Origin of the sequence: Streptomyces sp. NBC_00158, assembly GCF_045160885.1 — a bacterium.
Classification (GTDB): Bacteria; Actinomycetota; Actinomycetes; order Streptomycetales; family Streptomycetaceae; genus Streptomyces.
Window position 1 is genome coordinate 281,766 of sequence record NZ_CP108161.1, and the last position, 909,321, is coordinate 1,191,086.

The following is a 909,321-nucleotide window of genomic DNA, read 5'->3' on the forward strand; positions in this document are numbered from 1 at the left end:
CCGGGATCCGGACCCACCTGCACGTGCCCTCGCCCGGCCTGCTGGAGCGGTACCTCACCGAGGGGGCTCGGCGGTTCGTGTTCGAGGGGCTGGAGTGCGGCGGGCACGTGGGGCCGCGCGCCTCGTTCCCGCTCTGGGAGGCACAGGTCGAGCGGCTGCTGCTGTCCTGCCCCGAACCGGAGTCCCTGGACGTCCTGTTCGCGGGCGGGATCCACGACGGGCGCTCCGCCGCCATGGCGGTCGCGGCCGCCGCGCCGCTGGCGGAACGGGGCGCGCGGATCGGCGTACTGATGGGCACCGCCTACCTGTTCACCGAGGAGGCCGTCACCTGCGGGGCGGTCCGGCCGGTGTTCCAGCGGACGGCGGTGGAGTGCGCGGACACCGTGCTGCTGCACACCGCGCCCGGCCACGCCACCCGCTGCGCGGCGACCCCGTACGCCGGGGCCTTCGAGGCGGCGCGGCGGCGGCTGGAGCGGGACGGCGCCCCGCAGCGCGAGGTGTGGGAGGAGCTGGAGCGGCTCAACCTGGGCCGGCTCCGCATCGCGAGCAAGGGGCTGCGGCGCGCCCCGGAGGCTCCCGGCCGCGAGCCCGGCCTGGAACCGGTCGGCGAGGAACAGCAGTACGCCGACGGCCTGTTCATGCTCGGGCAGGCCGCCACGCTGCGCTCGGGGACCACGACGGTGGCCGCGCTGCACGCGGAGGTGACCGAGGGGGCGACCCGGCTCCTGGAGCGGCGGGCCGCCGAGCTCCCGGCCCCGCCCGCGGGGGCGGAGGCGGGGCCGGACCCGCTCGACGTGGCCGTCGTGGGGATGGCCTGCGCCTACCCCGGCTCCCCCGACCTGGCCGGCTACTGGGCGCGGATCCTGGACGGCACGGACGCGGTGACCGAGGTGCCGGCCGAGCGCTGGGACCCGGAGCTGTACTACGACGCCGACCCGGCCCGCGCGGGCGAGCGCACCCCCTCCCGCTGGGGCGGGTTCCTCGGCCCGGTGCCCTTCGACGCCCTCGCCCACGGGATCCCGCCCGCCTCCCTGGCCGGGATCGAGCCGGTCCAGCTGCTGGCCCTGGAGATGTCCGCGCGGGCCCTCGGGGACGCCGGCTACGGGCGGGAGCGGGAGTTCGACCGGTCGCGGACCTCGGTGGTCTTCGGGGCGGAGGCCGGTACCGAGCTGGCGGGCGCGTACGGGCTGCGGTCGCTGCTGCCCGGCTACCTGGGCTCGGTCCCCGACGGCCTGGACGAGCAGCTGCCGCGGCTGACCGAGGACTCCTTCCCGGGGGTGCTCGCGAACGTCATCGCGGGTCGGGTCGCCAACCGGCTCGACCTCGGCGGGGCGAACTGCACCGTCGACGCCGCCTGCGCCTCCTCCCTCGCCGCCCTCGACCTGGCCTGCCGCCAACTGCGCGACGGGGACAGCGACATGGTGCTGTGCGGTGGCGCGGACCTGCACAACGGGATCAACGACTACCTGATGTTCTCCTCGGTCCGCGCCCTCTCCCCCGGCGGCCGCTGCCGGCCCTTCGACGCGGCCGCCGACGGGATCGCGCTCGGCGAGGGCGTGGGCGTCCTCGTGCTCAAGCGGCTCGCCGACGCGGAGCGGGACGGCGACCGGGTGTACGCGGTCGTCAAGGCGGTCGGCTCCGCCAGCGACGGCCGCTCGCTCGGCCTGACCGCGCCCCGGCCCGAGGGCCAGCGGCGGGCACTGGAACGGGCCTACGCCCGGGCCGGGATCTCCCCCGCCGAAGTGGGACTGGTCGAGGCGCACGGCACCGGCACGGTGGTCGGCGACAGCACCGAACTGGCGGTGCTGACGGAGCTGTTCACCGCCTCGGGTGCCGCGCCGGGGTCCTGCGCCCTGGGCTCGGTGAAGTCGCAGCTCGGGCACACCAAGTGCGCGGCCGGGCTGGCCGGGCTGATCAAGGCGGCGCGGGCGGTGCACGCGGGCGTCCGGCCGCCCACCCTGCACGTCGAGGCGCCCAACCCGGCCTGGGAGGAGGCGAGCAGCCCGTTCTTCTTCGACGAGCGGGCCCGGCCCTGGGCGCAGCCGGCGCGGCGGCGGATCGCGGGGGTGAGCGCGTTCGGGTTCGGCGGCACCAACTACCACGCGGTGCTGGCCGGTTACGCCGGTGCCGACGAGCCGGCGCACGGGCTGGAGGAGTGGCCGGCCGAGCTGTTCTGCTTCCGGGGCGAGGACCGGCGGGCGGCGGGCCGGGTGATGGCGCGGCTGGCCGCCCGGCTGGAGGAGAACGACGCGGCCGGGCGGCCGTGGAGCCTGCGGGACCTGGCGGCGGAGGCCGCCGCGTCGGGGTCGGGCCCGGTGCGGGTCGCCGTGGTGGCCTCCGACACGCGGGAGCTGTCCGTCCGGCTGGAGCGGGCCCGGGCGTTCGAGCCGGGCGCGGGGGTCCACGTACGGGCGGAGACGGCGGATCCGGGCCGGGTGGCGTTCCTGTTCCCCGGGCAGGGCAGTCAGCGCCCGGACATGCTGGGCGAACTGTTCACGGCGTTCCCCGCGCTGCGCGGGCTGCTGGACGCGGCGCCGGGGACGGTGGTGTCGGCGATGTTCCCGCCGGCGGCCTTCGGCGCCGGCGGGCGGGCGGCGCGGCGGGCGGCGGTCACCGACACCCGGGTGGCGCAGCCCGCCCTGGGGCTGGCGGGGGCGGCGGCGCACCTGCTGCTCGGGCGGCTCGGCGTACGGCCGGACTGCGTGGCCGGGCACTCGTACGGGGAGCTCACCGCGCTGTGGGCGGCCGGGGCGTACGGCACGCCGGACCTGCTGCGGCTGAGCGTGCGGCGCGCCGAGGCGATCCTGGCCGCCGCCGGGGCGGATCCGGGGGCGATGGCGGCGGTGTCGGCGGCCCCGGAGGAGGTGCGGGAGGCCGTCGAGCGGGCCGGGTGCGTGGTGGCGAACCACAACGCGCCCCGGCAGTGCGTGGTCTCGGGCCCGACGGCGGCGGTCGCCGCGGCCGTGGACGCGTTGCGGGAGGCCGGGCTGGCGGCGGAGCCGATCCCGGTGGCCTGCGCGTTCCACAGCCCGGTGGTGGCCGGGGCGGCCGGGGCGCTGGCCGCCGAGCTGGCGGCCACGGATCTGGCCGGGGCGGCCGTACCGGTCTGGTCGAACACCACGGCCGGCCCCTACCCGGCGGACGCCGACGGCGTACGGGCGCTGCTGGCCCGGCAGGTGGCGGAGCCGGTCCGGTTCGCGGAGCAGGTGGAGGCCATGTACGCGGCCGGGGTGCGGACCTTCGTGGAGGCCGGCCCCGGGCGGGTGCTGTCGGGACTGGTCGGCCGGATCCTCGGGGACCGCCCGCACACGGTGGTGCCGCTGGACGTGCCGGGCGGGCACGGGCTGGTCCGGCTGGTGACGGCACTGGCCGAACTGGCCGCGGCCGGGGTCCCGGTGGAGCCGGAGGCGCTGTTCCGGGGCCGGACCCGGCGGCTGCCCGAGCGGGCGCCGGGCCGGCCGGGCTGGCTGGTGGACGGGCACCTGGTGCGCACGGCCGACGGGGCGCCGGTCGCCGGGGGGCTGCGGCCGGCCCGGCGGGTGGAGCCGGCCGCGCCGGTACGGGGCCCGGGGGGCGGGGACCGGCGCGAGGAGGCGGTACTGGAGTACCTGCGGGGAGCGCGCGAACTGGTCGAGGCGCAGCGGGACGTGCTGCTGGGGTACCTGGGCGCTTCGGCTCCCGCGCTTCCCGGGGGCGGGGCGGCGGGTCCGGTGGAGGCCGTGCCGTCCTGGCCCGCCGCCCACGCCGGCCCCGGGCCCGTGGAGCCGGCCGTGGAGGTGCCGCCCGTGCCCGTCGCGGCGGAGGCCGGGGCTCCGCGTACGGCCGGGGAGGTGATGGACGCGGTCCTGGAGATCGTCCACACCCGGACCGGCTACCCCCGGGACATGCTCGATCCGGAACTCGACCTGGAGGCGGACCTGTCCATCGACTCCATCAAGCGGGTGGAGATCATCGGCGCCCTGGCCGACCGCATCGGACTCACGCAGGAGCCGGGCGGCACCGCCGGCTCCGCCGTCGAGGAGCTGTCCCGGATCAAGACCCTGCGCGGAATCGTGGACTGGATCGTCACCCGCGCCGCCCCCCGCCCCGCCACCGCCCCGGTACCCGAACCGGAGCCGGAACCCCGGGCGGCACCGGCGCCGCTCGCGCGGCTGCGGGTGGCGGCGGTGCCCCTGGCGGCGGCCGCCGGGGACCCGAAGGCGCTGCGGGGCCTGCGGATCGGGATCGTCGAGGACGGCGGGGGTCTGGCGTCCGCCCTCGGCGGGGCGCTGCGCGAGCGGGGCGGTGAGGTGCGGCTCCTCGCCGGGGCGGAGGCCGGGTTCGACGGGATCGTCGACCTGTCCGCGCTGCGGGCCGCGGCCGAGCCGGTGCTGCCCGGGGCCTTCGAGGGGCTGCGGCAGTCCCTGGCGGCCGGGACGGGGCGGCTGCTGCTGGTCACCGCGCCCGGGACGGCGGGGGCCGGGCTGCACGGGTTCGCCCGCAGCGCGGCGCTGGAGTTCCCCGCCGCGCTGGTCCGCGCCGTGGAGGTGCAGCCGAAGGAGGACCCCGAGCAGACCGCCCGGCTGCTCCTGGCCGAACTGGCCTGCGGGCCCTCCGACGGGGACGGCGCCTCCGTCGGCTACGCCCCGGACGGCACCCGCACCGCCCGCCGGGCCGTGCCCGCCGCGCGGGCGGCGTCCGGGCGGGGCCTGCCGCTCGGCCCGGACGCGGTGGTGCTGCTCACCGGCGGGGCCCGCGGGATCACCGCCCGTACCGCCCTCGCCCTGGCCCGCGCCACCGGCTGCCACGTCGAGCTGCTGGGCCGTACGCCCGAACCTCCGCCCGGGGACGACGCGTTCGGGCAGGCCCGGGACCGGGTGGCGCTGCGGGCGGCACTGATCGCCTCGGGGCTGCGCACCCCGGCCGAGATCGAGGCGGCCGCCTCGCGGATCCTCGCCGCGCGGGAGGTGCGGGCCGCGCTGGACGGCCTCGCCTCGGAGGCGGCCTCGGTCCGCTACCACCGCGCCGACGTCACCGACGGGGAAGCCGTACGAGCCGTCGTGGCCGACGTACGCGCCCGGCACGGCCGGCTCGACGGGATCGTGCACGGCGCGGGAGTGCTGCGGGACGGGCTGCTGCGGGAGAAGCGGGCGGCGGACTTCGCGGAGGTGTTCGCCGTGAAGGTGGCCGGCGCCCGGCACCTGGCGGCCGCGGCCGCCGAGCACGGGCGGTGCCCCGCGCCCCGGTTCCTGGCCCTGTTCGGGAGCGTCGCCGGGGTGTACGGCAACCGGGGCCAGGCCGACTACGCCGCCGCGAACGACGCCCTCGACACGCTCGCGCACACCTGGGCGGAGTCCTTCCCGGGCCGCGTGCTGTCCGTGGACTGGGGGCCCTGGGCGGCGGAGGCGGGCGGAATGGTCACCCCGGAGCTGGAGCGGGCGTACGCCCGGCGCGGGATCCCGCTGATCGCGCCGGAGGCCGGGGCCGCCGCGTTCCTCGCCGAACTCGCGGACGGGGACGACGTACAGGTGGTCCTGGCGGCCGCCGCGCAGGAGGGGCGGGGCGATGAGTGAGCGGACGGGACGCGGCCCGCGTCCGACCGACGCGGCGGTCGTCGGGATGGGCGCGGTGTTCCCCGGAGCCGGGGACCTGGCGGCGTACCGGCGCAACCTCCTCTCCGGTGCGGACTGCATCGGCGAGGTGCCGCCGGAGCGCTGGGACCCGCAGGTGTACTACGACCCGGACGCGGCCTCCGGTCCGGTGGCCGGCGACCGGTTCTACTGCCGTCGCGGCGGCTTCGTCGACGGCCTGGCCGGCTTCGACCCGACCCGGTTCGGGATCATGCCGGCGGCCGTGGAGGGGGCGGAGCCGGACCAGCTGCTGGCCCTGCGGGCGACGGCCGAGGCCGTCGCGGACGCGGGCGGCGAGGAGCGGCTGCCGGCCGACCGGTCGCGGATCGGGGTGGTGCTGGGGCGCGGCGGGTTCATGGGGGTGGCGACGGCCCGGCTGGACCAGCGGGTGCGTACGGCCCACCAGTTGGCGCAGACCCTGCGGGAGCTGGCGCCCGAGCTGGGCGAGCGGCGGATCGCGCAGGTGCGGTCCGCGTTCCAGGAGGCGCTGGGGCCGGAGCGGCCGGAGTCATCGATCGGTCTGGTGCCGAGCTTCACCGCCGCCCGGACCGCGAACCGGCTGGACTTCCGGGGCCCCGCGTACACCCTGGACGCGGCCTGCGCCTCCTCGCTGCTGGCCGTGGACCAGGCGGTCGGGCTGCTGGCGTCCGGCCGCTGCGACGCGGTGGTCGCGGGGGCCGTGCACCACTGTCACATCGCCACGCTGTGGAGCGTGTTCACGCAGCTGCGGGCGCTGAGCCCGAGCGAGCGGATCCGGCCCTTCGACCGGGCGGCCGACGGGACGCTGCTGTCCGAGGGCACCGGGGTGGTGCTGCTGAAGCGGCTCGCGGACGCGCAGCGGGACGGGGACCGGGTGTACGCGGTGGTCCGGGGGACGGGGGTGGCCGGGGACGGCCGGGCGGCGAGCCTGATGAGCCCGCTCGTCGCCGGCCAGGTCCGGGCGCTGGAACGGGCCTGGCAGGACGCCGGGCTGGACCCGCGGGCGCCGGGGGCACTGGGGCTGCTGGAGGCGCACGGTACCGGCACCCCGGTGGGGGACGCCGCCGAACTGGACACCCTGGCGCGGGTGTTCGGGCCGCCCGGGACGGCGGCGGGGCCCGGGATCGGTTTCGGGTCGGTGAAGTCGGCACTCGGGCACACCATGCAGGCCTCCGGGATGGCCGGGCTGATCAAGGCCGCGCTGGCGGTGCACGAGGGGGTGCTGCCGCCGACGCTGCACCTGGAGGAGCCGCGTCCGGAGCTGGCCGCGACCCGGATGCGGCCGGTGACGTCCGCCGAGCCGTGGGAACGCGGCCCGGCGCCGCGCCGGGCCGGGGTCAACGCGTTCGGCTTCGGCGGGATCAACGCGCACGTGGTGCTGGAGGAGGCTCCGGCCACCGGGCGGGCGGCTCCCCCGGTGCGCCGGTTCCTGCCGCTGGGCGGCGCGTCCGCCGTGCCCGTGGGGGCGGGCGCGGGGGGCGGCGTACTGCTGCTGGCGGCGGACACCCCGGCGGAGCTGTCGGCCCTGCTGGCCGCGCCCTCGCCGGTGTCCGGCGGGGAGGGGCCCTGCCGGGTCGCGGTGGCCGGGCCGACCCCGCAGCGGCTCGCGCTGGCCGCGAAGGCGGTGGCCCGGGGGCGGCCCTGGCGGGGTCGCGGGGACGTGTGGTTCAGCCCCGGACCGCTGGGCGGGCGGGTGGCGTTCCTGTTCCCGGGTCTGGAGCCGGAGTTCGCCCCGGTGCTGGACGACGTCGCGGACCGGCTGGGCATGGAGCGGCCGCGCCTGACCCGGGGCGGCTCGCTGGTCGAACGGGCCCTGGACGCCATCGCGACGGGCCGCTTCCACGCCCGGGTGCTGCCCGCGCTCGGGATCGGCGCCGACGTGCTGGCGGGCCACAGCCTGGGCGAGTGGGCGGCGATGGTCGCCGCCGGCATGTACCCCGAGGACGCGGCCGACGCCTTCCTCGACTCGCTGCGGCCGGGCTCCCTCAAGGTCCCCGACCTGGTGTACGCGGCGCTGGGCTGCGGCGCGGGGCGGGCGCGGGCCGCGCTGCACGGACTGGAGGGGGTGGTGGTCAGCCACGACAACTGCCCGCACCAGTCGGTCGTCTGCGGCGACCCGGAGCAGGTGGCGGCCGCGGTCGCCCGGCTGCGCGGCGAGGGTGTCCTTGGCCAGGAGCTGCCGTTCCGCTCGGGATTCCACACCCCGATGTGGGAGCCCTACCTCGGCCAGGTCCGGGCCGCGTTCGGCCGACTGCCGGTGGGGCCGGGCTCGGTGCCGGTGTGGTCGGCCACCAGCTGCGCGCCGTTCCCCGCCGCCCCGGAGGACGTACGGGAGCTGGTGGTGCGCCACCTGCTGGAGCCGGTGCGCTTCCGCGAGCTGACCCTGCGCCTGTACGAGGAGCAGGGCGTCCGCAGCTTCGTGACGCTGGGCCCCGGCAGCCTGCCGGGCTTCGTCGAGGACACCCTCCGCGACCGGCCCCACCTGGCGGTCGCCGTCTCCTCCCCCCGCCTGCCCGGCCTGGCCTCGCTGACCCGCACCTGCGCCGCGCTCTGGGCGGAGGGCCACGCACCGCGCTGGGAACTCCTGGCGGACGGCACCACCGCTGCCGCTGCCGCTGCGCGGGCGGATGCCACAGCGCGGACACCGCGGGCCGGGGGCGGTACGCCGACGGCGCGGGCCGGGGTCAGTTCCCCGACGGCGCAGGCCGGATCCGGTACGCCGACGGCCGAGCCCGGCGCCGGTACGCGTACGGCCCAGCCAGGGGACGGTACGCCGACAGCGCCGGACGGGAACAGTAGCCCGACAGCCCGAACCGGATCCGGTGCGCCGGTGGCGCGGGCCGGGGTCGGGGCCGGCGCCGGTGGCCCCGGAGGGGCGGGGGCGCGCGGGATGCGCCTGGACCTCGGGTCGCCGCTGGTCCGGCTCGGGGACGCGGCCCGGGAATCCCTGAGCGGACTGCTCACCGCGGGCTCCGCCCCCGGCGCCGGTCCGACCGCCGACGTCGCGCGGGTCCGTCCGGTCCTGCTGTCCGCCCTCGACGCGGTGCTCGACGACGCCCGTTCAGCCGCGCGCAGCGTCGCCGAGGCGTGGACGGCCGCCGGCCCGCCGGATCCGCCCGGGGCGGTCCCCGCGTCCGGCACGGCCCCGGAGCCTCGGCGGGGACCGGGTACCGGCCCGGGCGCGCAGCACGACACCGGGTCCGCCGCAGGCCACGGCACGGAGTCCGGCACGGTGGCCGGCACGGGATCCGGCGCGGGGTCCGGCACGGTGGGCGGCGCACGCCCCGGCACGGGCCAGGTCCCCGGGTCCCGCACGGCCCCGGAGCCCGGTCGGGGACCGGGTACCGGCCCGGGCGCGCAGCACGGCACCGGGTCCGCCGCAGGCAGCGGCACGGGATCCGGCGCGGAGCACGGGACACGACACGGCACGGGGGCCGGCCCCGGCGGTGCGGGGAGGGCCACGGGGAAGTACACCCTGCGGCTCTCGCTCGCCGCGCTGCCCGGCGTACGGGACCACTGCGTGTACCTCCAGCCCGACGGCTGGCCCGAGGACTCCGACCGGTTCCCGGTCGTGCCGATGACCACCATGCTGGAGCTGGCGGCCGACGCCGCCCGCCGGTACGCGCCCCCGGGTCTGGCGGTGACCGGTTACGAGGACGTCCGCGCCCTGCGCTGGCTGCCCGTCGAACCGGCCCTGGACGTCGAGGTCCTGGTCCGCCACGAGGCCCCCGGACGGTTCCGGGTGGCGATCGGGGAGTACGCCTCGGTGGTCGTCCTGCTCGGCGAACGGTACGGGGCGCCGCCCGCCCCCGACCGGGCCCCGCTGCGCGACCCGCGGCCCGCCCCGGTCAGCGCCGCCGCCCTCTACCGGGACCGGTGGATGTTCCACGGCCCGCGCTTCGCCGGAGTGCACGAGGTGCGGACCGTGGGCTCGGACGGGATCGAGGGGGTGCTGAGGGCGCTCCCCGACCCGGGAGCCCTGCTCGACGCGGCGGGGCAGCTGTTCGGGCACTGGATGCAGCTGATCCTGCCCGTGGACCGGCTGGTGTTCCCCGCCACCGTGGACCGCGTCCGCTTCTACGGGCCGCCGCCGGCCCCGGACGGGCTCGTCCGGGCCACGGCCCGGGTCCGGGAGGTCCAGGACGTCACCGTGCGCGGGGACGTCGAGCTGCGCCGGCCGGACGGCTCGGTGTGGGCGCGCGTCGAGGGGTGGACCTACCGCCGGTTCGGGGCCGACGAACGCGTCTGGCCGATGAAGTTCACCCCCGAGGTGTGCGGGATCGGCGAACCGCAGCCCGGTGGCTGGTGCCTGGCCCGCAGGCGCTGGAGCGACCCCGCCTCGCAGGAGCTGGTGATGCGCCGCTACCTGGGCGCCGCCGAACGGGCGGCGTACGAGCGGCTCGCGCCGCGCGCGAGGGGGCCCTGGCTGCTCGGCCGGATCGCGGCCAAGGACGCGCTGCGGCAGCTGCTGTGGGACGGCGGCGCCGGACCGGTGTTCCCGGCGGAGGTACCGGTCGGCAACGATCCGGCGGGCCGCCCGCTGGCGCTGGGGCCGCTCGCCTCCGGGTTCCGGCTGACGATCTCCCACAAGGACCGGATCGCCGTCGCCCTCGCCCACCCCGGCCGGGCGGTGGGCATCGACGTGGAGCCGGTGGCCGCCGACCCGGACGCCCTGGTCCGCGTCGCCCTCGGGCCGGGGGAACTCGCCCTCGCCGAGGCCCTGTCCGGCACCTGGGGCGGCCCCCGGGGCGCGGGCGGCCTGCCGGCCGCGCTGACCGCCCTGTGGTGCGCCAAGGAGGCCGCGGCCAAGGCGGAGGGCAGCGGGCTGGGCGGCCGTCCGCGCGCATGGCGGGTGTCCGCCGATCCGGACGGCGACCCGTTCTCCGGGGACGGCTGCCTGCTGGTGCGGTCCCCGGACGGCCGCCCCCACCCGGTGCGCACCACCCTGCTCGGATCCTCCCCGCCGGGCCACGTCGTCGCGTGGACCTGCGACGGCACACCGTCCACCGGACCCTTCCACCTCACGGAGACACGCCATGGGAAATGACATCCTCGCCGAGATCACCGGCATGCTGGTGGAGATCGTCGGCGACGAGTACCTGCTCGCGGACGAGGTCACGATGAAGACGACGTTCAACGAGGACCTCGCCCTGGAGAGCATCGAGTTCGTCGCGCTCGCCGAGGCGCTGCACCACCGCTACGGCGCCGGGGTGGACCTGATGGGCTTCCTCGCGGAGAAGGACATGGACGCGATCCTCGCGATGTCCGTCGGTGAACTCGTCACCCACATCGGGCGGATCACGCACGCCTCCCTCGCCCGTGGCGGGCCGGGGACCGGTGTCTCCTCCGCCGCCGTGGCCGGCTGAGCCCGCCGTGGCCTTCGTCCGCGCGGGCTCCCTGCGCTTCCACGTCCAGCGCCTCCCGGCGGCCCCGGCGGCCCCGGCGGCGGCCGCGGCCGGTTCCGGCCGGCCCCTGGTGGTGTTCCTGCACGGCCTGGTCGTCGACAACCTGTCCTCCTTCTACTGCCCGGTGGCCCTGCCGGTCGCCCGGGCCGGGCACGAGGTGCTGCTGTACGACCTGCGCGGCCACGGCCGCACCGAGCGCCCGGCCGGCGGCTACGACAGCCGCACCGCCGTACGGGACCTGTTCGGGCTGCTCGGCGCGCTGGGCCTGGGCCGGCGCCCCGTGCACCTGGTCGGCAACAGTTACGGCGCCACCCTGGCCCTGCACGCCGCGCTGGCCCGGCCCGACCTGGTCACCGGCCTCACCCTCCTGGAACCGCCGCTGAGCGGGGCGTGGGTGGAGAACATGGTGGACACCCTGTCGGCGGCCGCGCTGAGCCTGGAGGACAGCCCGGTGCCCGCGGAACTGCTCGGGCTGCGCCTGCGCAAGGCGGCGCACCTGACGGCCATCGCCGACGACCTGCTCAACCGCACCTCCCTGATCGACGACGTCGCCGGGAGCCGCCCCTTCGCCCCTGCCGACTACGCCCGGCTGCGCTGCCCGGCGCTGGTCGTCTGCGGGGAGCACTCCGAACTGGTGCCGGGGGCCCGGGAACTGGCCCGCCACGCGCCGCGGGCCGGGCTGCGGATCCTGCCGGGGCTGGGGCACGACGTCCTCAAGGAGAGCAGTGGGGTGCTGCGTGACTCCGTCCTGGCCCATCTCGACGCGACGGCGGCGGCCGCCGTGTCCGGGGCGGCGGCGGTCCTGCCGCGGGCGGGAGCTCTGGTCCCGTGAGGGTGCTGTTCGCGGTGCCGCCGCTGGCGGGGCACGTCAACCCGACCGTGGCCGTCGGGGCCGAACTGGCCTCGCGGGGCCATGAGGTCGCCTGGACCGGGCCGGCCGCCGCGCTGGCCCGGCTGCTGCCCCCGTCGGCGCGGGTCCTGCCCGCCGGGGAGGACGCCGACGGCGGGTACGCCGCGCTGCACGAGCGCTGGCGCGACCTGCGCGGGGTCGGCGCGCTGCGGTTCCTGTGGGAGGAGGCGCTGGTCCCGCTGGCCCGGGCGATGGTGCCCGGGGTGACCAGGGCGGTGCGGGCCTTCGCGCCGGACGTGGTGGTCTGCGACCAGCAGGCCCTGGCGGGTCCGCTGGCCGCGCGCCGGCTCGGGGTGCCGTGGGTGACCTCGGCCAGCACCTCGGCCGAACTGACCGACCCGTTCGCCGGTTTCCCCAAGGTCGGGGAGTGGGTGGCGGATCAGGTCGCGGGGCTGGCGGCGGAGTTCGGGGAGGCCGGCGGTACCGGCGGGGGGTGGGACCCGCGCTTCTCCGAGCTGCTGGTGCTGGTCTTCTCGACGCCGGAGCTGCTGGGACCCGGCGCCGTCCGCACTGCGCACCACGCGTACGTCGGCCCGGCCTTCGGGGCCCGGCCTGCCGCGCCCGGGTTCCCCTGGCGGCGGCTGGACCCGGGCCGGCGGCGGGTGCTGGTGTCGCTGGGCACCCTCAACCAGGAGGCGGGCTCCCGGTTCTACCGGGCGGTGCTGGGTGCGGCCGAGCGGCTCGCGCGGGAGGTGCAGCTGGTGCTGGCGGCGCCCGCCGCGCTGGTCGGGGAGGTGCCCGGGCACGTGCTGCTGCGGCCGAGCGTCCCGCAGCTGGAGCTGCTGCCGCACCTGGACGCGGTGGTCTGCCACGCCGGCCACAACACGGTCTGCGAGGCCCTCGCGTACGGGCTGCCGCTGGTGGTGGCGCCGATCCGCGACGACCAGCCGATCGTGGCCCGGCAGGTCGCCGCCGCCGGGGCGGGGGTCCGGGTGCGGTTCGGGCGTACGGGGGCCGAGGAACTGCGGGACGCGATCACGGCCGTGCTGGACGATCCCGGCCCCCGCCGGGCCGCCCGGCGGATCCAGGCCTCATTCGCCGCGGCGGGCGGGGCGGCCGCCGCGGCCGACCGGTTGGAGAAGCTGATATGACGCCGCTCGCGCTCCCCCGGGTCCGCTGGACCTCCGCGGTGCTGCTGGCAGCCCTCGGTACGGGCACCGTACGGGCCGGCCGCCGGCTGCGGGCCGTACCGGTGCTGCCGGCCGCCCCGCCCGTGTCGGCCGGGGTGCCGGGGGCCGCCGGGTGGCGGCTGCTCACCGCCCGTGGGGTGGAACCGGACGCGGCCGTCTTCCTCGCGGCCTGCGCGTACGCGGCCCGGGAGGGGCTCGGGGTGCTGGACCTGCTGCCGGGGGACCTGCCGGCGGAGCGGGCGCTGGGGCTGCTGCGGCTGGTGGACCCGGCCCGGTACCGGGCGGACCGGCTCGGGGAGGGCCGGGGGGCCGGGTTCGCGGTACTGGTCGCCGAGGAGGTGCTGGAGCGGGCCGGGGCGGCGGGCCCGGACGGGCCGGGTCCCGGCCCGGAACCGGCGGAACTCCTGGCCCTGACCCGGCGTTTGAAGGAGTACGCCGCCGGGGCGACGGGGCTGGCCATCGCCCCCGGCCTGAGCTGCGGCCCCCTGGCCGGGAGCGCGGCCGGTGCCGGGCGGGCCGCCGAGCTGCGGGCGCAGGGGCTGCCGGCCGGGGCTCTGGCCGCGGCGCAGCTGTCCGGGCTGGCGCTGCTGGCCGCCGTCGCCCTGCGCCAGGGCCGGTGGGGGGCGGCGGCGGCCGGGCTGTACTGGCTCCAGCCGTACCTGGTGCTGGGCGGGCCGGGTTCCCCGCTGCGGCCCGCCGATCTGGCGCGGGCTACCGCCGCCCGGCCGGTGCGCTCCCTCGGCTCGGCCCTGCGCACCGCCGTGGCGGCGGGCGGCTCCCGGGACGCGGACGCGGTCCGGAACCCGGGGGCGGCCGCCGCGTACCGGGCCGAACTGGCGCCGGGGACGGGGCGGTTCTTCGAGGAGCGGCGCTCCGACTGCCCGTGGTGCGGGTCGGGGCCGCTGTCGGTCCGGGTGCGGGTGCCCGACCTGCTCCAGGGCAAGCCCGGGACCTTCGTGCTGGAGCGCTGCCGGGCCTGCGGGCACGTCTTCCAGAACCCGCGGCTCACCCCGGAGGGGCTGGAGTTCTACTACCGGGACTTCTACGACGGGCGCGGCGGCGAGGGCGCCGGGACGGTCTTCGGCCGGCTCGGCGCCTCCTACCGGCGCCGGGCGCGGATGCTGCTGCCGCACACGGTCCCGGGGTCCTGGCTCGACGTCGGCACCGGGCACGGCCACTTCTGCAACGCCGCGCGGGAGGTGTGGCCGCGGACCCGGTTCGACGGGCTGGACATGGGAGACGGGGTCCGCGGGGCGGAGCGGCGCGGCTGGGTGGAGACGGGGTACCGGGGCCAGTTCCCGGAGTTCGCCCCGAAGCTGGCCGGCCGGTACGAGGTGGTGAGCATGTACCACTACCTGGAGCACACCCGGGACCCCCTCGCCGAACTCGACGCGGCGGCGGCCGTGCTGCCGTGCGGCGGGTACCTGACGGTCGAACTGCCCGACCCGGAGTCCCGGATGGCACGGCTGCTGGGTCCGGCCTGGCTGCCGTGGTTCCAGCCGCAGCACCAGCACCTGATCCCGGCCGCGAACCTGCGGGAGGCGCTGGCCGACCGGGGGTTCACCGTGCTGGCGGAGGAGCACGGCCCGGCCCACCAGGGCAACGACTTCTTCGGGGCGGTGGCGCTGACCGCCGCGCGGCTGGCGCCGGACCCGGACCGGCCGTGGGGGCCGCCGCCCACGGCGGGCGCGCGGGCGCTGGCGGGTGCCGTACGGCTGGCGTCCGTGCCGTGCTTCGCGGCGGCGGCGGTCCTCGACGGGCTGCGCACGGCGGCGGCCCGGTACACCGACGGCGGGAACGCCTACCGGATGCTGGCCCGCAAGGACGTGCCGTGACGGCCCCCGCCGGGGGCGGCCTGGCCCGCCGGGCGACCGCCGACCCGCTGTTCCGGCTCGTCGCCTACGCCCTCGAAGCCGCGCACGGCCGGCCCCCGGCGGCCGTGTGGAGCGCGCCCCACGCCTTCCACCTGGGCTCCCCCGGGCTGGTCGCGGCGGCCGGCTGGCCCGCGGCCGCGGCGGCGGCACCGCGCGAGGACGGGCTGGTCCGGCTCAGCTCCCTCGCGCACCCCGCCGACGGCTGCGACCTGCCGCTGACCCTGTCCGGGCCGCCGCCCGCCGCGCCCGCCTGGGCGGTGCGGCCGTACGCCGTGCTGCGGGCTCTGGCCCGGGCCGGACACGGCCGCGGCGGGACGGACCTGCACGTGCAGGGCTCGCTGACGGCCGCCGCCGGGCTGTCCACGGCGGAGCCCGCCGACTGCGCGGTGGCACTCGCCGTGGCCTGCGTACACGGCCCGCCCGGCGCGGAACCCGACCGGGAGCGGCTGGCCCGGCTGCTGGCCGGGGCGCTGCCGGAGGGGGACGACGCCCTGCGCCGGGCGGTGCTCTTCGCCCGGCCGGGCGAGGCCCTGCTGCTCGACGGCCGGGCGGAGCGGCGGCGGTACGTCGGCTTCGATCCGGCCGCCTCGCGGGCGCGCCTGGTGCTGGCCGCCGTGCGCGGGGAAGCGGCGGACCAGCCCGCGGAGCTGGCCCGGACCGTCGCCCTCGCCCGCCGGGCGGGGGCCCTGAGCGCCTGGCCGCCCGGCGGGCGGCCGGAGCGGAGCGTGCTGCTCCTGCTGCCCGAGGCGCGGGCGGCGGCAGTGCGGGCGGCGGTCGCGGAGGACTTCCGCGACCGGGGACGGCCCGTACCGCGGTTCCTGAACATCGCCGTGGCCGGGGCCGCCCGGCGCGAGCACTGACCGTCGAACAAGGAGGAACTCCCCATGCCACTTCCCTCACCGGGTCCCCGGCGTCCCGTCGCCCTGGCCGCGCTGGCCGCGTTCGGCGCGCTCGGCCTGCTGGGCGCCTTCACCGTCGCCGGCTCCCAGGCGGCCGAGAGCGGTCCCGCGCCGCGGACTGCGGCCGCGGCCGGGCTGCCTTCGTACGACCACGTGGTGGTCGTCGTGTACGAGAACAAGCAGTTCGGGGAGATCATCGGGAGCGGCAACGCCCCGTACATCAACCAGCTGGCGAGCGGCGGGGCGAGCCTGACGGGGATGAAGGCGCTGACCCACCCGAGCCAGCCGAACTACTTCAACCTCTTCTCCGGCTCCACCCAGGGCATCACCGGGGACGGCTGCTACACCCCGCAGTCGATGACGGCCGCGAACCTCGGCCAGGAGCTGATCGCGGCCGGCAAGACCTTCGCCACGTACAACGAGGACCTCCCGTCGGAGGGTTCCACGGCCTGCACCAACGGCCAGTACGCGCAGAAGCACAACCCGTGGTTCGCCTTCAAGAACGTCCCCCTGAACACCGGGAAGACCTGGGCGCAGTTCCCGCGCGGCGACTTCGCGGCCCTGCCACACCTGTCCTTCGTGGTCCCCAACCAGTGCAACGACATGCACTCGTGCTCGGTGGGCACGGGCGACACCTGGACGAAGAACAACATCGACGCGTACGCGCAGTGGGCGAAGGCCAACAACAGCCTGCTGGTGCTGACCTGGGACGAGGACAACTACCTGGGGTCGAACCAGATCGCCACCGTCTTCTACGGGGCGAACGTGAGGACGGGCACGTACGCGACGGCGTTCAACCACCACCATCTGCTGCGGACCTTCGAGGACCTCTTCGGCACGGCCACGCACGCGGGCAACGCCGCCAACGTCCAGCCGATCACGGAGGTCTTCACCGGCTCCACGACCCCCACCCCGACCCCGACCCCTACGCCCACTCCGACTCCGACTCCCACACCGACTCCCACACCGACGCCGACGCCGACGCCGACGCAAGGTGACCTGAAGCTGGCCGATCCGGGCCCGCAGACCTGCAAGTTCAACCAGTCCTGCACCATCCGGCTCACCGCCACCGGCGGCCTGCCACCGGTCCGGTACGCGGCCACCGGCCTGCCCTGGGGGCTGAGCGTCGACGCGGCCACCGGGCGGATCAGCGGGAAGCCGTGGGGCAGCGGCACGGTCCAGGTCACCGCGACCGCGACCGACGCCTCGGGCGCCACCGTCACCGCCGCGTTCCCGCTCACCGTCAACTGGTTCTGAGGGCCGGGGCGGGGCGGCGCGGGCGCAGGAGCCGGGGGGACCACCAGTTGGCACGCCCCAGCAGGGTCATGGTGGCGGGCACCAGCAGGCACCGGACGAGGGTGGCGTCGACCACGACGACGAGGGTCAGGGCGGTCGCGAGCTGTTTCATGACCAGCACCTCCCCCGTCGCGAAGCCGGTGAAGACGACGCACATCAGCAGCGCGGAGGAGCTGATGATCCGGGCGGAGCGCTGGACTCCCGCCTCCACGGCGAGGTCGTTGCCGGCTCCGGCCCGGTACAGCTCCTGGATGCGGGAGAGCAGGAACACCTCGTAGTCCATGGACAGGCCGAACGCCAGGGCGAACACCACCACCGGCAGCCAGTAGCCGAGGCCGCCCAGGGTGTGGACGCCCAGGATCCCGGCGCACCAGCCGTCCTGGAAGACCAGGACGAGCGCACCGAAGGAGGCACCGAGGGACAGCGTGTTCATCAGGATGGCCTTGAGCGGCAGCAGTACCGAGCCGGTCATCGCCAGCAGCAGGACGTAGCTGGTCAGGGCGATCAGGGCGGCGGCGCGCGGCGCGTGCTCGACGACCTCGGCCCTGAAGTCGGCGTCGAGCGCGGCCCGCCCGGTCACCCACACGGGGAAGTCCTCCGGGCGGTCCGCCCGGAGGCGTTCGACCAGCCGGCCGGCGGCGGCCGCGTCCGCGTCGGGCACGGGGACGAGGCGGACGGCGGCGACCGCCGGGCCCACAGCGGCGGCGGGTTCGATCCGCTGCACCTGCGGGGCGGACGCGAAGTGCTGCGCCCAGGCGGTCAGCCGGGCCGGATCGGTGCGGGCCACGACCACGACGGCGTCGGGCCGGTGCTGCGGGAACCGCTCGGCGACCAGGTCGGCGAAGCGCCGGGACTCGGTGCCGGGCGGAAGTTGCAGCTCGCCGACCGGGCTGACGAGGTGGACCCGCAGGAAGGGCGCGGCCGCGGCGAGCAGCAGGAACCCCACGCCGACGGCGACGGCCGGTGCCCGGCGGCGGGTCCAGCGGGCCAGCGCGGCGAAGGGGCCCTCGTCCGCCTCCCGGCCCTCGCGTGCTCCGATCCGCTTCCCGCAGGCCGCCAGCAGTGCCGGGGTGAGGGTGACGGCGGCGGCGAGGGACAGCAGGACGGTGCCCGCCGCGGCCAGGCCGACGGAGGCGTAGAAGTCGCTGGGGAAGGCGGCCAGTCCGCTGAGGGCGGCGGCGATGACCAGCGCGGCGAAGAGGACGGAGCGGCCCGCGCTGCCCATGGTCCGCACCACCGCCTCCGGGACCTCGCGGCCCGCGGCCAGCTCCTCGCGGAAGCGTCCGACGGTGAGCAGGGAGTAGTCCACGGCCAGGCCGAGGCCGACCATCGTGGTCGTGGACAGCACCGGGGAGGTGAGGTCGTACCAGCGCGACAGCAGCAGGAGCCAGAGCATGCCGGCGCCGACCGTGGCGACGGCGGCGAGCAGCGGCACGGCGGCCGCGACGAGGCCACCGAACAGGAGGTACACCACGGCCAGGGTCACGGGCAGGGTGATCAGTTCGGCCCGCCGGGTGTCGGCCACGGTCCGCCGCGCCACTTCGGCGCGCGCCCGTTCGCTGCCGCCGAGGGTCACCGTCGTGCCGGGCAGGTTCCGCCGCACTGCGCGCAGCCGGGCTTCGACGGCCCGCTCGGTGCGCCGCCGGTCCTCCCCGGTCGGGTTCCGGTCCAGCCGTACGGCGAGCAGAACGGCCCGGCGGTCGGCGGCGTAGGCCCCTTCGGTGAGGGGGGTGACGGTGTGTACGCCGGGGATCGCGGCCAGGTCGCGGCGTGCGGCGGCGAGTTCCCGCCGCAGGCCCGGTCCGGTCACCGGCGGGCCGGACACCACCGCGTCGATCTGGCTGCCGTAGGGGCGGGCGGCGTCCAGCAGCCGGTTGCCCCGCACCGATTCGTGCGCGGCCACGCTCCAGGGGCGCCGGTCGAGGCCGTCCATCACGGGGCCCGCCGCGGCGGCTCCCGCGCCGAGGAGCAGCAGCCACAGCAGGAGGACCCGCAGGTGGTGGCGTACGCAGATCAGGGCGAGCCGGGCGGGGAGCGTGCCGAGGGGGGCGGGGGCGAAGGTCATGGGCGGGTCCGGTCGGGGCTGTGCGTGGGGACGCGGGGCGGAGGGCCTCCCCTCCCAACGACGGCCGGCTGCCGTTGTGGCGGTGTTCGCGGGGCCCGGCACCCGGTCGGAGCCCTGGGGGCGGGGCCCGCGGACCGGCGTTCTGCCATTCGGGTGACGCCCCGCCACGTCCCCGGCCGTATCCCAGTTACCAGCACGAACTCCCCGGATCCGGGGCTCGTTTCGGCTACAGCGAAGGAAAGTTCTCGAAATGCTGAAGAAGATGATGGTCACCGCAGCAGCCACCGTCGCCGCCGTCGGCGCGGGTGCCGCCGTCGCCGCCCCGGCCATGGCCATCGGCAACGACAACGGGATCAACACCGTCAACGGCAACGGCGCCCAGCAGATCTACGGCAACCAGAAGACCGCCGGTGACATGAGCCCGCAGCTCAGCGTCGTCCAGGGCACCCTGAACAAGCCCTGCATCGGCCTGCCGGTCAAGGTCAACGCGCAGTCGCTGCTGGCGATCCTCGCGAACGTCGGCGTCCAGGACATCAACGTCCTGTCCAACCCGCAGAACCAGCAGTGCACCGAGAACTCCACCCAGGCCAAGGGCGACGAGCCGCTCTCCCACATCCTGAGCAACATCCCGGTCCTCTCCGGCAACCTCTCCGCGGGCAGCTGATCACCGGCCACCGCCGCTGAGCGGGCCGGGCCGGGGACGTCCGCACGAACGCCCCCGGTCCGGCCCATCGGCGTTTCCGGGGCCGCTCCCTCCGCCCCCTCCCCGGCCGGTTGTCAGTGGCACCCCCTACTGTTCGATCGACCGGCTGTTCGGAAAAGGGGAGGGCGTCATGGGGCGCGGGAAGCACGTCGAGGGACCCGGGGCGGCCGCCGTACCAGGGGGTGAGGACGTCTTCGTCCTGCCCGAGGCCTGGAAGCGGAATCTGCACCCGAGGCGCGGCGGGATTCCCGTGGAGGTGCCGTCGGCCGACGCGGAGGCACCGGGGAGGCTGCGCGAGTGGCTCGCGGCCGATGCCGAGACGGTCGAGCGGGCGCTCGCCGCTCCGAAGAGCGATCCCGAGCTGGTCGGGGCGGCCCGCGCCCACCAGTCGGGGAGCCGGAGCCCCTTGGGCGCCGCCGTGCTGGCGGAGGCACTGCCGGCGCGGGTGGGCGGGGCCGAGGCGATCGCGGACGCCTGGGCCGGAGCGTACGGGCTGCCCTTCGCGGCCCGCGCCGCCGTCGAGGCGTTCGAGCTGTGCACCACGACGGTGGTGCAGCGCAGCCGGACGGTCGTCGAGGGCATCGGGTTCCGCCCCGAGGACGGCGCCAACGGCTGGCGGCGGCACGGTGCGGTCCCCCTCCTGCACCGGGTGCGCGCCCTGCTCAGCGTGGCCGACGAGGACGCCTACCGGGACACGGTCGAGGCGCTGGCCCGCCACCGTCGCAGCGCCCGCCGGCGCGTGGCGACCGCCTTCCTCGTCCCCACGGAGCAGGGGTGGGTGGACGACTGCTGCGCGGACGCCGCCACGCGCGAGCACCACGAGCGCCCCGTGCGGGGCCTGCTGGTGTGCTCCCTGGGGTCCGCGCGTCAGGCCGCCCTGTTCGGTGACCGGGTAGACCTGGGCCGGCCCGGCTGGGACCCTGCGGTCATCGCCACCGCGGCCGAGGGCGTCGGCGTGGTCATGGCCCCGTGGCTTGCGGCCGACCTCGACCGGGGCGGTGCCGACACCGACGACGTCAGGAGACTGGCCGGCGCCCTCGCCGAGCTGCCCACGGACGAGGCCTTCGGGTTCCTCCTCGACCGCGTCGGCAACAAGCACGTCCGCGCCGCCCTGGTCGCCGCCGCCCGGCGCCATCCGATGCGCGCGCTGCGCCTGCTGGCCGGGGCGTCGCTCGGGCCGGGCCGGGCCGCGACGACGGCCGGACTGCTGCTGAGGGCCCATGTGGCCGCGCATCCCGAGCCGGCGCTCGCCGCGCTGGCGGATCTGCCGGAGCCGCTCGCCGGGGCCGTCGGACCGCTCGTACACCGGGAACTGGTCGCGGAGGTCCCGGCCGGGTCGCTGCCGCCGCTGCTCACCAGCCCGCCGTGGACGGGCCGGCGCAAGGCCGTGAAGCCGCGCGTGGTCGCGGGACTGGTGGCCGAACCGGTCACGGAAGCGGTCTGGCGGCCGGGCGAGCGGGAGTCCTGGGCGGGGACCGAGTCCTGGCTGACGGGATGGCGGCCCCACCTTCCGATGGAGCGGCTCGTCGAGCAGCTCCGGGCCGGGCGGGGGTCGGCCTGGAACGCGGTGGGGGTGTTCGTGCACGGCCCGTTCGACGAGGTCCGGCCGCTGCTCGCGGCGTGGCACGGTCCGGGCTACTCGCACGAGGGGTTGGCGGTGTTCAAGCCGCTCGTGGCCCGGCACGAGGAGGCGGCGCTGCCGGTGGTCCTGCGCATGGCGGGCGCCAACCCGGCGACGATGGGTCCGGTCCTGCTGCCCTTCCTCGACGTGGACGTGGCCCGGCTGATGGCGGACTGGCTGGTGCGGCTCAAGGCGGCGGGCGAGACGGCGCGGACCTGGTTGGTCCGGCACGGGGCCGGTGCCGCCCGGCTGCTGGTGCCCGACGCGCTGGGACCGGCGGGGCCGGAGCGGACCGCGGCCGAGCGGGCCCTGTCGGTGATCGCTTCGGTGCACGGCCCGGACGCGGTGCGGGAGGCAGCGCAGGCGTACGGTCCGGAGGCGGCCGACGCCCTCGAAGTGCTGCTGGGGGTCGACCCGCTGGTCGCCGCGCTCCCGGCGCGGATCCCCGGGCCGGCGGCCTGGGCCACGGTGCCGGCGCTGCCGCAGATCCTGCTGAAGTCGGGCGGGGCGCTGCCCGCCTCCGCCGTGGGGCACGTGATCACCATGCTCGCGCTGACCACGCCGTCCTCGGAGTACCCGGGGCTGGAGCAGGTGCGGGAGCTGTGCACGCGGGACTCCATGACGGGCTTCGTGTGGGACCTGTTCGCGCAGTGGCACCTCGCGGGCATGCCGCCGAAGGAGACGTGGGCCCTGCACGCGCTGGGCCGGTTCGGGGACGACGGGACCGTGCGCGCGCTGACCCCGGTGATCCGTGCGTGGCCCGGCGAGGGCGCGCACCAGCGCGCGGTCGACGGGCTGGAGGTCCTCGCGTCCATCGGCACCGACCCGGCCCTGCTGAGCCTGCACTCGATCTCGCAGCGGGTGAAGTTCAAGGCGCTGAAGCTGCGCGCCCAGGAGAAGATCACCGCCGTCGCGGCGGAACTGGGGCTGACCGCCGAGGAGCTGTCGGACCGTCTGGTGCCGGACCTCGGGCTGGACGCGGACGGCGGCACTGTCCTCGACTACGGCACGCGCCGGTTCACGGTCGGCTTCGACGAGGGGCTCAGGCCGTACGTGCTGGACGAGGACGGCCACCGGCTGAAGGACCTGCCCAAGCCCGGTGTCCGTGACGACACGGAGCTCGCGCCCGCCGAGCGCAAGCGGTTCGCCGCGCTGAGGAAGGACGTACGGGCGGTCGCCCCCGACCAGGTGCGGCGGCTGGAGGCCGCGATGGTGGACGGCCGGTCCTGGACGGGAGCCGAGTTCCGGCAGCTGTTCGTCGCCCACCCGCTGGTGTGGCACCTGGTGCGGCGGCTGGTCTGGCTGGTGCGGGACGGGGAGTCGGCAACGGCGTTCCGCGTCACCGGGGACCGGGCGTACGCGGACCTGTCGGGCGGGGCCGTCGAGGTGGCGGACGGGGCGGTCGTGAGCCTGCCCCATCCGCTGCACCTCGCGGACGCGGCGGCGGCCTGGTCGGCGCTGTTCGCCGGTGAGGGGATCGCGCAGCCGTTCCCGCAGCTCGGCCGTCCGGTGCTGGCCGTGACCGGGGAGGAGGCGGACGGCGAGCGGCTCATGCGCTTCGAGGGCGTCACGGTCCCCGTGGGCAGGCTGCTCGCACTGCAGAAGCGCGGCTGGGAGCGGGGCGAGCCGCAGGACGGGGGCGTGGAACGCTGGTTCTCCCGGAGGCTGGGCCCGGAGCGCCATGTGGTGATCGGTCTGGAGGAGGGCATCGCGGCCGGGCTGATCGGCGAGTTCCCGGACCAGACCCTGGAGACGGTCTGGCTGGACACGACGCCCTGCGACTACTGGCACTCCCGTACGTACCCGCTGAAGTTCGCCGACATCGACCCGGTCCTGCTCTCCGAGGTGCTGGCCGACCTGACGGAGCTGACCTCGTGAGCGGCGGCGCCCGCCGCTCCTGGTGAGACCGGGGCCGCCCGCCCGGGGCCCTCAGGCCGCCCCCCGGGCGGCCCGCACCCCGCTGTCGGTGCGCATCAGGGCGGCGTAGAGGACCGCGGAGACGAGCATGCCGGCGGGCAGGGACAGGTCGATGCCGCCGAGGGCCTCCGCGACCGGGCCCCTGTAGAGGGTGTCGACGCAGAGGGCGGCCGCGCCGACGCCCGCGACGAGGGCGAGGGCGCCCGCCCGGTTGACGCCGCCGGTGTACCAGAAGGGGCTGCCGGGGGTCTCTTCACAGAGCGCGGCGCCGTCGTAGCGGCCGCCACGCAGCAGGACGTCGGTGCTCGACGGGCTCGCGGTCCACGCCAACACCGAGGAGCGGGACCGCCCGCCCGCGATCACCCGGATGGCCCTCACCACGGCGGAGCGCGAGCTCGGACTGCCCGCCGGCGCGCTGGACCTCCCCGCGACCCCGCCCGCCTCCTCCCCCGACATCGCCGACACCACCGACTGACCTCTTCCCCGTCCCCCAAGGAGCCACCGTGCGCGCGTCTCGTCCTGCTCTCCGCCCGCCTCCTCGACCCCGCGACGGGGTGCTTCCTGCCGCAGACCGCGCTCGCGGCCGGGGAGGACGGGCGGATCCTCGCCCTGGGCGACGACCGCGAGGTACGGACGCTCGCCGGCCCCGCGACCACGGTCGTCGGCCTCGACGGGGCCGTGGTCACCCCCGGCCTGGTCGACGGCCACCTGCACCCGGTCTCCGGCGCCGAACTGACCCACGGCCTCGACCTGTCGGGCTGCTCCGGCCTGGACGACGTACGGCGGGAGCTGGCCGCCCGGGTGCGCTCGCTCGCACCCGGCGAGTGGCTGTTCGGCTGGGGCCTGGACCCCAACGTCTTCGGGGACCGGCCGGTCGCGACCGCCCCCTTCGACTCCGTGCTCGACGGGGTGCCGGCCTTCCTGCTGCTCTTCGACGCCCACTCGGCCCTGGCCAGCCGCCGCGCCCTCGAACTGGCCGGTGTCGACGGCCCGCGCACCTTCGACCAGGCATCCGCCGAGGTCGTGTGCCACGCCGACGGACACCCCACGGGCCTGCTCCAGGAGGACGCCGCCTGCGAACTGGTCGAACGGGTCGCCCCGCGGCCACCCCCGAGCAGCGCCGGCAGCTGCTCTCCACGGCCCTGCGGTCCATGGCCGCCGCCGGGCTGACCGGCGGGCACGCCACGGACGCCAACGGCGACAGCCTCGCGCCGTACGGGCGGCTGGAGGAGGCCGGGGAGCTCCCGCTGAGGCTGCGGGTCGCACCCTGGTGCCAGCCCGGGACCGACGCCGAGGGGGTGCGCGCCCTCATCGCGCAGCAGGGCACCGGCGGCGCCCTGTGGCAGGTCGCGGGCGTGAAGCTGTTCATGGACGGCACCATCGACAACGGCACCGCCTGGCTGGAACGCCCCGACCGCCAGGGCGAGTCCACGCACGCCTTCTGGCCGGACCCGGTCGCCTACACGCGGGTCGTCGCGGAGCTGCACCGGGCGGGCGTGTCCACCGCGACCCACGCGATCGGCGACGCGGCCGTCCGCCACGTGCTCGACTCCATCGAGGAGGCGCGCGCCGGCGGCGGCCCGGCCGGGGTGCGCCACCGGGTGGAGCACATCGAGACCGTTCCCGACGACACCCTGCGCCGGTTCGCCGGGCTGGGCGTCATCGCGTCCATGCAGCCCACCCACTGCTGCGAGTTCACCCGCGCCGACCACACCGACAACTGGTCGCGCCGCCTCGGCGAGGAACGGGCCTCGCGCGCGTGGCGCTGCCGCGACCTGTGGGACGCCGGGGCCACGGTGGTCCTCGGTTCCGACTGGCCGATCGCGCCGTTCCCGCCGCTGGGCGTGATGGCCGGCGCCCGCCACCGCCGCCCGAGGCGCGACCTTTCACTCGCGCCCCACGGCCCCGGGCAGGCGCCGACCGCACTGGAGGCGCTGCGCGCGATGACCACGGGTCCCGCGTACGCGGCGGGCGCCGAGGCTGACTCCGGCCGGCTCGCCCGGGGGTTCCGCGCGGACCTCACGGTGTTCGCCGACGACCCGCTCACCACGGCCGCCACGGACCTGCCCGAACTGCCCGTGCTGCTCACGGTCCTGGACGGGCGCACGACCCACCGCGCGGCGGGGGTACGACGAGAAGGCCCCGGTCTCCGTGAGGAGGCCGGGGCCTTCGTTCGAGCGCTGGGCAGGCCTTGCACCTGCATTCCCCCACGGGAAGTGGGGTGTCTTTCCTTGGACCACCAACGCATCGTCCCGTTCACCGTGTTCCGCGGCGGCGGGTGCGAGATCAACTATAGACCATCCCCGCAGGTGAGCGCACTCGGCGGCCGTCCGGGATCCCGAGGGAACAGCACCGGCGGCTGCGGGCCTTCCACTCGGGATCCACCGGCTGACGGCGCATCGGTCAGTCGATCACGATCTCCGCCTCGAAGCGGGCGCCCAGGGCCCGCAGACGCCCCTCGCACTGCCCGCGGGTCGGCGCCGACAGCACCGCCGCCGCGAGGAAGTCGGAGGAGAGGGCCGCCTCCGCGAGGACCTCGCCCGGTTCCGCGAAGACCCCGTAGTACCGCACCCAGGGCTCCTCCGGGGTGACCGGGATGCCGCGCACGGTGCCGGGCCGCTTCATCATCAGGACCTGGCCGGCCATGCGGACCGGTTCCAGCCGGGCGCCTTCCGCGAGCCGGGACAGCGCGGGCAGCCGAAGCCCCGTCTGCGCCCGGGTCGCCAGCTCCACCGGGTGCACCTCGAACACGGCGTCCAGCACCTCCCGGATCCGCGCGCCCGCCGGGCGGGAGGCGACCTCGCAGACGACGAGGCGGTCGTCGGGGGTGTGGAACACCTCGGCGTGGAAGGCGTAGTCCGCCGGACCTCCGAGGGCCGCGAGCGCGGTGTCGGCCAGCTCCAGCAGACGGGGTGTCAGCGGGTCCGAGGGTTCCAGGGTCAGGTCCACGCGGGCACCGGGGTCGGCCTGGAAGGAGGCCAGCTCGTACTGGTACTGCGACGGCCAGGCCATCACGGTGCGGCCGCCCACGACGACCCCGTCCACGTGGCACATCCGGCCCGGTACGTACGCCTCGGCCAGCAGGTCCTCGCGGGGGGCCGTGCCGGGGGCGAAGGCCCCGGCCAGGTACTCCTCCAGCTCGGCGGGGGTCCGGACGATCCGCAGCCCGATGGAGCCGAACCCGTCGCGGGCCTTGAACACCAGCGGCAGCCCGTGCTCGTCCGCGAAGTCCCGCGCGTCGTCGGCCGTGGCGGGCAGGGCGTACGGGGCGACCTCGATGCCGGCCGCCTCCAGCCGCCGCTTCATCAGGGCCTTGTCCCGGAAGGGCAGCACCTCGTCGGGCAGCTGCCCGGGCAGGCCGAACTTCTCGCGCAGCCGGGCCGCCCGCATCAGGTCCGCCTCGTGCGGGGCGATGACGTGGGTGATGCCGTACTCCTCGGCCAGTTCGAGGGCGGTACTGTCGAGCAGCTCCTCGTCCTCGAAGTCGTCGAGCACGACCAGCCGGCGGTAGCCTCCGTCGCCGTCCGGGACCTGCTCGCGGGCGCCCTCGATCCGGTCGCGGGCGGCGATCAGCACCACGCCGCCGTCGAGTTCCGCGAGCCAGCGGTCGTAGGGGAAGGGGCCGAGCGGGAACCGGTGCAGTACGAGCGCGGTCACGCGGCGACCTCCAGGTCACGGACTTCCGCCGGCGCCTCGGCCGGGGTCACGTCGATGCGGATCTGCGCGGTCAGCCGCTCGCACAGGGCGATCGCGGCGTCGGTGTCGGCCGCCGTCACGGCGGCGAAGCCGAGCCGGTCCCAGTTGTCCCGCAGCGGGCGCACCGGGTCGCCGGGCGCCACGGAGACCTCCACGGCGAGGACGTCGGGGCGGGCGGCGACCTCTTCCACTCCGGAGACGGCCGTGACCGTGCCCGGGTCGCGGAGCACGAAGCGGGTGCAGGCTCCGGCGCGGGCCTTGGGGGGCTCCGGGAGGGCGTCTACCAGGCCGAGCGGCCAGGCGACGCCGTACCCGAGGAGGTCGATGCCGTAGGCGGCCTCGACCAGTTCGTTGATGTGGCCGCCGCCGACCCGGTTGTGGGACTCGATGACGACGGGGCCCCGGGAGCCGAGGCGCAGCTCGGTGTGGCTGGGGCCGTCGGTGACGCCCATCGTGTCGAGGAAGTCCTCGACGGCGGCCGTGACCCGGGCGTGCTCCTCCGGTGCGAGGCGGGCGGGCAGGGCGTGGCCGAGTTCCGCGAAGTGGGTGTCCTCGACGAGCTTCTCGGTCACGGCGATCACCACGTGGCGGCCGGCGAAGCTGAAGGCCTCCACGCTGAACTCGGGTCCGTCGAGGTAGGTCTCCATCAGGAACTCGCTGACGGTGTAGAGGGTGGAGCCGCGGTCGCTGCGCCGGCCGCGCAGCTCCTCGATCCGCTCCCAGGTGGCGTCGAGTTCGGCGGGGCCGGGGACGCGGATCAGGCCGAAGCTCGCGGTGGCGTCGGTGGGCTTGATGATGAAGGGGTAGCCGGCGAGGGCGGCGAAGGCGTCGAGGGAGGCGCGGTCGGTGACCCGGTCCCAGTGCATCGACAGCTTGCCCTGCTTGGTGAGGTGCTGCCGCATCAGGAACTTGTTGCGCATGCGGCGGCTGGCCTCGGGGCTGGTGCCGGGGAAGCCGAAGTGGGCGCCCAGGCGGGCGGCCATGTCGAGTCCGGCCTCGGTGAGGGAGGCGACGGTGTCGAAGCCCCAGACCTCGCGGGCGGCCTCGGCGAGCGGCCGTACGGTGTCCCAGTCGGTGTAGTCGACCATCAGCAGGACGTCGGCCAGCCCGGTCTGATAGGCGTTGATCTTGTCGGGGTGCTGGAGGAGCACCACGCGGACGCCCAGCGCCTTGGCTCGTTCGAGGTGCTGGTCCGTGGCGCCGACGAGCAGCAGGGTACGGTCCGCGGCGCGCGCGGTCGGGGCGGTCATCGCAGTGCTTCCTTCGGGGTCTCGGTGGTCGTGGTGCGCAGGGCGGTGTGGGCGGCGGTGATCCGCTCGGCGGCCTCGGCGGGGGTCGCGGCGTCGACGACGGCGTAGCCGTGGCGGGTGGCGGAGTCCGTGGTGCGGGGCAGGACGTCGCCGGGCGCGTACGGGAAGTGCACGCCGTGCACGTGGTCCCGGGCGCGCAGTTCGTCGAGGCCCTCGACGGACTCCAGGCGTCCGGCGGGGAGCCGGAAGAAGCCGATGGCGGCGTACCGGTGGGGGGCGGGGGCGGTGACGTCCTCGCCGGCCAGGCCGCGGAAGATGGCGGCCTCGATGTCGTAGCCGGTGGCGACCTCCACGAGGAGCGGGATCCGGTCGCCGCCGAGGCGTGCCTGGGACTCGACGATGCGGGGCCCGGCGGGCGTGAGGATGACCTCGGTGTGGGCGGGGCCGAAGGCGTAGCCGGCGAGGTCGAGGAGGGCGGTGACGGTGTCACGGATAGCGGCGGCGTCGGCGGGGTCGAGGGGGGCCGGGTGGACGTGTCCGGTCTCGACGAACCCGGGGGCTCCGGTGGTCTGCTTGGCGGTGATGCCGACGACGTGGTGGGTGCCGCCGGCGGTGAGGGTCTCGACGCTGAACTCGGGGCCTTCGAGGTAGTCCTCGATGATGAAGGGGCCCTCGAAACCGCCGGCCTTGACCCGTTCGGTCCATTCGCCGAGGTCGGCGGGGGTGCGGACCAGGGCGATCCCGCGGCTGCCGGCCGTGTTGGTGGGCTTGACCACGGCGGGCAGTCCGAACTCGGCGAGCAGCGGCTCGACTTCGCCGAGGGTCTCGGCCCGGCGGGCGCGGACGGCGGAGACCCCGCGGGCGTTGAGCAGGCCGCGCATGGCGTGCTTGTCGTTGAGCAGCCGGACGGATTCGGCGGTGTTCGGTGACAGGCCGAGGGCCTCGGCTTCGGCGAGCACGGGGGCCATGGTGGCTTCGCTGCCCAGGTGCAGGACGTACCGGACGTCGTGCTCGCGGGCCTTCTCCGCGACGAGGGCGCGCAGGGCCTCTTCGTCGCCGAAGTCGACGAGGGCCAGTTCCCGCGAGTGGGCGGCGACCTTGTCGAGGTACTCGGGCGTCCGCAGCGCCGGGTCCCAGATCGACCAGACCTCGAAGCCGGCTTCGACGGCCTTGCGTACGAGCTGCTCGTACGGCATCACCATCAGGATGCGGCCGGGTTCGCGGGGCGGGGTCATGACGTGGCTCCGTTCTGGGCCGGCGCGGTCGCCGCCGCCGCGGCGGCCGGCGGCGCGGCCGCGGGTTCGTGCTCCGCGGCGGTGCGGCGGGATTCGCGCAACGGCAGCAGGGAGCGGTAGACGAGGATGGCGCCGAGGCCGAAGGCGCCGTAGAGGACGCTCATGCCGGCCGGGGAGAGGAAGGCTCCGACGGTCACGCACACCGAGCCGATGAGGAGTCCGATGCGGGGTACCAGGCCGTAGGCGGCGAGGTACTTGGTGCGGGCGGCCGGATCGACCAGGTCGGCCAGGATGGCCTGCTTCACCGGCACGTTCGCGATCTCCCCGAGGGTGAACACGACGGCGGCGGCGATCAGGATCCAGCCGCTGTTGCTGACGGCCAGGACCATGTGGCCGGCGGTGAAGACGCCGATGCCCGCGTAGAGGCGGGTCCGGTCGGACAGTTTGCGGAACATGCTGCCGGTGAAGAGGGCGAAGCCGACGACCAGGACCGTGTTGACGGCCCGCAGGATGCCGAGCATGGCGACCCCGTCCACCGAGGGGAACCAGCGTTCCAGGCCGGCGAGGGCCTGCTCGGGGAAGTCGTCGGCGAGGCGGACGGCGATGTAGTAGCCGATCTGGACCTCGACGGCGCGGGTGAGGACCGCCGCGCCGACCAGCCGGAGGAACACCCGGTCCCGGGAGACGGCGAGGTAGCCGCGGAGCATGGCGGGGACGCCGGACGCCCGCTCCTTGGCGGATTCGGGGGCGCTCTCGGCGATCCGCCACCAGGTGACGAGGGCGGTGGCCAGGGACAGTACGGCCGCGCCGGCCAGCAGCAGGGCGAAGTGGTCCCCGTAGAAGAAGCCGCCGATCAGGGCGCCGGCGGTGAACGCCATGTTGATCGACCAGTAGTTGACCGTGTAGACGAGCTGCCGGTTCTCGGGGGTGGAGACGTCGATCATCATCGCCTCGGCGGCGGGGCCGGCCGCACTGGCGAGACAGGTGTTGAGCAGGAACAGCACGAAGGTGGCCGCCCCGGACTGCCACCAGGGCGAGTTGGCCAGGGCGAGGAGCGCGAAGGTGAGCGTCGCCCCCACCTCGCCGGCGACCATCAGCGGCTTGCGGCCGTGGACGTCGGCGAGGTGGCCCCCCACGAAGTTGCTGGCGATGCCCGCGGCGGCCACGGCCATGGTCAGCACGCCGGCCGCGGCCGCGCCGTACAGCGTGGCGAGGTGGATGACCATCAGCGGCATCAGCATGATGCCGAGCATCCGCTGGACGAATCCGATGCCGAGCCGCAGCTTGATGTTCGGATGGAGCTGACGGAAGTTCACGCCGGGTTCCTTCGAGGAGTGGGGGGCGGGCGGCGGGCCTCAGGACTTCGTGGTCAGCACCTGGGCCGGAGCCGTGGCGGGTGCGGATGCGGGTGCGGGTGCGGGGACCGGCTGCCGGGCGGAGCGGGCGGCGGGCGCGGCGGGCGCGTTCCACAGGCTGAGGTAGCGCTCGCCGGTGTCGGGCAGGATCGTGACGATCGAGGCGCCGATGTAGTCCGGGTGGGCGGCGAGCCGGGCGCAGGCGTGGGCGACGGCGCCGGAGGAGACACCGACGAAGATGCCCTGCTCGCGGGCGAGCGCGCGGGCGCCTGCCATGGCGTCCTCGTCCGAGACGGTCACGACGTTGTCGATGAGCGAGACGTCGGTGGTGGGGGCGACGAAGCCGCCGTTGAGGCCGGGGATCCGGTGCAGGCCGCCCTCGCCCTGCGAGAGGACCGGGGAGTTCTCGGGCTCGACGGCGACGACGCGGATCCGCGGGTTCTGCTCCTTGAGGTACTTCGCGATGCCGCTGAGGGTGCCACCGGTGCCGACGCCGCAGACCAGTACGTCGATCCGGCCCGCCGTGTCGGCCCAGATCTCGGGGCCGGTGGTCTCGTAGTGGGCGCGGACGTTGTCGGTGTTCTCGTGCTGGCAGGCGAACCAGGAGCCGGGGGTCGCCGCGTGCAGTTCCTCGGCCTTGGCGATGGCCCCGGGGTAGCCGGCGTCGCGGGGGGTCTGCACGACCTCGGCACCCAGCGCCTTGAGCAGGGCGATCCGTTCGGCGGTGGCGCTGTCGGGCAGCACGATGACGCAGCGGTACCCGCGGGCGGCGGAGAGGGCGGCCAGGGAGATGCCGGTGTTGCCGGAAGTGGCCTCGATGACGGTGCCGTTGCCGGGCGTCAGCTCGCCGCGCTCCTCGGCGGCGCGCAGCATGTAGAGGGCGGCCCGGTCCTTGCTGGTGGACATCGGGTTGGCGGACTCCAGCTTCGCCAGCACCTCGGCGCCCGGGGCCGAGTCCTCGAAGCGCAGGCGGATCAGCGGGGTCGAGCCGACCAGGTCGGCGATGCTGTCGGCTATCCGGCGCGTGTCACGGCTTTCCACGTGTGGTTCCTCACAAGTCGGTTCGTGCGGCCGCGGGCCGGGCGGGCGGAGGTGTTCCGCCCGCGCCCGGTGCGGCCCGGCGTGGGGGGACGTTCTTCGGGGTGGAGCGGGGTCGCGGCGGGCGGGGCCGGGACCGGGGCGGTGCCGCGCGGCCGGGCTACCAGGAGCCGGCCGAGGCCGTCATCGCGTACAGGTCCTCCATGGGCTGCGGCCGCTGGCCGACGGGCTTGATCACCGCGGTGGCGGCGAGCACCCGGGCGCCCGCGGGCACGTCCTTGTTCACCAGTGCCTGGGCTCCGATGACGGCGTGCGCGCCGATGGTGACCGGGCCGAGGACGGTCGCGTTGGTGCCGAGTACGACGTGGGCGCCGACCACAGGGTGCCTGCGGTCGCCCTCGGGCCGGTTGTTGTCGCTCCACCAGCCGACCGCTCCCAGGGTCACCTGGTGGTAGATGGTCACGTCGTCCCCGACGACGGCGGTCTCGCCGATCACGACGGCGGCGCCGTGGTCGATGAACACCCGGCGGCCGAGCACGGCGCCGGGGTGGATCTCCACGGAGGTGCTGCGGCGGGCGTTCCAGGCGATGATCCGCGCGGTCATCCGGTGTCCGCGCCGGTGCAGCCGGTGCGCGATGCGGTGGGCCCACAGGGCGGGAAGGGCCGCGTGCAGCAGCGCCTCGCGGCGGTTGCGCATGGAGGGGTCGCGGGCGACGACCACCTCCAGGTCCTCCTTCATGATCCGGAACAGGCCGGGGGCCGACTTGGGCTTCGCCATCAGACGAGCACCTCCGCGCGCTCGCCGGCCCCGGCGAACTGGGCGACCAGGGCCCCGGTCAGGCTCTCCAGCCGGGCCACGACGTCCGCGTCGGTGTAGCGGCCGTCCTCGATGACGAGCGTGCCCGTACGGCCGACGGCCACCGGCTCGTGGTCGACGACCCGCGCGCCGCAGCGGGCGAGCAGTCCGGTCAGGCCGGTCTGCGCGTCGACGCCGCCGCGCACCCCGGGAGAGGCGCTGGCCACGGCGGCCGGCTTGTCGGTGAGGGGGCTCGGGGCCTCGCCCTGGGCGCGGGACAGCCAGTCCAGGGCGTTCTTCAGCGCGCCGGGCATCTCGCCGTTGTAGGAGGGGGTGCTGATGAACAGCGCGTCGGCGCCGGTGACCAGCTCCTTGGCCGCGCGGACGGCGGCCGAGCCGTCGGCGCGCTCCAGTTCGGCCTCGTAGAAGGGCAGTTCGCCGACGGGGAGCAGCACGGTCTCGTGCTCGCCGGGCAGGTTCCCGAGGATGTGGCGCACGGTGGCGAGTACGGCGGTGTTCACCGAGTCGCCGCGGGTGCTGCCGGATATCAGAACGATTTTCACTGGTGGAACTCCTTCTCCTCAGCCTTCCGGTCGGCAGGCCTTCGACTGGTCGAGGCTCACGCCTGCGTTCCGGGGCTCCGGCTCCTGACGCTCCGCCGTGCCGGGCCCCGGGGCGCGCCGGCGCGTCGGCCGGGCACCGGGATGCTCTGGCGGGACGGTCAGGCCCGCGTCCTGGTCGTAACCGTGTCAGTCGGAACCCAAGCGGTGCTGGACCGCGACTCGCGCCCCGGCGGAGGGCCGCTCCAGGGGCGGCCGCGGCATGCCGGGCGGGCGGCGGCGGGTGATGCTGGTGGCATGGGTGGCGTTCCCGGGATGCGGCTGCCGGCCGGCTGGGCGGCGGCGGGGCGGCGCTCGGTGCGGGTCACGCTGGCCGGGGGCACGGGGTTCTACCTGTTCCTGTACGGCTTCGGCTCGACCGTCGCGGCGACCTACGCGCTGTTCGCCGCGGTGGCGCTGGCGGGCCTGTCGCACATCCCCGGCACCGGCCGGCAGCGCGCCGCGGTGGTGCTGCGGCTGGCGCCGGCCTGCTGGGTGCTGATCACGATCGGCACGTTCCTGTCGGTGCGGACCTGGAGCGCGGTCCTGGGGATGCTGGTGGCCGGGTTCGTGCTGGCGTTCGTCGCGGTGGGCGGGCCGCGGGCGGCGGGGGCCGGGCCCGGGCTCCAGCTGATGTACATCCTGCCGTCGTTCCCGCCCTACGATCCGGGCTCGCTCGGGGAGCGGCTGGCCGGTGCGACGGTGGGGCTCGGCCTGCTGGTGCTGGCGGAGGCGTTCGTGCTGCCCGATCCGCCGACCGTCCCGTACCGGGAGCTGGCCGCGCGGGCCGCCGGGTGCGCGCGGGAGTGCGCGGCCGAGCTGGCGGGGCCGCCGTACGCGCTGTCCGCGGCGGCCCGGCTGCGGGCACGGGAGGCCGGTCCGGCGCTGCGGCCCTCGCGGGTGCCGGAGGCGGAGCGGCCGGCCGGGCCGGGGCTGCGGGACCGGGCACTGACGCACACCGGGCTGGCGGCCCGCACCCTGCTGGTCAGGCTGGAGGGGCTGCCGCCGGTTGCGGGGGCGCCGGGTGCGGCGGGTCTGGAGGTGCTGGGGGCGGTACGGGAGACCGCGCGGGAGACGGCCGCCCTGCTGCGGGACCGGGGCCGCGGCGGGGGCGGGGAGCCGGGCGGGGACGCGCACGCGGAGCTGCTGCGGGCCCGTGCCGCCCTGGCGGCGGGCCCGGACGGCGCGCAGGGGCCGGCGGTGCTGCGCCGGCACGCGGCGGTGCTGGAGGTGGCGGACGCCGCGCTGGCGATGTCGACGGCGGCCGGGATCGCGGTACGGGGGCGGGCGGGTGCGGAGCGGGCGGCGCCGGGCCGGTTCTGGTACGCGCGGATGGGCGCGGCGCGGCTGTGGTGGCACCGGCTGGCGGGACACGCCGTGCGCCGGTCGGTGTTCTTCCAGAACGCGGTGCGGCTGAGCCTGGCGCTGGCGGCGGCGCGGGTGATCGCCGGGGAGGACAGCCTGCCGCACGGGTTCTGGGTGCTGCTGGCGACGCTGACGCTGACCCGTACGACGGTGCGCGAGACCCGTACGACCGTACGGATCGCGCTGACCGGGACCCTGGTCGGGGCGCTGGCCGCGGCGGGGCTGCTGGCGCTCGCGGGGTCGGACACCGCCGTGTACGCGGCGGCGCTGCCGCCGTTGATGCTGGCCGCGTTCACGCTGGGGCCGGTCAAGGGGGTGGGGTGGGCGCAGGCGCTGTTCACCGTGGTCATCGCCCTGGTGTTCGCCCAGCTGGCGCCCGCGACCTGGCAGCTCGCCGAGTTCCGGCTGCTGGACGTGCTGACCGGCAGCGCGATCGGCGCGGTGTTCGGGCTGCTGGCCTGGCCCAGGGGGGCGCAGGACGAGCTGCGGCGGTCGGCGGCGGTGCTGTTGCGGGGCGCGGCGGAGATCGTGGTGGCGACGACGGCCGGGCTCGCGGCGGGCGGGGTGCGGGAGCCGGTGCTCGGCGCGCCGGGGCACCGGTCGCTGCTGCACTCGCTGATCCTGGCCGAGTCGGCGTACGCGCAGTTCCAGAGCGAGCCGCGCGGTCCCGCGGGGGCCGCCGGGCCTGCGACGCCGGCGGGCGGGCGGGACTGGCAGGCCGCGCTGCTGGCGGGCCACCACACGCTGTGGGGCGCGGACCGGCTGCTGGCGGTGCCCGCACGGGTGGTCGCGGCGCCGCTGGAGCGGGAGGCGGCGGCCGCGGTGACCCGGATCGGGGACCGGGTTGCCGGGCGGATGCTGCTGGTGTCGGCGTGGCTCGACCCGGGCGGCGACACGCCGAGGACTCCGGTCGCGCTCCGGGACCCGGCCTTCGACGGGTTCGAGGCCGAGCCGCCCGGCGCGCCCAGGCAGTACTACGCGGCGGTGCTGTGGCTGGACTCGCTGATGACCGACCTGGAGCGGATCACCGGGGAGGCCGCGGAGCCTGCGCAGCCTCGGGAGCACTGAGCCCGGGCACCCGGTCCGCCGTGCAACTCGCCCCGTGCCACGGGCCGGATGGCGATCAGCGGGGGCGGGTGCCACGCTGGAGGGAGCAGCCACAGCGCTGGGCTCCTCCACACGCTCGCAACGCCCCGTTCCGAGTCCGCAGGAGGTGGAAGCCCGTGAGCAGCCGCACTTCCCGTACCCGTACCACGGTCCCCCTGGCCGTGGCGGCCGTCCTGTCCGCCGTGCTCGTGCCGGCGGCCGCGCCGTCCGCGGCGGCCGTCGGCTGCGACGCCGCGGCGGCGGCCCGGCCGCCGGGCGGGGGCGTCCAGGAACGGGACGCCGTCCTGTGCCTGATCAACGCCCAGCGCACGCAGCGCGGACTGCCCGCGCTGACGGCGAACGCGCCCATGACCAACGCGGCCCGGCAGCACGCGGCCGCGGCCGTGCAGCTCAAGTGGTGGGGTCCCTGGAAGGATTCGCACACCAACCCGCGGACCGGCTCCACCCCGCAGAGCCGCGTCATGGCCGCGGGCTACTGCCCCAACCCCCGGTCCTGGGCCGTCTCCGAGATCACCTACAACGGCTGGGGAGGCTCGGGAACCCCGAACTCCGCCGTCAAGTGGTGGATGAACAGCCCGGGTCACCGCGCGATCATCCTCGACGCCTCGCTGCGCGACTTCGGCGGCTGGGCGCAACCCGGAGCCGCCGACCCGGCCGGGGCGGTCTCGCCCGGCGCCGGCACGTACGTCGTGGACTTCGGCCGCTGCCAGCGGTAGCGGTGGCGGGAACACCCGGTACGCGTCCCCGTAGGGGTGATCGGCGGCGGCCGGCGGTGCGCCTGCGTGAACCGGTGCGGCGCGCCCGCCGAGGATGGCGCGCATGCTCCCTTCCTCCACCGCGTTCCTGCGCCGCGCCCTCGTACCGTTCCTCGCCTCGGTCGCCCTGCTCGCGCCCGCCGCCGCCTCCGTCGCCACCGCGGCGGAGGCGTGCGGCTCCGTCATCACCGCTCCCCTGGCCCGGCCGGCGGCCGCCGACGACCCCTGTCCCAGCGCCGATCCCGTGGTGTGCCGCATCCGCGTCATGCCGATGGACGAGAAGGTCGAGGCCCAGCGGACCCGGATGCGCTACCACGGCCTGCTGGAGGACATGCACCGCACCGAGGCGGCGATGCGCGAGTCCGGGGCCTCCGACGAGGAGGTCGCCCGGGAGATGGTCGACATGCGCAACCAGGCCAAGGAGATCACCCGCGCGGGCATGACCCCGGAGGAGGTCCGGGTCCTGGAGGAGCGCAACCGGGCCAAGTACGGCAACCCGCTCGGACCGACCGCCGACCAGCTCTACGCGAAGTACGGTTCCTGGCAGAAGGTCACCGAGGCGTCCATGCGCACCAGTTACGCGGTCGACCGCGAACTCGCCCTGGAGTACCGGCCCTGCCCCGTGTGAGGTGGAACGGGCCGTGCCCCCGCCCCGTGAGGGGGCGGGGGCACGGCCCGGGGCTCGGGGCCCGTCAGACGGTGGTCACCACATCACCGGCAGGCGCTCGGGCAGGCGCTTCATGAAGCCCGTGCGCCACACGAGCTGCTCGACCGGCACGGCCAGCCGGATGCGGGGCATGGCCTTGAGGAGGGCGAGCAGGGCGGTCTCGGCGTGCTTCTTGCCGAGGGCGGTGGCGGGGCAGTAGTGCGAGCCGCCGCCGAAGGAGAAGTGGGCGGAGGAGTTGTCGCGGGTGAAGTCGAGGCGGTGCGGGTCCGGGAAGACGGAGGGGTCGAAGTTCGCGCCCTCGGGCAGGACGAGCACCAGCTCGCCCGCCTTGACCTGGACGTCGCCCAGGGTCATGTCCTCCATGACCAGGCGGGGCAGGCCGTCGCCGATGGAGAGGTTGATCCGCAGCAGCTCGTCCACGGCCTGGGGCATGAGCTCCGGGTGGTCGGCCAGGTAGTCGGACTCCTCCGGGTGGGTGAGGAGGGTGACCAGGGCCATGGCGAGGAACCCGGCGGTGGAGATGACGCCCGCGCCGAAGAGGGTGACGCCGACGGTGGCGAACATCTCGTCGCTGACGTGCTCGTAGCCCTCGGTGCCGCGCAGCTTGGCGAGGTCGCCGATGAGGCCCTGCTCGGTGTCGTCGAGGCGCGCCGTCATGTAGGCGATGTCGCGGTCCCAGTTCAGGCGCGCGGCGGGGATCTCGGTGGCGCTGTTCATGAAGGCGATCGGCAGCGACTCCGCGAGGAGCGGGGCCGCGTCGTGCGGGATGCCGAGGATCTGGCAGTGCATCGCCTCGGAGAACGGGTCGGTGAACATGGTCCGGACGTCGACGGGGGCGCCGTGCTGGAGCATCCGCTCGACCAGTTCGGCGGCGTACTCGTCCATCCACTGCTGCAGGCCCGGGGACTTGGGGTTGATGGCCTTCATGACGGCCTTGCGCAGGCCGGCGCCGGTGATGTTGCCCATGTTGTTGACGACCTCCGGGGGGATCGTCAGCGCGTACTGGCGGGGCACACCGGGGTCGGAGGTGTTCTTGAGGCTGAACCGGTCGTCTTCGAGGACCTGCTTGACGAGCTCGTACGAGGAGACGAGCCAGGCCTCGGCGCCGGCGATGGTGCGGACCTTCACGACCGGGGGCAGTTCGTCGACCTGGGTGGGCAGGTGCGTTCCGTCCCACGTGAAGGGGAATTCGAGGATCGGCTCCGCGTGGGTGGTCACAGCTGGTCTCCTTCGGTGGCGGGGGTGACGATGGCGTGGCCCTGGTTGCGGGAGGCCCGCAGTCCGGCGCCGCGCGAGTAGAGCAGGTCCGCCATCGGCAGCGCCTGGTGGTAGCAGTTCAGCGACGAGGGGACGCCGAGGATCGCGGGGGTGTCGAGGAAGAGCGGCGCCTCGGCGCACACGTAGTCCAGGCAGACGGCCCGCTGGTGGGCGGTGGGCTGCTGGCCCCCGAGGACCTTCGACGACAGGAAGATGTCGACGAGTTCGTTGCAGGTCTGCGCGAACGCCGGGTCGGTGTGCAGCCGCTCCAGCAGGTCGGCGTGCATGGCGTCGTAGGCGGGTATGCCGCGCAGCGAGGACATGGGCCTGCCCCGCAGGCGGGTGCCCGAGGGATCGATGTCCGCGACGGCGTTGGTCACCTTGGCGCGCACGCCGCGCAGGTTCTTGACGGTCTTTCGGCGGGCCTCGTCGGGGGGATAGCCCATGGCCTCGTACATCTCTGCCACGTGCATGTCGGTGTAGATCAGGTCGGCCTGCTCGAAGTTGTCGAGCGCCCACTCGGCGAGGGCGTGCACACGCTGGGCGGAGAAGTAGGAGTTGCCGGGGGAGATGCCGATGACGGCGTGGCCGCCTTCGTCGGCGATGACCTGGCAGTGCGGTGTGTACGCGTCGACACGGAAGGCACTGGTTCGAGTGGCTGTTGTCATGGGAGTGGTCGCATCCCTGTCGCCGCGATTCCCCGCGCGGACCCCGTGTCCCGGGTGCGGCGGCGACGAGTTGAAGCTATACGAACACTTGAGGCCCCGGACGATTACCGTGGAGTTCGTCTCGGTTACTGAAACCGTATGTTGCCCGAGTCAACTGCCACGGGCTGTAAGCGCGTCGATCCGGACGGTAAAGTGACGTTCCGCCACATCCACTGGCGCGTCGGCCCTTTCGAAGGCAAGCTTCCGTTTTGAGCGGTATCGGGGATTCCGCTGCATCCGAGGGCGTGTCGCGTGACCGGAGTCACATCCCCGGGAGGCGCCTCGCCCATAGTGGGGCCCATGGACTCCGAGAAGACCCCGGTGCCCCCGGTGCGGGTGGTGCTCGTGGAGGACCACCCGCTGTTCCGCAAAGGGCTGAGGTCGGCGCTGGAGAGCGCCGAGGACGTCGAGGTGGTTGCCGAGGCCGAGACGCTCGCACAGCTGGCGGGCGCGGTGGAGGCGGAACGGCCGCGGGTGGTGGTGATGGACCTGTCGCTGCCCGACGGGTCGGGGCTGGAGGCCACCCGCCGCCTGACCGTGGAGCACCCGGAGGTGGCGGTGCTGGTACTGACGATGGCCGACGACGACGGCACCCTGCTGGCCGCCCTGAACGCCGGCGCCCGCGGCTACCTGCTCAAGGGCGCCGGGCGGCAGGAGGTGCTGCACGCGGTGCGCACGGTGGCCGCCGGGGGCACGGTGTTCGGGCCGGACGTGGCCGCCCGGATCGCCGCGCTCGCCGCCGGGGGCGGCCGGCGCGACGCCGGCGCCGGACGGCCCTTCCCCGCGCTGACCGCGCGCGAGGTCGAGGTGCTCGACCTGGTCGCCCGCGGGTACGACAACCGGCGCGTGTCGCGCGAGCTGTTCCTGGCGGAGAAGACCGTGCGCAACCACGTGACCCGCATCTTCGAGAAGCTCGGTGTCACCACCCGGGCCGAGGCCGTGGTCCGCGCCCGGGACGCGGGCCTCGGCACGGGCGGCGCGGGCGGCACGGGCGGCACGGGCGGCACGGGCGGCGCGGGCGGCGCGCCGGACGGGCACTGATCCCCGGCGGACGCGATGCCGCAGCTCAGCCGGGTGTCCGGGGGTGCGCGGGGCCGGTGGCGTGGCGGGCGGGCGACGTCCCGGCGATTCGGGCGCGCGGGGCGGGGCCGGGCCGGGGCCCGGGGATACCGTCGGCGGCATGGACCGGATGCGCCGGGGCTGGCGGCAGTGTGTGCTCGGCGGGGCGGTGTTCGCCGTGTGCATGGCGGGCACCACGCTGCCGACCCCGCTCTACGGCCTCTACCAGGAGAAGTTCGGCTTCTCCGAGCTGACCGTCACCGTGGTGTACGCCGTGTACGCCTTCGGGGTCATCGGGGTGCTGCTGCTGGCCGGCAACGCCTCCGACGCCGTGGGCAGGCGGCCGGTGCTGCTGGCGGGGCTGGGGTTCGCGGCGGCGAGCGCCGGGTGCTTCCTCCTCGCCACCGGGCTGGGCTGGCTGTACGCGGGGCGGCTGCTGTCGGGGCTCTCGGCCGGACTGTTCACCGGGGCGGCGACGGCGTACGTGATCGAGTCGGCCCCGCCGGGCGGCGCCGCCCGGGCCACGTTCGTGGCGACGGCCGCGAACATGGGCGGGCTGGGCTGCGGTCCGCTGCTGGCGGGGCTGCTCGCGCAGTACGCGCCCCGGCCGCTGTACCTGCCGTTCGCCGTGCACCTCGTACTGGTGGCGGTCTCGGCCGCCGTGCTGCTGGGGCTCGGGGAGACCGTGCGGCAGCGGCGGGCCCTGGCCACCGTACGGCCGCAGCGGCCGGGGCTGCCGCCGCCCGTGCGGCCGGTGTTCGGGCCGGCGGCGATCGCCTCGTTCGTGGGGTTCGCGCTGTTCGGGGTGTTCACCTCGGTCAGCCCGGCGTTCCTCGCGCAGTCGCTGGGGGTGCACAACCGTGCCCTGAGCGGGCTGGTGGTGGCGCTGGCCTTCTTCGCCTCGACTGCGGGGCAGCTGGCGGTGGGCCGGGTCGGTGCGCGGCGGTCGCTGCCGCTGGGCTGCGCGGGGCTGCTGGCCGGGCTCGCCCTGCTGGCGGGCGCGCTGCACTGGGACCTGCTGGTGCTGGTGGTGCTGAGCGCGCTGGTCGGCGGGGCCGGTCAGGGGCTGGCGTTCCGCGGGGCGCTGTCCGTGGTGGCGTCGGCCTCGCCGGCGGACCGGCGGGCCTCGGTGATCTCGACGCTGTTCGTGGTGGCGTACGCGGGGATCTCGGTGCCGGTGATCGGGGTGGGCGTGCTGGTGGAGCCGGTCGGGCTGGAGGGAGCCGGGCTGGTGTTCATCGCCTGCATGGCGGTCCTGGTGTCGGCCGCCGGGGCCTATCTGCTGCGGCGTTCGGGCCGGTAGCGTCAGGCCTCCGGCGGGGTCTCCCCGTCGGCCGGCGTCTCCGCCGGGGCCTCGGCCGCCGCCGGGTCGAGGACGCGGTCGAGGAAGTTGCGGGTGCGTTCGTGCCGGGGCCGGGTGACGACCTGTTCCGCGGGGCCCTGTTCGACGATCACACCGCCGTCCATGAACACGACCCGGTCCGCGACCTCCCGGGCGAAGCTCATCTCGTGGGTGACGACCATCATGGTCATCCCCTCCCCCGCCAGGACCCGCATGACCGACAGCACCTCGCCGACGAGTTCCGGGTCGAGCGCCGAGGTCGGCTCGTCGAAGAGCATCACCTCGGGCCCCATGGACAGGGCGCGGGCGATCGCGACGCGCTGCTGCTGGCCCCCGGAGAGCTGGGCCGGGTAGGCGTCGGCCTTCGCGGCGAGGCCGACGCGTTCCAGGTTCTCGCGGGCGACGGCGGCGGCCTCCTCCTTGCCGGTGCCCAGGACCCGGCGCTGGGGGAGGGTGAGGTTGCCGGTGACGCTGATGTGCGGGAAGAGGTTGAACTGCTGGAAGACCATGCCGATGCGGCGGCGCGCGGCGTCGATGTCCACGTCGGGGTCGGTGAGTTCCGTGCCGCCGACGAAGACCTGTCCGCGGGTCGGCTCCTCCAGCAGGTTCACGCAGCGCAGCAGGGTGGATTTGCCCGAGCCGGAGGGCCCGATGACGCACACCACCTCGCCGCGGCGGATGTCGAGGTCGATGCCCCGCAGGACGTGGTTGTCGCCGAAGGACTTGTGCAGTCCGCGGATCTCGATCTCCGGTCGGTCGCCGCCGGTCGTGTCCCCGGTTCCCGTCGTCTGTGGCATCGGTTCCTCACGTGGCCTTGTCGGCACGGGCCTCGAGGCGGCGCACCACGAAGCTCAGCGGCACGGTCACGAGGAGGTAGCACAGGCCCGCGACGAGGATGGGGGTGGAGTTCGCGGTCTCGCTGGCGAGGTCCCGGCCGAACTTGGTCAGTTCCCGCTCCTCCAGCGTCACGCCGAGGAAGAGCACCAGTGAGGAGTCCTTGAAGAGGAGGACCAGTTCGTTGGTGAGCGGGGGGATGACGATGCGGAACGCCTGGGGGATGACCACCGACACCATGGCCCGGCCGTGCGAGAAGCCCAGCGAGCGGGCCGCTTCCATCTGCCCCTTGGGCACGGCCTGGATGCCGGCGCGGATCGTCTCGGCCATGTAGGCGGCGGCGACCAGGCCGAGGCCGAGCGCGACCTTCCCGTACGTGCCGCCGGGGATCGCGGTGCCGGGGAAGGCCAGGGGGACCGCCACGCCGACGAAGATGAAGATCAGCAGGGCGGGCAGGCCCCGGAACAGCTCGATGTAGACGCTCGCGACCCAGCGGTACGGGGCCACGGAGGAGAGCCTCATCATGGCGATGACCAGGCCGAGCACCAGCCCGAACAAGAACCCGGAGAGGGTGTACACCACCGTGTTCCGCAGGGCGATGGTGATGATCTTCGGGAAGAGCCGGAGGGCCAGGTCCGTCTGCGCGAACTGGTTCTGCAGCCGGCCCCAGTCGGCGAGTACGCCGACCAGGACCAGTACGGCCGCGAACACCGCGTACTGGACGCCCTGCCAGACGCGGCGCCGCTGGCGCCGGGTGAGCCGTGAGGTCACGGCTTCGCCTGGGGCAGCGGGCCGATCCACTGTTCGTAGATCTTCTTGTAGGTGCCGTCGGCCTTGGCGTCGGTGACCGCCTTGTCGATCGCGGCGAGGAGGGCGGTGTTGCCCTTCTTCACGGAGAAGCCGTACTTCTCTCCGGTGTCGATGTTCTGCCCGAGGACGAACTCGGAGGAGTTCGCCGGGTCCTTGAGCCAGCCCTGGACGACGGGGTAGTCGATGACGACCGCGTCGACCTGGCCGGTGCGCAGGCCGTTGAGCACCGCGTCCGAGCTCTCGAAGGCGACGGGGTTGAAGCCCTGGGCCTTGGCGTAGCTCTCCCCGGTGGTCTCCGCCTGCGCGCCCAGCTTCTTCCCCTTGGCCTTGAGGTCGGCGAGGGAGGTGATGCCGCTCTTCTTCGTGGCGAGCAGGGCCTGGGTCGCGTCGAAGTAGGGGACGGAGAAGTCGACGTTCTTCTTGCGCTCGTCGGTGATGGTCATGCCGGCGGCTGCGAGGTCGCACTGGCCGGAGTTGAGGAAGGCGCCCGTCTTGAAGTTCTCGAACGGGGTGTCGAGGATCTTCTGTTCGACTTCGAGCTTCTTCGCGACCAGGTCGATCAGGGCGACGTCGAAGCCGACGACCTTGCCGTTCTGCTCGAACTGGAACGGCGGGTAGGGCAGGTGGGTGCAGGTGGTCAGCCTGCCCTTCTCGACGACGCTCACGCCCCCTGCCGCCTCCCCCGGCCCGCCCTCGCTGGACGAGCAGCCCACGGCGAGGAACATGCCCGCGGCGGCGGCGGTGCCGGCCAGGGCTCGCAGGCGCCGGCGGGAGGGGTGGTGACCGCCGTCGCGGTGACTGCGCTGTCCTTCGGCCGTCCGGAACACGGTTGACCTCCACGGGGGGTGCGGGGGGAGCGGCGGTCGCGGGAGGAGACCGTCCGTCGAGATCGTAAGCCCCTGCGGCGCACCGGCAAGGGACCGTGCGCGATGCGGCGCGAAGCGTCCTGCCGCGAGCCGCCGGGGCGGGAGGAGTACCGCGGACGAATGGCGTACGGCATTCCCGGTGCGTTCTCGTCAATACTTCGTCAACGGCCTTCCCGGGTTCCCTCCGGGCGGCCTTCCGCGCTCGCGGAGAATTCCCTGATGGGAGCGTTCCCGTACCCCGGACGGGCGACCCCGGGGGCCCGTCCGCGCGTTCACCGCGTGTGCGGGAACACATGTCACGACTGTGGACCTCGTGTCAGGATCGGGGCGGGACGACGCGGATTCCTCCATATGCCGACACATCCTCACTTCCCCGCCGCCCGTGACCGTTTTCCCACGCGGGGATTTCCCCACGGCCACAACAGGCCGGAGCGGCCGGAATTCGACCACGGGTCGAGCGGCTTTCCCCTCACCGTCCACCCCGACACTCCCGGGAAGGCGAATATCGTGACACGTCTGCGCCATGGAAACAGGCTGTTGCACAAACTGTCGGTCCAGGCCGGGTTCCGCCCGCCCGGACGGGCCCCGCAGGCCCGCGGGAGGCGATTACCGGGCTCCCGGACGCTCCACTCCCCCGCCCGGACACCGGCCGCGCCCGAGGTGGAGCTGCCCGGCACGCCGCTGGACTGGATCGAGCCGTTCGTGGGGAGCGAGCGCACGGAGACCGTACGGGACACCCTGCACGGGGTGCGCGAGCTGCTCGACGGGCGCACCGTGTGGCACATCAGCGACAACCCGGTCCGGGGCGGGGTCGCCGAACTCCTGCGGGCCAATCTCCCCTACCTGGCGGGCGAGGGCATTTCCACCCGCTGGACCACGCTCGACGGCCCGCCCGAATTCCGCGCGTTCACCAAATCCCTGTACTACCGGCTGTGCGGCGTGGCGCCGGAGGCGGACGCCGCCGACCTGGAACGGGGCCGCCGGATGTACGAGCGGATATGCGCGGAGAACGCGGCGCGGCTCGTCCCGGCCATGGACCGGCGTTCCATCGTCGTCGTCCACGACCACCAGACGGCCGGACTCATTCCCCATCTGCGCGCGGCGGGCTGCACGGTACTGTGGCGGGCCCATATCGGAACGGCGCTGCGGGAGGACCTGGCGGCGGGCGGATGGGATTTCCTGCACCGCTACATTTCCTGCGCTCACTGCCACATCACCTCCTATCCGGGAGTCCTGCCCGCCGGACTGCCGGCCGTGGACCGCCGCGTCCTGCGGCCGTCCATCGATCCGCTGTCCCCCAAGAACGTCCCGCTGCACCCCGGCACCGATCCGTCCCGTCTGCTGGCCGCCGCCGGGCTGATCGAGGAGGAGGCCGGTGCCCCTCCCGGGCGGCACGCCCTGACCGACCTGCTGGTGCGCCAGCCCGCGCGGGTGGTGCGGGACGGCGGTCCGGCCCCCGCGGGCGCGCCCCTGGTCACCCAGGTCAGCCGCTGGGACCGGGTCAAGGACATCCCCGGCGTGATCCGCGGGTTCGCCGAGTACGTCGATCCGGCCTTCGGCGCCCACCTGCTGCTGGTCGGCCCGGAGACCAGGGGCGACCGGCAGGCGGAGCGGGTCTTCGCCGAGTGCCGCCAGGTGTGGGCGGGCCTCGGCCGGCGGGGCCGGCGCGTCCACCTCGTCCAGGTGCCGACCGGCAACCCCTCGGAGCACGCGCTGACCGTCAACGCCATCCAGCGCCGCTCGGCCGTGGTGATCCAGAAGAGCCTGGCCGAGGGCTTCGGCCTGACCGTGTCCGAGGCGGCCTGGAAGGGACGGCCCGTGGTCGCCGCCCCCGTCGGGGGCATCCGGGAGCAGGTCGAGCACGGCGCCACCGGACTGCTGCTCTCGGACCCCCGCGACCTGCGGGGGCTCGGGGAAGCGGTCAACCGGCTGCTCTCGGACCGCGGTTACGCGGAGGAACTCGGCCGGGGCGGCCACGAGCGCGTGCTGCGGCGCTTCCTCACCGACAGCAGCGTCCTCGGATTCGCGCGGGTCCTCTCGGACGCCGCCCAGCGCTACCGGTAGAGGAGCCGAAGCATGACAGCGGTACGCATCCTGGCCTTCGGGGCCCATCCCGACGACGTAGAGCTCTTCTGCGCGGGGACGCTCGCCCACTACGCCCGGCAGGGGGCCGAGGTCACCGTCGCCATCGCGACCAACGGCGAGCTCGGTTCACGCACCCTGTCCCCCGCGCAGACGGCCGCGGTCCGCAAGGAGGAGGCGCGGCGGGCCGTCGGCGTGCTCGGCGCGGAACTCCTGTGGCTGGGGCAGCCGGACGGCTTCCTCTTCGACACGGCGGACACCCGCCGCCAGGTCGTCGAGGTGCTGCGCCGGGTCCGGCCGGACGTCGTCCTCGCCCACCACCCCGACGACTACCATCCCGACCACCGGGCCGTGAGCCGGCTCGTCGGCGCGGCACGGCTGCTGGCGCGCGAGCCCGCCCTCTCCACCGGGAGCCCCGCCACGGACCGGGTCCCTCCCCTCTTCCACATGGACACCCTGCTGGGGACGAACGCGGGCACCCCTGACCTGTGGGTGGACATCACGCGGACCATGGCGGTGAAGGAGGCCATGCTGGCCGAGCACACCAGTCAGAACAGCGCCCGCAAGGAGCGCAAGGGCGCCGACTTCCTGGACCTGACCAGGCAGCAGGCGGCGCACCGCGGTCTGGAGGCGGGCGTCCGGTACGCGGAGGCCTTCACCTGCGCGCCCTCCCACCCCGCCGCCTCGGTGCACGACCTGGTCCCGGAGGGTACTGGCATCCGCCTCCCGGTCCTGCCCGCGCAGCGGTGAGCGGCGCGAAGGGCGCGGGTGCGAAGGGCGGGGGTGCGGCCGCCCTGTACGCGGTCTTCTTCCTGAACGGGATCGTCCTGGCGAGCTGGGCCCCGCGCATCCCGCAGGTCAAGGAGCAGCTCGGGCTGTCGGACGGTCAGCTCGGCACCGCGCTGCTCGGGGTGGCCCTGGGTTCCGTGCCGGCCATGCCCGCGGCCGGTCTGCTGGTGAACCGCTTCGGCAGCAGGCCCGTGGCCCGGGCCGCCGCCCTCGTGTACGCCCCCGCCATCGCGCTGCCGGGACTGGCCGGCTCGCTGACCGGGCTGCTGCTGGGACTGGCCGTCCTGGGGGCGTCGGTCGGGGCGCTGGACGTGGCCATGAACGCGCACGCGGTGGACCTGGAGCGGCGCACCGGCCGGGCGCGGCTCTCCTCCTTCCACGGCCTGTTCAGCGCCGGGGCGCTGGCGGGGGCGCTGCTCGGCACGGCCGCGGCCGCCGGGGGCGTGGCGGCGCGTACGCAGTTCACGGTGTCGGCGGTCGTGGGGGTGGCCGCGGCCGGGCTGGCGGTGGCGGCACTGCACCCGGCCCCTCCTCCCCCGCCCGCGCCGGCGGTCCGGGACGCCGACGGGCGCCGGGGCACGGGCGGTGGGGCGGCCCGGCTGCTGCCGCTCAGCGCGCTGGGCCTGTGCGTGCTGCTGGTCGAGGGGGTGATGACCGACTGGAGCAGCGTGTACGTGGCCGACTCGCTGGGCGCGGGGCCCGGTGCGGCGGGCGCCGGGTACGCGGCGTTCGCGCTGGCCATGACGGCCGGGCGGCTCGGCGGCGACCGGGCGGCCACGCGGTCCGGTCCGGTGCGCGTCGTGCGCGGGGGTGCCCTGCTGAGTGCCGTGGGGGCGGTGGCGGCGCTGGTGTCCGGGCATCCGGCGGTCACGGTGGTGGCGTTCGGCGCGGTGGGGCTCGGGATCTCGGCGTCGTTCCCGCTGGTGGTCGGCGGGGCGAGCCGGATCCCGGCCGCCGCCGCGGGGACCGCCGTGGCGACGGTGTCCACCACCGGCTACTTCGCCTTCCTCGCGGGACCGCCGCTGATCGGCTTCCTCGCCTCCCACAGCAGCCTGCGCGCCGCCCTCTTCCTGGTACCGGCCCTCGCCCTGGCGGCCGCCGCACTCGCCGGCTCACTGCCCGCCACGGGACCCGGGAAAGACGTTCCGCTTCCCATGGAGGAAACCTCTACCGGCCATTGATCACGCCAGATATCCCACATCAATGCCTTTGAAGTGAAGGGAAGTTACCGGTTACAACCTTTCGAATCTCTGTTACTGTGCCCGCTCCTGGTGTTCGTTCAGCATTCCGTTTCCCAGAGGTGGCGTGTACGTGTACAGCACTCCGTTTTCCCCCGCCGGGGCCAGATCGGCCCGCGCCCGCATGGGTCTGAGCACGGTTCAGGTGGCCGAGGCCATGGCGGCCTGCGGGAGCCCGGTCCATCCCGCGGTGGTCGCGGCCTGGGAGCAGGGCTCCCACGTCCCTTCCGACCAGCACCTGTTCGCCCTGGCCGACGTGCTGTGGTGCGACGCGACGACCCTGATGGGGACCGCGCCGAGGACCCTCGCCGAGTTCCGGCTGGCCCGCCGGCTGAGCGTGGAGCGGCTGGCGTACCGGCTGGGCATGGACCCGTCGGAGTACCGCGCCGCGGAGGCGTCGGGGCAGTGGCACGGGGACTCCCGGCAGACCAGGGTTCTGATGGAGGCCCTGGGACTGTCCCTGCGCGCGCTGACCCTGGTCACGGGCCGCGCGGAGGAGCTGGAGGAGCACCTGCGGTCGGCGGTGGCCGGCCGCTGGAAGACGTACGTCGATCCCGTGGTGGAGATCGTCTCCGTCGACGCGACGAGCGTGGGCGACGCCCTGCGGACGATGCACGCGGAGCTCGCCGCCTTCTCCGAGCGGTACATGGGGCATCTGGTCGCCCGCAACGACGACGCCCGGCTGAAGGAGACGGCCGCGGAGCGGTCCGCCTACCTGCGCCGCCTGCCCGACCACTTCTGGGAACTGGTCGGCGATCAGGGCGAAGCCGCGCCCGGCCGCCCGGCGGGCGGCTGACGCGGGGAGGCGGGCACCCGGGCGGGCCGGGAGGGGGTTCGGTCCCCTTCCCGGCCCGCCCGTGCGTCAGCGGGCCGGCGCCCAGGCCGCCGGGCCGGGCGGGCCCTCCTCCTCGGCGTCGCGGTCGACGTGGTCGGCCTGGTCGACGTCGTCCCAGTCGATCTCCATCGTGCTGCGGCTCGTGAAGACGTTGAACAGCAGGTTCAGCAGGATCGCGGTGAGGGCACCGAGCGTGATCCCGCTGTCGAGCACGGCGCGGACGTCGTCGGGCATGCGCTCGAAGAAGGGCTTGACCGTCGTGGGCAGCAGCGCCATGCCGAGACTGACCGCCAGGATCAGGGTGTTGCGCTCCTCCCGCAGGTCGGCCTTGGCCAGGATCTGGACCCCGACGGCCGCGACGATGCCGAACATGGACACCGCCGCGCCGCCCAGCACCGGGTGCGGGACGGAGGCGACCAGACTGCCCGCCTTCGGCAGCAAGCCGAGCACGATCATGAACACGCCGGCCGCCACGACGACGTAGCGGCTCATCACCTTCGACATCCGGACGATGCCGATGTTCTCGGCGAAGGCCACGTAGGGGAAGGAGTTGAGGACGCCGCCGAGGACGGTGGCCACGCCGTCGGCGCGCAGGGCGCGCGCGACCGTGTCGGCGTCGACCTTCTTGCGGGTGATCTCCCCGATGGCGTAGACGTCGCCGGTGGTCTCCACCATGGTGATCAGCATGACGACGAGCATCGCGGCGATCGGGAGCAGTTCGAAGCGCGGCATGCCGTAGTGGAAGGGGGTGGTGACCCCGATCCAGTCGGCCTGGGCCACGGCGCCGAAGTCGACGTCCCCGAAGAGCCAGGCGACGGCCGTTCCGGCGACGAGGCCGAGGAGGACGGCGAGGCTGCTGAGGAAGGGCCTGCCGACGCGGACCAGGGCCAGGATGAAGAGCAGGGTGCCCAGCGCGTACGCGAGGTTCTTCGCGGACCCGTACGCGGGCGTGCCGATGAGGTGGGCTCCGCCCGCCGCGTCCTGCAGGGCCACGGGGATGAGGGTGATGCCGATGATGGTGAGGACCGTGCCGATGACGACCGGCGGGAAATACTTCACCAGCCTGCCGAAGAGCGGGGCGAAGGCGAAGGTGGCGATGCCCGCCGTGATCACCGCGCCGTAGACGACGAGCAGGCCGGCGGTGCCGCCGCCGGCACCCAGGCCGATGGCGATCATGGGTGAGACGGCGGTGAAGGTGACCCCCTGGACCAGGGGGAGGCGGGCGCCGGTCTTCCGTACGCCGAGGGCCTGGATGATCGAGGCGATGCCGCAGGTGAGGAGGTCCGCGTTGATGAGGTGGACGAGCTCCTGGCGGCTGAGCCCGAGGGCGTTGCCCAGGAGCACGGGGACGATGACGGCCGCCGCGTAGAACGCGAGCACGTGCTGGAAGCCGTACAGGGCGAGCTGGGGGAACGGGAGGAGTTCGTCGACGGGGTGTATGCCCTGTCGGACGGACTGCCGGGAGGACTGTCTGGTGGCTCTTGCCATCTCTGCCTTGCCTTCGCGAGGTAGGTGAATGAGAGGACCGCCGCGCTCCAGCCCCGGGGTGGCGGGGCGAGCGCAGGCCGGCTCGCATTGAGCCGACGTCGGGCGGTGTTGCCGACAGCACGTCGCTCTGGATGCAGATGCGCGTCCCGGATTGGCGGGACATCCTTCGATCGCCAGCCGGATCCCTGACGGGGCATGGGATCCGAAGGAACATTCGACCGGAGGGCGCTCACCATAGCCAAAGGGCGGGTTTCCTCGCGAGTAACCGGAGATTCCGCTTCCCTATCGAGACCTGCGCGGGTCGGCCCGGGGGCCTGCGAGACCTTCCCCGGCGGGCTCGGCGGGGGCCTCCGGCTCGTCCAGGTCCTGGAGGCCGGGGAAGCGGTAGGGGTCGAGCGCCCACTGCGGCGTGCCGGAGGACAGTCCGTACGTCGGTGCGGTGTTCACGGTGCTCATGGGACCTCCCGTAGTGGAGTCATCACTGAACGTCATGACTCGTCACTCTCCGCGTCTGGTTGCCGGGGGTGGGCATTCCCACCCGAACGTCCCCAATGACATCTCTTCACACCAGCTCCGGGCATGCGCGAGGGGCCGGGCCCGGGAAGGTCCCGGACCCGGCCCCTCGCGGTCCGGCGGACGTCAGCGCCGCTGCGGGCACGTCTTCCAGGAGAAGTGGTACACCGTGTTGAAGCTGCCGTCGGTGGAGTCCATCGCGACGAAGCTGGTGGTGTTCGCCGTGTCGGAGGAGCCGGCCTGGGCGCGCAGCTCGGTGTTGATGTTCAGGTTCCGCTTGGCCCCGCAGGGGTGGAAGACCAGGGCCTCGACGGGCACCGCGTCCGACACCTGCCAGTTGCCCTCGGCCGGGCCGTTCAGGGTGTGGCTGCGGTAGGCGGTCTGCTGCATGCCCTGGAAGTAGTAGCTGGCGTTCTGGGTGGCGCTCGCGCCCTGCGCGATGCTGGCGAAGCCCCGGTAGTCCGCCTTGGCGATGGCGTACGTGTAGCCCTGTGGCACGTTCACGCTGAGGCCGAGCTGGCAGTTCTTGCGGAAGTCGGTCGCCTTGGCGTCCTTGCCGACCTGGGCGAGGTACTCGCTGTACGTCACCGTGAACGCCGTGTTGTCCGGGGAGACCGCGACGTTGGCGGTGCCGGGGCGACAGCCGGAGCCGTTGACCTGGACCACGTCGACGGTGATCTGCCCCGGGGGCGCGGGGAACGGCAGGGCGGGCGCGGCGCCCGCGGAGGGCGTGAGGGCGGCAGCGGCGAGCGCGGCGGCCGCGCCGGCAGTGAACACCGTTCTGAACATGGGGAGTCCTTCCGATCGCTGCTGTGCGTGATCGGCACGAACCGTTCCACACTCCCCGCGGCCTTCGGCGCAGGCGCGGCAGCCGCCACGCCCGCCGCCCCGCACGCGACCCCCGTCCGGGGTAGTCATCCGACCATCACACCGGCGAACCGGCACACCGGGCGATGTCCGCCACGCCCCGGCCGCGTTTTGGCTCGTAAGGGGCGGCCCGCGCGTCCGTCCGGCGGCAGACTGGGCCGTCCAGGCCCACGAGGAGGTCCAGCGCGTGCCCGTTCCGATCATCATCGACTGCGACCCCGGACACGACGACGCCTTGGCGATCATGCTGGCGGCGGGGGACCCCGGCGTCGACCTCCTCGCCGTCACCACCGTCGCCGGGAACCAGACGCTGGAGAAGACCACCCTCAACGCCCGCCGGGTCCTGACCCTCGCCGGTGTCACGGACGTGCCCGTCGCCGCGGGCTGCGACCGGCCGCTGCTCCAGCCGCTGGCCGTCGCCGCCGACGTGCACGGCGAATCGGGGCTGGACGGACCGCGGTTCCCGCCGCCGACGGTGGACGTGGTCCCCGAGCACGCGGTGGACCTCATCCACCGGATCCTGATGGAACACCCCGAGCCGGTCACCCTGGTGCCCACCGCCCCGCTGACCAACATCGCCCTGCTGCTGACCCGCCACCCCGAGAGCGCCGCCCGGATCCGCGAGATCGTGCTGATGGGCGGCTCGGTGGGGCCGGGCAACCGCACGCCGGCGGCCGAGTTCAACGTCTACACCGACCCCGAGGCCGCCGCCGTCGTGTTCGGCAGCGGCGTACCGGTGACCATGTGCGGGCTCGACGTGACCCACCAGGCGCTGGCCACGCCCGAGGTGCTGGCCCGCTTCGAGGCCCTCGGCACCGGGATCGGCCACGTCTGCGTGGAGCTGCTCGGCTACTTCGCCTCCGCGTACCGCCGGCTGTGGGGCATGCCCCACCCGCCGCTGCACGACCCGGTGGCGGTGGCCCGGGTGATCGACCCGGCGATCGTGGGCTGCGCGGACGCCAACGTCGTGGTCGAGCTCCAGGGCCGCTACACCCGCGGCGCCACCGTCGTGGACCTCCACCAGTACGTGGGCCGGCCCGTGAACGCCCGCGTCGGGACCACCCTGGACGCGGAGCTGTTCTGGGACCGCATGGTCGGCGCCGTGGCCGCCCTCGGCTCCCGCGACCCCCGCCCCGCCTGAACCGCTCAGCCCGCCACCGGATACATCAGGCCGCGCCGCCCCTCGGGCGAGGTGAGCCACTCCAGCTTCTCGGCGGTGTCCGTGCCCGGCAGCGGGGTGTGCAGCACGATCGACAGATCGGGCCGCGCGGGCACCCGCAGCTGGGTCGACTCCACGTGCAGCGCGCCGACGACCGGGTGGCTCATCCGCTTCTGCAGCTGGCCGCCGGGCCGGATGTCGCGGCGCTTCCACAACGCGGCGAACTCCGGGCTGAGTTCGAGCACCTCGGCGACCACCGCCCGGAACCCGTCGTCCCCGGGGTGCTCCGAACACGCCGCCCGGAACTGGGCCACGACATCGCAGGCGTTCCGCTCCCACTGCGGGGAACGCTCCCTGTAGATCGGGTCGGTGAAGAAGGCGATCAGGCAGTTCTGCACGGTGTCCGGGCTCATCCCGAAGACCAGCGCGGCCGCGTCGTTGTACATCACGGTGTTCCAGTAGGTGTCCATGATGTGCGCCGGGAAGGGCATCCAGGCGTCGATCAGCCGCCGCAGGCCTTCGCACATGTCCCGGTCGCCCGGGGCCACTTGCAGCGCGGGCGGGTTGAGTCCGGCGAGCACGTACAGGTGCCGCCGCTCCGCGCTGGTCAGCTTCAGCACCCGGCTCACGGAGTCGAGCACCTGAGCCGAGACGGTGATGTCGCGGCCCTGTTCCAGCCACTGGTACCAGGAGACGCCGACCCCCGCCAGCACGGCGACCTCCTCCCGGCGCAGCCCCGGCGTGCGGCGGCGGGCACCGCCGTCCGGGAGCCCGGCCTCGGCCGGCGAGATCCGCGCGCGCCGGCTCATCAGGAACTCCCGCAGCTCCGTCCGGCGGTGCTGGTCGATCGGCGTTGCCACGAATTCCCCCTGTTCGGCCCCCTGGTGGTGCCACCAACAGGATAAGTTCCCACTCTTCACGGGCATTCCCGGGCCGCGAGGGTGGTGGCCATGACGACAGACACACGGACCCCCGAGATCAGCGGGCCGCACACGGCGGCACCCGAGAACACGCCCCGGCTCACCGGCCGGGCCAAGCTGGTCCTCTTCGTGCTCTGCGCCGCCCAGTTCATGGTGGCGCTCGACTTCTCCGTGCTGAACGTGGCGCTGCCCGCGCTCGGCAGGGACCTGGGCCTCGGCGGGTCCGGGCTCCAGTGGGCGGTGACCGCGTTCACCCTGCCCTCCGGCGGATTCCTGCTGCTCTTCAGCCGGATCGGCGACCTCTACGGCCGCAAGAGGCTGTTCCTGGCCGGCCTCGCCGTCTTCACCGCGGCCTCGCTGCTCGCCACCTTCGCCTGGGACCCGGCCTCATTCCTGGCCGGGCGCGCCCTGCAGGGCCTGGGAGCGGCCGTCATCGTGCCGACCGGCATGTCGCTGCTGACGACCACGTTCCCCGAGGGCCCGCTGCGCGACAAGGCGCTCGGCATCTCCGGCACCCTGCTGTCCCTGGGCTTCACCGTCGGCATGGTGCTCGGCGGTGTCCTGACCGACACCCTCGGCTGGCGTTCGACGATGGGCCTGCTCGCGGTCGCCGGACTGCTCGTGCTGTTCCTCGCGCCGGGGCTGCTGTCCGAGTCGCGCACCCCGGAGCGGCCGCGCCTCGACGTGCCGGGCGCCGTCACCGTCACCGGCGGTCTCCTGGCCCTGATCTACGCCCTGTCGACGGCGGCCGAGCGGGGCTTCGGCGGCACCGACGTCCGGGTCTCCCTGGCGGCCGGGCTCGTCCTGCTCGCCGCGTTCGTGGTGGTGGAGTCGAAGTCCCCCGCCCCGCTGGTCTCGCTGCCGATGCTGGGACGGCGCACGGTGGCCTGGGGCAACATCGGCGGCCTGGTGACCTTCTCGATGATGTCGACGGTCGTCTTCGTGCTGACCCTGTACCTCCAGGAGACGCTGCGCCTGACCTCCTTCCTGACCGGGCTGGTCTTCGGTGTCCAGGGCGTCACCTCCGCGCTCGCCGGCGCGTACGCCCCCCGGTTCATCGGCCGCTTCGGCGCCCGCCGCGTCCTCATCGGGTCGCTGCTCGCCCAGGGGGCCTTCACCGCGGCGCTGCTCGGCACGGGTACGGAGTCGGGGGCCCTGCTCGCGGCGCTGGCCGTGTCGGTGGCCAGCATGGGCCACCTCGGCGCGATCATCTCGTACGGGGTGATCGTGACGAGCGGTGTGCCGGACGAGGAGCAGGGGCTCGCCACGGGTCTGGTGACCACCACCCAGCAGGTCGGTCTGACCGTGGGCATCCCGCTGCTCGGTGTCCTGGCCACCACGCAGGACGTCCTGTTCGACGGGGTACGGCTGGTCCTGGGCATCGACGCGGCCGTCGTGGTCGCCGCGGCCCTGCTGGTCGCGGCCGGTCTCGGCCGGCGGAAGGCCTGACGCGCGGCGGAGGCCGGCCCCGGGTGCGGGGCCGGCCGTTGTCGCTAGACGGTGGTGGAGAGGAAGGTGCTGTGGAGTCCGGCCGGGGCCGCCGCGGGCCGGAACCACTGGGGTCCGGGTGCGGGGGATGCGCTGCGGGCCGGTTCCGGGGCGGGCTGGGCGCTGCCGGCCACGATGAGGGCGAGTAAGACCGCGGCGGCCTCGCTCTGCAGGATCCGGGCGGCCTGCCTCAGCCGGCCGGGATCGGGGACGGGGATGGACAGGGCCACGCATTCGGCGTTCGGGCCCGAGGTGATGGGGACGGCCGCGCACACCGTGCCGAGGGCGTACTCCTGGAGGTCGAGCAGCGGGGCGTTGGGCCTGCGCGTGTCGAGCTGGTGGAAGAGGGCCTTCTCGTTGCCGATGGTGTGCGGGGTGAACCGGGACATCCGGTGCCGGTCCAGATGGTCCTTCCTGTCGTCGTAGTCGAGCTGGGTGAGCAGGGCCTTGCCGACGGCGGAGGCGTGGGCTGCCGACCTGAAGTCGACCCACTCCTCGACCACGGGTGCGCCGGGGCCGTCGGCGTACTGTGTGATGGAGACCTCGCCGTCGGTGTAGCGGGCCACGTAGACGGCGGCGCCGACGGCGTCGCGCACCCAGGAGAGGGTTTCCTTGAGGTGGCCGCGCCCCTCGCCGCCCGCCGCGTCGGTGAGCAGCAGGGCGCTGCCCGCGACGTAGGCGTCGGGTCCGGTCGGTGCGGCCAGGCCGGCGCGGACGAGTTGTTCCACGGCCCGGGCGATCACCAGCTGCGGCAGTTTGGTCTCGCGGGCGATCTGGGTGAGGCTGACGCCGCCCGAGTACCGGTTGACCACCTCCAGGACGCGCAGCGCCTGGTGGACGGATTCCAGCGCGGCGGGGGCCGGCTGTCCTTCGGGGCTCTTGCGCGCGGCGTGCGTCAGGTGGGGCTGCTTGAGCGCTTCGAGCGCCCACGCGTTCGCCTCCCCGGTCAGGTGCAGGGGGTTGAGGCGTGCGTGGTGGGCAACGGCCACGGCGACCGGTGGGCTGGGTGTGAACACGTCGCCCAGGTCGGGGTGTTCGTGGTGGGGGCGGGCCGCGACGGCCTGCCGCAGCCGTGCGGGCAGCCGGTAGGGCGGCCGCGCGGCCCGGCCGGGCCCGCGGGTGAGGGAGCTGAGGTCCTGGGTGGTGATGGGCGGGGAGGTCCAGATCACGGAGGCGGCCAGGGCCTCTTCGAGGTCCTCCGGGATCTGCGGGAGGTGCGGCAGGTGTTCCTCCGCGGTCAGGGTCCGGGCCTGCCGCTTCCAGTGCCGGGCGGTACGGACCTCGGCGCGGGAGAGGTGGTGGAGGTAGAGGCACTGCGCGGCGGTGCGGGAGCCGGCCCCGGCCGCGTACTGGAACCAGAACCGCGCCCCCTCGGTCCGCTCCGTCAGGTGGAGCAGACAGCCGAACAGCAGGGCCGAGTCCACTCCGTGGGGCCAGGATTCGGCGTGCAGGGCGAGCTCCGCGAAGTCCCGGCTCTCCACGAGGGACCAGGTGACGTCGTCCAGGACGCGGGCCGCCCGCACGTGGCAGGCGGCGTCGAGGACCAGGTCGTCGTGCTCGGCGGGCGGGGTCTGCCCGCGGGCGGACAGGTCCGGGCCGGTGGCTCCGCCGATCGCGGAGCGGGCCCGGTCGGCCACGATCCGGCGGGCGATGCGGCGGCGGGCCGCGCCCTCGTCGTAGCCGGCGTACTCCTCCGCGAGCACCGCGGCGTTCTTCAGGGCCGCGTCCAGTTCGCACAGCGGCATGTCACGGTCAGCGGGCATGTCGCTCACTGGTCCTTCTCCTCTCCGGGGATCCAGTCCACCCCGAGCTTGCGGGACAGGGTTCGGCGTGCGCCGCGTACGTGCGAACGGACCGTCGCGGGGGAGATCCCCATCATGCGGGCGACCGTGTCGGAGTCGTTGCCCAGCAGGAACGCCAGCAGCACCACGTCGTACTGCCGCTCCGACAGTTCCGCGATGGCCGCGTACAGGCCGAGCTTGGACTCCAGCAGTTCGAGCCGTTCCCGTGACGAGCGGCGCAGGGCCGAGAACCACGCCGTCTCCACCATGGCCACCTGGCGGCCGAGGGCCGCCAGCCGGCGTTCGACGTGTTCGCGCAGCACCGCCCAGGCGAAGCCGTGCAGGCTCGCCTCCTTGAGGGCCTGGCGCCACACCTTCAGCAGGAAGGTGAACACGTCGTCGACGACTTCCTGCGCGTCCTTGGCGTTGCCCAGCTGGAGGTGGGCGTAGCGCAGGTACGCTCGGTGCTGCTGGGAGTGGAACGCGGTGAACTCCACGGGCAGGACGCCCGCCAGTTCGCTGGAGACCGTCTGGTCCCCCGCTGGGTCGAACTCGCCTTCGCTCATGCACTCCCCCACCGTTGCTCGTCGCCGCCCGCCAGGGCGGTGGGTGTCACATCGCTCGAGAAAACACGGACCGTGGTGGTGACTATCAGCGCGAGGGCGACAATCTCGGCAACATTCACTTCGGCGCGGAACCTTCCGGGTTGCGTGTGGGGTGGTCGGCTGCCTGCCCCCGTGTGCGGCAGCCGTGGAGCGGCAAGCGCCCCCCATCACCACCCCATCGGAAATCGCGCCCGATCGTGCAAGCCGGTCCCGGAATTCTTCCGGAAGAGTGGCATCCGACGTCCCGCGCGCCCCCTTGGCACCAGCGCGCGCCCCCGGGCGCGGGTACGCGCCCCGCTCCGGGACGTGGCCGTGCCTGCGGGCGTCATGCCGGTTCCTGCGGGAGACTCGGTCCCGCTGCCGCGCCGGATCCGCCGGCGCTCCCGAGGAGGCTCCGCGTGAACTGGACGCTCGAAGTCGTTCCGGTACCCGTCACCGACATGGACCGGGCCAAGGAGTTCTACGCCGACGCGGTCGGCTTCGGGGTGGACCTCGACGACGAGGTCGCCCCCGGTGTGCGCATCATCCAGCTGACCCCGCCCGGGTCTCGCTGTTCGGTGGCACTGCTCCAGGGCATGCCTCCCGCGCCCGGTACGGCGGAGATGGCGCCGGGCACGCTGCACGGCCTCCAGCTCTGCGTCACCGACATCGAGGCGGCCCGCGCGGAACTGGTGGGGCGGGGCGTGGACGTCTCCCCCGTGCGCCACCTCGGGGCGGCGGGCTGGGAGGACGGCAAGGGCGACACCTGGAACTCGTTCCTGACCTTCCGCGACCCGGACGGCAACGGCTGGGTGGTCCAGGAGGCGCCCTCGGAGCTGTCGCGGCGCTGACCGGGGCCCGGGCGGGGCGGGGGCCCCGCCCGGGTTGGGCTGCTGAGTCCTGGGCGGGGCGGCTCTCAGTCCTGGGCGCGGGCGGTGACCGGGGCGTCGCTCCGGTCGCCGAGGAACTCGTACCAGCGGCGCTGGAGGCACAGGTAGCGGGTGTCGGCCTCGGCGAGGTCGAGGAAGGAGTCGACGGTGGCGGCGAGGCGCTCGCCGAGCCCCCGGTCGCCCAGCGCGCCGTCCTCGGTGAACTCCTGATGGGCCATCGCCAGGCTGAACATGTCGGGGTAGACCCGCGCCCCGAGGTGTTCGAGCGGGACGCGCAGCGCCCACAGGCCCCGGTTGCCGCCGACCATCGACGGCGAGGCCGACACCAGCAGGACCTGCTTGTCCTTGAAGGGCTGCGGCCGGACCCGGGAGACCCAGTCGACGGCGTTCTTGAGCACGCCCGGGACGGAGGCGTTGTACTCGGGCGAGGCGATGACCAGGGCCTGCGCCGCCTCGATCCGCTCGCGCAGGGCCAGTGCGCCCGGCGGCACGCCCTCGTCGGCCTCCAGGTCGCCGTCGTACAGCGGCATCGGGAAGTCGCCGAGCAGGGCGGGCTCGGCGGTGGCGCCCGCGCGTACCACCAGGCTCGCGACCAGGGCGGCCAGGCGTGCGTTGACCGAGCCGGTCCGGGAGGAGCCCGAGAGCACGAGGACGTGGAGCGAGGACCTCCCGGTGAGTTCCCCGTCGTGGGGGCGTGCCGGGTCCGACGGGAAGCGGTCCTGGTCGGTGGTGTTCACGGCTGTCTCCCTTGCCGGTGCGCGGCCTGCGCTGACGCAGGGGCGGGTGCCCGAAGCGGACTGTACGGTGCCGCCGGCCGGCGCCGGGGCCGGGCGCACCGTGTCCGGGTGGCGCGGCGGGCGGAGATCACCCGGCTGCCCGGCACGGCTGCGCGGCGCAGCCGGTGGTGCCCTCGCACACTCGTGGCAGTGCCGCGCTGTGCGGTGCGCCGGCCGAGGGAGCGACTGTGGTGGATGTGGGACGACGTGCCGCGATGGCGGCGCTGCTGGCCGCGGGCCTGGCGCCCGCGGGGAGTGCGTTCGCCGCGGCGGCGGGGCCCCGGCCGCCGGCGTCGCTGCTCGGGCAGGAGATCCGGCGGCTGCCCACCTCGCGCCGGGTGGTGGCGCTCACCTTCAACGCGGCGTGGGACGAGAGCGGCCTCGACACCGTCCTGGCGGAACTGCGGCGGCGGAAGGCGGCGGCCACGTTCTTCCCCACCGGCCTGTTCGCGCGGGCCCGCCCCGCGGCCGTGCGGGCGATGGCCGCCGCCGGGCACGGGCTGGGCAACCACTCCCACAGCCACCCGTACTTCGACGACCTGGACACGGCGGAGCGGGCACGGGAGGTGCGCACCGCCGACGCGGCGATCCGCGAGGCGTCCGGGGCCGAGCCGCTGCCGTTCTTCCGGTTTCCGTACAGCTCGACGACCGAGGAGTCGGTGGCGGACGTCAACGGCCTCGGGTACGCGGCGATCGAGTTCACCAACGACACGAACGGCTACCTGGGTGAGGCCGGCGGGATGACGGTGGACAAGGCGGTACGCAGGGCGGTGGGCTCCCTCGGTCCCGGGGCCATCCTGCAGATGCACGTGGGCAGCAGTGCGGGGGACGGGGTCGTCCTCGACGCGCAGGCCCTGCCGCGGATCATCGACGCGGCCGTGGAGGCGGAGTACGCGATCGTCGACCTGCGCGAGTTCCTCACGCCCGCGCCGTGACGGACGACCGCCCGCTCCCCCGGCCCGGCGGGCCGTGGGAGCGGGCGGTCAGGGTGTTCCCGTCCGTCCCGTCAGGGTGCGGCGACTACCACCAGATGACGACGTAGCCGGGGCCACCGGGCTGCCCGGCGGTGCCGCCGCGGGCGACGACGCTGTCCGCGACGCGTCCGCCCGGACCGCCGTCGCCGCCGTCGACGGCACCCGTAGGCACGCCGACGATGCCGTCGGGGGCGGTGCCGCCCGTGCCGGGCGCCCCGGGCAGGGTGGTCGTACCGGCGGCGGCATTGGTGCCGGCACCGCCGGTGCGGTTCACCCCGCCCGTGGAGCAGGAGCCGCTGCCGCCCCCACCTCCGGAACCGGGGGCACCCGCCGTGGAGGGCAGGAGGGCGCCGCCGCCACCGCCACCGCCACCGCCACCGCTGGCGGTCAGCAGCGTGGTGTTGGTCGCCGTGGCGACCACGGTGGTGGAGGCACCCGAGCCGCCGTCACCGCCGTCACCGCCGTTCACGGTCGCCGAGCCGGCGGCGGTACCCGCCGTGCCGGCCGTACCGCCGGTGCCGACGTCCACGCCGTAGTCGGCCAGCGGGCGCACGTTGAGGGTGCACCAGGTGAAGCCGCCAGCTCCGCCGCCGCCGCCCGAGCCGCCGGGCCGGGCCGTGCTGTTGGCGGTGGCACCGCCACCGCCACCGCCACCACCGCCGGCGCCCCAGGCCTGGACGAACACGGTCGTGACGCCCGCCGGCACGGTGAAGGTGTTGTCGGTGGTGAACTGGCGCAGACCGTGCGGGAACTGCACGGGCTTCTTCTTGTGGTCGTCCTTGCCCTTGTCCTGGTTCCTCTGCTGGTCCTGCGCCGACGGCTTGGGCCCGTCCGCGACCGCCGCCGGGGCGGTCGCCACCAGCTGGCCGGACAGGGCCGCGGCCGCGGCGATGGAGGCGAGCAGCACCCGGGACCGGGTCCGGGTCCGTTGGGACACCTTCTGAGCGTTGAGGTTCATGACTTCCTTCCCCGCCGGCGCTGAGGACCGCCGCGGGAGCGCGAGGGAACGGTTGCGTGGGCCCCCGTGGCCCGTCGGGCGGGCCGGGCGCCTCTCCACGCGCTGCACATATCACCGCTCCCCGCCACCCGGGCCGGTCCGACAGGCCGGGGGTGTGGGCTGGTCAGGTGAGCGGTTCGTCAACCCGGAGCAACACCGTGGTCCCCCGTGCGGGGATCGCGGTCCGCTCCCCGGCGGTCCGGTGGAACGGCGGGGTCCGGGTGCGGGGGCGCCGGGGGCGTGGGGCAGGATGACGGTGCGTTCGGAATGCGTACATCCGCTCCGCTCCCCCCAACGGGGCTGCGCACGACACGACCTGACAGGTGACAAGGTGACGACAGAGCACATACGACGGCCGGCCGCGGCCCGTTCCCTCGCCCTCCACGGTGCGGGGGCTGGGCGGTGACCCGGGACCTCCTCCTGCACGACTGGGTCGTGGCCGGTATCGCCCTGGCCACCGGCGGTGTGGCCGGTCTGGTGCTGCGGGCGCTGATGAAGTGGCTGGCCAAGCACGCGAGCCGGACCAAGTGGAGCGGGGACGACGTCATCGTCGACGCGCTGCGCACCATCGTGCCCTGGGCGGCCGTGATCGCCGGTGCCGCGGTGGCGGCCTCGGCGCTGCCGCTGACGGCGCGGGTCGGGGGCGTGGTCAACCAGTCGCTGACGGCGGTCCTCATCGTCATCGCCACCCTCAGCGCGGCCCGGGTCGTGGCGGGCCTGGTGCAGTCGGTGGCGGCGTCCCGCACGGGGGTCGCGGCGTCCGCGACGATCTTCGTCAACATCACCAGGATCGTGGTGCTGACGATGGGCGTCCTCGTCGCCCTGGAGACCCTCGGGGTGTCCATCGCCCCGCTGGTCACCGCACTGGGGGTGGGCGGTCTCGCGGTGGCGCTGGCCCTGCAGGACACCCTCGCCAACCTCTTCGCGGGGGTGCACATCCTCGCCTCGAAGACCGTCCAGCCGGGTGACTACATCCGTCTGACCAGCGGCGAGGAGGGGTACGTCGTCGACATCAACTGGCGCAACAGCGTGGTGCGCAACCTGTCGAACAACCTGGTGATCATCCCCAACGGCCGGCTCGCGCGGACGAACATGACCAACTACAGCCAGCCCGAGCAGAAGCTGTCGATCCTGGTGCAGGTCGGGGTCGGCTACGAGAGCGACCTGGAGCACGTGGAGCGGGTGACCCTCGACGTCGTCGACAGCGTGATGGCCGACATCGTCGGCGGGGTCCCGGACCACGAGGCCGCGGTCCGCTTCCACACCTTCGGGGACTCCAGGATCAACTTCACGGTGATCCTGGGCGTGGGCGAGTTCAGCGACCAGTACCGGATCAAGCACGAGTTCATCAAGCGCCTGCACCAGCGGTACCGGACGGAGGGCATCTCGATCCCCGCGCCCGCGCGCACGGTCTCGCTCCGGCAGGACGAGGCGGGGGCGCCGCTGTCCGTCCCGCCGGTCCCGCACCAGCGGGACGCGTCGTCCGAGGTGCTGGCGGACCGGCGGCGCTAGCCGGACGGGGGCCGGGGGCGGGTCAGCCCACCCAGGCCCCCGTCATGGCCTGGACGGCCGAGCCGTCCAGGTCGGCGAGCTTGAGGCCGACGAAGTCGCGGGCCCAGTCGGAGGTCTGCACCCGGAAGGCCGGCTTCTCTGCGGTCAGCGCCTCGATGACCGGCGCGGCCGCCTCGGCCGGGGTCTGGGCCCCGTTGTACGAGGTGACCGTGTGCTCGACGTAGTTCCGCAGCGCCGGGGCGTAGGGGCCCGCGGCGGTGAGCATGGCGGGCAGGTCCACCCCGATGGAGTTGACGAACTCGCTCGCCACCGCGCCCGGTTCGACGAGGGTGACGGCGACGCCGGCGGTCGCGGCGACCGGCGCGAGGGACTCCATGAAGCCCTCGACGGCGAACTTGGCGGCGCAGTAGGCCTCGTTGAAGGGCTGGCCGATCACGCCGCCGACGCTGGTGACCGTGATCAGGCGGCCGAGCGAGGCGCGCAGGTGCGGCATCGCGGCGCGGGTGACCTGGACGACTCCGAAGAAGTTGACCTCCATGGTGGCGCGGACGTCCTCGACCGTGCCCTGTTCGATGGTCCCGACCCGGCCGGCGCCGGCGTTGTTCACCACCGCGTCGAGCCGTCCGTGCTCGGCGAGCACCTCCTCCAGGCAGGCTTCGATGGACGCGGGGTCCACCACGTCGAGCCGCTTGACCTGGACCAGGTCCTCGACCCCCGCCTCGGCCGCGGCCCGGCGCAGCGGGCCGGCCTTCGCGGTGTCGCGCATGGTGGCGACGACCTGCCATCCCGCCCGGGCGGCGAGGACGGCGGCCGCGAGGCCGATGCCGGAGGAGGTGCCGGTGATCAGGACGGTGTTCGGGGTGCCGGTGGTGCTCATGGGAGGGCTCCGGGGATGAGGGAGGAATTAGGTGTGTGCACACACAATATATTTACGTGCGTGCGCACGCAAGCAGCTAGGCTGCCCGTATGGCGCGCATAGACCTCACGATGGGTGACCTCACCGCCCGCGACCACGCCTTCTACGGCCTGATCTGGGCGGGGACCACCCTCTCCGCCCGCATCGACCAGGAACTCACGCGGGCCCACGGCCTGCCGCTGTCCTGGTTCGAGGTGATGCTGTGGCTGAACGGCCAGAGCGAGCCGGTCGCCGCCTCCGCCCTGGGGGCCAAGACCCTCCTCAGCCGCAGCCAGGTGTCCCGGGTCGTCGACCAGCTCCAGGCCCGGGGCCTGGTCGCCCGGGTCCCCTCCCCCACCGACGCCCGCTCCGTGTGCGTGCACCTCACGCCCGAGGGCCGCCGCGCCTTCGCCGAGGCCGACGCGACCCGCCGGGAGGCCCTGCGGGAGGTCTTCGACGACCGTCTCGACGAGGCGGACATCGCCGCCCTCGAAACGGTGTGGGCGAAGCTCAAGCGCCGCTGATCCGGCCGGCCCCGGCCCCGCCGCCGGCGCCGCCGCGGCGTCGCTCAGGGCAGTTCCGCCAGGGTCCCCTCACCGAGCAGGACGACGGGGCCGCCCACCTCGACGCCGCGGACGTCCGTGCCGCTCCCGTACGCGGCGACGGTCATCTCGCCGGAGCGGCCTGTGAACCGGCCCTGGCGCAGCGGTACGGGCTCCCCGTCGCCGATGCGGCCGTGGCGGCGCAGGTACGCGGCCGCGCAGCCGGCCCCGCTGCCCGTGGCCACGTCCTCCAGGAGGCCGTCGTTGGTCCAGTGCCGTCCCTCCCGCGCCCCGGCGTCGAGGAGGTAGGCGTAGTCGGCGCCGAGACGGGCGAGCGCGTCGTCGAGCGGGGCGGTGATCCGGGCCCGCGCCAGGGCGTCCCCGCGTACGGGGAGGACCAGGTAGCGCAGGCCGGTCGACACCGTCTCCGGGGGCAGCGCGGGGTCCAGGTCGCGGGCCCGCAGGGAGAAGCGGGCGGCGATGGCGGCCGCGGGCGCGCCCTCGTGGCGGCCGAGGAACTCCGCGGGGCCCTGGTCGAGCACGGCCGCGTACCGGCGCGGCCCCTGCCGGCGGGTGGTCACCCGCACGGTGCGGGCGTTCAGGCGCAGGGTCCAGTCGGCGGCACCGGTGCCGGGGGCGTCCAGGGCGTGCAGCACGCTCGCGGCCCCGATGACGGGGTGGCCGGCGAAGCCGAGTTCCCCGGTGAGGTCGAAGACCCGGGCCCGGCAGGTGCGCGGGAGCGCGGGGTCGCGTACCAGGAACACCGATTCGAAGTGGCGCAGTTCGCGGGTGACGGCCAGCATCTGGGCGGCGGTCAGCGCTGCGGCGTCGGGGAACACCGCGAGGCTGTTGCCGTTGTAGGGGCGGGACGTGAAGACGTCGACGTGGTGGTAGCGCATCGGGGGCCTCCTACGGGCTGACGAGGGGCCGGACGGCGGGGCCGGCGGGTGCGGACGGCAGGTCGCGGGCGGTCCGCAGCGGCGACAGGAGGAGGGGGAGGACGGCGAGCAGCTCCCCCACCGCGCCGATCCACATCGCCGGCCGGGCGCCGAGCCACTGTCCCAGCAGTCCGCCCGCGAGGGCGCCGACGGGCATGGCTCCCCACACCACGAAGCGGAACGTGGCGGCGGTGCGGCCGAGCAGGTGCTCGGGGCAGACCCGCTGCCGGTACGCGACCGAGGTGATCTTGAAGGTCATGAAGGCGGTCCAGCCCAGGCCCTGGAGGGCGACGGCGGCGGCGAACCGCCAGTCGTCCCGGTAGAGGGGTACGGCCGACAGCCACAGCACCCCGCTGACGGCCACGGAGGCGCACATCGCCCGGCCCTGGCCGAACGCTGCGGCGACGCGCAGGGTGAGCAGGCTGCCGAGGAGGCCGCCGAGGGCCTCGGCGGTGAACACGGCCGCGCACAGCAGCGGGGACAGCCCGAGCTCCCCCGCGAGCAGCACCATCAGCATGGCGGCGCCGACGGTGCCGAACAGGTTGGAGACGGCGGAGGCGGCGGTGATCGCCCGCAGCGTCCGGTCGCCGAGGAGGAAGCGCAGCCCCTCGGCGATCTCGGCGCGCAGGCCCGTGCCGCCGCGTGCGGCGGGACGCGGCTCGGGGCGGCGCACCCGCGAGACGAGGAACGCCGAGAGGAGGTAGCTGGCGGCGTCGGCGGCGAGGGCGACGGGCGCGGTCAGTGCGCCGACCAGGGCTCCGGCCAGGCCCGGCCCGCCGACCTGGGTGATGTTGCGGGTGGTCTCCAGCCGGACGTTGGCGTCCGCCAGCCGGTCCGCGTCGACCAGGCGCGGCAGCGCGCTCTGCGCGGCCACGTCGAAGAAGACCGTGCACACGGACATCCCGAAGGCCACGGCGTACAGCTGGGGCAGGGACAGCACGTCCAGCCAGGCGGCCGCGGGGACGGACAGCAGCAGGGCGGCGCGGCCCAGGTCGCCCGCGATCATCACGGGGCGGTGGCGCAGCCGGTCGACCCAGGCGCCCGCGGGCAGGCCGATCAGCAGGAAGGCCAGGTACTCGGACATCACGAGCAGTCCGGCCTCGAAAGCGGTGGCGTCCAGGGCGCCGATGGCCACGAGCGGCAGCGCGAGGAGGGTCACGGCGGAGCCGGCCTGGCTCACGGTGTCGGCGGTCCACAGGCGGCGGAAATCGGCCGGGAGGGGGTGGCGGTTCTTCATGTCCGCGAAGATGTCGGCCGCTGGGGTGGCGGGGCCAATGTTTTAGGCTGTGCGAAAAGGTCCTGCTGGGGGGTGGGTGCGTGGGTGAAGTGCGGTTCGGGGTGCACGACATCGCCGGCATCAGGTTCGCGGTCTCTCCGCTGTGGGAGACGGTCGCCGGCTTCCGGGCCACCATGGATCCCGGGCGGCACGCGGTGCATCTGCCGTGGATCAAGTCGGCGTTGCCGCTGCGCGAGGAGCGCTCCCTCGCGGGGCGGATCGCGCCGCTGCGCGCCGCGGCCGCCTCCCCGGGTTTCGGCACTCCGCCGCCGCGCTGCCCGCTGGCCGAGTTCGAGGAGGAACTCGCCCTGGCGCAGGCCGCGCCGGAGCTGGCCGAGGCCCTGCGTGCCTGGTGGGAGGCGGCGGTCCGGCCGTACTGGCCGCGGATCCGGGCCGTGCTGGAGGCGGACATCGCGTACCGGACGCGCCAGCTGGCCGAGGACGGCATCCAGGAGGTGTTCGCCCGCCTGCACCCGTCGCTGCGCTGGACCGGCGACCGGCTGGTGTCCGCGGACCTGCCCCCGGCCGGGCCGGACCTCGGCGGCACGGGCATCGTCCTGGCCCCCAGCGCGTTCGCCGCGCGCTGCCACCTGCTGGCCGGAACGGCGGCCGCCGCCCCGGCGCTGGTCTACCCCTCGCGGGCGGTGGGCGGGCTGTGGGAGCGGCGCGGCACCTGCGCGGACGGGCTGGCCCGGCTGCTGGGCCGCAGCCGGGCCCGGCTCCTCGCGTACACCGGCTCGCCCAGCACCACCACGCAGCTGGCGGCCCTCAGCGGGCTCAGCCTCGGCGCGGTGTCCCAGCACCTGTCGGTGCTGCGCGACGCCGGACTCGTCACGAGCCACCGCTACCGGCGCGAGGTGCACTACACGGCGAGCGAGCTCGGCACCGCCCTGCTGGAAGGGTCCTGACCGGCCCGCGCGCGCCGGCCGCACACCGCGGGCGGCTCAGCCCGTGAACAACTGGCGCATCTTCAGGGCGAGTTCGTACATGCCATAGCCGAAGGGGAGCCCGGCCCAGAGCCAGGCGACGGCGAACAGCGCACGGTCGCGGCCGGTCACGGGGCGGCTCCTTTGCGGACGGCGGGTACGTCCCGCGGGGCGGTGTCGGGCGGTTCGTGATGGCGGGGGTGCACGGGCCGTACGAGCTCGTTGGCGACGAAGCCGACGGCCAGCAGGCCGATCATGATGAGGAACGAAGGGCCGTAGAGGGCGGTGCCGGTCCGCCCGGCCGCCTTCCCGGCGTCCGCCACGGCGTTGACGATCAGCGGCCCCACGATGCCGGCCAGGGACCACGCGGTCAGCAGCCGGCCGTGGATCGCGCCGACCTGGTGGACCCCGAAGAGGTCCTTCAAGTAGGCGGGGACCGTGGCGAACCCGCCCCCGTAGAAGGAGAGGATGACGGCCGCGCAGGCGATGAACAGGGTCTTCGAGGAGTTCCCGTTCAGCGCGATGAGGAGGTACATCAGCGCACCGGCGCCCAGGTACAGGCGGTAGACCCGCTTGCGGCCGATCAGGTCCGAGGCCGACGACCACAGGAAGCGGCCGAGCATGTTGGCGAGGGAGAGCAGCCCGACGAACCCGGCCGCGGCTCCCGCGGCCACCGGCGCGGACGTACCGGCGAAGAAGTCCGTGATCATCGGGGCGGCCTTCTCCAGGATGCCGATGCCCGCGCTCACGTTCGTGCACAGGACCACCCACAGGCACCAGAACTGCGGGGTGCGCAGCGCGTCGCGGGCGGAGACCCGGGGACCGGGCGCTGCCCGGCCCCCATGGCGAGGAAGGTCCTCGCGATCCCCGTGGAGTCGCGGCCGAAGGCGTCCAGCAGCCTCGCCGTCCAGGGGGCCGCGATCAGGGCGCCGCCTCCGAAGCCCATGATGGCGATGCCGGTGGCCATGCCGGGCCTGTCGGGGAACCATTTGATGAGGGTGGAGACCGGCGAGATGTAGCCGATCCCGAGGCCGATGCCGCCGACGCAGCCGTAACCGAGGACCACGATCCAGTACTGGCGGGTGGCGGCGCCGAGGGAGGCGACGAGGAACCCGGACGTGAAGCAGACGGCCGACACGGTCATGGCCCAGCGCGGGCCGTGCCGCTCGACCAGGGTGCCGCCGAAGGCCGCGGACAGCCCGAGCATCACGATCGCGAGCTGGAACGGCAGGGCGGACGCCGTTCCGGAGAGGCCGAGCGAGGTCTCCAGCGGTGGTTTGAAGACGCTCCAGGCGTAGGCCTGGCCGATGGCGAGGTGGACGGAGAGGGCGGCGGGCGGGACGAGCCAGCGGCTCCAGCCCGGTGGGGCGGGCGTACGCAGTCCGGCGAACATGCCGCGGACCGTACAGCACGCGGACACGGCCGTGTGACGGCCCGTCGGGCCAATCTTCCCCCGGTATGTTCGGCGTCTGCCCCCGGACAGGAGGAGACGGCGTGACGGTGAGCGAAGAGAAGGCCGTGGGCGTGGGACCGGCCGGCATCGAGGTGGCGTACGAGCGGTGGGGGGACGAGCAGGCACCGCCGGTGCTGCTGGTCATGGGCATCGCCCTGCAGATGCACGGCTGGCCCGACGGATTCTGCGCGGAGCTGACGGGGCGGGGCGTGGGGCTGGTCCGGTTCGACAACCGGGACGCGGGCCTGTCCACCCACTTCCCCGGCGCGCCGGTCCCGGACGTGCCGGCGGCGCTGGCGGGCGACCTGTCGTCGGCCTCGTACTCCTTGTCGGACATGGCCGGCGACGCGGTGGGCCTGCTGGACGTGCTGGGGCTGGACAGCGCGCATGTCGTCGGCCTGTCGCTGGGCGGGGCGATCGCCCAGACGATGGCGATCGAACACCCGGGCCGGGTGCGGTCGTTGACGTCCATGATGTCCACGACGGGCGACCCGGCGGTGGGGCAGCCGGACCCGAAGGCCCTGGGCGCGCTGGCGGGGCCGCCGCCGAAGTCCCGCGAGGAAGTGGTCGAGCGGATGGTCGGCGCCGTACGGGTACTGGGGTCGCCGGGGTTCCCCTTCGACGAGGCGGCGGTGCGCGAGCGGGCCGCCCGCGCCTTCGACCGGTCCTACGATCCGCTCGGGGTCGCCCGCCAGGCGGTGGCCTCGGTGGCGTCGGGCGACCGTACGGCCCGGCTGCGGTCGCTGCGGCTGCCCACGCTGGTGATCCACGGCGCCGAGGACCCGATGTGCGACGTCAGCGGCGGCCGGGCCACCGCCGATGCCGTACCGGGGGCCGAGCTCACGGTCTTCCCCGGCATGGGCCACGACCTGCCGCGCGCGCTGTGGCCCGGGATCGCCGGGCTGATCACGGACCTCGTCCACCGCACCGAGGCGCGCCGCTGAAGGGGCGACCGGACGGACGCCTCGGGGACTCGGTCCCCGAAGCCTCCATCCTGGGCCACTCGTACGTCATGATCGCGCGCGATCAGCAGGCCGCCGACGAGGGCGGCGGCGATCAGTGCGATGGTGATGGCTGTGGACACGGGCGGCCCCGGGTCGGCGGTCGTTCCGCTCCACGGCCCACCCCACCGCAACCGGCCCGCCCCGACGCACCGGGCACGCCGCGGCCCGCCCGGACGATCGGCGTCAGGGGCGGTAGGGCCGCACCGCGCGTCCTGTTACCGTGCGGCCATGCGCGCACCCATCGGCCCCTTCGAAGACGCCCGCCCCGCCCCCGACTGCCTGGCCGAGCTGGTCGCGCCCGTCGCCGGGGCGGTGCGCGGCCTGCACCACGCGGACCCGGAGGCGGCCCGGCGGATCGTCTACGTGGACACCGACCCGGCGATCGCGGACACGGCCGCCTTCGTCGAGCACTACGGGCGGGAGCTGCTGGACCGGTCCGCGAACTGCGTGGTGGTCGCCGCCAGGCGGGGCGGCGGGACCGCCCTGGCCGCCTGTCTGGTGCCGTCGGCGGCGCGGGCCGACGTGAACGGGGTCGTCCGGCGGCACCTGGGGGCCCGGAAGGTGTCCTTCGCGCCCATGGCCACGGCCGTGGAACTGACCGGCATGGAGTACGGCGGGATCACCCCGCTGGGCCTGCCGGCCGACTGGCCGCTCCTGGTGGACCCGGCGGTCCGCGACATGCCGTACGTCCTGGTCGGCAGCGGCCGTCGGCGCGGCAAGCTGATCGCCCCGGGCGGGCTGTTCGCCCTGCTCCCGGGCGCGGAGCTGATCGAGGGCCTCGCCGTCATGCCGTAGGGGGTGTCCGCGAAGTGGCGCCGTCCGCCCGGAGGGCGGGCCCCGCGGGGTCCGGTGCGTGCCCTCGGCGTGCCGGGCGTCGCGGGGCAGGCGCGACTTCGCGGACACCCCCTGGGCCGCCCCGGGCTCAGAAGACGGCCGTGAACAGCGCCACCAGGAGGCCGGCCGCCGCACCCAGGGCGATCACGGCCACCATCCCGGCCAGGGCGGCGAGGACGAAGCCGCCCCCGTCCACCGGCTCGCCGCGGCGGGCGCAGGCCGCCAGCCAGGACGTCAGGGCGAGGAAGGGGACGAGGAGCAGTCCGGTCGCGACGCCGAGGTTGCCGACGGCGAAGCCCGACAGTTCGTACGCCTTCCCGCGCGCGGTGCGGACCTCCACCTCCGAGCCCGGCCGGTGCTCCTCCGCGGCCGTCTCCAGCAGGATCTCCTCCTGCGGGCCCGCTCCCCCGCGGACCGGGGTGTAGCGGCCCTTGCACTGGGTGCCGGCGGCGTACCCCTCCACGTCGGCGGCCTCGTAGCACTCGGCGACGGTCACCACGCCGTCCACCGGGCCGAAGCCGAGTACGGCGGCCAGTTGCGGGCCGGGCAGGAGCCAGACCAGCCAGGCGGCGAGGGCGAGGGTCGCCACCGATCCGAGCGCCGCCGCACCCCGGGCCACCCCGCGTGCACCATCCCGCACCCCGCACCCCCTCCCCGCTGGCCCTTACCCGTGGCGGCGGCTGCCTAACGCGGGACGTGCCCAAGTAGCCACCGTCCGCTATCCGCCATATGGGGTGCCGACGCCCCCGCGGGGTACCGGTCGGCTCCTAGGATGAGGCCCGCTGCGGCCCCGGGAGCGCCGCAGCGCGAGTCCACGGGCAGGGAGTTGACGAATGAAGCGGTTGCGCGCACTGGTGGCGGTCGGGGTCCTGGCACTGGCATCGGCGGGTGCGGGCACGGCCCAGGCCGACGCCCTCTCACCCGCCGCCGGCACGGGCGGCTGCCCGGCGGCCGAGATCTTCGCCACCGACAACACGGCCGTGATCACGGATCCGGCCGACCCCCGCCTCCGAACCCGGCTGCACCGCTTCGACCACGAAGTGCGGCAGATCATCCGCACGCACGGGGCGCGCACCGAGTCCTCGACCCTGCTCGACGGGGTGTTCTGGTCCGAGGACGAACAGCAGGCCACCTACGAGCGGTCGCGCGAGTTCGACGTCACCCGGGTCGACGCCAACGGGCTGCACCAGATCGCCGACGTCATCCGCAAGCAGTACCGGCAGGAGTCGGTGCTGACGTTCCGCTGCCTGCCGCGCACCTCGCCCGAGACGGACGCCGTCGAGATCCAGGCCGACGGCGTCAGCGCCACCCGGCTGCGCGACGCGCTGCTCGCCGACCCCGTGGCGCGGGAGCGGCTCGGCGGCGGCTCGGTCGCCCTCGACGGGCGGCTGATCCTGATCGCGCCGGTCGCGGACCTGCCGCTGGCCCGGAAGTTCACGGCCGGGCTCGGCGTCGACTGGAACTCCGCCGAGGTCCGGTACGGGGACGAGGAGTTCGTCGCGTAGGACCCGGGTCCGCCCCGTGTCCGGCCGGCGGACGGTCCCGGAGCGGCTCCGCGCCGCGGGCTACGCTGCACGCTCGCGGGGGACGACCACAGAACGGGCAAGGTGAAACATGTTCGAGCCGGCGCAGGAGAATCCCTACCCCGACAGCCACGTCCTCGGGGAGGGGCCCGAGCCGCATCCGCTGCTGGCTCCGGTGCTCCCCCTGCTGGGGCGCTGGCACGGCCGGGGGCGGGGCGAATATCCCACCCTGGAGCAGGACTTCCGGTACGAGCAGGAGATCACTTTCAGCCATGACGGCCGGCCCTTCCTGCGCTACGAGGCCCGTGCGTGGCTGGTCGACGGCGACGGCTCCCCGGTGCGGCCGGCGGGCCGGGAGGCCGGGTGGTGGCGGGTGACGCCGGACGCGTCGCTGGAGGTGGTGCTCGCCCACCCGACCGGCATCGTCGAGACGTACACCGGACGGGTGTCCGCCCCGGCCACGGCCGGGCTGGAGATCGAGATCGGGACCAAGGACGTGTCGCTGACCCCGCTGGCCAAGGAGGTCACCGGCACTCGCCGCCACTACACCCTCGACGGCGACGGCCTGACGGTCGTGCACGACATGGCGGCCGTGGGACAGCCGCTCCAGCACCACCTGACGACGCGTCTGCTCCGCCGCGCCTGACGACGGGGGTGGCACCAGCACCACCCCGGATACGGGTGGTGGGGAGATCGTCCCGGGCCCCCCACTGGCGGAGGATCGTCACGACCGATCACCGCTACGGGGGAGAGACCGACCGGATGGACCTGTTGAAGAAGACCGCGCGCCGGGCCGCGGCCGCCGCCTGCGGGCTGCTCGCCGTGGCGGCGCTGCCCGCCGCCCCGGCGCACGCCGCGCCGGGGGCCGAGACCCGCCCGATACCCGCCCGGTACGCGGACCAGCGCCTGGACTGGCGGCCCTGCGCGTCGGGCCCGCTGGAGTGCGCCTCGATGACGGTGCCGCGCGACTGGTACCACCCGGGCCGGGGGCAGGACCTCACCGTGGCCGTGTCCCGGCACCGCTCCACGGACCCCGCCGCCCGGCGCGGGGTCCTGATGATGGCCGCCGGCGGTCCGGGGGCCTCGGGGCTGGGACGGCCGGCCGGCCTGGCCTCGTACGCCCCGAAGCTGGCGGCCGCGTACGACATCGTGAGCTTCGACCAGCGCGGCGTGGGCGCGAGCACGAACGTGGTCTGCTCCGACCAGGACAAGGTGGACGCCCTGTTCGCGCCCGGCGACCTGCGCGACCGTTCGGAGGAGGCCGTGCGCGGCACGGTGGAGCGGGCACGGGACTTCGTGCGCGACTGCCGGCGCAACTCGGGCGGCCTGCTGCCCCACATCACCACCGACCAGGCCGTGCACGACATGGACCTGTACCGGTCGCTGCTCGGCGTCCGGCAGGTGTCGTACTACGGCCCCTCCTACGCCACCCACCTCGGCGCCGTCTACGCGACCCGTTTCCCGCGCCGGGTCGAACGGGTGGTGCTCGACAGCAACATCGACTTCAGCGGCAGCTGGCAGGACTTCCTGACGGGCCAGCCGCTGAGCTTCCAGCGCCGGTTCGAGCAGGACTTCCTGCCGTGGCTGGCGGCGAACGACGCGACCTACCACCGGGGCAGGACCCCCGAGGAGGCCAAGGCCTCGTACGAGCGGCTGCGCGCCTCGCTGCGCGAGCACCCGCTCGACCTGGAGGGGACCCGCGTCCTGCCCGACCACCTGGACGCGGCGGCGACCGGCATGATCTACAGCGGCGACCGGTTCCCGGACCTGGCGGCGCTCCTCGGGGTCCTGGAGGACCCGGCGAGCGCCCCGGCCGCCACCCGGCGGGCCCTCGCGCAGAGGCTGAAGCACCCGATGGACGCCCGGTTCGCCGCGGACTTCTTCTCCGTGGTCTGCCAGGACACCCCCTGGAACCGCGACACCGGGTACTGGGTGCGCCGGAGCGAGGCGGACAGCCGCGACCACCCCATGGCGGGCGCGCGGGAGCTCGCCTTCACCTCGGTCTGCGCCGCCTGGCCGCGCTCCGCGGCACCGCGCGTGGAGGTGACCGGCCGGGGGCTGCCGCCGGTCCTGATGCTCAACTCGGAGCACGATCCGGCGACCCACTACGAGGGGGCCGTACGGGCCCACGGGCGGCTGGCCGGATCGCGCCTGATCACGGTCGGCGGCGGCGACCACGGCGCCTACCAGTCGCGGAACGCCTGCGTGGACCGGTACGTCGAGGACTTCCTGCTCGACGGCCGGATGCCGGACGCGGACGCCGCCTGCGCGGGGCGGCCGCTGCCGGATCCGGCCGTGCGGCGCGGCGCTCAGGCCGCGGAGCCGCTGTCGATGACGAGGTCGGTGCCGACGACGGAGCCGGCGGCGGGCGAGGCGAGGTAGAGCACGGCGGCGGCCACTTCCTCGGCCTCCGCGACCCGGCCGAGGGGGTTCTCCGACTTGACCCGCTCGGCCCGGTCGGCCTCGGTCTCGCCGGGCCGCAGCGACATGGGGCCGGCGGCGGCGCCGGGGCTGACCGCGTTGATGCGCACGCCCTCGTGGATGTGGTCGAGGGCGGCCGCGCGGGTGAGGGCCGACACGGCCGCCTTGGAGGTGATGTAGGCGGCGGCGTTCGGGATCCGCATGTGCGCGCCCAGGTTGGAGGAGACGTTGACGATGGCGCCGCCGCCGTTGCTCCGCATGTGCGCGATCTGGTGCTTCATCGCCAGCCAGACGCCGGTGACGTTGGTGCGCTGGACCGCGTCCCAGTCCTCTTCGCTGACGTCGGCGACCGGTCCTACGCCGCGGAGTATGCCCGCGTTGTTGACGGCGACGTCGAGTCCGCCGAAGCGGGTGACGGTCTCGCGGACGAGGTCCTCCAGCCGGCCCGAGTCGGTGACGTCGGCGGGGACGGCGGCGGCCGTGCCGCCGGCCGCCTCGATGAGGGCGACCGTCTCGTCCAGGGTGGCGGCGGTGCGCCCGGCGGCCACGACGGAGGCGCCCTCGGCGGCGAAGGCGAGGGCGATGGCCCGGCCGAGGCCGGTGCCGGCGCCGGTCACGAGGACGGTCTTGCCGGTGAAGCGGTTCATCTGTGGTGACTCCTTCGCGGGGCGACGAGCCCCATATTGGAACGTTCGGTTCAGAATTCGGGCATGCGAAAGGGTGGGGCGGGCAGCGTGCGGGGCGGCCGGCCCTCAGTCCAGGAGGGCCAGCGCCTGCTCCGCCGCGTCCCGGACGCGGGCGGGGTCGTCCGAGGCCTTGCCGACCACCCGGACGCCCTGGAGCAGGACCAGCAGCATCCGGGCCAGCGCCCGCGGGTCGCGGTCGGCGGCCAGCTCCCCCTGCCCCTGGGCCCGGACGAGCGCCGAGTGGAGCAGGGTCTCGAAGCGGTCCCAGCTCACCCCGACCCGGCGGGCGGCCGCGGGGTCGTGGGATGCCAGTTCGGCCGCGGTGTTGGTGACGAAGCAGCCGCTGAGCCGGTCCTGCGGGGACCCTGCCTCGGCGGCGAAGCGGCGCACGACGGACCGCACGCCGGGCAGTGCGGGCCCCGGCGCGGAGAGCTGGGCCAGCAGCAGCGGGTCGAACGTCTCGGCGTAGCGGTCCAGCGCCTTCAGGTAGAGCTCGTGCTTGCTGCCGAAGGCCGCGTAGATGCTGGCCCGCCCGATGCCGAGGTGCTCGACGAGGTCGGCCACCGACGTAGCCTCGTAGCCGCGCCGCCAGAACAGCTCGAGAGCCGCCTGGAGCACGGCGTCCGGATCGAATTCCCTGGTCCTTGCCACGTCGAAGATCATAAAGCTATCTGGAACGAACGGTCAATAATCTTTCCGGGCCCGGAGCCCGGCACTCCCGGCGCGCCGCGCCGCTCCATCCGTGCTGTCCTCGAAGGGGAGGGCACGGAAGGAGGAACCATGGACAGGAACCTGCTGGCCCGGGACATCATGACCAAGGGCGTGCAGTGCGTCCGCGAGGGCCAGTCCCTGCAGGACGCGGCCCGCATGATGCGCGAGCTGAACGTCGGTTCCCTGCCGATCTGCGGGGACGACGGGCGGCTCAAGGGACTCATCACCGACCGCGACATCGTCGTCAAGTGCTGCGCCGACGGCAAGGACCCGGCGGCGGTGCGGGCCGGGGACCTCGCCGGCACCCTGCACTGGATCGACGCCGACAGCAACGCCATGGAGGCGCTGGACACCATGGAGGTCCACCAGATCAAGCGGCTGCCCGTCATCGACGTGGAAGGCGGCCGCCGCCTGGTCGGCATGATCACCGAGGCGAATCTGGCGAAGAACCTCTCCGACGCGGACATCGCGGAGTTCGCGGTACGCGTCTACGCCGCCAACTGATCGGCGGGACCGCAGGGACCGGAGGAATCCGTCGGCCGGCGGCCGTGACCCCCGCGGCGCCGGCTCGTTGAAGGGGACGGTCAGCGAAGTACACAGAGCGCCGGCCGGGCACTTCCAGCCCGGTCGGCGCCTTGTGTCCGCGGGGCCCGGGAACGGTTCGGGGGCGCATCGCAGCAGCCGCTGTCCCGGTTCTCGTCCACCGACGTCCGGGGATCCTGGAGAGAGCCGAGTTGCGCACCCGCGGATTCCCGCTGACGCCCGTCACCGCCGCCCTGGGCTGTCTGCTCGTCACCGTGGCCGCGGTCGGCGGCGAACCGGCCGCCGCTCCCCCGGCGCCGCGCGCCGTCACCCTGACCTCGGCGGGCGCCCCCGTCCTCGCGGACGCCCGGACCCCCTTCAGCATGCTCGCCGTCACCGCGCCCGCCGACCGCCCCGGCGGCCCGGGCGCCGGCACGTACCGGGTCCGCGCCCGGGAGCGGGGCTCCGGGCACTGGTCGCCGTGGACGGTGGTGGAGGGCGGGGAGCCGTGGTGGGCCGGGCCGTCCGACGCCGTGGAGGTGCGGGCGTCCGCCGGCCGCGGGGAGCTGCCGCGCGGGGTGCGCCTGGACCTGGTCGATCCGGGGCCGGACCCCGCACCCGTCGCCGCCGCCCCCGAGCCGGCCGCGTACGCGGTGGCGTCCGGCGCCGGCTCCCGGCCACGGATCGTCCCCCGCGCCCGCTGGGGCGCGTCCGAGGGCCCCGGGGAGGCCGCCGTGTACGGCAGGGACGTCAAGGCCGTGTTCGTCCACCACACCGCCCAGAGCAACGACTACGACTGCTCCGACTCCCCCGCCGTCGTACGCGGCCTGCAGGCCCTCCACCAGCGGGTCAACGGCTGGAAGGACCTCGGCTACAACTACGTGGTCGACAAGTGCGGCACGGTCTTCGAGGGCCGGGCCGGCGGCTCCGGCCGGCCGGTGACCGGGGCGCACACCCTCGGCTTCAACGCCGACACCCTCGGCGTCGCGGTGATCGGCCGGTACACCGAGGTGGAGGCGCCGCCCGAGGCCACGGCGGCCGTCGCCCGGCTGGCGGCCTGGGCCCTGGGCCGGTACGGGCACGGCCCCTCGGGCACCGTGGAGCTGATCGCGTCCGTCGGCAACGGGCGGTTCGGGGCCGGTGAGCGGGTGACGGTGGAGCGGGTCTCCGGCCACCGCGACGTCTTCGCCACCGAATGCCCGGGCGACGCCCTCTACCGGCAGCTCCCCGCCGTCCGGGCGCAGGCCTCGGACCCCTTCAGCGATCTGTTCGGCGGCCGCTGACCGCCCAGGCGCGGGCGGTCAGCGCGATCGACCCGTCGGACCGGACGGGCAGGGCCCCGGCGAGCGCGTCGCGCAGCCTCCCGCGTCCGGCGGGGGCCAGGGAGGCCACGTAGCCGGGGGCGGGGCCCTGACCGGCCAGGAAGGGCTCCCACAGGTCCGCGAAGCCGGTGAACACGGTCGCCACCTCGACCGGGACGACCTCCACCGCGTCCAGCCCCGCCCCCGCCCACAGCGCCCGCAGCGGCTCCGGCCGGCACAGGGGGAAGCGGCGGCGCTCGTCCAGGGCGGCCGCCGACGGGTCCAGGGCGACGGCCGCGTCCCAGAAGTGCCCCAGCAGTCCCATGCCCTCGGCGTAGTCCCAGACGTACGCGGCGACCAGCCCGCCCGGCCGCACCGCCCGGGCGGCCTCCGCGACCGCCGCGCCGGGGGCGGGCAGGAAGTTCAGCGCGAGGGCGCTGACGGCGGCGTCGAAGGCCCCGTCGCGCACCGGCAGCGCCTGGGCGTCGGCCACCGCGAAGACCGGCCCCGCGGCACCGGCCGGGGCCGCGGCGGCCCGGGCCGCGGCCACGAAGGCGGCGGAACGGTCCACGCCCAGCACCAGCCCCGGCCGGCAGCGGGCCGCCACCGCCCCGGCCAGTGCGCCCGTACCGCATCCGGCGTCGAGCCACCGGGCTCCGGGGTCGACCCCGAGCGAGCCCGCGAAGGCCTCTGCCACCGGGCGGCTCCAGCGGCCCATGTAGCGCTCGTAGCCGTCGCCCGCGGCCCAGGTGTCGAAGCGTTCCCCCGGCATCAGACGGGGTGGCCGTCGGGTCCGGTGTGTTCGGCCTGGCTGGAGAACCGGTTGAGGAAGACGTCGTACAGCCCGTCCGGGCGGCGGGTGAGGGTGGCGCCGTCCTGCCAGGTGCCGTTGTCGTCCCACCACTGGCTGCCGTACGGGTCGCCCTGGTTCTGGTGGATGTTGTGCATGCCGAGCCCGTGGTCGAAGGGCTCCCCGAAGACCATGACCTCCCGGCCGGGCAGCAGGATGGGTTCCAGGGCCTGCGCCGCGTCGAGGTTGGAGCCCGAGATCCAGGGGCGGGGCGGGTTCAGCCGGTCCATCAGGTCCTTCAGCCAGGCGGGCGGGCGGACGGGGAAGGAGCAGCCGGGGCGGTGCTGGAGGGCCGGGTGGCGCTGGTAGTCGAGGGCGCCGGAGCCCGGGGTCATGGAGAGCTCGTGGTAGCCGGGGTCCAGGGAGGGCACCGGGTCGAGCACGGAGGCGGCCAGGGTGAACACCTTCCACTGGACGCCGGTGGTGGACTGTTTGCTGTCCACGTCGACCGCGCACCGGTACCGGCCGGCGGGCGCGTCCACCTCCAGGTTGACGTGGAACCAGTGCCCCTGGGTGTCGGGCGTGTCGCGGAAGTGGCGGTGCAGCGTTCCCGACAGCACCCCGTAGGAGTCGAGCGGCATGCGGCCAGTCAACCACCGGCCCGGCGGGCGGTCGTGTGACTCGCGGGGGATCCGCTCCCCGGCCCCCGTACGGAGGCGGTTCGGAGCCGGAGGATCCGGGCGGCCGCCGGGGCTAGTGGGGGCCCGGGGCGAAGGCGGCGAGCATCTGTTCCAGGGCGGCCTGGTCGGGGCCGGTGAAGGGGGTGAGGCCCGGGACCGCGGTGAGGGTGTCCAGGAGCCGTGGGGTCAGGCCGGTCGCCGGGGGCAGGTGGGTGGAGAGGACGGTGCCGGGGTCGGCGGAGCGCAGCGGGTCTGCGGTGGCGAGGAAGCGGGCCGGGTCCGCGGTCTGGGCCCAGGGGCTGTCCACGCTGGCCCACAGGAGCTGGGCGGCCTTGAGGTCCTCGGCGTCGACTTCGGCGACGTCGGGGCAGGTGGCGAGGTCCGCGGTGGGCAGCGGGGCGCCGAAGCAGTCGGAGCTGTAGCAGGTGCCGGTGCGGTCGTCGAAGAAGCCGACGGTGGCCGGGTTGTCGAAGAGCGGGGGCCGGAAGGCGTGCAGGGTGCGGTCTCCGACGGACAGGCTCTGCCCCGGGTTGAGCAGGTACACCCGGTCCAGGGGCAATGGACACTCGGTGGACATCTCGCCGACGCCGAGGAAGGTGGTGATCACCCGGGCGCGGGGTGCGGCCTCCAGGAGGGCGAAGAGGCCGCCGGTGTGGTCGCGGTCGGGGTGGGTCAGCCAGATCCAGCGCACGTCGGCCGGGTCGATCACGCCGGCGAGGGTGGCGAGGAAGTCCCGGTCGGGCAGGCCCAGGCCGGTGTCGACGACGACGGGCTCCTCGGCGTGCAGGACGAAGGCGTTGACGGGGACGAAGCCGATTCCGGGGACTTCCAGGCAGTCGGCGAGAACGGTGGTGTCGGGCCCCGCCTTGTGCGTGCTCATGATGATCTCCACGGCCCTGTGGGAGGAAGGGACTGTACGTTCCATCGTGCCGCCGTACGGGTGAGCCCGCGCGCCGCGCGGGCCCGGGGGCTCAGTTCGCGCAGCTCGTGTCGCGGGCGGGGCGCTCGCCGGTGGTGAGGAAGCGGGTGACGGTGCGGTCGCCGCAGGCGTTGCCGTTGCCGAGGTAGACGCCGTGGCCGCCCTGCTCGACGGTGACGAGGACGGCCCGGTCGCCGAGGGCCTCGCGCATCTTGAGGCTCTTGGAGTGGGGGGTGGAGGGGTCGCGGCGGCTCTGGATCATCAGGATGTCGGAGGGGCCGTGGTTGGTGATCTTCGTGGGCTTGTCCTCGGGGGCGTCCTTCCAGAAGGAACACGGGAGCACGTTGACCGGCATGCCGGCCGTCAGCGGGTGCCGGGCCCGGTCCTCGTCGACGGCGTGCTGCCGGTCGGCCTGCGAACCGCCGGGCCAGGCCACGTCGTTGCAGAGGACCGCGACGAGCTGGGCGGCGTCCTCGTCGCGCAGGGGGCGGGCGAGCTCCGGCGGGAGGGCGGGGGTGTGGGCCGGGTCGCGCAGGGCGGCGACGAGCCGGGTGAAGGCGGGGAAGGCGGAGTCGCTGTAGAGGGTGTTCTGCAGGGCCTGGCGCAGGCCGTTGCCGGTCAGGGGCACGCCGGGGGTGGTGGACGGGCGGGGGGTGCGGTCCAGGGAGGCGAAGAGCGAGAGCAGCAGGGGTTCGACGTCCTCGGGGTGCTGCGCGAGGCGCAGGCCGTCCTTGTCGCGGTCGGGGTGGGCGGCCCAGGCGGCGAAGTCGGGGAAGCGGTCGTCGGAACCCTGGGCCATGTTGGCGAGCCAGCCCCGGGCGACCCGCTTGGGGTCGGGGTCGCCGCTGCTGTCGAGGACCCAGCGGTCGGTGCGCCCGGGGTAGGTCTGGGCGTACACGGCGCCGACGTAGGTGCCGTACGAGACTCCCCATGCGGAGAGCTTGCGCTCGCCGAGCGCGGCGCGGAGGCGGTCCATGTCGCGGACCTGGTTGGCGGTGGTGAAGCTGCGCAGCACGGGTCCGCCGTTGCGGGCGCAGGCCTCGGCGGTGCGGCGGGAGCGGGCGAGGTTCTCGGTGATGTCGCCGTCGGGGGCGGGCCAGGAGCGCAGGGCGGTGAGGAAGCGGTCCTCGGGGGCGAGTCCGCAGCTCGCGGTGGTGGAGCCGCCGACGCCGCGGGGGTCGAAGGCGACGAGGTCGTAGGCGCCGCCGAGCTGCTGGCGCAGGGCCTCGCCCTTCTGCGTCAGGCGCTGTACGCCGGAGCCGCCCGGGCCGCCTGGGATGACGACGAGGGTGCCGCGGCGGGCCTCGGGGCGGTCGCTGCGGATCCGGGACACGGCCACCTTGATCTGCGGGCCGCGGGGGTCGGCGTAGTCGAGGGGGACGGGGAGGTCGGCGCACTCCTGGCCTGCGGGGCCGCCGGGCTTGGCGCAGGGCTGCCAGGTGAGGGCGGGCACCTCGGCGCGGGGGGCCGCGGCCGCCTGGGCGGGGAGGGTGGCGGCGGTGACCGCGGTGGCGGCGGCCGCGGCGGAGAGGGCGAGGAGGAGGGCCTTGTTCCGGGAGTTCGTCATGGGGCAAGCCTCTTTCAGCCCGCCCCGGCGTCCCATCCGGCAGACCGGCTTCCGGAGGGTGGGGGTAACCCCCCTACAGGAAGCGTCCGTTGACCCGGTGGGCGGTGCAGCAGGAGTCGCGGTGGAGCTGGCGCAGCACGGGCCGCCAGGCCTGTTCGGGGGCCTGGGCGGCGGGGTCGGGGTAGGCGGCTTCCAGGTCGGCGCGCGCGTACGGGGTGCCGGCGCGCAGGACCGCCCGTACGCGGACCAGGTCGGCGAAGTCGGTGAAGGGGTCGCCGTCGACGAGGGTGAGGTCGGCGAGCTTGCCCGGTTCGGCGGTGCCGAGGTGCGCGTCGGCGCCGTAGACGCGGGCGGGGGTGCGGGTGGCGGTGGTGAGGGCCTCGGCGGGCGAGAGGCCGTAGCGGTGGAGGGCGCGCAGGGCGAGGTGGAGGTGGAGGCCGACGGGGGTGAGCGGGGCGTCGGTGCCGAGGGCGACGCGGCCGCCGCCTTCGAGTACGGCGCGGTAGACGGCGACTTCGCGTTCGAGGGCGGTGTACTGCTCCGGGGTCGGCGGCCGGCCGGCGGCGGTCTTGAGGGTGGCGGCGTCCCAGGGCGGCATCATCGCGGTGACCCGGCGGTCGGCGGCGAGCGAGGGGTCGGCGCCGATCAGGGGCAGGGCGGTGAAGGGGGTGGCGACGAGGTCGAAGCCGCCCCGGGTGTAGACCTCCAGGGTGTCCTGGTGGGTGTGGCCGGCGGGGGTCGCGCCGTGGCCGTACTCGGCGCGTTCGGTGGCGACCAGGTGGGTGGTGAGGTCCTGGCCGGACTGGATGCCGGGGGCGCACAGGTGGGAGCCGGAGCGGACGCCGAGGGTCTCGTGGGCGAAGCGGGCGGCCTGCTCCATGAAGGCGTAGGGGGCTCGGACGTAGGTCTTGACGAAGTCCCAGTCCAGGGCCTCGGCGCGGGCCAGGGAGCGGGCGAGTCCGGCGCGGGTGCGGTGGGCGCGGCCCATGCTGTAGGCGACGCGGGAGCCGTCGAGGAGTTCGCCGCCGGCCAGCAGCCGGGGGGCGGCGAGGCGTCCGGCGCGGATGTCCTCGCGCAGGCGGGCCTGTTCGTAGGCGGAGCCGCCGAGGGAGACGGCGGTGGTGATGCCGTAGGCCAGGTGCAGGGCGCCCTGGCGGGCCCCGTAGGTGTACGGGTACGGGTGGACGTGCGCGTCCCACAGGCCCGGCAGGACGGTGCCCCCGGAGGCGTCGACGGTGCGGGCGGCCCGGCGGCGCGGGCGGTGCGGTTCGACGGCGGTGACGCGGCCGCCGCTGATGAGCAGGTCGACGTCGGCGCGGGGCGGGGTTCCGGTGGCGTCCCACAGGAGTCCGGCGCGGACCACGGTGTCGACGGGCTCGGGGCGGCGGTAGGTGAGGGAGACGGGGACGGTGCGGGGTGCGCCGTCGGGGGTGCCGTCGGGGCGGAGGGAGAGCAGGCGCAGCCGGGCGTTGGACTGGTAGAGCAGGGTGCGGGAGTCGGCGGACCAGGAGGGGTGGTCGGCGGGTTCGCCGGTGAGGCGGCGGGCGGGGCCCGCGGGGGTGCCGTCGGGGGTGACGGGCAGCAGCCACAGCTCGGATTCGGCGACGCAGGCGAGGAAGCGGCCGTCGGGCGACCAGACGGGGCCGGACGCGTAGCGGTCGGAGAGGGAGGTGTGGGGGGCGAGGGCGTGGAGGCGGGCGGTACCGGTGGCGGTGTCGACGATCCGGATGAGGTTGTAGCCCTCGCGGAAGCGGCGGCTGAGCCGGTTGCGGTCGCAGAGGGCGAGGTGGCGGCCGTCGGGGGCCCAGCTGGGCGGACCGGGCAGGCCTCCGCCGCCGAGGGCGGTGACGAGCGGGGTGTCGGTGCCGGAGGCGAGGTCGCGGACGATCAGCCGCCCGGCGAGGTCGAGGGCGACGAGCCGGGTGCCGTCCGGGGAGAGGGAGCCGTAGACGCGGCCGGGCGGGGAGAGCACGCCGTCGCGGCCGTCGGCGAGTTCGCGGCGGCGTACGGTGTTCAGCCCGTCGCGGTCGTCGGTGTAGAGCAGGGCGCGCCCGTCGGGGGTCCACACCGGGCCCTGGACGTAGGCGGTGGCGGGTGCCTGGAGGATCCGGCGGGGGGCTCCGCCGGTGACGGGTGCGGTCCACAGGGCGCCGAGGGCGGCGAAGGCGACGCTGCGGGCGTCGGGCGAGAGGGCGGGGAGGTGGATGCCGCGTACCCGGCGGGGCCGGTCGGCTTCGAGGTCGTACTCCTTGACCCGGTAGCGGGGGCGGGGTACTTCGAGGGTGGCGTCGAGGGGGATGTCCCGGGCGGGGCCGTCGCGGTGGGGGCGGATCACCCGGAACCGGCCGTCGAGGGTGATCAGCAGCCGGTCGTCGCCGATCCAGCGCGGGGGTGCGGGGGCGAGGTCGCCGTCGAGGGGGACGGGGCGGCCGTCGGCGTACAGGGTGAGCTTCTCGGCCCTGCGGGGTCCGGGGGCGGCGGAGAGCCAGGCGGTGCGGCCCGCCGGGGACAGGGCGGGGGCCAGCAGGCTGCCGCTGGTGACGGTGTGTTCGGTCCGTACGGGGCCGCTGCCGTCGGCGGCGACGGAGGCGAGGGTGCGGGCGGGAAGGGTCTCGGCCTCGGGAGTGGCGCGCAGGAAGAGGACGCGCCCGCCGTCGGGCGAGAAGACCGGGTCGAGGTCCTCCCAGGGGCCGTCCTGGCCGGGGCCGGCCTGTCCGGGCGCTCCGGTGAGGCGGCGCAGGCCGCCGTCGGCGAGGGAGACGGTCCAGATCCGGTACGGGCTGCCGGTGACGGGGTCGCCGCCCCGTTCGGAGCAGAAGGCGAGGGTGCGGCCGTCGGGTGACCAGGCGGGGGCGCGGTGGTCGAAGGGGCCGTCGGTGAGGCGGCGCAGGCCGGTGCCGTCGGCGCGCATCACCCAGATGTGGAAGGTGCCGCCCCGGTAGGCGCTCATGGCGACGCGGCGGCCGTCCGGGGAGAACACGGGCCGGCCGGGTTCCAGGTCGGGCGGGGTGAGCGGGGTGGCGGGCGAGCCGTCCGGCGGGAGGGACCACAGGACGTTCTGCACCTCGGCGACGACGCGCCGCCCGTCGGCGGTGGCGGTGGCCGCGCCGTTGGTGGCGCGGGTCAGGCGCAGCAGGGCCCGGCCGTCCGTCCGGGGGGCGGCGGCCGGACGGGCGGCCGCCGGCGGCGCCCCGGTCCCGGTGCCGGCCAGTGCCGCCAGTGCCCCGGCCGAAGCCGCCCGCAGTACCGCCCTGCGCCCCATCCGCATGCCGTCGCCCCGCCTCGTGTCCGGTTCCCGCCCGACTGCCCGTCACGGGGCGAACGATCACGGCCCCGGTTCGGCAACGGGGACGGGTGCGCCCCGGCGGCCGGATCCGGCCGCCGGGGAGGGAGGGGGGCGACGTGCGTCAGGAGATGCGCATGTTGGCCATCATGCCCATGGCGCCGTGGTCGAAGAGGTGGCAGTGGTAGACGTAGGTGCCGCGGTAGCCGTCGAAGGTGGCCTGGAGCTTGACGGTCTCGCCCGGCTTGAGCGGCACGGTGTCCTTCAGGCCGGTCTCGGGGCCGGAGGTGACGGGCTTGCCGTTGCGCTCCAGCACCCGGAACTGCACCAGGTGCATGTGGAAGTTGTGCGGGGCGATCTTGTTGCTGTTCGTCACGGTCCAGATCTCGGTGGCACCGTAGGCGATCTCGGTGTCGATCCGGTCCATGTCGAACGTCTTGCCGTTGATGTACGCCATGCCGCCGGGGGCCTCGTCCATCCGCATGTCGAACTCGCGGTTGACGCTGGCCGGGCCGAGCGCGGGCAGGGTGCGCAGCCGGTCCGGGACGACGCTGTGGTCGGCCGCCTTGCGGGTGACGCGGAACTGGAGGACCTTGCCGACCACGTCCACGGACTCGAACGGGGCGATGTCCTTGTTGTGCAGCTCGATGACGGTGCCGACGGGGTACCGGGAGAAGTCGATGACGACGTCGGCGCGCTCGCCGGGGCTGATCTTGACCACGTCGGTGCGGTGCGGGGCGGGGAGCAGGCCGCCGTCGGTGCCGATCTGGACGAGCTCGGAGTTGTCCGCGAGGTGCAGGTCGAAGAAGCGCTGGTTGGAGGTGTTGGTGAGGCGGAAGCGGTACTTGCGGGCCGCGACCTCGAAGTACGGCCAGGACTTGCCGTTGGCGAGGATGACGTTGCGCTTCATGAAGTCGCCCATGGCGTAGACGAGTTCGCCGCTCTCCAGGAAGCGGGCGTCGCGCAGCGCGATCGGGACGTCGTACTGGCCGGAGGGCAGGCGCAGGCGGCGCTCGATGTCGTCGGTGAGGATGTAGGTGCCCGTCATCCCGCGGAAGACGTTCTCCGACTCCATGTGGTGGGCGTGGTCGTGGAACCACAGGTTCGCGTGCGGCTGCGTGTTGGGGTACGTGTACGTCTTGGTGCCGCCGCCGGCCGGGATCAGGTCCATCGGGGCGCCGTCGCTGTCCGTCGGGACGTGGGCGCCGTGCAGGTGGATCGAGGTGGGGACGGCGAGCTGGTTGGTCTGCTTGATGACGACGCGCCGGCCGGACTCGGCCTTGATGACGGGGCCGGGGAAGGAGCCGTTGAAGGTGCGCAGCGGGGTTCTCAGGCCCGGGACGATCTCCTTGGTGGCTTCCTTCAGGGTCATCCGGTAGTAGCTGGTGGTGCCCGTGTTCAGGTAGGGCTGGAGGACCGGGGGCAGGGGCATCTTCTGCTTGAACTTGGTTATGCCCGCGGCGTCGAGCTCGGCGGCGCCGGCCTTGGCTCCGGACGGGCCGGTCGCGGAGGCGGTCACGGCGGGCAGCAGCATGCCGCCGGTGCCGACGATGCTGGTGGCGGCGACGCCTGCCCGGAGTGCGGTCCGTCGAGTGATCACTTTTCCCCCGTGGGTGTGGCCCGGCGCCTCGTGTGCCGGTCGGATCGGCCTCGCGCAGGGGTGCGCGTGCCTGGACAGGGAGAGCGTGCTCGAGTGCGGTGGTGTGTCGCTGGTGCGGCTGTGGAGCACGGGTGAGGCGTTGACTGGAACCGGTGCGTTACCCCGGCCGGTGACGGGGCGTTGGACCGTCCGGGCGGTGCTTCGGGGTGTCCGGCGCGGCAGCGGCGATCACGTACCCCGGTGGGGCCACGGCCGGGGATATTGGATGAATAGCGCCGCGTACGGGTACGCGCACGCGCTCTGCCGGGCTTCTTGACGCTTCATCACAGTGGAGGCAATGCGTGATGCGCACACGGTCCGTCCTGCTGGCCGGCGCCCTGCTGGCGACGCTGCTGCAGACGGCGGACGGGGCGGTCGCCGCGAGCGGGCCCCTCGCGCCCGACGGGCGGTCCGCCTTCGACGGTCAGGCGGGGCACGAGGTGGCCCTGTACGGGATCAAGGGCGCGGGCGGCGCCGGACGGGCGGGGGCCCAGGAGTTCACCACGGACGACGACCGGCTCTCGCGGGTGTCGCTGTTCATCGGCAGCGCGGCGGCGACGGGGAAGCTGAGCGTGCAGGTGCGCACGGCCCGGGACGACGCCGGCTCGGCGATCGCCTCGGCGACCGTGGACCTGGCCGCCCTGGGCGGGCCGGGGACGGGCTGGGTGGAGGTGGCGCTGGCGGCGGCCCTGCGGCCGGGCGCCCGGTACTACCTGTTCGCACAGGCCACCACCGCCGAGCCGGGGGCGGTGACCTGGCACGGTACGCGGGCGGCCGCGGCCGGCGCCCCGGCGGGGGCGCAGTACGACCAGGCGCGGGGCGGCTGGCAGGCGGGCTCGGGCCGGCTGGCGTTCTACGTGAACCCGGCCGGGTCCGAGCGGTGCGGGGAGACCGAGGCCTGCTACGTGCCGGTCTCGATGAAGCCGGCCCGGACGGCGGGCCTGCTCTCCAACGGGCGGGCGGTGGAGGCCGTCGACCCGGCCTTCGCCGTCGGCGCCCGCTACGTGGAGGGCAGCAACGTGCTGGTGCTGCCGTCGGGCCGCTGGCGCTACCTGCCGGAGGGCGCGGAGAAGTCCCGGGTGGTCGAGGCGGGCGACGCGGGCGCGCTGGCCCAGATCACCGAGTCGCGGCGCTGGCTGGCCCGGGGCCGGGTGCCGGGGGCGGCGGGGACCCGGCGCGAGGGCGCTGAGCGGGCGCTGCTGTCCATGCGGGCGCTGCTGCGGCCGAACGGGGCACTGGCGGCGGCCTGGTACCCGTTCTGGGACTTCTCCTGGCCGCGTGACTCGGCGTTCGCGGCGGCCGCGTTCGCGCACACGGGGCACGACGAGGAGGCGTACCGGATCCTGCTGTACAACGCGCGGACGCAGCGGCCGGACGGCACCTGGGAGGCCCGGACCAAGCTGGACGGCTCGGGGCCGCCGGACGACCGGCGGTGGCAGTTGGACGCGAACGGCTGGGTGCCCTGGGCCACCTGGCAGTGGTACCGGACGGCGCCCGCGGCGGACCGGGAGGAGCGGCTGCGCGTGCTGTACCCGGCGATCCTGAAGGCGGCCGACTTCGCGGCGGCCTCCCTCGACGGGGAGGGGCTGCCGCCGGCCTCCCCGGACTACTGGGAACTGCCCACGGACACCGCCAACATCGGTACGGCGGCCCCGCTGCTGTCCGGGCTGCGGGCCGCCGCCGACCTGGCCGCCGGGCTGGGGCGGGGTCAGGAGGCCGCGCGCTGGACGGAGGCGGCGGGCCGGCTGGAGCGGGGCATCGCCAAGCGGTTCGCGCCGCTCGGCTACCAGCGGACGGTGGACGGGCTGCACGGCCACGACAGCGCGGCGGCGTTCATGGCGCCGCCGTTCAACGTGGCCCCGGCCGGGCTGCCCGGGGCGCTCGACACCACCTACCGGGAGCTGCTGCGGCCCAACGGCGGCCTGGTTCCGGGCAGCGACCCGGACACCCGGTGGGGGAACATCACCTGGACTGCGAGCACCTCGTTCTTCGCGCTCGCCTGGTCGTCGATGGGCGAGCGGGCGAAGGGCGACGCGGTGCTCGACTGGGTGCTCGCGCAGCGCAACGTGCTCGGCGAGCTCCCCGAGACGGTGGACGCGCAGGGCCTCCCGAAGGCCGTCGTACCCCTCGGGTGGACGGACGCGCTGGTCCTGCTGACCCTCGTGCAGCTGGGGGACGCCCCCCTGCCGACGCCGCCCGCGCCCCGCACCTGACCCCGGCGCGCGGGGGCGCGCACGGCAAGGCGCCGGGCCCGGGACGTGTGTCCCGGGCCCGGCCGGAGGGGCTGCCCTCCTGTTACTTCGTGGTGTAGTAGAGCCACCACTTGTGGTCGTGCTGCTTGCAGTAGTAGCTCTTGTAGTGGCCCGACTTGCCGGCCGACTCACAGGACGACTTGCTGGGGTAGGGCCCCTTCTTGCCGCTCGCCTTGTGCTCCAGCACCGACACCGCGTCGGACTGCTGCTGGGGGGCGGCCAGGGCGGCCGGACCGGCCATGATGAGACCGGCGGTGACCAGGGCCACCGGAGCGAGCTTGACGATCTTCGCGTACATGATGGTTCCTCTTCCTCGGGATCTCCGGGCCCGTTCGGGCTTCGGACCATCAACGTACGGAGCCCCCTGTCCCGGGCACATGGTGCCCAGGTCCCGTGCCGGTCCCGGCCGTACGCGGGAGCACCGCCCTGACCACTGTCCCGGTCCCGGTGCTGACCAGGTCGAAGGTGCCGCCCAGCTCCTCGGCGCGCTCGGCCATCGAACGCAGCCCCACCCCGGCGTCGGCGGGGACGCCCGCGGGGACGCCGGAGCCGTCGTCGGTGACCTCGACCGTCACCGCCTCGGGGGTGAGCACCACCGCCGCGTGGGCGCGGCCGGCCCGGGCGTGGCGGACGACGTTGTTCAGGGCTTCGGCGGCGATCCGGTAGAGGGCCACCTCCACGGCGGCCGGCAGTCCCGGGAACGGTTCGGGGGCCAGGCTGACGGTGATGCGCAGGTTGCGGCCCAGGTGTTCGGCGAGCTGGCGCAGGGCGCGGGGCAGGTCGGCGCCGTCCAGGGCGGCGGGGGCGAGTCCGCCGGTGATGTGGCGCAGTTCGTCGATGGCCTGCCCGATGCCCTCGGACACGGCGGCGAGCGAGTCCGTGGCCCGGGTGCCGGGCGGTATGGCCGCGCGGGCGGCGTCGACCTGGAGGCGCAGCCCTGACAGGGCGGGGCCGAGGCCGTCGTGGAGGTCGTGGCGCAGCCGGCGGCGCTCCTCCTCGCGGGCCAGGACGATCTGTTCGCGGCTGGTCTGGAGTTCCTCGTAGAGCTGGAGGGAGGCGATGGCGGGGGCGCTGTGGTCGGCGAGGATCCGCACGGCCTCGCGGTCCTGCTGGTCGAGGGCGAGCTCGCCGGCCCGCGGCGGGACGTAGAGGTGGCCGATGGCGTTGTCCCGGTGGACCAGGGGGAAGGCCTCGTCGCCGCTGCCGGGGCTGCCCAGGCGGGCCAGTTCGCGTTCCCCGTGCCGGGTGAGGATCACCAGGCGGGCGGCGGGCAGGTGGAGGGTGCGCACGACCGTGTCGCACAGCAGGCGGGGCATGTCACCGGGGTCGAGGGCGTGGCTGAGCCGGTCGGCGAGGGCGCGCACCGCCTGGTAGGGCTGGGCGCGTTCGCCGTAGTAGTAGCGGTCGACGAGCCGGGCGGCCCAGCGCGCGGTGGGCCGCAGCAGGACGCCCACCAGCAGGGTGAGGCAGGCCATGAGCCCGGACTCGGGGGTCAGGGAGCCGGGCGCGAAGTAGTCGAGGACGAACGCGCCGCCCGCGTAGGCCATGAACAGGCCGAAGGTGAGGACGAAGGCGGTCAGGATGCGCCGCCCCGCCCGGTCCAGGGCCCAGGTCCGCTCCCGGATGTGCACGTAGCCCACGGTCGCCGGCCAGGACGCGGCGGCGAGGTAGACGATGACGACCTCGAAGCCCATCGGCGGGTCGCCGTACTGGTTGACGGCGATCACCGCGATCCACAGCAGGTAGGGCACGGCCAGGATCGCGTAGGGGCGGTCGGACTTGGCGGTGCGCGGCCAGCGGACGGCCATGAGCAGGATGCCGACGCCCGCGATGAAGGGCGGGACCCAGCGCGAGGCGGTGTCCATCCACGGCGTCAGCAGGCGCTCCAGGCCGGCCCAGCCGGGACCGGAGATGGGGGTCTCGACGCCGTAGTGGACGAAGCCGGGCCGGGTGAAGACGTAGTACTGCTGGGCCGCGCTGAACAGGGCGGTGAAGGCCACGTACGGCGTGCCCCACCGGGGGAAGCGGCCGGTGGGCAGCCACAGCGGCATGGGGTAGATGATGACGTTGATCAGGGTGAAGGCGACCATCACCAGGATGAACACGGCGGTGAGGACGCGCGGGCCCGCGCCGTGCACCACGGCGGTCTGCGGCACCACCTGGGCGAGGGTGAGGGCGCAGCCGGAGCAGAGCATGAGCCACCCGAGGACCCGGGCGGTCCGGCGGGCGGCGAACACCATGCCGGTGAGGGCGATGCCGAGGCCGACGAGCACGTGGTCGGCGGCGAGGTGGAGGCGTACGGTCCGCAGCGCGGGGTGGCCGATGTGGGTGAGGGTGACGATGCCCCAGGTGATGGCGGCGAGCATGGTGAGGACGCAGACGGCGTAGGCGGGCAGCATCTCCGGCCCCGAGCGGGGCGTGCTCGCGGTGGTCCGGTTCGCTGCTGTGCGCATGTCGGCCTCCCCGGCCGCTCGGTGCGTTGGTTTCCAGCCTGGTGCGCCCCCGGTCCCGGGCGCATGGGGCGGGTGTCCCGGTTTCCCGGCCCCCGGGCTCAGCCGTCGTCGCCCAGGCCGGCGTCCCGGGCCCGGGCGACCGCCTCGGCCCGGGAGGTGACCTGGAGCTTCTCGAAGACGTGGGTGATGTGGTTGCGGACCGTCTTCTCGGACAGGGCCAGCTCCCGGGCGATGCGCCGGTTGTCGTGGCCCCGCGCGATCAGTTCGAGCACCTCCACCTCCCGGGAGGTGAGGGAGGGGAAGAGCTGTCCGGCGTCCCGCCGGCGGCCGCCGGCCAGGAGTTCCGCGAGCCGGGCGGCGAGTTCGGAGCCGATGACGGCGCCGCCCGCCGCGACCGTGCGCAGGGCGTGCAGCACCTCCTCGGAACCCGCGCCCTTGACCACGTAGCCGCGGGCGCCAGCCTGGAGGGCGGCGAGCAGGCTGCCGTCGTCGTCGGACATGGTGAGCATCAGGACCGGCAGGCCGGGGTGGGTGCCGGCGAGGCGGCGCGTGGCCTCGATCCCGGAGACGTCGGGCAGGGACAGGTCCATCACGACCACGTCCGGCCGGTGCTCGTCCACGGCGGCCGGGACCTCGCCGCCGGTCTCGGCCTCGGCGACGACGACCGCGCCCCGGGTGCTCTCCAGGGCGGCCCGCAGGCCCTCGCGGAACAGGGGGTGGTCGTCGACGATCAGAACCCGGGGGATGGTCCGGTCTTCTTCGTCCACGGAACGACACTAACAGTTGCGGACCGTCGCTCTGGGTGACCGGGCCGGGTCGGGTGGGACTCGGTGTGCGGGACCGGGAAGGGGTCTGGGCCTCATGCCCCTGGGGTGCGGGCGCCCGGATCGTGGGCGGCATGTCCGCACACCTCTCCCCCGTCCGCATCGACCGGTCCCTGCCCGTCGGCCCGGCGCACGTCCCCGTGCACATCCGCTGCGGGGACGGCCCGGCCGGCGAACTCCCCGGCCTCCTGCGGAACCTCGCCCCGGGCCGGATCGCGCTGGTCACCGACCCCGGGCTGCCGCGCGGCCACGCGGCGGGCGTCCTGCGCCTGCTGGGGTCCGCCGCGCCCACCGGGGTGCTGTGGCCCGAGGGCGACGGCCCCCTCGTCGTCCCGGACGGCGCCCTCGCCGTGGCGCTCGGCGGCAGCCGCGTGATCGAAGCGGCCGACCGGGCCCGGTACGCCGACGGCACCCGGCCCCCGCTGGTCCGGCTGCCCACCACCCTGCGGGCCATGACCGACACGGCCCTGTCGGTGGCGGGGCCCGGCGGCCGCGTCGCGGCGCCCGTTCTGGTCCGGATCCACCTGGAGTTCCTCGCGACCGTGCCGCCGCACCGGCAGGTCGCCGGGCTGGGGCCGCTGCTGCGCACCGTGCTGGCCGTCGTGCCGGCGTCGGCGGCGCGCGTGGCCTCCCGGCTGCGGCCCGGAGGCGGGTACGACCCGCAGGCGCTCGCCTCGTTCGTCTCGCTCTGCCTGGAGGCGAGGACCGCGCTCGGCTCCCACGACCCGCTGGGCCGGGGACCCGCCGCCGCCCTGCGCTACGGCGAGCCCGTCGCCCGCGCGGTGCGCGGCCTCGCCGGTCCGGAGCTGCCGTACGGGGACGCGCTCGCCCTGGGCCTGCGTGCCGCCGCCGCGGTCTCCCGCCGCCTGGGCCTGCTGGGTCCGGCGGACGAGGCGGCCCACGAGGACCTGCTGACCCGGGCCGGCGCCGCCCGGACCCTGCCCGCGGGGATCCGCCCGCGCGAGCTCACCGCCGCCGCGACCGGGGGCCGGGGCGGGGCCCGCATGGTGCTGCTGCGCGCGCTGGGCGATCCGTACGCCCACCGCGGCTCCCTGCTCGCCCCGGTCGCCGCGGACGTCCTGGAAGCCGCGCTCACCGAACTCGTGCCCGCCGGCCCGCCGGTCCCGGCACCGGACCGGGACCGCTCCCGGCTCCGCGTCCCGGGCGGCCGGGACGGCGGGCTCCCCGCCCCGGGCGGGGCCGTCTCAAGGAAGTGATCACCATGTACGCGTTCCTCGGCCACTTCGGCGCCGTCCTCCCGGCGCACCGGCTGCACGCCGCCGCCGCGCAGCTGCGCACCGGCCTTCCCGGCGGGATCCGCCTGAGCCGCGGCGAGGGGTGGGCGCTGGCCTCCGGCCGGGTCTTCGAACGGGGCGGGGTCGCCGCCGCCCTCGACGGCGGGATCGAGGGGCGGCTCGCCCTGGCCACCCGGCTGGAGGTGCGCGGCCTCCCGGTCGCCGACCGCAACGACGCGGCGCTGGCGCACTCCGCCTTCGCGCTGGACGGCGCGGGGTTCGCGGCGCACGTCGAGGGCGGGTACGCGGCCGCCGTGGTCGACGCGCGCGCCGAGCCGTTGCTGGTGCTGGCCGCCGCCGGGGCCGGCGGCACCCCGCTCTACTGGTACCGGGAGCCGGGCGGGGGCCCGTTGTGCTTCGCCTCCGCGCTGCCGGCGCTGCTGGCGCTGCTGCCGGACCGGCCGGGGTCGTGGGTGCGGACGCTGGCGCCCGGTACCACCGCCGTCTGCTCCCGGCGCGCCGCCCCGCGTCCGGCGCCGCGCGCGGACCCCGCCCCGCTCACGGCGGCGGGCCGACGGCGATCCGTACCGGCGCCCGGGACGGCGCGGGAGGCAGCCGCAGCGGTTCCCGCCCCGGGGTGAGGGAGCCGAGCACCCGGGGCCCCCGGGCCCCGGTGCAGCCGGGGGCGTTGCCGGGCAGGCCGTGCAGGGTGAGGAAGCCGAGGACGGCGAAGGCGTACGCCTCCTTGGCGGCGGCGGGCAGTCCCAGTGCCGCCGAGTCCAGCAGGGCGGTGCGCGGCGGCAGTTCCTCGCGGAGCATGGCCATCAGGGCCGGGTTGCGGGTGCCGCCGCCGGAGGCGACGACCTCGGTGACGTGAAGCGGGCGCAGGGCGTCGGCGACGGTCCGGGCGGTGAGCCGGGCGAGGGTGGCGAGGAGGTCCTCGGGCGGGAGGGGGGTGCGGCCGTCGAGGGCGGCGCGCAGGTGGCCGTGGTGGAAGAGCTCCTTGCCGGTGGTCTTGGGAGGGGGAAGCCGGTAGTAGGGCTCGGCGAGCAGCCGCCGCAGGAGCGGTTCGTGGACCCGGCCGGCGGCGGCGAGGGCGCCGTCCTCGTCGTATCCGCGGCGGCCGCCGGTGAGTTCGCGTACGGCGGCGTCCATCAGGGCGTTGCCGGGGCCGGTGTCGAAGGCGACGGGCGGGCCGGCCGGGGGCAGGGCGGTGAGGTTGGCGATCCCGCCGATGTTGAGGGCGGCGGGTGTACCGGGGCGGCCGCGCAGCAGCATCAGGTCGACGAGGCTGACGAGCGGGGCGCCCTGGCCTCCGGCGGCGACGTCGCGGGGGCGGAAGTCCGAGACGACGGGGCGTCCGGTGGCTTCGGCGATCCAGGCGGGGCGGCCGAGCTGGAGGGTGCCGTGGACCCGGCCGGCGTCGGTCCAGTGGTAGACGGTCTGGCCGTGGGAGGCGATCAGTGCGGCGCGGCCGGCGCACAGTTCGCGGTCGGCGCGGACCGCGAGGGCGGCGAAGGCCTGGCCGATGCGGGTGTCGAGGAGGCAGACGTCGGCCAGGGTGGTGGGCGCGGGCGGGAGGGCCGCCGCGAGGGCGTCGCGCAGGCCGTCCTCGTAGGGGGCGCTGACGAGGCCGAGCGGGACCAGCCGCAGGGTCTCGCCGCCGTCCTCCAGGGTGAGCCGGGCGGCGGCCGCGTCGACGGCGTCGTACGAGGTGCCCGACATCAGGCCGATGACCCTCATTCCAGGGGCCTCAGGTGGCCGTCGCCGCGCAGCCCGGCCAGGGCGAGGGCACTGAGGGCGCAGGTGCCGGCGGCGTAGTAGGCGGGGACGTCGTGGTCGCCGGTGGCGGCGGTCAGGGCGGTGATGACGAGGCCCGCGCAGCCGGAGAACACTGCGCCGGTGAGGGCGTACGCCAGTCCGGGCCCGGTGCAGCGCACCCGGGCGGGGAAGGTCTCGGCGAGCATGGCGGGCCCCGGGCCGGCGAGGAGCCCGACGGTGGCGCCCGCGGCGAGGACGGCGGCGGCCTTGGCGGGGGCGGAGGCGGCGGGGTCCTGGAGGAGGTGGAGCAGCGGGAGTGCGAGGAGGGTGACGCCGAGGGCTCCGGCGAGCATGACGGGGCGGCGGCCGATCCGGTCGCTGAGGATCCCGGCGGGCAGGATGGCGGCGGCGAAGCCGAGGTTGGCGAGGGCGGTCGCGGTCAGGGCCTGCCGGAAGGAGGCGCCGAGCGTCGCCTGGAGGTAGGAGGGCAGCACCACGAGGAAGGTGTACCCGGCCGCGGACCAGCCCATGAGCCGCGCGACCGCGAGGAGGACGGCCCGGGCCGTGCCGGACCCTCCGGGGGTCGTGGGGGCGGGGGCGGAGCCGCTCGCGGCGGAGCCGGTACCCCTGACGGCGGTGCCGGAGCCGACGGGGCCGGGCAGCCCGGCCCCCGCCGCGGGCGGGGCGGCACCCGTCGGCCGCGCGGGGTCGGGCCGCTGCGCGGAGCCGGCCCCGCCCCGCCCTTCCACCGTTCCCAGGGGCTCCGCCCCTGACCCCGGTACCGGACGCTCCGCGCCCTGTGCGCTCGAACTCCCCCGGCTACCGCTGAGAGGTGCCCCCAGCGCGGGCTGGGTGTTGCCACGCAGCGGCAGGTCCAGCCCCGTCGGCGTTTGAGGCGCGGGGGTCCGGGGCGGAGCCCCGGGGAACGGAGGAAGGGCGGGGCGGGGAGCAGCCCTCGGCGCGGCACCCGGCGCCGGCGGTACGGCTTCCGGCGGTACGGCTTCCGGCGGTGCGGGGGCGGCCGTGAGGGCCGGCGGCGGCGGGTCGTCGGGGAGGCCGGCGCGCAGACGGTACGCGGCCAGGCCCAGTGGCAGGGCCAGCAGGAAGGGGATGCGCCAGCCCCAGGCGTGCAGGGCCGCCGGGGGGAGCAGCGCGGACAGCAGGGCGGCGACGGCCGCGCCGGCGAGCAGGCCCAGGGCGACGGTGAAGGACTGCCAGGCGCCGTGGCGGCCGCGCCGGCCGGGCGGCGCCGATTCCGTCATCAGGGCGACGGCCCCGCCGAACTCCCCTCCCAGGCACAGCCCTTGCAGGACGCGGAGCAGGGTGAGCATCCAGGGTGCGGCGACGCCGATGGCGTCCCGGTCGGGGAGGAGGCCGATCAGGGTGGTGGCCAGGGTCATCAGGGTGATGACGAGGACCAGGGCGGGACGGCGGCCGACGCGGTCTCCGACGCGGCCGAAGAGGAGGGCTCCGGCGGGCCGGAAGAAGAAGGACACCGCGAAGGAGGCGTAGGTGGCGACGAGCGGCCCGGCGCCGCCCTGGCCGGCCGCCTGGGCGGGGGTGAAGAACCGGTCGGCGATGACGGTGGCGAAGGCGGCGTAGACGCCGAACTCGTACCACTCGGTGAAGTTCCCGGCGGAGCCCGCGAGCAGCACCCGGCGCGGTCCGGTGGCGGACCGCGCCGGGCGGGGCGGGGCGGGGTGGGCCACCGCTCAGGTCGTCGGGTCGAGGCGGGAGGGGGCGTCCGGCGTCCGGTGCGCGGCGGCCGCCGGGGTCAGGGCGCTGCCCTCCAGCCAGGTGCGCCAGTCCATGTTCCAGTCGCCGATGCCGTTGCCGAAGGGATCCATCTTCTCGCCGCCGCTGTTGACCACCTCGACGATGTCGCCCTCGCGGACGGTCTCGTAGAACCAGGCGGCGTCCTCGGTGGACATGCCGGTGCAGCCGTGGCTGACGTTCTCCTCGCCCTGCGACTCGACGGACCAGGGAGCGGCGTGGACGTACTCGCCGCTCCAGGTGACCCGGGTCGCGTAGAGGACGGGGAGGTCGTAGAACTCCTTGGTGCCCTTCTTGATGCCGACGCTGTCGCCGCGCATGCGGACCTTGGCCTCCTTGCCGAGGACGACCTTGATGCCGCTGCGGGTCAGGAAGCCGGCCTTGCCGGTGGTGACGGGGATGGTCCTGATGAGGCGTCCGTTGCGGCGTACGGTCATCTCGTGGGCGGCGGAGTCGGTGACGGCCTCGATCCGGTCCGCGACGGTGAACTCCACGGACTCGGAGGGGCCGCCGTAGCCGTGCTCGCCGAGGTCGACCCCGTCGAGGCCGCTGCGGACGCGGACGACGGTGTGGGCGGGCCAGTAGGTGCGGGGCCGGAAGTGCAGGGTCGAGCTGTTCACCCAGTGCCAGGCCCCTTCGACCCGGGGCCGGGAGGTCACCTGGAGGGCCTGTTCGACGCGGGCGCGGGCGTCGGGGTCGTCGGCGGGGACGGGGTGGCTGAGTTCGGCGGTGACGACCTCGCCGGCGCCGTACGTGCCGGGGCGGGGGCCGAAGTCGGCGGTGAGCCGGCTGCCGTCCGCGGGCGCGTCGGGCCGTGCGGTCCGGAAGACCATGCTGACGCCGACGGGCGCGCCGCGGCCGTCCTGGGCGCCGACGCGGACGGTGTAGCCCTCACCGGCGCGCAGGGGTTCGGTGTTGCGCCAGCGCCCGCCGTCCGGGCCGAGTGCGCCCGCGAGGTGGCGGCCGTGCCCGTCGGTGACGGTGACGTCGGTGAGGCGGCCGGCCTCCGCGCGGGCGAGGGTGATCTCCAGCGGGGAGCCCGAGTCGGTGGGGAGTTCGACGGCGTCGCCGAGGGCCGGGTCCCACAGGACGGCGCCGCCCCCGGCGGTGGCGAGCACCCGCTGTTCCCGCCAGGTGCCGCAGCGGCCGCTCCGGAAGGCTCCGGCGGCGCACCACACGGCGGAGTCCGCGCGGACCCCGCCGTCCAGGGCGTGGCCGACCAGCAGGGTGACCGCGGCCTCCGGGGCGGCGTCGGGGGGTGCCGCTCCGGCCGTGCCGCCCGGTGCGTGGGTGAGGGCCAGCGCGGCGGCCCCCGTCACCGCGGCGACCGCGCTCCACGCCTTCGTCCGTGACTTCGCCACTCAGCCCTCCACCTTCGTCCTTCGGCCGGATGGCAGCATCAAAGAGGACGAGAAGCCGAAACGATGATCACAAACTCGGCACTGCGCCCGAACGGGCGTCCCAAGTGAACCCGGACGGAGTAGGGCGCGCGACCTGCGGAGTGCGGCGGTCCGGTCCCGTAGGCTCGGCGGATGGCGAAGTACTTCGACGTTCACCCCGAGAATCCCCAGCGCCGCACCCTCACCGGCGTGGCGGACTCGGTCCGCTCCGGCGCGCTCATCGCGTACCCCACGGATTCCTGTTTCGCGCTGGGCTGCCAGCTGGGCAACCGCGACGGCATCGCGCGGATCCGGCAGATCCGCAACCTCGACGACAAGCACCACTTCACCCTCGTGTGCCAGAACTTCGCCCAGCTGGGGCAGTTCGTGTACGTGGACAACGACGTGTTCCGGGCCGTCAAGGCGGCGACCCCGGGCGCCTACACGTTCATCCTGAAGGCCACCTCGGAGGTGCCGCGGCAGCTGATGCACCCGAAGAAGAAGACGGTCGGGGTCCGGATCCCGGACCACCTCGTCGCCCAGGCCCTGCTGGCCGAGCTGGGCGAGCCGCTCGTCTCCAGCACCCTGCTGCTGCCGGACGAGGAGGAGCCGCTGACCCAGGGCTGGGAGATCAAGGAGCGGCTCGACCACGTGGTGGACGCCGTCGTCGACTCCGGGGACTGCGGCACCCGGCCGACCACCGTCATCGACTTCTCCGGCGGCGGGGCGGAGATCCTGCGCCGCGGGGCGGGTGACACCGCGCGCTTCGAGTAGTCCTCCCGCGATCCTCGTGCGACGGCGGATTCCGGTTCCGGATCACTATCCGGAATCCGCCAGTCCGCCGCCCGTTCCGGCCATCGGGGAGCCGGCCGGGAATGCGCCCTCCATTCATACTCAAGCGATCCATCCATCGGGACTCGTTTAGCTGTGAACAGAATTGACGGACCGGCGGTAACTCCACGGAATCCCGGGGTGACGGAGAGGAGAAGAAGGCCGGGTACGCCGGAATTGATCCGTATCCCAACTCGACTTCCACAAGATCCGTTCTGTAGGGTTCCAGTTATTCACCGCCCAACGGGGAGCGGCGAGCAGCCGCGGGCATTGGTCCGGACTATTTCCGGAGTGTGTGTCCGTCGGCACGGCTCGTTGGAACGACGCCCCCGTCACGTTCAAACGCGAAACACGTGACCCGACACGGGGGACCATCAATGCGGTTCCAGCTTTTGGGGCCCTTGAGTATTGCGCACGGCCCCGAGACAGTAGTTCTCAAACCATCCAAGCCGACCAGTCTCCTCGCCGCCCTTCTGCTCCATCCCGGCGCCGTGGTTTCCACCGGTTATCTGCTCCGCGCCGTATGGGACGAGGAGCCTCCCGCGACCGCGCGGGCCGCACTCCAGACCTGCGTGCTGCGGCTGCGCAGGTTATTCGCGAAATACGGCATATCCGCGACCACCATCGAGGCCGTGCCCGGCGGATACCGGATGCGCAACGACACCGACACGCTCGACCTCGCGCTGTTCCGGTTGCTGACCGCGCAGGCGCGGGCCGCCGCCGGGACCCCGGAGGAGCTGTACCGGCTGCGCGAGGCCCTCTCCCTCTGGCAGGGCCAGCCCCTGTCGAACGTGGCCTCGGGCATGCTCCAGCGGGACGCGGTGCCCGCCCTCGAACAGGAGCGGCTGCGGGTCCTGGAGCGGGTGTGCGACCTCGAACTGGCCGCCGGGAACTGCCACCAGGTCCTCGTCGACCTGTACGAGGGCGCCCGCCGCCAGCCCGTCCGCGAGCGCTTCACCGAGCAGCTCGTCGAGGCCCTCTACCGCACCGGCCGGCAGGCGGAGGCGCTCGCCGAGTACCGCACCGTCCGCGAGCGGCTGCGCGACGAACTCGGCGTCGACCCCGGTCCGGGCCTGCGCCGGCTGGAGCTGGCGATCCTGCGGGCGGAGGAACTGGGCCCGGCCGCCCGCCCCGAGGAGCTCGAACCGGCCGCTCCGCGCCCCGCCGCCGTACGCGACCGCTCCCCCGGGCCCGCCGGACCGCCGCCGGTGCCCGGGTTCGCCGGACGCGCGGCGGACCTGCGGGCCCTGGCGACGCACCTCACCGACCCCGGCGGGCCCCGGCTGCTGGTCGTCTCCGGAGCGCCCGGGATCGGCAAGTCGGCGCTCGCGCAGCAGAGCGCGTACGAGGTCCGGGAGGCCTTCCCGGGCGGGGTGTCCGTCATCGACCTGGCCCGGCCCGACGGGAGCCCCCTGGACGCCGAGGAGGCCCTCAAGCTGCTGCCCGGACCGGGCGACCGCGGCCGGCGGCTGCTCGTACTCGACAACGCGGCCGGAGCGGGCCAGGTGCTGCCGCTGCTGCCGGAGACCGGCGGCGCCACCGTGATGGTGACCAGCCGGCGCGCCCTCGCGGCGGCGGTGGCCACGCACGGCGGCTTCGTGCACCGGCTCGACGTGCTCGCGCCGGCCGAGGCCCACGCCCTGCTCGCCGGCCTCGTCGGAACCGGGCGCATCTCCGCCGAGGAGCCTGCCGCGCGTGAACTGGCCGCCGTGTGCGGGTGGTTCCCGCTCGCTCTGCGGATCGCCGCCGGACGGCTGCTGACCCGGCCGGGACTGTCCGTCGCCGACTGCGCGGCCTGGCTGGCCGAGGACCCGCCCGGCCGGCTGGCCCTCGCCGAGGACCCCCGGCTGTCGGTGCCGGAGGTCCTCGGGCGGGCCGTCGCCGCGCTCCCGGCCGGTCCGCGGGAGGCGTTCCTTCGGCTGGGCTCGCTCGAGCCCGGCTCCGGTCCGGCCACAGCCGCGGAAGAGAGCGTGCTCGAACAGCTCGTGGAGGCCGGGATGCTGGAGGACGGGCCACCCGGCGAGCCCTACCGGATCCATGCCTTCCTCCGCGTCTACGCGCGGTGGCTGGCCCGGGGCCGGGACGGCGCCGCCGCCCTCCAGCCCCGCTGAGCGGGCCCCGCCCGCCTCCCCGACATTTCCCACCTCACGTCTTTGTCCCCACCAGACCGCAATCAGAGGTGTTCCATGTCCCTGGACAGCTACCAGTACGTTGCCGCGACACGCCCCAGGATCCGCCGGGACGTGCTCTTCACCGAAACGCCCGACGGCGTGCTGTTCCACAACTCCGACGGGGGCTTCCGTCTCACCGCCCGCACCGCGTACCGGTTCGCCACGCTGATCGTCCCGCACCTGACGGGCGAACACACCGTGACCGAGCTGTGTCAGGGACTGGGCGACGCCCAGCGCGCGATGGTCGGCGAACTCGTCAAGACCCTGTACGAAAGGGACTTCGCCCGTTCCGTCGCCGAGCCCGCCGCCCCGGAGCCGGCCGCCGCACCGCCGGACGTGGCCCGCAGATTCGCGCCGCAGATCGCCTACGCCGACCACTACGCGGACGACGCCGAAGCCCGCTTCCTGCGCTTCCGCGGCACCCGGGTCGCCGTCCTCGGCGAGGACGCGGTGGCCCGCTGGTGCGCGCTCAGCCTGGTGCGCAACGGCTGCGCCACCGTGGGCGTGCCGGCCGGGGCCGACGCGGACGAGGTGCGGGCCGAGGCGGCCGAGGCCGTCGCCGACGGCTGCCCGGTGGAGATCCGCACGCTGCCCGGGCAGCCGCTCGGCTGGGCGGAGCTGGCGGAGTACGACTTCGTCGTGGTCACCGGCGGGGCGGCGGCCCCGGCCCGGCTGCTGCCGCTGCTGCGCGCCGGGGTCCCCGAGGGGCGCACCCTGCTGCCCGCCTGGTCGTACGGGAACGACGCGGTGGTCGGCCCGCTCATGGCGCACGGCACCGCCGGCTGCTGGTCCTGCGCGGCCCTGCGGCTGGGCTCGGCGCGCGGCGGGCCGGCGGCGGCCGCGCTCTGGAGCGCCCTCGCGCTGCCGGAGGCACCCCTCGCCGAGGGCCCGGTGCCGGGGCGGCCGCTGGCCGCGATGATCGGCAACCTGCTGGGGTACGAGGTGTTCCGCGCGGCCTCCGGCTCGCTGCCCGCCGAGACCGCCGGCCGGATCCTCGTCCAGGACACGGCCTCGCTGGACGTCACCGCCGAACCGCTGTTCCCGCACCCGCGCTGCCCGTTCTGCGCGCCCGGCGAGACCGAGGACGCCCCCCTGGACCTCACCGCCGCCGGCACCTCGGGCACGCCCGCGCTGCCGACGCTGGAGACCGCCCGGGAGGCGGACGACCTCGTGGAGGAGCTGAACCGGCGCTCCGCCCTGGTGCGCCCGTACGCGGGGGTGTTCACCCGGTACGCGGACGAGGAGCTCACCCAGATCCCGCTCAAGGCCGGGGTGGTGGAGCTGGGCCTCGGGCACGGGGAGACCCGCACGGTCGCCGCGTTCGACGTCCACCACGTGGCGGGGGCCCGCATGCGGGCCCTGGACGCGGCGGCGCTCGTGTACGCGGAGCACGTGGTGCCGGCCCGCGACGTCACCGCCGGCGGGCCCGGCGCGGTCGCCGCGGCGGCGCTGGCGACCGCCTCCGGGATACCCGGCGAGGCCCGCGCCCACCAGGCCGCGGTGTCCCTGCTGACGAAGGAGCCCGCGCTGGTCCCGGCGGGCGCGGTACGGCCGTTCGGCCCGCACAACGCCGAGCGGCTCTTCGAGCGCACCCGCGCCGGGGCCGGCGCCGGCCCCTCCCCCGCCGACGCGGCGGCGGCCGGGCTGCTGTCGGCGCTCGGGCACGCCGCGCTGCTGCGGGCGGTGCGCGGCGGCGGGGCGGCCCCGGTACCGCTGCCGGAACGTGACGGGGAGGACGCCGAACTCGCCTTCCTGCTGCGGTCGGCGGACCGGCTGGAGCTGGAGCCTGAGCTGCTGGACCTCGGCGAGGGCCCGCGCTCGGGGGTGCAGGTGCTGCTGGCGCGCGCCGGGGAGCACTGGGCGCTGGGCGAGGGCCTTGACCGGCGTACGGCGGCGGTCGCGGCCCTGCGGGAGCTGCTGGGCGCGGCGCAGTACGGGGCGGACGGCGCCGACGCGGGCCGCGATCCCCTGCTGCGGGACCTGGACCCGCGCGCGCTGGCGGTGTCCGGGGAGCCGGCCGCGCCCCTGGCGGCGGAGCCCGCCGCGTCCTGGGACCAGGTGCTGGAGCGCCTCGCCGGGGCGGGGCTCGACGCGTACGCGGTGGCGACCGGGTCGGCGGAGCTGGCCGGTGCGGGAGTCCACACCGTGCGGGTGCTGCTGGCGTCGGTGGCGGCCGGGGAGTCCGGCGATGACGCGTAGCGGCTCCGCCGCGGTGGCGGACGGGCTCGGGCGGGAGGCCGCCGGGCGGTTCACGGAGCTGCTGGAGCGGGCGGTGGCCGCGCTGGGCGGGCCGCCGGTGGCCGTGTCGGCCCTGGGGCTTCGGGACGCGTTCGCCGCCCCGGACCGGGAGGTTGCGGCGGGTGCGGTCCCGGTCGCGCTGTACGGGCACCAGGCCGTGGTGGGCCCCCTCCCGGGGGACGGGCCGGGCTGCGCGCGGTGCCTGGAGCGGCGCTGGCAGGCGGTGCGGTCCGTCGCGCTGCGGGACGCCCTCGAACTGGGCGGCGGGACCCGGGCGGCGGGCGGCTGGCCGTACGCGCACGCCTTCGCCGCCGACGCGGTGGCCGCGCTGGTGGTCTCCGCGGGCTCCGGCTCCGCCGGGGCGGCGGGCGGGGTGTTCCCCGGGGTGTGGGTGCTGGACCTGCGCGACGGGGGCGTGCGGCGGTACCCGCTGGTGCCCGATCCGGAGTGCCCGGTGTGCGGGACGCCCGAGGCGGACACGGCCCGGGCGCTGGATCCGGAACCTGCGCCGAAGCACCGGCCGGGGGCTTTCCGCACCCGGCCGGTGGAGGCGTACGCCATCGACGTGGCGGCGTTCGCGAACCCGCTGTGCGGGGCGCTGGGGCCCTCGCTGGTGCAGGACGTCTCCTCGACGTCCACCTCGGCGACCATCGGCTGCTTCTCGATGCGCTCCGGCGAGTACCTGCGCGAGACGTTCTGGGGCGGGCACACCGACTCCTTCGACCGCAGCGCCCGGGTCGGGGTGCTGGAGGGGCTGGAGCGGTACGCGGGGATGCGCTCGCGCTCGCGCACGACCAGCGTCACCGGCTCGCTGAACGGCTTCGGGGCCGAGGCCGTCGACCCGCGGGTGGTGGGCCTGTACGGCGACGCGTTCTACCGGGACAACCCCCGGGTGCGGCCCTTCGACCCGGACCGGGAGATCCCCTGGGTGTGGGGGTGGTCGCTGCGCGACCGGCAGCCGCGGCTGGTGCCGGAGGTGCTGACGTACTACCACGCGCCGGGCCTGGAGAACCGGTTCGTGCAGGAGAGCTCCAACGGCTGCGCCTCGGGCGGGAGTCTGGCCGAGGCCGCCTACTTCGGGCTGATGGAGGTGGTCGAGCGGGACGCGTTCCTGCTCACCTGGTACGGGCGGCAGCCGCTGCCCGAGATCGACCCGGCCACGAGCGAACGGGCCTCGACGCGGGCGATGGTCGACCGGCTGGCCCTGTACGGGTACCGGGCGCGGTTCTTCGACACGCGGATCAGCTTCCCGATCCCGGTGGTGACGGCGGTCGCCGAGCGGTTCGACGGCGGCCCCGGCCGGATGTGCTTCGGGGCGGGCGCCGGGCTGGACCCGGAGTCGGCGCTGGACTCGGCGCTGTGCGAGATCGCCACGGACGCGGTGAACCTGCCCGGGCGCACCGAACGGGACGAGGAGCGGCTGCGCGCGATGGCGGCCGACTTCGACCTGGTCACCGCCCTGCACGACCACCCGCTGGTGTACGGGGTGCCGGAGATGGGCCGCCACGCCGACTTCCTGCTGCGCGGGCCCTCCCGGGGTCCGCTGCGCCCGGTGTCCTCGCTGCTGGGCCCCGAGGGGGTGTCGGACGACGTGGCCGTGGACCTGGCGCGGTGCGTGGAGGCCGTCGCCGCCGGGGGCTTCGACGTGGTGGTGGTCGACCAGACCCTGCCGGAGCAGCGGGCCCTGGGCCTGCACACCGTGAGCGTGCTGGTGCCGGGGCTGCTGCCGATCGACTTCGGCTGGTCGAGGCAGCGCGCGCTGGGCATGCCGCGCATGCGCACGGCCCTGCGCGAGGCGGGACTGCGCGGGCGCGACCTGGAGCCGGCCGACCTCAACCCCGCCCCGCACCCCTTCCCCTGACCCGGCCGCCGCCGGCCCCGCCCGGCACGGCCGCACGAACCGAGGAGGACCCGTGGGCTACGCCCATGACTACGCCAGCGCCATCATGTACCGGGGCCGGGTGCCCATGGAGCCCGTCGACTTCGTGCCCGACTGGGCCGACCGCCCCCGCAAGGCGAAGTACTACCCCGGCGCGGAGACCCTGCCGCTGCCGGACCCGGAGGCGGGCGGGCCGCGCCCCGCGGCGGGGTTCACCCTGCCGCTGCTGTCCGGGATGCTGCAGGACTCGTACGGTCTGACCGGCCGGCGCCTGGGCGTGCAGGCCAACACCGACCTGGCGGCGCTCCCCCACTACACGCAGGCCAACTGGTCGCGGGGCACCGCCTCGGGCGGCGGGCTCTACCCGGTCGGCGTGTACTGGGCGGCCGGTGCGGGCGGTCCGCTCGCCCCGGGCCTGTACCACTACGCCCCGCACCAGCACGGGCTGCGCCGGCTGCTGGCCGGGGACGTCACCGGTGACGTGCGGGAGGCGCTGGGCCACGGCCCCGGGGAGGGCTCCTCGCAGTACCTGGTGCTGAGCGTCAAGTACTGGCAGAACTCCTTCAAGTACAACAGCTTCTCCTTCCACGCGGTCAGCATGGACGTGGGCGCGCTGGTGCAGACCTGGCGGCTGTGGGCGCGGGCGCACGGGCTGCGGATCGCGCCCGCGCTCTGGTTCGACGAGGAGCGCCTGGCCCGGCTGCTCGGCGTGGCCCCCGAGGAGGAGGGCGTCTTCGCGGTGCTCCCCCTGGAATGGGAGGGCGACGCGGCCGGCTCCGCCGCCGGGACTCCGTCGGCGGGCGCCGGGGTCCGCCACCGTGACGCGGAGCGGTCCCGCACCGTGCTGGCCTTCGAGACGCTGGAGCGGATCCACGCGGCCACCCTCGGCCGGGCCGGGGACCGTCCGGCGCCCGGCGCACTCGACGCCGCGGCCGCGTACCCGCCGCGGGGCGGGCGGCCCGTCCCCCTGCCCGCCCCGGCGGCGCCCCCGATGGGCGAGGCCGCCGCGCTGCGGGCCCGGCGCAGCAGCTTCGGCCGGTTCGACGCCACCCGGGCGGTGACGGCGGAGCAGCTGGCGGCGGCGCTGGCGGACTGTGCGGCGACCCGGCCTGGCAGTGAGGCCGAGCGGCCCGGCGGGCCGCCGCTGACCTCGCTGTACGCCTTCGTCAACCACGTCGAGGGGATCGAGCCGGGCAGTTACGCCTACGACGCCGAGGCGCACGCGCTGCGGCTGGTGGTGCCGGGTCCGCCCGGGCCGTTCCTCCAGGCCAACTACTTCCTGTCCAACTACAACCTGGAGCAGGCGGGCGCGGTGCTGGTGCCGACGGTGCGCACCACCGCGGTCATCGACGCGGTCGGCGACCGGGGCTACCGCCTGATGGGGGCGGCGGTCGGCGCGATCGCGCAGACCTTCTACACCACCGCCGCCGCCCACGGGCTGGGCGCGGGCGTGGCGCTCGGCTTCGACAACGTCTCGTACGCCGAGCGGCTGGGCCTGGCGGACACCGACGAGGCACCGCTGCTGATCATGCTGCTCGGCCACGAGCGGCCGCGGCCGGCCGACTTCCGCCACGAGATCGCCTGACCGGGCCACGAGAGGAACAGGGGGACCAGGATGGACACCACCACCGAATGGCACACCGGCGAGCGCTTCATGCTGCGCGTCGCCGGCCTGCCGCTGGCCGCGGCCGACGCGCTGCGCTGCGGGGACACCGGGCGCTGGGCGGCCGACGTGCTCGCGGCCGAGGAGACGCTGCGGGGCGACGCGCAGTGGCTGAGCGAGGTGCTGCACCGGGCGGTCGGCGCGACCGACCCGGAGCCTGACGGTCCGGGCGCGGCGCTCCGGCGCGAACTGCTGCGGCTGCGCCGGCAGGTCCACAACGGGCGGGTGCCCGCCGATCCCGACGCCGCCCTGCGGGCGGTGGCGGGGCTGGAGGAGGAGGCGGGCGACCGGCTGGCGCTGTGGCTGGAGCGGACCCGCGAGCTGGAGAAGCTGCTCGCCGAGGGCGAGGCGCTGCTGGCGGCCGATCTGGGCCGGGGCCGGGCCGCGCTGCGCGGGCTGCTGGAGGACGACCGGCTGCGGCACGGGCTGCTGCTGGCCTCTCCGGTGCTGGAGGGGCAGCTCGACGCGTACGCGGCGGCCACCGCCGGGGGCGGGGAGCCGGGGGGCCGGGCGCGCAAGGCCGAACGCTCGGTGCTCTCGTACCTGTACCGCACCGCCTGCAAGACCAGCCCCTTCAGCACCTTCACCGGGGTGGCGACCGGCCGGTTCACCCCGGAGGCGGGGACCGGCGGGATCCGGGTGGAGGACGCCTGGGGCAGCCACGTCCGGCTGAACGTGGTGGTGCTGGCGCGCCTGGCCGAGCTGGTCCTGGCCGATCCGGTGCGCCGCCGGGACCTGCCGCTGCGCCCGGCCCCGGGCTGGGGCCGGGAGGACGACCGGATCCGGTACGTGCGCCGCTCGGTGACGGCCGGCGACGACACGGCCGCCGTCACCTTCGACGCGGTCAAGGACCGGCTGTTCTTCCTGCGCCGCAGCGGCACCCTGGACCGGCTGCTGGCCCTCTTCGCCGAGCGGGCCGAAGGGGCCGGAGCCGCCGGTGCGGCGGGCGGCGGCGAGCCGGAGCTGCGCCACCACGAGCTGGCCGACTGGCTGGCCGCCGAGCACGGCGCGGCCCCCGAGGAGTGCGAGGCGTACATCGGGGCCCTGCTCCAGCTCGGCATGGTGCGGGTTCCGTGCCTGGACACCGAGGTGCACAGCGGGGACCCCGTACGGTCCTTCCAGCAGGCGCTGACGGGCCTGGAGCGGCCCTGGGCCGACGCGCTGGCCGCACTGCTGGAGGAGCCCGCCCGGCTGCTGGAGCGCTATCCGCTCGCCGGGCGCGCCGAGCGCCGCGAGCTGCTGTCCGCCCTGCGCGCGGCCCTGCGGCGGGCGCAGGAGGAGCTGGGCGCGCCGGTGGACGCGCCGCTGCCGCAGACACTGGTGTACGAGGACACCAGCGCGGGCCGCGACCTGGCGGCGGCTCCCCCGGCCTGGGCGGAGCCGGGCGCGGGCGGCGGGTCGCTGCGCTCGGTGGAGCGGATCCTGCCGGCCTTCGACCTGACGGTGGCCCAGCGGATCACCTTCGAGGGGTTCTTCACGGCCCGCTACGGCCGCGGCGGGCGCTGCGAGGACCTGCTGGGGCTGGTGCACGACTTCCACGAGGACTTCTTCGACCAGTACCTGTCCTTCACCGCGCGGCGCACCCCCTTCGACGCCCGGGGCGAGTACGTGCCGGAGGAGAACTGGCTGGGCCTGCCCGGGATCCGGGCCCTGGACGCGGCGCGGCGGGCCTTCACGGGCCGGATGCGGGAGCACTGGGCGGCGTACGAGGAGGGCGGCGCGGGCGGCGGCGAGCTGCGGCTGTCCGGGGAGGACGTGGAGGCGGTCGCGGCCGAACTGGAGCCGGTCGTGCCCGGCTTCGCACCGCGCTGCCACCACCTCCAGCTCGCGCGGGACCCGGAGACGGGCGCGGAGCTGACCGTCCTCAACCGCTCGTACGGGGGGCTCTCCTTCCCGTTCAGCCGGTTCACCCACCTGTACCCGGATCCGGCCGGGCTGGACGGCGAGCTGCGCGCGACGGCCGCCGCGGTCACCCCGCCGGGCGCGGTGTTCGCCGAGGTCACGGGCGGGGCGGTGACCACCAACCTGAACCTGCACGGGCGGCTCACCGAGTACGAGATCGTCTGCCCGGGCGAGAGCGGGACCCTGCCGGAGGAGCGGCTGCTGCGCCTGGACGACCTGTACGCGGAGCACGTGCCGCAGACCGGCCGCGTGGTGCTGCGTTCGCGGCGCCTGGGCCTGGAGGTGATCCCGGTCTACCTGGGGTACCTGGTGCCGCTGGCGCTGCCCGCCGTACCGCGCACCCTGCTGCTGCTGTCGCCGTCGTCGATGTCCCCGCTGGACGTCTGGGCGGGGGTGCCGGAGGGCGCGGCGCACGCCGGGGTGACCACGCGTCCGCGGGTGGTGCACGGGGACCTGGTGCTCAGCCGGCGCAGCTGGACCACCACGGCGGGCGAACTGCCCGCGCGGGGGGCCCGGGAGGCCGGGCACTTCCTCGAGTGGCAGCGCTGGCGGCGGGCGCACGGGCTGCCGGAGCGGGTGTTCGCGACGGTGTCGGCGGGCCCGTCCGCGCTGGGGGCCAAACCGCAGTACGTGGACTTCTCCAGCCTGCTCTCGCTGGCCGCGTTCGAGCCGCTGCTGCGCGAGGGCGGCCACCGGGTCGTCTTCCGGGAGATGCTCCCGGACCCCGGGGGCCTGCACGTCGCCTCGGCGCGCGGCGGCCACGTCGCCGAGCTCGCCGTCGAGACCTTCACCACGACCGTCCGGACCGAGGAGGGCGCACCCGCATGTCAGAGCTGACCCCGAAGCGTGGCGCGTGGCAGGCCATGCACGTGTTCTACGCCGCCAACCCGCAGCCGCTGCTGGTGCAGTGCGTGCGGCCGCTGATCGCCTCCCTGACGGCGGACGGGCTGCTGGCCGGGCACTTCTTCATCAACTACTGGCTGGAGGGACCGCACGTCCGGCTGCGGCTGCGGCCGGTGAGCCCGGAGGCGGAGCCGGAGGTGCGCCGGCGTGCCGAGGAGGCCGTGTCGGGGTTCCTGAAGGCGCGGCCCGCGCTGTACGAGGTGGACTCGGGCTTCCTCAACGAGTTCTACAACACCCTGTTCGACATCGAGTTCCCGGAGGGGGACCGGGCCGCGTTCATGGGCGAGGACGGCCGGATGAACCTGCGGCCCAACAACTCCTTCTCGTACGAGCCGTACGAGCCGGAGTACGGCAAGTACGGCGGCCCGGCCGGGGTGGAGCTCGCGGAGTGGCACTTCGCGCACTCCAGCGACCTCGTCATGGAGGCGCTGGGCTCGATGAACCTGCACCTGCGGACGGTGCTGCTGGGCACCTCGGCGCAGCTGATGATGGTGATGGCCGGGGTGTTCCTGCCCGACCGGGAGGAGCTCGGGAACTACCTGGACAGCTACTACCAGTTCTGGCACCGGGCGTTCCCGGGCACCGGTTTCATCGGCTCGACCGAGTACGACCGCACGTACGAGCAGACCGGTCCGGGTCTCGGGCGGCGGTTCGAGGCGGTGCTGGAGGCGCTGGGTTCCGGGGAGACGGGCCGGCTGCCGGCCTTCCTGGCGGGCTGGGCGGAGCACTGCCGTGAGCTGCGGACCCGCGCCGAGGCCCTGGCGGCGGGCGGGCAGCTGGTGTTCCGGTCCTGGGACGGGAGCCGCGACGAGCGGGTCACCGATCCGGCGGTGGCGCTGCCGCTGCTGCTGTCCCCGTACATGCACATGACCAACAACCGGCTGCACGTGACGATCCGGGACGAGGCCTACCTCTCGCACCTGCTGGGCCGGGTGCTGCGCGAGGGCGCGGCGGCCGCCGGGGCGGTCGGGCCGTGACCGCGCCCTCCCGGATGCTGGACCACCGGCCTGAGCTGCGGGCCGGGGTCCTGCTGTCGCCGCCGCTGCTGAACGGCGCGGCCGTGGTGCACCTGGTCAAGGACCCGGTGTCCGGGGCGGCGTTCGAGATCGGGCCGAAGGAGTACTTCCTCGTCTCGCGGCTCGACGGCTCGCGCAGCCTGGCGGAGATCGGCGAGGCGTACGGGCGGGAGTTCGGGCGGCGGCTGGGCGAGCGGAACTGGCAGCAGCTGCTCGGGCTGCTGGGCACCCGGCGGCTGCTGGCGGGCGGACCGGCCCCGGAGCCGGAGGCCGGTCCGGGGCCGCAGCGGACCGGGACCCTGCTGCGCGGCACCCTGCGGCTGGTCGCGGACGCCGACGCCACGACGGCCCGGCTGCACCGCGTCCTGCGGCCGCTGCTGCGGCCGGCGGTGCTGGGCGCGCTGCTGCTGGTGTTCCTGGCCATGGAGGTGTGGCTGGCGGCTTCGGCGGGCGTGCTCTTCGCCGACCTGTGGTGGCTGCTGACGCGTCCGGCGCCGTTGCTGGCGGTGGCCTCGCTGCTGTGGCTGAGCACGGCCCTGCACGAGTTCGCCCACGGGATAGCCGCCCGCCACGTGGGCGGCACCGTCGGGGAGATCGGGCTGCGCTGGCGGCTCCCGATGGTGATCATGTACTGCCGGGTCGACAACTACCGCTACCTGCCGCGCCGGCGGGACCAGCTGGCCGTGGCCGGCGCGGGCGCCTTCGCCAACCTGCTGTTCCTGCTGCCGTTCTGCGCCTGGTGGGCGGCCCTGCCCGTGGGCGACCCCACCCGCCGGGTGCTCGGCGCGCTGCTGCTGCTCGGCAGCGCGCAGGCCCTGGTCAACCTCGTCCCGCTGCCGCCGCTCGACGGCTACACCCTGCTCGGGCACGCGCTGCGCGTGACCCGGCTGGCTCCCGCCAGTTCGGCGTACCTGCGGCTGCGGATGCGGGACAAGGGCGCCGCGGCCGCCTACCCGGTGCGGGCCCGGCGGCTGTACCTCGGCTACGGGATCGGCTCGGCCGTGCTGGTCCTGCTCCTGGCCGGATGCCTCGCGGCCGCCGTCGTCCTCACCGCGTCCCCCTGAACCCCTTTCCGACCCCCCACCCGATTCCGACACCGAGGGAACCGCACGCCCATGACAACTGACCGCACTCCGCCGCCCGACGCCCCCGTGGCCGTCGCCGTCCGGGAGGTCCGCAAGCGCTACGGCGACCGACAGGCCGTGGACGGGCTCTCCCTCGACGTGCGCCGCGGCGAGTTCTTCGGACTCCTCGGCCCCAACGGGGCGGGCAAGACCACCTTCATCGAGATCGTCGAGGGGCTGCGCCAGGCCGACTCGGGCACCGTCGAGGTGCTCGGGCACAACCCCTGGCCGCGCAACACGGCGCTGCTGCCGCGGATCGGCGTACAGACCCAGGCCTCGGCGTTCTTCGTCCGGCAGACCGCGCGCGAGCACCTCGCCACCGTCGCCGGGCTGTACCGCAAGGACGCGGCCGCCGCGGACCGCTCGCTGGCGCTGGTCGGGCTGACCGAGCAGCGCGACGTGCTCGTGGAGAACCTCTCCGGCGGCCAGCGCCAGCGGCTCGCCATCGCCTCCGCGCTGGTCCACGACCCCGAGCTGATCTTCCTCGACGAGCCGACGGCCGCGCTGGACCCGCAGGCCCGCCGCGACCTGTGGCAGGTGCTGCGCGCCCTGAAGGGCGAGGGCCGCACCATCGTCTACACCACCCACCACCTCGACGAGGCCGAGGCCCTGTGCGACCGGGTGGCCATCCTGGTCGGCGGCAGGATCGCCGCCCTGGACTCCCCGCACCAGCTGATCACCGCCGCCGGCTCCCGGGCCAGGCTGCTGGTCCCCGAGGGGCGGATCGGCCGGGACGAGGCCGCCGCGATGGACGGCGTGGACCGGGTCAGCGAACAGGGCGGCTCGCTCGTGCTGGAGACCTCGGTCCCCGGCAAGGTGCTCCAGGCCGTCGACGCGCTCACCGGGCTCGACGGGGTCATGACCCGTACGGCCACCCTGGAGGACGTCTACCTGGAGCTGACCGGCCACGCCCCGGCCGGGGACGGCTCCCCCGCACACACCCTGGAGTCCCGCGCATGAGCGCCTACACGGCACTGACCGCAGCCGGCTACCGGGCCCAGGTCCGGGACAAGGCCACCCTGTTCTTCACCTTCGCCTTCCCGCTGCTGTTCCTCGTCGTCTTCGGCCTGATCTTCAGCGGGCAGGACGTGGAGCAGAGCGGCCGCCCGTACATCTCGTACATCGCGCCCGGCGTGATGTCCTGGGGCGTCGCCAACGCCGCCGTCTTCGGCATCGCCTTCACCCTGATGCAGTGGCGCCGCGACGACCTGCTGCGGCTGATCCGGCTCAGCCCGACCCCGCTGACCACGGTGCTGGCCTCGCGCTACGTACTGGCCCTGGTGGTCGGCGTGGTGCAGGCGGCCGTGTTCGTCGCCGTCGCCATGCTGCCCGGGTTCGGGCTCGAACTGGACGGCCGCTGGCCGCTGGTGCTGCCCGCGCTGGGCCTCGGCATCACCGCGTTCATGGCCATCGGGGTGATCGTCGGCAACTACGCCAGGACGCCCGAGGCCGTCGCCGCCATCGCCAACTGCATGATGGTGCCGATGGCGTTCCTGTCGGGCTCCTTCCTGCCGCTCGACATGATGCCGTCCTGGCTGCGCACGGTCTCGCAGGTGCTGCCGCTGCGCTACCTCAACGACGCCGCGTCCGGGGCCCTCACCGGCACCGGTTCCCTCGCCTCCATCGGGATCGGCTGCGCGGCCCTGGCCGGCTTCGCCCTCCTGTTCGGCGGGATCGGGCTGAAGACCTTCCGCTGGAGCAACCAGTCATGACCGACACCGCGACGCGGACCGTACGGGCGGCCGCGGCCCCCGACGGCACCGCCCTGGAGGAGGCACGCCGGCAGCTGGAGCGGGCCCTCGCCGCCGGCGCCGCCCCGGGCGCGGCGGCGCCGTACGTGGTCACCCTCGGGGTGCACGACGCCCTCGGGCCGCGTACCGCCGACCCCTTCGCCCGGGTCCGCCCGGCCGCCACGGTCCACCTCGGCGCGCAGGCCGTGCTGCTGGGGCCCTGGGGCGGCGACGGCACCGCCCCGGCCTGCGGTCAGTGCCTGGCGATGCGCTGGCAGCGGCTGCGCAGCAAGAGCGAACGGGACGCCCTGGAGACCGGGACCGGGCCGCGCACCCCGGTCTCGGCGCGCTGGCCGCGGCTGTCGCCGTACGTGCTGGACGCGGTCGCCGCCCTGCACGCCGCCGTGGCGGGCGGTGAGGCGCGGGCCCCGGGAGCGGTGGCGGCCGACCGGGCGCTGCCGCAGGTGTCCCGGCTGGACCTGGAGACCCTCCAGGTGCGCACCTACCCGCTGGCCGCCGACCCGCTCTGCCCCGACTGCGGGCCGAGCGCCGCGGCCGAGCCGCAGCCCTTCACGCCCGCGTCACGGCCCAAGCCGGACCCGGACGCGCAGCGGCTGCGCAAGGCGTCCTCGTACCCGGTGCCGCGGGAGGCGCTGGCCAATCCGGTGACCGGGGTGCTCGGTGGGGGCACCTGGATCAACGTGACCTCGCCGACCACCGCCCCCGTCGCGGGCAGCGTCTTCATGCGCGGCTACGCGGGGCTGACGGACGTCACCTGGAGCGGGCAGGCCAACAGCTTCTCCGCCAGCCGGGACCTGGCGTTCCTGGAGGGGCTGGAGCGGTACGCGGGCACCCACCGGCGCACCGGCGCGGAAGCGCTCACCGCCTCGTACGCGGAGCTGGGCGACCGGGCCCTGAACCCGGCGGAGTGCGGGTTCTACCCGCCGGAGACCTACCGGGACGACCCCCTGGTGTCGCCCTTCGACCCCGAGCGGCCCATCCCGTGGGTGTACGGTCACTCGCTGCGCGACGACCGGCCCGTGCTGGTCCCGGCCCGGCTGGCGTACTACAGCGCGGGCCTGGCCGCCGACAACTTCGTCTTCGAGTGCTCCAACGGCTGCGCCATCGGCGGCTGCCCGGAGGAGGCGCTGCTCGGGGCGCTGCTGGAGCTGATCGAGCGGGACGCGTTCCTGCTCGCCTGGTACGGCGGCCAGCGCCTGACGGAGATCGACCTGGACTCCGTACCGGGGCCGGCGGTTCGGATGATGGTGGACCGGGCGGCCCTGCAGGGGTACGACGTGCACGCCTTCGACAACCGGATCGACCTGGCGGTGCCGGTGGTGACGGGGCTGGCCGTGCGGCGCGACGGCGGGCCGGGGCTGTACTCGTTCGGCGCGGGCGCGGCGCTGGATCCGGCGTCGGCGGTGGAGGCGGCGCTGTCGGAGGTGCTCACCTACATCCCGCACCTGCCCCGGCAGGTGGCCGAGCGACAGGGCGAACTGGAGGCGATGAGCCGGGACTTCGGGAAGGTGCTGCACCTGAAGGACCATGCCCAGCTGTACGGGCTGCCGGCGATGGCGCCGTACGCGCGGACCTACCGGGAGCCGCTCGGAGTGCGGACGATGGCGGAGCTGTACGCGGGATGGGAGGCCGGTGGGCGGCCGCGGACCGGCGACCTGCGGGACGACCTGCTGCTGTGCGTACGGGAGTTGACGGGCGCCGGGCACGACGTGATCGTCGTCGACCAGACCACGCCGGAGCAGCGCCGGATGGGGCTGAGCACGGTGTGCGCCGTCGTGCCGGGGCTGCTGCCGATCGACTTCGGCTGGTCGCGCCAGCGGGCCCCGTACATGCCCCGGCTGCGGACGGCCGCGATGCGGGCGGGTTTGCGCGCCACGCCGCTGACGGACGCGGAGGTCCGGCTGGTGCCGCACCCGTTCCCCTGATTCCCCGGCCGGCCGGGCCCCGGGGCGCACCCCGGGGCCCTTCTTCCGTCGTCCGTACGTCATGCCGGATGCCCCGGACCCCTTCCTGCGGGGTCCGGGGCATCCGGTGTCTGCGGGTGCGGCGCCGGGGTGTCAGGCGCTGCAGGAGGTGGTGCTGGTGGTGGAGGAACAGGTCGAGGTGGAGCTGCAGCTGGTGGAACCGGCGAGCACGACCTCACTGGCGTCCGAGTAGTCCGAGATCTCGAAGGTCTCCGACTCCAGCTCCAGGATCTCGTCGGCGAGCGAGGCGAGCGGCGACTTCTCCATGGGACTCTCCATTCATTGGGGTGGGCCGGCCGGTGCGTCGGCGTGGCCGGTTCTGGTGTCCGGGTGCGTCCCGGGGTCCGCGGTCCGTGTGTCCGGCCCGTTCTCCCTGGCGCACTTCAAGGAAAACAAGTGGCGCCTTCACATCGCCTGCTCATCTCCTGACACTCCCCTGACACAAAGTGTCAGCGCTCTGACAGTCCCGCCCGGAGGCGGTGGCCGAGCATGGTCGTCATGACCGCTTCCGCCACCGTGCTCCCCGGACTCGCGCCGCTCCTGCGGCCGTTGACGACCCTGTACCTGGACCTGCACCGCCACCCCGAGCTCTCGGGCGAGGAGGAGCGCACGGCCGACCGGTTCGCCGGCTGGCTGGAGGACGCCGGGTACGAGACCGCGCGCGGGATCGGCGGCCACGGCGTGGCCGGGGTGCTGCGCCGGGGCGAGGGGCCGACGGTGATGCTGCGCGCCGAACTGGACGCGCTGCCGGTCCGGGAGACCACCGGGCTGCCGTACGCGAGCGAGGGCCCGGCGGCGCACGCCTGCGGGCACGACCTGCACCTGGCCGCGGCCGCGGGCACCGCCTCGCTGCTGGCGGGCGCGCCCGCCGGGGCCTGGCGGGGCACGCTCGTGGTGGTGGGGCAGCCCGCGGAGGAGACCCTGGAGGGGGCGCGGGCGATGCTGGCCGACGGGCTGTACGAGCGCGTCGGGCGCCCGGACACGGTGCTGGCGCAGCACGCCGCCCCGCTTCCGGCGGGCATGGTCGCCCACGGGTACGGGCCGATGACCGCCGGGAGCGTGACCTTCCGGGTGGTCGTGCACGGGCGCGGGGGGCACGCGGGCGCCCCGCACCTGACGGTGGACCCGGTGGTGACGGCGGCGCACGTGGTGACCCGGTTGCAGACGGTGGTGGCCCGGGAGGCGGCGCCCTCCGAGCAGGTGGCGGTGACGGTGGGCTCGCTGCGGGCGGGCGAGCGGGCCAATGTCGTGCCCGACCGGGCGGAGCTGGGGATCACCGTACGGGCGGCCGGGGAGGCGGCGCTCGCCCGGGCGGCGGAGGCGGTGGAGCGGATCGTGCGCGCCGAGTGCGCCGCTTCGGGCTGCCCCCGGGAGCCGGAGATCGTCCGTGAGGGCTCCTCCCCCGTCACCCACCCCGATCCGGCCACGACGGCCGCGGTGCGGGCGGCGCACACGGAGCGGCTGGGGGCGGAGCGGGTCGCGATGTGGCCGCCGTCGCTGGCCACGGAGGACTTCGGGCTGTTCGGCGACGCGGGGCGGGCGGTGCACGGGGCGCGGGGGGTGCGGCTCGCCTACTGGATGCTGGGGGTGATCGGGCCGGCCGCCTGGGCGGCGGCGCCCGGGGAGGGGGCGGCCGGGAAGCTGGCGGGCCTCCCCGCCAACCACGCCCCGGACTTCGCCCCGGACGTCCGCACGGCCCTCCCGGCCGGTGTGGACGCCCTCACGGCGGCGGCGCTGGCCTGTCTGGGCCGGTAGGTGTACGGAGGGTCAGAAGGGCCTGGTCGGGAGGTACTTGCCGTCGAGGGTGATGACGGCGCGCTCGCCGCCGTCGGGGTCGGCGACCTTCTTGACGTCCAGCCTGAAGTTGATCGCGCTGATGATGCCGTCGCCGAACTGCTCGTGGACCAGGGCCTTGAGGGTGGTGCCGTAGACCTGGAGCATCTCGTGGAAGCGGTAGACGGTCGGGTCGGTGGGCGCGGCCGCGGTGCCGGTGCCGCGGGTGGGGATGGTGGTGAGCCACATCTCGGCGTCCTCGTCGAGGCCGAGGAGTTCGGCGACGGCCTTCGCGGCGGGTGCGGGCAGCGGGTGCTGGCCGAGGACGGCTGCGGTGACGAAGGCCACGGACAGGCCGGTGACGTCGGCGATCTGCTGCCAGGTGAGGTTCTTGCGGGTCTTGGCCTCGACCGCCTGGGCGGCGATCCGCTCGCGGACGGCGGGGGCGAACTGGGCGTGGGTCATGGTGGGTTCCTTCCGGTGGGTGGGGTGTCAGGCCGCGGGGGCGGTGGCGTCGAGTTCCTCGACGGAGCCGGTGGGGATGTCGTAGACCCAGCCGTGCAGGGCCAGGGCCCCTTCCGCGAGGGCGCGGGCCACCGAGGGGTGCGTGGCGAGGTTCGCCAGCTGGGCGCGTACGTTCTCCCGGACCAGGTAGGGCACTCCGCCGCCGCGGGCGGCGCGGGCGACCGACGCGTCCGCGTGCCGGAGCCACCCGGCGACGGCCGGGGCGGCGCTGAGGTCGTGGCGTTCGGCGAGGGCGGTCATCGCCCCGCAGCCGGAGTGCCCGCAGACCACGATCCCGCCGACCCCGAGGACCGCGACCGCGTACTCGATGGCGGCGGCGACCGCGTCGGGGCCGGGGGTGTGGGCGGGGACGAGGTTGCCGGCGGTGCGGACGACGAACAGCTCGCCCGGCTCGCTCTGGGTGATCAGCTCGGGCACCACGCGGGCGTCGGAACAGCCGATGAACAGCGTCGCGGGCCGGTGGGTGCGGGCCAGGCGGGCGAAGAGCTCCGCCTTGGCGGGGAAGACGTCGCGCCGGAAACGGTCGACGCCCTCGATGAGGTCGTGCACGGTCACTCCCGTTGTCTGGGATCCACCCCGGTGGGGGCTGACGTGTTCCACCCTGCATGACCTGTGCCCATAGTGTCCAAGAGCGGTAAACCATGAGACCCATCGATGGCATCTATAGTTGTCGGCATGGCTCTCGAACTGCGTCACCTGCGCTATCTGCTCGCGGTCGCCGAACACCACAGCTTCACGCGCGCCGCGGAGGAGCTGCACATCTCCCAGCCCACCCTGTCGCAGCAGATCAAGCAGCTGGAGCGGACGGTGGGCGTGCGGCTGCTGGACCGGGGCGGCCGCACGGTGCGGCTCACCGACGCGGGCGAGGCGTACGCGCACCACGCGCGCCGGGCGCTGCGCGACCTGGCCGCCGCCGAGCGGGCGGTGCACGACGTGGGCGACCTCTCGCGCGGCCACCTGCGCCTGGCCCTGACGCCCACCTTCACCGCGTACCTGCTCGGCCCGCTGCTCGGCGCCCTGCACGAGGCGCACCCCGGCATCACGGTGGAGGTGCGGGAGATGGCCCAGGACCGCATCGAGTCGGCCCTGCTGGCGGACGGCACCGACCTCGGGATCGCGTTCGCCGGGCCGCACCCGCCGGGGATCGCGGCCACCGCCCTGTTCACGGAGACCCTCGGCCTGGTGACCTCCGCCGCCCTGCCGGCACCGGCCGGGCCGGTGCCGGCGGCCGGGCTGGCGGACCGTCCGCTGGCGCTGCTGAACGGGGACTTCGCGACGCGGCGGCACGTGGACGCGTACTGCGCGGCGCAGGGGGTGCGGCCGCGCGTGGCGGTCGAGGCGGACTCGGTCCAGGCCCTGACGGAGCTGGTGCGGCGGACGGGGCTGGCGACCGTCCTGCCGGACGCGGTGGCCCGGGAGCAGCCGGGTCTGGCCCGGGTGCCGCTGCTCCCGGCCCCGCCCTCCCGCACGGTCGTGCTGCTCCGCCGGGACACCGCCTACCAGAGCGCGGCCGCCCGCGCCTTCACGGTGCTGGCCCGGGAGGCCACCGGGGCGTGGGCCTGACGGGCGCCCTTCGGACCGGGCCGGGTCAGCCGGCGGCGGGCGAGACGGCGACGCAGCCGCCGGCGGCGGTGAGGGCCGCGCCGGACTGCTCGGCGATGACCTTGCCCTTGTAGGTGATCTTGCAGGTGACCTGGTCCTCGGAGCCGGGGGCGGCGACCGGGAGCACGGTGGGCGGCATGATGCCGCGCAGCGTGACGGTCTTGACCCAGGGCAGGGACGGGGCGTCCACGGTCTCGTGCTGCGGCTGGGTCGCGGTCCCGGCTCCGGCGGCGAAGTCGATGGAGGCGGCCCCCTTGCCCGTGACCTCGTACGTCACCTCGTACTTCTCGTCGACCGCCTTGTCGACCTGGTCGACGGCCCCGTCGACGGCTTCGGAGGCGGAGCAGGCCGTCACGGCGAGCAGGAGGCCCGCGGCGAGGGCGGCGGTACGGGCGGGGCGGTGGGTGTTCACGGCGTTCCTTCGGTGGCACAAGCGGACACCCCGTACACAATCGCAAAGTAAAGGTAAAGTCAAAAGGCGGTCCGGGCGCATGCGGCCCACGATGGACCCATGAGCGTCCGACGGTACGAGCTGACGTTTCCCGGCGCCGGCGGGACGGGCCGGGACACCGTGGTCGTGGAGCGCACCGAGCTGTCCGGCCCGGGAGGGCACCCGGTGTACGCCGACGCCTCCGGCATCGTCCGCGCGGAGATCAGCGACCGGGACGAGGTGCGCATGCTCGCCTCCGGCGGCGGGCAGGCCCTCGCCCACCCCACCGGGGCGCGCCGGCTGCCCGATTCCTGACCGCCGCGGCTGTGCGCCGACGGTGGGAACGCGGCCCGCCCCCGCTCGCGCCTGCGCCCGTACCGGCCGCCCTCCGTCCGATAGTCGCCAGGGTCACGACGAATCGGAGGAACGGGCGATGGACAGCGCAGGACTACCGCGCCGCAAGGCACTGCTCGCGGGCGGCCTCGCGGCCGTCGCGGGCGCGCTCTCGGCCTGTACGGCCGCAGGCACCCCCCTGGGCGCGGGGACGAAGGCACGGCCCGAGGCCGCCGCGCCGAACGCGGCACCGGCCACGCCGGACGCGGCCTTCGCGCGGCTGATGGAGGGCAACAGGCGCTGGGTGGACGGCTCGCTCCAGCACCCCGACCGGGATCCCACACGTCGTCAGCTGGTCGCCCAGAGCCAGGAGCCGTTCGGGGTGGTGCTCTCCTGCATCGACTCCCGGGTGCCGCCCGAGCTGCTCTTCGACACCGGGCTCGGCGACCTGTACGTGCTGCGCACCGGAGGCCAGGCGGTCGGCCCGGTGGTGACCGGCTCCGTCGAGTTCGGGCCGGTGACCGGCGGCACCCCGCTGATCTTCGTGCTCGGACACCAGCGGTGCGGTGCCATCGACGCCGCGTACAAGGCCCTGCGCGACGGGAAGAGCCTGCCGGGCAACCTCAAGGCGATCCAGCAGGCCCTGAAGCAGGCGTACGACCAGGTGGCCAAGGAGGGCGGCACCGGCGACCCGGTCGACCGGATGATCCGCGCCCAGATCAAGCTGACGGCGGACGACCTGCGCGCCAACGCGGACCTGGCCCCCATGGTCCGGAAGGGGTCGGTCGTCGTGGTCGGCGGCTACTACTCCCTCGACACCGGCAAGGTGGAGGTCCTGACGGGCGCCCCCGCCGCCGCGGCGACGCCCAGCCCGGCGGGCACCGGCGCGGCCACCCCCGGACCCTCCACCACCCCGGAACCCTCCGGCACCCCCGCCCCGATGGGCACGATGCCGATGGGGACGATGCCGATGGGCACCCCCTCCTGAAGCCCCGGGTACGCACGAGCCCCCCGCCGGGCCGCGGTGACGCGGCCCGGCGGGGGGCTCGTACTGGGGGCGCGCCCCCGGGCGGTCAGGCCGCCGCGGGTTCGGCGGGCGCGCCCTTGGCCTCCGGCACAGCACGCGGGCGCGGGTACACCGCCTCCTCGGGCAGCCTCGGCTCCAGGCGCAGGACGCCCAGGGCCGAGACCGTCGCGCCGACCGCGAGGACCAGCCACATCGCCAGCGGCGACAGGGTGAGCAGGGCCGTCAGGACGGCCGGCGCCAGGGCGCTGGGCACCGCCCAGGAGAGCTGGTACACGGCCAGGTGCCGGCCCCGCGTCTCCTCGGGCGCGGCCTGCGCGCACAGGGCCGACGCCGTGGCGCCGTGCATCAGCTCGCCGGCCGTGAACAGGGCCGTCGCGGCGAAGATGCCGATCAGGATGACGGTCTTGTCCCCCACCGCCGCGAGTACGGCGAACACCAGGAACGAGGAGGCGAACACCGCGGCGCCCAGGGCCACCGCGCGCGAGCGGCGGTAGGCGACGAGCGCCCGGGTGACCGGGATCTGGAGCAGCGCGATCCCGACCGTGTTGACCGCGTACAGGACGCCCACCAGCGAGGTGGACGCGCCCAGGTCCTGGGTGACGTACGCCGGGATGCCGATCGCGAGCACCGTGTAGCCGAACGCGGTGGGCACGTTGAGCAGGGTCAGGGCGAGGAACGGCCGGTTGCGCGCCACCAGACGGTAGCCGCCCTTGCGGGAGGTGCGGGTGGCCGGGACGGCCGGCTTCGAGATCGGGATCGAGCCGAAGCAGGCGGCCGCGAGCAGGTACCCGGCGGCGGTGCCGAACACGATCACGTAGTAGAACGCGTCGCTGCCGAGGGCCAGGACCCCGCCGGCGACCAGACCGCCCACGCCCAGACCGGCGTTGCGCAGGCTGCGCTGCGCGGCGAGCAGCTTGTCCCGCTCCGTGCCCTGGACGAACTCGGCGATGAACGACTGGATCGCGGGCGGGTACGAGGTGTCGCCGAGCGCGACCAGCAGGATCACGGCGAACATCGTGTAGCCGTTGTCCACCAGCGGGTACGTGCAGAAGCCGGCGGCCCGCAGCAGGTACCCGCCGGTGACGACGGCCTTGGCCCCGAAGCGGTCGATGAGGACGCCCGCCGCCGGGTTGCTGACCAGGCCGATCACGGCGGCGGCCGTCATCAGGGTGCCCACCTGGGTGAGCGGAAGCCCCGTCACGTGGTGGAAGTAGAGCAGGGACAGCGGCAGGTACATGCCGGCGCCGGTGGCGTCGACGACCATGCCCAGCATGTACCGCGTCTTCGCCGTCAGGCGGGCCCCGGTCATGACGCGTCGCCGATCACGCTGTGTTCGCGCACCCACTCGCCGAGCTCGCGCAGCCGGCGCTCGACCTCCGCGCGGGTGGGCCCGGTGCCCACCGCGGCCGCGAGGAAGTCGGAGGAGCCGGAGGCCGGGGCGATGACCTGGCCCTCCTCGGCGTAGAGCCAGAACCCGGCGAGCCAGTCGTGTCCGGGCTCCCCGGGCAGCCCGCGCACCAGGCCGGGCCGCTTCATCATGAGCAGCTGCCCCGCCATGTGGCGCGGCCTGGGCAGGCCGGCCGGGTCGTCGCCCCGGCGCACCTCGGGGTGGAGTTCGTGGCCCGCCTCGGCGCGCACGGCGTAGCCGCCGAGGTGCACGCCGAACAGGCTGTGGAACACCTCGCGGATCTTGGCGCCGCCGGGGCGGCAGGCGATCTCGCACATGACGAGGCGGTCGTCCGGGGTGTGGAAGACCTCCATGTGGAAGGTGTGGTCGCGCAGCCGGGAGCCCTCGGGGGCCAGCGAGGCGAGGACCCGCTCGGCGAGGTCGAGCAGGCGCGGGGTGATCGGGTCGTCCTCGTCGAGGGTGAGGTCGATGCGCGGGCCCGGGTCGGAGGCGAAGGAGGACAGGTCGTACTGGTACTGCGAGGGCCAGGCCATCGCGACCCGGCCGTCGCGGACGACGCCGTCGACGTGGCACATGCGGCCGGGGACGAAGTCCTCCAGCAGGACGTCGTCGCGCTCGCCGTCGGCGTACACCTCCTCCAGGCACTCCTCGAAGGAGGCCTCGTCCTGAAGGATGCGCAGGCCGACCGCGTTGAAGCCGCTGCGCTCCTTGAAGACGACGGGGAAGCCCTCGGCGGCGGCGAACTCGCGGGCCTGTTCGGCGGTCCGGGCCTGCACCCAGGCCGCGACGTCGATGCCGGAGGCCTGGGCGCGGGTCTTCATCAGGGCCTTGTCGCGGAACGGCATCACGTCGTCGTGCCAGGCGCCGCGCAGTCCGAAGCGCTCGCGCAGCCGGGCGGCGCGCAGCATGTCGGCCTCGTGCAGGGCGGTCACGCCGGTGATGCCGTGCTCGGCGATGAGTGCGGCGGCGCGGGCGTCGACCTCCTCGGCGTCGAAGTCGTCGAAGATCTCCAGGCGGGTGTAGCCGAGGTCGCCGTCCGGCACCTTCTCGCCCGCGAGTTCGATCTTGTCGCGGGCGGCGAGGACGACGATGTCGCCGGTGTGGTCCGGCAGCCAGGAGCGGTACGGGAACGGCTCCAGCGGGTTGCGGTGCAGGATCAGCAGGTTCTCGCGCGGGGCGATCTCGGACGGCTGCGCGAGGACGGTCTCGCCGTCCGGTCCGGTGAGGGTGATGCGGATGTGCTCGCGGATCACGTCGGCGCCGCGGCGGATGGCCGCCGAGGTGTCCTCGGCGGCGACGGCGATCAGGCCGAGCCGGTCCCAGTTGTCCTGCAGGACCCGCACCTCGTCGCCGGGCTTGGCGCTGGGGGTGACGGAGATGACGCCCTCTGCGGCGCGCGCCTCCTCGATCCCTGCGATGGACTCGACCCGGGTGCCGGGGGTGCCGATCAGCGCGCGGACGCTGGCGCCGCCGTGCGCCCGGGGCCGGTCGGGGAGCTCCTCGACCAGGCCGAAGGGGGCGCCGACGGCGAGGGTGACCAGGTCGACGCCGAAGGCGCTGCGCACCAGTTCGGGGATGGAGTCGCCGCCGATCCGGTTGTGGCCCTCGATGACGCGCGGGCCCTTGGCGGTGAGGCGGACCTCGGTGTGGCAGACGCCGTCGCGCAGGCCCATCACGTCGAGGAAGCCGCGTATGCCCTCGCGTATCGCCTCTTCGTCGGCGTCGGACAGCCGGGCCGGGACGGCGTGGCCGAGCTCGGCGAAGTGGCCGTCGGCGGTGAACTTCTCGGTGACGGTGACGATGACGTGACGGCCGCCGAAGCTGAAGGACTCGACGCTGAACTCGGGTCCGTCGAGGAACTCCTCCATCAGGAAGTCCTTCAGGACGAACAGCGAGGAGACCCGGTCGGTGCGGGTGCCGGAGAGCCGGGTGACCTCGGCCCAGACCCGGTCGGCGTCCTCGGGCCCCTCGACGCGCATGACGCCGATGCTGGCGGTGGCGTCGACGGGCTTGACGATGAAGGGGAAGCCGTAGGCGGCCCCGAAGGCGTCCAGGTCCTCGCGGTCCTTCAGGGACCGCGCGCCGACGGCGTGTTCGGGGTCGTGCTCGGCGACGTAGCGCCGCATGGCGGCCTTGTCCCGGATGCGGGCGGTGACCTCGTAGCCGGTGCCCCCGAGCCCGTACAGGTCGTTGATCCGGCCCGCGTTCTCCAGCCCCGGCTCGGTCAGGGAGACGGCCGCGGCGAAGCCGGGGCTCTCGTGCCAGGCCCGGACCAGGGGTTCGATCTGCTCCCACTCCGTGAAGTCCACGACCTCGACGGCCGCGGCGAGCCGGTTCTGCTCCTCGCTGACCTTGGTGGGGTGCTGGAGCAGCAGCACGCTCAGTCCCAGGTCGTGGGCCTTTCGCACGGTCTCGTCGGTCGCACCGACGAGCAGCAGGGTGCGCTCGGGGTTCATCAGCTCTCTTCTCCCCCTGCGGCCGCAGGGATGTTCGGGCTCGTACTCGGGTGGGAACGGGGGTGGGGCGGGTGCGGGCTCAGTCCCGGCCGGCGGTGTCCTCCTGCGGCCACCAGCTGAGGTAGCGCTCGCCGCTGTCGGGGAAGACGGTCGCCACGACCGCGTCCGACAGGTCGTGGCGGCGGGCGAGTTCGAGGCAGCCGTACGCGGCGGCGCCCGCGGAGATCCCGACGAGGAGGCCGGAGCGGGCGGCGATGGCGCGCGTGGTGGCCGCCGCGTCGGCGTCCTCGACGGGGATCACCTCGTCGATGAGGTGGATGTCGGTGACGGGGCTGATGAAGCCGCCGTTGAGGCCGGGGATGGCGTGCGGGCCGGCCTGGCCGCCGGAGAGCAGCGCGGAGCCCGCCGGCTCGACGGCGACCACCTTCAGGTCGGGGTTGCGCTCGCGCAGGTAGCGGGCGGTGCCGGTGAGGGTGCCGCCGGTGCCGATCCCGCACACCAGGTAGTCGACGCGGCCGTCGGTGTCGTGCCAGATCTCGGGGCCGGTGGTCTCGTAGTGGGCGCGGACGTTGTCGGGGTTCTGGTGCTGGCGCGCGTACCAGGAGCCAGGCATGTCGGCGTGCAGCTTCTCGGCGTACTCGACGCAGGCGGCGAAGCCGAGGGCGTGGTCGGTGAACTCGACCTCCGCTCCCAGCATGCGCAGCGTCAGCACGCGTTCGCGGGAGGCGTTGGAGGGGAGCACGATCAGGCAGCGGTAGCCGCGGGCGGCGGAGAGGGCCGCCAGGGCGATGCCGGTGTTGCCGGAGGTGGACTCGATGACGGTGGCGCCCGGCTGGAGGGCTCCGGACTCCTCGGCGGCTCTCATCATGAAGAGGGCGGCCCGGTCCTTCACGCTGGACAGCGGGTTGGCCGCTTCCAGTTTGGCGAGGACCCGGGCCGTTTCGGGCAGGCCGTCGAGCTGGAGCCGGAACAGCGGTGTGCCGCCGACGAGGTCCTCGAATGATGCCGCGATGCGGCGGGTGCGCGCGTGGTTCACGTGCCTACCCCTTTGGTGCTGGACGTGCGGTGGGTCTCTGCAAGGTAGTCAGACCCGGTAGCGCGCGATTGGTGTCCGGCTCGGGCCGGACTCGGGTACCGCTCGCGCGCCACGCGCGTCCGTGGACCGGGGCCGGTCAGAGCGAGTCGGGGTCCACCGCCTCGGCCATCGCCCGGTAGCCGGCGTCGTTGAGGTGCAGGCGGTCGCCGAAGGCGAGTTCCGCTTTCAGCTCCTGCGGGTCTTCCGGGTCGGCGACGGCGCGGTCGAAGTCCACGACTCCGTCGTAGGACCCGCTGGTGCGGATCCACGTGTTGACCTCGTTCCGGATGGCTTCGGCGGCCTGGTTCCAGTACTGGGCCCCGCCGTAGGGCGGGAGGGTGCCGCCGAGGATCCGGACGCCCCGGGCGCGTGCCTCGCGGATCAGCTGCCGGTGACCGGCGATGATCTCCTGCGCGGTGGCCCGGGGGCCGGCCGTGCAGCGGTCCTGGGGCATGTCGGGCTGGATGATGTCGTTGGTGCCCTGGAGGACGATGACCGTGCCGGTGTCGGGGCGGCCGAGGGCGTCGCGGCGGAAGCGGTGCAGGGCGCTCTCGCCGAAGCAGGGCGAGTCGGTCAGGACCTTGTTGCCGGCGATCCCGGCGTTGAGGACGGCGCGCGGCCGGTCCTCGGCGGCGAGGCGGCCGGCGAGGGCGTCGGGGTAGCGGCGGTCGGTGCCGGGTGTGGCGCCGAAGCCGTCCGAGAGGGAGTCGCCGAAGGTGACGACGGCGCGGCCGGCGCCGTCCCGGGCCCCGCCCTTCACGTCGATCCCGGCCAGGTGGTACCAGGACCAGCTCTGGTCGCCCGGGGCCGAGAAGGCGTCCGCCGCGGTGTCGCGGAGGTGGTCGCCGGCGGCCCGGTAGGAGGTGCCCATGGCCACGTTGTGGAAGGTGGCGGGGCCGGTGGGGCCCTGGAACCAGAGGGTGACGGTGAGCTGTTCGAAGGCCTTGACGGGCAGGGCCACCGGGTCGCTCGCGAGCGTTCCGCCCGCCGGGACGGCGGCGGAGCCCGCGCCTGCGAAGCGCAGGGTGCGTACGGAGTCCGGCCGGACGGCGGCGCCGCCGGCGCTGCGGGCGACGGTCGCGCCGGTGAGCCGCAGCGGGGTCTTCCCGTAGGCGTTGGTGAGCCGTACGCGCAGCTCGGAGCCCTCGGCCCCGGCCCGGACGACCTGGCGCACCGACTGGTTCCGGAAGCCCTCCTCGGACCAGTTGGGGAACCAGTCGGTGTGCGTGGGGGCTTGCGGGGAGGCGCCCCAGGCGCTGTGCCAGGGGGTGCCGTGCGCCGCGGCGGGGGCGGTCGCGGCGGTGGTGCCGGCCACGGCCAGGAGGGCGGCGGCGAGCGGGAGGGCGAGGGCGGTCTTCTTCACGGTCATACCCCCCTGACCCGGCCCGCCCCCCGGATGTGACGGGCGGGACGGGCCGGGGCGTGTGGGGCCGGTCACACGGCGGGGCCGCCTCCCGCGGGGCCGAGTTCCCGGCGCCGCCGGGCGATGGAGTCGGGGTCCCATCCGGGGCGGGGCACCGAGGCCAGCAGCAGCCGGGTGTACGCGTGCCGGGGGGCCGTCAGCAGCTCGGCCACGGGCCGGTGTTCCACGGTCCGGCCGCGGTGCATGACGAGGGCCTCGTCGCAGACGTAGCGCACGACCGCCAGGTCGTGGCTGACGAAGACCAGGCCGATGCCGGTGTCGCGCCGGACGTCGGCGAGCAGGTTGAGCACCTGTGCCTGCACGGACACGTCCAGGGCGGAGACCGCCTCGTCGAGTACGAGTACGGCCGGTTCGACCGCCAGTGCCAGGGCGATGGCGGCGCGCTGGCGCTGGCCGCCGGAGAGCCGGCGGGGCAGGGCGGCGGCCTCGCGGTCGCCGAGGCCGACCAGGGCGAGGAGTTCCCGTACCCGGGCGGCGCGCGCCGCCGGGTCGCGGGAGCCGTGCAGCCTGAGGACGCCGTCGACGGCCGCGCCGACGGGCAGCCTGGCGTCCAGGGAGAGGTAGGGGTCCTGGAAGACGATCTGGACGGCCTTGGCGCGGGCCAGCCGGGCGGCCCGGCCCCGGACGGACTCGGCCAGGGGGCTGCCCTGGACGAGGATCCGCCCGGCGTCGGGGCGTTCGAGGCCGACCAGCATCCGGGCGGTGGTGGTCTTGCCGGACCCGGACTCGCCGACGATGCCGAGTGCGCCGCCCGGCTCCAGCGAGAAGGAGAGGCCGTCGACGGCGACGACCTCCGTCCCGCCGGTCCGGTACGTCTTGCGCAGCCCGGTGACTTCCAGCAGCGGGGTCGGGGGCGGGGTGGTCATCGGGCCTCCGCGAAGGTGAGGGCGGCTTCGCCGATCCGGTGGCAGGCGGCGGCCGCGGCCGGGCCCCGTTCCCGCAGCGGCGGCGGGGACTGCTCGCAGCGGCCGGGGTCGGCGAACCGGCAGCGGGGCGCGAAGGCGCAGCCGGGCGCGGCTTCGAGCAGGCCGAGGGGGGCTCCGGGGACGGGGACGAGGCGCTCGGGCGGGGCTCCGTCGAGCGGTGGCGCGGAACCGATCAGGCCGGCCGTGTAGGGGTGGCGGGGTGCGGTGAGGAGGTCGGCGGCGGGGGCGGTCTCGACGATGCGGCCCGCGTACATCACGTATACGCGGTCTCCGACGGAGGCGGCGAGTTCGATGTCGTGGGTGATCAGGAGCAGGCCGAGGCCGCGTTCGCGGCGGAGCCTGCCCAGCAGGGCGAGGATCTCGGCCTGGGTGCTGACGTCGAGGGCGGTCGTGGGCTCGTCGCACAGCAGCAGTCGGGGTTCGGCGGTGAGTGCGGCGGCGATCACGACGCGCTGGAGCATGCCGCCGGAGAGTTCGTGCGGGTACTGGTCCAGGTGCCGGGCGGGGTCAGGGAGGCCCACCGCGTCGAGGAGTTCGGCCGCACGGGTGCGGGCGCGGGCCTTGGGCCAGCGGTGCACGACGCGCAGGGACTCGGTGAGGAAGTCCCCGACGCGGCGCACCGGGTTGATGGCCGCCCTGGGGTCCTGGTAGATCATCGCGGCCTTGGCGGTGCGCACCTCGCGCAGGTCCTCCCGGCCGGCGCCGACCAGGTCGGTGCCGTCGACGGAGACCCGGCCCCGGACCTCGGCGCCGGCGGGGAACAGTCCGAGGGCGGCGCGGGCGGTGACGGACTTGCCGGAGCCGGACTCGCCGACGAGGACGACGGTCTCGCCGGGGTCCACGCTCAGGCCGATGCCGTCGAGGAGGGGGCGGGCCGTGCCGGGCAGGGTGATGCGGAGGTCTTCGTAGCGGAGCAGTGTCATCGGGCGTCCCTTCCCGCGAGGCGGTCACCGAGGTTCTCCCCGACGACGGTGAAGGCGACGACCACGACGACGACGGCCACGGCGGGTACGACGGCGGACAGCGGTTCGCCCTGGAGCACGGCGGCCTGGCCCTGGTTGATCATCGCTCCCCAGTCGGGGGTGGGCGGCTGGACGCCGAGGCCGAGGAAGGAGAGCGCGGCGAGGTCGAGGAGCGCGTACCCGAAGTTGACGGTGGACTGGGCGAGCAGGGTGGGGGCGATGTTGGGCAGCAGGGCGCGCACGGTGGTGAACAGGGCTGAGTGGCCCTGGACCCGGTAGGCGGCGATGTAGGGGCGGGCCTTCTCCTGGAGGGCGAGGCCGCGTACGAGGCGCGCCGTGTACGGCATGTAGGCGAGGGCCATGGCGATGACGGGGGCCGTCATCCCCTTGCCGAAGAGGGCGACGGCCAGGATGGCCAGGAGCAGGGCGGGGAAGGCGAAGAGGACGTCGAGGACGCGGCCGGCGAGGCGGTCGGTCCGGCCGCCCCGCCAGGCGGTGAACAGGCCGACGGCCACGCCGAGGACGGTGGAGGCGACGACGACGGCGAGCGGTCCGGCCAGGCTGGTGCGGGTGCCGGCGATCAGTGCGGAGAGGGTGTCGTGGCCGCCCTGGTCGGTGCCGAGCCAGTGGTCGGGGCCGGGGCCGAGCAGGGTGTCGCCGAGCCGGCCGAAGGTGGGGTCGTGGGGGGCGAGCCAGGGCGCGAGGAGTGCGACGAGCACGAACAGGGCCAGGAGCAGCGGGCAGAGGGCCCGCAGCGGGGCCTTCCTGATGTGGTTCACCGGGCGCTCCCCGCCGCGGCCGTCCGCGGGTCGATCAGCGGCAGTACGAGGTCGACGAGGGCGTTGACCACGACGAACGCGGCCACCACCAGCAGCACGATCGCCTGGACGACCTGGAAGTCCAGCTGGTCCACGCACTGCACCAGCAGGGAGCCGATGCCGGACATCCCGAAGGCCGTCTCGACGATGGCGGTGCTGACCAGCATGCCGGAGACGAGGAGCGCGGAGACGGTGACGACGGGTCCGAGGGCGTTGCGCAGCACGTGGCGGCGGATGACGGTGGCCCGCGGGGTGCCCCGGCTGAGCGCGACCTCCACGTGCTCGCGGCGCAGTTCGTCGAGCATCGCCGAGCGGGTCACGCGGGTCACCAGGGCGGTGAAGGTCACGGACAGGGCGATGGCGGGCAGCAGGACGTGGTGGAGCCGGTCGAGTACGCCGCTGCCGTTGCCGATGGTGGGGAACCAGCCGAGGCGGACGCCGAGCACGGAGCGCAGGAGCAGGGCGACGACGAAGGCGGGTGCGGCCGCGCCCACCGTGACCAGCAGCATCAGCGTCCGGTCGGTGCGGGTGCCGCGCCGCAGCGCCCCGAGGGCTCCGGCGGCGACGCCGACGGACGCGATGAGCAGCGCGGCGGTGGTGACGAGGAGGACGGAGGAGGGCAGCCGGGACCACAGGAGGTCCCCGACGTCCTGGTGGAAGAGGTGGGAGCGGCCGAAGTCGCCCCGGAGGACCCCTTCGAGCCAGTTCCAGTACCGCAGCAGGAAGGGCTGGTCGAAGCCGTACTGGCGGCGGATCTCGGCGAGCTGCTCGGGGCTGGGGCTGCGGCCGCGCACGAGGAAGGCCGCCGGGTCGCCGGGGGCGAGGTAGAGGGAGGAGAACACCAGGAAGGAGGTGACCAGGAGGGTGGTGGCCATTCCGGCGAGCCGGCGCAGCACCCGGCCGGCCCGGGCGAGCGCCGCGGGGCGGGCGGCGGGCGGGCGGGCGGCGGGGCGGGCGGCGGCCGTCATCCTCTGGCTCCGATCTCGGCCGCCCACGGGTAGTAGAGGTAGGCGATGGACGGCTGCACGCCGGTGATGCGCTTGCCGAGGAAGACGCTGACGGGCTGGGTGTAGAGGGGCAGCCAGGGCAGCTCGCGCAGGGCGATGCGCTGGGCCTCGGCGTTGGCGGCGGCGTGCCCGGCGGGGTCCTGGGCGGCGCCGGCCCGTTCGACGGCGGCGTCGAAGGCGGGGTCGGACCAGCCGCCGTAGTTGCTGAAGTTGCCCGTCTGGAGGGATCCGTACATGTCGAGCGGGTCGGTGATGGAGGTGTACCAGAAGGTGAGGAAGAGGTCGATGCCCTCGCGGGCGGCGGGGTCGGTGAAGAGCGTGGAGTACTTCTCGGCGGAGAGGGTCTCGATCCTCGGCTTGAGCCCGATGGCGGTGGCGGCCTGGGCGACGGCCTGGGTGATGATCGTCGTCTGGGAGTCCACGGCGCTGGTGGCGAGGACGACCTCCTGTCCGGACACGCCCGCCTCGGCGGCGAGCGCCTTGGCCTTCGCGGGGTCGTAGGGGACCTTGGGCAGGTCCTTCAGGAGGGACTCGCGGGTGGCGTCGGGCGCCCCGCTCCAGAGGTTGTCGGTGACCAGGGAGTGGGCGACCTCCCCGACCCCGCCGGCTCCGGCCTTGACGATGCCCTCCCGGTCGGTGGCCATCAGCAGGGCCTTGCGGACGCGGGCGTCGCCGAGGGGGCCCTTGAGGTCGGCGACGACCTCGTCGGCGACGGTGGTGTTGCGGCCGAAGTAGAGGGTTCCTGCCTGGCTGGAGCGCAGTTGTCCGTAGGCGCCGGCCGGGACCATCCAGCCGCCGTCGACCTCGCCGCTCTGGAAGGCGTTGACGCGGGTGGTCGGGTCGGCGAGGAAGACGAACTTCACCTCGCCCGACTTCGCCTTCAGCTCGGGGTTCCAGTAGCCGTCGAACCGCTTGAGGGTGAGGGACTGGCCGGAGGTCCAGGAGCCGAAGGAGAAGGGGCCGGTGCAGTTGACGCCGGTCTGCGGGTTCCCGTAGTCCTTGCCGGCCTTGGCGAGGGTGGCGGCGGACTCCACGGTGCCGGGGCCGGCGGCGAGGTACTGGTTGAAGGTGGAGTCGGGTCTGGCGAGGGTGACGGTCACCTCCATGTCGCCGGTCCGGTCGACGGACTTGACGTTGCGGTAGGTGGAGGCCCAGACGCCGGCGGTCCCCGGGTCGACGTTGCGGCGCAGGGAGGCGACGACGTCGTCGGCGGTCAGGGGCGTGCCGTCGTGGAAGCGGACGCCGGGGCGGATCGTGTAGACCCAGGTGGTGGGGGTGGGGTTGGCGTACGAGGAGGCGAGGTTCGGGGAGGTCGTGAGGTCGGGGTTCCAGCGCAGCAGGCTCTCGCAGACGTTGGCGAGGATCTGGTTGGGCGGGAAGTCGAAGGAGTGGGCGTAGTCGATGCTGGTCGGCTCGGCGTACGTGGACCAGGTGAAGGTGTCCAGGTTCCCGGCGGCGGCGGGGGTCCGGTCGGTGAGCTTCGGGGAGTCCGCCGCTTCGGGGCGGGGGCCGGCGGTACCGCTGCAGGCGCCGGTGAGGAGTACGGCGGCGGCCGTGAGGACGGCGGCGGCGGTGCGGCGGGCGCGCCCGCCGCCGGGGAGGGCTGCTCTGGGTCGGGGTGATGGCATCGTCTGCCTCCGTGAGGGGTGGGCGGGGATCGGCCGGGGAGGGGTTCAGCCGGCGGCGGTGTGGACCGCTTCGCCGTCGACGTAGGTACGGAGCACGCGTACGTCGCCGATCTCCCCGGCGGGCAGTTCGAAGGGGTCGCGGTCGAGTACGGCGAGGTCCGCGTACTTGCCCGGTTCGACGGTGCCGGTGACCTCGTCGAGGTGGTTCACCCAGGCGCTGCCGGCGGTGTAGGCGGTCAGGGCCTGGGCCAGGGTCAGGGCCTGTTCGGGGAAGAAGGGCGCGCGGACCTCGCCGGGGGCGGGGGCGTCGGCCTCGCCGGCGGGGACGGTGCGGTTGACGGCGACGTGGACGCCCCAGAGGGGGTTGGGGCTGCTGACCGACCAGTCGCTGCCGGCCACCAGGCGGGCGCCGGCCCGCGCGAGGTCGCCGAACGGGTACTGGAGGGCTGCGCGGCGCGGGCCGAGGAAGGGGATGGTCAGCTCGTCCATCTGCGGCTCGTGGGCGGCCCACAGCGCCTGGATGTTCGCGGCGGCGCCGAGGCGGGCGAAGCGCCCGATGTCGTCGGGGTGGACGACCTGGAGGTGGGCGAGGTGGTGGCGGTTGTCGTTGGCGCCGTTGGCCGCGAGGGCCGCCTCCAGCGCGTCGAGGACCTCCCGTACGGCCCGGTCGCCGAGGGCGTGGAAGTGCAGCTGGAAGCCTGACCGGTCGAGGATCCGCACCGCTTCCCCGAGCAGTGCCGGTTCGACGAAGCTGAGCCCGGAGTTGGCGGTGGCGCAGCCGCAGCCGTCGAGGTAGGGCTCCAGCATGCCGGCCGTGAAGTTCTCGGCGATGCCGTCCTGCATGATCTTCACGCTGGTGGCGTTGAAGCGTCCGACGCGGCCGCCGCGGCGGCGCTCCTCGATCTCGGGGATCTGTTCCAGGCCGCGTTCGCGGTCCCACCACAGGGCGCCGACGACGCGGGCCTTCAGCGAGCCCTCGCGGGCGGCGCGCAGGTAGACGTCGTAGTTGTCGGGCTGGGCGGGGAAGGCGCCGATCATGGCGTCCTGCCAGGCGGTGACGCCGAGGGAGAAGAGGTGGCGCTGCGCGGCGAGCAGTCCGGCGCGCGCCTCGTCGGGGGTGGCGCTGGGCACGTGGCGGGCGACCAGTTCCATGGCGCCCTCCTGGAGGGTGCCGGCCGGGGTGCCGTCGGGCTCGCGCTCGATCCGGCCGTCCGCCGGGTCGGGGGTGTCGCGGCCGACTCCGGCGCGCTCGAAGGCGAGGGTGTTGGCCCAGGCGCCGTGGCCGTCGCGGTTGGTGAGCAGGACTGGCCGGTCGGGGACCACCTCGTCGAGCACCGCGCGGGTGGGGGTGCCGCCGGGGAAGGCGTCCATGGACCAGCCGCCGCCGCGGATCCAGGCCGCCCCGGGGTGCTTGCGGGCGTAGGCGGCTACCACGGCCTGGTACTCGGCGATGGATCGGGCCTCGCCGAGGTCGCAGCCGAGCATCTGGACGCCTGCCACCACGGGGTGGACGTGGGCGTCCTGGAAGCCGGGGAGCAGCAGGCCCCCGGCGAGGTCGACGACCTCCGTGGCGCGGTCCGCGAGGGGGCGTACGTCGTCCTCGTCCGCGACGGCGAGGATCTTCCCTCCCCCGACGGCGACGGCCGCCCGGACGGGGGCCCGGGAGGTGCCGGTGAAGACCTTCCCTCCCACGAAGACGGTGTCGGCCCGCTGACTGCTGCTGCCCATCGCGCATCCTCCGGCTCGGCGGGCGGGGCCCGCTCGGCTTGCTGGTTGAGGAGGAGTGAACGGGAGCGCAACAGTGTTGTCAACGGTGTTGCGCTTACTCCGTGCCGGATCGATACACTGGCCGCACCATGCCGAAGCCACCCGACACCCCCGGCCGTTCCAAGCGGGCCGGAAGCCAGCTCACCCCCGAGGCGATCATCGACGCCTGCCTGCGCATCGCGGCGCGCGGCAGCGAGGACGCCTTCACCGTCCGCCGCCTCGGCGAGGAGCTCGGCGCCGATCCGACGGCGGTCTACCGCCACTTCCGCGACAAGGACGAGCTGCTGCTGTCCGTCGCCGACCGCACCCTCGGCGAGGTGCTCGCCGGCATCCCGGAGGGGCTCGGCTGGCAGGACCGGCTTCGGGCGCTCGCCGCCGGTTCGCTGGAGGTCGCCCTCAAGTACCCGGTGGTCGGCTCGACCATGGCCAGCCGGACCACCCGCCGGGCCAACGAGTTCCGGGTCGTCGAGCTCATCCTCGGGGCGGTGCGGGAGGCCGGGCTCGAAGGGGCGGAGGCGGCCGCGCACTACCGGATGGTCGGTGACTCCATCCTCGCCTGGGTCGGCCAGCGCGCCGCCTACCTGCTGTTCCCTCCGGAGGTGCGGGAGGCGGACGAGGCCTCCTGGAGCCGCGAGTACCGGCTCGTCGACCCCGGCGGCTTCCCGAACATCACCCGGCTGAGCGGTGAACTCGCCGAGGTGACCGAGGAGGAGATCTTCCGCCTCCGCGTCGAGGCACTGATCACCGCCATCGAGGAACGGGCCCGGGCCGCCAACGGGGCGTCGCCGGACCGGGGTTGCGGTTAGCCTGACCCGCATGGACGAGATCAACGGTGTGGAGGTCGTCGCCTTCGCGGACGCCGCCGCCTTCGAGGGCTGGCTGGCTCGTCACCACACGCGCGCCGAGGGCGTGTGGATCAAGGTGGCCAAGAAGAAGTCCGGCATTCCGTCGGTCACCGACGACGAGCTGGTGGACATCGGGCTCTGCTACGGCTGGATCTCCGGTCAGCGGCGTTCGCACGACGAGCGGCACTACCTCCAGAAGTATGTGCCGCGCCGCGCCCGGAGCCTGTGGTCGCGGGTGAACGTCGACAAGGTCGCGGAGCTGACGGCGGCCGGCCGGATGCGCGGACCGGGGCTCGCCGAGGTACGCAGGGCGCAGGCCGACGGGCGGTGGGCGGCCGCGTACGAGTCCCAGCGCACGGCGGCGGTCCCGCCCGACCTGGCGGCCGCTCTGGAGGCGGACCCGCGGGCCCGGGCGGCGTTCGAGGCCCTCGACCGCGGCGGCCGCTACCAGCTGGCACTGCCCCTGCTCCAGGCCCTCACCCCGGAGACCCGCCGGGCCCGCCTCGGCCGGGCCCTCGGCGCGCTGCGGCGCGCCGAGGAGCCCGGTCCGGGGGATTGACGGCCCGTCAGCGGCGCAGGCCCGCCAGCTTGTCGGGGTTGACCTGGATGCGGATGTTGCGCATCAGGCCGCCCTCCAGGTCGTAGGTGAGCGAGCCGATCGGCTCGTCCCCGACCAGGGCGAGGACGCTCAGCTCGCCGTTGATGACCGCCGGGACGACGGTGACCCCGGCCATGGCCGGCTTGGCCAGCACGCCGAGCAGGAAGCGGCCCACGTGGTCCTGGCCGTACAGCGGGCGACGGCCGGCGGTGACCTTGCCGCCGCCGTCGGACCAGGCGGTGACGTCGGGGGCCAGCATCTCCAGGACGTCGTTCAGGTCTCCCCCGGCGCAGGCCTTCAGGAAGCGCTGGGTGATCCGCTCGCGCTCCGCCGTGTCGGAGTCGTAGCGGTGGCGGCGCTCCGCGACGTGCTTGCGGGCCCGGGAGGAGATCTGCCGGACCGCGGGCTCCGGGCGGTCCAGGAAGCCGGCGATCTCGGCGTGGGAGTAGCCGAAGACCTCGCGCAGCACGAACACGGCGCGTTCCGCGGGGCCAAGGGTCTCCAGGACGACCAGCATCGCCGTGGAGACGCTCTCGGCGAGCTCCTGCTCCTGCGCCACGTCGGGCTCGGTGAGCAGGGGCTCCGGCAGCCAGGGGCCGACGTACTCCTCCCTCGTGGCGCGGGCGGAGGTGAGCCGGTTCAGGGACAGGTTGGTGACCGTGCGCACGAGGTACGCCTTGGGGTGGCGGACCTCCGAGCGGTCGGCCTTGTTCCAGGTCAGCCAGGCGTCCTGGACGATGTCCTCGGCGTCGCTGACGGTCCCCAGCATGCGGTAGGCGGTGGCGAAGAGCAGCCTCCGGTGTTCGGCGAAGGGGTCCGTCTCGGGTTCGGTCGTGATCACCGTCCGATTCTGCACGGCGTACGGCGGAACCGGCCACTCCTCGTCCGCCGGATGTCAGGTGCGCATTCCCACGACGGCCACCCGCCCGCCGGTGCGGACCACACAGGCCGGGAACTGCCGCAGCAGAACGGCGTCGTAGCGGCCGAGTTCGGTGCGGGCGTCCTCCAATCCCGGGCGGTGGAGGGTCGCGGGGCCCTCCAGGGCCACGACGAGCAGGGTCTCGTCGGGCAGCGCGGCCAGGGCGAGTTCACCCCGTACGACGGAGCAGCGGGCCCGGACCCGGTCCCGGTGGTACATCACGTTGAAGTTCACGACGGGGCCGCCCAGCAGCCGGCAGTCGGTCGGGCGGTCCCCGGGGAAGTGCTGCGGCGCGTATCGCTCGTCGACGAGGTGCCGGGCGCCGCCGACGGTGAGGTCCATGCCCGCGCCCTCGGCCAGGGTGAGGATCCGGTCGACCCCGGGGAAGCGCGAGAAGGGGCCGTCGGACTCCACCTCGGCGAGGCTGACCCGCCAGGCGAAGTCGGCGGTGCCCGCGTCCTCGGGACGGGCCGCGATCTCGCGGGTGACGCCGCCGCCGTTCTTCCACGGCGCGGCCGTCCGTTCGGCGGCGCGCAGGATCCGGATCTCGGCGGGGCCGGGCATGGCGGTGGTTCCTTCCCTCGGGTCCGTACCGCCGGGGCCGGCGGTACGGACCCGGGCGATGGGTTCCGAGCCTATCCGGGGTGCCTCAGCAGCCGGTGGACCAGGTGTGGGAGCCGCCCTGGTCGTTGGCGCCGCCGTTGTGGCCGACCTCCTGGCCGGGGGCCAGGCAGAGCGTCACCCGGCCCAGGTGCTTGCGGCCCTCGTACACCTTCACGTGGTCGGGCACGCCCGGGCCGGAGACTCCGTGGTTGGCCCAGGAGGAGTCCTGCTTGAACATGTCCCCCTCCCACCAGGAGTCGTCGCCGCTGTGCTCGATCTTCATGCCGTCGAAGTTGGCGTGCGTCCAGACGCAGAAGTAGCCGCTGCGGCAGTCGGCCGCCTCTGCGGCCGCGGAGGTGGCGAGGATCCCGGCGGTGGCGATCAGGGCGGTCGCGAGGAGGGTGGTGAGGCGCTTCATGCGGGTGGGTTTCCCTTCGGTGGTGGTGACGTGAGCACGGTCGTGGCTTCGGTGGCGGCGCGGGCGCGCAGCCGCTCCCAGTCGGCGATCTCGGCGCGGTGGCGGGCCCGGACCTCGGCGAGGGGCCGGCCGGTGTGATCGGCTTCCGGCCGGAGGTTGTTGACGACGACCGAGGCGCGGAACCAGCCGGGCTGGTCCCCGTAGAGCCGCTGCTGCGCGGCGGCGAGGCAGCCGTCGGTGTGGGCGCGTACGACGTGGCCGGTGGGGAGCGCGAGGGACAGCTCCGCGGGGCCCGCGCCGAACAGGGCCTCGGCGACCCGCCGGTCGCCGGCGCCCTGCGGGAGGCCCGGCCCGGCGCTCGGCGGTACGAATCCCTGACGGGTCAGGCAGGCGTCGGTGAGGCGCTGGGTGGCGGCCTTGATCAGCTCGTCGGGACCGGGCGCGGGCCCGGTGCCGGGCGCGGGGGCCGGGATCGTCGCGGCGCAGCCCGCCAGGAGCGCACAGACCGCCAGGGCTGCGCAGACCGCCGCGGACGCACGGGCCGGGGCCGAGGCACGAACCGCGGCGGACGCACGGGCCAGGGCGGAGGCACGAACCGCCGCGGACGCACGGGCCGGGGCGGACCCGCGGGCCGGGGCGTCGGCGGCCGGGGGCCGTCCGGGCCGGCGCGAGCGGCGGCACGTCCGGAACCCGGGGAGTTCCTTGATCACAGTCAGGCTGTCTAGTCGCCGGAGCCCCCCGCGCGACAGGCGGGGCGGCTCCGGCTCACCCGACTGGCCCCGCGTTTCACCCGGGGAAACGTTGCTGCGCGCCGGGCGGACGGCTCAGCGCAGGATGCCGGCCTGCCGGGCCGCGCGCAGCCAGGAGGGGAACTCCGACAGGAGCCGGTCGTACAGGTCCTGGTCCGAGACCTTGTCGATGTCGTCGACGGCGAAGAAGCCGACGTTGTCGACGCGCCGTCCGGGCATGGTGTCGAAGCGCTCCAGCACGCCGAAGCCGGCCCGGCCGAGTCCGACGAACTGCCAGAACACCGGCTCCTCCACGGCCGCCCGCAGCTCCCGCTCGATCTCGTCGTTGCGGTACACCCCGCCGTCGGAGAAGAACAGGACCAGGGTCGGGGCCGGCACGGGGTGGGAGCGCACGAAGTCCCGCACCTCGGCGATGACCTTCTGCTCCTCGTTCTGGAAGCCGACCTGCCGCATGTCGACCTGGCCGGGGACCATGCCCTTGGGCGGCTTCCTGCGGCCGAAGAGGCCCATCTGGCCGATGCGGACGTGCAGCCGCAGCCACTCGGGCAGGTCGCCGACGGCAAGGTCCGGCAGCCGGGCCGGGTTGGTGGCGAAGGTCCAGGCCTGCATCTCGCCGTCGTCGTCGAGCTGCGCGGCGACGGCCGCCATCCGCTCCACCACGCTCGCGACGGTGCCGCGCGCGTACAGGTTGCTCATCGATCCGGAGGCGTCGAGGACGAGGACCACGCGGGCGGTGACCCCCTGGGCGCCGGCCTTGCGCAGGCTGACGGCGACCTGCTTCTTGCGCAGCGACAGGCGCCCGCGCATGTCCTCCGGGAGCCACTCCTCGCCCTTGACCAGCCGTACGACCGGCTCGCCCACGGCCGGGGCAGGACCGGGAGCCGGAGCGGGAGCCGGAACCGGCGCCGGCGCGGGAACCGGCCGGGCTGCGGGCGTCGGCGCCGGGGCGGCCGCGGGCGGCGGGGCGTCGTCCACGGTGATGCCGTAGTCGGTCGCGAGTCCGGCGAGCCCGCTCGCGTACCCCTGGCCGACGGCCCGGAACTTCCACTCCCCTGCCCGCCGGTAGAGCTCGCCGCTCACGAAGGCGGTCTCCGGCCCGGCCTCCATGTCGAAGCGGGCCAGTTCGGCGCCGGAGACGGAGTCGAGCAGGCACAGGTGCAGTCCCGGGACCCGGCCGAAGGTGCCGCCGTCGGCGGAGGCGCAGAGCACGACCCGCTCGACGTCCCCCTCCAGGGCGGCGAGGTCCACGTCGAGGGTGTCGGCGCCGGGTCGCTTGCCCAGGTGGCGCACGGCTCCGGAAGGGTGGCGGGGCTGGTTGTAGAAGACGAAGTCCCCGTCGGAGCGGACCCGTCCGGTGCCGGCCAGCAGCAGCGCGGAGGCGTCCACGTCGGGCACTCCCGGCCCGGGGGACCAGCCGAGCACGGCCCTGACGGAGGTGGCGGCGACCGGGAGGTTGGCGCCTTTGCTCATTGTCGTCACGCCGGACAGTCTGCCCGCTCGGTCCGCTCCCCGGGCCCGGAACGGCGCGGAACGCACGGCGCCGGGGTCCGTACCCAGTGGTGCGGACCCCGGCGCCGCGGGGAAACCTGCCGGAGGCTCAGGCGGGCACGATGTTCTCGGCCTGCGGGCCCTTCTGGCCCTGGGTGACGTCGAAGACCACCTTCTGGCCCTCCTGGAGCTCGCGGTAACCCTGGGTGGCGATGTTCGAGTAGTGGGCGAAGACGTCGGCGCCGCCGCCGTCCTGCTCGATGAAACCGAAGCCCTTTTCCGCGTTGAACCACTTCACGGTGCCGGACGCCATATCGATTCTCCTTCGGGGCCGTACCCGGAACCGCACTGTGCGGGCCCGGCGTCGCCGTGATGATTGACCCCGTCCGAAGATCTCTGGGAACCACACCTGCAACTGCCAGGACCGTAGCACAGGGCCACTGCATAAATGCAGAGCGTTACGTCGATCGAGTGTACGGAATCAGCCGCGGAACGCGTCGGTGCGGACGGGCGAGGCCTCGGCGAGGGCCTTGGTGACGGCCTCGACGCCGGCCCGCAGCCCGTACACGGGGGTGTCGGGCTGCTGGCGCCAGGACTCGTCGAGGCCGCCCGCGTCGACGGTGTCGAAGCCGAGCTCGTCGATGAGCGCGCGGACCGCCTCCTTGGCCTCCTCGTGGTCGCCGGCGACGGGGACCGCGATCCTCTCGGGGTGCCCGGCGGGCCGCGGACGGTCGATGATGTCGGCCGCGTAGGTGCCGTTGAAGGCCTTCACCACCGGGTGCCCGAGGTGGCGTTCGGTCCAGCGGCTCTCGGTCAGGCCCTCGTCCTCGACGGCGGCGATCCGGCCGTCGCGGTGCTTCGGGTAGTAGTTGCCGGTGTCGATGACGGTGAAGCCCTCGGCCGCCCCGTCGAAGAGTGCGGCGGGCAGGTCGGGGACCTTCCCGAACGGGATGGTGACCACCACGATCTCGGCGCCGCGAGCCGCCTCGGCGACGGTGACGGGGGTGGCGCCGGTCTCCTCGGCGAGGGCGGCGAGGGTCCCCGGGCCCCGGGAATTGGCGACGGAGACCTGGTGTCCGAGCGAAGTGAGCCGGCGGGTGAGGTTGCCGCCGATGTTGCCGGCGCCGATGATGCCGATCTTCATGAGCTCTCCAGTGCGTACGGAGGAGTCGGATATCGCGTCCGTCGCAACCCCGCGCCGGGCCGCCGCATTCCGCCGCCGCGCGGAGCGAAGGGCATGGATCGCCCGTACGGGCGAAATCTCGCCATTTCCGGGACAAGTAGAACCCGCTGACGGTGCGGCCGCGTCATCCGGGGCAGCCGGGAACCGTACCGGCACCTGATACCGGGGAAAGGCAACGATCGATGCTCCAGCTCCCGAACAAGCGCGTCACGTCCATCGCCCTCGCCGCAGCGGCGGGTGCGGCCGCCCTGTCCTTCGCCGTCGCCGCCGGCACGTCCGCGACCGCGGCGGCGCCGCCGTCCGTCTCCGGCAGCCCGGAGGCGGCCTTCACCCGGATCGCCGACTTCTACGGCGCGTACGTCGACGCGGTGTACGACGGGGACGGCGCGACGGCCGACCGGCTGCGCGAGTCCTACCTCTCGGAGCCCCTGCGGCGGGAACTGCGGCAGTGGGAGGACGCCAACCACGCGGACGGGGTGCTGCGCGCCCAGAACGTGCCGCTCAAGTGGAAGGTGACGTCCGTCGACAGCGGGATGGGCAAGACCAACGCCGCGGTCACCCTGACGTGGAGCGGCAACACCACCACCACGGTCCACGTGCAGGCCGACCTGGCCACCAGGAAGATCACCGCGATCCGGGACTGACCCCGGACACGCCTGTGGGGCCCGCCGACGGCGGGCCCCACAGGTCGTCTCAGGCGCCGCTCGCGCCGAGCATCTCCTCGCGCTCCACGATCTTCACGCGCTCACGGCCCTGCGGCTCGCCCAGCGCCTTCTCGGCGGCGTCGAGCTTGTACCAGCCGTCCCAGGTCGTGTAGCGGACCCGGCGCTCGGCGAGGAAGGCCTCGACCGCCTCCGGCTCGGGGGTGGCGGGGGTGAGCAGGCGCCCCTCCGCGTGGTCGGCCAGCAGGTTGGCGACGGTCTCGTTCGCGTCGCCCTTGGTGTGGCCGATCAGACCGATCGGGCCGCGCCGGATCCAGCCGGTGACGTACGTCGACGCGAGGTGCTCGCCGTTCTCGATGACGCGGCCGCCCTCGTCGGGCACCGTGCCGGAGTCCACGTCCCAGGGCAGCTTGGGCAGTTCGTCGGAGAGGTAGCCGACGGCCCGGTAGACGGACCGGACGTCCCAGGTGGTGAACTGCCCGGTGCCCTTGACGTTGCCGGTGCCGTCGAGCTCGGTGCGCTCGGTGCGCAGGCCGACGACCCGGCCGTCCTCGCCGAGGATCTCGGACGGGGACTCGAAGAAGTGCAGGAACAGCTTGTGGGGGCGGTCGCCGATGTCGCGGATCGCCCAGTTCTCCAGGGTCTTGGCGACCATGTCGGTCTGCTTGTTCTTGCGCCGCTCGGCGATCGAGCCCTCGTCGTACTCGATGTCCTCGGGATTGACGATGACCTCGATGTTGGGCGAGTGGTCGAGCTCGCGCAGCTCCATCGGGCTGAACTTCGCCTGGGCCGGGCCGCGGCGGCCGAAGACGTGGACCTCCAGGGCCTTGTTGGCCTTGAGGCCCTCGTACACGTTCGGCGGGATCTCGGTCGGGAGCAGCTCGTCGGCGGTCTTGGCGAGGATGCGGGCGACGTCGAGCGCGACGTTGCCGACGCCGAGGACGGCGACCTTCTCGGCCTCCAGCGGCCAGGTGCGCGGCACGTCGGGGTGCCCGTCGTACCAGGAGACGAAGTCGGCCGCGCCGTAGGAGCCGTCGAGGTCCACGCCCGGGATGCTGAGCGCGCGGTCCGCGGTGGCGCCGGTGGAGAAGATCACCGCGTCGTAGAAGGCGTGCAGCTCGTCGAGGGAGATGTCGTTCGGGTAGTCGACGTTGCCGAACAGGCGGACCTGCGGCTTGTCGAGCACCTGGTGCAGGGCGGTGATGATGCCCTTGATCCGCGGGTGGTCGGGGGCCACGCCGTAACGGATCAGGCCGAAGGGTGCGGGCATCCGCTCGAAGAGGTCGATGGACACGCCGGGGTCGGCCGCCGCCTCGGACTTCAGCAGCGCGTCGGCCGCGTAGATACCGGCGGGGCCGGCGCCGACGATTGCTACCCGCAGAGAGCGAGGCATGACTGGGTTCCCTTCGACCGACAATCTGACTGATCAAGGAAACCCTAAACTAAGGCCACCCTAACCCGGCACCCGCCCCCGGGTTATGACCCCATAACCGGATCTTATGGGGTTCCAAAGTCGGACTTTGAGGCGGCTCAGGCCTCGTACTCGGTGAGATCGATGCTGTGGAGGGTGACCCGGGCCCCGGTCTCCGGCTCGGAGGTCTCCCCGTCGCTCTCCATGCCGAGCTTGCGGATCACGTTCGCGGACTCCTCGTTGCCGACCCGGTTGACGGCGACTACACGGCCGAGGCCCCGGTCCTGGAGGGCGAACTCCAGGGCCGCCTGGGCCGCTTCGGAGGCGTAGCCCTGGCCCCAGAAGGCCCGGCCGAGGCGCCAGCTGATCTGCACCTGGTGCCGCGTCTCGGGCAGGTCGTCGGCGGCGGACAGGCCGACCGCGCCGATCAGCTCGCCGGAGGCGAGGAGCTCGACGGCGAACAGGCCGAAGCCCTCGTCGTCCCACTCCTCCTCCCAGCGCTCGATGGCGTCGGCGGTCTGCTCCAGGTCGAGCCCGGAACCGTCGCCGGTCCAGCGCATCACGTCCGGGTCTGCGTTGATCTCCGAGAGCGGGACGAGGTCGTCGTCGGTCCAGCGGCGGAGGAGGAGGCGGGGGGTGCGGATCTCGGTCATGCGCACATCCTGCCGAACGGGGTCCGACCAGGGGTAATCGGGCCCGCCCGGACCGGGCCGGGCCGGGCCGCTGTCAGGGCACCGTGATGGCGTCGAGCTTCGCGCGCAGGTAGAGGTGCGAGTCGACCGGCTCGTGCGCCACCCTGCCGACCGGGGCGGGCAGGGACTCGACGCGGGTGTGCGCGTCGCACTCGTAGAAGTAGACCAGGGAGAGCAGCTCCTCGGCCGGGGCGTGCGCGGGCGGCGGCAGCACCCGGTGGCGGCCGGCCCGCCAGCGGTCCCCGGTCCAGCGGGCCAGCAGGTCGCCGATGTTCACGGTGAGCGCCCCCGGCTCCCAGGGGGCGTCCTCCCAGCCCCCTTCGTCGGTGTGGATCTGCAGGCCGCCCGCGCCGGGCTCCCGGTCGAGGACGGTCACGGTGCCGAAGTCGGTGTGCGGACCGATGCGGAACTGGCCGGGCAGCGGCTCGCCGGTCACCTCGGTGCCCGGGTACCAGTTGACGTTGAACCCCCAGGTGGGATGGCCGGTGTGGCGGGTGAAGTGGTCCTCGGGCAGGCCGAGGGCGACGGCCAGCAGTTCCAGCAGTTCGTCCGAGAGGGCCCGCATCGCGGCCAGGTACTCGGCCACCGGCGGCCGCAGCCCCGGCACCTCGGCGGGCCAGGTGTTGGGGCGGAACCACTCGGCGTCCACCGAGGGCACCCCGGTCGGGTCCTCGGCCGCCCAGGACCAGGACTCCTTCAGGTCGGGCGGCGAGGCCGTCCCCTCCGCGTAGCTGTTGGCCTCGGCGCCCGGGCCGAGCCAGCCGCGGCCGCCGACGCGGACGGCGTACGGCTCCTTCGTCCCCTGCGGCAGCCTGAAGAAGGTGCGGGCGGCCTCCCGGATCCGGCCGGGCAGCCCCGGGTCCACCCCGTGCCCGGTGACCAGCAGGAAGCCGGCCGCGCGGAGCGCCTCGTCGACGCGGGCGGCGGTCCGGGCGCGGGCGGCGGGGTCGCCGGAGCGCCACGGCCCGAGGTCGATGACGGGAACCTGGGTGCTGGTGCCGGGCATGGGGACCTGCCTTCCGGGAAGGGAGCCGGGTGTCCGCTCCGAGCGTAGGGGCCGGCAAGCGTCCGGGACCGTCGAACGGCGGCGCGCGGGCCGGACGGGGTGACGGACCCGCCGCCGTTGACCGGCCCGGGCCTCCCGGCATCCGGCGGGTCCGGGCACGGGCCGACGGGCTCGGCGGCGTCCGGCGGGCCGGGCGGGGTCCCCGGCGCTCCCGGTGTCCGGCGGGGCCGGGCGACGTCCGGCGGGCTCGGCGGCGTCCGGCGGGCTCGGCGGCGTCCGGCGGGGCCGGGCGGTATCCGGCAGGCTCGACGGCGTCCGGCGGGGCCGGGCGGGTTCAGTCCGGGAGGGCGGTGCCGCAGCGGGAGCAGTAGCGGGCGCCGGACTCCGTGGCGAGCCGGCCGCAGTCGGGGCACACCCGGTGCAGCAGGCACGCCGTCTCCCCGCCCTCGGCGGTGCCCGCCGCCCGCCCCGCGGTGCCGATGCCGAGACCGGGGCGCCGGGTGTGGACGGTGAGGTACGTCAGCCCCTGCGGGCCGGCGGTCAGGGAGCGCCGGGCGCCGCGGGCGAGCCAGCAGGCGGTGTGCGGGCGCAGCCGGTGCGGGCCGTCCTCGGTGTCGATCCGGCCGCCGCCCTCCACCACGACGAGCAGGACGTCGAGGGCGGGCTCGGCGTGCTCCGCGATGACCGTTCCGGGAGGCAGCCGGATCAGGTTGGAGTCCAGGCCGCGCCCGGTTCCGGTCAGCCGCCACAGGGCGCCGGTCGCGTCGGCGGGGGCTTCGGCGATCACCGCGTCGAGGTCCGTGAGGATCCCGGCGAGATGGGGGTGAGTCGTCATTGCTGGTCCTTCCCTGCCGCAAGCTCGTGCCTCCGCAGTCATACACGATCACCGCCGACCGTTTCCGGCCGATCCGCTCTTTGTGCTCCGACTGCCCGCAGTCCCTCCCGCCACACCCCGGCGGCCCCCGCCGGAGGACCGGACGATAGGGTCGTGTCCGGATTGCTCCGTCCTCACCCGGATCGGACGCGAGGCCCGGCCGACGGTCGATCACCGTCCGGGCACTGCCGCTCCTGCCTCCCTGCCCCGCCCGTACCGGAAACCTGCCTCCGCATGCACCCCAGCACCACCACCGTCACCGCGGTGACATCCGACGCCCCCGCCCCCGCCCGGGTCCCCTCCCCGCGCCGGCGCCTGATCACCCCCCGGGCCCCCGCCCGGCCGAGCGCGGCCGCCGCCGTCCACAGCGTCAGCGCCGCCACCACCGTGCTGCTGGCCCTCGTCGGGATCGGCGCGATGATCCACGAGCCGGTGCTGATACCCCCGCTGGCCGCGAGCGCCGCGCTGGTGCACAGCGCCCCCACCCTGCCGCTGGCCCAGCCGCGCGGGGTGGTCATCGGCCACCTGATCGGCGCAGCCGCCGGATTCGCCGTACTGGCCTCGGCGGGCAGCAGCGCCTGGGCGGCGGCCCTGGCGGCCGGCCTGACCCTGGCCCTGCTGACGCTGGCCCGCACCCCGCACTCCCCCGCGGTGGCCACCGCCGTGGTGACCGTGCTCCAGAGCCCGGCGCCCGCCCGGTTCGTCCCGCTGCTGTTCGGGTCGACCGTGCTGCTGGTCCTCACCGGTTACGCCGGGTCCCGCATCCGCCGCACCGCCCCGAGGTACCCCGCGTACTGGTGGTGACCCGGGCGCGCCTGCGCTGCGGCGAGGGGGCGCGGACGCTACTCCTTGTGGTGTGGAAATTTCTGCGAAGGACGTCTTCGGGGCCCCCTGCTGGGTGAGTCTGATGGCCCGCGACCTGGAGGCGTCCCAGCGCTTCTACGCGGCGGTCGTGGGATGGAGCTTCCGCCGGGCCCGGCTGGGCTCGGCCTTCTCGGTGGCCGTGATGGACGGCGTACCGGTCGCCGGGATCGGGGCGCTGGCCACCGACCTGGCGGTGGCCGTGGCCTGGACCCCGTACTTCGCGGTGGACGACGTGGACGTGGCGGCCTCCCGGATCCGCGAGCGCGTCGGCACGGTGGCGGTGGGACCGGTCTCCTTCCCCGGGGGCGGTCGCGCCGCGCTGGTCGCCGACCCGGACGGCGCGGTGTTCGGGGTCTGGCAGGGCCCCGTCTCCTCCGGCTGGCGCGTCGGCGTGGGACCGGCCCCGGCCTGGCTGGAGCTGCGGACCCGGAACGCCTTCGACGCCGCGCTGTTCTACGGCGAGGTCCTGGAGTGGGCCACCGGGCGCGAGGGGTGCTGCGAGGTCTCGTACGAGGAGGAGCGGGTCGTGCTGCGGCAGGGCGGGGAGCCCGTGGCCCGGCTGGACAGCGGCCCCGTGGAACAGGGGGCCTACGCCCCGCACACACGGCCCCGCTGGCACGTGCACTTCCGGGTGGCGGACCTGGACGCCGCGGTCGATTCCGCCCTCGACCTCGGCGGGCGCACCGTGTCGGTGGTGACCACGGACGGCACCGAGCGCTCCCTGCTGCTGCGCGACCCGGACGGCGCCCTGTTCACCCTGACGGAGCGGGTCGCGCCGCCCGGGCCGCAGGACGGCGCGGGCTGACGGGTCCGCTCGCCGGTCCCCGCAGCCGCGGGGAGACTGGGTCCGGGAGGAGGTGCGCCATGGACCCGGTGGCGGCACTGGACCGGATCGCGTTCCTGCTGGAGCGCGCCCAGGCACCGACCTACCGGGTGCGGGCCTTCCGCACGGCGGCGGCGGCCGTGGCGCGGCTGGGCGGGCGGGAGACCGCCGAGCGCGCCTCGGCCGGTTCCCTGGAGGCGGTCCGGGGCATCGGCCCGAAGACCGCCGAGGTGGTGCGCGAGGCGCTGGCCGGCCGGATCCCCGAGTACCTGGGCGCCCTGGAGGAGGAGGCCGCCGCGATGCCGCAGGGCCCGCCCGCGCCGCCCGCCGCCCACGCGCTGCGCGCCGCCCTGCGCGGGGACTGCCACCTGCACTCGGACTGGTCCGACGGCGGGAGCCCGATCGAGGCGATGGGGAGGGCCGCCGCGGAACTGGGGCACGAGTGGGCGGTGCTGACGGACCACTCGCCGAGCCTGAAGGTCGCCCGGGGGCTGTCGCCGGAGCGGCTGCGCGAACAGCTGGAGGCGGTGGCCGAACTGAACGCGCGGTGGGCCCCGTTCCGGCTGCTCACGGGCATCGAGTGCGACATCCTCCTCGACGGCTCGCTCGACCAGGAGCCGGAGCTGCTGGAGCGGCTCGACCTGGTGGTGGGATCCGTCCACTCCAAGCTGCGGATGGAGTCGCCCGCGATGACGCGACGGCTGCTCAAGGCAGTCCGGAACCCGCTGATGGACGTCCTGGGGCACTGCACGGGGCGGCTGGTGACGGGCCGGACCCGCCCCGAGTCCGCATTCGACGCCGAGGCGGTCTTCGCGGCCTGCGCGGAGTCCGGGACGGCCGTGGAGATCAACAGCCGCCCCGAGCGCCTCGACCCGCCCCGGCGGCTGCTGAGGCTGGCCGTCGCGGCGGGCACCCTCTTCGCGGTCGACACCGACGCGCACGCCCCGGGCCAGCTGGACTGGCAGATCCTGGGCTGCGCACGGGCGGTGGAGTGCGGGGTGCCGCAGGACCGGGTGGTCAACACCTGGCCGGCCGACCGGCTCCTCGCCTGGACCGGCTGAAGCCGGTGTACGGGTGGAACGGGAGGCCGGTGTGCAGCTCCCCGGCCGGGTCGGCCTCCGCGGCGCGGCGGGCCTCGCGTAGGGTCGTCGAATTCCTTACCGATCAGGGGAGTTGGCGATGGGGCACACATTACGACGGGGTGCCCGCGCGGCACTGACGGCGGTGGCGGGAGCCGTGCTGCTGGCGGGCTGCGCGGAGGAACCCCCGAAGCAGGTCGTGCCCGGGCCGACGTCCACCGCCACGGCCGCTCCCCGGGACGCCGCGGCCCTGGCCGAGCGCTACCGGGCGGCCGGCGGGGATCCGGACGTGTACGGGATCCAGGTCGAGGAGGGGCCGGAAGGCGTGCCCCGGGTGGTCATCCGGACCCGCAACCCGGATCAGGAGGACGCGATCTTCCGCCGGCAGAACACCTCGGTCACCGCCCACCTGACGACGAAGGAGGGGGCGTCCTTCAAGAAGGGCTACTTCATCGACGTCTTCGGCCCCGACGGCCGGCTCATCCACCGCATGGACGCCCGTCCCTAGGGGGTTTCCGTCAGCTCTTCTGCCGCGGTGCGACCGCCACGCCGGTCGGTCCGTCGCCCACGGCCACCGTGTCCGTCACTCGGGCCGTGGCGGTGTCGATGACCGACAGGGTGTCCGAGTCGAAGTTGCCCACGTGGACCCGGGAGCCGTCCGGGCTGACGGCCAGGCCGTTGGGGCCGTCTCCGACGGGGACGGTCTCCGTGACGGCGCGGTCGCGGGTGCTGATCACGGACACGGTTCCGGAGCCGATGTCGGCGACGTACACCCGGCGGCCGTCGGGCCGCACGCCGATGCCGGCGGGCCGGTCCCCGACCGGGATGCGGTCCGTCTCCGCGCCTTCCTGGACGTCGACCACCGAGACGTCGTCCGAGGTCAGGTTGGAGACGTAGAGGTGACGGCCGTCGGGGGTGAGGACCAGGGCGGTCGGTCCGCCGCCGACGGGGATGGTGCCGGTGACCTCCGCGGTGGCGGTCCGGACCACCGAGACGGTGTCGGTCGCGGCGTTGGCGACGTACAGGGTGCACCCGTCGGCCGACACCGCCACCCCCAGCGGGGCACCGCCCACCGCGATGGTGTCGGTCACGGCACGGGCACGGGCGTCGATCACCGACACGTCGTCCGACTTCACGTTGGCGACGTAGACGGTCCGGCCGTCGGGCGAGACCGTCACCCTGCTCGGTTCGTCCCCGACGGGGATGGTCGCGACGACCGTCCTGGTGCGGGTGTCGATCACCGATACGGTGTCCGCCGCGGAATCGGTGACGTAGGCGCGGGAGCCGTCCGGGCTGACGGCCACGCTGTCCGGGCCGTCCCCGACGGGGACGGCGTCCAGCACCGTGCCGGTGGCGCCGTCGACTACGGACACCGTGTCGGAGTTGAGGTCGGCGACGTAGACGAGCTCGCCGGGCCGCGGGGGCGGCGCGGCGGACGCTCCGGCCGGGGCAACCGGTCCCATCAGCGCCGCCGCCGCGCAGAGCACCGCGGCCGCTCGACGTCGAAGGTCCTGATCGCTCGTCATGGGGCCACGCTAGGCCCCCGGAACGCGAGGCGGCGTCAGGCTCACGCGCACGTGGCCCGAACGGCACAGGGCCCCGGCCGCGCGGTGAGCGGCCGGGGCCCTGCCGGGTGTCCGGTACCGGTCAGCCTCCCGTGCCGGCGGACGGGCGGCGGTACTTGAGGGCCAGGCCGGCCAGGACGGCCGCGGCGCCCGCGCAGAGCACGGCGGTGACCCCGGACCACTCGTACGGGCCGCCGAGCGCACCGTCGAGCGGGTCGAAGAACACCAGGCCGCCCACGACGTGCAGGGTGACCACGGCGAGCGCCGCCACCGCCGCGGCCCGCCAGACCGCCGCGGTGTCGCGTACGGCCAGCAGGGCTCCGAGTGCCAGGCAGAGCAGGGACACCGCGAGGGGTGCCAGGGACTCGGGCGCCGGGGGCCGGGCCAGGTTGCCGGGCAGGTGGAGGACTCCGCACAGCAGCAGTGCGGCGGCGGTCGGCCAGCGCAGTACGTGGCCCAGCGCGCCCGGCGCCGGCCCGGCGGCCCGGACCCGGTCCGGCTCGGCGGGCGCTGCCCGGTCCTCCTCGGGCGGGGCCGGCGCGGCGACGGCCACGGGCGCCGGCGGGGCGGGGGCGCGCACCGGTTCCGGCGGGGCGGGGGCCGCCGCGGGCGGGTCCTGCGGTGGCGGCGGCTGGGCCGCCCGCGCGGGGGGCCGGTCCGCGCGGGGGGTGCCGTCGGGGCCGAGGATGCTGGCCAGCAGGGCCACGTCCTCGATGGGCCGGCCGACGGCCGCCGCCCGCAGGGTGATGTCGGCCTCGGCCTCCTCCAGGGGGTGCTCGCCCATGAGGGCGACCATGTGGCGGACGTCGTCGACGGGCCGGGTGACGGCGGCCGCGCGGAGCGCGTCGTGCCCCGGGCTGTCGAGCCGGCCGGACTCCTTGAGGAGGCTGACGAGCGCGGTGACCTCCTCGACGGGCCGGCAGGTGGCGGCCGTCTCCAGCAGGGTGCGGATCTGCTCGGGGTGCGGTTCGGGGTGCGGTTCGGGGCCGGTGCCGGGGTCCTGGCCCGCGGGGGCGGGGCCGGCGGACGGCCGGCCCGGGGCGGCGTCGGGGGGCGGGGGCGCGGAGGTGGGGGGCGCGGGGGCGGCGGGGCCGTCGGTGGGATGCGGGTGCGGGGTGGCGGGGAGCCCGTCGCGGTCGCCGTGGTCCGTCGCCGCGAGGGTGCTGGGGTCATTCATGGAAAGCTCCGTTCGCCGACGCGCGGGTCTACACATCGCGCGCCGGTCATCGTGCGTCATGGGAATCGCACGCTTTGTTACATTCAGCGGCACCGGCCCCGACTGCGCCATTCGGGGCGGGCAAACGGGGTGCTCCCCGGCGTGTCCCCGGTGGGCGCCGGACACGCCGGGGGCCAAGGCGGGCCGGGGGTGACGGGGGCGCGCACAGTGGCCGGACCGACCCGTCGAGGAGGCCGCAGCCGTGCCGGATCCCCGTCCTGCCCGCAGCGGGCGCGTCCAGCGCGGGCTGCTGCGCGCGCTGTTGCCCGCGCTGGTCCTGCTGATGCTCTGCGCCGCCGGTTCGGGGCCGCCCGCCGCCGTGGCGGTGGCCGGGGCCGGCGAGCGGCCGGTCGTACGGACCGCCGAGGGGCCCGTACGGGGCCGCGCGCACGGGACGTACGACACCTTCGACGGGATCCCGTACGCGGCGGCGCCGACCGGTCCGCTGCGCTGGCGGCCGCCGCGGCCCGCGCCGCAGCGGGCGGGGGTGCTCGACGCCGGGGCGCCGGGCGCGCGGTGCGCGCAGCTGCCGGCGTTCGGGCCGGGCGGGCCGGAGGGCTCGGAGGACTGCCTGTTCCTGAACGTCACCGCCCCGGCGGGGCCCGGGCCGGCGCGGCCGGTGATGGTGTGGTTCCACGGCGGCGGATTCCGCTACGGCTCCGGGGACGCGTACCGGCCGGAGCCGCTGGTGGCGGCGGGCGACGTGGTGGTGGTCACCGTCAACTACCGGCTCGGCGTCTTCGGCTTCTTCGGCCACCCCGAACTGGGCGGCGCCCCGGACTTCGGGCTCGCCGACCAGCAGGCGGCGCTGCGCTGGGTGCGGGCCAACGCGGCCGGGTTCGGCGGTGATCCGGGGCGGGTCACCGTCTTCGGGGAGTCGGCGGGCGGGCTCAGCGTCTGCGCGCACCTGGTCTCCCCCGCCTCGGCGGGCCTCTTCCACCGGGCGGTCGTGCAGAGCGGCTCCTGCTCGACGACGATGCCGCCGAACGCGCTGCTGCCCGCGACGGGGACGTACGAGCCCTTCGTGCCGCAGGAGCGTACGGTCACGGCCGGCACGGCGGCGGCCGCCGCCCTCGGCTGCGGCGGCCGGCCGGAGGGCCGGGTGCTGGACTGCCTGCGGGCCCTGGACACGGGCCGGCTGCTGACGCCCGAGCTGATGGAGCGGTTCTCCGGGGTCGCGTACGGCAACGCGCTGCTGCCGCTGGAACCGGTCCGGGCACTGGCGGCGGGCCGGTTCCACCGGGTACCGGTGGTGCTGGGCGGCAACCGCGACGAGATGCGGCTCTTCCTCTCCCAGGCCCTGAAGGTCTACCCGGTGGAGGGCGAGGCGGGCTACCGCGAGCGGCTGCGGGCCTCCTTCGGCGCGAAGGCCCCCGAGGTGGAGGCGGCCCATCCGGCGGGCGCGTACGCGACGCCCGCGCTGGCCTGGGCCGCCCTGCTCTCCGACGCCTCCTTCACCTGCCCGACGCTGCGGGACGGCCGGGCGCTGGCCCGGCACGTGCCGGCGTACGGCTATCTCTTCGCGGACGCCGGGGCGCCGAACTTCCTGGGGCTGCCCGAGCTCCCGGGCTTCCCGTTCGGTGCGGCGCACGGCTTCGAACTGCCCTACCTGTTCGCGACCGTCCCGCTGGCGGGGCCGCAGCGCGCCCTGTCCGACCGGATGACGGGCTACTGGACGCAGTTCGCCCGCACCGGCGCGCCGGAGGTTCCGGGCGCTCCCGCCTGGCCCCGGTTCTCGGCGGGCGCCCCCTCGGTGCTGGAGCTGGCGCCGGGACCGGGCGGGATCCGCCCGGTCGACGCGGGCGCCGCGCACCACTGCGCGCTCTGGGACTCGCAGGCCTCCGCCAAGTCCCTTACCCCGTAGGGAGGGCGGGCCGTCAGAGGCGGACCTCCCAGGCGAGCGTGGAGGTCAGGGCGCGGGCGGCCTCGGGGTCGCGGACCGAGGGGGTGCGGTCGGCCACGGACACCGACAGCCTGTGGCCGCGCAGGTCGAGCAGCCACAGCTCGGCGACCCGGACCTCGGTGCGTCCCGCGAGCCGCTTGAGCTCGCGGCCGTCGAGGTACCAGCGGACCTCCAACTGCCTTCCGTCGGGCCCGTGGAGCCGGGGGACGGCGACCTTGGCGGTGTGCCGCAGCCGCAGCGTGCGGTCGGTGGGGGTGAGCGGGGTGGCCAGTCGGGCGTGCCGGTGGAAGCCGGTGGTCATGGCCTCGACCCCGGGCAGGTTGAAGGGCTTGCCGAGGACCCGCATCAGGGAGTTGTCGGTGGGGCGGTAGAGGCCGGTGACGTAGTAGCCGCCGCCCTCGTAGGCGCCGACGGTGCCGCCGTCGGGCGAGGTCTCGCCGAGCCAGCGGTACCACTTGGTCCGCTCCGCCGCCATCCGGGAGGCGTCGAGGGTGGAGGTGTTGGGGTCGGCGGGCTCGGTGCCGGTGTACTTCTCGTAGCCGGGGACGCCCGGGTAGAAGTACTCGTCGGCGAGCTTGCCGAGGGAGTGGCCGGTCTCGTGGATGGCGACCTGGCCTGACTTGGGGTGGCCGGCGGAGGCGGTGGAGATGCCCTCGTAGCCGAGGGTGGGACTGGGCTCGTTGTATCCCGCGCCGCCGTACTTGGCGCTGTTGGCGAGGACGATGACCAGGTCCGCGGCGGGCGCCTTGGCCACGTACGCGTCCACCTTGGGCTGGTCCACGCACAGCAGCCGTTCGATGGACTCGCACCAGAAGTACGAGCCGAGGGCGGTGTCCCGGACGGTGTCCCGGCCCGGGTCGCCGGAGACCCCGGACTGGGCGGAGACGGCGTCCACGGTCCAGACGTTGAAGAGGTCGCGGTAGGTGGTGTAGGGCTCGACGGCGGTGACCTCGGCCCATTTGGCGCGGGCGTCGGCGTGGAACCGGTCGAGTTCGCCGGCGGTGTAGCCGTCGCCGATGACGACCACGTCGAGCCGGTCCGCGGTGGGGCCGTTGTCGATCATCTTGGTGACCTGGCCGTCGGCGGCGCGGGCGGCCTCGGTGAGGCGGGGGGCGGCCTTGGCGCGCCCGGCGGCGGGCACCAGGGCGTGGCCGGATCCGGCGTCACCGCCCTGCTCCGGACCGGGTATCTCGACGCGGACGCCGGCCGGGCGGGGCGGGTCGGCGGCCTCCGCGGGCGCGGTGGCGGCGGCCAGCAGCGCGGCGCTCGCGCAGGCCGCGGCGAGCACCGCGCGCAGGGCGGTGCGCGGGGCCGTTCGCCGGGCCGGGCGCGGGGCCGGCCGGACGGTTCGCCTCATGAAGTCCTCCGTGGGGTAAAGGAGTCGGGCGGTCTGTTAAGCAGTGGATTAAATCTGCTGAATCAGCTGCTTAAACTAGGCTGCGCGCCGGGCCGCGCGCAATGGCCGACTCCCCCTCGATACTGGGGAGTTGAGGTACCGAGGGCGACAACGGGGAGATTCCATGGACGAACCGGCCGAGATCGGACGCCGCGTGCAGCGGATGCGGGCCGAACGCGGACTGACGCAGCGGCAGTTGGCGGAGCCCGCGTACACCCCGGCGTACGTGTCCACCCTGGAGTCCGGCAAGGTGAGGCCCTCCGAGACCGCGCTGCGCTTCCTCGCCGGCCGGCTCGGCACCTCGTACGAGGAACTCGCCACGGGCCGTCCGGCACATCTGGCCACCGAGCTGCGGCTGGCCCTGACCGACGCCCAGCGCACCCTGGCCACCGGCTCGGCGCAGGAGGCCGCGGAGCAGTACCGGCGGCTGCTGGCCGGGGCGGAGCGGCTGGGCCTGGCCGACGAGCGGGCCGAGGCACTGCTCGGGCTCGGGGACTGCGCGCTGGAGGCCGGGGAACTGACCGCCGCGGCGGGGCACTTCGAGGCGGCGGAGCTGCTGCTGGCGGACCAGCCGCTGCCCCGCCGGGCCCGGCCGATCCGGGGACGGGCGGTCGCCCACCTGCTGGCCGGGGAGCTGCGGTACGCCTGCTACCTGCTGGAGTCGGCGATCGACGCGCTGAACGCGGGCGGGCTCGGCGACCCGGAGGCGCTGGTGCTGCTGTACTCGGCGGTCATCGGCCCGTACATCGACATGGGCGCCCACGCCCGCGCGGCCCACGCGGCGGAGCTGGCACTCGCGCTGGCGCCCCGGGTCGGGGATCCGGCGCTGGTGGCGGGGATGCACCGGCAGGTGGCGCGGACCTTCCTCGCCGAGGGCCGGGTGGCCGACGCCGACGCCTCGCTCGCGAAGGCCCAGGCGGTCTACCGGCAGCTGCGGCTGCGGACCGATCTGGCGCACTGCCACTGGATGCGCGGCTACGTCCAGGCCCAGCACGGGGAACTGGCCGCCGCGGAGCGGGAGTTGCGGACCGCCCGGGAGATGCTGTCGGCGCGCCGGGCGGCGCTCTACACCGCGCAGGTGGAGGTGGAGCTGGCCGATGTGCTGCGCCGCCTGGGCCGGTACGAGGAGGCTGCCGAGCTGGTCTCGGGGCTGCTGGAGGAGGGTTCGGGCCCGGGGGCGGTGCACGCGGGCGGCGCGCACCGGCTGCTGGGGCTGATCGCCGAGGAGCGCGGGGAGACCGAGGCGGCCGAGGAGCACTACGTACGGGCGCTGGCCCTGCTGGAGCGGAGCGGGGCGGGCGGGGACCTGGCGGACCTGTGCCGGCTGCTGGGCGACCTGCTGCGCAGGGAGGGGCGTACGGAGGCGGCGATGGACGCCTACCGCACCGGGCTCGGGCACCGCGCGGCGCCGGGCACGACCACTCTGGGCCCGGCGCCGGCGGCCCCGGCGCACCTGGCCCCGCTCCCGGCGCCCCCTTGTTAGGGGTGTCGCCGGGAGCGGGGCCGGGGGTCAGTGGTTCTCGGTGGGCTGGAGGTCGCGCGGGATCAGGGTCCAGGTGGTGGCCGCCGCGGCGACCGCCAGGGCTCCGGCCATCAGGAAGGCCGGGGTGATCGCCAGGGTGTAGGCGTGCGTGGCGGTCTCCATGAGGGCCTGGCCGACCGCGCCGCCGAGCCGCTCGGCGGTGTGCGCCGCCTCGCCGACCGAGTCCCGTACGGCGCTCGCGGCCGGGCCGTCCAGGTCCAGCACCGGCAGGTTGCCCCGGTAGAGGGCGGCGGCGGTGCTGCCGAGGATGGCGACGCCCATCGCGGAGCCCAGTTCGTAGCAGGTCTCCTCGATGGCGGCGGCGCTGGAGACCTGGTCGGCGGGGGCGGCGGAGACCAGGGTGACGGAGGCGACCGTGGTGGCGACGCCTGCGCCCAGCCCCATCACGGTCAGACCGGCCGCGAAGGCCGGGTAGCCGAGCTCGGTGAACTGCTGGACGGTCCAGGGCATCGCCATGCCGGCCGCGAGGACCACGAGTCCGGCGCCCAGCACGTGCCGGATCGGGTAGCGCTGCATGAGTGCCGGGGCCACCATCGACGCGCAGATCAGCGCGAGCGGGGCGGGCAGCAGCCGCAGTCCGGCCTCCAGCGGGGTGTAGCCCTGCCCGTACTGGAACCACTGGGTGACGAGGAAGAGGATCGCGCCCATGCCGACCATCGGGAGGAAGATCGCGGTGGCGGCGACGCTGAAGGCGGGCTTGGCGAAGAGCCGGACCTGGAGCAGCGGGTTGTCCAGGCGCAGCTGGCGGCGGACGAAGACGGTGAGCGCGACGGCGGCGAGGGCGAGCAGGGCCCAGGGCAGCGGGTCGGCGACGCCGCTCTTGCCGAGCTGCTTGATGCCGCCCGCGAGGGCGAGCATGCCGACGACGGACTGCCCGACGCCCCACCAGTCCCAGGCGCCGTCGCCGCGCGGGGCGCGCGATTCGGGCAGGTAGCGCAGGCCGGCGGCGACGATCACGGCGGCGACGGGGAGGTTCAGGAGGAAGGCGGAGTGCCAGCCGAGGTCCTGGACGAGGAGGCCGCCGACGACGGGGCCGAAGGCCATGCCGCCGCCGAACACGGCGGCCCAGACGGCGAGGGCGAAGGCGCGCTCCTTGGCGTCGGTGAAGACGCTGCGCAGGATCGAGAGGGTGGCGGGCATGATGGCCGCGCCGCCGACGCCGAGGAGGGCGCGGGCCGCGATCAGGTGCCAGGCCTCGGTGGAGAGCACGGCGATCAGCGAGGCGGCGGAGAAGATGCCGAAGCCCGCCATCAGCAGCCGCTTGCGGCCCCAGCGGTCGCCGAGGGCGCCGGCGGTGACGAGGAGTCCGGACAGGGCGAGGGCGTAGACGTCGATGATCCACAGCTGCTGCACGGCGCCGGGCCGGAGGTCGGCGACGAGCGAGGGGAAGGCCACGTTGAGGATCGTGGTGTCCATGGAGATGAGCAGGAGGCTGCCGGAGAGGATCGCGAGGACGATCCAGCGGCGAGGGTCCTGCGTGGGGGTGTGCATGGGATTCCGTTCGGGGTAGCGCACGGGTGCCCGGGAGGGCGGAGGGTCAGGCGTGGGGGCCGGCTTCGGATCCGGCGGCCGGCCAGGGGGGCCGGGCTCCGCCGAGGAAGGAGGTCCGGACGAGGTGTCCGATCCCGCGGGGCGCGAGGTGGCCTTCGCGCACGCCTTCGGCGGCGGCGTCGAGCAGGCCCCAGAGGGAGTACCAGATCCAGTACGGCGGGAGGTCGGCGCGCAGCCGGCCGAGCCGCTGGCCGAGGGCGAGGAAGCGCAGGGCGCGCTGGTCCTGGCGCTCCAGTCCGGCCCGGACGTCGGGGTCGGCGAGGACGCCGGCGTCGCGCGAGGTGAACCCGTAGAGGTGGGCGGCGGGCAGCAGGGCCACGACCAGTTCCTCGAGCGCCGCGTCGAAGGCGGCGGCGTCGGCGGTGGCCTCGGGGAGGTCGACGGCGTCGAGGAGGCCGTCGACGACCTGGACGGCCCGGACGGCCACGGCCTTGAGGAGGGCCTCGCGGGTGGCGTAGCGGCGGCTCAGGGTGGCGCGGCTGATGCCGACGCGCGCGGCGATTTGCACCGTCGACGCGCTGTGGTCGCCGGCGAGGACGCGTGCGACGGCGTCGAGCAGTTCTTCTTCGGGCACCATGGTGAGCCTCCTTCGCCTCGAATGATACAGATCTGTCTCACTCGAAGCAAAGGTGACTCATCCCTGGTGTCCGTCAGGGCGTACGGGTGATGCCCGCGCTCAGCCCTCGTTCCCCGTGCGGGCCCGGGCTCCGGAGCGGGTGCGGCCCGCGGTCGGGGCGCGCTGCGGGTGGCGGCGGACGTACTCGTCCTCCAGCTCCTTCAGCCGCTGGGTGTGCGTGGCCAGCGCGTCGTCCGAGCCGTGCAGCAGGGTCTCGTGGCGCGTGCGGTGGATGGTCTCCAGCTCCTTGAGCAGCCGGCCGTCCTCCAGCTCCCGCGCCGCCGCACCGGCGGCGTGCTCCGCCATGGCAACCACCTCCACGTCCCACGGTAGACGCGCCGGCCCGGATCAGCCGTCCGGATCAGCCGTCCGGGCCGGGCTCCGGCCGCGGCTCCGGCTCCGGAGGCCGCTCCGGGCGCGGTTCGTCCCCGGGCTCGCCGGCCTCGGAGCGCAGGGCGCAGCGGACCGACCAGGCCACCGACACCAGCGGGACCGCGACCACCGCGCCGACCACCCCGGCCGCGATGGCCCCGGCGATGACCGAGACCGCCACCACGAGCGGGTGCAGGCGCACGGCCCAGCTCATCACCAGGGGGTGCAGCAGGTGCCCCTCGATCTGCCCGATCACCACGATCAGCGCGACCACCACCGCCGCGATGACCGGCCCGCGCGCCGCCAGCGCCACCACCGCGGCGACCGCGAGGGCGACGGGCGATCCCACGAGGGGGACGAAGGCCGCGAAGAACTCCAGCAGGGCGAGCGGGAGGGCGAGCGGGACCCCGAGGAAGTACAGCGCCACCCCGACGAGCACCGCGTTGGTCGCCGCGACCAGCACGATCCCGTGCGTGTAGCCGGTGAACGTACGCCAGGCGGCGCTGCCGGCGAGGGCCGTGCGCCCGCGCGCCCGTTCGGGCAGCTGGGCGCAGAACCACGCCCACTGGCGGCCGCCGCCGTGCAGGAAGAACACCGAGGAGAACACCGCGAGCGCCAGCACGGTGAGCACCTGCACCACGTGGCCGGCTCCGCTCACCGCCGTGCTCAGCAGCGTCGAGCGGTGGGTGGACAGGTACTCGCCGATCTTGGCCTGGAGGTCGGTGAGGGCTCCCTGGTCCAGCCGGAAGGGCGGGCGCTCCAGCCACTTCTCGATGCTGACGAGGCCCTCGCGGAACTCCCGCACGAGAGTGGCGCTCTCCCCCGCCACCGCCTCGCCGACCAGCGCGAGGATGCCCAGCAGCAGGACGGTGCTGCCGACGAGGGTGACGGCGACGGCCGCGGGGCGGGGCAGGATCCGGGCCAGGCCCCGGGTCGGCGGCGACAGCAGGGCGGTCACGACGAGCCCGAGGAAGAGCGCCACCCCGATCTCGTGGAAGCGGCCGAGCAGCGAGAACACGGCGTAGACGGCCACGCCGACGACCAGCAGGCGCCAGGCGTAGGCCGCGGCCGTACGCAGGAACGGGGACACCGGCGGCATGACCCATGGGTGCCACCGGCGGCGGCCGCTGCCACGCGCCGGGTGCCGTTTTGACCCGTCCGGGGAGAAAATGCGTTGCCCGGGGGTCCGGCGGCGGCGCAGGATGGCCCGTCGTGAGCAAATCCCGTCTGTCCTCCGTACTGCCCGACCTGTCCCCCTGGCGGTCCAGCCGTGACTTCCGGCTGCTGTTCTTCCAGGGGACGGTCACCTTCTTCGGCTCCTTCATGGCGATGATCGCCCTGCCGCTCCAGATCAAGCACCTGACGGACTCGCCGCTGGCGGTCGGTGCCATGGGGGCGGTGGAGCTGGTCCCGCTGGTGGTCTGCGGGCTGTACGGCGGGGCGCTGGCCGACGCGGTGGACCGGCGGCGGCTGATCCTGCTGACGGAGGCCGGGCTCGGGCTGCTCGCGCTGGTGCTCCTGGTGAACTCGCTGCTGCCGGATCCGCTGCTGTGGCCGCTGTACGTGGTGGCGGCCGGGGTGTCGGCGCTGACGGGCCTCCAGCGTCCGGCGATGGACTCGCTGATGGCGCGGATCGTGCCGCACGACCAGTTGAGCGCGGCCGCCGCGCTCAACGCGCTGCGCTACCAGTTCGGGGCGATCGCCGGTCCGGCTCTGGCGGGCGTGGTCGTGGCGTACGCCGGCTACGCGTCCGCGTACGCGGTGACCGTCGCGGGCTTCGCGGTCTCGGTGGTGCTGTGCGCGCGGCTCAGCCCGGCACCGCCGGCCGGGAGCGCGGAGCGGCCCTCGCTCCGGGGCATCGCCGAGGGCGCCCGGTACGCGTGGAGCCGGCCCGTGCTGCTGGGCACGTACGCCGTCGACCTGGCTGCGATGTTCTTCGCCTTCCCGAACACGATCTTCCCGTTCCTGGCCGACGAGCTGGACGCCGTGTGGGCCCTGGGCCTGATGTACGCGGCGGGCGCGGTCGGCTCGCTGGTGCTCGGACTGACCAGCGGCTGGGTGTCGGGGGTGCGCCGGCACGGGCTGCTGGTGGTCTTCGGGGCCGCCGCGTGGGGGCTCGCGATCGCGGCGGCGGGCTGGTTCTCGAACATCTGGCTGGTGCTGGTGTGCCTCGCGGCGGCGGGCGCCGGCGACATGCTGAGCGCGCTGGGCCGGTCCACGATCTGGAACCAGACGATCCCGGAGGAGCTGCGGGGGCGGCTCGCGGGGATCGAGGTGCTCTCGTACAGCGTCGGCCCGCAGCTCGGGCAGGTCCGGGCGGGCACCATGGCGGGCTGGACGGGGACCCGGCCTGCCTTCTGGAGCGGCGGGCTCGCGTGCGTGGCGTCCGTGGCGCTGCTGGCCGCGCTGCTGCCGAAGCTGATCTCCTACGACGCGGACACCGACGAGGACGCGCGGCGCCGCCGGGCCGCCCGGGAGGCGCAGGGCCGTCCGGAGCCGGCGGACGCGCAGGCCTGACGGGCGCTCCCCCGGGCGCCCGAACGGCGGTCCTCGCGGTGCGCGGGGCGGCCGGGGCCGGGAGGGTGACGGCATGGGCGACTGGTGGTACCGCAACATCCTGGAGCCGGGGAAACTCCCCCTGCTCCTGGCGCTGTCGGCGTTCGTCGTGACCTTCGTGGTGACCCGGGTCATCACCCGGATGATCCGGGCCGGCAAGGGCCCCTTCCGCAACGTCACCCCGGGCGGCCTGCACGTGCACCACTGCGTCCCCGGGGTCGTCCTGATGACCGTCGGCGGGTTCACCGCGATCGCGGGCGGCCGTACGGGGTGGGGTTCCTGGGTGGCGGCCGTGCTGTTCGGAATGGGCACGGGCCTGGTCCTGGACGAGTTCGCGCTGATCCTGCACCTGAGCGACGTCTACTGGACCGAGGAGGGCACCCTCAGCGTCGAGGTGGTGGTCATGACCTCGGCCCTGGCGGGGCTGCTGCTGTGCGGGTTCCTGCCGCTGGGCGTGGACGGCCTGACCGAGGACCAGCAGGCGAACCGTCTGTTCCTCGCCGCCACCGTGCTGTTCAACCTGCTGCTGGCGGCGGTGGCCCTGTTCAAGGGCAAGCCCCGGCTCGCGGTGTTCGGGATGGTCGTCCCCATGATCGCCCTGTTCGCGGCGGTACGGCTGGCCCGCCCCGCCTCGCCGTGGGCGCGCCGCTTCTACGGGCACCGCCCCAGGACCCGGGCCCGGACCATCAAGCGGGCGTACCGGCACGACCGGCGGTGGGGCGGGCTGGAGCGCCGCGTCGGCTACCTGATCGGCGGCGCGCCCAGCCGGTAGCCGGCCGGCGGGCGGGCGCGCCGCGCGTCCGTTCTCAGGCGGAGGCGGGGGCCCCGTCGAGCTCCCACGCGTGGCGCTTGAACTCCCGCTGGAAGTCGGCGTGGTCCTCCCACTGGCGGGCGATGCCGCGCAGCACGTCCCAGTGGTGCTCCACCGACTGGTCGATGACCTTGCGCAGGAGCGGCTCGGCGGTCTCGCGCGTCGCGATGAGCCCCTTGACGGCGGAGGCCTCCAGCACGCTGTTGCGCAGCGCGCGCAGGGCCCGGGAGGTGTCGTCCATCGCGAAGCCGCGCTCGCTGCCGGTCTCCGCGTCGAACAGCGGGGTCAGCCGGGCCTCGATGAACGCGGTGATCCGCTCGAAGTGCTGCACGTCCATCAGGGTTCTCCCGTTCCCGCCGGCCGGCGCCCGTCGCGCTGCCCGGCTCATCGATGCTGCTCACAGGTGTGATCAGGTGCAGGATACGAGGTCTGCCCGGGGGCGTTCGCCCCGCCCGCCGCCGTGCGGCTACGGCAGGGTGACGGCCATGACGGGTGGGGCCGGGGAGGTCCAGCGGTGGCCGCAGGGGTCGAAGACCAGGACGACCGGTTCGCCCGGGCGCTGGCGCCAGGAGATCCGCCGCGGCGCGTCCGCGCACTCCGGGCAGGCCGGCAGCGGGGAGGCCGGCGGGCCCGGTTCGGTCCGGCACCGGGGCGCCGCGGCGAGTACCGGTGGCGCGGTGTGCGGATCACGCATGGGGGCTCCCTGGTCCGGCGGCTGTGCTGCTGGCACTGTGCCATGCGCGGAGCCCCCCGCGCACCGGCAGATCGTCCAGTGTTCTGGCTGGTCAGGGGTGCGAGGGCCCGGGGGATTCCGGGTCAGTGCGGGCAGTTGGTGATCAAGTGCTCCTCCGTTCGGCCTCGACCAGCCCCGTTTCGTACGCGGCGATCACCGCCTGGGCCCGGTCGCGGACGCCCAGCTTGCCGAAGACGGCGGTGAGGTGGTTCTTGACGGTGGAGACGCTGATGTCCAGTTCCGCGGAGATGGCCGCGTTGTCGAGGCCCCGGGCGAGCAGCCGCCAGATCTCCAGCTCGCGCGGTGTGAGGCCGTCGGGCGCCGCCGGGGCGGGCCGGGGCTCGCGCGGGGCGGTCCTTACGTAGGTGGAGATCAGCCGGGTCAGCAGCCGGGGCGCGACCGCGGCCTCGCCGGCGTGGACGGTGCGGACGGCGGCGATCAGCTCCTCCGGGGAGACGTCCTTGGGCAGGAAGCCGTAGGCGCCGGCGCGCAGGGCGGCGACCACGTACTCGTCCATGTCGAAGGTGCTCAGCGCGAGCACCCGGGATCCGGGCCGGACTTCGGCCAGGCGTCCGGTGGCGGCCACCCCGTCGAGGACGGGCATGCGGATGTCCATGACCACCACGTCGGGGCGCAGCTCCTGCGCGAGGGCCACGGCCTCGGCGCCGTCCGCGGCCTCGCCGACGACCTCGACGTCCGGGTCGGGGGCCAGGATCAGGGCCAGGCCGCGCCGTACCAGTGGCTGGTCGTCGGCGATCAGCACGCGGATCATCGGCGGAGTTCCTCTCGCTGCGGGTGGATCGTTTCCTCGGGGGCCGACGGTACGGGGAGGCGGACGGCGACCCGGAAGCCGCCCTCCTCGCGGGGTGCGGCCTCCAGGGTGCCGCCGTGCAGGGCGACGCGTTCCCGCATGCCGATCAGGCCGTACCCGCCGCCGCGGTGCGGGCGCCGGGCGGCGCCGTCGGCGGGGCCCTCGTCGCAGACCTCGACGGCGACCTCGTCCGCCCCGTAGGTCAGCCGTACCCGGGCCGGCGCGTTCCCGGCGTGCTTGCGGGCGTTGGTCAGGGCCTCCTGCACGACGCGGAACACCGTCAGGCCGACGGTGGGCGGGAGCGGGCGGGCGGGGCCGCTGACGACGAGTTCGGTGTCCGACCCGGTGGCCCGGGACTCCGCGACGATGCGTTCCAGGTCCGCGGCCCCCGGCTGCGGGGCCGGAACTGCGGTCTCCGGTTCTTCCCCGGCGCGCAGGACGTCGAGCAGCTGCCGCATCTCGCCGAGGGCCATCCGGCCGGATTCCTCCAGGGTCACCAGGGCCTCGCGGGCCGTCTCCGGATCGTGGGCGAGGTTGGCCCGGGCCCCGCCGGCCATCAGCTGCATGGTGGTGATGTGGTGGGCGACGATGTCGTGCAGTTCCCGCGCGATGCGCCGGCGTTCGTCGGCCACCGCCCGTTCGGCGAGCAGGGCCCGCCTGGCCTCGGCCTCCGCCTGCCAGCGCCGGGCGACGAGTCCGGTGGTGGTGACGAGCAGGGTCGCGGCCGTGTTGGCGAGGAGACCGGCGCCGGGGTCGAGGAGCCGGCCGCCCTGCCCCAGACCGGCGAGCGGCGGCGTCACGAGCGCGGCGCACACCACCACGGGGATCCGTGAGGCCACGGCGACCGAGTACAGGGCGACGGCCGGGGTGAGTCCGAAGTGCGGGCCGACCGAGGTGGCCACGTTCACCACCGCACCCAGGACCAGGACGACCGCGAGCGTCACCACCGGGTGGCGGCGCCGGGCCAGCAGGGCCAGCGCCGCGGCCACCACGAGGAACGCGGCGGGAACCCCCAGCGGAGCTCCCTCGAACTGCGTGTCGAAGGCGAATCCCGTGAGGTCCACGGCCGCCGCTCCGACCGCCACCAGTGCGTCGTTGCGCGTCCACGTCAGCCTTTCGGCGCGCATGCCCATCTCCCCGGCCCCTTTCCCGCGGACCGCCGTGGGGCCGCCCTCCTGGCTCCATTCTCCCATCGGGCCACATGGCGGGGACCGTCCGCGGGGACCGGTCCCGACCGGGACCCCGGTCCTGGTCGGGCCCTGATCCCGGACCGCGGTCCCGGCCCCGTTCTCCTTCTCCGCCAGGACGTTTTCCGCCCCTGCCGCTGATGGTCTGGAGACCGGCCGGCCGACCGGGCCGGACCGCACGGAAGAGACCGGAGGAGAACAGTGATCCGCGCCCTGACGGGATGCTCGACGAGGAACCCGTGGAAGGTGATCGCCCTGTGGGCGGTGCTGGGCATCGGCCTGACGATCCTGGGCCAGGTGTTCGTCTTCCGCGCCACGCAGCCCGGCAACGACGGCTTCCTGCCCGCCTCCTACGATTCGGCGGCCGCGCTGCGGATCTCCGAGGAGAGCTTCGGGGCCCGGCCGGACTCCGACCCGCTGACCGTCCTGGTGGCCCGTGCGGACGGGGCGGCGCTCGGCGCTCCCGACGAGCGCCGGATCGAGGAGGTGTCGCGGCGGCTGGCCGGGCAGCGGGTGGTCATGCCGAAGAAGGAGGAGGATCCGCCCTTCATGGAGGACCACTCCCAGACGCCCCGGATCGGTGCCGGGATGACGGCCCCTGACCGGTCCTTCCGGCTGCTGTCGGTGGAACTGAGGGGCAATCCGCAGGACCCCGGGGTGCAGAGCACCTACAAGGAGTTCCGCGAGCGGGCGCGCGCCGCGTTCGCCGAGGCGGGCATGCGGACCGGGTTCACGGGCGGGCTGGCCGCCGCGGTGGACACCGCCGACGCCGAGAAGACCCGGTCGACGGTGGTCGGCGCGGTGGTGACGGGGCTGATCGTGCTGCTCCACGTACTGGTCTTCCGCAGCGTGTTCGCGGCGCTGCTGCCCCTGCTGGCGATGGCGGTCATCGGCGGGGCGGCGGCCGGCAGCGTGGTCATGGCCTCGGTGGCGAGCGGGATCCGGCTGGCCCCCTCCACCCCCGGGCTGATCAACGTGGTGCTGATGGGCATCGGCATCGACTACTTCCTCTTCCTGCTGTTCCGCTTCCGCGAGCGGCTGCGGCAGGACCCCGCGCAGAGCGGGCGCGAGGCGGCCGCGGAGGTCGCCGGCCGGGTGGGCACGGCCGTCACCTCGGCGGCGCTGACGATCGTGGCCGCGTTCGCCACCCTCGGGATCGCCTCCTTCGGCCAGTTCCGGGTGCTGGGCCCGGCGATCGCGGTGTCGGTGCTGGTGATGCTGCTGGGCAGTCTCACGCTGATGCCCGCGCTGCTGGCCGTCACCGGCCGGAAGATGTTCTGGCCCTCGCGCGCCCTGGAGCGGCAGCCCCGTGAGGGTGCGGCGGGCCGGCTCGGCCGGCTGACGGCCCGGCGCCCGGCGGCGCTGGTCCTCGGCTCGCTGGTGCTGCTGGGCGCCCTGGCGGCCGGTCTGGCCGGGATCCGCATGGACTACGGGCAGTCCGGCGCGGGCGGCGAGCGGACCGCGGCGGTGGAGACGGCGGCGGAGATCTCCCGCGCCCTGCCCGCCGGGGCTTCGGACCCGACGAGCGTGCTCGTCGCCGCGAAGGACGGCGCTCGGCTCGGGGCGGAGCGGGTGGCCGGGCTGGCCGGGGCGCTCGCCCGGGTCCCGGGTGTGGGCCGGGTGGCGCCGACGGTGCTGAGCCCGGACGGGAAGGCGGCCCGGATCGACCTGCTGCTGAACGTCGACTCCGGCGGGCAGGAGGCCCGCGACCTGGTCTCCGGACCGGTGCGGGCGGCCGTCCGGGCGAACCTGCCGGCCGGTACCGAGGCCCATGTCGGCGGCACCGCCTCGGTGTTCGCGGACATCGCGGTGGCCGTGGACGAGGACCTGAAGCTCATCTTCCCGGTGGCGGCGGTGCTGATCGCGGTGATCCTGCTGGTGCTGCTGCGGAGCGTGCTCGCGCCGGTGGTGCTGATGCTCGCGGTCGGGCTCGGCTTCGCGGCCACGCTGGGGGCCTCGGCGCTGGTCTTCCAGCACGGTCTCGGGCGGCCGGGCGTGGACTTCACGCTGCCGCTGGTGCTGTTCCTGTTCGTGGTGGCGCTGGGCACCGACTACAACATCCTGATCAGCGACCGGCTGCGGGAGGAGATGGAGCGCCCCGGACCGGCCCGCGCGGCGGTGGCCCGCGCGGTGCGGCACACCGCGCCGGCGATCGCGACGGCCGGGCTGGTCCTCGCCGCGTCCTTCGGCAGCCTGGCCGTGAGCCCGCACGCCGGGACGCAGCAGACCGGTTTCGCGACGGCGGTCGGGATCCTGCTGTCCGCGTTCGTCCTGTCGGCCGTGCTCGTGCCGGCGCTGGCCGCGCTGCTGGGCCGCTCCCTGTGGTGGCCGCTGCGGCCGCGGGCGCGGGACGGGGAGCCGTCTGCCGCACGGCCCGTCGCGGACCGGGTGCCGGTGGGCTGAGGCACGTACGCGTATGCCGGGGCGCCCGGGACCGTGTGGTCCCGGGCGCCCCGGCGCGTGGTCCGTCAGGCGAGCGCGGCCACCTCCGGGTGGTCGGCCAGCCAGGCGCGGACCGCCTGCTGCTCCTTGCCCTTGCCCGTCTCCTGGATCTTCGCCTCCAGGCCGGTGAGCTGGGCCTCGGTCAGCTTGAACGAGCGCAGCCAGGCGGCGATCTCGGGCTCGTCGGCGGCGAAGCCCTTGCGGGCGAGGGTGTGGATGCCGTCGCCCTCGCCCCAGACGCCCTTGGGGTCGGCCAGCTTGGTCAGCTCGTAGGCGGAGTACGCCCAGTGCGGGGACCACAGCACGGTGACCACGGGTTCCTTCTTCTCGTAGGCCCGCTTGAGCTCGGCGAGCATGCCCGGGGTGGATCCGTCGACGACCTGGTACTCGCCTTCGAGTCCGTACTCCTTGAGGACCTTCTCCTTCAGGACGGACATGGCTCCGGCGCTGGGCTCGATGCCGATGATCCGGCCCTTGAAGCGGGCCCCCTTGCCCTTGAGGTCCTCCAGGGAGCGCACGTCCTTCACGTAGGAGGGGACCGAGAGCTCGATGGAGGTGGGCCCGTACCAGGAGCCGAGGTCGTCCAGCTTGTTCCCGTACTTCTCCCAGTACTGCGCCTGGGTGACGGGCAGCCAGGCGTCGGTCTGGAAGTCGACCTGGCCGCCGGCGAGTCCGGTGAACAGCGCGCCGAGTTCCAGCTGCCGGGCGTCCACCTCGAAGCCCCGGCGTTCCAGCAGCTCCTTCCACAGGAAGGTGGAGGCGATGCCCTCGTCCCAGGGGATGTAGCCGATGCTGACCTTGCGGCCCTTGCCGGTGTTCTCGGCGCCGGTGGCGGCGGCCGTGGTGCCGGAGCCGCCGAAGGTGCTCAGGCCGCCCGCGACGAGGGCGAGGACGACGGCGGCGGTGACGGCGTACGCGGGCTGCGGCCGGTGGTTCCACAGCCGGGCCGTGCCGCTCGCGGCGGACCGGGCCAGGGCCTGCGCCCGGCGGCCGACCGGGGAGACCTGGCGGCCGAGGGCGCCGGTCATCCGGTCCAGGTACATGGCGAGGACGACGATGGACAGGCCGGCTTCGAAGCCGAGGCCGATGTCGACGCTGCCGATGGCCCGGTAGACGGCGCCGCCGAGTCCGCCGCCGCCGACCATGCCGGCGATGACGACCATGGACAGGCCGAGCATGATGACCTGGTTGACGCCCGCCATGATCGTGGGCAGGGCCAGCGGCAGCTGGACGCGTACGAGGGTGTCGCGCGGGGTGGTGCCGAAGGCTTCGGCGGCCTCGACCAGTTCGGCGTCCACCTGGCGGATGCCGAGTTCGGTCATCCGTACGCCCGGCGGCAGCGAGAAGACGATGGTGGCGATGATCCCGGGGACCACGCCGACGCCGAAGAAGATGATGCCGGGGATGAGGTAGACCATGGCCGGCATGGTCTGCATGAAGTCCAGCACGGGCCGCAGGGCGGCGCTGACGCGGTCGGAGCGCGCGGCCCAGATGCCCAGCGGGAGCGCGAACGCCAGCGTGACGAGGGTGGCGACGAGGACCAGGGACAGGGTGGCCATGGCCTCGTCCCACAGTGCGACGGAGTCCACGAGGGCGAAGGCCGCGAAGGCGAGCAGCCCCGCGAGCAGACCCCGCAGCCACCAGGCGGCGAGGGCGAGGAGCCCGGCGAAGAGCAGCGGTGCGGGGGCGGACAGCACGGCGTTCACGCCGTCGTAGAGGCCTCCGACCAGGGCGCTGACGGTGTCGAAGAGCCAGGACAGGTGGCGCTGGAGGAAGTCGACGGCGCTGTCGGCCCAGGCTCCGAGGTGCAGGCGGGGCATCAGGCGGCCACCTCCGCGCAGGCCATGGGGGGCCGTTGCTCGTCGCCGATGAAGGCGACGAGCCGGTCCTTGGGCACGGAGCCGACGACGGCGCCGTCCGCGCCGGTGACGGCGACCGGGTGGGGGACGCGGGCGCTGACGGAGCAGAGGTCCGCGAGCGGGGTGTCGGCGCTGACGGTGGGGCAGCCGCAGGCTTCGGCGTCTTCTGCGGGCTCGTCCATGACGGCGTCGGCGGTCAGGACCCGGGAGCGGTCCACGTCCTGGACGAAGGAGGCGACGTAGTCGTCGGCGGGGCGGGTGAGGACGTCCTCGGGGGTGCCCTGCTGGACGATCCGGCCGTCGCGCATGACGGCGACCCGGTCGCCGATGCGCATGGCCTCGTTGAGGTCGTGGGTGATGAAGACGATGGTCTTCTTCAGGGTCCGCTGGAGTTCGAGGAGCTGGTCCTGCATGTCGCGGCGGATCAGCGGGTCCAGGGCGCTGAAGGACTCGTCCATCAGGAGCAGGTCGGCGTCGGTGGCCAGGGCTCGGGCGAGTCCGACGCGCTGCTGCATGCCGCCGGAGAGCTCGTCGGGCCAGGAGTTCTCCCAGCCGCCGAGCCCGCACAGCGCGAGCGCCTCGGCGCCGCGGCGTTCGCGCTCGGCCCGGGGGACGCCCTGGACCTCCAGGCCGTAGGCGGCGTTGGCCAGTACGTCGCGGTGCGGGAAGAGCGCGAAGTGCTGGAAGACCATGGAGACGCGGGTGGAGCGTACGCGGCGCAGCTCGCGCGGGCTCAGCGCGGTGAGGTCCTCGCCGTCGAAGAGGATGCGGCCGGAGGTGGGCTCCAGCAGTCCGTTGAGCATCCGCAGGAGGGTGGACTTGCCGGAGCCCGACAGGCCCATGACCACGAAGATCTGGCCGGGCTCGACGCGGAACGAGGCGTCGATCACCGCCGCCGTGGTGCCTTCGGCACGCAGGTCGTCGCGGTCGGCGCCGCGTTCGAGCGCGCGGACCGCGGCCGCCCGGCGGTCGGGTCGTCTGGCGAACACCTTGTAGACGTGCTCGGCCTGGAGCGTGGACACATACACCTCGCGGGTCGTACCGGGACCGGCCCGCCGCCGGGGGCCGCGGGCCGGGGAGCGGGGCGGGATCGGCCCGCGCGGACCGAGCCGCTCCGGCCCACCGGCCGGAGCACACGATTCCGCTCCAGCGGCCCGCATGCCCGGCCTTCACCGGCGCAAACGGTGAAGTGATCCAACTCACGCGAGGGAAGGGGGTGAGGTGCGTCAGCGGCCGGGCTGTCCGGGAGCCGGATCGGGGTCGGCGAGCATGGAAGTGCGCAGGTGGGCGAGGAGCCGGGTGAGGAGCCGGGAGACCTGCATCTGGGAGATGCCGAGGGCGGCCCCCATCTGGGCCTGGGTCAGCTCTTCGCCGAAGCGCATCCGGAGCATGGTGCGTTCGCGGTCGCTGAGCCGCTCCAGCAGCGGGGCCAGGGTCTGAATGTCCTCGACGAGCTCCAGGGCCGGCTCCTCCTCGCCCAGCACCTCGGCGAGGGTGTGCCCCTCGGCGGGGCCGTCGCCGTGTTCGGCGTGCGGGGCGTCGAGGGAACCGCTGGTGTGCCCGTTGGCGGCGACCAGCCCTTCTATGACCTGCTCCTCGGTGAGGTCGAGGTGGGCGGCGAGGTCGCCGACCGTGGGCGAGCGGTCGAGCCGGACCGTCAGCTCCTCCTTCGCCTTGGCCATGTCGATGCGCAGCTCCTGGAGCCGGCGCGGGACGTGGACGGCCCAGGCGGTGTCGCGGAAGTGGCGTTTGATCTCGCCCGTGATGTACGGCATGGCGAGGGTGGCGAACTCGTTCTCGCGGGCCGGGTCGAACCGGTCGATGGCCTTGATCAGGCCGATGGTGCCGACCTGGACGAGGTCGTCGACGTCACCGGCGGCCCCTTCGGCGCGGCCGCGGAAGCGGCGCACGGCGTACTGGACGAGCGAGGCGTTCATCTCGATCAGGGTGTTGCGCACGTACTGGCGCTCGGCGGTACCCTCCTCCAGCTCTCGCAGCCGCCGGAAGAACGCCTTCGACAGCTCCCGGGCGTCCGCCGGGGCCACCTCGCGCGGCTCGTCGATGCGGGGCAGGCCTGCCGCACGGGCAGCGGCCCTGCCGCTCCGGCGGGGGGAGGGGAGGCGGGGGCCGGGGGTACGGGCCTCGGCGAGGGCGGCGGTATGGGAATGGTGGGCGGGGACCGGCATGGGGGTTCGCTCCTTGGGCTGGTCGGCTTGCGGCGCGGGACCTTGACGCCCTCGACTCTGGCCCGGTTCCGCTCACACGTCAAGAAATGCCGGAAAACCTTTTCGTGTCTTGTTTCACGGGAAACACGTGCCGCATCATGACGGGATGGGGAGCATGACACGCCGACAGAACTGGACATTTCTCACAAATCACGCTCGCGTGCTGGTGACCATCGCCCGGGATCCGGCGGCGCGGCTGAGGGACGTCGCCCTGGTGTGCGCGCTCACCGAGCGCACGGTCCAGGCGATCGTGGCCGACCTGGAGTCGGACGGGTACCTGCGGCGGGCCCGGGACGGGCGGCGCAACCGCTACGAGATCTCGGCGGGGGCGATGTTCCGCCACCCCGCGGAGGCGGGGGTACAGGTGGCGGGCCTGCTCGCCCTGCTCACCGGCGCCGCGCCCGCCGGGGGCTCCACGGGGGCCGGGGGCGCCGAGCGGGCCGACGGCGCCGGGGGCTTCGAGGCAGAGCCTCCCCCGGCGACCACTGGAGGGACCCCCGGCGCCGCGGGCGGCGAGGAGGCCTGGGCGGTAGGGGCCCCGTCCGGCCCGCCCGGCGTACGAGGCGCCGGGGGCACCTCCCGGCGGTAGCTGGGGGCGGAGCCCCCAAGGGGGTCCGGAGCGCAGCCCCGGGGAACGGGCGAAGGGCGGGTAGGGGACCTCCCCCGCGCAGCGGCCCACCACCCGTGGGCGCCCCACCGGCCCCAGCCGCGGACACGCGATGTGCGCTACGTCACGCGGAAGGCGATGGCCTCGGGCTCGCGGTGGAAGGTCAGCCGGTCCCAGTCGGTGAACGCCAGGTCCGTGACGGCCAGCAGCCGGCCGGAGCCGTCGTGCACGGTCCGGCGCACCGACAGCCCGCAGGCGGGCGCCGCGCCGGCCGGGTGGCTGGTGCGGGTCATCGTGATGGTCTCCGAGGTCCGGCCGCGCGCGGCGGCCCGTTCCAGCCAGCGGTGCAGCGGCCGGAGGTCCTCGCCCCGGGCCCCGTCCGGCCGGTCGAGGTAGGCCGCCAGCTCCGGGGTGCGGGCCACGGTGCGCGGGCAGAGGTACGTCACGGTGTGCCGGACCGCGCGCCCGCCCGGCGCGTACACGTGGTGGTGGTGGACCAGGGTGCGTTCCCCGCCGCCCATCCCTAGCAGCCCGGCGAGCGAGGGCGGCACGGTGACCAGGGCGAGCCGGGTCCGCGTGAGCCGGGGGCCGGGTCCCGGCTGCCGGGGCGGCGGCGCGGTCCGGGAACCGGCGCGCGCGGCGGGGGCGGCGCGCCCGGAGCCGGGCAGGACCGCGGCCCGGGTGCCACGGCGGCCGGTGACGACCAGTCCGTCGGCGCGCAGCTCCTGGAGCGCGGCCCGGACGGTCTGCCGGTTGACCTCGTAGCGGGCCGCCAGGGTGCGTTCGGAGGGCAGTCTCCCGCCGGAGGTCCGGGCGGCACGGTCGAGTTCGTCCCGCAGCTGTGCGGCGATCCGCTGGTACTTGGGCATGGCGGCCGGGCCGCCGCCCCGCGAAGGGGAGGGCATGGCTTCTCCTCTGACGGGTGGTCAAGGACTGCGCGGTCTGCCCGACCAACCTAGCATTGGTCTATACCTTTCGACATGGGGGTTCCGGCGGCCCGGCCCACCTTGGCCGAATTCCACGCCCGTCCGCCGCCCGCTCACTCCCCCCGCAGCGGGTTGGGCAGCGGCAGGTAGCGCGCGTCGGCGCCGTCCGCCCGGGTCCAGCGCAGCAGCAGGTTCGTCTTGGCCGGAAGCGCAGGGGCGGTGAGCAGCTCCGCGATCTCCGGCAGGCCGTGCGCGGCGTCGTAGCGCAGCAGTTCCTCACGGACCGCCGGCCACACCCCGGCGGCCGCCCCGGGGTGCCGTTCGGCCAGCGCTCCGCCCACCTCCGCGAGGTGGTTGACGACCAGGCAGTACACGAGCCGCTGCCAGGCGCCCTCGCGCGGCATGTCCCCGGGGAGTTTCACGCCCTCCGCGTCGCGGAAGAGGGCCTGCACCGGCGTGCCCCGGTCGTCCACGGCGACCAGGCAGTTCTGGAGGTGGGCCTCCAGCACGATCCCGTGCCGGGCGAACAGGTCCAGGACCGGAGGCACCACATGGCGCAGGTACGCCCGCCACCAGCCGGCCGGGTCGGGCGCGGACTCCAGCGGGCTGCCGGGGAAGCCCTCCGCGAGGGCGGCGGACAGCAGCGGCACCGCACCCGCCGCCACCGTGCCGCGCAGGCCGTCGCGGACCAGGACGGCCAGCTCCTCGAAGGCGAAGGAGGCGGTGCGGTAGCCGCGGTCGGCCAGCCACACCGCGTTCGATCCGGTGCGGCGGCGCAGATCGGCGAAGCCGGCCTCCACGGCGGAGTCGGTGCGGCGCAGCTTCAGCAGGTCGTGGCGCCACAGCCGGCGCACGTCGTTGGTGATCCGGACGTCGAGGCTGAACTTCGCGAACAGGTCGGCGTCCGGCCCCGGGGCGTAGACGGTCCGCACGGAGGCGGTCGGCCACACCGGGAGCCGGGTCGGACCGAGCCGCAGCAGCCGCCCGTCGGCGAAGGCCTCGCGCAGCTCCCGGCGTCCGGCGGTCAGCTCCAGCTGCCAGGGGTGCGCGGGCAGCGCCCGGTAACCGGCCGGCGGTCGGGGGCCGTCGAGGATCCCGGTCAGCGCGTCGACCGCCCCGGCGGCGGCCGGGCCGCCCTCCTCGGCCACCTGGTCCTCGCGCAGCCCGAGCACCACGAGCGGGAAGCGGGTGTGCGCCTCGGGGGCGTACGGCAGCCAGCTCGCGGCGGGCGCGCCGCCCCGGGCCTTGGGCGCAGGGTGGTGCGGATGGCCCGTCACGAGGGCCTGTTCGGAGCGGACGTACGGGTCCTCGGGCACCTCGGCGGCCGCCCGCGCGGCCAGCAGCGCGGCGACGGCCCCGCGGCTGTCGTCGATCTCGCCGGGCAGCTCGTCGTTGGAGACGCCGGTGTAGCGGAGCAGTTCGTCGGAGACCAGCTTGACCAGCTCCGCGTGTCCGAGCGGGTGCCAGCCGTCCGCCGTGCGCAGCTCCGCGCCGGACGGCCGGCGGCCGCCGGAGACCCGCAGCAGCCGGCCGCTGCCGCGCAGCCGGTGGACCTGCCCGCCCTCCGCCTCGGCCACCTCCCTGAGCAGGCAGTTCAGCAGCGGGGCGGCGCTGTGGGCGTCGGCGGCGGTGTTGAGGTCCACTGGTTCCATTCGGTCCGTCTGCGGTGTGCCGGCGGTGCGCGGGAAGGACCACCGGTTGTGATCTTCAGTATCCGCGATGATGAAGTGATCATCGTTTGAACGCCCCGAAAGGACCGGACCCCTGGACCGCAGCAGGCACGTTTCCCCGCCCGACCCCGGGCACTCCCCCGCCACCGCCGCCGAGGAGGCCGTCGCGGTCGCGCTGGCCGGCGTACGGCCCGGGCTGGGGGCCGCGTACGAGGCCTCGCTGGACGGGGCCCGCTCCGCCGTGCTGACCCGGCTGTGGCGGGCGCTGGCCTTCGAACCGCTGCCGTGGGTGACGGGCCGGGAGCAGGGGCCGGACTCGCTCACCCTGCGGCTGGCCGGGGGCGGGCGGCTGGAGGGGCCGCGGCCCGACCCGTACGCCACGGGCTCGCGCGTCGCCGAGGTGCTGCTCGACGGGCGGCCCCACCGGCAGGCGGCCCGGCTGGTAGAGGCGCTGCGGGTGCCGCACGGCGCCGCCTTCGCCGCCGAACTCGACGACAGCACCGCTTCCCTGGCCCTGTCCCGGGCGGGGCAGCCGGGCGGGGAGCGGCCGGAGCCGTCGGCCGGCTGGGAGTGGGAACAGCGGGTGGTGGACGGGCACCCGTACCACCCGAACTGCCGGTCCCGCCCCGGTTTCACGGTGGCCGAGCAGCTGGCGTACGCACCGGAGCACCGGCCGGTGGTGGAGCTCGGGCTGGTCCCCGTCCGGGCGGCGGAGTGCCTGGTGGCCGGTGAGTGGCCGGAGCACCTGCGCGACGGCGACCGGATCCTGGTGCCGGTCCACCCCTGGCAGGCCGAGCACGTCCTGAAGGGCGAGGAGGTCCTGCCGGGGTTCGCGGCGCACCCGCTGATGGCGCTGCGCACCCTCGCCCCGGCGGCGGGCGGCCCCCATGTGAAGACGGCGCTGAGCACCCGGCTGACCTCCTCCGTCCGGGACATCTCCGCCTACTCGGTGGAAACGGCCGCCGTGGTCTCCGCGTTCGCCCACGCCCTGACCGAGCGGCTCGACGGACGGCTGCACATCACCCGCACCCTGGGCGCGGCCACCGCGTACAGCCCGGACCTGGCGGCGGTGCTCCGCGAGCCCCCGGAGGCGTACGCGGGTCCCGGCGAGCGGGTCGTGCCGGTGGCGGCGCTCGCGGGCACGGAGCTGGCCGGTTCCGCGGCCTGGCGGGCCGCGTTCGCCCGGCTGGCGCTGTCGGTGTGCCTGCGGGTGCTGGACCTCGGGGTGGCGCTGGAGGCGCACGGGCAGAACCTGCTGGTGGTGCTGGCCGCCGACGGGAGCCCGCTGCGCCTGGTCTACCGCGACCTGGCCGACATCCGGATCAGCCCGGCCCGGCTCGCCCGGCACGGCCTGCCGGTGCCGCCCCTCTCCGGGCGGCTGGTCACGGACGACGGGACGGTGCTGCGGCGCAAGCTGTTCGGTTCCCTGGCGGCCGGGGCCATCGCCGGGGCGGCCGGTTCGGCCGGGGCGTTCGCCGAGTGCCTGGCGGCCGGGCTGGACGCGGCGGAGCCCACCGCCGACGCCGCCGCGCTGCGGAGCGGGCCGCTGCCGGTGAAGGCGCTCACCCTGATGCGGCTGAGTCCGGGGGTGCCGGGCGACCAGTGGGCGGAGCTGCCGCCGCCGCTCGCCGGGGGCGGGGAGCCGCGTGGGTGAGCCGTTCGGCCGGACGGGCTACTGTCCGGGGGCATGACACAGACCTCGCGGCTCAGTGCCGTCCAGGCGTCCTACGACACCGTCGCGGTCGACTGCGCCCGGCTGCTGAGCGGTGATCTGGACGGCCGGCCCCTGGACCGGGCGGTACTGAACGCCTTCGCCGAGTACGTGCGCGGCGGGGGCGGCGGGGCGGTCGCGGACCTGGGCTGCGGCACCGGCCGGGTGACGGCGTACCTGGACGGCCTCGGCGTACGGGCCTTCGGCGTCGACCTCTCCCCCGCGATGGTGGCGGTGGCCCGGCGCAGCTATCCGGGGCTGCGGTTCGAGGTGGGCAGGATGGCCGGGCTGGACATGGCGGACGGGGTGCTGGGCGGGGTCCTCGCCTGGTACTCCACCGTGCACACGCCGCCGGGGGAACTGCCGGCCGTCTTCGCGGAGTTCGCCCGGGTACTGGCGCCCGGGGGCCATGTGCTGGTCGCGTTCGAGGCGGGGGACGGGCGGCGCCGACTGGAGCACGCCTACGGGCATCCGGTCGACCTCGACGTGTACGGGACCCCGCCGGAGCTGGTCGCCCCGCTGCTCGCCGGGGCGGGGCTGGCGGAGGTCGCCCGGATGGTACGGGGACCGGGCACGGGCGAGCAGGGGCCGCAGGGGTTCCTGCTGGCCCGCAAGGACCCGCGGGAACCGGCCGCATGAGGCGCACGGCCCGGGGAACGACGGGGGCGCGGGAGGCCCGCGGCGCGTGGGCTCCGGGTCGGGACGCGGCCGCGCCCGGCGCGCGGGCCGGACCAGGGGGTGTCCCCGAAGTGGCGACGTCCGCCCGGAGGGCGGGCCCCGCGGCGGCCGGTGCGTGCTCTCGGCGTGCCGGGCGTCGCGGGGCAGGCGCGACTTCGCGGACACCCCCCCTGGGCCCGCGCGCCGCGCGGTGGGGGGCCGGGCGGGGCGGCGGAGGTGCAGCGCCGCCGTCCGCGCCCGGTGCTTTCGGGGAGAGCGGTCAGCTCTGCCAGCCGGTCCAGCTGCCGCTGCTCAGGCGGTGGCGGAACCAGCGTTCGCCGTCCATGCCCACGACGGAGATCGTCGGGGTCCAGGTGTTGTTGCCCTCGATCCGGACACCGCTGCGGACCTCGCCGCCCAGCGACTGCCAGCCGGACCAGCCGCCGCTCGTGTTGCTGAACCGGGTCCACACCGCGAAGTCGGTGCCGACGATGAAGACCTGCCGGGTCCCGTTCGGGAAGGTCTGCCAGGCCTCCCCGTACTCGCAGATGTAGTCGCCGCCGAGGCCGGACACGTGGCAGTAGCCGGCGGCGGCCGCCGGGGCCGGGCCGGACGCCGGGGCGGACGCCGGGGCGGCGGAGGCCACACCGGTCAGGGCGACGCCCGCCAGGGCGAGGGTGGAGGCCGCGAGGGCTGAGACACGGACGATGGATAAGGCCATGAAAGTGACTCCCTGTTTCCCACTCGTGTTGCGGAGGATGCCGGGCGGCCCGACCGGACCCCCGCCCCCACGGGGCTGGGAGGACGGGTTCCGCGGTGCCGGCCGCCCGGCGTGGAAAAGCCTGCCGGTGCCCGCAAACGCGCCCCTAACGGCCGGCTAAGGAAGCGTCAACGGCCCTTGCGTGGCGCTGTCGTTCCGCTGTCCGTCCACCCGTCGCCGCAGGTCCGGGGCGGTGCGGGCCGGCCCGGGGTTGGGCGCGGGCCGGGAGCGATTGGCCGGGAGCCCCCTCATCCGCCGAAATGCGGAGACATATGCTCGGTCGGGGAAGAGCAGATGGAAGGGGCATGCATGCAGTTCCGCGTGCTGGGGGCGGTTTCCGTGGTGGCGGAGTGCGGGAGGCCGGTGCAGCTGGGTCCCGCCAAGCGGCGGAGCCTGCTGGCGATGCTCCTGCTGCGGCCCAACGCGGCCGTCGGAGTGGACCGGCTGACCCGTGCTCTCTGGGACGAGGACCCGCCCCGGCACTCCAGAACGGTACTGCAGGGCCACGTCTCGCGGCTGCGGGCCCTGCTCGCCGAGCACGGCGCGGCCGCCCACGGGGTCGAGCTCCTCACCCAGGGGCCCGCGTACGCGCTGCGGCTGCCCGAGTCCCTGGTGGACGCGCACCGCTTCGAGCGGCTGCACCGGCTCGCCCGGGAAGAGGACGAACCGGCCCGGGCGGTACGCCTGCTGCGGGAGGCCCTCGCGCTGTGGGAGGGGCCCGCGCTGGGCGGGACCGTGGGCGGGCCCCTGCTGGAGGCCGCCGCGCACGGGCTGGACGAGCTGCGGCTGGCCGCCGTCGAGGAGCTGGCCGGGGCGCACTCGCTGCTCGGCGAGGACGCCGCCGCGGTGGCCCTGCTGCGGGAGGAGGCCGTGCTGCACCCGCTGCGGGAGCCGCTGGTCGCGGCACTGATGCTGGCGCTGGGCCGGTCGGGCCGGCAGTCGGACGCCCTGGACTGGTACCACCGCACGCGGGAACTCCTCGCCGACCAGCTGGGCGTCGATCCCGGAGCGGTGCTCTCGGACGCGTACACCGCTCTCCTGCGGGCCGGCGAACCCGTACGGGCCGTGACGGCCCCCGTGGCGGTGGCGGCCGGAGTGGCCTGCACGACGGCCAGGGCGGCCGGGGAGCCCGGCGGCGGAGGGGCCGGCCGGAGCGGCGCCGCGGCCGCCGGGGCCGGCACGGGCACCGCCGGCACGGGCACCGCCGGCTCCGGTTCCGGTTCCGGCTCCGGCTCCGGGGCGACGGGTACCGGCGGCGCCGGCACCGGCGCGACCGCCGGAGCCGCCGGGTCGACGCCGACCGCCGGCGGGCCCGACCCGGCAGGCGCGGCGCGCCCCGCGCACGGCCAGGCGCCCCCGGCCGTCCCGCCGGTGGCGGGACCCCAGCTGCTGCCGCGCCGCCCCGGCGGCTTCACGGGCCGCACCGCCGAGCTGGCGGCGCTCGACGCCGCCACGGCCGCCGACCCCGGCCCCGTCGTCATGCTCACCGGCAGCGCCGGCGTCGGGAAGAGCGCTCTGGCCCTGCACTGGGCGCACCGGCACCGCGCGGACTTCCCCGACGGCCGGCTCTTCGCCGATCTGCACGGCTACAGCCCCATCCCGGCCCGGGACACCACCTCCGTGCTGCGCGAGTTCCTCCTCGCGCTGGGCCTCCCGGCCGAGCGGATGCCCAACTCCCCGCAGGCCCTCGGCGCCCGGTACCGGGAGCTGACCTCCGGGCGCCGGATGCTGGTGGTGCTCGACAACGCCCGTGACTCCGAACAGGTGCGGCCGCTGCTGCCCGGCGGCGACGACTGCGTCACCCTCGTCACCAGCCGCAGCCGGCTCGGCGAGCTGGTGGTCACCGACGCCGCCCGTCCCGTACCGGTGCGCGAGCTGCCCGCCGAACAGTGCACCGAGCTGCTCGCGGCGGTCCTCGGCACGGACCTGGTCGAGGCCGAGCCGGAGGCCGCGGCGCGCCTCGCCGGGCTGTGCGACGGCCTGCCGCTGGCCCTGCGCGTGGCGGCGGCCCGGCTCGCCACCCGCCCGCACCAGGGTCTCGCCGCCTTCGCCGGCGAACTCGCCGACGAGCACACCCGGCTGGACCTGCTGAACGTGGGCAACACCGGGGTCGCCGCCGCGCTCCGCCTCACGCTCCAGCACCTGCCGGAGCCCGCCCGGCGGATGTTCCACCAGCTCGGACCGCACACCGGGGCCGCCCTCGACGTCCGCACCGCCGCCGCGCTCGCCGGCTGCCTGCCCAGCCAGGCCGCGTCCGCCCTCGACCAGCTGGCCTCCGCCCAGCTGGTGGTGGAGGCGGGCCCGCAGTCGTACGTACTGCACGACCTGGTACGGCTCTACGCCCGCAGCCTGACGCCCGGCCACGACCCGGAGGGGCTGCTGCGGCTGCTCGACCACTGGCTGCGCACGCTCCTCGCGGCCTGCGCCACCGCCGAGCCGGGCAGCGAGCCCTGCTGCGCGCTGCCCGCCGGGACCCGGCGGGCCGTCCCGGTGCGGCCGTTCGCCGACCGTACGGACGCCCTGGCATGGCTCTCCGCCGAGCGGGAGGCGCTGCGCGGCGCGGTCGAGTCGGCCGTCGCCGCCGGGCTGCACGACCGCGCCTGGCGGCTGGTGCTGCTCCAGTGGCCGCTGATCGTGTGGCAGGTCCGCGACGACTGGGTGCCCCTGCTCGAACAGGCGCTGGCCAGCGCCGAGGCCGACGGGGACCCCGGCGCCCAGTCGCGCGCCCGGGCCCTGCTGGGCTGGGTGCTGTCCGAGGAGGGCCGGCCCGAGGAGGCCCTCGCGCAGCTGGAGCTGGCACCGGGCCTCGCGGCGCTGGCGGGCGACGCCAACGCGGAGGCCATCGCCCGGATCAACCTCGCCGTCGCCCTCGTACGGACGGGCGAACGCGCCCGGCCCGCGGAACTGCTGGGTTCGGCGCTCGAACTGGCCGAGCGGGCGGGCCGCCCCGACACGGCCGCCCTGGCCCACCAGCACCTCACCGAGCACATGCTGACCGTGGGCGCGCCCGAGGCGGCGGCCGACCACGCCGTCCGCGGCCTGGCCCTGGCGGCCCCGCCCGCGGCGGCGCCCCGGCGGGTGGTGCTGCGCACCCTGTACGGCGAGGCGCTGGCCGCGACGGGCCACCGGGGCGAGGCGGTGCGCCAGCTCGACGACGCCGTCCGGGAGGCGCGGGCCCACGCGTACGAGGAGGGCGAGAGCGCGGCCCGTGCGGCGCTGGCGGCGTTGACGGAACGTTAAAGCCCTTGCGGGGGCCGCCCTCCGGCCCGGCAGGGGCCCGGCCGTGGTCCGTTCGGGCGGGAAGCGGCGCGCGGCGGGCCCGCCTGCTCGGCGATCGGGCCCGGCGGTGGCAGGAAGGAGGGATGAGCCTTCCACGCCGCCGCGTCCTCGCGGGTACGGCAGCCGCCCTCGTCGCCGCCACCGGGACGGGCGCGCGGGCGGACGGAGTCCGGGACGGCGGGACGCGGCCGGGTGCGCGTACGGCGGCCGGGACCGGGCCCGACTTCGCGGCCCTCGGCCGCGCGCTGGACGGACGGCTGGTCCTGCCGGGGGACGCGGACTACGCCGAGGCCCGGCAGCTGTTCCAGCCCCGCTACGACACCGTCGCGCCCGGGGCCGTGGCCTACCCCGCGCACGCCGGGGACGTGGCCGTCTGCCTGGACTTCGCCCGCCGCTCCGCCGCCGCCGTGGTGCCGCGCGGCGGCGGCCACAGCTACGCGGGGTGGTCGACGGCCGCCGGCGCGCTGGTGGTGGACACCGGGGCGATGGCCGCCGTGACGGCCGACGGCGACGAGGTGCGGGTCGGCGCGGGGGCCCGGCTCGTCGAGGTGCACGAGGCCCTCGCCGCGCGCGGCCTGGGCGTCCCCGCCGGGCTGTGCCCCTCCGTCGGCATCGCCGGGCTCGCCCTCGGCGGCGGGCTGGGGCTGGGCTCGCGGGCGTACGGGACCACCTCCGACCGGCTGTCCGGCGCCCGCGTGGTGACCCCGGACGGGGTGGTCCGCGAGGTCGGCCCCGACCGGGACCCCGACCTGTACTGGGCGCTGCGCGGCGGCGGGGGCGGCAACTTCGGCGTGGTCACCGAGCTCAGGCTGCGCACCCATCCGGTCGGCGACGCCGCGTACGCCGAACTGCACTGGCCCGCCGGGGACTCGGCGGCGGTGGTGCGGGGCTGGCAGCGCTGGCTGGGCGGGCTGCCGGACCCGTTCTGGAGCCAGGTGGAGTTCACCGTGGAGGCCGGCCGGGACGCCGTCCCCTCCTTCCGGGCCGTCTGCCTGGACGGACGCGCGGAGCTGGAGCGGGAACTGGCCCGGCTGGCCGGACTGGTGGGCCGGGAGCCGCGGGACGGCTGGTTCGCCGTACGCGGTTACGGGGACACCGTGCGGGCCATGGCCGGGTGCGCGGACCGCGGTCCGGGGCAGTGCAGGCTGCCGGGGCGGCTGCCCGGCCGGGATCCGCGGGGGCGCCTGGGCCGGGACTCGTACGCCGCCCGCTCCGACTTCTGGGGCGGCGGCGGGCTGCCGGACGGCGCGGTGGCGGCGGCGCTCGCCGCGATCGGGCGCTACGGGCGCGAGGCGCCGGGCGGCGGGTTCGGGGTGGTCCAGTTCGACGGGGTGTGCGGCGGGGCCGTCAACCGGGTGCCCGCCGCGGCCACCGCGTTCGTGCACCGGGACAGCGCCTTCCTGGCCCAGTACCTCGCGTACTGGCCCCGGTCGGCGACGGCCGCCGAGGTCTCCCGGCACCAGGGCTGGCTCGACGGGCTGTGGCGGGACCTGCGCCCGTGGGCGGGCGGCCGCGCCTACCAGAACTACGCCGACCCGAAACTCACCGGCTGGCGCGAGGCCTACTACGGGTCCAACCTGCCCCGACTGGAGGGGATCAGACGGGTCCACGACCCGGGCGGTCTGTTCCGTTTCCCCCAGGCCGTCTAGGCCGTTTCCCTCGGATCAGGCCTGATCCGTCACGACAGGAGCGAGCGAGACATGCGACGTTTGTTGACGGTGGCGACCGCGGCGGCCGCGGCGGCCGCCGCCCTGATGCTGCCGGGCGGGGCGCTGCCCGTCGCGAAGAGCGAGCGGGCCGAGGCGGCTTCCGAGCACTGGTCCGCGCGGGAGGCCACCGCCTTCTGGACGGAGGACCGGATGGCCTCCGCCCTGCCCGTACCGGAACCGGGTCCGGGCGCGGACACCGCCGCGGCGGCGGACGCTTCCGCCTCCCCGGCCCCGTCCCCGGCGTCGGCCCCGTCCCCGGCGCCCGACCCGGCCCGGCCGGCCGCGTCGGCCACGCCCGCCGCCCCCGACGCCGCCGTGCCCGTCCCCGAGGCGCCCGGCGCGGCCGTGCCCGGCCCCGGGGTCGCCACGCCCGCGCCGCCCGTACCGGCACCGGAGCCGCCGGCCGAGCCCGCCGCACCCGTACCGGCACCCGTTCCCGAGCCCGCGCCTACGCCCGAGCCCGCGCCCGCGCCCGGCAAGGCGGCGGTGCCGGCCGTGAACGGCGTCGGGCAGGACTTCAACGGGATCCCGGTGGTCGGCCGGATGTTCGTCATGCAGGGCACAGGCGCCTACTTCTGCACCGCCAGCGTGGTCTCCTCCCCCAGCCGCGACATGGTGCTCAGCGCCGCGCACTGCCTGCTCGGCACGGACACCCGCCAGGTGGCCTTCGTACCGCAGTACACGCGTGCGAAACCGCGCCCGTACGGGCTCTTCCCCGTACTGCGGAACGCCGCGGGCCGGTCGAAGGTGTGGATCGCCCCCCGGTACCGCACCGACGGGCCCGACCGGGCGGCCACCCTCGACGTGGCCTTCGCCCAGGTCGGGCCGGGCGCCGACGGCCTCCCGGTGGAGGACGTCGTCGGCGGGAACCGGCTCGTCACCGGGGCCACCTTCAACCACCCCAAGGTCACCCTGATCGGCCATCCGGCGGCGGCCGCCCGCCCGCGGACCTGCGTGAACAAGACGACCAAGTTCACCAGCGGGGACCCGAAGAGCCCCGGGTCCTTCCTGAGGATCGACTGCACCGGCTATCCGGGCGGGACCAGCGGCGGCCCCTTCCTCGCCCGCTACGACGCGCAGACGATGACCGGGGACGTCGTCGGGGTGATCGGCGGCTGGAAGACGGGCGGGCCGACGGCGGACACCTCGTACAGCTCCTACTTCGGAGCGGAGATCAGGAAGCTGTACCAGACGGCGGTTGCCGGGGCACTGGTGCAGTGACCACCCGCTCCCAGCGGGTGCGGCGCGGGTTGCCGACCGTGCGCGGGGTCACCGGGACGCCCGCGGCGGTCAGCGGGTCGGCCGGGGCGAGTTCCAGCTGGCGGCGCAGGTCCGCCAGGGCGGCGTGCACCGGCGCGAGGATCACCTCCGCGCGCGGGTGGACGTACGCCAGGGCGTGCGCGGTGGTCTCGATGGTCTCGGCGGCGTCCTCGGCGGCGGTCCGGCTCCACCCGGCGGGCCAGCCTCCGGGCCCTGCGCCGCTCCAGGGCGCGACGGCGTCGTAGAGGTGGCAGGCGGCGTCGGCAGCGGCGTCGGCCCGTTCACCGACGCCCGGCCCCGCGATGGTCGGCAGCAGCTCCATGCCCGCTCAACGAGCGGGATGCGCCGGGGGAACGAGGAGGCGGCGGATCCCCGGGCGGCGGCGCCTGCGCATAGGCTGGCGGGATCATGAGCCTGAGAGTGCGCAAGCCGGCCGGTACGGGGAAGACGGGCGCGGGAGACCGGGCGGCCGCGAGGACCCGGGGGCCGGCGGCGCCTCCCGGCGCGTTCGCGCAGTTCGCCGTGGCGTTGCGGACGCCCGCGCGGGCGGGCGAGCCCTTGCTGGCGCGGGCGCCCAGGGCGTGGCAGCGGATGCTGCCCTTCGCCGTGATGGGCGTCTTCGTGGTGTCGCTGCTGCCGGTGACGATCGCGGTGCTGACCAACGACTACGGGATGGGCGGAGGCCTGGCCGGGGCGCTGGGCGTGGCGCAGACGGTGCCGCTGCTGCTCGCGGTGTCGCGTCCGGTGGCGGCCTGGGTTGCCGTGCTGCTCGCGGACGTCCTGGGCGCGGTGCTGCTGACCTGGGCGGACCGGGTGGCCGGGCATTCCTGGCCGTGGACGCCGATGGTGGTGGTCGGGTACCTGGCGCTGATGGTGTGCCTGGGGCTGCGCGAGCCGGTGCGGACCCTGGTGCGGGTGGGGCTGGCGACGGGCGCGGCCGGGGTGGTGCTCGGCTTCTTCCCGCCGGCCGGGGTGACGAACACCGTGGCGTTGCTGTTCGTGCTGAGCGGCTGCGTGCTGGCGGTGACGGGCGCGCTGCGCGGGCTGGGGGACGCGCGGCAGCGCGTCGCCGAGCAGGAGAGCATCAGCGAGGCGGAGCGGGCCCGGCGCACCCTGCTGGAGGAACGGGCCCGGATCGCGCGGGAGTTGCACGACGTGGTGGCCCACCACATGTCGGTGATCACGGTGCAGGCGGATTCCGCGCCGTACCGGCTGCCCGGCATGGAGGAGCCGGTGCGGGAGGAGTTCGCGGCGATCGCGGCCAGTGCGCGCGAGTCGCTGGGCGAGATGCGGCGGCTGCTGACGGTGCTGCGGGGCGACTCGGGCTCCGGCTCCGGTGGCGCGGACGGGGAGCGGGCGCCGCAGCCGGGCATCGCGCGGATCCAGCAGCTGGTGGAGGCGACGGTACGGGCGGGGCAGCCGGTGGAGTGCTCCCTGGCGGCCGGACTGGCGGACGCGCCGGTGCCGCCGGCCGTGGACCTGTCGGCTTACCGCATCGTGCAGGAGGCCCTCGCCAACGTGGTGCGGCACGCCCCGGGCGCGCCGGCCCGCGTCTCGGTGACGTACTCCGAGGAGGACGGGGAGGTGCTGGTCCTGGTCGTCAACGGCCCGGCCCGGGAGGCGGTGGCGGGGCTGGAGGGTGCCGGGACGGGGCACGGTCTGGTGGGGATGCGCGAGCGCGTACGGTTGACCGGCGGGACCCTGGACGCGGGCCCGCTGCCCGAGGGCGGCTTCCGGGTGGCCGCCCGGCTTCCGCTCGATCCGCCCGACTCCCGCACTGAGGAGCCCAGTTGACCATCCGCGTGATCATCGTCGACGACCAGGCCATGGTCCGGGCGGGGTTCGCCGCGCTGCTTTCGGCGCAGGCCGACATCGACGTGGTGGGCGAGGCCCCCGACGGCCGCCAGGGGGTCCTGGTCTCGCGCACGCTGCACCCGGACGTGGTGCTGATGGACGTACGGATGCCGGAGCTGGACGGGCTCTCCGCGGCCCGCGAGCTGCTGGACCCGCCGCCGGGGGTGACGCACCGGCCGAAGGTGCTGATGCTGACCACCTTCGACATCGACGACTACGTGTACGAGGCGCTGCGGGCGGGCGCGTCCGGGTTCCTGCTGAAGGACGCCCCGCCGGCGGACCTGATCGCGGCGGTCCGGGTGGTCGCGTCGGGCGAGGCGCTGCTGGCGCCGTCGGTGACCCGCCGGCTGATCGCGGACTTCGTGCGGCAGCGGCCGGCGCCGCGCAAGGATCCGGCGCTGCGGCTGAACGGGCTGACGCCGCGCGAGACGGAGGTGCTGGAGCTGATCGCGCGGGGGCTGTCGAACCAGGAGATCGCCGCCCATCTGGTGCTGGCGGAGCAGACGGTGAAGACGCACATCGGCCGGGTGCTGGGGAAGCTGGACCTCCGCGACCGGGCGCAGGCGGTGATCTTCGCGTACGAGGCGGGCCTGGTCCGCCCGGGCGACTCCGGCTAGGCTCCCCTTCCAGCGGGAGGCACGGGCGTATTGTCCGCATTGCCAGGCGGTTGACAAGGCATGCGCCCCGCCGTGCGGTCCGCGTCGGGCCACCCGGCGCCGCTGGCCGCCCCAGCAGGGCGGTTAGGGTGGCGGGGTGAACCTTTCTTCCGCGCTTCCCCGTTCCTTCCGGCTGCTCGTCACTGGCGGGGGGACCGGTGGGCATACCTACCCCGCCCTGACCGCGATCCGTACCCTGCAGGGCCGTCTCGCGGCCGCCGGCAGCACCCTGGACGTGCTGTGGATCGGAACCGCCGACGGCCTGGAGGCCCGGGTCGCCCCCGCCGAGGGGATCGCGTTCAAGACCGTCGCCACCGGGAAGATCCGCCGTTCGGCGAACCCGCTGAAGATGCTGTCCGCGGCGAACATGAAGGACATGGCGAAGGTGCCGCTCGGCGTGGCCCAGGCCCGCACGATCGTGTCCGAGTTCGCCCCGGACGTGGTGCTCGCCACCGGCGGGTACGTCGCGGTGCCGGCCGGACTGGCGGCCCGGATGTGCAAGCGCCCGCTGGTGCTGCACGAGCAGACCGTGCGCCTCGGCCTGGCCAACCGGAAGCTGGCCGGCTCGGCCACCCGGATCGCCGTCTCCTCGGAGTCCTCGCTGCCGCTGCTGCCGGAGGACGTCCGCGGGCGCGCCGTCGTCACCGGCAACCCGGTCCGCCCGGAGGTGCTGTCCGGGCACCCCGACAAGGCCGTGCACGCGCTGAACCTCACCGGTTTCGACCGCCGCCTGCCGACCGTCTACGTCACCGGCGGCGCGCAGGGCGCCCAGCAGATCAACGGCGTGGTGCGCGAGGTGCTGCCGTGGCTGCTGAGCCACGCGAACGTGATCCACCAGTGCGGCCCGGCCAACGTGGACGAGCTGCGGTTCGCGGCCTCCGGCCTGGACCCGGTCCTGGCGGGCCGCTACCACGTGACGGGCTTCGTCGGCCCGGAGCTGCCGGACGTCCTGGCGCTCGCCGACGTGGTGCTGTCCCGCTCCGGCGCGGGCACGCTGGCCGAGCTGACCGCGCTGGGCAAGCCGGCGGTGTTCGTCCCGCTGGCGACCTCGGCCGGCAACGAGCAGGCGCACAACGCCCAGCACCTGGCCGACGCGGGCGCCGCCGTCGCGCTGCTGGGCGAGGTCACCGGCCAGAGCCTCGCCGAGGCGGTCGGCCCGCTCCTCACCGACCCCAACCGCCGCGCCTACATGGCCGACCGCGCCCGCGCGTACGGCCGCCCGGACGCCGCGGAGCGCCTGGTGGACGTCCTCCTGGAGGCAGCCGCCACCCGCTGACGGCCCCGAGTACCGTCCCCGAGGGGGCACCCGCAGCGCACCCGCCACCCAGGCGGCGAACGCACCGGCGGGTGCCCCCTCCGCGCGTCCGGGGCCGTCTCCTCCACCCCCTACCGGGGTATGACATGCGGCTTGGCTCCACGGTGTGACGTGCGGGCGGGTACCTCCTTCCTACCTTCCTCCTCGTCACCGGCCCGCCACGGGTGCCGGTTCGAGGAGAGGGGGAAGGGGCATGCGCCGCTTCGGTAGGACGGTCGTCGCGGCAGCGCTGGCGGTGGCCGTCGTCGCGGGGACCGCGGGGTGGGCCGCCGGTGACTCCCGGCCGGCCGTCACCGGGCCTCCGCCCGGGAGTGCCGCCTGGCGGGCCGGCTCGGTGGGCGGGCGGGCGCTGCCCGATCCGGCGGGGGCGTCCCCGTACGAGGTGGCGCGGTTCTTCGCCGGACTGGACGGGGAGGCGCGCCGGGAGCTGGTACGGGCCCACCCGCTCGTGGTCGGCAATCTGGACGGGGCGCCGCTCCCCCTGCGGTACGAGGCCAACCGGCTGGCCGTCCTCGCCACGGGCGAGGCCCGCTACGCCCCCCTCGCCGCGCCCGGCCGGCAGGTCCTGGCCTTCGACCCGCGCGGGCGGGGCCAGGTCGCCGAGGTGTTCGGGGACCTGGAGCGCGCGGCGCACGTCTCGGTGGTCGTACCGGGGTCGGACAACGACGCCGGCACGCACGACTCCGCGCGGGCCCCGCACACCGGTCCGGCCGGGATGGCCCGCGCGCTGCGGGCGGCCGCCGGCGACGGGACCGCCGTCGTCGCGTGGACGGGCTACACCACCCCGGTGGGGGTCGGCCTGGACGCGGCGACCGGCCGGCTGGCGGAGGCGGGGGCGGTCCGGCTGGCCCGGTTCACCGCCGGACTGGACGCGGTCGGGGCGCCCGACCCGGTGCTGTTCTGCCACAGCTACGGCTCGGTGGTCTGCGGGCTGGCGGCCCGTCACACGGACGCCGCCGACGTGGTGGTCCTCGGCTCCCCCGGCATGCGCGCGGACACCGCCGCGGCTCTGGGCACCCGGGCCCGCGTCTGGGCGGCCCGGGGCCCTCCGACTGGATCGCGGACGTGCCGAGCGTGGAGTTCGCGGGCCTCGGCCACGGCGCGGACCCGGTCTCCCCCGCCTTCGGCGCCCGCCGGGTGCCGGCCGGCGACGTCCGGGGCCACACCGGCTACTTCGTGCCCGGCACCCGGTCCCTGACCGCGTTCGCCGCGATAGCGAAGGGGGAGGTCCGATGAGCGCGCTGTCCGTGCTGCGGGACGCGGCCGAGCGGATCGACCGGCGGACGCCCGCCCACCGCGACCGGGCCGTGGACGGCCTGCGGGCGCTGGCCCTGCTGGCGGTGCCCACGGGCCACTGGCTGCTCGGCGGGTTCACCCTCGACGCGGACGGCGGCCTGCACAACGCGAGCCCGCTGTCCGCCTTCGGCGCCCTCGCCCCGGCGAGCTGGGTGCTCCAGATGCTCGGCGTCTTCTTCCTCGTCGGCGGCTACGCCTCGGTGCTCTCCTTCGGCCGCCGCACCGGCTCGACCGGGGCGTGGCTGAAGGGGCGGATGGTCAGGCTGGGGCGGCCGGTGCTCGGGGTGACGGCGGTGTGGGCGCTGGCCGCGCCCGCGCTGTACGCGGCGGGCGTGCCGGAGGCGACCCTGCGGACGGGGGCCACGCTGGTGGTGCAACCCCTGTGGTTCGTCGGGGTGTACGCGGTGGTGACGGCCCTGACCCCGTACTGCGTGCGGGCTGCGGAGCGGCTCGGCGGGTGGGCGGCGGCCCCGCTGCTCGGGTCGGTCGCGGTGGTGGACTTCCTGCGCTACGGGCCGCTCGAAGGCTCGGTGCCGTCCTGGCTGTCCGTGCTGAACGTGCTGCCGGGCTGGCTGTTCGCGTACCAGCTGGGCGTGGCGTGGGGCGGGCGGCGGATCGGGCGGCGCGGGGCGTGGCTGCTGCTGGCGGGCGGGGCGGCGCTGTTCGCGGTGCTGCTGCTCGTCTTCCACTACCCGGCGTCGATGGTCGGGGTGCCCGGCGAGGCGCGGACCAACTCGCATCCGCCGTCGCTGCTGGTGCTGGCGCTGGCCTCGGCGCAGTCGGGGGCGGCGGTCCTGCTGCGGGACCGGCTGGCGGGGCTGCTGGCCCGGCCGGCGCTGTGGGCGCCGGTCGTGGTGGTCAACCTGTCCGCGATGACCGTCCTGTGCTGGCACCAGACCGCGATGCTGGCGGCGGCCGTCCCGGGCGCGCTCGCGGGCGCGGTACCCGGGCTGACGACCGCGCCCGACACCCTCGGCTGGATCGCGGCGCGGGCCGCGTGGATGCCGGTGTTCGCGGTGCTGCTGGTCGTCATCGCCCGGTACGCCCGCCGGTTCGAGGCCGCCCCTGCCGGGGGCCGCCGGGCCCCGGCGGTACGCCGTACCGTGGCGGGGCTGCTGGCGGCGGGCTTCGCGGTGTTCGCGCTGGGCCTGGCGTAGGCCGAGCGGGGTCAGTCCCCGCGCAGCGCGGCGGCCACCGGACCCTCGCCCTGCACCTCCAGGCGGCCCGCCCGGACCGCCTGGGCCAGGCCGAGCACGCCCTCGCCGAGCTCCCGGCAGGTGTCGGCGTCGAGGACGAGGCGGGCGTCGGCCGCCCCGGCGGGCCCGTCCCCGTAGACGGGCCCGTCGCCCCGGGCCGGGCCGTCGCCGCCGAGCCGGACGTGGAACACGCCCTCGTCGAGGACCACGTCGACCACGGCGGGGACCCCGGTCGCCGGGAGGCGGCGCAGCAGGGGCAGCGCGTACCAGTGCGCGCGCAGCGCGTCGGTGGGACGGCGCTCGGCGAGGTCGGGGGCGCCCCATTCGGCGAGCGCGGTGAGCACGGGCAGCAGTCCGGCGCCCCGCCCGGTCAGCTCGTACACGGTCGCGGCCGCCGGCGGCGGGAGCTTGCGGCGGGTGGCCAGGCCCTGCGCCTCCATGTCCTTGAGCCGGCCCGCCAGTACGTCCGTGGAGACGCCCGGCAGGTCGGCGTGGAGGTCGGTGTACCGGCGGGGGCCGGCCAGCAGTTCCCGGACGATCAGCAGGGTCCACCGGTCCCCGACGGCGTCCAGGGCGCGGGCGGAGGCGCAGTACTGGTCGTAGCTTCGACGGCGTGGCTGACGAGGTGACATGCAGCGCAGTCTAGACAACATGTTGGACTTTCCAAGCTCTCACTTGGTAAAACCAAGCTGGAAGTCCGGAGCGGTACGGGACCGGAGTACGCAACAGCGGGAACAGCGGGAACAGGGAGGGCACGGCATGGAGTTCCGGCAGTCGAGCAAGCTCAGCGAGGTCTGCTACGAGATCCGGGGCCCGGTGATCGAACACGCCAACGCGCTGGAGGAGGCGGGTCACAGCGTGCTGCGCCTCAACACCGGCAACCCGGCCGCCTTCGGCTTCGAGGCGCCGGAGGAGATCGTCCAGGACATGATCCGGATGCTCCCCAAGGCCCACGGGTACACCGACGCGCGGGGTGTGCTCTCCGCCCGGCGGGCCGTCGTCCAGCGCTACCAGGCCATCGGCCTCGCCGATGTGACGGTGGACGACGTCTTCCTCGGCAACGGCGTCTCCGAGCTGGTCTCCATGGCCGTCCAGGCGCTGCTGGAGGACGGGGACGAGATCCTCATCCCCGCCCCGGACTTCCCGCTCTGGACCGCCGTGACCACCCTCGCGGGCGGCAAGGCCGTGCACTACGTCTGCGACGAGTCCGCCGACTGGTACCCGGACCTGGAGGACATGGCGTCCAAGATCACGGACCGCACCAAGGCCGTGGTCATCATCAACCCGAACAACCCGACGGGCGCCGTCTATCCCAGGGAGGTCCTGGAAGGCATCCTCGAACTCGCCCGCCGCCACGGGCTGATGGTCTTCGCCGACGAGATCTACGACCAGATCCTGTACGACGACGAGGTCCACCACAGCGCCGCCGTCCTCGCCCCCGACCTGGTCGTCCTCACCTTCTGCGGGCTGTCGAAGACGCACCGGGTGGCCGGGTTCCGGTCCGGCTGGCTGGTGGTGAGCGGCCCCCGGCAGCACGCGCGCAGCTATCTGGAGGGGCTGACCATGCTCGCCTCCATGCGGCTGTGCGCCAACGCCCCGGCCCAGTACGCCATCCAGGCCGCGCTCGGCGGGCGCCAGTCCATCAAGGACCTCACAGGCCCCGGCGGCCGCCTGCTCGAGCAGCGCGACCGCGCCTGGGAGAAGCTGAACGAGATCCCCGGCGTGTCCTGCGTGAAGCCGAAGGGCGCGCTGTACGCGTTCCCGCGCATCGACCCCAAGGTGCACCCGATCCACGACGACGAGCGGTTCGTGCTGGACCTGCTGCTGCGGGAGAAGATCCAGGTCGTCCAGGGCACGGGCTTCAACTGGCCGCGCCCGGACCACTTCCGGATCCTGACGCTGCCGTACGCCGACGACCTGGACGCGGCGATCAGCCGGATCGGCCGTTTCCTGAGCGGGTACCGGCAGTAGGCGCGGCGCGGCGTCCGGACCCGTACGACGACGAGAGCGCCGCTCCCCATGGGGAGCGGCGCTCTCGTCGTCGTACGGGTCCGGACGCCGGTCAGGCGATGGAGGCGGCCACGATGGCGGCGACCGCCAGGTTGCAGGAGGCGGTGACCCACACGGCCGGGTGCGGCTCGGGGTCGACGACGATGGCCCCGAGCTTGCCCGGGGTCACCAGGTCCAGCACCAGGAAGGCCACGGCCATCAGGACCAGGCCCAGCACGCCGAAGGCGGCGGTGGACAGCAGGCCCTTGCCGAAGTCCTCGTAGGTCGTCCAGATCGAGGTGAAGACGATGCCGCCGATGCCGAGGAGCGCCGAGCTGAGCAGGAGGGCCGCGTTGCGGTTGCGCTCCTCCCAGATCTGCTTCGGGAGCTTCCCGGGCGTCAGCACGTCCACGAGGACGATGCCGAGGATCAGCAGCACCAGACCGAGGGCGCCGTAGGCGCTCGTACGGCCAAGTCCGTTGACGATGTCGCTCATTGAGAAGCCTGTCTCCGCGTGGGTGGGAAAGGATGGCCCGGAACGCGCCGGGACGGTGCCGTGGGGAGGCCGAATCTATCGCACGGCCCCGCCCCGGACCATGGGGAGGTCAGGAAATGGCAAAGGTCAGGGCCGCGCGGGCCGGGGAGGCGGAGGCGCTGACGGCGCTGGTGATGCGGTCGAAGGCGTACTGGGGGTACGACGCCGCCTTCCTCGCGGCCTGCGCGCCGCAGCTGCGCGTACGGGAGGCGGAGCTGGCCGGCCGCAGGATCGCGGTGGCCGAAAACGCGCGCGGGGAGCTGCTGGGCCTCGCCTCCCTGGACGAGGCCGGGGAGGCCGGGGGCGTCGGGGAGGCCCGGGACCCCGGAGAAACCCGGGACGCCGGGGGCGGCACGGGCGGCGTGCCGGCGGACCCGCCGGCGGCCCGGCTCGGGCTGCTCTTCGTCGAGCCCTCCGCCATCGGACTCGGCACCGGGCGGCTGCTGTACCGGGACGTGCTGCGCCGGGCCGCCGCCCTGGGCGTGCGCCGGCTGCTGATCGACGCCGATCCGCACGCGGCCGGCTTCTACCGCGCGATGGGCGCGGTGGAGCGTCCCGGCGCGGCCCCGGAGGGGCTCGTACGGTTCGAGGCCGCGCCCGCGCCGCTCGCGGACTGGGCGCGCGCCTGGACGGGCGGGCTCCCGGCGGTCCACGTGGGCAACGTCGCCGAGTTCAACGCGCAGTTCGCCGACCCCTCCCTCGACCCCGGGCAGCGGGCCGCGCACGACTACGCCTGCCTGGCCGCCTTCTACAGTCCCCGCCCTGCGGCCCTGGTGCTGCCCCGGCCGGTGTCCCCCGGCTGGGTCGCCCTGGTAGGCCGGCAGCTGGGCTGGGACCCGGAGGTCGAGGTGTACGACGGGCTCGCGGAGCGGGGCCCCGGGCTGTCGGACGCCGTGTCGGGCCGGCCGGCGCTGGCCCGGCGGGTGACGGAGGGCGGGCTGCCCCTCGTACCTTGGGGGCTGACCGGCCCGTACGCCCGGCTCGCGGGCCTGCCGTGGCGGCCGGACGGGCTGCGGTACGAGTCGAAGTCGGCCGCCCACGCCCTGTTCGGGCGGATCCTGGCGGGCGGCGGGCATCCGGGGATCACGCTCCCCGCACAGTGGCGGGCCGGTACCCGGTGGGCGGCCGTCCGGCTGCTGGCGGCGCGGTCCCGGGCGGGCGGGAGCACCGTTCTCAAATCGGAGCACGGCGTCGGCGGTTCGGGCACCACGGTGGTCACCCCCGCGGAGGTACGGGCGGCCGGCGGCGCCCGGGCCGTGCTGCGCCGGCTGCCGCGCGGGCCGCTGCTGCTGGAGGAGTACGTGCACGGCCCGGCGGACCCGCGCGTGCCGCGCGACCTGACCTACGACGGGTTCGTGGACGGCTCGGGCCGGCCGCACGAGGTCGGCGCGGCGGTGATGGACGTGGCGGACGGCGGCTACCGGGGCGCGACGGTCGGGCCCGGGGTGGTCCCCGGCCGGCTGGCGGAGCCGCTGCTGGCGTTCGGGGCGGCGGTGGGCCGGGAGCTGGCGGCGTCCGGCTACCGGGGCTGGTTCGACGTGGACTTCGTCACCGACGCGGCGGGGCGGCTCGCGCCGACCGAGGCCAACCTGCGGCTGACCGGCCCGTCGGCGGCCTTCATGGTGGCGGCCCGGCTGGACGAGCTGCGGGGCGCGGGACACCTCGTACGGATCGCGGACCGGGTGGAGCTGGGCGCGCGGCTGCCCGACGCGCAGGTGGAGGCCCTGTGCGAGGACCTGGTGCGGGGCTGCGCCGCGCTCGGGGCGGTGTTCGTGCCGGCGATCCCGACGGGGGCGTTCGACCCGGTGCCGTGGCTGGGCGTGCTGGTGGCCGCGCGCGGCCCGGAGGCGCTGGACGCGGCCGAGGCACTGGTGCGGGAGCGGGCCCGCGCGGCCGGCTCCGGCTTCGGCGCGGAATCCGTCCCCGGCCCCGGCAGCGTCACCGGCACCCGCCCGGAGCCCGCCCCCGCCGCCGGTCAGTCGTCGAAGTCGAAGGGGCTCACCGGCTTCCGGGTGGCGTAGACGGCCACGACGAGGGCGGCGACCATCAGCGGGACGTTGAAGGCGTAGACCAGGGCGGCCTGGCGCGGCCAGTCCTGTTTGGCCGCCAGCCGGTAGAGGTTGTCCTGCGGCCACCAGGCGATCAGCAGGTACGCGATCGCCAGGTGGGCCGCGGTGGTGATGCCGCGCCCGCGCCCCTGGGCCAGCATCGGCCGGCGTCCGTTGAGGAGGAACACCACCCCGGCCCCGAAGGCGAGGCTCTCGCACAGGTAGAGGATCCAGAAGAGCAGGGCCCACGGGTTGGGGACGCCGGTCAGGTCGGTGGAGCCGGGCCAGATGACGCCCGTGAACATCCGGGCGAGGAGGCCCAGCAGCGGCGCGCCGCAGCCCAGGGCGAAGGCGAGCGGCACGACCTCCTGGCTCCCGGCCGTGCCCGCCGTCCGGACTCCTCCGTACTTGCCGCCGCCCCGGCCCCCGCCCACCGGGGCCAGGAGCAGCGGCGGCTGCGGCACCTGGGTCCGGTCCTCGCGGCCGGCCCGGGTACGGGGCGTGGCGCGCATCCGGACCACCGCCCGCGGGACCGCGTCGGCGGGCACTCTGCCCTTCAGGTGCTCCCTGAGCCGGGCGGTGTCCGGCAGGACCTCGGCCGGGAGGCCGTGCGGCGGTGAAAGGTACGCGACGAGCCGGTGGCCGCCCCCGGCGACGGAGACGCGGGTGACCAGGGCGGTGCCCACGGAGGTGTGCGCCCGGATCTCGGACTCCAGCGGGTAGGGGTCGATCCGGGTGCCGTCCTCGGCCTCGATCCGGTCGGCGGCCCTGCCTGCGAACTCCAGCAGCCCGTCCGGGCGGAGCACCCCGAGGTCGCCGGTGGCTATCGCCTCCCCGCCGCCGGGCGGGTCCACGGTGAGCTGACCGTCGAGCACCCGGACCCCGCAGCCGGGGAAGGGGGTGCCGAGCAGGGAGATCCGCTCGGGCCCGTCCAGCGGGCGGGGCAGCTGCGGCAGTTCGAACCAGGCGCCGGTGCCGGCGGCCTCGGTGAGTGCGTAGACGTTGAGCACGCGCGCGCCGGGGCGCAGCCGGTCCTGGAAGGCACTGTGTTCGTCGAGGTAGAGGCGGTCGCCGCTGACGGCGAGCAGCCTCAGCGACCGGAGTTCGGCGTCCGGCCCCCGGCGGAACGGGGCGATGTCGGACGCCGGGGGCTCTTGTGCGAGCAGCAGCTCCGCGGCACCGGCCGGGTCCGTGTGGAGCACGCTGACCTCCGCCTTCCGGACGGCGCGGCGCGCCTGTCCGGGCAGCCACGCGGCGCCCTCGGGCAGGACGAGTGCGCCGCCGGAGCACAGGGCCCGGGTCCAGCCGGCGGCGAAGGGCGTGGTGTCCGGCCCGGCGGTGAACAGGTGCCGGTCCCCGGGGGCCAGCCGGGCCGCCTCCGCCCAGCCTTCGTGGGCGGCGAGGAGGGTCGCGTGGCCGACGGGGACGGGGCGCGGGTCGGGGGCGCCGGTGAACAGCACGGCCGCGCCGCCCGCTCCGGCCGTACGCGTGGACGGCGGTCCGGGCTCCGCGTCCGCGCCGGGTCCGGGGCCGGGGGCCCGGTCGGGGTCGAGCGTGCGCAGCCCCTCGCCCCCGTCGAGGCGGGCCTCGTCGATGGGGCGGGCGATGAGCAGGTCCGGGGCGAGGGCGGCGAGCTGCCGCCTGCCGACGCGCGGGTCGGCGACGTCGAGGACGGTGTAGGTCCCGCCGGCCTTGAGCACGGCGAGCAGGGCCGTGACCAGTTCGCGCTGCCGGGGCAGGGCGAGGGCGACGAGCCCGTGCGCGGGCAGGCCCCCGTCGGTCAGGTGCCGGGCCAGCCGGTCGGACTCCGCGTCGAGGACGGCGTACGGGACGGTCTCGTCCCCGGTGATGAGCGCGGGGGCGCGCGGGGTCCGGCGGGCCCACTCGCCGAAGCGGTGCAGCACGGTGCCGCCGTCCTGGCGGTCGGGGCGGTCCGGCTGTGATGACTGCGGTGGCTGCGTCATTCCCCGATGATGCCACCGGGCGCCGACAGCGCCCGGGAGCGGCGAAATTCCTTTGGCAAAACGTGAGTTGGCCACCCCTGGGGGTGAGCACCGGACGGATTCGTTGACCTGAAGTTTGGTTGAGGTTCTAGCGTGGGGGCATGGACATGGAAGTCACCGCCTGGCATTCGCTGCACAGCGCGATCAACGCCCAGCAGGACCGTCGCCCGCTCTCCCGGGCGAGCCTGCGCCGGATCGCCGCGTTCGCCCGCCCGCACCGGCGCGGGCTGACCCTCTTCCTGTTGCTGAGCGTGGTGGGCGCGCTGCTGGCGGTGGCCACTCCCCTGCTGGCCAGCCGGATCGTGGACACCATCGTCGGGCACGGGGACGAGGGCGAGGTGGTCCGGCTGGCGCTGCTGATCGCGGTGATCGCGGTGGCCGAGGCGGGGCTGGGCCTGCTGACGCGCAAGCTGTCCGCCACCCTCGGCGAGGGGCTGATCCTGGACCTGCGCCGGGCGGTCTTCGACCACGTCCAGCGGATGCCGGTCGCCTTCTTCACCCGGACCCGGACGGGCGCGCTGGTCAGCCGGCTCAACAACGACGTGATCGGCGCGCAGCGGGCCTTCAGCAACACCCTCTCCGGGGTGGTGTCCAACGTCGTGACCCTGCTGCTGACGCTGGGCGTGATGCTCACCATCTCCTGGCAGATCACCCTGCTGGCGCTGGTGCTGCTGCCGGTGTTCGTGCTGCCGGCCCGCCGGATGGGCGCGCGGATGGCGGGGATGCAGCGGGAGGCGTCGGAGCTGAACGCGGCGATGGGCACGCAGATGACGGAACGGTTCTCCGCGCCGGGCGCGACCCTGGTGAAGCTGTTCGGGCGGCCCTCGGACGAGTCCGCCGAGTTCTCGGCCCGTGCGGCCCGGGTCCGGGACATCGGTATCCGTACGGCGATGGCCCAGTCGGCCTTCATCACCGCCCTGACCCTGGTCTCCGCGCTGGCCCTCGCCCTGGTGTACGGGCTGGGCGGGTACTTCGCCCTGCGCGGCACCCTGGAGGCCGGGTCCGTGGTCGCCCTCGCCCTGCTCCTGACCCGGCTGTACGCCCCTCTGACCGCGCTCGCCGGGGCCCGGGTCGAGGTGATGAGCGCCATGGTCAGCTTCGAGCGGGTCTTCGAGATCCTCGACCTGGAGCCGCTGATCTCCCAGAAGCCGGACGCCGTCGAGGTGCCCGACGGACCGGTGTCGGTGGAGTTCGACCGGGTGTCCTTCGGCTACCCCTCCCCCGACAAGGTCTCCCTCGCCTCCCTGGAGGAGGTGGCGGTGCTCGACGCCCGGGGTGGCACCCCGGTCCTCCACGACGTGTCCTTCCGCGCGGAGCCCGGCCAGATGATCGCCCTCGTCGGCTCCTCGGGAGCCGGCAAGTCGACCATCGCCCAGCTGCTGCCCCGGCTGTACGACGCCGACGCGGGCGCGGTCCGCCTGGGCGGCGTCGACGTACGGGACCTCACCGCCGACTCCATCCGCGACACCCTCGGCATGGTCACCCAGGACGGCCACCTCTTCCACGAGTCGGTACGGGCCAACCTGCTGCTGGCCCGGCCCGGGGCGGGCGAGGACGAGCTGTGGGAGGCCCTGCGCCGCTCCCGCCTGGACACCTTGGTCGCCGCCCTCCCGGACGGCCTGGACACCGTCGTCGGCGAGCGCGGCTACCGGCTGTCGGGCGGGGAGCGGCAGCGGCTGACCATCGCCCGGCTGCTGCTGGCCCGGCAGCGGGTGGTGATCCTCGACGAGGCCACGGCCCACCTGGACTCCACCTCGGAGGCGGCCGTGCAGGAGGCGCTGGCCGAGGCCCTGGCCGGCCGGACGGCCGTGGTGATCGCACACCGGCTGTCCACGGTCCAGGCCGCCGACCTGATCCTCGTGGTGGAGTACGGCCGGATCGTCGAACGCGGCACGCACCACGCTCTGCTGGCGGCCGACGGCCGGTACGCCGAGCTGTACCGGACCCAGTTCGCCACGCGCGGCGCGCCCGCCGCCGGGTAGGCCCGTCGGGCAGGCCCGTCTTCGGACCCGCGCCGGATCAGTCGTCCAGGAACACGATCCGGCGGCCCTGCCCGGCGGAGCCCTGGGCGGTGGCGGCCGCGAAGCGCCCGGCGGGGACGGCGCGTTCGCGGCCCCAGGCGCGGATCTCCTCGATCTGCTCCGGGTTGTTGCGGCTGAGCGGGACCGTGTTGGAGAAGGTGTCCTCCACGAAGCCGGGGCGCATCAGCTCGGTGCCGCCGCCCAGGTAGACCTCGGCGCCGACGTCGTGGAGGGCGGCCTCGATGTCCGAGCCGGCGAAGCCTTCGGAGAGGTCCACGAGCCGGGCGAGCTGTTCGGGGGCGGGTTCGGTCCTCAGGTAGCGGCGGTAGTAGATCCCGATGATCTCCTCCCGGTCCCGGGCGTCGGGCAGGTCGACGAAGAACAGTTCGTCGAAGCGGCCCTTGCGCAGCAGTTCGGGCGGCAGGCTGCGGACGTCGTTGGCGGTGGCCACGACGAAGGCGCGGGACTGGGACTCCTGGAGCCAGAAGAGGAACTGGCCGATGATGCGCTGCGGCACGCCGGTGCCGTCGTTCACTCCGGCGAGCCCCTTCTCGATCTCGTCGATCCACAGCACGCAGGGCGCGACCCGGTCGGCGGTCTCCAGCGCCTCCCGGAAGCGGCCCTCGGACTCGCCGAGGTACTTGCCGTGGATGGAGCCCATGTCCAGGCGGTACAGAGGCAGTTGCCACTGGGCGGCGATGGCCTTCGCGGACAGCGACTTGCCGCAGCCCGGTACGCCCACCAGCAGCACCCCGCGCGGCGGCCGCAGTTCGGTGGCGCGCAGGTCGGCCTGGAGGAGGCGGCCGCGCCGGCTCAGCCAGTCGCGGAGGTTGCTGAGGCCGCCGACCGCGTAGTCGGAGGCCTTCAGGGGCACCTTCTGGAGCCCGGTCAGGTCGTTGAAGATGCGGTCCTTGGACTGGGCGAGGAGCAGCACGTCGCCGGCCTCCACGCCGCCCTTGGCGGCGACGGTCGCCATCAGGTTGACGGCCTCGCCCTCGGTGACGCCGACGAGGAACCCGGCGGCGCGCCGGACGTCCGGCTCCTGCCATGCGATGGGGATGTGGCCGCGGTGGTCGTCGAGGAACGCGGACAGCGTCGCGTACATCTCGTCGGCGTCGGGCAGGTCGAGCTGGAGGCTCATGCCGAGCCGCTGGAGGCCGCTCCACACCGGGCTGTCGGTGATCAGGATGACGCTGCCCATGTTGGTGTCGGCGAGCCGGGCCAGTTCGGCGACGTGCCGGGCCAGGGAGGTGTCGGCGTCCAGGCCGTCGGGCTCGACGAGGACCAGGGTGGCGTTGGGGCGGGAGGTGAACTGGGAGGCCGCGTACTCCATGGCCCCGGTGAGGGAGCGGTCGTCCATCACGGCCGTGTTGGTGCGCAGGTCCCGCAGTCCGGTGGCCCGGGTGTAGATCCAGAAGGGCATGTTGCCGCGCCGGGCGTGGGTGGCGGCGGTGCGCACGAGGCGCAGCGCGCGCTGCTGCTCGATGGTGCGCAGGCAGATGACCGGCACCCGGGCGGAGATGTAGCTGTCGAGGTCGCGCCGGCATTCGGCGTAGGTGGGCATGGGCGGCGGTCTCCGGTCAGTCGGTGATGATGCGGCGGCGGGCGGGTGCCGCCGGGTCGTACGACCAGCCGTCGCCCGGGGCCCGGTCCGGGGCGGGGGCGCCGCCGGGACCGGGGGCGGTCAGCGGGTTCTCGCGCAGGGTGCGGCGGCGGGCCTCGATCAGGCGGGGGTCGGCGCCGGCCCGCAGGGCACCGTCCAGGGCGGCCTCCAGCTGCCGCTGGAATCCGGCGATGTGGCCCTCGACGAGCTCCCCCAGCTGCTCGCGCAGTTCCTGCGGCAGGGCGCGGTGGGCGGCGAGGGCGCGGACGGCGTCGAGGCCGGTGCGGGCCTGCGCGAGGGCGCGGCCGGCGTCGAACTCGTCGGCGGCCGCGTCCAGGGCGGCGGTCAGGGCCTCCGCCCAGCCGCGCAGGCGCCGGTCCAGGGCGTCGGTGAGCTGCCCGGAGAACCGGGCCCAGGTCTCGGGGTGGAAGTCCTCCGGGCGCAGTGCGGGCAGCCGGGCGGCGGCCTCGGCGGTGGCGGCGCCGCCGTGCGCGCCCCAGGCGCGCAGGAACAGCGTCCAGGTCTGGTAGGCGCCGCCGTGGCCCCACGTTCCGTCCATGGTCAGGGCTGCTCCCGCCGGCTGCCGGGGCGGCGGACGAGCTGTTCGCCGGGCGGGAGCGGGGACCAGTCGGGCAGCCCCTGGACGATCCGGCGCAGCCGGGCGGTGGTGCGCTCCTCGGCGGGCTCGGTGCCGGCCGCCCACAGGCGTCGCCGCCCGTCGGCGGGGCCGGCGGCCGCGGGCTGTGGTGCGGCGTTCTCCGGGGTTCCCGGGTCGGGGGTGCTCATGCGGGGTCGCCTCCGGGGGTGACGGTGCGGCCGGTGAACGGGGAGTTGCCCTCGGTCGCGGTGGCCAGGGAGGCGATCAGCTCCCGTACGCGTTCCTCGACCGCGTCGGCGTCCTGGTAGGCGTGGTTCCAGGCGGACAGTTCGGCGCGGGTGGCGACCAGTTGGCGCAGGGACTCGGCCCTGGCGTCGGCGAGGAGGTGCTGCGCGGCCTCCTGGGCCCGGCGGTGCCGGCCGGCCAGGTTGTGGATGACCAGCCAGGCGATGCCCCCGACGAGCAGCCCGCCCGTCAGGGCCCCGGCCGGACCGCCCGCGCTGCCGATGAGCACGGCCACCAGGACCCCGATCACCGCCAGCGCCACCGGCTGGGCGTACTTGTAGCCGAGGCTCGCGATGAAGGGGGCGGTGTGCCGGTCCCAGTGGTCGGCGAGGCCCTGCTGCAGTTCGGCCAGCGGGCTGAGGAAGGAGCCCTGCCAGGGCGGCAGGTGGAACTGCCGGCCGGCCGCCACCGGGTACGCGGCCCCGAAGCGGACCTCGACGTCCTGCGGTACGACGGCCCGGTAGTCCCGGCAGAAGCCCTGGTGGGCGTGGTGGAACCAGTCCCGGCAGGCGGCGACGGCGAGCCGCCGGGTGGCCTGGGAGGTGCCGATGGCGGCCGGGTTGAGGGCGGCGGAGCTCTGGACGGTGAGGTAGTCGAGGGACTCGTCGTACGAGGCGGAGTCGGCGTCGGTGGCCGTCCGGGCGCGGGCGGTGTCCCCGTCGTGGGCGATCACCGCCTCCTGGTAGGCGAGGTCGCGGCGCAGCGGCAGTTCCTCGTCGTCGTACTCGGAGACGAGCCGGTCGAGGATGTCGTCGACGGCGTCCTCCAGGCGCTGCGAGGGGGCGGGTTCGGCGTTCATGACGGCCGTGTACTTGTCGAGGACCGCCTGCTGGCCCCTGGCGGCGGAGAGCACCCCTCCCAGCCTCGGCCACTGGGGGGACAGCGCGTGCAGGAACGGGAACTCGGTGTCGGGCACGGGCGGGCACAGGCCGCGCAGTTCGGCTCCCCAGCGCTCGATCTGGACGTCCTGGGCGGCGGTGTCGGCGCCGAGCAGCTCCTGCCAGTCGTCGAGGGCCTCGCGCAGCATGGTCCGGCCGACGGGGCCGAAGGCGCCCTGGGCCACGGACTCCAGGATGACGGCGAATTCGCGGCCGAGGGCGCGCGGGTCCTGGGCCAGCAGGTAGTGGCGCAGCCAGCGGGCGGATTCGGCGGGCCGTGCCTGGCGGCGCAGGACGAGGGCGAAGAACAGCGAGGTGCGGTCCGGGGAGCGGCGGAAGGCCTCCTGCACGGCCCGTTCGCACAGGGCCGGGTCGTCGGAGGACCAGGCGGTGAGCGCGACCAGCGCGGGCGCGAGCCAGTAGCGGGGCGTCTGGAGCATCAGTTCGTCGCCGACGGTGCGCACGACGTCCTCGGAGACGAGGCCGAGGTCGAAGGCCTGGAGCATGCCGACGGCGGTGCGCCGGACCACCTTGTGGTGGCCGAAGTCGTGGTCGAGCTGGTCCTGGAGGACGCCGACGCGGGTCTCGGCGCGCTGGAGGGCGGCGACGAGCCGGGCCTGGGCGACGAAGGCGAGGAACTCCTGGCGCAGCTGCTGGAGTTCGCCGCGGGCCTGGTTCTGCTGCGCTTCGACGTACTTGACCTGGGCGCCGACCTGGACGACCTGTTCGGACACCCCGAGGACGAGCCGGTTGATCGCGGCGAGCTTGATGTGCAGGCCCGCGTCGACGCCGCTCATGCGGCGCCTCCCCGGCCCGGCCCCGTGGGCCTGACGACGGCCCCGGAGGCGAGGACGGGCAGCAGCAGCCCGTCGGAGTACACCTCCACGTACGCGTAGCCGGGGTTGCGGACCAGCATCCGGGCGCCTCCGTAGGGGTCGGGGAGGGTGTCGCGGGGCGTGTAGTGCGTGACGATCGCGCCGAAGAGGTCGAGGACGTGGTCCACGTAGGGCGGTCCGAGGTGGCAGCGGGCGAGGAAGCCGACCGGCGCGCCCGGGTGTTCGCTCTCGTAGTGTTCGCGGACCCAGTCGGCCAGCCGCCGCCGCGCCGCGTCGTCGAGGCCGGCGTCGAAACCGGACACGGCTTCGAGCAGTTCCCGGGAGCGGTCCTTCAGCCGGTCGGCGACCGGGCCCGGCGGGCGGGCGGTTCCGGCTGCCGCGGGCGCCGGGCCCAGGCCGGTGCCCGCCGTCCGCGGGTCCTGGGCGGGTCCGACGATCCTGCGCGGGCGCTCGATGTACCCCATGGCCTCCCCCGATTTCATGAGTGGAGCACGCAGATTAGTGACGTTCCGTCAATCGTGCGACCACAAAAGGGATTCGAGCCATAGCAGACCCGCAACCGCCCCCGATACGACCGGATTCCGGCCAGTGGCCGCCCGGCGCGGCGGACCACACTGGGCCGTATGGAAACGGTGTACGCCCTGTTGGTGGGCATCAACGAGTACCGCGACGGGATGCGCGCAGACCTGCGCGGGTGTCTGAACGACGTGGCCGGGGCCGGGGCCGCGCTGGAGGAGGCCGCGCCGGGCCGGGTCCGCGCCCTGGTGCTCACGGACGCCGCTGCCACCGCCGCCGCCGTGGAGGAGGGGATCCTCGGCCACCTCGGTCAGGCCGGTCCCGGGGACACCGCGCTGCTGTGGTTCTCGGGGCACGGCACCGAGTACCCGGCGCTCACCCCCGAGGAGCTGCTGGTCGAGCCGACCGGCTGGTGCCAGGCGCTGGTCTGCGCGGACGGGCCGCTGCCGGACAAGCGGCTGGGCGTGCTGCTGGACGGGGCGGCGGCGGGCGGGGCCCGGGTGGTGGCGGTGCTGGACAGCTGCTTCTCGGGCGGGGGCACCCGCAAGGACGGGTCGGTGGCCCGCATGGTGCTTCCGCTGCCGTCCTGGCGGCCGTCGCCGTCCGTCGGCTCTCGGGACCTGACCGGGCCGGACCGGCAGGTCGGCCACGTGCTGCTGGCGGCGAGCCGCAGCAGCCAGCCGGCGTTCGAACGGCCCGTGGAGGGCCCCGACGGGCCGGTCGTCCAGGGCCTGTTCTCGTACGCCCTGACCCGCGCGCTGCGGGCCACGCCGTGGGCCACCGTCCGGGAGCTGCTCGCGGAGGCGGAGGCGGGGGTGCGGCGGCTGGTGGCCGGGCAGCAGCCGGTGCTGTTCCCGGCCGAGCCGGGCGGCCCCGCGGACCGGCCGCTGCTGGACGGCGGGGCCCTGCGCTCGTCCACGCCGAGCCCCTACCTGCTGCGGGAGGGCCCCGACGGCTGGGAGGTGGACTGCGGTCGGGTGCACGGCCTGACCGGCGGCGCCGGTACGGAGTTCACGGCGGCGGGCGGCGGACTCGTACGGGTCTTCTCGGTGCGGGCGGACCGGGTGCTGGTCGAGCCCGACGGCTGGGCGCCGAAGCCGGGTTCGGTGCACCCGGTCGCCCTGTCGGCGCTGGCCCTCCCCCCGGCGGCGGTGGTCCTCGACGGGGCCGAGGGACTCCTGCCCTCCTCCCCGCTGCTGCGCGAGGTGGCGGCCGGTTCACCGGAGGAGGCCGCGGCCGGGCTGCTGCTGCGGGTGGAGGTGCGCGGGGCGCGGGCGCGGGTGCTGCGCCGCGACGGGTCCCCGTACGTGCCGCCGCTGCCACTGGCCGCGGAAGCGGACGCGGCCCGGCTCGGGGACTGCCTGACCCGGCTGGTGCACTGGCACCGGATCCGCGACCTCGGCTCGGGGCTGTCGCCGCTGAGCGGGCACGTCAAGGTGGAGGTGCTGCCCTGGGAGGACCCGGAGGGGGAACCGCTGCGGCCCGACGGGAACGGGGAGATCGTCCTCGCGTACGACGGCACCCGCGAGCCCCAGGTCGCCGTGCGGCTGCGCAACACCGGGCCCCGGCCGCTGTGGTGCGTACTGGTCAACCTGGACGACCGCTTCGGCGCGGGGACCTCCCTGTTCCCGGGGGAGTTCATCGGCCCCGGGATGACCGGCCACGCGCTGGACGGGGACCCGGTGCAGATGTTCCTGCCCGCCTCCCGGCCGGTGCGCCCGGGGGCCTCGGTACGGGACTGGCTGACGCTGGTGGTGGCCGAGGGGGAGCTGAACACGGTGCCGTTCCACCTGAGCCGCTGGGAGCCGGACGCCGTGCGCACCCGCACGCCCCTGCGCGCACCGGCGGACGGACTGCTGCGGCTGGCGCACACGGACCGGGACATGCGGCCGGCCCACTCCCACGGCTCGGGCCGGTGGGCGGCGAGCACCCTGGCGCTGCGCACGGTGGTGCCGTAGACCGGGCCGGGGCCTTCACTGCCCGAGGTGGGTGAAGCCGGCCCAGGCGGTGAGGTCGTCCGGGTCGAGGCGCCGCAGCCGGGCGGCGAGGGCGGGCGGCAGCCCGTCGGGGACGGCCCGGTCCGGGTCCAGCATCCACAGCTGGGCCCGGCGCAACGCCCGCGCCGGCGGCTCCTCTTCGCGGCGCAGGTAGTGGTGGGTCAGGAACATCAGCACGGAGGTCGCGTCGTCCGGGACCGGCCACAGCGAGCCGATGACCGACCGGCTGCCGGCCACGAGGAAGGCCGAGGACAGGCTGTAGGCCTCGTTGAGGCCCCGTCCGGACACCTGGCTGCGGCAGGCGGCGAGCACCACGAGCCCGAGCGGCCCGTGGGCGGCGCCGGCCAGCTCCTCGGCGGTGAGGACGCCGCCCCTGAGGGCGAGGTAGGAGCTGCGGGGCCCGTTCTCCACGACCGTTCCGTGGCAGGCGAGGTGCAGGACGGCGCCGCCGTCGGCGCGTTCGCGCAGCCAGCGGGCGACCTCCTCGGGCGTGCCGTCGCCGGAGCGCAGGCCCAGGCGGTCGCCGTCGGGGTAGAAGGCGCGCCGGACGGCGTCCGCCTCCTCGCCCGCGTACGGCAGGTCGCCGGTGGGGTCGCCGACGACCAGCGCGGTGCCGGTGTGCGGGACGGCCGGGCGGGCCGCGACCTCGCAGAGCAGGCGCGCTGAGGCCGCGTACGAGATCTCCGCGTCCTGGAGGGCGTACCGGCGGCCCCCGCTCCCGTCGGCGAACGCCGCGTGCCAGGGCACGAGACCGAGGGCGCCCATCGGTACGAGGACCAGCCTGGGCACCCGGCCCGGCCGGTCGGGGACGTCGAACCTGCCGAGCAGCGGGCGCAGCGCGGCCCGCCAGGCCCAGGAGCAGAGCCGGTCGAGCTGCGCGCGCAGCGGCGGGGCGGGGGCGGGGCGGGCGGAGCCGTGGCCGGGAGCGGGCCCCATGTCCCGGCGCGCGCCGGCCCCGCCGGGCCGGTAGTCGCGCAGCGGGCCGGCGTCGGCCCGGAGGCCCGGCAGGGGCACCTCGTGGACGTCCCCGCGGCTGGTGACGACGACGGCGGTGCCGGGGCAGTCCGCGGTGGCGGCCACGAGGTAGACGAGGGCGTCCTTGTCCTGGGCGCGCAGGGCCGCGCCGATCTCCTGGGGGTCGGGCGGGTCGAGCAGCCGGACGCGGGCTTCGGTGAGGGCGAGCACCACCCGGCGGCGCAGGTCGCCCGGCGCGGCGTCGGGGTCGTCCGCGGCACCGGACGCGCGCCACTCGGCGGCCAGGGCGTCCCGGCCCGCGGCGGTGAGCAGTTCGGGGACGGAGCGGCTGGTGGTGGCGGCGTGCAGGACGAGCCCGCGGCAGGCGTCGAGGGCCCGGAGGGCGTCCTGCGGGGCCCGGTCGGCGACGCACCAGCCGAGGACCTCCTCGGAGAGCCCGGTGGCGAGTCGGGCGGCTTCGGCGGCGTCCTGCGTCCCGGACTGGAACAGCGCGGAGCACGCGAAGCCGCGCATGGCCTCCAGCCCGAGCCGGCGGCCGCGTTCGCGGTCGCGGCGGGCCAGTCCCGAGCGGAGCCTGTAGGCCTGCGCGAGGGAGTGGACGGAGACGGCCCACAGCCGGTGCTCGGGGCCGCCCATCGCCTCGACGGCCCCTTCCAGGAGGCTGACGGCCCGCTCCAGGTCCCGGGCCCGCTGCGGTGATCCCGGCCGTTCCCCGGCAAGGGCCAGGGTGCAGTACATGGAGCCGGCCTCGGAGGCGTAGTGGATCCAGGTCTCCGCGCCCGGTTCGCTGAGGCCGACGGCTTCCTCGCTGAGGGCCAGGGTCTCCCGGATCCGGGGCAGGTCGGCCGTGACGAGGGCGTCCTGCTTCCAGGCCAGGGCCAGGCCGCCGACCACCCCGGCCCGGTGGCCGCGGGGCAGTTTCGCCGCCAGGCGCCGCAGTTCGCGTACCGAGGGCCGCCCGGCGGGGATCGGCAGGAGGGCCGCGTCGAGCCGGGCCGCGAGGTTGTTGCGGGACATCCGGGCGGTCTCCAGGACGGCCCAGGCCGCGATCCAGCCGGGGTCGCCGGCCGCTACCCCGGCGACCTCGCGGACCACCTCCGCGAGGTGGCCGTCCGCCGCGGCCAGGTCGCCCCGTTTGGCGGCGACGCCCGCCCGCGCCCCCGCCTGCTGGAGGCGCAGCAGGCGGTCCAACTGGGGGGACAGGTCCAGGGCGGAGCGCAGCCGCTCCCAGTCGGCGCGGTCGGGGACCACCCCGCTGGTGATCCCGTGCAGTTGGGCGAGCATGCCCGAGGCGATGGTGACGCCGTACGACAGCCAAGGGCTGTCGTTGCCGGCCCGGGCGGCCTCGGTGAAGCACTCCACCGCCTCGGTGAGCCGGGTGGCGTCGTGGTTCAGCATGCCCTGGGCGAGGCGGTAATTGGCCAGGACCGCGTACCCGTGGCCGCGCCACGCGGGGTCCCCGTCCGCGTACGCCCGGACGAATCCGGTCAGTTCGGCGTCGCGTTCGGGGCCGATGCGTTCGCCGCCGGGGTCCAGGACCACCATGTTCTGCAGGAGGTGCACCGCGCGTTCGGCGCGCTCCGGTCCGGACTCCGTCGCCCTCCACAGATCGAACAGCTCCGAGAAGCGCCGCTCCCAGGCCCCGCGGGCGGGTGAGCCCTCGCCGTAGAGGATCTCGTCGAAGGTGAAGTCGGGCGACTCGCCGCTCCCGTAGCGCTGCCGGAAGTCACGGTAGATGCGCGTGATCTCCTCGGCCGTGAGGGTGTCGGACCGTTCCTTCCCCTGGCGGCGGCGTGCTTCGGAGACCATCAGGAGGAGCAGGTCGCGGACGTCGGACGGGAGCTCGTCCGCCCCTTCCAGGGCCAGTTGTCCGGCGCGTTCCATCACTCCCAGCCGTGCCGGGTCCTGGTCCGTCTCGTAGCGCAGGTGCTGGGCGGTGGCGAGGGACACGGCCGCGGGCGTGATCTTTCCCTCGGTGGGCTCCCACCGGTCCACGGCCCGGGTGAGCAGGGCGATGGCGAGGTCGAGCACCTGGGGGTCGAGTCCCTGCTGTACGCGGGTGAAGAGGAACCGGCCGAACCGGTCGAGGTAGAACCAGGGCAGCGCGTCGATCTCCGCCCCGGTGGTCAGCAGGGCGGTCAGCTCGGCGGTGGCCCGGTCCCCCTCCTCCTGTTCGGCCCAGGTCGCGGCGATCGCCGCGCGGGCGAAGGCGGCCCGCAGGCGTGCCTCCCGTTCCCAGGCGGGATGGCCGCCCGCCTCGGCCACCGCTCGCAGGGTCTCGTCCCGGGCTTCCTCCAGCACGGCCCGGTCTGCCGTGTGGTAGCCCAGGAAGGTGAGGGACGTCGCGCGCGAGAGGCGGACCAGCGGCAGGTCCCGTCCCCGGTCGCCGGCGGCCAGGACCCGGGCGTAGCTGTCGGCGGAGCGGGTGTACGAGGCGGAGTCGCCGGTGGCGAGGGCGTGGCGCTGCCAGAGGTAGCCGAGGGCCTCCAGGAGGTCCGCGTCCCGGCCGTCGGTGTCGTCGAGGGCGGCGAGGCTCCACCGCAAGGCCTCGTCGAGGAGGCCGGGGTCGTCGGCGCCGTCGAAGACCCGGCGCTTGGTGATGTGGGCGAGGAGGCGCCGGGCGAGCACCGCCCGCGCCGACGACCGCTGGGCGTCGGGCAGTTCGGCCAGGCCGCGGGCGAGCAGGTCCTGGGCCCGGACGGCCGGTTCGGGACCGGGCTGCTCGTCGTGGCGCAGGGCGAGGAGGTGCCCGTACATGATCCGCCGCACCGGCCAGGAGGGGCCTTCGGCCGGGGCGCGGAAGGCGTGGGCGAAGGCTTCGGCGGCGAGGTCGCGGTCCTCGGGGTCGGCGTGCGCCTCCCACAGCCGGTAGCTCGTCTCCCCGGCCCGGCCGCACAGTTCGCGGGCTTCGGCGCTGCCCGCCCGGACGGCGGCGAGTGCCGTCATGGCCTGGTCGCGGGCGGTTCTCAGCTGGGCGGTGTCCACGGGTGCCTCCGGGGGCTAGGGGGTGTCCGCAAAGTCGCGCCGTCCGCCCGGAGGGCGGGCCCCGCGGGTCCGGTGCGTGCTCTCGGCGTGCCGGGCGGAAGTCTGCGTACTGGACGTACTCGGTCTTTCGCCCGGTGCGGCGGGAGTGCGTGCCGGGCGCCGCGGGGCAGGCGCGGCTCCGCGGACACCCCCTAGGGCGCGAGGCGGGCGTGATAGGGCAGCAGGACCTGGTCGAGCCAGCGGCGGCCCGGCCCGGTGGCGAAGTCCACGGGGTCCTCGCCGGTGGGGGCGAGGACCCCGGGCGGGCAGCGGTCGGCGAACAGGACGAGGGCCCGCTCGCCCGGCTCCCGTTTGGAGGACCACAGGAACCCCTGCGCCCACGGGTCGGTGTGGCGGCGTATCCAGTGCGCCCAGTCGCGGGTGTACGGGTAGTCGCGCGCCTCCGCCTGGACGAGCCAGCTGTCCTGGTGGACGGCGGCGAGGTCCTGTCCGGTGACCAGGGCGACGACGTCGAGGGACTCCGTCAGGCGCAGCGCCGACAGCAGCCGGCCGGTGACGGCCACCCGGGGTACCAGCCGGGCCGCGCCCGAGGGGTCGAAGGGCAGCGAGTGCAGGACGCTCTCGCTGACGGCGGCCTGCGGGGTGAGCCCGGCGTACAGGTAGCCGTACCGGTCGCAGGAGGTGGAGTCGAAGCGGCCGCCCCCGTAGAGGCAGTGGGCGGGGACGGGGTTGAAGGCGTCGCCGGGCCGGCGTGCCGAGTGCACCCGGTAGAGCGGGGTGCCGGCGGCGAGGGTGACCTTGGCGGGGGTGCCGGCCGGCTCGGCGGGGGGCCGGTAGTTGGGCACGGGCTACTCCCCTTCGGCGAGGAACTCGGCTGCGGCGACGAGGCGTTGCTCGTCGGTGGTGCCGAGCAGGGTGACGGGTGCGGGGCCGAGCCAGGCGTTCGGGGAGAGCCACCAGTCGGCGGCGCCCCAGGGGTCTTCGTCGGCGCCCAGCAGCGTGTTGACCTCGGCCACGGTCGGGCGGACCCGGCCGTCCGGGGCGAACTGGAAGGCGGGCAGCCGGGTCAGGCCGCCGGGTGCGCGCAGCCGGATCAGGCCCGGGGCGTACGGGTCGGGGCCGCGTTCGAGGACTTCGGCGTCGCCGAGGGCGGGGGCGGCGAGGAGGCGGTCGCGGACCTCGCCGAGGACCGGTCCGACCATGCGGTGGCCGTCGAGGACGAGGACGGCCAGGTCGTCGGCGGTGTAGCCGAGGTGGCCGGCGGCGGGTCCCCCGTGTACGGCGGTGAGGCGGCTCTCCCCGGGGAACCGGTCGGGCAGCCGCTCCCCCAGCAGCCGGGCGGCGAGGAGTGCGGCGCGGCGGGCGCCCTCGCCGCGGGCGGTGCGGGTCGCGGTGAGCAGGAGGGCGAGGCTGCGCAGGGAGACGGGGTCCAGGCGGGAGCTGAGCTCGTCCCAGTCGGCGGCCGCGGCGGCCAGCCGGGCGTAGGGGTCGGTCATGCGGGGTGTCCGTCCGGTGTGGTGAGCAGCTCTTCGATCAGGTCGGCTCGTTCGGGGCGGCGTACCAGGAGGTGGACGTCGTGGTCGCCGCCGCGGGCGAGTTCGGCCTCGACGGCGGCCCAGACGGCGGCGAGGCTGTCCGCGGGGGCGAGGCCGCCGCGGCCGGCGCCGAGCAGGGGCAGGCAGACGGAGGTCCGGGCGGGGCCGTCGGCCAGCAGGGCGAAGACGCGGGTGACGGCCCGGGTGACGTCGGCCGGCAGGACGTCGTAGTCATTGGTGCCGGGCCGGGGTACGGCCACCGCCGCGTGGTGGATGTGGCGGACGCCCTGGGCTTCGAGGGCTCCGGCGCCGGTGACGGCGACGGTGCCGGGTGCCACGGGGAGGCCGTGCGGGGCGTACCGGTCGGTCCAGGCGCGCAGTTCGTCGCGGATGCGGTCCTCGACGACGCGGCCGGCCGGGTCCCGGACGGCGCCCGCGCGGCGCAGGGAGGCGGCGACGGAGGACTTGTAGGGCTCGGGGAGGGCGAAGTGGGTGTTCGACGGCGAGACGACGGCGTCGATGTCGCGGAGCAGGTCGACGGGGTGCACGTGCAGGGTGAGGCCGTGCTCGCGGCCGCCGGCCCGGACGGTGATCCGGCGGTGGCTGGGGGCGAGTTGACGGGCCGGGCCGCGGGTCGCGGGCGGGGGTAAGGAGCCTCCGGGGGGTAAGTGGCCTTCGGGGGCCGGCGAGCCGGCGGCACGGCGGACGAGCTGTTCGGCCACCTGTCCGAGCACCATGAGCTCTTGGTGCTTGCGGAAGCGCTCCACGCTGACCCCGTACACCTGGGCGGCTCGTCTGCGCCGGTCGGCGGGGGGCCAGTCGCGGGTGCCGCGGGCGAGGCCGAGGCTGTACTCGGCGGCCTCCTGGAGGGTGCCCCCGCCCATGGCGGCGACGGCGGTGCGCAACAGCCGTTCGACGGCGGGGAAGTGCGGCTCTCCGGGGCCCCCCGCCCCCGGACCGGCCGACATGCCTGTGAGCAACGGGAGCCGGAGCTCACGCAGTCGGACGATCCCGGCCCGCCGCACTTCCCTCACCTCCGCGAGGACCTCCCCGTAGTCCGGCAGTTGTGTGGGCGACGACATGGCGGAAGGATCGCACCGCGCACGCACCCGGACAAGCCGAACCGGACCTCTTCTCCATGGTGCGGGGGCGGGCCGGTCGGGTCCCGGTCGCCGGGCGGGCACGGCGGGGCGGTTCCGGGGCGGATCCGGGGCGCGGCCCGCCTCAGGGGGCGAGCACGTCGAGTTCGTCCAGGGCGCCGAGGGCGATCCGCCGGGTGAGGGCCTCGGCGGCGGCCGCGTCGCCCTCGCGGACCGCTTCGGCGACCCGTACGTGGAGGGTGACGGCGGCCGGGTCGGGGTCGTGGAACATCACGGCGTGCTGGGTGCGTCCGGTGAGGACCTCGGCGACGACGTCGCCGAGCCGGGCGAACATCTCGTTGCCGGAGGCGTCGAGGACGGTCCGGTGGAAGGCGACGTCGTGGTGGAGGTACCCCTCCAGCTGGTGGCCGCGGGAGGTGCGGACCATGCCGAGGGCCGCCTCGGTGAGCCGTGCGCACTGCTCGGGGGTGGCGCGGGAGGCGGCGAGTCCGGCGGCGACGGGTTCGACGGCCGAGCGCAGCACGGTCAGGGAGCGCAGCTGGCGGGGGCGGTCGGTGCCGGCGAGGCGCCAGCGGATGACGCGCGGGTCGTAGACGTTCCACTCCTCGGCGGGGCGGACGGTGACCCCGACCCGGCGGCGGGACTCGACGAGCTGCATCGACTCCAGGACGCGGACGACCTCCCGGACGACGGTGCGGGAGGCGTCGAAGCGTCCGGCGATCTCGTCGGTGCGCAGGACGCTGCCGGGCGGGTACTCGCCCGCCGTGATCGCGAGGCCGAGGGTGTCCAGCACCTGGGAGTGGAGTCCTTGGCCCGGACTGCCTTCGGTGGTCATGGCGTAAGCGTACGGTGACGCCCGGAACAGCAATAGGTGTGATGTTTTACCGCCCGACCCTTGAATAAGTACTACTTAATAGGCTTCAGTGGTGCTCCCAGCAACGAGGACAGCGAGGTACGACGTGAGCTCCCAGCGCGTCATTGTGGTGATGGGCGTCGCCGGAACCGGCAAGACGACCGTGGGACGGCTGCTCGCGGAGGCCCTCGGCCTCCCGTACGCCGAGGGCGACGCCTTCCACCCGGCGGCCAACGTGGCCAAGATGTCGGCCGGCACCCCGCTGGACGACGCCGACCGCCGGCCCTGGCTGGACGCCGTCGGCGAGTGGATCCGCGGCCGGGCCGGCACGGGCGGCGGCGTGGTCGCCGCCTCCTGCCTCAAGCGCTCCTACCGCGACCGGCTGCGCGCGGCCGCTCCGGAGGCCGTGTTCGTCCACCTCACCGGGGACCGGCCGCTCATCGAGCGCCGGATGGCGGACCGCAAGGGGCACTTCATGCCCGCCTCGCTGCTGGACTCCCAGTTCGCCCTGCTCGAACCGCTGCGGGCGGACGAACGCGGGATCGCCGTCGACGTCGCCGGCACGCCCGAGGAGATCACCGAACGGGCGCTGGCCGCCCTCCGAACACTCGGCAGATAAGGAACCCACCGTGACCGGTCTCAGCGTCGAGACTCTGGCGGCGGCCGCCCCCGGACCCATCACCTCCGCGGGCAACGCCCAACTGGGCGTCGCCGTCCTCGCGGGCATCGCCGTCATCGTCCTGCTCATCACCCGCCTCAAGATGCACGCCTTCCTGGCCCTGACGATCGGTTCGCTGGCCCTCGGATCCTTCGCGGGCGCCCCGCTGAACAAGACGATCGCCAGCTTCACCGCGGGCCTCGGCGCCACGGTCGCGGGCGTCGGCGTCCTCATCGCGCTGGGCGCGGTGCTCGGCAGGCTGCTGGCCGACTCGGGCGGGGCCGACGAGATCGTGGACACGATCCTGGCTCGCGCGCGGGGCCGGGCGATGCCGTGGGCGATGGTGCTGATCGCCTCGGTGATCGGGCTGCCGCTCTTCTTCGAGGTCGGCATCGTGCTGCTGATCCCGGTGGTGCTGCTGGTCGCCCGGCGCGGCGGCTACTCCCTGATGCGGATCGGCGTGCCCGCGCTGGCCGGCCTGTCGGTGATGCACGGACTGGTCCCGCCGCACCCCGGCCCGCTGGTCGCGGTCGACGCGCTGCACGCGAACCTGGGCGTCACCCTCGCCCTCGGGGTGCTCGTCGCGATCCCCACGGTGATCATCGCGGGCCCGCTGTTCTCCCGGTACGCGGCGCGCTGGGTGGACGTCCGGGCGCCCGAGCCGGTGGCCCCCGAGCGCCCGTCGGCGGAGCCCGCGCACCGCCCCCGGTTCGGGGCGACGGTCTTCACGGTGCTGCTGCCGGTGGCGCTGATGCTGGTCAAGGCGCTCGTCGACATCGTTGTCGACGACCCGGCCGACACCGTGCAGAAGGTCGCGGACGTCGTCGGTTCCCCGCTGATCGCCCTGCTCTCCGCCGTCCTGGTCGGGATGTTCACCCTCGGCCGGGCCGCCGGGTTCACCCGGGAGCGGCTGTCGTCCACGGTGGAGAAGTCCCTCGCCCCGATCGCGGGGATCCTGCTGATCGTGGGCGCGGGCGGCGGCTTCAAGCAGACGCTGATCGACGCGGGCGTGGGTCAGATGGTCCTCGACGTGTCCAGGGACTGGTCCGTTCCGGCCCTGCTGCTGGCCTGGCTGATCGCGGTCGCCATCCGGCTGGCGACGGGTTCGGCGACGGTCGCCACCATCTCGGCGGCCGGCCTGGTGGCGCCGCTCGCGGCCGGCATGTCGACGACGGAGACCGCGCTGCTGGTCCTGGCGATCGGGGCGGGCTCGCTGTTCTTCAGCCACGTCAACGACGCCGGGTTCTGGCTGGTCAAGGAGTACTTCGGGATGAGCGTCGGGCAGACCCTCAAGACCTGGTCGGTGATGGAGACGATCATCTCGGTCACGGGCCTGGGCTGCGTGCTGCTGCTGTCGCTCGTCCTCTGACGCTCGTCCTCTGAAGCTGGGGGGTGTCCCTGCGGCGGGTCACCGGCGCCGGACGTGCGGGCCCTCCAGCTGCGCCGCCGCGAGGGCGAGGCCTGCGGCGGCGCGGGCGCAGCGGTCGGCGAGGGCCGCCACCTCGGCGCGGTACGCGTCGGCCTCCTGACCGCGCCACTCCAGGGCGGCCGCCCCCGCCCGCAGCCGCCGGGCGTGGGAGCGCAGGGCGGCGGAGTGGGTGCGCAGGCCGTCGGCCGGGGCGGGACGGCTCGTCAGGGGGCAGTCGCTCACGGGCTCCTCCAGGGGTTCGGGGCCGTGGGCGCGGGCGCCGCCGGGCCGGGACTGCGGGCGCAGAAGGCCCGTACGGCGGCGCCGAGGCCCAGCAGGGGTTCGGCGGTGACGGCCCGTCCGGTGGCCACCTGCCAGCCGGCGTGGTCGTTGAAGGGGTTCTCGTCGGTGAGGGCGTGCCAGGCCAGGACGTCGGCGAACACCGGGCCCAGCAGGGCGTAGGCCCGCGCGGGGCCCCGTTCGCCCAGCAGCGTGCGGAAGGCGCGGGCCGCGTCGGCCTGCCGGTCCTCGGCCACCGCCCGCAGCACGGCGGCGCAGTCGGGGTCGGCCGGCAGTTCGGGCCGGCCCGCGATCGCCGCGCGGATCCGCCCCTTGAGCCCGCAGACGGCGGTGCTGACGGCGAGGTTCTCGCGGCCGCCCAGGATCCCGGCGAGCCAGCCCGCCCGGGCCAGCCCCCGCCCGCGCGGGGCCCAGCCGAACCCGGCCGGGTCGGTGAGGGTGCGCAGCAGGGTCCGCCAGGCGCGGCGCCGGCTCCCGCCGCGCCCCGCGAGCGCCCCTGCCGTCAGGCGGGGTCCGAGTGCCAGTCCGGAGGCGTACCGGGCGGCCTCGCCCACGGCGTCGGCCGCCTCGGCCAGGTCCCGGCACAGGGCGTCGAGCGTGGCGGCGTCCGGGTCGGTCGCCAGGGCGGTCGCGGCGTCGGACATGGGCTCCTCGCGGGGGCTGCGTGCGGTGACTTCGGCCTCACCGTACGTCCGCCCCGCGGGCGGCGCGCGCGGGAGCGGGCCCGAACGCGGCCTCGCGGAACGCGGCGCGCGGCGGGCCGGAGCCCGCGTCGGCGGGGCCGGGGACGAGCAGGGCCCAGCGGCTCTGGCGGGGGGAGATCCACACGGCCGGGCCGGAGCCGGACGGGGGGTGGTGGGTCCAGACCCCGGCGGGTGCGGGGTGCCAGAGCAGGCCGCGCGAAGGGGTGAGTTCGCCGGTGCGGATCCGCAGGGACTCGGCGGTCCAGGAGCGCGGGACGGGCCGGTCGGCGGTGTCCTGCGGGGTGTCCTCGGCGGCGAGCAGGTGGCGCAGGAAGCGGGCGAGGTCGGCCGGGCAGGTGCGCAGTGCGGTGCCGGCGTAGTGGGTGCGTGCCATCCCGAGGGGCCCCCAGACCCGGGTGCGGGCGCAGTCGGCCAGCGGGGTGCCGGCGAGGTGTTCGGCGAGGCGGGTGAGGGCGTCGAGGGGGGCGGGGCCGTCGCCGCGGGTGAGCAGGTGGTGGGTGGTGGTGCCGTCGGGCAGTCCCGCCGGGGCGGGCGCCCCGTAGGCGGTGAGGGGGGTGTGCAGGGTCAGCTCGCCCCGGGCGACGAGGCCGCCGATGACGGGCCAGAGCGCGAGCAGCGGGGTCAGCGCCCCGGCGTCGAGCGGGGCCTCCCAGTCGTCCTCGGGGGTGCCGGGGCGGGCGGCGTGGACGGCGTCGGCCGATCCCACCGCCCAGAGCGCGGCCGGGCCCGCGGCCCGCTCCAGTGCCTCGATCTGCGGCGTCATGGTCCGCCACGCTACGTCGCCCCGCCGGGTGGTCCGGGCACGCCGGCCGGGATGTCCCGGCGCAGCCGCCGCCCGCCACCCGAATGCCGGGCGGCGGGCGGCGGGCGGCGGGCGGCGGCGGGGCCGGACGCCCCAGGGGGTGTCCGCGAAGTGGCGCCGTCCGCCCGGAGGGCGGGCCCCGCGGGGCGGGCGGGACTTCGCGGACGCCCCCTAGTTCTTGTCGGGGCGGTCGGTCACCCGGATGGTGTTGACCAGGGGCTTGCCGAAGCCGCTGTGCGTGACGAAGCGGAGGTTGAGCACTCCGTCCGTGACCTTGACCGTGTAGGTCCTGGTCAGGGCGGTGTAGGTGCCCGCCTCCAGGGAGATGTCCAGGGAGGGCAGGATCTGGCCGCCCTCGGCGAGGACGTCGAAGACGCGCTTGTCGGGCCGGGTGGCGGAGAGCTCGGCGAAGCCCAGCTCCACGGTGTAGGTGCCGTTCGGGACGTTGTCGAAGCGGTACTCGTACATGCCCTCGCGGGCGCTGCGGAAGAGCCGCTGTTCGTCGGTGCCGGCGATGGTGCGGCCGGTGGAGTGGACCGAGGAGCTGCCCTGGTAGCCGTACGAGCCCGCGGTGTACTTGCGGTCCGGGGACCAGGCGTCGCCCGCCGCGTCCGTGCCGGCCCGGTCGGATCCGGCGTCCACGGCGGTCTGGTAGCGCGGGACGACGATCTTGACGGGGACGGTGAGGACGGGGGTGCGGCCGCTGGCCGAGGTGATCCGCAGCCCGGTGCTGAGCACCGTGCCCGGGGCCAGCCCGGCGGTGTCCACCGCGAGGGCGAGCGGGGCCTTGCCGCCGGTCGGGAGACTGCCCTCGGCCGGGGTCACCGTCAGCCAGGGCGCGTCCTCGGCGACCGAGTAGGCGGTGGTGAGGCCGGGGTTGGTGAGCTCCAGGGTGCGGGTGCGCCGCTGGTCGGCGGGCAGGACCAGTTCCACCGCCGGCGCGGCCGCGGTGACCCGGCCGGTGCGCAGCGACTGGCTGACCGCGGTGACGTCGGCCGGCTTGACGTCGGCGGTGGTGGTGACGGTCTCGTAGGAGGGCGCGGCCAGGGTGACCGTACGGGCGCCCGAGGGGCTCTGGACCACGTACCCGCCGTCGGCGGCGGTGGTGGCGGAGACGGCCGAGTCCCCGCTGCCGACGGTCACGGTGGCGCCGGGGACGCCGCCGCCGTCGTTGGCGTCGAGCACCCGGCCGGTGACGACGCCGCTGCGGGTGGTGCGGAAGCCGATGGAGAGGCCGTCGGTGAGGGCGGGGCTGTTGAAGGAGTACTTGAAGGCGTCGGTGCCGGCCGCGTTCTCCACGCCGACGGTGGCGGAGGAACCGCCCTTGAGGCCGGTGCCGCCGGTCCCCTTGTAGGAGTAGGTGACGTTACCGTCCTCACCGATGGCGGCCGAGAAGGAGAAGGTGTCGGACTGTGCGGACCAGTGGGCGACCTTGCGCCACTCGATCACGTAACTGCGGTGCGGGGCGGTGCCGGTGACGGCGGTGTAGACGCCCGATCCGGTGTCGGCGGCGCCGACGACGAGGTCGTCCCAGAAGGGGTAGAGGGCCGCGTTGGGGGTGGCGGCGCTGGGGATGTCGCCGTTGACGTCGCCGGTGTGGTTGCCGCCGAGGCTGACCGTGCCGTTGGTGCCGATCCAGGCCTGCGCGTACGTCTTCCCGTACAGCGGCAGCGGGAAGGGGAGGTCGACGCGCTCGGTGGTGTTGTCGCCGGTCAGGGCGAGGCGGCGGTCGCCGGCGGAGTACGGGCGGCCGCCGTCGGCGGCGCAGGCGTAGCCGTAGCCGTCGGTGCGCTCGGGGAGGGTCACGGTGACGGTGGTGTCCGCGGTGACGGCGGCCTTGGCCGTGCCGGCGGTGAGGCAGCGGGCGGGGTGGGTGGCGGTCACGTCGTAGGTGCCGTGCGGCAGGGTGACCTCGAAGCGGCCCTGCGCGTCGGTGGTGGCGGTCACGGGGGTGTCCGCGATGGTGACGGCCGCTCCGGCGGCGGGCCCGGCGGGCGAGGTGACGGTGCCGGTCAGCTTGGCGCCGGCGGCCCGGGTCAGGGTGAGGTCGGCGGTAGCGGTGGCCTGTTCGGTGACGGTCGCGGTGGTGCCGCGCCGGCCGTAGCCGAACTTCGAGGCGGTGAGCTCGTACGCGCCGGCGGTCAGGACACCGAAGCGGTAGGTGCCGTCGGCGGCCGTGGTGGCGGTCCGGTCGATCGGGCCGTGCGCGGTGATCCTGGCGCCGGCGACGGGTGCGCCGGCGTCGTCGCGGACGGTGCCGGCGAGGGCGCCGACCGCGCCGCGCGGGGCGGAGTTCACCGCGGCCAGGGCGTCGAGGCGGCCCTCGCCGAAGACGTTGTTGTCGGCGGCGGTGCCGCCGCACTGGGCGTTGTCCGTGTCCTGGGCGGTGCCGTCCAGCAGGGCTTCCGTCTGCGCCACGTCACCGGCGAGGGAGGGCGCGGCCGACCACAGCAGGGCCACGGTGGCGGCGGTGTGCGGCGAGGCCATGGAGGTGCCGGAGAAGGAGGAGTACTCGCCCCCGGGGACGGAGGAGCGGACGTTCACGCCGGGCGCCGCGATGTTCGGCTTGACGATGCCTCCGGGGCCGGCGCCGCGCGAGGAGAAGGAGGCGATGGCGCCGTCGCTGCCGAAGGCGCCGGAGCTGTAGGAGCGGGCGTAGTCGCCGGGCGAGCCGCTGGTTCCGCAGCCGGGGCCGGCGTTGCCGTTGGAGAAGGCGGGGAAGATGCCGGCGGCGCGCCAGGTGTCCACGACCTGCTGGTACCAGTCGTCGTGCGCGGCGCTGCCCCAGGAGTTGTTGACCACGTGCGGGGCGAGGTCGGGGCGGGGGTTCTGGCCGTGCAGGTCGGTGGGGGCGACGATCCACTGTCCGGAGGCGAGCAGGGAGGCCTCGGAGCAGGAGTTGGTCTCGCAGCCCTTCGCGGCGATCCACTTGGCGCCGGGGGCGACGCCGATCTTGTTGGCACCGCCGTCGTCCCCGACCATCGTGCCCATGGTGTGGGTGCCGTGGTCGTTGTTGTCGCAGGGCGCGGCGCCGGCGCAGATCCCGGCCGGGTCGAACCAGTTGTGGTCGTGGCTGTAGCTGCCGTCGGCGTTCTTGCCGCGGTACTGGTTGTTGACGGCGGGGTGGGTGTAGTCGACGCCGCTGTCGATGTTGGCGACGACGATTCCCTCGCCGCGCACGCCGAGCTGTTCCCAGACCTGGGGTGCCTTGATCCGGTCGATGTTCCATTCGACGGCGTCGGCGGCGGTCTTCTCCCGGGTGCCCTCGGCGGGCTTGGGGAGGGTGACCTTGTCGTCGGCGTCGATCCGGGCGACCTCGGGGCGCTCGGCGAGGGTCCCGGCGAGTTTGCGGCTGCCGACGACGCGTACGGCGTTGACGATCCAGTACGAGGTGTACTCCGCCCCGGCCCCGTCCAGGGCCTTGCGGACCTCGGCCTGGGTGCGTGCGGCGTGCTCCCGCTTGGTGCGCAGAACCGTTTCGGCCTTGGCTGCGCGGGTCTGCTGCTTCCCGGCGGCGGTCAGGTCGGCGGCGCTGTCGAGGTAGACCCAGAAGACGGCCTTCTCGGAGCCGTCGAACTGGGCGCGGAGGGCGGGTTCGAGCTTGCGCTCGTTCGCGGTGGGCGCGGGGCCGGGCTCCGGGGCGGCGGCGGCCACGCCCGCGCCGACCGGGAGGAGCAGGGCCGCGCTCAGCGCGGCGAGTGCCGCGCGTAAGGGACGTCGTCGGTTGCGTTGTGGCACGTGTCGTCTCCTCTTGCGCCGTGTGCGGCGCGTGCAGATCGTGCGGATCGTGCGGGAAGGTCGTGCGTGATGTGCGCGGGTCATGTTCTGGGAGGTGCCATGTGCATTACAAGAGGGCCTCGTGAGCCACGGAACGACCGGCTCCGGACGCGTCTCGGGGCGGCGCCGGGCCCCGCCCGGTGGCCTTCCGGGCGCGGGCGCGTCAGCCTGGGGGGATGAGCGCGCTGCCCGGCGAACCGGTGCCCGAGCCCGGCCTCCCGCCGGCCTCCGGGCCCCTCCCCGCGCCCGCCCCGGAACCCGCCCCGGAGCCGGCGGTCCCGCTCCGCTCCGCGCAGGGGCGGTGGATCGTGCTCGCCACCGTGCTCGGCTCGGCCATGGCCCTGCTGGACTCGACCGTGGTCAACGTCGCCCTGCCCCGCATCGGGCGGGACCTCGGTGCCGACCTGGCCGTGCTCCAGTGGACGGTCAACGCCTACCTGCTGACCCTGGCCGGGCTGATCCTGGTGGGCGGGGCGCTCGGCGACCGGTTCGGCCGGCGCCGGGTCTTCGTGCTCGGCGTGGTCTGGTTCGCCGCGGGCTCGCTGCTGTGCGGGCTCGCGCCGAACGCCGGGGTCCTGATCGCCGCCCGCGCCCTCCAGGGCATCGGCGGCGCGCTGCTGACGCCCGGTTCCCTCGCGCTGATCCAGGGCTCGATCCGGGCCGACGACCGGGCCCGCGCGGTGGGCCTGTGGTCGGGGTTCGGCGGCGTCGGCGCGGCCGTGGGGCCCTTCCTCGGCGGCTGGCTGGTGGACGGGCCGGGCTGGCGGTGGGTGTTCCTGCTGAACGTGCCGGTGGCCGCGCTGTGCGTGCCGGTGGCGCTGAAGCACGTACCGGAATCACGGGACCCGGCGGCGAGCGGACGGTTCGACGTGCTCGGCGCGGTGCTGGGCGCCGCCGCGCTGGGCCTGCTGACGTACGCGCTGATCGAGGCCCGGTCGGCGGCCGCGCCGGTCATCGGCGCGGCCGTGGGCGGGGTGCTGCTGGCGGCCGCGTTCGTGTACGTGGAGCGGCACCGGCCGGATCCCATGGTGCCGCCGGACATGTTCGCCTCCCGGCAGTTCACCGCCGTCAACCTCGTCACCCTGTTCGTCTACGCGGCCTTCGGCGGTTTCTTCTTCCTCGTCGTGCTCCAGCTCCAGGTGGTGTCCGGGTACTCCGCCCTCGGCGCCGGTGCCGCACTGCTGCCCACCACCGCCCTGATGCTGCTGCTGTCCTCCCGGGCGGGGGCCCTCGGGGAGCGGATCGGGCCCCGCTTGCCGCTCACCGTCGGACCGCTGCTGTGCGCGGCCGGGACGCTGCTGATGCTGCGGGTGGGTCCGGACGCCTCGTACGTACGGGACGTCCTGCCGGCCATGGTGGTGATGGGGGCGGGCATGACCGTACTGGTGGCACCGCTGACCGCCACCGTGCTGGCCTCGGTGCCGGCCGGGCGGGCGGGCCTGGCCAGCGGGATCAACAACGCCGCCGCGCGGGCCGCCGGACTGCTCGCCGTGGCGGCGCTGCCGCTGCTGGCGGGGATGGGCCCGGACGCGTATCTGTCCGCCGGGGCCTTCGACTCCGCCTTCGGGCGGGCCGTGCTCTGGTGCGCGGGGGCCCTGGTGGCGGGAGCCGCCACCGCCTGGGCGACCGTACGCTCCCCCGCGTCCGGGGTCTGCCACCCGGAGTGCCGCACGTACTGCGCGATCGGCGCCCCGCCCCTGGAACACCCCCCGGCGCCGGATCGGGCACAGGGCCCGCACTGACGACGGGAGACCCCGGGTGTGCCGGAGCGCGGCGGCGGACCTGACGGCGGGCCGTCCCCCGGGCCCCGCTGGTGCTCGCGGGCTACCTGTACGCCACCCTCGGCGCCCTGCTGCTCGCCGGGGACCGGACGCTGCGGCTGCTGGGGGCGGTGCTGGCCGCCGGTGCGGCGGCCTGCGCGGCGGTGTGGCGGCTGGAGTTCGCCTCCACCTGGTGCGCCTTCGCGGCGGCGGCCTCGGTCCTGGTGCTGGGCTGGGTGCGGCGCCCGGACGGGGCACCGGCCGGCGGCCCGGCCTACTGGTTCTGGCCGCCCAGCACGAAGAGCAGGTAGACGAAGAAGGCGAAGAGGTGGCCCACGAACAGGTACGCGATGAGCCTGATGATCAGCCCGCGCGGGAACTTGGACTCGAAGCGCTCGCGGATGGTGCGCGCGGCGGACTCCTGCGACTGCTCCGCGATGGCCTGCTCCTCGACGGCCTGCTCCGGAACGGCCTGCTCCGAAGCGGTCTGCTCTGCGGTGGCCGCGGTGGCGGACATCTGGTCTCCTCGGGATTCGAAAGCGGAAGCGGAATCGGACATGGTGGCGGATCCCCCTAGTGCTGGTGCGTGGTCTTGGCGCCGAGGCACAGCCCGGCGAGGCTGCTCTGCAGCAGGGTGTGGACGAACAGCAGCTCGCACCCGCCCGGCCCGGCCGCGCCGATCCGGTGCGGGGTGAGCGAGTCGAAGTGCGCGCTGTCCCCGGGCTCCAGCAGGTGCTCGGCCTCCCCCAGGTGCAGCCGCAGCCGCCCGCTGAGCACGTACAGCCACTCCTCCCCCGGGTGCACGCGGACCAGCTCCCCCTGGCTGCGCCCGTGCGGGACGTGCACGCGCAGCGCCTGCATCCCCCGCCCGGAACCCCCGGCCTGCCAGTACGTCCACCCGTCGGCCTCGCGGGCCCCGGGGCCGCCGGCCCGTACGATGGGATCGGCGACGGCGGGTGTCTCGCCGAGCAGCTCGGAGACGGTCGTGCCGTAGGTGCGGGCGAGCCCGAGCAGCAGCGGCAGCGAGGGCTGGCGCCGGCCGGTCTCCAGCCGGGACAGGTGCGCGGGCGAGAGCCTGGCCCGCGCGGCGGCGGCCTCCAGCGTGAGCCCGGCGCGGCGGCGCAGTTCGCGCAGCTGAGGGGCGACGGCGGGCAGCTCGTCTGCGGGGGCCTCCTCGGGGGCCGGGGCCGCACTGCCGGTACCGTTGCCGGTGCCGTCTGGTTCCTCGGAACGGGGCTTCATGCTCCGATTGAGCCAGAGCCTTGCCTTCCTGGCAATCTCTCTTGCCTCAGAGGCAAAAACCCTCCTCCTCTCTCCCCCGGCGTCCCTCAGTCGCCGCGGCGGCCCTGTTCCAGCACCGTCTCCACCGTGTCGGCCTCCGCCGCCGTCTTGTCCGGGCGGTGCCGCAGCACCCGGGCGAAGCGCAGGGCGACCCCGGCCGGGTAGCGCGGGGAGCGCTGGAGGCCGTCGTGGGCGATCTCCACCACCAGCTCGGGCCTCACCCGGACGGTGAAGCCGTCGTCCTCCACCGCGAGCTCGTGCAGCCGCCCGGTCTGCCAGCGCAGCATCTCGTCCGTCAGCCCCTTGAAGGTCTTGCCGAGCATGGCGTACGTGCCGTCGGCCGCCCGTGCGCCCAGGTGCAGGTTGGACAGCAGTCCGGTGCGCCGGCCATGGCCCCGCTCGACGGCCAGCACCACCAGGTCGAGGGTGTGGACCGGTTTCACCTTGAGCCACTGCTTGCCGCGCCGGCCCGCCGCGTACGGGGAGTCGAGCCCCTTGACCACGACCCCCTCGTGGCCCCGGCGCAGGGTCCGCGTCCAGAACTCCCCCGCCGCGGCCGCCCCCGCCCCGGCGTCCTCCACCACCAGCCGCCGCACCCGGGACGGCTCGGGGACCAGGGCCGCCAGGGCCGCGTACCGCTCGCGGACCGGCAGGTCGAGCAGGACCTCGTCGCCCAGGGCCAGCACGTCGAAGAAGTACGCGGTCACCGGGAGGGCCTCGCGCGCCGCCGCCACGTCGATCCGGGAGCCGACCCGGCCCGCGGTCTCCTGGAAGGGCAGCGGGCGCCCGCCGGCCCCCAGCCCGATGACCTCGCCGTCGAGCACGAACCGCTCGCCGGGCAGGCCCAGGGCCAGTTCGGCCACCTCCGGCAGCCGGTCGGTGATCTCGTCGAGGGAGCGGGTGTGGATCCGCACCTCGTCCCCGTCCCGGTGCACCTGGACGCGGATCCCGTCGAGCTTCTCCTCCACCGCGCAGGGGGCGAGCGCCGCCAGGGCCTCGTCCAGCGAGCGGGCGGTTCCGGCCAGCATGGGCTGTACGGGCTGCCCGATGCGCAGGGTCACCCCGCGCAGCGCCTCGGCGCCCCCGGCCAGCACGGCCGCCGCCGTCCGGGGCAGCGAGCCGTCCAGCATCACGGCCCGGCGCAGTTCGGCGGCGGGCACTCCGGCGGCCTTGGCCACGCCCTCCAGGGCGACGGCGTCCAGCGCGCCCTGCCGTACCTCCCCGGACAGCAGGCCGCGCAGGAAGCGCTGTTCGTCCTCGGTGGCGGCGCCGAGCAGCCCGGCGACGATCCGGCGGCGCTCGGCCTGCGCCCCCGGCCCCGCCACGGCGGCCAGTTCCGCCACGGCGGCGTCGGCGGCCGTCACGGTGAGCGTCGGCTCCGCCGCGGGCGGGGTGTCCCGGGCCAGGGTGCGCCAGCCGATCCCGGGGCGGCCCTGCGGGAGCCGCCCGGAGAGGTAGGCGATGACCACGGCGGCCTCCTCGGCGGGGGCGGCCGCGAAGAGTTCCGCGAGCAGGGCGGTCTTCCGGGACCGGGCGGAGGCCCCGGCGACCTCCCGCGACACGCGGGCGACCTCGGCCAGCAGCATGCCGTCCATCCTCCCGCCGACCGGTCCGCCGCGCAGGCCGGGCCACGCGGACCGGCATCTCCGCCTGGGAGAGGCACCCGCGCGGGCCGGGGCCGCCGGGGTCCCGGGTCGCGGGCTCCTCCGGTGTACTGCGGTCTACTGCGCTCTACTGCGGCTGCGGTACGCCCGTCCGCGCGGGTACTCCTGGAGAAGGGGCGGGGCTCCCCCTGAGGGAGCTCGGGGAAGGCGATCACGGGCTTTAGGGTGCCCGTATGAAGCTACGACTGCCCCGGCGGCCCCGGGACCGCCTGCTCGCCGGCGCCGCCGCCCTCGCGGTGCTGGCGGGCGCCGGCTCCTGGACGGCCGCCGCGTCGTCCGGGGAGGAGCCGGCCGTGCGCCGCGAGGACCGGTTCCTGCCGGTGGCGGGGCTGGACGCCCCGGCACCGGGAGCGTCCGGCACCGGGATCGACACCTCCTTCTTCACGTCCGGCGACCCCTCGGTGCGGCGTCCCGCCGTACTCCTCGGCCACGGCTTCGGCGGCAGCAAGGACGACGTCCGCGCCCAGGCCGAACGCCTCGCCCGCGACGGCTACGCCGTCATGACCTGGTCGGCGCGCGGGTTCGGCCGCTCCGGCGGGAAGATCGGGCTGAACGACCCCGAGCACGAGGTCAAGGACGTCTCCGCGCTGATCGACGCGCTGGCCCGGCGGCCCGAGGTTCGGCTCGACGCGGACGGCGACCCGCGCGTGGGCGTGGCCGGGGCCTCCTACGGCGGGGCGGTGGCCCTGCTGGCCGCCGGGTACGACCGGCGGGTGGACGCGATCGCCCCGCAGATCACGTACTGGAACCTGGCCGACTCCCTCTTCCCCCAGGGCGTGTTCAAGAAGCTCTGGGCCGGGATCTTCTTCACCACCGGCGCGGCGGGCGGCCTCCAGCAGGAGCGGCCGCCGGTGGCCGCGGGTGCGCCGGGGCCGGGCGGCGCGCCCGGCTGCGGCCGGTTCGAGCAGCAGCTGTGCGCCATGTACGAGCGCGTCGCGGTGTCCGGGATGCCCGACGCCGAGGCGCGCGAGCTGCTGGAGCGGCGCAGCCCCTCGGCCGTGGCCAGCCGGATCAGGGTGCCGGCGCTGATCGTGCAGGGGCAGGAGGACTCCCTCTTCCCGCTGGACCAGGCGGACGCCATGGCGGGGGCCATCGCCGCCAACGGGGCTCCGGTCGCCGTCGACTGGGCGGCCGGCGGGCACGACGGCGGCATGCGCGAGGCCGCCCGGGTCGAGGCCCGGGTGGCGGCCTGGTTCGACCGCTACCTGAAGGACGACGGGGCGGCGGACACCGGCCCGGCGTTCCGGGTGTCGCGCTCGGGCGGGTTCGACTCCACCGACGGGCGTCTCACCCTGCGCGGCGCGAGCGCCGACCGCTACCCGGGGCTCTCCTCCGCTCCGCGCGGCTTCGCGCTCTCGGGGCCGGAGCAGACCTTCGCCAACCCGGCGGGCGGGGCTCCGCCCGCGCTGTCCGCGCTGCCCGGGGTCGGCGGACAGCTCGCCTCCCTCGGGACGGGGCTCTCGCTGGACTTCCCCGGGCAGAACGCCCGCTTCGAGTCGGAGCCGCTGGCCGAGGCGGTACGGGTCACCGGGGCGCCGACCGTCACCCTCAAGGTGAGGTCGACGGCTGCCGACGGCTCGGCCGTGCTGTTCGGCAAGGTGTACGACGTGGGGCCGGACGGACGGCAGCAGGTGCTGCCGTCGCAGCTGGTCGCGCCCGTACGCGTGGCGGACGCCGGGCAGGGCAGGAGCGTGGAGCTGCGGCTCCCGGCGATCGACCACGCCGTCCAGGCGGGGCACCGGCTGCGGCTGGTGGTCGCCGCCACCGACCTCGGATACGCCTCCCCGGCCGTGCCGGCCGCCTACACGGTGTCGGCGGAGGGCCCGCTGCGGGTGCCCGTCGCGGACGGGGTGCGGACGGCCGCGGCCGGTCTGCCCGCCTGGACCTGGGGGCTGCCGCTCGGCGCGCTGGCGCTGGCCGCGGGGATCCTCGGGATCCGGCGGACCGGCGGGGGCCGCGGCGGGACGCGGGCGCGGGAAGCGCAGCCCGAACCCGCACTGGCCGACGTACCACTCGACATCACCGGGCTGACGAAGCGCTACGCGAAGGCGCAGGACCGCTACGCCGTGCGGGACCTGTCCTTCCGGGTGGAGAAGGGCCAGGTGCTGGGGCTCCTCGGGCCCAACGGCGCGGGGAAGACCACGACCCTGCGGATGCTGATGGGCCTGATCACGCCGGACGCCGGGGAGATCCGGGTGTTCGGGCATCCGATCCGGCCCGGTGCCCCTGTGCTGTCGCGGGTCGGGGCCTTCGTGGAGGGCGCCGGGTTCCTGCCGCACCTGACGGGCCGGACCAACCTGGAGCTGTACTGGCGGGCCACGGGCCGGCCCGCCGAGGACGCGCACCTGGCGGAGGCCCTGGAGATCGCCGGGCTCGGCGACGCCCTGGACCGGGCGGTGCGCACGTACTCGCAGGGCATGCGGCAGCGCCTCGCGATCGCGCAGGCCATGCTGGGGATGCCGGACCTGCTGATCCTCGACGAGCCGACGAACGGTCTGGACCCGCCGCAGATCCGGGAGATGCGGGACGTGATGATCCGCTACGCCGCCGGCGGGCGGACGGTCATCGTCTCCAGCCACCTGCTGTCGGAGGTGGAGCAGTCCTGCACGCACCTGGTGGTCATGGACCGCGGGCGGCTCGTGCGGGCCGGTGAGGTCGGCGAGATCACCGGCGGCGGGGACACCCTGCTGGTGACCCTGGCGGAGCCGGTGGACGAGGCGGCCGTGGGGAAGGTCGCCGCGCTGGAGGGGGTGGCCTCGGCGGTGCGCTGCGACGAGGGGCTGCTCGTCCGGCTCGACGGCGCGTCGCCCGCGGCGCTGATCGGCGAACTCGTGCGGCTGGAGCTGCCGGTGGCGGCTGTGGGGCCGCACCGGCGGCTGGAGGACGCGTTCCTCACCCTGATCGGAGGTACGGCATGAGCACCGTGGAGGAGACCCGGGTGCGGGAGACCGCGCCCGGCTACCGGGCGGGGCGGACGCTGCCGCTGCGCGTGGAGGCGCTGCGGCAGTGGCGCAGGCGGCGGACGCTGGTGATGGGCGGGGTGCTGGCGGCCCTGCCGTTCGTGATGATCATCGCGTTCGCGGTGGGCGGCGGCCCGGACGACGGGCGCGGCGGCGGCAACGGCCGGATCAGCCTGATCGACACGGCGACGGCCTCCGGCGCGAACTTCGCGGTGACCTGCCTGTTCGTGTCGGCCGGGTTCCTGCTGGTGGTGCCGGTGGCGCTGTTCTGCGGGGACACGGTGGCCTCGGAGGCGAGCTGGTCCTCGCTGCGCTACCTGCTGGCCTCGCCGGTGCCGAGGGCCCGGCTGCTGTGGAGCAAGCTGGTGGTGGCGCTGGGGTTCAGCCTGGCGGCGATCGTGCTGCTGCCGGTGGTGGCGCTGGCGGCGGGCACGGCCGCGTACGGCTGGGGGCCGCTGCGGCTGCCGACGGGCGGGGCGCTGCCCGCCGGGGACTCGGTGCCGCGGCTGGCGCTGGCGGTGGGCTTCGTGTTCGTGTCGCAGCTGGTGACGGCCGGGCTGGCGTTCTGGCTGTCGACGCGGACGGACGCGCCGCTCGGCGCGGTGGGCGGGGCGGTGGGCCTCACGATCGTGGGGAACGTGCTCGACGCGGTGACGGCCCTCGGGTCGTGGCGCGAGTTCCTGCCGGCCCACTGGCAGTTCGCCTGGGCGGACGCCCTGCAGCCGCAGGTGGAATGGGGCGGCATGGTGAAGGGCGTGGTGGTGTCGGTGTCGTACGCCGTGGTGCTGTTCGCGCTCGCGTTCCGGGGGTTCTCCCGCAAGGACGTCACGTCCTGACGGGAAGGACCCCCGGGTCCGGCCGCGCGCGCCCGCTCGTACGACGGGCCGCGCGGCGGGCCGTACGGCGGCCTGTACGACGGGCCGCGCGGCGGCCCGTGCGGCCGGCTACGCGTGGGCGCGCGCGACCTCGTCGATCTCGGCCAGCAGCTCCGCCTCCAGGAGGCGGTCCCCGGCGGCCGCGTTGGCGCGCACCTGCTCGGGCGAGGTGGCCCCGGCGATGACGGATGAGCAGCCGGGCTGTGCGGAGAGCCAGCCGATGGCCAGCTCCAGGACGCTGCGGCCGTGCTTGTCGGCGATCGCGGCGAGGGCCTCCACGGTGTCGAGGCGCTCCTCGGTGAGGTAGGTGTCGCGGCCCTCCAGGCGGGAGCCGGACGGGACGGGGGCGCCGCGGCGGATCTTGCCGGTGAGCAGGCCGTTGGCCAGCGGGAAGTACGGGAGGACGCCGAGGCCGTAGTGGCGGGCGGCGGGGACCAGCTCCCGCTCGGCGGAACGCTGGAGCAGCGACCATTCGTTCTGTGCGGAGACGAAGGGCACGGAGCCGTTCTCGCGGGCCGTGTGGGCGGCTTCGGCGAGCTGCCAGCCGCTGAGGTTGGAGTGCCCGATGTAGCGGATCTTGCCCTCGGCGACGAGTTCGGTGAGGGCCGCGAGGGTTTCGGCGATCGGTGTCTGGGGGTCGGGGCTGTGCAGCTGGTAGAGGTCGATGTGATCGGTGTCCAGGCGGCGCAGGGACTCCTCGACGGCGCGCCGGACGTAGGCCCGGCCGCCGCGGGATCCGGCGGCGGGGCCGTACCCCATGTCGACGCCGTCGTAGCCGAACTTGGTGGCGAGGACCACCTGGTCGCGGCGGCCCTTGAGGGCCTGCCCGAGGTGGCTCTCGGAGCCGCCCCGGCCGCCGTAGATGTCGGCGGTGTCGAGGAGTGTGATCCCGGAGTCGATGGCGGCGTCGACGACGTCGCGGGTGGCGCGGGCGTCGAGGCGGCCGCCGAAGTTGTTGCAGCCGAGGCCGACGGCGGAGACCTTCAGCCCTGAGGTGCCCAGGGGGAGATGGCGCATGCGGGTTCTTCCTCCGTGCTCGTGCGGTGCGTGTCCGGCAACTCGCAGTCTAGGCCGACCGGTTGGTTTGTCGCACCGGCCGCCGTCCCCGGGGCGTGAACAGTGTGTGTCGGCGGGGCTCGAAAGGGGTGGACCGTACCGTGAAGGGCTGTTTAGGATCAGGTCGACGGCATCGCGTGTCGGTCACCGACCGGGTGAGGCATGGAGGTGCCGTGACTGCCTTTCGGAGGCATTCACACATGTCGGTCCAGCTGAACCACACGATCATCCACTGCCTTGACAACAAGGTGTCCGCCGCGTTCCTCGCGGACGTCCTCGGTCTCGAAGTCGGCCCGGAATGGGGCCCGTTCATCCCGGTGTCCACCGCCAACGGCGTGACCCTTGACTTCGCGACCATCCCGGCCGAGTCGATCACGCCGCAGCACTACGCGTTCCTGATCTCGGAGGAGGAGTTCGACTCCGCCTTCGAGAAGATCCGGGCCTCGGGGGTCGAGTACTTCGCCGACCCGCACCGCAAGCACCCGGGCGAGATCAACCACAACGACGGGGGCCGCGGGGTGTACTTCACGGACCCCGCCGGACACGCGATGGAGATCATCACCCGCCCGTACGGCGGCTAGACGGCCTGGCGGTGAACCGGTGCGCGCCCCCGACCCCCGTGACGGGGGCGTGCACCGGCGTCCCGGCCGGCTTCAGAGGCCGCGTGCGGTGATGTCGCCGTGGGCGGTGGTGGCGCGGATGTTCAGCGCGGCGTCGGCGCCGGCGGTGTTGTTCAGCGTGTTGTCGATGCGGCCGTAGCCGGTGCCGGCGTCGAGGGAGGCGGAGACCCCGGGGGCGGCGGCGACCGTGATGTCCCCGTGTTCGGTGCTCAGTACGACCGTGCCGCCGACGGCCTCGGCGACGCGGAGGTCGCCCTTCTGGGTGCGGATCTCCGCCGGGCCGCCGAGGCGGGCGACCGAGACGTCGCCGGACTGGAGGGTCAGGCGGGCGCTCCCGGTCTCGTCGAGCTCCACCGCTGCACGCGCGGCGTCGAAGGCGACCTCGCCGAGGCGGCCGGTGCTCCGCAGCTCCGCGTCGGCGGCCTTCGCCTCGACGCGGGAGCCGGCGGGCAGGTGGACGGTCACGTCGAGCCGTCCGGAGGAGCCGAGGAGCTGGTTGCGGGCGGCGGGGGCCGTGACGCGCAGGACGCCTTCCCCGTAGGCGACTTCGGTTGCCTGCGCGGCCTTGATGTCGCGGCCGTTGGTGGCGTCGGCGGGCAGGACCTCGACCGTGGTGTCCGTCCGGTCGGCGGCGACGAGGCGGATCCGGGCCGCGGGAACGTCCAGGACGGCCGAGACCGGAACCGGCGTGTCGAACTTCTGCATCGTGCTCTCCCCATTCGGTGTTCGCTGTCTTGCGGGCCGGGTCGCGGGAACGCTCACGCCGGCCGGAATCTCCCCCGGGCGTCGCCCGCCGCCGACGGCGGACCGGGCTCCTCCCCGGACCGCGCCCGCCCCGGGCCCCGTGCGGGTCGGGCGCGGGGGGGCGGAGCGCTGCGGCGGCGGCGCGCCGGAACGGACATCACGCTATCCGCGCGCGGACCGCCCGGTGAGGGCCGTGCGCGCCAGGCGGGGGACCGTCCGCGCCACCGGGGGACTTTCCGCGCCGTCTTGGGGTCATCTCACGCCCGGCCGGCGTAGTGATCTTGTGCCGGGATCTCGTCTATGCTCGGCGCCCGTGGTCTCACACGCACATCAGGGGACGACGTCCTCGGCCCTCGCCCGTCTCAACGTCAACGCCGCGCGCAGGCTCGGCATACCCGGCAGCGGGTACGCGCACCTGCTCGGCGTGGCGCCCGAGCACCTGCACGACGACCTGTGCCGCCCGCCGACGCTGACGAGCATCCGCATCGCGGAACTGATGACCGTTCACGCGCCCTGGCCCGAGGTGGCGCTGCTGATGGCGCAGGAGTCCGAGGTCGGCTCCCTCGGCGTCTGGGACTACCTGATCACCTGTGCGCCCACTCCGCTGGAGGGGATCCGGGACGCCGCCGCGTACCTGGCCTCCGTGCTCGACATCGGCTCGGACAGCCTGCGGGTCACCGAGGACGGCGGGCACGTCCGCGTCAGCCACCTCAACGGGGCCGATCTGACCTACGAGGCCGCGTCCGCCGTGCGCGCCTGCGCGCTCGGCCTGATCCAGCGGCGGCTGGCCCACGCCGCCCGGCGCCCCCTGGTCCCCGTCCGCGTCGCCCTGGCCACCGAGGCCCCGGCCGACCACGGTCCCCTCGTCGAGCTGTACGGCACGCGCGCCGTCGACTTCGAGGCGCCCGTCAGCTCGATCACCTTCCTCGCCGCCGACCTCAAGGCCCCCGCGCCGCACGCCCAGCCGGGCCTGTCGGTGGTGCTGCGCAGGCACGCCGAGCAGGCGCTCGCCTCATCGGTGCCGCTCAACAGCTGGCTGGACCTCTTCCGCACCGCCCTGGAGTCCGCGGCCGGGAGCGCCCCGCCGACGCTGCCCGGGGTGGCGCTGCGCATGAGCATCAGCACCCGGACCCTGCAGCGGCGGTTGGAGGAGCACGGCACGACCTGGAGCTCCGAGGTCGAGGACCTCCGCCGGACCCACATCACCGGGCTCCTCCACGACACCGACCTGAGCGTCGACGCGATCGCCGCCCGTACCGGCTACGCCGACGCCCGCGCCCTGCGGCGCGCCGTGCGCCGCTGGTACGGGCAGACGCCGGCGACCGTGCGCGCCGGACGTCACCCGGCGGGTTCCGGCAGGTAGACGATGCTGGGGGCACCCGTGGTCGGGTGGGTGCCGACGCGGGTGCGGACCCCGTAGACCTCCGCGAGGAGATCCTCGCGCAGTACCTCGCCGGGGGTGCCCGCGGCGACGACCCGGCCGGCCGACAGGACGTACAGCCGGTCGCAGAAGGAGGCCGCGAGGTTGAGGTCGTGCAGGACGAGGAGCGCGGTCGCGGGCAGGCCGCGGACCAGGCCGAGGACCTCCAGCTGGTAGCGGATGTCGAGGTGGTTCGTCGGCTCGTCCAGGGCGAGCAGGCCCGGTTCCTGGACGAGGGCGCGGGCGACGAGGGCGCGCTGGCGCTCGCCGCCGGACAGTTCCTCGAAGCGCCGCTGCGCGTAGCCGGCCGCTCCGACGCGTTCCAGCGCCTCGGCCACCTGCCGCCGGTCCTGGGGGCCGTCCTGCTCCCAGAAGCGCTTGTGCGGGCTGCGTCCCATGGCGACGACCTCGCGGACGGTCAGCCCGAAGGTGCCGGCGGCGTCCTGCGGGACGACCGCCACCCGGCGGGCGCGCTCCTTGGCTCCGAGCGCCCCGGCGTCGGCTCCGTCGAGCAGCACCCGGCCGGCGGTGGGCCGCAGGGTTCCGTAGACGCAGCGCAGCAGGGTGGTCTTGCCGCTGCCGTTGGGCCCGACCACGCCGACCGTCTCGCCGGGGCGGGCGGTGAGGTCGACCCCGTGCAGCAGGGTGTGCCCGTCCACCTCGTAACGCACGGCCTCTACGGCAAGTTCCGCCGGTCCTCGCGTCATCCCGCCACCCCCTCGGTGCGGCTGGTCCTGCGCAGCATCCACAGGAAGAACGGTCCGCCCACCAGCGCGGTGACCACCCCGACCGGAACCTCCTCGGGGGCCGCCGCGGTACGGGCGACCAGGTCGGCGAGGACCAGGAACACGGCCCCGGCGAGCGCGGCCACGGGCAGCAGCGCCCGGTGGCCGGCGCCGACGGCCATCCGGGCGGCGTGCGGGACCATCAGGCCGACGAAGCCGATGGCCCCGCTGTAGGCGACGAGCACCCCGATGACCAGGGACGAGAGCACGAACACGGCGGCGCGGAAGCGGCCGGTGTCCAGGCCGAGGGTCTGCGCTCCCTCCTCCCCCGCGAGCAGCAGGTCCAGCGGCCGGGCCAGGGCGGTGAGCAGGCCGGTGCCGGCGAGCAGCGCGGCGGCGGGCAGGGCGAGTTCGTCCCAGCGGGCCCCTCCGAGGCCGCCCAGTGTCCAGAACAGCGCCAGGCGGAGCTGGTCCGGTTTGGCGGACAGGACGAGGACCAGGCTGGTCAGCGCGGACAGCACGTACTGCACGGCGACCCCGGCCAGGATCAGCCGGCCGGTGGTCATGGTGCCGCCGCGCCGGGCCATGGCGTAGACGGCGACGAGCGCTGCCATGGACCCGGCGAAGGCCGCGCCCGGCAGTCCGAGTCCGCCGGCGGCTCCGGCGGCACCCGCGCCGGACACGATGACCAGCACCGCCCCGGCCGAGGCCCCGGAGGAGGCCCCGAGCAGGAAGGGGTCGGCGAGCGGGTTGCGCACGAGGGCCTGGAGCACGGTGCCGGCCACCGCCAGCCCGGCTCCGACGACGGCCCCGAGCAGGACCCGGGGCATCCGCACGTCCCACACGATGGAGGCGAAGGCCCCGCGCGTTCCGGGTCCGCCGAGGACGATGTCGACGACCTGCCCGGGCGGGATGCGTACGGGCCCCAGGGCCAGGCCCGCCACCATCGAGGCGGCGAGCGCGGCGGCGAGCAGCACCGGCGTCAGCGCGCGCCTCACGGGGCGTCGGGGTGCAGCTGGCCGCCCAGGGACTCGACGGCGTCGGCGACGCGTACGCCGAGCACGGCGGAGGACAGCGGCAGCACGGCGAACCGGCGGTTCTTCACGGCGGGAACCCCGGCGAGCGCCGGGTCGTTCAACAGGCGCTGCTTCTTGGCCTCGACGGTGGTGCCGCCGTAGTCGTAGATGAGGACGACCTCGGGCGCGCGCTCGATGACCTTCTCCCAGGGCACGTCGCCGAAGGTGTCCTTGAGGTCGGCGAACACGTTCGTGCCGCCCGCGAGGGAGACGATCTCGTTGCCGATGCCGCTGCCGCCCGAGGTGAAGGCGGAGGCCTCGCCGGAGTCGTAGACGAAGACGGACGGCCGGGCCCGGTCCTTGACCCGTGCGGTGACGGCGTCCACGCGCCGCTGCTCCTCCCGGACGAGGGCCTCGCCGCGCTCGGGGACGCCGAAGGTGCGGGCGACCTCGTTGATCTCGGTCTTCAGCTGTGCGAGCCCGACGGGGCCCTCGGTGCAGTACTCGACGCTCAGCCGGGTGCCGATGCCGGCCTTGGCCAGCCCTTCGCGGTCACGGCCCTGGCTCTTGTCGAAGGCGCTGGCGTAACCCCCGTACACGAAGTCGGGGTTCGCTCCCAGCAGCACCTCCTTGGAGGGGTACTCCTTGGCCAGCACCTTGATCTTGTCGTAGGCGGGCCGGTAGGCGGGCAGCACGGAGTCGTCGAGGTAGGCGGTGCCTGCCATCCGGTCCTGGAGCCCGAGGGCCAGCATGATCTCGGTGGCGTGCTGGTTCATGGTGACGGCGCGCTCGGGCGGCGCCTGGTAGGTGCTGCTGACACCGCAGTTGGTGACGGTGTACGGGAACCCGGGCGCGGGCTGCGCCCCGGCTCCGGGCCCCTCGGCCCCGGACGGCCCGCCGCAGGCGGCGAGCGGCAGGACAAGGGCTATGGGCAGGAAGGAGCGCACGGCGGCGCGGACACGCGACATGGTGAGGCCTCTCCGGGGGATCCTCGTCCCCGGTCGAAGTGAAGAGGCGGTGCGTCAGTGTCTGACTCCCGGCCCCCACGCGCACGCGGCGGCCGGTCACAGTGGCGGGACCGCACCGGATTCACACCGGTTTCCTGTCCTGCACCGCCGGGACAACCCGGCCAAGTCTGCCAGATCCGATCTTCACACCCGGAAGGGGCGGCGGGTCCGGGCGGATGCCCTGTCAGGCGGTCAGCGTGGGCATCGCCGGGATCCGCCGCGCGAGCCATCCGCCCGGCTCGGCGGTGAAGTGCTCCGCGCCTCCGGTCTCCCACCAGGAGCGGACGGCCGTGGTCCGTACGGTCTGGCCGGACCGCTTGTCCGTGTACTCGAGTTCCCGTTCTCCGGTCGCCCGCACGGCCACCTGGCCCCGCTTGCAGGCGGCCGGGTAGTCGTTCCAGTTCACCCCTGCCTCGGACCACAGCAGTTCCTGCATCGCTCCGGTCGACACGCGCTGGAGCCGCTTGTGGGAGAAGTGCGCCTGGGCCGCCATGGAGATCGAGTTCCGGACCGCGTCGCGCTGCCGCCACACGAAGTAGTTGGCGACCTCGACGGGGTCGGACATGGTGAACGTCCGCGCGTCGAAGAGGGCCCGCCCCCCGGGCCGGCGCTCGTTGAGGACCGCCGTGGCCAGCGAGGCCGACACCGACAGCTGCTTGGCGACGACGCCACCGAACCAGGGCTCGGAGCTCTGGCTGGTGAAGTCGGTGAGCAGCAGGCTGATCTCGTCGGACTGGTGGTAGGCGAAGGCCGTCCCGCTCACCTCGGCGCAGAGCGCCTCGGTGACGGCGGCCATGTCCTCGACGAAGCCCATGTCGAAGGGCCTGTCCGCGTGGCGCAGGTAGGTGTGGAAGGCGCGGCCGTCGAGGCGCAGGATCGTATAGGTGCGCCGGGGCAGGACGGCCCGGTGCGCGGCCTCGTACCGCTTCATGCGGTCGCCAAGTGCGGTCGTGTCGCTCATGCCACAGGGTACCGGGAGCCCCTCGGCCCCCGCCCCGCAATAACGACCCTCGCTACTCGCCCCTCTTCCACGGCCGGTCTCCCGGCCGCAGCAGCGTCTCCGGCGGCTGACCGCCGGCCCGTCTCTGCCCCGCCGTGGACACGCCGACGAACAGGACCATGAGGAATCCCACGACCGACAGCGGCCAGAGGGTGAAGAACCCCACGATGAACAGCAGCAGGCCCACAGCCAGCAGGCCACGCCCCCAGTCCGGGCCCTGTTGCTCCGCCACGTCGGCTCCCTTCGTCGAGAGCGCCCACGGTACGCGCGCGAAGGGGCCCGCGATGGCCGGCTGGAACAAGACCATACGAAGGAGAGCTCTCCCGGAACCGTTCCACGGGGAAACGAACACTCGAATTGCGCCCGGAGGGACCCCGAATCGCTTCGATCCCTTGCACCGATGAGGCCCATCACTCACGTTCAGGCGTTCATGCGGGGCCTTCCCATTAGGTGCCTCAGGCTGCCGTTGCAGAGGAGACGAGCACCAGCTATCCCGAATCGGCGTAAGGCCCATACAGCTCTGGGTTCTTCCGCCGCTTCGCGTTCCAGATGGCCTTCTCATCCTGCTGGACATCCCTCCCGGCACACATCAGAGCGAAGGTTACACTGTCGAAAGTGACGTACGAGGTGACCACGCTGGGCGAGGTGTCGTCCTTCCCGGTGCTGCGGACGGTGTGGCTGGAGCAGCGTGACCGGAGCACCTCGTGAGCAAGAAGGGTTCCTTCAACCACCCCGCCGCCCTCGCCACTGCTCTCGACCAGGGCGCCTGCGCTTCTGGTCGTCCGGGCCCGTGGGTGATCACCGGCCAGTACCGGGCGTCGTGGCGTTCGGAGGTCCATGGCGGTGGGCCGGTGTAGGTCGCGGAGGTCGGCACCAGCGCCCCGCAGGCTCGGCGGCTGGAGTACGGCTTCGTCGGTACGGACTCGCTCGGCCGCCGGCACGCTCAGCCGTCGGCGAGCGTGCTTTGTCCATGCATCACGACGCCGGGCGTCACCGAGTGGGACGCGCTCGGCCTGTGCCGGTACGGCTTCCTGTCGATCGAAGGCCCGGTCGCCGCTCACTTCGCCGGAGGTCCGGAGTGATCAAGGACTCGCACCCCACCCATCAGGTCACCATCGTTGCCGCACGGAGCGACCAGGCGGAGTGGCTGGCAGACCGCGTTCGGCGGGCCTTCCTGGCCCGCACTCCGGCCGGCGCTTGGGAATCCGAGCTCACCGCCCCGGGATAGGCTCGCTGCAACGGCCATTTTCCAATGGCGCCGGAGCCCGAGAGCCGCGGGTAAGCGGAGGGCGTCAGCCCCACGCGGATGCAGTCGGCGCGCACCGCGGAGAGGCCCACCAAATTAGTCAAGCTCCAGACGACTTCACCCAGTTCTATGAATAACACTGAACCAAGCCTTAGCTTCATCAGTCGAGTGAAACTCGGTATTCTGCACACCCAGCACCCATGTCTGCGCAGTCCCCAATGGCAGGCTCCGAGTCTGACCTCTGTGTTGACCTTCGAGGTCACCATTTTCGCAGTCTGAACCTTCGAACAACCTCAGGACTGGCACGACAACGACCGATTCGGACGGCTGCAGGTTCACCAACACACGCAGTTCACCCCTGGCTTCGCCCCCTGCACAGAGCCTTACCACGAATCCATTGCGTCGACTAGCCTCAAGATGATCAAGGCGGACGGAGACATCGATCTCCCGCTCCTGTAGATCACCGCTGGAACTGAGGAATCCGCAACATTCATACACTTCAAGATGGCCTTGAAGGGTGACACTGTGGCCATTCGCCGCTGCCGCAGGCCGAACGGCTCCCGCGAGCGGAATCGATGCCACAAGTACTGCCGTAGCCGCTATGCGCCCAAGCATCATGACAGGACCTCGCGGATCTCTCCCCCTCACCCACCCTCCACGTCGGCCCCCGCCGGGCGCGGCCCTGCGCGCCATCGCCGGCGATCAACGCGAGCAAGCAGCAGGCTGACGTCTCTCCTGCTATCGACTATTCCTTGGGGCTATCAAGGTCGCGTATTCAATGGTCACGACCATTCCCACGCATCACCTCACGCCATGGTCTCACCTCGAAAATTGGCGCGCATCTCAGATGGCTGCATGCCCCAGTTACTCAGACAGAGTGCGCACATCGACCCTTGCCACTGCCATAGCCACCCACTGAACGCTCCTGCCCGACGACGGTATGTTGGCTCGCGTGGGTCCTTCAACGGCCCCCTCACCGCGGAGACCCCTCGCGGACGCCCATCCCGAGTGCCGGGTGGGCCGGTTCCCCGACATCGTCGAGGGACGGGGCCCTGACGTGCGGCTGCCGTCCCGGAGGCTGAAGGGCGTCAAAGACGCCGGTCACCTTCCTACTCGGGCGGAGCTGACCGCCGGCACCGACCTGACGAACGCGGTCGCGGCAATCGACGGCTGGTCGCTGTCGAACCAGGCGATCGAGACCCCCGAACTGGGGTCCACGTTCGAGTCGAAGATCCCCTGTCTGGACCAGGCCGACGACTCGTCCCTCGGCTTCTACGAGGACAAGGTCGCGGACGAGATCGAGCAGCTGCTCACAGACCGTGCCCGAGGGCCCGGACGGGTACGGCGTCCGGATCGGCTTGGTGCCCCGCACGGCGTGGGAAGGCCGTGCGGCTGACCGAGAGCAGTCGTCGTAGAGCCCGACCGACGACGATCAGGACGCGCGGGCCCCCAGGCAGACGCGACCGCACCCGGTCCGGGGGCCTGGGAAGGGCCGCGGCAAGGTGCTGAGCAAGAGGCTGCCAACGGGGTTGCTGGCGCCGGCGCCGAGCCGGTGCTGCACTTCTGCAAGCGAGAGGGGCGTCGCCGGCGTGGTACGGCAGGGGGCGGGGCGTCAGAAGGCGAGTTCGAGGAGGCCACCGAGGGTGAGGACCAGCCCTGCAAGGGCCATCACGGCTCCCAGATATCGGTAAACGTGCTTCGACATGACCCGCTTCGGGGTACCGAGGTCGCCCCGGGCGTGCATGGCCCGCTCGGCGTTGGCCGCCGCGTAGCGTGCTGCCGCGCCTGCGGCATCCCGGATGTTAAAAGCGAGTGCGCTGCCCGCAACGAGACTGACGGTTCCGAGAGTCAGAAGAAAAATGCCAGGCTCATGCTGTACCCCTAGGGTGATGTGCTGGTCTGAGGGAATCCAGGGCGGGCCTGCACAGTTCAGTAGCAGGCCCTGCTCTTGGAGCTGCCAGAGGCCGGGCAGGAGAGGGCTTCCCCTTGCGGGCGAGGTCGAGCTGCCAGGTCCAGACCGTGGTTGATGACGTCAAGGGCCAGTCGGCCCGGTCGGCGTTTGCGGCCTTGCCCGCGACGGCGGCTTCACCCTGCGGAAGCATCCGTTACGGAGGCGGGACCGGCGAGGCTCAGTTGAGCTTCTTCAGCTGAGCCACCACGATGTCGGCCGGCTTCTCCGCCGTTGCGGAGGTGCTGTGCGCGGCGAAGATCACGAGGGTGGTGCCCTTGCGTACGAGGACCACCTCGATCGGCGTCTTCCTGCCGTTCAGGTCCTGTTCCGCGCCGAAGGACGCGCTCTCATCACCAGCTGTCAGGGCCGCACCAGGCACGATGTTGGTGAGTGTCACCTTCTCGTCGCCTTTCACGACGTTGATGGAGCCCATGCATGTCCGGCCGGCGCCCTTGATGTCGGCGAGCAGGGTCGCTGCCTTGGTCCCGTACCAGGAAAGCATGGACACCTTGGTCGTGGTCGTGCCCTTGGTGGCCTGGGTGTACACCTGTCCGCCGGTGCCGATCAAGGCTCCACCGAGGAGTGCGGTGGCCAGGTCCCGGCACTCGGGCCGGTCCGTGGAGATGACCGGTCCCTGGAACGCCTCCTCGACCTTGTGGCCGGGCAGGTCCTGCGCGGTCAAAGCCAGGGCGGAGAGCTGCTCATCGTCGAGGGGCTTGGGGGCCGGCGCTGCGGCCGGCGGTGACGACGGCGCGCCGCTGTGGGGTGAGGTGTCCTTTCCGGCGCTGCACGAGGTGACGAGCAGGGCTGCGGAGGCGGCTGCGATGGCATGGCGGACGGGGTGAAGGCGCACGGGGTTCTCCCTTGCAGGCAGATGGCAGTGGTGTGGCTCGGTCCGCTGTGGAAGGGGGCCCGAGGGTGAGTGCCGAGTGCCCGGCCGGTGGTTGTCCGGCCGGGCACTCGTTTGGTGGAGCGGGGCGGGATCAGCCGATGGCGCGGGCGGTGGCCCAGTCGTCTTCCTCGACGCGCCAGCTGGTGGCAGCGGTGCTCCGTCCTCCGTTGATGAGGTGGAGGGTGCCGTCGTTGCGGGTGGCGTAGAAGTCGGGGATGCCGTCGTTGTTGACGTCGGGTGTGCCGTGCAGGAGGGGCCAGGTGGTGCTGTCCCAGCCGGTGGTGGCGTAGGTGAGGTCCTTGCCGTCGGCGGAGTTGACGGCGAGGGCCAGGGAGTTGATGTCGGCTCCGCCGTTGGGGCCGGGCTTGCCGCGGCGCAGGGCGAGGCCGCGGTCGGGGGTGGTGTCGTCGCGGAAGAGGAGGTCGGGTACTCCGTCGCCGGTGATGTCGCGGACGTCGATGATGTCGCGCTTGGTCCAGCTGGTCGCGGAGAGCTGGCGGGCCTCGGTGATGGTGGCGCCGCTGTAGCCGGTGAGGATCCAGAAGGTGTCCCCGGCGGTGGCGAAGATGTCCTCCATCTTGTCCCCGTTCATATCGGGGACGACGACGATCTGGGAGAACGTGGCCGGGTCGGGTGCGCCAGGCGGAAGCAGGATCTCGGTGCGGCGGCTGATGTCGAAGCGGCCGTTGCCGTCGCCCTGGTAGACGTACAGCTTCCCGTCGGGCATGCGGGCGACGAGGTCGGTGATGCCGTCGCCCGGGTACCAGTCCTGGGAGTGCGCGATGAGCGCGGACTTGCCGCTCGCATCCTTCCAGTAGGCGGCCGGTGCGGACTTGCCGTTGTCGGTGGCCGCCGGCATCCAGGCGTCGACGTCGCCGATCTGGTCGGCGGGGTAGACGCGCAGGTCACCTGCCGCGTCGATCGCGAGGAGGTCGGACTTGCCGTCGCCGGTGGTGTCCCCGGGGCCATCAAGGCCGGGGCGGGGGCGGACGTAGAAGGTGTAGGTGACGGGGTTGGAGGGGTTCCCTGCCTTGTTGACGATGCGGACGTAGAAGAGGTTGGGTCCGGCGTTGTCGGGGTTCACGTCGATGGTGACGGTGTCCTGGCCGGCGGCCGGGACGGCCTTCTGGTCGTAGACGGGGTGGTTCAGGGACCACTGGAACTCGCGGATGTCGGCCGGGTTGGTACCGCCCGCGATCACGGTGATCTTGCCGGGGCCGAGGGTGTTCTTGCTCCACTCGGCGCCGTCCGGGCCGGGGGCGGGGAAGTCCTCGGAGCGGATCGTGGGCGGCGTGGGCTGGGTGTGGTCGACCGTGAAGGTGCACCAGCCGCCACCACCGGAGTCCATGGGGCCGCTGCCGGACCACTGTCCGTCCCAGTCGACGGCCTGGGCGAGCCAGAAGTACGTCTTTCCGGGGGTGAACTTCTCCCAAGGGACGGTCACGTTCGCGACGCCGTCACCGTTCGTGTCACGGAGCTCGTCAGCCACGGGCGTACCGTCGGCGGACCAGATCCTGAAGCTCAGCCGGCGCAGATTGCCGTCGCCGTCGGTGGCCTTGGCACGGAAGTCCACATCGGTCTTGCCGATCTTGGTGTACGGCTGCCCGGTGACGCACCCACCGCCGGGCGAGGTGCTCATGTTCGCCAGGACCGGCGTGTCGGGCACCTTGCTGTACTCGACCTCGATGTACGGGGCGCTCTCACCGTTGGCCAGGAACTTCTTCCAGTAGCTGGCGTCGTTCTCGTTCGGGGAACGCAGCCCCAGGGTCAGGCTCTGCCACGCGCCTCGGGCACCTTCCTCGACCTTCGACTTGATGTCGATGCCGACCCAGGAATCCGGGCAGGAGCTGTTGTAGCCGTGGCCAGTGCTCGCCCCTGCGATGCGATTGCCCCAGAAGGTGCCGTTGTTGGTGTTGTTCCACGTGCTGGAGCTGTTGATCAGCGGGGTGTGGTAGACGTCGAAGGGCCTAGCAGTACAGCCCCAGGAGTACGTCTGCAGCATCCGCAGGTTCGCCGAGCGGATCTGGGAGCCGTAGAGCTGGCTGCCGAAGTCGAAGATGAACGCAGCACGGGAGGTGCCGCCGGTGGTCGACTCGTAGCCGACGCGGGCCTCGGGGGTGCCGCTGCCGCTGTTGTAGTTCTGCCCGTTCCAGAAGCTGGAGCCGCCCTCGGTCTTGTAGAACGCGGTCCAGTTCTGCTTGTGCCCCTTGAAGGAGGGGTCGATGAAGACCGGGTAGACCGTGTCCGCGTCGTTCAGCAGCTGCGCGTTCGGCGTCACCGTCAGCACGTTCTCCGCCGACAGCGCGGCGCCGGCCGCCTTCGCGTGGTTGCCCTCAGCGCCGTTGAGGCCCGGCAGGGCGAGGGTCGGGTGCTCCTTGGCCTCCGGTGCCGGCTTCGCCTGCGGCTCGCCTTCGGTGACGGCCACCTTGCCGGCCGAGTCCCACATGAACGGAGTGGGGGAACCTGCAATCTCCTGGCCCTGCGCGTCCTGGGCGCTGACCGAACGGGATTCCCCGTTTAGGTGGAAGGTCAGGTCCGGGGAGGAGAGGCGGTAGTTCAGCTGGCCCAGCAGCGGGTCGGCGGCGGCTTGCTTGTCCTTGACGACCAGGACGTGGGTGTAGCCGCCGTCCTGCGCCGTCATCACCAGGTCGATCCCGGGGCGGACGTTCTCGTAGAGGGCCCGCGGGCCGGAGATGACCGGTTCGGGCAGAGCTCCGGGCCAGGACACGACCAGGTCGTGCCCTTCGGTGGTGAGCCGTACCAGTTCGCTCCATGCGGGAGCGGGCCCATCCGTCTTCACTGCGGCGGGGCGGGCCAGGGCTACGCGGGTGGTGCCGCGCGAAGCCCGGTCACCGCCCCCGCCGCCGACGGTCTGCGGCTTCGAACCTGCGCTGAACACGACGCGCCCGTTGACGGCCTTGGGGGCGAAGCCGCCCTCCACCCGTTCCAGCGTCGTGTCGATCGGCTTCCACTCGTTGCCGACCTTGGCCCGGGTCGCCAGGCTGGAGACCCTCAGCTTGAAGGTGCCGCTCGGCTGCGCCCACATGGTGGTGTGCTCGGTCGCCTCAGCGGTGACCTCGACCTCCTTGCCGCTCTCCTTCGCCAGCCGGCGGGCTTCGGGGGCGGCAACAGGTCCGTGTGCCTTGGGGGCAGGCGCCTTTTCGGGTTTCCGTTCAGGTCCGTCGAGCCGCATCCCCACGGGGACGGCGACGGCCAGGGCCAGGAGGGCGGCCAGCCCACCCGTGGCGCGCCGGCGCCGGTACCAGCGGCGGCTCGGCGGGTTTTCAACTTCGTTACGAGGCAAGGCCATTGGTGGATTCTCATCCACGGATTCGCCGACCGACATTCTCTTTCCTGCTCCCCCCTCGGGCCCGCGGATCGCGACCCTCGGTACTCAGACAACAGCTCCGACTTCCTCCTGGAGGACCAGAGGTCCGTGCCCTGAAGCACCTTCCAGGCGCGGGTCGCGCGAGCTGAGCATGAACCATCAGGTAGGCCAGGTCACCCCCTGACCTGGCATTTCAGGCTCCGGTATGGGGGATACGGCACGTTTTTCGTGAAGTATTCACGGGTTAAAGTGATAAAGGCCACACCGGATATCGGACTATGGATTTCACGGTCGGCAGACCTGAGAATCAGCTGGCTATTTGTCAGTTTCCTGCCACACGTGTGTCTTACATCGTGGGCAGAGCGTGGGGGGTCTACATGTCGCCGTTCTCGGCGCATAATTTCCGCCTGCCCGGAAACAGGAAGGCGCGTGCGAGACGTACGCGCCTCGCCGGGCGTACCGGCATCACCTTGTCCGTGATGCTGGTGGCTACGTTGCTTCCTGTCCAAGCATGGGCAGCACCACCGGGGTCCCGAGATGGCGTCCAGCTGCCCGGCCTCCAGGAAGACATCAAGGCCAAGCTCGACAAGATCGAGGCGGCCAAGCTCGCAGGCTGGGCTGGGGCTCCCGTCCAGCCGCCGCCTGAGTACGAGCCGTCGAAGGTCACGCCGCCATCCGGTGGTACAGCCAGCGTCGCCCTCTCGGGCGATCAGCTCGTGCAGGCGGGCACGCTTCCGGTCAGCATCGGCAAGGCCTCGCCCACCGAGGCGAACCCAACCCCGCCGGCCCCGTCCGGAACCTGGTCGGTGGCAATCGAGACCCGTGCCGCCACCGAGGCCGCCAGCGTCGACGGCGCGCTCATCAAGGTGACCCCACCGGCCGAGGGCTCGACACCAGTAGATGTCCAGCTGGACTACAAGAAGTTCAAAGACCTCTACGGCACTGAATGGGCAACCCGTCTTGAGCTGAAGCAGCTCCCCGAGTGCTTTCTGACCACCCCAGATCTCCCGGAGTGCTCCGTCGCCCAAGATGTTCCCAGTGTCAACGACCCGGCCACGGGCACGGTGCGCGCGACCATCGACCCGGCCACCGCTCCCAGTCAAGGCATGCGCACCATGGCGGGCGGCAGCGGCGGGCCCACCGTCCTGGCTGCATCCGACGGCGCCGCAGGTGCGGGCGGCACCTACAAGGCCACGTCCTTGTCCCCTTCAGGTTCCTGGTCAGCGGGCGGCAGCGGCGGCGGCTTCTCCTGGTCGTACCCGCTGAACGTTCCTCCCGCGCCCGCAGGACCGGCGCCAACGATCGCCTTCGGATACTCGTCGCAGGCAGTCGACGGCAAGACCTCTGTCGCCAACGGTCAAGCATCCTGGATCGGCGACGGCTGGGGCTATGAGCCGGGCTATGTCGAGCGCCGGTACCGTTCCTGCGCGGATGACCGCAAGGCCAGCCCGTCCGCTCCGAACAACGACAACGGCACGGACAAGAAGAAGAACGACTTGTGCTGGGCCGGCGACAACGTCGTCATGTCCCTGGGCGGCTCCACGACCGAACTGGTCCACGACGCAACGACCGGCGCCTGGGTCCCTGCTTCGGACGACGGTTCCCGGGTGGAACGCAAGACCGATGCGAGCGTCCCCAACGGCGCCAAGGACGGCGAGTACTGGGTCGTCACCGCGCGGGACGGAACCCGCTACTTCTTCGGACGCCACGACCTCGACGGCGCGGGCAGTCGCCCCGTGACCAACTCGGTCCTCTCCGTCCCGGTCTTCGGCAATCACCCCGGAGAACCCTGCTACCAGACCTCTTTCGCGGCCTCGTCGTGCATGCAAGGCTGGCGCTGGAACCTCGACTACGTCGAGGACGTCCACGGCAATGCCATGATCATCGACTGGGCCAAGGAGACCAACCGCTACGCCAAGAACGGCAAGTACAAGGAACCCGTCTCCTACATCCGGGCCGGCTACCCGACCCAGATCACGTACGGCCTGCGCACCGAGAATCTGTCCGGACCGCCAGCTGCCAAGGTCGAGTTCGCCGTGGCCGAGCGGTGCATCAAGGAAGGTACCGCCCAGTGCTCCGACGCCGAGTTTGAGGGCAACAACTACGGTGACAAGCAACCCTGGTGGGATACACCGGCCACCCTCCACTGCAAGGCGGACGCCAAGGACTGCTACAGCGGCGCGCCTACGTTCTGGACACGCAAGCGCCTGACTGCTGTCACCACCTACGGCCAGCGCACTCCAGGCTCGACGGCATTGTCCTTGGTGGACCGGTGGACGCTCGCGCAGTCGTTCCCGAGGCAGCGCACGGACACTCACCCGCCGCTGTGGCTTGAGTCGATCACCCGGACCGGCTACGGCACCACCAAAGACGGCGCGGGCAACCAGGAGAGCGTCTCGCTCCCGCCTGTCTCCTTCCTGCCCAATGTCCGGGACATGCCCAACCGCGTCGCGACGAGCGCCACCGACGCAACCCCGGACTTTGACCGCCTGCGCGTGGAGACCATCCGCACCGAAACGGGCGGCGAGATCTCCGTCGGATACTCCGCTCCCTGCCCCGTCGGCGGGACACACCCCAAGCCGGAAGAGAACACCACTCGCTGCTTCCCCGTCCACTGGTCGCCGGACGGTGAGCTGGAGAAACTGCCGCTGGAGTGGTTCAACAAGTACATCGTCGACAAGGTCACCGAGAAGGACCGCGTCTCCCGACAGCCCGACGTCACCACCAGTTACACCTACGAGGGCGACGCCGCCTGGGCCAAGGACACCGACGAGTTCTCCAAGCCCGAATTGCGCACACACAGCCAGTGGCGCGGCTACGCCAGTGTCGTGGTGAGCAAGGGCGTCACCGCCAATGCGGGCAAGAGCGACGCGACCGAGCAGTCGCAGACCCGCACCCGCTACTTCCGCGGCATGTCCGGCGACGCCGGCCGGCCCAAGATCACAATCAAGGACTCCACCAACACCGAGGACCTCGGAGAGGACCTCCTCCAGTACCAGGGGAACGCGGCCGAAAGCATCACCTACTCCAAGGCAGGTGGCAGCGTCGTCTCCCGTGTGCTGACCTGGCCGTCAAGCCAGAAGACGGCAAGTCGTCCTCGTGACGGCACCACCCCCCTGGAGGCCTTCAGAGGTAGCACCGCTCGTACGGACACCATCGAGAACACCAGCGGCGGCAAGTCCCGTATGGTCCGTACTCGAGACACGTACGACACCGCCTACGGTCTGCCAACTACCAAGCAGACCGAAGTGCTGGCGAACAACGGGGCCAGTTGGTCCACGGTTGAGCAGAACTGCACCACCACCAGCTACGTCCACAACACCAGCCAACATCTGGTCGGCCTGCCTCACAGGGTCCGCAAGACCCAGGGTGATTGCACGCAGACAGCGACGGGAACCGTCCTTGGAGACTCCCGTACTTCTTACGACGCTCTGAACGCCTTCGGGAGCGCCCCCACTAAGGGGCTCGTCTTCCAGATCGACACCCTCGACGCGGCGGGCACTGGATGGATCACCAGTACCCGCACCGAGTACGACGGCCTCGGCCGCGCCGTCAAGTCCTACGACGCTGTTGGCAACGTCTCCTCCTCGGCATACGCGCCGGCCGCAGGGCCCGCGTTCTCCGTAACGCAAACCAATGCCCTCGGGCAGTCCTCAACCGTTCGGGTCGACCCCGCCCGAGGTAGCGTCCTGGAGGCAACAGATGCTAACGGGCACAAGGCCATAGCCAGCTATGACAACCTGGGCCGATCCTCTGCAGTCTGGAAGGGCTCCCAGAAGCCGGGCACGGACAAGGCCACCGTCACCTTCTCTTACCAGATCTTGGAGCACGAGGCTCCAGCGGTCACCACCAGCACGCTGCAGGACGATGGCACCTACACACAGGCCGTCACCATCTACGACGGTTTGCTGCGCCCGCGTCAGACCCAGGGCGAGGCCCTGGGCGGCGGCCGACTGATCACGGACACGCTGTACAGCGCGAACGGCACTGTCCGCCGGACCACCAGCGCCTACTACGCCGAAGGTGCTCCAACGAAGAAGATCTTCGTTCCGGAAACCATCTTCCAGGCGCCAAACTCCACCGAGACCGCCTACGACGGTCTTGGCCGCATTGTCCGCACCACCACCCTCCACTCGGACATCCCTCAGCACTCGGCCACAACCGAGTACGGAGGCGACTGGACCCGCAGCCGCACCGGGCTCGCCCCCAATGGCGCCACCCCCATCAAGGGAAGCCGTGCGGTGGAGACCTGGACCGACGCCCTCAACCGTACGACCGAGGTCCGGCACTACACTGCCACCGACCTCACCACCTCGAACAAGACCACCTATTCCTACGACATCCGCGGCAACCTGGCTAAGGTCACAGACCCCGCCGGAAACCAGTGGACCTACGGCTACGACGCCCGTGGCCGCAAGACCAGCGCAACCGACCCCGACATGGGCACCTCCCAGTTCGGGTTCAACAACCTCGACCAGCAGATCTGGGCCAAGGACTCCAGCGGCCGCACCCAGTACACGACCTACGACGCCCTCGGCCGTACAACCGAGCTGCGCGACAACGCAGCCGACGGACCGCTCGTCTCGTCCTTCACGTTCGACACCCTGCCAGGCGCGAAGGGTCACCCCGTGGCCTCCACCCGCTATGAGAACGGTGCCGCCTACACCAACGAGGTCACGGGCTACGACGGCGAGTACCGTCCAACCGGATCCAAGATCACGATCCCTGATACCCCCGCAGCAAAGGGCCTGGCTGGCACTTACACCTACAACACCACCTACACCCCTACCGGCAAGGTTCAGTCGACCACCCTCCCGGCGACCCCAGGCGGCCTTGCGGCGGAGAAGCTGGTCACCAGGTACAACGTTGACGGCATGCCCCAGAGCCTCTCGGGCCTTGCCTGGTACACCGCAGACATCAAGTACAGCCCGTTCGGCAAGATCTTGCGCACCGCTTCGGGCAACGCCCCGAACCGGGTCTGGACTACCAGCCTCTACAACCAGAACACGGGCCAGCTCACTAACCAGATCACCGACCGCGAGACCGGGCCGAACCGCATCAGTGACGTGTCCTACGGCTACGACACCGTCGGCAACATCACCTCCATCACTGACTCTCAGCCGGGCGGGCGCGAGGACCGCCAGTGCTACGCGTACGACCCTATGGGCCAGCTCATCAAGGCCTGGACAGGTAAGTCCGCGGCCTGCACCGGCCCCTCCCTCGCCGACGTCACCTCGGGTCCTGACGGTGACGGCTTCTGGCAGGAATACCAGTTCGACGCGATCGGCAATCGCACCAAGCTGGTCAACAAGGACCTGACCAACAGCGCACTGGACGACGAGACCACCTACACCTACGGGGTCACCCTCACCGGCGGCGCGCAGCCGCCCCTGAAGACCCAGCCTCACGCCCTGTCCAAGACTGAGAAAACCACCCGTACCCCAAGCTCCACAGCAACGTCGCTCACCGACTACACCTACGACGCGTCGGGAAACACCAAGACCCGCCGGATCGACGGTGACACCCAGACTTTGAACTGGGACCGCCGTAATAAGCTCACCTCCGCCACCAGCCCCGGGATCGGAGCCGTCTCCATCATCGGCGCCTCCGGTAAGTGCTTCGACGTCGAGTACGGCGGCACGGCCGACGGTACTCCGGTGCAGATCTACCCCTGCAACGAGACCAAGGCCCAGCAGTGGCGCCTGACCGGCGACACCGTCCGTGCCCTGGACAAGTGCCTCACCACCAGTGGCAGCAAGCTGGTCCTGGCCACCTGTGACGGCAGCGACAAGCAGAAGTTCGTCTACCGCGCTGGCGACAAGTCGCTGAACAACCCCGCTACCAACCAATGCGTCGATGTCCCCAACAACGCCGCAGACGGCAGCGACCTCCAGCTCTGGTCCTGCAACGCCACCGGACCACAGCAGTTCGCCTTCGACAACACCACCACGTACGTCTACGACGCCGGCGGCAACCGCCTCATCGAGGAAACCGGCAGCTCCCGCACCCTCTTCCTTGGCGAAGCCGAGATCACGGTCAACAAGGCGGGCCAAGCCCTCGACGCTGTCCGCTACTACAGCGGCCCCGGCGCCACTACCGTCCGCCGCACCAGTGGCAAAGCCACCAACCACCAGCTCAGCCTCCAGACCGCCGACCACCACGGCACCGCTACCACAACGGTCGACCAGAGCGCCGGCCAGGCAATCACCCGCCGCAAGTCTGATCCCTACGGCAACCCCCGCGGCACCCAGCCTGGCAACTGGCCCGGAAGCCACGGGTTCCTCGGCAGCGGCATCGACGACACCAACACGGCACTCACTCACATCGGCGCCCGTGAGTACGAATCCACCACCGGCCGGTTCATCTCCGTCGACCCCCTCATCGACATCGCCGACCCGCTCCAGATGAACGGGTACACCTACTCCGCAGGCAATCCCATCATGAACGCAGACCCCAGCGGCCTGCGCAGCGAAGAATGCGGAACTCTCTACAACTGCGGTTCCAAGGGAACCATCACCTTCGGCAACACTCACGAAATCGAGTACCGGAACGACGACGGCGCCTATTTGGCGAGAAATCAACACGTCAACAGCAACCGCGGGTATAGCCAGGTTTCAAATGACGTCTGGCGAAGAGACAACGGCACCAATAGCGGCTGGGGTGTCAAGGTCAAAAGTACACAGCGCCCCCAGCGCCAGGTCCCGGCCAAGATCGTAGCGATCAAGATGAAGGCAGACCCGGTCTCGCAGGCCATCGCAAACGCCATTGCAGGACTCGGCAGCAGCGTGGCGCACGCTTCATCCCTGTTCGGCTGGACTTTTGATGGTGACTGCTGGGGACAAGGAACTGGAGAAAGCGGGGCAGGCGCTCCCGGTTGCGACTACGGCGGAGAGTACGACAACTGGATGCAGTCAAACGGAATCGACACAGGTTCCGACGCCTACCAAATTCCTGGATTCCTCGCCGACCTAGCGGGACAAGGCCGCAGCGGTACTGGCGACTTCGTGATGCCAGGAAAGCTCCCCGGCGGCAACTGCTTCCCCGCCGGAACACTGGTCAAGATGGCCGACGGGTCGACCAAAAAGATCGAGGATCTCCAAGTCGGCGATGAAGTACTTTCCTCAGATCCCGAATCCGGCGAAAGAAGATCCTCCACTGTAACATCGCTGCTCCAGCAGGCCGGGCAGAAGGAACTCAGTTCACTCTCCCTGGAGACAGTGGATGGAACCCAGGAACTAATTGCCACCACGGGACACCCCTTCTGGTCTCCGTCCGAGCAAGCATGGATTAACGCCGGAGACATCCAGCCTGGATCGACTCTCCTCACTGATAGCGGGCAGAGCCTCAAGGTCACAGAGAACAAGCCTTTCACACAGGTAATCACTACCTACAATCTCACCGTCGCCGATCTGCATACGTATTATGTACTGGCAGGCGATACAGCAGTCCTGGTTCATAACGCTATCTGTCTGCAGGGCGGCCTGCTCGCAGCCGAGGAAGCCAAGAGTGTTTTCGGAGATAAGGCCGGCAATCTCACCGGAATTCTCTATCTCGACGAATACATGGACGACGGACAGCCAATCACAAGCGGATCCAAAAATGGTGGCGAGACAATGGTGCCTGATTTTGTCCGCCCACCAGGCTCCACCACCCAAAATTTCCACCACCTGGAGTCTCAGGCGGCTTCAGAAATGGCAAGGATGAGCGCAACAACTGGGCACCTCTTCATAGCCGACAACAAACCGCCCTGCGGCGGATGCCACGATAAGCTGCCCATCATGCTCCCGCCGAACACTTCACTCAAGGTCACGTACGGAAGACCTTCCGGTGGATCAATAACAATCACATACAGGGGAGCTAGCAACTAAGCTGAAACAGCACTAGGGGCTACGGCGAGCATCGCCGTAGCCCCTAGTGCTTTCCTCACGAGGATGAAGAGTTCAACCACTCAACCCCTTGAACCCCGTTCAAGTAGTCGAGATCGCTCGCGGTAATTGCACCGATATGAATCTCGGAGTGGCCGGGCAAATCACCCCAAGGGGCCCGATCTTCCATCGCAGGCCCAACCTCGGCAATGATCCCCTCGCAGAGAAAAACCCGATGCCCTGGGCGCGGCCAAAGCCAGCCGCCGAACGCAACCTCGCGCAACGGTGTTACAACATCCGGCAGGAGCCGGTCCGGAAAGCTGCTGCAAGAACGCCAATGGGGAGCCATATGAGCAGACTCCTGCACGGCATTATGAATGATAAATTCCGCGAGCCCTTCCTTCGAAGTCACCCACTCCCCGTTCGGCTGCCCCTCCAAGACAACTGACGGGTTATTCACATCGAAGGCCCAGGATTGATCGCCAAAGTCTTCCATGAATACAGCCCTGCCGCCCTCAACGGTGATTCGCTCCGGGGCGATCATTTCCTTTAGCCTCACCAGCGGTGGGGACCATTGCGACGAAAACTCATGCCATTCCCTTAGCGGGGCTGGGAGCCAAGAACAACTCGATGGCAGCTTCACAACAGGTCTATCGGCCGGGCCATGCCAGTCCTGAATGAAGGACTGCAAATCAATCTGCATTGGATCCAGCATGCGAAAATTCCCTCCGGAGTAACTCGGTAAGCATCATCCGATAGAAGTCGAATCAAGTATCCGACATTTCGTGCGATTCTGTTACAGCTGACGAGTGAGACACCCGCCGCCTTCGCCAACGAGCAGTTTGCCAGGTGAACCACGGGTCATCGAAGCTGCCCAAACCAAGGCCCGGACGGTGTTCCAGGAGGCGCGGTACGGCAAACGCAGTCAGACCCTGCCCTCGCTGATCTCTGGCTCGCTCCTCGCACAGACCCACGACATCGCCCCCGCCTACGTCCTGATCGCACAGCTCGCGCTCATGAACTACCAGGGTCCCTTCGGCATCACAGCCGAGCGAGCCCAAGTCCAGGCGAGGCTGTTAGGCAATCCGGTAGTCGTGGCAGGTCTGGGCTTTGACCTTGCGGTGGAGTTCGACGAGCCGCTGGCCCGGCTTCTTCCCGACAGGCCGCACTCTGGCACACGTACGCTGGCCATCAACAGCGCGCGGGCCTCGGCCGGCGCGCGCCGTGTGGGGCGGCAGGGGCGCAACGGAAGGGGCGCGGGGAGTTAGGGCACCGGACCGGTGTCGTCCTACACGCTCAGCGTGCAGATGCGCGCTGACGCCGCGAACCTGCTCTCCAGCATCCGAGGCGCCTCCGGCGCCCTCCGTTCCCTCGGCCGTGATGTTGACGCGATCCACCGCACCCTGGGCCGCGCCAGCTCCGGCGCCTCAGGGCTCCGTGGGATCGTCTCCGACGCCGACGCCGCACGCCGAGGCCTACGGCAGGTCGGTTCGGACGGCGACACCTCGATGCGGCAGCTGCGCCGGGGCCTGCTCGGCGCCCGGCAGGAGGCCCACCACCTTCGGAACCTTGTCGTCGGCGGCGGCATCGTCTCCGGGCTTGCGGAGATCGCGAAAGGAGGGCAACGAGTACCAGCGCGCGATCCAGAAGTGGGGTGCTGTCACCGGGGCGTCCGGCCAGGAGATGGTGATGGCCGCGGCCAAGGCCCGCGAGCTCGGCTCCGACCTGAACATCCCCGGTCCGTCGGCGGCGAAGGCTGCGGACGCGATGCTGGAGCTGGCCAAGGCCGGCCAGACCGCAACCTCGTCGATCGCGAACGGGCGTGCCGCGATGCAGCTGGCGGCCGCCGACAACCTGTCCGCAGCCGATGCCGCCAAACACCTCGGCGACATCATGGACCAGTTCGGGCTGAGCTCGAACCACGCCGGCCGTGCCGCTGATGTCCTGGCGTCCGGCACGAACACGGCGTCCGGTGGGCTGTAGGACATCTACTACGCGATGTCCTACACCGAGCCCGTCGCCGCGCAGCTCGGCGTGTCCATCGAGGACACCGCGACCGCCGTCGCGATGCTGGCCCGTTCCGGCATCCTCGGCTCCAAAGCAGGAACGTCTCTTCGCGGCATCTTCACCAACCTGGCCGCGCCGACGCAGCGGATGAAGGAGGGCCTGGCCGAGCTCGGCATCGAGGTCTGGGACGCGCAGGGGAACTTCAAGGGCCTGCGCTCGGTCGTCGAAGGGTTCGAGGAGGCGGGCCAGCGGCTCAACCCCAAGGACTTCGCGGCGGCGATGTCGAAGGTCGTCGGCAAGCCCGCCCTCCAGGGTTGCGCTGGCGCACCAGGGCACCGAGGCGTTTGACCAGATGCGGACTGCGATCGGCCGCACCGGCGCGGCCGGTGAGATCGCCGCCTCCCAAACGAAGGGGCTTGCTCGTGCGGTCACCCAGCTGAAGAGCCGGTGAAAGACCACGGGCCAGGTCCTGTACACCTCCGCCGCGCCGGGTCTGGAGAAGGTCACCCGCCTGCTCACGTCGGGCCTTGGCGCGGCGACGCCGAAGCTGGCCGGCGGGCTGGACTACCTGCATGACCTGTACACGCTGGCGAGGCCGTCGGCGTCGGCGGCCATAGCGGAGGGCCTCGACGCGATCCGGGATGCCGCCGGGGGCCTGGGCGGGCCGTTGAAGGACCTCGCGTTCGACTCGCTCGCCTCCGCGATCAACGTGGTAATCAACGCCGGCCGTGCCGGGCTGGACATCCTCGAGAACCTGGGCGAGGGGCTGTCGCCGGTCGCGGAGGCGCTGGCCGAGGTCACCGGTGAGGCCGAAGACGCGATGCACGACTACAACCGCCTGTGCGCCGAGTGCGCCTGGCACCCTGGCCAGCAGCGCGTGGTCCTACCCGGCTATGGAACCTCCATCCGCACGTTCGTGAACGCTGAACGGTAGTCACAAGTTTGATTGGGTAGCCGCCCCAGTGACGCTGACCTGCACCGATACAGAGGGGCCCGAGGGCCAGGCGGCCCGGGCACGCTCAGATGCGCGCGTCGTCGAGGTCTCGGAAGAAGGCCGGCACCTACGGGGGACGCAACCTGAGGCCATCCGACGACGAATAGGGACGTGGGCACCGCCACCACGCACCGGTGGATCCCCCTTGTCCCCAGCCTGTCCCCAGGAGAAGACAAAACGGACTTCTGGAGTGCTCTCCGGAAGTCCGTTTTCGATGAAATGCCTGGTCAGGCATGGCAGGGGTAGCAGGATTCGAACCTACGACATCTGGTTTTGGAGACCAGCGCTCTGACCAGCTGAGCTATACCCCTTCGGTGGGAGACACCCTGCCATGAAGCGGCCGGAAGATCCAATCCATTTGCCGCGTCGCCGGTGGCGGGAGCGGGGTGGGCGGAGGATCGTGGGCGGGGAGGGGGCGGGCCGCCGATCCCTGGAGGAGCCGTGCGCCACCGTTCGGGGCGTCTGCTGGGGCCCCTGCTCGTGCTGCTGCTCGTCGGTGCCGGGCCCGACGGGTCCGGGGAGACCGTGTCCCTCGACGGGGACCGGCCCGGGGAGCGGCTCGACGTGACGCTGACCCGGGTCGTCGACCCGGCGGGCCGCGAGGGCGGCGACCGGCTGGTGGCGGTGGAGCTGCGGCTGGAGAACACCGGGACGGTGCCGTACGAGGACTCCCCCGCGCCGGCGTCGCACCTGCTCGACAGCGAGGGGCAGCGGTTCACGGGGACGGGCGCCGCGACCGGGGCCGGGCCGAGCCTGCCGGAGACCGTGACCCTGGAGCCGGGTAGCTCGGCCTCGGGTTTCGTCACCTTCCGGGTTCCGGAGGGTGCCGCTCTGGCGGCCGTGCAGTTCGCGCTGGAGGCGGGGCTGGGGGACGACGTCGGGCACTGGAGCCTGTCCTGAACCGCGGCGCGTCAAGGGGACGGAACCAGCCGGAAGTTACTGCGACGCGTGTAGTGACTTAGCAGGCGTTCGCCAGTAGAACTTGTTCCCACTCCGTCGAGAGTGAGGAACGTCACATGAGTGACAAAAGCCTGAACAGCAAGGTTTCCAAGGGTGTTTCCCGCCGCGGATTCATCGCTGGAACTGGTTCTATTCTCGGAGCACTGGCGCTGACGGTCAACGCCATCCCGGCCCACGCCGAACCGGCCACCGCCGCCGCCACCGGCCCCATCGAATCCGGGGCCCGCGTCCCCGTCCTCGTGATCGGCACCGGCTACGGCGGTTCCGTCGCCGCGCTGCGGCTCGCCCAGGCCGGCGTCCCCGTCCACATGATCGAGATGGGGATGGCCTGGGACACCCCCGGCAGCGACGGCAAGATCTTCGCCAACACCACCAAGCCCGACTACCGCTCGTACTGGCTGCGCACCAGGACCAAGGCGCCGCTCAGCAACTTCCTCGGCTTCCCCATCGACAAGGACGTCCCCCGCCACACCGGCATCCTCGATGCCGAGGAGATGGGCGGCATCATCGTCTACCAGGGCCGGGGCGTCGGCGGCGGTTCGCTCGTCAACGGCGGCATGGCCGTGACCCCCAAGCGGCAGAACTTCGCCGCGATCCTGCCCTCGGTGGACGCCGAGGAGATGTACCGGACCTACTACCCGCGGGCCAACGCCGGGCTCGGGGTGGGGCTCATCGACCCCGCCTGGTTCGACACCGTGGACTGCTACCAGTTCGCCCGCGTGGGCCGCAAGCACGCCCAGCGCTCCGGGTTCCCGTTCGTCTTCGTCCCCGACGTCTACGACTGGGACTACATGAAGCAGGAGGTGGCCGGCACCGTCCCCAAGTCCGCGGTGGACGGGGAGATCCTCTACGGCAACAACGCGGGCAAGAAGTCCCTCCAGCAGACGTACCTGGCCGCCGCCCGCGCGACCGGGAAGGTCACCATCTCGCCCCTGCACCGGGTCACCACCGTCTCCCCCTCGGACGGTGGCGGCTACACGGTCGTCATGGAGCAGCTCGCCACCTCCGGGGACGTCCTCGCCACCAAGACCGTCACCGCCGACCGGGTGTTCTTCGCGGCCGGCAGCGTGGGGACCAGCAAGCTGCTGGTCCGGCTGAAGGCGACCGGCGCGCTCCCCCGCCTCAACGACGAGGTGGGCAGGGGCTGGGGCGACAACGGCAACGTCATGTGCGGCCGCGCCAACCACATGTGGGACCCGACGGGCAAGGTGCAGGCCTCCATCCCCTGCGGCGGCATCGACAACTGGGACGCGGGCGGCGCCTTCGCCGAGGTGGCGCCGCTGCCGACGGGGATAGAGACGTACGCGTCCTTCTACCTCTCCATCACCAAGAACCCGAACCGGGCGCGCTTCTCCTGGAACGCGGCGGCGGGGAAGGTGGAGCTGGACTGGCAGACGGCGTGGAAGCAGCCGTCCATCGACATGGCGAAGACCATCTTCGACAAGATCAACGCCAAGGAGGGGACGATCTACCGCACCGACCTCTTCGGCACCAACAAGGTCTGGGGCGACCACCTCACCTACCACCCGCTGGGCGGTGCGGTGCTGGACAAGGCCACGGACAACTACGGCCGCCTGCACGGGCACCCGGGCCTGTACGTCATCGACGGAGCGCTGATCCCCGGAAACACCAGCGTCAACCCGTTCGTGACGATCACGGCCCTCGCCGAGCGGAACATCGAGAAGATCATCGCCACGGATCTGTGAGCGGGCCCCCGAGCGGGGCCGCTCCCGGGGCCGTCCGGATCCTCCGGGCGGCCCCGGGCCGTACCTCGGCCGGGGCGTCACGGTTCAGCCGCCCGGCAGCACGCAGACGCTGTCGAGGCCCAGTACGTGGTTGAGCCGGCCGAAGGCCAGCCAGGAGCCGATGCTCATGCTCAGCTCCACGATCTCCAGCTGGCTGTAGTGGGCGGTCATCCGCGCCCAGAACTCCTCGTCCAGGTTGTGGTGGTCGAGGGCGTAGCGCTCCGCGTACTCGGCGGCGAGCCGGGTGCGGTCGTCGAAGGCGCCGGTGGTGCGCCATTCGGTGACGGCGTCCGCGAACCCCTCCTCGACCTTCTCCCCGTCCCGGTCGGTGCGCCAGTCGAGGCAGAAGACGCAGCCGTTGATCTGTGCGATGCGCAGCCGCGCCGCCTCGAACTCGCGCAGGCCGAGGGTGGTGTGGGCGTAGACGGAGAGGGAGTAGTTGGCGGCGGCCATGCCGATGCCGGGGACCATGTCCCCCCACACGTACTCGATCGGGTGCTGACCGTCGGGGACGTCGATTCTCATGTCTGCTTCCTTCCGAGTTTGCCGACTGCGGGCCGCAGCGGGACGTCCAGGGCGTCGTAGAGGCCGGGTTCCGCGGCCACCAGCCAGTCGATGGCCCCCACCAGACGGCCGACGGCGGTGGCGTTGCCTCCGGCGGAACGGTTGTCGCCCTCGTCGGTGGCCTCGACGGTCACCTCGATGCGGGGGCGGCCCTCGATGACCACCCGGTGGGCCCCGGCACCGCCGTCGGGCGGGACGGGCCAGTCGGGGGCGCAGGAGGCGTGGATGCGGGTGACGTGCTCGATGACGATGCGGGGTTCGCCGCCGACGATGCCCTGCACCTCGAAGCGGATGGCGCCCTGGGTGCCGGCTTCGAAGACGCCCATGGAGGGGGTGGTGACGGTGGTGTCGAGGGCGCGGCGCTGCGAGGTCTCGCGTATCCCGTCGAGTTCGACGCCGAGGGCGCGGGCCATCAGCCGGATCTGGCCGCCCCACACCATGGTGGGGATCGAGGGCATCAGCATCATCGGCTCGTAGTCCATGGGGTGGCCCATGCCGACGAGGTGGCGTACGGAGTCCGGCTGGTCGTACGTGGAGTAGTCGAAGATCTCCTGGCAGCGGATCGCGTCGACGGTGGTGCCGAGGCCGCTGATCAGCAGCGGGAGCACGTCGTTGCCCCAGCCCGGGTCGACGCCGGAGGCGAAGAGCGAGCCGCCGCCCTCGGCGATCGCGGCCAGCACCGGGTCCCGGAACTCCGGCGGGGCGCTGCGGTGGTCGTAGAGGGGGTAGAGGGCGGGGCTGACGACGGCCGCGCCCGCGGTGATGGCGCGGGTGATGTCGGCGAGGGCGTCGTCGGGGCGGGTGTCGCCGGAGGCCGCGTAGACGACGGCGGCCGGGCGGGCGGCGAGCACCGCCGCGATGTCGTCGGTGGCCGCCACCCCCAGCCGGTGTCCCAGGCCCGCGAGTTCACCGGCGTCGCGGCCGGCCTTCGCGGGGTCGTGGACGATGACTGCCGTGAGTTCGAGCGCCGGGTGGGCGTCGACGGCGCGGATCGCCGCGCGGCCGACGTTGCCGGTGCCCCAGACCACCGTGGGAATCATGCGCGGAGGGTAGCGAGGGGGCGTGGAGGTGCCCAGCGTCGTGAAGGAGGTTTTTCGGTCGGGCCGTCGGCCGGTCCCCAATCGGCCCCCGGCAGGCCTCCGGAAGGCCCCCGGAAGGCCCCCGGCCGGTACCCGGCAGCTGTGGACGCCCCCTTGACCCAGATGGTCCAGACCAATACGTTCCCGGGTGGGGCGGGCGCCGCCGGTGCAGGGCCGCGTCCGTCCCCGCACGGCTCAGGAGCACCACTCCCCCGCATCCGCAAAGGAAGCCCATGCGCCCCATGCGCCCCATGCGCCGCAGCACTCTCGGCCGGCTGGCCGTCGCCGCCTGCTCCCTCTCCCTGCTGACCGCCTTCGCGCCCGCCGCGGCCGCCGGGAACGGGGACTCCGACCGGGCGGGCTCGCACGACCGCTCGTACCGGAAGGTCGGCTACTTCACCCAGTGGGGCGTCTACGGGCGCGACTTCCAGGTGCAGGACCTGGACGCGAACGGCACCGCCGGCAAACTCACCCACGTCAACTACGCCTTCGGCAACATCGGCGCCGACGGCAAGTGCTTCACCGGCAACGTGGCCGGCGAGGCCGACGCCTGGGCCGACTACGGCCGCCCGCTCGACGCGGCGAACTCCGTGGACGGCGTCGCCGACACCGCGGAGCAGCCCCTGGCCGGGAACTTCAACCAGCTGAAGGAGCTCAAGGCCAAGCACCCCGGCCTCAAGGTGCTGATCTCGCTGGGCGGCTGGAGCTGGTCCACCCACTTCTCGGACGCCGCCCTCACCCCCGCCTCCCGCAAGGCCCTCGTCCGCTCCTGCATCGACCTCTACCTCAAGGGGAACCTGCCGCAGGACGGCGCCCGGGGCGGGGCCGGTGCCGCCGCCGGGGTATTCGACGGCATCGACCTGGACTGGGAATGGCCGGGCTCGGAGGGCGACACCGACACGAAGTTCCGGCCGGAGGACAAGCGCAACTTCGCCGAGCTGGTCCACGAGTTCCGCACCCAGCTGGACGCCTTCGGGCGGGAGCGCCGGCGCTCTTACGAGCTGACCGCCTTCGTCCCGGCCGCCCCCGCCAAGATCGACGCGGGCTTCGACGTCCGCCGCATCATGCGCGACCTGGACTTCGTCACCCTCCAGGGCTACGACTTCCACGTGTCCGGGGAGAAGACCACCGCCCAGCAGTCCGCGCTGTACGCCCGGGGCGACTTCAGCGTCGACGGCACGGTGGACTCCTGGCTGCGGCGCGGGGCGCCCGCCCGCAAGCTCGTCGTCGGCATGCCGTTCTACGGCCAGGGCTGGACCGGGGTCACGGGCGGCGGTGACGGCATGGGCAAGCCCGCCACGGGACCGGCACCCGCCAAGTGGGCGGCCGGGTACGCGGACTACAAGGAGCTGAAGGAACTGGCCGGCTCCGGCGACTTCCAGGTGCACCGCGACCGGCGCGGCGGCCACGCCTGGCTGTTCGACGGCACCACCCTGTGGACGTACGACGACCCGCAGGTGCTGCGCACCAAGGCCCGCTACGTCCGCGAACAGGGCCTGGGCGGGGCCATGTTCTGGTCCCTGGACGCCGACACTGCCGACGGCGAGCTGACCACCGCCGTCGACCAGGGCCTGCGCGGCCGCTGAACCGGCACACCCGAACCGGCGCGCCCGAACCGGCACCCCCGGACGGCCGCCACCGCACCGGTGCCGCCGGGCCGAGGGAAAACGATCCGGCCCGGCGGCGCCCCACCACGTACCCTCCCCGGCATGAGGAACTCGACGGTACGGGCGGTCAACCGGCTCACGGCGCGCTGGGCCGCCGAAGCCTCCGGCGGCGACGGGGGTACGGTCTTCACCGCGACCGGGGTGTGGCCCCTGCTGGCCCTGCTCGCGGACGGGGCGGCGGGCCCGGCCCGCGCGGAACTGGCCGAGGCGCTCGGCATACCCGCCGGGGACGCGGCGGGGGCCGCGCGCGAGCTGCTGGCCGCACTGGCCGGCGTACGGGGGCTGCGGGCGGCGACCGGCCTGTGGAGCCGGGCGGACCTCCCGCTGGAGGCCGGCTGGCTGGCCGGCCTCCCCGACGGCACCCGGGGCACCCTGACCGGCGACTCCGGCGCCGATCGCAAGACGCTCGACGCGTGGGCCGCCGAGCGGACGGACGGCCTCGTCGAACGCATGCCGGTCGCACTGCCGGAGGGCCCGGACGCGGTCCGGCTCGTCCTGGCCTCCGCGCTCGCGCTCCGGCTGAAGTGGATCCGGCCGTTCGAGGAATACCCCCAGCAGATGCACGAGGGACCCTGGGCCGGCCGGGAACTGGTCGTGCTGCACCGCACCACGTCCCTGCTGGACCGCGCCAAGGTGGCCCACGGCCCCGCCGGTCCGGTCACCCTGCTGGAGGTGGTCGGGGACACCGGGGTCGACGTCCACCTCGTCCTGGGCGGGCCGGACGCCCCGCCGGGCACGGTCCTGACCACCGGGATCGAGGCCGCCACCCGGGCCCGTCCTTCGACGCCCACGAGCCTGCTGCCCGACGGGAATCCGGGCCCGGGCCTGACCGTCAGGACGGTGCGCTCCGAGTCGCCCGCGCCCTGGCTCAGCATCGCGACACCCGCCTTCGAGGTCCGGGCGGACCACGATCTCCTGGCCCGTGCACGGCTGTTCGGCCTGGAAGCCGCCACGGACCGCGACTCCGGCAGCTTTCCCGGGATCAGCTCCGAGCCCCTGGCCATCGGCTCGGCGCGGCAGTCGGCGCTCGCCCGCTTCCACGCGACGGGCTTCGAGGCGGCCGCGGTGACGGCGTTCGGCGCGGTGGCGGCCGGCATTCCCGAGCTCCGCTACCGCACCCGCCACGCGCACGTGCGCTTCGACCGCCCCTTCGGCTTCCTGGCCGTGCACCGCACCTCCCGCCTGGTCCTGGCGGCCGGCTGGGTCACGGACCCCCTCCCGTACGAGGAACCGGACCAGCGGGCCAAGGAGGCCGAGGAAGCTGAGTTCTGGGAGGACTAGAGGGCTACGCCGTGTCCCGCGCCACCCGCGCCGCCCGCGCGGCCGTCTCCGTGAAGGGCGGTACGCGGCCCGTGCCGCCGCGGCCCGCGACCGACAGGGACGCCGCCGCCACCCCGTAGGCCACCGCGCGGGCGAGCGGGTCGCCCAGGGCGAGGCGGGCGGTGGTGGTCCCGGTGAAGCAGTCGCCGGCGCCCGTGGTGTCGACGGGGGCCGGGTCCACCGGGACGGGGTGGTGCACGGCCCGGGTGCCGTCGTCCAGGAGCAGCCGCCCCGGGCCGGCGGTGACGGCGACCGTGCGTGCGCCCAGTGCCCGGTAGCGGGCGGCGGCGGTGGCCGGGTCGGCGGTGTCGACCAGGGCGAGCGCGTCCGCCGGGCAGGAGGTCTTCAGCAGCCCGGTCAGCGGGGCGACCGCGGCGAGCAGGGTGCGGGCCTCGGCCCGGCCGGTCAGGCGGGGGCGGTGGTTGGGGTCGTACGTGACGTGGCCGCCCGCCGCGTGGACGGCTCGGGCGGCGGCCAGTACGGCTTCGCGGCTGCCCGGGGAGAGGGCGCCGGTGATGCCGCTGGTGACCAGCGCCCGGCAGTGGGTCAGCAGCGGGAGCCAGGCCTCCACGTGGGCCGGGGAGAGGGTGGAGGCGGCGCTGTGGGTGCGCCAGTAGACGAACTCCCGGTCCCCGTCGGGGTCCGCGGAGAGCAGGTAGGCACCGTTGGGGCGGGGCGCGCGGTGGACGTGTGCGACGTCCACGCCCAGTTCGGCGGCGCGGCGCAGCAGCGGGACGGACAGTTCGTCGTCGCCGACGACGGTCAGGAGCGCGGTGCGGGCCCCGGCCGCGGCGGCCGCGGCGGCGGCGTTGAGGGCGTCGCCGGAGTAGGAGATCCGGGCGGCGGTGCCGTCGGCGGCCGCGCGCAGGGCGGTGTCGGTGTGGATCTCGACCAGGACCTCGCCGAGGACGAGTACGTCGTACTCCGGGGCGGTCAAGGCCGGCACCCCTCGCCGCCGCAGCAGGGTCCGGCCAGCTCCGCGAAGACGGCGGCCAGTTCCCCCGGGTCGGCGGGCAGGCCGCTGCCGACGCCGACGGCGGTCGCGCCCGCGTCGAGCCACTCGCGGACCCCGCCGGGCCGGATCCCGCCCGTCGGGACGAGCACGCCGGCCGGGAGCACGGCCCTGAGGGAGCGGATGAAGTCGGGCCCGCCCACGTGGGCCGGGAACACCTTGGCGGCACCCGCGCCCCGTACGGCGGCGGCTATCTCCCCGGGGGTGAAGCCGCCTTCGAGGAAGGGCGTCCCGCGCAGCGCGGCGGCCTCGCGCACCTCGGGGGCCGGGTAGGGGGACACGAGGAACGCGGCCCCGGCGTCGAGGGCCGCCGCCGCCTGGGCGGCGGTGGTCACCGTGCCGACCCCGATGACGGCGGTCCGTCCCCGGGCGTCGCGGAGCCCGGCGGCGCGGGTGACGGCGCGGGCCCAGCCGGGGGTGGAGGTGGTGAGCTCCACGGCCCGGCACCCGGCGCCGAGCAGCCGCCCTGCGGCCTCCACGGCCCGGTCGGCGTCGGTGCTGCGCAGCACCGGGAGCAGGCGCTGGGCGGCCAGCACCGCGTACGGATGGCAGGACACGGATCCCTCCCGGCTGTTCCACGGCGTGGAACGGAACGTCGCACGGCCCGACTTGATGGTCTAGACCATACACATCGGAGGGCCGCCCGGACACCCCCTCCCGTCCCTGGCGCGACCGTTCGGGACCGGCCGCGCCCGGCGCGACCGTTCGGGACCGGCCGCGCCCGGCGGCTCGACGGCTGGGGGTCCGCCGCCCCGCGCGCGGGGCCGGCTCCGCTCCCCCGAACCCCGCAAGCGCCTGACCCACCGTCACCGTGCCCGTAGGGTGCGACGTATTGATCACCGATGACGGGAGTGGGCGATATGGGGGGCGAACGGCGGCGCCGGAGCGGGGTGGTCGCGTACTGGCGGGCGGTGGAGCTGTTCAGTCCGCAGAAGGTGCCCGCCCTGTCCGCCCGGGAGCGGGTGTACCCGGTCGAGGCGGGGCGGCCCATGCCGTGGGACGCCGGGCACCCGGTGCGGGCCGTGCCCCTGGAGGGCGGGTACGGGTGGCAGCACGTCGTCTACGGCGGGGTGTTCGCCCTCGGCTCCGTACGCGACACCCTGCGCGACGTGTTCGGGGAGAGCGGCGAGGACCACGACGGCCGGATGGACGGCGAGAGCGCGCTGTTCGCCCTCACCGTCACCGACCGGGGACGGCTGCTCCTGGACTCCGCCGTGTTCTCCTCCTGCGCCTGGGCCACCGGCCGCGCCGTGGCCCCCGGGCCCGGCACACCGGGCTGGCTCGACGGGTTCGCGGAGGACGCCGACGCCTGGGGCGGGCGGGCCGCGGCCCTCGGCGAGCCCGTCGCGGGCGGAGGGCCCGGGATTTCCGACGGCGGCGGCCCCCCGCTCGGGCAGGGGGTGGTCTCCGCCGCCCACCTGCTGGAGTTCACCGGTGAGCTGGCCCGCACCTGGGGGGTCTCCGTCGCCCTGGACCCCGCCACCGTGCGGGTGCGCAGCGTGCCCGTGCGGCTGGACCAGGACGGCACCGCCGACCAGCAGGACTTCCTCAACAGTTTCATCGCCGCCGACCTGGACCGGGTGGCCGCCGCGCTCGCCCGCGAGGAACCCGGGGCGGGGCTCGGCGCCTACCTCACCCCCGGCTCCGGCTTCGACCCGGCGAGCCGCGTCGACCTGCGGCTGCGGCCCGGGGCGGCGCTGGCCGGCGTCGCGCCGGAGCGCACCCCCGCCGGCCGCTGGCCGGCCGACGCCCGGCACCCGCTCGCGCTGAGCCAGCAGTTCGCCGTGAACGCCGTGCACACCGAACTCGCCCCCGCCTCCGGCGTCTTCGCGGTCAACGGCCCGCCCGGGACCGGCAAGACCACCATGCTGCGCGACTGCTTCGCCGCCGCGGTCGTCGAGCGGGCCCGCCGCCTCGCCGGGCTCCGGCTGCCCTCCGAAGCGTTCGCGCGGCAGGCCCCGTACGTGTGGAAGAGCGGCGACCACACCCGCACCGTCACGCCGCTGCGCCCCGAGTTCACCGGCTTCGAGATGGTCGTCGCCTCCGCGAACAACGGCGCGGTCGAGAACATCTCCACCGAGATACCCGCCCGCGCCGCCCTCGGGGCGCACTGGCGCGAGGGCGCCGACTACTTCGCGGAGCAGGCCACCCGGCTGCTGAGGGGCGAGCCCGCGTGGGGCGCGGTCGCCGCCCGGCTCGGCAGCAAGAGGAACCGCCTGGAGTTCGTCAACCGCTTCTGGCACGGCAAGTACCGGCGGACCGACGCCGGCGCTCCTCCGCAGCCGCCCGTGCCCCAGCAGGGCCGCCGCGGGGCGCGCAACCCCTGGATCGACAGCGGCAGCGGCCTCTCCCACCTCCTGCGGGAGTGGCGCGACACCCCGCAGAGCGGCGTGTGGACGGCGGCCAGGAAGCGGTTCGGGGCCGCGCTGGCCGAGGTCGAGCGGCTGCGCGGCGAACGCGCGGAAGCGGCGGCGGCGTACGCGGGCCTGCCGCAGGCGTACGAGGCGCTGCGCGGCACCCGCGAAGCGGTGGAGCGGGACACGGCGGCGCTGGACCGGACCCGGGAGCAGCTGCCGCCCGCCGAGGCCGCGCTGGCCGGCGTACGGCGCGCGCTGGACGGGGCCGAGGAGGCGCACCGGGCCCAGCTGGCCCGCCGCCCGGGTTTCTCCGTCAGCCTCTTCACCCTGGGCCGGGCCGCCCGCTCCTGGCACGCGGAGGAGGCCGTGGCGGCGCAGGCCCTCGCCGCCGCCCGTGGGGCGCACGACGCGGAGCGGGCCCGGCTGGAGGCCGTACGGTCCGCCGTGGCGGCCGCCGTGGCGCGGCTGGACGGGGCGCGGGCGGCCGCGGAGGCCGCCCGCGGGGGCGCCGAGCACATGGAGGCGGCCCTCGGGGCGGCCCGCGCCCGGTGGGAGGGCTTCGTACCCGAGGAGGCCTGGCTGGCGGACGACGCGCTGCGCGAGCGGTCAGCGCCCTGGTCGGACCCGGAGATCACGCGGGCGCGCACCGAGCTGTTCCTCGCCGCCCTCGACCTGCACCGGGCGTTCCTGCGCTGCACGGCGCGCACCATGTACGCGAACCTGATGGCCGGGATGGACGCGGTCGCCGGCTCGGTGCCGGGGACGGTGCCCGAGACGCACGTGCGGGCCGCCTGGCAGAGCCTGTTCCTCGTGGTGCCGGTCGTGTCGACCACCTTCGCTTCCCTGGACCGGGTCTTCGGCCGGCTGGGGGCGGAGGCGCTGGGCTGGCTGTTCGTCGACGAGGCCGGTCAGGCCACCCCGCAGATGGCGGTGGGCGGTATGTGGCGGGCGCGGCGCACGGTCGTCGTCGGCGACCCGCTCCAGCTGGAACCCGTGGTGGTCCTGCCGTGGACGGCGCAGCGGGCGCTGCGCGAGGAGTTCGGGGTCGCGGAGGAGTGGGCGCCGGGCCGTACGTCGGTGCAGCGGCTGGCCGACCGTGCCAACCGCTACGGCACGCTGCTGCCGGCGGAACTGCCCGACGGCGGGCACGAGGTGTGGGTCGGGGCGCCGCTACGGGTGCACCGGCGGTGTGACGATCCGATGTTCTCGGTCAGCAACGCCGTCGCCTACGACGGCCTGATGGTGCAGGGGGTGGATCCGGGGACGCGCGAGCCGTACGCGTACCGGCCGGCCAGCAGCTGGGTGGACGTCGTCGGGGCGGAGGCGGACGGGCACTGGATACCGGAGGAGGGCCGGGCGCTGCGGCGGGTGCTGGAGCGGCTTCGGGACGAGGGGGGCGTGGACCTGGCCCGGGACGTGTTCGTCATCAGCCCGTTCAAGCAGGTGGTGGCCGGTGCCCGGGGGGCCTGCCGGGACCTGGTGCCGGACGACCGGGTGGGTACGGTCCACACGACCCAGGGCAAGGAGGCGGACGTGGTCGTGCTGGTCCTCGGCACGGACCCGCGCCGCCCGGGCGCCCGGGCCTGGGCGGCCTCCCGGCCGAACCTCCTCAACGTGGCGGTGAGCCGCGCGAAGCGCCGGCTGTTCGTGATCGGCAACCGTGACGCGTGGCGCGACCAGCGCTTCTTCGGCACTCTGGCCCAGTCCCTGCCGTCGCACTCCTGGAGCTCCCCGGACCGCGGCCAGAAAAATTCTTCCGGATAACCGTTATCGGGGCTCCACTCGACGGTCTCCCAGTTATCGGGCAACATCGACCGCCGGTACGGACAGGGACTTTCACATGAGTACACAGCACACGGCAGCGCTGGTGGCAGCGGCCCGCGCGGGCGATCCCCGCGCGCAGGACGACCTCGTAAGCGCACATCTGCCGCTGATCTACAACGTGGTCGGGCGCGCCCTGCAGGGTTCCCACGACGTGGACGACGTGGTGCAGGACACCATGCTCCGGGCGCTCGACGGGCTCGGCACGCTGCGCTCGGACGAGAGTTTCCGGTCCTGGCTGGTGGCCATCGCGATGAACCGCGTACGGGCGCACTGGCAGGCCGTCGGCGGCGGCCCCGGCCAGAGCGGGCTGGAGGCCGCCCAGGACGTCGCCGATCCCGGCGCCGACTTCGCCGACCTGACGGTCACCCGGCTCCACCTGTCGGGGCAGCGCCGCGAGACGGCCCGTGCCACGCGCTGGCTGGAGCCCGACGACCGGGCGCTGCTGTCGCTGTGGTGGCTGGAGTGCGCGGGCGAGCTGACCCGGGCCGACGTCGCCTCGGCGCTGGAGCTGACCCCGCAGCACACGGCGGTGCGGGTGCAGCGGATGAAGGCGCAGCTGGAGTCCGCCCGCGTGGTGGAGCGGGCCCTGGAGACGCAGCCGCCCTGCGAGGGGCTGCGGGCGATGACGGGCACCTGGGACGGCCGGCCCTCCGCGCTGTGGCGCAAGCGAATAGCCCGGCACGCCCGCGAGTGCGTGCGCTGCTCGGGGCTGTGGAACGGGCTGGTGCCGGCGGAGGGGCTGCTGGCGGGGCTGGCGCTGGTGCCGGTGACGGCGGCGCTGCTGGCGGGCGTACGGTCCGCCGTGGCCGCCGGCCACTCCCCGGCGAACGTGGCCTTCGCGGACGCGGCGACGCAGCTCTCGCCGGTGGTGTCGGGCCCGGGCCGCGCCGCCCGGCGCAAGGGCGGGGACGCGGCCGGAGCCGAGGGCCCGGCGGGCCCCGACGGCCGCGCGGCGCAGCGCAGGCGCCGGCAGAACCGGCGCCGGGCCATCGGCGGCGCGGTGGTCGCCGCGTGCGTCGCGGGCGGCGGCCTGGTGTACCTCGGGCAGCTTCCCGGTGCGAAGAAGGACGGGGCGGGCGCGGCGCCCGCGTCCCCGCTGGCCGCGCTCTCGGCGCCGGACTCCGCCGCTCCGCAGCCGTCCGGATCCGCTTCGCCCTCGCCTTCCGCTTCGGTGTCGGGCTCGCCCTCCGCGTCGGCTTCCGCTTCGGCCTCCCCGTCGGCCTCGGCGAGCGCCGCGAAGACCTCGGCGGCTCCCGCGCCGACGAAGAGCACGGCGAAGCCCCCGGCCCCGGGCCCGGCGCCCGCGGGCGTGGCGGGGCAGGTCATCGCCCTGGTCAACCAGGAGCGCGCGGCGGCGGGCTGCGGCCCGCTGAAGGAGGACGCGCAGCTGCGCAACGCCGCCCAGGGGCACTCCGACGACATGGCGCGGCGGGACTTCTTCGACCACACCAACCCGGACGGCGGCGACCCGGGTGCGCGGACGACGGCCGCCGGGTACCGCTGGTCGACGTACGGGGAGAACATCGCCAAGGGGCAGCAGACCGCGCAGTCCGTGATGGACTCCTGGATGAAGAGCCCGGGCCACCGCGCGAACATCCTCAACTGCTCCTTCAAGGACATCGGCGTGGGCATCCACACCGGGTCCGGCGGCCCCTGGTGGACGCAGAACTTCGGGGCGCGCTGACCCGGCCGTCCGCCCCTGCTCCTCTTTGACTCAGAATCGGGGCAAGATAGGAGCTGGAGCGGAACGGGCAGATCAACGCGGGTGGAGTGGGGTGTATGGCCAGGCAGGAGCTGCGCCCTCATCAGCGCGAGGCCGTCGACGCGGTGGTGCGCGCGCTCCAGCTGCCCGCGACCGGCCGGGTGCCGGAGCGGGGCCTGCGGACCCAGGTGATCATGGCGACCGGGTCCGGGAAGTCCCTGGTGGCCGTGCGCTCGGCCGAGGAGCTGCGGGCGGGGCGGGTCCTCGTGCTCGTCCCCTCCCTCGATCTGCTGGTGCAGACCGTCGCCGCCTGGCGGGAGGGGGGCCGCACGGGCCGGGCGCTCGCGGTGTGCTCGCTGCGCGGCGAGGACGTGGGGGTGCCCACCACGACCGCGCCGGGGCAGCTGGCCCGGTGGGGGTCGCGGCCGGTGGAGCGGGTGACGGTGTTCGCCACGTACGCCTCGCTGGGCCTGGGCACCATCGAGGGGGCGCACCTGGCGGGGCTGCCGTCCTGGGACCTGGTCGTGGTCGACGAGGCGCACCGCACCTCGGGCCGGATCGGCAAGCCCTGGGCGGTGGTGCACGACAACGCCCGGATCCCCTCCGTGCGGCGGCTGTACATGACGGCCACGCCCCGGGTGTGGCGCGACGGCGAGGACGGCGAGGAGTCCGAGGAGCCGGAGGAGGAGGCCGCGGCGGGCGCGTTCGCGGCGGAGACGGCCGGCGGCGCGGAGCCGCGGGGGCGGGGCGAGCTCGTCGCGTCCATGGAGGACGATCCCCAGGGGCCGTTCGGGGCCCGCTGCTACACCCTGTCGCTGTCGGAGGCCATCGACCGGGGGGTCTGCGCCCCGTACCGGGTGGTGTGCGTGGACGTCAGCGATCCCGGGTTCCAGTCGGCGGTGCTGCTGGGCGCCGACGGCCGTTCGGACCGGGTGCGCGGGATGCGGCTCGCGGCGCTCCAGGCGGCCCTGGTGAAGGCCGCGGCGGACCAGGGCTTCAGGCGGACGCTGGTGTTCCACCACCTGACCAAGGAGGCCGAGGCGTTCGCGGCGGGGCTGCCGGCCGTCGCGGCCCGGATGCGGGTGACGAGCCGGGCGGCGCAGCCGGCGTATCCGCGCACGGTGTGGGCGGACTGGCTGTGCGGCCAGCACACGGCGGCGCACCGGCGTCGGGTGCTGGAGGCGTTCGCCGCGGACCGGGTCGCGGACAAGGCGTTCCTGGGCAGCGTGCGGGTGCTGGGCGAGGGCGTGGACACCAAGGAGTGCGACTCCGTCTTCTGGGCGGACGTCCGCGGTTCCATGCCGGACCTGGTGCAGGCGGTGGGCCGGGCGCTGCGGATGCGGCCGGGCGAGGGGAAGGTGGCCTCGCTGGTGGTGCCGGTGCTGTTGGGGCCCGGGGAGTCCCCGGAGTCGATGCTGACGTCACGGGCGTACGGGGACCTCGCGCGACTGCTGGAGGCGCTGAGGGCGCACGACTCCCGGCTGGTGGAGGGCCTGGCCCAGCCGCAGGCGCCGAGCGGGGCGGCGAAGGCGGCGGCGACGGCCGGTCCCGGCACGGGGCCGGGGGCGGGCGCCCGGGCGCTGCTGAGCTTCTCGACGCCCCGGGACCCGGCGCTGCTGGCGGCCTTCATCCGGCTGCGCGTGCTGAACCCGGAGCACACGCAGTGGCGGCGGGGCGCGGAGGCGGCCCGGGTCTACGCGGCGTCGGCCGGGGACCTGAAGGTCCCGTTCGCGTTCCGGGTGCCGGCGGGCGGCCGGGAGTGGCCGGCGGCGCTGGCGGGGTTCCCGCTGGGCCAGTGGATCGCGGACGCGCGGCGTACGTACCGCAGGGGTGCGCTGGGCCGGGAGCGGGCCCGTGAGCTGGAGGAACTCGGGATGGTGTGGAGCCATTTCGACGTGGCGTTCGAGGAGGGCCTCGCGGCGGCCCGCGCCTGGGCGGCCGAGCACGGGCACCTGCTGCCGCCGGTGGACGCGACCTGGCGCGGGGTGCCGGTCGGGGTGTGGATGAAGAACAACCGGGCCGCGGCGCGGCGGGAGGGGCCGGGTGCGCTGCCGCCGGAGCGCCGGGAGGCCCTGGATGAGATCGACGCGTCCTGGTGCCCGGCGTGGGACATCGGCTGGCAGCGGGCGTTCCGGCTGACCCGCGCCCATCTGGACGCGGGCGGCGCGGTGCCTCTCGGTCCGGGCTCGGTCGTGGTCCAGGGCGAGGACCTGGGGGTGTGGGTGCGGGGCCAGCGGCTGGGCTGGGAGCGGCTGGCCTGGCCGCAGCGGTGGCTGCTGGAGCACGGTCTCGGGCTGTCGCCGGCGACGGAGGCGGAGCGCCCGCCGCCGCGCCGGAGCCACGCCGAGGCCTGGGCGGAGCACGTGGAGGCCGCCCGGCGGTTCCACGCCCGCGAGGGGCACCTGCGGGTGCCGCGCACGCACGTGGAGCCGGTCGGGGGACAGGAGCTGCGGCTGGGCGCGTGGATCGCGAACCAGCGCTCCCGGGCGGCGAAGCTGGCTCCGGAGCGGGTGGCCGCGCTGACGGCCCTGGGGATGCGCTGGTCGGCGCCGGCGCCGGCGTCGGCGTCCGCGGCGGGGTGATGCCGCCGGTCAGTGGTGGAAGCCGGACCGGGGTGCGGTGGCGGGGACGGGCTGCGGCGCGGCGGTGAGGTGGTCCACTGCCCGGCGCAGGTCGTCGACGAGCAGGGCGGCCTGGTCGCGGGTCACCCCGTGCCGGATCAGCACGCGCTGGACGACGGTGTCGTGCCGGTCGGCGGGCAGCGGGTACGAGGGGACCTGCCAGCCGCGCATCCGCAGCCGATCGGAGAGGTCGTAGAGGGTGAAGCCTGCTCCGGCCGGGTCGGTGAGGGTGTAGGAGACGGCGGGCAGGGCGCCCTGGCCGTCGTAGAGCAGGGTGAAGGGTCCCATGCCCTCGATCTCGGCGGCGAGGTGGCGGGCGGTGTCGGCGCAGGCCTGCTGGACGCGCCGGTAGCCGCCGCGGCCCAGGCGCAGGAAGAGGTAGTACTGGGCGATGACCTCGCCGCCGGGGCGGGAGAAGTTGAGGGCGAAGGTGGGCATGTCGCCGCCCAGGTAGTCCACGTCGAAGACGAGCTGGGCGGGGAGCAGGTCGGCGGTGCGCCAGACGATCCAGCCGACGCCGAGGGGGGCGAGCCCGTACTTGTGCCCGGAGGTGTTGACGGAGGCCACGCGCGGCAGCCGGAAGTCCCAGACCGTGTCCGGGTGGAGGAAGGGGGCGACGAAGCCCCCGCTGGCGGCGTCCACGTGGAGGGGGACGTCCCAGCCGTGCTCGGCCTGGATCCGGTCGAGGGCGGCGGCGATCTCGGCGACGGGCTCGTAGTCGCAGGTGTAGGTGACGCCGAGGATGGCGACGACGCCGATGGTGTTCTCGTCGACGTACGCGGCGAGCTGGTGGGGGCGCAGGCCGGTGGCGCCGGGTTCCAGGGGGACCTGGCGCAGTTCGACGTCGAAGTAGCGGGCGAACTTCTCCCAGCAGATCTGGACCGGGCCGCACACCAGGTTGGGGCGGTCGGCCGGTCTGCCCTCGGCGCGGCGGCGCTCGCGCCAGCGCCATTTGAGGGCGAGGCCGCCGAGCATGGCCGCCTCGCTGGAGCCGGTGGTGGAGCAGCCGGTGCCGACGTGGCCGGGCGGGGCGTTCCAGAGGTCGGCCAGGATGTTGACGCAGCGGGCCTCGATCTCGGCGGTCTGCGGGTACTCGTCCTTGTCGATCATGTTCTTGTCGAGGCACTCGTTCATCAGGCGGTGCACTGCGTCGTCCGACCAGGTGGTGCAGAAGGTGGCCAGGTTCTGGGCGGCGTTGCCGTCGAGGAGCAGCTCGTTGTGCAGGAGCGAGTAGACGACCTCGGAGGGCGAGTGGTCCTCGGGGATCCGGTACTTCGGGAGGACCTGGCCGCTCAGGGCGGACGCGAACACGTCCGTCCCGTCGTCCCGGCCGTGCGTGTCCTTCGTCTGATGAAGAGCCATATCCGGACTATAGGGGCAAAACTCCGCGCAGCCCGGCTTCAGGACCCCTCGAAATCCGGTCGCGCGGGGCGGTTTCCGGCGCGGCTTCCGGCCGAGTCGGGGGTGTGACCTCCTCCATAGGACCCCCCGTCCGGAAGTAAAAATTACTGTCGAGTAGTATTTCTTCCGCAGATCTTCCCGTCCGGGCCACTGGAGCCGGTCCGGACGGGAAGATCACCCAAATGGTTCTACATAGAACTTATCCGCCGATGTCCGGATAGCGGTCAACTGCCCTACAGGCCCTGATAGTTCTTCCGCCATGAACAAGATCACCCGTCGGCAGGCCTTGGGCACCACTGCCGGCGCACTCACCGTCCTCGGCATCGCGGGCGCCACCGCGCACGCCGCCGCCACCGACTCCCGTGCCGCCACCACCCCGGCCGGCACCGTCGACGAGGTGTACCAGGGCCGCCGCATCCAGATATCCCCCGCCACCGGCGGCGGCCACCACGGTGGCCACCACGGCGGCGCCGGGATGCCGACCGTCCGCATCGACGGGCGCGAGCTGCACGTCATGCGCAACGCCGACGGCACCTGGATCAGCGTCGTCAACCACTACGAGACCTTCGCCGACCCCGCCTCGCTGGCCCGGGCCGCCGTGCGCGAGCTCCAGGGCTCCCAGCTCGCCCCGATGCAGATGGGCGGCATGTGATGGCAGTCCGCAAGAACCAGGCCGCGCTGACCGCCGAGGAGAAGCGCGCCTTCACCAACGCGCTGCTCGAACTGAAGCGCACCGGCCGCTACGACCGCTTCGTCACCACCCACAACGGCTTCATCATGAGCGACACCGACTCGGGCGACCGGGTGGGCCACCGCTCCCCCTCCTTCCTCCCCTGGCACCGCCGCTTTCTGCTCGAGTTCGAGGCGGCTCTTCAGGCGGTGGACAAGAGCGTCACGCTCCCGTACTGGGACTGGACCGCCGACCGCACCTCCCGCTCCTCCCTCTGGGCCGCCGACTTCCTCGGCGGCACCGGCCGCGCCCGCGACGGGCAGGTCATGGACGGCCCCTTCGCCTACGCGACCGGCAAGTGGGAGATAGCGGTCCGCGTGGACGGCCGCTCCTACCTTCGGCGCGCGCTCGGCGAGGGCGTCGCCCAGCTGCCGACGCGGGCCGAGGTGGACGCCGTACTGGCCATGCCCGTCTACGACATGGCGCCCTGGAACAGCTCCTCGAACGGGTTCCGCAACAACCTGGAGGGCTGGCGCGGCGCCAACCTGCACAACCGGGTGCACGTGTGGGTCGGCGGCCAGATGGCCACCGGCGTCTCCCCCAACGACCCGGTCTTCTGGATGCACCACGCCTTCGTGGACAAGCTCTGGGCGGACTGGCAGGCGAAGAACCCGAACTCGACCTACCTGCCGGCCGCCGGCACCCCGAACGTGGTCGACCTGCGCGACACGATGCGGCCGTGGAACGACGTGACCCCGGCGGACATGCTCGACCACCGCAAGTTCTACACGTTCGACACCGAACCGGCCGCCGCCAGCCAGCGGTAGTGCAGTTCGGGGCGGCCGACCTGGCCGTACCGGGGGGTACGGTCCGCGCGCCCGGTGTCCACCAGGTGCTCCAGGTACCGGCGGGCGGTGATCCGCGAGATCCCGGCCGCCTCGGCCGCCCCCGCGGCGGTCAGCCCCTCGGGCGCCGCCCGCAGCAGCGCCGCGACCCGGTCCAGGGTCGGGGCGCTGAGGCCTTTGGGCAGCTGGGCCGCCGCGGGCGCCCGCAGCGCGGCGAGCGCCCGGTCCACGTCGTCCTGGCCCGCCGCCTCGCCGGCGGCGGCGCGGAACTCGGCGTAGCGCAGCAGCCGTTCGCGGAGCGTGGGGAACGCGAACGGCTTGAGCACGTACTGCACCACGCCCAGTGACACGCTCTCGCGGACCATGGCCAGGTCCCGCGCCGAGGTCACCGCGATCACGTCGGCGGGGTGCCCGGCCGCCCGCAGTCCGCGCGCGAAGCGCAGCCCGTGGCCGTCGGGCAGGGTGAGGTCGAGGAGCAGCAGGTCGACGGGGGTGCGCTCCAGTACGCGGGTGGCCTCGGCCAGCGAGTGGACGGCCGCCACGGCGGTGAAGCCGGGCACCCGGCCGACGTAGAGCGCGTGCGCGTCGGCGGCGACGGGGTCGTCCTCGACGATCAGCACCCGCACGGGCCCGCTCATGCCGCACCGCCCGCGAGCGGGAAGCGCGCGGTGAACGCCGCCCCGCCCGCGGGTCCGTCGGCGGCCTCCACCGATCCGCCGTGGCGGTGGGCCACCTGGCGGACCAGGGCCAGGCCCAGCCCCCGCCCCTCCCCCTTGCCCGACCAGCCCCGCCGGAAGACGTCCGCTCCCTCGGGCAGTCCGGGCCCGTTGTCCGCGACCCCCAGCAGCAGCCCGGCCGCGTCACGGCGCACGGTGACGGTGATCCGGCCGCCCGGCACCCCGGTCAGGGCGTCGAGGGCGTTGTCGACGAGGTTGCCGAGCACGGTGACCAGGTCCCGGGCCGGCGGCACCCCCGGCCCCGCCTCGATCGCCCCGCACTCCGGGGTGACGACCAGCTCGATGCCGCGCTCGTGGGCCTGCGCGGCCTTGCCGAGCAGCAGGGCGACCAGCACCGGCTCGCCCACCGCGGCGACGACCTCGTCGGTCAGCGCCTGGGCCAGCTCCAGTTCGGCGGTGGCGAACTCCACCGCCTCCTCGCTGCGGCCCAGTTCGATCAGGGAGACCACGGTGTGCAGCCGGTTGGCCGCCTCGTGCGCCTGGGAGCGCAGGGCCTGGGTGAACCCGCGCTCGTGGTCCAGCTCCCCGGTGAGCGACTGGAGTTCGGTGTGGTCGCGCAGGGTGACCACGGTGCCGCGGCGGCCGCCGCCGGCCACCGGCGAGCTGTTGACGACGAGGACCCGCTCCGCGCTCAGGTGCACCTCGTCGACCCGGGGCCGGTCGGCGAGCAGCGCCCCGGTGAGCGGGGCGGGCAGGCCCAGGTCGGCGACTCCGGTTCCGGTGACCTCCCCGCGCAGGCCCAGCAGTTCGCGGCCCGCGTCGTTGATGAGGGTGATCCTGCGCTGGCCGTCGAGCATCAGCAGCCCTTCCCGGACCCCGTGCAGGGCCGCCTGGTGGTAGTCGTACATCCGGCTCAGCCCGGCGGCGTCCATGCCGTGGGTGTGGCGCCGCAGCCGGGCGTTGACCACGTACGTACCCACCGCGCCGAGTGCCAGTGCCCCGGCGGCCACCCAGGCCAGGGCGGTGAGCTGCTCCGCGAGGCGGGCGCTGATGGCCCGGACGGTGATGCCCGCGCTGACCAGGCCGATGACGGAGCCGTCCGCGTCCCGGAGCGGGGTGACCACGCGGATGGAGGGGCCGAGGGTGCCGGTGTAGGTCTCGCTGAAGGTGCCGCCGCGCAGGGCCGGGGCGGTGTTGCCGAGGAAGCGCTCGCCGATGCGGCGCGGGTCGGGGTGGGTCCAGCGCCGCCCGTCCGGGGCCATGATCGTCACGAAGTCCACCCCGGAGTCGGTGCGCACCCGCTCCGCGTAGGGCTGGAGCGCGGCGGAGGGGCCGGTTCCGTGCTCGCCGGCCCGCACGGCCTCGCGTACGGAGGGCGAGTCCGCGACCGCCCGGGCCACGGCTCCGGCCTGCCGCCGGGCGGCGTCCTCGGCCTGGTCGCGGGCGGTGGCGTACGCGAAGACCGCGCAGCCCACGACGACGAGCGCGACCAGCAGGACCTGCATGGCGAAGAGCTGGCCGGCGAGGCTGCGGGGCGGCCGGGGGAAGCGGAACATGGCGCTCAGTGTGCACCGGGCCGTGAACTCAATGAACGCAAGGGTGACCGGGGTCACAGGGTGGGCGATGGTCTCCCGGAACGACCTCACCACCCAGGAGCGCGACATGGCCGCCAGACGCGACAGAACCCACTACCTCTACATCGCGGTGATCGCCGCGGTGCTGCTCGGCATCGCCGTCGGCTTCGCCGCACCCGGCGTGGCCGTGGAGCTCAAGCCGCTGGGCACCGGCTTCGTGAACCTCATCAAGATGATGATCTCGCCCGTGATCTTCTGCACGATCGTGCTGGGGATCGGCTCGGTCCGCAAGGCCGCCAAGGTGGGCGCGGTGGGCGGGCTGGCCCTCGGGTACTTCATGGTGATGTCGACGGTGGCGCTGGCCATCGGGCTGCTGGTGGGGAACCTGCTGGAGCCGGGCAGCGGACTGCACCTGACCGAGGCCGCGGCACGGGCCGGCGAGGCGCAGGCCAAGGCGGGCGGGGCGGAGAGCACCCAGGAGTTCCTGCTGGGGATCATCCCGACCACCCTGGTCTCCGCCTTCACCGGGGGCGAGGTGCTGCAGACCCTGCTGGTGGCGCTGCTGTGCGGGTTCGCGCTCCAGGCGATGGGCACGGCGGGCGAGCCGGTGCTGCGCGGGATCGGACACGTCCAGAAGATGGTGTTCCGGATCCTGGCGATGATCATGTGGGTGGCGCCCGTCGGCGCCTTCGGGGCCATCGCGGCCGTGGTCGGCGCGACCGGGATCGACGCGCTGAAGTCCCTCGCGGTCATCATGATCGGCTTCTACACGACCTGCCTGCTCTTCGTCTTCGTGGTGCTGGGCACCCTGCTGCGGGTCTGTACGGGGGTCAGCGTCTTCGCGCTGCTGCGCTACCTGGGCCGGGAGTTCCTGCTGATCCTGTCGACCTCCTCCTCGGAGTCGGCACTGCCCCGCCTGATCGCGAAGATGGAGCACCTGGGCGTCTCCCGGCCGGTCACCGGCATCACCGTGCCGACGGGCTACTCGTTCAACCTGGACGGGACCGCCATCTACCTGACGATGTCCTCGCTCTTCGTGGCGGAGGCGATGGGCAAGCCGCTGGCCCTGGGCGAGCAGATCTCGCTGCTGCTCTTCATGATCGTGGCCTCCAAGGGCGCGGCCGGGGTCACCGGCGCGGGCCTGGCCACGCTGGCGGGCGGCCTCCAGTCGCACCGGCCCGAACTGGTCGACGGCGTGGGCCTGATCGTCGGCATCGACCGCTTCATGAGCGAGGCGCGGGCGCTGACGAACTTCGCGGGCAACGCCGTGGCCACCGTCCTCATCGGGACGTGGACGAAGGAGTTCGACCGCGAGCGGGCCGCCGAAGTCCTCGCCGGGCGGCTGCCCTTCGACGAGGCCACGCTGGTCGACGACGGCCACACGGCGCCCGGTGCCCCCGTCGAGCCCGCCCCGACGGCCGTGCCCGGTCCGGCGGCCGGCCCCAAGGACGGTGTGCCGGCCTGAGCCTCCGGGCCCGCGCACCCCGCGGGATCCGGCCGGGCAGGGCTCGCCCCCACGGTGCCCAGCCCGGCCGGATGCCGCGTCAAACACCCACGAACGGCCGCGAACCGTCATTTTCGGCCATGTGATCTTCAACTCTGCTGCGCTAAAAGGTACTTCCCTAGGGGGCAGCGCGTCTGACATCTTGCGTCCACCACTCGTTTCGTACGGCCCGGTAGGTGCCACCAGCACCGCCGGGCCGTCTTCGGAGGACGCATTGATACCCCACATATCCAGCCGCCCTCGACGTGCGCTGGTGCTGGCGGCCGCCCTCGGCGCCGCCCTCACCTTCGGAGCACCCGCCGCGCTCGCCGGCACCGCTCCCGTCGGTCCCTCCGGCTCCCCGGCCTCCGCCCCGGCGGCGGCCCCCAAGGCTGCGGCCCCGGCTTCCCAGAGTGCGACCTGGGCTGCCGGAACCCGCGCCTACCTCGTGATCACCGCTCCCGGTGACAGCTCGGCGGTGCGCTCGGCCGTCACCGCCAACGGCGGCACGGTCTTCGCGTACTACGACGCGATCGGCGTGATCGTCGCCCACTCGGCCTCCGGCACCTTCGCCACGACGATGCGCGGGGTCAGCGGGGTCCAGAAGGTCGGCGCCACCCGCACCTCGGACGTCCCGGCCGACGCCTACAACCCGGCGCTGCCCGCCAACCCGGCCCAGTCGACGACCCCGGCCGGCGAGCCGGTCCGCGCCGACATGAGCCAGATCAAGGCGGACCAGGCCTGGGCCGTCAACGCCGGTTCGGCCGCCGTCAAGGTCGGCATCCTCGACACCGGTGTCGACGACCAGCACCAGGACCTGGCGCCGAACTTCAACGCCGCCGACTCGGTCTCCTGCGCCTACGGCAAGCCCGACACCCGCGCCGGCGCCTGGCGCGACGTCGGCGACCACGGCACGCACGTCGCCGGCACGGTGGCCGCCTCCAAGAACGGCAAGGGCGTCGTGGGCGTCGCCCCGGGCGTGAAGATCTCCTCGGTCCGCATCGCGGAGCCGACCAGCTCGCTCTTCTTCGCCGAGAACACCATCTGCGGGTTCGTGTGGGCCGGTGACCACGGCTTCAAGGTCACCAACAACAGCTACTACACCGACCCGTGGCAGTTCAACTGCCCGGACAACCTCGACCAGGCCGCCATCATCGAGGGCGTCAACCGCGCCCAGGCGTACGCCGAGGGCAAGGGCTCGCTCCAGATCGCCGCGGCGGGCAACGAGAACTACGACCTCGCCCACAAGACGACCGACACGGCGAGCCCGAACGACTCGACCCCGGTCACCCGCAACATCACCAACGCCTGCGTCGACATCCCGACCGAACTGCCCGGCGTGGTCACGGTCGCGGCGAACGGCACCGGCACCACCAAGGCCTCGTTCTCCAACTTCGGCCAGGGCGTCATCGACGTCGCGGCCCCGGGCCAGGACGTCTACTCCACGCTGCCCGGCGGCAAGTACGGCTCCAAGAGCGGCACCTCGATGGCCACCCCGCACGTGGTGGGCGTCGCCGCGCTGATGGCCAGCGCCAACCCGGCTCTGTCCCCGGCGCAGATCCGCGACCGTCTGGCCACCCAGGCCAACGACATCCCCTGCCCGTCGGACAACCGGTGCACCGGTACCGCGGCCAACAACGCCTTCTTCGGCGAGGGCCAGGTCGACGCGCTGAAGGCGGTCGGCGGCTCCACTCCCCCGGCCGGCAAGTACTTCGAGAACACCGCGGACTTCGCCATCGGCGACAACACCACGGTCGAGAGCCCGATCACCGTCAGCGGTGTGACCGGCAACGCCCCGGCCACCCTCAAGGTGGGCGTGAACATCGCGCACACCTACATCGGTGACCTGAAGGTCGACCTGGTCGCCCCGGACGGCACCGTCTACACGGTCCACAACCGGGCCGGCGGCAGCACGGACAACATCAACCAGACCTACACCGTCAACGCCTCCTCCGAGGTCGCGAACGGCACCTGGAAGCTCCGTGTGAACGACAACGCGGGCGGCGACACCGGCAAGATCGATTCCTGGAACCTCACCTTCTAGGACGCTCCGCCGCCAAGGGGCCGTCGGGAAGCGGTACGTCCGCTCCCCGGCGGCCCTTCGCCGTGTCACCGGGTGCGCAGCACGCAGTCCCCGCAGAGTCCGCCGCCCGGCACCCGGTAGTAGAGGCAGCAGCTGCGCCGTACGAAGGCCACGCCCAGGCCCGGTTCGTGGATGAAGGAGCCGGTGCCGGCCAGCGCCCCGCCGTCGGCGAGGAGGCCGCCCGCCAGCGCCACGGCCGCGGCGCCTTCCTCGGCCGGGACCCGGTCCAGGAGCACGCGCAGGGCTCCGACCAGACCGGAGGCGGCGTTGCCGCGCAGCACCTTCGCGGAGACCCCGTACCGCTCCCGCAGGGCGGCGTCCAGCGGGGCGAGGTTGCCGAGGACGCCCTCCCCGAGGGCGCGGGCGGGCAGGTCCGCGGCCGGCTCGGGCAGCCAGAGCTCCAGCGAGCCCGCCTCGGGCAGCCGCCACCACACCCGGCCGGGGTCCAGGTCCGGAAGCCGCCCCGACAGGGCGGCGCAGCCGAGGCCCAGCGACCACAGCCGGGAGGCGATCCCGAACTGGGCGGTGGAGGCGGCGACCCGCCCCGGGCCGCTGCGGGTCCGGCGGCCCACCTCCTCGACGTAGGGGCCCAGCCGCTCGCCGTAGAGCTCCGCGAGCGGCCGGAAGCCCGGTCCGGGCGGTTCGGCGCCGTACGGGACGGAGAAGAAGGGCCCGACGGCGGCCAGCCGGCGCAGTACGTCGTCCATGTCCATCCCCGGATGATCTCAGGCGGGCCGGCCGGCGCCGTCGGCGAGCCAGCCGAGCATCTCGGGGGTGGCGTCGAAGTGGCCTCCGTGCCCGGCATCGGCCTGCATCCGCAGGTCCGCGCCCGGGATGCGCGCGGCCAGCCACTCGGCGTGGGCCGGCGGGACGAGGGTGTCGAGGCCGCCGTGCCAGAGCCGCACCGGCACCGGGACGGCCGCCGGGTCGAACCCCCATGCGGTGCCGAAGAGCGCCATGACGTCGTCGACCCAGCCGTCCAGCCCCGGGCGGACCGCTTCGGCGAAGGCCGCGCCGAGCATGGCGCTGACGTCCGGCCGGGAGAGGACCTCCTGTTCGACCTCCGGCAGCGGCGGCAGGCCGGCCGTTCCGACGTTCGCGAGGTGCTCCATGACGGCGGCCCGCCCGGTCAGGGCGGCGGCTGCGCTGCGGCGGTTGCCCTCGTTCATGCCGGCGGTCCACTCCAGCCCGGCCGCGTCCCGGGGCGCCAGGCTCGCCAGCACTCCGGCCCGGGTGACGCGGCCGGGATGCACCGCGGCGCAGGCCAGCGCGTGCGGGCCGCCCCCGGAGACGCCGAACACCGCGAAGCGGTCCAGCCCGAGCGCGTCGGCCACGGCCGCCACGTCGGCGGCGGCGTCGACGACCCGGCGCCCCCCGGCCGCGGTGGAACACCCGAAGCCGGGCCGGTCGTAGGTGATCAGCCGCACGCCGAGCTCGCGGAACAGGGAGTCGTCGGGGTGCCGGGCCAGTCGGCTCATCGGGCTGCCGTGGAGGTAGACGACCGGTGTCCCACCGGGCACGCCCCACTCCTCGACCGCCAGTGTCCGACCGCCATCCAAGATCACTTCGCGCATGACGGCCAAGCTAGCCCCGCCCCCGGCGCACGGCCAGGGCTTTCATTCACGGCAGAACGGCGAGGAACTCCAGCAGGGCCCGGTTGAAGGCCTCCGGCTGCTCCACGCCCGGCAGGTGTCCGGCCCGCCCGATCACCGCGAGCCGGGCGTGCGGCACCAGCGCGCACATCCCCTCGGCCTCGGCGACGGGGGTGTAGACGTCGTCCTCGCCGACCAGCACCAGGCAGGGCACCTCCGCGGGCAGCGCGGCGAGCACGGGCCGGTAGTCGGGCCGCTCGGCCCGGCCCCGCAGGGCCGCCGCCGCTCCCCTGGGGTCGGTGGCGCACATCATGGCGGTGACCCGGGCGGCGGCCTCCGGCTGGCCGGTGACGTTGTAGGGCGCCAGCATCTTGTCAATGACCTCTTCGGTATACGGACGCATACCCTCCGCGAGGAGCCGTTCGGCGAGCTTCCGGCGGAACTCCTTGCCGTCCTCTGTCTCCGGAACGGGGGAGGTGTCGGAGAGCACGAGGGCCCTCACCAGACCCGGGTGGCGCAACCGGAGCTCGAGGGCGATCTGCCCGCCCATGGAAACTCCTCCGACGACCACCCGTTCGATTCCCAGGCGGCGGAGCAGAGCGGCCAGGTCGTCGGCGAAGTCCGCGAGCAGGGTCCGCTCCCCCACCGCCGGGTTGTCTCCATATCCTCGCAGGTCAGGGGCTATGACTCGGTAGCCGGCGGCAGCCAGCGCCGTCGCCTGGGGCGCCCAGATCGACCGGTTGAACGGGTGCCCGTGGACCAGCAGGACGGCCTCCGCGCCCCGGGGACCGAAGTCATCCGAAATCGATGCCGCGCCATTGCCAAATTGGGGGTTCATGAGAGGACTTTAAGGGGCTACATTGAGCCACTCGCGTTCACCTGACAGCCCGTTGCCTTTCACTCGCGTTTTGCGCGGGGGGTGACGTCAGGAGCGCACACTGTGCAACCACCCCACCGCCCAGAAGGACCGAAGGCTCCGTGCCCGTACCCGTACTCCTCGCCGGCCGCTCCGTGCGGCTCGAGCCCCTCGCCCCCCACCACACCGAGGCCCTGGCCGTGGCCGGGGCCGAGGATCGTACGACTTACGCCTTCACTCCCGTTCCGCACGGGTTGCAGGCGTCCCACGAGTACATCGACCGCGCCCTCTCCGATCAGGCAGCGGGTCGATCGCTTGCGTTCGCCGTCGTCAGAGCCACTGACGGTCGGGTGGTCGGTTCGACCCGGTTCCTGGAACTCGACTACTGGCAGGGTCCGCTGGTGTGGCCCGCCGTCCCCGGGGTCCCCTTCGGTGATCCGGCGACCGCGATCCCCGATGCCGCCGAGATCGGGAACACCTGGCTGTCCCCGGGCGCCCAGGGAACCGGCATCAACACCGAGGCGAAGCTGCTCATGCTGCGCCACGCCTTCGAGACCTGGGGCGTGCGGCGGATCTCACTGCGCGCGGACGCCCGCAACGGGCGCTCCCGTGCCGCGATGGAACGTCTCGGCTTCACCTGCGAGGGGGTCCGCCGGGCCCATTCGCGGGGGCTGGACGGCGCGGTGCGCAGCACGGCCTTCTACTCGATCCTCGACGAGGAGTGGCCCACCGTCCGCTCGGTCATCGAGCTGCGGCTCTCCAGCGCCGCCCCGCGCCGGCGCCGGCGCCGGACGCTGATCCCGGCGTAACGGTCCTGCTCGGCCCCGGCCCGGCCCTCGTCCCGCCCCTCCCCCGGTGATTCAGCCGAGGAAGGCCGGGGCGAGGGCCGAGTCGGCCAGCCGGGCCGGGGCGCCGCCGCCGTCGGCGGGCAGGGTGTACAGGTCGGCCCCGAAGTCGCCCGGGAGGGAGTAGACGAGGGTCCGGTCGTCACGCCACACCACCTGGTCGTCCACGCTGCGCTCCTCGGCGAGCGGGGTCTCCCGCATCGAGGCCAGGTCCAGCACGTACAGCCGCCACGGCGCCTCGGCGGGCAGGCCGGGCACCCGCTTCTTGAACACCAGCCGCGTCCCGTCGGGGGACAGCGAGGGGCACTCCAGGTTCTCCCGGAGCGTGGTGACCGTGCGCGCGGCCAGGTCCCCGCGGACCAGGTAGGTCCTGCCGCCGGTGGCGAGGGTCGCGTAGAAGGCCTTCTCGTCGGCGGTGAAGGTCACTCCCCAGAAGTTCACGTCGGCGTTGCGGTACTCCTTGCCGTCCTTGAGGACCGTGAAGTCCTCCAGGGAGGCGTCGAGCTTCCCGGTGCGCAGGTCCAGCAGCGAGGTGCGGGTGGAGAAGTCCGTGCCGGCGTACGAGTCCCCGCCGACGAAGACGGTCCACGCTGCGAGGTGCCCGCCGGGCGAGACCCGGGCGCGGGTGGGGATCCCGGCGAGCGGGTGCGCCGACACCTCCTTGAGGCCGGCGTCGAGGACGACGGCCCGGTAGCTCTCCTGCACCCCGCCCTTGTCCGCCCGGAGGCAGATCCCGGTGCCGGCCGCGGCGTGGAAGCGCAGGCAGCTGACGCCGGAGGCGGTACGGGGACCCGCGGGCGAGCCGGCCGGGACGGTGGCGAGCTCGTCGCGGTGCGGGCCCCAGGCCATGTTCCGGAAGACCATCCGGCTGCCGCCGCCCGGGGCCAGGGAGACCTCGCCCCGGGTGACCTCGGGCCCGCCGGCGCGGGCCTGGTCCTTCTCGGCGGCGCGCGAGGAGGCCCGCACGACGGCGAACACCCCGACTCCGGCGAGCAGCAGGACGGCGGTGACCAGGATCAGGATCCGGCGCTGGAGGGTCATGGGGGCCTTTCGGGGATGGGGGGATCAGGCCTGCGGGGCGTCGGCGGCGGGCCGCAGCCACAGGCATCCGGCGAGGGCCGCGGCGAGCAGGACGGCTGCCACGGCGAGGGCGGGCCGGGCGCCCCAGAGGGTCCAGGCGGCGCCGAAGCCGAGGGAGGCTGCGAACCGGGCGAGGGCCTGGCCGGTCTGGACGAGGGCGAGCCCGCTGCCCCGGTGCTCCTCGGGGACGGCTCCGGCGGCCTCGGCCATGAGCACGCCGTCGGTGGCGGCGTAGAACCCGCCGTGCAGCAGGAGCACCGCGTACGGCAGCGCCGGGTGCTGCGCGCCGGTGAGGAGCAGGGCGTACACGGCGAGCAGCGCGAGGTGGCCGCAGAGGAAGACGGCGCGGCGGCCGACGCGGTCGGCGAGCCGGCCCAGGGGCAGGGCCAGCAGGAAGAAGGCGGCGGCGGTGCCCAGCGGGAGCAGGGCGAACCAGCGGTCGGCGATCCCGGTGGCCTTCTGCAGGAGCAGGAAGACGAAGGCGTCGCTGACGGTGCACAGGCCGAGCAGGAGGGCGCAGAGCCCGGTCCGGCGCAGGTCGCGGACGCGGAGCAGGCCGAGGGCGCCGCGCAGGGAGACGGGGGCGGCCGTGGCGGCGGGGGTGGTGCGGCGGCCGGGTACGAAGAGGACGAGGACCAGGACGCCGAGCGCGGCCACGCAGGCGCTGACGGTGAAGACGGCGTCGTAGCCGTCGGCGGCGCCGCGCAGGATCAGGAAGGCGAGGATCGGCCCGATGAGCGCGCCGGCGGTGTCCATGGCGCGGTGGACGCCGAAGGCCCGGCCGCGTTCGGCGGGGTCGGCCGCCAGGGAGATCAGCGCGTCGCGGGGGGCGGTGCGCAGTCCCTTGCCGGTGCGGTCGAGGGCGAGGACGGCGCCGATGGCGGGCAGGGTGTGGGCGAGGAGCAGCAGCGGCTTGCACAGGGCGGAGAGGCCGTAGCCGATTCCGGCGAGGGCCTTGTGGCGGCCGAGGCGGTCGCCGAGGTGGCCGCCGGTGAGCCGGACCAGGGCGCTGACCCCGTTGTAGAGGCCGTCGAGCAGGCCGAAGCCGAGGGGGCTGAGGCCGAGTCCGGCGACGAGGTAGAGCGGGAGCACGGCCGTGACCATCTCGGAGGAGACGTCGGTGATCAGGGAGACCGTGCCGAGGGCGAGGACCGTGGGGGCGAGGGCGGCGCGCCGCCCCGGGCTGGTGCCCGGGGCGGCGGCCTGCGGCTCGGGGGCCACGGCGGGCGCGGGGGTACCGCGACTGTCCGCGACGTACATGGTCAGGAGGCCCAGATCCCCGTGATGTCCTTGGCGGTGGCGGCGTTCCCGGCGTGGGTGGTCAGCCCGGCCAGCCCCTCCAGGGTCCGCAGCACGTCGTAGTGGTTGTAGGTGGTGGCGGAGGTGGAGCCGGGGGTGACGGGCTGGCCGTAGAGCACGGTCGGGATCTTGTTGCCGGCGAGCCGGTTGTCCTCGTCGAAGGTGACGACGAGCAGGCTGTTGTGGGTCTTGGCCCAGTCCGCGTACGCCTTGAGCTTGTTCTTGAGCCAGGTGTCGCCGGTGCCGACGGAGCAGTCGTGCATGTCGTTGCACAGGTCGGGGACGACGAAGGACACCTTGGGGAGGGTGGTGAAGTCGGTGGGGAACTGCGCCATCGTCTTCGCCGTGCCGGTGGGCACGTTGGAGAAGGCGAACCAGGGGTTGTGCTTGCGGGCGTACTTGCCGCTGGAGCAGGTGGTGGAGCCCTGGCTGGGGAGGCCCTCGTTGTAGCTGCCCCAGCTCTTGCCGGCGGCTATCAGCTCGGAGGCGAGGTTGGGGGCGGAGCTGAAGCCGGGGGTGTAGCAGCTGTCGCCGGTCACGCCCTGGTTGGAGCCGGAGAACAGCTGGAGGTAGTTCGGCTGGCTGGGGTGGGTGATGCCGTAGGAGCTGGTGAGGTTGACGCCCCCGGCCTTCAGGGAGTTGATGTAGGGGGCGCTGGAGCTGCCGATGACCTGGTTGTAGGCGTGGTTCTCGAAGACCACGACGACGGTGTGGTCGGGGGCGGGCAGGCCGGCCGCGTGCGCGGGCTGGGCCGTGCCGATGCCGGCCCAGAGGGCGGCTCCGGCGGCGGTGGCTCCGAAGGCGGTGGCGAGGGCGGTCTTGCGGCGAGGCCGTGAAATGGTCATGCCAAACACGGGGACATACCTCCGGGCGTGGGGAAGGTGCAGGGGTCTTTGGCGGCGGCGCGGACGCACCATACCCACCGTCATGTGCATGAGCCAGGGATGCTTGGATAACGGGAAGGGAACACCGGGGGCACCGTGGGTGACGGGTAATGACCTCCTCCACGGAATCCCAAGAGAAGTAAAAATGAGGAACCCCGAAGCCCTTTCGTTCATCATTCGAACGGAAGCAGACCATCCCCAAACGGGGCAGCAACAGCCGGAGAGCCACCGCACATGTCGTACGAACCCGACGGCCAGGACCAGCCGCCGTACCGGCCGGACGGGCAGCAGCCCGGCCGGCAGCAAGGCCGACAGCAGGGCCCGCCGCAGTATGCGCCCCAGGGCGGCCGGCCCCAGCAGCCGCACGGCCGCGCCCCGCAGGGAGCCGGCCCCTACGGCGGCCCGCCGCAGGGCCGCCCGCAGCCGCCCCGGCCCCCGCAGGGCCGGGACCAGTACCGCCCGGGCGGCCTCGACGAGCCCACGCAGGCCCAGCCCCGCTACGAGCGCCCCGACTACGAGCCGCCCCGCTTCGAGCAGCAGCGCCCCGGCCAGGGGTACCAGCCGGGCCCCCCGCAGCCCCCGTACGAGCAGCAGCAGTACGGCTACTCCGAGCCGCCCTACGGCGAGGAGCCCCGCCGCAAGTCCAAGGTGAAGCGCTGGATCATCGCGGGCGTCACCGTCCTGGCCCTCGGCGGCATCGCGGCGGGCACGATGGCCTACTTCGAAATACCCCCCTTCACCGACAAGGGCAAGGACGTCTCCTTCGGCGGGGGCGCCGACAACAAGGGCGGCGGCGCGGCCAAGCAGGCGCCGAACTCGAAGATGTCGATGCCCACCGGCCCGAAGACCGAATTCAAGAACACCTCGACGCTCAGCGACGGCACGCAGATCGGCGTCGCCACCGTCACGGGAAAGAAGTCCGGCTTCACGGGCAAGGTCTGGGTGTGGGCGCCCAAGGAGTACAGCGACCCCAAGTTCGCCAAGAGCGGCTTCCCGGTCATGATCGCCCTGCCCGGCGGCCCCGGCTTCCCGGGCAACTACTGGATGGGCACCGACCTGGGCCTCCAGACGAGCATCAGCAAGTGGTACCACGAGGGCAAGGGCAAGCCCTTCATCCTCGCCATGCCGGTGCTGAACCCGGCACCGGACGACGGGGGCGTCTACTGGGACGGCTCCGACATCCCCGGCCAGCCCAAGATGGGCACCTGGCTGACCGAGGACGTCCCGGACCTGATGCGGGAGAACTTCCGCACCGTCAAGTCCCGTGACGGCTGGGCCTTCATGGGCTCCTCCACCGGCGGCTTCGCCGGCCTGAAGGCAGTGCTGAAGCACCCGGACAAGTTCAAGGCCGTGATCGCCTCCGGCCCGGACGTCGTCCCGGACTCCTCCCTGTGGAAGGGCCACGACAAGGAGAAGGCCGAGAACAACCCGGAGCTCCTCGCCAAGCAGCTCATCGACAAGAAGGGCCCGGACGTCTACCTGGCCTTCCAGGTCGGCGACAACGAGAGCAACAAGAAGACGCTCCCGGACGTGCAGAAGTTCGTCCAGACGTACACCAAGGGCCCGATCCACACCAGCCTGAGGGTGATCCCGGGCGGCCAGCACAACGCCAAGACCTACGTCCCGAACATGGGCCTGGGACCGATGGAGTTCATCAGCAAGGTCATGGAAGGACCAGTGGAGTAACCGCCTCCGCGCCCCGTACTGCCTCCGGCTCCGGCCCGTCGAAGAACTTCGGCGGGCCGTCGCCGTCCCAGGGCGCCCAGCCGGGGTCCCCGGTGGCGGCGAAGCGGACCCAGGCGCCGTGCATCTCGTCGGCCAGCGCCTGCGGGGCGTCCGGCCCGGCCAGCCACGTGGACTCCGGCACCCCGAGGGTGTCGAAGACGAAGCCCAGTTCCAGGGCGTGGCAGGCCCCCAGCCCCGGTACGCCGCTGGGCCAGCGGAACTCGTAGAGGTGGCTCGGCGCCGGGCGCGGAGCCGCGGCGATCCTGCGCAGCGGGTCGCGCAGCAGCCGGTCGGTGATCAGGTGCCCGGCGAGGTCGGCCGGGGAGGCGCCGGGCAGCGCGGCCCGCAGCGCCCGTACGGCCGCCCGGTCCTTGCCGCCGCGCAGCCGGCCCAGGGCCACGGCCGCCGGCCCGAGCCGGTCCAGCAGCCGCGCGCCGCCGGTCGGCGCCAGCCACAGCCGGTGCTCCTGGGCGGTCCAGCCCAGCAGCAGCGGCACCTTCGAGGCGCAGGCCGCCTCCAGCGGGTCGGCGGGCAGCGAGTCCGGGTCGGTGACCAGCCCGAAGGCGGGACCGCCGAGCACCGGGGAGGAACGCCGCAGCACGGCCCCCTGGGCCGCGAGCAGCGCGGGCAGGCCCACTCCCGCGAAGGCCCGCGCGGTGGCGGGCACCTTGAGGAGGGAGGCCATGCGCCGCACCATGGTCCGCACCCCGTCGCGCGGCAGTGCCTCGGGGGCGCCGCTCTGCAGGACGGCCCGCGCGAAGAGGCCCTCGGCCCGGGGTGCGCCGAGCAGGGCCCCGACGCTGATGGCCCCGGCGGACTCGCCGAAGACGGTGACCCGGGCGGGGTCGCCGCCGAAGGCCCCGATGTTGTCCCGCACCCATTCGAGGGCGGCGATCTGGTCGAGCAGGCCCCGGTTGGCGGGCGCGTCGGGGAAGAGACCGTAACCGAGGACGCCGAGCCGGAAGTTGACCGAGACGAACACGATCCCGTCGCGGGCGAACGCCGAACCGTCGTAGACGGGGACGGCCGAGGAGCCCCGGGTGTGGGCGCCGCCGTGCAGCCACACCATGACGGGCAGGCCGGCGCCGGGGGCCGGGTCCGGGGTCCAGACGTTCAGGTTCAGGCAGTGCGCGCCGGGGACCTTCGGGTCGGGGAGCAGCGCGGCGAAGGCCGGCGGGTAGGGCACCTTGGGCGCGGTGGGCCCGAAGGCCCCGGCGTCGCGTACGCCCTCCCAGGCGGCCGGGGGCCGCGGGGCGTCGAACCGGCGGGCGCCGACGGGCGCGGCGGCGTAGGGGATCCCCCGGAAGACGGCGGTGCCGTCGGCCTGCCGGCGGCCCTCCACCACGCCGTGTCCGGTGACGGCCCGGGGCCGTCCGCCGCGCGCTGCGCTCATCCGTGCTCTCCTCACCGGGGTGTCCTCCGGGGCACCGTCGCACAGGCGTCCACGGCCTGACAAGGCACGATCGGGTCGCGCGGAACGGATCGCGCCCGGCCGGGACTGTCGGTTGTGCGGCGGGTAAGCGGCCCGGAAACGGTCACTCGGGTGCGGTCGTACTCCGGCTCTGTCCGTTTTCGTGTCACCCGGTAGCCGAACGGGCCGTGACCACTCGGCTCCCGCCGCGTTGTACGCCATGTCACGCGCCGCAGGGATGCGGCGCTCCACATCTCATGAGGAGATCTTGATGTCGCGTATCGCGAAGGCATTCGCCATCACCGCTGTGGCGGGCACCGCCGTGGCCGCGGGTGCGGGTCTGGCTGTCGCCGATGCCGGAGCGCACGGTGCGGCTGTCGGCTCCCCCGGTGTCGGGTCCGGCAACGTGGTGCAGGTCCCGGTCCACGTCCCGGTCAACGTCTGCGGCAACACCGTCAACGTGATCGCCCTGCTGAACCCGGCCTTCGGCAACACCTGCGTCAACGCCTCGGGCGGCGACAAGCACCACACCGAGGGCGGCAGCTACGGCGAGTGACCCTCTCGCCCGCCTGACCGGCTGAAGGGCCCCCGCCACGTGGCGGGGGCCCTTTCCGTGTCCGCTTGCGGACGCCGCCGACGCGGGGTCGCGGCCCCCTGTGGTGCTCGGGGGCCGCCGGTCACTCGTAGCGGTAGACGCCCCGGTGTCCCAGCATCTCGCGCGGGGTGACGTCCCACGGGGGCATCGGCTCGTCGAGGGAGATGACCCGGCCGCGCTGGAGGTCGCCCAGCTCCAGGGGGGCGGCCGGCAGGTAGCCGGAGCCGGGGTGGCGCTGCTGCCAGCGGTCCCAGAGCAGGTCCACGAAGGCGTGGTGCAGCCAGAAGGCCGGGTCGTTGGGGGCGGTGCCGCCGGTCATGTGGCCGCCGATCCACTGGTGGACCTTGTTGTGGTTGCGCCAGCGCTCGCTCCTGGGCGCGGCCCAGCCCTCCAGCCTGTTGCGGAAGCCGCCCTCGCGGGCGGTGGAGTCCCAGGGCGCGGAGTCGTAGACGGGGTCGTCGAGGGCCCACTGGAGTTCGGCGGCGGTGGGCAGGGCGATCGGGTTGGCCGGCCGCCCGAGGTTGCGGGTGAGGAAGGGGGCCTCGCTGACCCCGACGGTGACCGTCCAGTTGCCCCGCGCGTAGGCGAAGGGGCCCGTGGTCACCTGGCGGTCGCCCTCCCGGCCGGTGCCGCCGAGGAAGTCCTCGGCCCAGAGGGAGGAGACGGGGCTGTTGTCGGTGGTCCAGTCCCAGTACGGGATGGACACCTGGGGGTCGACGGCCCGCAGCCGCTGCTCGAACTCCAGCAGGTAGCGGCGGTGCCAGGGGAAGAACGAGGGCGACATGTGCCCGACGCGCAGCTTCCGCTCCCGGTCGGGCACGAAGTAGGTGCCGTGGGTGCGGACGAACTCGTCGTAGGTGCCACTGCGCTTGAGTTCCAGCAGGGCGGCCGTGAACCGCTTCTTCTGGGCGCTGGTCAGGTTCTTCTGGTTCTGCCGGGTGTACAAGTCGGGGCTCCTCCCGTTCCCGTCGGTCAGCCGTGGTGCGGTGCCGCGGGGGCCAGTTGGCTGGTGCCGAGTTCGTCGACGGCGGCGCGGGCGAGCTCCAGCGGGGTCGCGTAGGACTCGAAGTGGTTGACCCCGCTGAGGTAGCTCCCGTCGGCGCGGCGCATGACGTGCAGTGCCCGGCCGTCGATGCGGACCTGCGCGGAGGCCAGGTCGACGCTGATGTGGCGGCCGCGGTACGTCTCCTCGGCGAGCGGGGCCGGGGTGAGGGTCTGGCGGGGGCCCCGGGCGCGCAGGACGGGTGCCAGGGCCGCGGCCACGCCGCCCGCCACGGCCGCGCCGAAGGCCGTGCGCAGGACCGCACGGCGGGTCGGTGGTGCGGCGGGTGCTGCGTGCATGCGGTCTCCCTCGCTCGGCGGTCGGTGTGTTCACCCGTCCAACGAGGAGCGGCCGTGCGAGGTCACCTCTCACCCGGCGGGGCCCCGGAGCCGGGGCGGGGGCTCCGGGTGGGGGTGCCCCCGCCGGCCGGGTCAGGGTGCCGGAAGTTCCGCGAAGTCGGCGACCAGGCCCCGGTGGTGGCCGGCGGTGCCCAGGGCGAGGGAGTCGGCCTTGGCCCGCTTGAGGTAGAGGTGGGCGGGGTGTTCCCAGGTCATGCCGATGCCGCCGTGGAGCTGGACGCACTCCTCGGCCGCGCGGACGGCGACCCCCGAGCAGTACGCCTGGGCGACGGCGACCGTGAGCGGGGTGTCCGGGGCGCCGGTGGCCAGGGCGTCGGCGGCGGCGCGGGCGGCCGCCCGGGCGGAGGCCACGTCCAGCCACAGCCGGGCGAGGCGGTGCTTGAGGGCCTGGAAGGAGCCGACGGGGCGGTTGAACTGGTGGCGGCCCCGGACGTGCGCGACGGTCTCGGTCAGGCACCACTCGGCGAGCCCGAGCTGTTCCGAGGCCAGCAGTCCGGCGCCGGACAGCAGCGCTCCGGCGACGGCCGCCCGCGCGCTCGCGGGGTCCGCGAGGCGGGTGGCGGCGGCGCCGTCGAGGGTGACGTCGGCGAGCGGCCGGGTCAGGTCCAGGGGGACCCGGGGGGTCAGGGCGGCGCGGTCCGCGGGGACGGCGTACAGGCCGGTGTCGGCGAGGACCAGCAGGACGTCGGCTGCGACCGCGTCCGCGACCGAGGTGACGGTGCCGCTCAGCACCCCGGCGCCGGCGTCGTGGAGCGGCGCCGGCAGGGGCGCGCCGGGGGCCAGGGTGAGCGGGAGGGCGGGGACGCAGACCAGTCGGCCGGACGCGGCCTCCCCGACCAGGGCGGCGGCGTCGGCGTTGTCGCAGGCGACGGCGAGCAGGATCTCCGTCGCGAGCACGGAGGCGGTCAGGTAGGGCACGGGTGCGACGGCCCGGCCCAGCTCCTCCAGGACGACGGCGGCCTCGCGGTGGCCCGCGCCCGCTCCGCCGAGCTTCTCGGGGACGAGCAGTCCGGCGGCGCCGATGCCGGCGGCGAGGGTGCGCCACAGCTCGGGGTCGTGGGGCCGGCCGGTCTCGGCCCGGGCGAGGACGGCGGCGGGGGCGCAGCGGTCGGCGAGCAGGGAGCGTACGGCGGCGCGCAGCTCCTCCTCGGTCTGCGAGTAGAGCAGGTCGTGGGGGGTGCCGGGGGCCGCCTGGGCGGGCTGCCGGCCCGGGGTGAACTCGGTCGTCATCGGGAGAGGTCCTTCCAGGCGGTGTCCTTGTCGTCGCGCGGTTCGGCGGGCAGGCCGAGGACGCGTTCGGCGACGATGTTGAGGAGGATCTCGCTGGTGCCGCCCTCGATGCTGTTGCCCTTGGCGCGCAGGTAGCGGTAGCCGGCGTCGCGGCCGGTGAAGTCGACGGTCTCGGGGCGGCGCATGGTCCAGTCCTCGTACAGGAGGCCCTCCTCGCCGAGGAGTTCCACCTCCAGGCCGCTGATCTCCTGGTTGAGGCGGGCGAAGGTGAGCTTCATGCCGCTGCCCTCGGGGCCGGGCTGGCCGGCGGCGAGCTGCTGGCGCAGCCGTTCGCCGGTGAGGCGGGCCACTTCGGACTCCACCCACAGTTCGAGCAGCCGCTGGTGCAGGGCGTGGGTGCGCAGGGCGGGGCGTTCGCGCCAGGCGGCGGCGACGGGGGCGATCATGCCGCCCTCGCGCGGGATCCGCATGCCGCCGATGGAGACGCGTTCGTTCATCAGCGTGGTCCGGGCGACGGCCCAGCCCTGGCCGACGGCGCCGAGGCGGTGGGTGTCGGGGATGCGGACGCCGGTGAGGAACACCTCGTTGAACTCGGCCTCGCCGGTGATCTGGCGCAGCGGGCGGACCTCGACGCCGGGGGCGTGCATGTCGCACAGGAAGTAGGTGATGCCCTGGTGCTTGGGGACGCCGGGGTCGGTGCGGGCGAGGAGGATGGCCCAGCGGGCGGTGTGGGCGCTGGAGGTCCACACCTTCTGGCCGTCGACCACCCATTCTCCGGCGGTTTCGTCGAGGACGGCGCGGGTGCCGAGGGCGGCCAGGTCGGAGCCGGCTCCGGGTTCGCTGAAGAGCTGGCACCAGACCTCCTCCCCCAGCCAGAGGGGGCGCAGGAAGCGGGCCTTCTGCTCCTCGGTGCCGTAGGCGAGGATCGTGGGCGCGGCCATGCCGAGGCCGATGCCGATGCGGCGGGGGTCGTTGTCGGGGGCTCCGGCGGCTTCCAGTTCGGCGTCGACGACGGCCTGGAGGGTGCGGGGCGCGCCGCGTCCGCCGAGGCCCTCGGGGTAGTGGACCCAGGCGAGTCCGGCGTCGAAGCGGGCGCGCAGGAAGTCGGCGGGGGCGGTGGCGGCGGGCGGGTGCGCGGCGAGGAGGGCGCGGGTGCGGGCGAGGAGGTCCTCGGCGTCGGCGGTCATCGGGCGGCTCCCGGGTCCTGGGACGGTACGACGACCAGCCGGCCGGTGGTGGTGCCGTCGGCGAGGCGCTGGACGGCGTCGGCGGCTCCGGCGAGCGGGACGCGTTCGCTGACGAGGGGCTTGATCGCGCCCTCGGCGGCGAGGCGGGTGAGTTCGGTGTGGCAGGCGAGGATCGCGGCGGGGTCCTTGGCGGCGTACAGCCCCCAGTGCAGGCCGAGCACGGCGTAGTTCTTGACCAGGGCGTGGTTGAGGGCGGGGGCGGGGACGGTGCCGCCTGCGAAGCCCACGACGACGATGCGGCCCTCGAACGCCGCGCACTTGGCGGAGGCGGTGTAGGCGTCGCCGCCGACGGGGTCGTAGGCGACGTCGGCGCCGTGTCCGCCGGTGAACTCCTTGACGCGGGCCACGACGTCCTCGGTGGTGCGGTCGATGACCAGGTCGCAGCCGAGTTCCTCGGCGGTGCGGGCCTTGGCCTTGCCGCCGACGACGCCGATGACGGTGGCTCCGGCGGCCTTGCCTAGCTGGACGGCGGCGCTGCCGACCCCGCCGGCGGCGGCGTGCACGAGCAGGGTCTCGCCGCGCTGGAGGCGGGCCCTGCGGTGGAGGCCGAACCAGCCGGTCTGGTAGCCGATGTGCAGGGCGGCGGCCTCGGCGTCGTCCAGCGTGTCCGGGGCGGGGAGCAGGGCGCGGGCGGGGGCGGTGACGTACTCGGCGAATCCGCCGTGGGGCAGGCTCGGGTTGGCGATGACGCGCCGGCCGTCCTCGGTCAGGCCGCAGATCTCGACGCCCGGGGTGAAGGGCAGGGGCGGGCGGATCTGGTACCGGCCGCGGACGAGGAGGGCGTCGGGGAAGTTGACGTTCGCCGCGAGCACCCGGAGTTTCACCTCGCCCTCGCCGGGCACCGGTTCGGGGACCTCTTCGAGGCGCATGGCCTCGCGGGGTTCGCCGGTCGTGTGTACTCGCCATGCCTGCATCCGGGGCCTCCAGCCGCCGTCGAGGGACCACGCTCGGCGGCATACTAAGCGGTCGCTTGCCGCCTTGGGAACCCTCCTCCGCGCCATCCCCGCCGGGCGGGTTCCCGCCCCGCCCGGGGCCCGCCCGCCCGCTCCGGAAATCGGACGGACGAACCAAGGGCGACCACCCGTACCTGGAGATAACATCAACAGGCCGCTTGCACAGGGCATATGACGCACCAGGGGATTCCGCGCGCCCGGAGCCGACCGCTCCGGGCGCGCGTCTGCGCCATGCGCACACACCACAGGGGGAACCGAACGATGAACAGCACCCGCACGCGGAGCGCCGGAGCGGCGGCCGTCGCCGCCCTCGTCCTGGCCGGTGTCGTCACCGCCGCCGGCCCGGCCGCCGCCGCGCCCGCCTGCACGCCCCGCATCCAGGTCCTCGGCTCCATCGGGACCGGCGGCTACAACGTGGGCAACCCGCAGTCCGAGGGTGTCCGGGCCCTCGGCTCCGGCACCCTGTCCGTCGGCCTCTCCGGCGGCAAGCCCGTCTACTGGACCGGCACGAAGCTCCACAAGGTCCCGATGCCCGACGCCAACCAGGCGGGCGCGGTCCTCGGCGTCAACAAGGCCGGCCTGATGGTGGGCGTCGTCTCCGGCGGCGAGGGCTTCCTCTTCACCTACCGGGCCGGGGACAAGGCCATCACCCGGCTGCCCGGGAGCGACTGGCTGTCCGACGACGCCGACGTGAACGACGCCGGGTACGTCGTCTCGCGCACCCGCGGCGGCCAGGGCGCGGTGTGGAAGGACGGCCTGAAGGTCCGCGACCTGCCCGTGCCGGCCGGCTCCTCGCCCGGCACCTACGTGGAGCTGGTCACCGGCATCAACAACAAGGGCGACGTCCTCGGCATCGCCCGCGAGAACTACGAGGTCCCGGAGACCGGCCAGCGCCTGGAGGGCTCCTACCCCGTCCTGTGGCCGGCCGACGGCGGCCCGGCCAAGGCCCTGCCCCGCACCTCCAACGACAGCTGGGTGCAGGACATCGACGAGAGCGGCCGCGTCGTCGGCTACGACTGGTACGGCATGGGCTACCAGTTCCGGCCGGTCACCTGGACCCCGCCGTACTCGGGGCCCATCGGCGCCCCCGGCGCGCTGAAGACCCACCCGTACGGCACCTTCGAGGCGGTCAGCCCGACGAACTTCGTCTCCGTCGGCACCGCCAAGTTCCACCCGGACATCCAGACCCTCCCCGACCAGGCGCAGCTGTGGACGGGCACCGGGCCGGTGCTGGCCCTGCCGCGGCTCGCCGCGAACCAGGCCAGCACCGCCTCGTCGGTCGCCGACGACGGCCGGGTCGGCGGCGCGGCCGTCAACGCGGGCGGCACGCTCAAGCCGGTGATCTGGACCTGCGCGACGAAGCAGGCGTACCAGCCCAAGTAGCGGCCTCCGTCGTCACGGGCATGGCGATCTGCGCGCCGGCGCGCTATCGATGCCCCATGACGGACGAGATCAGGCGCGGCCTGCCCGCGCCGCCCCCGCTCGGTGCCGCCGCCCTGCCCGCCGGCACGTACGCGGGGCAGGTGGTCCTCGTGACCGGCGGCGGCACCGGGCTGGGCAAGGCCATCGCCACCGAGTTCGCCCGGCTCGGCGCCGACCTGCTGATCGCGGGGCGCCGCGCCGGGCAGCTGGAGGCGGCGCGCGAGGAGCTGGCGGCCGTGTCCGGAGCGGGCCGGGTGGCGACCGCGGTGTGCGACATCCGGGACCCCGAGCGGGTCGCGGAGGTCTTCGACGCCGCCGGGGCCGCGCTGGGCCTTCCGGACGTGCTGGTCAACAACGCCGCGGCGAACTTCCCCAGTCCCGCCGAGGACCTGTCCCCGGGCGCCTGGCGGGCGGTGGTCGACACCACCCTGACCGGGACCTGGTTCATGACCCGCGAGTTCGGCCGGCGCCACCTCGCCGCCGGCACCCCGGGGGCGATCGTCAGCGTCGGCGCCTCGTACGCCTGGACCGGCGGCCCCGGCTTCGCCCACAGCGCAGCCGCCAAGGCCGGGGTGAAGAACCTGGTGGAGACCCTCGCCGTGGAGTGGGGCCCGTACGGCATCCGCGTCAACGGGCTGGTGCCCGGCCTGTTCCCGCACGCCGACATGACCGAGGACATCCGGGGCGGGCTGGAGCGCGCCGCCCCGGACTCCAAGGACTCCAGGCAGCCGGCCCTGCGCGTGGGCGCCCCGCGCGAACTGGGCTGGGCCGCCACGTTCCTGGCCTCGCCCTACGCCCGCTTCGTCACCGGCCACACCCTGGTGGTCGACGGGGCCAACTGGCAGCGCCGGGCGCTGGTCCAGCCCGAGGTGGTGCCGGTGCGCGAGCAGCTGGGGCGCGGGCCGTTCCGTCCGTGAGGCGTTGTCAGTGGCGTGCGGCACCATCGGGGTCATGAAGACCGACGACTGGGAACCCTTCCTCCGCACCTGGAGCGCCGAGCGGGAGGCGGCCATGCGCTCCGAGGACCCCTCCGAGCCGCCCGTGGGCTGGCTGGGCTTCGCACCCGCCCCGCCGGAGCGGATAGCCGCGCTCGAAACCAGGCTGGGGGCCCCGCTGCCGCCTTCGTACCGCTCCTTCCTGGAGGTCACCGACGGCTGGCGGTGGGCCGGGGAGTTCGTGGAACTGCTCGCCCCGGCGGCGGAGGTGGGGCCGCTGCGGGAGCTGACGGGGTACCTGTACGAGATGCTCAGCGAGTGGGAGCAGGAGGACCTGGCGGAGGACCTCGACGAGGAGGACGAGGAGGACGAGGGCCCGGACGACGGGGGCGGGGGCGCGGACGAGGAGCCGTACGAGTCCGCGCGGTGGGGCCGGGCGGTCCAGATATCCCTGGAGGGGGACCAGACCTGGCTGATCCTCGACCCCGGTGACGTCGACGCCGAAGGCGAGTGGGCGGCGTACCGGTTCTCCAGCTGGTGCGGGACCGGTCCGGAGCGGTACGGGTCCTTCGCCGGCCTGATGCGCGCGGAGTACCGCGGCTTCCGGGCCCTGCGCGGGCTCGACGGCGAGGACCCGGAGGGCTCTGAGGTCAGGCTCCCCTGAAGTGCGGGGGGCGGCGGGCGGCCTTGGCCCCGTAGCCCTCCGCCGCGTCCTCGGAGGTGAGGGTGAGGGCCGCCGTCATGGCGGCCCGGTCCAGGGCGGCGGGGAGGGCGGCGTCGGCGTAGGCGTCGATCGAGCGTTTGATGCCCTGGACCGCGAGCGGGGCGTTCGCCGCGATCTCGGCGGTCAGGGAGTGCGCCTCGGCGTCGAGGCAGGCCCGGGGGACGACCAGTTGGACCAGGCCCAGGCGCTCGGCGGTGGCCGCGTCGATCCTGCGGCCGGTGAGTGCGAGGAACTTGGCCCAGCCCGCGCCCGCCTCCCGGGCGATGCGCAGGTCGCCGCCGGCGTCCACCGCCACGCCCAGCTGGGCCTCGGGGAGGGCGAACACGGCGTCGTCGGCGGCGATCCGGATGTCGGCCATCAGGGCCAGTTCGAAGCCGAAGCCCAGACAGTAGCCCTGGACGGCGGCGACGACGGGCTGCGGCAGGCGGGCGAGCACCGAGAAGCGCTCGTGGACCCAGCGGATGCCCTCGTAGTAGTTCCGGGTCCGTCCGGCGGCGGAGTCGCCGGTGATGGCGCCGCCCGGGGCGGTCACGTCGATGCCCGCGCAGAAGGCCCGGCCCTGCGCGCCCAGCAGCACCGCGCGCACGTCCGGGTCGAAGCGGATCCGGTCGGCGAGCAGGCCCAGCTGGCGGGTGGACTCCCAGCTCCAGCCGTTGAGCTTGTCGGGGCGGCAGAGGGTGAGGAACGCGATGCCGTCCTCGACGTCCAGCCGGATGCGCTCCGCGCCCTCGCCCACCTCTCTGCCGAGCGTGTCGATCACCGTGTACGCACCCCCGAGGCCGACTGACGGGGCGTCAGCATAGGGGGGTCCGGTCAGCGGGGGAAGACCTCGAACAGCACCGCCGGACGGCCGCCGAAGCGGGCCGCCGCCTGCTGGACGTTCCCGGTGAGGAAGTTCCTCACGTACTCCTCGGGGTCCTGGTCGGTCAGCGCGGAGATGTACGCCTTGTGCTCCAGCAGGGACCGGATCGCGCGCTCCAGACCGGGGCCGGCGTCGACGGCGTGGGTGGGCGTGGTGGTGTTCGCCACCGCGACCCAGCGCACCCCGTCCCAGGGCTCCAGGCCCTGCTCGGAGACGAGTTCGGGAAAGATCCACCGGTTGCCCGCGTCGGCGGCGGCGTCCAGCACGGCCCGGCCGACGGCCTTGTGGTCGGGGGTGTTCCAGTACCCGCCGCCGCCCACCCCGCCCCAGGTGTCACGGTGGTTGAGGGTGATCACCAGCTCGGGGCGGTGCCTCCGGATGGCCGCCGCGATGTCCCGGCGCAGGCCGAGCCCGTACTCGACGACTCCGTCGCGGTGGTCGAGGAACTCCACCGTGGAGACCCCGACGACCGCCGCGCTCGCCCGCTGCTCGGCCTCCCGCAGCGGGCCGCACTCCTGCGGGGCGACCCCGTCGATGCCCGCCTCGCCGCGCGTGGCGAGGAGGTAGGCGACCTCACGGCCGCCGTCCGTCCACTCGGCGATGGCGGCGGCGCAGCCGTACTCGAGGTCGTCGGGGTGCGCGACCACGGCGAGGGCGCGCTGCCAGTCGGCGGGCATCGGCTGCAAGGACGGCTGCTGCTCTGCTTGTTCGGTCATACGCCGCACAATAGGCGACGTCCCCCCGCAGGGCCCGCAGCAAGGAGGCCGGGCTAGACCTCGTCGCGGACCAGGGACAGGAGGCGGTCCAGGACGCGGGGGCCGCCCGCGCGGACGCCGTCGTGTTCGAACTCGTCCGTCACCCAGGTGCGCAGGCCGCGGACGGCCCGGGCCGTGGCCAGGGAGTGGGCGGTGTCCACGTACATGTCGTCGTGGTAGACGGCGGCCGCCACCGGGACCTCGTTGACGGAGAGCCGGGACGGGTCGTAGAGGGGCGTCCAGCCCGTGCGGGACGCGAGGTGGTCGGCGGTCTCGCGCAGGGGTGCGAGGGCCGGGTCCCCGGTGAAGTGCCAGGGGTGGATGGTCTCGCCGGTGAAGAGCACGGGGTCCTCGCCCGCGAGGGCCTTGGCGGCGTCGAAGCGGGGGTGCGCGGCGCGGACCCGTTCGGCGGCCCAGGCGGTGGGGGCCGCCGGGTCCTGGGCGTAGATCGACTCGTGGAGGAGGGCGTAGAGGGGGTGGCCCGCGAAGGAGAGCTGGCCGTGGACGGCGTGCAGGAAGGCGTCCGAGAGGGCGGGGCCCGCCGGGGTGGTGACGAAGGCGTCCTCCAGCAGGTAGTGCAGCTGGTGGCTGCCGTCGCCGGCGCCGAGGAGCAGCCCGAGGGACTGGAAGGCCTCCACGGTCAGCCGGTAGCCGCCGGGGAGTTCGGCGGGGCGCTCCGCGAGGTGGGCGGCGATGCGGCGGGCACGCTCGACGTCCATGGGGTAGCGGGCGTAGTGGGCGAGGTTCTTGCGCTCGATGCGGGGGTACGCGGCCTCGTAGACCTCGGTCGCGGTGGCGTCGAGGGAGGGCAGCCCGCCGGTGATCAGGGCCGCGGTCAGGCCCTCGGGCGCGGTGGAGAGGTAGTGGGTGGTGCAGAACCCGCCGAAGCTCTGGCCGAGCACGGTCCAGGGGGCGCCGCCGGTCAGGGCGGGGCGGACGGCCTCGGCGTCGCGCACGATGGAGTCGGCGCGGAAGTGGCCGAGGTATTCGGCCTGCTGGGCGGGGGTGCCGCGGGCGGGCAGGGTCTGCCGGTTGACCGGTGTGGAGCGGCCGGTGCCGCGCTGGTCCAGGAGGAGGACCCGGTAGTCGGCGAGGGCCCGCTCCAGCCAGGCCTGGCGTCCGGTGAAACGGCGCGCGCCGAAGCCGGGGCCGCCCTCCAGGTACAGCAGCCAGGGCAGCCGCTCGGGGTCCTTGTCGTTCCCGACCACCTCGCGGGCGTACAGCTCGATGCGCTCCCCTTCGGGGCGGTCGTGGTCGAGCGGCACGGTGAAGTGGTGGTCGGTCAGGACGACACCGGGCTGGCGGTAGCTGCGCGGGAGGGTCACGGACGGCCCCTGGGGTGTTGGGTGCGGATCCCCTCCCCGCGCCTTCGCCGGATCGCGGCGGGGCCCGGAGCCGGGGCTGACGTCCCGGCCGAGTTTATGCCCCGGGGCCCCTGACCGGGGGATCTGGTCGGGGGACCTGCTCGGGGACCGGTCGGGGCCCCGGGGCGGCGGGTCAGAAGGTGACCACGGAGCGGAGCACCTCGCCGCGCTCCATGCGGGCGAAGGCGTCCTCGACCCCGTCGAGCGGGATGGTCTCGGAGACGAACGCGTCGAGGTCGAGCCGGCCCTGCAGGTAGAGGTCGATCAGCAGCGGGAAGTCCCGCTCGGGCAGGCAGTCCCCGTACCAGGAGGACTTGAGCGCGCCGCCGCGCCCGAAGACGTCCAGCAGCGGGAGTTCGAGCTGCATCTCGGGCGTCGGTACGCCGACCAGGACGACGGTGCCGGCCAGGTCGCGGGCGTAGAAGGCCTGCCGGTAGGTCTCGGGGCGGCCGACGGCCTCGATGACCACGTCCGCGCCGTTCCCGCCGGTCAGCCCCTGGATCGCCTTGACCACGTCCTCCGTCCGCCCGTTGACGGTGTGGGTGGCGCCGAGACCGCGCGCCCACTCCAGCTTCCGCTCGTCCAGGTCCACGGCGATGATCCGCGAGGCCCCGGCCAGCCGGGCGCCGGCGACGGCCGCGTTGCCGACTCCCCCGCAGCCGATGACGGCGACCGAGTCCCCGCGCCCGACGTTGCCGGTGTTCAGGGCGGCGCCCAGGCCCGCCATCACGCCGCAGCCGAGGAGTCCGGCGGCGGCCGGGGAGGCGGCCGGGTCCACCTTGGTGCACTGGCCGGCGGCGACGAGGGTCTTCTCGGCGAAGGCGCCGATGCCCAGGGCCGGGGAGAGCGGGGTGCCGTCCTCCAGGGTCATGGGCTGGGTGGCGTTGTGGGTGTTGAAGCAGTACCAGGGCCGGCCGCGCTTGCAGGCCCGGCAGGTACCGCACACCGCACGCCAGTTGAGGACCACGAAGTCGCCGGGGGCGACGGAGGTGACGTCGGGGCCGACGGACTCGACGACGCCCGCGGCCTCGTGGCCGAGGAGGAAGGGGAACTCGTCGTTGATGCCGCCCTCGCGGTAGTGCAGGTCGGTGTGACAGACCCCGCAGGCCTGGATCTTGACGAGGGCTTCGCCGGGCCCCGGGTCGGGCACGAGGATCGTGGTCGTCTCCACCGGTGCGCCCTTGCCGCGCGCGATGACCCCTCGTACGCGATGTGTCACGTCGTACCCCGTTCTGCTCGGATCGGCCCGATCCGTCTGATCGGCCTGATCGGTCTGGATCATCGAACGTACACGGGCGCGGCCCCCCAAGGGAGTTGCGCGGGCCTTCGCGTCACCCGCCCCCTCCGGTTCCGGCCAGATCCGACGGTACGGACGCGCGCAGCGCCGCGGTGAAGGCGGCCACGGCGGGGTGGGCGGCGGCACCGCTGCGGAAGGCGACCTTGGTGCGGCGTTCCATGTGGAGGCGGGTGAGGGCGACGGCGGGGTCCGCGGAGCCGGTCATTCCCAGCTGGGGGACGACGGCGACCCCCTGCCCGGCCGCGACCAGCGCGAGGACGGTGTCGAACTCGTCGACCTCGTGCCGGATCCGGGGGGTGAACCCGGCCGCCTGGCAGGCCCGGAGGGTCATGGCGTGGCAGAGGGTGCCGGGGGTGGCGGTGATCCAGGGCTCGTCCTGGTGGGCGCGCAGGACCGCGCCCTGGTCGGCCCCGGTGGCGGCGGCCGGGTGCGGGACCGCCGGGGCGGCCGGGGCGGCCAGGTACATCGCCTCCCCGTACAGCGGCCGGGTGGCGAGCCCCGGCTCGGCCGGTGCTGGGACGAAGTCGTACTCGTGGACCAGGGCCACGTCCAGGTCCCCGGCCCGCAGCGCGTGCGCGACCGCCGCCGGGTCGGTCTCGCGGACCCTCGGCTCCAGCCCGGGGTGGCGGCGGGCGAGGTGGAGCAGGGCGGCCGGGACGATGGCCCGGGTGGCGGTGGGGAAGGAGCCGACGCGCAGGACCCCGGCGAGCCCGCTGCGGGCCTCGGCGAGGTCGGCGTCGGCCTGCTCCAGCCGTTCCAGGACGGCTTCGGCGTGGCGTACGAGGTTCTGGGCGGCCGGGGTGAGCCGGACGCGGCGGCCGGTGCGTTCGAGCAGGGGCAGGCCGGCCTCGCGTTCGAGGACGGTGAGCTGCTGGGAGACGGCGGAGGGGCTGAAGGCGAGGGCTTCGGCCACGGCGGCGATGGTGCCCCGGCGGGCGAGTTCCCGCAGCAGGCGCAGGCGGCGTACGTCGAGCATCGGCTCAGCTTACGGGTCGGATAAGAAATGCGAACTGGATTCGACGCTCGGTCCGGGCGAAGCTCTTCTGCATGCGACAGGAAACGGCACGGGCCGGGCAAATGACCGATGGCACGCATTTCACCCTCAACGGGATCCACGTACCGCTCGTCACCCCCTTCACCCGGGGCGGGGAGGTCGCGGCCGAGGCGCTGGAGGCCCTCGCGCACGAGGTGCTCGACGCGGGGGCCGCCGGGATCGTGGCCCTCGGCACCACGGGCGAGACGGCCGCGCTGGACGGGGCCGAGCGCGATCTGGTGACCGGGATCTGCGCGCGGGTCTGCGGGGAGCGGGGCGTGCCGCTCACGGTGGGGGCGGGGGCGAGCGGGACCCGGGCGAGCGAGGCGGCACTGGCGCGGCTGGCGCGGTGGCCCGAGGTCCGGGCGGCGCTGGTGACCGTGCCCTCGTTCGTACGGCCCTCGGCGGCGGGCGTGCTGGCGCACTTCACGCGGCTGGCGGAGGTGAGCCCGGTGCCGCTGATCGTCTATCACATCCCGTACCGGACCGGGCAGCCGCTGGACGCGGACGCGCTGCGGGCGCTGGGCTCGCTGGCCGGGGTGGCCGGGGTGAAGTACGCGGCGGGCGGGATCGACGCGGACACGGTGGCGCTGCTGGGCCGGCTGCCGGACGGGTTCTCGGTCCTGGCCGGGGACGACGCGTACGCGTCCCCGATGCTGGCGCTCGGCGCCTCGGGCGCGGTGCTCGCCTCGGCCCATCTGGCGACGGAGCGGTTCACGGAGCTCGCCGCGGCCTGGAAGGCCGGCGAGGTCGGGCGCGCCCGGACGCTGGGGCACGGACTGGCACGGCTCTCGGCGGCGGCGTTCGCGGAGCCGAACCCGGCGGTGGTCAAGGGCGTGCTGCACGCGCAGGGCCGGATCCCCTCGCCGGACGTGCGCCTGCCCCTGCTGCCGGCGTCCGGGCGGGCCGTGGACGCCACCCTGGAGGCGCTGGCCTCCCTCTGAGGGCCCCGGAACAGCACCACGGGCATCCGGAATGCCCGATTGAACACCTTTCGCCACCCTCGCAAGGGGTCGCCCGAATCGGCAGTATCAGGCCGCCAATTGACCGTATTGCGCGGGGCAACCTCAAACCTGCCGGACCCATGATGTGGGTCACACGGCGCCGAACAACATCAATTCGCCCGGAACGGCCGGTTCCCTTTCCCCGGAAAGGAAATCGGCCTTTTCGTGATCCCCATTTCATGGTCATTTACCGGACACCGCACGAGAAGTCGATCTACCGGTGGAATTCGTGTCTTGTTCCCGCGTCGCGCGCTCGCCTACGGTCACCTCACTCCCCGCGGCCGACTGCCGAATCCGGCCGCCGCCGGGGCTCTCCCGTACCCCCACGTGAGGAACAGCGCCATGCCCCGACAGGGTAAGCACCGTCGGCCGAAGCAGCACTGGATCGCCCGCAGGCTGGCGGTCGCCGGCACGGGTGGAGCGGCCCTCGCCCTCCCTCTGATCAGCGCCACGACGGCCGGGGCGGCCGGCACGCAGCCGGTTCCGGCGTCGCTCGTCAAGGCGGCCGTGGAGAAGGCCGCGGCGGCGCAGCCGGCGGTGGAGAAGTCCGCCACGGAAAAGGCGTCCGTGGAAAAGGCGACGGCGGCCATGACCTATTCGGTGGTGGGCGGCGACACCCTTTCGAAGATCGCCTCCGCGCATTCCGTGAACGGCGGCTGGCAGGCCCTCTACGAGGCCAACCGGAGCGTCATCGGCTCCGACCCCTCGGTGATCCGTCCCGGCCTCAAGCTGAAGCTCGGCGCGGCGGCCCGCGCGGCCGCGGCGAAGCCCGCCGCCAAGCCCGCCGCCCCCGTGTACGCGAACAACCTCGACGGCTGGATCCGGCAGTCGCTGGCCGTCATGGCCAAGCACGGAATTCCCGGCAGCTACAACGGAATCCACCGCAACGTGATGCGGGAGTCCTCGGGCAACCCCCTCGCCATCAACAACTGGGACATCAACGCCCAGAACGGCATCCCCTCCAAGGGCCTCCTCCAGGTCATCGACCCGACCTTCCGCGCCTACCACGTGCCCGGCACGTCCCTGGACTCGTACGACCCGGTCGCGAACATCACGGCGGCCTGCAACTACGCCGCCGCCCGCTACGGCTCGATCGACAACGTCAACGGCGCCTACTAGCGGAAGCCGGCGTGCCGGGGTTGTTCCGGGGCGGGCGCCGGTCCGTCAGAGCCAGCCCTGGCGGCGGGCCGCGCGGACGGCCTCCATGCGGTTGCGGGTGCCGGTCTTGCCGATGGCCGCCGAGAGGTAGTTGCGCACGGTCGACTCGGACAGGTGCACCCGGCCGGCGATGTCCGCGACGGTGGCCCCGTCGGCGGCGGCGTTCAGCACGTCGGTCTCGCGCGCGGTCAGCGGGTTCGGTCCGGCGCCCAGCGCGGCGGCCGCGAGCGCGGGGTCGATCACGGTCTCCCCGGCCAGCACCCGGCGGACCGCCACGGCCAGCTCCTCCACCGGCCCGTCCTTGACGAGGAACCCGGCCGCCCCGGCCTCCATCGCCCGGCGCAGGTAGCCGGGCCGGCCGAAGGTGGTCAGGATCAGCACCCGGCAGCCGGGGAGCCGGGTGCGCAGCTCGGCGGCGGCGTCGAGGCCGCTCCTGCCCGGGAGCTCGATGTCGAGCAGGGCCACGTCCGGCCGGGCCTCCAGCGCGGCCGGGAGGATCTCGTCGCCGGCCCCCACCTGGGCCACGACCTCGAAGTCCTCCTCCAGCCCCAGCAGCAGGGCCAGCGCGCCCCGCATCATGCCCTGGTCCTCCGCCAGCAGCAGCCTGACCATCAGTCCCGCCCGTCCCCTCCTCCTGCCGGGTCCGCCGGGAGTTCGGCGGTGACCCGGAAACCGCCGTCCGGTGCCGTGCCCGCGGTGAGCGTGCCGCCCGACGCGGCGAGGCGTTCGCGCAGGCCCGTCAGTCCGCTGCCCGACGGGGTCGAGCCTACTGGGCCGGCGCCGTCGTCCGTGATCACCAGCCGGGCCCGCTCCGGGGTGCCGCCCAGCTCGATCTCGCAGCGGGAGGCCCCGCTGTGGCGGACGGCGTTGGTGGCGGCCTCCCGGACCACCCAGCCCAGCAGGGCCGCCGTCTGTGGGGGCAGCGGGGGGCCGGACTGGCGTACGACGGGCTCGATGCCGGCGGCGGTCAGCGCGGCGCGCGCCCGGTCGAGTTCCGTGGCCAGGCTGGCCTCGCGGTAGCCGGTGACGGCCTCCCGGATCTCGGTGAGCGCCTGCCGGCCCACCGACTCGATGTCGCGGACCTGGTCGAGGGCGGCCTCCATGTCGCGGGGTGCGATCCGGCGGGCCGCCTCCGACTTCACCACGATCACGGACAGGGTGTGGCCGAGCAGGTCGTGCAGGTCCCGGGAGAAGCGCAGCCGTTCCTGGTCGACGGCGGCCCGCGCCAGTTCCTGCCGGGTCTCGCGCAGTTCCCGTACGGTCTCGGACAGCGCCAGGATGGCGGCGGTGACCATGCCGGACAGGAAGGTGCCGTAGACGACGCCGAGCACGTCCCAGCCTTCCCGCACTCCCCCGATGACCCCGGCGGCGGCGGTGACGGCGAACATCACCGGGCCGAGGCGGCGTCCCCGTACCACCGCGCCGGTGGCGAGGCCCAGCAGCGGGAAGAACAGCAGCCAGTCCCCGCCGTAGGCGCCGGCCAGGGCGCAGGTGACGGCGGCCAGGGCGCCCAGGCACCAGCGGGTGGAGGCGGCCTCCCGGGCCGGCTTGTGGAAGGCCCGGAACACCAGGGTGACGTAGAGGGAGTTGAAGACCAGCAGGCCGGCCGCGCCGACCCAGGGGTTGGGGGTCTCGCCGTGGACGATGTTGGAGATCGCCCCCATGCCCAGCAGCAGCCAGGGCAGCAGGGTGAAGGCGTTGGGCGGGCCCATCGGACCGTTGCCGTAGTCGGGGGCCTCGCCGCAGGCCTTGCGGGCCTTCTCCCGCGCCCGCCATTCGGCCTTGCGGGCGGGCCAGTCGGCCTTCCAGTCGTCCTTGTGGGCGCCCTTCCGGCTGTCCTTCGCGCCGTCCTTCGCGCCGTCCTTCCCGCTGTCCTTCCGGCCGGCCGCCGTTCCGTCGCCCCCCATGCCCGTTCCCTCTTCTTCCGTCATCGTGCCGCCCGTTCGCGTGCTCTCCGTCATGCCCCTCACGCTAGGGACCGGGAGGGGGCGGCGGCAGATCCGGCCGTACGGACCTGAGCGGTACAAATGTCACCGCTGCGGGGTCAGCGCCGCCGCAGGGCGCGCAGCAGGGTACCCACGGGGGCGGCCAGGCCGTAGCCGACGTCCTTGCGCAGGGCGCCGGTTCCGGCCTTCTCCACCGCGGCCAGCTGGTGTCCCATCAGCTCCGTCATGGCGGCGACCACCGGGCGCAGACCGGGCTCGGTGAGGTCGAGGACGTCCCCGGCCGCGGCGAGTGCGGTGCGGGCGCGGGCGCACTCGGCGGCGAGGAGCGCGCGTACCGCCGCGGTGTCGCGGGCCCCTTCGAGGTCGGCGCGGGTGACGGAGTGCTCGGCGAGGCGGGAGCGCGGAATGCAGAGCCGCCCCTCGGCGAGGTCGCCGGCCAGGTCGGCGAGGAAGTCGACCCGCTGGGCGGCGTCCACGAAGGCGCGCCAGGCCGCGGCCTGGGCGGGGTCGGGTCCGCCCTGGTACTGGAGGCCCGTGAAGACCATGATCCCGGGCCAGGCGTAGGCGTCGAGGTAGTCCTGGAAGTCCTCCTCGGCGGCGAAGCCGTCGAAACCGGCCTCGGCGGTGGCCGCGCCGTCGAGGAAGCGGGTGATCCAGTGTCCGGGCAGGCCCCGGCCTCGGACGGCGTGGGCGTAGGCGCGCAGCAGCGGGTCGGGGCTGTCTCCGGTGGCCAGGGCCGACTCGACGCGGCCGGCGAGGGCGGTGAGTCCGGCGGCGCGCACGCTCGGGGTGCCGGTCTCGGCCACGTCGTCGACCAGGTTCATGAAGGCCAGGCCCGTCGAGAGCCAGGGCACCAGCGGTGGTGCGGCGAGCAGGCGCAGCGTGAGGTACGGGGCCGGTTCGCGGCGCAGCACCCGGCGGGCGGCGTGGGTGTGGTCGGCCCGCAGCCGGGGGTCGGTTATCCCGGCCTTGGTGAGGGTGCTGCGCCAGCTGGGCATGGTGGACCGTGCTCCTTGGACCGTGTCTGCCGTACGCGGGCGCGCGTACGGGGTGCTCGTACCGGTGTGCGCAGCGGTGGTCGTACCGGTGCGCGTGTACGGCTACACGATGTCAGGAGCGGTACACCTTCTTCACGTTGCCCTGGGTGTCGGCGTACACGTAGCCGCCGCGCCCGTACTCGTCGGTGAGGTAGGGGCGCATGGAGGGGCTCGCGTCGAACAGCCAGGGCTCGACGATGACGTAGCGGGAGGTCGGCTTGGTGACGCCGAGTTCCTGCTGCGCCCGCTCCAGCAGCCCCGGGAGGGCGTCCCACTTCACGGCCGCCATGTCGATGAGCGGCTCGTCCGGCTTGACGGTGCCGCCGGGGCCGTCGTGCTTGACCCGCCCGTCGCGGTACTCGTACCGGTCGAAGGTGTCGGCTCCGGCGGCGGTGGGGATGGAGGCCAGCACGTAGCCCTCGTAGACGGTCATCTCCACGAAGGTGGTGGTGCCGGTCTGCTGCTTGAACGCCTCGATGGCGGTGCGGACCCTGTCGGGTGTGAGCAGGCTGCCCTTGGCCGCGGCGGCGGGGCTGCCCTGTGCCCTGGGCGTGGACTTCGGGGTGGTGGGCGCCTGGGCGACGGTGGTGGCCGTGCCACCGGTCACCGGGGTGGAGGCCGTGGAGCCCTTGGCGTCCGGGTCGCCGGACGTGCCGTCGGGCAGGGCCTGGACGAGCCCGACGACGCCGCCGGCGAGGGCCAGTGCGAGGACCCCGCCGATCAGCGCGGCGCGGCCGCGTCCCCGGGCGGGGGCCGGGGCCGGGGCGACTGCGGGGACGTGGGTGGTGGACCGGTACGGGGAGCCTCCGCCGGGGATGAAGGGCCGGGTGCCGGAGGCGGCGGTGGGAGGCGGGCCGTAGTGTCCCGGCCCCGCGGGCGGTGCCGGGACGGCGGCGGCCGCGGCTGCTCCGGCCCCTGCACCGAGAGCGGTGCTCGCACTCCGGAGCAGTGCTTCGAGCTCGGCGCCGTCGGGCCGCGCCGCGGGATCGCGTACGAGCAGCCGTTCCAGTACGGGGCCCAGCGGGCCGGAGCGCACGGGCGCCGGGATCGGCTCGTCGAGGACGGCGACCACGGTGGCCAGGCTGGTGGCCCGGCGCAGCGGGTGCGTCCCCTCGGCGGCCACGTACAGCATCATGCCGAGCGACCACAGGTCGGAGGCCGCCAGGCCCTCCTCGCCCCGGCACCGCTCGGGGGCGATGTACTCGGGCGAGCCGATCAGCACGCCGGTGGAGGTGAGGGCGGTCGCCCCGTGCAGGGCGGCGATGCCGAAGTCGGTGAGCACGCCCGCCCCGTCGGGCCGCAGCAGGACGTTGGCCGGCTTCACGTCCCGGTGGAGCACGCCCTCCTCGTGCGCGGCGCGCAGCGCGGAGAGGATGTCGAGCCCGAGCCGCACCACCTCGGGCAGCGGCATCGGTCCGGCGGCGAGCCGGTCGTGCAGGGAGCCGCCCTTGAGCAGCTCCATCACGATCCACGGGTGGCCCTCGGTGCCCGGGGCGGGTTCCACGATGTGGTGGATCGTCACCACGTTGGGGTGGGCGAGGCGGGCCAGTGCCCGTGCCTCGCGGATGGCCCGCTCGCGCAGCTGGACGGCGAGGTCCGGCTGCGCGGCGGCGGTGGCGGGGTCCGGCGGGCGCACCTCCTTGAGGGCGACCTCGCGGTGCAGTGCGATGTCGCGGGCGCGCCACACCGTGCCCATGCCTCCGGCGCCCAGGGGGCCGATGAGTTCGAAACGGCCGTCGATCAGCCGTCTGCCGGCCTCACTGTTCTCCATGGGCGGTCATCGTAGGCCCCGCCACCGTCAGCAGCGGAGGCGGTCCTCCGTCAGGGTGCCCTGAGCGGTGGACACCGTACGGTCGTAACAGCCACCGCCGATCTCCGACCCGTACAGGCGGTAGCGCTCGGTGGAGGTGCCGACGGCGTGCCGCTGCTCGCGCGGGACGTTCGCCGTGTACGAGGCGTCGCCCGTGTAGCGGTCGTCGAGGAGGGTGCGGCCCGTCTGGCGGCCGCCGCGCAGGGTGACGGTGTCGGCCCGGTCGCCGAGGGTCAGGGCGGTGCGCAGCCGGTCCCCCGCGCCGAGGGTGGTCTCGCCGTCCATCGTGTACGTGCGTGCGGTGCGGGTGGTGGCGGCGCCGCGGGTGACGTTCTCCTCGTCGTTCCAGGCGGCGGTGAGGGCGTCCCGGTTCTCGCCGTCGGTCCAGCGGTGCGCGGAGGTGTGGGACACGGCGCGGGTGACGGTGGTGGTGACCCGGCCGTGGGAGGTGTCGAGGTATCCGGCGGTGGTGAGGCGGTGGGCGCCGTCGGTGTCCAGGCGGTGTTCGCCGCCGGGGGCGGCGGGGGTCCAGCGGGAGGAGCCGGTGGGGGCGCCCTCCTCGTGGCGGGTCAGGGCCCCGGTGACGACCTGGCGGCCGTGGTCCTGCCAGAGCAGCAGGTTGGCGGGGGTGTTCCAGCCGGCCTGGCCGGCCGGGACGCCGGCGACGGAGACCTCGACGCGGTGCTCGCGGCCGTCGTTGAGGAGGGCCGCGTAGGGGGTGAGGTCGTACACGATCGGCTGGACGTCGAAGGCGCGGGGGCCGGGGGTGACGTACCAGAGGAAGGGGTTGGACCAGCCGCCGGTCCATACGGTCGGGAAGGGCGCGGCCAGTCCGGCGAGCCGTCCGTCGACGGAGATCCGGACCTCGCGGTAGGGGCCGTCGGCGGCCTTGCAGGAGTAGGGCGCGGCGTCGGGGACGGTCATGTACCAGTACTCCTCGCAGCCGCCGCCGGAGCCGGTGGCGTACACCTCGGCGAGGAGCCGTTCGGTGTTGCGCGGGGTCGTCACCGCCGGGGAGGTGAGCGGCAGGACCCGGTCGGGGGTGTCGGGGGCCTGGGTGTGCCGGTCGGCGGCGTAGAGGGTCAGGGTGACCTTGACGTCGATGACGCCGGTGTAGGTGTCGTTGACGACGTTGCCGATCAGCATCTCGACGGGCCCGGGGCGGGCGAGGACGTCGCGGTAGCGGGTGACGTCCTTCTCGACGGACCACTCGATGCCCTCGGGCGAGGGTTCGGGGGTGGAGGTGCGCAGGATCTCGACGCCGCCGAGGGTGAGGTTGCCGAGGCGGTCGTACTGGCGGCCCTTGACCTTTCCGTCGAGGCGCAGGACGGCCTTGGCCCAGTCGGAGCGGCCGCAGCCGGTGGGCGGGGTGTAGGTCCCCTTGTAGGGGGTGAAGTCGCGGAACTGCGCCTCGGCGAGGGTCACCCGGCAGGACCGGGTGGCGGGGTGTTCGACGGGCGGGGCGGCAGTGAGGGGGTCGTGCCAGTCGGTGCCGAACTCGGCGGGCGGTACGGGTCCTGCGGCGGCCGGGGTTCCGGCGGCCGGCGGTGTGCCCGCGGGGGCTGCGGCGGCGGCCGCGGGTCCGGCCAGGGCCCCGGCGGCGAGGGTGAGCGCGCCGAGCAGGCCCATGATCCTGTGTCGTCTCATGGGCCCGCAGTGAAACCAATGGCGGCCCGCCGCCGCCAGGGCCGTGGCCGGGAGGTGGCGCGAAACCGACGGCACCCGCGGCGCCGGCGGTGTCAGTGCCCGGCGGGCAGGACGACGACGCCGTCGTCGTCCACGTACACGGTGTCGCCGGGGCGGAAGGTGACCCCGCCGATGGTGACGGGCTCGTCGACGGCGCCCTCGCCGGTCTTGCCGCTCTTGCGCGGGCAGGTGCCGAGTGCCTGGACGCCGAGGTCCAGGGCGCCGAGGGCGACGCTGTCGCGGACGGCGCCGTGGACGATCAGACCGGCCCACCCGGAGGCCTGGGCGGCGCCTGCGATGAGGTCGCCGACCAGGGCGGTGCGCAGGGAGCCGCCGCCGTCCACGACGAGGACGGCGCCGTCGCCGGGGGTGTGCAGGAGTTCGCGCAGCAGGGCGTTGTCCTCGTGGCAGCGGACGGTGCGCACGGGTCCGGCGTACAGGTTCCGGCCGCCGATCCTGCGGAACGGGGTGGCGCAGATGCCGAGGTCCTCGCCGTGCTCGTCGTACAGGTCGGCGGTGGGGACTGGGGGTACCCCCGGCGGTAGCTGGGGGAGGGTGACGCTCATGTGGTTCCGGGCTCCTCGCATCTCGTACGTCGCGCGGGGCCCAGCGTAGGGCCTGCCGGCAGGGGCTCAGCGGCGGGAGTTGCCGAAGAGGATGCGGTAGCCGACGAGCAGGACGAGGGAGCCGGCGATGGCCGAGCCCCAGGTGGCGAGGTCGAAGAACTGGGCCTGGATCGGGCGGTCGAGGAACTTGGCGGAGAGCCAGCCGCCGATGAAGGCGCCGGCCACGCCGATGAGGGTGGTGACGATGAAGCCGCCCGGGTCGCGGCCGGGGAGCAGGATCTTGGCTATGCCGCCGGCCAGCAGGCCCAGGATGATCCAGCCGATGATGCCCATGCCGTTCTCTCCGCTCTTCGCGCTCTTCGTGTGCGTCCGTGCCCTTGAGGACGCGAGCGGAGCGCCGGTGGTTCTCAGCGGTGGCGGGCGCGCCACAGCGCGGCGGCCGCGGCCGCTCCCGCGACGGCGCCGACCACGGCGACGCCGCCCCGGGAGCGGTAGGCGAAGAGGGAGAGGCTGGAGCGGGCCGAGAAGGCGGAGCCCGCGCTCAGCCAGGAGGCGGCGGAGCCGACGGAGAGCGCGGACCCGAAGGAGGCGACGGAGAGGAAGCTGCCCGCGGAGCCGATGGAGAGCACCGAGCCCACCGAGCCGATGGACAGCACGGAGTTCCTGGACCAGAGGGAGAGGTACGAGCGGTCGGTCATGCCGGTCATGCTGTCACGTGGCCGGCCGGTACGGGGCGGCTTTCGGCGGGCTGCGCGGCGGGCGCGGTGCGGGTGAGCAGCAGGACCCCGCGGGTGGCCGCGAGGGCTCCGGCGGCGGCGAGCAGGATGCCGAGGGCGCCGCCCTGGAGGCGTTCGCCGAGCAGGACCATGCCGATCGCGGCCGCGGCGAGCGGGTTGGCGAGGTTGACCACGGCGAGCGGGGCGCCGAGGCCGCCCCGGTAGGCCCGCTGCGAGAGCAGCATCCCGCCGACGGCGAAGACCACGACGAGCAGGGCCACGGTGATCACCCGGCCGCTGAGCAGGGCCCCGCCCCGGCCGCCCGCGACGGCGACGGTCTGGGTCAGGGCGGAGGCGACGGCGGAGGCCAGCCCGGAGGCGGTGGCGTGGCGCAGCCCCGGGCCGGGGTCCTTGCGTGCGGTGAGCAGCAGGATCACGGCGACGGTGGCGCCGGACACGGCGAGCGCCTCGGCCAGGGTGAGGGTGTCGTCCGGGGCCGGGCCGGAGGCGGGGAGCAGCAGCAGGCCGAGCCCGGCGACGGTGGCCAGGGTGCCCCGCCACTCGGTGGCGGCGACCCGCCGCCCGGCGCCGCGCGCCCCCAGCGGGACGGCGGCCACCAGGGTGAGCGCGCCCAGCGGCTGGACCAGGGTGAGCGGGCCGTAGCGCAGCGCGGCGGCGTGCAGCAGCGCTGCGGCGGCGTTCAGTCCGGCCGACCACCACCAGGCGGCGTTGCCGAGCAGGGCCCGGGCGGAGCGGGCGGTGGCCCGGCGGGCGAGGCGTTCCTGGGCGACGGCGGCGGCCGCGTAGGTGGCGGCGGAGGCGAGGCAGAGGACGACGGCGAGGAGGGTGGCGTTCACCGCTCGCCTCCGGCGTGGGCGGGCACGGAAACGGCGGGGCCGGGCCCGGAGGCTCTGGCGTGGCCGGGCGGGGACGCCGCCGCGGGGCCGGCATCGTACGCACCGGCAGGGCCGGGCGCGGACGCCCCGGCGGGGACGGGACCGGCGGTCCCGGCGCGGCCAGGCGCGGAGGCCGCCGCGGGGCCGGGTGCGGGCGCCCCTGCGCGGACGGGGGCGGAGGTCCCGGCGCTGATGGCCTGGGCCGGCCGGCGCGGGTGCGGCAGGGGCCGTGCCTCCGGGGCGGTGGATCCGGCGGCGGCCGGGCGGGGGACCAGCAGCAGGGCCGCGCCGAGCAGCAGGGCGGCCACGGCGGCGTCGACCCAGTAGTGGTTGGCGGTGCCCACGACGACGAGCAGGGTCACCAGCGGGTGCAGCAGCCACAGGGCGCGCCACCGGGACCGGGTCGCGGCGATCATCCCGAGGGCGAGCATCAGCGCCCAGCCGAAGTGCAGCGAGGGCATCGCGGCGAACTGGTTGGCCATGGTGTCGGCCTCCGGGGCGGCGCCGTAGACGCTCGGCCCGTACACCTGGGCGGTGTCGACCAGGTGCGCGGCGTCCAGCATCCGGGGCGGCGCGAGCGGGAACGAGAGGTGGAGCACGAGGGCGGCGCCGGTGAGGACGGCGAGCACCCGCCGGGTCCACAGGTAGTGCCGGGGGCGGCGCAGGTACAGCCAGACCAGGAACAGGGCGGTCGCGGGGAAGTGCACGGCCGCGTAGTAGGTGTTGGCGGTGTGGACGAGGGCGTCCGAGTGGAGCAGCAGCCGCTGGACGGCGCCCTCCCCGGGCAGGTGCAGGGCGCGTTCGGCGTCCCATACCCGGCCGGCGTTGCGGAAGGCCTCGTCGGTGCGGCCCGTCGAGAGCGTCCGGCCCGCCTTGTAGACGGCGAACAGGCCCGCGACGAGCAGCAGCTCGCGTATGAGCCGGCGGCGCGCGTCGCTCTTCCCGGCTTGTGGCCGGTCCGGTGTGGTGTGGGAGGTCATCCCCCGGTCTCACTTCTTTCGGTTCCTATCGACACGCCAGTGTATCGATACATGGGCGTATCGATACGCTGGTGTCCCGATAAGCTCGGATGGCCGTACACTCGGAGCACGGACCCGCCGCCGGATCCCGTGAGGAGAGCCCCACCCCATGACGTCGACGCCGCAGGTCACCGCGCGCCGCTCCAAGATCAGCCCGGAGCGCGAGCAGGAGTTCTACGACGTCGTCCTCGACCAGCTGCGCGAGCACGGCTACGAGGCCCTGACCATGGAGGGCGTCGCCGCCCGGGCCTGCTGCGGCAAGTCCACGCTCTACCGGCAGTGGAAGACGAAGCCGCAGCTCGTCGCCGCCGCCCTGCGCGCGAGCCGCGCCAGGCGCGGCGAGCGGACCCTCGCGGACGTGGACACCGGGACGCTGGCGGGGGACCTCCGCGAGGCCGCCCGGATCGCGGCGGGCACCTCGGGCCGCGACACCCGGCTCACCCAGGCGCTCGGGGTGGCCGTGTTCGGCGACGAGGAACTCCAGGCCGCGCTGCGCGAGGCCCTGGTGGATCCGGAGCTGGAGGCGTTCGGCGCGATCGTCCGGCGGGCGGTGGCGCGCGGCGAGCTCGCCGAGGACCACCCCGCCGTGGAGTTCCTGCCGGCGCAGCTGATGGGCGTCCTGCGGATCCGGCCCGTGCTGGAGGGGCGGTACGCGGACTCCGACTACCTGGTCAGGTTCGTGGACGCGGCGCTGCTGCCCGCGCTGGGCATCAGCCCTCAGGTCCCCTGACCCCCTGAACCAGTGGGCCGCCGTTCACGATGACCGGACGGCGACCCACTCGCGCTGCCTCGTGGGGACGGCGGCAGCGCGCCACCCGGACGGGGCGGCGGCCACTCCCGAGCAGGGTGACCGCCGCCCGGTCCGGTACGGATCCGCCGGCGCCCGGCCTCAGCCGCGCGGCGCCGCGCCCATGACCCGGGCGTACTCCTGCGGGTCCGCGTCGAAGCCGCGGGTGCGCGCGTCCAGCGTCCAGCCGCCCGAGGCGTCCCGGGTGAACTCGGCGACGGTGGCCGCCGTGGCCCCGGCGAGCTCCGCGAAGTCGGTCGTGGCGAGGTCGGTGTACCCCTCGCGGACCCGCAGCCCCGTGCCGCCGACGGCGGCGAAGGTCTTGCGGTCCGGCGCCGTGGCGGGCCCGGCGTCCTGGATCACCACGCCGACCACCACCCGGCCCAGCTCCGGTGCCAGCCGGTCCAGTTCGAGGGTCATCACCTCGTCGAAGCCGAAGCCCTGCCCGGTGCGGCTGTCCCGGGCCAGGGTGATGGTGCCGTCGGGGGCGCGGCTGCCGAAGTGCACGAGGTAGACGGGCTCCCCGTACGGGTCCGCGGCGCCGTACACGGCGGCGACGATGTCCAGGTCGTTAGCGGGCGTGCCCGCGGGGCTGGGGTCCCAGCGCAGCGCTATCTCCACCTTGGCCAGGCTCTTGCGTACTCCGCTCACCGAACTCCCCCTCCGCGTGGCCGCTTTGGCCGTGATGTCCGGCGCCATGCTGCCACGCGCCGGTGATCACCGCGCGAACGACGGTACACAACCGGCCAGTTCCGCGCTCTCCCTCCGGCGGGCGGTCCGGGGTCCGGTCCGGTCCGGTCCGGTGAGCGGTCCCGTCCGGTGAGCGGTCCCGTCCGGTGAGCGGCCCAGGCCGGTCAGCGGCCCAGGTCGGCCGGGGCCACGCGTACGGTCTCCACCCAGCCCGGCGGCTGCGGCGCCCCGTCCCCGATCAGCGCGGCGATCAGCCGGCAGGACGGGGACTCCGCCGGCCAGGGGGTGTACCCGTCGGTCAGCACCACGACGACGGACGGCCGGTCCGGCCTCGCCAGCGCGGCCGCGATGCCCACGCGCATGTCGGTGCCGCCGCCCCCGGCCAGGGTCACCTCCCGGGTACTGGCCACCCGCGTCACGGCGTGCACGTCGGCGTCGCAGGCCAGCACGGTGACCCGGTTGCCGCCCACGCCGACCTCGCGCAGCACCCCGGTGACCTCGGCGAGGGCGGCGGCGAGTTCCGCGTCCCCCATGGACCCCGAGGTGTCGATGACGATCGCCACCCGGGGCAGCGGCCGGCGCAGGCTCGGCAGCACCACCCCGCCGCCCAGCGCGGGCGTGCGGCGCGAGGGCCGCCGGTACGTGTAGTCCACGGCCCCGCCGGCCCAGGCGGCGGCCTCCCGCACCGCCCCCGACAGCGCGCGGCGCCAGTCGACGGCCGGCTCCAGCACCTCCTGCGCCCAGCGCTCCCATCCGGCGGGCACGCTCCCCCGGCCCCGCGAGCGCAGGTGGGCGCGTACGGCCTGGGCGGCCTGGCGGCGCAGGGCCTCCGCCTCCACCGGGCCGATCCCGGTCGTGCCGGCACCGTCACCGCCGAGCTCCCAGGGCGCCGGACTGCCGTGGGCGCCCGAGCCGCAGTCCACCGCGTGCGGGGGCGTCGGCGGGATGCCGGGCAGGTAGCCCTCGAACATCCCGCCCCGGGGCAGGTCGAACAGCCGCGGCTCCATCCGGCCGGCCGGCAGCTCCAGCCCGTCGGCGAGGAGGTCGTCGTTGATCTCGCAGTCCTGCGCGATGTTGACCCGGACCGGATCGCGCTGGTCGGCGGCGGGCAGCCGGTCGGCGCGGCCGTGGTGGTCGCGCAGCAGGTGCGCCACCTCGTGGATCCACACCCCAGACAGTTCGGGGACGGGGGTGCGCTCGACGAACTCCGGCGAGACGTAGCAGCGCCAGCGCCGGTCGACGCCCATGGTCCGGACCCCGGACGGACCCGGGGAGGGGACGACGGTCAGCGCGTACAGGGCGGAGGCGAGGTAGGGCCGGGCCTCGGCGGCCGCGTAGCGGGCGGCGAGCAGCTTGGCCCGGTCGAGCGGGAAGTCCACCTGCGCGGCCCCGCCGCTCAGCGGGCGCCGGGCAGGGCGCCGGCCAGCTGGAGCAGTTCCACGAAGGCGTCGATCCCGGCGGGGACCGGCCAGGACAGGTCGCGCATCGCCGCGAGGTCGGCGGCGGCCCGCGCGGCCACGTCGGGCACGCCCGCGTCGACGGCCTTGGCGAGGACCTCCCAGCCGGCCTCCCAGCGGGAGCGGGTGGGGTCGGCCTGCACGGCGGCGACGACCGCGATGAGGAAGGCCAGCTGGCGGTCACCGCGCTCGGGCAGCGCGAAGGCGGCCGGGTCGGCGAGGACCCGTTCCGGGTCGGGCAGGTCCAGGTGCTCCAGGTAGGTCAGCAGCTCCAGTCCGGCCCCGTCGCCGACGGCCCCGGTGAGGGCGGCGGACAGCGCCTCGCGGCCCGCCCCTGCCGCGTACCCGGTGGCCAGCAGGCGCAGCGCCATCTCCCAGGTGCGCGGGGAGGGCCAGGCCCTGCCCCGGCCCTCGGCGTCGTTCGGCATGTGGTGGACCAGGCCGGGCCGGGCCGTGAGGAAGCCGGACACCGCGCCCCGGGCGCGGGCGACCGCGCCGGCGGAGCGGGCGGGGTCGACCACGGGCAGGACGGTCTCGGGCCAGGTCCCGGCCATGCCGCGGGCGACGGTGCGCGGGTCGTGCGTCCAGTCGAGGTGGACGAAGCGGTTGGCGAGGGGCGCGCTGAGGTGCCAGCCGTCGGCCGCGCTGGCGGGCGGGTTGGCCGCCGCGACGATGCGTACGGAGGCGGGCAGTCGCAGGCTGCCGACCCGGCGTTCGAGGACCACGCGCAGCAGTGCGGCCTGCACGGCGGGCGGGGCGGAGGACAGCTCGTCGAAGAAGAGCAGACCGTGTCCGGTACGGGCCAGGCGCACCGCCCAGTCCGGCGGGGCCATCGGCACGCCGGTGGCGGCGGGGTCGTCGCCGACGATCGGCAGGCCTGCGAAGTCGGAGGGGTCGTGGACGCTGGCGACTACGGTCTCCAGGGCGACCCCGAGGGAGGCCGCGAGCCGTTCCATGCCGGCGGACTTGCCGATGCCGGGCTCGCCCCACAGCAGCACGGGCTGATTGGCCGTCACCGCGAGTGCGAGGGCCTCCAGTTGGTGGTTGGCGGCGGGCTCGGTGCGGGTGGCGGCGAGGCGGGCGCCCAGTTCGTCGGCGGCGGCCAGCGCGGGCGGGGGCGCGGTGTTCATTCCGCGGCTCCGCCGTCGGCCGCGCCCTCGTCGTCCTTGCCCTCGTCGGCCGTGCGTTCGTCGGCCGCTTCCGCGTAGCCGTCCTCTTCGTAGTCGTCGTCGTCGAAGTCGCCCCATTCGGCGCGCTCGGCCATGAACTCGTCGTACTCCTCGAAGTTGATGCCGGGGTGGCGCTCTTCGACGAGTTCCTTCAGGAAGGTCAGGTCGGTCCGCTTGTAGCGGGTCACCACCTGGCCCAGCGACAGCTCCATGTTGTCGATGACGTCGGTACGGGCGCCGGCCGCGAGGAGCGCCCGGACCAGGGAGGCGGTCCCGCCGTTCTGGACCGCGCACTGGAGCGGGGTGCGCTCGCAGTCGTCCTGCTCCTCCAGGCCGAGTCCGGCCTCCAGCAGCCGGGGCAGCAGTTCCTCGTGGCGTACGAAGGGCAGCAGGTGCAGCAGCCCCTGCCCCCTGCCGTTGCGCACCCGCGGGTCGAGGCCCGCGTCGAGCAGCGCGAGTACGCCGGGGGTGTCTCCGTGCTGGACGCGCTCGAACAGCTCGCGCCGCTCGGCGCGCAGGGCGCGCGGCAGCCGGCCCACGCCGGAGGCCCAGGCCTCCCGGGCGGCGAAGCAGCCGGCGACCTCGCCGCCGAAGGCCCGCAGGGCGCGTTCGCGCTGCTGCTCCTCGGCGGTGTGCGGGACGTCGAGCACTCCGTCGCGGGAGCGCACCTCGTGCCACTCGCCCACGCAGCGCACCCGGGCGGTCCCCGGCGGGGTGGGGCCGGGCGGGCCCGCGGCCGGTCCGGCGGCGGGGAAGAGGGCGGCGGTGACGAGGGGGTGCAGCTCACTCGGGGCGGTCCGGCCGGTGCGCACGAGGTACGGGTCGGGCAGCGGCCGCCAGGCGTAGTCGGGCAGCCGGGGTACGTCGCGCACCTCGGACGAGTCCACGAGCCGGGCCCGCAGACCGCCGTCCGGGCCGGTGAGTTCCACCAGCAGCAGGCAGCGCCAGTGCCGGGCGAAGTCGAAGCGGTCGCCCGCGCCCGCCGCGGCGAGGCGCCGTACTCCGGCGGCGAGCAGGGCCGGGTCCAGGGTGGCCGCCTTCAGCGCGGCCGCGGCGTCGCTCCAGCGGTAGGCGTTGGCCGGTGCGCTCAGGTCGAGCGCGATCCCGGCGGCGGCGAAGGCCTCGACGGTCTCCCCGCGCCACTGGAGCACGGCGGCCCACTCCGCCCGTGCGGCGGGGTCGGTGGTGCCGGGGTCGCAGGTCGGCAGCTCGTCCTCGCGCAGCGGGGTGCCGTCGGCGTGGAAGAAGGGCATGCGGCCGGCCGGGCCGGCGCAGGAGCGCAGTTCGGCGGTGTGCCGGGCGTCCCAGAACCAGCGGGCGCGGGTCCAGTCCTCGATGACCCAGTTGGCGTAGGAGTGCCGCCGCGCCCCGGGGTCGACGGGCGCGCAGTGCAGCCGCAGCCGCTGCGGGCCGTCCACCATGGCGCGGGTGGTGACGTACAGCTGGGGCGCGTCCGGGCCGGAGCCGTAACGGGCCAGCACGACGCGGCGGTTGGGGGCGATGACGGTGCGGCCGCCGAGGACCCGGGGCAGGTGCCAGCGCAGCAGGTCGGGGGCGAAGTGGCGCAGGTCCGCGGCGACCGCCTCGGCGACGGCGCTCCCGTGCGCGTCGGCGAGCGCGGGCAGGTCGACGGTGGTCTCCGTGCCGGCGGCGGCGCAGGCGGCCCGCCAGTCCCCCGCCAGGCGGTGCGCGGTGGCCCGCTCGATCATCCCGGCGGGCACGGCGTAGCGGCGGATGCGCTGCCAGGCCGCCGCGTCGTCGGACGGTATCCCGCCGGGCGGCGCGGTGCGGGGGTTCTCGCTCACCGGTACACGCTCCCGATGGCCCGCAGGTCCGGGTGGGAGGCGCGGGCGGGGCGCAGCCGCTCGGCGAAGGAGCGCTTGAGGCGGCGGGGGGTGCCGGGGCCGAGGCCGACGTGCTCCAGCGGGGCGTCCTCGGGCAGGGCGGCGAGCAGGCTCTTGGCGCCGCGCCCGGTGATGCCGGTGTGGCGCAGTTCCAGGCGGCGCAGCGGGCTGCCGGGCAGGGCGGCGGCCAGGGCGTACGCGCCCTCGTCGCCGGTCTCGTTGCCGGCGGAGCCGAGGCTGCGCTCGGACATGGTCCGGCCGAGGTCGAGGGCCTCGATGCCGCCGAGGGCGTCGGCGAGGGCGCGGGCTCCGGCGACGCCGATGCCGTTGCCGCCGAGGCCGAGGCGGACGGGGCGTCCGGGGCCGGCTCCGGCGGCCGCGGCGGCGATGACGGCGGCGCCCTCGTCGCCGAGGTGGTTGGCCGGTACGTACAGTTCGCGGACCCCTGCCTCGCTGATCAGGGCGGCGAGCAGCGGGGCGGCTTCGGCGGTGAGGCCGTTGCCGCCGAGGTAGATCCGCTCCAGCGGGGTACCGCGGTCGCGCAGGGCGTCCAGGAGGAGGCGTACGCCGTCGGCGCCGATGCCGGTGTTGACGAGGTCGAGGGTGCGCAGCGCGGTGTTGCGGCGCAGGAGTGCGGCGACCGTGCGGGCGCCGTCCTCGTGCAGGGGGTTGCGCTTGAGCCAGAGGGCGCGGACGGCGGTGTCGTCGGCGAGGGCTCCGGCGAGGGCGAGCACGCCGTCGGGGCCGATGCGGTTGCAGCCCAGGTAGAGGGTGTGCGCTCCGTGGCGGCCTCCGGCGCCGGCGAGGGCCGTCGCGAGGGTGCGGGCGCCTTCGTCGGTCAGGGAGTTGGTGCCGAGGAGCAGGTGCGCGGCGTGCGGGGAGGCCAGGGCGACGGGCAGCAGCAGGGCCGCGCCGGCGGGGCCGAGGCCCTGCTTGCAGAGGTCGACGCGGCCGTCGGCGCGCAGGGTGCCGAGGGGGAAGGTCTCGTCGGCCTCGACGGGGTGCTCCTGCGCGAGGCGGGCGAGCAGCGGGCCGAGGGCGGCCGGGTCGGCGAGGGGCAGGTCCGGGTGCTCGATTGCGGGGCACCGTACGGGCGTCGGCCGTGTCATCAGCATTCCACCGGTTCCTTCGCCGGCGCCCGGCGACCCTGCGACTTCGCGGAGCCGCGGCAGGCCGGCACGCCTCCGCGCCGTGCTGCCGCCGTCCCGACATGACGGAAGAGAAGTGGCAAGACCGGTCGGATTCGAACCGACGTCCTCCAGCTCGATGCTTGGGCGCGACGACCTCTGCGCTACGGCCTTGCCGCTGGTGATCATAGCGACTCCGCGGCCGAAAATCGATCACCAGTTTGAATACGCGGGGAATTCCCGGGCTCCCCGGGCTCCCCGGAGAGCCGGGCTACCCGGAGCGCCCGGCTACCAGTCCCCGTCCTGGACCGGCTCGCCCGGCCGCGGCGCGTTGCCGAGGGGCAGGACCTGATCCGGCGCCGGGGGCGTCCAGGGCGCGTGGTCGTCTCCGATCCAGTCGCCGACGGGCTTGACCCCGGCGAGGGGGCCGGCCGCCGGGAGGTCGGTACCGGTCTCGTCGTAGTAGTCGTACCAGGGCAGGCCGGCCCGAGTGTAGGCGGCGCGGTCCACGGGCGAGGGCGGCGCGTCCTCGCCCGTGATGCGGCGCCACTCGGGCGGGGTGACCAGGTGGACGAAGACCCGTGCGGCCGGCCGGTCGGCCCAGGCCGAGACCTTGCGGTCGTCCTGGTAGACCTCCTGGCGCATCGCGCCGCCCACCCCGAGCCCCATCGCCGGGGCGGGGGCCCGGCGCGCGGCCGGGCGGGCGGGTGCGGCGCCCGGGGCGGGGGCCGCCATCGCCATGGGCGCGGCCCCGGGCGGGGCCGGCATCGCGGGCGGCATCCCCGGAGCCGCGCCGTAGCCGCCACCGCCGTAGAGGTTCTGGGCGGCGACGGTCTCGTTCCGCAGCCGCTCCTCCTCCCGCCAGGCGGCGAGCGCCTTCGGGCCGAGCGGGAACGCCTGGAGCTGCACCCCGCCGGTGACCTCCTCGCCGGTGACCTGCCCCTCGACCGTGGCCCCGAGGCCGAGCGGGACGGCGACGAACTGGCGCACCGTCCCGTCGCCGGAGTTGATCCCGTCGAGCCAGGGCTGGCGGGGCAGCACCACGTAGTTCTGCGGCTTGCGCTCCAGCCGGCCGGTCCACCGCTTGCCGGAGACGGCGCACACCTTGCCCACCCCGACCTGGAGCGCGGCGGGCTCCCGCGAGCCGCCGAAGCTGAGCCACATGGCCTCCCGCAGGTACACCGGCAGCATCACGCCGCCCTTGGCGAGCCATTCCGGCGGCACGGTGTCCGGGTAGTCCTCCACCCGCCTCAGCGGGAACTCCCCCAGCCCCGGAGGGAGTGCGTGCGTACCCGACTCGGGCAGGCGCAATGTCCGGATGAACCGGATCCGTACGCCTTCGCCCAGCAGGAGCGCGTTGCCCTCGATCCTGGCCGCGGCCATTTCCTCTTTCGCCACTGCGGACAGCCCCCTTCTCCCGCCACTCACCGGTTCCGCCGGAAGATCCTCGGCTGAACCGGATCGTTATGCTCAAGTTTTCCTCAGATGTAGTGACGGTGCGGCCGTCACCTTCCTAGCTTCCTCATACACGTGCCCCCGCGCCCCCGCGGTTCCGCACGCCTGCCCCCGTTCCCGCGACGTCCCCCGGGATTCCGCGTTCCCGAGGAAAAGAGTTCAGCATGAAGGTTCCCAAGGCCGGTGCGGTCGCCACGGTGATCGCCCTCGCCGCCACCGCCTCCGGCTGTGGTGGTGAAGCCCCGAAGGAGCCCATCTCCATCGGCATCAAGTTCGACCAGCCCGGCATCGGGATGCGCGAGCCCGACGGCACCTTCACCGGTTTCGACGTCGACGTGGCCACGTACATCGCCAAGGAGCTCGGCTACAAGGCGAACGAGATCGAGTTCAAGCAGGTCTACAGCTCGGACCGGGAACTGCTGATCCAGTACAACGAGGTCAAGTTCGTCGCCGCGAGCTACACGATCAACGACAAGCGCCGCGAGAAGGTCGAGTTCGCCGGCCCCTACTTCGTCGCCCACCAGGACCTGATGGTCCGGGCCGACGACAACTCGATCACCAAGCCTGAGGACCTGAACACCAAGCGGCTGTGCTCGGTGAGCGGCTCCACCTCCGCGGAGAACATCCGCAAGAACCTGGCGCCCAAGGCGAGCGTCCTGGAGCTCGGCGGCTACTCCGAGTGCCTCGTCGCCCTCCAGGACAACCTGGTCGACGCGATGACGACGGACAACTCCATCCTCGCCGGGTACGCGGCGCGCAAGGGGAACGCGGGCAAGTTCAAGCTGCTCGGTCAGAACCTGAGCAACGAGAACTACGGCATCGGCCTCAAGAAGGGCGACAACGACCTTCAGCGGAAGATCAACACGGCGATCACCAAGATGGTCTCGGACGGCTCCTGGGAAGCGGCCGTGAAGAAGCACTTCGGCCAGGCCAACTACAAGTACGAGCCGGCGCCCCAGGTCACGACCGGCCACTGACGGACCCCGGGGCGGGGGCCCCGTCCGGCCCCCGACCCGGTCTCCGGTCCCGCTTCCCGCGGGACCGCTACGCGAGCGGCGCCTTGCCCCGCAGCACGGTCAGGAACTCCCGCATCCAGGCGGGGTGGTCGGGCCAGGCGCGGGCCGAGACCAGGGTGCCGTCGACCACGGCCTCGGAGTCCCGGAACGCGGCCCCGGCCGCCTTCATGTCGGGTTCCAGCGCCGGGTAGGCGGTCACCTGCCGGCCGTCCAGGCCACCGCTCGCGGCGGTGATCAGCGGGCCGTGGCAGATCTGCGCGATCGGCTTGTCGTCCCCGGCGAAGGCGGCCAGGATCCGCCGCACCTCGGGGTCGTTGCGCAGGTACTCCGGCGCCCGCCCGCCCGGGACCACGACGGCCGCGTACTCGGCGGGATCCACGTCCGCGAAGGCGATGTCGGCGGGCCAGGTGTAGCCGGGCTTCTCGGTGTAGGTGTCGAAGCCCTCCTCGAAGTCGTGCACCACGAACCGCAGTTTCTTGACCGCGGGCGCCGCGACGTGCACCTCGTACCCCTCCTCCCGCAGGCGCTGGTACGGGTAGAGCACCTCCAGGGACTCCGCCGCGTCGCCGGTCACGATGAGGATCTTCACTGCCATGGGCCACTCCGATGAGAGCTGTCGGCGGCCGCGTCGGGACCGCCGGGGGCACCCGCTACCGTGCCCGGGGCCCACCGCGGACAAACACCAAGGTCCACGTGGTAGACACATGGTTTTCGCCTGTACGGCACATGACAATAGGATCCTCGCTCTGCCACCTGACACCCCGCCAACTGCCATGGCGGGGACGGTGTTTGTGGAGAGGTATCCCCCACGTCATGAGAATCTCCCGTACTGCCCCCTGGGCCGCCGGGCTCGCCGCCGCGGCGCTGTTCCTCATACCGGCCAGCGCCACCGCCGGCCAGCAGCGCACCACCGCCGACACCGCGCAGGCCGCTCCCCAGGCCTACTACCCGGTCACCGTCGAGGACTACTACGCGCCCGCGGCGGGCAAGACCGGCGCCGCGCTGAAGACCGCGCTGCACGACATCATCAAGACCCAGTCCCGGGTCACCTACGACGGCGTGTGGAACGCGCTGAAGGTGACCGACCAGGACCCCGCGAACCCCAACAACGTCATCCTGGTCTACTCGGGCCGCTCCCAGTCCAAGTCCACCAACGGCGGCGGGGTCAACGACTGGAACCGCGAGCACGTCTGGGCCAAGAGCCACGGCGACTTCGGCACCGCCACCGGACCGGGCACCGACCTGCACCACCTGCGCCCCGAGGACGTGACGGTCAACAGCACCCGCGGCAACAAGGACTTCGACAAGGGCGGCAGCCCGGTGGCGGAGGCCCCGGGCAGCTTCACCGACGGCGACTCCTTCGAACCCCGGGACGCCGTCAAGGGCGACGTCGCGCGGATGCTGCTGTACATGGCCGTGCGCTACGACGGCGGGGACGGCTTCGCGGACCTGGAGATGAACGACAAGGTCAACAACGGGACCGCCCCGCTCTTCGGGCGGATCAGCCTGCTGAAGCAGTGGAACCAGATGGACCCGCCGGACGCCTTCGAGAAGCGCCGCAACCAGGTCATCTACGACACCTACCAGCACAACCGCAACCCGTTCATCGACCACCCGGAGTGGGTCAACTCCATCTGGTAGAGGACTACTTGACGTAGACCTCGGCAAGGGTGTCGATGACCCCGGCCGCGTTCAGGTGGTAGCGGAAGGGCAGGCCCTTGTCCGGGTGGGTGCTCAGCCACGAGGTCAGCTCGTGCGTGCTGATCGGCTTGCCCATCACCTCACCCGGCAGGATCGGCGCGGTGGCGGTGATCTTGGCGGTCTCCGAGATCGGGTAGAAGGTCTCCTCGCCGACCGGCTCGAAGGGGCCGGGGCAGCCGAACTCGCCGTGCCGGACGATGAGGTTGTACGAGCCGCCCTCGGGCGTGTAGCGGTACACGGCGATGGTGTCGGGCGAGATCGGCATCTTGTGGTCGCAGGCGGGCGCGGGAGCCGGGGCCGGGGGCTTCTTGCCCGTCGCAGCGGCGGGGGCCGAGGGCTTGGCCGCCGTGGCCGGCTTCGAGGGCGCCGGCCCGGCGGGCGTACCGGCCGCGGAGGGCGCGGCCGGGGCCTGCGGGGCGGCCGCGCTGGGCGCGCCGCCGGGCGCGGCCGTGTCGTCGCCGTTCCGGCAGGCCGTGAGCACCAGTGCGCCGCACATCGCGAGGGCGGCCATGGCCGCGTGCCCCCGTACCGCTCTCATGCCCGTCTCCCTCTGCCGCGTTCCGGTGTCGCCGCACCGTAACCCCCGGGATCCGGCCAGGGCGATGGCCGGATGTGATTCGTCACCGGGCCGGGATCGGGTCGTTGCGGAGTCCGGACCTCCGCTGCCGCTCGGCGGAGCCGGGTCACCGCTCGGCGGAGCCGGGTCACCGCTCGGCGGAGACCCGGCCGGCGAGGGCCTGGAAGTCCGCCCAGGCGGCCTGCGGCGGGCGCGGGTCCCAGAGCTTCTGCGACAGGGCGGCCAGCGGCATCCGGATGCCCGCGGCCACCTGGTCCGGGGTCTGCGAGGCGGCCAGGTCGCACCAGACGGCGAGGCGGCCGCCGAGCACCTGCGGGTCGTAGCGCGCCGGGACGGCGGTGGTGCCGCGCAGCACGAGCGGGGTCCACTGCTCGTAGATCCGCTTGCCGGTGGGGTAGGTGAACTGGTTGGGCTCGCCGAGCACGTAGTAGAGGTACTCGTCGTTGAGGTTGACCACCTTGCGGCCGGCGTCCAGGTACTCCAGCGGCGGCCGGGCGCCGATCTCCTTGCCCGTCCAGTACTCGGCCTGGATGTCCTGGGCCGCCTTGGCGGTGCCGCCCCTGAAGAAGCCGTCGTTCCACGCCTTGAGGGCCTTGCCCGACGGCCGGACCACGGCCGCCCGGTCGTTCAGCCAGCCCGTCGCAAGGTCCTGCACCCGGGCGGTGGGCCCGTAGCGGGCCCGCGCGGCGTTCGCGAGGGCGGGGAAGGAGGCCTGGGGGTCGCGGACCACCAGGGCCTGGTACTCGTCCGCGCCCAGGTGCCAGGAGCCCGCCGGGAACAGCGGCAGGTACTCGCGCAGCAGGTCGTCCACGAGCTTCGCCGAGGCCGGGTTGGATATGTCCACGGCCCCCTTGACGGCCCGGCCCGCCGCGTCGCGCAGTTGCAGCTCGGGGTGGACGCGGAGCACGGCGCCGAGGTGTCCGGGCGAGTCGATCTCGGGGACCACCGCGATGTGCAGCCGGGCGGCGAGGGCGTTGATCCGGCGCACCTCGGCCTTGGTCAGGTGCGGGGTGGAGACGATCTCGGGATGGGTCTCGGACTCGATCCGGAAGGCCTGGTCGTCGGAGAAGTGCAGGCCGAGCTGGTTGAGCTTGAGGTCGGCCATCTCGCGCAGCCGTCCCTCTATCCACTCCGGGGTGAAGTGCTTGCGCGCCGTGTCGAGGTTGAGTCCGCGCTGCGGTTTGGCCGGGGCGTCCTTGACGGTGCCCTCGGGGGCCGCGCCGGCCCCGCGTATCTCCTGCTTGAGGGTGCGGGTTCCGTAGAAGACGCCCGCCTCGTCCGGGCCGGTGATCCTGACCCGGCCGTCCTGCACGGTGAGGGTGTACGACTCCGCCGGTCCGGAGCCCTCGGCCGCGAGGGCGAGCTGGACGTCGCCGGGCCCGGCCTGGTCCGACTCGGCGTACCCGAGGCGCAGTTCACCGGCGAGCAGCCTCCCCTCGTCGGCCAGGGCCGCGCTGTCGGCGGGTGCGACGAGGACGCGGGCGCCGGGGGCGGGCTTCCAGCCGGGGCCCCGCGCGGGCACGTGCTCGCGTACGGAGGGCACGGTGCGCGGGGCGGTGGACAGGGGGTACGAGGACGGGGGCGGCGTGGGCGTCCCGGAGGGGGTGGGGGCCGGGACGGGGGTGGGGGTCGCCGCTCCGGGGGCGGTGCGGGTGTCCTGGGCTCCGGCGGAGCAGGCGGGTACGGCGAGGACGGCCAGCGTGGCGGCCGCTGCCGTCGCGATGGCCCGAGCTCCGCGGAACCTTCGGGTCGTCTGCCTCATCGTGCACCTGTGTCCCCCGTACCAACCTGGCACGGGGGACACGGCCGCGCGACCCGGGGCGGTCGGGCGGCGGCGCCTCAGGCGGCGGACTCCGTGCGCTCCAGGGCTTCCAGGGCCTCCAGGGCGGCCGTGCCGAAGCCGTGGTCCTGCGCGGGGGCTCCGCCGCCGACGCCGACGGCGCCGATCAGGTGGCCGTCGCGGTGGACCGGGAGCCCGCCGGCGATGAACAGCAGCGGCCGGTCGAGGGCGGTGGGCAGGCTGTGGAAGGGGCCGCCGGGCAGGACCGCCTCGGTGAGGTCGGCCGTGGGGGCGTTCAGCTGGAGGGCGGTGAAGGCCTTGCGGGTGCTGGTCTCGCCGGAGATGAGGACGGCCCGGTCGTCGCGGCGGAAGGCCAGCGGGTGGCCGCCCGCGTCCAGGACGGTGACGCTGACCGCGACCCCGGCCGCCCCGGCGGCGGTACGGGCGGCGGCGACGAGCAGTTCGGCGTCCTCGGTGGTGAGCGGGGAGACGGCGGTGCGGGACATGTGGTGCTCCTGTTGCTGTGTGTGGTGGTACGGGTGGTGCGGCTGGTACGAGTGGGGTCAGTGGTGGACGGGGGCGGGGGCCGCGTCGGGGGTTCCGGCCGCGACCACCCGGCTCGCGTCCGCCGCGTCCGCCGCCGCGCGGCGGTCCGTACGGCGCTCCAGCGCTCCGGAGACCAGGGCGAGGACGAGGGCGGAGGCGGCGAGGGCGGCGCCGACCCAGTTCGGGGCGGTCCAGCCGAGTCCGGCGGTGATGACGAGCCCGCCCAGCCAGGCGGCGAGGGCGTTGCCGAGGTTGAAGGCCCCGATGTTGACGGCGGAGGCCAGCGTGGGGGCGCCGGCGGCCTGGTCCAGGACCCGCTTCTGCAGCGGCGGCACGGTCGCGAAGCCGAGGGCGCCGATGAGGAAGACGGTGACGGCGGCGCCCGCCTTGTCGTGGGCGGTGAGCGTGAAGAGGGCCAGCACGAGGGCCAGCGCGCCCAGGGACACGTACAGCATCGGCATGAGCGCCCGGTCCGCGTAGCGGCCCCCGACGAGGTTGCCGGTGACCATGCCGAGCCCGAAGAGGACGAGCAGCCAGGTGACGGAGGTGTCGGCGAAGCCGGCGACGTCGGTCAGCATCGGGGTGATGTAGGTGATGGCGGCGAAGACCCCGCCGAAGCCGAGGACGGTCATCGCCATGGCGAGCAGCACCTGGACGTTGCGGAACGCGGCCGCCTCGTGGCGTACCCGTACGCCCTCGGGGCGGGGCAGGTCGGGGACGAGGCGGGCGATGCCGAGCAGGCCGAGGACGCCGAGGGCGGCGACGATCAGGAAGGTGACGCGCCAGCCGAGGTGCTGGCCGACGAGGGTGCCGAGCGGGACGCCGACCACGTTGGCCACGGTCAGGCCGGTGAACATCATGGCGATGGCGCCGGCCTTCTTCTCGGGCGCCACCAGCCCGGCGGCGACCACCGAGCCGATGCCGAAGAAGGCGCCGTGGGCGAGGGAGGCGACGACGCGTCCGGCCAGCATCACGCCGAAGGCGGGGGCGAGCGCGGAGAGCACGTTGCCGGCGATGAAGAGGCCCATGAGCAGCATCAGCATGCGCTTGCGGGGGACGCGGGTGCCGAGGACGGTCATCACGGGGGCGCCGAGGACCACGCCGAGGGCGTAGCCGGTGACCAGGAGCCCGGCGGTGGGGATCGAGACGCCGTAGCCGGCCGCGACCTCGGGAAGGAGGCCCATGATCACGAACTCGGTGGTGCCGATCCCGAAGGCTCCGATGGCGAGTGCGAGGAGCGCGAGAGGCATGGCGAAGCTGCCCTTCAGGGTGCGGGGGGGGTGGGGGTGGCATCGGGCGAACGTTCTTGCGGTCGCCGGTTACGCTCGTCAACATTAATTGCAGACGCGGGATATTTGCAAGCGCGGGCTATTGCGCCGGTGACCTATCCTTGGCGGTACGCGCGCGACGGCGCGACTTCGACCCCGCACCACGCCCGCACCACGCCCGCACCGCACCGCACCGCACCCACGACGGAGGAGCCACATGACGGCCACGGACAGCGCACTGACCGGCCTCGCCCAGGGCTGGTGCGCCCTCTCCCTCCTCCACGGCCGGATCGAGGCGCACATCGAGCGGGCCCTACAGGCGGGCCACGGGCTGAGCGTGCGCGAGTACTCCCTGCTGGACGTGCTCAGCCGCCAGCACGGCGGCCCGGGCGGACACCTGCGGATGCACCAGGTCGCGGATTCGGTGGTGCTCAGCCAGAGCGCGACGACCCGGCTGGTCAGCAGGCTGGAGGACCGCGGGCTGCTGAGCCGCTACATCTGCGACACCGACCGCCGGGGCATCTACACCGACGTGAGCGAAGCGGGCCTGGCCCTCCTGGACCGGGCCCGCCCGACGAACGCCGCCGCCCTGCGCGAGGCCCTGGACGAGGCCGCGCTCCTGCCGGAGCTGGCCCCGCTGGTGGCGGCGGTGGAGAAGGGCACCCGCTAGGGGATCCCCTGCCGTCAGCCCTTCGGCTTCGAGGACGGGGTGGGGGTGCCCTGCGGCATGCCGGCCCCGCCCGAGGGCACCGGCGTGGCCGAGCCCCCCGCGGGCACCGTCGCCGTCGGCGGGGCGGACCGCTGCGGGCGGACCGGGGCCGACGCGGTGGACGGCGGCGGCGACGGCATGCCCGCCCCGGTACCCGCCCCCGAGGGGGACGGCGAGCCCGGCGGCACCGAGGCCGACGGCGACACGCTCGGCGCGGGCGAGCCGGAGGGCCCGGTCGGGCCGAGCTCCGGCGGCGCGGCGGGCGGCTCGGGGCGCACCGGCCGCTGGTCGGGCCCGCCGAGCACGAGGTACCCGGCCAGGGCGGCCGCCGCCAGGCCGGACACGCCCGCGAGGGTCCACGCCCCGCGGCGCAGCCACAGCGCGCGCGGGGACAGCCGCCGCAGGTGCGGTCCGGGCGGATCGGCGGGCCGCAGCGAGACGACCGTCACCTCCTCGGCCCGCGCTTCCAGGGCCTGGCGCAGCCGGCGCTCCACGGGGCGTTCGCCGTCGGGCGCCGTACCCGTAGGACCGGTCATACCCTTCCCTCCAGAATCCGTTCCAGCGCGTCCAGGGCGCGGCTTGCGTTCGACTTCACCGCGCCCCGGCTGATGCCCAGGGTCTCGGCGATCTCCGCCTCGCTCATGTCCGCCCAGTAGCGCAGCACCAGCACCTGGCGGCGGCGCACGGTCAGCTTCCCCAGGGCCGCGAGCACCTCGCGGTGCGCCTCCCCCAGGACCACGGACGCCTCGGCGGAGGGTACGTCGGCGCTGACCGGCGGTATCCAGGCGCGGGCGGTGCGCCGGCGGCGCAGCACGGACCGGGCGGTGTTCACGACCGAGGTGCGCAGGTAGCCCAGCGCGTTGTCCACCTCCGAGATCTGTTCCCCGTAGCGGCGGTAGAGGGCGGTGAAGGCGTCCTGCACCACGTCCTCGGCGGTGCCGAGGTCGTCGACGAGGAGCACCGCGAGGCGGACCATGCCCAGGCGGTGGGCGTGGTAGAGCTCGGTGACGGTCGGCGGGCGCGGGGTCTCCCCCGCGCCGTGGCCGCCGGGGCCGTACGCGTCGCCGTGCGCGTACGTGCCGCCGTGCGCGTACGCGTGGGCGCGGGACCCCGCCGCGGGGGCGCCGGGCCCGGCCGTCGCCGGAGCGGTGCGCTCGCGGCGCGTGATCCACCACCACAAGCCCCGCCACGTCCGGGCGGAGCCGGACGTGAGGGGGCTGGCGGATGGTGCGAGTTCGAGCACGGGTGTCCTCAGTTGGCGGCGCGGCGCCGCACGGCGAACAGGGCGCCGCCGCCTGCGGCGACGAGCGCGGCCGCGCCGGCCCCGAGGGCGATGGTGGTCGCCGAGGAGCCAGTATGCGCCAGCTCGGAGCCCTCACCGGAACCGGCCGCCCCGGAAGGCTGGGCGGACGGCAGGCCGGACGGCTGGGCCGAGGCGGGGTGCGAGGGGACGGGGGTGGGCTTGCCGCTCGCGGGCGAGGTCGGGGCGGGGCTCGGCGTGGCGCTGCCGCTGCCGCCGTTGCCGCCGCCCGCCGGCTGCGAGGGGACCGGGCTGGGCTTCCCGCTCGCGGGCTGCGTCGGGAAGGGGCTCGGCGCCGCGGAACCGGAGGGTGCGGGCGAGGCGGAGGGTCCCTGCGCGGCGGAGACCGGCCCGGCGAGGGCGAGGACCGCCCCGGCGGCGGCAGCGGCGACGGCCGCCCGGCGGGCGGTGGCGGGAAGTGCGCGCTTCAGGTTCTTCACAGTGGCTCTCCACGGTCGGGTCCGGGGCGGGAACTCCGCCCTTCACCCCCGCACGACGTGCGAGTGCCCGATCGGTTGCCGCCGTTTCGAAAAAACTTTTCGCGCGTTCCCGCCCCGCCCCGTCTCACGGGTGCTGCGGCGGCCAGGGGACCTCCTCCAGCAGGGGCAGCAGCACCTCCTCCTCGTGGTCGAGGTGGGCGTTCAACTCCGCCGTCATGCGCGCCAGTTCGGTGCGGAACCGCTCGGGTTCGGCGATGGCCACCCGGCCCAGCAGGGCGACGAGTTCGCCCTGGATGCGGGCGACCGTGCGGTGTTCCTCGCGCAGCCGCTCGAAGACGGGCGCCAGGTGCGGGTGGTGGGCCAGGGTCCCGGGGAACAGGTGGGCGTCCTCGCTGGTGTGGTGGAACTCCAGGCCCTGGCAGAAGGCCAGGCAGCGCTGGCGGATCTGGAGCCCGAGGCCGGGGGCCGGCGGCCGCCCGGGGCCGGTGTGGGCGGCGCGGGCGGCGAAGTGGGCCTCCGTCTCGGCGCCCACGTGGCGCAGTTGGGCCCGCAGCCAGGTGTGGACCTCCAGCAGCTTTCCGGCGAGGGTGCGGATCCCGGCGGGGGGCTGCCAGCCGTCGGGATCCGCGGGCTCCAGCCGGACGACGGGGAGCGTGCGGGTGGTGCGGGCCTGGTAGTCGGCGTATCCGGGGGCGGTGCGCACGACGGCTTCGAAGAGCTCCTCGCGCCGGGCGCCTTCAGCGGGCACGGCGAGGGCCTCGAAGGTGTCGCTGCCGAGCTCGACCCGTACCTGCGGGTGGGCCAGGATGTTGTGGTACCAGGCCGGATGGGCGGGGGCGCCGAGGTTGGAGCCGACGACCAGCAGGACGCCCTCGTGCCGGACGAAGCCGAGCGGGTTGGTGCGTTCGGCTCCGGAGCGGGCGCCGGTGGTGGTGAGCAGGAGCAGGTCCTCGCCCTCGAAGTAACCGCCGACCTTGCCGTGGCGGGCGCGGAACTCCTCGATGACGGAACGGTTGAAGTCCTGGGCGGGTGTGGTGGGCACGTGTGCGTTCTCTCTCTGGGCAGGCCGGTCCGGCACGCCGCCGGTCCCCCGACGGGCCGCCGTGGAGCGGGAGTCGCCGGAGCGGGGCGTGCGGGAACGGGCGTACGGACTTACGCGCGTACGGAATCGCGGAAAAGGGGGGAGGCGGCTGCGGCTCGATGGCCGGCCGCGACGCGGGAGCCGCGGGTGCGGCCGCTCTACGTCAGCTGCGGGGCGCGGAGTACTGACTCATGGCGTGTCCCTGAGTGAAGGGTGTTCGCCCGATCACCGGCCGGCCCACTGCTCTTTGGCCGGAGTCACGCGACACCGACGGCCATTAGACGCGGCGGGCGCGGCGGTTGTCAACGCCGATGATCTTGTACGTGCTCCCGCAGGGCCCGGCCCAGGACGGCCACGCCCTCCTCGATCTCGCCCGCCGGCCCGGCCGCGTAGCCGAGGATCAGGCCGGGCGGGCCGGGCCGCAGCCGGTGCCAGGACAGCGGGTGCGACTTGACCCCGAGGGCCAGGGCCGCCGCGGCCAGGGCGGTGTCGTCGAAGGACGCGCCGTCGAAGGTGACGGTCAGGTGCAGCCCCGCGGCTGCGCCGTGCACCCGGGCTCCGGGCAGGTGCTCCGCGACGGCCCGCAGCATCGCGTCCCGGCGGCGGCGGTGGCGGCGCCGGACGAAGCGCAGGTGGCGCTCCAGTTCGCCGGAGTCCATCAGCCGGGCGAGGACGAGCTGCGCGAGGACCGGGTTGCCGAGGTCGGCGTACCGCTTGGCCTCGACGACCGGGTCGCGCAGGCGGCGCGGGACCAGCAGCCAGCCCAGCCGCAGGGCGGGGGCCAGCAGTTTGGACACGCTCCCGGCGTAGCAGACCCCCTCGGGCGCCAGGGCCCGCAGGGCGGGGACGGGGGCGCGGTCGTAGCGGTGCTCGGCGTCGTAGTCGTCCTCCAGGACCAGTCCCCCGGCGGCGGCCCAGTCCAGCAGTTCGCGGCGGCGCTCCCCGTCGAGGACGACCCCGGTCGGGAACTGGTGCGCCGGGGTCATCAGGACCGCCCGCGCACCGCTCGCCCGCAGCGCGGCCACGTCCAGCCCGGCCCCGTCCACGGGTACGCCGACGACGTCCAGCCCGCCGTGTTCCAGCTGTTGCCGCGCCCCCAGCGAGCCGGGGTCCTCCACCGCCATCCGGCGCACCCCGGCCCCGGGCAGCACCTGCGCGAGCAGCCCGAGGGCCTGCGCGACCCCGGCGACCACGACGACCTCGGCGGGGTCGACGCGGATCCCCCGGTTCCGGGCCAGCCAGCCGGCCACCGCCTCCCGGAGGGCGGGCGCGCCCTGCGGGTTGCCGTAGCCGAAGTCGGCCGGGGTGAGCGCGGCGAGCACCCGGCGCTCGGCCTGGAGCCAGGCGGTGCGCGGGAAGGCGGTGAGGTCGGGCACCCCGGGCGAGAGGTCGATCCGGCAGGGCACGGCGCGCAGCGCGTCCACCAGCCCGCCGCGGGCTGCCGCCGCCGCGGGCCCGGCCGCCGGAGGCGGCGGCGCGGCGACGACCACGGTGCCGGCCCGGCCCCTGCCCGCCACCTGACCGGTCTCCGCGAGCCGCTGGTAGGCCTCGGTCACCAGCCCTCGGGAGACGCACAGTTCGGCGGCGAGCACGCGGCTGGCGGGGAGCCGGCTGCCGACGGGCAGGGTGCCGTCGGCGATGGCGGCGCGCAGCCGGCCGGCGAGCCAGTCGGTGCGGTTGCCGGGCGGGGCCTGGCCGATGTCGAGCTGGAGGAAGTCCGACCCGGTCTCGGACCCCCCGCCCATTTTGGACCCCTCGGCGGCACCTTCTTTGGACCTGCTCACGGGACCATTGTGCCTCCAGGCTGGACGGCATGAGCACCTCCACTCCCATCCCGTCCACCGCGCCCGCCTCCCCCTCCTCCCCCTCCTCCCCGTCCCCCACCCGGTCCGTCCCCCTGCGGGACCTGCTCCCCGGGATCGCCGGGATGGCGCTGGTCGGCAGCAGCGTCACCGTCTCGCGTTCGCTGGTCGACGCCCCGCTGTTCGCCGCCCAGGCGGTCCGCTACGTGGCCGCCGCCGTGATCCTGCTCCTCCTCGCCCGGGCCGCCCGGGTGCCGCTGTCGCTGCCCCGGGGGCGGGAGTGGCTGTGGCTGGCCGGGATCGCGGCGGGCGGGCTGGTGCTGTTCAACGTGGCCGTGGTCCGGGGCGTCGCGCACGCCGAGCCGGCCGTGATCGCCGTCGCCGTGGCCTCCGTACCGGTCCTGCTCGGGCTGGTCGGCCCGCTGCTGGAGAAGCGCCGGCCCAGCCGCCGGGTACTGCTGGCGGCGCCCGTGGTGGTCGCGGGGGCGGTGCTGGTCGAGGGGACGGGACGCACGGACGCCGCCGGGGTGGGCTGGGCGGTGCTGGCGCTGGCCTGCGAGGCGGCGTTCACCCTGCTGGCGGTGCCGGTGCTGGGGCGGCACGGCGCGTGGGGGGTGTCCGTGCACGCGGTGTGGATGGGGGCGGTGATGCTGGCGGTGCTGTCGGTGTGCACGGAACGCCCCTCCGCCCTGGCGGAACTGACCCTGCGCCAGTGGGGCGCCGTCGGATACCTCGCCGTTCTGGTGACGGCGGTGGCCTTCCTGCTCTGGTACCGCACGGTGGCGGCCGTGGGCTCCGGCCGGGCGGGCCTGCTCACCGGCATCGCCCCGCTGGCGGCGGCCGGCGCCGGGGTCCTGTCGGGCGGCGGCGCACCCCGCCCGGCGGTGTGGCTGGGCCTGGCGGTCCTGGTGGCCGGACTGGCACTGGGCCTGCGCGGCGGCGACGGCTCCGCCGACGCCCGATGACGGCGCGGCCCCTCCGGGGCCGGTGTCAGGTCCCGGCGGGGACCAGGACCACGGCCGTGCCGTAGGCGCACACCTCCGTCCCGACGTCGGCGGCGTCGGTCACGTCGAAGCGCATCATCAGCACCGCGTTGGCGCCGCGCGCCCTGGCCTGCTCGATCAGCCGTTCCATGGCCTGGTTGCGGGTCTCCACGAGGGTCTTGGTGAGCCCCTTGAGCTCGCCGCCGATCATGGACTTCAGGCCGGCGCCGATCTGGCTGCCGAGGTGGCGGGAGCGCACGGTGAGCCCGAACACCTCCCCGATGACCTGCTCGACGCGGTAGCCCGGGACGTCGTTGGTGGTCACGACCAGGACGCCGGTCTGCTGGGCGCCGGGGCCGCCGCCGTAGTCTTCGATACCCATGGGCCCACTGTGCTGCCGGGGCCCGCCGAGCGCATCCGCAGGGTTCCGGGGCCTGGCCACGACCGCGACCGCGACCGCAACCCCGACCATCTTGAAGATATTGGGCATATCGGGCTAATCGGCGGTGCGTCGGCCGGGGGTGGCCGCGCCCCCTCGTCATAGTCGTCGGTGGCAGCCCCCGGGCCGCCACCCCCAGCCGCGCCCCGCGGCCGGGCGGAAGCCTTCGTGGAGGAGCGGCTCATGCTGAAGCCCACCCGGACCATCCTCGCTCTTGCCGCCGGCAGCATGGTGCTCGGCCTGTTCGGCGCGGGCGCCGCCGCCGCGGACGACGGTCCGGTGGACAAGGAGCCCGGCGCGGCGCAGGTCCGCGGCGACGACGACGGGCACGACGAGTACAACGAGTACGACGACTCGGACGAGTACGACGACGAGGACTACGGGGACGGCGACGGCGACGGCGACGGCCGGCCGGAGGACGGCGACGGGCCCGTCATCTACCCCAAGCCCAAGTACGCCCTGGGCCGCGTCGTCTCGCAGGGCCCGCTGAAGATCCGCAGCAAGCCCAGCACCCACTCCAAGGTGCTGGGCAAGGTGCACCCGCACCAGAAGCTGACGCTCGTGTGCAAGAAGCACGGCGAGCGGGTCGACGGCAACGACATCTGGTACCTGCTGGAGCGCAAGGACGGCAAGGACGGCGACGACCGCATGGCCGGCATGAAGTACTACCACAAGCGCGCCTGGGTCTCCGCCCGCTACGTCAAGGACGTCACCCCGGTGAAATGGTGCCGCTGACCTTCGAGGACCGCGCCGCAGGGCGTACGGGAGGGGCCCCCGGGCCGCGCGTCCCGTACGCCCTGCGGCGTGTCAGAAGTCCCCGTAGTTGACCTGCCAGGTCGGCAGCCCCATCCGGCGCCAGACGGCGACCACCCGGTCCCGGTCGTCGAGCGACACCCGGACCGCGTAGCGGTCGCGCACGTGCGCGTCGAACAGCTCGGCCTTGACCACGTCGTCGCGTCGGGTGTCCCCGGCGGGCCGCATCCACAGCTCGTCGTACGGCACCTCGTGGCGCCGCAGCCAGGACTCCGTCTCCTCCCGGTGCTCCTCGCTGCGCCCCGACAGCAGCACGATCACGTCTCCGTCCGCGCGCCGGAAGGCGTCGAGGGCGTGCCGTACGGGCTCGTTCAGCAGGTCGATCCCGCAGCGCGAGAAGTCGTACGGACCCCGGTCGCCGGTGAGGGCGAGCGTGCCGTCGATGTCGCACATCACGGCCGGCGGGAGCTCCGGGTCGGCGACGTAGGGGCGGACGGACGGCTGGTCGTTCAGCCATTCCTCGGTGAGCCGCCAGCCCCCCTTCTTCGCCTTGGCGTGCTTGTCGGCGAGCATCCGGATGATCTCCTCGCCGACCGGCCGCTCCCGCGCGGCGTCGCGGCGCAGGCACTCCTCGACGGGCACGTCGGTGAAGTCGTGCACGACGAAGGTGGCGCGGCCGGCGACCGCCGCCTTGAGCCGCTTGGGGATGTTCGACGTCAGGTGGGTGTTGTCGACGACCACGTCGAATCCGCCGTCGACGGCCGCGCGGACCGCCGCGTCCTGGACGGCGAGCACGGTCTGCTCGTGCCGGTACGAGCGGGCCCGCTCGGGGTCGGGCACGTCGAGCATGGCCCGCAGGTCGTCGAGGTTGACCCGCCGCATGCGGCCGCCGGCCTCGGCCTGGAGGGCGCGGGCCGCGGTCGTCTTGCCCGAGGCCGGCAACCCCGTCATGACGTGGACCACGGGGAGTTCGGGCTCTTCGGACACGTTCAGTTCTCCTCGTCGGTGGTGTAGGGGTCGGCCGCCTCCGGCCGTACGGCCCGCCAGCTGACGAGCTCGGTGGAGCGGCCGTCCAGCCGCAGGAACATCGCCGAGCGGATCTTGCCGTCCCGGATCTCCTTGGCGGCGCGCGCGAAGGCGCCCCGGTCGCCGGCCAGGCGGGCGAGCGCCCCGTAGGCCTCGTCGACGGCCCGCTCGCGCTCGGCGAACGCGTCCTCCAGCCGGGCGATGACCTCGCGGACCCAGGCGTCGAACTCGTCGGGGACCTGTTCCAGGAGCGCGTCGAGCGGCTTGCCGCCGGCCTCCTCCACGTCCGCGGCCGTGCAGTTCAGGCCCTGCGCGAGCTGCTTGGCGGGCAGGCCGGCGAAGCGCTGGACCCCGTGGGCGCGCCAGATGTCCCGCTCGTTGACGCCGGTCAGCAGCTTGTGGAGGCGTACGTACTCCGAGAGCTTGGCCTTCGCGCGCACGCCGGACGCGAAGCGCAGCACGAAGCCCTCGGCGTCCGTGCCGGCCGCGGACCCGCCGCCGGGCAGGGTGTTCGACTCGGCGAGCGCGAGGAGTTCGGCCAGCGGCATGGCGGGCCACACCCTGACGACGGAGCCGACGTCCTGCCAGTGGCCGGCGGCCTCGGCGAGCGGCACCTCGGTGCCGTCCGGGCCGAAGGCGGCGAGCAGGACGAGGTCCCGGCGGTCGCCGTAGTCCACGACGATCCGGTTCTGCGGGTACAGGATCTCCGCGAGGTAGGTCGTTCCGGGCACGAGGGCCGTGGTGTCGCGGGAGTCGAGGCGGCGCTGCGCCCAGGTGGCCTGGGTGCTGATGAAGGAGCCCTTGGAGGCGACCCGCCAGTGGTCCGCGTAGTGGAAGACCACGGCGAGGCTGCCGTCGACCTTGTCGTACACCTCGAACGTCTCGTCGGGCAGGGCGGGCGCGTAGGGGCGGCCGGAGGTGTGCTCCCCGACGTTGAAGAACTTCGGCAGCGGCAGCGCGACGACCGCTCCGGTCTCGTCGTCGGCGACGAGTCCGCGGCAGCGCGTGGTGACCCTGTTCCATATCTGCTCGTACTGGGCGGTGCGCGTGTACGTGTAGATGGACAGGGGCAGTTCGGGGTGCTGCTTGCGGGTCACGTGCCCGGCGTCGATGGCCTGCGCCAGTTCCTGCGCGGGCAGCAGGCCGTGCAGAGTCAGGTGGTCCTGGCTCATGGGTTCCTCCCGGTTCGAGATGCCTCATTCTCACGTGCGGGAGGGAGCGGCCGGTACTCGATTACCGCTGGTCAGCAGCCGGGCCGGCCGTGTCCCGAGACGTGGGACCAGGGCGGCCGCGGCGGTCGCCGCCCGGCCCGCGGCCGTGCTCCGGTTCCGCCGGGGAGGATGACGTCCCCCGTGGGCCGTCCGGTTCCCGGTCAGCGGGAGACGCAGAGTTCGTTGCCCTGGGGGTCGACGAGCGTCGTCCAGTTGTGGGGGTCCTGTCGGCCCTCGGAACAGCACCCTGGGCGCCCGCTCCGCGCCGCCGGGGTGGCGGGACCCTACCGATCCGCCCCGTCCCCGCCCGGCGGGAAACGCCGCCGGGCGGGCCGGCAGCAGCTGAGGACGAAGGCGAGGAAGGTGAGGACCCAGGCGGCGACCGCGATCCACAGCAGGACCTCGCCCAGGGGCCGCAGCCACGGGAGGCCGGTCACGGGGGCGGCGGTGAGGCAGGCGGCGGCGGTCATGCCGAGGGGGAAGACGGTGGACCAGCGGCGGACGTCGTACCGGTGGCGGGGGCTGCCGAGTTCGGCGGCGAGGAGGACGGCGTACCAGACGAGCGAGATGCCGAGGGCGGCGAGGGTGGCGGCGCGCAGGGCCGTGTCCGCCGGCCCGGTCCACAGCGGCAGGGCGGTGAGTTTCGCCCCGGCGAGGGCGGTGATGGACAGGGCCCCGCCCGCGACCCAGTGGTCGCCCGCCCCGCTGACGACCTCGTGGAAGTCGAACCGGGTCAGGGCGGTCCCGTACAGCAGCAGACCGAGGCAGAAGCAGGCCAGGGCGGCGAGGGCCAGCCATTCGGGGTACCCGGCGGCGGCCAGGGAGGCCGCGAGGACGGCGAGGCCCTGGGTTGCGACGCAGACGAGGAAGGCGGCGCCGGGCATGCGGCGCCGCCAGTGCAGGACGACGGCGGCCAGTAGTCCGGGCCACAGCAGGGCGGCCAGGACCAGCAGGGCGGCGGCCGCGCGCTGCCACCCGAGCGCGGCCAGCCGGGCGCCGAGCACGGTGGTCGCGGCGACGGCGGTGAGGGCGGCCGGGGTGTCGGCCTCGGCCCGGAAGCGGCCCCGGTCGCCGACGAGCCGGGCCGCGAAGTCCCCGGCCAGTACGAGCCACAGCACGCCCGCGACGGCCAGCGCGGCGATGGAGAACCGGGTGTGGCCGGTCAGCTCCAGACCGATGGAGAGGACGCCGGTGGCCATGACCGCACCGCCCGCGGCGGGCGGGAGGGCGGAACACCAGGCCCTCAGACGGCTCCCGCTGCGCATGGCCTCACATTACGCCGCGGGTGCGGAACTGGACGCTGATCCGGGGGCCGACGGCCCGTGCCGTCTTGGGGACGGCGTGTTCCATGGTGCGCTGGCAGGAGCCGCCCATCACCACGAGGTCGCCGTGGCCCAGCGGCAGCCGCAGCAGGGTGGGGCCGCCGTCGCGGGGGCGCAGGACGAGGTCGCGGGGGTCTCCGACGGAGAGGATCGCCACCATGGTGTCCTCGGTGGCGGAGCGGCCGGTGCGGTCGCCGTGCCAGGCGACGCTGTCGCGTCCGTCGCGGTAGAGGCAGAGCCCGGCGGTGACGAAGGGCTCGCCGAGTTCGGGGGCGTAGTGGCGGCCGAGGGCGTCGCGGGCCTCGGTGAGCACGGGGTGCGGGAGCGGCTCGCCCTCCCGGTAGTGGGCCAGCAGCCGGGGGACCTCGACCTCGCGGTCGTACATCTGGCGCCGCTCGGCGCGCCAGGGCACCTCGGCGGCGAGCCGTTCGAAGAGGGCGTCGGCGCCGGTGAGCCACCCGGGGAGGTGGTCGGCCCAGGCGCCGGCTCCGAGCACGGTCCTCCGTACCGGTGAGAGCGGTCCGAGGCGGATCTCGTCGGTCTGGTCGAAGAGGGAGCCCTGGAGTGCGTGCATGGCACCAGCCTACCCCCGCCCTCGAACACACGCTCGAAAGAATGGGGTGCTCCGGGGGGTGGTCCGGCGGCCGGCGGAAGAGGATCATGGCCGCACGCCGGCTCCGCCGGGCCACAGAGTCGTGGAGGTACACACGTGTCGGTCGCGCCCAGTCACGCGTCAGGAAGCACCGGGGTCCCGCTGCTGGACGAGACGATCGGGGACAACCTCGACCGCACCGTGCGCCGCTTCCCCGGCCGCGACGCCCTCGTCGACGTGGCCGCCGGACGGCGGTGGACGTACGCGGAGCTGGCCGCGGACGTGGACGCCCTCGCCCTCGGCCTGCTGGACCTCGGCATCACCGCGGGCGACCGGGTCGGCATCTGGGCCCCCAACCGCGCCGAGTGGACCCTCGTTCAGTACGCCACCGCGAAGATCGGGGCGATCCTGGTCACGGTCAACCCGGCGTACCGGTCGCACGAGCTGGAGTACGTGCTCAAGCAGTCCGGGACGCGGCTGCTGGTCGCGGCGGAGAGCTTCAAGGGCTCGGACTACGCGGCGATGATCGAGGAGGTCCGGCCGCGCTGCGCGGACCTGGAGTTCACCGTGCTGCTGGGCGGCCCGCGGTGGGACTCACTGCTGGAGCGCGGCGCCCAGGGCGACCCGGCGGACCTGGCGCGGGCGGCCGCGGCCCTGGACCCGGGGGACCCGGTCAACATCCAGTACACCTCGGGGACCACGGGCTTCCCCAAGGGCGCCACCCTCTCCCACCGCAACATCCTCAACAACGGCTTCTTCGTCGGGGAGCTGTGCGGCTACACCGAGCGGGACCGGGTCTGCGTACCGGTGCCCTTCTACCACTGCTTCGGCATGGTCATGGGCGCCCTGGCGTGCACGAGCCACGGCGCGGCGATGGTGGTCCCGGCGCCGGCCTTCGACCCGGCGGCCACCCTGGCGGCGGTGGAGGCGGAGGCGTGCACCTCCCTGTACGGGGTGCCGACCATGTTCATCGCCGAACTGGCCGCGCCCGGCTTCGACGGCTACGACCTGTCGAGCCTGCGGACCGGGATCATGGCGGGCTCGCCCTGCCCGGTGGAGGTGATGAACGAGGTGATCGAGCGGATGGGGATGACCGGGGTCTCCATCTGCTACGGCATGACGGAGACCTCTCCGGTGTCCACGCAGACCCGGGTGGACGACTCCGTGGAACGCCGGGTCTCCACGGTGGGCCGGGTCGGGCCGCACCTGGAGGTCAAGGTCGTCGACCCGGAGACCGGCGCCACCGTCCCGCGCGGCACCCCGGGCGAGCTGTGCACCCGGGGCTACTCGGTGATGCTCGGCTACTGGGGCGAGCCGGCGAAGACCGCCGAGGCCGTGGACGGGGAGGGCTGGATGCACACCGGCGACCTGGCGGTCATGGACGCGGACGGCTACCTGGGCATCACGGGCCGGATCAAGGACATGGTCATCCGGGGCGGCGAGAACCTCTACCCGCGCGAGATCGAGGAGTTCCTGCACGGCCACCCCGACGTCCTGGACGTGCAGGTCATCGGCGTCCCCGACGCCAAGTACGGGGAGGAGCTGATGGCCTGGGTGCGGATGCGCGAGGGGGCCGAGCCGCTGACGGCGGACGCGGTCCGCGCGTACTGCTCGGGCCGCCTGGCCCACTTCAAGATCCCTCGCTACGTCCACGTCGTGGACGAGTTCCCGATGACGGTCACCGGCAAGATCCGCAAGGTGGAGATGCGCGAGGCGGCAGCCCGCCTGCTGGAGTCGATGTAGTACACATTTGGTTGCTTCGGGCGGCAGTTGGGGCTTTGATCACGCATGGCAGGCTGTGGCCATGCAGTTGCGTGATGTGATCCTCTCCGGCGGCCCGGCACCGTTCCAGTACCTCGGAGGCGGCGAGGAGGGGCTCCGGCGGCCCGTGCTCGCCGCCGTGACCATCGACCTGCCGGATCCGGGGCGGTTCGTCTCCCCCGGGGACCTGGTGCTGTCGGGGCTGGTGTGGCTGCGGCCGGACCTCGGGCGCGCCGACGCCTTCGTACGGATCATCGTGGAGGCGGGCGCCGTCGCCCTCGGGGCGGGCGAGGCCGAGTTCGGGAACGTGCCGGACGAGCTGGTGCGGGCCTGCGAGCGGCACGGGCTGCCGCTGTTCGCGGTGGGCGTGGACGTGTCCTTCGGCCCCGTCGCCGAGTTCGTGGCGCGCGGCCGCAGCGGCGCCCGGGTCGGGAACCTCGCCGCACTGGTGGACCGGCACCGGCGGCTGATGGCCTCCCGGCCGGGCAGCGGCGCCGGAACGGGGGCGCTCCTCGAACTGCTGCTGTCCGAACTGGACCTGCGCGCCCACGTGCTGTCCCCCACCGGGCGGCTGATCGCGGGCGCCCGGCCGCCGCTGCCCGAGCGGACGGCGACGGCCCTGGCCGGGCGGTTCCTGGCCGCCGAGCGCTCCGGCCGGCGCGCCCCGCACCGCACGGCGGCCCACGGGCAGCCGTACTCCCTGTTCCCGGTGCGGTCCGTACCGGGGGCCGGGCCCGCGCTGACCGACTGGGCCGTCGCGGTGGAGGCCGACAGCGGGGACTGGCACGACGAGCGCATCGGCCTGGTGGAACGGCTGGCCGGGCTGATCGCCGTGGAGCGCGGCGGCCGTGACTCCGACCGCGCCGCGCGCCGGCGGGCCGCCGGGCGGCTGCTCGGGCTGCTGGACTCCGACGCGACGGGGGCCCGGGCGCGGGAGCAGGTCCGGGACGCCGCCGGGCTGCTCGCGGCCGAGGCGCCCGGCGGCGGGGCCCGCTGGCAGGCCGTCGCGGCCCGGCTGGACGGCGTACCGGGCGGCCACGGGCCGTCGCCGGTACGGGACCTGCTGGAGGAGGTGCTGCTGCACCCGGTGTGCCTGGGCCCCGGCGCCGCCCCGCGGATCGGGCTCGCCGCCGCGCTCGACGGGCGGGAGGCCGTGGCCTTCGTACGCGTGGCCGCGGGCCTGGAGCTGACCCCGGAAGCGGTCCGGGAGGCCGCGTGCGGCGCCCTGCCGCGCGGGCTGCGCGGCGGCGAACGGCTGAGCCTCGGGCTCGGCGACCCGGTGGCGGAACCGGACGACCTGCGGCACACCCTGGCGGAGGCCCGCAGCGCCCGCCGGGTGGCGGCCGGCCCGGGAGCGGAGCCGGTCGCCGTGCGCGGCACCGGCGACATGGCGGCGCACGTCATGTCGCTGCTGCCGCTGCTCCCCGCCGAGGTGCGGCGGGCGTTCAGCCGCCGGCTGCTGGCGCCGCTGCACGCGTACGACCGGCGCCACCAGTCTGAACTGGTGCCGACGCTCCGCTCGTTCCTGGAGCACGACGGCTCCTGGGCCCGCTGCGGGGAGGCGCTGCACCTGCACGTGAACTCGCTGCGGTACCGGATCACCCGGATCGAGTCGCTCACCGGGCGGGACCTGGCCCGGCTGGAGGACAAGATGGACTTCGCGGCGGCCCTCCACATGGACTGAGCCCCCCACCCACACACACCGGCCCGGCCCCGGCCCCGCTCACCGCGCGTGCCGGATCCGGGCCAGGAGCAGGACCGTGTCGTCGGTGGCCGGGTCGGGGACCAGCGCCGACAGGACCCGGTCCACCTCCTCCTCCAACGGGCCCTCGACCGCCGCGAGCCGTTCCCGCAGGGCGTCCAGGCCGGCTTCGATGTCCTGGCCGCGCGCCTCGACGAGCCCGTCGGTGTAGAGGGCGAGGACGGCCCCGTCGGGGAGGCGGGCGTCCTCCGAGCGGAACGGCACCCCGCCGACGCCGAGCGGGACTCCGAGGCCGCCGTCGAGGGTCTCGACGGTGCCGTCGGGGCGGCGCAGCAGGGGCGGGGGGTGGCCGGCGTTCGCGATGCGGGCGCGGCCGGTGCGCGGGTCGTACTCCACGTAGACGCAGGTGGCCAGCTCGATGCCGGACTCCCGCGCGCAGGCGTCGAGTTCGCCGAGGAGCCGCTCGGGCTCCGGGCCGTGGCGGGCCAGGGCCTTGGCGGTGATGCGCAGCCTGCCCATGGAGGCGGCGGCGGGCACCCCGTGTCCCATGACGTCGCCGACGACGAGCGCGACCCGGCCTCCGGGCAGGTCGATCACGTCGTACCAGTCGCCGCCGACCTCGGTGGCGCGGCTGCCCGGCAGGTAGCGGTGGGCGATGGCCACGTGCTCGCTGCCGGCCAGGGCGCTCGGCAGCAGGGCGCGCTGGAGGGTGAGGGCGATGTCCTGGACCCGGCTGTAGAGGCGGGCGTTGTCCAGGCACAGGGCGGCGCGGGAGGCGAGTTCCCCGGCGAGGCTGAGGTCCTGTTCGGTGAAGTCGGGACGGGCGGACGAGCGCCCGAACATGGCGAGGCCCTGCACGGTGCCCCGGGCGACGAGCGGGGCGATGACGATGCGGGCGAGGCCGCTCTCCAGGAGCAGCCGGGCCCGGCCGGGCCGGTCGGTGGCCCCGGCCGCGAACTCCTCGTCGACCCGGACGCAGAGCGGGCGGCCGGCGGCGAACATGCGGTGGATGCCGGAGCCCGGCGGATACGACAGCTGCTCCGCGCCGGCCACCAGCTCGGGCGCGGGCGGCGGCAGCACCGTGCCGGACGCGATGCGGCGGGTGAACAGGGGCAGCGCCGGGTCGAAGGCCTCGGCGGGGTTCATCCACTCCACCAGCTCGACGACGCAGCCGTCGCAGAAGTCCGGTACGGCCACCTCGACCAGCTCCCGGGCGGTGGTGTCCAGGTCCAGGGTGGTGCCGACGCGGGCCGCGGCCCGGTCCAGGAGGGCCAGGCGCCGGCGGGCCGCGGTGGCCTCCAGCAGGGCCCGCTCCCGGTCGGTGACGTCCACCAGCAGGCCGCCCACCCCGGGGCGGGTCTCCCCGGCCCGGCTGAGCGGGAACAGGCTGACCGACCGCACCTGGTCGCGGTCGGGGCGGCCGGGCGTGCGCAGCCCCACCAGGGCGCCGACCAGGGGGTGGCCCTCGTCGGCGACGGCGCGCAGCATGCGCTGGAACTCGCCGTCGTCGGAGGTGAGCATGATCTCGTCGGTGGCGCGGCCGAGGTGGGCGGCGACGGGCAGGCCGTCCATGTCGGCCAGGGCCTGGTTGAGGTGGACGTAGCGCAGGTCCTGGTCGAGCATGACCAGGCCGATGGGGCAGCTCTCGAAGAGGGCGTCGAGGAAGGCGAGGTTGGTCTTCACCCGGTCGAGCTCGTCCCCCCTGCTGGCCAGCCCCATGATCACCGGGTCGTCGGCGGAGCCTGCCACGGGGAAGACCCGGAACCCGCAGTCGAAGACGGAGCCGTCCCGGTGCAGGGCCGGCAGCCGGACCCGCCAGTACCCGAGGGCCGTGGCCCGTTCCGCCAGCCGGGCGGCGGAACCGGGGGTGCCGTCGGGGGGTTCGGGGAAGAGGGTGGCGGCGGGCCGGGACAGCACCTCGGCGGCATCGTGCCCGAAGAGCCCCTGCGCGCCGGGCCCCCAGAAGCGGATCCGGCCGTCCGCGTCCATGCCGAAGACGGCCACCGGCACGTGTTCCAGCAGGGAGCCCGGCTCCGACCGGATCGGACCGGCAGCCCCCGAGCCCCCCGCCTGCTCCGACGGCACCGGATGCCTCCTCTGCCCGGGGCGCGCCGAGTCCCGGTACCCGCCCGCGCGGGGGCGGGGGGCTCGCCGCTCCCCTTCATTCTGCGCGCGGTCGGCGGAGCGGACATCACGGCGCGGACGGGTCCGCGACCACCCGGCGCGGGTCGAGGACGATCTGCCGTACGGTCCAGCAGTCGGCGCTCTCGATCGCGAGGGCGGCCGAGCAGCCGGTGCACAGCATGTTCGGCCCGCCCCTGCCGTCGGGGCCGCAGCAGCCGCCGCGGGTCCCCGCGTCGGTGGTGGGGGTCATGCCCCGGACGTCGTCGGGGCCGATGACGATGCTGCCGGTCGGGCCGGCCGGCATCCGGTACGAGGTCGGTGAGGTGTGGGGCACCCAGGAGAAGGCGGAGGGCTCCGGGTCGTACGCGAAGCCGCCCGGCGGGATGCGGGGCGGGCACTCGCCCTCGGCCTCGTAGGGCAGCGGGCCCTCCCCCGGGAGGGGCACCTCGTCGAGCTCGGCGGTGACGGCCGTACCGCAGCCGGCGCATCGGAAGACGGTCATGGCCCGTCCTCTCCGGCCCAGCCGGTCAGGTCGACGACGTCGCGGGCGATGTCGGTGACGGAGCGGCCGTCGGTGGAGACCCTGACCACCCAGGGCGGCGCGGCGGCCTCCAGCCGCCGGGACATCAGCTCGCCGCGGGTCACGTGGGCATCGAACCGGCTGCCGGTCTCGCGGACGGCGAGGCGGCGGGCGGCGGTGGCGTCGGCGGCGGTGAGGAGGACCCCGATGACGCGGGGGCTGCCGCCCATCGCACGGGTGACCAGGCCGGGTTCCAGGACGGAGACGGTGTTGGTGTAGATGAGTCTGCGCTGGCCGAGGGCGGTGTAGTTACGCCAGAGCGCGGCCAGGTTGGCTTCGGTCAGCCGGGACCGGTCGGGGTCGCCGGGCGGGGCGGGGTGCGCCTGGTCGAGGTTGTCGCCCTCCACCAGGCAGTGGGCGATCCGGGCGGCGCGCAGCCGCACCGAGACCTCCCAGCCGACCGTGGACTTCCCGACGCCGGACCGGCCGCCGATGAGCAGTACCTCGCAGGGACCGTCAGCCATCCGCCCAGCAAACCCCGCCCGGCCCCCGCCCCGCACCCGCCCCCAGGGAGCGCCCGCGACACCCGGGGGGCGCACGGGATCCCGGACCCGCCTCCCGGCGCCGGCCCGGGGCTGCGGGCGCTCCGACCGACGGGCACCGACGGGGCCGGGCGGCCGCGCCGAGATCCCGCCCCGCACGGGGCCGGGGGGGCGGACCGGCCGAGTACCCGGCGGCGTCCCCGTACCGGCGGCCCCCGCGAGGCCCCCGGCGGGCGGGGTCACCTCGCGGACGTGCCGCCCCGGGCGTTCAGCGGGGTGTTCGCGGTGATGGTGCCGTCGGAACCGGACACGGTCACCGCGTGGCGGACGCCGTCCGGGCCGAGGACCACCGCGCGCCAGGCGCTGCCGCCGCCCTGCTGGGCGACCGCGCGCAGGGCCTCGACCTTGCCGCCCTCCACCGCCGCGGCCGCCTTCTCCGCCGCCTGGCCGATGGGCAGCGCGGGCAGCGGCGCGGGGGCCTGGGCCCGGGCCCGGCCGTGCCCGGCGAAGCCGCCGCGCGCGGGGCCGGCGCCGTCGCGGATCTTCGGCTCGGCCTCGTGCCCGCCCCCGGGGGCGTGCGGGCGGCCCGGTTCCGGGCGGACGAGGTGGCGGGCCCGGTCCGCGTGGCCGTGGTGGTGGCCGGCCACGGCCACCGCCGTCGCCCCGCCGCCCACGATCACCGCGGCCGCGCCGACGGCGACCGCCCAGCGCGCGCCCGTGCCCCGGGGTACCACGCCGCCCAGGCCCTTGCGCGCGGGCTTCGCGGGCTGCTCGGTGGGCTGCTCGGCCGGCTGTTCGGGCTGCTCGGGCTGCGGGAAAGACTCAGACATACCGGGACTCCTCAGGCACAACCGGGCACCGCACCCGGCTCGTCGCCGAGCATGCCGGGGCGATGCTGAAGCCCACCTGAAGCCGCCTGAAGACCCCTTCAGCAAAGCCCGGAGCCCACCTGAGACCCTGGGCGGCATGCGCGTACTGGTGGTGGAGGACGAACGACGGCTGGCGCTCGCCCTCCAGCGGGGGCTCCGTTCGGAGGGCTTCTCGGTGGACGTGGCCCACGACGGGCCGCAGGGCCTGTGGATGGCCTGCGAGCACGATTACGACCTGATCGTGCTCGACATCATGCTGCCCGGCCTCAACGGCTACCGGGTCTGCGCCCGGCTGCGCGCCGCCGGCAACGAGTCCGGGATCCTGATGCTGACGGCGAAGGACGGCGAGTACGACGAGGCCGAGGCCCTGGACACCGGCGCCGACGACTTCCTCTCCAAGCCCTTCTCCTACCTCGTCCTCGTCGCCCGGCTCCGCGCCCTGGGCCGGCGCACGGGCCGCCGCGGCCCGCGGACGATGGAGTTCGGCGACCTGCTGGTCGACCCGGCGCGCCACCTGTGCTCCCGGGGCGGGACGCCGATACGGCTGACCGCGCGGGAGTTCGCGGTGCTGGAGTGCCTGGCCCGGCGGGCCGGCGAGGTGGTGCCCAAGCGGGAGATCCTGGAACAGGTGTGGGACAGCGCCTTCGACGGCGATCCGAACGTGGTCGAGGTGCACGTCAGCGCGGTGCGCCGGAAGATCGACGCGCCGTTCGGCCGGTCCGCCCTGGAGACCGTGCGCGGCGCCGGATACCGGCTGGCGGCCGACGGTGGCTGAGGCGGCGGCCCCGGCGGCGCCCGGTGCGGTGCGCCGGCTGTTCGGCCGCGTACGCGGACCCGCGCGCCGCCTGCTGCGGCGGATCGGGCCCGCCACCGTCCGCGGCCGGGCCACCGCCGGCGCCGTCGCCGTCGTGGCGGTGGCCCTCGCCCTGGCCTCGTTCGCCCTGCTCGGGCTGCTGAGGGCCAACCTGCTGCGCAACGCCGAGCGCGACGCCGAGCGGCAGGCCGTCACCATCGCCCGGCTCGCCGCCGCCGGCGGACTGGACCGGATGCGCGCACCCCTGCCCGGCGCCGACTTCGTCCAGGTGGTGGGCGCCCGCGGCCGGGTGCTGCGGGCCACCCCGAACCTGGCCGGCGCGCCCGCGCTCGGCCCCGGCGGGCCGTCCGGGCCCGGAACCGCCTTCCACACCTGGCGGGTGCGGCCACTGGGCGGCGAACACCGGCTCAGGGTCGTACAGGTCACCACGGACACCCCGCAGGGCCTGGTCACCGTGTACGTCGGCACCTCCCTGCGCGACGTGGACGCGGCCGACGACACCACCACCGCCGCGCTCGCGGTGGGCGGGCCGCTGCTCCTCGCCACGGTGGCCCTGGTCACCTGGCGGGTGACCGGCCGCGCCCTGCGGCCCGTCGAGGCGATCCGCGCGGAGGTCGCCGAGATCACCGACCGGGACCTGCACCGCCGGGTCCCGGTACCCCCGACCCGCGACGAGGTGGCCCGCCTCGCCGAGACGGTGAACGCCACGCTGGACCGGCTGGAGTCCTCCGGGCAGCGCCAGCGCCAGTTCATCGCCGACGCCTCCCACGAACTGCGCAGCCCGATCACCGTGCTCCGCACCCAGCTGGAGGTGGCCCTGGCCGTCCGGGACCCGGAGCTGTGGCCGGAGCTCATCGGCGGGGCGCTGGAGGACACCGAGCGGCTCCAGCACCTGGCCTCCGACCTGCTCCTGCTGGCCCGGCTCGACGCCGCGCAGCCCGTAGCGGCGGCCCGGCTGGACCTCGGCGCCCTGGTGGGTTCCGCGGTGGCGGGACGCTTGGGCGACCGGGTGCCCGTACGCACGGAGCTGGCGGCCGGGGTGGAGGTGGAGGGCAGCGAACTGTGGCTGACCCGGGTGGTCACCAACCTGCTCGACAACGCCCAGCGGTTCGCCGACCGGCGGGTCGAGGTCGTCCTGCGCACCGCCGGCGACGGCGACGGGACGCGGACCGCCGTCCTGGAGGTGCTCGACGACGGTCCCGGCATCCCGCCCGCCGACCGGGAGCGGGTCTTCGAGCGGTTCACCCGGCTCGACGACGCCCGCAGCCGCGACCACGGCGGGGCCGGCCTGGGCCTGGCGATCGCCCGCGACCTGACCGCCCATCACGGCGGCAGCCTCACCGCCGAGCCCTCGGAGCGCGGCGCCCGCCTGCGGGCCGTCCTCCCGGCCGCCGCGCCCGCCGTCTCCTGACGGGAATTTGACGCCCGCCGACCGGGTCCATACGCACCGCTGACGTACGGGCGGCGCCGACGGGCGTTCAATGGAAGCCGGACGGTTGGCGGCGACGCGGGAGGGGCCGGCGGTGGGCGGACGACGGGTGGTTGCGGGAGTGAGCGGCGGGCCCGGAAGTCTGACGGCCCTGCACCGGGCCGCCGACGAGGCCCGGTTGCGCGGGGCCGAGCTGTGGGCGGTGCTGGCCTGGCAGACGCCGGGCGGGGGGCCGGCCGCCCGGGGCTCCTGCGCCTGCGCCCCCTACCCCGAGTACCGGGACGCGGCGGCCGCACGGCTGCGCGACGCCGTGGTCACCGCCTTCGGGCGGGGCGGCCCGGGCGTCCGCATGACGGCGCAGATCGTACGCGGCACCCCGCGGGCCGTGCTGGTCGACGCCGTACGGGACGCGGACGACCTGCTGGTGGTCGGCGCGGGCCGCCGGGGCCGGCCGCTGGGCGCCCTGTGGCCCTCGGTGGCCCGGCACTGCCTGGCGAAGGCTCCGTGCCCCGTGCTCGTCGTACCGCCGAACCCACTGGAGGCCCAGCTGCACACGGTGCGCCGCCGCAACGCCTGGCACCTCCCCCTGGACGCGCGGGAACTGGCCGGCTGAGCCCTCCTGCCGGACACCGGCCGGGAAGCGGTCGGCGATTGTCCGGTTCGGGAGCTCGCATCACGCGGGGGACAAGCTAAGATCACAGCGTGGTCACAGCCAGGTCCCCCCGTACGCCGCATCCCCGCATCCCCGCGGGCCTGCTGCACCTGCTCGGGCTGACCCTGGTGCTGCTCGGCCTGCTCTGCGCACACGGCTCCGGCCCGCACGGCTCCGCCCACGCCACCTCCACCACGGCGTCCGCCGCCCAGGCGACGGCCGCCACCGGCACCGCGACCCCGGCATCGGCGACCCCCGCCGACCACCACCCCTCCCACCCGGTCCACGACTGCGCCCCCGTGCCCCACCGTGCGGCCCCGTCGGCGGACGCGGCCTCAGCTCCCCCGGCGGCGACCGTCGCCCGGCCCGCACCCGCGGCCCACCGGGACACCGTCGGCCACCCCGGCCCGGCCCGCAACCCGGCCGGACCCGCCCCCTCGGCACACCACGCGACCTCCGCCGTCCTCCAGGTGTAGGCAGCGTCTTCGGATCACGCCGGGCCGGCGCGATCCGAAGAACACGGCCTGGACCCGGGATCCCTCCGGGCCCGTCCCGCGATCCCCGCCACCCCCAGCCCGCCCGGGCCCCGGGGTGCCCGCCGCACGGAGGAACCTTGTCCACCCATCCCCACGCACGCCCCTTACGTCACGATTCGCCCTGGTACCGCATGCTGGTCACGGGCATGCTCTGCGCGCTGCTCCTCGCGGCCCTCGCCTGCTCCTCTCACGGGCACGCCGACGTCGCCTACGGCTCGCCGGCCGCCGGAGCCGCGCTGGAGCCCGGGCCGACCGCGCCTGCAGAGCCCCTGGGCCACGCGCACCCGCATCCCGGCCACGGGTCCAGCTGCGCCTCCTCCGACCCCGCCCCCACCGGCCAGGGGCCGGCCCCCCTGTCCGCCGCTCCCGCACGGCCCTCGGCCGACGCGGACGACGGTGCGGTCGGCGCCAGGGCGGCGCCCCCGGGCTCCGCCGGACCGGCCCCAGCCCGCTCAGGACGTTCCACTCTGACCATCGTCTGTCGATGGCGGCTCTAGTCCGCTCCCGTAAGCCCGTTCGCAACGGCTGACGTATGCCCCCAACGGGCGGACCCTGCCCTGCCCAGGCTCGGCATTCCCACGAGCGCGACCACCGAACCACCATCAAACGAGAGCGGAACAATGCATTCTTCGGCCACCGACGTCACTCCCCCCGCCCGCTCCGGCCTCTCCGGGCTGGTCGGCAACACCCCCCTGCTGCGCGTGTCGGAGCCCCTGGCCCCGGCGGGACGCGGCTTCTGGGCGAAGCTCGAAGGCTTCAACCCCGGCGGCATCAAGGACCGTCCCGGCCTGCACATGGTCGAACGGGCCCGCGCCCGGGGCGAGCTGAAGCCGGGCGCCCGGATCATCGAGTCCACCAGCGGCACCCTCGGCCTCGGCCTCGCCCTGGCCGGCATGGTCCACGGGCACCCCGTCACGCTGGTCACCGACCCGGGCCTGGAATCGTCGATGACCCGCCTGCTGACGGCGTACGGGGCGCAGGTCAACGTCGTCTCCGAACCGCACCCCACCGGCGGCTGGCAGCAGGCCCGCCGCGACCGCGTCACCCAGCTGCTGGCGCAGCACCCCGACTCCTGGTGCCCGGACCAGTACAACAACCCGGACAACACCACCGCCTACACCCCGCTGGCCCTCGAACTGGCCACCGAGCTGCGCCACATCGACGTCCTGGTGTGCAGCGTCGGCACCGGCGGCCACTCGGCGGGCGTCTCCCGCGTGCTGCGCCAGCTCTACCCCGACCTGAAGCTGGTGGGGGTGGACACCGTCGGATCCACCATCTTCGGCCAGCCCGCGCGGACCCGCCTGATGCGCGGCCTCGGTTCGAGCATCTACCCGCGCAACGTCGCCTACGAGCAGTTCTCCGAGGTGCACTGGGTCGCCCCGGGCGAGGCCGTGTGGACCTGCCGCCAGCTCGCCGCCTCCCACTACGCCGCCGGCGGCTGGAGCGTCGGCGCGGTCGCCCTGGTGGCAGGCTGGCTGGCCCGCACCCTGCCCGAGGACACCCGGATCGCCGCCGTCTTCCCCGACGGACCGCAGCGCTACCTGGGCACGGTGTACGACGACGACTACTGCGCCGCGCACGGACTGCTGGACTCCCCGCCGGCCGCCGAGCCCGACACGATCGGCCGCCTGGACGAGAAGGAGGTCACCCGCTGGACCCGCTGCGCGAGCGTGGTCGACCCGCTGACCCTGCGCGCGTCGGAGGTTCCCGCCTGATGAAGGGCACCCTCGCGCAGGTCCGTACGTACGAGCGCAGCGTCCAGCTGCTGATGGTGAACCAGTTCACCATCAACCTCGGCTTCTACATGCTCATGCCCTACCTCGCCACGCACCTGGCCGGCCCGCTCGGGCTGGCCGGCTGGACGGTCGGACTCATCCTCGGCGTGCGCAACTTCAGCCAGCAGGGCATGTTCCTGATCGGCGGCACCCTCGCCGACCGCCTCGGCTACAAGCCGATGATCATCACCGGGCTCGCGCTGCGCATCGCCGGGTTCGCGACCCTCGGGCTGGTCGACTCGGTCCCGGCACTGATCGCCGCCTCCGCGGCGACCGGGCTGGCCGGGGCCCTGTTCAACCCGGCCACCCGGGCCTACCTGGCGGCCGACGCGGGCGAACGCCGGGTGGAGGCCTTCGCCCTGTTCAACGTCTTCTACCAGGCGGGCATCCTGCTGGGCCCGCTGGTGGGCATGGTGCTGACGGGCGTGGACTTCCGCGTCACCTGCCTGGTGGCGGCCGGGATCTTCGCGGTGCTGAGCATCGTGCAGATCCGGGCGCTGCCCGCCCGCCGGGGCAACGACGCCGCCGCCCGCTCCGAGGGCCCCCGGGAGGGGGTGCTCGTCCAGTGGCGCGGGATCCTCGCCAACCGGCCGTTCCTGCTGTTCTCGGTGGCGATGGTCGGCTCGTACGTGATGACCTTCCAGGTCTACATGGCGCTGCCGCTGGAGGTCCGGCGCGTCGGCGGCGAGGGCGGCTTCGGCACGGCCGCGGTGGCGGTGCTCTTCGCGGTGTCCGGGCTGAGCACGATCCTCTTCCAGACCCGGGTCACCGCCTGGTGCAAGGCCCGGCTGGAGCCGGGCCGGGCGCTGGCCTGGGGGCTGCTGGTCATGGGGGCGGCCTTCCTGCCCCTGCTGGCGGCCACGGCGGTGCCCGTGCCCGCGTCGCAGCTGGGGACGCGGCTGCTGGCGGCGGTGCCGCCGGTACTGGCGGCGCTGCTGCTGGCCGTGGGGACGATGATCGCCTACCCGTTCGAGATGGACACCATCGTCCGCCTCTGCGGGGACCGTCTGGTCGCCACGCACTACGGGCTGTACAACACGGTGTGCGGGGTCGGCATCGCCGTGGGCAACCTGCTCACGGGGGCGGCGCTGGACGCGGCCCGCGCCGCCGGGATGTCCGCGCTGCCCTGGCTGGCGCTGTTCGTCCTGGGCCTCGGCTGCACGGCCGCGCTGTACGGCCTCGACCGTACGGGCCGGCTGGCCCCGCCCGCCCGCGGGGCGCGCTCCGAGGCCGTACCGGCCTGAGTCCGCCGCCCGCTTCCCGCCGCCCGACTCCGGCCGGGCGGCGGGAAGCGGGGTGCGGCTCAGGGGCTCAGGGGCTCAGGGGCTCAGGGGCTCAGGGGCTCAGGGGCTCAGGAGATCCCGTACCACTGGCTGGCCCAGCCGGTGTTGATGGTGCTGGTGGACTGCTCACCGAGGTTCACGCTCGCCGGCAGGGAGTTCTGGCCGGTCAGGATGGTGCTGTAGCGCAGGTTGGGCGGCGTGAGGCCCGCGTTGACCGAGATGCCGGCTCCCGTGGACTTCAGGGTGAGGGCGTTGGTGGCCCAGTTGCCGTTGAGCAGGAGGGCGATGAAGTAGGTCCCGGGGGCGGCGGTGAACGGCTTGGCGAGGGCGAGCGGCTTCGCGACCGGATCGGTCATCAGCTGGGGGGAGACGTCCGGGGTGGCCGCGCGCAGGGTGCCGGTGGCGTCGTACACGCCCAGGTAGCAGTTGGAGAGCTGGGCGTTGGGGTCGAGGCCGGCCAGCCCCAGCCAGATGTTCGACCAGGTGATCTCCTGGCGCAGGACCACCCGGACCAGGGTGACGCGGCCTCCGACGCCGGCCGCCGACTGGGCGGTGACGTGCCCCGCGTCGTTCGGGTCGCCGGTCCAGGCCAGCAGGTTCTGGTCCTGCGGGCGGGGCCCCTCGTACCCGCCCCCGGTGCCGCCCGGCGCGGGCGGTGCCGCCACGGCCGCCGGGGAACCGCCCGCCGCCTTCGGGTCCTTGTCCGGTGAAGTGCAGCCGGCCAGGACGAACAGCGCTGCGAGCGCGGCGGCGAGAGAGCGCGCGGCGGTGGTGCGGGTGGACATGCTTCCCCCAGGTGGTGCGGATGTACCGGGGGCCATGGTCACATGCCCGGGAGGGGCCGGGTCCGTCGGCTGACGGTCCCGGCCCCTCCGGTGTGCGGCGGCGGGCCCGGTCGGAGCCCGCCCGGATCCTGTCAGACGCGGTCGGCGGCGATCAGGACGTACTGGAAGGAGCCGTCCTCATAGGACTTGATGAACGCCTCCTCGATACCGGTGACCAGGGAGGACGTCGCCCGGAGCTTCCAGTAGGGCAGCGTGTCGGGGGTCAGGTCGATGACGGCCTGCGGTACGAGGCGGTTGTCGGCCATGGCCCGCAGGTACTCGCGGCGGGAGTGGATGTTGCACTCGAAGTGCGCGTTGATCTGGGAGACCCACTTGGAGGGCTGGCCGTAACGCGGGTTCCAGCAGCCGGTGATGGTGACGTAGCGGCCGCCGACGGCGAGGACCCGGGAGTGCTCGGCGAACAGGTCGTGGAGGTCGACGTACATGCTCGACTCGTTGTTCCACGAGGCCGCGGCCCGGCCCGTCTCGAAGGGGGTGTTGAGCATGTTGCAGACGCGGGCGCGGACGTGGTCCTCGATGCCGAGTTCGCGGGCGCGCTGGTTGGCGAAGTCGGCCTGCTTGGCCGACAGGGTGACGCCCTCGACCTTGCAGCCGAAGCGCTGGTGGGCCATCACCATCGAGCCGCCGCGGCCGCAGCCGGCGTCGACGAGGGTGTCCTCGCGGCCGATCGGGCCGAGGTGGTCCAGGAGCAGCTCGGCCTGGGCCGACTCCAGCCGGTGCAGTTCGGCGATCAGCTTCTTCTCGTATTCGCTGTCCTCGGTGTCGCCGAGGGCGGCGTGGTCGATGTCGCCGATGCCGTAGTGGTGGTGGTAGAGGCCGTCGACGTCGCCCAGGCGGAGGTTGACGGGCCGGGCCTCGTTGTTCCAGTAACGGGCGATGTCGCCCTGGTAGGGCGTCGTCGGCGCGGGGATGAGCACGGAGCCGACGGAGGGGGTGGCGGTGGTGAAATCAGTGCTGGTCACGAATAAGTCCGTCCTTACCAGAAATCGGGCAGGCTGTAGCGATAGGTGTTCGTCTGGTGCCAGTAGTGGTTGCCGTCGACCCACACGGCCACCCCCCGCAGGAAGCGCAGCACGCTCGGTACGGGGCAGGCGGCGGCCAGGGCGGCGGTCTCGGCTTCGAACTCGTGCATGAGTTCGTTGTGGACCTCGATCGCCTTGAGGTAGCCCTCCCGGTCGGAGACTCCCTCGCGTTCGGCGATCACCACGGGCAGGTTCAAGTGGCGCCCGGGGCTGGAGAGTTCCTTGGTGTACGAGTAGAGGTCGTTGACGATGGTGCTGACATTGCCGGCGAGTGCGAGGACGCGCTGCATCGCGGGCTGGGCGTGCAGGTCGGTGGGCAGCTCGTATCCGCCGACGGTGTCCGTGATGGTGGGGCACGGCCGGAAGTTGTTGAACTGCCGCATGACGAGGTACTCCCACACCTCGGGCATGTGGTCCGTCTGCGCCCAGGCGGCCTCGGCGAGGTAGCCCATGTGCAGCCGGGCCATGTCGTGCCGGAAGCGGTCGGCCTGGGAGGGCGTCGACTGCTGGACGAAGTACTCCATGGCGGAGCGGTAGGAGCGCCGCGGGGCGTCCTCGTGGAGCGACTCCGCCCAGCGGGGGTGGTACTCCTTGGTGGTGTGCAGGGGGTCGAGGGCGCTGTGCGCCAGCAGCAGCCGGCCGCCGAGGCCGATCGGCGAACCCCCGTGGTCCTCGCAGTACATGTCGTCGACCGCGTTCTCGGCGACCATCAGCCGGGCGGCGATCATCAGGTGCTCGATGGTCGGGGCGTCCGGGTGGCAGGCGACCATGTAGCGGCCGGTGGAGAAGCCGTCGAACTCGCCCTCCCAGTCGTCCGGGTAGAGCTGGATCTCGTCCAGCGCCCAGGCCTTGATCCGGCGGCTGAGCTCGGCCACCCGCGCCGGGTCGGGTTCCGGGACCGGGTGGTAGTAGAGCCCGGGGATGTGCAGGGCGTCCACCGGCGCGGGGGGTGCCTGCGGTTCCGCGTACGGGGCGAGGTGGAGGGCGGTGGTGCCCAGGCCGCTGGGCCCGCGGATGATCCGCTCCAGGGCCCCGCCGGCCTGCCGTACCGTTCCCTCTCCGTCCCCCGCCGCGGGGGCGGCCGCGGCGGGGGTGTGGGTGCCGAAGGGCAGGACGGGCGCGGACGGCAGGGCGGGCCGGGTGGCGGCGGGGGCCGTGACGACGGGCGTCGCGGCCACCGCGGCTTCGGGGACGGCCCGGGCCGCGGCGGCTTCCGCGACCGGGGCGTCGGCCGGGGCCCGGCCCAGGGCCAGGGTGTCGGCGAGGACGTGCGCGCCGAAGTGCGCGGCGGCGGAGGGCAGGCTCGACTGCAGAGGGGAAGGCCCGGGATCGGGCATCCGTGGCTCCTTGGTGAGGTGGGTGAGGTGGCCCGGATCCCGGGCGTGCTCGGCCGGGCCCGGGGTGTGCCGGGTGTCGCGGCCGGTGGGCAGGTCCTCTAGTCGCGCCTGCGGGCGATCTGTACGTTCTCCAGGACGCCGAGGGCGTCGGGCACCAGGATGGCCGCGGAGTAGTAGGTGGTGACCAGGTAGGAGATGATCGCCTGCTCGTTGATGCCCATGAAGCGCACCGACAGGCCCGGCTCGTACTCCTCGGGCAGACCGGTCTGCCGCAGGCCGATGACGCCCTGGTTGTCCTCGCCGGTACGCATGGCGAGGATGGAGCTGGTGTTCTCCTTGCTGATCGGGATCTTGTTGCAGGGCAGGATCGGCACGCCCCGCCAGGCCGGGACCTGCTGGCCGCCGACGTCGACGTGGTCCGGGTAGAGCCCGCGCGCGTTGAACTCGCGCCCGATGGCCGCGATCGTCTTGGGGTGGGCGAAGAGGAACTTGGTTCCGCGGCGGCGGCAGAGCAGTTCGTCGAGGTCGTCCGGGGTGGGCGGGCCGGAGTGGGTCTGGATCCGCTGCTTGAAGTCGGCGTTGTGGAGCAGGCCGAACTCGCGGTTGTTGATCAGCTCGTGCTCCTGGCGCTCGCGCAGCGCCTCGATGGTGAGCCTGAGCTGTTCCTCGGTCTGGTTGTGCGGCCCGTTGTAGAGGTCGGCGACCCTGGTGTGGACCCGCAGGACGGTCTGCGCGACGGAGAGCTCGTACTCGCGGGGCTTGAGCTCGTAGTCCACGAAGGCGGTGGGGAGTTCGTACTCGCCGGTGTGGCCGGCGGACAGGGCGATCTCGGCCTCGCCGTGACGGTTCTGCCGCTGCTGCGGGAGCGAGCTGAACTCCTGGATGTGGGCCTGGAGGGTCGGCGCCGAGGCCAGTACGGCGGCGAACTCGCTGCGGGAGAGGGTGAGCAGGGTGCCGGGGGTCTCCGCGGTGGCGGTGTAGTCCCAGCCCGCGTCGCCGTCGAGCAGGGCGTTCTCGCCGAAGCGGTCGCCGTCGGCGAGGGTGGCGATGGCGACCTCGTCGCCGTACTTGCCGATGGAGGTCTGGCTGATCCGGCCGTGGGCGATCATGTGGATCTGGTCGGCCGGGGCGCCGCGCTCGACGAGCACCTCGCCGGCGCGGAAGTCGCGCTGGACGCACCGGCCGGCGATCGCGGTCAGCACCTCCAGGTCGTCGAAGCCGCGCAGCAGGGCGAGTTCGCCGAGCTCCTGGGGGATCACGCGGACCGAGGCGCCGTCCTGGACGAATTCGATCCGCCCGTCGCCGACGGTGTAGCTCAGGCGGCGGTTCACCCGGTAGGCGCCGCCCTTGGTCTCCACCCACGGGAGGCTGCGCAGCAGCCACCGGGAGGTGATCTCCTGCATCTGCGGGGCGGACTTGGTGGTGCTGGCAAGGTTGCGGGCGGCGGCCGTGCTCAGGCTGGACTGCTGCGGCGGATCCAGCTGGGCTTCCGGGCTGCTTTCAACGGTCATGCGACGAGCTCTCCTTAGTAAAGCTCGGCGGCGTACATAAGCGCACGTCACCGGTGAAAAGGAAAAAGGGGGCGAATATCCGGGAATCCGTCCAGATCTCGGCTGACAGTAACGGCCACTTCGCCCGGATGACCTTGAAACACCGGTGGCATTACCTCGATGCAGTGATCTTGATGCATGGGAGGTTTGGCGCGGTCAATGACGACATTCGGCCATTCGGCCGTTCGGGGCACGAAAAAGCCCCTCCCGCCGGGGAGTGTTCCGCCGGCGGGAGGGGCTCGGGTGACGACCGTCAGGTGCGGTACGCGAAGTAGCGCGCGTCCGGGTAGGACGCGATGATGCTCGCGAGCGACTTGCGGTACGTGTTGGTGGAGTGGTACGTGAGGTACGGCATCCCCGCACGGCTGCGGTAGCTGACGATCATGGAGTGGTCCTTGGACCCGTCCTTGTTGAAGTCGACCTGCAGGATGTCGCCGATGTCCATCTGGTACACGTTCGCCAGGTTCGCGGCCCGCTCGTTGGAGAGCGTGAACCAGGCCCACTCGTTCGCCCCGACCCAGGAGTCGGACTGGCGCGTGCCGTCGTACCACCAGTTGCGGTAGTCCGAGGAGGTGCCCGGGACGGGCTTCCAGCCGCCGGCCTTCAGCGCCTGGCTGATGAAGTTGGTGCAGTCACCGCCGGCGCCGTTGAACTTCCGGTAGGCCGGGTTGTAGTTGCTCCAGTACTTCTCCGCGTACTTCGCCATGGCGTTGTAGTCGTACGCGCCGCCGGTCAGCGTCTTGGGCTTGGGCGCCGGGGCGGGGTACTTCGTGGACGCGGGCGTGCCGTCCGGGTACTGGTTGCCGTCGTCCTTGACGGTGGCGGCGACCTTGGCGGCCACGGGCTCGTTGACCGCGACGGGGGCGTTGGCGCTGTCCTGGGACTTGATGGAGTTCAGCTCCCAGGAGCCGCCCTTCTTGCCCGACAGCGTCAGCTCGTACCGCGTCTTGAAGTCCGTGGTGTCCGGTTCGTCCCCGCGCACCTTCTTGTAGGTGAGCGTGGTCTGCTCGGTGACCTGGACGGTCGCCTTGCCGCCGGTGATGGTCGCCTTCTCCACCACGACGCGGGTGTCGGCGGCCGTGTAGGCCTCACCGAGCTCCGCGAGACGGGTCTTGCGGGACTTGAGCGACGCGATCGCCGCGTCCTCGTCCTTCTTCAGCTTGTCCGACAGGCGGGCCTTCTTCTTGCCGGAAGGTCCCCCCTCACGGTGCTTCACGTGGCCGTCGACCAGGGCCTGCGTGCGCTGCGAGAGCACGTCGTCGGCTATGCGGCCGAAGGCGTCCGCGGTGGCGCGGTCGGCTTCCTCCGTCGTGCCCGCGCTCGCGGAGTAGGCGAACAGGCTGCCGGACGCTATGGCCACGGTCAGGGCCCCGATGGCGGCCAGCCTGAACCTCTTAGGTATCACTGTGCATCCCCTTGTCACCCGGTCCACACGGACCGGGAGGACGGAATCTTCGCACAACTGGGCGACGCTGTGGCCGCGTTCCGTTTCGTCCCCCGTTGCCCGGCAATGATCGCCCCACACGCCGGGCGCCCCGACTCCGCTTCCGCATCGCGAGACGCACCGGCACCACCCTCCGGTTCCCACCACCTCCTCACGTTCTTCACAGGAAATGCATCTAGGCTGTAGGCGGAAGCGGAGCACGGGGGGATACGGAGTGAGCAGGCAGGACATGCCCTCGAGAGGGCGATCACGAGGCAGGCGCGCAGCCCCGAAGGGCGGCGGCGCGGCCCCCGCGGGCCGCCGCAGGAAGGCCGGGAGCCGTCGGGCGGCTTCCGGTTCCGGCCTGGCGGACCGCCTCGCACCCGCCCTCGGACCGGTCCTCGCCAAGGCGCACCCACTGCTGCGGCGCCTGCGTCCGGCGTACCCGCGGCCGGGGCGCAGCGGCTGGCGCAGGTGGATACCCTCCGGCCGCCAGTGGCTCGGCGCCGTCCTGTACCTCTTCGTCGGAATGGTCGGCTTCGTCGGAATCGCCTATGCAGTAACGGACATACCGGACGATCTCAACTCTTTCGCCAAGCAGCAGGACAACGTCTACTACTGGTCCGACGGGTCCACCATGGCCCGCACGGGCTGGGTCCAGCGGCAGGAGATGCCGCTGGAGAAGGTCCCCGAGAAGGTCCAGGGGGCCGTCCTGGCGGCCGAGAACGCCAGCTTCTACTCCGACCCCGGAGTCTCCCCCTCCGGCGTGCTGCGCGCCGTGCGCGCCGCGCTGACGGGCGGCGAGACCCAGGGCGGGTCCACCATCACCCAGCAGTACGTGAAGAACGCCTACCTGAACCAGGACCGCACCCTGTCCCGCAAGTTCACCGAGCTGCTGCTCGCCGTGAAGCTGGACAGCCGCGCGGGCAAGAAGCAGATCCTGGAGGACTACCTCAACACGAGCTGGTTCGGGCGCGGCACCTACGGCATCCAGCGCGCCTCCCAGGCGTACTACGGCAAGGACGTCTCCCAGCTCAACGCCAGCGAGGGCGCCTTCCTCGCCTCCCTCCTCAAGGGCGCCGGCCTGTTCGACCCCACGCTCGGCAAGGAGAACCACGCCCGCGCAGTCGAGCGCTGGAGCTGGATCCTGGACCGCATGGTCGAGACCGGCCACCTCTCCCCCGCCGAGCGCGCGACCTACACGAAGTTCCCCGAGCCCTCGGACGCCTCCCTCGTGGGCATGCCCGGAGCGCAGAACGGCTACCTGGTGGAGATGGCCAAGGCGTACGCGATCAAGGCCGGGCACCTCAAGGAGTCCGACTTCGACCTCGGCGGCTACCAGATCTACACGACCTTCGACAAGAACCGGATGGCCGCCCTGACCGCGGCGGTCCAGCAGGCGCAGAAGGACTTCGACCCCGACAAGCGTCCCGACACCGACAAGTTCGCGAAGATCGGCGCGGCCAGCGTGGCCAAGGACGGCCGGCTGCTGGCCGTGTACGGCGGCCCGGACTACCTGAAGCAGGGCTTCAACGAGGCGAACGCGACGACGATCCCGGCCGGCACGGTGCTCACGCCCTTCGTCTACGCCGCCGCGCTGGAGGACGGGGTGGTGCGCACGCGCGGCCGGGCCCGTACGCCCGTCTCCGCCTCCAGCGTCTACGACGGCAACGACCAGGCGACCGTGCAGACGCCCGAGGGCCCGTACTGGGACCGCAGCGGCAAGGTGCTCAAGGGGCACAACGAGGGCGACCGCAGCTGGGGGCAGATCACCCTGCAGCAGGCCGTCGCCAACTCCGTCAACACCCCCATGCTCCAGCTCGGCATCGACGTCGGGGTCGACCGGGTGGAGGCGTACGCCGAGCGTTCCGGGCTGCTCCCGTCGAGCCTCGGGCCGCGGATCCCCACCTTCGCGCTCGGGGAGAACTCCAAGCCCAGCGCGATCCGGATCGCGGGGGCCTACCAGACCTTCGCGGCGGACGGCATGCACACCGACCCCTATTCGGTGCGCTCGGCGACCCGGGCCGGCGCCGCCGTGCCGCTCGACCCGCCGAAGGCGGCCAAGGCGATGTCGCAGAAGACCGCCCGGACGGTGTCGGACGCGCTGCGCGCGGCCGTCAGCGACGGCTCGGCCAAGGCCGCCGCCAAGGCCCAGCCGGGAGCGGCGGGCAAGACGGGCACGACGGCGGCGAACACGGCGGGCTGGTTCGTGGGCAGCACCGCGCAGGAGACCACGGCCGTGGTGGTCTACCGGATGTCGCTGCTGGACCTGATCCCGCTGCCGCTGACCGGGCTGGGCGGCGACGCCCCCACGACGCCGGGCAGCGCGCGGGCGCTCGGCCTGTGGGCGGACTACGCGAAGGCCGTGAAGTAGGGAGAGAAGCAGGGAGAAGCGGGGGAAGGCCGAGGGGCCGGGCGGTGGAATCCGCCCGGCCCCTCGGCCTTCCGCCGCCGGCGGTCCTACTTGACGACGGCCTTCCAGTCCGGTGCCTGCGCCGGGTCGAGCATCCGCAGCTGGGCCAGGACCTTGGGGTCCTGGGCGTCCATCCAGTCCGCCACTTCCCGGAACGAGGCGCAGCGCACGTCCTGGCGGTTGCAGACGTCCTTCATGACGTCCTCGACGGCCTTCATGTAGATGCCGCCGTTCCAGTCCTCGAAGTGGTTGCCGATGAACATCGGGGCCCGGCTGCCGTTGTAGACGCGGTTGAAGCCGTTCATGTAGGAGCCGCGGACCTGGTCCCGCCACGCGGCGAACTTCGACGGGTCGCCCTGGGTGCTGTCGCCGGACTGGTTGTAGAGGAAGTTGAAGTCCATGGAGAGGACCTGCACCTCCTTGCCCTGGAGCGGGACCAGCTGGAGGGGGAAGTTCCAGATGCCGTCGATCTTGGACGGCCACAGCTGGAAGTCGCCCGAGGAGCTCGCGTCGTAGCGCCAGCCGTACGGCTTGATCGCGGTGATCAGGTTCTTCTGGCCCTCCAGGCAGGGGGCGCGGCCGCCGACGACCTCCCGGTCCGGGTCGAAGGGCAGGGGCGCCTCGCCCTTGAAGCCGGTGTTGGTCTTCCAGGCCTTCATGAAGCCGTAGGCCTGGTCGATCTCGCTCTTCCACTCCTCGGGGCTCCAGTCCCCGCCGCCCTTGGGGCCGCAGAAGTGCCCGTTGAAGTGGGAGCCGATCTCGTTGCCGTCGGTCCAGGCGCCGCGCAGCTGCTGGAGCGTGGTCTTCACGTGCGGGGCGGTCGGGTACGAGATGGCGGCCGCGCCCTGGCCGTGCTGGGGCGGGCGGTAGAGGGACTTCTTCGCGTCGGGCAGGAGGTAGATGCCCGTGAGGAAGAAGGTCATGTGGGCCTTGTTCTGCTTGGCCACCTGGCGGAAGTGCGAGAAGAGGTGGTCGTCGCCCTCCAGCGCGCCGTCCCAGGAGAAGACGACGAACTGCGGCGGCTTCTCGCCCGGCTTCAGCTTCTCGGGCTTGAGCTGTCCCGGCTGCGGCCCGGTGTAGGAGGTGGAGCCGTCGCCGAGCACCTCGACCTTGCCGTCCCAGTTCGGCTTCGGTCCCTTGCCGAAGCCGGGGCCTCCGGTCACGCCGCCCGCGCCCGCCGGGGCCGCGAGCCGTGCGTCGCGCTGGGCGTCCGAGGAGCCCGAGAAACCGACCGCGAACGCGGTGGCGGCCCCGCCGGTGACGAGGACCGCGCCGGCTATGCCCAGGCGCTTGCGGTTGCGGGTCTTGCGGCGCGCCTTGCGGGCCGTGCGGGACTTCGCCCGGGCACCGGCGGCGGCGTCGGTCTCGGCCATCGCGGTCGTACCCCCTGAATCTCCGCAGCAGGGCCGCGCGTGGATGCTTCGTACGAATATAGAACTTGTTGGCACACCGCTTGTACCACACCCCCCGTACGAACACCCTTTCACAGCCGATCCACAGCCCGGCGGCCGTTCGTGGCAACGGGGTGCGGCACTCGGGTGAATCCCGTGGCCCGGGCGTGTCGCCCCGCCCGGGTCCGGGGGCCGTCGGGGCGATAACGGCAGCATGAAGCAGTCCCCCACGGCCGAGGCCGCCGAGATCAAGGTCAGCTTTGCCGGGACGGAGGCCGCCTCGGCGTTCGAGGCCCTCGGCCTCGACCGCGACGACGGCCGGCGCCGGTCCGTCCACTTCTGGGACCGGCCCGCGAGGACCTCCGGCCCGGAGGTCTCGCTGCCGCTCCTGGAGCGGGGCCTCGTCCTGCGGCTGCGCCGGGACCGCGAGGGGCACGGGTCGAAGGACGAAGCGGATATGACGGTCAAGCTGCGTCCGTGTCCCGAGCTGTCGCCGCCCTGGCTGGAGGAGCGGGAGGGCGAGGACTGGGAGTACCGGATCGAGGAGGACCGGGCGGCGCCCGCGTTCACGCCCGTGCTCGCGGCCTCGCTCCAGGCCGGTGTGGGCTTCGCGGCTTCCCTCGACCCGGGGGCCGGCTCGCCCGGCCGGCTGCTCGTCGAGGAGCAGCTGGAGCTGATCGGCGCCTCTGGCCTGGCGGACGGCGGCCTCGACGGCCTGACGGCGCTGGGCCCGGTGCACGCCGTCAAGTGGAAGCAGGAGTGGGAGGAGCTGCCCCGGGCGGTGGCCGTCGAGGAGTGGACCACCGAGGGCGGGCTGCGGTTCGTCGAGCTCTCGGTGCGCGCGGACCTGGAGGACGCCGCGGACGCCCGGCACCGCCTCGACCGGGCCCTGCGCGAACGCGGCCTCACCCCGCCGCCGGCCGGCGACACGAAGACCAGGACGGTGATGACCGCCCTCGCCCGCGCGCTGCTGCGCTAGGCCGCGTCTTTCGGATCAGGCCGGATCAGACGGGTGCGAGGGCGGCCGCGCCGAAGGAGACGTCGAAGCGGTCGCACCAGATGGTGACGCTGGTGTACTCGGACAGGTTCACGTCGGCCGGGATCGGGTAGTTCTGGTCGCCCTTGTTGCCCTTGAGGGCGCCCAGGCTGACGTGCTTCCCGTCGTCGAAGACGTACCAGCCCGCGGTGCCCTCCTTCACGGGGGCGTCGGTGAGCCACACCCGCAGGTCCGGCCCGTTGCTGGTGTCCAGCCCCTCGATGCGCAGGACGCGGGAGCCGTCCGCCAGACGGACGGTCCGCACCGTTCCGGTGGTGGTGTGCTCGTGGCTGATCAGGCTCCCCCGGGCCAGGGTCCGGGGCGCTTCCCCGGCGGGGACGGACGCCGTGGCCTTCGGCAGCGCCTCCCGGACCGTCTGGTCCTGCCAGAGCTTCCACGGCTCGAACCAGTACAGCCCGAACGCCACCAGTACGGACGCCACGGCCACCGCCGCGATCACCACCGGCCTGCGCCGCCGACCCGCTCGTCCCATTGCGTACTCCTCCGTCGTCGTTCCGCAGTCATTCAACCGGATCGGGCTCCCGGTCCGGCGGCACCGGGGATGACGGAATCCTTACGGCCGCGCCCGGCCGGCGGGTACCGGCCGGGCGGGCCTCCGGTGCGCTAGGCGACCGGCTGCTGCTGGGTGACGCAGTGGATGCCCCCACCGCCGGTGCCGAGGCGGTCGATGTTCAGCTGCTCGACGACGCGGCCGGGGAAGAGCCGGGCGAGGGTGGCCCGGGAGGCCGTGTCCGCGCGGGTGTCGCCGAACTGGCCGGAGATCACCGCGCCGTTGCAGACGTAGTAGTTGGCGTAGGAGGCGAGGAAGTCCGGGTTGGTCGAGCGGATCTTGTAGTAGTCGGGGCCCTGGAGCTGGTCCACGGCCATGCGGGTGCCGTTCGCGGCGGTCGCCGCGGACAGGATCTGGTACTGCTGCCGGGCGTCCTTGGCGTAGACGTCGGTGTCCGTGGCGAGCGGCATCTGGACGAGGGCCCTGCCGGGCGCCAGGAAGCGGGAGGTCGCGTCGACGTGGTCGTCGGTGATGTCCTGGCCGCGGACGCCGTCGAACCAGATGACCTTGGAGGCGCCGTACGCCGTGCACAGCGCGGCCTCGATCTGCGCCTGCGACATCCCGGGGTTGCGGTTGCCGTTGACCAGGCTGCTGCGGGTGGCCATGAGGGTGCCCGCGCCGTCCTGCTCGACGGCGCCGCCCTCTCCGACCAGGGCCGCGCTGGTGAACGGGACCCCGGTGTAGGCGGCGACCCGTCCGGCGACCAGGGCGTCCTTGGCGTGGGTCTGGCGGTTGCCCCAGCCGTTGAAGTTCAGGCCGACCGCGTCCAGGCCGCCGGCTCCGTCCGTACGGAAGACCGGGCCGGAGTCGCGCATCCAGCAGTCGTCGACGGGGATGGAGGTCAGGACGGTGACGGTGGAGCCGCACAGGGAGCGGGCGCGGGCGGCGCTGCCGGAGTTGGCGCACAGGTAGACCGGCTCGTACTTGGCGATGGTGCGGGCGATCAGGGCGATGTCCGACTGGACGCCGGAGAGCTTGTTCCCCCAGATCGAGGTGCTGTCCGGCCAGGCCATCCAGGTGCGGGTGTGGCGTACGTCCTCGATCGGCACGCGGAAGGCGCCGGCGGCGGCCGGGCGGGCCGCGGCCCGGGCGGCGGCGGGCGCGGCGGCCGTGACGGCCGCGCCGGCGGCGGCGAGGCCCGCCGCCGTCAGGAAGCGGCGCCGGTCCATGCCCGACCGGGGCGGGCCGGATGCGTGGTCGTCGTTCATGGGGGTCTCCTTCGGGTATCCAACTCCCCGCGGCGGTAGCGGGGTTGGCCGGAAAACTAAAACTGGCCAAGCGCTCGGTCAAGAGTTCGGACAAGACCGTTCCGGAGGTTCCGGAAACCCGCAGGTGGGGTGGCGGCGGCTGACTAGAGTGACGCCATGGCTGCTTCCGCGAAGGACTCTCCCGACCTGTCCGCACACCCCGCGCCGGCGGGAGCGGGCGCGGGGCGCGGCCGGGTGTCGGCCAAGGGCGAGCAGACCCGGGCACGGCTGATCGCCGCCGCGCGGACCCTGCTCGCGGGCGGCATGAGCGAACGCTTCACCACCCGGAACGTGGCGGCCCTGAGCGGCGTGTCGCACGGGATGTGCCACTACCACTTCCAGGACCGGACCGACCTCGTCCTCGCGGTGGTCGCGGACATGCGCCCCGAGTGGATCCTCCCGCTGGAGGAGGCCGTCGCTGCGCCCGGCTCCTTCGCCGAGCGGGCCGAGCGGGTGGTCGGGCTGCTCTCCCGGCCCGAGGGCGCGGAACTCTCCCACCTCCACTCGGCGTTGCACTGGCACGCCCTGAACGACTCCCGGGTCCGCTCGTGCCTGGAGGCGGAGTACCGGCGCTGGCGGGGCTGTTTCACGGCCCTGTTCGAGGTGCTCGCCGAGGAGCGGGGCGGGGGCGTCGACGCGCGGCTGCTCGGCGAGGCCGTGGCCGCCGCCGTGGACGGCCTGGCCGCCGTGGAGTCCCTCGGCGCCGAGGTCGACCCGGGCCCGGTGCTGCGCACCCTGGTCCGCACCCTCGCCGCCGGCAGCTGAGTCGGCCCCCTAGGGGGTGTCCGCAGAGTCGCGCCGTCCGCCCGGAGGGCGGGCCCCGCGGGGTCCGGTGCGTGCTCTCGGCGTGCCGGGCGGAAGGCCGTGTACTGGACGTACTCGGTCTTCCGCCCGGTGCGGCGGGAGTGCGTGCCGGGCGTCGCGGGGCAGGCTCGACTTCGCGGACACCCCCTACAACGCCCGCCGGGCCTCGGCGATCGCGTCCGGGTCCCAGCCCGGGCGGGGGACGGAGTCCAGCAGCAGCCGGGTGTACGGGTGCCGGGGTGCGGCGAGGACCTCCCGCGTGGGGCCGCTCTCGACGACGGCCCCGTGCCGCATCACCACGACCTCGTCGGTGACGGACCGGACGACGCCGAGGTCGTGGGTGATGAACAGGTAGCCGATCCCGGTCTCCTGCCTGATGTCGGCCAGGAGGTTGAGGATCTGCGCCTGGACGGACACGTCGAGCGCGGCGACGGCCTCGTCGAGGACGAGTACGGCCGGCTCCACGGCCAGGGCCCGGGCGATGGCCACCCGCTGGCGCTGGCCGCCGGAGAGCTGCCGGGGCCGGGCCTCGGCGGCCCGCGTCCCGAGGCCCACCTGGTCGAGCAGTTCCCGAACCCGCGCGGTGTGGTCGCGGCCGGGGAAGTGCAGGGCCAGGGTTTCGCGCAGGGCGGCCTCGACGGGGGTCCTCGGGTCGAGCGAGAGGTACGGGTCCTGGAAGACCATCTGCACCTGGCGGGCCCTGGCCAGCCGGGCGGCCCTGCCGCGGGTGCGGCCGGGCCGGGGCAGGCCGCGTACGAGGACCTCTCCCGAGTCGGCCCGCTCCAGGCCGACGACGATGCGGGCGGTGGTGGTCTTGCCGGAGCCGGACTCGCCCACGACGCCCAGCGATCCGCCCTCGGGCAGGATGAAGGACACGTCGTCCACGGCGCGGACGGTGCCGAAGGCGCGGCGCAGGCCCCTGACTTCCAGCAGGTGCGGGGTGTCCGTGCTGTCATCGGACATCTGCGGTGCTCCCTTCGAGCCGGTCGCTGTGGTGGCAGGCGGCCCGGTGGTCCGGCCGTCCGGGGGCGGGTGCCTGGTGCGGCGCCCGGTGGTCGCAGATCTCGGTGGCGAGCGTGCAGCGGGCGGCGAAGGCGCAGCCGGGCAGTTCCTCGCGCAGGTCGGGCGGGCGGCCGTCGATGGCGGCCAGCCGGCCCCGGGGGCCGTCCATCCTCGGGGTGGAGGCGAGCAGGGCGGCTGTGTACGGGTGCCGGGGCCGGGCGAAGAGCTCCTCGGCGGGCCCGGTTTCGGCGATCCGCCCGGCGTACATGACGTAGACCCGGTCGCTGATGGCGGCGGCGAGGTCGAGGTCGTGGGTGACGAACAGCAGCCCGGTGCCGAAGCGTGCGCGCAGCCCGGCGAGCAGGGAGATCACCTCGGCCTGGCTGGTGACGTCCAGGGCCGTGGTCGGCTCGTCGGCCAGCAGGAGGGCGGGGTCGCCCATGAGGGCGGCGGCGATCACGACCCGCTGGAGCATGCCGCCGGAGACCTGTCCGGGGTACTTGCGCAGGACGGACTCGTCCAGGCCGACGGCCCGCAGGAGTTCCATCGCGCGGGCGGTGGCGTCCGCCCGGCTGAGGGTCCCGTTGAGGATGACGCTCTCGGTGAGGAAGTCGCCGATGCGGCGCAGCGGGTTGACGGCGGCGCGCGGGTCCTGGAAGACCATGGCGACGGTGCCGGCCCGTACGCCGCCCAGCTCGGCCGGGGTCATGGCGAGCACGTCGCGCCCGCAGACCCGTACGGCCCCTTCGGCGCGGGCGCCGGGCGGCAGCAGGCCCAGGGCGCTGCGGGAGGTGATGCTCTTGCCGGAGCCGGACTCGCCGACGAGGGCGACGGTCTCGCCGCGGGCGACGGTGAGGTCGATCCCGTCGAGGACGGGCCGGGCGGTGCCGGGGAGGGTGACGCGCAGTCCGCTGACTTCGAGTGCGTTCCCGTTTCCGGGGGTGGTCGCGGAGGTGGTCGCGGTGGTGCTTCCGGGAGTGTTCATCGGTCTCTCCTGGCGACGCGGTCGGCCCAGCGTTCGCCCACCACGTTGAAGGCGACCACGGTCAGCACGATGACGGCGCAGGGCAGCATCGCGGACAGCGGGTAGCCGTGCTGGATCGCGGTCTGCCCGTCGAAGACCATGCGGCCCCAGTCGGGGGTGAGGGCGGGGACGCCGAGGCCGAGGAAGGACAGTCCGGCGAGGTCCATCAGGGCGTAGCCGAAGTTGATGGTGGACTGGGCGAGGACGACGGGGGCGATGTTGGGCAGGACGTGGCGCAGGCAGATCTGGAGGGCGGAGTGGCCCTGGACCCGGTAGGCGCTCACGTAGGGGCGGGCCACTTCGGCGAGGACGAGGGAGCGGGTGAGGCGGCTGACGTAGGGCAGGTAGGCGATGGCGAGGGCGATGACCGGGGCGAGCAGTCCTTCGCCGTACACGGAGATGATCAGGATGGCCAGCAGCATGCCGGGGAAGGCGAAGACCAGCTCGGTGCTGCGGGAGAGCAGCGAGTCGAGCCAGCCCCCGCGCCAGGCGGCGGCGGTGCCGACGGCGACTCCGGCGAGGGTGGAGAAGACCACGACGCCGAGCGGGCCGAGCAGGGAGGTCCGTGCGCCGAGCAGCAGCCGCGAGAGGGTGTCGCGGCCGGCGGCGTCGACGCCGAGGGGGTGCTCGGCGTCGGGGCCGGCGAGGGCGTTGCCCAGGTCGACGGCGTTGGGGTCGTGGGGTACCAGCCAGGGCGCGAGGAGCGCGGCGAGTACGACCAGGCCGACGAGGCCGAGGCAGGCGAGGTGGAGCGGGGATCCGGCGGCGCGGATCCTGGACATGCCGGGGCGGCGGGTCAGTACGGCGGTCATGCGGCGGCCCCTCTGGTGCCGAGGGTGACCCGGGGGTCTACGAGCGGGAGCAGCAGGTCCACGACCAGGTTCACGGCCATGAAGAGGGCCACGACGATCAGCGAGATGGCCTGGACGGTCGGGAAGTCCTTGGTGCTGGTGGACAGTTCGAGGAGCTGGCCGATGCCTCCGACGCTGAAGGCGGTCTCCACCAGGACGGTGCAGACGAGCAGGGTGGAGACGATCAGGCCGCCGGTGGTCAGGACGGTGCCCAGGGAGTTGCGGAACACGTGGCGGCGGATGACCTGGCGTTCGGGTACGCCGCGGCTGCGGGCGACGGTGACGTGGTCGCTGTCGAGGGCTTCGGCCATGGCGGAGCGGGTGACGCGGGCGAGCATGCCGATCAGGTAGAGGGCGAGGGCGGTCGCGGGGAGCGCGAGGTGCCAGAGCTTGTCGGTGAAGCCCTCGCCGGCCCCGCTGGTGGGGAACCAGCCGAGCTTGACGGCGAACAGGCCCTGGAGCAGTACGGCCGCGACGAAGGACGGGGTGCCGACGGCGAACGTGGTGGTCACGAGCACGGTGGTGTCGGTGGCGCCGCCGCGGACCGCGGCGAGGCGGCCGAGGAACAGTCCGACGGCCACGACCACGACGAGCGCCATGGTGACGAGGAGCAGGGTGGTGGGCAGCCGGTCGGCGAGCAGGCGGGAGACGTCGGTGCGGTAGGTGATGGAGCGTCCGAAGTCGCCCTGGAGGACGTCGCCGAGCCAGCGGCCGTAGCGTACGAGGAAGGGCTCGTCCAGGTGGTATTGGGCCTTGACGGAGGCGAGCGCCTCCGGGGAGGCCGAGCGGCCGGCCAGGAGGAAGCTGGCCGGGTCGCCCGGGGCCAGGTACATGGCCCCGAACACCACGAACGAGGCGGCGAGCAGGGTGGCGGCCATCTCCCCCAGCCGGCGTGCCGCGAAGCGGGCGAAGCTCACTGTGCGGCCCCCACGGCGGCGGCCCACGGGTGGTACATGTACGAGATGGTGGTCGGGGCGCCGGTGATCCGCTTGTTCAGGAACACGGCGGTGGGCCATTCGGCGACGGGGATCCACAGCAGCTGTTCGGCGGCCTGCCGCTGGAGCTTGGCGACGGTCTCCAGGCGCTTGCCCGGGTCGTAGGCGGCGGTGGCCTCGTCGACGAGCTTGTCGTACTCGGGGTCGCTGTGGCCGGCGAAGTTCATGTAGGCGCCGGCCTTGAAGTTCGTCAGCAGGTCGAGCGGGTCGGTGATCGAGTCGTAGTAGGTGAGCGGGAACATGTCGATGCCCTCGCGCGCCTGCGGGTCGGTGAAGAGCGCGGTGAACGCGTTGGGGGCGATGGTCTTCAGCCGGATGTCCAGTCCGATGCTCGTGCCGGCGGCCTGGACGGCGGTGGCGAGGAGGGAGACGTCCTGGCCGATGGAGCTGGTGGCGACGGTCAGGGTCTTTCCGGTGGCGCCGGCCTCCTTGACGAGGGCCTTGGCCCGTTCGACGTCCTGGCCGCTGGGCGGCAGTCCGTCGAATGCGGTCTTGAGGGTCTGCTCGGGGGCGCCGGCCCAGGCGGCGCGGGTGGTGAGGGAGCTGGTGACGGTGCCGGCGCCGCCGAGTCCGGCCTTGACGAAGCCGGTGCGGTCCAGGGCCAGGGAGAGGGCGCGGCGGACGCGGACGTCGCCGAGGGGGCCCTGGGTGTTGGTGACGTTGACGTTGACGGTGCTCAGGCCCTCGCCGAAGTAGAGGGTGCCGACGCCGCTGCCGCGCAGCCGGCCGTAGCTCTCGGTGGGGATGAGGTAGCCGCCGTCGATCTCGCCGCTGAGCATGGCGTTGGTGCGGGCGGAGGGGTCGGTCAGGAAGCGGAAGACGGCCTTCTTGGACTTGGCCCTGGTGCCCCAGTAGCCGTCGAAGCGGTCCAGCTCGATGGACTGGCCCTTGCTCCAGGTACCGAGCTTGAAGGGGCCGGTGCAGCCGAGGCTCCCGGTGGTGCCGTAGTCCTTGCCGGCGGCCTCGACGACCGCCTTGGAGGCGACGACCCCGGCGGCGGTGGCCATGTACTGGGGGAACTGGGAGTCGGGCTTCTTGAGCTTGACGGTGACCTGGAGCGGGCCGCTCTTGGTGACGGATTCGACGTTCTGGAAGTTCTGGGCCCAGGCGGCGGCGTTCGCGGGGTCGGTCTGCCGGCCGAGGCTGAAGACCACGTCGTCGGCGGTCATCTCGCCGCCGTCGTGGAAGCGCACGCCGGGCCGCAGGTCGTACACCCAGGTGGTGGGGTCGGGGTTGGAGGCCTTGCGGGCGAGTCCGGGCTCGGTGGTGAGGTCCGGGTTCCAGCGCATGAGGCTCTCGCACACGTTGGACAGGACGGTGTTCTGCGGGTAGTCGAACGCCACGGTGTAGTCGAGGGTGGGCGGTTCGGCGTAGACGGCCCAGGTGAAGGAGTCGATCTCGCCCTTGGCCTCCGGGGTGGAGGCGGACAGCTTGACGTCGGTGACGCCGCCCGGCTTGTCCTTCGGCGGGCCCGCACAGGCCGCGAGGAGGGCGATGGAGGACAGGACCGCGGTGGCGGCGGCCGCGGTGCGGGTGCCCGCGGACCGGCGGCGGGGGCGTCTGCCGGTGCGGGGTCGTGAGGTGGTCATCGTCGCGCTCTCTTTTCCGTGAGGGATGCGGGGAGGAGCGGGCGGACCGCGTGCGCGGTCCGCCGGGAACGGCCGGGCCGGTGCGGGCCGGACCCGGCCGGTGCGGGCCGGTCCGGTCAGCCCGTGGTGGTGCGGGCCGCCGGGATCTGCTGGGTGATGCAGTGGACGCCGCCGCCGCCGAACGCGATGGCGAGGGCCCGGACGCCGACGACCTTGCGGCCGGGGTAGGCGGTGGCGATCACGGCGAGGGCCTCCTCGTCCTGGGCCAGGCCGGCCACCGGGACGACGACGCCGCCGTTGGCCACGTAGTAGTTGAGGTAGGACACCTCGATCTCGCCGCCCGCGAGGTCCGCGAAGGCGGTCTGCGGGACCTCGACGATCTCCAGGCGGCGGCCCCGGGCGTCGGTGACGGCCTCCAGCACGGCGCGGTTGGCGCGCATCCGGGCGTGGTCCGGGTGGGCCGGGTCCTCGGGGAGGGAGATGACGACGGTGCCGGGGGCGGCGAAGGCGGCGACGCCGTCGACGTGTCCGTCGGTCTCGGTGTCGAGCAGACCGCCGTACGGCAGCCAGATGACCTTCGTGACCCCGAGCCGGGCCCCCAGCTCGGCCTCGATCTCCTCGCGGCTCATGCCGGGGTTGCGGTTGGGGTGCAGCAGGCACTGCTCGGTGGTGATGAGCGTGCCCTCGCCGTCGACGGTGATCGCGCCGCCTTCGAGGATCATGTCGGAGGCGATGCGCGGGGTGCCGACGTGCTCCAGCAGCAGGGCGCTGATCCGGTCGTCGGAGTCCCACGGGTGGTGCTTGCCGCCCCAGGCGTTGAAGCGGAAGTCGACGCCGGCCCGGTTGCCCTCGGCGTCGAGGACGAACAGCGGGGCGGAGTCGCGGAACCAGGAGTCGTCGAGCGGCAGCTCGATGACGGTGACCGTGTCCCCGCAGTGGGCCCGGGCGTCCTCGGCGTGGCCGGGCGGGGCGACCATCGTGACGGGCTCGAAGGCGGCGATGGCGCGGGCCACTTCGGCGTACTCCTCCTTCACGGCGGGGAGGACGCTGCCCCACAGGTCCGGGCGGGTGGGCCAGGCCATCAGACAGCCCTCGTGCGCGGACCACTCGGCGGGCATACGGTATTCGGACATCAGGTGTCTCATTTCTTGCGTTGACGGAGTCTGCCATCCGACTGAAATTTCAGTCAAGAGCGAAGGCGTACGTGCAGGTCAAGGGCAGGGCATGGGCGGATCGGCGGCAGATCAGAGGAAGTAGAGGCGGTTGAGGGAGACCGCCTCGGCGGCTTCGGACCGCGGGGGGCGCCGTCGAGGGTGACCAGGCCGGTGCGGGGGTCCACGTCCACCGCACCGAGGCGGTCGTGAACAGCAGCAGCCGGTCACGCTCGGTGGGGGTCGGGGGCATGGTGTCCTTCCTCCGGAGACGGGAGGTGGGGGGTGGCGTGGTGCGGTGGCGGCCTGCGGGGTGATGCGGGGTGCGCCGGGGCCGGGTGCCGGAGGGCCGGGAGGGGTGCGCCGTCCGGGTGCGGCGGTGCGGGGGCGCCTCGTAGGCGCGGCGCGAGGAGTACCGCGAAGGGGATGCGGCCGGGGCCGGTCAGGACTTCACTCTGGCACTGACTGAAAATTCAGTCAATAGATGTGGCGGCAAAACGTCCCCACCCGGGACGGGGAAGGGAGGGGCCTCAGCCCTGCTTGAGCCCGGCCAGTTCGGCGTCGATGGCGCCGAGCATCAGCTCGCGCGCGTGACCGATCCTGATGCCCCCGCTGAGCCAGCGCATGCTGAGACCTTCCAGCAGGGCGGTGAGCCGCTCGGCGGCCGCGGCGAGCGCCGAGGCCGGGACCATGGGCTGGACCTGGCCGAGCAGTGCGGCGACCTCCTGGACCCACACCAGGGTGGCGCGGGCGAGGTCCTCGCGGAGCACCTCGTCGAAGACGGCACTGGCCCGCAGCTCACCCCACGCCGCGCTGTTCTCCCGCACCTCCACGGTGTCCTGGAGCTCCAGCAGGAGGGTCTCCTCCAGTTCCTGGCGGGGCGAGAGCGGCGGCTCGGAGGGGTCGCGGTCGGTCGTGTACCGCTCGGCGCGGTCGTTGATGAACTCCAGGGTCTGGCGCAGTACCCCGGTGCGGTCCTTGAAGTGGTAGTAGATCAGGGCGGTGGACACCCCGGCCTCGGCCGCGAGTTCTTCCACGCGCAGCCCGCGGACGCCGCGCCGGGCGATCACCCGGGCGGCCGCTTCGAGGATCTGAGTGCTGCGAGACGCCATGTCCCGCACCTTACCGGGGTGCTCCCGGCCGGACGTAAGCGGCCCGTCACCGGGCGTTCGGGCCGCGACGGGCGCGGCCCGCCCCCCGACCGGTGCGGCGCCCGCCCGCCCGGGCACCCCGGCGGCCATCAGAGGGCCGGCGGGACGGGGTGCGACTGCGTGGCGCAGTGGATGCCGCCGCCCCCGCTCGCGATGCCGTCGATGTCGACCTGGACCACCTGGCGGGCCGGGTAGGCGGCCTGGAGGATCGCGTACGCCACGCCGTCGGCGTACGGGTCGCCGAACTGCGGGAGGATCACGGCGCCGTTGGGCGTGTAGTAGTTGGTGTAGCTCGACAGGAACTCCTCCCCCTTGCCCCGGATCCTGCTCCGGTCGGGGCCGGGGAGTTCGGTGACGGCCAGGCGCCTGCCTCGGGCGTCCGTCGCGCCCTCCAGCACCCGCTTGGTCTCCTCGTACACCGCGACCCACTTGGGGTCGGTGCCGGGGGCGGGCCGGTCCAGGATGACCTTCCCGGGGGCCGTGAAGCGGGCCAGGCAGTCGATGTGGCAGTCGGTGATGTCCTGGCCGGCCAGGCCCGGCACCCAGATCACCTTGTCCATGCCGAGGGAGGCGCGCATTTCGTCCTCCACCTGCGCCCGGCTCATCCCCGGGTTCCGGTTGGGGTTGACGAGGGAGCTGACCGTGGCGAGCAGGGTTCCCTCGCCGTCGGTCTCCAGCGAGCCGCCCTCGCCGGTGAAGCCGGCCCGGATCCGGCGCACCTGGTACTCGTTGAGGAGGATGCCGGCGGCCGCGGCGTCGTTGGCGAAGGGCTGGGCGTACTTCGTGCCCGTCTTGCCCCAGCCGTTGAAGTTGGTGTCCACGCCGGCGATGGCGCCGGGGCCCACCACGAAGGTGGGGCCGAAGTCCCGGATCCACAGGTCGTCGACCGGGATCTCGATCACGTCGACGGCGTACCGGGCACCCCGGCCGCACAGGTAGCGGGCGTCGGCGGCCTGGCCGGGGCGGGCCAGGACGACCACCGGCTCGAACCGCGATATCGCGTGGGCGACCTCGGCGATGTCGGTGCGCACCCGCTCCAGCGGGCGGCCCCAGACCGAGGAGAGCGCGGGCCAGGCCATGTAGGTGCGGACGTGCGGGTCCGTCTCGGCGGGCATGGTCAGCGCGGCGGTGCCGGCGTACGGGGCGGCGGTCGCCGCCCGCGCGCCGGTCGCGGAGACGGCCGACGCGAGGACCGTCAGCGGTACGGCCGCCGCGCCGTACCGGAGGAGGTTTCGGCGGGTGGTGCGGGGCGTTTCCATGGTGCTCCCTGATGAGGAAGGGGCGGGGATGACCGGCATCCTTGCGTTAACTGAAAATTCAGTCAAGCAGTGTGGCGGGATGGTTCCGCTTACCACCGGCCCGGTGGTCACTCACGGTGGTACTGGTCCACCAGGATCGTGACGGGTCCGTCCGCGGCCGCCTCCACGAGCCTGACGACGACGATCCGCTTCCGGTCGGGGCTGCGCACGCAGAACGGGCGCCGGTCCCCCAGGGCACTGAAGGGCAGCGCGGTCACCGGCTTCGTCTCGATGCCCTGCTCGCAGTCGGCGGGCGTCGGTGCGCCGCCCTCGGCGAGGTGGACGTCCGAGGACTCCGAGGGGACGAAGGACCGGCCCTCCGGGGCCAGGTACCAGGTGGCCGTGTCGGCCGGCACCACCTTGCCGGCGTCCAGGTCGAACTCGTAGCCGGAGTCGGGCGCGGTGAGCCTGGTGCCCGCGTAGCCCTGCACGTAGCCGCCGGCCCCGTCGCCGTCCGACTCCGGGGCGTCGAACCAGTACACGGCCGCGCCGCAGGCCGCGAGGGTCACGGCGACCGCGGCGGCCACCGCGGGCAGCCGCCCGCCGGTGCGGCGCCGTGCCCGCCGGCCGCCGGCCGCGTCCGGTGCGGGCGCGGGCGCCCCGGGGGCGGACGCCGGCACCGGGGCGTCCGGCGCGGGTACGGGCGCGGGGGCCGGTACCCGGGCGGGGGCGGGGGCGGCCGGGGCCGTCGGCGCGTGGGGGGCGGGCCATCCGCCGGCCGGCCCCGCGCCGACCTCCTCCCGGACCGGCCGGGGCAGCCAGCCCTCGGCGAACTCCGGACGCGGCCCGACACCGGGGTGGGCGTGGACGTACCCGATCAGCTGGGCGGTCGTGGGCCGGTCCGCCGGCTCCTTGGCCAGGCACCAGCGGACCAGCTGCTCCAGTTCGGCCGGGACCCGGGTGAGGTCGGGCTGCTCGTGGACCACCCGGTACAGGGCGGTCGACTCCGGCCCGCCGCCGAAGGGCGGCCGCCCGCCCGCCACGTACGCCGTCAGCGCGCCGAGGGCGAAGACGTCGGTGGCCGAGGTCACCGGCCGGCCGAGCGCCTGCTCGGGGGCCATGAAGGCGGCGGTCCCGATCCGCAGCCCGGTCCCGGTCAGGGCGGCGGAGCCGGCCGCGTGCGCGATCCCGAAGTCGATCACCCGGGGGCCGTCGCCGGCGAGCAGTACGTTGGCGGGCTTGAGGTCGCGGTGGACCACGCCCGCCCCGTGGATGGCCTGGAGCGCCTCGGCGATGCCCGCGACGAGCAGCAGCACCGTGCGGACCGGCAGCGGGCCGTGCCGGCGCACCACCTCGTCCAGCGAGGGGCCCGGCACGTAGGCGGTGGCCAGCCAGGGGGTGCGCTCGTCGATCCCGAAGTCGACCACCTGCGCCGTGAAGAGGCCGTGGATCCGGCGGGCACTGGCCACCTCGCGGGCGAACCGCTCCCGGAAGGCCGGGTCCGCGGCGAACTCCCTGCGGACGGCCTTCAGCGCGATCGGGCGGCCGCCGGGGGTGTGGGCGAGGTAGACCTCGCCCATGCCGCCGGAGCCGAGCCGGGCGTGGAGGCGGTAGCCGCCGATCTCTCGGGGGTCGTCTGCGGACAGCGCCGCGTGGGCCGGCTGTACGCCGGAAGGCTGAACGGACATGCGGTGGCTCTTTCGGATATGCGGAAGTGACCGGATCGCATCGTCGCCCTAACTGGATTTTCAGTCAACGTGCGACAATCCGAGACGCGACATCGCCAGGAAGGATCACACCGTGACGGACCGCAGACGCGTCATCCTCGAAAGCGCCGCCCGGGTCATCGCACGCAGGGGGGTACGGGGCCTGCGGGTGACGGAGCTCGCGGCGGAGGCGGGGGTCTCCACCGCCCTGGTCTACTACCACTTCCGCGACCGGCCCGGCATCCTGCGGCACGCCCTCGCCTTCATCGGGGACCGGGCCGACCGGTACACCGAGTCGGGGCGGGAGGACCTGCCGCCCCCGTCCGCCGACCCCCGGGAGCGGCTGGAGCGGATGCTGCTGCTGGAGATCCAGGACCTGCCGGAGGTCCGCGAGAACAGCGCCGCCTGGGGGGAGCTGCGGGCCCACGCGGTCTTCGACCCGGAGCTGCGGGACGAGCTCGCCGCGGCCGGGGCCGCCTGGACGGCCGAGGTGGCGGAGCTGCTCGGCGGTGTGCACCCGGCGGCCGCGCCGGCCGCCGTCACGGCCGCCGCCGAGCGGCTGACCGCCCTGCTGGAGGGGCTGAGCGTCCGCTGGCTGAGCGGGCTGACGCCACCGGCCCACGCCCGGGAGCTGCTGCGGGCGGCGGTCCGGGTGGAGGCCGGCCGGCTGGCGCCGGAGGCCGTGTCGCGGTTTGACTGAAAATCCAGTCAGTGCCAGAGTGGCGGCAACGGGTCGTTCCGCTTTCCCGCCGAACGGCCGACCGCGGGGTTGACGCGCACCCTTGTCGTAGGAGCCCGGGGCCACGAGCCCCTGGTCGCGCCCCCGCGCCCGTCCCGGTGGAACGAACCTGTTCCGCCGGTAAACGATCGGAGTCTCCCGTGACGAACCCGCCCCCCACTCGCCGGACCGTCCTCCGCACCCTTTCCGGGCTCGGTGCCCTGGTCTTCGGCGCCGCTGCCTGCGGCCCGGCCGAGACCGCCCTGCGGTCCGGTGAACCCGCCGGCTCGGCCCAGTCCGCCTCCGGCGCCGGAAAGCGCCGGCTCGGCGCCGAGTGGGAGAGCCACACCCGCACCTTCATGTCCTGGCCGGCCCTGGCCGCCGGGGTGTGGGAGGAGGACCTGCGCTACGTACGCGAGGACATCGCCAGGATCGCCCGCGCCATCGGCGAGTACGAGGCCGTGGTCATGATGGCCCGCCCGGAGCAGGTGTCGGCCGCGCAGAAGGCCGTCGGCTCCCAGGTCGAGGTCGTCCCGCTGGCCGTCGACGACCTCTGGGCCCGCGACACGGTCCCCGTCTTCGTCGAGGAGGGCGGCAAGGTCGTCGGTGTCGACTTCAACTTCAACGGCTGGGGCAACAAGCAGAAGCACCCCAACGACGCCCAGGTCGGGCGCGCGCTGCTGCAGAAGTACAAGATCCCCCGGGTGCAGGCGCCGCTGGTCGCCGAGGGCGGCTCCTTCGAGCCCGACGGCGAGGGCACGCTGATGATCACCGAGAGCTCGATCGTCAACGACAACCGCAACCGGGGCAAGTCCCGCGACACCATCGAGGCCGAGCTGAAGCAGACCCTCGGCGTGGAGAAGGTCATCTGGCTGGCCGGCGTGCGCGGCGAGGACATCACCGACGCGCACGTGGACAGCCTCGTACGGTTCACGGCGCCGGGCGTCGTCCTGCTGGACCGCGCGCACCCCAGCACCCCGCCGGACTCCTGGTCTCGCTCGGCGGACCAGGCGAAGTCCGTCCTGTCGAGGGCGACGGACGCGCGCGGCCGCCGCTTCGAGGTCATCGACCTCCCGCAGCCCGACCTGAACCGCATCACGGGCCGCGGCGACGACTTCGTCTCCACGTACGCCAACTTCTACATCGCCAACGACGCCGTGTTCATGCCCAAGTTCGGGGACCGCGCCGCGGACGACCGCGCCCGCGGCATCCTCCAGGAGCACTTCCCCAAGCGTGACGTCGTGCCGGTCTCCATCGACACGATCGCCTCGGGCGGCGGCGGCATCCACTGCTCCACCCACGACCAGCCGGGCAAGCCCGCCGCCTGACCCACGCCGCCCCGTATCCGCCGCCCGGTGTAAGCCGGGCGGCGGACCCCCGGCGCGTCAGTTCCAGGTGATGTCGCCCTGGACCACGTCGGCGTGCTGGACGTTGTCCGGGAAGTCCTGGCCCCAGCCGGCCGGGGCCGCGGCGCCCTGCGGCCAGTCGGCGCCCCAGCCGTCGGTGACCGGGGCGGGGCTTTCGTTGGGCCGGCATCCATCGCAGGTGCCGGCCGAGGCCGTCGGAGCGGTCACGGCCGCCAGGGCCGCCGACAGGAGCACGGCGGTGGCCGCACGGGCGAGGAGGGGCTTCATGGGCTTCATGCGCGCCATGCTCGCAGCGCGCCGGGGTGGAAGACAGGGTTCAGCCGGACCGCCTCAGAGCATCACGTGTTTGGGCCGGGTGTAGTCGAGGAGGCCCGCCAGGGAGAGGTCGCTGCCGTAGCCCGAGTGGCCGGTGCCGCCGTGGGGCATCTCGGAGACCGTGGTGCCGTGGGTGTTCACCCATGCGATGCCGGTGCGCAGGGAGCGGGTCGCGCGCATGGCACGGTCGTGGTCGGCCGTCCACACGCTCGCGGCCAGGCCGTGGCGGACGCCGTTGGCCAGGTGCAGCGCCTCCTGCTCGTCCGTGAAGGACTGGACGGTCACGACGGGGCCGAAGACCTCCTCCTGCACGATCTCGTCGTCCTGCCGGACGTTCGCGACGACGGTGGGTGCGTGGAAGAACCCCGGGCCGGGCAGAGGAGCGCCGCCGGTCACCGTTTCGGCGTGGTCCGGGAGCCGGTCGAGGAAGCTCCGGACCACGGCCAGCTGGGCGGGGTTGTTGAGGGGGCCGAAGTCGGTGCCGGGGCGCAGCTTCGCCGCGTGTCCCGCGAGGGCCGCCAGGAAGGCGTCGTGGATCCGGGAGTGGACGAGGAGGCGGGTGGGCGCCGTGCAGTCCTGGCCCGCGTTGTAGTACGCGACGGGGGCGAGGGCGGCGGCCGTCGCCTCCGGGTCGGCGTCCTCGTGGACGATGACCGGGGCGTTGCCGCCGAGTTCGAGGTGGACCCGTTTGAGGCCGGCGGCCGCCGCGGCGGCGACCTCTCGGCCCGCCCGTGCGCTGCCGGTGACCGCGACGAGGGCGACGTCGGGGTGGGCGGTGGGCGAGCGGCCGGTGTCGCGGTCGCCGCAGACCACGTTGAGCACGCCCGGCGGCAGGTGTCCGGCCGCGATGCGGGCCAGCAGCGCGGTCGAGGCGGGGGTGGTGTCGGCGGGCTACAGGACGGTGGTGTTGCCCGCGGCGATGGCCGGGGCGAGCTTCCACACCGCCATCATCAGCGGGTAGTTCCACGGGGTGATCTGGGCGCACACCCCGACGGGTTCGCGGCGCAGCAGTGAGGTGCGGCCCTCGGTGTACTCGGCTGCGGCGGGGCCCGGGAGGCCCCGCGCGGCTCCGGCGAAGAAGCGCAGGGTGTCGGTGATCGCGGGCAGTTCCTCCGTCCTGAACTGGTGGCGGGGTTTGCCGGTGTCGCCGGTCTCGGCGTCCGTCAGCGCGTCCGCGTGCTCCTCGATGGCGTCGGCGATGCCCAGCAGGGCGCGCTGGCGCACCGCCGGGGTGGTCGTCGACCAGTGCTCGTACGCCGCCGCGGCCGCCGCGCAGGCGGCGTCGACGTCGGCCGGGCCGGAGCGGGGGGCGCGGCCGTGGACGCGGCCGGTGGCGGGGTCGGTCAGTGCGGTGGTCTCGCCGGAGGCGGCGGGCCGGTCGGTGCCGGCGATGTGGTTGAGCGGCAGGGTGTCAGCCACGGCGCAGTGCCTCCTCGGGCGGCGGCTCGTCCGGTGCGTACGGCGCCTTCCATGTAGCCGGCCGCCCACTGGTCGGATCCGCAGACGTGGAAGGGCGGTTCGTGGGTGCCGTGGCGGGGGCCGACGGCGGTGACGTCGCCGGGGGTCCACTGGGTGACGTAGCCCTGGGTCCAGGGGTCGGTGCCCCAGAGCCGGATGTGGGTGGCGAGGGGGTGGTGGGCGGCGTCGCCGTAGAGGCGGGCGATCTCGGTGAGGAGTTCGGGGGCGCGCAGCGGGGCGGGGATGCCGAGGAGTACGCCGAGCCGTTCGGGCGGTACGAGGGCGGAGAGGACGCCTTCGCCCTGCGGCCAGGTGCTGCCGAGGACGCCTTCGGATTCGCAGAGCCCGCTGCGGCCGCGGTCGCGCCAGAACGGCCGTTCGTAGGCGGCGGTGAACTTCGCCGCGAGCGCCTGGCGTTGGCGGTGCAGGGAGGCGAGGCGTTCGTCGGAGACGCCGGTGACGTCCACGTCGCGGAGCGGGCCGACGGGCAGGGCGCTGACGACGGCCGTGGCGGTGAGGGTCTCGCCGCCGGCCAGGCGTACGGTGCAGCGGCCGGGGCGGCGTACGGTGACGGCCGCGACGGGTGAGCCGGTGCGGACCCGCCCGTCGAGGGCGGCGGCCATGCGCAGGGCGACGGTGGCGGAGCCCTCGGCGACCCGGAGGCCTTCCCAGGCCTCGTAGTCGTAGTGGTCGGGGCCGGCCGCGTCGGGTACGGGTACGGCGGCGTGCTTGCGCAGGGCGGCGAGGAGCGAGGTGCGTTCGCAGGAGCCGTCGGCGAGGGCGAGTTGGCCGGTCTCCCAGAGCCGGGCGACGGCCGGGCCGGCTCCCCGGGCGCGCAGCCAGTCGGCGACGGAGAGCCGGTCGAGGGTGGTGGCGTCGGGGTGGGCCCAGGGGTCGTCGGGGTCGACGGTGCGGGCGAGTTCGCGGAAGGCGGCGGTGGTCTTGTGGTGGCGGGCTTCGTCGCCGGGGCCGAACCAGTGGGGCGGTTCGCCGGCCGAGACCCCTTCGGGGGTGGCGCGGGTGAGGGCGCCGGGTTCGGCGACGTAGCCGGGTACCAGGGTGAGGCCGAGTTCGGCGACGAGTGCGGTGTACGCGGTGCGGGCGCGGCCGACGACCTCGCCGCCGAGCTGGACGAGGCGGCCGTCGGGGAGCCGGGTCTGTTCGACGCGTCCGCCGACGCGGTCGCGGGCCTCGACGACGAGGACGTCGGCTCCGCCCGCGGCGAGGTCGCGTGCGGCGGTGAGGCCGGCGTCTCGAAGGCCCTGCTCCACTACCACTTCGACACGCGGGAGAAGCTCTTCGCCGAGGCGATGACGCACTCGTTCGCCCAGACCGGCAAGGACACCGGGGACGACGCGGACGCGGTCCCGGCGCCGGTCGCGCTGGCCCGGATCCTGCGGAGCATGCTGCCGACGGACGAGGAGCTGCGCCAGGACTGGAAGCTGTGGCAGGAGCTGTGGGTGCGCGCCCAGCGGGACGCGGCGGCCCGTCACCTGGCGGTCGACCTGTACGACCAGCTGCACGCGTGGGTCGGCGGAGCCGTGGAACGGGGCATCGACTCGGGGGAGTTCGCCGAATGCGACGTGGCCGCGCTGAGCACGCTGGTGCTGGCCCTGTGCGACGGTCTCGGGATCCGGCTGATGCTCGACGACCCGCGGGTGGACCTGGCGACGGCCCGCGCGGTGATCTGGCGCACCATCGCGCCGACACTGGGCGTTCCGGAGGGTTTCCCCGAGGTCTGAGCGGCCGCACGGCCGGTCGTCCGGGCGTCGCGGGCGGGCTTCACCGGACGCCAAATGAGGCCCCGCGCACGGGGGATGACGCGGGGCCTCGTACACAACCATAGCGCGCTCCGGGCCCTGGGCGACGGGCGGGCCGGGTCATCGGCCGAGCTCACCCCCGTGAAGCTCGACCCGGACCCGGCCCGCGCCGCCCCCTCTCCCGCCCCTCGACACTCCAGTGGTGGGGAAGCATTGGTAACGTACACCAGAGTAACCGCCCGGCGTCAACCAAAGTGTCGCCAGGGCCCGCGAGTTGGGCCCCGGGAAACACTCTGGTGGGCAGAGGACCGGCATCACGCAAGGAGGTCGTGTACGTGGAGGATGACCAGTCGCCCAGCTTCGCCCAGCTCCTGGACCACCTCTTCCGCGAGGTGCACCCCCCTTCCCGGGGGCCCTACACCTACGCGGAGGTCGCCGAGGGAATCCGCAGGGCCGCGACCGGAGAGGGCCGCGGGGTGACGGCGAGCGCCATCCAGCAGCTGCGCACCGGCGCCAAACGGAACCCGACCCGGCACACCATCAAGGCCCTGGCCGACTTCTTCGGCGTGCCGGCGGGCTACTTCGTCGACAGCGCGGCCGCCGAACGCACCAAGGCGGAGATCGGCCTCCTCGCCGCCATGCGCGACCAGGACGTCCGCAAGGTGGCCCTGCGCGCCAACGGCCTGAGCGTCGACAGCCTGAAGATGCTGTCCACCGTGATCGAACAGGCCCGCAAGCTCGAAGGGCTCACCACCGACGACCCCGAACAGGGCCTCCACCTGGACGACTGACCCGCGCACGGGCCGCGGCCGGACCGCGCCCGCCCCAACACACCCTCCTGTGGCCGCTCTTCGCCAGGGGGCGCCCGGCGTTTCCCGGCCCCGCCCTCGAAGCGGAGCCGCGAACATGTCAGCATGGGGTCGCGTTCCGGGCTCCCCTGGAGAGGTCCGCCCCGCCGACCACCCCCGACCGGCGTCACCAGAGTGAGGACATGGACCTTGAGCAGCTCCGCGCCAGGTGCGAGGCGCGCGCCGAGGCCCTCGGGCTCCCGCACCGCTTCAGCACCCGCGACCTCCGCGACGCCGTGGCCGAACTGCGCGGACGCCCCGTCATCCTGCGCCCGCTGAGCACCCTGGGCGCCGTGGACGCCCCGTGCGGGATCCGCCTGGAGACCCCGGACGCCGACCTGCTGTTCCACGAGGAGGCCACCTCCCCCCTCCACCAGAACCAGATCCTCGCCCACGAGATCAGCCACATCCTCTGCGACCACCCCGGCAGCCTCGAACTGGACCAGGACACCCTGCGCGCGATCGGGTTCGACCCCACGCTCGTCCGGCGCATGTCCGGCCGCACCAGCTACACGAGCGAGGACGAACGCGAGGCCGAGGTGATGGCCAGCGTGATCCGACGACTCATGTACCGGGGACGCGAAAGCCCGCCGAGCCGGCCCGCCAGCGGCGCCGAGAGCTGGGACGCGCTGTTCACCCTCACGGCGGCCACCTCGGTCCTCGCCTTCCTCTTCCAGCTCAACCTGGAGCGCGAGCGCGCCCGCCGGCAGATCCGGCTGCGCGTCCTCACCCTCGGCGCCTGCGTCGCCGCCATGACCGCCTTCTTCGCCGCCGAGCAGTTCACCGGCCGGAGCCCTGCGCTGTACGCGTGCTACGTGCTCGTCTACATCTCCTACCTCGGGTACACGGCCAAGGACTTCCTCCTCCAGACCTGGGCCCAGTCCGGGCGCTCGGCCCGCCGCAGCCAGCGGTGGGGCCTGCGCACCACCTCCGTCGGCTGCGGTTTCGCCCTCGTCTACGCCGCGTACAAACTCTTCGCCCTGGTCTCCATCGGCCTCGGCCCGGGACTCGTACCCGACCACGCCCGCTGCTCCACGCCGCTGACCCCCTTGCGCTGCGCGTTCAGCGTGACCGCGCCCGCCGTCTCCGTGCTCCTCATCACCGCCGGGCTCGCCCTCCCCGCCCTGCTGTGGCCGCTCAGCCGGCTGCGCCGCCGCCGCTGGGAACGGAACTCGTTCGACGCGCTGGAACCGCTGTGGCGGGAGGTCACCTCGGCGGTTCCCGAGGTGGTCCTCGACCCCGGCGGCACGGGGGCCGACTCCCAGGACCTCGGCTTCCACCTGCACCGCCGGGTCATCGAGATCAACGACTGCGTGCTGGCCCTGCGCCGCTACCGGCAGGTGCCGGTACAGGAAGCCGCGGCCGCCGAGGCCGCCCGCCGCGGCACGGCCGGCACCCCCGGGGGCGACGCCGAGGTGGAGGCCGCGGTCGTCGCCGCTGCCGTCGAAGCGAAGCGCAGCGGACTCCCCCTCGGCGGCGAGGAGGCCCCTCCCGCGGCCGGCACCCGCTCCCGCAAGGGCGACCTCCCGGCGGAGACCGCCTGGCTGCTGCTCGTGGCGGCCGCCCACGCGCGCCGCCCGGCGGCCGAGCACGCGGGCGCGGCCTCGTGACCGGCCCCCGGCAGGACCCCCTGCGCGACCCGCGGTTCTTCACCGACCCCTACCCCACCTACGAACGGCTGCGCGGGACCTGCCCCGTCCAGCGGATCCCCACCGGCTCCGGCGGCCACCACGCCTACCTGATCACCGGCCACGCCGAGGCGCGCGAGGCGTTCACCGACCCCCGCCTTTCCAAGGACACGGCCCGGTTCTTCGCCGGCCGGCCCTCGGACCGCGACCTGCACCCGGCCGTCTCCCGCAACATGCTGTCGAGCGACCCGCCCGTCCACACCCGCCACCGCCGGGTGGCCACCCCCCTGTTCACCACCGGCCGCGTCCGCGGACTGCGCCCGTTCATCACCCGGGTCGTGGACGACCTCACCCGCGCATGGCGGCCGGGCACGGAGATCGACCTGGTCGCGGACCTCGCCGTCCCCCTCCCGGTCACCGTCGTCTGCGAACTGCTGGGCGTGCCGGAAGCCGACCGGGCCGCCCTCGCCGACTCCTCCCACGACCTCTTCGACGCCACGGACACCGCCCGCGTCGACGCGGCCTCGCACCACATCGGCGACCGCCTCACCGCACTCGTGGACGCGGCCCGCGCCACCGCCGGCGACGGCCCGCTCCACTCCTTCCTGCGCGACTGCGAGGCGGGCGGCCTCGACCGGGACGAGGCCGTCTCCCTGGCCGCCCTCCTCCTGGTCGCGGGACACGAGACCACCACCCACTTCATCGGCAACGCCGTCCTGGCCCTGCTCCGGCACCCGGACGCGCTCGACCGCCTGCGCCGGGACCCTGACCTGATCCCCGGGGCCCTCGACGAACTGCTCCGCCACGACTCCCCGGTGAGCGTGGCCACCTTCCGCCACAGCACGCAGGATCTGAGCATCGGCGGGCACGACATCCCGGCCGGCCACCCGGTCCTCATCGCCCCCGGGGCCGCCAACCGCGACCCGTCGGCCTTCCCCGGCCCTGACCGCCTGGACCTCGACCGCGACGCGGCCGCGCACCTGTCCTTCGGCCACGGCCTCCACCGCTGCCCGGGCGCACCCCTGGCCCGCGCCGAGGCGGAGATCGCCCTCCGCACCCTCCTGACCCGCTTCCCGGACACCCGCCTGGCCGTCCCCGCGGACTCCCTCACCTGGCGCCGCACCCGCCTCACCCGAGGCCTGACCGCCCTCCCCCTCACCCTCGCCTGAGCGACCCCGGATCTGCTACCGCAGGTAGTAGGGGCGGTTGTGCGCGGCGACCGGCGCCGACTGGCAGGTCCAGGCGCCCGCGGCCGGGGTGTCCGACAGCAGGGCGTGGGTGTCCCTGCCGAGGTCGCCGTCCGGGGCGTGCACCGTGACGCGGGCCCGCTCGGCATGGCCGGGGTGGGTGAGGTCGTACCAGTGGTAGGGCTGGTAGACGTTCATGGGGCCGGCCAGCAGGCGGCCGTCCGGGTCGGTGCCGTAGCCGGTGACCGGGGCGAGGTTGGCGGGGACGGGCCTGAGGCCGTCGAGCGCGGCCGTGATGTCGAGGAGCGGTGCTCCGCCCTTGTCGAGCGTGTCGTCCGGTCCGAGGGCGGCCGCGTTGCAGCGTACGGTCCAGGTGTCGCCCGCCGGACCGTTGAGGGAGGGCAGGCCGACCTCGAAGGAGCCCGGGAACTTCGGCTCCGCGTACAGCTCGCGGCCCGCCCGGATGGCGAACGGGTTGTCGCAGACGACGTGGATGCGGGCGATGCCGAGCAGCTTGGTCTGGTCCCAGCCCTGGGCGTACTGGGCGTAGCTGAGGTCGGGGAGGCGGCCGGCGTCGGCGGTCGGGTGGGCGATGACGTTGAACTCGATCTCCTGGGTGACGCCTCCGCCGAAGGGGTACTGCGCGAAGTACAGCTGGTAGTTGAGGGAGACCAGGGCCCGGCCGTCGTCGAACTCGGCTGCGGAGAGGCCGGGATGGTGTTTGGCGAGCAGGTCGCGCACGGGGCCGGGGTCCACCAGCCAGTCGATGCCGAGCTGGTGCAGCGCCCCGTAGTGGAAGGGGAGCCGGAACGGCTCGGGCACCGGCGGGAGGGGTATCGCGGTCATGGCGTGGCTCCTGGGGTGGTCGGGGTGACGGTGACGGGCCGGTCGCGGGCGACGAGGTCGGACTCGATGGCCTCGGCACTGCGCAGGGCGAGGGCGGCCATGGTCAGGGTCGGGTTGGAGGTGGCGACCGAGGGCATGCTGCCGCAGCCGACGGCGTACAGGCCGGGGTGGTCCCAGCAGCGCTGCCGGGCGTCGACCACCGAGGTGCCCGGGGCCTCGCCCATGACGTGCGTGCCGGCGGCGTGGCCGGCGCCGCGGTAGCCGTAGGTGCGGCCGCCGTACTCGAAACGGCCCGGCCAGGCCGATGCCGGACCGTAGTCGGTGTGGTCCTCCGCTCCGATCAGGGTGAAGATCTGTTCGGAGACCGCCCGGGCCGCGGCCATCCCGGCCTTGACGTGGTCGTCGAGGTCGTACGTGACCAACGGCCGGGGCAGGCCCAGCGCGTCCCGCTCCGTGGGGTGCAGGGTGACCCGGTTGGCCGGGTCGGCACCCTGCTCCATCTCGAACTGCAAGGTGAACTGCCGGGGGATCCGGTCCGCGACCGCCCTCCGCAGCCCGGTCCCGAACAGCCGCTGCCGCGTCACGAGTTCCGCCACGTCCGCGTCGACGGGTCCGCCGGCCCAGACCCAGCCCCAGTTCCCGATCTCGATCCGGAACGGTGCGCGGGTACGCCGCGCCGGGCCGCTGCGGAAGCCCTCGAAGCCGGAGGTGGATCCGGGCCCGCGGTACGCGCCGACGGCCTCCGGCATCAGGCCCCAGGTGAGCAGCACCGGGTGGTCCATGAGGTTCCGGCCCACCTGGCCGCTGCGCGCGGCCAGTTCTGACAGGAGCAGCAGCCGGGCGTTCTCGACCGCGTGCGCGGCGAGCACGACCACGTCGGCGCGGGCGGCGGACACCGTGCCGTCGTACGAGCGGTACTCCACGCCGGTGGCCCTGCCGGTTCCGTCCACGAGTACCCGGGACACCACGGACCGGGCCCGGAGCTCCACGGAAGTGCTCCACCGTCCCTGCGTCTTGAGGGGGGTGTACTTCGCGTGGGACGGACAGTGCGGGATGCAGCTCGCGTGGCCCGCGCAGCGGCTGTCCGGTGAGGGCCGGCCGCCCCGTCCCCGGGGGACGTAGCCGCGGCCGCCGTCGTAGCGGGGATCGGGGACGCCGTTGCGGGCGTGCGGAGTGCCGACCACCCGCAGCTCCACCTCGGTCAGGGCCACCGGATCCTTGACCCGCCGCCCGTCCAGACCCGCCGCGAGGTGCCGGTCCAGGTGGCTCGCCGGAATGGCTCCCATGGGGAAGACGTGTCCGGCGGGCAGTGGCAGGCCGACGCGTTCGCGCTGCTCGTCGGCGTCCGCCGCCACGCCCAGCTCCTCCTCGGCCGCACGGTAGAACGGCTCCAGCTCGTCGTACCCGATCGGCCAGCTGCGTCCGTAGCCGAAGGACTCCGTGTCGAAGTCCTCCGGGAGCATGCGCGGCGCGAGTCCCGTCCAGACGTTGCCCGTGCCGCCGTTCACGCGGAGGTAGCCGCTGGCGTAGGGCAGCGGCCCGTCCTGCAGGAGGTGGCCCGCCGCCCGGAAGCCGGGGGCTCCGTCCGCCCCGGCGAGGTCGGTCACCTCGGGCCAGGCCGCGGCCGGGTGCGGCGTGTAGGGGGACCCGGGCACCTTGGCCGAGGCCGTGACGAAGGCGGCGTGCGGGTCGGCGGGGTCGGCCGCCCCTGCCTCCAGGACCAGGACCCGGCGGCCCCGCAGGCCGAGCCGGTGGGCGACGAGGGAGCCCGCGACCCCGGCTCCGACGACGATGACGTCGTACCGGCTCACCGGCGGACCCCCTCGTCCGCCGGCGGCCGCTGCGCCCAACTGCCGTAACCGGCGGCTGTGGTGCCCGGCGCCGCGACTCCTGCCGCCTTCCAGACGAGGCCCTCGGCATAGGCGCGCGGTGACACCACGAACGGGGGCGGGCCGGGCCAGCTGCCCGTGTACCAGAGGACCGTCACCGCCCGGGCGGCGGCCGACACCTCCTCGTCCGCGCCTTCGTCCGGATGCCACGCTTCGCTCAGCAGCCGCTCGTACCGTGCCGGACCGAGCTGTTCCTCGGCCACCGCGCGGTACGTCGCGGCGAGTCCGGTGGCTTCCAGCTCCGCCGCGTCGAATCCGGTCAGCCGTAGCGACAGCGCCGTGAAACGGCTCGTGTCGTACGGGGTGCTCGCGGGGCCGGCCGTGCCGCTCACGCGATCACTCCGTGGGTGTCGGCCCACTCGGCGGTGATGCCGTGCAGTTCGTCCGGCCGCGCCGGCACGGTGTCGACCGTGCTGACCGGCAACCGCCGGTCCCGCTTCGGGTATAAGCCCCCGTCGGCGACCTCGACCACTTGCCCCACCCAGCCTCTCCCCTGCGCGGCACGCCCCTCGCACCGCCCCCTTACGACGGTAGCGAGCACCCACCACGCACACGATCACTCATTCGAGTGATCGTCCCGGCCGCCCGCGTGTCGCGGCCGACGGGGTACGGCCGGCACACCCGTCCCCGACGCCCACGACACGGCGGCTCAGCGCACCCTTCCCCGGGGCTTCAGGTACGTCGGGGGCAGTTCCGGGGCCGGGATCGGAGGGCCGTCGTAGCCCTTCACCTCACCGAATCGCGTCCCGTTCATCCAGTCTTCGCGAGCCTGCGCGATATCATCGTGCGACCGTCCGATCCAGTTCCAGAACATCACGATCTCCTCCTCGAACGGCTCGCCGCCCAGCAGCATCAGGCCCGCGTCCGAGGTCGCGCGGAGGGGGAGTTCGGTGCGGCCGCAGCCCAGGTAGAGCATCGAGCCGGGGAGGACCGGGACGCCGTCGACGTGGGCCTCGCCGGACATGGAGAGGACCGCGTACTCGAAGTCCGGGTCCAGCGGGAGGCGGGTCTCGGTACCGGCGGCCAGGGCGAGGTCCGCGCCGACGATGGGGGTGTACGCGGTGCCCGGGGAGGTCGCGGTGTCCAGCGTGCCGAGGATGACCGTCGCGTCCAGGCCGGGGGCAGTGACCCGCGGGAGGTCCGCGTGGTACTGGAAGTGCGGGGCGACGTCGCGGTGGGCGTCGGGGAGCGCCACCCACAGCTGGGCGCCGTGCAGGAAGCGGGCGTGCGGGCGGGGGCTCTCCTCGGAGTGGCTGATGCCCCGGCCGGAGGTCATCAGGCCCAGCTCGCGCGGGCGGACCGTGGCGAGGCCGCCCGTGCTGTCGCGGTGCAGCACCTCGCCCTGGTGCAGCCAGCTCACCGTCTGGAGGCCCGCGTGCGGGTGCGGGGCGACCTGCATGCCGGGTTCGTCGGCGATGTCGTCCGGGCCGTAGTGGTCGACGAAGCACCAGGCGCCCACCATGCGGCGTCCCAGGTTCGGCAGGAGTCGGCGGACCTCGGTGGACTCCCCCAGCTTGACCGTGCGCGGGCTGAGGAGCTCGCGAACCGGCTCGGCCACGACGAAGCCGCGGCCGCCGCAGGCGGAGAGAGCGGGCTGGCGATCGAGATTGCTCATGCCGCACAACTTAGTGGCGCGGGGGCGGACCGGCACCGCTCCTTTGCGTGGAATGTCAGGACGTCGGGTGCGGCCGGGCACGGGTCCGGGGCCGTCTCGGCTAGCCTGGGTGCCAATATGAACCGCCTGACCACGCCTTTCGGCTCCTACGAACTCACCCGCTTCCCCGCCGACCCCCGCGACCGGCTCCGCGCCTGGGACGCCGCCGACGAGTACCTGCTGCGCCACCTCGACGCCGGTACCGGCGAGCGCGGCCCGGTGGACCTGGCCGGCGCCGGGCAGATCACGGTCGTCGGCGACCGCTGGGGGGTGCTGACCACGGCCCTGGCCGCGTACCGCCCCACGCAGATCACCGACTCCTCGCTGGCCCGAGCCGCGACCGAGGCGAACCTGGACCGGGCCGGCATCGGCACCTCCAAGTCCACGGTGACCCTGCTGACCACGCTGGACGCGCCGCCCGCGCGGATCGACGTGCTGATCGTCCGGGTGCCCAAGAGCCTGGCGCTGCTGGAGGACCAGCTGCACCGGCTCGCCCCGCACGTTCACGGGGGCACCGTGGTCGTGGGCACCGGCATGGTCAAGGAGATCCACACCTCCACGCTGAACCTCTTCGAGAAGGTCCTCGGCCCGACCCGCACCTCGCTGGCCGAGAAGAAGGCCCGGCTGATCTTCTGCACCCCCGACCCCGCGCTGCTCGCCGCCGCCGGCGCCTCGCCGTGGCCGGTGACGTACACGGTCGACCAGGACGGCGGCTCGGGGGCCGGGCTGACCACGGTCAACCACGCCGGGATCTTCTGCGCGGACCGCCTGGACGTCGGCACCCGCTTCTTCCTGCAGAGCATCCCGACCAACACCTCCGGCGCCCGGGTCGTGGACCTGGGCTGCGGCAACGGCGTCGTCGGCACGGCCGTGCAGGTGGCCGACCCGGACGCCGAGGTGGTCTTCACCGACGAGTCGTACCAGGCGGTCGCCTCGGCGCGGGCCACGTACGAGGCCAACGTCCGGCCGGGCCGGCGCACGGCGGAGTTCCTCGTCGGCGACGGGGTGGCCATGCTGGCGCCCTCCTCGGTGGACCTGATCCTCAACAACCCGCCCTTCCACTCCCACCAGGCGACGACGGACGCGACGGCGCTGCGCATGTTCGCGCAGTCCCGCAAGGCGCTGCGGCCGGGCGGGGAGCTGTGGGTGGTCGCCAACCGGCACATGGGCTACCACACGCACCTGAAGCGGCTCTTCGGCAACTGTGAAGTGACCGCGAGCGAGCCGAAGTTCGTGGTGCTGCGGGCGGTCAAGCACGAGTCGCGGCCCCGCCCCATGTGACCTGCCGGTACACCCGCCGGTAGGTCCTACACTCGGCCGCGTGGGGAGCACCGGGACGCATACGGACGGCAGGGCGGAAGGCGCGGCGGGCGCGACGGGCGGCGGCGAGGCCGAGGGCGCCGCCGGCGAGCGGCGCTACCGCCGGGAGGACGTGGCCCGCGCGGCCGGGGTCAGGGTGCGCAACCTGCGCTACTACCAGGAGCGCGGGCTGCTGCCGCCGCCGCGCCGCGAGGGCCGGATCGCCTGGTACTCCGAGGACCACCTGACCCGGCTGCGGCTGATCAGCGACCTGCTGGGGCGCGGGTACACGGTCAACGGCATCGGTGAGCTGCTGGCCGCCTGGGAACACGGCGGCGGACTGTCCCAACTGCTGGGCCTGGAGCGGGAGATGACCCGGGACTGGGTGCAGGAGGAGCCGGTGACCATGACCCGGGCCGAGCTGCGCGAGCTGTTCGGCCCGGGGGCGACGGCCGAGCACACCCGGCGGGCGGCCGAGCTGGGCTACGTACGCCTGGACGGGGAGCGGGTCACGTATCCGAGCCGGCGGCTGCTGGAGGCGACGGTGGCACTGGTGCGGCAGGGGGTGCCGCTCGGGGAGATCCTGGACGCGGGGGACTTCGTACAGGTCCAGGCGGCGGCGCTGGCGGACCGGTTCGTGGGTCTTTTCCGGCGGCATGTGATCGGCGTGGAGGGGCTGGGGCCACTTTCGGCCAGCCAGCTGGATCATGTCCGGGAGGCGGTGGCGGCACTGCGGCCGGTGGCCGGTGAGGTGGTGGCCACGGAGTTCGCCCGCGCGATGGGCCGCCGGGTGGAGGCGGAGGTCGCCGAACTGCTGCGTACGGAGCAGTAGGAGTCGGCTCAAAGGGCGCTCTCGCACAACCTTGCCAACCACCATTGGCACTCTTACATTCAACTCGTCGGTAACAAAGGTGCACAGCCGAGATAAGGACCATCTCATGGCAGATTCACCGAACTTATCCGAATCCGGGCCCGGCTCCCCTCCCGGGGCCGAGCCGCCCGGCGAAGAGCTCGTCAGAGACGGCGGCCGGGTCCGCTGGCGCAGGTTCGTGCTCCTGACCGCCCCCGCCGTCGCGGTCACCGCGGGCCTCGGCATCGCCCTCGCGCAGGGTGCGCTCGCCGCCTCCTTCGCGGTGTCGGGCCAGCAGTTCAAGGTCTCGGCGAAGAGCCTGGAGGGCGAGGGGTTCGCCCAGTACGGCAGCGTCGACGTCAACGCCCGCCAGGAGCTGATCCCGGTGGCGGTCACCGCCATCAAGGAGGCCAAGCTGTACGACCTCTGCCAGTCGGTGGTCACCACCCTCCCGGTCATCGGGGACATCTCCCTCAACCTGACGGCGGGCAAGAAGGCCCCCGTCGAGGCCTCCAACCTGTTCGTGGACGCCACCCAGCTCGCCGGCGACGCCGAGTTCACGAACATCGAGATCGGACGGGACGCCTCCACCCTCGACAAGGGACCGGCCGAGGCACAGGGCATGCAGGACCTGTTCGCGCAGCAGGCCGACAAGGTCAGCATCAGCAGTCTCCAGCAGACGGCGTGGGCGACCAACGCCGGCACCTTCAAGCTCTCCGGGCTGAACATGGGCATCAGCAAGGGCAAGAAGGAATGCTTCTGAGCCGCTGGCGGCGGTGGCGGCGCGGCCGGCCCTTCTGGGGCGGGCTCTTCGCCGTCCTGGCCGGGGTGTGGATCAGCGTGCTGCCGCTGGCCCCGCTGAAGATCATGCTCCAGCAGGGGGTGGCGGGCATCCCGTCCGTCCTGATGGGCGTCGTCATGATCGTCCTCGGTCTCACCGGCTGGTTCTCCCCCGCACAGCGCACCCTCGCCGGGATCCTCACCACGCTCGTCGCCACCGCCGCTCTGGTCATGTCGAACCTCGGCGGGTTCCTGATCGGCACCCTGTTCGGCATCCTCGGCGGCGGGCTGATGTTCGCCTGGCAGCCGTACGCCGCCCCGCGCGCCGGGGGCTCCGCCGCCCCCGCCCGGCCCTCCCCCGCCGGGAACTCCCCCACTCCGCACCCCGATCCCCAAGGAGCACAGCCATGAGCCGTACGCGCACCGCGCTCGCCCTCGGCATGGCCGCCGCGGCCGCACTGACGGCGGCCTCGGCCACCGCCACCGCCGCGCCGTTACCGGCGGCCGGGTCGACCACCGTCACCCCGGCCGGGCACGCCTTCAAGGCCACCCTCAGCGGGAAGGCCACCCTCAAGGCCGGTTCGGTCACGGTGACCTGCACGGTCTCCGTCTCCACCGGCTCGGTGCCGGCCGCCCCCGGCAACCAGAACCCGGCGGGTCCGGTCTCCTCGCCCATCTCCCCGCCGACCTACAGCTCCTGTACGACCAGCATGCCGGGCGTGAGCGCGACGGTGACCACCAGCGGGTCCTGGGCGGTGTCCATGCAGAACGGCTCCCCGATCACGGCGACCATGACGGTTCCGTCCGGCGGGCTCGTGGTGCAGACCTCGGGCCTGGCCTCCTGCACCGTCACCGCCGCGCCCGGCGGGGCCGCCAGCGCCCCGGGCACCTGGACGAACGGCGCCCCGTCGAGCCTGACCTTCACCAACGCCACCGTCCCGGTGACCGTCACCGGCGGCTTCGGCTGCCCGACGAGCGCGACCACGTCCACCTTCAACGCCGTCTACAAGGTCACCGACACCACCGACCCGTCCCAGCAGATCACCGTCACCTCCTGACGGCTCCGGCTCCGCGTTCTCCCCGTTCCCCGGGCCGTCCCGGGGAACGGGGAAAACGCGTTGCACGGGCCCGCGGGTGCGGGCGAAGCTCGGGACATGTCACAGATCACCCATCAGCACAGCGCCGATCAGCACGGCACGGCCCAACACAACACCGCTCGACACAGCGCCGAACAGCGGGAATCCGCGGAGCGGCGCGAGCCCCGCGGGGTCTCGGACCTCTTCTCCGGAGGGCGCCTGATCGCCATCCCGCGCAAGGTCGCCCGGCGCGAACAGCTGCTGGAGCACCTGAGCCAGACCCTGTTCGCCGCGGACCGGGAGTACTCGGAGCCCGAGGTCAACGACGCGCTGCGGACCGTGCACGAGGACTGCTCCGCGCTGCGCCGCTACCTGATCACCTCGGGCCGGCTCACCCGCACCCGCGACGGCAGCAGCTACCGCCGGGCGACGACCACCCGGTAGTGGGTGGTCAGCCGCCCGTCCTCGCCCAGGACGTGGAAGGCCACGGCCGGCGGCTCGTCGAGGTGGACGTGGTGGCCGGGTCCGGTCTGCGTCTCCCAGGGCAGCCGCAGGGTGGACACCACCCCGGGCGCCACCAGCAGCGGGCGGCCCGCGAAGGTGGTCGCCGCCGCCGTGTGGGCGTGCCCGCACAGGAAGGCGCGCAGGTGGGGGTGGCGCCGGGCCAGCGCCTCCAGGCGCTCCTCGCCGAACTGCCGGATCCCGTCCACGTACGGGGTGTGCAGCTCGACCGGCGGGTGGTGGAAGGCGACGAGGACGGGCACCTCGGGCGGGGTCCCGCCGAGGACGCCGTCGAGCCACTCCAGGGTGGAGTCCTCCAGGTACCCGTGGTCCTCCCCCGGAACCGAGGAGTCGCACACCGCCAGCACGAAGCCCTCACCCCGCAGCACCTGGTCGACCGGGGCGGCGGAGGGCTCCTCCTCCCCCAGCAGGCCCCGCCGGAAGGCGACGCGCTCGTCGTGGTTGCCGGGGCAGATCACCAGCGGGTGCCGCGAGGTGAGCAGCTTGCGGGCCTCCTCGTACTCGCCGGGGGTCCCGTGGTCGGCGATGTCCCCGCTGACCAGGACCGCGGCGAGGTCGTACGGGAGGCCGTCCAGGTACTCCAGCACGGCGCGGGTGCGCTCGGCGGCCCGGGGCCCTCCGTCGAGGTGGACATCACTGAGCTGCGCTATCACGATCACGGGCGGTGGCTCCTTCGTCGCCGGTCCGGACGCCGGCGCCGCGGGTGACGACCGGTCACCGGGCGGCCGGGCGAGGTCCCGCCCAACCTATCCGACGTGATCATCCGGGCCGAGTGCGCGCGATGCCCCCACGCCCCACCGGTCCCCTCCCCGGTCCCCGGTCCGGCCAAGGCTCCGGCTCCGGTTGCGGCGGGGCCGCGGATGGGGTTCGTTCGAAGGGGACGCCCGGAACGGGGTGAGCCGCTGTGATCTTCACCGACCGTACGGACGCGGGCCGGCGCCTCGCGGACGCGCTGCGCCCCCTGCGGGACGAGGACCCCGTCGTACTGGGGCTGCCGCGCGGCGGGGTGCCCGTGGCCTTCGAGGTGGCCAGGGCGCTGGACGCCGCCCTCGACGTGATCGTGGTCCGCAAGCTCGGCGTGCCGCACCACCGGGAGCTGGCCTTCGGCGCCATCGGCGAGGGCGGCGTACGCGTCCTCAACGAGGAGGTCGCCCGCCTGAGCCGGGCCCCCGAACGGGAGCTGGCGGAGGTCGAACGCGAGGAGCGGGCCGAGCTGGAACGGCGGGCGCACCGGTTCCGGGAGGGGCGGGCGCGCGTGCCGCTCCGCGGCCGGACCGTGGTCGTGGTCGACGACGGGATCGCCACGGGCGCCACCGCCGCGGCCGCCTGCGAGATCGCCCGCGCCTCGGGCGCGGCACGGGTGGTCCTGGCCGTTCCCGTGGCGCCGCCGGAGGCGGTGGTCCGGCTGCGCGGGGCGGCGGACGAGGTGGTGTGCCTGTCGTCACCGCCCGCTTTCCGCGCGGTCGGAGAGTGGTACCGGGACTTCTCGCAGACCCCGGACGAGGAGGTCGTGACGCTCCTCGCCGAAGCGGCGGCCGGACGTGGGGGCGCCGGCGGGGGCGGTCAGCCCCGGTAGGCCTCCAGGAGGCGCAGCCAGACCTCGCTGATGGTGGGGAACGCCGGGACCGCGTGCCACAGCCGGTCGATGGGGACCTCCCCCGCCACGGCGACGGTCGCCGCGTGCAGCAGCTCGGCGGCGCCCGGGCCGACGAAGGTGACGCCCAGCAGCACCTGCCGGTCGAGGTCCACGACCATGCGGGCCCGGCCCCGGTAGCCGTCGGCGTACAGGCCCGCGCCGGAGACCTTGCCGAGGTCGTGGTCGACGGCGCGGACCCGGTGGCCGGCCCGTTCCGCCTCCGCGAGGGTGAGGCCGACCGCCGCCGCCTCCGGGTCGGTGAAGACCGCCTGCGGGAGGGCCTGCGTGTCGGCGGTCGCCGCGTGCGCGCCCCAGCGGCCGGTGTCCGGGGCCGGGGCGCCCGGTCCGGCGGACCGGGCGACGATGGCGGCGCCCGCGATGCGGGCCTGGTACTTGCCCTGGTGGGTCAGGAGCGCCCGGTGGTTGACGTCCCCGACCGCGTACAGCCAGTCGTGTCCGGTGACCCGGCAGCTCTCGTCGACCCCGAGCCAGTCGCCGGGCGTCAGCCCGACCGTGTCCAGCCCGATGTCCTCGGTACGGGGGGCGCGGCCGGTCGCCATCAGCAGCTCGTCGCCCTCCAGCAGCTCGCCGCCCTCCAGCACCACCGTGACCGGGCCGGTCGGGCCGTCCCGTACGACCGCTTCCACCGCCACCCCGGTACGGACCACGGCGCCGGCCTCGGCCAGGGCCTCGGCGACCAGCTCCCCGGCGAAGGGCTCCATCCGGGGCAGCAGCCCGGAACCCCGCACCAGTACGGTGACCTTCGAGCCGAGGGCCTGCCAGGCGGTGGCCATCTCGGCGGCCACCACCGAGCCGCCGACGATCAGCAGCCGGCCGGGCACCTCCCGGGCGGAGGTGGCCTCGCGGCTGGTCCACGCCCCGGCCCCGGCGAGTCCGGGCAGGTCGGGGAGCAAGGCCCGGCTGCCGGTGGCGACGACGACGGCGTGGCGGGCGGAGAGCACGTGGTGCACGCCCTCGGGGCTGGTCACGGCGACCTTGCGGATCCCGTAGAGGCGGCCGTGGCCCCGGTAGAGGTGGGCGCCGATGGAGTCGAGCCAGTCGAGCTGGCCGTCGTCCTTCCAGTGGCCCGTCCAGTAGTCGCGGTGCGCGAAGACCGCCTCGGCGTCGAGCGGCCCCCGGACGGAGTCCGCGAGCCCCGGCACCCGGCGGGCGTCGGCGCGGGCGAGGGCCGGGCGCAGCAGGGCCTTGCTGGGGATGCAGGCCCAGTAGGAGCACTCCCCGCCGACGAGCTCGCTCTCCACCAGGGCCGTGCTCAGCCCGGCGGCGCGGGTCCGGTCGACGATGTTCTCGCCGGCCGGTCCCCCGCCGAGCACCACCACGTCGTACTCCACGGCTTCGGTCATGCGGACCAGTGTCCCCGCAGCGGCCGGGCCTCGTGCGGCAATCTCAGGCCTCCGGCGTGCCGGGGGCGTTCCCTTCGGTCTGGGAGGCGGCGATCTTCGCGCGGACCTCGTCCATGTCGAGGGCGCGGGCCTGCCCGATGAGGTCGGTCAGGGCGGCCTCCGGGAGCGCTCCGGGCTGCGCGAAGACGGCGACCTGGTCGCGGACGATCATCAGCGTCGGGATCGAGGTGATCTGGAAGGCCGCGGCGAGCTCCTGCTGGGCCTCCGTGTCCACCTTGGCGAAGACCAGGTCGGGGTTGGCCTCGGCGGCCTTCTCGTAGACCGGCGCGAACTGGAGGCAGGGACGGCACCAGCCGGCCCAGAAGTCGATCAGCACGAACGGGTTCTCGCTGACCGTCTCGTCGAAGTTCTCCTTGGTGAGCTCGACAGTAGCCACGGTTTCCAGACCTCCTGTATTGCGGGTGTCCTGAAGGAACGAACGGCCGCCCCGGCGCATTCCGCGACCGTGTGGGAAACCCCTAGAAGGGGTGGCCGGGGGCGGTGGTGCGGGCCGTGGTCCAGCGCAGTTCGGTGAAGGCGTCGAGGTTGGCCTCGCCTCCGAACCGGGCACCCGTGCCGGAGGCGCCGACCCCGCCGAAGGGGGCCACCGCCTCGTCGTTCACCGTCTGGTCGTTGACGTGCGCGATCCCGGTCGGGATGCGCCGCGCCAGCTCCAGGCCGTGTCCCGCGTCGGCGGTGACGATGCCCAGGGAGAGTCCGTACGGGCCCGCCGAGGCCAGTTCCACCGCCTCGTCCTCGGTCGCGAAGGAGCGTACGGGCGCCACCGGGCCGAAGACCTCCTCGGCGTAGGCGGGGGTGTCGTCGGCCACGCCCGCCAGCACCGTCGGCCGGTAGAAGAGGTCCTGGTGGGTGCCGCCTGCGACGAGCTTGGCGCCCTGTTCGACGCTGGCGCCGACCAGGCCGTGGACCCGCTCCAGCTGCGTCCGGTCGAGCAGCGGGCCCAGGTGGACGCGGTCGCGGAAGGGGTCGCCGACGGCGAGGGCCTCGGCGCGGGCGGCGAGCCGCTCCACGTACTCGTCGTAGAGCGAGGTGTGCACGAGGTGGCGTCCGGCGGTCATGCAGATCTGGCCCTGGTGGAAGAAGGAACCCCAGGAGGCCTGGGCGACGGCCGCCTCGACGTCGGCGTCGGCGAGCACGACGAGGGCCGAGTTGCCGCCCAGCTCCAGGTGTGCGCGCTTGAGGTGACGGCCCGCCAGCTCGCCCACGGCCCGGCCGGCGGCCGTGGACCCGGTGAAGGAGACCACGCGCACCAGCGGGTCCTTGACCACCGCGGCGCCCGTCTCCGCCCCGCCGGGCAGTACGTGCAGCAGCCCGGACGGCAGTCCGGCCGCCGCGAACACGGCGGCCAGGGAGAGTCCTCCGCTGACGGCGGTGCGGCGGTCCGGCTTGAGCAGGACCGCGTTGCCGAGCGCGAGGGCCGGGGCGACGGAGCGGATGGAGAGGATCAGCGGGGCGTTGAACGGCGCGACCACCCCGACCACCCCGGCCGGGACGCGGCGGGTGAAGGAGAGCCGGGGCGCCTCGCTCTGCAGCACCTGCCCGGCCGGCCGGGAGGCGAGCGCGGCGGCCTCGTAGCACTCCTGGGCGGCGACGTGGAGTTCGAAGTCGGCCTTGCCGGGTATGGAGCCCGACTCCCGCACCAGCCACTCGCGCAGCTCGTCCGCGTGCGCCGCGAACAGGTCCCCCGCGCGGCGGAGCACCGCCGCCCGCTCCAGGTGGGTGGCGCGCGCCCAGTCGAGCTGCGCGGCCCGGGCGCGTACGGCGGCCTCCGCGACGTCGGCGGGGCCGGCGAGGTCTACGGTGGCCAGGGTACGGCCGGTCGCGGGTTCGACGACCGGGGCGGTACCGCCGGTGAGCGTGGGTCCGTCCTGCCAGAGTGTCGGATCGAGCAGCGGCATGGCGCGGGGCCTCCGGGTGGGGGTGGGCGGGCGGGGCGGGGGGCGGCAGCAGGCGCCATCGTGCCAGACCGGGGGCGTCATCTCTGTTCAGTTATTGGGCAGTTGACAGGACCCCGTGACCGGAAACGATCGACGGGGTCTTGGGGTGTGGTGTATCGCCGGCTGCCGCCGGCTCCTACCGCTCCAGGACCAGGGCGATGCCCTGGCCCACGCCGATGCACAGTGCCGCCATGCCCGTGCCGGAACCGGCCGCCGCCAGCTGGTGCGCCACGGAACCGGCCAGCCGGGCGCCCGAGGCGCCGAGCGGGTGGCCGATGGCGATGGCGCCGCCGCGCGGGTTGACCACGGCCGGGTCCAGCTCCGGCCAGGCCGCGAGACAGCCGAGCGCCTGCGCCGCGAAGGCCTCGTTGAGCTCGAAGGCCGTCAGGTCGGAGAGGGAACGGCCCGCCTTGCCGAGGGCCCGCTCCACCGCGTCGACCGGGCCGAGGCCGAACAGCTGCGGCTCGATGCCGGTGACGGCGGAGGCGCTGATCCGGGCGAGCGGCTCGCGGCCCGTCGCGGCCAGGCCCTCCTCGTCGGTGAGCAGCAGGGCGGCGGCGCCGTCGTTGAGCGGGGAGGCGTTGGCGGCCGTGACCGTACCCGAACCGTCCGTCCGGAAGGCCGGCTTGAGGCGGGCCAGTGCCTCGGGGGTGGAGCCCTCGCGGATGCACTCGTCGCGGGCCGGGTCCGCGCCGGGGTAGGGGACGACCTCGCCGGCGTACAGCCCGTCCGCCCAGGCGGCCGCGGCCTTGCGGTGGCTCTCCAGGGCGAAGGCGTCCTGCGCCTCGCGGGTGATGCCGTGCTTCTCGGCGACCAGCTCGGCGCCCTCGCCGAGGGAGGCCGTCCACTCGGCGGGCATCCGGGGGTTGGTCATCCGCCAGCCGAGGGTGGTGGACCACATCTGCTGGTGCCCGGCGGGGAAGGCGCGCTCGGGCTTCTGCACCACCCAGGGGGCGCGGGACATCGACTCGACGCCGCCGGCGATGGCGACGGAGGCGTCGCCGAGCGCGATCGCGCGGGCCGCCTGGATCACGGCCTCCAGGCCGGAGCCGCAGAGCCGGTTGACGGTGACGCCGGGGACGGTGACCGGCAGCCCGGCCAGCAGCACGGCCATCCGTGCCACGTCGCGGTTGTCCTCGCCGGCGCCGTTGGCGTCGCCGAAGACGACGTCGTCGATGCGGGCGGGGTCGAGGTCGGGCGTACGGTCCACGAGCGCGCGCACGACGTGAGCGGCGAGGTCGTCGGGGCGGACCCCGGCGAGGGCTCCGCCGAACTTGCCGATCGGGGTGCGGACGGCGTCGACGACGTAGACGTCGCGGACGGTGCGGATGCTCATGGGGGCTCTCCTGGGCGGCTCCGTACGGTCGGCGGCGGACCGGGTGCCGGCGTGGGCACCGGGACCCACCCCCGGGCACGCCCGGTGGGGCGCGCCCGCAGTTTCCGCCGCGGGGTTGGGGTGTGTCAACGGTTGCCCTTGCCCCGGCCGGCCCTTTGCCCTGGCCGGGCGGGGTGCGGGGGGTGCTGCGGGGCCGGGGCGGCCGCGGGGGGGTGCCCTGCGGGGTGGGATGGCTGCGGGGCCGGAGGCCTGCGGGGTGGGGTGGCTGCGGGGTCGGGGGTGGTGCCGGGGTGGGGTGCCGTCCGGGACGGGCTTCGATGTTCGGCGCCTGTTCCGGATCAGGTCGTACGGGGTGCCGCGCGCCGAAATCATCTCGTTTTAGTCCCGGACGACACCCCACCCCGTCCCCACCCCCGACCGGTGCCTTCAGCCTCGCCGGCGTTTGAGGCGCGGGGGTGCGGGGGCGGAGCCCCCGCAAGGGGTCCGGGCGCAGCCCGGGGAACGGGCGAAGGGCGGGTAGGGGACCCTCGCCCGCGCAGCGGCCCACCCGGCCGCAGCCGACCCACCGGCCCCGGCCACCCGAACCGACCCCGCCCCAGGACCGACGGCCGGAGGCTGTCGCAGCGGGCCGAAGCCCGGGAAGCGCGCCAGCGCTGAGCGGTGCGAGGCCCGCGTCAAGAAGGAGAAGGAGTCGAGTCGCGGGGCACCGCAACGGCCGCCATCAGGTCATGCCGCTCGGTGATCTCCGAAGGATCCCGCACGGCCGCGTCCACCAGCCCCGCCAACCGCTCCCCCGTCGGCATCTCGATCCGTACCGTGCTCAGCCTCGGCCGCAGCAGCCGTCCGATCAGCAAGTCGTCCGCGCCGATCACCGCCGTGTCCCCGGGGATCCGTACCCCCGCGTCCTGCAGGGCCCGCATCAGCAGCATCGCGTACTCGTCGTTGTACGCGAACACCCCGTCCAGCCCGAGTTCCCCCCACCGCGCGGCCAGCGCCGCCGCCGACTCCTCCGTGTAGGCCATCGGCAGGGGCCGTACGAGTTCCGCGCCCGGCACGGACCCGGCGCCCGCCAGGCGGGGTGCGGAGAACAGTTCCAGGCCGCCCTCCTGCGGGACGACGACGCCGATCCGGCGGCGGCCGCGTTCGACGAGGTGTTCCGCGGCGCGGGCGCCCACCTCCGCCTGGTCCATCACGAGAGCGTGCGCGCCCGGGACCGTGTCCGGGCCCATGGTGATCACCGCGCGCGCTCCGGCCCGTTTGAGGGTGGCGACGTTCTGCGGGGACAGGGCGGTCTCCCCGAGGGAGATCACGGCCACGGGCCGCAGTTCGGCCCAGGCGCGGGCGGCCTCGTCGCCGCCGAGGCCGAGGCTGCCGTACTGGACCACGGTGTAGTCCAGGCGGCGCAGGGCCCATTGGAGTTCGTTGAGGAAGTTGCTGTAGAGCGGGCCGGCCGGCACGTGGGAGGTGGGCAGCAGGACGATTCGGGTGTGCCCGGCACGCAGGCTGCGGGCGGCGGCGTGCGGTACGTAGCCCAGCTCCTCGGCGGCCGCGCGGACCCTGCGCCGCGTGGGCTCGCTGATGCGCACGGCTTCGGCGTTGTTCAGGACGTACGAGACCGTCGCGCGCGAGACGCCCGCCAGGCGGGCGACGTCGGCGCTGGTCGGCACGGGTGCCGCGGCGGGCGGGGCGGTCGGAGTGCGGCGGCCCGGTGGGTTCGGTGAGTCAGACATGGCCCGGGCATCTTTCCAGAACGGTTGCGCACGGGGGCTAGCGGTTGGCCGGAAACGGGTGCTAGACAGTGCTTACACGTTTCAGTGACACGTGTAACCATCTCTTCGCCGGCCCCTCCCAGACGTGCCGCCGCCCCCTCGCACCCCGTCGCACCCCGCCACCCGCGACGGGGCGGCGCGCACCCCTCCACCCCTGCCCAGGAGGGCACCATGGCTCTTTCCTCCCACGGCACCGGCACCGCCGCCGCCACCTCCGACAGACCCTCCCCCGGCCGCGGACTGCTGCCACTGCTGCTCATCGGCAACACCGCGATGTACGCCCTCTACATAGGCGTCGCCGGCATCCTGCTCGCGCTCCAGGTGGAGCGCGTGGACCCGGCCGACAAGGTCGCCAACTTCGGCCTGATCGCGGGGGTCTCCGCGGTCTTCGCGACGGTGTTCAACCCCGTCGCGGGCGCCCTGTCCGACCGCACCGGACGGCGCAACCCGTGGATCCTCGGCGGCGGGCTCGCCGCGGTGCCGGCGATGCTGCTGCTGGGCCTCGCCGACACGATCCTGCTGATCACCATCGCCTGGTGCCTCGGCCAGGCCGTGATGAACGTCTACCAGGCAGCCATCACCTCCGTCGTCCCCGACCGGGTGCCGGTGAGCGCCCGCGGCAAGGCCTCGGCCGCGGTCGGGCTCGGCCTGCCGTTCGGCTCGGTGCTCGGCGCGCTGGCCGGGGCGGCGTTCTCCGAGGACTTCCGCACCGGTTACCTGGTTTTCGGCGCGATCGTGGCGGGCACCGCGGTGCTGTTCACCGCCTGCACCCGTGAGCAGCCGCTCCCGGCGCGCGCCCCGCTGCCGGTACGGGCCCAGCTCGCCGCCTTCGCCGGCGCCCTGCGCGACCACGACTTCCGCTGGGCGTTCATCGGGCGGGCGCTGCTCGTGCTCGGCTACTTCGCGGTGAGCGGGTACCAGCTGTACATCCTCCAGGACCACACCGTGCTGCCCGAGGGGATGGAGCCGGAGGCGGCGGTGGCCGTGCTGATGCCGCTGTCGAGCGTGGCGATGGTCGTCTCCACGGTGGCGGGCGGCTGGCTGTCGGACCGGCTCGACCGGCGCAAGCTGTTCGTGGGGGCCTCGGCCCTGCTGTCGGCGGTCGCGCTCGTCATCCCGGCCGTTTCGGCGAGCTGGACGGCGATGCTCGCCTTCTCCGTGGTCAACGGGCTGGCGTTCGGCAGCTACATGGCCGTGGACACGGCGCTGGTGACGATGGTCCTGCCGGCGGCGGAGGACGCGGCGCGCGACATGGGCGTGCTCAACATCGCGAACGCCGGTCCGCAGATCGTCGCCCCGTTCGTCGCCTCCGTGGTCGTCTCGGTGAGCGGCGGCTACACCGCGCTGTTCGTCGTCGCCGCCGTGCTGGCGGTGGCGGGAGCGCTGGCGGTGCGCCCGATCCGCGGCGTCCGCTGACCTGTTGGACGAAGATCCCGGAAGGAAACGCACCGTGCGACTCCACACCCGTACCTGGGGCGAGGGCGACCGCCTGGCCCTGCTGATCCACGGCATCATGGCCGACCACCGCACCTGGCGCCGGGTGGGGCCCGCCCTCGCCGGGCTCGGCTACCGCGTGATCGCGGTGGACCTGCGCGGCCACGGCGGAAGCGGCCGGGGGCCGTACGGCCCCGAGCTGTTCGCCGCCGACCTCGCCGAGACCCTGCCGTCCGGTGCGGATCTGGCCCTCGGCCACTCGCTGGGCGGCCTGGCCCTCTCCCTGGCCGTGGACCGGCTGCGGCCGGCCCGCGCGGTGTACTCGGACCCGGCCTGGCACCTGGCGCCACCGGAGCCGGGCTTCGGCCCGGAGGCCCTCGCGGGCTTCAAGGCGGCGGACCGGGCGCGGATCCGGGCGATGAACCCGCGCTGGGAGGAGGCGGACGTGGACGTCGAGCGGGAGACACTGGCCGTCTGGGACGAGGCCACCGCACTGGGCCTCGTACCGCTCTTCGGCCGGGACCTGCTGCCGGCGGCCCCGCTGGTCCCCTCGCTCGTCCAGCTCGCCGACCCGAGCTCGGTCGTGCCGCCGGAGCACTCCGCGTTGCTGGAGGCCCGCGGCTTCGAGGTCCGTACGGTGCCCGGAGCCGGACACACCATCCACCGCGACGACTTCGAGGGCTTCATGGCCTCGTTGGAGGGCTGGGTGTGACCGTCGGTCAGAAAGGCGGGCACTCGCTGTAGTCCCCGGGGGCGGGCAGGGGGACCTCGGGGAGCGGGGTGCGCAGGAGGGCGACGGCTTCCTCCGGGCGGCCCAGGTCCACGAGGAGCGGGGCGAGGTCCCGGCGGTGCAGGGTGCGGTCCGTCTCCAGGACGGCCACGGCTTCCTCCGGGCGGCCGGAGGCGGCCAGGAGGCGGCCCAGTTCCTCCACCGCGTACCAGGTCGCGCCCTCGGGGTGCGCCCGGACCTGCTCCACCGCCTCGTCCAGCCGGCCGCAGGCCGCCAGCAGCGGGCCGCGCAGCCGGAACAGTTCCCATTCCTCCTCGCCCCGCCGGGACCTCAGGCCGTCGAGGTGGGCGAGGCCCTCCTCTGCCCGGCCCTCGGCGGCGAACAGCCCGCACAGCAGGTGGAGGGCGTAGTCGTCGCAGGTGTCGTGCGCCCTCATCACCTCGATGGCCTCGCCTCCCCGGCCGTGCCGGGCGAGGAGCTGCGCGAGCAGGGTCCGGGCGTGCCCGAAGTCCTGGGCGGCGTGCGGCCGGTAGACCTCGACCGCGCCGGCCACGTCCCCCTGCTCCTCCAGGTGCTCCGCCAGCCGCCGGACCGCCTGCGGGTGCTCGCCGTCGGCGGCGTAGGCGCGGAGTTCGGCGATCCGGCCGTGCTTCACGAGGAGTTCGGCGAGCGGGTCCCGGTTGTTGACCGGGGTCGCGCCGTACTCGTACAGCACCGCGAGCGCCTCTCCCGTACGGCCCTGCCGCTCGCGGACGGACGCGAGGAGGTTGACCGCGTTGAACGGCTCGGGGCCGCGCCCGGCGCATTCCGGACCGCCGCACCGCCCGCACGGGCGGTCGGGCGCGGTCCGGGCGGCCAGCCGCTCCGCGACCTCGTCGCCCCGGCCCAGTACGAGGGCCACGTCGGCCAGCGCTTCGGCCAGGTACCAGTCCGCGATGTGCGGGACGAGCAGGGCGTACGCCTCCTCGGCCCGGCCGTGGCGGGCCAGCAGCGGCGCCAGCTCCGCCAGCGCGGACCGTTCGCCGGCCGCCGCGAAGGGGCGCAGCATTCCGATGGCCTCCTCGCCCCGGCCCGTCGCGTCGAGCAGCCGGGCGGCTTCCGCCACGGCGGTGAACCAGCCCGTCGCGGTGTAGCGGGCGACCACGGCGAGGGCTTCGTCCGTGCGGCCCTGCCCGGCCAGCCGGCGCGCCCAGGCCCGGGCGCAGTACCAGTCGCCGTCCTCCGCGAGGGCCTGCTCGCGCACGAGGTCGGCATGTCCGAGGTCGAGGAGCCGCTCGACGAGGTCGGGCGGTACGCCGTCCCGGTGCGTGCGGGTCCGTTGGTCGAGTGCGGCGGCGTCCATGCCATGAACCTTAGGTGGCCTTCAGGGTGTCCTTGGAGACCAGGTGGCCGTCCGGCCAGCAGAGGCGGTAGAGGTCGACCTGGTCCAGCAGGTCCCGGCCGGACCGGTAGAACTCGCAGTCGGCGCCCGCCGGCCGGGGGGCGGAGCGGAGGCGGTCGGGCGGGTACGGGAAGGCCCGGGCCGGGAGCAGGCGGGCGAGCTCGGTGCGGGGCGCTCCCGGCTCCAGTGCGGCGAAGCGGGAGGGCGGCAGCACGCCCGTCGTCAGCTGCCAGGCGAGGCCGACGGCGGCCGGGAGGAAGAAGGCCGCCGCGGCGGCCGGTGCCGCGAAGGCGGCCGCGGCTCGGCGGCGGGCGGTGCGGCGTGCCCCGGCGTGCCGTTCGGTGGACTCCGGGGCGCTGCCGGCGGGGGCCGGGGGGTCGGTCCGCCGGGCCGGGGCCCGGTGCGGGAGGTCGGCGGTGACGCGGAAGCCGTCCTGGTACGGCCCGGTGCGCAGGGTGCCGCCGAGGACCGCCACGCGTTCCCGGAGCCCGGTCAGCCCCCGGCCGCTGCCGGCCGCGACGCCCGTGGCGGCGGGTTCGCCGTCCCGCGCGGCGGTGTTGACGACGCTGACCCGGGTGCGGTCGGGCCCGTGGTCGATGCCGACCCTGACCCCGGCGCCGGGGGCGTGCTTCACGGCATTGGTGAGGGCCTCCTGCACCACCCGGTACGTCCCGCGTTCGACCAGCGGCGGCAGCGTGCCGGTGAACGTTCCGCGCCGCTCCCACCGCACCGGCACCCCGGAGGCCACGGCCCGGGCGAGGAGGTCCTCGACGGTGTCCGTCCCCGGGCCCCCACCGTGCGGTTCGTGCAGTACGGCCACGGTCTCCCGCAGCCTCTCGACGGCGTCCGCGACCGTCCCGCGCAGTTCGGCGAGGTCGGCCCGGTCGCGGTCGGTGAGGTCCGGGGAGAGTTCCAGGGCTCCCGCGCGCAGGGCGACGAGGCTCAGCACGTGGCCGAGGGAGTCGTGCATGTCGGCCGCGATGTCCGCCCGTTCGGCCAGCCGGACGCGCTCCGCCACGAGGTGCTGGCGCTCCTCCAGGCTTCCGGCCAACCGCCAGCCCTCCCGTACGAGTTCGCGCCGGCCGCGCCAGTGGCGCCCGGTCAGCCAGGGCAGCAGGAGGGCGGCGGGCAGCACGGCCAGGGCGTAGAACCACCACACGGCCGGGACCCCCAGTACGGCGCACGCCGCGAGGTCGGCAGCGAGGGAGGCGGCGAGCACGGCGAGGGGGCCCCGGGCGCCCGCCGTCCGGGCGCCGAGCAGGCAGCTCAGCGCGGCCAGCGACAGGACGTGGGCGTTGGCCGGTGCGGGCGGGGCGCGCCTGTCCCCGCGGGTCGCGGGGCGGGTCATCGCCGGGATGCGCGCCCACCGTTCCGCTCACCCGCACCGCTCCCTGGACCGGCTGACGGAGCGGGAGCGCGACGTGCTGGCCGGCCTCGGCGCCGGGCTGTCCAACGCGGAGATCGCGGGCCGGCTGCACCTCGTCGAGGGCACGGTGAAGGCGCACGTCAGCGCCGTGCTGACGAAGCTGGGCGCCCGCAACCGGGTGGAGGCGGCCATCGCCGCGCACGAGTCGGGGCTGATCCCGCCGCGCGGCGCCTGACCGGGCAGGCGCACGGCGGGGCGGGCCTCAGATGAGGATCGTGGTCGTCGTCACCACGGTCACCGCGGTCATCGCCGCCTGCGTGTCCCGGATCGCGGTGCGGACGCTCTCGGCCGCCCACTGGCCGTCGGCTATCTCCGCCATCCGCGCGGCCACCTCCTTGCGCGGCCGGTCCGGGAAGGCCAGGGCGTGCAGTTTGGCGGAGTGGATCAGGGCGATGAGGCCGGCCGTCCGGGTGTCCGGTTCCTCGCCGTCCAGTACGACGGCGGCGAGGCGGGCGCGCAGCTCGCGCTCGAACGTGCCGTCCGCTTCCGGGTAGCGGCGCACCGGGAACATCCCGAGCACCTTGCGCTTCTCCTCCACGATGACGCCGCGCTCGCAGAGCCGCTCGACGGCCGCGGTGACGGCCTTGGGCTGGTCCCTCGTCAGCCAGTCCGTCGCACGGTGCCGCCCGCGCCCGCGCAGCCAGGTCGCGATCAGCTCGACGCGGCCGTCGAGCAGCGGCTCCCCGGTCGGGCTCGGGTCGGAGACGACGAGCGCCTCACCGCTGACGGAGACCCGTTCGGCCAGGACCAGTTCGAACAGGAAACCCCCGGCGACGGCCCAGCCGGCCGCCTGCCGCTGCTGCGCCGAACCGGTCTCGTCGTCCAGCGAGAGCAGCACGATCTCCTCCGCCAGTGTGATCGCCATACCGCTACCCCCGTACGCTCCGTGATCGTCCTCTCGACAGGTGAGACGCCGGAGCATCCGCGGAAGTTCCCGGGGCGGGACTGCCGGGCCGGCCGGCGGGAGCGGGTCCTCGCGGACACCGCCCGGGTCCGCTGCCCTCCGCGTCAACCCGTGGGCGACGGGGCGCGCCGCTCGTGGTCCGGGGTCGCTGACGGAGCCGTTAACCTCGCCCGCATGACGGCACTTTCGCACCACGGCAGCAGCCACGTCGAGCAGCCCGGCCGGGACGGCACGACCGCCACCACCGAGGCCGATCCGCGCGCCATCGGCCCGGTCCGCACGGAGTACGCCCCCGATCCGGACGGGGATCCGGACCCGGGGGAGATCGTGTGGACCTGGGTGCCCTTCGAGGAGAACGACGGGCGGGGCAAGGACCGTCCGGTGCTGGTGGTCGCGCGCGAGGCGGGCGGGGCGACGCTGCTCGCCGTCCAGCTCTCCAGCAAGCGGCACGACCACGACCGGGAGTGGGTGCCGATCGGGTCCGGCCCCTGGGACGGGGCGGGCCGGGAGTCCTGGGTGGACCTGGACCGGGTGCTGCGGGTCCACGAGTCGGGCATGCGGCGCGAGGCCTGCGCGCTGGACCTGCCCCGGTTCCGCCTGGTGGTGGACCGGCTGCGCGAGCTCTACGGCTGGCAGTAGTCCCTCAGCCGGCCCCGGCCAGCATCCGCTGCCCCGCCGCCCGGAGGTGGGCGAGGACCGCCGGGTCGGCGTCGAGCGCGTAGTCCGCGTCCAGGCCCGCGAGGGTGGCGGCGATGCGGGGCAGGAAGTCGTCGGAGGTGTCGACGCGGCAGCTGGCGGCGGTGACGGGGCGGACGCGGGTGCCCAGGTGGCGCAGGGTGTCGGCCGGGGCGTCGACGGTCGCGACGGCCCGGTGTCGGGTCGGGGCGGCCGTCAGGCGCTCTGCGGTGAAGGCGGCCGGGTCTCCGCCGGGGACCTCGCGCGCCGGGACGCGCCGTCCGGTGGCGGCGGGTTCGGTGATGCGGTCGAGGCGGAAGAGGCGCCAGTCGTCCTTGCCGGTGTCGTGGGCCAGGAGGTACCAGAGGCCGCCGGAGGCGACGAGGTGGCAGGGTTCGACCCTGCGGTGCGCGGCCGGGCCCTGGCGGGTGGTGTAGGTGAAGGTGAGGACCTCGTGGTCGCGGCAGGCGACGGCGAGGGTGGTCAGCAGGGCGGGGTCGATCCGGGGCCCGCGGTCCTGCCAGGTGATGCCTGCCAGGGTGGACTGGAGGGCGCCGACCCTGCCGCGCAGGCGGCGCGGCAGGACCTGTTCCAGTTTGGCCAGCGCCCGCAGGGCGGTCTCCTCCATCCCGGTGAGGCTGCCGGCGGCGGTGCGCAGGGCGACGGTGACCGCGACGGCCTCCTCGTCGTCGAGGAGCAGCGGCGGCAGGTCGGCGCCGGCTCCCAGGCGGTAGCCGCCGGCGTGGCCGCGGGTGCTGTCGACGGGGTAGCCGAGCTGCCGCAGCCGCTCGATGTCGCGGCGGACGGTGCGGACGGTGACCTCCAGCCGGTCGGCGAGGTCGGTGCCGGGCCATTCCCGGCGGGTCTGCAGCAGGGACAGCAGCCGGAGCATCCGTACGGTCATGTCACTTGTCATGTGTCCCACTGTGCCCGGGTCAAAGGACATGGTCTGTCCTTAAATGCTCCTACCTTGGTCATGCCCAAAGGGAATGAACCGGGAGGAACCACATGAAGATCGCCGTTCTCGGAACCGGTGGCGGCGCCCGCGCCCACACGGCCAGGCTGCTGGAACTCGGCCACGAGGTGTACGGACGAGCTCGTCGTCAACGGCATCGACGGGCACAACGCGGTCGCCGCGCTGTCCGCGATCGCGGACGAGCTGGCGGGCAAGGTCCTGGTCGACTACGCCGTGCCGCTCGTGTACCGGCACGAGAGCGAGCACCCCTGGCCCACCCCGTGGGGCGTGATGCCGAAGTTCGACCCGTGCGACACCGACAGCCTCGGGGAGCAGATCCAGCGGGCCCTGCCGCGCACCAAGGTCGTCAAGTCCTTCGTCACCCAGGAGCAGGAGACCGTGGTCCGGCCCCGGGGTGTCAACGGCGGGGACCACACGATGTTCGTCGCCGGCGCCGACGCCGAAGCGAAGCGGCGGGTCACCGAGCTGCTGGAGGCGTACGGCTGGAGCGACGTCCTCGACCTCGGCCCGCTCGTGTCCGCCCGCGGCATGGAGATGTACGCCCACCTGCACAGCGCGATCGGCTTCGCCCTGGGCTTCGGGACCCCCTTCGGGATGAAGGTCGTACGCTGACCCCCGTCCGGGGCCCGCGCGCCCGGGGCCGCGCCGGTCAGCAGCCGTCGAAGGCCGCGGCGAAGGCCTCGCGGGTGCGGGGGTCGCGGTCCAGGACGCCGAACACGACGTGCTCGAAGGTCCCCGCGAAGCGTCCGGTCAGGGCAGCCCGGAAGGCCTCGGCCACCTGCGCCGGGTCGTTGCGGAACACCCCGCACCCCCACGCGCCCAGCACCAGCCGCCGGTACCCGTGCAGTGCGGCCACCTCCAGGACCAGCCCGGCCCGCCGGGCCAGGGCGGCCGGGATCTCGTGGGCGCGCTCCGGCTCCTGGCGGCGGATGGTGCCCGCGTTCGGGGCGGGGGAGGTGAGGAAGGCGGCCCGGAACGGGGTGTCCAGCAGTTCACCCCGGTCGTCGCGGAAAACCGGTACCCCGGGGGAGTGAATCACCCGGTCGGTGTAGAAGGTGCTCTTTCCCGCACGGTGGACCTCGTAGTACTCGGGGGCCTCCAGCAGGGTCTCGTACAGGGCCGAGGCACGGCACAGGGCCTCCTCCTGGGCCTTGGCCCCGCGGACGTACCCGCCCCCGGGATTGCGGGCCGAGGCGAAGTTCAGGACCGCCACGCCGCCCTCCCCGTCCGCCGCCGCGAGGCGCCGCGCGGCGACCGTGCTGCTCTCCCCCGTGACCTCGAAGACCGTCGCGCGGCCGCCCCCGACGGACTCTTCACCCGGTATCGCCCGCTTTGGCCCGTATATTCTGGTTCCGGCCTTGGCTTCCGCCAGGTCGGCGGCGATGGCGACCCGCCGCCCCGACCGCGTCCGGTATTCCCCGGACGCCGCGATCAGTGCGTTCTCCCGCGCGATCTCGCGCAATCTGCTGCTCACGCCGGAATCCTCGGCCCCCGGGACCCGGGACGGCAAAGGAATTAGCGCTCCGATGAGGGGTAGGGCACGGGTGACATCACGGCCGACGACAGGAGACGAGGTTCCGGTCATGCCCGAGAACTCGCCCGCTCCATTCGCCAGGAACGCCGAACAGAACCCCCTGACCGAGGCGGCCGCCGAGGACCTCCTCCACGGCATCTGCTTCAAGACCGGACCGCCCCGCCTCCTCGGAGCCGAGCTCGAATGGCTCGTCCTGGACGCCGAGCGGCCCTGGCTGCCGCTGCCCCCCGAGCGGCTGACCGCCGCCCACGCGGCGGCCCGCGCACTGCCCCTGAACTCCCGGCTCACCGTCGAGCCCGGCGGCCAGCTGGAACTCAGCTCGGCCCCCGCCGACTCCCTCACCGCCTGCCTGGACGGCCTGCGGGCCGACCTCACCGCCGTCCGCGGCGCCCTGCGCGGCCAGGGCCTCGTCCTGCACGGCCTCGGGCAGGACCCCCGGGCACCGCTCGACCGCCTCCTCGCCAGCCCGCGCTACGACGCGATGGAGGCCTACTTCGACCGCACCGGGCCCGCCGGGCGCGCCATGATGCGCTCCTCCGCCTCGGTGCAGGTCTGCGTGGACGCCGGCCACGAGGAGCCCGGCCCGCTCGGGCACGGCAGGCGCTGGCACCTCGCCCACCTGCTGGGCGCCGTACTGGTGGCCGCCTTCGCGAACTCCCCCGGCCGCGACGGCCCCTACCGGGGCTGGCGGTGCGCCCGGCAGGGGATCTGGAGCGACATCGACCCGCGGCGCGCGCTCGCCCCGCCGCTGGCGGACGAACCCCGGGCCGGCTGGGTCCGGCACGCACTGGACACCGAGGTGATGTGCGTACGCGCCCCCGGCGAGGGCCCCTGGACCGTGCCGAGCGGGCTGAGCTTCCGCGACTGGCTGCGCACGGGACCGCGTACGGGCGCCGGGCGGCGGCCCACCGCCGAGGACCTGGAGTACCACCTCACCACCCTCTTCCCGCCGGTCCGGCCGCGCGGCCACCTGGAGCTGCGGATGATCGACGCGCAGCCGGGCGAGGACGGCTGGCTGGTCCCGGTCGCGCTCGTGCACGCGCTCTTCGACGACCCCGCGGCCTCCGAGACCGCCTACCGGGCGGTGAAGGCACTGGCCGACGCGTACGGGACCGGGCCCGCGCCGTGCAACCCGCTGTGGCGGACCGCCGCCCGGGAGGGGCTCGCCGACCCGGAGCTGCGCGCGGCCGCCGCCGTGTGCTTCCGGGCGGCCGGCGAGGCGCTGCCCCGGCTCGGGGCGGGCCGGGAGGTCCAGGACGCGGTGGGCGCGTTCGCGGAGCGCTACGTACGGCGCGGGCGCTGCCCGGCCGACGACGCCGAAGCCGCAGCCGGGGCCGGAGCCGCCGGGGGGCGGACCGCCACCGCCACCGCCCGGGCCGGCACGGGGGACCGCCGGCGCCGGCCGACCGCCGTGAAGGGACCGCGCCCGTGACCGCCGAGACCCGCCCCGGGATCCACCCGGGGATCCGCCCCGAGCTGCTGCGCGAGCGCGCCGCGGCCGCCCTGACGGCCGCCCGGGCCCGTACCGCCGCGCTGACCGACGCGGTGAGCGACCCGGACCTGACCGCGCAGCACTCCCCCCTGATGTCCCCGCTGGTCTGGGACCTGGCGCACATCGGGAACCAGGAGGAGCTGTGGCTGCTGGGCCGGGTGGCCGGCCGGGAGTCCATGCACCCGGAGATCAACTCCCTGTACGACGCCTTCGAGCATCCGCGCTCCGAGCGGCCGAAGCTGCCCCTGCTCGGCCCGGAGGCGGCCCGCAGGTACGCGGCCGAGGTGCGCGGCCGCGTCCTCGCGCTGCTGGAGCGCACTCCGCTGGAGGGTACGGCCCTGCTCGACGAGGGCTTCGCGTTCGGGATGATCGCCCAGCACGAACAGCAGCACGACGAAACGATGTTGATCACCCATCAGCTGCGGGCCGGGGCCCCCGTCCTGGCCGCCCCCGAACCGGATCCGCCCCAGGGACCGCCGCCCGCGGCGGCCGAAGTCCTCGTCCCGGGCGGCCCGTTCACGATGGGCACCTCCACCGAGCCCTGGGCGCTGGACAACGAACGGCCCGCGCACGTGAGGGAGGTGACCTCCTTCTGGATCGACGCGGTCCCGGTGACCAACGCCGCCTACCGCGCCTTCATCGCGGACGGCGGCTACCGCGAGCCCCGCTGGTGGGCCCCCGAGGGCTGGGAGCAGGTCCGGGCGCACGACATCGGGGCCCCTCTGTTCTGGCACCGCGAGGGCGGCGAGTGGCTGCGCCGCCGCTTCGGGGTGACCGAGCCCGTACCCGATGAAGAACCGGTTCTGCACGTCAGCTGGTACGAGGCCGACGCGTACGCCCGCTGGGCGGGCCGACGCCTGCCCACCGAGGCGGAGTGGGAGAAGGCCGCCCGCCACGACCCGGCCTCCGGCCGCTCCCGCCGCTACCCCTGGGGCGACGCCGACCCGACCCCCGCACACGCCAACCTGGGCCAGCGCCACCTGCGCCCCTCCCCCGCGGGCGGCTACCCGGCCGGGGCCTCCCCACTGGGGGTGCGCCAGCTGATCGGCGACGTGTGGGAGTGGACGTCCTCGGACTTCCTGCCCTACCCGGGCTTCCGCGCCTTCCCCTACCGGGAGTACTCGGAGGTGTTCTTCGGCCCGGCGCACAAGGTGCTGCGCGGCGGCTCCTTCGCCGTGGACCCGGTCGCCTGCCGGGGCACCTTCCGCAACTGGGACCTGCCCGTGCGGCGGCAGATCTTCTCCGGCTTCCGCACCGCGAGGGACGCCTGATGTGCCGCCACCTCGCCTACCTGGGGCCGCCCGTGGCGCTGGAGCGGCTGCTGAACGAGCCCGAGCACTCCCTGGTCCGCCAGTCCTGGCAGCCGCGCCGCCAGCGGTTCGGCACCGTCAACGCGGACGGCTTCGGCATCGGCTGGTACGCCGGGGGCGATCCGGTCCCGGCCCGCTACCGGCGCGCCGGGCCCGTCTGGGGGGACCTGACCTTCGCCGACCTCACCCGCGTGGTGCGCAGCGGCGCGTTCCTGGCCGCCGTGCGCGACGCGACGCTGCCGGGGGCGGACGGGGAGGCCGCGGCGGCGCCGTTCGCGTGGGGGCCCTGGCTGTTCAGCCACAACGGGGCCGTGCGGGACTGGCCCGACGCGGCGGGCCCGCTCGCCGCCGCCCTGCCGCCGCGGGAACTGCTCCAGCTGGCGGCGCGCACGGATTCGGCGCTGGTCTGGGCGCTGGTGCTGCACCGGCTGCGGGAGGGCGACGACATGGGCACCGCCCTGGCGGAGCCGGTCCGCGAGCTGTCCACGGCGGCCCCGGGCTCCCGGCTGAACCTGCTCCTGACCGACGGCGCCACGATCGCGGCGACCGCCTGGGGCGACTCACTCTGGTACCTGGCCGATCCGGCGGCGGGGAGCGTGGTCGTGGCGTCCGAGCCCCACGACGACGACCCGCGCTGGTGCGAGGTGCCCGACCGGACCCTGCTGACCGCCACCCGAACGCGGGTCGCCCTGACCCCCCTCAAGGAGACCTCCCCGTGAGCGACTTCCAGTTGACCCGGACCCTGGACGAGCACGCCGCCGACAAGGCGCTGCGCGCCGATGTCCTGAGCGGCCTGACCCGCTTCCCGAAGGAGCTGCCGCCGAAGTGGTTCTACGACGCCCGCGGCAGTGAACTCTTCGAGGAGATCACCCGGTTGCCGGAGTACTACCCGACCCGTGCCGAGCGGGAGATCCTGCTGGAGCGGGCCGGGGAGATCGCGGCGGTGAGCGGGGCGCGCACCCTGGTGGAGCTGGGCTCCGGCTCCTCGGAGAAGACCCGGCACCTGATCGAGGCGATGCCCGCGCTGCGGACGTACGTCCCGGTGGACGTGAGCGAGAGCGCCCTCGTCGGCGCGGGCGAGCTGCTGCCGGCGCAGCACCCGGGCCTGCGGGTGCACGCGCTGCTGGCCGACTTCACGAAGCCGCTGCAGCTGCCGGACTCCGAGGGGCCCCGGCTGGTGGTGTTCCTGGGCGGCACGATCGGCAACCTGCTGCCGCCGGAGCGGGCGGTGTTCCTGGCGTCCGTACGGGCGATGCTGTCGCCCGGGGACGCGCTGCTGCTGGGCACCGACCTGGTGAAGGACGAGGCCGTGCTGGTGGCCGCGTACGACGACGCCCGGGGGGTGACCGCGGAGTTCAACAAGAACGTGCTGGCGGTGATCGACCGGGAGCTCGGCGCGGACTTCCACACCGCCGACTTCGACCACGTGGCGGTGTGGAACCGGGAGCACGAGTGGATCGAGATGCGCCTGCGGGCCCGGCAGGCGGTGACCGTCAAGGTCCGCGCGCTGGACCTGCTGGTGCCGTTCGAGGCGGGCGAGGACATCCTGACGGAGGTCTCCGCGAAGTTCCGTCAGGACGGGGTGCGCAAGGAGCTGGCCGGGGCCGGCCTGGAGCTGACGCACTGGTGGACGGACGCGGCGGGCCGGTTCGCGCTGTCCCTGTCGGTGGCCGAGGGCTGATCCGGATCCGGCTCCGCGCCGGGCCGCTGCTGCGCGGGTACGCCCGTCAGCAGCGGCAGCTCCCGCCCGGTCGTGCCGAGTACGGCCTCCCGCGCGGCCGCCGCGAGTTCCCGGCGGCCGGTGTGACGGCCCGCCGGGATGCGCGGCAGCAGCCGCACCTCGGCCCGTACCCCGCGCGCCCGGGCGATCCGCCACAGGGAGGCGGTCAGCGGGTCCTCCCCGACGAAGGCGGGCGCCCCGGCGAGTTCCCCGTCCGCCAGCCGGTACGCGATCCGCACGGGCTGTACGGGGACCCGCGCGTCCAGCGCCGACTGGAACGCGGCCCGCCGGAAGGGCCCCTGGGCTCGCCCGCACCAGGTGGAGCCCTCGGGGAAGACGGTGACCCGGTCCCCGGCCCGCATCGCGCCGGCGAGGGTCGCGACCGTGCGGGGCAGGGCCCGGATCCGGTCGCGTTCGATGAAGAGGGTGCCCGCCCGGGCGGCGAGCGGGCCGAGCACCGGCCAGGCCCCGATCTCGCTCTTGGCCAGCATCCGGCTGGGCAGGACGGCGGCGACGAGCGGGACGTCCAGCCAGGAGATGTGGTTGGCGACGATCAGGCGGCCCCCGTCCGGGCCCGGGGTGCCGTGCACGGTGATCCGTATCCCCATCGACCGTACGAGCGCGGCCGACCAGGCCCGGACCAGGGCGCGCCGGGGCCGGGCGGGGAGCAGCCGGACCGCCGGGGCGGCGGGGACGGCGAGCAGGACCAGGGCGAGGGCGGTGGCGAGCCGGAGCACCGCGCGGACCGCGCCCGCGGCCGCCCCCGGGTGGCCGGCGCAGGCCTCGGGGGTGCAGGGGGAGGTGGGCAGCCAGCCGCTCATGCGCCCGGGGCGAGCGAGAGGAAGTGGTTCAGGTAGCGCGGGTTGGTCCGGCGCAGGGAGAGCAGCACGTACAGGTCCGCGCAGCCGAACCCGGCGTCGAGGGCGGGCTCCCCGCAGACCCAGGCGCCGAGGCGGATGTAGCCGCGCAGCAGGGGCGGCAGCTCCATGCGGCCGGGGACGGTGATCCCCTCGGGGCTCCAGGGCTGGTGCGGGGTGACGCGGTACTCCTGCGGGGCGAGGTTGCGGGCGAGGACGGTCTCGCGGGTGGCCGCGGCCAGCACCCCGCCGTCGGCCAGCGGTATCGAGCAGCACCCGGCGAGCCAGTTGTGGCCGGTGCGCTCCATGTAGCGGGCGAGGCCGGCCCAGATCAGGGCGATGACGGCGCCGTTGCGGTGGTCGGGGTGGACGCAGGAGCGGCCGACCTCGACCAGGTCGGGGCGGATCGGGGCGAGGGCGGAGAGGTCGAACTCGCCCTCGGAGTAGAGGCGGCCGGCGACGGCGGCGCGCTCCGGCGGCAGCAGCCGGTAGGTGCCGACGACCTGTCCGGTCTCCTCGTCGAGGACGAGGAGGTGGTCGCAGTAGGCGTCGAAGGCGTCGGAGTCCAGGCCGGGCTCGGGGCCGTCGAGGCGGGCGCCGAGCTCGCCGGCGAAGACCTGGTGGCGCAGCCGCTGGGCGGCACGGACCTCGTCCTCGTCACGGGCGAGGCGGACGGTGTAGCGGGGGGCGGCGGGCGCCGCGGGGGCCGTGGGGGCCGTGGGCGCCGTGGGGGCCGCGGGGGCCGTGGGGGTCGCGGGGGCCGTGGGCGCCGTGGGGGCCGCGGGGGCCGTGGGGGCCGTGGGGGTCGCGGGGGCCGTGGGGGTCGCGGGGGCCGTGGGGGTCGTGGGCGCCGTGGGGGCGGCGGCCGGGGCTGGGTGTGCGAGGGGGGACGGGGACAGGGGGGCGATGGTCATGGCTGCTCCTGATCCGGGCACGGGGAGCCGGGTCCGCAGGCGGCGGGCCCGGCTCCTCTACTTCTTCCGTGACCGGCTGGATTCGACATGACCGACCGGCGGCCCCCGGATGTGCGGAGGCTGAACTCGGCGGTCGGCGGGTTGGCGGCCGCCGGGGTCAGCGGTCGGAGTTGAGGACCCGACTCATGGCGTCGGAGGCCGCCTTGGCCGCCTGGCGGGGGTCCTGGCCGCCGAGCACGGCCGTCATGTACGGCTTGATCGGGTTGTTGGCCTCGACCTCGGCCCAGCGCGCGGACTTCGGGGTGGCGCGGCCCTGGGCGGCGCCGGGGGCCATGGCGGTGGCGCCGTCGTTGCCCTCGACCACACGGGCGAGGGTGGTCTTGTTGGGGACGTAGCTCATGGTGCGGGCGAGTTCCGTCTGCCACTTCTCGCTGACCAGGGCGGTGATCACGTCCACGGCACGGGCCCGGTGGGCGGTCTTCTCCGGGATGATCAGGTCGGAGCCGCCGGTGAAGACGGAGCCCGCCTTGTCGGCGGTCTTGCCGGGGATCGGGAAGAAGCCGAGCTTGCCCTTGAGCGCCGGGTTGGCGGCCTCGATCTGGGCGACCTGGCCGGGGGTGGCGATGATCTGGGCGACCTGCCCGCGGGCGAAGACCTCGGACTGCGGGGGCGTCTCCTCGTCGCCGCCCTTGGGGCCGTCGCCGAGGGCCTGGAGCTGCTTGTAGAAGTCCATCCCGGCGAGGGCCTTCTCGTCGTCGAGGGAGCCGACCCACTGGCCGCTGGTCTCGACGGCGAGGTCACCGCCCTCGTCCCAGACGAACCCGGCGAGGACGTACCAGTTCTGGCCGGGCAGGTAGATGCCCTGCTGGTCGCCCTTGTCGAGCTTCTGGGTGGCGGCGATCCAGTCCTGCCGGTTCTTGGGCGGGGTCTTGATCCCGGCGGCCGCGAACAGGTCCTTGTTGTAGATCACCACCCGGTTGGCGGCGTACCACGGGACGCCGTACTGGGCCCCGTTGACGCTGCCCGGGTCGGAGAGGCCCTTGAGCCAGTCCTTGCTGCCCCATTCGCGCAGCCCTTCGAGGGTGACCTCGGAGACTCCGCCGGTCTCGACGTACTGGGCGACCTGGGTGTTGCCGACCTCGATGACGTCGGCACGGTCCTTGGACTTGCCGCCGAGCACGGCGTTGACCTTGTCGCCGATGCCCTTCCACTCCTGGATCTTCACGTCCAGGTCGATGCCGGGGTGCTGCTTCTCGAAGTCGGCGGTGAACTTCGCGATGAAGTCCTCGGAGGCGCTGCCCTTCATCAGCCACAGGGTCACCTTGTCGGAGCCTCCGTCGGATCCCGCCGACTGGCCGCAGCCGGTCAGGGCGGTCGCGGCCGCGAGGGCCGTGCACACGGCGAGGAAGCGCATCTTCACGAGGGGTCACCTTCTGGGGGATGGATCTCAGATGGCTTGAAATTGGCATAGACCAATGGGCGGGTCAACCCCCTTTCGCCCGGGATCGTTCACGCATAGTTCGCGGACCGTGGCTTACTGGGGCACGGTGGAACAAGGCAACAGCGACGACTGGCGGGAGACCCCCATGTCCAACCACACCTACCGGGTGACCGAGATCGTCGGCACCTCCCCCGAGGGCATCGATCAGGCCATCCGGAACGGGATCGCGCGTGCCGGGCAGACCCTGCACAACCTTGACTGGTTCGAGGTGACACAGGTGCGCGGGCACATCGAGAACGGGCAGGTCGCGCACTACCAGGTCGGACTGAAGGTGGGCTTCCGCCTCGACGGCGAGGACTGAGGGCGCGGGCGGGCGCCGCGCACCGACGGACCGGTCAGGTGCGGCCCTCGCCCTCCTGCGCCTGCTTGAGCTCCGGCGCGTCCCCGGCCCAGTCCGCCAGCAGCACCCGGAAGCCCGCCGCCCGGGCGGCCTCGCAGACGAGTTCGTCGTCGTCGACCAGCACCCGCACCTCGCGCCCCCGGGCGATGCGCCCGAGCACCTCCAGCTTCGTCACCCGCGCCGGGCGCCGGTCCTGGTTGCCGCGCATCCACACCCGGCCCTCCGGCAGCCCGTGCCGGGCCAGCCAGTCGGCGGTGTCGGCGCGGCAGCGCTCGGGCCGGCCGGTCAGGTACACCACCTCGCAGTCGGCCGCGCTCTCCACCGCCAGCGCCACGCCCCGGGCGAGCGGCGGATCGTTCGGCGCCGCGCGGAAGAACCCGGCCCAGTCGCGGGGCCGGCCCTCGAGGTAGTGCTGGCGGTGACCGGTGTCCGCGAGGGTGTTGTCGATGTCGAAGACGGCCAGTGGACGGCGCGAGGGGGTGTTCGTCATGCCCGCAGCCTAGGCTGCCGGTACGACACCCCCGACGGCAACGACACCACGGCCGGGGCGGGGCGGGGGAATGACCGCGACCGCCGCGCGTTGAGACGGGTGTGATCCGAAAAGTCTCGATACTCGACCGCTCCCGCACCCGCGTGGGACACTCCGCCCCCGAGGCCCTGCGCGACACCGTGGAACTGGCCCGCGCGGCGGACGAACTGGGCTACCACCGCTTCTGGGTGTCGGAGCACCACAGCGTGCCAGGGGTCGCCGGGTCCGCGCCCACCGTGCTGGCCGCCGCCGTCGCCGCGGCCACCCGGCGGATCCGGGTCGGGACCGGCGGGGTGATGCTGCCCAACCACCAACCCCTCGTCGTCGCGGAACAGTTCGGGGTCCTGGAGGCCCTGTTCCCCGGCCGGATCGACATGGGCCTCGGCCGCTCCGTCGGCTTCACCGGCGGGATCCGCCGCGCCCTGGGCCGGGACACCGCCGACGCCGACCGCTTCGAGGAGCAGCTGGCCGAGCTGCTCGGCTGGATCGACGGCACCCAGCGCGCCCACCCCGAGGTGCACGCCCGCCCCGCAGAGGGGCTGCGGATCCCGCCCTTCGTCCTGGCCACCGGCGAGGGCGCGGGCATCGCCGCCCGGGCCGGGCTCCCGGTGGTGGTGGGCGACCTGCGCGCCCGCGCCAAGGTCGCGGAGGCGGTGGGCCGCTACCGCGCGGAGTTCCGGCCGTCCCCGTGGGCGGCGGAGCCGTACGTGGTGGTCTCCGGGACGGTGGCGGTCGCCGCCACCGAGGAGGCCGCCCGGCGGATCCTGCTCCCGGAGGCCTGGGCGCTGGCCCTCTCCCGGACCCGGGGCAGCTTCCCGCCCCTGCGCCCGGCCGAGGAGGTCGCGGGGCTGGAGATGGCCCCGAAGGAGCGCGAGCTGTACGAGGGCGGCCTCGCCGGGCACATCGCCGGGACGGAGGCGCAGGTGGCCGACGCCCTCGCCCGGGTCGCGGAGGCCACCGGGGCGGACGAGCTGCTGGTCACCACCTCCACGTACGACCGGGCGGCCCTGCTGGACTCCTTCACCCGGCTGGCCCGGATCACCGGGCCGGGCCGGACCTGACCCGGGCCTCTAAACTGGGGCGAATGCACCACTCCCCCGCCGAGCCCGACACCCCCGACGCCCACGCCGGGCCCGACACCCCCGCCGGGCCGGGCCGCCCGGACGCCCCCGATCCCCGCGTACGGGTCCGCGGCGCCCGGGAGCACAACCTGCGCGGGGTGGACGTGGACATCCCGCGCGACACGCTGACCGTGTTCACCGGGGTCTCCGGCTCCGGGAAGAGCTCCCTGGCCTTCGGCACCCTCTACGCCGAGGCCCAGCGCCGCTACTTCGAGTCGGTGGCCCCCTACGCCCGGCGGCTGATCCACCAGATCGGCGCCCCGAAGGTGGACTCGGTGACCGGGCTGCCGCCCGCCGTCTCCCTGGAGCAGCGCCGGTCCGCCCCGGGTTCGCGGTCCTCGGTGGGGACGGTGACCCTGCTCTCCAACTCCCTGCGGATGCTCTACTCGCGGGCCGGTACCTACCCGCCGGGTGCCGAGCGGCTCGACTCCGACGCCTTCTCCCCCAACACGGCGGCGGGCGCCTGCCCTTCCTGCCACGGGCTGGGCCGGATCCACCGCACCAGCGAGGAACTCCTCGTACCGGACCCGACCCTGTCGATCCGTCAGGGCGCCATCGCCGCCTGGCCGGGCGCGTGGCAGGGCAAGAACCTGCGGGACATCCTCGACGTCCTCGGCCACGACGTGGACCGGCCCTGGCGGGAGCTGCCGGCCGAGGACCGCGAGTGGATCCTGTTCACCGACGAGCAGCCGGTGGTCACCGTGCACCCGGTGCGCGAGGCCGACCGGATCCAACGGCCCTACCAGGGCACGTACATGAGCGCCCACCGCTATGTGATGCGGACCTTCTCCGACACCAAGAGCGCCACGCTGCGGGCGCGCGCGGAGAAGTTCCTCACGGACGCCCCCTGCCCGGTGTGCGAGGGGCGCAGGCTGCGGCCCGAGGCCCTGGCCGTGACGTTCGCGGGCCGCACGATCGCCGAGCTCGCGGCGCTGGCGCTGGGCGACCTGGACGGCGTACTGGCCACCGCACCGCTGGAGGACGAGGCGGCGCGGGTGCTGGCCGGTGACCTGCGGGCGCGGATCGCGCCGGTGACGGAGCTCGGGCTCGGCTACCTGAGCCTGGACCGCACCGCCCCGAGCCTGTCGGCGGGCGAGCTCCAGCGGCTGCGGCTGGCCACCCAACTGCGGTCGGGGCTGTTCGGGGTGGTGTACGTACTGGACGAGCCCTCGGCGGGGCTGCACCCGGCGGACACCGAAGCGCTGCTCGGCGTGCTGGAGCGGCTGAAGCGGTCGGGGAACACCGTGTTCGTGGTGGAGCACCACCTGGACGTGGTGCGGCGCGCCGACTGGGTGGTGGACGTGGGGCCGCTGGCCGGGGAGCACGGCGGGCGGGTGCTGTACAGCGGGCCCCCGGCCGGGCTGGCTGCCGTGGCGGAGTCGGCCACGGCGCGGCACCTGTTCCCGGCGCGGGCGCCCGGCCCCGGACGGGTGCCGCGCGGGGCCACCGGCACGATCGGCCTGTCGGGCGTGGACCGGCACAACCTGCGCGGCGTGGACGTGGAGTTCCCGCTCGGGGTGTTCACGGCGGTGACGGGAGTGTCCGGTTCGGGGAAGTCCACGCTGGTGGGGCAGGTGCTGGCGGGCGAGGTCGCCGGGCGGCTGACCGAGCCGGACTTCCCGGTGCGGCGGCTGGTGGAGGTGGACCAGAAGCCGATCGGGCGGACCCCGCGCTCCAACCTGGCCACGTACACGGGCCTGTTCGACGTCGTCCGCAAGCTGTTCACGGCGGCGCCCGGGGCGCGGGCACGCGGCTGGAAGGCGGGCCGGTTCTCCTTCAACGTACCGGGCGGGCGCTGCGAGACCTGCCAGGGCGAGGGCTTCGTCTCGGTGGAGCTGCTGTTCCTGCCCAGTACGTACGCCCCCTGCCCGAGTTGCGCGGGCGCCCGGTACAACGCCGAGACGCTGGAGGTCCGTTACGCGGGGCTGAACATCGCGGAGGTGCTGGGCCTGACCGTGGAGGCGGCGGCCGGGTTCTTCGCGGAGGTCCCGGCGGCGGCGCGCAGCCTGCGGGCGCTGGAGGACATCGGCCTGGGCTACCTGCGGCTGGGGCAGCCGGCGACGGAGCTGTCGGGCGGGGAGGCGCAGCGCATCAAGCTGGCGACGGAGCTCCAGCGGCTGCGCCGCGACCACACCCTGTACCTGCTGGACGAGCCGACGACGGGGCTGCACCCGGCCGATGTGCGGGTGCTGCTGCGGCAGTTGCACGGGCTGGTGGACGCGGGGCACTCGGTGGTGGTCGTGGAGCACGACATGGAGGTGGTGGCGGGCGCGGACTGGGTCGTCGACCTGGGTCCGGGCGGCGGGACGGAGGGCGGCCGGATCACGGCCGCGGGTCCGCCGCCGGTGGTGGCCGCCTCGCCGGATTCCCGTACGGCCCCGTACCTGGCGCGGGCGCTGGGGCTCTAGGGGGTGTCCGGACGCGGTCTTCCCGGCTCAGGCGTCTCCGGGCAGCAGTTCCTGCGGGAGTTCGCGGAAGGCCCATTCGCCGCGGGTGCGGGTGAGCGTCCAGACCAGGTCGTACCGGTCGGGCCAGGCGGCGGGGACGCCGATGACGCGGTGCGCGCCGAGGGCGTGGACCAGGCGGGGGATCCCGGCGGCCTCCCAGCACACGAGTACGGGCGACCGGGCCTCCAGCACCGCCCGCGCCAGTGCGGTTTCGGCGCCGAGCGCGAAGCGAGTGCGTACGGGGATCCGCAGGGCGGCGGCCAGGGGCGCCAGGGTCTGCCTGGACCGGGCGGGGGCGGATTCCGGTCCGCCGGTCGCGAACAGCGCGGCGGGCCGGGGCAGCCGGGCACTGTGGGCCGGTCCGAAGAGCCGGGCCAGCTCTTCCGCACGGCGGCGGCCCCGGCCGGCGAGGAAGCCGGGGTCCTCGTTCCCCTCGTCGTCCTCGCCGGTGGCTCCGGCGTAGGGCTTCTCCGCGTGCCGGATCACCATGACGAGGGCGTCCTCGGCGGCGGGCTGGCCGGCGGCGGGGCCGTGCGGCCTCTTGCGGGTCGCGGTGTCCTCGGCCGTGCAGCCGGCCGCGGCCAGGCAGGCTAGGGCCGCGGCCAGCGCGGTGCGGCGGCGCGGTCCGGACCCGGCGGGGGCTTGGGGCATGGGGTCCACTGAACCCCACGCCCCGGACGGGTCCGGAGCACGGCGCGGCGTACGGCCCGTACGAGCGCCCGGTCGGCGGATCGGGTCAGCCGATCGGCCCAGGCCCGGGCCGGGGCGGCCCGTACGGGGGTGTGGGCGGGCGCTCAGGACTTGCGCAGGGCGCGGAGCCACTCCTTGTTCATCGCGGCGATCGACGGCAGCGGGATCCCCTTGGGGCAGGCGGTCGCGCACTCGCCGGTCAGGGTGCAGCCGCCGAAGCCCTCGTCGTCCATCCGCGCCACCATGTCCAGGACGCGCGTCTCTCGCTCGGGCGAGCCCTGCGGGAGCACGTTCAGGTGGTTGATCTTGGCGGAGGTGAACAGCATCGCCGAGCCGTTGGGACAGGCCGCCACGCAGGCGCCGCAGCCGATGCACTCGGCGTGTTCGAACGCCGAGTCGGCGGCCGGCTTGGGCACGGCGGTGGCGTGCGCCTCGGGGGCGGAGCCCGTCGGGGCGGTGATGTAGCCGCCGGCCTGGATGATGCGGTCGAAGGCGCCGCGGTCCACGACGAGGTCCTTGACCACCGGGAAGGCGGAGGCCCGCCACGGTTCGACGTCGATGGTGTCGCCGTCGTCGAAGGAGCGCATGTGGAGCTGGCAGGTGGTGGTGCGTTCGGGGCCGTGGGCGTCGCCGTTGATGACGAGGCTGCAGGCGCCGCAGATGCCCTCGCGGCAGTCGTGGTCGAAGGCGACCGGGTCCTCGCCGCGCAGGATGAGGTCCTCGTTGAGGGTGTCGAGCATCTCCAGGAAGGACATGTCCTTCGATATGCCGTCGACCTGGTAGGAGGCCATGGCGCCGGGGGCGTCGGGGTTCTGCTGGCGCCAGACGCGCAGGGTGAGCTTCACGCGTAGCTCCGCTGGGTGGGGTGGACGTACTCGAAGACGAGGTCTTCCTTGTGCAGGACGGGGGCGGCGCCGGTGCCCTGGTACTCCCAGGCGGCGGCGTAGCCGAACTCCTCGTCGCGGCGGGCGGCTTCGCCGTCCGGGGTCTGGGACTCCTCGCGGAAGTGGCCGCCGCAGGACTCGGCGCGGTGGAGGGCGTCGAGGCACATCAGCTCGGCGAGTTCGAGGTAGTCGACGACGCGGTTGGCCTTCTCCAGCGACTGGTTGAACTCCTCACCGCTGCCGGGGACCTTGATGCGGCGCCAGAACTCCTCGCGGATCTCGGGGATGCGGGCGAGGGCCTTGCGCAGCCCTTCCTCGGTGCGGGCCATCCCGCAGTACTCCCACATGAGTTCGCCGATCTCGCGGTGGAAGGAGTCGGGGGTGCGGTCGCCGTCGACGGCGAGCAGCTTGGCGAGGCAGTCGCGGGTCTCGCGGACGGCGGCGGCGACTTCGGGGTGGCCGTCGTCGACCTCCTCGTGGTGCGGGTGGCGGGCGAGGTAGTCGTTGATGGTGGAGGGGAGCACGAAGTAGCCGTCGCCGAGGCCCTGCATCAGGGCGGAGGCGCCGAGGCGGTTGGCTCCGTGGTCGGAGAAGTTGGCCTCGCCGATCGCGAACAGGCCGGGCACGGTGGTCTGGAGGTCGTAGTCGACCCACAGTCCGCCCATCGTGTAGTGGACGGCCGGGTAGATCCGCATGGGGACCTCGTACGGGTTCTCCGCGGTGATCCGCTCGTACATCTCGAAGAGGTTGCCGTACTTCTCGGCGACCTTGTCGCGGCCCATGCGGCGGATGGCGTCGGCGAAGTCGAGGTAGACGCCCTGCCCTCCGGGGCCGACGCCGCGGCCCTCGTCGCAGACGTTCTTCGCCGCGCGGGAGGCGATGTCGCGGGGGACGAGGTTGCCGAAGGAGGGGTAGATCCGCTCCAGGTAGTAGTCCCGCTCGGCCTCGGGGATCTCGGCGGCGGGGCGGGCGTCGCCCTTGGCCTTGGGGACCCAGATGCGGCCGTCGTTGCGCAGGGACTCGCTCATCAGGGTGAGCTTGGACTGGTGGTCGCCGGTGCGCGGGATGCAGGTGGGGTGGATCTGGGTGAAGCAGGGGTTGGCGAAGTAGGCGCCGCGCCGGTGCGCCCGCCACACGGCGGTCGCGTTGGAGTTCATGGCGTTGGTGGAGAGGTAGAAGACGTTGCCGTAGCCGCCGCTGGCCAGGACCACGGCGTCGGCGTAGTAGGTGTCGATGCTGCCGGTGACCAGGTCGCGGGCGACGATGCCGCGGGCCACCCCGTCGACGGTGATCAGGTCGAGCATCTCGGTGCGGGCGTGCAGCTCGACGTTGCCGGCGGCGATCTGCCGGGAGAGCGCCTGGTAGGCGCCCAGCAGCAGCTGCTGGCCGGTCTGGCCGCGGGCGTAGAAGGTGCGGGAGACCTGGACGCCGCCGAAGGAGCGGGTGTCGAGGAGGCCGCCGTACTCGCGGGCGAAGGGGACGCCCTGGGCCACGCACTGGTCGATGATCTCCACGGAGATCTGGGCGAGGCGGTGGACGTTGGACTCGCGGGCGCGGAAGTCGCCGCCCTTGACGGTGTCGTAGAAGAGCCGGTGTACGGAGTCCCCGTCGTTGCGGTAGTTCTTGGCGGCGTTGATGCCGCCCTGGGCGGCGATGGAATGGGCGCGGCGCGGGGAGTCGCTGAAGCAGAACTGGACCACGTGGTAGCCCTGCTCGGCGAGGGTCGCGCCGGCGGCACCGCCCGCCAGGCCGGTGCCGACGACGATCACGGTGTGCTTGCGGCGGTTGGCCGGGTTGACCAGCTTGGCCTCGAAGCGGCGGCGGTCCCAGCGTTCGGCGATCGGGCCCTCGGGGGCCTTGGTGTCGCGGACGGGCTCGCCGGTGGTGTAGGCGGCGTACTCGGTGTACCTGCCGCTCTCGTTCTCGTTCCGGTTCTCGTTCTCGGTGCTCATGGTCAGCTCACCACTCCGGTCATGACGGCGACGGGGACGGACACGAAGCCCGCGAAGAGGACGAGGGCCAGGGCGTTGGCCAGGGACTTCAGGGTCCGGTCGCGGCGGGCGTTGCCCGCGCCGAGGGTCTGGGCGGCGCTCCAGAAGCCGTGGCGGACGTGCAGGCCGAGGGCGGCCATGGCCACGATGTAGACGGTGTTGCCGTACCAGGTGGAGAAGGTCGCCAGGACGTTCTCGTAGGGGTGGCCGGCCCAGGCGCGCTCGTTGACCGTGAGGGTGGTCAGGTCGAGCAGGTGCCAGACGATGAAGAGGCCGAGGATGACTCCGCCCCAGCGCATGGTGCGGGTGGCGTAGCTCGCGCGGCGGCGCTTGCGGGCGTACTTGACCGGGCGGGCCTTGATGTCGCGGCGGCTGAGCTGGTAGGCGCAGACGGCGTGGGCGACGACGGCCGCGACCAGGACGACCCGGACGATCCACAGGGCCCACTCGTAGTGCAGGAAGGGGGCGCCGAGGGTGCGCAGCCAGTGGGCGTAGCCGTTGAACTCGTCCGCCCCGAAGAAGATCTTCAGGTTGCCGAGCATGTGCACGACCAGGTAGCCGAGCATCACCAGGCCTGATGCGGCCATCACGGACTTCTTGCCGACGGTGGAGTCCCAGAGCGTGCGCGTGGTGGACGGCCGTCGATCCGTCCGCGTTGCCAGAGCCATGCCGTCGACGGTAAGGACCAAAGTCCCGAGAGGTCCAAGACATGGTGGAGCTGATCGCGATAGGCAATGCCTATGGAGGGCTGTAGCCTGGGGGCATGCAGTTCCAGCAGCTGGTCTATTTCGTGGCCGTCGCCGAGACCCGGCACTTCACGCGCGCCGCCGAGCGGGAGCACGTGGCGCAGCCGTCGTTGTCCCAGCAGATCAAGGCGCTCGAACGGGAGCTGGGCGCCGAGCTGTTCAGCCGGGCGCGGGGCAACATCGCGCTGACGGACGCGGGCGAGGCACTGCTGCCGCTGGCGCGGCGGATCCTGGCGGACGCGGACACGGCTCGGCTGGAGGTGCAGGAGCTGGCGCAGCTGCGGCGCGGCCGGGTGCGGCTGGGGGCGACCCCGAGCGTGTGCACGGGCCTGCTGCCGGCGGTGCTGCGCGCCTTCCACACGGCCCACCCGGGCATCGAGCTGCTGATCGAGGAGAGCGGCTCGCTGGACCTGGTGCGGGAACTCGCGCGCGGGGTGCTGGACCTGGCCCTGATCGCCCTGCCGCTGCCGCCGTCCGCGCCCGCCCTGACCACGGTGGAGCTGCTGACGGAGGACCTGGTGGTGGTCTCGTCCGCGGACCTCCCGCCCCCGGCGGGCGGCGGGGAACTGGCCATCGCCGACCTGCGCGAGGAGCCGATGGTGATGTTCCGCCACGGCTACGACCTGCGGGACCTGACGGTGGGGGCGTGCCGGGCCGCCGGCTTCGAGCCGGTGTTCACGGTGGAGGGCGGGGAGATGGACGCGGTCCTGGGCTTCGTGCGGGCCGGGCTGGGCATCGCGGTGGTGCCGGCCATGGTCGTGGACCACGCGGGGCCGGGCCTGCGAGCCACCCGCCTCGCGGGCTCCCCGCTGCGCCGCACCATCGCCCTGGCCCACCGCACGGACGTGGCGCCCCCGCGGGCGGCCCGCGAGCTGAAGCGGATCCTGGTCGGCGACTGAGTGCCCGTGGTGCCCGCGGGCACTCAGATGCGGGCGAAGACGTTGACCACTATTCCGATGTAGAGAATGACGAGGATGGTCCAAAAAGTGTAGATAATTCCGGGATGCCGGATATAGAGAGGTATCCGGATGGTCGGGTAACGCCTGCGCAGTTCTCGTGGAGTCGGCATGCCCCCGGGCTGCCGCTGAAGCGCTGCACCGCGCCACACGCGGTCGAGTTCGGCTTCCCGCCACTGCCGGGGGTTGAGCATGACGGCGGCACGGTCATCACCCACGATGAGCACCTCGCCGGCGGTGCCGCTGGAGTCGATGGGAGTCCGGACGAGGAAGCCGGGTCCTTCGATGACGGTCAGCCGGCGCGCCCAGTTGCGCACCAGGACGGCGTCGTCCACGAGCGCCACGTACGAGTTCACCGTGTGCAGGACCGCGTAGGTCACGTACCACAGGAACGGGAGCGCGACGAGGACGACGGCCGCCGGTATGGCCGCCGACCCCAGTCCCTCACTGGTGCCTTCCCCGCCGGCGAGCATGAGCGTCAAACTGATGCCCGGCAGGATGGCGGCCGGTACGATCGCCCAGGCCACCCGGGCGAACCGGCTCTTGTCCGGGGATATGACCAGCTCTGCGTGACGGTCACTCACGACTGCCACCCCCTGCCTCGGCAGGCCGCGGGACGATGCCCGTTGGCACCGACATGCTCCGCCCCCAACTCCGTCGGGCTCCTCTTCACTCCCGCTCCCCCTTCATTGGATCCCGGTGACGTACCCACGCCCGAACGGCCACAACCGCCTGCCGCCGGGCCGGGCCGGGACCGGGCCGGGCCGGAACGGGACGGGACGGGAGCCGGGCCCGGAAGCCAGGCCTCCTCCCGGGTCTTGCATGATGACCGGCATGAACACGGAAACCGCCGAACCGGCCGAGCTGGCCGCCCTCCGGGAGATCTTCGCCACCCGCCCCGGGGCCGCGCCGCCGGCCGGCTGGGAGGCCGTGCGCTCCTTCGAGGCGCAGCACGGCATCGTTCTGCCGGAGCCCTACCGCACGTTCGTGGCGGAGATCTGCGACGGGCTGCGCGCCGGACCGCCGTACTACGGCCTGCTGCCGCTGTCCCAGACGCCCCCGGACTGGGGTGCCGACCGCCCCGAACGGCTGCTCGCCGAGCCCTTCCCGCTGACGGCGGCATGGCTGTGGGAGGCGGAGGACGACGAGGCCGAGCTGTCGGTGGAGGAGTTCGAGGCCCTGACGGACCCCGTGTTCGACCACGGCTCACTGCTGCTGGGCACCGACGGCTGCGGCATGTACTGGCACCTGGTCGTCACCGGCCCGCAGCGCGGCCACGTCTGGCAGATCGCCGGCGAGGGCGCGATGCCGTTCGGCCCGGACTCCCCCGACGCCGTGATGCCGGGCACCCCCGGCTTCACGGGCTGGGCGGCCCACTGGTCCGCCGGCCGCTCCTGGTTCGCGGACACCTAGGCCGTCTCTTCTGGATCGGGCCGGATCCGCGGCCCGGGCCGCGTCAGGGTGCCCGGCGCGGCGGGAGCGGAGCGGCCGCCGCGCGCTCCCGCAGCAGTCGTTTGTCGGGTTTGCCGCGAGCGGTCAGCGGGATCTCACGGGTCCAGAACACGGCGGTCGGCCGGTGGGCCGGGGCCAGGTCCCTCTCGACCAGGCCACAGGCTCCGTCGGCCGCCGCACCGGTCGGCTCGAAGCCGGGGGCCGGCACCAGGAAGGCGCAGACCTCCTCTCCGGTGAGCGTGCTGGGGCGGCCGACGACCGCCGCCTGCGCCACGGCGGGATGGCGCCCGAGCGACGCCTCGACCGGCAGGCAGTAGATGTTGGCGCCGTTGACGATCACGATGTCCTTCACCCGGTCGTCGAGGTAGAGGTACCCGCCGTCGCCGAAGTGCCCGATGTCCCCGGTGCGCAGCCATCCCCCGCGCAGGACTTCGGCCGTCAGGTCCGGCTGGTTCCAGTAGCCGGCCATGACGGACTCCGAACGGACCCACACCTCGCCCCGGCGGCCGGCGGCCAGTACGGCGCCCCGGTCGTCCCGTACCTGGACCTCCACCCCGGCCGCGGGCCGGCCCGCCGATGCCAGCAGCTCGGGGCGGCCGGACACCGCCGCCTCGTGGTCGGCGGGGGTGAGCCGGCAGATCACCGCCGCCTCGTTCATCCCGTAGCCCTGCCGCCACCGCGCGTCCCACCGGGTCACGGCCTCGCGCAGGCGTCCGGGCAGTACGGGCGAGGCGCCGTACGAGACGGCCTCCAGGCCGGGGATGCCGGCCGAGGTCGCCGGGTCGTCCAGCAGCCGGTACAGCATCGGGGGCGTCAGGTACGTCGACACCCGCCCCAGGCGCCTGCACGCGGCGGCGAACTCCCGCGGCTCGAAGGGGTCGAGGATCTCCACCCTGCCGCCGGCCCGCAGCTGTTCCAGGCAGCGGCCGCCGGAACGCTGGGCCAGGGTGGTGACCGAGAGGTACACCGGCTCCGTCCAGCGGGCCCCGCGCCCGCTGTCGCGCGCCGCCAGGGACCCGAAGGTCGAGGCCACGCCCTTGGGGCGGCCCGTGGTCCCGCCGGTGTACATGACGCGGGCGAGGTCCTCCTCCCGCGCCCGCACCGGTACCTCGGCGGGCTCGCGCGCGGACGCCGCGGCGAGCAGTCCGTCCAGGCCGAGCCGGCGGGCACCGGTCTCCGGCACCGGTACGTCGTGCACGACCAGGCCCGGACGGCAGTCCCGCAGGATGAACTCCATGCCATGGACGGCCGGACCGCCCACGACCTGGGTCAGCCGCGCACCCAGTACGTGCGCGGCGAGCCGCACCAGCAGGGCCTCCGGCCGGTTGCCGCCCGTGACGCAGGCCAGGCCCGTGCCCCGCCCGACGCCGGCCTCTTCCAGTGCCCCGGCGAGCCGGTACACGGCGTCCAGGACCTCGCGGAACCGCAGGACTCCGGCGCCGGCCCCGGCCCCGATCGCGGGCCGTTCGCCGTACCGCTCCAACGCCCCGATCAGTTCGGTGACATACCTGGCGCCCATGCGCTCACCCGCTTCCGCGACCCGGCTTCGCGGTGGTTTCGTCCACCGGTGTCAGGAGGGTATGAGCGGCCCGAGGGTCCGGTCGAGGCCGTCGGCCAGCATCGCGAAGGCCCTGTCGGCTTCGGCGACGGCTGCCGGGTGGGCCTCGTCGGCGCTCTGGCCGGCGGAGATCCGGCGCCAGTTCGCCCGGCCCAGCTCATGGCGGACGGTCACCAGCTGCAGCGCCGCCAGCCGCGCGGTGAACGGGGGGACCCCCTCCGCCTCCAGGGCGGCCGCGAGCGCTTCCACCTCACCGGCCGTGTAGTGGGCGATGCGCGCCTGCAGGCCGGCGGTGGAGTACAGCAGCCCCTGGAAGGCGAGCACGTTCGGGTGGTCGCAGAGCCCGGTGATGGGGTCCCTCTGGGCGAGCGCCGCCAGGAAGTGCTCGTGGACCGCCCGCACCGGGGTCAGACCGTGCGGGCGGTCGCGCACGATCCGGGCCGCCTCGTCCTGGTGGTCGGCGAACCGGTCGAGCACCAGGTCCTCCTTGCTCGGGAAGTACCGGAACAGGGTGGGCTTGGAAACCTCGGCCGCGGCGGCCACATCGGCCACCGACACGGCATCGAAGCCGCGTTCGAGGAAGAGTTCGAGCGCGGTGGCGGCCAGGTGCTGCCGCGTACGCGCCTTCTTGCTTTCGCGCAGTCCCGTGCGCGGACCCGTGGTGTTGTCCATGCCTCCACCGTACCACAGAAAAGTGACCGAGTTAATTTCATGACCGGGTTGCATTTTTGCCCGGGTTGCGCTTTCCTTGAGTCATCGAGCGATTCGGCACCGAGGAGAGGGAACTCCGATGAGCGACGTACTGAGCGACGTACTGGTCGTGGGCTCCGGCCCCACCGGACTCACGCTGGCCTGCGACCTCGCCGGCCGCGGCATCCCGGTCCGTGTACTGGACCAGCGGCCCGGTCCGCACCGCGAATCCCGGGGCAAGAGCCTCAACCGGGACGGCCTCGACGCGATGGCGGAGCTCGGCGTGTACGAGCGGATCTCCGAAGTGGGCCGGGAGCTGGTCCTGCGCAAGTACTTCGACGGCGCGCACGTCAACGACACGCGCCTGACGGGCCTCCTCTTCATGGGTCAGTGGCAGATCGAGGAGATCCTCCGTGAACGCCTCGCCGCCCTGGGCGTCCGGGTGGAGTACGGCGCCCGGCTCACCGGGATCGACCAGGACCCTGAGGGGGTCACCGCCCGGCTGGCGGACGGCGGCACGGTCCGCGCCGGGTACCTCGCCGGCTGCGACGGCGGCCGGAGCACGGCCCGCGCGCTCCTCGGGATCGCCTTCGAGGGGACCACGGAGAAGGCGGAGACGATGGTGCTGGGCGACGTCACGGCACCGGACCTGGGCCGGGACGTCTGGCACCAGTGGTTCACCTCGGACGGCGGGGCCATGATGCTCTGCCCGATACCGGGGACACCCGATTTCCAGCTCCAGGCCTCCCCCGAGCAGGCCGCCGACGGCGAGCCGGCGCCGCCCTCGCTGGAGGGGTTCCAGCGGCTCTTCGACCGGCACGCCCGGATGGCGGGGATACGGCTGACCGGGGCGGGCTGGCTCTCCGCCTGGCGGGTCAACGTCCGCATGGCCGCCCGGATGCGCGAGGGCAGGGCCTTCCTCGCCGGGGATGCGGCCCATGTCCACTCGGTGGCCGGCGGGCTCGGGATGAACACCGGGATCCAGGACGCGATGGCCCTCGGCCGGACGCTGGGCGCCGCCCTCGCCGGGAAGGCCGGGGCGCAGGTGCTCGACGGGTACGAGGCCGAGCGGCTGCCGGCGGCCGCGCGGGTGCTGGCCGACACCTCCGAGCGGCACCGGCGGGTCCTGGCCGCGGTGCGCGAGCCCGGCCGGGGGACGGAGGCCGGCCTGGGCTGACCTGCCGGAAACCCGGCCGGGCGGCCGGCTCAGGGGGTGGGGACGGCGTCCGAGAGGGAGAGGGCGTGGATCCGGTCCGGGGCGCCGGGGCGGGCGTAGTACCAGCCCTGGGCGGTGTCGCAGCCGAGGGCGCGCAGCTGGGCCGCCTGGGCGCCGGTCTCGACGCCCTCCACGGTCACCGCCAGCTCCAGGCTGTGGGCCAGGGCGACGATGCCCTCCACGATCTTGACGTCGACGGGGTCGGCCGGCTGCTGCTGCATCCCCTGGGTGAAGGAGCGGTCCAGCTTCAGGACGCTGACCGGGAGGCGGCGCAGGTTGGCGAGGTTCGAGTAGCCGGTGCCGAAGTCGTCGAGGGCGATGTCCACGCCGAGCGCGGCGAGCCGGCGCAGCGGTTCGAGGAGCTCGTCGTCGGCCCCGATCAGCGCCGACTCGGTGACCTCCAGGCACAGGGCGCCCGGGGCCAGCCCGGAGGACTCCAGCACCCGGACGGTGTCGGCGACCAGCCCGGGGTGGTGGAGCTGGGTCGGCGAGAGGTTGACGTTGACGCGCAGGGCGGCCCCGCCGTGCTGGCGCTGCCAGTTGCGGGCCTGGCGGACGGACTCCTCCAGCACCCAGCGGCCGAGCGGCACGATCAGCCCGGTCCGCTCGGCGAGCGGGATGAACCGGTCCGGGCCGAGCACCCCGTACTGGGGGTGCGACCAGCGCACCAGCGCCTCCGCACCGTGCACGCTGCCGTCGTGCATGTGCACCAGGGGCTGGTACTCGATGAAGAACTCGCCGCGCTCCAGCGCCGCCGGCAGGGCGTTGGTCAGGCCGTGCCGGGTGATGGCGCGGGCGTCGGCCTCCGCGTCGGCGAACTCGAAGCGGTTGCCGCCGGCCGCTTTGGCCCGGTACATGGTGATGTCGGCGCTGCGCAGCACCTCCGCCGGGGTGCGCTCGCCCGCGCGGCCCTCGACGATGCCGATGCTGCCTCGCACCGACAGCTCCCGGCCCTCCAGCCGGATGGGGGTGGAGAGCGCGGACAGGATGCGTACGGCGAGATCGGTGACCTTCTCCCCGGCGTCCTCGCCGGTGCCGGCGGCGGGGCCGGTGGTGAGGGCCACGAACTCGTCGCCGCCGAGGCGGGCCACGACCTCGCCCGGTCCGGTGGCGCAGCTCTGGAGCCGGTCGGCGACCTCGACGAGGAGCCGGTCCCCCGCCGAGTGGCCGAGGCTGTCGTTGACCGTCTTGAAGCCGTCCAGGTCGAGGTAGCACAGGCCGAAGCGGCTGCCGGGGGCGGCGCCCAGGGCCTTCTCCAGCCGTTCGAAGAACAGGGTGCGGTTGGGGAGCCCGGTCAGCGCGTCGTGGGTGGCCTCGTAGCGCAGCCGGAGGTTGAGCAGCCGGCGTTCGGTGGTGTCCTCCATCAGGGCCAGCTGGTACTGGGGGACCCCGTCGGCGTCGCGCAGCAGGGACACCGTCAGGTTGGTCCACAGCACGGTGCCGTCGTGGCGGTAGTAGGGCTTCTCGACGCGGTAGTGCTCGCGTTCCCCGCGCACGAGCTCCCCGTACATCCGCCAGACGTGCGGGGTGTCGTCGGGGTGGCCCCATTCGCTGACGTTGCGGCTGCGGACGTGGCCCTCCAGGCCGCCGAACATCTTCAGGAGGGTGTCGTTGACCTCGAGGACGTTGCCGTCGAGGTCGGCGATGCCGATGCCGACGGCGGCGCCCTCGAAGACGGCCCGGAAGCGCTCCTCACTGGCGTGCAGGGCCTGCTGGGCGTCGGTGCGGGCGGTCAGCGCGGAGCGGGCGATGGCCTCCTGCTCCCGCAGGGTGCGCTCGCGCAGCGCGCGGGCGAAGCCGGCGGCTATGCCGTGCTGGAGCCGGGCGCAGCGGGAGCGGTACTCCTCGCGGCCCTCGGTTCCGGCGCCGTCGGGGCCGCAGTAGAGGACGAGGTAGGACTCGACCACGCCGAGGGTGCCGGCGAGCGCCTCGGGGTCGGTGCAGTGCACGGCGACGAGTTCCTCGCCGACGCGCTGGGCGACGCCCGCGTCGAAGGGGCGGGCGTGCAGGGCCTCGGTCAGGGTCCGGGTGAGGGGGACGAGGTGCTGTTCGAACTCGGGGCGGGTCAGGGAGGTCGCCGTGACGGGGAAGATCGCCCGGGACCAGATGGTGGCGAAACGGGCGATGCGGTCCTCCAGGCCGGTGCGCAGTTCACGCAGCGGCGCCCGGCTCCCGTGCGGGCCGGGCGTCGGGCCGGGGTCCGCCGCGCCCTGCCGGGGCGCCTGCCGTCCGGCGGTCCCCGCCGCGGCGGAGCCGGCGGCAGGGCCGGTGGCGGAGCCCGCGCCGCCACCGCTGCCGTCGGCGGGGGTGGCGGAGGCGGGGCCGGCCGGGCGCGGGCCGGCGGGCGGGGGCGTCGGAGCGGGGAGTCTCACGCCTTGCGTCCCACGCCGCCGTAGCCCGAGAAGGCGTACGGGTCCTCGGGCTGCTCGCCCTCCGCAAGGGGTCCGGTGTTCTCGGGGCGCCAGTCGGGCATCGACACCAGGCCCGGCTCCAGCAGCTCGAACCCGTCGAAGAAGCCGGTGATCTGCTCGTGGCCGCGCATGACGAGCGGGTTGCGGATGTCCCGGTAGACGCCGACGGCCCCGCCCGCGACCTCCTCGGTCAGCGGGATGCCCTCGTAGGAGGCGTGGGTGAGGACCAGCAGGCTGCCCGGGGCCAGCGCGTCGCGCAGCTCGGCGACGGCCTCGTACGGCCGGTCGGTGTCCTCCAGGAAGTGCAGTACGGCGACGAGCAGCAGCGCGACGGGCCGTTCGAGGTCCAGCAGCCGGCCGACCTCTGCGGAGCCGAGGATGTCCTTCGGCTTGCGCAGGTCGGCGGGGACGACGCCGGTGCGGTCGTCTCCGGCCAGGACGGCGCGGCTGTGGGCGACGGCCACCGGGTCGTGGTCGACGTAGACGACGCGGGCCTCGGAGCTGGCGGCGCGGGCAATCTCGTGGACGTTGCCGAAGGTCGGGATGCCGGAGCCGATGTCGAGGAACTGGGTGACGCCCTCGGCCACGGCGTGCCGGACGGCGCGGCGCATGAAGGCCCGGTTGGCCTGCATGATCTTGGGGAGGCCCGGCATGAACTCCATGGCGCGGCGGGCGGCCTGGCGGTCGACCTCGAAATTGTGGGAGCCGCCCAGGTAGTAATCGTAGATGCGGGACACACTGGGCACCGATATGTCGATGCCCGGCGGGGCCCAGGCGGGGCGTTCCATCGGGGTCTCCAAGCCTCGTCGTGCCGTGGTCGGGCGGGTTCCGTCCGGGGGTCGGGACGGCGGTCGGACTGCTGTCCGAGCCGAATGTACTGATCATTTCCCAACAGGGCGAGCAAAAGCGGAAATTGGCGGTCCGTTCTTGGTCACACACCAAAGGCACGTGCGGACCCCGCCACCTGCGAAGAAGGAGCCGAGAAATACCATTTGAGATTTCGGCCGTGAACGCTCGGAAGCGGTCCGGAACTGGCTCAAACATCTACGCCGCACACTCCACCCGATCAGGCGAACCGAAGCCGGGCCTCGCGTGCGCGGGCGCGCGCGGGCCCATGCTCCCCGGGTGAACAGAGCCTTAGCCAGACGCCTGCTGGCGGTCCCGGTCCTGCTGTGGGCATCGCTTTCCGCCACGCCGGCCGTGGCCGATAGCTGCGCCTACGCGACGATCGGCGCCGCCGACGGCGGAACCGTCGTCGAGCTGTACGCGTATGCCGGCAGCGGCGGCAGCGGGGCCGGCCGGGGTGGCGGACATCACGGCGGCCACGGCAACGGGCACGTCTGCGGACACCGCGGCAAGGGCCACGCGCACGACTGCCCGCCCCCTCCCCCGCCGTGCCCGCCCAAGCCCACCCCGAAGCCGCCGCCCCCGCCGCCACCCCCTCCACCGCCGAAGCCGCCGCCGCCCAAGCCGACCCCTCCCCCGCCGCCGAAGCCGGCCCCCGAGCCGCCCCGGCCGGCCCCGGCCCCGCCGCCACCGCCCGCACCGGCTCCCGAGCCGCCACCGCCGCCCCCGCCGCCGCCCCCGCGGGTGTACAAGGCACCCGCCCCGCCGCCACCGGCCCCCGAGCCGCCGCCCGCACCCGCGCCGGCCCCGGCCCCGGCTCCCAAACCCAAGCCCGTGGCCCGTCCCAGCTACCACACCCCCGCGCGCAAACCGGTGGAGCACCACATCTCACCGGTCACCTTCACGCTCATGACCGCCGCCCCCGCCGTGCTCGCGATCGTCGCGCTGCGCCCGCGCTAGGCCGGACCCACCGCTCATCGATTGGGAGTCATCTTGTCGGAATGGCTCGTCCTGTCCCTCGCGATGGCCGCGGCCTGTGCCGTGGTGCTGTCCATCGCCTTCTTCAACCACCGCAGGATCGGCGAGGACGACGATCCGAACGAGACCCCGGACGTCATCGAGTACATGACGATGATGATCGGGGTGATCTACGCGATCGTCCTGGGCCTGGCGATCGCGGGCGTCTGGGAGGGCCGCGGGGCCGCCCAGGAGTACGTGCGCCAGGAGGCGCAGGCCCTCCACGAGATCAGCGTCCGCTCCGAGGTCTACCCGCCCGAGGTGCGCCGCAAGATCCGCTCCGACGTCGACGCGTACGTGACGTACGTGGTCGACACGGAGTGGCAGAAGATGGCGGAAGGCGGCTCGGTCACCGAACGCAGCGGGGAGCTGCTGGAGAAGATCCGCCGCGACGTCACCGACTACGAGCCGCAGACCGACCACGAGGGGCAGGCCTACCAGCCGCTGGTCGACCAGGTCGCCCTCGTGGACGACGCCCGCAACTCGCGCGGCCAGAGCGCCGGGGCCACCATGCCCGGCGTGGTGTGGTTCGGGCTGATCGCCGGAGCCCTGGTCACGGTGGGCCTGATCTTCACCCTGCAGATCCGCCGTTCCTTCCGCGAGATGCTGCTGGCCGGCCTGTTCAGCGCGCTGATCGCGTTCCTGCTCTTCCTGATCTGGGACTTCGACTCGCCCTTCGGGCGCGGCATCTCCGCCACCGCGGAGCCGTTCCTCGCCCAGTTCCCGCACCTGGGCCTCGAAAAGTGAACGCACGCCCGCTCCCGGGAAACCGGGAGCGGGCCCCCGTCGCCGGTTCGGCCCACGGACGTGCCCCATTCGCCCGCTCCTGATCGCGGGTCACCGGACCCGCGCCTAGCGTGGCGGACATCGAGGTGCACGACCCCCCACGTGCGGAAACTCCGTGCGACTGCGCCTCGGGGATCCGGAGGACCCACCATGGGCGCGATACGCGGCTCCGTCACCGCCCTCCTGAGCGCCGGCGCCATCCTCGCGCTCGGCGCCTCCTGCGCGCCCACCGCCATGACACCCGGCGGCGCGCCCGCCGCCCCGGCGCCCGAGGCCGCGCCCGTGACCTCGTTCGCCTTCGCCGTCATCCCCTCCACGGTGGCCCCCGGCGGCCAGGTGATCCTCTCGGTCAGCGACTGCGACGCCGCGTACGCCACCGCATCCTCCGGCGTCTTCGACACGGTCAGCATCGCGCGCGGCCAGACCGTCCGGGTCACGGTCGACCGCGACGCCCGGCGCGGGGCCCTGTACTCCGTCACCTTCACCTGCAACGGGGAGAACGGCTCGGCCGACCTCACCATCGCCGGCGGTACGTCGACGCCCACCACCAGCTCCACCGCCGGCGTCCGCCGCACCCCCTCCGCGGAGACCACCACCGGCGCCCGGCCGCGAGCCACCGCCCCCGCCACGGTCCTCACCACCGCTCCCACCGCCTTCCCCACCGCGGTGCGCACCGCCCCGGCCGCCCGGATCACGCCCACCGCGCGCCCCTCGGCCCCGGCGGCCTCCGCCTCGCGCAGCACCCCGGCCGCCCTCGGCGTGCGCGGCGGCCTCGGCGGCAGCGTGGCCGGGATGGACCCCGTGGAACTCGGGCTGGGCGCCGCGCTCTTCGTCACCGCCGCGGGCGGGACCGTGTGCGCCCTGCGCCGGCGCCGCCCGGCACGCGGCCACTGACCCGGCACGCCACCCCGCCCCTGCCCGCCCCTGCCCCGGACGCCGTCGGCCGCCACCGGCCGGTGGCCCCGGGTCCAGGACCCGGGGCGGACCGTGGCCGCGGCTCGCGGGCGCGTCAGCCCCGGGAGCCGACCGGACGGCGGCGGCGGATCACGTGCGCTCCCGCGCCGAGCGCCGCGGCGCCGACGAGGCCCGCGCCGATGGCCGTCTCGGCGGTGGACGGGCCGAAGGAGCCGCCGAGGCCGCCCTGTGCTCCGTTGCCCGGCAGGATCGTGAACCGGTGCGTGGCGACCAGGCTGTTGTCGTGGCACTTGACGGACAGCGTGTGGTGGCCCGGCGAGGCGTGGTTGAAGATCCGGACGGTCGCGAAGCCGATGGAGCCGGCCGACAGGTTGGTCTGCGGAAAGTTGCCGTTCGACCAGACCGTGCCGCCGTGGCCGCAGCCCGCGGCGCTGACCTGCATCGAGGAGCCCTGGTGCACGGAGTACGGGTTGACGGTGACGTTGCTGGGCCCGTTGCCGCCGCCCTGCGGCGAGTTCGCGGCGGCGAACGGGGCACTGAGACCGATCGCGGCGCAGGCGGCCGCGGTCGCGGTGAGAGCGCGCAGAACACGCATGGTGGAACCTCCAGCGGGAAGCGCCCCGGAGCGGTGGCCCGGGCAGATCGACGAGAACGCCTCCCATCACGAACCCTCGGGGCGCGGCGCAACCAGCGCATTTCCGCCTTTGGTCCGCCCGGTTGAGCGACACGCCGAAGCGCGGACTGATCATCTGACGGATCCGCAGGTCATGAGCCGTCAGGCATTTATGTGACGAATACCTGGATGGGCGCACCCCAACCGGACGCGGCCACCCGTTCGCCGCTCCCCGATCGCCGTCCCGGGCGTGCACCCTTAGCGTGCGTGAAGAAGGGCGTACCGGGGAGGGACTGGAACGCGGGTCGGGACCCCCGCGTCGGGAAGGGAGAGCCATGACCGAGGACGAGTACGAGCAGCGGCCGAGGAGACGCTCCCCCTGGGGGGCGCTCGCGCTGGTCATGCTCAGCGGCCTCGCCATGATGAGGAACGGGGCGACCGCCGGGGAAGGGCCGCCGCAGCCGGCCGCCGCGGCGGCCGTCGCGCGCGCGGAGCACCTGCCGGCCCAGGCGCCCACGCCGCCCGCGGACATGGAGGTGCTGGAGCACTCGTCGGTGCAGCGCATCCGGATCCCGACGATCAACGTGGACGCGCCCGTGATGACGGTCGGGCTGGACGCGCAGGGCTGGATCGACGCCCCGCCGCCGCAGGACCGCAACCTCGCGGGCTGGTACCTCAACGGCATCTCGCCGGGCCAGCAGGGCTCCGCGGTGATCGTGGGCCACGTGGACAACGCACAGGGCCCGGCGGTCTTCTACGGCCTCGGCTCGCTCAGGCCGGGCAGCCGCATCGAGGTCGAGCGCTACGACGGTCGGACCGCGGTCTTCGAGGTGTACGGCGTGGAGGTGTTCTCGAAGAACGCCTTCCCCGGCTCGCGGGTGTACGGGGACACCGGCCACCCGGAGCTGCGCGTGATCACCTGCGGCGGCAGCTACTCCAAGGCCAAGGGCTACGACGGCAACGTGGTCGTCTTCGCCCGGATGGTGGCGGCCCGCTGACGGAACGTTTCACCAGACAGCCCGCTCCCCCGGAGGGAGCGGGCCGGGCCGACGGCCTCAGCGGGTCGGCAGCGTCATCCGGTAGCCGCGCCCGAGCAGCTGCGGCAGGTACGCCTCCAGCGCCCGGACGGTCTGCGAGCGGTTGCCGCCGGCGTCGTGGTTCAGCACGACCACGCCCGGCCCGGCGCCCGACAGCACCCGGGAGATGATCGTGGCGGTCCCCGGCTCCTTCCAGTCGAGGGTGTCCACGGTCCAGGCGAAGGGCTCCATGTTCAGGTCGGCGCCGATCTCGAAGGCGGCCCGGTTCCACGCCCCGTAGGGCGCCCGGAACCACAGCGGGGCCTGCCCGACCGCCTGGTGCACGACCTCGCTGGTGCGTCCGATCTCGGACTCCAGGGCGGACCGCGACAGGCTGGGGATCAGCGGGTGCGTCCAGGTGTGGTTGCCGATGACGTGGCCCTCGGCGGCCATCCGGCGCAGCAGGTCGCGGTTCTCGGTGGCCATCTCCCCGCAGACGAAGAACATCGCCCGGACCCCGTACCGGGCGAGGGTGTCGAGGATGGCGGGGGTGTAGCGGGGGTCGGGGCCGTCGTCGAAGGTGAGCACCATGGCGTTGCGGGTGTCCGGTCCGGCCGGCAGTTCCAGGATGGGCCGGGTGCGGACGGCGGGCTTGGCGGCGGGGGGCCGGGCGGGGGCCTCGGCGGTCATGGGCCGCAGCCGGTAGGACTTGTCCGGGGGGCCTTCGGGCCGCAGTCCGGGGGCTCCGGGGGCGGGCGCGGGGGTGCCGGGCGCGGGGGCACCGGCCGTGGCCCCGCCCCCGGCGCCGTCCTCGCCCGCGCTGAGCAGTCCGGAGGCGGCGGCGATTCCGAGGAAGACGGCGGTACGCAGGAGCACGCGTCGTCCCACTGTCGGCTCGTCATTTTTCATTATTACTACGTATCAACGACATCGCCGGAGATGTCGAGAGGCGCGGACGCGCCCCGTCCCCGTCACCCCCTCGGACCAGCCACCCCGCTGGTCGGCCGGGTCAGCCCTGTCGCACCAGGGGGAACGGCAGCGTCTCGCGGATCGTCAGGCCCGTGAGGAACATGACCAGCCGGTCGACGCCGATGCCGAGTCCGCCGGTGGGCGGCATCGCGTACTCCAGGGCGTCGAGGAAGTCGTTGTCGAGTTCCATCGCCTCGGCGTCGCCGCCCGCCGCCAGCAGCGACTGGGCGGTCAGCCGGCGGCGCTGCTCGACGGGGTCGGTCAGCTCCGAGTAGGCGGTGCCCAGTTCGGTGCCGAAGGCCACCAGGTCCCAGCGTTCGGCCAGCCGGGGGTCCTTGCGGTGCTGCCGGGTGAGCGGGGAGACGTCGGTCGGGAAGTCCTTGTAGAAGGTGGGGAGCTTCGTCCGCTCCTCCACCAGGCGCTCGTACATCTCCAGGACCACGTCCCCGCGGGTGTCGTCGGGGCCGTGCGGTACGCCCGCCCGGTCGCACAGCACGCGCAGCACGTGCTCCTCGGTGTCGGCGTCGACCTCCTCTCCGAGGGCCTCGCTGATGGCCCCGTACATCGTCTTGACCGGCCAGGGCCCGGAGATGTCGTGGACGACGAGCTTGCCGTCGGGGCCCGCCTTGTGCGCGACCGGCGAGCCGAAGGCGGCGGTGGCGGCGCCCTGGATCAGCTCCCGGGTGAGGTCGAGCATCACGTCGTAGTCGGCGAAGGCCTGGTAGGCCTCCAGCATGGTGAACTCGGGGTTGTGCTTGTAGGAGACGCCCTCGTTGCGGAAGGTGCGGCCCATCTCGAAGACCTTCTCCATGCCGCCGACGCACAGCCGCTTGAGGTAGAGCTCGGGGGCGATGCGCAGGTAGAGGTCGAGGTCGTAGGCGTTGATGTGGGTGCGGAAGGGGCGGGCGTTGGCCCCGCCGTGGATCTGCTGGAGCATCGGGGTCTCGACCTCCAGGTAGCCGCGGTCCAGCAGCCCCTGCCGCAGGGCCTGCACGGCGCTGGAGCGGGCGCGTACGACGTCCCGCGCGTCGGGGCTGGCGACGAGGTCGAGGTAGCGGCGCCGGACCCGGGCTTCCGGGTCGGCCAGGCCCTTGCGCTTGTCGGGGAGGGGGCGCAGGCACTTGCCGGTGAGCTGCCAGGAGCCGACCACGACGGACGGCTCCCCGCTGCGGCTGGCGCCGACCTCGCCAGTGGCCACCACGTGGTCGCCGAAGTCGACCTGGGAGGTGAAGGCGTCCAGAACGTCGGGGCCGGACTCGTCGCGGGTGAACATCAGCTGGGCGTCGCCCGTCCAGTCGCGCAGCACGGCGAAGACCACGCCCCCGAGGTCGCGCACGACCATCACCCGTCCGGCGAGGGTGACCCGTTCGCCGGTGCGGGCGCCGGGGGTCCGGCCGGGGTGGGCGGCCGCGAGGGCGGCGGCGGTGTGGGTGCGCTGCGGGATCCCGACGGGGTAGGGGTCCGTGCCGGCGGCTCGGATCCGCTCCAGCTTGGCGTGCCGGACCCGGACCTGTTCGGGCATCCGTTCGGCGGGGGCCCGGTCGCCGTCCTCGCCGACGAGGTCCAGGCCCAGGGAGTCGATGGAGGGCAGCCCGGCGGTGTTGGCGGGGGCGGTGAGGCCCTTGGCGTGGCCGTTGCCCCAGAGCTTGCGCATGCTGGGGACCGAGACGAAGCCCTCGGCGATGCCGGAGGCGAGGCTGACCCGGGCGAGCGAGCCGGCGTCCTGGTAGCAGAGGAAGCGGGGGTACCACTCGGGGCCGTACTTGACGTTGGAGCGGTACAGGGCCTCCAGCTGCCACCAGCGGGAGAAGAACAGCAGCAGCCGGCGCCACAGCTTGAGCACCGGGCCGGCGCCGATCCGGCCGCCCTCCTCGAAGGCGGAGCGGAACACGGCGAAGTTGAGGGAGATCCGGCGCACGCCGAGCCCGGGGGCGGCCGCGCACAGCTGGGCCACCATGAACTCCATGACCCCGTTGGGGGCGGAGCGGTCGCGGCGCATCAGGTCGAGGGAGATGCCGTCCTTGCCCCAGGGGACGAAGGACAGCAGGGCGATCAGCTCGCCGCCCGCGTCGAAGGCCTCGACCAGCAGGCAGTCCCCGTCCTCGGGGTCGCCGAGCCGGTCCAGGGCCATGGAGAAGCCGCGTTCGGTCTCGGTGTCGCGCCAGCGGTCGGCCCGGTCGACGATGGTCCGCATCTCCTCCTCGGTGAGGGCCGAGTGGCGGCGGATGACGGTGGTGGCGCCGGTCCGCCTGACCCGGTTGACGGCCTGCCGGGTGACCCGCATGTCGCGGCCGTCGAGGTCGAAGTGGGCGACGTGCAGGATGGCCTCGTCGCCGAGCTGGAGGGCGCTCAGGCCCGAGCGGGCGTACGCGGTCGCCCCGTCCTCGGAGGCGCCCATCACGGCCGGCTGCCAGCCGTAGCGGCGGGCGACGGCGAGCCAGGCGTCGATGGCGGGGGTCCAGGCGCCGGGGTCGCCCACCGGGTCGCCGCTGGCCAGGCAGACCCCGGCCTCGACGCGGTAGGTGACGGCGGCCTTGCCGTTCGGGGCGAAGACGACGGCCTTGTCGCGCCGGGTGGCGAAGTAGCCGAGGGAGTCGGCCCGTCCGTAGGCGCCGAGCAGCGCCCGGATCCGGGGTTCCTCGTCCCCGTGCAGGGCGGCGGTCAGCCGCTGCGAGCGGAACAGGGTCGAGGCCGCGTTCAGCAGGGCGAGGGCGCCGAAGAGGCCGAGCAGGAAGTAGAGCGGGCGGGGTGGGCGGCCGTCGAACTGCCGGGCGGAGAAGAGCCCGCCGAAGACCTGCTTGGCGGCCCAGTCCAGCCACTGCCCCTTGGGCAGGGTCCCGGGGAAGAGCGCGACGAGCGCCCAGCCGAGGAACACCGCGCCGAGCAGGCCGAGGCCGAGCACCAGCATGGCCCGCCAGACGGCGCCGGGGCGCGAGGCCGCGTAGAACTCCTTGCGGGCGGCGACCAGGACGCCGAGGGCGGCCACCGCGAGGACCATGGAGGGGCCTCCGACCCAGAAGTCCCCGTCGGCGATGATCAGCAGGTCGACCAGGATCAGCAGGGCCAGATAGGTGACGACGATCCACCAGGCGATCTTCTTGCGGGTGCCGAGGGCGGCGGCGAGGAGGAAGAGGAAGACGGCGTACGCGAGGTTCTCGCTGACCGGCACCACGAAGTCGTCGAGGAAGCGCACCACGGGGCGCAGGAGCCTGCGCAGCGTCGGGGAGAGCGCCAGCAGCGCGCACACCAGGCCCAGGGTCCCGAAGAACGCCCCGAAGGCGTCCGGGACCCGGTGCAGGAAGCGGTTGCGGGTCCCCCGGGTCTCCTCCAGCGTGGCGCTCATGCTTGGCACTGTAGGGAGGGCGGCGGCGGTCCGCGCGGCGAACCGGATAGGTTGGGCAGGGTGACGGAGCACGTGAACGCGGGGTTCGAGCGCGGGACCGACGGGCCGAAGGTGATCCTCGCCGGGGTCGACGGCTCGGAGTCCTCGCTCCGGGCGGCGGCCTACGCGGCGGGGCTGGCCCGGCGGCAGAACGCGCTGCTGGCCCTGGTGTACGTCCAGCCGGTGCCGGCGGGCGGGGTCTCGCTGGGCGCGCCGGTGGCGGACACGACCGGGGAGATCGCCGAGGGGCTGGTGGCCGAGATCCGCGCCTCGGCCGAGCGCCTCAAGGGCATCTTCGAGGTGCGCTGGCAGTTCCACACCTTCCGCGGCGACCCCTACGCGGGGCTGGTGGGCGCGTCGGAGGAGCTGCGGGCGGACGCGGTGGTGGTCGGCGCCTCCGAGCAAGCCGGGCACCGGATCGTGGGCTCGGTCGCGGTCCGCCTGGTCAAGGCGGGCCGCTGGCCGGTCACGGTGGTCCCGTAGGCCGTGTCCCCCGGGCCGGACCGGGCCCGCGACGCCCGGTGGCGCACCCCGTCGGCTACCGGGCGCGCTTCAGGCCGTCCTTGGCGGCGCCGCGGCTGAGGACGGCCTCGGTGACGGCCTCGTCGGCGCTCTCGTACGCCTCGTCGCCGGGGTCCTCGGCGAGGGCGGCGGGCAGGTTGACGACCCGGCCGGCCGACAGGTCCATCATCTGCGGGACGAACTCGGCCCCGGTCACCCGCCAGCGCTGCCCGGGGGCGGCGGGCGGGGCGAAGGTGAAGCGGGCGATGGAGCCGTAGTTGCCGCGCATGTCGCGGGCGCCGGAGTGGTTGAACATCTCTCCCGCGACCTGGTCGCCCATCCCGTAGACGATCCAGGTCCCGTTGACCTTCTCGTAGGCCTGCGGGACGTGCGCGTGCGTGCCGAGGATCATGTCGACGTCCGGGCGTCCGCCGGTCTGCGAGGCGGTCAGCGCCTTCCCCAGCGAGAGCTGCGTCTCGTCCGGTTCCGTCTGCCATTCGGTGCCCCAGTGGATGCTGACCAGCACCACGTCCGCACCGGCCTTCCGGGCGGCGCGGGCGTCCGCGAGGATCTTGTCCTGGCGCATCGGGTTGACCGCCCAGGGCTGTCCGTCGGGCATGGGGTAGCCGTTGGTGCCGTAGGTGTACGCGAGGTGCGCGACCTTCGCGGAGCCCGCCGTGTAGAGGGTGGTCCGCGCCGCCTCCGCGGCGGTGCGGGCGGAGCCGGCGTGGCCGAGGCCGACCTTGTCGAAGCGGTCGAGGGTGCGTTTCAGTCCCTCGGCCCCGTCGTCCAGGGTGTGGTTGGAGGCGGTGGAGCAGCCGTCGTACCCGGCGTCCTTGAGGGCGTCGGCGACCGAGGGCGGGGAGACGAAGGCCGGGTAGCCGCTGAAGGGGCCGTCGTCCTCGCCGTAGATGGTCTCCATGTGGCACAGGGCGAGGTCGGCCGCCGCGACCACCGGTTTCACCCCGGAGAACATCGGCCGGAAGTCGTACCCGTCGCCGCCCGCGTCGGCCGCCGCGCGCTTGATGACCGAGGTGTGCGGGAGTACGTCCCCGCTGGCGACCAGGGTGAAGCCCCGGGCGGCGGAGGGGGTGGCGGGGGCCGTGCCGGCGGGGGCCCCGGCGGCGCTGGAGCCGAGGCGGGCGGGCGCCCGGTCCCCGGTGGCGGAGCATCCGGCCGCCGACGCCGGGAGCAGCAGGGCGGTCAGCAGGGCGAGGGCCCGCCGGGTGCGCTTGGTCATCTGTCCCAGCTCCCGTTCATAGGACTGTCGGATCAACCGAAATCCATAGGAGAAGGGCTCTCAAGTCAAGGACCGGCGCCGTGCTCCGGCCGCGCCCCACCCCGTCGGCCGATGGCCGTTCGCCGCGCCGTTCGACCGTTCGTCGCCGGGCGCGGCCGCCCACCGGACGACCCGGGGCCTTGGGCGCAACACCCCCGCCGGACGGTTCCCGGGCGGCTCCGTGCAGGTGAGGGTGAGTGCGACGCCCACCGCCCTAGGGCCTGTCGTCAAACTCCCGTCGTCGCCCGAAGGGCGGCCCCGCGGCGTCTGGTGCGTGCTCTCGGTGCGCCGGGCGGAAGCCCGCGTACTGGACGTACTTGGCTTTCGCCCGGTGCGGCGAGAGCGCGTGCCAGGCGTCGCGGGGCAGACGGGAGTTTGACGACAGGCCCTAGGACCTCGGACCCGGACCCGGAAGGAGCCACTCGTGTCGCCCTCCCCCACCCTCCAGCGCACGGAACCCGAGGCGCTCGCCGAACTCCAGCGCGAGCACGGGCGGGCCCTGTTCGGATTCCTGCTCGGCCTCACCCACGGGGACGCCCAGCGCGCGGAGGACCTCGTCCAGGAGACCCTCGTACGCGTCTGGCAGCACCCGGAGGTGCTGGTGACCGGGCACGAGTCCATGCGGCCGTGGCTGTTCACGGTGGCGCGGCGGCTGGCGATCGACGCCCGCCGGGCGCGGCTGTCGCGGCCGCAGGAGGTCGACCCCGACGGTCTGGAGCAGGCGCCGGCCCCCGAGGACGCGGTGGCCGGCTCGGTCACCGCGATCGACGTCCGGCGGGCCGTGGGGAGCCTGGGGCCGGAGCACCGGGCCGTCCTGATGCAGGTCTACTTCCAGGACCGCTCGGTGGCCGAGGCCGCGGCGGAGCTCGGCATCCCCGCCGGAACGGTCAAGTCCCGCACGTACTACGCCCTGCGCGCCCTGCGGAAGGGGCTCCAGGGGTACGGGCTCGGCGCCTGACCGGGGCCCCGCCCCACGCCCGCTCCCGGCCCGGTGGAGAAACACTCAAGGAACGCCGCCGATGCGCACGATCCGGACACGGAGCACACCGATATCGGCACCAGTCCGTGCAAGTTGAGTAAACATCCCCCGTTCCGCGAGCCGTCCGGTGAAGGCTTCGGGCATGACGGCGGCAGGCTCACACGCGGGAGAGGGTGGCACGGTGCAGCCCGAGGGTATGAACGGCACCAGTGACGGCGGACTGGCGGTCCCCATGGCGTGGCTCTACGCGGAGTACATCGCCGACGAGCTGCTGCGCACGGGCCGGCTGATCCCGGTGAGCACGCTGGAGTTCCGGGCCGGGCGCGACACGCTCGCGCTGACGATCTACCTCTCGGACGCGGCCGGCGAACTGTCCGGGATCCGGGTGGTCTCGCAGCTGGACGAGTGGCTCTCCCTGACGGCGTACGGGCACCCCTGGCGCGACTGGGTCCACACCCGCTTCCTCGCGCTGGGCGAGGAGGCCCGCGAGCGCGGCGGCGCCGAGGACCCGGACCTCGAACTGGCCCGGGCGGCGTGGCGCTGGCTGGACCACACGGAGCTCTTCGCCACCAACCTCGACCCGGGCCGCCCCGGCGACGCCGACACCCCGGCGCCCCTGGACGAGAACGCCCGCGTATGGACCCCGGCCTGGCAGCTCGGCCTGCCGCTGGGGCACCTCGCGATGCACCTGTTCTAGCGGATCCCGCTTCCGGCGGATCCCCGCTTCCTGCGGATCCCCACGACGGCCTACGCCGACTCGGCCGGGTCCGTCACCAGGCCCGTGAAGTCGGCCTCGTTGCGCTCGGCCCGGCCCACGTACCAGCGGGCGATCAGCCACATCACCGGGTACGCCGCCAGCCCCAGCCCGACCCAGACCAGCGGGCCCGCGGCCGCCCGGGGCAGCAGGTAGCCCAGCGGCAGCAGCCCGAGGACGAGGGCCAGCACCGTCAGCGCGCCCAGCCCGGCGCGCAGCTGGCTGCGCATCAGGGCCCGTACGTAGGTGGCGCCGAGGCTGGTCTGCTCGGAGATCTCCGAGCGGGCCGGCGTGTGCGCGGGCGGACGGCGGCGGGCGCCGCGCGGGACGCCGGTGACGGTCTCCCGCCGGGGCGGCGGCTGCTGCTCGGCCATGGTGCCGGAGTCTACGCAGAGGACCCGCTACTTGAGGAGGCGGGAGAGCCTGCGATCGGCGAGCGGCTTGCCGCCGGTCTGGCAGGTGGGGCAGTACTGGAGCGAGGAGTCGGCGAAGGACACCGAGCGGACGGTGTCCCCGCACACCGGGCAGGGCTCGCCGTCCCGGCCGTGGACCCGCAGCCCGCTCTTCTTCTCGGCCTTCAGGTCCTGGGCCGCCAGCCCGTGGGCCCGCTCCACGGCCGCCCGCAGGGTGTCCCGTACGGCCCCGTAGAGGTGGGTGACCTGCTCCTCGTCGAACGAGGCGGCCAGTTTGAACGGCGAGACCTTCGCGGCGTGCAGGATCTCGTCGCTGTACGCGTTGCCGATCCCGGCGATCACGCTCTGGTCGCGGAGCACGCCCTTGATCTGCCGGCGCTCCCCGGCCAGCAGCTCGGCGAAGGCCTCCCGGTCGAAGCCCCCGTCGAGCGGGTCGGGGCCGAGCCGGGCGATGCCGGGGACCTCCAGGGGGTCGCGGACGACGTACGCGGCGAGGCGCTTCTGCGTGCCCGCCTCGGTGAGGTCGAAGCCGCCTCCGCCCTCCAGGACGAGGCGCAGCGCGAGCGGCCCCTTGCCGGGGCGGGGCGGCTGCGCGGGGAACTCCTCGCGCCAGCGGAGCCAGCCCGCGCGGGCCAGGTGGGTGACGAGGTGGAGCCCGCCGACGCGCAGCGCGAGGAACTTGCCGTACCGGGCCACGGGTCCGGCGGGCTGCCCTTCGAGGGCGGTGGGGGGAGGGTCGTACGTCTTGAGCACGCTGACGGCGAGCGGGAGGACGCGTTCGACCACCCGCCCGGCGAGGTGCTCGTCGAGGAACTCCCTGAGGGCCTCGACCTCCGGCAGCTCGGGCACCCTCCCAGCCTGGCGCCTCTGCCCGCGGCGCGCGACCGGGACGCCCTGGGGCGGGGTGGCCGGCCCGCGACCGGAACCGCCTCGGACGGCACGGCGCAGCCCGGGGTGCCGGGAGCCCGGGTGCCGGGAGGCCAGGGGCTCAGCCCATCACGAACTCGCACCACACGCACTTGCCGCTGCCCCGGGACTCCACGCCCCAGACGTCCGCCAGCCGGTCCACCAGCATCAGGCCCCGCCCCGACACCCCCGCCTCCCCCGCCTCGCGGCGGCGCGGGAGGGCGCTGGAGCGGTCCTCCACCTCCACCCGGAGCCGGCGTTCCGGGCCGGTCAGGACGCGCAGGGTCACGATGGCCGGGCCGTCGGTGTGCATCAGGGCGTTCACGATCAGCTCGTCCGCGACCAGTTCGATCTCGTCGGCCCGCTCCCGCGCGCCCCACGAGCGCACCGCCGCCCCGATCATGTGCCGGGCGGCGACGAGCGCCTCGGGGTCCCCGGGGGCCACGTGCTGCTGGAGCCGGCCGCCGCCGGGCCGGGTGTCCTCGCCCTGGCGGCGCAGCAGGAGCAGGGCCATGTCGTCGTCGCCGCCCCGGTCGTCGACGACCTCGCACAGCCGGTCGGCGAGCCGCTGGAGGTCGGCGGGGCCGGCCTTGACCAGGGAGGTCAGCAGGGTGACGCCGTCGTCGAGGTCGGCGCCGGGCTGTTCGACCAGCCCGTCGGTGCACAGCAGGAGCGTTTCGCCCGGGTCGAGTTCCACGGTGGTCACGGGGTACTCCAGCCGCCCGAACTCCGCCGACAGGCCCAGCGGCATCCCGCCCTCCACCGGCAGCCTGCGGCACTCCCCGTCGCGGGTGCGCAGGAGCGGGTCGATGTGGCCGGCGCGCACCAGCTGGAGGACGCCGGTGGAGAGGTCCGCCTCCACGTAGGTGCAGGTCGCGAAGCGGTCGGTGTCCAGTTCGTACAGGAACACCGAGGCCCTGGCCATGACCGTGCCCGGGGAGTGCCCCTCGGCGGCGTAGGCGCGCAGCACGATGCGCAACTGGCCCATGACGGCCGCCGCGTGGGTGTCGTGGCCCTGCACGTCGCCGATGACGGCGCCGACCCGGCCGCCGGGCAGCGGGATGACGTCGTACCAGTCGCCGCCGATGTCCTGGCCCATCCGGGCGGACCGGTAGCGCACGGCGATCTGGGCCCCGGGGACGGCGGGGATCCGGCGGGGCAGCATGGCCTGCTGGAGGCCCTCGGCGAGGTCGTGCTCCTGTTCCAGCAGCATGGCGCGCTGGAGGCTCTGGGCGATGCTGCTGCCCAGGGCGACGAGCAGGTTCCGCTCGTCCTGGGTGAAGCCGTCCTTGTCCTGGTAGAGCAGTCCGATCGCGCCGATCGGCCGGGCCTGCGCGATCAGCGGCAGGTAGGCGGCGGCCGATATCCGCATGTACGAGATCTTCGACCAGAGGTCCGGATAGCCCTCGGCGAACTCCTCGGCCGAGTCGAGGAAGCGGGGCTGGAGGGAGCGGACGACCTCGCTCATGGGGTACTGCTCGTCGATGCGGGTGTAGCGGGTGCCGGGGACGAAGCTGTCGGCGGGGCCCTCGGCCACCAGGTGGATCCGGCCGGCCTCGACGAGTCCCATCACCATGCCCATGGAGCCGAGCCGCTCCAGTCCGTGGGCGTCGCCGATGACGTCGATGACGTCGCGTACGGTCCGGGCGTGCGCGAGGGCGGCGGTGGTGCTCTCGACCACGCTGGTCCGGCGCTGCCGCTCCTCGTCGAGGCCGAGGCGTTCGGCGGAGTGGCTGAGCTCCTCGGTGGCGTCGCGGACGATGCCGATGATCCGGTACGGGCGGCCGGCCGGGTCGCGCATGACGCGGCCCTGGGTGTGGGTCCAGCGCAGGGCGCCGTCGCGGCAGCGGATGCGGAAGTACGCGCCGTAGGTGTCGACGCCGCTCTTGAGGGCGCTGGAGACGAGGGCGTCCAGCCGGGCGGACTCGGCGGGCGGGACGCGCGGGGAGAGCGATCCCGGCCGTCCGTCGTACTCGTCCGGGGTCGTGTCGAAGACGTCGAGGGCCGCCGTGTCCATGTGCATGAGCCCGGTGACCAGGTCCCAGTCGAAACTGCCCATCCGGTTCAGTGACAGGGAACGGTCCGCGTGTGCGGGCCAGTCCTCCGGCAGCGATACGGTGCTCGGCACCGGTCCACCATGACACAGCGCGGCGTCAGGCGCTCTCCAGGTACGGGGGCTGGTCGGTGCCCTGCTGTCCGTCGGGGAGACCGTCCGGGAAGCCGTCCGGGGCGGCGGGGTCGAGCGGGTCCGGGGTCGAGCCGGGGTCGTTGCCGGTGCCCGGTCCGTCGTCCGGGGTGTGGGTCAGGCCCTGGTCGGGCGGGACGGTGCCGGGCAGGTCGCGCGGGAGGTCGCCGTTCGCGTCGGGCGGGGTGGCGGCGGGGCCGTCGGACGGGGGCAGGCCGCCACCGGGGACGTCCTGCGGGGCGGCGGGGGCGCGCGGGACGGCGGCGGCGGAGGAGGGGCAGGGGCTGGGGGCCGGCGAGGGGGTGGCCGCACCCGGGCCGACGGGGTCCGCGGCCGGCGGGCCGGCGGCACCCGGGGCGGCGGGGGCGGACGGGGCGGCCGGGGGCGCCGCCGGGTCCAGGCCGGGCGGCGGGACCAGGTCCGACGCGGGCGGCTCCCCCGCGTCCAGGCCCGGCGGCGGGACCAGGTCCGACGCGGGCGGCTCCCCCAGGTCCAGGCCCGGCGGCGGGACCAGGTCCGAGGCCGGGGGCTCCGCCGCGAAGGCGTCGGGCGCGGCCGCGCCGGGGCCCGCGGCCGGGGGCCGGCCGGCGGGGCCGGGGGGCCGGCCGGCGGCGGGGTGGGGGCCGGGGCGGTCCGCACCCGGCCGTCCGCCTCCGCACCGGCGCAGGGGTCGTCGGTCGGGGTCGCGGGGGCGTCGGGGATGCCGTCGGCCGGGTCGTAGGGGGGAACGGTCCTGGGGGGCTTGTCCTGGGCGCCGTCGTCGCCCGCCTTGCGCTCGATCCAGGTGTTGTCGGCGAGGTTCACGATGACCAGCCGCTTGATCACCTGGATGGTCGGCTCGACGACGATGACCTGCGTCGGCTGGTAGCCGTTCCACTGGTCGCCCTTGAGGACCGGGCTCCCCTTGGCGGAGCGCGGGGCGGCCAGGGGGTTTCCGCAGCCGCAGCGCACCCGGGGCATGCCGTGGTCGTCGACGAGCACGGCCGTGCCCGCCTGGAGCACCGCCTGGTAGCCCTCGGCCCGGCCGTCCCGGAACCCGTGGTTGGTGACGCGGGTGTCGGCCCGCAGCACCACGGGCGTGAGGGCGCGCAGGAAGTCGGGGACCTTCTCCTGTTCGATCCCGGCGGCCTGGGCGAAGGAGCGGGCCTTGGCGGCGTCCGAGGTGAGGAAGGCGACCTGGCGTTCCACGTCGCAGCTGCCGAGCCGGTTGGTGCCGCCGTACAGGCCCGGGGTGGCGGCGCCGACCGTGCGGATGCCGCGGCCGCTCGCGTTGGGCAGCGGGGGCTGGACGGGGGCCGACTCGGCGGTGGCGGAGGAGGGGGTGAAGGGGTCGGGTCCGGCGGCGCCGACGGGCTGGAGGGTCAGGGCCTGGCTTTCGGGGACCGGGCCCTTGGTCTGTTCGGGGCCGGAGCCGCCGCAGCCGGCGGCGATCAGACCGAGGGCCGCCAAGAGGGCCGTGCGGGCGGGAACGTGACGGCGCGGTGCCTGACGGCGCGCTGCCTGACGGGATGTCGGTGCGGGCACGTCGTTCAGGTCGTTCACGCTGCTCTCCCTTTTCGCCCCGGTTGCTCCCTCTTGTCTGCCGCATGTCCCGGGGTGCCGCAACCGGAGCGCCGCCGGATACTGGAGGAGATGGAGTGGTTCACCGCGCCCGGCTACTGGCTGGGGCGGCTGGTCTTCCAGCGGGCCCTGGCCGGTGTCTACGTCTTCGCCTTCGTCGGGGCCGCCCTGCAGTTCCGGGCACTGATCGGGGCGCACGGCATGCTGCCCGTCCCGCGCTACGTGCGGTACGTGCCCTTCCGGCACGCCCCGAGCCTGTTCCAACTCCGCTACTCCGACCGGCTGTTCGCATGCTGCGCGTGGGCTGGGGCGGCGGTGGCCGCGGCGCTGGCGGCGGGTGTGGGGGACCTGGTGCCGCTGGCCGCCGCCATGGGGATGTGGGCGGTCCTGTGGCTGCTGTACCTCTCCATCGTCAACGTGGGCCAGACCTGGTACTCCTTCGGCTGGGAGTCCCTGCTGCTGGAGGTCGGCTTCCTCGCCGTCTTCCTCGGCAACGCCCGGGTCGGGCCGCCCGTGCTGGTGCTGTGGCTGCTGCGGTGGGTGCTCTTCCGGGTGGAGTTCGGCGCCGGGCTGATCAAGATGCGGGGCGACGCCTGCTGGCGGGGGCTGACCTGCCTCTACTACCACCACGAGACGCAGCCGATGCCGAACCCGCTGAGCTGGTTCTTCCACCGTCTGCCGAAGCCGCTGCACCGGGTGGAGTGCGCGGCGAACCACGTCACCCAACTGGTGGTCCCGGTCCTGCTTTTCACCCCGCAGCCGGTGGCCTCGTACGCGGCGGGGATCATGGTGGCCACCCAGCTGTGGCTGGTGCTGTCCGGGAACTTCGCCTGGCTGAACTGGCTGACGATCACCCTCGCCCTCTCGGCGGTGGACTTCACGGGGATCGCCGGCCCGCCGCCGGCCGCCGCCTCGCACGGGGCGCCCGTCTGGTACGCGGTCCTGGTGTGCGCGGTGACCGTGCTGGTGCTGGCGCTGAGCCGGCACCCGGTGGCGAACCTCGTCTCGCACCGCCAGGTGATGAACCGCTCCTTCGACTCCCTGCACCTGGTCAACACGTACGGGGCCTTCGGCACGGTCGGCCGGATCCGCGACGAGGTGGTCGTCGAGGGCACCGCCGACCCCGTCCCCCGCGAGGACGGGGACTGGCGTGAGTACGGCTTCAAGGGAAAGCCGGGGGAACTCCGCCGGGTCCCGCGCCAGTTCGCCCCCTACCACCTGAGGCTCGACTGGCTTATGTGGTTCGCGGCGCTCTCCCCCGGCTACGCCCGTGACTGGTTCGGGCCGTTCGTGGAGCGGCTGCTGGCGGGCGACCGGGACACGCTGCGGCTGCTCCGCCACAACCCCTTCCCGGACGCCCCGCCGCGTTTCGTGCGGGCCAGGCTGTACCGCTACCGGTTCACCACCTGGCGGGAGCTGCGCGATACGGGTGCCTGGTGGCACCGCCGGCTGCTGCGCGAGTACCTGCCGCCGACCCGTCTCGCGGAGGCCGCCGCCTCAGAGCCCGAGTAGGGCCGCCTCCCGTTCCGCGGAGATCCCCTTCTCCTGGACGTCGGGGCGCATCGGGGCCGCGCCGCCGATCGAGCGGATCCAGGCCCAGGTGTCGGCGACGGTCTCCTCGACCGGCCGGCAGACCAGGCCCGCGGCGAGGGCCTTGGTGACGTCGCTGCCGAACATGTAGTCGTGAAGCTCGCCCTCCGGGAGCCAGATCGGCAGTTCCGTCCAGGGTTCGACGCCGGCCTCACGGATGACGGCCTCGTCGGTCCAGCGCAGCTCGGGCGCGGCGCCGGTGGCGGCGGCGCAGGCGTCCAGGAGGCTGCCCATGGTGGCGTGACCGGACGGGGAGACCAGGTCGTAGGGCCCGCCGAGGCCGGTCGCGGCGGCGTCCAGGGTCCAGTGCGCGAGGTCGCGCACGTCGATGTACTGGAGCGGCAGGTCCCGGCGGCCGGGGGCGATCATGGGGCCGCCCCGGGCGGCGCGGTTCAGCCACCAGGGCAGCCGGCCGACGTTCTCGTACGGGCCGAGTACCAGCCCGCAGCGCACGATCAGGGCGCGGTCGCCGAAGGCGTCGAGGGCGGCGAGCTCGCTGCCCCGCTTGTCGGCGGCGTAGGCGGTCGCGCCGGCGTCGGGCGAGCCGTCGACCACCGGGCCGTCCTCGGTGAGGCCGGCGGGGGCGGGGTAGGCGTACACCGAGCGGCTGGAGACGTACGCGTACCGGCCGGCCCGGGCGGCGAGCAGCCGGGCGGTGTCGCGGACGGCCGTGGGGGCGCCGCCCCAGGTGTCGACGACCAGGTCCCACTTCCCGTCGGCGAGGGCGGTGAGCCCGCCGGGGGCGGTGCGGTCGCCGTGCAGCGCGGCGGTTCCGGGCGGGGGCGCGTGGTGTCCCCGGTGGAAGACGGTCACGTCCCAGCCGCGGTCCAGGGCGTCCTCGGTGATCGCGCGCCCGACGAATTCGGTCCCACCCAGCATCAGGAGTCTCATGGGCACGACCCTGCCGGGCGCGGCGGATCGGCGGAAGGCTTGATCGCCCACGGCGATGACGCTGAGGGCGTAGGGCCGGCGGGAACCCCGGCGGGCGGGGGCCGTCGCACGTGCCGCGCCCCCGTCGCCGTCGGGCGCGGGGGCGCGGATCCGGTCTGCGGGTCCCGGGCCAGGGGGTCCTGCCGGGGCCTGGTGCCGTCGGCCGGTGCCGTCAGTCGATGCCGTCAGTCGATGCCGGGCAGGATGTGCGGCTCCGCGAGGTCGTCCTCGTAGCCGGCCAGCCGGATGGGGGCGGAGCGGGCCCAGACCTCAAGGCTGCCGAGTTCGTCGGACCGGGTGGTCGCCCCCCGTCCGGTGAGCTCCAGAGTCGGGTCGGTCTTCTTGGTCTCAGTCACCGCGCACTCCCTTGTGTCGCGTAACCCGGCGGGCGGGACCGCGCGCCGGATAGGGGGATTCAGAGGTTCGTCCGGACGCGGTGGCGCCTTGGTGGAGCGGGTGCCCGGGTGGGGGCTCCTTGCGCCTTAGGGTACACATATGAGCGGGGGTCCGCTCGATGGAACGGTAAAATCCGCGCTGGACCGCTTGTTTTCGCCCCGAGTTCAGGAAGTCGTACGTCGGCGTGTCCGCCGGGGCTGATCTGCTCGACGGCGGTGGCGCGTGCGCGCGGACGACGGAGGGAGCCGTTGTGGCTATGTCGGGGTTGCCCACGATCGACAGTGTCGACGAGCTGATGGAACTCCTGCACGCGCACCGGGGCGGCCGGGGGCTCCAGACGGCGGCCCTGCTCCGCCGCTCGCACCCCTTCGACAAGGAGCTCCAAGTGGCCGGGCTGGTCCACTTCCTGGGACCGCTGCTGTCGGACCGGGGCGGCGACGCGGCCGAGGCGGTCCGCCCCCTCCTGGGCGACCGGGTGGCCCGTCTGACGAGGGCCGACGGGCCGGCCGCGGCCGGGGACGCGGCGGCCGAGGCGCTGCGCCAGGCGGTGCGGTCGGGCGGCACGTCGGGGCTGGACGCCGGGGTGGTGGAGGACTGGCGGCCGCTGCTGGAGCTGGTCGCGGCGGGGGCCTACGGAATCCAGGGGACGGTTCGCCCGTACGAGTGAGGGGCCGGTCGTCTCGGCGAGACGGCCGGCCCCTCGTGGCCCGTTTACCAGTTGGCGGGGGCGTAGTCCTTGAGGAAGACCCCGTAGAGGTCCTCGCCGGCCTCGCCGCGGACGACCGGGTCGTAGACGCGGGCGGCGCCGTCGACCAGGTCGAGGGGGGCGTGGAAGCCCTCCTCGGCGAGGCGCAGCTTGTCGAAGTGCGGGCGCTCGTCGGTGATCCAGCCGGTGTCGACCGAGGTCATCAGGATGCGGTCGGTCTGGAACATCTCCTGGCCGCTGGTCCGCGTCACCATGTTCATCGCGGCCTTGGCGGCGTTGGTGTTGGGGTGGCCGGCGCCCTTGTAGCCGCGGCTGAAGACGCCCTCCATCGCCGAGACGTTGACGACGTAGGCGCGCCCGCTGGCGGCCTTGCGGGCGGCCTCGGCCATCGACGGGCGCAGGGCGCTGATCAGGATGAACGGCGAGGTGTAGTTGCACAGCTGGGTTTCGAGCAGCTCGACCGGGGTGATCTGGTCGATGGTCTGCACCCAGGTGTTGGACTCGACGACGTCGGGCAGCAGGCCGCCGGCGTCGATGGCGGTGCCCGCGAGGTGCCGCTCCAGGCTGGCGTTGCCCGCGACGAGGGCGAGGTCGGCGACCTTCTGGGCCTCCAGCCCGCTGACGCCGACGGGCAGCGCGGCCAGGCCGTCGACCGCTCCGGAGTTGAAGGCGCCGATGACGTGGTGGGCGGGGAGCTCGCCGGCCGGCAGCGGGGCGCTCTCGCCCTCGACGAGGGCGGCGTACGCGGTGGGGAGGCGGCGGACGGTCTGCGTCGCGTTGTTGATCAGGATGTCGAGGGGGCCGGCGGCGGCCACCTGCTCGGCGAGGGCCACGGACTGGGCCGGGTCGCGCAGGTCGATGCCGACGACCTCCAGGCGGTGCATCCAGTCGGCCGAGTCCTCCATCGCCTTGAAGCGGCGAATGGCGTCCTTGGGGAAGCGGGTGGTGATCGTCGTGTGCGCGCCGTCGCGCAGCAGCCGCAGCGCGATGTACATGCCGATCTTGGCCCGGCCGCCGGTGAGCAGCGCGCGCTTGCCGGCGAGGTCCGCGCGGGCCTCCCGCCTGGACCGGTTCTCGGTGGCGCAGTCCGGGCAGAGCTGGTGGTAGAAGTAGTCGACCTCGACGTACCGGGTCTTGCAGACGTAGCAGGAGCGGGGGCGCTGGAGTATCCCGGCGATCCGGCCGGCCTCGGTGACGGAGGTGGGCAGGATGCCCTCGGTCTCGTCGTCGATGCGCTCGGCGGAGCCGGTCGCGGTCGCCTCGGTGACGGCCTTGTCGTTGGCGGTCTTGGCGGCGCGGCGCTCCTGGCGGCGACGCTGCTTCACCGTGCGGTAGATGCCGGCGGTGGCACGGCGTACGGTGATGGCGTCGGGGTGGTCGACGTCGATCTTGTCGAGCTCGTCGAGCACGCTGAGGCAGACGGCGAGGCGCTCGGGGTCGATGCCCGGCCCGTATGCGTGGTTGTCTTCGGTCACCGTCATGGCCGCTGCCGTTCCCTGTTCGCTCGTCCGCGTCCGCCTGCTGCGGAAGTCCCCAAAACGGAAACTGTACGGATCCGACACGCCCGGGTCCAAACCCGTTCCCGTCCGCCTCACGGACCGCGAGGGGCCTGTCACGGTATGGAGGGGATCAAGGCCCTTCATCCCCCTCGGGCGGCTTGCGCGTACTCCCGGTGGTGTATGCCAGGAGGATGACTCGGCCCGTGATCAAGGGTTCTCCGGGCGGATGAACGGCGGGCCCCTTTGGGGCATGGTGGATCTCATGAGTGCCCTGGCCCTGTCGGTTCTGCTCTGCCTGGTCTCCGCCGTCGCGTACGCGGGCGGCGCGATCGTCCAGGAACACGTGGCGGCGAGTTCACCGGACCGCCCCTACGCGCCGCTGCGCCGCGCCGGCTGGTGGGCGGCGGTGGCGCTGAACGGCCTGGGCTCGCTGCTGCACGTGGTGGCGCTGGCGTACGGGCCGCTGAGCCTGGTGCAGCCGCTGGGTGCGCTGACCATCGTCTTCGCGCTCCCGATGGCGGCCGTGTTCGTACGGCGCCGGGCGGGCGCGGCCGCCTGGCGCGGGGCGCTGCTGGCGACGGCGGGCCTGGCCGGGCTGCTGGCCCTGACGGGCGGCGAGGGGGCGGGGCGGCAGGCCCTGGCGGGCGGGGAGCGGAGCCTGCTGCTCGCGGTGACGGCGGCCGGGGTGGCGGTGCTGGTCCTGGCTGCGGGGCGGATGCGCCGGGCGGTGCTGCGCAGCGTGCTGCTGGCCGCGGCGGCCGGTACGGCCTTCGGGATGGGTTCGGTGTTCACCAAGTCGGTGGCCGAGGGTTTCTCGCCGGGCGGGCTCGGCGGCCTGTGGCCGGACCTGGCGGCGATCGCCGTGCTGGCGGCCGGCGGGCTGCTGCTGTCGCAGGCGGCCTACCGGGGCGCGGGCCTGACCGCGCCGCTGGCCACGGTGACGGTGGTCAACCCGGTGGTCGCGGCGGCGGTCGGGATCTCGCTGTTCGACGAGGGCTTCCGGTACGGGACCGCCGGGGCGGTGGCGGCGCTGGCGAGCGGCGCGCTGGCGGCGGCCGGCCTGGTCCTGCTCACGGCCGTGCCGCCGCACGTGCGGGGGTCAGATTCCGACGCCCTTGTTCCGGAGGTACTTCAGCGGGTCGATGTCGGAGCCGTAGCCGGGGGCGGAGCGCATCTCGAAGTGCAGGTGCGGGCCGCTGGAGTTGCCGGTCGAGCCGGAGCGGCCGATCCGCTGGCCGCCGGAGACCTGCTGGCCGGCCTTGACGCCGAGCGCGGACAGGTGGGCGTACTGGGAGTAGCGGCCGTCGGAGTGCTTGATGACGACCTGGTAGCCGTAGGCCCCGGCCCAGCCGGCCGACTCGACCGTGCCGGGTCCGACGGCCTTGACGCTGGTGCCGGTCGGCACCGGGAAGTCGACGCCCGTGTGGTAGCCGCTGGACCAGGAGGATCCCGCGACGCGGTAGGCGGTGCCGATGCCGGCGTCGACGGGGGCGGTGAAGGCGCCGCCGCCCGAGGCGGGCTTCTGCTCCGCTGAGACGGGCTTGCCCGCGGGCTTGGAGGCCGGCTCGGGCTTGGGCTTCTCGGCGGGCTTGGACTGCTCGGGCTGGGGCTTCGGCTTCTCGGCCGGCTTGGACTGCTCCGGCTGGGGCTTGGGCTGCTCGGGCTTCGCCTGCTCCGGCTTCTGCTGCTCGGGCTTCTGCTGCTCCGGCTTGGGAGCGGCCGGTTCCACGGGCTTGACCGGCTCGGCGGTGCGCGGCGGCTTCTCGGGGTTCTGGGCGGGCGGGGCGGTGGTGATCCGGAGGGTGAGCCGCTGGCCCGGGAAGATCAGGTTGGGGTTGCCGCCGACGGTGGCGCGGTTCGTCTCGTAGAGGGCCTGCCAGCCGCCCTCCACGTGCTGTTCGCCGGCGATCGTCGAGAGGGAGTCCCCGGGGGCGACCACGTACGGGTTCGGCAGGACGGAGGTGCCGGTCGGGCGGGGCATGCTGACGGGGGTCGGGGTGGTGGCCTTGGTCGCCCGGACCAGGTCCTTGTGCGCCTGGCCCGAGGGCGTGGCGGCCGGTTCGGGCGACGGCTTGTCCGAAGCCTTGGCGGCGGGTTTGACGGCGGGCTTGGCCGCGGGCTTCGCGGGGGCCTTGGTGTCGAGGGCGGGGGCCGGCCCGCTGCGGCTGAGCCCGGCCTGGGGGCCGCACGCGGGCCAGGCCCGGGGGCCCTGCCCCTTGAGGACCTTCTCGGCGACCGCGATCTGCTGGGCCTTGGTGGCGAGGTCGGCGCGCGGGGCGTAGGCGGTGCCGCCGAATTCGCGCCAGGTGCTCTGGCTGAACTGGAGCCCGCCGTAGTAGCCGTTGCCGGTGTTGATCTGCCAGTTGTTGGTGGATTCGCAGGCGGCGACCTTGTTCCAGGTGTCCACGGACGCGGCCTGCGCGTCCGTGGCGCCGATGAGGGGGAGCGCGATCCCGGCGCCACCTGCGGTGACGACGAGCGAGGCCCGGTTGATGCTGCTCGGCTGGTACCGGCGGTGCCGGCCCCGTACACCCATGGGAGCCCCCTAGAAGACATCAGGAACCGCACAACCTAACGGCGGCCCGATGAGCTGACAAGGGCGACAACCAGCCGTGGCGCGGCGTGAGTTGACGATCGCACAGTTCTGCTGCGGGGTCCGGCGATTCCGCGGATCCACGACGGGACCCCGGTCCGTCACGTCCCCGATTTAGGGGACATTGAGGGGGATTGACCCTTCCGGAGGGCGCTGCTGATCATCGTTCCATTCCCCGTTCCAGCCGGAAGGATTCAGGAGCCGACCATGAGCATCCGCGAAGATCTGGTCCTTGAGGACACCACGCTCCGCGATGGCGAACAGACCCCGGGCGTCGCCTTCTCGAAGGAGACGAAGACGAAGATCCTCGACGCCCTGGTCGCCGCCGGCGTCACCTCCGTCGAGATCGGCATCCCCGCCATGGGCGGTGAGGAACTCGACTTCATCAGGTCCTGCGTGGACCGCCAGGACGAGGCCCGGCTCGTCGTCTGGCACCGGGGTGTCAGGGAGGACGTCGAGCGCTCGATCGACATGGGCTTCAAGGCCGTCCACATCGGCCTGCCCACCTCCGCCGGGCACCTCAGGGCCAGTGTCCGCAAGGACCGCACCTGGCTGCTGGCCACCGCCACGGACCTGGTGAAGATGGCCAAGGACCGCGGCGCGTACGTCTCGATCAGCGCCGAGGACATCGCCCGCACGGAGATCTCGTTCCTCCAGGAGTACGCGGGCGTGGTCCACGAGGCGGGCGCCGACCGGCTGCGCCTGTCGGACACCGTGGGCCTGCTGGGCCCGGAGGCCTACGGCGAGCGGGTGGCCGCGGTGGGGGAGGCGTCCCCCATCGACACCCAGTGCCACGCCCACAACGACTTCGGGCTCGCCACCGCCAACACCCTGGCCGGCCTCAAGGCCGGAGCGCGCTACTTCCACGTGACGGTCAACGCCATCGGCGAGCGGGCCGGGATGGCGGACCTCGCCCAGGTCGTCGTGGCGCTGAAGAAGCTCTACGACCGGGACCTCGGCATCGACCTGACGAAGCTGAAGGAGGTCAGCCGGCTCGTGGCGCGGGCCGCCAAGCACCCCGTGCTGCCGTGGCAGCCGGTCATCGGGGACAACGTGTTCGCCCACGAGTCGGGCATCCACGCCAACGGCATGCTGCGCGACACGTCCACCTTCGAGCCCTTCCCGCCCGAGCACGTGGGCGGCGAGCGGCGCTACGTGCTGGGCAAGCACTCCGGCCGCGCGCTGATCGCCTGGTCCCTGGAACAGCAGGGCATCGAGCCGCGGGAGGACCTGCTCGGCCCCTGCCTGGACGAGGTGCGCCGGCAGTCGATCCACACCTCCGGCGCGGTGCCCCCGGAGGACCTGGCCGCCATCTACCGCAGGGCCCTCGCCCAGGTCGCCGCCTGACCCCTGCCCCGCCCGCCGGCCCGGTGCCCCTCCCCCTTCCGGCACCGGCCCGGCGCGGCCCCGACGAAGCGTGAAGGGTCAACCATGCACGACTTGCTGCGCTCCCTGCCCCCGTCGCACGGAGCGGGCCGGTACGTCAGCCTGGCCGCGGCCGAGGAGAACGGGCTGACCGGTCTCGGTGCCGCGCCCCGCAGCGTCCGCGTCCTCGTGGAGAACCTCCTGCGGGCCGCCGTGAGGAGCGGTGACGAGGCGGCGCCCGCCGCGGCCATGGCCTCCTCCGCCGCGCTGCTCTCCGCCTGCGCGGGGGCGGGGCCCGAGGAGGAGATCGTCCTCAGCCCCACCCGGCTCGTCCTCCAGGACCACACGGGCGTCCCCGTACTGTCGGACCTCGCCTCCCTGCGGTCCCTGCTCGCCGAGCGGGGGCTCGATCCGCGCCGCGCGCGGCCCGTGCTCCCGGTGGACCTGGTCGTCGACCACTCGGTCGAGGCGAACGCGTGGGCCCGCCCGGGCGCGCTCGCGCTCAACATGGCCCGCGAGCACGAACTCAACCGCGAGCGCTACCGCTTCCTGCGCTGGGCGCAGCGGGAGATCGGCGGGCTGCGGGTGGTGCCGCCCGGCCGGGGCATCGTCCACCAGATGAACCTGGAGCACCTGGCCAGGGTGGTCATGCCGGACGCCGGGGGCCTGCTCGCCCCGGACTTCGTCCTCGGTACCGATTCGCACACCCCGATGGTCGGCGCGCTGGGCGTGCTCGGCTGGGGCGTCGGCGGCATCGAGGCGGAGACCGCCCTGCTGGGGCATCCGGTGTCGCTGCTGAGCCCGCCCGTGGTGGGCGTGCGGCTGACCGGTGCGCTGCCCGTCGGGAGCACCGCCACGGACCTGGCGCTGATGACGACGCGGTTCCTGCGGGAGACCGGTGTGGTGGGGCAGTTCGTGGAGTTCTTCGGGCCCGGCGTGCGCACCCTGTCGGTCCCGGACCGGGCGACGGTGTCGAACATGGCGCCCGAGTACGGCTGCACGGTCGCCTTCTTCCCGGTGGACGCGGCGACGCTGGAGTACCTGCGGCTGACGGGCCGCCCGGAGCGCGACGTCGCCCTCGCGGAGGCCTACACCAAGGAGCAGGCGCTGTTCGCGCCGGCGGACGGCTCCGCGGAGCCGCTGTGCGCCCGGACCGTGGAGTTCGACCTGTCGTCGGTGGAGCCCAGCGTCGCGGGGCCGCGCAGGCCCCAGGAGCGGCTGTCGCTGAGGGAGGTGCCTGCCAGCTTCCCCGACGGCGACGGAGACGGAGACGGCGGCGGGCCCGGCGGCGGGTCCGGGCGCCGCCGGGCCGGCGGACTGCCGGACGGGGCGGTGGGCATCGCCGCCATCACCAGTTGCACCAACACCTCCAACCCCGAGTCGATGGTCATCGCCGGTCTGGTGGCCCGCAAGGCCGTCGCGCGGGGGCTGAGCGTCCCGCCGTGGGTCAAGACGACGCTGGCCCCCGGCTCCCGCGCGGTGCCCCGCTACCTGGCGGCCGCCGGGCTGCTGCCCGCCCTGGAGCGGCTCGGTTTCGCGGTGGCCGGCTTCGGCTGCACCACCTGCATCGGGAACTCGGGCGGTCTCGCGCCGGCCGCCGAGGACGCGGTGCGGCGGGACGGCACCCGGCTCGCGGCGGTCCTCTCGGGGAACCGCAACTTCGAGGGCCGGATCCATCCGGACGCGGCGGCCGCCTACCTCGCGTCGCCCGCGCTGGTGGTGGCGTACGCGCTGGCGGGGACGGTACGGACCGACCTGGGCGGCGAGCCCCTCGGGATGGACGCGAGCGGGCGCGGCGTACGGCTGTCGGAGCTGTGGCCCTCGCCGTCGGAGATCGCGGTCGCGCTCTCGCACGTGACCGGCGAGCACTTCGCGCCGGAGCGGGAGACCCTGTTCCGGGGCGGCCGCGAGTGGGAGGAACTGGAGTTCCCGCGAGGGCCGGTCTACGACTGGCCGGCCGGGTCCACGTACCTGGTGCGCTCGCCCTTCTTCGACGGCGCCGGGCGCGGGGGCACGGCCGATCTGCGCGGGGCCCGGGTCCTGGTGTTCGCGGGCGACTCGACGACCACCGACCACATCTCCCCCGCCGGAACCATCGCTGCCTCCTCCCCGGCCGGCCGGCACCTGGCCGGCGCGGGCGTGGCGCAGGCCGACTTCAACTCCTACGGCTGCCGCCGAGCCAACCACGAGGTGCTGGTCCGCGGGGCCTTCGCCAATCCGGGCTTCCGCAACCGCCTGACCCCCTCGCACCCCGGCGGCCACACCCTGCACCTGCCCGGCGGCGAGGTGACGACCGTCCACGAGGCGGCGTCCCGGTACGCCGCCGAGGGCACCCCGGTCATCGTCCTGGCGGGCCGGGACTACGGGTTCGGCAGCTCGCGGGACTGGGCGGCCAAGGGCCCGGCGCTGCTCGGGGTACGGGCCGTGCTCGCCGAGAGCTTCGAGCGGATCCACCGGAGCAACCTGGTGGGCATGGGCATCGTCCCGCTCCAGTTCAGGGCCGGGCACGGGCCGCGGGAGCTGGGGCTCACGGGCCGCGAATCGTACGGGATCACCGGCCTGGAAGGGCTGCGCCCGCGCGGGGAGGTCGTCGTACGGGCCCTCGGCCCGGCGGGCGGGCTCGTCGCGGCCTGGCGGATGACGGCCCGCGTGGACACCGCCCGGGAGCTGGACTACGTACGGCGCGGCGGGTTCCTGCGCGCCGTGGCGGCGCCGCTCCTCGAAGCGGAGGCGCCCGCCGCCGGGCCGGGGGCGGCGTCGTGAGGATCGTCGGGATCGGCGGCTCGACCCGCCCCGGCTCCACGGCGGAGCGGGCGCTGCGGGCGGTCCTGGCCGAGGCCGAGCGGCTGGGGGCCCGGGTCAGCCTGCTGGCCGGACCCGATCTGGTCATGCCGTCGTACGACCCCGGCGGGGCGCCGCTGACGCCGGCCGCCAGGCGGCTGGTCGCGGAGGCGGCGCGGGCCGACGGGGTGGTGCTGGCCAGCCCGGCCTACCACGGAGGCATCTCGGGGCTCGTCAAGAACGCCCTCGACCACCTGGAGGAGCTGCGGGACGACCCCAGGCCGTACCTGAGCGGCCGGGCGGTCGGCTGCCTGGCCGTCGGGCAGGGGCACCAGGGCGCGGTCGTCACCCTCGGCGCGCTGCGCGCGGTGACGCACGCGCTGCGCGGCTGGCCCACGCCGCTGGGCGTGGCCCTCGACAGCTCCCGGACCGCCCTGGGGCCGGCCGGGCGGTGCGAGGACGCGCACGTCGAAGGACAGCTGAGGGGCGTCGCGGAGCAGGTCGTCGACTTCGCCCGGATGTCCGCCAACCTTACCGTCACCCTTCATTCCTGAGGAGACATCATGAACAAGCGGGCCATGCTGCGCGAGGCCATCGCCCGGGACGGCGAACTGTCCCTGGCCGCCGGCGCCCACGACGGACTGAGCGCGCGCCTCGCCCAGCGCAGCGGCTTCCAGGTGCTGTGGGCCAGCGGGCTGGGCATCTCCGCCTCGCACGCGGTACCCGACGAGAGCATCCTGACGATGACCGAGTTCCTGGCCGCGGCACGCGTCATGAACGACGCCACCGACCTGCCGGTGCTCGCCGACTGCGACACGGGGTTCGGCGACGCCCGGAACGTGGCGCGCATGGTGGAGCAGTACGAGCGGGCCGGCATCGCGGGGGTCTGCGTCGAGGACAAGGTGTTCCCCAAGCGGAACTCGCTCGGCGACGGGTCGCAGCACCAGGAGACCGTGGAGGGCTTCGCCCACAAGATCCGGGTGGCGAAGAAGGCGCAGCGCACCCAGGACTTCGTCTTCGTCGCGCGCATCGAGACCTTCATCGCCGGGGGTTCGAAGCAGGACGCGGTCGAGCGGGCCGACGCGTACGTGGAGGCGGGTGCGGACGCGGTGCTCATCCACTCCAAGTCCCGTGACGGCGGCGAGATCCTGGACTTCGGACGGAGCTGGGGGCGGACCGACGTGCCCCTGATCGCCGTGCCGACGACCTACCCGGAGGTGGACGCCGCGCAGCTGCGCGGGGCGGGCTTCTCGCTGGCCGTGTACGCCAACCAGGCGCTGCGGGCCTCGATCACGGCGATGGCGCAGAGCTTCGCGCACATCTCGCGGCACGGGTCGACGCGGGGGCTGGAGGAGGAGATCGCCGGGCTGCGCGAGGTCTTCCAGCTCCAGGGCTGACCGCCGACCCCTCCCCCCTCACGAAAGGAGTACGTGCCCTCATGAGCGAGTCACACCGGCGCCGACTGGTGCTGGGCGCCTACCTGTCGTACGGGACGGGCCACCACGCCGCCGCCTGGCGGCATCCCGACGCGGTGGCGGACGGCGCGCAGAACATCGACCACTACGTCGCCCTGGCGCGGACCGCCGAACGCGGACTGTTCGACTTCATGTTCCTGTCGGACACCCCGTCGGTGTTCAACGACGACCGCGAGGGATACGGGAGCCGGGTGGTCGTCTTCGAGCCGATGACGCTGCTGTCGGCGCTCGCGATGAAGACCACCCACCTCGGGCTGGTGGCCACGGCGTCGACGACGTACAAGGAGCCGTACAACGTCGCCCGCGAGTTCGCCTCGCTCGACCTGCTCAGCGGCGGGCGGGCCGGCTGGAACATGGTGACCTCGTCCAAGAGCCAGGCGGCCGGGAACTTCGGGCTGGACGAGCATCCCGAGCACGGCGACCGCTACCGGCGGGCCACCGAGTTCTTCGACGTCGTCACCGGGCTGTGGGACAGCTGGGACGACGACGCCTTCCCGCGCGACAAGGGGCGCGGGGTGTTCTACGACCCGGCCCGCCGGCACGCTCTGGGCCACGAGGGCGCGCACTTCGGGGTCCGCGGCGAGCTGAACGTGTCCCGGCCGCCGCAGGGGCACCCGCTGGTGGTGCAGGCCGGGTCCTCGCAGGAGGGCATGGAGCTGGCGGCGCGGACCGCCGAGGCCGTGTTCACCGCCCAGCCGGACCTGGCGGCGGCGGTGGAGTTCCGCCGGGACCTGCGGCGGCGGGCGGCGGCGTACGACCGGGTGAACCGGGACGTGCTGGTGATGCCTGGCCTGTGCCCGTTCACCGGCGCCACGGACGAGGAGGCCCGGGAGAAGTTCGAGCGGCTGCAGCGGCTCGTCCACCCCCGGCTGGGCGTGGCCATGCTCTCGGACCTGGTGGGCGGCTTCGACCTGTCCGGCCACGACGTGGACGGCCCGCTGCCCCCGCTGCCGCCCTCCAACGGCAACCGGAGCCGGCGCCGGCTCATCGAGAAGCTCGCGGCCGAGGGGCTCACCATCCGCGGGCTCTACGAGCGGCTGACCGTCGCCCGGGGACACCTGGTGCTGGTGGGCTCCTACCGGCGGGTGGCGCGGACGATGGCGCGGTGGCTGGAGGCCGGCGCCGCCGACGGCTTCAACATCATGCCCCCGCACCTCCCGGGCGGACTCGACGAGTTCGTCGACCACGTCGTGCCCGAGCTGCAGGAACTGGGCGTGTACAAGGACCGCTACGCGCAGGGCACCCTGCGCGAGAAGCTCGGCCTGCGGCGCCCGCCCTCGCGCCACGTGCCCGGAGCCCCGGCTCCCGGGCAGGACAGCCCTTCGGACCACGGAGACAGGTGACCTCGTATGGACATGGACACGGACAAGCAGAAGTTCGACACCCTCGCCGACGACTACGACCGGCACCGCCCCCGCTATCCCGCCGCCCTGCTCCAGGAGCTCGCCGGTCCGTCGGCCGGGCGGCCCGGACTCCACGTCGTGGACGCGGGGGCGGGCACCGGCATCGCCCTGGAGGGCCTCGTCCCGATCCTCGGCGACGGCGCCCGCTACGAGGCCGTCGACCTGTCGCCGGACATGGTGGCCCGGGGCCGGGCCAAGTTCCCGTCGGTGGCCTGGACGGTCGGGCCGGCCGAGCCCTTCCTGGAGCGGGCGCGGGAGGTGGACCTGGTCGTGGCCGCCCAGTCCTTCCAGTGGATGGACCGGCCGCGGTTCCTGCGCGCGGCGCTCGGCTGCCTGAACCCCGGCGGCCGGGTCGCGATCATCCAGAACAACCGGGACTTCGGGGCCAGCCCCTTCCTGGACGCGTACGAGACCCTGCTGGAGGAGCTGAGCCCCGGCTACGGCCGGCACTACCGGGCCTTCGACTTCGCCGCCGAACTGCGCGAGGTGTTCGGCCCGGCCGGCGGCACCGTCGAGGTGCGGACCGCCGACTGGACGACGACGGTGGCGGCCGGTGACTTCGTCGGCATGGCGAAGTCCTCCACCCAGGTGCAGCGCGGCATCGAGGCCCACGGGGACCTGCTGCTCGACCTGCTGCGGGACCTCGTACGACGGCACACCGACGAGCAGGGCTCGCTGGTGATCCCCTACCACAGCGAGCTCTTCACGGCGCGCACCGCGCCCGCCGCCCAGAGTCGTGGGTGACGCGTCCGGCCCGAAGGTGGCGGCGGCGGGCCCGTCGGACGTGCCGGGGATCCTGGCCGTCCTGGCCGCCGCCTACGCCCCCTACGCGGAGGAGTTCCGGCCGACCGCGCTCGGCCGGACGGCCGGGGCGGTGCGCGGCGAGCTCCCCCACTGGCTGGTGGCCCGCGCCGGCGGGCGGGCCGTCGGCTGCGTCCTGCAGTACCCCGAGGACGGCTCCTACACGTTCTGCTTCCTCGCGACCGAACCCGGGCTGCGCGGCCGCGGCATCGGTTCGGCGCTGGTCGACGCGGTCGTCCGGCGGGCCGCGGCGGCCGGCTGCCGGGAGGTCCGGATCGCGCTGCGCACCAGTCTGGCGGCCAACACCGCCTTCTTCACCAAGCGGGGATTCCGGCGCGTGGCGCCGTTCCGGCCGGACACCCACGACCTCTACGAACGGAAGCTGGAGGCTGGACCATGGGCACCGTGATCGTCCTCGGATACCGGAAGGGCATCGCCGAGGCGGTGGCCCGGCGCGGCCTGGACGCCTTCCACGTGGTGGTGAAGGAGAAGGGGGCACTGGCCGGCACCCCCTTCGCCCGGGTCGCGGACCTGGAGGACGCGCAGGAGGTCCTGCGGGTGGTGGCGGGTGCCGCACCGGACGGGGTCGTCGGTGTGGTGACGGGCCACGAGCAGGGCGTCTTCTCCGCGGCCCTGCTGCGGGAGCACCTGGGGCTGCCGGGCGACCGGGACTGGGCCCGGACCCTGCGGTTCCGGGACAAGTACCTCCAGAAGGCCGCCCTGCCGCCCGGCGTGGGGCGGGCCCGCTGCGCGTACGTCGGCCCGGACGCGGGGTACGGAGAGCTGGCGGAGCTGCTGGGCAGCCCGTTCGTCCTCAAGCCCGCGAACGGCGCGGGCTCGGTGGGGGCGGCGGCGGTCGCCTCGGAGGCGGAGTTCGCCCGGCACCTGGACCGGGGTCCGGGGCCCGGGGGGCGCTCCGGGCGCGGGCGGGCCGACGCGGCGTGGGTCGCGGAGTCCTTCGTGGGCGGGCGGGAGTTCAACGTCGACGGGGTCTGGTCCGGGGGCCGGCTGCTGTGGTGTGCGGTGGCCCGGTTCCACGAGCGGCCCATGGCCACCAACACCGGTGCCGTACTGGCCTCGCAGGTCCTCTCGCGGGAGGGGAACGGCCCGTTCGTCCGCCGGGCGGCGCGGCTGGCCGAACGGGCGCTGGGCGGGCTGGGAGCCCCCGACTGCGTCTTCCACCTGGAGGCCTTCGAGGACGGCGGCGACCTGGTGTTCGGCGAGTGCGCGATCCGCACCCCCGGCGCCCACCACCCCGAGATCGTCCGGCTGACCCACGGGGTCGACCTGTACGACCTCACGGTGGGCCTGGCCCTGGGGGAGGACCCGGCCGCGCTGCTGGAGCCGAAGCGGCCCGAGGCGTACTTCGGGTACGTCTACCTGCGGCACTTCCCGGGGGTGGAGCTGACCCGGGCGGACTTCGAGGAGCACTTCGACTTCCACGAACTCCACTACCCGGACGGGCCCGCGGCCGCCCGGACCGGTTCGTACGGGCGGGCGGGCCACGCCCTCGTGTCCGCCCCCGACGACGCCCGGCTGGGCGAACTCGTCCGCCGGATCGTCGCGTTCAACGAGACCGGCCGTGTCTGAGGCCCGCGCCCGCACGCGCGCCCTGGTCCTCAGCACCGGCAAACCGCTCTTCGACGCGGCGCGGGCCGCCTTCGCCGAGGGGACCGAGTACCTCGACCTGTCCGTGTGCCCGGCCGGGGAGCAGCCCTCCGCGGCGGCGCTGACCGTGCCGTCCTTCGACCACGACCGCGAGACCCTCGGCATCGTCGACCGGATCATGGCGAGGACGCCGTTCCGGTACGTCCTGGCCACCTCCGAGAGCAACGTCGCGTTCGCCGCGTTCCTGCGCAGCAGGTACGGGCTGCCCGGGCTGGACTTCGAATCGGCCCTGGGGGTGACCAACAAGTGGCGCATGAAGGCGTCCGTCGGGCGGGCCCTGCCGGCGCCGCGCTCCTGGCTGTCCGGCGACTTCGCCGTCGCGCCCCTCGGTTCCCTGCCGCGGGAGGTGGTCGTCAAACCGCTGTCCGGCTCCTCCGGCAAGGGGGTGCGGCGGCTGCCCGCGTGGGAGGCGCGCCGGCTCGCCGTGGAGGCGGACGGGCTGTTCCTCGTCGAGGAGGCCGTCGAGGTGGACGCGGAGCTGCACGTGGACGGGGTGGTGCGCGGCGGGGTGCTGCGCGCGGCGCTCGCGTCGGCGTACGACCGGCCGGTGCTGAGCGCCGCCGGGACGACCCGGGCCAGTCTGCACCTGCCGCCGGGCGATCCCCGGCAGGGACCCGCGCTCCGGGCGGCCGGACGCTGCGTCGCCGCGCTGGGCGTCGCCGACTGCGTGTTCCACCTGGAGCTGTTCCGGGAGGCCGGCGGCGGGCTGCTGTTCAACGAGATCGCCCTGCGCCCGGCCGGGGGCGGGGTCGCCGAGTCGCTGCTCCTGTTCCACGGGGTGGACCTGTGGGAGGAGTTCGTACGGATCCAGCTGGGCAGGCCGCCGGGCGAGGGCGCGCGGGGTACCGCCGGTCCGGGCGGGCCCGGTCCCGGTCCCGGTCGGGGTGCTGCCGGGGCGGGCGGTGCCGGTCCCGGCGGGTTCTGCGGGGTGATCGGGGTGGCCGCGCCCGTCCCCGGCGACGGGCGGCGCGTCCCCGGGGACCGCGAGCTGCTGGCGGTGCCGGGCGTCGTACGGGTCTCCGCGGGCAGCTCGCGGGCCGCCGCCCGGGCCCGGCTGGGCAGTTCCTGCGCCTTCTCCCGGCTGGCCTTCTTCTCGTGCCCCGACGAGGCGGCCGCGCACGCCGCCGTGGCCGGCGTCGACCGGCTCACCGCCGCCCGCTGACCCGCGACCACCCCACCCGAGAGGCCGTTGCCCATGCCGCCCTCCCCCGAGCCGCCGCCGCGGCTGCTCGATCCGCCCCCGTCCGCTCGGGCGCGCCGCCCCTCGCGCCCGCTGTTCGGCCTGTTCTTCGCCCTGTCCTCCTTCGCCGAGGGCGGGCAGGCGGTGGTGCTGCTCTGGCTGACGTACGAACTGGCCGGCAGCGCCTTCCTCATCGGGGTCATGGTGGTCCTCGGCTACCTCCCCGCGGCGGTGCTGGGGCTGCTGCTGCGGAAGTCCGCGGACCGGGGGCGGGCCGGCCTGATCGCGCGGGGCACCAACTCGGTGCTGTCCCTGGTGTCGGTGCTCCTGGCCGTACAGCAGCTCACCTCCGGCGGCAGTGCGGCGCTGTCCATCACCGTGATCGCCGTGAGCCAGGTCGTGCTGTCCGTCGCGAAGATGTTCAACAAGGCGGCCCTGAACCGGCTGGTGCGGGGGGCCTTCGAGCGGGAGGTGGCCAAGCGCCTGCTGGCGGCCTCGCAGTCGGCCTCGCTGGCCGGGCAGGTCTGCGGCGCGGGCCTGGCCGGGGTGGTGCTCGCCCAGGGCTGGATCACCCAGGGGCTGTTGTGCGCGGCGCTGGCGTACGCCGCGAGCGCGGGCGCGCTGGCCCTCGGCACCCGGGGGTACGAGGACCGCGCGCGGCCGCGGCCCCGGCCGGAGCCGTGTCCCGGCGGGCCGGGCGGGGACGGGGAACCGGAGCCGGTGCCGCTGCGGTGGACCCCCGCACTGGTGGGCGTACTCGTGTTCTCGGTGCCCGGCAGCGGTGCGCTGCAGTTCCTCAACACGGTCCTGGTGCCGCTGGCGGGCACCGTGGCGCCCGGACGGCCGTCCTACTACGCCCTGTTGAACATCGTGACGATCGCCGGGGGGTTCCTGGCGGGGGTGCTGCTGTCGACCGGCGGCGTCTCCTCCCGGCGGGTGCTCGGCCGGGCCCTGCCGGTGACGGCGGTCCTGGCGCTCGCGCTGGCGCTGGTGGACACCGCCGCCGTGGTGGCGGTGGTCGCGTTCGGGCTCTCCCTGGCCGTCACCTGTCACGTGATCTGCATGCAGGTGCTGACGAACCAGGTGCCGGACGACCACGAGGTGGGGCAGTTCGCGGTGGTCCGCAACGTGGTGGCTTCGCTGACGAAGGCCGCGTTCTCGTTCGGGGCGGGGGCGCTGGCCGGGGCGTTCGGGGTGGGCGTCGCCTTCCTCGTGCTGGCGTGCTGTACGGCGCTGTTCGCGGTGGTGTGGCTGGTGCGGCGGCCGGAGTGGGCGTGAGGCCGGCCGTGTCGGGCCGGCAGGTGTCTTCCGAGGGAGAGGGTGGCATGGAGTTCGAAGGCGGGGGCGTACGCGCCGGGTTCGCGGCCTGGCTGCGTTCGCGGCGCGGGAGGCTCGTGACGGGTGGCGGCGGGGCCGGCGGGGCGGAGGCGCTGCGGGCGCTCGGGCTGGACGATGCCGGGCTGGACGCGTTCGCGCGGGCGCCGCGCGTCCTGGTCAGCCTGCCGCACGCGAGCCCGAACGTGTTCTTCCCCCGGGTCGGGGTCTCCTGGTACGTGCGCCACCTCCAGCGCGCCGACCCGTCCGCCTTCCACCTGCGGGTCGCCCTGACGCACGTGAACTTCTCGGACCTCGGATGGCGGCCGTACGCCTGGTGGTTCCTGGACCGGGACGGCGCGCTGGCCCGGGAGACCCTGTTCACCCGCGACAAGAAGGCCAAGCACGTGGCCGTCGCGGGGCGGCCGCCGATGCGCGGCGTACCGGAGCGGGCGGTCGGCGCGGACCGGGAGGCGGCCTCTCTGGCCCTGCGCGGGGCCGACCGCGCGCTCTCGTACCTGCTGCTGATGTCCGCCGTGGAGCGGGCGGCCGGGCTCGCGGTGCCGGGCCGGACGCTCTACCTGCCGCTGGACCTGCTCGTCGCGTACTTCCGGGGTGGGCCGGGGGGCTGGCCGGCCGCCCTGTTCGGGCTGCGGACGGGGGCCAGGAGGCTCGACGGGACGGGCCGGCTCGTGGAGTGCGAGCGGGCGGAAGAGGCGTTCGTCCTCGACAACTCCTCCAACATCGCGCTGCTTTCGGCGCTCGGGTGCGCGGGGGTGGTGGGCGGGGCGAAGATGGCCGGCTACTGGGGGGAGATCGAGGAGCGCGTCGCGGGCGCGGGCCGGCTGAGCGGCGTCCCGGTACCGGCCCCCGGGCTGCTGCGGCTCCCCGAGGGCGTCGCGTACGAGGACTTCGTACGTCCCTCGGCGCGGCTCGCGGCGGAGCTGGCGGCCGCCGGCATCGGGTACTCGCAGGGGATGGCGGTGGCCGGCCACGGCGCGTTCGCCGAGGAGGCGGACCCCTTCCGCTGAGCGCCCGGCCGGCCGGCGGTTCGCGGCGGCCCGTCAGTCGCGCCGGAGGTTCGCGCCGGAGGTTCGCGGCGGCCCGTCAGTCGCGGCCGAACACCATCGCCGCCCTGACCAGTTCCGCCTTGTTGCCCAGGGCGAGTTTGGCGCGGACGCGTTTGACGTAGGTGTCCACGGTGTGGCGGCTGATGCCGAGGCGGCGGGCCGCCTGGTCGTGCGTCAGCCCGTCGGCGACCAGCCGCAGCACCTGCCGCTCGCGGGCCGACAGGGCGGCCGCCGCCCTGTCCCCCGGCCGGGCCGGGGTCCGGGCGCCCAGCGCCGCCAGGTGCACGGCGGCGGCCAGGGCCGCCGGTTCCGAGCGTTCGGGCAGGCAGGCGGTGACCCCCGGGGCGGGCTGCCCGGTGACGGCCCCGGAGAGCAGCAGGACGCAGGCGGCGGTGGGCGCTCCCGCCCCGGCCCGCGTCCCGGCCGGGGAGTCCGGTTCGGGGGGCCGGTCGGTGACCAGCACGTCGAAACGTACGGGCAAGGGCAGCGGAACACGCGGTGGAGCGTCATCTTCCGCGTTCAGCACGTGCACCCGCATGTCGGGGAATTCGGACAACGCGTGACCGACCGCCCACGCGATCAACGGGTGTTCATGCATCACACCGACGTCATACATCGTGACCTCACCTGTCGTTCGGGGAGAGGCGATCATGCACCGCGCCCCTTGCCGTCACCTGTCCTCCCGGCCGCCACTCCTTGCCGTCCGCTGACCGTCCCCTTGCCGTCCGCTTGCCGTCTCCTTGCCCTCCCCTGGTCGTGCGCTGGCGGGATATGGCGGTCGATCTCCGTACGGACACTGCGCCGTGCCAAGATCACAACCGGATGGTCCGGGCATTTCGTCCGCCCGCAGCCTCCGGCAGGCGGCCGCAAGCGCGAGAACGGTTGGGACGGCATGGACGCAACTCGGGCCCCTGAGCGGCCGTTCATACCGGAACCGGCCCGGCCCTCCGGGCTCCTGCTGCGCGTCATGGGGCCCATGTCCGTACGGCACGGCGGGGAGGACCTCCCGCTCGGCCCCCCGCGCCGGCGCGCGCTGCTCGCGCTGCTCCTCGTACGCCTGGGCAGGGTCGTCCCGACCGAGCAGCTCGTCGAGGAGCTGTGGGGGGACGAACCGCCCCGGCAGCCCGTCGCCGCGCTGCAGAGCCACGTCTCCCACCTGCGGCGCGTCCTGGACCCGGCCGCCGCCGCTCCGGGCGGCGGGTCGGTCCTGCGCCACCTCGCCCCCGGCTACGTCCTGCGGCTGCGCCCCGAACAGGTGGACGTCGGCCGCTTCGAGCAGCTGGTGTCGTCCGGGCGCCGGTCCCTGGACCACGGCGAGCACCGCTCCGCGCGGCTCCGGCTCGGCGAGGCGCTGGAGCTGTGGCGGGGGCACCCGTACGGCGAGTTCGGCACCCGTCCGCAGCTCGGCGACGAGGGCGCACGGCTGGAGCAGGTCAGGCTGACGGCCGTGGAGTGGCACGCCGAGGCCGGGCTCGCCCTCGGCGCGGCCGAGGAGGTCGCGGCCGGCCTCGGCCAGGAGGCCGCCCTGCACCCGGCGCGGGAACGCCTGGTCGGCCACCTGATGACGGCCCTCTCCCGGCTCGGGCGGCAGGCCGAGGCCCTCGAACTGTACGAGCGCACCCGCACCCACCTGGCCGTCGAGTTCGGCGTGGACACCGCGCCCGGACTCCAGCGCGTCCGCGACGCCATCCTGCGCCAGGAGCTCGGCGACGGGCCGCCGGCGGCCGAACCCGTCTCCGCCGCACCGGCCGTCCCCTCCCCTTCCCCCTTCGCGGGGCGGGACCGGGAACTGGACCGGCTGGGCGCCGCCGCCGTGGGCGCGCTCACCAGCCACGGGCACGTGGCCTGCGTCCTCGGCCCGGCCGGCGTGGGCAAGACCCGGCTGCTGCTGGAGCTGGCCCCGCGCCTCGAAGCCGTGGCGGGCAACCCGGAAGTGGTCTGGAGCCACTGCTTCCAGGGCGAGGGCGTACCACCGTACTGGCTGTGGACCCAGGTGCTGCGCCGCCTCTCGGCCACCCGGCCGGACGCCTTCCGCGCGGCGGCGGAGCCCTTCGGCGCCCTGCTGGCCCCGCTCATGCCCGAACGCTCGCGGCCCGCCGCCGGGCGGGGGCCCGACGCCGACTGGACCCAGGCCCGGTTCCTGACCCACGACGCGGTGAGCGAGGTGCTGCTCACGCTGGCCGCCCGGCGGCCCCTCGTCCTGCTGCTGGAGGACCTGCACTGGGCCGACCCCGCCTCACTGGAGCTGCTGCGGCTGCTGGCCGTGCGCCGCCAGGGCAACCCGCTCGGCATCGTGCTGACCGCCCGCGACGCCGAGGCCGAGGCCGACGCCGCCCTGCGCCGCGCCCTCGCCGAGACCCTCCGTGGCCCCGGTACGGAGACCCTGCGGCTCGGCGGCCTGTCCCGGGGCGCCGTCGCCGCCCTGGTGGAGGCGCAGGCCGGACCCGGGGTGCGGACGGAGGTGGTCGAGGCGCTGCACCGGCGCAGCGAGGGCAACCCGTACTTCGTGATGCAGCTGCTGTCCCTGCTCGGCGGCGACGTACGGCGGCTGCACGGCGCGGGCGCCGCCGACGTGTTCCTCGCCGGAATCCCCATGGGCGTGCGCGAGGCGCTGTGCCAGCGGTTCACCGCGCTGCCGGAGCCGGTGCTGGGGGTGCTGCGGCTCTGCGCGGTCATGGGCACCGAGGTCGACACCGACCTGCTGCACCGCACCGCGGCCGCGGACCTACCGGTGGCGACCGGCCTCGACGCGGCCGTCCGTGCCGGGCTGCTCGAAGCGGACCCGCACGCCCCGGACCGGCTGCGCTTCGCGCACGCGCTCGTCCAGGAGACCCTCCTGGACGAGCTCCCGCACGGGGAGCGCGTACGGCTGCACGCCCGCGTCGCCGCGGGGCTGAGCGCGCGGGGGCACGGGCAGATGGGGGACGAGGAGACCGAGCGCCTCGCCCACCACAGCTGGCACGCCGAGGAGGCGCTGCCGGCCTCCGAGGTCCTCCCCCGGCTGCTGCGCGCCGCCGAGCGGGCCGAGCAGCGCCTCGCGTACGAGCAGGTCGAGACGTGGCTGCGGCGGGCCGTCGGGGTGACCGGGCGGCTGCCGGACGGCGACGCCGCCACCCCGGCCCTGGAGCAGCGGCTGCACGTCCAGCTCGGCCAGGTGCTGGCCATCACCCGCGGGTACGGCGACGCCGAGGCGGAGGCACTGCTGGGCCGCGGCCGTGCACTCGGCGCCGTGACGCGCACCCCGGAGGACCCGTCGGTGCTGTGGGCGCTGTGCGCGTCCCGGCTGGTCACCGGGCGGTACGACGACTCCCGCCGGTTCTCCGGCCTGCTGCGCACGATCGCCGGCCGGACCGGGCACCCGGTGGCGGTGCTCGGCGCGGCGTACGGGGAGGGCATCGTGCTGCACGTGCGGGGCCGGCTGGCGGAAGCGCTCGCCGAGCTGGAGGCGGCGGTGGAGGCCGCCGACCGCTTCGCGGGCGAGGGCCGTTCCCTCGCCCGGACCTTCCAGCACGACCCGCGCGTCTCGTGCCGTTCGTACGACGCCTTCACGCACTGGCTCGCCGGCGACCGGGCGACCGCCACCGAGCGGCGGCGGCAGCTGCTCCGCCTGACCGCGTACGAGAGCCGGCCGTCCGACCGGGCCTTCGCGCTCTACGTGGACGCGGTGCTGGCCGCCTGGGAGGGTGACGTCGCCTCCGCCCTGGACTGCGGCGGCGAGGGCGCGCGGCTGGCCGACGAGCACGGCCTGCGGTACTGGAAGGCCATGCTGCGCCTCCCGGAGGGCTGGGCCATGACGCACTCGGGGCGGGAGGCGGAGGGCCTCGCCCTGATGCGGTCCGCCCTGGCCGCGCTGCGCCCCTCCCGGACCCGCCTGAGGCTCCCGCTGCACCTGGGCCTGCTGGGACAGGCCCAGCACCACGCGGGCCTGCGGGAGGAGGCGCGCGGCACGCTGCGCGAGATGCTGGCGGTCGTCGAGCACCGCCGCGAGCACGCCTACCTGAGCCCCGCCCTGCCGTCGACGCGGTTGCTGCGCGACCTGCTGGGGCCGGCCGGGCCCGTCAGCTGAGCGGGCCGGGCTGCGGGATCGGCGCGGGCCCGGGCGGCGGGGGCACCGGGTCGGGCTCGGGGAACGGCGGCGGCACGGGCGGCACGGGGCGCGGCACGGGCCCGGGGTCGGGCAGCGGGGGGAACGGGCCGGGGACGGGGTCAGGCTCGGGCACGGGCGGCTGCGTCTGCTCAAGGTTTCGCACCATAAGGCCCACCTTCCCCCGATCTCAGCCGGTACGCCCCTCGGCGACGGCGGCGGCCAGCCCCAGCGCGGGACTGCCCAGCACGGGAATCCGCGTCCGCACCAGCCCGACGGCCCCGGCCATGGAAGCCTGGGCCAGCACGATCACATCGGCCCCGGTCACCCGGTCGGCGGCGCGGGCCACGGCACGGAGGTACGCGCCCTCGTCCCCTGCCTCGAACATCTCCCAGGCGCCGGGCACCACCAGGCCCCGCACCTCCTCGGCCCCCTCCTCGGCGAGCAGCTCCGCACTCGGCCCGAGGGTCGACTCCAGGGCGGCCAGAACGACGACCCGCGGCCCGGTCCCCACGGCCCGTGCCGCCATGGCCCGGTCCACGCGCAGGACGGGAAACCCGAGCTCCCGCTGGAGCGACTCGGCAACGCCCCCGATGGTCGAACAGGTCACCAGCACGGGCCCCCCGACCCCCGCGAGCACCTCCCGCACCTCGCCCCGTACGCCCTCGGCCCCCACGGCCCGGGCCTGTTCCAGCAGCCCGGGCCGCACCACGTGCCGCAGCGCGACCCCCGGATGATCCCGCTCCGCCAGGGCGTCGAAGACGGGCACGTGCACGGGAGACGTGTGCAGCAGCGTCAGCCGGTTCACCAGAGGTCCGCGTCCTGCTCCAACTGCGCCCTTGCGGCCTCGACGACGGCCCCCGGCGCCGCGGGCGCCCGATCTGGGTGCTTCGCGGCCCACGCGGCGGCGTAGGGACAGAGCGGCACAACGGCCACGCCCTCCCCCTCGGCCATCGCGTAGAACCCTTCGACGAGCTCCCCGCCGATCCCCCGACCCTCGTGCCCGGGCTCGACGACGGTGTGCACCGCCACCAGGGCGTGGGGCTCCGCGGCGAGCACGAAGTACGCGATGAATCCGACCACCCTGCGGTCCTCGACGGCCAGCAGCCGCCCGGCCTTCCGCTCGTCCACCAGCTCGATCGCCACGGCCCCGCTCCCTACAGCTCAGACAGCCACCGAATGCGGGCTGCGCTCCTGATCCGTACCCGGCACGGGCGCGGAAGGATCCGCCCCCAGTTCCACGATCCGGTTGTCCCCGTCGACGTGCACGACGCGCGGCACGAGCGCACGCGCCTCGGCGTCCTCCACCTGCGCGTAGCTGATGAGGATCACCAGGTCCCCGGGATGCACGAGATGCGCGGCGGCCCCGTTGATCCCGATCACCCCGGACCCCCGCTCGCCCTCGATGACGTACGTCTCGAGCCGCGCCCCGTTGGTGATGTCCACGATGTGGACGAGCTCCCCGGGCAGCAGATCGGCGGCGTCGAGCAGATCGGCATCGACGGTCACGGACCCGACGTAGTGCAGGTCGGCCTGCGTCACGGTGGCCCGGTGGATCTTGGACTTGAACATGGTGCGAAGCATGAAGAACTCCCGAAAAATGTCTGCTCCCTGCCCGCGTCACGCGGGTCAAGGGCGATCCCCGGGAGCCTACAACGCTTCTCCTTCCCGGTCAGCTCCTCCTGGCTCGTTCAGTGCCGGGCCGGCGGGCAGCAGTTCGGTGGTGACGAAGGCGACCACCGCCGCGAGGATGACGATCGGCATCATGGCGGAGCTGCCCAGCAGCAGCACCACGAGGACCACGCTGCTGACCGGCAGCCGCAGGGTGGCGGCCGTGGCCGCGGCCATGCCCGCCGCCATGGCCGGTACCAGGCCCAGACCGGGCAGGGGTGCCAGGAGGGCTCCGGCCGCGGCGCCGAGGAAGAGGGCGGGGAAGACGGGGCCGCCGCGCAGGCTGCCCAGGCAGAGGGTGTACGCGGCCCCTTTGAGCAGCATGACGGCGAGCAGTGCGCCCACGCCCCAGGCCTGCGGGTCGGCCGCCAGCCGCGCCAGGGTCGTCTGGCCGGACGACGCGACGTCCGCGGGGGTGCGGCCGGTGATCAGGGAGTAGAGGGCCGCGCAGGCCGCAGCCGCTACGGCGCACAGGACGGTGCGGTGGAGCACGCCGCCCGTGACGTACGCGGCGACGCGTCGGGCCGCCGTCAGGACAGGGTGCAGGAGGACGGCCAGGGCGAGGGCCAGGGGTACCGTCCACAGCACGTCCGCCGCGTCCGGACGGGGGACGGGAGCGGACAGCGTGAGGCTGAGGCTGCCCGTCTCCAGCCCGGTCCAGCGTCCGAAGCCGGTGAAGACCAGGGCCCCCACTCCACTGGAGAGCAGGGCGGGCAGCATGACCGAGAACAGCTGCGGCCCGCCGACGCCGGCCACCTCGATCAGGAGTACGGCCGCGATCAGCGGGTTGCCGAAGATCGCCGCGATGGCGGCGGCGGCGCCGGCCGCGCCCAGCAGCGCGGCGCTCTGCGGGGTCGCTGGAGCGCGTGTGAGGTCGCGGAAGAGCAGGGCCAGACCGCCGCCCAGGGCGATCAGCGGTGCCTCCGGTCCCAGAACGGCGCCGAAGGGCAGGCTCGCGGCGCCGGCGAGGAGGACGCCCGGCAGCGAGGCCGGCGGAGTCCCGCCGGCGTGGAGGCCGGACGCGGGGGCCTGTCCGCCGGCGCCGGGCAGGTGTCCTGCGACCAGACCGACGATCAGTCCCGATACCAGGAGCAGGGGGAGCGCCCACCACCACGGCGGGGCGTCCCGGCCCAGCCGGTGCGGGAGGTCCGCCCACAAGAGGTGCTCCAGTTCGTGGAGTCCCACGAGGAACCAGAACGCCACCAGCGAGACCGGGACGCCGATGAGGGCGGCGAAGCCGAGCGCCTTGAGGTAGCCGGGCGCGCGGAGTATCTCGCGCAGCCGGTCGGCCTCCTGCGGCTGCTGACCGCCGCCGGGTCCCGCGGGCCGGGCTCCGGGCTCTGTCATGGCTCGCCTGCTTCCTAGCCCGTGGCCGGGCTTCTCGGGACCGCCGCCGAGGGCGCGGCGGCACGGGGTCGCGGGTCAACTGGTCAGTTGGTAGAGGCTCCTGCCGACGAGCCACAGGCCGAGGGCGAGGCAGGTGACGACGATCGCCGGCTCCTTGTGCCGTTCCAGCCACGCGCGCAGGCGCAGCAGGGAGTGCCGGGCCCGCTCGGGTGAGAACACGATGTGCAGCTCCATGGCCAGCAGGGTGGAGGTGGCCAGGAGGCAGAAGGCCGTGAGCGCCAGGAAGGAGGCGGTGTGGGAGAGGTCGGCGCGCACGACGGTGGCGGCAGCGGCACCGACCATCCCCCATGGCTGGAGGAGCACGGCGAGGGCCGCCGCGGACCCTCCCGTGATGTTCTCCGTCCGGGAGGCCGAGGCCGTGGACGGGGCCGGAGCCGCGGGGAGTCGTGGGTCCGGCGTGGTCCGGCGGTTCCGGCGGTTCCGGCGGCGCCTGTGCTCGCCGTACACGGCCAGCCCCGCACCGATGACCAGGGTGGCCACGAGTGCCGCGACGGACGGCGGTGAGCGGGGCGGTGGCGGCTCCCCGTCGGTGAGGAGGAGGACGATCGCCATCACGGTCACGAGGCACGCCAGCCAGGCGAGGATGAACACCAGCCCCTTCCGGATCCCCTGACGCGCGGACACGACCAGCACGAAGGCCATGACGGGCAGGGGGAACAGCGTGACCGCCAGGCCGATGAGGAGCAGGTCGAGCACCATGGCGACGCGGTCCCGGGCGAGCGGGCGCTAGGAGGCGCCCGTGCCGCGGTCGAGTTCGGCGTCGAGGGCGAGGGCCGCGGTGATGAGCGCCAGGTGGGTGAAGGCCTGGGGGAAGTTGCCGAGTTGTTCGCCGGTGAGGCCGACCTCCTCGGCGAAGAGCCCGACGTGGTTGGCGTAGGTCAGCATCTTGTCGAAGGCGTAGCGGGCCTGATGGCGGCGGCCGGCCTTGGCGAGGGCGTAGACGTACAGGAAGGTGCACAGCGAGAAGGTGCCCTCGGAGCCCTGGAGGCCGTCCGGGGAGGCCGCCGGATCGTAGCGGTAGACGAGGCTGTCGGAAACGAGTTCGGCGTCCATGGCGTCGAGGGTGGAGAGCCAGCGCGGGTCCTTGGGGGTGATGAAGCCGACCAGGGGCATGAGGAGCAGGGAGGCGTCCAGGACGGTGTTGTCGTACTGCTGGACGAACGCCTGCCGCTCCGTGCTCCAGCCGAGGGTCATGACCTGCTCCAGGATCGCGTCCCGCGTGGCGGTCCAGCGGGTCAGGTCGCCGGGGCGGGCGGTGGCCGTGGCCTGGCGGATGCCGCGGTCGAGGGCGACCCAGCACATGAGGCGGCTGTAGGTGAAGTCCTTGCGACCGCCCCTGGTCTCCCAGATGCCCTCGTCGGGACGGTCCCAGTTCTCGCACAGCCAGTCCAGCAGGGCGGCACACCGCTGCCAGTCGTCGAAGCCCACCACGTCGTCGGCCCGGCCGCTCTGGGACAGTCCGTGGACCGCCTCGCCGTAGATGTCCATCTGCAGCTGGTCCGCGGCGCCGTTGCCCGCGCGCACGGGAGCGGAGCCCCGCCATCCCTCCAGGTGGCCGAGGACCTCTTCGCTCAGGTACGGGTCCCCGTCGACCCGGTACATGATCTGCAGGGGTTCGCCGTTGGGGGCTCCGCCGTCCCTCAACCGCTGCATCAGCCAATTCCGGAAGGCGTGTGACTCCTCGGTGAAGCCGAGGTCGCGCATGGCACGCAGTGCGAGGGAGGCGTCCCGGATCCAGGTGTAGCGGTAGTCCCAGTTCCGCTCGCCCCCTTCCTGCTCGGGCAGGCCCATGGTGGCGGCGGCGATCGGCGCCCCGGTGGGGGCGTACGTCATCAGCTTGAGGGTGATCGCGGAGCGGTTGACCATCTGCTGCCAGCGGCCGCGGTAGGTGCAGCGCCCGATCCAGCCGTGCCAGAACTCGCGCACGGCGTCGAACGCCGACGTCATGTCACCCGGGGTCACGGGAGGCGGAACCTCGCCGTCCGCGTCGCAGACCGTCAGCAGGACGGCCGCGCGTTCGCCCTCGGACAGGGTCACGGCCGCCCGCACGTCCGTCTCGTCGGCCTCCAGGGCCACGGGGCCCAGGGCCTGCAGGTGCGCGGTGATGCCGGGTCCGTCAAAGCGGGCGGTGGCCCCGTCGCACGTGAGGTCGTGGGTCGCCCGGCCGTAGTCGAAGCGCGGCCGGCACTCCAGGACGAAGCGCACGGTCCCGCGCACCACCCGCATGACGCGCACCACTTGGTGCCGGTCGGTGGCGGTGTGCGGCTCGTGGACGGGCATGAAGTCGACGACCTCGCCGACGCCTTCGGGGGTGAGGGAGCGGGTGATGAGGACCGCGGTATCGGCCATGTACAGCTGGCGGGTGACGACTTCGGCGTCGCGGGCGGTGTCGGTCGTGATGGCGAAGTGGCCGCCGCGGTCGTCGTCGAGCAGGCTCGCGAAGACGCTGGGCGAGTCGAAGCGCGGTGAGCAGAACCAGTTCAGCACTCCCTCGGACGAGACGAGGGCACAGGTCTGGAGGTCCCCGATCAGACCGTGTTCGGCGATCGGCGGGTAGGGGCGCATCGGCCCTCCACAAGGGTTCCGGGAGCTGCCGGGTGGATCACGGCCGTGTCATGCGGGCACCGGGGCGAAGGGGTGCATCGCGTCGGCGCCCGGCTGGACGACCCCGTAGGTGCTCTCCGGCACCTCGTTCCACGCACCGGGCAGATCACCGAGGGGCTCGGACACGATCAGGCGGGTCTCCTCGGAGATCTCCCGCAGGAACGCGACGTCGGGGTGCAGCCTGCGCAGTGCGTCCACCCGGCTGCTGTAGAACAGCGAGCGGGACGTGTGCGCGCTGGAGTAGCGGAAGGCCCAGATGCTCTGGCCGTCGGTGATGGCCAGCGTCATCTGGAGCGGGAACTCCACTCCGTGGTCACGCCCGGCGCGTTCCACCGCTCCCGCCATCCGGGCCACGGCGGCCGGCGGGTCCTGGTCCAGGCCGAAGGTGAGGGCCAGGTAGAACATCACCTCCGAGTCGGTCGTCCCCTCGATGTCGGCGTACAGGGCGGGGTCAACGAGAAGGGTGAGGTCCCGGCGCATCAGGTGGAACCCGGAGATCGCGCCGTTGTGCATGAACATCCAGCGGCCGTGCCGGAACGGGTGGCAGTTCGACTGCTGCACCGCCGTGCCGGTCGACGCGCGGATGTGGGCGAAGAACAGGGGGGCCCGGACGTGGTCTGCCATCTCCCGCAGATTGCGGTTGTTCCAGGCCGGACCGACGTCCCTGAGGAGGGCCGGCGTGGGGTCGCCCTGCGAGTACCAGCCGACACCGAACCCGTCACCGTTCGTGGTCTCCACGCCGAGCTTGGAGTGCAGGCTCTGGTCGATGAGGGAGTGAGCGGGTTTGTAGAGGATGGTGTCGAGCAGCATGGGCGTCCCCGAATAGGCGAGCCATCGGCACATCTGCGATCACCTGGGTCCTTACGGCACGCCAGGAGGCAACCGCGCTTCCCGGCCTGCTCGGAGTGACGCCGCTCGTCGAGGTCGCGCGTCACCCCTTCGCTGTGACTGCCGTTGCGGGCTGGGGCAGCCCGGGCAGGGATCGCCGCGCATCGCGCGGGCGACATCGTCTGGACCTGGTCCGGCAGACTCCATTCTCGGCCCGCTCCCCGGGGCTCGCCACATGAGGCCCCGTTCGCCCGCCGACCGCGTACGGCCCGACGTGCCCGCACCGCCTGCCCCCGTGACCGGGCACGGGTCCGGGACGTGGGCCACGCCCGCCCCCGGACCGGCGCGCATCAGCCTTCGGTCTCCGACCAGACGGACGGGTACGCCTCGCGGCCGGTTCGCTCGACCCACCGGAGCCGGTCCTCCACCACGGCACGCCGGCACTCGGGGGTCCGCTCCGCCAGCCTTCGCAGCATGTCGCGCATCGCCCGCAACGCCATGGGGGATCCGGCGGCGGCGATGACCACGTCGTCGACGGCGGTGCGGACGTACCGGTCCCAGCCGGGCACCGGGACGCTCACCCGCAGCCGTCCGGCGGGGTCGTGGAACCGGCCGACGTCCAGGTCGCGGCCGGCGAGGCGGGTCAGCAGGTCCTCAAGGCGCTCCAGGGCCTCCACGGCCGTGGCCGGGTCGTTCACCGCCGGGGACAGGGCGCGGAGCGCGATGTCGGCGAGGAGTCTGAACGGCAGTCCGGGGTCCTGGCCGAAGGTCCGCTCGACCCCCGTCGACAGGGCCGCCCGCACGTGCGTCCCTGCCGGGCCTCCCGCCGTCACCTCGGCGAGCACCGTTCCCCCCGACAGGGTCGCACCCGGCGCCACCCGGAAGGCGACCGTGGAGTCGTTCTCCCGCGCGATGTCCACGAGGGCCCGCACGTCGATCCCCTGGAGCACGGCCGGGGGTCCGGCCCACAGGACGACCGTGCCCGCGCCGGCCGCCTCGGCCTGCGGGGCGGCGGTCCCGTCGGGGGTGTGCGGGCGTGGGTACAAGCCGTCGTACAGGCGGTGTGCGCGGTCGGTGATCGCGGTCAGCGCGTGGCCGAGCTGGATCGAGTGGAACGCCTTCATCTGCAGCGTCCGCATCAGGCCGAGCGCCACCAGGGTGAGGATCATGGCGGCGCAGGGGACGAAGGCCGAGACGCTCTCGCGGGTTCCGATGGCCAGGCCGGAGGTGATGCAGAAGACGAACACCCCGACGGTGAAGGCGAACGCCCGCCAGACGATCGGCTCGTCGCGGAACAGGCCGAGGCGGGGTGTGAACGTGTTCGCGGAGAACTGGACGACCAGGAACAGCATCGAGTAGATGATGCTGACCAGGCTGACGACGCCGAAGCCGAGGGTGAACAGCACGCTGACCACCCGCCCGGCTGCCACCGGGGGCCCCGCCGTGACCAGGGGCGCCAGCAGGCCCAGCACCAGCCCGGCGCCCGCGCAGAGCAGTTGGGCCAGGTCCCTGCGCAGGGCGCGCTCGGGCCGCCGGGACAGCCCGCCGCCCCGGCGTCGTTCCCGTGCCGCGGGGCGGGCGGGGCCGTCAGCGGAACCGGGCATCGGGCCTCCTCCGGGGTCGGGTCTCGCGGGTGGCCTCCCGGCGCCGTCCCGGGGACCGCGCCGGGACGGCGGTCTCATGGCGCTCCCCGGGGACGGGCCGGGGCGAAAGGCCTACCGGTCATTGGACACGCGGCGCCGCGGTTCCGCGCGTTCGTGTGCCCGCCTCTCGATCCGCCCACCGGGTGATTCCGCGGGTCCGGGCCGTGCGCCCGGCCGGTCTGCACCGCCCCGCCCCGAGCACACCATCGGGATCCTGATGGAGGCGTACGACCTCACCGCGCGCGAGCAGGAGGTCGCACGGCTCGTCGTCTACGGCATGTCCGACACCGAGATCTCCCACCGGCTCGGCATCCCCCCACCAGCGGCGGCGAGTGACGAACTCCCTTTTCTCGTACGTAAGTTCACATCACCGGATTCTTCTACTTAGGTAGACGGCCCGTCTTCTACCTAAGTAGATTGCCCGCCATGCCGGACGTGAAGCTGACGCTGCACACCCAGACCCTGCTGCGCACCCTCCTCGGCCAGGGCATCGACTCCGGGCAGCGCTCGCTCGTACTCGCCGAGGGGCTGTACGGGCTGGACCTGGCCCGGCGCACCAAACTGCCCAACGGCACGCTGTTCCCCATTCTCGAACGGCTGCGCCAGGCGGGCTGGGTGGAGCGGTACTGGGAGGAGGACGCCATAGCCGAGGGCGAGGGCCGCCCCCGCCGCCGCTTCTACCGCATCAGCCCCAAGGGGGCCGTCCTCGCCCCGCAGGCCCTCGCCGAGGCGAGCGCCGCGGGGTCTGCGCCGGCCCGGCCGGGCATCGCCCGCCCCGGACTGGCCGGGGGCACCGGTGAGTGACCGCGGCAACGGGCGCGTGGCGCCCTTTCTCCTCGCAGCCGCCTGCGCCGGCTATGCGGTGGGTTCCGCCCTGGGCTGGGGCTCTCGGCAACTCACCCTTCTCATGGGTGAGTTCACATTGTGCGCCGCCGCCGCGACCGCCGCCGCGGCCTGCTTCCGCCAGGGACGCAACCGCGACGGCCGTTCCCGGCCCGCCTGGCTGCTGCTCGCTCTGTCGTTCACGATGGCGGCCCTCGGCCACCTGTCCGCCCCGCTCCTCCCGTACTTCGCACCGCCCGCCGTCACGGGCCTCCTCCTCCTGGCCAAACGGCCCGTGACCAGGGCCGGCCGGGTCTGCCTGGCACTCGACGCGTGGCTGGTAGGCGGCTCCTTGTTCGCCCTGTACCGGAGTCTGTCCACGGCCGAAGCCGTCCAGCACACCGCGCTCGCCCCCGCCCGTCCGCTGCTGGGCATCGCCCTCGTGTCGACGGCGCTCGTCCTGCACTTCGGCCGTTCCGGGGCCGCCCGCCCCGCCGCCGTCGCCCTGGCCTCGATCGGGTTGGGCGACCTGCTCGTCACGACACCCCTGCACGACACCGCCTGGTTCGGCGGCCCGCTCCTCATCGCGTACGCGCTCCGGGGCTCCCGGCGTACGGACACGGCCTCGGCTCCTGCCCCGCTGCCCACCCGGACCGGCAGCCGCACGGCCGGTGCCTCGCTGTTGGCGCTCGCGCCGTACCTCGCCTCGGCCGCCGGCATCCTCGGGATCCTCCACGACGTCCTCGACGACGGCCGCGTCGACGGCGCGGCCCTCCTCGCCGGCGTCACCGCCGTCGTCAGCGGCGTGGTCCGGCTGGGGATCACGCTCCTCGACAACATGACCCTCGTCCAGGAGCTGGCCCAGAAGGAGAACCACTTCCGCGCCCTGATCCAGGCCTCCAGCGACGTCATCATGATCGCCGCGCCGAACGGTGTGCTCCGGTACGTCAGCCCCGCCTCCAGCGGGGTCTACGGCCGGGACGCCGAGGAGCTCGTGGGGCAGGAACTGGCCGCGCTGGTCCACCCTGAAGACGTCGGCCACCTGGTGCACGAGGTCCGCCGGTTCCTCGGCCCCGGCGCCGCGGAGGAGCCCACCACGCGCGTGGAATACCGCTTCCGGTCCGGCGACGGCAGCTGGCTCGACGTGGAATCGACCGTCAGCCGCTACCAGGGCGGGCTGATCTTCAACAGCCGGGACGTCACCCCCCGCGTCGGTCTCCCGGGCCGGCTCGTCGGGCGGCCCGACGCGAACCTCCGGGCCCCCGCTCTCGGACTCGCGGCCGAACCCCAGCACGACGACGAAGGCGACGCCGGCGAACCGTCGGACGCCGACGCCGACGCACCCCGGGAGGACATGCTCCCCGCGGGGGCCCGGAGGCCGGCGGGCCACGCGAAGGAGCCGGGCGGCCGGGTGCTCCATCTGGGAGCCCTGCTGCTGCCCGCGGAGGAGCGGGGCGGGTGGCTGGAGGAGCAGAAGGCCATCCTGTCCTACCTCCCGGGACGCCGCGAGCAGTGGAGATGGATCTTCAAGCAGCTGTTCGCCATGCCCAGATTCGCCTACACCGTCCGCAGCGGCCGCGACAAGGAGTCCACATGACCACTCCGCCCCCGCCCTCGCCTCCCCGTCCGGAGCAGCTCCCGGAACCGGCCCCGCGGCCCGTCCCCGTACCGCCCGCCCCCGCGCCGGTGGCCCCCGCCCCCGCACCGCCACCGCCCGACGCGGAGCCGCTGGTCAGCCAGCGGACGGCGCTGGTGCTGCTGATGGCGGCCTTCATCGGGACGGTCGTCGGGGCCCTCACCGGCCTGTCCACGGGCAATGCCGCCGGGGCGCTGCTCGCCGCCCTGACCGGCTTCGGGGCGGCCACCCTGGGCCTGCACAAGCTGATCGGCCGCTGAGGCCGCCGGAGCCGGTGGCGGTGAAGGGGTTCAGCGGCCCTCGGCGTGGTGCCGGTCCACGATGACGAGGGCCACGTCGTCGCCCAGGCGGCTGTGCGTGTGGCGCAGGAGGGCCTGGCGCACGCCCTCCAGGAAGCTCTGGCGGGGGTGGTCGCGCAGCGTCGACATGGTGCCGGCCAGGTCGAAGAAGGCGCTGTCGCGGTCGCGGGCCTCGATGACGCCGTCGGTGTGCAGCAGGAGGCGGTCCCCCGGGGTGAACGGGTAGCGCTCCGCGCACGGCGGGGGGCCGGTGATGAACTCCTCCAGGCCCAGCGGCGGCTGGGGCGTGCCGGGGTTCAGGGGGCGGACCTCGCCGTCGTGGAGGAGCAGCGGCGGGGGGTGGCCGCGGTTGACCACCTCGACGTGCGGGCCGTCCGGGATCTGGGCCACCAGGGCGGTGACGAACCCCTCCAGGAGGGCCTCGTCAGAGGCGTCGGGGTCCTTCGCCGCCCCCGCGCTCGCGAGGGCGGTGTCCCGGCGGAGGGCCGCCGCGCAGTGGTTGACGACCTCCACGAGGTCGTCCTCGTAGTGCACGGACTCCCGGAAGGCGCCCAGCACCACCGCCGCGGCCCGTACGGCGGGCAGTCCCTTGCCCCGGACGTCCCCGACGATCAGGCGGACCCCGTACCGGGTCTGGACGGCGTCGTACAGGTCGCCGCCGATCTGCGCGCCCGTCTCGGCGGCCAGGTACATGCTGGCAGCCCGTACGGGGCCCAGCCGGTCGGGCACCGGGCGCAGCAGCACCTCCTGGGCGGCCGCGGCGATCCGGCGGACCTGGTTGAGCTGGCTCTCCCGGCGCGTGCGGGCGGCGCGGCTCGTGGTGAAGCTGGCCGCCGTGACCAGGGACAGGGCCAGGAAATTGGTATACACCTGTTGGCCGCCCCAGGCCTGGTTGTGGGTGGCGGTGATGACGCTGACGACGACGGCCAGGCCCGCCGCCGCGAGCGTGCCCCCGGGGCCCGTCGTCACCGCCGCGAGGGCGGGCGTGGCGACCAGCAGGGGCCCGGTGTAGATCACGTGCGCGGGCGTGAGCTCGATCAGGAGCACCAGCAGGGCGATCGCGAAGGGCACGCACTGCGCGAGGAGGAAGAGGACCTGGTGGTGACCGCCGGCTCCCGGTCCCGGGGGCGAGCGCGGGGGCGCTCTCATGAGTACAGCCTGCCCCTCCCGGACGCGCCGACGCCACTCCGTGTCCCCGGTGCGCGGGCGGGCGTCGCCCCCGGCCACCCGAAGGGGCCACATCCGGAACCCGTCTGCCCCGCTCCGCACGACACCGCCGCGCGGGTGGGGAAACGTCGTGGGAGTGCGGAGTGCACCCACGCCCCGCCGGAAGCCCCGGAAGCCCCCTTCGTGAAGAGGCGCGCATGGACGAGGTCGAGCGGTACGAGCGATACGTCGGCGGCAGCCCGGAAACCGAGCGGCTGGCCTTCGAGCGGCTGGCGAAGGAGCTGCTGCGCGTCCAGCTCAAGGTGAAGCGGCGCAGCGGCGCGGCCGCCCTGGAGCGGACCTTCCACGCCAAGGCGGTCCTCGGCGTGGAGAACGGGCGGCTGCGGTTCCGCGACGACCTGCCCGAGCCGCTGCGGACCGGGTTCGCCCGGCCCGGCGCCGCGTACCCGGTGACGGTGCGGCTGTCCAACGCCGCCGGGGTCCGCCGGCCCGACTCCGCGCCCGATCTGCGGGGGGCGGCGCTGCGCGTGGAAGTGGGGCCCGGGGAGGCGCACGACCTGCTGATGACGAGCTTCCCGGTCTCGCACGCCCGGAACGCGCGCGAGTTCGTGGCCTTCGCGAAGGCCATGGCGGGCGCCGAGTCGCGGCCCGCCCAGGGGTTCGCCCTGTTCGTCAAGCTGCCCCTGGCGGTCGGCTGGTCGACGGCGGGCAGGATGCGGCGCAACGTGATCGCGGGGACCAGGCGCACGGTGTCCAGCCTGGCGCTGGAGACGTACTGGAGCCGCGGCGCGATCCTGTGGGGCGGGGCGGGGCCGGTGCGCTACCAGCTGCGGCCCGCTCCGGGCACCGCACCCGCCCCGGCGGGGCCGCCGGCCGGTCCCGACGGCCTGCGGGACGAGCTCGCACGGCGCCTCGGCGCGGGGGACCTCGTCTTCGAGCTGTGCGTGCAGCGGTACGTGGACCCGGGCCGCACCCCGATCGAGGACGGCGCGGCCGAGTGGAGCGAGCGGGACGCGCCCGTGGTGCCCGTGGCCACCCTGACGGTTCCGCGCCAGGACCTGCACACGGCCGGGGCGCGGGCGGCCGGGGCGCGGGTCGAGCAGCTGGCCTTCAACCCCTGGCACACGGCGGAGGGCTTCCGTCCGCTGGGGAACCTCAACCGTGCCCGCAAGCTCGCCTACGAGGCGAGCAGCGCGCACCGCCTGGGCCGCCGCTTCGTGACCGTGGAGCCGCGCCGCAACGCCCTGCTCGGGACCCCGCTGCGGGCCGCCTTCCGCACCGTGAACCGGGTGGTCCCGTGGCACCGGCTGCCCACCCCGGTCGCGCTGCTGAACCTGATGGCGTTCCGGCAGACGCTGCGCCGGCACAACCTGATCGACACCGAGGTGCACGAGGCGCCGCCCAGGCCGGGCCCGGTGGAGCCGCCCGTGGACGAGGAGCTGCTGGTCAGGCGCAGCTACGACGGCAGCCACAACGACCTGTCGCAGCCGCGGATGGGTGCCGTCGGCGCGACGTTCGGGCGTTCCATGCCGCCGGACTACCGGCCGGACCGGTTCGACACCCCGAACCCGGTCGTCGTCAGCAGGGAGCTGCTGCGGCGCGAGGCCTTCATCCCGGCGACGTCCCTGAACGTGATCGCCGCGGCCTGGATCCAGTTCCAGGTGCACGACTGGGTCAACCACAAGCGGTTCCCGGTGGGCACCAGGAGCGTCGAGGTGCCGCTGCCGCCGGGCACGCAATGGCGGAACACCCCGGGCGGACCGCGCGAGGGGGTGATGCGCTTCGGTGACGACGAGCCGCTCGACGCGGCCGGGAGCGGGCGGCCGCCGATCCGGTTCGCCGGCGGCGTGTCGCACTGGTGGGACGGTTCGGAGGTGTACGGCGGGGACCGGGACGTCGCGACCTCCCTGCGCGAGCCGGGCGGCGGTGCCGGGCTGCGGCTGGAGCGGGGGCACCTGCCGACGAGCGCGGACGGCCTGCCGGTCACCGGGTTCAGCGACAACTGGTGGCTGGGCCTGAGTGCCGTGCACACCCTCTTCGCCCGCGAGCACAACGCGGTCTGCGAGGCCCTGCGCGGCGAGTACCCGCACCTGGACGAGGACCGGATCTACCACACGGCGCGGCTGGTCGTCTCCGCCCTCATCGCCAAGATCCACACGGTGGAGTGGACGCCGGCGATCCTGGCGACCAGGACGCTCGACATCGGGATGCGGACGAACTGGGAGGGGCCGCCGAAGAAGTGGCTCGACCAGCTGGGCGTCTGGCTGCTGGAGGCGAACGGCAAGGACGGCATCCCCAGGACCCTGCCGGAGCACCACGGGGTCCCGTACGCCCTCACGGAGGAGTTCGTCACCGTCTACCGGATGCACCCGCTGATCCCCGACGACTACGAGTTCGTCGACCACCGCTCCGGCCGCCGGCTCGACACCCTCGGCTTCGCCGGCCTCCGGGGGGCGGCGGCGGAGCCGCTGATCCGCAAGACCGGCCTGGTCGACTCCCTGTACTCGCTGGGCATCGCCCATCCGGGAGCCATCACCCTGCACAACTTCCCTCGCGCGCTCCAGGAGTTCGAGCGCGACGGGGAGGTGATCGACCTGTCGGTGGTCGACCTGGTGCGCACCCGGCGCCGCGGTGTCCCCCGCTACAACGACTTCCGGGCCGGGCTGCACAAGCCGCGGATCCGGCGGTTCGAGGACCTCTCCGGGGATCCTGAGACGGTCGCGCGGCTGCGGGAGGTCTACCGTTCGGTGGACGACGTGGACACGGTGGTGGGGCTGTTCGCCGAGAACCCGCCCGCGGGGTTCGGGTTCAGCGACACCGCGTTCCGCGTGTTCATCCTGATGGCGAGCCGGCGGCTGCAGAGCGACCGCTTCCTCACCGTCGACTTCCGGCCCGAGATCTACACGCCGCTCGGCATGGACTGGATCGCCCGCAACGGCATGACGAGCGTCGTCCTGCGGCACTGCCCGGAGCTGGCGGGCGTCCTGCCGCGCGGGGCGAGCGCCTTCACGCCCTGGCGGCCGGTCCAGCCGGTCCGCGACCACGACGACCGCGGCTGAACGGGGCGCCGCCGTGTCCTCGTCCGTCGGCCCCGGCCGCCGTCACCCCGGCCTGGAGGAGCTGCTCGCGCGGCCGCTGCTGGGGACGGTCTTCGGCCGGCGCACCCACCGGGTCAGCCGGGGCGCGTCCGTACCCGCCGGTTCGATGAGCTACAGCTCGCCGAACCGGCCGCGGCCGCTGGACGAGCTGGAGGAGGCCGTGCTGATCGCCCTCACCGGCTCCTCGGGGCTCACCATGCCCGACCGGCCGTTCGAGGACCCGCGCGACCACAAGCCGATCATGGCGAAGCCGAACCTGAACATGACCGGGCGTACCGCGGGCAGCCCCGACAACGCGCAGGCCACCCACTTCTTCATGATCAATGACACGGGCACCTACTACCTGCGCAAACTCCCGCCGGCCCCGGAGGCCGCCTTCGACCCGGACACCCTGGTCGAGCGGGCCCGCCGGGCCAAGGTGCGGGTGCTCGACCACCGGCTCGACGTCGCCGAGGGGATGCGCGACTTCCCCGCCTACCTCGACTCCAACCGGTTCCTGTCCAACCTGCCGGGCACCACCCTGTTCCTGCCGGTGGTCGACCTCTCCCACCAGTACGTCAACGCCCTGATGTACCTGCTCACCCAGCCCGACGGGGCCCGGCCCACCCTCGTCGACGACCGCAACTTCTACCGCCCGGCCGGGGTCCGCAAGTGGATCGACAACGGCTTCCTCAACCCCGACATCAAGATGCCGCTCGGCGCCCTGGGGCCGATGCGCACCCAGATCGAGGCCGACCTGCTGCTGCAGAACATGATGCTGGTCGCGGACGCGATGGGGCTGGGTGCCTGGATCCACGCCACGATCAGCCCGCAGATCATGCTCGGCGACCCCAAGTTCTCCCGCGCCTACGGCCGGATGCTGGGCTTCGACTTCGTCACCCCGAGGTTCCGCCCCCTCGACGTCCTGCGCTGGCAGGTGCCGCTGCCCAAGTACGCGGCCCTGCGCGCCCACCCGGTGGGACTGCGGGCCGGCGGCGAGCACCTCATCAAGGCCGCCTGCCCGCCCCACTACCCGTCCATGGCGGAGGCGGTCGACTCCGTGATCCGGTCCAAGTTCGGCGAGGACGGCGTCTACTCGGACAAGGAACTCTTCGCCCGCGTCTACAAGGGCGACTACGGGCAGCGCTACCTCGCGGAGGCGAGCGAGTACGACCGGCGGGTCATCGACTGCGCACGGGACATCTGCGTGTACGTCCACGAGGCCCACGGCCGCTTCCCCGCGCACACCGACGCCATCCACGTGCCCGGCGTCTGGCTGCAGACGCACCACGTCGAATCCGAGTACTACGACCGGTTCTTCCGGGGCGGCCTGACCGACGCGCACCGCCGGCACGCCGCGCACTGGGACACGGACGCGGACGCGTAGCGAAGACGCGGCGCAGACGCAGAGAGCGGGGAGAGGCGATGCGGGTCTACGAGGCCATCGTCAAGGGGCTGGAGGGCATCGGCGTGCGGGCGGCCTTCGGCGGTGCCGGGGAGAACGCGGCCGGCCTGATGCTGGCGCTGAAGCACTCGCGGCTGATCCGGCCCGTGATCACGCGCCACGAGCAGGCCGCGTCGTTCATGGCCTGCGGCTACGCCATGTACACCAACAGGCTCGGCTTCTGCTTCGCGACGGCCGGTCCGGGCGCGTTCAACCTGTTCTCGGGGCTGGCCGTGGCCATGTCGGACTCCTATCCCGTCCTCGCCGTCTCGGGGTACGCGTCGATGGAATGGCGCGGCTGGGGCTCGCTCAACGAGACCTCCGGCCTGAACCGCACGCCCGACTCCCAGGCCATGTTCGCCGCCACCACCAAGAAGTCCTTCCTGCTCACCGACGCCGCCGACACCTGCGACGTCCTGGAGGAGGCGGTGAACACCGCCTTCGAGGGCAGGCCCGGACCGGTGCACATCCACGTGCCCGAGAACCTCACCCACCGGGGCGTCGAGGTACGGGACTTCCGGCCGGTCGAGCTGGACGTGGCGCCGGTGCTGCCCGATCCCGCGCGGGTCGAGGAGATCGCGGACGTACTGGCGGACGCCCTCGCGCGGGGCCGGCGGATCGTCGCGCTCGTCGGCTTCGGCGCGGTCCGCAGCGGGGCGGGGCCCGAGGTCAAACGGCTGATCGAACGGTTCCGGATCCCGCTGCTCACCACCCTGGACGGCAAGGGCATCGTCTCAGAGGGGCATCCGCTCGCGGTCGGCGTCTTCGCGGACAGCGGCCACTCCAGCGCGTGGAAGGCCTTCCGCGAGGCGGACGTGGTGCTGTGCGTCGGCAACTCCCTCAACCAGCACGCCACGTTCAACTACCGGCCGGACCTCTTCGAGGGCAAGGTGCTCGTCCACGTGAACATCTCCGAGGGCGAGTTCCACAAGGCCTACCCGCCCGACCACGCGCTGCTGTCCGACGCGCGTCCGGCGGTGGCCGCGCTGACGGAGGCGCTGGAGCGCAGGGTCGGCGAGGTGGCCCCGGTGGAGGTCGACGGCCGGGACTACGAGGCGCGGCACATCACACACCTGACGGACGGCATCCACCCGGGCCGGCTCGCGCAGTCGATCGGCCGGCTGCTGCCGCCGCGGGGGGTGCTGCTCGCCGACGCGGGGGCCCATCTGGCGTGGCTCGGCTACTACGTGGAGCTGGAGGAGGGGCAGAACTTCCGCAAGGCCGGCTCCTTCGGTCCGATGGCCGGACACGTGAACGGGGCCATCGGCCTGAAGGTCGCCCATCCGGACCGGGCGGTGGTCGTCGGCTGCGGCGACGGCTGCTACTCGCTGTCCGGCTTCGAGCTGATGACGGCCGTGGAGAACGAGATCCCGGTCATCTGGGTCATCTTCAACGACGGCCAGTTCAAGCTGATCAAGCTGTACCAACTGGTCACGTACGGGGAGTCCGCGCTGGTCGAGTTCCGCAACCCGGACTACGCGGCGTACGCGCGCGCGTGCGGGGCGGAGGGCTACCGCGTGGAGACCCTGTCCGAGTTCGAGGAGGCCTTCCGCGCGGCCCTGGCCTCGGGCCGGCCCGCGCTGATCGACGCCCGCATCACCCGGTGGGCGGTGCCGCACTACAGCCCGTCGCCGGACGGGGTGATCGCGGGGCTGGTGGAGACGGTGGAGGAACGGTTGCGGGGGCTGGTGGACTGAGCGGCCGCGCCTACTTCGGCCGGGAGTCGCTGCCGGCCAGGCTGCGCCACACGCCCACGACGATGGCCAGCTGGGCGGCGAGGTAGGCGACCTGCGTGGACAGTCCGCGCAGCTGGTAGACCGACAGCAGCAGGCCCACTCGGCTGGGCCAGAACCTCCGCTCCTCGCTGAAGCTCTCCATGTCCATCCAGATGCTGGTGAGCGTGAGGACCAGGAGCATGAGCGCCACGTGCAGGAAGACGTAGCCGAGTTCGGTGTCGGTGATTTCGGTGATGAGGGCGCCCACGCAGACCGGGACGGCGTAGGCGGCGGTCAGGCTCAGCGCCCTCACGGGACTGCGGCGTCCGGGGAGGACGCGCCACAGCGCCCCCAGCACCAGGCCGGCGCCGGTCCACGCGACCTGCCATGCCAGACACTTCGCCACGATCTCGGGGATCCCGACGAGGCTCTGGAACGTGGCCATCTGGGTCGGTCCGTCCCTCAGGTAGCTCAGCCAGACCAGCGCGACACTGGCCGGGAACCCGAAGCCGAAGGCCAGGCGGCCCGCACGCCGGGCGTTGTCCCACCAGTCCTTGCCGGGGCCCCAGCTGAGGGCGGTGTCCAGCACGGAGATCTGCTCCGGCGGCGGGCCCTCGCCGTCCCAGCCGCGGAACAGCCACTTCTGCAGTCCGCCGAGCTTCCTCTCCAGGTCATCGCGCTTCAGGTCTCCCTCTCCGCGGCCCCGGTCCAGCAAGTACAGCTGGTGGTGGACGTTGCGGAACTCGTGCGCCTTCGCCAGCAGGACGTGTCTGCTCCGCTTCGTGCCCAGTCGCCGCCGGCGGAATTCCGGTCCGGTACGGCCCAGCACGGAGTACCGCCGGCCGATCCCGGCCACGGCGTACAGGGAGCCGATCATCATCAGGAACCAGAAGCCGAACAGCACGTTGGAGCCCGCGAACTCGACCTGCCTGAACCCTACGGCGAGGGCGAAGACGGCCACGGTCAGCAGGAGGTCGGCACCGGCCGGCCCCAGCGAGGTGGCCTCGCCCTTGCCGTCTGCCAGGGCCCGCCGTGCCTTGACCCGGATGTTCAGCAGCGCGACGAGCGCGATGCCCGACAGCAGCCAGGCGTAGGCGTAGACCCAGGTGAGTGCGGAGTAGGCGAACTCCTCCAGGAATCTGGCCTGCTGTTCGGCTCTCGCGGTCCCGGACGGGTCGACGAGCCAGTTGGAGCGCCTCAGGTTGCGGTCCTTCGTCCACCAGAAGGAGGAGAGCAGGGCCGCCGCGACCCCTGCCAGGAGGGCTCCCGCGACCACGGTCCACCGGACCGGCGCATCGTCCCGCGCCCTGCTCCAGGACCTCCGCAGCAGCTCCCCTTCCCGCGCGAAGCACCACGCCCACGCCGCCACCGCCGCCAGCCACAACCAGAGCGTCGCCAGCGCCGACAGCGGGAGCACGACGTCACCTCGTGAGGGCACGACCCGCAAGTAGCCCAGCACGGCCGCGGCCGCGGCGATCACGGCCACGGCCACGATCACGCCCGGCCGGCGTTCCCTCGTCCCGGCGAGGCCGGCCGCTCCGGTCTCCCCCACCGCGGGGGAAGGGCCCGAACGGCGCCACGGGCGGGCGGCGAGCAGCAGGACCGCGCCCAGCAGGAGGGTGACGGGGTAGCGCCACGGAGGGACGGGCTGCGGGGGGTCCAGGAGCAGCAGGCGCAGTGTCAGGGCCACCACGACACTGAGCACGGCCCACAGCCGGACCATCCGGGCGAGCCCCTCCCAGCCCTCGGGGCCCGACTCGGCGGACGGCCGGGAACCCTTCTCCCGCCAGGCCCGCCACACGCCCACCACCATCACGATCGAGGTGAACACCCACCAGGAGGCGACGCCCACCCAGCCCAGCGACCACCACCTCTCCCCCACGTTGAATGAGCGCTGCCAGGGCGGATCCACATAGACCTGCACCCTGACGGATTCCGGGTCGGACCACACCAACCGGACCGGATCGGCGGACGTCACCTCGGGGAAGACGTCGTGGGCTTCGAGCCCGTTCAATTTCACTTCGACCTGCCCCCACTTGGCATGGTCCAGCGACCTGGGCGGCAGAAGACGGACCACCCATTTCTCCCCCTTCGGATCGACCTCGATCTTCCACGGACCGAGCCAGAACCCCCGAGCCTGCTCGATCCAGGCCGTCGCCTCGTAATCCACGGTGACCATGCCGCCCCGGACCGTTACCAGTGGATCGCGGTATCGCCATTCCCGGTTCCGCGGATCCTCGTCGTCGTCGCGGAGCAGGCAGCGCATGGCGGTCTTGTATTCGGCCGATGTCTCACTGCTCGCCAGGTCTTCCGCGAGGGGCCACGCGTCCACCGGAACAGTGACGGTCAAGTTCGAGGTCACCTGGGCGTAAATGCGGTTGTGGTAGTCGAAATCGAGCCTGGCGGACACGTTGCGCGGCGTCAGCCGCTCCCGCCAGCAAGGGTCGGGGGCCGCTGCGCGCGCCTGCGCCGCTCCTCCCCACCCAACCAGCACGGAAATCAACAGTAGAAGAAGCAACCACCACCGGGTTTTCACGATCGCGCCCCGTCCGCACCGCCTCGTCCAGCACCCCGTCCTCAAGGCCTTAACACGCGGCACGGACCGGCCGTACCCGGACACGCGGACGGGGCACCCGGCACTCACCCCCTCGGCCGCCGCCAACCGGATTGCACGGGACCTGCGGGCGGTCGATGATGGCATCGGGGATCCGCCGACACCCCATGGGACATGTCATGACCCATTCCAAGGAATCCACCATCACGAGGAAGCCGCTCCCCCGCTTCGAGGAGGCCGAAGGGCTGGGGCCCTCGGACGCGGCTTTCGTACAGGACCTCGTCGACGTGCTCGAAAAGCACGGGAACCTGGACCGCTTCGGCCTGTGCCTGCTCCATGACCACTTCCCGCTCGCCGCGGACGAGGTCATGGTGGAGACGAACGACTCCGCGACGCGCACCCTGCACGCCCATGTGGAGAAGACGGGCCGGACCCGGCACGTCAAGCCCTCCCAGTGGCGGTTCGCACCCCACGGCACGGATCGCGCGCAGGGCCCCTACCAGGTCGTCATGCTGTGCGACCCGCTCGACCTGTGCCCCGGCCGTGAGGGCCACCACGGGTAATCGATGCCGCCGACCGGATGGCCTTGCCGGGCCGTCCGGTCGGCGTTCGGCGCCGCGGGGTAGTAACGGTTCGTGCTGCTTCTGCCTGCCGACCACCGCGGCCTGCGCGAGCGCTTCGCCGCAGAGGGCTACGTACCGCTCCCCGGGCTCGTCCCGCCCGACCGTCTCGTGCCGTTGCGGCGCGAGATCCGGCGCCTCGAATCGATGGCCTCCCACCAGGACCGGGGTGCGCCCCGGCCCATGACCACCCTCGGCGGACTGCTGATCGCCGAAGAGTCGGAGCTGATCCCGCGCGTCTACCACGACCCGGCGCTGATCGAGCTGGTGCGCGCGGTCTCCGCACTGGAGGCCGTGCCGGTCGCCGATCCGCTGGAACGGCACGTCATCGACATCCTGCACCGGCACGACGACGCCCACGGCGAGCACACCCACGGCCACCCGCTGGCCCTCGTGCTCTTCTCCGAGGCTCCCGGATCGGCCCGGGACGGCGGGCTGCTCCAGTACGGGCCCCGGGGCACGGGCCTGCCGGCGGCGGCCGACGAGGTCGCGCACCGGGCGCACCACCGGCCGGGGGACGCGTACCTGCTGCGCGCCGACACCACCGACCACCAGGTGACCGCGCTGCGCCGGGCCGGGCTGCGGCGGGTAGCGCTGAACTTCGCGTACACCACGCCCGACCGGCGGACCGCGGCAAGATAGCAGCCCTCCGGGGGATCCCCCGGATGTTTATCCGATGGTGATGGTCCTTCCGCAGCGGCCCCGGACGGGGCACTAGCGTCCCGTGGCACCCCAGGAGTTCGGGTGCGCACCGCAGGGCGCCTGCCGCCGCTGCCGCCCCGCTCCTCCTGCCGGCCCACGGAGCGAGGAGGCACTGTGCTGTCATTGCGACGGCGATCCGTCAGCGGCTTGTCGGTGGCCACGAGATACACGATCGGGAGCGGTCTGGTCATCGCCGCCCTGGCCGTGACGCTCATCGCGCTGCTGATCCCCGTGTCGAAGTTCGGCGACCGGGCTTCGGCCGCCGCAGCGGGGACCGCCGCGAAGCCGGGTACCGAGGACGACGGCGCCGGGACCATGAGCACGGCGTACGGCCCCCTGTCCGCCGCCGACCGGGACTTCGTCCGCAAGGTGAGGCTGGCCGGGCTGTGGGAGCTGCCCGCGGGGCGGCAGGCGCAGCAGCGCGGGACCCGGCCCTCGGTGCGCACCGCCGGGATGCACCTGGTGGAGGGGCACACCGAGCTGGACCGGCAGGTGCTCCAGGTCGGCCAGGCCCTCGGCATGGACCTGCCCGACAAGCCGAGCGCCCAGCAGCAGGAGTGGCTGAACCAGCTGACGAACGCCCCGAACGCCGAGTACGAGCGGCTGTTCATCCAGTTGCTGCGGCGCGCGCACGGCAAGGTGTTCGCGCTGCTGGCGCAGATCCGGGCGCAGACCCGGAACTCGATGGTGCGCTCCCTCGCCACCTCGGCCAACGCCACCGTGCTGGACCACATCACGGTCCTGGAGGAGAGCGGGCTGGTCGACTTCGACTCCGTCTCCGACGCGGGCCCGGCGCCCGCCTCCCCCACCCCGGCCTCCCACCACGGGGCCGCCGCGCCCCCTCAGACGTCCGACCGACGATACGAAGTGAAGTGATCGCATGAGTCACAAGGGCCACAGGCGCCCCCGGTTCAAGCTCCTCGCGGTGGTCTCCGCCGTGGTGCTGGGCGGTGGCGGGGTCGCCGTCGTCGCCGGCAACGCGAGTGCCGGGCAGGACGGCCGTACGGGACAGGTGACGGCCACGATCGACTGCCCGGACGTGGGCGACCGGCTCACCTCGGTCCCCGACCAGGCCAGGGGCGAGGTCGACGAGAACCTCGCCCGGCTGGACGTCCAGGTGGCCGACGCCTACCGGCAGCTGGCGTCCGGTCAGGTGCGGGGGAAGACGCAGAAGGACGCCCTCCTCGGCCGGCTCCGGGACCAGCGCGCGACGACCATCAGCCGGGTGTCGGACGCGATAGGCCGCTCCTCCGGCCGCCCGGACGGGCTGGACAAGCTGAGCGGGTGCGAGATGAAGGAGGCCCCGGCGGCGGCGGACGAGGCGCTGCCGGACGCCGCCGCCGCCGCGGCTCCGGGTCAGGACGCCGCCCGGAGCTTCGGGCAGAAGGGCGGGCCGGCCAGGAGCGACTTCGTCGACATCACCAAGGTCAAGCCGAACGTACGCAACCCCGCGCCCTCGGGGGGCGCGTCCAGGGGCTCCTTCAGCTCCGAGTGCGGCCGCAACGAGAACGGCCACTTCAACCCCGACAACGTCATCGTCGCGCCGGGCGTCTCCAACGGTGCGCACCACATGCACGACTACGTCGGCAACAAGACCACCGACGCCTTCTCCACCAACGACAGCCTCGCCGCCTCCGGGACCACCTGCGGCAACGGCGACCAGTCCACGTACTACTGGCCGGTGCTGCGGCTGCGCGACGGGCGGGCGGAGAAGGACGCCAAGGCCCCGGGCGGCGGGCAGGACGCCAACGTGGGCACGATCCTGAAGCCCAAGCAGGTGACGATCAGCTTCAAGGGCAGTCCCGTGGGCCAGGTGAAGGCGATGCCGCGGTTCCTGCGCATCATCACGGGCGACGCCAAGGCCTTCAGCAACGGCACGGCCAACGCCAACGCCTCCTGGAGCTGCACCGGCTTCGAGGACCGGCAGCTGAAGGACAAGTACCCGGTCTGTCCGAAGGGCAGCGACGTGGTGCGCACCTTCACCTTCCAGAGCTGCTGGGACGGCCGCAACACCGACAGCGCCAACCACCGCACCCACGTGGACTTCGCGGACCGGAACGGGCGCTGCAAGAAGGGCTTCACGGCGATCCCGCAGCTGGTCCAGCGGATCACGTACGGGGTCCAGCCGGGGGCGCGGATCGCGGTGGACAGCTTCCCGGAGCAGCTGCACAAGCCGGTGACCGACCACGGCGACTTCATCAACGTGATGTCGGACGGTCTGATGTCGAGGGCCGTGGGCTGCATCAACGGCGGACGCAACTGCCGTTGAGCCGGACCGGTCGCCTTCGGGGCGGACGGGGCTGACGGAGCTGAGACGGACAGGGCGGTGGCCCGGAACCCGAGGGGTTCCGGGCCACCGCCCTCAGCGCGTTCACCGGGCGGGGAGCGCGCGGCTCACAGTCCGTTGACGCGGGCCATCCGTCCGACGACCAGGGGGGTGAAGTCGGCGGTGACCACACGGCCGTTCCTGCGGCCGCCGCGCGAGTTCTGGCGGCGCACCTGGGCCATCAGCCGACGGCTGCGCAGGGCCATCTCCAGTTCGAAGCGGGTCCGGGGGTCGCGCAGTCCGGGCCCGAAGAGCTTCTCCAGCTGCCGCATCCGGTAGCGCACCGTCTGCGGGTGCACGCTCAGCGCCTTGGCCGCCTCGGGGGCGCCGCCGCCCTCCAGCCAGGCGAGCAACGTGACCTCCAGACGCTCGCTCTGACGGGGCGTGAGGTCGGCGAGCGGCTTGAGCCAGCGCGCGGCCAGGGCGTGGGCGAGGGGTTCGTCCTGGAGCAGCAGGAGGGTCGAGAGGTGGTCGTCGACGAAAACGGCCCGCGCGTCCAGGCCGCCGCGGGCCGGCGTCAGGGTCAGCAGGCGCAGCGCCCAGCGCAGCGAGGAGGCCGTGTCGCGCGGGGCGACGGCGTGGCCGACGGCCGCGAACCTGCCGCGCAGGGGGAGTTCGAGGGCGGCGCGGGCGTCGGGGTCGGGGCTGGGGAGCAGCAGGCAGGGCCGGCCGGCGAACATGCCGGCGAGGGCGTCGTCGAGTACGGCCGCCAGCTGCTGCGTCTCGCCGGGGGTGGCCAGGGCGATGGCCCGTACCGCGGGCGGGAGGGGCCAGTGGGCGGCCTCGGCGAGTTCGGCGAGGGAGTTCTCGCACGCGGTCCGGTCGTCGGTGAGGGCCCTGAAGAGTTCCTGGCGGGCCCGGTCCGGCGGGGCGGCGGGCACCTGCCGGAGCGGGTGGCCCGGGGCGTGTCCGGCGTCGGGGCGCTCGTGCCCGTGCTCGCGCGCGGGTTCGCGTACGTGGTCCCGTACGTGTTCCCGGGCGGCCCCCCGCGGTTCTTCGACGCGGCCGTCGTGGCGGTCGTCGGGTTCCGGCGCGGGGTCCTCGACGGGGTCCGGCACGGGGTCGGCGCACCGCGGGTCGCGGCCGTCGTCGCACTCGTGGTCGTCGCGGTCGTCGTGGTAGCCGAGGGCGGAGAGCAGGGCCTCTTCCACCCTCAGCCGGAGCAAATCGTCGTCGATGGCATCGTTGTCATCGACAAGGGCGGAAAATTCCGGAATTCCATGCAGAAGCTCCTCCACTATCTCCGCGGCCAGCGCGGGGAGTTCCCTGCGCAGGACGCGGGTCCACTCTCCGCGCGGGCGGGACCAGATGCGGTTCAGAAGTTCGCACATCGTTTCCTCGTTCTTGCCGGGGTGAGGCCTGTCCGGTGCAGGGGTGACAGGCCCGCCAGGATTGCCGGTTTCACCAACAGCCCTGTCTGCCAAGAGAGTTGCAGCCACCACGTCCCCTTCTGGAGGGTTCCGGCCACTTTCGGTCCCACGGGTTTGCCTTGTTTTTGCCGCCGGGGACGCTTGGATGGCCGACGAGGCGGTGGCCTGTCGCAACCTCCACTGGAGGGGAATCTTCCGGGGTTGTTCGATGCGCTGTAGACGCGGTGCGAGAAATTATCACGTTTCGATAAATCCTGTGGAGATGCTGCGTAGCTCCACGATGCTGCTGCACTCCGGCCCCCGAGCCCCTCGGCCGGCGCGGGAATTCGCAGCGCTGCCGGCCGTCACCGTCCCCCAACCCCCGGGTGCCGAGCGCGAGGTGGACCGCTCGGAGCCCGGGTGCTCAGGAGAACCGCATGCCCCTGCCCCAGCCGCACATACCCCGCTCCCACAGGGCCCGACGCAGGAGTCGCCACGCGGCGGAGGCCGCCGCGGCTCCGGCCGCCGGGCGGCGGGCCGTCCGGCGGCCCTCACTGCTGCCCGCCGCCGGAAGAGTGCGCGCCAGCGCGCTGTGCGCCGCCGGCGCGGCCCTCGTCTCGCTCCTCGTGGCGGCCCGCGCGGGCGCCCTGACCCGCCTGTGGGAGTTCCTCGACTTCGGCGCGGGCGTGCTCTCGCTCGTCTGCCTGACCTCAACCGTCCTGTGGGGGCTGGTCGCCACCGACCGGGTGCTGCTCGGGTCGGGCCACCGGCTGCTGGCCCAGGGCGTGCACCGGGGCCTGGCCGTGGCCGGCCTGGGCTTCCTCGGCCTGCACATCTGGGTGAAGGTGGCCGAGAAGCAGGCGGACGCGGCCGCCGCCGCCGTTCCGTTCGCGGACTCGGACCGACCCGTCGTCATCGGCCTGGGCACCCTGGCCGGATATCTCTTCGTGGCGGTGGCCGCCTCCGGAGCCCTGCGTAGTGTGTTCGCCACCAAGAGCCGCTCCCTGTGGTGGCGGGCCCTGCACATCGGCGCGTACCCGGCGTGGGGCGCGTCTCTGCTGCACGGGCTGAAGGCCGGACGCGCCGCCGACACCTGGGTGACGGCGGCCTACGGGCTGTGCCTGGCCGGGGTCATCGCCCTGCTCGCGTTCCGGCTCAGGGCCCGCGGGCTCGGCGCGGCCTGGCAGCCGTCCGTCCCGCAGAACACCCGCGGCGCGGACGCGTCCACCCAACCCCCGCGCGTACGCCCGTTCTTCATCCAGGACGTGCCGCTCGCGGACCTCCTGGTACGTCCCCGCCGGAGCGCTTCCCCCGGACCTGCGGCGCAGCCGCAGCGGCCCGGGCGCGCGCCGTACGCGGCCGCCGCGGCCGGCCCCGGCGCCGACCGGCGGTCCGGGCCGCTCGGCGACGGGGAGCGGTGGTCGTGAGCGGACCCGCGCGCCCCGGCCTCGGCTGCGTGGGCACCCCCCGGCTGCTGGCCGGGCTCGACCGGGACCCGCGGCTCGACCGCGAGGCCCATCTGGCGGCGCACGGCCCGCTGCCGCGCTACGCGCCGGACGAACTCGTCGGCCTGGCCGCCGACATCGACCTGCGGGGCCGCGGCGGAGCCGGCTTCCCCTTCGCCCGGAAGCTGCGGGCCGTCATCGGGTCCGCCCGGGAGCGGGAGGGGCCGACGGCCGTGGTGGTCAACGGCAGCGAGGGGGAGCCGAGTTGCCTCAAGGACAAGGCGCTGCTGCTGCACGCCCCGCACCTGGTGCTCGACGGCGCCCTGCTGGCCGCCGCCGCGGTCGCCGCGGAGGAGGTGGTGGTGGCCGTCACCCGGGCGGACGTGGAGCGCTCGGTGCGGGACGCCGTCGCCGAACGGGGGCCGGGCGGCCGCCGGGTACGCGTGGCACGGCTGCCCGAGCGGTTCGTGACCGGCGAGGGCACCGCCATGGTGGGCGGACTGAACGGCGGGGCCGCCCTGCCGTCCGGGCGGCGGGTGCGCACCAGCGAACGGGGGCTGGGCGGGGTGCCGACGCTGCTGTCGAACACCGAGACCTACGCGCAGCTCGCCGTCGCCGCCCGGATGGGCGCCCCCGACTACCGGGCGGCCGGGCTGCCGTCGGAGCCGGGCACCGTGCTGCTGACCGTCGCCGGGCAGACGGTGGTGGAGACCCCGACGGGGACCTCGCTGGCCTACGTCCTGGACCTGTGCGGCACCCGTACCGGGCAGGGGGTTCTGGTCGGCGGGTACCACGGCCGCTGGCTGGATCCCGGGGCGGCCCGCTCTGCGGACGTGTCCCGGGGTTCGCTGTCCGCCTTCGGCGCGGTGCTGGGGGCGGGGGCGGTGCTGCCGCTGCCGGAGGACACCTGTCCGGCCGGCGAGGTCGCGCGGGTGACGCGCTGGATGGCGAAGGAGTCGGCCGGGCAGTGCGGGCCCTGCGTACGGGGCCTGCCCGGGCTGGCCGACGTACTGGAGGACGCCGTGCGGGGCGGCGGCCGCGGCGCCCTCGACGCGGTGGAGGCGCGGCTGAAGGCCGTTCGGGGGCGGGGGGCGTGCAGCCATCCCGACGGCACCTCGCACTTCGTGGCCTCGGCGCTGGCCGCGTTCCCCGAGGAGTTCCGCGACCACGCCCTCGGCAGCGGCTGCGGGCGGCGGATCGTGGGGGCGCTGCCGCTGCCGATGGACGAGAGCCCGCCGGAGCGGCTGGTGGTGGACTGGACCCTGTGCAAGGGGCACGGGCTGTGCGTGGACGTCCTGCCCGACGTCGTACGGCTCGACGCGGACGGCTACCCGGCGGAGGCGTCCATGCCGGTGCCGGGCCACCTGCGGCCCAAGGCGCTGCGGGCGGTGCGGCGCTGCCCGGCCCTCGCGCTGCGCATCCAGGAATGAGCGGGCGCACGTGCGCGGGTCGCCCCCGAGTTCATTCTTGGCGCGATCTGACAAATTCCCGTGGATATCCGCTCCGGCCGCCGTTCTCCCCGTATCAATGACCGCAGGCAAAGAGCACGACGGCACCGAATCCCAAGGAGAGATCGTGAAGACAATGCGCCGGGAGATAATCGCCGGATCCGCGGTCGCGGTATTGCTGCTGACGGCCGGCTGCGGTGCTGCCGACAAACCCTCTTCGAAGGCGGACGCGGTCCAGCCGGCGGGTTCCGGGAAACAGCTCGGCGCATACGGGAACGACGGGGGTTCGGGGTACGGGGCGGGATCCGGATCGGGTTACGGCGAGGGCTCCGGCGCCAACCCGGCGGCCGGCGGCGGGCAGAGCGGGCCGGCCGGGAAGCTCCAGGTTCGGGAGATGGCGAACGTGGGCTCCGGGGTCGCCGACGGCGACGGGTTCACGCTCTACCGATTCGACAAGGACACCGCGAAGCCGCCCAAGTCCAACTGCGAGGGCGACTGCGCCAAGGCCTGGCCGGTGGTGCCGGCGGACGACGCCTCGGCGGGGGCGGGCGTCGACGCGGCCCTGCTCGGTTCGGTCACCCGGTCCGACGGCAGCAAGCAGCTGACGCTCGGGGGCTGGCCGGTGTACCGCTACGCCAAGGACACCAAGGCGGGCGACGCCCTCGGCGAGGGCGTCGGCGGCACCTGGCACGTGCTGGGACCCGACGGGAAATGGGCCGCCGCCGGAAAGGGAGCGGGAACGGGTGCCGGCACCGGTACTGGCACCGGAACCGGGACGGAAATGCAGGGGCACGGAATGGAACAGGGAGGAGGAGCGAAGGAAGCGGCGAAGGTCGCGCTTTCGGTACGGAAGAACGACCGGCTCGGAAACATCATCCAGAATGCCGAGGGATGGACCCTCTACCGGTTCGACAAGGACAGCGCCTGGCCGATGAAAATCGGCTGCGTGGATTCCTGCACGGACACCTGGAAGCCCGCCCCGCCCGTCGACAAGACGCAGGTCTCGGGAATCGACGCCAAATTGGTCGGGTCGGTGAAAAGGCCCGACGGGAGCGAGCAGCTGACCATCGACTGCTGGCCGGTCTACACGTTCACCGGTGACAAGGCGCCCGGTGACGTCAACGGGCAGGGCAAGCAGAACCTCTGGTGGGCCGTCACCGACAAGGGGAAGAAGGCGGCCGGCTGAGCCGGCCGGAACACCCATGAGCCGTGGTGCCCGGTCCCCCTCCCCTCCCCGCCGGGCACCACACCCCCTCCTCCCTCTCCCGATCGCTCCCAGTGAGGTCGCCATGCCCCCGTCCGACCGCCGAACCCGCCGGCTCCTCGCGGCCGGTGCCGCGCTGTGCGGTGCGCTGCTGGCCGGCGGCTGCGCCACGGAACCCCCCGCGCACACCGGTGCGGCGGCCCACGCGGCCCACGCGGGCGGGAGCCCGGCCGGGAGGACCGCCACGGTGGAGGAACTCGCCTCCGCCCTGGGCTGCACCGCCGAGTTGAGCACCCAGGCCGACGAACTGCGCCAGGGGGCCTGCGAGACCGGGCAGGGCGCCTACCGGCTGACCACCTTCGCCGCCGAGGAGGGCCTGCGCTCCTGGCTGGCGGAGACGCGGGTGTACGGCGGGGTCTACCTGGTGGGGAACCGCTGGGTGGTCACCGCCCAGTCGCCCGAGGCCCTGACCTCGCTGCGCGAACGGCTCGGCGGCACGGTGGAGACGGGCGAGGAGCACGGCGGGCACTGACTCCGGGACGGGCCCGACGACGGCGCTCCCGCTGCCGCAACAGGCGCGGCGCGTCGGCCAGTTGTCCGGAATTTCCCTCATTCGCGAGTTGTACGGAGGAGCACGAGAGCCGCCCTGAGGGGGGATTCGCCCCACCACCCGCGTACTCCAAGGTGGGCACGGAATCGCCCCTCTCCGAAAGGAACGGCTCTTCGTGCGCATGAAACGCCTCGCGCCCCTGCTCGCCACCGCCGGACTCCTCGCGACCGCCCTCCCCCTGCTCGCCGCCACCCAGGCGGCGGCCGACCCCGCCCCCGCGGACTACCAGCCGCAGCGGCCCGCCTGGCACCGCTGCAGCCCGGACCGGCCGGCCGCGTACGAGTGCGCGACCATCAAGGTGCCGCTCGACTACCAGCGGCCCCGCGGCGCGGCCATCGACCTCGCCATATCCCGGATCAAGAGCCAGGACCCGGCCAAACGGCACGGGATCATGCTGCTGAACCCCGGCGGGCCCGGCGGCTCGGGGCTGGACCTGCCGCTGATGATGGACGAGGCCATGCCGAAGGAGGTCAGGGACCGCTACGACCTGATCGGCTTCGACCCGCGCGGCGTGGGGGGCAGCAGCCCGATCACCTGCGGACTGACCGAGGCGGAGCAGAACTTCGACCGCGCGTACCGTCCCGAGACGTTCCCGTCCGACGTCGCCTGGGCGCGCACCGTCGCGGACAAGTGCCGGGAGAAGGCCGGCGCGGTCCTCCCGTACATCACCACCCGCAACACGGCCCGCGACATGGACTCGATCCGCGCCGCGCTGGGCGAGCGGAAGCTCTCCTACGTGGGCTACTCGTACGGGACGTACCTCGGCGCGGTCTACACCCAGATGTTCCCCTCCCGCACCGACCGCTTCGTACTGGACAGCGGGGTGGACCCGCAGCTGCTCTGGCGCGGGATGATCCAGGTGTGGGCCACGGAGGCCGAGCCCGCGTTCGCCCGGTGGACGCGGTGGACGGCGGAGCGGGACGGCGAGTACCGGCTCGGTGCGACTCCGCAGGCGGTGTCGGCGACGTTCTGGGGGCTGGTGGCCCGCGCCGACCGCGAGCCGATCGAGTTCCAGGGCATGAAGCTGACGGGTGACGACATCCGCTCGGCCCGGGGCCTGTTCTTCTACCCGCAGCAGGCGGCTCCCCTCGTCGCCGCGCTCAAGGCGGCCTCCGAAGGCGCCCCGCAGCCCGTCGGCCCGGCCGTGCCGGACCTGAGGGAGCTGCTGCGCGTGGCGGATCCGGCCTCCGACAACGGCACGGCCGTCTTCTGGTCCGTGCTGTGCGGGGACACCGGGGCCTGGCCGCGCGATCCCGGCCAGTACGCGCGGGACGCGGCGCGGGACAAGGCCCGGTACCCGCTGTACGGGGACATCGCCTCCAACATCAAGCCCTGTGCCTTCTGGCAGCGCCCCGTCGAGGCGGCCACTCCCATGAAGACCCGGGCGAACGTGCTGACCGTGCAGAACGAGTGGGACTCGCAGACCCCGCTCGTGAGCGGGCAGGGGCTGCACCGGTCCCTGAAGGGCTCGCGGATGGTGCTCGCGATGGGCGGGGAGGGCCACGGCGTGTACCTGGCCGACCCGGGCTCCTGCGCCAACGCCCCGGTCAACTCCTACCTGACCACGGGCCGGCTGCCCGCCCGGGACGTGACCTGCCGGGCCGCCCCGGCCCCGGCGCAGCGGCAGGACGTGCTGCCGGCGCCGAAGCCTCTGCCGTTCCCGGCCGGTCCGCCGCGGTTCTGACGCCGCCGGTTCTGGCGCCGCCGGGTCAGCCGAGCAGGGCGTAGACCGTGGAGGCCTTCGCCGCCGGGTCCGCGGCCCCTTCGGGGGTCATGGTCACGTCGGCGAAGGCCATGCGCCTGCCCAGCTTGGTGACGCGTACGTCGATCAGCACGTCGGCGGCGACGACCGGGCGCTGGAAGCTGGTCGACTGCTGGACGGTGGTCATCGGGCCGTACGCCCCGCGCGCGGCGGAGATCGCGATGACGGTGGCGGTGTCGGCGGCGGCCATCAGGGCCTGGCCGGACAGGCCGCCGCCGTCGCGGGCCAGGGAGTCCGACCAGGGCAGCCGCAGGACGGCGTGCCGTTCGCCGGTCTCCTCGACGGTGAGGCCGAGGGCCAGCACCCAGGGGGCGAAGTTGTCGCCCAGGATCTTTTCCGCGTCTGCCGGTGTCAACGTCACCCGGTGATTGTGGCGGCCCGGAGCGGGCCGCCACAAGCCACGGCAACCCTCAGAGGGAGGCCGCCAGTTCGGTGCCCTGGCGGATGGCGCGCTTGGCGTCGAGTTCGGCGGCGACGTCGGCGCCGCCGATCAGGTGCGCCTCGACGCCCTCGGCGCGCAGCGCCTCGTACAGGTCGCGGCGCGGCTCCTGGCCGGTGCACAGGACGACGGTGTCGGCGGGCACGAGGTGCGGTTCGCCGCCGACGGTGATGTGCAGGCCCTCGTCGTCGATCCGCTCGTACGTGGCCCCGGCGACCGAGACGACGCCGCGGTGCTTGAGCTCCGCGCGGTGGATCCAGCCGGTGGTGGTGCCGAGCCCGGCGCCGACCTTGGTGGTCTTGCGCTGGAGCAGGGTGACCTGGCGGGGGGCGGCGGGCCGCTCGGGGGCGGTGAGGCCGCCGGGACCGGCGTACGCGGTGTCGACGCCCCAGTGCCGGAAGTAGACCTCGGGGTCCTGGGAGGCGCCCTCGCCGCTGTCGGTGAGGTACTCGGCGACGTCGAAGCCGATGCCGCCGGCGCCGACGACGGCCACGCGCTGCCCGACGGGGGCGCCGTCGCGCAGGACGTCGAGGTAGCTGACGACGTTGTCGCGGTCCGCGCCCTCGATGGCGGGGGTGCGGGGGGTGACGCCGGTTGCGACGACTACCTCGTCGTAGCCGCGCAGGGTGTCTACGTCGGCGCGGGTGTCGAGGCGGACGTCGATGTCGCGGGCGGCGAGCTGGGTGCCGAAGTAGCGGATGGTCTCCTCGAACTCCTCCTTGCCCGGGATGCGGCGGGCCACGTCGAGCTGGCCGCCGATGTGTCCGGAGGCCTCGAAGAGGGTGACGGCGTGGCCGCGTTCGGCGGCGGTGACCGCACAGGCGAGGCCGGCCGGGCCGGCGCCGACGACGGCGACGCGCTTCTTCGTCCGGGTGGGCGAGAGCACGAGCTCGGTCTCGTGGCAGGCGCGCGGGTTGACCAGGCAGCTGGTGATCTTGCCGCTGAAGGTGTGGTCGAGGCAGGCCTGGTTGCAGCCGATGCAGGTGTTGATGGTCTCGGAGCGCCCGGCGGCGGCCTTGGCGACGAAGTCGGCGTCGGCGAGGAAGGGGCGGGCGAGGGAGACCAGGTCCGCTCGGCCGTCGGCGAGGATCTCCTCGGCCTTCTCGGGGGTGTTGATGCGGTTGCTGGTGACGAGCGGCACGCTGACGGCGCCCATCAGCCGCTTGGTGACCCAGGTGTAGGCGCCGCGCGGGACGGAGGTCGCGATGGTGGGGATGCGGGCCTCGTGCCAGCCGATGCCGGTGTTGATGATGGTGGCGCCGGCGGCCTCGATCTCCTTGGCGAGGTGGACGACCTCGTCGAGGGTGGAGCCGCCGGGGATCAGGTCCAGCATGGAGAGCCGGTAGATCAGGATGAAGTCGTCGCCGACGGCGGCGCGGGTGCGCCGGACGATCTCCAGCGGGAAGCGCACGCGGTTCTCGTACGCGCCGCCCCAGCGGTCGGTGCGCTTGTTGGTGGCGGCGGCGATGAACTCGTTGACCAGGTAGCCCTCGGAGCCCATGATCTCCACGCCGTCGTAGCCGGCGAGCCTGGCGAGGCGGGCGGCGCGGACGAAGTCCTCGATGGTGCCCTCGACCTCGGCGTCGGTGAGCTCGTTCGGGACGAAGGGGCTGATGGGGGCCTGGATCGCGCTGGGGGCGACGAGGTCCTTGTGGTAGGCGTAGCGGCCGAAGTGGAGGATCTGCATCGCGATCTTCCCGCCCTCGGCGTGCACCGCGTCGGTGATCACGCGGTGCTCTGCGGCCTCCTCCTCGGTGGTGAGGCGGGAGCCGCCCTCGAAGGGGCGTCCGGCGTCGTTGGGCGATATGCCGCCGGTGACGATCAGGCCGGCGCCGCCGCGGGCGCGCTCGGCGTAGAAGGCGGCCAGGCGCTCGAAGCCGTGCGCGTGCTCTTCGAGGCCGGTGTGCATCGACCCCATGATCACGCGGTTCGGCAAGGTGGTGAAGCCGAGGTCCAGGGGGCTCAGCAGGTGCGGGTACCGGCTCTGGGAACTCATGAGGGGGCGCCTCCTCGCGCGGGGGTGGTGAACCTGTTCTAGCGAGGAGGGCCGGGTTTTGCAACTAAGCGCATAACCCGGTGCGCGCCCACGGGCCGGGAATCCCGGGCCCGTGGGCGCACGCCGCCGCGAGTGTGGCGCAGTTCACGCCGCGGCCCGTGCCGGGGCCCGTCAGTGGATGACCCTGAAGCTGCGCCAGGGCAGGCTGTGCGGGGCGGTCACGTTCGAGAGCGTCGTGGCCACGTAGACGCCGTCGGCACCCTCGCCCCGCGCGGCCTCGGCCTTGCCGCAGTTCTCGGTCCGGTACAGGACGATGTCCACGAGGGTGTTGTTCTCCACGTGGGTGGCCCCCTTCGGGATGCCGATCTTGTGGCAGCCCCGGACCAGGGTGTTGGAGTAGCTCAGCTCGACCGGTGAGTCGTGCCCGCGGAACGTGAGCATGCCCACGGTGCTCCGGCCCAGGCCGGAGCAGGCGGAGGCGGTCAGCAGCAGCGCCGCGACCCCCACGATGGTGCTGATCCGTCGGCTGTGGGACATGGGGCGGTCCTCGTCTGTGCGGTGGTGGCGGTCCTCCCCACAGCCTTGCCCGGCGGAGCCCCGGCGGCCTGCGTTGCTCGGCCGACCGGATGAACGGGGCGGAGCCGGGCCCCGGCCGGCCCGGCTCCGCGGCCCTCACGCCCGCCGGAGGCGGACCGTGACGATCTGGAACGGCCGCAGGGTGAGGGCGATCCCGCCGTCCGGGGCGGGGGCGCCGACCGCCGTGCCCGGCAGCGGGCGCTCCAGGAGGTCGCTCTCGACCGCCTCCGCGACCGCGAAGCCGGGCCGCAGCACGGCCTTGGCCCGGCCGCCCCGGGACTCGTACAGCCGCACGACCACGTCCCCGGAACGGTCCTCCGCCAGCTTGACCGCCTCCACCACCACCGCGTCGCGGTCGACGGCCAGCAGCGGGGCCACCGGCCCCGCGCCCCGCAGGACCCGCTCGGGCAGGTTGAACGCGTGCCCCTCGCGCACCGCGTCCCCGATCCCGGCGCCGGGCGCGAGGGAGAAGCGCAGGGTGTGCCGCCCCTGGTCGGTCTCCGGGTCCGGGTAGCGGGGGGCGCGCAGCAGGGAGAGCCGGACGGTGGTGGTCTGGCCGCCGTCGGCCCGGACCTGGCGGGTGACGTCGTGGCCGTACGTGGAGTCGTTGAGCAGCGCCACGCCCCAGCCGGGTTCCTCCGCGTGGATCCAGCGGTGGGCGCAGATCTCGAACTTGGCGGCCTCCCAGGAGGTGTTGGTGTGGGTGGCCCGGTACACGTGCCCGAACTGGGTCTCGGAGGCGGTCCGTTCGGCCTTGACGTCGAGCGGGAACGCGGCCTTGAGGAACTTCTCCGTCTCGTGCCAGTCCACGTCGGTGGCGATGTCCACGGTCTTGGCCCCGGCCCGCAGGGTGACGGTCTGGGTGACGGCGGAGGAGCCGAAGGAGCGGGTGACCGTGACGGTGCAGGCGTCCGGGCCCCGCCCGGTGACCTCCAGGGAGTCGACGGCGGTGAGGTCGGTGACCTTGTTGCGGTAGAAGGCGTCGACGTCCCAGGCGTCCCACATGTTCGGGAAGTCGGGGTGGATCTGGAGCAGGTTCGCGGCGCTTCCCGGGGCGAGCGCCTCGCGCCCCTCCTCCAGGTCGTACGCGGAGACGATCAGGCCCCGCCCGTCGACCTCCACCAGCAGCCGCCCGTTGGCCAGGACGTGCCCGCCGCCGTGCCGCTCCTCCACCGTGACCGGCTGCTCGGCCGCGCGCGCCCGGCCCGCGCCGCCGGCCGGGACTCCGCGCCGCTCGTGCGGGGCGCAGTTGAAGACCAGTTCCTCCTCTCCCGTGCCGGCGAGGGCGGTCTGCGCCGCGAGGGTGATCGCGGTCAGCTCCTCGCGCACCCTGTCGTACGTGGCGCGGGCCTCGCGGTGCACCCAGGCGATGGAGGAGCCGGGCAGGATGTCGTGGAACTGGTGCAGCAGGACGGTCTTCCAGAGGCGCTCCAGGTCCTCGTACGGGTAGCCGAAGCCCGGTACGCGGACCGCGGCGGTCGCCCCCCACAGTTCGGCCTCGCGCAGCAGGGACTCGCTGCGCCGGTTGCCCTGTTTGGTGCGGGCCTGCGAGGTGTAGGTGCCGCGGTGGAGCTCCAGGTAGAGCTCGCCGGCCCAGACGGGGGCGTCCTCGTACTCGGCGCGGGCCTTCTCGAAGAAGGCGTCGGGCCGCTCGATCTCCACGCGCGGGGAGCCTTCGAGGTCCCGCTGCCTGCGGGCCCGGGCCAGCATCTCGCGGGTGGGGCCGCCCCCGCCGTCGCCCCAGCCGAAGGGCACCAGGGAGCGCGAACCGCGGCCCTTCTCACGGTAGTTGCGGGCGGCGTGGGCCAGCTGGGCGCCGCCGAGGTCGCTGTTGTAGGTGTCGACGGGCGGGAAGTGCGTGAAGACGCGGGTGCCGTCGATGCCCTCCCACCAGAAGGTGTGGTGGGGGAAGGTGTTCATCTGGGACCAGCAGATCTTCTGGGTCAGGAACCACTGCGCGCCGGAGAGCCTGACGAGCTGCGGCATGGCCGCGGTGTAGCCGAAGGAGTCGGGCAGCCAGACGTTGCGGGTCTCGATGCCGAACTCGTCCAGGAAGAACTTCTTGCCGTAGAGGAACTGGCGGGCCATGGCCTCGCCGCCGACCATGTTGGTGTCGGACTCCACCCACATGCCGCCGACGGGGACGAACTGCCCGTCGGCGATCTTCTTCTTGACCCGTTCGAAGAGTTCGGGCCGGTGGGTCTTGACCCAGTCGAGCTGCTGGGCCTGCGACATGGCGAAGACGAACTCGGGGTGCTCGTCCATCAGGGCCACCATGTTGGAGGTGGTCCGCGACACCTTGCGGACGGTCTCGCGCAGCGGCCAGAGCCAGGCCGAGTCGATGTGGGAGTGGCCGACCGCGCTGATCCGGTGCGCGGAGGCGTTCGCCGGGGCGGCCAGCACCCCGGCGAGGCGCGCGCGGGCGGCGGCGGCCGTCCCGGCGACGTCGGCGAGGTCGACCTCGTCGAGGGCGGACTCGACCGCGCGCAGGATCTCGTGGCGCCGTGCGTCGTCCTCGCCGAGCTGGGGCATCAGTTCGGCGAGGACGTCGAGGTCCTGGACGAGCTCCCAGACCTCGGCCTCGAAGACGGTGAGGTCCATCCGGGCCAGCCGGTACAGCGGCTGGTCACCGCTGGTCAGCCGGTCGCCCTCGTAGGTGGGGGCGTGCTCGACCAGGACGGGGTTGGAGGCGGCCTCGACGTACCACTCGATCCGCTCGCCGCCCGCCGCGGCGTCGGCCACCCGTACCCAGTCGTTGTACGGGTTGAGGGCCTTGACCTCGCTGCCGTCGGCCCGGTGGACCAGTCCCTCGCACTGGAAGCCGGGCATCATCCGGTCGAAGCCGAGGTCGAGGACGGCCTCGACGGTCCGGCCGGCCCAGTCGGCGGGCACCTCCCCGGTGACCCTGAACCAGGTGGTGCCCCAGGCCGGCCCCCAGGCGTCGCCCGCCGCGCAGGGGCCGTACGGGGCGGCCAGCGCCTCGGCGACCGGGACCGGTTCGCCGGGGGCCTCCCAGCGCTCGACGGCGAGGGGGACGGGGCGCGAGTGGACGGCGGGCCGGATGCGCTCCCTGAGGACCCGGCGGAGGCGGTGTTCGGTGATGCTGCGGTCGTCGTGCACGAGGCGGCTCCAGGAGCTCGTTCGGGGACGTCGGAGGGCGGGGCGGGGACGGGTGGGGACGGGGGGCGGTCAGGTCTTGACGGCCCCCTCGCCCACTCCCTTGAAGAAGAAACGCTGGAGGAACAGGAAGAGCAGCACCATCGGGACGAGCGCGGTCATCGCGCCCGCCGCGACGATCCGCTGGTCGCTGGTCGTGGTGGCCCCGGCCAGGGTCTTCAGGCCGAGCTGGAGGGTGTAGTGGTCGCTGTCGGTGAGGACCAGCAGGGGCCACAGGAAGTCGTCCCAGGCGCCCATGAAGCTGGTGATGCAGACGACGGCCAGCGCGCCCCGGGCTCCGGGGAGGAACACCCGGGTGAAGCGGGTCCACTCCCCCGCGCCGTCCAGGACGGCGGCCTCCTCGATCTCCCGGGGGACGGCGAGGAACGCCGCCCGCATGATCATCACGTTGAGCACGGACACGGCGCCGGGCAGCCAGACCCCGACGAGGGTGTCGACCAGGCCCATCCCGCGGACCGTGAGGAACATCGAGATCATCACGGACTCGAAGGGGAACATCAGGGTCGCCACGAGGACGGTGGAGACGGCCCTGCGGCCCTTCCAGCCGGCCCGGGAGAGGGCGTAGCCGCCCATGGCCGCGAACAGCGCGTTGGAGGCGACCGCGAGCAGCGCCACCAGCAGGGTGTTGCCCACGTACTGGGCGAGCGGGAAGGACTCGGCGACGCGCAGGTAGTTGTCGAAGGTGGGGTGCGAGGGCAGCAGCCCGTCGTACACGTTCTCGGTGCGGCCGCGGACCGAGGTCAGGAACTGCCAGACGATCGGCCCGACCATCAGCACGAGCGTGAGCAGCAGCACGGCGTAGCGGACGGCGAGGCCGCCCCGGCGGCGCCCGCGGCCGGTCCCGGTGGCGCTCAACTCCCGTCCCCCTTCGACAGGCGGTGGCCCAGCAGGCTGAAGACCAGGGTCAGCAGGAACAGCAGCAGGGAGACGGCGCAGGCGTAGCCGGTCTCCCCGGCGAAGCCGAGGCCGACCTGCCGGATGAGGAAGGGCAGGGTGCGGGCGCCGCCGCCGGGGCCGCCGCTCTCGCCGCCGAGTACGTAGATCTCGGTGAAGACGCGCAGGGCGGAGATCGCGGAGAGCGTGCCGACGAGCAGCATCATCGGCTTCACCTGCGGGATCGTGATGCTGAAGAAGCGGCGTACGGGTCCGGCGCCGTCGAGGGCGGCGGCCTCGTGGAGGGAGGCGGGGACGTTCCCGAGGGCGGCCAGGTAGAAGACCATGTAGTAGCCGAGGCCCTTCCACACGGTCACGAGCATGGCGGAGAAGAGCAGCATGGTGCTGTCGGTGAGGAAGGGGACCGGCTCGGAGATGACGCCGAGCGCCTCGAAGACGGTGTTGACCAGTCCGTCACTGCGCAGCACCCACTGCCAGATCAGGCCGACGACGACGGCCGAGGCGATCACCGGGGTGTAGAAGGCGGAGCGGAAGAGGCCGATGCCGGGGACCTTCGTCTGGACGAGGACCGCGAGGGCCAGCGGCAGCAGGACCAGGCAGGGGACGACGACCAGCAGGTACAGCACGCTGTTGCCGGTTGCGGTCCAGAAGTCGGGGTCGGCGAGGGCGCGGGCGTAGTTGTCGAGGCCGACGAAGGAGCCGCCGCTCAGGATCCGGGCGTCGGTGAAGGACAGCACGACGGTGTTGAGGAACGGCCAGACGCTGAACAGGGCCACCATCACCAGGCCCGGGGCGAGGAACAGGTAGGGGGTCCACCACCTGCGGTGGACGAGGCCAGGGTCGGCTCCCATGGCGCCTTCCGCCCGGCGGCGGCGCTTCCCGGCGCGGCGGTCCCGCACCGGGGCGGGCGCCGCCGGGGCGGGAGCGGTCACCTGCGCGTCCCGGCGGCCAGCAGCCGGTTGGCCTCCCCCTGGGCCCGGCGCACCGCCGTCCGGGCGTCCTGCTCGCCCTGGATGGCCCGCTGCACCTCCCGCACCACCGCGTCGCCGACCTGGTTGGTCCACTGGACGGGGGTGTTGGCGTCGAGGTCCGCCGTCTTCAGCTGCTCCGCGCCGACGGCCCGGGCCAGGGTCTCGGCGTCCTTGCCGTCGCCCCGGTCGGCGAAGCGCGGGTCGGCCAGGCCCTTGGCGTTGGAGGGGTAGATGGTGGCGTTCTTCGAGAACTCCACCTGGTTGGGGCCGTTGGTGACCCACTTGGCGAACTCGGCCGCCGCGTCCGGGTGCCTGGTGTCCTTGCGGATGCCGAGGGACTGGGCGTAGATGCCGATGTGGCCGAGGGTGCCGGTGACGGCGCCGGCGACCGCGGTGCGTTCGTAGACCTGCGGGGCGTTCTGCCTGATGTCGCGGACGAAGCCCGGGGAGCCGGGGCCGAAGACGAGTTTGCCGGCGCCGTAGAGCTGGTTGATGTCGTCGGCCTTCAGGAGGGACTCCTTGGGCATGGCGCCCTTGGCGTAGAGGTCCTTCATCCGCTCGACCCAGGCGACGGCCCGGTCCGTGTCGAAGGTGAAGCGGTCCCGCGCGTCGTTGAGCAGGGGGACGCCCATCTTCTGCCAGTCGCCGGGCAGCCGGCCCTTGGGGTCGGCCATGAAGGCGGCGTACTGGCCGCCGGAGCGGGCGGCGATCCGCTCCGCGTAGTCGAAGAACTGCTCGACGGTGGTGGGCGGCTGAGCCGGGTCCAGGCCCGCCTCGGCGAAGAGGTCCTTGTTGTAGGTGAGGATCTCGGGGGTCACGTACCAGGGGTAGGCGTAGACGCCCTCGCCCTTGCCGGGCAGTTTGAACTGCTCCCAGGCGCCCGGGACGTACTCCGCGGCGACCGCCCCGTCGAGCCGGGACACGTCGGCGAGCATGCCGCGGTCCCCGAGCAGCTGGAAGGAGTCGGTGGAGAGGTTGACCACGTCCGGCAGGGCCCCGGCCTGGGCGTCGGCCACGAGCTTCTCGTTGTAGCCGTCGCCGGGGACGTCCTCCCACTTCACCTCCACCTTCGGGTACCGGGCCTCGAAGGAGTCGATGACGCCCTGGACGTAGGCGGTGAACTTCGGTTTGAGCTGGAGGGTGCGGAAGGTGATCTCGCCGGACACCTCGCCGGTTCTGCGGGCCTCGCCGGCACCGGCGCCGCCTCCGCTCAGGCCGCAGCCGGCGGCGGTCAGGAGGCCGGCCGCCACCAGTGTGGCGACGGCCGTGCGGGTCAGGGGGGAACGAGTCATCGTCGCCGCCTTCGGGGGAGGTTCCGGCTTCGCTGCCGGAGGGCGGTGCCCACGCTGGCCGCACGGCGGGGGGCCGTCAACGAGGCCCGCTGCCCGATGGCCTGAAGCGGTTTATCTCCCGCGCCGTACGGGTGGCCGCCCGGCCCGGCGCACCGCCCGGGGCAAAAAACCTTTGCGCGGCCGACGGGCCGCCGCCTAGGTTGACGGACTACCACGACGTGTAGCTCAGCAGCAGAGCACCGGGCTTCCTACCCGGGGGGCGCAGGGGCGGAACCTGCCACGTCGGCCATGGACGCACACGCTGACAAGCAGCCTCCGCACCCGTCCCGGACCGGCCCCGCGCCCGTCCCCGGACCCACTCCGACGCCCGTCCCCGGCCCCGCGCCGGTGGCCGTAACCGTGTCCCCGGCGTACGCGGCCGAGCGGCTGGCCCGCGCCCTGCGGACCTCGCGGACCCACGCGGACACCGCCACCCGCGAACGCGCCGGGTCCCGCGCCCGCAAGTGGCAGAGCGTCCTGGCGGGCATCGCGGACGGATCCCTGAGCGTCGGCTCCCGCACCCCCGTCGCCGCGCTGCCCGCCTGGGTCACCCTCGAGGTGGTCACCGGCGGCTTCGCCACCGGCGCCGCGTCGGCCGGCGGGCCGCTGCTGCCGTACGAGGAGGAGGCCGCCCGGCTGGCCGGCGTGCCCGCGGACCGTGCGGAGCTCTTCGCGCACCTCCTCACCGAGGACGGCCTGGCGTACCTGTGGTCGCTGCTCGACAGCGGCCGCTACGAGGTGCGCGTTCCCGAGGAGGCGGCGCTCGCGACCGTGGCGTGGCTGGTGCGCGCCGGGGACTTCGACTCCGCCGCGGAACTCGTCACGGTGCTGCGGCCCTTCGCCGGCCGGCTGCGCTTCTCCCCGCGCCCCGCCGACCGCCCCGCGCCCGGGGTGGACTCCGTGCACCGCCGCACCGTCGGCGAGGCCTCGGCGGCGCTGGCCCGCCGGGGACCGAACACCGCCGTGGAGACCCAGCGGGAGGCGCTCGCCGTCTGGCGCCCCTTCGAGGACGAGCTGCTCGCGCACCGGCTGCTGGCGCACGGGCGCGCGCCCGGCCCGGACTGGCACGCCGAGGGTGCCGGACTGCTGGCGCGCTACCGGACGCTGGCCGCCGCGCACACCCTCTGCCGCAAACACCTGGACCCGAAGTCGAACGCGGCGATCCTGCGCCGGGCCCTGGAGGAGGAGGTCGCCGGCCGCGCGCCCGCGCCCCGGCTGGCCGGGCTGCTGCGGGTCGCCGTCGAGTCGATGCTGGCCAAGCGGGGCGCGCCCGGCTCCCCCGGGCACGCCCGGCTGCGGGCGGTGCAGGCCCGGCAGGCCGCGCTGCCCTCGCACCACGCCCTGGCCGGCCTGGTGCTGCGCCGGATCTCCGGGCTCGACCAGCGTGCCGGAACCCCGGACACGGACACCCCGGTGGCTCCGGTGAGCGCCGAGGAGGCCCGCGAGACGGGGCTGCCCGCCGGTGCCCAGGTGCCGGCGGCGGTCGGCGCCACCGTCCGGGCGGCGCTGAGCGCCCCGCTGGAGGTGCTGGTGGAGCGCGGGGTGGTGCCGTCGGCGGAGGTGCTGGCCGAGCTGGTGCCGCAGCTCGTCGCGGCGGTCACCGCCGAGCGGTACGCGGACGAGCCGCTGCGGAACCTGATGGCGGCCACGTACCGCGCCTTCCGGGGCCGCCGCTCGCTGCTCCTGCTGAACCTGGAGTCGCAGGTGCGGATCGAGGAACTCCCCTGGCTGCGGGCGGTCTCCGCCCACCGGAGCGCCGACGGCGCGGACACCGGGCCGGCCGCGGAGGCGCTGCGCAGGCTCGGCGGGCTGGCGGTGGGCGCCTTCCCCGGTACGGTGCTGCCCAACCCGCTGGTGCGCGAGCTCGGCCAGCTGGCCCGGCAGGCGGAACTGGGCGCGCCCTTCACGGAGGAGCTGGCCGCCGACATCTTCATGGGCACCTTCGGCCCGAAGTTCCTCGTCGCGGCCCGGGTCGCCGGGGAGCTGCTGGAGGAGAGCCTGTACGCGCGCTACTACGGCATCGACTACGCGGGGGTGCGCCGGATGGCGGTGGCCCAGGCCGCCGAGTCCGCGCGCAGCGGCCGTCCGGCGCGCACCGCGGCGGAGTTCGCGACGCTGTGCGCGCAGCGGGCCGGCGGGGGCCGGACCTGGTCGGTGGCGGCGAACGGCAAGGTGATCGAGCAGGCCCAGATCCTCACCACGCACAACCTGGCCACCCTGGTCGGGCGGGCCGGGGTCACCGTGCCGGGCGGCTGGGAGCGGCCCGCGCGGGAGTCCTTCGGGGCGGTGTGCCGGCTGGTGGCCCGGGTGGAGGGGAACCCGCGCCCGCTGTCCACGATCAAGGACGCGGCGTACGCGTGGCGGCAGATGCTGTTCCACCTGTCGCTGTGCGGTCCGGCCGAGCGGGCGGACGTACTGGCCTGGATCGAGGCGGAGTCGGCGCTGCGTCCGGCACACGTACGGGCCCGGCTGGCCCCGGCGCTGGCCGGTCTGCGTCTGGTGGCCGCGGGCGGCTCCTTCGCCGCGGACGGCACGGCCGAGGGCGGCCGCGCCCGCCGACTGCTGGGCTGGAGCACGGACGGCCACTGGATGCGGATGCCCTAGCCGGGCGGCACGGGGAGCCCCCGCCGGGAGCCCCCTCCCGCCAGGAGCCCGCTCCCGCGGGGGGGGGGCATGGCCCCGGCAGGGCCACCGCCAGGCAGGGCCCGCTTCCGCGGGGGCCCGTTCCCACAGGGGCATGCCCCCGGCAGGCGCCACCGCCGGGCAGGCGCCCGCTCCCGCCAGGGGCCCGCTTCCGCCGGGGGGTATGGCCCCGGCAGGGGCCACCCCGCCGGGCAGGCGCACGGTCCCGCAGGGAGCCCGTTCCCGCAGGGGCCACCGCCGGGCAGGAGCCCGCTCCCGCAGCGGGTATGGCCTCCGGCAGGGCCCCGCCGGGCCGGGGCGGCGGCCGGCTGTGGCGGTGCGGGGTCAGGACACGAGCAGGCGGAGGCCGAGGTCCGCCGCGTCCAGGTCGGCGAGTTCGCCGTTGCGTTCGGCCCACCGGCCCGAGCGGAGGTCGTCGGCGAGGTTGCGCACCGCGCGCCGTTCGGCCTCCGGTCCGACCCTCGTCCACACCGACACCGCACGGCGCACGTGATCCTCCAGATACGCCTCCGGCCGGCGCCAATACGCCTCGAACAGGCCGTCGGCGCAGTCCCACGGGACGGGCACCGGCTCGGCACCGGCGCCGATCGCGTCGGCCATAGCGGCGAGCGAGGGGAACTCCGCGAGGACGTCGGCGAACTCGGGCAGGTAGTCGCGGGTGAGCCAGAACCGGTCCTGCCATCCGGGCTCGTCGGTGTCGAAGGTGAGCACGACCACCCGGCGGGCCACGCGCCGCATCTCGCGCAGCCCGGCCATCGGGTCCCCCCAGTGGTGGACGGTGGAGACGGCCATCGCGACGTCGAAGGACCGGTCCCCGAACGGCAGGCCCTCGGCGGCGGCGTCCACGCACGGCGCCGAGCCGACGGGCCGCTGCCCCCGCATGACCGCCGACGGCTCCACGGCTGCCACGTCACGGTCGGCGGGCTCGTAGGAGCCGGTGCCCGCGCCGACGTTGAGCACCGTCCGCGCGTCCCCGAGCGCCTCCCGGATCTGCGCCGCGATCCTCGGCTCGGTACGCCGCGTCGCGCCGTAGGCTCCGCCGATCGCCTCGTACAGCCGTGCGCCGACCGTCTCCAGTTGCTTCTCCGGTGTCACCTTCAGTCCCTTCGCCCGTGCCTCCAGTTCCCTGTCGATGGCTCCCACCATGGCGTCGGCGCGCTCGCGCCGCTCCAGCAGCAGCCCGCGCAGCCGGTGCAGGTGCGCGACCGCGTCGGCGCCCGGGTCGCCGACCAGTTCGGCGACCTCCCGCAGCCCGAAGCCCAGGCGCCGGTAGCCCAGGACCTCCCGCAGCCGCTCGATGTCCTGCGCGGAATAGGCCCGGTACCCGGCGGCGTTGCGCGCCGAGGGCCGGACGAGGCCGATCTCGTCGTAGTGATGCAGCGTGCGGACGCTCACGCCGGCCAACCCGGCAACGCGTCCCACGGTCCAGTGATCCTCCACGGGGGGGGCAACTGTGCGGCCTGACGCCACGTGAGGGTCAACAGCGGGCCGGGCAGCGCGTGCCCGATAACACGCGGCGTGGGCCGCCGCCAGGGGTTCTCCGGCGTCCGACCCGATCGGATCATGGATTTTGCCTTGATCAACGCAATGTGATGGATTGATCACCCACCGCATCCGCCCGCTCCGCGAAGGATCCCCCCATGCGCACGGTCCGCGAGTCGGCCCTCGACGTCCTGCGAGCCCGCGGGATGACCACGGTCTTCGGCAATCCCGGCTCCACCGAACTGCCCATGCTCAAGCAGTTCCCCGACGACTTCCGCTACGTGCTGGGACTTCAGGAGGCCGTGGTGGTCGGCATGGCCGACGGCTACGCCCTCGCATCCGGCACCACCGGCCTGGTCAACCTGCACACCGGCCCGGGTACCGGCAACGCGATGGGCGCCATCCTCAACGCCCGCGCCAACCGCACGCCCATGGTGGTCACCGCCGGCCAGCAGGTCCGCGCCATGCTCACCATGGAGGCCCTCCTCACCAACCCGCAGTCCACCCTGCTGCCGCAGCCCGCCGTGAAGTGGGCGTACGAGCCCCCGCGCGCGGCGGACGTCGCCCCCGCCCTGGCCCGGGCCGTACAGGTCGCCGAAACCCCGCCGCAGGGGCCGGTGTTCGTCTCGCTGCCGATGGACGACTTCGACGTGGTCCTCGGCGAGGACGAGGACCGGGCGGCCCAGCGGACGGCGGCCCGTACGGTCACGCACGCCGCCGCACCCTCCGCCGACGCGGTCCGGCGGCTCGCCGCCCGCCTGGCCGGCGCCCGCAGCGCCGTCCTCGTCGCCGGCAACGACGTGGACGCCTCCGGGGCCTGGGACGCCGTCGTGGAACTGGCCGGGCGCACCGGACTGCCCGTCTGGTCGGCGCCCACCGAGGGCCGGGTCGCCTTCCCCAAGTCCCACCCGCAGTACCGGGGGATGCTGCCCCCGGCCATCGGGCCGCTGTCCCGCTGCCTGGAGGGGCACGACCTGGTCCTCGTGATCGGCGCCCCGGTGTTCTGCTACTACCCCTACGTCCCGGGCACCTACCTGCCCGAGGGCACCGAGCTGGTGCACCTGACCCGGGACGCGGACGAGGCGGCCCGCGCCCCCGTCGGGGACGCGCTCGTCGCCGACCTCGCCCTGACGGTACGGGCCCTGCTCGCGGAGCTGCCCGTACGGGAGGCCGCCGCCCCGGCCGCACGGATCGCGCGGGCCGAGTCCACGGCCGAGGTGGACGGGGTGCTCACCCCGCTCGCCGCGATGACGGCCGTCGCCCAGGGGGCTCCCGCGAACACCCTGTGGGTCAACGAGTCCCCTTCCAACCTGGGCCAGTTCCACGACGCCACCCGGATCGACACCCCCGGCTCGTTCCTGTTCACGGCGGGCGGCGGGCTCGGCTTCGGCCTGGCCGCGGCCGTCGGGGCCCAGCTCGGCGCCCCCGACCGGCCCGTGGTCTGCGTCATCGGCGACGGCTCCACCCACTACGCCGTACAGGCGCTGTGGACGGCGGCCGCCTACAAGGTCCCGGTCACCTTCGTCGTCCTGAGCAACCAGCGCTACGCGATCCTCCAGTGGTTCGCCCAGGTGGAGCGCGCCCAGGGCGCCCCCGGACTCGACATCCCGGGCCTGGACATCGCCGCGATCGCCACCGGCTACGGGGTCCGCGCCCACCAGGCGACCGGCTTCGGCGAACTGACCAAGCTGGTGCGGGAGTCGGCCCTCCAGCAGGACGGCCCGGTGCTGATCGACGTACCGGTGACCACCGAACTCCCCACCCTGTAGCCCCTTCCCAGACGTTCCACCGCCCCGCCCCGCCCTGCCCCCGGAAGGCCGGCATGCCCCTCACCAGCGACACCACCTCCCTCCTGCTCGAACGGCTCCGCTCCGCGCTCCCCGCGCAGGCCCTGCTCACCGACCCGGCGGAACTCGCCGCCCACTCCCGGGACTCCGCACCCTTCTCCGAGTGCGGAACCCCCGCCGTGGTCGCCGTACCGCGCACCGCCGAGCAGGTCGAGCACGTCATGCGCACCGCCTACGAACTGGACGTCCCCGTCGTCCCCCAGGGCGCCCGCACCGGCCTGGCCGGCGCCGCCAACGCCGTCGAAGGCTGCGTGGTGCTGTCCACCGCCGCGATGGACCGGATCCTTTCCGTCGACCCCGCCAACCGCCTGGTGCGCTGCGAGCCCGGGGTCACCACCCGGCGGCTCGCGGAGGCCGTGGCCGAACACGGGCTGGCGTACCCGCCGGACCCGGCCTCCTGGGACCGCTGCACCATCGGCGGGAACATCGCCACCGGCGCGGGCGGCATCTGCTGCGTGAAGTACGGGGTGACCGCCGACTACGTCCTCGGGCTGGACCTCGTCCTGCCCGACGGGCGCCGGATGCGCACCGGCCGGGACACCGCGAAGGGCGTCGCCGGTTACGACCTGACGCGCCTGGTCGTCGGCTCCGAGGGCACCCTGGCCGTGGTCGTCGGCGCCACCCTCGCGCTGCGGCCCGCCCGGCCCCCGGCCCTGTCGCTGCTGGCCCAGTTCCCGACGCTGACCGCCGCCGGGGACGCCGTCGCCGCCGTCACCGCCGCCGGCCACACCCCGTCCGCGCTCGAACTCCTGGACCGGGCCACGACCGAGGCCATCGTGGACCTCGGCACCCACCGGCTGCTGCGCACCGGCAGCGCCGCCACCCTGATCGTCGAGAGCGACTCCGCCGACCCCTCGTCGGAGCTGTCCGCGATGGAGATCCTCTGCAAGGAGGCCGGTGCCGAGCACATCGCCGGCTCCGCCACGAGCGAGGAGGCGTACGAGATCATCGAGGCGCGCCGGCTGGTCAGCCCGGCCCTCGCCGCGTACATGGCCTCCAGGGGCGGCGGGCTCACCGCGTTCATCGAGGACGTCGCGGTGCCGAGGACCGCGCTCCCCACGCTGATCGGGCGGATCGAGGAGATCGCCGAGCGGTACGACCTGAAGATCTTCACCCTCGGCCACGCCGGGGACGGCAACCTGCACCCCACGGTCGTCTTCGACGAGTCCGACGCGGACGAGTTCCGCCGCGCCCGGGAGGCGTACGACGCCATCATGGCCGCCGGCCTCGAACTGGGCGGCACCACCACCGGCGAGCACGGCATCGGCACCCTGAAGCGGGAGTGGCTGGAGCGCGAGCTGGGACCGGTCTCGCTGGAGCTCCAGCGCGGCCTCAAGCGGCTCTTCGACCCGAAGAACCTCCTCAACCCCGGCAAGGTGGTCACGGCATGACCCAGTCCACCGAGACCTCGGACACCACCCGGGGCACCGCCGCCCCCGGGCTGCCGCCCGTCCGGGCCGGCCTGGCGGAGACCGTGCGCTTCGTCGCCACCCACACCCTGCCCGTCTTCGTACGCGGGGTCGCGAACCCCCGCTTCCCGGTCATGGCGCTGTACTCCCGCGTCAACCAGCCCGCCTGGTCGAACGCGACACTGCGCGCGATGCGGGCCCGGCACCGGGGCGCGCCCGTGATGGTGCGCGCGCTCTCCGGCGAGATGCTCGTCCTGTTCGACGAGGGCGACGTCCGGCGGTTCTTCGAGGAGCCGGTCTCGGACCTCGCGATGGACGCCGACGACAAGTACGCCAGCCTGTCCGTCTTCGAACCGACGGGGGTGATCTGCTCCCACGGCCAGGTCCGCGAGGACCGGCGCCGGGTCAACGACCACGCGCTCGCCGCCGACCGGCCGGTGCACCCGTCCTGCGCGAAGTTCGAGACCGTCGTCGAGGAGGAGTGCCGGCGGCTCACCTCCCGTTCCGTCGTCGACTTCCCGCTGCTGTGGAAGACGCTGACCCGGATCTCCCGCCGGGTGGTCCTCGGCGACCAGGCCTCCGACGACCAGGAGCTGTCCGACTGGCTCGCCACCCTGCGCGGCCAGGCCAACTGGATGGGCCGCAGCAAGCCGGACGCCGCCAAGGCCCTCTACGCCAGGATCGAGGCCCGGATCACCCGGTACGCGGCCGACGCCCCCGCGCACACCCTGGCCGCCCGCGCCCTGGCCGAGCCCTCCCCCGAGGGCACCGACCCGCTCGGCCAGACCCACCACTGGCTGCTCGGCATCGACCTCGCCGCGCCCGTCGTCGCCCGCACCCTGCTGCTGCTCGCCCACCACCCGGCCGAGCAGGACGCCGCCCACGCCGAGGCGGCCGGCCGGGTCCCCGGCCTGCCGAGGCTGCGGGCCTGCCTGGAGGAGTCGGTACGGCTGTACCCGATCGTGCCCGACCTCGTACGGGTCACCCGTACCGAGACCGAGTGGGGCGGGGTGCGCCACCCCGCCGGCACCAACGTGCTGGTGCCGATGGGGTTCCACCAGCGCGACCCCGAGCGGGTCGACGGCGGGAACCTGTTCGCGCCGGGCCGCTGGCTGGTCCCGGACGTGCACCGGGACACCCGGGTGGCCCCGTTCAGCCACGGCGGCGCCCGCTGCCCCGGCGAGTACGTGGCCCTGCTGCTCACCTCACTGGTCTGCGCCGAGGTGCTGCGCGGCCACCGCCTCACCGGGGCCCGTCCGGTGCTCGACCCGGGGCGTCCGCTGCCGGGGATCCTCGACACGGCCGGCATCCGGCTGCGCATCGGCCGGGTGTAGGAGGAGTCCGCCATGACCGAAGCCACCGACGCCGGAGCGTCCGTCACCCAGCCGGACATCGCCTCCCTGCACCACGTCTGCCGCGAGCTGGCCGAAGCCGCCGACGCGGTGCGCGACGCCGCCCGGTACGCGTCCCGCGTCGCCCTCGGCTCCCGGCTGCCGCTCGCGGCGGCCGGCCCGCGCCGGGCCCGCGCCGCGCAGCGCGGGCTGCTGCGCACCCTGATGGACCCGAAGGGCCTGGGCTGGGCCCCGCAGGGCGGCTCCCCGCTCGCCGGGGCGCTCTGGCTGGCCGGGGTGCTCACCAGCCGGGAGAGCCTGGCCGTCAGCCTCGCCGTGACCGGCCTCAAGGCACGGATCCGGGCGGCCGCCGTGCGCCATCCGCAGCTGCTCGACAACCCGACGACCTCGCGGGTGCTGCGCGCCATCGACGAGGACCGGCAGGCCGAGGCGGTGCGGCTGTTCCGGGGCCTGCTGACGGAGCAGGGCGCGGAGTACGCCCTCGCCCTGCTGGCGCCGTCCTTCACGGACATCATGGCCTGGAACGCGCTGACCGACGAGAACCCCTTCAACGACACCGCCGGCTGGCAGATCGCCACCGGCCGGCCGCTGACCTCCGACTACTTCGTCGGGGTGAGCAGCTCGGTGTGGGCGTTCCTCAACCGGGGGAAGGGCCGCGCCGAGCCGCACACCCCCTCGGCGGCGCTGCTGGGCAGCATCGACACCTCGGGCACGATCGTCGGCTACGTCCGCAACATCGGACGGATCGGCACCCGGGGCCTGCTGCTCGTCCAGCAGGCCGACGGGCCGGACGGGGAGAGCCGCTACGTCGTCCAACTGGCCGGGATGGGGCCGAGTTTCAACCAGGAGAGCCCGCAGGACCTGCTGGGCGGCATCGACGCGGTGGGCTCCATCGACACCACCTACACCCGTGCGGTGGTCAGGGCCCTGCGCCGGCTCGTGCCCTCCGGGGCGCAGGTGGCGCTGGTCGGGCACAGCCAGGGCGGGATCACCGCGATGAACCTGGCGGCGAGCCGGGACTTCAACGCGCTGTACACGGTGACGCACGTGGTCGCGATCGGTTCGCCCATCGACCAGAAGCGGGCCGCCGATCCGCGCACCCGGGTGGTCTCGCTCGTCAACGAGCACGACATCGTGCCGAGCCTGGAGGGCCGCTCGTCGGTGTCCCCGTACGAACTGCCCAAGCAGTTCACGGAGTTCACCTGGACCGACGACACCCAGGCCTTCCCGCTGTGCCATGCGGCGGAGCGGTACGCGCACAACCTGGAGCACGACGTGCCGCACGCGCGCTCGTACGTCGACTCCGAGCTCGCCGCCTTCCGCGGCCGGGTCACCGGCACGCACCTCTTCACCCTCCACGACCGCTGAGGACCCCGCATGACCGACACCGACTCGCACACTCCCCCGACGGACACGGCGCCGGCCACCCCGGAGCTGCCGGCCCAGACCTCCCGCGGACACCGGCCGCCGCCCGCGCCGCCGCAGCCGTACGGGCCGGCCGGACTGCTGGAGCGGCTGGAGTCGGCGGCGTTCGCCCGCTTGAACCAGACCCGCGAGTGGTACGAACTGCCCGCACCTCTCGGCCTGCTGAACCTGGCCGTGATCCGCGAGGACCTGCGCCGCCACAACCTGCACGACACCTTCGGCGCGGGCGGCGAGCGCAAGCGCCGGCCCACGGAGCACCTCGCGCCGTACCGCTCGTACGACGGCTCGGGCTACGACCCGTACGACGAGGACATGGGCCGGACGGGCACCCGCCTGGACCGCAACACCCCGCTGCACCTGGCTTACCCGGACGAGGACGAGGCGCTGATGACGCCCAGTCCCCGCGAGGTGAGCCGGCAGCTGCTGGCCCGGCGCGGGTTCGTCCCGGCGCCTTCCCTGAACCTGCTGGCCGCCGCCTGGATCCAGTTCCAGAACCACGGCTGGGCCAACCACGGGGACAACGAGGAGGCCGAGCCGTTCACGGTCCCGCTCGCCGCCGACGACGACTGGGCCGGGCAGGGCGGCGGCTGCCCGATGCGGGTGAACCGCACCCGGCCCGACCCGGTCGCGCACACCACTCCGGACGTCCCGCCGACGTACGAGAACACGGTCAGCCACTGGTGGGACGGCTCGCAGGTCTACGGGTCGGACGAGGCCCGCTGCCGCTCGCTGCGCACCGGGGAGCACGGCCGGCTGATCGTCGACGGCGGCAGGCTGCCCGCCGATCCGCGGCCGGGGATGGACTGCCTGGACGCCACGGGCATGAACAGCGACTACTGGACCGGGCTTTCGCTGCTGCACACGCTCTTCGCCAAGGAGCACAACTCCATCTGCGACCTGGTCCGTTCGCAGCACCCCACCTGGGACGACGAGCGGATCTTCCACACGGCGCGGCTGGTCAACACCGCCCTCATGGCGAAGATCCACACGGTGGAGTGGACCCCCGGGATCCTCGACCACCCGGTCGTGCACCAGGCGATGCGCGCCAACTGGTACGGGCTGCTGCCCCGCTGGGTCACCAAGACCTTCGGCAGGGTCGGCGGGGAGGTCCTCAGCGGCTCCCGGGGTTCGGGAACCGACCACCACGCCGCGCCGTTCTCGATGACGGAGGAGTTCGTCTCGGCGTACCGGCTGCACCCGCTGATCCCCGACGAGATCACCGTCCGCGACCACCGGCGCGGGGCGCGGCGCGAGGTCATCGGCTTCGACGACATGCAGGGCGCGACCACGCGCACCGCGGTCGACGCGTACGGGATGAGCGACCTGTTCTACACCTTCGGCGTCTCGAACCCGGGGGCGCTGGTGCTGCACAACCACCCGGACGCGCTGCGCAACCTGAAGCGGCTGTCCGGCGAGCACGTCGACCTCGGGACCGTGGACGTCCTGCGGGACCGCGAGCGGGGCATCCCCCGGTACAACGCCCAGCGGCGGATGCTGCGCAAGCGGCCCGTCACCTCCTTCGAGGAGCTCACCGGCGGGCACCCGGGCGACACCCCGCTGCTGCGGGAGCTGTACGACGGCCGGCTGGACCGGGTGGACACCCTGGTCGGGAACCTGGCCGAGCCGCGGCCGGCGGGCTTCGGCTTCAGCGACACCCTCTTCCGGGTGTTCGCGCTGATGGCAACCCGCCGCATCAAGAGCGACCGGTTCTTCACCACGGACTACCGGCCGGAGGTGTACACGGCCGAGGGTCTGCGCTGGATCGACCGGAACTCGATGGTGACGGTGCTGCTGCGGCACCACCCCGAACTGGCCCCGGCGCTGGCCGGGGTGACCAACGCCTTCGCCCCCTGGAAGGAGCTGTCGTGAGCGGGCATCCCGCCGACGGCCTGCGCAGCCACGCCGCCGCCCTGCGCGAGCGGGCGGACCGGCTGCGCGGCGCGTGCGACGCCCTGGACTGGCGGGGCCCGCAGGCCGACGCCTTCCGGGCCCGTGTGGACGAGTTGGCCCGGCGGTGCGCGACGGCCGCGGACGGCCTGTCGCGCTCGGCCGCCCGGCTGGACGGCCGGGGGTAGGCCGGAGCGGTGAGGCCCGGTCCCGGTGCTACTTCATGCGGTACTGGGCCTTCTCCGCGAGCTTGCCGTCCTTGAAGCAGAAGCGGAGCACGTCCTCGGTCTGGCCGTCGGCGGCGGAGAGGTACCAGGCGCAGACGCTGCCGGCGGGCTCGGCGGGGCCGCCGTCCTTGAGGGCGTCCTTGACGAAGGTGTCGCCCGAGGGGAGCTTCGCGCGGACCTCGCTCTCGGCGTCGCCGACCTTCACCGCCTCGTAGACCTTCGGGTCGAGCAGGGTCTTGTCGGCTATGTCGAGGACCTTGGCCGCCCCGAAGAACAGCGCCACGAGGAGCCCCACCCCCAGCACCAGCGCGATACCGCACCCGATGAGACAACCCTTGCGCTGAGCCATGGCCCCGTTCCTCCGTGCCCTCGACGTTCCGGTGCGGTCCGCACCCTCGCACCGGAGCCTCGCAGGGGTGCGGGGGCCGGTGCCGTACTCGAAAGTCGCGGGCCGGGGCGACGTTCGTCGTTCAGAGGTCGCCGGGGTCGGTGTTGGCGCCGCACAGGACGACGGCGACCTTTTCGCCCAGCGGCTCCGGAGTGGTGCGCAGGGCCGCCAGCGCGGTGGCGGCACCGTTCTCGACGACGATCCGGTGCTCGTCCCAGAGCGCCCGCCGGGCGGCGGTGATCGCCTCGTCCGGGACCAGTACCGACAGGGCGTCGGCGTTCCGGGCGGCGGCGAGGGCGGCGGCGAGGGCGTCGGCGGAGACGCGTGTGGCGCCGAGGGAGTCGGCGGCGACGGAGGCCACGGGGACGTCGACGGGTTCGCCCGCCTCCAGGGCGGCGTTCAGGGCCCGGCAGTGCTCGGGCTCGGCGGCGACCACCCGTACGCCGTGCTCGCGGGCGGCGGTGGCGACGCCGGCGAACAGCCCGCCGCCGCCGACCGCGACGACGACGGCGTCCAGGCCGGGCAGGGCGGCCCGTACCTCGTCGAGCAGGGTCCCGGCGCCGGCGGCGACGAGCGGGTGGTCGTAGGCGTGGCTGCTCAGGGCTCCGCTGCCGGCGGCGAACTCCCGGCAGGCGGCGAGGGCCTGGTCGTACCGGTCGCCGACGAGCCGTACGTCGGCCCCGTAGCCGCGGAGCCGGTCGACCTTGACGCGCGGGGCGTTGCCGGGGAGGAAGACGGTGGCGGGGATGCCGTGCGCGCGGGCCGCCCAGGCGCAGGCCAGGCCGGCGTTGCCGCCGGAGGCGATGGTGACGCCGGCGGCGGGGAGGCGGCCGGCCTCGCGGTGCGCGGCGAGGAAGTTGTGGGCGCCGCGCGCCTTGAAGGAGCCGGTGTGCTGGAGGTACTCCAGGGCGTACCAGACGCCTTCGGAGGCGGGTACCACCGCGGCGGGCCGCACGGCCCCGGCGGTGCGGGCGGCGGCCGCGCGGACGGCGGCGTAGTCGAGCTGCTGTTCCATGGTCGATTGCCTTTCGCGGTGTACGGGACGCCCCCGTCGTCAGGACGCGGGCGGGGTCAGGACGCGGGGCGGCGGCCGGCGGGCCGGGACGCCCCGATGAGCTGGCGCAGGGCGCCGTAGTAGACCTCGTGGTCGGTCAGCGGGGGCAGTACGTCGGCCAGCGCGCCGGTGAGCACCGGGAATTCGGCGGGGTCGAGGGCGGCGATGGCGGCCCGGGAGGCGGCGGTGGCCCCGGCCGGGTCGCGGTGGTCGACGAAGGCGGCGCTGCCCAGGGTGAGCAGGTACATCCGCCGGTAGGCGGTCATCGCCTCGGCGGGGGTCATCCCGGCGGCGATGCCGTCGGCGAGGGCGGGTTCGACGAGGCGTGCCAGCAGGTGCCGGCCGAGCCAGGGGCGGCCGCCGCGCAGGGCGAGCAGTCCGGGGTGGGCGGTGAGCAGCCGGTAGAGGGCGCCGAAGCGCTGTTCGCAGGCTTCGGCCCACCCGGTGCCGGCGGGGACTTCGGGAAGTTGTCCGGCGAGGTGGTCGGTGCACAGGTCGAGCAGGCCGGCGAGGTCGGTGCAGCGGCGCTGGACGGTGGCGTGGGAGACGCCGAGCCGTTCTGCGAGGGCGCGGAAGCTGAGGGCCCCGGGTCCGTCCTCGTCGAGGACGCGCAGGGCGGTGAGGGCGATGGCCTCGGGGGTGGCGCGGTCCAGGGCGGGTGATTTCCTCGGCATGAGATACAGCGTATCAGCCGACGTAACATACGGCGGCTCGACAGCTCGCCCGCCACGGACGTGTGACATCGACTGCGGCCATATTGCTGGTCATTGAGCCATAACCATCGACTTATGTTGACAGCGGGTAGTCGCACCGCTGCACTGAGGCACGAATGTCCGCCGGTACTCCCTCACGCCAAGGAGACCCCGTGCCGCCTCGCCCGCGCGCCTCGCTCCCCTGTCTCACCGCGGCCGCCCTGCTCGCCCTCGCGCTCTGCCCCGCCCCCGCGGCGGCCGAGCCGACCGCGACCTGGGACACCCCGCTGGCCCTCACCCCGCCCATGGGGTGGAACAACTGGGCGCACTACATGTGCGACATCGACGAGGCCAAGGTGGTCGCCAACGCCGACGCCCTGGTCTCCAGCGGTCTCGCCGCCAAGGGCTACGACACGGTGACCGTGGACGACTGCTGGATGCTCAAGGAGCGGGACGCACAGGGGAACCTGGTCACGGACCCCGTCAAGTTCCCGCACGGCATGGCCTGGCTGGGCGAGTACCTGCACGGCAAGGGGCTGAAGTTCGGCATCTACGAGGACGCCGGCTCCCTCACCTGCGAGCGCTACCCGGGATCCGGCTCCCCCGACGGCGGCGGCCCGGACCACTACGCCCGCGACGCGCGGCAGTTCGCGTCGTGGAAGGTGGACTACGTCAAGATGGACGGCTGCAACCTGTGGGTGCCGCCCGGGAAGACGAAGGAGCAGGCCTACCGGGACGCCTACAACTCCGTCGCCCGCGCGCTGCGCGACAGCGGCCGCCCGATGGTGCTGTCCGCGTCCGCGCCCGCCTACTTCCAGCAGGGCGAATGGGGCGGCTCCGACTGGCACAGGGTCCTCGACTGGGTCGGCGAGACGGGCCAGTTGTGGCGGGAGGGCCGGGACATCAAGGTGTACGCCCCGAACGCCCCCGCCACCTCCCGCTGGAGTTCGGTGCTCGGAAACTACGGCTACAACCGCTGGCTCGGCCGGTACGCGGCCCCCGGCAACTGGAACGACCCCGACTTCCTGATCGCGGGCGCCCCCGGCCTCACGGACGCCGAGGGCCGCAGCCAGGTCGGGCTGTGGGCGATGATGGCGGCCCCCTTCATCCTGTCCTCCGACGTCTCCGCCCTCACCCCGGGCGGGCTCGCGGCACTCGGCAACACCCGCATGATCGAGCTGGACCAGGACCCGCTGGGCCGGCAGGGGGCCGTGGTCTCCTCCAACGCGACCTTCGAGGTGCTGGCCCGGCCGCTGGCGAACGGGGACCGGGCGGTGGCCGTGCTCAACCGCTCCGGCAGCGCCCGGGACGTCTCCGTGCCGCTCGCCGACGTCGGACTGCCCGCCGCCTGCGTGGCGGACGCCGAGGACCTGTGGACCGGGCGCCGCACCGAGGTGGTGAACGCGCTGACCGGCCGGCTCGGCGCGCACGACACGGCCGTGTGGCGGCTCACCCCGCGCGGCTGCGCCGAGGCGGTGCCCACCGGGCAGATCAACGGGCTCGGGGCGAAGTGCGCCGACGGGGCCAGCACCAGCGGGGTCGGCTCGGTGGTCCTGGGCACCTGCACCGCAGGGGCCGACCAGCGCTGGACCCTGGGCGGCGGCGGGCGGCTGAAGCTGGCCGGTGAATGCCTGACGGCCCGCGCGGGCGGCCTGGTTGAGCTGGCGGACTGCGCACCGGGCCGGCAGGCGGGCCAGAGCTGGAGCCACCGGCGGGACGGGGCCCTGGTCGAGGAGACCAGCGGGCAGTGCCTGACCGCCCCGGCGGCGCCCGCGACCCCCGACGCCCCGGCCGAGCGGCTGCGGCTGGCCGCCTGCGGCGACCACCAGGTGGACCAGGCCTGGTCGCTCCCCGTTTAGGAGGACTCCGGCGGAGATCCGCCCGGCGCCATCACACTTCCGGGGGAACCGGCGCCCGGCGGACCCCGCCCGGTGAGGGTCACGGGTTCACTGGCCCGGACCGGAGGGGCGGCCGCCGGAACGATTCGGCGGCCGCCCCTTCCCGATGCGGGCCACCAGGCGACAGGAGTGCACCGACATGTCCGAGACCGCGCACGAGCGCACCCAGCCCCCCGCGCCCGCCGCCGGTATCACCGACGGCGTCGTGGAGCTGCGCAAACGCCGCCCGGCCGGTCCCGCCCCCGAGGGGCGCGCCGCGGGCGGGGGCTGCGGCTGCGAGGCGGTGCGGGCGCAGCCGCCGGGAGCCGCGCACCCGTGACCGTACCGGGGCTACCGTGGCAGGGCGGAGGTGGCTCCGGATGACCCGTGCACGGGGGGACCGAGCAGCTCGCCCGGCGGGCGCCGTCGCCGGCCTGGCCGCGGCGTTCGCCGGGCTGGCCGTCGCGGACCTGGCGGCGGCGTTCGCACGCCCCGAGGCGGCCCCGCTCACGGCGGTCGGCGGGGCCGTGGTGGACCGTACGCCGGCGGCCGTCAAGGAGTGGGCCGTACGGGCCTTCGGCACCTCCGACAAAGCGGTGCTGACCCTGGGGACGGTGCTGCTGCTGGCCGTGCTCGCCGCGGCCGCCGGGATCCTCGCCCTGCGCCGCCCCCGCGCGGGCTGCGCGCTCGCCGCCGCCGTGGGGTGCCTGGGGGCGGTGGCCGCCCTCGGCCGGCCGGGGGCGGGCTGGCGGGACGCGCTGCCCTCGCTGGCGGGCGCCGCGGTGGCCGCCGGGGTGCTGTACGCGCTGGTCGCCGTCCTGCGCAGGCCCCGCCCGGCCGCCGGCGGCTCCGGCTCCGGCTCCGGCTCCGGTGGCACCTGGCCGCTGGACCGGCGCGCCTTCGGCCGGCTGCTGGCGGCCACCGTCGCCTTCTCCGCGGCCGCCGGGTACGCGGGCCGGCGGCTCGGCGCCCACGGCTCGGCCGGGGCCACCGCCTCCCGGGCGGACCTGGTCCTGCCACCCCCCGCCGTCCCCGCGCCGCCGGTACCGGCCGGGGCGGACCTGCGCCTGCCGGGCCTGGGGCCGTTCCTCACGCCCGCCCGGGACTTCTACCGCGTGGACACCGCCCTGGTGGTACCCCGGGTCGACGCGGACGCCTGGCGGCTGGACATCCTCGGGGAGGGCGTCAGCACACCCCTGACCCTGACCCTGCCGGAGCTGCTCGCCCGGCCGCTCGTCGAGCACGACATCACCCTGTGCTGCGTCTCCAACGAGGTCGGCGGACCCTACGTCGGCAACGCCCGCTGGCTCGGCGTACGCCTCGCCGACCTGCTGCGCGAGGCCGGGGTGCGGCCGCCCTCCCGCGGCGGGCCCGCCGACCAGCTCGTGGCCCGTTCGGTGGACGGGATGACGATCGGCACCCCCGTCGAGGCGGTCATGGACGGCCGGGAGGCGCTGCTGGCCGTCGGGATGAACGGGGGCCCGCTCCCGTTCGCGCACGGTTTCCCCGTACGCATGGTCGTCCCGGGCCTCTACGGGTACGTCTCCGCCTGCAAGTGGCTGCGCGAGCTGCGGCTGACCACGTTCGACGCGTACGACGCGTACTGGGTGCGCCGCTCGTGGGCGCGGGAGGCTCCGGTCAAGACGCAGTCGCGGATCGACACCCCCCGCCCCTTCTCGCAGCGTCCGGCCGGCCCCCTCGCGGTGGCGGGGGTGGCGTGGGCGCAGCACCGGGGGATCGCCCGGGTGGAGGTGCGGGCCGACGGCGGGCCCTGGCGGGACGCCCGGCTCGGGGCGGCGGACGGGGTGGACACCTGGCGCCAGTGGGTGTGGCCGTGGGACGCGCCGCCCGGGCGGCACACCCTGGAGGTGCGGGCCACCGACGGCCGGGGCGAGGTGCAGCCGCAGCGGCGTACGGGCACCCTGCCCGACGGGGCGACCGGCTGGCACTCCGTCACGGTGGACGTGCGCGCGTAGCGCGGTAGGACCGGGCATGGTGAAGGGGGCGCCCGCCCCGCGCCCGGTCCCGCGCACCGCCCCGTCCCGTACCCCTGGAGCCGACGCCGTGGAGCTGACCAGCACGTCGTTCCTCGTCACACTGATCGCGGCCACCGTGCTCGCCATGCTCCTCGCACTGCTGCTGTGGAACCGGGTGCCCGGCCCCGGCGCGGTGCGCTGGGCCGTCCGGGTGATGATGCTCGGGCTGTGCCAGCTGACGGCGATCTGCGTGGTGGCCGCCTGGATCAACGGCGGGTTCGGGCTGTACGCGTCCTGGGACGACCTGCTGGGCACCGGCGACCGCGGCGCCGCGGCGATGACCGGACCGCCGGTGGGCCGGGCGAAGTTCACGCCGGGCGCGAACGGCACCCGCAGCACGTACTTCCGGGGCAGCCGCTCGAAGCTGGCCGGCCAGGTGATCGTGTGGACCCCGCCGGAGTACGACGCCCCGGGCGCGGACAGGACCCGGTTCCCGGTGCTGGTGCTGCTGCACGGGTACCCGGGCTCGCCGGGCTCCTGGTTCGACCTCGGTTCGATGCCGGACGCCCTGCAGCAGCTGGTGGAGCTCGGCGCGGTACGGCCGTTCGTCCTGGTGGTGCCCGAGATCTACCCCGGCGGGGTGAACACCGACTGCAGCGACACCCCCACGCGCAAGGTCGCCACCTGGCTCGCGCGGGACGTGCCCGAGCTGGTCGCGCGGAACTTCCGTACGCTGCCCGAGCCGGAGGGGTGGGGGCTGATGGGCGTGTCGACGGGCGCGTTCTGCGCGGTGAAGCTGCCGCTCCAGTACCCGGGGGTGTTCCGGGCGGGCGCGGCCCTGGACCCGGACCCGCTGACCGGGGACCCGGAGGTGCTGGCCGATCCGGTGCTGCGGGAGCGCAACAGCCCGATGTGGCTGGTGGGGCACGCGAAGGGGGCGGACGTCGGGCTGTTCCTGGCCACCTCCGCGCAGGACAAGGACAGCCCGCCGCGGCAGCTGGCGGACTTCACCCGGGCGGCGCGGGGCACCGGGATCCGGGTGAAGACGCTCGTACGGCCGTCCGGAGGCCACAACTTCCGGACCTGGAACGCGATGTACCCGGACGCGCTGGGCTGGCTCAGTACGGAACTGCCGGCGCCGTCCGCGCCCACCGCGCGGTGAGGCGTACCGGCGGGGATCCGGCGCTGCGGGACCTCGCGGGCAGGGTGGCGCTGGTGGCCGGGGCGACCCGGGGTGCGGGGCGGGGCATCGCGGTGCAGCTGGGGGCGCGGGGCGCCACGGTCTACGTGTCGGGGCGCAGTACCGCCGGGCGGCCTTCCGAGTACGGCCGTCCGGAGACCGTCGAGGAGACGGCCGGGCTGGTCACGGCCGCCGGGGGCCGGGGCGTGGCGGTGGTCGCGGACCATCTGGAGCCGGGTCAGGTGGCGGCGTTGGTGGAGCGGATCGACGCGGAACAGGGCCGGCTGGACGTGCTGGTGAACGACATCTGGGGCGGCGAGCACCTCTTCGAGTGGGACAGCCCGGTCTGGGAGCACGATCTGGACCGGGGGCTGCGGCTGCTCCGGCTGGCGGTCGACACGCACGCGGTGACGAGCCATTTCGCGCTGCCGCTGATGCTGCGCCGGCCGGGCGGCCTGGTGGTGGAGATGACGGACGGGACGGCCGACTACAACGCCACCCGCTACCGGAACTCGTTCTTCTACGACCTGGCGAAGTCGGCGGTGCTGCGGATGGCGTTCTCCCTCGGGCACGAGCTGGGTCCGCGCGGGGCGACGGCGGTGGCGCTGACGCCGGGGTGGCTGCGTTCGGAGATGATGCTGGAGGCCTTCGGGGTGGCGGAGGAGAACTGGCGGGACGCGCTGGAGCGGGTCCCGCACTTCGCGATCTCCGAGTCCCCCGCGTACGTGGGGCGCGCGGTCGCGGCGCTGGCCGCCGACCCGGAGGTGGCCCGCTGGAACGGGCGGTCGCTCTCCAGCGGGCAGCTCGCGGGGGTGTACGGGTTCACGGACCTCGACGGGAGCCGGCCGGACGCCTGGCGGTACATGGTGGAGGTCCAGGACCCGGGCCGGACGGCGGACGCCACCGGTTACCGCTGAGCCGGCTCCGGGCGCCGGAACAGGGCCGTCCAGAGGAAGGGTTCGCCGAAGAGCCGTGAGCCGGCGTCCTCGTCGCGCATCCGGCGCAGTTCGGTCTCCTCCATGCCGGAGAAGATCAGGCGCAGCGCGTCGGGGGTGTAGGCGAGGCCGCCGCCGAGGCTGCCCCGCCGGTAGAGCTCGGCGTCGGGGAGTTCGCAGCCCATGGCTCCGGAGGCGAAGCAGGTGAGGGCGAAGTGGCCGCCGGGGGCGAGGACTCGGTCCAGGAGGGCCAGGTAGCTGACGCGGCGGTGCGGCGGCAGGTGGTGGAAGCAGCCGGAGTCGTAGACCAGGTCGTAGGGGCCGGCCAGTTCGGCGGTGGTGAGCCGGAAGGCGTCGCCGCGGTGGAAGCGCACGCCGGTGGCGCCGGTCTCGCGGGCGCGCTCCTCGGCCCAGGCGACGGCCGTCGGCGACAGGTCGACGGCGTCGACCTCGAAGCCGAGGGAGGCGAGGTGGAGGGCGTTGCGTCCGGGTCCGCAGCCCAGGTCGAGGGCCCGGCCGGGGCGGATCAGCCCCCGCTGCGCGTAGGAGACGAGGTTCTCGTCGGGCTTGGCGACGAAGAACGGCACGGGCTTGGAGCGGTCGGCGTAGAAGCCGTCCCACCAGGAGGCGCCTTCGTCCGTCCAGCGGTCGGCGTCCTGCGTGAACAGCCCGTCCAGGAGGTCCAGCACGTCCTCCGCCGAGCGTATGGTGCGGTCCATCAACTCCCCTTTCCTCAGGGGTAGATCATATCTGGCGGAGGCGCAGAACCCCAGGTCGGAGGCAGTGCGGGAAGGCCGCGCGCGGGCGCGTGGAGGCCTCTCGGGAGGGGGTCGGTCCCGCCCGTCCAGGCTGGGGCGCGGCGGCGCGCCAGGACCCTCCGAGGGGCCCTGCGAGGCCTTTGCGGGGCGTGCCGGAGCGACTTTCCGAACGGGTGCCGCGCATGGGCGTACGCATGATGCGTACACTGTTCGCATCGGGTTAGGGTGAGGCCATGTCCTCTTCAGAGCAGCAGACCGCCGCACCGGTGCCCTCCGTCTGGACCCGGCCGCGCCGGCAGAAGGAACAGCCCGCGCTCAGCCAGGAGCAGATCGTCGCGGCCGCGGTGCGGCTCCTGGACGCCGAGGGCATCGAGGCGCTCAGCATGCGCAAGCTCGGCGCGGAGATGGGCACCGCCGCCACCTCGCTCTACCGGCACGTGGCCAACAAGGACGAGCTGATCGAGCTGGTCGTGGACGAGGTCTACGGCGAACTGGAACTCCCCGCGGCCGACAGCCCGCACGGCTGGCGCGAGGACCTGGCGCAGTGCGGGCACGGCCTGCGCGCGATGGTGCTGCGCCACCCCTGGGTGGCCTCGGTCCTCGGCCAGGTCGGACTGGCCTACCTGGGCCCGAACCTGATCCGGATGTCGGACCGGCTGCTGAGGCTGTCCGTGTCGGCGGGGTTCCCGGCGGGCGAGGCGGACCTCGCGGTGAAGGCCGTCATCTCGTACGTCATCGGCGCCACCACCAGCGAGGCCTCCTACCTCTCGCTCCTCGCCCGCAGCGGGAAGAGCGAGACGGAGTGGCTGGAGTCGCTGCTGCCCGCCGCCGAGGCCGCCCTGGAGGACCACCCCGTGGTGAAGGACCACGCGTACTCCCGGCACAACCTGGACCCGGCGCGGCTGCGGGACGAGAACTTCGACTACGGGCTCCAGCGGGTCCTCGACGGCCTCGCGTTCCGGCTCGGCCGGGACTGACGCGGGAGGCCGGCCGGCCCGGGACGCGGGGAGCGGCCCGGGACGCCCGGCGACCCGGATCAGCCGCGGCCGGCTCCGGACTGCGGGAACGTCAGCTCGCGGTCCTCGCCGAGCGGGGCGAAGTGCCGGTCCACGGAAGCCTGGCGGACCTGGAAGAGGGCGGCCGGGGACCAGCGCGGTCGGCGGTCCTTGTCGATCACCTGGGCACGGATCCCCTCCACCAGGTCGGGCGTGGACAGCGCGGCCGCGGAGACCCGGTACTCCTGCTCCAGCACCCGTTCCAGCGAGTCCAGTTCGCGGGCGCGGCGCAGCGCGGCGAGGGTGACCTTGAGGGAGGTCGGCGACTTGGCGTGCAGCAGCTGCGAGGCCTCCCGCGCCGCCGCGGGGCCCGCACCCAGCAGCCGCTTGTGGATCTCCTCCACGGTGTCGGCGGCGTAGCAGTGGTCGATCCACTCGCGTTCGGCGGCGAGCGGGGCCTCGGGGGCGGTGGCGCCGCGGAACTCGGGGAGCACCTCGGCGACGGGCGCGAGGGTGAGCTCCCGGGTGAACTCCTCCAGCCAGTCGGAGGGCAGGTAGTGGTCGGCGAGCCCGCACAGCAGGGCGTCGCCGGCGCCGACCGCCGTGCCGGTGAGGGCCAGGTGGGTGCCGAGCTCGCCGGGGGCGCGGGAGAGCAGGTAGGTGCCGCCGACGTCGGGGACGAAGCCGATGCCGGTCTCGGGCATGGCGACCTTGGACCGCTCGGTGACGACGCGGACGCCGCCGTGGGCCGAGAGCCCGACGCCGCCGCCCATGACGATCCCGTCCATGAGGGCCACGTACGGCTTGGGGTAGCGGGCGATGCGGGCGTTGAGCCGGTACTCGTCCCGCCAGAAGTCGAGGGAGCCGGTGGTGCCGGCCTTCGCGTCGGCGTGGATGGCCCGGATGTCCCCGCCCGCGCACAGGCCGCGGTCCCCGGCGCCGCGCAGGAGGACCTGGCTCACGGCGGGATCGTGCTCCCAGGCCGTCAGGGCCTCCCCGATCCGCAGCACCATGGAATGGGTGAGGGCGTTGAGGGCCCGGGGACGGTTGAGGGTGATCAGCCCCGTACAGCCGTCGGTCTCGATCAGAACGGTGTCGTCGGTCACGTCCGCCAGTATGTCTGCTCCACCGCCATATGAAGATCGTTTCAGGCGATCTTGTCAAGTCTGAGCGGATTCGAGGTGTACCGGGGCTTTACCGCGCGTGCCCGGGCGGGCCGGGGCGCGCGTCAGCCGCGGGGGCGGGACCGGTGTTCGCGCCAGGCGTCGAGGGCCCGGTCGCGGGTGCCGCCCGGGTGGCGGGCGTGCCAGTCGCGCAGGAACCGGTTGAACTCGAACTGGGCGCCGACCTCCTGGGGTTCGGCCGCCCGCTGCCGGGTCGCGCGCCAGTGGGCGACGGCCTCGGCGAGGGTGCGGCCCGCGCCCTGGGCGACGTACTCCCGCATGAAGGCGTCGAAGTGGAAGCCGGGCCCGATCTCCCGGAGGAAGAACTCCCGGAGCACCTGGCTGCACCGCTGCCCCTCGGGGATCACGCTGGACCCGTCGACGGGCGCCTTCAGCTGCCGGCCGTCGCGCCGGGCGGCCGGTGCCGGCGCCGGGACCGCGCGCCCGTCCAGCGCGGCGGCGAGCCGCTCGGTGAGGGCGGCCTTGCCGCCGCCCGCGGGAACGGCCATCCGCCGGGCGAGGCCGGTCAGTTCCCCCAGCGTCCAGTACCAGCGCAGCAGCTCGCTCCCGGACAGCTCCGGGGTCAGCTCGGGCCGGCTCTCCGCCACGTGATTCGCACTCATGTTCCCATCCTAGGGGTGGTGACACGGCCGGCCCGCCGCCGGACGCGCGTGCAACCGCGCCCGGTGTTGCCTACGGTCGTCCCCATGACCTCCCCAGCCTCCGCGCCGGTCCTCGACACCGGCACCGCGCTCGTGCTCATCGACCTCCAGCAGGGCATCCTCGCCCTGCCCACCGCCCGGCCCAGCGACGAGATCCTGCGCAACGGCATCGCGCTCGCCGAGGCCTTCCACGCGCACAAGCTGCCCGTCGTGCTGGTGAACGTCGCCTGGTCGCCCGACGGCGGCGACCTGCCCACCACCGACGTCGACCGCCCCGGCCCGGCCACCGCCCCGCCCGCCGCCTTCTCCGAGATCCCGGCCGAACTGGCCGCCCTGGGGGACGTGACGGTCACCAAACGCCACTGGGGCGCCTTCACCGGCACCGAGCTGGACCTCCAGCTGCGGCGGCGCGGGATCCACCGGATCGTCCTGGCCGGCATCTCGACGAGCGTCGGCGTCGAGTCCACCGCCCGCACCGCGTGGGAGCACAGCTACGGGCTGGTCTTCGCCGAGGACGCGACCGCCGACCTGGACGCCGACTCGCACGCCCACACCTTCGGCAAGATCTTCCCCCGCATCGGCCGGGTCAGCTCCACCCGCGAGATCATCGCGGCCCTGGACGCACTGCGCTGAGGGCGGCGGGACAGGCCACCTCCAGCCAGACGCACTTGCCGGCCGCCCCGGGCCGCGAACCCCAGGCCCGGGCGAGCCGCTCCACGATCACCAGCCCGTGACCGCCCGGCTGCCGGGGATCCCCGGCAGCCGCCGGCCGGGCGGGCGGCACCGGGCTGGAGTCGGTGACCTCGATCCGCAGCCGCTCGTCCGTACAGTCCAGGACCAGGACCCCGGGTCCGCCGCCGTGCAGGCAGGCGTTGGCCACCACCTCCGACACCAGCAGCAGCACGTCCTCCGCCGCGTCCCGCGCCCCCTGGCTCCGCGCCGGGAGCCAGCTCCAGGCGGTCAGCGCCCGCCGGGTGAAATCGCGGCTGCGCAGGACCGGGTCGGGCATCCCGTCCAGGACCAGGAGCCGGTTGCGCCCGGCCGGGGCCCGCTGTTCCACGACCTCGCCCCCTTCCGTCGCCCCGGCCGTCAACCCCGGTCAGGGCCCAGCGCCTGCGTGACATCGGCGTGGACCGGGAAGACCCCGTCCGCGCCGGTGATGCGGAACATCCTGGCGACCGGCCCGCTCAGGCCGGCCAGCTCCAGGCTGCCGCCGGCCTCCTGGACGGCGAGGCGGCCGTGGAGCAGGGCGTTCAGCCCCGTCGAATCACAGAACCGCAGTCCCGCCATGTCCACCAGCAGCCGGCCGCCCCGGACGGCCGCCGCGTCGAGGGCGTCCTTCAGCGGGGCCGCCGTGTCATGGTCCAGCTCACCGCCGAGGGTGAGCAGTACAGCCCCGTCCACCGTCCGCACCGTGACGGTGAACCGCTTGTCGTCCGCTCCGGAGACCATCCGGCATCACCTTCCGTCAGCTGCTCCTTACGCCTTCCCCCGGCCCGACGCTATATGCGGGGCCGCGGCGCCCATCGGGACCCTCGCGGAACCACGCGGGTTTTCCCCCGGGGAGGCGGCACGCGTGGCGCCAGATGCCAGCGGATGGCTCACGATGGCGCCAGGTGGCGCCGCGCGGCGCCACCTGGCGCCACCAAAGGAGCGCGACCACCTCCACAGAGGTCGACCCCAGCCCGATCCTGACAACATATCCGCAGTTCAAAGGCGGTGACGCCAGATCCGACCCCATCCTGCGCCATCGAGGCTTGCGCATGGCACCACAATGGTGCCATGATGGCGTCATGGACCTCACGCCGTATATCGACACCCTCCGCCGCGAACTGGCGGTGGCCGCCGAAGCCGGCGGGGACGACGCCCGCGAGCTGGCCGAGAGGCTCACCGCTCCCCTGGAGTCGGCGACCCGGCTGACCATGCTCAACGTGCTGTCCGCCGCGATGGACGAGATCACCCGCGAGCTCGCCCCCGGCTCCGTCGACGTACGGCTGCGCGGGCTGGACCCCGACTTCGTGGTGACACTGCCGACCGCTCCCGGCGCCCCGGCCCCGGCGCCGGGAGCACAGACGGAACCGCTCCTCGCCCCGGCCCCGGCCGAGGGCGACGAGGGGGGCACCGCCCGCGTCAACCTGCGCCTGCCGGCCCACCTCAAGGCCCGCGCCGAGGAGGCCGCGAACCGCGAGGGGACCTCGGTCAACGCCTGGCTGGTCCGGGCGGTGTCTGCGGCGGTCGAGGGCGGCGCCCGGCCGCGCCCGGCGGAGCGGATCCAGACCATCGGCCAGAGCGTCACGGGCTGGGTGCGCTAGCGGCGGCACCCGGGCCCGCCCGCGCCACCTCACACCACCCGCACCACCCGCACCACTCCACCCCATGACCCATGACCCATGACCCAAGAGGACGGGACAGCCATGCCTTCTTTCGACACTCCCGAGCCGATCTCGGTCACGGCGCACGTCGAGGCCGGCTCCATCCGCTTCACCGCGGGGGACCGCCGCGACACGGTCGTCGAGGTGCGGCCCCGCAACCCGGAGAAGGACCGGGACGTGCGGGCCGCCGAGCAGACCGAGGTCTCGTACGCGAACGGCACCCTCGGCATCAGGACGCCGAAGCAGCGCAACTCGCTGCGCCGCCCCGGCACCGTCGACGTGACGGTGGAACTGCCCGCGGGGTCGGACGTGGAGATGACCGGCGCCTGGACCCAGGTGCTCGGCGAGGGCCGGCTCGGCGAGGTGCGGGCGAAGACCTCGGCGGGAGACGTCCGGCTCGACACGACCGGACCGCTGCGGCTGACCGCCTCGCACGGCTCGATCACCGTGGACCGCGTGGAGGGCCCGGCCGAGATCACCACCAGCTCCGGCAGCATGCGCGTCGGCCTCGTGAACGGCCCCGGCGTGCTCAAGAACTCGCACGGCAGCACGACCGTCGGGGCCGCGACCGGCGAGCTGCGGGTGAGCGGCGCCCACGGCGACATCGACATCCGGCGCGCCGAGGACTCGGTCACCGCCACCACCGCCCACGGCACCCTGCGGGTCGGCGAGGTGGCGCGCGGCAGCGTCCACCTGGAGACCGGCTACGGAACCATCGAGGTCGGCGTCCGTGAGGGCACGGCCGCCTGGCTGGACGTGAACTCGGGCTCCGGCCAGGTCCGCAACACGCTCACCGCGACCGGTGCCCCGGAGGACGCCGAGGAGACCGTCCGGATCCGCGCCCGCACCCGGCACGGCAACATCGACGTCCTGCGCGCCAAGGCCTGACCCGCCCGGCCGCCACCGGCCGCGCCCACTCCCCCAGCCGCTCCCGCCTTCGAACGGAGGGCCCCATGCCTTCTTCTGTCATGCCCACGACACACACATCACCCGGGGAACAGCCGGCGGCCGCCGTCAGCGCCGCTGGCCTGCGCAAGTCCTACGGCGACAAGACCGTCCTCGACGGGATCGACCTGCACGTCCCGGCGGGGTGCGTGTTCGCCCTGCTCGGGCCGAACGGCGCCGGCAAGACCACCGCCGTGAAGATCCTCTCCACCCTCGTCACGGCCGACGGCGGGCAGGCCCGCGTGGCGGGCCACGACGTGGCCTCCTCCCCGGACGGGGTGCGCGCCGCGATCGGCGTCACCGGGCAGTTCTCCGCCGTCGACGGGCTGATCACCGGCGAGGAGAACATGCTCCTCATGGCGGACCTGCACCGCCTGCCCAAGCAGGAGGGCCGACGCGTCGCCGCCGACCTGCTGGAGCGCTTCGACCTCACGGCGGCGGCGAAGAAGCCCGCGTCCACCTACTCCGGCGGCATGAAGCGCCGCCTGGACATCGCCATGACCCTGGTCGGCGGCCCGCGGATCATCTTCCTCGACGAACCGACCACCGGGCTCGACCCGCGCAGCCGCCACAACATGTGGCAGATCATCCGCGAGCTGGTCGCCGGCGGGGTCACCGTCCTCCTCACCACCCAGTACCTGGAGGAGGCCGACGAACTCGCCGACCGCGTCGCGGTGCTCAACGGCGGCCGGATCGTCGCCGAGGGCACCCCGGAGGAGCTGAAGCGGCTGGTCCCCGGGGGACACGTCCGGCTCCGGTTCTCCGCCCCGGCCGCCTACCGCGCGGCAGTCGCCGCCCTGGACGGGGCCGCGCGGGACGACGAGGCGCTGTCGCTGCGGATCCCCAGCGACGGGAGCCAGCGCGAGCTGCGCTCCGTACTCGACTGGCTGGACGCCGCCGGCGTCGAGGCGGACGAGCTGACCGTGCACACGCCCGACCTGGACGACGTGTTCTTCGCCCTGACCGGCGGCCGCGTCACCGGGACCCTGCCCACCCGTGCCGAGGAGGACGTCCGATGAGCTCCCTCTCCCCCGCCCTGCGCGATTCGTCCACGATGCTGCGCCGCAACCTGCTGCACGCCCGCCGCTACCCGTCCCTGACCCTGAACCTGCTGCTGACGCCCGTCGTCCTGCTGCTGCTGTTCGTCTACGTGTTCGGCGACGTCATGAGCGCCGGCATCGGGGGCGGCGGCGCCGACCGCGCCGACTACATCGCGTACCTGGTCCCGGGCCTGCTGCTGATGACCATCGGCAGCACCACGATCGGCACCGCCGTGTCCGTCTCCAACGACATGAGCGAGGGCATCATCGCCCGCTTCCGCACGATGGCGATCCACCGGGGTTCCGTCCTCGTCGGGCACGTCGTCGGCAGCGTGCTCCAGGCGGTCGTCAGCGTGGTCCTCGTCGGCGCCGTGGGCGTGGCCATCGGCTTCCGCTCGACGGACGCCACCGCCCTGGAGTGGCTCGCGGCGTTCGGGCTGCTCACGCTCTTCGCCGTGGCGCTCACCTGGATCGCGGTCGGGATGGGCATGGTCAGCCCGAACGCCGAGGCCGCCAGCAACAACGCCCTGCCCCTGATCTTCCTGCCGCTGATCTCCAGCGCGTTCGTCCCGGTCCACGCGATGCCGGGCTGGTTCCAGCCGGTCGCCGAGTACCAGCCCTTCACTCCGGCCATCGAGACCCTGCGCGGGCTGCTGCTCGGCACGGAGATCGGGAACAACTGGTGGATCGCCCTGCTCTGGTGCCTCGGCCTGACCGTCCTCGGCTACCGGTGGTCGAAGTCGGCGTACGACCGCGACGCCGGGTGACCGTCGCGACCGCTTCCTGCCCCTCCGCCCCCGCGGAGGGGCTTCGGCGTTCACGCTGCGTGAGCGCCGGGCTCGCGGGCGGGACGGCGGTGGCACGCGTTGCCTCGATGTCATTGTGCGTTCGCTCAGCGGAGGCTCAGATCCGGATAACGATGACGTCACTGCGCAAGGGTCTTTGGGCCTGGTCACGGGCGAATGGCCGATTTGCCGGTGATGTTCGCCACGGTCCGGCGCCGGGCACCGTGGTACATCTTCTCGACCGCCTGCCGGACCACCCACGTCCGGTCAGGGGCGCTGAAGTCGGCCGACCGCCGGCATGCAACTCCATCAGCATCCGGGGGATCGGAACCCGATCCGCGGCCGAGCACGGCGGCGGATCGGCATGGAGCGGAAAGGCGCACCAGAGCATGACCTCGACGCAGGTCGAACAGCAGCACGGCGACGACAACGCCACCACGGGCACCACGCCCGAAGAGGGCTACGAGCGCGGCCTCGGCAGCCGCCAGGTCCAGATGATCGCCATCGGCGGCGCCATCGGCGTCGGCCTCTTCCTGGGAGCCGGGGCGAACATCGCCAAGGCCGGCCCCAGCCTCATCCTCATGTACGCCCTCGCCGGCGTCATCGTCTTCTTCATCATGCGAGCGCTCGGCGAGCTGCTCCTGTACCGCCCCGTCTCGGGTTCCTTCGCGGAGTACGCCCGCGAGTTCCTGAGCCCGTTCTTCGGGTTCGTGACGGGCTGGACGTACTGGCTCATGTGGGTCGTCACCGGCATGGCCGAGCTGACCGCCGCGGCCATCTACGTGCACTTCTGGTTCCCGGACGTCCCCCAGTGGGTGACCGCCCTGGTCTTCCTGGTGGTCCTGTACGTGGCCAACCTGATCTCGGTGAAGATCTTCGGCGAGATCGAGTTCTGGTTCTCGATGGTCAAGGTCACGGCCCTGATCGGCATGATCGTGATCGGAATCGGCGTCGTGACCTTCGGGTTCAGCGCTGCCGGTGACACCGCCGCGGTGTCCAACCTCTGGGCCTTCGACGGCATCTTCCCCAAGGGCGTCGGCTCCAGCCTGATGACCCTCCAGGGCGTCATGTTCGCCTACCTGGCCGTCGAGCTCGTCGGCGTCACCGCGGGCGAGTCCGAGAACCCGGAGAAGACCCTCCCCAAGGCCATCAACACGCTGCCCTGGCGCATCATCGTCTTCTACGTCGGTGCGCTCAGCGTGATCCTGATGGTCGTCAAGTGGACCGAGTTCCAGCCGGGCGTCAGCCCGTTCGTGGCGGCCTTCGCCAAGATCGGCATCCCGGCCGGTGCGGCGATCGTCAACTTCGTGGTGCTCACCGCGGCCCTGTCGTCCTGCAACTCCGGCATGTACTCCACCGGCCGCATGCTGCGCGACCTCGCCGCGAACTCCGAGGCCCCCAAGCTGCTCGGCAAGCTCAGCTCCACCAAGACCCCGGCCGTGGCCATCACCCTCTCCGCCGCCCTCATGGGCATCGGCGTGGTCCTGAACTACGTCGTCCCGGAGAAGGCCTTCGGCTACGTCATGTCGGTGGCCACCACGGCCGGCATCTGGACCTGGCTGATGATCCTGGTCAGCCACATCCTGTACCGCCGCAAGGTGGTCGCCGGCAAGCTGCCCGCGTCCTCCTTCCCCGCTCCGGGCGGCTCGATCTGCAGCTGGATCGCCGTGGCCTTCCTGCTGCTGGTCACCGTGATGATCGCCATCGACCCCGACAGCCGCGTCTCCCTGTACGTGGGCGCCGGCTGGGCGGTCTGCCTGTCCATCGGCTGGGCCGTGCTGAAGTCGCGCAACCCGCAGGTCGCGGCGCGTGCGGCGGGCGAGGCCGACGAGGTGCTGGAGCCCGCGGCCCGGTCCTGACCGACGACCGCACTCCCCCGGAGGGGGCGTGCCGGCCCTCCCCCGGCCGGCACGCCCCCTCCGGCGTGCGCGGGGTCCGGGTGTCCGCGGTCCGGGTGTCCGCGGTCCGGGTGTCCGCGGTCCGGGTGTCCGCCGGGTTCAGGCGGCCTCGACGGCCATGCTGCCGGCGGCCGCGTCCAGGCTGTCGACGACCGCGGCCAGGCTGCCCGTGGCCGCGTAGACCGCCCGCTGGCGGCGGGCGCCGGTGCCCCGTCGTCGCATCCCGGCCCACAGGGCCTCCACGGCGTCCAGGTCGCCGGCCCGCTCCAGGCCCGGGGCGGCCCGCTCCACCAGCCGGTCGACGAGCAGCCGGGCGGGCACCCGGCCGCCGGTGCGCACGTCCAGGCCGGGCCCGTCGATCCCGTGCCGGGCGGCCAGCCGGTGGCCGGCGCGCAGCAACCGCTCGGGCGGCTCGGGCGGCGGTACGCCCGCGTCCGCCTCTTCGAGCAGGACCGACGCGAGGCCGCGTACCAGGACGGCCGTCAGGACGACGGTGTCGAGGTCGGCGTTGACGTCGGCGATGCGGATCTCCAGCGTCGGGACGTGCTCGGAGGGGCGGGCGTGCCAGTAGACCATCCGCCGGTCGAGCAGCACCCCGGCGCTGATCAGGCCGTCCACGTACTCCAGGTACTGGCGCTCGTCGACCAGGGGCGGCGGCCCCACGGTCGGCCAGCCGGAGTAGGCGACCGAGCGCCAGCTGTCGAGGCCGGTGTCGCGGCCGCAGACGAAGGGGGAGTTCCCGGTGATCGACTGGAGCACCGGCAGCCACGGCCGCATCTGGTTGGCCAGCGCCAGGGCCCGCCCCCGGTCGAGGCTGCCCACGTGCACGTGGCAGCCGCAGACGAGCCGGTAGGGGCCCAGGAGGCCGGCGAACCGGCTCGCCATCAGGCGGTAGCGGGCGTCGTCGGTGATGGTGAGCGGCTCCCGCGGCGGGACCACGGGGCTCCCCGACGCCACGGCGAGGCAGCGGACCCGCCGGGCGGCCTCCGCGACGGAGCAGCGCAGCCGCAGCAGCTGGCGGCGCAGGTCCTCGCGCTCGGCGGCGGGCAGGGTGCAGACCTCCACCTGGGTGTTGTAGAACTCGGCCTGGACCTGACCGCCCAGCTCCGCGGCGAGCTCCCGGATCACCTCCGGAGCCCGGTTCACCGGCGCCCTGCTGTCGCGGTCGACGAGGTGGAACTCCTCCTCCACCCCCATGGTCAGAACGTCCATCGGGTCCTCCTTGCCGAGTTCCCGGCACCTACCCGTGGCCCGTGCCCCCATGCGGGCGCGGCCGGAACGACACGTCCACGGCGTGGCGGGCCTCCGCGGCCGTGTCCACCTCCATCATGCGCGGTGCCGCGCCCAACGCCGAGTACGGGCGCAGGCCCGCCGTGGCGCCGCGAAGGGGCTGCGGTCGAGGTGCGCGAGCAGGGCGGCCGGATGGCGGTACACGGCGCGGGCCCCGGCCTCCTCCAGGTCGGCGCGCGGGATGCCGCCGCACAGCAGGCCGACGCAGGCGACGCCGCGCGTGCGGTCGGGGGCGGGCTTGCCGTCGGTGACGTCGTCGGAACCGGCCGTCACGGTGACCGCCGCGTCGGCGCCGACGCCCCGCCGCAGGGCGTCCGGCCGGGTCCTCGCGCGGCAGGCCGATCGCCCGGTGGACGTCGCGCATCGCGACCTCGTGGCCCGCCTGCCGCAGTGCCTCCCGCCAGCAGGTGACGTGCAGGTGGTCGGTGTCGGCGAGTCCCGGGGCCCGCGGCTCAGTGGCCCAGCTTCCGCTTGAGCTCGGCCTTGTCCATGGAGGAACGGCCGTGCAGGTTGCGGCGCTTGGCCTCCGCGTAGAGCTGGTCGTACGTGGGCCCCTGCGCCCCGCTGTGCGAGCGCAGGCCGCCGCGCCGGCCGGAGGAGATGTCGTCGAGGGAGCTCTTGCTAGCGGTCTTGGACTCGCCCGCGCGGGCGCGTTCCTTGTTCACGGTGCGCGCGGCGATCTCCTTGGCCCGCTCGGTGCTCTCGCCGCGTTCCTCGGCGCTCTCCTTGATGTGCTCGTACTGCCGTTCACGCTTGGGACTGGAACCTCGGGGCATGGTGACTCCTCTGCCGGGACGGGACCGACACGGTGAACCCGCTGCGCGGCCGTGTCGGGATGCGGTGGTGGTCGGACCACAGCGCGGGGTCGTGGTGGTGGCCGTCGGCGTCGCGGTGCCGGGCGACCGTCTCCGGTGCGGTGTCCCCGGCGCCCGTCGGGAGCGCCCGGTGGAGGCGCGTCGCTCCGCCGCGCAGCTCCTCGACGGTGCGGGCGAGGGATTCCTCCCGGCGGGCCCGCCAGTGGCGCGGTCCGGGGGGCGTGAAGCCGTCGACCATGGCCACGCAGTCCTCGGAGACCTCGCGGGCGGCGTCCTCGGGTACCGCCGGGCCGGTCCAGTCGCAGACGGCCCGGGCGAGGACCGTCACCGCCTCGTCGAAGAGGACGGCGCCGCGGCCCTGCCGGCCGTCGACGGCCGCCGCCCAGTGCCCGCGCACGAGTGCGGTGAGCTCGTCCACGGAGCCGTCACCCATCAGCAGGGACACGAACAGCGCCTTGCGGAGCCTGTGCCGCTCGCCGTCCAGGGTCTGGACCGCGCCCCGCCCGAAGAGGGTGTCGAGCACGGGTCCCGGGAGCGCGCCGTCCCGGAGCACGTGCCGTTCGTCGTAGAAGAAGTCCACGGCGGCGGGTCCCTGCAGCAGCGGTGCGGGCCGGCCCGTGTGCCGGGAGCGGACGGCGGACGGGTCTCCGTGGCGGCGCCGCAGGTCGGGGGCCCGGGCATAGCCCTGGAGCAGCAGCGGGACGGTGCCGTCGATCAGTCGGGGCATGCCGCGCGCCTACCCGCCGCGCCCCGCGGCACTCCTTGCGCCCCGGGGGGTTTCGGCCGGGCCGGACGGGTTAGGCGGGGGCCATGCCCGACCGTGACCCCGTGCAGGTCGAACCAGGGAGGCGCCCCGTGACCGCTCGGACCTCCGCCGCCCCCGGCGCCGGCGCCCCGGCGGAGGGCCTGCGCCCTCCCTCGCCGGCCGACGGAGTGCTGCCCGAGGACCACACGCAGGCGATCCTGGAGACCACCAAGCGCGTGGCGGCCCTCCTCAAGCGGTCGGGGCCGCCCTTCGCCCTCGCCGGCAGCGTGGCCGCGTTCGCCCACGGGCTGCCGGCCCGCTTCCAGCACGACACCGACTTCTGCGTGCGGCCCGAGGACGCCGACCAGGCCGTCAAGGCCCTGGAGGACGGCGGTATCGCCATGCGCCGGGCTCCGGAGGACTGGCTGGTCAAGGGCCGGTCTGGCGGGGAGGAGATCGACCTGATCTTCGAACTGGCCCGGCGTCCGGTCGGCACGGAACTGCTGGAGCGGGCGAGCGTCAAGGCGGTGGACTCGGTGTGGATGCCGGTCCTCGCCCCCACCGACCTGATGGACAGCCGCCTGGCCGCGCTGTGCGAGCACTACTGCGACTTCGGCGACCTGCTGCCCATGGCCCGCATGCTGCGCGAGCAGATCGACTGGGCCCGGCTGGAGCGCGACCACCGGGCGGGGCCGCTGCCCGACGCGTTCTTCCACCTGCTGGAGCGGCTCCGCGTCATCGAACGCGCGGACGCGACGGGAGAAGGAGCGAGGGGAGAGGGAGCATGACCTCCGGCGACATCATCGAGTACCGCATCGAGCACCTGCGCGGACGGCTGGCCCGCGAGGAGCTCGCCGAGCTGGGCGTCCGGGTCGAGCTGCACGGCACGCGTGCCGTGGTCCGCGGCTGCGTCGGCGACGCGGAGCGCAAGGCCGCCGTACTGCGCATCGCCGGCGAGGAACTGGCGGGCCACGACTGGTACGAGGACATCAGCCTGAGCCGGGCCCGGCCGCCCGACCACGCCGAGGAGCTGTGGTGATCCGCGTCGCCGCCGTCGGGGACATCCACCTCGGTCCGGGCAGCGCCGGGCTGCTGCGGCCCGCGTTCGACACCCTGGGCGGCTGCGCCGACCTGCTGCTCCTCGCCGGTGACCTGACCCGGCACGGCACCCCGGACGAGGCGCGGGTGGTGGCCGGGGAGGCGTCCGGGCTGCCGGTGCCCGTGGTCGCGGTGCTCGGCAACCACGACTACCAGAGCGACCGTCAGGAGGCCGTCGCGGACGAGCTCCGCGCGGCGGGCCTGTACGTGCTGGAGGGCGACGGCGTCCTCCTCGACCTCGGCGGCACCCCCGTGGGGATCGCCGGCACCAAGGGCTTCTGCGGGGGCTTCGCCGGGCGCAGCGGCAGCGAGTTCGGCGAACCGGAGATGAAGTCCTTCATCCGCTGTACGCGCGCCAGCGCGGAGGCCCTCGGGCGGGCGCTGCGCGAACTGCGCGAGGCCGGCAGCGCGCTGCGCATCGCGCTCACGCACTACTCCCCCGTGCCGGACACCCTGGCGGGCGAGCCCCGGGAGATCTACCCGTTCCTCGGCAGCTACCTCCTGGCGGAGGCGATGGACGAGGAGGGCGCCGACCTCGCCGTCCACGGCCACGCCCACCTCGGCACCGAACACGGCATGACGGCGGGCGGGGTCCAGGTCCGCAACGTGGCCATGCCCGTCATCGGCCAGGCGTTCTCCGTGTACCACCTTTCTCCCGACGGCGCCGCGGCGCACGGGGACCCGAACACCGCCCGGGAGGCGACCCGATGACCCGTACCGTTGAGGAAGGTCCGTGGTCATCCGTGCCGGACCCAATCGACCGCAGCCCCCGGAACGAGCCCGACCCCTGCCGACCCGGCGGCGTCCGCCGGGTGACGGTGGTGCCGGGCGGGCCGGTGCTCGTCGAGGGGCCGGTCGAAGTGGTCCTCCACGACGGGAGCACCGCCCGCTCCGACCGGTTCACGGTCGCCTTGTGCACCTGCCGCCGCAGCCGCACGTACCCGTGGTGCGACACCGGCCACCGGCCTCGCGGTCGCGGGCCGGCGTCCGACCGAGAGGAACCGTCATGAATGCTCGTCCCGCCGCCGCCCGTCCGGCCCCCGAGCTGCTGGGCATCTACCTCAACGACCACCTCACCGGCGCGAACGCCGGCACCGAGCTGCTGCGCCGCGCGGCCCGGACCCACCGCGGCACGGCCCTCGGCCCGCCGCTGGCGGCGCTGGCGCGGGAGGTCGCCGAGGACCGGGAGAGCCTGCGCGCCGTCATGGCCGGCCTCGGCGTCCCCGAGGCGCGGGGCCGCGCGGCCCTCGGCCGGCTCGCCGAGAAGGCCGGCCGGCTCAAGACCAACGGGCGCCTGTTCAGCCGCTCGCCGCTCAGTGACGTACTGGAGCTGGAGGCGATGCGCCTGGGCGTGGAGGGCAAGGCCTGCATGTGGCGGGCGCTACGGTCGCTGGCGGACACCGGTGCCCCGGTCGACGGCGCGCGGCTGGACGGGCTGCTGCGGCGCGCCGAGCGGCAGAGCCGGATCCTGGAGACCCTGCGCGGGGACCGTTCGGAGCAGGTCTTCGCCCCCGAGGTGGCGAGGGCCGTCCCGGCCGGTCTGTTCTAGTACGCCCGCGGGTCAGTCGGCGGGGGTGTGGAGCGCGGTCAGGCGGCACGTCCCGGGGGCGAGGTCCGGCCAGCCGCCGGTGAGGTCGAGCACGACGACCGCGCAGGTGGGCAGGCCCGTACGGATCCGTTCCAGCAGCTCCGGCGGGCCGTCGCCGGGGAGGGCGGCGGCCAGGTCGTGGATGGCGGGGTTGTGGCCCACGAGCAGCAGGCCGGTCACGCCGTCGTCGGTCCCGGCCACGGCGGCGCGCAGGGCCTCCGCGTCCGCGTCGTAGAGCTCGTCCGGGTAGACGACCGGGGGCCGGTCCGACAGCGGGGGCTCCATCAGCTGCCACGTCTGGCGGGTGCGCTTCGCCGGGGAGCACAGCACGAGGCCCACCCCGAGCGGGGACCCGCCCAGCCGGTGGCCCATCGCCTCCGCGTCGGCGCGCCCCCGGTCGGCGAGCGGCCGCTCGAAGTCCTCCGCGTCGCCCTTGGGCACGGCCTTGGCGTGCCGTACGAGGACCAGCCGCCGCTCCCGCTTCCCGTCCCGCTCACCGTCCTGCTTCCCGGACACCTCTGCCTCCTCGGGCCGGTACGGGGGACCCTTCCGGGCCCCCTCCGGACAGTCCACCACGCTCGCCGCGGCACCGCGCGGGTAGGCACCCGGAGCGAACTACGCGAACCCCGGCAAGGGGTACGAACGCGACAGCCGCTACCTCGCGACGCGGATCACCTCCGACGGCCGCGAGGGCTTCCCCGTGCAGTCGGGGCGCTACCGCCTCGTCGTCAGCCGGGCCTGTCCTTGGGCGAGCCGGGCGATGGTCGTACGCCGGAAACCCGGCTCGCCCCGCGCGGAGCGCGTGCCGGCGGCCCACAACCCGCTCGCGGGTCCGGGCCCGGCGTCGCTGTTCACCGTTTCACGACGGCCCGGACGTTCTCGATGCTGCCGCAGTCCGACTCCAGCTGCTTCCCGCGCTCCTTCAGGAACGCGGCGCCGAGTTCGGTCCTGCGCTCGTCCGGGACGTTCTCGCGGGCGCCGTTGAGGATCGTCCGCTCCTCCTCGTCCACGTGGTGGGAGACGGCCTCGACCAGGTCCTCCAGCTTGGAGTCCCAGTCGTCGGATCCGACCTCCTCCACCTCCAGCAGGGCGAGCAGCGCCTTGTTGCCCTCGTCGTGCTCCTCCACGCCGTGTTCGACCTCCTCGTCATCGACGTTCCGGAAGCGCTTGAGGGCGCTGTAGACCTCGGTCTCCTCCGCCTCGCCGTGCGCGATGAGCAGCGCGGAGAACCTCTTCAGCGCTCCCGCGCGGTCGTCCTCGACGCTGCGCATCTTCCGGAACAGCTCCTCCATGGTCCGGTGGTCCTTGAGGATCACCTCGACGACGTCCTGTTGGGTGCGGTCCGCGGACATGGCCCTGCCTCCTCGCTCGGGGGGGTCCCCGTCGTCTGGCGCGTGCTCGTTCGCGGCCGCTTGAAACCTGCGTGCGGGCTGGCACCGGTCGGGCCGGGTGCCCGGCCTCCAGGTCGTGCACGGCGAGGTGGCGCATCGGCCCGGCCGCCACGCGGTGCGGGCGAACTTGTCCACGTCTTCGCCCGTCGGCCCGCCGAACAGCTCCGCGAGGGCCCGTTGTTCCCGGCCGCGTACGTGCACCGTGAGGTGGCGGGCCGCACGGGCCACGCCGTACGTGTGGTCGGCCGTCGACAGCCACACCACGAAACGCGGCGGGGTGCCTCGGACACGCCTTCCCCATCGTCCGCCACCGCCCGGCGAAGGCGGGTGCTTGGGCGGCGCGTGTCCGGGCAGGCGCGGGAGGTACGCGCCAACCGTACGGACCGGACCGGAGGAGGTGGATTCGGTGCGCATCGCCTTTCTGACCGCGCCCGAAGGAGTCGAGGAAGTGGAACTGACCGCGCCGTGGAAGGCCGTGGAAGGGGCGGGCTGGAATCCGCAGCTGGTGTCGACCGAGCCCGGACGGGTGCAGGCCTTCGACCACCTCGACAAGGCCGGCACCTTCGGCGTCGACCACGTGCTCGCCGGGGACACCTCCGACGCCTTCGACGCGCTCGTGCTGCCCGGCGGGGTCGCCAATCCCGACGCCCTGCGGACGGACGAGCGGGCCGTCGGCTTCACCCGGAGCTTCTTCGAGGCGGGCAAGCCGGTCGCCGCGATCTGCCACGCCCCCTGGACGCTGGTGGAGGCCGACGTCGTACGCGGTCGGACCCTGACCTCGTGGCCGAGCCTGGCCACCGACATCCGCAACGCCGGCGGCACCTGGGTGGACGAGCCCGTACGGGTCTGCCGGGCGGCCCCCTCGACGCTGGTCACCAGCCGCAAGCCGGACGACCTGGACGTCTTCTGCGCCGCCGTCCTGCGGGAGTTCGACCGGGCGGTGCGCGCCTGAGGCCCGGCCCGGTGTCACCCGAACGGCGGCACCACCGCCCGGGGGTCCGCCGCATCGGGCGGGCCCCCGGGCCGTGCCGTCCGGCGCCCTACCACCGGTACCAGCGCCCGCCGCTGCCGCGGGCGACGAAGCCCACGAGCCAGAGCACCAGCACCACCAGGGCGATCCACCAGAGCAGTTTCACGGCGAAACCGGCGCCGAAGAGCAGCAGAATCAGCAGCAGGACCAGAAGGAGCGGAACCATGACCCACCTCCAGTGCGGGACGGCCGGGAAGGGACGCCCGAGGGCCGGGCGCCCGCAGGGAGCGCCTGCCCCCGCTCGCCCGCTCCATGCCCGGGTCCGTTCCGCCGGAGGAGAGGTGAGCACGGTGACGCGTCCGACCCCGCCACCGCCCGACGGCCCCGAGCCGGTCCCGTCCGGACCCGAGCCCGTCCCCCGCGAACCGGAGCCGGCCGACCCGCCGGAGCCGCCCGTCCGCCCGCCGGACGGCGACCCCGAGGAGCCGGTGCCGGAACCGCCCGACTGACCGCCCGGGCGGCTAAGCCTCCATCACCAGTACCGCGTCCCTGCAGGCGTATCCGGTCGTCCGGGAGGACACCTCCAGGGTCCACGTCCCCGGCTCGGCCACCACCTCCGCACGGAAGCGGCCGTCGCCGGCGGGCCGCATCGGATCGGCGGAGACGCACCGGCCGTCCTCCGTGAGGCGCAGGACGCGGAGGTCCATGGCGCGGTCCGCGTGCGTGGCCCACACCTCGATCGGCCGCCCGGCCAGGGCCACGTCCGGGAGTTCGATGCCGATGTCGTGGTCGGAGGCCAGGAAGCGGGGACGTTCGACGCCGTTGCAGATGTGGCGCAGCTGGTACTGCACGGGTGCCGCGTCCAGCAGCGAGGCGTGCCGGTGCGGGAACCACATGGTCGACGCCGTGGTGGGGTGCTCCGGCGGGGTCGCCGACAGCTGCGGGACGGTGCCGTCGCCCAGCCACGGGCCGCTGTCGCCGGGCATGCCGTCGTGGAACCGGGGACGGCCCGCGGCGTCGAACGAGACGCTGTGCGCGGTGCGGTGGGTGGCACCGCCCAGCGGGACGAGGTCGTGGCCCGCGGTCCTGCCGGCTTCCTTCGCCCGGTTCGTCCTGGCGGCCTTCTGCATCTCGCGGTGGAACCTGAAGGCGTCGACGACCATGCCCGTGGAGAGCCCCGCGACGGGCGGGACCTCGCTGAGCCGGGCCGGGTAGCCGTCCTCGTCCACGACCGCCTGGTAGACCGGGAGCAGCTGGTGCAGGGAGGGGTACGTCGAGCAGACCTCGGCCACCGCATCCCGCCACCCGCCCGGCAGGGGTCCGAGCCCCTCCCCCAGCAGGAACCGCAGCGCCTTGACGCTGCCCAGGTAGGGCGTGCCGAGGGAGGCGACCGCCCGGGTCGCCTCCCGGCCCCGGAGCACCTCCGTGTAGTGCCGTACGACCAGGCCGCCCATGGAGCGGCAGACGAAGACCACCTTGGCGTCCCGGGCGCCCGGGAACCGCTGCGGGTCCGCGCCGGTCCGCCACCGTTCGAGGCGCTCGGTGACGAACCTCTGGAGCTTCAGCGCGGAGTTGGCGTTGCTGAGCCGCCAGTCGTAGGTGAAGACGGACAGCCGCTCGGGCGCGATCCCGAGCCGTTCGGCCAGTCCGCCGTAGCCGAGGTGCGCCATGAGGCCGGGCAGGACGCGCTGGGTGCGGACCGGGCCGCCCACGGACAGGGTGTGCCGCGGCTCGGGGTCCCCGTCGCCGATCCCCTCCTGCAGCCGCAGCCGCTCCAGCGCCCTGCCGGGCCGGAAGAGCGCCGCGGCGGCGGCCCGCTGGCTGAGGTTCCAGACGTCGACGCCTTCCCAGGTCAACGCGGTGCCCATGATGCCCGGCACGACAACGACGAGGTCGTCCTTCACGGCAGCTGCTCCTCGGCCGGTGGGGTGGGCGGGACGGTGTTCGCGGCGGTGGCCGGAACGCCGAGACGGGTCAGGTCCTCCGGGGTCAGCAGCAGCTGGTCGCAGCGCAGGGCGGCCTGCGGCCCGCCCCGCACCAGGAGGGTGATCCCGGCGTCGCCGGAGGCGGCGACCACCTCGGAGACGTCGTAGCCGCGGGGTTCGACGTCGGGGAGCGCGCGTTCGGCGACGACGTCCCACAGGTGGAGGCGGCCGGAGGTGTTCCGCCAGCCGGCGAGCAGCGGCCGGTGCTCCGGGCCCGCCAGCACCAGGCCGTCGAGGGGGGCGTCACCGGGTGGTGGCGGCAGGGTGGTGCCCATGCCGAAGAACCGGCCCTCGCACTCGGCGATCTCCACCTCGTTGCCGGACGCGATGGCCACCAGCGGGACCGTCCTGCGCCCCTTGCGCAGGACCCCGGTGGCGACCGCGTGGATCAGGACGGAGTCCACGGGGTAGGGCCTGGCCCCGGCGGCGGCGAGGTCCCAGACGCGGACGGCGTCGCCGCCCCACGCGGAGAGCCAGGACCTCCCCTCGGGCGTCCCGGTCACGGCGAGGCGTTGCACCGCGCCCGAGGCGCCCATCGGGCGGGTGGTCCCGCGGGTCCAGCCGGTCCCGGGCTCCGGGGCGCGCACCCAGCAGGCCACGCCCTGTCCGGAGGGCCAGAACAGTTCGAGGCGCCGTCCGGCGGCCGCGCGCAGGGCGACCGAGGGTACGGGGACGTCCCGGGCGCCCTCCAGGTGCAGCTCGTCGACGGCCTCGGCGTCGAGGCCGGGGCCGAGGGTCCACACGCGGGCGGTGCGGCGGCCGACGGCCGTCACCGTCCACCGCTCGCCGTCCGGGACGGTGTCGAGGGCGGTGACCGGATCGCCGTGGGTCAGCAGCGTTCCGGTGAGCCGGGGGCCGGCCGGGGTGTGCAGGCTCACGAGGACGTCGGTGTCCTCGGACCTGCACAGCAGGAACTCCCCCGCCGCTCCGGCGGCGACGGCCGCCCGCGGGTTCGCCCGGGGGTCGCCGCCGCGGGGCCGTCGTGCGGCCGCGGGTGCGGACCGGTCCACGGGGGCGTGCGGCTCCCAGACCCGGACCCGGGTCTCGTCCGCCACGGCCAGCCGCCCCGAGCCCGAGGGGTCGAACGCCAGCGATTTGTGGTGGCTGGTGCAGGGCAGGGGTACGTGCTCGGTGCCCGATCCGGACCAGACCCGTACCTCGGAGCCCTCGCGCACGGCCACGAGCAGCCCCGCGGGCCCTTCGCCCACGCCGACCGCCTGCCCGGCGCTGGGCGTGCGGAGGAGGAGCTCACGGGCGTCGTCGAAGAGGGGGTCGGGCATCCGCCAGACGGAGAGCGCGCGGCCGTCCAGGCCCGCGAGGACGGCGCCCCGGCCGTCCGGCAGCGCGAACCCGGACAGCGCCCGCACGGGCTGCCCGGTGGCCAGCAGTGGGGCCGCTCCGTGCAGGGGCCGGCTGGGCACGGTGCCGCGCGGGGGGACGGCCCACAGGGTCAGTCCGCCCGGCCCGCCCGCGACGGCGGTGACGGCGCCGTCCAGCGGGAGGAGCGCCACGGACGACACCGCGGCGGACAGTACGCGTAATCGCAGCAGGTCACGTGCGTACGTTCCCCTCCCGTCCCATTTCCACAGCCACAGCCGTCCGCCCTCCACGGCCGCCAGGTGCACCAGGCCGTTCCACCAGGCGGCGGCGACGGCCTCGGGCGACCCGCCCCAGTAGAGCTCCTCGAAGGGGTGCCGCTCCTCGCCGCGCCAGAGCCGCAGCGCCCGCCCGTCGTGCGTCGCGATCACCCTGTCGCCGCCGCCCTCGGCCACGGCCAGCCCGCGCTGCCGGCCGGCCGTGGTCCAGCCCGCCGGGCCGGTGTCACGGCCCCGGACCTCCCGGCCGCCGGCGGTCCACGACCGGTGGAACTCCTCGGCGAACGAGGGCCTCGCCGCGGTCCACGACGTCCCCGCCGACGGCTCCCCGATCAGCCTCCACGCCGTGGCCCGCCGCGCGCTGCGGGAGGAGCTCGCCGTCCAGGACGAGGACGAGGTCGAGCTGGAGCTGCTCGCCTTCGCCCTGGACCTGCGGGGCCACCAGTGGGCGGCCTTCTACCGCGCCGTGCTCCCCGGGCTGACGGCCGACGACCTCGTCCGGCGCCGCAGCAGGGGCGTGGAGGACAAGTGGGAGCACGACCAGTTCCGGTTCGTGCCCGCCGACCCGGACAGCGTCCTGGACTTCCTGCTGGAGGAGGGCCGGGTGTGGACCCCCTGCGCGCCGGCGCTCTTCTACATGGCCCTGGTCCGCGAGGCCGTCGTGGCCCGCGCCGGCAACCCCTCGGGCCGTCTCGACGTCGAGGCCGCCGAACGGCGGGCGATGGAACGGCGCACCTCGCCGGAAGCCGCCCGGGTGGTGGAGGCATAGGGTCGCCGGGGCGGGGCAGAAGCACGGCGACCAGCCTGGTCTGGTGGGAGACCCCACGCCGCCACATGGCCACTCCCGGTGGCCGACGGAAGGCGCGGGTGGTCTCGCTCGGCTTTGCGCGGCCCGGCGCCGTGCGCTTGACGGCCTTCTCCGCCCCGCTCGGGGAGCCGACCGCGATGGGCTCCGATCCGAACGGCGGATGCGACCGTGCGCACCTTCGAAATCGACGTCGCCATGCGTCCCGGCGGGGCGGTGGTGACGGTGACGGGTGATCTCGACCTCGCCACCTGTCCCCACCTGATCCGGGCCACCGACACGATCCCGCTGGAGGGCCGGATGCTCACCCTGGAGCTCTCGGCCGTCACCTTCATGGACTCCACCGGTCTCAACATGCTGCTCGGCCTGCGGGAACGCGCCCGGGCCGAGGGCGGCACCCTGGACCTGGCCGGTCTTCCCGAGCAGGCACGGAACGTGCTCGACCACACCAGTACCAGCGACCTGTTCGCCCTCCGCCCCGGCCGCGCCGCCTGACGTGCCCCCGCTCCCCCGGCGCCCTCAGCCCGCGCCGGGGGAGCGGGGGATGCGGGCGTGCACGGTCTTGCCGCCCTCGGGTGTGGGCCGGACCTCCACCTGCGAGCTCAGCTGCCACACGAGCGGCCAGCCGTACCCTCCGGTCGCACCCGTCGGATCGGCCCGCCGGGCGCGGGGCGCGGTGGGGCTGGAGTCGGTGACGTCGATGTCCAGGCCGTCGGCCGACCAGCCGACGTCGAAGCCGCACGGGCCGGAGGCGTACTTCACGGCGTTGGTCACCAGCTCGCTGGCGACGAGCAGCGCTGCGTCCTGCACCGCCTCCGGCACCGGACGCCCGCCGGCACCGGCTTCGTCCACCAGCCGCCGGACCTCCTGCCGGGCCCGCGCCGGCGCACCGTCCCCGTGACACCGGCAGTGCCGTCGCACCGGGCGGGACAGAGCCGACTCCGACATGCTCGATCACCTCAGCCCATGTGACGCTCACGTCCCCCGAAGAACCCCCTTCCCCGCTTGCCGCGCCGTATCCCACTCATCGCCCGCGACGAACTTGTAGCCCGTTCCCCTCACCGTGACGATGCTCAAGCGCCGGAAGGGTCTGTCGATCTTCCGGCGCAGGGCGCTGATGTGGACCTCCAGGGCGCAGGGCCCTCATCGCTTGTTCAGTGCTGCGGTGCACGGGCCCCGAAGGCCGGGACTGCGGCAGTCGTCAGAAGGCCTGCCGGCAGTGCGAACAGTGCGGGGTAGCCGCCGAGCGGGCCGGCCAGGACTGCGCCGACGAAGGGGACGAGGGCGGCGGAGAACGCCGCGGTGGTGGCGCCCGTGTTCCAGCCGGTGTCGGCGGTGATGGCCGGGTTGAGGACGGGGAAGGCGTCGTAGACGATGCCCCAGCTGGTGATCTGGGTGAGGCAGAGGGCGGGCAAAACGGCGCGTGGCCGCGACCGGACCCCCGTCCCGGTCGCGGCCACGCCGCTTTGAAGGAAGCTCGCCTCAGCAGCCGCCGGGTGCGGCGGGTGCGGCGCCGATGGTGAGGGTGGCCGGGGCCGCGCAGCAGCCGCCACCGGTCTCCTCCGCGGCCCCCGGCTCGTCGAAGAGGCCCGCACCGCCGCACACGCCGGTCTCGGGGAGGGTGAGTTCGACGCGCTCGGCCGCCTCGCGGTCGCCGGCGAGGTGGGCGGCGATGGAGCGGACCTGCTCGTAGCCGGTCATGGCGAGGAAGGTGGGGGCGCGGCCGTAGGACTTCATGCCGACGAGGTAGACGTCCTTCTCCGGGTGGGAGAGCTCGTTCACGCCGTGCGGGTAGACGGTGCCGCAGGAGTGCTGGTTCGGGTCGATCAGCGGCGCCAGCTCGACCGGCGCCCGGAGACGCTCGTCGAGGCCGAGGCGCAGCTCGTCCAGGAAGGTGAGGTCGGGGCGGAAGCCGGTGAGGACGATGACCTCGTCCACCGGGTCCAGGCGGCGGCCGTCCTCCCCGACGAGGACCAGGCGGCCGTCACCGTCACGCTCGAAGGCGTCGGTGCGGAAGCCGGTGACCGCGTCGGCGTAGCCGCCGTCGACGGCCGCCTTCGCGGCGAGGCCCAGGGCGCCGCGGGCGGGGAGCTGGTCGGCCTCGCCGCCGCCGAAGGTCGAGCCGGAGATGCCCCGGCGCAGGATCCAGGTGGCGTGTGTGCCCGTGCCGTCCTCGGACTTGGCGAGGTCGGCCAGGTAGGCGAGGGCGGTGAAGGCGGAGGCGCCGGAGCCGATGACCGCGGTGCGCTTGCCCGCGTACCGGGCCCGGACGGCGGGGTCCTTCAGGTCCGGGACGCGGTAGCCGATCCGGTCGGCGGCCGCCTTCTCCCCCAGGGCCTTGAGGCCGCTGCCACCGGCGGGGCCGGGGGTGGACCAGGTGCCGGAGGCGTCGATGACCGCGCGGGCGAAGATCCGCTGCTCGCGGCCGTCGGCGTTCTCGTAGTGGACGACGAAGGGCTGGGCCTCGCGGTCGGCGTCGACGATGCGGTCGCGCCCGGCGCGGGAGACACCGGTGACGCGGGCGTCGTAGCGGACCTGCTCGCCGAGGACGTCGGCCAGCGGCTGGAGGTACCGCTCGGCCCAGTCCCCGCCGGAGGGGTAGGTGTCCTCGGCGGGCTTGACCCAGCCGGTCGGGGCGAGGAGCTTCTCGGCGGCCGGGTCGACGACCTCGCCCCAGCGGGAGAAGAGGCGCACGTGGGCCCATTCGCGGACGGCGGATCCGGCGGTGGTCCCGGCTTCCAGGACGAGCGGTTCGATGCCGCGGTCGACGAGGTGGGCGGCGGCCGCGAGTCCGGCGGGGCCGGCCCCGATGACGACGACGGGCAGCTCGGTGGTGGTCTCGCTCATGACGGGTCTCCGGGTCTTCGTGCAGGCGGACGTGCTGGGCGGACTGGACGGGGGCTTCAGGTGGTCAGCAGCAGCCGGCGCCGGTGGCGACGGCCTCGCGCTTGGACCGGGGGTCGCAGCAGGCTCCGGCGGCTTCCGCTCCCTGGCTGGTGCCGCAGCACGGTGAGGACGAGGACTCGGCGGGAGCCGCCTCCGCCGTGGGCGCGGCCGGGGCGGCGCTACAGCAGGAAGCCGCCGTCTCGGCGTGGTTCGGGCTGGGGTTGACCGACTCGTTCATGACGACTCCCTGGTGTTTCGAAGTTTGTCGATGGCTTGCGTGATCAGCATGGCACCTGTATCGACAGACGTCAACATAGACGTTCATCTATTTCCTGGAGCTCGCCGTGGAGCACGCGGAAGTCGCCGTCATCGGGGGCGGGGGCAGTCGGGCCTACCGCAGCCCGGCCGCATCCTCCGGGAAGCGGGTCGCGGCGGTCGGGGCGGGAAACTGCGCGGTCCAGATGGCCGCCGAGCTCGCCCGTGAAAGCCGGACCGCGCCGGGCACGCGGGCGCCGGTGAAGGCCACCCGCCAGCACCCACCGGGGAGGGACCCGCACTTCCGGCCGACCCGCACCGGCCTCGACGCCGCACCGGTCGGGCGCCTGCCGCGAACCCCGCCCGGCCGCCCACCTGGCCCGCGCGTGAGACCCCTGCCACTCTGGTTCGACATGTGTCAACATAGACGTATGTCGAATGCGAAGGTACTGCCGCTCCTGGAGCCCGAGGCCGTCGCGCCCTGCTGCCCTCCGCTGAACGAACGCCCCTTGTCGGCGGACGAGGCAGAGGTCGCGGCGAAGATGTTCAAGGCCCTCGGCGACCCGGTACGCCTGCGCCTGTTCTCCGCCGTCGCCTCCCACGAGGGCGGCGAGGCGTGCGTGTGCGACATCTCCGACGTCGGCGTCTCCCAGCCCACCGTCTCCCACCACCTCAAGAAGCTGAAGGAAGCCGGGCTGCTGTCCTCCGAGCGGCGCGGCACGTGGGTGTACTACCGGGTCGAGCCGTCCGTGCTGGCCGCCATGGGCGCACTGCTGGCCGGCGCCGCGAAGGCCGCGTGACCGGCGTGCGGATCGAGGTGCTCCTCCCGGAACACGCCGAGCGGCGGATCGGTCGGCACCACGGGCGTGCCGAGGCGTCTCGCCGACCTCAGTCGTGGCGCGCGAGTTTGACCGCGGGCACGAGGAGGACCACGGCGAGCACGGAAATGAGGACCAGGTCCATCAGTGCGGCCGGCACCTTGTAGGGAGTGCTGCCGCGCATGTGTACGGCCCAGGTGGCTCCCGCCCGTGCTCCCACCAGGCTGCCGACCGGGAGGTTGACCGAGAGCTCGGCCCCGCCGAGCGTGCAGGCCACCGGAGCCTCGTGAGCGTTCGGCCACGGCCGCGTCCGGGAGGTGCGGCGTCCGGACGCGGCCGTGGAGGGTTCAGCTGACGTGGCGGCCCAGGCATCCGGCTCCGGCGATGGCGGCGATGACCCGCGCCGGGTCCACGGGCACCGTGCACTCGACGACGGTTCGTTCGGTGCGTACGTCGGTGGTGCTCGTGTCGACGCCGACGAGTTCTTCGACCTCGTCGTCGATGAGGAGGCCGCAGCTGTTGCAGTGCGTGCCGGTGACGGCGAAGGTCATGCGGGTGGTGCTCACTTGGCGGCCTCCGGGGTCCGGTCGGGGTCGTTGAAGGTGATCTGGCCGCCGTACATGCCCATGCCGCAGGTGAAGGCGAGGGCGCCGGCTTTCGGTGTGCCGAGGTCGATGACCTTCTCGCCGGTGACGGGCAGGACCTCTTGGACGTCGCGGTCGGGGACGACGAAGGAGCGTACGCAGCCGTTCGTGCCGCGGGTGGCGACGACCAGTTTGGTGGGCACCCCGGCCCGGGCGGTGACGGCCCCCGGTGCGTAGGAGTTGGTGCGGGCCTGGATGGTGATCGTCTGCGTGCCGTCGGCAGCCGTCCGTACCGTCTGGGCGGGAACGCTCGCGGCGACCGCCTGAGGAGCGGGGGCGGGCCACCAGCCGCCCAGGCGCAGTCCGGAACCCAGGGTCCACACGGCGACGAGCAGGACGATGACGCCGGTGACCGCCGTGAGGCGGCCCTGCCACAGCTTGGCGGCCGAGCGCAGGAAGAAGCCGAGTACGGCGAAGAGCGGCCCGGTGCCCAGGACGAAGCCGGCCATGACCGCAGCGCCCGCGTACGGGGAGCCGGAGGTGACGGCGATCAGTTCCACGCTGAGGGTCACCCCGCAGGGGATCAGGACCGTCAGGAAGCCGAGGGCGGCCGGCGCGGTGACGGCGGTGGACTTCGCCGAGCGGCGCACCCGGCGGCCCCAGGAGGCGGGCAGCCGCGGCACCAGGTGCCGCACGGCCCGGACGCCGAGCATGTCGAGCGCGAACACCGCCATCAGGACGGCGCTGGCGACGAGCAGGATCGCGCGGGCCTGCGGGCCGGGCTGGACGGCGGCGCCGACGAGCCCGAGCACGGCACCGAGCAGGGCGTGGGAGGCGAGCTTTGCGCCGAGGAACGCGGCCACGGGAGCGAACAGCCCGCTGCGCTCCCACGCTTCGGCCGGCCAGGCGGTGGCACGGCGGCCGACGGCGCCGGCGAGCAGCCCGCCCTGGACGGCGGCGCAGGAGGCGCCGCCTGCGAAGAGGCCGGTGGTGACACCGGTGAGGAAGAGGGTGCTGGTGGAAGCCATGGAGGAAGAGGTCTCCTCTGAGGAAGGGGAAGCCGGAGTGAGGACATGCCGAGGCACCCGTCGGCCCACGGGCCCGTGAGGGGCTGGGGGCGGGGGCCGGGGCTGCTCAGGTCCGGCTTACGCAGAGGAGGGAGACGGGATCGGGAGCCCGCGGCCAGGCGCAGGAGACGTCCAGCGGCAGCGCCGGCCGCGCGGTGAGGACGGGGGCCTCTGCCAGGACGGCGGGGCCGGGGGCGGTGAAGCTCACCGAGACGGGGGTTTGGGCGGAGGCCAGCGGACACTCCATGGCCGTCACCGGGCAGCCGTCACCGCCCCGATCCGATGCGGCTGGTCCGTGGGAAGACGCCGAGCCGTTCACCATCATCGCGGGCGTGCCCGAACCGATCCCCATGCCCATGCCCATTCCGTCCATCACAGCGGGCATGCGCATCGTGTCCGCATGGCCGGGCCCGGACATCAGGTACGCGCACAGCAGCAGCACACCGGCCATCAAGGCGGTGAGTGCCGGCTGCGGGCGCCGGGCCGAACGGATGGGCATGCCCGTGATGCTAGCGAGGCCGCGCCGTCAACCGGACGCGGGGCTGGCAGACGCGCACGCACCGCGGCAGGTCAGGGGCCGAGGAGCGCGGAGATTTCGCGGGCGGCGTCGCGAGCGGGTCGGCCCACCCCGATGGGGGTGGCGGCGGCGGGCCCGGACCGGCCGCCGCCGATCACCACCACAGCCGTGCTGTGCGTCATGCCGCGGGCTGCTCCGTGCCGTGTTCGCCGCGCATGAAGATGACCGCCACGAGCGCCAGGCCCACGATCACACCGACCAGCTGCATTCCGACGAAGCCGGCCACCGATCCGGGGGCGATGCCCGCGAACGTGTCGGTGAAGGCGCGGCCGATCGTCACGGCCGGGTTCGCGAAGGACGTGGACGAGGTGAACCAGTACGCGGCGCCGATGTACGAGGCGACCGCGACGGGCGCGAAGCGGAGGCGGTCGGTGCGGGCCAGGCCGAAGATCAGCAGGATCAGACCGGCCGTGGCGACGACCTCACCGAGGAGGAGGTTGCCCGCCGAGCGGTCGTGCTGCGACCACTTCACCAGCGGCTCCCCGAACATCGCGTCCGCCAGGATCGCGCCCGCGATCGCACCGGCGATCTGGGAGGGCACGTAGACGGCGAGCTCGCGAGCGTTCACCCCCGCACCGCCGCGGCGGGCGGTCCACCACTCTGCCAGGGTGACGGCGGGGTTGAAGTGAGCGCCGGAGACCGGCCCGAGCAGGGCGATCAGCACGCCGAGGCCGAAGACGGTGGCGGTGGAGTTCGCCAGCAGCTGGAGGGCGACGTCCTGGGTGAGCTCGGTGGCCTGGATGCCGGAGCCCACCACGATCGCGACCAGGGCGGCGGTGCCGACCAGCTCGGCGGCCGCGCGGGCGATCAGCGGGGTGCGGGGCGGGGTGGCGCCGGGTGCGGGCTGCGGCGACGTGTCGGCGGGGGCTATGACCTCGCTCGCGGCGGGCTCGGTGGCGGTCACGACAGGTTCTCCTCGGGCAGGTGAGGCAGAGCGCGGAAGGCTATGGGCAGGACCGCTTGAGGTTCGCTTCGGCGGTGGCTCGCGCGGTCCGGGCGAGGTCGGCGAACTGACCGGCGAGGGTTTCGATGACTTCCGGGCGCAGGCGGTAGTAGATGTACCTCCCGCACGGCTCCGTTTCCACGACCCCTGCTTCCCGCAGCACCTTCATGTGGTTGGAGAGGTTCGTCTGCTTGGCGCCCGTCTCTTCCACGAGGTGGGTGGTGCAGAGCGTCTCGCGGGCGAGGAGGGTCACGATCCGGAGCCTGAGCGGGTCGGCCAGGACCCGGATCAGATCAGTGTCGACTGACGTCATCATCCGCTGATACTGTCACATCACCGAGGGCTGATACCAGCTCTGGCTGAACCATGCCGCCGGATGACGGTGGCGACGTAGCAGCACCTGCCACCCCGAGGAAGAGCCGATGCCCGCGAACCCGCTCGCGTCCGTCCTGTTCGTCTGCATCCACAACGCGGGCCGCTCCCAGATGGCGGCCGGGTTCCTGCGCCATCTCGCCGGCGACCGCGTCGAGGTCCGCTCCGCCGGCTCCATGCCGGGCGAGCAGATCAACCCCTCCGCCGTCGCCGCCATGGCCGAACTGGGCATCGACATCTCCGACCAGACCCCGAAGGTCCTCACCCCCGAGGCCGCCCAGGCCTCCGACTACATCATCACCATGGGCTGCGGCGACGCCTGCCCCTACTTCCCCGGCAAGACCTACCTCGACTGGCAGCTCGAGGACCCGGCCGGCCAGGGCGTCGAGGCCGTCCGCCCCATCCGTGACGAAATCAAGGCCCTGATCGAGGAGTTGATCGCCGAGATCGACGCACGGGAGCCGGCGAGCTGACTCCCGAGACAGCGTTCGTCCCGACGTGCCGCAGCCGTCGACACCATCGACCGCACCCTCACCGGAGCCCAGAACACCGGCCGCGAAGCGAGCCGTCCGGCGTGGCTGCGGCCACCATGGCCCCGGACGCACGAAAGGCCGTCCTCTCATGGATGAGAGAACGGCCTCCGACTTGCGTTTCCGCGAAGTCGGGACGACAGGATTTGAACCTGCGACCCCTTGACCCCCAGTCAAGTGCGCTACCAAGCTGCGCCACGTCCCGTTACTGCTTCGTGCCCCTCACCTGGGGTTTCCCCCTCGTGCCGGGCACATGCAGAACATTACCCCACGCAGAGGGGTGTGTGTGCACGGGTAATCGGCGGGGGGCAGGATGGCCGGGTGGAGGAACGGGAACGCGATCGGGACGGTGAGGGGCGGGCGCGCAGTGCGCGGCCGCGGGACGGGCTGGGGCGGCCGCTGCCGTACGGGTCCGAGGGCGTGGCGCGGCAGCCCGAGGGGGTGGTGCGGACGCCTGAGCGGACGGTGGCGGAGGCTCAGCGGCTGCTGGACGCCGGGATGCCCTTCCACGCGCACGAGGTGTTCGAGGACGCCTGGAAGTCCGGGCCGGACCGGGACGCCGCTCTGTGGCGGGGGCTGGCGCAGCTGGCAGTGGGGCTGACGCACGCCGCGCGGGGGAACTCCGTCGGCGGGGCGCGGCTGCTGCGGCGCGGGGCCGGGGTCCTGGCCGGGTACGCGGGTGCGGGTGCGGGCGCGTACGGGATCGACGCGGCCGGGCTGGCCCGGTGGGCCGGGGAGCTGGCCGGGCGGGTGGAGGCCGGGGAGCGGATCGACGCGGCGGCCGAGGCCCCCCGGCTGCTCTAGGAGCCAGGAGCTAGGGGGTGGCGGGCTGGAGGAGGTCCCAGCGGTTGCCGTAGAGGTCCTCGAAGACGGCGACGGAGCCGTACGGCTCGTGCCGGGGCTCCTCCAGGAAGCGGACGCCCTCGGCGGTCATCCGGGCGTGGTCGGCGGCGAAGTCGGCGGTGTAGAGGAAGAAGCCGACGCGGCCGCCGGTCTGGTCGCCGACGCGGGAGCGCTGGGCCTCGTCCTTGGCGCGGGCCAGCAGCAGGGCGGACTCCTTGGCGCCGGGCGGGCGGACGACGACCCAACGGGAGCCGTCCGGCCGGGGGGTGTCCTCGGCGAGTTCGAAGCCGAGCGCGCGGGTGTAGAAGTCGACGGCTTCGTCGTAGTCGTGGACCACGAGGGCGGTGAGGGCGATGTGGGATGGCATGGGCCTATTGTGCGGTGAGGAGGACGACCTCCAGGGTGCGGGGGCCGTGCACCCCCTCCACCCGGTCGAGCTCGATGTCGCTGGTGGCGGAGGGGCCGGAGATCCAGGTCAGCGGGCGGGCCGGGTCGAGGCGTTCGAGGGCCTGCGGGACGGAGTCCACGATCTGGCCGGGGGCGCGGACCACGCAGACGTGGTGGTCCGGGACCAGGGTGATGCGCCGCCGGCCCTGGTCGGGGCCGCCGTCGAGCACGATGGTGCCGGTCTCGGCGATGGCGAGGGCGCAGCCGGTGACGACGCTGTCGACCCGGTCGAGGTCGTGCGGGGTGGAGGCCGCGTCGTCGTGGACGCGGGTCGCGGTGGTGGACGCCAGCCAGTTCGGGGGCAGGGACGGCGGGACGAGGACCGTGCGGGAGGCCGCGAGCAGCTGGGCCAGGAGACGCGCCAGGCCGTCCTCGTCGGTGCGGTGGACCTTGGCCCGGTACTCGGTCAGGTTGGCGGCGAGGAGGTCGGCGGTCTCGGCGGGGGTGCGGGTGCCGTGGACGCGGAGGTAGTCGCGGGGGACGGGCGGGGCATCGGGGGCGTCGGCGGTGGCCCGCCGGATGCGGGCCAGGATGCGGTCCTTGGTGCTCAACCTCGGGTCCCCCGTTCTCGGAGCCACCAGTCGCGGAAGGGTTCCGCCGGGATGTCGGGCAGTTCGCGGGTGTCGGTCCAGGCCCGGCCCGGCCCGGGGAGCCGGCGGGGGCGCAGCCGGCGGGCGCGGGCCAGCAGCCGCTCCCCCGCGCGCAGCGCGCCTGGGCAGTCGAGGAGCAGCCGGGCGGCGCGCATGGCGGCCCGTTCGGCGGTGTGGCCGTGTGCGGGGCGCAGGCGTACGCGGACGCCGCCGCGGGTCACGGGGCCGCCCTGGACCACGCGTTCGCGCAGGTGGACGAGGATCTCGGGGATGTCGATGGCGACGGGGCAGACCTCGTAGCAGGCCCCGCAGAGGGTGGAGGCGTAGGGCAGGGTGGCGTCGATGGCGCTGCCGGTGCCGCGCAGTTGGGGGCTGAGGACGGCGCCGATGGGGCCCGGGTAGACGGAGCCGTAGGCGTGGCCGCCGGCGCGTTCGTAGACGGGGCAGACGTTGAGGCAGGCGGAGCAGCGGATGCAGCGCAGGGCCTGCCGGCCGGTCGCGTCGGCGAGGGTGTCGGTGCGGCCGTTGTCGAGGAGGACGAGGTGGAAGGCGGAGGGGCCGTCGCCGTCGTGGGTGCCGGTCCACATGGTGGTGTACGGGTTCATCCGCTCGGCGGTGGAGGAGCGCGGCAGGGTCTGGAGGAAGACCTCCAGGTCGCGGAAGGTGGGGACGACCTTCTCGATGCCGACGACGGAGATGAGGGTGTCGGGCAGGGTCAGGCACATGCGTCCGTTGCCCTCGGATTCGAGGACGACCATGGTGCCGGTCTCGGCGACCATGAAGTTGGCGCCGGAGACGGCCACTTTGGCGCGCAGGAACTTCTCGCGCAGGTGGAGGCGGGCGGCTTCGGCGAGTTCGCGGGGGTCGTCGCCGAGGTCTTCGGGGGCGGGGCGGCCCCAGCCGGCCATCTCGGCGCGGAAGATGTCGCGGATCTCGCCCCGGTTGCGGTGGATGGCGGGGACCAGGATGTGCGAGGGGCGGTCGTGGCCGAGCTGGACGATGAGTTCGGCGAGGTCGGTCTCGTAGGCGGTGATCCCGGCGGCTTCGAGGGCCTCGTTGAGGCCGGTCTCCTGGGTGGCCATGGACTTGACCTTGACGACTTCGCTCTCGCCGGTGGCGCGGACCAGGCCGGTGACGATGCGGTTGGCCTCGTCGGCGTCGGCGGCCCAGTGGACGGTGCCGCCGGCGGCGGTGACGCCGGCCTCCAGCTGGAGCAGGTAGCGGTCGAGGTGGCGCAGGGTGTGGTCCTTGACGGCCTTGCCCGCGGCGCGCAGCCGCTCCCAGTCGGCGAGTTCGGCGACGGCGCGGGCGCGTTTGTCGCGGATGGTGTGGGTGGCGTGCCGGAGGTTGGCGCGCAGTACGCCGTCCCGTACGGCCTCGCGGGCGGCGTCGGGGAAGGGCGGGAAGGCGGGCATGCCGAGGTGCGTACCGGTCATGGCAGGGGGTCCTCCTCGGTGGGGCCCGCCTCGGTGAAGTCCTCGGGGTCCTCCTCCGTGGCGGCCAGGATCTCGGCGAGGTGCAGGGTGCGCATCGGGTCCCCGGCGCGGTGGAGGATGCCGCCGAGGTGGGCGAGGCAGGAGTTGTCGGCGCCGCACAGCACCTCGGCGCCGGTGGCGCGGGCGGCGGCGGTCTTGTCGGCGCCCATGGCGGTGGACACGTCGGGGTTCTTGACGGCGAAGGTGCCGCCGAAGCCGCAGCACTCCTCGGCGCCGGGCAGCTCGACCAGTTCGAGGCCCTTGACGGCGGCGAGCAGCCGGCGGGGCCGGTCGCCCAGGCCGAGGGAGCGCAGGCCGTGGCAGGAGGGGTGGTAGGTGACGGTGTGCGGGAAGTACGCGCCGACGTCGGTGACGCCGAGGACGTCGACGAGGAACTCGGTGAGCTCGTGGACGCGCGGTACGAGGTCCCCCGCGAGTTCCGCCAGCTCGCCGCCCCGCCCCTCCTCGGCGGCCCTGCGGCCGATGCGCGGGTAGTGCTCGCGGACCATCGCGGCGCAGGAGCCGGAGGGGGTGACCACGTGGTCGTACCCGGCGAAGGCGGCGGCGGTGCGGCGCAGCAGCGGCTCGGCCTCGTGGCGGTAGCCGGTGTTGTACTGGGGCTGGCCGCAGCAGCTCTGGGCGGCGGGGAAGTCCACCTGGACGCCGAGCCGCTCCAGCAGCCGTACGACGGCGATGCCGGTCCGGGGGTACAGCGCGTCGTTGACGCAGGTGACGAACAGGGCGGCGCGCATGATGGGCACAATAGCCCGGTGAAGAAGTTCTCAGTCATCGGCATAGGCGCGGGCGATCCGGAGCACCTGACCCTCCAGGCGGTCAGGGCGATCGGCGCGGCGGACGCATTCCTCATCCTGGAGAAGGGGGAGGAGAAGTCGGACCTGACGGGTCTGCGGCGGGCGATGCTCGACGCGCACGCCCGTCCGGGCCACCGGCTGGTGGAGGGCCGCGACCCGGACCGGGACCGCACCCCGTCCGACTACACCCCGACGGTGGACGGCTGGCGCAGCGCGCGGGCCGAGATCTTCGAGCGGTTCGTCGCCGAGGACCTGGCGGAGGGCGAGACGGGCGCGTTCCTGGTGTGGGGCGACCCGTCCCTTTACGACTCCACCCTGGCGATCCTCGAAGAGGTGCTGGAGCACGGCCGGGTCGAGTTCGAGCACGAGGTGGTGCCCGGCATCAGCAGCGTGTCGGCGCTGCTGGCCAGGCACCGGACCAACCTGAACCGGGTCGGGCGGCCGGTCCAGATCACCACCGGCCGCCGGCTCGCGGAGGGCTGGCCGCAGGACGTGGACGACGTGGTGGTGATGCTGGACGCCCGGCACGCCTTCACCGCCCACCTGGACCAGGACCTCTACATCTACTGGGGTGCCTACGTGGGCACCCCGGACGAGATCCTGGTGCAGGGGAAGCTGGCGGAGGTGTCCGGCCGCATCGAGGAGCTGCGGACCGAGGCCCGCGCCCGCAAGGGCTGGATCATGGACACCTACCTGCTCAGGCGCTCCTGAGGAAGCCGGGCAGGACCTCGGCGAGGCGCTCGTACTCCTCGGCGCGGTTGTAGAGCTGCCCGCAGACCCGGATGCCGCCGCCGCCCGGCCGGGCCCAGATGAGGGTGCGGATGCGGGCCTTGGCCGCGATCTCCTCGCGCATGGCCGCGGCGGCGTCCTGGGTCTCGGCGGTGCCGGGCGGCAGCAGCAGGGAACGCATGGCCAGGCCCGGGGTGTGCGGGAGCGGGGTCAGGCCGGGGATCCGGGCGAGCAGCGCCGCCCCGTACGCGGCGAGGGCCTCGTTGTGGGCCCGTACGCCGTCGGCGCCGAGCCGTTCGATGAGGTCGAGGCCCTCGGGCGCGGCGAGCCAGCCGGTGTAGTCGGCGGTGGCGCGGAAGTCGACGGAGCGCGGGTAGCCGTGGTGGTCCTGCCAGGACGGGGAGAGGGAGCGGACCCGGGCCCGGTGGGCGGGGGCGACGGCGAGGAGGGCGGTGCCGGAGGGCGCGTAGCCCCACTTGTGGAGGTTGCCGAACCAGAAGTCGGCGCCTGCGGCGACCGGCTCGGCCAGCATGCCCGGGGTGTGGGCGCCGTCTACGACGGTGGTGATGCCGCGCGCGGACAGCTCGGCGAGCAGCCGGGGCGAGGCGATGAGGCGGGCGGTGGGCGAGCTGACGTGGTCGAGCAGGACCGCCTTGGTGCGGGGCGTGAGCGCGGCGAGCACGGTCTCGCGTACGGCGTCCTCGTCGGGCAGGTGCGGGTCCAGGGCCACGGTGGTGACGCGGGCGCGGCGGGCGGCGGCCGCGGTGACGGTGCCGTAGCCGTGGTCGGTGACGAGGACCTCGTCGTCCCCGCCGAGCGGGATGGCCCCGAAGGCGAGGTTGGCGCCCTCGGTGGCGTTGGAGATGAACGCGAGGCCGTCCGGGTCGGTGGCCAGCCGGGCGGCGATCCGGGCGCGGGTGGCGGCCAGCCGGTCGGGGAGGGCGAAGAAGAAGGCGTCGGGGTCGCCGTGGAACTCGGCCCGCAGGGCCTCCTGGGCCTCCTGGACGGGCACCGGGACGGCGCCGTAGGAGCCGTGGTTGAGGTGGGCGACGGCGGGGTCCAGCCGGAAGAGGCCGGGGCCGCCGGGGTAGGCGGGCGGGGCTGAGGGCGCGGACGGCGCGGGCACGGGTACCTCCGGACGGGACGTGTCGGGTGCGGGCCTCGTGAGCCCGCACCCGGAGCATGGGGTCTCCTCGCCCCGGGAGGGAAGGGCCGCTTGCGCCGGATTGGCCTGCCTGGCCGGACGTCCGTCCTCCGCTCGGGCCACCGGGTCCCCGCCCGGACGCCGCTCCCCCGCCCGGACGCCGGTGCCCCGCCCGGTGTCCCCTCAGCGCGGCCGGCCGCTGGTCGCCGCGTAGTACTGGAGGTCCTGCACGGGCACCCGGTGGTCCACGGCGTACGGCAGCTCCACCCGGGCGGTGCTCCTCCCGTCGCGGGTCACCTCCGCCGAGCTGGTGCCGGGCCGCAGCGGCAGCAGTTCGGCGTGGACGCCGGCCGGGGCCGCGTGCTGCCGCGCGGTGGGGCCGACGGCGGTGCGGACGGTCGCGGGCCCGGTCAGGAAGCTGAGCACCTCCACCGTGTCCCGGGCGGCGGCGCTGCCCCCGCGCAGGGACATCAGCATCGACTGGCCGCCCGTGGGGGCGGCGGCCGCGAACTGGGTGCGGCCGGTGAGGTAGAGCGTGTCGCGGACGATCGGGGGCCAGCCGCCGGTCTTGAACCGGGTCAGGTAGTACGAGGTGAGGTCCAGGTAGGCGTGGCCGTTGTGCTGGGACGGGGCGAACTGGCTGCCCTCGGAGTAGTCGTTCCAGGTGGTCAGCTGCACCCAGTCGGCGCCGTCCTCGATGGCGTGGGTCCAGGTGGAGCGCAGGGTGGCGGTGTTGCCGGCCTCGTCGTAGACCCCCTGGTTGGGGCGGGCGTCCTGGACGGACACGGGCTGCATCCAGATCTTGCCCTTGGCGTGGGCCCGCCGGACGTCGTCGGCGGCGCCCTCCTGGCCCGCGTAGCTGCGGCTGCCCCACTCGGAGAAGCCGTGGCTGAGGGGTGCGAAGGCGTCGGCGTTCGCGCCGAGGTCGAGGAAGAGGGGGACGAAGGCGGTGCGGACGCCGTGCCGGGACTCCAGCAGGTCCAGGACGCGGCGCCACCAGTCGGCGGTCTTCTGCTCGGCCTTGAACGGGGACACGACGAGCCGGCCGTCGTCGAGCCGGTGCGCGGCGGGGTTCGCGCCGAGGGCGGCGAGGGCGTCCGCGAGCACGGCGGGGTCGTCGGTGTCCAGGGAGGTCATGTCCGGCATCAGCATGACCCTGAAGGCCGGGTCGACGGCGTGGGCCGCCCTCATCAGGAGGTCCGCGCGCTCCCGGTTCTTCCCGGAGAGGGAGAGCAGGTCGAGGGTGAAGCCGTCGAGGCCGGCGTCGCGGGCGGTGCGGACCTCCTGCTGGAGGTTGGCGTACTCCCAGTCGCCGCCCCGGGGCGGGACGGGCAGCGGGCGGTCGCGGAGCAGGCCGCCGTAGCGCTGGTGCTTGCCGTTCTCGCCGCGGGGGTCGAGGTAGTGGCGGGTGTAGTAGTCGGCTTCGGCGCTCGCGTTGTCGAGGGAGAGCGGGTACGGGGTGAAGTAGTGGGCGAACACCAGCTTGCGGCCGGCGTCGCCGGCGCGGAGCGCGGCCGGTGCGGGCAGGTCGAACGGCAGGGGCCCGGGGGCGGGGCGGGCGGGGGTGGCGCTCGGGGCCGGCGCCGTCGGGGAGGGCGGTGCCTGGGTCTGCCCGCCGGGGCCCGGCGGGGCGGGGGGCCCGGTGGTCGGTGTCGCGGCGGGGGTCGCGGGCGCGGCGGCGTCCTGCCCGGCCGCGGCGGTGAAGGGGTCCCAGGCGACGCCGGCCGCGGCACAGGCGCACGCGAGGAGGAGTACGGCGACCAGCACGGCGAACCGGTGTCCTGATGAGCGGGAGCGCCGCCGGTGCGCCGTCATCCGGTCCCCTCCCGATGGAATCGCCCCCGCGGCCCCGGGCAGGACCCGCGGCCGGATCCGAGCGCGCCGATGGCACCGCTGCCCGTCGGCCCGGCAGGGCACCGGCTGACCAGGGCGTTCCAGGACCATGCACCGGAATACGGCATTCCCCTGGCCATACAGCCGAATTGACGCATAATCGTCGTCACGCGGCGCGAAACAACCCTCGTGCCGCACTGGGTCACGCATGCAACGGGGGGCATCGTGATGATGGGGGACTCCCGGCCGACACCATCGGGCGGAGCGACCGGAACACTGCCGACCACGTCCACCGAACTCTCCCACCTGCTCACCGCCGTCCGGCGGGGCCGGGTGCTGACGGTCACGGGCCGGTTCCACGAGGCCCGGAGCCTGCTGGTGCGGGACGTCGCACGGCGGCTGTCGTCGAACTTCTGCGACGGGGCCGCGGTGGTCACCGTCAGCCCGGACGGCGGCGTACGCGGCCTCGTGGCCGCGCTGGGCTGCGTACCGGGCATGCCCTTCCTGCCCTGCGGCACGGCCAACGCGGCGTCCTGGCTGGCGGAGCGGGACATGCTGCTGGTCCTGGACGGCAGCGACCGGCTCGGCCCCGAGGCGCTGACCTGGCTGCGGGAGCTGCTCGCCGCCGCGCCCGGCCTGCGCATCCTGGCGGCCGGCCGGCATCCCCTGGCCGTGGGCCAGGGCCGGGTGCACCGGCTCTGAGCCGCCCGCGTCCGGACACGGCTCCGCCCCGGCCGGGCACGGGGCACGGCCGGGGCGGAACGCGGACCGGCTACCGCCGTGGGCGTCAGCCCAGGATGGCGAGCGCCTGGTTCAGCGTCGCGGAGGGACGCATGACCTCGGCCGCCTTGGCCGGGTCGGGCTGGTAGTAGCCGCCGATCTCGGCCGGGGAGCCCTGGACGGCGTTCAGCTCGGCGACGATGGCCGTCTCCTGCTCGGCCAGCGTCTTGGCGAGCGGGGCGAAGGCCGCCGCGAGCTGCGCGTCGTCGCTCTGGCCGGCGAGCTCCTGCGCCCAGTACAGGGCGAGGAAGAAGTGGCTGCCGCGGTTGTCGATGCCGCCGAGGCGACGGGTCGGCGACTTGTCCTCGTTGAGGAAGGTGCCGGTGGCGCGGTCCAGGGTGTCGGCCAGGACCTGGGCGCGGGCGTTGCCGGTGGTGGTGGCGAGGTGCTCGAAGGAGGCGGCCAGCGCGAAGAACTCGCCGAGCGAGTCCCAGCGCAGGTAGTTCTCCTTGACCAGCTGCTGGACGTGCTTCGGGGCGGAGCCGCCGGCGCCCGTCTCGAAGAGGCCGCCGCCCGCCATCAGCGGGACGACCGACAGCATCTTGGCGCTGGTGCCCAGCTCCAGGATCGGGAAGAGGTCGGTCAGGTAGTCGCGCAGCACGTTGCCGGTCACCGAGATGGTGTCCTCGCCGCGGCGGATGCGCTCCAGGGAGTACTTCGTGGCCTCGACCGGGGAGAGGACCTCGATGGTCAGGCCCTCGGTGTCGTGGTCCGCGAGGTACGTCTTGACCTTGGCGATGAGCTGCGCGTCGTGGGCGCGGGTCTCGTCGAGCCAGAAGACGGCCGGGGCGCCGGTGGCGCGGGCGCGGGTGACCGCGAGCTTGACCCAGTCCTGGATCGGCAGGTCCTTGGTCTGGCAGGCGCGGAAGATGTCGCCGGCGGCGACCTCCTGCTCGATGAGCGCGTTGCCCGCGGCGTCGACGACGCGGACGGTGCCCGCGGCGGCGATCTCGAAGGTCTTGTCGTGGCTGCCGTACTCCTCGGCCTTCTGGGCCATCAGGCCGACGTTCGGCACCGAGCCCATGGTGGACGGGTCGAACGCGCCGTGGGCGCGGCAGTCCTCGACGACGGCCTGGTAGACGCCCGCGTAGCTGCTGTCCGGGAGGACGGCGAGGGTGTCGGCCTCGGCGCCGTCCGGGCCCCACATGTGGCCGGAGGTGCGGATCATGGCCGGCATCGAGGCGTCGACGATGACGTCGGACGGCACGTGCAGGTTGGTGATGCCCTTGTCGGAGTCGACCATCGCGAGGGCCGGGCCCTCGGCGATCTCGGCGTCGAAGGAGGCCTTGATCGCGTCGCCGTCGGCGAGGCCGCCCAGGCCGTTCAGGATGGTGCCGAGGCCGTCGTTCGGGGACAGGCCGGCGGCGGCGAGGGTCTCGCCGTAGCGGGCGAAGGTCTTCGGGAAGAAGGCGCGGACCACGTGGCCGAAGATGATCGGGTCGGAGACCTTCATCATCGTGGCCTTGAGGTGCACGGAGAACAGGACGCCCTCGGCCTTGGCACGCTCGATCTGGTCGTTCAGGAAGGTGCGCAGGGCGTCGACGTGCATGACGGACGCGTCCACGACCTCACCGGCGAGGACCGGTACGGACTCGCGCAGGACGGTGGTGGCACCGTCGGCGGCGACGTGCTCGATGCGCAGCGTGCCGGCCTCGGCGATCACGGCGGACTTCTCGGTGGAGCGGAAGTCGTTCTCGCCCATGGTGGCGACGTTCGTCTTCGACTCGGAGGTCCAGGCGCCCATGCGGTGCGGGTGGGCCTTGGCGTAGTTCTTCACCGAGGCGGGGGCGCGGCGGTCGGAGTTGCCCTCGCGCAGGACCGGGTTGACGGCGCTGCCCTTGATCTTGTCGTAGCGGGCGCGGATCTCGCGCTCCTCGTCCGACTTCGGGTCGTCCGGGTAGTCCGGAAGGGCGTAGCCCTGGCCCTGGAGCTCGGCGACCGCGGCCTTCAGCTGCGGGATCGAGGCCGAGATGTTGGGCAGCTTGATGATGTTGGCCTCGGGGGTCTTCGCCAGCTCGCCGAGCTCGGCGAGGGCGTCGGCGATCCGCTGCCCCTCCTCGAGGTACTCGGGGAAGACGGCGATGATCCGACCGGCCAGGGAGATGTCACGGGTCTCGACATTCACACCGGCCGTCGACGCGTAGGCCTGGATCACAGGCAGGAAGGAATACGTCGCGAGGGCCGGGGCCTCGTCAGTGTGCGTGTAGATGATGGTCGAGTCAGTCACCGGATGCTCCGCTCCACAGTCTGCGTCTCTCGTCTGCAACATTGCTCGACATCAAGATATCTCGTGATCGGGCATGTCTGGACAGCCCCCTGCCCGAAGACCGGGGAGACGCGCGTCACGGCAACGCGAAAGGCGCCGCCGCGGGCCCCGGAGGCCGGCGGCGGCGCCGCTGCGCCGTGCGTTTCAGGCGGTGACCTGCTTGGGGTTCGCGCCGTACTCGTTCGGACCGGCGTCGCCCTCCAGGGCCATCAGGACGATGATCCCGATCCAGCCGACGAAGGGGATGAAGCCGATCAGGTACCACCAGCCGGAGCGGCCCGTGTCGTGCAGCCGGCGGACGCTCAGGCCCAGGGTGGGGAGGAAGACGGCGAGGTTGTAGATGTAGAAGATGACCGGGTAGCTGCCGAGCGCGAAGTCCAGCGCGATCGCCACGAGCATGATCGGGATGCTGCACAGGACGAACATCCAGTACTCCTGGCGGCGCGCGCGGCCGGAGAAGTCCGCGTAGCGCTTGATGACGTCGACGTAGTAGTGCACGAGTCCCCCCTAAGGACGGCATCGACGGCCCTTCGGCCTGAAAGGGGCCGGGCCCCGGTTATGCCCTCGGGCCGTCGCACTCAAGCCACCGCCGGACGCTTGAATTGGGCCACTAGCCTTGGTTTCAGGGGGAGTTGACTACGTACGCCTCAGGCGCCCCCGGCGCCTCAGCCGATCCGGTAGGAGTCCCCGTACACCTTCCACTCCAGCGGGGTGTCGAGGTTCAGGTTGCCCTTCTTCAGGAAGACCCGCTGGGCGGTGTCGACGCGGCTGGTGTCGCTGTGGGCCTCCTCCTGCTTCATGGCCCAGACCCGGGCGTCGAGGAAGGCGTTCAGCCAGGCGGTCTCGTTGCCGCCCCGGGCCGGGGGCTTGGCCTTGGCGAGGGCCCGCTTGCGGATGTTGCGGAAGCTGGTGGAGTCGCCGCCGTCGCCGTGCATGACGATGGCGTCGTAGTAGATGAACTGGCCGAGGGTGCCGACCCCGTCGGACTTGCCCTGCCCGACGGCCGGGTTGAAGTAGACCCGGTCGCGCTCGCGGTCCTGGGCCTTCTTGAACTCCGCGTCCTGGGCGGCCTTGGCCCAGTCCTTGGTGAAGTTCGGGTCGAGTCCGGCGTGCGAGTCGCTGCCGTTGACCTTGCGGAGGGCGGGGAGGTACTTGGCGAGCACGTTCCCGGGCTTGACCTGGGTGTAGTACTCGACGAGGTCGAGCATGTCGCCGGTACCGGAACAGAAGCCGATGATGCCGGCGGTGTAGCCGCGGCCGTCGCCTATGTCCTCGATGTACTTGTACTGGGCCTTCCAGTCGAGGGAGGAGTTCTCGGCGCTGGAGACGATCCGCATGGCGATGTCCTTCTTCGCCGGATCGTCGAGCCCGGTGGCTGCCGCCACCGCGGCGCGGGGGGCGGGGGCCGCGGGGGCGGCCGTGGCGTGGGCCGCCACCGGGGCGGCGAGGAGGGCGGCGCCGAGCACGGCGCCGAGGGCCATCGTCTTGCGGCGGGGAGTGAACACAGGGCCTCCATGGGGTGGTTGAGCTTTCCCTGATCCGTTAGGAAACTTTCCTACCAGACCTCGGGCACGAGGAACACCCCTACGGCTGCCCCGCGCCTTCCTGACGCGCCGCTCGCGCGGTGCGGCCTTACCGGCTTCGCGTCGCTGCGACAGCCTCCGGCCGTCGGACCGGGGGCGGGGTCGGTTCGGGTGGCCGGGGCCGGCGGGTCGGCTGCGGCCGGGTGGGCCGCTGCGCGGGGCCGGGATCCCCTACCCGCCCTTCGCCCGTTCCCCGGGGCCCCGCCCCGGACCCCGCGCCTCAAACGCCGGCGAGGCTGGATCTGGCCGTCCGGGGGTCGGAAAGTGTGGCGGGACGGAGCCTGCCGGTCGGGGGTGGGGACGGGGTGGGGTGTCGTCCGGGACCAAAACGAGATGAATTCGGCGCGCGGTACCCCGTACGACCTGATCCGGATCGGGCGCCGAACATCGAAGCCCGTCCCGGACGACACCCCACCCCGGCACCACCCCCGACCCCGCAGCCACCCCACCCCGCACCCCGGCCCCGCAGGGCACTAAGCCCGCCGCGGCGAACCCCGGGACCCCGCCCGGCCAGGGCACCGGCCCCGCAGGGCACCGGCCCCGCAGGGCACCGGCCCGGTGGGCCAACGCCCCGTACCGGCAACCGCCCGGCCAGGGCAACGGCCCGGCCAGGGCACAGGTCAGATCCAGCCGTTGCGCCGGAACCCCCGGTGGATGACGAAGCACGCGACCGCCATCACCGCGAGGACCAGCGGGTACCCGTACGTCCAGTGCAGCTCCGGCATGTGGTCGAAGTTCATGCCGTACACCCCGCACACCATCGTCGGCACGGCCACTATCGCCGCCCACGCCGTGATCTTCCGCATGTCCTCGTTCTGCGCGACCGTCACCTGCGCGAGGTGCGCCTGGAGGATGGAGTCGAGGAGCCCGTCGTAGGCCCCGATCTGCTCGGTGGCCCGCGTCAGGTGGTCGGCGACGTCGCGGAAGTACGCGCGGACCTCCGGCGGGATCACCGGTATCGGCTGCGTCGCCAGGTGCTGGAGGGGCCGGCCGAGCGGGGCCACCGCCCGGCGGAGTTCGAGGAGCTCGCGCTTGAGCTGGTAGATCCGGCCCGCGTCGCCCCGGCCGCCGTGTTCGCTGAACACGGCCGTCTCCACCGCGTCCATGTCGCTCTGCACCGCGTCCGTGACGGCCACGTAGTCGTCCACCACGTGGTCCGCCATGGCGTGCAGCACGGCCGCCGGCCCCTTGGCCAGCTGTTCCGGCTCCGCCTCCAGGGCCTCGCGGACCGGGCCGAGGGTGCCGCGTCCGCCGTGCCGGATGGTGATCACGAAGTCCTCGCCGATGAAGGCCATCAGCTCACCGGTCTCCACCACCTCGCTCGTGGCGGTGAGCTCCTCGTGCTCGACGTAGCGCACGGTCTTGAAGACGGCGAAGAGCGTCTCGTCGTAGCGTTCCACCTTCGGCCGCTGGTGGGCGTTGACGGCGTCCTCGACGGCGAGCGGGTGCAGGGCGAAGAGCTCGGCGAGGCCGGCCAGCTCCTGCTGCGAGGGTTCGTGCAGGCCGATCCAGACGAATCCGGCGCCCGTCTTGCGGACCCGGCGCAGCGCCTCCTCCACCTCGGCGCAGCCGTCCTGGCGGATGCCGTCCTGGTAGACCACGCAGTTGACGACGGCGCTGCCGAGCGGGGAGCGCGCGGGGTGGCTGAGGTCGACGGCCCGCCGGTAGCCGCGGCGCACGGCACGGCGCAGGTTGCTGAACATGGACACGGGCGCACTCCCCTTCGGCGGATCAGCGGCCAGTCTGCCACCGCCCCGCCGACGGCTCCGCCACGCGCCCGCGCCCACCGCCCCGCCCGGGGCTAGCAGGCCGGGGAGGAGCCCTTCTGGCCCTTGAGGTCGCGGTTGTAGAGCCAGCCGGTGGCGTTGGTGCCTTCCACGCGCACGAACGTCCACTGGTTGCCGTACGAGTTGACGATGTAGCAGTGGTACCAGAGCTTCGTGCCGTCCTTGACCAGGGCGCCCTGCGCGCACTGCTGGTAGGGCGCGGCCAGCAGGTGGTGGTCGCCGGATATGTAGCCGTACGTGCCCGGCTTCGGGTCCCGGTGCTTCCAGCCCGCGCAGCCCGTCGGTACGGGGCTGGGCCCCGGGGCGGGTGAGGACGGCTTCCCGGAGGGCGAGGGCGTGCCCGCCTTCTTCGAGCCGCTCGCGGAGGGCTTGGCGGTGGGGCCGGAGCCGGAGGGCGAGGGGGCCGGGGTGCCCGTGCCGGGCTGTCCGCCCGCCGCCGGGGAGCCGCCGGGTGCGGGGGTGGGCGCGGCGGTGGTGGAGCCGCCGCCCGAGGTCACGGCGTAGGCGACCCCGCCCGCGGCGAGTACGGCGGCCACCGCGACGGCGATCGCGGCGCGGCTGCGGCGTCGCGCCCGGTCCGCGTCCGCCGGGCCGGACCGGGCGGGCGTGGGCACCTGGCCCTGCGGGGGGCCCTGCGGCGGGAATCCGGGCTGCGGGGCGGCGGGGGCGTAGGGCTGCGGAAACGTTCCGCCAACGCCACCGGAACCGGGAGCGGTACCGGGACCGGGACCGGGGCCCGGCCCGACCCCCGGCGGGGGCCCGAACCCGGAGGCCGCCGCGGGCCCGGGCGCGTACGGGGACGGCGCGGGCCCGGGTGCGTACGGGGACGGCGCGGGCGGCGCCGCCACCGGGGCCGCCCCGCCCGCCGCGACCTGCTCCAGCATCACGCGGGCCTGCTCGGCGGTGGGCCGGTGCTCGGGGTCCTTCGCCATCAGCGCCCGCAGCACCGGGGCGAGCGGCCCCGCGCGCCGGGGCTCGGGCAGCGGGTCGCCGACGATCGCGGCCAGCGTGGACCACACCGAGGTGCGGCGGAACGGCGAGACGCCCTCCACCGCCGCGTACAGGGTCATCCCGAGCGACCAGATGTCCGAGGCCGGGCCGGGCTCCCTGCCCTGGGCGCGCTCCGGCGGGAGGTAGTCGAGCGAGCCGACCAGCTGGCCGCTGCGGGTCAGTTTGGCGAGGGCTTCGTCGTCGGAGGACTCGATGGTGGCGAGGCCGAAGTCGGTGAGCACGACCCGGCCGCCGCGCTCCAGCAGGACGTTGCCGGGCTTCACGTCCCGGTGCAGGACGCCCGCCCGGTGCGCGGCGTGGAGCGCGTCCATCAGCTTGGCGCCGATCTCGGCGGCCTCCTGCGGGTCGAGGGCGCCGTAGCGGGTGACCGAGTCGTCGAGGGAGGGGCCGTCGACGAGTTCCATGACGATGACGGGCAGGCCCTGCTCGTGCGTGACGTCGTGGACCGTGACCACGCCGGGGTGCCGGATGCGGGCGGCGGCCTGCGCCTCGCGCTCCATCCGGGTGCGCAGGTCGGCCAGTTCGGCTTCGTCGGAGTCGGTGTAGGCGCGCAGGACCTTGACGGCGACCTCGCGGGCGAGCAGTTCGTCGACGGCGCGGGCGACCACCCCCATGCCTCCCCGGCCGACCACGGAGGTCACCCGGTAGCGCCCTCCGAGCACCTTGCCGACGAGGTCCCCGTCGTTCGCTTCCCCCGCTTGGCCCGCTGGCACCACATGCTCCGTCCCACGACCGGTCGTCCGTCTCGTCGATCTGACGGGGCACAAGCGTAGATGCACGACCGGCGGGCGGTCCGGGCGGACACCCCTGGGGGGTGTCCGCGAAGTGGCGCCGTCCGCCCGGAGGGCGGGCCCCGCGGGGTCCGGTGCGTGCTCTCGGCGTGCCGGGCGGAAGTCCGCGTACTGGACGTACTCGGTCTTTCGCCCGGTGCGGCGGGAGTGCGTGCCGGGCGTCGCGGGGCAGGCGAGACTTCGCGGACACCCCCTAGCGTTCCCCGCGCGGCAGATGGGCCTTCGCCTCCTCGTAACCGGCGCTGCCGGGGCGCTCGGCGGGGGCGTAGAAGAGGTTGAGCACCCCTGTGTCGAAGGCCTCGCAGGAGAGCAGTTCGAGCGGGATCGGCGGCTCGCCCTCCTCGAAGAGGCGCATGCCCCCGCCCAGCACGACGGGGTGGACCAGCAGCTGGAGCCGGTCCAGGACTCCGGCGGCGAGCAGTTGGCGTACGACGGACACCGATCCGCTGATGACGATCGGCTTCTCGCCCGGCTCGTCCTTCAACGCCGTGACCGCCTCGACGAGTTCCCCGTCGAGCAGTTCGGAGTTGCGCCAGGTGGAGTCGAGCGGCCGCCGCGACACGACGATCTTCCGGGCGTCACCGAGCCGTTTGGCGAAGTCGGCGTCCTCACCGCCGTCCGCCTCCCGGCCGGGCCAGGCGCCGGCGAAGCTCTCGTACGTCCTGCGGCCGAGGAGCAGGGTGTCGGCGGAGCCGACGACGGCGTCCACGGCCGCGCCCATCCGGTCGTCGAAGTAGGGGAAGTGCCACTCGTGCGGCGCCTCCACGACGCCGTCGAGCGAGATGAACAGCTCTGCGGTGATCTTCCTCATCGGGCGCTCCGGGGACGTCGGGGTCCGTCCCGACCAGTAGACGCCCTGCCGCGGACGGCCACACCCGGGCCGCGCGGGCGGGGGCGTCACGGCTGCGTGACGGCACGCAGGACGAAGGGGCATGCGTATCGTGCGGGGATGAAGATCATCGATTTCGAACCCGGCGACCCGCGTCTGACCGACGACCTCCTGCCGGTGCTGCGCGAGCTGCGCCCGCACCTCACCGACGGGCTCTTCCGGCAGGTGTACGAGCACGGGCGGGCGCAGGGGCTGCGCTTCACCGGTGCCTACGCCGACGACGGAACCTGCGTCGGCGCGGCCGGCTGGCGGATCATCGACAACACCAGCTCCCTGCGCAAGCTCTACGTCGACGACCTGGTGACGGCCGCGTCAGCCCGCTCGAACGGCGTCGGGCACGAACTCCTCGTCCACCTGGAGGCGCACGCCCGCGCCGCGGGGTGCCACGAGCTCAACCTCGACTCGGGCACCCAGCGCACCGACGCCCACCGCTTCTACCTGCGCGAGCGCATGGACATCGTGGCCTTCCACTTCACCAGGGAACTGGGGGCCCAGGCCGGCCCGTCCGGTCCGGAAGGCACGGCCTAGACGGGCCGCAGTTCCTCCATGGCCGTTTCGGCGACCACCCGGGCGACCAGCGCGAGTGCGGGCGAGTCGAGTTTCCACTGCTGCCAGTACAGCGGTACGTCCAGCCACCGGCCCGGCAGGAGCAGCACCAGCTCGCCGGTCTCCAGCAGCGGTTCCGCCTGCGGTTCGGGGACGAGCCCCCAGCCGAGGCCGGCGGCCACCGCGTCCCGGTAGCCCTCCGAGGTGGGTACGAGGTGCCGTGCGGCCGAGGCGGGCGAGGCGCCGCCGGTGAGGGCGCGGACGAAGTCGTCCTGGAGGACGTCGCGCCGGTCGAAGACGATCAGCGGGGCCTCCCGGAGGTCCCTGGCCGGGGCTCCGGTCAGGTGCCGGGCGGCGAAGTCGGGGCTGGCCACCGGCAGGTAGCGGGCCAGTCCCAGGGCCCGTACCGTGCAGCCGGCCACCGGGTCCGGCGAGGAGGTGACGGCCGCCATGACCTGGCCCTCGCGGAGCAGGGCCGTCGTGTGGGACTCGTCCTCTCGGTGCAGCTCGAAGCAGATGGGCGGCCGCTGCGGCACCCGGGTGAGGGCGGGCAGGAACCAGGTGGCGAGCGAGTCCGCGTTGACCGCGATCGGCATCCGGACCGGGCCGAGGCCGTCGGCCATGCCCATGCCCAGCTCGGCGCGCGCGTCCCGTTCCAGCCGGGCCAGCTGCCGGGCGAAGCGGATGACCACCTCACCGGACTCCGTCGCCCGGACCGGCTTGGTCCGCATCAACAGCACCCGTCCGGTGCGCTGCTCCAGGGCCTTGACCCGCTGGCTGACGGCGGAGGGGGTCACGTGCAGGGCGGCGGCGGCCGCGTCGAACGTGCCCTCGTCCACGACCGCGAGGAGGGTCCGGACCTGTTCCAGGGGGAGCTCGTCCATCACGGTCGCTAATGATACGTAAAAATCTTTAGCTGTACGCGATGGCGCGCGGTCCTTACGGTCGGACCATGACGAACGGCATCACCACAGCACTCCTGGCGGGCTTCGGTACCGGCCTCTCCCTCATCGTCGCGATCGGCGCGCAGAACGCCTTCGTGCTGCGCCAGGGCGCGCGGCGGCACGCCGTCCTGGCGGTGGTCGCGATCTGCGCCGTCTCCGACGCGGTGCTCATCTTCCTCGGCGTGGCCGGCGTGGGCGCCTTCGTCACCGCCTGGCCGGCCGCGCTGACCGCCGTGGCCATCGCCGGCGGCGGGTTCCTGATCTGCTACGGGATCCTCGCGGCCCGCCGGGTGCTGCGCCCCGCGCCGGGCGCCGCCCTCACCGCGGAGGGCTCCACCGCCGGTTCGGTCCGCGCGGCGGTGCTGACCTGCCTGGCCATGACCTGGCTCAACCCGCACGTGTACCTGGACACCGTCCTGCTGGTGGGCTCGCTGGCCGCCGACCGGGGCGACCTGCGCTGGGTCTTCGGGATCGGGGCCGGGCTGGCCAGCCTGATCTGGTTCGCCGCCCTGGGCTACGGCTCCCGGCTGCTCAGCGGCGTGCTGTCGCGGCCCGGCGCCTGGCGGGTGCTGGACGGTCTGGTGGCCGCCACGATGGTGACGATGGGCGGAATGCTCCTCGCGCGGGCCTGAGATCGGGCGGGGACGTGGTACTGGTTCCCGTACGCCACCCGGCCCCCCTTGCCCCCGACCCCGGAGCCGCCGCCGTGCCCGACCGCCCGTCGCCCGAGGCCGTGCGCGCCTATTACGCGGCCCAGCCGTCCCCGCTCGTCGCCGCGACCGGCCTCGTACTGGACCAGGAGGGGCGGGTCCTCGTACTGACCCCGTCGTACAAGGAGGGCCTCGAACTGCCCGGCGGCACGGTGGAGGACACCGAGACCCCGGAGCGGGGGCTGGCCCGGGAGCTGAAGGAGGAGCTGGACCTGTCCGTCCCGGTCGGCCGGCTGCTGGCCGTGGACTCCTGCCCGCCGGGCGCGCTCGGCCGCTCGCTGGTGGTGCACGTGTACCTCGTGGGGCCGCTGACCGGCGCCGCGGCGGAGCGCATCGCCTACGCCGACGGCGAGGTGGCCGAGGCCCGCTGGCTCACCCCGGACGATGCCGCGGAGCAGCTGCCGGACCGGCTCGCGCCCCGGCTGCGCGCCGGGCTGGCCGCCCTGTACTCCGGCTCCGTCGCGCACCTGGTCGACGGGATCCCGCAGCCCGGCTCCCCCGCCGGGCTGGATCCGGCCGCCCGCGCCGCCCTGGAGCACGCGGGCCGCTACGACCCGGCCGGCCACCGCGCGGCCCGGCCCAAGGCCCTCACCGCCGCGAACGTGCTGTTCACCGACGGGGCCGGCGGGATCCTGCTCGTGCGGCCCGGCTACGGCGCGCCGGGCCGCTGGCTGCTGCCCGGCGGGGGCGTCGACAGCGACCTCGGCGAGACCCCGCGGGACGCGGCGGCGCGCGAGGTCCGCGAGGAGACCGGCCTGGACCGGGTCCCGGGCCGCCTCCTCGCCGTCGACTGGACCCACCGGCCCGGCTACCCGGCGCGGATCCGCTTCCTCTACGACGGCGGGGTCCTGGGCCCGGCCGAGTTCGCGGCGATCCGGCTGCCGCCCACCGAGCTGCTGGAGTGGCGCACCGCGCGCCGCGAGGAGCTGCGGGGTCTGGTGAAGCCCAAGCTGCGCCGCCAGATCGAGGCCTGCCTGACGGCCCTGGCCGAGGGCACCGGCCCGCTGGAACTCCACTCGGGGCGCCGGGTGGGCCCGGCCTGAGGAACCCGTTCGGCCCGCGCGGGATCGCCGGCCGACGGGACGGCGGGAGACTCGACCCGAGCTCCCACCACCGAAAGGGGCGGCCCATGCCCCCGGCGCCACCCAGCACCGCTTCGGTGGTGCTGTCCAAGGGCGGGGCGAGCCTCGTCGACCTGCCGGCCGACACCACCGAGCTGCGGATCACCGTCACCGGCCCGCTGATGCTCTTCGACCGGCTGCGGCTGCTGACCACCCTCTCCCCGTTCGAGGGGTGCACGGCGCGCCGGGCTTCGACGTCGACGTCGACCCGGCGGTGAAGCCGCTGCTGCCGGACTTCTCCGCCGAACCGGCGGCGACGGTGCGCGGGGTGCTGGACACCACGACCCTCGACGAGGTGGGCTACCGGTACGCCGCCCCGTGAGCGGACGGCCGGGTGAACGGGCTGAGACATACCCCCTACCCCTTTGGAGTATTCCTCCAGCGATCCTCTACGATGCCGCCATGAGCACGAGTACGCGGGCCGGACGCGCGGGAAGGCCCTCCGGGCTGCCCGCACGGCTGCTCCTCGTACTGGCCGTGCTCCTGGGGATCGTCGGCATGCACGGCCTCGGCCCGGGAGCCCTGCCGCCTGCCGCGGCGCTCGCCGCCGCCCACCCGGCGGCCGCGGAGCACCCGTCGGCCGGCTCCTGTGACTGCGTCCACGCAGACGGCCCCGACCACGAGGGATCCACCGGCGGCCACGCCCAGCACGCCGACCCGACCTGTGCCGCGTCCGGCACCAGCGGTGCCCCGGTGCTGCACGCGCCCGCGCCGGGCGGGGTCCCCGCCCGTGCGGAGGCCCCGCACGGGGTCGTGCTGCGGGCGACGGGGTGCGGGCGCGCTCCCCCGACACTGAGCGAACTGCAACTCCTGCGCGTATAGGGCGGCCCAGGCCGGCGTTCCCGCCGGTGAGCGCACACCCCCGTACGTACCTCACCAGGAGAAGCACCACCATGACCGTCACGCGTTCCCTGCTCCGCCGTACCACCGCGCTGGCCGCCGTCGGCGCCGCCGCCCTCGTCCTCGCCGCCTGCGGCGGGAAGGCGGACTCCGGCTCCACGTCCCACGGCGGCGGCCACGACGGCGCGGCCTCCGCGTCCGCCAAGCCCTCCGCGCCGGCTTCCGCCGGCCAGGCACAGGCCGCGAACAACGCCGCCGACACCGCCTTCGCCAAGGGGATGATCCCGCACCACCGCCAGGCGGTGGAGATGGCGGACCTCGCCGCGACCCGCGCCGAATCGGCCGAGGTCAAGGAGCTCGCCGCCGAGATCAAGAAGGCCCAGGACCCGGAGATCAAGACCCTGTCCGGCTGGCTGACCGCCTGGGGCGAGCAGGTTCCCGCGGCGGACGCCCCGCAGGGCGGGCACAGTGGCCACTCCATGTCCGGGATGATGACCGGCGAGGAGATGGACCAGCTCACGAAGGCCTCGGGGAAGGCCTTCGACACCGCCTTCCTCGACCTGATGGTCAAGCACCACGAGGGCGCCGTGGCCATGGCCAAGACGGAGCAGTCCGACGGGAAGTACCAGCCCGCCAAGGACATGGCGGGCGCCATCGTCAGCTCGCAGAGCGCCGAGATCTCCCGGATGAACAAGCTCCTCGGCAAGAGCTGACCCGACGGCCGGGGCCCCGCGAAACCCGCGGGGCCCCGGGCCGGTCAGAACTGGCGGTCGGTTCGCCAGGTCGCCTGGCTGGAGGGGTTGGTCATGTCGTACGTCGTACCCGAGAGGCGGCCGTCCGGGCCCCGCGTGCCCGTGTAGCGGCCCACCGGACCGTGCGACCAGTCGATGACGAAGTAGATCTTCTGGCCGTCGACCGAGCCCTCGCGGACGGTGCCCACGGTGTTGCCGGAGCGCGCCGACCCGAACACGCGCCCCTCGCCGTTCTGGGAGAAGTCCACGCGGACGGTCGCGTTGCTCTGGTAGATGTCGTACTTGCCCGTCGCGTCGAACCCGGGAGCCCGGGCCGACCGCTCCGCCGCCGGGGCGGCCGTGGCGCCGGTCGCCGGGGCGGCGAGGCCCGCTCCGGCGACGCAGAGGAGCACGGTGACGGAGGCGGCGGTCAGCAGCTTGGGGATACGGCGTGCGATGGACATGGGCCCTCCAGGGGCGGCCGGGACGATCGGCTCCGGTGCATGCTGCACGGAACCTCGGCGGCAGGCTTACCCACCCCCTCCGCCCTGAGGCCTGACTTCACCCGAACGAGTCCCCAACGCCTTCCGCCTTCGCCACGGGCACCCCCTCGGGACGCCCGCCGAGCAGGGCCGCCACGTGGTCCGCGCAGCTCAGGGCGGCCGTGGTCATGGCACTGCCGGTCATTCCGGCGACGTGCGGGGTCAGCAGGGCGCCCGGCAGACCGAAGAGGGGGGAGGCGAAGGCCGCGTGCTCGTGCTCGAAGGTGTCCACGGCGGCCGCCGCCAGGGGGTGGCCGGGGTCGCGGAGCGCGTCGGCGAGGGCCCGCTCGTCGACGATGCCGCCCCGGGCCGTGTTGAGCAGGACCGACCCCGGACGCATCAGCGCCAGTTCGGCCTTCCCGATCATCCCCCGGGTGCTCTCGGTGAGCGGTACGTGGAGGGAGACCACGTCGCTGCCGGCCAGCAGGTCGGGCAGTGACTCCGCCAGGGGTACCGGGGCGCCGCCCGCCGGGGTGCGGCGCGCGAGGCCGCGTACGTCCATGCCCAGGGCGGCGGCCCGGTCCGCCAGGGCCAGCCCGGTCCGGCCGAGTCCGACCACGCCCAGGGTCAGCTCGGACAGCCCGGCCGGCGGTATCGCCGGGGAGCGCCACCGGCCCCGGTGCGCGGCCTCGTCGTGGGCACGCAGGTCGCGGGTCAGGGCTAGCAGCTGGGCCAGCGCGAACTCGGCGACGGCGGTGGCGTTGGAGCCCGGGGTGTGGGTGACGGCGACCCCGTGCCGGGCGGCGGCGGCCAGGTCGACGTGGTCGGTGCCGGCACCGGCCCGGCCGATGACCCTCAGCGGGCGGTCCTGCCCGGGGCCGGTCGCGGCGGCGAGGAAGCCCGCACGCATGGGTGCGCCGCCCCGGGACTTGACGGCGTCGTAACCGATGCCGTCCCGGAGGGCTTCGGCGAGCAGTGCCTCCCCGTCGAAGGCGTCGAAGTCGGTGAACTCCACCCGCCCGGCCCACTCTTCCCGCGCCGCACCGGGGTCGGCGACGCGCCGCAGGTTGAGCGTCACCTCCAGGCCGTGGCCGAGCAGCCGTTCCAGCTCCCGCCCGAGCAGCTTCCCCGGTGCCGCGTCCAGTACCAGCAACCTCTTGCGCACCATGCCCGCCCCCCGTGTCATGCGTCCGATCATGCACGGGGCCTCTGACAACGGGCCCTGCGGGGTGGCGGGGTCAGCCGCCGACCCGGGCGACCAACAGCGCGATGTCGTCGTCGGCCGCCGCCGGGACGAGGTGGGTGATCAGGGAGTCGCACAGGTGGTCCAGCTGGCGCTGGGGGTCGGCGAGCAGCTGGGTCAGTTCGGCGAGCCGCTCGTCGAGGTCGCTGCCGCGCGCTTCGATGAGGCCGTCGGTGTAGAGGACGAGGAGGCTGCCGGGGGGCACTTCGACCTCGGTGGGGGTGAAGGCGATGCCGCCGACGCCGAGCGGGACCCCGGGTGGGGTGTCGAGGAGGCGGACGGTTCCGTCGGGGAGGGCGAGGGCGGGCGGCGGGTGTCCGGCGCGGGTGACGGTGCACCGTCCGGTGGCCGGGTCGCAGACGATGTAGAGGAAGGTGGCCAGCATCGGTTCGGCGAGGTCGGCGAGGGCGGCTTCCAGCTGGTGCAGCAGCCGTACGGGTGGGAGGTCGAGGCGCGAGAGGGACCGTACGGAGGCGGAGAGGCGGCCCATGACGGCGGCGGCGGCGATGCCGTGGCCCATCACGTCGCCGATGAGGAGGGCGGCCTTGCCGCCGGAGAGGGCGAGGACGTCGTACCAGTCGCCGCCGACCTCGTTGACGTCGCTGGCGGGCAGGTAGCGGTGGCTGACCTCGATGCCGGGCGGCGGGGTGATGTGCTGCGGGAGCATGCTGCGCTGGAGGATGACGGCGGTCTCGTGCTCGCGGTGGTAGAGCCGGGCGTTGTCGATGCTGAGGGCGGCGCGGGCGGCGAGTTCGCCGGCGAGGGTGACGTCCTCGGCGGTGAACGGCCCGACGGGGCGGGTGCGGTAGAAGGTGGCGACGCCGAGCACGGATTCCCGGGCGACGAGGGGGGCCATGACGAAGGAGTGCACTCCGGCGGTGAGGAGCTGCGCGGGTTTCGCCGTGTGGCGGGCGGCGGGGGCGACGGCCTGGTCGTCGAGGCGGGCGATGAGGAAGGGCTGCCGGGCGGCGAGGGCCTGGGTGTAGGGGGCGGTGACGGGGAAGGTGAGGGTCCGGCCGAGGGGGGCGAGGATGTCGGTCACCCTGGAGCCGGAGAGCGGGGCCCGGCCGAGCCTGCGCAGGGCGACCCCGCCGGTCAGCCCCATGCCGGGCTCGTCCCCGCGGGCCAGGGCGTCGAGGACGTCGACGGTGACGGCGTCGGCGAGGCGCGGTACGGCGAGGTCGGCGAGTTCCTGCGCGGTGCGTTCCAGGTCGAGGCTGGAGCCGACGCGCATGCTGGCCTCGCTGAGCAGGGCGAGGCGGCGGCGTCCCGCTTCGGCTTCGACGTGGTCGCGCTGCTGTTCGGTGATGTCGACGAGGGAGGCGATCACGCCGATCGGCATGCGGGCGGGGTCCTCCACCCGGACGTACGAGCAGGACCACACCCGGTCGTGGTCGGGCTCGGAGGGGGTACGGCCGACGCGGCGGCGGTCCAGGACGGGGTGGCCGGTCTCCAGGACCTGCCGCATGGCCTCCTCCATCTCCAGGGCGTTGACCTCGGGGAGGATCTCGGCCAGGCGGCGTCCGACGTGCGCCGACTCGGGCAGGCCGTTCATGGCTTCCAGGGCGGCGTTGACCTGGAGGAAGCGCAGCTGCGTGTCGAGGATGGCGATGCCGACGGGCGAGCGGGCGAAGAGGCCGTCCCAGACCGCCGAGGAGCCGCGGATGCGGCGGGCGGCGTGGGCGTCGGCGGCGAAGACCAGCACCGTCGAGCCGTGCTGGCGGTCGGAGACCGGGGAGGCCCAGATCTCCACCTCCAGGGGGTGCCCGTCGCGGTGCCAGGCGGTGACGGTGCCCATCACCCCGCGTCCGGAGGCGGCCGCCTCCCACAGGGAGCGGCCGAGGCTGCGGTCGGATCCGGGGTGCAGCAGGTCGGCGATGTTGCGTCCGAGCATCTGGGGCGGGGTGTAGCCCAGCAGCTCCTGGGCCACCTGGTTCCAGCGGACGACGGTCCCGTCGGCGCCGGTGGCCACGAGCGCGACGGGCAGCGCGCCCAGCCAGCCGCCGGCGGCCTGCGCGGCGCTGCTGATCAGCTCGTCGACCGGGACCTGTTCGTTCACCGGGCCTCGTTCATCGGGGCCCGGTGACGGCGGCCGGCTCTCGTGGCACCTGCACGCCTCCATCGTCTGCCGGTCCGCGTGCCGCCGCCTCCCGGAGCCGTCTGCGGGGCCGTTTGCGGGGCCGTTTGCGGGGCGGTTTGCGGGGCCGTTTGTGGAGCCGGCCGCGGAGCCCCTTACCCGGGCCCCTCCAGCCGCAGCCGCCGGGCGTCGACGGTGAGCTCGACGCCGCGTCCGGTGACCCGTACGGCGGTGGGCCCCAGGGCCGGTCCGGGCGGGGCCGGGGACCGGGCGGCGAGGCGGTCGCGGATGTTCTGGGTGAGGCGCTCGGGGGCCGGGGCGCCCATCAGGGAGGCCCCGTCGAGGGCGAAGCCGAGCCGTCCGTCGCGCAGTTCGGGGCGCAGGGTGACGGTGAGGGCGCCGCCGGGCCCGACGCCGAGGCGCAGGGTTCCGGCGGCGGGGTCGGGGGCCACCTCGGAGACCGGCAGGCCGGACGAGCCGAGCCAGGCCCGGACGGCGTCGGCGGGTACGGTGATCCGCCCGTGGACGGCGTCGACGGTGCCCCGTCCGCTCCCGCGCAGGGCGGTGCCGTCCAGGTCCAGTCGTACGGCGGCTCCGGTGACGGGGCCGAGCGGGGCGTCGTCGCCGGAGACGGTGACCCCGGCGGCGCGGCCCCGGGCGAGCGCCAGCAGACCGGATCCGTGCAGGTCGGCGCGGGTGGGCCCGAGGCGGGGCCGCAGCGCGTCCTCGATCCGGTCCTCGACGACGGCCGTGGCGGCGGCTTCGGCGGCGCCCGTGAGCAGGGCCGCGGCGAGGGCGCCCGCGAGGAGCAGCCGGACGCGTCGGCGGCGCCGGGGTGCGCGAGGGGCCGGGGTGGGCCGCTGCGGGGACGCGGTGGCGGTGGGGGTCATGCCCGTGCCTCCGGTGCCCGGTGGTCGTGGCCGCCCTCGGGGTCCAGGCGGGGCAGGATCCGGTCCAGCCAGGCGGGGATCCACCAGTTGGCGCGGCCGAGGAGGTTCATGGTCGCCGGGACCAGGACCAGCCGGACGACGGTGGCGTCGAGGACCACGCTGACCCCGAGGCCGAGGGCGAGCATCTTGACGACCGGGTTCGCCGAGAGGAGGAAGGCGAGGAAGACGCTGGTCATGATGAGCGCGGCGCAGGTGATGACGCGGGCGGTGGAGGCCAGTCCGGCGGCGACGGCGGCCTCGTTGTCCCGGCCGGACAGCCAGTGCTCGCGGATCCGGGCCAGCAGGAAGACCTCGTAGTCCATGGAGAGCCCGAAGACGATCGCGAACATCATCATCGGCACGTACGACTCGACGGGGACGCTCTCGTCGATGCCGAGGAGTGCGGACCCCCAGCCCCACTGGAAGACGGCGACGACGACGCCGAAGGAGGCTCCGATCGACAGCAGGTTGAGCAGGGCCGCCTTGAGGGCGATCAGCGGGCTGCGGAAGACGGCGAGGAGCAGGACGAAGGCGGCCGCGACGACCAGGCCGACGACGAGCGGGAGCCGGTCGGCCAGCACGTCGCGGAAGGCCTGCTGGGCGGCGGTCTGCCCGGTGGGGTAGCCGGTGGCGTGGTGCGGGCCGAGGGTGTCGGGGAGGGTGTCGTCGGACAGCCGGTGCAGCAGGGCGGAGGTGGCCGGGGCCTGCGGGGCGCTGTCGGGGACGACGGTGGAGACGAGCAGGGCGCCGTCGGCGGTGGGGGCGGGCGGGGTGGCCGAGGCGACGCCGGGGGTGCGGGCGAGGGCCTGGTGGAGGTCCCGGGCGAGGGCGGTGCGCTCCTCGGGGGAGGCCCCGTCCTTGTCGAGGGTGACGACGACGGTCACGGGGCCGTTGGCGCCCGGGCCGAAGCCGTCGGAGACCAGGTCGTAGGCGCGGCGTTCGGTGGTGCCGGCCGGCGAGGCGCCGGCGTCGACGTGCCCGAGCCGCATGGACGCGGCCGGTACGGCGAGCAGCGCGAGCAGGGTGGCGCCCAGCAGCAGGAAGGTCCAGGGGCGGCGTCCGACGACGGCGGCCCAGCGCTGCCAGACGTCCCCGTCGCCGTCGGGTTCGTCGACGGGCGTCCGGACGCGGAGCCGGTCGATGCGGCGGCCGGCCAGGCCCAGCAGGGCGGGTGTGAGGGTGAGCGCGGCGAGCGCGCCGGTCAGTACGGTGACTCCCGCGGCGACGCCCAGCATGCCGATGAAACCGACGCCGGAGGCGAACAGTCCGGCGAGGGCGGCCGTCACGGTGAGCGCGGCGACGAGGACGGCCCGGCCGCTGGTGGCGACGGTGTGCCCGGCGGCGTCGGCCGGGTCGGGGAGGGTGTGGAGCAGCTTGCGGTGGCGGGTGACGAGGAACAGCGAGTAGTCCAGTCCCACGCCGAGGCCCATCATCACGGCGAGGGTGGGCGATACGGCGGCGAAGCTGAACCCGGCGGCGAGCAGCCCGAGTCCGGCGAGCCCGGCGAGCAGCCCGATGACCGCGCTGACCAGGGGAAACGCGGCGGCGGCCACGCTGCCGAAGCCCAGCAGCAGGACGATCACGGCGGTGACGACGCCGATGGTCTCGGAGGCGCTGTCGGCGCCGGTCGGCGCGGCGAGTCTGCCGAGCGGGTCGCCGTACTCGACGGTGACGCCGTCGGCGCGCAGCGGGGCGACGGCCTCGTCGACCCGGTCCGCGTAGGAGGGGTCGAAGCGGGCCGGGTTCGAGTCGAAGCGGACGGTGTAGTAGCCGGTGCGGCCGTCCTGGCTGAGGGCGCCGGGGGTGGCGAGCGGGTCGGCGACGGCGGTGACGTCGGGCAGGGCGGCCAGCCGCTTCCCGGTGGCCTCCACGGCCTCGCGGTGTTCCGCGATGCCGCCCCCCGCCCCGCCCGCCCCGCCCGCTCCGTCCGGGACCGAGAGGACGATCTGTGCGGGGACGCCCTTGGCGGCGGGGCCCCCGTGGGCGTCGAGGAGGTCGGCGCCGGTCTGCGCCGAGGTACCGGGGAGGGTGAAGTCGTCCTCGTACCGGCCGCCCCAGGCCCGGTCGGCGCCGATGGCGGCCAGCAGGACGAGGAGCCAGCAGGCGATCACGAGCCAGGGCCGGCGGGCGCAGCCGCGGCCGGTCCGGTGGAGCAGTCCGCGCGGGGTGGCGGCGGGCAGCGGCGGCCGCCCGGCCGGGTCGGTCGGTTTCATGGGCCGATCCTGGCCGGTGTTTGCTCGGGGACCATGAGCCGATTGTTAGGGCTGTGTGAGGCCGCGTCCCCGTGACGGGCGGGAGTTTCCGGGCGCGCCTAGCATGAACGGCGAACCGTGCCCGCAGCTCACCGGAGTCGTCATGCACCCCCGCAAGGGGCTCGTCCTGATCGTGGAGGACGACCCGAACATCGCCGCGCTGCAGCGGCTGTACCTGGAGCGGGACGGCTACCGGACGGAGACCGCCGTCGACGGTCCGGCGGGGTTCGAGGCGGTGGCCCGGCTGGCTCCGGCGGCGGTGGTGCTGGACGTGGGGCTGCCGGGGATGGACGGGGTGACGCTGTGCCGGCGGCTGCGGGAGCGGGCCGACTGGACGCCGGTACTGCTGGTGACGGCGCGCGGTGACGAGGCGGACCGGATCCTCGGCCTGGAGCTGGGCGCGGACGACTACCTGACGAAGCCGTTCTCGCCGGGCGAGCTGGTGGCGCGGGTGAACGCGGTGCTCCGCCGAGGGGGCCGCCGGGCCGCGGCCGGCGCGGCGGCCGTGTACGCGGTGGGCGGGCTGCGGGTCGATCCGGGCCGGCACACGGTGCACGTCGACGGGGTGCCGGTGGAGTTCACGGCGCTCGAACTGGGCCTGCTGGCCCACCTGCTGGAGCACCGGGGCCAGGTCTTCACCCGGGCCCAGCTGCTGGACCGGGTGTGGGGGGATTCCGCGCACCGGGACCAGCGGGTGGTCGACGTGTACGTGTCCCAGATCCGCGGCAAGCTCGGCGGCGCGAGCCCGATCCGCACGGTGCGGGGCGTCGGCTACAGCGCGGCGGCCGGGGAGTCCGGGTGAGCCCGGCCCGTACGGGGCGCGGCTCGCTGGCCCGGGAGCTGGTGCTGTTCGCGGGGCTGGTCGCGCTGGTCGCCGTACTGCTGAGCGGGGCGGCCGCCTGGTACACGGCGCGGGCCACCGCCGAGTCCCAGGAGCGGGACCGGCTGGGCCGGCAGGCGGCGGTGCTCAGCCGGGTGCCGCGGCTGTCGGCGCTGCTCCTGGACACCGAGCAGGTGATCGCCGGGGCGGACGGGGTGCGCCTGGCGGTGCTGGAGCCCTCGGGCGCCTTGCGCGGGCCGGCTTCGGACGCGGTGTCGCACGCCGGACGGGACCGGCTGCTGACCCGCAGGCCGTTGTCGGCGACGGGGACCCTGGACGGGCGACCCGTCATCGTCGAGGGGCGGACCTTCGGGTCGGGCGGGGTGGTGCTGGCCAAGCCGATGGAGGAGGTGGACGCGGCCGCCGCGCGGATGCGCCGCAGTCTGGCCCTGCCGCTGTGCGCGGGGCTGGCCGGGGCCGCCGTGGCCGGGCTGCTGCTGGCGCGCCGGATCTCCCGCCCGCTGGCCCGGGCGGCGGCGGTGGCGGGCAGGCTGGCCGACGGCGAGCGCGGCATCACGGCAGCCGCCCCGGCGGCCACCCCGGACGCCGGCACGGGTGCCACCCCGGACGCCGGCCGCCCGCCCCGCGGGCCGCTGGAGGTGGCGGAGCTCGACCGCGCCATGGCCGTACTGGACGGCGCCCTGGTGCTCAGCGAGGACCGCCAGCGCGAGTTCCTGCTGTCCGTCTCCCACGAGATCCGCACCCCGCTGACCACGATGCGCGGCTACGCGGAGGCCCTGGCCGACGGGGTGATCCCCGCGGACCGGGTGCCGGAGACGGGCCGGGTCCTGGTGGCCGAGTCGGACCGGCTGGACCGGTTCCTGTCCGACCTGCTCGACCTGGCCCGGCTGGAGGCGGACGAGTTCCCCGTCGAGCCGGCGTCGACGGACCTGGCGGCGCTGCTGGGCCGGGCCGCCGGGGTGTGGCGGGAGCGCTGCGCCCGGCACGGCGTGGAGTTCCGCTGGGAGCCCCCGGCGGACGGGGTCGCCCGGACCGTACGGACCGACGGCTTCCGGGTCCGGCAGCTGGCGGACTGCCTGCTGGCCAACGCCCTGCGGATCACCCCGTCGGGGCAGCCGGTGGTGCTGGCGCTCGCCGCGGCCGCGGGGGGCGGCGTACGGGTCGAGGTCCGTGACGGCGGTCCGGGGCTGACGGAGGACGACGTGGCGGTGGCGTTCGAGCGGGGCGCGCTGCACGAGCGCTACCGGGGGGAGCGCCCCGTCGGCAGCGGGCTGGGGCTGGCGATCGCGCACCGTCTGGCGTCCCGGCTCGGCGGCGCCCTCACCGTCCGGGGCCACGGCCCGGAGGGCGGCGCCGTCTTCACCCTCACCCTCCCCGCCACTCCCCCGTGACCGCCCGGCGCCGCCCCGCACCGCGCCCGGCGGCACGGCACGGTGCGGGGCGGCGGGTACGCGGTCACGGGCGCAGGTCGGCGCCCGCCGTGGGGGTGTCGTCGAGGAAGCCGCCCGACTGGTGCTGCCACAGCTTGGCGTAGGCGCCGTCCGCGTCGAGCAGTTCCTGGTGGGTGCCCTGCTCCAGGATCCGGCCGTGGTCGAGGACGACGAGCCGGTCCATGGTGGCGACGGTGCTCAGCCGGTGCGCCACGACGAGCGCCGTCCGCCCTTCCATGAGCCGCCACAGGGCGTCCTGGACGAGGATCTCGCTCTCGGAGTCGAGGGCGCTGGTCGCCTCGTCGAGCAGCAGGATCGGGGCGTCGCGCAGGATCGCCCGGGCCAGGGCGACCCGCTGGCGCTGTCCGCCGGAGAGTTTCACCCCGCGCTCGCCGACCATGGTGTCGAAGCCGTCGGGCAGGGCGTCGGCGAACTCCGTGACGTGCGCCGCTTCGGCGGCGCGGCGGATCTCGGCGTCGGTGGCGTCGGGGCGGGCGAAGGCGATGTTCTCGCGCAGGGTGCGGTGGAACATCGCCGGCTCCTGCGGCACGTACGCCATCAGGCCGCGCAGGTCGGACTGGGAGAGCCGGCTGATGTCCTGCCCGCCGACGGTGATCCGCCCGCCGTCGATGTCGGTCATGCGCAGGAGCAGCCGGGTGAGGGTGGTCTTGCCCCCGCCGGACCGGCCGACGAGGCCGATCCTCGTCCCGCTGGGGACGGCCAGGTCGAGCCCGGTGAAGAGCGGTTCCCCGCCGGAGTGGGCGAAGTCCACCTTCTCGAAGCGGACTTCCGCGCCCTGGGACAGCAGCGGTTCCGGGGATTCGGGGTCGAGGACCGTCGGCGGGGTCAGGAGCAGCGAGGTGAACTGCGCGGCCTCCGTCATCGAGCTCTCCAGACGGCGGTAGATCTGGTTGAACTCGAACATGATGCGGGTCGCGTTGCCGTAGTAGGTGAAGGCGACGACGACCGTCTCGACGCCGTGCCCGCGTGCGGCGAGCCCGACGGCGACCAGCAGGCCGAGCGCGTTGGTCAGTACGGACATGGGCGCGACGATCGTGTCGATCCGCAGGTTGCCGTAGTCCCAGGAGCGGAGCATGAGCCGCCGGGACTCGGCGACCCGCGAGCGGTGTTCGGCGGCCTCGCGCCCCTCGGCGGCGAAGGCGCGGACCGTGTCCATGTTCATGAGGCTGTCGGCGACGTGGCCGGAGACGCGGGCGATGGCCGCCTCGCGCTGGTCGACGAGCCGCTGCCGGCGGCGGATCAGGGGTGTGACGAGCAGCCCGGTGACCGCGATCATCGCCAACAGGCCGACGACGAGGAGCGGTTCGTACTGCCAGAGCACCACCGAGCCGAAGATCAGGGGCACGAACTTGCCGACGATCTGGAAGGTCAGGGTGTCGACGAACTCCTCGAAGCGGGAGGCGAAGCTCAGCACCCGCTTGGTGAGCGAGCCGGCGAAGTTGTCGTGGAAGAACGCGGCGTCCTTGGCGAACAGCTCGTCCATCCCGATGACGTAGAGCCGTTCGACGCCGAGGGCGTCGAGCCGGTTGAGGCAGTGCAGTCCGAGGCGCCAGCACGCCTCGGCCAGCAGAAGGGCGCCGGCGAAGGCGAGGACGTAGGGCAGGACCGGGCCGATGCCGGAGGCGACGGCGGCGCGGTCGTCCGCGATCCGGCCGACGAGTTTGGCGACGACCAGCGGCGCGACGTAGTTGATGCCGATGTTGCCCAGCGCCGGGAGCAGCATGGCGGGTGCGGCCAGTCGGCGGAGCCGGACCAGCTCCCGTCCGTAGTGGCGCAGTGCGAGGAGTACCGGGCCCCTGCCCGGCGGACTTTGGTGTGATTCGGGAGATCCCATACCAACCCTGTGCGGTGTGAGCGGCGGCAGGACAGGAGTCGCAGTGTTCCGCAGGGCCGCTCGCCCAGTCCAAGCGTTTTCTGCGTCTTTCCGCCGATCGGATGGCGTCTGCACCGTCACCGCCCGAAAACTCCCGCACCGCCTTCGATAGCGGGCAGACCCCCTTTGCCTGGCAGACGCTGGCCACGGTGGCGCATTTGCCTCTTGAATGAGAGAATGTGGCCGCGCGATCCTCACCGGCTCGCGCCGCCGGTCCCGGGCGGACGAGCGGCTCTCGCCGCCACGGGAAGACGGGCAGGAGGCCCCTGCGCACCGATCGCGGTGTTCGGTACGCGGGGGCCCTGCGCCGCAGGGCTCAGAAGCACTGCTTGTAGTACTCCGCGATCTTCGGGAGTGACTTGAGGTCCGCCGTGCGGCTCGCGTGCTGGGTGACGATGTACGTGATGCGGGCCGGCAGGTCGCTCTTGTCCCCGGCCACGAAGCCGGCCTTCTTGAGGATGTCGCAGAACTCCGTGATGAGGCGGAGCTGGGCGTGGTTCGCCGCGAGCGGGCACAGGGTGGCCGCCACGTCGGCGTGCCACTGCCCGGGCATCTCGCCCGGCTTGCAGTCCTGGTTGTCGACGCCCGGCATCCACGCGCTGCCGACGACCTGCGCCGAGTGGACGTTCTGACCGATCGTCTTCTGCCCGCCGGGGGCGGGGATGGTGCCCTGGGTGATGAGGGTCGGCATCAGGGAGTCGACCCAGCCGGCCGTGCAGTACGGGGTGGTCCAGGTGATCGACTGGAACGCACCGCTCTTCGTGATCACCTGGACCAGCCCCTTGGGAGTGGTCAGCGGGCCGCCGGCCGAGCTCTCCCAGTCGACGGTGTTCTGCGCCACCAGGGCGTCGTACCCGCCCGCACCGGCCACGACGGAGAAGATCTCCTGGACGGTGGCGTCCTGGTTGTTCTTGCGGAGCCACAGCTTGAGCGGGTGGTTCGCCGAAGCGACGTACAGCCGCTGGCCGTTGTCGGCGGAGAGCCGCATCCGCGTGTTCGACGTCCTGCCGTACACCGTGCCGCCCTTGTAGCGGAGCACGCCGTCGGGGGCGGTCCACAGGTACGCGCGGTTGAAGGCGTCGCGCGGCCCGGCGAGGGAGGCGAGGCAGACGGGTCCGGCCGTCTTCAGCGTCGGGGAGGTCACGGGCGCAAGGCTGCCGGCGACCTTCGTGAACTCGCGCTTTTCCAGGGCGGTTTGCGGGAAGGCCGCGAGCAGCGCGGCCTTGAAGGCGGCCTGCTCGTCCTCCAGGTCCAGCAGGAACCGCTCGTAGTGCTGGTTGTCGGCCATGGCCTTGAGATCGGCGGCGGTCTTCGCGGTGTCGGGCGCCCCGCCGGCCAGCCAGCTCAGCAGGCTCGGGTACGGGACGGGCGGGGTCTGGGTGCTCATGGTCTTCCCTTCGGTCGGACACGGAACGGTGGACCGGGTGGGGGGAGGATCGGGGCACGGCAACGCACACGGATCCCGGGAGGGAGCCGTCGTGGGGTGCGCTTTCACGCTACAGCGCACCTTCCCGCCATGCGGCCGAAACGGTCGAACCGGCCGAACCGGGCCCCGGGTTCGGCTCCACGAAAAAATCCCCGACCGGCCGCGAATCCTCCGGCACCCGCCCCGCCTCTTATCCGCGTACGACCCGGACCGACCCGACACCGCACGCCACACATCACCCACCACGGAGGAACCCCATGATGATCACCGCCATCGCAGTCGTCGCGGCCCTGCTCATCGGCGCCTGCACCTGGCACCTGCTGCGCCGCTTCAAGAGCCGCGGCTGAGCACCGACCGCACCCGAGGCCCCGAGCCACCTGAGACCCCGCCGGAAACGAGCAGCACATGAAACAACGCTTCGCCTGGCCGGACGACCGGCTGATCAAGGCCGCCCAGGACGGTGACGTCACCTCGCTCACCACCGTCGTCATGGAATCGCAGCCCCACGTACGCAAGTTCGCCCTCTCGCTGTGCGCCTCGCCGCAGGACGCGGAGGACGCGGCGCAGGAGGCGCTGATCATCCTCTACCGGAAGATCGGCACCCTGCGGGCCACCGGCGCGCTCGCCTCGTGGATGTTCCGGATCGTGCGCAACGAATGCCTGCGCCAGGTACGGCTGCTCGTCCCGCGCGGGCACGAGGCCCCCGACACCCCTGACGGCCCGGCGGAGCAGTCCGCCGAGGAGGCGGTGCTGCGCGGGCTGGAGGCGCAGCGGATCGCGGCGGCGGTCAGCGCCCTCCCCCGGGACCAGCGGCAGGTCCTGATCATGCGCGACGTCCAGGGCCTGCCCGGCAGGACCGTGGCGGACGCCCTGGGCCTGAGCACCGCCGCGATGAAGTCCCGGCTGCACAGGGCCCGCGCGACGCTGCGGCTCTCCCTGGAGCAGGCCCCCCGACCAGGAGCAGGAGACCCACGACCATGACGACGACCACCCCCAAGCCCGCACGCCCCGACTTCGCCAGCAGCTCCGTCCCGCGCCACCTGGCGCGGGGCGCCCTCGGCTTCGGCCTGATCATCGGCTCGATCGCCCTGGTCCCCACGGCCGGCCCGGCCGCCCTCCTGGCGGCCCCGCTGTCCCTGATCGCGTTCCGCGGCTGCCCCACCTGCTGGATGGTCGGCCTGGCCCAAACCGTCTCCCGAGGCCGCCTCCAGCGCGAGTGCCACGACGGCACCTGCACCCTCACCAGGCCGGACCCGGCGGTTGCCGCCCGGAAATGAGGCGACCAACCGGCTGGTGCGCGGGGCCCGCGGGAGCGGGTAACGTCTTTGTCATGTTCTTCCCGACGCCGATTTACGAGTGAGAGCGTGACGGGCCGCCGCTGACGTCCCTCCACGTCGCCGCGCCCGTCCCCACCGATGAATCCGTAGATCACTCCACATCACCACCGGGAGAACCCGTGCCCGACAGCAAGAACATCAACAACCCCGTGGGCCAGGGCGGCGGCCCGCGCAAGAGGCAGTCCCGCGCCGAGCGCCAGAACAACGGTCCGCACCGCAACTTCGACCGCCAGAGCGCCGCCGACAAGAAGGCGGAGCTGGTGCGCAAGATGCGCGAGAAGGCGGCCGCCGAGGCTGCCGAGGCCGCCGACCAGGCGGGCGACGGCACCGCACAGAACTGACGCACCGCCGCCGCGGAGCGGCACCGCACGGGGCAGGGCCCGGACCACGGCACACGGGTCCGGGCCCTGTCCCGTATCAGCGCTCCCCATGGCCCCGGACGCACGAAAGGCCGCCCTCCCGCAACGAGAGAACGGCCTCCGACCTGCGTTTCCGCATGGTCGGGACGACAGGATTTGAACCTGCGACCCCTTGACCCCCAGTCAAGTGCGCTACCAAGCTGCGCCACGTCCCGATGCCTGCTGACCTGGGGTTTCCCCCTGGCCTCACCGGCACGAGAACAATACCGCACTTCCGGGGGTGGTCGCGCGCACCTTTCCGGGGTGGGTGCGGACGCGCGGATCGGGTGGGCGCGGGGGTTGACCTCGACTTAACTTGAGGTTGCACGGTTGCTGTATGACACAGGTATCCGCGGACACCGGGCTCCGCTATGAGGATCTGGACCGGCTGATCGCGCTCATGACAGGGGCCGAGAAGCACGGGCCCGCCGCCACTTCCACCCTCGACGTGCTGTGGGTGCTCTACGACCGGGTGCTGCGCGTCGGGCCCGGGAACGCCCAGGACCCGGGGCGGGACCGGTTCCTGCTGTCCAAGGGGCACGGGCCGATGGCCTACTACGCCGTGCTCGCCGCCAAGGGGTTCTTCCCCGTCGACTGGCTGCCCGGCTTCGGGGCGTACGACTCCCCCCTCGGCCACCACCCCGACCGGACCCTGATCCCCGGCGTGGAGATCGCCAGCGGTTCCCTCGGGCACGGGCTGCCGCTCGCCGTCGGCAGTGCGCTCGGGCTGCGGGCCCAGGGTCTGGACGAGGCCGCCGTGTGGGTGCTGATCGGGGACGCGGAGCTCGACGAGGGCAGCAACCACGAGGCCATCGCCCACGCCGGCCCGGCCGGGCTGGAGGCGCTGCACACCGTGGTGATCGACAACGAATCCGCCACCCACGGCTGGCCCGGCGGGATCGCCTCCCGCTTCGAGGCGGCCGGCTGGAGCGCCGTCACCGTGGACGGGCGGGACCACGCGGCGCTGCACGCCGCCTTCACCGCACCGCATCCGGGCCGGCCGCACGCCGTCGTCGCCCGCGTCGAGAAGAAGTTCTGAGGGGAAGGGACAGGGACGTCATGGACACCATGCGCGAGAGGTTCATCTCGGTCACGTCGCGGCTGCTCGACGAGGACCCCCGTCTGGCACTCGTGCTCGCCGAGATCTCCATGGACGGGTTCCGGCCCGCACAGGAGCGCCACCCGGACCGGGTGATCAACGTGGGCATCAGGGAGCAGCTGCTCGTCGGGGTGGGCGGCGGTCTGGCCCTCACCGGGCTGCGGCCCGTGCTGCACACCTTCGCCAGCTTCCTCGTCGAGCGGCCGTTCGAGCAGGTCAAGCTGGACTTCGGGCACCAGGGCACCGGCGGGGTGCTGGTCAGCGCCAGCGCCAGCTACGACTGGCCGGCCGGCGGGTTCACCCACATGGCGCCCGGCGACGTGGCGCTGCTCGACACCCTCGACGGCTGGACCGTCCACGTGCCCGGCCACCCCGACGAGGCCGAGGCGCTGCTGCGGCACGCCTACGCCGCCGGGGACGACCGGGTGTACGTCCGGCTCTCGCAGCAGTCGAACACCGTCCCGCGTCCCCTGGGCGACCTGCGCTTCCGGACCGTACGGGAGGGGCGCGCGGGTGTGGTGCTCGCGGTCGGGCCGCTGCTCGACAACGTCCTCGCGGCGACCGAGGGCCTCGACGTCACCGTCCTGTACGCGGCCACCGTGCGCCCCTTCGACGACGCGGCCCTGCGCGCGGCCGCCGGACGGGCCTCGGCGGACGTGGTGCTGGTGGAGCCGTACCTGGCCGGGACCTCGGCGGCGGCCGCCGGGCAGGCCCTCGTGGACGTGCCGCACCGGGTGCTGCCGCTGGGCGTCGGGCGCGCCGAGCTGCGCCGGTACGGCACGATCGACGAGCACACCGCCGCCCACGGCCTGGACGCGGGCTCCCTGCGCCGGCGGATCACCGGCTTCCTGCGTTGATCACCCCCGGTGGCGCGGCCGGGCGCGCAGCAGCTCGGCCAGTTCGGCGGCGAGCTCCTTGACCGTCGCCAGGCCCTGGGTCCCCCACCGCCTCGGCACCACGTCCACCGCGCACACGGTGCCGAGGACGAAGCCGCGCCGGTCGGTGAGGGGCGCGCCGAGATAGGAGCGCACCCCGCTCTCGTCGACGACCGCGTTGCCCGCGAAGCGCGCGAAGTCGCGTACGTCCTCCAGCACCAGGGCCCGCCGCCGCACCACCACGTGCGGGCAGTAGCCGTGGTCCCGGGGCAGCACCCGGGCCGGATAGCCGCTCGCGGCGGCGTCCGGGCCGTGGTGCAGCCCGGCGAAGAACTGCCGTTCCTCGCCGACGAAGTTGACGCCCGCGTACGGGGCCTCCAGGGTCCGGGCCACCCGGCGCGCGAACGCGTCGAGTTCCGCGTCCTCGCGTTCGCCGAGGTCCATCTCGCGCAGCCGCACGGCCCGCTCGGGTGCCTCCCGGTCCACCGGGGTGAGCAGCAGGTGGCCGGTCGATTCGTAGTAGGTCATGGCGGTTCCCCCGGATCCGAGTGTGGTGGGTGGCCCTGGCGGGCCGTGGACAGCAGGTGGTGGACGAGGGCGGCCAGCGTCCCCGTACCGGAGCGGGTCAGGCGTGCGTCGCACCGGACGACGGGCACGTCGGGGCCCAGGCCGACGGCGTCGCGGACCTCCTGGGAGGTGTAGCGGTGACCGCCGTCGAACTCGTTGACGGCGACGACGAAGCCGATCCCGCGCCGCTCGAAGAAGTCCACGGCGGGGAAGCAGTCCGCGAGCCGGCGGGTGTCGGCCAGGACGACCGCGCCGAGCGCTCCCGCGCACAGCTCCTCCCACAGGAACCAGAAGCGTTCCTGTCCGGGCGTGCCGAAGAGGTAGAGGACGTGCCGGTCGTCCAGGGTGAGGCGGCCGAAGTCGAGGGCGACCGTCGTCGCCGTCTTGCCCGTGACCCCGTCGAGCCGGTCGGAGGTCTCGCCGAGCCCGCTCAGGAGTTCCTCCGTGCACAGCGGCTCGATCTCGCTGACCGCGCCCACGAAGGTGGTCTTCCCCGCCCCGAAGCCGCCCGCGACCAGGATCTTCAAGGTCGCGGGAAGGGCCGGGGCGGCCGTCTCACAGCCGTCGGCGTAGGCCATCGAGCACCGCCCGCAGCAGGGACAGGTCGTCGGCGGCGAAGGAGCCGCCGCCGTTCGGGAAGCGGGGCGCCTGCGCCATGACGGCCCCGTACTCCATCAGGTCGGACAGCAGCACCTTCACCACGACGGCCGGGAGCCGCAGCTGCCCGGCCACCTCGGCGACCGTCACCGCGGCGGCGCCGGCGCAGGCGCGCAGGGCGAGGGTGTGTTCGGCCCCGAGCGGGATGCCGGGGCGGACGCCGGTCGCGGTCATCCGGGACAGCAGGTCGAGCGCGACGGCGGGACGGGTCCGGCCGCCGCAGGCCGTGTACGGACGCATGACCCGGCCGGCGGAGTCGTCCAGCCAGGGCGTGTCCCTGGGCGTGGGGAAACCGGCCGGCGGGAAACCCTGGACCCCCCTCGCCCAGGCCCTCATCGCTCCGCGTCGGCGACGGGCCGGCGCGGCGGGGCGGCGAGGTACGGCCGTACGCTCTTGACCAGCATCGCCATCTCGTAGCCGAGCACGCCGGCGTCGGCCTCCCGGTCCGCGAGGACCGCCAGGCAGGTGCCGGAGCCGGCCGCCGAGACGAAGACGAGCGCGGTGTCGAGCTCCACGACCACCTGCCGGACCTCGGCCCCGTCCGCGAAGCGGGCTCCGGCGCTGCGGCCGAGGGAGTACAGGCCGGAGGCGAGGGCGGCCATGTGGTCGGCGCTGTCGGAGTCCAGGCCGTGCACGCAGGTGACGAGTCCGTCGGCGGTGAGCAGGACCGCGCTGCGGGTGTACGGCACCCGTTGGACCAGACCGCTGAGCAGCCAGTCGAGATCGGAGAGGCTGCCTGTCTTCGTCGCCAGTTCGCCGGCCATGGGGGTGTGCTCCTTGCTGGGGTTCATGCCTGCTCGTCCGCCTGGGCGAGGCCGAAGCCCCGCTGGAAGGCCGCCATCAGGCCGGGGTCGTGCACGGGCTGTTCGGTCGCTTCGGCCCGCCGGGGGGCGGGGGCCTCGCGCAGCTGGGGCGCGAGGTGGGTCTGGGCTCGGCGCCGGGGCAGGGGCGGGCGTGTCCCTTCGGGGGCGGGGCTCTGCTGCGGGACGCGGCGCGGCTCGGCCGCCCATGGCTCCGCCGGAGCCGGCTGCGCGGATACCGGGCCCCGCGGCCAGGCCGGCTCCAGGCCCGGTGCGGGTGCGGGGTCCCAGACCTGTACGGATCCGCCGGCTCCCGGCAGCGCGGCGGGCCCGGCCGGCTCGGAGCCGGGGGACGGGGCCGGGGGCACGGGCAGGGCCGGGGTCAGGACGCCGTCCGGGCCCCCGCCCGGCGCGGGGTACGCGGCCGGGGCCGGCGTGCTGTCCGGCACGGTGTACGCGGCCGGGGCCGGTGTGCTGTCCGGCACGGTGTACGCGGCCGGGACGCCGTCCGGCGCCTGGTCGGGGGCCCGCCAGAAGCCCCAGGCCGCGCCCCCGGCCGGATCCCCCGCACCGGGCGCGGCGCCCGGACCCACCTCTCCGGGGACGGGACCGCTGACCGGTCCCTCCCCCGGACCGGAGGCCCGGACCGGAACCGCGTACGGGGCCTGCCCCGGGGCGGGACCGGTCAGCGGGGCCGGCCCCCGCACCTGACCGGCGGCGCGACCGGGGTCCGGGAACCCGGCACCGCCCGCGAGACGGCCCGGCCCCTGAGCCGGCTCCGCCGTGCGACCGGGGTCCGGGACCCTGAAGCCGACCACCCCGCCCGAGTCCGGGTCCGCTGCCCGGCCGCGGCCCGAGAGCCCGGAACCGGCCGGGCCCTGGGCCGCGTACGGGAGGGGTACCGTCACCCCGGCCCGGCCGGGGGCAGGGATCGCCAAGCCGTCGGCGCCGGGGTCCTCGTACGGCACCGGAGCCGTGAGCGGGTTCGCGGCCTGGCCTGGAGCCGGGAGCCCCGAACCTTCCGCACCCGGGGCCGGGTACGGCGCCGGGGCCGGGTCCGCGGCCTGGCCGGGGACGGGGGCCGCGAACCCGCCCGCGTCCGAGGCCGCGTACGGCGCCGGAACCGGGGCCGCCGCGTGGCCCGGGGTCGGGAGTCCTGGGCCGTCCGCGGCCGCGTACCGCGCCGGGGTCGGGCGGGGCGGGGGTTCCGGGAGGCTCGGGCGGGGTGGTGGGGGCAGGGGTTCGCGGGGGGCGGTGGGCGTTGGGGGTGTGGGGCGGGGCGGGTCCGGCCAGGAGACGGTGCCCCAGGAGGTGGCCCGCGAGCCGCCCGCCGCGTCGGCGGCGCCGGGGGCCTCCGCGCCCAGCAGGCCCTGGGGCAGTACCAGCACCGCCAGCACCCCGCCGTAGATGTTGGACTTCAGCTCGACCGCGATGCCGTGCCGCCGGGCCAGCGCCGAGACCACGAACAGCCCGATCCGCCCGTCGGCCAGCAGGTGCCGGACGCTCACCTGGTCGGGGTCGCCCAGCAGGGTGTTCATCCGGTGCTGCTCCTCCGCCGGCATGCCCAGCCCGCGGTCCTCCACCTCGACGGCGATCCCGGCGGTGACCCGTTCGGCCCGCACCACCACGTCCGTGTCGGGGGCGGAGAACACCGTGGCGTTCTCCACGAGTTCGGCCAGCAGGTGCACCACGTCGGCGACGGCGTGTCCCCGGACGGTGCCGCCCGCCGGGGGCACCACCTTGACCCGCGTGTACTGCTCGACCTCGGCCACCGAGGACCGCAGCACCTCGCTCAGGTCGATGGGCCGGGTCCACTGGCGCCGGGAGGCGGCCCCGCCCAGCACCGCGAGGTTCTCGGCGTGCCGGCGGATCCGGGTGGCGAGGTGGTCGACGTGGAAGAGCTCCTTCAGCAGGTCGGGGTCCTCGACGGTGTCCTCCAGCCCGTCGAGCAGCGAGATCTCGCGGTGCACGAGGGACTGGAGCCGGCGCGCGAGGTTGACGAAGACCTCTACCTTGCGGTCGCTGTCGCTCGGCGCGGGCGGCAGGGCCAGCCGTACGAGGGTGGTCTGCGCCTGCTCCCGGGCGCCCCGCAGCTCCTGCGCGAGCAGCCAGAACTCGTCCACTCCGGACTGGTCGCCCTCCGGCGGCGCGGCGGCGCGGTCCCCGCGGACGGGACGCGCCGCGCCCTCCCCGCGTTCGAGCCGCTCGGCGGCGGTGCGCAGCTCCTCGCGCCCGCGCACGCTGGAGCGGCGCAGCGCCTCGCAGCGGTCCCGGACGGCCTTGGCGGCGCGCTGGGCCCCGAGCAGGGCGGCCGCGAGCGCTCCGACGGCGAGCAGGGCGCAGCCGGCGAGGACCGGCCAGAGCCGGTCGTCGCGGGCCCCGGAGCCGCCGCCGAGGTGGAGGGTGAACATGACCGCGGCGGCGCCGCTGAGCCCGGCGGCGAGCGTGGGCAGTACGGCGGCGCGGACCAGCTGGGGGCGTATCTGCCGGCCCGGTCCCTTGACGGCGTGTCTCGACGGGGAGTGGCGGGCGGCGCGGAGTCCGGACATCTGCGTCCTCGGTACGTGGGGCCCGGCCCCCAGCGAGTCGCGGGGCCCGGTGTTGATCACCGGATACCCACGCTAGACCGCACGATCCCGCAGCCGTTGCCCAGTTGGGGACATTCACCGGGGTGCTTCCCGCTCCCGATGGAGCGCTCGTACGACAGCGCGAATGCGCCGGGAGCGCGTACTCCCGCACGGCCGGGGGCGTGCGCCGCCGGGCCCCGGCCGCGGGGTCACAGCTCCTTGTGCGGCCAGTCCAGGAACCGGGCGCCGATGACGGCGGTCTGCAGCATGTAGCGGTGCTCGGGGTCGGCGGGGTCGGCGCCGGTGAGCCGGTGGATGCGTTCGAGGCGGTAGGTGAGGGTGCGTACGCCGACGCTGAGCTGCCGGGCCGCCGCGGCCGCGTTGCAGCCGGCGCCGAAGTACACGGTGAGCGTGTCGAGGAGCGGGAGGGCGCCGCCGCGGGCGCCGCGGAGCGGGCCGAGGGTGTGGCGTACGAGGTCGGCCATGGCGTCGCGGTCGCGGGTCAGGACGGGGTAGACGAGGAGTTCGGCTGCGCGCAGTACGGGCCCGGTGAGGTCCATGCGTTCGGCGAGGTCGAGGACGCCCAGGGCCTCTTCGTAGGAGTGGACGACGCCGCCGGCGCCGCTGTGGGGGCGGCCGATGGCGACGCGGGTGCCGTCGGCGGCGGCGCGGGCCTGCTGGGCGAAGTACGTGAGCACTTCGCCTTCGTCGCCGGGGGCGATGCAGACGAGCCGGCCGTCCTTGGTGGTGAGCAGGATGCGGCGGTTGCCGAAGCGGGCGAACAGCGCCTGTTCCACGCGGCGCAGGAGGAAGCCGGACTCGTCGTCGGTGGCGCGGTGACCGGCGACGGCGACGGCGTGGGTGTGCGAGAAGCGCAGGCCGAAGCGCTCGGCGCGCTCGGCCAGCCGGCCGAGGTCGCTGCGCCCGTAGAGCAGGTCGTCGACGAACTCCCGGCGGGCGGAGTCCTCTTGGCGGACGGCCGAGTCCTGCGCGTGCTCGAAGCCCTCGGCGAAGGCGTCGATCGCCTGCTCGACGGCGGCGAGCAGGCGGTCGGCCGGGGCGTCGGGGCCGGGCCAGGCGGCACGGGTGGCGAGCAGGTGGCCGCCGACCAGGGCGCGCAGGCCGTGTCCGGCCTCGGCGGCCCGCGCACCGGACTCCTTGCGCGTCCGCAGTTCTTCGCGGGTCAGGACCCGTCCGGTTTCGGCCACGTCGGCGAGCATCCGCTCGTACCCGGCCAGGTATTCGGGGGATGTCCGCTGCTCCGCCACCCCGTTCTCCTCCGTTTTCCACTTCGTCAATGCGGCGTCAAGAGTACGTAAAGAACAGTGAAGTCCGCCAATTCGGCGGCGGCGGCCTCCGGGGGCGGGTCGAGTGACGTACTGCGGCAACGCGGGAACGGCGAGACTGCCGGAATCCGGCAGTGAAATGCGGCGTTCCGGCGGACCAGAATGTTCATGATCGTTTGCGGCTCCGGCCGCATGCCGTCGACGTCTGCCGACAACTTCGCTCTGGGAGGACGAACAGTGGATCCGACCGCGGGATTTGGGTTCGCCGCGGGACTCGTCGCGATGGGCGGCGTGGTCCATTACATGAAGAACCAGGTCGCGAGCGGGGCGATCCGGCGCAACTCCGCCGTGGGGATCCGCACGGGGGCGACCATGGCCTCGGACGGCGCCTGGCAGGCGGGTCACGCGGCCGCCGCCCCATTGCTGACCTGCGCGTTCCTTACCGCCTATGCCACGGCCGTGATCTCCCTGGCGCTGGCCCTGGCCCTGGCGCTGGCGGACTCCGGAAGTCCGGCGGCCGTCATCGTCCCGGCGGCCGGGACCATCGCGTTCCTGGCGCTCCTCGTGGCGGCGACGGTCAAGGCGAATGCGGCCGCACGCGCGGCCGGTGACCCGGACGGCCCGTTCGGCTCCCGCTGAACGGCACAGGGAAAAACACCACTCGTCCAAGGAGGACGGCATGAACGGCATGAACCCCATATCCAGAAAGACCGTTGCCGCGGTGGCGCTCGTCTCCGTCCTCATCGGGGGCGGCATCACGGCCCAGACCGCATTCGCGGACGGAGGCCACGGGACTTCCGCACCCGGAAAGGCGCGCCTGAAGGACGCGGCGAAGAAGACCACCGAATACGGCGACACGGATCTCCTGCGGCTGCTGCTCGCCGCACAGGGGCCGATCGCCGACGCGCACCCGGAGCTGAAGCGGATGCTCGGCTTCAACCCCGACAAGCCGCAGACCGACACCGAGGCGCTGGACCGGGTCATCGCGGGCTACCTCGCCGCACACCCCCGGTTCCACCAGGACACGGCGGCCGGCTTCCAGAGCGGCGATCCGGTGCGGGTCGACGCCGCCCTGCGCGACTTCTCGGTCTCCTTCAACAAGTGGCTCGGGGAGACCTCCCGGCCGGCGGGCGAGGGCGCGGCGCCGAGCGCCGTGGCCCAGGCGCGCGGCTGGTTCTGGATGGGCGCCTACGTGGCCGTCTACGTGAACGCCGTGGGCGCCGCCAACGCCGTCGCCTACACGAACGCGGGAGTCGCCACCAACGCCCTCGCGACGCTCGTGGTCGTCACCTGGTACCTGGAGGACGGCAGCCCGAACGGCTCGGACATCGAGCGGGACGCGTTCGTCGAAGCCCTGACCTCCGCCCTTTCGTGAGGGACGGCACGGCGGCCGCGGAGCGGGACGCCGCCGGCGGCGCCGGGACCCGGGTCCCGGCGCCGGTCCTGGCCGCCGCCGCGGGGGGCGCCCTCCTCGTCGGGGTCCTGCTGGCCGGGTCGGTCTTCTTCTCGCTCCCGAGCAACGTGCTCTCCACCCGCGACGGCGGTGCCCTGCGCGCGCTGTCGGCCAGGTTCCTGCCGCAGAGCTGGGCCTTCTTCACGAAGCCCCCGAGCGATCCCGAGTTCGTCCCGTACGTCGTCGCCGACGGCGGCCTCAGCCACGCTGCGCTGCTGCCGAACTCGCGCCCGGAGAACCTCTACGGGCTCACCCGCCGCCAGCGTGCGCAGGGCCCCGAGGTCGCGGGCATGGCGAACCAGGTGCGGACGTGGCGGAACTGCGACGAGATCGAGGGGGACTGCCCGGCCGTGGTCGCCGGGTCCCCGGAGCAGCCCGTCTCCGTCGAGAACTCCTCCCCGGTCCCGACCCTGTGCGGGCGGGTGGTCCTCGTGGAGACGAGGCCCGTTCCGTGGAAGTTCCGTGACAGGTACGAAGGGTGGCGCCTCGACAAGAGGGCCGCCGTGGTGGAGGCGAAGTGTTCGCACAGCGGCTGATCGCGGGGCTGGAGCGGTCCGTCCGCCGGTTCCCGGCCGAGTCCCGGGCCCTCGGGGCGGGCAGGTCGGTGATGGCCCTGGCCCAGGCGTCCGTCCTGGTCTTCACCCCGGCCTCGCACCTCTTCGTGCCGGTGGGCGGGGCGGAGACCGAGGTCGGCTGCGCGCCGCCGGTGCAGGCGGTGTCGCTGTACTGCCTGGCGGGCTCCGCGGACCGGCAGTCGGTCGGCCTGGTGGTGCTGGCCATGCTCCTGGTCGTCGCGAGCGGGATCCTGCCCCGCTTCACGACCGTGCTGCACTTCTGGGCGTCCCTCTCCCTCGGACAGTCGGTCTCGCTGCCCGACGGGGGCGACGCCGTCGCCCAGGTCGTCACCTTCTTCCTGGTCCTGGCCTGCGCCAACGACAGGAGGACGTGGCACTGGCAGCGGCCGGGCGGCGCGGGCGGCGGCGACCGGGCGGGATCTCCCTGGCAGGGTCTCGCGTGGGCGGGCTGGTGGGGGGTGCGGATCCAGGTCGCGTACATCTACCTCAACAGCGCGCTGGCGAAGCTGCCCGTCGATCCGTGGGCGGAGGGCAGTGCGACGTACTACGTCGCGCGGATGGAGAACTTCGGAGCTGCCGGCCTGTTCGCCGACCTGTTCCGGTGGGCCACCGGGATCACCCTGATCGCCCTCCTGTCCACCTGGGGGACGATCCTCGCGGAGACCCTGATCGCACTGTTCCTGCTGCGCCGGGGGTCCCGACAGGCGGTGGCGGCGGTGATCAGCGCGGCCCTGCACGTCCTGATCGTCCTGCAGATCGGGATCCTGTCCTTCGGGTTCATCATGGTCGGGGCGGTGCTGTGCGCGGCCTCCCGGGGCATCGACGCGTACGCCCCGAGACTGCGCGACCGCCTCCCGCGCCGCTTCCCGGGCGCCCCCGCGGCCCGCGTACCCGGCTAGCCGGGGCCCGGCCCGGGCGGGCGTCCCCGCCCGCCGGCCTACCGGGGCGGGACCGGCAGGTCGGCCCAGACCGTCTTCCCGTCCCGCCCGGGCAGGGTCCCCCAGCGCAGCGTGAGGCTGTCGATGATGAACATGCCGTGGCCCCCGACCGACTCCGGCCGGTGGCGGCGGGGGCGGGGCGGTTCGGGGCTGGGGTCGCAGACGGCGATCCGCAGCGCATCTCCGCGGTGGTCGAGGGTCAGCCGGAGGACGCCGCCGGCGTGCCGGGCCGCGTTCGACAGGAGTTCCGCAGCGACGAGGACGGCGTCCGTGTCGACTGCGGCCAGCCGCCAATCGGTCAGTCTCTGCCGTATCCAGGTGATCCAGACACCGAAGGCGGCCGCGTCCCCGGACCGTCCGGCGACGAGCTCGCAGTGGCGTGTTGCGGAGGGCGGAACCTCCATGACGACCAGTCCTCTCGGTGCCGTCGCCTTCCCTGACCCTGACCCTGCGCCTGCCCACGGCCCCCCGCCCCACACCCCGCCGGCCGTCACGGTCCCAGGGGCATGCGGGCCCTGATCGGGGGGCGCGCCGGACATGAGCACCGACAACCCGGATCCTGATCCTGATCCCCGATCGACCTTCCCGTGCCCGGTCGTCATCAGCGGAACGTTAGCGGTGCGTAAGCGGTGCGCCAGTGGGCCCGCACAAGCTGGTGCCCACGGCGGTAACCACCCTGACCATGCAGGCGCTGGGTGCGCAGCCCCCTGCTCGTACGAGGGGAGGCGACCGTCGCAGATGCAATCGAGGATTGGAGCCACCGCATATGGCTTTCGGGCACGAGCTGCGGGAACGACGGTTGGGGCAGGGAGTCTCCCTCACCGAGCTGTCGAAACTGACGCATTACAGCAAGGGGCATCTCAGCAAGATCGAGACCGGGGGCAAACGGGCTTCGGAGGACCTGGCCCGCCGGTGCGACGAGGCCCTGGAGGCATCCGGTGCGCTGCTCGCCGCGCACTGCTCCGTGAGCACCGCGCGAAGTGCGCGCACGGCCTTACAGCGACCCGCGCAACTTCCTTTGGACAGGGCCCATTTCATCGGGCGCCACGGGGAGATGACCGCGTTGGACAGGGCCTCGTCACGGCCGGACCACCCGTACCGCGCCATGCCCTTGGTCGTGATCGACGGGATGCCCGGCGTCGGGAAGACCGCCCTGGCCCTCAAATGGGCGCATCGGAACGCCGCCCTGTTCCCCGACGGTGTGCTCTTCCACCACCTGCGGGCGCACGGGCCGGCCGCGGCGCCCGCCGACCCGGCCGATGTGCTCGCCGCCAGTCTGCGCGCCGTGGGGATCGACGACCACGCCATACCGGCCGGCCTGTGGGACCGGGCCGCGCTGTACCGGACCGCGCTCACCGGGCGCCGGATGCTCATCGTCCTGGACGACGCGGCCACCGCCGACCAGGTCCGCGCGCTGCTTCCCGGCGCCCCCGGCTGCATGGTGCTCGTCACCAGCCGGGGCCGGCTGGCCGGGCTGGTGGCGCGGGACGGCGCAGCCCGGCTGTCCCTGGGGCCGCTCTCCCGCGAGGACGCCTCCGTGCTCCTGCACGGCGTCGCCGGCGCGGCGCTCCACGGTGCGCGCCCCGAGGCGGTTTCCGCCCTCTCCGACCGCTGTGGCCACCTGCCGCTGGCCTTGCGCATCGCCGCCGAAAACTTCTCGGCCGGCCCGCAGGACTCCCTGGAGGGGGTGGTCGGGGAGTTGTCGGACCCACGGGGCCGGCTGGACTTCCTCAGCTGCGCGGGCGACACGGCCGCCTCGGTGCGCGCGGTGTTCTCCTGGTCGTACCGGAGCCTGCCGCAGGACGCGGCACGCGCCTTCCGGCTGATCGGCGCGTCCGGGGCGGAGGACATCTCGCCGCAGGGCGCGGCCCGCGTCCTCGGAGTTACCGAGGACCTCGCCGTTCGCCTGGCGCAGCTCCTGTGCCAGGTCAACCTCCTGCAGCCGACGGCCTCCGGCGGCTACCGCTGCAACCCCCTGCTCGCCGCCTACGCGGCGGAACTGGCCGCGGCGTAGGCGTTCCGCAGGCGGTCAGCGCCCGACCAGGGCCAGCGCGCGGGTGATCGCCCCGTCCAGCTGATCGTCCGTCATGCTCTTGTCCCGGCGCTGCTCGGGCGTCTCGTGCTCCGCGCCGTACACCCAGTAGCTGGTCCGCTTCGCCCGGTCGACGAAGAGCAGCCGGTCCTTGGCGGCGGGCCCGCGGACCAGCAGGGAGGCCGTGCCGGCGTCGGCCTGGACGGCGTGCACGCTGTTGTGGTGCAGCACGTAGCTGGCGCCCTCGCCCTCCACCCGCTGGACGAGCGGCTCCAGGGCGTCGGAGTCGGCCCCCTCCAGCAACTGGTCGTCCCGGCCGTACAAGCGGTGCACGTAGCTGCCGCTCAGGATCTTCGTCGCGAACGTCCACCGGTGGTTGTGCGGGCGGTCGAAGTATCCCGGCCGGAACAGGTGGACGCGTATGCGGATGTTGGACTCCCGGTCGTCGTGGATCACGAGCTTGTCCATGAAGTCGTAGCTCTCGCACATGGGGCGCAGGTGCTGGTCGGTGCGCAGGGACCGCAGCATGCGCGGCAGCAGGTCCGGGTCTTCGTCGAAGGCGGCGAATGCCTCTGCGCTGAACTTGGCCACGGAGTCGACGTCGTTCCAGTCGGCCAGTGCGAGGTCGGCGAAGGTGGGGTGCATCAATGTGTCCTCATCTCTTCTGGGGGGATGCGCTTGCGGCGGCGTTCAGCGGGATCGGGAGTCCAGGAAGCCCTGGAGCGCGGGGTGGCCCAGGACCATGGCCCTGCCGCGGCGGAGGTTCGGCTCAAGGCCGGAGCCGTCCACCTGGTGGACGAGCCAGTCCCACTGTCCGGCCAGCCGCCGGAAGACCTCGACCGACTCCTGCTGCATCTGGAGGTACCCGGCCTCGCCGCTGTCCCCCGCCACTCGGTAGTCCTCCAGGACGCCGACCTGTCCGGACTGGGCCATCCGCCACTGGAAGGCCATGTCCAGCGGTCCGTCGACCAGCACGCCGACGTCGGGCTGGAAGACCCGGCTGCCGAAGATGTCCTCGGCCATGACCTGCATCCGGTCCAGGACCGCGGTCCAGCGGGGGTCGTCACCGACGATGCGGCGGCATACGAAGATCTTCTTGAGTACCTGCTTGAAGGGGAAGGTCTCCTGCAGCACGACCTCGCCCCGCTCCAGCGCGGGCTCGACCGCGTCCCCGGCGAGCAGAACGCCTCCGGCCAGACCCACCAGGGCGGAAGCCAGCGGGCCGGCGGGCCCGACGCCGTTCAGCTCCGTCTCCGCGAGGGTCGTCTCCCAGCCGCCGGAGACCCATTCCGCGTAGTCGCGGGGCAGGCTCAGCGGGCCCGAGGCCGTCCGGGCCCCGCCGACCAGCGTGCGGAACGCCTCGAGCCACAGTTCCTGGAGACCGTCCACGGGCCACGAGGTGTCCGCTTCCTCGATGACCCGGCGCCAGGACACGTGGCGCACCTTGACGCCTTCGGCCTCCAGGGATTCCGCTATGGAGTCCACCAGAGTGGACTTGCCGATCCCGTCGGCACCGAGGAACGAGACGAGAATGCCGCGCACGGGTGACTACCTTTCATTTGTACGAGTGGGGGGTGAGGACCGGGGCGGGGTCTCAGGACGCGAAGTCGATCGTCCCGGCCCGTCTGCCCCGTCTGAGCAGGGATTCGAACATCAGGTGGGCGGCGCCGAGCCATGCCAGCCCCACGAGCAGCCCCACGGCCGCCTCACCGGAGACCGTGGCGAGGTCCGCGCCGTCGGTGAGGGAACGCAGGGCCCCGAGGAAGTGGGTGAGCGGGATCGCCTGGGCGGTCCAGCCGACCCATTCGGGCCAGTAGCCGACCGGCACTTGGACCCCGCACACCGCCATCATCAGCAGGTAGCCGGCGTTGGAGACGACGTTGCGCACGCTGCCCGCGTTCAGTACGAGGGCGGCCAGGAACAGGCCGAGGAAATACGTACCGACCGCTGTGAGCACGACCAGGACGACGGCCACCGGCACCTGGGCGGCGCTCCAGCTCACTCCGAACGCCGGGCCGAGGACGAAGAGGGCCACCAGTGAGGTCCCGGTGCCGCTGATGGGCCACTGGAGGCTGCGGCCCAGGAAGACCCAGGTGGGTTTCGCCGGCGCCGCGGCCAGGAGCGGGAGCGTACCGGCGGCGCGCTCCCACGTGGAGGACGCCACGACCGTCAACGACTCGATCACGCAGGTCATCAGGGCGTTGCCGACGATCAGGTACCTGGCCTGGTCCGGGCCCCCGACCAGCCGTCCCAGGAGGACGAAGAAGGTGACCTGTGCCAGCATCCGGCCGAGCCAGCCGAAGGTCCAGGTCTTCCACGTGTAGACGGCCCGCATGTCGGCGAAGGCGTTCGCCGCGCTGTGCCTGACCACGCGCAGGGGGTGTACGGGCCGCATGGGCCGTACGGGCTGTACTGCTGGTGCGGACAAGGCTCGCCACCTCACGTCTGGGACAGCGTGCCGAGGCGGCACACCCGGTCGAGGACCCGGCGCAGCAGCAGCAGGCCCAGCCCGAAGCCGACGGCGCCGAGGCCGAGGATCACGGCGAGCCGGAGTACGGCATCGCTGACGGGGGCGGGCGCGAGACTGTCACGCAGCAGATCGGCGGACCAGGACAGGAACACGGCCCGTGACTCCGGCCGCAGCCAGGCGGGCAGCGATGCGACCGGCACCAGGACGCCGCCCAGCAGGTAGAACGGGTAGCTGAGGGTGTTCTGGATGATGCGTGCGGAGGGCATCAGGACGAACAGGGAGGTCAGGATGCTCGCGGTGCCTGCCGTGGCGAAGCCGGTCGCCAGCACGCAGGCCGCGGTGACGGCCGGGTGCGGGAAGGCCAGCCAGCGGTCGAAGAGCAGCCCGGCGACGAGCCACGACTCCGCGAAGGAGACAGCGCCGATCGCGGTGACCGCGCACATCCGGCCCATCACGAGGACCTCGAAGCGGGCCGGAGCGGCGACCAGTCCCTCCAGGGTGCCGAGGGACCTCTCCGTGTTGATGAGTTCGCCCGCGGTGTAGAGGGCGAGGAGCCACAGCGACATCAGGGTGGGCGCGACCACGGCGTACGGCGAGAGGTCCGCGCGCCCGGCATGGTCACTGATCGCCAGGAAGACGACGGTCAGCAGGGGGGCGGTCACGCACACCTGGACGGTGTCGGGCGACCGCCACGCCAGCCGGAGCTGGAAGCGCGCGGCAGTGAGGAACAGCCTCATCCGCCCACCGCCATGCCCCGCTCGCCGATGACGTGCAGATAGACCTCTTCCAGCGTGGGGCGGCCGGTGGAGACGGCCGTCACCCCGGCCTCCACCAGGAGCCGCAGGACCGCGTGGGTGGCCTCCGCGTCCCGCGTCTCGATCCGCGTCCGGTCCTTTTCGAGGGGCCGGACCGCGACGACACCCGGGACCTCCGCCAGGACGGCGGCGACCGCGGCGGGGACACCGGCGGCGTCCACCTGCTCGTAGCGGGAGATCAGAGCGCCGATCTCGGCGGGTGCGCCGGTGGTGACGATCCTGCCGCGGTCGAAGACGGACACCCGGTCGCACAGGGCCTCGGCCTCGGCCATGTCGTGGGTGGTGAGCACGACGGTGCGCCCGTCCGCCTTGAGTCCTTCGACGAGGACCCGGAAGTCCTGGGCGGCGACCGGGTCCATGCCGACGGTGGGCTCGTCGAGGATGAGCAGCGGCGGATCGGCGACCAGGCCCCGGGCCAGGTGCAGTCGCTGCTTCATGCCCCGGGACAGGGTGTCCACCCGGTCGTCGGCCCGGTCGCCCAGGCCCATCCGCTCCAGGAGCGCGTCGCAGCGGCGCCGCAGGTCGTTGCCGTGCAGCCCGTAGAGCGCGGCCCAGAAGCGCAGGTTGTCGCGGATCGTGAGCCGCGTGTACAGCCCGCGCTCCCCGCCGAAGACGATGCCGATGACTCCCTTGACCCGGTCGGCGTCCTGGACCACGTCGTGGCCCAGGACGCGGGCGGTTCCCGAGGTGGGGAGCAGGACGGTCGACAGGATCCGGCAGAGGGTCGTCTTGCCGGCCCCGTTGGGTCCCAGCAGGCCGTACACCTCGCCCCGTTCGACCGTCAGGTCCACTTCGCTCAGGGCGGGGACCTCGTCCTCGGCGCCCCGCTTGGCGTTGCCGTACCGCCGCGTCAGCGCGCGGGTCTCCACCGCCGTCACGGCGTCTCCTCCGCCAGCAGACCGACCTCCCGGAGCGCCGCGTCGTACTGCTCCTGCGCGACGGTCTCGCCCGTCACCAGGAGGTAGTCCCCGACCGGGGTGAGCAGCAGGGCGCCCTCCCCGAAGTGGTGGACGCGCGCACGGTCCCGGTCCGTACGGCCGGTGGCGCGCCCCAGCGGCATCCCGTACAGCGGCACACCGGCTTCGAGGGCCGCGCGGACGTCGGTGGCCGGGCCCGGTGACACCGGACGGGCGGCGCGGCGCGCCCGTTCCTCCCGCTCCGCCGCTTCCAGGGCCGGGCCGAGGACGGCGAGGTGGCCGACCGGTACCCGCTGTGCGGCGTAGTCCAGCAACTCCCGGAGCTCGGGCGCCAGATGGTATTCGACCGCCGCGGAGACGAGGCCGTCCAGGCTGGGCGGCTCGGCATTCCCGAGCATGTGGACGTCGATGGCGTCACGCGCGTGGAAGGGGCGCTGGAACCGCTCTTCGGCCAGGGCCAGCAGATTGGCGGTCAGCGTATCGGCGGGCATCGCGGACCGGATGGGCACGGCCTCCTGGTCACCGACCAGGGCTGCCGTGGCGATCTCGACGCGGAGCTCGGGATCGAGCAGGGGGTCCTCGGGCTGCCAGGTCAGCGTCACCACCACGTGGCGGGCCGGCGCGCCCAGCACGGAGACGCCCGCGTACTGCGGCGGGTTGTCCTCCGTCAGCAGCCGGACCGCGTTCCACAGGTCCGGCTCGCCCTCGGTGACCAGGTCCAGGTCGCCCTGGGGGCGGAGCAGGCCTTCGGGGTAGGTACGGGCGAGCAGCGGGCCCTTGATGACCTGCGCGGGCACCTGGGCGGTGACCCGGGTGAGCACCTCCTCGTAGTGGCGGGCGCGCCGCCGGGCCCGGGCCAGTTCCCCGCGAGCGGCCGCGCTCATGGAGCAGCCCTCCCGCTCCAGCGCGGACAGCACGAGGTAGGGCAGGGTGTAGTGCGCCTTGCGCGCGGTGAAGAGCAGCCGGCCCGGCCCCTGTTCCGGGGACACGTCCAGTACGTCGTACAACATCGCGAGGTCCATCTCACGCACCGCCCTTGTCGTGGCTTCGCCGCCAGAAGACGTGGTCGACCGCCCAGCCGCGTGCGACGAGGGAGGCCACGATCCTGTCGCCGTGCCCGGCGGCGACGTGCGCGGCGGGGTGGACGACGTGTCCGATCAGGGGGAGTCCCGCCCGGTGCGCGTGGGCCATCGCGGCCGCCGTCAGCGCGTGGGCGGCTTCGCTGCGCGGCCCTTGCGGTTCCTCGACGAGCACGTCGACGAGTTCCACGTGGTCGCGGCCGGTCACCGGATCGTCGGCCGCACACAGCAGCGTGGCGTGGCCGACCGGGCGTCCTTCGCGGCAGGCCACGTAGGAGAAGCGGTCGGGGGCGGCCAGGACCTCGCGCGCGAAGGTCTCGGCCGCTCCGGGGCCGGTCTCGATGTCCTGCTCGGCGTTGCCGTTGACCAGGGCCTGGGCGAGCCAGCGGGTGAGGTCGGCGGTGTCGGTCCCGGGGTCGGCCGGGCGGACGGTGAGGGGCGAGGACGCCTGACCGTCCTGCGCGGGCGGGCCCGAGTACCTCAGGTAGGTGAGGTGGCGCTGCCACGGGCCGGCGAGCCGGATGTGGGCGGAGGCCCGTACGGTGACCACGCCCGGGCCGGCCTCGGAGAGCCCCGCGACGGCCAGGGCCTGCTCCAGCCACGAGGGGTCCGACAGGAGTTCGTCCGCGCAGAACTCGACGAGGAGTTCCGGCTCGTCGAGCTGGGGGTCGTGCTGCTCCCCCGCCACGAACGGGTGGCCGTGCAGCCGGTGGAGGAGTCCTGCCTCTTCCGCTGCGGCGAGGTAGCGGGGAGAGGGCGCCCGGCAGGCGGGAGCGGTCCCGGTGGTCGCGTCGGCGGTGTTCACTTCGCCTCCGGGCGGACCACGGTGACCAGGTCGTCGCGGAGCGAGGCGGCCGCGGCGCGTACGTCGTCCCGGGTGACGGCGGCGATCTCCCGCAGCTCGCCGTCCACGTCCCAGGCCTCGTGGAAGAGGGCTCGCGACGCGAGGAGCCGCGCGTGTTCCAGGGGCGTCTCGGTGTCGCGCAGCAGATCCATGCGGGCGTGCCGGCGGGCGGAGTCGAGATCCGCCTCCGTGGGCCCGGTCGTCGCCAGTGCGTCCAGTTCCCTGATGACGATGGCGACCGCCTCGGGGCCGTTCCCGCTTTCCACGCCGATCATGACGCGCCAGGCGCCCGCCTCGACGTAGCTCCGGTCCCATGCCTGGAAGGAGTAGGCGATGCCGGCGGCCACCCGGAGCTGGCGGTAGAGCACCGAGGAGGCGTGGCCGCCCAGGAGGTTCGCCAGCACGGTGTAGTGGTGGCGCTTCCCCTCGGTCAGTCCGGCGGACCGGCCGCCCACCGCCACCCAGGCGAACTCGTCGGGCCAGACGGGCTCGGCCCGGTGGGGCGGACCCAGCGGGACCGGCGTGCGGGACGCTGCGGTGGCGCGCGGGGCGGTGGCGGTGGCGCGCAGCCCGCGGGGAACCCGCGGGCCCACCACGGCGAGGGTCATGGGGCTGGTGAGCAGGGAGTCGCGGTGTCCGCGCGCCACGCCTTCGAGGTCCATGGCGGCGATCTCGGCGACGGTGCCGCCCACGGGCCGGCCCAGCGGGTGGCCGGGGAAGAGCGCGGAGAGGAAGGCGTCCTGGACCGTGTCCATCGGGTCGGCTTCGGCGGCCGCGAGCTCCTGGAGCACGGCGGCGCGTTCTGTGTCGAGGGTCGCGGTGTCCAGTTCGGGCGCGAGCACGGCGCGCAGCAGCAGCTCCACGGCCTGGTCCGCGTCGTCCGCGTCGACCTGGAGGTGGAAGAGCATCTGTTCCAGGCCGGTCTCCGCGTTGGCGCTGCCTCCGAGACCTTCGATGTGCTGCACGAGGGGGCCGACGCCGGGAAGGGGTGCTGACATCAGCACGTGCTCCAGCACGTGGGCCAGGCCGCCGCGGTCCGGCGGGTCGTGGCGCGCTCCGTATGCCACGCCGAGGCAGATGCTCGTTGTCTTCAGGCGGTCGTCGACCGCAGTGATGACCGAAATCCGATCGGCAGGTGTCATCAGGAATCCTCGCACAGAGAAACAGAGAAAGGAGAAGTACGGAGAGTGCCGCCGCGGCTATGCGCCGCGGCGGCACTTGGGTCAATTCGACTCGGCTCAACGGCCGGTCTTGACCTTGTCCAGACGCGGGCGGAGGCCCACAGCGTGGTTACGCATTGTTCTTCACCTCCTTTCATGAACAGAACGGTCGGGCGACGGGAATTCAGCCCCGGATTCCCGTAGTGGTTTTCCGGAGCGGTTTCCCCCTCGCAACAAAGTTTTGCGCCTCAGACGGAGATCATCAAGAGGTTGTCCGTTTCCTAGTCGATGGACAACAATTTCTCGATCTCCTTCCCCGTGTATTCGGCGAGCCGCTCGGTGAGCGCTGCCGGGGGGCCGCCCGGGACCGGCCGCCCGGTACGCGCTCCCCCGCTCCGCGCGGAGGCGGCGTGACGGGCGCAGAACAGGGCGTCGGTGAGACGCCCGGCGGCCAGCAGGCTGCCGGCGTCGGCGAGGACACGGCGGTCGGCGCCGCCGGCCTTGCTCGCTTCCTGGATCTCCGCCCGCACCCCTGCCTCGTCCGGCTCTCCCAGTTGCCACGCGTGCCGCAGCAGGTCCCAGAGCTCCGGCCGCCCGGCGCAACGCAGGTCCGCGGGCACCCACTTGGGTTTGTGGAAGCGGGTCGGCCCGACGGTCAGCGCGGCGACGGCGAGCGCGTAGGCGGCCGTACGGGCCTCCTCCCATCCGGCCGGCCCGGTGTGGCGGGCCGGCTCCACCCGGCGCAGCACGTCCTCCAGCCAGGCGGCCAGCAATGCGGGCGGCGCCTCCTGCCGTGCGGCCCGCTCGGCCAGGCGCCGGCCGTGCCCCTCGGGATCCACCAGGGGCAGACCGCCGAACCTGGCTGCGAGGCCCATCCGGTGCGCGGCAACGGCGAACGAGCTCGCGGAGGCGATGTGCCGGCCTCCGGTCAGGAGCTCGGCCCGGCCGAGCGCGAGCCGCTCGACCGTCACCGCCACTCCGTCCACCGTCCGGCGGACGGAACGTGTCCGGGCGGACCCGGCCCGCCCCTGCCGTACGAGGACGAGCAGATTGAGGTCGGAATCGGGGCAGGCGAGGTTGCGCCCCACCGAGCCGGTCGCGAGCACCGCGACCGCCCCTGGTTCCTTTCCGAGCCGGTCGGCCAGACCCCAGGCCAGATCCACCCGCCGTACGCTCTCGGCGCTGCCCGGGAAATCGTCCACCTCGCAGAGGCGGGCCGGTGTCAACGCGGCGACCGCCGCGGCGGATGCGAGGCCGTCGGTCACGCTCGCCACGGCCCGGCGCCGGCCGGCCTGTTCGAGGAACGGACGGGCCAGCACGGCATCGGGGTCCAGCCCGGACGCCAGGAACGCCTGCCCGGTCACGGTCTGCGCGGCGGGCAGGCCGAACCAGGTGCGCGCGTCCTGGAGGGCCTCGACGGCGCCGTTGCTCAGGTGCACTCCGTTGTTGGTGCGGCGCACCGGTTCGCCCGCCGGTCCGCGCAACGGGAAGAGGCCGGTGAGGGCGTCCCCGCGCAGACTGCCGGGCAGGGCCCGGGCCGGGTCGGTGACCCCGCAGAACTCGCGGCGCATCCGTGCCCAGTCCAACGGCCGCTCACCGGCCGGGGCCACCAGGACCGCCACCGCCCGGTGGCCGGTTCCCTCCAGGTGTCCGAGCACCCCCGGCATGTGGGGGTTGACGACGACGACGGCTTCTCCGTCCTTGGCCGCGGGATCCTGGTACACGTTGACGAAGAGGCAGTCGCCGATCTCGTTCGGGCCGTCCACGGCCCCGCTGTCGAGCCCGCGCAGTTCGGCGGAGGCCGTGCTCCACTCCTCCATCTGCCCGGCGGACAGCCGCCCGCCGGCGAGCAGCTCGTAGGCGCACTCCACGCTCAGGTCCTGCGGCCGGGCGCCGAACCGGCGCCGGAACTCCGGCCGGTCGTAGATCCGCAGGAAGGCGATCCGCTCCTCGGCGGTCAGCGACCCGCGCCGGGCCAGCTCGGCGTGCGGGAGGTAGTGGTCGGCCGCGAGACCGCCACGGGCGATCTCCTCGTCCTCCAGTACGCGGGCCCGGTCCGCGCGGTAGCCGCATTCGGCCAGCCGCTGGGCCAGCTCCCGCAGGGTCTGCGGGCCCACGGCCATTCCGGGTTTGAACAGGACCACGCCGGCGGCGTCGACCGGGTCCGGCGGCGGGTCGGGGTGCCGCCACCGGCCGGTGCGCAGGACGGACTCCAGGCCCGGGGAGGCGCAGGCCTCGGCGTCGGGCACCCGGCGCAGCCGGCGGCGGATCACCGACGCCACCCACCAGGCGGCCTCGCAGGGCAGCCGGTCGGGCACGGCGAGGCCGAGGTCGAGGTCGAGGTCCGTGCCGTCGACGCGCAGCACGGTCGGGGCACTGCCGGTCACGGTCACCCGCAGGTCGTCCGGCCCGCCGGACATCCAGGAGACGAGGCGGTCGGCGTCCAGTTCTCCGGTGATGGTGACGGTGACGGTGCTCACGCGCCGCCCAGGTCTTCCTGGGCCCGTACGATCGCGCGTGCCGCGTGGTCCAGGCTCTGCTCGATGACCTCGTCGTCGTGGGCGGCCGAGACGAACCAGTTGTGCATGGGGTGGACGAAGGATCCCTCGGCCGCCATGTGGACCGCGAAACGGCGCATCCAGGCGAAGTCCCGATCACCGTCCACGGTGACGGTGGGCATCGTGACCGGGCCGGAGACCCTCAGCGGCACCCCGTTCAGCTCGCCGAGCGAGAGCAGGCCCGCCACCAGCTTCCCGCCGGAGGCGTGCATCCGCTCGACGCTGCGCTCCTCCTTCATCAGCCGCAGATTGGCGATCGCGCCGGCCATCGAGGAGCCGGAGTTCCAGTAGGTGCCGGCCACGAAGATCCCTGCGGCGGCCTCCCGCAGCGCTTCGGTGCCCGTGACGGCGGCGATCGGCCAGCCGTTCGCCAGCGCCTTGGAGAAGGCCACCAGGTCGGGCCGGAAGCCGAAGTAGGCGTGCGAGCCGCGCAGATCGAGGTGGAACCCGGCGCGGACGTCGTCGGAGATGAGCAGGGTTCCCGCGCGGTCGCAGTGCTCGCGCAGGGCGCGCAGCCACGCCGGGTCGGGCAGGACCGCGGTGCCGGCGATCGGATGGTGGAAGGGCGTGATGACGACGGCGGCCAGCCGGGGGCCGTGCTCGGCGAAGAGCTGCTCCACCCCGGCGACGTCGTTCCAGCGCAGGGTCGTCACGTCGTGGGAGTCCGACGGCCGGCGGCCCTCGCCCGGGTTGCACCACGCGCACCAGCCGTGGGAGCCGTGGTAGGCGCCGTCCACGCAGGCCACCATGGTCCGCCCGGTGTGCGCCCGCGCGGTGAGCAGGGCGATCCAGGTGGCGTCGGAGCCGCCCTTGCCCCAGGCCGCCCAGGCCGCGCCGTCCACCGTGTCCACGAGCAGCTCGGCGAGTTCGACCGACCGCGCGGTGGCCTGGCTGAGGCAGTCGCCGGAGCGGGCCTGCTCCATGACGGCGTTGTCGACCTCGGGGCGGGCGTAGCCGTTGACCATGGTGCCGTAGCCGCACATGAAGTCGACGTACCAGTTGCCGTCGACGTCCTTCAGCCGGGCACCCTCGCCGCGTTCGGCGAACCACGGGTACTCCGTGGGGTCGTACACGGCCGGGAACTTGTTGTGGCCCCAGACACCGCCGGGGATCACCCGCTCGGCTCGGGCCAGCAGCTTTTCGGAGGCGGGGAACCGCCCGTGCGTCGTGTCGTTCATCAGATCTCCAGTGATTGGGTGCGGCGCCGTCTCAACCGCGGATCGACGGGCGCAGCCGCCCGATGGCGGCGGGGTACCGTTCGGCGATCCGGTCGGCGCTGGCGAGGGACTGGTCCCGGAAGTCGAATCCGGGCGCCACGATCTCGCTGATCAGCCCGTGGGAGACGTCTTCCGGCAGGCGGCTGGACTTCCACCAGCCGCCCGGGCAGGTGAAGACCAGGACCTGACCGGCTGCCGCGTCCTCCCCCATGACCACCTCGTGCACCTCGCCGTCGGGCGAGAGCATCAGGTACTGGATGGGCCCGCCCGAGTTCAGGAAGTGGGTGATGTGGGCTCTGTTGAGGTGCAGGTATCCGACCGGTGAGTCCCGGTCGAGCAGGTAGTGGATGGTGTTCGCCAGCGGTCGCCGCCCCCGGGGCGTCTCCAGGCCGGCGGTGGACTCGTAGTACTGGCGGAAGTAGCCGCCCTCGACATGGGGGGTGAGCCCGAGGAGCTCGTGCAACGGCTGCCCGTCCGACCCGGCCCGCCGCCCGTCCCGCTGCTCCGCCTCCCCAGCCGTGGGCGGCCGGGGAGCCGCCGGCTGCGTGCCCTCCCCGAAGGCGATGCCCGGGACGACGGCCTCGCTCCAGAGCCCGGCCTCCCCCTCCAGCAGTTCCAGGGCGTACCACTGGCCGCCGCGCACGGTCAGCTGGAACGGCTCGTCCGGGGACGGGTGACCGCCGAGCGGGCGGGCGGTCGGCCGCCCCCGCCCGTCGCTGGTCCACAGCCGCAGCACGGTGTCCGGCCCGTGCGGCGGATGGCGCACGAGTACGGTGTCCGCGTCCGTGCGCCGCCAGCCGGTGCGGGGGCGGTCGGCGTCCAGCAGCCGGGTGCGGAACGCCATGACCCGCTGGTCCAGGAGGCTCCCGTCGTAGAAGTCGTGCCCGCCGGGAGCACTCGCCCAGCCTCCGTCGGCGCAGGGCTCCAGGCCCAGCCACCGGGTCAGGTCATCGGTTCGAGACATGCGTGAGACACCCCACATCCATCAGTAGCGGTACGAGTCCGGCTTGTACGGGCCGCCCACCGGTACGCCGAGGTACTCGGCCTGCGCTTCGCTCAGGGGGGTCAGCTCGGCCCCCAGCGCGTCCAGGTGGAGCAGGGCGACCTTCTCGTCGAGGTGCTTGGGCAGGGCGTGCACGCCGAGCGGGTAGCTGCGGACGCCGGTGTACAGCTCGACCTGCGCGAGGACCTGGTTGGCGAAGGAGCTCGACATCACGAAACTCGGGTGTCCGGTCGCGTTGCCCAGGTTCAGCAACCGCCCCTCGGACAGCACGATCAGGGAGTGCCCGTCCTCGAACGTCCACTCGTCCACCTGCGGCTTGATCGTCTCCCGCTGGACGCCGGGCACCGCGGCCAGCTGCGCGAGGTCGATCTCGCCCTCCGCGTGGCCCATGTTCCCGACGATCGCCTGGTGCTTCATGCGCGCGAGGTGCCCGGCGGTGAGGACGTGCCGGCTGCCCGTCGTGGTCACCACGATGTCGGCGCGCTCCACCACGGAGTCCAGCGTCGCGACCTGGTAGCCGTCCATGGCGGCCTGGAGCGCGCAGATCGGGTCGATCTCGGTGACCACCACGCGCGCGCCCTGGCCGCGCAGCGCCGCCGCACAGCCCTTGCCCACGTCCCCGTAACCGCACACCACCGCCGTCTTGCCGCCGATCAGGACGTCGGTGGCCCGGTTGATGCCGTCGATCAGGGAGTGCCGGCAGCCGTAGATGTTGTCGAACTTCGACTTCGTCACCGAGTCGTTGACGCTGATCGCGGGGAAGAGCAGGGACCCCGACGCGGCCAGCCGGCGCAGCCGGTGGGCGCCCGTGGTGGTCTCCTCGGTGACCCCGCGGATACCCGCGGCCATGGCGCTCCACCGGCCCGGTGCGGTGGTCTGGACAGCGGCCAGCAGCCGCAGCAGGGCCGTGTCCATCTCGTCGTCGTCCGGCCCGGCGGCGGGAACGGCGCCCGCCCGCTCGTACGCGACGCCCTGATGGAGCAGCAGGGTGGAACCGGCCGCGTCGTCGAGGAGCATGTTCGGCCCCGAACCGTCGGGCCAGCACAGCGCGCGTTCGACGCACCACCAGAACTCCTCGGCGCTCTGGCCCTTCCAGGCGAACACCGGAACGCCCGGCCGGTCGTCGCGGCCGCCTCCGGGACCCACCGCGACGGCGGCCGCCGCCGCGTCCTGGGTCGAGAGCACGTTGGATCCGGCCCAGCGCACCTGCGCGCCCAGCGCGACCAGCGTCTCGATCAGCACCGCGGTCTGGACCGTCATGTGCAGCGTTCCGGTGATCCGGGCTCCGGACAGCGGCGCCTGCCCCGCGTACTGCTCCCGCAGTGCCATCAGCCCCGGCATCTCGTTCTCCGCCAGGCGGATTTCGGTGCGGCCGCGGAATGCCAGGGACAGGTCCGCCACCCGCTGGTCCGGGCCCGCGCCTCTTTCACCGAGGGGTGCACGCGGCATTGCGTCCAGGGCCGACTGCGCGGTCGACTGCGCGCTCTCGCTCGTTGCCGAGGTCATGGGTGGCATTTCCCCTCTTCTGTGGTCATCTCCTGGAGCGTCACTCCGGGACCACCCGGGCTCAAGGGGTTTCCCGTTGCCCGATGGAACTGGCAACCGGCCGGAGCGTGCGAGCCCCTGGAAATCGCCACGCCCCACCGGAAAATGCGCGGGGCATGCGGCACCGGTGGCGTTTCCGTGTTTCCGGATCTGGACAACCCCTTGGCCCCGGAGCGGGGCATCGGGAATGCTCGTTGCAGAGAGAACGCCGCTACCGGAATTCCCCGGGCAGTGGTCTTCTCACCGGATATGGAGAGGGGGATTCGAAATGCGCAACCACGCCGTGGGCCTCCGCCCGCGCCTGGACAAGGTCAAGTCCGGCCGCTGAGCCGCACTCTGATCCTTCGGCGAGTGCCGTGAGCCCCGGCCCACGGCACTCGCCGACATGCGTTCCTTGAATCACGAGGTGAATACCAGTCATGCCAGTCGATCCCAAGCCGTTCCTCACCCGCCCCACCGGCTGCCTGTTCGTGTTGTCCGGGCCTTCGGGCACGGGGAAGACCTCACTGGCGCGCGCCATGGCCGAGTCCGATCCGACGCTGGTCACCACCCGGTCCGTGACCACGCGCCGGCCCCGGCCCGGAGCCGGCGAGGAACACTACGACCACGTCTCCCGTGACGAGTTCCTCAAGATGGCCGGCAACGGCGAGTTCGCGCAGTGGATCCACCCGTCCTTCGACGAGTACTACGGCACCCTGCGCGCTCCCCTTGAGGAGGCGCTCGGCCGGGGCCAGGACCTGCTTCTCGACTACTGCCCCGAGGGCTACCTGAACCTCCGGCGCTGCTTCCCGGAACAGACCGTCGGCATCTTCGTCATGGCCCCCAGCGTGGAAATGATGGACCGGCGGCTCGCGGGCCGGGGCAGTGAGAACGAGGAGGAGCGGGAGCTGCGGCACACGATGGCGCTGCGCGACTTCAACTTCGTGGCGGAGCACGCCTACCACGTCGTCAACGACGACTTCGAGGAGGCGCTGGGCACCCTGCTGGCGATCCGCCGGGCGGAGAAGGCCCGGCTCGCTCACCAGGGCCTGGCGCTGGGGGCGTACGCACGCCACGCCGAGCCGACGCTGCTGCGCTACTACTGACCCCTGCGGGCCGGCCCTGCGCGCCGGGGCCGCCCCGCAGCCGCTGCTTCCGGTCGGCGGGGGTGGCGGCCGAGCGCCGGGCCGTCCTGTCGTCGTACGCGGGATCCGCGTACGCACGACGACAGGACGGCCCGCTCGCGCTCCTGCGGGGTCAGCGCTCTCCCGCGAGGTCCAGGTCACCCGCCCGGGGCCCGCTCGGCGCCGGGCCCGCCGGGTCCGCCGGCTTCGGGTCGCGCCAGGGGCGGGCGATGGGGGTGGAGACCGGGCGCCACCAGGGGTCGACGGGCAGCTTGCCGGCGGGCTCGAAGGGCTCGCCGGGGCGCGGGGCGGCGATGCGCTGGCCCGCGTCCCCGGCGGCGTCGAGCGTCCAGTCGGCGGGTTCGGCCCAGGCGTGGAAGGCCAGGTTGAAGGTGCCCCAGTGGATCGGGAGCAGCGTCCCCGCCGGAGCCCCGCCCTGGAGGTCGAGGTGGGCCCGCAGGCCCTCCTCGGGGGTCATGTGGATGTCGGGCCAGTACTCCGAGTACGCGCCGATCTGGATCATCGTGGCGTCGAACGGGCCGTGCTCGGCGCCGATCTCCTTGAAGCCCGGGAAGTAGCCGGTGTCGCCGCTGTGGAAGATCCGGTGCCCGCCGCCGCTGACCACCCAGGAGGCCCACAGCGTGAACTGCTGGTTGCGCAGGCCCCGGCCGCAGAAGTGCCGGGCGGGGGTTGCGGTGAGGGTGAGTCCGGCGACCTCGGTGGCCTCGTTCCAGTCGAGTTCGCGCAGCCGGTCCGGGGAGACGCCCCAGCGCTCCAGGTGCGCGCCGACGCCGAGGGGGACGGCGAAGACCGTGTCCGTGCCGGCCAGCGCCTTGATCGTGGGGAGGTCGAGGTGGTCGTAGTGGTCGTGGGAGATCACGACGACGTCGACGGCGCCCAGCGAGGCCAGCGGGACCGGGACGGGGTGGAGCCGCTTGGGTCCGGCGAAGGGGAACGGGGAGCAGCGGTCGCCCCAGACGGGGTCGAAGAGGACGCGGCGGCCGTCGATCTCCGCGAGCACGCTGGAGTGGCCCATCCAGGTCAGGCGCAGTCCGCTCGCCGGCGGCTTGGCCAGGTCGGCGAGGGTGGTCGGGTGTACGGGGACGGAGGCGGCCGGGCTGCGCCGGGCCCGCTGCTCCTTGTGGAAGTAGATCTTGGCGAACTCCGCCATCGATCCGGAAGGTCTGGTCCGGGCCCCGACCGGGTTCCGGAAGACGCCGTCGGCGAAGTTCGGCGAGCGCAGGATCCGCTCCAGCCGTGCGCCGGACGGGTCCGCGCCGAAGGCTTCGGGCCGCAGGGCGCGCAGCCGGGGACGCAGGGGAAGGGAGCCGGTCAAGGCGCCTCCTGGGAAGGTGCAGGATGGGACGGTCGTACGTCTACGACCATCCCAACGCACACCGGCCCCGGAGGATTCCGCCGCGCGGTGTCGTGAGCGCCACCCGGGGCTTCCCCTCCCCCGCCCGGGGCCGCTACAGCGGCAGCAGGTCCGGGCGCTTGGCCTCGACGTGGTCGCCGGAGGACTCGCCGCGCAGCCGGCGGCCGATCCACGGCACGAGGTGCTCGCGCGCCCACTGGATGTTGTCGCGGGTCACGTCCACCGAGCCGCGCGGCGGGACGGGCGGCCAGGGCTGGTCCGGGTCGGCCGGCACCTCGTAACCGAGGACCTGTGCGGCGCGCAGGGCGACGCGGGTGTGGCCCTCGGGCGAGAGGTGGAGGCGGTCGCCGTCCCAGGCCCGGCGGTCCTGGACGGTCTTGAGGGACCAGAGGTCGAGGACGGGGCAGTCGTAGCGGTCGGCGATGGCGCGGACGTGCACGTTGTACGTCGCGATCTTGCCGCGCAGGTGCTTGAGGACCGGTACGCCCCGCGTGTCGAAGCCGGTCGTGATCATCACGAGGCCCACGGAGGCCTTGAGGTCGGCGAGGGCCGCCTCGAACCGCTCCGCGACGTCGTCCGGGTCGCTGCCGGGGCGGATGATGTCGTTTCCGCCCGCGCAGAAGGTGACGAGGTCGGGTGCGAGTTCCTTGGCTCTCGGGATCTGGTCGGCCACGATCTGGTCGAGTACTTTGCCCCGCACGGCCAGATTCGCGTACCGGAAGTCGTGCTCGTCGCGCTGATCGGCCAGGAGCACGGCGAGCCGGTCCGCCCAGCCAAGATAGGAATCCCCGGGTCCCGGGTCCCCCACGCCTTCGGTGAAGCTGTCCCCGATCGCCGCGTACGAGCCGATGGTCTTCAGTGTCGTCTTCGTCGCTGCCACAGGAAGACATCCTTCACCTTGGCAACCAACCTACGCCAACGTAATGAGGGGTTGACGGACCGTGATCTATACCACGCGGGGGATAAGGAATAAGTACACGTGGGGCCGGGACCCCCCTCGGGTCCCGGCCCCACGCGTGTTCTCGTGCCGACGGCGGGTGCCGTCAGATGCTCACGCCCTTGGAGCGGAGGTAGCCGAGCGGGTCGATGTCGGAGCCGTAGGACGGGCCCGTGCGGATCTCGAAGTGGAGGTGCGGGCCGGTCACGTTGCCGGTCGCGCCGGAGAGGCCGATGGTCTGTCCGCCGGTGACGCTCTGGCCCGCGGAGACGGAGAGCGAGGAGAGGTGGCCGTACTGGGAGTACTTGCCGTCGGCGTGCTTGATGACGACCTGGTTGCCGTACGCGCCGCCCCAGCCTGCGGAAACCACGGTGCCCGCGCCGACGGCCCGGACGGTGGTGCCGGTGCTCGCGATGAAGTCGACGCCGGTGTGGTAGCCGGAGGACCACATGGCGCCGCTCACGCGGTACTGGGTGGAGACGCCGCCGGCGACGGGGGAGGTGAAACCGGCGGCGGTGGCGGGCGCGGCTGGCGCGGCGGCCTTCTCGCTCTTGGCGGCGGCGCCGGAGCCCTGGGCGGCCGCGCCGCCGGAGGTGCGGGAGGGCTTGCCGGCGGTGGTCTTGCCCGTGCCCTTGGGTGCCCGGGCCTTGTCGCCCAGGTCCTCGGAGCCGGACGGAGTACCGCTGGAGGATCCCTCGGCCGGGGCCGCAGGGGCCTTCGGGGCGGGGGCGGCGTCCCGGCCGCCGACGAGGGTCAGCTTCAGGCCGGGGTGGATGAGGGACGGGTCCTCGCCGACGGCCTCGTGGTTGTCGGCGTACAGCTGCTCCCAGCCGCCCTCGATGTGGCGCTCGGCGGCGATCTTGGAGAGGTAGTCGCCCGGCACGACGGTGTAGGAGGTCGGCGCGGCGGCGGGGGCCGCGGCGGCGGACCCGGCGGCCGGGGCCGCGGCGCGGAGGGCCCCCGGGGCCTGCGCGCCCTGCGCGGGGACGGACGCGGCCTGGGGGGCGGCCGGGGCGGCGTTGGCGCCGGCGGCCCCCATCAGGGGGAGCGCGAGGGCCGCTCCGCCGGTCCCGGCGACGGCGAAGCCGCGGGATATCGAACGGGACTTCGGACGGCGATGCTTACCCTTTCCGGGCATGGCGAATTCCTCTCCGGCGCCTGCGAGGTGAGCTGTCGGGTTCGGACTGGAGATGTCCGGCCGTACGTGCTGGGCACGGTTTCGGCTTCACCCCTAGCTGCGCCGGAGAAGATCCGGAACAGCGGCCTACCTGGTTCCCCCGCTCCTGCCGCGCGCGATGGTCGGGTGCGGTTCCCGGGCGGCGGCAGGATTAGGCGGTCCACCCGGATCGATCGCGAAGGTAATCGAGCGGGGCACCGGGCAACAAGCCGCGAATTCCCTGACGGATTCGCAGATATGGGGGATCAACGGAATTCCGGTCACCCTGCGTCCATTCCGCACCATCAACAACCGCCCCCACAAGGCAATTCGGATTCCGCGATCAGGCACGCACGGTCACCGTATGATCTGGCTCACGGGGCCCGGCCCGATCTCGCCTCCACATATGGCAAGTTGTTCCCAACCAGACCAATTCGGACACCACGGACCCACGCGGAGGAGTACACGTGACCCAGCAGATACCCCAGCCCCTTCCGGCCCGGCCCGAGCCCGGCGCGGAGCTGACCGGAGTGCGCAACTTCCGCGACGTGGGCGGCCTGCCGACCACGGACGGACGGAGGGTCAGGCCGGGACGACTGTTTCGAAGCGGACATCTGGCGCATGCCACCGAAACCGATGCAGAGTTCCTCGGCTCGCTGGGGCTGCACACCGTCTTCGACTTCCGCAACGGAGCGGACCAGGCCCTGGAGGGCCCGGACGTCGAACTGCCGGGCGTGCGCAACGTGAACATCCCGCTGACGGACCCGGCCGACGGCCGCGAGTTCTGGAAGATGGTCCGCGACGGCCGGCTGGAGCAGCTCCGCGGCCTCCTCGGCGAGGGCCGGGCCGCCGCCCGCATGACGGACTCGTACCGGACGATCATCCGCACCCGCACCGCCGAACACGGCCGCGTCGTGCACGCCCTCGCGCGGGACAGCGTGCCGGCGCTGATGCACTGCGCCGCCGGCAAGGACCGGGCCGGGCTGTCGGTCGCGGTGACCCTGCTCGCGCTGGGCGTGGAGCGCGAGGCGATCGTGGCGGACTACCTGGAGTCCAACGCCCCGCACAACCGCTACCGGGTGCGCCGGGGCAGCGACGAGCCCGAGTCCCGCTCCCCCGAGGTGATGGAGCTGCTGGCTCCGCTGTTCGACGCCCGGGCGGAGTACCTGTTCGCGGCCTTCGCCGTCATCGACGAGCAGTGGGGCGGGGTGGAGCCCTACCTCTCGGAGGGTCTCGCGCTCGCGCCCGAGTCGCTGGAGCGGCTGCGGGACCGGCTCCTGGAGGGCTGACCCGCGAGGGCTGCCCGGACGGCCGGAGGGGACCCGCCAGGGCCCCTCCGGCGCCGTCGCGCCCGCGCCTCAGCGGTTGCCGACCGCCTGTTTGACCAGGGTCCGGCCGAAGTCCCACATCAGCCCGCCCCCGCCGTGCGCCTCGTCCATGACCTCCTGGAAGGCCCCGAGGAACCGCTCCACGTCCGCCTCGTCGACGATCAGCGGCGGGATCAGCTTGATGACCTCCAGGTGGTCCCCGGAGACCTGCGTGAGGATCCGGTGCCGGCGCAGCAGAGGCACCACGACCATCTGGGCGAACAGGCCCTTGCGGGCCGCCTGGAGCATCGCCCACCGGCTGCGCAGCCCCAGGGAGGTGGGCCTGCCGAACTCGATGCCGATCATCAGTCCGCGTCCGCGCACCTCGTGCAGCAGCTCGTACCGGTCCACGAGCGCCGCCAGGCGCCCGCGCAGCAGGTCGCCCGTCGCCCGGGCGTTGGCCACCACCCGCTCGTCCTCCATGACGGACAGGACCGCCAGCCCGGCCGCCATCGCCTGGGCGTTGGAACCGAAACTGGCGGAGTGCACCAGCACCCGGTCCATGGACGAGTAGACCTTCTGGAAGATCCAGTCCTTGCCCAGGGTCGCGCCGACGGGCACGTACCCGCCGGAGAGGGCCTTGGCCACGCACACCAGGTCCGGTTCCACGCCCGGCTCGTGCTGGTACGCGTAGAAGTCCCCGGTCCGTCCGAGGCCGGTCTGCACCTCGTCGGCGATCAGGAGGGCCTTGTGCCGGTGCAGCAGCTCCTGCGCGGCCCGCAGGAACCCGGGCGGGGCGGCGTGCACCCCCTTGCCCTGGACCGGCTCGACCACGAAGGCGGCCACGTCCCCGCGCGCGAGTTCGCGTTCCAGGGCCGCGAGGTCCCCGAGGGCGATCTTCGTGTCGGGGAGCAGCGGGGCGAACCCGTCGCGGAAGCCGCCTTCACCGTTGACCGACAGGGAGCCGGTTGTCAGCCCGTGGAAGGCGTGGTCGCAGTAGAGGATCCTGGGCCGCCCGGTGGCGTACCGGGCGAATTTCAGGGCGGTCTCCACCGCCTCGGTTCCGCTGTTGCCGAAGAAGACGCGGTCGAGGTGCGGGCTGTAGGACAGCAGCTTCTCGGCCAGCAGTCCGGGCAGCGGCTGGCAGTCGAAGCGGGTCAGGTCGGCGAGCTGGGCGTCCAGGACGTCGTGCAGGGCCCGGCGGACGACCGGGTGGTGCCGGCCGAGGCCCATCACCCCGAACCCGGCCAGCATGTCGAGGTAGTCGTTGCCCTCGGAGTCCCAGAAGTGGGCACCCTCGGCGCGCTCGTATACCTTGTCGAAGCCGATGGTGTGCAGCATGCGGGGCAGCTGGTGGTTGAGGTGGCGGGCGTGCAGTTCGTAGCGCTCCCCGCCGCGCTCGGCGAGCAGCGCGGCGAGGTCGAAGCCCCGCCGCGCCCCCTGTCCGGCGGTCATGCCGACGCGTCCCGGTTGCTCGCCACGGTCTCCCGGGCGGCGCGCAGGGTCTCCTTGAGGGAGCCCATGGTGGCGAGGACGGCGGTGGGCTCGTAGCCGCAGTGCGCCATGCAGTTGGCGCAGCGCGGGTCCTTGCCCCGGCCGTACTTGCTCCAGTCGGTGTCCTCGATGAGTTCCCGGTACGTGGGCACGTAGCCGTCGCTCATCAGGTAGCAGGGGCGCTGCCAGCCGAAGAGCGAGTAATTGGGGATGGCCCAGGCCGTGCAGGGGAAATCGGCCTTTCCTTCGAGGAAGTCGAGGAAGAGCGGGGAGTGGTTGAGGCGCCAGCGGCGGCGGTTGCCGCCGGCGAAGGCCTTCTTGAAGAGTTCCCGGGTCTGTTCGACGCCGAGGAAGTGTTCCTGGTCGGGCGCCTTTTCGTAGGCATAGGCGGGAGAGATCATCATTTCGTCGACCTGGAGGTCGTCGTTGAGGAAGTTCAGTACCTCGATGATCGTCTGCGGGGTGTCGGTGTTGAAGAAGGTCGAGTTGGTGGTCACCCGGAATCCGCGGCGCTTCGCCTCCTTGATCGCGGCGACGGCCTCGTCGAATACGCCTTCCTTGGCCACGGATTCGTCGTGGCGTTCGCGCAGTCCGTCGATGTGGACGGCGAAGGCGAAGTAGGGGGAGGGCGTGAACTTCTCGATCTTCTTCCGGAGCAGCAGTGCGTTGGTGCAGAGGAAGACGTATTTCCGCCGGGCCACGAGCTGGCGCACGATCTCGTGGATCTGCGGGTGCATCAGCGGTTCGCCGCCCGCGATGGAGACCATGGGCGCGCCGGATTCCAGGACGGCGCCGACCGCCTGGGCGACGGGCATGCGCTGCTTGAGCACTCCGGCCGGGTGCTGGATCTTCCCGCAGCCCTCGCAGGCGAGGTTGCAGGCGTAGAGCGGTTCCAGCTCGACGATCAGCGGGAACTTCTCGCGCTTGCGGAGCTTCTGTTCGAGAAGATAGGTCCCGACCCTGATGGACTGTCGCAGGGGCATGGCCATCTGGATTCACCTCCTGGGAAGCAGCAACGAACGGTGCCATTCGTAAAACGCGGGCAGTACGGCACGTAGTACACGGAAGGCAGATATTCCACCTCGAACCGTGCCGATACGGACGAGCTCGTGCTCCGGAGCGTCCACGACCACCCGGACGGCCGCAACGGGGCGTCCCGGTGCCGCGGCGGTCCACAGGGTGGCCGCGGACTCCATGTCGACCGCGACGGCGCCGGTGGCGCGCAGCTGCGCGCGCTCCTGGCCGCGGACGACGTGGTCGGATCCGGTCAGTGCGCCGGTGTGCACGGTCCGGCCGGGTGCGGCGCGGGCCAGTGCCTCGGCGAGCAGGGCGGTGCCGGTGCAGGCGACGGCCCCTCGGGGGTCCCGGGTCTCCTCGGCGACGACCAGGTCCCCGGGGTGCATGCCGGGCACCAGGCCGGCGCAGAACCCGGTCGCGAGGACGGCCGCCCGGTGCATCCCGGGCCGTTCCAGGGCGCGGGCCACGGACCGGTCGGCGGCGCGCGGCCCCATGCCGGTGCGCAGGACCGTGCCGCCCCCTCCGGCCGCGCGGCCCGCGCTGCGCAGGGCCGCCTCCTCGATGCGCAGGGCGCAGGCGACCAGCAGCGGCGGCGGGGGGTCGGCCCCGGCGGGCCCGGCGGGCATCAGGACTCCCCCGCGGGCGGGGCGTTGCGCCGCTCCGGGCCGAACGGTTCTCCGTGGAGGTAGCGGCCGAGGGCGGTGAGCGGGAACACCTGCCGGTAGAGGTGGTAGTTGATGGAGAAGTCCCAGGGGAAGCCGGTCCCGGTGAAGTAAGGCTCCTCCCAGGTCCCGTCGGGCAGCTGGGTCTCCACGAGGTAGGCGAGGCCCCGTTCGACGGCCCGGCCGTCCCGCTCCCCCGCCGACAGCAGGGCCATCAGGGCCCAGGCGGTCTGCGAGGCGGTGGAAGCGCCCTTCCCGGCCCAGGAGCGGTCCTGGTAGGAGCGCTGGTCCTCGCCCCAGCCGCCGTCCTCGTTCTGGACGGACTCCAGCCAGCGCACGGCCCGCCGGACGGCGGGGTGCGAAGGTGCGATCCCGGCGGCGGTGAGGGCGGGCACCACCGAGCCCGTCCCGTACACGTAGTTGGTGCCCCAGCGGCCGAACCAGGCCCCCTCCGGCTCCTGTTCGGCCAGCAGCCAGGCGATGCCGCGGCGGGTGCGCGGGTCGGCGGCCCGGCCCTCGGCGGCGAGCATCTCCACCACGTGGGCGGTGACGTCCGCCGAGGGCGGGTCGATGACCTCGCCGAAGTCGCAGAAGGGGAGGCGGTTGGGGAAGGGGCTGGTGTTGTCGGCGTCGAAGGCGCCCCAGGCGCCGTTCTTCGACTGCATCCCGAGGTTCCAGGACACCCCGCGGGCGACGGCGGCCTCCACCCTGGCCGGCTCGGGGTGGCGGATCCTGCGCAGCGCCAGGACCACCTCGGCGGTGTCGTCGATGTCGGGGTAGTTGTCGTTGTGGAACTCGAACGCCCAGCCGCCGGGGGCGAGTCCGGGCCGGCGCACGGCCCAGTCCCCGGGGCGGCGGATCTCCTCGCCGAGCATCCAGTCGGCGGCCTTGACCAGGGCCGGGTGGTCGGGCGGCAGGCCGGCGTCGGCCAGGGCGATGGCCGCGAGGCAGGTGTCCCAGACCGGGGACTGGCAGGCCTCGACCATCCGGGCGCCGTCCTCGCGCCAGACGGCGAAGCGGTCGAGGGACTCCAGCCCGGCCCGCATCACCGGGTGCTCCAGGTCGTAGCCGAGCAGGTGGAGGGCGATCACGGAGTAGACGGCGGGGGGCTGGATCCCGCCCCAGCAGCCGTCGCTCTCCTGGCGTTCGATGATCCAGCGGCCGGCGGCGGCCATGGCCGCCTTCCGCAGCCGGCGCGGGGCGACGCGCCGGTAGAGGTGCAGGGCCTTGTCCATCCGCTGGAAGGCGCCGTCCCAACTGGCCAGCGGGGCAAGGGGTTTGACGGGGCTGGGGTCACGGGCGTCGGTGTGCAGCTCGTCGAGCGCGAAGGGGGCCGGGCGGACCGGCCGCAGCCCGGAGACCACGGTGAGCGGGACGATCGTCTGGCGGGCCCAGCAGCCGAAGTCGTAGATGTTCAGCGGCACCCAGGGCGGCAGGAACACCAGCTCGGGCGGCAGCTCCGGCAGGCGGTCCCAGCTCCACCAGCCGAACAGGGCCAGCCAGATCCGGGTGAAGACCCGGGCGGCGGCGATCCCGCCGTGGGCCCGGATCCAGGCCGAGGCGCGGGCCATGTGCGGGGCGTCGGGCGGGTCCCCGGCCAGCCGCAGGGCGACGTACGCCTCGATGGTGGCGGAGAGTTCGGGCGGTCCGCCGTGGAAGGTGGCCCAGGTGCCGTCGCCCTGCTGCTCCCCGCGGATGAACAGGGCTGCGGCCCGGGTGACGGTCTCGTCCCGGATGCCGAGGAACTGCCGCAGCAGCAGGTCCTCGGCGTCCATGGTGACGTTGGTCTCCAGGTCGCCCTTCCACCAGCCCGCCGGGTCCTGGCGGGCGAGCAGCTCGGCGGTCGCCCGGTCGGCGGCGTCCCGTACGCCCTTGCGCAGGCCGGGGGCGCCGCCGGACGGGCCGGCGGCAGCGGCGGCCGGGGCCGCCGTGCGGTGGTGTCGCGGATCCGCGCCGCCGGTGATCGCACCGCCGCCGTCGGTCGTCGCTGTCATGGCTTCCCCTTCGAACAGAGCTTCGGCTGTGCCCGGGTCTGCCGTCGGTCGGGGGTTGCCTAGGAAGGGCCCCCGTCCGGCGACTCGCGATTCATATCCACTTTCCGGCGGAGATCACCTCTTGCGCACGACGACGAAGTCGGCGAGGGCCACGAGCTGCTCCCGCACCCGCTGCGGCATGTCCACGTCGTCGAGCGCTCGAATGGCGATCGCGTGCTGGCGGCGCGCCTCGTCGGCGGTCCACTGGCGGCCGCCGGCGGCCTCGATCAGGGCGGCGCGGTGGGCGAACTCCTCCTCGGAGAAGTTCTCGAAGTCGTTGCTCTTGGCGTCGGCCGCGAGCAGCCGTCCGAGCTCCTCACATGCGGGGCCGCCCGCGGCGAGGGCCGCGACGACGGGCAGGGACTTCTTGCGCTGGCGCAGGTCGCTCCAGGTCTGCTTGCCCGTGGACTCGGGGTCGCCCCAGATGCCGAGGAGGTCGTCGACGGCCTGGAAGGCGAGGCCGAGGTGGTAGCCGTACTCCTCCAGCTTGTCGGCGGTGCGGTCGTCGGCGCCGCCGAGCACCGCGCCGATCGACACCGAGCACGCGAGCAGGGCTCCGGTCTTGTTCCCCTCCATCTCCAGGCACTCTTGAACGCTGACGCGCTCGCGGTGCTCGTAGGAGATGTCCTGGGCCTGGCCGTCGATGAGCTTGCGGCTGGCGGTGGTCAGGCGGCGGGTGGCCCGGCCGGCCTCCGCGGTGCCGAGTTCCAGCAGCACCTCGTTGGCGAGGGCGAACAGGGCGTCGCCGACGAGGATGGCGAGGGCGGGGCCGTGCACCTTCCACACCGTGTCGCGGTGGCGGCGCTGCTCGTCGCCGTCCATCAGGTCGTCGTGCAGCAGGGAGAAGTTGTGGACGAGCTCGACGGCGACGGCGCCGGGGATGCCGACCTCGGCGGCGGCGCCCGCCGCCTCGGCGGAGAGCAGCGCGAGGGCGGGGCGCACGGCCTTGCCGCCGTCGCCGTCCGCCGGGTTGCCCTGGGCGTCGATCCAGCCGAAGTGGTAGGCGGCGACCGTGTCCATGGGCGCCGCGAGCCGGCTCACCGCCGCGCGGAGCACGGGGGCCGACAGGTCGCGGCCGCGTTCGAGGAGGGCGAGGGTGTCGGACTTCTCCGCTCCCCCTCCGGCCGCGCCCGTGCCGGCATCCGTGTTCTCGACAGCCGGGTTCCCCGGGTTCACTGGCTCTCCTCTGGTTCCTGTACGTGCTGTGCCGGTGGTGCTGGTGGTAGTGGTGCTCATACCGCCTCCTGCAGGGGGTGTTCGCGGGGGCGGCCGAGAGCGGCCAGCGCGGCGTGCGCCGCGCCGAGGCCGCTGCGGACGGCGCTCTCCATGGTCGCGGGCCAGCCGGTGGCGGTCCACGCACCGGCGAGGTAGAGCCCCGGCGTGTCGGTGCGGGGGCCCGGGCGCAGCCGGCCGACGCCCGGGCTGGGGGCGAAGGTGGCGGTCCGCTCGCGGGTGACGAAGAAGTCCCGTACCTTCGCGCCGCGCGCGGCCGGCAGCAGCCGCTCCAGCTCGGGCAGGTACTTGGCGCGCAGGACGGAGACGGGCTCGTCGATGTCGTCCTGGGCGACCGACTGGGACAGGGCCAGGTACTGGCCGCCGTCGGTGAGTCCGGAGGCGTCGGTGCGGTCGAAGACCCACTGGACGGGGGTGCCCAGCGCGGCGAAGAAGGGCTGCTTGAGCACCTTGCGGTCGTAGACGACGTGGACGTTGAGGATGGGGGCGGTGCCGATGTCGAGGAGCTTGTCCGGGTCGGCCAGCGCTCCGGCGGGCAGCAGGCCGTGCGCCTCGCGCTGCGGTACGGCGAGGACGACGGTGCCCGCGTCGAGGGACTCGCCCTCGGTGTCGACCCGCCAGCCGCCGTCCTCGGTACGGGTGACCGCGGTGACCCGGGTGCGCAGTTCGGTGCGTACGCCGGCGGCGTCGAGGGCCTTGCGGGCGAGGGTGTCGTGGAGGTCGCCGAGCGGGACCCGGGCCCAGCCGATGTCGGCGGCGCCGTTCTCGGAGAGCAGGCCGGTCTTGAAGACCATGGCGGCCAGGCCGAGCGAGGAGTCGCCCGCGGTGGCGTTGAGGGTGGCGATGCCGACGAGGTCCCAGAGGGCGTCGACGGTGCGCGGGGACTGCCCGTAGCGGGCGAGCCAGGTGCCGAAGTCGAGGCCGTCGAGGGCCGGGTCGGCGGGGTCGAGGCGGCGCAGCGCGAGGGCGGCGCGGCCGACGCTCGCGCGCTCGGCGAGCGAGAGGTGCGGGTAGGTGGCCAGGGAGGCGGCCAGGTGCAGGGGTACGGGCAGCGCGCTGCGGCGCAGCCGTCCGAGGCGGGGGCCGCGGGGGTGGGCCACGTCGAGGACGGGTACGTCGAGCCGGTCCTGGAGCGGGGCGAGGGCCGCGCCGTCGACGCGGTCCAGGAACCACCGGTAGGCGGTGCAGCAGCGCAGGTAGACGTGCTGGCCGTTGTCGACGGTCAGGTCGCCGCGCTTGAAGGAGAAGGCGAGGCCGCCGAGCCGGGGGCGCCCTTCGAGGAGGGTGACCCGCAGTCCGGCGTCGGCGAGTTCCAGCGCGGCCGTGACTCCGGCGAGGCCGCCGCCGATGACGACGGCGCGTCGGTCGCTGACGCCGCTTGCGCTGCCGCTCATGAGGCCTCCCGGGTGGTACGCCGGCCCGCCCGGCCGGAGGGTGCTGCGAAGCCCGCAGGAACAGACGCGACCGCGACCGGAACGGTTGCCCGCGCGACCGCGTGCCGCGGGCGGGTGCCGGGCCCCGCCGTGCCCGCCGGGCCGTGGCCGGAGGCAGCCGCCGCGCGGGCGCGGACGGCGATGCCCTGGACCGCCGCGGACGGCGCCGGGGCGGGTGCCGCGTGCCGGCGGCTGCCGGCCGGTGCCGGGCGGGTGCCGCCGGGGTGGCGGGAGCCCGCCGCGCGGCCCCGGGACGGGGTGGGGGCGCCGGGAGGAGTGATCTGGCGGGCCGGCGCCGGGCGGGTGCCCGGGACGGGCGGCCTCAAGCCCGCCGCCGGATGCTCTGGCGGGAGACCGTGCGGGCGTCGAGGCCGGACAGGCCGCGCACGGCCACGTACGCCTTCTCGTGGGGCGGCAGCGAGACGCGGCCGCGCAGCACCGCCTCGGGTTCGCGCTCGATGCGGTCCAGCAGGCGCCGGTAGATGCCCGCCATGGCGGCCACGCAGGCGCCGCTGCGCCGGTCGAGCATCGGCAGCAGCCGGTAACCCTCGGTGAACAGGGCGCGGGCGCGCCGGACCTCGTGGTGCACCAGCCCGGCGAAGTCGGAGCCGGCCGGGGCGCGGCCGCCCTGGAAGCCCTCGGCACAGCCGAACTTGGCGAGGTCCTCGGCCGGCAGGTAGGTGCGGCCGTTGCCGGCGTCCTCGCGGACGTCGCGCAGGATGTTGGTGAGCTGGAGCGCCAGCCCGAGGGTGTCGGCGTACTCGTCGGCGCGGCCGGCCGGGCCGACCGTGCCGAACACGCCGAGCGAGAGCCGCCCGATGGCCCCGGCCACGCAGCGGCAGTAGACCTTGAGGTCGTCCCAGGTCTCGTACTCCTCGCCGCGGACGTCCATCAGGACGCCGTCGATGAGTTCGTCGAGGCCGCCGAGGGGGATCGGGAAGCGGCGCGCGGCGTGGGCGAGGGCGACGGCGACCGGGTCGGTGTCGTCCTCGTCGATCTCCTCGGCGCGGATCCGGCCGAGGAGGGCGCGGGTGTCCTCCAGCCGGGCGAGCTTGGCGTCGGGCGCGAGGGTGCCGTCGCCGATGTCGTCGACGCGCCGGGAGAAGGCGTACAGCGCGGACATCGCCTGCCGCTTGTCGGTGGGCAGCAGCCGGATGCCGTACGCGAAGTTGCGCGCCTGGGTGCCGGTGACGGCCTCGCAGTAGCTGTAGGCGGCGAGGACGTGCGCGGACGGTGCTGACGCGTGTGTGGGGCCCTCCACGTTCGGGCTCACCCCTTTCTCGGCGCTGTGCGCATGACGGCGGCCACCTCGCGGAGCAGGAGGCTCCGGGTGGGCTTGGGCGGGCCGGGCAGCACGTCGAAGCCGGCGGCGGAGATCGCCCGCAGGGCGGCCCGTCCCCCTCCCGCGAATCCCGCGAGGAGCAGCCGCAGCCGGCCGTGGACGCTGCCCACCAGCGGGAGGCCCTCGTCCAGCAGGTCGCGGGCGCGTCCGGCCTCGAAGGCGATCAGGGACCGCAGCGAGGCACCGGCGGACGGGACCCCGAGGTCGGCCTCGGAGACGTGGAAGCGGCGCATGTCCTCGGCCGGGAGGTAGATCCGGTCGCGGCCGAGGTCCTCGGCGACGTCCTGGAGGTGCTCGGCGAGCTGCAGGGCGGTGCAGACGGCGTCGGAGCGGCGGATCCGCTCGGGGGTGCTGGTGCCGGTGAGCTCCAGCACGAGGCGGCCGACGGTGTTGGCGGAGTACTCGCAGTAGTCCAGGAGTTCCGCGTAGGTCTCGTAGCGGGTCACCCGCTGGTCGCGGCGGTTGGCCTCGATGAGCCCGAGGAAGTGCTCGGCACTGAGCCCGTGGTCGCGCACGACGGGCTGGAGGGCCAGCAGCAGGGGGTGGCGCGGGGGGCCGTCGGTGCCGCCGTAGACGCGCAGCAGGTCGGCCTCGAAGGCGTCGAGCATCGCGGGCCGGTCGTCGGCCGCGGCGGGGTCGAGGCCGAGGAGGACGGCGTCGCGCCCGCCGGGGGCGAGGTCGCCGTCGCCGATGTCGTCGACGAGGCGGGCGTACCCGTAGACCGCCATGAGGCCCTCGCGCCAGGCGCGCGGGAGGAAGGCGGGGGCGACGGGGAAGTTCTCCGCCGCGGCCTTGCCGAGGGTGGCCCGCGCGTGGAGCGGGTCTGGGGTGCCTTCGCCGGCCGGCGGCGCGGTACGGATGCCGTGCCCGGGGGTCACCGCCCGCCGCCCGGGGCGGGGACGGCCGCTGTGCCTGGGGGCCGGAGAATTCCCGTAGCCATTGCCGTCACGTCTCCCGTTCTACACTGCCGACCCAAGTCATCCTATTTCGGACACGCCGCCGGACCTTACCCGGGGGTATCCCCACGGAGCCGGCTGCGGGGAATCGTCCACTCTTGGCGCGATTGAGAACTGGTCCAGCTTACGCTGTACAACGCTGGAGGGGCCTATCGGGTGCCCCCCGCGCCCCGGAATGTCGGCCGCCGTCCGGGATCTCCCGCTCCGCCCTCCGCGGTCCGCAGCCTTCGCTCCCGCCAGCCGCCCCCGCTCCCGCCCGCCGCCCCCCACGGCGAGGCCCCCGCCGCGGTGTGCGGCGGGGGCCTCGGGGCCGGGGCGGCGGCGGACCCTGGGGTCAGTGGCCGCTGGCCTTCTCGTACGCCGAGACCACTTCCTCGGTGGGCCCGTCCATCAGGAGCTCGCCCTTCTCCAGCCACAGCACCCGGTCGCAGGTGTCGCGGATGGACTTGTTGTTGTGGCTCACGAGGAAGACCGTGCCGGCCTTCTCCCGCAGCTCGCGGATGCGGTTCTCGGACCGCACCTGGAAGCTGCGGTCACCGGTGGCGAGCGCCTCGTCGATCATCAGGACGTCGTGGTCCTTGGCGGCGGCGATCGAGAAGCGCAGGCGCGCGGCCATGCCGGAGGAGTAGGTGCGCATCGGCAGGGAGATGAAGTCGCCCTTCTCGTTGATCCCCGAGAAGTCGACGATGTCCTGGTAGCGCTCCTTGATCTGCTCGCGGCTCATGCCCATCGCGAGACCACCGAGGACGACGTTGCGCTCGCCGGTGAGGTCGTTCATCAGGGCGGCGTTCACGCCGAGCAGCGAGGGCTGGCCGTCGGTGTAGACCTTGCCGGACTCGCAGGGCAGCAGGCCCGCGATGGCCCGCAGCAGGGTCGACTTGCCGGAGCCGTTGGAACCGATGAGGCCGATGGCCTCGCCGCGGTACGCCGTGAAGGAGACGCCGCGCACGGCGTGGACCCGGCGGACGCCCGGGGCGTCGCCCTTGCCCCGGCGGAGGATCTTGCTCAGCGCGGCGGTGGCGCTGCCCCTGCCGGAGCTGCCCGTGTTGACGCGGTAGACGATGTGCACCTCGTCCGCGATGACGGTGGGGACGCGCCCCTGGTTGTTGTCAGCCACGGCCGTAACGCTCCTCAGCCTTCCAGAAGTACACGAAGCCGCCGAGGCCGATCACGAGGGCCCAGCCGACCGCGAAGGCCCAGACGTGCGGCGGGAGGTTCTCCGGGCCGTAGCCGTCGATCATCGCGAAGCGGACCAGGTCCATGTAGATCGCGGCGGGGTTCCACTGGAGCACGTCCGCGATCCACGCGGGCCGGTCCTTCAGCATCTCGCTGATCGAGAACATGACGCCGGAGGCGTACATCCAGGTGCGGGTGAGGAAGGGCATCAGCTGCGCGAGGTCGGGGGTCTTGGACCCCATGCGCGCGAAGACCAGCGCGAGGCCGGTGTTGAAGACGAACTGCAGCACCAGCGTCGGGATCACCAGCAGCCACGACAGGCGCGGGTAGTTCCCGAAGGCCACGGCGACGACGATCACCACGATCATCGAGTACAGGAGCTGCTGGAGCTGCTGCATCGAGAAGGAGATCGGCAGGGAGGCTCGCGGGAAGTGCAGGGCGCGCACCAGACCGAGGTTGCCGGGGATCGCCCGGACACCGGCCATCAGCGAGCTCTGCGTGAAGGTGAAGACGAAGATGCCCATCACCAGGAAGGGGATGTAGACCCCCTTCTCCATGCCGCGGCCCGCGTTCAGGATGAGGCCGAAGATCAGGTAGTAGACCAGCGCGTTGAGCAGCGGGGTCGCCACCTGCCACACCTGACCGAGCTTGGCCTGGCTGTACTGCGCCACCAGCTTGGCCCGCGAGAAGGCCATGATGAAGTGGCGCCGACCCCAGAGCTGCCGCACGTATCCGCCCAGACTGGGCCGCGCGCCACTGACGGACAGGCCGTACTTCCTGGCCAGCTCCGCGGGGCTGAGCCCCGCGTCGTCGGACGGCGGCTTGCTCGTGGCGAGGGCGCCGTCGTGGGTTGTGTCACTCACAAGTTGGAACTTTCCGTCTACAAGATGCGGCAGAAGGGGCCTCGGGAGCTGGAACGCCGGACCCGTGATGGGCCCATGGTCCCAGACCCGAGCTTGTCAGATGACGGGCGGGCGGCCCAGCCGCGTCAGCCGCCAGACCGTGCGCCACCTCATCGGACGCCGGGGACCACACGGGGTGGTCCAGCCCTCCTTGAACCCGCTGAACCAGGCCTTGAGCGCGGGCGCCGAGGGCCTGCGCACGAGCGTCAGCGCGAGCCAGACGCCGAGGTAGACCGGGACCAGCGGGGCGGGCAGGTTGCGGCGGGCGAGCCAGACCCGGTTACGGGCCACCATACGGTGGTACACCGCGTGCCGGGAGGGAGCGGTCGCCGGGTGCAGCAGCACCATGTCCGCCCGGTAGTCGATCAGCCACCCGGCGTCGAGCGCCCGCCAGGCCAGGTCGGTCTCCTCGTGGGCGTAGAAGAACTCGCCGGGGAGGGTGCCGACCTGCTCGAACACCTTCGTGCGGACGGCGTTGGCGCCGCCCAGGAAGGTGGTCACGCGGGAGGAGCGCATCGGGTCCGAGGCGCGCAGCCGGGGTACGTGGCGGCGCTGGGTGGTGCCGGTCTCGGGGTCGGCGATGCGGAAGCTGACGATCCCGAGCTTCGGGTCCTCGGCGAAGGCCTGCCGGCACAGCTCGGCGGTGTCGGTGCGCTCCAGCAGCCCGTCGTCGTCGAGGAAGAGCAGGGCGTCGACGTCGGTGCCGCCGGGCCCGAAGGCCTCGATGCCGACGTTGCGGCCGCCGGGGATGCCCAGGTTCTCCGGGAGGGAGACGGTGCGCACGCCCTCCGGGAGCCCGGTGACCTCGACGCCCTGGCCGACGACGACCACCTCGACGGGGTCGCCCTCCTGCCGGGCGACCGAGTCGAGGAGCGCCTTCAGCTCGTCGGGGCGGTTGCCCATGGTGATGATGACGGCGCCCAGCCGCATCGGGGCGGTCACTTGAGCCTGCTGGAGGCCAGGACCGAGACCAGGTGCAGCAGGGTCTGGAGCAGCGCGATGCCGGCGAGAACGGCGACGCCGAGGCGGGAGAAGAACAGGTCGCCCCGGATCTGGTCGGCGATGGCCAGGACCAGGATCAGCAGGGAGGCCTCGATGCCGAGGATCAGCCGGTGGAACTTGAGCGCGGCGGCGGCCCGGCGGGCGAGGGCCATGCCGGAGGAGCGGGGCTCGGCGGCGGACTCCTGGACCACGGGCTTGCCCGCCTGGTGCCGGGCGACGCCGACCAGGTCGGTCTCGGCCTTGATCAGGATCGCGCCGAGGGCGGCGAGGGTGCCCAGGAAGGCCCACAGCCAGTCGATCCGCCCGCTGCCCCACAGGTCGGCGGCGCGCAGGCCGAAGCCGACGAGGACGGCCGCGTCGCACAGGTAGGCGCCGACCCGGTCCAGGTAGACCCCGGAGAGCGAGTACTGCTTCTTCCAGCGGGCGACCTCGCCGTCGACGCAGTCGAGCAGCAGGTACAGCTGGACCGCGACCACGCCGAGGGCGGCGCCGAGCACGCCGGGCACCAGCAGGGCCGGGGCGGCGAGCACGCCGGCGAGGGTCATCACGTACGTCAGCTGGTTGGGCGTGACCTTGGTGGTGACCAGGAGCCTGGTGATGCGCAGGGACACCTCGCGCATGTACAGGCGACCGCCCCAGTGCTCGCCACTGCGCCGGTCCTTGACGCCCGGCGGGTGAACGACGGGCCGGAGTTCAGCTACGGATGGTCTGGGCATAGTCGGCGTAAGCGTCCCTGATCTCGGCTGCGGACAGGTTGAGGTGCTCCAGGATCGTGAAGCGTCCCGGGCGGGTCTGGGGGGCGTACTCGACGGCCGCGACGAACTCGTCCACGCTGAACCCGATCTCCTCGGGCAGGACGGGCAGTCCGTGGCGGCGCAGCACCTCGGTGAACAGGCCGGCCTGGTCGGCGGCCCCGCGCAGGTGCATGGCGAAGGCGGCGCCGATGCCGACCTGCTCGCCGTGGAGCGCGGAGCGCCCGGGGTAGAGCAGGTCGAAGGCGTGGCTGATCTCGTGGCAGGCGCCGGAGGAGGGGCGGCTGTCCCCGCTGATCGACATGGCGATGCCGGAGAGCACGAGGGCCTCGGAGAGCACGGTGAGGAACTCGTCGTCGCCGCATCCGCCGGGGTGGCGCAGCACCGACTCGCCGGCGGTACGGGCCATGGCGGCGGCGAGGCCGTCCACGGACTCGCCGGTGATCGTGTGCGAGAGCTCCCAGTCGGCGATGGCCGAGATGTTGGAGATCGCGTCACCGACCCCGGCCCGGATGAACCGGGTGGGGGCCTCGCGGATCACGTCGAGGTCGATGACCATCGCGATCGGGGTGGGGACGCCGTAGGAGCCCCGGCCGTTGTCGTTGTCCAGGATGGACACCGGGGAGCAGATGCCGTCGTGGGAGAGGTTGGTGGCGACGGCCACCATGGGCAGGCCGACCCGCGCCGCGGCGTACTTCGCCACGTCGATGATCTTCCCTCCGCCCAGCCCCACGACGGCGTCGTAGCGGCGGCCCTTTATGTCGTCGGCGAGCTTGACCGCCGAGTCGATGGTGCCGTCGACGACCGGGTACCAGTCGGCGAGCGGCAGGGCCGGCTCCAGACGGGCGCGCAGCGCCTGTCCGGAGCCCCCGCTGATCGCGATCGCGAGCCGCCCGGACGCGGAGATCCGCTGGTCGGCGAGGATGCCGTCCAGCTGGTCCATCGCCCCGCGGCTGATGTCGACGACGACCGGCGAGGGGATCAGCCGCGTCAGTACTGGCATGCGATCGTCCGGCCCTTGGCGAGGTCGTCGTGGTTGTCGATCTCGACCCACTTGACGTCACCGATGGGGGCGACGTCGATGGTGAAGCCGTCGTTGACGAGCTGCTGGTAGCCGTCCTCGTAGTAGAGGTCGGGGTCGCGCTCGAAGGTGGTCTTCAGGGCCTCGGCGAGCTGCTCGGCGGCCTCGGGCTCGATGAGGGTGACGCCGATGTACTCGCCGGTCGCGTCGGCGGGCTCCATCAGCTTGGTGATCTTCCGCACGCCCTCGTCGCCGTCCACGACGACCTTCATCTCCTCGTCGGCCAGGTTCTTGACCGTGTCGAGGGCGAGGATGATCTTCTGGCCGTTGCCGCGGGCGGCGAGCAGGGTCTTCTCGACGGAGACCGGGTGGACGGTGTCGCCGTTGGCGAGGATCACGCCCTGCTTGAGGACGTCACGCGCGCACCACAGGGAGTAGGCGTTGTTCCACTCCTCGGCCTTGTCGTTGTCGATCAGCGTGATCTTGACGCCGTACTTGGCCTCCAGGGCCTCCCGGCGCTCGTAGACGGCTTCCTTGCGGTAGCCGACGACGATCGCGACCTCGGTCAGGCCGACCTCGGCGAAGTTGCCCAGGGTCAGGTCCAGGACGGTGAGGCTGTCCTCCCGGCCCTCGGGGCCGACGGGCACGAGGGCCTTGGGCAGGGTGTCGGTGTAGGGACGCAGGCGGCGTCCGGCACCGGCAGCGAGGACAAGGCCGATCATGCTGGTTCTCCTTCGTCATGTACGGCGGGTGCCCCGGAGGAGACCCAGAAGCGGATGCTCTCCACGAGCACCACGATTGCCACGAACACGGCCATGGCCGTGAGCGCGACGGGGAACGCGTCACGGGCGAGGACGGCGGCGAGGACCACGGCCAGCAGGACCCTGCCCTCGTGACCGCCGGTCGTCCGCACCAGCCAGTGCGGAGGAGCGCCCGAGCCACCGCGGATGCGGTAGACGGTGTCGTAGTGATGGTAGGCGACCGCCGCGACCAGTCCGAATGCGGCCGGAAGGGCCCCGGGGACGTCCGCCTTGGCGGCGAGCGCGAGGACCGTGACGTACTCGCCGAACCGGAAGAACGGCGGGATCAGCCAGTCGAGGGGGCCCTTGAGGGGCGCGGACACCGCCGCGCCGGCGAAGAGCACGTAGCCGGCGGCGGTCCCGATCAGCCAGGGGTCCCCGAAGTCCCGGGTGACCGCGGCGCCGGCCATCAGCAGCGAGACGGCCAGGGCCAGCCAGGGCGCGGCGCGGTCCGGCCGCTTCGTGGGCCGGGGGTAGCCGGTCCAGGCCAGGACGCCCGAGTCGGCTAGGTCCGCGAGGGCCCGGGCGGCCCGGTCGGTCCTCTTCGCCTTGCGGGTCACCGAGCGCAGGACGCGGCCGGCGGTGGTGTACAGCGCGCCGAAGGCGCAGCCGACGAGCAGGGCGTAGAAGACGACCCGGGGGCTGGTGGCGGCGGTCAGCACCGCGATCATGGCCCAGCGCTCGCCGATCGGAAGGATGATCATCCGCCGGACCCAGACGGTCCAGCCGACGCTGTCGAGCCTGCCCGAGAGGGCCGCCGTCGGACTGGTGTTCGCGGTGGCGTCGTGGTTGGCCTCGTTGAAGGAGAAGTCCACCACGTGCCGGCAGGTCATGAGGATCATCGAGCCGAGCGCGAGGGCCCAGACGTCGTCGCCGTTCCGGGCCGCGCCGAGCGCGAGGCCCGCGTAGAAGGCGTACTCCTTCGCGCGGTCGAAGGTCGCGTCGAGCCAGGCGCCCATCGTCGAGTACTGGAGCGAGTAGCGGGCGAGCTGCCCGTCGGTGCAGTCCAGGACGAAGGAGACGAGCAGCAGCACGCCGGCGGTGACGTAGCCCCAGCGCTCCCCCGTGGCGGCGCAGCCCGCCGCGATCAGCGCGGTGATCAGCGAGGCGGTGGTGACCTGGTTCGGGGTCAGGCCGCGGCGCGCGCACCAGCGGGCGATGTAGCGCGAGTACGGGCTGATGAAGAAGGTGGTGAAGAAGCCGTCGCGGGACTTCACCGCGGTCCGCAGGCGTACGGCCTCGTCGTCCACGGCTGCCACGGCCGCGAGGGCCTCGGTGCGCTCGGCCTCCCCGGCCGGCACGGCCGCGACCAGGCTGCCCAGCTCGGGCCGCTGGACGGTGGTCCCGGCGGCCTCCACGGCGGCGGCGAGCCGGTCCGGGTACGGTCCGGCGCCCGCCGGGGCCAGCTCGGCGGCCTTGTCGAGGGCCGCGCGGGCCCCCGCCTGGACGGCGAGGGCGCCGGTCACGGCGCAGGCGTCGAAGCGCGGGTCGGTCAGCGCGAGGCGCAGTGCGTGCGGATGCCCGACGAAGGCGCTGTCGACGACGGCCACCCGCTCCTGGGCCGGGACCCCGGCGAGGGCGGTGGCGGTGTCTTCGGGACCGGCGGCCGGGCGGACGTCGAACCCGAGCGACCGGAGCTCGTCCTGGAGCGGTGATCCGGGTACCGGCGGGCCGGTGAGGATGACGGTCGGCAGACGAACTCACTCCTTGCGACGGACATTCCCGACGGCCGGGCGCCCCGGTGGGGGCGGCGGCAGCACGTCGGCAGGGCTGTCGGCAGAGGCTATCGGATGATTGGAAGGCCTCATTCACCAGCTGTTCAGGACGAAACGGGGCCGTTCGGACCCGGATGTTAGGGTTGACGGCGGCGCACACGGGTCACGTGGTGCGCGAAGGTGGGCCGAGCCGGCTCGAAGCGGGAAAGAGGTGGGGTTGATGACCGTCGCAGTGGTCGCGGCCATGCGCAGCGAACTCCGGTACATCCCCGTTTCCTCCCGGGCGTCCGGCCGGGTCTGACCCCACACCGGTAAGACCTCGTCGGCCGGAGCCCCCGTTCAAGGGTTCACGTTGACCGACAACACCACTTCTTCCGCTTCCTCCTCCTCTTCCGGCTCCGACGACGGCGTCTTCGCCGCCTTCATGGAGCTGCACCGCGGGCTGCCCCGGCAGTCCCCCGGCTCCGACGACTCCACCCGTCACCTGCTCTCCCTGTGCGGTCCGCTGCCCGAGCGGCCGCGCGTCCTCGACCTGGGCTGCGGTCCGGGCGGCAGCGCCCTGCTGCTCGCCGCCGAGGCGGGCGGGGCGGGCCTCGCCGAGGTGAGCGCCGTCGACCTCCACGAGCCCTTCCTCGAAGAGCTGCGCGCGGCCGCCGCCGCCCGGGGCCTCGACGGGCGCGTGCGCACCGTGCGCGCCGACATGGGCGCGCTGCCCTCCGAGGGCTTCGAGGACGGCTCCTTCGACCTCGTGTGGGCGGAGGGCTCCGCCTACGTCCTCGGCTTCGACCGGGCGCTCGCGGAGTGGAAGCGCCTGCTGGCGCCCGGCGGACGGCTCGTGCTCAGCGAGTGCGAGTGGACCGCCGAGGAGCCCTCGGCCGGGGCCCGCGCCTTCTGGGACCCGCAGTACCCGCTGCGCTCCACCGCCCGCAACACCGCGGCCGCCCTGGCGGCCGGGTACCGGGTGCTCGGCACCCGGCTCCAGCCCGACTCCGACTGGGACGAGTACTACGGCCCGCTCGGCGAGCGGGTCCGGGCGGCCGCCCCCGCCTCCCCGGCGGAGGAGACCGCGCTGGCGTACGTGCGCGAGGAGCTCGCCGTACTGGAACGGCACGGGCACGAGTACGGGTACACGGGCTTCGTGCTGGCGCCGGTGACCGCCGGTGACGGGGACCGCTGGCGGTGCCGCCCCGAGGCTCCGGCCGACGCGGAGGCCGTACGGGCCGTCAACCTGGCGGCCTTCGGGACCCCGCTGGAGGCTGATCTCGTGGACGCGCTGCGCGCGGACGCCGACGCCTGGCTGCCGGGGCTCTCTTACGTGGCCGAGGGCCCGGACGAGAAGGTGGCCGCGCACGCGCTGCTGACCCGGTGCCGGGTGGACGGGGTGCCCGCGCTGGCACTCGCTCCGGTGGCCGCCGCTCCCGCCCTCCAGCGGTCGGGCGCCGGGAGCGCCGTCGTACGGGCGCTGCTCGCGGCCGCGCGGGAGGCCGGGGAGGCGCTCGTGCTGGTGCTCGGGCACCCCTCGTACTACCCGCGGTTCGGTTTCGTACCCGCTTCGGGGTTCGGGATCCGGGCGCCCTTCGAGGTGCCGGACGAGGCGATGATGGCCCTGGTGCTGGACGATTCGGTTCCGGTGCCGGCGGGCACGATCTCCTATCCGGCCCCCTTCGGGGTCTGATCCGCCGCTGAACGTCCGCCCCCCGCCGCTTATCACGCGGCGGGGGGCGGACATGCGCGGATCACCGAAGTGGGGACAAGCCTCTTTTGTACGGCAGACTGAAGGCCGAAGTCCGAAGCGAAGGATGGGTATGCCGACCACACCAGCCACCGACGCCACCAGCAGCGCGTCCGCCGGCACCGGAGCTCAAGAACCGATCATGCTCGAACTGGTCGACGAGTCCGGCAACACCATCGGCACGGCGGAGAAGCTCGCCGCGCACCAGGCACCGGGCCTGCTGCACCGGGCGTTCTCCGTGTTCCTCTTCGACCAGCAGGGCCGACTGCTGATCCAGCGGCGCGCCCTCGGGAAGTACCACTCCCCCGGCGTCTGGTCGAACACCTGCTGCGGCCACCCCTACCCCGGGGAGTCGCCGTTCACCGCCGCGGCCCGGCGCACCCATGAGGAGCTCGGGCTCTCGCCCTCGCTGCTCGCGGAGGCGGGTACGGTCCGCTACAACCACCCGGACCCGGATTCCGGGCTGGTGGAGCAGGAGTACAACCACCTGTTCGTGGGACTGGCCCGGCCCGTGCTGGACCCGGACCCGGAGGAGGTCGGCGACACCGCCTTCGTCACGGCCGACGAGCTGGCGAAGCGGCACGCGGAGCAGCCGTTCTCCGCCTGGTTCATGACGGTGCTGGACGCGGCGCGCCCCGCGATCCGCGAGCTGACCGGCGACGCGGCCGGCTGGTAGCCGCTGCGCCGTTCAGGTGCGGACGTCCGGGACGGCCGTCCCGGCGGCCGGGTCCCGGGGCCGGGTGCCAGGGGTCGGATCCCCAGGGGTCGGATCCCCGGTGGTCAGATCCCGGGAGCCGGGGCGGCGAGCGGCAGGGCCGCCCAGATCACCTTGCCGCCGGTCGCGGTGTGCTCCACGTCGCACACCCCGCCGGCCTCCAGGGTGATCTCCCGGACCAGCAGCAGGCCCCGGCCGCCGGTCTGGCCGAAGTCGGCCTCCAGCGCCTTAGGCCGGTACGGGTGGTTGTCCTCGACGGCCACCCGTACCCATTCCCGGCCCACCGCCACCTCGACGGCGACCTCGGGTGAGAGCAGGGCCGCGTGCCGGACCGAGTTCGTCACCAGTTCGGAGACGATCAGCAGCAGGGAGTACACCAGGTCCTGCTGGGCCGGCACCCCCTGGCGGCCGAGCAGGTCGCGCACCGCGCGGCGGGCCTGCGGAACGGATTCTTCAACCGCGGGCGCGGTGAAGCGCCACACTCCCTCGTAAGCGAGGGGGTCGGCCGGAGCCGACACCTCACCTCCCCCGGCCGGCGGGATGCTCCCGCTGTCGTCCATCTTCCGGCCCCCGTCTTCGCGCTCGATCGTCTCCACGTGTCAAGAGTGGGGAACACCCTGGTCCGGACCGCGCCGCTGACCAGAAGTCAGCGTCAATCGGACGCTTTCTGACCACTGGTTTATGACAGAGTCAGTTGTTGGTCTGTTCCTGATCCGGTGCGGGCCGTTTCCCGGCCGCCTGCGGCGTCCCGCCCACCGCGCCCGGCCCACCCGCCGCCTCATCGTCCCTGACCAGGCCGAGGATCCGGCGGGCACCCATGCCCAGCCCCACCAGGCTCAGCCCGTCGAACAGCAGGGCGAGCGAGAAGAAGGTTCCGATCACGTAGAGGCTGCTGCCGGGCCAGCTGGAGAGGATCAGGATGCCCAGCAGTAGCCCGAAGGCACCCTGGACCAGGGAGATCCCGAAGTTCGAGCCGCGCACCACCAGCGCGCCGACGAGACGGAACACCCCGCCGGTGAGGAACAGCAGGGCCGCGAACATGGTCAGGGCCTCGGCGCTCGCCTCCGGGCGGCGCAGGATCACGAAGCCCGCGGCCAGGTTGACGGCCGCGACGATGACCGCGAGCCAGAAGTAGTTCGTCCCCCTCGACTGCACGGCCTGCGCGAGACCGACGACGCCGCCGATGAGCAGCAGCCAGCCGAAGAGGAACATCGAGGTCAGGGTGGCCACGCCCGTGTAGACCAGGCCCACCAGGCCGGCCAGCACGAGGATCACCCCGAGCAGGGCCAGCAGGCCGAAGCCGCGCTTCAGCTGCTTCTTCTCCCGCTGTCGCGGGTCCGGGTCGCTGTGGTCGGCGCCCATGGACGTGCCACCTCCTCGGCACCCCCCGGGGTCGGACTCCCCTTGATCATAGGATCGGCCGCCCGGGATAGCATCCGGCGCATGGACGCAGCCCTCCACCACACGATTGCCGACGGGGTCGCCACCGTCGTCATCTCGCACCCGGCCAAGCGGAACGCCATGACCGCCTCGATGTGGCGGGCGCTGCCGGAGCTGCTGGAGCTGCTCGCCGGGGACGAGGCCGTACGGGTGCTGGTGCTGACCGGGGCCGGTCCGACCTTCTGCGCCGGGGCCGACATCTCCTCGCTCACCGGCGGGGACGACCCGCAGGCCCTGTCCGTGGCGGCGGAGGAGGCCCTCGCGGCCTTCCCCAGGCCGACGCTGGCGGCCATCCGCGGGTTCTGCGTGGGCGGCGGCAGCCAGCTGGCGGCGGCGTGCGACCTGCGCTTCGCGGAGGAGGGCTCGTCGTTCGGGGTGACCCCGGCGAAGCTGGGCATCGTCTACCCGGCCTCCTCCACCCGGCGGCTGGCCTCGGTGGTCGGCCCCTCGTGGGCCAAGTACCTGCTGTTCTCGGCGGAGTTGATAGGGGCGGAGACGGCCCTGCGGGCCGGGTTCCTGAACGAGCTGCTTCCTGCGGGCGGCCTGGAGGAGCGGGTCGCCGCCTTCGCCCGGACCCTGACCGCCCGCTCGCGGCTGACCCAGGCCGCCGCCAAGGAGTTCGCGGACGGCCGCACCGACCGGGACGCGTACTGGGCGGCCCAGGCCGCCGCGAGCGGCGACACCGCGGAGGGTGTCGCCGCGTTCCTGGAGCGCCGGGCCCCCGCCTTCGGCTGGCGTCCTAGCTGAGCGGGTTGGCGGCGCGCATCCGGGCCACCAGCTCGGCCGGGGCCTTCTCCGGGGAGCCGGCGTCGTAGGGCGGCTGCGGGTCGTACTCGCACAGCAGCTGCACGGCCTGGGCGTACTCGTCCCCGGAGATCCGGCCGAGCAGCCCCAGCCCCATGTCGATGCCCGAGGACACCCCGGCGGCGGTGACGTACTTGCCGTCGAAGACCACCCGCTCGCCGGTGGGCTCGGCGCCGAAGGGCACCAGCTTGTCGAGGTAGAGCCAGTGGCTGGTGGCCCGCCGACCGTCGAGCAGCCCGGCGGCGGCGAGGAGCAGCGAGCCGGTGCACACGGAGGTGGTCCAGGTGGTCGTGGCGTCCACGGCCCGCAGCCAGTCGAGCACGGCGGAGTTCTTCATCTCCACCTCGGGGTGCGGCCCGCCGGGCACGATGACGATGTCCGGCCGGGTCACCTGGTCGAGCGCCTTGTCGGCGACGAGCCCCAGCACCCCGTTGTCCGTCCGGACCGGACCGGGGCGCTCCGCCACGAACACGGTCTCGGCGTCGGGAATCCGGCTGAGGGTCTCGTAGGGCCCGACGGCGTCGAGCGCGGTGAAACGGTCGTAGAGCAGTACGGCGATCTGCATGGCTCCTCCGGAGCGGTAGGCCGCCCCTGTTCGGCGGGGCGGAAGCTTGTGTGCGGGCCGGGCGCCGGTACAACGCCCGCGACGCCCCCGGCGGCACGCCTTTTTCACGCGCCGCTCGCGCGGTGCGGCGCCGGGGCGGGGTCGGTTCGGGTGGCGGGTGCCGGTGGGTCGGGTGCGGGTGGGTGGGCCGCTGCGCGGGGCGGGGTCCCCTACCCTCCCCCAGACTCCGTCCGGGGGGGACCCCCACTTCCACCGTTCCCAGGGGCTCCGCCCCTGACCCCGGTACCGTGCGCTCCGCGCCCGGTGCGCTCAAACGCCGCGCGGGCTGGAAATTCGCTGCGCGAATTCCAGCCCCGCCTGGGGGCACCTCCCAGCGGTAGCTGGGGGAGTTTGAGGCGCTGGGGGTCTGGGGGCGGAGCCCCCAGAAGGGGTCCGGGCGCAGCCCGGGGAACGGGCGAAGGGCGGGTAGGGGAACCCGGCTCCGCGCAGCGGCAACGCACCCGCACCCGACCCACCGGCCCCAGCCAACGGCACCGGCCCGCACCCGACGGCCGGACCTCGGCCACGGGCACCGGCCCCGCCCAGCGGGCCGACGGACGGAGTCCGGCGCAGCGGCGCGAAGCCCGGGAAGCGCGCCGGCGCTGAGCGGCGCGAGCGGCGCGTCAAGGAGGGGACGGACGGAGTCCGGCGCAGCGGGCCGAAGCCCGGGAGGCCGCCTGCGGCCGAGCGGTGCGAGGGCCGCGTCAAGAAGGAAGGGCCCGGCGGCCGAAGCGGCGGCGGTATTCGGCCGGGGGTTGGCCCAGGGTTTTGACGAAGGCGCGGCGGAGTGCCTCCGGGGTGCCGTAGCCGCACGAGCGGGCGATCTGCGCGACCCCCTCCCCGCCCTCCTCCAGGAGCCTCCGCGCGTGTTCCACCCGTACCCGCTCCACGTACCGCCCCGGCGTCACCCCCGTCTCCGCCTGGAAGGCCCGCGCGAAGTGTCTCGGCGACAGCGCCGCCCGGGCCGCCAGGGCCTCCACGCTCAGGTCGCCGTCCGGGTGCTCGGTGATCCACTGCTGGACGTCCCGCAACGGCTCCCGCCTCGCCGTCTGCGCCGCGAGCTGCGCGCTGAACTGCGCCTGGTTGCCCGGGCGGCGCAGGAACACCACCAGGTGCCGGGCGATCACCAGCGCCGCGTCCCGCCCGAGGTCCTCCTCCACCAGCGCCAACGCGAGGTCGATCCCCGCGGTGACCCCCGCCGAGGTGGCGACGGGGCCGTCGCGGACGTAGATGGGGTCCGGCTCAACCGACACCCGGGGGTAGTCCCGGGCCATCCGCTCGCACACCGACCAGTGAGACGTGGCCCGCCGGCCGTCCAGCAGCCCTGCCTCGGCCAGCAGCAGTCCCCCGGTGCAGACCGACACCAGCCGCCCCGCGCGGCCCCCGTACGCGCGCAGCCAGTCGGTGAGCCTCGGTTCGAAGTCCGCCGTGTGGCGGCCGCCCGGCACCAGGAGGGTGGTCCCCTGGCCGGGACGGGCGCCCTCCAGGTCACCGTCCGGCAGCAGGGTCAGTCCGCTGCTGGTGCGTACCGGCGCGCCCCCGAGGGAGGCGGTGCGGATGGCGTACCCCTCCTCCCCCGGGAAGCGGCGTGCGCCGTCGAAGACCTCGACGGGGCCGGTGACGTCCAGGCTCTGCACCCCGTCGTAGAGGACGACGAGCACGTTTCGCGGTGACATGCCTCCATCCTGTGACCGGCGGCGGATGGCCGCAATGACGGCTGTCCCACCTATTCGGACACCGGCGGGGACGGGATGCGATCCTTGGGCGGTCCCGCCGCGCCGTCCGGAGTCCCGTCCTGAACACCGTCCTCGCCGAGTCCCTTTCCGTCGTCCTGCTGCTCGCCGTGCTCGCCTTCGCCGTGCTGCGCCCGCGCGGGCTCCCCGAGGCGGCGGCCGCCGTGCCGGCCGCCGGGCTGCTCGTCGCCCTGGGGGTGGTGTCGCCCGCCGACGCCTGGGCGCAGACGCGGGAGCTGCTGCCGGTGGTGGGCTTCCTCGCCGTGATCCTGGCCCTCGCCCAGCTGTGCGCGGACGAGGGGCTGTTCCGGGCCGCCGGGGCGGCCGTGGCCCGGCAGGCGGCCGGGCGGGGCGCGGCAGGACTGCTGGGCGGGGTGTTCCTGGTGGCCTCGGCGGTCACCGCAGCGCTGAGCCTGGACGCCACGGTGGTGCTGCTGACGCCGGTGGTGCTGGCGACCTCGGCCCGGCTGGGCGCCCGGCCCCGCCCGCACGTGTTCGCCACCGCGCACCTGGCGAACTCGGCCTCGCTGCTGCTGCCCGTGTCGAACCTGACGAACCTGCTGGCCTTCGCCGCGAGCGGGCTCACCTTCACCCGGTTCGCGGCCCTGATGGCGCTGCCCTGGGCGGTCGCGATCGCGGTGGAGTACGCGGTGTTCCGCCGTTTCTTCCGGGCCGACCTGGCGGCCCCGCCCGAGCACGGCCCGGAGGCGGCGGAGCCCGCGCCGGTGCCGCGGTTCGCCCTCGTCGTACTGCTGCTGACCCTGGCCGGCTTCGCCCTGGCCTCCCTCGCGGGGGCCAGTCCCGCCTGGGCCGCGCTGGCAGGTGCGGTGGCGCTGGGCGTACGGGCCCTGTGGCGCCGCGAGACGACCCCGCGGCGGCTGGCGGCCTCCACCGCGCCCGCGTTCTGCCTGTTCGTGCTGGCGCTGGGGGTGGTCGTACGGGCCGTGGTGGGCCACGGGCTCGGGGACGGGCTGGAGTGGCTGCTGCCCGACGGGGACGCGCTGCCCGCGCTGCTGGCCGTGGCCGGGGTGGCCGCCGTGCTCGCCAACCTGATCAACAACCTGCCCGCGGTGCTCGCGCTGCTGCCGCTGGCCGCGCCCGGCGGGCCGGGGGTGGTGCTGGCCGTGCTGATCGGCGTGAACATCGGCCCGAACCTCACGTACGTCGGCTCCCTGGCCACCCTGCTGTGGCGGCGGCTCCTGCACGCGCACGGCGAGGACGTCCGCCTCGGCGAGTTCACCCGGCTCGGGCTCCTCACCACGCCGCTCTCCCTCGCGGCGGCGGTCACGGCCCTGTGGGCGGGCCTGCGGCTGATCGGCGGGTAGGGCGGCGGCGCGCCGATAGGATCGGGGCATCATGACTGCAACCCTCGTCGCCAAGAACCTCACCGCCGCGCACGGTGAGCGCACGCTCTTCGCCGGCCTCGACCTCGTCGTCGCGCCCGGCGACGTCATCGGACTCGTCGGCGTCAACGGCGCCGGGAAGTCGACCCTGCTGCGCCTGCTCGCCGGGCTGGACACCCCGGAGACCGGTGAGCTGCGGCTCTCCCCGCCCGGCGCGGCCGTCGGCCACCTCCCGCAGGAGCCGGAGCGCCGCGAGGGCGAGTCGGTTCGGGAGTTCCTCGCCCGCCGGACCGGCGTGGCCGCCGCGCAGGCGGCGCTGGACGAGGCCACGCAGGGGCTGGTGGACGGCACCCCGGGCGCGGACGACGCGTACGCGGACACCCTCGACCGCTGGCTGGACCTGGGCGGCGCCGACCTCGACGAACGCGCCCAGGAGGTCGCGGACGAGCTGGGCCTGGCGGTGAGTCTGGACCTGCCGATGTCGGCCCTGTCCGGCGGCCAGGCCGCCCGCGCCGGCCTCGCGTCGCTGCTCCTGTCCCGCTACGACGTGTTCCTGCTCGACGAGCCCACCAACGACCTGGACCTGGCCGGTCTGGAGCGGCTGGAGCGGTTCGTGACGGGCCTGCGCGCGGGCACGGTGGTCATCAGCCACGACCGCGAGTTCCTGACCCGGACCGTCACCAAGGTCCTCGAACTGGACCTGGCCCAGCAGCAGATCAACCTCTACGGCGGCGGCTACGAGTCGTACCTGGAGGAGCGCGCGCGGGCCCGCAGCCACGCCCGCGAGGAGTTCGAGGAGTACGCGGACAAGAAGTCCGCGCTCGAGGGCCGTGCGCAGATGCAGCGCAACTGGATGGACAAGGGCGTGCGCAACGCCCGCCGCAAGTCGAGCGACAACGACAAGATCAGCAAGGCGCTGCGCGGCGAGTCCAGCGAGAAGCAGGCCGCCAAGGCCCGCCAGACGCAGCGCGCGATCGAGCGCCTGGAGGTCGTCGAGGAGCCCCGCAAGGAGTGGGAGCTGCGGATGGAGATCGCGTCGGCGCCGCGCTCCGGCTCGGTGGTCGCCACCCTGCGCGAGGCGGCGGTCGAGCGCGGCGACTTCTCCTTCGGCCCGGCGAGCCTGCAGATCGACTGGGCGGACCGGGTGGCGATCACCGGGGCCAACGGCGCCGGCAAGTCCACCCTGCTCGCGGTCCTGCTGGGCCGGCTGGCCCCGGACTCCGGCTCGGCGGTCCTCGGTTCGGGCGTCCTGGTCGGGGAGGTCGACCAGGCGCGCGGCCTGTTCCTCGGCGACGAACCGCTGCTGGAGGCGTTCTGCGCGGCCGTTCCGGACACCGAGCCGGCGGAGGTGCGTACGCTGCTGGCCAAGTTCGGCCTGAAGGCGGCGCACGTGCTGCGCCCGGCGGCGACCCTGTCGCCCGGCGAGCGCACCCGGGCGGCGCTGGCGCTGCTCCAGGGGCGCGGGGTGAACCTGCTGGTCCTGGACGAGCCGACGAACCACCTGGACCTGCCGGCGATCGAGCAGCTGGAGTCGGCCCTGGAGGCCTACGAGGGCACGCTGCTGCTCGTGACGCACGACCGCCGGATGCTGGACGCGGTGCACGTGACGCGCAGGCTGGAAGTCGCGGCGGGCAAGGTCACCGAGCTCTGAGCCCGCCGGGGGGGCGCGGCTAGAACTCGTCCGGGCCCTTGCCGTGCCGGCGGTGCCTGCGCGGCTCGCCGGGGTCCTGGTCCCGGCCGTCGGGGCGGTCGAGGCGGCTCGCCTCGTCCGTGTCCTCGCGCCGCACGGGTGCCAGGTCCGGCTCCGGCCCGGGTTCCCGGGACGGCCGGTCCCGCCGGACGTGCGGTTTGCGGTGGTGCGCCGCGTCCTCGCCGTGGAGCGGGACGCCTCCGGCTCCGCCTTGCTCGTCCATGACAGGTCCTCCTCACCCCCGGGCGGATGTCCCCCTCGCCAGGCTGCTGCCCGGACCCCGGTCGCGCAAACCGGACCGCTCAGTCCCGCCGGGCGGCCGGGGGACGCCGGTCGCGGGCCATCCGGCGCGCCACGAAGGTGCGCGGCAGGTGGCGGACCGCGAAGGCGTACGCCCGGTAGTGGCGGCCCGTGACGCTGATCGGGCGGCGGCGGGCGAGGTCGCGCAGGGCCTTGGCGACCACGGCCTCGGGCTCCAGCCAGACCGCGTCGCGCAGGGCGCTGACGTCCATTCCGGCGCGTTCCTGGAACTCGGTGCGGGTGAAGCCGGGGACGACCGCGAGCACGCGGACCCCGTAGGGCTCCATGTCGATCCGCAGGGACTCGCTGAAGGCGGTGATCCAGGCCTTGGCCGCCCCGTAGGTGCCGGTCGGGAGCAGGCCCGCGACGGAGGAGACGTTGAGCACGGCGCCCCGGCGGCGTTCGCGCAGGCCCGGCAGGAGCGCGTGGGTGAGCCGGAGCGGGACCTTGACGAGGAGGTCGAGCATCCGTTCCTCGTCCTCCACCGGGTTGTACGGGTAAGGCGCGGGCAGGCCGAATCCGGCGTTGTTGACCAGGACGTCGACGGGCCGCGCGGTGTCGGCGAGCCGGTCGGTGACGGTGGCGAGGGCGGCGGGGTCGAGCAGGTCGGCGGGCAGCACCTCGCAGACGGCGCCGTTGTCCCGGGCCAGTCCGGCGGCCAGGGCCTCCAGACGGCTCTTGTCCCGGGCGACGAGGACGAGGTCGCAGCCCTTGGCGGCGAAGGCCCGCGCGAAGGCGGCGCCGAGGCCGGCGCTGGCCCCGGTGATCAGTACGGTGGTGGGCACGTGTGCCGGCTCCCTGGTGGTTCGGTGGTTCAGGCCGTTCGGATGGTTCAGGTGGTTCGGGTCGTTCAGGCGGTGCGGGTCGTTCAGGCGGTGCGGGTGGCCGGGGCGAAGGCGGCGGCCGCGGGCGAGGCGTAGGCCTGGGCGACGTCCACCAGGAACCTGGCCTCGTCCTCCAGGTCCCCGCCCTCGGCGGAGTCCTGCATCACGGCCGGCAGGTCCAGCGCGGGGGCCTGCGGCGGCGGCTGGCCGGGCAGTCCGGCGAGCTTCACCCGCCGGGCCTCCTTCAGCACGCAGGCCAGCGCGGCGGCGGTGCGCCGCTGCTCGGGGACGCCCCGGCCGGCGACGTGGCCGCGGGCGAGCTCCGGGACGCCCGGGGTGACGTACTCCCCCAGGATCAGGATCGCGTCGCGGGTCTCGATGACCTTGCGGTAGACGAGCAGGTTGCGCGGCACGGGCGGCCAGAGCAGTTCCAGCAGCCGCCCGGTGCGGGGTTCGGTGAGGACCACGTACGGGACGGCCTGGACCAGGTCCCGCCACAGCGGCCACAGCCGCCAGGCGGTGGCGGTGTCGGCGAGGGTGCGGCGCAGCGCGAACGCGGTGGGCACGAGGATCGCGGCGGCGCGCAGCAGGCCGTGCAGGTTCATCAGCAGCGGCAGGGCGGGCATCGCCCAGGTGCTGCCGAAGAGGGCCTTGAGCAGGTACGCGAACCAGAACGCCCAGGCCAGTGCGGTGCCGAGGCCGAACAGCCGCAGTCCCAGGGCGAGTGCGCGGCTCTCCGAGCGGCGGCCGTAGCGCGAGCAGACGAAGACGCAGATGGTGTTGGCTATCAGGTGGGCGGAGATCAGCACGAGCCAGTACGCGAGGGAGGGCACCGGCAGTCCGGCGGCCGGGATGGCGTGCGTGCCGTGCCCGGCGGCGGCGGCGTCCAGGGTGATGAGGACGGCGAACCAGAGCACCGTGCCCGCCCAGGAGGCGAGTTGGAGCCTGCGTCCGCGGGTGGCGGCGGCGACGAAGTAGAGCACGGCGCCCGCCGACAGGACGCCGATGAGGTTGCGGACGATGCCGACGGTGTGGGCGTACGAGGGCTCGCGGCTCATGGCGTACGTGACGACGGCGGGCAGGTTCAGGGTCATCGCGGCGGCCGCGGTGGCGACGGCCAGCCACAGTCCGCGCTGTTCGGGGGAGCGCAGCGCGCCGGGGGCGCGGAGCAGGACGGCGATCCAGAGGCAGACCACGCCGGGGACGGCGAGCCAGTCGCCGGCGGCGGCGAGTTCAGCTGCCATCGCGGTGGCCCCGGACGTAGCCCATGGCGGACTCCAGGCGGGCCAGGGCTCCCCGGGGGGCGGTGCCGCGGCGGGGGTGGCCCGTGGTGGGGGTGCGGATGCGGATCATGCTCGCGAGCATCTCCGCCTCCTGCTCCTGGCGGGTGGTGTAGTTCGTGCGGCCGCGGACGACGGGGGCCCGGCCGTCGGTCTCCTCGCCCTCCAGGGAGTGGTGGCCGAAGAGGATGTGTCCGAGCTCGTGGAGCACGATGTGCTCCCGGTGCAGGGGGGTGGTCTGCGCCTCGTAGAACACGTAGTCCACGGTCTCGGTGCCGACCCACAGCCCGCAGACGCCTGATTCGGCGGCCTCCCTGGGCAGCGGGTGCAGCCGGATGGGGCGGCCGCGCCGGTCGGCCATGTGCGTGCACAGGCCTTCCAGGGAGAAAGGGGTCGCCAGGTCCAGGTGACCGAGAATCGTCTCGCACCGTTTGCGCAGGCTGAGATCCCGATAGGGCATGCGTTCCCTCTTCGGAGCCTTTCTCGGGCAGCGTCGGTAGGCGTGGGGGGTGGGCATCGGCATGGCGTCCTGTGCCTTGGGGCGGCCCCGGGGCGGGTGGTCCCGGAGGAGGAAAAAGGGGGAACGCCCGTCCGCGCGTGCGAACGGGCGTTCCGTCATCCCTACCGATCATTCCGGGGAGTTGGCAAGGAGGTTCCCCCGGCGGGGTGGCTATTCGGCCACTCCTGCCGGTGGCGGTCCCCGGGCCGTGCCCCGGCGTGCCGTTACCGGCGCCCCCGGCCCTCCTCGGGTCCGGTCAGGCCGGCCCGGCGCAGGGCGTCGGCCATGGCGCTGTTCGCGGGGGCCGGGGCGCCGGAGCGCTGCCCGCCGCCGCCCTGGCCGCCCTGGCCGCCCTGGCCGCCCGCGCCCTGGCGCCGGCCGTCGCCGCCGCCGCGCCGGCCCTGCCCCTGCCCCTGCCCCTGCCCCTGGCCCTGGCCCTGGCCGCCGCGTTGCTGCGGGGGCCGCCCGCCGCCGCCCCGGCGCTCGCCCTGGCGCTCGTCCCGCTGCCGGGGCGCGCCGGCGCCGCGCTCGGCGCCCGCCTCGTCCTCCAGCCGCAGGGTGAGCGAGATCCGCTTGCGCGGGATGTCCACGTCCATGACCTTGACCCGGACGATGTCGCCCGGCTTCACCACGTCGCGGGGGTCCTTGACGAAGGTCTTCGACAGGGCCGACACGTGCGCGAGTCCGTCCTGGTGGACGCCGATGTCGATGAAGGCTCCGAAGGCGGCCACGTTGGTGACCACCCCTTCGAGGATCATGCCGGGCGCCAGGTCGCCGATCTTCTCGACGCCCTCCTTGAAGGTGGCCGTCTTGAAGGCGGGGCGCGGGTCGCGGCCCGGCTTCTCCAGCTCGCGCAGGATGTCGGTGACGGTGGGCAGGCCGAACGCCTCGGTGACGAACTGCTCGGGCCGCAGCGAGCTCAGCACGGAGGTGTTGCCGATCAGGGCCGCCACCTCGGCGCCCGCCGCCTTGCCCATGGCCCGGACCACGGGGTACGCCTCGGGGTGCACGCTGGAGAAGTCCAGCGGGTCGTCCCCGCCCCGGATCCGCAGGAAGCCGGCGCACTGCTCGTACGCCTTCGGACCGAGGCGCGCCACGTCCTTGAGGCCCTTGCGGCTGCGGAAGGGGCCGTTGGCGTCGCGGTGGGCGACGATGTTCTCGGCGAGGGTGCCGCTGATGCCCGACACCCGGGAGAGCAGCGGGGCGGAGGCGGTGTTGACGTCGACGCCGACGCCGTTCACGCAGTCCTCGACGACCGCGTCGAGCGAGCGGGACAGCTTCACCTCGGCCAGGTCGTGCTGGTACTGGCCGACTCCGATGGACTTCGGGTCGATCTTGACCAGTTCGGCGAGGGGGTCCTGGAGGCGGCGGGCGATCGAGACGGCGCCGCGCAGGGACACGTCCATGTCCGGGAGTTCCTGCGAGGCGAAGGCCGAGGCGGAGTACACGGAGGCGCCGGCCTCCGAGACCATCACCTTGGTGAGCTTCAGCTCGGGGTGGCGGGTGATGAGGTCCCCGGCGAGCTTGTCGGTCTCGCGGGAGGCGGTGCCGTTGCCGATGGCGACCAGCTCGACCGCGTGCTCCTTCGCGAGGCGGGCGAGCTTGGCGATGGACTCGTCCCACTTGTTGGCCGGGACGTGCGGGTGGATCACGTCGGTGGCGACGACCTTGCCGGTCGCGTCGACGACGGCCACCTTGACGCCGGTGCGGAAGCCCGGGTCCAGGCCGAGCGTGGCGCGGGTGCCGGCGGGAGCGGCGAGCAGCAGGTCGCGCAGGTTGGCGGCGAAGACCCGTACGGCCTCGTCCTCGGCGGCGGCGCGCAGCCGGGTCCGCAGGTCGATGCCGAGGTGTACCTGGATCTTGGTGCGCCAGGCCCAGCGGACGGTGTCGGCGAGCCACTTGTCGCCGGGGCGGTCGCGGTCGGCGATGCCGAAGCGGCGGGAGATCAGGCCCTCGTACGTGGAGGGTCCGGGGATGTCGGAAGGCTCCTCGGGCTCCAGGTCCAGGGAGAGGACGTCCTCCTTCTCGCCGCGCAGCATGGCGAGGACGCGGTGCGAGGGGAGGGCGGTGAAGGGCTCGGCGAAGTCGAAGTAGTCGGAGAACTTGGCGCCCGCCTCCTCCTTGCCCTCGCGGACCTTCGCGGCGAGCCGGCCGCGGCCCCACATGCGCTCACGGAGGTCGCCGATCAGGTCGGCGTCCTCGGCGAACTTCTCGGTGAGGATGGCGCGGGCGCCCTCCAGGGCCGCGGCGGGGTCGGCGACGCCCTTGTCAGCGTCCACGAACGCGGCCGCGGCGGCGGCCGGCTCGACGGACGGGTCGGTGAGCAGGCCTTCGGCGAGGGGTGCCAGGCCGGCCTCGCGGGCGATCTGGGCCTTGGTGCGGCGCTTGGGCTTGAACGGGAGGTAGATGTCCTCCAGCCGGGCCTTGGTGTCGGCGGCGGCGATGCGGGCCTCCAGCTCGGCGTCGAGCTTGCCCTGCTCGCGTACGGAGTCGAGGATCGCGGCGCGCCGGTCCTCCAGCTCGCGCAGGTACCGCAGCCGCTCCTCCAGGGTGCGCAGCTGGGCGTCGTCGAGCATCTCGGTCGCTTCCTTGCGGTAGCGCGCGATGAACGGCACGGTGGAGCCGCCGTCGAGCAGCTCGACGGCGGCCTTGACCTGCCGTTCCCGTACGCCGAGCTCCTCGGCGATCCTGCCTTCGATGGACATGGTCACTGTGCGGTCCCGCCTGCCTTCGTGCGTTTGCGTGGAAGGCTGTCAATTGTGGCAGGTACCGGTGACGGTCGCGGGGAGCCCCTCGGTCCTTTCCGGTCAGGTGATGGATTCGCCGTCGTAATCGCCCTTCACACAGATCCACAGGCCGGAAGCGGAGTCGTACTCCACCGTTCCGCCGCCGTGCACACAGGTCGGGCCGTCGATGACGGGTGTGGCGGCTTGCGCGGTGGGGCCCATGGCGCCGAGAGCTGCCAGGAGCGCGGCGGCGAGAAGGCCGAAGAATCGTGTACGCATGGGAGCTCCTCTGAGGACGAGCGACACGGACACGCCATCACCAGTTTCTCCCCAAACCACATCCGGCGCACCCCGGTTGGGCGTGCCCCCGGTGCGGGGGACGCGCTCCGCCTCCGGGGGCGCCGACGACGGACACGCGGCAGGCTGGTCCCATGGCGAACACACCCGAGGTATCCGTGGGTGCGCCTGACTGCCTCGGCTGGAGAAAAGTCACGGTCAACGGCAAGACAGCGGGCAAGGCGCGGTCCCTGGTGGAATTCCAAGAGCTCCTGCACCGTGCGGGGCTGTCCTGCGGGCACCCCGCCCATTGGCGCGGCGGAGACAGCACGGTCTGGCCGGACCGGACCGTACAGCGGCGAACGGTCGGCGGTCTCATGTTCGCCGGGTTCATCGCGACCGCCTGCCTGCTCGCCTGGATCGGCTGGATGGACTGCCGCAACGCCCTCACCTTCGGCGGCAGACTGGCGGGATATTCCGTGCTGGCCGCGGCTTTGGTGGAGTTGGCTGCCGCGGTGGCCACTCTCGACTACTGGCACAAGCGGGAGAAGGTCTATTCGGGGGTGGTCGTCCTTGCCGGAGTGGTGATCGTCTTCCTCTGCAGCTCCTCGCTGCTCCTCCTGCAGAGGGGCGAGTACTTCACCGGCTGGACCGTGGTCGGAATATCCTTCCTCGCCGGGTCGGTACTCGCCGGGATCGAAATCATCCGGTGCCGGGCGTGGAAGGGACTGCGCCACCCCAAGCGGATCGCGATCGGCGCCCTCATCCCCACCCTGCTGGCCAGCATCAACCTGGCGTACTCGCAGGTGTACGTCCCCTACGCGACCATGCCGTTGATAACGAGCGGCGCCGAGATCACGGGGGCGACCCGGGCCTCCCAAGGGGCGCCGCTGCACGTCACGGTCCACGTGTACGTGAAGAACGACGGGCGCGTGCCCGTCTACGTCCTCGGCAGTATCTACTGGATCCACGGCGGGACCGCGAGCGACATGTCCAAGGACGAATCCACTGCCGACACGCTGATATACGACGGTGAATTCGTCACGCCGGCGGGGCGCGAACTGAACCCGGGGGAACTGGTCGCACAGGACGTGGTCATCGAGATCGACAATCTCAGGAACCTCAAGGATCCGAACAGGGCCAATTTCGAGGTGCTCAAGGCTCAGACCGAGGCGTATGTGATCAGGAGGGACAGGATGACCCTGGCCCCTGAGTACGAACAATCCCGGGCGACCATGAAGGTACTCCAGAGAGAGGGCAAATGGCGCCCGGAAGAACCCGAGAACGCGCAATACAGAAATGATTCCGACATATCGAACAGCAGCGAGATCCTCAACATCGCCCGAGGCCGGCAGCACATCAACGTATGGCGGGTCCCCAGTGGCGACCGCTCACGCATAGACGTCGCCATATCGCCACCCGGCACCAAGATCGCCTTCGATCCGCAGAACCCCCATTACAACAAGCCGCTCATCGACAAGTACGGCCTCTCGAAGATCCGCGGCTCCGGGGACCAGGCACCCTACGAGGAGCTCCTGGACAAGGCCCGCTCCACCGAGGAGAGCTCCTCGGGCTCGTAGCCGCGCGGCGCGGGCGCCGTGCCGCGGAAGGCGGTCCAGGAGCGGCCCAGGCGGGCCGTAAGGGCTTCCAGGCGGGCCTGCGGGAGGGTGAACGGCAGCCGGACGTACGCGTCGTGGGCGCCGGAGGGGTCGGTGGCCGAGCCCGGGACGAGCTCCACCCCGTGGCGCAGTGCCACGCGCGCGAAGACCGACGCGTCCGCCCCGTCGGGGAGTTCGAGCCACAACGCCCCGCCGCCGTCGGGCCGTCGCCACCGCCAGTCGGGCAACTCCGCCCGCAGGAGGGACTCCAGCAGGGCCAGGCGCTCCCGCAGCACACCCGCCCGCCTTGCCCGCAGCGCGTCCACGCCCGGCAGCAGCCGCGCGGCCAGCGCCTGGTCCAGCAGCGGACTGCCCAGGTCCGCCAGGGCCTTGAGCCGGGCCAGCCGCTCCACCACCGCGGCCGGCCCCCGCACCCAGCCGATCCGCAGCCCGCCCCAGGCGGCCTTGGCGAGCGAGCCGACGCTCAGCACCTCCGCCCCGGCGGGGGCGTACCGCGCCACCGGGCCGGGCTCCGGGACGTCCCAGAGCAGGGTGTCGTAGGCCAGGTCCTCCACCAGCGGCACCCCTTCCCGCGCGCACAGCTCCGCGGTCCGCAGCCGCCGGGCCGCCGACATCAGCACCCCGGTGGGGTTGTGGTAGGTCGGCGTGACATGGGCCAGCGCCGCTCCGGGCAGGGCCCGCGCGAAGTCGGGCACCCGCACCCCGTCCCCGTCGAGCGGCACCCGCCGCAACCGGGCCCCGGCGGCCAGCAGGGCGTCCAGGCAGCCCGGCCAGGCGGGGCTCTCGACCACCACCGGTGACCCCCGACGTACGTACAGCTGCGCGACCAGCGCCAGGGCCTGGGTGGCGCCGGTGGTGACCAGGACCTGGTCCGGCGTGGTCCGCAGCCCCTGCCCGGTGTACCGGTCCGCGACCGCCGCCCGCAGCTCCGGGAGTCCGCCGGGGTGGTAGCCGGCCTGCGCGAGCAGCGGTTCCAGCCCGTCCGCCAGCAGCCCGGTCAGGGCCCGCCGCACCTCCGGGGCCGCGCCTTCGGCCGCCACGGCGAGGGAGATCACCTCCACCGGCCCGTCCACGAGCCGCTGCACCAGCGCGGCCCCGGTGCCCCCGCGGACCCGCCCGTCGGCAGGCCGCAGCTCCGCCCGCGGCAGCCCGGCGACCCGGGTCCCGCTGCCCCGGCGGCTCACCGCCAGGCCGGCGCCGCGCAGGGTGTCGTAGGCGTCGGCCACGGTGGCCCGGCTCACGCCGAGCGCGGCCGCCAGGGGGCGTTCGGCGGGCAGCCGGTCCCCGGGCGCGAGGTCGCCCGAGCGCACGGCCGCCCCCAGGGCCCCGGCGAGGCGGCGGTAGAGCGGCCCCGGGCCGGCGGTCCAGCCGCCCAGCACCCCGTCCAGGTCTCCCGCGGTCCACGCACGCGCGGCGGAGCGGTCCACTCGTCCCCCCATTGGCCCGGGTGCCGTGCACCCTTTCCGGCCAGCCTAGACGCATGGACACCAGCACCCTGCTCGGCTTCGTCGCCGCCTCCGCCGCCCTGATCCTGCTGCCCGGGCCGAACCTGATCCTGATCGTCACGCGGGCCGCCTCCCAGGGCCGCCGGGCGGGCCTCGCCACGGCGGCCGGGGTGGAGACCGCGACGGTGGCGCACCTGGCGATCGCCGTCTCGGGGGTCGCGCAGCTGCTGAACCGCTCCCCCGCCGCCTTCGCGGCCTTCAAGTACGCTGGCGCGGCCTACCTGCTCCACCTGGGCGTACGGGCCCTGCGCCGCGGCCCGTCGGCCCTCGCGGCCGACGGCGCGGAGGTCCCCGTACGGCTGGGACGCGCGTACGCCGACGGGCTGCTGGTGAACCTGCTCAACCCCAAGGTCACCCTGTTCTTCCTGGCGTTCTTCCCGCAGTTCGTGAGCCTGGGCGCGCCCGATCCGCAGGCCCGGATGCGACTGCTGGGGGCGGTGTTCCTGCTGCTCGGCTCCCTCGTCGACGTCGTCTGCGCCTGCTCCGGCGGGGCCGTCAGCCGGTGGCTGCGGCGCAGCCCGAGGGCGCTGGCCCGGCAGCACTGGGCGGTGGGCGCCGTCTACCTGGCCCTCGCCGCACTGGCCGCCCTGCCCGGCGGAGCATGAGCCGGCCGCGTTCCGCAAGGCCGCCGATCGGGCCACTCTGCGCCGTGCGCGCCCCCGCCACTCCGGGGACCTCCCGGGCGGCCGGAAATCGCCCCGCCACGCGGCGGACACCGCCCCCGTAGCGGGGCCGGCGGCGCACGGGTGTCCGAATCCCGTCCCTCTTCTGACGCATGGTCAACACGCGCACCCACCCGGCCGAACCGGGGAATCGTCCCGTCCGCCGCCGGATCCGATGACGGACTCCCAGGTCAGCCGCCCCCTCCGCCTCCTCGGCCCGGCGCCTGATCATGACGGCCGAATGGCGATCGTGTGACAGCAGGAGCCATGGACATGACCTAAGGCGCCACGGGTGAATACGGTCGGACGACGAGACCTCGAACCGATCTGCCTCCCCTACCCCTTGGAGCTCTTCGTGCACCGCAAAGTCATCGCCCCGAGCGTCCTGGCCGCCTCACTCCTGCTGGTGATCCCGGCGTCGGCGGCCAGCGCGGGTCCGGGCGCCCCGGGTATCGGCGACACCTACTACCCGGCCAGCGGGAACGGCGGCTACGACGTCTCCCACTACGACCTGCGCCTGCAGTACCAGCCGAAGACGGACCTGCTGGAGGGCACGGCCACCCTGCTGGCCACCGCCAAGCAGGACCTGTCGCGCTTCAACCTCGACTTCGGGCTCAAGGTCAGCGAGGTCCGGGTCAACGGGGCCAAGGCGAAGTTCGCGGCCTCGGGCGACCACGAGCTCGAAGTGACCCCGGCTCAGCCGCTCCAGAAGGACCGTCAGGCCACGGTCGTCGTCAAGTACGCGGGCAAGCCCTCCGAGTTCAAGGTCGACGGCTGGTCCGCCTGGCAGCGGACCCCGGACGGCGGCGTGGCGGCGCAGGAGCCGGACGCGGCGGCGTGGTGGTTCCCGAGCAACGACCACCCCCTCGACAAGGCCACCTTCGACGTGTCCGTCAACGTCCCGGACGGCACCCAGGCCATCAGCAACGGCGTGCTCCAGTCGCAGAGTTCGAAGCTGGGCTGGACCCGCTACAACTGGCGGTCGAACAAGCCGCAGGCCACGTACCTGGCGACGCTCGCGATCGGCAAGTTCGACATCACCACCGACAAGACGGCGAACGGCCTGCCGATCCTCAACGCGTACAGCAAGGACCTCGGCGACAACGCCGGCGCGGCGCGCGCGAGCGTCGAGCGGACCGGCGAGGTCGCGGAGTGGCTGGAGGGGGTCTTCGGCCCGTACCCGTTCAACGCCCTGGGCGGCTACGTCCCGAACGTGCCCAGCGGCTTCGCGCTGGAGACGCAGACCCGGCCGTTCTACAGCCCGCGCCAGTTCTCGAACGGCGCGAACATCCAGGTGGTCGTGCACGAGCTGGCCCACCAGTGGTACGGGGACAGCGTGTCCGTCGACAACTGGAAGGACATCTGGGTCAACGAGGGCTTCGCCCGCTACAGCCAGTGGCTGTGGTCGGAGAAGGAGGGCGAGGGCACCGCGCAGGAGCTCGCCGACTGGGCGTACTCCTCCCGCCCGGCCGAGGACCCGTTCTGGCAGGTCAAGCCGGGTGACCCGGGCCCGGACAACCAGTTCCACGGGGCCGTGTACGACCGCGGCGCGATCGCGATCCAGGCGCTGCGCAACGAGGTCGGCGACGAGAAGTTCTTCAAGATCCTCAAGGGCTGGCCGACCGAGCGCGCCTACGGCAACGCCAAGGTCGGGGACTTCGTCCGGTACGCGGAGAAGATCTCGAACAAGCCGCTCGCCCAGCTCTTCGAGACCTGGCTGTACACCCCGGGCAAGCCGGCCTTCTCCACCCCGGCCGCCAAGCCCGGCGCCCGCACCCTCCAGACACCCGCAGCCAAGCCCGCCGCGGAGCCCAAGTCCTGGAAGAAGATCGCCGCGACGAACACGGTCCACGAGCACTGAACCACGGCGGTACGCGGACCCGCGCGCCGGTACCCGTCAGCGGGTGCCGGCGCGCCACCGCGCCCGCGCGGCGCGGGCCCTCGGCAGGTAGCGCAGCCGCTCCGGCAGCACCGGTACGAGGAGCCGTACGGCCGTGCTGAACCGCCGGAGCCGGCGCTCCTGCGCGGGGGTCCACTCCAGGCCGATGGCGGCCCGCGCGTCGGGCGGCATGTACCCGACGGTGACGAAGGCCCGGAAGCGCAGGTAGCCGGCCCGCAGGACCGGCCAGGTGATCCGCAGCAGCAGCCGCAGCACCGGGGAGGCCACCTCGGGGCGGGGCAGGTCCGCATCGGTCGCGACCAGCTCGCGGGCGACCTTAGTGGGCTCGATCTCCTCGGCCAGCATCCGGCGGTAGTAGGGCCAGAACTCCTCGACGGTCTGCGGCATGTCCCGGTCGCGCAGCCCGAGGATCCGCCCGACCCTCAGCCACTCCGCGTACAGCTGCCGCTCGTGGGCGGGGGTGATGGGGCGGAACAGGTAGCGCCCGGCGTACAGGGCGACGGGGAAGCCGGTGGCGTGCACCCAGGCGTAGCAGTCGGGGTCCAGGGAGTGGTAGCGCCGGCCCCGGGTGTCGGTTCCCTGGATCTCCTTGTGCAGGCGGCGCACCCGGCGCCCCTCGGCGACGGCCTCCTGTCCGCCGTAGACCCACAGCATCACGGAGCGCAGCGAGCGCTCGCCGCGGCCCCAGGGGTCGGTGCGGAAGACGGAGTACTGGTCGACTCCGGCGCCGACGGCCGGGTGGGCGACCTGCATGGTGAAGGCGGCGGGCAGCGTCAGCAGGGAGCGGACGTCCCCTGCGGTCGACCACAGCACCCCTCCGGGCGGCGGCGGCTCGGGATCGAGGCCCCTGCCGGGCCTGGTGGGCGATATGCGGGCTGTGTGGTCCATGGGACCAATTATGCGAGCGGGAGAAGTCCTCGCTCCGGACAGAAAGTCTTGTCACGGGTGTTACCCAGAGGTAACCGCGGCTGCTTGGATTGCGGCGTCGATCTTCCCCGCAGGATTCACCGGACTGACGGAGACCCCCATGCCGCAGATCTCCCACCGCCGCACCCGCGCCGCCGCCACGGCGGTGGCCGCCGCGACCCTGGCCCTCACCGCCGCGCCCTCCGCCACCGCCGCCGAGAGCGCCGCGCAGGCCCCGCGACTGAGCGTCCTGACCTACAACGTGTTCCTGATGAGCAAGAACCTCTACCCGAACTGGGGCCAGGACCACCGGGCCGCGGAGATCCCCCGGGCCTCCTTCTTCCAGGGCCACGACGTGGTGGTCCTCCAGGAGGCCTTCGACAACGGCGCCTCCGACGCGCTGCAGGCCAACTCGGCCGCGCAGTACCCGTACCAGACCCCGGTGGTGGGCCGCAGCAAGAGCGGCTGGGACGCCACGGGCGGCTCCTACTCCACCACCACCCCCGAGGACGGCGGCGTCACGATCCTCAGCAAGTGGCCGATCCTGCGCAAGGAGCAGGTGGTCTACAAGGACGCCTGCGGCGCCGACTGGTGGTCCAACAAGGGCTTCGCCTACGTCGTCCTGAACGTCAACGGCGCCAAGGTCCACGTCGTCGGCACCCACGCCCAGTCCACCGACCCGGGCTGCGGCGCGGGCGAGGCGGCGCAGATGCGCAGCCGCCAGTTCAAGAACATAGACGCGTTCCTCGACGCCAAGAACATCCCGGCGAACGAGCAGGTCATCGTCGCGGGCGACATGAACGTGGACTCCCGCACCCCGGAGTACGCCTCCATGCTCGCGGACGCCGACCTCGCCGGCGCCGACACCCGCACGGGCCACCCGTACTCCTTCGACACGGCGCAGAACTCGATCGCCAACTACCGCTACCCGACGGACCCCCGCGAGGACCTGGACTACGTCCTCTACCGCAAGGGCAACGCCCGCCCGGCGGGCTGGGAGAACAACGTGGTCAAGGAGGAGTCGACCCCCTGGACGGTCTCCAGCTGGGGCAAGTCCTACACGTACTCCAACCTCTCGGACCACTACCCGGTGATCGGCCGCTGACAGCAGAACCGGAACGGTCGCGCCCCCTCCCACTCACAGGCGGGAGGGGGCGCGGTATGCATCGGATCCCCGGTCAGACGGCCGCTCCAGTGCGCTGGGCGAAGCGCCGCAGGCCCGGCATCTCCGGGTTCATCACCAGCAACTCGGAGGCGATGGCGCGGACCTTGGGCCGGGTCGCTTCCTCCGGCGCGTACGACGCCAGTGCCCGGAGCGCATGGAACGCCTTCTGCGGCTCGGCGAGCCCCTGCCACACGCGGGCGACGTCCATGCACATCCGTCCGCGCCTCTCGGCGTTCGGCAGCCGGCGGGGGTCTAGCTTCTCCGCGTAGGTCAGGGCCTGGTCATCCTCGCCCAGCGCATGGTGGACGGAGATCCGGAAGACCCTCGTCTGATCCTCGCCGAACACGCCGGGGATGTAGAGCCGCTGCGCGGCCGCCTCCCGGCGTTTCGCGGTCTCCTCGGCCTGCCCGATCAACTCCATTGCCTGAGAACGCCAACCGGCCTGCGCCGCGCTGTACGAGGCCGTGAGCATCAGCGTGCCCCGCATCGCGAGCTCCTCGGGGTGCCCACCGAGCCGGTCCGCTGCCCGCCTGAGGTGGTCGATGGCCGCCAGGTACTCTCCGCCACGCCGCAGCGTGACGCCCATGGAGTGCGAGGCCTCGCCCATCACCACCGCACTGCCGGTCAACTCAGCTTGCGCGCGCGCCCTTTCGGCGGCGATGCCGGCGAAGGGCCCCTGATGGTTCTTGATCGCGAGCTGCGCGAGCAGGACATACGCACGGGCCGCGATGTCGTGGGCCTGCGAAGCGAGGGAGCCGGAGATCAGAGAGGGCAGGGTCCGGCTCAACTGGCCGTACTGCGCTTCCTGGAAGACGCTGCGGGCCTGGACGAGGGCCGAGGCAAGGGCTTCACGCGACGCGGGACGCGCCTCGGGGAGACGGAACAGCGACCTCTCCACCAGCTCCTTCGGGTCGACCGTGGCGAAGGCGGTACCGGGCAGCGCGGCAGCGATACCGACTCCCAGGCCAAGCGAGAGCACTTTTCGGCGGTGCACGTCATCCCCTTCGAGCCCCACGTCAGCAGCGGTCAGACCCAGGACACCACACAACGAGCCGAGGGTGTCCTCATCCGGCTGGATCTTTCCCGTTTCGACCCGCGACAGCCACGAGCTGGAGTATCCGACCGCCTTGCCCACTTCCCCTTGCGACAGGCGCTTGGCGTTCCGAGCCTGTCGCAGCACGTCCCCCAGCAAATCGCCCATGCACAGAGTGTGCCGATGCGCGCACAGACTTTGCGGACCCTCCGTCAGACATAGCCCGAACGAGTCGGGGCCCGTTTACTGAGGACCACTCCACCCCCCTCCTGACCGAGGAGCGCGTCATGACCGAACGCCGGCCCGCGGGCCCGCCGGCTCAAGATCTCGCCGGCGGTGACGGATGAGTGACCAGTACGAGTACGTCCCCCACCGGCTGCTCCGCAAGCACGTCCGCGACATCGCCTCGGGCAACGAGGGCGAGCTGATGGCGGTGATCAACGAGAACGTCTCCGATACCGGAATCGAGCGCTGGACGGAGCTGGCCTACATCCGGGCCGCCTCCGGCCGGGAGTTCACCACCGCCGTCGACAACCTCGAACCGGCCTGACCGGCAGTCCGCCGGAAGCCACAGCTCAGGCAGCCTGCCATGCCCTTTGGATCGTGCCCGACCCGCCTTGTGGTTCAAGGTGCGACCTAGCCTTGGGCACATGAGCCGTCTCCTTCACCTCGACCGCACTCTCGACGAGTTGGACCCGCCCCGCTGGGCAGCTCCCACGGGAGATGCGACCCACCTGGTCAGGAAGGTGCATGCACTGCGGCGCGTACCGCTGGGCCAGCTGCAGCCGGCGGACCTGCGCACGCTGATCTCGCAGCGGGTGGGGCTGCCGTACGCACTGCCGCTCGCGGTTCGGCTCCTGCTGGACGAGCCGCTGCTGGACGCCTACTTCTACGAGGGCGACCTGCTCCTCGCGGTGGTGGACGCGCCGGCCTCGGCATGGGCCACACTGCCGGAGCTCGCAGCCCAGCTGAGGGATGTGGTTTCGGCCCTGCCGGAGGCGGCGGTGGGAGACCTGCCGAGGGGCGCTGCGGCGGACCTGGCCCGTTTCGCCGCAGGGGCGGTACGACCGAGAAGACCGGCCTCCCCTCCTGAGGCGCACTGAGCGGGGTCCGGCCTGGGCGGTCTCTGAGCGGCCTTGGGGGTTTCCCGTCAGTCCCATCGTCCTTCCGCGTCGCGCCGGCCTGTCAAGGGCGCTCCTTCGTCGCGTCGCTTCGCGATGGCCTTCGGCCACCCTCGACAGACCGACCCGCCCCGGAAAGCCGAAGAACTGCCGGGAAACCCCCAAACCAGCCATGAGACCGCCCCCGGGGGCACCACCCACCCGGCCGCTGCCCCGCGCCCAGGGAGGCGGGTGGGCAGCTACCGACCGGGCCCGCGCCGCAGGCCGCGTACCCCCCGGCGCGTCACCCCTCCCCGTACAGCCCCTCGATCAGGTGCCCGTACTTCTCCCGGACCACGCGGCGGCGGAGTTTGAGGGACGGGGTGAGTTCTCCCGTGGCGGGGCCCCATTCCTCGGCCAGCAGGCGGTAGCGCTTGATCTGCTCGGTGCGGTTGAGGCGGGCGTTCGCGGCGGCGACCGCGCGGGCCGTTTCCTCCAGGACGGCCGGGTGTTCGGCGAGCGCCGCCAGGGAGGCGGTCTCGATGCCGCGGGCGGCGGCCCAGGCGGGGGCGAGTTCGGGGTCCAGGACGAGCAGGGCGACCAGGTAGGAGCGGCCGTCGCCGTGGACGAGGGCCTGGCCGATGAGCGGGTGTTCCTTGACGGTGTTCTCCACCAGGGCCGGGGATACGTTCTTCCCGTTCGAGGTGATGATCAGCTCCTTCTTGCGGTCCGTCAGCCACAGGAAGCCGTCCTCGTCGAGCCGTCCGATGTCCCCGGTCGGGAACCAGCCCTCGGCGTCGGCCGCGCTCTCGACCGTCCCGTCGGGGCGCAGGTATCCGTCGAAGACGGTCGCGCCGCGGGTGAGGATCTCCCCGTCCCCGGCGACCTTCAGCTCCAGCCCCTCGATCGGCCGGCCCACCGAGCCCAGCCGGAACCCCCGGGGGGCGTTGCTGTTGAGGGTGCACACGCCGGAGGTTTCGGTCAGCCCCCAGGCGTCCATGACGGTGATCCCCCAGCCGGCCCAGAAGCGGACCACGTCGATCGGCATCGGCGCGGTGGCGCTGGCCGTCCAGACGAGCCGGTCGAGCCCCGCCAGCCGCAGCAGCGGATCCAGGAACCGTTCCTTCGCCCCGGCGTACGAGGCTTCGAGCGCGGCCGGCACCTCCTCGCCGCGTTCCTGGTGGCCGGCCCGGGCCCGGGCCAGGTCACCGGCGTCCTCGATGGCGCGCCGCTGCTCCTCCGGCAGGCCCGCCAGGACCGCGCGTACCCCCGCGGCGAGCTTCTCCCACACCCGGGGCACCCCGAAGAACTGCACGGGGCGCAGCTCGCGGACGGCGGCCGCGACGGCGGTGGGGTCGGCGACGAGGCGGACGTGGGCGGCGCGCAGCAGGGGCAGGTAGATGCCGAGGATCCGTTCGGCGATGTGCGCGAAGGGGAGGTAGCAGACGTGCTCGGCGTGTTCGGGGAGGTGTACGCCGCGGTCGAGCCGGACGGACTGGAGCAGGATGTTGCGGTGGCTGAGCCGGACTCCCTTGGGGTCGCCGGTGGTGCCGGAGGTGTAGACGACGGTGAGGGGGTCCTCGGGGCGGGTCTCCCGCCAGGCCTTCTCGAAGTCGTCGGCTCGGTGCGGGCGGGCGCCGTCGGCGTACACGGAGGCGTACGGGGTGTGCGGGCCGGCTTCGGCGGTCTCGGCGATGACGAGGCGTTCGAGCGGGGTCGCGGGGTCGTCGAGGAGCGGTGCCCACCGGTCGCGTTCGCCGGCGCCTTCGAGGACGGCCAGCCGGGCCCGGCTGTGGCGGGCGATGTGGGCGATCTGTTCGGGGGCGGAGGTGCCGTAGACGGTGACGGGGACGGCACCGAGGTGGACGAGGGCCTGGTCGGTGAGCCAGTGTTCGGGGCGGTTGCCCATCATCAACAGGACGTGTTCGCCGCGCTCGACGCCGAGGGCGGCGTATCCGGCGGCGAGGACGGCGACCTCGCGGCGGACCTCGCCCCAGTTCAGGGTCTTCCAGCCGTCGCCCTCGCGCCACGAGAGGGCGGGCAGGCCGGGGTGTTCGGTGGCGTTGCGGGCGAGCAGGGCGGGGAGGGTGAGCTCTTCGGGTCGTCCGGGCAGTCGCAGGTTCGTGGTCATGGGCAGCTCCTGGCCGTTTCACATCGTTGGTGCGACAGCAATACTGTTGAACCCAAGCCGTGGATCAGAGAGCGAGGAGCGGGCGATGACCGACCGGGCGACCGAGCCGATGCTCACCGTGGACGAACTGGCGTCCAAGGCCGGTGTCACCGTCCGCACCGTACGGTTCTACAGCACGCGCGGGCTTTTGCCCCCTCCTGTGATCGGACCTCGTCGGGTGGGGCACTACGGGCCCGAGCACCTGTCGCGGCTCGCGCTGATCGAGGAGCTCCAGCACCAGGGGATGACCCTGTCGGCGATCCAGCGCTATCTCGACGCCCTGCCGGACGACCTGAGCGCGCACGACCTGGCGATCCACCGGGCGCTGGTGGCGACCTGGGCACCGGACGCGGCGCAGGAGGTGTCGCGGGCGGAGCTGGAGAGGCGGGCGGGGCGGACCCTGTCGGACGGGGACCTGCGCCGGCTGGCGGCGATGAACGTGGTGTCGGAGTCCGGGGAGGGCTTCCGGGTGGACGTGGGCCTGCTGCGGCTGGGGGTCGCGCTGCTCGACGTACCGATCGCCCACGAGACGCTGCTGGTGGCGCGGGGGATCCTGCTGGAGCACGCGCGGACGGCGGCGCACCAGTTGACGGCTCTGTTCCGGGACGAGGTGTGGGGGCCGTTCACCGAGGACGAGGACGATCCGGAGCGGGTGGAGTCGATGAAGGCGCTGTCGGCGCACATGCAGCCGATGGTGGTGCAGGCGCTGGTGACGGCGTTCCAGCGGTCGTTGAAGGAGGAGTTGCGGGCGGCGTTCGCCTCGGAGGGCGGGTAGGTTCGGCCGTATGGCGATCATCCATCACACCACGCTGTCCCCGACCAAGCTCGAACTCCTTGCCGGCTGGCTGCCCTTGAGGCCCTGGTACCTGGGTGCGGAGAAGGCCGTTCCGCTGGTGAAGGCGGGCGGTTTCCGGCTCGACGACCCCGAGGGGGAGGTGGGGGTCGAGTTCATGGTGGTCACCGACGGCTCCGGGTCGGAGCCCGTCTCCTACCTGGTGCCGCTCACCTACCGGGGTGCGCCGCTGGAGGGTGCGGAGGCCGGGCTGGTCGGGACCCTGGAGCACGGGGTGCTGGGTACGCGCTGGGTCTACGACGGCGCCCACGACCCCGTGCTGGTCGAGCAGTTGCTGGCGCTGCTGGCGGGCGGTGCGGCGGCCCAGGCGCAGAGCGAGACCGACACCCCCGACCCCACGGTCGAGGTCCGCTCCGAGGGCCGGGGTGCACCGGCGGGTCTGACCGGGCCGGGGAAGGTGGCGGACACCGCCGCCGGTACGGAGATCACGGTGGGCCCGGCGGGCCGGGAGGCCCCGGTGCTGACCTTGGCCCTGACGCGGGCGCTGCGGCCCGGGGCCGCTTCCGGCGAGGGCCTGCTCGGGCAGGTGCTGGCCGGCTGGTCCGCGCCGGACGGCGGCGCCGACGGCGGCGGCGCCGCGGAGCGCGGGGTGTTCGCGTACCTGCGCGGCTGAGGAACCGGCGGGTCCCGGGGCCGCCCGCACGCGCGGGCCGCCCCGGGACCACCGGGCCTGGCGGTGTCAGTCGGCGTACGTCTCGCCGCGCTCGGCCTTGGCCACCAGGGAGGCGGGCGGGGTGAAGCGCTCGCCGTAGGTGGCGGCCAGTTCGCGGGCGCGGGCCACGAAGCCGGGCAGGCCGCCCTCGTAGCCGTTGACGTACTGGATGACGCCGCCGGTCCAGGCCGGGAAGCCGATGCCCATGATGGAGCCGATGTTGGCGTCGGCGATGGAGGTGAGGACGCCTTCGTCGAGGCAGCGGACGGTGTCCAGGGCCTCGGAGAAGAGCATCCGCTCCTTCATGTCCTCGAAGGGGATCTGCGCGTCCGGCTTGGCGAAGTGCTCGCGCAGGCCGGGCCAGATGCGGCTGCGCCTGCCGCTCTCGTCGTACTCGTAGAAGCCGCCGCCCCCGCTGCGGCCGGGGCGGCCGAACTCGTCGACCATCCGGTCGATGACCCGGTCGGCCGGGTGCTCGGTCCACTCGCGGCCCTCGGCCTCGAAGGCCTTGCGGGTCTCGTTGCGGATCTTGCGCGGGAGGGTGAGGGTCAGCTCGTCCATCAGCGAGAGCACCTTGGCCGGGTAGCCGGCCTGGGCGGCGGCCTGCTCGACGGAGGCGGGCTCGATGCCCTCGCCGACCATCGCCACGCCCTCGTTGATGAACTGGCCGATGACGCGCGAGGTGAAGAAGCCGCGCGAGTCGTTGACGACGATCGGGGTCTTGTTGATCTGGCGGACCAGGTCGAAGGCGCGGGCGACGGCCTCGTCACCGGTGCGGTCGCCCTTGATGATCTCGACGAGCGGCATCTTGTCGACGGGCGAGAAGAAGTGCAGGCCGATGAAGTCGGCGGGGCGCGAAACCCCTTCGGCGAGGCCGGTGATGGGGAGGGTGGAGGTGTTGGAGCAGAGCAGCGCGTCGGGGGCGACGACGTCCTGGATCTCCTGGAACACCTTGTGCTTGAGGGCGGTGTCCTCGAAGACCGCCTCGATGACGGCGTCGCAGCCGGCGAGGTCGGCGGCGTCGGCGGTCGGGGTGATGCGGGCGAGCAGTTCGGCGCGCTTGGCCTCGGTGGTGCGGCCCTTGGCGAGGGCCTTGTCGAGCAGCTTCTCGGAGTACGCCTTGCCCTTGGCGGCGGACTCGGCGGTGACGTCCTTGAGGACGACCTCGATGCCCGCGCGGGCGCAGGAGTAGGCGATGCCCGCGCCCATCATCCCGGCGCCGAGGACGGCGACCTTGCGGACCTTGCGGGGCTCGGTCCCCCCGGGGCGGCTGCGGCCGGCGTTGACGGCCTGGAGGTCGAAGAAGAACGCCTGGATCATGTTCTTCGCGGTCTGGCCGGTGACCAGCTCGGTGAAGTACCGGGCCTCGATGGTCAGGGCGGTCTCGAAGTCCACCTGGGAGCCTTCGACGGCGCAGGCCAGGATGTTGCGCGGGGCCGGGTACGGGGCTCCGTTCAGCTGCTTCTTGAGGTTGGCGGGGAAGGCCGGGAGGTTCGCGGCGAAGCGCGGGTTGGACGGCGTACCGCCGGGGATCTTGTAGCCGGGGACGTCCCAGGGCTGCTTCGACTCGGGGTTGGCGTCGATGAAGGCGCGGGCCTTGGCCAGCATCTCCTCGGGGGTGGAGGCGAGTTCGTGGACGAGGCCGGCCGCGAGGGCGCGCTGGGGGTTGTACTGGGTGCCCTGGAGCAGGACCTTGAGCAGCGCGTCGGCGATGCCCATCAGGCGGACGGTGCGGGTGACGCCGCCGCCGGCGGGGAGCAGGCCGAGGGTGACCTCGGGCAGGCCGATCTTGGAGCCGGGGGCGTCGAGGGCGACGCGGTGGTGGGAGGCGAGGCAGATCTCGTAACCGCCGCCGAGTGCGGCGCCGTTGATGGCGGCGACGACGGGCTTGCCGAGGGTCTCGATGCGGCGCAGGGAGCGCTTGATCTCGGTGCCGGTGTCGAAGGCGAGCCGGGCGTCCTCGGGGCGCAGCCGGATCATGTCCTTGAGGTCGCCGCCGGCGAAGAAGGTCTTCTTGGCGGAGGTGTAGATGATGCCGCGGATGGAGTCCTTCTCGGCCTCGGCGCGGTCGGCGATCGCCGCGATGGAGTCCTTGAAGGCCTGGTTCATGGTGTTGGCGGACTGGCCCGGGTCGTCGAGGACCAGGGTGACGACGCCGGTCTCGTCCTGTTCCCAGCGGATCGTGGTGGACTCGCTCATGTTCGCTACTTCCGTGTCAGAGGGGGCTCGGGAATCAGGACGGGTCAGACTCGTTCGACGATGGTGGCGACGCCCATGCCGCCGCCGACGCAGAGGGTGACGAGGCCGTAGCGCTTGTCCTGGCGCTCCAGTTCGTCGACGACGGTGCCGAGGAGCATGGCGCCGGTGGCGCCGAGGGGGTGGCCGAGGGCGATGGAGCCGCCGTTGACGTTGACCTTGTCGAGGGAGACGCCCATGTCCTTGACGAAGCGCAGCACGACGCCGGCGAAGGCCTCGTTCATCTCGATCAGGTCGATGTCGTCGATGGTGAGGCCGGCCTTGGCGAGGGCCTTGCGGGTGGCCGGGGCGGGGCCGGTGAGCATGATGGTGGGCTCGGAGCCGGAGACGGCGGCGGAGACGATGCGGGCGCGCGGGCGCAGGCCGTTCCGTTCGCCGGCCTCGCGGGTGCCGATGGCGACGAGGGAGGCGCCGTCGACGATGCCGGAGGAGTTGCCGGCGTGGTGGACGTGGTCGATCTTCTCGATCCAGTGGTACTTCTGCAGGGCGACGGCGTCGAAGCCGCCGAGGTCGCCGATGTCGGCGAAGGAGGGCTTCAGCTTGGCGAGGGTGTCCGCGGTGGTGCCGGGGCGGACGAACTCCTCGTGGTCGAGGACGACGAGGCCGTTGCGGTCGGTGACGGGGACCACGGACTTGGCGAAGCGGCCCTCCTTGATGGCGGTGGCGGCGCGCTCCTGGGACAGGGCGGCGTACTCGTCCACGTCGCGCCGGGAGAATCCCTCGATGGTGGCGATCAGGTCGGCGCCGATGCCCTGCGGGACGAAGCCGGTGTCCCAGTTGGTCATGGGGTCGGCGAACCAGGCGCCGCCGTCGGAGGCCATGGGGACGCGGGACATGGACTCGACGCCGCCCGCGAGGACGAGGTCCTCCCAGCCGGAGCGGACCTTGGCGGCGGCCAGGTTGACGGCCTCCAGGCCCGAGGCACAGAAGCGGTTCTCCTGTACGCCGGCCACCGTGTCCGGCAGGCCGGCGGCGATGGCGGCGATGCGGGCGATGTCGGAGCCCTGGTCACCGACGGGGCCGACGACGCCGAGGACGATGTCGTCGATGGTCGCGGGGTCCAGGCCGGGGTTGCGCTCGCGCAGGGCGTTGATGAGGCCGACGACCAGGTCGATCGGCTTGGTGCCGTGCAGGGCGCCGTTGGCCTTGCCCCGGCCGCGCGGGGTGCGGATCGCGTCGTACACGTACGCTTCGGTGCTCACTGGTCAAGCCTTTCGAAGGGAGGTCAGCCGAGGAGGGAGCGGCCGATGATCTCTTTCATGATCTCGGTCGTGCCGCCGTAGATGGTCTGGATGCGGCCGTCGGTGAAGGCCCGCGCCACCGGGTATTCGGTCATGTAGCCGTAGCCGCCGTGCAGCTGGAGGCAGCGGTCGGCCACCCGCTTCTGCAGTTCGGTGGCCCACCACTTGGCCATCGAGGCGTGGACGTGGTCCAGTTCCCCGTTGGCGTGGTCGGTGATGCAGCGGTCGAGGAAGGTGCGGGTGACGGCGCACTCGGTGGCCATCTCGGCGATCTCGAAGCGGATGTGCTGGAGCTTGGAGAGCGGCCGGCCGAAGGCCTCGCGTTCCTTGACGTACGTGGTGGTGATCTCCAGCAGGTGTTCGGCGGCGGCGATGGCGGCCATCGCGATGCCCATCCGCTCCTGCGCGAGGTTGGTCATCAGGTGGAGGAAGGCGCCGTTCAGCTCGCCGAGGAGGTTCTCCTTGGGGACGCGTACGTCGTTGAAGAAGAGCTCGGCGGTGTCCTGGGACTTCTGGCCGATCTTGTCGAGGTTGCGGCCGCGTTCGAAGCCCTCGGCGCCGCGCTCGACGACGAGCAGGGACAGTCCGTGCGCCCCGCCCTCGGGGGTGGTCTTCGCGACGACGATCACCAGGTCGGCGAGGATGCCGTTGGAGATGAAGGTCTTGGAGCCGTTGAGCAGCCAGTGGTCGCCGCGGTCCTCGGCGCTGGTGCGGATCCCCTGGAGGTCGGAGCCGGCGCCCGGTTCGGTCATGGCGATCGCGGTGATGGTCTCGCCGGAGCAGAAGCCGGGGAGCCAGCGGTGCTTCTGCTCCTCGGTGCCCAGCGAGGTGAGGTAGGGGCCGATGATGTCGTTGTGGAGGCCGATCGCGAGCCCGGGGGCTCCGGCGCGGGTGAACTCCTCGGCGAGCACGGCCGCGTAGCGGAAGTCCGGGTTGCCGCCGCCCCCGTACTCCTCGGGGACGGCCAGGCCCAGCAGGCCCTGCCGGCCGGCGGCGCGCCAGGCGTCCCGGCTGACGATGCCGTCCTTCTCCCACTGCTCGTAGTGCGGCAGCACCTCCTTGTGCAGGAAGGTGCGCACGGTCTCGCGGAACGCCTCGTGGTCGGCGTCGTAGATGCGGCGTTGCATCGGGGCCCCCTACAGCCAGCTCTTGACGGTTTCGATCAGCCGGGCCGGCTCGGGGCCGACCGGCGTGACGTTGAGCATGGTGACGCCGGCCTCCCGGAAGGCTTCGACGCGCTCGCGCACGTACCCCTCGGGGCCGCACAGGGTCATCAGTTCGCAGAACTCGTCCGGGACGGCGGCCGCCGCGTCGCGCTTGCGGCCGGCGAGGTACAGCTCCTGGATGCGGCGGGCCTGCTCCTCGTAGCCGTAGGCGACGGCGAGGTCGTTGTAGAAGTTCTTGCCTACGGCGCCCATGCCGCCCACGTACAGGGCGATCTGGGGCCGGGCGAGGTCGCGGGCGGCGGCCGCGTCCTCGCCGATGGCCAGCAGGCCGCCCGCGACGGTCTGGAGCGGGCCCAGCTCCGGGGCGCGCTTGGCGGCGCCTTCGGCGAGGGCGCTCCCCCACACCGCGTGGGCCTTCTCGGGGATGAAGAGGGTGGGCAGCCAGCCGTCGGCGATCTCGGCGGTCAGCGCCACGTTCGCCGGGCCGAGGGAGGCGACGTACACGGGGATCCGGTCCCGGACCGGGCGGGTGAGGATCTTCAGGGGCTTGCCGTGCCGTCCGCCCTTGGCGGCGGGCAGCGGCATGTCGGTGATGCCGTGGTGGTCGATGGTCTCGCGGCGCCAGATGCGACGGCACAGGTCGACGGTCTCGCGGGTACGGCCGAGCGGCTTGTCGTACGGCTTCCCGTGCCAGCCCTCGATCACCTGCGGGCCGGAGGCTCCGAGGCCGAGCAGGGCGCGGCCGCCGGAGACGGCGTCCAGTCCGGCGGCGGTCTGGGCGATGAGGGCGGGGGTGCGGGAGTAGACGTTGACGATGGCCGAGCCGATCTTCATCCGCTCGGTGCGCGCCGCCAGGTAGCCCATGATGGTCGGGGAGTCGAAGCCCCAGGCCTCGGCGACCCATACGGCGTCGAGGCCGGCCGACTCCAGCGCGGCCGCCTCGTCGGCGGCGCGGCGCGGGTCGCCGGCGTAGTCGAGCAGCATGGACAGTTCCATCAGGCCTCTTTCGGGAGGAGTGCCGGTACGCCCCAGTCGGCGGCCACGGACCCGGTGTCCGCGCCGGGCAGGGCGGGGCCGGAGGTGACGCGGGCGGGGGTGGCGGAGAAGCGCGGGGCGGGGGCGGGCTGGACGGTCCCGCCGAACTCGGTGAAGGTGGCGCGGGCGGCGAGGTGGGGGTGGTGCGGGGCCTCCCGCAGCGAGAGGACCGGGGCCACGCAGGCGTCGGTGCCCTCGAAGACGGCCGTCCACTCCTCGCGGGTACGGGACTTGAAGCGGGCTGCGACGGCCTCGCGCAGCTCGTCCCAGCGGGCGAGGTCCTTGCGGGCGGGGGCCCGGTCCTTGATGCCGAGGAGTTCCGTGAAGGTGTCGTAGAACTGCTGCTCCAGCGCGCCGACGGCCATGTACTGGCCGTCGGAGGTCTCGTAGGTGCCGTAGAAGGGGCAGCCGCCGTCCAGGAGGTTGGCGCCGCGCCGGTCCTGCCAGCCGCCGGCCGCGACCATGCCGTGGATCATGGCGGTGAGGTGGGCGGTGCCGTCGACGATCGCGGCGTCCACGACCTGCCCGGCGCCCTGGGGGCCGCGGGCGTGGTGGAGGGCTGCGAGGATGCCGATGACGAGGTAGAGGGAGCCGCCCGCGTAGTCGCCGACCAGGTTGGCGGGGACGGCCGGGGGCTCTCCGGGGTTGCCGATCATGCCGAGGGCGCCGGTGACGGCGATGTACGCGATGTCGTGCCCGGCGGTGTGGGCGAGCGGGCCCTCCTGGCCCCAGCCGGTCATCCGGCCGTAGACCAGCTTCGGGTTGCGGGCGAGGCAGTCGTCCGGGCCGACGCCGAGCCGTTCGGCGACCCCGGGCCGGTAGCCCTCGATCAGCACGTCGGCGCGCTCGGCCAGGTCCAGCACGAGGGCGGGACCCCCGGCGGACTTCAGGTCGACCAGGACGGAGCGCTTGTTGCGGTTGGTGACGTCGTACGCCGGGTCGATCGCGAGCCCTCCGCCGCCCGGCCGGTCCACGCGGACGACGTCCGCGCCGAGGTCGGCGAGGACCATGGCGGCGAACGGGCCGGGGCCGATGCCCGCCAGTTCGACGACGCGTACTCCCGCGAGCGGGCCTGCTGTCACTGCCATCGTGCCCCCGGCATCCTGGTGTACGGGTGGGTGGGTGTGCAGGTGTGACACAACCGATGTAACACCAGTGATGCTAGGAACGCGCCCCACTCAGCACAAGAGCAAGCGCTTAGCAGGTTTCCGCTTTGGCTCGTTCCGGTCCGGGGCGCGGACGACGGCCGGGGACCGAGGACCCCGTCAGGCACCGCCCCCGGCGCGGGCGTCGAGGAGCGCCGCGTGCCGTTTGAGCGCGACGGTCCGGTAGCTCTCCTCCACCCACTCGCACAGCACCTCCACCGACGGCGCCCCCTTCTCCCCCAGCGGCACGGAGACCCAGCCCGACCTGCCGAGGCCGTAGCCGGTGGGCGCGGCGCCGGGCGCGTTCATCGCGTGCCCGTGCAGGTCCTCGTCCTTGAGCTTGACGGACAGGCCGGGCGGCTCGGGGCCGTCCGCGTTGCCCAGGAAGACGAAGATCTTCTTGTTGACCTTCACCACCCCCTCCTCCGGCCCCCAAGGGTGCTCCTCCACGGCCTCGGGCAGCCCCAGCGCGAACTCGCGCACCGCCTCCCACTTGCGCACCGCAGCCTTCATCGACGCCTCCACTCACCGCAGGCAACACCTGCTCGCACGGACAGTCGACGTCAACGCTAACCTCAGCCACCGACACCAGCTGGGAGGAACGGTCCATGACCGAGCAGGTCCACAACGAGCCCGTCCGCGGCGGCCGTCCGGGGCGGGAGCTCGACCTCGTGCTCTTCGGGGCGACCGGGTTCGTCGGGGCGCTGACCGCCGAGTACCTCGCCGAGCACGCGCCGGCCGGCTGCCGGTGGGCACTGGCCGGCCGCGACCTCGGCAAGCTGGAGCGGCTGCGCGAGCGGCTGGCCGCCCTGAACCCGGAGTGCGCCCGGCTGCCGCTGCTGCGCGCCGACGCGGGGGATCCGCGGGCGCTGCGCGAACTGGCCGCCCGTACCCGGGTGGTGGCCACCACGGTCGGCCCGTACGTCCACCACGGGGCCGAGCTGGTCGCGGCCTGCGCCGAGGAGGGCACCGACTACGCCGACCTCACCGGGGAGCCGGAGTTCGTGGACCGGATGTACGTCGAACACGACGCGCGGGCCCGGGAGACGGGGGCCCGGCTGGTGCACGCGTGCGGGTTCGACTCGATCCCGGCCGACCTCGGCGCGTACTTCACGGTGGGCCTGTTGCCCTCCGGGGTGCCGCTGCGGGTGGACGGGTTCCTGCGCGCCGGCGCGCTCGCCTCCGGCGGCACGGTCGCCTCCGCCCTGACCGCGCTGGGCCGGGGACCGCAGACCCTGGCGGCCGCGCGGACCCGCCGGCTGCACGAACCCCGGCTGCCGGGCCGCCGGGTACGGGGACCCGTGGGCGCTCCGCGCTTCAGCCGGGAGACCGGGACCTGGGCCCTGCCGCTGCCCGTACTGGACCCGCGGATCGTGACCCGGTCGGCGGCCGCGCTGGAGCGGTACGGGCCGGACTTCCGCTACCGCCACTACGCCTCGGTACGGCACCTGCCGGTCGCGCTGGGCCTGTCGGCGGCGGTGGGCGCGACGGCGGTGCTGGCTCAGGTCCCGCCTGCGCGGCGGTGGCTGATGGGGCTGTGGGAGCCGGGCAGCGGCCCGGACGCGGAGCGGCGCGCCCGTAGCTGGTTCACCGTACGGTTCATCGGCGAGGGCGGCGGGCGCCGCGTGTTCACCGAGGTGTCGGGCGGCGACCCGGGCTACGGGGAGACCGCGAAGATGCTGGCGGAGTCAGCGCTGTGCCTGGCCCACGACGCCCTCCCGGACCGCTCCGGCCAGCTGACCACGGCGGTGGCGATGGGTGACGCCCTGCTGGACCGGCTCCAGAAGGCCGGCATCCGCTTCCGCGTGGCGGCGGAGCTGTAGAAGTACGACGGCGGGGCCCCGGGAGGAACGTGCCCGGGGCCCCACCGCCTTCCGTGGCGCTAGCGCCCGGCGGGCTCGCCGTGCCCGGGCCCGTGCTCCTTCCGCCCTTCCTCCCCGTCCCCGTTCCCGTCCCCGTTCCCACCGGCCGGCTTGATCTTCGTGGACGCGAAGCCGGTGTCGTTCTTCCTGTGCGGGTCCGCGTCGTCACCGAAGACCGTGGCGGTGTTCGGCACGGCGGTGGGCTTGGTGACCTCGCCGGCGGTGCCGGTCACCGTGATCTTCACGCGGCCACCCTCGCGCAGCGGGCCGCCGGTGCAGGAGAGCAGGCCGTTGCTGATCTCGCACCCCGCGGTCTCGGTCGCGGGGTCCAGGACCTTCGCGGGGAGGTCGTCGACCAGGGACCAGCCGGAGGAGGCGCCCTTGCGGCCGTTCTTCACGGTGATGTCGTAGGTGATCTCGTCGCCCGCCGTGACCACCTTGGGGCCGCGCTTGTGGACCGACAGGTCGGCGGAGGAGTCGAAGAAGCAGGAGGTGGCGTCGACGTTCGTCAGCGACTGCTCCGGCGTCGCCTGCCGCGACAGCACGGTGAACTTCGGGTTGGATCCGGTCGCGTTCTTCACGTGCACGCGGATGAGCTCTCCGGCGTTGCGGAAGAACCCGAGGTCGCCGTTGCCGTAGACGAAGACGCCGCCGAAGTCCGAACCGCCCGGCAGGACGCCGGGGAAGAAGTCCGCACGCGCGTCCTCGACGTCGATCCGCACGATGGCGCCCGCCTCGGTCGAACCCCAGAGGTACCCGTCGTGGAAGGCGATGTCGAAGATGTCGAGGGCGTCGGGAGCCAGGGCCGGGATCTCGATCGTCCGTACGACCTTGTTGTCCTTCACGTCGATCTGCTGGATCAGACCCGTGTTGTCGGCCAGGACGAAGTAGTTGCCCTCGTCGTCGAACGTGCCCGAGATGTAGAGGGCGGTCGGCAGGCCCTCGACCTCCTCCTCGTACAGGTCGAATCCGCCCTTGCCGTCGAAGCGGACCAGTTTGTTGGCCCCGTCGCCGAACGTGGTCCCGTACAGGAAGCGGTCGTCCGGGTTCACGCCGATGGCGTTGTAGAGGAAGGGCGTCGGCCCGCCCAGCTCCTCGAACCGGACCTTCCCGGCCTCCCGTTCGACGGTGTACAGCTGGTTCGGATCGCCCTTCGAGAGGTAGACCTTCCCGTCGCACGCGACGGGCGTCCCGTCCGGCTGTTTCGGATCGGAGACCGCCGCGGGGGCCGATGGGGCCGCCGCGGCGCCGACCGGAACCGCCAGCGCGCCGGCCGCGAGCCCGGCGACGACCCCGATCGCGCTCAGCGCCGCCAGCGCCCGCCGCTGCCGCTTCCTCCGGCCCGCTCCGTTCGTACCTCTGCTCACGAATCTGCCCCTTCCGCCGCCAAGCGCAGCCGGGCTGCGCACCGTTGGTACTGCACGTACCGGACAAAGACGAGCACAGCGGGCATTGGGCCGTACATGGCGGCTCGGGCTTCACCGGCCGAGTTCGCTCAAATGCACCAGGAGCGCGAACAAGCGGGCGAAGATGAGAATGACCTGATGAACACAGTGGACCAGATGCTCGAACGGGCCGCCGGGGACGAGGGCGTGGTGGACGCCTGGCTCGGAGCTCTGGCGCTGAACGGCGCCTGCCCGCGTCCGTCCTGGCGCGGCTGCTGGAATTCGGCGAACTGCCCGTGTGGAGCCACTGGCTCAAGAGCCGACCGCTCGACCCGGAGATGACGCCCCTCTCGGACCCCGTCGTACGGGCCCTGATGGCGAAGCCGCAGGTGTGGGAGCTGCTCTCCGACCCGGTACGGGAGAGGCTGCGGGCCGACACCGACCCGCGGGTCCGCGAGGCGGTGGCCGCCCTGGACGCCCGTCCGGAGCCGGAGCCGGAGCCGGAGACCTAGCCGGAACCCGTGTTTCCGGTGCGACAGGAGCCCGTGACCCGTGCCGACGCCCTGCGGCCGGCCCGCGATCCGGACCTGGAGGTGCGGCGCGCCCTGGCCTCGCGGCCCGAGCTGCCGGCCGACGTGAAGGCCCTGCTCGCCGCCGACGAGGACCTGTGCGTGCGCGAGAACCTCTGCCTCGCCCACGACGACGCGCCCCACGCGCTGGTCGTCGAGCTCTACGCGATGGGCCTCCAACGGAGCGGGGGGCGGCTGCGCGACCACCCCGACCTCGCCGGGCCCGGCGGTCCGGCCCGGTACGCCGGCCATCCCGACCCCCGGCTGCGGTACGTGGCCATGGACGACCCGGACGCCGGTCCGGAGCTGTTGCTGCGGCTCGCGGACGACCTGGACGACAGCGTCGCGAACAGGGCGGTGGCGGACGCGCGGTTGCCAGCCGACGAGCTGCTCCGGCGCCTCGCGGTGCCCGCCCGCGCGGCCGCCGCGGCGGGGAACCGGGCGCGGCCGCCGGCGGTGATGCACCGCCTGGTCGACCTCGCCCGGGAGCGGCGGGCGGCCGCCGGTCACTGAGCGGCGTGGACGGCCTCGCGGAGGGCGCGCCGGCACAGGGAGTCGGCGTGGCGGGTGGTCTCGGGGATGCGGAAGCGGGGGCTCAGCGCGAGGGCGTGGGCGCAGGCGTTGTCCAGCGAGACGCGGTGGCCGACGGAGACGTACACGGGCTTGATCCCGCGCTGGGTGCGCAGCGCCCGGCCGACGACGGCGCCGTCGGGCGCGAGCAGCGGGGAGGCCTCGCCGCGCGGTGCGCCGGGCTCCTCGCAGGTGAAGGCGAAGGGGTTCTTCGCGACGCCCATGCTGGGCAGCCCGGTGACCACCCCGAGGTGGCAGGCCAGGCCGAAGCCGCGCGGGTGGGCGAGGCCGTAGCCGTCGCAGACGACGAGGTCGGGGGTTACGGGGAGGGCCTCCAGGGCGGCGAGCACCGTCGGGAGCTCGCGGAAGGCGAGCAGGCCGGGCACGTACGGGAAGCTGACCTGCCCGGCGGCAGTGGATTCGGCCACGACCTCCAAGGTGGCGGCGTCGAGGACGACGGCGGCGGCCGCGACGAGGTCGCGTTCGTCGTCGTAGGCCACGTCCACCCCGGCGATCAGCCCCCGGCCGGGTGGGGGGCCGGCCTCGTCGAGCACGACGAGGCCGCGCAGTTCGTCCTGTATCGCGCGGGCCTCGGCCTCGTTGGCGGGGGGCTTCACAGTCGTCATGGGGTGCCAGAGTAGCCTGGCGATCATGTTCGTCATGGAGCTCAGCTACACCGCGCCCATCGAAGCCGTCGAAGAGCAGATGGACGCGCACGTCGCCTGGCTGGACGGGTACTACGCGTCCGGCGTCTTCCTCGCCTCGGGGCGCAAGGTGCCGCGCGAAGGAGGGATGATCCTGGCCCGCGGGGTCTCGCGCGACGAGATCGAGCGGATCGCGGAGGGCGACCCCTTCGTGGTGGCCGGTGTGTGCGCGTACCGCATCACGGAGTTCATCGCCTCCAAGACCTCGGCCGACCTGGCCGCCTTCCGCGAGACCGTGCCGTCGTAGGCGGCGGGGGGGGGCGGCGGCGCTGCGCGGGGCCGTCCCCTACCCGCCCTTCCACCGTTCCCAGGGGCTCCGCTCCTGACCCCGTTCCGGACGCTCCGCGCCCGGTGCGCTCAATCGCCGCGCGGGCTGGAGATTCGCTGCGCGAATTCCAGCGCCGCCGGCACCCTCCAGCCCCGCCGGCGTTTGAGGCGCTGGGGGTCCCCCCAGCGGTAGCTGGGGGAGGGTCTGGGGGCGGAGCCCCCAGGGGGTCCGGGGCGCAGCCCCGGGGAACGGGCGAAGGGCGGGGCGGGGAGCAGCCCGCGCAGCGGCGCCCCCACCCGCACCGGCACCCGCACCCGCCTAGCGCCACTCCAGGCGGGCCACCCGGCCCTTCTCCCCCGCCGCCCAGCAGCCCCCGTCGGCCGCGCAGTCGACGGTGTCGAAGGACCCCGCCTCCAGCTGCCGCCAGGTCCGCCCCGCGTCGGTGGTGACGTCCGTACCGGTCGGCCCGACCGCCAGGGCGGTGCCGCGCCCGTACGGGTACCAGGCCGCGCCCGAGCGGTACGCGGACGGCGGGGTCGCCGCCTGGTTCCAGCTGCGGCCTCCGTCGGCGGAGCGGGCCGCCGCCCGCGGCGAGGCCTGGCCGGTGCGGTAGTCGCCGCCGACCGCGAGGCCCGTCGTACGGTCGCGGAAGGCCAGGGCGAACACCCCGCGCGCCGGGTCCCCGCCGGGGACGGTGGAGTCGGCGACCCGCCAGGTCAGGCCGCGGTCGGCGGAGTGCAGCACCCGCGCGGTCGGGCCGCCGCCGGTGGCGAGCCACACGTCCCGCGGCCCGGAGGCCGTCAGGCACTGCCCGCTCGCCGCGAATCCGGCCTCGCCGGGCAGCGCCGGCGGCATCCCCGCGTCCGGGAGCACCCGCCAGCTGCGGCCGCCGTCGTCGGTGGCCAGGAGGCGGAACCTGCCGTCGACCGGGTCGCTCACGGCCAGCCCGTGCCGGGAGTCGAAGAAGGTCAGGCAGTCGTAGAAGGCGCGCGGATCGGTGTTGCGGAAGGCCTCGGTCCAGGTCGTGCCGCCGTCCTCGGTGCGCAGCACCCGGGAGGCCTCGCCCTCGCCGATGGACAGGGCGACGGCCCGGCGCCCGTCGAAGGCCTCGATGTCGCGCAGTTCCAGCCCTTCGGCCACCGCCGCGGGCGGGGAGACGTCCCGCCAGCTGCGGCCGCCGTCACCGGTGCGCAGCACCCGCCCCTTGGAACCCGCCAGCCAGGCCGTACCCCGGCTGACGGCGGCCAGGCCGCGGAACCGGACGCCGTCGACGCCTTCCTGCCCGGTGTCCTTGACCGCCCAGCCGGCGCCCCGTAAGCCCGGCGCGGGTTCCGCCGTAGAGGCGTCCGCGCCGCCGTCCGGGCCGCCGTCCGCCCACGCGGGCGCCACGGCGGTGGCGACCAGCAGGGCCGCCGCGCACATGCCAACTCCCAGAAGTCTCATGGCGCGGGAAGCTAACGCACCCCAAAGGCTCCGTCCAGGGTGCCTCCATCCGCCCCTCCCACCCCTCCAGGTATCCGCTTACGCCTGTGGAGCGATCGAATACCGGACGTATTGGGATGACCTCGCACGGCGCGCAACCGCCCCGGCGCCCTTTGACCGCATGTCACCACTGCTCACTCTGTGCGATCACACGGACGAGATCGCGCCAATCGGTGACACAGCTCACGTCATCCGCCATGCACGGATTTGCCGATTCCGGCGTCTATCCGGTTGCCGGGCTCCACCCCACAGCCCGACAGCAGATCCGCCGCAAGGGAGCGAGCCTTGATCACTGTCATCGAGCAGGCCGTGCAGGCCCGACTGATCGCCACCGCACCGAAGGTCGAGACCGTCCCCGTCACCCTCTGCTACGACCGCTCGGATCCCTTCGCCGTCCGCATGGCGTTCCCCGCCCTGGCCACGCTCGAAGGCGTGGAGGTCTCCTGGACCTTCGCCCGCGAGCTGCTGATGTCCGGGCTGCGCCACCCGGCGGGCTGCGGCGACGTGCGGGTGCGGCCGTACGACGGGGACCGGACCACGGTCGAGTTCCACGCGCCCGAAGGCGTGGCGATCGTGCTGATGACCACGGCCGAGCTCCAGCGGTTCCTCGAACGCACCTCCGCGCTCGTGCCGCCGGGACTGGAGCACCGCTACCTCGACATGGACCACAGTCTCGACGAGCTGATGCGCGGCTCCTGCTGATTTATTCGTTTGCGGGCGGCTCCGGCCGCCCGTAGCTTCGTGATGGCCCTGTAGTCGCCGAAACGGAGTAGGACATTGCTCTTCTGAGGTTCGAGACACCGACACCGTCCCCCGCCCGCCGCGCCCTCGCGGCCCCGTGGCAGTCGGCCGTCTCACCACGTTGCACGCACCATCCACGCAACCTGGAGGCCTCCATGAGCCATGCCCCTGTTTTCGCCACCTGCTCCGCCCTCTCCTTCGACTGGCCCGACGGCAGCCCCGTCTTCGACGGGTTCGACCTGACCGTCGGGCCCGGCCGGACCGGCCTGGTCGGCCTCAACGGCTGTGGGAAGTCCACCCTGTTGAAGCTCCTCGCCGGCGCACTGACCCCGTCCTCGGGACAGGTCTCGGTCGCCGGGACCATCGGTTACCTCCCGCAGGACGCCACGCTCGACACCGCCCTGCGGGTGGACGAGGCGCTCGGCATCCGCGCCGCCCGCACGGCCCTGCACGCCATCGAGGCCGGTGAGGCCACCGAGGCCAACTTCACCGCCGTCGGCGACGACTGGGACGTGGAGGAACGCGCCCTCGCCGTCCTCGACCAGCTCGGCCTCGCCGGAATCGGCCTGGACCGGACCGTCGGCGAACTGTCCGGCGGCCAGTGCGTACTGCTCCGGCTGGCGGCGCTGCTGCTCGCCCGGCCGGACGTACTGCTCCTCGACGAACCCACCAACAACCTGGACCTGCGGGCCCGGCGGCGCCTGTACGCGGCCGTCGAATCCTGGTCCGGGGTGATGGTCCTGGTCAGCCACGACCGGGAGCTGCTGGAGCGGGTCGACCAGATCGCCGACCTCCGCGAGGGCGAAGTCCGCTGGTACGGCGGCAACTTCACCGACTACGAGCGACTGCTGGCGGCCGAGCAGGAGTCGGCCGAGCGGATGGTCCGGGTCGCGGAGGCCGACGTACAGCGCCAGAAGCGCGAACTGGCCGACGCCCAGGTCAAATTGGCCCGGCGCAAGCGGTACGGCCAGAAGATGTACGAGAACAAGCGCGAGCCGAAGATCGTCATGGGCGCCCGCAAGCGCGCCGCCCAGGAGTCGGCGGGCAAGCACCGGATCATGCACGCCGAGAAACTGGCGGACGCCCGGGAGCGGCTGGACCAGGCCGTCGAGGCGGTGCGCGACGACGCGGAGATCCGCGTCCGGCTGCCCGCCACCGAGGTCCCGCCGGGGCGGCGGGTGCTGACCCTGAGCGATCTGCACCTCGCCCACGGCGGCCTGCGGGTCGCGGGCGAGTGGGAGGTGCGCGGTCCGGAGCGGATCGCCCTGGTCGGCGCGAACGGCTCGGGCAAGACGACCCTGCTGCGGACCGTCGCCGGCTTGCTGGCGCCCGCGTCCGGGGAGGCCGTGACCCATGTCCCGGCCCGGTTCCTGCCGCAGCGGCTCGACGTACTGGACGACGAGCGTTCGGTGGTGGAGAACGTGGCGCGGTTCGCGCCGCACGCCACGAACAACGTGATCCGGGCGCGGCTCGCACACTTCCTGTTCCGGGGCGGCCGGGCGGACCGGCCGGCCGGCACCCTGTCGGGCGGCGAGCGCTTCCGGGCGACGCTGGCGGCGCTGCTGCTGGCCGAGCCGGCCCCTCAGCTGCTGATGCTGGACGAGCCGACGAACAACCTGGACCTGGCCAGCGTGCGGCAGCTCGGCGCGGCCCTGGAGTCCTACCAGGGCGCGCTGCTGGTGGCCAGCCACGACGTGCCGTTCCTGGAGTCGATCGGCATCACGCGCTGGCTGGCGCTCGACGGCGGCGCGCTGCGGCCGGCCTCCGCCGAGGAGGTCCGGGAATCACTGGGGCAGTAGCGCCCAGGACTTGCTCCCGCCCAGCGGGGTGAGGACCGGGGTGAGCCCCCAGTCCCCGCCGCGGGACTCGGCCATCCGGGCCAGCAGCCACATCGCGCGGCTGCGCCGGCCCCGGCACTCCTCGCTCTCCGCGGGCGAGGAGTGCGCGGGGTGCTGGTCGTAGAGGACGATCCGCAGGGCGTCGTACCGCCAGCGGAGCCCGAGGACCATCTCCTTGCCGGGGGTGAAGCGGTCGGCGCACGCCACCAGCTCGGAGGCGGCGAGGGCCGCCGGGTCGCAGAGGCCGGCCAGGCCGTGCCGGCCGAGCAGCGACCGGACCGCCGAGCGGGCGCTGCCCGCGCAGTGCGGGCCGCCCGGGAGCCCCACGGTGTAGCTCAGCTCCCGCGCCAGGTGGGTGCCCGTCATCGTGGTGCTCCAACTCTCGCGCGGGCGGGGTCGCGCTCTCGCGCGGGCGGGGTCGCGCCGTGTGAAACGTGCACTACCGACCGTAGCGCAGGCGGGTGCGCGGTGCCACCACTTGTACGACGAGATGATGCTTTTCCGTGTGATTTCCGGATCCTGGGGTGCGGTCGCCCGCGCGACGGTCCCGGACGTCAAGGCGTGTGGCGCGGACCACCTTCCGGCGTGATTCTCACCCCCGCGGAGCAGCCCCACACCCTCTCAAACTGCATAGATAACCGGATGTAGCCGGACAGAACGACGGCTGGGGCTTGGCGCTCCCTGATGTCGCGCTTAACCTACGACTCCGTAGGCTACGGAACCGTAGGTAATTCGCTTTGTCCTCAGGAGCACCCGTGACGATCACCTCTCCCCACCTCGGCAGCTCGGAGGCGTGGACCGACGCCAAGCTGCTGTACGCGCTGGAAGAGGTGGTCGAGAAGGAGCTCAACCGCCATCTGAAGGTCACCAAGGACTGGATGCCCCACGAGTACGTCCCGTGGAGCGACGGCCGGAACTTCCCCGGCTTCTTCGAGGACGGCGAAGCCTGGGACCCCCAGCAGTCCAAGGTCACCGACATCGGCAAGATCGCCCTGGTCGTGAACCTGCTGACCGAGGACAACCTCCCCAGCTACCACCACGAGATCGCCACCCTTTTCGGCCGCAACGGCGCCTGGGGCACCTGGGTGCACCGCTGGACCGCCGAGGAGGGCCGTCACGGCATCGTGATGCGCGACTACCTGCTCGCCTCGCGCGCCGTGGACCCGGACAAGCTGGAAGCGTTCCGGATGCAGCACATGTCGGAAGGCTTCGAGTCCGACAACAGCCACTCGATGCTGCACTCGGTCGCGTACGTGGCCTTCCAGGAGCTGGCGACCCGCATCTCGCACCGCAACACCGGCCACCAGTCCGGTGACCCGGTCTGCGACCGGATGCTCGCCCGCATCGCGCAGGACGAGAACCTGCACATGATCTTCTACCGGAACCTGCTGGCTGCGGCCTTCGAGATCGCCCCCGACCTGACGATGCAGGCCGTGCGGGACGTCGTCGTCAACTTCCGGATGCCCGGTCACGGCATGCCCGGCTTCGAGCGGATGGCCGCGCAGATGGCGATCGGCGGGGTCTACAACCTGCGGATCCACCACGACGACGTGCTGAGCCCCGTGATCCGCTTCCTCAAGATCATGGACATCCAGGACCTGGGTCCGGAGGGCCGGAAGGCCCAGGAGGAGCTCGGGCTCTTCATGGACGGTCTGGACTCCGAGGCCCGCAAGTTCGACGAGCGCCTCGCGGCGCGCGCCGCGCGCATGGCCGCCCGCAAGGGCTGAGCCGCGCCCCCGGAACCCCCGGCCCCGCCGGGGGTTCCGTCATGTCCGGCGCGGGCTGCCGTCCGCGCCGCTCAGCCGCGCGGACGCAGGGCGGAGCGCTCCGCCTCCGACAGGCCGCCCCACACCCCGAAGCGCTCGTCGTTCGCGAGCGCGTACTCCAGGCACGCCGCCCTGCCCTCGCACGCCCCGCAGAGCCGCTTCGCGTCCCGGAGCGAGGACCCCGGCTCCGGGAAGAAGAAGCTCGGGCCCGTCTGGGCGCACAGGGCCTGGTCGTACCAGGCGGGGGCGGCAATGGAGTTCATCGACATGCGCCGATCGTGGACGCGCCGGATGGACGTCCGATCAACACCCGATCAACAGCGGTACTCAGGCGATCGGGAAGACGGCTCCCGGGTCGGCGTGGTCGACGGGGCCGGAGAACCGGGCCGCGGCGCGGGCCACCGCCCGTGCGGGGGTGAGGGCGCGGCCGACGTGGGTCACGACCAGCCGTGCCGCCCCGGCGGCGGACGCCGTGTCGCCGGCGTCCTCCGGGGTGTGGTGGACCTGCTGCTCCCCGTCGGCCGGGGGCCGGTCGCTCTCCGCCTCGCACAGCAGGACGTCGCAGCCCTCGGCCAGCCGGGTCAGGGCGGGGCACGGGGCCGTGTCCCCGGAGTAGACCAGGGAGCCGCCGCCGTCCGCGTCCACGCGCACGGCGAAGGCCGGGATGCCGTGCGCGACGGCCCGGCTGGTCAGGGTGAGGGAGCCGACCCGCGCCTCGTGACCGTCGTACAGCTCTTGGACGGCGAAGGCCTCCTCGACGGGGCTGCGGGTGGCGGAGTTGGTGAGGAAGTGCACCAGCCGGTCCGCCGTGCCCGGGGGGCCGTACAGGGGGATGGGCGCGGGAAGCCGTATGTCCGCGTACAGGGCGGCGTAGTAGGCGGTGAGCAGGTCCGCGCTGTGGTCGGCGTGCAGGTGCGAGAGCCAGATCGCGTCCAGGCCGTCCAGCGTGACGTGGCGCTGGAGCTGCGCCAGCGTGCCGCTGCCGGCGTCCACCCAGACCCGTGTGCCGCCGCCGTCCACCAGATAGCCGGAGCACGGGTTGTCCACGCTCGCGTAGGGGGTCGCGGATCCGAGGACGGTGAGCCGGAGACGATCACTGGTCATCCGGCGAGTGTAGGGCGCGCGAACTAGGGTGACGATCATGGAAGACATACAGGACGGCTCAGACCAGGACGACTTCGCCCGGGGCGACTTCGTCCGGGGCGAGGCGGAGCGGCGGGCGGCCGCGGGTGACTTCGGGTACCTGCGGGAGCTCGGGGAGCGGCTCGCCGACGGGTACGAGGAGGCCTCCGCACGGGCGCGGACGTACGGGGAGCAGCGGGCGCACGTGGTGCGGGTGCTGGCCCTCACCCCCGGCCGGGAGAGCCTCACGGAACTGATGCGGCTGGTCGACGGGAAGCGGTCCGCGTCGGACTCGCGCGGACTCGCCTCGTTCCTCGCGGAGCACCAGTCGACCGACGATCTCGCCGCGGCCGTCTTCGGCCGGCCCGGGGTGGGGGCGACGGACGAGCTGGGGCCCTGCCTCTTCCACGAGCTGCTGCTGCGGGGCGCGGACGTGGCGGGGATCCCGCGGCCGCGGTCCTCGCACACCCTGGCCTGGCTGCCCCGGCGCCTGCGCGACTTCGAGGCCGGAGCCGAGTTCCCGCGCCGCTCGGTCAGCGGCTCCTCCTACGGGCTCGGGACCGGGATGCCGGCCGAGGGCCGCGTCGACCCGCCGGTGCCCCGCACCGCCGACCGCTCGGCGCTGCGGAACTCGGCCACCCGCGAGGTCCACGAGGCCATCGTCGCCGCCCCGGAATCGGGCGACTGGGGGAACGCCGACGCCTGGGTCTTCCAGCTGGACGAGGCCCTCGACCCCGAGCGGGTCCCCGCCCTCCTCCCCACGCTGCCCATGCCCTGCACCGACGTCGGAACCACGGCCCGCTTCGAGGTCGCCCGCACCCCGCTCGGCGATGTCTGGCGGCCGCTGTTCGCCTCCGCCTCCATGGGCGGGATCTACGGAGGGGGCGTCGGCGGTGCCTACGGGCGGATGTGGGCGTGGCGGTCGATGGCGGGCCTGGCCGGCGCGGCACCGGGTGCCGACGCGGAGGAGGTGGAACGCCTGGCCCGCGCGACCACCTGGTTCCGCTTCGAGGCCGACTCGGGCTGGTTCCACAACGAGATCGGCTCCGACTACGGCATCGCGGCCCTCTCCCCCGACCACCGCCGCCTGGCCGTCCTCGCGGCCACGGACACCGACTAGGCGTGTTGTCCCGGGACGTTGGTGACACCCGTGCCGGGGTTCTTGAAATGGGTGAGGGCCTCCGGGTTCGGTGTGGATTGCGACATCTCCTCCGCCTGCGGCGGGAACACCGCATCGGCCCGCTGCGGCTCGCGGTCCGATGCCACATCGCGGCCTCGACCGCCCACCGCATCCTGAACCGTCACGGCCAGCCGCCCCTGGCCGCCCTGGACCGCGCCACCGGCGAACCGGTCCGCCGCTACGAACGCGCCCGCCCCGGCGAACTGGTCCACATCGACGTCAAGAAACTCGGCCGGATCCCCGACGGCGGCGGCCACAAGACCCTCGGCCGGGCAGCCGGCAGCCCGAACAAAGACCGCCGCAACGGCGCCGGATACGCCTACCTCCACACCGCACTCGACGACCACACCCGCCTCGCCTACACCGAAGACCTCCCCGACGAGACAGCCCCCACCTGCGCCGGCTTCCTGGCACGGGCCACCGCCTGGTTCGCTTCCCTGGGCATCAGCCCCCGCTGGACACGGCCCTGGCGCCCGCAGACCAACGGCAAGGTCGAACGCTTCCACCCCACCCTGCTCGACGAATGGGCCTACCACCGTCCCTACACCTCAGACCACGAACGCATGGAAGCGTTCACCGACTGGCTGCACTGGTACAACTACCACCGGCCCCACACCGGAATCGCAGGCCAGACACCCGCCAGCCGTGGCACCAACCTGTCCGGACAACACACCTAGGCCGACCCAAAGCTCTGAGCTTGCTCAACCCACGGTTGAACCTGTTCCTGGGGAGGGCATGGTGCTCCCACCAGCGGAAACCAGAGCAACGGGAGACACGGTGGAAGTGGCTCTGACCATGGCGGCGGTCATCTTCGTGGTGGCCGTCCAGATCCTGTTCGGGCGCAAGGGCCGACGCCGACGCAAGTCCCTGTGGGGCGATGGCGGGGGCGATTCCTGCGGCGGCGGCTCCTCCTGCGGCTCGTCCGGCGGAGGCGGCGGCGACTGACCCCGGAGAACAGCCGCGCCCGGCACCGACAGCTGCGTCAGCGCGGGGGCGTGGCCAGCCAGTGGCGGGCGATCCATTCCCGGGTACCGCCCGGCCAGGCTGCGGGCGACGGCTCGGCGCCGTACCCGACGAGATCGCGCTGATGCCCGGACGCGGCCCGCACCCTACTAGCGATCCGTCGTCAGCCGCACTGCCGCGCCAGGTCCCGGGGCTGGCGGCGGGCCATCCGGGCGGGGCGGTCGGCCCGTACGGCATGGCGACCGGATGTCCCGGCATCTCGGGGCGGATGCTGGTGCTTCCCCCCTCCAGGAGAAGCACGTGAGCGATCCGCGCACCCGAGTGCCCCGGAGGCAGGCGCCCGCCCCCGCGGGCGAGGACGTTCCCGCTCCCGGGGTCGTCGGCATCGGACTCGCTGCGGTGCTGACGTTCGCGCTCGCCCAGGGCTCGTGGCAGTGGTTCGCCACGTTCATCGGGGTGACGCTCCTCGCGGTGCTGCTTGCCTTCCAGCGGCGGGCGCGGTGGACGCCGGACATCCGCTCCGCGTACATGCGCGGCCTGATCGCGTACGCGCTGGTCGTAGGCCTGTGCGTGGCCATCGCGCTCGCCCCCCTGCTCCAGCGCCAGGCCTGGCTGTTCCCGATGCCGGGCACGCGCGGCCAGTGCGAACTGCAGGGCAGGTACGAAGCCCTGAAGACGGAGGCGGCCCTCGGCAGCCTCTCCGGCAGCGACGGCACGGCCCTGGCGTTCGCCCAGGACGCAGCGGCCCGCGAGGCGGTCGCCGAGTGCCTGGCCGCGACGACGACCCTGTGGCTGCCTCTGTACGGGGTCGGGGTGGCGGTGCTGGTGGGTTCGGCCGCCTGGCTCCGCGACCGGGCCCAGGCCCGGCCTGATCCGGAAGACACGGACTAGGTGTTACGTCCCGGGGGGATCTTGGCGATGGCGGTCGGCCATGCCCTCGGCATCTCGGTCTCCAAGATCCCCGACCTCGTCACCCGCGATCAGCTCTGCGTCTCCTCGCGGCGTCCAATAGCGGCCGCATCGGGTACGAGGAGCAGCTTGCCGGTGGTGCGCCGAGCCTCCAGATCGCTGTGGGCCTGGGCGGCCTCGGACAATGCGTAGCGGCCCGTTACGGTGACCTCAAGCGCCTTGGAGCGCACCCACTCGAACACATCGGCGGCCCGTCGGAGCAGTTCGGACCGATCGGCGATGAAGTCCCCGAGGCTGGGCCGGATCAGGGTCAGCGAACCGCCTTGGGCGAGCCGAATCGGATCAAACGGAGGCACGGCACCACTTGCCGCGCCGAAGAGCACGAGATGGCCGCGGGTTCGCAGGCTGGCGAGGCTCGCATCGAAGGTGTGCGCGCCGACGCCGTCGAAGACGACCGGCAGTCCCTGACCACCGTTGAGCCGCCTCACCTCGGCTGCGAGATCGTCGACTGCGGAGGAAAGGATCACCTCGGCGGCCCCGGCACGCTTCGCCAGCTCTGCCTTCGCCGTGGTCGACGTCGTGCCGATCACCCTGCCGCCGAGATGGGTGATGAGCTGGGTCAGAAGCAGCCCCATGCCGCCGGCAGCCGCATGCACGAGCACCGTGTCGCCTCCCTGAACCGGGTAGGCGTCCTTGACGAGATAGTGCGCGGTCATGCCTTGGAGGAGCACGGCGGCGGCTGTCTCGAAGCCGATGTCGTCGGGCAGCGGCACCAGCCGGGAGGAGTCCACGACGGCCCGTTCGGCATACGTGCCGGGAGTCTCCACCCAACCGACCCGGTCCCCGACTGCGACGTCGGCGACGCCGGGTCCGACTTCGACGACCGTGCCGGCGCCCTCAGCGCCCGGGGTGAAGGGCAGCGGGAGGCTGTACCGGCCTTCGCGGTGGTAGACGTCGAGGAAGTTGACCCCGGATGCGGCGACCTCCACGACCGCCTCGCCCGGACCCGGCCGCGGCAGGTCCACCATGGCCTCCTGCAGCACCTCGGGACCGCCCACTTCGTACACCTGAATCGCTCGCATGACCCTCCAATATCGGCTCATCCCCCACCAACCCCGTTGATGGCGATCCGATTCCCGGCAAGCAGAGCAGCCCGCCCCTACCGGTCAGACATCGAACGCCGCGAAGCGTTCCCCGGCTGGCTCCACTCCTGCAATCACCACCGCGGACACACCGCACTCGCAGGCAAACCACCTGCAAGCCGCGTCCCCAACCAACGAGGCAGTACACCTAGGACGCCGGCGGGGCGTGCGCTGGTGCGCCCAGCCAGCGGGACAGCACGGCGAAGTCCGCGTCCGTCAGGCCCGTGCGGGGGTCGACGCGGTGGAGGAGCACGGGGGCGGGGTGGTGGGTGGCGGCCCAGGTGCGGTCGGCGGGGGTGATCTCGTCGTCGGCCCAGGCGAACGGGCGTCCGCCGGCCCGTTCCAGGATCGTGCGGGTCTTCCAGTGGAGGCCGTCCCGGCCCTCGTCGTCGGAGGGCTCCGGCCAGTGGAGCACCGGCAGGCGCGGCAGGCCGAGGCGCGGGGAGAGCGTCTCGTTGGCCTCGTCCTCCCAGGTGGTGGCCCACACCAGCTCGCACGGCAGCGCCAGCAACCGGGGCCCGAGCCCGGGGTCGAGCCGGGCGAGCAGGGGATGGCCGGACTCCTCCCCCGGCCCGGCGGCCGTGCGGTAGCCGGTCCCCCCGAAGGGGATCAACGGGCCGTCCACGTCGAGGAAGAGCAGCGGGAGCGGTGAGGCAAGGACGGCCATGCCACCAGCCTAGGACGGGGCCGGCGGTCAGTCCTCGTGTTTTGCGCGGCTCGGTTGGACGCGCTTGGGTTCGCCCGGCATTTTCGGGTAGTCCGGGGGGTACGGCATGTCGCCCAGGCCGTGTTCGTGTTCGTCGCGGGCCGCGAGTTCCAGGACGGGGTCCAGGCTGAAGGCGTGGTCGTCCATGTCGGCGTGCAGGTCGCCCAGTTCGGCGAAGCGCGCCGGCATCGTCACGATGTCGAAGTCGCGCGGCTCGGCGTCGTCCAGCTCGTCCCAGCGCAGCGGCGCCGAGACCGGGGCGTGCGGGCGGGGGCGGACGGAGTAGGCCGAGGCGATGGTCCGGTCGCGGGCCGTCTGGTTGTAGTCGACGAAGATCCGTTCGCCGCGCTCCTCCTTCCACCAGGCCGTGGTGACCTTGCCCGGCATCCGCCGCTCCAGTTCCCGGCCGAGGGCGATGGCGCAGCGGCGGACCTCGGTGAAGGTCCAGCGCGGGGCGATCGGGACGAAGACGTGCAGGCCCCGGCCGCCCGAGGTCTTGGGCCAGCCACGCAGTCCCAGTTCGTCCAGCAGCGCCCGCAGTTCGTGCGCGGCGGCCACCGCGTGGTGGTAGTCGGTGCCGGGCTGCGGGTCGAGGTCGATGCGCAGTTCGTCGGGCCGGTCGGTGTCCCCGCGGCGCACCGGCCAGGGGTGGAAGGTCAGGCAGCCCAGGTTGGCGGCCCACAGGACGGCGGCCGGCTCGGTCGGGCAGATCTCGTCGGCCGTGCGGCCGCTGGGGAAGGCGATGTGCGCGGTGGGGATCCAGTCGGGCAGGTTCTTCGGGGCGCGCTTCTGGAAGAAGGACTCGCCCTCCACCCCGTCCGGGTACCGCTCCAGGGTGGTGGGGCGGTCGCGCAGGGCGCGGGTGATCCCGTCGGCGACGGCCAGGTAGTACTCGGCGACGTCCCGCTTGGTGAGGCCGCGCTCCGGGAAGTACACCTTGTCCGGGCTGGACAGGCGTACCGCCCGTCCGCCCGCGTCGAGCTCGATCGCACCACCCGCGCTACCGCCCATGGGCGCCACGGTAGGCGGGTGCGGGCGGACGCGCACACCGAGCGGGCCCGGACGTACCACCGCAGAATCGGGGGCATGGATCTGCCGGTGATGCCGCCCGTGAAGCCGATGCTCGCCAAGGCCGTGAAGAAGATCCCGCCCGGGATGCAGTACGAGGCCAAGTGGGACGGCTTCCGGGCGATCGTGCACCGCGACGGGGACGAGGTGGAAGTCGGCAGCCGTACCGGCAAGAGCCTGGCCAGGTACTTCCCCGAGCTGGTGGCGGCGTTGAAGGAGAACCTGCCGCCCCGCTGCGTGGTCGACGGGGAGATCGTCGTCGTGCACGGCGGGCGGCTCGACTTCGACCGGCTGAGCGAGCGGATCCACCCGGCCGCCTCCCGGGTGAAACTGCTCGCCGGGACGACGCCGGCCAGCTTCGTCGCCTTCGACCTGCTCGCCCTCGGCGACGACGCCCTTCTCGACGCTCCGCTCGCCGAGCGCCGCAGCGCCCTCGTCCACGTCCTTTCCACGGCCCGGCCCCCCGTCCACCTCGCGCCCGCCACCACCGATCCCGCGCTCGCGCGGGAGTGGTTCGAGCGGTTCGAGGGCGCCGGGCTCGACGGGGTCGTCGCGAAACCCCTCGATCTCCCCTACCGGCCCGACGCCCGCCTCATGTTCAAGATCAAGCACGAGCGTACGGCCGACGTCGTCGTCGCGGGTTTCCGTTTCCACAAGAGCGGTCCGATCATCGGATCGCTGCTGCTCGGGCTGTACGACGGCCAGGGCACCCTCCAGCACGTGGGCGTCTGCGCCGCCTTCCCCATGAAGCGCCGGGCCGAGCTCGTCGAGGAGCTCGAACCCCTGCGCATGCCGGATCCGGCCGGCCACCCGTGGGCCGCCTGGGCCCAGGAGTCGGCGCACGAGAGCGCCCGGCTGCCGGGCGCGCAGAGCCGCTGGACGGGGAAGAAGGACCTGTCCTGGGTGCCGCTGCGCCCCGAGCGGGTCTGCGAGGTGGCGTACGACACCCTTACCAACAGGATAGAGGGAGAGGAAGCGAGCGGTTCGGGAAGGTTCCGGCACACGGCCCGGTGGCGCCGCTGGCGGCCCGACCGCACCCCCGAGAGCTGCACCTACGATCAGCTCGAAGAAGTGGTGGGCTACGACCTCGACGAGGTCCTCGGCTTGAAGGACACGTAGACACGCCCGGTTTCCCGTTCTCTCAACCGTGATCCCTTGACCCTGGCGACTCCGGCTCGGGAGCATCGAACGCGGCACTTCCGCCGCACGGGAGAGGGGAACCGGAAGCCATGAAGGTGACCAAGCTGATCAGCACCTGTGACCTCAAGGACTGCCCGACGATCTACGCGACCGACCGGGGTACGTTCCTCGTCCAGGGTGAGACGCCCACCGACCACGGACTCAAGATTCCCGCTCACGAAACCCTCGTGGAGATCCCCGTCGAGCTGATCAAGAAGGCCATTGCCGATGGCCTCATCTAGCACCCTCGCCGGGCTCTTCGAACGGTTCCAGCACGAGGCTTTCCGCCTGGAGACCCTGGACGACTACAGCGGCTCCGGGAACGTCGATGCCTACCGAGCCTTCCAGGCTGGCCAGCCGCAGCCGGACGGCTACAACGCCGGATGGATCGAAGAACTCCGGGGCCTCGCCCACGAGGGCAAGCGGGTGTACCGCGTGCACGTCCTGAAGCGCCCCCTCACGGAGTACCTCCGCTTCGAACTGGGCTGGGGCTATCGGACGAACATGACCGGTGGGGAAGAGTTCTTCATCCTCGACGTGACGGACGCACCGAACCCGCTCGAAGGCGCCCCGGACTTCTGGCTCTTCGACTCCAAGGACACGGCCGTGATGCGGTACAACGACGCCGGGGGGTACCTCGGCGCCGACGTTCTCCCGCAGGACGAAGCCGCCGCTTACGTCGCCTACCGGGAATCGGCACTGGCTCACGCGGAGCCGTTCACCGACTGGTGGGCCAAGTACGGCGAGTGAACAAAGCACAGCTTGGGGCCGCGCTGCGGGCACTGCGAGAGGCATCCGGCAAGGAAGCCAAAGCGGTAGCCCGTAGCGCCCTCATGTCCCCGTCCAAGCTCTCGAAGATTGAGAACGCCAACCTCCTCCCGAGCGCCACGGACGTTGAACGCATCCTCACGGCCCTCGGAGTGTCCGACGCCATCAAGGCCGAGTACACGGAAGCGGCCCGCGCGGCCACCACGGAGGCCACAGCCTGGCGCCTCCTCAAGCGAGCCGGCATTCACAAGGGCCAGCAGGCAGCGAAGGCCCTGGAAGCTCAGATGGCCGTACTGCGGCTGTTCCAACCCGCCCTGGTACCCGGGCTGCTTCAGACACCCGAGTACATCCGGGCCATCCTCCAGCGCCACGACCTGAGCGAAGACGCCCTCACCCGCACCATCAGTGGAAGGCTTGAGCGCCAAGCCGTCCTCTTCGACAGCACGAAGAAGCTGCGCTTCGTCATTACCGAACCCGTGCTTCGGTGGCGGATCGTCTCCCCGCAGATGATGGCCGCACAGCTCGACCGGATCGTCTCCGTATCCCGCTTGGCTCACGTAGACATCAGCGTCGTACCGCTATCCGCCCCACAAGCGGACATCGCGAACCACGCCTTCGTCATCCGTGACAACCGGATGGTGACCGTCGAAACCGTCCACGCCGAGATAGTCGTAACCGATCCGCGAGACGTAGAGGTGTACGTCCGCAAGTTCGAAGGATTCGAGAACTCGGCCCTGTCGGGCGACGGAATGCGGAACCTCGTCGAGAGCATCCGAGACGGATTCTTGAGGGAACAGGAAACAGGCTAGGAACGCCGATCTGCCCTGGTCACTATTGCTGCCGACGCAGCGACGGCGACCGCGAGGGGTGCGACATGGCGAGGACAAAGAAGGCGGAGGCTCCGGAGCTCGACCGGGATGTCTGGGAGTACCTGACCTATGCCCCCGGGCGCACGTGCTTCGCCTGCTCCCAAACGGTCGAGCCGCTTGACCCCGTCCGCCGGGGAGTTATCGACCGCGTGTCGGGGGCACCCACCGTCATCTACCGCCACGACAAGTGCCCGAAGCCTCAGGCTGTGGCCGCCTGATGGAGATGCAGACCTGGCGGAACGGCAGAGCGAAGGCCACCGACGCCTCAGAAGCAATACGGGCAGCGCTCGCCTCCCTCGGAGTACCCGAGTCGGCGTGGAGCGGCATACGGCCCACCGTCACCTACAACGGGCTCCCGTACGTGCACCTGGGGATGTTGCCCGCTGACGTGGTGGAGCAGATAGCCGAGGCCATGAGGGTCACGGAGACTTCCGCCCGCTAGGGGTGGGAGACGGCCTGGTACGGCCGTCAAGCAGATCAGGAAGGGCAACGATGACCGACCTGTACGCGCTCAACATCGACACGGCCGCCTTCTCGAAGGCGTGCGGAGGCAACACCCACCCGGACGGCGAGGCTTGCGTGACCCTCGCCAAGATCGGCCCCGACGCGTGGGCCCTGGGTGACAGCAAGCGGCCGGACGCGGAGCCGCTGCGCTTCACCACGGCGGAGCTGGACGCGGCGGGCATCGACCCCGCGCGCTTCGACCTCTCCGCCTAGCACCACCTGAACTGACGGCCCTGCCCTCTTCGCCGACGGGTGGGGCCGTCGCCATCTCTCGGAACGGAGCACCAGTGCACCATCACGGCTACGCATGGCTCGGAGAGAAGCAGGACTTCGACAAAGAAGGTGTCCGCCGTCCCCCGGGAGAACCACCGACTGCCGGAAGCCCGCAAGAGGTCATCGACCGGTACCGGCAGGCAGTCACCGCGTTTCCCGTGATCGGTATGCCGCCAATCCAGACAGCGCACTGGCTGATGAAGCCGCCCTCGACAATCCGAGGGACATGGTCGGAGCCGAAGGAGGCCGGCGAATGGCTGAGCCTCCAACTCGCAGAGTTCGCAACACGTTTCGCCTCCACCCAAGACGCCGACGCAACCCGGCTCGTACTCCTGGTCAGGTCCGCTGTGGAGCGGCTGACGTGGGGCGGAGACGTATCCCTCGGCCACTACCTCAGCGGCACCGTGTTCCACTCCGTAGCCCTGGTGACCTGCTCACCGAACCGCGCCGAACCGCAGCTTCGCTGCCCTCTCGGCTAGAACGACTCGAGATTGCCCCTTGCCGGGACCGGAGAGTCTCACGTGGGTGAGGTCGCTCCGGACCAGGTGGCCACGTACGAGCCGATCTACACGGCGTAGCGCCTACCACCTTGGAAATTCCCAAGGTGCCTACCGCGAGTTGAGGGCCTGATCTACCCAAGCGTGCAGGTCACGGAATCGCCGACACAGGCCAACTCGATACACGAAAAGGCCCCAACCTCCCTCGCAAGGGAAGCCGGGGCTTCGTTCGTCTCAACCATCCGGGAGCAGGTACCTGAACCGTTCCTCAAGCTCTACGGGCGCCTTAGCCAAGCACGACTCGTAGTTCGTGTTCTCCGGGATCGGCAGACCGTTGGCGAGGTAGTAGGCCACGTTCTGTACCCAAGCCCGGTAGTGGGGGTTCTCCGACACGGCCGCGTGGTCCAGGTGAGGGTGTAGGGCTTCGTTCGTCATCAGATCACTCGTCCTTCGTTCACACAGGACACACAGGCCCCGCGTCGGGTTGGGTGGGTGTGCATGTGGAAGCTGCACCAGCCCTCGGGATGAGTTCGGGCTGGAGGCCAAATACGGATGGCGGCCAGGGTGCCGCCAGGCACTACGTAGCGGGACTTCGGGTGATGGCCGAGAAGTTCGTCGGATCGTTTGGGGACTGGTCCGCGCTTAGCCATGGGAGAACCTCCTTCAAGGTCGGGATGCGGGTGAGACGGCCCTGCCGGAGGCTGGGGCCATGGAGAGACGCGTAGTCGTATATCCGCCGGACGAGCGCGGGTGGCGGAAGGTCCGGTACGACGGGCAGATCCTCGGGACCGCCTACCAGGCGAGCGATGTGGTCGAGTTCCTGCGGGAAGCCGGCCATCCGGACCCGGACGGCGTGAACCTCACGGACGAGACGCTCTTCGAGTTGCGCGGGGGAGGCCCTGAGACCTGGGCTGACTCACCACCGTGACCGCCGCTGAGCATGATCGTTGGCAGCTCATGAACAACATCAAGCGTTTCCTCGCAGCGGTCGCCCTTGCAGCGGCCGCGCTGTCCTTCGCCCCTGCCGCGCATGCTGACGCACCTCGGGGCGACATCTATGCGGATGGACTCATGGAGTTCACGGATTGGGACAATGGGTACGGCGCCTGGCGGTAGTCGCCGCGTGGCCACACGCAAGCCCTCCCGGCTTGAACTGGGAGGGCTTGTCCGTGACCAGCCGCAGCGGTGATCGTTGGCGAGGTATGAACAACATGAAGCGAGTAGCCGCAACCCTTGCCCCTTGCGGCGGCCGCAATGGCTGCTGCCACCACCGCCCACGCTGACACGCCTGCGGGCACGTCGCTTATCGACGTTCTGAGCAAGAACGGGGGCGGCGTGTTGAACGAGCCTGCGCATTGGCAACAGGGGATTCTGACCTCTAGGAACCTCAACGCCTCAGAGGACAACGGTCGGCTACTGGGACCGCTCTGAGCGCAGCGCGCACGGAAGCCCCTCTTCGGCGTTTGCCGGGAGGGGCTCTTTCGTGATCCACGCCACTCACCCTGTGTAACCCCGGGGCTACCCTCATGTTGGGAACCCCGGGCCAAGCTGAGCTGCTATCACGTCCCGGTCAAAAACCTTGATCAATCGGGGGTCCCCCCGCACCCCGTGCACGAGGGTTTAGCGCGACGAAAGCGGAAGTGTTTGTCAAGTTCGACAACAAAGTTTCACTTAGCTTGAAGCTTTCATTTCTTTGTTTCTTTGAAAGTGTTGAAGTCTTCTTCACTCGCATAAGTCACTGATTCCACGTGTGTGTATGTGGTGGTGCAGTGTGGTGCACACGTAGAGCGGGTGCGTGGCTCACATATGCAGGCGTATTGAGTGAGTGTGTGGCTACATCTAGAGGCTGAATCAGTTATTCACTGACGTTTAGCTGTAGTGGTGAGGTGCTACGGGATCCGGGGCGCCTGGGGGCGAGCGGCCTGGGTGGGTACGGGCCTCATCCCGGCTGACACCCCGTTGTAGCCGGTCGAGCGGATCCGGCGGTCCGGGCCGACCAGGACGGCGCCCACCTGCGAGCGGTGGCAGTCCCCCCGGGCCGCGACGGCCTCGGCGATGCCGACGAAGTACGTACCCCAGTCGTGCCGTTCGATGGTTTGGATGTCCAATCTCCTGTCTGACCTGGGGGTTTGACGCTGCGGGGAGTGCCGGTAAGGTTGTCCCCGCACTGCCCCGAACGCTTAGGCTGCGAACGGCTAGCGGTGCCGACGAGAAATCCTCTCGACGTGATGCCTTTGTTTTCTCATTCTTGGGTGGACCGATCACGGGCCCCTTGGAATGCAGCTCTTGGCGCCAGGGATACGTACCTCGCCAGGGGGCCCGCATGCAGTACCGCAGTACCTGAGCATCGGTCCTAGTTACCCCGATCTCGACGAATACTCCACGACCGACCACGGTCAAGGGGGCACGGCCTAGCGGGCGCCGTGTTTGACAGGGACACCTGTCTTCGTTGAGGTCGGCCTCCCCTAGCGGGGGTGTCGCCCATCGAGGACGCACGCCAAATACCGCTGAGAGGGAACGATGTGAACGCCACCACCGCCTTTAAGGTCATCCTCAACAACCCCACGACGCTCGCCGTGCTCGGGGTCGTGACTCTCGTGGCCCTGACGGTCTTCGCGAAGCTCTACACGTTCCGCCTCTCCATGCGCGGCGCGAAGCCCTCCGAGCGGCCCGCGATCATGCGCGAGTACCGGAACATGTGGCAGCTGCGGAAGCCGCCCCGCTACTGATCGCTAGACCGAGCCGGCCGCCTCCCCCGCTACTCCTCGAAGAAGCGGACGAGGCGGCCGTAGGTCTGCTCGCCCTGATGACGCGCGAGCCGTTGTCGAGGGCGGGGTGGAGCCTCCGCGGCGGGACTTTGGTCCTGTGGCCGGCATGGTCGTTAGTCCCGGCGATGCGGGTACGGGAAGGGCCCGGCGGTTGTCTCCACCAGGGCCCCACGCTGCTCGGGTCAGATGCTGTGGCCGAACGGCGTCAGCGCGGTCCGGCCATCCACGAGCGCGGCCGCCTGCTCGGGCGTAAGCACCTCCTGGCCGAACACCCTGTAGTGCTGCCGGAAGGCTTCGATGGTGGCCTCACGGCTCTCATGCGCCTTCCAATCGAACGGGGCCTCATGGGCCTTCTCGTACTGCGCAGCGTCCATGGACAGCACGGGATCAGTGACCAGCCGCTCCCACAGAGACGGGGTTCCCTGAAGAGCAGTCAGCGCTTCCGAGAGAGCCGCAACGTCCGCCAGGGGCTCAGGGGCCCCGCCCTCGATACCCAGACCCGCGCGAGCCGTCTGGACGTGGCCAGCAAGCGCCAGGGCTTCACTCATCGCGGGAAGTAGAGCCTTGACCGCTTCGGTCAGTACCGGCGCCACCTGAGCGGTGCGCTTCTGGCGAGCCTTGAGGATCGAGTTGTGCCATGCCGGGAGACCCTTGCGGGTCTCGTCCTCGACTTCTCGGTAGGTGTCCTCCAGAGCCTCAAGGAACGCGTTCCGCTTGAGGCAGGCGTCCTTGTACTTCGTCGCCGTCGCGACGCGCTTGGCCTCAATGGCCTTGGACTTATCGCCCGGGTCCTTACCTTCCTTGGCAGCCGTGACCATGGCGGCCTTAACGTCTGCCCCCTGAGCGTGGTACTCCTCGCACAGAACCTCGGCTGTCTCGTCGATGGCGGTCAGCTTGACGTGCAGCTCGCCCATCCGCTTGCGGGCTTCCTGGACCCCCTTCGGGGCGTACTGGAGGGGGAGACCCCTGCCGGTGAAGTCCTGAGCCTCTATGCTGTCGAGCCACTCAAGACGAGACCAATCCGTCGGATCAGAGACACCAGCGGGAAGATGGTTCGGGGGCATGTCGTGCGCACCGATCGACGTGTAAGCGGCACGAGTCTTCGCCGCAGCCTCCCCCGCCTTCTCCTTGTAGTAGGCAGCCCGCCGGTCGATGTCCCGCTGCGTAATCGGCGATCCGTGAAGGTAGCCAACAAACTCGGGGTTGCTCGTGTTCATAGTCAGTCTCCGTAAATAAGGGTGTCTGCGTCCGCCAGAAGGACGGCCTTCTTGTCTCGGATGGCCTGAGCTGAACGCTCGGCTGCTTCGGTGGCTTCGCGCATGGCGCTTGCATCGGCGGCCTTCGCTTCGTCCTCGGCGCGCTTCTGTGCGCTGAGGGCTGCCAGCCGCTCGGTCTCTTCTCGTTCGAACCGAGCACGCGCGGCGGTCACTATCCGCTCTGCGTCCTTCGCGCCGAAGGAGATGCCGAGGAGGTCGCCCGGGGTGAGATAAGGCTTGAGCGCCCCGTTCTCCTCGATGAGGACCGGGAACCCTTCTCCAGTGGCAATCAGGCCACCGCCGCCCATCTGCGTCTTCATGGCCCAGCCGAATACCTGCGCTGAGTAGCAACGGCGCGGCTTGTCGGCTGCGAAAAACCAATAGCGAATGTCGCCGGCCTCGCGGATGAAGTTCTTCACGGCGTCTTCCCTTCTCCGGTCTTGTCCGGACAGATCGGATAGCCAGCGGCCGGCTGAGGGCCGTTGGCGAACTGGTGGCAGCGAGCCTTGCCCCTACGGGCCTCCCAGTTCTGAGGCGTGTCTGCGCGCCACGGGAAGTAGATTTCTCGGAAGTTGTCAAGGTCATCGAACATCGCTTAATCCTTTGTGTGTTGATTTCGAGTACGGCCGCGAGAAGATCGGTCCTTCATGTTTTGCTTGTGCGTACCGATCTCCAGATGGAGCGGATTGACGCACGGCGGGTTATCGCAGCGATGGCGAACAACCTGCTTGTTATTAATGGGGCCGTACGCCACGGCGTAGTAATAGCGGTGCGCTAGCTGCAACTTGCCGCCACGGCAGACAAGGCCATAGCCGCGATTTTTCTTGCTCTTGGGCCACTCGATGCAGTCAGGCATCAGATCAGCCCCCGCTCGGCGAGATAGTCAATGTCCGCCTCAACGACGGACAGGGGTACGTTCAACTTGTAGGCGATGCGCTCAAGCGGCATGCCCCACTTCAAGGCCCGCATTCGGACCACGTTCCGGCGGGAAGCGATGTGCTCCTTCAGGAAGGGAGCCCGCTTCATGTCGATCCCCGTGAGTCCTAGGTACTCCTCGACCAAGGGCTCTCCGTAGAGGGCGGCCCGGTAAGGGCCCGTGAGTACCTCGTTCACGTAGTGCCGCCTTTCCTGTGAAATGGAAAGGCCCCCGCCGGGACGCTGGCGGGGGCCGTTCTGTTCGTTCCTTCACTAGGTTCAATACGTGGAACACAAGTGCAGGTCAGGCGGTGGGCGGGTTACTCATGTGTCGTAGTAGCCCGGCTGCTTCTTTCGCTCAAGCCACCGGAGGTAAGCGGGCGAGCGGTTGGCCTCTGCTATCTGCCGGTTACGTTCAAGCTGGGGTCGGCGCTCCTTCCGGACCCTGGCCACACGGAAACGCGCATTGGCGCTGTGCGCCTGCTCAGCGACCTTGGAACAGTCCGGGCACCTGCCGGGCCACCGGCCCGACGATCGAGGGCGTACGACCAGCACCAGGCCTTCACAGTCTCGGCAGGTGACCCGGTAGAAGACGTGGCTCCGCGGCCGAAGAACGCGGCCCCCGGTCTCGGCCGTAACCCACGTGTCCACGAAGCCATAGGGCTTCGATGCGGACTGCTTCCGGTGCTGCTTGGCTGTCTGGTGGTCCATGGTGCTTCTCCTGTGTGGTCGTGCCGGCCGTGACGGCAAGTCAGGCCCAGGGAACGGACTCTGTCCGTCCCCGCGCGGTGGTCATCAAGTCGGGTTGGTGGTGAGCTGCCGAGCGAGGAGCGAGGTAGTAGCTGGTGGTTGCTGATCTCGTAGGGCCATCCCGGAGAGATCAGGGGGCTCCCTTGGTCCCGCCCCCTACGCGGAGGAGGCCAAGCTCCCTCCTCGGTCGCCTGTCGTCAGAGGGGACGAGCTACTCGTGACCTCCCTCTTCGGTCGGCCGCTCCCTAGTAAGAAAGAGCATCTAGTCTTCACAGGGCTCTGACCTGCGTGTTTGCCTAAGTGGATTCTCAGATCTGAGAAAGGATGGAGCGGGCCCACTCGGCCGCAGCGACCGTGCCGACCTCCAGGTCCCGAGGATGAAACCACTGGCCGTTGTCGAACCACATGCCGTGGCAGCCGTCGGGGCACTGCCGTGAGTGCCGCTTCGCTACGTCGTGGTGCAGCCACCCCGCATTGACCACGAGCCGCTGAGGGCTGCTCTCCGGGCTCAGCGCACCGGCGGCCACCAGTTTGGAGATGGTGGTGTACAGGGTCTGCGTAGCGAGACCTGTGGCCTCTACGGCGTCCTTGACGCTGTCGTGGTGGACGTGACCCACGCGGTTCATGGCGTTGGCGGCGTACAAGAACAGCTGGAAGTCTGCGGAGACCTTGACGGCCTGCTTGGGGAACTTCCATTTGGCGAACAGTCGGCTCATGCTTCCTCTCTTGGGGTCTTCCGGTCCAGCCTGCGGGAAGGCTTCAAGCGACCGCGAAGGGTGTATCCAACCGCCACATCCCAGTTACAGATCGCGGACATGTGACGACCCATGAGAAAGGGCCCCGAATCCGGGGCCCTCTTCTCACTGCTCCTTGCGGAGTTCTTCTAGCTGGCGCTCCAAGCGCTCCAGCGTCATCCTCGCGGCCTTTTGCTGCGCGACGCCCTCCACTGTGGGGGCGGTGCGCCGTAGACGCTTCACAGTCGCCTCAAGGCGTTCAATCTCGGTCATCTCTATTGCCACGAGACTACGAGAACACGGGCTGCAACGTGTAAGCAAAATGATCACGAACCATTACCACGCTTGGGTTTTTCCAGGAGACCCCACCTAAGCCAGCCGGACGGGGCTTCAACGTTGATGCGCCCGGAGCCGATGCCCTTGGGCTTCCTCGGGTCCACCCAGAGCTTCACGCCGATGCGGCGCAGCTCAGCGCCCTTCCCAAGCAGTGCCGCCGATTCCCAGAAGCGGCCGTACGTCTCCCCCGTCGGAGTCCACTGCTCGGACTGCGGTACGACCGGTTCGACCTCCAGCTCCCGGAGCTTGCCCCTCAGCTCCCCCAGCCGGCGCCTGTAGCCCTCGCGGTCGTCTTCCCAGTCTCCGTCTTCGTCCTGGCGCCTTAGGCGACTTATGCGCACCTTCAAGTCATTGATCTCCGGCGTGTAGTCAACGCCCGGGACTACCTCAAGTAGATGGCGTTCTACACCCGACGCCATCAGGCGCATGTACGCGTCAAGGACTTCCCACAGCTCCTTAGCCGCAATCGTCTTAACCGGGCAGTTCAACGTGTTGCAGTGGTAGCGGCCAAGATGCTCCGTACCGTCCGCATAGTCGGGCTGCGGTAGGTAGTGGAACTTCTTAGTGCACTCAGGGCACCAAATGACGTCGGCAAGCGGGTTAGCGTTCGCTCGTGGCGGCTTAATCGTTCGCGCCCGCGCGTCCATCTCGCGCTGTACCTGTTGGAAGAGGCCCATAGTGATGAGCGGCTTAGCTCGACTGTTGCCGTGGCTGTCTTCGCCAAGGAGGTTCGCGCGCGAACGGAGCATGTTCTTCACCGTGCGGTGGTTCCATTGCCCCCTACCCGTGGACGTGGGTACATGGAGGTCTAGCCATGCGGCGATCCGCAGGTACGACCAACCGCCCGTCCCGTTCTCTCCGAAGAGGAACATCTCGATCATCCAGTGAAGGACATCGACGGGGGACCATGTCCTACGGTCGGCAACAGTGGAGAAGAGAGGGACCGTGTCCGGTACGAGCCGCCAGTTGCCCTTGCCGCCCGTGATTCGGTAGCCGTACGGAACCGTTCCGCCGTGCCAGCGGCCAGCCTCCCGAGCTCGCGCCCGGGAGTCCCGGTTCCGCTCCTGGATCGCTTCCCACTCCCACCCACCGACCATGGCGAGCAGCTCGGCGTGGGCCTTCCCCGCGCGGGTTCGGGTGTCCACGCCGTCGGCCGAGACGAGAAACTTTCCGTGCTCCTTGCACCACTCGAAGAAGAGGTAGATGTCTACGGGGCGGCGGGTGAGTCGGTCGATCTTCTGGACGGCGATGCCGTCGTACAGGTCGGGCTTCTTGAGCCAGGGGCCGAGCGCGGGACGCTTGAAGAGGTGGACTTCCCGGCCGGACACATCCCGGTCACGGGCGATCTCCACCAGGGTGCCGCGGTGCCTCGCGGCTACGCCCTGGACGTCCTTTTCCTGGCCGTCGAAGGAGTCGGACCAGTCCCGTCCCTTCGACTCTCGCAGCGCCCCCAGTAGCCGTACCTGACCCATGTGCGGATCTTCCCTCCATGCTCCGGCACTCGCCTGTCGAGGGCCGTTGGAAGGGGGTCGGTACGCGGTGCGGTACGACCACATGGAGGGCGACCGCTTCCGGCACACCGCGCAGTTCGCCCGCTGGCGTCCCGACCGCACGCCGGAGAGCTGTACGTACGGCCAGCTGGAGGAGGTCGTCGGCTACGACCTGGCCGAGGTGCTGGGCGACACCGGCTGAGGGGTCGGCCCGCTCCCGGCGGCGGTGAGCGCCTCCCATTCGGCCCGGTCCGGGCCCACCGCGTTCGGTGTCCAGCCCGGCCGGGCCGTGAGCCAGCTCGCCACCCGCGCCCGGACGGCGGGGTCCGCGTAGGCGCGCTCGGGCGGCTCGGCCAGGTGCCGGACCCTGGCCCGGGCCCGCATGACCTCCGGGTCCTCCAGCGCGCACTCGAACAGCGCGGCCGCCTCCCGCGCCCGGTCCGCCCGACGGGGCCCGCCTGACGGCGCCGAGTCCCCGGCGCCCCCGGGGCCGGCCCCCGCCGCGAGCCGCTCCCCCACCGCAGCGTCCGCCCCGACCTGGAGGTCGAACCACGGCTTCAGGGTGCGCAGCGCCCACCCGTGGTACCCGGCGGCGAAGCCGAAGGACCCCGGGTCCCGGTGGGCCGTCCGGGCCACCCGGTCGGCCGCCCACAGCGCGAGCGAAGTCCCCTGCCCCAGGGTCGGGTTGGTGTGGGTGAGCGCGTCGCCGACCGGCACGAGCCCGGTCGCCACCGGGCCCCGCCCGTCGGCCGGCGGGCTCCACCGGTTGTCCAGGCCCGCGGTCGCGAGGACCCCCGACAGCGGCTCGGCGCCCAGCCCCAGCCAGGCCGCCCCGGGCGGGAAGGCCCGCGCGGCGGCCTCGAACACGGCCGGGTCGCGCAGGGCGGCGCGGGTGGGGTCCCCGGTGTGCGCGAACACGGTGACGGCGAAGACCCGGTTGTCGGACGGGAAGACCGCGCAGCCGGCGAAGGCGCCGCCGGTCACCGTCCACGGCCTGCGCGGCCCCTCCTCCGTGCCCTCGGGCAGCCGGTACCAGCGGCAGAAGTACGCCAGGCCCGTGCGGTGCCGCTCGACGGGGGCCGGACGGCAGCCGGCGGCGGCCGCCAGGCCGGCGGAGCCCCCGCGCCTGCCGGACGCGTCCACCACGAGGTCGCCCGCGTACGCCCCGCCCGCGGTGGTCACCCCGGTCACCCTGACGCACGGCCCGGCCCCGGAGCCGTCCGCGCGCGCCAGCCCGGTGACGGGCTCCCCGTACCGCACGACCACCCCCGGCTCCGCGCGCACCGCGGCGGCCAGCGCGCTCTCCAGCACGATCCGGCGGGCCTGGATCATGACCAGGTCCTCGTCTCCCGGCCGTGCGGGCGGCCGGACGTCGAACCAGTCCAGCTCGTGCCGCTCGCGGGCCCCGAGCCGGAGCATCCCGGCGTGCACGTCGGGCAGTTCGGTGCGCAGCAGCCGGCGGGCGGCGCCGAGCAGGACGTGCGGCTGGGCCGCCTGCGGTACGCCCGGGCGGTGCCAGCCGAAGAAGTCGCGGTCGAGGGCGGTGCCGGGGGCGCGGGTGTCGCGTTCGAAGACCTCGGCGGTGTGTCCCCGGCGGGCTGCCAGGAGGGCGGTGGCGAGCCCCGCGATCCCTCCGCCGATGACCAGCAGGTGTGCCATGGCTTCCCCCGAACAGGCGTCCCGTACGACGATCCGACCGCCCAGAGCCTGCGCGTACGGGTACCGGCCGAAACTCGTACAGCCGTCCGAACGGCTCGCCGGGCCCGGCCGCCGCCCCACCGGCGAGAATGACGGCATGGCCAGCGAACATGAGACCGCACCCGGCGCCGGATCCCGCCCCGGAGATTCCCCGACCGCCCGAGCCGTCGCCGGGGTCCACGCGACCGTCGGCGTCGGCGTGATCGTCCTCGGCGCCGACGGCCGGGTCCTGCTCGGCCAGGCCCACGACGGGAACTGGGAGCTGCCCGGCGGCAAGGTGGACCCCGGGGAGCGCTTCGAGCAGACGGCCGCCCGCGAGCTGGCCGAGGAGACCTCGCTGCGGACCGAGCCCGGGGACGTCGAGCTGCTGGCCGTCCAGCTCCACGCCCGCCCCGAGCCTCCGACCCGTCTGACGGTGGCCGCCCTCACCCGTTCGGCCGAGGGCACCCCGGCCGTCACCGAGCCGCACAAGATCGCCCGCTGGCGGTGGTTCGTCCCGGAGGAGATCCCCGGCGCCCTCTACCCGCCCTCGGCGGCCGTCCTGCGCGCCTGGCGCCCCGACCTCACGTCCCTGCCGCCCGTCCCCTCCCACGACTACCCCGCCAGGGCCACGCGCGGCGACTAGGCGGTGCGCCGGGGCGCGAAGTTGCCCTCGCCCAGGTCCTCGGCCAGCAGCCGCTTGGCGATCGCGTCGGCCGCCGCCCGCAGCTCCTCGCTGCGCGGCCGGCCGCGGTCCTGCTCCAGCCGGTCGCCCAGCCAGTCCGCCCAGGCCCGGGAGATGACCGCGGCTTCGCGCTCGCCGGCCCGGGTGTGGGCGAAGAAGCCGTTCTGCCTGGTCAGGAAGCCCTCCTCCACCATCCGGTCGAAGACCGGCAGCAGTACCTCCGGCGGCAGCGACAGCCTGGACGCGATCAGCCCCAGGCTCGCGTGCCCCACGGTCCGGGTCATCAGGTCCACCTGCATCACCGCCCACGCCCCCGCCATGTCGAGCCGGGTGTCGGAGGCGTGGACGATGGCCCGTGCCGTGTCGGGCCCCATGTTCCGCACGAGCTTGCCCACCGCGAGCTCCAGCAGCTTGGCCGAGTCCCCCGAGGCCGTGGCCGGGGAGCCGAAGCCGTCGCCGATGTCGGTCGAGCCCGCCCGGGCGCTGTCGCGCAGCCGGACCTGCTTGAGGAAGAGCGCGACGACGAAGCCGACGCCGGCCACCGGCACCGTCCACAGGAACACGGTGTGCAGGGCGTCGGCGTACGCCTGGATGACCGGGCCCGCCTCGGCCGGGTCGAGCCCGTGCACCCCCTGCGGGCTCTGGGCGGCGGTGGCGAGGCGCGCCGGGTCGGCCCCGGTGGCGCGGGCCGCCTCGGCGACCCCGGCCTTCAGTTCGGGCTCCAGGCTGTTGGCGTAGATCGTCCCGAAGACCGCGGTGCCGAAGGAGCTGCCGAGCGTACGGAAGAAGGTGACCCCGGAGGTCGCCGTGCCGAGGTCGGCGTAGTCCACGGTGTTCTGCACGGCGATGGTCAGCACCTGCATGCACAGGCCGATGCCGGCGCCGAGGACGAACATGTACGCGGACTCCGCCCAGGCGCCGGTGCCGGGGCCCATCAGCGACAGCAGGTAGAGGCCCGCGCCCATGACGGCGCAGCCGACGATGGGGTAGATCCGGTACCGGCCGGTCCTGGAGGTGGCGTTGCCGCTGAAGACGGAGGCGATGAGCAGGCCGATGACCAGCGGCAGGGTCCGTACGCCGGAGAGGGTGGCCGAGTTCCCGTCCACGTACTGGAGGTAGGTCGGCAGGAAGGTCATCGCGCCGAGCATGGCGAAGCCGACGACGAAGCTGAGGACCGAGCACACCGTGAAGACGGGGTTGCGGAAGAGCCGCATGGGCAGCATCGGTTCGGCCGCCCGGGTCTCCGCCAGGCAGAACAGGGCGAGGGCCAGCGCGCCGCCCGCGAAGAGCCCGATGATCACCGGCGAGCTCCAGGCGTACTCGTTGCCGCCCCAGCTGGTGGCCAGGATCAGGGCGCTGGCCCCGGCGGCGACGAGGGCGATGCCCAGGTAGTCGATGACGGGCCGGCCGGCGGCGCGGACCGAGGGGATGGTGCGGGCGGCGGCCACGACGACGAGGACGGCGACGGGGACGTTGACGTAGAAGGCCCAGCGCCAGCTGAGGTGGTCGGTGAACAGGCCGCCCAGGAGCGGTCCGATGACGGTGGCGACGCCGAAGACGGCGCCGATCGCGCCCTGGTACTTGCCGCGTTCGCGCAGCGGGACCACGTCGGCGATGAGCGCCATGGAGGTGACCATCAGGCCGCCGGCGCCGATGCCCTGGAGTCCTCGCCACAGGATGAGCAGGGTCATGTTGGCGGCGAGGCCGCACAGGAAGGAGCCGGTGATGAAGACGACGGCGGAGATCTGGAAGATGACCTTCCGGCCGAAGAGGTCGCCGAACTTGCCGACCAGGACCGTCGCGACGGTCTCCGCGAGCAGGTAGGCGGTCACCACCCAGGCCATGTGGGCCGCGCCGCCGAGGTCGGCCACGATGGTGGGCAGGGCGGTGCCCACGATCGTCTGGTCGAGTGCGGCCAGCAGCACGCCCAGCATGATCGTGCCGAAGACGACGTTGCGCCGCCGCCGGTCCAGCACGGGGGGCGCCGCGGCGACGGCGGGGGCAGTGGTCACATCTCGCACTCTCACAGCGCCCCCACCGCACCGCATGCCGCAAGCCGCCGTACGGGTGAGCCCCGGTCCGGCTCCGGTGGGGGCGTCAGCGCAGGTGGGCGAGGCCCGGGTGCTGTGCCGCGTACCCGTCCAGCAGCCGTCGGGCCACCGTCACGGAGTCCACCAGCGGGTGCAGTGCGAAGGCCTTCACGGCGTCGGCCCGCGAGCCGCTCGCGGCGGCGGCCAGTACCGCCCGCTCCGCCGCCTTCACCGAGGTGACCAGCCCTACCGCGTGCAGCGGCAGGGGTGCCACGGACACCGGGTGGGCGCCGTTGGCGTCGACCAGGCAGGGCACCTCGATGACCGCGTCGGCGTCGAGCACGGACAGCGTCGGGCCGTTGCGGACGTTGAGGATCAGCGTGGCGCGCTCGTCGCGGGCGATGGCCCGCATCAGCGCGAGGGCGACCTTCTCGTAGCCGCCGGACTCCAGGTCGCTCTCCTCGCGCTCCCCGACGCCGGCCACCTCGCGGTTCTCCGACATGTACGTGGCCTCGCGCTCGGCCCTGGTGCGGTCCCAGGCGGCGAGCGCCGCCCCGGCGGGCTGCTCCGCCCGGCCGGCCTCGGCGTAGAAGCCGCGCTGCTGGTCGCGGAGGAAGGCGCCGCGGGTCTGCTTGGCCTCCTGGTAGGCCCGTACGGTGTCGCGGTTGAAGTAGTAGTAGTGCAGGTACTCGTTGGGGATCGCGCCGAGCGAGCGCAGCCAGTCGGCGCCGAACAGCCGTCCCTCCTCGAAGGACTCCAGGGCCTCGGGGTCGGCCAGCAGCCGGGGCAGTTCGTCGCGCCCGCCGATCCGCAGGCCGCGCACCCAGCCGAGGTGGTTGAGGCCGACGTAGTCGATCCAGGCCTCGCCGGGCCGGGCGCCGAGCAGCCGGGCGATGCGGCGGCCGAGTCCGACGGGCGAGTCGCAGATGCCGATGACCCGGTCGCCGAGTTCCTCGGCCATGGCCTCGGTGACCACCCCGGCGGGGTTGGTGAAGTTGATGACCCAGGCGTCCGGGGCGGTGCGGGCGATCCGGCGTGCGATCTCCCGGGCCACCGGCACCGTCCGCAGGCCGTACGCGATCCCGCCCGCGCCCACGGTCTCCTGGCCCAGCACGCCTTCGGCCAGTGCGATCCGCTCGTCCGCGGCACGGCCCTCCAGGCCGCCGACGCGGATGGCGGAGAAGACGAAGTCGGCGCCGCGCAGGGCCTCGTCCAGGTCCCCGGTGGCGGTGACGGCCGGGGCGTCCGCCGCTCCGGAGGCCGCGGCCTGGTCGGCGAGGACCCGGGCCATGGCCGTGAGCCGGGCGGGATCCTCGTCGTAGAGCGTCACGTGGGACACCCGGCCCTCGGCGCGGTCCGCCAGCAGTGCCCCGTAGACGAGCGGGACGCGGAATCCGCCCCCGCCCAGGATGGTCAACCGCATGCCCATTTCCGCCCTTCCGCCGTCGTGGCCGCTGCCACGGCCCGGGGGTGCCCCGGGCACGGGCGAAGCCACGACTCCGGCGACGCCTTCGGAATGCCACGATCCGTGGCATCCGCGCGATGTCGCGGATCGTGGCATCCGCACGGAACGAACCAGGCGGTCGGTACGGCTCTGCGCCGTCGGTCCCGCCCTGGCACGGGCCGTGGCACGCGCTTCAGGGGACCAGTCTCCCCCGCGGCGTCACTCCCCCAGCGGCGGCACGGCCCGCAGGCGGGCGCCCTGCTGCTGCGGGAAGCCCGTTCCGCCGCCGCGCACCGGACCGGCCGGCAGGCCCTGGGGGGCCGAGAGCACGAGGGTGATCCGGGTGAGGCCCATGCCCTCCAGCATTCGGCTTGATTCCGCCACCATCCGGCACCGCACCAGACCCCAGCCGGGGTCGGGGTGGCGCACCGTCCGCACCGCGCCGTCGAGTTCGGCGGCGGCCTCCCCGTGGGTGGTCAGCCAGTGCGGGACCCCGTAGCGATAGGCGGCCTCCATGAACGGGTCTCGGGCCACCTCCTGGCGGATGCTGCGCAGCCCCTCGTCCTCCGGGGCCTCGGCCAGGGCGGTCGCGAACTGGGCCAACAGCGGTACGCACCAGGCCGGTTCGTGGTCCTCCAGCACGGCCGCGGCGTCCGGGTGGAACAGCACGAAGCGCAGGAAGTTGTCGTCCGGCAGGGCCGTCGGGTGGGGGCGGACCGACTGGAACAGCCGGTCGAAGGCCGAGTTGGTGAGGGCGACGTCCCAGCGGTGGTCCACCAGGAAGCTCGGGTAGGGCACGGCCTCCATCAGGGCCGCGTAATCGACCAGGTAGTCGCGCTGGGCCGGGTCCTGGGGCAGCCGGTTCTCCTCGGCCGCGCGCCAGGTGGGGGGCGGGTCCCGGTCGACCATGACCCGGAACAGCCAGAAGCACTGCCGCTCGCTCATCTCCAAGGCCTCGGCCAGGGCGAGGAGTTTGCGGTCCGTCCACTCCTTGACGAGCCCGCGCTCCCAGTTTCCGTACGCGCGCACGCTGATGCGCAGCCGCGACGCTACGTCCTCCTGGCTCAGGCCCAGTTCTTCGCGGCGCTGACGCAAAATCTCCTTGCGCCGCTCCGATCGCACTGCGCCGCGGGGCTCCTCGCCCGCCAGGCGCTCCTCACCGGCTCGGACGAGGCCATCAGACGGGCCCACCGCTGCGAGATGTGGCACCGAGAGCTCCCCCTCCTCAACGGTCTGGATCTTCATTTCCGTGTGGCGATCCTGCTACCGACTTCATTCGAGTGTCAACTATTGTGGCAATTCCAGCCGGGCGACAGCTCATTCCCGCCACAGCTGTGGCAAGTTCTGGCTCTCCCAAAACAAACCGGATAGATTCCTCTAGGCCGACCACGTGCCCACTGACCTCGCGCGATCTAGGAGAACCACTGGTGACAGACGGCTTCCCGGCTCCCGTCGCGGTGGCCAACGCGCCCCTGGCAGCAACCGTCACGCGAGTCGCCGAACTGGCGAACAAAATGGGCCGCGACCCGAACCAGGTCTTCGACCTCCGCCGCCTCTCCGAGGCGTCCGGGGTTCCCACCGATGTGATCAGGACCCTGCTCGACGGCCGGCGGGCGGGCGAACCCGATCTCCAGGCGCGTTTCCTCCAGCGTCTGGACCTGCTCCGGCGGACCCGGGTCAAACCCAACGGCCGCCGCTACACGCAGCAGGAGATCGCCGACGGCGCCGGAATGTCCCGGCAGCAGGCGGGCGCCCTGATCAACGGCGACAGGCGGCCCACGATGGAGCACTGCGACGCCATCCAGCGGTTCTTCGGCGTGCACGCGGGCTTCCTCACCGCCCACGACGCCGACGCCCTCACGGACGCCCTCCAGCGCACCGAGCAGCAGCTGCTCCAGGACTTCGCGGGACGCGAGCGGCAGACCGCCGCGGCGGAGGCGGCTTCGGCGGGCGATCCGCTGGCAAGACTCCTGCAGAACCACGGCGTACGGGGCATCGCCTGGCGCGCCGCCCAACTGCCCAGCGACAAGCACCGGGACAAGGTGACCGAATGGCTGGACATGCTTCTCGAAAGCGTCAAACCGAACGAATCATGACCCAGTCGAAAGTCTGGATCTGATCCTTGAGTCCTGATCCGGATCCGCGCCGACGGGGAGAACGGTGAGCATAGGCAGAGCGCAGCGGCGGTTGTGCGCGGAGCTGGTGTCCGGCATCAAGCTGGCCGCCCCCGTGGAACCGCTGGACCTCTACGCCGCCCTCTGCGAGGGCATGAGCAGGCACCGCGGCCGCCCGGTGGAGTTCCGGATGGCCGCGTTCCCGCAGGGGACCGCGAGCGGCCTCTGGCTCGACATGGCGGACCGGGACCTCGTGGTCATCGAGGAGCGCACGGCACCCGACCACCAGCTCGTGATCCTGGGTCACGAGCTGTGGCACATGAAGGCCGGCCACTGCAGCCACCACGTCGACGGGGCGGCCGTGGCCGCCCGCCTGCTGACCCACGCCGCCGACCTCGGCGAGACGGTCCGCAGCGTCGCCGCCCGCACCCGGGCCGACGTCCAGGAGGAGACGGAGGCCGAGAGCTTCGGGCTGCTGCTGGGCAGCCGCTGTCGCACCTGGCTGGCCGGTTCGGCCGGCCACCGGGCGCCGGCCCAGCGGGACGAGCTGGCCGGCCGGATCGAGACCTCGCTCGGCTACCGGGGGCGCAGGAACGACCGTTGAGCGGACCGGACTACTACATCCCGGCGGCCGCGATGGCGGTGGCCCTCGTGTGCAAGCTGCCGGCGCTGCGCGCCAACGGGCGCGATCCGCTCCTGCGGTCCGTCTTCGTCCTGCTCCTGCTCGGCGGCTCGGTGTTCACCTTCGCCGCCCCGCCCACCATCGCCGCCGTCAACCGCTGGACCGGCGTCCCCAACGTCTCCGCCCCGCTCGTCTACTGCCTGATGACCGCCTTCAGCGCCTCCTGCCTCGTCCTCGTCTTCAACTGGCGCGGCGGCCCGGTGGAGGAGATCCGGCGCACCTCGCAGCGCTGGATCGCGGGCTACTCCGTGGTCATCGCGGCCATCGTCGTCCTCTTCGCCCTCGGTGACGCCCCGGTCGAGCGGCTGCGGGACTTCGACACGTACTACGCGAACACGCCCTACATCCGGCTGATGATCACGGCCTACCTGCTGGCGCACAACGCGGCCGTGCTGATGATGGTCTCGATGTGCTGGCGCTGGTCCCTGCGGGTCCGCGGCTGGCTCCGCACCGGACTGGTGATCATCGTCGCCGGGTACACCATCAGCCTCGCCTACGACGCGGCCAAGATGTCCGCCGTCGCCGCCCGCTGGCTGGGCCACGACCTGGACTACCTCAGCACCTACCTCGCCCCGCCGCTGGCCGCCTTCGCCGCCCTCGTCAGCTCCGTGGGCTTCGTCCTGCCGCTGGTGTACCAGCGCGTGTCGGACAGCTGGCGCACCTGGAGCACCTACCGCGACCTCGGCGCGCTGTGGCACGAGGTGCAGAGCACCGTGCCCCTCGGCACGCCCTGCGTGCGGATGTCCTGGTGGTCCCCCGCGGCGATCCGGGTGATCCAGCGGGAGTCCGACATCCACGACGGCTTCCTGCGCCTCGGCCCCGCCTTCGACCGGCGCCACCGCGACACCGCCTACGAGCGGGCCCTGGCGGCCGGCGCGGACGAGGAGACGGCCCGCGCCGTCGCGGACGCGGCGATGGTGGTGGCCGCCGTACGGGCCAGCGCCGCCGACCCGGAGGGCGCCGGAACCGGCGACGAGGAGCGGGTGGCGCTGCTGGCCGACGGGCCGCGCGACCTCGTACGGATCTCGCACGCCCTGCGGCACTCGCCGCTCGTGGCCGCCGTGCGGCGGCAGGCGGCCCCGGCGGGCTGAGCCCGGCCGGACCCGGCGGCCGCCGGCGCCGCCACGCGCCCCCGCGCGGACGCCCGGCTCAGCGGGAGGCCGTCACCGACAGGGCCGGGAACAGGTCCTCGAAGGGCCCGGCGGAGTCGAAGCCGTCCCGCCCGTAGGGGGCGTCGAAGCTCCACACCATGAACAGCAGGAACACGATCAGCGCACTGAACAGCCCGGCCAGCAGCAGCTCGCGCCCCGAACGCCGGATCTGCAGGGTGAAGATCAGCCCGATCGTGACGACACCGCCGACCACCAGCCCGATCCACACCACGCTCGGCAGGGTGGACTCGTCGCTCTGCGTGCGCGAGTGCCGGGCGTCGTCGGCGGCCGCGATGTGGTCCAGCAGCGGCTGGTAGGCCTGCGCCTGGAGTTCGTTGGCGGGGCTCTGGTGGGTGACGTCCGTACGCAGCTTGCCGAGCAGCTGCGCACCCTCGGCGGAGGCGTCCTGGCCCGCGACCAGCCGGGGCCAGTCGACGCTGACGGTGTGGGCCACGTACGCGTCCACCTCGCCGCGGATCCGGTCGCGGACCGGCCCGGGATAGACGTCGGCCCGCTGGGTGACCTCGTACAGCGACTGCGCCTCGCGGCGCACGCTGTCCTCGGCCGCGCCGCGGGCCTCCCAGACGCCCGCGATGGCCAGGCCCAGGACGATCGCGTAGACCACGCCGACCATCATCGTCATGTACTCGATGACGTCGGGGGTTTCGCTGGTGTCCTCGTCGTCCGCGACCCGGCGGTGCCGGACCACGGTCATGGCGAGGACGAGGGCGCAGACGAGCGCCATGGCGATGGCCAGGACCAGCCATTCGGACACGAGGGATCTCCCGTTCGTGGATGCGTGGATGCGTGGATGCGCGAGGGGGTGCCGGGCGGGGCGGGGGGGCGTCAGCTCCGGCTCTTGGAGCGGGGGCGCAGCGCGGCGGCGGCCAGCACGGCCGGGGTGGTCACGACCACCATCAGCATCATGGTGCTCAGTCCGTCCGGGCCGCGCCGGGCCAGGGCCGCGGAGTGGTACGGGCGTACGTGGAACCTGCTCACCCGCTCGACGGCAGCTGCGGGCCCGGGCGGGGCGGGGGCGTCGGCCGGGGCCGGCTCCGGCTCCCCGGCCGCCGCCGGCGGGGCCCCCGGCGGCTGCGCCGGTCCGCCCGGCGCCCCCGCCCCGGGCACGGCCTCCCCGGGCGCGGGCCGCCCGGGCGGCAGCCCCGGCGCGGTGCCGGGGTGGCGCACCGTGGGCCGGACGGCGCCGGGCACCGTCACCCGCACGGGCGGCGGCGCCGACGGGCTCCCGGGCCGCGCCACGGGCGGGGGCGGCATGGCGGGCGGCCGTACGGCGGGCGGCTTCGGCGGCCCGCCCGGCACGCACACGTCGACCCGGGCCCCGCGGCCGTGGCCGTCGCCCGCGACCGCCACATGGCCGTGCAGCGGGCAGAGCGCGGCCACCAGCCCCGCCCCGGCGAAGTACTGCCAAGCCGTCACCGCGGTCCTCCCGATCCGGCAGCCGACATGAGGGTCACGCCTGAAGAAACGATCAAGGCCCGCCTCCGGACACGCGCCAGACGGGTCAAGATCCTTGTGCGAGGGCACACTTCGGGCCCCGAGCGGCACCCCGCCGGGGCCGCCGGGCCGCGGTCCCTCACCCGCGCGGCCCACCCCGCCACGGCGTCCGTCGCCCGCCCGGCCGATGATCGGAGCAACGAGCGGCAGAGGGACGGTGGCGCGTGGCAGCAGACGATCGGACCCCTCCCGCGAAGCGCGGGCCCGAGCCGGGCCCCGGTCCGGAACCCGGGCCGGAGCCGGAGCCGGAACCGGCCGCCCCCGCCAAGGGGCTCCGCTTCCCCAGCGCCCTGACCATCCTGGCCCTCGTCACGGTCGCCGTCTGGCTGCTGGCCTTCCTCGTCCCGGCCGGGCTGTACGACCGGGGCGAGACCGGGGCGCCCGTCGCCGGCACCTACCACCGGGTCGGGGCCGACCGGAGCGTCACCGACCGGCTGAACGACCTCTTCCTCGCCCCGGTCAACGGCCTCTACGGCCTCCAAGACACCGCCACCGGCGAGGTCGGACCCGGCTTCACCGGCGCCCTGTACGGCAGCGCGGGCGTCTTCCTCTTCGTGCTCGCCATCGGCGCCTTCATCACGGTGGTGTTCGCCACCGGCGCCCTGGACCGGGGCATCGCCCGCCTCGCGCACCGGCTGCGCGACCGCGGGGCCCTGCTGATCACCGCGGTGATGGTGGTCTTCTCGGTCCTCGGCACGGTCGAGGGCTTCGCGGAGGAGACCCTCGGCTTCTACGGCCTGCTCGTGCCGATGATGCTGGCGCTGGGCTACGACCGGCTCGTCGCGGTCGGCGCGTCCATCCTGGGCGCGGGCATCGGCGTGCTCTGCTCCACCGTGAACCCCTTCGCGACGGGCGTCGCCTCCTCGGCCGCGGACATCTCCCTCGGCGACGGCATCCTGCTGCGGGCCGCCATGTGGGTGGTGCTGACCGCCGTCACCGTGCTGTACGTCGTCCGCTACGCGCGGCGCGTCCAGCGGGATCCGGAGAAGTCCCTGTGCGGGTTCCTGCCCGGCGACCTGACGCGGAAGGCGGCCGCCGACGCCGACGTGGAGCCGACGCTGACGCGGCTGCACAAGACCGTACTGGTGCTGCTCGTCCTGGTCTTCGCATTCATGATCTTCTCGGTGGTGCCCTGGGCGAGCGCCCTCACCGGAAAGGCCGACGCCACCCCGTACCCGTGGGAGCTGGACTGGTCCTTCCCCCAGCTGTCCGCCCTGTTCCTGTGCGCCGCGGTGCTGGTGGGGCTGGTGGCCCGGATGGGCGAGGCGAAGCTCAGCTCGACGGTCATCCAGGGCGCCGCCGACTTCATCTCCCCGGCCCTGGTCATCATGCTGGCGCGCGGGGTCACCGTCATCATGAACAACTCGAAGATCACCGACACCGTCCTGCACTCCATCGAGGGCGTCGTCAAAGGGACCTCGTCCAGCCTCTTCGCGGTCATCGTCTTCCTCGTCAACCTCCCGCTGGCCTTCCTGATCCCCTCCACCTCCGGCCACGCCACCCTCGCCATGCCCATCCTGGCCCCGCTCGCCGACTTCGCCGGGGTCTCCCGCGCGGTGGTGGTGACGGCCTGGCAGGCGGCGAGCGGCTGGATGAACCTCTGGGTGCCCACGACGGCCGTCACCATCGGCGGCGTCGCCCTGGCCAAGGTCGGCTACGACAGGTACCTGCGCTTCGTCTGGCCGCTGCTGGCGATCCTGTTCGTGCTGATCTGCGGCTTCCTGGCGGTGGGCGCCGCGATGTGACGGCCCGTCCGCGGGCGCGGGCGGACGGGTGCGCGCGGGCGGCGCGGGCGGCCCGGGCGTTCGGCCTAGGCTTTCGGCATGTCCGCTTCCATACCCCCCTCCCCCGCCCCGCCCGTAGCCGTCTGGCGGGCGGTGCGGCGGCCGCTGCGGTTCCTGGGCTCGTGGTGGCCCTGGCGGTGCTGGGCGTACCTCGGGAGCGGGTTCCCGCTCGGGTACGGGGTGCTGCTCGCACTGGCGCTGCTCCTCGGGCTCGGGGTGCTGCTCGCGGTGGCCGGGGTCGGGCTGTTGCTACTGGTCGCCGCCCTGGCGGGGGCGGTGCCGCTCGGGGAGCTGGAACGGCGCCGGCTGCGCTGGGTGGAGCCGGAGACGGTGGCCGACCCGCACACCTCCCTCGCCGGGGCCGGCCCGGCCGCCTGGCTGCGGACCCGGCTGCGCGAGCGCGCCACCTGGCGGGAGTTCGGGTACGCCGCCCTGCTCGGGCTGGTCTTCGGGGCGGCCGGCTTCGGGGTGCTGTCGCTGCTGGCGTTCTCCCTGATGCTGGTGGCCTCCCCCGTCATCGTGTGGGCGCTCGCTCCGGAACCGGTGATGCTGGTGCCCGGCGAGGTGGTGGCCGGGCCGCTGGAGGCACTGGGCGGGACGGCCGTGGGGCTGGCCGGGCTGGTGCTGACCGCGTACGCGGGCGCGCTGATCACCGGAGTCCAGGTCAAGTGCGCCCGGCTGCTGCTCGGGCCGCGCGTGGAGGACGACCGGGTGCTGGAGCTGACCCGCTCGCGCGTCCGGCTGGTCGAGGCCTTCGAAGCCGAACGGCGGCGCATCGAAAGGGACCTGCACGACGGGGCCCAGCAGCAGCTGGTGGCCCTCAGCATGACCCTGGGCCTCGCCGAACTCCGGCTGCGCGCACACCCGGAGGCCGCGGACGCGGCGGCCCTGGTGAGCCGGGGCCGCGAGGAGGCCAAGCTGGCCCTCGCCCAACTGCGCGACCTCGTACGGGGCATCCACCCGCAGGTGCTCACCGACCACGGGCTCGCCGCGGCGGTGGCGGAGGTCGCGCTGCGCCATCCCGTGCCGGTCACGGTCGACCTTGACGTGCCCCGGCTGCCCGAACCGGTCGAGGTCACGGCGTACTTCACCGTAGCCGAGGCCCTCGCCAACGCGGCCAAGCACAGCGGCGCCTCGCGGGTCGGCGTCGCCGGTAGGGTCGAGGGTGACCGGCTCACCCTCACCATCACCGACGACGGCCGCGGCGGGGCCGATCCCGGCGCGGGGGCGGGCCTGGCGGGACTCGCGGACAGGGTGGCGATGTTGCAGGGCAGGCTGACGGTGTCCAGTCCGATGGGCGGTCCGACCGAACTGAGGGTGGAGGTCCCGTGCTCCGGGTGATCCTGGCCGAGGACTCCGTGCTGCTGCGGGCCGGGCTGACGGAACTGCTCACGCTGGGCGGCCACCGCGTCCTCGCCGCCGTCGGCGACGCCCCCGCGCTGCTGCGGGCCGTGGCCGCCGAACGGCCCGACGTGGTCGTCACGGACGTGCGGATGCCGCCCGGGCTGCGCGACGAGGGGCTGCGGGCCGCGCTGGAACTGCGTTCCGCGGACCCGGCCCTGCCGGTCCTGGTGCTCTCGCAGTACGTGGCCACGGCGTACGCCACCCAGCTCTTCACCGGCGGTTCGGCGGCCGGGCTGGGCTACCTGCTCAAGGACCGGGTCGGGGAGGTGGAGGAGTTCCTCGACGCGCTGCGCCGGGTGCACGAGGGGCAGACGGTCATCGACCCGGAGGTGGTCCGCGTCCTGCTCGCGCCGCGGCCCGCGAACGAGCCGCTGGCCCGCCTGACACCGCGCGAGCGGGAGGTGCTCGCGCTGATGGCGGAGGGGCTCAACAACCAGGCCCTGGCAGCCCGCCTGTTCATCACCGAGGCCTCCGTCGTCAAGCACGCGAGCAGCATCTTCACGAAGCTCGACCTGGACCCGACGGAGGGAAACCGACGCGTTCTGGCCGTGCTGGCCCATATGCGCGGCACTGCGGATTCCGCATAGTGATAAGGCTGTGACCGGCGGGTATTCAGTTCGGTTTGAGTGATCGCTAGGGTCGCGGGGTGTCGAAGAACGATGAGATCACGCCAGGCCCCGACGAGTCCGAAGAGCAGCGCTGGCGGGCCTTCCAGGCGGAGTTCGAGCGGACGAACGGGCCCTTGGCGGGCGGGCCCCTCGGGCAGCCCGAACCCGCGCAGAAGCGGGTGTGGCCCCGCAACCTGGCCCTGGCCCTGCTGGCGGGATCGCTCGCCTTCGCCGCGCTCAGGCTGACGTCCGCCGCCTCCGAGGACGGGCCCACGGCCACCGCCGCCGCGGCCGCGAAGACCACGCCCGGGGCCACTCCCGGAGCCACGCCCCCGTCCGCGGCTCCGGCCGCCCCTGCCGCCACCGCCGCCGCCGCCCGGCCGATGGTCCCGCTGGCCGAGGTCTTCCCCGAGCGGGTCCCGGACGGCACGGGCGGCTCCTTCACCCGGGTGGGCTCGGCCGTGATGCCGTCCTGCACCGAGCGGGACTCGATCGGCCCGCGCCTCGCCGCCATGATCGAGTCGAGCAGGGGCTGCGTGGGCGAACAGATCGCGCTCTACAAGGACGCGCGGAACAACCAGTACAACCTGGCCGTGTTCACCATGAAGGACCCCCAGGACTCCCTGATGCTGGTGACCGAGCTGACCATGGCCTTCAACGACTACCAGGTGGGCACGCAGGCCCCGCCGCGCGGATCCGGCCTGGCCACCCTCGGCCCCGAGACCGGGATGGTGCAGTCCTTCGCCGGCTACGGCCGGGTCATGATCGTCTCGCTGGGGCAGTGGTCCGACGGCCGGACCGGCGACTTCCAGAAGCTGGTCGACGGGATGCAGCCGCTCCAGAAGGGGGTCACCGACCGGGTGACGCGGTACGAGGGGAACCACTGACCCCCTCCCGGGAGCGCGCCACGATCCGCGAGGCGCCCTGGCGGAACGGCGAGGCCGGGGCCGCCGAGCGGGACCAGGCCGCCAGCAGCAGCGGCAGCGCCAGGTAGCCGAAGCGGCCCGCCGGGGCCAGCAGGAACGCCAGGGTCAGCCCGAGCGCCAGCCGGTCGGCCGCGGCCACCACGGTGCGCGGCGGGCGCACCAGCAGCGAGAGCGCCACCGCCAGCCCGCCGACCGCCAGCAGACCCACCGTCAGGTACCAGCCCCACGGCCCGAGTTCCGCCAGCAGGTGCCCCGGCAGCGGACTGCCCGCCGGGGTCTCCACCTCGGCCCGCCCGGTCGGGAAGGCGAACACCTGCCGCCACACCTCCCCCGGCTGGAGCAGCAGGCCCGGCACCACCAGGACCGCCGTGCCCGCCAGCGCCACCAGCGCGCACCGCAGCGCCGCCCGCCTGCCCCGGCACGCCGCGAGGAGGGCCAGTACCACCGCCACCGCGGGCAGCGCCGTCCACTTGAGGGCGCACGCCGCGGCCAGGGCAGCCCCGGAGGCCGCCGGACGGCCCGAAGCGGCCGCCGCGAGGGCCAGGCAGCACAGCCCCGCCAGCGGCAGGTCCACTCCGCTCACCGCGAGCGGGAGCGCCACGACCGGCGAGGCCACCAGGGCCGGGAGCAGCGGGGAGGGGGCGGCGCCCAGGAGGCGGCGGCCCGCCCGCATCCCGCCGAAGAGCACGGCCGCGCACCACGGGCGGGCGTCGCCGAGCAGCCGTACCGCCCACTGGTGCCCCTCGCCGGAGCCGTCGCCGAGCAGGGCGCGGGGGATGCCGAGGAGTGCCATGCCGGGCAGGTAGGGGGTGTACTCCCCGACCCCGGCGGGCCGGTCCACGTAAGGCCTTCCGGTCTCCAGCAGGAGCCGCCCGGACCGTTCGATGACCCCGACCTCGGACTGTCCCTGTCCGGTGAGCACCAGGTACAGCAGCGGTACGGCCACCGCGCCCGCCAGCGCGGCGGCGAGCGCGGCGCGGCGCCGGCCCAGGGCTGTGGCGGCCGCGGCGGCGAGGTATCCGGCGGCGGCGCACCAGCCCCACAGCCGGTGCGGGGCGAGGGAGGAGAACAGCGGGAAGGACAGCGCCCAGGCGGCCGCGAGCAGCCAGAGCGCGGTCCACCGGGCGGTACGGGAACGGGTCATGGACCCATTCCAGCCGTGCGGGCCAGCCCGGGTCTGCACGCCCAGGTGGAGTCCTCGTGGTGGGGTTTTGCCTACCATCGGGGCCCGGCGGGCCCCGGGTACACCCGCCCCGGGTACATCGCCCCGGGTACGCCGAAGGGGCGCGGCCGCACGGGCCGCGCCCCTGGGCGGGCGGTCACGGGGGCGGTCAGGCCTCCGGGTTGCCGCCGAAGCGCTCGCGGTAGGACTCCAGGTCCTCCTCGGTGACCCGGGCGAAGAGCACCGGCGGAACGGTGAACGGGGTCCCGGCCGGGACGGTGTCCAGCGCCTTGGCCTGCTCCGGGGTGACCCAGGTCGCGGTGTCGCCGGGCAGCTCGAAGGAGGAGCGCATGGCGCGCGCCGAGGCCGGGATGAACGGCTCGGAGACCACCGAGTAGAGGTGGATGAGGTTCATCGCGGTGCGCAGGGTGAGGGCCGCGGCGTCGAGGTCGGTCTTGACCTCCAGCCACGGGGCCTTCTCGTCCAGGTAGGCGTTGCCGGCCGACCACAGGGCGCGCAGCGCGGCGGCGGCCTTGCGGTACTGGAGGGTCTCCATGTGGCCCTCGTATTCGGCCAGCAGTTCGGCGATCTGCTCGCCGAGCCTGGCCTCCGCCTCGCCCGCCGGGCTGCCCGCGGGGACCTCGTCGCCGAACTTCTTCCGGGAGAAGGTCAGTACGCGGTTGACGAAGTTGCCGAGGGTGCCGCCGAGGTCCTTGTTGACCGTGGCCGCGAAGTGCTCCCAGGTGAACGAGGAGTCGTCGGACTCGGGGGCGTTGGCGATGAGGAAGTAGCGCCAGAAGTCGGCGGGCAGGATCTCCAGCGCCTGGTCGGTGAAGACGCCGCGCTTCTGCGAGGTGGAGAACTTGCCGCCGTAGTACGTCAGCCAGTTGAAGGCCTTGACGTAGTCGACCATCTTCCAGGGCTCGCGGGTGCCGAGCTCCGTGGCCGGGAACATCACCGTGTGGAACGGGACGTTGTCCTTGGCCATGAACTGGGTGTAGCGGACGTCCTCGGCCTCGTACCACCAGGCCTTGTAGTCGCGGTTCGCCGGGTCGGCGTCGGCCCACTCCTTGGTGGAGGCGATGTACTCGATCGGCGCGTCGAACCAGACGTAGAAGACCTTGCCCTCGGCGGCCAGCTCCGGCCAGGTGTCGGCCGGGACCGGGACGCCCCAGTCGAGGTCGCGGGTGATGGCGCGGTCGTGCAGGCCCTCGGTCAGCCACTTGCGGGCGATGGAGGAGGCCAGCTGCGGCCACTCCTCCTCGTGTTCCGCGACCCAGGCCTCGACCTCGACCTGGAGCTTGGACTGGAGGAGGAAGAGGTGCTTGGTCTCGCGGACCTCCAGCTCGGTGGAGCCGGAGATGGCCGAGCGGGGCTCGATCAGGTCCGTGGGGTCCAGGACGCGGGTGCAGTTCTCGCACTGGTCGCCGCGGGCCTTGTCGTAGCCGCAGTGCGGGCAGGTGCCCTCTACGTAGCGGTCCGGCAGGAAGCGGCCGTCGGCGGGCGAGTACACCTGCCGGATCGCGCGCTCCTCGATGAAGCCGTTGGCCTGGAGCTGCCGCGCGAAGTGCTGGGTGATCTCCACGTTCTGCGCGGAGGAGCTGCGGCCGAAGTAGTCGAAGGACAGCTCGAAGCCGTCGTAGACCGCCTTCTGGGCGTCGTGGGCCTGCGCGCAGAACTCGGAGACGGGCAGGCCGTTCTCCTTGGCGGCGAGCTCGGCGGGGGTGCCGTGCTCGTCGGTGGCGCAGATGTACAGGACGTCGTGGCCGCGCTGGCGGAGGTACCGGGAGTACACATCCGCCGGAAGCATCGACCCGACCATGTTGCCCAGGTGCTTGATCCCGTTGATGTAGGGAAGCGCGCTGGTGATCAGGTGTCGAGCCATCCTCGGATGCTCCATTCGTTTCATTTGTACGGATCTACGCGTGACAACGCGCGGTTCATCGTATCGAACCGGCGAAACGCCACGCGTCGGCATTTTCCCGGGGGGCCGGGGCGGTACGTCGGGACGCAACGCAAAAGCGAGGACTGTGACCTCTCCGTCACGGCCCTCGCGATGGGCCCATGCTACAGCCGCCCCGCCGGGGCCCCGACCGGCGTCCGCGCACCGGACCGTGCACGGGACCTCGCAGGCGGACCGCTCGGCGGACCCCGGCCGGCCTCGGCATATGCGTTCGGCCTCCCCGGCACCTCGCGTGATCGACATCGGTCATCATCCGATCACCCCCGGACCTAATCCCCTCATGTTGCTCCTCCGCCCCCTCGGAAGGCGTACGCGCTGCTCTCATGGACCCCGCACAGGGGATGAGGTGGGGAACGGTGAACGATGGCGGACCGGAGGAGTCCGGCGGGGCCGTGGGACTGCCCAGCCGACGGCGGCAGCCGACGCCCATGAGTCAGTGGGATCCGACCGCGCGCCTGTCGTACTGGGCGTTCCACGCGAACCGGCGGCCCGCGTACATGCGCTTCGCGTACCTCCAGCTCGGCTCCGACGCGGCCGCCGAGGACGCGGTGGACGCCACCTTCGACTCGATCATGAACGAGTGGCTGCGCATGCTGCACATGGACCGCCTCGACGCCTACGCCTGGACCGTGCTCAAGCAGCGGATCGTCGACTGGCAGCAGCGCCGCGACCCGCGACTGCGCAGCCCGGAACCGATGGACATCAGCGCCTTCGAGGCGGCCCTCAAGGAGGCGCACTCCGACCAGTACGAGGTGCTGACCGACACCATCCGCTTCTACTCGGCGGTCTCCCGGCTCGCCGAGCGGCAGCGGGACACCGTGCTGCTGCGCTACGGGCTCCAGTGCAGCCCCGGTGAGGCCGCGGCCGTGATGGGCGTCGACGAGGCCACCGTCCGCTCGCAGCTCGGCCAGGCCCACCGGCGCCTCGCCCGGCTGCTCGACACGTCCGCCGGATCATGAGGCCCGGCGAGGACCCCGGCCCCGGCGGCGGGCGCGCGGCGGCCCCGCGCTCCCTGGCGGAGTTCCTGGCCCGCGCCGGCGTGCGCGACCGCTACCCGCACTACGACCTGGGCGCGGCCGAGGCCCGGCTGCTGCGGGTGCCCCGCGCCCCGGGCGCGCCCGCCGCCCCGTCCCGGAGCCGGCGCCGGCCCTTCGGCTGGAGCGACCCCGCCCGGGACCGCCCGCTGGAGTCGGAGCGGGCCCGGCGGGACCTGAAGGCCGCCTGCCTGGCCGTGGTCGGGGACCCGCGCGCCGGGGCCGACCTCGAAGCGTTCCTGGAGAGCCGGCACAGCGACCTGCCGGGGGCCGTCGTCTTCGGCTGCCTCCTCTACCTGGCCGGGCTGCGCGAGGGATCCCGCTTCTGGTGGCAGTTCGCCGCCGGCTCCGGAAGCCCGCGCACCGCCCCGGCCGCCTACTGCCTCTTCCTGGACCACTCCCGGCGCGGCGAGCACCACGACGCCCGCCACTGGGCGCGGGAGCTGGGCCGCCGGGGGTTCCGCCCGAGCGGCCGCCGCGAGCTGCGCGAGGTACGGCTGTGCGCCCAGGCGGCCGTCCTGCGGTACGTCGACCAGTGCGACGACCCCGACCTCGGCCCGGTACCGCTGCCGAGGCCGGGGCTTCCCGCGGTGCTGGCCGCGTTCCTGCCGCCGCCCCCGCTCCCGGCGCCCCGGCCGCGCCCCGGCCCGGGCCCGCTGCGCCACCCCGCGCTGACGTCGGCCGCGCGGGGGACCGTGGTCCAGTCCGACACCGGCGAAGCCCTGGCGCAGGCGCGGCGCGCGCTGGCCGTCGTACGGGTCCTGGAGCGGCACCCGCTCGGGGTGCGGGCGGCCCGGCTCGCCCAGCGGTCGGGGCTGGCCGCGGCGGAGCTGCGCCCACTGCTCGTGATGCTGCGCGAGGAGGAGTACGCGTACTGCCCGGCCCCCGGGGTGTACGCGCCCGGCCCGGCCCTGGAGCGGCTCGCCGCCCCGGGCGGCGGCGGCCTGGCGGGGCAGCTCCAGCGCACCCTGGCGCTGGCCCGCGACAGCGCGGGCGCCGCCGTGTACCTGAGCCGGTACGCGGAGGGCGAGGTCCGGATCACCCAGATGGCGGACGGGCCGGGGGCGCCGCCGGTGCGGGAGTGGGTGGACTTCCGGGCGGCCGCGCACGCCAGCGCGGTCGGCAAGTGCCTGCTGACGCAGCTCGACCACGACGGCCGGGCCGACCACGTGGCCCGGCACCGCCCGACCCGGCTCACCGCGCGGACCATCACCGACAGCCGGGCCCTGTTCAGCGCCCTGGACGCGGTGGCTCCGGGCGCCCCGGTGTTCGACCTGCGCGAGTACTCCCCCGGGGTCGTCTGCTCGGCGGTGCCGATCGCGACGGGCGACGCCGCCGGGAGCCTGGCCCTGTCCCTGCCGGCCGCGCACGCGCACCGGCTGGACTCCGCGACCGAGGCCCTGCGCCGCAAGGCGGTCCCGGTGCTGCTGGCGCTGCTCCTGTCCGGGGCCATCCCCCCGGACGTCCCGGCCGGCTCCGCGCCCGCCGCGCCGCCCGCCGCCACCACCCCCGAGACGCTGCGCCAGCTGGGCCGACTGTTCCGGACCCCGCTGACCCGTTTCACGGCGCAGGCCGGCGGTCCGCACCTGGTGAGCGACTCCGCGTCGGGGGCCGCGTACCTGTTCGACGCGCCCCCGGAGGGCGGGGGGCCGCGCCTGGCGCTGCCGCAGACACTGGGCCCGCTCGCCCCGGGCAGCCTCCCGGCTCCGGAGGGCCTGGTGGTCCTGGGCACCAGGCGGGGGCGGGAAGACTCCTAGCCGCGGCTACCCGACGCGGACGCGGCTACCCGACGGGGACGAAGGAGTCCAGGGCCGCGTCGAAGTGGCCCCTGGACTGGGTGAGGCGTCCGACGGGAGCCGACACCCAGACGTCGTACATCCGGCCGTTCTCGTCCCAGCAGAGGTCGAACGTGTGCCGGGGCCCCTCGGCGGCGGTGAAGCCGTTCCAGGTGAACTCCCAGAGGGCGGCGGGCAGTCCGTTGTGCGTCGTGGGGACGATCGTGTTGTCGCGGTAGCCCGGGTTGTTTGACGGGCCGTTGGCGTCGGACTGCCGCATCGCGGCGAGCGGCCCGCCCGAGACCGGCTTCACCTTGATCCCGATCCGGATCGCGCCGTCCGCGGACACGTAGAAGACCCGCTGGTCGTCCGTCTCGCGCCGGAAGCCCTGGGGTACGGCGAGCCCGAAGCCCTCCGGGTCGGAGACGAAGCGGTACCCGGCGGGCGCCGACTTGCCGGGGGCCGGCTGGACGGGCGGTGCCGGGGCAGGCGCGGTCACCGTGGTCGTGGCGGTGGCGGTGGCGGCGGGCCCGGCGGTGGCGGCGGGCGGGGCCGGGGCCGTCGGCGACCGCGGGGCGGAGGTGGTCACTCCGGGGGACGGGGAGGTGGGGTCGCCCGGCCCGGCCGCCCGGCCCTTGTCCCCGGCCCGGTCGGAGAGCAGGGAGGTCACGGCGACGGCTCCGATGACGGCCACCACGACGAGCGCGGCCACCAGCCCGACGCGCAGCCCGGCCGCCCGGCGGGGCTCCGGCCCGTCCGCAGGGCCCGTCCGCGCCGTGACGCGTTCGGTCGGCGAGTACCCGGCCGGGGTGGCCGGTCCGGCCGGGCGGGCCGGGCCGGGGGTGCGGTCGAGGAGGGGCAGGCTGCCGGTGGTGACGTACGCGGACAGCAGCCGCTGCGCGTCGGCCACGCCCAGCCTGCGTTCGGGGTCGCGTTCCAGCAGGCCGCGGATGAGCGGGGTCAGCGGCCCGGCCTGTACCGGCGGGCGGATCTCGTCGTAGACGACGGCGTGCAGCACCCCGCCCAGCGAGTCCCGGTGGAAGGGCGACTCGCCGGTGAGCGCCGCGCACAGCAGGGCTCCGAGGGACCACAGGTCGGATTCGGGTCCGGCGTCGGCGCCCTGCATCCGCTCCGGGGAGGTGTACTCGGGCGAGCCGACGAAGGCACCGGTCTCGCTGATGGTGGTGGAGCCCGCGAGGCGGGCGATGCCGAAGTCGGTGAGAACGACCCGCCCGGTGCCCGCCTCCATGAGCACGTTGGCGGGCTTGACGTCCCGGTGGAGCACCCCGCGGTCGTGCGCCGCGCTCAGGGCGCCGAGCAGGGCGAGCCCGATGCGGGCGGTCTCGCCGGCGTCCAGCGGGCCGGTGCCGCCGAGCCGGTCGGCGAGCGAGCCGCCCTCGACGAGTTCCATCACGATGTACGGGCGGCCGTCGTCCTCGACGACGTCGTGCACGACGACGACGTGCGGGTGCTTGATCTGCGCGACGGTCCGGGCCTCGCGCAGGGCCCCCGCGGCTTCCCTGCCCTCGCCGACGTGGAGTTCCTTGACCGCGACCGCGCGGCCCAGGAGCTCGTCCGAGGCCTGCCACACGGTCCCCATACCGCCGCGGCCCAGCCTCTTCCCCAGGCGGTACCGCCCGGCGATCACGACGTCGTTGCGCGGTTCGTCCTGCGACACGTTCCCCCCTCGACCCGGTCAGGCCCCATGATGCCGCACAGCGTGATCCGGCCACCCCGTTCCGCGAAGAGCTCACCCGGGCTACGCGCGGGAAGGGGCCCGGATCCGCCCGGAAACGCGAAAGAACCCCACCGGAGTGGGGTTCTTCCTCTGTGTGTCCGAGGGGGGACTTGAACCCCCACGCCCGATAAAGGGCACTAGCACCTCAAGCTAGCGCGTCTGCCATTCCGCCACCCGGACCAGGTGGTCGGCCCCGGTTTCCCGCGGCGACATGGACAACCATAGCAGGGGATCGCCGGGCCTCCGACCATGTTTACGAGCGGCCGCCGGTCCGCCACGCCGCGCTGACCTGCGGGCATGCCGGGAGCCCGGCGGCCGGGCCGGAGGCTAGGGGCAGGCGATGACCTGGCCCGCGTAGGACAGGTTGCCGCCGAAGCCGAAGAGGAGGACCGGGGCGCTGGAGGGGATCTCGCCGCGTTCGACCAGCTTCGAGAGGGCCATGGGGATGCTCGCGGCGGAGGTGTTCCCGGAGTCGACGACGTCCCGGGCGACGACGGCGTTGACGGCGCCGATCTTCGCCGCGAGCGGCTCGATGATCCGCAGGTTGGCCTGGTGCAGCACCACCCCGGCGAGCTCCTCGGGGGTCACTCCGGCCTTCTCGCAGACCTTGCGGGCCAGCGGCGGGAGCTGGCTGGTGGTCCAGCGGTAGACGGACTGGCCCTCCTGGGCGAAGACCGGGGGCGTGCCCTCGATCCGCACGGCGTGGCCCATCTCCGGGACCGAGCCCCACAGCACCGGCCCGATGCCGGGCTCGTCGCTGGCCTCGACGACGGCGGCGCCCGCGCCGTCGCCGGTGAGCACGCAGGTGGTGCGGTCGGTCCAGTCGGTGATCTCGGTCATCTTGTCGGCGCCGATGACCAGCGCGCGGGTGGCGGAGCCGGCCCGGATCGCGTGGTCGGCGGTGGCCAGGGCGTGGGTGAAGCCCGAGCAGACGACGTTGATGTCCATCACGGCGGGCGCGCCGCGCATCCCCAGCTTGGCGGCGACGCGCGCGGCCATGTTGGGGGAACGGTCGATGGCGGTGGAGGTGGCGACGAGGACGAGGTCGATGTCGTCGGGGCTCAGGCCGGCGTGCGCCAGGGCCTTGCCGGCGGCTTGGTAGGCGAGCTCGTCGACGGGCTCGTCCGCACCCGCCATGTGGCGGGTGCGGATGCCCACGCGGGAGCGGATCCACTCGTCGTTCGTCTCGACCATGGCCGCGAGGTCCTCGTTGGTGAGCACTTTCGCGGGCTGGTAGTGCCCTAGCGCCACCACTCGTGAACCGGTCATGGGCGGGGTCCCCCTCTGTACGGCAGGCAGTCAGGTTGACCCAGCTTTGCCTGCTACCGGTGGGTACGGGTGCGCGTGACCCGACAGGATTCCGCCACTGGAATTTGGAGCATTCCGAGCAACTTCCTGCCGGAACCGTCCGCAATGGCGGATCCGGGAGAATGTCCCCGTCAGATGTACGCGAGGACGGAACAGGTGGGCTGATCACGATGGGACGGGTCACCGAGCGGCGCCGTGTCGTACGCATCCGGGGTGGTGCGGCCGGGGTCCGGCCCGACACCCTGGTCGCGGAGGAGCCGCTGGAGATACGGCTGAACGGCAAGCCGCTGGCCATCACGATGCGTACCCCGGGGGACGACTTCGCGCTGGCGGCAGGCTTCCTGGTCAGCGAAGGCGTCATCGCGCGCACCTCGGACGTCCAGGCCGTGACGTACTGCGAGGGCGCCACCGAGGACGGGTCCAACACCTACAACGTGGTCAACGTGCAGCTGGCCCCCTCGGTTCCCGTTCCGGACATCACGCTGGAGCGGAACGTCTACACCACGTCCTCCTGCGGGCTGTGCGGCAAGGCCAGCCTGGACGCGGTCCGCACGGCGACCCGCTTCCCGGGGCTCGCCGCCGACCCGGTACGCGTCCCCGCGGAACTCCTCTCCGAGCTGCCGGACCGGCTGCGCGCGGCGCAGAAGGTCTTCGACCGCACCGGCGGGCTGCACGCGGCCGCGCTGTTCTCGGCGGAGGGCGAGCTGCTCGACGTACGGGAGGACGTGGGCCGGCACAACGCCGTGGACAAGATCGTCGGGCGGGCGCTCCAGGCGGGCCGGCTGCCGCTGGCCGGGTCGGTGCTGCTGGTGTCGGGCCGGGCGTCGTTCGAGCTGGCGCAGAAGGCGGTCATGGCCGGCATCCCGGTCCTGGCGGCGGTCTCGGCGCCGTCCTCGCTGGCGGTGGACCTGGCCCTGGAGTCCGGGCTCACCCTGGTCGGCTTCCTGCGGGGCCCGGACATGAACGTGTACGCGGGCGAGCAGCGGATCGTCCTCCCGGGCGCGGCTGTCCAGGCGGACACACCGTAGGCCCCCGGTCAGATCGTGACCGGGCCCTTGGGGGTGGAGAACTCGACCGAGACCAGACCCGGTTCCTCGTCCTCGACCCAGGTGACGTCGATCTGGTCGAGCGGGTGGTCGGCCGGTTCGCCGAGGAATTCGGCGATGGAGGCCGCGTCGCCGGCGATGGAGACCCCGTGGATGGCGGTGGAGGTGCGCGGGTCGGCGCTCGGGCGCTCCTCGGTGGGGACCAGCCACTGGAGGAAGTAGGGCAGCTGCGGGTCCTCCATCAGTTCCAGCAGCCCGATCTGCTTCCACCGCAGGTCGAACCCGTCGGGGCGGACGCGGTGGCCCTCGGACGAGGTGCGGCCGAGGCGGGCCTCGACCGGGGTGATGTCGTCCACGGAGACCACCCAGCCGAGCCAGCCGCCGCCCTCGGCGGCGCGGCGGGCGACGGCCTGACCGAAGGGTGCGCGGTCGGCGGCGGGGTGGTCGAGCGTGGTGACGACCTCGACGTAGGTGCCGCCGCTCAGCGGGAGGATGAAGTTGCGGGTGCCGAACCGCGGGTGCACGCCCCCGTCCACGAACCCGGCGCCGAGGGCCGATCCGATCCACTGGACGGTGGAGACGAAGCTGTCGCGGGCCACCGCATAGGACACGTGATCAAGTCGCACGGCGCCATCATGACCCGGCGGCCCGCGCAAATCCCGACGCCACGCCCGCCGCCCCGGCCGCGTCCGCACTTCCGAAAGACGGCCTAGCGGCGGCGGCCCCGGCGGGGGCTGGCGGGCTGCTTCGGCTCCGGGGGGTCGATGCGGTGCAGGTCGAGGGTGGCGGGGAGCGGGGTGGTGCCGGGGCCGCCGGATTCGGCCCAGGCGATGATCTCGTCCGTCGCGGTGTCGTCCAGGGCGAAGCCGAACCAGACGGCCCGGGCCCCGCGCCGGCGGGCCTCGGTGGTGGGCTGGACCACGATCACGTTGGCCTGTGCGCACGGCCCGAGGCAGTCGCTCGTACGGACCGCGAGGCTCCCTCCTGACGCGGCGGCGGCCTCGCGCAGCCGGGCGAGCTGTCCGGCGTGGTCGGTGCCGGGGTTCTTGCGGGGGTCCCCGCAGCAGCAGCCCCGGCAGACGACGAGGGTGCAGGGGCGCGGGGCGGTGGCGGCGAGCGGGCGTATCCAGGTCACTGCCGCACGTTACCGGCCCTGCGCGGCGGGGGGTTGGACCCCGGGCGAGACCTCCACCACACGGCGGGCGTCGAGTTGGTCCTGGAGGACGGCCTCCGGGTCCCGCGCGCGGCGGCGGGCGAGGACCGCGCAGACCATCAGCTGCATCTGGTGGAACAGCATCAGCGGCAGCACCGCGAGGGAGGCCTGCGCCCCGAACAGGACGCTGGCCATGGGCAGTCCGGCGGCGAGGCTCTTCTTCGACCCGGCGAACTGTATGGCGACGCGGTCCGCGCGGCCGAAGCCGAGGCGCGCGGCCCCGTACCAGGTGGCGAGGAGCATCACGGCGAGGAGTACGGCCTCCACCGCCATCAGGGCGCCCAGGCGCGGGAGGCTGACCTGGTGCCAGACCCCGGCGGCCATGCCCGCGCTGAAGGCCGCGTAGACGACGAGCAGGATCGAGCCCCGGTCGACGTAGCCGAGGACCTTCTTGTTGCGGGCCAGGAAACCGCCGACCCAGCGGCGCAGCCCCTGGCCGAGGAGGAAGGGCAGCAGCAGCTGGAGCACGATCTTGAGGAGGGAGTCGAGGGAGAAGCCGCCGGCGTCGTTGCCGAGGAGGGCGGCGGCGAGGAGCGGGGTGAGGAGGATGCCGGCGAGGGAGGAGAAGGAGCCGGCGCAGATCGCCGCGGGGACGTTGCCCCGGGCGATCGAGGTGAAGGCTATGGAGGACTGGATGGTCGAGGGGACCAGGCAGAGGAAGAGCAGGCCGCCGTAGAGGGGCTGGGTGAGCAGGCCCGGAACGAGGAGCCGGGCGGCCAGGCCCAGCAGCGGGAAGAGCACGAAGGTGCAGGCCAGGACGGTGAGGTGGAGCCGCCAGTGGCGCAGGCCGTCGAGGGCCTCGCGGGTGGAGAGCCGGGCCCCGTAGAGGAAGAAGAGCAGGGCCACGGCGGCGGTGGACGCCCCGTCGGCGACGGTTGCACCGACGCCCCGGGCGGGCAGCAGCGCGGCGAGGCCCACGGTGGCGAGCAGGGCCAGTATGTACGGGTCCAGGGGCAGCCAGGCGGGAAGGCGGGGGCGTCGCATGGGGGTGCTCACTTGCTGTCGTACGGGGAAGGGCGAGGGGTACGACCATCGTCGCGGGTCGACGGTCATCGGGAAACACGCACACCACACTGACTGCCATCACGGAACACGATGACCGCCTAGGCTGGGGGCATGTACGACCCGGTCCAGCTGCGCACCTTCCTCACGGTGGCCCAGACGCTGAGCTTCACGCAGGCCGCGGCCCGGCTCGGGGTGCGGCAGTCCACGGTCAGCCAGCACGTCCGGCGGCTGGAGGAGGCCACGGGGCGTCCGCTCTTCGTCCGGGACACGCACAGCGTCGGGCTGACGGAGGACGGCGAGGCACTGCTGGGCTTCGCACGGACCATCCTGGAGGCGCACGAGCGGGCCGCGGCCTTCTTCACGGGGACCCGGCTGCGGGGGCGGCTGCGGTTCGGGGCGTCGGAGGACTTCGTACTGACGCGGCTGCCGGAGATCCTGGAGGGGTTCCGGCACGAGCACCCCGAGGTGGACCTGGAGCTCTCGGTGGAGCTGTCGGGGACGCTGCACGAGCGGCTGGACGAGGGCCGCCTGGACCTGGTGCTGGCCAAGCGGCGCGGGCCGGGGGACGAGCGGGGCCGGCTGGTGTGGCGGGACCGGATGGTGTGGATCGGGGCCGAGGGGCTGCGGGTGGACCCGGAGCGTCCGGTGCCGCTGATCGTGTTCCCGCCGCCGGGGATCACCCGGGCGCGGGCCCTGGAGGTCCTGGAGCGGGACGGCCGGGCGTGGCGGATCGCCTGCACGAGCGGCAGCCTGAGCGGCTTGATCGCGGCGGCCCGCGCGGGGCTCGGGGTGATGGCGCACACCCGGGGCCTGATCCCGCCGGGGCTGGTACGGGTGGGCGGGCTGCCGGAACTGGGGCCGGTGGAGTTCGCCCTGCTCCAGGGCCGCCGTCCCACCCCGGCGGCGGAAGCCCTGGCAACCGCCGTCCTGGCAGGCGGCGACCGCCTGAGCCGCCCGGCGTAGGGGCGATCGAGGGGGTGGGGGCGGGTCGGTGGGTGGGTACGCCGGCTCGTGGGGGCAGGTTCGACGGCCCGGCCGGAGCGGGGCGGGGCGGTGTTGGCCCTGGGTGTGCCGGGCTGCGCGGCGCGCGCGGTCGCGGGACGCGGGGGCCCGCGGGTTCGCCGGGCGATGGTGGGCTCCGGTTGCGGGGCGGTGGGGTGGGGGAGCGGCGCTCCCTGGGGCGGTCTCTGAGCGGCCTTGGGGGTTTCCCGTCAGTCCCATCGTCCTTCCGTGTCGGGCCGGCCTGTCAAGGGCGCTCCCTTCGGTCGCGTCGCTACGCGATGGCCTTCGGCCACCCTTGACAGACCGACCCGCCCCGGAAAGCCGAAGAACTGCCGGGAAACCCCCAAAAGAACGGTCACGGGGAAGAGGGTGAGGGACGGCCTCGTCAGCGATGAGGCGAGGGGCCGGGGCCCGGCCCGCCGGGCATCCGAGCCCTCAGAAGTCCCCATGCCGAGCCAGGGGCGCGTCTACCCGCACGAAAAACCGACCAGAGCCCCCTGCGGAGCACCCAAGCGCGCCAGATCGCTACGCGCTCCTCCCGTCTCGGCGTCCGGCGACCGCCCATGGCTGATACCCGCACCGGAAGACGAGGAGAGCAGCGCGGGAAGCCGGTGGGCGCGACAGATCGCTACGCGCTCCTCAAATCTCGGCGTCCGGCGACCGTCCTGGGCCGATACCTGCACCAGAGGACAGGCAGAGCAGCCCCGGGAGGCCTCCGGGCGCGGTAGATCGCTACGCGCTGCCCAGATCTCCGCGACTGGCCGCCGCCTGGGGCTGATACCTGCGCCAAATGATGCGCTGGCCCCCATCGGGGCACGGCAGGCGCGACAGATCACCACGCGCTGCCCAGATATCGGCGACTGGCGGCCGTTTGGTGCTGGTGCGGACGAGAAATTGGGCGGAAGGCCACCTTCGAGCGGCGAATCGACCCTCCCGCAGGGTCTTTGGCGGTCTGTCGGACTCTGCGGACGCCTTTTTCAACCGCAGACTCCGACAGAGACCCTTCCGACCTCACCACAGCCCCCAAAAATGGACAAATGGGGCGCTTGAGCCTTCTTTCTGACCCATGACCGGATCATGACCGGCCCAAGAGCAGCCCAAGAGTAGCCCAAGAGCAGCCCAAGAGCGGCCCAAGAGCGGCCGCCGGCCGCCAGCCGCCAGCCGCCAGCCGCCAAGCATTGGGCAGCGCGTAGTGATCTGACGCGCCCCCCAGCACCCTGGGCTGCTCTGTTCGTCTTCTGGTGCGGGTGCCAGCCCCAGGCGGCGGCCGGTCGCCGAGATCTGGGCAGCGCGTAGCGATCTACCGCGCTCGGCCGCCGCCCAGGCTGCTCTGTTCGTCTTCTGGTGCAGGTATCAGCCCAAGGCGGACGCCGGACGCTGAGACGGGAGGAGCGCGTAGCGATCTGGCGCGCTTGGGTGCTCCGCAGGGGGCTCTGGTCGGTTTTTCGTGCGGGTAGACGCGCCCCTGGCTCGGCATGGGGACTTCTGAGGGCTCGGATGCCCGGCGGGCCGGGCCCCGGCCCCTCGCCTCATCGCTGACGAGGCCGTCCCTCACCCTCTTCCCCGTGACCGTTCTTTTGGGGGTTTCCCGGCAGTTCTTCGGCTTTCCGGGGCGGGTCGGTCTGTCAAGGGTGGCCGAAGGCCATCGCGAAGCGACGCGACCGAAGGGAGCGCCCTTGACAGGCCGGCCCGACACGGAAGGACGATGGGACTGACGGGAAACCCCCAAGGCCGCTCAGAGACCGCCCCAGGGGATACCGCCCCTCACACCCCGCCCCGCAACCGGAGCCCACCATCGCCCGGCGAACCCGCGGGCCCCCGCGTCCCGCGACCGCGCGCGCCGCGCAGCCCGGCACACCCAGGGCCAACACCGCCCCGCCCCGCTCCGGCCGGGCCGTCGAACCTGCCCCCACGAGCCGGCGTACCCACCCACCGACCCGCCCCCACCCCCTCGCGGGGGAGATGGCCCGCCCCGCCGCGAGCGCCGGGCCTGCGTTCGTCGCAGGTCGTGGGGGATTTCGGGGCGGGGGGATCTTGTGGAGGTTTCCGCGGGGGTGCCGGGCGCGGGTGCGGTTGAGGTAGCGTCGCGGCGCCCTGCACGCAGAGGAGCGGAACTTGCGCGAGTTCACCGTCCCACCCCTGGTCACCGGCGCACCGGCCGGAGGTCTGGCCGACACCGTCTTCCTGCGCGCCGGGCAGGATCCGGAGCACGTGGTGCTCGGGCGCAAGACGGACGGGGTCTGGCGGGACGTGACCGCCCGTCAGCTGGCCGGGGAGGTGCTCGCGCTGGCCAAGGGGCTGCTGGCGCAAGGGGTCCGGTTCGGGGACCGGGTCGGCGTGATGTCCCGTACGCGGTACGAGTGGACGCTGTTCGACTTCGCGCTGTGGGCGATCGGGGCGCAGCCCGTCCCCGTGTACCCCACCTCGTCGGCGGAGCAGGTGCACTGGATCCTGTACGACTCCGCCTGCACGGGCTGTCTGGTGGAGGACGAGGACCAGGCGATGACGGTCGGCTCGGTGATCGAGCGGCTGCCGGGGCTGCGGCTGTTGTGGCAGCTCGACGCGGGGGCGGTGGAGGAGCTGGTGGCGGCGGGGCGGGGGGTGGCCGAGGACGTGGTGCACCGCCATCGCGGGGCGGTGACCCCGGACGCCGTGGCGACGGTCATCTACACCTCGGGGACCATGGGCCGACCCAAGGGCTGTGTGCTGACCCACGCCAACTTCATGTACGAGGCCGACACGTTGGTGGCGCGGTGGGAGGCGGTGTTCCGGGCGGGGCCGGGCGGGGAGCAGCCGTCGACGCTGCTGTTCCTGCCGCTTGCGCACGTGTTCGGGCGGATGGTGGAGGTGGCCGCGGTGCGGGCCGGGGTGAAGCTGGGGCACCAGCCGGCGGTGGCCGCGGCGGAACTCCTGCCGGACATGGCCGCGTTCAGGCCGACGTTCGTGCTGGGGGTGCCGTACGTCTTCGAGAAGATCTTCGCGGCGGCGCGGCGGACGGCGGAGGCCGACGGGCGGCGGGGGCCGTTCGACCGGGCGGTGGAGACGGCGGTGCGGTACGCGGAGGCGCGTGAGCAGAAGGCGTTCGGGAAGGGGCCGGGGCCTTCGGCGGCGCTGCGGATGGAGCACCAGGTCTTCGAGAAGCTGGTGTACGGGAAGGTCCGCGAGGCGCTCGGCGGCCGGGTGCGATACGCGATGTCGGGCGGGTCGGCGATGTCGCGGCGGCTGGGGCTGTTCTTCGACGGGGCCGGGGTCACGGTGTTCGAGGGGTACGGGCTGACGGAGTCCTGCGCGGCGGCGACGGCGAATCCGCCGGGGGCGGTCAAGTACGGGACGGTGGGCCTGCCGATCCCGGGCAGTACGGTGCACATCGCCGAGGACGGGGAGGTGTGGCTGTACGGGGGGCACGTCTTCTCGGGGTACCTGGGGGATCCGCGTTCCACGCAGGAGGTGTTGCGCGGCGGCTGGCTGGCGACCGGGGACCTGGGCCGGCTGGACGGGGACGGGTACCTGACCATCACGGGGCGCAAGAAGGAGATCCTGGTGACCTCCAACGGCAAGAGCGTGGCCCCGGCGGCGCTGGAGGAGCGGGTGCGTTCGCATCCGCTGGTGTCGCAGTGCGTGCTGGTGGGCAACGACCGGCCGTTCGTCGCGGCGCTGGTGACGCTGGACATGGAGGGGGTCGCGCACTGGCTGTCGATGCGGAAGCTGCCGCAGCGGACGGCGGAGCAGGTGGCGGGGGACCCGGACCTGACGGCGGAGGTGCGGCGGGCGGTGGTGGCGGCCAACACCCTGGTGTCGCAGGCGGAGGGGATCCGTGCGTTCCGGGTGCTGGCCGAGCAGTTCACGGAGGAGCGCGGGCTGCTGACGCCTTCGCTGAAGCTGAAGCGGCGGGCGATCGAGAAGGCGTACGAGCGGGAGGTCGCGGGCCTGTACCCGTCGTAGACACCGACCGTACGCATCATCTGACGGGTCGTCATTTCTTTCCGCAGAGGATATTGACGGTGCGTCAGGTCACGCACAGAATGCGGGGATTCCTACGGAGGGGATCCACCCATGTCGCGACCCATCCGCGTCCTGGCCGCCTCGGCGGCCGTGCTCGCGCTCGTCTCCGCCTGCAACTCCGCCTCCACCTCCGGCCAGACGGTGCCGGGGAGGTCCGGGGACGCGCCCGGGGGGCAGCGCGGGGTCACCGACAAGACCATCAAGGTCGGCGGGATCGTGTCGATGACCAGCGCCAGCGGATACAGCAAGAAGGACACCGACCTCGGGGCGAAGGCCCGCTACCTCCGGGCCAATGCCGAGGGCGGCGTCCACGGGCGCACGATCGACTACATCGGTGCGGAGGACGACGGCCAGGACCCCGGGAAGAACCTGGCGGCGGCCCGCAAACTCGTCCAGCAGGACAAGGTCTTCGCCGTCGCCCCGATGAGCTCGGTCACCTTCTCCGGCGCCGATTTCCTGGAACAGGAGAAGGTCCCCACCTTCGGCTGGGGCACCCTGCCCTCCTTCTGCGGCCCCAAGTACATCTACGGGTTCAACGGCTGCCTGGTCCCCTCCCCCGGCGGCACCCTCAACCAGACCTGGCCCGAGGGCATCGCCAAGGTCCTCGGCGCGGCCAAGGGCAAGTCGGTCGCGGTCATCGCCAACGACAGCGACGCCGGCAAGTTCGGCATCCGCACCTTCCAGCAGGGCTTCGCCGCGGCCGGGTTCACCGTCTCGTACGCCAAGGCCTCGGTGCCCGCGACGGCCGTGCCCAGCGACTGGAGCGCGTACGTCAAGGAGATCATGGAGAGCGCCGGCGGAAAGGCGCCCGACGCCGTCGTCTCGGTCATGCAGACCCCGAACAACATCGGGCTCTTCACCGCCCTCAAGCGCGCCGGCTACAAGGGCGTGATCTCCGACCCGACGGACTACGACCCCGGGCTGCTCGCCAAGGACGCCACCCGGCAGGCCCTCGAAGGGGTTCACGTCCTGCTCCAGTTCGAGCCCTTCGAGTCGGACAGCCCGAAGATGAAGCAGTTCAAGGCCGACATCAAAGCCGCCTCGGGCGGACAGGAGGTCCCGTTGAACATGCACATGCTCACCGGGTACATGTCGGCCGACCTCTTCCTCTCCATCGCCCGGAAGGCCGGCAAGGACCTCACCACCACGCACTTCCAGAACGCCGCCCAGAGCTTCTCCGACACCGGCACCCTCGTCGGCGACCGCGCCGAGCCCAAGGGCCAGAAGGACAGCTTCGGCTGCGGAGCCCTCGTACAGCTCAAGGGCGGGCGGTACGAGGTCTCCGTGCCGTTCGAGTGCCACGAGCCGATCCCCTTCAAGTAGGGGCGGCGGCATGGGCGACCTGCTCGTCTTCGTACTGAGCGGCCTGGTCTCCGGCGCCCTGTACGCACTGCTCGCCACCGGGCTGGTGCTGTCGTACTCGGCGTCCGGGCTCTTCAACTTCGCGCACGGAGCCACCGCCTACCTGTGCGCGCTCACCTTCTACGAGCTGCACTCGGGCCTGGGCTGGCCGGCCGTCCCGGCCGCCCTGCTGGTGGTGTGCGTACTGGCGCCCGGCCTCGGGTGGGGCCTGGACCGGCTGATGTTCCGGCGGCTCGCGCGGGTCGGGGAGACCGCCCAGATCGTGGCGACCATCGGCCTGCTGGTGGCCCTGCCGGCCGCCGGGCTGTGGGCGGTGGAGGTCCTGACGGAGGCGGGCCTGCCACTGAAGCCCGCCGAGAACCAGTTCGGGCTGCCCGGGGTCGGGCCGAGCCCGGCGCGGTCCTGGCAGCTCGCGGACGGCGTCGGCGTGGACTCCGACCAGCTGATCACCTGGGTGGTGACGGCGGTGGTGGCGGCCGCCCTGTGGGTGCTGCTGCGGCACACCCGGCTGGGGCTGCGGCTGCGGGCCGCCGTCGACGACCGCTCGCTGACCGAGCTGCGCGGGATCAGCGCCGACCGGCTGTCGTCGGTGGCGTGGATGATCGCCTCCGCCCTGGCCGGGCTCGCCGGGGTGCTCGCCACTCCGCTGCTGGGGCTGTCCGCGCACGACTTCACCCTGTTCCTCTTCGTGTCGGCGACGGCCGCCGTGCTCGGGCGGTTCGCGTCCGTACCGCTGGCCTTCGCGGGCGGGCTGGGGCTCGGGGTGGTGCAGAACCTCGTCGCCGGGTACGCCTCCTTCGCCGAGGGGATCACCGGCTTCCGGACGGCGGTGCCGTTCCTGATCCTGTTCGGCGGGCTGCTGGTGCTGACCCGGCGGGCCCGCACCGCGGGGGTGACGGCCGTGGAACCGCCGCCGCCCGACCATCTGGCCGGGGCCTCCTGGGGCCGGCGGTGGGGGGTGTGGGCGGCGGGCGCCGTCCTGCTGGGCACGGCCTTCTACACCGTCACCACCCCGTTCTGGAGCGGGCTGCTGGCGCAGGGGCTGGCCGTCGGCCTGGTGTTCATGTCCTTCACGGTGGTGACCGGGCTCGGCGCGATGGTCTCGCTGGCGCAGGCCACCTTCGTCACCGGGGCCGCGCTGGTGGCGGGGCTGCTGATGAGCCGCGGCTGGCCCTTCGCGGTGGCGCTGGCGGCGGGGACCTGCGTGGCCGCCGCCCTGGGGGCGCTGGTGGCGCTGCCCGCGCTGCGGCTGGGCGGGCGCTCGCTGGCCCTGGCCACCCTGGCACTGGCGTTCCTCGCCGACCAGGTGCTGTTCCAGATGCGGTGGCTGCGCGGCGGGGACGCGGGCTGGGCGGTGCCGAGGCCGGTGATCGGGCCGGTGGACCTGACCGACGACCGGGCGTTCGGCCTGGCCCTGGTGGTGCTGGTCTCGCTGGTGGCGGCCGCGTTGGGCGCGCTGCGGGACTCCCCGTCGGGGCGGGCGATGCTGGCGGTGCGCTCGGCCCCGGCGGCGGCCATGGCCTCCGGGGTGTCCGTCCTGCGGACGAAGCTGCTGCTGTTCACCCTGTCGGCGGGGCTCGCCGGGTTCGGGGGCGTGCTGTACGCCTCGTACAACACCCGGATCACGGCTACGGACTTCACCGCCATGACGGGGCTGGTGTGGCTGGCGGTGGTGGTCGCGGCCGGGGTGCGGCGGGGGCCGTACGCGGTGGTGGCGGGGCTGGTGTTCGCGGTGGCCCCACGGCTGCTGTCGGACTACGTGACGGAGTCGGCCCACCTGCCGGTGATCCTCTTCGGCCTGGCCGGCCTGGCCCTGGCCAACGACCCGGACGGCTACTGCGCGGCCGGGCCGCTACGGCGTTCCCGAGCCCTTGCCCTGGCCGGGCGGAGCGGGGGCCGGCCGGGCCCCGCCGGGGCCGGCCCGGCCCCCGCGGGCCCGGGCGGAGCCGCAGCCGCCGCCGCAGCTGGCACGGCGGCGGCCGTGCCGAGCGGCGCCGCGGAGGCCGAACCCGCCGCCGGGCCACCTGCCCCGCGCCCTTCCCCGGCGTCCGGCAGCCTCCCGGAAGCGGTGCGCGGCAACAGGGCAGGTGGGGACGACGCACGGGCCGAAGGCCCGTCGGCCGGTGCCGGAGGCGGTGCCGAAGCGGCAGCCCGTGCCGGGGCCGGAGGCAGTGCCGGAGCCGGTGCCGCAGCCCGTGCCGAAACCCGTGCCGGAGGCGGTGGCGAAGCCGCAGCCGGAGGCGGTGGCGAAGCCGCAGCCGGAGGCGGTGGCGAAGCCGCAGCCGGAGGCGGTGGCGAAGCCGCAGCCGGAGGCGGTGGCGAAGCCGCAGCCGGAGGCGGTGGCGAAGCCGCAGCCGGAGGCGGTGGCGAAGCCGCAGCCGGAGGCGGTGGCGAAGCCGCAGCCGGAGGCGCAGCCCGTGCCGCAGCTGGTACCGGAGCCGAAGCCCGTGCCGGAGGCGGTGGGGGTGCCCGCGGCGGAGGTGGTCCGGCCGGCGGGGCGGGCTCGGGCGTCCGGGCGGTTCCGCGGCCGCGTGCGGCAGCGGCCGGTGGGGCGCCGGCGCTCGAACTGTGCGGGGTCACCGCCGGGTACGACGGGGGGACCGTGTTGCACGGGGTGGACCTCGCCGTCCGGCGCGGGGAGATCCTGGCCGTGCTCGGGCCCAACGGCGCCGGGAAGAGCACCGCCTGCCGGGTCGCGGCCGGGCTGCTGCCGGCCACCGGCGGGACGGTCTCCGTGGCCGGACGGGACGCCACCCGCGAGGGGCCCGTACGGCGTTCGCGCGCCGGGGTGCTGCTCGCCCCCGAGGGCCGCGGGATCTTCCCCGCCCTCACCATCGAGGAGAACCTGGCGCTGTACCTGGAGGACCCCGGCGAACGGGACGCCGTGTACGGCCGCTTCCCCCGGCTGCGCGAGCGGCGTGCCGTCGCCGCCGGGGCGCTGTCGGGCGGGGAGCAGCAGATGCTCGCGCTGGCCCCGCTGCTCCAGCGGCCCCCGGCGGTGCTGATCGCGGACGAGCCCTCGCTCGGGCTCGCGCCGCGCGTCGTGGAAGAGGTGTACGCGCTGCTGACCGAGCTCCGAGGGGCCGGCACCGCCCTGCTGCTGGTGGAGGAGAAGGCCGCGGAGATCCTCGGGATCGCCGACACGGTGGCCTACCTCGCCCAGGGCCGCGTCTCCTGGTGCGGCCCCCGGGCCGAGGTGGAGGAGGAGCGGCTGACCGAGGCCTACCTGGGGATGGCGCCATGAGCGATGTGCTGCGCGCGAGCGGGATCGGCGTGAGCTTCGGCGGGGTCCGGGCGCTGGCCGGGGTGGACCTCGGGGTGCGGGCCGGGGAGGTGTGCGGGCTGATCGGGCCGAACGGGGCCGGGAAGACGACCCTGTTCGACGTGCTGTCGGGGATCCGGCGCCCCGACCGGGGGCGGATCCTGCTCGACGGGTCGGACGTCACCCGCCGATCGCCCGTGTGGCGTGCCCGGCACGGGATGCGGCGGACCTTCCAGCGGCAGCAGCTGTTCGGGCAGCTGAGCGTGGCCGACAACGTGCTCGTCGCCCAGGAGTGGCGGGGCGGCGGGGGCGGCCCGGCCGCCGACCTGCTGGCCCTGCCCGCCCGCCGGGCCCGGGAGCGGGCCCGGCGGGAGCGGGGCGGGCGGGTGCTGGCCGACTGCGGGATCGGCGCGCTCGGGGCCTCGTACGCGGGCGGGCTGCCGGTCGGGCAGGCCCGGATGGTGGAGCTGGCCCGCGCGGTGGCGGACCCGCCGAGGGTGCTGCTGCTGGACGAGCCCGCGTCGGGGATGTCGGCGCCGGAGCGGGCGCAGCTCGCGGGGGTGGTGCGGCGGCTGGCGGAGGAGGAGGGCTGCGCGGTGCTGCTGGTGGAGCACAACGTGGCGTTCGTGATGGACCTCTGCACCCGGGTCGTCGTCCTCGACCTGGGCTCCGTCCTCGCGGAGGGCACCCCGTCCGAGGTCCGCGCGGACCGGCGGGTGCGGGAGGCGTACCTGGGGACGGCGTGAGGTGGCGGCGGGGCGGCTCGGGGGCGTCGACGCGCCTCCGAGCGCGGCCGGCGGGTGGCCGGCGGGTGGCGGGAATAGGGTGGGCGGGGGCCGGTTGTCGTCCCTCGTGCACCGTGGCCCGTGGCTCGGCGCAGCCCTACCGCTCCAGCGAACCCGAGGGAACGACCAGACGTGAACCAGGTGCCCGCCGTCCTGCTCAACAACGGCACGTCCATGCCCCAGCTCGGCTACGGCGTCTGGCAGGTGCCGGACTCCGAGGCGAAGAAGGCCGTCGCGACCGCGCTGGAGGCCGGCTACCGAAGCGTCGACACGGCGGCGGTGTACGGCAACGAGCGCGGCACCGGAAAGGCCCTGGCCGCGTCCGGGATCCCGCGCGAGGAGCTCTTCGTCACCACCAAGCTGTGGAACGGCTCCAAGCAGCGGTGGGGGCGGGACGAGACGCTGCGGGCCTTCGACGACTCGCTCGGCAAGCTGCGCCTCGACCACGTGGACCTGTACCTGATCCACTGGCCGCGTCCGATGCGCGACGACTTCCTGACCATCTGGAAGACCTTCGAGGAGATCGCGGCGAGCGGCCGGGCCCGGGCGGTCGGGGTGTCCAACTTCCGTCCCGAGGACCTGGAGCGGCTGCGGGCGGAGAGCGCGCTGGTGCCGGCGGTGAACCAGATCGAGCTGCACCCGCTGTTCCCGCAGGCCGGGCTGCGCGCCCTGCACGCGTCGCTGGGCATCGCCACCGAGGCCTGGTCCCCGCTGGGCCAGGGCAAGGAGCTGCTCGGGCTCCCGGCGGTGGTCTCGGTCGCCGCCAAGCACGGGCGCAGCGCCGCGCAGGTGGTGCTGCGCTGGCACCTCCAGCTGGGCAACGTGGTGATCCCGAAGTCGGTGACGCCGTCCCGGATCCGCGAGAACCTGGACGTCTTCGGCTTCGAGCTGGACGCCGAGGACCTGGCCGCGCTGGACGCGCTGGGCGCGGGCGGGCACCGGATCGGGCCGGATCCGGCCGTCTTCGACGTCTGAGCCGCCGGTGAGCCTCGAAGACGGGACGTATCGGATCCGCAACGTGGACAGCGGGCTCGTGCTCCAGCTGGAGGGCGCCTCCCGGGTGCGGGTCGGCCCGGACGGGCCGCCCGCTCCGGAGGCGGCCCGGCGGTGGCGGATCTCGGCCGTGCACAGCGGCGGCGGGGTCTTCCACGTGGTGAGCGAGGACAACGGGCGGCGGCTGGACGTGGCGAACGCCTCGACCGAGAGCGGGGCCCGGGTCCAGGTGTGGCGGGCCAACGCCTTCGGCGCCCAGGAATGGCTGGTGGAGGAGCACCTGGACGATCCGGGGGTGGTGTCGCTGGTGGCGTGCATCAGCGGGCTGCCGCTGGAGGCCGAGGGCGGGGGCCGGGTCCGGCAGGGCGAGGACACCGACTCGCCCTCCCAGTGGTGGCGGCTGGAACCCGTCTGACGCCGGCCGTACGCGGGCGGCGTCAGCTCGCGCCGTGGGCGGGGGCGAGGGCCTCGACGCGTTCGGCGAGGCCGAAGTCCTGTTCGGTGACGACGTCGCCGGCGTCGTGGCTGTTCACCGAGAGGCGGACGGTGTTGTAGCCGAGGGTGAGCTCGGAGTGGTGGTTCAGTTCGTCCTGGACCGCGCAGATGTGGGCGACCAGGGCGCCGGCGTCCCGGTGCGTGCCGACCCGGTAGGTGCGCTCGATGCGGTCGTCGCCGAAGGCCCAGCCGGGGAGTTCCCGGAGCCGGTCCTCGATCTCCTTCTGCGAAAGCGGGTCGCTCGGCATCCGCTGTCTCCTTCCCCGTGTTCCCGTCCGGGTTCTCGCCCGTCGTCCCGTGATGTGCTGTCAGTTTTCCACGGCGTGCGCCGTGGTGAACCTTTCCCGCCATAGTGCGCCCGGGTGCTTCACGATGCTTCCGGGGCTCCGCCGCCCGCCCTATGCTCCAGCGCCGGACCGAGCATTACCACCGGTAACCAGGAGGCGGGCATGGCCGGCAAGGGCAGCACGGGGGATGCGGCGGGTGCGCGCACCCCAGGAAGCTCCAGGCGCACGTTCATCGCGGGCGCGGCGGCCGCCACGGGGACCCTCCCGGCCCTGGGCGCCCTCGCGGCCCCCGCCTCGGCCGCCGCCGGCCCGCCGCCCGCCCCGGCCGCGCGTACCGTCGCCGTCCTGGGCGGCGGTGTGGCCGGGCTGACGGCCGCGCACGAGCTCGCGGAGCGCGGCTACGCCGTCACCGTGTACGAGCGCCGGGCGCTGGGCGGCAAGGCCCGCAGCATGGACGTGCCCGGCAGCGCCCGTGGCGGCCGCAGACCGCTCCCCGCCGAGCACGGGTTCCGCTTCATCCCCGGGATCTACCACAACCTGCCGGACACCATGCGGCGCATCCCCTTCCCCGGCAACGCGAACGGCGTGTGGGACAACCTGGTGGCCCCGCCGGAGATGATGTTCGCCCGGGCGGCCGGCCGCGAGGACCTGCGCGCGCCCATCCCCTGGCCCGGCCACTCCCCCGCCGGGCTGACGCCGGAGGAACTGCGGCGGGCCCTGACCGGGATGCTGGAGTCCCTGGTCCGGCTGCCCGCGCACGAGACCGCGTACTTCGTGAACCGGGTGCTGGTCTTCCTCACCAGCTGCGACGAGCGCCGCGACGAGGTGTGGGAGCGCACCCCCTGGTGGGAGTTCACCCGGGCCGCGCGGATGTCCACCGAGTACCAGCGCATCCTCGCCGTGGGCATCACCCGCAACATCGTGGCCACCAAGGCCGAGGAGGCCTCGACCCGTACGGTCGGCACCCTCGGGGAGGCCTTCGTCTGCAACGCGCTCGGCCTGGGCGCGGACGGCCCGCCGGACCGGATCCTGAACCTGCCGACCAACGAGGCGTGGATCGACCCGTGGGAACGCCACCTGCGCTCCCTCGGCGTGGAGTTCAGGATCGGCTGGACCGTCCAGGAGGTGCGGTACGGGGACGGCCGCGTGAGCGGGGTCGCGGTCCTGGACCCGGACGGGGCCCGGCGGACCGTCACCGCCGACCACTACGTCAGCGCCCTGCCCGTGGAGCACGCCCGCCGCACCTGGAGCGCGGCGCTGCGGGCCGCGGACCCGATGCTGGGGCGCTGCGACCGGCTGCGGACCGACTGGATGACCGGCATCCAGTTCTATCTGACCGAGCGCGCCCCGCTGGTCCACGGGCACCTCAACTGCATCGACTCGCCCTGGTCGTTGACGGCGATCCAGCAGGCGGAGCACTGGCCGGCCCGCGACTTCCCGGCCGACTACGGCGACGGCACGGCCGTGGACTGCCTGTCGGTGGACGTCTCCGAGTGGGACAGGCCCGGGATCCTGTACGGGAAGACGGCCAAGCAGTGCACCCGGGAGGAGGTGGCGCGCGAGGTGTGGGCGCAGCTGAAGGCCTCCCTCAACGACACCGGCCGGACCGTGCTGGCCGACCGCACGCTGCACTCCTGGTTCCTGGACCCGGGCGTGGACGGGCTGGGCACCCCGGCGCCCACCAACCAGGACGAGTTGCTGATCCACCCGACCGGGACCTTCCACGACCGGCCGAGCGCGGGCACCCGCGTCCCGAACTTCTTCCTCAGCGGGGACTACGTGGCCGTCGACATCGACCTCGCGACGATGGAGGGCGCGAACGCGTCGGCCCGTGCGGCCGTCAACGCCCTGCTGGACCGGGACGGTTCGGGGGCGGCGCGGTGCGCGGTGATCCCCCGGCACCGGCCGGCGGAGCTGGAGCCGTCGAAGCGGCACGACCTGTGGCGCTACCGTCTCGGCCTGCGGAACGTCTTCGACCTCGGCTGATCGGGAAGGCCCGGCTCGACTACCGTCGTCGCCATGACCTCCACGACCCCTGTGGCGCCCACGGTCGGCGCCCTGCTCCGGACCTGGCGGGAGCGGCGCGGGATCAGCCAGCTGGAACTGGCGGGCCGCGCCGACTCCTCGTCCCGCCACATCAGCTTCATCGAGACCGGCCGGTCACGCCCGAGCGAGGAGATGGTGCTGCGGCTCGCCGACCGGCTCGACGTGCCGGTGCGCGAGCGCAACGCGCTGCTCCTCGCGGCGGGTTACGCCCCGCACTACGCGCACACCGCGCTGGACGACCCGTCCATGGAGACCCTGCGCGAGGGGATGCAGCGGCTGCTGACCGGCTACGAGCCCTACCCGGCGCTGGTGGTCGACGCGGTCTACGACGTGGTGGCCGCCAACCGGGGCATCGGGATGCTGCTGGAGGGGCTGCCGGAGCACCTGCTGACGCCGCCGCTGAACGCGATGCGGATCACCCTGCACCCGGAGGGCCTGGCCCCGCGGATCCGCAACCTCAGGGAGTGGCGCGGGCACCTGCTGGCCCAGATGGAGCGGCAGATCGCGCTGGCCCGCTCGGCGCCGCTGCGCGCGCTGTACGAGGAGGTGTCGGCCTACCCGGTGCCGGAGGACCGCCCGGGCGACGCCGAACCGGACGAGGCGGTCCCGTACATCGCGCTCCCGCTGGTGATCGAGCACGACGGGCACCTGCTGTCGTTCGTGTCGTCGATCGCGACCTTCAACACGCCGATGGACGTGACCGTCGCCGAGCTGGCCATCGAGACCCTCCTGCCGGCCGACCCGGCGACGGTGAAGTACCTGCGCTCACTGGGCCCCTGAGGTCCCGCCGGCCGAGCGCAGCGCCAGCTGCTGGAGGAGCGCGAACGAGGCCACGGTGAGGGCCTGCGCCGGGATCCACACCGCACCGGCCGTGGTCGGCTCGAACCAGACGGCGAGGGAGACCAGGCTGAGGGCGGCCCACGCGTAGTTGGCCTCGATGACGAACTTGACCGGGAAGACCGGCGGACGGCGGCGCGAGGCCAGCCAGCCGACGCCGGCGCCGAACGCGGTGAGGAAGAGGCCGAGTTCGAGGAGGGCGGTCTGGCCGACGCCGAGGAGCCGTCCGAGCGGGGCGGAGAAGGCCGCGTAGGCCAGGCCGTTGGCGGTGGTGACCACGGCGTCGAGGGCGAGGAAGCGGCGCAGCACGCTCTGCGGGACGGTGGTGCGGGCGATGCTGCCGAGCAGGGTCGCGGACATGGCGGTTCAGCCTCCATCGGGGTCGTACGTGCTGGTGGGAGCGGGCCCCGGAGCCGAGTGCGCGACCCCGGAACCCGCTGTCCCCACTGTGCCGCCGCCCCCTCGGCGGGGTCGATTACCTCCGGGGTCATGGCCGTTGCCGGGTGGGGTGCGCGGTGGTGAGTGTGGGGGATGCGGTGGTTGGGGGCGGGGGCGGCGGATAGGCTGCTCCGCACCGAACCAGCGACCCGAACGCCTTGTCGACGGCCGCGCGCCGGGATCTTGACGCCGAGGGGGAAGCGCCATGAGGACCACACGGACCATGCGGAAGCTCGGCGCCGAGCTGATGGCTGAGGCGCGGCTCACGGCGCCGGCCGGGGCCGGGGCGATCATCGGGGGGCTGTGCGCGGCCTTCGGGCGGCGGCGCGGCGGGCGGCCGGTGGAGTTCCGGTTCGCCCCGTTCCCGCCGGAGACCGCCAGCGGGCTGTGGCTGGAGCTGGAGGAACGCGACCTGGTGGTCGTGGAGGCCCGTACCCGGCCCGAGCACCAGCTGGTGATCGCCTGCCACGAGCTGTGGCACATCGAGGAGGGCGCCTGCGACGGGCACGGCCCCGGCATGGCGGTGGCAGCCCGGCTGACGGGCCCGCACGGCGGTCTCGCCGAGCTGCTGCGCCCGGACTCGGCGTTGGACTCGGTGGTCCGGCAGGCGGCAGCGCGCGCCGACCGGGAGGATCCGGCCGAGATCCGGGCCGAGACCTTCGGCCTGCACCTCGGCAAGATCCTGCGGGCGTTCCTGCCCCCGCCGCCCCGGCAGGAGGCCTTCCCGGACGGGACCGAGCGCGTCAAGTCCTCGCTCGGCTGGAACCGCTGACCCGCCCCGAGAGAAGGAAAGCACCGCACGATGCCCCCCACCCCCACCCCCGTACCCCGTACTCCCACCCCCGGCCGTTCGCGGTGAAGGACGGTCTGCCGCTCTACCTGGCGGGTTCGGTGCTGGTGCTGGCCCTGCTGATCAAGGCCCCGGCCCTGCGCCGGGGCTGGGACCAGCCGCTGATGCGGGCCGTGTGCGCGCTGCTGGTGGTCGGCTGCCTGCTGACGTTCCTGGCGCCCCCGCCGTCCCTCGCGGCGGTCAACCGGCTCACCGGGGTGGCGAACTTCGCCGCCCCGCTGGTGTACGGCGTGCTGACGGCCTTCTCCGGGGCCTCCATCGTGCTGATCCTGCACTGGGCGGGTGGTCCGGCGGCGGCGCTGCGGCGGGCGACCTGGGTGACGGTGGGGGTGTTCGGCGCGGTGACCGTGCTGATCGTCGCGTTCTTCGTGCTCGGGGACGCGCACGTGGAGCGGCTGCGGGACCTGGACACGTACTACGCGAACACGCCGTGGCTGCGCGAGATGATCGTCTGCTACCTGCTGGCGCACACCGTCGGCAGCGCCGCGCTGAGCCTGCTCTGCCTGAAGTGGATGCTGCGGGTCGATCCGGCGCTGCGGCCGCTGCGCACCGGGCTGGCGCTGCTGACCCTCGGCGGGGTGCTGGACCTCGGGTACCTCGTCGCGAAGTGGGTGGCCGTCGGTGCCCGCTGGGCGGGCCGCGACTGGGACGGGCTGTCCACGTACGTGGCCCCGCCGCTCGCCTCGGCGGCGGCGCTGCTGGTGGGCACGGGGTTCATCGTCCCGATGGTCGGCGGCTCGGAGGCCTGGCGGGACTTCGGCCAGTACCGGCGGCTGCGTCCGCTGTGGAAGGCGCTGCGCGGTTTCGCCGGCGCCGGGGTGGTGACGGTGCCGCTGGCCTGGTGGTCGCCGGTCGGGATCCGGCTGATCCACCGCGAGTCGGTGATCGACGACGGGCTGCTGGCCCTTGCGAGCTGGTTCGACCCCGCCGTACGGGCGGCCGCGTACGGGGCCGCCCGCCGCCAGGGCCTGACGGAGGCGGGCGCCGCCGTGGTGGCGGACGCGGCCATGCTCGCCGCCGCCTGCCGGGTCCGGGCCGCCGCCGAACGCCCGGGCGACGCGCACGCGCCGGGGGCCCCGGGCGCGGACTCCGCGGAACCCGCCCCGTACCGCCTCGACGGGCAGCCGCTGGCCGCGCTCGCCCGGGAGTTCCGCGGCTCGCCGATCGTGGACGCGGCCCGCCGGGGCCTGCCGGTCGGCTAGGCCGTGGGGCCGCCGGGGGCCGGTGAGCGGGCGAGCCACTGGCCGTAGGCGCGGACCTTGCGGCGGTGCCGGAGGCTGTCGGCGGTGAAGATCCAGCGCGGGGAGACGCGGGTGCGGGGTTCCAGGCCCTGGGCCAGCCGGTCCAGCTGGAAGCGCACGAGGGCCAGGGTGCCCGCGGCCGCCAGGCTGCGGTCCCGCCAGCCGAGCCGGGGCACGTCCACCCGTACGTCCTCGCCGGCGCGCCAGCGCTCGGGCAGGTCGGGGCGCAGGGCCAGGGCGGAGGCCATGCCGACGACGGCGACGCCGCGGGCCAGGGCCTTCTCGGCGGTGGCGCGGCGGGTGATGCCGCCGGTCAGCATCAGCGGCAGGGCGGCGGTCTCCAGCAGGCGCTCGGCGAGGGAGAGGAAGTAGGCCTCCCGCTCCAGGGTCCGCTGGTCGGTGGTGTGGCCCATGCTGGCGGGGCTCTCGACGGTGCCGCCGGACAGCTCGACCAGGTCCACGCCGAGGCCGTCGAGGGCGGCGATGACCTGGGCGGCCTCCTCGCTGTCGAAGCCGCCGCGCTGGAAGTCGGCGGCGTTCAGCTTGACCCCGATCGCGAAGCCCGCCGAGACCTGGGCCCGGACGGCGGCGACCGTGTCCGTGAGCATGCGCACGCGGTTGGCCAGGCTGCCGCCCCAGCGGTCGGTGCGCCGGTTGACGAGGGGGGAGAGGAACTGGCTGAGCAGGTAGCCGTGCGCGGCGTGGACCTGTACGCCGTGGAAGCCGGCTTCCTCGGCGCGCCGGGCGGTGAGGACGAAGCGGGCGATCGTCGCCTCTATGTCGGCGCCGGTCATGGCGGTGGGGCGGGCGAAGCGCTTGGTGTGCCTGCCGAGGCTGATGGGGACGGCGGAGGGGGCCCAGGCGGTGCCGGGCATGTCGGCGCCGACCTGGCGGCCGGGGTGGTTGATCTGCATCCAGACCCGGGCCTCGCCCGAGGTCGCGGCGGCGGCCCAGCGGCGGAAGGGTTCCAGCGGGGAGTGCTCGTCGAGGACGACGGTGCCGGGGGAGGTCAGGGCTCGCCGGTCGACCATCACGTTGCCGGTGATGACGAGTCCCGCGCCGCCGCGCGCCCAGCGGGTGTACAGCCGTTCCATGCGCCGGTCGGGGAGCTGGCCGGGCTGGGCGGCGAGGCTCTCCTCCATGGCGGCTTTGGCGAGACGGTTGGGAAGGGTGGTGCCGCCGGGCAGGTGGAGCGGTGCGAACAAGTCCATCCGAGTCCCCCAAGCTTGTGGCGCGGCCGTCACGCGGGGCCGCGCCACAAGATGATCGCCTCAGAGCTCGGTGAGGTCCAGCCCCGCCTGTGCCGCGGCGGCCTGGACGGTCTGCTCCAGCAGGACCGCGATGGTCATCGGGCCGACGCCGCCGGGCACCGGGGTGATGAGGGAGGCGCGGGCGGCGGCCGACTCGAAGTGGACGTCGCCGACGTTGCCCTCGTTGTAGCCGGCGTCCAGGACGACGGCGCCGGGCTTGATGTCCTCGCCGCGGATGAACTCGGCCTTGCCGACGGCGGCGACCAGGACGTCCGCCTGGCGCACGATCGAGGGCAGGTCCCGGGTGCGGGAGTGGCAGTAGGTGACGGTGGCGTTCTTCTCAAGGAGCAGCATGCCGGCGGGCTTGCCCAGGATGGCGCTGCGGCCGACGACGACGGCGTGCTTGCCGGTGAGGTCCACGTCGTACTCCTCCAGCAGGCGCATGATGCCGCCGGGGGTGCAGGAGACGAAGCCGGGCAGGCCGAAGCCCATGGCGGCGAAGGAGTGCATGGTGACGCCGTCGACGTCCTTGCCGGGGGCGATGGCCTCGAAGGCGGCGCGCTCGTCGATGTGGTGCGGGACGGGGTGCTGGAGCAGGATGCCGCTGATCTCCGGGTCCTCGGAGAGGGCGGTGATCGCGGCGACGAGCTCCTCGGTGGTGGTCTCGGCCGGCAGCTCCACGTGGCGGGAGGTGATCCCGGCCTTGGCGCAGCGGTTCTGCTTCATCTTGACGTAGGTCACGGAAGCGGGGTCCTCGCCGACGAGGACGGTGGCCAGGCAGGGGGCGGTGCCGGTGCGCTCGGTGATCTTGGCCGCGAGGGCGGCGGTCCGCTCCGACACGCGGCGGGCGAGGGCGGTGCCGTCCATGAGCTGGGCGGTGGCGGTGGGGGCAGTCGTCACGGGGTCTCCTGAACGTCGCTGCGGATCGCGGTTCGCGGATCGCGTTTCGCCCAGGCGCGCGGCAGACGACGTACGGACCGTCGTGGCGTACGCCGGGCCGCTCCCCGGTGGTGATCCACCCGAACGCCAGTCACGGCCCGGTGCCCACTGTAGTCGACTTATCCGGTGGATGACCGGGGCCCGAGCTGGGACGATCGAGACATGACGCGCACTTTCGACCATCTCGTGGCCGAGGCGGAGTCCGTCTCCGTCGACGGCTGGGACTTCTCCTGGCTCGACGGCCGGGCCACCGAGCAGCGGCCCTCCTGGGGCTACCAGCGGCTGCTGGGCGAGCGCCTGGCCCGCGTCCGCTCGGCCCTGGACATCCAGACCGGCGGGGGCGAGGTGCTCGCCGGAGCGGGCCCGCTGCCCCCGCTGATGGCCGCCACGGAGTCCTGGCCGCCGAACATCGACAAGGCGACCCGGCTGCTGCACCCGCTGGGCGCGGTGGTGGTCGCGGACTCCGACGAGCCGCCGCTGCCCTTCGGGGACGGAGCCTTCGAGCTGGTCGCCAGCCGGCATCCGGTGACCATCTGGTGGGACGAGATCGCCCGGGTGCTGGCGCCGGGCGGGACGTACCTGTCGCAGCAGGTGGGTCCGTCGAGCGTCTTCGAGCTCGTCGAGTACTTCCTCGGCCCGCAGCCGGAGGAGGTCCGCCGGGCCCGCCACCCCGACGACGCGGTGGCCGACGCCGCCCGGGCCGGCCTGGAGATCACCGACCTGCGCTCCGAGCGGCTGCGTACGGAGTTCCACGACATCGGCGCCGTGATCTACTTCCTGAGGAAGGTGATCTGGATGGTTCCAGGCTTCACGGTCGGCCAGTACCGGGACCGGTTGCGCGAGCTCCACGAACGGATCGGACGCGAGGGTCCGTTCGTCGCGCACACCGCCCGTTTCCTCATCGAGGCCCGCAAGAAGGAGTGACCCTGAGTGCGGACGGATCCACGCCGGATCGGTTGCGCGGCCACAGCGTGGCGCAGGTCACTCAATTCAGCGCGTAACGAATCGACTCGGGCAGGCGATGAACCGACAGGTGTCCTCGCGCGGCCCCGGAATACAGACCCGCTTCGGTCTGTTTCCCGAGTCCGCGCGATGATGTCCCGCCCACTCCTTATCTGTTCGCAACGAGAGGCTCCTTGTGTCGCTCAGCCCGTCCCGTACGTTCCCTCCGGAGATCGCCGAATCCGAGGCCCTGGTCGCGCTCGTCGAGCGCGGCCGCGAGCAGGGTCACATCAACGGTGACGATGTCCGCCAGGCCTTCGAGGCCGGCCGCATCCCGGTGGACCAGTGGAAGCGGGTCCTGCGCAGCCTGAACCAGGTCCTGGACGAGGAGGGTGTCGCCCTCCACGTCAGCGCCGCCCCCGCCACGAAGGCTGCTGCCAAGAAGCCCCGCAAGGCAGCTGCCGCCCCGGCCCGCACCGTGACGAAGAAGGCGGTCGCCCCGCCGCGCCCCATCGGCGCGCGCAAGGCCTCCGCCACCGCTCCCGCCCCGGCCGCCGCCGCGGCGATATCCGCTCCGTCGGCCGCCGCGTCGGAGGAGGTGTCGGCCGAGGCCGCCGCCGAGCCGAAGAAGCGCGTGGTCAAGAAGGCCGCCGCCAAGAAGGCCACGGCCACCAAGAAGACGGCCGCCTCGAAGAAGGCCGGCGCCAAGGACGCCGACGACGCCGAGAACCCGGCCGTCGAGGGTGAGGACTGGGCCGTCGAGGACCTCGCCGACGAGACCGAGGAGGAGGCGCCCAAGGCCGGCGGCCAGGGCTTCGTGCTGTCCGACGACGACGAGGACGACGCCCCGGCGCAGACGGTCATGGTGGCCGGTGCCACCGCCGACCCGGTCAAGGACTACCTGAAGCTGATCGGCAAGGTGCCGCTCCTCAACGCCGAGCAGGAGGTCGAGCTCGCCAAGCGCATCGAGGCGGGCCTGTTCTCCGAGTACAAGCTCGAAGAGGAGGAGGACCACAAGCCCGCGTTCAAGCGCGAGCTGGAGATCCTCGTCGAGGACGGCCGCCGGGCCAAGAACCACCTGCTGGAGGCCAACCTCCGTCTCGTGGTCTCGCTGGCCAAGCGCTACACGGGCCGCGGCATGCTCTTCCTGGACCTGATCCAGGAGGGCAACGTCGGTCTGATCCGCGCGGTGGAGAAGTTCGACTACACCAAGGGCTTCAAGTTCTCCACGTACGCGACCTGGTGGATCCGGCAGGCGATCACGCGTGCCATGGCCGACCAGTCGCGCACCATCCGCATCCCCGTCCACATGGTCGAGATCATCAACAAGCTCGCCCGTGTGCAGCGCCAGATGCTCCAGGACCTGGGCCGCGAGCCCACCCCGGAGGAGCTGGGCAAGGAACTCGACATGACCCCCGAGAAGGTCATCGAGGTCCAGAAGTACGGCCGCGAGCCGATCTCCCTGCACACCCCGCTGGGTGAGGAGGGCGACAGCGAGTTCGGTGACCTCATCGAGGACTCCGAGGCGGTCGTTCCGGCCGACGCCGTGTCCTTCACCTTCCTCCAGGAGCAGCTCCAGTCCATCCTGGGCACGCTCTCGGAGCGCGAGGCGGGCGTGGTCTCGATGCGCTACGGCCTCAACGACGGCCAGCCGAAGACGCTGGACGAGATCGGCCGCGTGTACGGGGTCACCCGTGAGCGCATCCGCCAGATCGAGTCCAAGACCATGTCGAAGCTGCGCCACCCGTCGCGTTCGCAGGTCCTGCGCGACTACCTGGACTGATCGGTCCCGGTACCGGACACACGAGAGGCCCGCGCCGTCACGGCGCGGGCCTCCGCGTTTCCCCGCCGCGGTGGCGGGTCGGGTGCGAGGTGTCAGTGCTCCAAGAGGTGCTTGAGCTTCTCCTCGCTGCGCGGCATCTCCTTGCGCAGCCTGGGCTTCACGACCAGGGGGACCAGGCCCCGGCCCAGGCCGTGGCCCTCGAAGTCGACCGACAGGGTCACGCGGGAGCGCGTGCCGCCGTCGAGGGGTTCGATCCTGCCGTGCACGTCGGGCCGGACCGGCCCGTCGACGCCGTGGACGTGCCAGCTCCTGGGCGGGTCGAGCTCGGTGAACTCCACCGTGGTGGGGATCCTCCGCTTGCCGAACTGCCGGGTGATGGCGACCCTGGAACCGACGTGCACGGGCAGGTCTCCCATGGGGACGGCGGCCACGGCGCTGTCCTGCCACTCGGGCAGGTGCGTGGGGTCCGTCACGTAGGCGAAGACGTCTTCGGGCCTTCGGTCGATGTCGATGGTGTTGCTGATCGCGGACATGGCGACCCCTCGGAGCCCCCCTGGCCGGTCTTCCTTCCAAGTTACTCCGCGGCGGCAGCGGCCGCGCGGTTCCTGCGGGCGGCCATCAGCGCGTAGACGAGGACGCCCGCGAAGAGGAAGAGCACGCCCTGGTAGACGGCCGCGTAGCCGGACCCGGCGACGAGCCACATCGAGAAGGCGAAGGCCACCCCGGCGAGGACGGCGTCGCGGACCAGCCGCCCGCGCCGGACCCGTTCGCCCTGGCCCGAGGCCAGGAAGTACAGCTGGGCGGCGGTGGAGAGCAGGTAGGGAACGGTCGCGGTGAAGGTCGTGATCAGGACGAGCGACTCGAAGACCGCCGCCGAGCCCGCCGTGTAGTTGTAGACGGTCAGGGCGGAGGCCAGGACGACGGTGACGACGACGCCGACGACGGGGACCCCGCGCTGCTTCTTCTCGAAGACCTTCGGGAAGAGCCCGTCCTTGGCGGCCGCGTACGGGGTCTGCGCGCTGAGCAGGGTCCAGCCGTTGAGGGCGCCGAGCATCGAGACCACGGCCGCGCCGGCGACGAGGGTGCCGCCCCAGGTGCCGCCGAAGATGGCGTTCACGGCGTCGGTGAAGGGGGCCTCGGAGGCGACCAGCTTGTCGTGCGCGACCAGGCCGAAGACCGACAGGGTGCCGAGCAGGTACACGGTGGCGGCGCCGACGGTGCCGAGGACGGTGGCCCGGCCGACGTTGCGGGCCGGGTCGCGGACCTCGCCGGCGCTGACGGCCGCGGACTCGACGCCGATGTAGCTGAAGAGCAGGATCGCGGCGGAGGCGGAGACCGCACCCACCGGGCTCTGGTCGGTGGCCTGGAAGGGGCCGAGGTTCGCCGGGTCGAAGAAGAACAGTCCGCCCACGGCGACGAGCAGCAGCGGGACCAGCTTCAGGACGGTCGCGACCACCTGGACGGCGCCCACGTACCGGGTGCCGGCCAGGTTGGAGAGGGCGGGCAGCCACTGCACGGCCAGGGCGGCCAGGCACATGGTCCACCGGTGCTCGCCGACGGCCGGGAACAGCACCGCGAGGTAGCCGACGGACGCCACGGCGAGCGCGGCGTTGGAGACCCAGGCGGTCATCCAGTAGCTGTACGCGGCGAGGAAGCCGGCGAAGTCGCCGAAGGCGGCGCGCACGTACACGTAGGGGCCGCCGGTCTGCGGGTGGCGCTGTGCGAGGCGGCCGAAGACCAGGGCGAGGGCGATCGCGCCGAGGGTCAGGACGGCGAAGGCGAGCAGGCTGATGGTGCCGAAGGGCGCGACCGAGGCGGGGAGCAGGAAGATACCGCCGCCGATGACGTTGCCCATGACCAGGCAGACGGCGACCGGGAGGCCGAAGCGGCGGGCGTGCCGGTCTCCCTGGCGGGGTGCCTGCGGGGATTCCTGCGGGGGTGCCTGCGCGGGTGCCGTTGCTTCGGCGGGCGGGGCTGCGGTGCTGGTCATCGGTGGTGCGCCTCTGGATGTCTCACATGCTGGGCAGGTCAACACATGGTTGACCACCGTGAAGTGGGCGCCAAATCACCGGGTTTCGTCCGGCGCGGGGACCTCCCCGGAAGGAAGGATTCCATCCGAAGGGGCTCCCGGCCGCGAATCCTCCCGCGGGGCCTCCGCGAGCGGCGGGATCTGCAGGGTCTGTGGGACCTGCGGGGGCTGTGGGGGCTGTGGGACCTGCGGGGCCTGGAGGGCCAGCGGGACCTGGGGGCCGTCCGCCTCGCGCAGCCAGCGGCGCAGCACCGCGTGCACGGCCTCGGCGCCCACCAGGTCCGGGCCGGGCTCCGACAGCACGGTCGGCCACATCAGGAAGGGGCGGGCCTGCTCCCCGCCCAGCCCGCCGTGCGAGCCGATCTGCTCCTCGAAGGCGTGCACGGCACCGGTCCCCGGGTCGTACACCGAGTTGACCATGATGTCGGCCACGTGCGGGAACGAGTCCGTCCGGCGCACGGCCCGCGCCGCCCCCGGCCCGAAGGGGGCCAGCAGCGCCTCCGCCTCCCCCGGTACGTCCAGCCGCGCCACCGCCCCGTCCGGGCCCAGCACCTCCCCGTCCACCAGCAGGAAGCCCACCCCCGGGTGGTTGGCCAGGGTGGGCAGCAGCGCGGGGTGCGCCCGCTCGATCCGCGCCCGCGACGCCCGCCCGGGCAGGTCCGGGAAGGAGATCAGCCCGAGGTTGCCCGACGCCAGGACCACCGGACCGGGCACCGGCCCCGGACGGGCCTCCTCCGCCTCCTCCTCCACCGGCCGGTGCAGGGCCGCGAGCACCGCCGCGCGGGCCTCGGCCCCGCTGCGGGTGCGGCCGGCCCGGCGCGACACGGGCAGCCCGCAGCCCGCCCGGACCAGGTCCTTCAGGCTGAGCCCGTACCGGCCGAGGAAGGTCTCCCCCGGACTCTGGCCGTGGTCCGACAGCAGCACGACGCGGTACTCCCGGGGCGCGTGCTCGGCGACCCGTGCGATCAGCGCGAGGCTGCGGTCGAGCCGGGCCAGCACCCGGTCCGTGTCCCGGCCCCGCGGGCCCGAGTGGTGCGCGACCTCGTCGTAGGCGACCAGGTCCGCGTAGACGGCGGCGCGGCCCGCGAGCACGTCCCCGATCACCGCGGCGACCACCACGTCCCGCTCGACCACCGTCGCGAAGGCCCGGATCAGCGGGTAGAGCCCGCCGCGCGACACCCTCGGGCGGTCCCCGCGCAGCCGTGAGCGCAGCGACTGGCCGGTCTCCCGGCCCACCTCGGCCACGAAGGACAGCGCGGTGCGCACGGCGTTGGCCGGGTCGGAGAAGTACGCGAAGTAGCCCGCGCGGGAGCGGTTGGCGCGGCCCCGCCGGGCCGCGACGGACAGCACCAGCGCCAGCTGGTCGGCGCCCCCGCTGAACAGGTTGCCGCGGCTGGCACCGTCCATGGTGAGCAGCCCGCCGTCCCGGGTCCGCTCGACGGCCCGGCGCTGGAGCTCGGCGGCGCTGGTGGGCCGGTTGCAGACCATCACCTCGCCGGTGTCCTTCTCGTACCAGCGGAAGGCCGGGACGTCGAAGTTGGAGCCGTGCAGGATGCCGAGCTGGCTGGCGCCGGTCTGGCTGGACCAGTCCGTGTGCCAGGGCGTGACGCGGTGGCTGCCCTCCAGCCAGCCCGCCACGGTGGGCATCAGCCCCTCGGCGGCCGCCCGGCGCAGCGCCTCGTAGCCGACCCCGTCGAGCTGGAGGAAGACCAGCCCGGGACTGCCGCCGGGGGGCGCCCCGAACCGGCGCCTGCGCCGGTCGGCGAGCCGGTACAGCCGGCGCCGGTACGCGTCGTCGTCGCGCACCGCGAGCGCGGTGGAGGTGGCCGAGGCCACGGCGGACATCGCGGCGGCCACGACCACCGCCGTATCGGGCGCGACCTCCGCGCCCCGCCCGGCGGGGATCAGGCTGAGCGCCATCAGCAGCAGCGAGCCGTTGAGGAAGAAGACGAGCAGTCCGAGCACGAGGGCGGGCACCAGCAGCAGGGCCCGTACCAGGAGCGGCCACACCAGCGCGCTCAGCAGGCCGAAGGCCCCGGCGCCCCAGGCCGCCGTCAGCCCGATCCGGGTGACGCTGTCACCGTCGGCGGACTGCAGGCGGAAGTCGGGCAGGATCCCGGCGAGCACGAGCATGGTCAGGGTGGACGCCGCCCAGACGAGCACCACGCGCACCAGTGCCCCGCCCGCGGCCCGCCAGCGCAACCGCTCCCGCCACACGCCGCACCCGCCTCGCTCCCCGGCCCGCGCCCGGCCCGCGGTCCCCTCAGCCAGCGTCGCACAGGGCGCCGGGAGCGGCCGGTCGACACGGGTGGCGCACGGGAGTACGGGACGCGGCGGGCGTACGGCGGGCCGGTGCGGCCGTACCGGGAGCCGTCGTACCGAGAGCCGTCGTACCAGGAGCCGTCGGGCGGATGCCGCCGGCTCAGGTGCCGTCGTAGCCGGCGGTCGGCATGGACAGCCGGCGGTGCACCTCGGCCTTCATCGCGGAGGTGTAGGCCGGCTCCTCCAGCCCTGCCGTCTCCAGCCGTACGCCGCGCCGCTCGCACTCGGCGGTGAACTCCTCGACGGAGCGCAGTGCCCGGGCCAGGACCCGGCGGTTGGGGGCGACGAACAGGTCGACCTGTCCGGCGTCCACGTCGCGCCAGATCCCGCAGTGGTCGGTCCGCAGCCCGTAGAAGAGCAGCTGCCGGGTGACCACGTACCCCTGCTCGGCGGCCCAGCGCGCGCACATGGCGTGCTGGCCGCGGGTGTCCACGGCGAAGGGGTCGGCATCGAGTTCCTCGAGCGGGGCCAGGCTGGCGATCGCGGCCACGCGCAGCGCATCCATGGCGCCCGACCCTACTCCGATCCGGGCCCGGGGAGGAGGGGTGCGCCGGGTTCTGCTTCCGCGCGGGCGGGCAGTGACACCCCCTAGGCTCGAAGTCTCGAAGTGCCGAGGGAAGGGGTGGTGCGGGGGTGCCGGTGGAGATCACCTGGTGGGGTCATGCCACGTGTGCGGTACGGGACTCCGGGGTGCGGGTGCTGACCGATCCGCTGTTCGCCCGGCGGCTGGCGCACCTGCGGCGGCGGCGCGGGGCCGTGCCCCCGCCGGAGGCGGCGGAGGCGGACGTGGTGCTGGTCTCGCACCTGCACGCCGACCATCTGCACCTGCCCTCGCTGGCGCTGCTGGCGCCGGGCACCCGGCTGGTGGTGCCGCGCGGGGCGCGCCGGGCGGTTCCGGGGCTGGCGCGGCTCGCGGGGGTGCGGGGGCTGGTGGTGACGGAGGTGGTGCCGGGCGAGGAGGTCGGCGTACGGGACGGCGTACGGGTGCGGGCGGTGAGCGCGCGGCACGACGGGCGCCGGGTGCCGTTCGGGCCGCAGCGGGCGCCGGCGCTGGGGTACGTGGTGCAGGGCGAGGCGCGCACGTACTTCGCCGGGGACACCGGGCTGTTCGACGCCATGGCCGAGGAGGTCGGTCCGGTGGACGTGGCGCTGCTGCCGGTCGGGGGCTGGGGGCCGTACCTGGGGCCGGGGCACCTGGACGCGGAGCGGGCGGCGCGGGCCCTGGCGGAGCTGGCTCCGGCGGCGGCGGTGCCGGTGCACTACGGGACGTACTGGCCGATCGGGATGGACGCGGTGCGGCCGCACGAGTTCCACGCGCCGGGCGGGGAGTTCGCCAGGCTGGCGGGGCGGCTCGCGCCGAAGGTGACGGTACGGGTCCCCGGGCACGGGGAGCGGGTGCGGCTGCCGTGACGCCGTGGCCGGTGGCGGCGGACGTGGTGGGCCGGGTGCCGCCGGAGACCACCCAGCAGGCGGTGGGCTACCCGGCGCTGTTCGTACTGGTGGCGCTGGGGGCGCTGGTGCCGGTGATCCCGACGGGGGCGCTGGTGAGTTCGGCGGCGGTGGTGGCGTTCCACCAGCAGTCGCTGCCGTTCGGGGTGCTGCTGGTGATCGCGGTGGCCGCGCTGGCCGCCTTCGCCGGGGACGTGGCCTTGTACTGGCTGGGCTCGCGCGGGGTGCGTTCGCGGGGCGGGTCGCGGTGGCTGGAGTCCCTGCGGGGGCGGGCCGAGCCGGAGCGGCTGGAGCGGGCGCGGCGCAAGCTGGACGAGCACGGGGTGCTGGTGCTGGTGCTGTCGCGGCTGGTCCCGGCGGGCCGGATCCCGGTGATGCTGGCCTGTCTGCTGGGCGGGATGCCGTTGCGCCGGTTCGCCCGGGGGGACGCGCCCGCCTGCGTGGCGTGGGCCGCGGCGTACGGGCTGATCGGGATCCTGGGCGGCTCGCTGTTCTCCGAGCCGTGGAAGGGCGTGGTGCTGGCGGTGGGCCTGACGCTGCTGATCGGCGTGGCCCCGGGGGTGTGGCGGCGGCTGCGGCCGGGCAGGGTCCGGCCGTGAACTCCGCCTCCTGGGACACGGTCCGCGCCCTCGCCGCCCGCTTCGAAGCGGCCGCCGCCGCACGCGGGGTGCACCCTCCGCAGAGCCACGTGCTGCAAGTGCTGAAGATCGGGGAGGAGTTCGGCGAGGCCGCGCAGGCGGTGATCGGCGCGACGGGCAGCAACCCGCGCAAGGGGCAATCGCACAGCTGGGACGACGTGCACGACGAGGTGTGCGACGTCATCATCACCGGCATGGTGGCGCTGGCCCGGATGCGGCCCGACGCACCCGCCTACTTCGCGGAGCAGCTGGCCCTGAAGTCGGCCCGTTTCCTGCCGGACCGGGGACCTGACCCGAAGGCCCCGGCCTGATCCCGGCGGTTCAGGGCGCGGTGGAGCGGGCGAGGCGGAAGCCGACGTCGTCGACCCGGAACGTGGGGTGGCTGCGGCGGCGGGCGGAGGCGCGGCAGGACCAGTGCTCGTCGAACCAGCCGCCCCCGCGCAGGACCCGGTACTCGCCGTAGACCTCGGCGTCGTAGACGTCCCAGCACCAGTCCCAGACGTTGCCGAGCATGTCGTACAGGCCCCAGGCGTTGGGCAGTCTGCCGCCGACCTCGTGGAGGGCCTCCCCGGAGTTGCCGCGGTACCAGGCGATCTCGTCGAGCGGGCCGTAGTGCGGGCCGTCCGTGCCGGCGCGGCAGGCGTGCTCCCATTCGGCTTCGGTCGGCAGCCGGTACCCGTCGGCGGCGGCGTCCCACTCGACGGCCCCGGCGGCTCCGGCGGCCCCGGCGTCGATGCGGTAGGCCGGGGTGAGGCCTTCGTCGCGGGAGAGGGCGTTGCAGAAGCGGACGGCGTCCCACCAGGAGACTCCCTCGACGGGCAGCCGGTCCCCCGGGGCGCTGCCCGGCCGCTCGCCGGTGATCCGGGCGTACAGGGCCTGGGTGACCGGGAACGCGGCCAGCCGGTAGGGCTCCAGCTCCACGTCCCAGCTGCGCCGGGTCCGCCGGTCGGACAGGGTCACCCGCCCCGGCGGGACGGTGATCATCCGGATTTCCGTACTCGGCTCCATGGGGAAGTGATCTTAGCGGTGCGAGGCTCGGGGCCGACGGGTGCATGGCAACCCCTGTTGCCGTTTCCGGGACGGTGGGGTGGAATGCCCGCATGGACGCCAGCCCGGACGGACCCGTCTCCCACCGCGCCGTGCTCGACGAGGTCGGGCCCCGGCTCAGGCGGCTGCGGGACCGGCACGGCCTCACGCTGGCCGTGCTGTCCGAGGAGACCGGCATCTCCAAGAGCACCCTGTCCCGGCTGGAGTCGGGGCAGCGGCGGCCGAGCCTGGAGCTGCTGCTGCCGCTGGCCCGCGCCTACCGGGTGGCCCTGGACGACCTGGTCGGGGCGCCGCCGGTGGGCGATCCCCGGGTGCGGATGACGCCGCGCGCGATGCGGAACGGCGGGACGTCGGTGGCGCTGACCCAGGGACTGGGGCCGCTCCAGGCGTACAAGATGGTCATCCCGGACCGGGGCGCCGACCCGGACCTGCGCACGCACGAGGGCTACGAGTGGCTGTACGTGCTGACCGGCCGGCTGCGGCTGGTGCTGGCCGAGCACGATCTGGTCCTCGGGCCCGGCGAGGCCGCCGAGTGGGACACCCGGACCCCGCACTGGTTCGGCAGCGCCGACGGGCGGCCCGTGGAGGTCCTCAGCCTCTTCGGGAAGCAGGGCGAGCGCATGCACGTGGTCGCCAAGCCGAAGCCGAAGCCGAACGCGAAGCCGAACGCGAAGCCGAACGCGAAGCCCGCGGGCTAGAAGCTGCGGGAGGCGCCGATCGGCAGGTCCCAGAGGTCCTCGCGGGGCAGTCCGGCGCGGGCCCAGGCGGCGCGGGCGCGGCACAGGGGTTCCATGACGGGTTCGGCCGACAGGACGAAGGTGGCCCAGTGCATCGGGGCCATCCTGCGGGCGCCGAGGTCCAGGCAGGCCCGTACGGCTTCCTCCGGGTCGGCGTGCACGTCGCGCAGCCACCAGCGCGGGGCGTAGGCGCCGATCGGCAGCAGGGCGAGGTCGATGCCGGGGTGGCGGCGGCCGATCTCCCCGAACCAGTGGCCGTATCCGGTGTCGCCCGCGAAGTACACCTTCCGGCCGCGGGCCGTGTCGGTCAGCATCCAGCCGCCCCACAGGGTGCGGCAGGTGTCCAGCAGGGAGCGTTTGGACCAGTGGTGCGCCGGGACGAACTCGAAGCGTACGCCGCCCAGTTCGGCCGACTCCCACCAGTCGAGCTCCGTCACCCGGGTGAAGCCTCGGCGGCGGCACCAGCGGGCGAGTCCGGCCGGGACGAAGAGCGCGGTGTCGCGCGGCAGCCGGCGCAGGGTGGGGGCGTCGAGGTGGTCGTAGTGGTTGTGGCTGATCACCACCGCGTCCACGGGCGGGAGTTCCTCCCAGGGCACCCCGACGGGGGTCACCCGCGCCGGGGTGCCCAGGATCCGCCGGGACCAGACGGGGTCGGTGAGCACCGTCAGGCCGCCGGTCCGGAGCACCCAGCTGGCGTGCCCGGCCCAGGTGGCGGACACCGCGCCCGGGGGTACCGCGGGCAGCGGCGCGGGCGCGTAGGGAAGGTCGGGGATGCCCCTCAGTCCCTCCGCGCCGGGCCGGAAGGCGCCCTCGCGGGCCAGCCGGGCGAAGGCGCGCAGCCCGGGCAGCGGGGTGGTCAGACGGTCCGCGAACGAGCGCGGCCAGAGCCGGTGTTCGCCGAGCGGGCGGGGCGCGGAGGGCGGGGGCGCGGGCGGCCGCCGGGCCGGATGCCCGGGCAGCGCGGTTGCGGTACCCGCGGCGCCTCTGGAGCCGTCGGGGCCGTCGGCCGGCGGGGCGGTGGACACGGGGGCTTCAGGCTGGTCCCTCATCGCGAAGTCTCCGTTCGGCGGCGGCCTGCCGGCGCGGGCCGCACCTCAGTCGGCCAGTCCGGCGAGCACCGACCCGAGCCGGTCGAGCGCGCCCCGGACGTGCGGCAGCGTCAGCGGGTCCCGGGCGCCGAGCGCGGCGAGCCGTTCCCCCGGGGTGGCCCCCAGCAGCGGCCCGGTCGACAGCCGGACGCGCGGGGCGCCGAGTTCGTCGGCGAAGCGCTGTCCGCCGGGTGTGGCCGTGCCCAGCCGGGCGCCGAGCCAGTCCTCCAGTTCCATCGCGTCGCCGACCCCGTGCCGGGCGAGGCCCGCGCGCAGCGGGGTGAGGTCGGCGTACAGGTGCCGGCCAGCCTGCGGGGGCCGGGCGAGGGCGCCCGCGGCCAGCAGCACCCGGTGCGCGGCGGAGGCCACCGTGCCGTGCAGGGCGGCGGCCGCGTAGGCGCGCCCGGCGACGGCGTCGGTCTCGTCGAGGGCGTGCGCGGCGGCCACCGCGACGGGGCCCGCGACCAGTGCGCCGGTGGCGGTGAGGACGTCGAGGGTGCGGGCGCGCAGCCAGGTGCCGCTCGGGGTGTCGGGGAAGCGGACCACGGCGGCGGGCCAGCCGCCCGGGAGCAGCGCTCCGGCGAGGTCGACGAGGACGGCGGCCCGGTCGGGGAGCATCTCGGCGGGGCTCAGCACCAGCGTGTCGTGGGGCCGGTGCACGGTGTCGCGCCAGCTCTCGTCGCTGACCACGAACAGCCCGGCGGCCTCGGCCGCCTCGCAGGCCTCGCGGACCAGCTCGGGCGGCGGCACGGTCGCGGTCGGGTCGTCGGCCACCGACAGCAGCAGGACGCGCGGGTCGCCGCCTTCGGCGCGGACCCGGCGCACGGTCTCCAGCAGGGCGTACGGGTCGGGCACGCCGCCGCACTCCGCCGGGGTGGGCACGTGGTAGGCCCGCCGTCCCAGCAGCCGGACCTGCGGGGTCCACCAGGCGGGACACGGCCGGGGCAGCATGACGTCGCCGCCGTACGCGCCGAGCAGGGCCAGCAGCAGGGCGGGGGCGCCGGGCCCGGCGGCCACGTTCTCGGGGGCGGCCGCGAGCCCGCGCCGGGCCCAGTGGCGGCAGGCGGCCTCGCGCAGCTCCTGCCCGCCGCCGGGGGGTTCGGGGGCGGCGCGGTCCGCGGCGGCGGCGAGCACGGAGGTGAGCTCCGGCAGGACCGGCAGGCCCGGCTCGGGGGCGGGCGGGCCGTACCTGACGGGCCCGCGCCCCTCCGGCGCCGGGCGGCGCCAGAGCCCGGCGAGCCCTTCCGTCATGCCCTCGGCCATCCCCGACACGTGCCCGCCTTCCGCCGCCGCCACCGATCGACCTGCCCTTTATACGATTATTTACACCGCTACGCCCGTTAACCATGACGGCCCCGCCGGGCTTTCTCCTACCCCTTCCTCCCCAGGAGGGCCAGCAACCGGGTCTGTGCGTCCGCGCCGGCCGGCACCTCCAGCGGCTGCGCGTACATCCCGCTCGCGGCGAGTCCGTCGGCGTACGGCATGACCTCCTTGATGGAGAACTCGACGAGGTCGGCGGGCAGCCGGTCGTCCGCGCCGATGGCCCGCGAGAGGTCCCAGGCGTGCACGACGCAGTCCGCCGTCAGCTCCGAGCAGTACGCCGACCCGCGCGTCGGCCCGTACGAGAGCGCGACCGTCCGCTCCAGCGCGCCGGGCGCGGCGAAGGCCGCGTGCCCGGCGGCGGCGGCCCGGTCCCAGGCGGCCTGCGGGTCCTCGCCCAGCAGGTCACCGGAGAGCTCGTCACCGACCTCCGCCACCGTCCGCCCCTCGGCGACCAGCGGCGGGATCCACAGCTGCTCGCCGGTGACGTGGTTGACCAGGTCGCGCACGGTCCACTCGGTGCAGGGGGTGGCCGCGCCCCACTGGGAGGCGTCAACGGCCCGCACCCGCTCACCGAAGAGCCGCAACGCGGCGGCATGCCATTCCAGCAGCGTCCCCGGCATGGCTCCCACCGTCCTTCGCCGTGCTCCGCGGCCCTCGCTCCGAGGCCCGCCACCCCCGGAGCCAACGATCCTCGCCCCCGCCCCACCCTGCCACCGACCCACCCAATCCCCTTGCCCCACACAACCCTTGTCCACATGTCAAAACGCATATCTCAAATCACGAGCAGATCCCCTACGGTGATCACAACGCCTTCGACGACCTTCGACGACGAGGAGTACGCCATGACCGACGACCGCGACGCCCACGAGACCGCGCTGTACACCCACGGCCACCACGAGTCCGTGCTGCGCTCGCACCGCTGGCGCACCGCCGCCAACTCGGCCGCGTACCTGATCGGCGAACTGCGCCCCGGCATGCGGGTGCTGGACGTGGGCTGCGGGCCGGGCACCATCACGGCGGACCTGGCGGAGCTGGTCGCCCCCGGCGGCCGCGTCACCGCCGTCGACGCCGCCGCGGACGTACTGGAGCAGGCGGCCGCGTACGCCGCCGAGCGCGGACTGTCCGGGGCGGTCGACTTCGACACGGCCGACGTCCACGCCCTGCGGTTCCCCGACGACTCCTTCGACGTGGTCCACGCGCACCAGGTGCTGCAGCACGTCGGCGATCCGGTGCGGGCCCTGAGCGAGATGCGCCGGGTGTGCCGGCCCGGCGGGATCGTGGCGGTACGGGACGCCGACTACGCGGCGATGACCTGGTACCCCGAGACGCCGGGCCTGGAGGAGTGGCAGAACCTGTACCGGCGGGTGGCCCGCGCCAACGGCGGCGAGCCCGACGCCGGACGCAGGCTGCTGTCATGGGCGCGGGCCGCCGGCTTCACCGACGTGACGGCCTCGGCGACGGCCTGGTGCTACGCCACGCCGGAGGAGGTCTCCTGGTGGTCCTCGCTGTGGGCGGACCGCACCACCGCCTCCTCCTACGCCTCCGTCGCGACCGAGGGCGGCCACGCCACCCCGGAGACGCTGACCGCCGCCGCCGAGGCCTGGCACGCCTGGGGGAAGGCCCCCGACGCGTGGTTCTCGGTCCTGAACGGCGAACTGCTGTGCCGCGCCTGAACGACCGGCTACGCCGGCGGGCGCATCCGGAAGTCGTACTCGGGGGGCAGGGGGCGGTCCGTCAGGGCGGCCCACACCTCTGACAGGGTCTCCTCCCCCTCCCGCAGGTCGGCGATCTCGAAGCCGTCCTCGAAGACCCGCCGGGCCGCGCCCAGGTGCCCCTCGGCCGCCAGCAGCCGGGCGGCCAGCAGCCGGAACCGGCCCTGCTCGCGCAGCGACGGCCGCAGCCGGTCCCACACGGCCCGCGCCGCCGCCGGCCGCCCGGCGGCGAGCAGGGCCGTCATCGACTCCCGCCCCAGGGCCGCCTCGGCCGCCGCCCAGGCAGCACCGTCCCGGCCCTCCCCCGCCAGCGCCTCGAAGGCCGCCGCGTAGCGGTCGGCGGCCCGCTCCGTGTTCCCGGCCAGCGCGTCGGCCGCCGCCAGGCAGCGCAGCAGCGGCCAGCGCGAGGGTGCCTGCGCCAGCCCGCGCTCCCAGCTGCGCACCGCCTGGGCGACGTCCCCGGCGTGCCACTGGGCCACCCCCAGGTGGTACTCGGTCAGCGGGTCCGCCGGGGCGGTCTCCAGCATGTCCCGCCAGTGCGGGGCGACCAGACCCGGGCCGGGCGGGGCGTCCGCCGCCGGTGCGGGGAACACCCCGGTGCGCCACAGCTCCAGCCAGGGCTCCTGCTCCACGCCGAGGGTGGACTCCGGGAAGGGCGTGCCGGGCAGCTCGAAGCGCCCGCACAGCACCTCCAGCGCACCCCAGCCCGAACCCTGCGCCAGCCGCTCCCCCGGTTCGGTGTCGGCGTGCCCGCGCCACGCCTTGTACGCCGCCTCCAGCGCCCCGGCCGGGAGCACCGCGTCGAGCGCCGCCGAAGCCGCCCCGCGCGCCGCCGCCCAGTCGGCCCCGTGCACCGCCGAAGGTTCCGCCGACAGCGGCCCGTACGCCTCCAGCCAGCTGAACTCCGCCCCGGCGTCCAGCCGTACGTGCTCCAGCTGGGTCCGGGCCAGCCCCGCCTGGATCTCCGCGTAGCCGCCCGTACCGGGCTCCGTCAGCCACTCCTGCCACCGTCGGCCGCCCGGCCCCGAGCCCCACACGAACAGCTTGCGCCCGCGCAGCCGCCCGGTGGAGGCCTGCACCAGACCGTGCCCCTCGCCGTCCAGCGCGGCGATCCAGGGCCGCTCGACGGCCCCGTCCTCCACCTCGTAGAAGAAGTCGGCGGGATACGCACTGCCCAGCGGGTACGTCCGGTCCGCCCCCTCCCACTCCGGCACGGGGATCCGCCGCAGCGCCCGCTCGTACCCGAAGTGCCAGGCCTCCTCGGCGGGCGCCAGGATCCTCGTCCCGCCGCCCTCGGGGACGGCGATGTTGGACCACCAGTACACGGGCACCGCCCGCTCGTGCGGATTGCGCACGCGCACCCCCACGTACAGGAACGCGGAGTCCGCGGGCAGCCACAGGTCCACCTGGAACGGCAGGTCACGCAGCCGCTCCCACTCCCACAGCCGCACCATCACACCCCCGTCGGGCGCCGGAACGACCGCCGCGTGCAGCGGAGCGCACGACAACGCCGTATGCCCCGTAGCACCGATGTTCCACTCGACCCCACCCGAGAACCAGGCCCCGTTGAGCGCGAAATCAGCGGGCTGGAACACCGGGTTGCGATAGAGCAGCTCACGCCCCGTAGCCAAGTCCACGATCGAGTGGATCCGCCCACCCAGCCCCGGCAGGACGGTGACGCGCAGCCGCCCGTTCTCGATGACGACCGCCTCGAACTCCCGCTCGGCGCGCCGCCGTCCGTATCCGTCCCGGATCCGGACGGGCAGCAGCGAACGCAGCGGCTCGTAGCCGATCTGCCGCGCCATGTCCCGTGGCAGCCCCTGCCGCGAACGCTCGTCGAGTTCGTGCACCCCGTCGGGGGCGCGCAGCGCGGGCAGCGGGTTGTCGGGCCCCAAGGGAGCCGCGGGAAGGGTCAGCTGGGCACGTCGCACGGTGGTGGCCATGGGGGGAATGGAACACCGCGGTGCAGGTCGTGCACAGGGGTTCCGCACATCACCACCGGTCAGGATTACGCAAAGGCCCCCACCACCAGGTCGGCGAGAAGAGCACCCGCACGCCCGTCCGGATCCAGATCCGGATCGTAGATGGTCACGTTGAGCCCCACACAACGCGGCGACCGGGCCAGCTCCCCCAACAGCTCACCGAGCTCACCGGGCAGCAGCCCACCCGCATCGGGACTGTCCACGGCCGGCATCACGGACGGATCGAGCACATCGGCGTCGAGGTGGATCCAGAACCCGGCCGTCTCCGGCGGATGCAGCCCGTCCAGCGCCGCCCGCGCCACCGCACCGGCCCCGCGCTCGCGGATCTCCCCGACGGTGTGCGCCGCGATGCCGGCCGCCCGCAGCTCCGGCAGGTCCTCGTCACCGTCACGCAGCCCGAAGAGCCGTACGTCCTCCTCCCGCAGGTAGGGCCGGAGCCCCTCCAGATCGGTGAGCGAGCTCTGGCCCCGCCCGGTGGACAGCGCGAGCTCCTCGCCCCCGGCCGCCCCGACGGGCCCGTTGACTGCCTCGTTGCCGGGGTGCCGGAAGTCGGCGGACCCGTCGATGGCGGCGAGCCCGTACCGCCCGAGGCGCCGCATCGCGAGGGCGGCGCCGAGCTGGATGGAGCAGTCACCGCCCAGCACGACCGGGAACTCCCCGTCCCGCAGGTGCGCTTCGATCCGGTCGGCGAGCGTCACGGTGTAGCCGGCAATGAGATCAGCGTGGAAGACCCCGTCACCCTCCTTCCACTCCCCCCGGTCATAGCGCGGCGGAACGACCACCCCGCCCTCCCGTGCACCGAGCCGCTGCAACAGCCCTTGCTCACGCAGCGCACCGGCAAGCTTGTACACCCCGGGCACACTCCCGGGACCGGGCGGTCGCAGCCCGAGGTTGGAGGGCGCATCAACCAGCACGAGGCTTCGCATGCCCCCATCCTCCGCCACACCCCACCCCCCGCGCCGCCCTTTCCACCGCACAGGTTCCGTGCCCCTCCCCGCCCTTCCCCCGTTCCCCGAAGCTCCGCCCCGGACCCCCGCCCCCCAGCTACCGCTGGGAGGTGCCCCCAGGCGGGGCCGGCAGGCGCGGACATCAGCCCCAGACGGCCGCCAGACGCCGGGACGACAGGAGCGCGTAGCGATCTGGCGCGTCCGGGGGCTTCCCAGGGGGCTCTGATCAACCTTTCGTGCAGGTAGCCGCGCCCCCGGCCCCGAACGGCGACTCTTGGGGGCCCGGATGCCCGGCCGACCGGCGCCCGGCCCCTCGCCTCAACGCTGACGAGGCCGCTGTCCCTCTCCTGCCCCGTGACCGTTCTTTTGGGGGCTTCCCGTCAGTCTTTCGGCTTTCCGGGGCGGGTCGGCCTGTCAAGGGTCGCCGAAGGCGATCACGAAGTGACGCGACGAAGGAGCGCCCTTGACAGGCCGGCACGACACGGAAGGACGATGGGACTGACGGGAAACCCCCAAGGCCGCTCAGAGACCGCCCCATGGCGCACCGCGCCCGGAAGCCTGCCCCGCAACCGAAGCCGGGCCATCACCCGGCGACCCAGCGCACCCCCACGCCGCACGACCGGGGCCGGCACCGCCCCGCACCGATCCGGCCGAGCCGTTCAAGCCGCCCGCCACCACCCGACGTTCCCACCGGCCCGCACCCAGGGAGGCGGGTGGGCAACCACCGCCCGACCCCGGGGGGTCGAGGGGGAGATAGCGGGCCCGCACCGCGAGCCCCGCACCCGTACCCGCACCCGCACCCCCTCAAAACCCCCGCGTAGCCGCCCAGCGCTCGTGGTCGCGCCAGGCCCCGTCGACGTGGAGGAAGTCCGGCGAGAGTCCCTCCAGGCGGAAGCCGCGCCCTCGGACGAGGCCGATCGACGCGGTGTTGCCCGGCTGGATGTTGGCCTCGAGGCGGTGCAGGTCCAGGCCCTCACCACCGAAGGCGTGCGCCAGCAGCAGGTCGAAGCCCTCCCCGAACAGCCCGCGCCCCGCAGCGTGCGCGAAGGCCCCGTACCCCAGTGCCCCGCACTGGAAGGCGCCCCGGACGATGTTGTTGACGTTGACGAACCCGGCGATGTCCCCCGTGGCCAGCTCGCAGACCAGGAACCCGCTCCCGGCACGCTGGGCGGCGTACGGACCGTACTCCTCCAGGGTCGCGGGCGGGGACAGCCAGGGCCGGTGCAGCTCGCGGCTCTCGCGGACCCGGGCGGTGAACTCGGGGCCGTCGGCGGCCCGGAAGGGGCGCAGCCCGACCCGCACGCCCGTGGTGACGTACTCAGCGGAATAAGACATCGCCCCAGGTTAGGCACTGTGCCAGCATCCCGGTGTGACCATCACCCCCAACACCGTCCCGAACACTCCCGACGAGCTCCGTGCCGCCGCCGCGCGCAACAACGCCGAGTGGTGCGCCGCCGTTTCCCGCAGCGGGCACTTCCGCGACGCCGTCTGGTGCAGCCCGCGCCGCACCCCGCCGCTGTACCCCGACGCCGTCACCCTCACCCCGGAGGCCGCGCCCGCCGAGGTGCTCGCCGGGGTGGACACGGCCGCGCCCGGCTGCTCGGTGAAGGACAGCTTCGCCTCGCTCGACCTGGCCCCGGCCGGCTTCGAGGTGCTCTTCGAGGCGCAGTGGATCCACCGCCCCGCAGGACCCGCCACTCCCACCACTCCCACCACTCCCACCACAACAGACGGCCGACTGGACTGGGCCGAACTGGAAGCCCCCGGTGAACTGGCCGCCTGGGAGGCCGCCTGGGACGGCGAGGAGAGCACGGGCCTGTTCCACGAGGGGCTGCTCCGCGAGGGAATCGTCTTCCTCGCGGGCCGCGACGGGGCCCGGATCGTGGCCGGGGCCGTCCTCAGCACCGGCGGCGGGGTCGTCGGCGTCTCCAACCTGTTCGCCCACCACGACGCCCACGACGACGCGCACGCCGACGCCGCCTGGGCGGCCGCCCTCGACGCGGCGGCCCGGCACTGGCCGGAGCTGCCGGTGGTCGGCTACGAGCGCGGCGAAGACCTCGACACCGCCGTACGCGCCGGGTTCACCCCGCTCGGCCCGCTGCGGATCTGGCTGCACACCGCGTAGGAAGCCCCGCCCGCCCCTCGTATACGCTTCCGACCGATGCCGCGCCAACTCACCGACAACACATGGGACTCGAACTTCACGGCCCGCGAACTCACCGCCGTCTCGGCCGTCGGCTTCGAGCCGGTCGGACAGGTGCTCGGCACGGCCGTCTTCAACCTCGGGAACACCGGTGCCTGGGACTGCCCCGGCGCCTGGACCACCGTCGGGGGCCCCTCCTCACACTGGACCCCGTCCCTGGCGCCCTTGGCGAAGGCCGTCCACGCGGCACGCAGGCTGGCGCTGGCCCGCGCGGTGGCCGAATGCCGCGCACTGGACGGCGACGGAATCGTCGGCATCCAACTGACGACCAACCACTTCTTCTCCCACACAACCGAGTTCACAGCCATCGGCACCGCCGTCCGGGCGCACGGCCGCATCCGCCCCCAGCAGCCGTTCACCTCGCACCTGGGCGGACAGGACTTCGCCCGGCTGCTGCGCGCCGGCTGGGTCCCGACCGGGCTCGCCCTCGGGGTCTCGCTCGCGATCCGGCACGACGACTGGCGCGCCTCCCGACTGCTCAGGGGCCGCCCGTTCGCCGGCAACGAGGAGGTCGAAGGCCACACCCGGCTGATCGGCCACGTCCGCAAGGAGGCCCGGGAGCGCCTCTCCCTCGACGCGCGCAAGCACGGCGGCGGCGGCGGCGACGGGATCGTCGTGGACGAGGTCTCCCTCGAAGTGCGGGAGACCGAGTGCCCCGGGTCCGAAACGGCCCGCGACCTCATCGCGGAAGCCGTCTTCGTCGGCACTTCCACAGCCCGGTTCGGCCGCTCCCGGCGGCCCGCCGCGGCCGGGCCACTGACCATCATGAGGCTGGAGCGCGAGCACTGACATGACCGGGCGAACGGATCAGGAAGCAGACGACGGGCGGGCCCTGTCCGAGGACGCGATGCGCCGCCTGGCGCAACTCCGGCCGGGCGGGAACGACGGGCACCCCATGTTCACCTCGGACCTCACGGTCAACGAGTTCCTGCTGGTGCGCGAGGCCGGCTTCCGTCCGCTCGGTCTGGTCCTCGGCTGCTCCGTCTACCACGTCGGCCTCCAGCTCGGCCGGTGGTCGAAGAACCAGGAGCTGACGAAGCTCTCCCAGGCCATGTACGACGCCCGCGAGCTCGCCATGAGCCGGATGGAGGCCGAGGCGAGCGCGCTGGGGGCCGACGGGATCGTGGGGGTCCGGCTGGACATCGAGTTCAAGGAATTCGGTTCGGACCTCGCCGAGTTCATCGCGGTGGGCACGGCCGTCAAGGCGGACGGCGCCGACCCGGGGCCGGCCGGGACCTGGCTCAACAACAAGAACAAGCCGTTCACCTCCGACCTGTCCGGCCAGGACTTCTGGACCCTGATCCGCGCGGGGTACGCGCCGCTGGACCTGGTGATGGGCTCCTGCGTCTACCACGTGGCCCACCAGCGCTTCACGCAGGCGCTCGGCAACACGGGCCGGAACGTGGAGATCGAGCCGTTCACCCAGGCCCTCTACGATGCCCGCGAGCTCGCGATGAGCCGGATGCAGGCGGAGGGCAAGGCCCTGGACGCCGAGGGGATCGTCGCGGTACGGCTGAAGCAGCACTCGCACGGCTGGGGGTCGCACACCACCGAGTTCTTCGCCGTCGGGACGGCGGTGCGGGCGCTGCGCGAGGACCACGTCATCGACCGGCCGACCCTGGTGCTGGGACTCGATGACTGACCGGGAGGGGGCGGCTCCGGTGGACGTGGGACTGCTCGCCGCGGCGCTGCGCCGGGACAGCGCCGACCTGGAGCTGTACGCCGGGGTGCTGTCGGCGAGCCTCGCGGACTGGCTGCCGCCCGGCGCCGTCCGGCTAAGCCGCCGGCGTTCGGTGGCGCGGCGGCTGACGGGACGCCAGGGGCCGGTGGACGGGTTGGACGTCGCACTCGGGGACCTGCGCCTGTCCCTGCGCACGGACGGGGGCCGCACCACCGCGGAGATCTGCCACGAGGTGCGCGGGATCGTGCTCTCGCGGCGCCGGGTGGGCCTGGACGAGTGGATCGGAGCCCTGGCCGGCGCCCTGGCGGAGGCCGCGGCCTCGAACGCCCGCGCCCGCGAAGCGCTGGAGCGGTTCCTCTCCTAAAAACCCAGGCCCCCTGCCTCCATCCCCTCCCTCCCACCTCCCACCTCCCCCTCCCCCTCCCACCTCCGCCTCACTCCGTACGCAACTCCACCCGAGCCACATCCCCCCGCTCGATCCCGAACACCTGCGCATAAAGCGACAGTTCGGCCTCCAACGCCCGCACCATCGTGTCCGCCCTCCGGAAGCCGTGCCCCTCGCCCTCGAAGGTGAGGTACGCGTGCGGGACCGCCGGTTCGCGGCCGCGCAGTGCGGCGAGGAGGCGTTCGGCCTGTGCGGGCGGGCATACGGGGTCGTCGAGGCCCTGGAGCAGGACGAAGGGGGCTTCGATCCGGTCGGCGCGGGCCACCGGGGAACGTTCCCGGCAGCGCAGGGCCAGGGTGCCCGGGGGCCCCGCCAGGCTGTCGGTGTAGTGGGACTCCAGGTCGTGGGTCTCGGCGGCGAAGCCCCGCAGGTCGAGCACCGGGTAGATGACCGCCGCGCAGGCGTACAGGTCGGTGGCGGCCAGGGAGGCGGCGGCCGTCCAGCCGCCCGCGCTGCCGCCGCGGATCGCGAGCCGGGCGGGGTCGGCGGTGCCTTCGGCGGCGAGTGCCCGGGCCACGGCGGCGCAGTCCTCGACGTCGACCACGCCCCACTGTTCGCGCAGCCTCTCCCGGTAGGCGCGGCCGTAGCCGGTGGAGCCGCCGTAGTTGACCTCGACGACGCCGATGCCGCGCGAGGTGAAGTAGGCGATGTGCAGGTCGAGTACGGGCGGGACGTGCTCGGTGGGGCCGCCGTGCGCCCACACGACGTACGGGGGCAGTTCGTCGTCGGGCGGCCGCAGGGCGGGGTGGTGGGGCGGGTAGACGTGGGCGTGGATCTCGCGGCCGCCGGGGCCGGGGAAGGTGCGGCTCTGCGGCTCCGGGTAGTACGCGGGGTCGACCGGGTCGGCCGCCCGGGCTCCGACGACCCGCGCGTGCCCGGTGGCGGTGTCCAGCTCGACGACCTCGTAGGCGCTGCGCGGGCTGGCGGCGACCCCGTACACGCGGGTGCCGCTGACGGCCAGGGCCGGCTGCCAGGCCGTCCAGGGGCCGGCGGCGTCGACCAGGTCGCCGGTGTCGGGGTCGAGGACGCCGAGTACGGAGGAGCCCTGTCCGTGCAGTACGGCCACCGGCCCGTCCGGCAGCGGGGCCAGCCAGCTCAGCCCCGGCTTCCACAGGGCGCCGCCGAACTCCTCTTCTCTGGGGCACAGGTTGACCGGCTCGCCGCCCTCGGGGTCCACCCGGTAGGGGTTCCACCAGCCGGTGCGGTCGCTGACCGCGAGCAGGGCCCCGTCGGCCGCCCACGCCACCTGGGCGACGGCTTCCTCCGGGCCGCCCAGCACGGTACGGGGTGCGCCGAGCGTCCCGTCGGGGCGTACGTCGGCCAGTTGGAGTTCCGTGCCGTCCCAGGGCATCCGGGGGTGGTCCCAGACCAGCCAGGCCGCGCGGCGACCGTCGGGGGAGGGCTTCGGGCCGGTGCGGAAGCGGTGCCGGTCGTCGGTGAGCTCCCGTACGGCGGCCCGGTCGCGGGCGGCGGAGCCGTCGAGCGGTACGGCGGCGGTGACCCGGCGCAGGTCGCCCGGTCCGGGGCCGGTGAACTCCTCCAGCACGCACCACACTTCGCCGCCGCGCAGGACGGGGTCGGCCCAGCGCAGGCCGCCGCCGACGGCGGAGACGGGGGTGAGGGGGCGCGGCCGGGGGTTGCCGGGGGCGTCGGGTTCGTACGCGTAGAGCCGCTGGTCGGCGTGGTGGACGAAGACCACCAGGGGTCCCCGGCCGGGCTGCTCGGCGCCCGCCCAGGGCAGGCCGCCGTATTCGGTGAGCCGGCTGCGCACGTTCCAGGGGGCCGGCAGTACGGACCTGGCCGCGGCCCCGTCCGCGGTGCGGCGCACCAGGGTGCGGCGGCCGCCCTCCTCGGGGCGGGGCTCGGTCCACCACACCTCGGCGCCGATGGTGCCGAGGTATTCGGGCCGTCCGTCGTGGGCGGCGGCGTGCGCGGCGGTGAGCGGGGAGGGCCAGCTGCCGTAGGGGCCCCCGACGGCGGCCGCGGCCATCAGCGGGTTCCCATCACAGGGCCCGCAGCGCGCGGTCGAGGACGCGGACGCCGAAGTGGAGGGCGTCGACGGGGACGCGCTCGTCCACGCCGTGGAAGAGGGACCAGTAGTCGAAGCCGGGCGGCAGTTTGAGCGGGGAGTAGCCGTAGCCGGTGATGCCGAGGCGGGAGAACTGCTTGGCATCCGTTCCCCCCGCCATGCAGAAGGGGATGACGTGCCCGTCGGGGTCGAAGTGCTCGACGGACTCGCGCAGGATGCCGTACGTCCGCCCGTCCACGGGGGCCTGGAGGGCCACTTCCCGGTGTTCGAACTCCCAGTGCACGTCGGGGCCGGTGAGCCGGTTGAGGGTGTCGGTGAACTCCGCCTCGCCGCCGGGCACGGTACGCCCGTCGACGTAGGCGGTGGCGTGGCCGGGGATGACGTTGAGCTTGTAACCGGCGCTGAGCATGGTCGGGTTGGAGCTGTTGCGGACGGTCGCCTCGACGAGGGCGGCGGCGGGGCCGAGTTTGCCGAGGAGGCCGTCGAGGTCGGTGCCGGGGGTGCGCGGGTCGACGGTGAGGCCCTGGAGGGCGGCGAGTTCGGTGATGCAGGCGGTGACGGTGTCGGTGAGGCGGACCGGCCAGTCGTACTCGCCGATGCGGGCGACGGCGGCGGCGAGCCGGCTGACGGCGTTGGCCCGGTTGGGCTTGGAGCCGTGCCCGGCGGTGCCGTGGGCGGTGAGCTTGAGCCAGGCGGTGCCGCGTTCGCCGGCGGCGATGGGGTAGAGGGCCTGGCCGGGCCGGGGGTGGACGGTGAAGGCCCCGGACTCGCTCAGGCCCTCCGTACAGCCTTCGAACAGGTGCGGGTGGTGGTCGGCGAGGAAGCCGGACCCGTCGACGGCGCTGTCCTCCTCGTCGGCGGTGTAGGCGATGACGACGTCCCGGCGCGGCCGTACGCCGTGGCGTGCCCAGGCGCGTACGACGGCGAGCACCATCGCGTCCATGTTCTTCATGTCGACGGCGCCGCGGCCCCAGACGACTCCGTCGCGGACCTCTCCGGAGAAGGGGTCGACGCTCCAGTCGGCGGCTTCGGCGGGGACGACGTCCAGGTGGCCGTGGACGAGGAGGGCCGGGGCGGAGGGGTCGGTGCCCTCGATGCGGGCGACCACGTTGGTGCGGCCGGGGGTGCGTTCCAGGAGTACGGGTTCCAGGCCGGCTCCGGCGAGGCGCTCGGCGGCGTACTCGGCGGCGGGCCGTTCGCGGCAGTCGCCGCCGCCGCGGTTGGTGGTGTCGATCCGGATCAGGCCGGAGGTGAACTCGACGGCTTCGGCGAGGGCCGTCCCGTCGGCGCAGGTCCCGTCGGGGGCCGCGGCTTCTTCGTGGGCGACCCCTCGGGGAGCGCCTTCCACCCGGTGCATGTCAGCCATACTGCTCCTCCACGGCCGCCGAGACGACCGTCGTGACCGCTTTGAAGGTGCGGATCGCCTCGTACATCGTCCCGCTGGTGTACGCGATCCTGCGTTCGCCGCAGCGTTCGACGCCGGGGACGACGGTCGCGGCCATCGACAGGTGCTCGGCGTCGAACTCGACTTCCATCGCGAAGGGGCCGCCGCGCACCGGCTCGTGGCGGACGGCGAGTTTGACGGCCTCGGCGGCGGCGGCGCGGATGTCGGCGGCGGTGCGGGCCGGGGTGCGGCAGACGGCCGCGTAGCGCGAGACGTGGTCCTTGACGGCGACGGTTCGGGCGTCGGGGGCGTATCCGGCGGCGTCGGCGCAGGTCAGGTCGTCGCCGGTGACGAGGATGACGGGGACGCCGTATTCGGCGACGACGTGGGCGTTGAGGACGCCCTCGCTCGCGCGGAGTCCGTTGAGCCAGACGCCGGTGATGGAGTTGGCGAGGTAGGTGTGGGCGAGGACGCCCTCGCTGCCGGCGCCGGTGTGGTAGCCGACGAAGGCGATGCCGTCGACGTCGCCGTGCTGGACGCCTTCGACCATGGAGAGGGACTTGTGCCGGCCGGTGATCATCTCGGCGCGGGCGTCGAGCTTCTCCAGGAGGAGGTTGCGCATGGTCCAGTGGGCCTCGTTGATGAGGACCTGGTCGGCGCCGCCGTCGTGGAAGCCGAGTACGGCGGCGTTCACGTCGGAGGTGAACATGGCCCGGCAGCGCTCCCATTGGGGGGTGCCGGGCAGCACGTCGGCGGGCCAGGTGACTCCCGTGGCGCCTTCCATGTCGGCGGATACGAGGATCTTCATCGGGCCCCCCGGTGGCCAGGCCGTGTCTGCGGGTCGCGGAGCCCCACCCTAGCCGCCCGGCACTCCGGCGGCCCGGGGCCACGCCCGTGCCGGGCGGGGTGCGCGGCGGTTCGCGGGGAGGCTCACCCGGGCCCGGAATTCCACCCGAACCGGTGAGCCGTCCCCGGTCGTCGTCCCGCCGCGGCCGCCGGTGCGCCCGTCGGGCCGCTCTTCAGGCCGCCCGTCGGGCCGCCCGTCAGGCGCCGACTTCCTTGGCCAGGTTGTCGAGCACGGTGTCGTAGATGCGTCCGAGGCCCTTGGGGGCGAAGGTGCGCTCGAAGAAGCCGCCGATGCCGCCGGCGCCGTTCCAGACGGTGCTGACGACGGCCCGGGAGCGGCCCTCGCCGGCGGGGGTCACGGTCCAGGTGGTGACCATGGAGGAGTTGCGGTCCTTCTCCACGAGCTGGCCGTCGGTGGGCTCGGTGACCTCGAGCAGGCAGTCGCGCACGCGCTTGCTGGTGGCCTGGAGCTTCCAGTGGACCAGGGTGCCCTCGCCGTCCCCGCCCTCGCGCACCTCGTACTCGCTGAAGTGCTCGGGGAGCAGCTTGTTCCGGGTGCCGGTGTAGTCCGCCAGCGCGTCGAACACGGTGTCCGCGTCGGCCTCGATGATGCGCTCCGTGGTGGCCTCGACCTGCGCCATACCTGTTCCTCCAGCAGTCGTGAACGTTGCGGCGGCAAGCCAATCACCTCCGGGGCGGGCGCCCAAATCCGCCCCCGCCGCCGGACGGCCCCGGCGGGCGGCGCGGGCCCCCGGCCGGGCGGGAGCCGCCGCCGTCGCGACCGGTCCTCAGGAGGCGAGGCCGAGGAGGGAGCCCAGGGAGATGTTCCCGATGTTCACGTCGTAGTCGTACGAGTTGCCGCTGCCGATGACGCTGCCGCCGAGTCCGTCGTCGCCGCCGACGGGGGCGGCGGCACTGGCGGTGGTCGTCGCGAGGCCGCAGGCGACGATCGCGGCGGCGGCCACCAGGGAGGACTTGAGGAAGGTGCGCATTTCGACTCCGTTCGTGAGTGGTCGGCACGTCGGATTGTCTTCCCGGCCGGGAGGGCCCGACGGCTCCGGATCGCCCCCGGCAACCCCTTCGGTGCACGGGCTACCGCCACTCGCGCCACCGCCGGGAGCACCCGCCCCCCGATGCCGTCCGCACGATCATGGGAACGTTTGTTCTATTCTCGGGTCCCGTCACCGAGGAGGCATCCATGCGCTGGGAGAATCTGACCGGGGCGCCGGGCAGCGGTCCGGCCGCCCTGTTCGGGTCCGGCTCCGTCGTCACCCGCACCTTCGACACCCCCGAGTTCCGCGGGATCACCTTCCACGAGGTCCGGGCCCGCTCGATCGTCAACCGCGTACCCGGCGCCTCGCGGATGCCGTTCGAATGGACCGTCAACCCCTACCGGGGATGCAGCCACGCCTGCGTCTACTGCTTCGCGCGCAAGACCCACGGCTACCTCGACCTGGACACCGGGCTCGACTTCGACTCCCAGATCGTCGTCAAGGTCAACGCCCCCGAACTGCTGCGCCGCGAGCTCGCGGCGCCGCGCTGGGGCGGCGCGCACATCGCGATGGGCACCAACGTCGACTGCTACCAGCGCGCCGAGGGGCGCTACCGGCTGATGCCCGGGATCATCGCGGCGCTCCGGGAGCGCGCCAACCCGTTCTCGATCCTCACCAAGGGCACGCTGATCCTGCGCGACCTGCCCCTGCTGCGGCAGGCCGCCGAGGCCACCGAGGTGGGGGTCTGCGTCTCGGTCGGGTTCACCGACACCGCCCTGTGGCGGACCGTCGAGCCCGGCACCCCCTCCCCCGCCGCCCGGCTGGCCGCCGTACGGGCCCTGACCGACGCGGGGCTCGAATGCGGGGTGCTGATGGCGCCGGTGATCCCCTTCCTCGGCGACTCCCCCGAACAGCTGCGGGCGACCGTCCGGGCGGTCGCCGCGTCCGGGGCGGCCTCCGTGACACCCCTGGTACTCCATCTGCGGCCCGGGGCGCGCGAGTGGTTCACGGCCTGGCTCGGCCGGCACCACCCGCACCTGGTCGAACGGTACGAACGGATGTACGCGGGCGGCTCGTACGCGCCCACCTGGTACCAGCGCCGGATCACCCGCCAAGTCCACGAACTGGCAGCCGAATTCGGCATCGGGCCCGCCCGGCGCGGGCAGCCGCGGGCCGCCGCCGCGCCGGAGCCGGCGGCCGGCCCGGCCCCCGCCGGACCGACACAGCTGACCCTGATGTGACCCCGCCGAGCGCACCGCCCGTGACCCGGACGCCTCCCGACGGGTCATCACATCGGGCCAATGCGCGGCCCAATCCCGTCTTCCCGTCACGGTTTCCGGGACGATTCCGCCCAGAACCCTCGGCTGGGAGGCCCCATGCTCCACCCCTCGAAGCTGCGCCCCGCGAAGAAGCGGGCCGCCGTCCTGCTGGCGATCTCCACCGTCGCCGCCGCCCTCGCGACCCCCCTCACCGCCGCGCCGGCCGCGACCGCCGAGGCGCCCGCCCCGGCCGCCGGGGCCGCCGCGGGCCTGCGCTGGACCGGCTGCGCGACCCCCCGCTACCCGACGCTGCAGTGTGCCTCCCTCAAGGTCCCGCTCGACCACGAGCAGCCCGCCGGGCGGCAGATCTCCCTGGCCCTGACCCGTGTCCCGCACACCGCCGCCGCCTCCCAGGGGCCGCTGCTGGTCAACCCCGGCGGCCCGGGCGGCAGCGGCCGCGCGCTGGCGGGGTTCATCGCCTCCGCCCTGCCCAAGGACGTGGCCGCCCAGTACGACGTGATCGGCTTCGACCCCCGGGGCGTGGGCAAGAGCGAGCCCGCCCTGGACTGCGGGACCGGCCACTTCACCCCGGTACGGCCCGACTCCGTGCCGCGGGACGGGGCGACCGAGCGGGCCAACCTGGAGCGGGTGCGGTCCTTCGCGGTGTCCTGCCGGGACAAGCACGCGGACGTGCTCCCCTACGTCGGCACCGTCTCGGCGGCCCGCGACCTGGAGGTGCTGCGCACCGCGCTGGGCGCGCAGAAGCTCAGCTACTTCGGCTACTCCTACGGCACCTACCTGGGCGCCGTGTACGCCAAGCTGCACCCGGACCGGGTGCACCGGCTGGTCCTGGACTCGGTCGTCGACCCGGGCGGCGTCTGGTACGAGGACAACCTCTCGCAGGACCTGGCCTTCGACGCCCGGCACAAGGCGTTCCTGGCCTGGGTGGCCCAGTACGACTCCGCGTACCACCTGGGCACCGACCCGGCCCGGGTCGAGGAGCGCTGGTACGCGATGCGCGAGGCGCTGCGCGGGGCCCCGGCGGGCGGGAAGGTGGGCCCGTCCGAGCTGGAGGACACGTACATGCCGGGCGGCTACTACAACGGCTACTGGCCGTCCCTGGCCGAGGCCTTCGCGGCGTACGCGGTGAAGCAGGACCCGAAGCCGCTGGTGGCCGCGTACGAGCGGCTGGGCGCGGTGGAGCCGTCGGCGACCAACAGCTACAGCGTGTACACGGCGGTGCAGTGCCGGGACTCGGCGTGGCCGCGGGACTGGAACCGGTGGCGGGCGGACATGTGGCGCACGCACGCGAAGGCGCCGTTCATGACCTGGAACAACGCCTGGTACAACGCGCCGTGCGCGTTCTGGCCGACGCAGCCGCTGGAGGCCCCGGACGTGACGAACACGGCGCTGCCGAAGGCCCTGCTGTTCCAGGCGACGGAGGACGCGGCGACCCCGTACGAGGGCGCGGTGAGCATGCGGGACAAGCTGGCGGGTTCGGCGCTGGTGGTGGAGGAGGGCGGCGGCAACCACGGCATCGCCCTGAGCGGCAACAAGTGCCTGGACGAGAAGCTGTCCGCGTACCTGAGGACGGGTCAGGCGGCGGACGCGACCTGCCAGGCGCAGCCCGCGCCGAAGCCTGCCGCGGCGACGCGCGCGGTGCCGCCCTCGGCGGGCGGTGCGGCGCTGCACGGGCTGCTGGGCTTCCGGGGCTGACGCCGGGCGGGCAAGATCGTCCGCATGACCTCTCTCTCACACCGTGACAGCCACCTCACCCGTATCGCCGCGCCCGAGGGCGTCAGCCCCGGCACCGGGTACAGCCACGTCGTCTGGGGCACCGGGCGGTTCGTGGCCGTCTCGGGGCAGTGCGCCTTCGACGAGAAGGGCGAGGTGGTCGGCGAGGGCGACCCGGCCGCGCAGGCCCGGCAGGTGTTCGAGAACCTGCGGAGGTGCCTGGCGGCGGCCGGGGCGGGCTTCGAGGACGTGGTGAAGCTGACGTACTTCGTCACGGACGTGGCCCACCTGCCGGCGGTGCGGGCGGCCCGGGACGAGGTCATCGCCCCGGACCGGCTTCCCGCCTCCTCGGCGGTCCAGGTGGCGGCCCTGTTCCGCCCGGAGCTGTTGCTGGAGGTGGAGGCCTTCGCCATGGTCCCGCCGCGCTGAGGGGGGCCGCTGCGCGGGCCGGTTCCCCTACCCGCCCTTCGCCCGTTCCCCGGGGCTGCACTCCGGACCCCCTGGGGCTCCGCCCCCAGACCCTCCCCCAGCTACCGCTGGGGGGACCCCCAGCGCCTCAAACGCCGGCGGGGCTGGAGGGTGCCGGCGGCGCTGGAATTCGCGCAGCGAATCTCCAGCCCGCGCGGCGATTGAGCGCACCGGGCGCGGAGCGCCCGGAACGGGGTCAGGGGCAGAGCCCCTGGGAACGGTGGAAGTGGGGGTCCCCCCGGACGGAGTCTGGGGGAGGGTAGGGGACCTCGCTCCGCGCAGCGGCACCGGCACCGGCACCGGCGCAGCCGCCCCGCCGCCGGGCCGCGCCCCCGCCCGGCCAGGGCTTACGCGTCGGGGTGCGCCGCCACCAGCCCGGCCAGGGCCTCGGTGGCGGCCAGCGCCAGCCGGGGGTGGGCCTGGGCCCGGACCAGGACGTCGCGGGCCCGCCCGTCGCCCAGGCGGCCGAGGCCCTCGACGCAGGCGAGCGCCACCCGCCAGTACGGATCGTGCGGGGCCAGCAGCCGGGACAGGGTCTTGATCAGGGCCGGGGCCGACTCCGGTGCGCGCAGCGCGGTCAGCAGGCGGACCGGGTGCAGGGCGTAGGCCGTGCGCAGCGAGTTCGTCGCCAGGGCGGCCGCCGCGCGGGCGGTCCGCGGGTCCCCGAGGACGCCGAGCGCCTGCGCGGCGGCGGCGCAGCGGGCCGGGTCCCGGTGGTTGAGCAGCAGGACCAGGGGTTCGAAGGCCCGCCGGTCCCCCGCCATCCCGAGCCGGTACGCGGCCAGTTCGCGGGCCCACAGGGGCAGCCCGGCGGAGGTCAGGGAGGCGGCCAGGGCGTCCGGCGCCGCGGCGAGCAGTTCCGGGTAGGCGGCCGACCCGTCGGCTTCCTCCCGCAGGCGTTCCAGCACGTCGTTCACGCCGCCACCCTAGGGCTCCCGGGGGCCCGGCAGGCGGGGTTCCGCGGAGCCCGCTGATCGATGATCGATGATCGGTACATTTGGGCGGTACAGGTCACATCTCCGCGCTCTGGCGGACCAGTTACCGGCCGGTTAGTCTCCTTCCCAACACGTACGGACGCGGCCTGGTGACGCAGCCGCCCCGTACCAGTCGGTCCGTTCGCTCGACCGTTTCACCCGTACGGCTGGACCCCGGGACAGGGTTCCGCCGTTTCCGCCCGCCGCGCCCCCATCCCTCTCGGGGCGCACCGCCGGGTGTGCTCCGCACGGCTCTTCCGTACGGCATCCGCGCGCGCCGTGCGCCGCGCGCTCCCTCAGTCGTCACCCTCTTCCACTGGAGTCCCGCGATGGACCTTCCGTCCACGTCCAGTCAGTCCTCCCTCCGCACCGTCGCCGTCGTCGGCCTCGGCACGATGGGCACCGGCATCGCCGAGGTGCTCGCCCGGGCCGGCCGCGAGGTCATCGGCATCGACGTCAGCGAGTCCGCCACCCGCCGCGCCGCCGGGGCCCTCGCGGCCGCCACGGCCCGCTCGGTGGCCAAGTACAAGCTCACCGAGCAGGAGCGCGAGGCGGTCCTGGCCCGCTTCCGCACCTTCACGGACCTCGGCGCCGCCGCCGACGCCGACCTCGTGATCGAGGTGGTCCCGGAGGACTACGACCTCAAGCACCGGATCATCGGCGAGCTCGACGCGATCGTCCGGCCGGACACCGTCCTCGCCACCGGTACCAACGCGCTGTCCGTGACCCGGCTCGCCGCCGAGTCCCTGCACCCGGAGCGGGTGCTGGGCATGCACTTCTTCAACCCGGCCCCGGCGATGAAGCTCGTGGAGATCGTCTCCAGCGTGCTGACCGCGCCGACGGCCGTCGAGGCGGTCACGGAGCTGGCGGTGGAGCTGGGCAAGCAGCCCGTCGCGGTCGGCGACCGGCCCGGCTTCGTCGCCGACGGCCTGCTCTTCGGCTACCTCAACCAGGCCGCCGCGATGTACGAGGCCAAGTACGCCTCCCGCGAGGACATCGACGCGGCGATGAAGCTGGGCTGCGGCCTGCCGATGGGCCCGCTCGCCCTGCTCGACCTGGTCGGCGTGGACACGGCGCGCACCGTCCTGGAGGCCATGTACGCCTCCTCGGGCGACCGGCTGCACGCCCCGGCGCCGATCCTGGGCCAGCTCGTCGAGGCGGGTCTGACCGGGCAGAAGGCCGGGCGCGGCTTCTACACGTACGAGGCCCCGGGCAGCCCGGTGGTCGTCCGCGACCTGCAGACCCCGCTGGACGGGTCCCTGCTGGGCGCGGGCCGTCCGGTGTCCTCGGTCGGCGTGGCCGGCTCCGGGACGATGGCGAGCGGTATCGCGCAGGTCTTCGCGCAGGCCGGCTACGCCGTGGTGCTGGCCGCCCGCAGCGAGGAGAAGGCCGAGGCCGCGAAGGCCGCGATCGGGAAGTCCCTGGGCCGTGCGGTGTCCAAGGGCCGACTGACCGAGGAGGCCGCCGCGCAGACCCTGGACCGGATCACGCCGGCCGGGTCGCTGGAGGCCTTCTCGGACGTGGACCTGGCGGTCGAGGCGGTCGCGGAGGACCTGGAGGTCAAGCAGCAGCTCTTCGCGGGTCTGGACAAGGTCTGCAAGCCGGGCGCGGTGCTGGCCACCACCACCTCCTCGCTGCCGGTGATCGCGGTCGCGCGGGCGACCTCGCGTCCGCAGGACGTGATCGGCATGCACTTCTTCAACCCGGCGCCGGCCATGAAGCTGGTCGAGGTGGTCCGGACGGTGCTGACGGCCGACGACGTGCACGCCACGGTCCGCGAGGTCTGCGCCAAGGTGCGCAAGCACCCGGTGGACTGCGGGGACCGGGCCGGTTTCATCGTGAACGCGCTGCTGTTCCCGTACCTGAACAACGCGATCAAGATGGTCGAGCAGCACTACGCGGGGATCGACGACATCGACGCCGCGATGAAGCTGGGCGGCGGCTACCCGATGGGGCCCTTCGAGCTCCTGGACGTGGTCGGCCTGGACGTGTCGCTCGCCATCGAGAAGGTCCTCTACCAGGAGTTCCGCGACCCCGCCCTGGCCCCGTCCCCGCTGCTGGAGCACCTGGTGGCGGCGGGCTGCCTGGGCCGGAAGACCGGTCGCGGATTCCGTGAGTACGCCCGCCGGTAGGGGGACACCCCCTGATCCCCGGCCGGGCCCCGATCAGGATGCGTGGGGAGGGCTGCTCGGGTCCGCCGGACCCTCACGGCGGGCACACCCTCCCGAGCCCAGTGCGGGCCCTCCCCCGCATCCACCCCCCTCTCACCCCCCTCCGGCGCGCGCGCCTGCGCGAATGAAGTACTTTCGCTCTATGTCCCAGCCCGCCAAGACCCCACCCCGCGCCGCGTCGGCCGCCGACCCCCAGGAGAGCGCGGCCGGCACCCGGGCGGCCGCCCAGCGGCTCAAGATGCGCCGCGAGCTCGCCGCCGCGGCCATGGAGCTCTTCGCGACCAAGGGGTACGAGGCCACGACGGTCGACGAGATCGCCGCGACCGCGGGTGTGGCGCGCCGGACCTTCTTCCGGCACTTCCGGTCCAAGGAAGAGGCGATCTTCCCGGACCACGACGACACCCTGATCCGCGCCGAGGCCGTCCTGGACGTGGCCCCGGCGCACGAGCACCCGCTCGACACGGTGTGCCGGGGGATCAAGGAAGTCATGAAGATGTACGCCGCCTCGCCGGCGGTGTCGGTGGAGCGCTACCGGCTGACCCGCGAGGTGCCGGCGCTGCGGGAGCGGGAGATCGCCTCGGTGGCCCGCTACGAGCGGCTCTTCACCCGCTACCTGCTCGCGCACTTCGACGAGACCGAACACCACGACGGCAACGACGACCCGCTGCTCGCCGAGGTGGCCGCGTCCGCGGTGGTGACCGCGCACAACCACGTGCTGCGGCGCTGGCTGCGGGCGGGGGGCCAGGGGGACGTGGAGGCGCAGCTGGACCACGCCTTCGCGATCGTCCGCAAGACCTTCGGGTCGGGGATCGGCGCCGGCCGGACGCAGGGCGTGCCCGCCGGGGCCCCGCAGGCGGCGGTGCGCACGGAGGGCGAGGTCCTGGTCGCGGTGGCGCGTACGGACGCTCCGCTCGACGAGGTCATGCGGACCATCGAGGAAGCACTCAAGAACAAGTAGGTCACGCTCGTCACAGCGGCCGCTCCCGTTCCGGGGGCGGCCGTTTTCCTTTGTCCGAGTTGCCCCTACTCGCGGGTAACTCTGATCGATCATCGCTCATCTGCGCAGGTCAATCGGCAAGTGAGAGAAATTTCTGGCACCCAGTGCCTTGCCGAGTGACACGGGGTGCCATACGTTGAGTCCCGTCCGGATGTCCCCGCGACCCACACCCACTCGGTACGGAACGCGCCCCGGATGCCTGCGTCACCAGGCCCCGCTCGCCCTCACCACAGGCGCGACAGCACAGCAGCAGCACAGCTCAGCCGGACCGACGGCACCTCGCAGCACACCACACGTAACCGCGCACCCGCGCATCCCTCAGCGCACCCTCATCAGCGCTTGCCGGAGGCAATACCGTGAAGGACATCCTGGACGCGATTCAGTCGCAGTCCGCCACCGCCGCAGACTTCGCCGCACTGCCGCTCCCCGAGTCGTACCGCGCGATCACCGTGCACAAGGACGAGGCGGAGATGTTCGCGGGGCTCACCACCCGCGAGAAGGACCCGCGCCAGTCCCTGCACCTGGACCAGGTCCCGGTTCCCGAACTCGGCCCGGGCGAGGCCCTGGTGGCCGTCATGGCCTCCTCGGTCAACTACAACTCGGTGTGGACCTCGATCTTCGAGCCGGTGTCCACCTTCAGCTTCCTGGAGCGCTACGGGCGCCTGTCGGAGCTCACCAAGCGCCACGACCTCCCGTACCACGTCATCGGCTCCGACCTCGCGGGCGTCGTGCTGCGCACCGGCCCCGGCGTCAACTCCTGGAAGCCGGGCGACGAGGTCGTCGCGCACTGCCTCTCGGTCGAGCTGGAGTCCTCGGACGGCCACAACGACACGATGCTCGACCCCGAGCAGCGCATCTGGGGCTTCGAGACCAACTTCGGCGGCCTGGCGGAGATCGCCCTCGTCAAGTCGAACCAGCTGATGCCGAAGCCCGGCCACCTGAGCTGGGAGGAGGCCGCCTCCCCCGGCCTGGTCAACTCCACCGCCTACCGCCAGCTGGTCTCCCGCAACGGCGCCGGCATGAAGCAGGGCGACAACGTCCTGATCTGGGGCGCCAGCGGCGGCCTCGGCTCCTACGCCACCCAGTTCGCGCTGGCCGGCGGCGCCAACCCGATCTGCGTCGTCTCCTCCCCGGAGAAGGCGGAGATCTGCCGCAAGATGGGCGCCACGGCCGTCATCGACCGCAACGCCGAGGGCTACAAGTTCTGGAAGGACGAGCGCACCCAGGACCCGCGCGAGTGGAAGCGCTTCGGCTCGAAGATCCGCGAGCTGACCGGCGGCGAGGACATCGACATCGTCTTCGAGCACCCGGGCCGCGAGACCTTCGGCGCCTCCGTCTACGTCACCCGCAAGGGCGGCACGATCACCACCTGCGCCTCGACCTCCGGCTACATGCACGAGTACGACAACCGCTACCTGTGGATGTCCCTCAAGAAGATCGTCGGCTCGCACTTCGCGAACTACCGCGAGGCGTGGGAGGCCAACCGCCTGATCGCCAAGGGCAAGATCCACCCCACCCTCTCGAAGGTCTACTCCCTGGAGGAGACCGGCCAGGCGGCCTACGACGTCCACCGCAACCTCCACCAGGGCAAGGTCGGCGTCCTCGCCCTCGCCCCCGAGGAGGGCCTCGGCGTCCGCGACCACGAGATGCGCGCCCGGCACCTCGACGCGATCAACCGCTTCCGCAACGTCTGAGTCTGAAGTCCACTCAAAGGCCATAAGGATCGCCTGAGATGACAGAGCGCCAGAAGGACCGTCCGTGGCTCATGCGGACGTACGCCGGCCACTCCACGGCCGAGGCGTCCAACGAGCTGTACCGCCGCAACCTCGCCAAGGGCCAGACCGGCCTGTCGGTCGCGTTCGACCTCCCGACGCAGACCGGCTACGACCCCGACCACGTCCTCGCCCGCGGCGAGGTCGGCCGGGTCGGGGTCCCGGTCTCCCACCTCGGCGACATGCGGCGGCTGTTCCAGGACATACCCCTGGAGCAGATGAACACCTCGATGACGATCAACGCCACCGCCATGTGGCTGCTGGCGCTCTACCAGGTGGCCGCCGAGGAGCAGGGGGCGGACATCTCCCAGCTCCAGGGCACCACCCAGAACGACATCGTCAAGGAGTACCTCTCGCGCGGGACGCACGTCTTCCCGCCCGGGCCCTCGCTCCGCCTGACGACGGACATGATCGCGTACACGGTCAACCACATCCCGAAGTGGAACCCGATCAACATCTGCAGCTACCACCTGCAGGAGGCCGGGGCCACGCCGGTCCAGGAGATCTCGTACGCGATGTCCACCGCGATCGCCGTCCTGGACTCGGTGCGCGACTCGGGCCAGGTGCCCGAGGAGCGCTTCGGCGAGGTGGTCGCCCGCATCTCCTTCTTCGTGAACGCGGGCGTCCGCTTCATCGAGGAGATGTGCAAGATGCGCGCCTTCGGCCGGATCTGGGACAAGGTCACCAAGGAGCGCTACGGCATCGAGAACGCCAAGCAGCGCCGGTTCCGCTACGGCGTCCAGGTGAACTCGCTCGGCCTGACCGAGGCGCAGCCCGAGAACAACGTCCAGCGGATCGTGCTGGAGATGCTCGCGGTGACCCTCTCCAAGGACGCCCGCGCCCGCGCGGTGCAGCTGCCCGCCTGGAACGAGGCGCTGGGCCTGCCCCGGCCCTGGGACCAGCAGTGGTCGCTGCGCATCCAGCAGGTCCTGGCCCACGAGAGCGACCTGCTGGAGTACGAGGACATCTTCGCCGGATCCCACGTCATCGAGGCCAAGGTCGACTCCCTGGTCGCCGACTGCCTGGCCGAGATCGACCGGATCCAGGAGATGGGCGGCGCGATGGCCGCCGTCGAGTCCGGGTACCTGAAGTCCCAGCTGGTCTCCTCGCACGCCGAGCGGCGCGCGAGGATCGAGGCCGGCGACGACAAGATCGTCGGGGTGAACTGCTTCCAGCAGACCGAGGAGAACCCGCTCACCTCCGACCTCGACGGGGCCATCATGACCGTCGACCCGGCGGTGGAGGCGTTCACCGTCGAGCGGATCACCCGCTGGCGGGCCGAGCGGCAGGAGTCCTCGGACCGGCAGGGGGGCGGCGACCCGTTCGTCTTCCCGACCGTCGGGCAGGCCCTGGACCGGCTGAAGGACGCCGCCGCCGGGACCGAGAACCTGATGGAGGCCACCCTGGAGTGCGCCCGCGCCGGTGTCACCACCGGCGAGTGGGCGAACGCCCTGCGCGAGGTCTTCGGCGAGTTCCGCGCCCCGACCGGGGTCTCCTCGGCCCCGGTCGCGGTCACCGCCGAGGAGGGCACCCCGCTGGCCCTGGTCCGCGAGAAGGTCTCCCGGACGGCCGACGAGCTGGGCTCCGGCCGGCTGCGCCTGCTGGTCGGCAAGCCCGGCCTGGACGGGCACTCCAACGGTGCCGAGCAGATCGCCGTACGGGCCCGCGACGCCGGGTTCGAGGTGGTCTACCAGGGCATCCGGCTGACGCCCGAGGAGATCTCCTCGGCCGCGCTGGCCGAGGACGTGCACTGCGTGGGACTGTCCATCCTGTCCGGTTCGCACAGCGCACTGGTCCCGGACGTCCTGGAACGGCTGCGCACGGCGGGGGCGGGCGACATCCCGGTCATCGTCGGGGGCATCATTCCGAACGCCGACGCCGTCACGCTGAAGGCCGCCGGGGTGGCCGCCGTGTTCACCCCGAAGGACTTCGGCATCACGGAGATCATCGGCCGTATCGTCGACGAGATCCGCAAGGCCAACAAGCTCCACCCTCTCAACATCGCTGAAAGCACGGAGGTCCCCGCATGACCACGCCCCTCTCCCCCGTGAACCGGCTGCGTCCGCGCCGCTCCTGCCTCGCGGTCCCGGGCTCGAACCCGCGGTTCCTGGAGAAGGCCCAGGGCCTGCCGGCCGACCAGGTCTTCCTCGACCTGGAGGACGCCTGCGCCCCGCTCGCCAAGGAAGGCGCCCGCCACACGATCGTGGACGCGCTGAACAACGGCGACTGGACCGGCAAGACCCGCGTGGTCCGCGTCAACGACTGGACCACCCACTGGACGTACCGCGACGTCATCACCGTCGTCGAGGGCGCCGGCCAGAACCTCGACTGCATCATGCTGCCGAAGGTCCAGGACGCCCAGCAGGTCGTGGCCCTCGACCTCCTCCTGACCCAGATCGAGAAGACCATGGGCTTCGAGGTCGGCAAGATCGGCATCGAGGCGCAGATCGAGAACGCCAAGGGCCTGGTCAACGTCGACGAGATCGCCGCCGCCTCGCCGCGCCTGGAGACCATCATCTTCGGCCCGGCCGACTTCATGGCCTCGATCAACATGAAGTCCCTGGTCGTGGGCATGCAGCCGCCCGGCTACCCGGCGGACGCCTACCACTACATCCTGATGCGGATCCTCATGGCGGCCCGTACGCACAACCTCCAGGCGATCGACGGCCCCTTCCTCCAGATCCGCGACGTGGACGCGTACCGCGAGGTCGCCGGCCGCGCCGCCGCCCTCGGCTTCGACGGCAAGTGGGTGCTGCACCCGGGCCAGGTCGACGCGGCCAACGAGGTCTTCTCCCCCTCCCAGGAGGACTACGACCACGCCGAGCTGATCCTCGACGCCTACGACTGGTGCACCTCCGAGGCGGGCGGCAAGAAGGGCTCCGCGATGCTCGGCGACGAGATGATCGACGAGGCCAGCCGCAAGATGGCCCTGGTCATCGCCGGCAAGGGCCGGGCCGCCGGCATGGAGCGCACCACCAAGTTCGAGATCCCGGAGGCCTGAGCAGCATGCAGTTCGGACGCACCTACGAAGAGTTCGAGGTCGGCGCGGTCTACAAGCACTGGCCCGGGAAGACGGTCACGGAGTACGACGACCACCTCTTCTGTCTCCTCACCATGAACCACCACCCGCTCCACATGGACGCGAACTACGCCGAGAACACGACCGACTTCGGCAAGAACGTGGTGGTCGGCAACTACGTCTACTCGCTGCTGCTCGGCATGTCCGTACCGGACGTCTCCGGAAAGGCCATCGCCAACCTGGAGATCGAGTCCCTGCGGCACGTGGCGCCGACCTTCCACGGCGACACGATCTACGGCGAGACCACCGTCCTGGACAAGACCCCGTCCAAGTCCAAGGACGACCGCGGCATCGTCTACGTGGAGACCAAGGGCTACAAGCAGGACGGCACCCTCGTCTGCGTCTTCCGGCGCAAGGTGATGGTCCCGACCGAGACGTACATCAAGGCGCGCGGCGGCGAGCAGCCCGGCCGGCCTCAGCTGAAGGAACAGGGGAAGTAGCCATGGCACGACTCGCCCAGACCGCCGGGCTCACGGACGTCCAGCGGGAGATCCTCAAGACCGTCCGGGAGTTCGTCGACAAGGAGATCATCCCGGTCGCCACCGAGCTGGAGCACCGCGACGAGTACCCGCAGCAGATCGTCGACGGCCTCAAGGAGCTCGGCCTCTTCGGCCTGATGATCCCGGAGGAGTACGGCGGCCTGGGTGAGTCGCTGCTCACCTACGCGCTGTGCGTCGAGGAGATAGCGCGCGGCTGGATGTCCGTCTCGGGCATCATCAACACGCACTTCATCGTGGCGTACATGCTCAAGCAGCACGGCACGCAGGAGCAGAAGGACCACTTCCTCCCGCGCATGGCGCTGGGCGAGGTCCGCGGCGCCTTCTCGATGTCGGAGCCGGGGCTGGGCTCGGATGTGTCGGCCATCACGTCCAAGGCGGTGAAGGACGGCGACGAGTACGTCCTGAACGGCCAGAAGATGTGGCTGACGAACGGCGGGTCCTCGACGCTGGTGGCCGTTCTGGTCCGGAGTGACGAAGGACACCCCGAGGGCACGGCGCCCCACAAGTCGATGACCACCTTCCTCGTGGAGAAGGAGCCGGGCTTCGGGGAGGTCCGTCCGGGCCTGACGATCCCGGGCAAGATCGACAAGATGGGCTACAAGGGCGTCGACACGACCGAGCTCATCATGGACGGACTGCGCATTCCGGCCAATCGGGTCCTCGGAGGCCAGACCGGCCGAGGGTTTTACCAAATGATGGACGGCGTGGAGGTCGGCCGCGTCAACGTGGCGGCGCGTGGCTGCGGCGTCGCGCAGCGTGCTTTCGAACTGGGTGTCTCCTATGCCCAGCAACGTCACACTTTCGGCAAGGCGATCGCCGAGCACCAGGCCATCCAGTTCAAGCTGGCCGAGATGGCTACCAAGGTCGAGGCCGCCCATGCCATGATGGTGAACGCGGCACGCAAAAAGGACTCCGGGGAACGAAACGACCTCGAAGCCGGGATGGCGAAGTACCTCGCCTCCGAATACTGCAAGGAGGTCGTCGAGGATGCCTTCCGCATCCACGGCGGCTACGGGTTCTCGAAGGAGTACGAGATCGAGCGCCTCTACCGGGAAGCGCCGATGCTTCTGATCGGTGAAGGAACCGCCGAGATCCAGAAAATGATCATTGGGCGACGCCTGCTCGAGGAGTACCGACTCCAGGGCTGAATGTCTCTTTTGCGGTGGATCGTCCTGCGATCCACCGCAGAAGAGTCACCTGCAGTCACTGGCCGACGGCCATCGACTCGGCTTCTGGCTTGCCCAGTTGTTGCGCGCAACCGATAGCATTCCAGTAAAGCCGCCGTCCCGTCCCCCCGTTTGCGGCGCGGCAATCACCCGCTACGAAGGTCATCCATGCCCCACAGCCAAACCTCTGCACACCGCGACAGCCTCTCCGGCGTACGCCTCGCGCGCGGAGCATCGCCGTGGCTTCTGCCGACCGTCGCCACCGCGGCGCTCAGCCTCACCCGGGCCCGCAAGTCCGGACGCTGGGCCGCGGCGGCCGTGCCCGCCACCGCTCTCGCGGCGGGCATGCTGTGGTTCTTCCGCGACCCCGAGCGCGAGATCGCCCAGGGCCGTGTCATCTCGCCCGCCGACGGTGTGGTGCAGAGCATCATGCCGTGGAAGGACGGGCGCACCCGCGTCGCGATCTTCATGAGCCCGCTGAACGTCCACGTCAACCGCGCGCCCCTGGCGGGCACGGTGACGTCCGTGGAGCACATCCCCGGCGGGTTCGTCCCGGCGTTCAACAAGGAGAGCGAGAACAACGAGCGCGTCGTCTGGCACTTCGACACCGAGCTCGGCGACATCGAGATGGTGCAGATCGCCGGCGCCGTCGCGCGTCGCATCGTCCCGTACCTGCCGGCCGGAACCAAGGTGGAGCAGGGCGAACGCATCGGTCTGATCCGCTTCGGCTCCCGCGTCGACATCTACCTCCCGGAGGGCGTCGAGGTCGCGGTCGAGGTCGGTCAGGCCACCACCGCGGGGGTGACCCGAATTGACCGTGACTGACCCCGAGACTCCTGCCACCGGCTGGGTTCCCGAGTCCGCCGAGGAGGAGTCCGCCGAGGACGACATGCCGCTCTCGCTGCGGCTGTCGATAGCGGACACCCTCACCCTCGGTAACGCCACGTGCGGATTCATGGCGGTGTACTTCACCACCACCGGCATCCTCATCCCTCACCTCACCGGCAGCGGCGAGTCGGGCATGGCCCGGCACAGCGCGGCGACCGCGGTGATACTGATGCTGCTCGCGGCGGTCTTCGACCTCTTCGACGGCATCGTGGCCCGCAAGCTGCGCAGCTCGCCGATGGGCGCGGAGCTGGACAACCTGTCCGACCTGATCAGCTTCGGGCTGGCGCCGGCGTACTTCGTGCTGGTCTACGGCATGGTCGCCGACGACGCGCACCAGAAGATGTCGGCGCTCGCGGCGATCGTGGTGCTGCTGGCGGTCGTGCTGAGGCTCGCGAGATTCAGCTGCGTGACGATGAAGGACGGCATGTTCCAGGGCATGCCGAGCCCCTTCGGCGCGCTGACGGTCGTCTCCATCGTGCTGCTGGAGCTGCCGTTCGTCCCGACGCTGCTGGCGATCATCGGGGTGGCCTGGCTGATGGTGAGCCGGGTCGAGTACCCGAAGCCGCGGGGTGTCCTCGCGGCGGCGATGCTGAGCTGGATCGTCGGGGCGATGGGCCTCCTGGCGGCCTGGGCGTTCGACGCCCCGGGCGGCCAGCTGCTCCTCCAGACCGGCTGCGCGCTCCAGATCGCCCTGGCGGCGACCATCCCGCTGTTCGCGACGACCCGTCGCGCGAACACGTTCCGCCACAACCGGCGGGAGGCGCGGGCGGCGTCGCAACTGCCGTAACGCTGCCGCTCGGCTTGCGCGGAAGGCCCCGGGTCCCTCACGGACCCGGGGCCTTCCGTCTTCTTGACGCACCGCTCGCGCGGCTCGGCCGCGGGCGGCCTCCCCGGCTTCGCGCCGCTGCGCCGGACTCCGTCCGTCGGGCGCGGGGCGCGGTCGGAGCCCGTGGCCGGGGCCGGTGGGCCGTCTGCGGGTGGTGTGCCGCTGCGCGGGGCTCGCCCCTCCCCGCCCTTCAACCGTTCTCGCCCTCAGCCGCCGGGCGCGGCTCAATACACGGCGCTACCGCGCCCGCGCCTCAAACGCCGGCGAGGCTGAGGTTTCCGACCCCGGCCGGCAAGATCCAGCCTCGCCGGCGTTTGAGGCGCGGGGTCCGGGGCGGAGCCCCGGGGAACGGGCGAAGGGCGGGTAGGGGACCCACGTCCCGCGCAGCGGCCCACCCACCCCCACACGGCCACCGGCACCGGCCCAGCGGACCGGCCCCGGGCCCGCCCGGCAAGGTACCGGCACCGGCACCTCCTCGGCCCCCGGCAGGGCTAGGCTTGATGTCGGAAAACTGCCAGCCCGACGCCCGGGCAGCCGGGATGCTGGAGCCATGTACACCGACACCGACCGCTGCGTGCGGGCCGTGCAGTCGAAGGACGCCCGGTTCGACGGGTGGTTCTTCACCGCGGTCCGGACGACCGGCATCTACTGCCGGCCCAGTTGCCCGGCCGTGCCGCCCAAGGTCGAGAACATGAGCTTCCTGCCCAGTGCCGCCGCCTGCCAGCAGGCCGGGTACCGGGCCTGCAAGCGATGCCGGCCCGACACCAGCCCCGGCTCCCCCGAGTGGAACGCCCGCGCCGACGCCGTCGCGCGCGCGATGCGGCTGATCCAGGACGGGGTGGTGGACCGCGAGGGGGTGCCCGGGCTGGCGCTGCGGCTCGGGTACTCGACCCGGCAGGTCGAGCGGCAGCTGGGCGCCGAGCTCGGTGCCGGCCCCCTGGCCCTGGCCCGGGCCCAGCGCGCCCAGACCGCCCGGCTGCTCATCGAGACCTCCGAGCTCCCCATGGGGGACGTGGCCTTCGCCGCCGGGTTCTCCTCGATCCGGAACTTCAACGAGACCGTCCGGGAGGTCTTCGCCCTCACCCCCGGCGAGCTGCGGCTGCGCGCGGGCCGGAGGGGGACCGGGCAGGGCGGGCCGCGGATCCCGGGCACGATCGGCCTGCGGCTGCCGTACCGGGCCCCGCTCAACCCCGACAACCTCTTCGGGCACCTCGCCGCGACCGCCGTCCCCGGGGTGGAGGAGTGGCGTGACGGGGCCTACCGGCGGACGCTGCGGCTCCCGTACGGCTCCGGGGTCGTCGCGCTGACGCCCGGCCCCGACCACATCGGCTGCCGGCTCGCGCTGACCGACCTGCGGGACCTGACCATCGCGATCAGCCGCTGCCGCTGGATGCTCGACCTGGACGCCGATCCGGAGGCGGTGGACGGCCAGCTGCGCACGGATCCGCTGCTGGCGCCGCTCGTGGACGAGGCCCCCGGGCGCCGGGTGCCGCGCACCGTCGACGCGGCGGAGTTCGCCGTGCGGGCGGTCCTCGGGCAGCAGGTGTCCACCGCGGCCGCCCGGACGCACGCGGCCCGGCTGGTGGCCGCGTACGGGGAGCCCGTGGAGGACCCGCACGGCGGGCTGACCCACCTGTTCCCCTCCCCCGCCGCGCTGGCCGGCATCGATCCCGAGTCGCTGTCGATGCCGCGCAGCCGGCGTACGACCCTCACCACCCTGGTCACGGCCCTGGCGGACGGCTCGCTGCCGCTCGGCATTGACAGCGACTGGGAAGCGGCCCGCGCCCGGCTGTCCGCGCTGCCCGGCTTCGGGCCCTGGACCACCGAGATCATCGCGATGCGGGCGCTCGGCGACCCCGACGCGTTCCTGCCGTCCGACCTCGGGGTCCGCAAGGCCGCGCGGGGGCTGGGCCTGCCGTCCACGCCCGCCGCCCTGACCGCCCGGGCGGGCGGCTGGCGGCCCTGGCGCGCGTACGCCGTCCAGTACCTGTGGGCCACCGACGACCACCCGATCAACCACCTGCCCGTAGCACAAGGAGCACCGTCGTGAGCAGCACCGTGAGCAGCGTCATCAGCAACCGGATCCACACCGTCGTCGACAGCCCGTACGGGCCGCTCACCCTGGTCGCCACCGACGGGGTCCTCAGCGGGCTGTACATGACCGGGCAGCGCCACCGGCCGGCCGAGGAGTCCTTCGGCGAGCGGGTGGCGGACTCCGAGGAGCCCTTCGGTGAGGTGCGGCGGCAGCTGGCCGCGTACTTCGCCGGGGAGCTGACCGAGTTCACCGTGCCGGTGCGGCTGGAGGGCACCGAGTTCCAGCGCAGCGTCTGGGAGCAGCTCGTCCGGATCCCCTACGGGCAGACCTGGTCGTACGGGCAGCTCGCGGCGGAGCTCGGCAAGCCGAACGCCTCGCGGGCGGTCGGCCTGGCGAACGGCAAGAACCCGGTCGGCATCATCGTGCCCTGCCACCGGGTGATCGGCGCCTCGGGCTCGATGACCGGGTACGGCGGCGGCATCGAGCGCAAGGTGCGGCTGCTGGAGTTCGAGAGCGGGGCCGCCGCCTGAGGCGGCCCGGCGGGTCAGATCACCACGAGCGGGGCGAGCAGGGCGAAGCCGGCGCCGGCTTCGACGGCGTAGGCGTAGAGGGACGGGTGCTGGACGGGGGCGGCGAGCAGGACCACGCTGTTCTGGGTGGCGGCCGCCTTGATCCATTCGTCGTCGGCGCCGAGCCGGCCCTGGTACCAGCCCTCGCAGGCGCCGGGGCCTGTGACGGCGAGGACGTCGTCCTCGCGGCGGTAGAAGGCCTGCCAGCCCTCGGCGGGCGCGGACCAGCCCTCGAAGTCCTCGAAGGCGGACCAGCCGCCCTCGCGTATCGCGGTGTCGAACAGCCAGATCGGCATTCCCTCTTCGGAGACCTCGCCGCCCGACTGTTCGTCGGTGGTGAAGTGGACCATGGGGAGGGCGTCGGGCCCGTCGGCCGTGCTCGGCCAGGCGTACATCGTGATCATCTGTTGATTCTGCCCTGGTCGGAGGAGTCCAAGTACGCGGGGTGGTTCAGGGGTTGGCGGGCCGGCGGCCGTTCTCCAGTTCCACGGTGCCCTCGCCCGACTCCAGGGCGCGGTACGCCTCCAGGGTGCGTCGGCCGAGCGATCCGAGGAGGTGGCCGGTGAGTTCGGCGGGCTCGACGAGCTTCCAGGAGAGGAGTTCCTCCTCCTGGAGCTTGATGGAGTCGAGCTGTGCGGCGTCGAGGACGCCGCCGTCGTAGAGGTAGGCGACGAGCGGCGGGCGGCCGGCGCCGACGCTCCAGTCGACGGCGAGGAGCCGGCCGAGCGGGACGTCGATGCCGATCTCCTCGGCGCTCTCGCGCCGGGCGGCCGTACGGGGCGACTCGCCGCTGTCCGATTCGACCGTTCCGCCCGGCAGGGCCCAGCCCTCGCGGTAGTTGGGCTCGACGAGCAGGACCCGGCCCCGTTCGTCGCGGAAGAGGGCGGCGGCTCCGGCCAGCACCCGGGGCAGGCTCGCGATGTAGGCGGCGAAGTCATCCGTGGTGGTCACGCGGCCACCCTAACCGGCGGTACGGGCCGCCGTGCAGGGCGGGGCGGCCCGGAACCCGTTCAGGTGGCGTCGCCGTCCTCGCGGTCGCGCGCGCGGGATTCGGCGGCGCGGCGCAGCCGGGGGTGGCGGGTCTGGCCCTGCTCGGTGATGGCGTCGCCGACCATGGCCTTGACGGCGTCCCGCAGCCCGTGGAGGGCGGGGTGGCGGGCGGGTCCCGCGCCGGGGTCCTCGCGCAGTTCCTTCAGCAGCGCCCAGCACAGCAGCAGCATGACGATCACGAAGGGCAGGGCGACCAGGATGGTCGCGGTCTGCAGGGACTTCAGGCCGCCCGCGACGAGGAGTACGGCGGCCACGGCGGCCATCAGGACGCCCCAGGTGACGACGAGCCAGGTGGGCGGGTGCAGGGAGCCCCGGCTGGTGAGGGAGCCCATGACCAGGGAGGCCGAGTCGGCGCTGGTGACGAAGTACGTCATGACCAGGGCCATGGCCACCCAGGAGGTGAGGGTGCCGAGCGGGAGGGCGTCGAGCATGGCGAAGAGGGAGGCCTCCGCGCCCTCCTTGACCTTGGAGGCGAGGTCGGCGGCGCCGGTGGAGTCGAGGCGGATGGCGGTGCCGCCCATGACGCAGAACCAGACGACGGTGGCTCCGCTGGGGACGAGCAGGACGCCGACGAGGAACTCGCGGATGGTGCGGCCGCGGGAGATGCGGGCGATGAAGGTGCCGACGAAGGGGGCCCAGGACAGCCACCAGGCCCAGTAGAAGATGGTCCACGCGCCGAGCCAGGCGCTGTCGGTGAAGGCGCCGGTGCGGGAGGCCATGGGCAGCAGTTCGTGCAGGTAGCTGCCGACGCCGGCCGGGATGACGTCGAGGACGTAGACGGTCGGGCCGAGGACGAAGACGAAGAGCATCAGGGCGGCGGCGAGCACGATGTTGATGGTGCTGAGCCATTTGACGCCCTTGTGCAGTCCGGAGAAGGCGGACAGCACGAAGGCGGCGGAGAGCGAGGCGATGATGACCAGCTCGACGCCGGTGGAGTCCTCGATGCCGGTGGTGATGTTCAGGCCCTTGGAGACCTGGAGCGCGCCGAGGCCGAGGCTGGTGGCGGTGCCGAAGACGGTGGCGAAGACGGCGAGCAGGTCGATGGCCTTGCCGGGCCGGCCGGCCGCCCGTTCCTCGCCCATGAGCGGGACGAAGGCGGAGCTGAGGCGGTTGCCGCGGCCCTTGCGGAAGGTGGCGTAGGCGAGGGCGAGGCCGGCGATGCCGTAGATCGCCCAGGGGGTGAGGGTCCAGTGGAAGAACGAGTAGTCCAGGGCGGCGCGGGCGGCGGCCCCGGTGCCGGGGGCCGCTCCGCTGGCGGGGGGCGGGTTGAGGTAGTGGGTGAGCGGCTCCCCCACCCCGTAGAACATCAGGCCGATGCCCATGCCGGCGCTGAACATCATCGCGATCCACGCGAGGTTGCCGAACTCGGGCTCGGAGTCGTCGGCGCCGAGCCGGATCCGGCCGAAGCGGCTGATCGCGAGGACGACGCACATGACGAGGAAGACGTCGGCGGCGATCACGAAGAGCCAGGCGAAGTTGGCCAGTACCCAGGCCAGGGCGGTGGAGGAGGCGGTGTCGAAGGAGTCCTTGCCGAGGGCGGCCCAGCCGACGACGGCGAGCACGGCGAGCACCCCGACGGTGACGACTCCGAGGTCGGGAGAGTCGTCCGCCGGGCCCCCGGACCCCGGCCCGGGGGCATCCGGACGTGCTTGTTCCAGTGATTCCGCGCTCATGGGGCCACACTATGCGGGGATATATCCCTATTTACGCGCATGGCGCGCCGCATGTGGCCCAGGCCACTCATGGGCATAGGAGGATCCTCCGGATAAGCTCATGGTGGCGCGACTGCACTGTTCGATAGCAAGGGATAGCAAGGTGACGGACGGAGCAGTAACTGAGACCGCGCGCGTGCTCATCGCCGCGGACAAATTCAAGGGCTCGCTCACGGCCGTTCAGGTCGCCGAGCGGGTGACGGCCGGCCTTCGCAGGGCCGTACCGGACGTGGAGGTCGAGACCCTCCCCGTCGCGGACGGCGGCGACGGCACGGTCGCGGCCGCCGTGGCGGCCGGTTTCGAACGCCGGGAGGTACGGGTCACCGGACCCCTCGGCGACCAGGTCACGGCCGCTTTCGCCCTGCGCGACGGCACCGCCGTGGTCGAGATGGCGGAGGCCTCCGGGCTCCAGCTGCTGCCGGCGGGCACCTTCGCCCCGCTGACGGCGACCACCTACGGCTCCGGCGAGGTACTGAAGGCCGCGCTGGACGCGGGCGCGCGCTCGATCGTCTTCGGTGTGGGCGGCAGTGCCACCACTGACGGCGGCGCGGGCATGCTGGCCGCGCTGGGCGCGGTGTTCCTGGACGCGAACGGCGAACCGGTCGGTCCGGGCGGCGGCGCGCTGGCCCAGCTGGCCTCGGCGGACCTGTCCGGGGTCGACCCCCGCTTCGCGGAGGTCGAGTTCGTCCTCGCCAGCGACGTGGACAACCCGCTGACCGGCCCGAAGGGCTGCGCGGCGGTGTACGGCCCGCAGAAGGGCGCCTCGCCCGAGGACGTGGCGACGCTCGACGCGGCCCTCGCGCACTTCGCGGTGGTGCTGGAGAAGTCGCTGGGCGCGAAGGCGGCCGAGCTCGCCGCCTCCCCGGGCGCGGGCGGCGCGGGCGGCATCGGCTACGGCGCGCTGCTGCTGGGCGCGAGCTTCCGCCCCGGCATCGAGCTGATGCTCGACGTCCTGGGCTTCGCCCCGGCGCTGGAGCGGGCCACGCTGGTCATCACCGGTGAGGGCTCCCTGGACGAGCAGACCCTGCACGGCAAGGCCCCGGCCGGTGTCGCGGCGGCGGCGCGGGCGGCGGGCAAGCCGGTCGTCGCGGTGTGCGGGCGGCTGCTGCTGGGGCAGGAGGCCCTGGAGGCGGCGGGCATCCGCAAGGCGTACCCGCTGACCGATCTGGAGCCGGACCCGGCGAAGTCCATCCCGAACGCCGGGCCCCTGCTGGAGCGCGTCGCGCAGAACATCGCCGCCGAGGTCCTCTGACCCCGGCCGCCTGCGGCCCCGAGGCCCGTCACCCCCGTGGGGTGGCGGGCCTCGCCCGTGCCCGGGGGCGGGGCCGGGGGGGGGCGGGGCCGGGGGGGGGCGGGGCCGGGTGGCGGGGCCGCTCCCCGCCCCGCCCTTCAACCGTTCTCGCCCTCAGTCGCCGGGCGCGGATCGAGACACGGCGCTACCGCGCCCGCGCCTCAGACGCCGGCGGATCTTCCAGCCCCGCCGGCGTTCGAGGCGAGAACGGGTGAAGGGCGGGTAGGGGACGGCTCCGCGCAGCGGTCGTCAGCCAGGCTGCGCCACACGGGTGGCGAGGCCGTCCAGGAGGGCCGTCAGGCCGAAGCGGAACAGGGATTCCCCGGACAGCGCCGCACCGGCGCGGACGGCGGCGAACGCCGGGAAGGCTCCGCCGTCCACGAGGGCGGCAAGCCTCGCCTCCTGGGCCCGCATCCAGTCCTCCCCGCTCACCCCGCTCGCGCGCGCCGCCTCCGACTCCGGTTCCAGATCCACCGCGTGGCCGCGGACGTACCCGAAGAGCGTCACCGCGGCGTGCATCCGGGTGTCGTCGTCCAGGCCCAGCCCCTCCAGGGCGGCGAGCGCCCAGTCGATGTGCCGGATGCCGTTCGGGACGAGCAGCGGGCGGTTCAGGTTCATGGCGCCGGCCAGCCACGGGTGTCTGCCGTAGAGCCGCCACTGCACGGCCGCCGACAGCTCCAGCCGCTCCCGCCAGTGCGGTGGCGGCCGCTCCGGCAGGGCCTCCTCGCCGAAGACCGCGTCGGCCATCAGGACCACCAGCCGCTCCTTGTTGCCGACGTGCCGGTACAGGGACATCGCGGAGACCCCCAGCTCGGCGCCGAGCCGCCGCATGGTCAGGGCGGCCAGCCCCTCCGCGTCCGCGATCTCGACCCCCGTACGGACGATCCGCGCGCGGTACGCGGAGTCGTCGGCCGGACGGCGCCCGGGGGTGCCCGGGGCCGGGCGGGCGGCGACCACCGTGCCGACCCCCGGCACCGCGCGGACCAGGCCCTCCTGCGCGAGCGCCGCGAGGACCTTGCTCGCGGTGGCCATGGCCACCCCCCACCGCTGGGTGATCGCCCGCGTCGACGGCACCCGGTCCCCCGGCCGCAGTTCGCCGCTCTCGATCCGCCGCCTCAGCTCGGCCGCGATCCGCGCGTACGGCGCCTCTTCCCTCATCAGCCCTCCAGGCCAGGTGCACTAGTACAGCCCCACTGTAGTGCACTAGGTTGCTTTGCCATGGACGCCTGTTCCAGCAAGGGGTTTCCGTCTGTACGTTGTACACATCACCCCGAGAGAGGAACCGGAAATGAACCAGAACGTACTGATCTCCGGCGGCAGCGTCGCGGGCCCCGCCCTCGCCTACTGGCTGCACCGCCACGGCTTCACCCCCACCGTCGTCGAGCGGGCCCCCCGGCTGCGGGACGGCGGCTACGCGGTGGACTTCCGCGGCGAGGCCCTCGACGTCCTCGACCGCATGGGCCTGCTCGACGCCGTCCGCGCCCTGGACACCGGGATGGGCGACGCCGCCATGGTCGACGCCGACGGCACGCGGTACGCCACCCTCCCGGCGGCGGTCTTCGCCGGAGACCTGGAGGTCCTCAAGGGCGATGTGACCCGGCTCCTGTACGAGGCCACCCGCGAGCACACCGAGTACGTCTTCGGCGACTCGATCGCGAGTCTGGAGCAGGACGAGGACGGCGTCCTCGTCACCTTCGAGCACGGCGCGCCCCGCCGCTTCGACCTGGTCGTCGGCGCGGACGGTCTGCACTCGAATACCCGCGCCCTGGCCTTCGGGCCCGAGGAGCGGTACCTGCGCCACCTCGGCATCCACACGGCGATCTTCAACCTGGACAACTACCTGGGGCTGGAGAACACCGGCCTGCTGTACTCCGTGCCGGGCAAGGCCGCCAACATCTTCACGGCCCGCGCGAACACCGAGGCCCGGGCGGCCTTCCACTTCGCCGCCGGCGACCTGGAGTACGACCGCCGCGACACGGCCGCGCACAAGCGGATGGTCGCCGAGCGGTTCGCCGGCGAGGGCTGGGAGGTGCCCCGCCTGCTGGAGGAGATGGACGCGGCGGAGGAGTTCTTCTTCGACTCCAACGCCCAGGTCGAGATGGACACCTGGGCCGCCGGCCGGGTCGTGCTGCTCGGCGACGCCGCCGCCTGCGCGGCACCGACCTCGGGCCGCGGCACCTCGCAGGCGTTGATCGGCGCGTACCTCCTGGCGGGCGAGCTGGCCACCCGCCCCGGCGACCACGCGGCGGCCTTCGCCGCGTACGAGGAGGGCATGCGCGGCTACGTCGCCGAGCACCAGGCCCTGGGCCGCGAGGGCGCCGAGCGGTTCTTCATGCCGGCCCCGACCCAGGAGGTCCTCGACCTGCTGGCCGCGAACGCCCCCGAGCACACCCGCACCGAGCCGGTCCGCCTCCGGGACTACGGGGTGTGAGCCGCCGCCGCGGCGGCGTCGAGCACCGCGGCCGTGGTCAGCACGCGGGCGAAGCCTCCGCCCTGGAGGTTGACCGCGGTGGCCGCGGCCAGTTCGGCGGCGGTCAGGGACAGGCCGTCCGGGCCGGCGAGGTCGAAGGTGTGGGTGGCGTCGAGCGGGACCAGCACCTCGTAGCCGAGGTTGCCCGCCATCCGGGCGGTGGTCTCGACGCACATGTTGGTCTGGATCCCGGTCACGACCAGCTGGCCGATGCCGCTCGCCCTGAGCCACCCGTCCAGGTCCGGGGTGCCGTAGAAGGACGAGTTGACGGTCTTGGTGACCAGCAGCGCCTCCTGGCCGAGGCGGTCCCCGACGAAGTCCTTGAAGGCGTGTCCGGAGTGGTCCGGGGCCAGTACCGAGCCGGGCCGCAGCGAGGCGTGCCGCACGAGCACCACCGGGCGGCCGGTCTCCCGCCAGGCGTCCATGAGGGCGGCGATGTTCTCCTCGGCGTCCGGGTTGTCGCGGTTCCCCCAGAAGGGGGCGTCGTCGAAGCCCTTCTGGACGTCGATCACGAGCAGGGCGCTGTCGGCGGCGATCTCGATCGCGTTCTCTGTCATGGCTCCATCGTGTCCGCGCGGCCGCACCCGCCCCAGGGGCCCCGGGGCCGCGAAACGATGGGATCCTGCCAGTCTGGCAGTACCGCCGCTTCCGGCTCTGGCACAGTGGCCCCATGCAGCGCGTCGCCATCGTCGCCCAGCCCGGGATCCGCAGCTTCGACCTCGCCGTCATCACCGAGGTCTGGGGCCCCGACCGGAGCCGCAGCGGGGTGCCCGCCTTCGAGCTGCGCCGCTGCGCCCTGGACGACGGGCCGATCGCCCTGCCGGGCGGGCTGACCCTGATGCCCGACCGGGGCCTCGACTGGCTCGGCCTGGCCGACCTGATCGTCGTACCGGCACTGGCCGAACCCGCCGACCCGACGCCCGAGCCCGTCCTCGCCGCCCTGCGCACCGCGCACGCCCGCGGGGTGCCGGTGGCCGCGCTCTGCGCCGGGGCCTTCGTACTCGCCGAGGCCGGGCTGCTGGACGGCCGCCGGGCGGTGACCCACTGGTGGCTGGCCCCTCAGCTGGCCGCCCGCTACCCGGCGGTGCTGGTCGAGGAGGCCCCGCTGTTCGTGGAGGACGACGGGCTGTGGACCTCCGCCGGGGTGGCCTCCGGGATCGACCTGTGCCTGCACCTGGTCCGCGAGGCCCACGGCGCGGAGGCCGCCGCCGCCGTCGCCCGCTCGATGGTGACGGGCCCCTTCCGCACCGGGGACCACGCCCAGTACCTGGACCGGCCCACCCCGGCGGCGGACCGTACCGCCGAGGCTCTGGCCGCCGTACGGCAGCAGGCCCTGCGCCGGCTGCACGAGCCGCTGGACGTGGCGACCCTGGCCCGCTGGGCGGGCATGTCCCCGCGCTCCTTCGCCCGGCACTTCACCGCGGCCACCGGCACCACACCGCACAAATGGCTGCTGAGCCGCCGTCTGGACGAGGCCCGCAAGCTGCTGGAGCGCACCGACCATCCGGTGCCGGAGGTGGCCCGGCGGGCCGGCTTCGCCAGCGAGGTCACCTTCCGCCAGCACTTCGGCGCGTCCTTCGGGCTGAGCCCGCGCGCGTACCGGGCGGCCGCGGCCGGCGCCCCCGCGGGCGGCGACAGTGTTAGAAATGGCTCATGACCGGACGTTCGGGTCGGCGCAGGGAGACGCGTTCCCCGAGCCTGCCCGCGCGCCTGTGGCAGGCCCGGAACAGCATCGCCGGCCAGGTCTTCTGCGTCACCGCCGTCATCGTGCTGGTGCTGATCACCGCGGCCGCGCTGGCGCTGGTGTTCCAGGCCCGCTACGACAGCGAGCGGGGCGCCCGGGACCGCTCGCTGGCGGCCGCCGAGGCCTTCGCCCACGCCCCCGGCCTGCCCGCGGCGCTGGAGTCCGCCGACCCGACGGCCGAGCTGCAGCCGCTGGCCGAGGGCGCCCGGCGCGCCTCGGGCGTGGACTTCGTCGCCGTCATGACCACCGACGGAATCCGCTACACCGACTCCAGGCCCGAGCTGATCGGGCAGCGCGCCACCGGGGACCTCGCGCGGGCGGCGGCCGGGAACTCCTTCACCGAGGTGTTCAAGGGCGATCCCAGCGACGCGGTCCGCGCCGTGGTCCCCGTACGGGACGCCCGGGGCGCCGTCGTGGGGCTGGTCGCCACCGGCATCGAGGTGGAGAACGTGGGCCACGCCGTGGAGGGGCAGCTGCCGCTGCTGCTCGGCGCGGCGGCGGGCGCCCTGCTGCTGGGCACCGGCGGCGCCGCCCTGGTCAGCCGCCGGCTGCGGCGCCAGACCCGGGGCCTGGGCGCGGTGGAGATGGCCCGGATGAACGAGCACCACGAGGCGGTGCTGCACGCCGTGCGCGAGGGCGTGCTGATCGTCGGCGCCGACCACCGGCTGCTGCTCGCCAACGACGAGGCGCGGCGGCTGCTGGACCTGCCGCCCGACGCCGAGCAGCGGCACGTCGGGGATCTCGGCCTGGACCCGCGCACCACCGAGCTGCTGCTGTCGGGGCGGGTCGCGACGGACGAGGTCCACCTGGCGGGCGACCGGCTCCTCGCCGTGAACGTACGTCCCACCGAGCCGTTCGCCGGACGGCCGTCGGGCAGTGTCACCACCCTGCGCGACACGACCGAGCTCGCGGCGCTGTCCGGGCGTGCCGAGGTGGCCCGGGAACGGCTCCAGATGCTCTACGAGGCGGGTGTGCGGATCGGCACCACCCTGGACGTGGTGCGGACGGCGGAGGAGCTGTCGGAGGTGGCGGTGCCGCGCTTCGCGGACTTCGTCACCGTCGAGCTGCTGGAGCCGGTGCTGCGCGGGGACGAGCCCTCGGCCTCGGCGGGGGCGCACACGCGGATGCGCCGGGCGGCGATGAGCGGGACGCGCACCGACCAGCCGCTCCAGCCGGTCGGGGACCTCATCCGCTTCGACGTGCCGACGGCCCCGATGGCGGCGGCCCTGGCCGCCGGGCACGCGGTGCTGGCCGCCGACCTGCACGCGGCGATGGGCTGGCGGGCGCAGGACGAGCCCGGGACGAAGCAGGCCCTGGACTACGGGCTGCACTCGCTGATCTCCGTACCGCTCCAGGCCCGGGGCGTGGTGCTGGGCATGGCGAACTTCTGGCGGGCGGCGGACACTCCGGAGGCCTTCGACGAGGAGGACCTGTCCTTCGCGGAGGAGCTGGGGACGCGGGCGGCGGTGTCCGTGGACAACGCCCGCCGCTTCACGCGCGAGCACGCCACCGCCGTGGCCCTCCAGCGCAGCCTGCTGCCCCGGGTGCTGCCGGAGCTGAGCGCGGTGGACACGGCGTTCCGGTACCTGCCGGCGAAGGCGGGGGTGGGCGGTGACTGGTTCGACGTGATCCCGCTCCCGGGGACCCGGGTGGCGCTGGTGGTGGGCGACGTGGTGGGGCACGGGGTGCACGCGGCGGCGACGATGGGCCGGCTGCGGACCGCGGTGCACAACTTCTCCACCCTGGACATGCCGCCGGACGAGCTGCTGGGCCATCTGGACGAGCTGACCGACCGGATCGACCAGCTGGAGGACGGCGAGGGTGGCGGGGGCGGCGGGGCCGGTGCCGAGGGGCCGGGCCTGGCCGGGGGCGCGGAGGAGCCGCCGGCCGGGATCACCGGGGCCACCTGCCTGTACGCCGTCTACGACCCGGTGTCCGGGCAGTGCACGATGGCCAGCGCCGGGCACCCCGGGCCCGCCCTGGTGCACCCGGACGGGCGGGTGGAGTTCCCCGAGCTGCCCACCGGGCTGCCGCTCGGGGTCGGCGGGATGCCCTTCGAGACGGCGCGGCTGGTGCTGCCGGAGGGGAGCCGGCTGGTGCTGTTCACGGACGGGCTGATGGAGGACCGCGACCGGGACTTCGACAGCGGGCTCGCGCTGCTGAGCGAGACCCTCTCGCGGCCGGGGCGCAGCCCCGAGCAGGCCTGTTCGGACGTGCTGTCGGCGATGCTGTTCCCGGCTCCGAGCGACGACATCGCGCTGCTGGTGGCGGACACCCGGCGGCTGGAGCCGGGCCGGATCGCGGAGTGGGAGGTGCCCGACGATCCGGCGGCGGTGTCGCGGGTGCGGCGGGAGGCCGCCGCGCAGCTGCGGGAATGGGGGCTGGAGGAGGCTTCCTTCACGGCGGAGCTGATCCTCAGCGAGCTGATCACCAACGCCATCCGGTACGGGAACGAGCCGATCCGGGTGCGTCTGCTGCGTGACCGGGCGCTGATCTGCGAGGTCGCGGACGGCAGCAGCACCTCCCCGCACCTGCGGTACGCGGCCACGACGGACGAAGGGGGCCGGGGCCTGTTCCTGGTCGCGCAGTACGCCGAGCGGTGGGGCACGCGCTACACGGAGCGCGGCAAGGTCATCTGGGCGGAGCTGTCCCCGTCGGGCGGCGAGGGTCCGGTGCCGCTGGAGATGGACCTGGACGCGCTGGAGGACCTGGCCTGGTGAGGATCGCCCCGGCACGCCCTCAGGGGGTTCGGGCGGTGCGGGCGAGCAGTACGGCCACGTCGTCCTGCGGGGCCTCGGGCAGCAGCCGGGTGAGGATCCCGTCGCACAGCTCCTCCAGCGGGCGGCCGGCCCGGCCCAGGGCCCGTGCGAGGCGGTCCATGCCCTCGTCGAGGTCCCGGTGGCGGCACTCGATCAGCCCGTCGGTGTACAGGGCGAGCAGGGTTCCGGGCGGCAGCGGTACCTCCTCGGTGAGGAATTCCCGCCCGCCGGTGCCCAGCGGGGTGCCGGGCGGCCCCTGGAGGAATGAGACCCGTCCGTCGGGGGTGGCCACGGCGGGCGGCGGGTGCCCGGCGCGGGCGATGACGCAGCCGCCCGCGGCCGGGTCGTGGACGGCGTAGACGCAGGTGGCCATCTCGTCCTCGCCCAGGTCGGCGACGACCGCGTCGAGGGAGCGGAGCATCTGCGCGGGCGGTACGTCGTGGCGGGCGAGGGTGCGCACTGCGGTGCGCAGCTGGCCCATGACGGCGGCCGCGTGGATGCCGTGGCCCATGACGTCGCCGATGACGAGGCCGGTGCGGCCGCGGGGCAGCTGGATGACGTCGAACCAGTCGCCGCCGACGTCGTGGTCGCTGGCGGGCAGGTAGCGGCCGGTGAGTTCCAGGCCGGGGACCTCGGGTAGGGCGCTGTTGGTGAGGCTGCGCTGGAGGGTGAGGGCGGCCTGGCGCTGGCTGGTGTACATGCGGGCGTTGTCGATGTTGAGGGCGGCCCGGGCGACGAGTTCGTCGATGAGTACGCAGTCCTGTGCGTCGAAGGGCTCGCGGGAGCGCAGCCGGGTGACGGCGACGGCCCCGAGGACCTTGCCGCGGGCGACCAGGGGCACCATGCGGGCCGATCCGAGGGTGGCGAGGTAGTCGCGCAGGGCGCCGGCGCGGGGGTCGGTGATCAGCGCGGGGATGTCGGAGACGTACAGGTTCATGGGCACGCCCTCGGCGATGACGCGCTCGTAGACGGTTCCGGCGGGGATCTGGAAGGTCTGGCCCGGTGCGAGGCGGGCGGTGGGGGCGGCGGGGTCGGGGAAGGCGGCGGCGAGCCTGCGCAGCACCCCGTGGGTGGAGGCGGCGGCGACGGCGCTCTCGTCGGGGTCCAGGACCGCTTCGAGGAGCTGGACGTCGGCCGAGTCGGCGAGCTGCGGTACCAGCAGGTCGGTGATCTCCTGGGCGGTCCGGCCCAGGTCGAGGGTGGTGCCGATGCGGGTGCCCGCCTCGGCGAGCAGGGCGAAGCGGGACCGGGCCCGTTCGGCCTCCAGCAGGGCCCGCTGGCCCTCGGTGATGTCGATGAGGGAAGCGATGAGGCCGAGGCGGCGGCCGCTGCCGTCGAGGAGCGGGGCGTAGGAGCAGGACCAGGTGCGGTCGTGGTCGGGGTCGGCGGGGGTGCGGCCGGTGCGGCGGACGTCGACGACGGCGGTGCCCTGTTCGAGCACCTGCCGCATCGTGTCCTCCAGGGCGGCGGCGTTGACCCCGGGGACGACCTCGGTGAGGCGTTTGCCGAGGTGTTCGGCGGCGGACACGCCGTTCATCCGGGCGAGGGCGTCGTTGACGCGCAGGAAGCGCAGGTCGGGGCCGAGGGTGCCGAGGCCGATCGGGGACTGGGTGAAGAGGCTCTGGAGGGCGGCGAGGGAGTCCCGCATGCGCAGGACCTCGGAGGTCTCGACGGCGATGAGCATGGCGCCGGTGCGGCCCTGGGGGTCGGCGGCGGGGACGATCCACATCTCCATGGCCACCCGGTGCCCGTCGCGGTGGCGCACGGGCAGGGTGCCGACGACGGTCTCGCCGGCCTGGACCCGGCGGGTCAGGTCGTCGGCGAGCTCGTGGTTGGCGTCCGGGACGAGCACGGCGGTGCCGGGGCGGCCGAGGATGTCCTCGGGGCGGTGGCCCAGCAGGTCCTGTGCGGCCAGGGACCACTCCACGACGCGGCCGTCCGCGTCCTCCCGCCACAGGGCGATCGGGAGCAGTTCGCGCAGTACGCCCGCGTACCCGACCGCCGCCGCCGGCGGATCGGGCACCTTGCTCGTCGACTGGTAAGTGTCCAATGCACCGACCTCACCCCGAGGGGGCCTGATTCGTACCGATTCACCCTATCCGAGCCCCCGGCACCCGGCGCGGGGCACTCCGCGCGGTGCCGGCGGGCGGAGCGGCCGAGCAGGGCCGGCGTGCGGTGGAGGGCCCCGGTCCGGACCGGCCGGACCGGGGCCCGTGCGTCAGAAGTCGACCTGGCTGCGGACGTCCTCCCGGCCGACCGATTCGAGCTCCCACATGGTGCAGTACAGGCGGCGGATGTACTCGATGTCCGCGTTCCGGGCACGGGCCTCGCGCACCGGGTACATGACCGTCAGCTCGTACGATCTCTCCCGGTTGATGTCGCCGTCCTTGTCACGCCACTGGCCGCGGCCCTCCTGGAGGGTCAGCCCGGAGGGAAAGCGCGGCGTGACCACCTCGGCGATGAACTTGTCGAACTCCTCGTCGGTGATCGGGGGGTGCCCGTCGTGCCGGCCGGTGCCGAAGTAGAGGTGGGTCGAGATGTACGGGCTGCCCGTCTGGGCGGTGTCCGCCTCGGCCGACGCCGCCGAGACGGTGCCGGTCCCGAGGGAGGCCTGCGGCGCCGGTCCGCCGAAGGTCAGGAGCAGCGCGGCCGCCGCCAGCAGGCCGGCGGCGGGCATGGAGATCCTTATGCTGCGCATGCAGTCGTCCAATCAGTCCGTGTCGTACGCGGTCCGCGGACCGGCGGGAGCGCGGGGCCGCCCGGAGGCGGTCCCGGTGCCGGCCCGGGAGGTCTTGGGGGGTGGTGCCTGGGGGTGGTGTCCGGGCGGGGTGTCTAGGCGGGCAGCGATTCCCGCAGGAAAACCGCCGCCTCCCGCAGCGGGGCCGGGGCGGCCGCGTCCCGGCACAGGGCCCGCGCCGTCCTGCGCAGCGTCTCGGTGGTGCGCACCGAGCCGATGGCGGCGGCACCGGGCGCGACCCGCGCGATCAGCTCCTCCGCCTCGCGCCAGGCCCCGGCCCCGGCCAGGGCCGCGAGCAGCTCCGCGGTGAACAGGTGCCGGTAGGAGGGGCCCGGGGCGGTGGCCGCCCGGTGCAGCAGCGGGATGGCCCGGTCCCAGCGGCGCAGCCTGGCCTGGACCCAGCCCTCGTGCCCGAGCAGTTCCGGCTCGTCGATCCACCAGGCCCAGTGCGGGTCCCGCCGGGAGACCCCGTCCAGGAAGCGGCTGCGGGCCCGCGCGATCAGCTCCAGCGGCTCCGCGCGGGCGCCCAGCAGGGCCGTCGCGTGGGCCTGCCGGATCAGTACGAGGCCTGCGACGCGGGCGGGGAGCGGCCCGGGCCCGGCCACCCGGGCGGCCGCGGCCAGGGCGGCGCGCGGCCGCCCGGTGTGGGTGGCGAGCATGCTGTCGTTGAGCAGGACCAGCCGTGCCGTCCAGCGGTCGCCGCAGAGCCCGGCCAGGGCCAGGGCCCGCGCGTTCATCCGGCGGGCGCCGCGGTGGCGGCCCGCGTCGAAGAGGATCCAGCCGATGACCTCGCTCAGCTCGGCGAGGGCCGCGAGCCGGTCCGCGCCGTACCCGCGCAGGGCCCCGGGTTCGGCCGCCAGTTCCGGCATCCGCCGCACGGCCTCCCGTACGGCGGGCAGCGCGGCCCGCGCGCCTTGCCCGGCGTCCAGGGCCACCAGGCGGCCGATGGTGCGCACGGCCAGCCGGAGCGCCGCGTCGCGCTCCTCGGCTCCCCCGGGCGGGGCGGCCGCCGCCGTCATGACAGCAGGCCGGCGTCGACCGGGCGGGAACGGCGCTGGCCGAGGCCGTCGAAGGAGGAGGCCACCTTGCTGAGCCACTCCACCTCGTCGCGGAAGTCCTGGTAGGGGGGCCGCGCGGGGATGTCGGAGGTCTCGGCCCGTTCGGCGCGCTCCGCGCGCTCCTGCGCGGGGCGGCTGAGCACGGCGCGCACCTGGAGCGCCTCACCGAGGGGCGAGGTGGGGTCCTCCGGGAGGTCCAGGGAGCGGGCCACCCGCACGAAGTCCTCCAGGGAGAGGGAGGTGCGCAGGATCAGTTGGCCGTCGCGGATCTCGATGACTCGCCGGTAGAGGCGGTAGTGCGGGTCGCGGGGCGGCACCAGGTCGCGCAGCCAGGAGCGGGGCGGGTCCAGGGCGATGTCCGGGGAGGCCTCGTACAGCGCCCACCACAGGGGCCTCAGCCGGAGGTAGGAGCGGTAGCTGCGGCCCCAGCCGCGGGCGCGGGTGATGCGGATGCCCCAGGAGGGGATGGTCCAGCCGGCGATCTGGAGCAGGGCGCCGACGCTGCCGCAGGTCCACTGGATCGGGTCGAGCGCGGCCGCGTCGAAGTCCAGCCGGGTGCCGGCGATCTGGATGCTCCGGGTGACGCAGTAGACGAGGATCATGCTGGCGCCGACGGTGACGGTGCGCATGCCGACCTTGAGCCACTGCCGGTTGGCCATCGTGGTGAAGCGCAGCGACAGCCTGACCGTCTCGAACTGGCCCACGGCGCAGATCAGCAGGTAGAAGGACATGTAGAGGGCGTAGCTGCCGTGCTGGATGCTGAGCAGGATCGTGGAGGTGGCCGTCTCCGAGTGCGCGACCGGTCCGACGGCGAAGGACGCGACGACCAGGACGGCGAGGGCCCCGGAGAAGAACAGGACCCGGTGGCGCGCCATCCGCCGGGCCTCGGCGGGCGGCGAGGACCAGTACACGAGGACGACCTGCTGGGCGGCGGTCAGCACCACCACGGCGGCCTGCGTGATCAGCGAGGTGATGTTGGGCAGGCCGAAGAAGGCGGAGATGTGCAGCCGGAGCTGGTCCAGGTCGACGAGGAAGCTGATCCCGGAGCAGAGGAAGTAGGTGCACAGCGCCCACAGGGCGATGTCGTTCCTGCGGCGCAGCAGGTCGGGCAGGCGGTAGGCGAAGGCCGCGAGGCCCACGAAGGCACAGACCCACGCGAGGACGGTGTAGATCACGCGGGCCCCTGGTCGGGCCGGCCGAGCCCGCTCTCGATGCGGGCCACGATCTCGGCGGCCTCGTCCGGAACGCCCCAGGCACGCTCGGTCCAGCGCTTGGTGGCGCGCGCCAGGATCAGCGAGGCCATGGTCTCGGCCTCCTGCTCCTCGTCGTCGCTGTAGCGGGAGCGCATGAGGACGCCGCGCACCGCCTCGGGGTCGACGTCCGAGAACAGCCCGCCGGCGTCGCCCCGGCCGGCCGCCGGAGCGGGCCCGGCGCCGAGCTGGTCCAGCTGTACGGAGCCGTTGTGGTCGAAGGCTATGTGGGCGAGCTCGTGGGCGATGATGTGTTCCTTGTGCGACGCCGAAGCGGCCTTCTCGAAGGCGATGATGTCGAAGTCATCGGTTTTCAGCCATATGCCGAAGAGATGCCGTTCGGGGAAGGCCGTCGGAATCAAATGGATGGGCCGCCCGCGCTGCTCGCTGAGATATGCGTGGAGTTCGTCGATGCCGCAGCCGTGCTCCATGCCCCACTCGGCGAGCAGACCCTCGCAGGTGTGGCGGACCTTCTTGAGGCGGCGCCTGAGCCGCCTGTCCTCCGACGCCGGTAACGCGGAGCCCGGTAACTTCATCCCTCAGTCCTCCGGCGAACCCAGCGGTCGGACAATGCGGCCATGATGCCACACCCCAACTCGGCCCTGCTCAAGGCCAGTTCTATTCGGCCATTCGCTCCCGGATTCCGGTTGCCGATTTCCCTTGACTACGGGATGACGCGGAGGAAAGACGGTGATACACCGGAATGCCGGAAAGGGCCGCGGATCCGGCGGCCCCCTCAGCGGCCCTCCAGCACCCCCGCGATGCCGCGCGCGAGGCAGGGGATCCGGTCGGCCGCGATGCCCGCGATGTTGATCCGCCCGGCGGTGGTCCCGTAGATCGCGTACTCCCGGCGCAGCCGGAGCATCTCCTGCGCCGTCAGCGGCAGCATCGAGAACATCCCGCGCTGCCCGGCGAGCGAGCGGGCCTGCGCCTGCCATCCCATGGCGGTCAGGCGTGCCGCCAGGTCCGTCCGGTTGGCCTCGATGCGGCCGCGCATCCCGTCCAGCTCCGCGCGCCACAGGTCCCGCAGCCCCGCGTCCTCCAGGACGGTGGTGACGACGGCCGCGCCGTGCTCGGGCGGCATGGAGTAGAGGGTCCGGGCGGCGTTCTGCAGGGCCGTCTCGGCGTGCCGCACCGCCCGCGCCGAGGCGCCGAGGACGATGGCGCAGCCGGTGCGGTCGCTGTAGAGGCCGAAGTTCTTGGAGCAGCTCACGGCGATGAGCATCTCCGGGACCCGCTCGGCCAGCAGGCGCGTCGCGGCCAGGTCGGCCTCCAGGCCGTCGCCGAGCCCGTGGTAGGCGAGGTCGACGAACGGGACCCAGCCGTCCCGGGCGGCCAGCTCCGCCAGCGCCGCCCAGTCCTCGGGCGCCGGGTCGGCGCCGGTCGGGTTGTGGCAGCACCCCTGGAGCAGGACGACGTCGTCGCGGCGCGCCCCGGCCAGGTCGCGCAGGACTCCGGCGGCGTCGAACCCGCCCTCGGCGTCGCACCAGCCGAAGGTGCGGACCTCCAGGCCCGCCGCCTCCAGGATGGGGCGGTGGTTGACGTACGCGGGGTCGCTGATCCACACGGTGGTGCCCGGACGGGTCCGGCAGATCAGGTCCGCCAGCAGGCGCAGCGCGCCGGAGCCGGCGACGGTCTGCACGGCCGCGGCCCGGTCGGAGGGCCCCTGCGGGCCGAGCACCAGGTCCAGCAGGGCGCGGTTGAAGGCGGCGTTGCCGGAGAGGCCCCGGTACTCCTTGGACTCGGAGCGCTCGGCGAGGCGTATCTCGGCCTCGCGGACGGCGGCCATCACCGGGGTGCGGCCGCTCTGGTCGCGGTAGACGCCGAGGACCAGGTTGAGCCGCTCGGCCCGCTCGTCGGAGCCGAATTCGTACGTCAGGTCCCACAGCGGGTCGGTGGGCGGCGGGGGAAGGAGCTCAAGCATCTGCGGGGACCTCGGGGCGGGGGGCGCGGCGGGCGGCGGCGGGACGGGCGGGGGTGCGGCGGCGGTTGGCGAGGACGACGCCGGCGGTGATCAGCGGTACGCCGATCAGCACGGCCGGGGTCGGGGACTCGCCGAGGACGGGGATCGCGAGGAGGACGACCGCGACGGGGCTGAGGCTGCCGACGACGGAGCTGCGTTCGGCGCCCAGGCTGCGGATGGCGTAGGCGTAGAGCAGGCCGGCGCACAGCCCGACCCCGAGGCCCTGCACCACCAGGAACGTGGCGATGTCGCCGCCGGTGGCGTGGGCGAGGCCCGTCGGGAGGACCCCGGTCAGCACCAGCAGCCCGATCACGGCGAAGGAGGGCAGGCACAGCAGCCCGATCGACCCGACGGGGTCGAGGTCCACGTCCCGCAGCCCGACGGTGTACAGGGCCCACAGGCCGCTGGCCACCAGCAGGGTGCCGGCGCCCTCCAGGACGCCGGTGTCGACGGGGACGACGTAGCGCCAGACGAGGGCGGCCACTCCGGCGGCGATCAGCGCGAGCCCGGCGACCTGGGTGCCCCTGGGCAGTCCGTGGCCGCGGGCGGCCATCAGCGCGGCGACGAAGAGCGGGACCATGCCGGGGACGATCGAGCCGACGAAGGCGGCCGAGGTCAGGGAGCCGCCGTGCATGGCGGCGAGGAAGAACGGCACCCCCGCCCCGCAGACGATCTTGATCGCGGCGCCCGGCTTCACGGCGGCGATGCGGCGCCTGCGCCGCCACAGGGCCGGCAGCAGGACGAGGAGCGGGACGCCGAAGCGCAGCAGGGCCGCGTCGGCGGGCATCAGGGTCGAGGCGCTCAGGCCCCGCGCGCTGAGGGCGAAGGCCGCCCAGATCGCCACGGTCACCAGCAGGGCGGCCATGCCGCGGGCCTGCGGTGACGGTCCGCGCCGGACGGGGTTTCCGGCCGGCGGGACCGCCGTGTCGTGAGGCGCGGCCGCGCCGGTGGTGTTGGTCGCGACCAAGGAATCTGCTCCAGCCTGTGAGAGCGGGCCGGTCCGGCCCGTTCACGGGCAACGCTAGGGCTTTTGCCGGGGCAGCCGATTGCCAGTTCTGCCGCTCGGACATACGTTTGGGGCAGGATCTGCCAAGAAACGGCGGAGAAGCCCCCGGAACCCCGGGAAAGCCCTCGGGAGCGAGTCGTGGACGCGGTCGACCTGCAGATCATCCGGGAGTTGCAGGCCGACGGCCGCCTCTCCAACCAGGACCTGGCGGACCGGGTCCGCCTGTCCCCCTCCCCTTGCCTGCGCCGGGTCCGCCGGCTGGAGGAGGCGGGGCTGATCCGGGGCTACACGGCCGTGGTGGACCAGGTCTCCTTCGGGCTCCCGATCACCGTGTTCGTCCGCATCCGGCTGGAACGGCACACGGCGGAAGCGGTCGCCCTCTTCGAGGAGCACGTCGCGGTCATCGAACACATCCAGGACTGCTACCTCATGGCGGGCAGCAGCGACTACCTGCTCCGGGTGGTCATCGAGGACCTGGAGGCGTACGAGTCCCTGGTGCGCCACCGCATCCACGCCATCCCCGGGATCGCGTCGATCGAGTCGAGCTTCGCGTACGGCAGCGTCAAGCGGTCCCTCACCTATCCGCGCCCCACCCCGGGGGGCGGGACGCGGACCTCCTGACCGCCCGGCGGCACCGTCCGGGTGCGCGAGACCCGGGGCCGCCTCACCGGTAGGGCCTAGGCCGGGCCCAGGGCGGTCTCGAAGGCGGTGTAGGCGGCGGCGTCGAAGAGGACGAAGCTGACCTCCTCCACCGAGGTGCGGGCGGCCCGGACGGTCTCGACCGCGATGCGGGCGCCGTCGTCCATCGGCCAGCCGTAGATCCCGGTGGAGATGGCCGGGAAGGCGACCGTGCGCGCCCCCAGCCCGTCGGCCACGCGCAGGGATTCGCGGTAGCAGGACGCGAGCAGGTGCGAGCGGTCCTCCTCGCGCGACCAGACGGGGCCGACGGTGTGGATGACGTGCCCGGCGGCGAGGCGGCCGGCCGTGGTGGCGACGGCCTGCCCGGTCGGGAGGCCCTTGCCGTAGTGGGAGCGGCGCAGGTCCTCGCAGGCGGCGAGGATCTCGGGGCCGCCGCGGCGGTGGATGGCGCCGTCCACTCCCCCGCCGCCGAGCAGGGAGGAGTTGGCGGCGTTGACGATCGCGTCGGCCTTCTGGGCCGTGATGTCGCCCTGGACCAGGGTGATGCGGACCATGGGTCAGTTCGCCTTTCGCAGGTGCCGCCAGACCGCCTTGGCCGCGTTGTGGCCGGACATGCCGTGGACGCCCGGCCCCGGCGGGGTGGCCGAGGAGCAGAGGAACACCGCCGGGTGGGCGGTGGTGTACGGGGACAGGGTGAGTTTGGGCCGCAGCAGGAGCTGGAGGCCGGAGGCGGCGCCGCAGGCGATGTCCCCGCCGACGTAGTTGGGGTTGCGGGCGGCGAGCTGCGGCGGGCCGGCCGTGGCGCGGGCCAGGACCAGGTCGCGGAAGCCCGGGGCGAAGCGCTCCAGCTGCCGTTCGACGGCTTCGGTGAGGTCTCCGTCCCAGCCCGCGGGGACGTGGCCGTACGCCCAGAAGACGTGCTTGCCCTCGGGTGCCCGGCCGGGGTCGACCAGGCTGGGCTGGGCGGTGATGAGGAAGGGGTTGCGCGGGGCCCGGCCGCCGGAGGCCAGTTGGAGGGCGGCGTCGATGTCCCGGCTGCCGGGGCCGATCTGGACGGTGCCGGCCCTGCGGGGGGCCTCGGCGGTCCAGGGGACGGGGCCGTCGAGGGCGTAGTCCAGCTTGAAGGCGGCGGCGCCGTACCGGTATCCGTCGTACGCGCGGCCGAGTCGGGCGATCCGGGCCAGCGCGGTCGGGGAGGTGTCGAAGACGTACGCGCGGGCCGGGGGCAGGTCGTCGAGCCGCTTGACCTCGAAGCCGGTGTGGACGGTGCCGCCGAGGTCGGCCAGGTACCCGGCGAGGGCGTCGGAGACGGACTGCGAGCCGCCGCGCGGCATCGGCCAGCCGCCGGCGTGCGCGGCGAGGGCGAAGACCAGGCCGACGGCGCCGGTGGCGATCCCGTTCAGCGGGGCGATGACGTGCGCGACGAGCCCGGCGAACAGGGCGCGGGCGCGGTCGTCGCGGAAGCGGCGCAGCAGCCAGGTGGAGGGCGGCATTCCGCTGAGGCCGAAGCGGGCCAGGGTGAGGGGGTCCCGGGGCAGTGCGGTGTTGGGCAGGGACATGAAGTCCCGGGCGAGGGTGTCCCATTTGCCGAGGAACGGCTCCACCAGCCGCCGGTACGTGCCCGCGTCGCGGGGCCCGAGGGAGGCCGCCGTCTCCGCCACGGAACGGGAGAGCACGGCGGCCGTGCCGTCGTCGAAGGGGTGCGCCATGGGCAGCGGGGCGTGCAGCCACTCCAGGCCGTACCGCTTCAGCGGCATCGTCTTGAACACCGGCGAACCGGCGCCGAGCGGGTGCACCGCGGAGCAGGGGTCGTGGCGGAAGCCGGGGAGGGTCAGCTCCTCGGTGCGGGCGCCGCCGCCGATCGTGTCGGCGGCCTCGAAGACGGCCACCGAGTGGCCCCGGCGGGCGAGTTCGACCGCGGCCGTCAGGCCGTTGGGCCCCGCCCCCACCACGACTGCGTCGAGAATCGACGGCACTGACAACAGCTCCTTCGTCCGGCGGCCACTTCTTCCACCCTAGGGGGTGTCCGGGGGATCGGGGTCGGATAGCCCGGGGCGTCTGGCGCCGTGGATTGCAAGGCGGAGGAGGGAGCCCACGCGGAGCGTCGGCGACCGACGACAACGCGGCAAGCCGCGGTGCCAGACGCCCCGGGCCCGGCCACGATCCGCCGGGCACCCCCTGGGGGGGTGTCCGTCAACACCCGCCCTCTGCCGCGGTCACGCGCCCCGGAGGAGGTCGCGGACGCGGATCGCGGTGGCCTCGTCGCGGCCGACGGCGAACGGGAGGGCGTTGTCCCGGTCGACGCGGAACGGGACGCCCGCGACGGTGCTCTGCGCGCCGCCCGCCTCGGCGACCAGCAGCAGTCCGGCCGCGTGGTCCCAGGCGGAGGGCCAGGTGAAGGCCAGGGCGTCCATCTCCCCGCGCGCCACCCTCAGGTACTCCAGGCCCGCCGAACCGCAGGGCCGGGCGGCGACGCCGGGCACGTCGAGCCGGGCGAGGCTGCGGCGGTCCTCCTCGGTGGTGTACAGCGGGTGGGCCATGGCCACGCGCAGCTCCGCTCCGGGTTCGGGCGAACCGCTGTGGATCCGGCTGCCGTTGACGTACGCGCCCTGCCCGCGCACGGCGGTGGCCATCTCCTCCAGGGCCGGGGCGAAGGTCCAGGAGGCGAGGATCTCGCCGCGCAGGGCGAGCGCGACCAGGGTGCAGAAGCCGGGCTCGCCGTTGACGAACTGCCGGGTGCCGTCGACCGGGTCGACGATCCAGACGGGGGCGTCGGCGCGCAGCGCCCCGTAGACGTTCGGGTCGGCGTGGACGGCCTCCTCGCCGACCACGGCGGAGCCGGGCAGCAGCCGGGTCAGGGAGGCGGTGAGGTGCTCCTCGGCCATCCGGTCGGCGACGGTCACGAGGTCGTGCGGGCCGCTCTTCTGGTCCACCTCGTGCTCGGCGAGCTGCCGGAACCGGGGCATGATCTCGACCGCCGCGGCCTTGCGGACGGCTTCGTCGACAGCGGACAGGTCAAGGGCCGGAAATTCATCGATCATGCCTCCAGCAAAGCATGCCCGGGCGGCGAAGCCCATCGCCATTTGCGGTCCGCGGCCCGGACACGGGAGGAACTTCGGGTGAACTGCCGCAGGTCAGGGCCCTGCGGCGGTCAGGATCAGGCGAGCAGGTCCCGCAGGACGCCGCGCAGCCGGGCCTCGGCCGCGGGGCCCGGGGAGCCAGCGATGCCCGAGCGGAACAGGGCCGCGCCCTCCATCACCATCACGAAGACCTCGGCCCGGGAACGCGCGCCCGCCCCGGTCAGGCCGGGGTTCAGCCGCAGGACGAAGCCGGCGACGTGGTCCGTGTAGCGGTCGTAGAAGGCGCGTACGGCGGTGGCGGCCGCCGGGTCGTGCGCGGCCATGGCCCAGACTTCGGTGAACAGGCGGACCAGGGGGAGGTCTTCGTGTTCGCCGAGGACGCCGTCCAGGGCGGCGTCCAGGGCCGCCGCGTCCAGGACGGAGGCGGATCCGGGGGCGGAAGCGGCAGCCGGTCCCGCGCCGCCCGTGAGGCCCGCGACGCGCTCCAGGGAGGCGGCGAGGATCCGGTCGAGCAGGGCGGCCACGAGGTCGGAGCGGGCCGGGAAGTAGTACTGGAGGTGGCCCAGGCGCACCCCGGCGGCGTCGGCGACGGCGCGCATCGTGAGCTCGGCCCCGCCGGCGGAGCCGAGGATCCGCTCGGCGGCGTCCAGCAGTGCGGTGCGGCGGAGTTCCCCCTTGGGGGTCGGTCCGGCGCTCACGCGGCGTCCGCGGCGGAGCCGGTACCGGCGGCGGGGTCCGCGGCGAGGTCGACGCGTACGCCGTGGCCGGCGAGGAGCGCGGCCGCCGCGCCGGGGTCGGGGTGCTGCTCGGGGAAGACCACGCCCTCCGGGGCGGGGGCCCCGTCGGTGCCGAGCACCCGCAGCAGCCCGAGGACCGCGCCCACCGCCGTCAGGTGGCTCTGGCCGCGCGGGTCGGTGACGGTCGCGGACCGGCTCCGGCCGCCGTGCTCGACGTCGACCCGCAGGACGGCGGTGCCGCCCTCGCCCGGTGAGTGCAGCAGCGCCCGGCGCGCGGGGGCCCAGCGTTCCCCGCCCGCCCAGCGGAAGAAGCCCGTGCCGCGCAGCGCGAGGAGGGCGCGGGTGGCGGCCGCGGAGCTGAAGCCGATCCGGGTGGCGGCGGTGGCGGCGGCGAGGGTGAGGGGCAGCGTGTACTGCTCGGGGGTGTCGATGCGGGCGACCCGAAGAGGCGCCCCGGCGACGCGTACCGTACGGGCGTCCGTGAGCGGGGTGGCGAGCCGGCGGTGGCCGCCGTCGACCACCTCGAAGCCGACGCCGAGCCGGTCCATGAACTCCACGGAGTCGGCTCCGGCCCGGTCGGCCATGTCCCAGCGCACGGCGATCTCGACGCGCTCGGCGCCGCCCAGGTCCTCGGCGAGCCGCGCGGCGACCAGGCTGCTCACCCCGCCCATCCAGGCGGAGGACAGCAGGACGGGGGCGGTGGGGCGCAGCAGCGCGGCCACGGTGACGGCCCGTTGTAGGCGGGCCGTCCACCGGGTGATGTCGACGTAGGGCACGCCGCCCGCGACGGCGGCGCGCAGCACCCGGTCGTCGGGGTCGTTGACGGCGCCGATCACAGCCCGGACCGCCGCGCGGAAGGGCGCCGGATCCCCGAGGTCCCAGGCCCGCGCCTCGCCCCCGAGTTCGTCCGCGAGTTCGCGGCCCCGGCCGGGGGTGCGTCCGGTCAGCAGGACGGGATGGTCCGCGGCGGCCATCCGGGCGATCTCGGCGCCGACGGTGCCGTATCCGCCGGTGATCAGGACGGGGCCGGCCGGATCGTGAAGCAGTTCGTCGCTCATGGAGCAGATTATAGGTCGGATGACCTAAAAAATGGAACGTCCGACGGGCCGACCCGATGCTCCCGAGGCCTGGTCAAAGGGGCCGCGGGTGGTCCAGGATCGCGTCCGCACCACGCGACCGCGTTTTCTCCCGTACTCCGCACCCTGCACAGGAGGATGTCCATGTCCCGCACACCCCGCGGACTGCTCGCGACGGCCACCGCCGCCGTCGCCCTGCTCGGCCTCGCCGTCCCCGCCTCGGCCACCGCGCCCCGGCCGGCGGGCGGCGCCCTTCCGCAGGGCCGCGTCTTCATGGTCAACCCGGTGCAGTCGTCGGGCGACCAGACGCTCACCGACGCCAAGGACTCCGCCTCGGCGATACCCGCCTCGGCCTACGCCACCGTCGCGCTGCGCAACCTCGACGCCGGCGGCGGGCTTTCGGGCAGATGGGCGGCCGTGCGGTCGGAGACCGGGGCGCCCGCTTCGGTGGCGGACGCCGCCCGCTACGACCGCTCCGACGAGCAGTTCGAGCAGGTCATGGCCTACTTCTGGGTGAACGAGGCGCAGGAGTACCTCCAGGGCCTCGGCTTCGGCAGCGAGCTGCGCGGCGCCAACGACCGCGTCCAGCCGGTCCGCATCAACCAGTGGGGAGCGGACAACTCCTTCTTCACCGACAAGAAGGCCGAGATCCGCTTCGGCAAGGGCGGGGTGGACGACGCCGAGGACGCCGAGGTCATCGTCCACGAGTACGGGCACGCCGTGCACGACGCGCAGGTCCCCGGTTTCGGCAGCTCCCCGGAGGCCGGGGCGATCGGCGAGGCCTTCGGCGACTACCTGGCGGTGGAGGTCGGCGACCATGCGGCGACCGCGTACGGCTGGCCCCGCGCGGCGGACCGGGCGTGCGTCGCCGACTGGGACTCGGTCCCGTACAGCCCCGCCCCGCACTGCCTGCGCCGCGTCGACGGGACGAAGGTGTACGAGGACCGGGTCGGCGAGGTCCACGCCGACGGCGAGATCTGGTCCCGCGCGCTCTTCGACATCCGGGGCGCGCTCGGCGCCAGGACCGCCGACCGCATCATCGTGAACGCGCAGTTCCGCTTCGCCCCGGACACGGGCTTCAAGGAAGCGGCGCTCGCCACGATCGACACCGCCCGGAGCATGTACGGCCAGAGCGCCGCGGACGCCGTCACGGCCGCGTTCAAGGCCCGCCGGATCCCCGGCGTCCAGTAGGCCCGGCCCCGGCCCGGCCGCCGGCGCCCGACCCCTCCGGGGCGGGCGCCGGAATCCGCCGGTTTCGACCGGTCAGCGGATGCCGATCACCGATCTTCGGATAACAGCAGGTCAAATAATTGTTGCGTACCTGTCATTGAGGGTCTGCACTCTGGCAATCTCCCCGGCGTCCCCCACGACACCAGGAGAGCGAGTGACCCACCCCATGTCCTCCACCCCCACCTCCCGCAACCGCGCCCGGATGCTGCGCACCGCCGCCGTGGTCGCCTCGGCCGCCATGGTCGCCGTCGCCGCCCAGAGCGGCGCCGCCAGCGCGGCGGCCGAACGCGAGGTGGGCGCCACCGCCCTGACGCTGTCCACCGCCGCCCGCGCCCAGGCGATATCCGCCGCCCAGGGCGAGGCCGCCGGCACCGCCCGCGCCATCGGCCTGGCCGACGAGGAGCGCCTCGTCGCCCGCGACGTGATCAAGGACGCCGACGGCACCGTGCACACCCGCTACGAGCGCACCTACGCCGGACTCCCCGTCCTCGGCGGCGATCTGGTGGTCCACCGGAAGAAGGACGGCAGCCGCAAGACCACCAAGGGCACCGAGGCCCGGATCGCTCCGGCGGCCGCCCGGAGCACGAAGCCCGCCCCGGCCGGCGCGCGCCAGGTCGTCTGGGCCGCCACCGGCAACCCGGTCTTCGCCTACGAGGCCGTCGTCACCGGCACCCAGCCCGACGGCACCCCCAGCGAGCGCCACGTCATCACCGACGCCGCGACCGGCGCCGAGCTCTACGCCTACGAGGCCATCGACACCGGGACCGGCACCAGCGGCTACTCCGGCACCGTCCCCCTCTCCACCACGCAGAGCGGGTCCGCGTACGGCCTGACCGACGCGACCCGCGGCGGCCACAAGACGTACGACCTGAACGGCGCCACCTCCACCGCGACCGGAACCCTCTTCACCGACGCCGACGACGCCTGGGGCGACGGCACCCCGTCCAACCGCCAGACCGCCGCCGTCGACGCCCACTACGGCGCGGCCGTCACCTGGGACTTCTACAAGAGCGAGCTCGGCCGCAACGGCATCGCCGGCGACGGCAAGGCCGCGTACTCCCGCGTCCACTACGGCAACGCCTACGTCAACGCGTTCTGGTCCGACGGCTGCTTCTGCATGACCTACGGCGACGGCGCGAACAACCAGAAGCCGCTCACCTCCCTGGACGTCGCCGGCCACGAGATGAGCCACGGCCTGACCGCCGCCACCGCCAAGCTGAACTACAGCCGCGAGTCGGGCGGTCTCAACGAGGCCACCAGCGACATCCTCGGCACCTCCGTGGAGTTCTTCGCGAACAACGCCGCCGACCCCGGCGACTACCTCATCGGCGAGAAGATCGACATCCGCGGCAACGGCAGCCCGCTGCGCTACATGGACAAGCCCAGCAAGGACGGCGCCTCCGCCGACTACTGGTCGAAGAACGTGGGCCGGCTCGACGTCCACAACTCCTCCGGCGTCGCCAACCACTTCTTCTTCCTGCTCTCCGAGGGCAGCGGCGCCAAGACGGTCAACGGGGTGTCCTACGACTCCCCGACCTACGACGGCTCCACCGTCACCGGGATCGGCCGCACCAAGGCGTACAAGATCTGGTACAAGGCGCTCTCCACCTACATGACCTCGACGACCAACTACGCGGGCGCGCGCACCGCGACCCTGAAGGCGACGGCCGACCTCTACGGCGCCTCCGGCACCGAGTACCAGCAGGTGGCGGCCGCCTGGAAGGCCGTCAACGTCAACTGACACCGGCTCCGTGCGGGGTCTTCTCCCAGCTGAACCGGGAGAAGACCAGCTGGTGCACCGCCCGCCAGGCCGCGAACCACCAGAGCACCGACGCGAGCGGCGTGAGGAGCGCGTGCCACGGGGACCCGAGGCCCGCGCGCCTCGCCGCCGTGAAGGTGATGGCGGTCCAGGCGAGGGCCGCCACGGCCTGCGCCGCCACGCAGGGCAGCAGCAGGCCGGCCCCGGCGGAGGACCGGGCCGGGCCGCAGAGGCCGATCAGGGTCAGGGCGGCCAGCAGCGGCTGGACGAACGAGGCGACCGCGGCGCCCCCGACTATCCCGAGCAGGGTGAGCAGGCCCCGGAAGCCGAACCGGCGCACGGTCCGGCGGGGCCGGCGGGTGTGCACGACCGTCGTCAGCAGGAACCCCTTGAACCACCGGGTGCGCTGGCGGACGTAGGGGCGGACGGCGCCGAGGGCCTCCTCCCAGGTGACCGATCCGATGGTCTCCGTACGGTGGCCCATGGCGGCGCAGCGCATGCCGAGGTCGGCGTCCTCGGTGACGTTCCAGGCGTCCCAGCCGCCGAGGGCGCGCAGGGTCGCGGTGCGGAAGTGGTTGCTGGTCCCGCCGAGCGGGACCGGCATCCCCAGCCGTACCATCCCGGGCAGCGCCAGGGTGAAGCGCAGGGCGTACTCCATGGCGAACTGCCTGGTCAGCCAGTTGTCCGCGGCGTTGTGGAAGAGCAGCTGCGCCTGTACGCAGGCCAGTTCCCCGCCACGCGCCGCGAACCGGGCCGCGACGCGGCGCAGCTGTCCGGGGTCGGGCCGGTCCTCGGCGTCGAAGACGACCAGGAGTTCGCCGCGGGCCAGCAGCAGGCCCAGGTTCACCGAGCGGGGCTTGGTCTGCGGCGGGCCCGGCGGGAGGCGTACCAGGCGGACGAACGGGGGCGGGTCCGCGGCCAGTACGGCGCGGGCGGTGCCGGGGTCGTGCCGTTCCACCAGGACCAGCACCTCCAGCCGGTCCGGCGGGTAGTCCAGGGCGGCCAGGTGCCGGACCAGGCCGCCGATCACCCCGGCCTCCCGGTAGGCGGGGACCAGCACCGTGTAGAACGGCAGCTCGGCGTCCGGCGCCGGGACGTCGTCCGCCCCCGCGAGGGCTCCGCCCCGGCCCAGGCCGGCCAGCATGACCACGACGTGCAGCAGGCTGTACGCCGTCACCAGCGCGGTGAGCAGCGCGAGCACGGCCATGGGCGCGGCCACCAGCCCGGTCAGGCCGGCGGCGGCCGCGACGGCCAGGGCCCCGAGCTGCCAGCGGGCGAACCCGGGCTTCGCCGCGTACTCCGGGTGCCGGCGGCCGAACCCGTCGGCCATGGCGTCGGCCACCTCCGCCGCGCGTTCCTCCAGGATCCGGTCCTGTTCCTCCGCCCCGGCGCGTGCCAGTTCCTCCGCCACGTCCGTGCCGACGGTCCCCGCCATGCCGCCCCTCCCCGCGTCCGCCCGCGACTGCCGGTTCGATGATCGTCCGTACGGGCGGGTCAGTCGTGGGCGGGGCCCTCCAGGTTCTTCGTGAACCACTGCAGGGCGTCCGGGATCATCTTCTTGAAGTCCGAGGTCAGGTGCTTGCCGCCGGGCTGCTCGTAGTACTCGAGGGCGACCGGCGGGGCCGCCTTGGCCATCCAGCTCTTGACCACGCCCTTCTCGTACCCGTCGGCGCCGCCGGCCGTGACCAGCATCTTCACGTCGGCCTTGCCCTGGGCGACCAGCAGGTCGGGGTTGTTGGCCGCCTTCTCCGCGTCGTGGCCCTGCCACAGGCGCGAGTCGGGGGCGAAGTAGCCGTCGATCGGCACCGCGGCCTTGTAGACGTCCGGGTACTGGAGGGCGAGCTTGGCGCTGCAGAACCCGCCGGTGGATGCGCCCATGACGCCCCAGCTGTCGCGGCCCTTCAGGGTGCGGAAGTTGGCCCGGACCCAGTCCGGGACGTCCTGGGCCATCCAGGTCGCCATCTTGGGCTGGCCGGGGATGTCCGAGCAGTCCAGCGCCTTCTTCTCGTCGCCGCTGAAGTTCTGCACCGGCATGACCATGATGAAGGGGTGGGCCTTGCCGGCCTTGACCAGCCGCGCGTCCTCCTCCGGGATCGGCAGTTCGGCGCCGGCCCAGGTGTTGTAGCCGTTGCTCTGGCCGCCCGCGAACAGGGTCAGCACCGGGAAGCCGGTCTTGGCGTACTTGGGGTCGTGGTACTCGGGCGGGAGCCACACCCACACCTGGCCGGTCACCCCGGACTTCGGGCCGGCCAGCCTGGTCACCATGACCGGGCCGACGGCGGTGTCCCGGGCCTTGGTCATGGCGGGCACCGGCCCGGCCGGCATCTGCACCTTGCCGGCGGCCGAGGGCGAAGCGGCGGCGGCCGGACTGCTCGCGGCCGCCGGGCCCTTCTTCCCCTTCTCGCCCTTGTCGCCCTTGGCGGTCCCGCATCCCGCGAGCGCGACGGCCAGGGCCACGACGGCGGCGCCGGTCACAACGGCAGGGGAACGGGAAGGCTGTCCGAACACGGCGGGAACTCTCCAAGCAATGACGCGCCCGGCCGGTCCGACCAGGGCGGCGGCCCCACACGGAACCACGCCTGCGGCGGCCTCGTACACGGGCCGCGGTGGGCAGCTTGCGTCTGCCGTGGCATCTTAACCCGATCAATTCGGCTTATCGGACGAGCCCTGCCGGGGTCGCGTGCCTCTCGCCCGCGGCCGCCTCCTCCTCGGCTTCCCCCTCGGGTTCAAAGGGCGCGGAGGCGGGGGTGCACAGCACGGTGGCGGCCGCCAGGACGAAGGCCAGGCCGGTCGCGAAGATGCCGTAGATCAGGTGCTTGGTGTTCTCGATCGCCTCGCCGTACATGGCGGTGACGAACTGCGTCAGGGTGGCTCCGCCGAGGCAGATCATCATGGCCAGGAAGGCGCGGCGGCGCGGATCGTCCCCGCTGCGGCGCATCCACCAGGCTCCGGCCACCGCGAGCGCGAACTGGAGGCCGAGCACCCAGCCGCCGCCCAGGGTCCGCAGGAATCCGGTGTAGAGGGCCAGCCGGTGCTCCTGGGCACTGGCCGGCTTGCCGGCGCTGACGGGGTAGGAGCCGAGGTTGTCCGGCCGGGAGGCGGCGAAGTCGTCCAGCCCGCCGTCGGCGATCCGGAGCGCGACGCCGGGGTGCTTGGCCAGGTAGGTGCCGATGTTGGCGTAGGTGATGCGGTCCTTCACCTCGGGCCAGCGCGGATCCTTCTGGGGCGCCTTCTCGCCCCACCAGTTCAGCCCGGCGTACTGGCCGAAGTCTGCGGGCAGTCCGAGCTCGACGGCGTCCTTGGCCGGGTCGGGGCTCTTGCCCATGATTCCGACGAAGATCATTTCAGTCCGGTTGATCTCCTTGAACGCCTGCATCTGGAACAGCAGCGTGTGCGTGCCCGCCGCTCCGATCACCAGCGCGGCCGCCAGGGGCAGCGCCCGCGCGGAGAACCGTCCGGCGAGCCGGCCGACCGGCACCTTGGAGAAGAGGAGGAGCGCCAGGAGGGGGACGGCCATGGTGAGGGCCTGCATCTTGGAGCCCACCAGCGTGACCGACCCGACGGTGAACAGCAGCAGACCGCCGAGCCTGGCCCGGGGCGAACCGCCGAGATGGACCGCGCCGACGGCGGCGAACAGCAGCCCGGTCAGCCCGGCCAGCTCACTGAACGGCGAGGCGGCGTACCCCGCCACCACCGAGTCCCCGACCACCAGGAACAGCGCGCCGCAGACCAGCAGGCGCAGCAGGAGCGGGCCCCGCAGGGCGATGGCGAAGACCGCGAAGGCCACCCCCACCAGGACGCACCAGAGCAGCGCCTGGGCCCGGAGGTCGAGCGCACCCGGATAGCCGAGCAGCCGGCTCAGCGGCCGGGCCAGCATGGGCATCCACTTGCCGCTGCCCGGATAGGTGTTCTCGGACGTGCACGCTTCCGGCTTGGCCTGGTCGTACCGGAAGTTCGCGTACTGGAACCACCACCAGGAACCCTTGTCGAGGTGGACGGAGGTGTCCAGGGCGCACATCCGGGACGGGCCGTCACCGTTGTCCGCCATCCCGATCGGGCCGTTGTGGAAGATCCGGACGGCCATGGCCACGGCCGCGGCCAGGCCCACCAGCGGTCCGAACAGCCACCACCGCCCGATGAGCCCCGCCCATCGCGCGGGGGCTTCCGTCGCGCGACGCCGGCGCACCCCCGCTATTCGCACATGCGTTCTTTGCTCACTCACCCGGGCATTTTAGTGCCTGCCCCACCCGCGGGGCGTCAGCGGAACAGCGGGATGATGTCGGAGCCGTACGCGTCGATGGTGGCCTCCCGGGCGTCGTGCATGTCGTAGACGGCGAACTGGTCGACGCCCAGGTCGCGCAGCGTGCGCAGCTTCTCGACGTGGGCCTCGGCCGGGCCCAGGAGGCAGAAGCGGTCGACGATCTCGTCGGGGACGAAGTCGGTGGACGGGTTCCCGGCGCGGCCGTGGTGGCTGTAGTCGTAGCCCTGGCGGGCCTTGATGTACTCGGTGAGCTCGTCCGGGACCATCCCCGAGTGCTCCCCGTAGCGGGAGACCAGGTCGGCGACGTGGTTGCCGACCATGCCGCCGAACCAGCGGCACTGGTCGCGGGCGTGGGCCAGGGCCTGGGGCGAGTCGTCGGCCGTGACGTACGCCGGGGCCGCCACGCAGATGGTGACCGACGCCGGGTCGCGGCCGGCCGCCGCGGCGGCGGCGCGGACCGCCTTGACCATCCACTCCGTGAGGAAGGGGTCGGCGAGCTGGAGGATGAACCCGTCGGCCTTCTCACCCGTGAGGGCCAGGGCCTTCGGGCCGTACGCGGCCATCCAGACGGGGAGCTTCCCGTCCTTGATCCACGGGATGCGGAGGGGCTTGCCGTCGACCTCGGCCTCACGGCCCTCCGCCAGGTCGCGGATGACGTCGATGGCCTCGCCGAGGCGGGCCAGGGTGTTGGGGGCGCGCCCGGCGACCCGCATCGCCGAGTCGCCGCGGCCGATCCCGCAGACGGTGCGGTTGCCGTACATGTCGTTGAGGGTGGCGAAGGTGGAGGCGGTCACCTCCCAGGTGCGGGTGCCCGGATTGGTGACCATGGGGCCGACGTGCAGCTTCTGCGTGTTGGCGAGGATCTGGCTGTAGATGACGAACGGTTCCTGCCACAGCACGGCCGAGTCGAAGGTCCAGCCGTAGCGGAAGCCGTTGCGCTCCGCGCGTTTCATGAGGCTGACGACCTGGGAGGCGGGCGGGTCGGTTTGCAGGACGAGGCCGAAGTCCATGGCGGCTCCTTGCTCCTTGCTGCTCGCGGGGCTTACAAGTACTGGCAGATGGAGCGGGGGACGAAGGCGCCGTGGCCGGCCCGGCCGGTGTACTCGCGCCGGTCGATGACGAGTTCGCCCCGGGAGAGGACCGTGTCGACGCGTCCGGTGATCCGCCTGCCCTCGTACGCCGAGTAGTCCACGTTCATGTGGTGCGTCTCGGCGGAGATGACCTGCTCGGCCTGCGGATCGTAGAGGACGATGTCGGCGTCGGAGCCCGGCGCGATGGTGCCCTTCTGCGGGTAGAGGCCGAACATCCGGGCCGGGGTCGCACAGGCGATCTCGATCCAGCGGCGGCGGCTGATGTGCCCGTCGAGGACCGCCTGGTGGAGCAGGTCCATGCGGTTCTCCACGCCGGGGAGACCGTTGGGGATCTTGGAGAAGTCGCCCCGGCCCAGCTCCTTCTGCCCTCGGAAGCAGAAGGGGCAGTGGTCGGTGGAGACCACCTGGAGGTCGTTCGTGCGCAGGCCCCGCCAGAGGGCCGCCTGGTGCTCGCGCGGGCGCAGCGGGGTGGAGCAGACGTACTTGGCGCCCTGGAAGTCGGGCTCCTCCAGGTTGTCGGTGGACAGGAAGAGGTACTGCGGGCAGGTCTCGCCGAAGACCGGCAGGCCCTTGTCCCGGGCCGCCGCCAGCTCCGCCACCGCCTCCTCCGCCGACACGTGGACCACGTAGAGGGGGGAGCCGGCGACCCTCGCGAGCTGGATCGCGCGGTGGGTGGCCTCGGCCTCCAGCAGCACCTTGCGGACCTCGCCGTGGTGGCGGGGGTCGGTCTCCCCGCGCGCCAGGGCCTGCTCGACGAGGACGTCGATGGCGATGCCGTTCTCGGCGTGCATCATGATCAGCCCGCCGTTGCCCGAGGCCCGCTGCATGGCGCGCAGGATCCGGCCGTCGTCGCTGTAGAAGACGCCGGGGTAGGCCATGAAGAGCTTGAAGGAGGTGACCCCCTCGCCGACGAGGTGGTCCATCTCCTTCAGGGTCCCCTCGTTGACGTCCGAGAGGATCATGTGGAAGGCGTAGTCGACGGCGCACTTGCCGTCGGCCTTGTCGTACCAGGTGTCGAGCCCCTCGCGCAGGGAGCGGCCGACGCTCTGCACGGCGAAGTCGACGATGGTGGTGGTGCCTCCCCAGGCAGCGGCCCGGGTCCCGGTCTCGAAGGTGTCCGAGGCCGCGGTGCCGCCGAAGGGCAGTTCCATGTGGGTGTGCGCGTCGACACCGCCCGGGATCACGTACTTCCCGGTGGCGTCGATCGTGCGGTCGGCCGTCCAGGCCCCGGCTGCCGCCGAGCCGTGGGCGGCGAGGGCCGCGACCCGGCCGTCCTCGATCAGGACGTCCGCGTGGACCTCGTCGGCGGCGGTGACGACGAGGCCGCCTCTGATCAGCGTACGGATGCTCATGTGCGTCCCCCTACCGGATGCCGGCCAGCGCCTGTCCGAGGATCTCGGCCCCCTCTTCCGCCTCGGCGACGGTGAGGGAGAGCGGCGGCGCGATGCGCAGCACGCTGGTGTTGTGCCCGCCGCCCTTGCCGAGGAGCAGCCCGCGCTCCCGGGCGGCCTCCAGGACGGCGGCGGCCGCCTGCGGGTCGGCCTGGTCGGTGCCGGGCTTCGTCAGTTCGATGCCGGCCATCAGGCCCCGGCCGCGGACCTCCCGTACGGCGGGGACGGAGGCGGTGACGGCGCGCAGCCGCTCCAGGAGCAGGCCGCCGACGCGGCGGGCGTTGCCCTGGAGGTCGTGGTCGAGGAGGTAGGCGAGGTTGGCGAGGCCGGCCGCCATGGTGACCGGGGAGCCGCCGAAGGTGGAGATGGAGTTGGAGTCGAGGCAGTTCATCACCTCGGCGCGGGCGACGACCCCGCCGATGGACATGCCGTTGCCGATGCCCTTGGCGAAGGTGAGGATGTCCGGCGGGCCGTTCTGCGCGTGGGCCTGCCAGCCCCAGAAGTTGTCGCCGGTGCGGCCCCAGCCGGTCTGCACCTCGTCACTGATCCACAGGATGCCGTGCCGGTCGAGGACCTCGCGGAAGGCCCCGTACAGCCCGTCGGGGGGCGAGGTGAACCCGCCGACGCCCTGGACCGGTTCGGCGATGAGCGCGGCCACTCCCCCGCGCGCCTGGCCGAGTACGTCTTCCAGGTCGGCGACGGCCGCGGCGGTGAAGGCGGCGTCGTCGAGGCCGGCGAAGGGGCCCCGGGTGCGGACCGCGCCGTGGACGTAGTACGTCTGGAGCGGGGAGAGGCTGGTCGGGGACCAGCCCCGGTTGCCGGTGATGGAGACGGTGGAGAAGGACCTGCCGTGGTAGCTGTTGCGCATCGCCAGGATCTGGTTGGAACGGCGGTACGTGGTGGCGAGCAGCAGGGCCGTGTCGTTGGCCTCGGTGCCGGAGGTGGTGAAGAAGACCCGTGCGTCCGGGATGCCGGACAGGGCGGCGACCCGCTCTGCCAGCTCGATCATCGGCCGGTTGAGGTACAGGGTGGAGGAGTGGATGATCCGCCCGGCCTGTTCGGCGACGGCCTTGGTGACCTCGGGCAGCGCGTGGGCGGTCATCGTGGTGAGGATGCCGCCGAAGAAGTCGAGGTAGCGGTTGCCGTCGGCGTCCCAGACGTGGCGGCCCTCGCCGTGGGTGAGCTCGATGGGGCGGTCGTAGTAGAGCGCGAGCCAGTCGGGCAGGACGGTGCGGTGGCGGCTGTGCAGCGGGATGGGGTTGGTCACGGCTGTACGAGTCCTCCGTAGGCGTCGGGGCGGCGGTCGCGGTAGAAGGCCCACTGGTCGCGGACCTCCTTGATCAGGTCGAAGTCCAGGTCGCGGACGAGGAGTTCCTCCTCCTTGTCGCTGGCGACCTCGCCGACGAACTGGCCGCGCGGGTCGACGAAGTAGCTGGTTCCGTAGAAGTCGTTGTCCCCGTACTCCTCCTGGCCGACGCGGTTGATGGCGGCGACGAAGTACTCGTTGGCGACGGCGGAGGCGGGCTGTTCCAGCTGCCACAGGTACGCCGACAGGCCCCGGGAGGTGGCGGACGGGTTGTAGACCAGCTGCGCGCCGCCCAGCCCGAGTTGGCGCCAGCCCTCGGGGAAGTGGCGGTCGTAGCAGATGTAGACGCCCACCTTGCCGACGGCGGTGTCGAAGACGGGCCAGCCGAGGTTGCCCGGGCGGAAGTAGTACTTCTCCCAGAAGCCCTTGACCTGCGGGATGTGGTGTTTGCGGTACTTGCCGAGGTAGCTGCCGTCGGCGTCGATGACGGCGGCGGTGTTGTAGTAGAAGCCCTCGCTCTCCAGCTCGAAGACCGGGACGACGATCACCATGCCGGTCTCGCGGGCCAGCTCCTGCATCCGGCGCACGGTGGGCCCGTCGGGGACGGGCTCGGCCCAGCGGTAGTGCTCGGGCTCCTGGACCTGGCAGAAGTAGGGGGCGTTGAACACCTCCTGGAATCCGATGATCTGCGCGCCCTGGGCGGCGGCCCGGCGGGCGTGCGCCTCGTGCTTGGCGATCATCGACTCGGTGTCTCCGGTCCAGGTGGCCTGGACGAGTGCGGCGCGGACGACTTGGGCCATGAGCTGCTCCTCGCGACGGGAACGCCGGCTTCTACGCACGTAGACGGTGTGCGTAGGGAGTCGAAGGTAGGCCTCGTCACAGCGTGGGGCAAGACCGCCTTGCGCGATTGGAGTAGTCGATCACGTTACGTCGCCACGTGGGCGTTTGCGGTCAGCAGACGGGCGGTTCAGGCCATCGGGATACCGGCCACCCGCAGGGCGTGCGCCAGGTCGCGGTGCCGGGTGGCGGACAGGGCCCGGGCGGCGCGCAGCAGCCGGGGGGCGAACCAGTGCGGGTCCCGGCGGGCCAGACCGGCCGCCTCCTCGGCGGTGCGCAGCCGGACGAAGGCACCGAGCAGGGCCTGGGCCTCGCGGTCCCGGCCGGCCGCGCCGAGGACGAGGGCGGCTTCGGCCACCTCCGCGGCGGGGCGGGCCACACCCTGGCGCAGCAGCCCGTCGCAGTCGGCCTCCCGGCCCGCCTCGCCGAGGGCGGCGGCCGCCGCGGCGAGCCGGTCGGGCGGGAGCGAGGCCGCCTCCCAGAGCAGGGTGGCCCAGTCGGCGGCGAGGCCCGCGCGGCCGAGCTCGGCGGCGAGGGCGGGCAGTTCGGCGGCGGGCCAGGCGGCGGCCTCGCAGAGCAGGGCGTGGGCCTCGCCGCCGCGGCCCTGGGCGCGCAGCGCGAGCAGCTCGGCGGTGAACCCGCCGCGGGGGCCGGCCGCCCGGGCGGGTTCCGGGGCGGGTTCCGGGGCGGGGGCGTCCCACACGGAGGGCTCGTCGGGGGTGGCGGGCGCGGTCTCCGGTACGGCCGGGCGGAGGTAGCGGGCACCGCGCGGCGGGGGCACCGGAAGGTCCGGGACGGCCCCGGCGGGCTCCCCCGGCAGGCCGGGCGGCGGGAGCGCCCCGCCCGGCGCGGATACCGCTGCGTCGGCGGCGTCCTGCGGCGCCCCCGCGTACCGGGCACCCCCGCCCCGCCGGGCCCCGCGCAGCCACCGCCCACCCTCCCGCTGCGCGGGCACGGCGGGCAACGCCTCGGCCTCCGCCTGCGAACCCGGCCCGCGCTCCGGCCCCGGGCCCGGCTGCGGCTGCGGCTGCGGCTGCGGCCCGGTCTGCGACCCCGACTCCCTACCCGGGCCCGGCCGGGACTCCGGTCCGGGGCTCGACTGCGAAACCGGCTGCCATCCCCGATGCGGGCCCGGCTCCCGTTCCGGCTCCGGCGGCAGGGGCCACGGCTGCGGCCCCGGGCCCGGCTGGTGACCCGGCCCCGGGCTCGGGGCGGCCGGCCCGAGGGTGGCGAGTCGGGATTGCAGGTCCGCGTGGCGGGCGGCGGCGCGGGCCGCGTCGTCGCGGGTCCAGGCCAGCTCCCGGTTGAGGGCGGCCGCCTCCCCCGGGTCCCCGGTGCCGGCGAGCCGGGCGGTCAGGGTGTGCAGCGCCCGGTCCAGGCCGGCCCGCTGGGCGGCGGTGGCGTCGAGCAGGGTGCGCAGCTCCCCCGCGGCGCCCGGCACGGCGTCCCACGCGGCGACCGCGGCCGCCCGCAGCGCGGCCGCGTACGCCGCCTCGCCCGCCGCTCCGCCCGCCGCGCCGCCCGGCAGGTCGCCGAGCAGGGATTCGAGTACGTCCCACGGCGGCACCGCGACCCCGTCGAGGCAGGCGCGCATCCCCTCCGGGTCCCGCCGCAGGAACTCCCCGTACCAGCCGGCCCCGGGATCCAGTCGCTGCGTCAACCCCCGCAGGTAGTCCGTGAGTTGCCCGATCACCAGCGCAGTCGGCGTCTCCATGCACGCATTGCATCCCACCCGTGTTACGGGCGGGCTACGGAAATCTCAAACCTTGACGGCGAACCCGCGTCGGTCCGCCCTCCGGGGGTGGCACACGCGGCGGCCAGCAGGGCGGCCGCGAGGAGGGCGCCGAGGAGTGCGAGGCCGAGGCGTTTGGCTGCGTTCATCACTGACACGCCTTCACCGGTTCCCGGATACGGGAACCCGCAACACCCGTTGGGCCGTCCGGCCGCCGGACACGCCCGGGCAGGGGCGGTTGCCGCGTCAGGCCGGGACGAGCGCGCAGCGGCGTACGACCTCGTCCAAGGAGAGGCCGAGGACGCCGGCCAGGGCGGCGACCGTGAAGAAGGCGGGGGTGGGCGCCCGGCCCGTCTCGATCTTGCGGAGGGTCTCGGCGGAGAGTCCGGCGCCGGCCGCGACCTCGACCATGCTGCGGCCTGCGCGCGCCTCGCGCAGCAGGGTGCCCAGGCGCTCGCCGCGCTCGCGCTCTTCGGGTGTCAGGGGGGTGCGGACCATGCCCCCATCCTACCCCGTCCGCCAATAACTATCCCGGTAAACAAATACCGGTATAGTTATTGGTATGGTTCAACTGAAGACCGACAGATCGATCGACGAGATGCGCGCCGCCGGCCGGGTGGTGGCGCGGGCCCTGGCCGCCGTACGCGAAGCCGCGGCCGTCGGGGTGTCCCTGCTGGAGCTGGACGCGGTGGCCCGCGGCGTCCTGCGCGAGGCCGGCGCCACCTCCCCCTTCCTCGGCTACCGGCCGCACTTCGCGCCGGTGCCCTTCCCGGCCGTGGTCTGCGCCTCGGTCAACGACGCGATCGTCCACGGCGTCCCCGACGGCTACCGGCTGCGCGACGGGGACCTCGTGAGCATCGACTGCGGGGCGAAGCTGCGCGGCTGGGTCGGGGACGCGGCCGTCAGCTTCACCGTCGGCCGCCCCCGCCCGGAGGACCTGCGCCTCGTGGAGACTGCCGAGCGGGCCCTCGCCGCCGGCATCGCGGCCGCCGTCCCCGGGAACCGGATCGGCGACATCGCCCACGCCATCGGCACCGTCTGCCGCTCCGCCGGGTACGGGATCCCCGAGGGCTTCGGCGGCCACGGCGTCGGCCGCAGCATGCACGAGGACCCGGGCGTCCCCAACGAGGGACCGCCGGGGCGCGGCACGAGGCTGCGCCCCGGGATGGTCATCGCGATCGAGCCGATGCTGATCGCGGGCGGTAGCGACGACTACGTCTGCGACCCCGACGGCTGGACCCTGCGCACCACCGACGGCTCCCGCGCCGCCCACGCCGAGCACACGGTCGCGATCACCACCCGCGGCCCGAGGGTCCTCACCGCCCCCTAGGGGTGTCAGCTCCCGGCCGGCTCCGGGACCGCTTCGAGTGCCGAGATCTCGGCGAGGGACAGGTTCAGCCCCTCGTGCAGGAAGCGGACGATCGTCCAGTGCGGCAGGATCCCCTCGTCGACGGGGCCGAACTCCGCGCAGTACAGCGGGATCCAGCGCAGCGCCTCCTCGACCGCCCGCTCGCGCCCGGGCTCGGCCTGGTACTCCTCGTACCCGATGCTGCGGTGGTGGACGAAGAAGCCCCCCGGCAGCCGGTCCTCGCACAGCGCGCGGTACTCGCGGGTCTGGAGGATGAGGTAGTGCCAGATCTCGTCGATGTCCTGCTCTACGGGCAGGAACAGCCCGCCGAGCCGGCCGGGGTGGGCGGAGACGAGGTAGAGGTGGCGCAGGCATTCCAGCACCTGGCGTTCGGCGTACGGCCGCTCGACGCCGGTGCGGCGCTCGGCGTACCGCACCGCCTCCTCGTGGAGCGGCTCGCCGAGCAGGGCCCGCAGTGCTTCGGGCGTCACACGGGGGCTCATGCGGTGTCTCCCGGGAGGTCGGTGGCGGTCGCCAGCCAGGCGTACTTTCCCGACGCGCCGATCGGCAGGTGGGCGGCGTGCCCGGTGCCGCACGGGCGTCCGGTGAGAACGGTGAGCCGGTCGGCGAGCGCGGTGGCCCGTTCGGCGGGCAGCGACCGCCCGTCGAAGGTGGTGTAGCGCAGGAACGCCGGGGAGCCGGGGCCGCCACCGTCCGCTTCGAGGCGGTAGAGGAAGACCTCCGGTGCGGTCGCGGCCACCTGCTCGTCGAGGTCGGCCTGGGCGACGGGGCCGTGCGGGGTTTCCAGCAGTTCCTTCTCGCGCCCGCAGAAGGCGACCACCTTCGCCGGGTCGGCGCTGCCGTCCGAGGTGCGGACGCAGTCGCCGGAGCGGTAGCGCACCAGCGGCATGTACGGGTTGCGGATGCTGGTGACGATCAGGCTGTGGATCCCGCTGCCGGTGGCCACCGGGACGAGCTCGATGCCCATGCGGTCCAGGTAGGGGTGGTAGCGGCCGTCACGGTCGCTGTAGTAGAGGTAGCCCAGCTCGGTGCTGCCGAAGAGGTCGATCACCGGCACGCCGAACCGCTGCGCGAGGTACCGCCGGACGTTGGCCGGGGTGTACTCGTACGCGGTGACGATGCTGGCCGGCCGGGGGAACGACTCCGGCGCGAGCAGGCCGAACTCCGCGGCGCGGTGCACCAGGTGGGCGAGGTGGTACCCGGAGCAGTCCAGGTGGTAGGCCCCGTCGGGGTGTGCGGAGCTGACCGCGCGCATCTCTGCCAGCATGCGCTCGACGTCCGCCCGGTCCCACTGCGCGGGGTCGAGGCGCGTGTTGAGGTACAGGGTGCGCTCGTCGAGCCTGCGGTCCTCCAGGGTCGGCGAGGCGGCCGGCTCGGTGCCGCCCAGGCGGGCGTTGACGCGGGCCACGTGCTCGGTGGCGAGGACCGTGGTCAGCGAGACCCGCAGGCAGCCGCTCTCCCACGTCTTCGCCAGGTCGGGGTGCTCGCTCCACAGCCGGTAGTAGGAGCGCAGCAGGAAGTAGGGCGGCCGGATGAGCCGCATGCGGGCGTGGTGGGTGCCGGTAGACCAGACGTACTCGGCTTCGCCGGACTCCAGGGCGGCGGCCAGGCGCGGGGTCATCCAGTTGTCCGGGAAGCCCCGGGCGATCTCGGGCTTCTCCAGGATGGGGAACGCGCCCTGGTCGAGGGCGGATCGGTAGACCGGGATGTCCCGGACGCAGTCGATGACGTCGGGGACCGGGAGGCCCTGCGAATGCGGGATACCGGTCGGGGTGGCTGTGCCGTCCATGGCCACTTTCGGTCGGGGGCCCGAGGGCCGGGGCGTGAGGGGGTCCACCGGGTGCGGGCCCCGGACCGGGCGGGCGGGCGGAGAACCGTTTCCTCCGCCGCGCTCCGGCCCGGGGCCCGTGCTTCAGGAGATGCAGCCGGCCTTGCCGGCCAGGCTGATGCAGCCCTCCTTCGGCGAGGCGCTGATACACCCGTCCTTCGCGCCCTGGACGGAGTTGGCCTCGACCCAGCGGCGCCAGACGTCGTCCTGGGTCATCGTGCGGATGAGCTGCTCCATGGCAATACCTCCGGTAATGGGGAAAGGGGGCGGCGGATATCGCCATCCGCCACCGCTCCATCAAGTTAAAGAAGAGGGCAAGCAAGGGTCAAGAGGAGACAAAGGGATGGCGCGTAACCGGCAGGGAGGGGCCGAAAAGAGTGCCGTCCTTCGCTGCGATTTTCGGGCGCGCGGTTTCATCGGATCCGGGATATCGATGATCGGATCCGAGCCTTTTCACCACCCGCATGCCGAAGGCCGGGCCGTGGATCGGCGCCGGCCTCGGAATTCCGGTCGGTCAGGTTCTCGCGAGTGCCCCGATGGTGGCCCCGCGCTGTTGCGCCCAGTTCTCCAGGGTGATGCGGCAGGCGTGGTCGAGGTGCCGCAGTTCCGAGAGGTCGAGTTCCACGGGATGGTCCGCGGGGAGCCCTTCGAGGGTTTCGAGCATGTGGGGCAGGCGCAGGAAGGTGGCGGACCCCGTGAGGGTGACGAGGAACCGGCCGTCGGTCGTCTCGTGGACGTTGAGTTGCACGTGGGAGGTCTCCCAGGCGCTCTTGACCACGGCGAGGGCGATGCCGAGGAGGACGCCTTCGAACATGCTCGTGGTGATGATGGCGATCGCGGTGGCGGCCAGGACCACGACCTCGCCCCGGTGCGAACGCCACAGCGGCGGCAGGTCCTTGACGGGGATGAGCTTGCAGCCCGCGTGGACGAGGACGCCGGCGAGCGCGGCCAGGGGGATGACGCCGATCGCGGCCGGGAGGAGGGCGGCGAACAGCACGAGCCACAGGCCGTGCAGGATGCGGGAGAGCTTCGTCCGGGCACCGGCCTGGACGTTGGCGGCGCTGCGCACGATGACGGCGGTCAGGGGGAGGGCGCCGAACACGCCGCAGACGGCGTTGCCCGCGCCCTGCGCCATCAGTTCCTTGTCGAAGTCGGTGCGCGGGCCGTCGTGCATCCGGTCGACCGCAGCCGCGCTGAACAGGCTCTCGGCCGAGGCGATCAGGGCGAAGGCGATGACCGTGCCGAGGACGGCGAGGCTGCCCAGTGCGGCGAAGTCGGACATCCCCGGGGGCTGGATCGCCGAGACCAGGCCTTGTACGTCGACACGGGGGACCGACCAGCCGGCCGCCGCGGTGACGGCCGTGGCCAGGGCGACCGCGGCCAGCGGGGCGGGGACCGCCTGGACCCTGGCCGGGAGCTTCTTCCACAGGACGAGGACGGCGATGGTGCCCGCCCCGATGGCGAACGCGGTCAGGGCCGGACCGGAGCGGGCGATCTCGACGGCCAGACCCGGCAGACCGGTGATCTTGTCGAATCCGGAACGGGGCTGCTTGACGTCGGCCATGGTGTAGAGCTGCCCGAAGATCAGCACCAGCCCGATCCCCGCGAGCATCCCCTGCACGACCGCGACCGTGATGGCACGGAAGAAGCGGCCGAACCGGAACGCGCCCAGCAGGAGTTGGATCAGACCGGAGGCCAGGACGATGGGGCCCAGGGTGCCGAGGCCGAACTCCTGGACGGCCTCGAAGACCAGGACGGTCAGGCCCGCGGCCGGACCGCTGACCTGGAGGGAGCTGCCGGGCAGGAAGCCGACGACCAGGCCCCCGACGATGCCGGTGATCAGACCGAGTTCGGCGGGCACTCCGGAGGCGACGGCGACGCCCACGCACAGGGGCAGGGCGACCAGGAAGACGACGAGGGAGGCCAACGCGTCACGCCGCAGATGAGGGGGTTTCTTCAGGGTGAGGGGCATCAGCGGACTTCCTTGCGTGGCCAGGGCTGGAGGGACGGTGTACCGGGTGGCCCGTGAGGCGGGCGGATGCGGATCACAGCGGCCTGAAGGAGCCGTCGTGCGGCCCGTACACCTGCACGGCTCCGGTGTGGACCTCGTAGTACCAGGCGTGGACCCCCAAGGTGCCGTCCGCCACCCGCTCCGCGACGCACGGGTGCGTGTGCAGCCGCTCCAGCTGGGTCACGGCGTGGCGCTGGACGGCCTCGGCGAGGTCCGGGGCGAGGGGTTCGGTCGTCTCGGGCCGGCCGGCCGCGTGCTCCAGCCAGCCCCGCACCGCGGGCAGGCCGGTGAGGTCGCCGCCGCTCACCAGGGCGTTGACCGCACCGCAGTGGGAGTGCCCGCACACGATGACGTCGCGGACCCCGAGCACTCTGACCGCGTACTCGATGGTGGCCGTCTCGGCGGCGGGGTGGTGGCCGCGGTAGTCGGGCACGATGTTGCCCGCCGTGCGGAGCTCGAACAGTTCACCGGGGCGGGCGCCGGTGAACAGCGATGGCACCACGCGGGAGTCGGAGCAGGTGATGAACAGCGCTTCGGGACTCTGCCCGGCGCCGAGAACGGTGAACTCGTCGGCACGTTCCGCCACTTGGGCGGCAAAGGACCGTGCGTGGTCAACCAGGGACTTCATGGTGGCCTTTCTCCTGCGCCAGGGCCATGGGGGAGCCGGGCGCGGTGTGTTCAGGTCATCAGTCGATGGATGTGCCGGCGCACGCCGAGGGCGCACGCCGGTGCTTCCGCGTCATCGTCGACGCGGTGATGTGAAGCGAGGCGATTCGAAATGGGCCGACGCCCGCACCCATAGCGGGGCGGCAGGACGCCAACGGGTGCGCTTGACGACCACGCGAACACCTCTTTGCCTGGAGATTACCTCAGGGCCGGGGTTCAAGTCACCGTCGCATAATGGCCAAGCGGCGCCCGCATGCGGGAAAGTGGCGCATTCTTCACGGTGTCGCCGGATCCGGCGATATCCGGCCAAGGAAATGGGGAAAAGCCGTACGGGTGAATAACTCCCCTTCCCGTGACGCCCGGTGTGCACCAGGATGTCGCTCCTGCGCCGGGCGCCTCCGCCGCCACCGCGCCACCACACCCCTCATGTCACACCACGCCACCCTCGGGGAGGGACACCGATGGACGACACCTCCGCCCGCCCGGTCGACGCCGTCGTGGTCGGGGCCGGGCTCTCCGGCCTCTACCAGCTGTACAGACTGCGCGAACTCGGCCTGGAGACGGTGGTCTTCGAAGCGGGAGACGACATCGGCGGCACCTGGTACTGGAACCGGTACCCCGGCGCGCGCTGCGACGTCGAGAGCACCTCGTACTCGTACTCCTTCTCCCCCGAGCTGGACCAGGAGTGGGAGTGGAGCGAGCGCTACGCGTCCCAGCCGGAGATCCTGCGCTACGTCCAGCACGTCGCCGACCGCTTCGGCCTGCGCGAGCACGTCAGCCTGCGCACGCGGGTCACCCGCGCCGCGTACGACGAGGAACGGCACGCCTGGCAGGTCGCCACGGACACCGGCCGGACCGTCACCGCCCGGTTCCTCGTCCTGGCCTCGGGCTGCATGTCCCGCCCCAAGGACCCCGGGATCCCCGGGGCGCACACCTTCACGGGGGACCTCCACCACACCGCCCGCTGGCCCCGTGAGGAGGTCTCCTTCGCCGGCCGCCGGGTCGCCGTCATCGGAACCGGCTGCTCGGGCGTCCAGGCCGTCCCCGTCATCGCCGAGGAGGCCGCCGCGCTCACCGTCTTCCAGCGCACCCCCGCCTACGCGCTCCCGGCCCACAACCGCCCGCTGCGGAGCGCGGAGACCGCCGCCCTCAAGGCCCGGTACCCGGAGTTCCGGCAGGCCCAGCGGCTCTCCCGGGGCGGGACCGTCTTCGAACCGCCGACCCGGTCGGCCCTGGAGGCGGACGAGGCGGAACGCACGGCCGCCTACGAAGCCGCCTGGAGCTCGGGACTGCTCAGCGGACTGCTCCGCACCTACACCGACGTCCTGACCGACGCGAAGGCCAACGAGACCGTGGCCGAGTTCGTCCGGTCCAAGATCCGGTCGGTCGTCACCGACCCCGCGACGGCCGAACTCCTCTCCCCGCGGACGTTCCCCTTCGCGACCAAGCGGCCCTGCCTGGACACCGGCTACTACGCCACGTACAACCGGCCGCACGTGCGGCTGGTGGACCTGCGCACGACGCCGATCGAAAGGATCACGCCCCGGGGCGTCCTGACCTCGGACGGGGAGCACCCCTTCGACACGATCGTCTTCGCCACCGGCTTCGACGCCCTGACCGGCTCCCAGCTGGCCATCGACATCACCGGCAAGGGCGGCGTGACGCTCCGGGAGAAGTGGGCGGACGGCCCGCGGCACCATCTGGGGCTCATGTCGGCCGGCTTCCCCAACCTGTTCACCGTCGTCGGCCCGCTCAGCCCGTCCGTCCTCACCAACATCGCGGTGTCCCTGGAACAGCAGGTGGAGTGGATCACCGACTGCATCGCCCACCTGGGGCGCAGCGGCCTCACGGAGATCGACGCGGCGCCGGAGGCCGAGGAGGCCTGGGTCGCCCACGTGGCGGAGGTCGCCGGCCGGACGCTCTACGCGGCCGTGGACTCCTGGTACACGGGAGCGAACGTACCGGGCAAGCCGCGGGTGTTCCTGGCCTACGCGGGCGGGCTGGACCGGTACCGGGCGCAGTGCGACGCCGCGGCCCGCAGCGGGTACGCCGGCTTCGTGCTGTCCGGCCCCGCGTCCGCGTAGGCGGCTGCCCGGGACCGGGTGCCGCACGGGTCACGCCGCGGGGCGGCGTGACCCGTGGGACGCGGAGCCGCTACGGCGCGCCGTACGGCCGTACGACCATCGCCGAGCCGCCGCCCCGGCGGGTGGTCTCGGCCGCCGCCAGCCAGCGGCCGTCCGGCAGCCGCTGGACGCCGGTCGCGGCGCCGATCTCCGGGTTCTGCCGGAAGGCCTGGCCCAGGGCCTCCAGCTCGGTGCGCAGCGGGCTGTTCCACAGCCCCGGTTCCAGCTCGGTGGTGGTCTGGTTGCGCTGGCTGGCGCGCGGGGCCGCGATGGCGTCGACCAGCGGCAGGCCCCGGTCCAGGTGGCCGGTCAGGGTCTGCAGGACGGTGGTGATGATGGTGGCGCCGCCCGGGGAGCCGACGGCGAGGACCGGACGGCCGTGCTCCAGGACGATGGTCGGGGACATGGACGAGCGCGGGCGCTTGCCCGGGCCGGGCAGGTTCGGGTCGGGGACCCCGGGGGCCGCCGGGGCGAAGGAGAAGTCGGTCAGCTCGTTGTTGAGCAGGAAGCCCCGCCCGGGGACGGTGATGGCGCTGCCGCCGGTGGACTCGATGGTCAGGGTGTAGGACACCACGTTGCCCCAGCGGTCGGCGACCGTCAGGTGCGTGGTGTTCTCCCCCTCGTAGGTGGTGGGGGCGGTCTCGCCCGTGGTGGCGCAGGGGACCGGGTTGCGGGGGTCGCCGGGGGCCAGCGGGCTGGTCAGCGTACGGTCGGGCTTGATGAGGCAGGCGCGCGAGTCCGCGAACCGCTGGGAGAGCAGCTCGCGGGTGGGCACGGATTCGGCGGCCGGGTCGCCGACCCAGCGTCCCCGGTCGGCGAAGGCGATCCGGGAGGCCTCGATGTAGCGGTGCAGGTACTGCGTCTGGGACAGCCGCGAAAGGTCGGTGCGCTCCAGGATGTTGAGCGCCTCGCCGACGGTGGTGCCGCCGGAGGAGGACGGCGCCATGCTGTAGACGTCCAGGCCCCGGTAGCCGACCTGCGTCGGGGCCTGCCTCTTGGTGGCGTACGCGCGCAGGTCGGCGGTGGTCAGGTCGCCGGGGCGGACGTTGCGGGTGGCGGCCGGGTCGACGGGGGGCTTGCGGACGGTGTTGACGATGTCCTCGGCGATCGGGCCCCGGTAGAGCGCGCCGGTGCCCTTGCGGGCGAGTTCGGCGTAGGTGGCGGCGAGGTCCGGGTTCTTGAACGTGGATCCGACGACGGGCAGTTGGCCGCCGGGCAGGAACAGCTCGCGGGTGGCGGGGAAGTCCTTGAAGCGGTCCTGGTTGGCCTCGGTCTGGGCGCGGAAGGTGCCGTCGACCTTGAAGCCGTCGCGCGCCAGCTTCTCGGCGGGGCGCAGGAGCTGGGCCAGCGGGCGGCTGCCCCAGGCGTCGAGGGCGCTCTTCCAGGTGGCGGGGGTGCCGGGGACGCCGACCGAGCGGCCGCTGGTCTGGCCCTCTGCGAAGGGGATGGGGACGCCGTTCTCCTGGAAGAGGGTGGCGGTGGCCGTCGCGGGCGCGGTCTCGCGGCCGTCGATGGTGTGCACCCGGCGGGAGGAGGCGTCGTAGTAGACGAAGTAGCCGCCCCCGCCGATCCCGGCGGAGTACGGCTCGGTGACCCCGAGCGCGGCGGCGACTGCGACGGCCGCGTCCACGGCGTTCCCGCCGGCCCGCAGTACGGCGATGCCGGCGGCGGAGGCGTCCGCGTCGACGCTGGCGACGGCCCCGCCGTAGCCGGCGGCGACGGGCACCTTGGGCGGGGCGGGGGCCTGCTGCGGCGGGGCGGCGGCCCCGGTGGAGACGAGCGCCCCGGCGAGGGCTGCGAACGCTAACTGACGTGCGGCGGAAGCGCGCATCCGGTTCCTCCAGTCGACTGCCTGTCAGACCTAGGGTCGGCAGCCTAACTTCACGGGGCGGGCCGCGTCATGACGGCGGCGTGACGGCTACCATCCGCCGCATGAACGACGACGTGCGCAACATCGTGCTCGGGGTGGTGGCCACCGCTGTCAGCGGCGGTTTCGGCTGGTTCGCGCGGACGTACCTGTGGCGGCGGGCGCTCCGCCGCAAGCAGGCGTTCTTCGGACTGCCGACCGGGGCGGACTGCCTGTTCGTGGTGAACCGCCAGATGGGCGGCACGGAGAGCTCGCTGCACCGCAACGACGCCTTCGCGCTGCTGGAGATATCGGCCCTGATAAAGGACTGCGGCGCGACGGTGCAGGTCGTCACCCACGAGGCGCGGCAGGGCTTCGGCGAGCGCGCCGAGTTCTGCGTCGGCGGGCCCGCGTCCAACTCCCGTACGGTGGCGCACCTGCACTCGCTGCTCCCGGGGGTGCGGGTCGACCGGTCGGCCGAGGCCGGCCCGGACCGGGGGGCGATCGCCGTCGGCGGGGATACGTACCGCTGGGAGCCGGGCCTGGCCGAGTACGTGCTGCTGGCCCGGCTGACGACCGGGCAGGGGGCGCGGCCGGTCTTCCTGCTGTCGGGGCAGACCGCCAACAGCAACCAGGCGGCGGCCCGGTACCTGGCCCGCAACCACGAGGAGCTGGCGCGCGGGCACCGCGGGAAGTCCTTCTGCCTGGTGCTGAAGGTGGTCAACTCCGACGCCTACGGCCCGGACGTGACGGAGCTGGTGGCGGACGTCACCGCCGCGGCGCGGACACCCGCAGCGGCAGCCGGGTGATGCCGTTGATGAAGTTCGACACCAGCCGGCGCGGCGGGCCGGTGAGTTCGGGCGCGGGCATCGCCGTGCGCCACTCCTCGTAGAGGGTGCGCAGCTGGAGCCGGGCGAAGTGGGCGCCGAGGCAGACGTGCGGGCCGTCGCCGAAGGAGACGTGCGGGTTCGGGGAGCGGTCGAGGTCGAGCCGGTCCGGGTCCGTGAAGACGCGCTCGTCGTGATTGGCGGAGGCGTGGAAGACCACGACCTTGTCGCCGGCGCGGATCGGGGTGCCGGCGAGTTCGGTGTCGCGGGCGGCGGTGCGGCGGAAGCTGAGCACCGGCGGGTGGACGCGCAGGAGTTCCTCGACGGCCCGGTCGAGGGGGGCCTTGCCGTCGGCGAGGGTCCGGTAGGCGTCGGGGTCCGCGGCCAGGGCGAGGAGGCCGCCGGGCGCGGCGCTGCGTACGGTGTCGTTGCCCGCGACGGTGAGCAGGAAGAAGAACATCTCCAGTTCGGCGGGGGCCAGTCCGGCCTGTGCGAGGGCGGTCATCACGTCGTCGCCGGGGTGGGCGCGTTTGTGCGCGGCCAGTTCCCGGGCGTAGCCGAACATCTCGCCGAGCAGGGCCGGGGAGCGCGGGTTCAGCGGTGTGCCGTCGGGGCCGAGGAGGGGTTCGGGGGCGTCTTCGGGGTCCTGGTAGCCGATGACGCGCACGGTCCACTCCAGCAGCAGGCCCCGGTCGGCGGGCGGGACGCCGAGCAGGTCGGTGAGGTTGAGCAGGGCGTACTCGTCGGTGACGGCGCGCACCACGTCGGCGCCGCCGTCCTCGGCGGCGTCCCGGGCGGCGGCGAGGAGGGTGCGGGCGCGCTCGCGGGCGCGGTCCGCGAAGGCGTCGACCCGGGCGGGGGTGAAGGCGCGGGAGACCAGGCGGCGCAGCCGGCCGTGGTCCGGAGGGTCCTGGTTGAGCATGGTGCTGCGCAGGAACGGCAGGTCGGCGGGGTCGGGGTCGCGGATCTGGGTGGCGCCGAGCCAGGAGGAGTACGCGGTGTGGTCGCGCAGGACGCGGACGACGTCGGCGTGCCGGGTGACGGCCCAGAAGCCGGGACCGGCGGGCCAGCCCTGGAGTCCGGGCTCCTCCTGCCAGGCCACGGGGTGCCGTTCGCGCAGCAGCCGGTAGCGCTCGTGCGGGACGCCCTCGGCGTAGACGCGGGGGTCGAAGACGTCGGGGATGCCGGTGGGCCGGGCGGCGCGTTCCATGGTCCACACGGTGGCGGGGCGGCTGGCCGGCCGCAAGGGGGTGTCAGTCGGCGCGGCCGCCGGGTTCGCAGCGTGCGGCCTCCAGGGCGGTGTCGGTGCCGCGCAGCACCACGTCGAAGGCGGGGGCGAGGGTGGACAGGGCGCTGCACACGAGCTGGCGGCGGCCGATGGGGTCCAGGTCGGCGACGGGGAAGGGGAGTCGTGCCTCCACCCGGTCGCGGGCGGTGAAGCCGACGCCGATCTCGTTCAGCTGCCTGCCGTCGACCGGGGGGAGCCGGGTGCCGAGTCCGGCTTCCAGTTCCGGGGCTCCGGGGCCGCCGAGGAGTCCCGTCAGGCTGCCCCGGGGGCCGTCGCGGGTGTGTTCGGGCTGGGGTGAGGGGACCAGTCGCCCCTCGGGGGTGACGAAGTAGGCCATCGAGGTGCGGGCGGGTGCGGCGACGGCCACCTTGGCGGCCGCGCCGCTCTCCACGACGCCGGTCGGTTTGATCCCGCAGCCGGTGAGCAGGAGGGCCGGGGCGAGCAGGGCCGCGGCCGGGGCGAGGGTCCGCGTCCGGCTCATGCGGTGGCCTCCAGGGGCATGTCGAGGGTGAACACGGCTCCCCCGTCGGGGGCGTTGGCGGCGGTCAGGGTGCCGCCGTGGAGCCGCACGTTCTCCAGGGTGATGGCGAGTCCGAGGCCGCTGCCGGCGGAGCGGGCGCGGGCGGCGTCGGCCTTGTAGAAGCGGTCGAAGATGTGCGGGAGGACGTCCTCGGCGATGCCCGGTCCGCTGTCGGCGACCTCCAGCAGCAGGCGCGGCCCGCCGGGGTGTTCCTGGGCGCGTACGCGGACCCGTACGGGGGCTTCGCCGTGCCGCAGGGCGTTGCCGACGAGGTTGGCGAGGACCACGTCGAAGCGGCGCGGGTCGAGCCGGGCGCGGATCCCTTCGGGGAGGTCGGTGGTGACCCGGTCGTCGTCCCAGCGGCGGCGTTCGAGGGTCTTGCCGACGGCTTCGGCGACGTCCACGTCGTCGAGGTTGAGTTCGGCGGCGCGGGCGTCGAAGCGGGAGATCTCCATCAGGTCCTCGACGAGGACGGCGAGTTTCCCGGTCTCGGTGCTGATCAGCCGCAGGGCCTTGGCGGTGTCGGGGTCGAGGCCGTCGGCGTCCTCGTCGAGCACTTCGGTGACGGCGAGCATCCCGGCGAGCGGGGTGCGCAGTTCGTGGGAGACGTCGGCGGCGAAGCGGCGGGCCCGGGCCTCGGCCTCCCGCAGTTCGGTGACGGATTCCTCCAGGGCGCCCGCGGTCTCGTTGAAGGTGCGGGCGAGGCCGGCGAGTTCGTCGGCGCCCCTGACGGTGATGCGGGTGTCGAGGCGGCCCCGGCCCAGGTTCTGTGCGGCGCGCCGCATGTCGCGTACGGGGCGCAGGACGCTGCGCGCGGCGAGCAGGGCGGGTACGAGGGAGATGGCCAGGCCCGGTACGGCGCCCTGTTTGGCGGCTTCGACCATGGCGTCGACGGTCTGCTGTTCGCTGGTGAGCGGCATGACGGCGTAGACGGTGACGCCGGTGGGCTCGCGGTTGCCGTTGCGGGTGAAGACGGCGGGCATGCCGATGGTGAGGTAGGGCTCGCCGCGGGCGTCCTCCACCCGTTGGAAGGCTCCGTGCGGGTTGGCGGCGACCTGGTCGCGGAGCTTCTCGGTGAGGACGGCGGACGTGGTGGGGGTGCCGTTGGAGGAGGCGCGCAGGGTGCCGTACTCCCCGTAGACCACCCAGGAGTGGGGTTTTCCGCGTTTGCCCAGGTCGTTGACGAGGCGCTGGAGCTGCTGGCGGTCCATGGGCAGGCTCATGCCCTGGCCTTCCAGCTGGTCGCGCAGGGTGCTGACGGCGGTGTCCTGGCTCTGGGTCAGCACGGCCCTGCGGGCCTGCCGGTAGGTGAGGGCGGCGGTGCTGACGGCGCAGATGGTGGCGACGAGCAGGAACGCGGCGATCAGCCGGGTGCGCAGGCCGAGCGGCGGGAGGCGGCGCACGGTCTACAGCGGGCCGAAGCGGTAGCCGAAGCCCCGCACGGTCTGTATGTAGCGGGGGTGGCGGTCGGGGTCCTCGACCTTGTTGCGGAGCCGGCGCACGCAGGCGTCCACGAGCCGCGCGTCGGCGTGGTAGCTGTGCTCCCACACGTACTCCAGCAGCTGCTGCCGGGAGAAGACCTGTTCGGGTGTGGCGGACAGGTGGAGGAGGAGTTTGATCTCGCTGGGTGCGAGGGCGATGCGTTCGCCGTTCTTGGCGACGGTCAGTCCGGCGCGGTCGATGGCGAGTTCGCCGTGGCGTTCCACGCCGGGCAGGCCGCCGGGGCCCTTGAGGCGGCGCAGGACGGCCTTGACGCGGGCTTCGATGATCTCGGTGCGGACGGGTTTGACGATGTAGTCGTCGGCTCCGGCCTCAAGGCCGACGACGATGTCGAAGTCGTCGCCGCGCGCGGTGAGCATGATGATCGGGACCTGGCTGGTCTCGCGGATCCGGCGGCAGACCTGTACACCGTTGATGCCGGGCAGCATCAGGTCCAGCAGGACCAGCTCGGGGCGGAAGCCGGCCATGAGGGCCAGTCCCTCCTCGCCGGTGGCGGCGGCGCTCACCTCGTGGCCGCGGCGGCGCAGGCCGAGGCCGACCCCTTCCCGGATGGAAGGGTCGTCCTCGATCAGCAGTACGCGTGGCATCCGGTCAGTATTCCAGGGTGGTTCATGTGGGTTCCTCCCGCTATCGGCCGACCTTCCGGCGCAGGGAGTCCAGCAGGTCGGTGATCTCGGCCAGGCGCAGCGGCCGGGCGAGGAGTACGACGACCAGGGCCAGCGCGGCGGTTCCCGCGCCGGCGGCGGCGAAGGAACCGGTGCCGTCGGCGGCGCGGGCGGCACCGTACGCGGCCGCGGCGGCGGGCAGGCAGGCGGCGAGCAGCCGCAGGTGCGTGGCGAGGGCGGTGGCGCGGGCCCTCCGGCGCGGGCCGAGCCGCCGGGAGAGGGCGTACGCGGTGACGGCGGCGCCCCCGACGAAGGCGAGGGAGGTGGCCGCGGCCATGCCGGTGACGGCCCAGCGCTCCGGCAGGAGCAGGTAGGCGGCGTAGGACAGTCCGGCGTTGAGGGCGACGATGACCAGGTTGAGGAAGAAGGGGGTGCGGGTGTCGGAGAGGGCGTAGAAGCCGCGTGCGAGCACGTACTGGGCGGAGTAGGCGATCAGGCCGGGGGCGAAGGCGGCGAGCATGCCGGCCATGGCCCCGACCTCGGCGGCGGTGACCTTGCCGTATCCGGAGACGCAGTCCATCACCCAGGGGGCCAGGGCGGCGAAGAGCGCGGCGGCGGGGACCACGAGGGCGGCGCTGGAGCGCAGTGCGTACGAGACGTCCTCGCGGACGGCGGTGAGGTCGCCGTCGGCGGCCGCCGAGCTCATCCGGGGCATGAGGGCGGTGACGAGGGAGACGGTGATGATGCCCTGGGGGACGATCCACAGCTGGTAGGCGCTGGTGTAGGCGGCGTAGCCGAAGCCGGGTGCCCGGTCGCCGACGGTGGTGGACAGCTTGGTCACCACCCAGTAGGCGATCTGGTTGCTGAGGACGAGCACGACCAGCCAGCCCGCGTTGCGCAGGGGGCGGGTGAGGCCGCTGCCGCGCCAGTCGAAGCGGGGGCGCCAGCGGAAGCGGGCGGCGCGCAGGGAGGGGACGAGGGCGAGGGCCTGGACGACGATCCCGGCGGTGGTGCCGATGCCCAGCAGCCGGGTGTCGGCGGCGTCGAGGGCGTCGCGGCCGCCGCCGGAGGCGTACAGGAAGAAGCCGAAGACGCCGATGATGACGATGTTGTTGAGGACCGGGGTCCACATCATCGCGCCGAACCGGCCGCGTGCGTTGAGCACTTGGCCGAGCAGGGTGAACAGCCCGTAGAAGAGGATCTGCGGGAGGCAGAAGCGGGCCAGGGCGACGACCGTGGCGCGCTGGGCGTCCGTGTAGGAGGCGGGGGTGTACGCGTCGACGACGAGCGGCGCGGCGAGGACGGCGGCGGCGGTGAGCGCGAGGAGGGCCGCGGTGCAGGCGGTCAGCAGCCGGTCGGTGTACGCGGCGCCGCCGTCGCGGTGCTCCTTGGCGGCGCGGACCAGCTCGGGGACGAAGACGGCGTTGAGGGCGCCGCCGATGAGCAGCATGTAGATGATGTTCGGGACCGTGTTGGCGACGGTGTAGCCGTCACCGAGGAACCCGGCGCCCAGCGCGGCGAGGACCACGGCGGAGCGGACGAATCCGGTGGCGCGGGAGACGACGGAGCCGGCCGCCATCAGCGCGCCGCTGCGCAGCACCGAGGTCTTCGCCGGGGTCGCGGACGCCGCCGTCGCGGGGGCCGGTTCCGGCGGCGGCGGGCCCGTGGGGGCCGCGCCCGGTGCCGCGCTGCTGGTGGATCCGTACATCGGGGTCCTTCCCTTCGCCGAGCCGAAGGTGGAGGGTAACCCGGCCGCCGGGGCCGGGCGAATTCGGCTGCCGGTAGGGTCCTTTGGCCCGCGTCCCGGTGCGGAAGGTCCTTTTCCCGCCCCGGAGGCGGCCGTTGGCCAATTCCGGGCGACAGGATTCCGGACGGCCGGATTCCGCAAGGCCCTCCCGAATGTGACCGGATGGCAACAGTTCCGCTGCGGCCCATGTCACAACGACCCCGGGGAGTTTTTCCGGCGAATGCGCAACCTAATGTGGCCGCATTCGCTCCTTACCTGTGGACGACCGTTGTTTCGGAGGGGTTTTCGTTGAGCCGTACACGCCGCACCGCGCTTCCGCGCCGCCGCACCCGTCACGCGATGCTGGCGGGCACCGCGCTGCTCACCCTCGCGCTCAGCGCCTGCGGGGGCGGTGACTCCGGCGGGAAGGCGGGCGCCGACGGCAAGGGCGGCGGGACGGAGAAGGGCCCGGACATGGCGATCTCGGTGAACCTCGCCGGCGACCAGGTCAAGGCCGGCGAGCCGGTGAAGGTGACCCTCGCCGACGGCAAGTTCTCCCTGGTCAAGGTCACCGACGGCAAGGGCGGGGAGCTGGCGGGGCAGATATCCGCCGACGGCCGGACCTGGACCTCGGAGCGCAACGCCTCCCCCGGCACCGACTACAAGGTCGAGGCGCAGAACACCTCCAGCCAGAGCGCGAGCACCCAGTTCAAGACCTCGCCCGCGGACAAGGTGAACAAGGTCTCCATCAACATCCCGAAGGGCAGCACGGTGGGCGTCGCGATGCCCGTCTCGCTGGTCTTCGACAATCCGGTGAAGAACAAGGCCGAGGTCGAGAAGCAGCTGAAGGTCACCACCTCGGACAACGCCGAGGGTTCCTGGGGCTGGTTCAAGGACTATTCCGGCAAGGACCGGGTGGACTGGCGGCCGAAGGAGTACTGGAAGTCCGGAACCGACGTGAAGGTCGACATGAAGCTGAATGGCGTGGACTCCGGATCCGGCGGTGGGCTCTTCGCACGCGATTACAACACCGAGTTCAAGATAGGCAAGGACCGCCGGATGGAGGTCAGCCTGGACACCAAGAAGATGACGGTGACCGAGGACGGCCAGACCGTGAAGACCATCCCGGTCTCGGCGGGCACGCCCGGCGGCCAGAAGGCCTCCTGGTCCGGGAAGATGGTGCTGATGTCGAAGGAGGGCACCATCCGGATGGACTCCCAGACGGTGGGCCTGGGCGACTCCTACGACAAGATGGTCGACTACTCGATGCGGCTCACCTGGTCGGGCATGTACGCGCACGCCGCGCCCTGGAACGCCGCCAACTTCGGCCGCGTCAACTCCAGCTCGGGCTGCGTGGGCATGAGCGACGCCGAGGCCAAGTCCTTCTACGAGCGGGTGCAGGTCGGCGACCCCTTCGAGGTGGTCGGCAGCGGTTCCAAGGGCAACGCCGAACTCGGCAACGGGTACGGCGAGTGGAACCTCTCGTGGGACCAGTGGAAGGCGAAGAGCGCCCTGGCCGGCGGCGGCACCCAGCAGGGCTGACCGCAGGGGCGGCCGCTGACCCCTCCTCAATTGTTACCGCTACGTAACTTACTCACGGGTTACCTTGAGTAAGCCCCTCCCGTTACCGTCGGGTCACTTTCGGACACCGGCGCACGCGAGGAGCGATCGATGAGAACCCGCCCCACCACCGCAGCGGCCGCGGCCGCACTGCTCGCGGCGGCCGCCCTGGGCCTGTCCCCCCATCAGGCCCAGGCGGCCCCCGCCGCCGCCACCTCGCAGACCGACGCCTCCTCGCAGGTGCGCTTCCACGACATCCCCGGCTCCGGCGGCATCACGCTCAAGGGCAACGTCTTCACCCCGGCCGGCGCCGAACCCGGCCGGAAGTACCCGCTGATCGTGCTCCCCACGAGCTGGGGCATGCCGCAGATCGAATACATCGCCCAGGCCAAGCAGCTCGCCGACTCCGGCTACGTCGTGGTGAGTTACACCTCCCGCGGCTTCTGGCTCTCCGGCGGGCAGATCGAGACCGCCGGACCGGCGGACATCGCCGACGTCTCCGCCGTCATCGACTGGGCCCTCGCCAACGCCCCCGCCGACCCGGGCCGGATCGGCCTGGGCGGGGTCTCGTACGGGGCGGGCATCAGCCTGCTGGCCTCCGCGCACGACCCGCGCGTCAAGGCCGTGGTGGCCCTCAGCGGCTGGGCCGACCTCATCGAGTCCATCTACTCCGGCCGCACCCAGCACCTCCAGGCCGCCGGCATGCTCGGCGCCGCCGGCTTCCTCACCGGCCGCCCCGGCCCCGAACTCCAGCAGATCCTCGGCGACTTCCTCGGCTCGAAGCTGGAGAACGAGCAGGCGATGATCGAGTGGGGGAAGAAGCGCTCCGCCTCCGAGCAGGTCGGCCGGATCAACGCCAACGGCGCCGCCATCATGCTGGGCAACGCCTGGGGCGACACCATCTTCCCGCCGAACCAGTACGCGGACTTCTTCGAGAAGCTCACCGGCCCCAAGCGCCTGGAGTTCCGCCCCGGCGACCACGCCACCGCCGAGGCCACCGGCCTGCTCGGCCTGCCCAACGACACCTGGACCAACGCCCACCGCTGGTTCGACCGCTACCTCAAGGGCGAGCGCAACGGGGTCGACGCCGAGGCCCCGGTCCAGATCAAGTCCCGCAGCACCGAGGGGTACGAGGGCTACGCCGACTGGAAGTCGGTCGGGTCCGGCGGCACCGAGAAGCTCCCCCTCGCCGACAGCGAGCACGTCTGGGCCAACGTCGACTCCGGCGCCAACGGCGGGATCCTCTTCCTCTCCAGCGTCCTCGACCAGTTCGCCAAGGCCCCGCCGACCGCCTCGATCCCGCTGCTCCCCCGCGCCTTCGCCGCCGTCTGGCAGTCCCCCCGCCACGAGGAGGAGCGCCGGATCCGGGGCACCGTACGCCTGCACACCACCGTCACCCCCACCAAGGGGGACGGCACCTTCGTCGCCTACCTCTACGACGTGGGCCCGCTCGGCATCGGCAAGCTCGTCAGCAACGCCCCGTACACCTTCCACGGGAAGGCCCCCGGGCAGTCCTTCGGGGTCGACCTGGACCTCTTCTCCACCGCCTACGACGTGCCCGCGGGCCACCGCCTGGCCCTCGTCGTCGACACGGTCGACCCGCTCTACATCGAGCACAACCCCGCCGGCGCGCAGCTGACCTTCTCCTCGCCGCGCACCGATCCCTCGTACGTCTCGGTGCCGCTGCGCGAACAGTGATCCGCGGCCGCTGCCGGGGGGCGTCTATCTCCCCGGCAGCAGCGTGCCCGGTTCGGCGGGCGCGACCTCGACGGCCCTGGTCTTCAGGCTGCGCCGCTCGCGCCGCGCGACCCAGGTGGCGAACCAGGACAGCAGCATGCACATGCCGATGTAGATCGGCGAGATGATCATCACGACCGGGATGAAGGGCAGGTCGTAGTCCAGGTTGGAGGCGATCAGCTTGCCCGCGTGCAGGAACTCCTCGTAGGTGATCAGGAAGCCGAGCGAGGTGTCCTTCAGGGCCACCACCAGCTGGCTGATGATCGTGGGCAGCATCGCCCGGACCGCCTGCGGTGCCAGCACGAAGGTCATCACCTGCGTCTTGCGCATGCCGAGCGCGTACGCCGCCTCGCGCTGGCCCTTCTCCACGGCGTTGACGCCCGTACGGAAGACCTCGGCGAGCACCGACCCGTTGTACAGGGTCAGCCCCGCCACCAGGGCGGGCAGCGGCTGGACCTTCAGCGCCACGAAGATGAAGAAGATCATCACCAGGACCGGCATGGCCCGGAAGAACTCCACGCACAGCGTGGCCGCCCAGCGCACCGGACGGTGCACCGAGAGCCTGCCGGTCGCCAGCACCGCGCCCAGCGCCAGCGAGAGCACCGAGGCGTAAGCGAAGGCCTTCAGGGTGTTGCCGAGCCCCCTGAGCAGCAGTTCCTGGATGCCCTCGTACTCGAAGGGGCTCCACTTGGCGGCGGTGAACTGGTCGGTGTCGAAGAGCAGGTAGAGGATCCAGGCCAGCAGGCCGAGGATCACCACCGTCGAGGCGATCCCGTAGAGGAAGTGGCGGCGCTGGGCCCGGGGTCCGGGCAGGTCGTAGAGGGCGGTGGACCCCAGGTCCCCGTGGAGCGCGTGCGCGGTCATCGGGCGACTCCGTAGCGCTTCTCCAGCACGTTGAAGACCGCGCTGATGGACAGGGTGATGATCAGGTAGCCGACGGCGATCCAGACGAAGGTCCAGATGATGCTGTAGCCCAGCTCGTTCAGGGTCTTGTACGTGCCCAGCAGCTCGGTGACGCTGAAGGCGCCGGCGATCGCCGAGTTCTTCGCGAGGGCGATCAGGGTCGAGCCGATGGGCGGGATGACGGAGCGGAAGGCCTGCGGCAGCACCACCGTGCCCAGGGTCTGCCCGAAGGACATGCCCAGGCTGCGCGCGGCCTCGCCCTGCCCCTTGGGCACGGTGTTGATGCCGGAGCGCAGCGCCTCGCAGATGAAGGCCGAGGTGTAGCAGCCGAGCGCGAGGACGGCGAACAGCTGGAAGGGCAGGACCAGCCCGAAGCGCGGCAGTCCCAGCAGGACGGCGAAGAAGAGCAGGGTGAGCGGGGTGTTGCGCAGCACGGTCACCCAGACCGTGCCGAAGACCCGGAAGGAGCCGACGGGCGCGACGCGGAAGGAGGCCATCAGGAAGCCGAGGACCAGGGCGACGAGCGAGGCGTAGACGGTCAGCTCCACGGTGCCGAGGAATCCCTTGCCGTAGAGCGCGAAGTTCTCGGTGAGTACGTTCATGGGGTGCGCTCTCCCTTCAGCCCGCCGGGTAGCGGTCGATGGCGGGCGGCTGGGGGGCGGGCTGGCCGGAGAGGCCGAGGGTGGCCTCGTAGGCCTTCTTCCAGTCGCCGTTCTTCTCGTCCGCCTCCAGCGCGTCGTCGAGGGCGAGGCGCAGGGCGTTGTCGCCGCGGGGGACGCCGATGCCGTAGGGCTCCTTGGAGAAGGGCTTGCCGACGACCTTGAGCTCCTCGGGGACCTTGGCGGCGTAGCCGAGGAGGATGGAGTCGTCGGTGGAGACGGCGTCGACCTGGTAGGTCAGCAGGTTGTCCACGCAGACCGAGTAGGTGTCGTAGGCGACGAGCACGGCCTCGGGGAACTCCCGCTGGAGCCGCTGGTAGGGGGTGGAGCCGGCGGCGGAGCAGACCTTCTTGCCGGCGAGGTCCTCGGGGCCCTTGATGTCCTTCTCGTTCCTGCGGACGAGCAGGGACTGGCCGGCCATGAAGTAGGGCCCCGCGAAGCCGACCTGCTTCTTCCGGTTGTCGTTGATCGTGTAGGTGCCCACGTAGTAGTCGATCTGGCCGTTCTGCAGGGCGGTCTCGCGGTTGGCGGAGGCGATGGTCTTGAACTCGATGGTCCCCGGGTCGAAGCCGAGCGAGGCCGCCATCATCTTGGCGATCTCGACGTCGAACCCGGAGTAGCGGCCGCTCGCGGGGTCCTTCTCCCCCATGTACGGCTGGTCCTCCTTGACGCCGACCACGAGGCGGCCGCGCTTCTTCGCCTTCTCCCAGGTGCGCGACTGGGGCAGCGAGAAGCCGGTGTCGACCTTGTAGACGGGCAGGTCCTCGGGCTGGGGGCCCTTGACCGGGGGGCTGCCGGACTTGCCGCAGGCGGCGGTCGCGAGGAGCAGCGCGGCCAGGGCGAGGGCGCGCAGGGTGTGCTTCATCGGGCCGCCCCTCAGTGCTTGAGGATCTTGGAGAGGAAGTCCCGGGCGCGGTCGCTCTCGGGGGCGGTGAAGAAGGCCTCCGGGGTGCGGTCCTCGATGATCCGGCCGTCGGCCATGAAGACGACGCGGTTCGCGGCGGAGCGGGCGAATCCCATCTCGTGGGTGACCACGACCATGGTCATCCCGTCGCGGGCGAGCTGCTGCATGACCTCCAGCACCTCGTTGATCATCTCCGGGTCGAGGGCGGAGGTGGGCTCGTCGAAGAGGAGCGCCTTGGGGTTCATGGCGAGGGCGCGGGCGATGGCCACGCGCTGCTGCTGGCCGCCGGAGAGCTGGGCGGGGAACTTGTCGGCCTGGCTGGCGAGGCCCACCCGGTCCAGGAGCTCCCGGGAGCGTTTGTCGGCCTCCTCCCTCTTGCGCCCCCGCACCTTGACCTGGGCGAGCGAGACGTTGGCCAGGACGGTCTTGTGCGCGAAGAGGTTGAAGGACTGGAAGACCATGCCGACCTCGGCGCGCAGGCCCGCCAGTTCCTTGCCCTCGGCGGGCAGGGGGCGGCCGTCGAGGGTGATGGTGCCGGACTCGATGGTCTCCAGCCGGTTGATCGTTCGGCAGAGGGTGGACTTGCCGGACCCGGAGGGCCCGATGATCACCACCACCTCCCCGCGGCCGACGGTGAGGTTGATGTCCTGGAGGACGTGCAACTTCCCGTAGTGCTTGTTGACGTTCCGCAGCTCGATCAACGGATCGACGGCCATACGCTGCCCTGCCCACTTGTCGGTGTGTCGAGGTCAGCGCAAACTATCCAGCCGTCGGGGGGACTTCACCTCGACACGCCAAAAAGGTACATAAAGTACATTGGCGTACATTGACCTGTGGAGGCCCTTCGTTCAGCCCTCCGAGGCCTCGGCGTAGGCCTGACTGAGCTCCGGGGAGCCGGTCATCGCCCAGGACAGCCCCGACCCGATCACGTCGAGCTCCCGCCCGGACTCCAGCCGGATCACCGGCCGGCCGTTGGGCCAGACCTGCCAGCGGGCCCCCGGGAGGCTGCGCACGATCACGGTCCCGAGGTAGAAGCCGGCGTCGTTGCCCAGCCAGGGCACGGCCTCCGGGTCCCGGCGCCAGCGCGGCATCAGCTGGTCCAGGTCCTCCAACGAGGCCGGGGTCTGGTCGAGTTCCAGCCCGGCCGCCCTCGCCTGGGAACGCAGCATCTCGCACTCCGAGAACAGCTCGGCGACGCCCTCGGGATCATCCGCGAGGGCGGCGGCGAGCCCCGCACCCTGTTCCGCTTCGTGCCGGTTCAGCCAGTTGGCCAGGAAAGGGATGTTCATATCGACCAGCCTGGCACCAGGATCCCCGGCTGGCCACAGGGCGCGCCTTGATCCGCCCGCCTTCCGGACTTCGCCCCGGAAGGCGGGCGGACGTCGTTCTAGACGTCCAGGTCGACGACGACCGGGGCGTGGTCGGAGGCACCCTTGCCCTTGCGCTCCTCGCGGTCGACGTAGGCGTCCTTGACCGCCTTCGCGAAGGGCTCGTTCCCGTACACCAGGTCGATGCGCATGCCCCGGTTCTTGGGGAAGGCGAGCTGGCGGTAGTCCCAGAAGGTGTACGGCCGGTCGTACTTGAGCGCGCGCGGCATGACGTCGGCGAGCCCGGCGGTGCGCAGGGCCTCCAGGGCGGCCCGCTCGGCCGGGGTGACGTGCGTGAGGCCCTCGAAGACCGCCGGGTCGTACACGTCCTCGTCCGTCGGCGCCACGTTGAAGTCGCCCAGGACCGCGAAGGGGCGGGTGCCCGCCGCGTCCTCGGCGATGGCGGTGGTCAGGGCGCCGAACCAGTTCAGCTTGTAGCCGTAGTGGTCGTGCTCGACCTCGCGGCCGTTGGGCACGTACACGGACCAGACGCGCACCCCGCCACAGGTGGCGGAGATGGCGCGGGGCTCCTGGACGCCCTCGTAGTCGGGGCCGCCGGGCAGCCCGACCACGACGTCCTCCAGGCCGACGCGGGAGAGCAGGGCCACGCCGTTCCACCGGCCGGTGGCGTTGACGACCGACTCGTAGCCCAGCTCGCGCAGCTCCGCGGCGGGGAACTGCTCCGCGGAGCACTTGGTCTCCTGGATGCACAGGACGTCCGTGCCGGAGCTCTCCAGCCAGGCCAGCAGGCGCGGCAGCCGGGCGGTGATCGAGTTGACGTTGTACGTGGCGATACGCATGCACACCAACCTACCGCCCGGCACCGACAGTCAGAGCACGGCGCTCTCACCTGCGCCGAGGCGGCTGTGCGGGGCGCCGCCGAGGTTGCCGAGGGCCGTGTCGTAGATGGGCCGGGCGATGTCGGCGAGGTAGGCGTCGTGGATGTCGATCGCCCGGGCCGGCTTGACCTCGCGGACGTAGTCGATCACCTCGGCGATCTTGTTCCACGGCGCGTGCACCGGCAGCATCAGCGTCTCCACCGGGACACCGGGCACGGTCAGCGCGTCGCCGGGGTGGAAGAGGGAGCCCTCCACGAGGTAGCCGACGTTCGTGACCCGCGGGACGTCGGGGTGGATCACGGCGTGCAGCTCGCCGTGGACCTGGACCTCGAAGCCGGCGGCGGTGAAGGCGTCGCCGTGGCCGACCGTGTGCACCCGGCCCGGGTAGGCCGCGGCCAGCCGGTCCGCGACGCTGCGCAGGGTCCACAGGGCGGCGGCCGGGTTCGCATCGAGCGCCGCGCGCAGCCGGCCCTCTTCGAAGTGGTCGGGGTGCTCGTGCGTGACCAGCAGGACGTCCGCCCCGAGGCCGGCGTCCGGTTCGCTGAAGGCGCCGGGGTCGATGACGAGCACGCGCCCGTCCTTCTCCAACTGGACGCAGGAGTGCAGCCGTTTGGTGAGCTTCATGATCCCAACCATAGGCCGGGGGCCGGGGCGGGACACGGCCTACGGCACGGTGGTGGAGACGACGTAGACGCGGGGGGCCGACGGGTTGGTCGAGTCGACCGTGATGTCGCGGGTGGGGCGGGGGTCCTCGGCCTCCAGGGTGACCCCGGACCACGCGTGCGTCGGGCTCCAGCTCCAGCCGGCAACCTTGGCGTCGCGGTCGGAGACCGACACCCCGGGGGTCAGGGCGTCCCTGCTCGTGCCCACGCCGGCCAGGAACGCGTCCAGTTCCGCGGGGGTCACCTGGAACTGCACGTACAGCCGGCTGGTGTGCCAGTTGTTGGTCTCCAGGTAGCCGACGTGGGAGGCCATCATCGGGACCGGCACCTCGTAGATGCCGCGCTGCACCTTGGAGGGCCAGTCGGTGCGCACCTTGACCGCGCCGATCCGGGCGGCCTTGTCCCGGCCGCTCTCGCGGCTCTGCTGGGCCGAGACGAACAGGTAGCCCGCCGGGACCCCGATGAGCAGCACGATGATGATCGCGGTGACCCAGCGGCGCCGTACGGTGTGCCGGCGGTCCTCGCGCTCCTCGGCGGTGGGCGGCTGCGTACCGCCCGCTTCGGGGGAGGAGGCCTGGCGGGGCAGGGAGGGCGGTGTCACTGCTGTTCCCGATCCTTGGGTTCCGTGGGGCCCGCGGCGCCGCGCCGGCCCAGCTGCGCGTAGCGCTCGTGCCGCTCGACGCGCCGGCGGGTGGCGCGGCGGAAGCGGCGGGCGACGAGCCGGGCGAGGTCGGCGGCGCCGACCATGCCGGCCTCGGGGCCGAGCTGGGCCTTGGCGATGCGGGCCTCGGGGCGGTAGCCGCGGCCGGTGAGGTGGCGGCGGAAGGCGTCCCGGGCGGGGCCGATCAGCAGGTCGTCGGCGGCGCTGACGCCGCCGCCGATGACGAAGCAGGAGGGGTCCAGGGCGGCGGCGAGGTTGGCGATGCCCACGCCGAGCCACTGGCCGATGTCCTGGAGGAGCTCGACGCACATGGCGTCGCCCTCGCGGGCGAGCTCGGTGATGAGGGGGCCGGTGATCTCGTGGACGTTGCCGCCGACCCTGGCGATGATGTTGTACGCGACCGGGGAGTCGGCGGCGGCCAGCTCGCGGGCCTCGCGGACCAGGGCGTTGCCGGAGCTGTACTGCTCCCAGCAGCCGCGGTTGCCGCAGGGGCAGCGGTGCCCGCCGGGGACCACCTGCATGTGGCCGAACTCTCCGGCCACCCCGTAGCGGCCGCGCTTGACCTGGCCGCCCTCCAGGATGGCGCCGCCGATGCCGGTGCCCAGGGTGATCATGACGAGGTGGTCCTCGCCCCGGCCGGCGCCGAAGCGCCATTCGGCCCAGGCGGCGGTGTTGGCGTCGTTGTCCACCATGACCGGGACCGCGAGCCGGGACTGGAGGGCGTCGCGCAGCGGCTCGTCGCGCCAGGCCAGGTGCGGGGCGAACAGCACGCGGGAGCGGTCGGCGTCGACCCAGCCGGCGGCGCCGATGCCCACGGCGTGCACGTCGTGCCGGTCGGAGAGGTCGAGGACCAGCTCGACGATGGTGTCCTCGACGACCTTGGGGCTCTTGGACTTGTCCGGGGTCTCGGTGCGGATCTTCTCCAGGATGACCCCGTCGGCGTCGACCACGCCGGCCATGACCTTGGTGCCGCCGATGTCGATGCCGACGGTCGGGACGCGCGGGGCGGTGCGCAGCGAGCGGCGCTCACGGGTCCCGACGGTCCGCAGGACGGTGCCTCGCGCCGCCCCCCGGTGGGCGAGCGTGAAGTCCCGGTACGTGCTCATCGAGTCGTTTCGTCCCTGTCGGTGGCCTGATCGGATGGGGTGGTCGCCCCTGATTCTGCCACCCGCTCCAGCTCGTGGCTCAGCTCGTCCAGCTCCGAGCCGCCCGCCATCTGCCGGGTGAGCTCGTCCAGGGTGATCGAGTCGCGGGTGTGGCTGCCCGCCATGGCACCGCGCTTGAGGAGCACGAAGCGGTTCCCGACGAGGTGGGCGTGGTGCGGGTTGTGGGTGATGAGGACCACTCCGAGGCCCGCGTCGCGGGCGGCGGCGACGTACTTGAGGACGACGCCGGACTGCTTGACGCCGAGGGCGGCGGTGGGCTCGTCCAGGACGAGGACCTTCGCGCCGAAGTAGACGGCGCGGGCGATGGCCACGCACTGCCGCTCGCCGCCGGAGAGGGTGCCGATGGGCTGGTCGACGTCGCGCAGGTCGATGCCCATGCGCAGCAGCTCGGTGCGGGTGGTCTCGCGCATGAACTCCACGTCGAGGCGGCGGAAGGGGCCGCGCCCCTTGGTGGGCTCGGAGCCGAGGAAGAAGTTCCGCCAGACCGGCATGAGGGGGACGACGGCCAGGTCCTGGTAGACGGTGGCGATGCCGTGGTCGAGGGCGGCGCGCGGGTTCGCGAGCACGGTCTCGACGCCCTCGATCTCGAAGCTGCCGGCGTCGTGCCGGTGCAGCCCCGCGATGATCTTGATGAGGGTGGACTTGCCGGCGCCGTTGTCGCCGAGCACGCAGGTGATCTCGCCGGCCGACACCTCCAGGGAGACGCCCTGGAGGGCGCGGATGTTGCCGTAGTACTTGCTGACGTCGGTCAGCTTCACCAGTGGCGTGCTCATGCCCGCGCCTCCGCCCGCTTGCGGACCCATGCGTTCAGCAGCGTGGCGAGCAGCAGCATGGCGCCCAGGAAGAACTTGAACCAGTCCGGGTTCCACTGCGCGTAGACGATGCCGTTGCTGGTCATGCCGAAGATGAAGGCGCCGACGGCCGAGCCGATCGCCGAGCCGTAGCCGCCGGTCATCAGACAGCCGCCGATGACGGCCGCGATGATGTAGAGGAACTCGTTGCCCACGCCCTCGCCGGACTGGACGACGTCGAAGGAGAAGAGGATGTGCTGCCCGGAGATCCAGGCGCACAGCGCGACCCCCATGTAGAGGCCGATGCGGGTCTTGACCACCGGGACGCCGGTGGCGCGGGCCGCGTCGGCACCGCCGCCGACGGCGAAGATCCAGTTGCCGGCCCGGGTGCGCAGCAGGATCCAGGTGGCGACGGCGACCAGCGCCAGCCACCACAGGATGGTGACCTTGAGGGTGACCGAGCCGACGTTCCACTGCGAGGCGAACAGGGCGCGGGCGGAGGAGAAGCCCTCCATGTCGGCGATGGTCTTGGTGGAGACCGAGCCGCTGATCAGCTTGGTGAAGCCGAGGTTCAGGCCGGTCAGCATCAGGAAGGTGCCGAGCGTGATGATGAAGCTCGGCAGCTTGGTGCGGGTCAGCATGAACCCGTTGAAGAAGCCGATGGCCAGGGTGACCAGCAGGGAGACGAGTACGCCGACCCAGACGTTGGCGGTCATCTGGTAGCTGAACATCGAGCTGAACAGCGCCGAGGTGGTGACCATGACGCCGGCGGAGAGGTCGAACTCGCCGCCGATCATCAGCAGGGCCACCGGGACCGCCATGATGCCGATCGTGGAGGCCGAGTACAGGACCGTGCTCAGGCTGGAGGGCTTCAGGAAGCTGTCCGCGGCGAAGCAGAAGAAGACGAAGACGGCGGCGGCGCCGACGACCGCGCCCAGCTCGGGGCGGCCCAGCAGCCGCCGGACGTACGAGGTGGGCGCGAGCCGTTCGTCCGCGGCGGGGGCGGCGGGGGTGCTCATCGGCTGCCCCGCTTGATGTACTCCTCCAGCTTGGCCGCCTCGGCCGCGGTGACGATCTGCGGGCCGGTCAGCACCGGGCGGCCGCCGCCGAGGACGTCCGCGTTGTAGCGGTAGAGCCACAGCAGGTCCACGGCCTCGTAGCCCTGGAGGTAGGGCTGCTGGTCCACGGCGAAGCCCAGCGCCCCGGACTTCAGGTCGCGGGCGACGGACTCGTTCAGGTCGAAGGTGTCGACCTCGGCCTTGCTGCCCGCCGCGTCCTTCGCCTTGACGGCGGTGGGGGCGAAGGGCGCGCCGAGGGTCACGAGGGAGTCGACGGAGGGGTCCGCCTGGAGCTTGGCCTGGATGGCGGCCTGGACGGAGGGCATGTTGGTGCCCTCGACGTACAGGTTCTCCATGGAGCCGCCGAAGGTCTTCTTCGCGCCGGCGCAGCGCTGCTCGTGGCCCACGTTGCCCTGCTCGTGCAGGACGCAGACGGCCTTCTTCTTCCCGCGCTTGGTCAGCTCGGTGCCGACGGCCTCGCCGGCGATCTCCTCGTCCTGCCCGATGTGGGTGAGCGCCCCGTACTCGGCGGACTGGGCGGAGCCGGAGTTGACCGTGACCACCGGGATCCCGGCCTTGACGGCCTTGCCGATGACGTCCTTGAGGGCCTCGGGCTTGGCGAGGCTGACGATGATCCCGTCGACCTTCTGGTCGATGGCGTTCTGCACGAACTGGGCCTGCTGCTGCGCCTGGTCGTCGTGGGAGTAGACGAAGTTGATGTTGTCCTTCGCCGAGGCCTCCTTGGCGCCCTTCTGCACGATGTCCCAGAAGGTGTCGCCGTCGCCCGCGTGGGTGACCATCGCGAAGGTCCAGCGCGGCGTGGACACGGCGGGCCGGCCCGCCTCCGCGGCCTTCGCCCGTTCCTCGGCGCGCTTGCCGCCCGTGCTGCTGCAGCCCGCGAGGGAGGCCCCCAGTACCGCCGCGAGCACGGCGCCGACGACGCGTACCCCTGTCCGAACCCTAGCCACGTCCCCGTGCCCTTCCCTCGTCCGTCATCAATCGGTCATTACGGTTTCAGCCGCCCAGTATCCGCCACAGTGGACCATGAAGGGTCATCGGGGCATGCCCGGGCAGATTGACAGGTCCCCCGTACGGGGTCACGTTGAGTGCATGCGCATCGGGCTGATCGGAACGGGCCGGATCGGCTCCTTCCACGCGGCCGCACTGGCCCGCCACCCGGACGCCGGCTCGCTGCTGCTCGCCGACGCCGACGTCGGGCGGGCCGCGCGGCTCGCGGACCGGCTGGGGGCCACCGCCGCTCCGGCGGTCGACCAGGTCTTCACCTGGGGCGTGGACGCCGTGGTGGTGGCCTGTGCCACGGAGGGCCACGCCGACCTGGTGGTCCGGGCGGTGCGCGGCGGACTGCCGGTGTTCTGCGAGAAGCCGCTGGCCCCCGACCTGGCCCGCACCCTGGCCGTGCTGCGCGAGGTCGGGGCGGCCCGGGGGCTGCTCCAGGTCGGCTTCATGCGGCGCTTCGACGCGGGCTGCCGGACCGCGCGGGACCTGGTCCGTTCGGGTGCCCTGGGGCGGCTGCACACGGTGCGCACGATGACCGCCGACCCGTCCCCGCCGCCGGCCGAGTACCTGGCGTCCTCCGGGGGCCTGTACCGGGACTGCCTGGTGCACGACTTCGACATGGTCCGCTGGGTGACCGGGCGCGAGGTGGCCGAGGTGTACGCGGCCGGCTCCGACGGGGGTCCGGCCCGGTTCCGGGAGGCGGGGGACGTGGACACCGCGGCCGCCGTACTGACCCTGGACGACGGGACGCTCGTCAGCAGTACCGGGACCCGCTGCAACGGCGCCGGGTACGACGTGCGGATGGAGCTGGCCGGGGAGCTGGACCAGGTCTCCTCGGGGCTGGACGACCGTACGCCGATCGCCTCGACGGAGCCGCACGGCCCGCCCCCGGCGAGCAAGCCGTGGACCGGGTTCCTGGAGCGGTTCGCCCCCGCCTACGAGGCCGAGCTGGCGGCGTTCGTGCGGCTGGTGCGCGGCGAGGGGGACAACCCCTGCGACGGGCTGGAGGCGCTCGCCGCGTTCCGGGTGGCCGAGGCCTGCGAGCGTTCCCGGCGGGAGCGCCGGCCCGTACGGCTGGAGGAGCTCCCGGACCTGTAGGGCGCGGGTGCTGGCTCCGGCGGGCATGCGGGCCACAGTAGGCCCGGTGATCAAGTCCGCAGGAGCCGTTTACCGGCCAAACGGCGCGGGCCCGGGCCTCAGCCCGCCGCGCGGCGTCCCCAGGCGGTGCCGGCGAGGACGAGGGCGGCTCCGGCGAGGCCGGCGGCGCCGAGGTGCTCGCCGCCGATCGCGATGCCCGCGGCGGCCGCCCACAGCGGTTCGGTGCCCAGCAGCAGGCTGACGCGGGAGGGCGAGGTGCGGCGCACGGCCCACATCTGCACGAAGAAGGCGAAGAGGGTGCAGAAGACGGAGAGGAAGGCGAGCCCGGCCCATTCGGCGGGCCCGAAGCCGGCGGCGGCCGCCCAGGGGCCGTCTCCGGTCCCGGGGACGGCCGCGAGCAGGGCGAAGACGAGTACGGCGGCGCCGAGCTGGACGGTGGTCAGCGAGAGCGAGTCGGCGTCCTGGACGGCCTTGATCCGCGCCATCAGCAGCACGTGCAGGGTGCGGGCCAGGGCGGCTCCGAGGATCAGCAGGTCCCCGAGGCCGGGCACGGTGAACCCGGCGCCCTGGGTCAGGAGCACCACCCCGGCGACGGAGACGGCGGCGGCCCCGAGGAAGGCGGCCGACGGCTTCCGGCGGCGTACGGCGGACTCGGCCAGCGGGGTGAAGATCATGGTCAGGCTGATGATCAGGCCGGCGTTGGTGGCGGAGGTGTGCACCACCCCGTAGGTCTCCAGCAGGAAGATCCCGCCGAGCACGAGGCCCAGCGCGGCGGCGCCGCGCAGCTGGGCGGGGCTCAGCGCGCGCAGCCGCCGCCATCCGGCGAGCACGAGCACGGGGATCACCAGGGCGAAGCGCAGCACGAGGACCGCGATCACGGTGTGCGTGGTGGTGATGCCCTTGGCCGCGAGGTAGCTGCCGCCCCAGACGACGGCGACGAGCAGCACGGGCAGGTCCGCGAGCCAGGCGCGGCGGGGGGCGAGGGCGGGCGCGGGGACGGCGAGGGTGGACACCGGGCGGCTCCGACGGCGGGAAGGGTGTGGAGACGGCGGCGGCTCGCACGGGTGCGGGGCCACGGTAGCCGAGTCGATCTTCCCGGTCGACCGGATATCCGGCGCCGCCCCGCGCCGCGCGGCCGGGCCCGCCGTCCCGTCCTTCGGCCCCGCCCCGCCCCTCGGCCCCGTTCAGTCCGCGAAGGTGCCGAAGGCGGCGCGGCCGGTGGGGCGGTAGGTGTGGATGGCGGTACCGCTGCCGGTGGTGCGGGAGGCGGTCAGCTCGAAGGCGGTGGGCAGGCCGCCGGTGGGGAACAGCCGCCGGCCCGCGCCGAGGAAGACGGGGAAGACCAGCAGGTTCAGCTCGTCGACGAGGTCGCGCGCGAGCAGCCACTGGGCCAGCCGTCCGCTGCCGTGCACCTGGAGTTCGCCGTCCATGGCGTCCTTGATCCGGACGATCTCCGACTGGAGCTGCTCCCCGTCCACCACGGTGGCCGGGCCCCAGGCAGGGTCCTTGAGGGTGGTGGAGGCGACGTACTTCGGCAGCCGGTTGAGCTTGTTCGGGACCGGGTCGGCCGGGTCGTCGTGCTGCGGCCAGTAGGAGGCGAAGATCTCGTACGTCCGGCGTCCCAGGAGGAAGGCCTCGGCCCGGCCGAAGAGCTCGGTCACGAACTCCCCCATGCCCTCGTCCGCGAAGGGCACGAGCCAGCCGCCGTACTCGAACCCGCCGGTGCGGTCCTCGTCGGGTCCGCCGGGGGCCTGCATCACTCCGTCGAGGGTCAGGAAGGTGGTGAGGGTCAGCTTGCCCATGGCGCGGTGCTCCTTGCGTCGTGTCGGTGTCGTGCCGGGGCCCCGCGGCCCCTTCTCCTCCTCAGACTCCCGGCGGCGCCGGATCTCATCGGTGCGGCGCGCGTGAACGCGTGGTCGGATTCCCGCCAGCGCCGTCCGCCTCCCGCGGATTTCATTGAACCCGCAACCAAATACGGGGAACGGATCGGGGAGGAACGACATGAACGGCAACACGGTGGCCCTGGTGACGGGCGGCAGCCGGGGCATCGGAGCGGCCACCGCGCTGCGGCTGGCCGAGGACGGCTTCGACGTGGCGCTCACCTACGCGGGCGGCGCCGACGCCGCGGCCGGGGTCGTCGGCGGGATCGAGGCCCTCGGCCGCAGAGGCCTGGCGGTACGGGCCGACGCGGCCTCCGCCGACGGCCCGCGGGCGGCGGTGGAGGAGACCGTACGGGCGCTGGGGCGGCTCGACGTCCTGGTCAACAACGCCGGCGTGGGGGTCATCGGGCCGATCGACGCGCTCGGCATCGCCGAGGTGGACCTGGTCCTCGGCGTCAACGTCCGGGGCGCCTTCCTGGCCGCGCAGGCCGCGGCCGGGCACATGGGACCCGGCGGGCGGATCGTCACCGTCGGCAGCTGCATGGTGGGCCGGGTCCCCGGCCCCGGCGGCACGCTGTACGCGATGAGCAAGGCGGCCATGACGGGCCTGACGAAGGCGCTCGCCCGCGAGCTGGGCGGGCGCGGCATCACCGCCAACCTGGTCCACCCGGGCCCGACGGACACGGACATGAACCCGGCCGACGGCCCGTACGCGGACCCGCAGCGCGCGATGACGGCGCTCGGGCGCTACGGCACCGCCGAGGAGGTCGCCGCGATGGTGTCCTTCCTCGCCGGGCCGGACTCGGCGTACGTCACCGGGGCGGAGTTCTCGGTGGACGGCGGCCACACCGCCTGAGGGAACGGCTCCGGGCACAGCCCTGTGGGGGCGCACCGCGTACGCCGTGCGCCCCCACAGGGCTGTGCCCGGGCCCCGGGGGTGTCGGCCCCCGGGGGTGGGTCACGGGGCGGAGCGGATCAGCCGCCCAGCTCCTGGTGACGGGCGGCGTGCGCGGCCGCGCCGGCCTCCGTCAGCGAACCGAACAGGCGCAGGCGGGAGAAGCCGCCGTCCGGGAAGATGTCGATCCGCACGTGGGTGCCGACCGCCGGGGCGTCCAGCACGAAGCGGTGGTTGGTGTCGGGCTGCAGGCGGGTGCGCGGCAGGAACTCCGTCCACTCGCCCTCCTCGCCCGTCTTGACCGACAGCGAGGCCCAGCCGGCCGAGTTGCCCTTGAGGTAGGCGGTGTCGATCTCCACGGCGCGGATCTCGGACTCGGCGACGAGCTGGTAGCGGATCCAGTCGTTGCCGTTGTCGCGGCGGCGGGCGGTCTCCCAGCCGTCGTCCATCTTGCGGGAGCGGCCCGGGTTGATGGTGTTGGTCGGCGGGGAGTAGAAGCGGTTGGACGCGTCCTCGACCGAGCCGCCGTTCTCCAGGGCGACGACGTCGAAGGTGCCCAGCACGGCCAGCCACTTCGGGTCGGGGCGCACCTCGCCGTAGACGCGCAGGCGGGCGATGCCGCCGTCCGGGTGCTGGTTCAGGCGCAGGTGGGTGAAGCGCTGCTCGACGTTGACCTCGAAGCCGTTGGCCGCGTGGCCGCCGACCGGGGTGCGCTCGACGAGGGTCGTCCACTTGACGTCGTCGGAGAGCAGCTCCGCCTCGGTCGGGCAGCCCTCGACGGACGCGCCCTGTACGGACACGGCCTGCGGCATGTTGCCGCGGAAGTGGGCGGTGTCGACGACGATGCCGCGGATGACGCCGGGGGCGCCGAGGCGGATCAGGGCGTAGTCGTGGTCCTCGGCGGTCGGCCAGGGCTGCTCGGCGGACACGCCGCGGCGGCGGCGGGTCTCCCAGCCGTCCATGACCTTGCCCTTGTGCCCGAAGTGCTCGGGGTCGAAGTGGCCGGCCTCGGCGATCAGCAGGTTCTCGCGCTCGGCGAAGAACTCGTCGTTGGCGGCGATGACACCGGCGCCCAGCTCTCGGGCGGCGAGGTTCGCGTACTGGGTGAAGGGGAACTCCGCGGTGCGGTAGTCCGCGTACGGGTCGCCGCCCCCGTACGGGTTCGCGTTACCGGTGAAAGAGGGAATCGCCACTGTCAGTTCTGCCTTTCGAGGAGGAGGCCCGTGGGCTCGGTCGGGGTGCCGTGGTCGGCGATCTGCGTGCCGCGCAGCCAGGTGGACTTCACGACGCCGTGCAGGGTCTTGCCCGCGTACGCCGTGACCTGGTTGCGGTGGTGCAGCTCGGCCGGGTCCACGGTGAAGGTCTCTTCGGGGGCCAGGACGGCGAAGTCGGCGTCACGGCCGGCCTCGATGGCCCCCTTCTGTGCCAGGCCCGCCAGCGCGGCCGGGGCCGTGGACATCCAGCGCGCGACCTCTTCGAGGGTGCGGCCGCGTCGGCGCGCCTCGGTCCAGATGGCGGGGAGGCCCAGCTGGAGGGAGGAGATGCCGCCCCACGCGGTGGCGAAGTCGCCGGTCTTCAGGTCCGCGGTGGAGGGCGAGTGGTCGGAGACGATGCAGTCGATGGTGCCGTCGGCGAGCGCGTCCCACAGGACGTCCTGGTTCGCGGCCTCGCGGATGGGCGGGCAGCACTTGAACTCGGTGGCGCCGTCCGGGACTTCCTCGGCGGTGAGGGTGAGGAAGTGCGGGCAGGACTCGACCGTGATCTGCACGCCCTCGGCCTTGGCCGCGGCGATCAGCGGCAGCGCGGAGGCGGAGGACAGGTGCAGGACGTGCACGCGGGCGTTCAGCCGCTTCGCCTGGGCGATCAGGTTCTGGATCGCGGTGTTCTCGGCGTCCTGCGGGCGGGAGGCGAGGAAGTCGGCGTACTTGGGGCCCGGGTTCTGCGGCGCGGACTCCAGGTGGTGCGGGTCCTCGGCGTGCACGATCAGCAGGCCGCCGAAGCCGGTGATCTCGGCGAGCGAGGTGGCCAGCTGCTCCTGGTCCAGCAGGGGGAACTCGTCGACGCCGGAGGGCGACAGGAAGCACTTGAAGCCGTAGACGCCGGCGTCGTGCAGCGGGCGCAGGTCCTTGACGTTGTCCGGCAGGGCGCCGCCCCAGAAGCCGACGTCCACGTGCGCCTTGGTCCGGGCGACCTCCTGCTTGACGCGGAGGTTGTCGACCGTGGTGGTCGGCGGCAGGGAGTTCAGGGGCATGTCGAGGATGGTGGTGATGCCACCGGCCGCGGCGGCGCGGGTGGCCGTCCAGAAGCCCTCCCACTCGGTGCGGCCCGGGTCGTTCACGTGCACGTGGGTGTCGACCAGACCGGGGAGCAGGACGTCGTCGCCGAAGTCCTCCAGCCGGGCTCCGGCCGGTACCTCGGCGTCGTGCGCGAGCACGGCCGCGATCTTCCCGCCGGCGACGGCCACCGAGGCGGCGCGCGTCCCCTCGGGGGTGATGACGCGCGTCGAGCGCAGTACCAGTTCCACAGCCACGTCGGCCACCGGAACCTCCCCATCTACTTCCACAGAGCGAAATTCAACGTTCTGTTGAGGGAGTCTTCACCCCGATCCGGGGCCAGTCAAGAGCGCCCGGAGGGACTGCTGACACGTTCTCACCGCAATTGGATGTTTCCACAGGATGGAATTAAGATTTCACTATCCAGAATGTAGCTACCACCACGGGGGATCGGGCGGGTAACTTCCCGAGGACGTCCACCACCAGGACAAACCACCTCTGACCGGCGAGGACGGCGCGGGCCCGGCTCTAGGGCCGACGCCGACCGACCGGTAGGCTGCTTCCTTGCCTGCCAGCACCGAAAGGACCGCGCCGTGCCGACGTCCAGCGCCAGCACCACCGACGCTTCCGCCAAGCCCACCGCCGGCGGCGGTGGCGTCCAGTCCCTTGAGCGCGCCTTCGATCTGCTCGAACGCATGGCCGATGCCGGTGGCGAGGTCGGTCTCAGCGAGCTCTCGGCCGCCAGCGGCCTGCCGCTGCCGACCATCCACCGCCTGATGCGCACCCTCGTCGCCTGCGGGTACGTCCGGCAGCAGCCCAACCGACGTTACTCCCTCGGCCCCCGCCTCATCCGCCTCGGCGAGTCCGCGTCGCGGCTGCTGGGCACCTGGGCCCGCCCCTACCTCGCCCGTCTGGTCGAGGAGACCGGGGAGACCGCGAACATGGCCCTGCTCGACGGCGACGAGATCGTCTACGTCGCCCAGGTGCCGTCCAAGCACTCCATGCGCATGTTCACCGAGGTCGGCCGCCGCGTCCTGCCGCACTCCACCGGAGTGGGCAAGGCCCTGCTCGCGCACACCCCGGCCGACGAGGTGCGCGCCCTGCTGGCGCGCACGGGGATGCCCGCCGCGACCGAGAAGACCATCACCACCCCCGAGGGCTTCCTGGAGGCCCTGGAGCAGGTCCGCCGGGTGGGCTACGCGGTCGACGACAACGAGCAGGAAATAGGGGTCCGCTGCCTGGCCGTGTCGGTGCCCGACTCGCCGACCGCCGCCGCGATCTCCATCTCCGGCCCGGCCGGCCGGGTGACGCAGGCGGTGGCCGAGTCCTTCGTGCCGATCCTCCAGGGCGTCGCCGCCGAACTGTCGGTGGCCCTGCAGAGCCAGACCCCGGCGTAGGCGCCGGGCCCGGCCCACGACGAGAGCCCCGGCGCCCCTCCCCCTGTGAGGGGCGGGCCGGGGCTCTCGCGTACGCCGCCCGTACGGGCGCTCAGGCCGCCGGAGCGGGCGCGGCGGACGGCTCGGCGGGCCGCACGCCGGGGGTGAGGCGGCCGTCGGCCATGGTCGCCGTACGGTCCATCCGGTCCAGGTGGGCGCGGTCGTGCGTGACCAGCACCGTGGCGGTGGACCGCTCCCGGGTGAGGGCGACCAGCAGGTCGAGGACCGCCGCGCCGCGCTCGTGGTCGAGGGCGCTGGTCGGCTCGTCGACCAGCAGCACGTCGGGCTCGTTCATCAGCGCCCGGGCGATGTTCACGCGCTGGCGCTGACCGCCGGACAGCTGGTGCGGGCGCTTGCCGGCCTTGTCGGCCAGGCCCACCGCGTCCAGCAGCTCCAGGGCGCGGCGGCGCAGCTGCCGGGAGGGGCGGCCCGAGACGTGGGCCATCACCTGGAGCTGCTCGACGGCGGTAAGCGAGGCCAGCAGGTTCGGCTGCTGGAAGACGATGCCGATCCGCTCCCGGCGCAGCGCCGACTTCTCGGCGGGCCCGAGCCGGCTGGTGTCCCGGCCCGCGACCACGACCCGGCCCGAGTCCGGGGTGACCAGAGTGGCCGCCACGGCCAGCAGGCTGGACTTCCCGGAGCCGGAGGGCCCCACGATCGCGGTCAGGGAGCCCGCGGGCACCTCCAGGGACACCGCGTCGAGCGCGGTGAGGCGGCCGTCCCCGTCGGGGTACGTGAGGGTGACCTCGTCAACGAGCAGGGTCATCGGGCGCTCCCCAGGGCGGTCAGCGGGTCGACGGCGGTGATCCGCCGGATGGACAGGGCCGCGCCCAGCGCACCGAGCACGATCATGATCGCGGCGGGGGCCAGCACGGTGGCGGCGTCCAGGACGAAGGGCACGTCGCCGCCGCTGATCAGGGCGCCGATGCCGGCCGCGAGCGCGGTGCCCGCCCCGGTGCCGATCCCGAGCATCACCACGGCCTGGCCGAGGGCGTCCTTCAGCAGGTACGGGGTGGAGGCGCCCAGCGCCTTCAGCACCGCGATGTCGCCGCTGCGCTGGATCGTCCAGACGGTGAAGAAGGCCCCTATGACCAGGGCGGAGATGGCGAAGAGGAAGCCGCGCATCAGCTGGAGCGAGCCGTTCTCGGCCTGGTAGGACCCTATGGCTCCCAGGGCCTCATCGATCGTCTGGGCCTTCGTGCCCGCCGCCGCGTCGCCGGCCGCCCAGTCCGTTCCCCCGGAGCCTTCGAGGGCGATGACGGTGGCGACGGTGTCCGGGGAGGTGCCCGGGCTGCCGACGCGCTGCCAGTCGTCCAGGTCCGCCCAGACGACCGGGGTGTGGCTGTAGGCGGCCGTGCCCGAGACGGCGGCGACGGTCAGCTCCAGCGTGCCGATCCTGACCCGGGCCCCGGCGGTCGGCCCGCCGAGCTCTTCGGCCGCCTTCTCGGTGAGGACCACCCGGCCCCGGCCGAGCCCCGTCCCGGCGGGTGCGAGCGTGCCGGCCGGCTCGACGCCGAAGACGGAGACGGCGGCGGTGCGCCCGCCCGCGACGGCGTTGGTGGTGCGGATGCCGAGCGGCTGGGCGGCCTCGACCCCGGGCTGCGCCCGCCAGGCCTTCCAGGCACTCTCGGGCAGCTGGGACTGGGTGAAGGAGACCTTCTGGTCCCCGGCGGGCGCCGCGAAGGCCAGGCGCGAGGCGGGCAGTCCGGTGACGGCCGAGATGTTCTCCCGGGCCAGTCCGGAGGTGAGCCCCGACAGCAGGCCGACCAGCAGCGTGATCAGCAGTACGACCGAGCCCATGAGGGCGAAGCGGCCCTTGGCGAACCGTAGATCTCTCCATGCGACGAACATGTCCCCCACCTTGGTGTCGCACGCGGGCCCGGAGCATCGCGCCACGGTTGGCATCCTGCTATCGAAGGTGGCACCCGGACATCGAACTTTTGGTTGACCGGGGCCCCGGACCGCCCGCTTACGCTGGTCGGACGATGTCTGCCGCACTGCCCTCCCGCTCCCTGACCCCCGTCACCCGCGTCCTGCGGCTGTGCCTGCACGCACTGCTGCTCGGGCTGCTCGCACTGGCGTGCGCGCGGGCCGTCGCCGACTCCGCGCCGCACGCCGGGTGGGTGATCGGCCTCGGCGCCCTGCTGGCCGCCGTCTACGCGGCGGGCGTGCGCGCCCCCGCCGTGCACCGCTCGGCGCGCGCGGCCGCGCTCTGGCTGGCCGGGGTGGGCGCCGTGTGGGCCGCGCTGCTGGCCGTCTCCCCGGAGGGGGTGTGGATCGCCTTCCCGCTGTACTTCCTGGAACTGCACCTGCTGCGGCTGCGCTGGGCCCTGGCCTCCGTCGCCGCCACCGCCTGCGCGGCCGTGGGCGGCTTCGTGGCGCACACCGGCTCCGTCAACCCCGGGGCCTTCCTCGGGCCGCTGCTGGGCGGGGCGGTGGCCGTCGCCACGGTGCTGGGCTACCAGGCGCTGTACCGCGAGAGCGAACGCCGCCGCGAGCTGATCGAGGAGCTCATCGCCACCCGGGCCGAGCTGGCGGCGGCCGAGCGGGGCGCGGGGATCCTCGCGGAGCGGGAGCGGCTCGCGCGGGAGATCCACGACACCCTGGCCCAGGGCCTGTCCTCCATCCAGCTGCTGCTGCGCGCGGCCGAGCGGGCGCTTTCGGAGGACCCCTCGGGCGGCCGCACCGGCCCCGCTCCGGCGGACCGCGCGCCCGGGTCCGCCCCCGCCGGCGCGGGTGCGGCGGGCACGGCGGCGGCCGTGTCCCCGGCTTCCGCGGCTTCCGCGGCGGGAGCGCTGGCGCACATCGCCCGGGCCCGGGAGGCCGCACAGGACAACCTCGCCGAGGCGCGCCGCTTCGTACGGGCCCTGACTCCCCCGGACCTGGAGCACGGCTCGCTGGCTGCGGCGCTGGAGCGGCTGTGCTCGGGGGCCCCGGGCCCGCGCGTGCGCTTCTCCGTCAGCGGCACCCCGCGGGCGCTGCCCACCCCGTACGAGGTGGCCCTGCTGCGGATCGCCCAGTCGGCGCTGGCCAACGTGGTGCGGCACGCGGGGGCCGGGCGGGCGGAGATCACCCTGACCTTCATGGACAGCTCGGTCACCCTGGACGTGGTCGACGACGGCCGGGGCTTCGACCCCGCCGGCGCCGCCTCCGGTGACGGCGGCTTCGGCCTGCCCGCGATGCGGGCGCGCGCCGAGTCGCTGGGCGGGCTGTTCACCGTGGAGTCCGACCCGGGCCAGGGCACCGCCGTGGCCGTCACCCTGCCGCTGCCCGTGGAGGCCTGACCATGACCATCCGGCTCCTGCTCGCCGACGACCACCCCGTGGTCCGCGCCGGGCTGCGCGCGGTACTGGACACCGAGCCGGACTTCGCGGTGGTCGCGGAGGCGGCGACGGCGGAGCGGGCGGTGGAACTGGCCGCCTCCGAGCAGGTGGACGTCGTGCTGATGGACCTCCAGTTCGGGGCCGGGATGCACGGCTCGGCGGCCACGGCGGCGATCACCGCCCGCCCGGGCGCGCCCCGGGTACTCGTCCTGACCACCTACGACACGGACGCCGACATCCTGGCCGCGGTGGAGGCGGGCGCCTCGGGCTACCTGCTGAAGGACGCCCCGCCGGAGGAGCTGGCGGCGGCGGTCCGCACGGCGGCGGCCGGCCAGTCGGCGCTGGCGCCGGCGGTGGCGCTGCGGCTGATGGACCGGATGCGGACCCCTGCCGAGGCGCTGACGAAGCGGGAGCTGGAGGTGCTCCAGCTGGTCGCGGACGGGCTGTCGAACCAGCAGATCTCGAAGCGGCTCTTCCTCAGCCAGGCCACGGTCAAGTCCCACCTGGTGCACGTCTACGCCAAGCTCGGCGTCGACTCGCGCACCTCCGCCGTCGCCGCGGCCGCCACGCGCAGGCTGATCCGCACGCCGTAGGAGTCGTCCTTGCGGGGGTCGTCCTTGCGGGGGTCGTCCCCCGGCCGCAGAGGCCGGGAGGCAGGCGGGTGGCGGGGCCGCCCGGCCGGAAGCATTCGGGGGGTCGATCCCCGTCCGCGAAAGCGAGCCCCCGATGTCCGCGATCCCGAGCACGACCGAACGGCCCCACCGCCCCGCGCCCGCCGCTCCCCCGGCGCCCGTCCGCACCGCCCACGTCCTGTGGCTGACGGCCGTCGCCGCCGGGGCCTTCGAGACCGTGCTCGCGGTCGGCCGGATGGCCGCCGACGGCACCGGCTCCGCCGGGGAGATCGGCACGGGCCTCGCCGTCCGGCTCACGGTCTTCACGCTCGCCGTGCTGTGCGCCCGGCGGATGCGGGACGGCGCCCGGTGGGCGCGGGTCACCCTGGCGGTGGGCCTGGGGGTGCTGGGCACCGCCTCGATGGTCGTACCGCCGCTCGGCCACCTCGCCGACGGCGGCTCGGTCGCGGACGCCCTTTCCCGGGCGGGCGCCCTCGACCTGGTCTTCGGGGCGAGCCGGGCCGTGCACGTGGCGGCCGTGCTGGTGGCCGTGGCCCTGATGTTCCGGCCGGCGGCCAACGCGTACTTCCGACGGGCCGCCCGCTAGGGGAAGCCGTTCAGGCCACCCAGTAGGGCCGCTCGACCCCCGGGGCCAGCGGCACGCCGTCGTGGAAGGCCGCCGCGAGACGGCGTACGCCCTCCTCCAGGCGGTCGGCGGGGAGGGTGTACGGGATGCGCAGGCGGTGCTCGAAGGTGCCCGGGTCGACGCCGAAGCGGGCCCCGCGGCCGATGTGCACCCCGGCGGCCGCTGCGCGTTCCGCGAGGGCGGAGCTGACCGGCTCGCCGAGGTCCACCCAGAGGGAGAGGCCGCCGGGCGGCAGCCGCCAGGACCACTCCGGGGTGTGCCGCTGGAGGGCGGACACCAGGGCCGCCCGCTGGGCGCGCAGCTGCGCGAGCCGGTCGGGCAGGGTCCGGTCCAGGTTCTCCAGCAGCGGGAGCGCCACCACCTGGTCGAGTACGGATCCGGTCATGTCCGCGCCGACGCGTACGGCGGTCAGCTCGGCGATCAGCTTCGCGGTGGCCCGGACCCAGCCGACCCGCAGGCCGCCCCAGTGGGTCTTGCTCAGCGAGCCGATGGTGATCACGTGGTCGGCGCCCGAGCGGGGGGCGAGCGAGGCCAGCGGGGCGGGCGGGGGCACGTCGAGGGCGATGTCGGCGATGGTCTCGTCGACCACCAGCCAGGTACCGGTGGCCCGGGTCGCGGCGAGCAGCCGCAGCCGCTGCTCCTGCGGCATCAGGGAGCCCGTGGGGTTGTGGAAGTCCGGGACCGCGTACGCCAGGCGGGGCACGGTCTGGCGCAGCGTGGACTCGGCGATCTCCATGTCCCAGCCGGTGTCGGAGACGGCGATGGACCCGGTGCGCAGGCGGGCGTGGCGCAGGGCGTCGAGGGCGTTGGCGTAGGTGGGGTTCTCGGTGACCACCCGGTCCCCGGGCCGGCAGAGCAGGCTGACCACGAGGGCGAAGGCCTGCTGGGCCCCGGCGGTGACCAGGATCTGCTCGGGGCGGGTGGGCAGCCCGCGCCGGGTGAAGCGGTCCGCGACGGCGGCGCGCAGGTCGGGCAGCCCGAAGGGGTGGTAGCCGGGGGTGCGGGTGAGGCGGGGCAGTCGCGGGGCGGCCCAGGCGAGGGCTTCGGCGAGGCTGCCGTCGGGGGCTCCCATCGCGGCGATGGCGAGGTCGATGCCGGGGTCCCCGTCGGCGCTGTAGCCGCCGGCGCCGAGCAGCGCGTGGGCGCCGACGGGCGCGTGGCCCTCGGGGAGCTCGGTCCAGGTGCCGGAGCCGCGCCGGCTGCGTACGTAGCCGCTCTCGCGGAGCAGGTCGTAGGCGCCGGTGACGGTGGCGCGGCTGGCGCCGACCGCCTCGGCGAGCTCGCGTTCGGCGGGCAGCCGGACGTGCAGGGCGATGCGGCCGTCGAGGATCAGGGTGCGGACGGCATCGGCGAGGGCCCGGTAGCCGGGGCGGGCCAGTACCTCGGGCGGGAGCAGCGCCGCGAGCTGGCGGCTCCCGATCGTCCTGTCCGCCGTATGGACCACTCGCCCGTTTGCCATGCCAACCTCCCCTGATTGGCTCTGCCCGCCAGGCCAATCCGGGTCCAGACTCGCGGTATTGGCCCCCGATTGGCAAGGAGTTGCCCCGCGATGCCGTACCAGTCTCACGAGGTGTTCACCGACCGCGGCGAGCGGGCCCTGGCGGCCGCCGCCGAGAACCGGATCTCCGAGCCGCTGCGGGTCGGGGCCGCGCTGGCCTCCGTACGGCGGCTGCTGGCGGGTCTGCCACCCGTTCGGGGGAAGGGGCGGCGAGAATCACCGGCATGTCAGCAGTCGAACACTTCCGCGAAGCCGGCCCCGGCCGGCCCCCTGCCCCTGTGACGTCCGCACCGGGTTCTCCCGGCCGGAACTCCCCCGACCGGACCCCGCCGGTCATCGCCGGCCTGCTCCTGGCCGCCGGCGGCGGACGCCGGCTGGGCGGGCGCCCCAAGGCCCTGCTCCCCTACCGCGGGCGCCCGCTCGTCGAGAACGCCGTGCGCGTGCTGCGCGAGGCGGGCTGCGGTCCGCTGCACGTGGTGCTCGGCGCCTCGGCCGCGGAAGTGCGCGAGCGCGCGGACCTGGCGGGCTGCGTGGTCGTGGACAACCCGGACTGGGCCGAGGGGATGGGCTCCTCGCTGCGGGTCGGCCTGCTCTCCCTGGCCGGCACGGGGGCCCGCGCTGCCCTGGTGTCCCTGGTGGACCAGCCGGGGATCGGGCCGGAGGCGGTGGCCCGGGTGCGGGAGGCGTACCGGTCGCCGTCCAGCCTGGTGGCGGCGGCGTACGACGGGGAGCGCGGGCACCCGGTGCTGTTCGGGGCGGACCGCTGGGCGGACATCGCCGCGACGGCGACCGGGGACCGGGGTGCGCGCGTCCACCTGAAGAACCACGCCGCCGAGGTCATGCTGGTGGAGTGCGGGGACGTCGCGGCCGCGTTCGACATCGACACCCCGTCCGACCTGGCACGCCTGGACTGAGCGGGGCGTGACCGCGATGGCACTGAGGGCCACCGGCAAGTGGAATCTGTCGACTCAGAGAATCTCGACATCAACAAACCATTGAACTTCCACCATGAGGAAATTACTATCCACTGGTCAGAAGCGCCCTGAACCCCCAGACGGCGCCCGCGACCGTTACCCGGAACTCTCCACACCCGACGGCACTGCGTGCCGTCTCGCGCGAGCATTCCCCGCGGCCGCCAGGCACCGCCGCTGAAGGAGTGACAGATATGTCCGCACCAGCGCCGTCCCCGCTGGCCATCGTCGACGCCGAGCCCCTGCCCCGGCAGGACGAAGTCCTCACCGAAGCGGCCCTCGCCTTCGTGGCCGAGCTCCACCGGCGGTTCGCCCCCCGCCGCGCCGAGCTCCTCGCCCGACGCGGCGAGCGGCGTGCCGAGATCGCCCGCACCTCCACGCTCGACTTCCTCCCGGACACCGCACAGGTCCGCGAGGGCGACTGGAAGGTCGCGCCGGCCCCGGCCGCCCTGAACGACCGCCGCGTGGAGATCACCGGTCCGACCGACCGCAAGATGACCATCAACGCCCTGAACTCGGGCGCCAAGGTCTGGCTCGCCGACTTCGAGGACGCCTCGGCTCCCACCTGGGAGAACGTCGTCCTCGGCCAGCTCAACCTCATCGACGCCTACGAGCGCCGCATCGACTTCACCGACGCGCGCACCGGCAAGGCGTACGCCCTCAAGCCCGCCGACCAGCTCGCGACCGTGGTCATGCGCCCGCGCGGCTGGCACCTGGAGGAGCGCCACCTCAGCTTCGAGGGCGGCCCGGCCTCCGGCTCCCTCGTGGACTTCGGCCTCTACTTCTTCCACAACGCCCAGCGCCTGATCGACCTCGGCAAGGGCCCGTACTTCTACCTCCCGAAGACGGAGTCGCACCTGGAGGCCCGCCTCTGGAACGACATCTTCGTCTTCGCGCAGGACTACGTGGGCATCCCGCAGGGCACCGTCCGCGCGACCGTCCTCATCGAGACCATCACCGCGGCCTACGAGATGGAAGAGATCCTCTTCGAGCTCAAGGACCACGCGGCGGGCCTGAACGCGGGCCGCTGGGACTACCTGTTCTCCATCGTCAAGAACTTCCGCGACGGCGGCGAGAAGTTCGTCCTGCCGGACCGCAACGCGGTGACCATGACGGCCCCCTTCATGCGCGCCTACACCGAACTGCTCGTCCGCACCTGCCACAAGCGCGGCGCGCACGCGATCGGCGGCATGGCGGCCTTCATCCCGTCCCGCAAGGACGCCGAGGCCAACGCCATCGCCTTCGCGAAGGTCAAGGCCGACAAGGACCGCGAGGCCGGCGA

General features: G+C 73.9%; 807 protein-coding genes, 6 tRNA genes, 18 pseudogenes and 3 riboswitches (2 of these 834 running past the window's edge). Of the genes and pseudogenes, 358 read left to right on the forward strand and 473 right to left on the reverse strand.

The window, feature by feature from the left end; all coding sequences use genetic code 11:
- The 8 genes in view from OG553_RS01295 to OG553_RS01330 are tightly spaced (at most 24 nt apart) and all read left to right on the forward strand, a layout consistent with a single transcriptional unit that may run on beyond the window.
- A protein-coding gene (locus OG553_RS01295) for an SDR family NAD(P)-dependent oxidoreductase (protein ID WP_405977142.1) crosses the window boundary here: on the forward strand, positions 1-5,552 show its 3' portion. It extends 1,234 nt beyond the left edge of the window; only the last 5,552 of its 6,786 coding nucleotides appear in the window; the start codon falls outside the window, past its left edge; its stop codon occupies positions 5,550-5,552.
- Positions 5,545-10,635, forward strand: coding sequence for a beta-ketoacyl synthase N-terminal-like domain-containing protein (locus tag OG553_RS01300; protein WP_405977143.1), 5,091 nt, complete (start codon positions 5,545-5,547; stop codon positions 10,633-10,635). The genes OG553_RS01295 and OG553_RS01300 overlap by 8 nt, the downstream gene beginning before the upstream one ends.
- On the forward strand, positions 10,625-10,954 hold the full coding sequence (locus OG553_RS01305; protein ID WP_405977144.1) for an acyl carrier protein: 330 nt from the start codon (positions 10,625-10,627) through the stop codon (positions 10,952-10,954). Before OG553_RS01300 ends, OG553_RS01305 begins: the two co-directional genes overlap by 11 nt.
- A gap of 7 nt (positions 10,955-10,961) precedes the next feature.
- Positions 10,962-11,825, forward strand: a complete 864-nt coding sequence (locus tag OG553_RS01310; protein WP_405977145.1) for an alpha/beta fold hydrolase — start codon at positions 10,962-10,964, stop codon at positions 11,823-11,825.
- A 2-nt stretch (positions 11,826-11,827) separates the two neighbouring features.
- Complete coding sequence (locus OG553_RS01315) at positions 11,828-12,994, forward strand: glycosyltransferase (RefSeq protein ID WP_405982916.1); 1,167 nt, start codon at positions 11,828-11,830, stop codon at positions 12,992-12,994.
- Positions 12,991-14,868: a class I SAM-dependent methyltransferase gene (locus tag OG553_RS01320; protein ID WP_405977146.1), complete on the forward strand. Its 1,878-nt coding sequence runs from the start codon at positions 12,991-12,993 to the stop codon at positions 14,866-14,868. Before OG553_RS01315 ends, OG553_RS01320 begins: the two co-directional genes overlap by 4 nt.
- Positions 14,865-15,767, forward strand: a complete 903-nt coding sequence (locus OG553_RS01325) for a galactokinase (RefSeq protein WP_405977147.1) — start codon at positions 14,865-14,867, stop codon at positions 15,765-15,767. Before OG553_RS01320 ends, OG553_RS01325 begins: the two co-directional genes overlap by 4 nt.
- 24 nt (positions 15,768-15,791) lie before the next feature.
- Positions 15,792-17,063, forward strand: coding sequence for an alkaline phosphatase family protein (locus OG553_RS01330; protein ID WP_405977148.1), 1,272 nt, complete (start codon positions 15,792-15,794; stop codon positions 17,061-17,063).
- Here the strand turns inward: OG553_RS01330 and OG553_RS01335 are convergent.
- Positions 17,050-19,167, reverse strand: a complete 2,118-nt coding sequence (locus OG553_RS01335; RefSeq protein WP_405977149.1) for an MMPL family transporter — start codon at positions 19,165-19,167, stop codon at positions 17,050-17,052. The two genes, OG553_RS01330 and OG553_RS01335, sit on opposite strands and share 14 nt — an antisense overlap.
- A gap of 250 nt (positions 19,168-19,417) precedes the next feature.
- On the opposite strand from OG553_RS01335, the gene OG553_RS01340 reads away from it, so the two are divergent.
- Both OG553_RS01340 and OG553_RS01345 read left to right on the forward strand, forming a co-directional pair.
- Complete coding sequence (locus OG553_RS01340; protein WP_405977150.1) at positions 19,418-19,831, forward strand: rodlin; 414 nt, start codon at positions 19,418-19,420, stop codon at positions 19,829-19,831.
- A gap of 169 nt (positions 19,832-20,000) precedes the next feature.
- Entirely contained in the window at positions 20,001-23,369 is a 3,369-nt protein-coding gene (locus OG553_RS01345) for a DUF4132 domain-containing protein (RefSeq protein WP_405977151.1), read from the forward strand.
- A 51-nt stretch (positions 23,370-23,420) separates the two neighbouring features.
- Here OG553_RS01345 and OG553_RS01350 read toward each other — a convergent pair whose 3' ends face one another.
- A complete protein-coding gene (locus tag OG553_RS01350) occupies positions 23,421-23,738 on the reverse strand; it encodes a hypothetical protein (protein WP_405977152.1) in 318 nt (105 codons plus the stop codon).
- On the opposite strand from OG553_RS01350, the gene OG553_RS01355 reads away from it, so the two are divergent.
- On the forward strand, positions 23,710-23,883 hold the full coding sequence (locus OG553_RS01355; protein ID WP_405977153.1) for a hypothetical protein: 174 nt from the start codon (positions 23,710-23,712) through the stop codon (positions 23,881-23,883). The genes OG553_RS01350 and OG553_RS01355 overlap by 29 nt on opposite strands.
- A pseudogene (locus tag OG553_RS01360) lies at positions 23,880-25,537 on the forward strand (amidohydrolase); the annotation flags it as partial. The gene OG553_RS01355 and the pseudogene OG553_RS01360, both read left to right, overlap by 4 nt.
- A gap of 274 nt (positions 25,538-25,811) precedes the next feature.
- Here OG553_RS01360 and OG553_RS01365 read toward each other — a convergent pair.
- The 7 genes from OG553_RS01365 to OG553_RS01395 all read right to left on the reverse strand — a co-directional run bounded on the left by OG553_RS01365 (position 25,812) and on the right by OG553_RS01395 (position 33,341).
- Positions 25,812-27,065 carry an acetyl-CoA carboxylase biotin carboxylase subunit family protein gene (locus tag OG553_RS01365; RefSeq protein ID WP_405977154.1) on the reverse strand — a complete coding sequence of 418 codons (1,254 nt, stop codon included), beginning with the start codon at positions 27,063-27,065 and terminating at the stop codon, positions 25,812-25,814.
- A complete protein-coding gene (locus OG553_RS01370) occupies positions 27,062-28,354 on the reverse strand; it encodes an ATP-grasp domain-containing protein (protein ID WP_405977155.1) in 1,293 nt (430 codons plus the stop codon). Before OG553_RS01370 ends, OG553_RS01365 begins: the two co-directional genes overlap by 4 nt.
- Positions 28,351-29,589: an ATP-grasp domain-containing protein gene (locus OG553_RS01375; RefSeq protein WP_405977156.1), complete on the reverse strand. Its 1,239-nt coding sequence runs from the start codon at positions 29,587-29,589 to the stop codon at positions 28,351-28,353. The genes OG553_RS01370 and OG553_RS01375 overlap by 4 nt, the downstream gene beginning before the upstream one ends.
- Positions 29,586-30,905: an MFS transporter gene (locus tag OG553_RS01380; RefSeq protein ID WP_405977157.1), complete on the reverse strand. Its 1,320-nt coding sequence runs from the start codon at positions 30,903-30,905 to the stop codon at positions 29,586-29,588. Before OG553_RS01380 ends, OG553_RS01375 begins: the two co-directional genes overlap by 4 nt.
- 39 nt (positions 30,906-30,944) lie before the next feature.
- Entirely contained in the window at positions 30,945-31,985 is a 1,041-nt protein-coding gene (locus OG553_RS01385) for a PLP-dependent cysteine synthase family protein (protein WP_405977158.1), read from the reverse strand.
- 157 nt (positions 31,986-32,142) lie between these two features.
- Positions 32,143-32,760, reverse strand: coding sequence for a serine O-acetyltransferase EpsC (gene epsC, locus OG553_RS01390; protein WP_405977159.1), 618 nt, complete (start codon positions 32,758-32,760; stop codon positions 32,143-32,145).
- Positions 32,760-33,341, reverse strand: coding sequence for an NADPH-dependent FMN reductase (locus OG553_RS01395; RefSeq protein WP_405977160.1), 582 nt, complete (start codon positions 33,339-33,341; stop codon positions 32,760-32,762). The genes epsC and OG553_RS01395 overlap by 1 nt, the downstream gene beginning before the upstream one ends.
- 294 nt (positions 33,342-33,635) lie before the next feature.
- Between OG553_RS01395 and OG553_RS01400 the strand changes: the two genes are divergently transcribed.
- From OG553_RS01400 to OG553_RS01410, 3 genes are all read left to right on the forward strand, one after another.
- Positions 33,636-35,810: an FUSC family protein gene (locus OG553_RS01400; protein ID WP_405977161.1), complete on the forward strand. Its 2,175-nt coding sequence runs from the start codon at positions 33,636-33,638 to the stop codon at positions 35,808-35,810.
- Positions 35,811-35,965: 155 nt separating this feature from the next.
- A complete protein-coding gene (locus tag OG553_RS01405; RefSeq protein WP_405977162.1) occupies positions 35,966-36,565 on the forward strand; it encodes a CAP domain-containing protein in 600 nt (199 codons plus the stop codon).
- 103 nt (positions 36,566-36,668) lie between these two features.
- On the forward strand, positions 36,669-37,232 hold the full coding sequence (locus OG553_RS01410; RefSeq protein ID WP_405977163.1) for a hypothetical protein: 564 nt from the start codon (positions 36,669-36,671) through the stop codon (positions 37,230-37,232).
- Between the two features lie 75 nt (positions 37,233-37,307).
- Here the strand turns inward: OG553_RS01410 and OG553_RS01415 are convergent, their stop codons facing one another.
- Together OG553_RS01415 and OG553_RS01420 are read right to left on the reverse strand one after the other, a co-directional pair.
- Positions 37,308-38,489, reverse strand: a complete 1,182-nt coding sequence (locus tag OG553_RS01415; RefSeq protein WP_405977164.1) for a cytochrome P450 — start codon at positions 38,487-38,489, stop codon at positions 37,308-37,310.
- Positions 38,486-39,196, reverse strand: a complete 711-nt coding sequence (locus OG553_RS01420; RefSeq protein ID WP_405977165.1) for a tRNA-dependent cyclodipeptide synthase — start codon at positions 39,194-39,196, stop codon at positions 38,486-38,488. The genes OG553_RS01415 and OG553_RS01420 overlap by 4 nt, the downstream gene beginning before the upstream one ends.
- 339 nt (positions 39,197-39,535) lie before the next feature.
- Between OG553_RS01420 and OG553_RS01425 the strand changes: the two genes are divergently transcribed.
- Both OG553_RS01425 and OG553_RS01430 read left to right on the forward strand, forming a co-directional pair.
- Positions 39,536-40,276 carry a response regulator gene (locus OG553_RS01425; RefSeq protein WP_405977166.1) on the forward strand — a complete coding sequence of 247 codons (741 nt, stop codon included), beginning with the start codon at positions 39,536-39,538 and terminating at the stop codon, positions 40,274-40,276.
- 139 nt (positions 40,277-40,415) lie between these two features.
- The gene (locus OG553_RS01430; protein ID WP_405977167.1) at positions 40,416-41,597 is read left to right on the forward strand and encodes an MFS transporter; all 1,182 of its coding nucleotides are present in this window, start codon (positions 40,416-40,418) and stop codon (positions 41,595-41,597) included.
- A 2-nt stretch (positions 41,598-41,599) separates the two neighbouring features.
- On the opposite strand, the gene OG553_RS01435 is transcribed toward OG553_RS01430, so the two are convergent.
- Genes OG553_RS01435 through OG553_RS01445 form a run of 3 tightly spaced genes read right to left on the reverse strand, consistent with a single transcriptional unit; the run spans position 41,600 to position 44,005 of the window.
- Entirely contained in the window at positions 41,600-42,433 is an 834-nt protein-coding gene (locus OG553_RS01435; protein ID WP_405977168.1) for an amino acid ABC transporter ATP-binding protein, read from the reverse strand.
- A gap of 7 nt (positions 42,434-42,440) precedes the next feature.
- Positions 42,441-43,241, reverse strand: a complete 801-nt coding sequence (locus tag OG553_RS01440; protein WP_405977169.1) for an amino acid ABC transporter permease — start codon at positions 43,239-43,241, stop codon at positions 42,441-42,443.
- Positions 43,238-44,005, reverse strand: coding sequence for an ABC transporter substrate-binding protein (locus tag OG553_RS01445; protein ID WP_405982917.1), 768 nt, complete (start codon positions 44,003-44,005; stop codon positions 43,238-43,240). Before OG553_RS01445 ends, OG553_RS01440 begins: the two co-directional genes overlap by 4 nt.
- Positions 44,006-44,683: 678 nt before the next feature.
- On the opposite strand from OG553_RS01445, the gene OG553_RS01450 reads away from it, so the two are divergent.
- From OG553_RS01450 to OG553_RS01465, 4 genes are all read left to right on the forward strand, one after another.
- A complete protein-coding gene (locus OG553_RS01450) occupies positions 44,684-46,210 on the forward strand; it encodes a glycosyltransferase (protein ID WP_405977170.1) in 1,527 nt (508 codons plus the stop codon).
- A gap of 12 nt (positions 46,211-46,222) precedes the next feature.
- Positions 46,223-46,978 (forward strand): PIG-L deacetylase family protein, encoded by a 756-nt coding sequence (locus OG553_RS01455; protein WP_405977171.1) that lies wholly within the window; start codon positions 46,223-46,225, stop codon positions 46,976-46,978.
- A complete protein-coding gene (locus OG553_RS01460) occupies positions 46,975-48,198 on the forward strand; it encodes an MFS transporter (RefSeq protein WP_405977172.1) in 1,224 nt (407 codons plus the stop codon). The genes OG553_RS01455 and OG553_RS01460 overlap by 4 nt, the downstream gene beginning before the upstream one ends.
- Positions 48,199-48,379: 181 nt before the next feature.
- Positions 48,380-49,051 carry a transcriptional regulator gene (locus OG553_RS01465; protein WP_405977173.1) on the forward strand — a complete coding sequence of 224 codons (672 nt, stop codon included), beginning with the start codon at positions 48,380-48,382 and terminating at the stop codon, positions 49,049-49,051.
- 66 nt (positions 49,052-49,117) lie between these two features.
- On the opposite strand, the gene OG553_RS01470 is transcribed toward OG553_RS01465, so the two are convergent.
- Both OG553_RS01470 and OG553_RS01475 read right to left on the reverse strand, forming a co-directional pair.
- Positions 49,118-50,578, reverse strand: a complete 1,461-nt coding sequence (locus tag OG553_RS01470; protein WP_405977174.1) for a nucleobase:cation symporter-2 family protein — start codon at positions 50,576-50,578, stop codon at positions 49,118-49,120.
- Positions 50,579-51,217: 639 nt separating this feature from the next.
- A complete protein-coding gene (locus OG553_RS01475; RefSeq protein WP_405977175.1) occupies positions 51,218-51,880 on the reverse strand; it encodes a DUF4360 domain-containing protein in 663 nt (220 codons plus the stop codon).
- Between the two features lie 265 nt (positions 51,881-52,145).
- Between OG553_RS01475 and OG553_RS01480 the strand changes: the two genes are divergently transcribed.
- Entirely contained in the window at positions 52,146-53,099 is a 954-nt protein-coding gene (locus OG553_RS01480; RefSeq protein WP_405977176.1) for a nucleoside hydrolase, read from the forward strand.
- A gap of 5 nt (positions 53,100-53,104) precedes the next feature.
- On the opposite strand, the gene OG553_RS01485 is transcribed toward OG553_RS01480, so the two are convergent.
- Positions 53,105-53,926, reverse strand: a complete 822-nt coding sequence (locus OG553_RS01485; RefSeq protein ID WP_405982918.1) for a helix-turn-helix transcriptional regulator — start codon at positions 53,924-53,926, stop codon at positions 53,105-53,107.
- 141 nt (positions 53,927-54,067) lie between these two features.
- Here OG553_RS01485 and OG553_RS01490 point away from each other — a divergent pair, with 141 nt between their 5' ends.
- Positions 54,068-55,486 carry an MFS transporter gene (locus OG553_RS01490; RefSeq protein WP_405977177.1) on the forward strand — a complete coding sequence of 473 codons (1,419 nt, stop codon included), beginning with the start codon at positions 54,068-54,070 and terminating at the stop codon, positions 55,484-55,486.
- 44 nt (positions 55,487-55,530) lie between these two features.
- Here OG553_RS01490 and OG553_RS01495 read toward each other — a convergent pair whose 3' ends face one another.
- Together OG553_RS01495 and OG553_RS01500 are read right to left on the reverse strand one after the other, a co-directional pair.
- Positions 55,531-57,288 carry an IclR family transcriptional regulator gene (locus OG553_RS01495; RefSeq protein WP_405977178.1) on the reverse strand — a complete coding sequence of 586 codons (1,758 nt, stop codon included), beginning with the start codon at positions 57,286-57,288 and terminating at the stop codon, positions 55,531-55,533.
- A gap of 5 nt (positions 57,289-57,293) precedes the next feature.
- Positions 57,294-57,872, reverse strand: coding sequence for an RNA polymerase sigma factor (locus OG553_RS01500; RefSeq protein WP_241253482.1), 579 nt, complete (start codon positions 57,870-57,872; stop codon positions 57,294-57,296).
- Positions 57,873-58,309: 437 nt separating this feature from the next.
- On the opposite strand from OG553_RS01500, the gene OG553_RS01505 reads away from it, so the two are divergent.
- Positions 58,310-58,741 carry a VOC family protein gene (locus tag OG553_RS01505; protein WP_405977179.1) on the forward strand — a complete coding sequence of 144 codons (432 nt, stop codon included), beginning with the start codon at positions 58,310-58,312 and terminating at the stop codon, positions 58,739-58,741.
- A 65-nt stretch (positions 58,742-58,806) separates the two neighbouring features.
- On the opposite strand, the gene OG553_RS01510 is transcribed toward OG553_RS01505, so the two are convergent.
- Positions 58,807-59,427 (reverse strand): NADPH-dependent FMN reductase, encoded by a 621-nt coding sequence (locus OG553_RS01510; RefSeq protein WP_405982919.1) that lies wholly within the window; start codon positions 59,425-59,427, stop codon positions 58,807-58,809.
- A gap of 320 nt (positions 59,428-59,747) precedes the next feature.
- Here OG553_RS01510 and OG553_RS01515 point away from each other — a divergent pair, with 320 nt between their 5' ends.
- A complete protein-coding gene (locus tag OG553_RS01515) occupies positions 59,748-60,491 on the forward strand; it encodes a polysaccharide deacetylase family protein (RefSeq protein ID WP_405977180.1) in 744 nt (247 codons plus the stop codon).
- Positions 60,492-60,576: 85 nt separating this feature from the next.
- Here OG553_RS01515 and OG553_RS01520 read toward each other — a convergent pair whose 3' ends face one another.
- Positions 60,577-61,488, reverse strand: a complete 912-nt coding sequence (locus OG553_RS01520) for a hypothetical protein (protein WP_405977181.1) — start codon at positions 61,486-61,488, stop codon at positions 60,577-60,579.
- A 441-nt stretch (positions 61,489-61,929) separates the two neighbouring features.
- On the opposite strand from OG553_RS01520, the gene OG553_RS01525 reads away from it, so the two are divergent.
- Positions 61,930-63,039, forward strand: coding sequence for a mechanosensitive ion channel family protein (locus tag OG553_RS01525; protein WP_405977182.1), 1,110 nt, complete (start codon positions 61,930-61,932; stop codon positions 63,037-63,039).
- A 22-nt stretch (positions 63,040-63,061) separates the two neighbouring features.
- On the opposite strand, the gene OG553_RS01530 is transcribed toward OG553_RS01525, so the two are convergent.
- Entirely contained in the window at positions 63,062-63,916 is an 855-nt protein-coding gene (locus OG553_RS01530; RefSeq protein WP_405977183.1) for an SDR family NAD(P)-dependent oxidoreductase, read from the reverse strand.
- A gap of 89 nt (positions 63,917-64,005) precedes the next feature.
- Here OG553_RS01530 and OG553_RS01535 point away from each other — a divergent pair, with 89 nt between their 5' ends.
- Positions 64,006-64,458: a MarR family winged helix-turn-helix transcriptional regulator gene (locus OG553_RS01535; protein ID WP_405977184.1), complete on the forward strand. Its 453-nt coding sequence runs from the start codon at positions 64,006-64,008 to the stop codon at positions 64,456-64,458.
- 44 nt (positions 64,459-64,502) lie between these two features.
- Here OG553_RS01535 and OG553_RS01540 read toward each other — a convergent pair whose 3' ends face one another.
- Both OG553_RS01540 and OG553_RS01545 read right to left on the reverse strand, forming a co-directional pair.
- Entirely contained in the window at positions 64,503-65,375 is an 873-nt protein-coding gene (locus OG553_RS01540) for a PhzF family phenazine biosynthesis protein (protein WP_405977185.1), read from the reverse strand.
- A 10-nt stretch (positions 65,376-65,385) separates the two neighbouring features.
- Positions 65,386-66,651 carry an MFS transporter gene (locus tag OG553_RS01545; protein ID WP_405977186.1) on the reverse strand — a complete coding sequence of 422 codons (1,266 nt, stop codon included), beginning with the start codon at positions 66,649-66,651 and terminating at the stop codon, positions 65,386-65,388.
- 80 nt (positions 66,652-66,731) lie between these two features.
- Between OG553_RS01545 and OG553_RS01550 the strand changes: the two genes are divergently transcribed.
- Positions 66,732-67,598 (forward strand): ArsR family transcriptional regulator, encoded by an 867-nt coding sequence (locus OG553_RS01550; protein ID WP_405977187.1) that lies wholly within the window; start codon positions 66,732-66,734, stop codon positions 67,596-67,598.
- Between the two features lie 146 nt (positions 67,599-67,744).
- On the opposite strand, the pseudogene OG553_RS01555 reads toward OG553_RS01550, so the two are convergent.
- Positions 67,745-69,009: pseudogene (locus OG553_RS01555) on the reverse strand (OFA family MFS transporter).
- A gap of 101 nt (positions 69,010-69,110) precedes the next feature.
- Between OG553_RS01555 and OG553_RS01560 the strand changes: the two are divergent.
- Together OG553_RS01560 and OG553_RS01565 are read left to right on the forward strand one after the other, a co-directional pair.
- Positions 69,111-70,013 carry an alpha/beta fold hydrolase gene (locus tag OG553_RS01560; protein WP_405977188.1) on the forward strand — a complete coding sequence of 301 codons (903 nt, stop codon included), beginning with the start codon at positions 69,111-69,113 and terminating at the stop codon, positions 70,011-70,013.
- Positions 70,014-70,301: 288 nt separating this feature from the next.
- Entirely contained in the window at positions 70,302-70,868 is a 567-nt protein-coding gene (locus OG553_RS01565) for a YbaK/EbsC family protein (RefSeq protein WP_405977189.1), read from the forward strand.
- A 127-nt stretch (positions 70,869-70,995) separates the two neighbouring features.
- On the opposite strand, the gene OG553_RS01570 is transcribed toward OG553_RS01565, so the two are convergent.
- Positions 70,996-71,547, reverse strand: coding sequence for a hypothetical protein (locus OG553_RS01570; RefSeq protein ID WP_405977190.1), 552 nt, complete (start codon positions 71,545-71,547; stop codon positions 70,996-70,998).
- A gap of 193 nt (positions 71,548-71,740) precedes the next feature.
- On the opposite strand from OG553_RS01570, the gene OG553_RS01575 reads away from it, so the two are divergent.
- The 3 genes from OG553_RS01575 to OG553_RS01585 all read left to right on the forward strand — a co-directional run bounded on the left by OG553_RS01575 (position 71,741) and on the right by OG553_RS01585 (position 74,812).
- Complete coding sequence (locus tag OG553_RS01575; protein ID WP_405977191.1) at positions 71,741-72,412, forward strand: hypothetical protein; 672 nt, start codon at positions 71,741-71,743, stop codon at positions 72,410-72,412.
- Positions 72,413-72,521: 109 nt separating this feature from the next.
- Positions 72,522-73,076 (forward strand): FABP family protein, encoded by a 555-nt coding sequence (locus OG553_RS01580; protein WP_405977192.1) that lies wholly within the window; start codon positions 72,522-72,524, stop codon positions 73,074-73,076.
- Positions 73,077-73,192: 116 nt separating this feature from the next.
- Positions 73,193-74,812 (forward strand): alpha/beta hydrolase, encoded by a 1,620-nt coding sequence (locus OG553_RS01585; RefSeq protein ID WP_405977193.1) that lies wholly within the window; start codon positions 73,193-73,195, stop codon positions 74,810-74,812.
- Here the strand turns inward: OG553_RS01585 and OG553_RS01590 are convergent.
- Positions 74,740-75,498, reverse strand: a complete 759-nt coding sequence (locus OG553_RS01590) for an SDR family NAD(P)-dependent oxidoreductase (protein ID WP_405977194.1) — start codon at positions 75,496-75,498, stop codon at positions 74,740-74,742. The genes OG553_RS01585 and OG553_RS01590 overlap by 73 nt on opposite strands.
- A 105-nt stretch (positions 75,499-75,603) precedes the next feature.
- Positions 75,604-76,188, reverse strand: a complete 585-nt coding sequence (locus OG553_RS01595) for a TetR/AcrR family transcriptional regulator (RefSeq protein ID WP_405977195.1) — start codon at positions 76,186-76,188, stop codon at positions 75,604-75,606.
- Between the two features lie 129 nt (positions 76,189-76,317).
- Between OG553_RS01595 and OG553_RS01600 the strand changes: the two genes are divergently transcribed.
- Together OG553_RS01600 and OG553_RS01605 are read left to right on the forward strand one after the other, a co-directional pair.
- Positions 76,318-76,752: a CBS domain-containing protein gene (locus OG553_RS01600; RefSeq protein ID WP_405977196.1), complete on the forward strand. Its 435-nt coding sequence runs from the start codon at positions 76,318-76,320 to the stop codon at positions 76,750-76,752.
- 230 nt (positions 76,753-76,982) lie between these two features.
- Positions 76,983-78,053, forward strand: coding sequence for an N-acetylmuramoyl-L-alanine amidase (locus tag OG553_RS01605; RefSeq protein WP_405977197.1), 1,071 nt, complete (start codon positions 76,983-76,985; stop codon positions 78,051-78,053).
- On the opposite strand, the gene OG553_RS01610 is transcribed toward OG553_RS01605, so the two are convergent.
- The 6 genes from OG553_RS01610 to OG553_RS01635 all read right to left on the reverse strand — a co-directional run bounded on the left by OG553_RS01610 (position 78,028) and on the right by OG553_RS01635 (position 86,910).
- The gene (locus tag OG553_RS01610; protein WP_405977198.1) at positions 78,028-78,843 is read right to left on the reverse strand and encodes a class I SAM-dependent methyltransferase; all 816 of its coding nucleotides are present in this window, start codon (positions 78,841-78,843) and stop codon (positions 78,028-78,030) included. The two genes, OG553_RS01605 and OG553_RS01610, sit on opposite strands and share 26 nt — an antisense overlap.
- On the reverse strand, positions 78,843-79,502 hold the full coding sequence (locus OG553_RS01615) for a DUF2278 family protein (protein WP_405977199.1): 660 nt from the start codon (positions 79,500-79,502) through the stop codon (positions 78,843-78,845). Before OG553_RS01615 ends, OG553_RS01610 begins: the two co-directional genes overlap by 1 nt.
- Before the next feature lie 112 nt (positions 79,503-79,614).
- Positions 79,615-80,421 carry an MBL fold metallo-hydrolase gene (locus tag OG553_RS01620; RefSeq protein WP_405977200.1) on the reverse strand — a complete coding sequence of 269 codons (807 nt, stop codon included), beginning with the start codon at positions 80,419-80,421 and terminating at the stop codon, positions 79,615-79,617.
- A gap of 91 nt (positions 80,422-80,512) precedes the next feature.
- Positions 80,513-82,027: an alpha/beta hydrolase gene (locus tag OG553_RS01625; protein WP_405977201.1), complete on the reverse strand. Its 1,515-nt coding sequence runs from the start codon at positions 82,025-82,027 to the stop codon at positions 80,513-80,515.
- A 73-nt stretch (positions 82,028-82,100) separates the two neighbouring features.
- Positions 82,101-85,295 (reverse strand): amidohydrolase family protein, encoded by a 3,195-nt coding sequence (locus OG553_RS01630; RefSeq protein ID WP_405977202.1) that lies wholly within the window; start codon positions 85,293-85,295, stop codon positions 82,101-82,103.
- A gap of 139 nt (positions 85,296-85,434) precedes the next feature.
- Entirely contained in the window at positions 85,435-86,910 is a 1,476-nt protein-coding gene (locus tag OG553_RS01635) for a multicopper oxidase family protein (protein ID WP_405977203.1), read from the reverse strand.
- Positions 86,911-87,254: 344 nt separating this feature from the next.
- Here OG553_RS01635 and OG553_RS01640 point away from each other — a divergent pair, with 344 nt between their 5' ends.
- Positions 87,255-89,162 carry a choice-of-anchor R domain-containing protein gene (locus OG553_RS01640; protein WP_405982920.1) on the forward strand — a complete coding sequence of 636 codons (1,908 nt, stop codon included), beginning with the start codon at positions 87,255-87,257 and terminating at the stop codon, positions 89,160-89,162.
- 82 nt (positions 89,163-89,244) lie between these two features.
- Here OG553_RS01640 and OG553_RS01645 read toward each other — a convergent pair whose 3' ends face one another.
- From OG553_RS01645 to OG553_RS01655, 3 genes are all read right to left on the reverse strand, one after another.
- A complete protein-coding gene (locus OG553_RS01645) occupies positions 89,245-89,499 on the reverse strand; it encodes a hypothetical protein (protein WP_405977204.1) in 255 nt (84 codons plus the stop codon).
- Positions 89,500-89,548: 49 nt separating this feature from the next.
- On the reverse strand, positions 89,549-91,654 hold the full coding sequence (locus OG553_RS01650) for a sensor histidine kinase (protein ID WP_405977205.1): 2,106 nt from the start codon (positions 91,652-91,654) through the stop codon (positions 89,549-89,551).
- Positions 91,655-91,752: 98 nt separating this feature from the next.
- Complete coding sequence (locus tag OG553_RS01655; RefSeq protein WP_405977206.1) at positions 91,753-92,421, reverse strand: response regulator; 669 nt, start codon at positions 92,419-92,421, stop codon at positions 91,753-91,755.
- Positions 92,422-92,552: 131 nt separating this feature from the next.
- On the opposite strand from OG553_RS01655, the gene OG553_RS01660 reads away from it, so the two are divergent.
- The gene (locus tag OG553_RS01660) at positions 92,553-93,695 is read left to right on the forward strand and encodes a hypothetical protein (protein ID WP_405977207.1); all 1,143 of its coding nucleotides are present in this window, start codon (positions 92,553-92,555) and stop codon (positions 93,693-93,695) included.
- A 5-nt stretch (positions 93,696-93,700) separates the two neighbouring features.
- Positions 93,701-94,354 carry a hypothetical protein gene (locus tag OG553_RS01665; RefSeq protein ID WP_405977208.1) on the forward strand — a complete coding sequence of 218 codons (654 nt, stop codon included), beginning with the start codon at positions 93,701-93,703 and terminating at the stop codon, positions 94,352-94,354.
- On the opposite strand, the gene OG553_RS01670 is transcribed toward OG553_RS01665, so the two are convergent.
- From OG553_RS01670 to OG553_RS01680, 3 genes are read right to left on the reverse strand one after another with little or no spacing between them, the layout of a single operon-like run.
- Complete coding sequence (locus tag OG553_RS01670; RefSeq protein ID WP_405977209.1) at positions 94,272-95,456, reverse strand: anhydro-N-acetylmuramic acid kinase; 1,185 nt, start codon at positions 95,454-95,456, stop codon at positions 94,272-94,274. The two genes, OG553_RS01665 and OG553_RS01670, sit on opposite strands and share 83 nt — an antisense overlap.
- The gene (locus OG553_RS01675; protein WP_405977210.1) at positions 95,453-97,183 is read right to left on the reverse strand and encodes an MFS transporter; all 1,731 of its coding nucleotides are present in this window, start codon (positions 97,181-97,183) and stop codon (positions 95,453-95,455) included. The genes OG553_RS01670 and OG553_RS01675 overlap by 4 nt, the downstream gene beginning before the upstream one ends.
- Before the next feature lie 3 nt (positions 97,184-97,186).
- Positions 97,187-98,608 carry an Ig-like domain-containing protein gene (locus OG553_RS01680; protein ID WP_405977211.1) on the reverse strand — a complete coding sequence of 474 codons (1,422 nt, stop codon included), beginning with the start codon at positions 98,606-98,608 and terminating at the stop codon, positions 97,187-97,189.
- A 171-nt stretch (positions 98,609-98,779) separates the two neighbouring features.
- Here OG553_RS01680 and OG553_RS01685 point away from each other — a divergent pair, with 171 nt between their 5' ends.
- The 11 genes from OG553_RS01685 to OG553_RS01735 all read left to right on the forward strand — a co-directional run bounded on the left by OG553_RS01685 (position 98,780) and on the right by OG553_RS01735 (position 116,029).
- Positions 98,780-99,400, forward strand: coding sequence for an L-threonylcarbamoyladenylate synthase (locus OG553_RS01685; protein WP_405977212.1), 621 nt, complete (start codon positions 98,780-98,782; stop codon positions 99,398-99,400).
- A 548-nt stretch (positions 99,401-99,948) separates the two neighbouring features.
- Positions 99,949-101,568, forward strand: coding sequence for a BTAD domain-containing putative transcriptional regulator (locus OG553_RS01690; RefSeq protein WP_405977213.1), 1,620 nt, complete (start codon positions 99,949-99,951; stop codon positions 101,566-101,568).
- A 75-nt stretch (positions 101,569-101,643) separates the two neighbouring features.
- Entirely contained in the window at positions 101,644-103,827 is a 2,184-nt protein-coding gene (locus OG553_RS01695; RefSeq protein ID WP_405977214.1) for a TOMM precursor leader peptide-binding protein, read from the forward strand.
- Positions 103,817-105,727, forward strand: a complete 1,911-nt coding sequence (locus OG553_RS01700; protein WP_405977215.1) for a TOMM precursor leader peptide-binding protein — start codon at positions 103,817-103,819, stop codon at positions 105,725-105,727. The genes OG553_RS01695 and OG553_RS01700 overlap by 11 nt, the downstream gene beginning before the upstream one ends.
- A 52-nt stretch (positions 105,728-105,779) precedes the next feature.
- Positions 105,780-107,330 (forward strand): SagB family peptide dehydrogenase, encoded by a 1,551-nt coding sequence (locus OG553_RS01705; protein ID WP_405977216.1) that lies wholly within the window; start codon positions 105,780-105,782, stop codon positions 107,328-107,330.
- A gap of 30 nt (positions 107,331-107,360) precedes the next feature.
- On the forward strand, positions 107,361-110,147 hold the full coding sequence (locus OG553_RS01710) for a lantibiotic dehydratase (RefSeq protein ID WP_405977217.1): 2,787 nt from the start codon (positions 107,361-107,363) through the stop codon (positions 110,145-110,147).
- Positions 110,135-111,190, forward strand: a complete 1,056-nt coding sequence (locus OG553_RS01715) for a lantibiotic dehydratase C-terminal domain-containing protein (RefSeq protein ID WP_405977218.1) — start codon at positions 110,135-110,137, stop codon at positions 111,188-111,190. Before OG553_RS01710 ends, OG553_RS01715 begins: the two co-directional genes overlap by 13 nt.
- The gene (locus OG553_RS01720; RefSeq protein ID WP_405977219.1) at positions 111,187-112,293 is read left to right on the forward strand and encodes a peptidase M50; all 1,107 of its coding nucleotides are present in this window, start codon (positions 111,187-111,189) and stop codon (positions 112,291-112,293) included. The genes OG553_RS01715 and OG553_RS01720 overlap by 4 nt, the downstream gene beginning before the upstream one ends.
- A 51-nt stretch (positions 112,294-112,344) precedes the next feature.
- Complete coding sequence (locus OG553_RS01725) at positions 112,345-113,313, forward strand: ABC transporter ATP-binding protein (RefSeq protein ID WP_405977220.1); 969 nt, start codon at positions 112,345-112,347, stop codon at positions 113,311-113,313.
- Positions 113,310-114,065: an ABC transporter permease gene (locus tag OG553_RS01730; RefSeq protein WP_405977221.1), complete on the forward strand. Its 756-nt coding sequence runs from the start codon at positions 113,310-113,312 to the stop codon at positions 114,063-114,065. The genes OG553_RS01725 and OG553_RS01730 overlap by 4 nt, the downstream gene beginning before the upstream one ends.
- Positions 114,062-116,029, forward strand: a complete 1,968-nt coding sequence (locus tag OG553_RS01735; protein WP_405977222.1) for a TOMM precursor leader peptide-binding protein — start codon at positions 114,062-114,064, stop codon at positions 116,027-116,029. Before OG553_RS01730 ends, OG553_RS01735 begins: the two co-directional genes overlap by 4 nt.
- A 132-nt stretch (positions 116,030-116,161) precedes the next feature.
- Here OG553_RS01735 and OG553_RS01740 read toward each other — a convergent pair whose 3' ends face one another.
- Positions 116,162-116,335, reverse strand: a complete 174-nt coding sequence (locus OG553_RS01740; RefSeq protein WP_007268044.1) for a thiazolylpeptide-type bacteriocin — start codon at positions 116,333-116,335, stop codon at positions 116,162-116,164.
- Positions 116,336-116,566: 231 nt separating this feature from the next.
- On the opposite strand from OG553_RS01740, the gene OG553_RS01745 reads away from it, so the two are divergent.
- Positions 116,567-117,823 (forward strand): amidohydrolase, encoded by a 1,257-nt coding sequence (locus tag OG553_RS01745; RefSeq protein WP_405977223.1) that lies wholly within the window; start codon positions 116,567-116,569, stop codon positions 117,821-117,823.
- A 12-nt stretch (positions 117,824-117,835) separates the two neighbouring features.
- Here the strand turns inward: OG553_RS01745 and cynS are convergent, their stop codons facing one another.
- A complete protein-coding gene (cynS, locus tag OG553_RS01750) occupies positions 117,836-118,306 on the reverse strand; it encodes a cyanase (RefSeq protein WP_405977224.1) in 471 nt (156 codons plus the stop codon).
- A 27-nt stretch (positions 118,307-118,333) separates the two neighbouring features.
- The gene (locus OG553_RS01755) at positions 118,334-118,915 is read right to left on the reverse strand and encodes a carbonic anhydrase (RefSeq protein WP_405982921.1); all 582 of its coding nucleotides are present in this window, start codon (positions 118,913-118,915) and stop codon (positions 118,334-118,336) included.
- Positions 118,916-119,041: 126 nt separating this feature from the next.
- On the opposite strand from OG553_RS01755, the gene cynR reads away from it, so the two are divergent.
- Entirely contained in the window at positions 119,042-119,929 is an 888-nt protein-coding gene (gene cynR, locus OG553_RS01760; protein WP_405977225.1) for a transcriptional regulator CynR, read from the forward strand.
- Between the two features lie 25 nt (positions 119,930-119,954).
- Here the strand turns inward: cynR and OG553_RS01765 are convergent, their stop codons facing one another.
- On the reverse strand, positions 119,955-120,380 hold the full coding sequence (locus tag OG553_RS01765) for an MmpS family transport accessory protein (protein ID WP_405977226.1): 426 nt from the start codon (positions 120,378-120,380) through the stop codon (positions 119,955-119,957).
- 99 nt (positions 120,381-120,479) lie between these two features.
- Between OG553_RS01765 and OG553_RS01770 the strand changes: the two genes are divergently transcribed.
- Positions 120,480-120,713, forward strand: coding sequence for a DUF6296 family protein (locus OG553_RS01770; RefSeq protein WP_405977227.1), 234 nt, complete (start codon positions 120,480-120,482; stop codon positions 120,711-120,713).
- Positions 120,714-120,831: 118 nt separating this feature from the next.
- Positions 120,832-121,719 (forward strand): carbonic anhydrase, encoded by an 888-nt coding sequence (locus OG553_RS01775; protein ID WP_405977228.1) that lies wholly within the window; start codon positions 120,832-120,834, stop codon positions 121,717-121,719.
- A gap of 85 nt (positions 121,720-121,804) precedes the next feature.
- Here OG553_RS01775 and OG553_RS01780 read toward each other — a convergent pair whose 3' ends face one another.
- From OG553_RS01780 to OG553_RS01825, 10 genes are all read right to left on the reverse strand, one after another.
- Positions 121,805-123,067: an MFS transporter gene (locus OG553_RS01780; RefSeq protein ID WP_405977229.1), complete on the reverse strand. Its 1,263-nt coding sequence runs from the start codon at positions 123,065-123,067 to the stop codon at positions 121,805-121,807.
- On the reverse strand, positions 123,064-125,622 hold the full coding sequence (locus OG553_RS01785; RefSeq protein ID WP_405977230.1) for an ATP-grasp domain-containing protein: 2,559 nt from the start codon (positions 125,620-125,622) through the stop codon (positions 123,064-123,066). The genes OG553_RS01780 and OG553_RS01785 overlap by 4 nt, the downstream gene beginning before the upstream one ends.
- Before the next feature lie 79 nt (positions 125,623-125,701).
- Positions 125,702-126,658 carry a PLP-dependent cysteine synthase family protein gene (locus OG553_RS01790; protein WP_405977231.1) on the reverse strand — a complete coding sequence of 319 codons (957 nt, stop codon included), beginning with the start codon at positions 126,656-126,658 and terminating at the stop codon, positions 125,702-125,704.
- Positions 126,659-126,794: 136 nt separating this feature from the next.
- Positions 126,795-128,066, reverse strand: a complete 1,272-nt coding sequence (locus tag OG553_RS01795) for an SGNH/GDSL hydrolase family protein (protein WP_405977232.1) — start codon at positions 128,064-128,066, stop codon at positions 126,795-126,797.
- 65 nt (positions 128,067-128,131) lie between these two features.
- The gene (locus OG553_RS01800; RefSeq protein ID WP_405977233.1) at positions 128,132-128,986 is read right to left on the reverse strand and encodes an ABC transporter ATP-binding protein; all 855 of its coding nucleotides are present in this window, start codon (positions 128,984-128,986) and stop codon (positions 128,132-128,134) included.
- Positions 128,983-129,969 (reverse strand): ABC transporter ATP-binding protein, encoded by a 987-nt coding sequence (locus tag OG553_RS01805; protein WP_405977234.1) that lies wholly within the window; start codon positions 129,967-129,969, stop codon positions 128,983-128,985. The genes OG553_RS01800 and OG553_RS01805 overlap by 4 nt, the downstream gene beginning before the upstream one ends.
- Positions 129,966-130,787, reverse strand: a complete 822-nt coding sequence (locus tag OG553_RS01810) for an ABC transporter permease (protein ID WP_405977235.1) — start codon at positions 130,785-130,787, stop codon at positions 129,966-129,968. The genes OG553_RS01805 and OG553_RS01810 overlap by 4 nt, the downstream gene beginning before the upstream one ends.
- Positions 130,784-131,794 (reverse strand): ABC transporter permease, encoded by a 1,011-nt coding sequence (locus OG553_RS01815; protein ID WP_405977236.1) that lies wholly within the window; start codon positions 131,792-131,794, stop codon positions 130,784-130,786. Before OG553_RS01815 ends, OG553_RS01810 begins: the two co-directional genes overlap by 4 nt.
- Complete coding sequence (locus tag OG553_RS01820) at positions 131,791-133,461, reverse strand: ABC transporter substrate-binding protein (RefSeq protein WP_405977237.1); 1,671 nt, start codon at positions 133,459-133,461, stop codon at positions 131,791-131,793. The genes OG553_RS01815 and OG553_RS01820 overlap by 4 nt, the downstream gene beginning before the upstream one ends.
- Before the next feature lie 45 nt (positions 133,462-133,506).
- Complete coding sequence (locus tag OG553_RS01825; RefSeq protein ID WP_405977238.1) at positions 133,507-135,189, reverse strand: amidohydrolase; 1,683 nt, start codon at positions 135,187-135,189, stop codon at positions 133,507-133,509.
- Between the two features lie 128 nt (positions 135,190-135,317).
- Between OG553_RS01825 and OG553_RS01830 the strand changes: the two genes are divergently transcribed.
- Complete coding sequence (locus tag OG553_RS01830; RefSeq protein WP_405977239.1) at positions 135,318-136,034, forward strand: TetR/AcrR family transcriptional regulator; 717 nt, start codon at positions 135,318-135,320, stop codon at positions 136,032-136,034.
- 10 nt (positions 136,035-136,044) lie between these two features.
- On the forward strand, positions 136,045-136,632 hold the full coding sequence (locus OG553_RS01835; RefSeq protein ID WP_405977240.1) for a YdeI family protein: 588 nt from the start codon (positions 136,045-136,047) through the stop codon (positions 136,630-136,632).
- A gap of 7 nt (positions 136,633-136,639) precedes the next feature.
- On the opposite strand, the gene sigJ is transcribed toward OG553_RS01835, so the two are convergent.
- From sigJ to OG553_RS01870, 7 genes are all read right to left on the reverse strand, one after another.
- A complete protein-coding gene (gene sigJ / locus OG553_RS01840) occupies positions 136,640-137,440 on the reverse strand; it encodes an RNA polymerase sigma factor SigJ (RefSeq protein WP_405982922.1) in 801 nt (266 codons plus the stop codon).
- A 126-nt stretch (positions 137,441-137,566) separates the two neighbouring features.
- Positions 137,567-138,154, reverse strand: a complete 588-nt coding sequence (locus OG553_RS01845) for a HutD family protein (RefSeq protein ID WP_405977241.1) — start codon at positions 138,152-138,154, stop codon at positions 137,567-137,569.
- A gap of 85 nt (positions 138,155-138,239) precedes the next feature.
- Entirely contained in the window at positions 138,240-138,611 is a 372-nt protein-coding gene (locus OG553_RS01850; protein WP_405977242.1) for a peptidase inhibitor family I36 protein, read from the reverse strand.
- Positions 138,608-139,321 carry a hypothetical protein gene (locus OG553_RS01855; RefSeq protein WP_405977243.1) on the reverse strand — a complete coding sequence of 238 codons (714 nt, stop codon included), beginning with the start codon at positions 139,319-139,321 and terminating at the stop codon, positions 138,608-138,610. The genes OG553_RS01850 and OG553_RS01855 overlap by 4 nt, the downstream gene beginning before the upstream one ends.
- A 114-nt stretch (positions 139,322-139,435) precedes the next feature.
- Positions 139,436-140,830, reverse strand: a complete 1,395-nt coding sequence (locus tag OG553_RS01860) for a VWA domain-containing protein (protein ID WP_405982923.1) — start codon at positions 140,828-140,830, stop codon at positions 139,436-139,438.
- Positions 140,831-140,957: 127 nt separating this feature from the next.
- A complete protein-coding gene (locus OG553_RS01865; protein ID WP_362458472.1) occupies positions 140,958-141,161 on the reverse strand; it encodes a cold-shock protein in 204 nt (67 codons plus the stop codon).
- 168 nt (positions 141,162-141,329) lie between these two features.
- Positions 141,330-142,187: an NADPH-dependent F420 reductase gene (locus OG553_RS01870; RefSeq protein ID WP_405977244.1), complete on the reverse strand. Its 858-nt coding sequence runs from the start codon at positions 142,185-142,187 to the stop codon at positions 141,330-141,332.
- 26 nt (positions 142,188-142,213) lie between these two features.
- Between OG553_RS01870 and OG553_RS01875 the strand changes: the two genes are divergently transcribed.
- Positions 142,214-142,675 carry a hypothetical protein gene (locus OG553_RS01875; protein ID WP_405977245.1) on the forward strand — a complete coding sequence of 154 codons (462 nt, stop codon included), beginning with the start codon at positions 142,214-142,216 and terminating at the stop codon, positions 142,673-142,675.
- Positions 142,676-142,724: 49 nt separating this feature from the next.
- Here the strand turns inward: OG553_RS01875 and OG553_RS01880 are convergent, their stop codons facing one another.
- The 4 genes from OG553_RS01880 to OG553_RS01895 all read right to left on the reverse strand — a co-directional run bounded on the left by OG553_RS01880 (position 142,725) and on the right by OG553_RS01895 (position 146,637).
- A complete protein-coding gene (locus OG553_RS01880; RefSeq protein WP_405977246.1) occupies positions 142,725-144,086 on the reverse strand; it encodes an FAD-dependent oxidoreductase in 1,362 nt (453 codons plus the stop codon).
- Between the two features lie 137 nt (positions 144,087-144,223).
- Positions 144,224-144,757, reverse strand: coding sequence for a GNAT family N-acetyltransferase (locus OG553_RS01885; RefSeq protein WP_405977247.1), 534 nt, complete (start codon positions 144,755-144,757; stop codon positions 144,224-144,226).
- 73 nt (positions 144,758-144,830) lie between these two features.
- Entirely contained in the window at positions 144,831-145,802 is a 972-nt protein-coding gene (locus OG553_RS01890) for an isopenicillin N synthase family dioxygenase (RefSeq protein ID WP_405977248.1), read from the reverse strand.
- 334 nt (positions 145,803-146,136) lie between these two features.
- Positions 146,137-146,637, reverse strand: a complete 501-nt coding sequence (locus OG553_RS01895; protein WP_405977249.1) for a hypothetical protein — start codon at positions 146,635-146,637, stop codon at positions 146,137-146,139.
- A gap of 273 nt (positions 146,638-146,910) precedes the next feature.
- On the opposite strand from OG553_RS01895, the gene OG553_RS01900 reads away from it, so the two are divergent.
- The 4 genes from OG553_RS01900 to OG553_RS01915 all read left to right on the forward strand — a co-directional run bounded on the left by OG553_RS01900 (position 146,911) and on the right by OG553_RS01915 (position 149,950).
- Complete coding sequence (locus OG553_RS01900) at positions 146,911-147,480, forward strand: HPP family protein (RefSeq protein WP_405977250.1); 570 nt, start codon at positions 146,911-146,913, stop codon at positions 147,478-147,480.
- 103 nt (positions 147,481-147,583) lie between these two features.
- On the forward strand, positions 147,584-148,345 hold the full coding sequence (locus tag OG553_RS01905) for a VOC family protein (RefSeq protein ID WP_405982924.1): 762 nt from the start codon (positions 147,584-147,586) through the stop codon (positions 148,343-148,345).
- Between the two features lie 59 nt (positions 148,346-148,404).
- Positions 148,405-149,424: a PHP domain-containing protein gene (locus tag OG553_RS01910; protein WP_405977251.1), complete on the forward strand. Its 1,020-nt coding sequence runs from the start codon at positions 148,405-148,407 to the stop codon at positions 149,422-149,424.
- Positions 149,425-149,542: 118 nt separating this feature from the next.
- Positions 149,543-149,950: a hypothetical protein gene (locus OG553_RS01915; protein ID WP_405977252.1), complete on the forward strand. Its 408-nt coding sequence runs from the start codon at positions 149,543-149,545 to the stop codon at positions 149,948-149,950.
- Positions 149,951-149,960: 10 nt separating this feature from the next.
- Here OG553_RS01915 and OG553_RS01920 read toward each other — a convergent pair whose 3' ends face one another.
- Positions 149,961-150,968, reverse strand: a complete 1,008-nt coding sequence (locus OG553_RS01920) for a beta-propeller fold lactonase family protein (protein WP_405977253.1) — start codon at positions 150,966-150,968, stop codon at positions 149,961-149,963.
- A gap of 121 nt (positions 150,969-151,089) precedes the next feature.
- Positions 151,090-152,184, reverse strand: a complete 1,095-nt coding sequence (locus OG553_RS01925) for a hypothetical protein (protein ID WP_405977254.1) — start codon at positions 152,182-152,184, stop codon at positions 151,090-151,092.
- 241 nt (positions 152,185-152,425) lie between these two features.
- Between OG553_RS01925 and OG553_RS01930 the strand changes: the two genes are divergently transcribed.
- The gene (locus OG553_RS01930) at positions 152,426-154,087 is read left to right on the forward strand and encodes a carboxylesterase/lipase family protein (RefSeq protein ID WP_405977255.1); all 1,662 of its coding nucleotides are present in this window, start codon (positions 152,426-152,428) and stop codon (positions 154,085-154,087) included.
- Positions 154,088-154,100: 13 nt separating this feature from the next.
- Here OG553_RS01930 and OG553_RS01935 read toward each other — a convergent pair whose 3' ends face one another.
- A complete protein-coding gene (locus OG553_RS01935; protein ID WP_405977256.1) occupies positions 154,101-155,483 on the reverse strand; it encodes a M64 family metallopeptidase in 1,383 nt (460 codons plus the stop codon).
- Between the two features lie 163 nt (positions 155,484-155,646).
- On the opposite strand from OG553_RS01935, the gene OG553_RS01940 reads away from it, so the two are divergent.
- The gene (locus OG553_RS01940; RefSeq protein ID WP_405977257.1) at positions 155,647-157,005 is read left to right on the forward strand and encodes a tetratricopeptide repeat protein; all 1,359 of its coding nucleotides are present in this window, start codon (positions 155,647-155,649) and stop codon (positions 157,003-157,005) included.
- Between the two features lie 27 nt (positions 157,006-157,032).
- Here OG553_RS01940 and OG553_RS01945 read toward each other — a convergent pair whose 3' ends face one another.
- From OG553_RS01945 to OG553_RS01960, 4 genes are all read right to left on the reverse strand, one after another.
- Positions 157,033-158,556, reverse strand: coding sequence for an MFS transporter (locus tag OG553_RS01945; RefSeq protein WP_405977258.1), 1,524 nt, complete (start codon positions 158,554-158,556; stop codon positions 157,033-157,035).
- Positions 158,557-158,602: 46 nt separating this feature from the next.
- Complete coding sequence (locus tag OG553_RS01950) at positions 158,603-159,193, reverse strand: TetR/AcrR family transcriptional regulator (protein WP_405977259.1); 591 nt, start codon at positions 159,191-159,193, stop codon at positions 158,603-158,605.
- 99 nt (positions 159,194-159,292) lie between these two features.
- Positions 159,293-159,538 carry a DUF6158 family protein gene (locus tag OG553_RS01955; protein WP_405977260.1) on the reverse strand — a complete coding sequence of 82 codons (246 nt, stop codon included), beginning with the start codon at positions 159,536-159,538 and terminating at the stop codon, positions 159,293-159,295.
- A 55-nt stretch (positions 159,539-159,593) separates the two neighbouring features.
- On the reverse strand, positions 159,594-160,703 hold the full coding sequence (locus tag OG553_RS01960) for an AI-2E family transporter (RefSeq protein WP_405977261.1): 1,110 nt from the start codon (positions 160,701-160,703) through the stop codon (positions 159,594-159,596).
- Positions 160,704-160,816: 113 nt separating this feature from the next.
- Here OG553_RS01960 and OG553_RS01965 point away from each other — a divergent pair, with 113 nt between their 5' ends.
- Entirely contained in the window at positions 160,817-162,121 is a 1,305-nt protein-coding gene (locus tag OG553_RS01965) for an MFS transporter (protein WP_405977262.1), read from the forward strand.
- A 73-nt stretch (positions 162,122-162,194) separates the two neighbouring features.
- Positions 162,195-162,932, forward strand: a complete 738-nt coding sequence (locus tag OG553_RS01970) for a hypothetical protein (protein ID WP_405977263.1) — start codon at positions 162,195-162,197, stop codon at positions 162,930-162,932.
- 34 nt (positions 162,933-162,966) lie between these two features.
- On the opposite strand, the gene OG553_RS01975 is transcribed toward OG553_RS01970, so the two are convergent.
- From OG553_RS01975 to OG553_RS01990, 4 genes are all read right to left on the reverse strand, one after another.
- The gene (locus tag OG553_RS01975) at positions 162,967-163,308 is read right to left on the reverse strand and encodes a hypothetical protein (protein WP_405977264.1); all 342 of its coding nucleotides are present in this window, start codon (positions 163,306-163,308) and stop codon (positions 162,967-162,969) included.
- Positions 163,309-163,437: 129 nt separating this feature from the next.
- The gene (locus OG553_RS01980; protein WP_405977265.1) at positions 163,438-163,665 is read right to left on the reverse strand and encodes a hypothetical protein; all 228 of its coding nucleotides are present in this window, start codon (positions 163,663-163,665) and stop codon (positions 163,438-163,440) included.
- 142 nt (positions 163,666-163,807) lie between these two features.
- Positions 163,808-164,476 (reverse strand): response regulator, encoded by a 669-nt coding sequence (locus tag OG553_RS01985; RefSeq protein ID WP_405977266.1) that lies wholly within the window; start codon positions 164,474-164,476, stop codon positions 163,808-163,810.
- Complete coding sequence (locus OG553_RS01990; protein ID WP_405977267.1) at positions 164,473-165,642, reverse strand: sensor histidine kinase; 1,170 nt, start codon at positions 165,640-165,642, stop codon at positions 164,473-164,475. Before OG553_RS01990 ends, OG553_RS01985 begins: the two co-directional genes overlap by 4 nt.
- A 261-nt stretch (positions 165,643-165,903) precedes the next feature.
- Here OG553_RS01990 and OG553_RS01995 point away from each other — a divergent pair, with 261 nt between their 5' ends.
- Positions 165,904-168,105, forward strand: a complete 2,202-nt coding sequence (locus OG553_RS01995; protein ID WP_405977268.1) for an MMPL family transporter — start codon at positions 165,904-165,906, stop codon at positions 168,103-168,105.
- 65 nt (positions 168,106-168,170) lie between these two features.
- On the opposite strand, the gene OG553_RS02000 is transcribed toward OG553_RS01995, so the two are convergent.
- The 3 genes from OG553_RS02000 to OG553_RS02010 form a co-directional block, all read right to left on the reverse strand.
- A complete protein-coding gene (locus OG553_RS02000) occupies positions 168,171-169,964 on the reverse strand; it encodes an ABC transporter permease/substrate binding protein (protein WP_405977269.1) in 1,794 nt (597 codons plus the stop codon).
- The gene (locus tag OG553_RS02005) at positions 169,964-171,025 is read right to left on the reverse strand and encodes a glycine betaine/L-proline ABC transporter ATP-binding protein (RefSeq protein WP_405982925.1); all 1,062 of its coding nucleotides are present in this window, start codon (positions 171,023-171,025) and stop codon (positions 169,964-169,966) included. Before OG553_RS02005 ends, OG553_RS02000 begins: the two co-directional genes overlap by 1 nt.
- 204 nt (positions 171,026-171,229) lie before the next feature.
- Positions 171,230-172,189 carry a SigB/SigF/SigG family RNA polymerase sigma factor gene (locus OG553_RS02010; RefSeq protein ID WP_405977270.1) on the reverse strand — a complete coding sequence of 320 codons (960 nt, stop codon included), beginning with the start codon at positions 172,187-172,189 and terminating at the stop codon, positions 171,230-171,232.
- Positions 172,190-172,388: 199 nt separating this feature from the next.
- Between OG553_RS02010 and OG553_RS02015 the strand changes: the two genes are divergently transcribed.
- On the forward strand, positions 172,389-172,817 hold the full coding sequence (locus OG553_RS02015) for a MarR family transcriptional regulator (protein ID WP_405977271.1): 429 nt from the start codon (positions 172,389-172,391) through the stop codon (positions 172,815-172,817).
- Positions 172,818-172,954: 137 nt separating this feature from the next.
- Here OG553_RS02015 and OG553_RS02020 read toward each other — a convergent pair whose 3' ends face one another.
- The gene (locus tag OG553_RS02020) at positions 172,955-173,740 is read right to left on the reverse strand and encodes a GntR family transcriptional regulator (RefSeq protein WP_405977272.1); all 786 of its coding nucleotides are present in this window, start codon (positions 173,738-173,740) and stop codon (positions 172,955-172,957) included.
- Positions 173,741-173,874: 134 nt separating this feature from the next.
- Positions 173,875-175,413, reverse strand: a complete 1,539-nt coding sequence (locus OG553_RS02025) for an IucA/IucC family protein (RefSeq protein ID WP_405977273.1) — start codon at positions 175,411-175,413, stop codon at positions 173,875-173,877.
- A 112-nt stretch (positions 175,414-175,525) separates the two neighbouring features.
- Between OG553_RS02025 and OG553_RS02030 the strand changes: the two genes are divergently transcribed.
- Together OG553_RS02030 and OG553_RS02035 are read left to right on the forward strand one after the other, a co-directional pair.
- On the forward strand, positions 175,526-177,085 hold the full coding sequence (locus tag OG553_RS02030) for an IucA/IucC family protein (protein WP_405982926.1): 1,560 nt from the start codon (positions 175,526-175,528) through the stop codon (positions 177,083-177,085).
- Between the two features lie 33 nt (positions 177,086-177,118).
- On the forward strand, positions 177,119-177,781 hold the full coding sequence (locus OG553_RS02035; RefSeq protein WP_405977274.1) for a class I SAM-dependent methyltransferase: 663 nt from the start codon (positions 177,119-177,121) through the stop codon (positions 177,779-177,781).
- A 298-nt stretch (positions 177,782-178,079) separates the two neighbouring features.
- Here the strand turns inward: OG553_RS02035 and OG553_RS02040 are convergent, their stop codons facing one another.
- Positions 178,080-178,520: a hypothetical protein gene (locus OG553_RS02040; RefSeq protein ID WP_405977275.1), complete on the reverse strand. Its 441-nt coding sequence runs from the start codon at positions 178,518-178,520 to the stop codon at positions 178,080-178,082.
- Positions 178,521-178,868: 348 nt separating this feature from the next.
- On the opposite strand from OG553_RS02040, the gene OG553_RS02045 reads away from it, so the two are divergent.
- The 3 genes from OG553_RS02045 to OG553_RS02055 all read left to right on the forward strand — a co-directional run bounded on the left by OG553_RS02045 (position 178,869) and on the right by OG553_RS02055 (position 184,768).
- Positions 178,869-181,799 carry a BTAD domain-containing putative transcriptional regulator gene (locus OG553_RS02045; RefSeq protein WP_405977276.1) on the forward strand — a complete coding sequence of 977 codons (2,931 nt, stop codon included), beginning with the start codon at positions 178,869-178,871 and terminating at the stop codon, positions 181,797-181,799.
- 122 nt (positions 181,800-181,921) lie between these two features.
- Positions 181,922-183,487 carry an FAD-binding oxidoreductase gene (locus OG553_RS02050; RefSeq protein WP_405977277.1) on the forward strand — a complete coding sequence of 522 codons (1,566 nt, stop codon included), beginning with the start codon at positions 181,922-181,924 and terminating at the stop codon, positions 183,485-183,487.
- 51 nt (positions 183,488-183,538) lie between these two features.
- Positions 183,539-184,768, forward strand: a complete 1,230-nt coding sequence (locus tag OG553_RS02055) for a hypothetical protein (RefSeq protein WP_405977278.1) — start codon at positions 183,539-183,541, stop codon at positions 184,766-184,768.
- Here the strand turns inward: OG553_RS02055 and OG553_RS02060 are convergent.
- Positions 184,722-185,129 carry a hypothetical protein gene (locus OG553_RS02060; RefSeq protein WP_405977279.1) on the reverse strand — a complete coding sequence of 136 codons (408 nt, stop codon included), beginning with the start codon at positions 185,127-185,129 and terminating at the stop codon, positions 184,722-184,724. The two genes, OG553_RS02055 and OG553_RS02060, sit on opposite strands and share 47 nt — an antisense overlap.
- 86 nt (positions 185,130-185,215) lie before the next feature.
- Between OG553_RS02060 and OG553_RS02065 the strand changes: the two genes are divergently transcribed.
- The 5 genes and pseudogenes from OG553_RS02065 (at position 185,216) to OG553_RS02085 (ending at position 191,085) form a co-directional block, all read left to right on the forward strand.
- Positions 185,216-186,601 (forward strand): sensor histidine kinase, encoded by a 1,386-nt coding sequence (locus OG553_RS02065; protein ID WP_405977280.1) that lies wholly within the window; start codon positions 185,216-185,218, stop codon positions 186,599-186,601.
- Positions 186,598-187,278: a response regulator gene (locus OG553_RS02070; RefSeq protein ID WP_405977281.1), complete on the forward strand. Its 681-nt coding sequence runs from the start codon at positions 186,598-186,600 to the stop codon at positions 187,276-187,278. The genes OG553_RS02065 and OG553_RS02070 overlap by 4 nt, the downstream gene beginning before the upstream one ends.
- 136 nt (positions 187,279-187,414) lie before the next feature.
- Positions 187,415-188,593: a UDP-N-acetylglucosamine--N-acetylmuramyl-(pentapeptide) pyrophosphoryl-undecaprenol N-acetylglucosamine transferase gene (locus OG553_RS02075; RefSeq protein WP_405977282.1), complete on the forward strand. Its 1,179-nt coding sequence runs from the start codon at positions 187,415-187,417 to the stop codon at positions 188,591-188,593.
- 232 nt (positions 188,594-188,825) lie between these two features.
- Positions 188,826-189,868: pseudogene (locus OG553_RS02080) on the forward strand (alpha/beta hydrolase).
- Complete coding sequence (locus tag OG553_RS02085) at positions 189,865-191,085, forward strand: acyltransferase (protein WP_405977283.1); 1,221 nt, start codon at positions 189,865-189,867, stop codon at positions 191,083-191,085. Before OG553_RS02080 ends, OG553_RS02085 begins: the two are co-directional and overlap by 4 nt.
- 11 nt (positions 191,086-191,096) lie before the next feature.
- Here the strand turns inward: OG553_RS02085 and OG553_RS02090 are convergent, their stop codons facing one another.
- A complete protein-coding gene (locus tag OG553_RS02090; RefSeq protein WP_405977284.1) occupies positions 191,097-191,756 on the reverse strand; it encodes a winged helix-turn-helix transcriptional regulator in 660 nt (219 codons plus the stop codon).
- 127 nt (positions 191,757-191,883) lie between these two features.
- On the opposite strand from OG553_RS02090, the gene OG553_RS02095 reads away from it, so the two are divergent.
- Positions 191,884-193,095: a pyridoxal phosphate-dependent aminotransferase gene (locus OG553_RS02095; protein WP_405977285.1), complete on the forward strand. Its 1,212-nt coding sequence runs from the start codon at positions 191,884-191,886 to the stop codon at positions 193,093-193,095.
- Positions 193,096-193,186: 91 nt separating this feature from the next.
- Here OG553_RS02095 and OG553_RS02100 read toward each other — a convergent pair whose 3' ends face one another.
- Entirely contained in the window at positions 193,187-193,609 is a 423-nt protein-coding gene (locus tag OG553_RS02100; RefSeq protein WP_125819052.1) for a DUF350 domain-containing protein, read from the reverse strand.
- A gap of 116 nt (positions 193,610-193,725) precedes the next feature.
- Between OG553_RS02100 and OG553_RS02105 the strand changes: the two genes are divergently transcribed.
- Positions 193,726-195,669, forward strand: coding sequence for a GNAT family N-acetyltransferase (locus OG553_RS02105; protein WP_405977286.1), 1,944 nt, complete (start codon positions 193,726-193,728; stop codon positions 195,667-195,669).
- Here OG553_RS02105 and OG553_RS02110 read toward each other — a convergent pair.
- A complete protein-coding gene (locus tag OG553_RS02110; protein WP_405977287.1) occupies positions 195,624-197,660 on the reverse strand; it encodes an AMP-binding protein in 2,037 nt (678 codons plus the stop codon). The two genes, OG553_RS02105 and OG553_RS02110, sit on opposite strands and share 46 nt — an antisense overlap.
- A gap of 140 nt (positions 197,661-197,800) precedes the next feature.
- Here OG553_RS02110 and OG553_RS02115 point away from each other — a divergent pair, with 140 nt between their 5' ends.
- Positions 197,801-199,681, forward strand: coding sequence for an ABC transporter ATP-binding protein (locus OG553_RS02115; protein WP_405977288.1), 1,881 nt, complete (start codon positions 197,801-197,803; stop codon positions 199,679-199,681).
- A gap of 37 nt (positions 199,682-199,718) precedes the next feature.
- Here OG553_RS02115 and OG553_RS02120 read toward each other — a convergent pair whose 3' ends face one another.
- Genes OG553_RS02120 through OG553_RS02140 form a run of 5 tightly spaced genes read right to left on the reverse strand, consistent with a single transcriptional unit; the run spans position 199,719 to position 204,384 of the window.
- Positions 199,719-201,284, reverse strand: a complete 1,566-nt coding sequence (locus OG553_RS02120) for an AAA family ATPase (RefSeq protein WP_405977289.1) — start codon at positions 201,282-201,284, stop codon at positions 199,719-199,721.
- Positions 201,285-201,300: 16 nt separating this feature from the next.
- Positions 201,301-201,882: a hypothetical protein gene (locus OG553_RS02125; protein WP_405977290.1), complete on the reverse strand. Its 582-nt coding sequence runs from the start codon at positions 201,880-201,882 to the stop codon at positions 201,301-201,303.
- Between the two features lie 2 nt (positions 201,883-201,884).
- A complete protein-coding gene (locus OG553_RS02130; RefSeq protein ID WP_405977291.1) occupies positions 201,885-202,109 on the reverse strand; it encodes a hypothetical protein in 225 nt (74 codons plus the stop codon).
- Positions 202,106-203,881, reverse strand: a complete 1,776-nt coding sequence (locus OG553_RS02135; protein WP_405977292.1) for a hypothetical protein — start codon at positions 203,879-203,881, stop codon at positions 202,106-202,108. The genes OG553_RS02130 and OG553_RS02135 overlap by 4 nt, the downstream gene beginning before the upstream one ends.
- Complete coding sequence (locus OG553_RS02140) at positions 203,878-204,384, reverse strand: hypothetical protein (RefSeq protein ID WP_405977293.1); 507 nt, start codon at positions 204,382-204,384, stop codon at positions 203,878-203,880. The genes OG553_RS02135 and OG553_RS02140 overlap by 4 nt, the downstream gene beginning before the upstream one ends.
- A gap of 159 nt (positions 204,385-204,543) precedes the next feature.
- Between OG553_RS02140 and OG553_RS02145 the strand changes: the two genes are divergently transcribed.
- Positions 204,544-206,394 (forward strand): caspase family protein, encoded by a 1,851-nt coding sequence (locus OG553_RS02145; RefSeq protein WP_405977294.1) that lies wholly within the window; start codon positions 204,544-204,546, stop codon positions 206,392-206,394.
- Positions 206,395-206,409: 15 nt separating this feature from the next.
- Here the strand turns inward: OG553_RS02145 and OG553_RS02150 are convergent, their stop codons facing one another.
- From OG553_RS02150 to OG553_RS02170, 5 genes are all read right to left on the reverse strand, one after another.
- Positions 206,410-210,393 (reverse strand): CHAT domain-containing protein, encoded by a 3,984-nt coding sequence (locus OG553_RS02150; RefSeq protein WP_405977295.1) that lies wholly within the window; start codon positions 210,391-210,393, stop codon positions 206,410-206,412.
- Between the two features lie 191 nt (positions 210,394-210,584).
- Positions 210,585-211,238 (reverse strand): RES family NAD+ phosphorylase, encoded by a 654-nt coding sequence (locus OG553_RS02155; protein WP_405977296.1) that lies wholly within the window; start codon positions 211,236-211,238, stop codon positions 210,585-210,587.
- 3 nt (positions 211,239-211,241) lie between these two features.
- On the reverse strand, positions 211,242-211,889 hold the full coding sequence (locus OG553_RS02160) for a hypothetical protein (RefSeq protein ID WP_405977297.1): 648 nt from the start codon (positions 211,887-211,889) through the stop codon (positions 211,242-211,244).
- Positions 211,886-213,010, reverse strand: a complete 1,125-nt coding sequence (locus OG553_RS02165) for a hypothetical protein (protein ID WP_405977298.1) — start codon at positions 213,008-213,010, stop codon at positions 211,886-211,888. Before OG553_RS02165 ends, OG553_RS02160 begins: the two co-directional genes overlap by 4 nt.
- Before the next feature lie 142 nt (positions 213,011-213,152).
- Positions 213,153-213,863: a FadR/GntR family transcriptional regulator gene (locus tag OG553_RS02170; protein ID WP_405977299.1), complete on the reverse strand. Its 711-nt coding sequence runs from the start codon at positions 213,861-213,863 to the stop codon at positions 213,153-213,155.
- Positions 213,864-214,014: 151 nt separating this feature from the next.
- Between OG553_RS02170 and OG553_RS02175 the strand changes: the two genes are divergently transcribed.
- Positions 214,015-214,500 carry a gluconokinase gene (locus OG553_RS02175; protein WP_405982927.1) on the forward strand — a complete coding sequence of 162 codons (486 nt, stop codon included), beginning with the start codon at positions 214,015-214,017 and terminating at the stop codon, positions 214,498-214,500.
- A 10-nt stretch (positions 214,501-214,510) separates the two neighbouring features.
- The gene (locus OG553_RS02180) at positions 214,511-215,908 is read left to right on the forward strand and encodes a gluconate:H+ symporter (protein WP_405977300.1); all 1,398 of its coding nucleotides are present in this window, start codon (positions 214,511-214,513) and stop codon (positions 215,906-215,908) included.
- Positions 215,909-215,947: 39 nt separating this feature from the next.
- Here the strand turns inward: OG553_RS02180 and OG553_RS02185 are convergent, their stop codons facing one another.
- The 4 genes from OG553_RS02185 to OG553_RS02200 all read right to left on the reverse strand — a co-directional run bounded on the left by OG553_RS02185 (position 215,948) and on the right by OG553_RS02200 (position 221,491).
- Positions 215,948-216,190, reverse strand: coding sequence for a hypothetical protein (locus OG553_RS02185; protein ID WP_385771616.1), 243 nt, complete (start codon positions 216,188-216,190; stop codon positions 215,948-215,950).
- Entirely contained in the window at positions 216,187-216,891 is a 705-nt protein-coding gene (locus OG553_RS02190) for a hypothetical protein (protein WP_405977301.1), read from the reverse strand. Before OG553_RS02190 ends, OG553_RS02185 begins: the two co-directional genes overlap by 4 nt.
- 37 nt (positions 216,892-216,928) lie before the next feature.
- Positions 216,929-217,714 carry a hypothetical protein gene (locus OG553_RS02195; protein WP_405977302.1) on the reverse strand — a complete coding sequence of 262 codons (786 nt, stop codon included), beginning with the start codon at positions 217,712-217,714 and terminating at the stop codon, positions 216,929-216,931.
- Positions 217,715-217,924: 210 nt separating this feature from the next.
- A complete protein-coding gene (locus OG553_RS02200) occupies positions 217,925-221,491 on the reverse strand; it encodes a S8 family serine peptidase (RefSeq protein WP_405977303.1) in 3,567 nt (1,188 codons plus the stop codon).
- Between the two features lie 215 nt (positions 221,492-221,706).
- Between OG553_RS02200 and OG553_RS02205 the strand changes: the two genes are divergently transcribed.
- Both OG553_RS02205 and OG553_RS02210 read left to right on the forward strand, forming a co-directional pair.
- Positions 221,707-223,272, forward strand: coding sequence for a DHA2 family efflux MFS transporter permease subunit (locus OG553_RS02205; protein ID WP_405977304.1), 1,566 nt, complete (start codon positions 221,707-221,709; stop codon positions 223,270-223,272).
- Positions 223,273-223,343: 71 nt separating this feature from the next.
- The gene (locus OG553_RS02210; RefSeq protein WP_405977305.1) at positions 223,344-223,601 is read left to right on the forward strand and encodes a DUF6629 family protein; all 258 of its coding nucleotides are present in this window, start codon (positions 223,344-223,346) and stop codon (positions 223,599-223,601) included.
- On the opposite strand, the gene OG553_RS02215 is transcribed toward OG553_RS02210, so the two are convergent.
- The 3 genes from OG553_RS02215 to OG553_RS02225 form a co-directional block, all read right to left on the reverse strand.
- On the reverse strand, positions 223,565-223,807 hold the full coding sequence (locus tag OG553_RS02215) for a DUF6126 family protein (protein ID WP_405977306.1): 243 nt from the start codon (positions 223,805-223,807) through the stop codon (positions 223,565-223,567). The two genes, OG553_RS02210 and OG553_RS02215, sit on opposite strands and share 37 nt — an antisense overlap.
- A 56-nt stretch (positions 223,808-223,863) precedes the next feature.
- Entirely contained in the window at positions 223,864-224,532 is a 669-nt protein-coding gene (locus OG553_RS02220; protein WP_405977307.1) for a helix-turn-helix domain-containing protein, read from the reverse strand.
- 86 nt (positions 224,533-224,618) lie between these two features.
- Positions 224,619-226,157 (reverse strand): ATP-dependent DNA ligase, encoded by a 1,539-nt coding sequence (locus OG553_RS02225; protein ID WP_405977308.1) that lies wholly within the window; start codon positions 226,155-226,157, stop codon positions 224,619-224,621.
- A 251-nt stretch (positions 226,158-226,408) separates the two neighbouring features.
- Here OG553_RS02225 and OG553_RS02230 point away from each other — a divergent pair, with 251 nt between their 5' ends.
- Positions 226,409-229,153 carry an alpha/beta fold hydrolase gene (locus OG553_RS02230; protein ID WP_405977309.1) on the forward strand — a complete coding sequence of 915 codons (2,745 nt, stop codon included), beginning with the start codon at positions 226,409-226,411 and terminating at the stop codon, positions 229,151-229,153.
- Positions 229,150-230,031 carry an ABC transporter permease gene (locus OG553_RS02235; protein ID WP_405977310.1) on the forward strand — a complete coding sequence of 294 codons (882 nt, stop codon included), beginning with the start codon at positions 229,150-229,152 and terminating at the stop codon, positions 230,029-230,031. The genes OG553_RS02230 and OG553_RS02235 overlap by 4 nt, the downstream gene beginning before the upstream one ends.
- A 108-nt stretch (positions 230,032-230,139) precedes the next feature.
- Here OG553_RS02235 and OG553_RS02240 read toward each other — a convergent pair whose 3' ends face one another.
- Entirely contained in the window at positions 230,140-231,087 is a 948-nt protein-coding gene (locus OG553_RS02240; protein WP_405977311.1) for an aldo/keto reductase, read from the reverse strand.
- A 239-nt stretch (positions 231,088-231,326) separates the two neighbouring features.
- On the opposite strand from OG553_RS02240, the gene OG553_RS02245 reads away from it, so the two are divergent.
- A complete protein-coding gene (locus OG553_RS02245) occupies positions 231,327-231,707 on the forward strand; it encodes a VOC family protein (protein ID WP_405977312.1) in 381 nt (126 codons plus the stop codon).
- A 72-nt stretch (positions 231,708-231,779) separates the two neighbouring features.
- On the opposite strand, the gene OG553_RS02250 is transcribed toward OG553_RS02245, so the two are convergent.
- Positions 231,780-232,451: a DUF4097 family beta strand repeat-containing protein gene (locus tag OG553_RS02250; RefSeq protein WP_405977313.1), complete on the reverse strand. Its 672-nt coding sequence runs from the start codon at positions 232,449-232,451 to the stop codon at positions 231,780-231,782.
- 352 nt (positions 232,452-232,803) lie between these two features.
- Here OG553_RS02250 and OG553_RS02255 point away from each other — a divergent pair, with 352 nt between their 5' ends.
- Positions 232,804-233,853, forward strand: a complete 1,050-nt coding sequence (locus OG553_RS02255) for a helix-turn-helix domain-containing protein (protein WP_405977314.1) — start codon at positions 232,804-232,806, stop codon at positions 233,851-233,853.
- On the opposite strand, the gene OG553_RS02260 is transcribed toward OG553_RS02255, so the two are convergent.
- From OG553_RS02260 to OG553_RS02280, 5 genes are all read right to left on the reverse strand, one after another.
- On the reverse strand, positions 233,829-234,617 hold the full coding sequence (locus tag OG553_RS02260; RefSeq protein ID WP_405977315.1) for an ABC transporter ATP-binding protein: 789 nt from the start codon (positions 234,615-234,617) through the stop codon (positions 233,829-233,831). The two genes, OG553_RS02255 and OG553_RS02260, sit on opposite strands and share 25 nt — an antisense overlap.
- Positions 234,614-235,633 carry a FecCD family ABC transporter permease gene (locus tag OG553_RS02265; RefSeq protein WP_405977316.1) on the reverse strand — a complete coding sequence of 340 codons (1,020 nt, stop codon included), beginning with the start codon at positions 235,631-235,633 and terminating at the stop codon, positions 234,614-234,616. Before OG553_RS02265 ends, OG553_RS02260 begins: the two co-directional genes overlap by 4 nt.
- Complete coding sequence (locus tag OG553_RS02270; RefSeq protein ID WP_405977317.1) at positions 235,630-236,619, reverse strand: ABC transporter substrate-binding protein; 990 nt, start codon at positions 236,617-236,619, stop codon at positions 235,630-235,632. The genes OG553_RS02265 and OG553_RS02270 overlap by 4 nt, the downstream gene beginning before the upstream one ends.
- Before the next feature lie 35 nt (positions 236,620-236,654).
- A riboswitch (cobalamin riboswitch) is annotated at positions 236,655-236,794 on the reverse strand.
- 48 nt (positions 236,795-236,842) lie between these two features.
- On the reverse strand, positions 236,843-237,619 hold the full coding sequence (locus OG553_RS02275; protein ID WP_405977318.1) for a tRNA(His) guanylyltransferase Thg1 family protein: 777 nt from the start codon (positions 237,617-237,619) through the stop codon (positions 236,843-236,845).
- A 52-nt stretch (positions 237,620-237,671) separates the two neighbouring features.
- Positions 237,672-237,890 (reverse strand): hypothetical protein, encoded by a 219-nt coding sequence (locus tag OG553_RS02280; protein WP_405977319.1) that lies wholly within the window; start codon positions 237,888-237,890, stop codon positions 237,672-237,674.
- Positions 237,891-238,362: 472 nt separating this feature from the next.
- Here OG553_RS02280 and OG553_RS02285 point away from each other — a divergent pair, with 472 nt between their 5' ends.
- Together OG553_RS02285 and OG553_RS02290 are read left to right on the forward strand one after the other, a co-directional pair.
- Complete coding sequence (locus OG553_RS02285) at positions 238,363-238,515, forward strand: hypothetical protein (RefSeq protein ID WP_405977320.1); 153 nt, start codon at positions 238,363-238,365, stop codon at positions 238,513-238,515.
- A gap of 1,341 nt (positions 238,516-239,856) precedes the next feature.
- Positions 239,857-240,300, forward strand: a complete 444-nt coding sequence (locus tag OG553_RS02290; protein ID WP_405977321.1) for a hypothetical protein — start codon at positions 239,857-239,859, stop codon at positions 240,298-240,300.
- Between the two features lie 733 nt (positions 240,301-241,033).
- Here OG553_RS02290 and OG553_RS02295 read toward each other — a convergent pair.
- A complete protein-coding gene (locus OG553_RS02295) occupies positions 241,034-241,708 on the reverse strand; it encodes a hypothetical protein (RefSeq protein ID WP_405977322.1) in 675 nt (224 codons plus the stop codon).
- 130 nt (positions 241,709-241,838) lie between these two features.
- Positions 241,839-245,057, reverse strand: coding sequence for a DNRLRE domain-containing protein (locus OG553_RS02300; RefSeq protein WP_405977323.1), 3,219 nt, complete (start codon positions 245,055-245,057; stop codon positions 241,839-241,841).
- A gap of 395 nt (positions 245,058-245,452) precedes the next feature.
- Here OG553_RS02300 and OG553_RS02305 point away from each other — a divergent pair, with 395 nt between their 5' ends.
- Complete coding sequence (locus OG553_RS02305; protein ID WP_405977324.1) at positions 245,453-252,943, forward strand: ricin-type beta-trefoil lectin domain protein; 7,491 nt, start codon at positions 245,453-245,455, stop codon at positions 252,941-252,943.
- Between the two features lie 55 nt (positions 252,944-252,998).
- Here OG553_RS02305 and OG553_RS02310 read toward each other — a convergent pair whose 3' ends face one another.
- Positions 252,999-253,655: a hypothetical protein gene (locus OG553_RS02310; RefSeq protein ID WP_405977325.1), complete on the reverse strand. Its 657-nt coding sequence runs from the start codon at positions 253,653-253,655 to the stop codon at positions 252,999-253,001.
- A 178-nt stretch (positions 253,656-253,833) separates the two neighbouring features.
- Here OG553_RS02310 and OG553_RS02315 point away from each other — a divergent pair, with 178 nt between their 5' ends.
- The 3 genes and pseudogenes from OG553_RS02315 (at position 253,834) to OG553_RS02325 (ending at position 255,881) form a co-directional block, all read left to right on the forward strand.
- Positions 253,834-254,208 (forward strand): hypothetical protein, encoded by a 375-nt coding sequence (locus tag OG553_RS02315; RefSeq protein WP_405977326.1) that lies wholly within the window; start codon positions 253,834-253,836, stop codon positions 254,206-254,208.
- Positions 254,209-254,539: 331 nt separating this feature from the next.
- Positions 254,540-255,295 (forward strand): annotated as a pseudogene (locus OG553_RS02320) (phage tail tape measure protein).
- Positions 255,296-255,614: 319 nt separating this feature from the next.
- A complete protein-coding gene (locus OG553_RS02325; RefSeq protein WP_405977327.1) occupies positions 255,615-255,881 on the forward strand; it encodes a hypothetical protein in 267 nt (88 codons plus the stop codon).
- Between the two features lie 294 nt (positions 255,882-256,175).
- Here OG553_RS02325 and OG553_RS02330 read toward each other — a convergent pair.
- A tRNA-Trp gene (locus OG553_RS02330) sits at positions 256,176-256,252 on the reverse strand.
- Positions 256,253-256,382: 130 nt separating this feature from the next.
- Here OG553_RS02330 and OG553_RS02335 point away from each other — a divergent pair.
- Together OG553_RS02335 and OG553_RS02340 are read left to right on the forward strand one after the other, a co-directional pair.
- The gene (locus tag OG553_RS02335; protein ID WP_405977328.1) at positions 256,383-256,841 is read left to right on the forward strand and encodes a DUF4352 domain-containing protein; all 459 of its coding nucleotides are present in this window, start codon (positions 256,383-256,385) and stop codon (positions 256,839-256,841) included.
- Between the two features lie 116 nt (positions 256,842-256,957).
- Positions 256,958-258,607: a GMC oxidoreductase gene (locus tag OG553_RS02340; protein WP_405977329.1), complete on the forward strand. Its 1,650-nt coding sequence runs from the start codon at positions 256,958-256,960 to the stop codon at positions 258,605-258,607.
- Positions 258,608-258,691: 84 nt separating this feature from the next.
- On the opposite strand, the gene OG553_RS02345 is transcribed toward OG553_RS02340, so the two are convergent.
- Positions 258,692-259,171 (reverse strand): carboxymuconolactone decarboxylase family protein, encoded by a 480-nt coding sequence (locus OG553_RS02345; RefSeq protein WP_405977330.1) that lies wholly within the window; start codon positions 259,169-259,171, stop codon positions 258,692-258,694.
- Positions 259,168-260,250, reverse strand: coding sequence for a dihydrodipicolinate reductase (locus OG553_RS02350; RefSeq protein ID WP_405977331.1), 1,083 nt, complete (start codon positions 260,248-260,250; stop codon positions 259,168-259,170). The genes OG553_RS02345 and OG553_RS02350 overlap by 4 nt, the downstream gene beginning before the upstream one ends.
- 290 nt (positions 260,251-260,540) lie before the next feature.
- On the opposite strand from OG553_RS02350, the gene OG553_RS02355 reads away from it, so the two are divergent.
- On the forward strand, positions 260,541-261,875 hold the full coding sequence (locus tag OG553_RS02355) for a glycoside hydrolase family 18 protein (protein WP_405977332.1): 1,335 nt from the start codon (positions 260,541-260,543) through the stop codon (positions 261,873-261,875).
- A 123-nt stretch (positions 261,876-261,998) separates the two neighbouring features.
- A complete protein-coding gene (locus tag OG553_RS02360) occupies positions 261,999-263,237 on the forward strand; it encodes a serpin family protein (protein WP_405977333.1) in 1,239 nt (412 codons plus the stop codon).
- Between the two features lie 4 nt (positions 263,238-263,241).
- On the opposite strand, the gene OG553_RS02365 is transcribed toward OG553_RS02360, so the two are convergent.
- Both OG553_RS02365 and OG553_RS02370 read right to left on the reverse strand, forming a co-directional pair.
- Positions 263,242-264,213, reverse strand: a complete 972-nt coding sequence (locus OG553_RS02365) for a PfkB family carbohydrate kinase (protein ID WP_405977334.1) — start codon at positions 264,211-264,213, stop codon at positions 263,242-263,244.
- On the reverse strand, positions 264,210-264,845 hold the full coding sequence (locus OG553_RS02370) for a bifunctional 4-hydroxy-2-oxoglutarate aldolase/2-dehydro-3-deoxy-phosphogluconate aldolase (protein WP_405977335.1): 636 nt from the start codon (positions 264,843-264,845) through the stop codon (positions 264,210-264,212). The genes OG553_RS02365 and OG553_RS02370 overlap by 4 nt, the downstream gene beginning before the upstream one ends.
- A 303-nt stretch (positions 264,846-265,148) precedes the next feature.
- Between OG553_RS02370 and OG553_RS02375 the strand changes: the two genes are divergently transcribed.
- The 3 genes from OG553_RS02375 (at position 265,149) to OG553_RS02385 (ending at position 272,753) form a co-directional block, all read left to right on the forward strand.
- Positions 265,149-268,409 carry a DEAD/DEAH box helicase gene (locus OG553_RS02375; protein ID WP_405977336.1) on the forward strand — a complete coding sequence of 1,087 codons (3,261 nt, stop codon included), beginning with the start codon at positions 265,149-265,151 and terminating at the stop codon, positions 268,407-268,409.
- A 76-nt stretch (positions 268,410-268,485) separates the two neighbouring features.
- Positions 268,486-270,153 (forward strand): sigma-70 family RNA polymerase sigma factor, encoded by a 1,668-nt coding sequence (locus OG553_RS02380; RefSeq protein ID WP_405977337.1) that lies wholly within the window; start codon positions 268,486-268,488, stop codon positions 270,151-270,153.
- A 95-nt stretch (positions 270,154-270,248) separates the two neighbouring features.
- On the forward strand, positions 270,249-272,753 hold the full coding sequence (locus tag OG553_RS02385) for a Helicase associated domain protein (protein ID WP_405977338.1): 2,505 nt from the start codon (positions 270,249-270,251) through the stop codon (positions 272,751-272,753).
- A 9-nt stretch (positions 272,754-272,762) separates the two neighbouring features.
- Here the strand turns inward: OG553_RS02385 and OG553_RS02390 are convergent, their stop codons facing one another.
- Positions 272,763-274,154 carry a glutamate decarboxylase gene (locus OG553_RS02390; RefSeq protein ID WP_405977339.1) on the reverse strand — a complete coding sequence of 464 codons (1,392 nt, stop codon included), beginning with the start codon at positions 274,152-274,154 and terminating at the stop codon, positions 272,763-272,765.
- Between the two features lie 298 nt (positions 274,155-274,452).
- Between OG553_RS02390 and OG553_RS02395 the strand changes: the two genes are divergently transcribed.
- Both OG553_RS02395 and OG553_RS02400 read left to right on the forward strand, forming a co-directional pair.
- Positions 274,453-274,845 carry a tyrosinase family oxidase copper chaperone gene (locus OG553_RS02395; RefSeq protein WP_405977340.1) on the forward strand — a complete coding sequence of 131 codons (393 nt, stop codon included), beginning with the start codon at positions 274,453-274,455 and terminating at the stop codon, positions 274,843-274,845.
- Complete coding sequence (locus tag OG553_RS02400) at positions 274,845-275,690, forward strand: tyrosinase family protein (protein WP_405977341.1); 846 nt, start codon at positions 274,845-274,847, stop codon at positions 275,688-275,690. Before OG553_RS02395 ends, OG553_RS02400 begins: the two co-directional genes overlap by 1 nt.
- On the opposite strand, the gene OG553_RS02405 is transcribed toward OG553_RS02400, so the two are convergent.
- Both OG553_RS02405 and OG553_RS02410 read right to left on the reverse strand, forming a co-directional pair.
- Entirely contained in the window at positions 275,648-276,346 is a 699-nt protein-coding gene (locus OG553_RS02405; protein WP_405977342.1) for a response regulator, read from the reverse strand. The genes OG553_RS02400 and OG553_RS02405 overlap by 43 nt on opposite strands.
- Entirely contained in the window at positions 276,343-277,941 is a 1,599-nt protein-coding gene (locus OG553_RS02410; RefSeq protein WP_405977343.1) for an ATP-binding protein, read from the reverse strand. Before OG553_RS02410 ends, OG553_RS02405 begins: the two co-directional genes overlap by 4 nt.
- 106 nt (positions 277,942-278,047) lie before the next feature.
- Between OG553_RS02410 and OG553_RS02415 the strand changes: the two genes are divergently transcribed.
- Both OG553_RS02415 and OG553_RS02420 read left to right on the forward strand, forming a co-directional pair.
- On the forward strand, positions 278,048-279,424 hold the full coding sequence (locus OG553_RS02415; protein WP_405977344.1) for a cation:dicarboxylate symporter family transporter: 1,377 nt from the start codon (positions 278,048-278,050) through the stop codon (positions 279,422-279,424).
- 292 nt (positions 279,425-279,716) lie between these two features.
- Entirely contained in the window at positions 279,717-281,486 is a 1,770-nt protein-coding gene (locus OG553_RS02420; RefSeq protein ID WP_405982928.1) for a S8 family serine peptidase, read from the forward strand.
- A 65-nt stretch (positions 281,487-281,551) separates the two neighbouring features.
- Here OG553_RS02420 and OG553_RS02425 read toward each other — a convergent pair whose 3' ends face one another.
- The 3 genes from OG553_RS02425 to OG553_RS02435 are packed head-to-tail and all read right to left on the reverse strand — an operon-like array spanning position 281,552 to position 283,955.
- On the reverse strand, positions 281,552-282,238 hold the full coding sequence (locus OG553_RS02425) for a (2Fe-2S)-binding protein (protein WP_405977345.1): 687 nt from the start codon (positions 282,236-282,238) through the stop codon (positions 281,552-281,554).
- Between the two features lie 12 nt (positions 282,239-282,250).
- Positions 282,251-283,099, reverse strand: coding sequence for an alpha/beta fold hydrolase (locus OG553_RS02430; RefSeq protein ID WP_405977346.1), 849 nt, complete (start codon positions 283,097-283,099; stop codon positions 282,251-282,253).
- A gap of 46 nt (positions 283,100-283,145) precedes the next feature.
- Complete coding sequence (locus OG553_RS02435) at positions 283,146-283,955, reverse strand: alpha/beta fold hydrolase (protein ID WP_405977347.1); 810 nt, start codon at positions 283,953-283,955, stop codon at positions 283,146-283,148.
- A 140-nt stretch (positions 283,956-284,095) separates the two neighbouring features.
- On the opposite strand from OG553_RS02435, the gene OG553_RS02440 reads away from it, so the two are divergent.
- Positions 284,096-284,782, forward strand: coding sequence for a GNAT family N-acetyltransferase (locus OG553_RS02440; RefSeq protein ID WP_385766054.1), 687 nt, complete (start codon positions 284,096-284,098; stop codon positions 284,780-284,782).
- Between the two features lie 51 nt (positions 284,783-284,833).
- Here OG553_RS02440 and OG553_RS02445 read toward each other — a convergent pair whose 3' ends face one another.
- The 3 genes from OG553_RS02445 to OG553_RS02455 are packed head-to-tail and all read right to left on the reverse strand — an operon-like array spanning position 284,834 to position 288,042.
- Complete coding sequence (locus OG553_RS02445; RefSeq protein ID WP_405977348.1) at positions 284,834-285,859, reverse strand: TolB family protein; 1,026 nt, start codon at positions 285,857-285,859, stop codon at positions 284,834-284,836.
- Between the two features lie 24 nt (positions 285,860-285,883).
- On the reverse strand, positions 285,884-287,158 hold the full coding sequence (locus OG553_RS02450; RefSeq protein ID WP_405977349.1) for an MFS transporter: 1,275 nt from the start codon (positions 287,156-287,158) through the stop codon (positions 285,884-285,886).
- A 2-nt stretch (positions 287,159-287,160) separates the two neighbouring features.
- Positions 287,161-288,042 carry an alkaline phosphatase family protein gene (locus OG553_RS02455; protein WP_405977350.1) on the reverse strand — a complete coding sequence of 294 codons (882 nt, stop codon included), beginning with the start codon at positions 288,040-288,042 and terminating at the stop codon, positions 287,161-287,163.
- 273 nt (positions 288,043-288,315) lie between these two features.
- Between OG553_RS02455 and OG553_RS02460 the strand changes: the two genes are divergently transcribed.
- Complete coding sequence (locus OG553_RS02460) at positions 288,316-289,767, forward strand: alpha/beta hydrolase (RefSeq protein ID WP_405977351.1); 1,452 nt, start codon at positions 288,316-288,318, stop codon at positions 289,765-289,767.
- Here OG553_RS02460 and OG553_RS02465 read toward each other — a convergent pair.
- Positions 289,745-291,199, reverse strand: a complete 1,455-nt coding sequence (locus OG553_RS02465; protein ID WP_405977352.1) for a carboxylesterase/lipase family protein — start codon at positions 291,197-291,199, stop codon at positions 289,745-289,747. The genes OG553_RS02460 and OG553_RS02465 overlap by 23 nt on opposite strands.
- Before the next feature lie 289 nt (positions 291,200-291,488).
- On the opposite strand from OG553_RS02465, the gene OG553_RS02470 reads away from it, so the two are divergent.
- Entirely contained in the window at positions 291,489-291,773 is a 285-nt protein-coding gene (locus tag OG553_RS02470) for a chaplin (RefSeq protein WP_405977353.1), read from the forward strand.
- Between the two features lie 121 nt (positions 291,774-291,894).
- Here the strand turns inward: OG553_RS02470 and OG553_RS02475 are convergent, their stop codons facing one another.
- From OG553_RS02475 to OG553_RS02495, 5 genes are all read right to left on the reverse strand, one after another.
- Positions 291,895-292,758, reverse strand: coding sequence for a tyrosinase family protein (locus OG553_RS02475; RefSeq protein ID WP_405977354.1), 864 nt, complete (start codon positions 292,756-292,758; stop codon positions 291,895-291,897).
- A 26-nt stretch (positions 292,759-292,784) separates the two neighbouring features.
- Positions 292,785-293,153 carry a tyrosinase family oxidase copper chaperone gene (locus tag OG553_RS02480; RefSeq protein WP_405977355.1) on the reverse strand — a complete coding sequence of 123 codons (369 nt, stop codon included), beginning with the start codon at positions 293,151-293,153 and terminating at the stop codon, positions 292,785-292,787.
- A gap of 132 nt (positions 293,154-293,285) precedes the next feature.
- Positions 293,286-294,443 (reverse strand): acyl-CoA dehydrogenase family protein, encoded by a 1,158-nt coding sequence (locus OG553_RS02485; protein ID WP_405977356.1) that lies wholly within the window; start codon positions 294,441-294,443, stop codon positions 293,286-293,288.
- The gene (locus tag OG553_RS02490; RefSeq protein ID WP_405977357.1) at positions 294,440-295,630 is read right to left on the reverse strand and encodes an acyl-CoA dehydrogenase family protein; all 1,191 of its coding nucleotides are present in this window, start codon (positions 295,628-295,630) and stop codon (positions 294,440-294,442) included. The genes OG553_RS02485 and OG553_RS02490 overlap by 4 nt, the downstream gene beginning before the upstream one ends.
- Positions 295,627-296,604 (reverse strand): NADPH:quinone oxidoreductase family protein, encoded by a 978-nt coding sequence (locus tag OG553_RS02495; RefSeq protein ID WP_405977358.1) that lies wholly within the window; start codon positions 296,602-296,604, stop codon positions 295,627-295,629. Before OG553_RS02495 ends, OG553_RS02490 begins: the two co-directional genes overlap by 4 nt.
- Positions 296,605-296,904: 300 nt before the next feature.
- On the opposite strand from OG553_RS02495, the gene OG553_RS02500 reads away from it, so the two are divergent.
- The 3 genes from OG553_RS02500 to OG553_RS02510 are packed head-to-tail and all read left to right on the forward strand — an operon-like array spanning position 296,905 to position 299,664.
- Positions 296,905-298,026, forward strand: a complete 1,122-nt coding sequence (locus tag OG553_RS02500; RefSeq protein ID WP_405977359.1) for a hypothetical protein — start codon at positions 296,905-296,907, stop codon at positions 298,024-298,026.
- Positions 298,027-298,082: 56 nt separating this feature from the next.
- Complete coding sequence (locus OG553_RS02505; RefSeq protein WP_405977360.1) at positions 298,083-298,982, forward strand: SDR family oxidoreductase; 900 nt, start codon at positions 298,083-298,085, stop codon at positions 298,980-298,982.
- 34 nt (positions 298,983-299,016) lie between these two features.
- Positions 299,017-299,664: an SMI1/KNR4 family protein gene (locus tag OG553_RS02510; RefSeq protein ID WP_405977361.1), complete on the forward strand. Its 648-nt coding sequence runs from the start codon at positions 299,017-299,019 to the stop codon at positions 299,662-299,664.
- On the opposite strand, the gene OG553_RS02515 is transcribed toward OG553_RS02510, so the two are convergent.
- From OG553_RS02515 to OG553_RS02535, 5 genes are all read right to left on the reverse strand, one after another.
- The gene (locus OG553_RS02515; RefSeq protein ID WP_405977362.1) at positions 299,651-300,484 is read right to left on the reverse strand and encodes an enoyl-CoA hydratase/isomerase family protein; all 834 of its coding nucleotides are present in this window, start codon (positions 300,482-300,484) and stop codon (positions 299,651-299,653) included. The two genes, OG553_RS02510 and OG553_RS02515, sit on opposite strands and share 14 nt — an antisense overlap.
- 53 nt (positions 300,485-300,537) lie before the next feature.
- Positions 300,538-301,302 (reverse strand): PIG-L deacetylase family protein, encoded by a 765-nt coding sequence (locus tag OG553_RS02520; protein WP_405977363.1) that lies wholly within the window; start codon positions 301,300-301,302, stop codon positions 300,538-300,540.
- 53 nt (positions 301,303-301,355) lie between these two features.
- Positions 301,356-302,666, reverse strand: a complete 1,311-nt coding sequence (locus OG553_RS02525; RefSeq protein ID WP_405977364.1) for an alpha/beta fold hydrolase — start codon at positions 302,664-302,666, stop codon at positions 301,356-301,358.
- A gap of 172 nt (positions 302,667-302,838) precedes the next feature.
- Positions 302,839-303,924, reverse strand: a complete 1,086-nt coding sequence (locus OG553_RS02530; RefSeq protein WP_405977365.1) for an S-(hydroxymethyl)mycothiol dehydrogenase — start codon at positions 303,922-303,924, stop codon at positions 302,839-302,841.
- Between the two features lie 112 nt (positions 303,925-304,036).
- Entirely contained in the window at positions 304,037-304,978 is a 942-nt protein-coding gene (locus OG553_RS02535) for a LysR substrate-binding domain-containing protein (protein WP_405977366.1), read from the reverse strand.
- Positions 304,979-305,079: 101 nt separating this feature from the next.
- Between OG553_RS02535 and OG553_RS02540 the strand changes: the two genes are divergently transcribed.
- Both OG553_RS02540 and OG553_RS02545 read left to right on the forward strand, forming a co-directional pair.
- On the forward strand, positions 305,080-305,979 hold the full coding sequence (locus OG553_RS02540; RefSeq protein WP_405977367.1) for a dihydrodipicolinate synthase family protein: 900 nt from the start codon (positions 305,080-305,082) through the stop codon (positions 305,977-305,979).
- 402 nt (positions 305,980-306,381) lie between these two features.
- Positions 306,382-307,158 carry a transglycosylase SLT domain-containing protein gene (locus OG553_RS02545; RefSeq protein ID WP_405977368.1) on the forward strand — a complete coding sequence of 259 codons (777 nt, stop codon included), beginning with the start codon at positions 306,382-306,384 and terminating at the stop codon, positions 307,156-307,158.
- Between the two features lie 45 nt (positions 307,159-307,203).
- On the opposite strand, the gene OG553_RS02550 is transcribed toward OG553_RS02545, so the two are convergent.
- The 10 genes from OG553_RS02550 to OG553_RS02595 all read right to left on the reverse strand — a co-directional run bounded on the left by OG553_RS02550 (position 307,204) and on the right by OG553_RS02595 (position 316,834).
- Positions 307,204-307,809 carry a response regulator gene (locus tag OG553_RS02550; RefSeq protein ID WP_405977369.1) on the reverse strand — a complete coding sequence of 202 codons (606 nt, stop codon included), beginning with the start codon at positions 307,807-307,809 and terminating at the stop codon, positions 307,204-307,206.
- Positions 307,809-309,158, reverse strand: a complete 1,350-nt coding sequence (locus OG553_RS02555) for a sensor histidine kinase (RefSeq protein WP_405977370.1) — start codon at positions 309,156-309,158, stop codon at positions 307,809-307,811. Before OG553_RS02555 ends, OG553_RS02550 begins: the two co-directional genes overlap by 1 nt.
- 83 nt (positions 309,159-309,241) lie before the next feature.
- Complete coding sequence (locus OG553_RS02560) at positions 309,242-310,141, reverse strand: squalene/phytoene synthase family protein (RefSeq protein WP_405977371.1); 900 nt, start codon at positions 310,139-310,141, stop codon at positions 309,242-309,244.
- Positions 310,142-310,253: 112 nt separating this feature from the next.
- Complete coding sequence (locus tag OG553_RS02565) at positions 310,254-311,951, reverse strand: protein kinase domain-containing protein (RefSeq protein WP_405977372.1); 1,698 nt, start codon at positions 311,949-311,951, stop codon at positions 310,254-310,256.
- A gap of 27 nt (positions 311,952-311,978) precedes the next feature.
- The gene (locus OG553_RS02570) at positions 311,979-313,637 is read right to left on the reverse strand and encodes a peptide-N4-asparagine amidase (protein ID WP_405977373.1); all 1,659 of its coding nucleotides are present in this window, start codon (positions 313,635-313,637) and stop codon (positions 311,979-311,981) included.
- A 92-nt stretch (positions 313,638-313,729) separates the two neighbouring features.
- A complete protein-coding gene (gene rraA / locus OG553_RS02575; protein ID WP_405977374.1) occupies positions 313,730-314,242 on the reverse strand; it encodes a ribonuclease E activity regulator RraA in 513 nt (170 codons plus the stop codon).
- Between the two features lie 66 nt (positions 314,243-314,308).
- Entirely contained in the window at positions 314,309-314,575 is a 267-nt protein-coding gene (locus OG553_RS02580) for a GlsB/YeaQ/YmgE family stress response membrane protein (RefSeq protein ID WP_362458362.1), read from the reverse strand.
- A gap of 74 nt (positions 314,576-314,649) precedes the next feature.
- The gene (locus tag OG553_RS02585) at positions 314,650-314,940 is read right to left on the reverse strand and encodes a hypothetical protein (RefSeq protein ID WP_405977375.1); all 291 of its coding nucleotides are present in this window, start codon (positions 314,938-314,940) and stop codon (positions 314,650-314,652) included.
- A 5-nt stretch (positions 314,941-314,945) separates the two neighbouring features.
- Entirely contained in the window at positions 314,946-315,815 is an 870-nt protein-coding gene (locus tag OG553_RS02590) for a DMT family transporter (protein WP_405977376.1), read from the reverse strand.
- Positions 315,812-316,834 carry a phosphatase PAP2 family protein gene (locus OG553_RS02595; RefSeq protein WP_405977377.1) on the reverse strand — a complete coding sequence of 341 codons (1,023 nt, stop codon included), beginning with the start codon at positions 316,832-316,834 and terminating at the stop codon, positions 315,812-315,814. The genes OG553_RS02590 and OG553_RS02595 overlap by 4 nt, the downstream gene beginning before the upstream one ends.
- A gap of 148 nt (positions 316,835-316,982) precedes the next feature.
- Here OG553_RS02595 and OG553_RS02600 point away from each other — a divergent pair, with 148 nt between their 5' ends.
- On the forward strand, positions 316,983-317,603 hold the full coding sequence (locus OG553_RS02600; RefSeq protein ID WP_405977378.1) for a TetR/AcrR family transcriptional regulator: 621 nt from the start codon (positions 316,983-316,985) through the stop codon (positions 317,601-317,603).
- Between the two features lie 159 nt (positions 317,604-317,762).
- On the opposite strand, the gene OG553_RS02605 is transcribed toward OG553_RS02600, so the two are convergent.
- From OG553_RS02605 to OG553_RS02635, 7 genes are all read right to left on the reverse strand, one after another.
- On the reverse strand, positions 317,763-318,311 hold the full coding sequence (locus OG553_RS02605; RefSeq protein WP_405977379.1) for a TerD family protein: 549 nt from the start codon (positions 318,309-318,311) through the stop codon (positions 317,763-317,765).
- Positions 318,312-318,514: 203 nt separating this feature from the next.
- Positions 318,515-319,729 (reverse strand): DUF2201 family putative metallopeptidase, encoded by a 1,215-nt coding sequence (locus OG553_RS02610; protein WP_405977380.1) that lies wholly within the window; start codon positions 319,727-319,729, stop codon positions 318,515-318,517.
- A 17-nt stretch (positions 319,730-319,746) separates the two neighbouring features.
- A complete protein-coding gene (locus OG553_RS02615; protein ID WP_405977381.1) occupies positions 319,747-320,937 on the reverse strand; it encodes a sigma 54-interacting transcriptional regulator in 1,191 nt (396 codons plus the stop codon).
- A complete protein-coding gene (locus tag OG553_RS02620; protein ID WP_405977382.1) occupies positions 320,934-322,781 on the reverse strand; it encodes an ankyrin repeat domain-containing protein in 1,848 nt (615 codons plus the stop codon). The genes OG553_RS02615 and OG553_RS02620 overlap by 4 nt, the downstream gene beginning before the upstream one ends.
- On the reverse strand, positions 322,778-323,929 hold the full coding sequence (locus tag OG553_RS02625) for a gala protein (RefSeq protein WP_405982929.1): 1,152 nt from the start codon (positions 323,927-323,929) through the stop codon (positions 322,778-322,780). The genes OG553_RS02620 and OG553_RS02625 overlap by 4 nt, the downstream gene beginning before the upstream one ends.
- Positions 323,930-324,045: 116 nt before the next feature.
- Positions 324,046-324,121 (reverse strand) — tRNA-Arg (locus tag OG553_RS02630).
- Between the two features lie 114 nt (positions 324,122-324,235).
- Positions 324,236-325,330 (reverse strand): hypothetical protein, encoded by a 1,095-nt coding sequence (locus tag OG553_RS02635; RefSeq protein WP_405982930.1) that lies wholly within the window; start codon positions 325,328-325,330, stop codon positions 324,236-324,238.
- A gap of 236 nt (positions 325,331-325,566) precedes the next feature.
- Here OG553_RS02635 and OG553_RS02640 point away from each other — a divergent pair, with 236 nt between their 5' ends.
- Positions 325,567-326,379: a glutamate ABC transporter substrate-binding protein gene (locus OG553_RS02640; RefSeq protein WP_405977383.1), complete on the forward strand. Its 813-nt coding sequence runs from the start codon at positions 325,567-325,569 to the stop codon at positions 326,377-326,379.
- 67 nt (positions 326,380-326,446) lie between these two features.
- Here OG553_RS02640 and OG553_RS02645 read toward each other — a convergent pair whose 3' ends face one another.
- Positions 326,447-327,013: a DJ-1/PfpI family protein gene (locus tag OG553_RS02645; protein ID WP_405977384.1), complete on the reverse strand. Its 567-nt coding sequence runs from the start codon at positions 327,011-327,013 to the stop codon at positions 326,447-326,449.
- A 218-nt stretch (positions 327,014-327,231) separates the two neighbouring features.
- On the opposite strand from OG553_RS02645, the gene OG553_RS02650 reads away from it, so the two are divergent.
- Positions 327,232-328,059: an endonuclease I family protein gene (locus OG553_RS02650; RefSeq protein WP_405977385.1), complete on the forward strand. Its 828-nt coding sequence runs from the start codon at positions 327,232-327,234 to the stop codon at positions 328,057-328,059.
- 4 nt (positions 328,060-328,063) lie between these two features.
- Here OG553_RS02650 and OG553_RS02655 read toward each other — a convergent pair whose 3' ends face one another.
- From OG553_RS02655 to OG553_RS02670, 4 genes are all read right to left on the reverse strand, one after another.
- A complete protein-coding gene (locus tag OG553_RS02655) occupies positions 328,064-328,657 on the reverse strand; it encodes a hypothetical protein (protein ID WP_405977386.1) in 594 nt (197 codons plus the stop codon).
- Positions 328,658-328,823: 166 nt separating this feature from the next.
- A complete protein-coding gene (locus OG553_RS02660; protein ID WP_405977387.1) occupies positions 328,824-330,458 on the reverse strand; it encodes a beta-N-acetylhexosaminidase in 1,635 nt (544 codons plus the stop codon).
- A 77-nt stretch (positions 330,459-330,535) separates the two neighbouring features.
- Positions 330,536-330,982, reverse strand: coding sequence for a heme-binding protein (locus tag OG553_RS02665; RefSeq protein WP_405977388.1), 447 nt, complete (start codon positions 330,980-330,982; stop codon positions 330,536-330,538).
- A gap of 57 nt (positions 330,983-331,039) precedes the next feature.
- Positions 331,040-332,272: an MFS transporter gene (locus OG553_RS02670; protein WP_405977389.1), complete on the reverse strand. Its 1,233-nt coding sequence runs from the start codon at positions 332,270-332,272 to the stop codon at positions 331,040-331,042.
- A 235-nt stretch (positions 332,273-332,507) separates the two neighbouring features.
- Here OG553_RS02670 and OG553_RS02675 point away from each other — a divergent pair, with 235 nt between their 5' ends.
- The gene (locus tag OG553_RS02675) at positions 332,508-332,960 is read left to right on the forward strand and encodes a MarR family winged helix-turn-helix transcriptional regulator (protein WP_405977390.1); all 453 of its coding nucleotides are present in this window, start codon (positions 332,508-332,510) and stop codon (positions 332,958-332,960) included.
- 14 nt (positions 332,961-332,974) lie between these two features.
- Here OG553_RS02675 and OG553_RS02680 read toward each other — a convergent pair whose 3' ends face one another.
- From OG553_RS02680 to OG553_RS02700, 5 genes are all read right to left on the reverse strand, one after another.
- A complete protein-coding gene (locus tag OG553_RS02680; RefSeq protein ID WP_405977391.1) occupies positions 332,975-333,535 on the reverse strand; it encodes a hypothetical protein in 561 nt (186 codons plus the stop codon).
- On the reverse strand, positions 333,532-334,242 hold the full coding sequence (locus tag OG553_RS02685) for an RNA polymerase sigma factor (RefSeq protein ID WP_405977392.1): 711 nt from the start codon (positions 334,240-334,242) through the stop codon (positions 333,532-333,534). Before OG553_RS02685 ends, OG553_RS02680 begins: the two co-directional genes overlap by 4 nt.
- A gap of 8 nt (positions 334,243-334,250) precedes the next feature.
- The gene (locus tag OG553_RS02690) at positions 334,251-334,739 is read right to left on the reverse strand and encodes an LAETG motif-containing sortase-dependent surface protein (RefSeq protein WP_405977393.1); all 489 of its coding nucleotides are present in this window, start codon (positions 334,737-334,739) and stop codon (positions 334,251-334,253) included.
- Between the two features lie 124 nt (positions 334,740-334,863).
- Complete coding sequence (locus tag OG553_RS02695; protein ID WP_405977394.1) at positions 334,864-335,781, reverse strand: nitroreductase/quinone reductase family protein; 918 nt, start codon at positions 335,779-335,781, stop codon at positions 334,864-334,866.
- Positions 335,782-336,122: 341 nt separating this feature from the next.
- Positions 336,123-337,565, reverse strand: a complete 1,443-nt coding sequence (locus OG553_RS02700; protein ID WP_405982931.1) for a PLP-dependent aminotransferase family protein — start codon at positions 337,563-337,565, stop codon at positions 336,123-336,125.
- A gap of 68 nt (positions 337,566-337,633) precedes the next feature.
- On the opposite strand from OG553_RS02700, the gene OG553_RS02705 reads away from it, so the two are divergent.
- A complete protein-coding gene (locus tag OG553_RS02705; RefSeq protein WP_405977395.1) occupies positions 337,634-338,587 on the forward strand; it encodes a DMT family transporter in 954 nt (317 codons plus the stop codon).
- Between the two features lie 25 nt (positions 338,588-338,612).
- On the opposite strand, the gene OG553_RS02710 is transcribed toward OG553_RS02705, so the two are convergent.
- On the reverse strand, positions 338,613-338,987 hold the full coding sequence (locus OG553_RS02710) for a YbjQ family protein (RefSeq protein WP_362458255.1): 375 nt from the start codon (positions 338,985-338,987) through the stop codon (positions 338,613-338,615).
- A gap of 240 nt (positions 338,988-339,227) precedes the next feature.
- Between OG553_RS02710 and OG553_RS02715 the strand changes: the two genes are divergently transcribed.
- Complete coding sequence (locus OG553_RS02715) at positions 339,228-339,779, forward strand: SH3 domain-containing protein (RefSeq protein WP_405977396.1); 552 nt, start codon at positions 339,228-339,230, stop codon at positions 339,777-339,779.
- A gap of 72 nt (positions 339,780-339,851) precedes the next feature.
- Here OG553_RS02715 and OG553_RS02720 read toward each other — a convergent pair whose 3' ends face one another.
- From OG553_RS02720 to OG553_RS02735, 4 genes are all read right to left on the reverse strand, one after another.
- Positions 339,852-340,784 carry an AAA family ATPase gene (locus tag OG553_RS02720; RefSeq protein WP_405977397.1) on the reverse strand — a complete coding sequence of 311 codons (933 nt, stop codon included), beginning with the start codon at positions 340,782-340,784 and terminating at the stop codon, positions 339,852-339,854.
- 2 nt (positions 340,785-340,786) lie between these two features.
- Complete coding sequence (locus OG553_RS02725; RefSeq protein WP_405977398.1) at positions 340,787-341,995, reverse strand: RNA ligase; 1,209 nt, start codon at positions 341,993-341,995, stop codon at positions 340,787-340,789.
- Between the two features lie 323 nt (positions 341,996-342,318).
- On the reverse strand, positions 342,319-343,299 hold the full coding sequence (locus OG553_RS02730; protein ID WP_405977399.1) for a tellurite resistance/C4-dicarboxylate transporter family protein: 981 nt from the start codon (positions 343,297-343,299) through the stop codon (positions 342,319-342,321).
- Between the two features lie 4 nt (positions 343,300-343,303).
- Positions 343,304-343,930: an alpha-ketoglutarate-dependent dioxygenase AlkB gene (locus OG553_RS02735; protein ID WP_405977400.1), complete on the reverse strand. Its 627-nt coding sequence runs from the start codon at positions 343,928-343,930 to the stop codon at positions 343,304-343,306.
- 135 nt (positions 343,931-344,065) lie between these two features.
- On the opposite strand from OG553_RS02735, the gene OG553_RS02740 reads away from it, so the two are divergent.
- Together OG553_RS02740 and OG553_RS02745 are read left to right on the forward strand one after the other, a co-directional pair.
- Positions 344,066-345,691 (forward strand): AMP-binding protein, encoded by a 1,626-nt coding sequence (locus OG553_RS02740; RefSeq protein ID WP_405977401.1) that lies wholly within the window; start codon positions 344,066-344,068, stop codon positions 345,689-345,691.
- 61 nt (positions 345,692-345,752) lie between these two features.
- A complete protein-coding gene (locus OG553_RS02745) occupies positions 345,753-347,393 on the forward strand; it encodes a PucR family transcriptional regulator (RefSeq protein ID WP_405977402.1) in 1,641 nt (546 codons plus the stop codon).
- A 39-nt stretch (positions 347,394-347,432) separates the two neighbouring features.
- Here the strand turns inward: OG553_RS02745 and OG553_RS02750 are convergent, their stop codons facing one another.
- From OG553_RS02750 to OG553_RS02765, 4 genes are all read right to left on the reverse strand, one after another.
- A complete protein-coding gene (locus OG553_RS02750) occupies positions 347,433-349,496 on the reverse strand; it encodes a SpoIIE family protein phosphatase (protein ID WP_405977403.1) in 2,064 nt (687 codons plus the stop codon).
- Between the two features lie 106 nt (positions 349,497-349,602).
- Positions 349,603-350,037 (reverse strand): hypothetical protein, encoded by a 435-nt coding sequence (locus tag OG553_RS02755; RefSeq protein ID WP_405977404.1) that lies wholly within the window; start codon positions 350,035-350,037, stop codon positions 349,603-349,605.
- Positions 350,034-350,579, reverse strand: coding sequence for a hypothetical protein (locus tag OG553_RS02760; RefSeq protein WP_405977405.1), 546 nt, complete (start codon positions 350,577-350,579; stop codon positions 350,034-350,036). Before OG553_RS02760 ends, OG553_RS02755 begins: the two co-directional genes overlap by 4 nt.
- A gap of 257 nt (positions 350,580-350,836) precedes the next feature.
- Positions 350,837-351,427: a hypothetical protein gene (locus tag OG553_RS02765; RefSeq protein WP_405977406.1), complete on the reverse strand. Its 591-nt coding sequence runs from the start codon at positions 351,425-351,427 to the stop codon at positions 350,837-350,839.
- Between the two features lie 136 nt (positions 351,428-351,563).
- Here OG553_RS02765 and OG553_RS02770 point away from each other — a divergent pair, with 136 nt between their 5' ends.
- From OG553_RS02770 to OG553_RS02800, 7 genes are all read left to right on the forward strand, one after another.
- Positions 351,564-352,241 (forward strand): response regulator transcription factor, encoded by a 678-nt coding sequence (locus OG553_RS02770; protein WP_405977407.1) that lies wholly within the window; start codon positions 351,564-351,566, stop codon positions 352,239-352,241.
- Complete coding sequence (locus OG553_RS02775; RefSeq protein WP_405977408.1) at positions 352,234-353,691, forward strand: sensor histidine kinase; 1,458 nt, start codon at positions 352,234-352,236, stop codon at positions 353,689-353,691. The genes OG553_RS02770 and OG553_RS02775 overlap by 8 nt, the downstream gene beginning before the upstream one ends.
- A gap of 70 nt (positions 353,692-353,761) precedes the next feature.
- Complete coding sequence (locus OG553_RS02780; RefSeq protein ID WP_405977409.1) at positions 353,762-354,322, forward strand: universal stress protein; 561 nt, start codon at positions 353,762-353,764, stop codon at positions 354,320-354,322.
- Positions 354,323-354,411: 89 nt separating this feature from the next.
- Entirely contained in the window at positions 354,412-354,837 is a 426-nt protein-coding gene (locus OG553_RS02785) for a hypothetical protein (RefSeq protein WP_405977410.1), read from the forward strand.
- A 137-nt stretch (positions 354,838-354,974) separates the two neighbouring features.
- Positions 354,975-355,394 (forward strand): hypothetical protein, encoded by a 420-nt coding sequence (locus OG553_RS02790; protein WP_405977411.1) that lies wholly within the window; start codon positions 354,975-354,977, stop codon positions 355,392-355,394.
- A 123-nt stretch (positions 355,395-355,517) separates the two neighbouring features.
- Positions 355,518-356,612, forward strand: coding sequence for a PLP-dependent cysteine synthase family protein (locus OG553_RS02795; RefSeq protein ID WP_405977412.1), 1,095 nt, complete (start codon positions 355,518-355,520; stop codon positions 356,610-356,612).
- Complete coding sequence (locus OG553_RS02800; protein ID WP_405977413.1) at positions 356,612-357,916, forward strand: MDR family MFS transporter; 1,305 nt, start codon at positions 356,612-356,614, stop codon at positions 357,914-357,916. The genes OG553_RS02795 and OG553_RS02800 overlap by 1 nt, the downstream gene beginning before the upstream one ends.
- 107 nt (positions 357,917-358,023) lie before the next feature.
- Here OG553_RS02800 and OG553_RS02805 read toward each other — a convergent pair whose 3' ends face one another.
- The 5 genes from OG553_RS02805 to OG553_RS02825 form a co-directional block, all read right to left on the reverse strand.
- Positions 358,024-358,740: a hypothetical protein gene (locus tag OG553_RS02805; RefSeq protein WP_405977414.1), complete on the reverse strand. Its 717-nt coding sequence runs from the start codon at positions 358,738-358,740 to the stop codon at positions 358,024-358,026.
- A gap of 131 nt (positions 358,741-358,871) precedes the next feature.
- Positions 358,872-359,762, reverse strand: coding sequence for a geranyl diphosphate 2-C-methyltransferase (locus tag OG553_RS02810; RefSeq protein ID WP_405977415.1), 891 nt, complete (start codon positions 359,760-359,762; stop codon positions 358,872-358,874).
- Between the two features lie 14 nt (positions 359,763-359,776).
- Positions 359,777-361,159, reverse strand: a complete 1,383-nt coding sequence (locus OG553_RS02815; protein WP_405977416.1) for a family 2 encapsulin nanocompartment cargo protein terpene cyclase — start codon at positions 361,157-361,159, stop codon at positions 359,777-359,779.
- 98 nt (positions 361,160-361,257) lie between these two features.
- A complete protein-coding gene (locus tag OG553_RS02820) occupies positions 361,258-362,670 on the reverse strand; it encodes a family 2B encapsulin nanocompartment shell protein (protein ID WP_405977417.1) in 1,413 nt (470 codons plus the stop codon).
- Between the two features lie 292 nt (positions 362,671-362,962).
- Entirely contained in the window at positions 362,963-364,114 is a 1,152-nt protein-coding gene (locus tag OG553_RS02825) for an amidase domain-containing protein (protein WP_405977418.1), read from the reverse strand.
- 268 nt (positions 364,115-364,382) lie between these two features.
- Between OG553_RS02825 and OG553_RS02830 the strand changes: the two genes are divergently transcribed.
- On the forward strand, positions 364,383-366,506 hold the full coding sequence (locus OG553_RS02830) for a transglycosylase domain-containing protein (RefSeq protein ID WP_405977419.1): 2,124 nt from the start codon (positions 364,383-364,385) through the stop codon (positions 366,504-366,506).
- A gap of 86 nt (positions 366,507-366,592) precedes the next feature.
- Here OG553_RS02830 and OG553_RS02835 read toward each other — a convergent pair whose 3' ends face one another.
- Complete coding sequence (locus tag OG553_RS02835) at positions 366,593-367,918, reverse strand: hypothetical protein (RefSeq protein ID WP_405977420.1); 1,326 nt, start codon at positions 367,916-367,918, stop codon at positions 366,593-366,595.
- Between the two features lie 232 nt (positions 367,919-368,150).
- Between OG553_RS02835 and OG553_RS02840 the strand changes: the two genes are divergently transcribed.
- On the forward strand, positions 368,151-368,915 hold the full coding sequence (locus OG553_RS02840) for a hypothetical protein (protein ID WP_405977421.1): 765 nt from the start codon (positions 368,151-368,153) through the stop codon (positions 368,913-368,915).
- Between the two features lie 25 nt (positions 368,916-368,940).
- Here the strand turns inward: OG553_RS02840 and OG553_RS02845 are convergent, their stop codons facing one another.
- Together OG553_RS02845 and OG553_RS02850 are read right to left on the reverse strand one after the other, a co-directional pair.
- Positions 368,941-369,465 carry a DM13 domain-containing protein gene (locus tag OG553_RS02845; protein ID WP_405977422.1) on the reverse strand — a complete coding sequence of 175 codons (525 nt, stop codon included), beginning with the start codon at positions 369,463-369,465 and terminating at the stop codon, positions 368,941-368,943.
- Between the two features lie 131 nt (positions 369,466-369,596).
- Entirely contained in the window at positions 369,597-370,751 is a 1,155-nt protein-coding gene (locus tag OG553_RS02850; protein ID WP_405977423.1) for an agmatine/peptidylarginine deiminase, read from the reverse strand.
- A gap of 156 nt (positions 370,752-370,907) precedes the next feature.
- On the opposite strand from OG553_RS02850, the gene OG553_RS02855 reads away from it, so the two are divergent.
- Positions 370,908-371,555, forward strand: coding sequence for a TetR/AcrR family transcriptional regulator (locus OG553_RS02855; RefSeq protein WP_405977424.1), 648 nt, complete (start codon positions 370,908-370,910; stop codon positions 371,553-371,555).
- Between the two features lie 186 nt (positions 371,556-371,741).
- On the opposite strand, the gene OG553_RS02860 is transcribed toward OG553_RS02855, so the two are convergent.
- The 9 genes from OG553_RS02860 to OG553_RS02900 form a co-directional block, all read right to left on the reverse strand.
- The gene (locus OG553_RS02860; protein WP_405977425.1) at positions 371,742-372,557 is read right to left on the reverse strand and encodes an ABC transporter ATP-binding protein; all 816 of its coding nucleotides are present in this window, start codon (positions 372,555-372,557) and stop codon (positions 371,742-371,744) included.
- Positions 372,547-373,581 (reverse strand): ABC transporter ATP-binding protein, encoded by a 1,035-nt coding sequence (locus tag OG553_RS02865; RefSeq protein ID WP_405977426.1) that lies wholly within the window; start codon positions 373,579-373,581, stop codon positions 372,547-372,549. The genes OG553_RS02860 and OG553_RS02865 overlap by 11 nt, the downstream gene beginning before the upstream one ends.
- Positions 373,578-374,432, reverse strand: a complete 855-nt coding sequence (locus tag OG553_RS02870; protein ID WP_405977427.1) for an ABC transporter permease — start codon at positions 374,430-374,432, stop codon at positions 373,578-373,580. Before OG553_RS02870 ends, OG553_RS02865 begins: the two co-directional genes overlap by 4 nt.
- Positions 374,429-375,388, reverse strand: a complete 960-nt coding sequence (locus tag OG553_RS02875) for an ABC transporter permease (RefSeq protein WP_405977428.1) — start codon at positions 375,386-375,388, stop codon at positions 374,429-374,431. Before OG553_RS02875 ends, OG553_RS02870 begins: the two co-directional genes overlap by 4 nt.
- Positions 375,385-377,055: an ABC transporter substrate-binding protein gene (locus tag OG553_RS02880; protein ID WP_405977429.1), complete on the reverse strand. Its 1,671-nt coding sequence runs from the start codon at positions 377,053-377,055 to the stop codon at positions 375,385-375,387. Before OG553_RS02880 ends, OG553_RS02875 begins: the two co-directional genes overlap by 4 nt.
- Before the next feature lie 116 nt (positions 377,056-377,171).
- Positions 377,172-378,188, reverse strand: coding sequence for an agmatine/peptidylarginine deiminase (locus OG553_RS02885; protein ID WP_405977430.1), 1,017 nt, complete (start codon positions 378,186-378,188; stop codon positions 377,172-377,174).
- Positions 378,189-378,736: 548 nt separating this feature from the next.
- Entirely contained in the window at positions 378,737-379,318 is a 582-nt protein-coding gene (locus tag OG553_RS02890; protein WP_185899817.1) for a TetR/AcrR family transcriptional regulator, read from the reverse strand.
- 128 nt (positions 379,319-379,446) lie between these two features.
- Positions 379,447-380,616, reverse strand: a complete 1,170-nt coding sequence (locus OG553_RS02895; protein WP_405977431.1) for an agmatine deiminase family protein — start codon at positions 380,614-380,616, stop codon at positions 379,447-379,449.
- A 107-nt stretch (positions 380,617-380,723) separates the two neighbouring features.
- On the reverse strand, positions 380,724-382,283 hold the full coding sequence (locus OG553_RS02900) for a serine/threonine-protein kinase (protein ID WP_405977432.1): 1,560 nt from the start codon (positions 382,281-382,283) through the stop codon (positions 380,724-380,726).
- 112 nt (positions 382,284-382,395) lie between these two features.
- Here OG553_RS02900 and OG553_RS02905 point away from each other — a divergent pair, with 112 nt between their 5' ends.
- Together OG553_RS02905 and OG553_RS02910 are read left to right on the forward strand one after the other, a co-directional pair.
- Positions 382,396-383,001 (forward strand): TetR/AcrR family transcriptional regulator, encoded by a 606-nt coding sequence (locus OG553_RS02905; RefSeq protein ID WP_405977433.1) that lies wholly within the window; start codon positions 382,396-382,398, stop codon positions 382,999-383,001.
- 179 nt (positions 383,002-383,180) lie between these two features.
- Entirely contained in the window at positions 383,181-384,347 is a 1,167-nt protein-coding gene (locus OG553_RS02910; protein WP_405977434.1) for an agmatine deiminase family protein, read from the forward strand.
- A 57-nt stretch (positions 384,348-384,404) separates the two neighbouring features.
- Here the strand turns inward: OG553_RS02910 and OG553_RS02915 are convergent, their stop codons facing one another.
- The 3 genes and pseudogenes from OG553_RS02915 to OG553_RS02925 form a co-directional block, all read right to left on the reverse strand.
- On the reverse strand, positions 384,405-384,662 hold the full coding sequence (locus tag OG553_RS02915; RefSeq protein ID WP_405977435.1) for a hypothetical protein: 258 nt from the start codon (positions 384,660-384,662) through the stop codon (positions 384,405-384,407).
- 54 nt (positions 384,663-384,716) lie between these two features.
- Positions 384,717-386,108 (reverse strand): annotated as a pseudogene (locus tag OG553_RS02920) (aldehyde dehydrogenase family protein).
- On the reverse strand, positions 386,045-387,430 hold the full coding sequence (locus OG553_RS02925) for a flavin monoamine oxidase family protein (protein WP_405977436.1): 1,386 nt from the start codon (positions 387,428-387,430) through the stop codon (positions 386,045-386,047). Before OG553_RS02925 ends, OG553_RS02920 begins: the two are co-directional and overlap by 64 nt.
- Positions 387,431-387,469: 39 nt before the next feature.
- Here OG553_RS02925 and OG553_RS02930 point away from each other — a divergent pair, with 39 nt between their 5' ends.
- The 4 genes from OG553_RS02930 (at position 387,470) to OG553_RS02945 (ending at position 391,564) form a co-directional block, all read left to right on the forward strand.
- The gene (locus OG553_RS02930) at positions 387,470-387,901 is read left to right on the forward strand and encodes a TetR family transcriptional regulator C-terminal domain-containing protein (RefSeq protein ID WP_405977437.1); all 432 of its coding nucleotides are present in this window, start codon (positions 387,470-387,472) and stop codon (positions 387,899-387,901) included.
- Between the two features lie 353 nt (positions 387,902-388,254).
- Positions 388,255-388,710 carry a helix-turn-helix domain-containing protein gene (locus OG553_RS02935; RefSeq protein ID WP_405977438.1) on the forward strand — a complete coding sequence of 152 codons (456 nt, stop codon included), beginning with the start codon at positions 388,255-388,257 and terminating at the stop codon, positions 388,708-388,710.
- Between the two features lie 200 nt (positions 388,711-388,910).
- Positions 388,911-390,377, forward strand: a complete 1,467-nt coding sequence (locus OG553_RS02940; protein WP_405977439.1) for an MAB_1171c family putative transporter — start codon at positions 388,911-388,913, stop codon at positions 390,375-390,377.
- A complete protein-coding gene (locus tag OG553_RS02945; protein ID WP_405977440.1) occupies positions 390,374-391,564 on the forward strand; it encodes a cytochrome P450 in 1,191 nt (396 codons plus the stop codon). Before OG553_RS02940 ends, OG553_RS02945 begins: the two co-directional genes overlap by 4 nt.
- Positions 391,565-391,579: 15 nt before the next feature.
- Here the strand turns inward: OG553_RS02945 and OG553_RS02950 are convergent, their stop codons facing one another.
- The 4 genes from OG553_RS02950 to OG553_RS02965 form a co-directional block, all read right to left on the reverse strand.
- On the reverse strand, positions 391,580-392,428 hold the full coding sequence (locus tag OG553_RS02950; RefSeq protein ID WP_405977441.1) for a hypothetical protein: 849 nt from the start codon (positions 392,426-392,428) through the stop codon (positions 391,580-391,582).
- Positions 392,425-394,239, reverse strand: coding sequence for a GMC family oxidoreductase (locus OG553_RS02955; protein ID WP_405977442.1), 1,815 nt, complete (start codon positions 394,237-394,239; stop codon positions 392,425-392,427). The genes OG553_RS02950 and OG553_RS02955 overlap by 4 nt, the downstream gene beginning before the upstream one ends.
- The gene (locus OG553_RS02960; RefSeq protein WP_405977443.1) at positions 394,236-394,649 is read right to left on the reverse strand and encodes a hypothetical protein; all 414 of its coding nucleotides are present in this window, start codon (positions 394,647-394,649) and stop codon (positions 394,236-394,238) included. The genes OG553_RS02955 and OG553_RS02960 overlap by 4 nt, the downstream gene beginning before the upstream one ends.
- 317 nt (positions 394,650-394,966) lie before the next feature.
- The gene (locus OG553_RS02965) at positions 394,967-395,932 is read right to left on the reverse strand and encodes a pirin family protein (protein WP_405977444.1); all 966 of its coding nucleotides are present in this window, start codon (positions 395,930-395,932) and stop codon (positions 394,967-394,969) included.
- Positions 395,933-396,058: 126 nt separating this feature from the next.
- Between OG553_RS02965 and OG553_RS02970 the strand changes: the two genes are divergently transcribed.
- The 6 genes from OG553_RS02970 to OG553_RS02995 all read left to right on the forward strand — a co-directional run bounded on the left by OG553_RS02970 (position 396,059) and on the right by OG553_RS02995 (position 400,420).
- A complete protein-coding gene (locus OG553_RS02970; RefSeq protein ID WP_405982932.1) occupies positions 396,059-397,252 on the forward strand; it encodes a methyltransferase in 1,194 nt (397 codons plus the stop codon).
- A 40-nt stretch (positions 397,253-397,292) separates the two neighbouring features.
- A complete protein-coding gene (locus tag OG553_RS02975) occupies positions 397,293-398,102 on the forward strand; it encodes a MerR family transcriptional regulator (protein WP_405977445.1) in 810 nt (269 codons plus the stop codon).
- A 223-nt stretch (positions 398,103-398,325) separates the two neighbouring features.
- On the forward strand, positions 398,326-398,883 hold the full coding sequence (locus OG553_RS02980) for a DUF6230 family protein (protein ID WP_405982933.1): 558 nt from the start codon (positions 398,326-398,328) through the stop codon (positions 398,881-398,883).
- Positions 398,874-399,311: a DUF6114 domain-containing protein gene (locus OG553_RS02985; RefSeq protein ID WP_405977446.1), complete on the forward strand. Its 438-nt coding sequence runs from the start codon at positions 398,874-398,876 to the stop codon at positions 399,309-399,311. The genes OG553_RS02980 and OG553_RS02985 overlap by 10 nt, the downstream gene beginning before the upstream one ends.
- Entirely contained in the window at positions 399,308-399,958 is a 651-nt protein-coding gene (locus OG553_RS02990; RefSeq protein ID WP_405977447.1) for a hypothetical protein, read from the forward strand. The genes OG553_RS02985 and OG553_RS02990 overlap by 4 nt, the downstream gene beginning before the upstream one ends.
- A gap of 237 nt (positions 399,959-400,195) precedes the next feature.
- Positions 400,196-400,420 carry a DUF2087 domain-containing protein gene (locus OG553_RS02995; RefSeq protein WP_405982934.1) on the forward strand — a complete coding sequence of 75 codons (225 nt, stop codon included), beginning with the start codon at positions 400,196-400,198 and terminating at the stop codon, positions 400,418-400,420.
- Here OG553_RS02995 and OG553_RS03000 read toward each other — a convergent pair.
- Positions 400,393-401,157: a metallophosphoesterase gene (locus OG553_RS03000; RefSeq protein ID WP_405977448.1), complete on the reverse strand. Its 765-nt coding sequence runs from the start codon at positions 401,155-401,157 to the stop codon at positions 400,393-400,395. The genes OG553_RS02995 and OG553_RS03000 overlap by 28 nt on opposite strands.
- 245 nt (positions 401,158-401,402) lie before the next feature.
- Between OG553_RS03000 and OG553_RS03005 the strand changes: the two are divergent.
- Positions 401,403-402,038: pseudogene (locus OG553_RS03005) on the forward strand (phosphoribosyltransferase); the annotation flags it as partial.
- A gap of 23 nt (positions 402,039-402,061) precedes the next feature.
- On the opposite strand, the gene OG553_RS03010 reads toward OG553_RS03005, so the two are convergent.
- From OG553_RS03010 to OG553_RS03030, 5 genes are all read right to left on the reverse strand, one after another.
- Positions 402,062-403,498: a dihydrolipoyl dehydrogenase family protein gene (locus OG553_RS03010; RefSeq protein WP_405977449.1), complete on the reverse strand. Its 1,437-nt coding sequence runs from the start codon at positions 403,496-403,498 to the stop codon at positions 402,062-402,064.
- 43 nt (positions 403,499-403,541) lie between these two features.
- Positions 403,542-403,934, reverse strand: a complete 393-nt coding sequence (locus OG553_RS03015; protein WP_405977450.1) for a thioredoxin family protein — start codon at positions 403,932-403,934, stop codon at positions 403,542-403,544.
- Positions 403,935-404,016: 82 nt separating this feature from the next.
- The gene (locus tag OG553_RS03020; RefSeq protein WP_405977451.1) at positions 404,017-405,456 is read right to left on the reverse strand and encodes an aldehyde dehydrogenase family protein; all 1,440 of its coding nucleotides are present in this window, start codon (positions 405,454-405,456) and stop codon (positions 404,017-404,019) included.
- A 175-nt stretch (positions 405,457-405,631) separates the two neighbouring features.
- Positions 405,632-406,831 (reverse strand): thiolase family protein, encoded by a 1,200-nt coding sequence (locus OG553_RS03025; protein ID WP_405977452.1) that lies wholly within the window; start codon positions 406,829-406,831, stop codon positions 405,632-405,634.
- Positions 406,832-407,505: 674 nt separating this feature from the next.
- On the reverse strand, positions 407,506-408,561 hold the full coding sequence (locus OG553_RS03030) for a LacI family DNA-binding transcriptional regulator (RefSeq protein WP_405977453.1): 1,056 nt from the start codon (positions 408,559-408,561) through the stop codon (positions 407,506-407,508).
- Positions 408,562-408,771: 210 nt separating this feature from the next.
- Between OG553_RS03030 and OG553_RS03035 the strand changes: the two genes are divergently transcribed.
- Positions 408,772-410,016 (forward strand): MFS transporter, encoded by a 1,245-nt coding sequence (locus OG553_RS03035; protein WP_405977454.1) that lies wholly within the window; start codon positions 408,772-408,774, stop codon positions 410,014-410,016.
- 34 nt (positions 410,017-410,050) lie between these two features.
- Positions 410,051-410,746, forward strand: a complete 696-nt coding sequence (locus OG553_RS03040; protein ID WP_405977455.1) for an alpha/beta fold hydrolase — start codon at positions 410,051-410,053, stop codon at positions 410,744-410,746.
- 7 nt (positions 410,747-410,753) lie between these two features.
- Here OG553_RS03040 and OG553_RS03045 read toward each other — a convergent pair whose 3' ends face one another.
- Positions 410,754-412,106: a tetratricopeptide repeat protein gene (locus tag OG553_RS03045; protein WP_405977456.1), complete on the reverse strand. Its 1,353-nt coding sequence runs from the start codon at positions 412,104-412,106 to the stop codon at positions 410,754-410,756.
- 10 nt (positions 412,107-412,116) lie between these two features.
- Positions 412,117-413,493: a sensor histidine kinase gene (locus tag OG553_RS03050; protein ID WP_405977457.1), complete on the reverse strand. Its 1,377-nt coding sequence runs from the start codon at positions 413,491-413,493 to the stop codon at positions 412,117-412,119.
- On the opposite strand from OG553_RS03050, the pseudogene OG553_RS03055 reads away from it, so the two are divergent.
- Positions 413,447-413,746: pseudogene (locus OG553_RS03055) on the forward strand (response regulator transcription factor); the annotation flags it as partial. The gene OG553_RS03050 and the pseudogene OG553_RS03055 sit on opposite strands and share 47 nt — an antisense overlap.
- Positions 413,747-413,773: 27 nt before the next feature.
- On the opposite strand, the gene OG553_RS03060 reads toward OG553_RS03055, so the two are convergent.
- Positions 413,774-414,436 carry a GPP34 family phosphoprotein gene (locus OG553_RS03060; RefSeq protein WP_405977458.1) on the reverse strand — a complete coding sequence of 221 codons (663 nt, stop codon included), beginning with the start codon at positions 414,434-414,436 and terminating at the stop codon, positions 413,774-413,776.
- 213 nt (positions 414,437-414,649) lie between these two features.
- Between OG553_RS03060 and OG553_RS03065 the strand changes: the two genes are divergently transcribed.
- Positions 414,650-415,114, forward strand: a complete 465-nt coding sequence (locus OG553_RS03065; protein ID WP_405977459.1) for a type II toxin-antitoxin system PemK/MazF family toxin — start codon at positions 414,650-414,652, stop codon at positions 415,112-415,114.
- 4 nt (positions 415,115-415,118) lie between these two features.
- Here the strand turns inward: OG553_RS03065 and OG553_RS03070 are convergent, their stop codons facing one another.
- A complete protein-coding gene (locus tag OG553_RS03070) occupies positions 415,119-416,066 on the reverse strand; it encodes a helix-turn-helix transcriptional regulator (protein ID WP_405977460.1) in 948 nt (315 codons plus the stop codon).
- A 92-nt stretch (positions 416,067-416,158) separates the two neighbouring features.
- Between OG553_RS03070 and OG553_RS03075 the strand changes: the two are divergent.
- Positions 416,159-416,738: pseudogene (locus OG553_RS03075) on the forward strand (NADPH-dependent F420 reductase).
- A gap of 37 nt (positions 416,739-416,775) precedes the next feature.
- Here OG553_RS03075 and OG553_RS03080 read toward each other — a convergent pair.
- A complete protein-coding gene (locus tag OG553_RS03080) occupies positions 416,776-417,600 on the reverse strand; it encodes a TIGR02452 family protein (protein WP_405977461.1) in 825 nt (274 codons plus the stop codon).
- Positions 417,601-417,709: 109 nt separating this feature from the next.
- Between OG553_RS03080 and egtA the strand changes: the two genes are divergently transcribed.
- The 4 genes from egtA to egtD are packed head-to-tail and all read left to right on the forward strand — an operon-like array spanning position 417,710 to position 422,143.
- A complete protein-coding gene (egtA, locus tag OG553_RS03085; protein WP_405977462.1) occupies positions 417,710-419,092 on the forward strand; it encodes an ergothioneine biosynthesis glutamate--cysteine ligase EgtA in 1,383 nt (460 codons plus the stop codon).
- Complete coding sequence (gene egtB / locus OG553_RS03090; protein ID WP_405977463.1) at positions 419,089-420,423, forward strand: ergothioneine biosynthesis protein EgtB; 1,335 nt, start codon at positions 419,089-419,091, stop codon at positions 420,421-420,423. The genes egtA and egtB overlap by 4 nt, the downstream gene beginning before the upstream one ends.
- Positions 420,423-421,181: an ergothioneine biosynthesis protein EgtC gene (gene egtC, locus OG553_RS03095; protein ID WP_405977464.1), complete on the forward strand. Its 759-nt coding sequence runs from the start codon at positions 420,423-420,425 to the stop codon at positions 421,179-421,181. Before egtB ends, egtC begins: the two co-directional genes overlap by 1 nt.
- Positions 421,178-422,143 carry an L-histidine N(alpha)-methyltransferase gene (gene egtD / locus OG553_RS03100; RefSeq protein WP_405977465.1) on the forward strand — a complete coding sequence of 322 codons (966 nt, stop codon included), beginning with the start codon at positions 421,178-421,180 and terminating at the stop codon, positions 422,141-422,143. Before egtC ends, egtD begins: the two co-directional genes overlap by 4 nt.
- Here the strand turns inward: egtD and OG553_RS03105 are convergent.
- From OG553_RS03105 to OG553_RS03115, 3 genes are all read right to left on the reverse strand, one after another.
- Complete coding sequence (locus tag OG553_RS03105) at positions 422,035-423,003, reverse strand: lysophospholipid acyltransferase family protein (protein ID WP_405977466.1); 969 nt, start codon at positions 423,001-423,003, stop codon at positions 422,035-422,037. The two genes, egtD and OG553_RS03105, sit on opposite strands and share 109 nt — an antisense overlap.
- Complete coding sequence (locus tag OG553_RS03110) at positions 423,000-423,953, reverse strand: GNAT family N-acetyltransferase (protein ID WP_405977467.1); 954 nt, start codon at positions 423,951-423,953, stop codon at positions 423,000-423,002. The genes OG553_RS03105 and OG553_RS03110 overlap by 4 nt, the downstream gene beginning before the upstream one ends.
- A 157-nt stretch (positions 423,954-424,110) precedes the next feature.
- Complete coding sequence (locus OG553_RS03115) at positions 424,111-425,373, reverse strand: extracellular solute-binding protein (protein ID WP_405977468.1); 1,263 nt, start codon at positions 425,371-425,373, stop codon at positions 424,111-424,113.
- 166 nt (positions 425,374-425,539) lie between these two features.
- Here OG553_RS03115 and OG553_RS03120 point away from each other — a divergent pair, with 166 nt between their 5' ends.
- The gene (locus OG553_RS03120; RefSeq protein WP_405982935.1) at positions 425,540-425,755 is read left to right on the forward strand and encodes a dodecin; all 216 of its coding nucleotides are present in this window, start codon (positions 425,540-425,542) and stop codon (positions 425,753-425,755) included.
- A gap of 34 nt (positions 425,756-425,789) precedes the next feature.
- Here the strand turns inward: OG553_RS03120 and OG553_RS03125 are convergent, their stop codons facing one another.
- Positions 425,790-426,284, reverse strand: a complete 495-nt coding sequence (locus tag OG553_RS03125; RefSeq protein WP_405977469.1) for a hypothetical protein — start codon at positions 426,282-426,284, stop codon at positions 425,790-425,792.
- 101 nt (positions 426,285-426,385) lie between these two features.
- On the opposite strand from OG553_RS03125, the gene OG553_RS03130 reads away from it, so the two are divergent.
- Together OG553_RS03130 and OG553_RS03135 are read left to right on the forward strand one after the other, a co-directional pair.
- Positions 426,386-427,384, forward strand: a complete 999-nt coding sequence (locus OG553_RS03130; protein ID WP_405977470.1) for an MsnO8 family LLM class oxidoreductase — start codon at positions 426,386-426,388, stop codon at positions 427,382-427,384.
- 23 nt (positions 427,385-427,407) lie between these two features.
- On the forward strand, positions 427,408-429,852 hold the full coding sequence (locus OG553_RS03135) for an ABC transporter (RefSeq protein ID WP_405977471.1): 2,445 nt from the start codon (positions 427,408-427,410) through the stop codon (positions 429,850-429,852).
- A gap of 27 nt (positions 429,853-429,879) precedes the next feature.
- Here the strand turns inward: OG553_RS03135 and OG553_RS03140 are convergent, their stop codons facing one another.
- From OG553_RS03140 to OG553_RS03155, 4 genes are all read right to left on the reverse strand, one after another.
- Positions 429,880-430,542, reverse strand: a complete 663-nt coding sequence (locus OG553_RS03140) for a hypothetical protein (RefSeq protein WP_405977472.1) — start codon at positions 430,540-430,542, stop codon at positions 429,880-429,882.
- Positions 430,543-430,685: 143 nt separating this feature from the next.
- A complete protein-coding gene (locus tag OG553_RS03145) occupies positions 430,686-431,426 on the reverse strand; it encodes a succinate dehydrogenase/fumarate reductase iron-sulfur subunit (protein ID WP_405977473.1) in 741 nt (246 codons plus the stop codon).
- The gene (locus tag OG553_RS03150; RefSeq protein ID WP_405977474.1) at positions 431,423-433,417 is read right to left on the reverse strand and encodes a fumarate reductase/succinate dehydrogenase flavoprotein subunit; all 1,995 of its coding nucleotides are present in this window, start codon (positions 433,415-433,417) and stop codon (positions 431,423-431,425) included. The genes OG553_RS03145 and OG553_RS03150 overlap by 4 nt, the downstream gene beginning before the upstream one ends.
- A gap of 2 nt (positions 433,418-433,419) precedes the next feature.
- Positions 433,420-434,124 carry a succinate dehydrogenase gene (locus OG553_RS03155; RefSeq protein WP_405977475.1) on the reverse strand — a complete coding sequence of 235 codons (705 nt, stop codon included), beginning with the start codon at positions 434,122-434,124 and terminating at the stop codon, positions 433,420-433,422.
- Between the two features lie 95 nt (positions 434,125-434,219).
- Here OG553_RS03155 and OG553_RS03160 point away from each other — a divergent pair, with 95 nt between their 5' ends.
- Complete coding sequence (locus OG553_RS03160) at positions 434,220-435,101, forward strand: LysR family transcriptional regulator (protein ID WP_405977476.1); 882 nt, start codon at positions 434,220-434,222, stop codon at positions 435,099-435,101.
- A 23-nt stretch (positions 435,102-435,124) separates the two neighbouring features.
- Here the strand turns inward: OG553_RS03160 and OG553_RS03165 are convergent, their stop codons facing one another.
- Entirely contained in the window at positions 435,125-435,742 is a 618-nt protein-coding gene (locus OG553_RS03165) for a hypothetical protein (RefSeq protein WP_405977477.1), read from the reverse strand.
- A gap of 238 nt (positions 435,743-435,980) precedes the next feature.
- On the opposite strand from OG553_RS03165, the gene OG553_RS03170 reads away from it, so the two are divergent.
- Positions 435,981-436,571, forward strand: coding sequence for an SMI1/KNR4 family protein (locus tag OG553_RS03170; RefSeq protein ID WP_405977478.1), 591 nt, complete (start codon positions 435,981-435,983; stop codon positions 436,569-436,571).
- Positions 436,572-436,614: 43 nt separating this feature from the next.
- Here the strand turns inward: OG553_RS03170 and OG553_RS03175 are convergent, their stop codons facing one another.
- Together OG553_RS03175 and OG553_RS03180 are read right to left on the reverse strand one after the other, a co-directional pair.
- Complete coding sequence (locus tag OG553_RS03175) at positions 436,615-438,129, reverse strand: AMP-binding protein (protein WP_405977479.1); 1,515 nt, start codon at positions 438,127-438,129, stop codon at positions 436,615-436,617.
- A 51-nt stretch (positions 438,130-438,180) separates the two neighbouring features.
- On the reverse strand, positions 438,181-438,840 hold the full coding sequence (locus OG553_RS03180; protein ID WP_405977480.1) for a TetR/AcrR family transcriptional regulator: 660 nt from the start codon (positions 438,838-438,840) through the stop codon (positions 438,181-438,183).
- Between the two features lie 118 nt (positions 438,841-438,958).
- Here OG553_RS03180 and OG553_RS03185 point away from each other — a divergent pair, with 118 nt between their 5' ends.
- Positions 438,959-440,035 carry an FAD-dependent monooxygenase gene (locus OG553_RS03185; RefSeq protein ID WP_405977481.1) on the forward strand — a complete coding sequence of 359 codons (1,077 nt, stop codon included), beginning with the start codon at positions 438,959-438,961 and terminating at the stop codon, positions 440,033-440,035.
- Between the two features lie 29 nt (positions 440,036-440,064).
- Here the strand turns inward: OG553_RS03185 and OG553_RS03190 are convergent, their stop codons facing one another.
- Both OG553_RS03190 and OG553_RS03195 read right to left on the reverse strand, forming a co-directional pair.
- On the reverse strand, positions 440,065-442,233 hold the full coding sequence (locus OG553_RS03190; RefSeq protein WP_405982936.1) for a putative bifunctional diguanylate cyclase/phosphodiesterase: 2,169 nt from the start codon (positions 442,231-442,233) through the stop codon (positions 440,065-440,067).
- A gap of 209 nt (positions 442,234-442,442) precedes the next feature.
- On the reverse strand, positions 442,443-443,273 hold the full coding sequence (locus tag OG553_RS03195; RefSeq protein WP_405977482.1) for an SAM-dependent methyltransferase: 831 nt from the start codon (positions 443,271-443,273) through the stop codon (positions 442,443-442,445).
- A gap of 892 nt (positions 443,274-444,165) precedes the next feature.
- Between OG553_RS03195 and OG553_RS03200 the strand changes: the two genes are divergently transcribed.
- From OG553_RS03200 to OG553_RS03210, 3 genes are all read left to right on the forward strand, one after another.
- Positions 444,166-444,291 carry a hypothetical protein gene (locus OG553_RS03200; protein WP_405977483.1) on the forward strand — a complete coding sequence of 42 codons (126 nt, stop codon included), beginning with the start codon at positions 444,166-444,168 and terminating at the stop codon, positions 444,289-444,291.
- Positions 444,292-444,324: 33 nt separating this feature from the next.
- Positions 444,325-445,095: a hypothetical protein gene (locus OG553_RS03205; protein ID WP_405977484.1), complete on the forward strand. Its 771-nt coding sequence runs from the start codon at positions 444,325-444,327 to the stop codon at positions 445,093-445,095.
- Positions 445,096-445,284: 189 nt separating this feature from the next.
- On the forward strand, positions 445,285-446,028 hold the full coding sequence (locus OG553_RS03210; RefSeq protein ID WP_405977485.1) for a hypothetical protein: 744 nt from the start codon (positions 445,285-445,287) through the stop codon (positions 446,026-446,028).
- A gap of 115 nt (positions 446,029-446,143) precedes the next feature.
- Here OG553_RS03210 and OG553_RS03215 read toward each other — a convergent pair whose 3' ends face one another.
- Positions 446,144-446,644 (reverse strand): hypothetical protein, encoded by a 501-nt coding sequence (locus tag OG553_RS03215; RefSeq protein WP_405977486.1) that lies wholly within the window; start codon positions 446,642-446,644, stop codon positions 446,144-446,146.
- A gap of 353 nt (positions 446,645-446,997) precedes the next feature.
- On the opposite strand from OG553_RS03215, the gene OG553_RS03220 reads away from it, so the two are divergent.
- Positions 446,998-447,660, forward strand: coding sequence for a class F sortase (locus OG553_RS03220; RefSeq protein WP_405977487.1), 663 nt, complete (start codon positions 446,998-447,000; stop codon positions 447,658-447,660).
- Positions 447,661-447,717: 57 nt separating this feature from the next.
- Here the strand turns inward: OG553_RS03220 and OG553_RS03225 are convergent, their stop codons facing one another.
- Together OG553_RS03225 and lysX are read right to left on the reverse strand one after the other, a co-directional pair.
- Positions 447,718-448,587: a polysaccharide deacetylase family protein gene (locus tag OG553_RS03225; protein WP_405977488.1), complete on the reverse strand. Its 870-nt coding sequence runs from the start codon at positions 448,585-448,587 to the stop codon at positions 447,718-447,720.
- A gap of 100 nt (positions 448,588-448,687) precedes the next feature.
- Positions 448,688-451,990 carry a bifunctional lysylphosphatidylglycerol synthetase/lysine--tRNA ligase LysX gene (gene lysX, locus OG553_RS03230; RefSeq protein ID WP_405977489.1) on the reverse strand — a complete coding sequence of 1,101 codons (3,303 nt, stop codon included), beginning with the start codon at positions 451,988-451,990 and terminating at the stop codon, positions 448,688-448,690.
- A gap of 60 nt (positions 451,991-452,050) precedes the next feature.
- Here lysX and OG553_RS03235 point away from each other — a divergent pair, with 60 nt between their 5' ends.
- Positions 452,051-452,512, forward strand: a complete 462-nt coding sequence (locus OG553_RS03235) for a universal stress protein (RefSeq protein WP_405977490.1) — start codon at positions 452,051-452,053, stop codon at positions 452,510-452,512.
- A 55-nt stretch (positions 452,513-452,567) separates the two neighbouring features.
- Here OG553_RS03235 and OG553_RS03240 read toward each other — a convergent pair whose 3' ends face one another.
- Complete coding sequence (locus tag OG553_RS03240; RefSeq protein WP_405977491.1) at positions 452,568-453,770, reverse strand: CapA family protein; 1,203 nt, start codon at positions 453,768-453,770, stop codon at positions 452,568-452,570.
- A gap of 463 nt (positions 453,771-454,233) precedes the next feature.
- On the opposite strand from OG553_RS03240, the gene OG553_RS03245 reads away from it, so the two are divergent.
- Together OG553_RS03245 and OG553_RS03250 are read left to right on the forward strand one after the other, a co-directional pair.
- Positions 454,234-454,767: a sigma-70 family RNA polymerase sigma factor gene (locus OG553_RS03245; RefSeq protein ID WP_405977492.1), complete on the forward strand. Its 534-nt coding sequence runs from the start codon at positions 454,234-454,236 to the stop codon at positions 454,765-454,767.
- Positions 454,768-454,984: 217 nt separating this feature from the next.
- Positions 454,985-455,485: a hypothetical protein gene (locus OG553_RS03250; RefSeq protein ID WP_405977493.1), complete on the forward strand. Its 501-nt coding sequence runs from the start codon at positions 454,985-454,987 to the stop codon at positions 455,483-455,485.
- Positions 455,486-455,535: 50 nt separating this feature from the next.
- Here the strand turns inward: OG553_RS03250 and OG553_RS03255 are convergent, their stop codons facing one another.
- The 4 genes from OG553_RS03255 to OG553_RS03270 form a co-directional block, all read right to left on the reverse strand.
- Entirely contained in the window at positions 455,536-455,916 is a 381-nt protein-coding gene (locus OG553_RS03255; RefSeq protein ID WP_405977494.1) for a hypothetical protein, read from the reverse strand.
- A gap of 27 nt (positions 455,917-455,943) precedes the next feature.
- Positions 455,944-456,804, reverse strand: coding sequence for an Fpg/Nei family DNA glycosylase (locus tag OG553_RS03260; protein WP_405977495.1), 861 nt, complete (start codon positions 456,802-456,804; stop codon positions 455,944-455,946).
- A 139-nt stretch (positions 456,805-456,943) separates the two neighbouring features.
- A complete protein-coding gene (locus tag OG553_RS03265) occupies positions 456,944-459,007 on the reverse strand; it encodes a SpoIIE family protein phosphatase (protein ID WP_405982937.1) in 2,064 nt (687 codons plus the stop codon).
- Positions 459,008-459,163: 156 nt separating this feature from the next.
- A complete protein-coding gene (locus OG553_RS03270) occupies positions 459,164-460,588 on the reverse strand; it encodes a DUF6777 domain-containing protein (protein WP_405977496.1) in 1,425 nt (474 codons plus the stop codon).
- 90 nt (positions 460,589-460,678) lie between these two features.
- Between OG553_RS03270 and OG553_RS03275 the strand changes: the two genes are divergently transcribed.
- Positions 460,679-462,118, forward strand: coding sequence for a lipase maturation factor family protein (locus OG553_RS03275; RefSeq protein ID WP_405977497.1), 1,440 nt, complete (start codon positions 460,679-460,681; stop codon positions 462,116-462,118).
- Here OG553_RS03275 and OG553_RS03280 read toward each other — a convergent pair.
- Together OG553_RS03280 and OG553_RS03285 are read right to left on the reverse strand one after the other, a co-directional pair.
- The gene (locus OG553_RS03280) at positions 462,104-463,087 is read right to left on the reverse strand and encodes an NAD-dependent epimerase/dehydratase family protein (RefSeq protein WP_405977498.1); all 984 of its coding nucleotides are present in this window, start codon (positions 463,085-463,087) and stop codon (positions 462,104-462,106) included. The two genes, OG553_RS03275 and OG553_RS03280, sit on opposite strands and share 15 nt — an antisense overlap.
- Before the next feature lie 224 nt (positions 463,088-463,311).
- Positions 463,312-463,482 carry a hypothetical protein gene (locus OG553_RS03285; RefSeq protein WP_405977499.1) on the reverse strand — a complete coding sequence of 57 codons (171 nt, stop codon included), beginning with the start codon at positions 463,480-463,482 and terminating at the stop codon, positions 463,312-463,314.
- Between the two features lie 296 nt (positions 463,483-463,778).
- Between OG553_RS03285 and OG553_RS03290 the strand changes: the two genes are divergently transcribed.
- The gene (locus tag OG553_RS03290; protein WP_405977500.1) at positions 463,779-464,189 is read left to right on the forward strand and encodes a hypothetical protein; all 411 of its coding nucleotides are present in this window, start codon (positions 463,779-463,781) and stop codon (positions 464,187-464,189) included.
- A gap of 44 nt (positions 464,190-464,233) precedes the next feature.
- On the opposite strand, the gene OG553_RS03295 is transcribed toward OG553_RS03290, so the two are convergent.
- Positions 464,234-465,709 carry an SDR family NAD(P)-dependent oxidoreductase gene (locus tag OG553_RS03295; protein WP_405977501.1) on the reverse strand — a complete coding sequence of 492 codons (1,476 nt, stop codon included), beginning with the start codon at positions 465,707-465,709 and terminating at the stop codon, positions 464,234-464,236.
- Positions 465,710-465,989: 280 nt separating this feature from the next.
- Here OG553_RS03295 and OG553_RS03300 point away from each other — a divergent pair.
- A pseudogene (locus OG553_RS03300) lies at positions 465,990-466,715 on the forward strand (DMT family transporter); the annotation flags it as partial.
- 111 nt (positions 466,716-466,826) lie between these two features.
- Here OG553_RS03300 and OG553_RS03305 read toward each other — a convergent pair.
- A complete protein-coding gene (locus OG553_RS03305; RefSeq protein WP_405977502.1) occupies positions 466,827-468,263 on the reverse strand; it encodes a transglycosylase family protein in 1,437 nt (478 codons plus the stop codon).
- Positions 468,264-468,527: 264 nt separating this feature from the next.
- Between OG553_RS03305 and OG553_RS03310 the strand changes: the two genes are divergently transcribed.
- From OG553_RS03310 to OG553_RS03360, 11 genes are all read left to right on the forward strand, one after another.
- On the forward strand, positions 468,528-469,667 hold the full coding sequence (locus OG553_RS03310) for a hypothetical protein (protein WP_405977503.1): 1,140 nt from the start codon (positions 468,528-468,530) through the stop codon (positions 469,665-469,667).
- Between the two features lie 84 nt (positions 469,668-469,751).
- Positions 469,752-472,448: an aconitate hydratase AcnA gene (gene acnA / locus OG553_RS03315; RefSeq protein WP_405977504.1), complete on the forward strand. Its 2,697-nt coding sequence runs from the start codon at positions 469,752-469,754 to the stop codon at positions 472,446-472,448.
- Positions 472,445-473,020, forward strand: a complete 576-nt coding sequence (locus OG553_RS03320; protein ID WP_405977505.1) for an NADPH-dependent FMN reductase — start codon at positions 472,445-472,447, stop codon at positions 473,018-473,020. The genes acnA and OG553_RS03320 overlap by 4 nt, the downstream gene beginning before the upstream one ends.
- A 9-nt stretch (positions 473,021-473,029) precedes the next feature.
- Positions 473,030-473,863: an isocitrate lyase/phosphoenolpyruvate mutase family protein gene (locus OG553_RS03325; RefSeq protein WP_405977506.1), complete on the forward strand. Its 834-nt coding sequence runs from the start codon at positions 473,030-473,032 to the stop codon at positions 473,861-473,863.
- 41 nt (positions 473,864-473,904) lie between these two features.
- Positions 473,905-475,284 carry an LLM class flavin-dependent oxidoreductase gene (locus tag OG553_RS03330; RefSeq protein WP_405977507.1) on the forward strand — a complete coding sequence of 460 codons (1,380 nt, stop codon included), beginning with the start codon at positions 473,905-473,907 and terminating at the stop codon, positions 475,282-475,284.
- 6 nt (positions 475,285-475,290) lie between these two features.
- Positions 475,291-476,088, forward strand: a complete 798-nt coding sequence (locus tag OG553_RS03335) for a class I SAM-dependent methyltransferase (RefSeq protein WP_405977508.1) — start codon at positions 475,291-475,293, stop codon at positions 476,086-476,088.
- Positions 476,081-476,554, forward strand: a complete 474-nt coding sequence (locus OG553_RS03340; protein WP_405977509.1) for a GNAT family N-acetyltransferase — start codon at positions 476,081-476,083, stop codon at positions 476,552-476,554. Before OG553_RS03335 ends, OG553_RS03340 begins: the two co-directional genes overlap by 8 nt.
- Positions 476,542-477,735 carry an acetyl-CoA carboxylase biotin carboxylase subunit family protein gene (locus tag OG553_RS03345; protein WP_405977510.1) on the forward strand — a complete coding sequence of 398 codons (1,194 nt, stop codon included), beginning with the start codon at positions 476,542-476,544 and terminating at the stop codon, positions 477,733-477,735. Before OG553_RS03340 ends, OG553_RS03345 begins: the two co-directional genes overlap by 13 nt.
- Entirely contained in the window at positions 477,728-478,975 is a 1,248-nt protein-coding gene (locus OG553_RS03350) for an acetyl-CoA carboxylase biotin carboxylase subunit family protein (protein ID WP_405977511.1), read from the forward strand. The genes OG553_RS03345 and OG553_RS03350 overlap by 8 nt, the downstream gene beginning before the upstream one ends.
- Before the next feature lie 33 nt (positions 478,976-479,008).
- A complete protein-coding gene (locus OG553_RS03355; protein ID WP_405977512.1) occupies positions 479,009-480,271 on the forward strand; it encodes an MFS transporter in 1,263 nt (420 codons plus the stop codon).
- 47 nt (positions 480,272-480,318) lie between these two features.
- Positions 480,319-481,338: a hypothetical protein gene (locus OG553_RS03360; protein WP_405977513.1), complete on the forward strand. Its 1,020-nt coding sequence runs from the start codon at positions 480,319-480,321 to the stop codon at positions 481,336-481,338.
- Between the two features lie 76 nt (positions 481,339-481,414).
- On the opposite strand, the gene OG553_RS03365 is transcribed toward OG553_RS03360, so the two are convergent.
- Entirely contained in the window at positions 481,415-481,858 is a 444-nt protein-coding gene (locus OG553_RS03365; protein WP_405977514.1) for a helix-turn-helix transcriptional regulator, read from the reverse strand.
- Between the two features lie 411 nt (positions 481,859-482,269).
- On the opposite strand from OG553_RS03365, the gene OG553_RS03370 reads away from it, so the two are divergent.
- Positions 482,270-485,443, forward strand: coding sequence for an ATP-binding protein (locus OG553_RS03370; RefSeq protein WP_405977515.1), 3,174 nt, complete (start codon positions 482,270-482,272; stop codon positions 485,441-485,443).
- Here the strand turns inward: OG553_RS03370 and OG553_RS03375 are convergent.
- The 9 genes from OG553_RS03375 to OG553_RS03415 form a co-directional block, all read right to left on the reverse strand.
- Positions 485,436-485,630, reverse strand: a complete 195-nt coding sequence (locus OG553_RS03375) for a hypothetical protein (RefSeq protein ID WP_405977516.1) — start codon at positions 485,628-485,630, stop codon at positions 485,436-485,438. The two genes, OG553_RS03370 and OG553_RS03375, sit on opposite strands and share 8 nt — an antisense overlap.
- A 21-nt stretch (positions 485,631-485,651) precedes the next feature.
- Entirely contained in the window at positions 485,652-486,272 is a 621-nt protein-coding gene (locus OG553_RS03380) for an arylsulfatase (protein ID WP_405982938.1), read from the reverse strand.
- Entirely contained in the window at positions 486,266-486,607 is a 342-nt protein-coding gene (locus OG553_RS03385; protein WP_405977517.1) for a GNAT family N-acetyltransferase, read from the reverse strand. Before OG553_RS03385 ends, OG553_RS03380 begins: the two co-directional genes overlap by 7 nt.
- Before the next feature lie 18 nt (positions 486,608-486,625).
- Positions 486,626-487,045 (reverse strand): aspartate 1-decarboxylase, encoded by a 420-nt coding sequence (panD, locus tag OG553_RS03390; RefSeq protein ID WP_405977518.1) that lies wholly within the window; start codon positions 487,043-487,045, stop codon positions 486,626-486,628.
- A gap of 66 nt (positions 487,046-487,111) precedes the next feature.
- Positions 487,112-488,479, reverse strand: coding sequence for a chloride channel protein (locus OG553_RS03395; RefSeq protein WP_405977519.1), 1,368 nt, complete (start codon positions 488,477-488,479; stop codon positions 487,112-487,114).
- 75 nt (positions 488,480-488,554) lie between these two features.
- The gene (locus tag OG553_RS03400) at positions 488,555-489,238 is read right to left on the reverse strand and encodes a GAP family protein (protein ID WP_405977520.1); all 684 of its coding nucleotides are present in this window, start codon (positions 489,236-489,238) and stop codon (positions 488,555-488,557) included.
- 27 nt (positions 489,239-489,265) lie between these two features.
- Complete coding sequence (locus tag OG553_RS03405; RefSeq protein WP_405977521.1) at positions 489,266-491,104, reverse strand: glycoside hydrolase family 15 protein; 1,839 nt, start codon at positions 491,102-491,104, stop codon at positions 489,266-489,268.
- 48 nt (positions 491,105-491,152) lie between these two features.
- The gene (locus OG553_RS03410; protein WP_405977522.1) at positions 491,153-491,986 is read right to left on the reverse strand and encodes a class II glutamine amidotransferase; all 834 of its coding nucleotides are present in this window, start codon (positions 491,984-491,986) and stop codon (positions 491,153-491,155) included.
- Positions 491,987-492,321: 335 nt separating this feature from the next.
- Positions 492,322-493,575 carry a DUF2254 family protein gene (locus tag OG553_RS03415; protein ID WP_405977523.1) on the reverse strand — a complete coding sequence of 418 codons (1,254 nt, stop codon included), beginning with the start codon at positions 493,573-493,575 and terminating at the stop codon, positions 492,322-492,324.
- A 256-nt stretch (positions 493,576-493,831) separates the two neighbouring features.
- Between OG553_RS03415 and OG553_RS03420 the strand changes: the two genes are divergently transcribed.
- The 4 genes from OG553_RS03420 (at position 493,832) to OG553_RS03435 (ending at position 496,332) form a co-directional block, all read left to right on the forward strand.
- On the forward strand, positions 493,832-494,002 hold the full coding sequence (locus tag OG553_RS03420) for a hypothetical protein (RefSeq protein WP_405977524.1): 171 nt from the start codon (positions 493,832-493,834) through the stop codon (positions 494,000-494,002).
- Between the two features lie 38 nt (positions 494,003-494,040).
- Positions 494,041-494,418, forward strand: a complete 378-nt coding sequence (locus OG553_RS03425; RefSeq protein WP_405977525.1) for a PadR family transcriptional regulator — start codon at positions 494,041-494,043, stop codon at positions 494,416-494,418.
- A gap of 103 nt (positions 494,419-494,521) precedes the next feature.
- Positions 494,522-496,033 (forward strand): PAS domain-containing protein, encoded by a 1,512-nt coding sequence (locus OG553_RS03430; RefSeq protein WP_405977526.1) that lies wholly within the window; start codon positions 494,522-494,524, stop codon positions 496,031-496,033.
- Positions 496,030-496,332, forward strand: coding sequence for a hypothetical protein (locus OG553_RS03435; protein ID WP_405977527.1), 303 nt, complete (start codon positions 496,030-496,032; stop codon positions 496,330-496,332). The genes OG553_RS03430 and OG553_RS03435 overlap by 4 nt, the downstream gene beginning before the upstream one ends.
- 30 nt (positions 496,333-496,362) lie before the next feature.
- Here OG553_RS03435 and OG553_RS03440 read toward each other — a convergent pair whose 3' ends face one another.
- Entirely contained in the window at positions 496,363-497,520 is a 1,158-nt protein-coding gene (locus OG553_RS03440; protein ID WP_405977528.1) for a PP2C family protein-serine/threonine phosphatase, read from the reverse strand.
- A gap of 215 nt (positions 497,521-497,735) precedes the next feature.
- On the opposite strand from OG553_RS03440, the gene OG553_RS03445 reads away from it, so the two are divergent.
- Genes OG553_RS03445 through OG553_RS03455 form a run of 3 tightly spaced genes read left to right on the forward strand, consistent with a single transcriptional unit; the run spans position 497,736 to position 503,756 of the window.
- Positions 497,736-500,597, forward strand: coding sequence for a peroxidase family protein (locus OG553_RS03445; RefSeq protein WP_405977529.1), 2,862 nt, complete (start codon positions 497,736-497,738; stop codon positions 500,595-500,597).
- A 13-nt stretch (positions 500,598-500,610) separates the two neighbouring features.
- Complete coding sequence (locus OG553_RS03450; protein WP_405977530.1) at positions 500,611-502,002, forward strand: hypothetical protein; 1,392 nt, start codon at positions 500,611-500,613, stop codon at positions 502,000-502,002.
- Between the two features lie 38 nt (positions 502,003-502,040).
- Positions 502,041-503,756 carry a thiamine pyrophosphate-binding protein gene (locus OG553_RS03455; RefSeq protein ID WP_405977531.1) on the forward strand — a complete coding sequence of 572 codons (1,716 nt, stop codon included), beginning with the start codon at positions 502,041-502,043 and terminating at the stop codon, positions 503,754-503,756.
- A 10-nt stretch (positions 503,757-503,766) separates the two neighbouring features.
- Here the strand turns inward: OG553_RS03455 and OG553_RS03460 are convergent, their stop codons facing one another.
- Entirely contained in the window at positions 503,767-506,475 is a 2,709-nt protein-coding gene (locus OG553_RS03460; protein ID WP_405977532.1) for a DUF6185 family protein, read from the reverse strand.
- Between the two features lie 32 nt (positions 506,476-506,507).
- Between OG553_RS03460 and OG553_RS03465 the strand changes: the two genes are divergently transcribed.
- From OG553_RS03465 to OG553_RS03480, 4 genes are all read left to right on the forward strand, one after another.
- Positions 506,508-506,891 (forward strand): hypothetical protein, encoded by a 384-nt coding sequence (locus OG553_RS03465; RefSeq protein ID WP_405977533.1) that lies wholly within the window; start codon positions 506,508-506,510, stop codon positions 506,889-506,891.
- A 72-nt stretch (positions 506,892-506,963) separates the two neighbouring features.
- On the forward strand, positions 506,964-507,590 hold the full coding sequence (locus tag OG553_RS03470) for a hypothetical protein (RefSeq protein WP_405977534.1): 627 nt from the start codon (positions 506,964-506,966) through the stop codon (positions 507,588-507,590).
- A gap of 174 nt (positions 507,591-507,764) precedes the next feature.
- Positions 507,765-508,526: a DUF4142 domain-containing protein gene (locus OG553_RS03475; protein ID WP_405977535.1), complete on the forward strand. Its 762-nt coding sequence runs from the start codon at positions 507,765-507,767 to the stop codon at positions 508,524-508,526.
- Between the two features lie 4 nt (positions 508,527-508,530).
- Complete coding sequence (locus tag OG553_RS03480) at positions 508,531-509,919, forward strand: DUF1996 domain-containing protein (protein ID WP_405977536.1); 1,389 nt, start codon at positions 508,531-508,533, stop codon at positions 509,917-509,919.
- 125 nt (positions 509,920-510,044) lie between these two features.
- Here the strand turns inward: OG553_RS03480 and OG553_RS03485 are convergent, their stop codons facing one another.
- On the reverse strand, positions 510,045-511,307 hold the full coding sequence (locus OG553_RS03485; protein ID WP_405977537.1) for a PucR family transcriptional regulator: 1,263 nt from the start codon (positions 511,305-511,307) through the stop codon (positions 510,045-510,047).
- A 455-nt stretch (positions 511,308-511,762) separates the two neighbouring features.
- Here OG553_RS03485 and OG553_RS03490 point away from each other — a divergent pair, with 455 nt between their 5' ends.
- The 5 genes from OG553_RS03490 to OG553_RS03510 all read left to right on the forward strand — a co-directional run bounded on the left by OG553_RS03490 (position 511,763) and on the right by OG553_RS03510 (position 517,716).
- Complete coding sequence (locus tag OG553_RS03490; RefSeq protein WP_405977538.1) at positions 511,763-512,752, forward strand: hypothetical protein; 990 nt, start codon at positions 511,763-511,765, stop codon at positions 512,750-512,752.
- A complete protein-coding gene (locus OG553_RS03495) occupies positions 512,749-514,200 on the forward strand; it encodes an NADH-ubiquinone oxidoreductase-F iron-sulfur binding region domain-containing protein (protein ID WP_405977539.1) in 1,452 nt (483 codons plus the stop codon). The genes OG553_RS03490 and OG553_RS03495 overlap by 4 nt, the downstream gene beginning before the upstream one ends.
- Positions 514,201-514,354: 154 nt before the next feature.
- A complete protein-coding gene (locus tag OG553_RS03500) occupies positions 514,355-515,404 on the forward strand; it encodes an SCO0930 family lipoprotein (RefSeq protein WP_405982939.1) in 1,050 nt (349 codons plus the stop codon).
- 103 nt (positions 515,405-515,507) lie between these two features.
- Complete coding sequence (locus OG553_RS03505) at positions 515,508-515,954, forward strand: hypothetical protein (RefSeq protein ID WP_405977540.1); 447 nt, start codon at positions 515,508-515,510, stop codon at positions 515,952-515,954.
- A gap of 199 nt (positions 515,955-516,153) precedes the next feature.
- Positions 516,154-517,716, forward strand: a complete 1,563-nt coding sequence (locus tag OG553_RS03510; RefSeq protein ID WP_405982940.1) for an alpha/beta hydrolase — start codon at positions 516,154-516,156, stop codon at positions 517,714-517,716.
- A gap of 25 nt (positions 517,717-517,741) precedes the next feature.
- On the opposite strand, the gene OG553_RS03515 is transcribed toward OG553_RS03510, so the two are convergent.
- The 7 genes from OG553_RS03515 to OG553_RS03545 form a co-directional block, all read right to left on the reverse strand.
- Positions 517,742-518,155 carry a PaaI family thioesterase gene (locus tag OG553_RS03515; RefSeq protein ID WP_405977541.1) on the reverse strand — a complete coding sequence of 138 codons (414 nt, stop codon included), beginning with the start codon at positions 518,153-518,155 and terminating at the stop codon, positions 517,742-517,744.
- 49 nt (positions 518,156-518,204) lie between these two features.
- The gene (locus tag OG553_RS03520; RefSeq protein WP_405977542.1) at positions 518,205-520,229 is read right to left on the reverse strand and encodes an FAD-dependent oxidoreductase; all 2,025 of its coding nucleotides are present in this window, start codon (positions 520,227-520,229) and stop codon (positions 518,205-518,207) included.
- Positions 520,230-520,400: 171 nt separating this feature from the next.
- Positions 520,401-520,766, reverse strand: a complete 366-nt coding sequence (locus OG553_RS03525) for a hypothetical protein (protein WP_405977543.1) — start codon at positions 520,764-520,766, stop codon at positions 520,401-520,403.
- 135 nt (positions 520,767-520,901) lie between these two features.
- Positions 520,902-523,925 (reverse strand): alpha-mannosidase, encoded by a 3,024-nt coding sequence (locus OG553_RS03530; RefSeq protein WP_405977544.1) that lies wholly within the window; start codon positions 523,923-523,925, stop codon positions 520,902-520,904.
- 69 nt (positions 523,926-523,994) lie between these two features.
- The gene (locus OG553_RS03535; RefSeq protein ID WP_405977545.1) at positions 523,995-524,837 is read right to left on the reverse strand and encodes a carbohydrate ABC transporter permease; all 843 of its coding nucleotides are present in this window, start codon (positions 524,835-524,837) and stop codon (positions 523,995-523,997) included.
- On the reverse strand, positions 524,834-525,727 hold the full coding sequence (locus OG553_RS03540) for a carbohydrate ABC transporter permease (RefSeq protein ID WP_405977546.1): 894 nt from the start codon (positions 525,725-525,727) through the stop codon (positions 524,834-524,836). The genes OG553_RS03535 and OG553_RS03540 overlap by 4 nt, the downstream gene beginning before the upstream one ends.
- 77 nt (positions 525,728-525,804) lie before the next feature.
- On the reverse strand, positions 525,805-527,139 hold the full coding sequence (locus OG553_RS03545; RefSeq protein WP_405977547.1) for an ABC transporter substrate-binding protein: 1,335 nt from the start codon (positions 527,137-527,139) through the stop codon (positions 525,805-525,807).
- A gap of 214 nt (positions 527,140-527,353) precedes the next feature.
- On the opposite strand from OG553_RS03545, the gene OG553_RS03550 reads away from it, so the two are divergent.
- Both OG553_RS03550 and OG553_RS03555 read left to right on the forward strand, forming a co-directional pair.
- Positions 527,354-527,428, forward strand: a tRNA-Gly gene (locus tag OG553_RS03550).
- Entirely contained in the window at positions 527,428-529,782 is a 2,355-nt protein-coding gene (locus OG553_RS03555) for a hypothetical protein (RefSeq protein WP_405977548.1), read from the forward strand. Before OG553_RS03550 ends, OG553_RS03555 begins: the two co-directional genes overlap by 1 nt.
- Positions 529,783-530,145: 363 nt before the next feature.
- Here the strand turns inward: OG553_RS03555 and OG553_RS03560 are convergent, their stop codons facing one another.
- Positions 530,146-531,243, reverse strand: coding sequence for a MerR family transcriptional regulator (locus OG553_RS03560; protein ID WP_405977549.1), 1,098 nt, complete (start codon positions 531,241-531,243; stop codon positions 530,146-530,148).
- A 218-nt stretch (positions 531,244-531,461) separates the two neighbouring features.
- Between OG553_RS03560 and mdlC the strand changes: the two genes are divergently transcribed.
- The 6 genes from mdlC to OG553_RS03590 are packed head-to-tail and all read left to right on the forward strand — an operon-like array spanning position 531,462 to position 539,411.
- Complete coding sequence (mdlC, locus tag OG553_RS03565) at positions 531,462-533,072, forward strand: benzoylformate decarboxylase (protein WP_405977550.1); 1,611 nt, start codon at positions 531,462-531,464, stop codon at positions 533,070-533,072.
- A gap of 53 nt (positions 533,073-533,125) precedes the next feature.
- Positions 533,126-534,541: an FAD-binding oxidoreductase gene (locus OG553_RS03570; RefSeq protein ID WP_405977551.1), complete on the forward strand. Its 1,416-nt coding sequence runs from the start codon at positions 533,126-533,128 to the stop codon at positions 534,539-534,541.
- On the forward strand, positions 534,538-535,893 hold the full coding sequence (locus OG553_RS03575) for a cytochrome P450 (protein ID WP_405977552.1): 1,356 nt from the start codon (positions 534,538-534,540) through the stop codon (positions 535,891-535,893). Before OG553_RS03570 ends, OG553_RS03575 begins: the two co-directional genes overlap by 4 nt.
- A gap of 12 nt (positions 535,894-535,905) precedes the next feature.
- Positions 535,906-537,279 (forward strand): alpha/beta fold hydrolase, encoded by a 1,374-nt coding sequence (locus OG553_RS03580; protein WP_405977553.1) that lies wholly within the window; start codon positions 535,906-535,908, stop codon positions 537,277-537,279.
- 9 nt (positions 537,280-537,288) lie between these two features.
- A complete protein-coding gene (locus tag OG553_RS03585) occupies positions 537,289-539,205 on the forward strand; it encodes a peroxidase family protein (RefSeq protein WP_405977554.1) in 1,917 nt (638 codons plus the stop codon).
- On the forward strand, positions 539,202-539,411 hold the full coding sequence (locus tag OG553_RS03590) for a hypothetical protein (protein ID WP_405977555.1): 210 nt from the start codon (positions 539,202-539,204) through the stop codon (positions 539,409-539,411). The genes OG553_RS03585 and OG553_RS03590 overlap by 4 nt, the downstream gene beginning before the upstream one ends.
- A gap of 28 nt (positions 539,412-539,439) precedes the next feature.
- Here OG553_RS03590 and OG553_RS03595 read toward each other — a convergent pair whose 3' ends face one another.
- From OG553_RS03595 to OG553_RS03605, 3 genes are all read right to left on the reverse strand, one after another.
- The gene (locus tag OG553_RS03595; RefSeq protein WP_405977556.1) at positions 539,440-539,799 is read right to left on the reverse strand and encodes a hypothetical protein; all 360 of its coding nucleotides are present in this window, start codon (positions 539,797-539,799) and stop codon (positions 539,440-539,442) included.
- A 121-nt stretch (positions 539,800-539,920) separates the two neighbouring features.
- The gene (locus tag OG553_RS03600; RefSeq protein ID WP_405977557.1) at positions 539,921-540,853 is read right to left on the reverse strand and encodes a serine/threonine dehydratase; all 933 of its coding nucleotides are present in this window, start codon (positions 540,851-540,853) and stop codon (positions 539,921-539,923) included.
- A 56-nt stretch (positions 540,854-540,909) separates the two neighbouring features.
- Positions 540,910-541,566: a TetR/AcrR family transcriptional regulator gene (locus OG553_RS03605; protein ID WP_405977558.1), complete on the reverse strand. Its 657-nt coding sequence runs from the start codon at positions 541,564-541,566 to the stop codon at positions 540,910-540,912.
- Between the two features lie 191 nt (positions 541,567-541,757).
- On the opposite strand from OG553_RS03605, the gene OG553_RS03610 reads away from it, so the two are divergent.
- From OG553_RS03610 to OG553_RS03630, 5 genes are all read left to right on the forward strand, one after another.
- Complete coding sequence (locus tag OG553_RS03610; protein ID WP_405977559.1) at positions 541,758-543,443, forward strand: ricin-type beta-trefoil lectin domain protein; 1,686 nt, start codon at positions 541,758-541,760, stop codon at positions 543,441-543,443.
- A 178-nt stretch (positions 543,444-543,621) separates the two neighbouring features.
- Entirely contained in the window at positions 543,622-543,801 is a 180-nt protein-coding gene (locus tag OG553_RS03615; RefSeq protein ID WP_405977560.1) for a hypothetical protein, read from the forward strand.
- 40 nt (positions 543,802-543,841) lie between these two features.
- Entirely contained in the window at positions 543,842-545,437 is a 1,596-nt protein-coding gene (locus tag OG553_RS03620) for a molybdopterin-dependent oxidoreductase (protein WP_405977561.1), read from the forward strand.
- A gap of 16 nt (positions 545,438-545,453) precedes the next feature.
- A complete protein-coding gene (locus OG553_RS03625; RefSeq protein ID WP_405977562.1) occupies positions 545,454-546,599 on the forward strand; it encodes an alpha/beta hydrolase in 1,146 nt (381 codons plus the stop codon).
- Complete coding sequence (locus OG553_RS03630; protein WP_405977563.1) at positions 546,596-547,534, forward strand: SDR family oxidoreductase; 939 nt, start codon at positions 546,596-546,598, stop codon at positions 547,532-547,534. Before OG553_RS03625 ends, OG553_RS03630 begins: the two co-directional genes overlap by 4 nt.
- Here the strand turns inward: OG553_RS03630 and OG553_RS03635 are convergent.
- On the reverse strand, positions 547,525-548,271 hold the full coding sequence (locus OG553_RS03635) for a class I SAM-dependent methyltransferase (protein WP_405977564.1): 747 nt from the start codon (positions 548,269-548,271) through the stop codon (positions 547,525-547,527). The genes OG553_RS03630 and OG553_RS03635 overlap by 10 nt on opposite strands.
- Before the next feature lie 272 nt (positions 548,272-548,543).
- On the opposite strand from OG553_RS03635, the gene OG553_RS03640 reads away from it, so the two are divergent.
- Positions 548,544-549,287, forward strand: a complete 744-nt coding sequence (locus tag OG553_RS03640; protein WP_405977565.1) for a TetR/AcrR family transcriptional regulator — start codon at positions 548,544-548,546, stop codon at positions 549,285-549,287.
- Positions 549,288-549,346: 59 nt separating this feature from the next.
- Here OG553_RS03640 and OG553_RS03645 read toward each other — a convergent pair whose 3' ends face one another.
- Positions 549,347-550,420 carry an enoyl-CoA hydratase/isomerase family protein gene (locus tag OG553_RS03645; protein WP_405982941.1) on the reverse strand — a complete coding sequence of 358 codons (1,074 nt, stop codon included), beginning with the start codon at positions 550,418-550,420 and terminating at the stop codon, positions 549,347-549,349.
- Positions 550,421-550,533: 113 nt separating this feature from the next.
- Positions 550,534-551,091 (reverse strand): DUF6434 domain-containing protein, encoded by a 558-nt coding sequence (locus tag OG553_RS03650; protein WP_405977566.1) that lies wholly within the window; start codon positions 551,089-551,091, stop codon positions 550,534-550,536.
- Between the two features lie 84 nt (positions 551,092-551,175).
- On the opposite strand from OG553_RS03650, the gene OG553_RS03655 reads away from it, so the two are divergent.
- Positions 551,176-551,763 carry a hydrolase gene (locus OG553_RS03655; protein ID WP_405977567.1) on the forward strand — a complete coding sequence of 196 codons (588 nt, stop codon included), beginning with the start codon at positions 551,176-551,178 and terminating at the stop codon, positions 551,761-551,763.
- On the opposite strand, the gene OG553_RS03660 is transcribed toward OG553_RS03655, so the two are convergent.
- Positions 551,735-552,190, reverse strand: coding sequence for an ATP-binding protein (locus OG553_RS03660; protein ID WP_405977568.1), 456 nt, complete (start codon positions 552,188-552,190; stop codon positions 551,735-551,737). The two genes, OG553_RS03655 and OG553_RS03660, sit on opposite strands and share 29 nt — an antisense overlap.
- 29 nt (positions 552,191-552,219) lie before the next feature.
- Entirely contained in the window at positions 552,220-552,582 is a 363-nt protein-coding gene (locus tag OG553_RS03665; RefSeq protein WP_405977569.1) for an STAS domain-containing protein, read from the reverse strand.
- 341 nt (positions 552,583-552,923) lie between these two features.
- Here OG553_RS03665 and OG553_RS03670 point away from each other — a divergent pair, with 341 nt between their 5' ends.
- The 5 genes from OG553_RS03670 to OG553_RS03690 all read left to right on the forward strand — a co-directional run bounded on the left by OG553_RS03670 (position 552,924) and on the right by OG553_RS03690 (position 558,131).
- Positions 552,924-553,442 (forward strand): hypothetical protein, encoded by a 519-nt coding sequence (locus tag OG553_RS03670; RefSeq protein ID WP_405977570.1) that lies wholly within the window; start codon positions 552,924-552,926, stop codon positions 553,440-553,442.
- Positions 553,443-553,544: 102 nt separating this feature from the next.
- Positions 553,545-554,390: a DUF4097 family beta strand repeat-containing protein gene (locus tag OG553_RS03675; protein ID WP_405977571.1), complete on the forward strand. Its 846-nt coding sequence runs from the start codon at positions 553,545-553,547 to the stop codon at positions 554,388-554,390.
- A gap of 80 nt (positions 554,391-554,470) precedes the next feature.
- Positions 554,471-555,466 carry an ATP-binding cassette domain-containing protein gene (locus tag OG553_RS03680; protein WP_405977572.1) on the forward strand — a complete coding sequence of 332 codons (996 nt, stop codon included), beginning with the start codon at positions 554,471-554,473 and terminating at the stop codon, positions 555,464-555,466.
- On the forward strand, positions 555,463-556,254 hold the full coding sequence (locus OG553_RS03685) for an ABC transporter permease (RefSeq protein ID WP_405977573.1): 792 nt from the start codon (positions 555,463-555,465) through the stop codon (positions 556,252-556,254). Before OG553_RS03680 ends, OG553_RS03685 begins: the two co-directional genes overlap by 4 nt.
- A gap of 407 nt (positions 556,255-556,661) precedes the next feature.
- The gene (locus tag OG553_RS03690; protein WP_405977574.1) at positions 556,662-558,131 is read left to right on the forward strand and encodes an amino acid permease; all 1,470 of its coding nucleotides are present in this window, start codon (positions 556,662-556,664) and stop codon (positions 558,129-558,131) included.
- Positions 558,132-558,269: 138 nt separating this feature from the next.
- Here the strand turns inward: OG553_RS03690 and OG553_RS03695 are convergent, their stop codons facing one another.
- The 4 genes and pseudogenes from OG553_RS03695 to OG553_RS03710 all read right to left on the reverse strand — a co-directional run bounded on the left by OG553_RS03695 (position 558,270) and on the right by OG553_RS03710 (position 561,002).
- The gene (locus OG553_RS03695; RefSeq protein WP_405977575.1) at positions 558,270-559,382 is read right to left on the reverse strand and encodes a glutamate--cysteine ligase; all 1,113 of its coding nucleotides are present in this window, start codon (positions 559,380-559,382) and stop codon (positions 558,270-558,272) included.
- 114 nt (positions 559,383-559,496) lie between these two features.
- Positions 559,497-559,878 (reverse strand): annotated as a pseudogene (locus OG553_RS03700) (hypothetical protein).
- Between the two features lie 34 nt (positions 559,879-559,912).
- Positions 559,913-560,236, reverse strand: a complete 324-nt coding sequence (locus tag OG553_RS03705; protein WP_405977576.1) for a plasmid stabilization protein — start codon at positions 560,234-560,236, stop codon at positions 559,913-559,915.
- Positions 560,208-561,002, reverse strand: a complete 795-nt coding sequence (locus OG553_RS03710; protein WP_405977577.1) for a hypothetical protein — start codon at positions 561,000-561,002, stop codon at positions 560,208-560,210. Before OG553_RS03710 ends, OG553_RS03705 begins: the two co-directional genes overlap by 29 nt.
- Before the next feature lie 128 nt (positions 561,003-561,130).
- Between OG553_RS03710 and OG553_RS03715 the strand changes: the two genes are divergently transcribed.
- From OG553_RS03715 to OG553_RS03735, 5 genes are read left to right on the forward strand one after another with little or no spacing between them, the layout of a single operon-like run.
- Positions 561,131-561,808: a nucleotidyltransferase family protein gene (locus tag OG553_RS03715; RefSeq protein ID WP_405977578.1), complete on the forward strand. Its 678-nt coding sequence runs from the start codon at positions 561,131-561,133 to the stop codon at positions 561,806-561,808.
- Entirely contained in the window at positions 561,805-562,059 is a 255-nt protein-coding gene (locus tag OG553_RS03720) for a hypothetical protein (RefSeq protein WP_405977579.1), read from the forward strand. The genes OG553_RS03715 and OG553_RS03720 overlap by 4 nt, the downstream gene beginning before the upstream one ends.
- Positions 562,056-562,829, forward strand: coding sequence for a metallophosphoesterase (locus OG553_RS03725; RefSeq protein ID WP_405977580.1), 774 nt, complete (start codon positions 562,056-562,058; stop codon positions 562,827-562,829). Before OG553_RS03720 ends, OG553_RS03725 begins: the two co-directional genes overlap by 4 nt.
- Complete coding sequence (locus tag OG553_RS03730; RefSeq protein ID WP_405977581.1) at positions 562,826-563,128, forward strand: CDGSH iron-sulfur domain-containing protein; 303 nt, start codon at positions 562,826-562,828, stop codon at positions 563,126-563,128. Before OG553_RS03725 ends, OG553_RS03730 begins: the two co-directional genes overlap by 4 nt.
- Positions 563,125-563,667: a hypothetical protein gene (locus OG553_RS03735; protein WP_405977582.1), complete on the forward strand. Its 543-nt coding sequence runs from the start codon at positions 563,125-563,127 to the stop codon at positions 563,665-563,667. Before OG553_RS03730 ends, OG553_RS03735 begins: the two co-directional genes overlap by 4 nt.
- A gap of 12 nt (positions 563,668-563,679) precedes the next feature.
- On the opposite strand, the gene OG553_RS03740 is transcribed toward OG553_RS03735, so the two are convergent.
- The gene (locus OG553_RS03740) at positions 563,680-564,222 is read right to left on the reverse strand and encodes a SixA phosphatase family protein (protein ID WP_405977583.1); all 543 of its coding nucleotides are present in this window, start codon (positions 564,220-564,222) and stop codon (positions 563,680-563,682) included.
- 154 nt (positions 564,223-564,376) lie between these two features.
- On the opposite strand from OG553_RS03740, the pseudogene OG553_RS03745 reads away from it, so the two are divergent.
- Positions 564,377-564,490: pseudogene (locus OG553_RS03745) on the forward strand (glutathione S-transferase family protein); the annotation flags it as partial.
- A gap of 67 nt (positions 564,491-564,557) precedes the next feature.
- On the opposite strand, the gene OG553_RS03750 reads toward OG553_RS03745, so the two are convergent.
- Positions 564,558-565,058: a hemerythrin domain-containing protein gene (locus OG553_RS03750; RefSeq protein WP_405982942.1), complete on the reverse strand. Its 501-nt coding sequence runs from the start codon at positions 565,056-565,058 to the stop codon at positions 564,558-564,560.
- Positions 565,059-565,238: 180 nt separating this feature from the next.
- Positions 565,239-565,511, reverse strand: a pseudogene (locus OG553_RS03755) (hypothetical protein); the annotation flags it as partial.
- Here OG553_RS03755 and OG553_RS03760 point away from each other — a divergent pair.
- Positions 565,504-566,049 (forward strand): type 1 glutamine amidotransferase domain-containing protein, encoded by a 546-nt coding sequence (locus OG553_RS03760; RefSeq protein WP_405977584.1) that lies wholly within the window; start codon positions 565,504-565,506, stop codon positions 566,047-566,049. The pseudogene OG553_RS03755 and the gene OG553_RS03760 overlap by 8 nt on opposite strands.
- A gap of 88 nt (positions 566,050-566,137) precedes the next feature.
- Here the strand turns inward: OG553_RS03760 and OG553_RS03765 are convergent, their stop codons facing one another.
- Positions 566,138-566,293, reverse strand: a complete 156-nt coding sequence (locus OG553_RS03765; protein ID WP_362467306.1) for a hydrophobic protein — start codon at positions 566,291-566,293, stop codon at positions 566,138-566,140.
- Between the two features lie 124 nt (positions 566,294-566,417).
- Between OG553_RS03765 and OG553_RS03770 the strand changes: the two genes are divergently transcribed.
- Positions 566,418-566,576, forward strand: a complete 159-nt coding sequence (locus OG553_RS03770) for a hypothetical protein (protein WP_405977585.1) — start codon at positions 566,418-566,420, stop codon at positions 566,574-566,576.
- A gap of 12 nt (positions 566,577-566,588) precedes the next feature.
- Here the strand turns inward: OG553_RS03770 and OG553_RS03775 are convergent, their stop codons facing one another.
- Positions 566,589-567,971 carry an esterase/lipase family protein gene (locus OG553_RS03775; protein WP_405977586.1) on the reverse strand — a complete coding sequence of 461 codons (1,383 nt, stop codon included), beginning with the start codon at positions 567,969-567,971 and terminating at the stop codon, positions 566,589-566,591.
- Positions 567,968-569,800 carry a WD40 repeat domain-containing protein gene (locus OG553_RS03780; protein ID WP_405977587.1) on the reverse strand — a complete coding sequence of 611 codons (1,833 nt, stop codon included), beginning with the start codon at positions 569,798-569,800 and terminating at the stop codon, positions 567,968-567,970. The genes OG553_RS03775 and OG553_RS03780 overlap by 4 nt, the downstream gene beginning before the upstream one ends.
- A gap of 70 nt (positions 569,801-569,870) precedes the next feature.
- Here OG553_RS03780 and OG553_RS03785 point away from each other — a divergent pair, with 70 nt between their 5' ends.
- On the forward strand, positions 569,871-570,416 hold the full coding sequence (locus OG553_RS03785; protein WP_405977588.1) for a hypothetical protein: 546 nt from the start codon (positions 569,871-569,873) through the stop codon (positions 570,414-570,416).
- A 207-nt stretch (positions 570,417-570,623) separates the two neighbouring features.
- Complete coding sequence (locus tag OG553_RS03790; RefSeq protein ID WP_405977589.1) at positions 570,624-570,947, forward strand: STAS domain-containing protein; 324 nt, start codon at positions 570,624-570,626, stop codon at positions 570,945-570,947.
- Positions 570,948-570,971: 24 nt separating this feature from the next.
- Here the strand turns inward: OG553_RS03790 and OG553_RS03795 are convergent, their stop codons facing one another.
- From OG553_RS03795 to OG553_RS03815, 5 genes and pseudogenes are all read right to left on the reverse strand, one after another.
- Positions 570,972-571,400, reverse strand: a complete 429-nt coding sequence (locus OG553_RS03795; RefSeq protein WP_405977590.1) for an ATP-binding protein — start codon at positions 571,398-571,400, stop codon at positions 570,972-570,974.
- Positions 571,401-571,427: 27 nt separating this feature from the next.
- Positions 571,428-571,583, reverse strand: coding sequence for a winged helix-turn-helix domain-containing protein (locus tag OG553_RS03800; protein ID WP_405982943.1), 156 nt, complete (start codon positions 571,581-571,583; stop codon positions 571,428-571,430).
- Between the two features lie 146 nt (positions 571,584-571,729).
- Positions 571,730-571,912, reverse strand: a pseudogene (locus tag OG553_RS03805) (MFS transporter); the annotation flags it as partial.
- A gap of 22 nt (positions 571,913-571,934) precedes the next feature.
- Positions 571,935-573,299, reverse strand: coding sequence for an NAD(P)-binding domain-containing protein (locus OG553_RS03810; RefSeq protein WP_405977591.1), 1,365 nt, complete (start codon positions 573,297-573,299; stop codon positions 571,935-571,937).
- 64 nt (positions 573,300-573,363) lie between these two features.
- Positions 573,364-573,576, reverse strand: coding sequence for a hypothetical protein (locus tag OG553_RS03815; protein WP_405977592.1), 213 nt, complete (start codon positions 573,574-573,576; stop codon positions 573,364-573,366).
- Positions 573,577-574,024: 448 nt separating this feature from the next.
- Between OG553_RS03815 and OG553_RS03820 the strand changes: the two genes are divergently transcribed.
- A complete protein-coding gene (locus OG553_RS03820) occupies positions 574,025-574,393 on the forward strand; it encodes an ArsR/SmtB family transcription factor (RefSeq protein WP_405977593.1) in 369 nt (122 codons plus the stop codon).
- Positions 574,394-574,481: 88 nt separating this feature from the next.
- Here the strand turns inward: OG553_RS03820 and OG553_RS03825 are convergent, their stop codons facing one another.
- The 7 genes from OG553_RS03825 to OG553_RS03855 form a co-directional block, all read right to left on the reverse strand.
- Positions 574,482-574,688, reverse strand: coding sequence for a hypothetical protein (locus OG553_RS03825; RefSeq protein WP_405977594.1), 207 nt, complete (start codon positions 574,686-574,688; stop codon positions 574,482-574,484).
- A gap of 70 nt (positions 574,689-574,758) precedes the next feature.
- Positions 574,759-574,977: a heavy-metal-associated domain-containing protein gene (locus OG553_RS03830; protein ID WP_405977595.1), complete on the reverse strand. Its 219-nt coding sequence runs from the start codon at positions 574,975-574,977 to the stop codon at positions 574,759-574,761.
- Entirely contained in the window at positions 574,974-576,023 is a 1,050-nt protein-coding gene (locus OG553_RS03835) for a sulfite exporter TauE/SafE family protein (RefSeq protein ID WP_405977596.1), read from the reverse strand. The genes OG553_RS03830 and OG553_RS03835 overlap by 4 nt, the downstream gene beginning before the upstream one ends.
- A 106-nt stretch (positions 576,024-576,129) precedes the next feature.
- Positions 576,130-576,561: a hypothetical protein gene (locus tag OG553_RS03840; protein WP_405977597.1), complete on the reverse strand. Its 432-nt coding sequence runs from the start codon at positions 576,559-576,561 to the stop codon at positions 576,130-576,132.
- A 71-nt stretch (positions 576,562-576,632) separates the two neighbouring features.
- Complete coding sequence (locus OG553_RS03845) at positions 576,633-576,761, reverse strand: hypothetical protein (protein WP_405977598.1); 129 nt, start codon at positions 576,759-576,761, stop codon at positions 576,633-576,635.
- The gene (locus tag OG553_RS03850; RefSeq protein ID WP_405977599.1) at positions 576,758-577,543 is read right to left on the reverse strand and encodes an aquaporin; all 786 of its coding nucleotides are present in this window, start codon (positions 577,541-577,543) and stop codon (positions 576,758-576,760) included. Before OG553_RS03850 ends, OG553_RS03845 begins: the two co-directional genes overlap by 4 nt.
- A 40-nt stretch (positions 577,544-577,583) precedes the next feature.
- A complete protein-coding gene (locus OG553_RS03855; protein WP_405977600.1) occupies positions 577,584-577,898 on the reverse strand; it encodes an ArsR/SmtB family transcription factor in 315 nt (104 codons plus the stop codon).
- A 106-nt stretch (positions 577,899-578,004) separates the two neighbouring features.
- Between OG553_RS03855 and OG553_RS03860 the strand changes: the two genes are divergently transcribed.
- Positions 578,005-578,427 carry an arsenate reductase ArsC gene (locus tag OG553_RS03860; RefSeq protein WP_405977601.1) on the forward strand — a complete coding sequence of 141 codons (423 nt, stop codon included), beginning with the start codon at positions 578,005-578,007 and terminating at the stop codon, positions 578,425-578,427.
- 188 nt (positions 578,428-578,615) lie between these two features.
- On the opposite strand, the gene OG553_RS03865 is transcribed toward OG553_RS03860, so the two are convergent.
- Positions 578,616-578,689: transfer RNA gene (locus OG553_RS03865), tRNA-Pro, on the reverse strand.
- Between the two features lie 116 nt (positions 578,690-578,805).
- Between OG553_RS03865 and OG553_RS03870 the strand changes: the two genes are divergently transcribed.
- Complete coding sequence (locus tag OG553_RS03870; RefSeq protein WP_405977602.1) at positions 578,806-579,288, forward strand: DUF309 domain-containing protein; 483 nt, start codon at positions 578,806-578,808, stop codon at positions 579,286-579,288.
- Positions 579,289-579,298: 10 nt separating this feature from the next.
- On the opposite strand, the gene OG553_RS03875 is transcribed toward OG553_RS03870, so the two are convergent.
- The 4 genes from OG553_RS03875 to OG553_RS03890 are packed head-to-tail and all read right to left on the reverse strand — an operon-like array spanning position 579,299 to position 582,591.
- Entirely contained in the window at positions 579,299-579,694 is a 396-nt protein-coding gene (locus tag OG553_RS03875; RefSeq protein ID WP_405977603.1) for a VOC family protein, read from the reverse strand.
- 4 nt (positions 579,695-579,698) lie between these two features.
- On the reverse strand, positions 579,699-580,325 hold the full coding sequence (locus OG553_RS03880; protein WP_405977604.1) for a lactate utilization protein C: 627 nt from the start codon (positions 580,323-580,325) through the stop codon (positions 579,699-579,701).
- Positions 580,322-581,800, reverse strand: a complete 1,479-nt coding sequence (locus tag OG553_RS03885) for a lactate utilization protein B (protein WP_405977605.1) — start codon at positions 581,798-581,800, stop codon at positions 580,322-580,324. The genes OG553_RS03880 and OG553_RS03885 overlap by 4 nt, the downstream gene beginning before the upstream one ends.
- Positions 581,797-582,591 carry a (Fe-S)-binding protein gene (locus OG553_RS03890; RefSeq protein WP_405977606.1) on the reverse strand — a complete coding sequence of 265 codons (795 nt, stop codon included), beginning with the start codon at positions 582,589-582,591 and terminating at the stop codon, positions 581,797-581,799. Before OG553_RS03890 ends, OG553_RS03885 begins: the two co-directional genes overlap by 4 nt.
- An 18-nt stretch (positions 582,592-582,609) precedes the next feature.
- On the opposite strand from OG553_RS03890, the gene cobF reads away from it, so the two are divergent.
- Positions 582,610-583,362 carry a precorrin-6A synthase (deacetylating) gene (gene cobF / locus OG553_RS03895; protein ID WP_405977607.1) on the forward strand — a complete coding sequence of 251 codons (753 nt, stop codon included), beginning with the start codon at positions 582,610-582,612 and terminating at the stop codon, positions 583,360-583,362.
- On the opposite strand, the gene OG553_RS03900 is transcribed toward cobF, so the two are convergent.
- Both OG553_RS03900 and OG553_RS03905 read right to left on the reverse strand, forming a co-directional pair.
- Positions 583,349-584,506 (reverse strand): aminotransferase class V-fold PLP-dependent enzyme, encoded by a 1,158-nt coding sequence (locus OG553_RS03900; RefSeq protein WP_405977608.1) that lies wholly within the window; start codon positions 584,504-584,506, stop codon positions 583,349-583,351. The genes cobF and OG553_RS03900 overlap by 14 nt on opposite strands.
- Positions 584,507-584,707: 201 nt before the next feature.
- On the reverse strand, positions 584,708-586,339 hold the full coding sequence (locus tag OG553_RS03905; RefSeq protein ID WP_405977609.1) for a glycoside hydrolase family 71 protein: 1,632 nt from the start codon (positions 586,337-586,339) through the stop codon (positions 584,708-584,710).
- 243 nt (positions 586,340-586,582) lie between these two features.
- Here OG553_RS03905 and OG553_RS03910 point away from each other — a divergent pair, with 243 nt between their 5' ends.
- The gene (locus OG553_RS03910; protein ID WP_405977610.1) at positions 586,583-587,059 is read left to right on the forward strand and encodes a hypothetical protein; all 477 of its coding nucleotides are present in this window, start codon (positions 586,583-586,585) and stop codon (positions 587,057-587,059) included.
- Positions 587,060-587,144: 85 nt separating this feature from the next.
- Here the strand turns inward: OG553_RS03910 and OG553_RS03915 are convergent, their stop codons facing one another.
- From OG553_RS03915 to OG553_RS03940, 6 genes are all read right to left on the reverse strand, one after another.
- A complete protein-coding gene (locus OG553_RS03915; RefSeq protein ID WP_405977611.1) occupies positions 587,145-589,364 on the reverse strand; it encodes an NADP-dependent isocitrate dehydrogenase in 2,220 nt (739 codons plus the stop codon).
- Positions 589,365-589,547: 183 nt separating this feature from the next.
- Positions 589,548-589,901, reverse strand: coding sequence for a DUF805 domain-containing protein (locus OG553_RS03920; RefSeq protein ID WP_405977612.1), 354 nt, complete (start codon positions 589,899-589,901; stop codon positions 589,548-589,550).
- A gap of 167 nt (positions 589,902-590,068) precedes the next feature.
- A complete protein-coding gene (locus OG553_RS03925; protein WP_405982944.1) occupies positions 590,069-590,884 on the reverse strand; it encodes a chitosanase in 816 nt (271 codons plus the stop codon).
- A 722-nt stretch (positions 590,885-591,606) separates the two neighbouring features.
- The gene (gene corA, locus OG553_RS03930; RefSeq protein WP_405982945.1) at positions 591,607-592,689 is read right to left on the reverse strand and encodes a magnesium/cobalt transporter CorA; all 1,083 of its coding nucleotides are present in this window, start codon (positions 592,687-592,689) and stop codon (positions 591,607-591,609) included.
- Positions 592,690-592,787: 98 nt separating this feature from the next.
- On the reverse strand, positions 592,788-594,497 hold the full coding sequence (locus OG553_RS03935) for a protein kinase domain-containing protein (protein ID WP_405977613.1): 1,710 nt from the start codon (positions 594,495-594,497) through the stop codon (positions 592,788-592,790).
- A gap of 271 nt (positions 594,498-594,768) precedes the next feature.
- A complete protein-coding gene (locus OG553_RS03940) occupies positions 594,769-595,386 on the reverse strand; it encodes a dihydrofolate reductase family protein (RefSeq protein ID WP_405977614.1) in 618 nt (205 codons plus the stop codon).
- Between the two features lie 138 nt (positions 595,387-595,524).
- Here OG553_RS03940 and OG553_RS03945 point away from each other — a divergent pair, with 138 nt between their 5' ends.
- Positions 595,525-595,992, forward strand: coding sequence for a GNAT family N-acetyltransferase (locus tag OG553_RS03945; RefSeq protein WP_405977615.1), 468 nt, complete (start codon positions 595,525-595,527; stop codon positions 595,990-595,992).
- Here the strand turns inward: OG553_RS03945 and OG553_RS03950 are convergent.
- Positions 595,989-596,894: a LysR family transcriptional regulator ArgP gene (locus tag OG553_RS03950; protein WP_405982946.1), complete on the reverse strand. Its 906-nt coding sequence runs from the start codon at positions 596,892-596,894 to the stop codon at positions 595,989-595,991. The genes OG553_RS03945 and OG553_RS03950 overlap by 4 nt on opposite strands.
- 68 nt (positions 596,895-596,962) lie before the next feature.
- Between OG553_RS03950 and OG553_RS03955 the strand changes: the two genes are divergently transcribed.
- From OG553_RS03955 to OG553_RS03975, 5 genes are all read left to right on the forward strand, one after another.
- Positions 596,963-597,586, forward strand: coding sequence for a LysE/ArgO family amino acid transporter (locus tag OG553_RS03955; protein WP_405977616.1), 624 nt, complete (start codon positions 596,963-596,965; stop codon positions 597,584-597,586).
- 74 nt (positions 597,587-597,660) lie between these two features.
- Complete coding sequence (locus OG553_RS03960) at positions 597,661-598,707, forward strand: NUDIX domain-containing protein (protein WP_405977617.1); 1,047 nt, start codon at positions 597,661-597,663, stop codon at positions 598,705-598,707.
- Positions 598,708-598,793: 86 nt separating this feature from the next.
- Positions 598,794-599,003: a hypothetical protein gene (locus OG553_RS03965; RefSeq protein WP_405977618.1), complete on the forward strand. Its 210-nt coding sequence runs from the start codon at positions 598,794-598,796 to the stop codon at positions 599,001-599,003.
- Between the two features lie 184 nt (positions 599,004-599,187).
- A complete protein-coding gene (locus tag OG553_RS03970) occupies positions 599,188-599,607 on the forward strand; it encodes a DUF6153 family protein (RefSeq protein WP_405977619.1) in 420 nt (139 codons plus the stop codon).
- Between the two features lie 71 nt (positions 599,608-599,678).
- Positions 599,679-600,338 (forward strand): DUF305 domain-containing protein, encoded by a 660-nt coding sequence (locus OG553_RS03975; protein ID WP_405977620.1) that lies wholly within the window; start codon positions 599,679-599,681, stop codon positions 600,336-600,338.
- Positions 600,339-600,382: 44 nt separating this feature from the next.
- On the opposite strand, the gene OG553_RS03980 is transcribed toward OG553_RS03975, so the two are convergent.
- The 5 genes from OG553_RS03980 to OG553_RS04000 form a co-directional block, all read right to left on the reverse strand.
- Positions 600,383-600,820: a hypothetical protein gene (locus OG553_RS03980; RefSeq protein ID WP_405977621.1), complete on the reverse strand. Its 438-nt coding sequence runs from the start codon at positions 600,818-600,820 to the stop codon at positions 600,383-600,385.
- A gap of 97 nt (positions 600,821-600,917) precedes the next feature.
- Complete coding sequence (locus tag OG553_RS03985; RefSeq protein ID WP_405977622.1) at positions 600,918-602,024, reverse strand: NAD(P)-dependent oxidoreductase; 1,107 nt, start codon at positions 602,022-602,024, stop codon at positions 600,918-600,920.
- Positions 602,025-602,076: 52 nt separating this feature from the next.
- The gene (locus OG553_RS03990) at positions 602,077-604,140 is read right to left on the reverse strand and encodes a SpoIIE family protein phosphatase (RefSeq protein ID WP_405977623.1); all 2,064 of its coding nucleotides are present in this window, start codon (positions 604,138-604,140) and stop codon (positions 602,077-602,079) included.
- Positions 604,141-604,313: 173 nt separating this feature from the next.
- On the reverse strand, positions 604,314-605,048 hold the full coding sequence (locus tag OG553_RS03995) for a hypothetical protein (RefSeq protein ID WP_405977624.1): 735 nt from the start codon (positions 605,046-605,048) through the stop codon (positions 604,314-604,316).
- Entirely contained in the window at positions 605,045-607,300 is a 2,256-nt protein-coding gene (locus OG553_RS04000) for an MMPL family transporter (protein ID WP_405977625.1), read from the reverse strand. Before OG553_RS04000 ends, OG553_RS03995 begins: the two co-directional genes overlap by 4 nt.
- 103 nt (positions 607,301-607,403) lie before the next feature.
- Between OG553_RS04000 and OG553_RS04005 the strand changes: the two genes are divergently transcribed.
- Both OG553_RS04005 and OG553_RS04010 read left to right on the forward strand, forming a co-directional pair.
- The gene (locus tag OG553_RS04005) at positions 607,404-608,141 is read left to right on the forward strand and encodes a response regulator transcription factor (protein ID WP_405977626.1); all 738 of its coding nucleotides are present in this window, start codon (positions 607,404-607,406) and stop codon (positions 608,139-608,141) included.
- The gene (locus OG553_RS04010; RefSeq protein WP_405977627.1) at positions 608,138-609,571 is read left to right on the forward strand and encodes a sensor histidine kinase; all 1,434 of its coding nucleotides are present in this window, start codon (positions 608,138-608,140) and stop codon (positions 609,569-609,571) included. Before OG553_RS04005 ends, OG553_RS04010 begins: the two co-directional genes overlap by 4 nt.
- A gap of 64 nt (positions 609,572-609,635) precedes the next feature.
- Here OG553_RS04010 and OG553_RS04015 read toward each other — a convergent pair whose 3' ends face one another.
- Both OG553_RS04015 and OG553_RS04020 read right to left on the reverse strand, forming a co-directional pair.
- Positions 609,636-611,465: an ABC transporter ATP-binding protein gene (locus OG553_RS04015; RefSeq protein WP_405977628.1), complete on the reverse strand. Its 1,830-nt coding sequence runs from the start codon at positions 611,463-611,465 to the stop codon at positions 609,636-609,638.
- A gap of 355 nt (positions 611,466-611,820) precedes the next feature.
- Positions 611,821-612,891 carry a hypothetical protein gene (locus tag OG553_RS04020; RefSeq protein ID WP_405977629.1) on the reverse strand — a complete coding sequence of 357 codons (1,071 nt, stop codon included), beginning with the start codon at positions 612,889-612,891 and terminating at the stop codon, positions 611,821-611,823.
- A 444-nt stretch (positions 612,892-613,335) separates the two neighbouring features.
- On the opposite strand from OG553_RS04020, the gene OG553_RS04025 reads away from it, so the two are divergent.
- From OG553_RS04025 to OG553_RS04035, 3 genes are all read left to right on the forward strand, one after another.
- On the forward strand, positions 613,336-613,911 hold the full coding sequence (locus tag OG553_RS04025) for an RNA polymerase sigma factor (protein WP_405977630.1): 576 nt from the start codon (positions 613,336-613,338) through the stop codon (positions 613,909-613,911).
- Positions 613,908-614,207: a hypothetical protein gene (locus OG553_RS04030; protein ID WP_405977631.1), complete on the forward strand. Its 300-nt coding sequence runs from the start codon at positions 613,908-613,910 to the stop codon at positions 614,205-614,207. The genes OG553_RS04025 and OG553_RS04030 overlap by 4 nt, the downstream gene beginning before the upstream one ends.
- A gap of 179 nt (positions 614,208-614,386) precedes the next feature.
- Positions 614,387-614,608, forward strand: coding sequence for a DUF6243 family protein (locus tag OG553_RS04035; RefSeq protein ID WP_405977632.1), 222 nt, complete (start codon positions 614,387-614,389; stop codon positions 614,606-614,608).
- Between the two features lie 156 nt (positions 614,609-614,764).
- Here the strand turns inward: OG553_RS04035 and OG553_RS04040 are convergent.
- Positions 614,765-614,841, reverse strand: a tRNA-Pro gene (locus OG553_RS04040).
- Between the two features lie 161 nt (positions 614,842-615,002).
- On the opposite strand from OG553_RS04040, the gene OG553_RS04045 reads away from it, so the two are divergent.
- Entirely contained in the window at positions 615,003-615,704 is a 702-nt protein-coding gene (locus OG553_RS04045) for a transketolase (RefSeq protein WP_405977633.1), read from the forward strand.
- Positions 615,705-615,724: 20 nt separating this feature from the next.
- A complete protein-coding gene (locus OG553_RS04050) occupies positions 615,725-616,621 on the forward strand; it encodes a transketolase family protein (protein WP_405977634.1) in 897 nt (298 codons plus the stop codon).
- Here the strand turns inward: OG553_RS04050 and OG553_RS04055 are convergent, their stop codons facing one another.
- The 6 genes from OG553_RS04055 to OG553_RS04080 form a co-directional block, all read right to left on the reverse strand.
- Entirely contained in the window at positions 616,622-617,167 is a 546-nt protein-coding gene (locus tag OG553_RS04055) for a GAF domain-containing protein (RefSeq protein ID WP_405977635.1), read from the reverse strand.
- Positions 617,164-617,784, reverse strand: coding sequence for a GTP-binding protein (locus OG553_RS04060; protein ID WP_405977636.1), 621 nt, complete (start codon positions 617,782-617,784; stop codon positions 617,164-617,166). Before OG553_RS04060 ends, OG553_RS04055 begins: the two co-directional genes overlap by 4 nt.
- A complete protein-coding gene (locus OG553_RS04065; protein ID WP_405977637.1) occupies positions 617,762-618,103 on the reverse strand; it encodes a DUF742 domain-containing protein in 342 nt (113 codons plus the stop codon). The genes OG553_RS04060 and OG553_RS04065 overlap by 23 nt, the downstream gene beginning before the upstream one ends.
- Positions 618,104-618,195: 92 nt before the next feature.
- The gene (locus OG553_RS04070; RefSeq protein ID WP_405982947.1) at positions 618,196-618,627 is read right to left on the reverse strand and encodes a roadblock/LC7 domain-containing protein; all 432 of its coding nucleotides are present in this window, start codon (positions 618,625-618,627) and stop codon (positions 618,196-618,198) included.
- 23 nt (positions 618,628-618,650) lie between these two features.
- Complete coding sequence (locus tag OG553_RS04075; protein WP_405977638.1) at positions 618,651-621,212, reverse strand: ATP-binding protein; 2,562 nt, start codon at positions 621,210-621,212, stop codon at positions 618,651-618,653.
- A gap of 227 nt (positions 621,213-621,439) precedes the next feature.
- Positions 621,440-622,450, reverse strand: coding sequence for a PucR family transcriptional regulator (locus OG553_RS04080; RefSeq protein WP_405982948.1), 1,011 nt, complete (start codon positions 622,448-622,450; stop codon positions 621,440-621,442).
- 303 nt (positions 622,451-622,753) lie between these two features.
- Here OG553_RS04080 and OG553_RS04085 point away from each other — a divergent pair, with 303 nt between their 5' ends.
- Genes OG553_RS04085 through OG553_RS04100 form a run of 4 tightly spaced genes read left to right on the forward strand, consistent with a single transcriptional unit; the run spans position 622,754 to position 625,443 of the window.
- Positions 622,754-623,155: an SdpI family protein gene (locus tag OG553_RS04085; RefSeq protein ID WP_405977639.1), complete on the forward strand. Its 402-nt coding sequence runs from the start codon at positions 622,754-622,756 to the stop codon at positions 623,153-623,155.
- A gap of 40 nt (positions 623,156-623,195) precedes the next feature.
- On the forward strand, positions 623,196-623,891 hold the full coding sequence (locus OG553_RS04090; protein ID WP_405977640.1) for a hypothetical protein: 696 nt from the start codon (positions 623,196-623,198) through the stop codon (positions 623,889-623,891).
- Positions 623,888-624,505, forward strand: a complete 618-nt coding sequence (locus OG553_RS04095) for an SdpA family antimicrobial peptide system protein (RefSeq protein WP_405977641.1) — start codon at positions 623,888-623,890, stop codon at positions 624,503-624,505. The genes OG553_RS04090 and OG553_RS04095 overlap by 4 nt, the downstream gene beginning before the upstream one ends.
- Positions 624,487-625,443, forward strand: a complete 957-nt coding sequence (locus OG553_RS04100; RefSeq protein ID WP_405977642.1) for a sporulation-delaying protein SdpB family protein — start codon at positions 624,487-624,489, stop codon at positions 625,441-625,443. The genes OG553_RS04095 and OG553_RS04100 overlap by 19 nt, the downstream gene beginning before the upstream one ends.
- 38 nt (positions 625,444-625,481) lie before the next feature.
- Here OG553_RS04100 and OG553_RS04105 read toward each other — a convergent pair whose 3' ends face one another.
- A complete protein-coding gene (locus OG553_RS04105; protein WP_405977643.1) occupies positions 625,482-625,886 on the reverse strand; it encodes an ATP-binding protein in 405 nt (134 codons plus the stop codon).
- Positions 625,887-626,248: 362 nt separating this feature from the next.
- Between OG553_RS04105 and OG553_RS04110 the strand changes: the two are divergent.
- Positions 626,249-626,422, forward strand: a pseudogene (locus tag OG553_RS04110) (helix-turn-helix domain-containing protein); the annotation flags it as partial.
- Positions 626,423-626,536: 114 nt separating this feature from the next.
- Positions 626,537-627,496 carry an NB-ARC domain-containing protein gene (locus OG553_RS04115; RefSeq protein ID WP_405982949.1) on the forward strand — a complete coding sequence of 320 codons (960 nt, stop codon included), beginning with the start codon at positions 626,537-626,539 and terminating at the stop codon, positions 627,494-627,496.
- Positions 627,497-627,511: 15 nt separating this feature from the next.
- On the opposite strand, the gene OG553_RS04120 is transcribed toward OG553_RS04115, so the two are convergent.
- From OG553_RS04120 to ahcY, 12 genes are all read right to left on the reverse strand, one after another.
- Complete coding sequence (locus tag OG553_RS04120; RefSeq protein ID WP_405977644.1) at positions 627,512-628,159, reverse strand: hypothetical protein; 648 nt, start codon at positions 628,157-628,159, stop codon at positions 627,512-627,514.
- A gap of 45 nt (positions 628,160-628,204) precedes the next feature.
- Positions 628,205-629,056, reverse strand: a complete 852-nt coding sequence (locus OG553_RS04125) for a hypothetical protein (protein ID WP_405977645.1) — start codon at positions 629,054-629,056, stop codon at positions 628,205-628,207.
- 52 nt (positions 629,057-629,108) lie between these two features.
- Complete coding sequence (locus OG553_RS04130; protein WP_405977646.1) at positions 629,109-629,942, reverse strand: ABC transporter permease; 834 nt, start codon at positions 629,940-629,942, stop codon at positions 629,109-629,111.
- An 11-nt stretch (positions 629,943-629,953) separates the two neighbouring features.
- Complete coding sequence (locus OG553_RS04135; protein ID WP_405977647.1) at positions 629,954-630,721, reverse strand: ABC transporter permease; 768 nt, start codon at positions 630,719-630,721, stop codon at positions 629,954-629,956.
- Positions 630,718-631,677: an ATP-binding cassette domain-containing protein gene (locus tag OG553_RS04140; RefSeq protein ID WP_405977648.1), complete on the reverse strand. Its 960-nt coding sequence runs from the start codon at positions 631,675-631,677 to the stop codon at positions 630,718-630,720. The genes OG553_RS04135 and OG553_RS04140 overlap by 4 nt, the downstream gene beginning before the upstream one ends.
- Positions 631,674-632,738: a nucleotidyltransferase family protein gene (locus OG553_RS04145; protein ID WP_405982950.1), complete on the reverse strand. Its 1,065-nt coding sequence runs from the start codon at positions 632,736-632,738 to the stop codon at positions 631,674-631,676. The genes OG553_RS04140 and OG553_RS04145 overlap by 4 nt, the downstream gene beginning before the upstream one ends.
- A 1-nt stretch (position 632,739) precedes the next feature.
- The gene (locus OG553_RS04150; RefSeq protein WP_405977649.1) at positions 632,740-633,600 is read right to left on the reverse strand and encodes a hypothetical protein; all 861 of its coding nucleotides are present in this window, start codon (positions 633,598-633,600) and stop codon (positions 632,740-632,742) included.
- A complete protein-coding gene (locus OG553_RS04155) occupies positions 633,597-634,781 on the reverse strand; it encodes a M16 family metallopeptidase (RefSeq protein ID WP_405977650.1) in 1,185 nt (394 codons plus the stop codon). Before OG553_RS04155 ends, OG553_RS04150 begins: the two co-directional genes overlap by 4 nt.
- Before the next feature lie 299 nt (positions 634,782-635,080).
- Positions 635,081-637,279: a hypothetical protein gene (locus tag OG553_RS04160; RefSeq protein ID WP_405977651.1), complete on the reverse strand. Its 2,199-nt coding sequence runs from the start codon at positions 637,277-637,279 to the stop codon at positions 635,081-635,083.
- Entirely contained in the window at positions 637,276-638,535 is a 1,260-nt protein-coding gene (locus tag OG553_RS04165) for an aminotransferase class III-fold pyridoxal phosphate-dependent enzyme (protein ID WP_405977652.1), read from the reverse strand. Before OG553_RS04165 ends, OG553_RS04160 begins: the two co-directional genes overlap by 4 nt.
- A 31-nt stretch (positions 638,536-638,566) precedes the next feature.
- Positions 638,567-639,538 (reverse strand): cupin domain-containing protein, encoded by a 972-nt coding sequence (locus OG553_RS04170; protein ID WP_405977653.1) that lies wholly within the window; start codon positions 639,536-639,538, stop codon positions 638,567-638,569.
- Positions 639,539-639,559: 21 nt separating this feature from the next.
- On the reverse strand, positions 639,560-641,026 hold the full coding sequence (ahcY, locus tag OG553_RS04175; RefSeq protein ID WP_405982951.1) for an adenosylhomocysteinase: 1,467 nt from the start codon (positions 641,024-641,026) through the stop codon (positions 639,560-639,562).
- A gap of 515 nt (positions 641,027-641,541) precedes the next feature.
- Between ahcY and OG553_RS04180 the strand changes: the two genes are divergently transcribed.
- Positions 641,542-642,207, forward strand: a complete 666-nt coding sequence (locus OG553_RS04180; protein ID WP_405977654.1) for a guanylate kinase — start codon at positions 641,542-641,544, stop codon at positions 642,205-642,207.
- A 151-nt stretch (positions 642,208-642,358) separates the two neighbouring features.
- Here the strand turns inward: OG553_RS04180 and OG553_RS04185 are convergent, their stop codons facing one another.
- The 3 genes from OG553_RS04185 to OG553_RS04195 form a co-directional block, all read right to left on the reverse strand.
- A complete protein-coding gene (locus tag OG553_RS04185; protein ID WP_405977655.1) occupies positions 642,359-643,561 on the reverse strand; it encodes an MBL fold metallo-hydrolase in 1,203 nt (400 codons plus the stop codon).
- A gap of 133 nt (positions 643,562-643,694) precedes the next feature.
- Entirely contained in the window at positions 643,695-644,480 is a 786-nt protein-coding gene (locus OG553_RS04190) for an SGNH/GDSL hydrolase family protein (RefSeq protein WP_405977656.1), read from the reverse strand.
- Positions 644,481-644,643: 163 nt separating this feature from the next.
- Positions 644,644-645,675, reverse strand: coding sequence for a LysM peptidoglycan-binding domain-containing M23 family metallopeptidase (locus OG553_RS04195; RefSeq protein WP_405977657.1), 1,032 nt, complete (start codon positions 645,673-645,675; stop codon positions 644,644-644,646).
- Between the two features lie 4 nt (positions 645,676-645,679).
- A riboswitch (cyclic di-AMP (ydaO/yuaA leader) is annotated at positions 645,680-645,882 on the reverse strand.
- 278 nt (positions 645,883-646,160) lie between these two features.
- Here OG553_RS04195 and OG553_RS04200 point away from each other — a divergent pair.
- Positions 646,161-646,982 (forward strand): tyrosine-protein phosphatase, encoded by an 822-nt coding sequence (locus OG553_RS04200; protein ID WP_405977658.1) that lies wholly within the window; start codon positions 646,161-646,163, stop codon positions 646,980-646,982.
- 69 nt (positions 646,983-647,051) lie between these two features.
- On the opposite strand, the gene OG553_RS04205 is transcribed toward OG553_RS04200, so the two are convergent.
- The 15 genes from OG553_RS04205 to OG553_RS04275 all read right to left on the reverse strand — a co-directional run bounded on the left by OG553_RS04205 (position 647,052) and on the right by OG553_RS04275 (position 664,517).
- Positions 647,052-648,455: an aspartate aminotransferase family protein gene (locus OG553_RS04205; RefSeq protein WP_405977659.1), complete on the reverse strand. Its 1,404-nt coding sequence runs from the start codon at positions 648,453-648,455 to the stop codon at positions 647,052-647,054.
- Positions 648,452-649,483 carry an adenosyl-hopene transferase HpnH gene (gene hpnH / locus OG553_RS04210; protein ID WP_405977660.1) on the reverse strand — a complete coding sequence of 344 codons (1,032 nt, stop codon included), beginning with the start codon at positions 649,481-649,483 and terminating at the stop codon, positions 648,452-648,454. Before hpnH ends, OG553_RS04205 begins: the two co-directional genes overlap by 4 nt.
- Before the next feature lie 6 nt (positions 649,484-649,489).
- Positions 649,490-650,137 carry a 1-hydroxy-2-methyl-2-butenyl 4-diphosphate reductase gene (locus tag OG553_RS04215; protein ID WP_405977661.1) on the reverse strand — a complete coding sequence of 216 codons (648 nt, stop codon included), beginning with the start codon at positions 650,135-650,137 and terminating at the stop codon, positions 649,490-649,492.
- Positions 650,137-652,167, reverse strand: coding sequence for a squalene--hopene cyclase (gene shc, locus OG553_RS04220; RefSeq protein ID WP_405977662.1), 2,031 nt, complete (start codon positions 652,165-652,167; stop codon positions 650,137-650,139). Before shc ends, OG553_RS04215 begins: the two co-directional genes overlap by 1 nt.
- 114 nt (positions 652,168-652,281) lie before the next feature.
- The gene (locus OG553_RS04225) at positions 652,282-653,382 is read right to left on the reverse strand and encodes a polyprenyl synthetase family protein (RefSeq protein WP_405977663.1); all 1,101 of its coding nucleotides are present in this window, start codon (positions 653,380-653,382) and stop codon (positions 652,282-652,284) included.
- A 56-nt stretch (positions 653,383-653,438) separates the two neighbouring features.
- Entirely contained in the window at positions 653,439-654,833 is a 1,395-nt protein-coding gene (gene hpnE, locus OG553_RS04230; RefSeq protein ID WP_405977664.1) for a hydroxysqualene dehydroxylase HpnE, read from the reverse strand.
- A 361-nt stretch (positions 654,834-655,194) separates the two neighbouring features.
- Positions 655,195-656,145, reverse strand: a complete 951-nt coding sequence (hpnD, locus tag OG553_RS04235; RefSeq protein ID WP_405977665.1) for a presqualene diphosphate synthase HpnD — start codon at positions 656,143-656,145, stop codon at positions 655,195-655,197.
- Positions 656,142-657,074, reverse strand: a complete 933-nt coding sequence (gene hpnC / locus OG553_RS04240) for a squalene synthase HpnC (RefSeq protein ID WP_405982952.1) — start codon at positions 657,072-657,074, stop codon at positions 656,142-656,144. Before hpnC ends, hpnD begins: the two co-directional genes overlap by 4 nt.
- Positions 657,075-657,504: 430 nt before the next feature.
- Complete coding sequence (locus OG553_RS04245; RefSeq protein ID WP_405977666.1) at positions 657,505-658,287, reverse strand: ABC transporter ATP-binding protein; 783 nt, start codon at positions 658,285-658,287, stop codon at positions 657,505-657,507.
- Positions 658,280-659,209 (reverse strand): ABC transporter permease, encoded by a 930-nt coding sequence (locus OG553_RS04250; RefSeq protein WP_405977667.1) that lies wholly within the window; start codon positions 659,207-659,209, stop codon positions 658,280-658,282. Before OG553_RS04250 ends, OG553_RS04245 begins: the two co-directional genes overlap by 8 nt.
- A 96-nt stretch (positions 659,210-659,305) precedes the next feature.
- Positions 659,306-660,178, reverse strand: coding sequence for a glycosyltransferase family 2 protein (locus OG553_RS04255; protein ID WP_405982953.1), 873 nt, complete (start codon positions 660,176-660,178; stop codon positions 659,306-659,308).
- A gap of 8 nt (positions 660,179-660,186) precedes the next feature.
- Entirely contained in the window at positions 660,187-660,966 is a 780-nt protein-coding gene (locus tag OG553_RS04260; RefSeq protein ID WP_405977668.1) for a CDP-alcohol phosphatidyltransferase family protein, read from the reverse strand.
- Positions 660,944-662,005, reverse strand: coding sequence for an iron-containing alcohol dehydrogenase family protein (locus OG553_RS04265; protein WP_405977669.1), 1,062 nt, complete (start codon positions 662,003-662,005; stop codon positions 660,944-660,946). Before OG553_RS04265 ends, OG553_RS04260 begins: the two co-directional genes overlap by 23 nt.
- Complete coding sequence (locus tag OG553_RS04270; RefSeq protein ID WP_405977670.1) at positions 661,993-662,745, reverse strand: sugar phosphate nucleotidyltransferase; 753 nt, start codon at positions 662,743-662,745, stop codon at positions 661,993-661,995. Before OG553_RS04270 ends, OG553_RS04265 begins: the two co-directional genes overlap by 13 nt.
- The gene (locus OG553_RS04275; protein WP_405982954.1) at positions 662,742-664,517 is read right to left on the reverse strand and encodes a DUF5941 domain-containing protein; all 1,776 of its coding nucleotides are present in this window, start codon (positions 664,515-664,517) and stop codon (positions 662,742-662,744) included. The genes OG553_RS04270 and OG553_RS04275 overlap by 4 nt, the downstream gene beginning before the upstream one ends.
- A 445-nt stretch (positions 664,518-664,962) precedes the next feature.
- On the opposite strand from OG553_RS04275, the gene OG553_RS04280 reads away from it, so the two are divergent.
- Together OG553_RS04280 and idi are read left to right on the forward strand one after the other, a co-directional pair.
- Complete coding sequence (locus OG553_RS04280; protein WP_405982955.1) at positions 664,963-666,213, forward strand: GNAT family N-acetyltransferase; 1,251 nt, start codon at positions 664,963-664,965, stop codon at positions 666,211-666,213.
- A gap of 130 nt (positions 666,214-666,343) precedes the next feature.
- Positions 666,344-666,946 carry an isopentenyl-diphosphate Delta-isomerase gene (idi, locus tag OG553_RS04285; RefSeq protein WP_405977671.1) on the forward strand — a complete coding sequence of 201 codons (603 nt, stop codon included), beginning with the start codon at positions 666,344-666,346 and terminating at the stop codon, positions 666,944-666,946.
- Positions 666,947-667,050: 104 nt separating this feature from the next.
- Here idi and OG553_RS04290 read toward each other — a convergent pair whose 3' ends face one another.
- Both OG553_RS04290 and OG553_RS04295 read right to left on the reverse strand, forming a co-directional pair.
- Positions 667,051-667,545 (reverse strand): ATP-binding protein, encoded by a 495-nt coding sequence (locus OG553_RS04290; RefSeq protein WP_405982956.1) that lies wholly within the window; start codon positions 667,543-667,545, stop codon positions 667,051-667,053.
- Between the two features lie 130 nt (positions 667,546-667,675).
- Complete coding sequence (locus OG553_RS04295; protein ID WP_405977672.1) at positions 667,676-668,347, reverse strand: HdeD family acid-resistance protein; 672 nt, start codon at positions 668,345-668,347, stop codon at positions 667,676-667,678.
- An 81-nt stretch (positions 668,348-668,428) separates the two neighbouring features.
- On the opposite strand from OG553_RS04295, the gene OG553_RS04300 reads away from it, so the two are divergent.
- Positions 668,429-669,172 carry an enoyl-CoA hydratase/isomerase family protein gene (locus OG553_RS04300; protein WP_405977673.1) on the forward strand — a complete coding sequence of 248 codons (744 nt, stop codon included), beginning with the start codon at positions 668,429-668,431 and terminating at the stop codon, positions 669,170-669,172.
- Here OG553_RS04300 and OG553_RS04305 read toward each other — a convergent pair.
- Together OG553_RS04305 and OG553_RS04310 are read right to left on the reverse strand one after the other, a co-directional pair.
- On the reverse strand, positions 669,165-669,794 hold the full coding sequence (locus OG553_RS04305; protein WP_405977674.1) for a DJ-1/PfpI family protein: 630 nt from the start codon (positions 669,792-669,794) through the stop codon (positions 669,165-669,167). The genes OG553_RS04300 and OG553_RS04305 overlap by 8 nt on opposite strands.
- Positions 669,795-670,537: 743 nt before the next feature.
- Complete coding sequence (locus OG553_RS04310) at positions 670,538-671,509, reverse strand: GlxA family transcriptional regulator (RefSeq protein WP_405977675.1); 972 nt, start codon at positions 671,507-671,509, stop codon at positions 670,538-670,540.
- 167 nt (positions 671,510-671,676) lie between these two features.
- Here OG553_RS04310 and OG553_RS04315 point away from each other — a divergent pair, with 167 nt between their 5' ends.
- Both OG553_RS04315 and OG553_RS04320 read left to right on the forward strand, forming a co-directional pair.
- Positions 671,677-672,891: an SLC13 family permease gene (locus OG553_RS04315; protein WP_405977676.1), complete on the forward strand. Its 1,215-nt coding sequence runs from the start codon at positions 671,677-671,679 to the stop codon at positions 672,889-672,891.
- Between the two features lie 31 nt (positions 672,892-672,922).
- Positions 672,923-674,560 (forward strand): ABC-F family ATP-binding cassette domain-containing protein, encoded by a 1,638-nt coding sequence (locus OG553_RS04320; RefSeq protein ID WP_405977677.1) that lies wholly within the window; start codon positions 672,923-672,925, stop codon positions 674,558-674,560.
- 19 nt (positions 674,561-674,579) lie between these two features.
- Here the strand turns inward: OG553_RS04320 and OG553_RS04325 are convergent, their stop codons facing one another.
- From OG553_RS04325 to OG553_RS04350, 6 genes are all read right to left on the reverse strand, one after another.
- Entirely contained in the window at positions 674,580-674,822 is a 243-nt protein-coding gene (locus OG553_RS04325) for a hypothetical protein (RefSeq protein ID WP_405977678.1), read from the reverse strand.
- A 79-nt stretch (positions 674,823-674,901) separates the two neighbouring features.
- Entirely contained in the window at positions 674,902-675,684 is a 783-nt protein-coding gene (locus tag OG553_RS04330) for an SDR family NAD(P)-dependent oxidoreductase (RefSeq protein WP_405977679.1), read from the reverse strand.
- Positions 675,685-675,767: 83 nt separating this feature from the next.
- On the reverse strand, positions 675,768-676,967 hold the full coding sequence (locus OG553_RS04335; RefSeq protein WP_405977680.1) for an MAB_1171c family putative transporter: 1,200 nt from the start codon (positions 676,965-676,967) through the stop codon (positions 675,768-675,770).
- On the reverse strand, positions 676,957-677,463 hold the full coding sequence (locus OG553_RS04340) for a hypothetical protein (RefSeq protein WP_405977681.1): 507 nt from the start codon (positions 677,461-677,463) through the stop codon (positions 676,957-676,959). Before OG553_RS04340 ends, OG553_RS04335 begins: the two co-directional genes overlap by 11 nt.
- Positions 677,464-677,726: 263 nt before the next feature.
- A complete protein-coding gene (locus tag OG553_RS04345) occupies positions 677,727-680,213 on the reverse strand; it encodes a Tex family protein (protein ID WP_405977682.1) in 2,487 nt (828 codons plus the stop codon).
- A gap of 96 nt (positions 680,214-680,309) precedes the next feature.
- On the reverse strand, positions 680,310-680,507 hold the full coding sequence (locus OG553_RS04350; protein WP_405977683.1) for a hypothetical protein: 198 nt from the start codon (positions 680,505-680,507) through the stop codon (positions 680,310-680,312).
- A 152-nt stretch (positions 680,508-680,659) separates the two neighbouring features.
- Here OG553_RS04350 and OG553_RS04355 point away from each other — a divergent pair, with 152 nt between their 5' ends.
- Positions 680,660-682,084: a hypothetical protein gene (locus OG553_RS04355; RefSeq protein ID WP_405977684.1), complete on the forward strand. Its 1,425-nt coding sequence runs from the start codon at positions 680,660-680,662 to the stop codon at positions 682,082-682,084.
- On the opposite strand, the gene OG553_RS04360 is transcribed toward OG553_RS04355, so the two are convergent.
- Positions 682,027-683,550, reverse strand: a complete 1,524-nt coding sequence (locus OG553_RS04360) for a PLP-dependent aminotransferase family protein (protein ID WP_405977685.1) — start codon at positions 683,548-683,550, stop codon at positions 682,027-682,029. The two genes, OG553_RS04355 and OG553_RS04360, sit on opposite strands and share 58 nt — an antisense overlap.
- 53 nt (positions 683,551-683,603) lie before the next feature.
- Between OG553_RS04360 and OG553_RS04365 the strand changes: the two genes are divergently transcribed.
- A complete protein-coding gene (locus tag OG553_RS04365) occupies positions 683,604-684,233 on the forward strand; it encodes a LysE family translocator (protein WP_405977686.1) in 630 nt (209 codons plus the stop codon).
- Between the two features lie 412 nt (positions 684,234-684,645).
- Positions 684,646-686,151 carry a M1 family metallopeptidase gene (locus OG553_RS04370; protein ID WP_405977687.1) on the forward strand — a complete coding sequence of 502 codons (1,506 nt, stop codon included), beginning with the start codon at positions 684,646-684,648 and terminating at the stop codon, positions 686,149-686,151.
- 36 nt (positions 686,152-686,187) lie between these two features.
- On the opposite strand, the gene OG553_RS04375 is transcribed toward OG553_RS04370, so the two are convergent.
- A complete protein-coding gene (locus OG553_RS04375) occupies positions 686,188-687,078 on the reverse strand; it encodes an oxygenase MpaB family protein (RefSeq protein WP_405977688.1) in 891 nt (296 codons plus the stop codon).
- 139 nt (positions 687,079-687,217) lie between these two features.
- Between OG553_RS04375 and sph the strand changes: the two genes are divergently transcribed.
- Complete coding sequence (gene sph / locus OG553_RS04380; RefSeq protein WP_405977689.1) at positions 687,218-688,201, forward strand: sphingomyelin phosphodiesterase; 984 nt, start codon at positions 687,218-687,220, stop codon at positions 688,199-688,201.
- A 73-nt stretch (positions 688,202-688,274) separates the two neighbouring features.
- Here sph and OG553_RS04385 read toward each other — a convergent pair whose 3' ends face one another.
- On the reverse strand, positions 688,275-689,462 hold the full coding sequence (locus OG553_RS04385) for a helix-turn-helix domain-containing protein (protein ID WP_405977690.1): 1,188 nt from the start codon (positions 689,460-689,462) through the stop codon (positions 688,275-688,277).
- A 175-nt stretch (positions 689,463-689,637) separates the two neighbouring features.
- On the opposite strand from OG553_RS04385, the gene OG553_RS04390 reads away from it, so the two are divergent.
- Together OG553_RS04390 and OG553_RS04395 are read left to right on the forward strand one after the other, a co-directional pair.
- A complete protein-coding gene (locus tag OG553_RS04390; protein ID WP_405977691.1) occupies positions 689,638-689,844 on the forward strand; it encodes a hypothetical protein in 207 nt (68 codons plus the stop codon).
- 100 nt (positions 689,845-689,944) lie between these two features.
- The gene (locus tag OG553_RS04395; protein ID WP_405977692.1) at positions 689,945-690,397 is read left to right on the forward strand and encodes a contact-dependent growth inhibition system immunity protein; all 453 of its coding nucleotides are present in this window, start codon (positions 689,945-689,947) and stop codon (positions 690,395-690,397) included.
- 301 nt (positions 690,398-690,698) lie between these two features.
- Here OG553_RS04395 and OG553_RS04400 read toward each other — a convergent pair whose 3' ends face one another.
- Positions 690,699-692,525 carry an AMP-dependent synthetase/ligase gene (locus OG553_RS04400; RefSeq protein WP_405977693.1) on the reverse strand — a complete coding sequence of 609 codons (1,827 nt, stop codon included), beginning with the start codon at positions 692,523-692,525 and terminating at the stop codon, positions 690,699-690,701.
- Positions 692,526-692,610: 85 nt separating this feature from the next.
- Between OG553_RS04400 and OG553_RS04405 the strand changes: the two genes are divergently transcribed.
- Positions 692,611-693,339: a MerR family transcriptional regulator gene (locus OG553_RS04405; RefSeq protein WP_405977694.1), complete on the forward strand. Its 729-nt coding sequence runs from the start codon at positions 692,611-692,613 to the stop codon at positions 693,337-693,339.
- 10 nt (positions 693,340-693,349) lie between these two features.
- Entirely contained in the window at positions 693,350-694,030 is a 681-nt protein-coding gene (locus OG553_RS04410; protein ID WP_405977695.1) for a maltokinase N-terminal cap-like domain-containing protein, read from the forward strand.
- Between the two features lie 66 nt (positions 694,031-694,096).
- Here the strand turns inward: OG553_RS04410 and OG553_RS04415 are convergent, their stop codons facing one another.
- The 6 genes from OG553_RS04415 to OG553_RS04440 all read right to left on the reverse strand — a co-directional run bounded on the left by OG553_RS04415 (position 694,097) and on the right by OG553_RS04440 (position 701,425).
- Positions 694,097-696,268: a 3-hydroxyacyl-CoA dehydrogenase NAD-binding domain-containing protein gene (locus OG553_RS04415; RefSeq protein ID WP_405977696.1), complete on the reverse strand. Its 2,172-nt coding sequence runs from the start codon at positions 696,266-696,268 to the stop codon at positions 694,097-694,099.
- A 44-nt stretch (positions 696,269-696,312) separates the two neighbouring features.
- On the reverse strand, positions 696,313-697,527 hold the full coding sequence (locus OG553_RS04420; protein WP_405977697.1) for an acetyl-CoA C-acetyltransferase: 1,215 nt from the start codon (positions 697,525-697,527) through the stop codon (positions 696,313-696,315).
- A 23-nt stretch (positions 697,528-697,550) separates the two neighbouring features.
- Positions 697,551-698,693, reverse strand: coding sequence for an acyl-CoA dehydrogenase family protein (locus OG553_RS04425; protein WP_405977698.1), 1,143 nt, complete (start codon positions 698,691-698,693; stop codon positions 697,551-697,553).
- Between the two features lie 9 nt (positions 698,694-698,702).
- A complete protein-coding gene (locus tag OG553_RS04430; RefSeq protein ID WP_405977699.1) occupies positions 698,703-699,728 on the reverse strand; it encodes an LLM class F420-dependent oxidoreductase in 1,026 nt (341 codons plus the stop codon).
- Entirely contained in the window at positions 699,728-700,855 is a 1,128-nt protein-coding gene (locus tag OG553_RS04435) for a CaiB/BaiF CoA transferase family protein (RefSeq protein WP_405977700.1), read from the reverse strand. Before OG553_RS04435 ends, OG553_RS04430 begins: the two co-directional genes overlap by 1 nt.
- Before the next feature lie 177 nt (positions 700,856-701,032).
- The gene (locus tag OG553_RS04440) at positions 701,033-701,425 is read right to left on the reverse strand and encodes an MmcQ/YjbR family DNA-binding protein (protein WP_405977701.1); all 393 of its coding nucleotides are present in this window, start codon (positions 701,423-701,425) and stop codon (positions 701,033-701,035) included.
- Between the two features lie 95 nt (positions 701,426-701,520).
- Between OG553_RS04440 and OG553_RS04445 the strand changes: the two genes are divergently transcribed.
- Complete coding sequence (locus OG553_RS04445) at positions 701,521-702,735, forward strand: saccharopine dehydrogenase family protein (protein WP_405977702.1); 1,215 nt, start codon at positions 701,521-701,523, stop codon at positions 702,733-702,735.
- Positions 702,736-702,794: 59 nt separating this feature from the next.
- Here OG553_RS04445 and OG553_RS04450 read toward each other — a convergent pair whose 3' ends face one another.
- Positions 702,795-704,141, reverse strand: a complete 1,347-nt coding sequence (locus tag OG553_RS04450; RefSeq protein ID WP_405977703.1) for a DUF6923 family protein — start codon at positions 704,139-704,141, stop codon at positions 702,795-702,797.
- A 314-nt stretch (positions 704,142-704,455) separates the two neighbouring features.
- Between OG553_RS04450 and OG553_RS04455 the strand changes: the two genes are divergently transcribed.
- On the forward strand, positions 704,456-704,671 hold the full coding sequence (locus OG553_RS04455) for a hypothetical protein (RefSeq protein ID WP_405977704.1): 216 nt from the start codon (positions 704,456-704,458) through the stop codon (positions 704,669-704,671).
- 33 nt (positions 704,672-704,704) lie between these two features.
- The gene (locus tag OG553_RS04460; protein ID WP_405977705.1) at positions 704,705-705,241 is read left to right on the forward strand and encodes a hypothetical protein; all 537 of its coding nucleotides are present in this window, start codon (positions 704,705-704,707) and stop codon (positions 705,239-705,241) included.
- Here OG553_RS04460 and OG553_RS04465 read toward each other — a convergent pair.
- The gene (locus OG553_RS04465) at positions 705,235-705,924 is read right to left on the reverse strand and encodes an endonuclease V (RefSeq protein WP_405977706.1); all 690 of its coding nucleotides are present in this window, start codon (positions 705,922-705,924) and stop codon (positions 705,235-705,237) included. The genes OG553_RS04460 and OG553_RS04465 overlap by 7 nt on opposite strands.
- A 25-nt stretch (positions 705,925-705,949) precedes the next feature.
- On the opposite strand from OG553_RS04465, the gene OG553_RS04470 reads away from it, so the two are divergent.
- Positions 705,950-706,249 (forward strand): YciI family protein, encoded by a 300-nt coding sequence (locus OG553_RS04470; protein WP_405977707.1) that lies wholly within the window; start codon positions 705,950-705,952, stop codon positions 706,247-706,249.
- A 339-nt stretch (positions 706,250-706,588) separates the two neighbouring features.
- On the opposite strand, the gene OG553_RS04475 is transcribed toward OG553_RS04470, so the two are convergent.
- Positions 706,589-707,713: a WD40/YVTN/BNR-like repeat-containing protein gene (locus tag OG553_RS04475; RefSeq protein ID WP_405977708.1), complete on the reverse strand. Its 1,125-nt coding sequence runs from the start codon at positions 707,711-707,713 to the stop codon at positions 706,589-706,591.
- Positions 707,714-708,037: 324 nt separating this feature from the next.
- On the opposite strand from OG553_RS04475, the gene OG553_RS04480 reads away from it, so the two are divergent.
- The gene (locus OG553_RS04480; RefSeq protein ID WP_405977709.1) at positions 708,038-708,454 is read left to right on the forward strand and encodes an SsgA family sporulation/cell division regulator; all 417 of its coding nucleotides are present in this window, start codon (positions 708,038-708,040) and stop codon (positions 708,452-708,454) included.
- Positions 708,455-708,648: 194 nt separating this feature from the next.
- Positions 708,649-710,292 carry an ABC-F family ATP-binding cassette domain-containing protein gene (locus OG553_RS04485; protein ID WP_405977710.1) on the forward strand — a complete coding sequence of 548 codons (1,644 nt, stop codon included), beginning with the start codon at positions 708,649-708,651 and terminating at the stop codon, positions 710,290-710,292.
- On the opposite strand, the gene OG553_RS04490 is transcribed toward OG553_RS04485, so the two are convergent.
- Positions 710,278-710,697 (reverse strand): ATP-binding protein, encoded by a 420-nt coding sequence (locus tag OG553_RS04490; protein WP_405977711.1) that lies wholly within the window; start codon positions 710,695-710,697, stop codon positions 710,278-710,280. The two genes, OG553_RS04485 and OG553_RS04490, sit on opposite strands and share 15 nt — an antisense overlap.
- Positions 710,698-711,086: 389 nt before the next feature.
- Between OG553_RS04490 and OG553_RS04495 the strand changes: the two genes are divergently transcribed.
- Positions 711,087-712,058, forward strand: coding sequence for an acyl-ACP desaturase (locus tag OG553_RS04495; RefSeq protein WP_405977712.1), 972 nt, complete (start codon positions 711,087-711,089; stop codon positions 712,056-712,058).
- Between the two features lie 71 nt (positions 712,059-712,129).
- On the opposite strand, the gene OG553_RS04500 is transcribed toward OG553_RS04495, so the two are convergent.
- Positions 712,130-712,366, reverse strand: coding sequence for a WhiB family transcriptional regulator (locus OG553_RS04500; RefSeq protein WP_405977713.1), 237 nt, complete (start codon positions 712,364-712,366; stop codon positions 712,130-712,132).
- A gap of 58 nt (positions 712,367-712,424) precedes the next feature.
- The gene (locus tag OG553_RS04505) at positions 712,425-713,201 is read right to left on the reverse strand and encodes an MBL fold metallo-hydrolase (RefSeq protein ID WP_405977714.1); all 777 of its coding nucleotides are present in this window, start codon (positions 713,199-713,201) and stop codon (positions 712,425-712,427) included.
- Between the two features lie 37 nt (positions 713,202-713,238).
- On the opposite strand from OG553_RS04505, the gene OG553_RS04510 reads away from it, so the two are divergent.
- From OG553_RS04510 to OG553_RS04525, 4 genes and pseudogenes are all read left to right on the forward strand, one after another.
- On the forward strand, positions 713,239-714,339 hold the full coding sequence (locus OG553_RS04510; RefSeq protein WP_405977715.1) for a DUF6183 family protein: 1,101 nt from the start codon (positions 713,239-713,241) through the stop codon (positions 714,337-714,339).
- 281 nt (positions 714,340-714,620) lie between these two features.
- Positions 714,621-715,076, forward strand: a pseudogene (locus OG553_RS04515) (integrase core domain-containing protein); the annotation flags it as partial.
- Between the two features lie 106 nt (positions 715,077-715,182).
- A complete protein-coding gene (locus OG553_RS04520; RefSeq protein WP_405977716.1) occupies positions 715,183-715,344 on the forward strand; it encodes a hypothetical protein in 162 nt (53 codons plus the stop codon).
- A gap of 318 nt (positions 715,345-715,662) precedes the next feature.
- Complete coding sequence (locus tag OG553_RS04525) at positions 715,663-716,253, forward strand: hypothetical protein (protein ID WP_405977717.1); 591 nt, start codon at positions 715,663-715,665, stop codon at positions 716,251-716,253.
- Positions 716,254-716,342: 89 nt separating this feature from the next.
- Here the strand turns inward: OG553_RS04525 and OG553_RS04530 are convergent, their stop codons facing one another.
- Entirely contained in the window at positions 716,343-717,353 is a 1,011-nt protein-coding gene (locus OG553_RS04530) for a quinone oxidoreductase family protein (RefSeq protein ID WP_405977718.1), read from the reverse strand.
- A gap of 69 nt (positions 717,354-717,422) precedes the next feature.
- Between OG553_RS04530 and OG553_RS04535 the strand changes: the two are divergent.
- Positions 717,423-717,554, forward strand: a pseudogene (locus OG553_RS04535) (IS481 family transposase); the annotation flags it as partial.
- 7 nt (positions 717,555-717,561) lie between these two features.
- Here the strand turns inward: OG553_RS04535 and OG553_RS04540 are convergent.
- Together OG553_RS04540 and ligD are read right to left on the reverse strand one after the other, a co-directional pair.
- Complete coding sequence (locus OG553_RS04540) at positions 717,562-718,080, reverse strand: HAD domain-containing protein (protein WP_405977719.1); 519 nt, start codon at positions 718,078-718,080, stop codon at positions 717,562-717,564.
- 27 nt (positions 718,081-718,107) lie between these two features.
- Positions 718,108-719,130: a non-homologous end-joining DNA ligase gene (ligD, locus tag OG553_RS04545; protein ID WP_405977720.1), complete on the reverse strand. Its 1,023-nt coding sequence runs from the start codon at positions 719,128-719,130 to the stop codon at positions 718,108-718,110.
- A 75-nt stretch (positions 719,131-719,205) separates the two neighbouring features.
- Between ligD and OG553_RS04550 the strand changes: the two genes are divergently transcribed.
- From OG553_RS04550 to OG553_RS04585, 8 genes are all read left to right on the forward strand, one after another.
- On the forward strand, positions 719,206-720,306 hold the full coding sequence (locus OG553_RS04550) for an ATP-dependent DNA ligase (RefSeq protein ID WP_405977721.1): 1,101 nt from the start codon (positions 719,206-719,208) through the stop codon (positions 720,304-720,306).
- A 110-nt stretch (positions 720,307-720,416) separates the two neighbouring features.
- Entirely contained in the window at positions 720,417-720,608 is a 192-nt protein-coding gene (locus OG553_RS04555; protein WP_327361134.1) for a hypothetical protein, read from the forward strand.
- Positions 720,595-721,116: a DUF6879 family protein gene (locus OG553_RS04560; protein WP_405977722.1), complete on the forward strand. Its 522-nt coding sequence runs from the start codon at positions 720,595-720,597 to the stop codon at positions 721,114-721,116. Before OG553_RS04555 ends, OG553_RS04560 begins: the two co-directional genes overlap by 14 nt.
- Complete coding sequence (locus OG553_RS04565) at positions 721,113-721,943, forward strand: helix-turn-helix domain-containing protein (RefSeq protein WP_405977723.1); 831 nt, start codon at positions 721,113-721,115, stop codon at positions 721,941-721,943. The genes OG553_RS04560 and OG553_RS04565 overlap by 4 nt, the downstream gene beginning before the upstream one ends.
- Before the next feature lie 65 nt (positions 721,944-722,008).
- On the forward strand, positions 722,009-722,221 hold the full coding sequence (locus OG553_RS04570) for a hypothetical protein (RefSeq protein WP_405977724.1): 213 nt from the start codon (positions 722,009-722,011) through the stop codon (positions 722,219-722,221).
- On the forward strand, positions 722,221-722,445 hold the full coding sequence (locus OG553_RS04575; RefSeq protein ID WP_405977725.1) for a hypothetical protein: 225 nt from the start codon (positions 722,221-722,223) through the stop codon (positions 722,443-722,445). Before OG553_RS04570 ends, OG553_RS04575 begins: the two co-directional genes overlap by 1 nt.
- Positions 722,446-722,495: 50 nt before the next feature.
- Positions 722,496-722,720, forward strand: a complete 225-nt coding sequence (locus OG553_RS04580) for a DUF397 domain-containing protein (RefSeq protein ID WP_405977726.1) — start codon at positions 722,496-722,498, stop codon at positions 722,718-722,720.
- Between the two features lie 74 nt (positions 722,721-722,794).
- Entirely contained in the window at positions 722,795-723,259 is a 465-nt protein-coding gene (locus tag OG553_RS04585) for a hypothetical protein (RefSeq protein ID WP_405977727.1), read from the forward strand.
- A gap of 252 nt (positions 723,260-723,511) precedes the next feature.
- Here OG553_RS04585 and OG553_RS04590 read toward each other — a convergent pair whose 3' ends face one another.
- Entirely contained in the window at positions 723,512-723,712 is a 201-nt protein-coding gene (locus OG553_RS04590) for a hypothetical protein (RefSeq protein ID WP_405977728.1), read from the reverse strand.
- A gap of 274 nt (positions 723,713-723,986) precedes the next feature.
- Here OG553_RS04590 and OG553_RS04595 point away from each other — a divergent pair, with 274 nt between their 5' ends.
- Together OG553_RS04595 and OG553_RS04600 are read left to right on the forward strand one after the other, a co-directional pair.
- Positions 723,987-724,205, forward strand: coding sequence for a hypothetical protein (locus OG553_RS04595; protein WP_405977729.1), 219 nt, complete (start codon positions 723,987-723,989; stop codon positions 724,203-724,205).
- A gap of 29 nt (positions 724,206-724,234) precedes the next feature.
- Positions 724,235-724,393 (forward strand): hypothetical protein, encoded by a 159-nt coding sequence (locus OG553_RS04600; RefSeq protein ID WP_405977730.1) that lies wholly within the window; start codon positions 724,235-724,237, stop codon positions 724,391-724,393.
- 773 nt (positions 724,394-725,166) lie between these two features.
- Here the strand turns inward: OG553_RS04600 and OG553_RS04605 are convergent.
- A complete protein-coding gene (locus tag OG553_RS04605) occupies positions 725,167-725,385 on the reverse strand; it encodes a hypothetical protein (protein ID WP_405977731.1) in 219 nt (72 codons plus the stop codon).
- Positions 725,386-725,865: 480 nt separating this feature from the next.
- Here OG553_RS04605 and OG553_RS04610 point away from each other — a divergent pair, with 480 nt between their 5' ends.
- Complete coding sequence (locus OG553_RS04610; RefSeq protein ID WP_405977732.1) at positions 725,866-726,006, forward strand: hypothetical protein; 141 nt, start codon at positions 725,866-725,868, stop codon at positions 726,004-726,006.
- Positions 726,007-726,227: 221 nt separating this feature from the next.
- Here OG553_RS04610 and OG553_RS04615 read toward each other — a convergent pair whose 3' ends face one another.
- From OG553_RS04615 to OG553_RS04645, 7 genes are all read right to left on the reverse strand, one after another.
- A complete protein-coding gene (locus tag OG553_RS04615; protein WP_405977733.1) occupies positions 726,228-727,262 on the reverse strand; it encodes a hypothetical protein in 1,035 nt (344 codons plus the stop codon).
- 2 nt (positions 727,263-727,264) lie between these two features.
- Positions 727,265-727,720 carry a hypothetical protein gene (locus tag OG553_RS04620; protein WP_405977734.1) on the reverse strand — a complete coding sequence of 152 codons (456 nt, stop codon included), beginning with the start codon at positions 727,718-727,720 and terminating at the stop codon, positions 727,265-727,267.
- 176 nt (positions 727,721-727,896) lie between these two features.
- Positions 727,897-728,157, reverse strand: coding sequence for an HNH endonuclease (locus tag OG553_RS04625; protein WP_405977735.1), 261 nt, complete (start codon positions 728,155-728,157; stop codon positions 727,897-727,899).
- Positions 728,157-728,414: a hypothetical protein gene (locus OG553_RS04630; protein ID WP_405977736.1), complete on the reverse strand. Its 258-nt coding sequence runs from the start codon at positions 728,412-728,414 to the stop codon at positions 728,157-728,159. Before OG553_RS04630 ends, OG553_RS04625 begins: the two co-directional genes overlap by 1 nt.
- 860 nt (positions 728,415-729,274) lie before the next feature.
- A complete protein-coding gene (locus OG553_RS04635; protein WP_405977737.1) occupies positions 729,275-729,682 on the reverse strand; it encodes a hypothetical protein in 408 nt (135 codons plus the stop codon).
- 144 nt (positions 729,683-729,826) lie between these two features.
- Positions 729,827-729,973 (reverse strand): hypothetical protein, encoded by a 147-nt coding sequence (locus OG553_RS04640; RefSeq protein ID WP_405977738.1) that lies wholly within the window; start codon positions 729,971-729,973, stop codon positions 729,827-729,829.
- 53 nt (positions 729,974-730,026) lie between these two features.
- A complete protein-coding gene (locus tag OG553_RS04645; protein WP_405977739.1) occupies positions 730,027-731,508 on the reverse strand; it encodes a recombinase family protein in 1,482 nt (493 codons plus the stop codon).
- Between the two features lie 67 nt (positions 731,509-731,575).
- Here OG553_RS04645 and OG553_RS04650 point away from each other — a divergent pair.
- Positions 731,576-731,728 (forward strand): annotated as a pseudogene (locus OG553_RS04650) (ATP-dependent DNA ligase); the annotation flags it as partial.
- Here the strand turns inward: OG553_RS04650 and OG553_RS04655 are convergent.
- Positions 731,692-733,185: an NAD(P)-binding protein gene (locus OG553_RS04655; protein WP_405977740.1), complete on the reverse strand. Its 1,494-nt coding sequence runs from the start codon at positions 733,183-733,185 to the stop codon at positions 731,692-731,694. The pseudogene OG553_RS04650 and the gene OG553_RS04655 overlap by 37 nt on opposite strands.
- A gap of 136 nt (positions 733,186-733,321) precedes the next feature.
- Between OG553_RS04655 and OG553_RS04660 the strand changes: the two genes are divergently transcribed.
- Entirely contained in the window at positions 733,322-733,849 is a 528-nt protein-coding gene (locus OG553_RS04660; RefSeq protein ID WP_405977741.1) for an NUDIX hydrolase, read from the forward strand.
- Here OG553_RS04660 and OG553_RS04665 read toward each other — a convergent pair.
- The 3 genes from OG553_RS04665 to OG553_RS04675 form a co-directional block, all read right to left on the reverse strand.
- A complete protein-coding gene (locus OG553_RS04665; RefSeq protein ID WP_405977742.1) occupies positions 733,846-735,936 on the reverse strand; it encodes a DHA2 family efflux MFS transporter permease subunit in 2,091 nt (696 codons plus the stop codon). The two genes, OG553_RS04660 and OG553_RS04665, sit on opposite strands and share 4 nt — an antisense overlap.
- A gap of 49 nt (positions 735,937-735,985) precedes the next feature.
- The gene (locus tag OG553_RS04670) at positions 735,986-737,341 is read right to left on the reverse strand and encodes a 6-phospho-beta-glucosidase (RefSeq protein WP_405977743.1); all 1,356 of its coding nucleotides are present in this window, start codon (positions 737,339-737,341) and stop codon (positions 735,986-735,988) included.
- A 240-nt stretch (positions 737,342-737,581) separates the two neighbouring features.
- Positions 737,582-738,457, reverse strand: a complete 876-nt coding sequence (locus tag OG553_RS04675) for a helix-turn-helix domain-containing protein (RefSeq protein WP_405977744.1) — start codon at positions 738,455-738,457, stop codon at positions 737,582-737,584.
- Positions 738,458-738,789: 332 nt separating this feature from the next.
- Between OG553_RS04675 and OG553_RS04680 the strand changes: the two genes are divergently transcribed.
- The 3 genes from OG553_RS04680 (at position 738,790) to OG553_RS04690 (ending at position 741,249) form a co-directional block, all read left to right on the forward strand.
- Positions 738,790-739,458: a helix-turn-helix domain-containing protein gene (locus OG553_RS04680; RefSeq protein WP_405977745.1), complete on the forward strand. Its 669-nt coding sequence runs from the start codon at positions 738,790-738,792 to the stop codon at positions 739,456-739,458.
- A gap of 64 nt (positions 739,459-739,522) precedes the next feature.
- The gene (locus OG553_RS04685) at positions 739,523-740,080 is read left to right on the forward strand and encodes a toxin-antitoxin system, toxin component (protein WP_405977746.1); all 558 of its coding nucleotides are present in this window, start codon (positions 739,523-739,525) and stop codon (positions 740,078-740,080) included.
- Positions 740,077-741,249: an MAB_1171c family putative transporter gene (locus OG553_RS04690; protein ID WP_405977747.1), complete on the forward strand. Its 1,173-nt coding sequence runs from the start codon at positions 740,077-740,079 to the stop codon at positions 741,247-741,249. Before OG553_RS04685 ends, OG553_RS04690 begins: the two co-directional genes overlap by 4 nt.
- A gap of 58 nt (positions 741,250-741,307) precedes the next feature.
- Here the strand turns inward: OG553_RS04690 and OG553_RS04695 are convergent, their stop codons facing one another.
- Positions 741,308-742,084 (reverse strand): hypothetical protein, encoded by a 777-nt coding sequence (locus tag OG553_RS04695; RefSeq protein WP_405977748.1) that lies wholly within the window; start codon positions 742,082-742,084, stop codon positions 741,308-741,310.
- A 71-nt stretch (positions 742,085-742,155) separates the two neighbouring features.
- Entirely contained in the window at positions 742,156-742,746 is a 591-nt protein-coding gene (locus tag OG553_RS04700; RefSeq protein WP_405977749.1) for a hypothetical protein, read from the reverse strand.
- 242 nt (positions 742,747-742,988) lie between these two features.
- Between OG553_RS04700 and OG553_RS04705 the strand changes: the two genes are divergently transcribed.
- The 4 genes from OG553_RS04705 to OG553_RS04720 all read left to right on the forward strand — a co-directional run bounded on the left by OG553_RS04705 (position 742,989) and on the right by OG553_RS04720 (position 747,507).
- Positions 742,989-744,569, forward strand: coding sequence for a YfcC family protein (locus OG553_RS04705; RefSeq protein ID WP_405977750.1), 1,581 nt, complete (start codon positions 742,989-742,991; stop codon positions 744,567-744,569).
- Positions 744,570-744,647: 78 nt separating this feature from the next.
- Positions 744,648-745,949, forward strand: a complete 1,302-nt coding sequence (locus OG553_RS04710; protein WP_405977751.1) for a sensor histidine kinase — start codon at positions 744,648-744,650, stop codon at positions 745,947-745,949.
- Positions 745,937-746,599 carry a response regulator gene (locus tag OG553_RS04715; RefSeq protein ID WP_405977752.1) on the forward strand — a complete coding sequence of 221 codons (663 nt, stop codon included), beginning with the start codon at positions 745,937-745,939 and terminating at the stop codon, positions 746,597-746,599. The genes OG553_RS04710 and OG553_RS04715 overlap by 13 nt, the downstream gene beginning before the upstream one ends.
- Before the next feature lie 59 nt (positions 746,600-746,658).
- Complete coding sequence (locus OG553_RS04720; protein ID WP_405977753.1) at positions 746,659-747,507, forward strand: hypothetical protein; 849 nt, start codon at positions 746,659-746,661, stop codon at positions 747,505-747,507.
- Here the strand turns inward: OG553_RS04720 and OG553_RS04725 are convergent.
- Both OG553_RS04725 and metG read right to left on the reverse strand, forming a co-directional pair.
- Positions 747,470-748,690 carry a glycosyltransferase 87 family protein gene (locus tag OG553_RS04725; RefSeq protein WP_405977754.1) on the reverse strand — a complete coding sequence of 407 codons (1,221 nt, stop codon included), beginning with the start codon at positions 748,688-748,690 and terminating at the stop codon, positions 747,470-747,472. The two genes, OG553_RS04720 and OG553_RS04725, sit on opposite strands and share 38 nt — an antisense overlap.
- Before the next feature lie 187 nt (positions 748,691-748,877).
- Positions 748,878-750,593 (reverse strand): methionine--tRNA ligase, encoded by a 1,716-nt coding sequence (gene metG, locus OG553_RS04730; RefSeq protein ID WP_405977755.1) that lies wholly within the window; start codon positions 750,591-750,593, stop codon positions 748,878-748,880.
- A 506-nt stretch (positions 750,594-751,099) separates the two neighbouring features.
- On the opposite strand from metG, the gene OG553_RS04735 reads away from it, so the two are divergent.
- Positions 751,100-751,630, forward strand: a complete 531-nt coding sequence (locus OG553_RS04735; protein ID WP_405977756.1) for a sigma-70 family RNA polymerase sigma factor — start codon at positions 751,100-751,102, stop codon at positions 751,628-751,630.
- Between the two features lie 770 nt (positions 751,631-752,400).
- Positions 752,401-753,147, forward strand: a pseudogene (locus tag OG553_RS04740) (IclR family transcriptional regulator C-terminal domain-containing protein); the annotation flags it as partial.
- A 340-nt stretch (positions 753,148-753,487) separates the two neighbouring features.
- Here OG553_RS04740 and OG553_RS04745 read toward each other — a convergent pair.
- The 3 genes from OG553_RS04745 to OG553_RS04755 all read right to left on the reverse strand — a co-directional run bounded on the left by OG553_RS04745 (position 753,488) and on the right by OG553_RS04755 (position 756,487).
- Positions 753,488-755,080: a protein kinase domain-containing protein gene (locus OG553_RS04745; protein WP_405982957.1), complete on the reverse strand. Its 1,593-nt coding sequence runs from the start codon at positions 755,078-755,080 to the stop codon at positions 753,488-753,490.
- 233 nt (positions 755,081-755,313) lie between these two features.
- Positions 755,314-755,398 (reverse strand) — tRNA-Leu (locus OG553_RS04750).
- Positions 755,399-755,545: 147 nt separating this feature from the next.
- Positions 755,546-756,487, reverse strand: coding sequence for a beta-ketoacyl-ACP synthase III (locus tag OG553_RS04755; protein ID WP_405977757.1), 942 nt, complete (start codon positions 756,485-756,487; stop codon positions 755,546-755,548).
- 209 nt (positions 756,488-756,696) lie between these two features.
- Here OG553_RS04755 and fdhD point away from each other — a divergent pair, with 209 nt between their 5' ends.
- Positions 756,697-757,554, forward strand: a complete 858-nt coding sequence (gene fdhD, locus OG553_RS04760) for a formate dehydrogenase accessory sulfurtransferase FdhD (protein ID WP_405982958.1) — start codon at positions 756,697-756,699, stop codon at positions 757,552-757,554.
- An 8-nt stretch (positions 757,555-757,562) separates the two neighbouring features.
- Here the strand turns inward: fdhD and OG553_RS04765 are convergent, their stop codons facing one another.
- From OG553_RS04765 to OG553_RS04775, 3 genes are all read right to left on the reverse strand, one after another.
- Entirely contained in the window at positions 757,563-758,198 is a 636-nt protein-coding gene (locus OG553_RS04765; RefSeq protein WP_405977758.1) for a VOC family protein, read from the reverse strand.
- An 83-nt stretch (positions 758,199-758,281) separates the two neighbouring features.
- Positions 758,282-758,707 (reverse strand): (2Fe-2S) ferredoxin domain-containing protein, encoded by a 426-nt coding sequence (locus tag OG553_RS04770; protein ID WP_405977759.1) that lies wholly within the window; start codon positions 758,705-758,707, stop codon positions 758,282-758,284.
- A gap of 9 nt (positions 758,708-758,716) precedes the next feature.
- Complete coding sequence (locus tag OG553_RS04775; RefSeq protein WP_405977760.1) at positions 758,717-759,769, reverse strand: bile acid:sodium symporter family protein; 1,053 nt, start codon at positions 759,767-759,769, stop codon at positions 758,717-758,719.
- A gap of 132 nt (positions 759,770-759,901) precedes the next feature.
- Here OG553_RS04775 and OG553_RS04780 point away from each other — a divergent pair, with 132 nt between their 5' ends.
- From OG553_RS04780 to OG553_RS04810, 7 genes are all read left to right on the forward strand, one after another.
- Complete coding sequence (locus OG553_RS04780; RefSeq protein ID WP_405977761.1) at positions 759,902-760,753, forward strand: LysR substrate-binding domain-containing protein; 852 nt, start codon at positions 759,902-759,904, stop codon at positions 760,751-760,753.
- Positions 760,754-762,907: 2,154 nt separating this feature from the next.
- Complete coding sequence (locus OG553_RS04785) at positions 762,908-764,734, forward strand: AMP-dependent synthetase/ligase (RefSeq protein ID WP_405977762.1); 1,827 nt, start codon at positions 762,908-762,910, stop codon at positions 764,732-764,734.
- Positions 764,735-764,845: 111 nt separating this feature from the next.
- Complete coding sequence (locus tag OG553_RS04790) at positions 764,846-766,117, forward strand: ABC transporter substrate-binding protein (protein ID WP_405977763.1); 1,272 nt, start codon at positions 764,846-764,848, stop codon at positions 766,115-766,117.
- 10 nt (positions 766,118-766,127) lie between these two features.
- Complete coding sequence (locus OG553_RS04795; protein WP_405977764.1) at positions 766,128-769,400, forward strand: ABC transporter permease subunit; 3,273 nt, start codon at positions 766,128-766,130, stop codon at positions 769,398-769,400.
- Positions 769,397-770,164, forward strand: coding sequence for an ABC transporter ATP-binding protein (locus tag OG553_RS04800; RefSeq protein WP_405977765.1), 768 nt, complete (start codon positions 769,397-769,399; stop codon positions 770,162-770,164). The genes OG553_RS04795 and OG553_RS04800 overlap by 4 nt, the downstream gene beginning before the upstream one ends.
- A 171-nt stretch (positions 770,165-770,335) precedes the next feature.
- Positions 770,336-771,178, forward strand: a complete 843-nt coding sequence (locus OG553_RS04805; RefSeq protein WP_405977766.1) for an aldo/keto reductase — start codon at positions 770,336-770,338, stop codon at positions 771,176-771,178.
- Between the two features lie 7 nt (positions 771,179-771,185).
- Complete coding sequence (locus tag OG553_RS04810; RefSeq protein ID WP_405977767.1) at positions 771,186-771,611, forward strand: RICIN domain-containing protein; 426 nt, start codon at positions 771,186-771,188, stop codon at positions 771,609-771,611.
- A 22-nt stretch (positions 771,612-771,633) separates the two neighbouring features.
- Here OG553_RS04810 and OG553_RS04815 read toward each other — a convergent pair whose 3' ends face one another.
- Positions 771,634-771,939: a 4a-hydroxytetrahydrobiopterin dehydratase gene (locus OG553_RS04815; RefSeq protein ID WP_405977768.1), complete on the reverse strand. Its 306-nt coding sequence runs from the start codon at positions 771,937-771,939 to the stop codon at positions 771,634-771,636.
- Positions 771,940-772,140: 201 nt separating this feature from the next.
- Between OG553_RS04815 and OG553_RS04820 the strand changes: the two genes are divergently transcribed.
- Positions 772,141-773,964, forward strand: coding sequence for an FAD-dependent oxidoreductase (locus OG553_RS04820; RefSeq protein WP_405977769.1), 1,824 nt, complete (start codon positions 772,141-772,143; stop codon positions 773,962-773,964).
- A gap of 33 nt (positions 773,965-773,997) precedes the next feature.
- Positions 773,998-774,804, forward strand: a complete 807-nt coding sequence (locus OG553_RS04825; protein ID WP_405977770.1) for a helix-turn-helix domain-containing protein — start codon at positions 773,998-774,000, stop codon at positions 774,802-774,804.
- Here the strand turns inward: OG553_RS04825 and OG553_RS04830 are convergent.
- Positions 774,790-775,221, reverse strand: coding sequence for a hypothetical protein (locus tag OG553_RS04830; RefSeq protein WP_405977771.1), 432 nt, complete (start codon positions 775,219-775,221; stop codon positions 774,790-774,792). The genes OG553_RS04825 and OG553_RS04830 overlap by 15 nt on opposite strands.
- A gap of 283 nt (positions 775,222-775,504) precedes the next feature.
- On the opposite strand from OG553_RS04830, the gene OG553_RS04835 reads away from it, so the two are divergent.
- Together OG553_RS04835 and OG553_RS04840 are read left to right on the forward strand one after the other, a co-directional pair.
- Positions 775,505-776,071, forward strand: coding sequence for a toxin-antitoxin system, toxin component (locus OG553_RS04835; protein ID WP_405977772.1), 567 nt, complete (start codon positions 775,505-775,507; stop codon positions 776,069-776,071).
- Positions 776,072-776,154: 83 nt separating this feature from the next.
- Positions 776,155-777,351 (forward strand): MAB_1171c family putative transporter, encoded by a 1,197-nt coding sequence (locus OG553_RS04840; protein WP_405977773.1) that lies wholly within the window; start codon positions 776,155-776,157, stop codon positions 777,349-777,351.
- Here the strand turns inward: OG553_RS04840 and OG553_RS04845 are convergent.
- Positions 777,348-778,601 carry an NADH:flavin oxidoreductase/NADH oxidase family protein gene (locus OG553_RS04845; RefSeq protein WP_405977774.1) on the reverse strand — a complete coding sequence of 418 codons (1,254 nt, stop codon included), beginning with the start codon at positions 778,599-778,601 and terminating at the stop codon, positions 777,348-777,350. The two genes, OG553_RS04840 and OG553_RS04845, sit on opposite strands and share 4 nt — an antisense overlap.
- A gap of 60 nt (positions 778,602-778,661) precedes the next feature.
- Complete coding sequence (locus OG553_RS04850) at positions 778,662-779,507, reverse strand: bifunctional 5,10-methylenetetrahydrofolate dehydrogenase/5,10-methenyltetrahydrofolate cyclohydrolase (protein WP_405982959.1); 846 nt, start codon at positions 779,505-779,507, stop codon at positions 778,662-778,664.
- A 74-nt stretch (positions 779,508-779,581) separates the two neighbouring features.
- Positions 779,582-779,684: riboswitch (ZMP/ZTP riboswitch) on the reverse strand.
- Between the two features lie 57 nt (positions 779,685-779,741).
- Between OG553_RS04850 and OG553_RS04855 the strand changes: the two genes are divergently transcribed.
- Both OG553_RS04855 and OG553_RS04860 read left to right on the forward strand, forming a co-directional pair.
- Positions 779,742-780,503, forward strand: a complete 762-nt coding sequence (locus OG553_RS04855) for a methyltransferase domain-containing protein (protein ID WP_405977775.1) — start codon at positions 779,742-779,744, stop codon at positions 780,501-780,503.
- A 214-nt stretch (positions 780,504-780,717) separates the two neighbouring features.
- Positions 780,718-782,304 (forward strand): RNA polymerase sigma factor, encoded by a 1,587-nt coding sequence (locus OG553_RS04860; RefSeq protein WP_405977776.1) that lies wholly within the window; start codon positions 780,718-780,720, stop codon positions 782,302-782,304.
- 92 nt (positions 782,305-782,396) lie between these two features.
- On the opposite strand, the gene OG553_RS04865 is transcribed toward OG553_RS04860, so the two are convergent.
- The 4 genes from OG553_RS04865 to OG553_RS04880 form a co-directional block, all read right to left on the reverse strand.
- Positions 782,397-782,837, reverse strand: a complete 441-nt coding sequence (locus OG553_RS04865) for an SRPBCC family protein (protein WP_405977777.1) — start codon at positions 782,835-782,837, stop codon at positions 782,397-782,399.
- Positions 782,838-782,878: 41 nt separating this feature from the next.
- On the reverse strand, positions 782,879-784,294 hold the full coding sequence (locus tag OG553_RS04870) for an amino acid permease (protein WP_405977778.1): 1,416 nt from the start codon (positions 784,292-784,294) through the stop codon (positions 782,879-782,881).
- Between the two features lie 75 nt (positions 784,295-784,369).
- Positions 784,370-786,466 carry an alkaline phosphatase family protein gene (locus OG553_RS04875; RefSeq protein ID WP_405982960.1) on the reverse strand — a complete coding sequence of 699 codons (2,097 nt, stop codon included), beginning with the start codon at positions 786,464-786,466 and terminating at the stop codon, positions 784,370-784,372.
- Positions 786,467-786,755: 289 nt separating this feature from the next.
- Complete coding sequence (locus OG553_RS04880; RefSeq protein WP_405977779.1) at positions 786,756-787,160, reverse strand: hypothetical protein; 405 nt, start codon at positions 787,158-787,160, stop codon at positions 786,756-786,758.
- Positions 787,161-787,288: 128 nt separating this feature from the next.
- Here OG553_RS04880 and OG553_RS04885 point away from each other — a divergent pair, with 128 nt between their 5' ends.
- The 3 genes from OG553_RS04885 to OG553_RS04895 are packed head-to-tail and all read left to right on the forward strand — an operon-like array spanning position 787,289 to position 789,053.
- Positions 787,289-788,065, forward strand: coding sequence for an MBL fold metallo-hydrolase (locus OG553_RS04885; protein WP_405977780.1), 777 nt, complete (start codon positions 787,289-787,291; stop codon positions 788,063-788,065).
- A complete protein-coding gene (locus tag OG553_RS04890) occupies positions 788,062-788,703 on the forward strand; it encodes a DedA family protein (RefSeq protein WP_405977781.1) in 642 nt (213 codons plus the stop codon). Before OG553_RS04885 ends, OG553_RS04890 begins: the two co-directional genes overlap by 4 nt.
- A complete protein-coding gene (locus tag OG553_RS04895) occupies positions 788,700-789,053 on the forward strand; it encodes a MazG-like family protein (protein WP_405977782.1) in 354 nt (117 codons plus the stop codon). Before OG553_RS04890 ends, OG553_RS04895 begins: the two co-directional genes overlap by 4 nt.
- A gap of 10 nt (positions 789,054-789,063) precedes the next feature.
- Here the strand turns inward: OG553_RS04895 and OG553_RS04900 are convergent, their stop codons facing one another.
- The gene (locus OG553_RS04900) at positions 789,064-789,750 is read right to left on the reverse strand and encodes a formylglycine-generating enzyme family protein (protein ID WP_405977783.1); all 687 of its coding nucleotides are present in this window, start codon (positions 789,748-789,750) and stop codon (positions 789,064-789,066) included.
- A gap of 92 nt (positions 789,751-789,842) precedes the next feature.
- On the opposite strand from OG553_RS04900, the gene OG553_RS04905 reads away from it, so the two are divergent.
- Entirely contained in the window at positions 789,843-790,487 is a 645-nt protein-coding gene (locus OG553_RS04905) for a helix-turn-helix domain-containing protein (protein WP_405977784.1), read from the forward strand.
- On the opposite strand, the gene OG553_RS04910 is transcribed toward OG553_RS04905, so the two are convergent.
- The 3 genes from OG553_RS04910 to OG553_RS04920 all read right to left on the reverse strand — a co-directional run bounded on the left by OG553_RS04910 (position 790,484) and on the right by OG553_RS04920 (position 793,557).
- Positions 790,484-791,575, reverse strand: a complete 1,092-nt coding sequence (locus tag OG553_RS04910; RefSeq protein WP_405977785.1) for an MBL fold metallo-hydrolase — start codon at positions 791,573-791,575, stop codon at positions 790,484-790,486. The two genes, OG553_RS04905 and OG553_RS04910, sit on opposite strands and share 4 nt — an antisense overlap.
- A 45-nt stretch (positions 791,576-791,620) precedes the next feature.
- Positions 791,621-792,865, reverse strand: a complete 1,245-nt coding sequence (locus OG553_RS04915; protein WP_405977786.1) for an aminotransferase class I/II-fold pyridoxal phosphate-dependent enzyme — start codon at positions 792,863-792,865, stop codon at positions 791,621-791,623.
- A gap of 119 nt (positions 792,866-792,984) precedes the next feature.
- A complete protein-coding gene (locus tag OG553_RS04920) occupies positions 792,985-793,557 on the reverse strand; it encodes a TIGR03086 family metal-binding protein (protein ID WP_405977787.1) in 573 nt (190 codons plus the stop codon).
- Between the two features lie 222 nt (positions 793,558-793,779).
- On the opposite strand from OG553_RS04920, the gene OG553_RS04925 reads away from it, so the two are divergent.
- The gene (locus OG553_RS04925; protein ID WP_405982961.1) at positions 793,780-794,610 is read left to right on the forward strand and encodes a methyltransferase domain-containing protein; all 831 of its coding nucleotides are present in this window, start codon (positions 793,780-793,782) and stop codon (positions 794,608-794,610) included.
- Positions 794,611-794,618: 8 nt separating this feature from the next.
- On the opposite strand, the gene OG553_RS04930 is transcribed toward OG553_RS04925, so the two are convergent.
- The 3 genes from OG553_RS04930 to OG553_RS04940 form a co-directional block, all read right to left on the reverse strand.
- Positions 794,619-796,592, reverse strand: a complete 1,974-nt coding sequence (locus tag OG553_RS04930) for a DUF5107 domain-containing protein (RefSeq protein ID WP_405977788.1) — start codon at positions 796,590-796,592, stop codon at positions 794,619-794,621.
- Positions 796,593-796,657: 65 nt separating this feature from the next.
- Positions 796,658-797,557, reverse strand: coding sequence for an arginase family protein (locus tag OG553_RS04935; RefSeq protein WP_405977789.1), 900 nt, complete (start codon positions 797,555-797,557; stop codon positions 796,658-796,660).
- An 825-nt stretch (positions 797,558-798,382) separates the two neighbouring features.
- Positions 798,383-798,913: a GNAT family N-acetyltransferase gene (locus OG553_RS04940; protein WP_405977790.1), complete on the reverse strand. Its 531-nt coding sequence runs from the start codon at positions 798,911-798,913 to the stop codon at positions 798,383-798,385.
- 34 nt (positions 798,914-798,947) lie between these two features.
- Between OG553_RS04940 and OG553_RS04945 the strand changes: the two genes are divergently transcribed.
- From OG553_RS04945 to OG553_RS04960, 4 genes are read left to right on the forward strand one after another with little or no spacing between them, the layout of a single operon-like run.
- Positions 798,948-799,703 carry a hypothetical protein gene (locus tag OG553_RS04945; RefSeq protein ID WP_405977791.1) on the forward strand — a complete coding sequence of 252 codons (756 nt, stop codon included), beginning with the start codon at positions 798,948-798,950 and terminating at the stop codon, positions 799,701-799,703.
- A 36-nt stretch (positions 799,704-799,739) separates the two neighbouring features.
- A complete protein-coding gene (locus OG553_RS04950) occupies positions 799,740-800,570 on the forward strand; it encodes a heavy metal-binding domain-containing protein (RefSeq protein WP_405977792.1) in 831 nt (276 codons plus the stop codon).
- Between the two features lies 1 nt (position 800,571).
- Positions 800,572-801,423 carry a heavy metal-binding domain-containing protein gene (locus tag OG553_RS04955; RefSeq protein ID WP_405977793.1) on the forward strand — a complete coding sequence of 284 codons (852 nt, stop codon included), beginning with the start codon at positions 800,572-800,574 and terminating at the stop codon, positions 801,421-801,423.
- Positions 801,416-801,826 carry a hypothetical protein gene (locus tag OG553_RS04960; protein ID WP_405977794.1) on the forward strand — a complete coding sequence of 137 codons (411 nt, stop codon included), beginning with the start codon at positions 801,416-801,418 and terminating at the stop codon, positions 801,824-801,826. Before OG553_RS04955 ends, OG553_RS04960 begins: the two co-directional genes overlap by 8 nt.
- Positions 801,827-801,896: 70 nt before the next feature.
- Here the strand turns inward: OG553_RS04960 and OG553_RS04965 are convergent, their stop codons facing one another.
- The 5 genes from OG553_RS04965 to OG553_RS04985 form a co-directional block, all read right to left on the reverse strand.
- The gene (locus OG553_RS04965; protein WP_405977795.1) at positions 801,897-803,897 is read right to left on the reverse strand and encodes a prolyl oligopeptidase family serine peptidase; all 2,001 of its coding nucleotides are present in this window, start codon (positions 803,895-803,897) and stop codon (positions 801,897-801,899) included.
- Between the two features lie 13 nt (positions 803,898-803,910).
- Complete coding sequence (locus OG553_RS04970; protein WP_405977796.1) at positions 803,911-805,302, reverse strand: M20/M25/M40 family metallo-hydrolase; 1,392 nt, start codon at positions 805,300-805,302, stop codon at positions 803,911-803,913.
- Positions 805,295-806,128 carry a M55 family metallopeptidase gene (locus tag OG553_RS04975; RefSeq protein WP_405977797.1) on the reverse strand — a complete coding sequence of 278 codons (834 nt, stop codon included), beginning with the start codon at positions 806,126-806,128 and terminating at the stop codon, positions 805,295-805,297. The genes OG553_RS04970 and OG553_RS04975 overlap by 8 nt, the downstream gene beginning before the upstream one ends.
- A 235-nt stretch (positions 806,129-806,363) precedes the next feature.
- Complete coding sequence (locus OG553_RS04980) at positions 806,364-806,807, reverse strand: SRPBCC family protein (protein WP_405977798.1); 444 nt, start codon at positions 806,805-806,807, stop codon at positions 806,364-806,366.
- Between the two features lie 147 nt (positions 806,808-806,954).
- Positions 806,955-807,158 (reverse strand): hypothetical protein, encoded by a 204-nt coding sequence (locus OG553_RS04985; protein ID WP_405977799.1) that lies wholly within the window; start codon positions 807,156-807,158, stop codon positions 806,955-806,957.
- A 206-nt stretch (positions 807,159-807,364) separates the two neighbouring features.
- Here OG553_RS04985 and OG553_RS04990 point away from each other — a divergent pair, with 206 nt between their 5' ends.
- The 3 genes from OG553_RS04990 (at position 807,365) to OG553_RS05000 (ending at position 810,580) form a co-directional block, all read left to right on the forward strand.
- The gene (locus OG553_RS04990) at positions 807,365-808,399 is read left to right on the forward strand and encodes an Rv2578c family radical SAM protein (protein WP_405977800.1); all 1,035 of its coding nucleotides are present in this window, start codon (positions 807,365-807,367) and stop codon (positions 808,397-808,399) included.
- Positions 808,400-808,534: 135 nt separating this feature from the next.
- Positions 808,535-810,133: an alpha/beta hydrolase gene (locus tag OG553_RS04995; protein WP_405977801.1), complete on the forward strand. Its 1,599-nt coding sequence runs from the start codon at positions 808,535-808,537 to the stop codon at positions 810,131-810,133.
- 24 nt (positions 810,134-810,157) lie between these two features.
- The gene (locus OG553_RS05000; protein ID WP_405977802.1) at positions 810,158-810,580 is read left to right on the forward strand and encodes a RidA family protein; all 423 of its coding nucleotides are present in this window, start codon (positions 810,158-810,160) and stop codon (positions 810,578-810,580) included.
- A gap of 386 nt (positions 810,581-810,966) precedes the next feature.
- Here OG553_RS05000 and OG553_RS05005 read toward each other — a convergent pair whose 3' ends face one another.
- Positions 810,967-811,536, reverse strand: coding sequence for a HEAT repeat domain-containing protein (locus tag OG553_RS05005; protein WP_405977803.1), 570 nt, complete (start codon positions 811,534-811,536; stop codon positions 810,967-810,969).
- 386 nt (positions 811,537-811,922) lie between these two features.
- On the opposite strand from OG553_RS05005, the gene OG553_RS05010 reads away from it, so the two are divergent.
- The 11 genes from OG553_RS05010 to OG553_RS05060 all read left to right on the forward strand — a co-directional run bounded on the left by OG553_RS05010 (position 811,923) and on the right by OG553_RS05060 (position 825,557).
- Positions 811,923-813,725, forward strand: coding sequence for a 3-hydroxyacyl-CoA dehydrogenase family protein (locus OG553_RS05010; protein WP_405977804.1), 1,803 nt, complete (start codon positions 811,923-811,925; stop codon positions 813,723-813,725).
- Positions 813,726-813,906: 181 nt separating this feature from the next.
- On the forward strand, positions 813,907-814,722 hold the full coding sequence (locus tag OG553_RS05015) for a TetR family transcriptional regulator (protein ID WP_405977805.1): 816 nt from the start codon (positions 813,907-813,909) through the stop codon (positions 814,720-814,722).
- A gap of 395 nt (positions 814,723-815,117) precedes the next feature.
- A complete protein-coding gene (ccrA, locus tag OG553_RS05020; protein ID WP_405977806.1) occupies positions 815,118-816,455 on the forward strand; it encodes a crotonyl-CoA carboxylase/reductase in 1,338 nt (445 codons plus the stop codon).
- Between the two features lie 38 nt (positions 816,456-816,493).
- A complete protein-coding gene (locus OG553_RS05025; RefSeq protein WP_405977807.1) occupies positions 816,494-818,563 on the forward strand; it encodes a protein meaA in 2,070 nt (689 codons plus the stop codon).
- Positions 818,560-819,534: a CoA ester lyase gene (locus tag OG553_RS05030; protein WP_362472364.1), complete on the forward strand. Its 975-nt coding sequence runs from the start codon at positions 818,560-818,562 to the stop codon at positions 819,532-819,534. Before OG553_RS05025 ends, OG553_RS05030 begins: the two co-directional genes overlap by 4 nt.
- Before the next feature lie 5 nt (positions 819,535-819,539).
- Entirely contained in the window at positions 819,540-820,052 is a 513-nt protein-coding gene (locus OG553_RS05035) for a MaoC family dehydratase (protein ID WP_125817381.1), read from the forward strand.
- A 2-nt stretch (positions 820,053-820,054) separates the two neighbouring features.
- Positions 820,055-821,260 (forward strand): acyl-CoA dehydrogenase family protein, encoded by a 1,206-nt coding sequence (locus OG553_RS05040; protein WP_030868030.1) that lies wholly within the window; start codon positions 820,055-820,057, stop codon positions 821,258-821,260.
- 186 nt (positions 821,261-821,446) lie between these two features.
- Positions 821,447-822,103: a phosphatidylserine decarboxylase gene (locus OG553_RS05045; protein WP_125817380.1), complete on the forward strand. Its 657-nt coding sequence runs from the start codon at positions 821,447-821,449 to the stop codon at positions 822,101-822,103.
- A complete protein-coding gene (pssA, locus tag OG553_RS05050) occupies positions 822,090-822,953 on the forward strand; it encodes a CDP-diacylglycerol--serine O-phosphatidyltransferase (RefSeq protein WP_405977808.1) in 864 nt (287 codons plus the stop codon). Before OG553_RS05045 ends, pssA begins: the two co-directional genes overlap by 14 nt.
- Before the next feature lie 589 nt (positions 822,954-823,542).
- Entirely contained in the window at positions 823,543-825,042 is a 1,500-nt protein-coding gene (locus OG553_RS05055; protein ID WP_405977809.1) for an AlkA N-terminal domain-containing protein, read from the forward strand.
- Positions 825,039-825,557, forward strand: a complete 519-nt coding sequence (locus tag OG553_RS05060; protein WP_405977810.1) for a methylated-DNA--[protein]-cysteine S-methyltransferase — start codon at positions 825,039-825,041, stop codon at positions 825,555-825,557. Before OG553_RS05055 ends, OG553_RS05060 begins: the two co-directional genes overlap by 4 nt.
- A 14-nt stretch (positions 825,558-825,571) precedes the next feature.
- Here the strand turns inward: OG553_RS05060 and OG553_RS05065 are convergent, their stop codons facing one another.
- The 3 genes from OG553_RS05065 to OG553_RS05075 are packed head-to-tail and all read right to left on the reverse strand — an operon-like array spanning position 825,572 to position 828,319.
- Positions 825,572-826,000 (reverse strand): hypothetical protein, encoded by a 429-nt coding sequence (locus OG553_RS05065; RefSeq protein ID WP_405977811.1) that lies wholly within the window; start codon positions 825,998-826,000, stop codon positions 825,572-825,574.
- 46 nt (positions 826,001-826,046) lie between these two features.
- On the reverse strand, positions 826,047-826,547 hold the full coding sequence (locus OG553_RS05070) for an NUDIX domain-containing protein (RefSeq protein WP_405977812.1): 501 nt from the start codon (positions 826,545-826,547) through the stop codon (positions 826,047-826,049).
- A 59-nt stretch (positions 826,548-826,606) separates the two neighbouring features.
- On the reverse strand, positions 826,607-828,319 hold the full coding sequence (locus tag OG553_RS05075) for a BCCT family transporter (protein ID WP_405977813.1): 1,713 nt from the start codon (positions 828,317-828,319) through the stop codon (positions 826,607-826,609).
- A gap of 142 nt (positions 828,320-828,461) precedes the next feature.
- Between OG553_RS05075 and OG553_RS05080 the strand changes: the two genes are divergently transcribed.
- Positions 828,462-829,610 carry a glycerate kinase gene (locus OG553_RS05080; RefSeq protein WP_405977814.1) on the forward strand — a complete coding sequence of 383 codons (1,149 nt, stop codon included), beginning with the start codon at positions 828,462-828,464 and terminating at the stop codon, positions 829,608-829,610.
- Between the two features lie 288 nt (positions 829,611-829,898).
- Here the strand turns inward: OG553_RS05080 and OG553_RS05085 are convergent, their stop codons facing one another.
- Complete coding sequence (locus OG553_RS05085; protein ID WP_405977815.1) at positions 829,899-830,807, reverse strand: GntR family transcriptional regulator; 909 nt, start codon at positions 830,805-830,807, stop codon at positions 829,899-829,901.
- Positions 830,808-830,937: 130 nt separating this feature from the next.
- On the opposite strand from OG553_RS05085, the gene OG553_RS05090 reads away from it, so the two are divergent.
- Positions 830,938-832,080, forward strand: a complete 1,143-nt coding sequence (locus OG553_RS05090) for an FAD-dependent monooxygenase (RefSeq protein ID WP_405977816.1) — start codon at positions 830,938-830,940, stop codon at positions 832,078-832,080.
- Here OG553_RS05090 and OG553_RS05095 read toward each other — a convergent pair.
- Positions 832,068-832,676 carry a cysteine hydrolase family protein gene (locus tag OG553_RS05095; protein ID WP_405977817.1) on the reverse strand — a complete coding sequence of 203 codons (609 nt, stop codon included), beginning with the start codon at positions 832,674-832,676 and terminating at the stop codon, positions 832,068-832,070. The genes OG553_RS05090 and OG553_RS05095 overlap by 13 nt on opposite strands.
- Before the next feature lie 113 nt (positions 832,677-832,789).
- Here OG553_RS05095 and OG553_RS05100 point away from each other — a divergent pair, with 113 nt between their 5' ends.
- Both OG553_RS05100 and OG553_RS05105 read left to right on the forward strand, forming a co-directional pair.
- A complete protein-coding gene (locus OG553_RS05100; RefSeq protein ID WP_405977818.1) occupies positions 832,790-833,776 on the forward strand; it encodes a GlxA family transcriptional regulator in 987 nt (328 codons plus the stop codon).
- Positions 833,773-836,583 carry a SpoIIE family protein phosphatase gene (locus tag OG553_RS05105; protein ID WP_405977819.1) on the forward strand — a complete coding sequence of 937 codons (2,811 nt, stop codon included), beginning with the start codon at positions 833,773-833,775 and terminating at the stop codon, positions 836,581-836,583. Before OG553_RS05100 ends, OG553_RS05105 begins: the two co-directional genes overlap by 4 nt.
- Before the next feature lie 19 nt (positions 836,584-836,602).
- Here the strand turns inward: OG553_RS05105 and OG553_RS05110 are convergent, their stop codons facing one another.
- From OG553_RS05110 to OG553_RS05140, 7 genes are all read right to left on the reverse strand, one after another.
- Positions 836,603-838,672 carry a SpoIIE family protein phosphatase gene (locus OG553_RS05110; protein WP_405977820.1) on the reverse strand — a complete coding sequence of 690 codons (2,070 nt, stop codon included), beginning with the start codon at positions 838,670-838,672 and terminating at the stop codon, positions 836,603-836,605.
- Positions 838,673-838,840: 168 nt separating this feature from the next.
- Positions 838,841-839,320 (reverse strand): DUF3574 domain-containing protein, encoded by a 480-nt coding sequence (locus OG553_RS05115; RefSeq protein WP_405977821.1) that lies wholly within the window; start codon positions 839,318-839,320, stop codon positions 838,841-838,843.
- A 134-nt stretch (positions 839,321-839,454) separates the two neighbouring features.
- Positions 839,455-840,378, reverse strand: coding sequence for a DNA-binding protein (locus tag OG553_RS05120; protein ID WP_405977822.1), 924 nt, complete (start codon positions 840,376-840,378; stop codon positions 839,455-839,457).
- Complete coding sequence (locus OG553_RS05125; RefSeq protein WP_405977823.1) at positions 840,375-841,592, reverse strand: MAB_1171c family putative transporter; 1,218 nt, start codon at positions 841,590-841,592, stop codon at positions 840,375-840,377. The genes OG553_RS05120 and OG553_RS05125 overlap by 4 nt, the downstream gene beginning before the upstream one ends.
- Positions 841,589-842,203, reverse strand: coding sequence for a hypothetical protein (locus OG553_RS05130; RefSeq protein WP_405977824.1), 615 nt, complete (start codon positions 842,201-842,203; stop codon positions 841,589-841,591). Before OG553_RS05130 ends, OG553_RS05125 begins: the two co-directional genes overlap by 4 nt.
- A gap of 200 nt (positions 842,204-842,403) precedes the next feature.
- The gene (locus tag OG553_RS05135) at positions 842,404-843,591 is read right to left on the reverse strand and encodes an aromatic amino acid transaminase (RefSeq protein ID WP_405977825.1); all 1,188 of its coding nucleotides are present in this window, start codon (positions 843,589-843,591) and stop codon (positions 842,404-842,406) included.
- Positions 843,584-844,597, reverse strand: a complete 1,014-nt coding sequence (locus tag OG553_RS05140; protein WP_405977826.1) for a DMT family transporter — start codon at positions 844,595-844,597, stop codon at positions 843,584-843,586. Before OG553_RS05140 ends, OG553_RS05135 begins: the two co-directional genes overlap by 8 nt.
- A gap of 177 nt (positions 844,598-844,774) precedes the next feature.
- Between OG553_RS05140 and OG553_RS05145 the strand changes: the two genes are divergently transcribed.
- Entirely contained in the window at positions 844,775-845,257 is a 483-nt protein-coding gene (locus tag OG553_RS05145; protein WP_405977827.1) for an Lrp/AsnC family transcriptional regulator, read from the forward strand.
- A 56-nt stretch (positions 845,258-845,313) separates the two neighbouring features.
- On the opposite strand, the gene OG553_RS05150 is transcribed toward OG553_RS05145, so the two are convergent.
- The 5 genes from OG553_RS05150 to OG553_RS05170 all read right to left on the reverse strand — a co-directional run bounded on the left by OG553_RS05150 (position 845,314) and on the right by OG553_RS05170 (position 850,150).
- Positions 845,314-845,829 carry an O-acetyl-ADP-ribose deacetylase gene (locus OG553_RS05150; RefSeq protein ID WP_405977828.1) on the reverse strand — a complete coding sequence of 172 codons (516 nt, stop codon included), beginning with the start codon at positions 845,827-845,829 and terminating at the stop codon, positions 845,314-845,316.
- A 3-nt stretch (positions 845,830-845,832) separates the two neighbouring features.
- Positions 845,833-847,251 carry a phytoene desaturase family protein gene (locus OG553_RS05155; RefSeq protein ID WP_405977829.1) on the reverse strand — a complete coding sequence of 473 codons (1,419 nt, stop codon included), beginning with the start codon at positions 847,249-847,251 and terminating at the stop codon, positions 845,833-845,835.
- Between the two features lie 240 nt (positions 847,252-847,491).
- A complete protein-coding gene (locus OG553_RS05160) occupies positions 847,492-848,316 on the reverse strand; it encodes an inositol monophosphatase family protein (protein WP_405977830.1) in 825 nt (274 codons plus the stop codon).
- Positions 848,317-848,432: 116 nt separating this feature from the next.
- Positions 848,433-849,053, reverse strand: a complete 621-nt coding sequence (locus OG553_RS05165) for a TetR/AcrR family transcriptional regulator (protein ID WP_405977831.1) — start codon at positions 849,051-849,053, stop codon at positions 848,433-848,435.
- On the reverse strand, positions 849,050-850,150 hold the full coding sequence (locus tag OG553_RS05170; RefSeq protein WP_405977832.1) for a saccharopine dehydrogenase: 1,101 nt from the start codon (positions 850,148-850,150) through the stop codon (positions 849,050-849,052). Before OG553_RS05170 ends, OG553_RS05165 begins: the two co-directional genes overlap by 4 nt.
- A gap of 162 nt (positions 850,151-850,312) precedes the next feature.
- Here OG553_RS05170 and OG553_RS05175 point away from each other — a divergent pair, with 162 nt between their 5' ends.
- Positions 850,313-851,359 carry a M4 family metallopeptidase gene (locus tag OG553_RS05175; protein ID WP_405977833.1) on the forward strand — a complete coding sequence of 349 codons (1,047 nt, stop codon included), beginning with the start codon at positions 850,313-850,315 and terminating at the stop codon, positions 851,357-851,359.
- 205 nt (positions 851,360-851,564) lie between these two features.
- Entirely contained in the window at positions 851,565-853,139 is a 1,575-nt protein-coding gene (locus OG553_RS05180; protein WP_405982962.1) for a M4 family metallopeptidase, read from the forward strand.
- On the opposite strand, the gene OG553_RS05185 is transcribed toward OG553_RS05180, so the two are convergent.
- The 9 genes from OG553_RS05185 to OG553_RS05225 all read right to left on the reverse strand — a co-directional run bounded on the left by OG553_RS05185 (position 853,132) and on the right by OG553_RS05225 (position 864,273).
- On the reverse strand, positions 853,132-854,592 hold the full coding sequence (locus OG553_RS05185; protein ID WP_405977834.1) for a glycosyltransferase: 1,461 nt from the start codon (positions 854,590-854,592) through the stop codon (positions 853,132-853,134). The two genes, OG553_RS05180 and OG553_RS05185, sit on opposite strands and share 8 nt — an antisense overlap.
- Positions 854,593-854,651: 59 nt before the next feature.
- Positions 854,652-855,632, reverse strand: coding sequence for an alpha/beta hydrolase (locus OG553_RS05190; protein ID WP_405977835.1), 981 nt, complete (start codon positions 855,630-855,632; stop codon positions 854,652-854,654).
- Between the two features lie 178 nt (positions 855,633-855,810).
- A complete protein-coding gene (locus tag OG553_RS05195) occupies positions 855,811-857,379 on the reverse strand; it encodes a hypothetical protein (protein WP_405977836.1) in 1,569 nt (522 codons plus the stop codon).
- Positions 857,380-857,414: 35 nt separating this feature from the next.
- Positions 857,415-858,428: a TIGR03842 family LLM class F420-dependent oxidoreductase gene (locus OG553_RS05200; protein ID WP_405977837.1), complete on the reverse strand. Its 1,014-nt coding sequence runs from the start codon at positions 858,426-858,428 to the stop codon at positions 857,415-857,417.
- Between the two features lie 32 nt (positions 858,429-858,460).
- The gene (hydA, locus tag OG553_RS05205; protein WP_405977838.1) at positions 858,461-859,861 is read right to left on the reverse strand and encodes a dihydropyrimidinase; all 1,401 of its coding nucleotides are present in this window, start codon (positions 859,859-859,861) and stop codon (positions 858,461-858,463) included.
- A 10-nt stretch (positions 859,862-859,871) separates the two neighbouring features.
- Positions 859,872-861,167, reverse strand: coding sequence for an aspartate aminotransferase family protein (locus OG553_RS05210; protein WP_405977839.1), 1,296 nt, complete (start codon positions 861,165-861,167; stop codon positions 859,872-859,874).
- Entirely contained in the window at positions 861,164-862,006 is an 843-nt protein-coding gene (locus OG553_RS05215) for a nitrilase-related carbon-nitrogen hydrolase (RefSeq protein ID WP_405977840.1), read from the reverse strand. The genes OG553_RS05210 and OG553_RS05215 overlap by 4 nt, the downstream gene beginning before the upstream one ends.
- Positions 862,007-862,173: 167 nt before the next feature.
- Entirely contained in the window at positions 862,174-863,757 is a 1,584-nt protein-coding gene (locus tag OG553_RS05220) for a hypothetical protein (protein ID WP_405977841.1), read from the reverse strand.
- A gap of 264 nt (positions 863,758-864,021) precedes the next feature.
- A complete protein-coding gene (locus tag OG553_RS05225) occupies positions 864,022-864,273 on the reverse strand; it encodes a helix-turn-helix domain-containing protein (protein ID WP_401248030.1) in 252 nt (83 codons plus the stop codon).
- 64 nt (positions 864,274-864,337) lie between these two features.
- Between OG553_RS05225 and map the strand changes: the two genes are divergently transcribed.
- Positions 864,338-865,105 (forward strand): type I methionyl aminopeptidase, encoded by a 768-nt coding sequence (gene map, locus OG553_RS05230; protein ID WP_405977842.1) that lies wholly within the window; start codon positions 864,338-864,340, stop codon positions 865,103-865,105.
- 5 nt (positions 865,106-865,110) lie between these two features.
- Here the strand turns inward: map and OG553_RS05235 are convergent, their stop codons facing one another.
- The 5 genes from OG553_RS05235 to OG553_RS05255 form a co-directional block, all read right to left on the reverse strand.
- Positions 865,111-865,626, reverse strand: a complete 516-nt coding sequence (locus tag OG553_RS05235; RefSeq protein WP_405977843.1) for a hypothetical protein — start codon at positions 865,624-865,626, stop codon at positions 865,111-865,113.
- Entirely contained in the window at positions 865,623-866,933 is a 1,311-nt protein-coding gene (locus tag OG553_RS05240; RefSeq protein ID WP_405977844.1) for a hypothetical protein, read from the reverse strand. The genes OG553_RS05235 and OG553_RS05240 overlap by 4 nt, the downstream gene beginning before the upstream one ends.
- A 123-nt stretch (positions 866,934-867,056) precedes the next feature.
- Positions 867,057-867,209, reverse strand: a complete 153-nt coding sequence (locus OG553_RS05245; protein WP_405977845.1) for a hypothetical protein — start codon at positions 867,207-867,209, stop codon at positions 867,057-867,059.
- A 277-nt stretch (positions 867,210-867,486) separates the two neighbouring features.
- Positions 867,487-868,944: a SulP family inorganic anion transporter gene (locus OG553_RS05250; RefSeq protein WP_405977846.1), complete on the reverse strand. Its 1,458-nt coding sequence runs from the start codon at positions 868,942-868,944 to the stop codon at positions 867,487-867,489.
- 73 nt (positions 868,945-869,017) lie between these two features.
- Positions 869,018-869,611 (reverse strand): carbonic anhydrase, encoded by a 594-nt coding sequence (locus tag OG553_RS05255; protein ID WP_405977847.1) that lies wholly within the window; start codon positions 869,609-869,611, stop codon positions 869,018-869,020.
- 499 nt (positions 869,612-870,110) lie between these two features.
- On the opposite strand from OG553_RS05255, the gene OG553_RS05260 reads away from it, so the two are divergent.
- Entirely contained in the window at positions 870,111-871,733 is a 1,623-nt protein-coding gene (locus OG553_RS05260) for a flavin-containing monooxygenase (protein WP_405977848.1), read from the forward strand.
- A gap of 70 nt (positions 871,734-871,803) precedes the next feature.
- Here OG553_RS05260 and ggt read toward each other — a convergent pair whose 3' ends face one another.
- Positions 871,804-873,603: a gamma-glutamyltransferase gene (gene ggt, locus OG553_RS05265; protein ID WP_405977849.1), complete on the reverse strand. Its 1,800-nt coding sequence runs from the start codon at positions 873,601-873,603 to the stop codon at positions 871,804-871,806.
- Positions 873,604-873,704: 101 nt separating this feature from the next.
- Here ggt and OG553_RS05270 point away from each other — a divergent pair, with 101 nt between their 5' ends.
- Positions 873,705-874,427, forward strand: coding sequence for a hypothetical protein (locus OG553_RS05270; RefSeq protein WP_405977850.1), 723 nt, complete (start codon positions 873,705-873,707; stop codon positions 874,425-874,427).
- Here OG553_RS05270 and OG553_RS05275 read toward each other — a convergent pair.
- From OG553_RS05275 to murJ, 5 genes are read right to left on the reverse strand one after another with little or no spacing between them, the layout of a single operon-like run.
- Entirely contained in the window at positions 874,387-875,655 is a 1,269-nt protein-coding gene (locus OG553_RS05275) for a cytochrome P450 (RefSeq protein ID WP_405977851.1), read from the reverse strand. The two genes, OG553_RS05270 and OG553_RS05275, sit on opposite strands and share 41 nt — an antisense overlap.
- Before the next feature lie 43 nt (positions 875,656-875,698).
- Positions 875,699-876,214, reverse strand: coding sequence for a hypothetical protein (locus tag OG553_RS05280; protein ID WP_405977852.1), 516 nt, complete (start codon positions 876,212-876,214; stop codon positions 875,699-875,701).
- Complete coding sequence (locus OG553_RS05285) at positions 876,211-877,656, reverse strand: ATP-binding protein (protein WP_405977853.1); 1,446 nt, start codon at positions 877,654-877,656, stop codon at positions 876,211-876,213. Before OG553_RS05285 ends, OG553_RS05280 begins: the two co-directional genes overlap by 4 nt.
- 3 nt (positions 877,657-877,659) lie before the next feature.
- Positions 877,660-878,340, reverse strand: a complete 681-nt coding sequence (locus OG553_RS05290) for a response regulator (RefSeq protein ID WP_405977854.1) — start codon at positions 878,338-878,340, stop codon at positions 877,660-877,662.
- Positions 878,341-878,380: 40 nt separating this feature from the next.
- Complete coding sequence (gene murJ, locus OG553_RS05295) at positions 878,381-880,066, reverse strand: murein biosynthesis integral membrane protein MurJ (protein WP_405977855.1); 1,686 nt, start codon at positions 880,064-880,066, stop codon at positions 878,381-878,383.
- A gap of 378 nt (positions 880,067-880,444) precedes the next feature.
- On the opposite strand from murJ, the gene OG553_RS05300 reads away from it, so the two are divergent.
- Both OG553_RS05300 and OG553_RS05305 read left to right on the forward strand, forming a co-directional pair.
- Complete coding sequence (locus tag OG553_RS05300) at positions 880,445-881,626, forward strand: Ig-like domain-containing protein (RefSeq protein ID WP_405982963.1); 1,182 nt, start codon at positions 880,445-880,447, stop codon at positions 881,624-881,626.
- Between the two features lie 129 nt (positions 881,627-881,755).
- Positions 881,756-883,342, forward strand: coding sequence for a CocE/NonD family hydrolase (locus tag OG553_RS05305; RefSeq protein ID WP_405977856.1), 1,587 nt, complete (start codon positions 881,756-881,758; stop codon positions 883,340-883,342).
- 24 nt (positions 883,343-883,366) lie between these two features.
- Here the strand turns inward: OG553_RS05305 and OG553_RS05310 are convergent, their stop codons facing one another.
- From OG553_RS05310 to OG553_RS05365, 12 genes are all read right to left on the reverse strand, one after another.
- Positions 883,367-884,245 carry an amino acid ABC transporter permease gene (locus OG553_RS05310; RefSeq protein ID WP_405977857.1) on the reverse strand — a complete coding sequence of 293 codons (879 nt, stop codon included), beginning with the start codon at positions 884,243-884,245 and terminating at the stop codon, positions 883,367-883,369.
- The gene (locus tag OG553_RS05315) at positions 884,242-884,886 is read right to left on the reverse strand and encodes an amino acid ABC transporter permease (protein WP_405977858.1); all 645 of its coding nucleotides are present in this window, start codon (positions 884,884-884,886) and stop codon (positions 884,242-884,244) included. The genes OG553_RS05310 and OG553_RS05315 overlap by 4 nt, the downstream gene beginning before the upstream one ends.
- 16 nt (positions 884,887-884,902) lie before the next feature.
- On the reverse strand, positions 884,903-885,808 hold the full coding sequence (locus tag OG553_RS05320; RefSeq protein WP_405977859.1) for a glutamate ABC transporter substrate-binding protein: 906 nt from the start codon (positions 885,806-885,808) through the stop codon (positions 884,903-884,905).
- A gap of 11 nt (positions 885,809-885,819) precedes the next feature.
- The gene (locus OG553_RS05325; protein ID WP_405977860.1) at positions 885,820-886,563 is read right to left on the reverse strand and encodes an amino acid ABC transporter ATP-binding protein; all 744 of its coding nucleotides are present in this window, start codon (positions 886,561-886,563) and stop codon (positions 885,820-885,822) included.
- 132 nt (positions 886,564-886,695) lie between these two features.
- A complete protein-coding gene (locus tag OG553_RS05330; protein ID WP_405977861.1) occupies positions 886,696-887,136 on the reverse strand; it encodes a DUF6278 family protein in 441 nt (146 codons plus the stop codon).
- A gap of 98 nt (positions 887,137-887,234) precedes the next feature.
- Positions 887,235-888,014 (reverse strand): exodeoxyribonuclease III, encoded by a 780-nt coding sequence (locus OG553_RS05335; protein WP_405977862.1) that lies wholly within the window; start codon positions 888,012-888,014, stop codon positions 887,235-887,237.
- A 30-nt stretch (positions 888,015-888,044) separates the two neighbouring features.
- Positions 888,045-888,677 (reverse strand): MBL fold metallo-hydrolase, encoded by a 633-nt coding sequence (locus tag OG553_RS05340; RefSeq protein ID WP_405977863.1) that lies wholly within the window; start codon positions 888,675-888,677, stop codon positions 888,045-888,047.
- 39 nt (positions 888,678-888,716) lie between these two features.
- Positions 888,717-889,316, reverse strand: a complete 600-nt coding sequence (locus OG553_RS05345) for a hypothetical protein (protein ID WP_405977864.1) — start codon at positions 889,314-889,316, stop codon at positions 888,717-888,719.
- Positions 889,313-890,482 (reverse strand): ROK family glucokinase, encoded by a 1,170-nt coding sequence (locus OG553_RS05350; protein WP_405977865.1) that lies wholly within the window; start codon positions 890,480-890,482, stop codon positions 889,313-889,315. Before OG553_RS05350 ends, OG553_RS05345 begins: the two co-directional genes overlap by 4 nt.
- A complete protein-coding gene (locus OG553_RS05355; protein WP_405977866.1) occupies positions 890,479-891,315 on the reverse strand; it encodes an ATP-binding cassette domain-containing protein in 837 nt (278 codons plus the stop codon). Before OG553_RS05355 ends, OG553_RS05350 begins: the two co-directional genes overlap by 4 nt.
- A complete protein-coding gene (locus OG553_RS05360) occupies positions 891,312-892,352 on the reverse strand; it encodes an ABC transporter permease (RefSeq protein WP_405977867.1) in 1,041 nt (346 codons plus the stop codon). The genes OG553_RS05355 and OG553_RS05360 overlap by 4 nt, the downstream gene beginning before the upstream one ends.
- Positions 892,349-893,359 (reverse strand): sugar ABC transporter substrate-binding protein, encoded by a 1,011-nt coding sequence (locus tag OG553_RS05365; RefSeq protein ID WP_405977868.1) that lies wholly within the window; start codon positions 893,357-893,359, stop codon positions 892,349-892,351. The genes OG553_RS05360 and OG553_RS05365 overlap by 4 nt, the downstream gene beginning before the upstream one ends.
- Positions 893,360-893,501: 142 nt before the next feature.
- On the opposite strand from OG553_RS05365, the gene OG553_RS05370 reads away from it, so the two are divergent.
- Entirely contained in the window at positions 893,502-894,506 is a 1,005-nt protein-coding gene (locus tag OG553_RS05370) for a Gfo/Idh/MocA family oxidoreductase (RefSeq protein ID WP_405977869.1), read from the forward strand.
- Between the two features lie 98 nt (positions 894,507-894,604).
- Here the strand turns inward: OG553_RS05370 and OG553_RS05375 are convergent, their stop codons facing one another.
- Positions 894,605-895,519 carry a DMT family transporter gene (locus OG553_RS05375; RefSeq protein ID WP_405977870.1) on the reverse strand — a complete coding sequence of 305 codons (915 nt, stop codon included), beginning with the start codon at positions 895,517-895,519 and terminating at the stop codon, positions 894,605-894,607.
- Positions 895,520-895,690: 171 nt separating this feature from the next.
- A complete protein-coding gene (locus tag OG553_RS05380; RefSeq protein WP_405977871.1) occupies positions 895,691-896,308 on the reverse strand; it encodes a dihydrofolate reductase family protein in 618 nt (205 codons plus the stop codon).
- Positions 896,309-896,507: 199 nt separating this feature from the next.
- On the opposite strand from OG553_RS05380, the gene OG553_RS05385 reads away from it, so the two are divergent.
- Positions 896,508-897,242 carry an SDR family oxidoreductase gene (locus OG553_RS05385; protein ID WP_405977872.1) on the forward strand — a complete coding sequence of 245 codons (735 nt, stop codon included), beginning with the start codon at positions 896,508-896,510 and terminating at the stop codon, positions 897,240-897,242.
- 119 nt (positions 897,243-897,361) lie between these two features.
- Here the strand turns inward: OG553_RS05385 and alc are convergent, their stop codons facing one another.
- Positions 897,362-898,474 (reverse strand): allantoicase, encoded by a 1,113-nt coding sequence (alc, locus tag OG553_RS05390; protein ID WP_405977873.1) that lies wholly within the window; start codon positions 898,472-898,474, stop codon positions 897,362-897,364.
- 2 nt (positions 898,475-898,476) lie between these two features.
- Positions 898,477-899,811, reverse strand: coding sequence for an allantoinase AllB (gene allB, locus OG553_RS05395; protein ID WP_405982964.1), 1,335 nt, complete (start codon positions 899,809-899,811; stop codon positions 898,477-898,479).
- Positions 899,812-900,147: 336 nt separating this feature from the next.
- Here allB and OG553_RS05400 point away from each other — a divergent pair, with 336 nt between their 5' ends.
- Positions 900,148-900,951 carry an IclR family transcriptional regulator gene (locus OG553_RS05400; RefSeq protein WP_007267406.1) on the forward strand — a complete coding sequence of 268 codons (804 nt, stop codon included), beginning with the start codon at positions 900,148-900,150 and terminating at the stop codon, positions 900,949-900,951.
- A 91-nt stretch (positions 900,952-901,042) separates the two neighbouring features.
- On the opposite strand, the gene OG553_RS05405 is transcribed toward OG553_RS05400, so the two are convergent.
- Both OG553_RS05405 and OG553_RS05410 read right to left on the reverse strand, forming a co-directional pair.
- Positions 901,043-901,756 (reverse strand): ABC transporter ATP-binding protein, encoded by a 714-nt coding sequence (locus tag OG553_RS05405; protein ID WP_405977874.1) that lies wholly within the window; start codon positions 901,754-901,756, stop codon positions 901,043-901,045.
- Positions 901,753-902,841, reverse strand: coding sequence for an ABC transporter permease (locus OG553_RS05410; RefSeq protein ID WP_405977875.1), 1,089 nt, complete (start codon positions 902,839-902,841; stop codon positions 901,753-901,755). The genes OG553_RS05405 and OG553_RS05410 overlap by 4 nt, the downstream gene beginning before the upstream one ends.
- Before the next feature lie 134 nt (positions 902,842-902,975).
- Between OG553_RS05410 and OG553_RS05415 the strand changes: the two genes are divergently transcribed.
- From OG553_RS05415 to OG553_RS05425, 3 genes are all read left to right on the forward strand, one after another.
- Positions 902,976-904,274 (forward strand): sensor histidine kinase, encoded by a 1,299-nt coding sequence (locus OG553_RS05415; protein ID WP_405977876.1) that lies wholly within the window; start codon positions 902,976-902,978, stop codon positions 904,272-904,274.
- A gap of 2 nt (positions 904,275-904,276) precedes the next feature.
- Complete coding sequence (locus OG553_RS05420) at positions 904,277-904,906, forward strand: response regulator (protein WP_386271062.1); 630 nt, start codon at positions 904,277-904,279, stop codon at positions 904,904-904,906.
- A 133-nt stretch (positions 904,907-905,039) separates the two neighbouring features.
- Positions 905,040-905,531, forward strand: coding sequence for a hypothetical protein (locus tag OG553_RS05425; RefSeq protein ID WP_405977877.1), 492 nt, complete (start codon positions 905,040-905,042; stop codon positions 905,529-905,531).
- Between the two features lie 10 nt (positions 905,532-905,541).
- Here OG553_RS05425 and OG553_RS05430 read toward each other — a convergent pair whose 3' ends face one another.
- Positions 905,542-907,029, reverse strand: a complete 1,488-nt coding sequence (locus tag OG553_RS05430; protein WP_405977878.1) for a PLP-dependent aminotransferase family protein — start codon at positions 907,027-907,029, stop codon at positions 905,542-905,544.
- A 90-nt stretch (positions 907,030-907,119) separates the two neighbouring features.
- On the opposite strand from OG553_RS05430, the gene OG553_RS05435 reads away from it, so the two are divergent.
- The 3 genes from OG553_RS05435 to aceB all read left to right on the forward strand — a co-directional run.
- Positions 907,120-907,350 carry a hypothetical protein gene (locus OG553_RS05435; protein ID WP_405977879.1) on the forward strand — a complete coding sequence of 77 codons (231 nt, stop codon included), beginning with the start codon at positions 907,120-907,122 and terminating at the stop codon, positions 907,348-907,350.
- Positions 907,347-907,982 carry an NTP transferase domain-containing protein gene (locus OG553_RS05440; RefSeq protein ID WP_405977880.1) on the forward strand — a complete coding sequence of 212 codons (636 nt, stop codon included), beginning with the start codon at positions 907,347-907,349 and terminating at the stop codon, positions 907,980-907,982. The genes OG553_RS05435 and OG553_RS05440 overlap by 4 nt, the downstream gene beginning before the upstream one ends.
- A gap of 251 nt (positions 907,983-908,233) precedes the next feature.
- Positions 908,234-909,321, forward strand: partial view of a malate synthase A gene (gene aceB, locus OG553_RS05445; protein WP_405977881.1) — the 5' portion only. 532 nt of this gene lie beyond the right edge of the window; only the first 1,088 of its 1,620 coding nucleotides appear in the window; its start codon is at positions 908,234-908,236; its stop codon lies beyond the right edge, outside the window.

Coding starts and splice junctions, on each gene's coding strand:
- OG553_RS01300 (WP_405977143.1), top strand. CDS start 5,545: ATGAGTGAGCGGACGGGACGCGGCCCGCGTCCGACCGACGCGGCGGTC.
- OG553_RS01305 (WP_405977144.1), top strand. CDS start 10,625: ATGGGAAATGACATCCTCGCCGAGATCACCGGCATGCTGGTGGAGATC.
- OG553_RS01320 (WP_405977146.1), top strand. CDS start 12,991: ATGACGCCGCTCGCGCTCCCCCGGGTCCGCTGGACCTCCGCGGTGCTG.
- OG553_RS01330 (WP_405977148.1), top strand. CDS start 15,792: ATGCCACTTCCCTCACCGGGTCCCCGGCGTCCCGTCGCCCTGGCCGCG.
- OG553_RS01335 (WP_405977149.1), bottom strand. CDS start 19,167: ATGACCTTCGCCCCCGCCCCCCTCGGCACGCTCCCCGCCCGGCTCGCC.
- OG553_RS01340 (WP_405977150.1), top strand. CDS start 19,418: ATGCTGAAGAAGATGATGGTCACCGCAGCAGCCACCGTCGCCGCCGTC.
- OG553_RS01345 (WP_405977151.1), top strand. CDS start 20,001: ATGGGGCGCGGGAAGCACGTCGAGGGACCCGGGGCGGCCGCCGTACCA.
- OG553_RS01370 (WP_405977155.1), bottom strand. CDS start 28,354: ATGACCGCCCCGACCGCGCGCGCCGCGGACCGTACCCTGCTGCTCGTC.
- OG553_RS01375 (WP_405977156.1), bottom strand. CDS start 29,589: ATGACCCCGCCCCGCGAACCCGGCCGCATCCTGATGGTGATGCCGTAC.
- epsC (WP_405977159.1), bottom strand. CDS start 32,760: ATGGCGAAGCCCAAGTCGGCCCCCGGCCTGTTCCGGATCATGAAGGAG.
- OG553_RS01400 (WP_405977161.1), top strand. CDS start 33,636: ATGGGTGGCGTTCCCGGGATGCGGCTGCCGGCCGGCTGGGCGGCGGCG.
- OG553_RS01410 (WP_405977163.1), top strand. CDS start 36,669: ATGCTCCCTTCCTCCACCGCGTTCCTGCGCCGCGCCCTCGTACCGTTC.
- OG553_RS01420 (WP_405977165.1), bottom strand. CDS start 39,196: ATGACAACAGCCACTCGAACCAGTGCCTTCCGTGTCGACGCGTACACA.
- OG553_RS01425 (WP_405977166.1), top strand. CDS start 39,536: ATGGACTCCGAGAAGACCCCGGTGCCCCCGGTGCGGGTGGTGCTCGTG.
- OG553_RS01430 (WP_405977167.1), top strand. CDS start 40,416: ATGGACCGGATGCGCCGGGGCTGGCGGCAGTGTGTGCTCGGCGGGGCG.
- OG553_RS01435 (WP_405977168.1), bottom strand. CDS start 42,433: ATGCCACAGACGACGGGAACCGGGGACACGACCGGCGGCGACCGACCG.
- OG553_RS01445 (WP_405982917.1), bottom strand. CDS start 44,005: ATGTTCCTCGCCGTGGGCTGCTCGTCCAGCGAGGGCGGGCCGGGGGAG.
- OG553_RS01455 (WP_405977171.1), top strand. CDS start 46,223: ATGACAGCGGTACGCATCCTGGCCTTCGGGGCCCATCCCGACGACGTA.
- OG553_RS01465 (WP_405977173.1), top strand. CDS start 48,380: ATGGGTCTGAGCACGGTTCAGGTGGCCGAGGCCATGGCGGCCTGCGGG.
- OG553_RS01470 (WP_405977174.1), bottom strand. CDS start 50,578: ATGGCAAGAGCCACCAGACAGTCCTCCCGGCAGTCCGTCCGACAGGGC.
- OG553_RS01475 (WP_405977175.1), bottom strand. CDS start 51,880: ATGTTCAGAACGGTGTTCACTGCCGGCGCGGCCGCCGCGCTCGCCGCT.
- OG553_RS01485 (WP_405982918.1), bottom strand. CDS start 53,926: ATGAGCCGGCGCGCGCGGATCTCGCCGGCCGAGGCCGGGCTCCCGGAC.
- OG553_RS01490 (WP_405977177.1), top strand. CDS start 54,068: ATGACGACAGACACACGGACCCCCGAGATCAGCGGGCCGCACACGGCG.
- OG553_RS01495 (WP_405977178.1), bottom strand. CDS start 57,288: ATGCCCGCTGACCGTGACATGCCGCTGTGCGAACTGGACGCGGCCCTG.
- OG553_RS01500 (WP_241253482.1), bottom strand. CDS start 57,872: ATGAGCGAAGGCGAGTTCGACCCAGCGGGGGACCAGACGGTCTCCAGC.
- OG553_RS01520 (WP_405977181.1), bottom strand. CDS start 61,488: ATGAACCTCAACGCTCAGAAGGTGTCCCAACGGACCCGGACCCGGTCC.
- OG553_RS01530 (WP_405977183.1), bottom strand. CDS start 63,916: ATGAGCACCACCGGCACCCCGAACACCGTCCTGATCACCGGCACCTCC.
- OG553_RS01535 (WP_405977184.1), top strand. CDS start 64,006: ATGGCGCGCATAGACCTCACGATGGGTGACCTCACCGCCCGCGACCAC.
- OG553_RS01540 (WP_405977185.1), bottom strand. CDS start 65,375: ATGCGCTACCACCACGTCGACGTCTTCACGTCCCGCCCCTACAACGGC.
- OG553_RS01545 (WP_405977186.1), bottom strand. CDS start 66,651: ATGAAGAACCGCCACCCCCTCCCGGCCGATTTCCGCCGCCTGTGGACC.
- OG553_RS01565 (WP_405977189.1), top strand. CDS start 70,302: ATGCGCGCACCCATCGGCCCCTTCGAAGACGCCCGCCCCGCCCCCGAC.
- OG553_RS01575 (WP_405977191.1), top strand. CDS start 71,741: ATGAAGCGGTTGCGCGCACTGGTGGCGGTCGGGGTCCTGGCACTGGCA.
- OG553_RS01580 (WP_405977192.1), top strand. CDS start 72,522: ATGTTCGAGCCGGCGCAGGAGAATCCCTACCCCGACAGCCACGTCCTC.
- OG553_RS01585 (WP_405977193.1), top strand. CDS start 73,193: ATGGACCTGTTGAAGAAGACCGCGCGCCGGGCCGCGGCCGCCGCCTGC.
- OG553_RS01590 (WP_405977194.1), bottom strand. CDS start 75,498: ATGAACCGCTTCACCGGCAAGACCGTCCTCGTGACCGGCGCCGGCACC.
- OG553_RS01600 (WP_405977196.1), top strand. CDS start 76,318: ATGGACAGGAACCTGCTGGCCCGGGACATCATGACCAAGGGCGTGCAG.
- OG553_RS01610 (WP_405977198.1), bottom strand. CDS start 78,843: ATGCCGGGGGAACGCTTCGACACCTGGGCCGCGGGCGACGGCTACGAG.
- OG553_RS01615 (WP_405977199.1), bottom strand. CDS start 79,502: ATGCCGCTCGACTCCTACGGGGTGCTGTCGGGAACGCTGCACCGCCAC.
- OG553_RS01620 (WP_405977200.1), bottom strand. CDS start 80,421: ATGAGCACGCACAAGGCGGGGCCCGACACCACCGTTCTCGCCGACTGC.
- OG553_RS01625 (WP_405977201.1), bottom strand. CDS start 82,027: ATGACGAACTCCCGGAACAAGGCCCTCCTCCTCGCCCTCTCCGCCGCG.
- OG553_RS01630 (WP_405977202.1), bottom strand. CDS start 85,295: ATGCGGATGGGGCGCAGGGCGGTACTGCGGGCGGCTTCGGCCGGGGCA.
- OG553_RS01640 (WP_405982920.1), top strand. CDS start 87,255: ATGCGCACACGGTCCGTCCTGCTGGCCGGCGCCCTGCTGGCGACGCTG.
- OG553_RS01645 (WP_405977204.1), bottom strand. CDS start 89,499: ATGTACGCGAAGATCGTCAAGCTCGCTCCGGTGGCCCTGGTCACCGCC.
- OG553_RS01650 (WP_405977205.1), bottom strand. CDS start 91,654: ATGCGCACAGCAGCGAACCGGACCACCGCGAGCACGCCCCGCTCGGGG.
- OG553_RS01660 (WP_405977207.1), top strand. CDS start 92,553: ATGTCCGCACACCTCTCCCCCGTCCGCATCGACCGGTCCCTGCCCGTC.
- OG553_RS01665 (WP_405977208.1), top strand. CDS start 93,701: ATGTACGCGTTCCTCGGCCACTTCGGCGCCGTCCTCCCGGCGCACCGG.
- OG553_RS01670 (WP_405977209.1), bottom strand. CDS start 95,456: ATGAGGGTCATCGGCCTGATGTCGGGCACCTCGTACGACGCCGTCGAC.
- OG553_RS01685 (WP_405977212.1), top strand. CDS start 98,780: ATGGCGAAGTACTTCGACGTTCACCCCGAGAATCCCCAGCGCCGCACC.
- OG553_RS01695 (WP_405977214.1), top strand. CDS start 101,644: ATGTCCCTGGACAGCTACCAGTACGTTGCCGCGACACGCCCCAGGATC.
- OG553_RS01700 (WP_405977215.1), top strand. CDS start 103,817: ATGACGCGTAGCGGCTCCGCCGCGGTGGCGGACGGGCTCGGGCGGGAG.
- OG553_RS01710 (WP_405977217.1), top strand. CDS start 107,361: ATGGACACCACCACCGAATGGCACACCGGCGAGCGCTTCATGCTGCGC.
- OG553_RS01715 (WP_405977218.1), top strand. CDS start 110,135: ATGTCAGAGCTGACCCCGAAGCGTGGCGCGTGGCAGGCCATGCACGTG.
- OG553_RS01725 (WP_405977220.1), top strand. CDS start 112,345: ATGACAACTGACCGCACTCCGCCGCCCGACGCCCCCGTGGCCGTCGCC.
- OG553_RS01730 (WP_405977221.1), top strand. CDS start 113,310: ATGAGCGCCTACACGGCACTGACCGCAGCCGGCTACCGGGCCCAGGTC.
- OG553_RS01735 (WP_405977222.1), top strand. CDS start 114,062: ATGACCGACACCGCGACGCGGACCGTACGGGCGGCCGCGGCCCCCGAC.
- OG553_RS01740 (WP_007268044.1), bottom strand. CDS start 116,335: ATGGAGAAGTCGCCGCTCGCCTCGCTCGCCGACGAGATCCTGGAGCTG.
- OG553_RS01745 (WP_405977223.1), top strand. CDS start 116,567: ATGACCGCTTCCGCCACCGTGCTCCCCGGACTCGCGCCGCTCCTGCGG.
- cynS (WP_405977224.1), bottom strand. CDS start 118,306: ATGACCCACGCCCAGTTCGCCCCCGCCGTCCGCGAGCGGATCGCCGCC.
- cynR (WP_405977225.1), top strand. CDS start 119,042: ATGGCTCTCGAACTGCGTCACCTGCGCTATCTGCTCGCGGTCGCCGAA.
- OG553_RS01770 (WP_405977227.1), top strand. CDS start 120,480: ATGAGCGTCCGACGGTACGAGCTGACGTTTCCCGGCGCCGGCGGGACG.
- OG553_RS01775 (WP_405977228.1), top strand. CDS start 120,832: ATGGACAGCGCAGGACTACCGCGCCGCAAGGCACTGCTCGCGGGCGGC.
- OG553_RS01780 (WP_405977229.1), bottom strand. CDS start 123,067: ATGACCGGGGCCCGCCTGACGGCGAAGACGCGGTACATGCTGGGCATG.
- OG553_RS01785 (WP_405977230.1), bottom strand. CDS start 125,622: ATGAACCCCGAGCGCACCCTGCTGCTCGTCGGTGCGACCGACGAGACC.
- OG553_RS01795 (WP_405977232.1), bottom strand. CDS start 128,066: ATGACCGTGAAGAAGACCGCCCTCGCCCTCCCGCTCGCCGCCGCCCTC.
- OG553_RS01800 (WP_405977233.1), bottom strand. CDS start 128,986: ATGACCACCCCGCCCCCGACCCCGCTGCTGGAAGTCACCGGGCTGCGC.
- OG553_RS01805 (WP_405977234.1), bottom strand. CDS start 129,969: ATGACACTGCTCCGCTACGAAGACCTCCGCATCACCCTGCCCGGCACG.
- OG553_RS01815 (WP_405977236.1), bottom strand. CDS start 131,794: ATGACGGCCGCCGCCCGCCCCGCCGCCCGCCCGCCCGCCGCCCGCCCC.
- OG553_RS01820 (WP_405977237.1), bottom strand. CDS start 133,461: ATGCCATCACCCCGACCCAGAGCAGCCCTCCCCGGCGGCGGGCGCGCC.
- OG553_RS01825 (WP_405977238.1), bottom strand. CDS start 135,189: ATGGGCAGCAGCAGTCAGCGGGCCGACACCGTCTTCGTGGGAGGGAAG.
- OG553_RS01830 (WP_405977239.1), top strand. CDS start 135,318: ATGCCGAAGCCACCCGACACCCCCGGCCGTTCCAAGCGGGCCGGAAGC.
- OG553_RS01835 (WP_405977240.1), top strand. CDS start 136,045: ATGGACGAGATCAACGGTGTGGAGGTCGTCGCCTTCGCGGACGCCGCC.
- sigJ (WP_405982922.1), bottom strand. CDS start 137,440: ATGCTGGGGACCGTCAGCGACGCCGAGGACATCGTCCAGGACGCCTGG.
- OG553_RS01845 (WP_405977241.1), bottom strand. CDS start 138,154: ATGCCCGGCCCCGCCGAGATCCGGATCCTGCGCGCCGCCGAACGGACG.
- OG553_RS01850 (WP_405977242.1), bottom strand. CDS start 138,611: ATGAAGCGCCTCACCACCCTCCTCGCGACCGCCCTGATCGCCACCGCC.
- OG553_RS01860 (WP_405982923.1), bottom strand. CDS start 140,830: ATGAGCAAAGGCGCCAACCTCCCGGTCGCCGCCACCTCCGTCAGGGCC.
- OG553_RS01865 (WP_362458472.1), bottom strand. CDS start 141,161: ATGGCGTCCGGCACCGTGAAGTGGTTCAACGCGGAAAAGGGCTTCGGT.
- OG553_RS01875 (WP_405977245.1), top strand. CDS start 142,214: ATGCTCCAGCTCCCGAACAAGCGCGTCACGTCCATCGCCCTCGCCGCA.
- OG553_RS01880 (WP_405977246.1), bottom strand. CDS start 144,086: ATGCCTCGCTCTCTGCGGGTAGCAATCGTCGGCGCCGGCCCCGCCGGT.
- OG553_RS01885 (WP_405977247.1), bottom strand. CDS start 144,757: ATGACCGAGATCCGCACCCCCCGCCTCCTCCTCCGCCGCTGGACCGAC.
- OG553_RS01890 (WP_405977248.1), bottom strand. CDS start 145,802: ATGCCCGGCACCAGCACCCAGGTTCCCGTCATCGACCTCGGGCCGTGG.
- OG553_RS01895 (WP_405977249.1), bottom strand. CDS start 146,637: ATGACGACTCACCCCCATCTCGCCGGGATCCTCACGGACCTCGACGCG.
- OG553_RS01900 (WP_405977250.1), top strand. CDS start 146,911: ATGCACCCCAGCACCACCACCGTCACCGCGGTGACATCCGACGCCCCC.
- OG553_RS01905 (WP_405982924.1), top strand. CDS start 147,584: ATGGCCCGCGACCTGGAGGCGTCCCAGCGCTTCTACGCGGCGGTCGTG.
- OG553_RS01910 (WP_405977251.1), top strand. CDS start 148,405: ATGGACCCGGTGGCGGCACTGGACCGGATCGCGTTCCTGCTGGAGCGC.
- OG553_RS01915 (WP_405977252.1), top strand. CDS start 149,543: ATGGGGCACACATTACGACGGGGTGCCCGCGCGGCACTGACGGCGGTG.
- OG553_RS01920 (WP_405977253.1), bottom strand. CDS start 150,968: ATGACGAGCGATCAGGACCTTCGACGTCGAGCGGCCGCGGTGCTCTGC.
- OG553_RS01925 (WP_405977254.1), bottom strand. CDS start 152,184: ATGAATGACCCCAGCACCCTCGCGGCGACGGACCACGGCGACCGCGAC.
- OG553_RS01935 (WP_405977256.1), bottom strand. CDS start 155,483: ATGAGGCGAACCGTCCGGCCGGCCCCGCGCCCGGCCCGGCGAACGGCC.
- OG553_RS01940 (WP_405977257.1), top strand. CDS start 155,647: ATGGACGAACCGGCCGAGATCGGACGCCGCGTGCAGCGGATGCGGGCC.
- OG553_RS01945 (WP_405977258.1), bottom strand. CDS start 158,556: ATGCACACCCCCACGCAGGACCCTCGCCGCTGGATCGTCCTCGCGATC.
- OG553_RS01950 (WP_405977259.1), bottom strand. CDS start 159,193: ATGGTGCCCGAAGAAGAACTGCTCGACGCCGTCGCACGCGTCCTCGCC.
- OG553_RS01955 (WP_405977260.1), bottom strand. CDS start 159,538: ATGGCGGAGCACGCCGCCGGTGCGGCGGCGCGGGAGCTGGAGGACGGC.
- OG553_RS01960 (WP_405977261.1), bottom strand. CDS start 160,703: ATGCCGCCGGTGTCCCCGTTCCTGCGTACGGCCGCGGCCTACGCCTGG.
- OG553_RS01970 (WP_405977263.1), top strand. CDS start 162,195: ATGGGCGACTGGTGGTACCGCAACATCCTGGAGCCGGGGAAACTCCCC.
- OG553_RS01975 (WP_405977264.1), bottom strand. CDS start 163,308: ATGGACGTGCAGCACTTCGAGCGGATCACCGCGTTCATCGAGGCCCGG.
- OG553_RS01980 (WP_405977265.1), bottom strand. CDS start 163,665: ATGCGTGATCCGCACACCGCGCCACCGGTACTCGCCGCGGCGCCCCGG.
- OG553_RS01985 (WP_405977266.1), bottom strand. CDS start 164,476: ATGATCCGCGTGCTGATCGCCGACGACCAGCCACTGGTACGGCGCGGC.
- OG553_RS01990 (WP_405977267.1), bottom strand. CDS start 165,642: ATGCGCGCCGAAAGGCTGACGTGGACGCGCAACGACGCACTGGTGGCG.
- OG553_RS02000 (WP_405977269.1), bottom strand. CDS start 169,964: ATGCCCCGCCTGCACCTCGGAGCCTGGGCCGACAGCGCCGTCGACTTC.
- OG553_RS02010 (WP_405977270.1), bottom strand. CDS start 172,189: ATGCCGGTCCCCGCCCACCATTCCCATACCGCCGCCCTCGCCGAGGCC.
- OG553_RS02020 (WP_405977272.1), bottom strand. CDS start 173,740: ATGCCCTCCCCTTCGCGGGGCGGCGGCCCGGCCGCCATGCCCAAGTAC.
- OG553_RS02025 (WP_405977273.1), bottom strand. CDS start 175,413: ATGGAACCAGTGGACCTCAACACCGCCGCCGACGCCCACAGCGCCGCC.
- OG553_RS02035 (WP_405977274.1), top strand. CDS start 177,119: ATGACACAGACCTCGCGGCTCAGTGCCGTCCAGGCGTCCTACGACACC.
- OG553_RS02040 (WP_405977275.1), bottom strand. CDS start 178,520: ATGGCCTTATCCATCGTCCGTGTCTCAGCCCTCGCGGCCTCCACCCTC.
- OG553_RS02045 (WP_405977276.1), top strand. CDS start 178,869: ATGCAGTTCCGCGTGCTGGGGGCGGTTTCCGTGGTGGCGGAGTGCGGG.
- OG553_RS02050 (WP_405977277.1), top strand. CDS start 181,922: ATGAGCCTTCCACGCCGCCGCGTCCTCGCGGGTACGGCAGCCGCCCTC.
- OG553_RS02055 (WP_405977278.1), top strand. CDS start 183,539: ATGCGACGTTTGTTGACGGTGGCGACCGCGGCGGCCGCGGCGGCCGCC.
- OG553_RS02060 (WP_405977279.1), bottom strand. CDS start 185,129: ATGGAGCTGCTGCCGACCATCGCGGGGCCGGGCGTCGGTGAACGGGCC.
- OG553_RS02065 (WP_405977280.1), top strand. CDS start 185,216: ATGAGCCTGAGAGTGCGCAAGCCGGCCGGTACGGGGAAGACGGGCGCG.
- OG553_RS02085 (WP_405977283.1), top strand. CDS start 189,865: ATGAGCGCGCTGTCCGTGCTGCGGGACGCGGCCGAGCGGATCGACCGG.
- OG553_RS02090 (WP_405977284.1), bottom strand. CDS start 191,756: ATGTCACCTCGTCAGCCACGCCGTCGAAGCTACGACCAGTACTGCGCC.
- OG553_RS02095 (WP_405977285.1), top strand. CDS start 191,884: ATGGAGTTCCGGCAGTCGAGCAAGCTCAGCGAGGTCTGCTACGAGATC.
- OG553_RS02100 (WP_125819052.1), bottom strand. CDS start 193,609: ATGAGCGACATCGTCAACGGACTTGGCCGTACGAGCGCCTACGGCGCC.
- OG553_RS02105 (WP_405977286.1), top strand. CDS start 193,726: ATGGCAAAGGTCAGGGCCGCGCGGGCCGGGGAGGCGGAGGCGCTGACG.
- OG553_RS02110 (WP_405977287.1), bottom strand. CDS start 197,660: ATGACGCAGCCACCGCAGTCATCACAGCCGGACCGCCCCGACCGCCAG.
- OG553_RS02115 (WP_405977288.1), top strand. CDS start 197,801: ATGGACATGGAAGTCACCGCCTGGCATTCGCTGCACAGCGCGATCAAC.
- OG553_RS02120 (WP_405977289.1), bottom strand. CDS start 201,284: ATGCCCACCTACGCCGAATGCCGGCGCGACCTCGACAGCTACATCTCC.
- OG553_RS02125 (WP_405977290.1), bottom strand. CDS start 201,882: ATGGACGGAACGTGGGGCCACGGCGGCGCCTACCAGACCTGGACGCTG.
- OG553_RS02130 (WP_405977291.1), bottom strand. CDS start 202,109: ATGAGCACCCCCGACCCGGGAACCCCGGAGAACGCCGCACCACAGCCC.
- OG553_RS02135 (WP_405977292.1), bottom strand. CDS start 203,881: ATGAGCGGCGTCGACGCGGGCCTGCACATCAAGCTCGCCGCGATCAAC.
- OG553_RS02140 (WP_405977293.1), bottom strand. CDS start 204,384: ATGGGGTACATCGAGCGCCCGCGCAGGATCGTCGGACCCGCCCAGGAC.
- OG553_RS02145 (WP_405977294.1), top strand. CDS start 204,544: ATGGAAACGGTGTACGCCCTGTTGGTGGGCATCAACGAGTACCGCGAC.
- OG553_RS02160 (WP_405977297.1), bottom strand. CDS start 211,889: ATGACCGACCCCTACGCCCGGCTGGCCGCCGCGGCCGCCGACTGGGAC.
- OG553_RS02165 (WP_405977298.1), bottom strand. CDS start 213,010: ATGTCGTCGCCCACACAACTGCCGGACTACGGGGAGGTCCTCGCGGAG.
- OG553_RS02170 (WP_405977299.1), bottom strand. CDS start 213,863: ATGACCACCGAAGGCAGTCCGGGCCAAGGACTCCACTCCCAGGTGCTG.
- OG553_RS02175 (WP_405982927.1), top strand. CDS start 214,015: ATGGGCGTCGCCGGAACCGGCAAGACGACCGTGGGACGGCTGCTCGCG.
- OG553_RS02190 (WP_405977301.1), bottom strand. CDS start 216,891: ATGTCCGACGCCGCGACCGCCCTGGCGACCGACCCGGACGCCGCCACG.
- OG553_RS02195 (WP_405977302.1), bottom strand. CDS start 217,714: ATGACGCCGCAGATCGAGGCACTGGAGCGGGCCGCGGGCCCGGCCGCG.
- OG553_RS02205 (WP_405977304.1), top strand. CDS start 221,707: ATGAGCGCGCTGCCCGGCGAACCGGTGCCCGAGCCCGGCCTCCCGCCG.
- OG553_RS02215 (WP_405977306.1), bottom strand. CDS start 223,807: ATGTCCGCCACCGCGGCCACCGCAGAGCAGACCGCTTCGGAGCAGGCC.
- OG553_RS02220 (WP_405977307.1), bottom strand. CDS start 224,532: ATGAAGCCCCGTTCCGAGGAACCAGACGGCACCGGCAACGGTACCGGC.
- OG553_RS02225 (WP_405977308.1), bottom strand. CDS start 226,157: ATGCTGCTGGCCGAGGTCGCCCGCGTGTCGCGGGAGGTCGCCGGGGCC.
- OG553_RS02230 (WP_405977309.1), top strand. CDS start 226,409: ATGAAGCTACGACTGCCCCGGCGGCCCCGGGACCGCCTGCTCGCCGGC.
- OG553_RS02235 (WP_405977310.1), top strand. CDS start 229,150: ATGAGCACCGTGGAGGAGACCCGGGTGCGGGAGACCGCGCCCGGCTAC.
- OG553_RS02240 (WP_405977311.1), bottom strand. CDS start 231,087: ATGCGCCATCTCCCCCTGGGCACCTCAGGGCTGAAGGTCTCCGCCGTC.
- OG553_RS02245 (WP_405977312.1), top strand. CDS start 231,327: ATGTCGGTCCAGCTGAACCACACGATCATCCACTGCCTTGACAACAAG.
- OG553_RS02250 (WP_405977313.1), bottom strand. CDS start 232,451: ATGCAGAAGTTCGACACGCCGGTTCCGGTCTCGGCCGTCCTGGACGTT.
- OG553_RS02260 (WP_405977315.1), bottom strand. CDS start 234,617: ATGACGCGAGGACCGGCGGAACTTGCCGTAGAGGCCGTGCGTTACGAG.
- OG553_RS02270 (WP_405977317.1), bottom strand. CDS start 236,619: ATGTCGCGTGTCCGCGCCGCCGTGCGCTCCTTCCTGCCCATAGCCCTT.
- OG553_RS02275 (WP_405977318.1), bottom strand. CDS start 237,619: ATGAGCGACACGACCGCACTTGGCGACCGCATGAAGCGGTACGAGGCC.
- OG553_RS02300 (WP_405977323.1), bottom strand. CDS start 245,057: ATGGCCTTGCCTCGTAACGAAGTTGAAAACCCGCCGAGCCGCCGCTGG.
- OG553_RS02305 (WP_405977324.1), top strand. CDS start 245,453: ATGTCGCCGTTCTCGGCGCATAATTTCCGCCTGCCCGGAAACAGGAAG.
- OG553_RS02310 (WP_405977325.1), bottom strand. CDS start 253,655: ATGCTGGATCCAATGCAGATTGATTTGCAGTCCTTCATTCAGGACTGG.
- OG553_RS02340 (WP_405977329.1), top strand. CDS start 256,958: ATGAGTGACAAAAGCCTGAACAGCAAGGTTTCCAAGGGTGTTTCCCGC.
- OG553_RS02345 (WP_405977330.1), bottom strand. CDS start 259,171: ATGAGAATCGACGTCCCCGACGGTCAGCACCCGATCGAGTACGTGTGG.
- OG553_RS02350 (WP_405977331.1), bottom strand. CDS start 260,250: ATGATTCCCACGGTGGTCTGGGGCACCGGCAACGTCGGCCGCGCGGCG.
- OG553_RS02355 (WP_405977332.1), top strand. CDS start 260,541: ATGCGCCGCAGCACTCTCGGCCGGCTGGCCGTCGCCGCCTGCTCCCTC.
- OG553_RS02360 (WP_405977333.1), top strand. CDS start 261,999: ATGAGGAACTCGACGGTACGGGCGGTCAACCGGCTCACGGCGCGCTGG.
- OG553_RS02375 (WP_405977336.1), top strand. CDS start 265,149: ATGGGGGGCGAACGGCGGCGCCGGAGCGGGGTGGTCGCGTACTGGCGG.
- OG553_RS02380 (WP_405977337.1), top strand. CDS start 268,486: ATGAGTACACAGCACACGGCAGCGCTGGTGGCAGCGGCCCGCGCGGGC.
- OG553_RS02385 (WP_405977338.1), top strand. CDS start 270,249: ATGGCCAGGCAGGAGCTGCGCCCTCATCAGCGCGAGGCCGTCGACGCG.
- OG553_RS02390 (WP_405977339.1), bottom strand. CDS start 274,154: ATGGCTCTTCATCAGACGAAGGACACGCACGGCCGGGACGACGGGACG.
- OG553_RS02395 (WP_405977340.1), top strand. CDS start 274,453: ATGAACAAGATCACCCGTCGGCAGGCCTTGGGCACCACTGCCGGCGCA.
- OG553_RS02400 (WP_405977341.1), top strand. CDS start 274,845: ATGGCAGTCCGCAAGAACCAGGCCGCGCTGACCGCCGAGGAGAAGCGC.
- OG553_RS02405 (WP_405977342.1), bottom strand. CDS start 276,346: ATGAGCGGGCCCGTGCGGGTGCTGATCGTCGAGGACGACCCCGTCGCC.
- OG553_RS02410 (WP_405977343.1), bottom strand. CDS start 277,941: ATGTTCCGCTTCCCCCGGCCGCCCCGCAGCCTCGCCGGCCAGCTCTTC.
- OG553_RS02415 (WP_405977344.1), top strand. CDS start 278,048: ATGGCCGCCAGACGCGACAGAACCCACTACCTCTACATCGCGGTGATC.
- OG553_RS02425 (WP_405977345.1), bottom strand. CDS start 282,238: ATGGACATGGACGACGTACTGCGCCGGCTGGCCGCCGTCGGGCCCTTC.
- OG553_RS02430 (WP_405977346.1), bottom strand. CDS start 283,099: ATGCGCGAAGTGATCTTGGATGGCGGTCGGACACTGGCGGTCGAGGAG.
- OG553_RS02435 (WP_405977347.1), bottom strand. CDS start 283,955: ATGAACCCCCAATTTGGCAATGGCGCGGCATCGATTTCGGATGACTTC.
- OG553_RS02445 (WP_405977348.1), bottom strand. CDS start 285,859: ATGACCCTCCAGCGCCGGATCCTGATCCTGGTCACCGCCGTCCTGCTG.
- OG553_RS02450 (WP_405977349.1), bottom strand. CDS start 287,158: ATGTACGTCGCGGACAGTCGCGGTACCCCCGCGCCCGCCGTGGCCCCC.
- OG553_RS02455 (WP_405977350.1), bottom strand. CDS start 288,042: ATGACCATTTCACGGCCTCGCCGCAAGACCGCCCTCGCCACCGCCTTC.
- OG553_RS02460 (WP_405977351.1), top strand. CDS start 288,316: ATGTCGTACGAACCCGACGGCCAGGACCAGCCGCCGTACCGGCCGGAC.
- OG553_RS02465 (WP_405977352.1), bottom strand. CDS start 291,199: ATGAGCGCAGCGCGCGGCGGACGGCCCCGGGCCGTCACCGGACACGGC.
- OG553_RS02470 (WP_405977353.1), top strand. CDS start 291,489: ATGTCGCGTATCGCGAAGGCATTCGCCATCACCGCTGTGGCGGGCACC.
- OG553_RS02480 (WP_405977355.1), bottom strand. CDS start 293,153: ATGCACGCAGCACCCGCCGCACCACCGACCCGCCGTGCGGTCCTGCGC.
- OG553_RS02485 (WP_405977356.1), bottom strand. CDS start 294,443: ATGACGACCGAGTTCACCCCGGGCCGGCAGCCCGCCCAGGCGGCCCCC.
- OG553_RS02490 (WP_405977357.1), bottom strand. CDS start 295,630: ATGACCGCCGACGCCGAGGACCTCCTCGCCCGCACCCGCGCCCTCCTC.
- OG553_RS02495 (WP_405977358.1), bottom strand. CDS start 296,604: ATGCAGGCATGGCGAGTACACACGACCGGCGAACCCCGCGAGGCCATG.
- OG553_RS02500 (WP_405977359.1), top strand. CDS start 296,905: ATGAACAGCACCCGCACGCGGAGCGCCGGAGCGGCGGCCGTCGCCGCC.
- OG553_RS02505 (WP_405977360.1), top strand. CDS start 298,083: ATGACGGACGAGATCAGGCGCGGCCTGCCCGCGCCGCCCCCGCTCGGT.
- OG553_RS02510 (WP_405977361.1), top strand. CDS start 299,017: ATGAAGACCGACGACTGGGAACCCTTCCTCCGCACCTGGAGCGCCGAG.
- OG553_RS02520 (WP_405977363.1), bottom strand. CDS start 301,302: ATGACCGAACAAGCAGAGCAGCAGCCGTCCTTGCAGCCGATGCCCGCC.
- OG553_RS02535 (WP_405977366.1), bottom strand. CDS start 304,978: ATGCTCGACGTACGCCGCCTGCGCCTGCTGCGGGAACTCGCCCGCCGG.
- OG553_RS02540 (WP_405977367.1), top strand. CDS start 305,080: ATGACCGATGGCACGCATTTCACCCTCAACGGGATCCACGTACCGCTC.
- OG553_RS02545 (WP_405977368.1), top strand. CDS start 306,382: ATGCCCCGACAGGGTAAGCACCGTCGGCCGAAGCAGCACTGGATCGCC.
- OG553_RS02550 (WP_405977369.1), bottom strand. CDS start 307,809: ATGGTCAGGCTGCTGCTGGCGGAGGACCAGGGCATGATGCGGGGCGCG.
- OG553_RS02555 (WP_405977370.1), bottom strand. CDS start 309,158: ATGACGGAGAGCACGCGAACGGGCGGCACGATGACGGAAGAAGAGGGA.
- OG553_RS02560 (WP_405977371.1), bottom strand. CDS start 310,141: ATGCCCAGCTGGCGCAGCACCCTCACCAAGGCCGGGATAACCGACCCC.
- OG553_RS02565 (WP_405977372.1), bottom strand. CDS start 311,951: ATGGAGAACAGTGAGGCCGGCAGACGGCTGATCGACGGCCGTTTCGAA.
- OG553_RS02570 (WP_405977373.1), bottom strand. CDS start 313,637: ATGAGACGACACAGGATCATGGGCCTGCTCGGCGCGCTCACCCTCGCC.
- rraA (WP_405977374.1), bottom strand. CDS start 314,242: ATGAGCGTCACCCTCCCCCAGCTACCGCCGGGGGTACCCCCAGTCCCC.
- OG553_RS02580 (WP_362458362.1), bottom strand. CDS start 314,575: ATGGGCATCATCGGCTGGATCATCCTGGGCCTGCTGGCCGGCGGCATA.
- OG553_RS02585 (WP_405977375.1), bottom strand. CDS start 314,940: ATGACCGACCGCTCGTACCTCTCCCTCTGGTCCAGGAACTCCGTGCTG.
- OG553_RS02595 (WP_405977377.1), bottom strand. CDS start 316,834: ATGACCTCCCACACCACACCGGACCGGCCACAAGCCGGGAAGAGCGAC.
- OG553_RS02600 (WP_405977378.1), top strand. CDS start 316,983: ATGACGTCGACGCCGCAGGTCACCGCGCGCCGCTCCAAGATCAGCCCG.
- OG553_RS02615 (WP_405977381.1), bottom strand. CDS start 320,937: ATGAACACCGCGCCCCCGCCCGCGCTGGCCGCCGCCGACGAACTGGGC.
- OG553_RS02625 (WP_405982929.1), bottom strand. CDS start 323,929: ATGACACGGCCGACGCCCGTACGGTGCCCCGCAATCGAGCACCCGGAC.
- OG553_RS02635 (WP_405982930.1), bottom strand. CDS start 325,330: ATGGCCGCGGCCAGGATCGAGGGCAACGCGCTCCTGCTGGGCGAAGGC.
- OG553_RS02640 (WP_405977383.1), top strand. CDS start 325,567: ATGAAGGTTCCCAAGGCCGGTGCGGTCGCCACGGTGATCGCCCTCGCC.
- OG553_RS02645 (WP_405977384.1), bottom strand. CDS start 327,013: ATGGCAGTGAAGATCCTCATCGTGACCGGCGACGCGGCGGAGTCCCTG.
- OG553_RS02650 (WP_405977385.1), top strand. CDS start 327,232: ATGAGAATCTCCCGTACTGCCCCCTGGGCCGCCGGGCTCGCCGCCGCG.
- OG553_RS02655 (WP_405977386.1), bottom strand. CDS start 328,657: ATGAGAGCGGTACGGGGGCACGCGGCCATGGCCGCCCTCGCGATGTGC.
- OG553_RS02660 (WP_405977387.1), bottom strand. CDS start 330,458: ATGAGGCAGACGACCCGAAGGTTCCGCGGAGCTCGGGCCATCGCGACG.
- OG553_RS02665 (WP_405977388.1), bottom strand. CDS start 330,982: ATGTCCCGCACCGCCGTCTCCCCGCTCACCACCGAGGACGCCGAACTG.
- OG553_RS02670 (WP_405977389.1), bottom strand. CDS start 332,272: ATGCCTCTCGCGCTCCTCGCACTCGCCATCGGAGCCTTCGGGATCGGC.
- OG553_RS02675 (WP_405977390.1), top strand. CDS start 332,508: ATGACGGCCACGGACAGCGCACTGACCGGCCTCGCCCAGGGCTGGTGC.
- OG553_RS02680 (WP_405977391.1), bottom strand. CDS start 333,535: ATGACCGGTCCTACGGGTACGGCGCCCGACGGCGAACGCCCCGTGGAG.
- OG553_RS02700 (WP_405982931.1), bottom strand. CDS start 337,565: ATGGGCGGGGGGTCCGAGACCGGGTCGGACTTCCTCCAGCTCGACATC.
- OG553_RS02705 (WP_405977395.1), top strand. CDS start 337,634: ATGAGCACCTCCACTCCCATCCCGTCCACCGCGCCCGCCTCCCCCTCC.
- OG553_RS02710 (WP_362458255.1), bottom strand. CDS start 338,987: ATGGGTATCGAAGACTACGGCGGCGGCCCCGGCGCCCAGCAGACCGGC.
- OG553_RS02715 (WP_405977396.1), top strand. CDS start 339,228: ATGCTGAAGCCCACCCGGACCATCCTCGCTCTTGCCGCCGGCAGCATG.
- OG553_RS02725 (WP_405977398.1), bottom strand. CDS start 341,995: ATGAGCCAGGACCACCTGACTCTGCACGGCCTGCTGCCCGCGCAGGAA.
- OG553_RS02730 (WP_405977399.1), bottom strand. CDS start 343,299: ATGCGCAGCGGGAGCCGTCTGAGGGCCTGGTGTTCCGCCCTCCCGCCC.
- OG553_RS02735 (WP_405977400.1), bottom strand. CDS start 343,930: ATGCACGCACTCCAGGGCTCCCTCTTCGACCAGACCGACGAGATCCGC.
- OG553_RS02745 (WP_405977402.1), top strand. CDS start 345,753: ATGCAGTTGCGTGATGTGATCCTCTCCGGCGGCCCGGCACCGTTCCAG.
- OG553_RS02755 (WP_405977404.1), bottom strand. CDS start 350,037: ATGACCGTCTTCCGATGCGCCGGCTGCGGTACGGCCGTCACCGCCGAG.
- OG553_RS02760 (WP_405977405.1), bottom strand. CDS start 350,579: ATGGCTGACGGTCCCTGCGAGGTACTGCTCATCGGCGGCCGGTCCGGC.
- OG553_RS02765 (WP_405977406.1), bottom strand. CDS start 351,427: ATGTCTGAGTCTTTCCCGCAGCCCGAGCAGCCCGAACAGCCGGCCGAG.
- OG553_RS02770 (WP_405977407.1), top strand. CDS start 351,564: ATGCGCGTACTGGTGGTGGAGGACGAACGACGGCTGGCGCTCGCCCTC.
- OG553_RS02780 (WP_405977409.1), top strand. CDS start 353,762: ATGGAAGCCGGACGGTTGGCGGCGACGCGGGAGGGGCCGGCGGTGGGC.
- OG553_RS02795 (WP_405977412.1), top strand. CDS start 355,518: ATGCATTCTTCGGCCACCGACGTCACTCCCCCCGCCCGCTCCGGCCTC.
- OG553_RS02800 (WP_405977413.1), top strand. CDS start 356,612: ATGAAGGGCACCCTCGCGCAGGTCCGTACGTACGAGCGCAGCGTCCAG.
- OG553_RS02805 (WP_405977414.1), bottom strand. CDS start 358,740: ATGTCCACCCGCACCACCGCCGCGCGCTCTCTCGCCGCCGCGCTCGCA.
- OG553_RS02815 (WP_405977416.1), bottom strand. CDS start 361,159: ATGCCCGATCCCGGGCCTTCCCCTCTGCAGTCGAGCCTGCCCTCCGCC.
- OG553_RS02820 (WP_405977417.1), bottom strand. CDS start 362,670: ATGACCGTTGAAAGCAGCCCGGAAGCCCAGCTGGATCCGCCGCAGCAG.
- OG553_RS02830 (WP_405977419.1), top strand. CDS start 364,383: ATGCCCTCGAGAGGGCGATCACGAGGCAGGCGCGCAGCCCCGAAGGGC.
- OG553_RS02835 (WP_405977420.1), bottom strand. CDS start 367,918: ATGGCCGAGACCGACGCCGCCGCCGGTGCCCGGGCGAAGTCCCGCACG.
- OG553_RS02840 (WP_405977421.1), top strand. CDS start 368,151: ATGAAGCAGTCCCCCACGGCCGAGGCCGCCGAGATCAAGGTCAGCTTT.
- OG553_RS02845 (WP_405977422.1), bottom strand. CDS start 369,465: ATGGGACGAGCGGGTCGGCGGCGCAGGCCGGTGGTGATCGCGGCGGTG.
- OG553_RS02850 (WP_405977423.1), bottom strand. CDS start 370,751: ATGAACGACGACCACGCATCCGGCCCGCCCCGGTCGGGCATGGACCGG.
- OG553_RS02855 (WP_405977424.1), top strand. CDS start 370,908: ATGGCTGCTTCCGCGAAGGACTCTCCCGACCTGTCCGCACACCCCGCG.
- OG553_RS02860 (WP_405977425.1), bottom strand. CDS start 372,557: ATGTCCGATGACAGCACGGACACCCCGCACCTGCTGGAAGTCAGGGGC.
- OG553_RS02865 (WP_405977426.1), bottom strand. CDS start 373,581: ATGAACACTCCCGGAAGCACCACCGCGACCACCTCCGCGACCACCCCC.
- OG553_RS02870 (WP_405977427.1), bottom strand. CDS start 374,432: ATGACCGCCGTACTGACCCGCCGCCCCGGCATGTCCAGGATCCGCGCC.
- OG553_RS02880 (WP_405977429.1), bottom strand. CDS start 377,055: ATGACCACCTCACGACCCCGCACCGGCAGACGCCCCCGCCGCCGGTCC.
- OG553_RS02885 (WP_405977430.1), bottom strand. CDS start 378,188: ATGTCCGAATACCGTATGCCCGCCGAGTGGTCCGCGCACGAGGGCTGT.
- OG553_RS02890 (WP_185899817.1), bottom strand. CDS start 379,318: ATGGCGTCTCGCAGCACTCAGATCCTCGAAGCGGCCGCCCGGGTGATC.
- OG553_RS02895 (WP_405977431.1), bottom strand. CDS start 380,616: ATGGAAACGCCCCGCACCACCCGCCGAAACCTCCTCCGGTACGGCGCG.
- OG553_RS02900 (WP_405977432.1), bottom strand. CDS start 382,283: ATGTCCGTTCAGCCTTCCGGCGTACAGCCGGCCCACGCGGCGCTGTCC.
- OG553_RS02915 (WP_405977435.1), bottom strand. CDS start 384,662: ATGAAGCCCATGAAGCCCCTCCTCGCCCGTGCGGCCACCGCCGTGCTC.
- OG553_RS02930 (WP_405977437.1), top strand. CDS start 387,470: ATGACGCACTCGTTCGCCCAGACCGGCAAGGACACCGGGGACGACGCG.
- OG553_RS02940 (WP_405977439.1), top strand. CDS start 388,911: ATGGACCTTGAGCAGCTCCGCGCCAGGTGCGAGGCGCGCGCCGAGGCC.
- OG553_RS02950 (WP_405977441.1), bottom strand. CDS start 392,428: ATGACCGCGATACCCCTCCCGCCGGTGCCCGAGCCGTTCCGGCTCCCC.
- OG553_RS02965 (WP_405977444.1), bottom strand. CDS start 395,932: ATGAGCAATCTCGATCGCCAGCCCGCTCTCTCCGCCTGCGGCGGCCGC.
- OG553_RS02985 (WP_405977446.1), top strand. CDS start 398,874: ATGCTTCTGAGCCGCTGGCGGCGGTGGCGGCGCGGCCGGCCCTTCTGG.
- OG553_RS02990 (WP_405977447.1), top strand. CDS start 399,308: ATGAGCCGTACGCGCACCGCGCTCGCCCTCGGCATGGCCGCCGCGGCC.
- OG553_RS03010 (WP_405977449.1), bottom strand. CDS start 403,498: ATGACCGAAGCCGTGGAGTACGACGTGGTGGTGCTCGGCGGGGGACCG.
- OG553_RS03020 (WP_405977451.1), bottom strand. CDS start 405,456: ATGCCGCTGCTCGATCCGACACTCTGGCAGGACGGACCCACGCTCACC.
- OG553_RS03025 (WP_405977452.1), bottom strand. CDS start 406,831: ATGAGCATCCGCACCGTCCGCGACGTCTACGTCGTCGACGCCGTCCGC.
- OG553_RS03030 (WP_405977453.1), bottom strand. CDS start 408,561: ATGTCTGACTCACCGAACCCACCGGGCCGCCGCACTCCGACCGCCCCG.
- OG553_RS03035 (WP_405977454.1), top strand. CDS start 408,772: ATGGCTCTTTCCTCCCACGGCACCGGCACCGCCGCCGCCACCTCCGAC.
- OG553_RS03045 (WP_405977456.1), bottom strand. CDS start 412,106: ATGGACGCCGCCGCACTCGACCAACGGACCCGCACGCACCGGGACGGC.
- OG553_RS03050 (WP_405977457.1), bottom strand. CDS start 413,493: ATGACCCGCCCCGCGACCCGCGGGGACAGGCGCGCCCCGCCCGCACCG.
- OG553_RS03060 (WP_405977458.1), bottom strand. CDS start 414,436: ATGGCGATCACACTGGCGGAGGAGATCGTGCTGCTCTCGCTGGACGAC.
- OG553_RS03065 (WP_405977459.1), top strand. CDS start 414,650: ATGACGGCACTTTCGCACCACGGCAGCAGCCACGTCGAGCAGCCCGGC.
- OG553_RS03070 (WP_405977460.1), bottom strand. CDS start 416,066: ATGACAAGTGACATGACCGTACGGATGCTCCGGCTGCTGTCCCTGCTG.
- egtA (WP_405977462.1), top strand. CDS start 417,710: ATGCCCGAGAACTCGCCCGCTCCATTCGCCAGGAACGCCGAACAGAAC.
- egtC (WP_405977464.1), top strand. CDS start 420,423: ATGTGCCGCCACCTCGCCTACCTGGGGCCGCCCGTGGCGCTGGAGCGG.
- OG553_RS03105 (WP_405977466.1), bottom strand. CDS start 423,003: ATGAGCGGCTGGCTGCCCACCTCCCCCTGCACCCCCGAGGCCTGCGCC.
- OG553_RS03110 (WP_405977467.1), bottom strand. CDS start 423,953: ATGACCATCGCCCCCCTGTCCCCGTCCCCCCTCGCACACCCAGCCCCG.
- OG553_RS03120 (WP_405982935.1), top strand. CDS start 425,540: ATGTCCAACCACACCTACCGGGTGACCGAGATCGTCGGCACCTCCCCC.
- OG553_RS03125 (WP_405977469.1), bottom strand. CDS start 426,284: ATGACGAACACCCCCTCGCGCCGTCCACTGGCCGTCTTCGACATCGAC.
- OG553_RS03135 (WP_405977471.1), top strand. CDS start 427,408: ATGCACCACTCCCCCGCCGAGCCCGACACCCCCGACGCCCACGCCGGG.
- OG553_RS03140 (WP_405977472.1), bottom strand. CDS start 430,542: ATGCCCCAAGCCCCCGCCGGGTCCGGACCGCGCCGCCGCACCGCGCTG.
- OG553_RS03150 (WP_405977474.1), bottom strand. CDS start 433,417: ATGAGCACCGAGAACGAGAACCGGAACGAGAACGAGAGCGGCAGGTAC.
- OG553_RS03155 (WP_405977475.1), bottom strand. CDS start 434,124: ATGGCTCTGGCAACGCGGACGGATCGACGGCCGTCCACCACGCGCACG.
- OG553_RS03160 (WP_405977476.1), top strand. CDS start 434,220: ATGCAGTTCCAGCAGCTGGTCTATTTCGTGGCCGTCGCCGAGACCCGG.
- OG553_RS03170 (WP_405977478.1), top strand. CDS start 435,981: ATGATGACCGGCATGAACACGGAAACCGCCGAACCGGCCGAGCTGGCC.
- OG553_RS03175 (WP_405977479.1), bottom strand. CDS start 438,129: ATGGGCGCCAGGTATGTCACCGAACTGATCGGGGCGTTGGAGCGGTAC.
- OG553_RS03180 (WP_405977480.1), bottom strand. CDS start 438,840: ATGGACAACACCACGGGTCCGCGCACGGGACTGCGCGAAAGCAAGAAG.
- OG553_RS03185 (WP_405977481.1), top strand. CDS start 438,959: ATGAGCGACGTACTGAGCGACGTACTGGTCGTGGGCTCCGGCCCCACC.
- OG553_RS03195 (WP_405977482.1), bottom strand. CDS start 443,273: ATGGAACGCCCCGCCTGGGCCCCGCCGGGCATCGACATATCGGTGCCC.
- OG553_RS03210 (WP_405977485.1), top strand. CDS start 445,285: ATGGGCGCGATACGCGGCTCCGTCACCGCCCTCCTGAGCGCCGGCGCC.
- OG553_RS03215 (WP_405977486.1), bottom strand. CDS start 446,644: ATGCGTGTTCTGCGCGCTCTCACCGCGACCGCGGCCGCCTGCGCCGCG.
- OG553_RS03220 (WP_405977487.1), top strand. CDS start 446,998: ATGACCGAGGACGAGTACGAGCAGCGGCCGAGGAGACGCTCCCCCTGG.
- OG553_RS03225 (WP_405977488.1), bottom strand. CDS start 448,587: ATGAAAAATGACGAGCCGACAGTGGGACGACGCGTGCTCCTGCGTACC.
- lysX (WP_405977489.1), bottom strand. CDS start 451,990: ATGAGCGCCACGCTGGAGGAGACCCGGGGGACCCGCAACCGCTTCCTG.
- OG553_RS03240 (WP_405977491.1), bottom strand. CDS start 453,770: ATGACCAAGCGCACCCGGCGGGCCCTCGCCCTGCTGACCGCCCTGCTG.
- OG553_RS03250 (WP_405977493.1), top strand. CDS start 454,985: ATGAACGGCACCAGTGACGGCGGACTGGCGGTCCCCATGGCGTGGCTC.
- OG553_RS03255 (WP_405977494.1), bottom strand. CDS start 455,916: ATGGCCGAGCAGCAGCCGCCGCCCCGGCGGGAGACCGTCACCGGCGTC.
- OG553_RS03275 (WP_405977497.1), top strand. CDS start 460,679: ATGGAGTGGTTCACCGCGCCCGGCTACTGGCTGGGGCGGCTGGTCTTC.
- OG553_RS03280 (WP_405977498.1), bottom strand. CDS start 463,087: ATGAGACTCCTGATGCTGGGTGGGACCGAATTCGTCGGGCGCGCGATC.
- OG553_RS03290 (WP_405977500.1), top strand. CDS start 463,779: ATGTCGGGGTTGCCCACGATCGACAGTGTCGACGAGCTGATGGAACTC.
- OG553_RS03295 (WP_405977501.1), bottom strand. CDS start 465,709: ATGACGGTGACCGAAGACAACCACGCATACGGGCCGGGCATCGACCCC.
- OG553_RS03305 (WP_405977502.1), bottom strand. CDS start 468,263: ATGGGTGTACGGGGCCGGCACCGCCGGTACCAGCCGAGCAGCATCAAC.
- OG553_RS03310 (WP_405977503.1), top strand. CDS start 468,528: ATGAGCATCCGCGAAGATCTGGTCCTTGAGGACACCACGCTCCGCGAT.
- acnA (WP_405977504.1), top strand. CDS start 469,752: ATGCACGACTTGCTGCGCTCCCTGCCCCCGTCGCACGGAGCGGGCCGG.
- OG553_RS03325 (WP_405977506.1), top strand. CDS start 473,030: ATGAACAAGCGGGCCATGCTGCGCGAGGCCATCGCCCGGGACGGCGAA.
- OG553_RS03330 (WP_405977507.1), top strand. CDS start 473,905: ATGAGCGAGTCACACCGGCGCCGACTGGTGCTGGGCGCCTACCTGTCG.
- OG553_RS03335 (WP_405977508.1), top strand. CDS start 475,291: ATGGACATGGACACGGACAAGCAGAAGTTCGACACCCTCGCCGACGAC.
- OG553_RS03345 (WP_405977510.1), top strand. CDS start 476,542: ATGGGCACCGTGATCGTCCTCGGATACCGGAAGGGCATCGCCGAGGCG.
- OG553_RS03355 (WP_405977512.1), top strand. CDS start 479,009: ATGCCGCCCTCCCCCGAGCCGCCGCCGCGGCTGCTCGATCCGCCCCCG.
- OG553_RS03360 (WP_405977513.1), top strand. CDS start 480,319: ATGGAGTTCGAAGGCGGGGGCGTACGCGCCGGGTTCGCGGCCTGGCTG.
- OG553_RS03370 (WP_405977515.1), top strand. CDS start 482,270: ATGGACGCAACTCGGGCCCCTGAGCGGCCGTTCATACCGGAACCGGCC.
- OG553_RS03375 (WP_405977516.1), bottom strand. CDS start 485,630: ATGGTGCGAAACCTTGAGCAGACGCAGCCGCCCGTGCCCGAGCCTGAC.
- panD (WP_405977518.1), bottom strand. CDS start 487,045: ATGCTTCGCACCATGTTCAAGTCCAAGATCCACCGGGCCACCGTGACG.
- OG553_RS03395 (WP_405977519.1), bottom strand. CDS start 488,479: ATGACAGAGCCCGGAGCCCGGCCCGCGGGACCCGGCGGCGGTCAGCAG.
- OG553_RS03400 (WP_405977520.1), bottom strand. CDS start 489,238: ATGGTGCTCGACCTGCTCCTCATCGGCCTGGCGGTCACGCTGTTCCCC.
- OG553_RS03405 (WP_405977521.1), bottom strand. CDS start 491,104: ATGCGCCCCTACCCGCCGATCGCCGAACACGGTCTGATCGGGGACCTC.
- OG553_RS03410 (WP_405977522.1), bottom strand. CDS start 491,986: ATGTGCCGATGGCTCGCCTATTCGGGGACGCCCATGCTGCTCGACACC.
- OG553_RS03415 (WP_405977523.1), bottom strand. CDS start 493,575: ATGCCCGGTTCCGCTGACGGCCCCGCCCGCCCCGCGGCACGGGAACGA.
- OG553_RS03420 (WP_405977524.1), top strand. CDS start 493,832: ATGGAGGCGTACGACCTCACCGCGCGCGAGCAGGAGGTCGCACGGCTC.
- OG553_RS03425 (WP_405977525.1), top strand. CDS start 494,041: ATGCCGGACGTGAAGCTGACGCTGCACACCCAGACCCTGCTGCGCACC.
- OG553_RS03430 (WP_405977526.1), top strand. CDS start 494,522: ATGGGTGAGTTCACATTGTGCGCCGCCGCCGCGACCGCCGCCGCGGCC.
- OG553_RS03435 (WP_405977527.1), top strand. CDS start 496,030: ATGACCACTCCGCCCCCGCCCTCGCCTCCCCGTCCGGAGCAGCTCCCG.
- OG553_RS03440 (WP_405977528.1), bottom strand. CDS start 497,520: ATGAGAGCGCCCCCGCGCTCGCCCCCGGGACCGGGAGCCGGCGGTCAC.
- OG553_RS03445 (WP_405977529.1), top strand. CDS start 497,736: ATGGACGAGGTCGAGCGGTACGAGCGATACGTCGGCGGCAGCCCGGAA.
- OG553_RS03455 (WP_405977531.1), top strand. CDS start 502,041: ATGCGGGTCTACGAGGCCATCGTCAAGGGGCTGGAGGGCATCGGCGTG.
- OG553_RS03460 (WP_405977532.1), bottom strand. CDS start 506,475: ATGCCATCATCGACCGCCCGCAGGTCCCGTGCAATCCGGTTGGCGGCG.
- OG553_RS03465 (WP_405977533.1), top strand. CDS start 506,508: ATGACCCATTCCAAGGAATCCACCATCACGAGGAAGCCGCTCCCCCGC.
- OG553_RS03480 (WP_405977536.1), top strand. CDS start 508,531: ATGAGTCACAAGGGCCACAGGCGCCCCCGGTTCAAGCTCCTCGCGGTG.
- OG553_RS03485 (WP_405977537.1), bottom strand. CDS start 511,307: ATGTGCGAACTTCTGAACCGCATCTGGTCCCGCCCGCGCGGAGAGTGG.
- OG553_RS03490 (WP_405977538.1), top strand. CDS start 511,763: ATGCCCCTGCCCCAGCCGCACATACCCCGCTCCCACAGGGCCCGACGC.
- OG553_RS03500 (WP_405982939.1), top strand. CDS start 514,355: ATGCGCCGGGAGATAATCGCCGGATCCGCGGTCGCGGTATTGCTGCTG.
- OG553_RS03505 (WP_405977540.1), top strand. CDS start 515,508: ATGCCCCCGTCCGACCGCCGAACCCGCCGGCTCCTCGCGGCCGGTGCC.
- OG553_RS03510 (WP_405982940.1), top strand. CDS start 516,154: ATGAAACGCCTCGCGCCCCTGCTCGCCACCGCCGGACTCCTCGCGACC.
- OG553_RS03520 (WP_405977542.1), bottom strand. CDS start 520,229: ATGAGTTCCCAGAGCCGGTACCCGCACCTGCTGAGCCCCCTGGACCTC.
- OG553_RS03525 (WP_405977543.1), bottom strand. CDS start 520,766: ATGTCCCACAGCCGACGGATCAGCACCATCGTGGGGGTCGCGGCGCTG.
- OG553_RS03540 (WP_405977546.1), bottom strand. CDS start 525,727: ATGGGAGCCGACCCTGGCCTCGTCCACCGCAGGTGGTGGACCCCCTAC.
- OG553_RS03545 (WP_405977547.1), bottom strand. CDS start 527,139: ATGACTCGTTCCCCCCTGACCCGCACGGCCGTCGCCACACTGGTGGCG.
- OG553_RS03555 (WP_405977548.1), top strand. CDS start 527,428: ATGGACGCACACGCTGACAAGCAGCCTCCGCACCCGTCCCGGACCGGC.
- mdlC (WP_405977550.1), top strand. CDS start 531,462: ATGCGCACGGTCCGCGAGTCGGCCCTCGACGTCCTGCGAGCCCGCGGG.
- OG553_RS03570 (WP_405977551.1), top strand. CDS start 533,126: ATGCCCCTCACCAGCGACACCACCTCCCTCCTGCTCGAACGGCTCCGC.
- OG553_RS03575 (WP_405977552.1), top strand. CDS start 534,538: ATGACCCAGTCCACCGAGACCTCGGACACCACCCGGGGCACCGCCGCC.
- OG553_RS03580 (WP_405977553.1), top strand. CDS start 535,906: ATGACCGAAGCCACCGACGCCGGAGCGTCCGTCACCCAGCCGGACATC.
- OG553_RS03585 (WP_405977554.1), top strand. CDS start 537,289: ATGACCGACACCGACTCGCACACTCCCCCGACGGACACGGCGCCGGCC.
- OG553_RS03595 (WP_405977556.1), bottom strand. CDS start 539,799: ATGGCTCAGCGCAAGGGTTGTCTCATCGGGTGCGGTATCGCGCTGGTG.
- OG553_RS03600 (WP_405977557.1), bottom strand. CDS start 540,853: ATGGAACAGCAGCTCGACTACGCCGCCGTCCGCGCGGCCGCCGCCCGC.
- OG553_RS03605 (WP_405977558.1), bottom strand. CDS start 541,566: ATGCCGAGGAAATCACCCGCCCTGGACCGCGCCACCCCCGAGGCCATC.
- OG553_RS03615 (WP_405977560.1), top strand. CDS start 543,622: ATGTCCGAGACCGCGCACGAGCGCACCCAGCCCCCCGCGCCCGCCGCC.
- OG553_RS03620 (WP_405977561.1), top strand. CDS start 543,842: ATGACCCGTGCACGGGGGGACCGAGCAGCTCGCCCGGCGGGCGCCGTC.
- OG553_RS03625 (WP_405977562.1), top strand. CDS start 545,454: ATGGTGAAGGGGGCGCCCGCCCCGCGCCCGGTCCCGCGCACCGCCCCG.
- OG553_RS03635 (WP_405977564.1), bottom strand. CDS start 548,271: ATGGACCGCACCATACGCTCGGCGGAGGACGTGCTGGACCTCCTGGAC.
- OG553_RS03640 (WP_405977565.1), top strand. CDS start 548,544: ATGTCCTCTTCAGAGCAGCAGACCGCCGCACCGGTGCCCTCCGTCTGG.
- OG553_RS03650 (WP_405977566.1), bottom strand. CDS start 551,091: ATGAGTGCGAATCACGTGGCGGAGAGCCGGCCCGAGCTGACCCCGGAG.
- OG553_RS03655 (WP_405977567.1), top strand. CDS start 551,176: ATGACCTCCCCAGCCTCCGCGCCGGTCCTCGACACCGGCACCGCGCTC.
- OG553_RS03665 (WP_405977569.1), bottom strand. CDS start 552,582: ATGGTCTCCGGAGCGGACGACAAGCGGTTCACCGTCACGGTGCGGACG.
- OG553_RS03670 (WP_405977570.1), top strand. CDS start 552,924: ATGGACCTCACGCCGTATATCGACACCCTCCGCCGCGAACTGGCGGTG.
- OG553_RS03675 (WP_405977571.1), top strand. CDS start 553,545: ATGCCTTCTTTCGACACTCCCGAGCCGATCTCGGTCACGGCGCACGTC.
- OG553_RS03680 (WP_405977572.1), top strand. CDS start 554,471: ATGCCCACGACACACACATCACCCGGGGAACAGCCGGCGGCCGCCGTC.
- OG553_RS03685 (WP_405977573.1), top strand. CDS start 555,463: ATGAGCTCCCTCTCCCCCGCCCTGCGCGATTCGTCCACGATGCTGCGC.
- OG553_RS03690 (WP_405977574.1), top strand. CDS start 556,662: ATGACCTCGACGCAGGTCGAACAGCAGCACGGCGACGACAACGCCACC.
- OG553_RS03695 (WP_405977575.1), bottom strand. CDS start 559,382: ATGGACGTTCTGACCATGGGGGTGGAGGAGGAGTTCCACCTCGTCGAC.
- OG553_RS03705 (WP_405977576.1), bottom strand. CDS start 560,236: ATGCCCCGAGGTTCCAGTCCCAAGCGTGAACGGCAGTACGAGCACATC.
- OG553_RS03710 (WP_405977577.1), bottom strand. CDS start 561,002: ATGCCCCGACTGATCGACGGCACCGTCCCGCTGCTGCTCCAGGGCTAT.
- OG553_RS03720 (WP_405977579.1), top strand. CDS start 561,805: ATGACCTCCGGCGACATCATCGAGTACCGCATCGAGCACCTGCGCGGA.
- OG553_RS03730 (WP_405977581.1), top strand. CDS start 562,826: ATGACCCGTACCGTTGAGGAAGGTCCGTGGTCATCCGTGCCGGACCCA.
- OG553_RS03735 (WP_405977582.1), top strand. CDS start 563,125: ATGAATGCTCGTCCCGCCGCCGCCCGTCCGGCCCCCGAGCTGCTGGGC.
- OG553_RS03750 (WP_405982942.1), bottom strand. CDS start 565,058: ATGTCCGCGGACCGCACCCAACAGGACGTCGTCGAGGTGATCCTCAAG.
- OG553_RS03765 (WP_362467306.1), bottom strand. CDS start 566,293: ATGGTTCCGCTCCTTCTGGTCCTGCTGCTGATTCTGCTGCTCTTCGGC.
- OG553_RS03795 (WP_405977590.1), bottom strand. CDS start 571,400: ATGTCGGAGTCGGCTCTGTCCCGCCCGGTGCGACGGCACTGCCGGTGT.
- OG553_RS03810 (WP_405977591.1), bottom strand. CDS start 573,299: ATGAGCGAGACCACCACCGAGCTGCCCGTCGTCGTCATCGGGGCCGGC.
- OG553_RS03815 (WP_405977592.1), bottom strand. CDS start 573,576: ATGAACGAGTCGGTCAACCCCAGCCCGAACCACGCCGAGACGGCGGCT.
- OG553_RS03820 (WP_405977593.1), top strand. CDS start 574,025: ATGTCGAATGCGAAGGTACTGCCGCTCCTGGAGCCCGAGGCCGTCGCG.
- OG553_RS03835 (WP_405977596.1), bottom strand. CDS start 576,023: ATGGCTTCCACCAGCACCCTCTTCCTCACCGGTGTCACCACCGGCCTC.
- OG553_RS03840 (WP_405977597.1), bottom strand. CDS start 576,561: ATGCCCATCCGTTCGGCCCGGCGCCCGCAGCCGGCACTCACCGCCTTG.
- OG553_RS03845 (WP_405977598.1), bottom strand. CDS start 576,761: ATGACGCACAGCACGGCTGTGGTGGTGATCGGCGGCGGCCGGTCCGGG.
- OG553_RS03855 (WP_405977600.1), bottom strand. CDS start 577,898: ATGATGACGTCAGTCGACACTGATCTGATCCGGGTCCTGGCCGACCCG.
- OG553_RS03860 (WP_405977601.1), top strand. CDS start 578,005: ATGCCCGCGAACCCGCTCGCGTCCGTCCTGTTCGTCTGCATCCACAAC.
- OG553_RS03875 (WP_405977603.1), bottom strand. CDS start 579,694: ATGCCATCCCACATCGCCCTCACCGCCCTCGTGGTCCACGACTACGAC.
- OG553_RS03885 (WP_405977605.1), bottom strand. CDS start 581,800: ATGACCGGTACGCACCTCGGCATGCCCGCCTTCCCGCCCTTCCCCGAC.
- OG553_RS03890 (WP_405977606.1), bottom strand. CDS start 582,591: ATGCGCGCCGCCCTGTTCGTCACCTGCGTCAACGACGCGCTGTACCCC.
- OG553_RS03905 (WP_405977609.1), bottom strand. CDS start 586,339: ATGACGGCGCACCGGCGGCGCTCCCGCTCATCAGGACACCGGTTCGCC.
- OG553_RS03925 (WP_405982944.1), bottom strand. CDS start 590,884: ATGGCCCTCGGCGCCGTGCTCGGCGCCGCCCTCCTCGCCGCCCCGGTG.
- corA (WP_405982945.1), bottom strand. CDS start 592,689: ATGTTCAGCAACCTGCGCCGTGCCGTGCGCCGCGGCTACCGGCGGGCC.
- OG553_RS03940 (WP_405977614.1), bottom strand. CDS start 595,386: ATGAGGAAGATCACCGCAGAGCTGTTCATCTCGCTCGACGGCGTCGTG.
- OG553_RS03945 (WP_405977615.1), top strand. CDS start 595,525: ATGAAGATCATCGATTTCGAACCCGGCGACCCGCGTCTGACCGACGAC.
- OG553_RS03950 (WP_405982946.1), bottom strand. CDS start 596,894: ATGGACGAGCTCCCCCTGGAACAGGTCCGGACCCTCCTCGCGGTCGTG.
- OG553_RS03955 (WP_405977616.1), top strand. CDS start 596,963: ATGACGAACGGCATCACCACAGCACTCCTGGCGGGCTTCGGTACCGGC.
- OG553_RS03965 (WP_405977618.1), top strand. CDS start 598,794: ATGCCCCCGGCGCCACCCAGCACCGCTTCGGTGGTGCTGTCCAAGGGC.
- OG553_RS03970 (WP_405977619.1), top strand. CDS start 599,188: ATGAGCACGAGTACGCGGGCCGGACGCGCGGGAAGGCCCTCCGGGCTG.
- OG553_RS03975 (WP_405977620.1), top strand. CDS start 599,679: ATGACCGTCACGCGTTCCCTGCTCCGCCGTACCACCGCGCTGGCCGCC.
- OG553_RS03980 (WP_405977621.1), bottom strand. CDS start 600,820: ATGTCCATCGCACGCCGTATCCCCAAGCTGCTGACCGCCGCCTCCGTC.
- OG553_RS03985 (WP_405977622.1), bottom strand. CDS start 602,024: ATGACACGGGGGGCGGGCATGGTGCGCAAGAGGTTGCTGGTACTGGAC.
- OG553_RS03995 (WP_405977624.1), bottom strand. CDS start 605,048: ATGACCCCCACCGCCACCGCGTCCCCGCAGCGGCCCACCCCGGCCCCT.
- OG553_RS04000 (WP_405977625.1), bottom strand. CDS start 607,300: ATGAAACCGACCGACCCGGCCGGGCGGCCGCCGCTGCCCGCCGCCACC.
- OG553_RS04005 (WP_405977626.1), top strand. CDS start 607,404: ATGAACGGCGAACCGTGCCCGCAGCTCACCGGAGTCGTCATGCACCCC.
- OG553_RS04015 (WP_405977628.1), bottom strand. CDS start 611,465: ATGGGATCTCCCGAATCACACCAAAGTCCGCCGGGCAGGGGCCCGGTA.
- OG553_RS04020 (WP_405977629.1), bottom strand. CDS start 612,891: ATGAGCACCCAGACCCCGCCCGTCCCGTACCCGAGCCTGCTGAGCTGG.
- OG553_RS04025 (WP_405977630.1), top strand. CDS start 613,336: ATGAAACAACGCTTCGCCTGGCCGGACGACCGGCTGATCAAGGCCGCC.
- OG553_RS04030 (WP_405977631.1), top strand. CDS start 613,908: ATGACGACGACCACCCCCAAGCCCGCACGCCCCGACTTCGCCAGCAGC.
- OG553_RS04045 (WP_405977633.1), top strand. CDS start 615,003: ATGACACAGGTATCCGCGGACACCGGGCTCCGCTATGAGGATCTGGAC.
- OG553_RS04050 (WP_405977634.1), top strand. CDS start 615,725: ATGGACACCATGCGCGAGAGGTTCATCTCGGTCACGTCGCGGCTGCTC.
- OG553_RS04055 (WP_405977635.1), bottom strand. CDS start 617,167: ATGACCTACTACGAATCGACCGGCCACCTGCTGCTCACCCCGGTGGAC.
- OG553_RS04060 (WP_405977636.1), bottom strand. CDS start 617,784: ATGGCCTACGCCGACGGCTGTGAGACGGCCGCCCCGGCCCTTCCCGCG.
- OG553_RS04065 (WP_405977637.1), bottom strand. CDS start 618,103: ATGCGTCCGTACACGGCCTGCGGCGGCCGGACCCGTCCCGCCGTCGCG.
- OG553_RS04070 (WP_405982947.1), bottom strand. CDS start 618,627: ATGGCCGGCGAACTGGCGACGAAGACAGGCAGCCTCTCCGATCTCGAC.
- OG553_RS04075 (WP_405977638.1), bottom strand. CDS start 621,212: ATGTCCGGACTCCGCGCCGCCCGCCACTCCCCGTCGAGACACGCCGTC.
- OG553_RS04080 (WP_405982948.1), bottom strand. CDS start 622,450: ATGCTCGCCGACGTGGCCGAAACCGGACGGGTCCTGACCCGCGAAGAA.
- OG553_RS04090 (WP_405977640.1), top strand. CDS start 623,196: ATGAACGGCATGAACCCCATATCCAGAAAGACCGTTGCCGCGGTGGCG.
- OG553_RS04105 (WP_405977643.1), bottom strand. CDS start 625,886: ATGGAGGTTCCGCCCTCCGCAACACGCCACTGCGAGCTCGTCGCCGGA.
- OG553_RS04115 (WP_405982949.1), top strand. CDS start 626,537: ATGACCGCGTTGGACAGGGCCTCGTCACGGCCGGACCACCCGTACCGC.
- OG553_RS04120 (WP_405977644.1), bottom strand. CDS start 628,159: ATGCACCCCACCTTCGCCGACCTCGCACTGGCCGACTGGAACGACGTC.
- OG553_RS04135 (WP_405977647.1), bottom strand. CDS start 630,721: ATGAGGCTGTTCCTCACTGCCGCGCGCTTCCAGCTCCGGCTGGCGTGG.
- OG553_RS04145 (WP_405982950.1), bottom strand. CDS start 632,738: ATGGACCTCGCGATGTTGTACGACGTACTGGACGTGTCCCCGGAACAG.
- OG553_RS04155 (WP_405977650.1), bottom strand. CDS start 634,781: ATGACACCTGCCGATCGGATTTCGGTCATCACTGCGGTCGACGACCGC.
- OG553_RS04165 (WP_405977652.1), bottom strand. CDS start 638,535: ATGAACGACACGACGCACGGGCGGTTCCCCGCCTCCGAAAAGCTGCTG.
- OG553_RS04170 (WP_405977653.1), bottom strand. CDS start 639,538: ATGTCTCGAACCGATGACCTGACCCGGTGGCTGGGCCTGGAGCCCTGC.
- ahcY (WP_405982951.1), bottom strand. CDS start 641,026: ATGCCGCGTGCACCCCTCGGTGAAAGAGGCGCGGGCCCGGACCAGCGG.
- OG553_RS04180 (WP_405977654.1), top strand. CDS start 641,542: ATGCCAGTCGATCCCAAGCCGTTCCTCACCCGCCCCACCGGCTGCCTG.
- OG553_RS04195 (WP_405977657.1), bottom strand. CDS start 645,675: ATGCCCGGAAAGGGTAAGCATCGCCGTCCGAAGTCCCGTTCGATATCC.
- OG553_RS04205 (WP_405977659.1), bottom strand. CDS start 648,455: ATGACCGCCGGACAGGGGGCGCGGCGGGGCTTCGACCTCGCCGCGCTG.
- hpnH (WP_405977660.1), bottom strand. CDS start 649,483: ATGGCCATGCCCCTGCGACAGTCCATCAGGGTCGGGACCTATCTTCTC.
- OG553_RS04215 (WP_405977661.1), bottom strand. CDS start 650,137: ATGCCCGCCGGGCCCGCCGGGGCCGACCCCCCGCCGCCGCTGCTGGTC.
- shc (WP_405977662.1), bottom strand. CDS start 652,167: ATGACAGCGACGACCGACGGCGGCGGTGCGATCACCGGCGGCGCGGAT.
- hpnE (WP_405977664.1), bottom strand. CDS start 654,833: ATGAGCGGCAGCGCAAGCGGCGTCAGCGACCGACGCGCCGTCGTCATC.
- OG553_RS04255 (WP_405982953.1), bottom strand. CDS start 660,178: ATGCGGCTGGGCGCCGTCATCATCACCATGGGCAACCGCCCCGACGAG.
- OG553_RS04260 (WP_405977668.1), bottom strand. CDS start 660,966: ATGCCCAGACCATCCGTAGCTGAACTCCGGCCCGTCGTTCACCCGCCG.
- OG553_RS04265 (WP_405977669.1), bottom strand. CDS start 662,005: ATGCCAGTACTGACGCGGCTGATCCCCTCGCCGGTCGTCGTCGACATC.
- OG553_RS04270 (WP_405977670.1), bottom strand. CDS start 662,745: ATGATCGGCCTTGTCCTCGCTGCCGGTGCCGGACGCCGCCTGCGTCCC.
- OG553_RS04280 (WP_405982955.1), top strand. CDS start 664,963: ATGGAGCTGCACCGCGGGCTGCCCCGGCAGTCCCCCGGCTCCGACGAC.
- idi (WP_405977671.1), top strand. CDS start 666,344: ATGCCGACCACACCAGCCACCGACGCCACCAGCAGCGCGTCCGCCGGC.
- OG553_RS04290 (WP_405982956.1), bottom strand. CDS start 667,545: ATGGACGACAGCGGGAGCATCCCGCCGGCCGGGGGAGGTGAGGTGTCG.
- OG553_RS04295 (WP_405977672.1), bottom strand. CDS start 668,347: ATGGGCGCCGACCACAGCGACCCGGACCCGCGACAGCGGGAGAAGAAG.
- OG553_RS04300 (WP_405977673.1), top strand. CDS start 668,429: ATGGACGCAGCCCTCCACCACACGATTGCCGACGGGGTCGCCACCGTC.
- OG553_RS04305 (WP_405977674.1), bottom strand. CDS start 669,794: ATGCAGATCGCCGTACTGCTCTACGACCGTTTCACCGCGCTCGACGCC.
- OG553_RS04310 (WP_405977675.1), bottom strand. CDS start 671,509: ATGTCACCGCGAAACGTGCTCGTCGTCCTCTACGACGGGGTGCAGAGC.
- OG553_RS04320 (WP_405977677.1), top strand. CDS start 672,923: ATGACTGCAACCCTCGTCGCCAAGAACCTCACCGCCGCGCACGGTGAG.
- OG553_RS04325 (WP_405977678.1), bottom strand. CDS start 674,822: ATGGACGAGCAAGGCGGAGCCGGAGGCGTCCCGCTCCACGGCGAGGAC.
- OG553_RS04335 (WP_405977680.1), bottom strand. CDS start 676,967: ATGGCAGCTGAACTCGCCGCCGCCGGCGACTGGCTCGCCGTCCCCGGC.
- OG553_RS04340 (WP_405977681.1), bottom strand. CDS start 677,463: ATGCCCTATCGGGATCTCAGCCTGCGCAAACGGTGCGAGACGATTCTC.
- OG553_RS04350 (WP_405977683.1), bottom strand. CDS start 680,507: ATGCGTACACGATTCTTCGGCCTTCTCGCCGCCGCGCTCCTGGCAGCT.
- OG553_RS04355 (WP_405977684.1), top strand. CDS start 680,660: ATGGCGAACACACCCGAGGTATCCGTGGGTGCGCCTGACTGCCTCGGC.
- OG553_RS04365 (WP_405977686.1), top strand. CDS start 683,604: ATGGACACCAGCACCCTGCTCGGCTTCGTCGCCGCCTCCGCCGCCCTG.
- OG553_RS04375 (WP_405977688.1), bottom strand. CDS start 687,078: ATGGACCACACAGCCCGCATATCGCCCACCAGGCCCGGCAGGGGCCTC.
- sph (WP_405977689.1), top strand. CDS start 687,218: ATGCCGCAGATCTCCCACCGCCGCACCCGCGCCGCCGCCACGGCGGTG.
- OG553_RS04385 (WP_405977690.1), bottom strand. CDS start 689,462: ATGGGCGATTTGCTGGGGGACGTGCTGCGACAGGCTCGGAACGCCAAG.
- OG553_RS04390 (WP_405977691.1), top strand. CDS start 689,638: ATGAGTGACCAGTACGAGTACGTCCCCCACCGGCTGCTCCGCAAGCAC.
- OG553_RS04395 (WP_405977692.1), top strand. CDS start 689,945: ATGAGCCGTCTCCTTCACCTCGACCGCACTCTCGACGAGTTGGACCCG.
- OG553_RS04400 (WP_405977693.1), bottom strand. CDS start 692,525: ATGACCACGAACCTGCGACTGCCCGGACGACCCGAAGAGCTCACCCTC.
- OG553_RS04405 (WP_405977694.1), top strand. CDS start 692,611: ATGACCGACCGGGCGACCGAGCCGATGCTCACCGTGGACGAACTGGCG.
- OG553_RS04410 (WP_405977695.1), top strand. CDS start 693,350: ATGGCGATCATCCATCACACCACGCTGTCCCCGACCAAGCTCGAACTC.
- OG553_RS04415 (WP_405977696.1), bottom strand. CDS start 696,268: ATGAGCGAGTCCACCACGATCCGCTGGGAACAGGACGAGACCGGCGTC.
- OG553_RS04425 (WP_405977698.1), bottom strand. CDS start 698,693: ATGCAACGCCGCATCTACGACGCCGACCACGAGGCGTTCCGCGAGACC.
- OG553_RS04430 (WP_405977699.1), bottom strand. CDS start 699,728: ATGGAACTGTCCATGCTGCTCGACTACGCCGGCGACCCGCGCCGCGCC.
- OG553_RS04435 (WP_405977700.1), bottom strand. CDS start 700,855: ATGGCAGTGACAGCAGGCCCGCTCGCGGGAGTACGCGTCGTCGAACTG.
- OG553_RS04440 (WP_405977701.1), bottom strand. CDS start 701,425: ATGAAGGCTGCGGTGCGCAAGTGGGAGGCGGTGCGCGAGTTCGCGCTG.
- OG553_RS04445 (WP_405977702.1), top strand. CDS start 701,521: ATGACCGAGCAGGTCCACAACGAGCCCGTCCGCGGCGGCCGTCCGGGG.
- OG553_RS04465 (WP_405977706.1), bottom strand. CDS start 705,924: ATGACGACTGTGAAGCCCCCCGCCAACGAGGCCGAGGCCCGCGCGATA.
- OG553_RS04470 (WP_405977707.1), top strand. CDS start 705,950: ATGTTCGTCATGGAGCTCAGCTACACCGCGCCCATCGAAGCCGTCGAA.
- OG553_RS04475 (WP_405977708.1), bottom strand. CDS start 707,713: ATGAGACTTCTGGGAGTTGGCATGTGCGCGGCGGCCCTGCTGGTCGCC.
- OG553_RS04485 (WP_405977710.1), top strand. CDS start 708,649: ATGAGCCATGCCCCTGTTTTCGCCACCTGCTCCGCCCTCTCCTTCGAC.
- OG553_RS04490 (WP_405977711.1), bottom strand. CDS start 710,697: ATGACGGGCACCCACCTGGCGCGGGAGCTGAGCTACACCGTGGGGCTC.
- OG553_RS04500 (WP_405977713.1), bottom strand. CDS start 712,366: ATGTCGATGAACTCCATTGCCGCCCCCGCCTGGTACGACCAGGCCCTG.
- OG553_RS04505 (WP_405977714.1), bottom strand. CDS start 713,201: ATGACCAGTGATCGTCTCCGGCTCACCGTCCTCGGATCCGCGACCCCC.
- OG553_RS04510 (WP_405977715.1), top strand. CDS start 713,239: ATGGAAGACATACAGGACGGCTCAGACCAGGACGACTTCGCCCGGGGC.
- OG553_RS04530 (WP_405977718.1), bottom strand. CDS start 717,353: ATGCGAGCGATTCAGGTGTACGAAGTGGGCGGTCCCGAGGTGCTGCAG.
- OG553_RS04540 (WP_405977719.1), bottom strand. CDS start 718,080: ATGGCCGTCCTTGCCTCACCGCTCCCGCTGCTCTTCCTCGACGTGGAC.
- ligD (WP_405977720.1), bottom strand. CDS start 719,130: ATGGGCGGTAGCGCGGGTGGTGCGATCGAGCTCGACGCGGGCGGACGG.
- OG553_RS04550 (WP_405977721.1), top strand. CDS start 719,206: ATGGATCTGCCGGTGATGCCGCCCGTGAAGCCGATGCTCGCCAAGGCC.
- OG553_RS04555 (WP_327361134.1), top strand. CDS start 720,417: ATGAAGGTGACCAAGCTGATCAGCACCTGTGACCTCAAGGACTGCCCG.
- OG553_RS04560 (WP_405977722.1), top strand. CDS start 720,595: ATGGCCTCATCTAGCACCCTCGCCGGGCTCTTCGAACGGTTCCAGCAC.
- OG553_RS04570 (WP_405977724.1), top strand. CDS start 722,009: ATGGCGAGGACAAAGAAGGCGGAGGCTCCGGAGCTCGACCGGGATGTC.
- OG553_RS04575 (WP_405977725.1), top strand. CDS start 722,221: ATGGAGATGCAGACCTGGCGGAACGGCAGAGCGAAGGCCACCGACGCC.
- OG553_RS04580 (WP_405977726.1), top strand. CDS start 722,496: ATGACCGACCTGTACGCGCTCAACATCGACACGGCCGCCTTCTCGAAG.
- OG553_RS04590 (WP_405977728.1), bottom strand. CDS start 723,712: ATGACGAACGAAGCCCTACACCCTCACCTGGACCACGCGGCCGTGTCG.
- OG553_RS04595 (WP_405977729.1), top strand. CDS start 723,987: ATGGAGAGACGCGTAGTCGTATATCCGCCGGACGAGCGCGGGTGGCGG.
- OG553_RS04600 (WP_405977730.1), top strand. CDS start 724,235: ATGAACAACATCAAGCGTTTCCTCGCAGCGGTCGCCCTTGCAGCGGCC.
- OG553_RS04615 (WP_405977733.1), bottom strand. CDS start 727,262: ATGAACACGAGCAACCCCGAGTTTGTTGGCTACCTTCACGGATCGCCG.
- OG553_RS04625 (WP_405977735.1), bottom strand. CDS start 728,157: ATGCCTGACTGCATCGAGTGGCCCAAGAGCAAGAAAAATCGCGGCTAT.
- OG553_RS04635 (WP_405977737.1), bottom strand. CDS start 729,682: ATGAGCCGACTGTTCGCCAAATGGAAGTTCCCCAAGCAGGCCGTCAAG.
- OG553_RS04640 (WP_405977738.1), bottom strand. CDS start 729,973: ATGACCGAGATTGAACGCCTTGAGGCGACTGTGAAGCGTCTACGGCGC.
- OG553_RS04645 (WP_405977739.1), bottom strand. CDS start 731,508: ATGGGTCAGGTACGGCTACTGGGGGCGCTGCGAGAGTCGAAGGGACGG.
- OG553_RS04655 (WP_405977740.1), bottom strand. CDS start 733,185: ATGGCACACCTGCTGGTCATCGGCGGAGGGATCGCGGGGCTCGCCACC.
- OG553_RS04660 (WP_405977741.1), top strand. CDS start 733,322: ATGGCCAGCGAACATGAGACCGCACCCGGCGCCGGATCCCGCCCCGGA.
- OG553_RS04665 (WP_405977742.1), bottom strand. CDS start 735,936: ATGCGGTGCGGTGGGGGCGCTGTGAGAGTGCGAGATGTGACCACTGCC.
- OG553_RS04670 (WP_405977743.1), bottom strand. CDS start 737,341: ATGCGGTTGACCATCCTGGGCGGGGGCGGATTCCGCGTCCCGCTCGTC.
- OG553_RS04710 (WP_405977751.1), top strand. CDS start 744,648: ATGTCCGCTTCCATACCCCCCTCCCCCGCCCCGCCCGTAGCCGTCTGG.
- OG553_RS04725 (WP_405977754.1), bottom strand. CDS start 748,690: ATGACCCGTTCCCGTACCGCCCGGTGGACCGCGCTCTGGCTGCTCGCG.
- metG (WP_405977755.1), bottom strand. CDS start 750,593: ATGGCTCGACACCTGATCACCAGCGCGCTTCCCTACATCAACGGGATC.
- OG553_RS04735 (WP_405977756.1), top strand. CDS start 751,100: ATGAGTCAGTGGGATCCGACCGCGCGCCTGTCGTACTGGGCGTTCCAC.
- OG553_RS04745 (WP_405982957.1), bottom strand. CDS start 755,080: ATGGGGACCGTGTGGCAGGCCTCGGACGAGCTCCTGGGCCGCGCGGTC.
- OG553_RS04755 (WP_405977757.1), bottom strand. CDS start 756,487: ATGACCGGTTCACGAGTGGTGGCGCTAGGGCACTACCAGCCCGCGAAA.
- fdhD (WP_405982958.1), top strand. CDS start 756,697: ATGGGACGGGTCACCGAGCGGCGCCGTGTCGTACGCATCCGGGGTGGT.
- OG553_RS04775 (WP_405977760.1), bottom strand. CDS start 759,769: ATGCGACGCCCCCGCCTTCCCGCCTGGCTGCCCCTGGACCCGTACATA.
- OG553_RS04780 (WP_405977761.1), top strand. CDS start 759,902: ATGTACGACCCGGTCCAGCTGCGCACCTTCCTCACGGTGGCCCAGACG.
- OG553_RS04790 (WP_405977763.1), top strand. CDS start 764,846: ATGTCGCGACCCATCCGCGTCCTGGCCGCCTCGGCGGCCGTGCTCGCG.
- OG553_RS04795 (WP_405977764.1), top strand. CDS start 766,128: ATGGGCGACCTGCTCGTCTTCGTACTGAGCGGCCTGGTCTCCGGCGCC.
- OG553_RS04800 (WP_405977765.1), top strand. CDS start 769,397: ATGAGCGATGTGCTGCGCGCGAGCGGGATCGGCGTGAGCTTCGGCGGG.
- OG553_RS04815 (WP_405977768.1), bottom strand. CDS start 771,939: ATGCCGAGCGACCCGCTTTCGCAGAAGGAGATCGAGGACCGGCTCCGG.
- OG553_RS04820 (WP_405977769.1), top strand. CDS start 772,141: ATGGCCGGCAAGGGCAGCACGGGGGATGCGGCGGGTGCGCGCACCCCA.
- OG553_RS04825 (WP_405977770.1), top strand. CDS start 773,998: ATGACCTCCACGACCCCTGTGGCGCCCACGGTCGGCGCCCTGCTCCGG.
- OG553_RS04830 (WP_405977771.1), bottom strand. CDS start 775,221: ATGTCCGCGACCCTGCTCGGCAGCATCGCCCGCACCACCGTCCCGCAG.
- OG553_RS04835 (WP_405977772.1), top strand. CDS start 775,505: ATGAGGACCACACGGACCATGCGGAAGCTCGGCGCCGAGCTGATGGCT.
- OG553_RS04845 (WP_405977774.1), bottom strand. CDS start 778,601: ATGGACTTGTTCGCACCGCTCCACCTGCCCGGCGGCACCACCCTTCCC.
- OG553_RS04850 (WP_405982959.1), bottom strand. CDS start 779,507: ATGGACGGCACCGCCCTCGCCCGCCGCGTGTCGGAGCGGACCGCCGCC.
- OG553_RS04855 (WP_405977775.1), top strand. CDS start 779,742: ATGACGCGCACTTTCGACCATCTCGTGGCCGAGGCGGAGTCCGTCTCC.
- OG553_RS04865 (WP_405977777.1), bottom strand. CDS start 782,837: ATGTCCGCGATCAGCAACACCATCGACATCGACCGAAGGCCCGAAGAC.
- OG553_RS04870 (WP_405977778.1), bottom strand. CDS start 784,294: ATGACCAGCACCGCAGCCCCGCCCGCCGAAGCAACGGCACCCGCGCAG.
- OG553_RS04875 (WP_405982960.1), bottom strand. CDS start 786,466: ATGCTCGTGCTCGCCGGGATCCTGCCCGACTTCCGCCTGCAGTCCGCC.
- OG553_RS04880 (WP_405977779.1), bottom strand. CDS start 787,160: ATGGATGCGCTGCGCGTGGCCGCGATCGCCAGCCTGGCCCCGCTCGAG.
- OG553_RS04900 (WP_405977783.1), bottom strand. CDS start 789,750: ATGGAGCCGAGTACGGAAATCCGGATGATCACCGTCCCGCCGGGGCGG.
- OG553_RS04905 (WP_405977784.1), top strand. CDS start 789,843: ATGGACGCCAGCCCGGACGGACCCGTCTCCCACCGCGCCGTGCTCGAC.
- OG553_RS04910 (WP_405977785.1), bottom strand. CDS start 791,575: ATGAGGGACCAGCCTGAAGCCCCCGTGTCCACCGCCCCGCCGGCCGAC.
- OG553_RS04915 (WP_405977786.1), bottom strand. CDS start 792,865: ATGACGGAAGGGCTCGCCGGGCTCTGGCGCCGCCCGGCGCCGGAGGGG.
- OG553_RS04920 (WP_405977787.1), bottom strand. CDS start 793,557: ATGCCGGGGACGCTGCTGGAATGGCATGCCGCCGCGTTGCGGCTCTTC.
- OG553_RS04925 (WP_405982961.1), top strand. CDS start 793,780: ATGACCGACGACCGCGACGCCCACGAGACCGCGCTGTACACCCACGGC.
- OG553_RS04930 (WP_405977788.1), bottom strand. CDS start 796,592: ATGGCCACCACCGTGCGACGTGCCCAGCTGACCCTTCCCGCGGCTCCC.
- OG553_RS04935 (WP_405977789.1), bottom strand. CDS start 797,557: ATGCGAAGCCTCGTGCTGGTTGATGCGCCCTCCAACCTCGGGCTGCGA.
- OG553_RS04940 (WP_405977790.1), bottom strand. CDS start 798,913: ATGTCTTATTCCGCTGAGTACGTCACCACGGGCGTGCGGGTCGGGCTG.
- OG553_RS04950 (WP_405977792.1), top strand. CDS start 799,740: ATGCCGCGCCAACTCACCGACAACACATGGGACTCGAACTTCACGGCC.
- OG553_RS04955 (WP_405977793.1), top strand. CDS start 800,572: ATGACCGGGCGAACGGATCAGGAAGCAGACGACGGGCGGGCCCTGTCC.
- OG553_RS04960 (WP_405977794.1), top strand. CDS start 801,416: ATGACTGACCGGGAGGGGGCGGCTCCGGTGGACGTGGGACTGCTCGCC.
- OG553_RS04965 (WP_405977795.1), bottom strand. CDS start 803,897: ATGGCCGCGGCCGCCGTCGGGGGCCCCTACGGCAGCTGGCCCTCCCCG.
- OG553_RS04970 (WP_405977796.1), bottom strand. CDS start 805,302: ATGGCTGACATGCACCGGGTGGAAGGCGCTCCCCGAGGGGTCGCCCAC.
- OG553_RS04975 (WP_405977797.1), bottom strand. CDS start 806,128: ATGAAGATCCTCGTATCCGCCGACATGGAAGGCGCCACGGGAGTCACC.
- OG553_RS04980 (WP_405977798.1), bottom strand. CDS start 806,807: ATGGCGCAGGTCGAGGCCACCACGGAGCGCATCATCGAGGCCGACGCG.
- OG553_RS04985 (WP_405977799.1), bottom strand. CDS start 807,158: ATGCGCACCTTCCTCAAGTCCTCCCTGGTGGCCGCCGCCGCGATCGTC.
- OG553_RS04990 (WP_405977800.1), top strand. CDS start 807,365: ATGCGCTGGGAGAATCTGACCGGGGCGCCGGGCAGCGGTCCGGCCGCC.
- OG553_RS04995 (WP_405977801.1), top strand. CDS start 808,535: ATGCTCCACCCCTCGAAGCTGCGCCCCGCGAAGAAGCGGGCCGCCGTC.
- OG553_RS05000 (WP_405977802.1), top strand. CDS start 810,158: ATGACCTCTCTCTCACACCGTGACAGCCACCTCACCCGTATCGCCGCG.
- OG553_RS05010 (WP_405977804.1), top strand. CDS start 811,923: ATGGACCTTCCGTCCACGTCCAGTCAGTCCTCCCTCCGCACCGTCGCC.
- OG553_RS05015 (WP_405977805.1), top strand. CDS start 813,907: ATGTCCCAGCCCGCCAAGACCCCACCCCGCGCCGCGTCGGCCGCCGAC.
- OG553_RS05025 (WP_405977807.1), top strand. CDS start 816,494: ATGACAGAGCGCCAGAAGGACCGTCCGTGGCTCATGCGGACGTACGCC.
- OG553_RS05030 (WP_362472364.1), top strand. CDS start 818,560: ATGACCACGCCCCTCTCCCCCGTGAACCGGCTGCGTCCGCGCCGCTCC.
- OG553_RS05035 (WP_125817381.1), top strand. CDS start 819,540: ATGCAGTTCGGACGCACCTACGAAGAGTTCGAGGTCGGCGCGGTCTAC.
- OG553_RS05040 (WP_030868030.1), top strand. CDS start 820,055: ATGGCACGACTCGCCCAGACCGCCGGGCTCACGGACGTCCAGCGGGAG.
- OG553_RS05045 (WP_125817380.1), top strand. CDS start 821,447: ATGCCCCACAGCCAAACCTCTGCACACCGCGACAGCCTCTCCGGCGTA.
- OG553_RS05055 (WP_405977809.1), top strand. CDS start 823,543: ATGTACACCGACACCGACCGCTGCGTGCGGGCCGTGCAGTCGAAGGAC.
- OG553_RS05065 (WP_405977811.1), bottom strand. CDS start 826,000: ATGATCACGATGTACGCCTGGCCGAGCACGGCCGACGGGCCCGACGCC.
- OG553_RS05075 (WP_405977813.1), bottom strand. CDS start 828,319: ATGAGCGCGGAATCACTGGAACAAGCACGTCCGGATGCCCCCGGGCCG.
- OG553_RS05085 (WP_405977815.1), bottom strand. CDS start 830,807: ATGAGGGAAGAGGCGCCGTACGCGCGGATCGCGGCCGAGCTGAGGCGG.
- OG553_RS05090 (WP_405977816.1), top strand. CDS start 830,938: ATGAACCAGAACGTACTGATCTCCGGCGGCAGCGTCGCGGGCCCCGCC.
- OG553_RS05095 (WP_405977817.1), bottom strand. CDS start 832,676: ATGACAGAGAACGCGATCGAGATCGCCGCCGACAGCGCCCTGCTCGTG.
- OG553_RS05100 (WP_405977818.1), top strand. CDS start 832,790: ATGCAGCGCGTCGCCATCGTCGCCCAGCCCGGGATCCGCAGCTTCGAC.
- OG553_RS05105 (WP_405977819.1), top strand. CDS start 833,773: ATGACCGGACGTTCGGGTCGGCGCAGGGAGACGCGTTCCCCGAGCCTG.
- OG553_RS05115 (WP_405977821.1), bottom strand. CDS start 839,320: ATGCGCAGCATAAGGATCTCCATGCCCGCCGCCGGCCTGCTGGCGGCG.
- OG553_RS05120 (WP_405977822.1), bottom strand. CDS start 840,378: ATGACGGCGGCGGCCGCCCCGCCCGGGGGAGCCGAGGAGCGCGACGCG.
- OG553_RS05130 (WP_405977824.1), bottom strand. CDS start 842,203: ATGAAGTTACCGGGCTCCGCGTTACCGGCGTCGGAGGACAGGCGGCTC.
- OG553_RS05135 (WP_405977825.1), bottom strand. CDS start 843,591: ATGCTTGAGCTCCTTCCCCCGCCGCCCACCGACCCGCTGTGGGACCTG.
- OG553_RS05150 (WP_405977828.1), bottom strand. CDS start 845,829: ATGGTCCGCATCACCCTGGTCCAGGGCGACATCACGGCCCAGAAGGCC.
- OG553_RS05160 (WP_405977830.1), bottom strand. CDS start 848,316: ATGATCGATGAATTTCCGGCCCTTGACCTGTCCGCTGTCGACGAAGCC.
- OG553_RS05170 (WP_405977832.1), bottom strand. CDS start 850,150: ATGAGCGACGAACTGCTTCACGATCCGGCCGGCCCCGTCCTGATCACC.
- OG553_RS05175 (WP_405977833.1), top strand. CDS start 850,313: ATGTCCCGCACACCCCGCGGACTGCTCGCGACGGCCACCGCCGCCGTC.
- OG553_RS05180 (WP_405982962.1), top strand. CDS start 851,565: ATGTCCTCCACCCCCACCTCCCGCAACCGCGCCCGGATGCTGCGCACC.
- OG553_RS05185 (WP_405977834.1), bottom strand. CDS start 854,592: ATGGCGGGGACCGTCGGCACGGACGTGGCGGAGGAACTGGCACGCGCC.
- OG553_RS05200 (WP_405977837.1), bottom strand. CDS start 858,428: ATGGACTTCGGCCTCGTCCTGCAAACCGACCCGCCCGCCTCCCAGGTC.
- hydA (WP_405977838.1), bottom strand. CDS start 859,861: ATGAGCATCCGTACGCTGATCAGAGGCGGCCTCGTCGTCACCGCCGCC.
- OG553_RS05215 (WP_405977840.1), bottom strand. CDS start 862,006: ATGGCCCAAGTCGTCCGCGCCGCACTCGTCCAGGCCACCTGGACCGGA.
- OG553_RS05220 (WP_405977841.1), bottom strand. CDS start 863,757: ATGGAGACGCCGACTGCGCTGGTGATCGGGCAACTCACGGACTACCTG.
- OG553_RS05225 (WP_401248030.1), bottom strand. CDS start 864,273: ATGGTCCGCACCCCCCTGACACCCGAAGAGCGCGAGCGCGGCGAGCGC.
- map (WP_405977842.1), top strand. CDS start 864,338: ATGGTTCAACTGAAGACCGACAGATCGATCGACGAGATGCGCGCCGCC.
- OG553_RS05235 (WP_405977843.1), bottom strand. CDS start 865,626: ATGAGCCCCCGTGTGACGCCCGAAGCACTGCGGGCCCTGCTCGGCGAG.
- OG553_RS05240 (WP_405977844.1), bottom strand. CDS start 866,933: ATGGACGGCACAGCCACCCCGACCGGTATCCCGCATTCGCAGGGCCTC.
- OG553_RS05245 (WP_405977845.1), bottom strand. CDS start 867,209: ATGGAGCAGCTCATCCGCACGATGACCCAGGACGACGTCTGGCGCCGC.
- OG553_RS05250 (WP_405977846.1), bottom strand. CDS start 868,944: ATGCCCCTCACCCTGAAGAAACCCCCTCATCTGCGGCGTGACGCGTTG.
- OG553_RS05255 (WP_405977847.1), bottom strand. CDS start 869,611: ATGAAGTCCCTGGTTGACCACGCACGGTCCTTTGCCGCCCAAGTGGCG.
- OG553_RS05260 (WP_405977848.1), top strand. CDS start 870,111: ATGGACGACACCTCCGCCCGCCCGGTCGACGCCGTCGTGGTCGGGGCC.
- ggt (WP_405977849.1), bottom strand. CDS start 873,603: ATGCGCGCTTCCGCCGCACGTCAGTTAGCGTTCGCAGCCCTCGCCGGG.
- OG553_RS05270 (WP_405977850.1), top strand. CDS start 873,705: ATGAACGACGACGTGCGCAACATCGTGCTCGGGGTGGTGGCCACCGCT.
- OG553_RS05275 (WP_405977851.1), bottom strand. CDS start 875,655: ATGGAACGCGCCGCCCGGCCCACCGGCATCCCCGACGTCTTCGACCCC.
- OG553_RS05280 (WP_405977852.1), bottom strand. CDS start 876,214: ATGAGCCGGACGCGGACCCTCGCCCCGGCCGCGGCCCTGCTCGCCCCG.
- OG553_RS05290 (WP_405977854.1), bottom strand. CDS start 878,340: ATGCCACGCGTACTGCTGATCGAGGACGACCCTTCCATCCGGGAAGGG.
- murJ (WP_405977855.1), bottom strand. CDS start 880,066: ATGTACGGATCCACCAGCAGCGCGGCACCGGGCGCGGCCCCCACGGGC.
- OG553_RS05300 (WP_405982963.1), top strand. CDS start 880,445: ATGCTGGCGGGCACCGCGCTGCTCACCCTCGCGCTCAGCGCCTGCGGG.
- OG553_RS05305 (WP_405977856.1), top strand. CDS start 881,756: ATGAGAACCCGCCCCACCACCGCAGCGGCCGCGGCCGCACTGCTCGCG.
- OG553_RS05310 (WP_405977857.1), bottom strand. CDS start 884,245: ATGACCGCGCACGCGCTCCACGGGGACCTGGGGTCCACCGCCCTCTAC.
- OG553_RS05315 (WP_405977858.1), bottom strand. CDS start 884,886: ATGAACGTACTCACCGAGAACTTCGCGCTCTACGGCAAGGGATTCCTC.
- OG553_RS05320 (WP_405977859.1), bottom strand. CDS start 885,808: ATGAAGCACACCCTGCGCGCCCTCGCCCTGGCCGCGCTGCTCCTCGCG.
- OG553_RS05325 (WP_405977860.1), bottom strand. CDS start 886,563: ATGGCCGTCGATCCGTTGATCGAGCTGCGGAACGTCAACAAGCACTAC.
- OG553_RS05330 (WP_405977861.1), bottom strand. CDS start 887,136: ATGAACATCCCTTTCCTGGCCAACTGGCTGAACCGGCACGAAGCGGAA.
- OG553_RS05335 (WP_405977862.1), bottom strand. CDS start 888,014: ATGCGTATCGCCACGTACAACGTCAACTCGATCACCGCCCGGCTGCCG.
- OG553_RS05340 (WP_405977863.1), bottom strand. CDS start 888,677: ATGAAGCTCACCAAACGGCTGCACTCCTGCGTCCAGTTGGAGAAGGAC.
- OG553_RS05350 (WP_405977865.1), bottom strand. CDS start 890,482: ATGAGCACGTACCGGGACTTCACGCTCGCCCACCGGGGGGCGGCGCGA.
- OG553_RS05355 (WP_405977866.1), bottom strand. CDS start 891,315: ATGAGCACGCCACTGGTGAAGCTGACCGACGTCAGCAAGTACTACGGC.
- OG553_RS05360 (WP_405977867.1), bottom strand. CDS start 892,352: ATGAGCACCCCCGCCGCCCCCGCCGCGGACGAACGGCTCGCGCCCACC.
- OG553_RS05370 (WP_405977869.1), top strand. CDS start 893,502: ATGCGCATCGGGCTGATCGGAACGGGCCGGATCGGCTCCTTCCACGCG.
- OG553_RS05380 (WP_405977871.1), bottom strand. CDS start 896,308: ATGGGCAAGCTGACCCTCACCACCTTCCTGACCCTCGACGGAGTGATG.
- OG553_RS05385 (WP_405977872.1), top strand. CDS start 896,508: ATGAACGGCAACACGGTGGCCCTGGTGACGGGCGGCAGCCGGGGCATC.
- OG553_RS05405 (WP_405977874.1), bottom strand. CDS start 901,756: ATGACCCTGCTCGTTGACGAGGTCACCCTCACGTACCCCGACGGGGAC.
- OG553_RS05410 (WP_405977875.1), bottom strand. CDS start 902,841: ATGTTCGTCGCATGGAGAGATCTACGGTTCGCCAAGGGCCGCTTCGCC.
- OG553_RS05415 (WP_405977876.1), top strand. CDS start 902,976: ATGTCTGCCGCACTGCCCTCCCGCTCCCTGACCCCCGTCACCCGCGTC.
- OG553_RS05420 (WP_386271062.1), top strand. CDS start 904,277: ATGACCATCCGGCTCCTGCTCGCCGACGACCACCCCGTGGTCCGCGCC.
- OG553_RS05425 (WP_405977877.1), top strand. CDS start 905,040: ATGTCCGCGATCCCGAGCACGACCGAACGGCCCCACCGCCCCGCGCCC.
- OG553_RS05430 (WP_405977878.1), bottom strand. CDS start 907,029: ATGGCAAACGGGCGAGTGGTCCATACGGCGGACAGGACGATCGGGAGC.
- OG553_RS05435 (WP_405977879.1), top strand. CDS start 907,120: ATGCCGTACCAGTCTCACGAGGTGTTCACCGACCGCGGCGAGCGGGCC.